Below are 792,503 nucleotides of genomic sequence, written 5' to 3' on the forward strand. Positions count from 1 at the left end.
TCGCCAACCTTCACACGGCGCAGATCCACATCACTACGGCCTGGCACGATGTCCACAACCCAGCCCTCTCCAGCTTCTCCTTCGAGTTTCACGCCTTTACGACGTACATCGTATACACGTCCGCCTTCTTCCTTCTGCGTTGGATCTCCGGCATCAAATACAATTCCGTCTCCACGCTTCACCGGTGCATCGAGCTTCAGAACGACGCCATCACGCAGCACCTGATCCACACGTCCAAGATAGACGCCACGGCTTTTCGGGAATGTACCGTCTACGAGTTGCTTGTTGTTCGTACCATCAAGGAAGCCGTGTGTGAATCCACGAGAGAAACTCTGTTGCAGTTCACGAACTTCTTCCTTACTAGGCGGTGTGTTATCTCCGTCAAAGTACCGGTCAATCGCTTTGCGATATTTACTTACCACATTCGCCACATATTCAGGCGTTTTGAGACGTCCTTCAATTTTGAAAGAAGTTACACCTGCTTCAATCAATTCAGGCATCAAGTCAATCGCAGCCAGATCCTTAGGAGACAGCAGATATGCCACATCGCCCATCGGTTTGTGCTCACCATCGACCATCAGATCGTAAGGCAAACGGCAGGCCTGTGCACATTCCCCGCGGTTCGCAGAACGTCCACCCCACATTTCAGAAGTAAGACATTGACCCGAATAGGATACACAGAGCGCACCATGGACAAACACTTCCATCGGCAATTTTGCCTGCTCTCCGATCTTCTGGATCTGCTTCAAGTTGTTCTCACGTCCGAGTACGACACGTTCCATATCAAACGGCTTCGTAAATTCCACCGCTTCCGGGGATGTGATCGTCATTTGCGTTGAACCGTGAATTGGGAAGTCCGGCGAGATTTCGCGGATCAACTTGACCAAACCAAGATCCTGTACAATTACCGCATCTACGCCAGCATCCACACAAGCATCGATGAGTTCTTTGGCATCTGCCAATTCATTTTCGAAAATCAATATATTAAAGGTCAAAAAACCTTTTACGCCGTAACTGTGCAAAAACGCCATAATCTCTGGCAACTCGTCCATACGGAAATTGTTTGCGCGAGCGCGTGCATTAAATTTTTCGACTCCGAAGAAAATAGCATCTGCGCCGTTGGCTACCGCCGAACGCATACAATCCCAGTCACCTGCGGGTGCCAGAAGCTCGACATCTTCTCTTCGTATTGTTGCTGTTTTCATGTATATCCTCCCCATAACCGGCTGTATGCCGGGTTTCATGCCTGAACAACCAACCTATCAACTAAAAAATCATTTAATCATTCTATCTATACATGCTATCTATACATATGTCTGTATTCCCCGATATCCAGGCCTACAGTCATTCTTTCATGTCAGATCAGCAGTCATAACTCCTGAACTAGTATAGTGTACCACTTCTGCACCGACTCTTCTACGCTTTCCTGAAAAAACCGTTTACCATTTTCATACGGAAAATAAAAAACCGAAAGGTCTTCTGACCTTCCGGCATGCATGTCTATTATTGTTTCATAACATCCCTATTTTATAAATGTAAATGAGTTCATTACTTTTTCCAAAATGGCTACCTGAACTTCCGTTCGATTCGCATCGTTTAGCCCACTCGTGATCGTATATGTGATTCCATTCTTCTCGAATACAATCTGACGACCGGTATATGGTACATTCTTCTCCACATCTTGGTACGTAAAGGAGAATGCAGGCACACCTGCAAATGTGATCTTCTCGCTATTCATCAGCTTGAAGTTCTTGCGGGTTTGGCTTGCTCGCGTATATCCTTCTTTCAGCTGACTGACTGTCATCTCAAGGGTCTTCTCTTCGTCTGCCGCAATAGAGAACTCTCCGCCTGTGAAGGTGTATGCCACTGGAGATTGTTCAAACTGATCATTATACGGCGTCCAATAGCGCGGAATATCAACACTGTACTGATAACGTTTGGATGTCCGTGTACGTTGCTTCGTTTTGTCTATCAAATAATAATCCTCTTCCAATTGACCGAAGTTATCAGCAACAATATCAAAATCAATATAGATACTCTCAACAATGCGTTCAAACCATGCTCGATCTTGCTTCTGATCTTCCGGGAACGAATATTCAACATAATAACGATAATCGCCCTTCTGCAACAGTACATTGTACTCTGTCTGCCATCCATCGCCAAAGTTATAACGGAACTCCTGAACCTTTGCCGTCTCACCAGACATATCCATCGAATAGGATCGGATAGGCTCATAGTTATCTAGCGTGAATGCCTCACGCATCCACTTGTCCAGTTGTTCGCTCCATTGTTGAACGGTAGCTCCTTTAGGCGTAGATGAAACAGTCATTTCTAAGTAAGCTCCATCCTTCGCTTGGTAGGACAGCTCGTTATTGTCCATCGACCACCCTGCCGGCACATTCAGCTCAATGCCATAATCACCATTGTGGACGTAACGCATCCCTTCAATGACTGTAGATAGATCTTTGATGGAATCGTCTGACTGATCATAGGTAGGTTGGAATGAGTTCAGTAATGCTGCGTGTTGATCAAGATCCTTGTAATAGACTGCATCATAATCTGCAAAATAGATCGTATAGACACGATCTTCATGGAAGTATTGACGAATCTCCCAGAACATCCCGTCCTTATCTTTCACAACAATCCGGGCATATGGCGTGTTAGTTTGGTTGACTGCTTGGCGATCCAGCACGACGTCTTCCGCTTGTTTGGCTTCCTGTAGAAGCTGTTGTAACAGATCATCAGCATCAAGTGCAGCATTCTGATCGGTGACATACACCTGTAGATAATAACTTTCATCCACAGGGCCAAATGACATCATGCGTTCCTGCTCTTCCGATTGCAACGTGATCATATCTTCTGGGTAGTTGATCGACCAGCCATAATAACTATTGCCGATTCTCGTTTTATCTGCATCCACATCAATGTCATCCTCGTCCCCATCCGCCGGCGGTTCCGTTTGCGCTAAACGAATGACGATTTCTCCGGAAGATGTTGGAGCAAGTGTTGCGCCGATACCTGCTGCCACTACGCGAAGCGGAACCATAAGCACACCATTCACCATTTTAGGCGATGCACCCATGTCTTTCTTAACGCCATCCACCCAGGCAATCGGACTATCAATTGTGATCGTTACCGTATGTGCACCTTCCTTAATTTTGACAACATCGTTACTCTCCAAACGAATTTCACTGCCAAAAGCCTTCTTAAAAACGCCGACAGGCACCATGGTCACGCCATTGCTCTTATAAGGCTTCGCAATGGTTTGTTTGCTTCCATTGATATAAGCTTGAGTGCTTCCTGCTTGAATTCGCATTTCGTTTGTAATGCTATCTTCGGATGCCCATACTGGCATAGCTAAGGCAAAAGTTAGCACCCCAGCCAACATGCCTGTGCTCAGCACACGTAAAAATGACTTCTTCATTCCGTCCATTCGTCCTCTCTCCATACGGGCTGCTCCCGTCCTTATTGATCTTCATCCTCTGTTAGAAACGCTTCGATCTCAGCCTCGAAATCTGCTCGATCTCCAAGTACCAACGTGCGTATAACGATGTCACCATCCGATTGCATCATCAGTTTCACTTTTTGTCCTGGCAAATACGCTTTGAGCAGTTCATTGATATCAGCCCTCGAAGATACACGTGTGCCTGCGATGCTATACAAAAGGTCACCCTCTTGAATTTTGGCTTTCTTCGCTACTTCAGAGAACACGCCATTTACCGTTAAAGGTTCATCCGTAGGCATTCCTACGACACTTGACCAGCTTTCTTCCAGCAGTAAACCAAGACTTGCCCGTTTCACCTTACCGTATTTGAAATACTGATCGATCACATATTGCACCGTCTCCACCGGGATCGAGAATCCCGTATTATCTATGCCGATTTCTGTATATTTCATAGAGTTAATACCGATAACTTCGCCCTTCATATTGAACAATGGACCCCCGCTGTTTCCTGGATTAATGGCTGCATCGGTCTGGATTAAACGATAGTTCGCTTCTTCCACTTCGCGGTTAAGTCCACTAATTACACCAACCGTTGCTGTGTTCCGCAAGGCAAATGTAACTGGTGTCCCGATCGCAATTACCGTCTCTCCGACAGACGTCTTTGGCGCTTTGGCGAATGTTGCCGGTTTGAGCGATTTGGCATTAATTTTAATGAGTGCAATATCACTGATTGGATCACTATACGTTTTGGTAATGTTGTATGTATTCCCATCCGACGTTACAACGAGTGGAGTATCTAAATCATCAACCACATGTGCATTCGTTACAATCCATCCATTCGAGCGGATAATCACGCCTGTCCCATGCGCAAGATCATATTCATCCGAGGATACGTCGCCATGTTCGTCACTTGCTTTTCCAATAATGCTCACAACGGATGGAGACACCCTTTCAATGATTTTGGGGATCATCTCATTTCCTTTATAAAGGTAGGTGCCTGTCATAGCATCATATTGCCCGCTTCCCCCTAGAGCCTTAACCAAGTCCGCAGAACTGACATACACTTGTCCATCCACCACTTTGGCTTTCATGCCAGCCGCTGCCGTAGACTCCGCTGCTCCTGCCGTTGTTGCCAAGCTGATGGAAAGCACCATCGCCATCATCATTGCTATACTTTTTCTCCCTAACCCGTTCATGCTCTCGCTCATCCCTTTCGGTCTATCCTCTGTTATTCGGTTATGTAGCTGGAAACTCGTTCAATCCTTAATCCTCTACTTATCTACTCTTCTAATCTCTTCTCTCAACCATCTTCTGTCAGTATCCTCCAATCTATCACACAAATTATGGTTATACAATTGTTCTGCGTTCTATTTAACATAGAAAGTTCATCCCACTACGCTGATCCCGATCCAATAAAAAAAACACCTTCCGCCATTAACTCTGGAAAGTGCTTCGTCTGTATTCTCATTGCTATACACCAACTACGTTAATCCGTAACCTGACTAATTGAACCATCCCGTAATCATAGCATAGTCCGTCATCAAGAAAACAAGCAAACTAACCACTGCAAATCCGATCGCAAACAAATTCTTCTTAGGTGCCCGAATCAATCTGACAACGCCTATAAAGATAATAATCGTAAACAACAGGACAAAGATATCAAATGCATTAAAATTCGATGTACTCGCTGTGGCAGCTTCTGCAAGCAACATAGATAGACAGACCTCCTCACCATAATTAAACGCACATTTTGGCAACGTCCTTATAAACAACATTCAATCACGTACCAGAAACGCTTCAAAACACTTGTGAATCCATACATAAAAGCTAACTCCTGCCCAAATATCTAACTCTATGTTAGCCGTAGCCTGCTTGTAATGCAAGCCCTATCATCCATAAAAATGAAAAAAATCCAATTCATCCGGGTATGTCTATAATGCTTGTCACATCACATATGTAAACACTTTCATTTGATAAAAGTCGAAATTATAATTCTATTCTACATCCTCGTGCAGATGTTTAGGCAGGGCATGTCTCATAGATCCTTTCAATCCACATACAAAAAAACCTCCCCATCGAACAAGTGAAGCATCGCTGTGTAAGCAATACCTCACCACGTTCACCTGAGAAGGTTCTAGCTGATCAACTTTATGGTATCTGGTTATTCCGTTAACTGAAGCATCTTGCTTCGCTCTGTATCCCTCACCAAGACTGGTTTCAGGTACTTACCCGTATAAGATGCCTCTACTTCTATAATATCCTCTGGTGTTCCGGTTGCCACGATCGTTCCGCCGCCACTACCGCCTTCTGGGCCCAGATCAACAATATAGTCGGCTGTTTTGATTACATCCAGATTGTGCTCGATAACCAGCACGGTCTCACCTGAATCAACTAAACGGTGCAATACGTTTAGCAACCGATCGATATCATCGACATGCAGTCCTGTCGTTGGCTCGTCCAGAATATAAATGGTCTTGCCTGTACTGCGACGATACAGCTCAGAGGCAAGCTTCACACGTTGAGCTTCACCACCGGACAAGGTTGTTGCCGGTTGTCCTAAATTGATATAACCCAAACCTACATCAAGCAGTGTCTGCATTTTGCGATGGATTTTCGGAATGTTCTCGAAGAATTGTGTTGCATCCTCAACCGTCATTTCAAGTACATCAGCGATGTTTTTGGATTTGTACTTCACTTCGAGCGTCTCACGGTTATAACGTTTGCCCTTGCAGACTTCACAAGGAACGTATACGTCGGGCAAGAAGTGCATCTCAATCTTGATAATTCCATCACCCCGGCAAGCTTCACAACGCCCGCCTTTGATGTTGAAACTGAAACGACCCTTTTTGTATCCACGCATCTTAGCTTCGTTCGTTTGCGCAAACAAATCCCGAATGTCATCGAACACTCCGGTATACGTAGCCGCATTGGATCGCGGTGTACGACCGATTGGCGACTGGTCAATATCGATGACTTTATCGATATGTTCCAGACCACGGATCTCTTTATGTTGTCCAGGACGTACACGAGCACGATTCAGATCACGCGCCAATGTTTTGTACAAAATTTCATTAATCAATGTCGATTTCCCTGATCCAGATACACCCGTTACAGCGGTGAATACACCAACTGGGATTTTTACATTCAGGTTCTTCAGGTTATTTTCTTTGGCGCCGCGTACTTCCAACCAACGATCACCTACGCTGCGGCGTTCCGCACGTATCGGAATGAACTTCCGTCCACTGAGGTATTGACCCGTTAACGAGTTCTCGTCATTCATGATCTCTTCTGGTGTACCCTGTGACATTACGGTACCTCCGTGGATACCCGCGCCAGGGCCAATATCAATAATATAGTCGGCTGCCATCATCGTATCTTCATCATGCTCAACTACGATTAACGTATTCCCGATGTCTCTCATGTGAGCCAGCGTACTGATCAAACGATCATTATCCCGTTGATGCAGACCGATACTTGGCTCATCTAGAATATAGAGCACACCCATCAGGCTAGAACCAATCTGTGTCGCCAATCTGATCCGCTGCGCTTCACCGCCAGATAACGTTCCAGCAGCACGGCTCAAAGTCAGGTAATCCAGACCGACATTAACGAGGAAGCCCAGACGGCTGTTAATTTCTTTGAGAATCAGATTCGCGATAGCACGTTCCTTCTCACTAAGCTGCAATGTTTCGAAGAATTTTCCCGCTTCTCCAATGGAAAGGCTCGTTACATATGCCATGTTATGGTCATTGATTGTGACTGCAAGACTTTCACGTTTCAAACGATGTCCTTTACATTTACCACAAGGCTTGGCGCTCATATAACCTTCAATAAATTCACGGATGCCCTCAGATGCAGTTTCACGATAACGGCGCTCCAAATTGTTCACGATACCCTCAAAGGTCACCAGTGCTTCTTTGCGTTGTCCAAAATCGTTCTCATAACGGAAACGGATTTTCTCTGTACCTGTACCCAGCAGCAACTTGTTCATCTGATCGGCTGGAAGATCTTCAACAGGTACATCCTGCGGGATGTTGAAGTGTTCACATACTGATTTCAAGAACTGAGGATAGTACGTTGACGTTCCTCCTGTCCAAGCATCAAATGCGCCCTCTTCAATCGTTTTACTCCGGTCAGGTACTAGCAGATCCGGGTCAACGATCATTTTCACACCAAGTCCATCACATTCAGGGCAAGCTCCAAAGGGGCTGTTGAAAGAGAACATTCGCGGCGCGAGCTCTTCAATGCTGAATCCACACACCGGACATGCAAAATTAGAACTGAAACGGAGTTCTTCCTCTCCGATGATATCAACGAGCAATTGTCCACCGGACAGATTCAGTGCCGTTTCAATGGAGTCTGCAAGACGTGACTGGACATCCTCCTTGATGACAACCCGGTCAACGACAACTTCAATCGTGTGTTTCTTATTTTTCTCCAACTGGATATCTTCAGACAGTTCACGCATCTCACCATTTACACGCACACGGACAAATCCTTGTTTGGATATATCGGCAAATACACTCTTATGCTCGCCTTTGCGTCCAGAGATAATCGGTGCCAAAATCTGCAATCGAGTTCTTTCCGGATACTGCATGACACGATCGACCATCTGCTCTACCGTCTGCGATGTAATTTCTACACCGTGATCCGGGCAGTGGGGATGTCCTACACGTGCAAATAATAGACGTAAATAGTCATAAATCTCGGTTACCGTTCCCACGGTTGAACGTGGATTACGGCTAGTCGTTTTCTGGTCAATTGAGATCGCTGGAGAGAGACCTTCAATGGAATCCACATCCGGTTTCTCCATTTGTCCTAGAAACTGCCGTGCATAAGCGGATAATGACTCTACATATCGCCGCTGACCTTCTGCATAGATCGTATCAAAAGCCAGCGAGGACTTGCCTGAGCCGCTCAGACCCGTCAATACAACAAAACGGTCACGCGGAATGGTAATATCAATGTTCTTTAGGTTGTGTGCACGTGCACCTTTGATGACAATATTCTCGCTAGCCAATGTGTATCCACCCTTTCAAAATGAATATCGTGTTTCACACCCTCCCAAACCCTCCCTTCCTAGGGAGGGCCCCATAGGGCTCAGCCCTCTGGACACCCGAAACAAGCGGTGCATTGGCGGTGGGTCGGGTCTTGCTATGTGAAGGTATATCGTGCGCCCGCGATTCTGCACGAGATTCCAGCCTATTGCCGGAATCTCGTGCAGTCGCTCTACTGCGAGGGAACGCTCGCGGCTTTGCCTCGCTCGCGTTAAGGTCGCCATTGCCTCTGGCTCGGCTCCCTTTACTACCGGGACGCTCATGGCTTTGCCTTGTTCGCGGTAGGTCGCCATTGCCTCTGGCTCGGCTCCCCTACTACCGGGACGCTCGCGGCTTTGCCTCGCTCGCGTTAAGGTCGCCATTGCCTCTGGCTCGGCTCCCTTTACTACCGGGACGCTCAAGGCTCTGCCTTGTTCGCGGTAGGTCGCCATTGCCTCTGGCTCGGCTCCCCTTCTATGATCGGGACGCATGATTTCCATATGCTTTCCTATAAACCTTTTAACCAAATTCAACATTTCTACTAGTATAGCCGTGAAGAGAACATTCCAACATGTCTATTTATCGGCAATCCATACTATTTTCCTTACTGAACAAGAGAACGGCCCATAGGCCGTTCTCTTGTTGCATATCCATCTGTTCGGACATATCTGTAATTGTTGCGTTATTGTTCATTCGCCTACTCTGCGCGCAGTTCCAACAATGCGTCACGAAGCTCAGCAGCACGCTCAAATTGCAAGTTTTTCGCTGCGTCTTTCATCTCTACTTCTAGGCGCTGTATAAGAGACTGACGTTCCTTCTTGGACATCTTCTCTGCAGCGCCAGTAAGGTATTCGTTCTTCGATTCGGCAACCTTCGTTGCCTCAATCACATCACGCACCTTTTTGCGAATCGTCTGTGGTGTAATGCCGTGTTTCTCATTGTAGGCCATCTGAATCTCACGACGACGTTCCGTCTCCTTGATCGCCTTATCCATCGAATCCGTCACTTTATCACCATAGAGAATAACTCGACCATCACTGTTCCGCGCTGCGCGCCCAATGGTTTGAATCAGTGAACGCTCTGAACGAAGGAATCCTTCCTTATCCGCATCCAGAATCGCAACCAACGATACCTCAGGTAGATCCAGACCTTCCCGTAGCAAGTTGATCCCGATTAAGACATGGAACGTACCTAGCCTTAGATCACGCAGAATCGACATCCGCTCTAGAGTCTTGATCTCGGAGTGAAGATATCGAACCTTAATGCCGATCTCTTTCAGATAGTCGGTTAGATCCTCAGACATCTTCTTCGTCAACGTCGTGATTAACACACGTTCGTCTTTGGCAATGCGGTCATTGATCTCTGCAATCAGGTCATCGATCTGTCCCTTCGTTGGGCGTAGCTCGATAATTGGATCAAGTAGACCGGTAGGACGAATAATCTGCTGTACCATCGTATCGGTATGCTCAATCTCATATGGCCCTGGCGTAGCCGATACATAGATAATCTGATTCATCTTCTCTTCAAACTCATCGAATTTGAGCGGACGGTTATCAAGCGCAGACGGTAGACGGAATCCGTGTTCAACCAGAACCGTCTTCCTCGCTTGGTCACCGTTATACATTGCGCGGATCTGTGGCAACGTTACGTGAGACTCATCCACCACGATCAGCATGTCATCTGGAAAATAATCCATCAATGTATACGGCGTATCTCCACGTTCACGGAAGGTCAGTGGTCCGGAATAGTTCTCGATTCCTGAACAGAAACCCACTTCCTTCATCATTTCAATATCATAACGTGTACGTTGTTCCAGTCGCTGTGCTTCCAACAACTTTCCTTGTTCACGAAGTACTTCAAGACGTTCTTCAAGCTCACGTTCGATGTTGACCAAAGCCACACGCATCGTCTCTTCTTGGGTTACGAAGTGAGATGCTGGGAAGATCGCAATATGTTCACGTTCTCCTACAAGTTCTCCGGTCAATACATCAATCTCGGTAATCTTCTCGATCTCATCCCCAAACAACTCGACCCGAATCGCATGTTCACCCTTAGAGGCTGGGAAGATCTCAATGACATCACCACGTACACGGAACGTACCCCTTACAAAGTTGATATCATTCCGCTGATACTGTATTTCTACCAAACGAGACAAAATCTGATTACGTGGCTTCTCCATACCTACCCGCAATGACAATAACATGCTGGAGTAAGCAGACGGCGAACCCAAACCATAAATGCAGGACACGCTGGCTACAATGATGACATCTCTACGTTCAAATAATGAACTGGTCGCTGCGTGACGCAGTTTGTCGATCTCTTCATTGATGCTGGAATCCTTCTCGATATACGTATCCGATGACGGAATGTACGCCTCCGGCTGGAAGTAGTCATAATAGCTGACGAAATACTCAACCATATTATTAGGAAAGAATTCTTTGAATTCACTCGCAAGCTGAGCTGCCAACGTTTTATTGTGGGCAATAATCAGCGTTGGACGTTGAAGTTTCGCAATGGTCTGTGCAATGGTAAATGTCTTACCTGTACCGGTTGCACCCAGTAGTGTCTGATACCTCTTTCCTTCCCGAACACCCTGAACCAATTGTTCAATGGCTGCAGGCTGGTCACCTTGGGGAGAAAACTCAGACTCGATTTCGAACGTTTTGTCGCTCATTACAATATCGCTCATTGCCGTATCTCACCCTATCGTCTAAAATAATAGTCACTTATATATTGTCGAAGTTCCCCGAATTTTCATATGGGAAAACTTATAGGCATAGGAATATTTGTTCCCGTTAGATTATACCTCGTTCGTTCAAGTGATGCAAACGCGAAGTGAAGACAGGAGTGGGTTAATTTATGGATATTGCGACACTTATCGGCATCATTGCCGGGATTGCCGCAGTCATCGGCGGTTTTTTGTGGGAAGGCGGCCAAGTTTCTGGGTTGTTACAAAAAACAGCTGCATTAATTGTATTTGGTGGAACCATCGCTGCGGTCGTTGCCAGCTTCCCGGCTAACCGGTTACGTACAATTCCGGCTGCACTGCGCATGGCCTTTGGACGCAAAAACAACGAATCAAGCCAGTGGGTCGAAGAACTGGTGGACATGTCAACCATCGCCCGCCGCTCAGGCGTGCTCGCATTAGAACGGAGAGTAACGGATCACCCACATCCATTTTTAAGAGACGGCATTCAAATGGTTGTGGACGGTACCGATCAAGATGTCATTCGGCAGATCATGGAGATGGAGATTGATTCTGTTGAACAAAAGCATGATGGGTATGCCAAAATTTTTGAAGCTGCTGGTGGTTATGCACCGACGATGGGGATCATAGGTACCGTAATGGGTCTAATTCAAGTACTAGGTAGTCTAACTGATCCGACGGGACTTGGCCCTGCTATCGCTGTTGCCTTCACAGCCACTTTATATGGTGTAGCTAGTGCCAATCTAATCTTTTTACCCATCGCTTCCAAGATTAAATCCCGCGGTGCGGAAGACATACAACTCATGGAAATGATACTTGAAGGTGTTCTTGCTATCCAAAATGGGGAGAATCCTCAACTTGTCCGCAAACGCTTGGAATCATTCACATTAACACATCGCCAGATCACGCAACCTGTACTAAAGGAGGGATTTGATGAGTCGGCGCAGTAAACGGCGCGCTAAACGTGAGCCTGGTGAACATCGGGATCGTTGGATGATTACTTATGCTGATCTCATTACCCTTTTGCTGATATTCTTTGTCATTATGTACGCGATGAGTAATCCGGATTCCGGTAAATATAACGTTGTGACACAATCGCTGCAAAATACGTTCAATCAATCGAACTCCATACTTGAAGGTGGTAGTGGCATTGTAGGCGAAACAATTACGAAACCTACTCCACCCGACAATGAAGAACAGAATCCTACAGATTCAGATATGGAACCGGATGTTACCGATGATGATAACCAGCCGCTCACTGAGAGGGAGAAGCAATTCAGATCACAGGAAGAAGAGCTGCAAAATCTATTTAATACGATTACACAGTATATCGACGACAACAGTCTCAATGATCAGATCTTTGTGGCGGACAAACCGCAAGGTATCTCCATTACGCTAAGTGATCGTTTTCTCTTTGATCAAGGACAAGCCGCACTGAAAGATAATGCTGCACCCATACTTAGCAAACTTGCAAGTCTATTCCGTAACCTGAACACTGTGGTTAGCATCGAAGGTCATACCGATAACGTGCCTATTGGAGCCAACTCTTCGTATAAAGATAACTGGCAGTTGTCCGGTGAACGTGCCTTATCCATCCTTCGATTTTTCCTAGACCAAGAAAAGCTAAATCCCGACGGCTTCCAATATGCCGGATATGCAGACACAAGGCCTACTGGAGATAACTCGACCGAGGCTGGCCGTCAGAAGAATCGCCGCGTAGAAATTACAGTTCTAAGACAATTACAACCATAACTCTCTTCATTGCATTGTCCATTCCTTAAATACAACGATTATTCGTACAAAAAAGTATTTAAAAAGGCACGTTCAAGTTGAATTCATTCAAACTGGACGTGCCTTCTTCGTATGGATTAAGATTCAATCTATCTTATATTGATCATTTCATTTAACTTCGGTATCACCCTCGAACACGTTCGATTTCATCCAAAACTTCTTTGAGTTTCTGCGCTTCTTTCTTAATTTCACGATCATCCTGTCGTTTAAGCGTCTCTTCGAACCACAGCATGACCTCGGCAATCATCAATCGCTGTTCAGCTAACGATTCTTCATACATGCGCTCACCGCGAGCTAACAGCAGACGGTTCTCCATCCGATCCCGTGGGTGAATTTTGATGGCTTCCAATGCTTTGAAGCGCTCGGCAATCTCCTCTTGGGACAGATCATTGTCCTTACCTTGGATGACGGCTACCTTCTTCTCCCCAGTCTCAACAGAGGAGACCTCCACTTCTAGAATTCCGTTGATGTCATATGTAAAACGAACGTCGATTGCTTGTTCCCCAGCTGGAGCTGGTGGCACGTTTATGGGTAACTCGCCTAGCTTTACATTATTTTTCGCTAGCCGGCTCTCCCCTTGGTAAATGTCAACGGTGATGGATGTCTGATTATGATGGAGCGTATAATAACGTTCCATTTTGCTTACAGGGATAACCGTGTTACGTTCGATGATCGGCGAGAACATGCCTGATTCAAATCGTCCATTGTCCATTCGTACAGAAACGGAAACACCCAATGTATATGGACATACATCTGTTAAAATAACTTCCTCCAGGTCTTGATGTCGTTCCTTCATCGCAGCCTGAATACCGACACCCAACGCTACTGCTTCATCTGGATGTAAATGGTTGGCAGGCAGTCTGCCGAACAGTTTGCCGGTAAACGAGTAGATCAGCGGCATACGCGTTGCTCCCCCAACAAGGATCACAGCATCCAGTTCACTCAGTTTAACGGATGCATCACGCAATGCACGTTCGACAGGCTTCTGTAAACGGGCTAACAGTGGCTTGGCCGCCAGATCAAAACGCGCACGATCTACAACCAGCTCCTTCAATCCCTCTTCAAGTGTCAGCATCATCTTACCTTCACGGACATGGCTCAAGTCCTGTTTGCAACGCTCCGCTTGCTTCCAGAGTGCTGATTGTTCTTTTGCGGATAAGCGATATTGCTCTATTTGGTGGTTATCAGTAAATAATTCTGCGAGCAGACGTGTAAAATCTTCGCCCCCAAGAAAGTTATCTCCAGCGACAGACTTCACTTCCATGATCTGATCAAATAATTCCAGTACGGATACATCAAACGTCCCGCCTCCTAGATCAAATACCAGAAACTTGGTTTCAGGTTCATGTTGATGTAAACCATAGGCAATAGCTGCGGCGGTTGGTTCGCTAAGCAAACGTTCCACTTTTAGCCCCGCTAATTGCCCTGCACGCTTCGTCGCTTTACGCTGTGCATCATTGAAATAAGCCGGTACACTAATCACAGCCTCAGTTACCGTCTCTCCAAGATACGCCTCCGCATCCGCCTTAAGTGATTTCAAGATGAACGCAGATAATTCTTCCGGCAAAAATTGATATGTACCCAGTTCAAACGTCCGTCCGGTACCCATGTATCTTTTGAATACAGAAGCTGTTCTCTCCGGATGTGTAATCAAACGTTCTCTAGCAATCTCACCTACTACAATCTCCTCATTCTCATCCACACTTACCACCGAAGGCGTCAAACGATTGCCAAGCGCATTCGGGATAATCCGAGGCTCCCCATGAACCCAGCAAGATACTAAACTATTCGTTGTTCCTAGATCAATACCTATGATTGTCATGATGCTTGTACCTTCTCTCTTCTCAACTTCTACTTGTGACTCTATCGAACAATCTATCATAATCGATAGCTAGAGCATAGGCATAACTTCATTCGTCCACCAAAATAAAAAATAAACCGAATGCTCACTTACACATCCGGTTTCTACGACACTTATCGTTATTATGCATCCATACCCCGCTCGCTAGGGCGCAAGATGACTGAGCCTACAGCAAGTAGAATAGCTGCCATACCAAACAAAATCAGTAGAGGGAGCTGGATATCAGACAACGTGCCTCCAGCGGAGATCGTCTCCACAGCTTGAATCGTCCACTTTTGCGGAACAAAGTTGGCGATCTTCTGCATATATTCAGGCATAATCGAGAGTGGCCAGAAGCACCCACCGATCATACAAGTTGGTGTGATGATAAGCGAATTTAACATGTTTGCATTTTTGGACTCGCGGATCAATCCAGCAACGGTACTCGCAATTCCCATGGAGACTAACATAAATGCAGCTAGAATGAGGAAATGTACACCAAATGAAAGGCCAGCGTCATAATGCAGCACCCATCGACTAATGCCTAATACTAGAACAATTTGAATGATACCGATGATAAAACTCCCCAGGAAATTGCCGACTGCAATTTCATAAGATCGTACTGGAGCTGTATATACCCGCGCCATCGTTAACTGTCTGCGATCTTCCAGAATAACGGATACAGCACTTGTCAATAAACCCATCATAAACATAATCGTAAATCCAGTCACATTATTTAGGCCCGGCTTCGGATAGATCTGTAGGTCAACAGCTTTGCCTGTAATAGCGGATTTATCTGTTTCCTGTAATAGTTGTTCCAATTTCGCTTGCTTCGTCTGTTGATCTGAAGCCATACCCGAAATTTCACCTGTTCCGGCGTGTACGGCTGATGCCAATTGATTCAACCCCACGGTCATCCCGTCTACGGCAGCTCTGAATGTGTAGGATTCTTCACTCACACGCATTTCGATCAGTTCCAATGGAGCTTGCTTCCCAAGCAACAGATTCTCTGTATACTGCGCCGGAATAACAAGCCCTGTGCTTCCCTCTTGCCGGGCAATAGCTTCCTTCACTTCAACTTCTGTACCCAGCGGCTTGAGTAAGTACTCCTCTTTATGACCAAGCTCGCTTATGATCCATTCACCAGCTACACCTTGATCCTCATTGACATACGGAATGATCGCTCGATTCGCCTGCTCATTGCCAAATAGAAATACCGTACCTGTCACAACTAAACAAGGCAGTAGCAGAAACGTAATGACTCCTCGTTTACGCCCCAACGTTCGTCTAATCATAAGCCAGGCGATATGTAGACTATTCATAGCGGTACCCTACCTTTCTGTAGATTACACCTGCGATTAGAAGCAGAACGGCGCAAACGACACCAAGCATGACGATATTGTGCATAATCTCGCTCACAGGAGAATCCAGCATCATTCGCAAGAAGCTCTGCAGGGCCCAGTGATTGACTGTAAATTCGCTTATGCGGTGTACCAAATCAACGGCAATCGGTGTGAAACCACCGCTGATGAACGTCATTGCAATAATAATGGCTTGCATCATCCCACTTGCTGATGTCGCATTTTTGCTAACTAGTGCAACGATAATGCCAATCGTCATTGAAGCGATGGTAATCAACACACAGATCAGGATGATCAACCAAGGATGGCTCCCCCAATTCACGCCGTACAACCAATAGGTCATGACGATAATAATGATGGCTTGCATGAAGGCAAGTAGGCTATTGCCAGCAATTTTTCCGGCAAAGATGATACCATTCCCTACTGGAGCCGCCTGAAGCCGGATCAAGGTCTTTTTATCCTTTTCCGAGAACAAGCTATTAATCGTCGTCATGCCAGAGTAGAGCATAAACATAGCCAGCATCGAGGCCGCGTAATATTGAGATGCACTATAAGAATTGCCTGCCTTACCCGGACTACTCGTGGTGATATAGGTAGGCTCTTCTGTCAGATCAGTATTTGGCACAGATGCCATCGCTGCGACCACTTCTGGACCAAGCACTTTGGCAATGGCGACCTGTCTGTTCAATTCATCCGTGAACCTTGTAAATACAGTCTGCCCCACCATATTAAGCGTGTTGTCTTTGCCCAATATCCACTGCAATTCTGCGCCTTTACCTGCCACGAGCTGCTCTTGTAGGTCATTCGGTAGGATTACAGCAAAATCCAATTCCCCCTGCCTAAGAGCACTTACAGCATCTTCTTCTGTAGCCAGATCTCTTACCTTCAACATGTCTGACACCGCCGGCGAGGTCAAGAAGGCCTGTAGAGCCTCATCTACAACGGAAGCTTCCGTTGCTTCTGTAGACTGAATGATGCCAACTCGAACAGGTTTAATAACAGTGTCTTCACCCGATCCTATCGTTCCCGAAAGAGCTGTACCTAATATAAATATCAGGATTAAGGGGAGTATGAATAGATTCAGTAATACGGTTCGTATTTTCAAAATACGTCTAAGCTCAAAACCACAAATATGCCACATGTTCATCTGAAATCCTCCTTAGTCTCGAAGCGTACGTCCGGTCAGATTAAGGAACAATGTTTCCAGATCAGGCTCTTCGACTTGAAGGGACTGAATAGCTAAGTCATGTTTATTACAGATAAAAAGCATATCCTGCATATCCTGCTGCGCCGAAGGCACGGTAATGGTAATGGTGTCGTCAGCAACTTCCACATTCTTCACGCGGGGATGAAGTTTCATCTCTTCAATGGCACCAGGATTAATGACCGAGGTAGTAAGTACAATTTTTTCAGTTGATGCTACGCGCTCTCTCAATTCCTTCTCGGTACCACAAGCGATGATATGTCCTTGATCCATAATGGCCACTCGGTGACTGATCGCAGCCACTTCCTCCATGTAATGACTTGTATAGATAATGGTAGAACCCATATTGTTGAGCGTTCGCACTGACTCCAGAATATGATTGCGTGATTGCGGATCTATGCCGACCGTCGGTTCATCCATAATAATGAGATCTGGTCGATGCATAATTGCACATGCAATGTTCAATCTACGTTTCATCCCACCTGAGAAGGTGGAGGGTACATCTTTGGCTTTGTCCTGCAAACCTACAAATTCAAGTGATTCCTGTACTCTCTCCTTCAGTAACTTGCCGCGTAATCCGTACAATCTAGCAAAAAAAGTGACGTTATCCGCCGCAGTCATTGTTTCATACAATGCTAGATCCTGTGGTACCAGACCGATCTTGCGCTTCACCTCGAGCGGGCGTTCTTTAACCGAGATGCCATCCAAGCGAATTTCGCCTTGATCCATTTTTAGTAACCCAGCAATCATACTGATGGTTGTGCTTTTCCCCGCACCATTCGGACCTAATAATCCAAAAATCTCACCTTTATTCACGCTCAGATTCAGATGATCCACCGACAGCTTGTTACCGTAACGTTTGACGACCTGATCGACTTCAAGTATTGGCATATCCCCACACTCCTTCTCCCGTTCTAGCTTCCTTCATCGGATGTTATAACTGTATTGTAGCGAATTGTTGCCTTGCGCGAAGGTACGAAAAGTCATATATCGAAGGTGACTTAAGTCATCTCCTGATCTAGAAGGTGCGTATGATATAATTAGGGATGGATTACCAGGTAGGTACTTATTCAAAAAAGTACAGAAAGCCTTCTCTCTATTGCTGCTCTTATCTCAAAATTAAAGGATGCCACGACATATGCCGATACGAGCACTTCAATACGGTCTTATTCTAGTTCCAGCGCTCTTGTACATCCTCGCACTACCGCAAGAACAAGATGAAATCTATACGCTTCATATTCTTATTGCTATTGGGATCGCTGTGGGGAAAGATTTCACTCGTGCTGATCTACCTAGGGTATTGCTCCTGATCATTGAGATCCTATGGAACTGCTGGCTCATCACTCAATATGGCCCATTTATGCTGTTCCTTTCAATATCCATGCTCTATGTATACATTTATCGACTGGAGGGAGCACGGCGGTGGTTGATACTCGGAGCACAACTCATTGCCAGCAATATCGCATTACATGAGTATTACACAATGTCTGTGGACGCGTCCCCTCTTCTGTTCTCCTTTCAAACGAATGCGGACTCCCCACTCTCTCCAGAGACTACAGGGTGGGTTATCGGCAATCTTCTGTTGGTTACCGTTGCAGTGATCTCCTGGCAAGGCTCAAGGACTGCAAGTAGCCGTGGACAGCTAGAACAGGTATATGACGAGCTTCGCAATAAACACTATGAGCTTCAGGATGCACGTGCACAGATGGTACAATTCACGAAGCAACTGGAGGATGCCGCTCAAGCCGAGGAACGCACGCGCATTTCACGGCAGCTCCACGATGATATCGGGCACCGTTTGATTCGCACCAAGATGATGTCCGAAGCTGCGCTTCTGACCCTACCGTTGGATTCAGAACAAGGTACGGAAATGGTAAAACAAATTCGGGATCAACTCGCGGCGAGTATGGATGATATGCGTACAACGCTTCATAAGCTGAAGCCCGAATCCTATCAACCGGATACATATGCGCTGGATCGTTTACTAGAAGAGGTGGGCCGTGAGACGGGTGTGAAGACAAGTTATCTGGAATTAGGGAATCCACATATCCTGTATCCCAGCATACAGATCGTTTTATACAAAAACGCGAAAGAGGCCGTAACCAATGCGCTGCGACACGGGAATGCCAAAAGTATTCGAATCGAACTGCAGTTCCGGGAAAAAGAAATTCAATTGACCGTTAGTAATGACGGTCAGATCAATGTAGAACCTATTAGCGGAGCATCCACGGCGTTCACAGATGAAGCCGATAAGCACAATATGGGTCATCATACGAACCAATCAACACAGACAACAACGACTGCCGGACTAGGCATGGGACATGAAAGCATGCGTCTGCGTACACAACTGGTTGGCGGTGTATTGGAGGTTCAGTCCGCCTATCCCTATACCGTAGTCACGCGTCTTCCCCTCCCACGCCAAGCTGATATGATCTGAAAAGGAAGTGATTGTTCCCATGATTAAACCAAAGCCAAACGAAAATAATCCAGCACCTCATTCTGAACCAACACACTCCTCGTCCATTCAGCTTATTCTTGTTGACGATGATCCCTTCATTCGCGAAAGTCTCAAAGTACTGATTGGACTCGATCCTTCGATCACAGTGTCAGGAACAGCTGGAAACGGGCATGAGGTGCTCACTTTACTAGATTCAGGCATAGATGCAGACGTTATTCTTATGGATATTCGTATGCCCGAGTGCGACGGAGTCGAAGGTACGAAGGCCATTAAAGCACGTTATCCCGACATCCGCATACTCATGCTGACAACATTCGACGATGATGAATATATCATTCAAGCTCTGCAAAACGGAGCAAGTGGTTATCTGCTCAAAAATGTGCCGCCTGATCGGATTATTCAAGGGATTAAGACCGTCCATAACGGGGACATGTTAATTCATCCCGATATTGCACGCAAACTCGCCGGGCTACTTCGCCCCGCACCCACCTCTTCTGCACATGATCCAATGGAATCCTCTGGACTAACACGAATGGAACTGTCTGTGGCACAGGCCATCTCAGAGGGTCTGTCCAACAAAGAAATAGCCGCCAAGCTGTTCCTAAGCGAAGGTACGGTCAAAAACTATGTGACAGATATTCTCGGCAAGCTTAGCCTACGCGACCGAACCCAAATTGCCATCTATATCTTGAAGAAATAAAAGAAGAAATAACACGATTTAAACTACGTTCATCTCAACAGGTGTGGCTTAAAGTAACAAAGAAGATGGACTTTTGGAACAAAATCAAAAAGGGTATTTCCACATCAGACCTATGCAGGTTGTGGAAATACCCTTTATTTGGATTACATCTCTACAGAACTAGATTCTCCTGTCGTAGGAGCAGGCAGAGCGAGAGGTGCCCCTTCGCTGCGCTGACCTTTTCGACGAGCGAAAATCTTAAGGCTTAGAATATGGAATAGAGAATGTTGCCGAAGTTGAACAGCCCAGGCCTCATGATTATCTGGAGCCATAATGATTCCAAGCTGATGATGCTCGCCTTCATAGATGGCACGTTGCATGAACTTGCTCTCTCCTTGGTGATTACGAACCTCCAGCTTACAGAAGGCGGAGTTCATACGCAAGGCACGGTGCAATTCCTCAGGGGAGTGAACCATTACCCCATTCGCCTTATAGATGGTCTCTCCTGCTTCGATACCTAGTTCAGCCGCTGGGCTATCCGGAATAACACCCAGCACTTTCAGACCATGTTCAGGGTGTACGAACACTGGGCTCCGATGTTGTTCTTCAAAACTGCTATACCATACCAACAATTCATGTCCAATAAACGCAGCCAGAGCTGCAACGACCATGAAAGGTGACCACCATGCAGCCAGAAGGCTTAGTCCTAGAAGGCTTGTCCCGTAGATCAAAAGCCTCTTGGCAGAGATCTGCACTTTCTGTCCTGGCAGCATGCTCTGGGTCACTTCACCGAATCCCAGCATGATCGGTAGAGCCGCCAGCATGTACCCATTTCCTGCGTTCATGAGCGGATTCCATGCAAGCTCTGCACCACTCCCCGTCACAGGTACAAGGATTAGTAGCGGAACAGGCCAAAAATGCAGCAACTGATACCCGCCGACCAGCTTGCCTCGTTTACCTTCAAAGAGTAATGGTGATGCCATTGCAACGCCTTGCATCCTTAACAACATCGCTTCCCCGAGATGTAGAAGCGCAGCCAACACAAGGAGAGCAGGGATATCTAATGCTCTAATTGCCTCGGTAGAACTGCCCAGCCATCCGGATGGTTGCCAGTTAGAAGCCAGGTTCAAGCCAAACTGTACCACACCGAGTAATCCAGCCGCGTACGCGAAGCATAAGTACCGAATCCGGAACAATGCTAAGAGTACAGTAGCTACCCATATGCAGATTACACTGCTCAGAGTAAGATGCGCTCCAAGGAACAAAGAAACGATCGAAACGATCACACCGAGTAGAATCCCTCCCAGCACGGTTCGGATCGTCTGGGTTATTGAGCTTTGTAGGCGAACGTGGAACAACTTACGCTCTTGTAACAATTGACGATGATAGACGAGTGCAACCAAGATTACCGCAATATAATAAAACGGCTGAATAAACAACTGCAACAATGCTTCCCCTAATGTAGTTAACCATGGCCAAGCCCATTCCATTGTGGACGGTCACTCCTCTCCTTCAGCCGGTTCAGAAAAAAAGAAGGCTGAAAATCAGCCTTCTTTATGGCTTCGACACAGCAGCCGAAATATCCTTCGAGACATTTTCGATCGCGCGCTTCAGCTGTGCATCATATTGAGGATTGGCAATGCGTTCAATCAGAGCCGCTTCTAGAGATTCGGCGGTTTTCTCATCAATCTCGCCTGTTGCCTGAATGCCTTTTTGTTTCTGGAATGCTTTGACCGCTTCTTCTGTCTTCTGGTCATAGTATCCATCCACACGATCTGGCTTGAAATCAAGTCCTCTCAGCATCGTCTGCGCACTTTTCACATCCGTGCTATTGCTGTCGTATTTGAGCGGTAATTTCTCTTTATTTATTGGTGCTACCGAGAAGTAATCCGGTTGATTCACCGCAATGTCCGGTTTGATTCCTTTTTCATGAATCCAATCTCCGTTCGGTGTGAGCCATTTTGCTATGGTGATCTTCAGCAAGCTGCCATCACCCATTTGCTTATCATAACTCGTCTGTACGGTACCTTTACCAAAGGAGTTCTCACCGATCAGGGTTGCGCCTGCAGATTGTTGCAATGCTCCAGCCAAGATCTCGGATGCACTTGCACTACCTTTGTTCATCAGGACAGTGATCGGATAAGGTTTACCGGAGCCATTCGACTTACTTTGTTCCTTCTTACCGTTCTTGTCTTCAACCTGAACGATAACCTTATCTTTTGGAACAAACTGCTCGGCAATCTCGATCACGACTTGCAGCACACCGCCTGGATCATTTCGTACGTCAATGATCAGACCCTTCATGTTCTGCTTCTCAAGTTTAGCTAACTCTTCCTTGAAGCGTTCACCCGTATTTAATGAGAATTGTGTGATGGTAATAACCCCCACCCCATTATCCTCCATGTGGGCATAGATCGTCTCCAAATCAATGTCGTCCCGAACAATAACAAATTCAATCAGCTCGGTAGATCCGGCACGTTTAACCTGTACCTTGGCTTCACTACCTTTTGGGCCTCTGATTTTGTTAACGGCCTTATTTAGCTCTAGACCTTGCAACGTTTCACCGTTGACAGACATGATGATATCTTTTGCCCGAATACCAGCTTTCTCTGCTGGTGATCCTTTGATCGGAGACACAACAACCACGTTTCCATCCTGAGACGAAACCTCTGCACCAATACCAGTAAATGAACCCTCTATGGATTCCTCGAACTGAGCTGCTGTCTCCTGCCCCATATAATTGGAGTATGGATCTCCGAGCGATTCCATCATTCCGTTGATCGCACCATCGATCAGTTTGGTTCGATCCACGTCTTTATAATAGTTTTTGGAGATCAAATCCATAGCGGTTTCAATCTTCTTCAGCTCGTTCTTCTGCTGCGTATTACCTGTCACACTGGCTAACAGGCCTTCACCTGGTGTCGTTGGACTAGCCATACCGGGAAAACTCATTAACACTAATGTGAGTAAGCTTCCTCCGAGTAGTGCTCCAATGACAAGCAGCAGCGCCGATCTTTTTTTCATCATCCGTTTGTCACCGCCTTTAGTTATGAACCATTCTAAGTTCATGGATCATCGAAGTCCAATTCCTGAACATGCCAACTTAGTATATGTCTAGCTTGTACGGAATATGTTTATTCCATTCGGTCAATGCGTCACGTTATTACAAATAGTTCATCGGATTTACTGCTGTACCATTATCTCGTACTTCAAAGTGCAAGTGAGGTCCTGTCGAGTTTCCTGTATTCCCTGACTCTGCAATGACATCACCTTTGCTAACCGTGTCGCCTTTGCCCACTTTGAATCCACCTTCACGTAAGTGACCATAGAGTGTCCATAGTCCACCACCATGATCCACAATAACGGTATATCCATAACCACTGTACCATTCAGCCATAATAACGATACCGCCAGAAGCTGCATGAACAGAAGTACCCACTGGAACAGCAAAATCCACACCATTATGCATTTTACCGACTACACCCGTAATTGGATGGGTACGAGGGCCAAACGGGGAAGAAATACGTCCTCCGGATACCGGTCTAGAGAAAATTCCGTTACCTGATGAATACGTAACCTCACTGCTACTATCCATGCTAACTCTAGTTGGATTCTTGGCTGCTGCTTTGGCTGCGGCAGCTGCACGAGCAGCGGCCTCTGCTTTAGCTTTAGCTGCGGCTGCAGCCTGCTCTTCGCGCAATTTATTTTTCTCCTGCAATAGAGCCGAACGTTTGCTAGCAATCTGCATCAGCACATCTTCCTGCTCTTGCGTTAATTCATCGGACTCTTCAATTTTAGCATCATAGGAAGCCAAAAGCACTTGCTTCTCTTGCTCTTTCTCATTCAACTGCGATTTACGCTGCTTCTTCTGAGCATAAAGGCTCTTAGCTTCAGCATACTGCTTATCCAGTTCTGCCTTTTTGTCTACCACGAGCTGCTTGTCCTTCTTATGCTCATCCAGCAGATGCTGATCCTGATCCACGATCGTTTTCAGCGAGTCCGCACGGGTTAAGAAATCAGAGAAGCTTGTGGAAGACAACAAGACGTCCAGATAAGATACTGCACCATCGGTATACATCAGACGTACACGGGATTCCAGCAATTTCTCTCTGGCTACGATCCGTTCCTCTGCAGCTTGAAGATCCTTCTTCGTTGTACGTAGATCTTCTTCCGTATTCTCAATCTGCAGTGAGACGTTTGCGAGTTCATCACTAACGACATTAATCTGCTCCAGAACAACCTTCAGGTAAGCGTTCGTTTTGTTCTTGTAATGCTGAGCTTCCTTTTTGTTGGCAGCGGCCTTTTTCTGCTCTTGTTTGGCTGTAGCCGCCTTGTTCTCTAGTTGTTGAATCTGCTGATCGATGTCACTGATACTACTCTTAGCATATCCGTCCGAAGGTTGAAACGTTAAGCTAGCTAACAATGTAAAAGCTAGCAGCGAAGCGGTTTTTTTCAAAATGTCGATCTCCCATCCTATGAATTCACAAGAAAGCAACCTGCACAGGCGGTGAACAAACATGTTCTCTGCTTTCTTTCATCTTAAGAAATTCGGTCTCTCCTACATATCGTCAAACAGCTCCATTTTGTGAACCTGCTATGCCATTCTAGTTTGCGAACGTTCAACATTCTACGTGGTATACGTAGGTCTAAACGTTAAGGGACTTACGGATGGACAGCGTACTGCCCAGTATGCCTACCAATACCCCTAGCCCGATCAATAAGGTTGCAAAGAGCACCCAAATATCTCCAAGCGGAACAAGGTTAAGCATCTGCATAAATACATCCTGACCAATGGTCGCCATAAGACGACTGTACCCAAAGAAGAGTACGGCTACTGTGACCGCTGAACCAATCAGTCCAATTAGCGCGCCTTCAATGAAGAACGGCCAACGAATGAACGTATTGGTTGCCCCAACCAGCTTCATGATGCCGATCTCTCGGCGACGGGCAAGAATCGTTACGCGAATCGTATTCGAGATCAGGAACATGGACATCAGACCTAGTCCCCCAACGAAGATAAATCCGATATTCCGAACCAGCTTCGTAAATTTGAACAATACTTCCACCGTTTCCTTGCCGTAATTCACTTTCATGATCGGCTTCTCCGGGTGTTTCTCGTTCAATGCTTCAATTTTTTGCGCTACAAAAGTAACGGTTTCCGGTTCAATGACCTCAACTTCAATGGTCTCCGGCAGTGGGTTATTATCCACATCGAAACCGCTCAGTACATTATCTGCACTGTCTCCGAGACGTTCACGGAACTCTTTCAGTCCATCTTCCTTAGAGACAAAGCGAATTTCACTTACTTCAGGCATGGCGCTGATTTCTTGTTCGAGTGTGTTACGTAATTGCTCGTCCACATTCAGTTCAAGAAACGTGCTGATCTCCACCTGACTGTCCACTTGGTTTGCCATAGAATTCACATTCAATACCAATAGCATAAATACACCAAGAATAAGCAGTGATACGATGATGGACATGATGGAGGCCACAGACATCCAGCCGTTGCGGAATACGTTTTTGAATCCCTCCCGCAAATGGCGCAAGAGAGTACTAAAATTCATAACCGTATTCTCCTCTCATCTGATCCCGTACGATCTGTCCACGTTCAATGGCAATAACTCGTTTACGCATCGTATTTACGATGTCTTTGTTATGGGTTGCCATGACGATTGTGGTTCCTCGGAAATTGATCTCATCCAGCAGTTGCATAATTCCCCATGACGTCTCTGGATCAAGGTTACCTGTAGGCTCGTCCGCGATAATAACCGACGGATTATTCACAATCGCCCGGGCGATGGCAATACGCTGCTGTTCCCCACCTGAGAGCTGCGAAGGCTCACGATTGGCTTTGCCACGCAATCCCACCAGATCAAGCACTTCCATCACTCGTTTCTTGATATGACGCTTCGGCGCTTCAATAACTTCCATAGCAAAAGCTACATTCTCGAACGCCGTCATCTTAGGCAGCAGTCGGAAGTCCTGGAATACAACACCGATATTACGGCGTACATAAGGGATTTTCCTTGGTTTCAGCTTACCGATATTAAATCCGTTAATGGATATTTGTCCTTTAGTCGGAACTTCTTCTCTGTACATCAATTTCATAAATGTCGATTTGCCTGCGCCAGACGGACCGACGATATAGACAAATTCATTGCGGTCGATCTTCACCGACACCCCTTGTAAAGCGTGGGTCCCATTGGCGTAGGTCTTCCACACGTCCTGCATTTCTATCACATCATCACTTCCTGCTCGCATAGTTAGCCATTATCATTTCGACACAATCCCGGCATTTCCTTTAAAAAGACCTGAATTTCATCAGGAGAAGTCCACTTCGACCTTTTTTGATGGTGAAGCATGGATTCATATGAAGTTTATTGTAACAAATTTGTTACCTATTGAGTACCCGAAAGTTTTCCTACATTGGATCATATATATAGAAAGTGTTACAAAGTGCGGAACAACAGAAGTAAAAAGGAGCGTACGGTTATGAAAAAAATACACGTGGCAGTCATTGCAATGTTCTCGATCCTCTTATTCGGTTCCGCATCCTATGGAATGATCTATATGTATGTGAACCAACCGTCGTTACCCCAGAAGGTACAGGTAGGCGGATGGCAGATCGGAGGAATGAATCGAGCCGATGTCATGCTTGAACTGGATGAACGGTTACAACAGCTGGCAGAGTGGCCTGTCATTTTGGAACTGGACGAACCCCTCGCGAAAACACTACCCTTTACAGCTGCGCAAACAGGCGCACATTACGATGCAGAAGGCTTCCGACTTGCCATGAAGCAACTGGAGGAAGGAAACCTGTGGGAACGTGCCTATGCACGTTATCATCTGGCTGAAGATTGGCCTGTGGAGCTGACGTATGATGCGACATCTTTAAAAACACAATTGAGCCCTGCTTGGGAAAAAGAAACCTTCGGTTCTCCTTCCAATGCTGTTCGCAGGATCACGCCTAGCGATAAGATTCAATACATCCCGGAAAAAGGTGTACGCCGCATCGCTTGGGATGAACTAACCCGTCAATTACAGGTCAAGCTACCTCATGATTTCAGCGCATTAGACTCGGAGGGCAAACCTGATTCGATCCGTATTCAGCTCCCACTGTATACGATGAAACCTGAAGTTACGGTGGACTCCTTGCGCTCAGAGGGCATTGAACGGAAAATCATTCAGTTCTCGACGGGGCTTGGCAATAGCAGTGAGGGTCGGGTACATAATGTGAGCGCAGCGGCCGAAGCCATTGACGGCATGGTTCTGAAGCCAGGTGCCATTTTTGATTATGAAAAAATTGTTCAAAAAGCCGAGAAGGAGTTCGGCTTCCGCGAAGCGCCGGTCATTGTGAATGGTCGACTGACGCCTGGAATTGGCGGGGGCATCTGTCAGGTATCCAGTACGATATATAATGCAGCCTTGCTCACAGGTCTCGATATCGTCGAACGTCGCAATCACTCCCTACCGGTGAAATATCTACCGAAAGGGTTAGACGCCACCTTTGCTTCTGGAGCCATTAACTTCCGTTTCAAAAATAACACTGAAAAATCGCTGCTGATCCATGCCGAGGTCAACAACCATCGGTTAGTCGTGAAGTTTTTTGGCACATTTCCGGAGAATGTCAGCTATGCCCTTGAATCTCGTACGATTGAAACGTTAAGTGTTCCGGTAAAATACGTATCCAGTAACGTTCTCCCCGATGGAGCACAGCAGGTACTACAAAACGGACAGCCTGGATATATTGTCGAGACTGTACGGACGAAGCGGGTAGATGGGAAAGTCGTCGAATCCAAAACCATTTCACGAGATACGTACAAAGCACAGAATCGCTTAATTGCTCGCCCGGGAAACAGCAGTGTACCTGATGAACAAGAGCCTTCCATTGTTGAGGATGGCATCTCGGATACCAAACAGCCTTAATTTCAACGTTGTTGTTATAGCTTCTACTTCTAATAGAAAATATTAAAAAAAGACAGACCTCTCGTCTCCCTTTCGGTTACGTGTGAAGTGTGTCTGTTCTATCTTGTGATGAAATGACTGCCCTCTCAATATAGCGATAATCAAAAGGTAACAGCTACATTCTCATCGAATTTCATCATTTGTCTAACAAAAAGGTTAATGACCGCCTGTGTATTCGCTTTGCTCTTCACCCACGACCATCTTCTCATTGCCCATGAAGAACGATGCGATTAGAGCGAGCGCAGCCGGAATGGCAGCCCAAGCAAACAACTGTACAATAGATGAAGACAGCGCATGAGTAATGGCCTCTAGAATCTGTGGTGGAATACCCTGTCTTAATTCCGGTGACAACAGTGCATGTGGATCTGTTAAATTCAGTCCGTCCGGTATGCCTCCACCGGTTGTAGCCTCTCCAGCACCCGCTCCACCAGCCTCTGCTGCTGATCCAAGTGCCTCGGTCATTTTACGTGTAAACACTTGGCTCTGTACGATACCAAAAATCGTGATCCCCATCGTCATGCCAAGAGACCGCAAGAAGTTAAGCGTAGAACTAGCCGCCCCGCGTCTACGTGGTTCAAATGCATTCATCGCCGCGTTGCTAAGCACCGAGAACGATGCACCCACGCCAAGTCCGACCATAACCATGAATATACGGATCGTCCAGAGCGATGATCCCTCATCCAGCGTTGTAAGTAATCCAAGTCCAAGCACGAGAAGTGCAAGTGTAGGAATCATAATATTACGGTACTTGATTTTGGTCATTAATACCCCACCCAGGGAGGCCGTTACGACTGAACCAAGCATCATTGGCAGTAAAACTAGACCTGAGTTAGTCGCTTTACCACCCAAAACACCTTGAATGAAAATCGGTATGTATACGGAAGCTGTAATAAACGCCGCCCCACTGAACATTGCGATTACGTTGCTGGACCAATACACCCGATTGCGGAACATATTAAAGGAAATAATCGGTTCCTTGGCTCGTGTCTCTGCATAGAGGAATAATAGGGCGAGTACGATAAATCCGGCGAACAAGCCAATAATCTGTCCCGAATCCCAAGCATACGTCTTGCCGCCTAATTCCAAACCGAAGATCAGACAGACCACTGCGCCAATCAGTGTTACAGCACCTAGCCAGTCAATCTGCTGGGATTGATGCTGGTGTGATTCTTTATAACAAATAGTAATAAACAAAAACGCAATTAAACCAAGTGGTAGGTTAATATAGAATACCCATTCCCATGTCGCGTACTCAGTAATATAAGCACCAAGCAACGGGCCAAATACACTGGATAGACCAAATACCGCACCAAACAATCCACCCAGTTTACCCCGTGCCTCTGGAGCAACAACATCAAACATAATCGTAAACGCAATGGGCACCAGCGCACCTGCACCAATCCCTTGAATTGCTCTGTACATCGTTAATTCCACGATAGATGTCGCTGTTCCGCACAACGCCGAACCAAGCATGAATACAATGATGCCAAATACAAAGAATTTCTTCCGTCCGTACATATCCGACAGTTTACCGAAGATCGGCATTCCCGCCATCTCCGCAACCATGTATGCAGAGGTCACCCAAACGAACTTGTCGAGTCCCCCGAGCTTGCCGACGATATCACCCATCGCCGTAGCTACAATGGTGTTATCCATTGAAGCCATAAGTATGCTAAGCAGTAGCCCTGCCAGCACAAATCCAATTTTGTTTTTACTTGCAGCCATCGTTCTTAATCTCTCCATTCACGATCTATTCATATGACTGCATTAGTATATCCGAAATGTCGCAATCATTAATCAGTCCAAGGACCGATTGCTTTACGCCAAAACAATCTATCGTGAACGAGCCATTCGCATCCGTTTTCGCATCAGATTTGTTCAACACGACCTATTCTTGCTTCTGGATCTACCGACAAGTCACCCGAATATTCGACCAACCTAATGTTACAACCCCGCCCAATATGAACTCGTGTACCTCGAACAGTATCGGCCTCTGTATCTTCAAGCATAATCTCATCTCCCTCAATCAGTTCTGCTCGAAAAGAAGGAGCCCCGCCCAAACCAAGTGCTTTCCAGAATCCACTGCGCTCTCTACGCCGAATATCAATCCGTTCACCGCCAACTTCCCTAGCCGAGGAAGACGTATATAAACGAATCTCCACGGTGTCTGCGTTCAACAGCCCCCCTACTTTGAGGTTGCCTTGAACACTAATCGACTCGCCCTGGACATCTCCATCAATCGTGGCCATACCGCCGATATCAATGCGCTCACTGTCCACTCTACCGCGTACGTTGCATTTTCCGTTCACCGTCAACTCCGGTGTAGCCAAAGCACCATTAATCGTTGTCATGCCATCCACACGCACACGAGAACTAACTAGCGGGCCGTTAATCGTACACATGCCATTGACCGTTGTCGTCTCCGCGCGAGCCGAGCCATGAACGCCCATTGTTCCATTTACATCCAGTGAATTGGTCTGCAGTTCTCCTTCCACTTTAGCCATACCATTCACGGTTACGCTCTCCGTGTACAACGCACCATAGATTTTCAGAGTCCCATTCACATTGAGCGAAGTACAATCCAAGTCTCCGTCCAATTTGGCCATGCCATCAATATTCACCCGGTTATAGTGCCCACCTGTCGTTTTGCGAGACCCCGTTACATTCAGATCATTTCTCATGTGACGCTCTTCCATTCATTTCTCCCCCTTTTCAGACATTCCCTAATTTAAGTTTCAATTCTTCCATGAACGTTGCCAGCGTAATTCTCAGCACCACTTTTACACCCTGATCAAAATAAAGCTCCGCTCCTGCACCAACCAGCATAAACGTCGGTACACCCATTTTGCGAATAAGCAGCAACTCACTTGCTCTGTCTCTGAACCGGTAATAATGATCTGACATTACTTCGATCAACAAGGTGCCTTCCTGCCTTGTGATATCTCCACTCATTAGTAACTTCTCAAGTACATAGAGCATCATGATCTGCTCCAGACCATACAGCGGTTGCTCTCGTCCGGCTTCCGTCAGCAATTCAAGAGATGCTAATGAAACAATGTTTCGATCTATGAGTTGTTGAGCAGACATCTCTACTTCGCCTAATGATGGCGAGAATACATCTGCCAGCTCATCCAGCGACAATCCTTCCTTCATGTGGATAATCTTGTCGATCCGCGGCAAAATCTGCTGTTTAGGAAAAAAGGTCTCCTGTCCTGTATATGAAGACTTCCGGATGAACCATTCCTCCGGAATAAGATTTTTCCGTTTCCAGCGATAGAGCTGCCCATATGAAATGCCTGTCAGGTCTAGTAGTTCTTTTTTGGAGATCAAATCATCCGTCATCGTTGAACCCCCTTGTTATTGAAGACAGTGTAACATAACATTGTTACGTTGTGAAGGGAGTTGTTTTCAACCGTGTATCATTCTCGTCATTGCATCGAGGGAGCTTTGGGTATAACCTGTGTAATAGATACTACGCTTCATTAGGAACTACTATCCCTCGGCTTCCAAACGGGAGATGGAACGGTTACATATCGGACTTATGAAAGGGGTTACTTTATCAGATGGCACTTATTAAATGTGATTTTTATTCGGACACACTTGGACTAAGCACGAGTATGCATGTTATTTTGCCACAACAGACGCATACTCAGATCGGCATGCAGAATGTGACAGGGCACGGATTACACCCTACCCTCTACTTGTTACACGGTCTTTCGGACGATGATTCCATCTGGCTGCGTAGAACCTCCATCGAACGTTATGTTGCTAACCTCGGTATTGCCGTTGTTATGCCACAGGTTCACCGCAGCTTCTACACGGACATGGCTGAAGGCGGACGTTACTGGACATTTATTAGCGAAGAACTGCCCACACTCGCCCGCTCCTTCTTCCCACTATCACACCAACGTGAAGATAACTTCGTTGCTGGCCTTTCCATGGGTGGTTACGGTGCGTTCAAGCTGGCGCTTCGTAAACCAGAGCAATATGCGGCTGCTGCTAGTTTATCGGGTGCACTCGATATGGCTGCTCACCTGAACAACACTGAAGGATCTGCATTGCAGCAGGCTGAAATGCAACGGATTTTCGGGTCAAATATGACGGGATCAGAGAACGATCTGCTTCATCTGCTACAGGAAAGTCAGCAAAGTCAAAGCGTAAGACCGTTACTCTATCAGTGTTGTGGAACGGAAGACTTTCTCTATGAGGACAATCAGACCTTCAGAAAAGCCTGCGAGCTGACAGACTTCCAGCTAACATACGAGGAAGAAGCAGGTGCACATGAATGGGGTTATTGGGATGCGAAGATTCAAGACGTATTAAAATGGCTTCCTTTGTCCAAACGAGACTAGTGGTTATGCGGGGTTTTACTTACCAAGCCTGAAAGTATGCTTTTTGAGAGGAAACAGGGAGAACATAGCTCTTAACGGGTCGTCCCTTAAATACAGCTATGTTCTCCCCTCGTATAACAAGTATTAATTCAGTATCCATTGATCTGATTACACATGAAAAATTAATGTCACCCTGTCCCGCTTCACCCCTCTGCGATCCCTTCCTTTGGCAATAGTGCCTTGATTCGGAATGCCATACGTAGACGCAATGTTTCTTCTGGATCTTTCAGACTGCGACCGATGATCTCCTCGCATTTCTCTAACCGATAAATCACTGTGTTGCGATGGATGTAAAGTCGTTTCGCTGTTTCAGCCAGATGACAATGCGTTTCCAGATAAACAGATAACGTATGGAGCAGCATATGATGATCCTTAATCGTCTCATCCTCGAATCCCTGCATCGTATCGGCATAGAATTTGTGGAGGTGCTCGTAGGGGATCATACGTAAAATCTCAGGAACTTCCTTCGGCTGATACATCTCGATAAAACGCGTTTTGCCCGCAATTCCACCAAAGTATAGAGCTTCATTGGCCTCTTTGTATGAAACAGGGATCTGAGCAAGCGGCTGAGCATAGCTACTGAAGCCAAACGATAGCTCCGATCCGTAATGGATAGCAATCTTACCCTGAAGACGCTCTAGCAGTGCGACAAAGAAAGGTTTAACTGTTTTCCACTCCTCCACCAGCGGCATTAATAGCACGTAGGCGCGATCGTGAGTGAACAAATGTAATGGATATCGAAAATGGATCAGTTCCCCTTCAAGATGTTCGGCAATCCGATCCTGTTCAGCCTTATATTGCATGAAAGAGATGGTTTTATCTGCGCCATCGAATTTGCCAACTGCACAGAGATATCGCTGCTCGCTGGACAATCCGAATTCACGCCCCCGACTCGCGATCTCCTCACTACTGGAGAATGCGCCACCAATGAAATTAGTAAAAAATTCGTTCTGGATGCGGCGGCGATTCTGCTTGAGCGCATTATCCTTCATGAGTTCAAACGCAATCACGTTAGTCGCCTGTTCTATGGTCAAAATATTCGAACGTTCAGACGGCGTAACTAAGCCTTCTATACAAAGAAAATGTAATTGTCTATGGGTATACACCGGAAACAATGTCAGTGTTTCTCGCTTCTCACTCAATAGAGAGAATGCTGAGAAAACGGATGGTGCTACGTGAAAATGCCCTCCGCCAGACAACAATGCTTCAATATGCGCTGCGGTGGTCGTGGAGAATCGACCATAGATGGGTTGAAGGTAAGGACCTAGCAGAAGAACCGGTAAGCGAAGTAAAGCGGACAACTGATCCAGCAACTTCGGGATGCCTTGGCCGCTCATAATCTGCTGGGTGAACTGTCGGTGAGTCTGTATGGCATTATGCAGCTCAGTAGTTTGTACATCGAGGATATGACTTAGTGATTTGTTAACAATATCGCCGAGCGAAGGATCGACAGGCAACTCCATCAAAGGAAAATGCAGCTCGTTAGCTAGCTTAATTGCTGATTCAGGAATGTTGCCGAGGTAACGTTTGCTTTTGATACCAAGCCCAGTACAGTCTTGGCGACTCATCTCCCCGATTAGTTCAAGCAGAGCTGGCAGATCGTCTTTAAAGTGAAAAGCTGTCGTAATGAGTAATTCATTCTTTCTCAGGTATGGAATGATATCCGGGGCATCCATCATGTTGACTGTATGAACTTCCCTGTTCAAACCCGTTGCTCCTGCGACAATGATGGTTCCGTCAAAAACCGGCAGCTTCAGTAGCTCACTCATTTTCATCGTTCTTGCGCCCCTTTGGTTAACATGTCCAATGAATCCTGTTATTCTTCTACATTTTCGTGAATGATTTCCCTTTTGTTTTATTCTACGATTAATTAATCACAATGCCAAGTTAATTAATATAACACCGGTTGGAAAGCTTATGCTGCCGGAATGGGGGAGATTGCATTGATAATCAAACAACCGAAGCCGTCTGCCTTATCCGAGCAGGTCGAAAACATGATTGAATGGCTGGCTTCACATGGCAAAGATGAGCAGAATGGCGTGAGCCGTCTGCTCTATGACCCAGCTTGGATCGCGGCCCAACGAGCTATTGCAGCCAAAATGAACGACCTCGGGCTACAGGTGCACTACGATGATGTTGGTAACTTGTTCGGGCATGCAGCTGGACGTGACCCCGAGGCACGGGTTGTACTGACCGGATCTCATGTTGATACAGTTATAGGGGGCGGAAAATACGACGGAGCCTACGGAATCGTCGCTGCGCTAATTGCCGTGGAACATTTGCTAACGCAATACGGGCAGCCACTTAAACCCATTGAGGTTGTCTCACTCTGTGAAGAAGAGGGAAGCCGCTTCCCGATGACCTATTGGGGTTCAGGTAATATCACCGGCGCCAAAAGCCGCGAAGCTATTCATAATTTAAAAGACGCGAGCGGTATGCTGTTTGAACAAGCGATGTACAATGTCGGGTTCGGATTAGGACAGCATCCACAGCCCCAACGAAGTGACCTTGAATGTTTTATCGAATTGCATATTGAGCAAGGCCAAGTATTGGAACGAGAGAAGAAATCAATCGGTGTTGTCAGTCATATCGTTGGACAACGCCGCTACGATATCACCGTGCATGGCGAGAGCAATCATGCGGGCACTACCCCAATGAAGTGGCGGCATGATGCTATGTTTACCACAGCTGAGTTGATTCGAATATTAATGCTCCGAGCGAATTCACATGAAGACGGATTGGTAGCCACAGTTGGACGATTAGATGCCAAACCCAACGTCGGTAATGTCATTGCACGCGAAGTCACCTTCAGCCTAGATGTACGTCACAGTGACACAGAGACCATTCGAACATTTTGCGAGGAATGCTTCAATGATTTCGAGACTATCGCAGCCCAACACGGAACACGCATCACTTTCCGTAAGTGGATGGATGAACCTCCAGTTGCAATGGATTCAGCACTGAACGCGGCGACTGAGAGCATTTTAAAGCGTGAAGGTATTTCATACCAAGTGATGACCAGTGGCGCGGGACATGATTCACAAGTATTCGGAACGTATTGTCCGACAGCACTGTTATTTGTACCAAGCCGAGGCGGCATTAGCCACTCCCCCGCAGAGTTTACCGATACAGAAGATTTGCAGCGCGGTGTAAGCCTGCTGATCGACCTACTACATCAATTGGCATATTAATATACATTCAGGAGGCGGTTAAGAGATGACGAAGTACCGGGAAATCCATGCACCACTGAGAACTATTATGACACCAGGACCAGTCGAAGTAGATCCGAGAGTCCTGCGAGCAATGGCAACACCGATTCTGGGTCAATTCGATCCAGCGTTCACGCAAATGATGAACGAGACGATGGATATGTTAAGACAAACGTTCCAAACGAAGAACCAATGGGCTTTCCCGGTTGACGGCACTTCCCGTTCAGGACTGGAAGCGGTGTTGTGCAGCCTAATTGAACCTGGTGACAAAGTGCTCGTTCCCATCTTCGGTCGCTTCGGTCATCTGCTGACAGAAATCGCTGAGCGCCACGGTGCCGAGCTGCATCTGATGGAATGTCCTTGGGGAGAAGTATTCGACCAACAGGCTGTAATCGATGAGGTTAAACGGGTACAACCGAAAATTGTAGCTATTGTACACGGCGAAACTTCTACAGGCTGCATGCAACCACTGGATCTAATTGGCCCAGCTTGCCGCGAGCTCGGTGTGCTGACAGTCGTCGATGCGGTTGCCTCCATTGGCGGTGCGCCAGTCAAAGTAGATGAGTGGCAGCTCGATGCCGTTATCGGCGGCACACAAAAGTGCATATCCGTACCATCCGGTATGGCGCCAGTTACGTACAACGAGCGGGTAGAACAGATTCTGGCAAGCCGGAAAAAGGTAGAGCGCGGTGTCGCACTAGACAGTGACCGTCGAGACGTTGCACACCCGATTCGTAGCAACTACTTTGATCTGAGTCAGTTGCAGGACTACTGGGGACCACGTCGTCTGAACCATCATACCGAAGCAACGTCGATGCTATACGCGTTACGCGAGGGGCTACGTATCCTGCTAGACGAAGGGCTCGAAGAGCGCTTCGAGCGCCATAAGTTACATGAAAAAGCATTGATGGCAGGCATCCGCGGCATGGGGCTAGAATTATTTAACGATGTCGCTTGGAAGCTACCTGTGGTAACTTGCGTGAAGATTCCACAAGGCGTTGATGGTGAATCTGTACGTAACATGCTACTTCATCAGTTCGGCATTGAGATTGCCAGCTCATTCGGCCCACTACATGGGCAGATTTGGAGAATCGGTACGATGGGTTATAGCTGCCGCAAGGAAAACGTACTATTCGTACTATCCGCACTGGAAGCCGTGCTCATTCGGCATAATGCTCCGATTGTCATCGGGCGCGGCGTACAAGAAGCACTTAACATCTATGAGTAAAACACACCCAGGTGCTGCACTCCTCCGTTATAACTTCTTAGCTAGAACATAATCTCGTTACAACTCAGAGGATACGACGCAGAGGCTCGGATGCATACACTTGAACGTTACAGAGAAATGGGATTCCGGCATGTCCGGAATCCTTTTGCATAAACAAGATTTCGCTATAGGAACGCCGGGCACATCATTGTACTGCTCGAAGACCGTTTCGGCGAAACTCCAAGCGGAAGGTGACACATGAACAATATCATCAGACTTCGCTCCGGGCTCGCCGGACTGCAGTGGCTCTTTTTCTTATTTACAAATACAGTCGTTATTCCAATTACAGTCGGGGCGGCGTTTGGATTACCGCAAGACAAAATCCAATTCTTAATTCAATGCTCGTTTGTCCTTACAGGCCTCGCCTGTGTGATACAAGCAGCACTTGGACATCAAAGATCTGTCATGGAAGGACAGTCAGGTTTGTGGTGGGGTGTTATTCTGAGCCTCAGCGCGGCTGCACCTTCGCTTGGTATCTCACTAACGGAGCTGGGTGGCAGTCTAGCCGTGGGTATCATGATCTCAGGTGTCATCACTATTCTAATCGGCATCTGCGGACTCGCCGTTCCATTATCGAAGTTGTTTACACCAGGCGTGATGGCTGTATTTATGTTTCTTCTCGGTTGCCGACTGAACATGATTTTTCTTGAGGGAATGCTCGGAATCTCCTCGGGATCTTCGACCGAAGCACCAACAATTCAACCAGCCGTTTTTCTGTTAGCAGCAGCCGTGGCCGTTTTCATCGCAGTCTTATCTGTAAAAGCCCGACCTGCGATTGGTCAGTATGCCTTACTCATTGGAATTCTGGGTGGATGGGCGCTATACACACTCATCTTCGGCAGAGATAGCGGAACCTCCAGCGCAGGAACAATTGACATGGGTTGGTTCCCTCTCGGTGATCCATGGCATGGCCTGAACACAGGTGTTGTCATGATTGCGATCATCGCCGGTCTGGTCAATGCCTCGAATACATTCGGCGCACTGAAGGGAACAGATCACATTTACGAACAAGAAGCTTCTGCCAAGCAGTACAGACGCTCATTTACTATTAGCGGTGTGCTTGCGGTTCTGTCGGGACTACTAGGGCTTGTACCCTACGCTCCCTACGTTTCATCTGTAGGTTTTCTGCAACAGACCCGTATTCGAGACCGACTTCCGTTTGTCATTGGCGGTCTACTATTCGCAGGAATCGGTCTGATTCCGGTGATCAGCAGTGCGCTTACCCAACTGCCGCTCAGCATCGGGAGTGCTGTCTTATTAGTAACATATCTGCGACTACTCGGTTCATCACTGCAGTATTTCAGCCAGATTCGAATGGATGCAGCAAATTTGTACCGGACAGCAGCACCTCTTTTCGTGGGAGTCATCGTGATGGGATTGCCATCCGAATATTTTGCCTCCTTGCCACCGCTGCTACGTCCGCTACTCGGAAACGGTCTGCTCATTGGCATTTTGCTTGCACTAGTGTTGGATCGACTTCGCTACGGTTCATCCCAGCAGGATCAGACACCAGCTTCGAACAAGGTTCGAAGACTTGTGGCTCCAACATCCGATCACTCAGGACGCACACTCAATTCCAATTTGAATCCGAAAGGAGAACAGTCATGAGAAGTCATGCGAATCAATCGAAGGGGTTCAAACCGGGTACAGAAACAGAGGCAGAGATCACTTCGGTAAGTCAGGATCAATGGGGAGCATTTGTGGATGCCACGGTTCAGATACCTTCTACCGGAACGGGCGAGCTTGACGGGCTGACGTTCGCGGTGAAAGACGTCTTTGATATTCAAGGTGTAACCAGTGGAGCTGGTAATCCGGACTGGCTTCGAACACATGAAGCTGCTGATTCCACTGCTCCCGTGCTGTTATCTTTATTAGCCAGCGGCGCAAGACTCACAGGCACAACGCAGACGGACGAATTGATGTACAGCCTGAATGGGGAAAATGCCCACTATGGTACACCCATCAATCCCCTCGCGCCAGATCGAATACCAGGCGGATCATCAAGTGGTTCAGCCGTTGCAGCTGCGGCGGGTCTGGTCGATTTTGCTATAGGCACAGACACAGGTGGTTCCGTTCGTATTCCATCATCCTACTGCGGTCTATTTGGCTTCCGGCCAACGCACGGAGCTATATCTGCGGAAGGGGTCATCCCGCTCGCACGTAGCTTCGATACGGTTGGCTGGATGAGCCAGTCTTCGAAGATTCTGTTAGACGTGGGCAAGGTATTGTTGAAAAATAAATCGGTATCTCTTCAAGATGCTGAATTGAGCGTAGAAGCGAATGCCATAAGCGGTGCATATGACGCATCCAATGTTAAACCAACATTCTCGCGTTTCCTCATTGCAGATGAAGCTTGGAGTCTACCAGAGGAAAACGATCGTTCAACCTTACTTGCAAAGCTGTACGAACTCCCCAACTGGAAGCAGGGCACCACTTCAGTCCAATTAACAGCACCTACGGAGAGCTTGGCGGACTGGTCGGCAGCGTTCCGCGCTCTTCAAGGGTTAGAAATTGCCCATGAACATAGCGATTGGTTGATAAAAGAACGTCCAACATTCGGCCCTGGTATCGCAGAACGATTTGAATGGGCTTGTACACTGGAGGCGTCTGCACACACCACCGAGAGTGACCTACGCACTCGTATCCGGAGTAGCCTTGTCGAACTGCTCGGCGAAGATGGACTTCTGGCAATTCCGACTGCTCCTGGCCCTGCTCCACTGCTTGGGCTACAAGGTGCGCAAGCCGAGGCTTATCGAGCAAAGACCATGCAACTCTCTTGTATCGCAGGGCTTACGGGTCTACCTCAGGTTACCGTGCCAGTCATTCGTGAGGATGGACTGCCCATCGGGCTATCCTTTATTGGTGGTGTCAATACCGATCTTAAGCTACTACGCTGGATGGCAGAACATTTCATAGATGAGGTGCGCGGATGAAACTAGTAACAATTGAACATGAAGGACAGGAGCACGCAGCGTTCCTGACAGATCGTGGCGTGATTCCACTGACTTGGCTGAATGAGAAACAAAACACAGATTGGCATACAGACCTTTTCACACTACTGCAAAACAAACAACTGCAGGCTCTGCGAGACTGGTACGTTAGTGGTGGACAGGAGAGCCTGGCCGCTCTTCCTGCTCTGCCGATCGACGCTGTATCTTACCGCGCGTTATACCGCCGACCTGGCAAAATGATTGGGGTTGGCATGAACTACCTGGCCAAAGCTATCGAGCTGTCGGGACGCCCTCCCGAGGATGAGCCTGTCATCTTTCTCAAACCCGACACGTCGCTGATTGGCTCTGGTGAAGCGATCCTTCTGCCGCATGGAGCTGGACAGGTCACGGCAGAGGCAGAACTAGCGATCGTCATTGGACAGAAATGCAGAAATGTTAGCGAGGACGAAGCTATGAATTATGTAGCTGGTTATACCACTTCTCTCGATATGACGGCTAAGGAGATTCATGCACGCAATCCTCGTTTTATGCAAAGAGCCAAAAGCTTCGACACGTTCCTAAGCCTCGGCTCTTCCCTCTCCACTCCTGACGAATACGTTGATCTGCCTAATCTTAAGGTTGAAACTGTGCGGAATGGCGAGGTCGTACACCACAACACCGTTAGCCAGATGATCTTCTCGCCCGCATACTTGATCTCTTTCCTTTCACATGTGATGACATTACATCCGGGAGATATCATTCTGACAGGCACGCCTGGTTCAGTCGTGATTGATGCTGGTGATCAGGTGGAATGCCGGATTACTGGACTGAAAACATTGAGCAATGCGGTGGAAAACGGAATCTCTTAGTATAGAAAATCGTATGCATGACCTTTCGTATCTAGCTCTTCCACAAAACATGACATTATACGTAATATTTTTTTGTTTAATTTGAACAGAAAACCCGATCATAATCTACGTTTTTGTCAATGAATTGTGAGTATAAGGTGATAAAATAAGGATAACAAATCCGAAGTGAGATTACATTACATAATAAAGTGATGTTACCTTACAAAATTTTATTCATCTGTGGCGTGCGCAAAGGACTGGTCGGAACTGTTCATGTACTTACATGAAGACGATCAGCCTTGCTCGGCCAATACGAAGAGGAGTGGGGCGGAATATGTCTACGAATTTGGCAGGTCGAGTGCTGGAAGAGACACACTTGCAAGAAAATATCAGTGTGGACGACTCCCTGAAACCGAAGCAGGAGAGCGAAAGAACGATTGGATCGATCGCTTACATGTTTATGTGGATCGGGGATGGCGTGAACCTTGGCAACATGACACTTGGAGCAAGTCTCATTGTCGCTGGTGTCGCTACACTCAATGTATTTCAGACGTTCGTGGCGGCTATGGTTGCGATCGGCATCATTTCTGTGATCTTTGCCATTAACGACCGATTCGGTTATCGAACGGGAATCCCTTACGTTGTTCAATTGCGTATGTCATTCGGCATCAAAGGTTCCATTATTTCCTCCTTCTTACGCGGTGTGCCCGCCATCGTCTGGTACGGCTTCCAGAGCTGGGTCGGAGGAACCGCACTGAACGAAATTGTCAAAGTGCTCAGTGGCGGTAGCTTCGACAGTGTTGTCATTTGTTTCATCGTATTGCAGGCAGTTCAGATTATCCTTTCACTTTATGGCTTTCATGCGATCAAGTGGGTGGAGACCCTCGCCTCTGTTGTTATTATGCTAGCCCTCGTCTACGTCTTCAGTATATTGCTCAATTCTCACAGCACAGCGATCACCGAAAATTGGGTAAATGCGCAAGGTACATGGGGACTTCCATTCTTCGCTTTCATCATGGTATTCCTAGGCAACTATGCGGCGATCTTCCTGAGTGCTGGTGACTATTCCCGTGAGCTTAAGAGTGGCATCAGTGACAAAAAGCGTAGCATGCTCTACTTCCTCCCTATCGTTATCGCATATGGTTTCGTCCTCACGATTGGGGCAATGATGGCTGCAGCAACAGGAATTTCAAATCCCGTTAAAGCGTTCGCTGTTATCGTTGACAATCCATATATCACTGTCGCTGTATCTGCATTTATCGTCATTGGTGCAGTTGCTGTCAACATGGTCGCCAATATCGTGCCACCGGCTTATGTCATCTCGCTTGTCACCAAGCTAAAATACAAAACATCTGTCATTATTACTGGATTACTTGCGCTCTGCTCCTTCCCATGGGTACTCGTGCAGGATTCTTCCGCTCAAGGTTTAAACACATTCATCCTGATCTACTCCGCTTTCCTTGGCCCAATCGTGGCGATCATGCTAGTCGAATACTACATCCTACGTAGGCAGAAGGTAGATACGACCGAGCTCTATCTGGACAACGGTTCATTCAAAGGCTACAATCCGAGCGCCCTACTAGCCATGTTAATTGGAGCCGGAGCTGCGTTCCTGCTGGTTGACGTCGGCTGGATCATTGGATTCGTCGTAGCAGGCATTGCATACCTACTGCTCAGCAAATTCGCATTCAAAGGATCATCATTCAAAAAAGGCACCATTTACGAATAATCATAGAAGAGGAGAGTTGTGTATGGAACGTTACGATCTGGTTGTACGCGGCGGCAGCGTAGTGCTGCCGGACGGTGTCAAGAAAGTCGATGTCGGTATCAAAGATGGAAAAATCGCGGCAATTGCCGCCAAACTGGAGGGTGAGGCTGAGCATACTTATGATGCAGACGGATCTCATGTGTTTCCAGGTATGATCGACGTACACGTCCATTTCAGCGAACCAGGACGAGAGCATTGGGAAGGTTTTACGACTGGATCGGCTATGATGGCCGCAGGCGGTTGTACCACTTTCTTCGATATGCCACTGAACGGTATTCCCTCCACGGTGAATGAAGAAGCCCTGCTGGAGAAAGCTCGGATTGGAAATGAAAAATCACTTGTCGATTTCGGGCTCTGGGGCGGTCTCGTACCAGGGAATGAAGATGACTTGCAACCGCTGGCAGAGTCGGGGGTAATCGGGTTCAAAGCATTCCTGTCCACAACTGGCAACAAAGAATTCGAAGCCGTGGATGATATGACGCTGCTTACGGGCATGAAGAAGATTGCAGCGCTAGGCAAGGTGCTGGCTCTGCATTCGGAGAGTGCAGCGATCACCAACTGGCTAAAAGATGAAAAAGAAGCAGCAGGACTCTTCAGTGCCGACGATTATCTGGAGACTCGTCCGATTATCGCCGAAGTCGAAGCTGTAGAACGCGCCCTGTACTATTCGGAAATAACAGGCTGCGCACTGCATTTCGTGCATATTAGTTCTGCTGCAGCAGTAGCGAGTATCGAAGCTGCCAAAGCTCGTGGCATGAACGTAACGGTCGAGACTTGCCCACACTATCTACTCTTTAACCACGATAGCCTGCGGGAAAAAGGAAGCATCGCCAAGTGTGCTCCTCCACTGCGGGAAGCAGACGAACAACAACGACTCATCTCCCTGCTGGCAGAAGGAAAATTTGATATGTTATCGTCGGATCATTCGCCCTGTCCGTACGATATGAAGGATCCAAAAGATTTCAATCTATTCCAAGCATGGGGCGGCATTAGCGGCGGACAATTCACCCTACTGTCAGCGTTGGAACTTGCATTAGCAAACAACATTCCGCTGGAGCACGTTGCCGCTTGGACAGCGTCCAATCCAGCAGAGCGCTTCGGTCTTGCGGAGCGTAAAGGTAGCATCGTCACCGGAATGGATGCTGATCTCGCCATCGTTGATCTGAACAAAACGTTTACGGTGACTGAAGAGAACTATTATGCTAAGCACAAACAAAGTCTCTACATCGGTCATTCATTCCCAAGCAGTGTGATAGGTACCATCGTCCGTGGACATGTCGTTGTTCGCAGCGGCGAGGTGCTCACCGAGGTGAATGAAGGCAACTGGCAGAAGCCATAAGGGACTGGAACGAGCGGTTACAGTTAAAGAACACAAAAAGCCAGTGAGAGATATCTTTCTCTCACTGGCTTCTTTTTTCGTATATTAAGTCTTTATATTTACTTTAACGAAATTCCGGCATTAACCGCGGTTTTTAATCCATTGCTCCGTGATCTCCAGTACCTTCTCACTGCGTCCAATGGCCTCAGCCACTTGACCTGAAGCTGTACCGCCGTAGACGTTACGTGCGTTAACCACCGCCTCTGGTTGCAGCACATCGTAGATGCGCTCATCGAACAGCTCGGAGAATTGACGGAATTCTTCGATCGTCAGATCCAGCAAATACTTGCCGTTTTGGATGCAGTACAATACAGTCTTACCAATCACTTCATGCGCTTGACGGAATGGCAAGCCTTCGCCTACGAGGAAATCGGCAATATCTGTAGCGTTCGAGAAGTCCTGGTTCACAGCCTGACGCATGCGATCCTTGTTCACCTTCATTGTAGCGATCATCGGTGCGAACAATTGCAGCGCACCTTCCAGTGTAGCCACTGTATCGAACATGCCTTCTTTGTCTTCCTGCATATCCTTGTTGTACGCAAGCGGAAGAGATTTCAGTACAGTCAGCAACCCGATCAGGTTACCGTAGACACGTCCTGTTTTCCCACGAACGAGTTCAGGAACGTCTGGGTTTTTCTTCTGTGGCATAATGCTGCTACCTGTGCAGAACGCATCATCCAGTTCAACGAATCCAAACTCCGTGCTGCTCCACAGCACCAATTCTTCACTCAATCGGGACAAGTGAGTCATAATGAGCGATGCTGCTGCCAGGAACTCAACAATAAAGTCACGGTCACTCACGGCATCCAAACTATTTTCATATACGCCATCAAAGCCCAGTTGTTCAGCTACAAAATGACGGTCTATCGGGAACGTTGTTCCAGCAAGTGCACCCGCGCCAAGTGGCAGAACGTTAATTCGTTTGTAGCTATCCATCAGACGTTCAGCATCCCGTTGGAACATTGACACATAGGCCATCAGATGGTGGGCAAACAGAATAGGCTGTGCCCGCTGAAGATGCGTATAACCCGGTACGATGGTATCGAGATTGTCTTTCGCTTGTCCGATCAGCGCTTCCTGCAAGGAATGCAACATTCCTACAAAACCAACCACGCGCTCACGCAGATACAAGTGCATATCGGTTGCCACTTGGTCATTCCGGCTACGGCCTGTATGTAATTTGCCGCCTACAGGGCCAATGGTCTCAATGAGATTTTTCTCAATGTTCATGTGGATGTCTTCATCAGATACGGAGAATTCCACTTCGCCGGCACGGATTTTATGCAACACGGTAATCAAGCCTTCTTTGATCGTTTCCACGTCTTCCGCAGGCAAAATGCCGCATTTGCCCAGCATCGTCACATGGGCCAAGCTACCTTGAATGTCTTCCTCAGCCAATGCTTTGTCGAAATTAATCGATGCGGTATATTCCTCAACTAGATGATTCGTTTGTTTGGTAAAACGTCCTCCCCAAAGCTTGCTCACGGTGAGTACTCCCCTTTCGCTCATGGACAAAGCCGCTCCTGCCAGATATGCAAGAACGGCCTGCCTTGTCAGTTATATTTGGATGGCTCTATACATTGAACTAAAACACCTTTTACTACTCACCACTCCAATGACAGAACAACCTCCTGATCGCTGTTACCCCCAGATTTTTTTGATTCCCTTTTCTAAAAGGAAAATCCGGGGATAGCTTATGCTTCCGATGTAGCTTTCTCAAGGAAAGCTTGTAGCGAACGCTTCGCTTCCTCCGGTTATTTCTGTCCTCTACGTTTTCGTGTAAATGTTTTATTCAATATATAGAATGTAATTAGTTGTTTTTGTTTTGCTCTACGCCGGAGTTTACTTTCAGACGCAGTGCGTTCAGGCGGATAAAGCCTGTTGCATCGCCTTGATCGTATGCTTGCGTAGGATCAGCTTCCATCGTTGCGATGTCTGGGTTGTACAAGCTGACAGGGCTTTTCACGCCAGCGCCGATAATGTTACCTTTATACAGTTTCACACGAACTGTACCCGTTACGTTTTTTTGACTTTCGCTCACGAGTGCTTGCAGCGCAAGACGCTCTGGTGCGAACCAGAAGCCGTTGTATACGAGCGTGCTGTAACGTGTGATCAAGCTATCACGCAGGTTCATGACTTCGCGATCCATCGTGATGGATTCCATTTTGCGGTGTGCAGTAAATAGAATGGTTCCGCCTGGTGTTTCGTACACGCCACGGCTCTTCATTCCGACAAAACGGTTCTCGACCATATCCACACGGCCAATACCATGTTTGCCACCCAGCTCATTCAATTGCTCCATTACTTGCAGTGGGCTGAGACGTTCACCGTTGAGGGCTACGCAGTCGCCTTGTTCGAATTCCAGTTCAACATATTCTGCCTGATCTGGCGCATCTTCAGGCGCACTGCTGAGCAAGAACATGTCTTTGTTCTCGTCCGTGCTTGGATCGAACCAAGGATCTTCGAGCACACCGCTCTCATAGCTGATATGCAAGAGGTTACGGTCTGTAGAGTAAGGTTTAGCCGCAGATGCCGTTACTGGAATACCGTGTTTCTCAGCATATGCAATCATCTCTGCACGTCCTGGGAATTGGTTACGGAACTCTTCCAGACGCCAAGGTGCGATTACTGCAATATCAGGTGTTAGTGCAGCTGCGTTCAACTCAAAGCGAACTTGGTCATTCCCTTTACCTGTCGCACCGTGAGCAATTGCTGTAGCACCTTCTGCACGAGCGATGTCCACCATACGTTTAGCAATCAGAGGACGTGCGATACTTGTACCGAGCAAATATTGTCCTTCGTAAAGCGCGCCCGCTTGGAACATAGGGTAGATGAAGTCTTTTGCGAACTCGTCGCGCAGGTCATCGATGTATACTTTGGAAGCACCTGTTGCCAGTGCTTTTTCCTCCAAGCCGTCCAATTCATCCTTTTGACCGATATCTGCCGTAAATGCGATGATCTCAGCGTCATAAGTTTCTTTCAACCATTTCAAAATTACAGATGTGTCCAACCCGCCGGAATAGGCGAGTACGATTTTTTCTTTAGCCATGTCTAATAGGTCCTCCCCAAGTTCAATTACTCACTATACAAATTATATTTAATCTATCATCGCGAAATCCGCATATAAAATCAACCCATTCACGCAAATAGCAGCTATTCGCTCATTAACGCAGCCATCAAAGCCTTCTGTGCGTGCAGACGATTCTCTGCTTGATCGAAGATCAAGGAGTTTGGCCCATCGATTACGCCTGCGCTTACTTCCTCTCCACGGTGAGCCGGGAGGCAGTGCAGGAACATGTAGTCCGGCTTCGCAACCTTCATCAATTCTTCGTTCACCTGATACGCAGCAAATGCTTGCTCACGAATCTTCTGTTCTTCCTCAAAGCCCATGCTCGCCCACACATCCGTGTACACGATATCCGCATCTTTAACCGCTTCTTCGGCACTATACGTCACCACAACCTGTGATCCGCTCTCCTGTGCAATGCTGCGTGCTTGTTCTACGATTGCACTGTCCGCCTCATAGCCTTCAGGAGTCGCTACAGCTACATGCATCCCCATCTTAGCTGCGCCAAGCATCAGGGAGTGTGCCATGTTATTGCCGTCTCCGACGTAAGCCATTTTGAGACCTACAAGCTTACCCTTGTGCTCCAGCACCGTTTGGAAATCCGCCAGTACCTGGCATGGATGTGCCGCATCACTCAATCCATTGATGACAGGAACATCTGCATGTTCTGCCAACTCAGTTACATTATGGTGCCCAAAGGTACGGATCATAATGCCGTCAAGATACCGGGACAACACTTTAGCCGTATCATGCGTTGTTTCGCCGCGACCCAGCTGAATATCATTTTTGCTCAGGAAGAGTGCGTGCCCACCTAGCTGGAACATACCTACTTCAAAAGATACACGTGTACGTGTAGATGATTTTTCAAAAATCAGTCCAATTGTTTTACCCTTCAAAGGCTGAAAAGGCACACCGTTTTTTTGCTTGCCTTTGATCTCGATGGCAAGATCGAGTAGATAACGAATTTCTTCTGCCGTATAATCGGTGAATTCAATAAAGTCCCGGCCTCTTAGGTCGATCTTCTGGATCTTCTCTGTTGATTGAACTTGTGTCATGTTAATAATGCCCTCCTTATTTCCGGTTCCCTGCACCCGCATGTGCAGAAGTTAGTAATCGTCTGGAATACTTCCCATCATGACTGCGAATGACCTACTTATGCTGCATGAACACGCGGCTACAGGGAATTCATCATCAGAATACTACGCCGGAGCCGCTCATGGCCCCGGAATAGAAATTTTTCTGAAAAGTATCAAGTATCCATGCTATCTGAACCTATCCCTGCGGATTAGGCGTTCTTCGCTGCGACATGCTCTTCAATGAGTGTTGCCACCAAGGAAACAGCCTCGTCGATCTCTTCTTTGCTCACATACAAGTTCGGAAGCAAACGAATGACATTCGGCCCTGCAGACACAAACAAAATACCACGTTTCTGCCCTGCAACCACGATATCGCCTACCGCTTCTTCACATTCAATACCGACCAACAAGCCCAATCCACGAACTTCTTTGACAAAGGAATTTCCCGCCAAACGTTCTCTCAAGGAGCTCATCAGATATTCGCCCATCTCCGCTGCACGTTCAGGCAGTTTATCTTCCAGCATCGTTTCGATCGTTGCAATGACAACCGAGGAAGCAAGTGGTGTACCACCAAATGTGGTTGCGTGACTACCTGCGGTAAATGCATCTTTCAGATAGCCTTTGCCTAGCATAGCTCCAACAGGGAAGCCGCTACCGATGCCTTTAGCCACTGTGAAAATGTCAGGTTCAATGCCGTAATGTTCATGCGCGAACAATTTACCGGTACGCCCCATTCCCGTCTGTACTTCATCCACAATCAATAACAATCCATGCTTCTCGCATAGCTGCTGAACAAACTGCAAGAACTCAGGCTTAACCGGATGCACGCCGCCCTCAGCTTGCACCATTTCCAACATAATTGCCGCCGTGTGTGGCCCAATCGCCGCTTCAAGTGCTGCATTGTCATGCAAAGGAACGGTAACAAATCCTGCTGGCAATGGCAAAAAGCCCTCTTTTACCTTATCCTGTCCTGTAGCTGTTAATGTAGCCAATGTCCGTCCGTGGAAGGATTGCGCAAAAGTAATGACCTCGTAACGATCTGCGCCTTTCACCTTCTGGTGATAACGACGAGCTAGTTTAATCGCTGCTTCGTTCGCCTCGGCACCACTGTTGCAGAAGAACACTGCATCTGCACACGTATTCGCAGTCAATAAAGCTGCTGCACGTTCTTGGCCTGGAATCTGGAACAGGTTAGATACATGCCATAGCTCATCGATCTGCGCTTTCAGCTTCGCGCCAACCTTCTCTGGTGCATGACCAAGGCTCGTTACAGCCAATCCGCACATGAAGTCGAGGTAACGGTTGCCCTGATCGTCCCACAGCCAGCTACCTTTTCCCTTAACTAAGCTAATAGGATAACGTGCGTAGGTTTGAAAAAGAGAGCTTTCTGTCTGAGCCGCTGATGCTGCTCCTGTCGCAGTCGCGCCCGCTACTGCTGTGCCAGTGGCTGTTTGTTCTTTACTATTTGCCATCACCTTTCACACTCCCATCCTCGATTTAATATAAGAATCCTACTGCATCCGGATAATTCGCGTTCCGATCGTTTCCCCTTGTAACACCCGGCTCAAAATCTTCGGCTCACTACCGTCTACGATGACAACCTCACGCACATCCCCATGAATACAAGCGATAGCTGCTCGCACTTTAGGAATCATACCACCGTATATTTCACCGGTTTGAATCATATCTTCAATCTCCTGTACAGAGACAGATGGCAATACTTTTTTCTCACCGTTCACAGTCTTCATAATCCCTGGAACGTCAGTGACTACGATCATTCGGCTGACACCCAAGTGAGAAGCTACTGCACCTGCCGCTGTATCGGCATTGATGTTATAACGTTGCCCCGAGGCATCCACGCCCACAGGCGCAATGACAGGCATATACCCCATCTGCACAACACCTTGGATAATCTCCGCTTGGACACTAGTCACATCGCCAACCCAACCAATCTCCGCATGGTTGCTGACTGGTTTTGCTTGAATTAAACCGCCGTCAACTCCCGATAATCCGAGTGCACGCCCACCCACACGTTGGATTAAACGTACAATTTGTTTGTTGATGCTACCTGCCAGCACCATCTCTACGACATCCAGTACAGGCTCCGTCGTCTTACGCAAACCGTTAACAAATTCCGTATCAATGCCCAGCTTCGCCAGGTTCTCCGAGATTGCAGGGCCTCCACCATGTACGATCACAGGCTGAGTTCCTTGAGATTGAAGATCACGCAGATCGGCAAAAAAGGATTCAGGCAACGCCGCAAGCGTGCTGCCTCCGCATTTCATAACGAACATCTGCTTCTCGGCTCTAGCTTTGCTTCCAGTCTCTTCATTCTGTAATGTCGAGGTCATGAGCATGGCTCCTTTCATTCTAACCTTTAAAAGGCTTAACACTTAATTGATCCACTATAGACGAGTCCAACCGTTCCAAATTCGGATCGTTCTTCCGATCGCCGTTGTCTCCAGATTTTTTTTAATCCCCCTGCTAAATGGGAAAATCCGGAGACAAATGCGAACGCTACGCTTCTACAGAATCGATTCCGACTTTTCCACTACCTTTGTCTATAAATAAATTTAATTAGAAGTTTAACCCTTATTAATTTCCCTATATATTTTGGTAAAACCTACATATTAATCATGTAGCTATCGATCAATAAAAAGATTTCGGCTGAATCCCATATCGGGCGCTGAGATGCCGTCAGGCATCCTTTGTAATCAAAAGCAAAACTTTTGAACTGTCTCTATTACGTGCGGTAAGCTGCGTTAATTCGTACATAATCATATGTCAGATCACAGCCCCACGCGATGGCTGTTCCTTCGCCGTGGTTCAGATCAACAATAATGCGAACCGTATCTGTCTGTAAGTATGCTAATGCTGCTTCTTCGTCAAATACGACTGGACGAGACTGCTCAAGTACGGAAATGTCTCCGAGTCGAATGTCCACCGTGTCTGGATTAACCGGTTGCCCCGCGCGTCCCACCGCAGCAATGATCCGTCCCCAGTTTGCATCGGCACCAAACATCGCTGATTTCACCAAGCTTGAACCGATCACTGTCTTCGCAATCGCCTGAGCTGATTCATCGCTCACTGCACCTGTGACTTGAACTTCAACAAGCTTAGTCGCACCTTCACCGTCTCGTGCAATGGCCTTAGCCAGCACTTCGCACACATACGCAAAACCAGCCGCAAATGCATCCCAATCCGGGTGATCCATTGTAAGTTCTTCGTTCCCTGCATATCCGCTAGACATCGCCACGAGCATATCATTCGTGCTGGTGTCTCCATCAACAGTAATCATGTTAAACGTATGGTTCGTTGCTTGGCGTAGCAAGCGCTGCAACGCTTCAGCACCAATGACCGCGTCAGAGGTCATGAACGCCAGCATTGTAGCCATATTCGGATGAATCATACCAGATCCTTTGGCTGCTCCTGCAATCGTAACCGCCTTACCGTTCACAATAACGGAGACGCAGGCTTCCTTTTTCACTAAATCCGTCGTTAGAATCGCTTGTGAAAATTGCTCCGCTTCATTGGCTTCCTTGCCCAGTTGTGCCGGAAGTGCCGTAATGCCTGAATGAACCGCGTCCATCTTCAGCAACTCACCGATGACCCCTGTAGAAGCAACAGCCACATCTTCCTCCGCTACACCCAGTTCGCGCGCAGCCGCCGAACGCATTGCATACGCATCTTCTTCACCTTGCTGTCCTGTACATGCATTCGCATTGCCGCTATTGACGATGACCGCTTGAAGGCGTCCATTGCTCAAGCTCTCACGAGTTACTTTGAGTGGCGCAGCTTGAAACACATTCGTAGTGTATACTGCGGCGGCAGTTGCTGGCACTTCGCAGCGAATAGCTCCGATGTCGTTACGTGATGTTTTTTTCAATCCACAGTGCAGTCCGCCGGCAGTGAATCCGCTCGGAGTTACAATTGTTCCGTTCTCAATTATTGTAAATGACTGTTGCCCTACGTTTGTTCCCATATATTATCCCCCGTCTCGCGTTCGGCCATAGACCGATTGTCCGCCCTAACATAACTCCATATTCCCACTGGATGCGTGTCAAAAAGCAATTCCATGCTCTTTAATACATTCATCTTATGGATATACTGGTATCATGTTCAGCCCGAGGTTTTCCTCCCATCCCATCATCAGGTTCAAATTTTGAATCGCTTGGCCGGATGCGCCTTTTACCAGGTTGTCAATGACAGAAACAATCGTCAAACGGCCTGTACGTGGATCAACGGAGAATCCGATATCACAGTAGTTCGATCCAGTGACCTCTTTCGTTGATGGCCAAATTCCTGGCTCACGCACACGTACAAAAGGTCTATTTTCATAAAACTGACGGTAAAGATCCACCAGTTCTTTATCTGTATGTTCTCCAACTAAACTTGCGTACATGGTGCTCATAATTCCACGTGTCATTGGCACAAGCTGTGTCGTAAACGTAACCGTTACTGGCGATCCAGCAACCTGACCTAACACTTGTTCAATCTCTGGGATGTGTTGATGTTTATTTAATTTATACGCTTTAAAATTCTCATTCATCTCTGCATAATGGTATGCCAGATTCGTTCCGCGTCCTGCCCCAGACACCCCTGACTTTGCATCAATAATGATGCTTGAAGGGTCAATCCAGCCAGCTTGCACCGCAGGAACTAATCCGAGCAATGTTGCTGTAGGATAACAGCCTGGGTTCGAGATTAACGTCTTATCTTTCACTGTGTCACCGTACAGTTCAGCCATACCGTATACCGCTTGTTGTAATAGTTCGTCTGAAGGAGCCGGATGTTTGTACCACTCTTCGTACACCGCTCCATCTTTGATTCTGAAATCACCAGACAGATCAATGACCTTCAGCCCTGCTTCCAGCAGGCCAGGAACAAGCTTCGCACTTACACCGGACGGAGTCGCTGTGAATACAAGGTCTGCACGGCCTGCGATCTCCACTGGATCCACGCCATCAAGTGGCCTGTTAATCACGCCCGTCAAATGCGGAAATCCATCTGCAATAGACTCCCCACTGCTGGATGAAGAGATTACCGAAGTAATTTCAACATGCGGATGATGCTGTAAAAAACGAATCAGTTCCACCCCGCCGTAGCCGGTGGAACCGACGATTGCCACTCTTAATTTGTTATTCACTCTCGCTCCCCCAATCTCGTTGTATGCGCTACTTCAACCATGCCTATGCCCTAAGGTAAGGCACACACATGATATTTCCGTCGCTTCTATGCATATTTGTGTATTATTATACGACTCTAGTTATATAAATACAACACTCTACCATCAATTTTACATGGATTTTCATCAATCCCGAACATATCTTTAGAGCAGCAGAGGACGAACCTGAATACTTCTGCTAAAATACGTAGTAGTGGGGGTTCAAGAGCGTCTGTTTTCAGCATCAAAAAGGGACTTTTTGAACAACCTCTTATATAGGAAGATTACATACAGAGTCTCATTCATAGTGAAGGTCTTCCTGCAATGAGTTCTGACAAGACATTTTGGAGACATGGGGGTCTATAGTGCATATTGAATCCATCTTACTTATTGTACTCCTGGGTTTGAATATTATTTTTGCGGCAGCGGTCGTATTCTTCGAGCGCAAGGATGCGAGTTCGTCCTGGGCCTGGCTGCTCGTCCTGAATTTTATTCCCGTGCTCGGGTTTGTACTTTATCTTTTGACAGGGCAGAACCTCACTCGTTACAGACTATTCCAATGGAAAGATCGTAAGAAGCTTGGACTTGAGGAACGTATCGAGGCACAGCTTGCCCAATTACAGAGCAATCGAACACCTTTTCACAACAAAGTGACCGAAAACAGCCAGGATATGATCTACATGAACCTGAAGCAGAATGGTGCTTTGTTAACCGAGGATAACGAGGTCGAGATTATCACCGATGGCACGGATAAATTCCAACGATTACTGGATGATATCGAAGCTGCACAGGATCATGTGCATGTGCAGTATTACATCTATCGGGGGGATCGTCTGGGTAAACGTATTCGTGATACGCTCATTCGTAAAGCAAAAGAAGGCATCAAGGTTCGATTGCTGTACGATGCGCTTGGATCGCGGCGTGTATCGAATCGATTTTTCAAAGAGCTGCGCGAAGCGGGCGGTCTGGTGGAAGTCTTTTTCCCATCCAAATTCAGCTTGATTAATCTGCGTATGAACTATCGGAATCATCGAAAAATGGTCATTATTGACGGGAACCTTGGTTATACTGGCGGTTTTAACGTAGGGGATGAATATCTAGGCTTGAACTCCAAATTTGGATATTGGCGTGACACGCACCTCAGAATTACGGGGAATGCGGTTCATGCATTGCAAACACGGTTCCTTCTCGACTGGAATGAGGCATCGAAGCAGCATGATACACCTTATGTGCCAGCACATTTTCCTCATATCGAGGGCACAGGAACGATCGCGATGCAGATTGTCTCCAGCGGCCCTGATGCCGAAACAGAACATATCAAGAACAGTTATCTGAAAATGATCAATGGAGCGAAACATTCCATCCTCATTCAGACGCCTTATTTTATCCCAGATGCGAGTGTCTTCGAGGCTATAAGGCTTGCCTGCCTATCTGGTATCGATGTACGTATTATGATTCCAAACAAACCGGATCACGCCTTCGTGTATTGGGCGACACTATCGTATATTGGTGAGTTGTTGAAGGTCGGAGCGAAGGCTTTTGTCTACGATAACGGCTTCATTCATGCCAAAACACTAATCATAGATAGCATGGTGGCATCCGTCGGCACAGCGAACATTGATTATCGCAGTTTCCGGTTGAACTTTGAAGTGAACGCCTTTATGTATGATGAGACGATTGCAACTGCTCTTGTGCATACCTTCGAGCATGATCTTCTTGTATCCCGTGAGCTGACGATGGAGGAGTACAACAAACGGAGTATCAAAATCCGCTTCAAAGAAGCGATATCTCGCCTACTATCTCCTATTCTGTAAAGAGTGAGAAAAGGCATGTGTAGTGGAGATAGTACTTCCATCCGATTTCAATGTGATCTGTAATTACAAACCCGTGTATGGATGTACGCTCTACAAGTGATGTATGAACTGCTTGAGATTGAAGAAAGGGACATTCCGCCCAGCTATACTGGTGCAGAATGTCCCTGTTTGTGTGTAATATTAGAATGTGTTTCATTTCATGTTTCATTTAGAATAGATTGCTGCCCGTTTACCAGTCGGCTCATATCTCTTCTCTCTTAAAACCTTCACCGAGAACCTCATGCGCATTGCTAATAATAACAAAAGCAGATGGATCAACCGACCGGATCAATGTTTTCAGTCTTGGCACTTCATTTTGCCCCACTACAACCATGAGTACAGTTCGCTGATCGTCGGTATAACCGCCTTTAGCCTCCAGCTTCGTCAATCCACGATCTAGATCTTCAAGAATGACTTTGGTAATCGGTTCAATCTGGTTAGAAATAATGTAAGCTACCTTAGAGTAGCCAAGTCCCATCTCAACCGCGTCAATGACTTTCCCGGTAACGTACAAGCCAATCAGTGCATATAAAGATTGCTCTAATGACAGTACAAAAGCAGCCATAATAATGACCGTAGCGTCCATAATCACAACGCAGATCGAATAACTCAGTCCGCTATATTTTTGCACGATCCTTGCCAGGATACTCATACCACCTGTTGACCCTCTGCCCCGATAGACGATCCCAATACCGAGTCCAACCCCGATCCCACCATATAGAGAGCCTAACAGCGGATTCGTCGTTGGAATCGTCCAGTCTTTTGTAAGATAAACAAACAGCGGTAGAACGATACTTCCCAGCACAGACCGGATACCATACTGCTTACCGATTAGAAGGAAACCTGCGATCAGGAGCGGAATATTAATGGCCCACTGGGTATATGCTGGCTCAAGTCCGAGCCACTCATCACCCAAGATCGACAGACCGGATACGCCGCCTGATGCGATCTGGTTCGGTAATAAAAACAAATTAAATGCCACCGCAATAAGGAAAGACCCCAAAATAATAGATGCTGTATCTACAACGTTCCGCCATGGCCCATTCAAAGGAATTAATGTGGTTATTCTCTTCTTGCGGTTGGGGTGATGATGTGATGATTGTTGCTGTTGCATGGTGATCGTGTTCTCCTTTTGTCTCATCAATTTATGTAAAATGCATGTGCGAGTTCAAAAAAAAGCCCCTGTATACACCAGCATACGCCTACACGTATCCGGTTCATACAGGAACTTCATTTACTCGGTTTCCACTTTAATCTGGCTGCGCAAATAACCATCGATGAATGCATCGAGGTCGCCGTCCATTACTGCTCCTGTGTTCCCTGTTTCTACGCTCGTACGGTGATCCTTTACCATACTATAGGGATGGAACACATAGGAGCGAATCTGGCTGCCCCAAGCAATATCCGACTGATCCCCTCGGATTTCATCCAGCTGTTGTTTTTGCTCTTCAATTTTGCGCTCATACAATTTCGAACGAAGCATTGTCATTGCACGCTCACGGTTCTTGATCTGTGAACGTTCGTTCTGACACGTTACAACCACACCTGTTGGAATGTGCGTAATCCGCACGGCAGAGTCGGTGGTATTGATGTGCTGTCCACCCGCACCACTTGCACGATACGTATCAATCTTGAGGTCTTCTGTGCGGATGTCGATCTCTACAGTATCATCAATCTCAGGAACCACATCACAGGAGACGAATGACGTATGTCTACGTCCGGATGAGTCGAATGGTGAGATACGTACCAGTCGGTGTACACCCTTCTCGGCTTTTAGATAACCGTATGCGTTGTGCCCTTTAATGGATAGTGTCACACTCTTGATCCCAGCTTCTTCTCCCGGAAGATAGTCCAGAACCTCAACCTTGAAGCCACGCTTCTCAGCCCAACGGGTGTACATCCGAAGCAACATCTGTCCCCAGTCCTGCGACTCTGTTCCACCTGCGCCTGGATGCAGCTCTAGGATGGCATTCATCTTGTCATATGGCTGGTTCAGTAACAGTTGGAGTTCGAACTCATCAAGCTTGCTTACGATGGCTGTGACGCTGTTCCCAACCTCAGCAGCTAGATCCTCATCGCCTTCTTCATCAGCGAGCTCGACCATCATCAGAGCGTCATCGTAATCCTGCTGCAGTTTGGTGTATTGATCAACAGACCCCTTCACCGCGTTCATCTCAGCAATGACTGCTTGTGCCTTCTCGTTATCGTCCCAAAAATCAGGAGCAGACATCTTCACCTCAAAGTTCTCAATCATCTCTTGCTTCAGATCTAAGTCAAAGAGACCCCCTAAGGTTTGTTAGTTTCTTGCCTATTTCACGTAGGTCTTGCTTCACGCTTGGATCGATCATATCGGATTCCTCTTTTCATTAAGATAAGCTCCTCGCTATCAGTGTATTACAGTTGAACCGAGCAGCCTAAGCCCTCAATTCAAAAGAATACCTGACTGCAAGGAGCCATAGGACATTCGTTGATTTAGGTTCAAACTAAATCCTATTTACATTAGTCACTTCAATGACAGAACAACCTTCCGATCGCTGTTATCCCCAGATTTCTTTGATCCCTTTTTTTAAAAGGGGAAAATCCGGTGATAGCTTATGCTTCCGATGTAGCTTTCTTGCAGAAAGCTTTCAGCCGAACGCTCTGCTTCTTCAGGTTTTCTCTGTCCTCTTCGTTTCTCATGTAAAAAAATTATTTAAACCTATATATTTATACATACTACTCTTGACCGTGGCAATGTTTGAACTTTTTGCCGCTGCCGCAAGGACATGGATCGTTACGTCCGATCTGATCGGACACTTTCACCGGGCGCTTCTCAGCAGGTTCGCCGCTGGTCGAGATCTGACTTTCCTCAACAACAGCTTGACGCTCCTGGTTGCTCTCGATTTGTGCTTTCATCACATATGTCGCTACTTCTTCTTGAATCGAAGCGATCATCTGATGGAACATCTCGAAGCCTTCGAATTGATATTCGCGCAGTGGGTCTGTACCACCGTATGCACGAAGGTGAATACCTTGACGCAATTGATCCATAGCATCAATGTGATCCATCCACTTACTGTCTACTGCACGGAGCACAACGACTTTCTCAAACTCACGAACCATCTCTTCACCGATACGCTCTTCGCGACCGTTGTACTTGGTCTGTACTTTCTCGAACAGGTACTCGATGATCTCTTCAGCTTCTTTGCCCCACAGCTCATCTTTGGTAACCGAGCCATCGTCGAGCAATTTGCTATTCATATAATCGGCAACTTCTTGCAGTTCCCAGTTCTCTGGAATATCGTCACTACAGTGAGCTTCTACAATACGTTCGATGGATGGCTTGATCATATCCATAACAATTTGTTTAATATTCTCAGACTCCAGCACCTCACGACGCTGTTTATATATAATTTCACGCTGTTGGTTCATGACATCATCATATTGAAGAACGACTTTACGTACGTCAAAGTTATTACCTTCAACCCGTTTCTGTGCCGATTCGACTGCACGTGTAATCATCCGGCTCTCAATCGGTTGATCCTCTTCAAAGCCTAGACGCTCCATCATGTTCAATACATTGTCTGCACCGAAACGTCTCATGAGTTCATCACCCAATGACAGATAGAACTGGGTTGAACCTGGGTCACCCTGACGTCCTGCACGTCCACGGAGTTGGTTATCAATCCGGCGTGATTCATGACGCTCTGTACCAATGATATGAAGACCGCCAACCTCAGCCACGCCTTCACCCAAGATAATGTCCGTACCACGACCAGCCATATTGGTTGCAATCGTTACTGCACCGGCTTGTCCAGCTCCTGAGATAATCTCGGCTTCTTCCGCATGGTACTTGGCGTTCAGTACTTGGTGACGTACACCACGGCGTTTCAGCATATCCGAGAGACGCTCTGAGTTCTCGATGGACACGGTGCCTACCAGCACGGGCTGGTTTTTGCTGTGACGTTCTACGATCTCTTCTACAACAGCTTTGAACTTACCATCAATACTCTTATAAACGACATCCGCCATATCATCACGTTTGTTAGGACGGTTCGTTGGAATTTGCAATACTTCGAGGCCGTAGATTTTTTTGAACTCTTCTTCCTCGGTTTTCGCTGTACCTGTCATCCCAGCAAGCTTACGATACATCCGGAAATAGTTCTGGAATGTAATCGTCGCAAGTGTCATGCTCTCGTTCTGTACTTCAATGCCTTCCTTCGCTTCGATCGCTTGGTGCAATCCATCGCTGTAACGACGTCCAGACATCAAACGTCCTGTGAATTCATCGACGATCATGACTTCTTCGTCACTCACGACATAATCCACGTCACGGCGCATGATCACGTTCGCTTTCAGACCTTGTACGATGTGGTGGTTGAGCGTTACATTAGCGTGGTCATACAAGTTCTCAATACCAAACGCTTTCTCTGCTTTTGCCACACCTGCTTCAGTCAAAGCTACGGATTTCACTTTAATGTCTACTGTAAAGTCTTCTTCAGGTACGAGACGTTTTACAAAACGATCTGCTGCGTAGTACAAGTCTGTAGACTTCTGTGCTTGTCCGGAGATAATGAGCGGCGTACGCGCCTCATCGACCAGGATAGAGTCTACTTCGTCAATGATACAGAAGAACAATGGACGCTGTACCATTTGTTCTTTGTAGAGCACCATGTTGTCACGCAGATAGTCAAAACCGAATTCATTATTCGTTCCGTACGTAATATCACATGCATAAGCATGCTGCTTCAAGGCATGATCCATACCGCTCAGGTTAACCCCTACAGTCATACCCATAAATTCGTAGATCTGTCCCATTTCCTGGCTATCCCGCTGTGCCAAGTAGTCATTGACTGTAACCACGTGAACACCTTTGGACATGAGCGCATTCAGGTATACAGGCAGCGTTCCTACCAACGTCTTACCTTCACCCGTCTTCATCTCGGAAATCCGGCCTTCATGCAGAGCAATACCGCCCAGCATCTGAACGTCATAGTGACGTTTGCCGAGAACCCGGCGGGATGCTTCACGTACGGTTGCAAATGCCTCAGGGAGAAGCTGATCCGTTGTTTCGCCCTTTTCGATCCGGGCACGGTATTCCTCCGTTTTGGATTTCAGTTGTTCATCAGACAAAGCCTGAAATTGTGGTTCCAGTTTATTGATCACATCGACCGTCTTCATCAGACGTTTAACATCACGTTCGTTCATGTCGCCGAAGATCTTTTTGACAAGTCCTAGCATGGTATACCCCTTTCGTGCAAAACAGAATAGACCCCCAGCTGCCGCCGTGCGACACCATCGGATGGATATTGCATCCACTTGCCCGGGGGTGACAAACGATATAATTTGAGTTCAAATTATATGAGTAAAAAAATAATATTAGTTGAATCAACTCCAGGCTTGCCGAGCGTTCTCATGAAGTGATTCGGTGTTCAACCAGGAACCAGATTATAAGATAAGCTGGAATCCGAGCCTTGCGAATCATGTTCATGGTGCTGTGCCTGTCATTGATTATGATTAGCGATCATTCGTTGACAATTCTTCATCAGGACAATGATTCTCTTTGTATAAATTGTAACAGTTTGTAAGGGACGCCGCAACACGCCACAGCACACTTCTTTGAAGTTCTGACCACATAACGGTGGACAAAAAGTGCCAAAAATCATAGCCGTTAGCGGAAGTGTACTCTTCACCTATTTCATTTTTTGCGAATAAACGCCTGCATTCCATTTTTTGCTGGAAAAATTAGATATCAATCCCACATTCAAGCTCATCGATTAAACATCACACTTATAGGATCTGAATACTAGTATCGGCCGTGAGCCACACCGTCTGATGTTCCATCAGAGTTCGATAAATCTAAACTTTTGTAGATTCATTCGAACTGATGATGTGAAAAATAACTGGCAGCAAAAAAATTGAACCTTTTTTAATCTATCGGATCTCTTGGCTCTATAAACTCTATTTTCAGCCTTAAATATAGAACCTATAAATGGATTGCATTAAATCTCGTATAATCTATTAAACGCAACAACATGACAAATAGTTTCACAAACCTGCCTCTTCCTGAGTTTAAAAGGTTGTTCAAGTCCGCTTTTGATTACGAAGGATGCCTGACAGCATCTCAGCATTGAATATGGAATTCAGCCGAAATAAGTGGATGCTTACGACGGTTGTTTTCTTCGGAAAGAATGGTGTTGCTCACGTAGCTCAACCTACGCTCTGCTGCTCCATTTCTATCTTTATCCCATCTTCTCGGTACTGAATACCGGCCTTTTTGAACACGCACTGTAAATAGGCTTCCGTGATTTGTTTGATCTCTTTAGACACGAAAGAGCCCCATCCCGTAAGGATGGAGGCTCTTGTTCAGTCCAGCACCGGAACTACGTTGTTCCTGTCTGTTCCTCGTTATATTCATTTATCAGATATTACTTCATTCACATTTTATAGAAAAATTCATTATTTACGTCTTCGTAAAACTTCGTATGGAAGGTAAGATTATCCTTGCTCAATCAAACCGTATTTGCCATCATTCCGTTTATATACAACGCTGACTTCTTCATTATCGACGTTAGAGAAAACGAAGAAATTGTGGCCAACCATGTTCATTTGGAGGATTGCCTCTTCCACGTCCATCGGTTTTAACATAAACCGTTTGGTTCTTACCACTTCATAATCATCATCGTCGGGTTCTGCATCCAGTTCAGCGGTAGCCACTGTACCTGATGGGTCTTCAACGAAGAGAGTTTTCAGGCTGCCTTCTTGACGGAACTTACGATTGACTTTTGTTTTATGTTTGCGGATCTGACGTTCCAGCTTGTCCACCACTGCGTCAATGGAAGCATACATATCATCGCTCTCATCTTCTGCACGGAGTACAATGCCTTTGAGTGGGATCGTCACCTCTACCGTATGCAGGCCTCTAGTCGTGCTCAGTGTAACAGCACCGTCAGAGTTAAGGGGTGCATCGAAATACTTCTCGAGTCTACTCAACTTTTTATCGACATAATCTTTCAAAGCATCGGTAACCTCGATTTGTTGACCTCGAATACTTAAATTCATAGGGCACTCCTCCTTTTACTTTGCCACTTCATTATAACACGAATGTAAGCGCCATGTAAAAACTCCCGGTGACTGAATAATGACATCTCCTCCAGCCACATCTACCATCATGGGTTTAACGCCATATTTCGCGATATTTCATCATTTTTAGCCATAATCGCTTATTTACATGGAAAGTCTTATTAGGCGCTTGATGATGTAATTAACCGATTTCGAGACGAGTTAATCTTATATGTAAAATGAACCTCTTCAGTATTATGAATCTACCAAATAATTCTATTGTTGAAAAGATACGCTAATGGACACCCTGATCACTAGAACGAGAGAAAATCTCTTAATAGTGGCCGCACCCATTCTATGAATCCGTATTTATTAGGAACTGCTGATAGATAAAGAAATAGAGAGATTAATGAGATTACGAATCTAGTCTGGCAATGTTCGCAAATCTAGTAAAACAAAAAAAAGACTCTGGGCATGCCAGAGCCTTATGCTAGCGATAATTCAATTGGTAACCATCTAACCGTATATGTAGGTCGGATTAACCGGATGATTATAATTTGATTACGTTAGCTGCTTGCGGTCCACGTGCGCCTTCGACGATGTCGAATTCAACGGATTGACCTTCTTCCAAAGTTTTGAAGCCTTCGGATTGGATTGCGGAGAAATGTACGAATACGTCGCCGCCGTCTTCAGTTTCAATGAAACCGTAACCTTTTTCTGCGTTGAACCATTTTACTTTACCTTGCATGCACTAACATTCCCTTCGTCATCAAATGAAGTGAAGCCTCGGCGTTAACCTCTGCCCACAACTCAGATGATACCATCCAAAGTTATCCATTGTCAATTGGTAAAGAAAATGTTTTCTTGGAATTTTTTGTAGATTAATCAGAGATTGTGATGAATGCTGTAATATTTTAAATATATCAGGTTTAGTAGGCTGCTGATAAGTCTAATTTTAGCCAATCTCACATTAAGAATGTTTATAAATGTTTCTTTAACATTGTTAGTTCTTCAACCTTAAGTTAAAGGAAAAATATCAACTTAGTTATAGTGAAAAATTAGAATTACATGCTAAAATTTAGTATATCTAATAAGTTTATTAACAAGGAGAGATTACCCAAATGATTCACAGCGTTCAAAAGCAGAAATGGTCAGTTATACTAGCACTGTTCATCCTTTTCTCAGGGGTATTGCTTCTTGCTTCACCCGATCGTGCAGACGCCAAGGAGGACAGAATATCTGCAGAAGAACTGAAGAAGATTAGCCGACTATCCTTCACACTTCGTGATGCCTACCAGACGCAGTATACGGTGTATATTTATGCCCCCAACGAAAAATCCTCAACCCTAACAGAGGAGGATTACTGGACGGGTAACAAACCTGGTGACCGTACATATACAGGAACTTATCGAGACGCATTATTGAAAAAAGGAGCCTCCTACGGTACCGTACAAGCCGCTAAACTTGACCTTCATTCGATTACGTTACCCCAAACTTGGCATTACACGATCAAAAGTAAAGAAAAGGGTGCTCCAGATCTACTGCTAATTACAGAGTAGGGTTCCTCTAACTTCAACTTAGCTAGACCATTCATTGTACGCTCAGGCGTATTAGAACCGCTGACATTTGTAAATAACAAGGGTAAAAAGCTAACTGATTATGAATTCTTCCCCGCGAGCAGAGGTGATGGCATACGTATGTTGTCTGACGCTCGGGTACAATTCAGATTCTATAATAACAGTGTTTTTAAATATGAAATCGAAACCTTCAAACTCAATATTAGTAAATTGGAGTTGCGTTTAAGTGATACCCGATATGTTAACTTTGATCAGTCAGACTGGCCTAATTCAGGAACGGGAGATCGTGCCTATCTCGACAATCTGAAGAACGCGGCTATGAAAGGAATTCTGCCAAATCAGCCCAGTATCAAACTAGGTATGACTCATAAATCTCTGCTCAGTACTTTAAAGAAAGCTAAGTTAAGGGAGAACGGCGAATGGGGCGCCTACTATGTTTACCCACATCACGCGATCGGTTTTAATTCTTACCTACATGAACTGAACAGCAATTCAAAAGTCATGGTGTTTAATCTGTTTCCTGGGCAACATTATCTATATCCCGATACGGTGAAGTTATGGCTAGGTAAGCCACAAAAGGAGTATCTGAACGAAGCTGAAGGTGGATATGACATGATCTACAAATACGGCTCACGCACGCTATCCTTTCATTATGTTGATCAATATGAAGATGAGATTTATTTGATTACGGTTTATTAGGGGAGTATAAAACACAAAAAAAGCACATCGCTAAAGTCTCTACGATGTGCTTTTATAACATTTCCTTGGTAATTTCTTATTTTTTCTTATCCATTAAAAAACTATCTGGTGTATAGCTAGACTCATAAGCATTCCTCTGTGTCTTGGCCTGTCCTCTCTTATGCAACCAGTCCTGCGCTTCGAGTCGCAATACATTCATACGCGCAATAATCTCCTGATCATTGCCCAAAAGCTGTTCAATCTCTACTTTTTCATTGACACTTGCCGGCTCTAATGAAAATCGCTCCACGAGTCCATCGATAATATGCTGACGTTCCTCAACAAAAACTTCAAGTTGTTCATAATCGGCTTCATATAAAATACCCATTATCGTATTTGTTAGCTGCTTTAGTTGAGACATATACATTAAACTATCCATGAGCACTTTCAGTAGCAATAGGTGGTTCTTCCTGCCCTGCAGCAATTTTAGAAGCTTGTAGCCACGTCTCACGTAGATCAGTCAGATACCCTATAGCCTCTTCAGCTTTGGTAGCATCTTTACGTATATTAGCTTCCACCAACAGATAATTTGTATACTCGTATAAAGAATATAGATTCTTCGAAATATCATAAGACCGATCCAAGGTACTCATCAATTCACTAACAATAGTTTGTGCTTTTCCAAGGTTCAAATTTGCCTTCTCATTATCTTTCTGCGCCAATCCATCCAGAGCTGTCTTCACAAAGCGAATAGCTCCGTCATATAACATGATGACCAATTGTGCAGGGTTTGAAGTCTGAACAGAGGATTGCCGGTATTTATCATAAGGAGATGTAATCAATAGTCTCACCCTTTTAAATTAAGATAGTCCTAAACTGGAGAAAAGACTGGACGACTGTGTTTGCAATTTGTTCATCGCTGATTCCATCGCAGAAAATTGCTTGTAATAGCGATCTTCTGTCATTTGGAGGTTTCTTTGCATCGTTAATATCCGACTGTTAAAACCTTTAATTTGTTTCCCGATGACACTTTCCTCTTTAAAAGTACTCGTTAAGTCCATTGAAAATTTATTGGTACCCGCGCGAGCGGAAATCATATCTAAAGTACCTGTAATACTATTCGTCAATTTATTAAAGATACCTGATCCTGAACCATTAGCTGGCCCCTGAAAAAGATCAATAGTAAGTTGAGGATTAGCACTAATAGCATTTCTTAATTTGGCTTCATCGGCTATAACAAGCTTACCATTCTCCATATAATTCCCAGTAGTTATACCAATTGCGTTCAAACTTCCAAGTTTTTCAGTAATCGCTTCTCTCATTTTCGATAGAACACTAGTGATTATGTCGTTATTTTTGAACAAACCACTTTTGGCTTTTTCGGTCCAGCTATCAATTTCTCCTTCTTTCATTTCCTTTTTTTGATCATCTGATAGCGGTTTGAAATCACGATACTTTGTTTCATTAACTTTGCTATTAAGTGCTTTTATTAAATTGTTGTAATCATCTATGAATCCTTTAATAGATTCCAGTGCTTTATCGGGATCACTTTGGGTTTTAATATTGGTAGGGATGTCTGTACCGCTACTATTGGTCACATCTAACAGTGTAAGTTGGACACCATTAATAGTGAGAACGTTACTAGTAACGTTTTGTATAGGCTCATCATTTATTGTGACTATTGCATTTGCGCCATCAATAACCTTTTTAATTGCATTTGCGCTCTCGGCAAAAGGGATAGCTCCCTTAAATAGATTTAAAAATTCGTAGGAAGCTCCACCCATTTTCACTTCTCCGCCAGCATTACCAGTGATCGTTAGTTTACCGCCCTCGACTTTTGCAAACACATTAGCGTCTGTTTTTGAATTAATTGCTGATACTACTGCATCTATTGAGGTAGAAGCATCGAATGAAAAGTTATTCCCATTAATACTGAAACTGTATCTTTTGGCTGGAGCACCAGGTTCAGGATCTTTTCCATCCAACATCTTCTGCAATTCAGCAAGTGTTTGGGTATTCGATACCGTTCCACCCGCTCCGTTCGTTTCTACCACTGTTTGCTTGGAGAAGAGTGCCAACAGTGAATTACTCCCTGCTGGAGTTGCGACCTCAACCTTTCCTGTATCCCCTCCAACTTTAGATGCAATCGATAGCTTTCCAGTTATCTCATCATAACTTGCGACAGCATTGGCTTTTTCGTTGGAATTGATTGTTGCTATCATAGATGAAATAGATGTCATCCCATTAAATAGTGAATTGCCCGCACTATCCTTAAAACTCACTCCATTAATAGTAATATCGAAACCCTTCTTAAGATACGCAGCCTCTTCTTCCTCAGTAAGCTCTGATAAAGCTACACCATCGAGCTGCGCCAGAGAGGTTGAACTAGGAATACCCTGACCTAATCCTGGGGTTTGCATTGTAGTTTTGGTAGCAAGCTTAGTCACGCTGACCTTCATATCCACTCCGGTCGCGGTTGCCGTGGCTTCAGCTTTTACTGCAGATGTATTCCCTGTTGTCACGGCTTTATTTGCATTAAGGGAATCTGATTTCTTATATTTATCGTTCAGCTTGTTTGTACGAAAATCGTACAGCACACTGTTCAGTTCACGGTATCCTTCTCTGGTCCACTGCAATATTTGCTTATCCTGATTAAGTTTATCCAACGGTACCCGCTTCGTTGCCATCATGCTCTTGACCATACTATCAATATCCATGCCAGAAAACCCATTAATTCTTGTAACCAAATCAGCACCTCCAAATGTTAGATTTTCTCGTCCACCAGTATACCAGCTATTTCCATCATTTTAGCGACCAGGTCCAGCGTTTTCTCTGGGGGAACTTCACGAATTAATTCACCGGTATCTTTATTAAGCACCTTCACCATAATATCATGCGTCTTCTCGTGGATGCTGATCTCCAGCGTGGTCTGAGGTCCCTGTAGAGATTTCACCGCTTGCTCTATAGTTCGAATAAGCTGCTCTTCAGCAACAGATACGTGCGCCCCTTGCTTCTCCCCTATCCCTTTAGTTTCTTGAATTGGAGAAAGTGGTTTTACCTGTGATGTCGGCTCTGTGCTGTGACTGCTCTCTGCACTGCTAGACTTACTTATTGTAGAACTAGCAGTAAGTGAAAACTGTACATTCATTATCCTGACCTCCTCCAGCGACGCTCATTTATATTATATATCGGTTTCATTTAGGGATAATTTAGGATTTTATAGCTGTCAAGCAAAAAAAAAGAAAAAAGCTCCGGGATTCCCGGAGCTTTGGTCATACAAGATGAAATTAACGAAGCAATTGCAGAACACCTTGTGGTTGTTGATTAGCTTGTGCCAACATTGCTTGTGAAGCTTGAGCAAGAATGTTGTTTTTCGTTTGTTGCATCATTTCTTTAGCCATGTCAACGTCACGAATACGGGATTCAGCTGCACTCAAGTTCTCGGAAGCTGCACCCAAGTTGTTGATTGTGTGTTCCAAACGGTTTTGCATAGCACCCAGGTTACTACGTTGGGAAGATACTTTTTGCATAGCATTTTGAACAGTTTCAATTGCAGTTGCCGCACCAAATTTAGTAGAAATATCAAGGGATTTAACACCAAGAGCCGATGCACGCATATCCCCAACAGAGATAAATGCTGTCTGACCTGCGTTCGCACCGATTTGGGTCATGATTGAACCAGCCAAATCACTACTTGCATCTTGATGTTTACCAAATACAAACGTCATGCTTTCTCCGACTTTCATATTTGTATTTAAACTACTTACAGCTAAATTTGTAGCAGTTGTAAAGATGTTAGTTCCGAAGGTAAGTTGTACATCTGTCATTGTAATATCAGTACTATCCTTACCATCTGGACCAACTATTTTATAATCTGTAGCATCAAATGCTCCACCTGCATCATTTTTCCCAGTTCTCACAATCATGTACGCCCCATCAGCAACAGTTTTCGAAGCTTCTGTACCAGCTGCTGTGTCTAAAGCTTTTAAAGCAGCAGGAGTTATAGTAACTCCTGAGTTATTGTTTAATGCTGCTGTACCTAAAACTTTCTCAGTTACACCCTTAGCAGAACCATCCAACAATTTTTTTGTATTGAACTCAGTAGTATTACCGATACGATCCAATTCAGTAACCAATTGTTTAACTTCAGATTGAAGCTCTTTACGGTCAGCATCTGTGTTTGTATCATTGGAAGATTGAACAGAGAGCTCACGCATACGTTGCAGAATGCTGTGTGTTTCGTTCAATGCACCTTCAGCAGTTTGAATCAAAGAGATTGCATCTTGTGAGTTTTTGGAAGCCATGTCCAAACCACGAATTTGACCACGCATTTTTTCGGAGATAGCCAATCCAGCAGCATCGTCACCGGCACGGTTGATACGAAGACCAGAAGACAATTTTTCGATATTTTTGTTTGTGTTTGCAGTGTTAGTAGTCAGTTGACGATGAGTGTTCATCGCTGCAATATTGTGGTTAATAATCATTGAGTGTTTCCTCCCTGAAATTGAGTTAGTTCCACATCCTTGTGGTAAACGCCGCGACATTAAGGTCGGCCGCCCTGCCGAAGCAGCGTCTAAATAATATATCGACAGGAGAGGAGCAACTGTTTATAGCAATTTGGAATTTTTTTATTCTTTTTTTGTATTGTTATTCCGCAAGCGTTCCATAAACGCTTCAACGTTAGCCGAAAGAGGTGTTGCAGACTCACGGTTGGTCTCCTGAATGGATGCATAAATCTCTTGACGAAAGATATCGATGTGCTTTGGTGCAGAAATTCCGATCCGCACGGTATCCCCTTCTACAGCGAGCACAGTGACCTCAATATGATCCTGAATCACAATAGACTCTCCCTTTTTTCGTGATAGTACCAGCATATCAGACTCCACCCTTCACTGATTCCGCTTCATCTTCTGCCCAGATGAGATGACGTGTCTCGTAGCTGGATTGATGGAGCACAACTTGCTTACCTACGCGATTTTCGGGATTAAGCACAACGGGTGCAAGTAGATTCATTGTCGATTTATTCGTTTGAGAATGGATTGTAACTATGGAATACACCGATACTTGATCCACGATGCCCATTTCTCCCTTGTCTACCTCACTCAATTCAAAACTATAATCAGATACAAACGTAAATGGACTCACTAATAAGAAAGATAAATCGGGTTCTTGCAGCGACTGTAAGTAAACAAACGGTGTACCCTCCCACGGTATCAAAGCAAATTCCGTCTCTTCTTCAAATCCCGGCAAACCTTTAGGAAACTGATATACATCGTCCCCACTAACCTCTACTTCTCCCCATGTGCTTGTATGAATAATAATACCAAACGCCTCCTTGACAAAGAATTTATGCAAAAAGAGCCATAGCGGGCTGCCTTCCGAGACCGTCTATAGCTCTGCATTATAACTCACAACCCCATATCTATGGCTGGTGGAGTGTATTGAACTGATGCATATTGTTTCACATAGATATCTAGTTTGCCTCTTTGATACTCAATCTCCGGTTTATTAACAATAACATTCATTTCAGAAACAGCGGGTTCATAACTAATGTCTGGCGGTCTCGTTTCAATTCGAATATCTACATTATCGGATGATGCGGGAGTCCTTGTTTCTGGGAAAGCTTGAGGCTGCCAATCCACGCCTATAATATCAGCTATCGTATTTCCCGGTTTGTGGATAGCTGCTAATTGATTCCCTTGCTGAACACGTTCAGCCATGTTTTGCAAGAACTGCTGCTGAATTCCTGAGTAAATTCGAGCATTCATGTCAATCATATTGCCGCCATTGTAGGCAGAGAAAGCCTTGCTCTGATCTACATGAAGGGTAATTGGATGACTCTGAACTGTTAAATTCGCTGGTCTGGTGTTTAGCTGCATTTCCGCCTTAGGCTGACGAATAGAGTACTGACCAGGGGTCGTGTCCATATTCAGAATTGATGGCGTTGTTTGAATCTGAACAATCGGTAGCGTCTTCAATGTGTACCGCCCCTTCTATCTAAGGAAATCCACTAACGACGGGGAAATAATCTTAGCTCCAGCAGATAGGGAAGCATTATAAATGTTCTCCTGGATTTTAGCTTTCATCATTACCTCTGCAACGTCCGCATCCTCAACCTTGGCCTGCATATCCGTCAGATTAATCTCAAGATCTGTCAAACGACCTGTCATTAAATCCACACGATTAGTTTTGGCACCAATTTCGGCACGAATTGCCAACATTTTGTTCATTCGTGTATCTATATTTTCTAATTGATTCGATAATTCTTTAGTATTCCCACTAGCTAATGCTTGTATGATATTATCAACTGTTACAAACAAATGATCTCCTTCGGTATCAAAACCGAATACCTCATTACCATTTACATTAATGGGGAGCTGTACACTTTCACCGACAATAAAATTAATCTTTCCTTTGTCTGTGACAATAGATGCTGCATTGGTAGTATCCAAAGAGCCATCTGCGTTAGTAGGAAAATCATATGGCTTAGCATCATAGGTTTCACCGTTAAAAATGTACTTGCCATTCAGTTTGCTGTTAGCAACGTCAATAAGCTGCCCTTTAAGTTGTTTCACTTCTTCATTGATACTATCCAATGCAGACTGAGGATTGGTATCCGTTGCACCTTGTACAGTCAACTCACGCAACCGTTGCAAAACACTGCCCGCTTGATTCAAAACCGTATCATTGAATTCAAGCCAAGAAACCGCACTATCTACATTTTTCTGATATTGCTCATTAGAGGATAACTCTGCTCGATAACGAAGAGAGTACGTAATACCTACTGGATCATCAGAAGGTTTATTAATCTTCCGACCAGTAGCTAACTGAGTTTGTGTATTATTCATTTGCTGAGCATTACGATTTAGATTCAAAAGCAGCTGTGAACTGAGCATATTATTCGTTATTCTCATTGTCTGTAAGTCATTCCTTTCTATTATCTACCTACTACACCAGTAGAGTTAATCAATTTATCAAGAAGTTGGTCATATGTCGTCATAAAGCGTGCAGATGCACTGTATGCATGTTGGAATTTAATCATATTAGCCATCTCTTCATCCAGAGATACTCCACTTACCGATTGGCGACGCGTCTCCACTTGCTCTACAAGGAACTCCGAATTCGACGTTTGGCGTGCAGCTTCCTGAGATTGAACCCCAAGTTGTCCCACCATCGAGCTAAACTGTGCCCCGATGGCAGCATTCCGCAATCCGTCAGCAGACTTCATTGGCGTATCCTTTAGATTGGCAATTAGGATAGCAAGTGTGTTATTCCCTTTGATCACTGTTTCTGTTCCAGAAGTATCTATAGTTCTCATCGAAGTAGCAATTTTATTTGGATCGGCCAAAATTTCAGCATTCAATGAGATATTCCCAGCCGTGATAGCAGTTCCGCCACCCGTTGCTGTGAAAAATGGTAGCCCCCCTGAATTAGTACCATCCATGCTGTAACCCAGTTGATGTAATCCATTTAGTCCTTTGACTGTAACTTTAAGGTCTGTTGCCAGTGAACGTGTTGCACCAGTGTAAGTAACACCATCCAGAACTGTATTATCGGGCAAAATAGAACCGGCAGGAATAGTAATCTCAATATCACCATTAGCGAGCGTATTTGCTAAATCATCCATTTGTTTCTGATAATCACTTACCAACGTATCTCTGGACTTGATCATGCCGTGCACTTCACCATTAGTTAAGGTTCCCGCTGTATAAGCCGTGTTCAAAAAGGCTGGATCTACAGGAACCTGTACAGCTCCACCTGTAACAAGCGCCTGTCCATTCATTTGAATCTGGTAGCCTTGTGGAGAATCTGTAACTGTAATATTCATAATCTTGGACAGCTTATCTGCCATTAAGTCACGTTGGTCACGTAGATCGTTGGCATTGTCGCCAAGCGATTCAACTTTCACAATGGCACTATTCAGGTTCGCGATATTCCCCAGATAGCCTTGGATTTCATTAGCTTTAACTGCAATATTACTATCCAAATCCTCACTAAGTGCATTCAATTGACGACTGATCTGATTCATCGCATCCGTCAAAGCTAGCGTCGTTTCTTTTACAATTCGGCGTGCCGTAACATCCTCTGGATTTTTACTTAGATCAGACCATGATTTATAGAAATTATCCATAACCGTTCGGAAACCCGTGTTAGAGGGCTCATTTACAATCGCTTCGAGCTTCTCCAAGGTATCGCGCTGAATGGACCAACTTCCGAAGTTGGTGTTCTCATTGCGATATTGGTCGTCGAGGAATTTCTCTCTAACACGCGTAATGGAGTCAAACTCCACCCCTGTACCGAGCTGTCCTGGTGTTGTCGAGTGCAGGAAAGCAAATGGCTCCATAGGAATAGCTGCCTGCATATTTACCTTCTGACGCGAGTATCCTTCTGTATTCGCATTCGCTACGTTATGGCCTGTTGTGCTAAGAGCTGTCGTCTGTGTGAACAAACTGCGTTTAGCCGTTTCGATTGAATGAAATGTAGATGCCACTTGATTTCCCCCTAATGTTTAGGCACGCGTGTCAAACAGACCGATTCGCCCTGGATTGCCGTTCTTATCGGCAGGATGCTGATATGTGGCATCCTGTTCTGGTCTTGAAGCGAAGATGTCCATCGAGAGGTCGATAAACATCAAGGACTGCTCGATCAGCTTTTGATTCAATTGGTTAATTTCCTTCAATTCTTGTAATGTTCCCGCAAGCTTCTTCTGAACCTCGAGTAATCGCTGCTTGTCAGCCGGATCAAAAATCAATTTGGAAATTTCGGTAATGTTCAGATTCAACATGGATTTGATTCCCCGCTCCTGAAGCAGCTCGTGCACAGCACGCTGTCGTTCAGTCTCCAATGGCTCCTGCTGCTTCATAAACCTAGATTCCTTGTTCAGAACGGCAATGAGTTCATCCACATCGTTCTTAACGATCACCTGTCTCTTGATCTCGCTAAGTGCCAGCATGTCGCGGTGACTTTGTTCCATCTGCTGCAATACTGCAATTAATCTGTCCAGTGCTGCCATTACATGATCACCTATTCCTTATCAAAAGACTTAAAGTACGGCAGCAACTTGTCGGCAAGTTTACTGCTGTCTACCTGGTATGTTCCTGAGCTCACTTGCTCTTTCAACTGTTGGATCCGCTCCAAACGACCTACGTCCTGTGTACGACCTTGTTCCTCAAGCATCTTCATCGCCTCCGGAGAAATAGATACCTCGTCCTTACGGCGGCTTTTCTTAGCCTCAGCCTGCTGATTGGATTCAACGTTTCTCTGATATGAATTGATAGCACCAATTCGGTTGGGTTCATTGATTTTCATGTGAACTGCACTTCCTTTCACCTTAGGAATTGTTCAGATTATAAAATCCTACGTTTACAACTATGTCGAAGGTTCCATAATCCTAAGAAAAACTACTGCTACACGCGGTCTTTCTTCCTTGGTTTACATCGATATTCGTTTTTCTTACTTTATCTTTACGTTATCAAATAATTAGGATAATAAAAAAAACCGATAATCTTTAATAAGTTTATCGGTACGTTCCAAAACATTTGTTATAGCAAAACATGTAATTAAGCCCTGATTCCTATGAATCGCGCAGTTTGTCGACAGCATTATAGGTTCGTCCGCCTATATTATTGTTCTCCTTCTGACCTACTTCACGGGCTGCCCCAGCCAAGTCTTTGGTCAATCGGCTACGGCATGAATCGCACATGTGACCTTCACGAATCAAGGTTCCGCACACTTCACAAGGATACATCATATTCGGGGCGTTTTCGATGGAAATTCGTCCCTCTCTAATGAACTTGGTAATCTGCTTAATCGAAATTTCGGTTGCATCAGACAATTCCTGAATGTTAGCACCTTTATTTTCACGCAAGTAGTCTACACAAGTCTGGTATTCTAACTCTATTTCTTTAATACAGTTTGTGCATACTTCCCGAATATTTATTGCATATAGTCTGCCACAGCGAGGACAATTACCCAGATTCATCGCTTAAACGCCCCTCTCACACTTTCATTCCGCACGGATAATATCTATAGATTACCTTATTTTCTCATATCAAGTCCATAGGGTTTCGCGAAATAAAAGAGAGGAATATGGTGCATAACTACGCAACCTTATTCCTCTCTTCCAAATGTTTTATTCTAATCTTTCATAAATTCAACCTGCGTATGTGTGTAACTTCTATAAAAAGAAGTACCACTCCGCTTCTAAATTAAAGGATAACTTAACATCCAAGACAGTATAGACTTTAGTTCAACGTCGTTCTCACACTAAGGATCGACGACCAGATACTTGTATTTTGCTCATTGAATGCCCGAATACGGTATCTATGAAGACTTGAAGGCAACAACTCCACATGTACCCATGATGGATCTGTTGTAACTGCGACAACCTGTCCATCTGCTTCGATCTCATACGAAGACGCGCCCGCAATGGAATCCCATGTCAATGAAACACTTGTTTTGTCCGCGGTACCTTTAAGAACAGGGGTTGCAAGTTGTGTAGTCTGTATCAGAGCTTCACTCCAAGCACCTGTACCGACCGCATTTTTAGCACGAATACGGAAGGTGTGTTCCGTGTTCGGTGTAAAGTTGTTGCGGGAATACGTTGTTCCTGATACAGCTACAACAACACCATCAACTTCAAGGTCATAACCACTCGCCCCTGTAGCCGCATTCCATCGTATGGCAATGGCGTTAGCCGTCGATGTATTTACACTCAAACCGGCTACCACTGCTGGCAATGTACTTGTAGAGTAGATCGCTGTCCATGCACTACTATTATTTTCTGTTAATGCACGTACACGATATTTATGAACTGTCCCACCAAGTAAATCACGATGCGTGTATGTCGGTTCACTTACACGATCTACAACGATTCCATCGGCCTCAATCTCATATGTTGTTGCATCTGCAATCGGAGCCCAGTTTAAAGTAATTGCTGTTTCTTCTGATGTCGTTTTGACAACAGGCACACTAAGCTGAGTATAGGCTGTTACAATTTCGCTCCAAGCACCCGTTCCAGCAGCATTTTTGCCGCGGATCCGGAAGGTATGCTCTGTGTTAGGGAGTAGACCACTCTTCGTGTAGGCTGTACCAGAAACAGAAATGACTTGACCATCAATCTCCAGGTCATAGCCTGTTGCACCCGTCACTGCATTCCACTTCATCGCGATTGCAATAGTCGTTGCATTGTTCAGACTTAATGCCGATACCATACCCGGCAGACTGGACTGCGTTAATTTAGCCGTCCATGCACTGGAATTGTCATCTGTTAATACTCGAATCCGATATGTGTGTACTGTGCCAGGAAGCAAGTTAGAATGCACGTATGAAGGTTCGGTTACTGTAGCGACTACAACTCCGTCGGCTTCAATCTCATAACTCGTTGCATCTTTGATTTCTGCCCAAGTGAGAGTAATAGCCGTTTCTGCTGATGTAGCTTTCAATACTGGTGTATTAAACTGTGTTTTCGCTTGAATGACATCGCTCCACGCTCCCACACCAGCGGCATTTTTGGATCTGATTCGGAAGGTATGATCTGTGTTCGTGATCAAGCCCGTTTTGGTATATGCTACGCCTGATACAGGTACCACTACACCATCGATCTCTAGATCATATGCAGTTGCTCCAGTGACAGCATTCCATTTTAATGCAATGGCTGTATTGGTCACCGAAGTGGTACTGAGTCCTGATACCGAACCTGGTATTGTATTTTGTGTAAGGACAGCCGTCCAAGCACTTGTATTGGTGTCCGTTAAAGCTCTCACACGATATTTATGAACCGTTCCTGCAAGCAACTTATTATGCACATAGGTTGGCTCATCCACAGTACCTACGATGGTACCATCTGCTTCAACTTCATATGCGGTTGCATCTTTAACCTCTGCCCATGTCAAGGTAACCGCGGTCTCTTCAGACGTCGCTTTCAGAACTGGTGTAGTAAGCAATGTCGTACCTGCTAACAGATCACTCCATGCACCAACACCTGCTGCATTTTTGGAACGAATCCGGAAGGTATGATCTGTATTCGCACCTAAACCACTCTTCGTATACACTATTCCGCTAATTGGAACAACTGTACCGTCAATCTCTAGATCATATCCGGTAGCGCCAGTCACCGCATTCCATTTCAGTGCAATGGCTGCACTTGTTGCAGAAGTAACATTCAGACCCGTTACTGATCCCGGTAATGTGCTTTGTGTCAAAATAGCTGTCCAGATACTGCTATTGGTATCGGTCAAAGCGCGTACTCGATACTTGTGGGCAGTACCCGGGATAAGATCCTCATGGGTGTATTTAGGATTAGTGACAGTTCCAACGACAACCCCATCGGCTTCCACTTCATACTTGGTGGCATCCGTAACTTCTGGCCATGTAATCGTGATTGCCGTCTCCACAGATGCTGCCTTCAGGACTGGCACACTCAACTGTGTTACACCTGTCACCAGATCACTCCATGCACCAACACCAGCGGCGTTTTTAGAACGAATTCGGAAGGTATGATTCGTATTCGCACCGAGACCACTTTTCGTATACACTAATCCGCTAACTGAAACAATAGTACCGTCAATCTCCAGATCATATCCGGTAGCGCCAGTCACCGCATTCCATTTCAGTGCAATGGCTGCGCTTGTTGTAGAAGTAACTGTGAGACCCGTAACAGAGCCTGGTAGTGTATTTCGAGATAAGACAGCAGTCCATGCACCTGTATTATCTTCTGTTAACGCACGCACACGGTATTTATGTGCTGTTCCAGGCAACAAGTTGCCATGTTGATATGTCGGTTCACTTACCGTTCCCACAATGATTCCGTCTGCCTCAATCTCATATTTTGTAGCATCAGTAACATCAGGCCAGGTTAACGTAATTGAGGTCTCTTCTGATGTACCTGTCAAAACAGGCGTATTGAGCATCGTTGTGCTAAGGATTGCTTCACTCCACACACCCACTCCGGCTGCATTTTTGGAACGCACGCGGAAGGTATGCTCCGTATTCGCCCCCAGGCCACTCTTCGTGTAAACCAATCCACTGACCGGCACAACCGTACCGTCAATTTCTAGATCATATCCGGTTGCACCTGTAACTGCGTTCCATTTCAACGCAATGGCTACATTGGTTACCGAAGTTACATTTAACCCCGTCACAGATCCCGGTAATGTATTTTGGGACAGAACAGCAGTCCATGCACCCGTGTTCGTTTCTGTCATAGCACGTACGCGGTATTTATGTGCTGTTCCAGGCAACAAATTGATATGTTGATATGCCGGTTCACTAACCGTACCGACAATAATTCCGTCTGCCTCAATTTCATACTTTGTTGCATCAGCTACATCGGCCCAAGTCAATTGAATAGCTGTTTCTTCTGAAGCAGCTTTCAACACCGGTGTGTTAAGTAGTGTTGTTGCTGTAATCACTTCGCTCCATGCACCTACACCTGCCGTATTTTTGGAACGCACGCGGAAGGTGTGCTCTGTATTTGCTGCAAGTGCCGTTTTGTTATAAGTCAATGCACTGACTGGAACGACCGTCCCATCAATCTCTAGGTCATATCCAGTCGCTCCCGTAACCGCGTTCCATTTGACCGCAATAGTCGTATTAGTGGCCGTAGTCACAATCAGACCTACAACGGAATCCGGGAGCGTACTTTGTGTTAATACGGTTGTCCATGCGCTTGTATTGTTCGCCGTTGCTACACGTACACGATATTTATGAGATGTACCCGGCAAAATATTCAGATGTGTGAATGTAGGCTCTGTAACAATGGATACCACGCCATCCACTTCAACCTCATATTCGGTAGCATCCGTTATAGCTGGCCACGTTAATGTAATAGCCTCTTTCTCTGACGTAGCCTTTAATACAGGTGTATTAAACAGAGTTCGACTTGTTACAGGCTCATTCCATGCCCCAGCCCCTGCAGCATTCTTCGAGCGAATCCGGAAGGTATGCTCTGTATTAGCACCAAGTCCTGTTTTGGTATAAGTAGAACCTGTCACAGCAACAACTACCCCATCGATCTCCATGTCATATCCCGTAGCACCTGATACAACGTTCCATTTCAAAGTGATCGCTGCATTCGTTGCCGCACTAACCACTAGTCCATTAACAGAACCAGGTAGCGTATTTTGCGCTTTGATCGCTGACCATGCGCTTGTGTTGTTCTCACTGATTGCTCGTACACGATATTTATGCGCTGTTCCCGGTGTAAGTCCTGCATGGGTGTAGATTAAATCCTCTATCCCTTCAACAACAACTCCATCTGCCTCAACTTCGTATGAGGTAGCTCCGTCAACTGCTGCCCAAACAAGAACAACCTCTTCTTGAGAAGGACTAGTCTCAACTACAGGTGTGATCATCTGGGTAATGCCTGTGATTGGATCACTCCAGCTTCCTGCTCCACCCGCATTTTTAGGTCGAATTCTAACACTATACTCTGTATTTGCTGTCAGTCCTGTTTTGCTATACGTAGTGCCAGTAACAGCTGTAACTGCTCCATTGATCTCAAGGTCATATCCTGTAGCACCCTTAACTGCTGTCCAACCCAAAGTCAGCTTATTCAAGGTCGCATCGGTAACCTTCAATCCATCAGCACGATCTGGTACCGTTAGCTGACTTACAGATTTACTCCATGCACTCTCATTGTTAGCCGAGAAGGCTTTCAGAACGTAGGTGTGCGTTGAATTAGCTTCTAATCCTTCATGCACGTAAGAAGTTACATTTCCAAGTTCAATTGGTGCACCACCATCAATCTGTAACTGATAGCGATCTGCAAATTCTACTGCCTTCCACTCAATCGTATTTTTGCTTTCTTCTGCATTTACTTTCAGCACAGGCTTCTCTAGTAAAGTTGTTATTGCAAACGGCTCACTCCACTGCCCTGTCCCTATCGTGTTAACCCCACGCACTCTATAAGTGTATGTAGTATTCGATTTAAATGGTGCTGTTCGATATTGCACTCCATAAAACGGCTCTTTTACTACGCCATTCTCTTCAATCTCATACTGCACCGCTTGCTCAGCAGCATTCCAGTTCACATTAATTGCCGTGTCACTCGCAGTCGCTACTAGGTTAGCAGGCGTAGCTGGAACTGTAGTAATTGGTGTCTTTGTTCCGGTTTCCTTCACAATACTAAAGGATTCTGCTTTGCGAATGTAATATGGATTCAGGTTGGAAACAAAATCGACTACTTTACCTGTATCCGCATCGACTACTAAACTAAGTTGCGTTGCTTCATAACTTTGTACATATCTTGGTGTTTCCATTCCGAATTCATCCACTTTGGAGTTGTTCCAGTATCCGGGTTCCATTCCATACTGTCTAAATTCCATAACGCTGTAATACTCCCACACCTCATTAAAATCAATGAGAATTGCGTTATTCACTTTGCCAGCGTACGTGGACGTGTACGAACCAAAAGTTACATTGGTTATATCCTGCACTGTGCCTCGGATCGACTGGCTTCTTGAAAAGGAATAGCCTGTGGTGGAGAGACTGTACGATCTTGCCCAGCCCAGATCAATCGGCTCCTGATTTACGCTGAGTGTATCACCTTGCCTAGTTAGTACATAACGGTAATCCTTATTCGATGATACAATCGTACCGCTCGTTGCGGCCTCTGCACGGTTCCCCCCGTACACGCCAAACTGTCCGAATACCAGTACAAATACTAGTAAACGGACAGTCCATACATACAACCCATTTTTTCTTCGTCCTGCAACCACCGTTTTTCTCCCCTTCAATAGATATATTATGCCCCTCCCGAAGCTGTCACCTGTGGTAAATGGCAGAATTATCTATTCTACACTATTATAGCAATCCCTCTTTTTTGCATGGAATTTTTTTCTTGATGGTAGACTCTCAGATATATTTCGTTAAACAACTTATATTCAAAATGATTTAATGCACAAAAGAGATAATTATACGCGTGCTTTTCATTAATATAAGAACGTACATTAGTAAAAATAGTATATTCTCTTTAAAGTTTTCAAAAGGAATCACTCCGTTTTAGTTAATCACAACTATATAAACCGTTATTTTTCTAATTTACTTCAAAGATAGTGCTCCACACCATCCTGGCCATTCAGGATCTCGCCAAAGTTAAAGTATAGATATCGATAGGTATGCTGAGTGCATATCCCGTATTCAAAATAACCCGTCCACAAGCATCCAAGGTGCTTCCCGTTGTATATATGTCATCCACAAGTAGCAAGCGTAGCGGCTGCCTTAGATTAGTAGTGAGGGTGGTCATTGATGATGGATGCGTTGAATGCTGTACTTCTTCGTATAAAGAAGAAGTTGCGGGGAGCTGGAGTGGGTGGACTTGTGAATGGTAATGAGCCTCCCCTTGCAGCGATTGCAATAATTCGACACCATTCGGCTGGATGGCAAAAGCATCCTGCATCGTCTGAATCCGCTCGCCGCGTGTCTTGAAGCTCTGCTTCGTGGTGTTGATCTGGCGCTGCAACAGATCAACGAGGGGCAGGCGGGTCGCTGCAGCAAGTCCAGCAGCGAGTCGCTCTGCCTGGTTGAAGCCGCGCTCGGCTAGGCGCTCAGCGCTGACGGGAACGTAAGTTACCGCGTCAGGCCGCCATCGCGGCTTGGAGCTTTGGAGCAGCGACAGTGGATTGCGGGTCGCTGGGTTGGCTCGCACATCTGTTGATATGTGCGAGCGGTTTTGGTGAGCGTGCCCTTCATGGGGCAGGCGTGGTCGGGGTGGATGCTGACCTGCATCCACCTGGTTCTGGGCAAAGGTGGCGGCATGAGCCACAGGAGCAGGGGGTTCTTTTGCCAAAGCAGCAGTCAACTCTTCGCTCATCGCCTGAAACGCCTGTACAAGCAGTGACGTTAGGAGCGGGGCATAGCGCTGATGTCCACGGAATTTGTACATTCCAATCCATTCTTTCATTAATTCATTGTATTGAACGGCGCTGCGGTTGCAGGTGAAGGAGCGGTTTTGCATATGTGGGCGCACACAGTCAGGGCAACCCATTCCCCGACCACACCGCGGACAACGGATGGAACGAATCCACGGAATTCGCTCCACACACTTGAGGCATATTCCAGGATATGTCGAAGATAGGAGTGATCGTGTGTTACAGGTTAGGCAAGTCGCTCCTGGCGGGGCGAGCAGATCGTGCAGTCGTCGGGTCAGTGGCTGTAGATGTTCAGTAATTGCGTCAAACCAATAGGGCATGAGGGGTAGCCTCCAATCTGAGAATTGATTTGGGGTAATCATGTTCGCATTTCTATATAGGTTTCTGTCACTCCTGAGATTTAAAGTACTCCCTTTTCTATAAGGAAACTTTCAGAATAACTGCACTAGAATTACACTCACGAAGAGTATGTACAATGCCAGTACACGAACTGTGAACTAACGTTGTTGAATCGGTTGTTTAGTTGGTTGATGGAGGTAACCTTTACGGCGGGCAATGGTGTTCATTTTCTTGATCTGGCTCACAGCTTTCACCTGAGATCGCGTACGACGAGATGATGCAAAGACGACTCTCCCTGCTGGATCATCCATGGAGCGCCCTGCTCGGCCAGCCATCTGCACGAGGGAAGCCTCGTCGAAAAGTCCGTTATCAGCATCCAGAATAAACACATCACTTCGTGGAATGGTAACCCCCCGCTCCAGAATCGTGGTGGTTACGAGCAGGCGGATGGTACGTTCACGAAAAGCGATAACTTTACTGGCACGTTCAGCGTCTTGGGATGACGTGCCCTCGATATGGATATGCGGAAAAGTTCGGCGCATAAGGTTCACAAATGCCTCAATCTGTGCGATCCGGGTAACAAAAACAAAGATTTGCGCCTCTCTCTGTAGTGAAATCTGAATGCCTTTCATCAGAGTAGCCGGAATGCTGCCTTGCCGAATGCACTGAGCGACTGTGGACATCTTCAATAGCTGAGGGACAGGCAATGGATGACGATGAAAACGGACGGGTACTCTCGCATGAAGCAATCGTCCTTGCACAACTTCTCTCTGCAGCCTGGCTGGAGGAGTAGCAGACAAATACACAAAGTGGCCGTCAGGCTTGCACGAGTTCGTCGCTGCATGGGCGAGCATAGGATCATTGTGGTAAGGAAATGCATCTAATTCGTCGATAATTACCAGGTCAAACCCTCGGTAAAATCGCATGAGCTGATGCGTGGTCGCCAAGGTGAGCTGGGCGTCTTTCCAACGTTCGGTGCTGCCACCATAGAGAGTCGCGAGCGAAATGTCTGGAAATGCCTTCGCAAGCCGCGGCGCCAGCTCCAATACAACGTCCCTACGCGGTGTAGCGACGAGTGCTCGACCGCCACGCTCCAAAATGTAGTTCAACAGCGGGAATATCATCTCGGTCTTGCCTGCTCCCGTCACAGCCCACAGCAAAAACATCCCTGGCTCGCCCCCTGCGGGTGGCTGAGCCAAAAAAGCCAGCGCCGCGGTAGCCGCCTCGCTCTGCGCAGGGCTAAGCCCCCACCGGCTCAGATCATCGCCGGTGGAAAAACCAGCCGTGCCACGCGATGCTTCGCCGCGTACGGGCACGGCTCCAGGCGCTGCGCTTCGCAGCAGCAGCGCACAGGCACGGCTGCGCCCCAGCGCGAGGCAAGCCTCGCAGTAGGCGCACGCCGCTTGGCCGCACGCAGCGCAGGGCACGCGCTGCTCGGCTACGCTGCCACACCGGCGGCAGCGCGGCGCGCTCTGCGCGCTACCAAGCCACGCATGGCGACGCCGCGTGGCAGGCCACTCCAGGGCGGCAGCGATGCTCAGCCGCCCGTGTAGGTGCGCGAGCTGCGCAGCCGCGCGCCAGGCAGAGGCAAGCGGCGGGGCGTTGTCCGCCAGCAGCGCCTCTGCCTCGGCCGCCAGCAATTGGCGGCCGTGTAATTGCTCAGCCAGCAGGGCAGCGCCCTGTTCGAGCTGAGCCCATGCCCAGGCGGGATACGACTCTGGCATCCCGCCATCCCCACCCCGCAGTGCGGCAGCTTCATGCCTGCCGCCACCTGCGCTACGCCGGGCTTCGAGTTCCCCGGAAGCCCGCTCATACGCTTCTATTTTGCTTCGCACATAAGCCTGCCACTGCCCTTCCCGCCACCGATCCATATCTCGTTCCATGCGAAAGTGTTCTACGATCCACGATGCCTGACTTAAAGGCAACGCCTCATGCAGCAACAGCCAACGAGACACACGTCGACCGCTTGCTCCCTCCAGCCACCAACTCACATCCACACGAACGTCCAGTGACAACATCATGCTCCATCCGAGCTCTACCCTACATACATACAAAGCCACTCTCATCTAGTTCCCTCCCTTTTCCCCATCAAGATGCACAAATCAATCCACGCTCACAACCCAAATAAAACGAAAAAAGCACATGCTCTCCCGACGATTTGTCGGCGCATGTGCTTCATGTCCATTCTTTCAAACACTCATTATTCTACTTATTGTTCTTCATCCGTATCATGACATGGCTGCCCTGGTGCGGCAGTACATACAAGAATAGATTCTCCAAGATCAAGTACACGTCCATTAAACATGAATCTAAATGTCGTTTCAGGCGAGGTACCGTATATATCCGGAACATCTTGCCCATCCCAATCATCTACGGACAATTGCTCCTCTGTAGCAACTTCATCCATATGAACAACGTCGGCAATTGTTACGTTTGTATCAACACCTAAGCTACTGATGACCATGCCAAGCAACACTAAGAAACTGATCAAAAACTGCTTCAACCCTTTCGCCCCAGTAATTCGTCCACTCCGCATATGTACACATTCCAATCATTATCCATAATAAGTAATTATATGGACATCACTACCACCGGTCAACTCTCATATCCTTATACAATAAGACAACGATTAAGAAGCAAGCTACTAAGAGGTAGATCCTATTTGCATAACACATATTCGGCAAGAATGCCTCTATTACTTCCATTCAAGCCAAGGAATCAATTACCCAATACAATACTTCCTTGCATTCAGCTAATAACGAGAATCTTTCTGATAATTATGCGAAACTTTTTCCAGAAGAAATCGTCTATACTTTTAAGTTAAGATTTCCGAGTTCAAATGAGTCTTTAGCAATTGGATATCAACGATTCAAAAAGTACATGTCCTTAGAGTGTCCATTGCACAACCGATATAGCTCGAATTAATACGATGTAGTTTTGCTCTTGAACATCCAATTCTTTAGCGCAATATCCATAGATTGCATAAAAACCCATTTACAATTTAATAGCAACCTTGACTACAATTACTACAATTACAAAAAAAGACTACAGCCTAGGCTGTAATCTTTTCTGCGGATCTATACACACCTAATTACTTCAGGTCACAACATTGTTCACTGCTTAGATTCACGTAGGTCAATTAAGCGAACCCCGTGCTTCTCCGTCTGTAGAGCACGTTCCATATCAGAGGGGACAGCAGACAGGTAAGATAGCTCCATACCTTGCCTGAGCATTAACTTCTCAATAATACGAACCGTCTCCGATTCCTTACGTTCAGCGACAACCGTCATCGTGAAGCTTTTTCCACGGTAGACCAATTCCCGGCAAAGTGCCCTTACAATACCTTCAATCCGATGTTCCTGATTAGAAGGAATGAGCAGAATCTGCTCGAAGCCTTCGGATTCCGGACGGGATAGATGGCGCTGGTGTATCGCATGAACGGCCACTGCCGCCAGGAAGTATATGAGCAGAATCATAGTCAAATGAGCAACCATGGCAACTGCACCTCCTCGGAAGGTTATGCTCACCCATGGCGAACATCCCTGTATACAGCAGTATATGCCGCATACTACGAAGGGTTACAATTGCATATATGAAGACTCACATCGCTCATCTCGCATATTCCAAGAAATTTTCTTGAACAACCTCTTATCCCCGATCGACGCTGGAGACAAAAGACTGGTCAGATCATTACTCATCCATGCTCAACGTTGAACAGATGTTCCGTGCACCTTTACTCTTTGCTCATTTGCAGCAATAAAGTCTATTAACCCGCGAACTAATCCATTATTCGGAAGAGGCGCGAGTGAACAGTAATCTATATTCAACATTTATTTCATCATACATAGGTACTTTTCATTTAATAATGATTAGAGCGTAACCCAACCATATTTGATCGAGTTGATAACAGCCTGTGTGCGGTCATCCACTTCCATCTTCTGCAGAATGCTGCTGACATGGTTTTTAACGGTTTTTTCACTGATGAACAAGAATTCACCGATCATTTTATTGCTCTTACCTTCGGCCATCAGACGCAATACTTCAGCCTCACGACGAGTCAATGGGTTATTATCGCCAGCGACAAATTTCACGCCTGCCTCTTTGGATGTTCCCTCACTCATCGCACCGGTTTCATTCAGATACGTCATACGACGCAATTGCATAATCAATTTCCCTGTTACTTTAGGGTGGATAAATGCATGTCCCTCATGAACAGAACGAATCGCATTAATTAGAGACTCTGCCTCCATATCCTTCAGCAAGTATCCGTTAGCTCCCTTACGAAGCGTTTCAAATACATAGCTCTCATCATCATGGATCGACAAAATAATAACTTTGACATCCGGGAACAGCTCACGCAATTTCTCTGTTGCCTCAACCCCGTTCTCGATTGGCATGTTAATATCCATCAAAACGATGTCTGGTTTCTCCTGATTGCAGAATTCGAGCACTTGAATCCCATCGCCACATTCCCCGATGACCTCAATGTCGTCCTCCATATTCAAAATGCGTTTAAGCCCTTCACGGAACAGCTGATGATCATCAGCCAAAAGAACTTTAATTGATGTTTTACCAGTATCACGGTTTTCCATCCTGCTACTCCTTTCCCTTATCCACGTTTGTCGGGATATGAATCACGATTTTGGTTCCTTGATTTTCGCCCGATTCGATCTCTATTCTTCCTTCTAACAGTTCAACCCGCTCTCTCATCCCAATCAGACCGAAGTGGGTATGATCCTTGCTTTTCTGTGCAAGAAGCTCCGGTTTGAACCCAAGCCCATTGTCTTGAACGACAATTTTGACGAGCTGAGCCTGGTATGTAATTTCCACTACAACATAAGTGGGATAAGCATGCTTGGCCGCATTGGACAGCCCCTCCTGCACGAGACGATAGATCGCAGCCTCCATAGCAGAAGATAAACGGTGTTCCTTGCCTCTGGTTTCAAAAAGCGCGCGGATTTTTGTTTTTACTTCAAAATCCTGCACGTACTTGCGAAGCGTTGGAATTAATCCCAGGTCATCCAGTGCCATTGGACGCAGATTGAAGATTACTTTTCTCATTTCTTCAAGACTGGAACGAACCTGACCCTTCAAATCTACTATTTCGGCCTGAACCATCTTAAAATCCTGCTTAATGAGCATTCTTTCTACAATTTCCGTCCTAAGCACTAGATTAGCAAGCATCTGCGCAGGCCCGTCATGAATCTCACGTGCAATACGTTTCCGCTCTTCTTCCTGGGCCAAAATTATTTTCAAACCAATCATTTGTCGATTCTTGGCAGATTCGATAATCCGGGTCACTTGACCTAGTTCACCTGACAGATACTCCAAGACAACACCCATTTGGGAACCGATGGTCTCGGCTCGCTCTACGGAAGCCTCAACATTTTTGGCACGCTTCTGCAGATCATCCCGGCGGGCTTTGAGATACATTTCCTTCTCACGATAAATCATCAGATCCAGCTGCAACTGTGTCGCTTTCTCATACGCCTGCTTGATATCATGCTCGGAATAACGCACGAAGTCACGACTCACCTCGGTAAGCCGAATCCGGGAGCGGCGGTAATTCAGCTCCAATTGATCTACTTTCTCGATCGTTTCCGCCGCTTCCTTCAGAACAGACTTCAGCTCTTCATTGAGGGTCTTGAGCTCCTCACGCGTCGAGTCCATGATTTCGAACATTTGATATTTGCTGTTTTCCATGACTTGTATGGCGTTTTTTATGACGCGGTCTATGGCATCGGCTTGTAAATCCACGTTTGTTCGACTCCATTTCTATCGTTTCCGGTATATATCATACCATATCACGATGAGATGGTAACGGTCTTCGTTTTCTGTTCCCATTTTACAGTCAATCCAAGTTGCTCGGAAACGAGACGAAGAGGGACCAAAGTCCTACCCCCTGATACATACGGAGCTACAGTTGCACTCTGTCTTTTACCATTAATAATGAATTCTTTCTGACCAACCACCAGATCAATCAACTTTCCACCACGCAAAACGGTAATGCGTTGATTTTTGCTATCCCAGCTCGCCTGTCCGCCAAATGCATCCAGTACATGCTTAATTGGCACATACGTTGTTCCATTTTTCAATACAGGTGCCGCATCGATCGCTTTCTTCGTTCCGTTAACGGTCATCGACTTCTGTCCAAGCACTAAGGAAGCTGTGCCAGTCGGCAGTCCAACCTCGCTTGATTTAGATGGCATCGTGAAGGCAATATTGTCAAAAGCAACCTTACCTGTCATCGCACGCTCGTCCTGACCTTCTTCCACATTAACCACGTACACTCGCTTCAGCTTCGCTGGGTAAGCAATATTCAGACCGTTCAGATCGACATTCACTTTCTTCCAACCTGTCCAATCAATTGCCTTCGCAAGATCAGCGTAGACGGTTTTGCCATTCGCATCAGTGAACTCTGCACGGAGCCAGTTCAAGCTCTTATCGCCCATTACATCTAGGGACATGGAGGTTGCCGCCGCAGATACTTCTCTACCGACTGTACCGTTGAGTTGTGCATAAGCATACATTTTACCTGTTCCTGCGGTCATATCATAGCCCAGTTCAAGCACCTTGGAACCTGACTTCTCGCCTGTTCCATTCACAACGATCGCTAAACCAGTCACACCTGCTGCATTCGTAGTGAAGTTAATAGGATAATTCACGTTTTCAAAATTCTCCCACATCGTCTCACTCGCAGCCGCAGAGAGAACGACAACTGTGCTATAGCCATCATAACGACCGATCGCATAACCCACCTGTGCTCCCGAATTGACCGAAGATACCGTCAACTGATCTCCTGCTACCTTACCTTTGAATCCGATAAATTCCCAAGTCAGTGAATCTGCCGGAACCGTTACGCTCTGTCCGTCTTTCGTCTGTGCGGTAACCGGGATAGATATCGTTGATCCTGCTTTCAGTGAACCAAGCCCTGATCCAGCCTTCAAGGAAGCAAGTTCGTTTCCACCGAGCACTGTGACCTTAATAGAAGAGGAAGCACCATTGCTTGATGCGGTCAAGGTGGCTGTTCCCGGCTTCACGCCTTTGATCACACCATTACTCACACTAACAATGCCGTTATTGCTCGACTTCCATGAGAAGTTAAGATCGCCTGTTGCGATTGGATTGTAGTACGTGTCATAACCTTTGGACGTATACGTTCCTTGCTGACCCACTAACAATGTTTTGCTACCGCTAATCGCGAAGCCTTTCAGTTTACCTTCTGGAGCTGTGGAGAATACCCCCAGTGTATTAACGACCTGGCGTTGCTCCGTACCATACTCTGTGTTGAAGGTAAGACCTGCAGACTGCTCTCCTAATGGACGGGTTACCATTGTGGTTGATCCACCGCCGTCCAGATTCATGCCTTTCCATACTCCCACACTGGTCATGAAGGATTGTAGTTCGTTTAGCGACATACCGCTACTGTTACTGTTTTTCTCTGCAGCAATAATGTACACGTAACGACCATCCTGCGAGTATCCCACTGCTGTTCTTGCGCGAATACCACCGATACCGGATGAGGCAATATTACGTGAAAACGCTGCCGCTTTGCCCCCATTCACCAGAATGGTGTGTCCGCCAATCATCATATCCAGATTACTCGGATCAACCGTCTGGCCTGTCGTTTTGGCTTTTAACTTGTAATCCGCCGTGAGTGGCTGTCCAACAGACAGATGACTCATGATCCACGTTGCCGCCGTTCCATGAGCACGCAAAATGTACCCATCTGCTGGCACCTTCATGTTCAGTGCTTTTTTATCCGATATTTGGGTGATTACGCCGTTCTGTACGAGCACCTCAGTTGGTGTGGTGGAAGGGTCGTTTGGACGTTTATCCGAAATCCAGGCTGGTGTATAAATATACATGGAGTTCGCATGACTGTATTTCACCGCGCCGGATTCAACTGTATAATCCTCTTTATTTATCCCACGCAGAGCGAAGGTTGAACCATCACTTGCTTTTACCGAGCCATCAAAAGAATATTCATCAATCATCGGCTTGCCATCTTTGGTTACCGTGAGAGCATACATGCCTGACAGTTCAGAAGGAGTAGAGATCAGAACGCCATCCGATACTTGTCCACCAATGGGTGCCAGCTCTCCTGATACGTTGAAATAATCGCCATTTACCGCGGCAACTGCTTCATTTTCCTTCGCCATGCCACCTGTGCTCTGTTTCGTGTTCAGCGTACCGCCTTTACCTGTCATCACATCTAGCTTCACATACGGATTCTGTAGATCCACTTGGATAACGTCGGCCAGGACATTCACCTTAGAGCCCGAGCGTGTCGTTGTATATCTGTATTTCATTAGCTTCGCACCGGAAGTGAGAATCTCTTCTCCCAGCTTCGTTGTATTTGTAGATGCCGCTGCAGCCACGGATTGCCATGAGGTTCCAGACAAGACCTGTTGTCCTACATCCATAACCGGTGCAATCCAGATTACGCCTGCCAGCGTCACGATCATCCATTTTTTCGCCTTACTACCCTTAACGTCTACCAGCTGTTTCTCGTGTTTCCCCAGCATGTTCGAAACGTCTCTCCCATCTTGTATATCAATCTTAGAGATTGCACCTCTCTACCACTATGCAGAAAAAGGCTAGATCTCTAGCATACTCTTCTATTAATAGACTTCTATTTCAGGAAAAAGTTACGCCCATCATCAAGATTGAGGGTTATATTGGAATTCAAAAAAGCTGCCGCCTGTGAATTACAGACAGCAGCTTCAACGAATTGCTTAGATTTCTTTTAGAATGTACTTTATAATGGCACACATAAAGATACCTTAAGGCTTGTTTTGTTCTATTTAGATATCCTTACATAGTCATCTAAATCCTCTTTACATTCCATTTTTTCAATTCAAGAGTATCCACCTAATCCCGCCTTTAATTAATTGTAAAGGAATTTGTTTAGATACATTCTGTGTGCTCAATTCGTCCAACAATTCAACATGCTATGTTTTTATATTTGATTCCTTGAAATAGCACTTTATCTTAGGTAATACGCTATCTCTAAAGTCTGTTTTCTGATCATAGACACATAGAACTGGTGAATCGTCATCTTCGATCATAAACATTAAATAATCAAACTGAGCCAAAGCTGCATCTTTAGGTAATATGATACATCTAAAGAAATTGTCAATCTGCATAGCACGCTTAATTTCAACTTCAGTTTTAGTTCTATACCAAACGATATTGTTAACATAGCCCAGATTTTCTCCAGGAAAAATCCATTCATCGCTCACAATCATTTGATTCGTATTGATGAAATGCTTGTTTCCTTCTGATTCTTCTTCTAAATTGCTTTCAATATACGCGAATAAAACTTCATTATTTTCTGTGCAACAATTAAAAATCATGGATGAAGCGTCGTCATAATCAACTTTATGAAAGTTTTTGAAATAAATATAGCTCAATATGCCCCTCCTAAGTATCCTATTTTCAAGTAAAAAGAACACCTCAAGAAATGTGTTTTCTTGAAGTGTTCCTATTAATTACTCACCTTTAACCCCAACTCTGGATGAGTAACATTGTTGTTAATACGTTAATCTATACCTTTTATAAATACCCTAACTTATCCAATACACGCTTCAACATTACTGCTGCTTGTGCACGCGTCGCATTGCCTTGGGGCTCGAATGTTCTCGAAGTCATCCCTTGAATGATTCCCTCCTGCACCGCTTTGGCAACAGAATCCTTGGATTGGATTTTCTTGTTGTCATTGAACTTCGATAAAATAGACGTCGATGAAGAGTTCAGCACCGTCTGCTGGCCTCCGTAATTCAAGGCACGAACCATCATGATGGCCATCTGTTCACGAGTAATTGGACGATCTGGCTTGAACGTACCATCGGTATTACCTGTAATAATTCCTGCTTCAGCAGCAGCACCGATATAGGCACTTGTGATACTTCCACTACGAACGTCAGGAAAACGACTTGCAGCGTTTGGTTCTCCGCTTAATCCTAGTCCTCTAGCAACTAATTCAGCGAACTCTGCACGTGAAATGTTCTCATTTGGACGGTAGTAGGAACCATTGGGTGCACTAATAATCCATTTAGCTGAAAGTTCCTTAATGACCTCACTTGCCCAGTGTGAAGCTGTATCCGGATAACTCACAACGTTATTAATTGGAACGATCTCCTGGTTGCCGCTTAGTTGTCCTTGAATCACTACTCCACTAGCAATATTTTTGAAGGAGCTAGGCACATTTGAAAGTTTAAACGTCACTGGATCAACAAAGGCAAATCCAGACGTTAAGCTAGGCGTGTTAGCAGCCAGCTGCATCGCCAATTGGCTTTTAACTTTTTGCTCTACACGCTGATTATTCGTTCCACTACTAGCAAATGCATAGACATCTGTAGAGTTAGCTAGCTTCTGCGCTCTTGCGCTTGCAATCAAACCTTCCATTGTTCCCGATGAAGTAACAGGAACCGTTTCTAATTGAATATAGAAGGATGGAGCCGCTGCGCCTGTGGCTGCGCTTGTGTTAATCGGTGTAATTACTGTAGAAGCCCCAATCGTCCCCAGGCTCCGGCTCATTGCTGCCAGATCCAGATTAGCTAGTGGCACCGTCCAGAGACGATCACCATATTTTACACCAATCGTACCTGTACGATAGCTTGTAGCCACCTGTGTCAGTGCATTCAATGGGAATCCAACGAACGCAGAGGACTCACTATCTGGAATCTCAAACACAATCGGTTGATTCAATTTCCCTGAAGCAGAAGCATATTCAAAGGACTGAATCAATTTCGTTCCATCCACATTGAACTGTCGCGTAGAGCGGTTAAAATGAGACATCGCAGGTACAGCAGAGGCTGTATTGTTATTCATTACAAGTAACGGCTGACCATAGTTTGATGTATCCATTTCCGTCACCCAAACCGGACGGCTTCCCGTCTGATTGTTATTGACGTTAGTATTGGTCGTCTGTTGCAATGTAAGCGGCCCAAACGCCGGTACAGTTACACTAGATGCATCCCGGATTGGGACAGCTCCAGGTACATAACTTACCGTTCCCGTCTGTGTAGTTGTGGTTGATCCTGTCCCAATAGTTGACGTATCTAATTTCAATGTCACCACCGAGCCAGTAGCTGTAGCTGATAATATCGTTGCAGTTGAACTATTCACTACTACACTGAACTGAGGCAATGTTAATGCCGCCTCTGCTTGGATTGCATCACGGAAGTTAATCTGAACCGTGTCTCCCTGAATCGTAGCTGACAGGATTTTGCCGTTACCGTACGTATATGTGACTGGCGTGAGATTCAGATATCCTGCAGGGTTATTATTCAAATCCGTTAAGCGTAATGAACCAGGTACATAAGATAATGAAATATTTTGAGTTTCCTTCACAGCCGAAGCCAGTGTCAACGTAACCAGATCATCCTCGATCACCGAATCATTAACGTAGACCGGCTTGCCATCGACTAGAACAGAATACTGGCTATTCGCTGGTTTGTTCGTTGTACTCAATGGTTCATTGTAACGAATCCATAATTTGTTACCACTGACCTCTGCACTCTTGAACTCAGGTGGTTTGGTATCAATCGAGTTACGGACATAGAAACCGCTGAAGCCAGCAAGAGCTTGTCCACGTGTATCTTTTACAGGCCATGCGCCTGGTGTGTATGCCACACGAACCACTTCACCATCCGTAATAGAACGACTGAGATTCAAGGTTACAACTGAACTTCCGTTAATAGAGATGCTATTGATGCCTACATTAGACTGATCTGCTGTTACACTGAATTGTCTCGCTGCATCACTTGAAGTAATATACACCGTCTCAGGGTAATACAACGTAATGGTACTATAGTATGCATTTCCTTCACGCGGCTTAGACATAACGGAGTCTAACCCGTTCTCTACATCTCGAGCGCCAAATGCAGGGGCAGCATTAGAAGACTGGTCGGTCACGCGATTGCCAGTTGTGCCAGGGGCATAAGCAATCCGTACAACCTGTCCTACTGCTACTCCCGTGCCCAGTACAACATACACACTGTCACCTGAGATGTACGTGGTGCTGACACTCCGATTTTCTCCGTTCACCGTAACCGTATAGCTACTGCTTAATGGGCTGGTGCTGCTAAGCCACTTGTCATACGTAAGACGAATCGTTGAATTGTCGTGCATCTTAGACGTTTTCAGCACAGGTGCTGTTGTATCTCTGCTTATTGTTTTGAATGCCCATGAGGTTGATCCATTCAGGCCGGCAAACGTATTGCCTGCTTGATCACGGAACGTATTGGCAGGAATATCAACAACATAATTCGTATTATTCTCCAACGTGCTGGTTGGGGTAACAATCAGTTGTCTGTTGTTCGAACTAAAGGTCGTTGTTGATGCAACCGTTGTTCCATTTGCCTTTTTAAGCGTGATCTGTCCTCGATACGTAGGATCAAGTTCCTTGCTAAACGTAGCCGTTAGTGTACTGTTTAGTGCCGCATTAGTTGTTCCATTCGTAGGAGACAAACTAGTCACCGTTAATGCAGTTGGATCAGATTGCACAGTGAATCCCCAATCCATACCACTGATCGCGCTGATGTCATTTCCCTGCTGATCTCGCAAAAACCCTTCAGGCATCACGATGTAATATGTATTGTTGCTGTTGAAATTTTTGACAGGATCAATCGTAATCGTCCGAGTTCCCAGACCTTTAATTAACGAAGATCCAATAGCAATTTCTTCAAATGGTGTGCCCGTAGCATTTCCTTGGAAAATCTGTAGCGTACCCGCACCAGCAACGACTGGTTTATCGAATGTCATCGACACATTGGAAGCAGGTGTCACCCCAAAAGCTGCATTCTGAGGGGTTTTGTTCGTAATGGAAGCTGTACCTACACCATCCGTATCAAACGTCCACTCTTTATTCAATCCCGCAAAAGCAGCAGGTTCAGCACTATCCGTGTAGACAAATGCCCCTGAATCGATCTGAACGTAATATTTCCCCCCTGGGATTGTAACTGAAGAACCCAGCGTAATGGTTACAAATTGTCCAGTAGCAGGTGTTGTAGTTGAGTCATCTTCAGTTGGTGGTACTGCTGGACTGGTGATTGGCCCTGTAGTTCCAATAATTACTTGATTACTGGATACCGGTATCGAAGCAACCTCCGTATCGTCATTAACACGTTTAATAGCTACCGTACCTGTGGCCTTCTGAACTGGTCTAGCAAATTCAATCACCAATGGCGTTGAGCCATCGACATTTTTTGCATTCACTCCTGGAACTGTATTTACAATTCCTCTGTTCGTCAATTCACCGGCAGCATATGTTGCCTGCTCTACTCCACTCCAACCCGTTAGCCAACCTTGTGCGGTCAGCATCACGATAAGAATTCCAAGTAAGCCTTTTCTCGCTATTCTATTCAAGTTCACTGATCTTCCCCCTTATCCTGTATTTCTTCTCTTGTCTGATGTACAGACCTCATTATGTATGTCGGCAAAACAAGCTATTTCGATTAGATAAAAGGGGGGATTTGGTATTAATTTTCTCATCTACTCAACTCCCTTCCTTGAAGTAGACTTCTGCTTCTATGGTATAATAAGAAGAAACGGAGTTGAATGAAAATGACAGAGTTGCTTGACCCTCGCAACGATTTTTTATTCAAACGCATCTTCGGCAGCGAAGAAAATCGTGACGTATTGCTCACTTTCCTGAACAGAACCTTTGCAGAAGCAAACCAGCCTCCACTTACAGAAATACAACTACTTAATCCCTACACAGATAAAGACGCACCAACGGACAAACAATCTATTCTTGATATTCGGGGTAAAACATCTGAAGGAGAATTTATTAATGTTGAAATGCAGTTATTCAACAAATATGATACGGAGAAAAGAACTCTCTTCTATTGGAGCAAGCTGTACAGCGCGCAACTTACGGAGGGGCAGCCATATAAAGCGCTCAAAAAATGTGTAACCATTAACATACTCAACTTTTCTTTTCTACCCAACGAACAGTACCATAACATCTTCCATTTGCGTGAAGATCGCAGTGGGATTACATTGTCCGATGATATCGAACTTCACTTTCTGGAATTACCCAAGCTTGATGCACGCGAACATTCCGTTCAGGAAGGTGGGTTAGTAAATTGGCTATTATTCTTGAATGGAACTGAACGAGATCAATGGGAGGTGCTAAGCATGAATGAGCCTGTACTCAAAAAAGCGATGAATACCCTTGAATTTCTTAGTCAGGATGCAGAGATCCGTCTGCAATACGAAGCACGGCAAAGATACCTCCATGATGAGGCTTCAATTCGAGAAGGTGCTTTTGCAGAAGGCGAACAAAAAAAGGCCATTGAGATAGCTTTAAAACTACTGAAAATGGGAGTTGAACTCTCCATTATTGTGGATGCCTCCGGCCTAACGAAGGACGAAATTCTCAAGTTGAATGAACGTCATGACAATGACAACTAAAGTCTTACCACACAGTCCAAAAAAAAGCCCTTGATTCCTTTTCTCGGAATCAGGGGCTTTTTGGGCATAACTTGTTTTATTCATTTGCAGAAATTACACAGTGAAACTTACAGACCTGCTTGAGATTTCAGAAGATCTGCTTTGTCCACTTGCTCCCAAGGTACATCCAAGTCTGTACGGCCAAAGTGACCATAAGCAGCAGTTTGTTTGTAGATTGGGCGACGCAGATCCAGCATACGGATGATGCCAGCCGGACGAAGATCGAAGTTGTTACGTACAAGCTCAACCAATTTCTCTTCGCTGACTTTGCCTGTTCCGTATGTATCTACGTTGATCGATACCGGATTGGCTACACCAATCGCGTAAGCGAGCTGGATTTCTACTTTGTCTGCAAGACCTGCTGCTACGAGGTTTTTCGCCACGTAACGAGCTGCATATGCAGCAGAACGGTCTACTTTTGTTGGATCTTTACCAGAGAACGCACCGCCGCCGTGACGTGCATAACCGCCGTAAGTATCTACGATGATTTTACGTCCAGTCAAGCCCGCATCTCCCTGAGGTCCGCCAATAACGAAACGTCCTGTTGGGTTGATGAAATATTTAGTCTGCTCATCCAGCAATTCAGCTGGTACAACAGGCAAGATAACGTGTTCTTTGATATCCTTTTGGATCTGCTCAAGCGTAGTTTCTTCCGCATGCTGCGTAGATACAACGATCGTGTCCACACGTACAGGCTTGTCACCGTCGTATTCGATCGTTACTTGAGTTTTACCATCTGGACGAAGGTATTCTAATGTACCGTCTTTACGCACTTCTGCCAGACGGCGTGCGATGCGGTGGGATAGTGCGATTGGCAAAGGCATGAGCTCAGGTGTTTCATTCGTAGCAAAACCGAACATCAGACCTTGGTCACCAGCACCAATATTTTCTGTTTCGCGCGCAACTTGCTCTGGATCACGGTGCTCAAGAGCTGCGTTTACGCCCTGTGCGATATCAGCAGACTGCTCGTTGAGAGAAGTCAGTACAGCACAAGTGTTATAATCAAAACCGAACTTCGCACGTGTGTATCCGATATCCTTAATCGTATTACGAACGATGGACGGAATGTCCACGTATTCAGACGCTGAACTGATCTCACCGATGACAAGCACAAGACCTGTAGCTACGGAAACTTCGCACGCCACACGAGCGTTAGGATCGTTCGCAAGGAACGCGTCCAACACGGCGTCCGAAATCTGATCGCAAATTTTATCCGGATGTCCTTCAGTTACAGACTCCGATGTGAATAGATGCCGGCCTTTAATAGACATTGAAGTTTCAACCTCCCATAACGAGTAGTATGGCGATTGCCCGAACAAAACATTTACGGTGGTTCGTTCACTGTACCCTCGAAGCTTTCCAGTCGGAATAAAGGACCCGGAGTCCTAAGTTACGAAGATAAGGATTTTTCAGGTAATTGCCCCAATAAAAAATCAACCTTCTCCTACCATGGAAAAGGTTGCATACCTCAACTGCCATCTTATCGTATTTGTCAAGTAGTGTCAAACCACTCAATATGAAAGAATATCTATAATAAGTGCTGCTCTGCCTGGCGAATCAGCCTTTTGGTGATCTCTCCACCGACCGATCCATTCTCACGTGATGTCAGATGTCCCCAGCCTTTGTATTGACCATAAGAGTGATTGATCTCGCCCAGCTCAGAACCAAATTCAGTATCTGCACCAGCAAGACTACCTTTACCGCCATACCCCACATTCAGACCAAACTCCGCTGCAATCTCATACTTCATCTGATCCAGCATTTGCCGACTTTCCGGTACCACTTTGCGGTTGCTTCTAGCCATCGTTCCTGCACCTCCGGTTATTGGTTGTTTACAGGTTTAGATTGATCCAGAAGCAGGCTGGCTAGCCGTATAAATGTTTGTTAGAACTGGTTAATCTGCGCAATCCATTATACATAATCGTGAATAATTTCTATTACTTATGCACACTCTATTTCAGAGTATATCCGCCGCGTACCATTACAGTCAGACTGTATTTGTTACCGTCAAGAACTGCAATACCGCGACCATCCTTCGGAAAAGAAAGAAGATGATTAGTCGGTGCCTCTTGACCACTCGTCAGGTCTACCCCGTCCGTCAGATCGGCTACACCATTGGTACCCTCACTGACGATCACAGCTTTACCGCTACGCACAATGAACTCCGCGCCAGTTGCACCGATAAGCTGTTGACCCGGCTTCACCATCACAATCTCCAGCGATTCAGAAGCACCGGACACTAATGGAGGAAGTGTCGATTCTCCACCTGTGCTACCTGGTGTAGTAGAACCTGTACCCGTCCCACCTGTATTGCCTGAACCAGCGTTGCTGTTATCACCACTACTTGTATTTCCACCTGTCGGAATTTTACCACCCAAGGCTTGTTGAATCTGCTGATCTACATAACTTTTGGTCACCACTGGATCATCTGCTGTTCCCGGCTGACTTGTCCCTGCACCAATTGCCGTATTGCTGTATACCGACCCAACCCACACGCCAACACCAATCGCTAGCGCAGCCAGGGATACTTTCATATAAGGTTTCATCTGTCTATGTTCCTCCTCTGGTAATCTATCTAATATTTACTATAGAGAAAAAAGCGCGATGCGACAAGCAAAACCTCGTCTCCGTTACACTAGAGACGAGGTTTGGGATGCCTGCTTGGTATGCAAAACTAGTATATTATTGCTTATTCATTACTTTAGTTATTGTTACGAGATGAGTTCGACCCTTCTTCCGGGATCTCAGGGAATTCAGGTTCTTCTTTTGGAAGTTTGGACACATCATAGCTGTATCCTTGTTCTGCAAGACGAAGGCGTTGACCCTCGAACACATCGTACAATGCCACGCGGTATGATCCACCACGGATTTTGTCAAACACGGTATCGTCGATGCTCCAGTTCAGCGTCTGATTAATGCCTACTTTCAGATCCGTTCCTGGCGTAAGTTCTTTATCAAATACTTTACCAGATCCGTCTGTCAGGGATAGGATTAATTTGTGGTTATATTCTCCACTATCTACAGCTTCATCCTGTGTAAGAGAGTAGATCATCTCGATCTGTACCGACGTTCCACCTGTGAGATATGCTCTAATGTTGCCACCAGAGAATTTGTACGGATACAGGTCAATGTCGTTCAGTGAAGTCAGCACTGGCAATGTTCTTGGCTGTACCTCGAAGGACATCGCATTCACATAAGCTGTAGCTTCTCCTTCACCTGTCACAAACTTGTTGTCCGCAATTCCTTCACCTACGATTAGACGCATATCAGATGACGTAACACCTCTCGGTACTTTCGCCCAGAAGGTTACAACGCTCTTCTGACCCGGTCCTGGTGCACGATCTGCTTGTTTAGCCGTTGCTTTGTAATACTGACCATCAGCTGTCTTGTAGTAACCCACCAACTTACCAAGACCACCCTGACGAAGAGACTTGTTCGTCATTTCGAATTCAGTATATACGATGTTGGATGAAGTACCTGGATAGATATACGTTCTACGTACACCAAGCTCGGTTTCTTTCTCGCCTGTACCTTGGGTAAAGGTCTTGCCTTCACCGACATAAGAGAGTGGCTGGATTAAACCAGACGTGCTAAGGGTAATCCAATCGTTTGTTTCCTGCTCACTTACTTTCTCCAGCAAGGTTACCTCCAGACGACTCATGTTGAGTTCAGACGGAATCTTGGTTATGAGATATGCCTCAGTAACCATGCCCGAACCAAGCAGCTTACCACCTTGGGCACGAATTAACTTCGTATCGCCATCAATACGTGCGGAATCAATGGTGAACATCGCTTCTAACTCAGGCAATTGAACCGTCTTGTTCGAAGCATTACGAATGGTGACTTTCGCAGCAATGATATCACCATCTGTCCATGGCAGACGCTGCAAGGAACCAACAGATACACCGAACGTTCCTTTACCGTTCTTAATGACTGTCTCTGTTGTTAAGCCATCTCCAGTAATTACTGAATCAGGAATCGTATATATGCCCACAGGATAAGAGAACTCCAGTCCATTAGAGCTTGTATCGCCTTCCTTGCTCTCATCTTTGGTCGTTGGCGTCATGACATAGAATTTGATCTTGCTTGTATCCCCATCCCCTTGAATGGTAGAGATCAGCTTAATCGTCTTCGTTGCACCCGGCTTCAGCTTCAGATCATCCAGTGCCTTCGTCTCGATCGGATAAGCTACGCCATCCTCTGTACGAATCTCTAAACCGTATTTGGGAATCTTCACTTCCTTCTTACCTTGGTTCTTAATGACCCATTGCATCGTCAGATCATATTCTTCATCTTCTACACGCGTCCGAGCAGATTCCAGCAGTGTAGATACCGGTTGTCCATCAATGGAGATGATGTTGGGTTGATTCGCTTCCGTATTCACGTTCGTTTGACTTGCTTCTGGCAATTGAAGTGCAGCTACAGGCAGCGCGGTCTTCTCTTCACCTTGTTCTTCAACAAGCAACAATTCGGATCTCTCCAGTTTAACTGCCGTTGGTAAGGAAGCAAGTAAACTCAACGTTTTGTTCGCTTGTGCCTGAATGCTGACGCTTGCACTATCTTTGTCCAGCGTTAAGGGATAGTTCGTACCACCTGGTGTACGCAAAATCCACTTAATATTCGGATTATCCAAAAGCTTGTAGCTGATGTTATTGAGGTTTACGCCGACTTTGACGTATTGCTTCTTATCTTCACCTGGATACACCTTAATCCCAGATACCTTCACCTTTACCGCTGAATCACTTAGGCGAACGGTCTTTGTCTTGCCAACTGGCGTTGTGATGCTATACGAATCAGGTACATTGAACTTCCCTAAAGTGCTTTCGTAATTCGGTTTACTGAAATCCCATTTGACGATGAGGAAATTCAGGTCACTTAACTTCACTTCACGTCCAACCTTCATCACATACGTGAGTTCTACTGTAGAGCCAGGTGAAACTGTCTTCTTCTCTTGATCCTTAGCAATTAGCTTCGGAGAGAAGCTTGTCCCACCTTTAGTTTTCACTTTGCTCCAGTAATCAAGCATCATCATCGGTTTACTATCATTATTCTTGTACGATAACGTATATGTCACCGTATTTCCATCATCTTGAGCTAATATATTCACATCGGTTAGATGCACTGTACTACGAGCAGTAACTTTCACCGCGGGCACGTTAGCCAGTGTATGTACGACTTTTTTGGTAGCAGGCGTCTGATCCTTCTGAGTTGTATTACTATTTGCACTATTCGTCGCAGGTTTCCCCGAATCTCCCGACGTACTTGCCGCCGATACGATCCCCCCACTGGAACTGATGAACAACATACTTGATAACAAAGTCATCATGACCTTTTTATGATCCACTTCCAAACCTCCCATAAGTTGCTTGTTGCTTTATAGTATAAACGTTTAGGAAGGCAAGAAAGTTACGATGTTGTTGGTTTTTGCAGTGAGAATATGGTAGGTACTCTAATCTACTATTAATTGATCATTTTTAGTTGTCGTGTAAAACTCTGACTGTATTGCTGGTATTCCATTAGAACGGATAAAAAGTGCATCTCTCACTTGTACAGCATATTCATCTGTGTAGTCTACTAGGAAAGTTACGATAATCTTGTTCCCTTCAACTCTCGTTGTGTACTCTACCATTGGGATCAAAGTTGGAGTGTTTATCAGTCCTAATTGCTTGATCACTAGATCATGTGCGTACAGTGCTTCGTCGGTACTATCTAGTGGTTGTTTAAATGGAATTTCGATTTCCTTATTCGATTGCGTAATTCTGGTTCCACTTTCAAGACTGACTTTTGGAGATTCTATAGTAACTGGAGTGTTACTCGTTGTGATATAAACCTCGGATGGTGACGCTAGATTACCATTAGAACGAATAAAGTGTGGATCTTTCACTTGTACTGAGAATACATCTGTGTAATTGACCAAGAAAGTTACAATAATCTTGTTTCCTTCAACTCTCGTTGTGTAATCCATCATGGGAATTAAAGTTGGCGTATTTGTCAGTCCTAATTGCTTAATCACTAGATCGTGTGCGTACAATGCTTCGTTGGTACTATCCAATGGTTGTGTAAATGGAATTTCGATTTCCTTATTTATTTGTGGAATTACCGTTCCACTTTCAAGACTAACTTTAGGAGAATCCACATTAACTGGGGCATTTTTTGTTGTAATGTAAACGTCGGATGGGGTTGCAAGATTTCCATTGGAACGAATAAAGTACGGATCCTTTACTTGTACTGAGTACTCATCTGTGTAATCGACTAAGAAAGTTATGATAATCTGATTGCCTTCGACCCTCGTTGTGTATTCCATCACTGGAATCAAAGTTGGCGTGTTTGCCAGTCCTAATTGCTTGATCACTAGATCATGTGAGTACAGTGCTTCGTCGGTACTATCCAGTGGTTGTGTAAAAGGAATTTCGATCTGTTTATTCTTTTGGGAAATTACAGCTCCACTCTCAAGATTTACTTTAGGGATTCTCTCATCATAAAAATTTTGCTTGGTTTCATTAGAAGAGACTTCTTGTAAGTTAAAAGAAGGTTTTACTTTTGCAGAATCCTTGAGAGTTATATCCCCGTAATCAATATTCTCTAATTTAGCTTTAATTTTCTCAGAACTTTCTCCTGCGGTAATACTACCGCTTGAACTTATAAACAACATACTTGACAACAAAAATATCATGACTTTTTTATGATCCACTTTCAACCCTCCCGTAATTCACTTATTCATTTATAGATTAAACGCTGGAAAAGCGAGAAAGTTACAATTTCGTTGATTTTAGACACAAAAAAACCAGAGAACAAAGTTCTCTGGTTTTAAAGAGTATGATTATTTAGAAATAACAACTTTCACGTTGTTTGTGAGTCCAGTACCAAACTCAACTGTTGCTTCAAACATTTTACCTACTGCATCGTCATTAGCATTAAGTTGAACTTCGATAGCTTTACCTGCAGCTACGACTGTACCAGTATAATCAACGCCACCAATTTTCACTTTATTATTGTTAGCAAGACCAGTTACAGCTTCATTCAAGTTGATTGTTACTTTGCCAGCATCCGCATCTAAACCACCAGTAAATGTAAGTGTATCATTAACAACAGTCGCAGTTGTAGCAACTACTGCTGAAGCATTGAAACCATCAACATAGATGTTAACAAATCTTGTCAATTGATCAACTGTAGTAGTGTCAGGAACAGTAATTACTCCTGTAGTAGCATCAAAATCCAACTGTGTAGCAGTATTGTCAACAACGATATCTACTTCTGTTGTGTTCAGGTCAGATCCTTCTTCTTCTGCTGTCAAAGTAACTTGACCAACTGTACCTGTAGCAATTGCTTTTTTAGCTACAACAGCATTACTAACAGTAGTGGATACTGCTTTAATAGCTGAAGTGTTTCCGGAAACTGGAGCAACATTGTATGTGCTAGATTTTTCAGCAGCAATGTTGTTATTTACAGAAACCAGGTACTCCGCTTTATCACGAACTGCTACGTTCACAGGAGCGTTGTCAAATTCTGGATCCAAAGTGATTTGAACGATTCTTGGATTACCATCAGCATCATTCACAACAGCAGCTGTATACTTACTAGCTGGGATTTTTGGAGTGTTCTCAGCGGAAAGATCATTGATAATAAAGTCATTTTCCAGTTGATCAACACCAAGTTCTTTAACATCAGTAGAGAATGTGATGTTGAAAGTACGAGCAGCAGTACGAGCTGTGCTTACACCAGTAATTCTAGGTGCAACTGTATTGTTTGCAGGCATTACTGCATTTACAGACAAATTCAGTTTTCCATTTGAATAAGTCTCAATTGAGTTGTTTGCGAACAATGTAATGTCAGCACCAGTCAAGTTATCAGCAGATTTCAAAGTTACTTTATTCTCATCTACTGTAACAGAAGTAGGATACTTACCATTGATCAAGAAATCACTAGCATTTGCATTAGCAACTACTTGGTTAAATGTAAGTTCAAATGTTTTAGCATCTTTTTGTACGGAGCTAATCCATTTCAGTTGGTTAGTAGCAGCATCATCCAATTCAGTGTTGTGCAATGCTACAACTTGACCAGTTTTAGATTTCAAACCTGTTGCCCATACTGCGGAAACTGATGCATTTTTACCAAATACAACTCTTGTTCCGTCGATGAACTCAGGGAATTGAAGTACTACTGATTTACCACCGTTAACTGCATTTACAGTAACTTCATTTGGCAAAGAGATATTTTGTGCAGTGCCACCGTCTTTAGTAAAGGTAATGTAGTAGTTACCTTTTACATTAAGAGTGGACAGATCCATTTCTCTTCCAAAGTTCAGTGTAAGTTTATGGTTGGCTTGGTTATAATCCGTTGATGTAATCGAAGGATTTCTAGTATCATTCGCTACAAATGTACCATTGTACTCAACCAGAGTATTTCTCAATGCAGTAGTATCTTGCACATCTGCTACTTTCAAGCTATAAGTTCCAGTAGTCAGCGGGTTTTTGAAGAAAGTAACATGGAAAATTTTGTTAGAAGAATCAGCTGCTACTACAGTGTTTACAGGGATTACATCATCGCCTTTTTTCACTGTGAAGTATTTTTTATCAGCTGCGTCTACAGCTTTGTCAAAACGCACAGTCAAAGTGTTCGCACGATCTCCGAATGTAGTTTCAACTACTTGTGGGCGAACCAAGTCAACGCTAGCGTTGATTTTGTGTTCTTTCACAGCATTTGCATTACCAGAATAGTCTTTCACTTCTACAAACAAAGTGGACTCGTATCCTGGAAGGCGGTTGTCGGAATTAAATACTACTTCAAAGACATTAGATGAAAGTTGTGTTACTGTACCTGTTTTGTTAGAAGAACCTGATTTCCAGTAGAAACTGTTGTTAGTTACAGAAGCTGGATCGATTTCTTCATCGAAAGTAACAGTTACTTTCTCCAATGTAGCAGAGATTTCAGTCACTTTAGGACCCTCAGTGTCCACAGCTACTGTGAAGTCAGTTGTTGCAGCCAAAGATTTCAAACCTGCGAAGTCTTCAACCAAAGAAGTTGTCAGTTTGTGAGCTCCTTCAGAGATTGTTCCTGTGTAGTCACGCAGGATTACTTCACGTTGGTTAGCACCCAAAGTTACAGAACCAACAAATGCTTTGTCATCCAATTGGAAGTTACTGCTTGTTGGAGCAACGATTGGCTCGGAGAAAGTTACTTTAATAACTTTAGTTCCAAGAGCTTTAACTTCAGTTACTGTAGGCAAAGTGTTGTCAGCAGATGTGAAGGAAACTTCACCTTGTGGCAATACTGTACCAGTAGAAGATTTAACGTTCTTAACAGCTACTTTGTAAGTAGTACCTTGCGTGAATTTGCTGGATTCGTTCAACAACAGGCGAGCTGTTTTGCCATCTTCCAACAAAGTGATGGATTTGATTCCTTTGGAATTGCTATCCACAGTGTAGTTGTTTTTGTCAGTTGCAGTAGCTTTATCTACTTTACCGTCAAATTCAACGTTTACTTCTTTCAAGTTAACAGAAGAAGCGGATTGTACTTTAGTAGCAGCTTCTACTTTCCAGTTAACTGTATGTTTGAAATCACGATCGTTATACTTGAAGGAAACTTCAGTATCAGTGTTAGCTACAAGAGCTTTATCCAAAGTTACTTTAACTGTTTGGCCGTCGCTCATTGTGAACGTTACAACTTTACCAGCTTCAGATACTTCGTAAGAAGATACTTTCAGGTTTTGAGCTTCGTCAATTACGTAAGCAGCGCCTACGAGCAATTCACGGGAAGCGTTACCTGTGAAGTTAGCGTTAGCATCCAAGAATCCAGCGTTGATTGCTGCTTGAACGTAACCTTTAGCCCATGCTGGAGCACTGTTGTTAGTTTCAGCAGGGATTTCAAGATCAAGTGCACGAGTAAGGATTGTAGCCATCTCGGACACAGTCACTTTGCCGTTGAAGTCGAAGATTTTCTTCTCAACGTTTTTACCTTCCATGATACCTGCAGCAGTTACTGCTTCAATGTAAGGTACAGCCCAGTTCTTAGCTGTGTAGTTTTGGTCAGTGTAAGACAATTGACCAGTGATTTCTTTCAGGCCAAGCAATTTAGTGATGACTTTAGCGAACTCAGCGCGAGTCATGTCTTTTTCAAGACCTGCTGTACCATCTGGATAACCATTGAAGATACCTTTTGCTTTCAATGCATCAAACTTTTGTTGTGGTGAAACTGCAGTATCACCGAATGCTACAGATGCAAACATCGAGAATGCCATTGCTGTAGACAAAGCGACGGATAAAATTTTCTTCATAACCTTTTTTTCTCCTCCTTGGGTGTTCATAACATTGGAATTTTCTTTAATAGGGTTGCTCTTATTTCTCATATATTGTTGCACCCCCTTTCCAGAGTTCTGAGCAAGTTAATATAAATGATGTCTGTGAGCTTATCACAGAAACTTGTAAACTAGTTCGTAAAGCAGAATCATACGAAAATAGAGTAGTTTCCTAATCCTACCTACGTATTATACAATGGGTCTTGCGAGTCGTAAAGCAATTTTTTCTAATAAATAGACAAGATTCTTCACAAGGTCATTCTTGGTAAGTTCCCCAATGTTTTTGACTCTACATCTTAAACGCAGTAGATTCTGAAAAGTTGCGGATTCCACAAAAAAAGTTTTGAATTTATTTATGTACTGTTACTGTGCGGGTCTTCTAGGAATTCAAAACCTCCGCAAACCATTGATACAACAGCTTTTCCAGCCATTAGGATTTGTTTCCACTTGAATGCCAACGTTTAAATATACCCTCCGTTTTTATCCTTGAACCGACAATTTTCTCGAATTTAAAAATAAAAAAAGCACCCTCGAAAGGATGCTTTTGCGTATTCTTGGCTATATTGGTTAGCGAATTTTCATCGCAAGTTCAATAATTTGGGCACGCATTTGTGGATCACTATTCAATCTCAGATACATATCGTCGATCGGAAGTCTGTTCTCACGGTATGTTTTCTCATGCTTCATTGTTGTATGAGACCATTCAATTAGTTCATTCTCAGCCAAGACCAAATTATTGTATGCATCATGGAATCCAGTAGACTGTACAAGTCCTTCCATGACTTCCTGAGAGATCTCTTGTGTCTTACGTGTATCTTCCAACTTTTTCTCCAGAATGACTGCCTGCTTCTCGAACTGTGTCTTTGCCTTCATGTAGCCCAACTGAGCTTTTGAATAAATCGGTTTCATTAGCTAACTTCACCCTCTAGATCATTGTGTATTTACCGTTATTGTATCTTAAACTCTAGCAAATTACAAAATTAGTTATTGGTAAAAATTCAGTTTCTTCTATTATAAAAGTGTTCTTTACAGAATGATGAACAGTCAGGAAAGGACCTGCCCTTAGTGTAAGGGACAGGTCCTTCCTAAATGCATCAATATCTTTGTTAGATTAACTCAAGTTTTTAGGGAATACTTTCGTACTCTTCTTCAGCAATTCCACAGCAATTTTACCAGCTTCTGCACGAGTCAAGTTCCCTTTCGGGTTAAATGCCTTCTGAGGCTTAGCTTGACCTGCAACAGTAACATCCGATCCTTCCATAATCTTAGCTTTGGATACCGCTTGAATTGCTGGAAGTGCATATTTCTCCATGCTGCCTGAGTCAACAAATGCTTTGGCTACGGCTGCCTCAAGTTTGGCATCGTTCGTTGCCAGCTTCAGTTGCAATGCACGGGCAATCATAACAGCTGCCTGTTCACGTGTAAGCGGACGATCCGCCCCAGCGACACCGTTGCTCAGTCCTGTCAGTATCCCTGCTCTGGCTGCAGTTTCAATGCTATCATAATCCCATGTTGTAGAGCTTGTACCCGGTCTCAGATCGGTAAACGTGTTGTTATCGTCTGAGTTGATCGGCAGATTAAGTCCTTTGACGAGCAACGTCGCGAACTCACCACGAGATGTACGATCATCTGTACCAAATTGCTCAAAGCGCAGGTTATTCATGAAGCCTTTGGAGTATAGACCATTCAATACATTTCTTGCCCAGTTGTGGTTAACAATGTCATTATAGCTACGTTTCAGCTTCATGACTTTGTAGTATCCAAACTCATCAAATGGAACTTTAATGGTGTGCGCTTTGGTATCTACCTCACCACCGATATTTTGCCATTCACGTTTGGAATTGTAACGGAATACGGTAATTGTTGATCCCGCTTCATCTACAACATTCGGATCATAGGAAAGCGTAAGTGTTCCACGTTGTGAGGGCTTCACTTTACGTTCCGACGGAATGTTCGGATCACCGAACAACATTTCACTACCGTATGGCGGCAGACCATTCGTAGGCATTTTGTAATCCTGTGTTCCTCGGTCACCACTCTCACCTAATCCTCCACTAATCCAATACACTTCAGAGATCGGACTGAAGTTAGAGGAAGAAGCAGTAGAACCAAATCTAGTGTAATACTCATCTTGAATCTGCCATGTTGGCAGTCCACTTTCTTCCCCTGTATTGATAAAGCCAATAACGTTACCGTAATCGTTACGACGCTCAACAACACCGCGTACAGGATCAGCTATACCGAATAACAGTTTCGTATCTGGATAATATTTCGCGATACCTTTCGTATCTGTACTCTGCATGACTGTGCCTTTTGGAAAGTTCAGTTGCAGCTGTTTGTTGAACACTGTGTACTTCGTAGCTACTTTCGGTGCCATGAATTGTGAATCTACGCCAACCGTACCTGTGTAGAACACATTAATTGTATCTGTCATATTCGCGCCAGGGCGTTCAATTGTGATTTTGATTGCTGTAGATTTGTCTTGCTTCAACCCCACAAAATCAAACATAAAGCGATCTGGGCCAATGTCTGTACGACGCACCGCAGGTTCTTTACCAATTAAAACTTGTGTTGCACCTTCAGCTTCAATATCAATATGCACAAAGTTTTTGTTAACTACGATTTGATCCCCTGAAGTTGGTTGTGGTGACAACAGACGGTATCCTGTTGACTCTCTCACAATCTCTAATTTTTGGGACGTTTTTGCCCCTGTTTTGTTGATTAACTCCAGTGTATAGATATACGTCCCTGGTGTTTCTAACGGAAGATCCCGTAGACGTACTACGAATTCATCCTGTGAACCTACGCGATCCACAACGTAAGGCGGGTTCTTCGTGAAGTCTGCTGAGAAATCTGGTGTCTCCCATGTTACAGTTTGACTTTGATTATTTTGAGGTACTTTGAGTGTAAAGATTGTTTTTGTACCCATATTCAAATTAATTCGTTCTGCACCAGCACCCCGAATAGCAATATCAAACGTCTTCTGGCTTGTTGTATAAACGTTGTCCTTGAACGTAAATTCCGGTGCTAGGTTGAAGAGATTTTTGATAATCGTATCATCCGAATTGTAGTTTGTAGGAAGATCTTGTCTACCCCTAACCAATGCTGGTTGGAAATTCTTCACTGTAGATACGTTATTATCGTTAATGTAGAAACGTACTTCTTTCTTAATTTCACTTGTCTGGTTGGCTCCATCCGTCCCCGTTGCTGTAAGCACAAGTCGGTTCTCACCAAAGAACAATGGTCCCTTCTCACCATCAATATCAAGTTCGAAGCTGAATGTTCCTGTTGTTTTATCAAACGTCAAACCATTGGAAGCAGCAGAATCAGCATAAGTGTAATATTTCGTTCCGTTGGCAAACACATCAAACACCAAATAGTTACTATTCAATGTATTCCCGAATCCAACCAACTGTCCTGACACTTTGAACGGCTCAAGTTCATTCGAATTCACATCATAGGTTTCGCCATCATTCAAGTTCTCGATATAGATGTAATTCTTCGACGCAAACGAGATCGTTGCATCTTTATAGGACTTAGATGTAACACCGTTTATTTCGTAGTTAAACCTTACGGATTGTGTACCATTTTTGAATCCCTTAATTTTATAAATATATTTCGGGTTTGCAGTACTTCCTGTAGGTACAGGTACAGTTCTAACATATTCGATTTCAATATCACTTGTGCCCAAAGGCAAGTATTTAGCCACAATTTTGTTAGTTGCACTATGTGCGACTGTAGCTGTTGTTTCTACTGCGATATAAAACTCATCTGTCTCTACAGAAGCACCATTCAGTGGCTGACCTGTAGGGATCGTTGTTCCACCATCATAGCCTTTGAGATATTGCAGAGCAGTAATCGCTACTTGGCCAGGTTGATATAGAAACTCAATTGTTTTGGCGATTCTCTTCGTTCCATACTGAATGGAAAGGAGATGCTCTTGTTCTTCCACTGGATTATTGGGAGTATCCTCTCCTAATGCCAGTGGATCAATCATGAACTCTGCCAAGTAGTACGCAGGTGTATTGGTACCTGTACTAGGAATATAAATTTCAGAACCCGTTGAAGATAGATTTACTGTCGCTGGTGTTGTAGTAACGTTTTCCACAATCGGTCTAATTGTTACAGCGGCCGTTTCAAGGAACGATTTCCGATCCTCTTCAGGGATGAGCACTTTTACTTTAATTTGTGCGCTGTCCTTATCTCCTGTATAGGATGGACGTGGTCCGAGCAAGCTTTGAGTCGAACTTCCACCAATAAGGCTAAGCTCTACAATCGGATTGTCTACATCATAATACAGAAGTGAATACGTGAATGTACGTGTATCTAACCCATTCAGAACAACCAATTTAATCTGGTTATCCCCTGGGCTCAATTGCATCTGTGGTGTGAAGAATGAACCATCGTCCATCAAAGACGTCGGCAAAGCTTCACCATTGTTAATGGAAACTGTTACTTTAGAAGCGTTCATTGCTTGTCCTTGAATGGTTACCGCTTTGGCATTTACAACCACTTTGGAGCCATCGTTCAAGTTCAAGTTAGAAGATCCACCCATAATCTGCACATCTTGAATGTAAGGCACTTGGTCAAACAAAATAAAGAAGGTTTCTGAACGTTCACTTGGTCCTTGAGAACCTGTAAATGTAACCTTATTCATCCCTGGGAAAAGGGTCAATGTTGCGTTAAAACGATTGTCTGGACTTTCCGGATCAGCCGTAATGAAGCCTGGAGCTACACGTGTTGTGCTCTCCACCCATTTACCGCCATCCAGATTCAATTGTTGTACGTTAACTGCGAGAGTTGATCCCGATACATTGACAAATGTACCTGATACCGCCTCTTCTTTATTCGTTACTCGATATGCTCTCTCACGAGTCAACTTATTAACATTATTGTCTGCTGCATCTAACAGCAAACCTACTGTATCCTTAAGGGTCGTGTTATCTGGAGTAAAATAACTCGTCTGTCCTGCCGCCGATGCGACGGGTGCTAAACCTGCTGGTATTAGTGATACAACCAGTGCCACCATCATCAGCCAAATCATCGGCTTCTTCATACGCTGCATTCCATCATCTCTCCTTCTTTTAAGTCAGTTAGAGTTATATATCGGACAGAAGGTTCCAATTATTTAGTAAAAACAGCAAAAAAAACAAAAAACCTTATCCACTAGGGATAAGGCTTGGGGCAGAAAAATGGTATATATTGCGTTAGGCATATCGTTTATTATGTTATGATTTCGAGCGAGTCTCTGGACTTAGTTTGACGCGCATGCGCATCAGGAAATTAATAACCGGTCTTCTGGTTTTGCTGACTAGACCAATGACCTCTGCTCCAACTTGTAGGAAGAACATCATGATACAGATCACGACGAACGTTACCCAGTTGGCTTCGAACATGGCAGCAGACGATTGGATAATCGCCAGCACACCGAAGAATGCAGCAATACCGTAGATGATTAGCACCGTCTGGCGGTGGCTGAATCCAAGCTCACGCAGGCAGTGATGCAAGTGGCCTTTGTCCGGTGAGAAAATCGGCTTCCGTTGTACCGCACGACGAATGATCGCGAAGAAGGTATCCGAGAGCGGCACACCGATGATGATCAGCGGTGTAATAAAGGACACGACTGCAATTTGCTTGAATCCGAGCATAGACAGCATCGCCAGTGAGAACCCAAGGAATAGTGACCCGGTATCTCCCATGAAGATCTTCGCCGGATGGAAATTGAAGAACAAGAATCCAATAATACTTCCGAGCAACACAAGACACAACAAGGCAATCATCATGTTCCCCATCAAGAAGGACATCACGGCGATTGTACCAATCGCAATACCGGATACACCGGCTGCCAGACCGTCTAAGCCATCAATCAGGTTAATCGCATTCGTTACCCCAACAATCCAGAAGATGGTCAGCGGAATCGCTACCCAAGCCTCCAGTGAAGAATACGCATCCTGAAATGGGATGTTGACGAAGTCTACGCGAATATTGAAGCCAAATACAACTACCGAAGCAGCAACAATCTGTCCAAGCAGCTTCACTTTGGCTGACAATTCAAATCGATCATCCAGTGCACCAATCAGTACAATAATGGAACCACCGATCAGAAATGCACTAACAAAACTCATATCTCTTGTTGTAAACCATGCCGACACAAAAGGCAACAAAGCTGCAACTGTAATAACAAAAGCTAGGAAAATTCCGAGACCACCTAGACGTGGCATAATCCGAGTGTGCACTTTACGTGCATTCGGCGTATCCATCGCGCCAATACGTACTGCGAACTTTTTGACAAGCGGTGTCAGGGCAAGAGCCAGTCCCATTGACACGATAAATCCAATGATAAAGATCGCTACCATTTGAACATTCGACCCCCAATTATAATGCCGTGCATAATGTTAAATCCCCTGATCTCTGTTTTGAGGTTTGTTCATTCAACAAAGTTCACATTCCTAATAAGCGAACTCCTGAATCCTCTTTTCTATATATAAAATTACTTGTTAGACATGTTTAATGATGATTATCTGTTACACGGTAACGGAAAGAGCAAGGAAAACCTGGAGAAGTGCAACGTTCGCATTTATCACCGGATTTCTCCCTTATATAAGGGCAATAAAAGAAATCTGGGGATAACGGCGATCGAAAGGTTGCCTTGATCTTGTAGTGGTAAGTGTAACGTTTTACTCATTTCAGTGGCACACATGTAATCCAGAACGAATTATACGCTGAACCCCAACGAAACGCCAACCTCAATTTTTAGCAAAAACACGCATTTTTCTCGTATTAGCCTATATTTATTGGGCTTTTGTCACGTTTTCTTTGTCCGTTATGACTTTAAGTGCAAATTTCGGGAGCGCAAGCATTCGACCAGCCCGACTTGGCTCGCGAAGCAAGCGATAGAACCATTCCAGTCTTAACTTCTGGAACAGTTTCGGCGCACGTTTCGTTTTGCCTGAGATGACATCGAAGCTTCCTCCAACACCCATCATCACCGGAACCTGGAGCGTATCCTTGAACTTGTTAATCCAAGGGTCTTGCGTATCTGCACCCCGCGCAACAAACAATAGATCCGGAGCAGTTTCACGAATTGCAGCCACGACTTGATCATCTTCATCCGAACCGAAGAAGCCGTCACGATAACCTACAATACGAATCGCCGGATACTGCTGTTGTAACCGAACTGCCGTTTCTTGAATCACCTCAGGTGTAGAACCGAGTAAATATACACCCCAACGATAGTTTTCTCCAACGCGCAGCAATTCATGTAAAAGTTCATATCCGGGAACACGCTCAGCTACAGGATCTCCGCAATAATTCGCAGCCCATACAACGCCTGTACCGTCAGGGACAACCATCTCAGCCGATTGCATAACGCGCATGATTGCTGGATCTTCCATTGCCGCCATAACCATAATTGGATTGGCTGTAATGACGTGATGCGGTTGCTTCGACAGCACCGCTTCCCTTAGAACTTCTACCGTCTCGCTCATCGGCAATTTGGAAAAAGGAATACCGTAGATGGAAACGGTAGGTATAGTGCCGATCTGACTCATTATCTTCTCACCCTTTGCGGCCTAAATAGTTAATAATCTGCTGAGCAGGCACTCTGGCCTCCTGCTTCAATTCCGTAATTAGTTCCTCATGCTCCTTCAGCCATTGTGACCGCTGATCGAGAAGTTTCGATACATGCTTGGCTAGTTGATCTGCGTCAAGCGTACTTGTGCTCCCTACAGGATCGCTGTCCAGGCGAAGCATGAACTGATCGATCTTCGGATCGTAGGAGATTCCCACTGGCGGTACATATTGCGAAGCCGCATAGATCAGACTGTGCAGTCGCATCCCAATGACGATATCACACTGACTTACCTCTTGCAGCATGAGCTGTGGATCGGTCAGATTGTCCGTTATGCTGACCTCGCTCCCTTTACTACTCACATCGCCCATCAATTCCATCACGAATCGTGATGCCTCATCATCTTTAGGCAGATGGAATGGCATGAATCGCAAATGAACTGCTTTGTGCACACAGAGCTTCTTCAATCCAGCTGCAATAGCTGTAAGCTCTTTGCGATCCGATTCCCAGAAACGAACTGAAATCCCGATAACGGGAAGTTTCGTATTCCCCGAGGAAGTGTTATGACCTGGAGAGCCCTCGTTCACCGAAGGCTTCTCACCCGATCCCTCCACAACAGACTTCTCTGTCGCTCCATTCTCCGGCAATGGCAATCCCATCACCGGATCAGGTACAACGTGAATCTGATTCCACTGCAATCCTAGCTGACGAAGCAGCTCGGCAGATTGCTCATCACGAACCGATACATATTTACAGGCTTTGAAAACGGAACGGATCATCGGATTAAAAATCTTCCGGTTCACCGGGCCAATCCCTTGTGCATATATAAACGTTGGTTTCTTCAACCACTGGGCAAGCTTAATAACACCGAGGTAATACGGGATGGACTTCAACCCTGTTGCATCCTGCAGCAGGCTACCACCACCGCTAATTAACCCGTCACTTTCCTTGATGGCTTCTCGAACTTCCTTGAATTTCATGCGATGAACAGAACGAACACCATACATTGCAGTGGTCGATTCTGGATCACCGGAGAGCACAATGGGTTCAATGGTGATCCCCGACTTGCGGCTCTCCTCTTCCAGTGCTGTCAGAATTGACTTCAGCACCGCTTCGTCTCCGCTGTTACGGAAACCGTAATATCCTGAGATGACTATTTTTTTAGAAGTGGTGACCATTTTTTCCAACATCCTTCCGCGACTTGCCACACACCCACAGCAATGATCCCGAAGATTAAGCCAAGTCCCAATCCCATCACACCACGAATGAGGGACAACACAGCTGGTGTGTGGATATGCGCAAACGTATCAACCATGGACAACTGTCCAATCGTTGCAAGAATAAGAACAAAAACGAATTTACGATATTTCAATGCAGCGAACACACCAACGATGAACAGTGGGTGCCCTCCCATGAACTCTTTGAATCTTGGACGAACGCCGAACGTATCTTCAAGCGCTGTACGCAGGAACATTTCAAGTGGTGTAACTGAGCCTGAATTGCCTGTCCGCGTCAAATAATAATAACCTGCAGCTGCAGCAATGACTGCGAGCACAACCATTAATACGTTAATTGGCATGCGCAGCATTTCTTTGATTTTCTTAATCGAGAAGCTGCCCGAACCCCGATAGAACACTACATAAATTGCGACCAGCGCAATGGGTGCAAAGTGCAACAGACTTACGCCTCGGAACTGGTTAATGACCAGACTGTACGTAATGCTGTTCAGCAAAGCGATAACAAACGGCACTGCCATAAATGAAAGAATCGATGTTCTTACATATAGAATGATGGTCTGACCTAAACGACGACCTGCTGACGCATCTGGCTGACGTTGCTGTTGGTAGTTCACCGTGCGAACGGCAAGCACCATGGCAATCGTCGGTGCCGCAATGGCTACTAGCAAGGCGATCCCTTGCTCAAGCAGTGTCGGTTTCAGCAAGAACAATCCGGCACTTCCCACTAAGCTTAGCGCGAAAACAAGCAGAGTTAGCAGTGGTACAAAGTACGATACCATGAGCGTAATCAAGGCAATCGCACCAATTAGAGCAACCAGTTTGGCATAACGCTGAATGGACGAATCCTTCACCGTGAATGCTTCAGCTTGTCCTAACTCGAATCCGAATTTACCCATACGTTCAACCGCATGACCTGGTTCGCCCAGACTGTTGATTAGATTCTCGATTGGATCTGTAATCATGGCTTTGGACGTATTCCGACTTGGCGAAGCATTCATGTAGAGCATGCGAATGTTACGGTCTTTCGTAGCCAATACGAAACGGTCTGCAATGGTATCTACGTCCAGATTGGCATCGGCATCACTCAGGGAATATAGGCGTGCAACATTATAATCAATCTTGTAAGCGAGTGTCTGGAAGCCTGATTGTGGCTTCTTCAGATTCTCAATCGCTGCGAGTCCGATATCGTATTTATTGAGCAATTGAGCGAATTGATCAATACTCTTCATCTCCGCATTATCATTGTACCCTTTCACAGCATCACCATCAAACAAGATGCGCGTAACGCCATTCTCTTTGAAGAACGACAGCAATCGCTCCATGGAGGCTTGGTTGTAAGGTACGCTATCTGAGATCCGCGGCAAGATGTGGAAGCCGTGATCACGCAGCATTTTCACAGCAACCGGGTCAGGCTGCAATGGCTGCATGTTGGCATTCTCCGGCGGAGTCTGCAATATTAAGCCGCTACGGCCTTCGTATTCCCATGCAACCACAGGAATCTGGCGGTCAGCGAACGTTTGTTCAATAATAGGGGCATATGTCTGTGCATTCGCTTCATTGGTGAACAACACATAGGTGTAGTTCTCATTCGAAGGAATCACATTCTTCGTCAGATTCGCGAGATCCTGACCGTTATATACCATAATACGGCGTGTCTTTCTCAACTCATCCAGTGTACTTTCGAACACCGCCATGGTCGTTACGCCAGCATCTTTTAGACGTGTTAATTGTTCATTCATAAAATCTTGCGGATGGGCCTGATATGCTGAGATATCCAGCAGACCCCGATAATTGAAGACCAGTTCTACCTTCTTGGCAGAAGACTCTGTCTGCACTCGATCACTAATCACTGGAATGGAGGCTACCAATCCAATGATGACAACAAGCCACAGCCACTTCCGGGAAGCGGTATTCCAATAAAGCCATTTTTGACGCACTATACGTGTACCTCCTCAAGTGTTGGAACCAAAATCCACGTTCAGCTCAAGTAATTCCATCATTCATTCCACTTTTACAATATCCACTCCGTTGACAGAATAACCTTCCGATCGCTGTTATCCCCACATTTTTTTGAACTTCATCTAAAGGGAAAATCCGGGGATAGCTTATGCTTCCGATGTAGCTTTCTTACAGAAAGCTTTCAGGCGAACGCTTCGCTTCTTCATGTTATTTCTGTCCTCTCCGTTCTCATGTAAACGTTAAGTTTAACTCTTCACTCTAACATAAAAGCCCCTCCGCCAACCAACCTTTCGGTGCGGAGAGGCTTTCTCATGTTCAAGCTACATCCTTTAAAACCTGTAACTGAATTACGCGTCTACACGCGTCATTACTGCGTTAGACAAACGCTCGATACGGCTTTGAGCATCGTCTGTGCTCTCACCACGTACGGCAAAGTAAATTTTGATCTTAGGCTCAGTTCCTGATGGACGCAGGCAGAACCATGATCCGTCCGCCAAAATGAACTTGAGTACATTTTCTTTTGGCAAGCCATCTAAGCCAAGCGAGTAGTCTAGTACGTCTTGTACTGCGATTCCCGCTACTTCTTGTGGCGGATTGGAGCGCCAGTCTGTCATTTTAGCTTGAATCTGAGCGACTCCATCTTTACCTTTCAGTGTACGGGACTCCAGCTTCTCCAAGAACGTTCCGAACTGGCGATACAGCTCTTGCAGTACATCGTACAACGTTTTACCTTGGCTCTTGTAATATGCAGCTGCCTCAGCGATTAACATGGAAGCAAGGATGGCATCCTTATCGCGTGCATAGTTACCTGCCAGGTAACCATAGCTCTCTTCATATCCGAACAAGAACGTATGGCTGCCGCTTTCTTCGAATTGATCCATTTTTTCACCGATATATTTGAAGCCTGTCAGGGTGTTCATCACTTCGGCACCATAGTGCTCAGCGATAACTGCGCCCAATTCGCTCGTTACAATCGTTTTGATTACTGCACCATTGCTTGGTAGCTTACCTGTCTCTTGCAGACGGCTTAATACATAATGAACCATAATGGCACCGGACTGGTTACCGGACAAGACGAAATATTTGCCATCGTTGTCTTTTACCACGGCACCCATACGGTCTGCATCTGGGTCTGTACCGATCAAAATGTCTGCACCAACCGCTTCGCCCAGCTTCATCGCCAGCGTAAATGCTTCGCGCTCTTCCGGGTTAGGGGACTTCACTGTGGAAAACTCTGCATCTGGCTGTTCTTGCTCTGCTACGATGTGAAGTTGTTCGAATCCGATCTGCTCCAATACACGACGTACAGGCACGTTTCCTGTTCCGTGCAGTGGCGTGAAGACGATTTTGAAATCACGTCCTACACCGTCTTGGATCAGTTCACGACTCAAGCTCTGACTAGCTACAGTATCGAAGAATGCTTGATCTTCTTCTTCTCCAAGCCATACGAGCAACCCTTGGGCTTCGGCTTCTTCTTGAGTCAGCTTTTTGACATCGGCCAGAGAAGGAACCTCCTGGATGTACTGAATCACCTTCTCCGCTTCATGCGGCACAAGTTGACCCCCTTGGTGGTTGTACACTTTATATCCGTTATATTCAGGAGGGTTATGGCTCGCTGTCACCACAATACCGCCTGTTGCTTGCAAATGACGCACGCTAAAGGACAACTGAGGCGTAGGACGCAAGGATGTAAACAGCTTCGCCACGATGCCGTTGCCTGCCAGAACGAGTGCAGCATCCAATGTAAACTCTGGTGAATAGTGACGAGAATCATGCGCAATGACAACAGAAGGTCTGCCTTCTTTGTCACCGTGCTGTTCCAACAAATACCGAGCGAATCCTTGTGTTGCACGACCTACCGTGTAGCGGTTCATCCGGTTGCTTCCAGCGCCGATCACACCACGCAATCCACCCGTACCGAACTCCAGATTACGGTAGAAACGATCTTCCAGCTCTTTCGGCTGATCCTGCAAGTCACGAAGCTCCTGTTTCGTCGCTTCATCAATCGAAGCATCCTCCAACCATTGCTGCAGCGTCAATGCTGCTGTTTCGCTTAACTGTTCCATTCCTGCAACCCCTTCCTCTATGTCCATTCAAAATAATTGCTGACTCCATCAGCATGTTGCCCTTGATTCCAGATTCTCATATGCCATAGCAGATCGAACATCTTCTCTCAGGTGCCACATGCTCACGTATGTACTCAGCTTATCTCTTAGCTTGGGTCAGACAATGCAAACATGATCTCGCCTTCAGCGACAATTTTATCTTCCACTCTAGCTGTAGCTTTACCTTTACCGATCGAGCCCTTCAGTCGAGTGATCTCCACTTCGAGCATCAGCGTATCTCCAGGCACAACTTGTCCACGGAATCGGAAGTTGTCCAGTCCCGCCAAAAATCCAATTTTGCCTTTATTGCTCTCGATGCTAAGCATAGCTACTGCACCAACTTGAGCCAGCGCTTCTGTAATCAAGACACCCGGCATTACCGGATACTCTGGAAAATGACCTAGGAAGTGCGGTTCGTTGATCGTTACATTCTTCAATCCAACAGCACGCTTGCCCTCCTCCATCTCTACAATTTTATCCACCAGTAGGAATGGGGGACGGTGCGGAATGATCGCTTGAATCTGTTTGCTATCGAGCACGTTGTATTCTCCTTTCGTGTCGCATTTTATATGGGGTGTTCCATAATGGACTGACATGTGCGTTCTGGTGACGCTCCGGGTGCGGATCGTTCTTTCGATCGCTGTTGTTTTCTAATTTTATATGAATATTCTTTTTAAAAGGTTAAAATTAGAAAACAAAGGCGAACGCTTTCGCTTCTTCAGAATCGATTCCTTTCCCTACACTACGTTACGCTAAATGCAAGTTCAGACCATTATAAAATCAAATCTCATATAAAATAACGTTATTGTATTTGTTTAAAAAGCGCATTTTCGGTTAACACTAGAAATATCCTTCATGACTGCAGTAGTGAAGGTTGAGATAAGGGGTCTCTCTTGGCGATGATGCATATCATTCGCAGGGGAGGCCTCTTTTGACGTTAGACGTTAGGCATTAGACATCAGAAGTCAAACGTCATCCATCATTATACTGTTTTCAACACCAAAAAGAAAACTCCTGCCTTCGCAGGAGTTTTCCCTCATTACACGTCCTATGGAGCGAACACCAGATTATACACATGCTCCCAGGTGCTCCACTCGAATACGGAGCCGATATCCTGTTTACCCAGTACTACATAGCCAGCGACCATACCACCAGCGAGGGCAAGAACAAGCAGAAACGGAACCAGAAACCATCTGGCAATACGCCATCCACTCTTCTTCTTCTTGACTTTCGTCTTATCCGGCTTACTGTTCTGCTGCTCTGTATCTGTCATCACATTCACCTTTTATGCTCTCAAATTGTTGGCTAGACCCGCCATCGAATCACTGGATGTCAGTGCCCGAGCTGCCAACTGATACGTACGCTGTCCTTGCATCAGCAAAGCCATCTCCGAAGTCAGATCCACATTGGACTGTTCCAAGTAACCCGCACGAATTGTAGCCGTCGCTGGACGCGTCGCCGCATTAGCTCCAAATACATCATCTTCCGTTAAACCAACGTCCAACCCAAACAGGTTATCGGCAAACTGCACCAAACCTTCTGGACGCTCGATATCAACGAGTTGCAACTGAGCCCCAATGGTTGCGTTAGCTGCATTACCTCGGCGAATTAGCAAATTCCCATTCTCATCAAATGCGACCTTGCTATTCACCTGTTCTGTAATCCGATTACCTTGACGATCAAGCGCGAAATGCCCTTCTCCGTTAACGAGAACCATCATCTGAGGTGCGTTCGGATTCGGATTCGGTCTTTCATCAGGTACAAAATGGAATGCACCTTGACGTGTCCACATTTTCTGTCCATTCGCTTCCACAGCAAACATCGCATTGCCTTCAATCGCTAGATCCGTCGGGTTACCCGTCTCATTAAGCGATCCTTGCGTCATATCCTTCGTAACATCTGATAAACGTACTCCAAACCCGAGGTTAAATCCCATCGGTGTAGAACGACCATCTAGTTTATACTTCTCAGGTTGTTGTTGTACACGAGTCAAAACATCCTCAAACGCTGCCTGCTTGCTCTTATAGCCTGCCGTGTTCACGTTGGCAATATTATCGGCAATGACTTCCAGACGTTGCTGAATGCCGGTCATGGAAACCTTGGCACTAATCATGGAATTATTCATCGGTGGTTACCCTCCCCACTACGTGGTTATATCTACGGTTGACGTTATACACGTCCAACTTCATTAACTGCCTTTTCTAAACTTCGGTCATAGAACTGCACAATTTTCTGATTGGCTTCATACGCACGGAACGCAGCATTCATATCCACTGTCGCTTGAGAAGCATCCACATTGGAGCCCTCCAAGTAACCTTGGCGAATCTGAACGTTATCCCCAGCAGCCATCATTCTAGCCGTTGCACCACCCTGTTCATTCAGGCTGAAGTTACCGTCACCTTGACGTACCAGCTGATTCGGTAAATCCACAACGCTAATTCCAAGTGTAACGCCTGTAGGAGCGCCTGTAGCTGCATTCAAGAGACGACCTTGCTCATCCACTTTAAATTGCTCCACTGAGCCTGTCAACACGACAGGTTGTCCATCATTATCCAACACTTGAGCGCCCGTCGAGCTCAGCAATTGTCCTGTTCCCGTAACAAGGAAATGCCCATCACGCGTGTATCTTGTATTACCGTCGGCATCCTGCACCGTAAAATATGCCTGCGGTTGATACGTAACCGTACCATCTTCTCTCACAAACTTGCCTGATGCATCAAATGGTACAGGTTGTCCCGTCTGTGGATCATTTACCACCAAATTAGATGAAATGGCAAAATCACTCTTCTGTCCACTCTCTCTAATCGCACCTTGCACATTCATAGACAAGCTCTCTTCGGCAAATACACCTGAGTTCAATCTACCCAACCGCTTTGTTGGAGTATTCGCATCTCCGCCCACCAAAGTAATGAGCATTTCCGGGAAGGATCGGCTAACACTGCTCACCTGTTTGTATCCCGTTGTGTTCATATTCACGATATTCTGCGTTGCTGTGTCATGGCGACGTTGTTGCGTAAGCATTCCCGCGGTGGCCGTATATAGACCTCTTAGCATGGTTGATCCCCTCTCCTCAAGCGCTTGTCCTGCATGGCAGGCTTATGGCTTGTCCGTTCTTAACCCGAGCATGGGCGAACCTTTGTTGATTATATCGGCAGATTAGAATTTTTTCTTAACTACTTGATCCAAATTATTCAACATAATGCCTGTTCCTTTTACAACACAATGCATTGGATCCTCTGCTACCCATACTGGTACATGCAATTCATTCGATAACAGCTCGTCCAATCCGTTCAGTAGTGCGCCCCCGCCTGTCAACACAACACCACGATCAATGATGTCCGCTGATAATTCAGGTGGTGTCCGCTCTAATACAGACTTCGCTGCCACGATGATGGATTGTACCGAATCCCACAGAGCTTCTTGCACTTCATGGCCAGAAACCGTTACGGTAATCGGCAGACCCGTTACCATATCTCGTCCACGAATATCCATCTCCGTCTGACGTCCGCCTGGATGTACAGAGCCAATGGCAATCTTCAGATCCTCGGCTGTACGTTCACCGATCATGAGCTTATATTTGGCTTTGATAAACTTGATTATTGCTTCGTCGAACTTGTCCCCTGCAACTTTAATAGAAGAGGCGGTGACTACGTCGCCCATCGATAGGACTGCAACGTCAGTCGTTCCGCCGCCGATATCTACGACCATATTGCCGCTCGGCTGAAAAATATCCATGCCTGCACCGATCGCTGCCGCTTTCGGCTCTTCTTCTAGGAATACTTCTTTGGCACCGCTGCGTTCAGCAGCTTCACGGATGGCCTTCTGCTCTACGGAAGTAATATTGGTCGGTGCGCAGATCAAAATCCGTGGGTGGCTGTACCAACTTCTCGCCCCCACACGGTTAATGAAATGTCTGAGCATCGCTTCCGTAATCTCGAAGTCCGCAATAACGCCGTCACGCAGCGGTCTAATGGCAACAATGTTACCTGGAGTACGCCCCACCATACGACGCGCTTCTTCCCCAACAGCAAGGACCCGCTTCGTATCGCTTTCAATGGTCACAACGGAAGGTTCATCGAGGACAACCCCGCTTCCTTTCACGTGAATTAGCACGTTCGCCGTGCCAAGATCAATACCGATATCCTTGCTTAACATAAAAGAGCCCCCAAAGTGATATTATTTGGTCAGCGTATCCTGTGAAAAAGAGTCCCTTATCACGTCACCGCTCGTTCGACAAAGTGCAACATATATATGTAAAAATCGGGCTGATAAGATGTCATAATTCGATCCTGTACCAGCTTTTAACATATCATACTTCAGGGGAGGGATTCAATCCAAGTTTGAGCTTTTTGGCCTATGTCTTGTCAAAGATGATTACGATTTTGCAGAAGCCAACACTTCACGCTTTTTTCCACTCGTTTTTTTGTATTTGATCTTGGTCGCTTCCCCGCCCCGCAAATGACGGATCGACTTGTGGTACTCCAAAATGTGTTTTACCTGGTCAGCAAGATCAGGGTTGATTTCCGGCAAACGCTCCGTCAGATCCTTATGCACAGTACTCTTTGACACGCCGAATTCCTTGGCTATGGTACGGACCGTATTTCTTGTCTCAACAATGCAGCGACCAATTTTGATGGTCCGTTCCTTGATGTAATCGTGCACGCTCCCGCCTCCCTACTGTGTGGATAGTTTGGTACATTATATGAGGAGCATGCCTATATATTCGCGGTTTAGAGGTGTGACAAGCTTCGAAGGTCCCATAATTTTCAGAAAACGTAAAAAAAGCAGAGGGATCATTCCCTCTGCCTTCGGCGTACTGCGGTAAAAAATCAATTATTTTTCCGGGAGAAATCCTTTGGGGTTAACCGGCTGTCCGTCTTCGTAAACTTCGAAGTGCAGATGGTTGCCAAGCGTTTTACCCAATTCATTCACGCCAGCTGATGCAATGGCATCCCCTTGCTTCACTTCGTCATTTTCTTTTACTTTTACATCGGACAAGCTCTGATATACCGTCTTGAGGTTCTCGTCGTGAGTAATTTCCACAACTTGACCTGTCAGCGGATTTTGCTCAACCCGGGTTACCGTTCCGCTAAGTGCTGCTTTTACTTCGAACGATTTGTTATCTCCTCTTGCCAGGTCTACACCGGTATTCGGGATAAACGTATCGTTATACTGTACCATCGCAGCTTCATGCTCTTCCGTTGAACCTTCGTTTTCATAGAAAGGCTTCACGATCGATACTTCCGAAGGGCTCGCTACTGGCCATACAAAACTTTCCGACTTCGCAACAACTTCCACACTTTCCTGTTCGCCATCAACCACTGCTGTTTCTTCTGTACCCTTGGTGCCGGTTTCTACTACACCTGCTGGATCCGAGTTAAGCGCTTGTTCGCTTGTTCCCTGATAGACCCACACTAAGGTTAGTATAATACCTGCTGCTGCGATGTAGGCTGCTGGGAACACCCAACGTTTGGACATTGCTCTTTTCCATGAAGAGGGCTGGCTAGCCGGTACTCCTTGTGTTGTTTTAGGAGTTTCTTCTTGGACTGTTTTTTTGTTTTGTTCATTCATCTTGATCACCTCAGTAACAAGTGTTACCGGGTGCAACTCTTTTATACACGCGCGACTCTAATTATTTTCATAAAACTTTCAGAGAGTGCTATATACGGGGGTATGACGGTTAACCTAGACCACTCCACGGCCAGAGCAATCTTCCGATCGCTGTTATCCCCAGATTTCCTTTATACCTTTTTTTCAAAGGTTGAAATCCCGGGATAAAGGCGAGCACTCCGTTTCTCCAGATTATCTCTGTCCGCTCCGTTCAGGTGTAACAAGGCATACCAACCGATATATGCAAAGCCTGAAAGTTTTAAGATGGGGCGGGCAGGTGGGATAGGATGGCGTGATGTGCGGTTAGTATGCGCTCCGCTCCGGTGATCGAGAACCCTCCCGACTCGCTCTCATCCCCAGATTTCCTGATTGATACTGTTCTCCTAAAGGTAAATCCGGGGATAGAGGCAGACGCTTAGCTTCTAAAGCCTTCTCCGCCCCTACGCTCCCCAACACTCGCACTTTCCGCCGATATAGTCAAAACTTGAAAGTTTTAGCACGGGGCGGCGTGCGTAGGTAAGTAGAGTAGCCGAGAGTAGATAGATGGTGATTAGCGGTAGTGGTTATATTAGGAAATTTGCTGGCTTGAGATTGGTGTACTAGCTAAGTTGGGATTCGCTATCTTGTGATCGGTGCTACAGCTGTGTTGGAGTTTCACTAGGATGGGTGATTGGTGCAACGGTTGAGTTAGAGATTCACTAGCTGATGATTGGTGCACCGGCTGTGTTAGAGATTCACTAGCTGATGATTGGTGCACCGGCTGTGTTAGAGATTCACTAGCTGATGATTGGTGCACCGGCTGTGTTGGAGATTCGCTAGCTTGGTGGTTAGTGCTCTGGCTGTGTTGGTAATTCGCGATTAGTCGTCGGTACATCCTAGAATGTACTTTTCTAACGAACTCAGGCGGCTCTATTAACGGTAAAATCGCATTTAAGAAATTCTAACGAATCGTGTGGACCTATGTCAAGAAAGTAGACACTTACGCGACGGATTTGTCCGTAAATTTCTTCGCAAAACGAGCAGGGGAAAGATAACCTAGCGCACCATGCATTCGCTTGCGGTTGTAATAGAACTCAATGTACTGGTAAATGGTGTTATAAGCCTCTTCTGGATTCTTAAAACGAGGGTTACAGTGAATGAGTTCTTTCTTCAAAATACTGTGCCAAGACTCGATACATGCGTTATCGTAACAGTTTCCTCGGCGGCTCATACTGAGCTCCATACCATACGATTTCAGTTGCTCCACGTATTCTTTTGACGTGTACTGCGAGCCACGATCCGAGTGATGTAGCAGTCCTGGAGCGGGGCGTTTGGCCCGGTAAGCATCATTCAATGCACCTAGCACCAGACTCGTTTCCATATGGTTGTACAGACGCCAGCCTACAATTTCACGCGTACATAAATCCAGAACACTGGCGAGATATAACCGGCCTCCTCGGCAGGGAATGTAGGTGATATCGGTGACCCATACGGTGTTCGGTTTGGACGTTTGAAATTGCTGGTTCAGCGTATTTGGTGCAATGGGATGATGATGGTTAGAATCCGTCGTTTGGACACGATACCGAGGAGTGTGCACGGAACGAAGATTCATTTGACGCATGTATATACTGACGGTACGGGAAGAGATTCTGTATCCTTCCAGATGGAGCGCATACGTAATTTTCGGACTTCCACACCGCTTCTGGTGGTCGTAGAAATGAAATCGAATACGCTTCATGATCTCAGTTCTCCGGTGCTGCTGTTTACTTGTTCGATCCATCCGCCACTTGTAATATCCGCTCCGTGACACGTGTAACAGAGTGCACATCTTCTCCAAAGAAAACAGGGAGCGATGGTTTTCCAGAAACTGAAACCTTAGCTCTTTGGTTTGCTGAAGATGTGCACTGCTTTTTTTACAATAGCCAGTTCCTCTTGCGTGTCCGCAAGCGTATGCTCTTTCTCTTGAAGTAACCGGCGCATTTCTTTAAGCTCTGCTTCCAGTTCTTTCACTCGATCTACGCTAGCTACGGGCTCATGTTTAAGTTCGCGATACTTGCCCATCCACTGGTGTAATGTACTTTTTGGAATGTTGAGTTCTTCTGCCAAGTCTCCGAGTGTCTTGGTCTGTTCTTGGATAAATTTTACCGTTTGTTTCTTAAATTCTTCATTGTATCGTTGCCGCTGTTCTCCCATGTGGACACACCTCCGTTAGCCTTATTATCCTTCTGTCCGTTATTGGGTGTCCACTTTTTATTCTAGCTCCACTGGACACGCTAATTACTCATTTAGGCGCTAAGATCGCATCAATTCCGTTGTATATCGTGATATAACGCTTCTGAGGTTCGTTAGAATTTCCAATAGCAGCGTTAGAGCCTAATAAGGTCTCTCAGGTTCGTTAAGCACCAACGGCATCCATCTCATCTACTTCGATGCCAGCATCTTGGATGCCTGTCCGAAGGATATGCCGGTATAGTAATGTTTGAGGATTTGCGTTGCCGTGTGCCCCTCTTGCGCCATGCCATTGGCTCCCCACTGGCTCATGCCTACACCGTGACCGTATCCATAGGTTGTGAACTCGATCTTGTCTCCGTCACTCTTCCAGCTGAATTGACTCGATCTCAGTCCAAGTAAATTCCTAACCTCAGAGCCGCTGAACGTCTGACCGGCAATCTGCATTTCTTTAATTCGGTGTCCCTTCGTTGTAGACAGCACTTCCATCCAGGCACTTCCCTTTTGAGCTGACACGGGTATTGCACTGGCGCTCAGATTTAACTTTTGCAACACTTCACTACGCTTCATCGTAACAGTCTCCTCAAATCTCGGGGCGATCTTCTTGTCCCACGGGCTGTCTACACTTTTGAGATAAGGCACAACATTGCCCCATACGTCTTCTGCATTTTCGGTATACCCATTACTGGTTGAAAAAAAGGAAGCCGTGATCGCTTTACCCTGATATGTCATGACCGCATCGCGGCTCTCACGAATGGCTTGCTCTAGCTTCTCCCAATCTTCCGCTTTGCCGAGCCGCGTCCATTCGGCCTTTGCTTGATCTGGTGGGATAAATACTTGGTGACTTACCGTATCGGTAACGTCTGCATCACCCGAGGGCACGCCACTTGTATCATTCGCCGCCAATCTTCTGACGATAAACGTGCGAGCTGCAATTGCTTGAGCCTTCAACGCTTCCAGTCTGAACTCCGCTGGCATCTCAGCTGCGACCACACCAGACACGTACTTCTCTAGCGGAAGCTCCACCGTTGTACCTGTTGCCGACAGATATACCCGTACATTGGGCTCTGGGTACGTCACAGGTACAGCAGGAGTAGGTGCTGGAGTAGATGTACTATTGGCGGTAGGTGAGGCTGGAACCGACTTTACTGAGTCATCTGCTCGCGGCCAGACCAGAATTACAGGGATTAGCAAGGCGAGCGTGAGTAGTGTAGTTGCTGCTGCAACAGGTTGCCAGCGTGGAGGTTTGCGTCTGCCCCAGCGATGCCCACGTGCAAATGTCCGCATTCGCCGCCGCTTTACAGGGCGGAAATGATCCAGTTCAATAACAGGCACGTGCATCTGGCCTGTTGTTGCATCTTCTGATGTGTCTACCCTCGCTTTGCGTGGGGCAGATGTAATCGCTGAGCCTACTGATGCTAACCGAATAGGTGTCACCGAGGCTAGCTTGTCTTTTTCCATCGTTGAATTAGACGTTGGCTCCTCTGAATCTGTAGTACCAGGGCGAGGAACAAGAGGTACCTTAACCTGAACACGCGCTTCTTTCATTTCGACATAACCCTCCGTTGTCCACGAGTGACCATGCACCGGCCTATTTTGTTCAATTCCATAGTTTAGGGTATGAGTTGAATCGATCTGATAGAACAACATTTAAGAGAAACACACTTCTCTTCTATTCTTTCATTTGGGTATCTAGATGCGTATGCATCACCGATAATTATTGATCTGACGCGATGTTCCACTTCCTAGCTCCCTATTTCCTTACTCTGTTCCCCGCGCTCCCAGCTCTTCTCTCTCGCTTAGAATCAGTCCAGAATTAAATGTTATGCTACCCATAGATTAGGATCAGCTATTAATAGAATCAGGTACTTAGATCAACACCGAAGCGTGATCTTTATTCCAAAAAAGGACAAAAAAAAGCCAAGCCCAGTGGGCTTAGCTTGGTCGGTTCATTTCTCCAATACAGTTCATGCGTTATTCGCATGACCACGCACAACAACAGTTCTGCACAGCGAACAACTATGCATACTTCAATGTTAAGCCAAAGTTGGTTGTACCTTGAACAATGGCACTTCTTCTTCAACCTTATCATTGGAAGCTTTCGCTGCATCGAGCTTAGGCTCTTCAACGGAAATCCGATAAATATCGGCTCCAAGACCATTCAGCTTCTCAGCCAAATGAACGTAACCACGATCGATGTGATGAACACCGCCCACTTCTGTAGTACCTTCAGCAACAAGACCCGCGATGATAAGTGCGGCACCCGCACGCAAATCGGTAGCTGTTACTTTAGCACCCTTCAGTTTGGCGTTACCGGTAATAATAGAAGAACGACCTTCTACTTTGATCTCCGCATTCATCAGTTGGAATTCATCCACATGCATGAAGCGGTTCTCAAATACCGTCTCTGTTACTACGCTAGTTCCTTCGGAAGCCAGCAATAGTGCCATCATCTGAGATTGCATATCCGTCGGGAAGCCAGGGTATGGTAATGTTTTCACATCTACCGCCTTGAGTGGACGATCTGCGATAACTCGAACTCCGTTCTCGTCAGGCTGAATCGTTACACCCATCTCTTCCATCTTCGCAATAACCGATCCCAAGTGGTCAGAGATTGCACCTTCAATGTAGACGTCACCACCGGAGATTGCAGCAGCAGCCATATAGGTTCCTGCTTCAACTCGATCCGGAATAACGGTGTGTCTAACACCAGAAAGCTTCTCCACACCCTCGATCCGAATTACACCAGTTCCAGCACCGCGTACTTTGGCTCCCATTCCATTCAGGAAGTTAGCAAGATCCACGATTTCTGGCTCTTTAGCGGCGTTCTCCAGAACAGTTACGCCTTCAGCCAATGTTGCAGCCATCATAATATTTTGAGTAGCACCCACTGATGCCACATCTAGATAAATTTTAGCACCACGTAGTCGACCTTGACTGCGTGCTTCTATATAACCTTGACCCAAACTGATCTCCGCACCCATGGCTTCAAAGCCTTTCAGATGTTGATCAATAGGTCGTGTACCGATGGCACATCCACCAGGAAGCGAAATTCTCGTGTGACCCATACGTGTAAGTAGAGGTCCCATCACCAAAAATGACGCCCGCATTTTACTTACCCACTCATATGGAGCTTCACAGGAAGTAAGTTTTTCCGCATTTACGGTAATCACTTCGTCCCGGTATGTAACACCCGCTCCCAGCGATTCCAACACCTTGTTAATCGTCATCACATCGTCTAGAGGAGGTGCGTCAATAATAACGCTTTGTCCTTCTTCCCCTAAGAGAGAGGCAGCGATGATCGGAAGAACAGAATTTTTAGCGCCGCTAACTTTGACACTTCCGGTCAACCTTTTGCCACCGCGGACGATAAATTTGCTCATCATGGTTCCCTCCGCGCGTTTATTCCCTTTTCTTCATTCCGGAATACGTGTAGCCCTTCTTACAGAAGGACTGTTGCTGTGTGTGGAATTCCGACATATCATGGCAAAATCTACCATCGATGTCTGCTCAGAAAAGAATTGGTTTATAGTTCAAAAATTTGATGATGACACAGCCGAATCAACTGCATAAAGCCCTGTTAAACAAGACATATGGATCGGCAAAGAATAAAAACTGACGGTTGGGATAATTTTCAGCCGGATTTACCCGGAGATCCCGTTTATAGCCTTATAAATAGTGAACATTTGTGATTTCCCTAACTTCCATCATAACATTGTTGAATTGTTCGATACAAGCATTTTTACATAAAACATCTCAAAATCATCCAATTTCACGTCACATTTTTTTCGTAATTAGCACGTCGACAATCCATACTCTAATTGTTAACACAATTAATCGATGTTATTCGACAATGACCCTACTTGAAAGAGCCTAAGAGAAAATTAACCAACCATCTCAAGATTAAAACAAATGACGCAACATTTGTGTCCATGACAGGTAATCGATAACGAAACCTGAAACGGCATGACCCAGAATGATGGCAAGCAATAAGTGTAGCAATCTTCCCTGAGCTCCTCTAGGCTGTCTGATTATAAGATCAAGCTTCAGGTTCTGCAGAGCCCACCAAGACACCGCTATGCACATAAGCGAGACGATAATCGAAACAAGACCATTTGTACTTAGAGCCTGGTTTACCTGATTCGTCAGATCAGTATCCATATATTCATTACCTCCACATTTGTTGCAGCGATCCGCGCAATTTTAATTGTCATCCTTAGAAGTAGCCTTGTGAGGATATCTGGCAATTAACACGGTATACACTGAGCCTACTATGTTGGAGAGCTCCTAAGCGGATTCTCCACTGCCCAATCACTGAGTAACAACAAACTGGCTATGAATGACTATGAATTTCATCACTGCAACTGCGTCTTCTGCTGACTCTATGGAATATAGGCTCTTTCATCATACATTGTCAATTACATTGATTTCCACTTCGGAAATATTCTAAATGAAATTATTCAGGATTTTGGTACTAAAACGACATAAAAGAGCGCTATTTTGATATCAAGCTTGTCATTTCCTCGGAAATAATTTGGTTTTTAGTCTACAAAAATGGTTCTTATCGCTTCATTATCGTCATTACTTTAGTCCTATATCCTATTCATGCCCACCCAATCGGTGAATGTCATCTCAATAATTTAAACTATTAAAATTTCAAATTTATCCTTCTTACTTTTCAAAAGGGACATCAGACATAAAACCTAATTCCCCTCAATATAATCGGCTTATATCTCACCTGTACACGTCAAAAAAGCCTGGCGGAACAAGCCGCCAGACTTAATGAATCGTTTATTTGCCGAATACGTTAATCCGGTTAACCGCTTTTTGCAGAGCAATCTCTGCACGACGGTGATCAAAGTGATCCTGGTTGCTTTGGCTAGCAAGCCGGCGTTCTGCCCGCTCTTTGGCCGCACGCGCACGATCCACATCGATATTTTCCGGAAACTCGGCACTCTCTGCAAGTACAACCACCTTGTCTTTACGGACTTCGATAAAACCGCCGCCAATAGCGACTTGTTTCGTCTCTTTTCCGTTTTTGATCAAGATTGGTGCGATTTGCAAAGGTGTGACCATAGGGATATGCCCTGGCAAAATACCCAGTTCCCCTTCAACACCACGAGCGCTGATACTATTAACCTGTTCGGAGTAGACCAGGCGCTCAGGGGTTACAATCTCCAACAAAAAGGTGCTCAATTCCATCCCTCCTGAAAACTATCCGAAGGATAGCTCGCTTCATAAGGACAATCCTGGATTCAGATTATACCAGTGTTTTGGCTTTCTCCACTGCCTCTTCAATTGTACCAACGAAGAGGAATGCTGCTTCCGGAAGATCGTCATGCTTGCCTTCGAGAATTTCTTTAAAGCTGCGCACCGTTTCTTTAACCGGAACGTATTTACCCGGAATACCGTTAAATGCTTCAGCAACGTGGAATGGCTGGGACAAGAAACGTTGAATTTTACGCGCACGATAAACAAGCGCTCTATCTTCCTCGCTGAGCTCGTCCATACCCAAGATTGCAATGATATCTTGCAGCTCGTTGTAACGAGCCAAGATACGCTTAACGCCTTGAGCAACGCTGTAGTGTTCTTCACCTACAACCTCTGGTGCCAAGATCCGTGAGCTGGATGCAAGTGGATCTACCGCAGGGTAGATACCCATCTCGGAGATTTTACGCTCCAAGTTCGTTGTTGCGTCCAAGTGAGCAAACGTTGTTGCAGGAGCCGGGTCAGTATAGTCATCCGCAGGTACGTAGATCGCCTGGATGGATGTAACCGATCCTTTTTTGGTAGAAGTGATACGCTCTTGCAATTGACCCATTTCTGTAGCCAGCGTAGGCTGGTAACCTACCGCGGATGGCATACGTCCAAGCAAGGCAGATACTTCTGAACCCGCTTGAGTGAAACGGAAGATATTATCGATAAAGAGCAACACGTCACGGCCTTCTTCATCACGGAAATATTCCGCCATCGTCAGACCTGTGAGGGCTACACGAAGACGTGCGCCTGGAGGCTCGTTCATTTGTCCGAAGACCATTGCTGTTTTGTTAATAACGCCGGAATCACTCATCTCGTGATACAAGTCGTTACCTTCACGTGTACGCTCACCAACACCGGCAAATACGGAGATACCGCCGTGCTCTTGTGCGATGTTGTTGATCAGCTCTTGGATCGTTACCGTTTTACCTACACCGGCACCACCGAAGAGACCGATTTTACCACCTTTCGCATAAGGCGCGAGCAAGTCGATAACTTTGATTCCTGTCTCCAGCATCTCTGCTTGGGTAGTCAGTTCATCAAATGCAGGAGCTGAACGGTGAATCGGGTTCTTGTGTTCAGCAGCTACTGTACCACCAGTATCGATTGCTTCGCCGAGTACGTTAAATACACGACCCAGTGTCGCTTCTCCGACTGGTACAGAGATTGGAGCTCCAGTATCTACTGCTTCCATACCACGAACGAGACCGTCCGTAGAGGACATCGCGATACAACGTACCCGGTTGTCACCCAGATGTTTCGAAGCTTCGAGTGTAAGGCTTACACTTACGCCGCTCTCACTTACTGTAGTGATCGTAATGGCATTGAGGATTTCCGGCAGACCGCCGCGATCAAACTCGACGTCAACAACCGGACCCATGATGCTCACAACGCGTCCTTTGTTCATCTTAACGTTCCCCTCCTACAAGCCTGCTACTTTTGCAAAAATAATGTCCGTTCGTTTATCTTTGCTCTGCAAGCCTTCATTAATAAAAAAACGATTATCCTTGTGCTGCGTTGGCACCTGCCACAATTTCCGTAATCTCCTGCGTAATCGCCGCTTGACGGGCACGGTTATAAGTCAATGACAAGTCATTAATGAGTTTAGATGCATTTTTCGTTGCATTACCCATTGCCGTCATTTTCGCGCCTAGCTCACTCGCCTTACCGTTCAGAAGTGCACCATAGATCAGCGTCTCCGCATAACGCGGTAGCAAAACCTCAAGTACAGCTTCAGCAGACGGCTCGTATTCGTAGCTCGCTGTTGGTCCTTCCGCAGCAGACACCTCAGGTGTTTCCATTGGAAGAAGTTTCTCTACCGTAGGAATCTGGGTCAACGCATTCACAAAGCGGTTATAACAAATGTACAATTCATCAAAATGAGCCAGTTCAAACCCATGAACAGCTTCGTGTGCAATGGATTTGATGTCTGCAAATGAAGGTGAATCCGACAGATCCGTTGTTGTGGATGCCATCGCAATTTCACGACGTCTGAAGTAGTCGCGTCCTTTACGTCCAATGACGAACAATTCGTAGTCATCCTGAGAGGTGTGGCGTTCCTTGAGCGTCTGGTTAACCTGACGCAGAACGTTCGCATTGTAACCACCTGCAAGACCACGATCCGATGTAATGATTAGATAAGCTGTCTTTTTGACCGGACGGCTCTCCAGCATCGGATGCTGAATACCTTGCGTACTGGATGCAATACTAGCTACAACTTCTTTCAGCTTCTCCGAATAAGGACGGGCTGCCTCAGCTTTTTCCTGCGCTTTACGCAGTTTTGCAGCTGCAACCATCTCCATTGCTTTGGTGATCTGCTTGGTGCTTTGTACGCTTTTAATTTGCCGCTTAATTTCGCGCATGCCTTTTGCCATGATTTCACCACCTTAAAGTTTTGACAAAGTCAAAACTACATCGTAAGCATAACCTTAACTTTGGCAAAGCCAAAGTTACTTCGTAAGCCTCAACACTCGTTCTGACCAAGTCAAAACTAGATCATAAGCATTATATTACTTTGACAGAGTCAAAGTTTTACATGCAGACATGCGGAATCGGTTAACAACTCCGCAGACTGCAATCATCTATTTAGACAGAGACAGCGAAGCTCTTTCTGAACTTCTCGATAGCACCTTTCAGTGCGTTTTCGTTGTCTGAAGTCAATTCTTTTGTATCACGGATGGATCCGAGGATCTCTGGATGTGTGCTCTCCATGAATGCAAGGAACTCGTGTTCAAAACGAGTAACATCACCTGTTGGAATCTCATCCAGGAATCCTTTAACAGCAGTGTACAAGCTGACAACCTGTTGTTCTACAGGCAACGGCTGGTTAACACCTTGTTTCAGGATTTCCATCATACGCGCACCACGATTCAGACGAGCCTGAGTCGCTTTATCCAGATCGGAACCGAACTGGGAGAACGCTTGAAGCTCACGATATTGAGCGAGGTCGAGACGCAGGGAACCTGCAACTTTTTTCATCGCTTTGATCTGAGCAGAACCACCGACACGGGATACGGAGATACCAACGTTGATCGCCGGGCGTTGTCCAGCATTGAACAAGTCGGCTTCCAAGAAGATCTGTCCGTCCGTGATGGAAATTACGTTCGTTGGAATGTAAGCAGATACGTCGGAAGCTTGTGTTTCAATGAACGGCAGTGCGGTTAAAGAACCACCACCCAGTTCATCATTCAGCTTCGCAGCACGCTCTAGCAAACGGGAGTGCAGGTAGAAGACGTCACCCGGATAAGCCTCACGGCCCGGTGGACGACGAAGCAACAAGGAAAGCTCACGGTAAGCAGAAGCTTGTTTAGTCAAGTCATCATAGATAACCAGAACGTGCTCGCCTTTGTACATGAAGTACTCACCCATCGAACAACCGGAATACGGTGCGATGTACAAGAGTGGTGATGGATCAGAAGCTGCTGCAGTTACAACGATTGTGTACTCCATTGCGCCTTTACGACGAAGAGTTTCCACAACTTGTGCAACTGTAGATTGTTTCTGACCAATAGCCACATAGATACACTTCATGCCGCTACCTTTTTGGTTCAAGATGGCATCAATCGCGATGGATGTTTTACCCGTTTGACGGTCACCGATGATCAACTCACGTTGTCCACGACCGATAGGTACCATTGCATCAATAGCTTTGATCCCTGTCTGCATTGGCTCATGAACCGATTTACGATCCATTACGCCTGGTGCTTTACCTTCAACCGGACGGAATTCCGTTGTAGCGATTGGCCCTTTGCCATCCACTGGAATACCGAGCGGGTTCACAACGCGTCCAATCAATGCTTCGCCTACAGGCACTTGCATGATCTGACCAGTACGTTTAACTTGGTCGCCTTCACGAATATCATAGTAAGGTCCCAGGATAACGACACCGACGTTGCTTTCTTCTACGTTCATGGCGAGTCCCATAACACCGCTTGGGAATTCAACCAACTCGTTGGACATTACGTTCTCAAGTCCGTATACACGAGCAATACCATCACCAACCTCGATAACCGTTCCGACTTCGACTACATCGATATCGGTCTTGTATTGTTCGATTTGGCTCTTAATTAATGTACTGATTTCTTCTGGTTTGATACTCAAGTGTCCTCACCCCAATCTACTGTACTCGTCTGTTAAAAGACTGCTCAAGACGTTCGAGCTTGCCAGCCAAGCTGCCGTCATAGATCGTATCGCCAATGGCGACTTTCAATCCGCCCAGCAGAGTCGGATCAACAAAATTCTCGATACGAATCTTTTTATTCACACGGCCACCGAATTCACGGGCAACCGCTTCTTTTTCCTCATCATTCAATGCATAAGTTGAGTATACACGCGCATCAGCAATCCCAAGCGACTCGCCCTGGATCTTCCGATAATCATTCAGCAATTCTTCCAGCAATTCAACGCGTCCGCGTTCAATCAACAGTAAGACTGTGCGAAGGACAGACTCGGATACCTTGCCATCAAGACTTGAGTGAAGTACGTTCCGTTTAGCTTCATCAGAGATATTAGGAGATACGATAAACTTCTGGATATCGGAATCACCAGTCAATGCACTGACAACGGCGCGTAGCTCTTGTTCAACCTCAAGCACCTGTTGTTGCTGAAGAGCAACTTCGAACAATGCTTTCGCATAACGTTTGGCAACAATCGTATCGCGGCTCATTGTCGGCCTCCTACCTCATTGAGGTATTGGTTCACAAGTTCTTCTTGTGCAGGACCGTTCTCAACTTCTTTTTTAATCAACTTGGATGCAATCTGAACGGAAGCGGTACCCAGTTCGCTGCGAAGCGCTGCGACTGCTTTGTTCTTCTCGCTCTCGATTTCGCGTACTGCATCGTCTTTCAGACGATTAGCTTCCGCCTTGGCATCAGCCAAAATCGATTCAGCTTGTTTGCCACCCGTTTGTTTGGATTGTTCAATGATGTCGTAAGCATCTTTGCGCGCTTGCTCAAGAGCTTGTTTTTGCTCCTCCACATAGGCAATCGCCTGTTCCCGAGTCTGAGCAGCCTCATTCATCTGCGACAGCACGAGTTCACGACGTTTTTCCATAATGGAGAACAATGGACCAAAAGCGTAACGGCTAAGCAGCCAATATAAGATTGCGAATGCAACAATCGCAAGAAGCGTATTTTCCCATATGAAACTCAATCTGTTCACTCCTTCCTGGAGGTATCCTTAAAACGTTCATCCGCAAGTAACGGACATTACCTAAAAAGAAGGCGCGGACGGCTGTGGCCTTCCCCGCCAAACCTTTATCAATTTAATTAAGCCATACCGTAGAACATGAACGCGAGTACCACACCGATGATCGGCAATACCTCGATCAAACCTACACCGATAAACATAGTTGTTTGAAGAGTGGATTTAGCTTCCGGTTGACGGGCAATACCTTCCACCGTTTTGCTGATTACCATACCGTTACCAATACCTGCGCCAAATGCGCCCAGTCCTGCAACAATTGCTGCTGCGATTAATGCCATTGCTCCCATTTGTATATCCTCCTTAAAATTATAAATCGAATTTTTTATTGTTCAGCCTGATGAAGAAATCTTCGAAGGCTTGAAACTTAATGTTCCTCGTGCGTCTCAATGCTCTGTGAAATGTACACCATCATTAGGATAACAAATACAAATGCTTGGATCGCGCCGATAAAGATACTAAAGCCTTGCCACACCATTAATAGCGGAATCGCTGCAATGGCACCAAATATTTTGAATGTGGTCAGCTTCAGAATCGTTGTGATCAGCACCTCACCCGCGAAGATATTCGCGAATAGACGCATACCGTGTGTCAACAGCTTCGATGCCGTCTCGATCAAGTTGATCGGTAAGAACAAGGCAAATGGCTGAAGGTAATGCTTGAGATATCCTCTAGTGTTCCGGAATAATCCGAGACCATGAGATACTAGGAACGCTACCAGAGCTAGTCCCATCGTTACAGACAAGTCGGCTGTTGGTGATTTCCACCAAGCCAGTTCGACGTGCGGATGAGCTTCAGGATCTTTGGCATGCGCTTCTTCAAACGCTTCCACGGCAGTTACAATTGGCTTACCAAACACCTGCGCGTGTTCTGCACTGTCCACTGCGGTTACTGCTTGGAACGGAAGTCCGAGCATGTTTCCCACAAAAATGAACATAATCATGGAAAGAGCGAGAGAGATAAAATGTTTACCTTTCTTCATATCCATTGTACTGGAAATCAGATTGCGGACGAATTCTACTGCCCACTCCATAAAATTTTGCAGCTTGCCGGGGTTTTCAACGGATAGTCTTCGTGTGGCTAGTACAGCGAAAATAAAAACAAGGGCACCTGTAACTACTAGCATCAGCACAACCGATAGATCCAGTCGAAATCCGCCAAGCATAATAATTGGAGCTTCATGCATATTTTTCTCACCCCTTTCTCGACTTGAAAGCTGCAGCACCTAACATCATTCTGCTCTGCGGGAATAGACAATCCCTATAATCAGTAAGGAAAATTGTGCAATAACCAGACCGCCTGCAACCGCATATGTATTGAAGTATTGCGGAAAGCGCATCGATAAAAATATACCGAGCACAGCGAGCGCCGCTCTTGTCAAAAATCCTAGGTTCACACGCTTCAAGTTACCTTCTGCCGCATCATCAGACATTTTCCTTACTTTGTAGCCTAGGTAAAATGCATTGATCCAGCTAATTACCGTACCCAGAGCCAATCCCAAAGCAATTGTCTCCACACGTGGCATGAAGGCCGCTGCGAGAAAACAAATCATAAGAAAGTACATGATGAAAACAGTCATCATTCTGCGGTATCTGGTTAGTTCACTCATCACTTTCCCCCATGAATTTTTTCGCGATAAAGTAGATGCTTACCCCGCCTGCTGCCAGAAAAAAGAGAACGCTTACGGCGATCCATATTCCGTTACCTCCAATGGTCTTGTCCAACCAGGAGCCAGCGTAATATCCGACTACAGCGAGTATGGCAATCTCGATCCCAAAAGCTGTCACGAGTCCCATTGCTTTCCACACATTATCGTCATGGTTACGGGATGAATTTGGTTTGTTCGAATCGGCCATTTTCCACGCCACCCTTGCAATCCCAGTTAATTTTACTGAATGATGAGAGCCTTTGTCAATTGAATGATTTTAGCGTTTTAAAGGGTAAAACGACAGGTAAACAGGCCCTCAAGAGCCCATAAACCCGCGTAAACCGTACAGTTTAACTGTATACTATGCCCTTTATAAATCCGCTAGAAAATTTGAATTATTTTTTGAACTTTCTGTGAAATGGTTCCGGACGTTCGCTATTTACACCAAAATGGTGCAAAATCGCATTGACAATTCTTTCCGAAGCATGTCCATCTCCGTATGGATTGGCTGCTTGACTCATGCTTGCATACAATGTTTCGTCTGTAAGCAAGGCTTTTGTCCGTTCATACACATGCTCTTCATCTGTACCTACAAGCTCAAGCGTTCCAGCCTCGATTCCTTCTGGGCGCTCTGTCGTGTCACGCAGGACAAGAACAGGCACACCGAACGAAGGCGCTTCTTCCTGCAAACCGCCTGAATCGGTTAAAATCAAGTGTGTATGCGGGTAAAAATTATGCAAATCCACTACGTCTAGTGGATCAATTAATTGAATACGTGGGTGATTCCCCAAAATCGCGTGAGCCGGCTCCTTCACAGCAGGACTTGGATGCACCGGATACACGATGGCGATATCTTCGAACTCATCGGCAATTCGTTTGACGGCCTGGAAAATGTTACGGTGAGGCTCGCCTTGAGATTCACGGCGATGAGCTGTCAACAATACAAGGCGTTTGCCTTCTGCCCATTCAAGTACCGGATGTTTGTAGCCCTCCTGTACTGTATATTGAAACACATCAGTAACCGTGTTGCCTGTGACGTACGTACTAGACTCTGGTTTATTTTCTTTGGCAAGATTATCAAAGGACCTATCTGTTGGCGCAAAGTGTAAATCAGCCAGTACGCCTGTCAATTGACGGTTCATCTCTTCCGGATATGGAGACAACTTGTTCCACGTCCGAAGCCCTGCCTCGACATGCCCTACCTGGATCTGCTGCAAGAACGCTGCATAGCTGGCTACAAATGTAGTCAGCGTATCTCCGTGAACAAGCACAATGTCTGGTTTCGCTTCACGTAGTACAGGCTCCAGCCCTCCAAGGACACGAATCGTGATTTCATTCAATGTCTGACGATCCTTCATCACATCCAGATCATAATCCGGATGGATGTCGAATACTTCAAGTACCTGATCCAACATCTGTCGATGTTGCGCAGTTACGCAAACAATAGATTCGATAGACTCAGGATGTTTCTGCAACTCCAAAATAAGCGGAGCCATCTTGATTGCTTCTGGTCGCACCCCGAAGATCGTCATCACTTTAATTTTGTTAGACATTCGAGCAAAGCCCCTTTTCTATAAGTTCCGAACCTCTATATACGTACATGTTCAAAAAGGGTGGTTTTCAGTACCGAGAAGATGGGATGAAGATAGAAATGGAGTAGCGGAGCGTAGGAAAATCTACGTGAGCAACTACATTGTTTCCTACGGAAACAGGCTTCGTAAGCCTCCACTTATTTCGGCTGAATCCCATATTCGATGCTGAGATGCCGTTAGGCATCCTTCGTAATCAGAAGCAGACTTTTTGAACAACCTCTACAAGCATGTCATATGCTTATTTAGTGCCGTATAGACGGTCTCCTGCATCTCCAAGTCCTGGAACGATGTAACCATGATCATCCAGACGATCGTCAAGCGCAGCTACATAAATGTCTACATCTGGGTGAGCATCTTGCACGGCTTTTACGCCTTCTGGAGCGGCTACGAGGTTCATCATTTTGATCTGTGTGCATCCGCGTTTTTTGAGCACGTCAATTGCCGCGATTGCCGAACCACCCGTTGCGAGCATCGGATCAATCACAATCAATTGGCGCTCTGTTACGTCCGTAGGCAGCTTGGTATAGTATTCAACAGGTTGAAGTGTTTCCGGGTCACGGAACAGACCAACATGTCCTACTTTTGCCGCTGGCAACAATTTAACAACGCCGTCCAGCATTCCCAGTCCTGCACGCAGAATTGGCACCAGTCCGAGCATACGTCCAGAAATCACTTTACCTTGTGTCGCTGCTACAGGAGTCTGTACATCAATCGTCTCCAACTCAACATCTCTTGTGATTTCATAAGCCATCAACGTTGCTACTTCATCCACTAATTCACGAAAATCTTTCGTATTCGTACGCATGTCGCGTATAAACGTCAGTTTGTGTTGGATCAAAGGGTGATCACATATTACTAATTTTCCCATCTAATTTGTCCCTCCGGTAAGTTCATCATGTTACAGCATTTCCAAATATGCCTAATCATCATTCATAGGCTCGATAAATCCTGTATATTATATCATCACCAACACCGAATTACACCATTAAAGGGCACCTAATCATTACAGAATACCGAATACTACAAAAACAGGACCGGAAACATGGTGTCTTCCGGTCCTTTTGACTCTTGCTGGTATGTCATTGAGATTGTTCAAAAGCATGTAAACACACGGATACTCCGCAATTCAAAATGATCCTTCGATCGCTGTTATCCCGGATTTTTTTGATTCTCCTCTACATAAGGGGAAAATCCGGGGATAAAGGCGAACGCTTCGCTTCTCCGGCTTCATTTTGTTTGCTCCGTCTGCGTGTTTACGGAACACTCAAATACAAACAGCATGAGCAACGTTTTTTTAGTATTTAAGGTCAGTGTAGAGCGGGAATTGATCTGTCAGTGCCGTTACTTCTGCACGAGCTTGATCAAGTGTTGCTGTATCTTTAGGGTTCTTGAGCGTTTTCGCAATGATTTTACCGATCGATACCATAGCCTCTTCGTTCATACCGCGGGAAGTCGCCGCAGGTGTACCAATACGGATACCGCTAGTGATGAACGGGCTTGTTGGGTCAAATGGAATTGCATTTTTATTAACAGTGATTCCGATGGAATCAAGGACATGCTCAGCTTCTTTACCTGTGATGTTCACACTGCGTGTATCGATCAGCATCAAGTGGTTATCTGTACCACCGGATACGATGTTCAAGCCTTCAGAGATCAACGTTTCAGCCAGAACCTGTGCATTTTTCACTACATTCTGCGCGTACTCTTTGAAAGATGGTTGCAATGCTTCACCCAATGCTACCGCTTTGGAAGCAATAACGTGCATCAATGGTCCACCTTGGGAACCAGGGAATACCGCTTTATCAATTGCAGCAGCCCAAGCTTTGGTACACAGAATCATACCCCCGCGTGGTCCACGCAATGTTTTGTGAGTTGTCGTTGTTACGAAATGTGCATGTGGAACCGGGCTTGGATGCAAACCAGCAGCAACCAATCCAGCAATGTGAGCCATGTCAACCATGAACAATGCGCCTACGTCATTAGCAATGGAAGCCAATTTTTCGAAATCAATTGTACGTGGATACGCACTTGCCCCTGCCACGATCAACCGAGGACGGTGTTTGAACGCTGCTTTGCGAACTTCATCATAATCGATCAGGAATGTATCTTCTTGTACGCCATATGCTACGAAGTTGTAGAGTAAGCCAGATGCGTTTACTGGGCTACCATGCGTAAGGTGACCACCATGTGCAAGGTTCATACCCAATACTGTATCGCCAGGCTTAAGCGCCGCAAGGTAAACTGCCATGTTCGCTTGTGCACCAGAGTGTGGTTGAACGTTAACATGCTCTGCTCCAAACAATTCTTTAGCGCGATCACGAGCGATATCTTCCACGATATCTACGTGCTCACAACCGCCATAGTAACGTTTGCCTGGATATCCTTCAGCATATTTGTTCGTCAGAACGGAACCAAGTGCTTCAATAACCGCTTCGCTTACAATGTTCTCAGATGCAATCAACTCAATGTTGTTTTGCTGACGTTTCAACTCCAGATTCATCGCTTCCAATACCGCCGGGTCATTCTTACGCAATTGTTCCATGATTAAATTCCTCCTAATATAAGTGAAGTTATAAAGTGAAACACAAGGTTACACTCCAGACTTCGATTGCATCACCATCTTTCGATCGCTGTTATCCCCAGATTTCTTTGAATCCCTTTTACAAAGGGGGAATCCGGTGATAGCGTATGCTTTCGATGTAGCTTTCCTTCGGTAAGCTTTCAGGCGAACGCTCTGCTTCTCCAGATTGGTGTTGCACTCTCCGTTTACGTGTAAACATAATTTCACTTTATACGTTAGTCACAAAATGTCGAATCAGGCTGCTCTTCCATACGATACACTGCACGTTCCCCACCAATCAACTTCGGACGCGTCAACGCTGTCGTCACACGGGCATCTCCAATGTAACGAAGTGCTGTACGGTAAGGAACCGCCACATGCCGCAAATGCATACCAATCATCGTCTCTCCGATATCCAGTCCTGCATGTGCTTGCACATGTTCTGCCAGACAAGGATCGGTAAGTGATCGATAAGCCGCAGATGCCATTGAACCACCCGCTGTAGGAACAGGTACCGCACCTACCTCGGTCAATCCCAGACGCACTAACACAGAACGCTCCATTACCAGCGCACGATTCAGATGCTCACAGCATTGAAAGACCGGTTCAAAACCGAATTCCTGCTGCACCTCACGAATACCCGCAAGAAGCTGCTGTGCCACTTCAATCGCACCACTCGTACCAATCCGTTTACCTGCCACTTCACTAGTGCTTGTACCAATGACAACGATCTGCCCTGAACCAAGCTTCCCTGCAGTGGCCAGTTCACGCAAAATGGATGCGGTCTGTTCCTGCAATCCGGGTTGTTCCGAATCTAACTCAATAGTCATCCTATCGCCTCCCGATATCATCATGCCCGGCTTCCAAATGTCAGCCTTACGTATTCCAACATGGCATTTCAGGTACTATTATAGCGAATAAACAGATGAAAGACGAAAAAAAGAGCAGTCTGCGGGTATCGCAGAATTGCTCTTTTGCCCAGGCGACCGGCCGTTTGTTCCGGTGCTCCATTGTGGTTGTGCCCACTTCGTCGCCAGTTACACCGGATCCCTGTTTTCCCCTTCATCATAAAACAACCTGCGCTTAAAATCAACGGGTAATTTACATCACATGTCTGTTTTTAGATGACAGTTCAAGTACGTGAGGCATGTCTATCAATCATATAAAGGTTCTACCTTGGATGGCCAAGCTGGACTTTATTCGTACGATCAAGCTGATCACCGATCTCAGCTTCCGAGGTTTACACTATGGATACGTTGTTTAAACTACCCCTGTGCACTCTGCCTTATTCCAACTTGTCCAAAAGCCGATCAAGTGCAGTTCGAATCTCAGCAGCAGTCACGTTGTAATCATCTCGATTGCCGCCAAACGGATCGGAGATGTCGAAGCTTGGAATTCGTTGTCGGATCTCAATGACACGTTCCCGCTCCGTTGCTAATATTTCTTGACCAAGTGCACGCTTCATCTCCAATGTCGCGAACAAGCTATCTAGCTCCTGCAGATCGTTCATCACTTGCTCGTCATCTTCCACGTATTCTTTGAGTGTATAGGTTTTGTGGACAGAGTCCGGGAAAACTTGCAGCACATGCTGCTTATGACTGCGAGTCAGTGTAAGAATCAGATCAGCCCAACCAACAAGCCCTGCACTCAGTTGTGTCGAGTGTGGCGGCCCTTCAACACGGTGATCCTTCAGTACCGCCTCGGCATGACGCGAAATCGGCATTCCCTGTGTGGCGGCAACGCCCGCTGAACGCACCTCGACTTGAATGCCACGCTCCGAAGCAAGCTTACGCAAAAGCCCCTCTGCCATGGGGCTGCGGCACGTATTACCTGTACATACAAACAAAATATGTTTCATTGCGGTAGCCTCCCCATTTTATATATGTTATCAAATGTATACTTCATCGTTTAAGAAATTGAATTACGATTGCAACAGCATTAGTTGCTTTAAGCGCGTGTTCGAAAAAGGGATTAATTAAAAGCGGACATTCTGCAAATCTCTTTCCTACGATTATACTCACACCAGAAGGATATACAACCACTCGGCATTGAACCATTTAGTCTAGTTAGTGCAATCAAGGGTTAAGCTCATGGGTTACAGCTCAAAAGATAAACAATAATCCAAAGGCGAGCAGAATCGCTCCACCTACAGCTTCACCATAATCCCCCAGGTTATGACTCACCCGTCGTCCAAGCAACAGACCCATCATCGACATCAAGCCTCCGCACACGCCAAAAGCAAGCACAGTCAAGATCAGTTCACTACTGAACATCCCTAGAGAAACCCCTACGGAAAATGAATCTATGCTGACACTGAGTGAAAATAAAGTCACACCCAGCAGTGAGCGGTGATTCACCAGCTTCGTCTCTCCTTCACGGAAGGCATTCAGAATCATATGCGCACCCAAAAGAACAAGCAAACCACCTGCCGCATACGTGGTAATGTCACCAAGCAATGAGCTGACATACTTACCCGTGTACATACCGATCAGTGGCATGATGATATGGAACAGGGCGGTGATTGTACTGATCCGCAGTACATCCCGTAGACGAATGCCTTTCATCCCCATCCCGATTCCCAGCGAGAAGGCATCGAAACCAAGAGCCACAGCCATAATCAAAATGGTTACTAACTGCCCTACATGGGCAGATATATCCCACATTCCCATACCCCCATCACGTAAAGGTTCTTGTACACGATATGCGGACAAGGACCTAAACATGACCAGAGGATATGATTGAACATCTGGATCACAGATATTTTGAATGCCGTGAGACACTTTAGTAGTCCAGACACCCTGGCTTGACCCTTTATATGGCGAGTTCTACTCGCCTTGATATAAGAGGAACACTGGGCGACTGGACAAGTATCTGTTGCGGGCTAACCGACCTGGATGAGTCGGTGACCCGCCGCTTTGAGCAGCCGATTCATGACGGCTGCACCTAATCCTTCGCGCGAGCAGGCCTCAGCCACAATATATGTGGCGCCTTGCTCATCGCAGCTCCGCAGCGCGGCGTATAGCCGGCGCGCTGCTTCTTCCAGCTCGCTGGCATCGCCCAGCGAGAATACGGCATCGGCGCGGTACTGCTCCGCGTGCTCGGCGAACGCCAGCACCGCGGTGCGCTCTCCGCGCTGCGCCGCCTCTGCGAGGGCGGCGCTAACCCAGGCCGCCACCGCTGCGGGCGGCCCCTCCACCACGCACAGCGCACCTTCGGGCGCATAGTGCGTGTACTTCATGCCCGGCGAGCGTGGCGCCGGGCTGGCTTCGCCAGCGGACCCCTCGGCGAGTAACGCCGGGTTCGTGGCGACACGGGCGGCCACAGCGGACAATTGTTCCGCTGTGATGCCGCCAGGGCGCAGGATGGTGACGGTACCGTCGTCACCGACCTGCACGACCGTGGACTCGACGCCCACCCCGGTGGGGCCGCCGTCCACGATGCCGCCGATGCGGCCAGCCAGATCCTCGCGCACATGTGCTGCGAGAGTTGGGCTTGGCCGTCCGGAGCGGTTAGCGCTCGGCGCAGCCACAGGGCATGCTGCCGCGGCTATTAACTGCAAGGCCACAGGGTGATCCGGCATGCGCACGGCCACCGTGTCTAGCCCAGCGGTGACCCGTGGAGACACCGCCCCCGGTCTAACCGGCAACACCAGCGTCAGTGGCCCCGGCCAGAAGGCCGTCATCAGCGCTTCCGCCGTAGTATTCACTTCGGTTACCAGTGCATCCAACTGGTCTCTGTGCGCAATATGCACGATCAGAGGATTATCCGATGGGCGACCTTTAGCTACAAACACAGCTTCTACCGCTGCTGTGCTTCGGGCATCTGCCCCTAAACCATAGACCGTCTCAGTCGGAAAGGCTACCGTTTGACCTTGACGAATGCAGGCAGCGGCAGCCTGCAAGTCAGCGAGCGCCTGTTCATAGGCGCTCTCTCTTTTTACATTAGACTCATCATTCGATGTAGCCGCCTGCACAGACCCGTGTCCAGCAGATAAGCTCTCCTGTGGTTCATGCTCCACTTGATCGCCACCAACGTTGGCATTATGCATGTCCGTACCAGCGGTATGAAGCAGCACATGGACATCCCACATACGAGTAACCATCTTATCCACCGATCCCTGCACCTGTACACCCAGACCCGATTCGCCTTCCATACCTTGAAGGGATGCCTGCTGGTTCAGTCCATGGGTATGCAACTCACCTTGAAACTTCGCCGTCGAAGGCACTTTATCGCTCTCCGACTGTACATTACGCTCCATCTGCTCGCGATCTAACGGTGAATGTTCATTCTGCTGCGATCTATTCTGTTTGTTCTCTTGCTCATTTCTCATATATCCATCATTCCTAAGCTTCAATAAGGTAGTAAACATTAGGTGTGTCTTACATCTATCTTAGAGCATCTTTCGCCGTCTTCTCGTCCATACTGGGTCACTTTCTCTTGACTTACCTTAGTACACCCACGAAAAACATCCTTACCTTGAACGAAAATTAAGCATTGTTTGCGCCTGCGGAGTTGTAAGACATGCCTTTAACGCCTGATTAAACGACGTCCGTGTTTAATTTTGGTTTTGAATACTTACAATTATAACATATCTCTTAGTTTCTAAGATGAAACTCCGAACCCCCGTCATTCACAGCAGAGCTCACTTCAACAAAGGGCAACTCCATGTACCGAAGTCGCCCTTACATCATATCAATCTATTCACTTTCCGATTAAGCAAACAATCCCGTTACCCAGCCACAAAATTTCACAACCATATCCCAGAGGAAGAAACGCGTTTCCGGTGTTCCCACTTGTACGGACGCCTCCACATCTCCCGCAGAAGCAGCTGCTGTAGCTGTATTCGTCTTCGTAACTGCATCTCCTGTACCCGCATCAATGAAGCATAATGGAGGAAACAATACACACCACCAGTTCTGACCACTACCTTCTCCCAGTGTTATACGCACTGCTTCATATTCTCCAGCCGGATATACCGTACCTCCATATAGTTTGGTCGGAAAAGGAACCACGCCCAGCTCAACCTGGTAGTCATAATCCAGCCCACGACTGGCAAGCTCCTCTCCAACTCGCTCTTCAATCTCAGACAAATGCTGACGAATCACCCCACGGGCTTCATCCAGGTCCTGAGGATTCGCCAGCTCCGTCACCCATTGATCCATCTGAGCAACCACCGCATCACGAATCTCCCGTTTCACCAACTGATCTCCAGCCGAATCTGAATTAGCTAGAATACGCAACCGTATTGATTGTTCTGGAATTGCTGTAGCAGCTACAGCCGCATCCGTTTTCTGACCTTCCCACATCATAATAATCATCATAAGACATACTAGAATAAGTCCAATTTGTTTCACAATTCGTCTACTCATGCCGTTCTCCCCCTTGGCTCCCGTGATCATAATTTTTATAAGTGCTTTCGCTATGAACTCTCACTATAACTCTCTCATGTCTATCAGTATGCCCAGAGGAAGTAGAGTTAAACCTATTAAACTCCATACCTCTCAATTTTTTTATCCAACATATGCTAGGATGTGTCTCAGAACAAATAAATCAATTCGTGTAATTAGAAGTAAAACGTTTGAAATAAAAAGAATGAGGTAACGAGCAGGATGCACAGGTATTAGAAAGAGATAATGATGACCGTGGGGGAGGCAAGTGAGAGACATGTTGTGCTCCATCCATTCACCAGTGTGTCCGTCCAAATGAAATCCCATGTATCATGCCATTCACTGGATCGTCGGCAGCGATGTAACCTGATGAGATGTACCAGAAGAACGTTAGACCAGGCTTAAAGTTGGATTTTTGAATGGGTTTTGAGGGAGTCTTGAGTAAGTTTTAGAGTGGGTTTTGAGGGGGCTGGAGTGAGTTTTGGAGCGGGTTTGGAGTGGGTTTGGAGCGAGTTTGGAGTCAGTTTGGAGTGAGTTTAGAGCAGGTGAAGATTACGTTGGAAAAAGAGCCTTAAAAGGGTATTCATAAACGAACCTCTTTCCATACACCTTCAGTGTAACGAATCTGAGAGACCTTATTTGGTCGTATTACGGTAAATGGAATTGGTAACGAACCTGAGGAACGTTATATTACGAAATACCGTTGAATAGGTCTAAATTTTATGCTCCAAAGGCGTATTAGGGTGTCCACGATTCGTTAGCATTTTCTGAGTGCCCATTTTCCCGCCAATAAGGCCTACTGAGTTCGTTAGAGATGACACATGATCAACTGTCGTGACTTCAAATCTCACGCTCACTTGGGGGCATCATCCACTGCCCACGTCTTTTCGCGCCTGCTAATGTCACTTTCTCTTGACGATCCGATATACCTGCGGAAAACGTCCTTGCTTGAACGTAATTTCATGCTCTGCCTTCCTTCAAAAATTTCTCAGACACACTCAGACCAAAAAGAGCCGATCCCACCTTAATGGTGATAACCGACCCTAATTTAAAAGCCGCTATAACGAAGTGGGAAACATACTCGGAAGGCGGGGCAAATTCACACGATCATACTCCCCTTTCCTTTCCAACCTTATGTCCACACCTTGCTTATAGTCATGTCTACGTTTATGTCTGTGATCCATGTATGTCCACAACCTGCTTATAGCCATGCCTACGTTAATGTCCGTGATCCTATTTACGTCTGTCCCCTCGTTCATGCCTGTGATCCGTGTATGTCCACATTCTGCTTATAGCAATGCCTACGTTTATGTCCGTGATCCTATTTACGTCTGTCCCCTCGTTTATGCCTGTGATTCGTGCATGTCCACACCTTGCTTATAGCAATACCTACGTTTATGTCCGTGATCCTATTTATGTCTGCCCTCTCGTTCATGCCTGTGATCCGTGTATGTCTGTCCTTCGTTTATGCCTTTGATCCTGTTTATGCCTGTGCTCTCATTTATGACTACTTTATATCTGCACTCCCGTCTAAACCCACGCTCGGGATTACATCTCTACTTGATCCTGTTCCTTTTCCTTGTTCTTGTTCTTGATTTTGTTCAGCACATCCAGCCCACTCACCCAACTCCGTACTCTTGCTGGCAAACTCGGTGGCTGCTCCTCTGACACGATAATATCTTCATCCTCAGGACCATACAGCTTGATGCTCATGGCAATCGCAATGCAAGCCATATTGATAAGCAGTGACGTTCCTCCGTAGCTAATAAACGGTAAAGTAATCCCTGTGAGCGGCATCAACCCCAGAAAGGCACCAATATTCTCAAATACCTGATACAGCAACATCCCTATAATTCCAATAATAATCACTGGTCCGGCTCGGTCTTTACATTCCAGTGCAATAAGCACCATCCGATGGATTAGGACAAAATAAAGCAATAGCAGCACTGCACCGCCCACAAAGCCAAACTCTTCGGCAATCACGACGAAAATAGAATCCGAATACGTATAAGGCACACGCCCGCTTTGCACCGATGTACCTTGCAAGTACCCTTTTCCAATGATGCCGCCTGATCCTATAGCTAGACCTGCATTTTTGGTATGCCAGGTTGCTTTGGCAGTCGCTTTCTCTGGTACAAGCCAAGGATCAATCCGCTCTGCCCAATGCTCTCGATCTACCTTCTCCAGAAAAGCGAAAATTTCTTCATGATACGTGACATATGATTTAACGAAGCCAAAAAAAGCCACACCAATAATGGCAATACCAATCAAGGCATGTTTCAGCTTAATATTACCAATCCAGAGCACCGCTGCCAAAATAACAACATACCCCAAGGCATTCCCCAGGTCATTCTGTATCATAACAAGTGCAAAGGGAATAAAGGTCCACCACCCAATCGGCACGATGTCTCTCCAAAATCCGAGTTCTCTTCCTTTTCGCTTAATTAGCAAATGGGCGAGAAATAAAATTAAGATCATTTTAAACAGTTCCGCAGGTTGAAATGAGAAAGTATCCCCTAGCTTTAGCCAGCCATTGGCATTGTTGACCGAGCCACCTACGAAATTGGCAAGGAGAAGCAAAATATTTCCGATGACATACAGATAAAAAGCATATTTCACAATGAGCTTATAATTGATAAACCCCATTCCAATCACGACAATGAATCCGGCAATGTAAAATTGTAAGGTTTTGATATGATGGTTGCTCAATGTAGAATCGGTCTGCGTCCCGCTATATACGGCAGCTATGCTTATTCCCATAAGCAACAGCAGTACAAATAGTATGATTCCATCCATCTTCCTCAACATTCTCAACATGTACTCACTCTTCCCCCTAAGATGCTCTTGCCAATCTCTCCTCCCTTTATTGTATAGAATTGGAATGAAAAATGGAAATCCATAGGATTGTAAATATCGGGAAGCGTATCCCTTCCTGGGTCACCACTACAACAACCACAACAAAAAAACCCGAGAACCGTAGATCCATGTTGCTCGAATCTATGGCTTTCAGGTTTTGTGTTATATCCCATGAACCACAATTAGGATTGTTCTTGTTGTGACGGTTTGCGTTTAAACAATTTCATAATCAGTTCCGTAATGCTAAGTTGCTCTGATGAGCCCAGGATATCTTCGTTCTCCTCCGTGTGCACCTTGATACTCATGACAACACCCATACTCAGCATGTTGAGCACAAGAGAGGTACCCCCGAAACTAATGAACGGCAGCGTAATCCCCGTCAGTGGCATCAGACCAATAAACGGACCAATGTTAACAAAAATCTGATAGAGTAACATCGATATGATACCAACAATCAGATACGGCCCGGCTCGATCCTTACACTCCAATGCGATTAATACCAGCCTATGAATCAGAATAAAGTAGAGCAGTAGCAGCACCGAAGCGCCTACAAAACCGAACTCTTCCCCGATCTGAACAAAAATGGAGTCGGCATACGCCAGCGGTACCCGGTTGGATTGAATCGTTGTCCCTTCCAAATATCCTTTACCACTAATGCCTCCAGAGCCAATCGCCAGCTTAGCATTATACGTCTGCCATAGAACATCTCGGGAGGTCTGATCTGGCACAAGCCAAGGATCGAAACGATCTGCCCAGTGGGCACGCCCGATGTCCTGAAGGAATTTGGTGATCTGATCGTGATAGTGAACGTATGCCTGCGTACCCGCGATAAAAGCAGCAACAGCGATGATAAAACCAATCAAGGCGTGGCTGAACTTCACATTACCAATCCACAGTAATCCAACAAGAATCACGACGTAACTGAGCGCATTCCCCAAGTCGTTTTGCAACAAAACGAGTACCAATGGAGGCAGAACACAGAGAGCAATCGGGATGACATCCCGCCCAAATAACAAAGGTCTGTTCTTCTTTCGTGACAGTAAGGCAGACAAAAAGACAATCAAACACAGCTTAAATAACTCTGCCGGTTGCAAACTTAGACCGAAGATGGACAACCAGCCCTGTGCTCCGTAATAGGTCACACCAAAAAAGTTAACGATAACGAGCAGCAGTAGACCGCCACCGTAAATGTATAAATAGTTTTTGATAATCACTTTATAGTTAATCATGGACATTCCGAAGAATACGATGAACCCTATAATATAGAATATCCCAGCCCGCTGAGGATAGGATTCCCACCTCGGACGACCAAACGTGGTGCTATAAATGGATAAAATACTGATAACCATCAAGATAACTAATATAAATACGATGTTGTAGTCAATTTTTTTGAATTTATGCAGCATGTAATTATGTTCCTCCAAGCATTCAGCAATCTTCGGTATATCTCATTGTAGAGGATTTCACGGCAAAAAGAAAACCTCCGCAATCTTACATTTATGTCACCTGTTCCGAAGTACGAACACCTAGTACATGCCGCTCGATTCCAGCAAGGTCGGGTACGATGATAATCTCCGGCCAATGTCCGGCAGATTCCAGCAAGGCAGCAATGTCACGCGCCTGGCCCTGCCCCAGTTCAAAACCAACAATTTGCGGCGGCGCTGGCAACAGCGTAAGCTGCTCCAGCATCACCCGGTACGGCGCAAGCCCATCCGGGCCGCCGTCCAAGGCAGTGCGCGGCTCATGATCGCGCACCTCAGGCTGTAACCCGGCGATATCTGCCGCCGGGATATAGGGCGGGTTGGACACCAGGATGTCCACCCGTGCCCCAGCGAACGGAGCGAGCAGATCGCCTTCACGGAAGTCGATCTGTACGCCGTTCGTAGCCGCGTTCCGCGCGGCTACTTGCAGGGCGGCCGCCGAGATATCCCCGGCGCCCACCTGCCACTGCGGGCGAAGCGTAGCCATCGTCACCGCGATGGCACCGCTGCCCGTGCCAATGTCGACGGCGTGCACTGCATCGCCGCTCGCAAACACGCGGTCGGCCTCGCGCAGCACAGCCTCGACCAACAGCTCGGTCTCCGGCCGCGGGATCAGCACGGCCGGCGTGACCTCGAACGGCAGCCCGTAGAACTCCTGGCTGCCGATAATGTATTGCGCCGGCTCACCCGCAGCCTTGCGCGTGACGGCGTCCTCCCAGCGGCTGCGAAGCTCGCTTGGGAAAGGCTCCGGCTGCATCATATAGTACTGGGCGCCATAGACGCCAAGTACATGTTCCAGCAGCAGCCGGGCGTTATTGTGCGGCTCGTACACGCCGCACTTCTCCAAAAAAGAGGAAGCCTCTACGAAGGCTTCCCGACAGCTCTGTCCCTGCGTCATCACAAACTGGGCGCGGGTCACAGATTATTCTCCTCTATCCATCATCTCAGTCTGCTGAGCAATGGTCAGTGCAGACAAGATATCTTCAATCTCTCCGTTCATAATCTGATCCAGCTTGTGCATAGTCAGACCAATACGGTGATCCGTTACACGGCTTTGCGGGAAGTTGTACGTACGAATCCGTTCACTACGGTCACCTGTTCCCACTTTGCTCTTCCGTTCAACCGAAATTTTCGCTTCTTCTTCCATACGTTTCATATCGAAGATCCGTGTACGCAGAACCTGCAACGCTTTTTCTTTGTTGGAGTTCTGGGATTTACCATCCTGACACGTTGCTACAATACCCGTTGGCACGTGTGTTACACGTACAGCGGATTTCGTTGTATTAACCGATTGTCCACCGGCACCACTGGAACAGAACGTATCTACACGGATGTCTTTGTCATGAATTTCAATATCAAAATCTTCCGCTTCCGGCATAACCGCAACCGTTGACGTCGACGTATGAATACGTCCGCCGGATTCTGTTGTTGGAATACGTTGCACACGGTGTGCACCGCTCTCGTATTTCATTTTGCTGTAAGCGCCGCGTCCGTTAATCATGAAGACAACCTCTTTGAATCCGCCGAGATCGTTCGTGTTCACGTCCATCAGCTCAACACGCCAGCCTTGTGCATCTGCATAGCGCGTATACATCCGGTATAGATCCGCTGCAAACAATGCCGCTTCATCTCCACCAGCCGCTCCGCGAATCTCCACAATAACGTTTTTGTCGTCATTTGGATCTTTCGGCAACATAAGCACACGAATCAGTTCTTCCAATTCTTTCTGGCGCGTGCTCAGCTCTTCAATTTCCATTTTGACCATTTCACGCATCTCATCATCTAACTTCTCGCCTTGCATTTCCTTCGCAGCATCGAGATCTTCACTTACTTGTTTGTATTCATTGTACGCATCGTACGTTGGTTGCAGATCGGATTGTTCCTTAGAATACTCGCGCAGCTTCTTGTTATCACTTGCTACATCCGGGTCACACAACAGCTCGCTGAGCTTGTCGTAACGGTCGGCCAAAGCCTGTAATTTATCCAACATTATATCGTCACCTCACGTATTATTTTCATTCATGTCGTTTCTTGCATACCGGCATTCGTACTATTTATAATTCTCAGTCGCACAGGATTTCCGTGAAATCCCCTGACCTTAGCATGGATTAAATATTCATATATGATCGACGATCGACGTATAACATCGCTACAACGTCATCAAATCCTTTACTTTTAAAGTGATATAAAGAAATCGCGTACCCTGTACAGAACCCGCTTCAACTCAGCGAGTTAAGTAACATCTTCAACCTAGGTATACGACTCTTAATTATAGCATATTCTTATGATTATGAATAGCAACCATTCTGCTACCGGATGAACTAAATTTTCCACTATGTATGACTGAACAGCATTGAACATAAGCAGGTAAGGAATCGTAAGGATATTCTATAGTGCAAAGTAATAAATGATTAGTCTCCGCGACCCTGAGCCGGTCTAAAAAGAGTAGGAAAAACGCCGATGACCTTCTTTTAGGCAACCGACGTTTCTTATTCATTCGTGTCCACAAGCTTACTTTTGGATGGAACGACTTCTATTGGCGTTTTGGCATCTGACTCTCGTCCATATATAGCAGGTTCCAACGGTGACCATCCAGATCGGCAAAGCCTGCACCGTACATCCAGCCGTCAGTTTCACTGGGCTTACCAAAGACGCTGCCTCCAGCGCTCTCTACTTTTTGGATAAAGGCATCTACTTCTTCCCGGCTCTCCGCACTAATAGAGAATATCACTTCTGCGCTATGGGAAGTATCAGCAATTTGGGAACCTGTAAATTTCTCAAACGTCGCATTCGGGAACAGCAGAATCGTCGTTTGACCTATAGTAAGCTTGGCTCTTTCGTGACCAACGTTCGCCGCATGGAATCCAATCTCATTGTAAAAGCGCGTCGACTTCTCAACGTCTTTGACCGGCAGGTTAATCCAAATATCCTGTGACATGGTCGTAGCCTCCTATACATTAAATTCACTATGCATAATATACTCTATTTCTGAAGCCAAAAAGTGAATTCTTCTCCTAGCTTTCCCTCTCCGTAACATAGCCCGTAATTTCCCACTGTCCTTCTTGATACGCTAATATCATTTCCAGAGCAATCGCACCTTCATTCGCACGATACTTACTGACCTCAAGTGTGATCTCATTCGGATTGTCTGACTGTTTGTACTTTTCCATAGTCAGGAGTATGCCTTTAAGCCTGGTTCCGTCCTGCTCCACAAGCTTCTGCTCGATCAATTGTTCATGGGTATAGTTATAGATGGGAACATTATATTTTTGTTGTAGGTAGGATTCAATCACTTCTCGCTGGGAATCTTCCAGAGGAATCGCTTCGTTCATCACCAGAGAAATGTACTCCATATTCGCATTAAGAGCCGTGTCTATCGATATCAATTCTTCTAACGCAACACGGTAAGGTTCGGTCTGCATATTCTGAGTATCTGCGGTATTCGTATCATTTGCACAAGCCGATGTCAGGAAAACAAATGCTACACCGAATGCAACATACACTAATTTAAGTTTTGTTAAAATGACGATCTCCCCTTATGGTTATTGTAACGTTACTACCTGAACGTTATTCAATACATAAGAGTTGCACATCCCGAGAAATTGTAATGGGTAATGATGAATCGGAAACTGAAAAACATCCTTCATCTATTCATGAAACTAAGTCATAGTATCTTCACTAGCATACTCGTTTCGGTTATGAGCGACCTACAGAAGGTCGTCCTCTAATTGTTCGAGCACAACACTCCACCAACTCTCTTCATCCGAGACACTCACCGGGTCTTTCTCCGTATAGAACTGTCGGAGCTGGTGAAGAGCATTTTTTCTAACTGATTCAGAAGGCTGTTGTACTGTAGGCTTAATCTCACCTCGCCTGAAAGCTTCTAGTTTCGCCTGTACTTGTTCCAGTGTCATCACACTCGGCTCAGAGGTTCTGGAATGCTCATGAATGAACGAAATGTATTGATGTAGGAACGCCAGAAATAGGCTTAGATTGGTGTTAATGACACTATATTCACCCGTCTGCCCATCCATCCTGTAGAGTGTGCCGACCTCCTCCTCCAGACCAAATAAAGTCGATGGATCCTCCCACTCATACCCGATTGGAAACAACGTTACGAGTTCATCTGGCGTTCGAACCAGTCCTTGATCTGTTAGGGGTGTAAAATGAACCCCGAGCACATGCTCACCTGCCAAACGGAATTGCGGCAATCCCGAGTGCAGCAACAGTTCCTGAATCTCCTTCGGCAATTGAGCAGCTTCAACTAAAGCTTTATCGTATCGAACATGGGTTAGCTGTTGTGCCATAGGCCACCTCCAGAATGTTCTTTCTTTTATTATATCCACCCCTTCTGGACAATCCAGTATGTTCCAGTGTTTATCATCGTTTTATTCTGCGAATTACACTGTGTTACACGTTCATACTTGTCATATGTTCATGTTCATCAGTAATACGTTGGGCTATATAAAAAAAAGCCCTGCCATCTTCCTAAGAAGGTAACAGAGCCATTTTCAATAGACCTACGTTGGTAGGTTCAGTTTTTTAAAGTTTGATACGTGGTTCAGAGGTTTATACGTTGAAACGGAAGTGCATAACATCGCCGTCGTTAACAACATACTCTTTACCTTCCAGACGAAGCTGCCCGCGTTCTTTGGCACCATTCATGGAACCAGCCGCGACCAGATCTTCATAGGAAACAACCTCTGCACGGATGAATCCGCGCTCAAAGTCAGTATGGATTACACCAGCTGCGCCAGGAGCTTTGGTACCCTTACGGATTGTCCATGCACGAACTTCCTGTACCCCTGCTGTGAAGTACGTGTACAGTCCCAGCAATTTGTAAGCTGCTTTGATAAGCAGGTTCAGACCGGAATCCTCGATGCCGAGTTCTTCCAGGAACATTTGTTTATCTTCGCCTTCCAACTCGGAGATCTCTTCTTCGACCTTCGCACTGATTGGCACCACTTCTGCATTCTCAGCAGCAGCGAATTCTCTTACTTTTTGCACGTAAGCATTGTTCGCTACATCGCCAATTTCGTCCTCAGCTACGTTGGCTGCATACAGAACAGGCTTGAGGGTAAGCAAGTGCAGATCGCGCACAATCAGACGCTCTTCATCGGTAAGCTCCATACTGCGTGCTGGCTTGTCTTCATACAGAACAGCCTTCACTTTCTCCAGTACTTCCACTTCTTGAGCAGCCGTTTTGTTACCGCCCTTCATGTTTTTCTTAGAACGGTCGATTTTTTTCTCAACACTCTCGATATCAGCCAGGATCAGCTCCAGATTGATCGTCTGGATGTCGCTAACCGGATCAATTTTACCATCCACGTGTGTGATGTTCTCATCGACAAAGCAACGTACCACGTGTACAATAGCGTCTACTTCACGAATGTGTGCAAGGAACTTGTTACCAAGGCCTTCACCTTTACTCGCACCACGAACCAGACCTGCGATATCTACGAATTCAAATGCCGTAGGTACTGTCTTTTTCGGTACAACGAGTTCTGTCAATTTGTCCAAACGCTCATCAGGTACTTCAACAATCCCTACGTTAGGGTCAATTGTACAGAACGGATAGTTAGCAGACTCCGCACCAGCTTGTGTAATTGCATTAAACAATGTAGATTTACCAACGTTAGGCAAGCCCACGATTCCAGCTTTCAAAGCCATGTATATGACAACTCCTCATTCATTACTTGTTCGGTTCGAATAATCCTATTCATTATATATGACAACCCCCAGTGCATCAAGGAAGTTCGCTAATTCGATATGAACGGAATTTAGATACCCATGCTAACGTTTACGTCAGAATCTCATATACGCATCGTTTCATCTCAGGATTCGAACAGTCTAGAGTGATAACGTAAGCTAGCTCAATATCATTTTCCTAATTTATTTCTGTAATTCCTTGTACATCGTTAGATCCGTGACCTCATATCCCATCTTCTTATACAAGTTGCTTGCACGACCATTATGTCCAAACACATGCAGACCAATTCGATCTACCCCCAGATGTATAGCCGTCTGTTCCAGTGCCTTCATGGTCTCCGTACCATAACCTTTGCCCCGATGCGCTTCTTCAACCACGATATCCAGTAGGAATGCCTCCCTGCCTCGACGGTTATCCGTAATATTGAACCAGATGTAACCTACGTTCCCGTCTACCTCATGAACGAGGTTATACACATAAGCACCAGGGGTATTCAACCCTTCTGGTAAGTATTTGTCATACGATGCTTCTGCAAGTTGCTGTGCTTCTTCTGGCGCCCACGTCCCTGCCTCTACCTTCTCTCGTGCAAAATCTTGAATGGAGCGAACGCGAAAACTCGCGAATTCTTGGTCACTCATAGGTACAAGTTTCATTCGGTTCTCCTTCTTTCTACTTCATCATCGTGCTATAACTTCCTATCTCACAGCATACGTAGATGCTCTATATTTCACAAGCTGTTTATCTTAGCTATGTATATCTATCTTCATGTAAAACGTGGCACAACCTTTACGCCCTAATTTGCGTTTAATACCATAATGTTAAGGAAAAGGAGAGAACTATAATGGACAAACGTCACAGGCGGTTCACGCCCAGATTTGTTATTCGCCTCATTGTAGCGTTGTTTGCTGGAGTAATCATATATCTCAGTTATCAAAATGCAATAGATCGATTCAAAGACTTCCGCATCACCATAGACAATCAGTCCGCATACGAACTTACTAGCATCCAAGCAGGGCTCATCGGCTCTAATAACACTGCAAACGTTAAGGATAAATCACTCTACATTCCGGGTCTAGATCTACCCAGTGGGAAAAAGATTAAGTTCACTCCCCAGCTTAAGCTGTCCGGAGAGGAAAGTATATATCTGAAATTCAAGGACAGCCGTGGCAGATACTACACCGAAACCGTCTGCGGCTATACCGAACACTTAACTGGACACACCCGTGTAACGGTAACTAACGATACGATATCTGTTAAAGAAGAATGCTCCTGAGCGAGTACGTACGTGGCATTCATCAATTGATGAATAGCCTGTCCACACTGTACTCATGATGAGATTAAATTATAGGAAGAGCGACTCGCCAAGAGCTCAGCCACAGTCGATGGTTTAGTTGATCGGCTTTTCTGTTTTGGCCTGGTTATATTCATTGATTAACTCATCCAGAATCATCGATTGCTTAATGACATTAGGATGCAGAAGATCTACATATTTCAGCTTCGTCTGATACAGCTTCTGCCTCGCTAATTCAATCTGTTTAATCAAGTCACTTCGCTCCATATTCATCCTCCCCTGATGTGATATTCTAGAGCATTCTGCTATTTAGTGGGAAAGGATATATACTCCAACTTGATTTTAATTTTACACTTCGTTCTGCACCACCCCGTAAAACCTTTCATGCTTATTTGTAAAAATCAACATAAAGAGGCGTTCCGTATGATTTAGCTTCCTCACTAAAGGAAGTCATCCACATAAGGAACACCTCGTATATCTGTTCTAGATACTAGCTTTCAAGGGATTAACTAGGGTGCGAGAATCGTTCACTAATCTTCTCCAAAAGAGCTGCTGCTTTGGTGCTATTCCCTTCCCCATTAGGAGAATCACGGAGTTCACCAAATAAACCAAGACAGTCCAGCATGGCATCCTTATTCCCGTTATTCATAGCAAATTCCAAGCCTCGTTGAAGATATTCCATGCCTTTATCATAGTTTCTATTTGTTAAATAATATGTTCCTAGGCCAGCCAATAATGAACCGTATTGGTCACTGGTTAAATGCTTACTAACTTTCCCAATCCTATTTTCCTGTTCCTGGTAAGTAAAATAGGATTCATACTGTTCCAATACCGAGTCAATGTTCATACGATATCGATTCGCTGCACTTACAATTGCACATAGAGCTGGGAAGATTTCATTCTTTCTTTCAGATATATATTCAAGATAAGACTCGAGAACCTCAACATTCCCTGACTTCAGTTCATACAAATACCGATTGGCTTCCGCCCATTCATTAAATTGTTGAATAACTATCATTTCTGCTTCATTAGGCGACTTTATCCACGTATAATTGCTATATTGTTCAACATACTTCAGGGCGTTCTTGTAATCACCAAGATAAGAGTACGCACTCCCTTTTGCTAGGTGGGCATACAGCACATAAAAAATAATCTCCTTTTTCACCCATTCATCTTTACGTCTTCCATACAATTTATAGTGAATTTCTGCTCTCATCCTCAATTTGTCACTCAGTTCTAACAGCTTACTCCAATTTCGCAATGAACTATATACATTAATTAGATCATTCAATCCATCAAGCTGATACATCTCATCCAGACGATCTACAAACAACTCAAATTGAGTTGCAAGAGACTGATTATTTTGTTGATTGTTAGAAAGTCCGATTGTAAATAGACGATACTGACTTAAAGCCAGTCGTTCCGAATGTTGCATCTTCTCACTCTCAGCAACACTGTAATAGAGAGGGCGGGCAGCTTCTAGCTTTCCTTCTGAAAACAATTGTTCTGCCAGATCAAACAAATGGGGTGCATATGTGAGATTATCCATCACTAGATTGATCGTTTCTTTTATATTCTCAATTTGATTTAATTCAGCACAGCGGTACAAAAAAGGACCTAGTCTGCGCCAATCTGGATTAGCATTTACAAAGCTTTCATTTATGTATAGTCCATAAAAGTACCCTTCAGGTAAGCCCATCCCCACGGTGAGTCGATCTAACTGTTGCACACCTATAGGACGCTGCCCACTTAGGGTACTGCTTAATGTGCCTGAATTAATACCGGATACCTCTGAAAACTGATGAAGTGTCATGCGTTTGCTTTTTAAATAATCCTCGAAATAATCACGAATGGTCGCTGCTGAGTTCAAGAAAACACCACCTTATCTGAGGTATACGACTGAGTAGTAATAAATAAGAATTATACAGCACCCCTTCAATTTATATCAATTTTATATTTTATTTGGTAACCAGGTCTTTGTAATAAACTTTAAGGTTATCCCCAACTCTGGGCTTCGTCTCACCAAATTTATAATAGCCCTATGCTCATCCGCATAGGGCTTCTTGGCTGTATAAATTAAAACCTCAATGGTGTAAATCATCAAGTCATATTAACTGTTAGCTACCCATTCCATGACCATTCGTTGTCATGATCACAGGAGGTGTTTCAGGAGGTACTGGTTGAGTAGTCGGGATTAATATAGACACCGCTACACTACATGTAATTGCGATTAAAGCTAATTTGGATTTCATTTTCATCACACCCCACAAATCAAATTTTTGTATTTCACTTTATCCTCTTCAGATGCATAATTTCGAAATTCCTCGAACGTTTTGATGCAACTCAACATGCCGTCTTTATTCTTAATTGTACTAGCGAGCTCTAGGCCCCGAAGGATAAAATGAATTCCTCTACTAAAATCTCGATGAGTCAGATAATACGTCCCTACATCTGCTAGTAAATTGACATACTGGTCACTCGTATATTGTTCGCTAATTTTCCCGATGTCACTGACTTGCTCTCGGTACATAAAGTAAGACTCGAACTGATCAAGAATGGAATGAATATTCATCTCAAATTGATTAGCTGCGGAAACTATTGCACACAAAGCAGGGAAAATTTCATTTTCTCTTGCTGAAATGTAGTTTAGATAGCTTGGTAACACTTCTGTCTTACCAGACATTAACTCATACAAATAGGAGTTACCCTCAGCCCATTCCTCAAACTGACGAATGATTCTTATTTCGTCATCACTCGGGTCATTAACCCAACTATGATCCTTGTATAAAAGGATATACTCCATTCCCTGTTCATATTCTTTTTTATTGAAACAAACTTCACCAAGCGCCAAATAAGCGTATAGAACATAAAATATAACCTGCTTTTTAGTTCTAGTCTCTGTCGCTCTGGATATCTTCTTGAATTCATACTGAATAGTTGCCTTTACTTTCAATTGTTCAGCCAGGATCTCCACCTTGTCCCAGCGTCGTAATGAAGCATAAACATTAATCAAGTCATTTAACCCATCCAACTGATAGGGCTCGTCGAGACGATCCACAAAAAATTCAAATTGGGTTGCTAGTGACAAGTTTTTTTGCTGATCTTTACCAAGTCCGATAGAGAATAAACGATACTGACTCAGAGCCAATCGTTCGGAGTGCTGCATCTTCTCGCTCTCAGCCACACAGAAATAAAGGGGTTTAGCAGCCTCTAGCCTCCCTTCTGCATATAGTTGTTCAGCCAACTCAAATAAGAGAGGGGCGTAGGAAAGATTATCCATTAATAGTTTAACGGTCGCTTCGATACACTCCACTCTACCGAGTTCGGCACAACGTTTAAGAAAAGGGCCTATTCTACGCCAATCAGGATTCGTATTAACAAAACACTCATTTATGTATAAATCATAGAAATACCCCTCAGGTAACCCCATCCCTGCAGTGAGTCGATCTAATTGCTGAACTCCTATGGGACGTTGCCCACTCAACGTACTACTGAGCGTGCCTGAATTAATACCTGATAATTCGGAAAAAGAGTTCAGTGTCATATGTTTACTCTTAAGATAATCTTCGAAATGGTCGCGAATTGTGGTAATTGAATTCAAGAGAACACCACCTTTCAATAGGAAATTAGGCAACGGTCAATAAAATTATACATTATTTTTACATTTAATATCAATATTTACTTGTAAATTATTACCTATGGTTAAAAATTTAAATATACCATAGCTTATTCGTGATCATAATTAGGTTAAATAGAGCCGTCCTTCTCTTAATTGAAAATATTAAATTTCCCTATAATCGAAAATCCTTATATAAAAAAATGCAATCAAGCCTGGGGCTAAATCACATCTTTTATTATTATTCAGATTTTAATTACAAAGATTTCTTTACACTCAGAGCATGTAAAGTGAAGTGTGCTATATTTCAAGTGATTGTAACAAGACACAACCAATATGTTTTTATGTTTAATTTTAGTTTTAACTTAGAATTTTAATAATTAGAAGGAGAATGAGTATGAAAAAAATAGTGGGATTGATATTAGCAGTAGCATTGTTAGTTTCACCAATCAGTATTAATAAGGTATATGCTGATATGCCAAGCGAATTTACATATGCAGTGCATAATTCAATGGCGACAATAACCGGATATACGGGTAGTTCAAGCGATATTATTATCCCTGATGAAATAGAGGGGTATCCCGTAACTGCCATAGGAAATGAAGCGTTTCGTTCTAAAAGATTAACAAGTGTAACGATTCCCGAAGGTGTACTATCCATTGATAGTAGCGCATTTCATAGTAACAATCTAACAAGTGTAACGATTCCGAACAGCATCACTTCTATTTCAGATCGTGTTTTTGCTTCGAATAATATCGTTGATCTTGTTATCCCTGATAGTGTGACAAGTATAGGAGATTATGCATTCTCTTCTAATAATCTAAGTAATGTTACACTTTCAAACAATGTTACGTTTATTGGCTCCGGTGCTTTTTTCTATAATAATTTAACAAGTATCAATTTACCTAATAACTTGACAAGTCTGAGTGAATCGGTATTTTTGAGCAATAAATTAACAAATATAATTATTCCTGATAGTGTTACAAGTATTGGTGATGCTGCCTTTCAAAGTAACGAATTAATAAGTGTGACGATTCCTGATAGTGTAACTACAATTGGAGAAGGAGCATTTGCTAGTAATAAGCTAGTTAATGTTAGTATTCCAAATAGTGTAACATCTATTGAGACAGATGCATTTTCCAATAATAAACTAGTGAGTTTGACTATTCCAAATGGTGTAACTTCTATTGCAAGTAGTGTTTTTAGCAACAATGAATTAACGAGTATAACTCTTCCAAATAACTTAACTCAAATAGGGTACGGTACGTTTTATCAAAATAAACTAAGCAACGTAACGATCCCGGCTAGCGTCACAAGTATCGGTCCAGACGCTTTTGCTTCTAACAGTCTTAATACGATTACGTTTGAGGGTAACTTACCGTCATTGGACGCGTCAGTTGTTGCTTCGCAAACAAAACCAAATTATACATTTGAAAATTGGTATAGCGACGAAACATTGCAAGCAGCTTGGGACTTTACTAATTCAATAGATCCTAATACAACACTTTATTCAAAATATATTTCCGATAAATTAACGGTATCTTTTAATAGTAATGGTGGTAGTCATGTGGCGGATCTAGCTGATATAAACTATGATACGACGATTACAGCACCAGTGGCTCCAACAAGGTCAGGTTATGTATTCGGAGGATGGTATGTAGATCAAGCTCTTACAACAAATTGGAATTTCGATACGGACAAAGTCACAGAAAATAAAACATTATTTGCAAAATGGAATGCTATTAATAACCCACCGGTTGTTCCACCAGTTACGTCACCAGCTCCAGTTACATCACCAGTTGTACCATCAGTTACAACATCAGTTACGCCAGCAGTTACACCACCAGTTGTCGAACAGGAAATTGAGGATACAGAAAACATTGATTCAGAACAAGAACCTGAAACACCAGTAGAAAAATATTTTACTGATATAGATGGACATTGGGCTGAGAATAGTATTAATGAATTAGCACAAAAAGGGATATTGAAGGGATATGATAGTGGTCAATTCGGTCCAAATGACTTCATCCAAAGACATCATCTTGCATTGTTGATCAATCGTTTAGTGAAGCTTGATGCAGTAAAGGAAGCTGTAAACTTTGAAGATGTGCCGACGAATCATCCGAGCTATAGTGCAATATTGAACCTACAGCAAGGTGGAGTTATTGATGGTTATAAAAATTCATTTAATCCATCAGGGCAGTTAACACTAGGTGAGCTTGCGAAAATATTAGTTCATGCGTTTAATATAGAGCAAGCTAAAATTACAGGAGAAAATCAACATTGGAGTTATATTTATACCCAAACTTTATCAGAGTTAGAGATTATGAAGGCAGAAGACATTGAAAATGGTGTGAATAAACCCGTAACAAGAGCCTTGTTGGCTGATGTTTTATATCGATTGTTACAGTATAAGCAGTTAATATAACTGTTTCAATTCAATAGTACATTAGGTTAATTGACAAGGACTTTCATGTAGATCCGGCTTACAGTATTACTACTAAAAAACCTTTCTTTTATTTGACTAACCATCAAGTAAAAGAAAGGTTGTTTGTATTATTGGGAAGGATATTGCTGAGGGGCGAATCTCCCGGGAAACGCATTGTGAGCTTTGGGTTCGCACCTGTCAGAATAGAAAACTCCCCCTTACTGGGGACAGCAACAAACCCCATACTCTACCTATAAATTATCCTATCGTCTCTCCATAAGCCTAGACGTACCACGCAACTCATCTACAGTCCCAGCACCAATACCGAACATCACGGTGCGTAGCTCGAACTCGACCTGCTCTAGACGCTGGCTTAACGCTTCATCAGAAGCAACCGCCGATTCAAGCAGCGAGCGTCCGAACCCGGCAAGGTCAGCGCCAAGTGCGATCGCTTTAGCCGCATCGACTCCGCTATGCAGTCCGCCGCTGCCGATGAGCGCGCCTGCTGGATTCAGCGTACGCACCTCACGGATGCAATCCGCTGTTGGAATGCCCCAGTCTGCGAATGCTTCTGCTGCAGCACGTCGTACCGGATTGGTATTCCGATATTTCTCGACCTGTACCCAGCTCGTGCCGCCAGCACCTGCTACATCCACGAAGGCTGCACCTGCTGCATATAACCGCTGTGCCATCTCGCCATCCATGCCGAAGCCTACTTCCTTCACACCAACGGGGACATCCAGCTTCGCGCACAGCTCCTCGATCCGATGTAACAGCCCACTGAAGTCAGTGTTGCCCTCGGGCTGGAAAATCTCCTGCAAGCTGTTCAGATGCAGCACAAGCATGTCGGCACCCGCAATGTCCACAGCACGCTGGAAGTCAGCAGTGGTGAAGCCGTAATTCAGTTGCACTGCACCAAGGTTGGCGATGACCGGGATGTCTGGTGCCCAGCGCCGTACATCGAAGGTATATGCTAGTTCGGGCTGTTCCACGGCAGCCCGGATTGAACCTACGCCGAGCGCCCAGCCTCTGGCGTTCGCTACACGCGCCAGCCGCTCATTGATGGCGCCAGTTGTTTCGCTTCCGCCCGTCATCGAACTGATGAGCAAGGGCGTACGTACTTTTTTTCCAATAAAGGCTGTCTCTAGACTCACCTCGTCAAAGTTCAATTCAGGCAGTGGATTATGACGAAACGCATACCGCTCCATCCCACTGGTTATCCCTTCCCCTGCCACATTCTCCTCAAGACAGAGGCGCACATGCTCCAGCTTCCGTTCGCCTGTAGCCACTTCAGGAAGCAGTCTTTTGCCAGCTCGCTCTTGTTCGTTCATGATGAGACCCCCTTATGTGAGAATTGCGCTGATTGACAGGATAACCTGCCCACTTTCCTACTTCTATATAAATTAAACTATCGTTATTTACACTGACCACTCCGATGACAGAACAACCCTCCGATCGCTGTTATCCCCAGATTTTTCTGATTCCTTTTTCCAAAGGGAAAATCCAGGGATGGCGTATGCTTCCGAAGTAGCTTTCTTTCAGAAAGCTTTGAGGCGAACGCTTCGCTTCTTCACGTTATTTCTGTCCTCTCCGCTCTTGTGTAAATGTCTAGTTCAATCTATAAACTCATTGTTCCATTGCACTTCTATGTATCGTACAAACGCTCTCGTTTGCAACGTATCGGTTCAGCGGTTGTAGACGCTATTTGGCATCAACTCTACCAGTATACCGTTCCATACTTACGAATGAAAGGTTGCCCCGAAACACAATGAATTGTATGTTTGAATTCCGGGGAGTTCTTCCGTCTTTATCTTACGCTCATCTCAGAAGCAATCTGTTCCCCAACCAACTGACCAGACAGCGTTACGATGGGTGTTCCACCACCCGGATGCGTTGTTCCGCCAACGTACCACAGTCCGCGCACATCCTTGCTCCGATTGCCTGGTCTTGCAAAGGTCTGCTTCACCGAGTTGGACGAAATGCCATAGATAGAGCCTTGATGCGCAAGCGTGTCCTGTTCAATCTGCTTAGGCGTATAACGAATGAGAACGTCCGATTGTCTCAGTCCCGTGACACCCCGCGCTTCCAATTGATCTAACACAAACTCGCCATACCGATCCATCTGCTCATCCCAGTTCCACGCATCCGACAAATAGGGAGCATTCACGAGAATGAACAGATTGCTTGCACCTACAGGCGCTCTACTCGCTTCCGAATAACCGGAGTAACAGATATAGATGGTTGGATCGGTTGGCATTTGGCGATCGCGGAAAATGTCCTTAAACTCCGGTTCATACTGCTCTGGGAAAAATACGGTGTGATGCAGCAATGCATCATACTGCCTGCGTACACCTGCCAGTGTAACAAAACCGGAAATGGACGGCTCATATTTGGCAATACGGGCATCCGTCATTTGTTTACGATATTTAGGTTCGACCAGTAATCGATTAACGCTTAGTACATCTCCATTGGCAACCACCTGATCTGCTTCCCGGAAGCCTTGATCCGTGTCTACTCCGACCACCTGTCCATTCCGAACAACAATCTGCCGTACCTGAGTCCCGGTGACGATCTGAACGCCTTTTTCCTGTGCCAGCTTCACCATACCTGCAATTAATTGATAGGTTCCACCTTCGACACCGTAGATTCCTACATCTGCTTCGACATGTCCCATCATTGCAAAGATTGAGGGTGATTGATAAGGTGATGATCCAACATAGGTCGCGTAACGACCAATCATCGCTAACGTATGTGGATGCTTGAAGTAGGATCGAAGCAGCGTATCCAGCTTAACCGTTGGACGTACCCTTAACAGACTGCGCAGCATCTGCAGGTTATATTTTTCTTTGGGGGAGATGAGCAGTTTACCGAGAAAATGTTGATTCGCTTCCGCATAGAGTGCAGCCGACTCATTCATAAAAGCATCATACTGGAGCGCATCTTCCGGGCTATATACCGCAATCTGCTCCTTCATCCACTGCCGATCCCGAGACAGATCCACCACCGTACCATCTGCAAAAACATTACGCGTACGCGGCTCTAAATCATACAATCGCACATAATCCTCCATCTCAACACCTGCATGCTCAAAGACCGAGCGAAATGAAGATGGCATCGTAATCGTACTTGGGCCGCGGTCAAAATGGTATCCGTCCTTCTCAATCTGCTGCAGCTTCCCTCCAGGCTGCTGTTGGCGTTCCAGAATGGTCACCTGCACGCCTTGTGAAGCCAGTCGAATAGCACAGGATAAGCCACCGAACCCTGCGCCAATAATGATGATGCTTCTCTTCAACTATACCGCCTGCCTTTCCATACATACCCTTTGCCGGAGCGTCCTGCCCGCCACGAGGCAATACCAATTGCTATAACGCAGGCCATGCTAATCGGTTGCAGGAGTGCAAGCCACCAAGGCTGTCCCCCGGCATAGTCCGCAACTCTTTTTACCGCCATGCCCAGCAGAGTCCCTGTTAGCCCATACATAAGAGTGGTCATATCACCAGTGAACACACCGAAGATCAACCCGAGCGGCGGCACCAGATACATCAGCGTATACATCAACAGCGTACCCAGCAGAAGTGCATCCTTGCGCCCTAAGCCTTCATACATATTTTTCTTATACCCGTTCCACACTTCCGAGCCATTCTGATACATTCGGGTTGTCGTCACGTCATGCACATCAGCCAGTGTAACAGGATGACCTGCACGTTTTACTGCCTTGGCAAGGCTCATATCATCTACCAGATGCGCTTGAATGGCAGCATGTCCTCCGGATGCCTCATAGCTGGAACGATGGATCAGCAGAAAGGCTCCTGTAGCAGCAACGAAGAGCGGGCTAGATGACCTGCGTATCATAAAAATAGGCAGATGACTAATAATGGTGAACACCATCATCGGTACGACAAGCTTCTCCATCCATGTCTTCGTGACCTGGTAAGGGAAACCTGTCACTAAACCTCCACCTTGCTCTACTCCTACGGCAACTGTCTGCCGAATGGCAGTAGGCTTCAATCGTACATCCGCATCGACAAACATATACCACTGTCCCGCCGCCTCTTGAACCAGCCGGTGACAAGCATGAGATTTCCCCATCCACCCTGGAGGCAGATCAACGCCCTGTAATAGACGTACACGTGAATCCTGACTCGCTATACGCTGAATGATCTCAGCCGTATCATCCTCAGAGCGGTCATCCAGAACCAACACTTCCATGCGGAAGCCAGACGTATCACTCGCAAGCACACTTTCAAGACAGCCTTGAATGTGCAGTGTTTCATTACGTGCTGGAATCAGCACAGAGACGAGAAGTTCATCGTCTGAGGCCGGGCGCAGGATACGCTGGGCATCCAATGAACGAACCTTAGGCAAGCAGGATAGATTCCATATCGCAAACAGCAATTGCATGCCTAATACACCAGTGAGAACAATCCAACTTATTTCAGATGCAGTCATCGCTTACGGCTCACCTGCTTCCGTGCGGCATCGTATTTTTCACTCGTGGAAGAACGATGACGAATCAGCGGAGTCACGTCCTGCAACTGACCTTGTGCGCTGTTCATCAGTTCTGTTTTGTGATCATCTAACTGCTGTTCTAACGCCAATCGAAGTCTAGCGGCAATCTCTTCACTCTTCCAAGCATGCCAGTTTTCCAGGATTGGCAGACCTGCACGCATAGAGATTTCCGGTAAATCATGCTGAACCATGCCATGACACAGAGTCACAGGTACAGCAATAGCCTCTGGCGAGCGCCGAAGTAACAGCCCAATTCCCGGACGGAATTGGATCGGTCTTATATCTTGATGCAGAATCTCACCTTGCGGAAAGATCCACACCCTTTTGCCTGCATTCAGTAGTTCTGACGTGTATTGCATAGACTCACGGATCGCCGATGCACTCTCCCTGTTGATGGAGTAAGCACCTAGCTTACGAAAAAATGTAAACCGCTGTAGCTGCTGTTCTTCCATCATCACGTAGTGATCGCCCACCGAGGTCTGCTGCGTCGCATGATAGAGCAACAGACCGTCCCACCAGGAACTGTGATTCATGAAATAGATCACCGGTCTCTTCGGCTCGATCTTCATCTCATAGCCGGGAACCCGGTGCGGATCAAGCGAGCCTGAGAGTGTAAACGAACGAAAACGCCGACGCAGTAAATAATAGTGGTTATATCGTGAGAACACATGGTTAAACGATTTGGACTTTGCGGCGCGAATCATACAGCCAGCTCCCTTCTGCCAGAAGCACGCCAGCAAGTGCAATCACGAAGCTACCTGTAATGCCTTCCTTCAGTGCAAGCACACCGAACAGAAGGATGAACAATTGATACAACCATTTGGCACGCAGCAGGGTGCTGCGATCTCCAGGCATAGCCGGCAAGAACAACGACAGAAAAGCGCCCATAATGAACCAGCTTACGTAGTTACTCCACGGAACGCCGTAGAATCCACCCCCAGCTCCCCAATGCCAGAATCCGCGAGCATGAGCAACTGGGTCTAGCACGAGATCCAGCACAATCGCCCAGAATCCGGTTTTGACTGCACGTATGAGCTTGCCAGACCACGTTGAACCACCACCACTTAGGATCGCCGAATTGCCAACAACAGCAATCCAAGCGAATCCTAACGTCACGGGCACGTTGAATAGATGGATGCCGAAGTAGTCCGAATACGCATACTCACCGAATGGCCACTCCGTATGAACGCCTAGCCATTCAATGCCCATTCCGCCAAGCCAAATAATGAATGAGGCCAGCCAGAGACTGGGTTCTTTCCAAATGACTGACCGGTCGGACATTCCAGTTCGGTACCGTCCCTTGTAGATTAGGTCTAGCACATATAGCGCATAGAAGATTAAGAAAAGTCCGTTGGAGAAGGATAGAACATCCGGCACACCAATCGTAAGCATCAGTACAGCGCCGATCGTATACCACACCCAATATAAACCTTGAATCATTAGGAAACCGCCGTTCGGGAAGCCTGAAATGCCAGCATTGGATAACGCTTCACAATCGCTCCCAGCATCTCCAATTTCAGTTCATCGGTAACATAAGCACGTTTCGAATATACATCATATTCATTACGCTCCACCGCATGTAAGATCGTTGAATAAAATGCAGCAGCCAGTTCAATCGCGAACGCACTATCCACCGGATACGTATCAAGACGATCCATCCCCACGCGGAACCAGTCCAGTGCAGCGACCTTCAATTCATGAACGATCGCGATCCAGCGTTCGTCAATCACACCATTTTGCCAATCAAGCTCCGTATATCCATGCTTCTCCATCACTTCAAGTGGAACATAACGTCGTGCTCTTGCCCGATCTTCGCCCACATCGCGAATGATATTGACGATCTGCATGCCTTTGCCCAGAGCAATGCCGTTGACAGCCACTTCTGCACCATTATCATCACGTAGTACAGGTAGCAACATCTCGCCTACCGTTCCGGCAACAAGATAACAATAATGCTCCAATTCCTTCATGGTTGTGTAATGCGTAACTTCCAGATCCGTGAGCTGCCCTTCCATCTGACGGAAAAACGGTCCTTTATCCAAATGTGGAAAGCTTGCAAATAACCATCTCAGCGCTGGCCATATGAAATGCCCTTCTGCTTCGTCCAGTTGTGTAAACAAATCACGAATCTCATGAATGGTATACGCCGATTGTTCCGGCTCATCCACGCTATCATCAATCATGCGACAGAACGCATAAATGACATACACTGCTTCACGACGCGGACTGGGAAGGCCTTTAAAGGCTTGATAAAAAGAAGTCGAACCTTTCTTCATCAACTCTTCGCACCTGCTCAAAATTGCTTCGTTCATGTTACCATCTCCTTCATGAGTTGATTTACAGCCATACGCGCACCCTGCATCACGATCGGCACTCCGCCACCTGGATGTACTGATGCTCCCGCAGCATATAGTCCCTTAATTGCAGGAAACGGCTTAGGTTGTGGTCGATATACCCCGGATTGAAACAGAACCGGCGCAATACCGAAGCTTCCACCGCCATATAGTCCATCGCGCTCTGCATCTGCTGGTGTTCTTACTTTTTTCCATTGGATCGCAGCACGCAGTCCCGGGAACCCACGTTGTTCTGCTTCTTCAAGCACACGCTCTACGAGCAGCTCACCTTCCTGTGACCAATCCACGCCTTCCGCATCCGGTACTGGAATGAGGAAATACAATACGCTCTGGCCTGGAGGTGCAGCCGTCTCATCTAATGCAGCCGGGTTAAACACGTAAAATGAGGACTTATCTGGAATTCGGCGTCGCTCGAACACTTCACGTAAACTCCCATCAAGGCTTGGAGGTAAGAAAAATTGATGTGTCGTAGCATCCTCCCATTTTTTGTCTACTCCTAGATAGATTAACACACATCCAGAAGAAGGACGATACGGCTTGCGTTTGCGCGGTGCTTCAGGGATCTCTCCAAGTAAACTGGATAAGTGAGGAAAGTCGCCATTGTAGATCACAGCGTCCATAGGCTCGAAGCCGTCTACAGTTTCAATTCCTTCACATTTTCCTTGGTTAATCTGGAGTCCGGTCACTTCGGTGTTCAATACAACGCGTCCACCGCGCGCAATCAGTTCCTTTTCCAATATACCTGGCAGTGCGGCATAACCGCCTTTGACCATCCATATTCCATATTCATGCTCCGCATAAGGTAACAACGAATAGATCCCAGGTGTCCCGAACGGTGACCCGCCAATGTATAGGCTTTGTAGCGAATACGCGTCGAGCAATTCTTCGTGTTCAAAATAATCGCCAACAGCCCTCCGCACACTTTTGTGTGCACGCAGTCTGCCCATGAGCGACATGAGGGACGGCGTGAAGAAATCTCTTTTCCGAGGAAAAGCTCGCTCTAGAAATGCTGCACGTCCTGCCGGAAAGAGTGTATCCATATCCGTCATGAATCGATTAAATCCTTTACTCTCACCAGGGAACAGGCGCTCAATCTCTTCTGCCTGAAGTGAACGGCTGGTCATTTTGGTCATGACTCGACCACTGCTGTAATGAACCTTGTACAGGGGGTCACAGCGTAACAACTCCACCTTGGAACGATCTACACCCGCTTCTTCCAAAATACCTAATAACATCTCTGGTAGAAGTACAATGGTTGGTCCTTGATCGATCCGATATTCTCCCTCTTGTTCGAATCCTATACGTCCACCAACACGTGAACCTCGCTCATATACCGTAACATCCCAACCTTGGCGATTCAGCAATAACGCTGACGTTAATCCTCCAATGCCTGCACCTATAATCGCCGCGCGCTTCATGAATGACCTCCAGCTTCTGCCGACTGTTGTACATAAGGAGTTGGGCGGGACTGTGTTCGTGCATCTTCTTCTTGAATAAGTCTCACGCTAATTCGTGCGGATTCAAAAATCGTAGGCAATCCGCTACCCGGATGCGTCCCACCACCAACGAGCCACACTTGCTTCAGCTCTTCGAATTGATTATGTGGTCGCAGATACATCATTTGACCAAGATTATGAGCCATATTAAACGTTGCTCCGTTGTATACATCCAGTTCATTTGCCCAATCAAGCGGCGTAAACATCATCGATTCTTCAATGCGACTACGAATGTCTGCCAGCTGAGGAATCGCCTCCATCTTCTTCATCAATGCTTCGCGAACGTTCTCCCGTTCCTTCTCCCAATCAATGTCTCCGGTAAGGTTCGGAGTGGGCATAAGAACATAAATTGCAGATTTTCCTGCAGGAGCTAGCGTCGAATCCAGCTTAGAGGGGTTATGAATATATAGAGATGGATCAGCGGACAACACTTTGTGCTTCGTAATCTCGTCTACGTTAACTCGGTAATCGTCAGGGAAGTACACGGAGTGATGTGGCAGATCGATCTCGCCATCTACACCGAGATACAGCATCGCTGTAGAACAGGAGTACTTTTTCTGTTTCATCTTCTCAGGTGTATATTTCTTAAGAACGCCTGGCTCGAACAGATTCGTTACGGCATGTGCGAAGTCTGCATTCACAACAACATGATCTGCTTCAATGCGTTCACCGTTCTCAAGCAATACACCTTCTGCACGACCATTGCGGACAATGACCTGATCTACGGGGCAGGATGTATGTATTCTTCCGCCGAACTCTGTGATCACATCAGCCATTGCATGGAACACACGGTTCACACCACCAATTGGATGATACAGTCCATACTGATGCTCTATAAACGATAAAATGGTGAATGTGCCCGGACAATCCCAGGCAGACATGCCCAAGTATTTGGATTGAAAAGTAAACGCCCAACGAAGTCGCTCATCTGTAAAGTAACGTGATAAAATCCCGTACACCGTATTATTGATATCAAGCTTAGGAAGAGCTGTTATCGCGTCTTTGCGCAGATAGTCCGTTAACTTACCAAAGGGTCTACGAAGTAATGGCATTACTTTACCGAATTTCACTTCTTCATCTTGCATGAACCGATGATAGTTATCTTCATTACCGGGAAAAAGTTCCTTAATCTGCGCGGCTGTTTGCTCGCGATCCCGAGAAGGCGTGAATACCTTATCACCAAAGTTCAGTGCATATAGCGGTGTCAGTTCCTTCATGTCTACATAATCGGATAGCTTGCGTCCAACGACATCGAACATTTCTTCAAGCAATTGGGGCATCATCAGAAACGTTGCACCTCGGTCAAACTTATATTCGCCGAGTTCGAGTCTGGCAGAGCGTCCACCAATTACGGGTTGTTTCTCATAAACATCCACTTCGTATCCTTGACCGGATAACAACATGGCTGCTGCAAGCCCCCCTGGGCCTGCGCCAATAACAGCGGCACGTTTACGTTGCTGATTGGGCATTAAGCCACTCACCTTTCTTATCTCGCTACTCTATTCTTATAGCTTCTAACCTACTATTAAACCATTCAACAACATTCTAAGCGGATAAAACATCAAACGTTATACAAATATAATACAAATATTATACGACCTTGTAAACTGTACATTCTGTACTTCCTGTTCAATGCACATAACATCGGATTAAATGCAAAAAAACACCCTTACCGCAATTGCGTTCAAGGATGCTTATCATCAAGCTTATTTAGGCAAAGTTGATACATATGACGCAAACCCACATAACTTGACCGTTTGAGCCATACATTAAACCTGTCCATTACACCATGTCGCTCGACTAAGTTAATATTGTGAGCCTGGTGGCATGTCTACCAAGTACTCCCGTTCTAACCAACCTTGCCATTCGGAGGAATGCTCCGGCATAATCCAGTCGGGATAGGTTGCATGTTCGGCATGCTCATACCCTTTTCCTCCAAGGACAAAGCGCATATGCGGGAATTCATCTTTAATTCGACTCACCAATTGATCACAACGCTCCATCAATCCTGGGCTCGTGATGGAGAGACAGACCAGCTTGATCTTCTGCTCACGAATAATTGGAAAGATGCCCTCTTCCGGCGTATTAGCTCCAAGGTACAGCACCTCAGCTCCATTTTTACGCATAAACAGAGAGAATAGCAGCAAACCTACCTGATGATGTTCCCCTTCTGGGCACAACGCTAGGACTTTGGGTAAGTGCGGATAGATCGGGAACAGATGGAAAAACTGATAAAACCGCTGTGAAATCAGTTGGGTCATGAAATGCTCCTGTGCTACAGAGGCTCTTCCCTGCTCCCAAGCATCTCCAACCCGAACTAGAATGGGCACAAGTACATGATAGAACATTGAATCGTATCCATACATTGTAAAGCCAAAATCAATCAGACCGTTGGCTCGTTCACCCTGGAATTGGTATAGGGAGTCGTAAATTTGATCCGCAATCCGTTGATACGATTCTTCCATAGTGGGAACAGGAGTCGTACTCGGGGTGGGAATGAACGCTTCTGCTGGCTTGGCTTTGTTTGCCTTCAACATCCGCACTGCTTCTGAAATATTGGTCTGATGTTGCTCAACCTGCTGTTTTAACCAGCGCAGATCTTCAACATTTTCATCCGTATACAACCGATAACCCGATTCCGTTCGCTCAGGAGTGACCGCGCTGTAACGATTTTCCCAAGCTCGGAGCGTTACCGTTGGAATGTCCAGCATGGCAGCGACCTGTTTGATGGAATACACTTTAGTCCCCACTCTCTTTCTTGAAATATCCAATAAAACATACTCTGAAATGCTTGCCATAGCCTTTTCTGCCAGGTTCACATTACGAGATTATATGAAATTTAAAACATTCTACAAAAATAATACACTCATTATACACAACAGCTACACCCCTGTCGATTCATCAAGACAATTTAGTAGCATCTGGCTTGTCCAATTTCTCTTCTATACCCAGTCCTGTGCGTCAACATTCATTCCAACGTGGTAATAGTAGTCAGCTAATTTATGAAAGGGGGTCATTGCTTGTTTGCTTCTCGCCACACATCAACCAAATCCAAGGCATCAGGACGCCGCTTCCCATACATACGCGCAGCGCTAGGTCTGCTTATTCTATGGCTCATCGCAGTCATGCTCTATCAGACGTATAAACCGCTGCCCCCAGGCATTTCCTATGAAAGTCCGGAGTATCGCACGGATCAAGTGCAGTTTCTTCACGATCTGACGTACCCTTCCGAAGATGGACTAATGGAACATGAGCAGCAGATTTACCAACGTATGCTGCAGGTCGTTGAAGATGCTGAACAATTCGTGCTCGTAGATATGTTCTTATTTAATGATTATCAGCACGAAGGGCAACGATTCCCGCCGATCAGTGCAGAATTCACGGATGCGATGATAGCCAAAAAGAACCAACATCCGGATATGGACATCTGGTTTATTACCGACGAAGTAAATACGAACTATAATTCAGCGCCCAACCCGCTATTTCAACAAATGAAACAAGCGGGAATACACGTGGTCATCACCAATGTTGATCCACTCCGCGACTCTACGCCGGTCTACTCGGCAGTGTGGCGGACCTTCTTCCAATGGTTCGGACAGTCCGGCAAAGGCTGGATTCCCAACCTAATGGCAAGTGACGGCCCAGATGTTACCTTGCGATCTTACTTAAAATTATTAAATGTAAAAGCCAATCATCGCAAAGTGGTCGTCAGTGAGAAAACAGCCATTGTTTCCTCAGGCAATATCCATGACGCGAGCGCCTATCATTCCAACATTGCCTTTGAAGTCTCTGGCCCAATCATTAAGGATATCCTCCGCTCAGAACAGGCGGTATTAGACATTTCTGGGGGTGGCACTGTGCCCGTATATTCTCCCTCTGCCAACGATTCGACCGCTACTTCGAGCACGAACTCGAACGAGGGTGACCTGCGTATCCGCTACTTAACCGAAGGCAAAGTAAATGATGCAACCTTGCAGGAGATTAACGCAGCCGAAAAGGGTGACGTGTTATGGATGGGCATGTTCTACATTGCCTCACCTAAAGTGCTGGATGCGCTGCTCGCAGCGGCAGAGCGCGGAACAGAAATTCGGCTTATACTTGATCCAAACGAGAATGCATTTGGTCAGGAGAAGATCGGCATTCCGAATCGGCCTGTAGCTGCTGAGCTACATGGCAAGTCAGACGGCAAAATCCAGATTCGTTGGTATAACACAACCAAGGAACAATATCATACCAAGATGATGTATATCGCCAAAGCAACCGGTGATCACATTGTTCTTGGCGGGTCGACCAATTTTACACCGCGGAACTTGAATGATTACAATTTAGAAAACGATCTTTGGGTTGCTGCCCCTCCAGATAATGAATTCACTCAAAATGTTGCGAATTATTTTGATCGCATTTGGAATAATGATGATGCGGAGTTTACGTTGGATCTTGATGAATTTCAGGAGAAAACAACGTTCTTGAAAGGAATTTTGTATAAGCTTCAACTCATCTTGGGCTTTACGACCTTTTGACTCCTTTCCCAGAGGGATGGTGAGTTCAATCTAATACAGCTATCCTTGATCCGCCTGCGCGCTATCGTGCAGGCGGATTTTGATATCTTGACACGGGATGTAAAATGTGAAAATATAATTACCTAACGCCCGTTAGGAAGGTGATACTATGACTGCACATTCGATTCGGGATGCCGCGCTTTTTCATTTTGCTAGAGATGGATATGAAGGAGCATCACTGAGAGCCATCGCAGATGAAGTCGGGATTAAGAAACCGTCGATATATGCACATTTTAGCAACAAGGATGACTTATTTTTGCACACCCTGGCCTTTGCATTTCAGGAGGTACGGCGGCACACACTCGAATATTTCCGTGACCATGCGGATATACCACTAGAGCAACGGCTTAAGGGTTTACTATTCTGGTTTGAGGAAGAGTACCATGCCCATGCATCTGCACGTTTTATGTTACGCAATTGTTATTATCCACCACTGAATCTCTATAGCGAAGTGATGGATCTTGTGTATCCGTTTCTAGATGGTATGGAACGCGCATTGATCCGGCTATTCGAGCGTGCAATACGTCATGGAGAACTACCGCCTGTTCCAGCAGAACAAGCAGCTATTGCGTTTATGACGTTCCTGGACGGTATTACGGTGGAGATTATTTATGGAAGCTCACGTCGATACAAACGACGCCTTGAAGCATCCTGGCCTGTCTTTTGGCATGGCATACATCATATGAACGAAGAAGCACGAGCTATCGCGCTGGAAGGAGATTCACCATCATGAACCGCAACTGGTTATATGTTTTTATCGGAGGAATTATAGAAATCGTATGGGTGAGCGGGCTAAAGCACGCTTCTAATGCATTAGAATGGGCGCTGACGGGGATTGCCATCGTGATTAGTTTTGGACTCATCATTGCCGCTTCCAAAAGACTGCCTGTCGGAACCGTATACGCCGTCTTCACGGGAATCGGTACAGCAGGTACCGTTCTGACGGAGATGGTAATGTTCGGCGAGGAGTTCCGTCTCGCTAAAATATTGCTGATCGGCTTACTGCTCTGTGGTGTCATTGGATTGAAACTGGTCACAGACCAACAATCCGCGAAAGAAGGTGCAGCATAATGGCATGGTTAGCAATCGTCGGTGCAGGTATCTGTGAAATTTTTGGCGTCATCGGTATCAATGGTGCTTCCTCCAAAAAGGGCTGGCCTTATATCGTGCTGATGTTGGTTTCATTTGTATTCAGCTTCTCGCTTCTGTCCTACGCAATGACCTCAATTCCTATGGGTACAGCCTACGCTGTGTGGACAGGAATCGGTACAGTAGGCAGCACGTTGACAGGCATGTTCCTGTTCGGTGAACGTAAAGAAGCGAAGCGACTCCTATTTATTGCGATGATTCTGGTCGCAGCGGTTGGTTTGAAATTAATTACGTAGTCGGCAAGAAACAGCGATCGTATGGATCCATTTTTAATGAATTATTGAATCAATTTCGTAACTCAACTCATTAAAACGTGTTTTATGTAACTAGATATAGACAAATTAAACCGTTTTGATCTATCTAGCCTTGATTTAATCAGCTAAAGGTATTATGAAATTGATTCTATTGTGTAAAACTTAATATTTTACGTAAAAACATAGGCGACTTCATCAGGAAGTCGTCTTTTTGAGATATGATGGAAGTAGAAGACATCATTTCATTATTTCGGGATGAGAGGAGGCTGACTGGATGAAAAAAATATGGAGACGTATCGGCGCATTCACAGGGTATACCTTCCTGATTCTATTAGCTGCGTTCTTCCTCTTCTCCCTCGTGGCAGTGATCCTACTCGCCATTTATGATTTTCAGGGTGGAACGTTACCTCATTAAGTAGGTATCCCCCTCTTCACTTCTTCCAATTTCCTCCCATTTGAATTTAACCTTCCAGATCGTTTATACTTGTTTTGACCTTGAAGTCAATCTGAGAACTCACAAGTTCCGCAACGAGGTGAATGTATCGTTAATGAACCCTATCCATGAAATGAATGAGAAAAAAAAGCTGATTATTACCACAGCTCTTAAGCTGTTCTCTGCCAAAGGCAGTGCCGCAACGTCGATGCAGGAGATTGCTGAACTATGCGGAATGTCGAAGGGCAGCCTCTACCTCATGTTCAAATCCAAGGAGGAATTAGAGGCCAGCACGTTGGAATACTGCATGTTTGCTCTGATAGATGAAATGACCCAGATTGAACATGAAGCTGGTCTCACTTCAAGAGAACGTCTGCACAGGCAGATTGAGACACTACTTATTCATGTATCTGAACTGAAGGAATTTCTACGTGTACAATTACGCAGCATGATGATGGATGATGAGCAGAAGCATGGCGACAAATGCAACCCACAACATCGAGATCTAGAGGTTCGTACCTTGCATTGGTTCAAGGGAAAACTTGAGGATCTATATGGGCCGGAGATTGAACCCTACACCATTGACCTTATTATTCTCACGCATGGTCTGTTTCTCTCCTACGTCAAAATCTGGTTTACAGAAATGCCCTCCCTTACGGTTGCCAAGATGGCTACTAATATGCTGCAAACGATTGATTACACAGCGCAGGGACTACTGGAGCACAAGCCTGCACCACTCATTCTGCTAGAACATTGGCCGGCATGGACGAGTGAGTCCTATGCAGATTCCCCTATGTTGCGGCATCCGGTTCATATTATCAAACAGATACAGGATATTATCACTTCTGATCTGCAACCTGGACAATTACGTACCGATGCGCTGGAGACCATCGCCATTCTGAAACAAGAGATGATGGAATTCACGCCAAGGCGCGCGATTGTTCTAGGCATGATGCACAATCTGAATCACATTCCTGCCATTCAGCCATTGCACTCCGAGCTTCAGCATATTATGGATGCCATGTATAGCCGGTTTATCCAAGCTGACTCGTCAAACCAATAAAAAACAGGGAGAACAGAGAGGAGAAGAAACCAACGTATGAAAGGGATTATTAACTTTTCACTGAACAACAAGTTTGCGATCTGGATTCTGACCATCATCGTTTCCGCCACAGGTCTATACAGTGGACTAACGATGAAGCAGGAGACGATTCCAAACATCAACGTTCCATTTCTGGCCGTTACTGCTATTGATCCAGGTGCCGCACCGGAAGGAATTGTTGAGGATGTCACCAAACCGCTAGAACAGACATTGAGGAACGTCGATGGGATTAAAACTCTCACCTCTACCTCCATGGAGAATGCCTCTTCCATTACGCTTGAATTCGATTATGGAACCGATCTAGACAATGCCACAGCAGCAGTTCGTGAAGCACTGAACGAAGTGCAACTGCCAGATGGCGTACAGAAACCGACCATTTCCAAATTCAGCATTAACTCATTCCCAGTTGTATCACTGAGCTTGTCCGATAAGGATGGCGGGGATCTGGAACAACTGACGAGACTCGCACAGAACGATATTCAGGCTGCACTTGAAGACATCGACGGTGTCGCTCAGGTACAAGTTTCCGGTCAATACGTTAGAGAGGTTCAACTTAAATTTGATCAGGACAAAATGAACGAACTCGGTCTGACGGAAGACACAGTCAAAGGCATCGTTCAAGGTTCCTCTGTCCGTGTACCTCTTGGATTGTTTGAACTGGATAAAGCACAGAAGGCTGTCGTTGTTGATGGTAACATCATTGATATGGATGACCTGAACAACCTGGCTATTCCGGTTATCCCAAGTGGTGCAGGCGCATCAGCAGGTAATGGTGCAGCTACTGCCCCGCAAGGAACGGGAGCACCAACAGATGGCTCATCGGCTCAAGCTGGTGAAGCGGGTCAAGGTACAGCACCAGGGGCTGCACAAGGATCTGACCAGGCTGCAGGGCAAGCTGGTGGCGGTAACGCTGGCGCTGGTAATCCTGCGGGCGCAGCTAATGTAGCACCTGGCATTCCAACGGTTAAATTAAGTGAGATTGCGAAGATCGAAGTTATTGGTCAAGCAGAATCCATCTCTCGGACAGACGGTAAGGAATCCATCGGGATCTCTATCGTTAAGTCCAATGATGCCAATACAGTTGATGTAGTCAATGCGGTTAAGAAAAAAGCAGAAGAACTGCAATCTCAATTCAAAAATGCGGAGCTTACGGTCTTACTTGACCAAGGTAAACCTATCCAAGATTCCGTAAATACCATGTTGTACAAAGCGATGTTTGGTGCTCTGTTCGCCATTTTAATCATCCTATTGTTCTTGCGTGATATTCGCTCTACGATCATTTCGGTCATTTCCATTCCGCTCTCCTTGCTCATTGCACTGACAGCGCTGAATGTAATGGACATCACACTGAACATGATGACCCTAGGCGCCATGACGGTTGCTATTGGACGGGTCGTGGATGACTCCATCGTTGTTATCGAGAACATCTATCGCCGTTTAACACTCAAAGGAGAGAAATTAAAAGGACGTGAACTGATCCGGGAAGCAACCCGTGAGATGTTTGTACCGATCCTTTCCTCCACCATTGTTACCATTGCCGTGTTCCTTCCACTCGCACTTGTGAGCGGTATGGTCGGTGAGTTGTTCTTACCGTTTGCCTTGACGATGGTCTTTGCCCTACTGGCATCCCTTGTTGTTGCGATTACAATCGTACCAATGCTGGCTCATAGCCTGTTCCGCAAAGGGATTAAGAACAAGCAAAACCATGACGAAAAACCAGGCAAGCTTGCGGAAACATACAAACGACTCTTGAACTGGACGTTGTCTCATAAACTTATTACTGTAAGTGTCGCTGTACTCGTGCTGGTCGGTAGTTTATTCCTGTATCCGTTCATCGGCGCAAGCTTCCTGCCAGAGCAACAGGATAAATATGTCATGGTTACGTACAGTCCGGAAACGGGAGCTCTGCGTGAAGATGTGGAAAAAGAAGCCCTTGTCGCTGAGAAGTGGTTGTTGCAGCAACCAGGTCTGGAGAAAATGCAATACTCCATCGGTGGCAGTAACCCGCTGAGCAGCATGGGTGGAGGAAGCTCCAACTCCGCACTCTTCTATATTGAATACAACAAAGATACGAAAGAATTTACCCAAGTGAAGAAAGATCTTGTGGAAGGTTTGAAGAACCAAGTTACCGTAGGAACCTGGAGTGAGCTTGATATGTCTGGGGGTCTGGGAGGTAGCAGTCTGAGCCTTTCCATCTATGGCGACAGTGTAGAACAGATCAAACCTGTCTCCGATGAAATTCTGAAGCTGGTTCAAGCAGATACGGAATCATTCGAAAAAGCAGATACGACACTCTCTGATACCTACGGGCAATACACGCTGGTTGCAGATCAGGAGAAACTGAGTTCGCTTGGTTTGACTGCAGGTCAACTGGCTATGACGCTGAGCCCAGTGCGGGAACGCCCTGTGCTTACCGAAGTAGATATCGAGAACAAAACGTATAAAGTATATGTTGAAACGGACAAAAAGACATTCAATAGCCTTTCGGAGATTGAAAATGAAACCGTCACTTCACCGCTCGGCATCGAAGTACCCATTAAAGATGTCGCTAAAGTAGAAGAAGGCACTTCACCGAACTCCATCATGCGTATTGATGGTAAGGTCGTTGTTCAGGTATCAGCTAACATTCTCGCTTCTAATGTAGCGAAAGCTTCACAGGATCTGCAGGCTAATATCGACAAAATCGATCTGCCTGATGGTGTTGAAGTGAAATTTGGCGGTACGACTGAACAAATTAATGACACATTTACACAGTTGGGTCTGGCTATGTTGGCAGCCATCGCTATTGTATACTTTGTGCTCGTTGTTACGTTTGGCGGCGGACTTGCGCCATTTGCCATCTTATTCTCCCTGCCGTTTACCGTTATCGGTATTATGGTAGGTCTGTTCGTAGCAGGCGGTACAATCGACGTATCTGCCATGATGGGTGGACTGATGCTCATCGGAATCGTGGTCACGAATGCCATCGTCCTGATCGACCGTGTCATTCACAAGGAAAACGAGGGACTGTCTACTCGTGAAGCCTTGCTGGAAGCCGGAGCAACACGTCTTCGTCCAATTCTGATGACCGCTCTTGCTACCATTGGCGCATTGCTTCCACTCGTTACAGGGCTGGAAGAGAGCGCGGGCATTATCTCCAAAGGTCTCGGAATTACCGTTATCGGTGGTCTGATCAGCTCTACGCTGCTTACACTGGTGATCGTACCGATTGTGTATGAATTCCTGATGAAGTTCAAAAAGAAAAGAATCGAAGATTAATTGGTCGCAAAGATAGACTCATGATCTGAGCTAGATGAACAATTTACACCCCTTGGTATGTATTGGAATGATTTTATATTCCAACATCAGACCAAGGGGTGTTTTTTTGTAGCCAAAGTATTTTTTTATAGGCAACACGATGGCAATTTTGAATTAGACGACAAAATAAACCACCCATTTTGGGAAATCACACAAATGCGTGTAAGAGATCATCTCATCTAGATGAAATGGTTTTATACTAAGGTTTACGGATCTGGATATTGCTAGGACATACCATGGGAAGGACGGTGAGGGTATGAGGGAAACAACGCTCCATATTCAGATGAGGGATATGTTGAAACGTCCGGTATTTCGCAAAGCAGAGGTGCTCGCCAGTGAACGTGCGCTGACGAGGTACGTAAGATGGGTACATATCATGGAGGTGCCTGAAGTAGGGAACCTGCTCAACGGCGGTGAACTGGTGCTAACCACAGGCATTGGATGGCAGGATAATGCGCAGCAAGGACTTTCTTTTCTACGTCAGTTAATTGCGCATGGGGCTGCGGGGTTATGTATTGAACTTGGAGCACATACCAAATCCCAGCTTGGGGCAATGAAAGAAATCGCTTCTGCCGAGGATTTTCCACTCATCTGGTTTCATGAACAAGTTCGTTATATCGATATTACGCAAGATCTGCACTTCACTTTGCTCCGCAGTCACCAACGGTTGATCGCTGAACTTGATACCCTGACCACCTCATTCAACCAACTTCTGCTCAATGGCGATGGTGTGCAGCCACTACTTCGATTATTGTCACGTACGACGGGTTATGATGTAGCTCTCTATCCACTTGAGGGTGAGGCAAGTGCCGTGCCCTATTGTGCACCAGAACAGCTGGAAGCGCGCCGCCAGTCCTGGTTCATGCATCGGAAGTCTGAGTCACTGAGAACGGAAATTCATACGGAACCCGCGACGTCAACCGAGTTCTGCTCCTCACCGGGTACGCTCTCCCTGTCTGTGCAAGCACTAGAGTATACCTTTGCCGACCTCGTACTCACTACAGCAAAATCATCTAATCATGATCTGGATCTGGAGCACCCGCATCAACCTTCCAAGGAATTCGTCCTTCAAGCCATGGAGCGTTGTGCCGCAGCCATTGCCCAGGACTGGATGCGCACCAAATACATGGAGGAGAAGCGCCGATACAAGGAAGATATGTGGGTCATCGATTGGCTCAACGGCCATCATTCTGCCAAAGAAATACACGAATATCTATCCACCGCTAGTCCCCTTCTTGCAACAGGCACAGGCACCGTCATTTTGTTCGACCGTATCCCGGGTTATTCAGATAGCCTCAAGCTTCAGAAGCTCCTCATTCAGCGTAACATCGTCTCCCGCTCGATCTTCTCAAGAGAAGGCTTCACCCTCTATAGTACCGTGCTTAACCATCAAATTATTCTCATCATCATCGACCCTCAGCCTGGCGTTCAACGTAAAAGCCATCTATGGAGCTGCATTCAACAACTCCAGCATCATGAAGCAGATCAAACCCATCGTCTATTCTCAGGTCTGTTAGGCATTGGTCAGAGCTGTGCCAACCTCGCTCGTATCAAAGACAGTCTAGAATCAGCTAAAGAAACCCTGTCGATTCAAAAGGATATCGGAGCGATGCAGCAGCCCTTCTACAGCAACCTTCACTGTTACCGTATTATTGCGGGTATGAAGCAGAGTGGCGGTTTGGAGGATTTTATCGAGGAATATTTGGGGCCAATCATCCGATATGATGCAGAAAAAGGTGGGCAGCTCCTGCATACGCTTAAGCAATATTTCGTGCTCTGTTGTTCCAAACAAGAGACCGCTACCCGTCTGTTTATCGTAAGGCAGACCCTATATCACCGATTACACAAAATCGAGTCCCTTCTCGGCGAAGACTATGTTCTTCCTGAGAAAAGAGTTGCGATCGAGCTTGCCATCTATGGTTATGAATATGTCCACGGCCCGATCGCGTAGCTTCACTATGCCCCCTGCTGTTCTCGCAGTTGCTGCACGAGAAAGTGTGCAAACCACTTTCGGCCGGAGGCAGTGCCTACGTGTTGCTGCTTCCACTCTCCCGGCTGATCCGGATGCTCCCAGACGACATCCGCTCCCTCCAGATGCTCTTGCACCTTATAGATTCGGTAACCCAGAGCGACCATACGTTCAATCGCTATTTTTTCTGCTTCAAATGCCTCGGTTTCGGACATGCCCCTCACCCCCTTGTTGTCGTCGCTACTTTCTTCGCTGGAACGGGTGCGCCAGCATCATATTTGGCACGCTTCACATATTGACCCGCACCCGGCCTACCTGCAAACTGCTGATCACGAATCACATATTCTCCCCGACACAACACCGTAACAGGACATCCTTGAACCTGCATTCCTTCAAAAGCACTGTAATCTACGTTCATATGATGCGTCGCAGCAGAAAGTTCTCTCTCCATCGCTGGGTCAAAGATAACGATATCTGCATCCGTTCCTACAGCCAGCGTGCCTTTCTGCGGAAAGAGCCCGAACAGCTTGCTCGCCCGTGTAGAGCACAGATCCACCCACTGGTTCAGGGATATGCGTCCTTTGGCGACTCCCTCTGAATACAGGATGCTGAGTCGATCCTCGATCACAGGCCCGCCATTCGGGATTTTGCTAAAGTCATCCTTTCCCAGATCCTTCTGTCCCTTAAAGTTAAACGAGCAGTGATCCGAGCCAATCGTCTGGAGCTGACCATTCTTCAGTGCATTCCATAATGCATCCTGATGAGATGCTTCCCGCAAAGGTGGTGACCAGACATACTTAGCACCTTCGAAATTCGGCTGATCCATAATCGATTGATCCAATGTTAAATACTGCGGACACGTCTCGCCCCAGATTCGATACCCTAACTCCCGCATACGAGCAATCTGCTCAACCGCTTCGGCACATGTAACATGCACAACATAGAGCTGAGAATCAGCGAGCGCTGCCAGTCGGGCAGCCCGACCTGTTGCCTCTCCCTCCAAGATCGATGGACGAGTTAGCGCATGGTGAATCGGTTCGGTTCGACCAGCCGCGAGCGCTTCACGCACCAGCAGGTCGATCACATCGCCATTCTCGGCATGCACCATGACGAGAGCGCCGTACTCCTTCGCCTTTTGCAGCGTCTGATACAGGATGGCGTCGTCGGCTTGGAATTGGTTTTTGTATGCCATGAATACTTTAAAGGAGGACACGCCTTCTTCTTCAATGATCTGAGGTAATTCTTCCAGCACTTGATCATTCATCTCGCCGATCATCAGATGGAAGCCATAATCAATAGCTGCCTTACCGTCTGCTTTGTCATGCCATTGCTGGAGGGATTCCAGCAGAGGTCGCCCTTTTTGCGTCAAACAAAAGTCAATAATCGTAGTTGTGCCGCCAAATGCAGCAGCAGCCGTACCTGTGGCAAAATCATCGGCAGTAACGGTTCCGCCAAACGGCATATCCAGATGGGTATGTGGATCGATACCGCCAGGAATAACGTAACAACCTGATGCATCCACAACTTCTGTCCGTTCGTCCGGCAGTAGCCCTATGCCGATCTGCGTGATTTTGCCATGCTCAATTAGAATATCTGCCTCGAATGTATCTGACGCTGTAACCAACACACCATTACGAATCAATTTGCGGTTAGTCATGATATCGCCTCTTTCGTTGATTGATCTCGTGTAAACTGTAGCGTCGCTATAGCCGATTGACGTTCATTCCAGGTCAGTGGTGCTTGTTCATGCTCGATCTCCACCATCTGGATTGCACCGTCCACTGGACATACGATGGAACAAAGGTTACAGCCTACACAATCCTCCTCAACCACTTCAAGATAGGAGCCCGAAGGATCGGTCAGCATATCGATACATTGATGCGAAGTGTCTTCACAAGCGATATGGCATTTGTTGCAATTAATACAGACATCGCGGTCAATACGAGCGACCACTTTGTAATTGAGATCAAGATTGCCCCAATCCGAGTATTTAGGAACCGTCTGACCGATTAATTCGGTTACACTTTGCAAGCCCTTCTCATCCAAGTAATCATTTAGCCCTTCAATCATATCCTCCACGATTCGAAAACCATGATGCATTGCAGCCGTACAGATTTGAACGCCAGTGGCTCCCATTAATAGAAACTCAGCTGTATCCCGCCAATCGGATATGCCTCCAATACCGGAGATCGGCACGCCTACCTCCGGATTACGTGCACACTCCGCAACCATGTTCAAAGCGATCGGCTTCACGGCCGGGCCACAATACCCGCCATGCGCGCCCTTACCCGCCACATGCGGAACCGTATTCCAAGAGTCCAGATCTACACCCGCAAGAGAATTGATGGTGTTAATCATGGAGATTGCATCCGCACCACCACGTACGGCGGCTTTGGCCGTTACCGTAATATCCGTAATATTGGGCGTAAGCTTCACGATGACCGGAGTCGTTGCTACTTCCTTCACCCACATGGTCTGGAGCTCTACCAGATCAGGCTGTTGTCCCGAGGCGGCTCCCATACCACGTTCAGCCATGCCATGAGGACAGCCAAAGTTCAGCTCAAGCCCATCGACACCGACTGCCTCTACCTTCTTCACAATCTCATGCCACTTCTCCCGCTTCGGCTCAACCATTAGTGAGGCAATCACCGCTCGATCCGGGAAACGCTTCTTGGTCTCCGCAATTTCTCGAAGATTCACTTCTAGTGGTCGATCCGATATCAACTCAATATTGTTAAAACCAGCAACACGCTGACCACCGAAATGAATCGCTGCAAAGCGCGAAGATGTATTGATGATTGGCTCGCCGAGTGTCTTCCACACTGCGCCACCCCAGCCTGCCTCAAAGGCTCGTTGAACCTGATATCCCGTGTTCGTTGGTGGTGCAGATGCCAGCCAGAACGGATTCGGCGATCGAATACCTGCCAGATTAATAGATAAGTCAGCCATAACGATCCCTCCTAGATGTGGATTGAAATCTTTGGATTGATACTGATTAGCTCTTGATTTGCCAATCAAATGATGTTGCCTGATATCAGGCTTGGGATTGCTTGAGATAGATTAATCTCCCTATATGCTCCAAATGATGATGCCCTCAAAACCAATCACTAATAGATTAGTGCCGGTGTCTCATTAAACCGAGCGTAGCGTGATTCCGAACTCATGCCGTCTCTTCTACCTTTCCAGGCCATGCCTTCATGACCGCCGCTGCTACCATCTTTCCTTGCTGCGCTGCTGATACGACCATCGCTTCACCCTGTCCCTGACCAAAGATAACATCTCCAGCAGCATAGACCTGAGGGCGGGATGTGCGATACGTGTGCGGCTCCACCTCTACTACACCTCCCTGGTGCTTCAAGCCAAACGCTTCAATAAGCGGCAACAACCGATTCTGCCCAATTGCGCGCACAACAGTATCACATTCAATCGTGAACTCTGACCCTTCCACCGGTACAGGCCATGCGCGCCCCCCGCCGGGCGGTGTCTCTAGTCGCATTTTCACGCATTCAATAGCACGAACTCGGCCGTTCTCATCTCCGACAATGCGCCTCGGCATCGTAAACCAACGGAACTCGACTCCCTCCTGTTTCGCAAATGTATATTCAAACGCATACGCCGTCATCTGACCCTCTCCGCGTCGATAGAGCATTTGTACCCGCTCAGCCCCCAAACGTACAGAGCACGTTGCCGCATCCACGGCTGTATTGCCTGCACCAATCACGGCAACATTCAGTCCATGGAGCGCCGGTGGCACACCCTGCTTCGTCGATTCGACCAGCTCAATGGCATCATAGACTCCTTCTAGTGTCTCGCCTTCAATGCCAAGCATCGGCACTGCACCCATGCCACAAGCGAGAATTACCGAGTCGTATTGCTCCATAATCTCATCTGTTGAGAGGTCTACCCCAATGCGAACTCCATAGCGGATCTGTACGCCCAGTGCTTCCACTTGCTGTACTTCCCACAACGCGACGGATTCAGGTAAACGGAACGATACAATGCCATACGTGTTCAGTCCGCCACCTTTCGCCTTCGCTTCATAGATCGTCACCTCATACCCTGCACGCCCCAGCTCTCTGGCTGCGGACAACCCTGCCGGGCCGGCACCCACGATTGCAACAGTACATCCATTCGAAGGTGCAGGATGGAACAAAGGTTCATTCTTCGTTCGTGCCCAATCCGTTGCATAACGTTGCAGGTCACCGATGCGAATAGGCTTTGACGAATCATTCAGAACACAGGCACCTTCACATAATTCTTCTGTTGGACAGACCCGCGCACAACTGGCTCCCACCGGATTTGCATCCATAATAGTTCGAGCTGATCCCTTGAGGTGACCTGTAGAGATTTTCCGTATAAACGAAGGAATATTAATATCTGTTGGACACGCCTTAATGCAAGGTGCATCGTAACAATATAGACAGCGGTTGGATTCCTCCATCGCTTCTGCACCTGACATCGCAGGTTTCATCTCCGTGAAACGACTCTCCCATCCATAATCAGACATGGGGGCTCCAGGGCTGTTCATCATGCGTATGCACCTCCAAAAATTATTCATTGAGCAGTGTATCCTGTTCGTGCCTCAGGGCATCCTTCGTAATCAAAAGCGGACTTTTTGAACAACCTCTACAAATGAACGAGATGTTCATACGTTTCAGGCCGTCGATCCCGGTAAAATTGCCATACATTGCGCACCTCCCGGATCACCTCCGTATCCATCTCCCCAATAATTACTTCATCTTGATCCCTGCTGCCGATGGCAACCATCTTGCCACGCGGATCAACGAGATAGGACTGACCGTAGAATTCACCCATATTCCATGGTGATTCCACCCCTACACGATTGATCGCAGCAACATAATACCCATTGGCTACCGCATGTGCGGGTTGCTCCAGCTTCCACAGGTATTCCGACGTGCCTGCCACCGTTGCCGAAGGATTGAATACAATCTCAGCACCCGCTAAACCAAGCAGACGTGCTCCCTCTGGGAAATGACGGTCATAACAGATGTACACGCCCACTCTGGCGTAAGCCGTATCAAACACCGGGTATCCAAGATTTCCAGGTTTGAAATAATACTTCTCCCAGAATCCATTCGTACCCTCACCCGCTTCCACATGCGGGATGTGATGCTTGCGATATTTCCCCAGATACGATCCATCCGCATCGATCACGGCTGCCGTGTTGTAATACGAAGCAATGCCCTCCACCTCATACACCGGCAAAATAATGACTACCCCAAGCTCCTTCGCCAGTGCTTGGAAACGTTGTGTAGTTGGTCCCTCTGGTACCTGCTCCGCAGAGGCATACCACTTCGGACTCTGTTCCGTGCAGAAGTACGGACCGTAGAATACTTCCTGTAATCCAATAATCTGCGCTCCCTTGGCGGCAGCTTCCCGCACCATGGTGATATGCTTCTGTATCGCCGCTTCCTTATGTACCTCAACGGAAGCGGTGCCTTCAATGGCGTGTGAAGCTTGGATCAAACCAATCTTGATTTTTCCCATAATATTGGAACACCTCCTTAGGAAAATGTGTCGATAACTGTGTGACCATTACACATCTGCCGAACGGTACGGTATAAGACCTCGGTGCCCAGTGTAATATCTTCTGGCGAAGAGTATTCACTCGGATGGTGACTGATGCCGTCCTTACTGCGGACAAAGATCATGCCGTAATCACATACGTGTGATAATGCCAGCGCATCATGGAAAGGCCCACTCATGAGCTCGGGTAACGTCAGTCCCATCGCTTCTGCCGACGAGTGAATCGTCGATTTAATTCGTTCAGCACAATAACGCGGTTCACTGTTGGTATCGACCGTGAGCGAATAGCTCAGCCCATGTTGCCTGCTTACATCCTCCAGCAGTTGCATGAACCGGGCTTCTAGCCGATCTCTACGCGCCATCTCCATATCCCGCAAATCTACGGTAAAGCTAACTTCCTCCGGAATGATGTTGCGTGAATCGGGGAATACCCTCAGGCTTCCCACTGTTCCTACCGTTGGTGCACCAGGATCTTCGCGTACCATCTCATCAAACGCAGCAATGACTTTGGCGCTGCCAACAAGCGCATCATGCCGCATCCCCATCGGAACCGAACCAGCATGACCTGCCATTCCCTTCATGGTCACCGTGAGCCACAATGGCCCTGAAATCCCGGTTACTACACCCACTTGCGCATCTATCGATTCCAGTACAGGCCCCTGTTCAATATGCAGCTCCAGATATGCGCCAATCGCTCCAGGCGGGTATACCGATTCGGCAAATTGTGCTGGGGAGCAGCCAAAAGACTCAAGCGCTTCTCGCCGCGTCACCCCATGCTTATCCTGTCGCTCCAGCTCGCCTTCCTCCAACTGCCCGGTTATCCCACGGGAGCCGAACAGACCTTTATTGAAACGCGAACCCTCTTCGTCACAAAAGGCAACGACTTCAATGGACATCGCGGGCTGGATCCCTTGCTCCATCAGACATTGAACAGCTTCGAGCGCACCGAGCACTCCAATTGCCCCATCATAGTGGCCACCATATGGCTGAGAATCGATGTGTGAACCCAGCATAAGGAGCGGTAGCGATGGGTCTGTACCTTCCAAGCGAGCAATCAAATTGCCAAACGCATCAAGCCGAGTGGTAAGCCCTGCCTCTTCCATCCAGAGACGAACCTGAATGATGCCTTCCATATCTTCTGGTGTCAGCGCCAAGCGACAGACACCGGTATCTGCGATGCGTCCAATACGAGATAGTTGTTCAATTCGCTCATCCAACCGAACCTGATTAATGGTGATTCCCTGAGTCGTCTGCACTTCGAACTCCTCCTTGTACAGTTATGGCTTCACCGTTCATGTCTAATGAACTTGCATCCAGATTACGTAGTGCAGTCAGTAGGCTGCTTGCAATGAGATCCAGCTCTGCTTCCGTTGTGACGAATGGCGGTGAAATCGTCAGAATATTTGCAAACCCTGGTACGGTATCCCCATTTTTACCGATGAGAATGCCATCCTTTTTACAGCTAGCGAGTACCTTCATTACCTGATCGGCTCTGGCCGGAGAGCCATCCGCCTCAATCAATTCGATGCCGCAGGCGAATCCGAAGGAGCGAATGTCACCGACCACCGAAAGCGACAAGAGCGGTTCGAGCTTCTCACGGAGCAATTGCCCCAGCCACTCAGCTTGACTAACTAGATTCTCACGTTCAATAATCTCCAGATTCGCCAGCGCTACCCGGCAAGACACCGGATTGCCCCCGAAGGTGTTCACATGACGAAGGTGTGTATCCGCGCCAGGTTCCTTGAACGAATCGTACATGTCCGCTCTTACGGCGGTAGCCGATAATGGAGAGTACGCACTGGTCATGCCTTTCGCCATCGTCACAATATCAGGCTTAACACCGTAATTGTGATGTCCGAACTTTTGCCCTGAGCGACCAAAACCACAAATGACCTCATCGACGATCAACAGTACACCATAGCGCTCACAGATCTCCTGTACCGTGCGCATATAATCCGGAGGAGGCACAATCATGCCACCCCCTGTAATAACTGGCTCCATAATAACTGCGGCTACGGTCTCTGGCCCTTCCCAGCGTATGACCTCTTCATAGATCGTCGCGCACTCTAGCCCGCATCCGTCCTTACTCTTACCGAATGGACAACGATAACAATACGGCGGAGGTACATGAGTGAAACCAACGCCGAGGGGTTCGTATTTGATCTTGCGAGCCGCTTGCCCCGTAGCGCCCAGTGCTCCCATGGAGTTGCCGTGATATGCACGGTGACGAGAGATGAATTTGTGCCGAGTAGGCTCACCATTCTGGTGATGATACTGACGGGCTATTTTGAAAGCTACCTCATTGGCATCCGAGCCCGAGTTGGAGAAAAAGATCCGATACTCCCCCTCCAGCCAGTCATTCAGCTTCTCTGCGAGCAGGATTGCCGGCTCATGACTCTGGGTCATTGGGACATAGGCGAGTGCTTTCATCTGCTCGTAGGCACTTCTGGCAATTTCCTCCCGCCCATGCCCAACGTTCACACACCACAATCCGGACATCGCATCCAAATAACGCGAGCCATCCTGATCCATAATCCAGCTTCCTTCACCGCTGACGGCAATCATCGGATGATCGTTATGCGGGGAGATGTGATGCCACACATATTGACGATCCTTCACCAGCCATTCTTCCTTCGTATCCCCAAGTGGCTGAGGCTGCTGATCCACAGAGTTCATGCGTCATCCTCCTCCATCTATTTCACTGCATCTTCATAGATACTTCTCTCTAATGCTTCATCCAGATTTGCGGCTTTTTTGATCAAACCATAATTTAGGGCGATGTCCGCCGTTCGCGTGAAGGACTCATCGACGAAGCTGCCAACCTGCTGTTCGGTAAAACCTTCGGGGCGAATTAACTTCGCAATCTCTTCCAGCATGGTCACTTGGTGCTCACGAGTGGTGCTGCCCTCGGTTACATTTTTCATGACGGCATCTACCGTCTCCTCTTGGTTATCAATTGCGTAGTTCCAGCCTTTCAGAATGGCACGCGTAACTTTGACCGCCAGATCCCGATTGCCGTCTACCCAGTCTTTCTTCGCAATAAGGGTATCCTCCAACATGCCCACACCCGCATCCTCAATGTTGAATACATCCAAATCCGATTCCTTCACACCGCTCTCCAGTACCACATGAAATTCGTTATAGATGGTTGCTGTAGCCACATCCACCTGGTCATTGAAGAATTGATCCATCGTGAATCCCTGTTTGACCAGCTCGATATCCTTCTTCGGATCAAGGCCATTCTTCTCCATAAAGGCGAGCACCTGGAATTGTTGGCTGCCAAACCAAGTACTAACCTTCTTGCCCTTCATCTGAGTAGGATCGGTGATCCCCGCAGATTTCTTGGCAATTAATCGATAACTGCTCTTTTGCGAAATTTGCGCCAGTGATACGAGCGGGAGTCCGTTATCCCGGCTGACCAGCAAGCTGTCTACCCCGGTTACCCCAACATCTGCAGCACCATTGACGACCTGTTGTTCTATGACGATATCCGGCCCTCCGGGAATAATCTCGGCATCGATGCCCTCATCGGCGAAGAAACCCTGCTCCTTGGCAGCATATATACCTGCAAACTGAGCCTGTGGTACCCATTTGAGTTGGATCTTCACTTTCGTTAAAGACTGACCCTCACCTTCTGCTTCCCCTGCACCCGCAACAGCAGGAGTCGTAGCCGGCTTAGAATCTGTCGAACACGCACCTAACATAGTAACAACCAGCAGCATCAACACTAGAAAACCAGGTTTTAACGGTCGGTACATGTGAAGAACAACCCCCTATTGATATGGATTTTGGGTTATGCCGATTGCATGTAATATCAGGACTCTACTCGATGTCCAGTCAGGGATCTGTGCGAACACGGCTCCAAGGGATCAGGCGTTTCTCTGCCAGCACCACCGCTTCATAGAGCACAATCCCAAGGACAGCGGCGATAACAATGCAAGACCAGGCAAGCGGCATATTCGCCAGGCGAATCTGATCAGAGAGCAGATATCCCAGACCCTGTGAAGCGATGAAAAACTCCCCTACGATGGCCCCAATAATGCTGGTCGACATATTAATCTTCAATCCAGCGAACAGTGCAGGCAGGGCATGAGGTAAGCGCAGCTTGATAAAAATTTGCATTTTACTCGCCGCAAGACCCCCGAGCAATTCATGGTACTGTGGCTGGATGAAGGTTAGCCCTTTGAATAAACTGACAGCCATAGCAGCCATGGTAATGACTGCTACTACCGCAATACGCGACCAGATTCCGTCCCCAAACCAGTTGTTCATAATCGGTGCCAGTGCAACGATTGGTATTGCGTTCAGTGCAGACATCACGGCAACTGCCGCCTTTCCACTCGTAGGAAAGAAGCAGGCAACTATAGCGGCAAGTGCGCCTAGCGAAGAACCTAACAAGAAACCACCTAACATTTCGGTGCCGCTATACATTGCATAACGGAAGAGCATTTCTGCATTGTCTTTGATTGAGCTTGCAATGGAAGAAGGTACAGGCAATTGATAAATTTCTAGGGAGAACATGTAGTGGAATAGCCTAAGTTGCCAGAGAAGAAGAAATATAAGTCCTGCAAGCGCTGGGAGCAGACGCAAACCCATGGATCGTCCACGCAAGCGACGAGTCCATCGCCTCTCTTCGGCTTGTCCTTGTTGTTCCTGTAATCGGGAAGCTGAAGCAGAAGTGGGGGTGATTATGGCGGAGCTGGACATGGATGTTCCTCCAGATACGGCCGCCGTCACTCGATCCTCCTTATTCCGATGTTTCCATACATGATCATTCATGCAGCCCCTCCTCTCTTGCTTCTGAATTCAGGCTGCCAAGGTGTTAACCAACGTTCAGCAAGGCTGATGACCATATACGAGATCAATCCGATGCCCATACTTAGCATGATCGTTGCCCAGAACATGCCAACTTGGGCGTTACCATAGTACAAGGAACTCACCATAAGTACGCCTAATCCATCGGGAGCACCCATTAGCTCCACTACAATCGAAGAAGTTACAGCGAGCGGAGCGGCGATTTTCATCCCAGAGAATAAACCAGGCAGCGCAGAAGGTAACAAACACTTAATATACCGGGCTGACAACGAGGCTCCACAGGAGCGCATGAGCTCCAGATGCTCCGGGGCAGTGCTTTTCAAACCTTTCAGCGTGTGAATGATAATCGGGAAAAAGGTAACGTATGCGGCCATCACGATCCGCGCCCACTCGGCGTTATGGATAATGCCGTACACAATCGGGGCAAGACCAATGACCGGAACCATCTGTGAGGAAATCACATAAGGCGACAATGTACGCTCCAGCCAGACGGCTATACTCATCAGAAGTGCTAGCGCTAGACCCAGAAGCGTACCCCCTGCAAAACCAATTGCCGCATTACCAAACGTCACACTTCCTTGTTCAGCCAGCGTGCCTGCATGCCTTAATAGCGCAATAACCACATCATGTAGATAAGGTAGGCGAGATGATGCCTGTTGGGGAGTCATGGATGCATGGAGTATCCAGGCGATGCCTTCCCATAACAGGAGCAGGAGAATAATCCAGATCGCGACCCAAGAACGATAGCCAGGTTTATAAGAGCGCAGAGGTATCAGACGGATCACGCTCCTCATAGAAACAATTGCGAATCGTTGTAATCATCTGATAAAAGGCTTCCGTTTCCCTCAGTTCACGATGACGTTCTAAGGGCAATTCAACGGGATGTATGGAATGTACCTGACCCGGATGTGCAGAGAGAACGATAATCCGGTCTGATAGGAATACAGCTTCTGGGATACTGTGTGTAACAAAGAGGAAGGTTTTGCCTGTGGAACGCTTAATATCGAGCAGTTCTAATTGTAATTTTTCTTTGGTGAATTCATCCAAGGCGGAGAATGGTTCATCCATGAGTAACAATGGTGGATCAAGCGCAAGTGCTCTCGCAATCGACACCCGCTGCTGCATCCCCCCACTGAGTTGCCAAGGATAATGGTCAGCAAATCGGGTGAGACCGACCAGCTCAAGCAGTTCAGCACTCATGCGCCTGCATTCCTTCTTACTCGTACCGAGCAGCTCCAGCGGTAATTCTACATTGTGACGCACCGTGCGCCAGTCGAACAAAGCGGGGGTCTGAAATACGATGCCGAACTGTCGCTGTAACCTTGCTTTTTCCGGCTCATCCCCGGCAATGCGGACAGAACCGGACGTGGGCTGGAGCAGATCGGCAACCAGTCGCAATAAGGTGGATTTGCCACAGCCGGACGGCCCAAGCAGAGAGACAAATTCATTGGAACCGATGTGAAACGAAACATCTGACAGTGCCGTTACCTGTTGTGTTCCAGTTCCAAAAACAACGGACACATGATCCACTTCAATGTGGCAGACATCTGGAACAGGGACGTTTATGGAGGACATAGGCATTCTCCTTTTCGCGGAAGTGACTTCTTATCGCACTCAGGGTGAATGGGAGGTTGTTGAACCGAGTCGTGTTCACGAACATTACAGATTTAACTGGTTAGGTAATACTATATAACATTGAGCGAGGATTACATTATACAGACTGTTTTTAGAATAGGCTCGTTCATGTTACAGAGTGTAAAGTGAGACAGATATGGAGGAGAGGTTACCTAACAAGGATATAACTCAATCATAAATTTCAATTGTTAGAGGATCATCATGCCATAGATAGCTTACATCTCATTTTTATAAACCGTATATTATTTGTATTTTTTGAATGAATATTCGGAAAATTCGGCATATGCCCTCGTATTCTTGGTGGTTTTCTTGTATAAGACTTATATAGAGAGAAAGAGAGAGAAGCATTCACATTCAACAATCGGGGGTGTTTGGCGTGTTTGACTGGCTCGGGTGGAATAAGGGTTGGCCGCTGTGGCGGTCGTATCGGTTAAACGTACATATCAAGGAAGATGTAGAACAGATTTTTGAGGGGATTGCCGAAACAAGACGTCAGCTTCTCATGGACTGGGCGGATGAACAATGGGATCATCTGGATCGATTATTGCAGCAAGTTCAGTCGCATGAGCCCCAAGATGTATTACAAGGTTCCCAGTCTCTTAGCAAACTAAGCGTGTGGTTCAAAGGAAGTTATGCAAGAGCAAAAGATTGTACAGAGCTATTTATGGTGAATGAGCAAAACGAGGTTGTATTCTCCACTTATCCGAAGCATATTGGGAAGGTTTACAGCAACAATGATGAAGGGTTTGAACCAGGTATACGGTATGCCAGAGCAGATATCAAGGGCAGAAAGTGCCTCTATGGCCCTTACTCTGATCCACTCACCCTGGAGATTGGCGCGCGTTCGTCTTCTTTTCATGATGATGTCACCCTGATGTTTGTTGCTCCCATCGTACACGAGGGACGCTATGTTGGAGCGCTATGCAGCCGTATTCCGAACGATGTATTAGGCGATTTAATTCAAAGAGAGTCCGGCCATATTTACCCCGATTCGGGTGATAACTACATTTTCATGGCGGAATCAACGATACGACCGCATCTGCAGCCCGGAACAGCTCTATCCCGTAGCCGATTCGAGGATCGAACCTTCACTCACGGAGAAAATCTCAAAGACGGTGTCACAACCGAATGGGGTACTGTTTCTGTCAAGGAACATACCGAGCTTGAGCTATTGTTCACCGATCCTTCCACTGGAAAATTACATCCTGGAGTGGAGAATACGATTCAACATGGCTCTAACTTGTTTGTTGCCTTTCCCGGCTACTCCGATTACCGCCATATCCCTGTCATAGGTAAGGGGATTACGTTTCAGCTTCCACACTGCCCGGATCGCTGGGGTATGATGTGTGAGGGGGACTTGGAGGAAGTGTATCAGGTGCGTAACATTGGCTGGCGCCAGTTCAAGCTGCACATCCGTTGGATTGTGTTGTCGGCGATCCTCGGAGCCGTTCTCGTGTATATTCTCTCCGGCAGTGGATGGAGCGCAGGAGCTATCGCCGCTTTCAATCTCATATGCGGGTTATTCGCAGCAAGCCAATTGCAGCGTAAGCAGTATCGTCGTGTGCATGAGGACATGCGACGTATTAGTCGGTTTATTCGAATCAATGCCGAAGGCAAAGGTGATCTGACTCAGCGCCTGGATACGTCCACTTTTGCTCAGGATGAAACCGGTGAACTAGCGAAATGGATCAATAATATGATCGATTCACTTGAAGCCATTATGCTCAAAGTTCAGCTGGCTACCGTGGATGTTCTGGACAATCAAGTTCAGATGCGGACATCAACAGAGACGACACAAGGCACGACAGCGCGTGTCAATCGTAAGCTAAGCTTCATGATTCAAGGTATACGTACACAGCTTGAGGATCTAGATCAGGCTAAGATTGCCGCAGATCACATGCGTCATACGCTGCACCAGCTTGAAGCCAGTGCAACAGCACAAATTCAAGTTGCCCAGCAAGAAGTAGAGCGTATCGGTGACAAAATGGTTCAGATCTCTGGAGCCGTGTCCGATACCAATCGCACGATCTTGTCTTTTATGGATACGATGCAGGATATCTACCGTGCACTGGCTGTCATTAATGAGATCTCGGCTCAGACCAATCTGCTGGCATTGAACGCTTCTATTGAAGCCGCTCATGTTGGAGAGCATGGACGCGGCTTCGCTGTTGTCGCTGGGGAGATACGCAAGCTCGCTGAGTTGTCCCGTTCCTCAACAGAAGATATTCATCACATTCTGAGTAAAATCTCTACCGCAGCTAACACAGCATCCCAATCCATCCGAGAAGGCGATCAGGTTCTTACGGAAGGAACTACTCTCGTGCAGGCAGCCTCACAGTTATTGCAAAGTGCCACCGCGGAAGATGCTGAGCGAACACAAGTGGTTGATGAGGTCGTTATGCTCATGGAGAACATCGCAGCGATCAGTCATCAAAATCGCTCTACTTCTGCTGAGGTTGAGACAGAGATGCGGGAGCTTCTGCACGATATGTTACAGGTACAACATTCTTCACGTGATGTCGAAGTCATTACTTTATTTTTGCAACAGGTGGTGGGACAGTTTCAGTTAACTCACCCCCAAACGGATACGGGCATCCTTAAAGGTTGACGAGTAAACATACGAGCACATAAGAAAAAGCATCTGCACCTCCTTCGTTGTTGTGAATTATACCTAACAACAATGAAGGCAATGACAGATGCTTTTTGTATACATAATGCGTTACTTAGATTAGCAAGTTTTCAGACACGACTTAAATATTATTTAGCCACAACATGAGCAACGACACGATTATCTTGGTACGAGACAGTAACCTCATAACCGTCAGCAGTTACACGGTCGAATTCACCTTTAATTCCATTCGCAGTAATCAAGGTAATGTCTTTGGAGCCTTCAATTTTATAGTTAGACAGATCAAGATTGAGGGTTCCTCCATCCAGGTACAGCTTCTTGCCGACATTGATTGCATTGAGATTATTCTTCACAACAATGTCGAGCGTTCCATTATCTACAGTAAAGTTTCTGTTCAGATTGAGTGCCCCATCCGTATCAACGACAATCTCACCATTTTCCAAATACAGATCACCTGTACCAAATGCCGTTGTGGATTCAGCCTTCAGTGTTCCGGCCTGCACCAAGGTTCCACCTGTATAGCTGTTTTTCCCCGTCAATGTAAGTGTTCCTGTACCCTTCTTGGTTAACATACCAATGCCAGAGATATTATTTCTCCACCAGTCCTCTGCATTGAAACGTCCTTTGGAAGCGTCCATATCTACAGTGACATTGCTTAAGAATGCGCCATAACCATCCGATGCTGTCACCAGATCTAATCTACCCCAGCCCTTAGACTCGTCTAGTACAGGGTAACCGGAATCAATGGATGTTGTATACAATACTTCTCTACGTTGCTCATCCGTTAAATAAGGTTGGCGAGTTTCCAGCAATGCTTCTGCTCCGAGCGGCACAACAGGCGCCAGACCTTTTGTTCCTGTCTGTGGCAGACCATACGTCATCTTCTCTCTATAGAAGGCTTTGTTCGCGTCATGATCTTCCCATTTCTTCTCGTCATATGCACTCTTAAAGTTGTAATCCTCTGTTACCGTGTGCGCATATTCATACAGACTCATATTTTTTTCTTTAGCTAATGCGCCAAATACTTCTCCTGCATTCTCATAAGCCTTATCCAGCACTTCTTGATTCTCTTTTTTATTGAACGCATATGCCGTCATCGCTGTAGCTTGGATACGTGCGCCAATTACATCAAGTGGGGAGTGCATGCCCGTGACAACACGGTTCTCACCCATCTGTGCTGCTCTCGTCAACAACTCAGAGAATCGTTCAGGCGTAGCGTAAGCAAATGGAAGTACGGACAAGTAGGACGCACTTGTATGTCCACTTGGATATCCTCCGTCTTTTCCTTGTCCATCCTCAGCGATTCTTCTCACATAACTTAATGCAGGAATGAGCTTCACATTGCTCTCATACTGCTGGACATGCTTCTCTCCTGAAGCTTTCGTTCCTCCGGATGGCAGCGGCTCCTCTTTGGCTTCACCTTCACCCAGTGTTTCCCATACAGGCAATCCCTTGCTATCTACGACCTCTTTCACTTCTCCGTTCGAATTCATTCTCCACGGTCTTGGGGAAGAGAAGAAGTATTTCGCTGGATTGGATGAAGCAGGTGTTTTGAAACGAACCAGATCCACTAGAGCGGCCATGTCAGCAAGCTCTGTTTTGGACCAGTCACTTCCAAGGCCTTGGCTTTCATCTTCTACCGTTTCTTCTTTCAGATCAACGTTCATCTCGTCCACGCTTCGCTCAATACTTGTCACCGGCTTAATGATGTCCACATATGTGTTAGCCAGCGGGCCGAAGCCTTCCATCATACTGTAGATTTTATCGCGCTGGTCATCATAATAGGCTGCTAAAGCCTCTTCATCGGTACGATTTTGCGTTACATCTTCAACATATTTGATATTGGCAACCCACGTTGCTTCGTTGCGAATCTCTACATTTGCAAAAGTTTTCTGATCTGCAACGGGCACGGTTGGATCATTTTTGAAGCCGTCATAATATGGAGTCGGTCCATCACCATACTTCGCAACTTTATCACCCGCACCAGGTTTGGTCTCAGCTGTTCCATCTCTCCACTCCGGTTGATTGATGGACCATACTTGATCGAAACCGTCCAAAATATCGATAAATGGATTGGTTGCTACAACATTTTTGAGTGTACCGTCATCTGCATTGCCTCCATGCTCGACTGCAGATAAACGAGCTTCATCCGCAGGAGGAGCCACATTCAATACGTTGGCTGTTCCCTTAGGCTTAGCTGGTTTAATCGCTGTGTTCGAATCGATTTCCTGTGCATTCACCAATGCACTTACAGCTTCTGCACGAGTGATGGAACGAAGTGGTTTGAAGCTTCCATCTGCATATCCAGCGATAATTTTGGCTGCTGCCGCTCCACCTACAGCCCCTTTGCTCCAATCTGCGATAGAGGATGCATCACTAAACGTATTAGCTGCCTCTTCATTTAGTTCGAGATTCAGAATTCCTGTAATAATTTTGGCCGCTTCTTGACGTGTAATTGGATCTTGCGGCTTCATCGTACCATCCGTGTAACCATCTATATATCCAGCAGCATTCGCTATAGACACCGCTTCGTAATACCATGCTTGGTCAGAAACATCGTTATAGTTAATTGTAGCTTGTCCTGTGTATCCAAAAGCCCCATTCACCAGATTCATAAATTCTGCTCTAGTAATATACGCATTCGGTTTGAATGAATGATCCAAGTAACCTCGAATTAATCCCTCATTACCCCAAGCTTGAATGTTCGCTTCCGCCCAGTGTCCTTTAATGTCAGAGAACTGAAGTTTCTGGTCAGCTGCATAACCCCGATCCGCAAACGTCGGACTTACCATAGACAACATTAGAAGTAATGCGAGTGATTTTTTAAGTGGTTTTCTCATGGCCTGCAATACACGCTCCCATAATCGTAATTATTTTGACTACCGCACCAGCAAATGATGAGAAGTGTTCCATCTAGATGTCTGATATGCCGTAACATTAGCATCTGGGGGCGCCTGGCATCTATAGAACAAATTCCGTTTTATATCAAATCCGTACGTTTTGGAGCTTTTTTTTCAAAAAAATAGAGAGAATCCTAGAATCGTCATCTATACTGTAGTTGTTTGTAAAATCTTTTTAAATTTTAGGTAAATTTTCTGAGGTAAGTTTGTTAAATTTCGATCAACATGATCTCTCGTCCGGCGGCTATTATATAATGATTGAGTTATGTAGAAACCAATTGTGAAGGAGGAACATGGATGCGCGAGCTGTTTCAATCTGTAAGATCTAGGATGGTTTTTTCCTATATCGCTGTCGTCCTTGTCATTGCGCTTCTTTTTGGCTCGATCCTATACCTCTTCTTCTCCCATCAATACAGCAAAGAGATACGTAACAACAAACAATTGCTGCTCAAAAACACGGTCAATTATATGGAGAGTTCCGTCATTCAGAAGGTGAATCAGGTCTATCTGTCTTTAGCGCTGGGTAGTCCTGTTAATATTGATATAGATAGCTTAAAAGGAAACCATGGCAAGATACTGGATATCGAACAGTTACTCAAAAATCAGGTGCAAAATTATTCCGATCTTATTGAATCCATTCATATATACGATACGAAGAATCAATTCATGATCTCGTCCGCACATGGGCTGATGCTCTATAAGGATGCGCCTGAACGGGTGGATCAGATTGCTGATTGGGCTACGGCCATGAAGGAAACAGAAGAAAGCTCCTTATGGACGCAGACGCGTATGGTTCCTCAGGATGCTTATATTGAACAATCCATAGAGAACAATAAAACGCCTTTAATTACCTATGTCCGCAGTTATCCGTTTCAATCGTCTGGACAGAGCAGTAAGGTCATGATTGCGATTGATATCAAAGAATCTACGATCAGTCAGATTATCGAAAATATGATTCCTGCCGACTATGCGAGTACATTTATCGTAGATCAGCAAGGAACTGTTATTTCGGCCGCCGACAAAACCTTGTTAGGCACCACTACCAAGGAGAATTTGTTACAGTCCCTGCTGTCCACTTCTTCTGCGGATGAGAGCTTTACGCATATCTTTGACCATGATTCATATGTCATTTCCCAGGATCAATTCAAAGGCAATGGCTGGAGGATATACACGACTACGCCTAACAAAAACTTCTATTACAAACTGGATAGCTTGAAGGAAGTTTCGCTCCTGCTCGGATTGCTCGCTGTCGCCGTTGGGATAGCGATGTCTTCCATATTTACAGTAGCCAACTACAGTCCGGTCAAGCGAATCCTGAATAATATTAAAGAACGGGTGGATAGCCCAGCCAGCCTACGGCAGAATGAGTATCGCTTCATTGATACCGCTATTAACAGCCTGTCTAGCAAAGTCGATAGTCTGGAAGAAACGTTGCAGGCCAATCACAAAATGATTAAGCATAGCATTATGCTCAACATGATCCATAATCGATTTACGCCGGAAGAGCTTACGGAGCAGCTGCAGTCTATTCACGTTTCGATGGCCTACTCTCGCTTCCGCTGTATCGTCATTGATCCCGTCAGTGAAAAGTGGAAGGAAATGCAGCCACGACAGTCGCAGCATACGTTATACTCGATGATCCAGCAGTTAGAAACAGCCGAGATAGAAGGAACAAGGCTGCTCGCAGAGGAACTGCAGGATCACAAAATGGTGGTCATTATCTGTACCAACCAACCTGAGGAGCCTCTCTCGGATCATATTGTTGAATTCATTCATTCCGAGGCAAGAGACCGATTCGGCCTAGAATTTGCACTATCATTGGGTGGCTGGGTGGATCACTATACTCAGATCTATACGAGCTATCACCAGGCTAATGCACTGATTCAATATAGCTATTTCTTCCCCGAGCAGTCTGCGATTCAAGATCTTGGACTTCTGGACAGGGAGACTAGCAGCTTGGAAATTCCAGATTCATACCTTGTGAACTTTGAAAAGAAATTACAGCTCCGTGATGTGGATGGTACGGCTAATGCCATTCATGAGTTGGTCTCGACCATAAAGGAAGGAAGGTATTCAGCCGAATATAGCCGGATTTTTTTATTGAAAGCGGTATCAATTTACTCTAACTGCATTAATCAGGTACGCTGGCAGCCTGCTGATGCAAACGCCAATAGTTTGTACAAGCAATTTGCATCACTCTACAATATCAACACCTATTCGGAGTGGATGGTTCATCTAATCACCGAGTTTATTACACATGTAGAGAAACGAAGCGAGGTCAGGAGCCCAGATACGATCTCCGCGGTCAAAGCTTATATTCGTGACAATATCTCTGGCGATCTCACCCTAGACCATGTCTCTGAGCAAGTGTTCATCAGCCCCAAATATCTCAGTAAAATCTTCAAAGAAGAGACGGGCATTGTATATTCGGAATATGTCACCAATCAGAGGATGGAACGTGCACGCGAACTCATTGCAATGCGAGAACTTACCATTGAGCAAGTTGCGAGCACCGTCGGTTACCGTACCCCTGCTTATTTCATTAAGAAGTTCAAAGAAATCCACGGCTGCACCCCGAAAAACTTCATGCGTAGCCTGACGAACTGATCCACAGCAGGAATCCAAAAAAAATGTGAAGGAGCTACTATGAACCTCAACCTTTCAAGAGCTCTCTGTCTATCTATAACAACACTTATGCTTGTGGTACTCTTGAGCGGCTGTACTGTGTCAGGAAGAGAAAGCGCACAAGTGCAGCAACAAAATCATCTCGCCAGCGCTGAGAAGGATACCGCCCCTGAATATAACATCTCTTGGACTATGCATCAGAATACCCCGGTTCCTGAGGATGCAGAAATGATTGTATATCTTGAACAGCTATTTCATGTGAATCTGGACGTGTGGAACCTGGAGAACAAGCGTTACGAGGATCTGCTCGACTTGGAGCTTGCTCAAGGGAATATCCCGGATCTATTTCGAATCAGGCAGCCCCATGATCTGCTTAAATATCAGACACAAGGGGTATTAGCGGAAATTCCTCAAGATGTGCTTGAGCAACATGCGCCCAATCTTGTACAACGCATCCGCGACTATGATCCACGTTACTTCGAGTACGGAAAAATAAATGACAGCTTATATGGCATTCCCGTCATCAATGAGACTAATATTTACCGTACCCCTATCGTCTATCGAGCAGACTGGCTGAAGAAACTTGGATTAGACACACCCACAACATTGGAAGAATTAGAAACCGTGTTATATGCCTTTGCCAAAGGTGATCCTGACGGAAATGGTAAACAGGATACGTACGGTTTGTCCAAGGAAGGTATGAATGTAGTGTTCGGCGCTTTTGGGCAGACCGTTTTTACCGAGCAGCTCTATTTTAATCTGAAAAATGATCAACTGGTCATCGGTGCCCTGGAGCCTGAGATGAAGCAAGCCCTAACTTATTTGCAAAAATGGTACCGGGATGGCATTATCGACCCAGAATTTATCACCGGGGAAAATAAAGGCGGTTATAAGCATCTATCTCATGCTTTTATCAATGGCAAAATTGGCATGACGTCCATGGGCAACTACTATCATTGGACTCAAGCAGGCGATTACAACATCCTGAATGAAAAAGGCGAAGAAACTCCGATGGGAGCCTCATTCAATGTCTATGAGCTTCAACAGAAGAATGCAGACGCCAACGTGGTATTTGGTGTTCCTGTCGTTGGCCCTGATGGACTTAGCGGCTCGAAGGGCAACAACCTGCTCATGAACTTTATCGCAATTGGAGCTGAGGCGGTCAACGAGCCAGGCAAACTAGAAAAAATTCTGGAAATCCTAGACTACGTCAGTGCCAATCCTGATCCGCATGAGCAGATCAGAATGGAGTATGGCGTTCAAGGTAAGCACTGGGACTGGGACGGCACATCCACAAATACGTTCCACCTCCTCCCCCCGTATAATCGAATGGAGAACTATATCAATACGATCGGCTCTAGTATCGGCATGACGGTTCCCGGTGGCTCTATAGGCGAACGTGAACAGTGGGCTGCGTCCGTAGGGCTGTCAAAGGGCGGTATCTATAACCACCTGGAGGTAGCTACCCCTGCCCTAATTCAATATTCATCTGACTTGGTCAGTATGAGAGATAAAGCATACATTTACATCATTACTGGTGATCAGTCCGTGGAAAGTTTCGATACCTTTGTGAAAGAATTCATGGAAGCTGGTGGAGAACAGGTGCTTCACGAAGCCAATGAATGGTATAAAGAGCATCCGGAATCAAGTTCCGCGCGATAGATTCGCCCCCTTTTACCGCCGCAAAACGAATGCTATCATCCGACGTCATCATTGACGCGGATTGGAGAAATAGCTAAAATTTGATGCAACTGTTCTTTTTGAATTTGTCGCATCGTAATGGTTAGCATGTTGTAACATGCTCTTGTATATAAGTTCAACGATATTTACAGTAGCGGAGAGAACAGAAATAACCTGAAGAAGCGAAGCTACAAGCTTTCTGTTAGAAAGCTGCATCGGAAGCATACGCTTCGCCTTTATCCCCGGATTTGACCCTTTGGGAAAAGAGAATCAAAAAAATCTGGGGATAACAGCGATTGGAAGGTTGTTCTGTTCTGGAGCCTCAATGTAAATATTGTGTTGTTGAACTTATATAGGAAAGTGCTTTTTCCAATCTGAGAGGTGAAAGGGTGGTCTGCATGGAAATGCTCCAGGACTCATTTGGCAGAATACATGACTATATCCGTATTTCTGTTACGGACCGCTGTAATTTGCGTTGTGTATACTGCATGCCAGCCGAGGGCATGGAATTCGCCCCCCATGATGAAATTATGAGCTATGAAGAAATTGCTCAGGTACTTCGAGTGCTGGCTCCTATGGGTATGCGCAAAGTGCGCTTAACCGGCGGTGAACCATTAGTACGCAAAGACCTGCACAAGCTCGTCGCGATGATCTCCGCTATTGACGGAATTGAAGATATTGCTCTGACTACGAATGCATTGCTGCTGGACAAGCAGGCTCAGGCGCTGAAGGATGCTGGACTGAACCGAATTAATATCAGTCTGGATTCCTTGCGAGCTGACCGCTTCTCCATGATTACCCGTGGCGGTGATGTGAACAAGGTGCTGAAAGGCATTGAGGCAGCGACCAACGTTGGGCTCGAACCGATTAAGCTGAATGTGGTACTGATGAAAGGCATTAATGACGATGAGATCAAGGACTTCATCGCGCTGACCCTTGACCAACCACTTCATGTTCGGTTCATCGAATACATGCCAATTGGTCATGCTTCCGACTCGTGGCGCAAATCCTATTTGCCGCTCGAAGCTGTGACCGATGTATGTGCAGAAGCCGGATGGTCGGTGGATCATACCGAAGGCCCTGCCGGGAACGGACCCTCACGAAACATGAAAATTGCAGGCTCACAAGGTACATTCGGATTGATTCATCCGGTAAGCGACCACTTCTGTGATAACTGCAATCGTCTCCGTCTGACCGCAGATGGGCATATCAAAGCCTGCTTATATTGGTCAGATGAGTATAATGTACGGCGCTTTGTCGATGACCCTGCGGCGATGGCTGCTCTTTTCCTCAAAGCACTCGGCACCAAACCCAAGAACCATGAGATGGCGATGGCACTGGAACAAAAAATGCAAAGTCATACGCCAACAGCGAGACGGATGTCCCAGATTGGTGGGTAAGGGCTACAGATCGATATCTGGAACACAGGGAGTTCAACCTGCTCCAAACATCTAAAGCTCGTATGTTGCATCCATCCAGTATTTCGAGCACATTGAGTACACTGAGCACATCGAGAGTGTATAGCACGTGTACTCGCTCTTGTCGTTTGCATTGCTAAACTATATCGGAATATGTAAATTAACACGATTACACTGCCCAGAGAGAACCTCTGGGCTTTTTTATAGGACATATACTCTCATTAAGGCATATACCTCTTATTTGTAGGTAACTTTTCTTTCTCGACAATATCGGCCCTGTTTCAAATCTTTATGATAAAGTTAATTATACGTTTAGCCTATTTACATAGCTTCACGATTTAAGGTGATAACGTAGCAACGCGAACCAAACATATCAGACATCATGTAGGAGTTGACCAAATTGAATATTGTTGATGCCCTTGTAGCAGCCTGTCCTTATTTTAAAGTTATGTTTCTCAAAGACGATCTGATGCTCGCCGTGACGGATACCGAGAAATTTGTGTATTACGTCCCGAGTGAAGATTGTGACCTGGGCATTCGAGCGGGCGATCCGATCTCATTAGAAGATCCTACTCTCCGCCGCGCATTGATTCATGGGGAAACATCCGCTAATCGGATTCCCGAAGAATTCTATGGCACAACCATTAACTCTTCAGCTACACCACTTCGAGACGAGAACGGAACCATTGTAGGCTCCTTTGCCATCGGTTTCTCACTCAAAAATGAAGAGAAGCTGGAGCACTTCACCCAGCTGATTACGGACATCAGCGGCAGGCTTCAGGATATGGTGCAGACGGTAGCTGCCCAGTCCCAGCAATTATCAGCATCCTCTTCTCAAATCCTGGACAACACGCGGCAAGCGGTACAGAATTCGGGCGAGGTAACCAAAGTGGCATCGTTCATTCGAGAAATTTCTGAACAAACGAACCTGCTTGGTCTCAATGCTGCGATTGAAGCGGCACGAGCAGGGGAGATGGGGGCAGGATTCGGCGTTGTTGCATCCGAAGTACGTAAACTATCCGCTGGAACAAAAGAAGCAACGGTCAACATCGAACGCTCTCTACGTGATGTTCAACAGTCCATGAAGAATATGGAGGATGAGATTACATCCATCGCACAGTCCAGCAGCAACCAAGCGGAAGTTGTCACGGAGTTCAGTGATGTTATTGAGCGATTGAATCATACAAGTCACGAGTTGAAAGTATTTATTGAATCCATGCTATTAAAAGCAGATTAAATTCCGTTCTAGCAGTGGCAACCTCTTTGAGTGAATGTTAGCACGCTAGAAGGGGCTTTATTAAAAAATTCTCTACGATCCAAACGCTAACGAACCTGCCGCACCTTAACAGGCGGATAATCTAAGTAAGCTAGATTTAACGAACCTCAGGATCGCTATTCCGTCATAAAACGGTGTCTAATCCTCCAAAAACGACTGATCCGACGAAATAACACCTCTGTGATTCGTTAGATCTCAGATCCGGGAAAATAGAAGCGAATAGCGTGTGTCAGATTCATTACATCAAAATAACGCCAACAGGGCTGTCCCCGTCATATTTATGACTTAAGGGACAGCCTCATTTTTTTACTGAACATTTTGAACCTGGCATGTTGAACAATAAGTGATACCTATTTATAACGATTGAAGCAGTTTCCACAGCATCATGCCCGCCACGCCAACCAAGATTACAGCCGAGATTCGATTGAACATCACACTCATGCGCCCTGTACGATCTAACCGGCCCATGCCTCTGCCTGCTCCTGCCAATCCCATAAACCATACCCAGGATACCACTGCTGTCGTTAAGGCAAAATAAAACCGCTCCATGCCATCATACTGAAGTGAACTCGTCCCGATAACAGCGACCGTATCTAATAAAGCATGTGGGTTCAGGAGAGATACGGAGGCTGCAAATGCAATTTGCTGACCTGCTGACAACACCCTCCCTGATTCATGTGCAGCACTCGCTGACTTCCACATGCCCCATGCCATATACAATAAAAATAGACTACCTCCCGCATACAATACACTCGTCAGCAAGGGCCATTGCAGCAAAATAAGCGACACGCCCCCTACGGCTGCTCCAATCAACAAGGTATCACTAATAGCTGCAGTTACGATTGCTGGTAAAGCGTTCGAAAATTTCCGTTGCAGCATCCCCTGACTAAAAATAAATACATTCTGAACGCCTAGTGGCAAAATCAATCCAAAGGCCAATATAATCGCATGAACAAAAACACCCATATGTCCTCCCCCTTAGTCTGTTCATCTATAGTAAAGGAGGATGAACTCGACGTAACCAACCACTTGGATGGCATACATACCAACCAAATGTTATAGTGTCCATAACGATGCAAGCGATGAATTCATGTACATAATGGAGGTTACAACGAAGTGAAACGTTCTGATTCGTGGCCAAGCATGGACTGGAAGCCTAATCCCTCACAACCCTTGCCGCTGTATCAACAAATCGAACTATATATTCGCCAGAAAATTACGAGTGGCGAGTGGGCTCCGGGAACTCGTCTGCCTTCCCAGCGAACCTTAGCTCAGTCTATGGGTATTAATCGCAGCACACTTGTCAGCGCTCTGGATAATCTCACGGCCGCAGGTATGATTGAGGGTAGGCATGGCGGCGGTACGTATGTATGCAGCTTGGACTGGAACGCTCTACCTACTCGGGAAATGCCCAATTGGGAAGAAGCCTCCGAGGAGGGCTCCTATTACCCTAATCTCCCAGAAGTGCAGCAGATTAACCGATCGGAATTTCAACCAGGCATCATCCGCCTCGGTACAGGTGAGCTGGCTCCAGAGCTTATGCCACATGACGAATTCAATGAGATTTTGCTCACCTTATCCCGTCGCTCCCATAGCCTGAATTACCTTGAGCCACAGGGTAGTTTGGAGCTACGTGTTGCGCTGTCTGCGTATTTACAGAAGGTTCATGATATTCAAGCATCTCCTGCATCCATATTAATCGTATCCGGTTCAATTCAGGCGCTGAATCTCGTATCTGTAGGCCTGCTTCCAAGGGGAGCAACGGTCTTACTGGAGAAACCATCCTATCTGTATTCCATCCATGCTTTTCAGTCCGCCGGACTGAAGATGGGCGGCATTCCTTTAGACGACGAAGGCATACAGCTTGCTGAATTGAGCCAGGCATCCAACCGAGCTTTCAAGCAAGGTAACTTTCCGCTCCTATATACGATTCCTAGCTTCCACAACCCAACGGGCAATCTGATGAGCGCACAGCGCCGTGAAGAGCTACTGGCTACGGCATATACGACCGGATGCTCCATTCTGGAAGATGCCGCGTACACGGATCTATGGCTGGATGAACCTGCACCTAAGCCGCTAAAAGCGTTAGATCGAGAGGGACGCGTACTGCATATGGGCACACTGTCAAAAGCAGTCAGTCCCGGTCTGCGGCTGGGCTGGTTGGTCGGCCCGGAACCCGTCATTCGCCGGCTCGCAGATATTAAGATGCAGACGGATTATGGGACGAGTTCTCTGGCACAAGAAGCTGCTGCGGTATGGTTTGCTGACGGATATCACGAGCGACACATGGATCATCTAAGACCTGAGCTACGCAGCCGACGTGACTGTATGTTGGAACTGCTGCATCGCTATATGGGTGAACTTGCTCAGTGGAATATACCTCGTGGCGGGTTCTATATCTGGCTGCAATTAACTTGTGCTCCGCTCTCCATCAGACGAATCTTCCAGATGTGCTTAGATCGTGGTGTACTTATCCACCCTGGATACTTATACAACCGTCTCGATCAAGAGCACATTCGCCTGTCTTATGCATATTGCACACCAGAGCAAATGGAACAAGGGCTAGTCATTCTTGCAGAAACGGTACGTGAGTTGCTCTCTTCTCTTGAAAAGTAAATTCAAAAGCCGCCAAGAACGGAGCGAGAGTACTCTCCTCATCTTGACGGCTTGTTATTATATTTTAGATCCTTTGCTGTAGATCAACTTGCGGATGATCCGCTCAGCATAGAACAGATAGGTTGGATTCGTGATATCCATGATCTGACGTGCGCCATATTTCCCTGGCCCTTGCACCGTTGTTGCGAGCACGTCCGGATGCTCCTTAACCATCAATGTCGGAACCGCATACGTTGGCGTACCTACAATCACTTGAACCCCCGCCTGATGCATCGCACCCAGAACACGATCCACCTATGAGAAATCGAACACTCCATTCTGTGGTTCATGCGTGCTCCAAGTAGACTCTGCGATCCGTACCACGTTAATTCCTGCATCCTTCATCATCTGAATATGTTTCCTTCAGAAACAATGTAGTTACTCACGTAGGTTTGCCTACGCTCCGCTACTCCATTTCTATCTTCATCCCATCTTCTTGGTACTGAAAACCGTCCTTTTGGAACATGCACTTAAAGCAATTAAGGCAATGCTCCACATATCCAACAGGCTTTCCATGACTCTATGAATGATAACGTTTACATAACTAACAATAACCGTGTACTATATATGCAGGCTATCCCTGGTTTCTTACCAGAATCCAATGATTATGAAAATCAGGGTTAAACTGATTATAATGAAGTATACTAAGGGTGCTGATTGTGCAAAGCGATTGTTTTTACCCTTTTCCGAGGTGACGTTATGGAAACTAAATTACAGCTTCGAGAAATGCCGCAACACCTAATGGCACACTGGCTGCCGATTATTGATTGCAACATCAAACTGTACGGCGCACATAGCCAGCAGGTGCAGATGGGCTGGATGATGCCAGAGGAGTCACACCCAGGCTTCGAGCTTCTGCTCATATTGGAAGGCACCCAAGAAAGTATTATTCATGGATATAGACATCTGGTAGAAGAAGGCGACATTCTCTTAATTCCTCCGGGATACAAACATACGAATCAATGTGTCTCTACCACAGGCATGACTTATTTTAGCGCCCACTTCAATGTGGACGATCCTGTATTTATATTAAAGCTAATGTCCAGACACAGTCGAATCTACGAAGCGGGCACACCGGACAATCTGAAAATGCGCGCTATACTGGAGAGCTGGATGAGCATGATTAAACAAACGGAGGCTTATACTTCGACAGATAAGTTTATGATGCAGGCACGGATGTTTGAGCTGTTTGCGCTCTTGTCCCAGACAGCTGATCGTGAACCCGTCTCTACGATGTCCGGATCTGCGCCTAATGCACCCGCACCGACAGCTATGCACTATGCAGGGGCGATTGCGGAAGCGATTAAGCAGGCTTTTCACGCTCAGCTAAGAAATAAAGACGGCAATGTATCTACGATAAAGGTGGAGCAAATTATTGCTTCATTCGGGATCAGCCCAGGATATGGTCTGCAGATCTTCCGTAAAGTATACGGACGAGCACCGCGCGCATATCTATCAAGCCTAAAATTACAGGAAGCCAAAGTTCTCATCGAACAACCGGAGCTATCTCTAGGGGAAATTGCATGGAAGCTTGGCTATACCCATCTGTCGCATTTCAGCAGGCAGTTCAAACGCTGGACAGGCGAAAGCCCACTTCAGTATCGCAACTCTACCTTGAAAAAAAACCGCAGTGCTCCGCTCGATTCTTCCAGCGTGATTTCAGGCGTGAACGGAATGGATTAGAAGATTAGATTAATTAAAAGAATTGATAATCACAAGTCATGTCAGAGCTAAGTGGCACAATTAACGCTCATGATTCCGAATAGACTGGTATTCTTGAGGTGTGTTCATATTGCTTAACTGGTCTACCGCATCAAGAACACCTACACTTTCTAGTTCTTGCACGTCGATATAGAGGGGATTCATCTCCTCCAACCAGCCTGTGACTCGTAAACGGTCTTGGTCTAAGCATTGCGTAAGCTCTGTAAGCACACGTCTGTGATATACACCGGCAAGTGGATGCACACGTCCTGCTATTCGCGGCACAATGACAGAATGTTGATCGCTGGATTCGGCCAATTGCTTCATACCTGCGAAAAAGGAAGGCCTAATCAACGGCATATCACAAGCGCATACAAGGTTCCAATTCGTATCCGAAGCTTGAAGCGCTGCATGCAATCCAGCGAGCGGCCCCTTGCCCGGATATTGATCCTGAACACATTCATAACCCAGTTCTGCATATGTGGCGACATGAGAGCCACCCGCAACAATGATGCGGGCGACTTCCGGTATCATTGAACTAGCGATTTGGCTGAGCAACGTCGAACCCTTCACTGGCAATAGTGCCTTGTTCGATCCCATACGCCTAGATTGACCACCTGCCAAAATGATGCCCGTCCACTCTGTTGTGTTCACGACGATCTCCTCCAGTGCTAGTATTTTCGATTCGATGCTTGATAAGGAAAAGTAGCTTTTAGTCTATACATTGAAACCCCATACAACAAATGATACATTGAACAATATGATTCTGAAAGGAATGGCTCTATTGGATAAATTTGCACCAGGAAGAGGCAATCCCTCTTTGGTCTCGCTGAAACTATATAATTTCTTCATCTATGGGGCAATCTCCATCTTCGCCGGATTTCTGCAATTATACTTGCAAGAGATTGGTATGACCAAATTAGAGATTGGTAGCCTCATGGCGATCGGCCCATTTGTCTCCTTGTTTGCGAATCCCTTCTGGGGGTTCTGGAGCGATAAATCACGCAATATCCGTATTATTCTAATGATTATGATGGGAGGCACATTTGTGTTCTCTCAAGCTGTCTTCCATGCCCCTACCTATGCCTGGATCTACACGGCCATGATTGTTTTTTATTTTTTTCAAAGTCCGTTATTCGCTCAAACCAATAGTTTGATTCTTGGATACATTGATGGTACCTCGCAAAAGTTCGGTTCCTTCCGCCTATGGGGTTCCTTAGGCTGGGCACTAACCGCGGTAGCGGCTGGTCCACTAATTGATCGACTTGGCATAGGCAGTGTATCCATCGTCTTCGCGTGTATGATTATCGTTGCTTTTGCATTTTCGGTATTTCTGCCCAGACAGCCGGTTGCTTCAGATACGCCTGTAGTCACATTCCGACGGTTTGGAAAGGTCATGTTCAATCCCTATTTCATGGCATTCATTGGACTTGGCGTTCTGGTATCCGTGCCTAATGCAATGAACAGCACTTTCATGTCGCTCTATATTACCGAGATGGGCGGCAACAAACAAATGGTCGGCTGGGCGATCTTCACGTCTTCCATTCTGGAAGTCGGGGTCTTCTTACTGCTGGATCGATATCTGAAAAGAAAGATGAGCTTCCTGCTCGCCTCGCTTGTCCTAGTTAGTCTGCTGTTTGCCATCCGTTGGCAATTGATGGCTGAGTCTACTCTACCTATTGAAGTTGTACTCATTCAACTGATGCACTCCATTACCTTCGGTGGATACTTCTATGTAGGCACACAGCTTACGATGCTGTTTATTCCTAGACCGTATCGTTCCTCTGGTCAAGCTGTCTACACGATGGCGTGGGGCGGTCTGTCTGGTGTCATTGCAGGTTTGTTTGGCGGCTGGCTGTTCCAGAGCTTCGGTGCTGAACTTATGTACAACATCGGGGTATTCTTCTCGCTGATTGGTGCTGCTGGCTTCGCCATCATGTGGCTGATTAATCGGCGGAATGGATATCAGCCTGTTGTGTTGACCGAAATGGGTGATGGTTAATCTTTTGTTGGCAAAGGTTGAAACCTTGATTTACACGAGGGCACTTCGATGACAGAATAACCCTCCGATCGCTGTTACCCCCGGATTTTTTGGATTCCCCTTTTCAAAGGGTAAAATCCGGGGGTAAATGCGAGCGCTTCGCTTCTCCAGCTTTATTCTGTCCTCTCCGTTATGGTGTAAATAAAAACTTCAAACATTCAAACAAAAGATTAAGGGGCGGGGAGTAGGGTTAAAGCTCTTCGTTACGGCGTAACATCATCGTCCCTTACTACTCACAAACGATATAAAAGATTAAGTCTAGAGAGTAGGCAAAGGAGATACGTATGCTTCAATGCAGCCTACTTCTTAGAAAGTTCGTAGGGAGCCGAGCACTTTGGTCTCACCTTTGTCTTGTGATCGATGATGGCTTCGGCATGGACGAGAAGACATTAGAGATATTAAAGACGTTAACACTACATCTCACCTGGCACAATTCCAATGTAAGCCGTACCCATTACAACTCCGTAATAGTAATCTACATATAGAATTTAATTCGATTTAACCTCCCTACCTCAACATACCTGCGTGCCACTCCATTAATATTATTCTAGTCGTCTAACTCCCCTACCTCTCGCTGTTGGATCCAATTGTCTCATCCAGTAGTCATGAAATAGGGAACCTCGTGCTGGGAGCTGCATGCGGTGCGAATTACGATCTAGCAATCCTCTAAGTTTAACCTCCCTCAACCTAACCTTGTGTGTAATTCTAACGAACCCTAGGCGCCTTATTTGCCACAATTTCAGGAGATTCCAAAGCTAAGGAACCTCAGACACGTTATTGCGCGAAAAAGACCTTCAAATTACTAAAAAGATAGGTCATACGACGAAATAAGGTGTGTACGATTCGTTACGTTGCTGGAACGTCCACATACACTTAAATAGCGTTTCCTCGGTTCGTTAGGCTCCTACCTCATGCGCAAATTTTGTGCTTGTGTTGACGCTCATAATCATGGTTATGCTTAATCTTGCACTTGGGCTGTCACTTATGCTAATAGTCACGCCACTCTTGTGCTCATAATCATGTCCATGTTCTGCTGCTGATGCTCATTCTCATGTTTTTGCTTCTGCTTCTTGCCTATGATTATGCTTGTGCTGACAGCCACGCTCATAGTCATGCCTGTTCTGCTTGTGCTGGCGCTCATACTCATACTGACTCCCATGGTCGTGCCCATGTTCAGCTGCTTATGCTTGGCTGACGCACATAGTCGTGCTCCTGTTTATGCTTGTGGTACGCTTATAATTCTGCTTAGCTTGTTCTGACATTCATGCTCATGATTCTGCTTATGTGTATGCCGACTCTCATACTCATGCACATGTTCTACTTATACTTGTACTGACAGCCATGCCCATACTTATGCTTCAACGTACACTTATGCTCAGTCTACGCCTGAACCCGAACTTAACCCTCCTCCTAAAAAAACTAAAAAGGCATCCCCTGTCATGATAACCATGACAAAGGATGCCCCTTCTTTAACTTATAACTTGGCTGCTCACCAGCGTGCTGATGAACAGATCCTTAATTCATCCATCAACCTTATGCTTTTGGCAGTTGGAATGAGCTTTTGAGTGATACCACGCGGTTAAATACCGGGCGACCTGGCTCGGAATGCTTCGGATCTACGCTGAAGTAGCCGTGACGGAAGAACTGGAATTTATCTTGAGGCTTCGCCTCTTTCATCTCCTGTTCCACGTATCCGTGAACAATCTCAAGGGAATTCGGATTCAGCTGATCCAGGAATGTTTTCTCCGGTTGCTCTTCCACAACCTCAGCTTCAGCCCCAGCTACGACTACCTCTGGTTCGCTGTCTACTTCCGGTGCTTCTGCCGAAATCAGTGGCTCGTACAGACGGAACTCCGCAGGTACCGCTTGGCTCGCTTCCACCCAGTGGATTGTGCCTTTTACTTTACGACCTGTAAATCCACTGCCGCTCTTCGTCTCCACATCATAGGTACAGTGAATTTCGATCACGTTACCTTCTGCATCCTTAATCACATCGTTACACTTGATAAAGTAAGCATGTTTCAGACGAACCTCGTTGCCAGGGAACAAACGGAAATATTTGTTCGGTGGATTCTCCATAAAGTCATCTTGCTCAATATAAATCTCACGGGAGAACGGAATTTGACGGTTACCCATCTCTGGATTCTCCACATTATTCTCAGCCTCAAGCCACTCCACTTGACCCTCAGGGTAGTTCGTAATAACAACCTTGAGTGGGTGCAGAACTGCCATCGTACGCGGAGCTTTCAGTTTCAAGTCTTCCCGTACAAAGTGCTCTAGCGTTTGAATATCGATAACCCCTTGGCTCTTAGAGATGCCTGTCTCAAATACGAAATCACGAATAGCTTCTGGGGTATAACCCCGACGACGCAGACCCGAGATTGTAGGCATACGTGGATCATCCCATCCATCTACATGACCTTCGTCTACAAGTAGCTTCAGCTTCCGTTTACTTGTCACCATCTGGGACAGATTCAAGCGACCAAACTCATATTGATGCGGCCTGCTCTCCATCTCGCACTCAGCGATTACCCAATCATAGAATGGACGTTGATCCTCAAACTCTAGAGAACAGAGGGAGTGCGTCACACCTTCAATAGCATCTTCGAGCGGGTGCGCAAAAGCATACATCGGGTAGATGCACCATTTATCACCTGTGTTGTGATGGTGTGCATGTGAAATCCGGTAAATCACTGGATCACGCAAGTTGATGTTTGGCGAAGCCATATCAATCTTAGCACGCAGCACTTTCTCTCCGTTCTTGAATTCGCCGGCGCGCATACGTGTGAACAGATCAAGATTCTCTTCTACCGAACGATCACGGTACGGGCTGTTCTTACCTGGCTCCGTCAGCGTTCCGCGCATTTGACGAATTTCGTCGGCGCTTTGGTCGTCAACGTAAGCTTTTCCTTTTTGGATCAGCAAGACCGCACGATTGTACATCTCATCGAAATAATCCGAGGCAAAACGCTTCTCGTTCCACTCATATCCGAGCCATTTCACGTCTTCCTGGATGGATTGAACATATTCTACGTCTTCCTTAACCGGGTTCGTGTCATCAAAGCGAAGATTCGTCTTGCCGCCAAACTCGCCGCCCAGCGCAAAGTTAATCCAAATTGCTTTGGCATGTCCGATATGCAGATAACCGTTCGGTTCCGGAGGAAAACGGGTAATAACTTCCTGGACTTTTCCAGACCGGAGATCTTCGGTGATGATATTTTTGATAAAGTTAGGTGGGGTGGTACGATTGTCCACAGCTATCAAACCTTTCATAAATGGATTGGAGCTTCAGGAATTGCAGCAATTCCGCTATCATCCTTTGGATATACGAAGACATCAACCAGAGTAATGTTGCTTTCTGGAAAGTTTCGTACGCGTTTCATTTAAATATACCTTTAACGGAGGATGAGTTCAATAAAGAACGGCACCAAAGTCAGGATCAAACGCATTCAAGATAGGCCTATAACCATTTTGACGGGTGCGCACGAATCATGTAGCATGGTAGTAAAACCAGAATTTAAGGGAGGGTTTCCCAATTGAACACGCTAAAACTGACCAAAGAACAGCAGGATGACGCCATACGCACCATCCAGTCGTATTTCGAAGAGGAACGCGGCGAAGAACTGGGCGATTTGGCAGCTTGGGGTGTACTGGATCTGTTCATGACCCAGCTCGCTCCCTACATATATAATCAGGCCCTCGCTGACGCACGCACCACGACGAATCAACGCATGGCCTCGCTAGAAGAGGATCTGTTTGCATTAGAACGCAAACTGCCCCCTAAGTCCCGATAAAACCCTAAATTGACTAAGAAAGAAGGTTGCACTCATGTTTACCTATTCATTGGATGAATATACCGAACTACGCCCTCTCTCGATGGAGCACACGAAGCCATTGTTCGAACTTACCGATCGTTCACGGGATCAATTAAGACATTGGCTACCGTGGGTGGATCATGTGACCGAAATCGAGCATACCTCAAACTTTATTACCAATGCCTTGAAGCAAGGTGCTGAAAATGGTGGATTCACCGCAGGTGTATGGTTAAAGGGCGAGCTTGCAGGCATCATTGGCTTCCATGAAATTAATTGGACAAATCGCTCCGTAAGCATTGGATACTGGCTTGGAAAAGGTTACGAGGGGCAAGGATTGATGACCAGTGCGTGCCGTGTGCTCGTGGATTATGCACTTGTGACATTGGATCTGAACCGAGTGGAGATTCGTTCGGCAACCAATAACAAACGCAGTCGAGCTATTCCAGAGCGGCTTGGATTCGTGCTAGAGGGTGTCATTCGACAAGCAGAGAAGCTGCCTAAAGGCTACGTAAATCACGCTGTGTATGGCATGTTACAGCATGAATGGGAACTGCTGCGCTAAATGAAGTACATACGACTCTGTGTCATAGCCCCCCTACTTCTATAGGGAGTTATGATATGGATGGAACCAACATGAATCTACACCGAGACTGCAAAATATAATCTAAAGCTCAATGAACCCCCTCTATTCGTTTATATCGACCATAGAGGGGGTTTCACTATTAGTGCGAGTTCAAAAAGGTCGGTTTTCAGTACCGAGAAGATGGGATGAAGATAGAAATGGAGTAGCGGAGCGTAGACAAACCTACGTGAGCAACTACATTGTTTCTGAAGGAAACAAGCTTCGTAAGCATCCACTTATTTCGGCTGAGTACCATCTTCGACGCTGAGATGCCTCAGGGCATCCTTCGTAATCAAAAGCGGACTTTTTGAACAACCTCTATTAAACTTTTGATTATACATTTCCATTATATCTAGAGCCTGACTCAGACCTATCTAGAGTGCTCGTACCATACCGCCGTCTACCACGAGGGAAGCTCCTGTAATATACGTATTGGCACCAGATAGAAGGAATACAACCGCTTTAGCAAACTCCTCCGGTTGTCCATAGCGCCCCAGTGGTATTTCCTTACGGAATTGCTCACCTACTTCTTCAATACTGATTCCATTCTGCTCTGCGCGCGCAGCATCCAGATCACGTATTCGATCCGTGCCAATGCGTCCCGGGGATACGGTATTAATCAGAATGCCATACGGCGCTAATTCCTGTGATAACGTCTTCGCCATACCAAATACACCTGTACGGAAGGTGTTCGATAGGATTAACCCTGGAATCGGCTGCTTCACTGAGGTAGAGGCGATGTTTACGATATGGCCGCCGCTCTCCTTCATATAAGGAAGAACACCACGGATCACTCTCACATAACTGAGTACATTTAACTCGAATGCATGCTCCCAGTCTTCATCTGTCAGCGATTCAAACGTACCTGAGGGCGGCCCGCCTGAGTTATTCACCAGAATATCGATCTGACCAAATAACTCACCTGTCTTGCGGATCAGAGCTTCGATATCTTCCTTACGCGTCACATCGGTTACACAAAATTCAACTCGTCCGCCCCCACCAGCCGCAAGCAGTTCTTCCTTAACTGCCATCAGCTTCTCCTCGTTCCGGCTTGCAAGCATCACATCCGCACCTTCTGCTGCCAATTGAGCTGCCACCGCTTTGCCTAATCCTTGACTCGACGCAAGTACGAGAGCTTTCTTCCCATGAAGTCCCATATCCATCGTTATTCCTCCTTCACGCTTATGCTTCGATAAAATAACTCATCAGAATGTCGTCTACATATTTCCCGTCAATATAAAATTCAGACACTAATCTACCTTCTGTTAAGAAGCCACATTGTGTATAAAAAGCGATAGCCCCCGGATTACTCGATAAAACGCGTAACCGTAGCTTCCTAATCCCCTGCTCACGCGCATGCTGCTTCATCGCATCCATCAACGCTGTCGCAATCCCACAGCGGCGATCATGGGGATGAACTGCAATATTAATCTCATACACATGTTGATTAACAGGCATTGCTGTCGCTGGATGAAAACCGACATAACCACACACGCGTTCACCCTGTACCGCGAGTAGCTGGCTACCCGGAGGACAATGCTGCAGATATTGTTGTCTAGACCGCCAATGAAACGGTGCAGGTGATGTGTTTTTGTCCCACACCAGTGCATCCAAATCCATGAGTTGACGTGTGTCTTGGATCTCGGATGGTCGAATTGTATAGGTATGGCTTGTTAACATAATCGCGCAACCTTTCGTGCAATAATATATCGCTGCGGATCGCAGCATTCTCATAGAGAAGTTTGGTTAGTTTCACGGTTTAGCCTTGCAACTCATCCCTAAAGAGAAATTTCACGAATCGATGGATGAGCGGTAAAGACTACGTTGTTCTATATTGTAGCATAGCCTCAGACTGGACTAAAATCCAAAGCGACGATACGCTCTACTACAGTTTCCTTACACTGTTTGCAAATAATCTAGAATCAACACTTAACCTTAACGTAACGTCATAGTTTATACTGAAAGTAGAAGGAGGTGCAGCAGGATGAACATCAAGGAGGCAGCAGACAGACTTGGTATATCCGCGAGGGCTATTCGTTTTTATGAGGAAAAAGGATTGATATCCCCTGCGAAACAAACGGGGAATGGATACCGAAGTTACACGGAGAATGATATATGGCGCTTACAGACCATCGCCGCCCTTCGTGAGATCGGCATGTCGCTTGAGGATATCGCACACGCCATCGGGGAGATTGACCAAGGTAACCAGCAACGGCTGGAAGAATACCTGGAGCTGCAACAAGCCGTTATGTACGCCCAATGGATTGAACTCAAACGCATGCTGGATACAACCCAACGCATGATTGATCTGAATCGTCAGGACGGGCCACTGGAAGTCAGTCACCTTCATGTGCTTGCAGACAGCTCGCGCCGCTTGCGCGAAGCAAGGCAGAATTGGCATGACCGCTGGAACTACGATACACAGGCCGCCATCCATGACGAGAGGGTGCAAGCTACGAATAGAGCGAAATCTGAACACGTTAAATCTGAACAACTCGAACTATACCACAACTATGATGAAGCCCTTGAACAGACCGCTGATTGGATCTCGCCCATCCTTGGGGAAAAGGGATTGGACATCGGAACCGGGACAGGCAACTTGGCTGGAAGGCTGTTACAGCGAGGTGCGGATATGACAGCGATTGATCAATCACGGGAGATGCTGCGTACCTGTCGCAACAAATATCCCGATATGCATGTGAAGCTTGGTAATTTTCTGGCTCTGCCTTTTGCCGATCATTCCTTCGATTTTGTTGTATCCAGCTTCGCTTTCCATCATCTAAGCCCAGATCAGCAGCTACTAGCACTGGAGGAAATGCAGCGGGTGTTAACCTCACGAGGGCGAATCTGCCTCACTGACCTTATGTTCACAGATGCTGACCACCGGGATGCATTTACGGATCAGGTTAAGGCCACCGGACAGGAAGAGTGGCTACGCGCTGTTCGAGAGCGCCACTTCCCCTTACTCAATGAACTGTGCGCATGGCTGGAGAGCCACGGGTATGTGACGAAGCTTATTCGTTACAATGAGCTATTGCATACCGTGCTGGCCGTTCCACTGCGTTAAGGGGTGTAGGGCGTAAACTCCATCAAGTTCCGTTGGGTTTCCACTGAAACCTTATAACTGTAGTCGTATCCCTATTCTGAAATATGTAGTTTATAATAAGCCTGATTATAGGAATACCTTTCATGCCAAATACTAAATATCATTTTCTCATATATATAGAAAAGAAGCCCCCTCGTAAATGGATAGACTGACTTCCACTGATCAAGGTAGAGCTTCTTTTTTTAGTGTATAGGGGACAGAAGAGAGTACCAACAAGATTGTATATTATTTGTCTCTCTCCTGATTACACATTACATATAAATATCAATAACTGTACGCTCTGCAGCACCATGTGCTTGTTTGAACGCCTCCTGCGAGATGCAGACGCCGCCCTGACGATAACGATTAGTCGTGCTTTCCGCATCGATCTCTTGACCATTCACCGTTACACGGTTAACTCCACCTGTACTTAAGTGGTAGATAAATGTCACCGGCTCACCCGCATACTCGAATTCGAACTGCATACCGTCCAGCTCTGCTGGCAATACAGGGTCAATCACCAGATCTCCACCCTCCTGACGGATGCCAAGTGCGTTCGAGATCAGTTGGTTCATGTAGATTCCAGGGCCACTGGAGTAGATTCTCCATCCACCCTTCACCTGTACGGTTCCTTTACGCAACTGGTCAAAATGCTCCTGAGCCTCATAACGGGTATTGAATTCACCGTCAGAACTACTGAAGTAGGCATTCGCTTGGCGAATCTCCGCATTCGGAACGACCTCATTGATACCGATCGGGTTAATCATCGCCAGACCATTCCATACCTGATCCGTCTTGCCCAGTTTAGCCATGGCTTCCACGTAACGAATATGCGCATGCACATACTGCAAACCAATCTCGCGTCCGAAGTTGGACGCCTGCTCCGCCCGTTTGAAGTGTGTACTTACACCGCCTGCATATTGAGCCGGACGATTCATTAGACGTACACCATCTGGGCATAGGAACTGCTCACGGATAAGTGCATAGTGTGATTCAGCCTGCTCCGCATTCAGTAATTCACCAATCATGCTGCGCGTCATAGGCAGCAGACGATACTGAATACCTGTTTCTGTATCTGTTGGATGCAGCATCAACTTCGCTTGATCCGCTTCCTCCATGTACACAAATCCCGGGATTACATCTGTACCTAGCATGTAACGGTTAAAGTCCTCACGAATGCCTTGTGCCAGCACTTCAAGCTCCTGTGCAAATTCCGCATCCTTAGATTGCAGTGCTTGGGAGAGCACGTTCACGGATTGGTAAGTTAATGCAACCGTCCAGCTGCTCACCATGTATTGCTTGAGCTGCGCATTCGCCGGCTGGAGCGTATCATCCCAGTCGCCATCCCCGTAGGAAGATAAGAATGTATCGTGCAGGAAGTTGGCACGGATATATTCAATTTCTTTTTTGGCATGATCCAGTACGGTTGCCGTCTCTTCTGTGAATCCGAAGCTATGCTTAACGGTATACGGCACCTGCTCATCCAGGATCGCATAATCGCGAGTCGCTGTCAGATAGTCTGCAAGTACTTTGAGCGGCCATACGATGATATCGCCATGACTCTCTTCCTGTTGAATGGCAAAATATTTATCAAACATGAACCACTGCGGCCAGTTCCCATCATCTTCATACTGGTGGGTATAGACCATTTTGATGATATCGGCTACCTGTTCATATTTTTGCGTTGCCATGAAATATTCAACAGGTCCTTGGCATACATCCCGCGTACCCCATGCTGCTCCGCCATATTGCTCCAATCCGTGAGGCACAGAGTAGTGAACTAGCATATTATGTGTGTACCACCAAGCCAGTGCATTAACTTTAAATAGATCCTCTGCATTCTGACCTTCACCGCGCGATAGGCGGAACCCATTCATAACACCCGCGAAAAATTCACGATACGCCTGAACTTCTTCTTCAAACGTCAGGCTCGAATCAAGCGTTGCTACCGTACCTTCTGCTTGACCTTCAAGTATCCCTTGGATCGTTAGCGTCCACTCAGCACTTCCCTCCAGACTGAGCGTGACCAGAGATGCACTGCCACTGCGTACACCACTTGCCAGCAAGGATTCGTCACCCACGTTAAAGGCAGCACCTTCCACCGTCATCCGATATTGCAAATCAGGATATGTGCCTGCGCTAATCGCCTGTGAGTCTGCTGTGAAGATCAACGTATTGCCATCCTGCTCCATATGTAGCGGATACTCATATTCATTCACATTCATCGTCACTTGGCTCGTTACCAAATAGCGGTACGCTTGACCACTCGTTGAACGCACATCCATACGTACTTCGGTTGTATTTGTACCTGTGTAGTTTGTAATGATGAATGTGTCCGAATCGGTTTTGTACATCCAGCGTACATAGTTGAAGCCTATTTCGAAGAGCGATGGCATGGTCAGTAAACGATAGACCCCATCCAGCTCCACATAGATCCGTTGTCCTGCTGTCTTAGGCACGTTAAGCGCATTGCGGGCATTGCTAATCATTTTATTAAAATTCGTATTCCCAATGACAAGCTGGGAATTGAAGATACCGTACATATACGATGTTGTCGTAATAACCTGTGCTCCAAGCTGCACATTGCCACCGCTCATCAGGATATGACCATGCGGACGTTCTACGAGCAACTCTTTTGCTTTTAACACAATATGCTCGTAACTCCCCGTGAAGAAGGATAGCAAGGAGTCACCACTGCGTTCTTCCTGATGCCGATCAGGGAACAAGTGATTAATCTCCTCTTCCGTCAGATCAACCGTCACCAGCGGATCGCCAAGGCGTGCAGATTGTTTTACTTGCTCCAATGTCTCTCCAAGCTGGATAGATTCTGCCTGAACCGTATTCCAAGCTGCCGCTACTTCATCCCCAAATTCCAGGGCAGAGATACCTGTAGGATGATCTGACTTAGCGAGTCCGTAGAAGATAACTTGCGCTTCTCCATCCAGTTTCAAGGCTTCCGACTGTAACGCTGTATAAGCGAATTCGTACTGATACGTCTCATTAGCGAGCGCCGGGCGACTTAAACCCTCGGGCTTATCGGTTTCTTTGTAAGACAGACCGAAGAACTGGAATCCGTCCGTGGAGTAACCTACTGCTTTGGTCAGTGAACCTTGCTGCATATACGGAAATGCGCCGCCCTGAGGCTGATTCTGACGGGAACATACCACATAACCTTTAGTTGCATCTTCAAATACGGTGTGATCGATATATTGTGACAGATACGCTTCATTGCTACGTACCGCACCTGGATCGGCAAGACCTACGTCTTGTCCGTAAACGACATCCACGTGATGGTGTTGTCCCTGGAGCTTCACATCCCAGAACCAGATCCCCTGTGCAGTAGCCGTAAATACGACCTGATAATCAATCTCTTGTTGCATACCATCCAGTGGTACGGTGCCCTCCCAGATTAACTGGTTGCTTGGCAAGGACTTACTCTTCACGACTTTGCTATTCGAGCGCGCTCCCAGCAATGGAACGGCATGAATGTTGCTACCCTCAAACACCCGCAGGTACAGGTTATTCAGTGATCCATCAATCGGGTTGCTAAGCAACTGGTTCAGCATCGTTGTACCGGAAGTCGCCTGATACAGATCTCCACTATTCAAAAAGGTAAATGTCAGTTCCCCGGCAGTCAGCCGGATCGATTCATTAGTCATCGTTGTCATCTTATCCACTCCTTGATGTAATATAAACTCAAATTCGAAACGTTTCGAATTGTCTGAAAAAGAATAGGGATTCCCTAAGGATCGAGCATGTTAAGCCTGATCCCGACGATGAACCCCTCTATTTTCTACACACACGTGAAACATGTTAGCCATATCTTGCTTATATATTCCAAAGCTATGCCACTATGAGCATCTATCGCCTATCCTTAAGCAGGCTGTGTAGGCTGTGTGTCAGTACCTGATTGAACAGAACGCACGGAACGTCGCACCACCATATCAATCGTTAGCGTATATGATGGATTCACCGCTTCACCGTTCAGCATCTGGAATAACAGATGTCCGGCAAGTGATCCTGCTTCATGCTTAGGCTGACGGATTGTCGTGAGCGGAGGATGAACGTATTCCGACAACTGGATATCATCGAAACCAACGACGGAAATGTCATTCGGAACAGATATGCCGCTTTCCTCGAATGCCTTCAAGCCACCAATCGCCATCTCATCATTACCATAAAAAACAGCCGATGGGAGCTCACCTTGCAGCATCATCATTTTGGTCGCACTATATCCACCTTCACGTACAAAGCTACCACTCAGCTTCCACTTCGAACGTTCCTCAAGCCCAGCCTCCTGCATGGCTCTAAGATATCCTTGATATCTTAAGGCATTGTCATACGAGTTGGACGGTCCGCTAATATAGGCGATTGTGCGATGCCCCTCCTGGATCAGATGACGCGTAGCGAGATATCCACCCTGTTCCCCGTCCACCAGAACATTTACCAGATGATCTCCTGAGAGGTGACGATCCATCACAATGATTGGAAAACGTGATCCGGCTGATTCTACCAAAATATCATCATGGATGTTATGTGCGAGTATAATCGCACCGTCTACTCTTTTTTCACGCAAAAATCGAACGGCTGTGGAATCACGCTCACCCATAGAGCTACATGCAATCAGATCATATCCGTTAGCGAGCGCTACATCTTGCACACTCCGAATTAGTTCCGAATAATACGGACCAGACAAGTCCGTCAAAATCAAAGCGATCGTATTCGTCCGGCTCCGCTTCAGGTCCATGGCAAAGCCATTTTTGCGGTAATTCAGTTCACGTGCTGCTTCAAGCACCTTACTTTTCGTTTTCGCACTCACCTTGCTATCCCCGTTTAACGCATAGGAAGCTGTCGAGAGCGCTACGCCTGCTAGCTTTGCCACATCCTTAATCGTCGCCATTCTACGTTCGCTCCTTCTACCTTGACCAAGTTTCTCTTATTAGCTACATTTTATACTGTAAATGGTTGTGACAACCACTATAACTAATATAATTCTATGAATGTGGGGTACTTTGGCACTCATAGGATATGCTTCAATACCAATTCGAAACGTTTCGATTACCCTCCGAAAAGATGCTATGTCCACGCTTCAAAAACCCTCACTACTAAGCTTACCAAGCTCTTCCTTACTATTCTATCAGTGTTATACTATACGTATAAATATCATTTCTTTTTCTTTTCCAAATAAATAAAACCATTAATTATGCTTATAAACAGCAGATTGAAACGTTTCGACATTTTCATTATAGTCTGAGTTGGTAGCGATTTCAACCTCTTTTTCCAATTTTAATTGAATTATATGATTCAACATGTTGGCGCCCACATCGCTTCGTTATAGGTTATACTGCTTATTAACTTAGACCGATGAGAAAGGAGATCATTGTTTATGCACTACTCGGAGCACGGCTTCCACAGCAAGACGCCACCAGCACCTGTTCCTCTGCATGAAATCTGTGCCATTCCCTCTGCCATGTACAAACTTCGGCACCTTGTGAAGATCCACGACCAAGAAGCGCTCTCTCGAACGGATCAGTTGTGGAGCGAGCTGCACACCATCTATATTGTGACTACTGGCCAAGCCAGACTAAGCACTGCAAACGAACAATTTACAGTAGATACAGGCTCAGTCATTGTACGGCGAGCAGGAACTATACTTCAACATGAGCGTAAACGTGGCTCAGTATCTCCGCTACAGGGCTTTGCTATCGCATTTGAACCAATAGAACAGGAAGTAGATACCTGGCCGTTTAAATCGGTAACGTCATTAACAAGCCATAGTATGACTGACTTCGTATATGATTTGGCTCAAGCCTGTATGTACCCTGAGGCTGACAATCCTTTTAAACTACATATGTTGTTCTATCAATTACTCGCTACATTAAAGGAACAAATTCTGCACGTTGCACAGGAGGAACATTCTTGGCTGGATCTTACGATTAAACGCATTCATGACATGTATACACACCCTCTCTCCCGCGAGCAATTGGCAAGAGAGTTCAATATCAGTCCAGAGCATTTCTCTCGAGAGTTCAAAAAAAGGACGGGACTTACGTTTGTCGAGTACATTACTCGACTGCGCATTCGGATTGCCCAAGAGCATCTTCTGCTCTCGAATCCTTCACTACAGGAGCTGGCAGAGCTGACAGGATATCGTGACACCTTTTATTTGAGCCGTAAATTCAAACAGGTCGTTGGTTCCGCCCCGACAATTTACCGGAAGATGCCGAAGAAAATTGTCTCACTTACATTTAATTATACTGCTTCGTTGATTGCACTAGGTCAGCTCCCCCACATAGGTGCTGTTGCTAGCTGGATGAGGGATCGCATTCAAGAACAAGGAATGGATCAATTTGAACAGCGGGGCGAGCATGAATTTATTCACAATCTGGATCTCATTGCAGACGCCCATCCAGATCTCATTGTCGGTTATGCACCACACGCCAACCTAGATAAGCTGCGGCAGATTGCGCCTACAGTCCTGCTGCCTTTCGAAGAACTTGACTGGCAAGAACAGTTGCTGAGACTTGGGCAAATAACCGGGCTCGAAACTAACGCCAGACAATGGCTAACCCATTACGATACACTTCAACGAGAAGCTAACCTTACGTTAGATCGTTGCCTTGGGACTGTACGTGGAACAGCCGTATGCATCTTCTGGATTGGGGAGAGCGGAGCCTATATCTACGGCCACGGCTGGGGAAGAGCCTCACATGTGCTGTATCAATCGCTTGGTTTCTCACCTCCTGCTCACATGAAAAGAGAAGGTCACTTACTGACGGGATATGCGCATGTCCCTTTATCCGAAGTTCATCTGTATGCGGCAGATTATATCTTCATGTCCTATCCCTCCGAACTAGCTCAGCGTGAAGTCGTCGATCACTTACTTCATCAGGAGCGCTGGAGCAATCTGGAGGCGATTCGGAACAATCGAGTCTACACCATCAGTGATGACATGTTCTATGGTTTCGATCCGATCTCTATGATCGAGCAACTGAAACACATCATGCACCAGTTAACATCACATTTGTCCATGGTTCGATGATCATAGCCGTCCATGTACAAATGAGAACTCTTCCTCTATCTTATTAATGAGAATAATAATCATTATTGATTATATACAGGGGGATATAGACTATGTTTGTCGTAAAAAACCGCTTTGCAGGACTATTCATCATGCTTGCCATGTTAATGGTGTTAGCTGCCTGTGGTAGCAGCACAGATACATCCAGCACCACGGAGCAAGCAGCAAGCGCTGGGGTAGAAGCAACGAATGGCTCCACTGAAACGAAAGCAGATACGTCATCCAATTCCGAGGATACTTCGAATGCTACACGCATATATGCTTCCGCAGCGGGTGATGTTGAAATTCCTGCTGAACCTCAACGGATTGTGACGGATATATACGTAAGTGATCTCCTTGCATTAGGGGTGAAGCCTGTGGGTGCCGTTAAATATTATCTGGAGAATCCTTATTACGCCGATCAGGTCGAAGGTATTGCAGATATCGGTGATCGCGGAACGGTATCACTCGAGAAGATTATTGCGCTTAATCCAGATCTGATTATCACTGCTTCTAAACAACCAGAAGAGGTTGAGAAATTTAAGAAGATCGCCACGACTGTCGTGATTACACATGGTACGTTCGCTGATGTACATGAAGAGCTTCGTGGATTCGGTGAGCTACTGGACAGAGCAGATGAAGCCGAAGCTTGGCTGAAAACATACGATGAACGTATTACCGCTGCGCGCGACAAAGTTAAACAGGTGATCAAACCAGAAGAAACTTTCTCCATCCTGGAAGCAACTGACAAAGGGTATTATGGTTACGGGGATAACTTTGGCCGAGGTGGACAAGCAATCTATCGTGCTCTAGAACTAGCACCGCTTGAGATCACCAGGCAGGAACTCATGGGAGATACACAATGGAAAGAAATCTCGCGTGAAGTTATTGGTGATTATGCAGGAGACCATATCCTCCTCACGGTAGATGAGAGCAATACGGGTTACGAGGGAGATGCCATCTGGGAGTCTCTTCCGGCGGTGAAGAATAACCAAGTCTATGAGTTGCAAGAAGATCGTTACTGGTACTTTGATCCGATTGCGATCCAAGGGCAAGCCGAGGAATTCGCCGTCATGATCGTGGAACGGGCAGAGCAGAACCGCAAGTAATACATATTTGCCCACCTCTATCTTTATCTATCTTTACTCCTCTTTAGCGTGCTCTACTCTTCTATAGAAATGAACAAACAAAGACGCTCGGTCAGGTGCACTATCCTGTCTGGGCGTCTTGTTTTATGGTGTAGCTCTTCTATTTCAGGTATCCTTTGGATTTCCAATATCGCTTCGCAAAGGATTCAACAGCATAGGGCAGTTCCCCATCCAGCAAATCCTGATTCGCTTGCATCAGCTCTTTGCGTCCACGTTCCAGCAATTGAACGGCATGTAGTAATTGGGGGCCACCTGCATAATGAAGTTCAAGCAACATCGGCTCTTCCTCATCCTCTTCCTCCTGAGCCGAGTATTCAACCAACACCATTTCCGTGCCGTCCGCATGCTGGTGTAGCGTATAGAAGTATTTCTCGACCTTCGTCTCCCCTTGTGTATCCGTATACTCTCTACCAATACGCAGCATAGCTGGCTGGGGAACATCATCACACATTTGACCTGCTTGTCGAAATGCAAAGTAGAAGTCTTCAATCCACAATCCATGCCGGTCATCATCATAATAATTGTCATACGGCTCCACGATAGGCAATGCTAATAAATCACGAATACGTTGCGGTGAAATTAAGGTGCGGGCATATTGGTAATTCGATACGGACTGCAGCAAGGTATCCCATCCATGGTTGCTTAACTGCTGAATATCCGAAGGTGAGTCTTCCGTAAATACGCTCCATTCGGAGTTCTCACTGTTCACATAACGATAAGCGCCTGACATCATCCAGACAGGATTGCCCGCTTGCCCGGCAAGTTCATTAGGAGAGCCTGAAGCTCGGTCTGCTGGCTCTATTTTGAGCAACAATGCACAGTCATGGTCGTCTTGAAAATACAGACTCCGGAAATAGCCCTCGGTATGCTCATCCCCGTAGACAGAACCTCGGCAAAACTGTCCATCCACCCAAAACTCATAGCTGTTCAGCAACTCACCCTCCTCTCTTACAGGCAATAATGAAGGGTGAGTAAGACGCTCAATGTTCTCAGCTGTGAACTGATGATCTTCGAACCAATCCGGTACATCTGGCGCTAGTTCTGCGGCATAAATATACTCTCGTTTAATGATAGGCTGTCCCTGCTGCAGCCTCTTTATCATCTCTTCTCGCCATGGAAACGGCTCTTCTGTATCTTCGTCAATGACACACTCAGGAACAAATAACTCCAGCATGTTAAAGCCTTGCCATGGTCCGAGATCCTCCCACTCTTCAAGCTGACGCTTCACTTTTCGCTGTCCTTGAACCTGAATTCCATATTGCTCTGTACTTACTAGCAGCCCACCTTCTACGTTGCCTCTCACCGTCAATTCTCCATGGTTGTAATCTCCCCAGAACATATCCCCCACATAAAGATTACCTGTAATATATATTTCCTGCCCTCCCACGAGCATATAAGGCGTTGTAAGATCACCAAGCACAACCAGGTTAGAAGCGGCCGCGTCGGATTCTGTGTTTCCAATATAACGATCAACGATCAGATTTCCCTCTACCATAATCAAAAAAGGCCCCTCATCCAGCAACAGCTCACTGATATGAAGATCACCTGAATGCATCCATACTTCCTCGGCATCAAATTCACCGTCATGTGCTTCATTCTGTGTATACATCCAGCTTTCGTGAGGCAACCTCGTTTTGATATCGGCAAAAGTAACCTTTTGACCTATGTGATGTATGGACATGTCCTGACACTCCTCATCGGTTGATATATGGATAACATCTTTAAATCTTCTAATCTTGTAATATCTAAACTTCGAATCTATTGGCAGCATGACTACCCCGTTTAATTATACTAGAGGAAATATCCACCATTCCATAACAAAAACCCTCGTCCATACGGAGTGAGGGTTACACGATATTATTTGAAATAAAGGTTAGTTACACATGCCACTCTGATGACAAAATGACCTTATCATGATTAGATGGCTAGTTTTCACTTCTCGCCAAAATGGCATTGGCACGTTCACGAAATTGTTGCGCTGCATCGTCTGCCGTTAACTTGCCAAACAACAATAGATCATACAGCTCACGCAGCACGGCAGTGACTTCAGAGCTACCTACGGGATCAGGAGCGTCCATCGGACTGCTATGTTCTGCCACCCAATCTATATAGTCGAATACTTGTGCTTGCTCCGGTTCAACGATCATTCTCATCTGCTCCCGCACACTGGACGAAACGGGTACACCTCGCTCCCCTTTGAGCAGCAGATTGGCATCCAGATCATTAACGAAAAAGCTAATAAACTTCGCTGCCTCTTCCTTCTGTCTGGAATTACCCGCAATGGAGAAGAACATGCCTGGCTTCAGAAACAGTCCATCCGAATTGTTAGGCCCCGGCATTGGAGCAATAGACAAAGGCTTACCATAACGCTCAGTCGTACTGATGAATTGGTTAGAATACCCCCAGCTAAACAGAGCCTCACCCAAATAAAACGGATCATTGTCTGGCTTACCAATATCTGAGGTCCAGATGTCTGGAGCAAAGATGAGTTTATCCTGCGCAAGGCGCTGCATCAGTCCAAAGTATTCAACAAACAAGGCGTCATCCTCATAACCGAGACGTGTCCCATCCTCCGCGTACAGCTTAGCACCATGTTGTCTCAAGTAATACGCGAAAAACTGCTCTGGGGTAAGATAAGTACCCAGGTAGATGCCCCTTCCCTGGATGTGCTTACCCATCTGATCAAAATCGTCCCAAGTCCATGCATCTGTAGGGAATTCAATACCATTTGCCTGCAAAACTTCCGGATCATAGATACTCAACAGCGCATTAACACCTAGGCTCAGTCCGTAGACTTTGCCGTCTATACTGCCACTATCCAGCTGCTGTTTGTCCATATCCTTCGTATCCAGCAATCCACGCTGCGCATACGGTGCTAGATCCTCCAACAGCTGTAGTGAGCTATATTGAGCCAAATACGAAATATCCATCTGGATAATATCTGGCAGTGCGTTCCCCGCCGCCAGTGGGGCCATTTTCCTCCAGTATTCATTGAAACTGCTGTATTCGTACTCAATGTTCACATGTGGATTCAATTGCTCGTATTGATGGATTACCTCAATCGTGGCATTGTTTCGGAATTCTCCGCCCCACCAGGCAATACGCAATGTAATGGGTTCTTCATCAATCACCATACCAGGCCTTTGAGCAAATTGGGACACGCAACCGAGCAGAGCTGCCGTCAGGCAGATGATGCCTATTGTTCGCAGTAATCTTCCCACAGCTTCTCCTCCTTCGGCAGCGGTAAGGGAACCATAACCTTGGTTCCGCAACCCGGCTTGCTCTCCAGCCTGATGTCATGATCGTCACCGAAGGCTAGACGTAGCCGCTCTCTGATGTTCATCAGACCAATTCCCGTACCCCGGGTCTCCACTTCACCGCGAAGCACCTTCTCCACGAATTCCGGTTCCATGCCTGGGCCGTGATCTTCAACGACAAGTAAGAGCTTCCCTTCTGATAGTTCCGCATACACACGAATCTGACAGGCGCCCACCTTCGGCTCCAACCCATATTGGATCGCATTCTCCAGTAACGGCTGTAACGTCAATTTGGGAATAGTGCACGCTAGGTAAGGCTGTGGCACATTCAGGTGAAAATCCAGTCGGTGTTGAAAACGATACTTCTGAATCGTAACGTAATGATTGACGATCTCCAGCTCTTCCGCCAAGGTGATGACATTCTGCTTGAAGCTGATTGATGTGCGTAGTAAATAGCCGAGCGACAGCACCATACTGGAGATCTGCTCCTGCTTATGCTTTTTGGCAAGCCAATGGATAGAATCCAGGGCATTATACAGAAAGTGCGGATTAATCTGAGCCTGCAACGCCTTGAACTCCGTTTCCTTAATGACCAGTTGGCTTGCATAATTTTCTTTAATCAGTGTATTGATGTGGGTGATCATCAACCGATATGTACGGTGCAATAACCCGATCTCATCCATGTGATGATGCGTTGGCACGGTTAGATTCGCATTATCGATATTGTCGAGATCACCATACTGCACTTCTTTCATCTGTCCAATGAGCTGTCTAATTGGTCTCGTTAAGCTGCGTGCAAATACCATCCCTAGGGTCAGTACAATGGCAATGGCTATGACATAAACGACGATTAGTGCATTTTTCAGCCATATGATTCGCTCAAAAATCTCGTGATAGGAGGCCATGTTATAGTAGACCCAGCCGGTGTAGGACGATTTCTTTTGCGCTAGAAATACTGCCCTTCCATCCAGGTTTTTGATCTCATATCCCCCACTGCCCGGTAAAGGCTTGAGCCCTTCGGATACCGTGTTCTGGAGCTGTCGATATGGATAAACTACGTCGTCCCCTGCCTTCAGCACAATATCACTATTCTGGCTGTCCAATCCTGCGTATTCCTTCACGAGACGTTCGATGTTAATCCGCAGAAACAAAATGCCGACAGGCTTGAGCGTCATCGGATCATAGGCTCGTACCTGCCGAACCATAACCAGCATCGGGTCATCATCGTCTGGATACAACCACCTAACAGCACCATTTGCATGCTCAGCAGCTGCAATCATACGATCATACTTTTCCTCCGATACGGTTATCGTCTCACCATACTTATTCACTCTTCCCTGAGAATCAATTAAATGAACGGACTGCACGTAACGTGCAGCCCCACTAATGTGTTCCCATAGCCGATCTGTAATCTTCTTACGCTCAATAAAACTGGAGTACGCCGTGTCATCCTCTAACAAAGATTTTAGCGCCCTTTGGATTTGCATATCCGAGATCATATTCAGTGATAACGCTTCCAACTTCTGCAATTCAAGATCAACCGTAGAGGACGAGAGATTCAGCAGCCGGGAAGACTTATCGAATAACTGTTTATCATAGACGGAATACGTATAATACAAGGAACTGAAAGCCAGCGTGATAATAAATGCCATCATGAACATGATCATCAGGAACATTTTCATTTTGATACTTAGTTTGCGGTAGGCTATCATGACACAAGCGCTCCTTTGAACCACGTGATTTTACTAGTACGTGTTGAACAACCTCTACTAGATATATCACATGCAGGAAAATTCTCCTATATCTTTTTAGCGCCCCGCTCGTCTAGCAGCATTCAACGCTTGGATGATGCACGAATCTCCCTTTTCGTTCGTGTGTACATGTTCAGATTCGTCTATATAGCATATGAGGCATAATGAACATTCCTTGCTATTATTTTGCCTTATACCGGTCATACGCAGCTTGATGAATCTCGATGGCGCGGTCAATGCCCATGCTTTTGATCGTTTCAGCCATCGTGTCAAATTCCGTAATTGGCTTCTGTCCGCTAATGATAGCCGTCATCGTCTCGTTCAGATACGTATTAACCTGGCTCATAATGGACGTGCTTGTGCTAACCTCATCGGAGGACAAACGAATTGGCGGAAGTGTCAGTGCTGAGCTGGCTTTCATCCATTCCTCATTCGCTGCACGTTGTCCTTCATCGAACAAGAGTGCATCCAGATAGCGGCTGTCTTGGTTGATCGGGCCATCCATAATGGATAGTGCATACGAAGCTAGAGCCTGATCATACGTTAGACCATTCGAATTATCTACAATAACATCCGTGAATTTGACGCCATCTCCTTCTTTTACATAACTGTCGTTCTCGATCCCGAAGTTGAACAGGTCACTGCCCTCTTCACTATAGTTATAGTCCATCCACTGTACGATATATTTCAGCTTATCTTCATCTGCCGAAGACGTAATGGCTTCACCATAACTGAGCACCTTCGCTTCCATGTTAAACGTCGCATAAGCTGTTCCATCTGGAGACTGCGGCCACGGCGCACCTGTCACATCGAAGTTCGGGTCGGTATCTCTCATGAGGTTAAAATATTTCCCCATCCCGCTGAATACACCGCCCTGATAAGCACCCGCCAGATTGTTCGTAACCTTGTAGTCAAACGCTTTACCATCATTCGTCATGATCTCAGGGTCGATCAACCCTTCCTTATACCACTTCGCCATCGTTTCGAGGAAATCGCGATATCCTGGTTGGATCGGGCCAAACTCCACCTTGTCTCCATTCATCTGGAAGCCGCCAATCACGCCAAAGGCAGTAGCAAAGTCATGCAGCTTCGTCAGGTTACCTGGTCCCCAGTTACCCGTGAAGGGTAATTCATCTTGTTTCCCGTTGCCATTCGGATCTTGTTCCTTGAACGCTTTAAGCACCGTATACCATTCATCAATATTCGTTGGAGCTTGCAGGTTCAATTTATCGAGCCAGTCTTGACGGATAATCAAACCAGAGGTTGCATTCAGCTTGAGTGCATCCAGCTTGAGCAGTGGGAACATATAGATCGTTCCATCATCAAGGGCAATCTGCTTCTTCACATCCGGATCAGATTCGATGATGCGTTTCAGGTTAGGTGCATAGCTATCGATCAGCTCGTTCAAGCGGATGATTCGGCCATCCTTGATCATTTTCTCCGGTCCGCCAACAGCGTCAGCCCAGTTGTAATAGATCACGTCAGGTAATTCTTTGGTAGAGATGAGCAGGTTAAATTGATCCCGTTGTTGTCCGAGTGGCGGATGCGTGAACTTCGCCTCGATCCCCGTTCTCTTTGCCTTTTCCTTGTAAGAAGCCATATCTGCAAAATTGTTCAATGAAGCCGTGAGCTTCGCATCATTGGCGCGCCAATAATCAATCGTGAAGGGTTCGCTCGTAATTGGTAGCGGAATTTTAGTCAAGGCTTGAACCGCAGGCTCCGTCCCTTCTTCAGGCTCTGTAGCACTTGGTTCACTAGCTCCTCCAGTACATCCAGCCAATAAAGACATGGTGAGCAGAGATGACAATAGAATAGACCCCATTCTTTTTTTCACGTAATTCGCCTCCAAGGATTAAATTTATTGTTTCACAGCACCGATTAAGGCACCCTGAACAAAATAGCGTTGGATAAACGGATACACCAGCATAATCGGAAGTGTCGAGATAATAATGGTGGCATATTTGATGTTCTCACCTATTGCAAAGCCTGTGTCCACACCTGCCCCCATCGCTTCCGTGCTACTGCTGATTAAGATGTCGCGCATAATAATCTGGATCGGGTACAGTTCTTGACTCCGTAGATAGAGCATCGGCCCCACGTAGTCATTCCAGTGATCCACGGCGTAGTACAGCATCATAACCGCTAGAATCGGCTTCGATAAAGGCAGTACAATGCGGAATAAAATCAAGAAATCATTGGCGCCATCCAGCTTCGCGGATTCGATCAGACTGATCGGGATGCCTTCGAAGTTTGTTTTCATAATGAGAAAATAGAATGTGCTGATCGCTCCAGGGATAATCAGGGCAAAGCGCGTGTCCACCATCCCCAGATTCTGAATGAGCAGGAAGGTCGGAATCATACCTCCACCAAAAAACATCGTGAATGTAATCAACTTCATCAGCGTTTTTCTACCCAGCAGATCACTACGGGATAACCCATATGCCGCGAGTGAGGTCATTAGCAAGTTGATTGCTGTCCCCACCACCACGTAGAAGAGTGTGTTCATATAACCCGTGTAGATACGGGTATCCTGAAATACCGCTTTGTACGCTTCCAACTGAAATCCTTCCGGCCAGAGCATGAGTGAGCGGGAACGTAACATCTGATCCGGGTCACTAATCGAAGAGTTGAACACGTACAGCATCGGGTAGAAACACAGGATCATGACCACCAAGAGCAGCAGCGTATTAAATGCATCAAAGATATGTTCACCTGTAGACCTCTTCATCGCTTCACCTTCCAATTACCAGAGACTGGTTGAGTTGAGCTTTCTGCTGATTGCATTTGCAGCGATAAGCAGCGCAAAGTTAATGACTCCGTTGAACAGCCCAATGGCTGTTGAATACGTATAATTGCCCTCCAGAATACCGGAACGGTATACAAAGGTTGATATGACATCCGATGTCTCATAAGTCGGTGCGGTTTGCATGAGCAATATTTTCTGGAAATCGGCATTCATCACTGCGCCCATACGCAGAATAAGCATGATGACGATGGTTGGCATGATGCCAGGCAGTGTAATATGGAGCAATTGGCGCCAGCGATTCGCACCGTCAATCTTGGCAGCTTCATACAACTGGGGATCAATGCCGCTAAGCGCCGCCAAGAAGATGATGGACGCCCAGCCTGCTCCCTGCCAGATATTCGATAGAATGTACAGCGGACGGAACATATCCTTCTCTGCCAGGAACATCAGCGGCTGTAGATCGAAGAATCCACGAATGACATTGAACAACCCGCCGTCCAAGGATGAGAACGTTTTCAACATTCCGACCACGACAACAACTGAAATAAAATGCGGCATATAGCTGACCGTTTGCACCGTGCTTCTGAACCATTTCTTACGTACTTCATTCAAGAGCAAGGCAAGTATGATTGGGGCAGGAAAGCCGAATACAATGCTGTAAAAACTCAGAATCAATGTGTTCTTAATGAGTCTCCAGAAGTAATAACTTTCGAAGAACATCGTGAAATTGTCAAAACCGACCCATTCTCCAGCCAATATACCTTTGACCGGGCTATATGATTCTTGAAACGCCATCAGGAGCCCATACATTGGCCCATAGCTAAAAATCAGATAATAGGCGACGACAGGAAGCAGCATGAGATATACATACCTGTTACGAACAAGTTCCTTTTTCACAAAGCTCCATTTGCCAGATCGCTTCAAATGTCCCGGCTCCATCACCGGACTTCGCTTCAGCTCCATCCACTGTACCTCCAATTCTGGTGTGAAAATCCTCTATACTCCTAATGATAGGACTTAGGTGGGTCTTCTTCCCATGCTCATTTCCGAGATATGGATGTTCAAAACCGTGTTCTACAAGTTCATGTGTAAAAAACACGGTTTTCAGCAGATCAAAGCTGGGGGGCGATGCACAACAAAAAACCTGCTGTCAATGAAGACAGTCAGGGTATAGCTTTCTTATATTCGGACGGAGAGAAGCCCGTATATTTCTTGAACACTTTGCTGAAGTAAGGCCAGTTCGATCCAAAGCCCGTATACTCTGCGAGCAAGGACACCGTATAATTCCCATCCTGCTCCAGTAGCTCTAATGCTTTTTGTATCCGGTAGGTGAGGACATAATTGGTGAATTTCTCGCCCGTCTCTTTCTTGAACATCTTGCCAATGTAATCGGGATTCATGTAGATCTCTCCGGCAATGGACTGGAGTGTTAATGTTTCATCCTGATAGCGTTTCTGTACAAGCTGTTTCACCTGGTGCACCATCTGAGACTGCCTGGAACGCTGCTGTTCATAACGGCGAAGGGTGATCTGTTTGGCGACAGTCAGCAGGAATTGCTGGAAGGAATGCAACGTACTCGTCTCAATCATGCAAGGTAGTCGGTCCATATAATGCTTCATATCTGTGGCTCCGCTAAGCCGAATAATCTCCATAAATATTTGGATCAGGTATGATTTGGTCTGGGATATATCGTATCGAAGATCGACCAGCAGTTGGAAGATTCGATTCAGCTCTGCTCCCGCGTCCTGCCAGTGCCCTGCTTGAATTGCGGTGACAAGCCTTCCCTGATCGTACTCAAACTCAGGCACCTCCCTCTCCTCTATTGCGGCAACATCCCGCTCCATAATAAGGCTGCCCTCTCCAAGGTAAAAGCGATGATTCAGGTACGCAATCGTTCGCATGTATAATTGACGCGTCTGTGGTAGTTCACCCGGCTCACTCAGCGCCATCGTCAGATCATAGCGATAATAGCGGGTAAAGGTAGCTCGAATCTCATCAATATTCCGAAATAGCTGTGCTTCTGACATCGTATCTTCCATCATGACGAGCAGATGTCCTCTAACCGTTGTACTTAATATGGGATTATGAAAAATATCCTCTGCGATGTTCTTAACAGCGAACAAGTGCAGATACTCATGCTCTCCCTCAATCTCGACTAATAACAAACGTACACGCTGACCCAGAAATTGCACACTAAATAACTCGCCAAAATACTTCCATTCCTTCACGCCATACGTCTTGTTGGTGACCAATTCCTTCAGAAAATATTCCTTCGCATGTGGCAATACTCGCTCCAAATTGTATTGAATGGCCTGCACAAAGTGCTCATGATCTGTAAGCTCACGCTTCTCACTGACCAGCTCGCCAATCGCCTGTACCAGGCTCTCCTCACTGCATGGTTTGAGCAGGTAATGCTTCACCCCATATTGCATGGCAGTCTTCGCATACTCAAATTCGGTAAAGCCTGTGAGCATAATGAACGAGATATCCCGATATTTCTCCGCCACCGCTTCAACAAGTTGCAGCCCATCCATACCTGGCATACGAATATCCGAAATAATAATGTCAGGACGTTGCCTTTCGATTGAAGCAAGCGCTTCCAATCCATCGTGAGCAATACCGATGAGCTCCGTACCCAGTAGGGACCAATTCACGACACTGGAAATTCCGTCAGAGATCAGAAATTCATCATCAACCAACAAGACCTTGTACATGTAGAATATCCCCCTGATTGTTAACTGCTTTTTTTATTCTATTATATGAGCATTATGCATAAATATGGGGGTTAGTTCCGAATGACAGCGTTCATGTTATATGAGCCTGTGTTGTGGACAGTTCTTGATGAGGTGATTTTACATGAAGATTACAGAGACACGATCAAGCTTTTAATATAATGGTATAAAATGGATTAAATGTTATGATTGGATGTGAGGTTTATCAACATGAAATTAAAAGTTTTTCTGAAATACTTTCTGGGCTTTTTTGTTTTATGGAATGTATTATCCGTGGTATTCAGTATGATCTTGCTGGGTGAATCGTTAAATGAAATTGATTATATGCTCAACATATTCGGTGGAACTATCTCTAGCGTGTTAGTTGCAATTGTAAAGGCAAGAAATGAATGAAAAACAGCCTTCCCTCGTTTCAAGAGGAAAGGCTGTTTGTGGTTATTCCGGGATACCATTTTGTCTAAGCAATATTTATAGTTTTACCGCATGGATATAATGTACCGACTCAAACGCCGATAGATCATCCGTCCGATTCGAGAAAAATTTCTCTTGGATGTCCACTGGAGAGAGATGCTCATAAATGAGCAGACCAGCCTTAGCCAGTAGCTCCTCCATCTCCGCATATGTGTAGCACGTTTGGATCGGCTCCCCGCCTACTGCAGCCATATGAATCATATTTTGCACACGATTAGAGATGCCCTTCTCTTCAAACAGATGCTCGTCTGGATAATCAAATACAATAGAGCTTCCCGAAGGTACGACAGCGAATATACGCCGAAGCAAGTTAGACAAGTCCTCTTTGGTCAAGTAATAGGATACGCCAAGCAAGCTGAAGAAGGTTTTATGATGATCCCTAAATCCAGCATTTATCATAGCCTGAACAGACAGTGGAAGCGTGAAATCCATAGGTATAAAAGTGAGATTACCGGGAACATTCCAATTCGCTTGTGCCAAGCGACTCTGCTTAGATTCCTGTGTAGCCGGGATATCCAACTCAAAGATGCGAAGCGTGCTACTGAGCTCCCTATGCCTGAACGCAAACGTGTCCAAACCAGCCCCAAGAATGACATACTGTGTAGCTCCGAGTGTCACCTCTTGAAGCAGAACCTGCTCACAATAGGCTGCACGAGCCAGTGGTGTAGGGGCAAGCTGCACATGGACAATCCATTTCAAGATCGCATCTGGATCATCCTTCATGTTAGATGCCTTTCCTGCATCAAAAAATGACATCCCTTGAATCATATTATTCCGGATCTCTGAATGCTCCTGAGGTGATATCAATTCCTTAGCCAGACTATCATTGAAAATGCAAGGTACATCATACTGACTGTGATACGCTCGACTAAACGCTGACACTAATGAAGTTATACTTGCCTTTCCGTGCTTCATATCGTGTTCCTCCCACAAAAAAATAAGATTCCCCCTGGCCAGGAGAATCTTATTATATACGGGATGTTTATATATGTAAATTATAGCATATAAACAAAATTTTGTCAATCATTTATTTTAGCCGTCGATTCCATATTCCTTCACCTCACGGTGCCGATTCAGTGCCGCATGCAGTAGGAAACCAACAACCGCTACAGCTGCCATCGCAGTCGCAAGCCAGGCTACAGGAATTAATCCTTGCTTGTCATACATGACTCCCATCGCATACGGACCAATGACCCGACCAATTGCTCCGATGCCGCCGGACACCCCAATATAGAAGGGCGCTGCTCGTCCAGCGTGCTCGGATATAAATGCCGGCGTTGCCGGGGAGATCAGCATTTCACCAAAGGTCGCGAGCACCATCGCTAGAACCATGCCCGGATAGTTATACATTGTAATCATCACCAGGTATGCCATGCCATAGAATACGGCGCTAGCCGTCATCTGAGCGTTAGAGGTACGAGCCATTGTACGTTTAATCCACGACGTGAAGGGCTGTCCTACAAAGATCAGCACCCCGTTCAGAGTCCAGAGCAGACCATACATTCTTTTCTCCATGCCTTCTGAAATAATGTACGGCGACACCCCTGTATTCCAGATCGAGTTACCAAATAACAGGAACAGCACACCTAGACTCATAAACAGATACAGCCTCGTATTGCCTAGCAGTGCCCATACACTTGCACCACCGGTCTCCGTCTGGCGTTTGGTCAGATGTACTTCCCCTTGCTCCGGTTCAAGCCGCGACAGATAATACCAGAAGAATATCGCAAAGCCCGCCGAGGTGACCCCGTTCAATATGAAACTGAGGTGATACGAAAAGTCCGCCAGAAATCCACTAAGCGCTGTACCAATCGCCACACCGATATTGTTCGCCACATAAATAATGTTGAACAGCTCACCACGCCGCTCTGCGAACCGAAAACCGATAAACGCTTGAATCGCAGGTAGCGACAAGGAACTGAATAAGCCAATCCAGCCCATTGCACAGATAAATACAACCCAATATGCGCTGATCCACGGTAGAGCAAACAGCCCTAAGGCATTCAGTGCCAGCGATCCGATAATCAACTTTTTGACTCCAACTCTGTGATACAGTGAGCCGCCAAGCAATTGTCCAAAAATACCGCCCAGCGATTGAATCAGGATGACAAATCCGGCGTTAGCCATCGTCCGACCTAACTCGTCAAACACATACATCGTTGTCAGCGGCCACATCAAGGCACTGCCTGTCGCGTTGACCAGACTTGCCAGCAGAAATATTTTTACTTCCTTAGGATAGGAATCGAGCCATCTCATAATCTTCGTTCATGCTCCTTCATACACCAACCTGTTTCCGTAGAAAAAGCTCCCACAACGACTGGCATGACCAGCCGAAGCGAAAGCCTGTATGGTAAAGTTTATATAATATGAATCTATTTCATAACTCATTAAAACGAGTTTTATGTAACTAGATATAGAAAAATTGAACCGTTTCGATCTATATCTAGCCTTGATTTAAGCAGCTAAAGGTATTATGAAATTGATTCAATATGAATCTATATTACCTCAAAAAAACAAGCTTGCAAGCACACTCACTGACGCTTCACTTCAACAGTGGCAGAGAAAAATGTTGCGCCATTCCCCATATCAGATAGACGGTTAGACGTCAGCGTATTGACGCGCTGTTTCTTCCCTTCGCCATCCCACCACAAGCCTTGGCTGATTACCGTTCCAGGTAGCATCGCTTCGGTAATTTTCGCTGTAAGCTCAATCTGTCCACGTTCGTTCCACACGAGCACCATGTCTCCCTCTTCCACGTTTCGACGTGCGGCATCCTCTGGATGTATCTGTAGCATAGGCATTTTCTCCAGACGTTGGTGCTTCTGCGTATTCGCAAATGACGAGTTCAAGAAGTTATGATTCGGCGGAGAAACAAACATCAGCGGATATTCATCCGTAACACTGGCAGGTCGCTCTCCATCATAACCTTCCAAGGATGTGCGGTACGTAGGTAGGGGTGGCAACCCACGCTGCTCCATCGTTTCGGAGTACAATTCAATCTTCCCAGATGGCGTGGGCAAACGATCCAAATAAGAATCATACGGCGTCATATCCAGCTTCACAAACCGCTGCTCCTGAAGTGCCTCCAGCGTTACTCCGTTCATATACGGGTTATCTGTATTCTGGAGTGCTGCCTCAATCATCTGTTCTGGCGTCTCGCCAAAGATCTCAGGATCATATCCCATCGCCTGTCCAAGTAAGGAGAACAACTCAACATTGCTCTTACTCTCCCCGATCGGCGCGATGACTGGCTCCTGCAATTGAACGTACTGATGCCAGTAGGAGGTGTATAGGTCTGTTGCTTCAAACGAAGACTTCGCAGGTAGCACAATATCCGCGTATTTGGCCGTATCCGTCATGAATAGATCGTGTACAACCGTGAATAAATCTTCTCTTGCAAAACCTCGCTCCACCCGCTCGGAATCCGGTGCAACAACCAGTGGGTTGCTGCAATATACTAACATCGCTCGGATTGGCTGCTCCGCTTCGAGCAGCGCCTCACCAATCCGGTTCATGTTCACTACTCGCGGCTCTGGATTGTGCCGCAGATCTGGACGCTCCAATGCATCGCTATTGGTGCTCGCATAGCTATTCGTGCGCACGGCACCGCCGCCGCGCTGCAACCAGTGGCCTGTAATCGCAGGCAGACAAGATATGCTGCGCACACTCATCCCACCATGATCATGATGCTGGAGGCCATTGCCGATATGAATATGCGCTGCGTTCGCCTTGCCGTACAGCTCAGCCAGCTTCACGATGTCAGCTTCCGGCACGCCGGTAATGCGTGCTACACGCTCTGGGGTATAACTTTGAACATGATCACGCAGTGCCTCATGTCCTACGGTATACTTTTGCATAAAGGCTTCATTCGCCATCTCACGTTCAAACAACACATGCATGACTCCCAGTGCTAGCGCACTGTCTGTACCCGGGTAGAGCGGGATAAACCAGTCTCCCCATTGAGCGGTACGGTTGCGATGTACGTCGATGACAACAATCTGAGCGCCCTTCTTGCGAGCTTTCTCTGCGAGTACAACCTGATGCATATTCGTGCTGACAATGTTGCCTCCCCATACGATGATGAGATCCGCATGCTCGGTATCCTCTGGGATTGTCCCTTGATTAGCGCCCATTGTATATTTCCAGCCGGTATTGCCCGCCGCATTACAGATTGTCTGCTCCAGCATGCTCGCTCCAAGTGCGTTGAAGAAACGTCGATCCATACCGTCAACGCCGAGAATGCCCATATTGCCATAGAAGCTGTACGGCAGAATGCTCTCTGATCCGTAGGTCTCCGCAATGGAACTGAATTTGGACGTAATCTCGCCAATCGCTTCATCCCAGCTAATCTGTTCGAACTTGCCTTCACCCTTGGCGCCAACCCGTCTCATCGGATATTGAAGCCGCTCAGGGTGATATACACGCTCGGTCATATTTCTAACTTTATTGCAGATAGCACCCTTGGTGATTGGATGATCGGGGTTTCCCACGACCTTTACAATTTTTCCGTTCTCTTTATGTAACAGCAGACCGCATGTATCCGGGCAATCAAGTGGACAAACTGCCGGAAATACACCATTCTCCTGATTAATCATGTTGAAGTTCCTCCCCTGTAAAAGCTATCTCTCTATCATATCTTCTCTGGTGCGTTACCGTAAAGAGAACAGTTCATTTTCTCATCTACACAAGACGCCATTATTTTGCAAAAAAAGTTTTTTGCTTATGATTCATTCTCCAGATTCAGGGGTAAATAAAAAACAAGGCATTAGGCTAGTGTTTCCCCACTTCCTCCTCATGCCATATCATGGACCACTCCCGAAATTCGCCATGAACAGGTTTCGTTCCCCCGAACCTTGTCATGGCGAATTTATTTTGTGTATTTATATATTATATAAAACTAAACGCATGATTATTTGTAGCTGTCACTTCGATGACAAAATAACCTTAACTCTGCCCCACCGACAAAAATAAACATGAAAAAACGATCTCGTTTCCGCTCTGCCACGGGGTTGCTCACCGTGATCTAGAACGAGACAAGATCGTCTGCACTGTCATACTTCCTTGATATCATGTTACGCCTGTTTGCTTAGCATCGGTCTAGCATCAGGCTCGACTGCCATTTTTAACTCCGGCTTCACTTCGGACTCGCTTTGACGAAGATACACCATATAGTAAGCTGCCGCGACAAACAGAGCACCACCCGTCAGATTACCCAGCCATACCGGAATGAAGTTCATGATGTATTGTGCCCACGAATAATGCCCTTCGAAAATCGCTGCAGGAATTAAGAACATATTCGCTACAACGTGCTGGAAGCCGATCGCAACAAAGGCCATCGTAGGAAACCATATGCCGAGCACTTTACCACTCATCGTATCTGCTGCGTAGCACAACCACACTGCCAGAGCCACCAGCCAGTTGCAACCAATGCCGGAGATGAAGGCTTGCAAGAATCCGTCATGCAGCTTATGTCCCGCCATATCTACAACCTTCGCTAGATATACGCCCTCACTCGTTAGCCCTAACACATGACCAAACGCATAAGCCACGAAGATTGCTCCTAGAAAGTTCCCAATCGTCACCAAAGTCAGGTTCTTGAGCATGCTGCCCACCGATAGTTTACGTGCGATTGTAGCTAGAGGTACCGCCATCATATTGCCAGTCAGTAACTCTCCGCCGCCAATAAGCACCAGAATAAGACCTAATGGGAAGACAGATGCACCGATTAGGTTCACAAGGCTACCCCACTCTGCCGGAGCAGAAGCAATCACCCGTATGTTCAGCAGAAATCCTAGAGATATAAACGCCCCTGCCATAAAACCAAGGATAAGTACAGATAAAACAGGATTGTGAGCCTTCTTAATCCCGCTCTGCACCGTGTATTGTGCAACCTCAAGAGGTGTTTTGACCGCCATCGCCATTCTCTCCTTTACTTCTCATATTGAATGGAACGTTCTTCAGTTCATGTGTGAATAGTTACAGCTTCACTGTCTGAACTGTCTGATCTAATTGTATCTTGGCTGGAGATAAAACTTTGTGCAAATAATCACAAAGAATAGATGCATTTTTAGTTATTGATCGTTTTCACCGTTTCATAAGTTATTTTTACTTCAGAAAGGAGTAGTTTAATGCTTTTTTCATTTCAGTTCGAATCCTCATTCTTTATCAGACTGCAATTCTTGAACAAAAAAACTGCATTTACACTGAAGCGAAAATGATATTCGTAAAGAAGGCTCTAAAGGAGAGTCTCAACGATGATTGAATTACGGTTCCTTATAATGATGACTGAAGATGAGTTCTTCACTTCATAATATTAGCTCTGGTGCTGCACCTAGTGGGGCTAAACAATTTCGGATTTATATCTTACGAACATGAGACACGTTATTTGGCCGATTTTGCACCGATCCGGTATCTAACGAACTCAGTACACCTTATTGTGATCATTTGGAGGAATCCGGACACTATATCAGGCTTTTTCGTGAAATAGGACTGCTGAGGTTCGTTACAACTCTAACATTGCTCAAATATAGGTTATAAGCTCACCTGAGTTCGTTAGAATTTTTGAGGTGACTTTGAAACGTATAGCACATCCTACATGCTATGGTTCGTCTATCTCCAGCTAAATAGAGAACATGCTACTTCTCTCAGAACAACCAAAAAAGCCAGCGATTGCTCGCCAGCCTTTTGGTTTGATTAGTTCCTTCGATTAGTTCCTGATTTACTTTTATGACATCCAGTAATTCGAGCTTGCTTACACCAACGCTGGTGCTTTCACTTCAATTGGAGGTAGAGCTTGCAATCCAGCTGTGTTCAAGAAGTTCCACGGTTTGTTGTAATGTGGCTGGAAGAAGAAGTCGATGAACGCGAGCTCATCTACCGTCATGTTGTTTTGAATGCAGACCGAGATGGTATTGATCGATTGTGTCAGATCCACTTGGGACATCACTTGTGCACCAACAATGCGGCGAGTTGCTTGTTCATAGACCACTTTGAGCAGCAGCTTCTCAGCTGTTGGCATGAACTCCGGACGGTAGCTATCCTCCAAGACGACAGCCTCAACCACCAGACCTTCATCTGCTGCAGATGTTTCGGTCATACCTGTACCTGCAATGTTTTGATCGTAAATTTTGATACCCGACGTACCCTGTGTGCCCATATAAGGTGTTGTAGGACGAACCAAGTTACGCGCTACGAGTGTTCCCATCCGTACAGCATTGGTTGCCAGTGGGATGTAAGATGCTTTACCTGTTGGGTTGTAATGAATTGCACAGCTATCGCCTGCGGCGAAGACATCTTTCTGACTTGTTTGCATATATTTATCTACAATGATAGCGCCATTCGGCAGCATATCCACCTGACCTTTGAGCAGCTCCGTATTCGGGCGGAAGCCGATGCACAGGATAACGAGATCCGTTTCAAACTCACCTTTGGATGTAATAACTTTGCTCACTTTGCCATTCTCACCGGTAAATTTCTGTACCGTCTGACCCAATGCCAGCTTAATACCGCGGCTAGTCAGCGTGTCTTCGATGGCATCTGTAAATTCAGGATCAAGGTATTTATTCAAAATACGATCTACGCTATCAATCAAGGTGACTTCCTTACCGTTCATTTGGAAAGCTTCCACCAATTCAATACCGATGTAACCTGCACCTACAACAGTGATACGTTTGGCGTCTTTGGCTTTTTCGATAATGGTATTGGAGTGGTTATAGTTTTTGCAGAGCAAGATGTTATCCATCTCAATACCTTCCAGCTTCGGAATAACCGGCCATGACCCTGTAGTGACAATGAGCTTATCGAAAGTATCTTCGAATTCTTCCCCTGTTTGCAGGTTTTTAGCCTGAAGTTTGTGATTAGCCGTATCAACGGCTGTAACTTCATGCAGCATTTTGGTTACAACGCCCAGATCAGCGAGCTGGTTCGGGGACGAGTAGAACAGTCCATCCGGATCTTTCACCACGCCACCAACATATAGCGCAATACCACAAGATAAGAAGGAGATGTTGTCATTGCGCTCGTACACGGTGATTGTTGCGTCTGGATACAATTTGGCGGTGTTAACAATAGCTGCGGTTCCTGCGTGTGTACATCCGATAACTGCGATTTTCATTTAAAATTCCTCCTTGAGTGTATGAAAAATTATAGGATTTATAATGTTAATTTAATTTGTGAAATATTTCACTACTTTGTCGATGCTGTTCATGTGATTTATTTCACTTTATACACTCATTATAATGTGATCTTTTTCACATTGCAATAGGTTTCTAAAAAAAATTGTCGAAATGCAGTTTAACTCGGCTGGCCTGCTATTGATATGATCCCTCGCCCTGGGTAATGGCTATGCGTGTATTGCATGGGTTCACAACGTTATTTTCCCCTGAAAACAAGCCCTTTATGCTCCGATATGATGATCTGCATTGCTTCAAATGACAACACAAAATGGGTTAGTTTTACCCCTGCTTTAACGTAAACCAAGAGTGGAAATCCATAATTTTCAATAATATAAGGTAAATGGGTTGATTTTCATAACAGTAAGCGCTTACAATATAGGCATATGATCCTTTATTTGGATTTTATATGCTGCAAATACCAAAATTACAGGAGGCGTTCATTTGAAGAAACATTCAGTGCCTGCCACACTCAAATTGGTTCCCGTCGCGCTTGCCGTTGCCATGATGACAGCTGGAGTCGCTGTACCTTACGGTGCTTCTGCTGCTTCCACTGTCCCTGCTGCTGCTGATTCTCCACCCATTACGATCAAAACCGAAGTTCTGTCCTCCAAAGTTTCAGCAGGTGTGGATGTCTCTTCTCTGCTTCAGAAGTTTAGGGATTTCAGTAATTTTGCCACTGGTGATCTAGTCAAGGACACAGCCTATGCACTCAATATCGTCTCATGGCAGATGCCGCATGGTGGATTCTACAAAGACATGGAAGAGCAATATGCAGCACCTTGGGATGGCTTGACAGCACGCTCTGGCTGGAAAGATCCAAATGGCACTGAACTCGGGACGTTTGACAATGATGCTACAACATCGGAGATCCGTTTCCTGGCTGATATGTATAGCAAAACAGGAAATCCCGTCTTTAAGGACAGCGTCCGCAAAGCCGTAGGCTTTATCCTGACCTCTCAATATCCATCTGGAGGATGGCCGCAGGTATATCCTAAGCGGAGCAACTACTCTGACGCAGTGACTTATAATGACAATGCTATGGTACAAACGATGGTATTAATTGACGACATCGTGGAGCGAAGACAAGGATTTGACAACGATATTCTAAGCAACAGTGACCGTAATAAACTAAAAACCGCTCTGAATAAGGGTATCGATTATACCCTTAAAGCACAGATTATCAATAACGGTCAGCCTACCGTTTGGGGTGCACAGCATGATCCTGTGACCTATGCTCCTGTAGCAGGCAGAGCGTATGAGTTAGCCTCCAAGTCGGGATCTGAATCAGTAGCCATAACGGCTTTTCTCATGTCTAGGCCTCAGACTCCGGAGATCGAGCGAGCAGCAAAGGCAGCTTTGCGCTGGTTTGATACGGTTCGAGAAAATGGAACCAAATATAATCGGCAAGGCCCTGTTTATTTTGAGCCGGATGCGGGGAGCGTGATCTGGTACCGCTTCTATAACGTAGATGAAGACGTGCCTTTCTATGCGGATCGGGATGGATTGAAATACATGAACATTCTGGACATCAGCGAAGAACGGCGACACGGGTATTCTTGGGCGGGAAGCTACGCACGTAATTTGTTAAAGCTTGCTTCGGATGCCGGGTACTATCCTCTGAGCACACCTCTGCCTGGATCATAGAGCTTATTCCGCCAGGCATCTTGCGTAATCAAAAGCGGACTTTGTGAACAACCTCTATAAAATAATAAAGGAGCCTGGTCTCTTAATCGAGACCAAGCTCCCCACATCATGTATTTAACCGAGCAGCTTCTCGATCTCTGCTGTCATAGCTTCTGGAGATTCTTTAGGCTCGTAACGGCCTACAACCTCGCCCTCACGATTAACCAGGAACTTCGTGAAATTCCACTGAATCGTGTTATCTTCACCTTCACCTGGTTGCTGTTCACGAAGGTACTGGAACAATGGATGAGCATCTTCGCCATTAACATCGACTTTGGCAAACACAGGGAAGTTAACTCCATAGTTTACTTGGCAGAACGACTCAGCTTCCTCACTCGTGCCTGGCTCTTGTCCACCGAACTGATTACAAGGGAAGCCCAATACAACCAGACCCTGATCGCGATAACGATCATATAACTTCTGTAATTCGCCGTATTGTGGAGTCAGTCCACATTTGCTGGCTGTGTTGGCAATCACCAATACTTTACCTTGATACAGATCCAGAGGTGCTTCCTGATTAGCGGTAGTTAACGCTTTATACGAATATACGGACATGACTGATTCCTCCCATGATTGATATTGTTTTGGTTCTAAGCCCAAGCTAACTTAACCAGAACGACGATGCGCTCTTGAGTAGCCTGTCTTACTATTATAAGCATGAACCGTTTAATTACCAAATATCCTCAACGCCTACCTATCTGTAACCACTCGCCTTTCATTAGACTCTCCACCGTGTACACCGTCCTACATAAAAGTTTAGTAACAACCTCTTACAACCGTCTCTATACCAAAAAATAAGCCACGTGCAATACTGCACATGGCTTCATTCTGTAATGTATGACCTTCTATGAACGGTCTTCAATGATTAATTTCCGGTTTAACTTCCCGTTGCCTGATGAACACGTTGTTCTGTACGTTCTCCAGCATGAACCATCGCACTGTTGATCACCCGTGGATCTGGTGTCGTAGATTGTTGTTGACGCTCCCCTGCAAGAGCATAAGGCAAGCAGAGAGGTACACCAGAACGTGGATCAATAACGATATCCGCTTCAATGTTGAATACTTCACGGAGTACATCGGAGTTCATAACCTCTACAGGAGAGCCTGTAGCGATTGCTTTACCCTTCTTGATTCCGATCATATGATGTGCATAACGAGAAGCATGGTTCAAGTCATGGACAACCATAACAATGGTGCGGTTAGCTGTCGCATTAAGCTGTTCCAGCAACTGTAACACCTCAAGCTGGTGAGCCATATCGAGGAACGTTGTCGGCTCGTCCAAGAAGAGAATATCTGTTTCTTGCGCAAGCGCCATAGCGATCCAAGCACGTTGACGCTGTCCACCAGACAGTTGATCAATTGGACGGTCATGGAACTCCGTCATGCCTGTCACACTAATCGCCCATTCAATCATGCGCTTATCTTCAGCACGCATTGAACCAAAACCTTTTTGATAAGGGAATCGTCCATAAGACACCAGTTCCGTTACTGTGAGTCCCTCGGGAGCTGTAGGATTCTGTGGCAAGATCGCGAGTTGCTTCGCTACTTCACGCGTGGATTGCTTATGAATGGACTTTCCGTCGAGCAGAACGTTACCAGCCTTAGGATTCATGATCCGAGCCATCGTTTTCAGGATCGTAGACTTTCCTGAGCCGTTGGCTCCAACAAGTGCTGTTATTTTCCCTTGGGGAATCTGGATATTCAGATCCTCAACAATTAGTCTTTCCTCATAAGCGATATCCAGCTTAGACGTCTCCAGACGAAACATTCGATCATCCCTCTCTCATTTATCCCGGTGATACCCCGGCTATCGACAACGAAAACGAAATTGTAATTCTGATTATTTCCGGCGCAAAATATCTTCTATACTAAAGATACTGATAATCATTATCATTTGTCAACAGGTAATCGAAATTTAATCTATTTTTTCTAAGCTGGATCGACACATTTTAGCTACTAACTTCAGTTATTGCCCCCATAAATACCTGTGTGAATGTGAGAGCTTTTCTCAGCACAAGCGTAACCTAACACGTCCATTCCCCCAAAAAACCATCCTATCATCAATATGCTCTTTCGATCCATTTATGCAGAAACTCAAAGGCCAATAGCTCATCACATCCACATTCACATCCCTACTACAGTATTCATCCTGTCCTCTTGCACGCACCATACCAAGTCGCTCTATCCCAACGCTGTTAACAACACAGCAATCGTATTAAACACACCATGAACGATCATGCCAGGCACAACCGATCCTGTGCGTTCATAGGTCCATGCAAGCACAACTCCACTAATAAAATTCACAGGCATGGCGTTCATCGTAGGATAGTGTGCAACAGTAAAAATCAGCGAACTAATCACAATGGCCCAGCTCATATTCACACGAGTGCGTAGCCAGCGATATATAAATCCACGGTAAAATATCTCCTCATAAACGGGTGACACAATCCCTGCCGACACTACACCAATGAGAATTGTAAACACTGTAACACTTTGCTTCAAACTCTCTGTTTTGCTGTTGTCCACCGTATTTCCAAACAAACTGGTGAGATACACAGCTCCCACGCTGAGGACGATGAGCATGAGTGTCCATAGCGTAATCCTCCACCAATCCTTTGCAGGGAATCCCTTTAGACCTACCTCTGTCCAGGACAGTTTCTGTGGTCGTAACGCGACCAAATAGATCCCTAACAAAAGAACAATCGCAATCGTTAGTCCTGTAAGAGTTCCCGAGTACAGCGTATTGCCCAACCATTGCTCATACAGGGACTGTACTGCAAACTTAATAACCAATATGACAAATACAAATTCAAGCGCAAGCAAGGCGGCAAACTCACGCCATGTCCACTGATCCATCTTCTTCCACACGTCTATGCTAGTCATCCTTAACCCCTCAATCCTCTGTGATATACTTGAATGATATGTGGTGACGTTACGTCACCTGCAAGTCATATTTTCGGGAGGAGAGCAGAACCTTGAATCGATGGACAACAGGACAAGTATCCAAACAGCGGAATATTTCGGTTAGAACACTGCGGTATTATGATCAGATCGGTCTGCTTAAACCGAGTTATAAGGAAGATAACGGCCGCCGTTATTATTCAGAGGAAGATTTATTCACTCTCGAAAAGATAACCTTGCTTAAGTCATTATCATTACCGCTCGATGACATTCGAAATGTAATGGACAGGCTGTCCTTTCGCCATATTTTGATCGCACACCATAATCATCTTCAGGAGCAGCTCACTTCGCTTCAGAGCAGTATTGCCAATACGACATCCTTGATTAACATGGTTGACCTAGAAGGTGAACTCTCTTGGGAACGCGTCTCTCATCTGGTTCATAACGTACAGCCTACTGCCAAACAGTGGATCGAATATTTCACCGATGACGAAAGTGCATTTCTACAGAATGCCCTACCCAAGCTAAGTAGCGGTGACCAGGCAACTCAACAATATGTCTCTTTGCTACGACGGATTGAGTGGTGCATACAGGAAGCTATTCCACCACAATCCGATGAAGGTTACCATATTGCCTTTGAGTTAATGAAGCTATCACAAGAAACCTTCAACGGAGATGAGGAATTGATGGAGAAGTTCTGGGAAGTGAGGAAGCGCCCTACTGAAGAGTCAGGACTATACCCCGTATCTGAGGACGTGCTGAATTTTGTGGAGATGAGCATTGCTTATGTCCTTGAAAAAGAGAAAACACAGCAATAGTTCAAAAGGATTGATTAAACGTAGCCTGCCTATCGTTCAACTTTCTACTATATTCTCACCCTTTCTTCAATCCGATTGTATCTCGTGGAGATATAAGATCATTCTTGTCTTATCATCAAATCCAGTTTCCTCTGACTCGAAGTCCGCTTCTACTACCACCTGAATCTCATCCATCGGGATATCTCGAAGCTGTTCCTCAGTTAGCTCGATCTCACGTTCTTTCGTATACCACTCGTTAGCCTTTAGGATGGTTGTAACTCCGAGGTCTATAGAGCTTCTTGGCGGAAGAATGGATTCCCCATCATGATGTAGGTCAATATCGAACAGTCCAACGCCATGAAAAATTTCATGCTCGGTCTGCTCTCCAACATACTTGATGCTGGGACGAAAATGGATAAGTTGCTCCCCTTCAGGAGTCGCCACGAGCTGCAGGACATAATTCCCCACCTGTCTTGTTGCTGTAAGTGATCCATCTTGCTTCTCTATCTGATCCGGTGGATCTGAGATCGGATCACCTGCATTAGAACATCCCACTACGACACAACACATCAGTATGATGGCAAGCCAAACTTTCATCATATGCCCCCTATGTCATCTAACTTTATTCTATAAACCTCTACATTCTAGACAGTAAAACCCATCCAAATGTTACATAAAAATAGATTCCTGTTCACAAAAAAAAATGACCCCGGTAAACCATTACCGAGGTCATCTACATGAATGAATTGCATAACATGAGTTCTTGAATGTATTGTGTTCAGACATGAGTTCATAACATTCAATACGTGAAACGGACAGAAGGCTGTCTTCTACGCTTCCGGTTGTGGCGACAGCTCAATCACAGTGGTTCCGCTTTGGATACTGACAATGTTCGCTGGATCCACATCCGTCGGGAGTGAGACCTGTTGGCCGAAAGGATATAAGCGATCTGCCGCCTCAACGGTAAGTGGTTCTGTCACAGCAGAGCCTTCTTCTCCAGACTCCGCTCCGTCAGAAGATCCCGATGGCGTTGTCCCCGCTCCATCTTGGGAAGACTCGTTCGTAAATGCCGTAGAATCGGACGTTGTGGTCGAATCGGAATCCTGACTTCCATTGTTACTGGATTGGGCATCATCGGTTGTGTCAGTAGAGGTACTTTCCGAACTTCCATCAGAGCTATCCCCCGTATTCCCTTCTTCCGTATCCTGTGATTCACCATTAGATGAATCTACCGTATCTGGTTCCTCATTCCGGTTGAAGCTCTCCCACTCACTTGTCGCATCCTCCAGTTCAACGACGCTACCGTCCGCCAGCTTCAATTGCAGCTGATCCGTCTGCAATGAATCGCGGTCTGCTTCATTACGGAAGCGAATGACGAGTTGCGGCGCAGTCGCTGTACCGCTCTCTTCGGTTACTGGTACGATGTATGCCATCTGATCGGCTAATGAAACTTCTGGTTCAGCCGGGATCGCAGGGTCTTGAACCGGTGTAGGTGAAGCGGCAGGTGGTTCTGCGTTATTCCCCATTAAAGCATACGTTCCTCCGGCAATGCCGAGAATCAGAATCACCACGAATGATCCTAGAAAGACATTTTTCCTCTTCCCAGTCAATAAACGTACCAGTGATGAAGATAACTCCGACTTCGCCCGGTCATAGGTTGGCTTCATGGTCTTACTTGCTCTAGCATAATATGGCTTAAAGGCTGACTTCGACTTGAAGGCTTCACGATCATGCGCCTTGAAGTACGCTACGATTGCATCAGAGTAAGGCTTGCTCGCTTGAGACCCTCGGATAAAAAGCCGTTGATTGCCCGACCATTCCAGAAACGGGTACAGACCTCGCTCACTGCCTGCTGTGCTCCGAACAAACTCAATCAGTCCTGCATAATCCAGCTTAGCCCCACTACCTCCACGGTAAAAGGCAAGAGGCAACGCTGCGAAAGCATCCTGATCAGGACGTTCTCTAAGCTCATCGGCAAGCCAGCGTCTGGTCCAGCGCTGGAGCTCATTACGCTCTGTAAGGGAGAGGGCTTCCAGTTCTTCTTCATCCCGACCTTCCCCACTGAGCCATGCTCTCGCGGCCAGCATCATGTTCGTGCGTGCGGATACATCTGAGCCCTGACGCGCAGCCCAATCCCGAACCTCACGATCATGCTGCAAAATATCAATGCTTAATAACTGTGCCCGGCTCACTCGCTCTAGATCAAGATCCTGAATCAGGAAGAGATTAATAACGTAGGCAAGCTTGTCCGCCAAGCGGGTTAATTGCTCTTGATATGACAAGGCTCCAGCGTCAGCTCCAGGTTTACGTTCTGGACGGGCAACGGCCTCGGATTGACCGATCTGTCCTGTAATTCCCGTGTCTACAGGGTCTTCCGTAGAAGTCGAGACACGATCCAAAACACTCACTCGACTGAGTGCTTCATTGGCGGATTGCACCGGATTTGGTGCAGAGCATAACCGTTCACGAAGCTCTATGGCTGTCCGTTCTAGCAAAAAAGCATTATGGATCGACGATGGATGGGATAGCACCCAATTTTCAATGACGTCCACCACATTTGCCGCTAACTCTGTATGTTTTAATTGACTGTCTAAGTAAGGCTCAAATAACAGCTTGGTCAATGATTCATTGGTTAACACCTTACCGAAAAATGCACGATTCAGCGCAGCATTCCGATCCAGTAAACTGTATAATTCTTGAACCGCCCGCATACGTTTCTGGGTACGCGCATTGTTGATCGCATAGATGAAATAGTCCACGATTCGGGATTGAACCACTGGCGCGGCTACGGCGAAATACTCACCGATCCGAGCTGCAACCGGCTCTTCAGGCACATTTTCACGTTTAACATTATTAAGTTCCCGACTAAGCAGCGTCAGGAATAGCTCATTCAGACGAGCGCGGCGCTGGATTGCTCCTTCGGGTTTCAGATATGTAAGAAGCCCACTTAGCACACCACTTTTATTATTAAGGTATAGGTCTTCATGTCCTTGTTCCAGCCGGTAAAATAGCGATAACTCACCGTACGCTTCAACCGAAAGCTCACGTCCAGGCTCCATGCCTGACAACATCTCGTCGGCAAAAGAATAAAACGGCGTAGCCGCCTTCGGATCATGCAGCAATGACCATGCAAAATCCATATAAGGAAGATTCGCCACTGCTGCATCCACGTGGTTTACTCTGCCTGACATGAGATCAAACGTAAAGTCCTTCTCTGTATTACGATCTTTGGGACGAAGTGTGCCTCTCTCCACGAACTGAAGGTGGATGCCTTTCTTCGCCTGTGGCTCCTTGGCAAACGTCATGAACCCAAGCTGTCTCCGGAAGGCGTAAGGTAGTGCCGTATAGAGCAGACGAAGCAACCCCTTCGCCCCTGCTGTGACTTGCTCTGCGGGCAGATCCAATGCGATATACACTTTACGGCGTGTCGCGACAGCCTGCATCACAGCATAGAGCAAACGCTTGAACAACGTCTCGTTCAGTTTTAACCCCGCCAGAATCTCGACAGGTGCGACTGAAGAGACTTCAGAGCTCTGCCCGACTTCCCTCTCCCTTGTAGAGGCACCTGGCAATTCAGACAGCGCAGGCAGTACTGTGCCTTGCTCGATGTCATAGGACGTAGCAAACACCGCATCCAGCCAGCCGCCTGTTCTCATCAGCTCTTCCGAGCGCTCAGGAGACAATACATAGTTATGGGCGAAGAAGGCACTACGAAGCCCGGTAAAGTCTGCCGCTTGGTACACATTCTGCCCTAGAATCGTCTCGCCACTGTCCAGATGCAGTAGATGTATGGCAGCTGGGAACTTGGTCTCGTCCTTCTCGCTTCGGCCAGTCAGCTCCGCAGGAGCATCATAGACACAGTACGGATGAAGTAATTTTTTGATAAAAGAAGGTTCCAGTCCCGGTGATGCCGCGACCGTATCGAAGCCTTCTGTGGTGCGAAATACCCCTCGCCGCTCTCGGGTATACATCTGTTGTTCAATCGGCGGGGTCATGGAAGACTGCATCATCCCACTCTCCCCTCAATGTACTTCAGCTTGTAGAGCAGCCATAGGAATGGCTCGTCCACGCGAATCGGACTAACAACCCCTTGTAGCTTCATATCTACCGGATTGCTTCCTAGTGCGGACACAGCGAAGTATGCCGTATCTTTGAAATAGACATCCATTGTGCCTTTGAACGGACGATCCACCTTCTCAATAAACCGGCGAATCTCTCCATCAATATTCTCAAACTCCGTCAAGTCGAACCAATCGCGGTGTACCATGTTACGGAACACGTTGCTGTTGGATTTGATGTAATCGCCATCCTCATCCTTCAGGGAATGCAGCATGTCGCTTTTGGTCAGCACAACAGCTGTTGGGATGTTTGTTTTTGCCTTATCCTGATAAGCGATAAAGTCACCGAACAATGTCAGTACCACGTCGCGCGGTTCATCGTATCTTGGTGTCCACTCACCCGGCTCATTGCCGAGGTTTATCCGGATTTTGTCCCGAATGGAGCGAATCTGAAGTGGATCAACCATAAACAGAATGCCTGCTGAGTTTTTGATATGCTGTCCATGAAGTCCTAGATAATCCTGCTCCACCATACCCTCGCCAGCCACGTCAAAAAACACCAGTGTCAGCGGAGCTTTATCTTCGTCCTTGAACACAAATTGGAAAATAAACGGCTCCTGCAGCTTCTCCTTCTGCGTTGAATCCAGCAGATCACCCCGCTCAAACAACGGCTCTTCATAATCCGCACGGAATCTACGGCTAATCTCTGCATTCAGCGGCATACAAGCAGCATCAAAATGATCGGCTGTGTAATGCTGTAACGTATGGATGAGCGATGTCATGTACACCGATTTACCCACCTGGGAAGCCCCAATAATGGATATGATATTGCTTGGCGCCTTGCCTGCTGTCACAGGTAGCTCATTATGACAATGCGGGCACAGTCTGCGGCGGGTAACGACACCATACCGATCATTTAATCCCATCACAATGTTATCTGAATAAATGCGATGCTCCTCTGGTACGTCATGCGGGGCAAGCACGGCCTCCATATCAAACACCGTATCAAGCCCAAACCGTTCACGGTAGCGATTCAGCTTCGCATCTTCCCCGAGTGCGTAGTCTTCATCGTCGTCTCGGTGATGAGCTGCCCGGAATACAACCTCTTCAGGTGAGAATTTACTGAAACAATAGGGACATACAATATCGTAAAATAGCGGCCGTTCTTCTGGCTGCTGTCTTTTCAAAAAACGACTAAAAAAGCTCATAGCCACTCCCCTCCCCTAATCGAAAGTCAACCTATTCATTAGTCCGATATTAGCCGGTACACCGTTCCATACTTGGGGCCGTCTGTGAAGAATAGTCTAACGTATTCATCCTTCGCAATCTCAACAGGAGGCATCTCATTTCTTCCAGGTGCAAAATCATTTACAAATGGATACACCGTACCGTCTTCCTTATTAAGCGGAACACTCCCCTGTTTACGAACATAACAGAGCGCCTCCTTCGGAACGGGTGCTTCGGTCGTAACGGTCATAAATACACTTTTTCTTTTCTGAAAAAAACCACTCTTATACCGAATGGAAAATCGAATATCCGCCTTGCCTGCACTCGCCATTACCGTGTTCTCACCGTTCGACTGACGGAGCAAGACAGGCTCGGCATCATCCATCCTACATATATAAACCGTATAACGGATCGCTCCAAAACCTGTTATCCGATCCACGTATCCGTTAGTTGCTTTGTATTCCTCACGCGTATAGAGCTTCAACTTACCTTGCGCATGTGCATCGCCGCTGTTCTCCTTGCCCAGCATCGCAACCTCCAGCCGTTCAACATACACAGCCTCAACACCCTCTGGCCAGAGCCAGCGGAGCGTACACATGCCTTCGTCCACCGCCAGTGTCAGTTTGCGAATGGTGGGCGCCGAAGGATCTGCATCCGTAAATTGCATGTTCCTAAGACCTCCCGATGTTTAGAATCCTTTGCTTCGTGTGTCTCTTGCGCGTCCTCCGAATCCTTCCGCCGAAGCGTTCCCTCTTCTGGCATCGCGCCGGCCGCGATTGCTCCGTGGTGTGTTCTCCTTCATCGGAATAATCCATGTAAACAGGGTCAATACGGAAGCCAGCAGGAGCATTGCGCCAAGCCTTACGAATGCATCGCCGACAGGCGATCCATCCAGCCCCCATTCCAGAAGGAGACCGGCTAACAGACCTGAGACTGCCCCACCAATGCCGAAGCTGAGCGCCAGATGGCGATTATCAAATACCAGTCCAAGTGATACACCCAGCGCTACCCCAATCAACAGCAGGGCAGCTACGCGGAAAATTGCCAGATACATGCTATGCTCCATCATCCCAGTACGTTCCGTAACCAGTGTTCGCTCATCAATCGTATCGTAAATCTGCTGGAATGCCAGGTTAAGCCCACCTGCATCCGGCACATCATAATACAGGCCACCTGTCTGCCCAGCAATGCTGCGCAAAAGATCCGTACCCGAAGGGTCTACCAAGCTGAGTCCCACCGTGTTGACCGCAATCTGTTCATTCACGTATTCCGACAGAATGCCAGACGTATCGACCTCACTCATTCCGTCAGATAACAGTATCGCGACGGTACCACGCTTCGGATCTTGTTTGCCCTTAATCTGTTCCATCGCTTCTTTCAACGCCGCATCAAAGTTCGTTCCCCCTGAGGTCGTCACGATGCTATCGATTTTGTCATATACCTCATTCTTAGCAGCTTCATTATCCAATGCAATGAACGGCTGCAACAGTTCTGGCTCATCCGCAAATGTAATCACGGCTACCTGCTTATCGCTCTCCATCTGGCTAATCAGTGTCTTGGCTGCCTCAAAGCGGCCATTATTCGGATCGGTCTCTGTCATGCTACCTGAATTGTCAATCATGAGCACGATATCCTTAACCTGCTTCACACCGCCTGGATTGATCTGATACAGCAGTTGCACCACTAGCCCCACCACGAATAAGAGTGCAAGCGTTGCGGGGACAAGTAATTTCCATGACAAGCTCAGATATCGCAGCTTCCATGAAGCACCGTTAAGCTTCGGTGAGATCATCTCAGCGAGCAGGCAGAATAGACCTACACTTAGTGCAACAACACCGAAATATAATCCCATCAGCAACAGACGCGGCATCTCTCCAAGCCACTGATGCAGCATGATTTCCCCTGCCGCAAAACCTACTGCTCCGCCAATGAGGCTGAACAGTACCAGGAGAAGATTGATTTTTCGCTGCATGTTCACATGCATCCTTTCTACACCAGCCCTTAATAAGGCTGAATTAATACAAGCGTGAGTGATAACGAAGGCTAGCTACCGCACGGGAGACAGTTTGTCCGCAAGACCTTCAGGATGTAGCTCATATCCGTTATCTGTATAGGAATCGTAATATACCTTGGCATTACGATAGACCATCAGATCTTCGAGATGGAAGCCTCCCATAAGATTCAATTTCTCTACGCCGCTGCTTCGCTCTTCATACACGACACCAAGCTTGTAGATTCGTGAAGTTTCCTCGGCATGTGCCGCGTAGACCATGAAGGCACTATCATGGTCGCCAAAGAAATATTTTTCTTCATACCGATGTTCCTGCGTATAATCGAACACCCTAACACGAACAACAGCCTGATCCTCTAACGTGCGATATAATCGACGGAACAGGTCATCACGAGTCAACACATTTTTGTCCCCATACGTAATCGTGACATTGGCACGCTGTAATAGCTCTTCTTCGAAAGGGACACGCAACGGTTCAGCGCTCAGTAACAGCGCATGACATACGTCCATAAGACGCTCCAATACACGCTCCTTGCCCTGCGTAGCCAGATGGTTCATATCCCCCATATGGCGGTCTTCAAACCATACGGCCCGTCCACGCTTGGCCTCCAGATCCGTGATCAGATCTTCCGTCACTTTGCCGTAATATTCCATGACATTTTGTCCAATGTACTCATCCGCTGCAGCTATGCTCTGCTCGGCTGTCTCGCGCAATGTTTGTTCCAATTCCTCAAGGGATTGGGTGATGCCTCGACTAAAAGCGTGAAGCTGCTCCATCTCCGTATCGTAGATGCGCAGCAATTGCAATTCATTTTCGATCCGTAATAGCTCCACCTTCGGTACATACACTCGCTCAAGGATACAATCGATCACGTTGCGTACATTTTGTTTATCACGGAATAAAGCTCTTTTGAACGGTTGATCCTGCACCTGCTCCTGTAGTCGCTGCTCAAGAACAGCTCGTGCCGACTCAAGCTGCATGGATTTGTCCCGAATCAATCCAAGCAAGCCTTCCCGTACACTTCCCATTCCATGATTACTCCAAACCGCCCACTGGAAGTAACCTACCTCCGGGTGCTCACCCCGGGCTTGTTCCGCCTGCTGACGAAGAGTACCTTCGGTACTCCGCTGACGTACACGTTCTTCGACCTTACGTGCCACATTATCGCGGAAGTACGCCTCGGCTCCATGACCGAACAGCGCTCTCTCCGCTTCCCGTAGCGATAGCGGCTTGAGATCAGCGTAACTGACGTTATGGGTCATGATGCCGCTCATACCGCTGACCAGATCCTCACCTGGTAATAGCCCATCAATCTTACGTTCTATCGTAATCGGATCAAGGCCGAAGAACGAAAGCTTGTCCTTGATGCCCCAATCCTCCGGTTCCTTCCGCATCTGTTCAAGCAGATGCCGGTAGAAGTGATACAGCACAGCAAGCGCTATAGGCTTGTTGGGACGCCTGATCTCAGCATAACCTGCGCTGGCATAACCATGCTGATCTGAGGTGGTGCGAATGTTATTTTTGAATGAGGTATTGTTGTAGGTGTTCGCACCTGTGCTCGAAATGGTGCCAGCAGCATCCATATCCTGTTTACGATTCTTGAGCAAACAGATGCGGCAGATGATCTCGGCATTCTCTATCCACCCACCAGATACCCCTGTGCCCCGTTCATTCTTATCTGACAAAATATATACCAGGTCAAACAGCGGCGAAGCGGGATGGGTGACCGGAATAGAAATACCATCTTCCGTCACGAGCAGACGACCGCTAAAGGTATAGTCCAAGCCCTGCATATAATCAAGCTCTCGCAAAAAGGCCAGTCCTGCTGCGCTTGCATACCCGTATGAGTTCACTTGCTCCATTTCACTAACTAGAACATGCAAATCTGTCTGCACGGATTTGAAGGATTGAGCCAGTATCGTTTCCGTCAATTTCGTAAGCTCAGGCAATAGCACATTCAATGGGTCATCCGCTCTAGTTACAACCGTCACATAGATACGGTCAAACGAAGAATACAGACGCCCGTACTCAGCGATCCGGTTACTCACTTGCCGTAATGTACGATTCAGACCCGCAAGTGCCTGATCCGAATCGTGAAACTGACGGTATATGTCTTTGCGCAATGTTTTGGATGATTCGGACTGTCCCGTAGACAGCGGTAGAATATGACGAGCGACCTGGCTATCCTCAGATCGTTCGCCCCTACGCTCCTCTTGTTGATCCAAGTCTTCTGTTCCAACCTGTACATAAACTACGCCATCCCCGTTATCCCACTTCGTTCGGTTGATTTCACGGACAACAGGTAATGCCGGTGCAACCAGGTCTCCCACGAACAAGAACAAGGCAGGGTAATGGATGCTGCTGCGACCATCACCCAGACTGCCCTGACGTTCCTGCTCCTTCGTATATGATGCCGCGAATTGCTCCAAGCTGTGCTTCATCCCGGCAGCCATCTTACTTCAACCTTCTGCGAATGTCGTTCAGCTTGGACGACATCGTTCTGTAGAACTGATAGATATCCTCGCCATTCGCCAGCTCGACACGTTCGTATTCCAGACGATCACGGGATTCCATGAACAGTGCAGCAAGTTCATCCAGCTTCGCAAGGAGCGGAGCAATATCCTCCGAAGCGGTCAGATCGTTATCCCGGCGTGAAGCTTTGCGAAGCAAGGTGTTCCGATCCTTCTCGGACAATCCACGGAAGTTGCCAAATACCTCATATTCAGCAAAATTACGACTCTTCATTAGATTGGCGAACGGCTCCCATGCATCTTCCTCGGGATCACGATCATAGACATACAGTGCACCCTTCTTCACAATTGTGTCCGTATAGAGGGCTTCAATGAAGCGATCATACCACTGCTCTTCATCCTGATGCTGAGCAAGGATACCTTCAAGCTCAGATACTTTCACTGAGATTGCATTCATCTTCGCCAGTTCCTCGCGTACACGCGCAATCAGTTGCGGAGAACGCACCAGGTTTTCTTTCGCCATGTCTTCATTAATACTTCCGAAAATATCCTTCACGCTGACCCGTGGCAATCCTTCGGATTGCAGACGTTTCAGTTCATTGACTGCCCGTTTCACTTCACCTAGGTTCGGTGTGGTTGATGTCAGACGCATGTCGTAGCTGCCTAACTTCGCGGATAGATCAAACGGCTCTGTCGTTACTACCGCGTAGCGGTTGCTTGTGTTTTCATCCAACGTCTTCGCCATAATGATGTTGTACCCGAGCGCTTGCTCGAATTCGGAACGGACACGGGCATTGTACTGCTTCACGCGACTGTTCTCATACACATCGCCCCATGACTTCTCTGGGATCGGGGATGGAAGATACGTCCAGTTATTTCTCTCCGTCTGTACAAGGTGGCGACCAATGCCCTCTTTGTCGAGAATCGTACGCTCATAACTTTCTTCATATACTTTCAGCGGTGTATACACGAAGAGCGGCACACCGTTACGTGTGTTCAACCAGAAGATTCGGTTACGAACCTCGCTCTCCTTGACCGTAAAGTGAGACTTCCCTACCGCATTGTTCTGATAATTGCGAATACCTTTGAGAATACCCGGTGCCTGTGTTGGTACGGATACGAATCCCCATGATGGGAAATGAAGGCTGCCTGTGCTATTGCTCAGGTTAAATACCGGCACCGCTTCATCATCCAGTTTACCTGCGATATGCCGTTCTACGAACTTCTCAACAGACTCATCCTGACCATACTTAATCACGAGGAAATCTTCCATTGAACGGGTAATCAGATCGCCAAACTTCTCGGTCAAGAAGTCGGAGATGGAACTTACCACGTCAATCTCGTTCTCCTTCACCCATTGGTTGGAGTTCTCCAGCAGTTCACGCGAGAAGTCACGGATCAAGTCATCCGTATCACGCTTATCTAACAATCCATCCACGACGCTGACGATATCCGGTACACTTACCACGTTCCAATAATATGTCTTGTTGCCTTTGTGGTCTGCCTGTTCTTCCCCACGGGTTAGAATATCTCCATTCTTGGAGAAAATCGAGCTGAGTGCATTCAACGTCTCACTAAATACGTTATAGATGCGGCTGTTCTCTTGGTTGAGCAGTTCATACAGATCCTCATAGAACTCAATCATCTGTTCGTTCCGCTCTACATCAGCGTGCAACCAGTACTCATGAATTTTAGCTTCAATATAAGCATTCTTTTTCTTCTCTTTGGAGACGAAGGCGCTCTTGGCATCACCAAGCTTCTCTTCAGACTGTTCTTGGGCAGCCTCGATATCGCGTGGAATGCGGAAAGCATTCTCCCGTAAAGTCTCAATGTACGATTGGATCATCTTGAGAATACAGAAGCCTTTCTCCGTATAGATGAGACGAGAAACATAGAATGGCCCCTGCTCTGGATGCAGGAACATCCGGCGAATCTGTTCGGTGAATTGCCCTGCAATCTCACCCGGATGCTGTTTCTTCGCTTTGATATATTCTTCACGTGCACGTGCTAGGAAGTTCTGTTCCAGCTCCGTGTCCATGTTCACCACTTGGGATTTCACGACATTGTTGTAGGACAGACGTTCACTGTTCTGATAACCTGGTAGCGGCTCCGGCACGCGGGATTCAAATGCCTTCACTACGCTTTCGAGATCAATGCCTAACTTACGGGCGAATTTCTCGGTATCTTCCTGATTCGGTGCTTTGGAGAACATCGTGCTCATCTTATCGAACATCCGGTAAGCCAGATATGTCGTCATTTCTTCAATCGGCAGTACAGCCGAGGATGCACCGATGATGTTGTAATCATAGTTCGCGGGGTATACCTTGTTCATCTGTGCAATGTTGGTACGAATGTTGCTAATGTAGTCATGGATCGCGAACTCTTCACCAGACTGCTTCTCTTCACTCGCCATGAAGTTAGTGATATTCTCTGCCGTAACATTCATACAGTAATCGTACGCATTCTCCAGCAATTTGCCTTCCGTGTTCGTGGCTGAGATCAAGTGACACAGGTTAAACGGTGGCAATGGCGAGTTAACGGTCAGGATATTACCGTACTTCTGAGTAAAACGTTCACCGCGGCTGTCCACGTTCATCCAGTAGTCCAGCTCTTTAAGCGCAGCATAACCGTTCTTGCGGATATACTCCCGCGTATGCTCACTCAAGCTTTTGTTAGACAAGTTCACGTCTGGCGTGAACAGGTAGCCCAGTGTATTGACGCGGTCGATCCCCGCTGAGCCATGATCACGTTCGATGATGCCACGCACAATATAGGAGATATCGAGGAAGCACCCACTGCCAGTACCCCCGGACAGACCTGTAAGCAGGAACACCATCAATTTCTTATTCGTACCTACGGAAAGGGTCTTAATCTTCTTATCGATGGCTTGCACCACTTGGTTGATCTTCGTGAACAATAGCAGACGACCTGCCTGACGAACGCCTGCAGCTCCGTTCATGCCATCCGTAATGCTCAGCTCTGGCGAGAGCCAGTCCGTAATATAAGGCTCCAGTACACTGCGGTTCTGCAGCAATCCGCCAATCTCGGCATTGGACAGTAGCACAAATTCATTAATCGGGTCTAGACCGATTCCTTTATATCTCTTCGCACGATCCTGTTCGTTCGTTTCGAATGCGAGAAACTCGACATTGTCTGGCTTCTCCATTTTCTTCTTAGACACTGGATCTTGAGGCAGCTTGAAGCGACGATTAATCTGATACTTGAGACGAAGCAATGCATCGATCCCTGTTCCCCCAAGACCAATAATCAACATCGGGTTATCGATGGTATCAACCCTGATTTTTTCGCTGACAATTCCTCCGCCAAGCGATACATCCAGTTGCTGAATATGTTCTCTAACAATCGGTTTCATTCCATGTCCTCCCTTTGGTTACTCTAAATATTCAATCAAAATTGTTTTATCCGCTTGTTGCAGTGGGATGCTCAGCCGATCACCGTTCTTCAGTTCAACGCCTGAGCTTGCATCAACCGCACGACCGGATTTCTCCAGCGTGCCTCCTGCCGTGTTGCGTATCATAATCCGGTCACCATTGCCGGGTGTAAATATATATTTTTCGGTTTCCTTAAGTTCAGGGTCTAGTTGCAGCAATTGATGTAGATGGAACTTGCCCCGGAACGATGCTAGCTTTTTGTATTGTGGATAGGACTTGTCTCCCGTGTTCTCATCACGAATCTCGACGACCATCTGACCGACAAACCCACGATTTTTACGTTTCAGCCAGCCCATCAGGAACCAGCCTCCAACCGCTACAACGATCAGAGCGATGACACCCAGAATGACCGGTAACCATGGGAACGGCTTGTCCTCTCCACCGGCTGATGTCGTTGGCTGAGTTCCGCTTCCCGCTGCTCCGCCCGCATTAATGATGACTGGAGCGCTCTCGCGGTAAAAGCTATCTTCCTCTGCCCGAATAACTAATTCATATTGATGGTTATCCGGAACGGTGAACGTACCAGCAAATCCATCTCCCGTGTTCTCGATTGGATGTTCCTCACTTTTACCTGTATCCACATCGTTGATCACCAGCGTTGCCTTCATGTCCGCATACAAATCTTGATCCTGTAATGGTTGACCGCCATTCTCCAGCTTCGCGGTTAGATCGATCTTGTCGCCTTTTTTATAGGACTTGGTCTTAATTGGATCCACGACGAGTTGCAGATCGTAGTTAAACAGCAGATTGATATCGATACTGTCCTTCGGAGCCCCTTTGACTCGTAGCTTCCAATCTCCCTCCTCTGGTTTGAGCAGCTTCACCAAGGAATAGCTCTTCGAAGTGGATAGCTTGGCTGCATCGGAGTTCAGATCGACAGCCTTGCCAGCTGGATCGGTCAATTGAATCTCGACTAGCTTCGATGACATGATCGAGATATTAGCTTCTAACACACTATCATTCGGCACGTTCACGGTAACTTCCTGATAACTGCCGTTTCCCGTAATGGAAGGCAGCTTTACGACATTTAATTTGGCATGATCTGCGAATATTTCGCTAAGAATCTGTGGCAGATCATCCGGCGTATCGGTGATAAAGGACTTACCGCCTGTCTGATCGGCTAGGTCAGCGAGTGCATCCTTGTTCAGTTTGCCATCGGCATTCAGACCGATTGTATACACGGGAATGCCTTGTGCTTGTGCTTCCTTAACGGCTATGTCCAGATCCGCATCGGACTGTGCCTGTGTACGCCCTTTTGTTTTGTTAAAATCGTTGTTACCATCCGCCAGTAGCACGATCATCGGGGAATGAGACGGGTCAGCACCATGATTCAGGATATTCACAGCCTCGGCGACACCTACTGAAATGTCGGTGTATGGCCCTCTGCCTAGCTGATCAATAAAGTCCTTCAGGTTGCTTTTGTCTGCATCTGACTGGATCTCTAGCATTGCCTTCTCCCGCTCCACCTGATCGGTGTATGCGACAATCCCTACCTTGTCCCCTTGGACAGGTAACATATCAATAAACATTTTCATGGCTTCATTGCTAATCTTGTCACGATCACTTGTGTTCATCGAATTACTTACATCGGCCACAAGTACCGCATCAATTCCGCTTGATTGTGTCTGAGCCGCTACCGCCTGAGGCAGTAACGTCGAAGGCAGCAGTAGCGTTAGTAATACCAGCAGAACCAAGGTTCCACTAAGCCAGCGTATTTTGCGTGTGCGCAGCATGAGGTGTACTCCTTCACGTTTGAGATTAAAATGGGAATAGTTTATTATAGGCGTCAAGCCTTAAGGAAATCTTAACAGTCTACTAATAAATTCTGAAAAGCACCCCTATCTTGAGTTACAATTCTGTAATGACTGGCAAAAATCGACGATTTCAGCCTTTTTGTTGGAACAAATATTCCAACTATGGAAATATGATATAGTTATTGCCATCAAACCGCAATATAACAACGTAGCGTGCGATCACCTTTATTTGTACGCACAATAACGCTATCTAGAGAGGATCGAATTATGGTTACATACGTATGTCTCACCATATTGTTTCTTTTTGTCCTAATTAGAGCAGTTCGATTCTATCTTCACAACCGGAAGCCTGTGACCCGAGAAGATTCAGATCGCACGCTGTACACTATACTGAACGGTGAGCGTGATTAGAGCATGAGCACAAAACAAGTGGTTTCTATTAGACCTTTTAACCGGACGACATATGCCTTTGAAAAGTTGCGTGTGTGCAAGCGATGTGGACAATATACCTGCTTATGGGAAGATGAATGCACATCCTGTGGCCGCAGCACACTGATTCATGTTCAGGTGCATGCTGGCTCACGGGTTAAGCGCCGGATCGCTCGTGATTTCCTATTTACGATTATTCTGGGGTCTGCTGCTACCTATTTTGGTGAGACGACTGACCAAACGATGCTAGCTGCAACCGTGTCTCTACTGCTCATCGGATGGCTCATCTATATTCATAAACGCGCCTTTCCTGTTCAACAACTCCGCCAGATGAAGCGGTTGTTGTACGAGGATCGGGAAAACATTCGTCAGGGCATCAACCGCAACTGGGCGCTAGTCGCCGAAGCCCGCCAGGAGGATGAAGCTCTCGCATACGAGATGCTGCGTGAGATTGGCTCACTCGTATACAATGATCGAATTCGTCTCCAGCAAGTGGCTCTACTTCAATCCTTCGTCCTCCGCAGTGACATGGATTTACAGTTAAAACCACTGCTGCTTCGTAATTTTGAGCGGCTGCTCGCCGAATATATTGGTGAGATTGCTCGGATCAAGCCAGATCTGATTCGTGAAGATGCCATTCGTTACATCGCTACGTACGAGGTGCATATTTTACAGCTACACAATGGCATTCAGATCCTAACTGCAGTGGCGGCCGCGGCTGTACGCAAAAGCAAATATATTGAGTTATTCCCTAGTCTTATTACCCGCTACGCCCGCTTTATTCCCAAGGATCGCTTCATGCGCTTGTATCACACCATAGAACGCTACCCCCACAAAGCGCGAGGTGGACTGGCAGAATCAGTAGGTCGGATATATGACGAGAAATATCGAGATAATTACGCAGACGGGCATGTATAGAAATGAGATATGGACGATGTCATGTCATTTAGTACAAATTGACTCCCTGCATATAGACGAATAAAAGTATACCCACCCCTGCAATTATATCGGCAACAGGTGTGGGATACTTTTAATCAGATACGAGGTGATGAAATAACACGATTCTACAAACAGTCCAGGAGTACTTTAATTCGCATTGTTCATCGAGTAGTATATATGCAGATTAAGAGGGACAGCATTTTGCGGAGGTTAAAGAGGCCAATAACGTTAAGGTAAGCAAATTCTGACTTTTATAGTCCATAGAAGGATCAGGCTTTAGAGGCGAAACAACCCGTTATATTATCATTGTTAGCTCCTCATTTTCGTATCGGCATCGGCAATTCAACGTTTAGGCTCTATTATCATGATGTGAGTTTCCTTTTCGGCAGAAGGCTTCTGTTCAGACCCTCCTGGGACAACAAAGAGCTCACCTTTAGAAATTTTCACTTGTCCATCACGAAAATCAATCAACATCTCCCCTTCAAGAACGATAAACACCTTATCATCACCTTCATGATTATGCCACTCAAAATCGCCCTGAATTTTAACAAGCTTTAAATCATAGTCATTCAATTCACCAATAACTTTTGGAGACCAGAAATCGCTCATTTTAGAAAACTCGTTTTTTAGTTGAATGGATTGGTATTGCATCTTCATTCCTCCTTGTATTATGGACCGTTACAAACGCAAAAGAATTATCGTAAGGAATTGATCATATTTCGTAACGCATATTCGGTAGCTAATGGGCCGCCAGTAATCGCGGAAGTATCCATTAAATAGACATTGTCTTTCTTTACAGCATTAAGGCTGTTCCATACTTGGCTTTGTTCCAAGTTATTCATCAGCGCTTCTTTTTTTGTAATATCACCAATCAGGAAAATATGGTCTGCTTCAATCGTCGAGATTCCTTCAAACGAAGCGAATTCATTATTATTCCCTTTAAATGTCTGATCTGGTGTGAGACCTAACCCCTTTTCTGGGTCAGACGCCAGTGTATAGACAGGGTTACCTTCACCTAGAACATTGAATGTTTTTCCATCCCAAGATACGATAAGCGCCACGGTTTCTCCTGCAATCGACTTCAATGTTTCGCGCCCAGTTGTAATTTCATTCATCATTTCATCTATTACTTTTTCCGCTTTGTCCTCTCTTCCGATGATCTCGGCTACGGTACGAAGTCCATATTGCCAATCTTCATAGATGGCCTTGGTTTGTAGTGTAATGACGGGTGCAATTTTTTCTAGCGCTTCATATTGATCCTCATGGTTTTCTGTGGCAATAATTAAATCGGGGTTCATAGAAATTATTTTTTCAATACTAGGGGACATTTTATCGCCTAATTCTTCAGTAGAATCCAGCTTTCCTTTTAAATAAGTCAGAGAAGAAAGATACTCTTTATCCGTTGAAGAAGCAGGCGGCTCTTCCAATGCAACTAATATCTCAGGATAAAAATACCAGAGTGCAGCTATGTTTTTGGGCTTTGCCTCGATAACAATCTCTTTGCCTAATCCATCCTTAAATGTTCTTGGCCAATCTGCTGCATTTATTTGAACTTCTGATGTAGATCCTACATTGGCTACTGACCCTTTATTCTCAGCAGGTTTTTCATTACAACCTGTCAAAATACCTGCTAATACTATGATTAAGATCGGTAGCACGTTAACTTTCGACATATATTTATTCCTCCAATATATCCTCTGTTGTCTCCTCCCTTAGTGTAGTGCATATATTTTCAAATATGGATGGATGCCTGTTGAATTGAGTATGGATTATCGATGAACTTTCCGCGATACTGCGTGGGGGATATGCCCACTCGCTTCTTAAACACCCTGCTAAAATAAAAGGGATCTGTGATTCCAACAGCTTGTGCAATTAGTTGTACAGGCACGTTGCTTGTAACTAGCATTTTTTGCGCAATCTTTATTCGATAGTTCAGTACATATTCTGCTGGCCCCACACCTGCATGCCTTCTGAACACATAAGAAAGCCGGTTTCTATTTATATTATTTTGTTCTGTTAGTGAAGCTACTGTTATACTTTGATCATAATATTCATGAATATAACTGGATATCCGTTCAAATATAGGAAGTGATTCGGTACTATTCTGCCTGTTCGCTACACATAACAGAGCTTCATTCAGCAATTCTCGAAACAAAAGTTCTGCCTGAAATGAAGAGAGACCTCCTCGCTGATTATACGCATGCCACAGTCGCATCAATATTTCGACAAGCCGTGGAGACTGCCCTGTCAACAACTCAAAATGCTGCTGAGAAAAGCCAGCATGGTTAAAGTTATTCATCTGATATAGAACAAGGATATACTCCCAGTTCGATTCGCCAAAAACTGTATGTGCAAGTTTCATTCTTGCACCGCCATGTACAACTTTCCCTGGTGAGAAAATATAGGGTGTCCCATTAAATTGAAATTGTGTCTTGCCTCTAAGTGGAAATACAAATCCGGGAAACGAATCTGTGTATTCTGCATGGGGAACACCTGGATTTTTAGCATAACGAAATATACCCTCGACTCGAAAAGGGTTTGCTGCAAGAAATTCAGCCAACTGATTAACGTCTATTTGCACAAAGTATTCCTCCCCTCGCGATCAAATCTCTTATTCTGTATGGTAATTCAAATGATTTTGATTATCAATATCATTACATGAGTACTATCCAACCTTTAAACAGTCCTATATGTCTACTAACAAAGAATCGCGAAAAAGGATTGCGACGAAATTCCTGTCGCGACCCTCGTTAGAGAACCATATAAAGAGAATATAAATGGTTATGAATGACTTAGGGATATGGATTCGTCCTGTCTACGACCATCTCTTCCTGCTCTGAGCGGATAGATGAGAATGTATGGAATCCAAACTAACACAGTACATAATATTGCACTACCGGATAAGGAAAGGTGCATCTGTCCAATCACTGTTGTCTCATCACTTCCCCCCAGCAGGATGCTGGTACCTAGGAAATTTAGAAATGTACCGCCTGCGTAGAACAACATATGCTTCCACAGCAACCGTTTCACTAAAATATAGAACAGTACACAACCGATCATGATGATAATAGACGGCATAAGCCATTGATCCGGTTCAATACTTCCAGCCTCTGCAGCTCTTCCCATGAAATAAGCAACGCACCATTGCAGCACAAATACCAGCCAGCCTAGACCTACATTACGCGTTGATGAGTCTCGTCTCTCTTGCTCGTCTTCAGCACGCATTAGTGCGAGTAATTCTTCCTCTTCTTCCTCCGTTAATTCGTCATACTCATCGGCTTCCATTCGTTCTTCCACTCGCTCCAGATACATATCGTGCTGATGGCTCAATTGGTCTGTGTGCGAAAATGCTTCTTGATCCCGATCCATGCGGAGTCTCTTCAATAACTCTGCTTCAGGTACATAACCAACGGTATGGATCGTTGTAAACTTCAATTTGCCCGTTGGTGCAAGACGTTCGATCCATGCTTCAGCATCCTGCTCTTCATAAAATGGCACACTGTGAACTCGATCTTTCATGTTTTGCTGATATACCAAGTGAATGATAGGCATGGTTTGCAGACCCGAAGGTGCTTTATGCACATAAGCATTAAGGCGATCTATCATACGTTTGCCGTAATACACCGTTTGAATCTGAGACCAATCAAATTGGTTCTCCTCGTTCATTTTGGTATGTGGATTCCACTGGCTGTATCTAATTTGGTTATTATGCATCTGCGTCTGACTAAGGTGATTCTCCACCCACGTCTCCTGTTGTAATTGATGATAAGAACGATAGGCTAATACGCCGCCAAAAGGAATTGCACCAAGAAAGAACCACGTTAAAATGGATAGATCTACGAAAAGGAGAATAACAGGCGCAATCACGAGCAGAGCTCCGATAATCATATATGCATACAACGTGGCATAACGGAATTTCCGATACGAAGGTGACATGGATCGTTGCTTCTCGACGAGATCGTGCGAATGGGTATACATACTCATACGAAGTCCTCCTTCTAAAAAGGCGTAAATATAAGCTTTAATTCTATATGTTTTATTTCACGATAATTCATTGTGATGTCACTTGTCTTGGGTAGTGGAGGATTGATCCTCATTTTTATACAGCAATCCTTTGCGCGCCGTTAGCCGATAGTGATAAGCGATTAAAGGCAAAGCAACAAATAAGACACCTAGGAAGCTCACAACACCCATAGTATCTAACATACGTGCACCGGCACTCATATCATCTGAAGAATAGAATGAGACGCTGATAATAACCAGGTTAACCGCAGTGAATATACAATAGATCAACACATGCTTCCAGACAAAAGTCTTTGTTGACAAACCAAATATGACGCCGCCAATAACATAAACCACGATAGGAATAAGGGAAGATACCGGATTGAGATTACCTTGTTCTGCTTGCTCTTTGAGCAGTATGGCTATTCCCCATTGGAGTGCAAATACAAGCCAAGCCCAACCTACATTGCGAAAGGCTTTGACCTTCTTACGTGGAGCCTTTTTCTGTTTCTTTTCAATTTTCGCTGACTGAACACTCTCAATCTGATCCAGAATCATCTTCATCCTGCGCTCATGGTAAGCCTCGTATTGGAGCAGAACATTTCCCGTCCATGATGCCTCTTCCAGATACGGGTCTTCCTCTAGTCCGACGCTAAGCTCTTCTGAATCAAGCTTATCGTTAGAATACATCGTGAACGTTAGTGGAACATCCTGTGAGGACAGCTCATCTAACCATGCCTTAGCTTCAGTCCCTTCATAAAAACGGACGGTACAGATCTTGTTCTGCATCCCCTGACGGTAGATGATATGTATTTCCGGCAGAAACTGATAAAGCATCACATGCTCTCCAAACTTGGCCTTCTTATAGAAATGAGCATTTTTCATCGTATAACGACTCATATACACACGCTGAATAGCGGAACGGTCAAACACATCCTCTTCCGACTCACGGGTTTCCGGGTTCCACCGTATATACCGCACCTGGTAGTCGTCCATTTCCACACGATCCAAATGCCGATTCTTCCACGCATACCGACGCAATGCTCGCCATAAGACGTAGAAAAGCCATAACCCCAACGGCAGCAGAATAAGTGTCAACCAAAGCCACTCTTCCGTAAATATGGTGACCAGATAGATCGGGCCTACAATCATTGCTAATGCAATAAGCATGCCTAATCCACTCATGAGCTGTGTAAATATCCAGTAGAAAGGTTGTATTCTCCGCTGTTCCTGAATCAAACCATGTGTACTCATGTATAACCTCCTAGCCATAAAACGTTCAATATACATAACCAAGATGGGCAATTTTCCCACTTCTTGTATACCCGCCTTCTCCACCTTTGCAACAATCCATCTCTATCCTCGTAAGTGCAGTTCATCTTATAAATAATCCATAACTATCCAATACGTACCAGGATACAAAGCGTTTCTCCCACGGAAAAAAGGGCCACGGCAAACCCCTGCCGTGACCCTTGTTCGAGAACTCGGTACCGTTGTACCGGAGTCCTCTCATATATGAGCCATGCTTACATCCAGCATGGCATCATCTCTACGCCAGCATAGTTGCACCACCGCTGGCGTAATCGATCTTACCGTCCGCGACGTGAATCGCGACGGTCACCCTTCGCTGCGCCGCGCCCAGCGTTGCGCGGGTCGGCACTGCGTCCACCCCAGCCGCCGCTGCTGCTGCGCCCATCGGCGCTACGGCCACCACTACGGCTGCTGCTACGCTCGTCGCCACTACGACCACCGCGGCTGCTGCTACGCTCATCACCGCTGCGACCTGCGCCGCGTCCGCCTTGACCAGCGCCGCGACTGCTGTCGCTGCTGCGCGCAGAACCACGTCCAGCGCTACGCTCGTCCCCACTGCGGCCACCACTACGGCCACCGCTACGTCCACCGCTGCGTCCACCTTCGCTGCCGCGGGAACCACGACCACCACGACCGCCATCTCTGCGGTCGCTACGGCCTGCGCCGCGACGAGCACTGCCTGTACCAGCAGAACGTCCGCCTGAACGCTCGTCATCACCTTGACTGTTGATGGTACGACGAGTTGCTCCAGTAGAAGCTACTGGTCCTTCACTCGTCCACTGAATACGGTTCAGCTTCTGATTCGTACCTTCTTCAATACGCGCAAGCTCCGGTCTATCATGCTGTGTTGCAAAGGTAACAGCAAGACCTGTTCCACCCGCACGACCAGTACGGCCGATTCGGTGAATATAGCTTTCCGCATCATGAGGAATATCGTAGTTGAATACATGTGTTACGCCTTCAACGTCCAGACCACGTGCCGCTACATCGGTAGCAACAAGGATCTGCAATTTGGCATCACGGAATGCTTTCATGACATTCTCACGCTTGGATTGGGACAGATCCCCGTGAAGCTCATCACTTTCGTACCCTGCTTCGCGCAGATCTTGATTCAGCTTGTTGGCACGACGCTTCGTCCGACAGAAGATGATCGCGAGGTATGGGCGATACGTATCAATCATGCCACGAAGCGCATCAAACTTCCCACGATCCGTGCACTCCAGCACCTGCTGACGAATTTGATGGATCGGAATAACCGATTTCGAGGATACTTTGACATCCTCAGGGTCCTTCATGTAGTTCTTAGCCAGCATACGAATGCCCTTTGGCATGGTTGCCGAGAACAGCATTGTCTGACGTTTGTGTGGCAGTTCACGAATAATCGTCTCCACATCATCCAAGAAGCCCATGTGCAGCATTTGGTCTGCTTCGTCCAGCACCAATTTTTTCACGTTATCCAGCTTCAATGTGCCACGGCGCAAGTGATCGAGCAGACGTCCCGGTGTACCAATCACGATCTGAGTACCGTTCTGCAATTTACGCAGCTGCTTCTCTACATCTTGTCCACCATATACAGCAAGCACATGCAGCTTATCATCAATAGCTGTCAGCTTCTTCGCTTCTTCTGTAATCTGCAACGCGAGTTCACGCGTAGGCGCAATAATTAACGCTTGCGGTGAGCGGTCAGATACGTTGATTTTCTGAATAATCGGCAGCAAAAAAGCCAGCGTTTTCCCTGTGCCTGTCTGTGCCTCAGCAATAATATCGCGTCCTCCGAGTAGTACGGGAATCGAGCGTTCCTGTACCGGAGTCGCAACAGCGATTCCCTGATGCTTCAGGATTTCGCACCATTCTGGACGAATGCCCAGTTGTTCAAAGTTTGCCAATCGTTACACCTCTGTATATTCATTTAGATAAGTCCATTTCATAATGACTCGCGTAATAAATTGAACCAGTTTACTTTACAATGACCACTCCGGTGACTTAATAACCATCTAATCAGTGTAAAATGTCTATTTTCAACCTACATAGTTTCTCTTATATCAATCATGATTATGAAATGAATTTTTGAAAAGCAATCCACACGTGCTCTTCTTCTCCATACCCTGTAGTTTACACGTTAGTCAAGCAAAACAAAAGGGGATACCGCTTTCCCCGCTAACTTGTATCACAAATCTCCGAGATTTGTAGCAGGCTGCATATAACGAAGCTATCCCGAATTTCTAACGAACCTAACGCACTCTATTCCAGCGTATTTAGCGATTTGTCATTTCTAACGAACTCCAGCCGCCCTATTACACGATATGGACCTATGTCAAGAAAGTAGACACTTACGCGACGGATTTGTCCGTAAATTTCTTCGCAAAACGAGCAGGGGAAAGATAACCTAGCGCACCATGCATTCGCTTGCGGTTGTAATAGAACTCAATGTACTGGTAAATGGTGTTATAAGCCTCTTCTGGATTCTTAAAACGAGGGTTACAGTGAATGAGTTCTTTCTTCAAAATACTGTGCCAAGACTCGATACATGCGTTATCGTAACAGTTTCCTCGGCGGCTCATACTGAGCTCCATACCATACGATTTCAGTTGCTCCACGTATTCTTTTGACGTGTACTGCGAGCCACGATCCGAGTGATGTAGCAGTCCTGGAGCGGGGCGTTTGGCCCGGTAAGCATCATTCAATGCACCTAGCACCAGACTCGTTTCCATATGGTTGTACAGACGCCAGCCTACAATTTCACGCGTACATAAATCCAGAACACTGGCGAGATATAACCGGCCTCCTCGGCAGGGAATGTAGGTGATATCGGTGACCCATACGGTGTTCGGTTTGGACGTTTGAAATTGCTGGTTCAGCGTATTTGGTGCAATGGGATGATGATGGTTAGAATCCGTCGTTTGGACACGATACCGAGGAGTGTGCACGGAACGAAGATTCATTTGACGCATGTATATACTGACGGTACGGGAAGAGATTCTGTATCCTTCCAGATGGAGCGCATACGTAATTTTCGGACTTCCACACCGCTTCTGGTGGTCGTAGAAATGAAATCGAATACGCTTCATGATCTCAGTTCTCCGGTGCTGCTGTTTACTTGTTCGATCCATCCGCCACTTGTAATATCCGCTCCGTGACACGTGTAACAGAGTGCACATCTTCTCCAAAGAAAACAGGGAGCGATGGTTTTCCAGAAACTGAAACCTTAGCTCTTTGGTTTGCTGAAGATGTGCACTGCTTTTTTTACAATAGCCAGTTCCTCTTGCGTGTCCGCAAGCGTATGCTCTTTCTCTTGAAGTAACCGGCGCATTTCTTTAAGCTCTGCTTCCAGTTCTTTCACTCGATCTACGCTAGCTACGGGCTCATGTTTAAGTTCGCGATACTTGCCCATCCACTGGTGTAATGTACTTTTTGGAATGTTGAGTTCTTCTGCCAAGTCTCCGAGTGTCTTGGTCTGTTCTTGGATAAATTTTACCGTTTGTTTCTTAAATTCTTCATTGTATCGTTGCCGCTGTTCTCCCATGTGGACACACCTCCGTTAGCCTTATTATCCTTCTGTCCGTTATTGGGTGTCCACTTTTTATTCTAGCTCCAATATATCCGCAAAAACAGAGGACATACTGGCGATAATGGCAAATTAACGTGCCTATGATTCGTTAGAAAAACAAAACCATGGACTATCCCCATATAAGACGTGTTAGGTTCGTTAAAACTAGAACAGCGGCACCCTCTCCCAAGTTTACCCTGAGAGAAGTCACCGCTGTAAATAATTTGACTCCACCACTACCAAAACCACTTCATTTAGCTACAAATCATACCATTCTGCCGTGCTTCAAACGTAACTTCAAACGATTTATGAACCATGCCCACCAGATGTGGCGAATCCGCTCCGCTCTAACAAACGTGAGCTTTCCTCATTCAGTCCACGCAGATGAACGGTTTTGCCAAGCTTCGCGTATTTGAACTTCACCTTGCCAATCGCAACAACCGCCGTGTTATCCCAGATATGTGATCCGCCAAAATCAATCGTAATTTCGTCCGGATCAGCCTCAGCGTTGAACTTATCAACAAAATGAGAGGATGAACCGAAGAAAAATGGTCCAACCACGCGGTAAATCTTCTGGCCTTGCTCTTGGCTTGTCTGTACACGGATTTTGGTCTGTTTCCAGCCGAAGTGTAGCACACTGAGTACAACCCCAACCATAACCCCGATCGACAGATCGTGTGTATAGACTACAATTGCTACGGTAATTACCATGACAATGGCTTCTGCCCGAGGTACACGAGCAATATTTTTAACCGAACTCCAGTCAAAGGTTCCGATGCACACCATAAACATGACCCCTACGAGCGCCCCCATTGGCACCTCCTTGACCACATCACTGAGAAGCAGCAACAGAATCGCCAGAAATGCTCCTGCAGTGAAGGTCGATAAGCGCCCACGTCCACCCGACTTCACATTAATGACCGATTGCCCGATCATGGCACAACCACCCATACCACCGAACAAGCCGTTAACAAAGTTAGCGATCCCCTGCCCACGTACTTCTCGGTTTTTGCTACTCTTCGTCTCCGTCATCTCATCCACAATCGTTGCGGTCAATAGGGATTCTAGCAAACCTACCAGCGCCATAGTGAAGGAATAAGGTAACAGAATCATCAGCGTGTCCCACGTCCAAGCGATATTAGGCAAATGGAACATTGGAAGTGTACTAGTCAAATTGCCCATATTACCTACCGTTTTCACATCTAAGTGAAAGACCACGGTAATAATCGTCATGACAATGATCGCGATGAGCGGAGCCGGCACCCCTTTGAAGAATCTTGGCAAAATATAAACAATCGCCAACGTGCCCGCAACCATCGCATACATAATCCAGTTCGCGCCTGTAAAATGCGTGAGCTGTGCCATGAAAATGAGAATCGCCAGTGCATTCACAAATCCGGTCAATACTGAGTGCGGCACAAAGGTTATAAATCGACCAACTTTAAAGATACCTAAAATAAATTGAATAATCCCTGTCAGTATGGTTGCCGCGAATAAATATTCCACGCCATAATCTTTGACGAGTCCAACCATGAGTACTGCCATAGCCCCCGTTGCGGCCGAGATCATACCCGGTCTGCCTCCTGCAATCGAAATCACGATAGCAATCGTAATGGAAGCGTACAATCCAACCATCGGATCGACACCTGCAATGATGGAGAAGGCAATCGCTTCAGGAATAAGTGCGAGCGCAACCGTAATACCTGCGAGCACATCTCCGCGAATGTTGCCAAACCATTGTTGTTTTAACGTATTCATATGTTTCTTGCTGATCCTCCCGCTCTATAAAACCAAATTTATAATGAGTACCCGATCATCGAGAGAACGATTCATCACTGATTTACGAAGGCAACCAGCACAAAATAGCGGAATACACGATCCGCAAATGATCATCTGCACCTGTGGTATGACTTCATAACCATCCGAGACTACTGCACAGCAAAAATATGCAGGTCTACACCGACATCCGTTCCAGTGTGAATCCACCTAAATTCCATCGTTTCAGTCCGGGCTTTGCAATACTGATGAGTCATCATGATACAAGACTAAGGCTTAAAGCTCATGATACTCTTGGTTTTCCCCTCTCAGAAAAACCGGATCCGTTATGTACTGACCTATTATTATAGACAAGGTGCCCTATATGTACGAATACGTTTATGCGGATATAATAACAAATTATCTTTTAATATCTTCCTTTTTCTATAAATTACTCCTATATGCTCTAATTAGTCAAAAAATATAACTTGCTCTTTATGCCGTCATGGTTTAGATTCATAAAAAATACCTTTTATAGTTAATTACACATAACGATTTACATATTATAGAATTAACCGGTCTATCTTGCCTTGTGCCATTTTATATTTGCGATTTGGAGGATTATGTTTCATGAAGAAAAGGGTAACGATCACCTTAGTGTTGACCATCGCACTGACAACAATTATCACATTTATTGTAGGTGTCACCTCAGATAGGTCACATTCCGGCAACTCACAAGACAGCATACTTCCAACGGAAACAACCTACTCGGTGATCCATACGTCCGCAGATGGAGGAGATGAGACTGACCCTTCTAGTAAGGATGCAGATTGGGAACATAAAGCGATTGGCGGTACTTCGGTTCCTAACGCATTTAACATAGATGCTGGTCGTGGACATCTTAAACTCATCATGAAAAATAATAGTATCCATCCAGTCAAAGTCACCCTGACACATCAGGGGAAGACGGATAAAATCTATTTCGAGAAAATAATCGCTGCACACGATACTCTCATCTGGACTAATTTTGAAGAGGGGTATCCACAAGGCATGCGTGGCGGAAATTACGTCCTGCAATGGATCGGCGGTGAACACGCCGTGAATGGCGAGGTTTCGGGTAAGCTCGCATCCAGCATTCATGATTTCTCATTGCGTTAATTTAGCTAGCTGAAGCCTTCAAAAAAAGACCCATGCATGTGTATGGGCTTGGCGTTATAAAATGTTCGGTTTGAAGAATAGAGCGGGCAGAAATAACATGAAGAAGCAAGGTATTTGCCTAAGAGCTTTCTGAAAGAAAGCTAAATGAGAAGCATATACCTATCATGCGATATCCCCCTTATTGAAAGGCAACCCAAAAATTAGGAAAGTTTAGTCGGTCACGAACAGTCTTTCTTCACGCACTTCATAAAAAACTAAACGAGGCTGTCTTCTAGTCACCTATGTGACTTTGAGACAGCCTCGTAATAGTTACTCCCCAATAAATCACGGTTCTACCTATATTTTTGAACTAAACATTTACACCATAACGGAGAGGACAGAAATAACATGAAGAAGCGAAGCGTTCGCCTTTATCCCCGGATTTTCCCTTTGTAAAAGGGATTCAAAAAAATCTGGGGATAACAGCGATCGGAAGGTTATTCTGTCATCGGAGTGGCTAGCGTGTAAATACCCTTATTGTTTATTTCAATATTAGTCTAGAACCGCCCTGATTTAAATATCGAATAGAGCAGAAACGCCACCATCAGAATAGCCACGAGAAATCCAATCTCAATCACGGGAATGTCCCATAGCATCGTTGCTTGATGACTGATCGATGAACCGATAATAAGTCCAACCATAATGATACAGAAGGCAAGGAGTACGATACTGAATGATAGACGGTTACTGATCTGATCCAACCTTCGCAGCAGCGTCTCCAGTTCAGGCACACTGACTTCCAATCGCAGCTTTCCTTTGCTGATAATAGAAGATAACTGTCGTAGCTGGCCTGGCAATCCAATTACACTCTCTGCCATATCGGCCGCACTGCGGAACAGTTTATTTTTGATCCTGCCTGGGCTGAATCGTTCCTTAATCAATTTACGTCCAAAGGGCTCAGCCATATCGACAATACTAAGGTTAGGATCGAGATGCTCGATCACACCTTCCATCGTCAGTAGCGACTTCCCTAACAGCAGTATATCCGCAGGCATCACCACACGGTGCCGCTGAGCCACACCAAACAGGTCATTGAGTGCCTCGCCTACACTGATCTTAGAGAATGGAATATCGTAATATTTTGTTCTGAGCTTGTCCAGATCGACATGTAGCCCCCGCAGATCCATATCATCAGGCATCATGCCCAGCTTCTCAATGGAACGAACCATACTGTCCGTATCTTTGCGCATTAGTCCAATAATAAGTGTAGCTAGCTGTTGCTTCATCTCGTCACTCAGCGTTCCTACCATACCAAAGTCAATAAAGGCTAATCTACCATCCTTGAGCACCATCAGGTTACCTGGATGTGGGTCGGCATGGAAGAAGCCGTGAATGAAAATTTGATTCAATAACGAATCTACCAGCCGCTGTGCAATATCGTTCAGGTCATGTCCTTTTTTAACTAATTGTTCACGGTCATTCAGCTTGATTCCTTCGATATACTCCATCGTCAGCACACGGGAGGACGTCTGATCCCAGTAAATCGTCGGAATCTTCACCTTCTCGTCCGGTTGATATTGCTGTGCAATCTTCTCGGTATTTCTCGCCTCGATGGTATAATCTAGCTCGGCCATAAGAGCCTGTGCATACTCCTCAACCATTTGCGGAATCTGATACTGCTTGACCCAATCCCAGCGTTTCTCTGCCATCGCGGTCAATTCGCGTAAAATATCCAAATCTCGCTGCACAATTCGAGAGATGCCAGGTCGCTGAATTTTGATTGCAACCGCCTCACCGCTCTGAAGTTTACCCAAATGCACCTGACCAATACTGGCCGCAGCTACAGGGGTATCCTCGAACCGGGAGAAGATCTCTTCCAGCGGTATATCCAATTCCTGTTCCAAAATACCCCTGGCCGTCTCCGAAGAAAATGGCGGAACCTGATCCTGCAGTTTCACCAGTTCACGAATGACCGACTCAGGCAATAAATCTGCCCGTGTGCTCGCCAATTGCCCCAGCTTAACGAAAGCCGGCCCCAGCTCCTGCAGCACTAGCCGTATACGCTCACTCAGTGTTTTGGTCGTGTGGGCTTCACGCGACATCCATCGGCGGGGTAAGGCGAGAATTTGGAACAATCCCAATTCCTCGACCATATAACCGAAGCCATGACGCACCAGCGCCATGGCAATTTCCCGGTATCTGCCGACATGTTTAATTCGTACAGCCATCTACTCGATCTCGTTTCCTTTGAGAGGAGGGACTTCAAGTGGAGCAGGGGAGCTATCCGTTTGAAGCTGTGGTGTCTGGTTCAGTTCTGCAAGTTTCTTCTCAAGGAGCGCTACACGTTGCTCTAGACTTGTTACTTCATCTTTTGAAGGTACGCCCACTTCCTGCAGCACACGTTTAACCTGTTCGTGAATCACTCTCTTCAACTGGCCTTGCTCCTCGTCGCCTCGTTCCATCAGACGCTCAACCAGAGCTTTGGATTCACCCGGCGCGAGTTCACCGCGTTTTACTAGATCATCCACTGTTTTTTCAATCTTTTCCTTGCTTACGACGGTAAGACCTAGCCCTAATGAAATCGCCTTTTTGAACAAATCGCTCATTCCTGTCATCCCCCTCTTTCATTAATGCATATATTATACCCCTATTAGAGGTCGTTCAAAAAGTTCGTACACTTAAGTAACACAACATACACCGATATGTTACACGTAACGTGCAGCCCATTTGCCTGCTTGGAAGATCAACTTCCGATACGTCTCATGGGCAAACGTTGGCACATGATGTCCTGGCATCAAGTACACAATCCGTCCCAAACCATATCTATGCGCCCAAGCCGCTGGTTTCGGCCCTTCTTCCGATTGATACTCAAGCAATACTTTTGTTTCGGAGAAAGAACCAAACTCAAACTGATAAGGCTCTTCTTCCAGCGCAAATCCGGTAATGCCTTCTGTCACAGGATGTGATTCCGCAGTGACCGTGAATTCCAGCGGAGCATACGGTGGATGCTGCAAAAATTTGGCACCAATCATCTGCTTGAGTTCGTATCTGTTTTGGAGCGAGATTCCGTTATGCAAAATAACCAAACCTCCGCCATTGCTTACATAGGACAGTAATCCTGCTGTCTGCTGCGGAGAGACTTTTCCCTTCCAATCGTCCATATATGAAATACACACATCAAACCCTGTGATATTTTCTTGTAGTAACATATTGCGGTTCTCACTGCATTGCACAGTCATAATATCATGAAAAATCCGGCTGATCTCAGCATCCACACCCTGAAGCGGGTGCCAATCGGGATGTGTGTAATCGCCGAGCAATAATGCCTTTTTACGATGATCCATTACATGTAATCCCCTTTCTAATTCCTATAATAAAGTGACCGAAAAAGCATGTCCCCCTTGCAATCCAAATAAGCAGGTTAATCCTCTTCAAAACCTCACGACGGTAAGCCCAGTATACCTAATCTACGAGATGCTATGCCTATAGTTCAGATTCGCGGACATGTTCACTACTACTTCTTAGTATAGCCGCATTATTCATAAGCATATCCCGAAATTCCGTTACCCTTTAGAGAGTTTGTCCCAAGAGAGCCACAGGTGCACTCATCAATTGTCTATATGTCATCACTGACCAGTCCAGCATCCACAGATGCTCTGGGCAGTATTTAAGTGATTCCACATATGCAGGCAAAAACCTTTAATTCTGATGATCAGCAACCAACTTCACGACCAAAGTCTCAGATAATTGAACAAGGATAGAGTCACTCTACATCCTTCTGCTTACTTTGTCGATACATGCGACCATGCTCTACCCATCTGTTAGCAACTGCGGGGTTAGAACCAAGATGCACATGGGTGTACCCAGCTAGAATATGACCTGAATTGTATCCCTCTGGCTTCAACCCTCGCATCCCTTTAGTTTCATAGGCATATGGAATCGTATCTGAATCGTGATAGGTCATCGTAGAATAATGGAATTCATGACCTCGCAGTGTATCTCCCTTTTCCAGCAAAAATGAATCCTGAACAGCACTTGCCTCACGATATCCAAGGGCTGCGCGCTTAGTTTGCATCTGCACATGTGCAGGAACAATACCCGCCATGTTAAACGTTACCCCTTGGCGATCCGTTAACGTTTCGGCAAGCACCATATAACCTCCGCACTCGGCAAACACAGGCATATGCTGACGCGCAGCCTGACGCAGCCCTTCTAGAAACAGCTTATTCGTGGCAATAGCTTCAGCAAATTCCTCTGGAAAACCACCGCCCAGATAGATGCTATCTGCATCCGCTGGAATACCTTCACCCGCGATTGGACTGAAATAAGTAAGCTTCGCGCCAGCTTCCTCAAGCAACTCCAGGTTATCCGGATAATAAAAGTTAAACGCCGCATCCCGTGCAATTGCGATGACAGGACGCGCTTGATGAGCTTGATCGTCTTGGTGCTCCCTATGTTCTTGGTGTTCTTGGTGTTCTTGGTGTTCTTGGTGTCCTCGATGATCTTGATGCTCCTGTTCAACCTCTTTATTTTGTTGATTTTGTTGCTGTTGTTCAGGAACCTGCAGCTGTTCAAGTTCAGATATGTTATCGTTGGATTCTAGCGGAGGTGCTGCGCCAGCTATCTTCAGAAGTAAGTCCAGATCCGTACCCTCACTCAATACATCGGCCACTCGTTGGAATAACGGGTCAAGTTCACCCCGCTCGATTGCAGGAACCAGACCAAGATGACGCTCCGGAATCGACATGTCATCCTCTCGTTTCAGCCAGCCTACCACAGGGATGTCGCACATTTGCTCAATCGCCTTCTTCACAATCTGGTAGTGTCCTGCACTCCCACAGCGGTTAACAATGACTCCTGCAATATTCAGCTCAGGCTCCAACTGTTGAAACCCAAGCACAATCGCTGCCGCACTGCGTGCCATACTCCGAACATCCACAACCAGGATCACTGGTGTCTGTGTGACCATCGCAATCTCGGCAGTCGAGCCGGTATTGCTGAGGGGGTCTTTGCCATCGTACAATCCCATGACTCCTTCAATGATCGAAATATCCTGCCCATCCGCTGCGTGCACAAATGTATGACGTACATACTCCGGTGAGGTCATCCATGCATCCAGATTGCGAGATGCCCTGCCGGTCACCGCCGTATGATAGGTGGGATCGATGTAGTCTGGGCCGCACTTGAAGCCCTGTACACGTAGTCCCCGCTCAGCGAGAGCTTTCATTAAACCTAGCGTTACCGTTGTTTTGCCTGCACCACTTCCTGTCCCCGCAATAATTAGCCGAGGTCTGACATGTGTAGCATGTTGTTTATCACTTGTCATCATATGAATTCCCTACCTTATCTGCATATTTCGTGCACAAAGACTGATATAACAAAACCGCACCGAATACCGATGCGGTTATCTATATAACTTTAGTTCAAGGGTTAAATGGGATGCGTGCGATAGAAATCGTCAGATTCCCGCTTTTCTTCTTCTCCAGCAACCAATGGTCTGCCCCAGAGGAGAGCAGTGCCGCTGGCTCACTGACGCCATAAGCACCCGTATATTTGAATACCGTCTCAGACGGATTCGGTAGGGTAACCGTGTTCAGTTCAGCAGGGGCATAGGTAACCAGCTCCCAGCCATACTTTTGGCAAAGCGCGAGCAAGCCTTCCTCATCCTTTTTCAAATCGATGGTGGCTACGTTACGCACACTCTTCACGGAAAGAGACTGTTCTGCAAGCGTCGCAAGAACCTCCTGCTCCAATTCCTCCAAGGATGTTCCCCGGTTGCAGCCCATGCCTAACACTAGACTTTTGGGACGATACAACACACCATTGCTCATGAATCGCTGTTTTTCATCATCGGTAAGCAATCGATCACTAATCACGAGTGCCGCATTGAAGGCAAACTCCTCTGTCTCTGCCATGCTACCAAAAACGCGAATATGATCAGGGACTGGCTTATCGTATTTCCACCAATTCCGCTCTCCCGTCTCCTGAATCAGTGCAATTGGCTCCTCATTCACAACCGCTGCACTCACGGGCGTAGCCTTATCGAAGCTGTCTACGATCCAGCCAAGCTCACGTCCAAACAGATCCACCGGGATTGTCCCCTGCACATCCGAAGCCGTCGTAATCACCGGGCGTGCGCCAAGAACCTCTGCCACCTGGCGGGTCAGCTCATTGGCACCGCCTAAATGACCGGACAGCACGCTGATAACATGTTCTCCGCGATCATCAATGACCAGAACAGCCGGATCAACTTTTTTGTCCACTAATATCGGCGCAATCATGCGTACTACAGCACCTAGAGATATGAATAAAATAATGCCATTATAGCGTTTGAACAAGTCCGGTAGAATCAGCTTCACGGAGCCCTCGAACATGTTGTAGCCAAGCTGCTGCTCATCTCCACGGGCGAACTTCGTCATATAATAAACATCCGTTCCCGGGAATTGTCCAGCCATGTTGCGTACCATCTCAACCCCATGCTTGGTGATGGCTACCGCTGCATATGGATTACTCACCGGACTTCACTCCTTTGCGGTACCCATGGGTGAAGGATTTGTCATACAGCTTGGAGCGGTGCGCATCCCGATTCACAAGGTCTGGGTCAAGCGCCCAGCCAGCAAGAATCATCGCATGCATTGTAATGCCAGCGGCGCGCAGGTCAGCGGCAAGATTAGCCAGCGTTGTACGCACAATTTTCTGATCTGGCCACGTAGCACGTTGCACCACCGCAACCGGTGTATCCTCACTCCAGCCTGCGGCGAGAAATTCAACGACGACTTTCTTCGCAAGTGTTGCACTCAGGAACAGCGCAACGGTACAGTGATGTGATGCGAGGTCACGCAGCTTCTCCCGTTCCGGTACAGGCGTACGTCCTTCTGCACGGGTCAGAATAACAGTCTGAGTCAGCTCAGGCACAGTCAGTTCTGCCCCTAATGCCGCTGCTGAAGCAAAGACCGAGCTAACGCCAGGAATAATCTCATAGTCCACACCTTGCTGCTTGAGCAACACCATCTGCTCTAAAATTGCCCCGTACATTGCTGGGTCTCCTGTATGTACGCGAGCTACGCTACGCCCATTGCGCGTTGCCTCCGTCATTAGCTCAACTTGACGCTCTAGATCCATGCCTGAGCTTTGCAACACTTCCGCTTCCGGCTTCGCCGTAGCAATAAGCTCATCATTCACGAGTGAATCGGTATAGAGCACCAGATCGGCACTTCGCAAAATATTCGAGCCTTTGACAGTAATCAGCTCCGGGTCTCCTGGGCCTGCACCTACGATATATACTTTCGGTTCCAATGTTTTCATTTGCTCACCACCATCAGGCTCAGATATTCCAGCTCCTGTCCCTTCAGTTCACGGGCATCACGCCAGATCAGTTCATATGGAGAAGTGACTTTGGTAACGACCGAGGCTTTGCCGCCGAGACCCATCTCCTCCAGCAGTTCCAGCATGAGGTCAAGCACCTTCGCCACTTTGATAAATACAATCGTATCGTGATGCTCAATCGCTTGTCGCATAGCCTCTTTATCTGCTGTGGCTGGGATGATGCCCACCTGCTCGTCACCATCCGCCAGATGGATATCCAGCGCTGCCGCTGCTCCTAGTACAGATGAGATACCCGGAATAGAAGAGATTGGCACTTCAGGGTGCAACTCACGCATCAGACGTGCCAAGTGAATAAATGTGCTGTATAGATTCGGGTCTCCTTCGGTCACAAAAGCAACGTCTTTCCCTTCCTTCAACGCACCCCAACATGCCTCAACGGTTTTACCCCATTCACGTTCTAGTACGACAGGGTCTTTCGTCATCGGGAAGATCAGACCGAGCATTTCCTTCTCTTCTGGATTCACGTACAACTCCACGATCTCATGGGCGTAGGATTTACCACCCTTGCGTTTCTTCGGATAAGCGACTACAGGGCATTCCCTGATCATGCGGTATGCTTTGACGGTAATCAGCTCCGGGTCACCTGGCCCCACACCCACGCCATATAGTGTGCCTACTGCTCCCATGCTCATGTTGTTATCCCCCTTGTTCTGTCCTTCAACGATCATTCTGCCGCTCCTGCTGCTGTTCCCGCCGTTTTTGCTTCTATAGCCTCTGTAACAACATACTGTCCTGTAATCACATAAATCGGGTTCAGTCCGTCAAAACGAGTCATGTTCAAAATCGGCTTGCTGCGCGCCGTCTGAAGCAACGTCACCGATGCGTCCATGCCTGCTTCGCGCATCGCCTTCATGCTGTCATGCAGCGTCTCAATCGTCGCTGCATTCACCACGATGCGTCCCTCCGGGCGCAGCCGGGACGCACATAGGGCGATCAGCTGCGCCAGTTCTCCGCCGCTGCCGCCGATGAACACCGCATCCGGATTCGGTAGTTCGTCCAGCCCTGCTGGTGCTTTGGCATGAAGGACAGTAAAGTCCGTCCGGAATTTCACCCGATTGGCCTCGATGTTGACGAGGTCACCTTCATTTTTTTCAATGGCGAAGACCTGCCCCTTCGGCGCGAGCCGTGTACACTCTACAGCCACCGACCCTGAGCCTGCGCCGATATCCCAGACAATGCTATCCTCTGCGAGCTGCAGCTCGGATAAGCTGAACACACGCACTTCGCGTTTCGTGATTAGTCCTTTCTCCGGCTTGCGCTGGTGGAACTCTTCATCCGCGAAGCCAAATCCTTTGCGTGGTGCGGGTGCATCCTTGCGGCGCAGCAATATAACTACATTTAGTGGGCTGCATTCGGCTACCGCTAGCTCGTCCAATGTATAATGACGGGCACGTTCATCTGCCGCGCCCAGATTCTCAGCCACGTAGGCGTCATATTCGGTCATGCCGAATTGTTGCAGATAAGCTGCAATGACCGCCGGGCTGTTCTGCTCGTCGGTGAGCAGCGCAACTTTGGCTTTGCCATCGATGCGCTGTGCGAGTCCCTTGAGCGGGCGTCCGTGCACACTTTCAAGCACGGTGTCCTGCCAGCTCTCGCCGAGCTGGGCAAATGCGAGCTGCAGCGAGCTCAGATGAGGTCGGATCTGCAATTGATCCGAGCCAAGCTTACGCGCCAGATACCCGGCAATGCCGTAGAACAGCGGGTCTCCTGAAGCCAGCACAACAACATGGTGTGTGGCGTGAAGCGCTTTTATTTTCACAACAAGATCACTTAAACCGCTCTTAATTACAAGCTTCTCGCCTGCAAATGCAGGGAAATGTTGCAGTAGACGTTCACCGCCAACAAGTACGTTAGCTGCTTGGATCATGTCTAAACATTCGGATGTCAGCCCCGCTGCTCCGTCTTCGCCTATCCCAATGATGTGGATTTTACGATCCTTTACTCCAGTTGTTGTCGTCAAGTTCACTGATTTCCGCCCTCCCAAGTTCCATTCCTTTCATCGTTACCAAGACCACTTCCACCGTCATACCACCGCCTGCATGCTCCAAACAGTGCCGACAAGCATATGTACATAACCGCTCAAAATAGGGCAAATACCCTGCTTCGGTCATCATATCTGCTACCTGAGTCGCCGTGTTGGCTTCCTCGATCGCTTGCGCCAGCTCATCTCCGGCTCCCGTCTCCCGAGCGACGGACGCAAGAAATCCAAAATCCACCGGCGCACTCTTGGAATGCACCATCATGACACCTTGTGCCACCTTGGCAAACTTACCCGGCATGCCGACCAGACTGATGCGTTTCATCCCTAGCCGCTTGCCATGCTTGATCGCAAACCCAACAAAATCACCCATCTGAATAAAAGCTTCCTCCGGCAGTTCAGGCATCATCTTCATCGCGTATTTCTCACTGCTGCCCCCAGTGGTCAGGACGATATGATCGCAACCGGAAGCCTGGGCTACCGAGATCGCCTGCACGACACTGGCTTTGTACGCCGATGTGGAGAAGGGCACTACAACGCCCCGTGTACCTAAGATCGAGATGCCTCCGAGAATGCCAAGGCGGGAATTCAGCGTTTTTTTCGCGATCTCTTCCCCTTCTGGCACGCTGATCACCACGCGTACCCCTCGCGCTGTGCCGTGTTCGGCGAGGACTTGCGTTACCGCTTCGGTGATCATCCGGCGCGGAACAGGGTTAATCGCTGCTTCGCCCACGGGGACAGGCAATCCTGGCTTCGTCACACGCCCAACGCCGATCCCGCCGTCCAGCTCCATCCCAGGCTCATCTCGCCAGGATACGTGGGCAATGATCTTAGCGAGATGTGTGGCGTCCGGGTCATCGCCGGCATCCTTGATCGTGGCACAGGTCGCCACCCCATCCTCCAACCCTTGTTCGATCAGTTCGAACGAATGGTCAAAGCCCGCAGGAAGGGATACGACAGCTTGCTCAGGCACCGTTCCGGTTAGCAGTAATTGCGTTGCCCCTTTAGCAACGGCTGTGGCACACGCGCCGGTGGTGAAGCCGGAACGCATCGGTTTGTCGGGGTCTGGCGCTTCACCACTTTTCATGCGTTTCTTCTCCATGGTCTCTGACCTCCCGTCCTTTCTTATCATTTAAATTGTCGGATGTACTTGGGGTAACTACGTTTGCCGCAGAGGGCGGAGACTCCGGGGTGGACGCTCCGGGAACGGATCGTTCTTTCGATCGCCGTTGTCCCCAGATTTCTTTGATTCCCCTTATGCTAGGGAGAAATCCGGGGACAAATGCGACCGCTCCGCTTCTACAGAATCGATTCCGTTCCCTCCGCTACCTCCTACGTCTCTGGCACACTTCGTTAGTACAGTACATTCCTCCAGCCCTGATTTAAATCACTAAACCTGGGCTGGAGGGCGTTTGTGGTAACTATTCATTCACCGCTACTAGAAGTTCGCGGTGAATGGAGTTACTAGTCTACAGACCTCGCAGCCATTCTGACCTTGGCACGTAGAGACATTACAGCCATGGATTATATGGCTGACCTTGGCTGGAATGCATTTGGGTAACTATTCATTCACCGCTACTAATAGATCGCGGTGAATGGAGTTACTAATCTCCAGACCTTGCTACCATTCTGACCTTGATGATAGCTTGTTAGTTCAAACCTTGTAATTGATGAAACATGTGTCGATTGAGTAATCAAACAAGAAGTCTTAGGATTTCATTGCCATGATTGAGATCGCGTTGAGGGCAGCGACTACGATGGTGCTGCCGCCTTTGCGTCCAATATTCGTGATGAATGGGATATCCAGTTTACGCAGCTCGTCCTTCGACTCAGCAGCGGACACGAATCCTACAGGCATACCAATGATCAAGCCTGGCTTCGCTTCGCCTTCTTTAACCAAACGGATCAGTTCCAGCAGTGCAGTTGGCGCGTTACCAATCGCATAGATTCCACCTTCGTAGGCTTGAGTTGCTTTACGCGTAGAGATAATAGCACGCGTTGTATTTAATCTCTTCGCTTCCTCCATCACGTCTGGATCAGAGATATGTACATGCACGTCTCCGCCGAAGCTGCGAATACGGTCTTTGCTCACTCCCGCTTGAATCATCTGTACATCGGCAATGACGGATTGACCAGCACGCAGTGCTGCAATCCCGGCTTGGATCGCATCAGGGTGAAACACCATGCTCCGTCCCAGTTCAAAGTCAGCTGATGCATGAATGACACGTTGCACGACTGGGTATTGCTCGTCCGTGAATGGGTGCTCGCCCAGCTCCTCGGTGATCATCTCGAAGCTTTTGCCTTCAATCTCCTGTGGCTGTACTGTCAACGGTTTGAAATCTGTTTTGAAATCCATCCTGCATTCACTCCTAAAAGGGATTATGAAATCATTCATTTAAAATTAAATGTTGAAAATTTGGACTATATGTGCGCAATCAAAAGCGGACTTTTGGAACAACCTCTGTATGTGCGGATTATGGCACCAGTACACGGCTCAGCTCGCCCAGTACACCTTCAAATTCATCAAATACCGTTCCAAACTCCGCCTCAGGACGTGAGATCAGCACCACATGAATATCCAGCTCCAACGCAGATTGAATTTTCTCATCAACCGCTCCCGTTTTGCCGCTCTCCTTGGTCACCATAACGGTTGTGGCGTAGTGCTTGTACAAAGCTTCATTCAGCTCACGTGAAAATGGCCCCTGCATCGCAATAATATTGCGTTGTTCCATCCCTAACTCATTACATTTCTCCATATTATCGAGACGGGGAAGCATACGAGCAACGAGGCGAATATCTGGGTCTCCGAGCAGGTGCTTCGTGAAAATTTGTAGTGTTTTGCTGCCTGTCGTTAGCATCACAGAGCCCTTGAGCTCTTTCGCTCGCTGTGCCGCTTCATCATAAGAAGAAACCACATGTAGCAACGGGTGGTCGTCGTAGGCAAGTCCTGTACGCTCATAACGAATGTATGGAATACCCGCTTGTTTGGCTGCCTCCATTGCATTGGCATGCGCCTCTTCAGCAAATGGGTGGCTCGCATCTACGATGGCTCGACTTCCTTGTTTTTGCACCAGTTCTACCATCGCTTGAATCGTCAAACGACCTGTACGTACCGGCAAACCTGCCTCTGACAGACTATTCGCCGCGCTCTCGGTCACTACAGATGTCAGCACCTCTGTACCTTGCTGCTGAATTTGTAATGCGAGCTCCCGTGCATCACTTGTTCCACATAACATGAAGATCATGAGCCCTTCACCTGCTCCTCCGCGACAGCAATCTGTGCGTTAGTTGTCTGCTCATCTGTCTCGGCATGTGAAGGCAGATCATGGTGGTGACCGGAAATGATTTCTTGATCATGATGAGTATGATGTAACTCGCCATCGTGATCGTGATGGAAATCAGGCGCTAGCTTTTGTTCAGCCTTCTCGTGTTCATTTCCCGCATGCACATGGAGATGATCATGGTGGTCGTGCGTATGTTCATGATGGTGATCGTGTGCATGAGTCTCTTCGTCGTGATGTGTATGCACATGATCGTGATGGTGATGGTCGTGATCATGATGGTGGTCGTGATGATGATCGTGATCATGATGGTGGTCATGGTCGTGGTCGTGATCATGGTCATGATCGTGGTGATGATGGTGATGTTTCGCCGCTTCCAGTCTGAACTGGCAATTATCACAGTTGGCAGCTACGCGTCCATATAAGCCCTCGTTAGCTCGTTCTAGCACGACTTCCACCAGTTGTGGATGTAAACCGAAATATCCCCCGATCTCAACCTGAACTTCTGGATGTGCTGCTGCAAATTCTGCCGTCATCTCATCAATACGTTTAATGAGCACACCTGTGAACAGGAAGTACGGCATCACGATAATTTTCTTCGCTCCAAGCAGAAGGCAACGTTGCAGTCCATCCGGAAAGGAAGGCTGAGTTACACCGATAAAGCTACTTTCGGCCCACTTGTAGGGCAACTTCTCCCACAACATCCGCGTCATTTTGAAAAAGTCACTGTTCGCATCAGGGTCACTACTGCCGCGCCCCAGCACTAGGATCGCCGTCTCTTCGTCCGTTGCTACCGGTGCAGTCGCTACAGCCGTTCCTCCGCCGGAACTTGCATGCACAGGCTGTGCTTCCTGCAAACGGGTCTGCATAATCTGAATAACTTTCTCATGTACACCAATAGGACGGCCATAGATAAACTCCACTTGCGGATAACGCGCTTTGGCACGGTCAATGGCATTTGGAATATCGATTTTGGCATGACCTGCTGCGAACAAAATAATGGGTACGAGCACGACGCGTGTCGCGCCCTTATCTACACATGCCGTTACACCTTGGGCAATACCTGGTTTAGCTAACTCCAAAAAACAAGTTTCCACAATCGTATTCTTCGGTGTCTTCTCTGCCACTGAGTTTGCAAACTCCATTAACTCCCGGTTTCCCTCGGGATCACGGCTACCGTGTCCCACCAGCAATATCGCATTCATCTCCGGATAATTCCTCCCTAGCCTGATCTACGGATCTAGGCATCTCATCAGATAGTGTTTGTGTTCCATTCATTGCACATCAACAATTGCATGTTTCTACATTTTCATATCACGATATAGTCCAGCTACTCTCTTCTATATAACAACGTGTTGGTATCACTCGATTCAGGGTTATCCAGTTCGAACTGAAAGGTGATTTATATTGCATTCTCTGCAAAAAAGGATCTTATTGAACACACACTTACAACCTTGTGAGTTCTGTTCTGTCTCGCAGAAAATTAGTCGCCACAGATCGGATTAACTTCCACCGTAACGGGTGCATCCACATGACGGAAGCCTTGAATCACGCCAACACGTTTGAAAAATTTATGGAAACGTTCATTCGGATGTCCTTTTTCTCGATACTCTGCGACAATCCGTTCCACAATGCCGCCAATCTCATCTCCCGTAATGCCTTCAGCCACGGGTTGTGCAGGATGTGCATTACGTCCGAATTTCTTACCGCCAAGGAACAGGTCATACCCACCTTTGCGGTACACAATACCGATATCCTCAAGCACCGCACCATAACAAGCCATCCCACATCCATTGAGGGCAACGCTTGTTTCCTTCGGAGCATTTAATCCGCCAATAACGGCTTGCAAATGATTAGCCATCGGCACAGCATCATCCTTCTCCATGTCACAGAAGTCACATGCTTTCACTTTAATGACATCCCCGATCGGTACTACGATAAAATTAGCTGCCCGCAGCTCGTCTACCAGCTGATCCGGCTCAAAGGTTGGCACTCGCAAAATAATCTGGTGCTCTGGTGTATACTCCAGCTCCCCATCTTCACTCGCGCACTGTGCAAGCAGTGCCATCTGCACAGCAGTGAACTTCTTGTTGCCGACGCCAGGCGATACGCCAACTTCGAACAGCGGCGGCTTCTGCCCTGGTGCAGGCGCAGTGCGAACTGCCGTAGCGACTGCGGCCTGCGGTGCTTCGCCGCTCACGCCAGGCGCAGCAGGCGCCGCGCCCAGCCAGCGGCGAGCGGACTCGCCCGCCAGGGCACCGCCTACCGCGAGCCGCGTTAGCGCTTCCGCCGCCAGCGCAGCGGCGCCCGCTTGCGACGCAGCAACCGCTACGCGCGGCGCGGCTTCTGCCGGCACTGACGCTGGCCGCTCGCCAGCGAGCACGGCGGTGCCGCCGCCAGCCGGGTGCGATGCCTGCGCAGCAGAGGCTCCTGCACCGGCAGGCGGCTGGCTCTGCGGAGCTGGGCCTGTTCCGGCGCTAACGCCGGGCATGGCTGGCTCCGCCTGGGGCTTTGCGGCTTGTGCTTCGCGAGCCGCGTCCGAGCCCGCTACCTCACCAGAGGTGGTAGCGCGGGCTTCTCTTGCGCCGAGCGACCATGGCTCGGCTTCGGTGCGAAGTCGCTCATGAGGTCTGAGCGACTGTTCTGCGGTATTCAGCGTATATTTGCGCTGATACCCACGCGGAGTGACCATGAGCCCTTCGTACATCATGGTCGAGGAGTTACCGATGATCACCGTGGTCAGCATACCGATCTCATGATTAAGCATGTCTTCCAGGGTAGTCATGACAACGTCCTGACGATCCCGGTAAGCGCTTTTGACCAATCCAACTGGAGTCTTGGGATCACGGTAACGAAGCAGCATTTCCTGTGTCTCGACAATTTGACGTGTTCTCCGCCCACTGCGCGGGTTATAGAGTGCAATAACAAAGTCTGCTGATGCCGCTGCTTCAACCCGGCGAATAATCGTATCCCATGGGGTAAGGTGGTCACTTAAGCTGATCGTACACGCATCATGCATCACCGGTGCGCCAAGTAGCGATGCACAGGAATTGATAGCCGATACACCTGGGATGACTTCAACGGCAACGCCACTCTCAGGCTTCCATCCCTGTTCCATCAACACCTCATAGACTAGACCTGCCATACCGTATACACCGGCGTCACCACTGGAGATTACCGCAACAATTTTGCCCATTTCGGCCTGTCTAACCGCTTCTTGAGCCCGGCTTACTTCCTCTGTCATCCCCGTCCGCACGATCGCTTGTCCGTTTAATAACGGCCGAATGAGATCGACATACGTGTTGTAGCCGATGATAACCTCACTCTCCTGAAGCGCCTCCAGTGCACGATTCGTAATATGTTCCATCGCGCCTGGGCCAAATCCGATGACCAGCAACTTACCTTGACCTTGCATCGCTTCTCCTCCTCCATCACCCTGAGTAAACCTACACATTCCATAATTCCGTTCAGCAACTTCTATATAAATAGGCTTCATGAAACAGCTTTTTGTTCAAAAATGGATAAGTACATTCGATCCACAACGATTCATTTCTCATTCTCTTAAAATCAAAAAAATCCCATCCTACAATCGGATGGGATACGTATGTACGTACACTCAAGAAAACAACTACAACACTTGAATACACAGAGTCGTCGAGTTGTTGAATACGCCAAATAAAAGGCCTACCAGGCGAACCGTCTGTCCGCCTGTTTCCTGATTATTCGTACACCTTTCCTTTCCGCGAAGGGTTTGGTGACACATGCAAGGTAGGTCTCCTGGCTCTGGATCATCAGCTTCTTCTTCTGTCTTCCCCGAATAACGAGTGACTTCAATCAAAAAAGAGCTTCACCATTACAGTGGCGGGACCGCTCGGGATTTGCACCCGATTCCCTGTTACCTCTTGCTTGACGCAAGAGCACCTTGCTTGTTTTCAATATGTAATTCAGCATACTATCCACGAGATCGGTCAGATCAAACCTGATAATGTTGAACGTTCCCCGTATAGGCTGGAATGAGCACCATGCCAAATCATTTGTTTGTATCATAACATCGCTCAGGAAAAAATGTCCATGTTTAAGATCAGGATAAACCGCTTACCTTTTCTCCAAACTTTAGAATAAATCCATTCACGAAACTAGAGAACAGCAAAAATCCTGACCCATGCAATGGATCAGGATAACGTATATAGAAGTACGGTATGGTCTACAACAAGTACGTCCGTTTTACGGTGTCTATCGATATCTCTTCATACCTATTATGATTTGAAGTTATGCTTTGTCTACTTGTGCAGCAGCATAATAACGTCCTAGCTCCACGATCAGGGCACCCATCTTCTCTTCTTCTGGCACAACAAGTGCCTCAATGCCCTCTTCACGCATCGCATTCGCCGTCACTTTACCTACAGAAGCAGGAACGACCCCTTCACGAAAGGCCTGCAGCATCTGCTCTAGCTTCCCTTGGGATGTGGCATATGCCGTCAAAAAGCGAACTTGGGGTCCACTTGTAAAAGCTACTGCATCAACCTCACGATTCACAATCTCATTCAATAGCTGTTCCAACTCATGATCCTCTGGAGGGACGTGGCGGTAAGGCAATACTTGTCGAACCTCTGCACCTTGCTCTTGCAGCCAGTTTACCAGCTTCGGTGCTGTCTCACCATGTAGCTGTAGTATTACTTTTTTCCCTGCAAGATCATGTGATTCCAATTCCCGAATCAACCCATCTGTACTGCCATCATCATCCCGAACTAATGGATTGAGCTTCCGCTTGCGAAGTGCATTCACCGTCTTGTATCCACGCGCTGCAATGGATGATTCAGATAAAGAGTCCAATAATTGACCCGCAACTTCCATATCCTCTGCCATATCAAATAGCGCATCCAAACCCATACCTGTTGTCAGTACAGCCCAATCCGGTGTATCAGAGATCCAAGATACGAGGCCATCGCGAATATTCCGATCATCCAAAAACACGGTTCCCTGTGCAGGTCGCACGAGTGGGATTCCACCCATTTTCTCGACGAGCAGGGACATTTCCTTCGATTTGCGTGGTCCTGTAAGTGCTACACGTATGCCTGCCAAATGTTGAGCCATTCAAGTTCCCCCCAGTTCGTTCAGCCGAACGTTCTTCAGTCTGACTACAGTATACAGGGTAGTCCTGTGGAGGGAAACCTTGTTCATGCCATTTGGTGCATGTTCAGCTATAACGTTTTTTTATGAAAAGGATCAGGAAGGCTGAAGCTCTCCCGTTTGATGATCTGTATCCTCATCACTTTTCTTCGGATCTTTCGAAGTGGATTCTTTTGAATCCGGCTTATGCTTCTGTCCTCCACTATTGCCACTATCCTTAGCTGCAGAGGGTTGTCGATCTTGTTTGCGAGGATGCAGAAACAGAAATATTAGAATCGGTAACAGCACCTCAAACAAAATGGCGACCCACGTCCATTCTCTAGTAAATCGAAAGAGTTGAATTGCATTCCGGAAGAACCAGAACGCACAGACAAAACCAAGCAAAGCAATCGGCCCAGTTAACACCTTACCGGATACTTTTGGAATCATTCGTTTCATCCCCCAGCAGATAAAGTAGAGATCAAACGCAATTTTCGTAATCATGGTCGGTAGTGTTGCCGCAGCTAACGCTAGATCAAACCGATCAAGAAAGTCACTCACTTGTAGCTGCCTCGCTAATTCATACGAAGGATATACTAGCCTCGATGCAATAGGAACCCCAATCGATGTGATCGTTTCAACCAGGATTAGCATCATTAACAGCGCAGCAATCGTTACTCCCCAGAACACGGATTTAAACCGAAAGTCACTGCCTTTCACCACAAACGGCAAGGCCACCATCTCTCCGAAAAAGGACATGAGGTACCAACTACCCTTGCCAACACCGCCCATATCGATATCAAAATACGGCATCAAATTATCCAAGTCGATCTGCTGGATGAGCATAAAGGGGACGATGATGGAATTCACCAGAAATAATGTGATGTACAGCTCTGACATCCCGATTAACGAGCCCAGCCCACCCCTTACAATAAATACAGCCATGACCATCAGCGTTAGAATGATGATGGATATCGGTGTAGTCTCTAGCAAGGTGATGCTAACGTAGTCACCAATTAACCGAATATCCCGAGCAAATATGAAAAGGAAAAACATGATGTACAACAGAGCCGTCACCCGACCCATAAACGGATGTCGTACAACGAGTGATTCAAATAAATCTTGATTCGGAAACCGCCGCTGGACTCGACTCAACATCCACAAAACAGAAATCATCACCAAAAACACGGGTATATAAGACAGATACGCATGCTGTTCAGCATAATAGATCGCCTGTGCATGCGGCTGTATCAATGTAGTCGTGATACTAAGCAGCATGACCAACAGAATCAGTTGACGATGGGTGACTGCCTGATTCATAACATGTCTCCTTTCTTACGGATATGATCATCCCGGTTGAAATCAATTAAGGTAGTGGCAACCAGTGTTGAATGAAGTGGGTTAGCCATACAGAAATGAAGAACGTTTTGCTTAAATGGGTGACGTAGAAAAAGATCCCCGTACTAAACCCAATGATGCTATACGATATCCAGCGATTAATCGCCGCCGCCTGCTTCAGATGTTTGAAGTCCATCAAGAGCACGAGCACAACCATGAACAAATAGGTGAAGAGAAGTGGTTTAATCATGAACGATCTCCTCCTCACCAACACCAATCGGTTTGTTCACAATGCCAACATTTTCAATGATGATATGTGGCTCAACGATCACTTTCACGTCAGGGTACACATCGCTCCAGCGATCCTTCATCTTCTCCCATTCTTTGGGGAGCTGCTGATGAATAGACCGACCAAGACCGAGGATATCCGCATTGTATTTGGTTTGTATTAGTCGTACACCTTCATCAATGTCCTGCTTGATCTTCGCGTGAACAGCTTCAGTTAATTTCGTAAGCTCGCTCTCTCGGAGGTCGCCATAATTGGATTCGTTATCAACCAATACTCCCTTGGCATACATTTTGATGGTCACGGTGACTTCTCCATTTTTAATCTGAGGATCAAACGCAGAATTGTTCTCATTCAGCTTAACGAACAGGTTTCCTTCCCCGCGGGGAGCCTTGATCATAACTTCCGGGGCATTGGCTTCACCCATCGCCAGAATCAGTGCGTCCGCAGCTTCCTTTTCAACCATACCCACCAGCTTGTCTTTCTTGAAAACCGCTAGCCCATCCAGCTTAATATTGGTTTTGACGTTCTTCCAGTCTTTAGGAACATTCTCGACTACGGAAGCGATGGGAAGAAACGGATCTATGCCTTCGGCAAGAATGGCATCGATAAAAATTTTGAGCGAACGAGGCGTACGCATGTTCAGGAAGCACAGCTCACGCACCATCTCTGAAGGGAACTTCTCGATAGGTGCATCTGTATCCAAAACCTTATAAGCAGGACCCCTCGTTACAATAGGCATCGCTGACAGACGATTGAGCGGATAACGTGTTAATAAATCCAGCATGGGGGCAACACCATCGCGAGCCAGATCCTCGCCAATCATTAATGTTCGGCGGTGTGCATAGTACAGCTGACGCGAAAGTGCCTTCTGTCCTTTGTTAGAGGTTCCCCGTAACGTCTCGGCGGTATTGGACAACATAAACCATGGTTTATCACCGTTCGTGCCTCCACCGCCCCCTTCACTTCCCGAAGCCCCTGATTGTCCGGGTAAGGCAATCTGTAAGCTTGTTCGATATAGCTGTTCTTCCTTATCCACCGCAATCCCAATGACAAAGGCAACATCATTAATTTCTCTTCGATCCCAGCATCCCGTCAGAAGAGTGCTCAGCAACAATATTCCTACTAGAAGATATCTTCGTATGAATAACATGCACTCACCACCCCTCTTCGGATTCAGGCGTACCGTTAATATTCGTATTCATTCTCTTCTGATCACGGTGCACGGTTGAAGGGCGGTTAATCATCCGCCACCAAGGCGCACGCATGACAATATCTTTGGTATCTGTCTTGCTATATGGGCTAAGACCGGATAAATACGGAACGCCGAAGGAGGTCATCTGGGTTAGATGCACCGAGATTAAAACCAGTCCAATGACAATGCCATACAATCCGAGTGCACCCGCAAGTAGCATGATCGGAAAGCGTAATAAACGAACCGTAATGGCAAAGTTGAAGCGAGGAATGGTAAACGATGCAATCCCTGTCATCGAAACGATAATAACCATCGGTGCAGATACAATCCCTGCCTGAACAGCTGCTTGCCCGATTACCAAAGCACCGAGGATACTGACGGCTTGGCCTACTGTTTTGGGTAACCTAACCCCGGCTTCCCGCAGAGCTTCGAAGGATAATTCCATAATGAGCGCTTCAACTAAGGCTGGAAATGGAATGGCCTCCCTAGCCCCGGCAATACTTAGTATTAAAGTCGTTGGCAACATATCCTGATGGAAGGTCGTAATTGAGATATAAAGAGCGGGCAAAAACAAAGCAATCGCCACAAAGATAAACCGAATCCAGCGAATAAGATTACTGATGAAGAACCGTTCATAATAATCCTCGCTCGCCTGAAGCATCTGCCACATCGTCACTGGTCCAATTAAGGCAAATGGACTTCCATCTACGAAAATGGCGAACCGACCTTCCAGTAAATTACCTGCAACCGTATCCGGTCGTTCGGTGTAATGCATCTGTGGAAATGGGGAATACGGATGGTCTTCGATCAGTTCCTCTATATATCCCGTTTCCAGAATCCCATCGATCTTAATCTTGTTAAGACGCTTCTTCACATCCATAATCAGCTTCGGATCTGCAACATCATCCAGATAGGTCAACACCACATTGGTTTTGGTGTCCGATCCGATGGTCATGCTCAGCATTTTAAGCGTAGGTGTCTTGAGCTTAAACCGCAGCAACGCGGTATTTACACGTAGTGTCTCCGTGAATCCTTCCCGCGGACCACGAATAACCGATTCTGTCTGAGGCTCCTCGACACCGCGGCGGACGCCGCCTTTGACATTGAACAGCCAAGCCTCCTTGCTGCCATTGATCAACAGTAGTGCTGAGGATTCCAATACACCGTCAGCAGCTTCTGCCCAAGTTGCCACTTTCTTCACCTGGGACAGGGCCACGCGGGTATCATCCAGAGGAGCTTCGGGTTCATTCGTTCGCTGCTCCACCAGACCACGAATGAGCGGACGTAACATATGCTCCTGAATATCTGTGGAGTTAACGATACCTTCAATATATACAATGACGCCCTGAACCTCAGGTGAGATCATCACATTGCGAAAGACCACATCTGAGCAATCCGAGAAAATGTCCTTAACCGCCAGCATATGGCTTTCATGTGTCAGACCAATCGGCTGTCGTAAAATGGGCGGGGACGGTAATCCCAATGGGATATGAGTCTTCTCTTCTGCGTGCCGGGAACCGCTTTTCCCCGATGTATGATCCGCCATATACCGTCCCTCCTCTCTTGTTTTTATACAAGGTAGCTTGTGCCAGAAAGAACGGAATTATGTGGACTGATCTAAAACTTCGGTAGATCCATGTCGTAGCCTGAGAATGTATATAATACTCACCTGAGAATTCAGCTTCTAACATTTCGGAATAACAAAAAAAGGAACCCTGAACATTCAGGATTCCTCACGTTATCGAAAACTCGGCCATTCACTTTAAATCGCTCTGATTGATTCGTTCGATCATACTGGTTTAGTCTGCAAAATAGTCTTCAGGCACATAACGAATCTCTGAACCTGCAAATATAGTAAGTGCTTGACTTTCCTTGTTGTACTCCACCTTGTCCCCTTGTACATAATACCAATGCTTCACCAGGGGCTGATCTTTACGTTGTACAAATCGAAATACATTCAGCTCCTGTCTGAGCTCCAGAATCTGCTCGACGGTCTGCTTGTCTAACCCTGTGACAGTAAAAATAAAGTGGGTTCCATCATGCTGATACCGATAGGACGACGTATCTGTTTTACTATTCACCAGCCCTCGCCCTGTCACTGCATGTTTAATCATAAACCACTCTTGCTGAGTCATATACGCATCCCCTATTCTTCGAATTTATCCAAGCCAGTTCGATTCATTAAGGTAGATCAATCAACATGAAAAATACATTCTCGCTCGCTTCAAGCTCCAACGATGGCGTCTCTTCTACACGAGCGGTATCACCGGTAGACAGGTGGAATTCTCCGTTCAACTCAAGCTTGCCTTCAATGGCAAAAATGTAGCTGCGCCGACCAGCTGCCTGCTGAAATGACAGCGTATCCCCTTTACTCAAACGACTGAGATAAATGGTCATGTCCTGCTGGATGGATGCAATTCGAGGCCCGCCCTCTGCAGATACGATGGGAACAAGTTGACCCGTAAGCGCATCTGGATCAAACGAAGTCGTCTCATAGGATGGTTTCAGCCCTCTGGTGTGCGGCATAAACCAGAGCTGGAGTAAGCGTACCTCCTCCTGATCTGAAGCATTATGCTCGGTGTGAATGACTCCACTACCCGCAGACATCCGTTGAATGCCACCAAATGATGTGACCGCTACATTACCCAAATTATCCTCATGGCGTAGTTTACCGTTTAATACAATCGATACGATCTCCATATCACTATGCGGATGTGCGCCGAAACCACGACCTGGAGCAATGACATCGTCGTTAGCTACGCGCATTGGACCAAAAGCAGTGTTCTTAGGATCTTGATATTCTCCAAAAGAAAAGCTGTGACTACCACGTAACCAGCCCCGATCAAAGCTTGAACGGGCATCAGATGGAATAAGGTTAATCATGGAGCGCATCCTCCTCAACATTCTTATTTTTTCTTAGTAGCATACTTATTCTCATTGTACCAAAAACGTAGTCCCATCGTCCAAAATAAAAAAAGCCTTGTCCACTTATCTTCATTCCCGTAATATTACCCGGAATTCCGACAAGCGAGGCAAGGCTGACTTTCACGATACATAATAACGATATTATTCTTGCTAACCTACCAGATCATAGCAATCAACTTTTACTTTAGACTCATAAGCTTAAGTTATGCACTCACGTTCTGACGTACATTGCTCTGTCTGGATAAGATCTGATCCAATGCCAAGAAGCGGCTACCCGCAAACAGCAAAGTTAGAGAACCTGCCAGAAGCATATAATCTAGTTCGGTTCCGTTCAAGAACGGTGCGCCCACTTTGGCTGTGAACAGTACACCTACCATAATAGCAACAAATGCTGCAGCAAATACACGTGTGCCTAGACCAAGGATCATCGCTGCCCCGCCAGCCAGCTCAATGACCGCCACAACCGAGGCGAGGAAACCAGGGACACCAATGCTCTCAAAGAAACCTACCGTACCGCTAATCCCACCTTCGAATTTGCTCCAGCCGTGCAATACAAAGATCAATCCAATCATAATTCTAGAAAAGAACAATCCGATCTCTACGGTTCTCGCATTCATATCAATCATCCTCCTAAATATTCATATCGTTTCAAGTGACATCTTCTCCATGTATCTCACCCAATGGACCAAACAAACAGGACGGAAAGTAACAAGATTACGGTAGCCGAAGTCAGAACTGCATAACGTGGCAGAATCAATCTGACATCTTGTTCGGGATCCAGCAGTCTAGATATACGGACATTGACCGACGTATCAGCGAATGACGATTGAGCCGCCATTCCTTCGGCATGCCATTGTTCTGGATAGGCACGGATAAGCTTGAGCAAGGCACTGCCAATCCCCGCTGCATTACCCGTACGTTCGATAGCTTCATTATCTGCCAAAATCTCTCTAACCACATGGTAGTGCTTGGACGTATGCTTCAATACAGGCAGGTACGGCATCATGATGGCAAACACCGACAACAACGTTGTTTTTAGTGGATCGCGGTGCCATAGATGGTGAATCTCATGATATACCACTGCAGTTTCTTCCTCAGCATCCAGCATACTTAGCAGTCCAGTAGATAACACAATATAAGGTTTCCAGAGGCCGATCGTAAATGCAACTGGTGACCGCTTGTCCACGATAATAAAGCCTGGGCGTTTCAGATGTTGATACGTTGCTTCAAATTCCCTCGACAGTGCCACATTCTCCAGCGTACGAAGCTTCTGAATTGCTGCTCGTGTCTGCATGATCCGATCCAATAACAACCAACCTGTTCCAGCAAATGTGAGACACACCAACACGAGCAGAACATGTCCTACGGATACCCAGCCTAACCGGCTCATCCAGTGATTGCATAGCCAGAGTAGATTAAACGGGATATCCCACTCGAAAATTTTGTACATCGCGTACATAAACATCTGCATGAACACAAACAACGGAATGCCAATGCCGACGGTAAACAGTAGCTTCGAGCGAGCTCTCCACATGTCAGTTGCTATCCTTTTTCCATTGTTTAATCTTCTGCTCCAGTCGTTCAATCAAACTTGAATCTGCTTCCTCCAATGCATCCAGCATATGATTCAACGCCAGAGCACCAAATTCATCCACTAGTTCATGGGACAGCTCTTTGGATTGGTTGTTCATGAACTCCTCCTTGCTCTGTACTGGCTGGTACAATGACGTTCTACCCTTCTGCGTCTTGCCAAGCAGCCCCTTGTCCACGAGCCGATTCATAACCGTCATCACCGTATTGAAATTAACATCCTTGTCCTTCTCCAGTGCGGCTTGAACCTCGCGGATACTGCTTCCCGGGCGAGCCCACAAAATATCCATAATCTTCGCTTCCAGTGGACCAAAGAAACGATTCAGCCCACGTTCACCTACTTTGAAATTATTTATTCTCATTTCCGACACCCCTCACACTACCCATTGTAGTGCCATCAAGTAAGAAGTCAACCTTTATGTCAGCTATTTATTGTAAATGATTTGTAAATATGTTTTCCATTTCAGTGCAATGGCTAGAGCTTATAGGGTGACTCTTGATTCCCAAAAAAAGCACGAAGACCAAGCAGTTCCGCAAGCGATGCGGTTCTACCTGGTCTATATATCAATATCTTATCTTATGACTATAATGAGAAAATTAGTTCATATTACCGATTTTGTGGCGGCATATGAGCCGAAATATCTACGCCAAGCCCTTGAGCTAACCGAGCGCCGAATTGTCCATCTGCTCGGAAGAAGTGACATAGTGCACGCATTTGAGTATCTACAGGCACGCCCTTCAGATCATTAATCAAATTATCTAATAGATGTTGCTGCTCTACAGGAGTAAATGAGCGATACAGCTCCCCTGCCTGCGTGTAATCATCCGTCTTCTCCAGCTTCTCCCGTGTAACCTCACCATGCAGTGGAGCCCGGCTATCCCTATAGGTAGCATCCTCCTGTGGGCTGCTGCTAGAGCTGTTCGGTTCATAGTTTACCGGGGAAGGATCCTGGTTCACATTCATGAGTCCATCTCGCTGGTGATTGCGTACTGGTGCGTACGGGCAATTCACTGGAATTTGCAAATAATTCGGCCCCAGACGATGGCGCTGCGTATCCGGGTAAGAGAACAGACGGCCTTGCAACAATTTATCCTCCGACGGCTCAATGCCTGGTACTAAAGCACTTGGTGAAAAGGCAGCTTGCTCTACTTCGGCAAAGAAATTCTGCGGATTACGATTCAATGTCATCGTTCCTACCGTTTGGAATGGAATGACGTCTTCTGGCCACGTTTTGGTTGGATCAAGTGGATCAAAAGCAAAGTCATCCATTTGCTCTGGTTTTAACAACTGTACCTGCAGCTTCCACTGCGGGTATTGCCCGTTCTTGATATGATCGTGTAAATCCCGAGTCGCATGATTAAAGTCCTGTCCCTGAACCTCGGCAACCTCCTGACGCGAGAAGCCACGAACACCTTGGGCAGACTCCCATTTGTATTTTACATAATGAACCTCTCCTTGGGCATTAATCCATTTGAACGCATGCACGCCGAATCCATCCATCTCACGATAATTAGCGGGTGTACCCAGATCAGAGAACAACCATGTCATCATATGCGTTGACTCTGGGGTAAGAGTCATAAAGTCCCAGTATCTCGCTGGATCTTGAATATTCGTATCTGGTGCAGGCTTCAATGAGTGAACCATATCAGGGAACTTCATCGCATCACGAATAAAAAATACAGGTAGATGATTGCCTACAAGATCGTAATTACCTTCACGTGTGTAGAACTTAACAGCAAATCCACGTGGATCACGAGCCGTTTCTGGTGATCCTGTGCCATGAATAACGGTGGAGAATCGAACGAGTACATCCGTCTCGTTCCCCGGTTCCTGAAGGAAATCTGCGGTCGTATATGCCTTCATGCTGTGCTCCAGCGTAAATACACCATGTGCACCTGCACCTCTTGCATGTACTACACGTTCTGGGATACGTTCACGGTCAAAATGGGCGATCTTCTCCAACAGATGATAATCCTCAAGCAACGTTGGCCCTCTCCTGCCTGCTGTACGGGAATTCTGGTTGTCACCTACAGGTGCACCTTGATTGGTTGTCATACGTTCTGTCATCTTGTTTTCCTCCTCATGTTGGTTTCACGCTTGCTCTGTGCTCTATGATAAAGATCATATTCAACATTTGATCGAATATACATTTAGACTTGATCTAACTGTTAAAATGATTCTAACATGTCTACTTTGTCGCTTGCATGAGGTTTACATGAGCATAAGATGAGGGTCACATGGCTTTCGCATGAACGAACTTCATGTTTATGGAGGCAGTTCAAGAGGTCGTTTTTGAACACGCACATATAGGCACAAAAAAAAGCGGACTAATCCGCTAGGCGGTAGCCCACTCCTCTTACCGTTACAATATATTTGGGGGAAGCCGCGTTATCGCCCAATTTTTTGCGCAAGCTTTTGATATGCACATCGACGACATTACTTCCTCCTGTGAAATCTGTCTCCCAAATATCGCTAAGCATCTCTTCACGGGAAATGACTGCGCCCTTGGCATCGATCAGCTTAAGCAAAAGATCATATTCCGTCTTGGTGAGATGAATTCGATCCTCATCCCGCTGCACGCTCATCCGCTCCCGATCCAGCCATAGATCTTTGAACCCGATCCGTTGCCCTTCCTTAGGCAAAAACCCACGCTTCGGCACAGCCGGGCTGTTGCCGATCATCCGCTGCACGCGGTATAGAGCTTCCTGCGGTCGCGCTGGCCAGACCAACAACTCTTCCTGAAGCATCGGGCCGCTAGCATTGCCAATCATTTTCTCCCCTACAAGGTACAAACATGGCGTTGTATACTCTGCTTCTCGATTCAAACGACTGCTGATTCCAGCAAAGGCGTCAATTGTTCCTGCAACAGAAAGATCATAGACGAGAAGATCAAAATCAAGACGTTCATGCAAATCTGGTTCCCAGCGATGGAATACAAGCACATCGAAGCAACTATCCGTCAATGCTTTGACAAGTTCGTGAACCTGACCTGGCATAGGGCTAATGAGAATAACACGCCTGGTGATCGGACAAGCTTCTGCCAATGGAGCTGGATCTGTCAGAGCCGGCTTCACCCGAAGTGGTAAACGCCGACCAGACAGGTTGATTTTTACTTGATCCGTTTGTTTTTGCATTCCCCGCAGACACCTCCAAAGACCACATGAGCGTGGTCAATTGCATATCCGGTTTCTTCAGCCACCTGCTTCATCCATTGTGCGGGGACCTCCGTCATAACCTCGTCCACTTTACCACAAACTTCACACATAATATGTTGATGGTCGTCCATTCGGGCATCGTAACGACTTGCCGTCTCACCGAGTTTAAGCTCCCGAATCAATTCTTTATCCGTTAAATAGCGAAGTGAATTATATACCGTACCATAGGCAAGGTTATAACCTTGCTCTACAAGACGGTTCATTACGTCTGCCGCTGTAGGATGATCCTCTGAATGACGGACTACATCATACACGGCCTGTCGTTGTATAGTCAGATTTAGGGTTCTCACAAGCCATTCTCCTTTATTCCCATTCTATAGAAGGACACAGTCTATAAATACTGTGACACACAGAAACATTTTGATTTAGATTAAGTATAAATCTTAATGTATAATGAAGTCAACATCAGTGGCTACTCTAGAATTCAACGAATTTTCTATAATTCCCAGTACTCACATCCACTATTTGGGATAAAATGGTTCGCTACTAGCTTCGTTTTCAGATAAAATATAACAATGTGTGTAAAGGGGGGATGCTCATTGTTCAGCACGTTCTTTGTTAATCTTTGTATCATGATCACATTTATGTACGTGTCCGGGATTATCGCTAAATTCTATAGCATCCGTGTTCCCTTTCCATCCATACGTGTGCAACTGATCGGGGGTATCCTGTTCGGTATATATGGTACAGTACTCATGAATTATTCCTTCAGCATCAATGAAAGTACGATTGTAGATCTAAGACATCTTGCGATCATAACAGCCGCCGTATATTTAGGTGGAATGGCCTCCTTCATCTCAGGACTCGTAATCTCCATCCTGCGTGTAGTGATCTTTGGTCTATCCTCCTCTGCTATAGATGCAGCATTTGTCATGGTCCTCATCGGTCTAGCTGGGGTATATTTCTCTTATGCTTCTTGGTCTAGATTAACTAAAATCTTGACGATGAACTTATTTTCTATGGCATTAATTTTTATTATTCTACTGATGAATACAACAAGCATTAATGAATTTATGAAAATATATCCCGTGCAATTAACCATCTCATTCATCGGCGGAATCTTTATTTACTTTATTGCCGAATTTATTAACAAATCGAATGAATTGTTATTTACGCTGGAACGAAGGGCTTCAACCGATCATCTGACGAGCTTGAATAACCGGCTTCAATTTGAGAAATCACTTAAATTCCAACTGGAATATGCTCGAGAACATCAGAAGAAATTGTCCTTACTGGTGATTGATATCGATCGCTTCAAAAGAGTAAATGACACGTTCGGCCATACCTCAGGTGATGCCGTTCTGAAGCAACTGGGGCGGCTTCTCATTGAACATGCACGCCCTGTGGACATTGTCTCCCGTAACGGGGGCGAGGAATTTGCCATTTTGCTGGTCGATTGCGATCAGCAACAAGCTCTGGCCGTTGCGGAACGGATACGGAAGGCTGTGGAGAGATATCTCTTTTCTCTTCCCGACGGAAATACAACACGTCTAACCGTTTCAATCGGTGTGGCCGTGTTTCCAGATAACTGCGACGACAAAGATGACGATGACTTCTTCGAACAGGCGGATCGTGGCTTGTACGAGGCCAAAAATACAGGACGGAATCGGGTATGTGTTATGAAGAAGCGCTCACTGCCACTTCCTGTGCAACATAGGTTATAGTGTCTCGTTATACAAATGAACTAAAGAATCTTACACTTACCACTCCGATGACAGAGTAACCTTCCGATCACGAATAAGATTAAAAGGGATGTCCTCTCGTCCGTCCATCTAGACGGCTTGAGAGTGCATCCCTTTCTTCATTTCATATCGTTCAGAAGCCGATAGGCCACTTCATATTAAGCCAAAATTTGCTCGATCTCTTCAATAATGGTTGCATCCAGCTTCACACCGGAAGCTACAACGTTCTCCTTCACTTGTTCTGGACGACTTGCGCCTACAAGTGCACTAGATACGTTTTGTTGACGCAAAATCCAAGCAAGTGCCAGTTGACCCACCTTCAGATCTAGCTTGTCTGCCACCTCGATTAGTTGGCGAACTTTACCGATTCGATCTGCATTAATCTTGCCTTCGTCCCAGCCGAGCTTGGCTGCACGGCTATTCTCAGGAATATCCGATATCGACGTGTATTTCCCGGTCAATAAGCCTTGAGCAAGCGGGGAGTAAACAACTTGTCCAATGCCTTTTTGTTCACCTAGTGGAATGATCTCCTTCTCGATGTATCGATCAAACATATTATATACCGGTTGGTTCACCACGATGTGATCCAATAATAAACGATCTGCTGTACCTAGCGCCGCCTCCATCTGAGCTGCCGTCCATTGGCTGACACCTACATACAGCACCTTACCTTGACGTACCAGATCATCTAGCGCGCGCAGTGTCTCTTCAATCGGTGTTTCTGTATGGTAGCGATGGCAATAGTAAATGTCCACATAATCGGCTCCAAGACGCTTCAAGCTCGCGTCACATTGCTCCATAATATGTTTGCGGGATAATCCCTGGTCATTAGGACCGTCGCCCATTTTGCCAAATACTTTTGTTGCCAGAACATAAGAATCACGAGAGTACGCTTTCAACGTCTGACCCAGTAGCTCCTCTGCTGCGCCACGCTCATACACGTTAGCTGTATCAAAAAAGTTAATACCTTCATCGAATGCGGTTTCAATCGATTTCACCGCATTTTCACGTTCCACATATCCTCCGTATGTCAGCCAGCTACCCAAGCTGATTTCGCTTACTTTCAGTCCGCTTCCACCTAATCTGCGATACTCCATTGATTGCACATCCTCCTTGTATAAATCTTTATGATGACGTTCCCTTTCTATTGTAACGCAACTATACACGTTAAACGAATCATTTTGACCAGACTCCAAAAAGAAATAAGCGCACCTGATGAACAGATGCGCTGTATATCTTATATATCGATCTCTAGTGCAAGATGACGCTTAATGCGTTCAATAGATCAGCCTGTCTCACGGGTTTCGTTAGAACGGCGTCAAATACTTCTGCCTCTTGGGGGTTAATATGCATACCATAGGGCACGAGTACGATAATCGGCAGTGCGTGAGCACGAGATTTCAGGTTATGCACGAAATCGACCGCACCACCTTCGACCAATCCCATATCAATTACCGCTACATCCGGACTGAAGCCTTCTTCCATCCAGCTATATGCCTCTGCTGAGCCTGAGGTCATATGCACATCCATCTTCCATCTTCGCATCAAGGAAGATACACCCTGCAAGATGTCCGGGTCTTTGGCAAGTAACACCTTCGTTCCCTTCAATCGCTGCTGGATGCTGGTAAGCTGAGGTAACTCCCAATGTCTAAGCAGTGGCAGCCTAATCTGGAATTCCGTCTCGTCTTCCCCTAAGCTGTTGATCTGAATACTGCCATTCATCAGAATCGCCAGATTCTGACTCACTGCTAACCCCAGATTCGTACCAACGATCCGCTGTGTGCTGATACTGCCGTCTGAAGTATGAAGCACCTGTCGCATCTTGTCCGCAGGCAGCATCTTGCCGCTATACTTCACATTCAACAGGAGTACAGCTTGGTTGTCCGAACCTGTACTCTCTTCATCCACAACGGCCGTGATTAGCACCGAACCAGTACGTGTATAGTCAATAGCGTATTGCAGCACATGTGCCAGCAATTGCCCAATCTTGATCTCATCCCCTACAAATACTTGGGATACATTCATCTCCAGGTTCAAACCAACCTCAATGCCCTTGCTGATTGCCTGTCCAACATGAAGATACACCGTATTCTCAATGGTAGACACCAGATCAAATGGATCATCGTGTACAACCGTTTTGCCAGTATCATTGATGTTGAAGTTCATCATGTTGTTCAGTAGGGATAATAATATATTGCCACTTGTCTCAATCATGTTCACATACTCCAGATGCTCTTCGGGCATATCTGGCGTCCGCATGAGATCCGTCAACCCCAGAATCCCGTTCAATGGATTGCGGATTTCGTGGCTCATTAACGCAAGCATCTGCGTTTTGGTCATGGCCTCGGACTCGGCTCGTTCCTTCTCTGCTTGCAACTGTGCCTTCAGTTGTTCCGTATCACTCAGCTTCTGCTCCTGCACCAACAGGCTATCTTCGAGATCAATGACGTATCCGAGAAAAACAGCCATTGCTTTTAGTGTTTTCATATCCGTTTCGTTTAGTTGGTAATCCGGGTTGTCCATTAGGCATATGGTGCCAAACGCATCACCCGATCGCCGCAAAATAGGGACTCCGATGAAGAATCGACTCCCCAAACCATCCGTCACATCCATAAAACGTGTTAATGGATGCTGCGCCGTATCTTTAATGGTTAGCTCACTGCTTTTATCTTGCAAAACCAAACTACAGTAGGATGTCTCAAATGGAAGCTCGCTACCTTTAGTGACCAACTGCTCATGGCGGTTAAATGCCTCAAGAATCACATTCGTCATGCCATCATTGCTGGCAACGAAGATGGTATTTACCTGCAGAATCCCACTTAATACGTCCACGATGTGGGTCGCAGCTTCCTGTATATTTTCATAAAAGCCCCTTGCAACACCTGTGGTTCCCATGACTCACCCCTCTTGTCTAAGCTGCGCTTCAAATTAGAATCAATCCATAAAGATATATGAGGGTAAAAAAAACTCCTGAACCAGTTGTCACAACCTGTACATATATGTTTTAACACCACGGACATTCAGAAGAATCACACAGGCGATTTCAGGATGGCTGCTCTTTCTGAGAAGCTCCTGTTTCGCTGGATCTCCACGCTAGGAATGGCCGATAATCATCTACCATTGCTCCTAGATTCTGTGTCCGTGAGCGAGATGTTTTGACGCGGTGTAGCATAAAAAGAAATTATACTCTTCGAATTCAACTTTGGAAACCTTTATCCACATTCTACAAGCACATCTTCTGTTCAGCCACGATTACGATGTGATCATTATCACACCCAAAAATCCATATATAGTTTATAACTGGATAATGAAAAACTACATGTAGTATTTAATCAGGCTTAGCCAATATATACTCTCATTATAGGAGGAACCTTAAATGAATATGCTTGAATGTGCCTCTCCACCAGCAAACGACCTACTTTCTGACCTTGGCAGACGAATAATTGGGGCTGAGGATGCGGATACGTTAAGGGAGAATGCCAACCTGAATGGAGATTCATTTAGTGGAAAAATGAGCCGGCTCGGTTCAGAGACAGCAAAGTGGCATGCTGTTCGCCATGTCCTGCCCGAAGGGCTCGCACAAGCTGTGGAGCATGGAGACCTCTATGTTCATGACCTTGATCAGTATGGACTTGGCACAACCAACTGTATCTTCATTCCATTTGACCGACTGCTCGCCTCTGGCTTCAATACGGGTAACGGTTCAGTCCGTACTCCCCAGACGATCATGTCAGCGATGGCATTGGTAGCTATTATTTTTCAGTCTCAACAAAATAGCCAATATGGCGGTGTATCTGCCAATAAAATAGATTGGGATCTTGCACCTTATGTGCGACGCTCCTTCCGGAAGCATTATCGTAAAGGGCAACGGCTCTTTGGAGAGCATGCTTACATTCCGGATGAGCAACTGTATCTGGATAGTGCCGAAGCACAGGAGCAATGCCCACGTGCCTATGATTTTGCCATGGATGAGACGATCCTAGAGACCGAACAAGCTGCTGAATCATTGATCCATAACCTTAATACTATGAGCAGCCGTGCTGGAGGACAAATTCCGTTCACATCACTTAATTACGGAATCTGCACATCGGCCGAAGGACGACTCGTATCTCGCTCGTTGCTAGAAGCGACCATCCGTGGTCTAGGAAACGGGGAGACACCTGTATTCCCGCAGCATATTTTCCAGTGCAAACAAGGGGTTAATCAGGCTCCTGGAGAGCCCAACTATGATCTATTCCAGCTTGCCGTCACCTGTTCTTCGCGCCGTATGTACCCTAACTTCGTTAATGTGGATGCTTCGTTCAATCTGCCGTTCTATCAGCCAGACGACCCGGACACCATTATCGCTACGATGGGCTGCCGTACACGTACGCTGGCAGATCGGTTCGGACGTAACCGTCAGAGTGGAAAAGGTAATCTGTCCTTCAATACGATCAACTTGGTTAAACTAGGTATTCGGTTCGGCATCTGTCAGGGAACACGCGCTGTAGCCGATCGGACAGGCTTCTATGCTGCACTTCAATCGGTTATGGAGCAAGCAGCTTCAGGTCTGCTTCATCGATATCTGATTCAGAAGGCGCAGCCAGCTAAAGCCTCGGACTTTATGATGCGTGAGGGTGTATGGGAAGGTGGTAAACAATTAGATCCCGATGAACCGGTGGCTGATCTCTTGAAACATGGTACATTATCGATTGGTTTCATCGGTCTTGCGGAGTGTATGACTGCCCTATATGGACGACACCATGGTCAAGATCCTCATATTCATCAAGAAGCAGTAAATGTCATTCGTACGATGCGTGAATTCTGCGACCGAATGAGTGAACTACATAACTTGAACATTACGCTTTTCGCTACACCTGCCGAGGGTTTATCCGGTAAATTCACAACGATTGATCGTAAGCGATTCGGTTCGATTGCAGGTGTTAATGACCGTGAGTATTACACGAATTCGTTCCATGTGCCTGTATATTACAATCTACCTGCCTACCGCAAGATTGAACTTGAGGCACCTTTCCATACACTATGTAACGCTGGAGCAATCTCCTATGTTGAGCTTGATGGGAATGTGCGAGCCAACACGAAGGCTTTCCAGCGAATTGTGCAATATGCATTGGCACAAGATATTGGCTACTTCTCCATCAATCATCCCATTGATCGCTGCCCATCTTGCGGCTATGAAGGTGTCATTGGAGAGAGCTGCCCAAACTGTGGCATTCACGAGAACAACATGCATTTCCAACGTCTACGCCGGGTTACCGGTTATCTCACCGGGGATTACAAAGTGCGATTCAATGGTGCCAAACAAGCTGAAGTTCGAGATCGGGTGAAGCATAAGTGAACCTGCACGGTTACATCCCTGAATCCGTCAATGAAGGCCCCGGCTTACGTGCAGTGTTGTTCATCAGTGGTTGTCGCCATGCTTGTTCAGGCTGTTTCAGCCCAGACTCATGGAGCTTTCGCTCAGGTGAGCCGTTTACGGAGGAGAAGCAGCAGGAAATCATGCATGAGGTTACAACCCACCCTCTGCTGGATGGCGTAACCTTATGTGGTGGCGACCCTTTTTTCTCGGCAGCCGATCTGATCCCTTGGGTTCAACAATTTCGAGCACGACGCCCCGACCTGTCTGTCTGGGCATACACCGGATTTACGTATGAAGAACTGGTGCTGGAGCCGTCTCGGGCAGCACTAGCCGAATTATGTGACGTCATTATCGATGGGCGTTATGTCGCCGCCGAACGAGATGTTTCTTTAGTTTATCGCGGTAGCCGTAACCAACGAATTATTGATGTGAGAGCAACACAAATGAACGAGAAGATCGTTACCTTGCAGATGGATGCATCGTAACGGTCTTTTTTTCTTATATAGGTATACCTCATAAGTTTTACGCAATATCTGTTCTGACCTACTATTCACTCTCTTAAGTGACGATATATAATATAAACATGTACTAAAACTATTGCTGGTATTTCATTTGAAGTCATTTAGGAGGATCATTACATATGGATATTGTTCAAGCACTAATTGCAGTTATGCCTTATTTTCGAGTGGCCATGCGTCAAGATGTAACCCTTTCCATTATCGATCATGAGAAATTTTTGTATTTTTCTGCGGGAGAATCACTGAAGCAACTGAATTACCAAGCTGGAGACCCTCTGCTGGAATCCAATACGAATTTTCAAGATCTGAAAGGCGGTACAGAGAAACGATGGGATCACTATCCTAAAGAGTTATTCGGAATCCCTTTTGATGTTGCTTTTATTCCCATCAAAGATACTCAAGGGAACATCCTGGCTCTGTTAAACATCCTGTATAGCATGGATGACCAAGATCAGCTTCAACAACTTATGGATGCAGCTGACAACCTTACTAGCCAACTCATGGACAGCGTACAGCATGTCGCTGCACACTCGGAAGAACTTAGTGCCACGACGGAGGAGATTTTGAACAATTCCAAAGAAGCGGTGCAGAAATCGAGTAACGTCAATCAGGTTGCCAGCTTTATTCGCGAAATATCCGAGCAGACGAACCTGCTTGGCTTAAATGCGGCCATTGAAGCTGCTCGTGTAGGCGAGGCAGGTGCAGGATTTGGAGTCGTTGCTAAGGAGATTCGCAAGCTGTCTGTAGATACCAAGGATGCAACCACTCGCATTGAAGAATCTCTTCTAGCTGTTCGGCAATCGATACAGGGAATGGAAAATGAGATTGGTGAGATTAGTGCCAGTTCGCAAGAACAGGCAGAACTCGTTAACAATTTTATGACGACGATCGATGAATTAAATGCAACCAATCAACAGCTCAAACAATTTATTGATAAAATTATTAAAACGGAAGCACAATAGCAAATTGATTTGATGATTAAAGCAGCCTTGCCTATAAGGCACATTTTAGAATGATCCAACTACAATTCTCATGTGTTATATAAGCCATACAAAAAGAACCTTCGAGCCCACCATACACGTGGTTTCGAAGGTTCTTTGCATTAGATTAATAGGATTCAGCGCAATTATCGAATCTGAAATTGGCTGAGACGCACTCCGGCTGATAACAGGATATATACATCCTGTACGCCTGTTGCACCCTTAAGCTCAGCTTTCACCGAAGACCATTGTTGGGCTCCGCCTTGTGCCAGCTCAGTACGCCCTGCCAATGTACCGTCAGGGGCACCCAATCGAACTTCCACTACAGCACCTTCCTGTTCGGAGGATACGCGCGCTTCCAGTTCAGTCGTTTCACTGCCGAGATCTGCATCCTTATACAGAACCCATCCCTGTTTTCCAAGCGCGCGGATAGCTGTTCCGCCTTCTTTGCTCTCATCCAGATCTACACTGAGGTACGCATCATAGTTCTCAGCTCGTGTGGAGACACTCAAGTTTCGGGCTGGAATTGTCTCTCCCTCAACCGTCAGATCGGCAACAAGCTGAATATCCGAAGAGGATTTTCCCACCATAATTGCATAGGTTCCAGACTCCACCACATAGCGATCCTGAGTCACGTCCCAGAAGGCCAATTCTTGAACCGGAAGCTTGAAGCTCACGTTAACGGTTGCTCCGGCTTCAATATGAAGGCGACGGAATCCTTTTAACGTTTTGAGCGGACGTTTCACACGAGATTTGCCTGCACGTACATACAATTGTACAACCTCATCGCTCGCGATTGTGCCCGTGTTCGTGACATCCACTGTTACCGTGATATCATCTTCTGTTCCTGCCTGTGCAGGTGTCAGCTCTAGATTGCTGTATTTGAATGCTGCATACGTCAATCCATGTCCGAACGGATACAATACATTTCCTTCAAAATATTGATACGTACGGCCTGATTGAATAATATCGTAGTCTTTAATATCTGTAAGTTGATCTGCGGACTGTACCCATGTCATGTTCAGACGACCTGCTGGAGCGTAATCGGCATACAGTACATCGGCAAGTGCATTTCCTAGCTCCTGTCCTGCATGAGACGTATACAATACGGCTGGAATGTTCTCTTGCACCCAATTGGAAGTGAACGGATAGCTGCCTACAATGACAACAATCGTATTCGGATTAGCAGCATACACGGCTTCCACTAAGCGTTGCTGGGATTCGGCCAGATCCAGACTTGGACGGTCGATCTCTTCTTTGCCGTTCACCAGCGGGTTATTACCTACAAATACAATAGCCGTTTCCGCTTCCTTCGCTGCTGCAACCGCTTCTTCCACACCATTCACAACGACGTCCTTCTGGAATGTCTCCGCTCTGCCAAAGGACTTCAGCTCTTCCGAAACGGCGAATGCATCGTTCCCATCGTTCGGTGCAGTTACCGTCTTGCCATTCCATGTCGTTAAGCCTACGCTACCGTCAGGCTGTGGCAACAGATGGAATACTTCCTTCACGAACCAGCCGTATACTTCGTTCGCAGATGCCGTTACCTTTTCTTCATCCGTGGTCACATATTTACCATTGCGTTCCGATTGCAGCGTGTAGCTGCCAAATCCCCAGTCCGTAAGCGTAAAAGTATCTGCTTCTCCGGAAGCAATTAGTGGTGAATTCTCCTCTTCAGCCAGACCAACTGCCTTGCCGTTCGCTACGGAAGTCAGCGTAATTCGATCATTTCCATCCTGGAAGAGCACGTTGTCGCTGCCCACTTTGCTCTGAATCGCCTCTAGTGGTGAGACACTATATGGCATGGTGCCTGCATACCAATCTCGATATACGGTGCCGCCCAGTGTACCAATGACCGCCACTTTGCCCGCTTTGGTTTTGTCCAATGGCAACGTGCCATTCTCGTTTTTGAGCAATACAACCTGCTCTCTTGCTGCTCTCAGTGACAACGCTTTGGCTTTGTCCGTCATCATCGCTTCTTCTCCAATGGATGCATACGGGTTGCCTTCCTCTGGATCGAACTCACCTAGACGGAAGCGAACACGGAAGGTGTTGAATAGCGCGTGGTCGATATCCTCCCATGCAAGTATGCCCTGCTCCAACCCTTCGCGAAGAGCTTGCTTGGACAGATCAGCATCATCGGTAATGCTGTCGATCCCTGCTTTGACCGACTCTACGGTACCTGGTGTATGCGAATCATAGTACTTATGATCATTCTTAATTCCCATCACATCGCCTGCATCGCTGACAACAAAACCATCCATTCCCCATTCACCCTTAACAATCTCATTCACATAAGGATGTAATAGAGCCGGCGTACCGTTGATGGAGTTATATGCCGTCATCATGGACTGCGCGCCACCTTCTTTGAATGGCTTCTCAAACGCTTTCAGGTAATATTCACGCATATTACGCGGATCAATGCTGGACGAGCCACTGCCACGATCTACTTCATTATTGTTCGCAAGGAAGTGCTTCAGCGTTGCAACTGCCTTGTAATACTTCGGATGGTCACCTTGAATCCCTTTAACAAGTGCTGTAGACAGCTCTCCTGTAAGTTCAGGGTCTTCGCCATATGCTTCCTCATTCCGTCCCCAACGTGGATCACGCTCCATATCAACCGTCGGCGCCCAGAGCGTAAGACCGTTCACTGCTGGATTGCGTTTATAAAATACACGTGCCTCGTCCCCGATAACGGAGCCGATCTCTTTCATCAGATCGGTGTCCCATGTACATGCCAGCCCTACCGGTTGTGGGAACGATGTTGCTTCCCCCAGCCATGCCAAACCATGAGCAGCTTCAGTACCATGTTTATATGCAGCAACACCGAGTCGTTCTACCGCTGGCTGATACTGTAACATGGATTCAATTTTCTCATCTTCGGTTAGACGGGATACAAGGTCTTTCACGCGGGAGTCTAGTTCTAATGACGTATCTTGAAAAGGATATTTTGTTTGGTTGGTCATCGTATGGAATCTCCTTTGAGTTCAAAATGATAGCGAATACATAATAAGTGAAAGCATATCTACTCAATTGTACCTAATGGATAGGTATATGAACAATGAAGTCCTTATACACCCTATGTTTTGTTACCCTTTTTCCACTATAAAATAAATTACCTAAAACGATTTCGATAATACTCTTATCATATAGTATGTTCATCAAAAAAAATAGAGGTTACCACAGGAAAATATGAATATTCCTCGGAAAGTCCGTCATGTATTGTTTTTTTCTCGCTTAGTGTGGCAATCATGGTAGAAGGTTGATTTACTGCGCCTTTACATCTAGAACCCATGGATTTAAGAGAAGATACAGGAGGAATAGATATGAGTGATCAGCAACAACCCCCGGTGGGACTGCCTCCCATCCCGGAATCCCTATGGAGAGCTACGCACGCCTTCGATTCATATCCCAAACTGGAAGAAGATACAACAGCGGATGTAGCCATTATCGGTGCAGGGATTGCAGGTATCACAACAGCATATTTGCTATCCCAAAAAGGGCTGCGTGTTGTGGTTCTGGAAGCAGGTAAGGTGCTGGATGGAACAACTGGACACACCACGGCGAAGGTATCTGCACAGCATGGCGTCATATTCAACGAGTTAATGCAGCACTTCGGACACGAACAGGCACGTATGTACTATGAAGGTAATGCGAAGGCTGCAAGCTGGATGCGTGAGCTGGTGAAGTCACACAAGATTGATTGTCAGTGGGCCGACGAGGATGCTTACGTGTATATCCAATCCGAAGAAAACTTGAAGAAGCTTGAGATTGAGCTGACAGCCTATGGGAAGCTCGATATCCCTGGTCAATGGGTGGATCCACTCCCTATTGATGTTCCATCAAGAGCAGGCATCAAGATGCCAGGACAAGCTCGCTTTGATCCACTAGCTTACCTGCATTTTCTACTGGACTCCGCTGTGAAAAATGGAGTTCGCATCTTCGAGCATACAACGGTAACGGATGTGGAAGAAGACGCTGCTCTGCATGTTAGAACCTATGGGAATGGCCCTTCGGTTACAGCGGAGCATGTGGTTGTTGCCTCCCATTTTCCGGTGTATGATCCTGGTTTTTATTTTACGAGACTTCATGCCGAGCGATCTTATGCTCTAGCCGTCGAGCCGTTAAAATCCTTTGCTGGCGGTATGTACATCTCTGATGATGAACCATCCCGTTCATTGCGTGCTGTCCTGCATGAAGGAAAAGAATTGATTCTCTTTGGCGGAGAGAACCATAAAACCGGTCAAGGCATCTGTACATTTGGTCATTACGAGCGGTTAGAACGCTACGCCGCAGATACTTATGGCATTCGCAACATCCCGTTCCGCTGGTCTGCACAGGATCTCATCTCACTCGATAAGGTTCCTTACATCGGTCCAATCACCGGAAGACATGAGCGTGTCTACGTAGCTACCGGTTTTGCCAAATGGGGTATGACCACAGGTACGATGGCCGGGCGTCTGCTTGCCGATCGAATTACGGGTGTAGAGAATCCACATGCTGAGATATTCCATCCAGCAAGATTCAAGAGTGATCCAGGTATCAAGAATTTTATTGTGGAAAATGTTAATGTTGCCAAAGAATTAATCTCTGGCAAAGTAGGCATCGTGCACAAACATGTGAATGAGCTCGGCAATGATGAAGGCTCAGTTGTCCGTCATGATGGCAAACGTGCCGGAGCATATAAAGATGCTTCCGGAAAGCTCTTCCTGGTTGATACCACCTGCACCCACCTTGGGTGTGAAGTGGAATGGAATGAAGGCGAACGCTCATGGGATTGCCCATGCCATGGTTCACGATTTAATTATGCAGGGGAAGTCATCGAGGGGCCTGCAGTCAAGGATCTCAAAGTGCTCGAAGCAACGGAATAAAGCTGTGTTAGGACGTGTCTCAAAACTCGCTGAAATACATCTGTTACGGCCTTTTCACACCCTGCTGCGTCACTTTCCCTTGATGCGCTAGCAAAAATCAGTATGCAGACCTGGATAGAGTTCCGTCTTCAGACGGAGGCATCTTATCCGGGTTTTGCGTATACTGAGGTAATAGATCATACATACATAAATTTACATTTAGTATAATAGATTGGATTAGAATCTATCATTAGCACGAGAACGTACAGCATAAAGCTGTGTTCCAGAACTATTTTAAAATCACTACCTTGCATTATACAGTACTGAGTGCTATTCTATATCCACAGCTACTGAACAATACACACTAGTGATTGAATACGGAATGAAGGAGGAACCTGTGTGAATGTAAATATCCAGTTCAAAAAAGGAGTATTGGAGCTATGCGTCCTGGTGCTAATCAACCGTCAGGATCGTTATGGCTACGAACTGGCTCAGGCGGTCTCCAAACATATTGAAGTGGCCGAAGGTGCACTATACCCGCTTCTACGCAGGCTTGTGAATGATGGCTACTGTACGACCTATTTGCAGGAATCAACGGAGGGGCCTCCACGCAAGTACTATAAGTTGTCTGATGAAGGTCGTGTTTACATGGATACCCTCACCAATGAATGGAATGAATTTGTGCGTAATGTCGCACATCTTATTGAGGATGGTAACTCGAATGAATAAACAACAATTTATGCAACTTATGGAGCTGCAGCTTAGCGCTATGGACCCGCAAGAACGAGCAGAGTTACTTGCTGACTACGAACAGCATTTTGAGCTTGGGCTTGTGGATGGACGCACGGAGGAAGACATTGCCCGCGAGCTTGGGCAACCAGAGGAAATCGCACGTGAGGCACTTGGTGACCGGTATGTCATGGATACGATGTTTACGGACCATGCCTATAGTGTTATGCCAACGAACGCCCCTCCACCACAGAGCAGTACAACGGCACGTAATGTGTTCACTGGGATCGGACTCTTTTTCCTAAATCTCATGTTAGGTCTCCCGCTTGGACTACTCTTGTGGTCCGTCTGGCTCACGGTTGCTGGCTTCTCTCTTCTCGCCTTAACGCCTATAGCTGCTGTGATTGATGTCTTATTCTTTGGAGAATATGTGCCCTCGAAGCTGTTCTTCTCGGTTGCAGCCTGTGGTATAGGCATTCTGTTTGCTATGTTGGCCAAATACCTTTTCAAAGCCTTCAGCTCCGTGACACTTCAATACGTAAGATGGAACAAAAAAACGATACAAGGGGAGTATAATGGATGACTACAAAAAAATGGTTCGTCACAGCCTTGTTATGTATTCTGATTGGTCTGGTTGGCGTATCGGTATACGGTGTTGAATTCGGGAATCAACGTGAAGACTATTCCAAACGATGGGACTTTAAGAATGATGAATTGCAGCGGCTGCTGATTGATGCCAATCTCAATGCCAACATTCAATTCATTGTGAGTCCTGAATCTGAGGGCTATATTGAAGCAGAGGGCAAATGGGATAAGGAAAGCATTGAAAGTCTGGAGAATGCTACATTATCCGGTGGTACGTTCAATCTCGTCAAACCCGATCGTGTCCGCATTGAATTTTTCAATTTCAATTGGAGCAACTCGAAGCCAACCTTAACCGTTGCCATTCCTGAAGGGCATACGCTAGATGAAGTGAAGCTCACTTCTTCCTCCACGGACTACAACCTAGCAGGACTGCATGCCAACACACTGGATATCACGAATACATCTGGCGAACTTCGATTGAAGGACATTACCGTCCCCCGCATTGAACTTAGTCTTACCTCTGGAGATATCTCTGGCTCAGGGATCGAAGGCGATATGAATGTGAAAATGACCTCAGGCAGCTTCAAGATGGACGCTGTTACTGGAAATGTCACCAGTGATCTGACATCCGGCGATTTTCAGATTAAAGAACTCGCAGGTGCAGCTAATGTAACGTTTACCTCAGGAACGGTAAGAATTGAGCAGACGACTGTAGCCCCGATTGATGTGTCAGGGCAATCTGGCGATATTACCATCAAAGCCGCACCTGAATTTGCAGGTTTCTATGATGTTAAGGTTACTTCGGGAGATATTAACATTCCGGAATCCCCGATGACCAGCACAGATGTAATCAAGGCAAGAGCAACTTCAGGCAGCATTAAGATCACACAATAATGATGAAGGAAATATCCGAACCGTGGGTAATATAGTATAATCAAATGCTATACAAATTGAACTATACATTTACACGGGAACGGAGAGGGCAGAAATAACCTGAAGAAGCGTAGCGTTCGCCTTTATCCCCGGATTTCTCCTTTAAGGAAAAATTCAAAAAAATCTGGGGATAACAGCGATCGGAAGGTTGTTCTGTCATCGGAGTGGCAAGTGTAAATATTCTTTAGTTTAATTTTTATAGATCATCTCGAAGGAGGAATTACCCACATGGAACTTAAGAATAGAACAGCGATCATCACTGGTGCAGGTAAAGGGATTGGTCGTGCCATCGCAGAGGCACTTGCCAAAGAAGGTGTGCATCTTGGACTGATCGCCCGCACAGCTTCGGATTTGCAAGCACTCCAACAATCGCTTAGTCAAGAGCATGGTGTCAAAGTAACCAGCGCTATTGCTGATATCTCAGATCGTACACAGGCTGAGGCAGCTGTTGCTGCCATCGAGATGGAGCTTGGTGCCATCGATATTCTCATCAATAACGCAGGTATTGCTACCTTCGGCACGCTATTAGATATGGACCCAGAGGAATGGGAGCGCATCTTGCATGTCAACGTCATGGGTACATATTATGTAACACGTGCTGTACTGCCAAGCATGATTAAAGAGAGCAGCGGAAGCATTATCAATATCGCGTCTACGGCAGGTGAGCGCGGATTCGCTACAGGTTCAGCGTACTGTGCATCCAAGTTCGCCCTGCTCGGTATGACCGAGTCCCTCATGCAGGAAGTACGCAAATCCAATATCCGCGTAACAGCTCTAACGCCAAGTACGGTAAATACAGAGCTTGCTACGAATGCAGGCCTGAAAGTCGGCGACGAAGATCGCATGATGCAAGCGGAAGATGTAGCTGAACTTGCTTTGGCAACGCTGAAGCTTTCGGATCGTGTATTTGTCAAAGCTGCGGGCATCTGGACAACGAATCCACAATAAAACAACTACATAAGGTACATCGCCTTATGCAAATGAGGCCGTCAGAGCTATTCTGGCGGCCTTTTTGTCTTGCTCTCATTTAGTATTCCTTGCTCTCTCTGTCATCGTTCTACACTATATCGGGCTACACAGGGCACAGGGGCTAGGCATTCCACAATTGATCCAAATCCAGCTCCTTCGATACGGCGATTAACACAATGGCCGGTTCATCTCCGATGTTGGCGACCTCATGCGGCACGATGGCATTCCAAGTGAAGGAATCACCTTCTTCAAGCAGCTCAACGTCCTCGCCCTGCTCTGCGCGAATTTTGCCCTGTAAAATAAGATGGCTCTCTTCTCCCACATGTTTGCTAATACCTGTCGACGCTCCCGGCGGAAGTTCCACGATGGACATGCGCATGGCACCCTTGGCGGTGAGATGCTGTACCTTGATCTGCCCACTACCCGCAGTGGTCTCCTGGCGTTCATGCTTGCGTACCACGTTCATCCGTTGTTCTGGTGTCAGCAACAGATAAGGAAGTGGCACGTTAAGATAATCGGCTATACTTTCGAGCGTAGCGATTGATGGTGATGTTTTATTATTTTCCACATTGCTAATAAATCCTTTGGACAAGCCTGTACCTTCACACATTTGCATAATGGTAATCTGTTTCTGTTTGCGGATCGTACGAATGGCTGAGCCAATATCCATATCGCTCCCCCTTCCTTCCCTGTATAAACGATCTACTCCGTCATGGTCTGAGCAAAAATAATTCGGTTACCAAACGGATCAGTTACAGTCATCTCCCTTGAATGCCAAGGCGTGTCCTCAACACCAGGTCGGGCATATTTGTAGTTGGAGAGTTGAAGTTGCTGATGCAACGCTTGCACATCGTCTGTCTCTACTCGTAGCGCCGCTCCGGGCGTACAATCCCCATGATGCTCCGATAGATGGATGATAATTGTATCACGCGAAATCTGCATATATAAGGGCATATCCGGCTCAAATCGATGCTCCCAATCCAATTGAAAACCGAGGTAGTTCAGGTAGAATTCTTTTGCCTTGTTCTCATCAAACATCCTCAGAATAGGGACAATACCTTTTAACATGCTTATCACGTCCTTGATCATAAGTTGTAAACCCATTGAAATGACCCAAACCTATCTCCACCAATATTCCCTATACACAACATAGTTCTATAATACAAAAAAGGTATTGACCTCACAATGGATGCATGATAAATTTTGTTCATAAATAAGAATAATTATTTCATATTGGTGAACTTTCAGTTTTGAAAATAGAATCTACTCATTTCTTACCAAGGTGGTGTTTTTCAATGCAATCAACGTATATTCATGAAGTCCGTCTTCCTGCTCATTACAATGCAGATCAACAATATCCCGTCATCTTCGCTCTGCACGGCATGGGGTCAGATGAACAAGATATGCTCCGTTTGATGGAGCCCTTGCAGTCTGATTTTATTATCGTGGCGGTGCGTGGGCCGATCGTTCAAGGTGGCGGTTATGCATTTTTTCAGATCAAGAGCATTGGCAATCCAATCCGTGAATTATATGATGCGTCCGTTGAAGGACTACAGCAATTAATAGTTGAACTGTCCTCCAAGTATGCTATTGACCCTTCGAGACGTTATATTGCCGGGTTCAGCCAAGGCGCTATTATGGCGATGACTCTTGCCCTCGTGATGGGAGATGCCATCAAAGGCATTGTCGCGATGAGTGGTTATCTACCGCAATTTGTGAAAAGCGAATACACGCTTCAACCGAATCCAGCATTATCTGCGTTTATCTCCCATGGTGATCAGGATCATCTATTCCCACTGCAGTTGGGTGAAGATAATGCGAATTTCTTCCGTCAATATACCGATCACGTCACCTACGTACCTTATCACGGCGGTCATCATGTGACTCCCGAGCTATACCAACAATTCCAACACTTCCTTCGGACAGATGCGATCCTGCTAACCGAAGAACCGAAAGGACTGAATTCATAATGATGCCATCTCTATTTATTGCACACGGTGCCCCGTCCCTTGCATTGGAGGAAAATGCATACACTGAATTTTTGCAGGAACTCGGACAAACGCTACCTAAACCTAAAGCGATCGTTTTGTTCTCCGCTCACTGGGAAGCAACGACGCAACAAGTCTCTTCTGTCGCGGAGTATGAGACAATTTATGATTTTGGCGGATTCCAGCCTGAATTGTATCAGATCAAATATCCTGCTCAGGGACATGCTGAGACCACCGCTGAGGTTGAACGTCTATTCACGGAAGCCGGAATACCGGTGCAGACAGATGATGTACGCGGATTGGATCACGGGGCATGGGTTGTGCTTCGTCTGCTCTACCCCGAAGCCGACATTCCTGTTGTCACTTTATCTGTAAACCGATATCTGACAGGACAACAACAGTATCAGGTAGGACAAGCACTCGGTTCCTTGCGCGAGCAAGATGTTCTTGTTATTGGCAGCGGCGGAACTGTGCATAATCTCCGTCGTCTAAACTGGGGCAGCAACGAAATAGACCCTTGGGCGCTGGAGTTCGACAATTGGTTACAGGACAAATTGGAGAACTGGGATACCGAGTCTCTGTTTGCCTACGATACACTTGCTCCTTCTGCGCAAGCAGCCGTGCCTACACCAGAACACTTCGTACCTTTGCTACTTGCAATGGGTGCTGGGGATCGCAACAAGCAGGCGACCTTGATGTTCAAAGCCTATCAGCTGGGCAATCTAAGTCTGTCCTGTTGGAAGTTTGATTAAATCATTGGATCGAAAAGGATATGAATAAAATAAAGCGTGAGCACAGGTATCTTCCCTGTCGCTCACGCTTTTTTGGGTTGTTACGGGTGCTAAAACCTGAGACCAATGTAGCATATAGACAAGGACTCGCGATTCTTGTGAGACGTTCCGGATTATACCTATAATCTGAGGTGAAATCAGACGAGGCTTATTTTGTACATCATTCACTGCTTGGTTCTCAATAGTTCACTGGAGGGATTGGCATGTCGGAACAACGAATATATGCATTGATGGACGAGCTTGATGCTATGTTGGATGAGAAAGTACAGGATGAGGAAAATGAAGAGCTACTTGCCGCCTATCGTGAGCTAGACGGTGTCACAGACGAACAGTTGGATGCATTCGAGCAGGAATATGGTGTGCGTTTGCCCGCGGATTTTCGTGCATTTTACAAACGCAAAAATGGGAGTGGTTATGGCTTTCATATCCTATATCCTACCGATGCTGAAGGCAGCCAAGACACCGCATTTTATCTATTATCGCTAGAGAAGATTCACAGAGAGCAAGCCACGGTTGTAGAGAATAAGCTGGAAGACTTCTACACTGCTGAGGAGATGAGCACACTGGATGCCCGAATCAAGCCTTATCTGTTTCAAAAGAAATGGGTTACCTTCGGGATGTTGGGAGGCGGTTCATTATATCTAATGTTCGATTTCGATCCAACCACAGAAGGGACATATGGACAGATCATTATGTACAAGCATGACCCCGACTTTATCTATTATGTGGCTGGCACATTTACAGAGCTTTTGGAGCAATCCAACAAGAATTTACGCGCCTTGGACGCGATTGAATACTGAAGGAATACTAAAGTTATACACTATTTCAAAACACACCCTCCTGTCTTCGAATGCTGAGGCTACCCCGTTGATGATATGACCTTTTTTGCATAATGCTGGGATATGTAAAGACGGTTATAATAACATTTAGTGGGAATGCACATGCTATCCAGATCGGGACTGTCTTTCTACACCTATCACATATTTCTGGGAGGAACTTTCGAAGTGGCTGAACAACCGAAGTCTGAGAGCTTCATGTCTCTCGTCAAAAAAGGAAACACATCCTCTGCCGTAGCCATGGCGGGTAATGCAGTACTTGCTCTGTGCAAAGGAGGAGCCTTCCTATTCAGTGGTAGTGGTGCCATGTTCGCCTCGGCGATGCACTCTTTGGCTGACGCGATTAACCAGGGGTTTGTATTTGTCGGAAGTGTATTGTCTGAGAAAAAACCAACTCCACGATTCCCTACAGGATTCGGGCGTGTCATTAACATTTTCTGCATGATCGCCGTTATCGTGGTCACCATCATGGCCTATGAAACAATTCACGAGGGTATTCATTTGTTGCAGCATCCGGTTGGTCATACCGGTGGCTTATGGATTAACATCGGTGTACTCGTATTAAACATCTTGATTGACGGAGCCATTCTGATCAAAGCGATGAAGGAAATCCTGAAAGAAGCGCGTGCACCCAAAGCATCAGGATTCGGACTGGTACCTGCCGCCATCAAAAACGTAGGTCGCGCTGCACCACCAACACGTCTCGTATTCTACGAAGATGTGGTGGCAGTACTTGGGGCAACGCTTGCCCTGATCTCAGTTGTGGTCATTGCGCTGACCAACTTCGCGCTGCTCGACGGCATCGTAACTACGCTCATTGGTTGTCTCATGATCGCAGTAGCCTTCCGAGTCGGTTATGACAATATGATCGGACTCATCGGTGTAGCTGCTCCGCAGGATATTGAGGATAAAGTATCCCAGACCATTCTCGCAGATACCCATGTGGCTGATATCCAAATGATGCGCATCATTCAGGAAGGTCGCTATTATCATGTAGAAGGTCTGATTGAGTTAACTAAAGGGCTATCCCTCGCAGATGCGGATGATATCAAATTCCGTATTCAGGAGAAACTGATGACCAACCCGGACATTGCCGATGCAGCGATCTCCATTATTGAGGATGACGGCGTAAATAGCTGGGGCAAGAAACATGCTGACATATCACAAAAATAGACTCGACCTACCTGTAGAACCTACTGGTAAATCATATGGATGAGAACGCAGAACCTAGACTTAAGTCTAGGTTCTTTTTAACGCCAAGGACTGAGGTTATTCTCTTCCAATTCATGGTATGCTGTGTATATTGAAATGACAACGTTCGTAAAACGAAGAGAAAGGGAGAACACTACGATGGCAAAACGTGCAATCTTTGCGCCTGTCCTCATCCTGCTAGGTGTGTATTTAATTCTGAACCAGGGAGGTTCAGTTGGTCCAGGGATGATCTTCGCCACATTCTGGCCCACATTATTCATTATTCCACTGGGATTATTCTTCCACTGGCTCTACTTCTCTATGATCGGCCGAGGGGTTGGCCTGCTCGTTCCCGGCGGTATTTTGCTCACTACAGGTATTGTGTGCCAAATCGCGATGCTGTTTGATAACTGGGGAACGATGTGGCCTGGCTTTATTCTTGCGGTAGCTGTGGGTCTGTTCGAATTGTATTGGTTCGGTGGACGTAACAAATGGTTGTTGATTCCGATCAACATTCTGACCGTGCTCTTCTTGCTGTTCTTCGCGGTAATGTCGATTGGCTCGATGTTAAACAGCATGTCCTTCTTCCAGCCTATTGTAGCGATTGTGCTAATTATGGGCGGGGCATGGCTCATCGTGGGTCGCAAAAAGCACATGTAATGACGCAATATAATCTGATTGGTGGGATCACACAAGCCACTCCGAAGTCAGAACAACTTACGATCGCTGCTATCCCCAGATTTTCTTGATTCCCTTATGTAAAGGGTAAAATCCGGGGATAAAGGCGAGCGCTTCGCTTCTCCAGTTTGTTCTGCCTTCTCCGTTAACGTGTGATCTTCAGTATCATCTTATATAGGGCACTTCCATTCGCTATTAGCTCTAGAAGTAGGGTAAGGAAAAAACGAAAGATCCCCTGAACTTATTATCGTTCAGGGGATCTTTCGTTTTGGAGTGTTGCAGGTGAGCGTTCTGCAACGTTTGTATGGCGGAGTATGGATACTCGTCATACAAGCGTTGACGAGATGTAGCTCTTTGTTTTGAAAGCTAACGAACCGTAGACACGCTATTGACTGCATTTCACACCTTTTTGAATTTTAACGAATCTCAGCATCGTTATTTATGATAATTAGAGTTACTTTTGACGTTTTGCCCTCTTATTTCGCGGAATAGCGTCGCTGAAGTTCGTTAGAATTCATCATCCCTGCAAATCAGCCCAATAAGGTGTGGTGGATTCTTTAGCACGTTGGCTATTTGCTATGCATTTTAAACTCCAGGAATAAGTCGTTGTAATGCGAGAGCATTTTTTTGCCCAAATTATCGTACACTTCAAGCTTACCTGTCAGCGTCTCATCGGGATAAAAGCGTTCATCCTCGGTGATGTCCTCAGGCAATAGCGCTAATGCAGCGGCATTCGGGGTGGAATACCCCACGTACTCCGCATTACGAGCAGCGTGATCTGGATCTAACATGAAATTGATAAACTGATGCGCTCCCTCAACATTTCGTGCAGTGGTAGGAATGACCATGTTATCAAACCATAGATTCGAGCCTTCCTCTGGCACCATATAATCCAGTTTGTCGTTCTCATCCATAATCTCAGACGCGTCTCCAGACCAGACGAGCCCAACTGCTGCTTCCTCGTTGGCGAGCAACATTTTGATCTCATCTCCGACAATTGCTCTGACGTTAGGCGTTAATGTAGACAGCTTCGCGAGTGCCTCTTGCAGGTGATCCTCATTGGTATCATTCAGGGAATAACCCAGGCTGTTAAGCCCCATTCCCATGACTTCACGAGCACCGTCGAGTAAGAGAATCTGATTCTTCAAGCGAGGATCCCACAGATCGTTCCAGCTCTCAAATGTCAGCCCATCGACCAGTTCCGGGTTGAACACAACACCTACCGTTCCCCAGAAATAAGGAATAGAGAACTTGTTGTCTTCGTCAAACGACAGGTTCATGAACCGGGCGTCAATATTCTTCAAATTAGGCAGTTTGCTATGATCCAAGGCAACGAGCAGGTTCTCTTCTTTCATTTTGCTAATCGCATACTCGGAAGGAATCGCCACATCGAACGTGGTTCCCCCCTGCTCAATCTTGGTCAGCATCGCTTCATTGGAGTCAAACGTCTGGTAGATGACCTTCATGCCTGTCTCTTCCTCAAACTCCGTCAGCAGATCTGGATCAATATAATCGCCCCAGTTATAGATGGTCAGCGTATTGCCGCCAGAATAGCCTTGGCTCTTGTTCAGATAAGACGTTAGGATCATCAAGGCAAAGGCCGCCACAAAGACAAGTGCAAATGTCCGTACCAATTGCTTCATGGACGTAGCCCCCTTCCAGCAGGTGTCCGTGCCGCGCGGCGATTAATGAAGTAGTAGCCCACAACAAGCAGTACCGTCAGCAGGAACAACAGTGTGGACAATGCATTGATGGACAAAGATACACCTTGGCGTGCCCGTGAATAGATCTCTACGGAGAGCGTAGAGTAGCCGTTTCCTGTGACGAAGAAGGTTACCGCAAAATCATCTAGTGAATAGGTTAGTGCCATGAAAAATCCAGCAAATATGCCTGGCTTCACATACGGCAGTACCACACGCGTTAGGATCTGCCACGATCCTGCCCCAAGGTCACGCGCCGCATCCATCAAGGTTGGGCTCATCTCCTGTAGTTTCGGCAGCACCATAATAACGACGATCGGTACACTAAAAGCAATATGAGATAGCAGAACTGATGTAAAACCCAGCTTAATGCCAATCATCGTAAACAGAATGAGGAACGACGCACCGATAATGACATCGGGACTGACGATCAGTACGTTATTCAGTGATAACAAGGTACTCTTTGTTCGTTTGCGGCGTACATGGTAGATGGCGAGCGCACCCGCCACACCCAGCATTGTAGAAATGGCCGAGGATAACAGCGCAATAACAAAGGTATTCAAAACGATAATGAGCAGGCGTGTATCCGCAAATACTTCCCTATACCACTCCAATGTAAATCCTTCAAAGCTTCGCATATGGCCGCCACTATTAAAGGAATAGAAGATCAGGTACGCGATCGGTGCGTATAGGATGGCAAATACAACAGCCAGATAGACATTAGACAGTTTTCCGTTTCTTCCCATGACGCACCTCCTTATTCCCTGATCCAGTTAAAAACATAATGAGAGCCATCGCGATAATCAAAAAGACCGCAATGGTCGAACCCATTCCCCAGTCTTGGGTAACGAGAAAATGTTGCTCAATCGCTGTCCCCAGCGTAATCACCCGGTTCCCCGCTATCAGGCGGGTAATCATGAACAGGGACAATGCCGGGATAAATACAGCCTGGCAGCCCGATTTCACACCGCTAAGTGTCAACGGGAAGATGACCCTACGGAAGGTCAGCCATGAAGAAGCACCTAGATCCCGCGCTGCATAGATCAGTGATGGGTTCATCTCTTCCAGTGCGTTGAAGATCGGCAAGATCATGAACGGAATGAAAATGTACACCGATACAAAGATAAAACTAAAATCGGTAAACAAGATCTGCTGTGACCCAATGCCAATAACCTCCAGCAAGGAATTGGTTAGACCATATGTACCAAACAAACCGATGAACGCATAGGCTTTTAACAACAGGTTAATCCAGCTTGGCAAAATAATGAGCAGCAGCCAGAGCTGCTTATGCTTCGTCCGAGTTAGCAGATACGCCGTCGGATATGAGATCAAGAGAGAGAATACGGTAATGAGCAGTGCGTACCAGAATGAACTGAGCGTCATCTGCATATATACCGGCGTGAAGAAGCGGGCATAATTGCCCAGCGTAAAGTTCCCCTCCACATCGAAGAACGAATAATAGACAACGAGCAATACCGGGGCGACAACGAACAACACCATCCATAGCACATATGGAATCAGATACGCATTGCGTGCACTCGCCTTAGTCTGCATGAACAGCCTCTTGGTATGCTTCTAGTCGTTTATCAAACTCTTCTTCCGTCTCGTTGAAACGCATAACGTGGATCGCTTCCGGATCAAAATATAGACCGATTCGTGCACCTACGTCAGCTTTCTTCGTGGAATGCACCAACCATTCATTGCCCGCATCATCGTAGGTAGAGATCTCGTAATGTACCCCGCGGAATAGCTGGGAGTCTACGTTGACCTTCATTTTCCCTTGTTCCTCGGTCGTGATCTCCAGATCCTCCGGACGGATTACAATCTCAACAGGTTCATCTGGTTGTAACCCCTGATCCACACATTCATACTCTGCACCAGCAAACTCCACCACAAAATCCTGCTTCATTTTACCGGATACAATGTTAGATTCCCCGATGAAATCTGCGACAAAACGGTTGATCGGCTCATCATAGATGTCATTCGGCGTCCCGCTCTGCTGGATCACACCACCGTTCAGGACAAAGATCTCATCTGACATCGCGAGTGCTTCCTCCTGATCATGCGTGACAAAAATAAACGTGATTCCCAGCCGTTGCTGTAATTCACGCAGCTCATACTGCATCTCCGTACGAAGCTTCAGATCGAGTGCTGATAACGGCTCGTCCAGCAGCAAGATTTCGGGTTCGTTGACGATTGCACGAGCAATGGCAACACGTTGTCTCTGACCACCAGACATCTCGCCTATTTCACGGTTTTCATAACCGGATAGGTTGACGAATTTGAGTGCTTCCAATACTTTGCTGCGAATTTCAGCCGTTTTCATCTTTTTGATGCGCAAACCAAAAGCGACGTTCTCAAACACATTCAAATGTGGGAATAATGCGTAATCTTGAAATACCGTGTTCACTTGCCGCTGATGGGCAGGCACACTGTTAATTAAGGCACCGTTAAAATAAATGCTGCCTTGTGTTGGCGTTGCAAAGCCAGCAATCAGTCGCAAAATGGTTGTTTTACCACAGCCTGACGGTCCTAATAATGTATAAAATTTACCTCGCTCGATCTCAAAGCTAACTTGCTTCAGTACAGCCTCATCTTGATCATATTGCTGAGTTACCCGGTCGAACCGGATAATCGGTTGTTGATCTGACATACCATTTCGCCCCCTTAAACTTGAGGTTTATCCTAAAGAACCTTATCCATTATACACAACTTTGATTCAGCCATGTTTCGAATAAGGTTAATGTAACTTATTTTTTTTCGTTTTTAAAGACATTCCGTTAAATACTAGATCCAAAACGTTCCTCTTCATCTATAAGTGTCGACATTTCAGATATCTGGCAAACGTATGAAGGGCAATAAAACAGTACATAAGGCGTCCCACCAGGACGTCTTTTTATTTTTTTGATTTTTCTTCTCTCCTGAGCAGTTGGCACATACAATGTCGTGGATATGTCTATCTATACGTATACATGTCCCTTAGCTTTTTTTGCTGCATGATCTCTTGATCGAGAGAGGAGTCTTATTGGTGGATATCCGACGTAACCTCGTTTTGCTTATGCTCATTTGTTTTCTCAGTCAGATGGGCGGCTTCATGATCATCCCTCTGTTTCCTTTATTCATTGAAGAATTCGGGATGAGCGGATGGATGATGGGCATTATTTTTGCACTCTTTTATGTCGGGAAAGTACTGGGTGGTATCCCTGCCGCCGCTCTATATCGCAAACTGGGGGGCAAGAAAGCTCTGATTCTCATGCTCCTGATGCTCGCCGTCTGCATGGCGGGTTTTGCTGTCTCTTCCACTGCTCTACTCTTCGGTTCATTGCGGCTACTTCAAGGATTCGCCTCTACAGGTCTTACAGTAATAGTACGATCCATCGTTGGGGATGAAGGCGATGTAAGCAACCGTGGGTTATATAACGGCTACATCAGCAGCAGTGAAGGCGGCGGTATGGTTCTTGGCCCTGTCATTAGTGGCTGGTTAGCATTACACTGGCCTTTATCCGTCCCCTTTTGGCTAGTTACACTCTGCTGTCTTATGGCTATGGGTGCAGCGTGGAGCATGAAGGGCAGGAGCACCACATACCTGGATATACTAGTAACGCAAGATCTGAATACACATAACCCTTCCTCTCCTACTACAGATCCACCTCCTATCCCCACCAATGCCGCTGCATTCGTAAACCCTGATCCTGATCAAAGTAACCTCCCTGACACAGATAACCCGGCACGATCGCAGAGACAACAATTTATTGGTTATGCCACCGTTCATTTTCTTGAGATGAGTGCCTATGCTGTATTCCTGACCTACTTCGCTCTGTATGCGGCTCATATTATGCAGTGGAACCCACTCCAGACCAGTCTGGCCTTCACCGTTGCGGGTCTCTCCACACTGGCGGCAGCACCCGTTGCAGGTTATTTGTCCGACCGCATGGGCGATCGTTTGTTGTTATGTATGCTCGGTATGCTGATGATCGGTATTGAAGTAATCGTATTTCTAAGCACGGCGTCTTATCTATGGGTATATGTGGGCATGTTGATTGGAGGCGTGGGCGGTGCATGTTATATGGATTCGTTCTTCGCACACGTCGGTGACCACATTCCGGAAAAGAATCGGAGTAACGTGATTGGAAAGATTGTGTCTGCTGCGGAGATCGGCTCCATCGTGTCCCCGATCATCGCTGCATTACTCGTTGAGTACAGCTCTCTATATGCCGTATTTGTGTTCAATCTGCTGTTGATTGCCGCCGCTATTGGGGTTCAAGCTGTCATGCGCAGCCGTCACCGAGTGCATCAAAGGTAGCCCTTCCCTCTTACTGTATTCATCACTGAAAAAGACGATTGGAGCAGCATTACTGTGCTCCGATTATTTATTTGCATTTTGCAAATAAATGCAGTAGATTGAATTCAATCCAATGAATCGGTATAACTTCACGACTATAAAGCCAAGGTGGCGATCTTCATGACTGAAAGAATTCCTCAGCAACAAGTGAATGATGCTTTATTTTCATTTTTACAGAGTATTTATCTATTCGAACAGAGAGAGGTTGAACGATTCCACGTCGATTGGAATGAGGTGTATCTACTCCAGCTTCTGATCCGGTATCCAGGTATGCGAATATCCGAGATTTCGAATCGCATGAGAGTGAAGGACTTTGTAACAAGCCGGATGGTGACCAAACTCGAAAAGGCAGGGCTCGCGAATCGAACCACCTCGAAGACCGATAAACGAGTCGTTGAAGTGTTCATCACCTCCGAAGGCAGAGCCAAGATTCAATCTATTGAGGATTTCAACTATTCAACGGTATCCTCCAGTCTTCACCACTTCACCCCTGAGCAGATCCATATGCTGCTACACACCATTGGGCAGCTTGACACACTTCTGAATCTCAAGCCCGAAGGAGAGGATCAGCATGACCACAACGACACTAAATCATAAGAAGGTCATTGTTACCGGAGCCTCCTCGGGAATAGGGTTAGAAGTTGTAAAGCTGCTCCTCCAGCAAAATTGCACCATCGTGGCCGCGGCCAAAGAAATCGGCGGTCTAACGCCGGATGATATTCAGTTATTCGCCTATGTCGGTGACCTGTCCACACAGGAAGGAATTGATCAGTTATTCGATTTTGCCCTTGACGTCATGGGTGACGTTGATATTTTTGTCGCCAATGCAGGCTTTGCTTATTATGAGCTGCTCGGCTCGCCAGACTGGCAACATATCTCCAACATCTTTAACATCAATACCTTCGGAGCGATCTACAGTGCACAGAAGATGAAGCAGCTTCTTGGGGATCGTCCATATACCGTCATGTGCACAGCCAGTGGAATGGGGATTCTGCCACTGCCCGGATATGCACTCTACAGTGCAACGAAGGCGGCGATTCGCGGGTTTGCCCAGGCATACCGATATGAGCTGAGCTCAGGTCAACACTTCAAAGTCATATACCCCATCTCCACCCGTACCGATTTCTTCAAAAATGCAGGTAATAGCCCTATGCCGTGGCCTTCACAAACGGCGGCAGCCGTCGCTTCTGCTCTGGTCAGAGGGTTAGGCTCGGGGAAAAGAGACATCTACCCTTCGTTGACTTTTCGTTTAATGAATACACTTAATCGCATTTTTCCATTTGTTTTACGTTTATACGCCAATCATGAAAATGCAAAATTACAACAGTGGGTTCAGCAGAAGCAAAGAGAGGAGAAACTCAAATGAATCATTATCCAGCTCCCTGGCAGCTCCAGGGCTCAGGTTACATATTAATCTATCGTTTCACTAAGGAATTTGTAGCGCAGCATGGGCGGGTGCCCGCTTTTCTAGAAGGTCAGTTCAGTGGGGGATTGGGGAGTGTGATGCTCGTGAATTACGAGTCTTCTGACGCCGGACCTTATGGAGAATTGCTCTTCATCCCAGGAAAGTTCCATCACCAAGGCCGCAAACTTAATACGATTAGCAAAATATATGTATCCACGTCAGATAGTGTAGATAATGGCTGGGAGAACTGGGGCATTCCGAAGGAGCTTGCTGCGTTCTCATTCCAGAAGCTGGCTTCTGGTAAAGAACACGTGCAAGTTAGTCAAGCTGGGGTATCCATTGCTGATCTGACCTTATCTGCATTTGGCCCAAGCTTTCCCGTTAACACACGCCTGCTACCATTCCCGCTCGTTCAACAGCATCAACAGCAATTGTATTACACACAATTTTCCGGCAAAGGGAAAGGCAGACTCGCCAAGATTGACGAGCTGTCCATCAACGCTGCATTGTTCCCTGATATCTCGCTCTGCAAGCCATGGGCGCTGCTTAAGGTTGATCCGTTTGCAATCACATTCCCTGTTGCTACTATCCAGAGGTAAGAAACTGACGGCTCATTGAACCACCTTCCTATCTGCCAGATGGAGCCCGATGAATCATCAATCCTTTAAAAAAAGAACCCGCTCGCACCATATTAATGGGCAAACGGGCACTTCGGGGAATGATCTGATGGTAGCTGCTCTTCCCCAGCCGATGCAGCAGCTCTATCCTGATTGTCTAATGCAGTCTCAGATGCATTCTCAGAGTTCGCTCCAGCTAGATTTATCACTGGATCTTGATGGAAAAAGTTCGGTTTCAAAATCTCATTGCGGTACGAGCTATGGAAAATATGCGATGTCGCGGGAGATACTGGCGGTATGAGCCACACCCAATCCCCCGTCAACTCTCGCCCAGCCTTTTCTTCCCGTTGCTCAAATAAAGCAAACTGTGTGGCCGCTGTGTGGTGATCCACGATGCTTACGCCAGCTTTCTTAAACGAATGTAACACAGCAACATTCAGTTCAACGAGTGCCCGATCTTTCCACAGGGTCGTTTCACTGTTCGTGCTCAGGCCTAGTGCCTTCGCCACCACAGGTAGTTTGTTGTATCGGAACGTATCTGCTAAGTTACGCGCACCGATCTCCGTTCCCATATACCAGCCGTTAAATGGTGCAGCCGGATAGGATATTCCCCCAATCTCCAGCCGCATGTCAGCAATCATCGGTACACCGTACCAACGCATACCAAGCTCAGCGATTTCAGGACGTTCTGGATGCTCAATCGTGACTTCTACGATATCCTCTTCAGGTACCGGATACCATTCTGGTTGTCCACCCTGAGCCTGCATAATGATGGGGAGCACATCATACGCCGTCCCAGCTCCCTGCCATCCAAGCTCCATTGCGGCACGCGTTAGCTCCAGTGAGGCGGGATCACCCACAATACCTTCGGCAGTTTCATACCCTGCATAACGAATCAACTGATGATTCCAGATACGTACAGGTGCTCCTTGTGGTCCAGCTGGAGGAAGAATTGTGATCGTAGGTATAATCTTACCGCCATTGGAAGCCACCCGAATATGATGTAGCACGGCATCGGCAGCTGTTGCGACTGTATCTGCATGACGAGCATCAATAACACGCAAGCTATCCCAGAATAATCGTCCTATACATCGATTGCTATTACGCCATGCCATTTTGCACCCTTGTTCCAGTTCTTCTAAAGTGTGCGTATATGTGCCCTTTTCCTCGATTTCATGTTGGACAGCAATAAGCCGGGCCTCCGCATCTTCACGCGAATAACCCAGCTCATCGTAACATCTATATATAAAGTGTTCTGCTTCTTCCTTCAGTTCTCCCAGGTCTGTCCGCATCGTTCATTCCACCATTCCATCCATCTTGAATGCCCTCATTATACGGTAAGCAAATTCAATTTGTAAGCGAACAGACACTTTGTTCACGGACTCTACACATCGCTGTCAGGCTATAGGATAACCTTGCACCGATTAGCAGTTTATTGGAGGCAAGTTAGGATTACGCTGTAGGGTTTTGGTTGTAGGGATCACGACTTCAAGGAACCATTATTTACCCAGAAAAGCATTCAGCATCCATACCTCTTTATCCAGTCCGGCCGTGAAACCAATCAGCATATCTTCGGTTGCTTTGTCATCTGCTGCACTCGCTGCTTGGATACCTTCGTTAATCACGTTCAACATCAGGCGTAGATCCGCAACAACAGCTTCAACCATACGTTCTGCAGTGAATTGCCCTTGTGTTTCTTCAATAGGAGACAAGCGTAGTTGCTCCGACATCGTCGCAACCGGACGTCCACCGATGGTCAACAAACGCTCTGCTGCTTCATCCATATGAGCTGTAGCCAAGTTGTACAGTTCTTCGAATTTGGCGTGTAATGTGAAGAAGTGTGGCCCTTGAACATACCAGTGGAAATGATGTAATTTCGTGTACAGTACAGACCAGCCTGCGATCTGACGGTTAAGTAACTCGTGAAGTTCAGTTGTTTCAGTTACAAATGGGTTGGTTTTAGTTTGCATTGTGCTCATGGAATTAATCCCCTCTCGAATTCATTATTTTAAGTTAATGGTAGTGAATATTGAGTTGCTTATGTTGTCGTTGTCACTTCTTTAATTTAGACTTAATCTAAATCTTGTTTTAATTATAACACTAGCTTGCTCACTTGGCTAGGCTTTCGGCTATGTTATGAAATGAAGATTCTATGAAGGGAACTTCATCTATTTAGCATTAAAAAAGCAGCCCATCGTATGTTAACGATTGGACTGCTGTATATCATTCAATTCATTTTTAACCTCAGTAGCTGATATCTATACATAAGGTACCATAATACGCACTATGAAATCTCAGACAAAAGGGCTCGTTTGATGTCCTCATACGAATAAGCAACATGATGTGGTTGGTGATCCGATTCAGGCATGGCTTCACGATGATTGAACCAGATAACGCTCCATCCAGCATCTACTGCACCTACGACATCATTACGCCATGAATCTCCAATGTAGTAGCTGTTAGAAGCCAATGTACCTGTTAGCTCGTTGACATGTTCGAATAGTCGCCGATCTGGTTTGGCGTAACCAATGGTGCCTGAGATGAAGATTCTCTCCTCTGGAATCAATCCGAATACATCCAATGCTTCTAGCTTGGTACGTTGGTGTGCTCCAGGGCCGTTCGTGATCAAGCCAACAACATGCCCCTCGGCTGACAGTTTCCGAATCAGATCGTACGCGCCTTCAAAAGGTAATATCCGAAACTGGCAACTTAGATATTGCTGCTGCAATGCTTCTGCTTGTCCTGCTTGTAGTGACACACCGAACTCTTCTAAGGTCAGCTCGAACCGGCGACGACGCATCCGTTCCATAGCTGCCGGCTCCGGTACAGCGGACAACCCCTCCTGCTCCGATAACCAATCACTATAGTAGCGGAAACGATGATATACCTCGCTGTAAGGAAAATCGTCCGGTAGGCCAAGAATATCCTGAAGAGCCCCGCGCAGTGGTTGCAGATGATCATATAACGTATCATCTACATCGAAAAATATAGCCTTCTTAGCATTCGGATTAGGTGGCATCATGTTTAAGACTCCCTCTCTCGTCTCTATATAATTGAGATAAACGTATGAAACAATTTTCCTTCTATAATAAAGGCTACAGAACAGCGAACGAATTCATTAACATATTAGAATAATGTGGAATGCACTCCGTTGAATGTTATAATTAAGTTTCTATGAATACCTTATTTAACGACTCCAAGGAACCCTACAAGGAGGTATATTCATGAAATTTTTCTCTTACCCGACTGAATATAAACGTATTGTGTACCATCTGATTCTAAACTGTAGCCTTCTGCTCTTTGCCGCGGCAGTGATGGTCTATGCTTTTTATAATTTCCCTTCTGCTTCAACATTCAACTATGTACTCATTGCAATACCTATGACAGGTAGCGCCGTAAGATCAGTATACTATGTGATAAAGCTCAAGAAAATGAGAACCGCCCAGAGTTCTGCATCCGAACTATAATTATCATCCTATCATACAGGATCGTCAAAAAAAGGTAAGTACACGGTATTTTCTCTACCATGCACTTACCTTTTGTATATTCCTCAGAACCCAGTTATTGAACCTCAAATGAATTTCATAGTCGATGCTGATGATTCACTGGGCTTTTTATATTTAGAAACGGATTTTCGAACAATCGCTATTGTACAATCAATGGTACAACCTTACCTGCATTCACATCAATCAGCCCGTGATCGGTAATTTTGAGCGCTGGACTCACGGCAAGGGAATGGGTGCTAATCGACATAATCGGATTATAATGCACGTAACCGAGCGACAACATCGCAGCCCGCAATTCCTTCACTTGATGGGATACAACAGCCAGCGGTTCCTCGGTCAGAATACCACCTACCGGAAGCTCCAGATGACTGAGCACCTTGCCATCCTCAACAACGCAGAATCCTCCTTGGCTCGAAATAACCTTGTTAGCTGCTATAATCATATCTCGGCGGTTACGTCCAACGACGAGAAGATTGTGATTGTCGTGGGAGTACGTTGTCGCGATGGCACCGCGTTTAATCGTATCTCCACCAATCAGACCATGTGCATGATTACCGTTCACCCCATAACGCTCAAAGGTGGCAATCTGCCCATATTCACTCTCTTCCCACAAGAGCTCATCTCCCACTACCTGTATCTGAGCAATATGTTCTTCCACAAAGGTTGAGCCGTCCTTCACCATCATCACCCGGCATGGGTACGAGGATTCACCCGCATGGTCTTCATTCGCCTTCGGTGTGTCTTCTGCCTGAATCGCATCTAGAACACTATCCGTACCTGCTCCTGAACCACTAACTTTGGGATCGGATAAACGAATTGCAAAATCCTCTTCACCAAGCGGCTGCAATTGCACACTATGATAGAAATGATCTGGGAACTGCCCAATGATCCGTTCTTGTGCATACGGTTCGTAATCATCGTAAGCCTTACGACCTTTTTTGTAGACCTGATCAATACGCAACATTTCAAGGTCGGACAATAGGACATAGTCTGCTACCTTACCTGGTGCGATACTGCCACGATCCGTCATTTTCATCCGAGCTGCAGGAGTGGATGTCGCCGCGTAAATCGCATCTTCTGGGCGCATTCCCATACCAATCGCTTTACGTACAAGATGATCCAGATGTCCTCGCTCCACCAGGCTGTCAGGCATAACATCATCTGTCACGAAACAGAAATGCTCCTTCACATCATGCTGAATGAGATACTCCATCACTTCCGGTGTCATGGATTTCTCCTGGATTTCAATAAACATGCCCGCAGCAATACGAGCCTGTAATCCCTCAATACTCTGATGTGTATGATCCGAATCAACCCCAGCATAGATCAGTTGGTGCAGATCCAGACCTAGTAGCTTCGGTGTATGCCCCTCAATGACAAGCTCGGGGTAGTTCTTCCGAATGTGGCGAAGAATCTGATTCGTTTTGCAGTCCGGGTCGCGAATGACGTCCACATAGTTCATAATCTCACCCAGACAGATGATCTCTCCGGTTGCCAATAATGTATCCATATCTTCGATCTCGATGGAACCACCTGTCGTTTCCATTGGAGTCGCAGGCACCGAGCTTGGAATCGCATAGAACATGTCCACCAACGTCTCCCGACTTGCCGCCATCATCTCCTGCACACCTTCCAGACCGAACACATTAGCCATCTCATGTGGCTCAGGTACAATGGAAGTCACCCCAGAGCGGATCAGTCCGTGTGAAAATGTAGCCGGCGTCACCATCGTACTCTCAATGTGCAGATGAATATCAATCAACCCTGGGATCATATAACGACCACGTGCATCGATGACTTCATCGGCATGAATGAGCTCCGAGCCACCTGAACCAATATATAGGAATCGGCCGTCCAATACAGCGACGTTATTAGCTTCGAATCTTTTATAATAACTGTTATACACATTTACATTCACAATTAGTTGATCTGCACGCATCGGCATAATCTCCTTCTTCACAAGCATCTCAGTGTGATCCGGATGAGCAGTCCACCTGCAACATGCTGCACTGCACTTTTATGTGCGGTACCGCACTACGATGCACCTTGCCCTAACCGGATTCACCGCTAACATGCCTTCTTTGCTGCTTCACTTCCTGTTGCTGTCAAACCACATTCAATGACTACTCCACAAGCACAAGTTTATCCTGTGGGAAAATAAGACTCACTCGCTGTCCGCTAAGATAAGGCGTCTCCATCTCTTGGTTAGCTGTGAAGTCGCCAAGTTCCGTCTCAATGACATACTGATAACTACGACCGAGGTACGTACTTACCTTCACGATGCCTGGCAAAGCATTTGCAAGATCCGCGGATGTGTCTCCACTCACGATCAGATCATCTGGGCGAATCGCCCCTTTGCGAGCACCGATACGAGCTGTACCCGGATGTGCGGTAGCATTAAACGTACGGCCTCCGGCATGCAATGTAATCATATCCCCTGCATCCGTGCGATCTGCAAACTCAATAAAGTTATGGAATCCGATAAATCGTGCTACAAACTCCGTTGCCGGATATTTAAAAATCGTCTCTGGGCGGTCAAGCTGCTCGACCACGCCTTTGTTCATGATCGCTACCTGATCGGAAATCGAGAAACACTCCTCCTGATCATGAGACACATAGAGCGTAGTGATGCCAAGCTCCTGCTGAATCCGGCGAATCTCGACCCGCATGTTGAGTCGTAAGTTCGCATCCAGATTACTGAGGGGTTCATCAAATAGAAGCAGATCCGGCTCAATTACCAGTGCGCGGGCAATCGCCACACGTTGACGCTGTCCACCGGACAGCTCTGTTGGATAACGTTTCTCGAATCCAATCAAGTTAACCACTTCAAGGATGCGCATCACACGTGAGGAGATATCCTTGTCCTTCACTTTGCGCATCCGCAGGCCGAAGGCCACATTGTCATAGACAGACAGATGCGGGAACAGCGCATAACTCTGAAATACAAATCCGAAGTTCCGCTTGTTCACCGGAACCTTCGTGTAATCCTTGCCGCCGAACATAAACTTGCCCTGTGATGCTTCCAGGAATCCGGCGATGAGGCGCAGCGTAGTTGTTTTGCCGCAACCGCTCGGTCCGAGCAGGGAGAGCAGCTTACCTTTTTCCAGCTCCAACTGAAAATCCTTCAGGATTGTCTGCTTATCGTATGCCACGGATACGTGGTCTAGTGTCAGCAATGCCATAGCGTTCTGCGCCTCCAATTAACGTTTAGTAAAGTATGAAAATCCGCCCATGATCCGTTCGATCACGAACATTAAGAGTCCTGTCAGTACCATCAGCAGCACGGAAATGGCTGCAATCGTTGGGTCAAAATAATTCTCCACGTACGTCAGCATCTGAATCGGCAATGTACTTACACCCGGGCCAGTCATGAACACGGAAATATCCACGTTGTTGAACGACTCCAGGAAGGCAATCAGCACCGCCGCGAGAATACCGGAGCGAATGTTAGGCAGCACCACCTGAAAGAACGTTCTTAAACGTCCCGCACCCAGACTAAGTGCCGCTTCCTCCACTGCAAAATCAAAGCTCGACAGACTTGAAGCAATAACGCGAATGATAAACGGAAGCATAATAATCGTGTGTCCAATCAACAATCCCAAATACATTGGAAGGTGATAGATCACAATCAGATATTTCATTAACGTGAAACCAAGTACGATTCCCGGAATCAATACCGGCGATAGGAATACGGCATTCAGCAATGATTTGCCTTTGAAATCGTAACGACTGAGTGCATACGCAGCCGGAATCCCTAGCACCAGTGCCAGCAAGTTCCCCAGCAGGGAGATAATGATGGACGTCTGGAATGTGCGGAGGAAACCGCCTGTGTTAAAAATATTTTCGTACCAGCGGAAGGAGAATCCCTCCGGTGGGAATTTGAGTACCGTTCCCGGTTCAAACGAAGTGACCGATATGATCAGAAGCGGGCCCAGCAGAAAGATAAAGACCAGCAGACTGAACAGGCCCAGCCCGATATGTTTCTCCCGCATATGTCTACCCCTTCGGATTTAAAGTTTTGGCCATTTTGTTCATGACACCGACCACGACAAATGTAATCACAATCATAATCGCGGCAACAACTGAGGCCAGATACCAGTCGTTGAGAGTCATGGCGTTCTGATACAGGAACGTGGCAATTACCCGCTGTTTGCCTCCAAGGAGGGCAGGCGTTGTATATGCTGTCAGACTGCCGACAAATACAAGCACGGCTCCGATGACAAGCCCTGGCACAGCCAGTGGGAAGACAACTCGGCGAAATGCAGTGAAGCGGGATGCACCCAGGCTTTGTGCTGCTTTGAGCAGATCACCATCAATGTTCTCTAGTACGCCGACCAGGGAAATAATCATGAGCGGCAAGAACAGATGTGTCAGACCAATCATCATCGCTGCTGGCGTGTACAAAATATCCAGCGGCTTGTCCACGATTCCTAGGCCAACGAGTGCGTTGTTGATCAGCCCTTTGCGTCCAAGGATAATCATCCAACTGAACGAGCGCACAACTGGGCTCGTCAAGAGTGGGAAGATCGCTAGTGCCAGCAAAATGCCTTTGCGGCGCGGCGCTTTCCGTGAAATATAATAAGCTGTCGGGAATCCGAGCACCACGCAGACAATCGTGGTGACCACACTGACCTGCAGGGTGGTAAGCAATATTTTCAAAAAGTAAGGGTCTCTGAAAAAATGCATGTATCCTTCAAACGTGAAGGAGTTTTCCTGAAAAAAGGTCGACCCGATCGTCAGGACAATCGGAATGATCATGAATGCCGCCAAAAATATGAATCCCGGCAGCAATAGCCAGTAGATTACTGATTTTTTCATCGTTCTACTCCTGACTTTTAAAATGGTTATATTCCCACGTTTCATTGGTGTACATTTCGTAAATAACGTTCTACGTTTGTCGCACCAGTCGTTCCGGATACGAATCGTTCTTCCGATCGCTGTTATCCCCAGATTTATTTTGATGTTTTGTTAAAGGGTATAATCCGGGGATAGCGTATGCTTCCGAAGTAGCTTTCTTACAGAAAGCTTTTAGGCGAGCGCTTCGCTTCTTCAGAATCGATTTCGTCTCCTCCACTACCAGCGAATACGTAAGGAAATATTTTCGAATAAACAGCAATGCCGTGAAGATCATATTTACGAATTTAATGCGTTGATAAACAGTTCAAGGAAGCTTTCCGCATCTACCGTTTCGCAGACGAGGGTGTTGGGCTGTTGTCCTAAACGGTTTTGGAAATCGCACACCATCTGACCGTCGCACAGACGGCTTGCGGTTTCGACATCCACGTAATACGACTTGCGTCCAACCAGTTCCGGAGCGAGTGCTACGCCAACAGCCAATGGATCATGCAGCGCACATGCTCGTACACCGTTCATTTCTTCGTACCGTTTGATATAAATTGCTGTGCTCTGTGCCACATAATCGCGCAGCTCGGGATCAGTTAACCGTGCAATAGCTTCTTCATTCAGCAACGTCTGGCGTGTCACATCCAGTCCGACCTGTGTAAGCTTCTCAATTCCTGCCTGCACAACGATGCGTGCAGCCTCTGGATCGGCGTACGTATTGTACTCCGCTACTGGTGTCACATTTCCATGACCCCGTACAACGCCACCCATGAAGATGACTTCCTTCAATAAAGAAGGCAGCTCCGGACATTTCATAAGCGCTAGCGCCAAATTCGTGAGTGGTGCCGTCATAATCAGGGTGAGTTCACCAGGGTATAATTTAGCCTGCTCCACGATAAAGTCCGGGCCGAATCCTGGGTCTGCCTGCTTGGACACTGCCGGATCAGGCAGCGCACCGCCCAATCCATCCTGTCCATGCACGCGATGCTCATAATGAGATTTCCGAGTCAGCGGACCCGCTGCCCCAGCAATCACCGGAATGGCAGGTGCACCTGCCAGCTCCAGTATTTTGCACGTATTCTCCGTTGCCTGCGCTAGAGATACATTGCCGCAGACGGTTGTAATGCCGAGAATATCTAGCTTCCGGCTTTTGACAGCCAGTAGAATCGCCAGCGCATCATCAATACCTGTATCTACATCCAAGATGATGGGATTAGACGCTTTACTCATCTATGCTCCACTCCTTGTCGTTACGTTTGTTTTATTGAGCAATCTCACGATTCCAACGATCTGTCCAGCCTTTAGCTTGTTGGTTTACAAACTCCATATCCAGCTTGTTCAGCTTCTCAACCACGTCTGCACCGTAAGTCACACCTTCAGCTTCTTCAGCATTCAGTTCTACTTTTGTGTTTACTGGAGAATCCACTTTAGCTTTAGCTGATTTCGCTTGAACGTCCTGACTGAGCTGCCAGTTGATGAATTCTTCTGCCAGTTCTTTGTTTTTGCTGCCTTTAACTACGTTGATTGTATTCATAACGGCATAAGCACCCTCGCTAGGTGTTACAAACTTCGCATTAGGTACAGCTGCTTTCAAATCTTTGAAGTACATCTCCATGATCGGTCCGCCTGCAATCTCTTCTTGGGAGAACATATTCACATACTCCGAAGTTTGCGTGTAGAATTTCACGACATTCCCACTAAGCTCTTTCAGCTTCGTAAATGCAGCATCTTCATTAAACGTATCATTACCTGCAACACGGGATGCTGCATCGAGTACCATTGGGCCAGCGGTTGCTGTAATGTTCGGAATCGTTAGGTTATTTTCAAAAGCGGGATCCCACAGATCACTCCAAGAAGTAACTTCTTTGGCAACCATGTCTGGGTTGTACGCAATCCCCAATTGTCCAACGGTGTAAGCAGGGCCGTATTCTTCACCAAGTGGAGCTTGGGCAATCTCATAGATATCATTGATGTTCGGAATTTTGGAGCGGTCGATTTTCTCAAACAGGCCTTCGTCAATGCCTTGCTGTGCATAGTAGTCAGACAGATAGATCACATCTACGCTGGATGTACCCTGACGGATTTTGTTCAAGCGCTCAGCATTGTTGCCCACTTCCAGCACGATATCTACATTATGTTCTTTTTCAAATGGACCAAATACTTCTTGATTGAAGAAATCCTCCGAGAAACCCCATGTTGAGATAACCAGTTTCGTTGGAGCTGTTCCCCCATTGCCTGATCCGCCTGTTGCATCATCCGTGCTGCTGCCACAACCTGCAAGTAATACCGAAGTCATCGCTACTGTCGCCAAACCACTAATCCATTTTTTCATCATGATCCTAATCCCCCTGATATGTGTGATATAACAACTCAACCATTAAGTTGAACTAGCTTGATAACAAATATTACGTAGAAAACAGAAAGAACCTGGAGAAACGAAGTGTTCGCCTTTATCACAAGATTTCTCCCTTATATAAGGGAATAAAAGAAATCTGGGGATAACAGCGATCGTAAGGTCATTCTGATTTTCGGAGAAAATAATTTGTTATGACAGGGCTAATTCAACTTAAAAAAACAAAAAGAAAAGCATTCTTGTGTGAACAAGAACACTTTTCTTCGTAAACAAAGGAAAGCGACACCCGTAGCCGGTACATCATCGGTTTCTGCTTCAGAATCAATCCAAAGACAGACGCCATCGTATGAAATTGTCAGAATCCATATGAATCTCAGACGCAATAATTGAATGCATCAACAGGAGAATCCCACTAATCCATCTAGGCTTGCTCCAAAATCACATTGGTAATGGCCCACTGCGTGGACGCATCATAATCCCTTAAAACAGCTTCAATTGGCAAACCCATGTGTTGCTCTAACTTCTCCCTGAATTTCTTCTTATATAAGACAGACATGCGGAAGTCCACTTCCAGCTTCAAGCCGGGGGCCTCCCCTTCCAGGGCGTCAGAGCGCGGCGAACGTCGGTGCTTCGCGAAGAAGGTAACAATATTCTGATCTACGGTCACTCTCAGGAGAGTTGTCCCGAAGCCGAACAGTTCCTTCGAAATTTCATTATAGTATTGGCACATCTTCTTCTTGCTCTCATTACTGTCCAGCAGTTCCATGAACTCACCTACATCATTTACTACCGTACATTAAACGTATTAACACGTCTGATTATACATAAATGTTCTGTATTGAGCAACCCAAAAGATGAACTTCACCTACAAATATCTCATAAAAGCGAACATTACATGAATTGAAACGTATTTATATCTGTACTTAACGTGGCTTAACAATGAATTGAAGGTGGTAAAAGTATGCCCGCAGACTACGTTTTCTATCCATTACATTCACTACAGAAAGAACCATCATACTTACGACGGACATAAACGGAGTCAAAGCTAAATATGATCATAAATACAAACTTCATTTTCACAAATCCCTTGTAGAATTCAATGGAAGTCATGGACAAACTTCCACATTAACCCTTAAAATAAGACAAAATGTCTAAATAAATGAAATGGAGGCTTATATCATGAAATGCCCAGTATGTAATCATGAAAATGAAAATGCTAGCTTTTGCGAGAGGTGCGGATCGAACCTGACCGAGGTTGCTTCGACTTCTTCCCCTGCTAGCTCTGCACCGAGTCAAGAATCTGCTGCTGCATCGGAGTCCGAATATACGCATTGGTCGAGTAAACAAGACTCTCCTAATCATGCACCTCAGGATTCCAGCTCGAACACATCAGCACCCATTCCAATTCGGCAACCGCAAGAACAGGCGCAGGCTACCGAAAATCAGGCGTCTGGTGATCAACAGAACAATCAATGGAACAATATGATGCAAAATGAGAAAGTTCAGCAAGCCAAAGAAGTAAGTAAACAATATGCATCTTATTTCCTTAGCGTTCTTGTCCGTCCTTACCAAGCTATGAAAACCGTTGGTGAACAGCATTCGTTAAATGGATGGTTAACCATGGCTTTAATTGCAGTTTTATCTTCTACATACTTCTTGATTTCTTTTAGCTCTATGGATATTCCAGGCATATTCGTAAGTGGATTCGTAAGACCACTATTGCTTACAGCCATCATGCTAATTATTGCGGTAGCTTTAATGTATATCATTTTGAAAGTAGAGAAACTTACGTTCCATCCCAAAATTCTAGTAGCCCAGTACGGAGCATTATTGGTTCCTGCGGTGGCTGCGCTCGTTCTGGCGAACGTATTTACGATTATCTCTCTCTCCTTCTCGATGTATTTTGTCGCGATTGCTTATATTATTGTGCTCGTAGGCATGAATGCAGTTGTGTTCCAATATCCATTGAACCGTTCCAAAGCCGTGATCGACAGTATTTATACGGTGCTCATCGCTAACATCGTGCTAGTCTACGTCGTATATCGTTTGCTCATCGAGACATTGCTTAGCATCTTGAGCTTGTTCTACTCTTCATTCTGGCGGTTGTAGTCGTCTCGAGGTAATCGATCATCAATATGACATTCCGAAAGGTTCTCTTGCTTAGGCAATGGGAGCCTTTTTGTTATAACTATAGAGCAACTATAGTGTGGAACAGAGCCTATGTTAAACTTGAAACTTGATTTCAATTTGAAAAAAATGTCGTGTATCTCGCACAAAGATTGCACGATCCACATGCTTACACTATAATGTGTAGTGTAAATTAGATATGGTTTTATTTACGTATTGGATATCTAAGGAAGATACCCATTCGTCTTTCGTTTTCTCATCTAATCTGCGGTACATCCTAGTGTACTGATCGGAAATAGAGTGTGTAACGCCATTAACACTACATAATGTAGTGTGATGAGTGATGATTTTATTTTAACGAAGAAAGAAGAGGATATTTATGGATCCACATATGGATCACATGCAGATGAATCACGAGGCGGGCACATCCTATCTGTGGCTCATCATCGGTGCAGTCATTCTGTTGTTGTCTATCATCGCCTACGTCTGGGCTTCACGCACGCAAGGCTCAATTGTTGCCCATATGAAGAAGGATGAAAGAGCCATCGTGAAAAAGAAAAGTCGAGTTATCCGAACCACAGCACACGCTATGCTCGGAGTATCCATCGTTGTGATCGCTCTCTACTTCATGCAGGGCGCATTCACCAAATACAATATTGCTGATCTGAACGCCAATGCCACCATTGATGTGACGGACGACCCGTATTATGGAGCTAGCCATACAGAAGAACCAATTAACTATGAGATGACCATTCCCACCTCAGGGCCACATAATCCACATGATATCAAGTTTGGGTTCTATACCGACTTCCCTGGCTATCCCTATCTGGTACACAATCTGGAGCATGGGGATATCATTATTTATTATCGTGAAGATGCGACTGATCAGCTCAAAGATCACCTGAAATACCTAACCAAGTTCCGTGAAGCAGGCGCAGGGATCCTTGCCGTTCCTAACAAGGACATTCCCGAAGGTAGCGAGGTCGTTGTGACTGCCTGGACGAAGACGATGAAACTCGCCACGTTTAACGATGCGAAGGTAGGTGCTTTTATTCAAAAGTACATTAATCAAGGGCCAGAGAAGATCCCAGCTTCAATTCGCCAAGGCGGGGGAACGATGTAACATAATATAGCTTCAATCTAATCAGAGTAAACAAGCTCCCGGATGAACTGCATTCGGGGGCTAATTCTTTATCCCTGAAATGCCGATATTTGAAGGTGGACGGCTACTTCATGGCACCTACCTTTTTTGAACACGCACATGAAGCCAGCACGTTGAATACAGCAATACACATACATATTCGTTTTATCCATGTTCAACCCAGCACAATGCACGTCTGACCCATATCTAGAAGGTCGTGTTCAATATCGATCGATAGCTACAACCGTTTACCGCTAAAAAGGGGGAGTAATACAACTAATGAACAGTTTGTTTATGCGTATCTTTTTGTTTTTTTCATGCCTCATGCTAGCGGCTGGAGCCGTGCTTGGTGTGACGATGTACCGTTCATCTGCTGAACTTGTTGAACAATCCATGGGAATGCAGGCTCAGGCGGTTGCCGAACGAGCGGCACAATCCATAGACGTGACTCAATATGCACCACTCAGTACGGGACAGAATGAAACTGCCTATTACGGAACCCTGCGCGAACAGCTTAGCCAGCTGCGTGAAGCCAATGGATTGAAATATCTGTACACTCTTGGTAAACGAGAAGAGAATGGAACAGCCACGTATTATTACGTGGTCGACGGTGCGGCTGCCGACGTGTCGGAGGATGATTTTTCGCCCTACGGATCAGCAGAGGATACTCATTATGAAGGTATGCTTCAGGCTTTTGCTAATAACGAGTCTGTACATGGAGAGCTCACCCAAGACGAGTATGGGGCAACCATTACTGCCTATGTACCGATTCACGGTACCAACGGGGAAGTACTCGGCATTGTAGGTGCAGACCTAGACTCCACGGCTGTCTATGAGCTGATGACACGTAATCGCATGACGATGATCTGGACAGCACTTGTCATTGTCTTGCTCAGCGTACTACTTGTATATGGATTCGCTCTTTACCTGACACGCCCTCTCGTCAGACTTAAGAAGATCATCGCCCAAGTAGGAAAAGGCGATCTAACGGTCGATGTAGAGCTAGGACGTAAGGATGAGGTCGGTCAACTTGCTACCGAGTTCAAACATCTCGTCACCGATACCCGCAATGTGATGGCTGGTATTCGCCAAAGCTCGGATTCCTTGCTCAAAGCCGCCGAAGGTGTGTCTGTTCACTCTAGAGCAACGGTCGAAGCCAGCCAGCGGATCGCGAAGCACACAGACCATACGGCTCAGGGAGCCGCTGAACAGGTTGCCCGGGCAGGTGAAGTTACCATTGCCATGGAGGAAATCACACGTAGCATGCAGCATATCGCTCACTCCGCGTCGCTCGTTGCGGGTGTATCTCAGGAAACAACCCATAATGCGGTACAAGGGCAAGCAAACATTAACACTGCGATTGATCGAATGGACAAAATTCATCAGGCCAATACGCAAATGTCCGTATCCACCTTACAGTTGGAGCAATACTCCAGCAAGATTGAATCTGTAGCTCATCTGATGAAGGGAATTGCGTCCCAGACCAGTTTGCTTGCCCTCAATGCCAGCATTGAAGCTGCTCGTGCCGGGGAACAAGGCAATGGATTCGCCGTGGTGGCTTCCGAAGTGCGTAAGCTCGCCACCGAATCTGAACAGTCTTCCCTGCATGTGTCAGAGCTAATTGCTGAAATTACGCGCCAAACTCAAGTCTTATCTGACCATATGAGCGCAAGTACAACCGAAGTCCAGTCAGGACTCGTCGTTGTTCAGGAAGCGGGACGTTCGTTCACCTCAATTCACTCGGGAATTGATACGATCAACGAGCGTTTACATGAGGTGTCCGCAGCTTCAGAACAGCTATCTGCCAGTGCAGAAGAAATCTCAGCTTCCGTCGAAAATATGGAGCACATCTCGCGTGAATCCTCATCCAGCATTCAAGAGGTGTCTGCCGCAACTGGCGGCCAATTGCAATCGATGGGTGAGATCAGCGCGTCTGCCGAGAGTCTGCGTGTGTTGTCCAGTGAACTGAACGGACTGATTGCCCGCTTTAAAATATAGAGCGGGACAACAAGCAATGCATTGGGCGCTGTGCCCCCAATGCGAAATAAGCCGCTCAGCAGAGAAAGGAATTCCTTCCTCTCTGCTGAGCGGCTTATTATATTTATTAGCTGGAGACTAGCCTATCGGCTGCTTGAATTAATAACGCTGCGGAGCAGCTTTTTTGCCGAGATCCGTCATATACGTAAAGAATGCTTCTGGATCCGTATCGTACACCAATTGTACCGGACGTCCATCTGCCTGTTCTACGGTACGACCTTGGCTTGGCCCATCCGGGATCACGATGCAATTCACCGTTTTCTTCTTCACGATATCTTCGCGACCTACGGAAGCTGTTGTCAGTACATCCCACAGATAATAAGTGGAGTTCGTTTCACTATACACGAGTGGAGGACAACCTGCATAACAGTTACCCAAGAAGTCCACACCCTCGAAGCGACGCTCTGCCGCCCAGCGGTTACGAACTGCTGGAGTGAGAGGCACTTTGTTCGTGCTTTCGAGTGCAACCAGATCAATCTGAATGCCGCTTTCCCATACACGATATGCCGCCTCTGGGTCCCAGAATACGTTCCATTCTGCTGTACCGTCATGTTCTGGTTCCTCGACGTTACCCTTTTCAAACGTACCGCCCATCCACACTAGTTTGTCGATTTTCTCTTCGATATCTGGTGCTTCATCCAGCGCACGTGCAAGATCAGTCAACGGTCCAGTGAACAGAAGCAATGTTTTGCCTTCTGTATTGCGAACCTTCTCAATCAAGTGCTTATGTGCAGGAAGAGTGGATAATGGAGCTTCCATTTTGCCAGACTCGTTCAATACTGGAAGTGCATCTACATAGAAGGAGTGCAATCTCCATGCTGCCGGGAATGGGTTTTTCCCTCTTGAATTCGACTTGGACACGTCTACGGAATATGTTCCGAAACGGTCGATGATTTTGCGGCTGGCGTCCGTTGCCGGCTCCAGATATCCATCTGCCGGAATAACAGATACCCCGGTTACATTCACATTGTCCATCTGCAGAAGCATGAACAGCGATACGAGGTCATCCACACCGCCGTCATGGTTAAAGTACACATTAAGTTGATTCGTCATGCTAGCTTTCATCCTTCCCCTGGTTGTCTCATTGATGTTGATTACATTCGGCCCATTCTAGACCAACGTTCACTCTATTATGTCCCAAAACTTGTGTGTACGTAAACCTTCCTACCTGAAGAGAGCGCTATTCACCCTTAGATCTACCGCATAATTTACAGTTCCACCAGTCCATCATAGATTAGTTATATATTGAAAAAAAGAATATTTACACGTGCCACTCCGATGACAGAATAACTTTCCGATCGCTGTTTACCCCCAGATTTTTTTGATTCCCTTTTCCAAAGGGAAAATCCGGGGATAGCGTATGCTTCCGATGTAGCTTTCTTTCAGAAAGCTTTCAGGCGAACGCTACGCTTCTCCATGTTATTTCTGTCCTCTCCGTTTTCGTGTGAATTTTATTAAATATATTCATAATAATTTCAAAAAAACATGGACAGCGGTTAGATCGTAACCGCCATCCATGCTATATAACCGAATCATAGGATAGAGATTAAACCTGCTTCTCTTCCTGTTTTTCCGCAATCGGAACATATTTACCTGGCCAGAATGCCCATTTACCTAGCAATGTCGTAATCGCCGGTACCATGAATGGACGCACCAGGAACGTATCCAGCATAACGCCTACAGCCGTAATAATCCCGAACTGCACTAACACCTGGATCGGCAATGTTGCCAATACCGCGAACGTTCCTGCCAAGATCAGACCCGCAGAGGTGATAACCGATCCAGTCTCGCCTACACCTTCCTTAATGGCTTGGCGAAGTGGCATCGTTTTGCGTTTCTGCCAGATGCTTGAGATCATGAAGATGTTGTAGTCTTCACCTAGTGCCACAAGGAACACGAAGGAATACAGCGGAATCGCTCCTTGAATGGCATCAGCTCCAAGACCGTAATGGATAATAAGCCACCCCAGTCCCAGTGCTGAGAAGAAGGATAGAACGACAGTTGCAATCAAATATGCCGTTGCGACTACAGAACGCAGGTAGAGCAGCAATAACAATGTGATCATGCCGATGACCACTGGAATAATGATCTTAGCATCGCGCTCTCCAGCTACTTCAATGTCATATTGCTCAGCCGTCTGGCCATCAATCCATACGTGCGTATCGGCATTCGATATTCCCGCATCCGTCAATGCCTGCTCAGCAGTAGCTCGCAAATCAGGAATGTGCTGCATTGCTTCCATTGAGTACGGATTCAGATTGAACTCTACATCATAGGCTGTAATGTTCGCATTCTCCGCACCCTGCTGTGCATCGCCAACTTTGCTTACATAATCGAGTGCTTCAAGTTTGGATTGGAGATCCGTCTCTTGACCCTCAGCATCAATGATAACTTTCACTGGAGCCAATTCCCCTTGGGAGAACTGTTCTCCAATAACGGTGAAGCCTTCACGAGAAGGAACATCTTCCGGGAAGGAAGATAACAAGTCATATGTGAATTTAATCTGTGTTGAGAACACCGCTAGTCCACCTAGGAGTACCAGAGTAACTGCCAGCACTGTCCATGGCTTCGTAACAACTGTACGCCCGATCCAGCTTTCTTTCACTTTGCGTGGAGCTGGAGCTGGTTTGCCTTTTTTCTTAGCACGTTCTACTTCCATCTCATGTGTACGCGGTACGAACGGGTAGAACGACCCACGACCGAAGATAGCGAGTAAGGCTGGAACCAGCGTTAGACTTGCAATAAACATGATGAAGATGGACAAACTGAATGGTACGGCAAAACGGTGATATGCCCCATATTCAGCAAGTAACAGTACAAGCAAGGCCGCAACGACAGTGAAACCACTCATGGCAATGGCACCGGATGAACCCGTGATTGCCTGGAAGAGAGCTTTCTTTTTGTCCGGCTCATGGTAGAGAATTTGACGGAATCTAGAGATCATGAACAGGCAGTAATCCGTTCCCGCTCCGAATAAGAGTACCGTCATAATTGAAATGGACTGAGCATCAACGGTGATCCATCCTTGATCTGCCATGAATCCCAGAATCGGACTCGTCACCATATATGCGAACCCTACTGCGATAATTGGAATAATCGCAAGTACCGGGGAACGATATATCAGTAATAACAACACAAGCACGAGTATGACTGTTGCAATGAGCAGCGATACGTCAGCAGAAGAGAATAATCCACTGGCATCAATCGATATACCGACTGGCCCTGTAACGCGTGCGCTGAGTGAACTTGTATCATCAACGGCTACTTCAAACGGGTTCACTCCGAAGATTTCTTCCGTTTTCTCCTGCAGTGCATCGATGCCTTTCTCCAGTTGCTCCGCATCGGCTCCTTCGTTGAAGAAGAGAGGCATAACAAGCGTGCTACCATCTTCGGATAGTTGCCCTTGAATGGCCTGTGGTGGTAACTGATACAGCGGTACTACCGCTTGCTGCTCTTCCACAGGGTCTTGATCCAGTCGCTCTGTCAGCGCTTGAATCTGCTTAATATGTTCATCTGTGAGTCCACCAGCCTGATGCCATACAATTAATGCTGGCAAGCCTTCCCCACCAGGGAATTCTCGCTGAGCTACTACAGCAGCTTGAACAGATGGTTTGGAATCGCTCAGATCCTGAGCATTATTCGTTTCCCGATCATTCACAGCCGGCCAAACTAGACCGAGTACTACCGCTATGATGATCCATACCAGAAGTGTTACCCACTTACTTCGTTTGCCAGCAACCCAGCGGCCGTATCCCGAACCTTCTTGCATTGTCTTCTCATCTCCCTATCCTGATATATATATAGATTGATCTAAACTATTTACACTAGCCACTTCGACGACAGAATAATGTTCCGATCGCTGTTATCCCCAGATTTTTTTGATTCCCTTCTCAAAAGGGAAAAAATCCCGTGATAAAGGCGAACACTTCGCTTCTTCAATTATTTCTGTCCTCTCCGTTCTGGTGTAAATATTAGCTCAATCTATATAGAACTTATTATAGAAATGAACCGTGGGTCATTGTATAATCGAATTAATTATATATACCGGAAGGTTAATTATGCAATACTAAATTTATGAACAATTTTGAACAGTAACAATTTACGTAAAGAGGTATACAAAATGAACCCTAAACAACGTACTCCCCGTTCACCAGGCAGACCAAAGGCTGGCTCTGATCAAGCATCAACTCAGTCGAAAATTCTTATGACGGCATCCAAGCTATTTATGGAACATGGATATGAACCTGTATCCCTGCAACAGATCGCGTCCCAATGTCAGGTAACCAAAGCATCGATCTATTACCACTTCTCCAGTAAACCTGAGCTGTTCACGACAGCTATCACACGTATGATGGCTATGGCGATGCAGCAGACCGCACGTCGGCTAGATGAGCCCGGATCGCTGCGACAACGGCTTGGGAATGTAGCTGAGGTGAAGATGGAGCAATCTCATATTGATACAGAAACGATGATGCGCGAAGCCGAAACCTATCTGAACGAAGAGCAGCTTACCCAGATCCGTGCAGCGGAGATACAGATCTATGAGGTGCTGGCTGTACATTTTCAGCGAGAAATGGATCATGGATACCTCCGCCCTGCGAACCCCATGTTGCTCGCTCATGCATTTACGTCCCTGCTTATGCTTGCGAACCGGGAAGATGTGCGCAACATGCATGCAAGCATTGCGGAACTTGCACAGCAACTTGTTGGCTTATTTCTGGATGGGGCTGTTCAAGAGAACTAAGATGAAGGAGAACAGTTCCATGCCTCCGCAAGTGCTTCGATCCCATAATCAATATGGGCTGCTTCTATACCCGCGAAACCGATGATAAATTCCTTTTTGCCATCCTTCGGACTGTCGGCATCTCCCCATAGATACGCTGTAGAACTCACTTGTACACCCTTCTCAGCCGCTGCACGTACCAACGCAGTGGCTGTCTGAGATGACGTTATACGCAATACCAGATGAAAGCCTGCACTCTGTCCGCTAATCTCAGCATGCTCGCCAAAATGTCTGCGGATGGATTGAACGAGAAGATCATGTTTCCGTTTGTAGAGGTTTCGCATTTTGCGGATATGCTTGCCAAGCTCCCCTTCACGCATGAATACTTCTAACGTTCGCTGGATGAACCGGGAAGCCGACTGTTCAAACAGGACGTCTCGGTACATCTCTCGGAAGCCATGCATTAATTCCATTGGAAGGACCATGTAGTGTACACACAAGGTCGGGGCAAGCACCTGGGAGAAACCGCCCATATAGATGACACGACTATCCTCGCGCAGTCCTTGCATCGATGGAATTGGACGTCCATGATAACGAAACTCGCCGTCATAATCATCCTCAATGATGTAGGCTTGTTCCCGCTCCGCCCAATCTAGCAACGCTAATCTTCGTGCAATAGGCATTGTCATGCCCATCGGGAATTGATGGGAGGGCGACACACCTACTAGCTTCACTCCCGCACGTTCCAATGCTGTGATATCCAAACCTTCATCATCCAGTGGAATGGGCACAACCTGATAACCATAATGGCGGAATGTACCCGGCAACAAGCGATAACCAGGACGTTCAACTCCAATCGAATGAACACCACCCAACTTCAGTAGCGTTTGTACAAGCAACGTCATTAACAAGTGCTGCTCTGCACCCACCACGACCTGTTCTGGCGAACATCTCACACCACGGAACTGCCCAAGATAGGTGGCAATCTCACATCGTAACCCCCATTCTCCTTGGGGATCACCATAAAACAACAACTTATCCGCCTCTTCGCGCCAGATTCGATTCGTATATTGCTGCCATTTGGCATACGGAAACAGACTAAAATCATTGCGTGACATATGAAAATCAAACTCCATATTCTTGACGGGGCGAATTGCAGCTTGATCCGAGTCTGGATATTGGCGTTGATCCGGCTTGATCTCATGATGCAAACTATCATCCATCGGAAGCTGAATCGCCCCGTACCCATCCATCAAAGCACGTACACGAAAGCCTCTACGTGGCTGGCTATACACATATCCTTCTGCAATCAATTGCTGATATGCCCATTCGACTGGAGTCGAACTGACTCCCAGCATTTCGGCCAGTTTACGAATGGAAGGCAGCTTGGTATTCTCGGCCAATTCACCACGCATAATCTCCCGTTTGATATGATCCGAGAGTTGAACGTAGACGGGCCTGCTCGTGTTCTCCTCCAATATCGGCATCTGCTTCATGATTCCATACACCTCATCTGTCCTGCTTGAATTTTAATAACTGCACATTTTGCAGTATACAGTACTGGGATATACTCAGGGGAGTCAGTTCACAAATAGGAGGAATAACCATGTCTCAATCTACCCAATCATCATCACATATCCCACGTCTTCTAGAGGGTGAGCGTGTCTATCTACGTCCATTTGAGCAGAGCGATGTAGATACCTATTTTCCAGGGTTATTCAACAGCGAGACTCGCCGGCTTACGGGTACACAAAATAGTTTTACACGTGCACAAGTCGAACGTTATGTAGAGAATGCAGCCCAGGATGATTCCAGGCTCATGTTGTTGATCGCTTTACAAGAAACGGATCAAGTCATCGGTGACATCGTCCTGATGGACATGCATAGCAAAAATCGTAGCGCACATCTTCGCATTGCCATCGACAACGCGGAGCATCAAGGTAAAGGTTATGGTAGCGAAGCCATGCTGCTTATGCTTGATTATGGTTATGGCATATGCAATCTGCATCGGATTGAGCTTGAGGTGTACGCCTTCAACGAACGCGCCATCCGGACGTATGAAAAGCTTGGGTTCCAGCGTGAAGGAATCAGCCGAGACGTGCTGTTCTATAACCATCAGTATCATGATGCCATACGCATGAGCATGCTAGAAGAAGAGTATCGAGAGAGGTACTGCGTAGATCAATCTTAGAGTAGCACCCATGATGTGCAATAAAAGAAACAGGGATATTAATATTCATCTCCGGTCAGAAAAGTCAGATGACCCGCCGACACCGACAGTTCGGCGGGTGTCTTCATATATAATTCGCCATCGGTATCTGCCAGCATAGGCGTTGCAGTCTCCAGCTTCAAGCTGGCTGCCTTGAAATAACTGATGCTCTCATGCTGAGGCTGCCATTCTCCTTCTGGCTTATGGGTTAAAATCTCTCGTAGCAAAGGGATACCTGTATCATGGATAATGAGCACATCCAGTTTACGGTCTTGGAGAGAGTTGGGTGCAAAGGGCAACGCGTTGGTGCCCAGAAAACGCCCGTTCGCAATATAGATCATAACCGCTTCACCCTGCATCTTCTCCCCGTCTGCCTCCAATTGATAGCGGAATGGCTCTGCATGACTTATCGTTTGTAAGGTGCTGATGAAGTAACTAATCTTGCCGAGTGCACCTTTTAATTGATCATTTATATTTTGTGATGTATCACTGATTAATCCGATTCCATAAAAGTTCGTAAATACTCGGTCATTAGCTCGTCCAAGATCAATAGACACCTGCTGCCCTTTCAACATTTCCTGCGCAGCTGTTTCCACATCTGGAGAAATGCCTAGCGAACGCGCAAAATCATTACAGGTACCTCCTGGCAATATGCCAACAAGTGGAGGCTGTTTAAGATCGGCTAGCCCATTCACGCATTCATGAACCGTACCATCACCGCCAAGAATAAACACAACATCGAACTGCTCCCCACGCTCACGGCATAGACGCTCACCCTCCCCAGGCTCGTCCGTTCGAACCATAACAAGTTCGCGAACTGCTGGCGCTAGTATGCCTGATACAATGCCTACTGGATCAACCCGATTAGCTTTTCCCGCGTGCTGATGATGAATTAACAAGGCTTTGTTAAACTCCATCGCTATTCCCCCCATTCTAGGATATGTATCGACCTATTAACCCTTTACCCGTTGAGATGAAAAGTGTAACTTCAGCTAAACACTCATTATCGTGTGTGTGCAAAATGGAGAACTCTTATATGCAATGGATAAGCACTACTTTTTTTGCTATGCTCATGTATGAGAACAACACTTGTTCCGCAATTTATTGAAAATAAGCTATATCATTGCATTCCTAAAATTTACAGTGATAGAAGTACCATTCAAACTCGTTCAAAACGGTTATATGTATACCATAAACGAATGGAGGGATTGCTATGATTCCAGCAACATTGGAACAATTGGAGCAAGTTCGCAAAGAATGCCGCACCATGGTTCGAAAAAGAGCCACTGCTTCCTTCGGCACCACACTCGTTCCGTTGCCTGGTACAGATGTGCTCGCCGATGTAGGAATGCTCATGCAGCTCTTGCCTGCCATTAACAATAAATTCGGATTATCACAAAAACAGCTCGAAGGCATGGATCCAGAGACCAAGTCCATGATCTACGGATTCGTGATGTCCATCGGCTCCAAAGTGATTGGACGAATGGTTACCAAAGAACTGGTAGTCCAAATCCTGAAGCGCATTGGCATACGTGTAGCTACCAAATCGGTCGCCAAATTTGTGCCGCTCGCCGGTCAAGGACTGGCTGCAACGCTTAGCTATACAGGAATGCGCTATGTTGGGAACAAACACGTCGATGACTGCTATGAGGTCGTTAAACGTATGATTGAACAACGCGAAGCCATTCCGGGGGAAATGCCTCCTTCTGCGCTGAGTACATCGGATAAGGATGAAGTCACGCTTCAATTGCATGACTCTCCAGAAGACACGGAAGAGAACAATGCTAAGAATAGCACAGTTACGGGTAAAGCCAAGCAAGACTAGTATATCAATAGTCTAACCAACGAATTCATGCATGTATGTTGTATGTTTCAGGTTGAATGGAGCTTTAATGGAAACATTATAAGCTGAAGCCAAACAAGACTGAGCTCCCACTAGGGTTGCTCAGTCTTGTTTGGTTAGTGTGTTTCTTTATATATCAATGATCTAACTTAACTAGCTTATATCGCCTGCGGCTGTTGCTCTGCGAACTGGCTATTATACAGATCCGCGTAGAAGCCCTGTCGATCCATTAACTCCTCATGGTTACCCTGCTCAATGACGTTACCGTGATCCATCACGAGGATGAGATCCGCACCACGAATGGTGGACAATCGATGGGCAATGACGAAGCTGGTGCGATCCTGCATCAGATCATTCATCGCTTTCTGAATGAACACTTCTGTCCGTGTATCGACACTACTTGTTGCCTCATCCAGAATGAGGATTGCCGGATTAGCCAGAATCGCTCTAGCGATCGTGAGCAGTTGCTTCTGTCCTTGGGAGATGTTCGACGCTTCTTCATTCAACACCGTATCATACCCGTCAGGCAGAGTTCGAATGAAATGATCGGCATGCGCGGCTCTTGCAGCCTCATATACTTCCTCGCTCGTTGCCCCTTCACGTCCATAAGCAATGTTGTCACGGATAGTTCCGTTGAACAACCAGGTATCTTGAAGCACCATCCCAAATAAGCTACGCAGCTTGCTACGCTCCATATCCTGAATGTTCACACCATCAATTTTAATCTGCCCGTCCTGTATTTCATAGAAACGCATGAGCAGGTTGATCAATGTCGTTTTACCAGCACCCGTTGGCCCCACAATAGCGACCGTCTGACCTGGCTTCACATCAATGTTCATATTACGGATGAGTAACTCATCGTCTTTGTATCCAAAATTCACACCTTGGAAAGCTACAGCACCTTGTGGTTGCTGTAATGCCACAGGTTTATTTGACTCAGGCACCTCTTCTTCTTCATCCAACAATTCGAATACCCGCTCTGCCGAAGCAATGGTGGATTGAATAATGTTCGAGATGTTGGCAATCTGGTTAATCGGCTGTGTGAATTGACGTGAATATTGCGTGAAGGCAAGAATATCCCCGATGGTAATTGCGCCTCGTGTAACAAAGATCCCGCCCACGACACAGATCAGAACATAACCTAAGTTACCGACAAACGACATCAGCGGCATAATAATCCCCGAGATAAACTGGGCTTTCCAGCCTGATTCATACAGTTCTTCGTTCACCTTTTCGAACTGTTCGACGGATTGATTTTCACGACCAAATGCTTTGACGACCTTATGTCCTGTATACATTTCCTCTACGTGCCCATTCAGCTCACCGAGTGATTTCTGCTGTCCAGCAAAATGCTTTTGTGAACGGGAAGCTACAGCAACCACCACAACAACACTCAGCGGCAGAGTTAAAAGGGTAATCAATGTCATCCACGGACTAATGGTGAGCATCATAATGATGACCCCAACAATCGTAACAACCGAGGTAATAAACTGCGTCAAGCTCTGTTGCAACGTATTACTTATGTTATCTACATCGTTAGTTGCCCGGCTTAATGTCTCCCCGTGAGTACGGGAATCAAAATATTTGAGAGGCAAGCGTCCGACCTTCGCACTGATCTGCTCACGCATGTCGTACACAACACGTTGTGCCACGCCAGCCATCAAGTACTGCTGGACATACATAAATGCAGCACTGAACAGATATAACCCCACAAGCAGATACAACACTTTGATTAATGCAGGAAAATCAACACTTGCGCCTTGTACGCCCTGATAAATGGCAATAGCGCCTTCACTTAATATATTCGTACCTTCTGCCATTATTTTGGGACTGATAATACTGAAGACGGTACTTAAAATGGCTGCGATAAGAACCCCTAGGAGCCGGAAACGGTGTGGATGCAGATAGCGAACCAACCGACGTAGTGTACCTTTGAAATCCTTCGCTTTCTCCACTGGGGGACGCATTCCCATGCCGCCACCAGGAGGGCCGGGCACACCGGATTTGGGTGCCTTGCGTTCTGTACGTTCACTCATGCGATCTCCTCCTCTGTAAGCTGGGACGATACAATTTCACGATACACTTCGTTGTTCGCGAGCAGCTCTTGATGTGTTCCTGAACCAACAATTCGACCTTCATCCATGACAAGAATCCGATCAGCATCCATAACAGTGCTCACCCGTTGAGCAACGATCAGCACTGCCGCTTCCGTCGTCTCTGATTTCAGTGCGGCTCTGAGCTTAGCATCTGTCTTGAAATCGAGTGCAGAGAAGCTATCGTCGAAAATATACACCTCAGGGCGACGCACTAGTGCGCGTGCAATGGACAAACGCTGCTTTTGTCCACCCGAAACGTTATTACCACCTTGTGCAATCATGCTGTCATAGCCATCTTTCATCTCGGAAATGAAGTTCTCTGCCTGCGCCGTTTGAGCCGCATGCACAACCTCCTCCATTGTGGCATCGTCCTTACCATGACGGATATTCTCTGCGATGGTTCCGGTAAACAGCACTGCCTTTTGCGGTACAAATCCAATAATCGCTCGTAAATTCTCCTGTTTCAGTTGACGGACATCCGTCCCATTCACTCGCACAGTACCTTCGGTAACGTCATAGAATCGAGGAATAAGGCTGAGTAATGTTGATTTACCTGAACCCGTACCACCGATAATTGCCGTGGTCTCCCCAGGACGAGCCGTAAAAGAAATATTGGATAACGCAGCATTCTCGGCACCCGGGTAACGGAATGTAACATTATCGAATTCAATCGTTCCTTGAAGTGCATTCATCTTACGCGGCTGCGTTGGATCACTAAGATCTGGCTGCATATCAAGCACTTCATTAATCCGCTCTGCTGAAGCCGATGCTCTTGGAATCATGACAAAGATCATGGAGACCATAATGAGGGAGAACATAATCTGCATCGCATACTGGATAAATGCAATCAGTGAACCAATATTCATATTCCCGCTATCAATTCGCATACCACCAAAGTATAGAATGGCGATCATCGAGAAATTCATAACAAGCATCATGATAGGCATCAGTGTTGCCATAAGAACATTGACCTTAATGGAGACATCTCTTAGATCGGTATTGGCTCCATTAAAGCGAGCACGCTCATGTGCTCCACGATTGAAAGATCGAACAACCCGAATACCCGTTAATTGCTCACGTAACACCAGATTGAGTCGATCAAGCTTCTTCTGAATTTTTTTGAATAGTGGCAGCCCCTTCGAACCAATCAGTGCAATGGCACCACCCAACACAGGAAGCACAACGAGGAAAATGGTAGATAATTTAGCATCCTGGGATATCGCCATGACAATACCACCGATACACATCAACGGAGCCATAATCATCATACGCAGCATCATCGTTAACACATTCTGAACCTGTGTAATATCATTCGTCGTTCTGGTGATGAGCGAAGCTGTACCCATCTTATCGAACTCCTGCAGGGAGAAGTTCTCTACATGGCGGAACACTCTGCTACGAAGCTGTTTGGCAAATCCACCTGCTGTGCGTGAAGATAGGTAACTGGCAATAATGGAACAGGCGGTTCCGGCAATGGCGATGAGTAGCATAAAGCCACCGATTTTCCAGATATAAGGAATGTCTCCTCTAATGATCCCTTTATTCACGATGTCTCCCATCAGGGTAGGCAGGTATAGTTCAGCCAGAGACTGCAACAGTACCAGACCTAGAATGAAATAGACGGAGATTTGGTATGGCTTCAGCATACGAAACAATTTCATCATGGCGTATCGTCTCCTTGTTCATTTGCTTCTGATTCTTGGGGAACCTTGCTATCAAAGAAGGTGTACACCTTCGTAAGCAACGCAGCTAACTGAAGGCTCTCTTCCTCGCCTAGATGCTCGACAAGCTTGTTGAAAATTTCCATACGCTCTTCATGAGCAGCCCGAATGATTGCACGGCCTGCCTCAGTAATCGTAATGCGCACTGCACGTCGATCCTCTGGATCCATCGTACGTTCAACTAACCCTTCATCCTCAAGTCCCCGTATGACGGGTGTAATGGTTGGTGACTTCACACGTAGCAAAGCACTGATCTCCGAAACCTTCAGTCCCGGATAATTGGATTCGAAGGAGTGATTGAAATCAGGCGGATTATCCTGCCAATTCAGGCGTTCTCCCGGATGCATACCGTGAAGCAAACAACCCAGCACCATAATTTCATTGTGATTGCGCCCATGCGGTTTATGTTGTCTCCATTTGCCCTTATTAAACTGCATGATGGAATATAAAAGCTTCTGAGCGACCGGATCTATGCCAGCCATATGGTCTTCCTCCTTATCAGGCGATACCTGTTGAATTCAATTACCGTAGTATACCTATTATATAGGTCTACAATTAAATAGATGACCAATTAATTAGGTAACCTAATTATATTTCCGACAAATATGAAAGTCAACTCTGTTCTATTTTGTTCCAAAGCACCAAAAAACCACGGCGTAAAATCGCCGTGGTTGGGAAATGTAATTTTGATTGCGTACGTTAATCGTATGTGTCCAATTAGCTCTGGGATGCCGAAGCCGTCTGTAGCGCAGGGGAGAACGGGAAGTACTCCTTGGCATTGTTGTAGGCAATCCCTTGTACGATCTCACCTAATAGCTCCATATCTTGTGGAGCCTCACCCTGCTCAGCCCACTCACCGACTAGATTACATACTAAGCGGCGGAAATATTCATGCCGAGTGTAGGATAAGAAGCTGCGTGAATCGGTCAGCATGCCGACAAAACGACTGATTAAGCCCACGTTCGCAAGTGCTCTCATCTGAGCTAACATGCCGTCCTTGGTATCATTGAACCACCAAGCTGCACCAAGCTGGATTTTACCTGGAATGCCTCCACCTTGGAAGCTGCCCATAATTGCAGCGAGCACTTCATTATCACGTGGGTTCAGAGAATACAGTATCGTTTTGGGCAGTGCCTGCTCTTGCTCAAGCGCATCCAGTAGACCGATCACCGCCGAAGAAAGTGGTGTATCGTTCACGGAATCATATCCGGTATCTGGCCCCAGCTTCGCAAACATCCGACTGTTATTGTTACGAGCGGCATTGATATGGAACTGCATTACCCAGCCCCGATCGGCATACAGCTTCCCTAGGAAGGTTAGCGTGACCGTCTTGTACTTATCCTCTTCTTCACGAGTGACTTTCTGACCCGCAAGGGCTTTGGCAAATATAGCGCCTGCTTCTTCACGTGTTGCTTCACCGAATGGAACATAATCGAGCGCATGGTCAGACACACGGCCGCCAACAGAATGGAAGAATTCCACCCGGGATTCTAGTGCGGCAAGGAAGGAATCATAGTCTTCAATTGCGGTGTCTGAAGCCTGAGATAGCTTGCCCACCCATTCGGTAAAGGTATCGCGATTTAACTCCAGCCCTTTGTCAGGACGGAAGGAAGGTAACACAGCCGTTTCGAACCCTTCGATCTCCTTAATCTTGAGATGGTATTCCAAGGAGTCACATGGATCATCCGTTGTGCACACCACTGTCACATTGGACTTCGTGATTAAGTCTCGTGCACCGAACCCTTCACTGTTTAGCTTCGCATTTACTTTCTCCCAGACGGATGGAGCACTCTTCTCGTTCAACACCTCATAGACGCCGAAATAGCGCTGCAGCTCCAGATGAGACCAGGCGTACAGCGGGTTACCAATCATCATCGGTACAGTTTTGGCATAGGCCAGAAAACGATCGTAATCCGTAACACCTTCTCCGCCCGTAATGTATTGCTCTTCAATTCCGTTTGCGCGCATTAGACGCCATTTGTAATGATCTCCATATAACCAGGCTTCTGTGATGTTGCCAAAGGTCTTATTCTCATAAATCTCCTGAGGACTGAGGTGGCAGTGATAGTCAATAATCGGCATATCTTTGACGTAGTCCTCATATAACCTTACCGCCGTTTCGTTGTGCAGCAGAAATTGTTCATCAAGAAAAGATTTCATGTATCATGCACGCTCCCTTTAGGTGAGTTTACGTTCATATGGGTTCACTTCCCACCTTGTACGCTACACTGTTTGACACCAAAGTTCAATATAAAATGATAGCGTTATCAAAAAAGGTTGATTTAGGCATATGCGTTTGAACAAGGTATACTAATTTTAATCACAATTATGCTGATCTGAAGATCGCATGTAAGGAGATGAAGACATGAAAATTACATTTCTCGGTACAGGAGACATGTTCAGTGTAGACCAACATCATAACAGTGTATTGGCTGAATTCGGTGACACCCATCTGGTGATCGATTTTCCAGAATCGAACGCGAAGGCATTGAAGCAATATGGCTTCCCGATGACAGATATACATAACGTCTTCATTACGCATTTGCACGAAGACCATATTAACGGGGTACAGATGCTTGGATACTATGCTCAGATTGTGGGTGACCAGAAGCCACGTCTGTTTATCCATGAAGAGCTGGTCGATCCGCTGTGGAGCATTCTCTCTCCGGGTATGCGTTATACGACAGATGGGGAACGTACGATGAGTGATTATTACGATGTGGTTCCACTACCCGATGGAGGAACGTTTGAGCTGGGCGGTGTTACGTTTGAAACTTTCCGTACGAAGCATGTACCGGGCATGGTCAGCAATGGGCTGATGGCTAAATCTTACTTCTATTACAGTGCAGATAGCACACTTGATCAGAAACGTGTAGAAGAGGTTGCCGAGGATGTGCGGCTTATATTCCATGAATGCCATATGCATGACCTCGTTATCAAGTCGCATACCTCATTGAAGGATCTGGAGCAATTGCCCGCTCACGTTAGAGCAAAGACCGTGCTCATGCATTATCACGATGAATATGCGAATGCCGACAAACGAACTGAATTCAATCAACAGCATGACCTACGAATGGCGGGTACACTGGAATCGTTCGAGCTTGATACGTAGATAAGTATAGACAATTGCGTTTTTCTTCGAGCTTACCTTTCCTATCATCAACACGCCAGCCTGCTTATTAAAATACATGCTACCCCGACACGACACTTGTCTTCCATTCCAATGCTGTACTGGAGCGAGACAAGTGTCTCTTCTTATTCATTAGAGAGTGACTCCATGTATGCCTGAGCCTCGGTAGACGGTTCTGCTTGGATATAAAAATAATCTTCCGTTCGTTTGTCATCTGAGCCATACGAAATTTTAATGTACATATTCTGATAGTCAGTAAGGGCGCTCCGACTGATATCTGCCTTGGGCTTCAATATATAACTCCGACCTAAGCTTAATCCGAGCGGTTCCTTATTCGGTTCTAATTTGGTCTCATAATCATTCGATGTATTGGTGTTCAGCAGATCCGGTGCGTCGATCACCTTCATCATAGCGGGTGCAAGCGTAAAGGATTGAATGACGTTGGCAAGTGGGATCTGCACATCATTCACAAGAACATCATAGGTGATCCGATCTCCATCTGCCTCATGACTCACATTAACGGTCGCTGTCAGTGTGTATTTCTCAGGCATAGTCTGCTGAAAAGAATCTCGATTGTTCTTGATACGCTCTTCGAGATCTCTCCTTTCACTATTTAGTGTATAGGAATCGGTGCGTTTCACCTGACCCATCGCCGAATCAGAGGTACATGCAGTTAAGCACAGTATGAGCAAGATCATACATAATGCTGTCCATATTTGTCTACTCAATACCCTTCCTCCCCGCATCTTCATTGGTGTCCATTTATACTTAATCCGTTTATAATTCTGGTTTATACTACCAAATTAAGGATATCATAATTAGACGAAGACGGGTTACTTTTTATGCGTATGACTATGTATGACCCACAACTACATCTGATCCTTTACTGATCGCCCATCACCTTCTTCTCTTCTCCTCTCTAGGCTCACACTTAACCAGCACAAAAAGGGCTCCACGCCAGCCATTCAGGCTAACGCGCAACCCCCTTCTACACTTAAGCTATAGCCCAAAAGTAAAGCAATTACAGTACTAACAACTAGGATGACGTTGAGGTGTGTTCCTCGTCTGGCAGAGCCCATACCGCTACACTTCCACCGTTAACATGGAACGTCGCCCAGCCATCTTCTTCAATTGTTACACTTTCCTCGCGGCTATGCGTAAGATCCGTCCAGACCTCACCAGCTCGATGTTCACCAATGAACATACGCTTCTCTCCATCGTCTCCGTTGGAGATCACCACAGCACAGCCGGAGCCCTCGAACTCCTCCGCGCCACGCCGTACCCATCCAATCGTATTCGCGTGGTCGAAGTAGTCTTCCTGCTCACCATACGCCTTATGACAGCGTGCATAGAGCAGAATGTCCAAGATCTCTTTTTTCCCTTCAACAGGTTCAGGGCCACCAATGCCGTAATAATCTCCGTAAAAGACTACAGGGTATCCATCACGACGCAGCAGCGTCAGTGCATATGCGCTTGGTTTGAACCAATCTCCAACCCAGGATTCAAGTGCCTCATGCGGCTGAGAGTCGTGGTTATCTACAAATGTCACAGCATGCGTAGGATGTGTGTGTACTAATGTATCTTCGAATATTTTGGAGAGATCGAAATCTCTACCCGCCAGAGACGCCTCATGCAATTTATAGTGTAGGGACACATCGAATAGATCGATCTGATAATCCACCGTATCCAAGAATTCCCGACAAGCATCCAGATTGGAGTTCCAGAACTCACCTACAATGTAGAAATCCTGACCCCGTTTCCGAATCATCTCGGCAGCGAACGCTTTGATGAACTCATGATTGATGTGCTTGATCGCATCCAGGCGAAACCCGCCACATTGCAACGTATCAATCAGCCATTTGCCCCACTCAATCATTTCCTCTTTGACTTCCGGATGATTATAGTCGATGTTGGCGAACATGAGGTAATCGTAGTTGCCAAACTCATCGTCGACATTTTCATTCCAATTCTTGCCCTCTTCGGCAATACGGAATACACCTGTGCGTTCTTGTCTTGCATCAAAGTCCGTTCCATTGAAATGCTTATAGTTCCATTTAAAGGAGGAGTACTGGTCTCCCCGCCCCGGAAAATCAAACTTGGTCCAGCCCTCGATCTCAAAAGGCTTAGATATCTCCTTCAATCGGTCATTCGGATCGACCTCAACAACTGGGAATACTTCCGTCTCGTCCGCACCTGCTTTATGATTCATCACTAAATCAACGTAGACGGCAATCCCACTCTTCTGGCACTCGGCAATCGCCTCTACCAGTTCTTGCTTGGTGCCATACTTCGTGCGTACGCTGCCCTTCTGGTCAAATTCGCCCAGATCGTATAGATCGTAAACGCCGTATCCGGTATCCTCGGCCGACACTGCTTTGGTTACAGGGGGTACCCACACCGAGTCAATTCCTATGGCCTTTAGCTCAGGAGCCATCTCGGCCAATCGCTTCCAGTGGTTTCCGTCTGCGCTAAGATGCCATTCAAAAAACTGCATCATCGTATGGTTTCTTTTCATTACAAACAGACCTCCTTTAGTGCTTACGAAGCGGACCTCGGAGTGTATACGTATCCCGTAGTTCGTTCGGTTGCTAACCAAGTAATAACCCGCTAGACCCCCTATTCAATCACGCATGCAGAAAAATATATACTCTAGCCATGCTATGACAGAGCGTCTGTAAAGGTCCGTGTTGCCTCTTGATTTTGTTTCATCTCAGCTTACCTAGCCTTATTCGGATGAATTAGCGTGTAGTCTCTCCACTCCTCCGGCAACAGCGAATGATACGGTTCCTGCGTGAACCGGTCGTCGATCAATACCAGTATGCCGTGGTCTTGCTCGGTACGAATTAGCCTGCCGCCTGCTTGCAGCACTTTGTTCATGCCTGGAAAAATATAAGCATAGTTGAACCCTCTTCGCCCTGTGCGATCAAAATAATCCTTAAGCACATTGTTCTCTAGACCAATCTGCGGCAACCCTGCACCGACCACTACAACGCCGTTCAGTCGATCGCCAGGTAAATCCACACCTTCGGCAAATACGCCGCCAAGAACAGCAAAGCCCAGTCGAGTTCGCTCCGGATTCGGCTGGAACGCGTTCAAGAACTGACCCCGCTCCTCTTCACTCATACCTTGTTCCTGCATGACAGCATCCACCTGGCTCCCTGCAAACACTCGCATATACGTCTCATGCACTTCACGCATGTACGGATAGGAAGGGAAAAAGACCAATAAATTATGACGCGGGCGTTCAGTAACAAGTTGATCGAGTAGCTGAGCAATGGCAAGCCGTGATGCTTCTCGATCCTTGTAACGAACAGATAATGGCATGAGGCGCACGTCTAACTGTTCGCGAGAAAATGGGGAAGGCACCTGTAACGTATAGTCCTCTTCCCCTGCTCCCAGCATATCCCGGTAATAGCTCATCGGAGATAGCGTTGCTGAGAAATGCACGACGCTGCGGAAACCTTTCGCCGTCTGACGAAGCAGGGCGGAAGGATCCAGACAGAACAGCTTAATTCGCACTTCACTTCGCTCACATTCTGCATAAGTCATGAATCGTTCATCATACAACTTGGCAATGCGTAGGAAATTCTGAGCGGTGAAATAGCCATCCAGCAGCAATTCATCTATCTCAGCATGCCCCAATCCTCCTTCCAGGAGACACTGCTCAGCAGCCATCACAAACGGTTCGAGCAATTCAATAAGCTCTTCCGGCATTTCCTGGTTATACAATTTATCCTCATCTCCGCCATTCTTGCGGATGGTTAGAAGGTACGTATCCACACCACCGGCACGATCAGAGATGGCCTTAGCCGAAGGCACACTGCTGCCTAACTCTTTAAATTCTCTTTTTAGTTCAAGAAAAACAGACTTCACTAACTCAGCCGAGAACATATTCCGGCCACGATCCACTAGATTGTGTGCCTCATCCACCAGAACGACGGTTCTACGCTTCTGTTCCTCCAGCATTCGTTTCAGCGAGATCCGTGGATCAAAAATATAATTGTAATCACAGATGACTGCATCAGCAGCATAGGCTGCGTCGAGTGAGAATTCAAACGGACAGACGCGATGCTTGCGAGCATACTGCTCAATGACAGGGCGCGTCATTAATGTCTCATGTTCCAGCATGTCCAGTACTGCTCCATTGATACGATCATAGTATCCTTCGCACATGCTGCACTGTCCTGCATCGCAGGATTCCTCTTCTTTGAAACAGATTTTGTCCTTGGCGGTTAAGCTGATCGCATGAATGTTTAATCCCTGAGCCTGCATTCGTGCAAAGGCTTCTTCAGCGGTAGCCCTTGTTGTCGTTCTTGCCGTCAGGTAGAACAGTCTTTCCGCCTCGCCCTCTCCAATGGCTTTCACCGCAGGAAAAAGCACCGACATCGTTTTGCCAATGCCCGTTGGTGCCTTCGCCATCAACCCCTTGCCCTCACGGATCGTCTGGTACACGGCTCCTGCTAACTTCCGTTGTCCTTCCCGGTATTTCTGAAAAGGGAACCCCAGCGCGCGTACACTAACATCACGCTTCTCTTCATACGCAGCAATCATCTCTGCATAAGGAGCATATCCAGCGATAACCTCTGCAGCAAATTGCTCAAGCTCATGCCTCTCCATCATGCGCCGGAATCGTCTCTCTTCACTATTCACTGTATGCACATATGTTAATTGCACCTGCATTCTCGGCTCATCATTCACCCTTGCATACATATAGGCGTACATGATCGCCTGTGCCCAATGCACCGGAAGACCTTCACCCAGCTCATCCAGAGGACCCGCAGTGGACTTGATCTCATCCACCGTTAGCTGCCCCTCAAGGCGGATGATGCCATCACAGCGCCCTTCAACAACATAGGTCAGGTCACCATGTTGAAGTTCTGCCTCTAGCACCACTTCCTTCTGGTCTTCCTCGGTATACCCCTTCTGAACTCGCTGGTGAATTCTTGTTCCTTCCTGCATGGACGCATTGGTGCGGAATCCTGGACGGATACTGCCGCTACGATACACATATTCCACCAAAGGACGTACCGATATTCGAATAGTAGTTGTCATACGATCACCCGTTCTCATAGTATTCTCTATACTTTATCATAAATAGACACATCCTCGTCTATCCATAATTGGACTCGTCCTATTTCGATGTGCTATGTTGTGGAAGATATGACTAGGGCATATTGAGAAATGTCCTATAATAAGGAGGCCGTTACGATGTACATTTATTTGGTTCCTTCCCCTACTCCAGATGCTCTTGCTGCATATCCACACCTCACATTGCGCAGTGAAGATGAGGTTCGAATCGCACTGGAGTCATCCGAACGATTGATGAACATTGAATCCGATGATCATGTTGCAGCCTATGAGGCTTTTGATGCCGCAGGAAGCTGGACAGGCGGTGGATTTGCTGTACTGAATAATATTCCTGTGACAGAAGACGGACGCGGCGACTTCGAGGAACGATTCAAAAACCGTGCGCGCAAAGTGGAAGAAGAACCCGGTTTTGTCGGTATTCGTGTACTTCGTCCACTTAAGGATGACACATATGTTGTACTTACGCTCTGGCAATCCGAAGCGCATTTCAAAGGCTGGCAGGAGTCCCAAGCCTATAGCCATGCCCACCGTAACCGGAGCACAAGCGAAGGGCTTACGGCCCAGAAGCCTAACATGTTTCCGCGACCTTCCTTTGTGACCACATATACCATAACGTAACTAGAACCAGATATATATTACGTGTTGTCCTGATGACCTCATCCTATTCGGATGGGGTCTTTTTGGGTTATGTAGACCTATATAGATTGAACAAGGCAATTTACACGAGAACGAAGAGGACAGAAATAACATGGAGAAGTGGAGCGTTCGCCTGAAAGCTTTCTGCAAGAAAGCTACATCGGAAGCATAAGCTATCCCCGGATTTCCCCTTTGGAAAAGGAATTCAAAAAAATCTGGGGATAACAGCGATCGGAGGGTTGTTCTGTCATTGGAGTGGCCAATGTAAATATTTATAGTTCAACCTACATAGATCCTTTTTTTGACATAGCAACCCTCTAGATAGGATAATACTTGTTAAACGAAACTTCGGAAGGGAAGGCGGTACGTTTGTCACGCAGTTCACTCACCCGGTTTCTAAAAGGACCGTTTATATGGTTTACCCTGATTATGATCCTCAAAAGCTCGCTCGCCTGGATCGTCATCTTCGATGATATCCCGCTGTGGAAACCCTTGCTCACGGAACTACCCATGATCTGGGCTTGCTTCTGTCTGATTGAATGGTTTGCAGCCAAACGGCGAATGTGGTTATACCTCGGGCTTAATCTACTGCTGTCAGGCATCTTCTTCGCCGCGATTATGTATTACAAATATTACGGTGTCATCGTCAACTATCATGCCCTGGCACAGGTGAACCAAGTTACGTCTGTTAAGAGCAGCATGTTCTCTCTGCTTGACCCATATTATCTCTTTATTTTCACAGATATCACTATTATCGGTGGCTTGTTAATCCGTCGTCGTATGAAATTCGGTAAACCGGAGCACCCCGCTGAGAAGCTGGTGGAACGAAAGACGAGAAGGCGGATCGCGTCCGTTGTTCTAGTCATGTCACTCGTCATAGGCATGCTTAACATCTATCCTAACCGAGCGAGTATGAGTGAGATTACCCAAGCAGAACAGATGGGCATTCTCGGCTACGAAGCCTTTACCATTCTCGCAGATCGTCCAGATCAGCCTGTGCCCATCAACCAGATTACTCAAGATCGAATTGAGGAACTGAAGCAGACAACCGATTTGCCGGCGATCAATCTATCAGGAGCAGCCAAAGGTCGTAATGTGATCATGCTGCAGCTGGAATCGTTCCAGAATTTCCTGATTGGACTTCAAGTGGATGGACAAGAAATCACGCCTCATCTTAACCAGCTGGTAAGGGATAGCATGTATTTTCCGAATTTCTATCAACAGGTTGGACAAGGAAACACGTCAGATGCAGAATTCGTGGTGAACACGTCGTTCTATATTCCGCCTAATGGTGCAGCAGCTACCGTGTATGCAGACAAAGCACTACCTAGCCTACCCAAACTCATGTCTGCCAATGGGTATCAAACGGCTACTTTTCACACCAATGACGTCCGTTTCTGGAATCGAGATCAGCTCTATCAGGCTCTAGGCTTCGACAACTATTATGATATCAATTACTTCGGTACGGATGATACCATCGCCTTCTCTGCGTCAGATGATGTGTTATATGACAAGACGCTGGATCAACTAGAGGCTATGCAGTCCGCTGGCTCACCCTATTATGCTCATATTATTTCAATGTCGGCGCACCATCCGTATCATTTGCCAGACAGCAAGATTAGTTTAGAATTGCCTGCTCGATACCAAGATACGCTGCCTGGCGATTATCTGATCTCCCAGCATTATGCTGACCAAGCGGTTGGGGAATTTATTAATGAGCTCAAGGAACGTGGACTGTGGGATAATAGTCTGCTCGTGGTATATGGAGACCACCTGGGACTTCCCATCTATTCCTTAGATCCAGAGGACGAAGTGTTAATGGAAGAAATCTACGGACGAGCCTATACTTCTGTGGACATGATTAATATTCCGCTCATCGTTAACGCACCTGGCATCACCCCTGCTATGCAGTTGGAACAGCTTGGGGGACAAGTGGATATTTTGCCAACGATTGCGGGACTTACCGGAGTATCTCTACAAGATCAGCTTCATTTTGGACAAGATCTGCTTCGAGAAGGAGGAAATCTGCTGCCAGAGCGATATTACCTGCCTTCGGGTTCTGTCCTGAATGATACTTCCTTATTCGTTCCTGCTACAGGGTATGGGGATGGGATGCACTATTCCCTTGCAAATGTGGGTAGACATGATGCACCTCGGTGGAATATTCCGGGCGAAGATGAGTTCCATCGTCAAACGGATGAAGCTTCAACCACGCTAAGTGGCTCATCCAGCTCTAACGAGCTATCCTCTGCATCTTCTGCCGGATATGTAACCAAGGATCAATATGACCGCGCACTACAGCTTATGCACTTATCTAATAGTTATCTGATTCAGTTACATGAGCATCATGCAGCGCAATAGCTAAACAGTTTTGATACAGAGCTTATGTATAAGTGACCCTCCCTCCGTTCATGGGGGATGGGTTGCTTTTTTATTTTATAGAGCAAAGCCAGAGCTTCTTGGTATTCATTCATCCATTATTCTGCCTTTATCGAGGATTCCAGTGGAGAATAAATGATATTCATTTGAAAATGTAAAAAAACAAAAAATAACCCGAACCCTAAAGAGTCAGGGCTCAGGTTATTCAACTCAATACAATTACAAAGGCAACAATGGAACGGTTGTACGTGCAGACAGTTTGTCCACCATTTCCAGCCATTCCTTCGGTTTGTTCGGCAATACCGCATAGTAACGATTCAAGAAATCAGCTACGAGGCTCGCTGGCAGTTCACCTTGGTTCTCGTCACTTGGCATGAAACACAGATCGAGTCCGCCTACAGCTTCGCCATCTCCTTGCCAGGATGGATGAACGTAAGGGAAGTCCAAGCGTTGGTAACCGAGGTGTGACAACACTTCACGGCGAACATACGGATTCATCGGTTTTATGCCACCAAACTCATGATCCTGATCTAGATAAGGATTGTAAATCTCAGCAAACATACCGAATAGCTCCTTGCCATTTGCCGCTGCCAGACTCTTCAGATCACGCTCACGATGGCGTGCAAGGAAACTACCGATGCCCAACCCTTCACGGCCGATAATCGTAAAATCAGTCATGGCCACGTTCCAATCCTCGTAGTAGCGGTATTCTGTAGCGCCCACCACACTACCTTCATGAACAGCAACGAACACCCGAATACCCGGATCTTCCAGCGGCTCTTCCCAGAGCGGGAAGTCCAATACTTCCTCTGCCGGGAAAATCTCTTGCATTAGCTTGTGCATCTGGGCAAACAAAGGGTCTTTGATCGATGTTATACGCGTAAATTCCATAAAATAATATTCCTCCTTAATATAGATGCTCTCAGGCATCTTTCGTAATCAAAAGCGGACTTTTTAAACAACCTCTATAAATGGGTTGCTCCACTCCATTAATGCGGCGTAATCACAAGACTCTTCATCATCCAGATAGTTAGCAGTGACACCTACCGGCATACGCCCACAACGGAGCAGGAATGATATCACCGGATCATGCAGCTCTCCTGCAACGACTTGCTCCAAATATTGCTCAGCAGACATCTGCTCTGCCACGAGATGGTATCCCGGCATTCTGCCAGCACCGAGCAGTCGATCCATCCCTTGATGAATTACCAATTGATACATCGCCTGCATCATTAACTGGGCAAGCCCCCATTTGCGATACTTGGGACGAACGCACAGATCCACGATGTACAACGTATTACCATCGGGCTGATGATTACGGATATAACCATCATCTGTTACTTCAGTCCACGAATGATTGTCCGGTTGAGCCGGGTTCCATTGTATTCGAAGTGACGTCATGGACCCTGCAAGTTCCCCATCCACTTCAATACAGATGGCTCCGTCCGCATAATGCGCAACATGACTCGCCAGTTGTTCATGGTTCCAGAGCAGCTCCTCCGGGTAGGGTGGAGGGAAACTCTCTGCCTGAATACGGATCAATTCATCAAAGTCGGCTTCCGCATACGTACGAATGACCGCTCTCACTGGCCTGCGCTGGCGATCCGGGCCGGTGATTCGTATTTCTTTGTTATACATGCTGACCGACTCCTCCTCTCAGGCAGTTCAATCTATTCCCAATCGGTATACAGATCTGTACGGCGGTCACGCCACGTGGTTACTGAGCCACGCTCACGTACTTCATACAGCAAGTCAAGATCCAGATCAGCGGTTACGATCATATCGTTATTGATCTCACCTTCAGCCAGAATGCCGCGTGGTGGGAAAGGTACATCGTTCGGTGTAATGATTGCAGCTTGTCCATAGTTGGCACGCATGAAGTCTACCGTTGGCAGATTACCCACCGTTCCAGTCAGCACCACATAGACTTGGTTCTCTACCGCACGAGCATGGCTTGTATAACGCACACGGTAAAATCCATGACGGTCGTCCGTGCAGGAAGGACAGAAAATCACATCGGCACCCTTCGCCTTAGCCATACGTACGATCTCTGGGAATTCGATATCGTAACAGGTTAGCATCGCAATGCGGCCTTTATCCGTGTCGAACACTTCAAGTCCATCCCCAGCAGCCATGTTCCACTCTTCCACTTCTGTTGGCGTAATATGAATCTTCGCCTGGCGGGCGATACGACCATCTGGATAGAACATGTGAGCCGTGTTATACAGCTTGCCTTCACGGCGAATGACATGTGTCCCGCCGATCAGATGCATGCCATACTTGGCAGCGAGCGACGTGAACAGTTGCTCATATTGCTCTGTAAAGCTTGGTAGATCCTCAATAGTTAATGCATTTCCTTGTTCGTCCCCAATGGACATTAATTGGGTGGTGAAAAATTCGGGGAACAGCACAAATTCGGTTCCGAATTCGTCAGCTGTCCGTATGTAATGCTCTGCCTGTGCAGCGAACTGCTCAAACGAGCTAATGGTCTGTAATTGATACTGTACAGCGGATACCCGCAGTTTCATGACGCCACCTCCAAGATTAGTTGAATCCAATTCATAACGTATCAACATGAGTGCGATGTAACTAGCTATAGACAAACTGAACCGTTGTAATCTATATCTAGCCTTAATTGACGCTGCTGAAGGTATTATGAATTGGATTCTATTCTGCTCTCATTGTAACAACGAAATGCCCTAATTTCTATTTTCATTTGTACGAGCGCCCTACTTATTCAGCATGGACTTCGTGAACCCAATCCACTCCCTCGTGGCAAAAGAAAGATACCGATCCTTCCGCCAGATCATGCCAAGCTGCCATGGGATTACAGGCTCCGTCACGGGGATGATTCGAACACGCATATGATCGACCTCTCGGCAAATGGTCTCAGGCAGCAATGCTACGCCCAGGTTAGCTGCCACCATCGCACTGAGTAGATCCCACTGGGAGCTTTCATAGACAACCCGTGGCTGAAACCCCGCATCCTGACATGCCGCAATAATGCGATCATGTAACGCAAAGTCCTCTCGGAACAACACAAATGCGTCTTGCTCCAGTTCACGAAGCGCAACCGATGGTTTGCCCGCAAGTGGGTGTGTAGGATGCACCAACAGATTCAGCTTCTCTTTTACAAACACAAAATGATCCAAAACCTCATCCATCGTAGGCAAAACAGCCACTCCGATATCAAGCGCACCACTAATGACCTCAGCCTCAACCTTTTTCGCTCCGTCTTCGAATAATTGAATGCTTACTTGCGGATATGCTTTGTGGAATTCACCAATAATCATTGGAAAAAAGCTGGATCCAACCATCGGCGGTAGCCCAATCCGCAAATGTCCTTTCTTCAGGTTCATCAGATCATCCAATTCGGACGATAGACTGCGGAACGACTTTTCAATCTCCACGGCCTGACGGAAAAAAACATGCCCCGCATCTGTCAGTTGAACCTTTTTGCCATAACGGTCCAGCAGGGTTACACCTAACTCATCTTCTAAGCTTTTGACCGTCTTACTAATCGTTGGTTGTGTGATGAACAAGACTTCAGCGGCTTTGGTGAAGCTCTGTTGCCGAGCGACCTCTAGAAAATATTGCAAATGGCGGATATCCATTGTCTGATTCCAGCCTCTCATAGATAAATGGAATAGAAAACATTCTTAATATGCATTTTACTCATGAAAGGAAGCAATGTAAAATTTGTGTTATCAAAGTTATGTTTCATTTATTTTCATAAAAAACGAATGCACCCACGTTGATCATATAAGGAGGGATTCATGTGAAGAAATGGGGTCTCGGCATTCTCCAAGTTGCAATCTTGATGGCCTTCTCATTGCTCATGAACCAGCTTGCTGGTGCTCTCCATCTGCCTATACCCGGTTCAATCCTTGGTATGGTTGTCCTCTTCCTGCTGCTTCAGACCGGAGTTGTGAAGCTTCGCTGGATCGAGGTCGGAGCCGCCTGGTTGCTGGGTGAGCTACTATTGTTCTTCATACCTTCCGCCGTCGGGATTATGAATTACATGCCTATGTTAGAGCATGATGGTTTGCAAATTTTATTTATCGTACTGCTTAGCACATTTCTGGTCATGGTCTGCACAGGCCTCGTTGCCACTCGAATTGCCAAACGAAAGGAGCGTCACACCGGATGATTGGATTCCTCTGCTTGCTGTTAACTGTCGGAATTTACTGGATTGCCAAACGCATGTATCGCAGCCTGCCCAAGGTCTATCTGTCTCCGCTACTCATTACGCCGCTTCTCGTCGTTGGTGTACTGCTTGCAACCGGCACAGATTACGCTGCCTACAGCAGTGGCGGTAAGTGGCTCAGCCTATTATTACAACCTGCAACGGTTGCCTTTGCGGTTCCGCTTTATACCTTTTTCCATATTCTCAAAAAACATATTTCCGAGATTGTCTTCAGTGTCATGACAGGCTCTGTCGTTGCCGTTCTCTCATCTGCTCTGCTCGCCAAATGGATGCGTCTTGATCCGGGGCTGGTGCATAGCCTTATCCCAAGATCCATCACCACGCCGATTGCCATGAATGTCTCGGCTACGATTGGTGGAATTCCGGCAGTGACCGCCGTATTCGTGATTATCACAGGGCTACTTGGCGCGACTATGGGGCCTTCGATCGTTAAAATGCTTCGCATTGATGGGGAGATTGCTCGCGGAACACTGCTTGGAACCGGTGCCCATGGAACGGGAACCTCGAAGGCATTTGAGCTTAGTTCCTTGACTGGAACCATATCAAGTATCTCCATGGTGCTTGCTGCGTTGTTCACTTTAGCCGTTGCGCCTATTCTTTCCAGTCTTATTTTCCCATAATAGATGGAATTATCCCTATTTTTTGAAATATTATTGTTGTATTAAAGCCCTTTCTTCCTTACAATAAGGACAGGTTTTAATTGCTAATATTGCGGGGGAGATGCGATGAAAAGAACCGGAATGAAGAGATCTCTGGACCGCCTTGGACGAATTGTCCTTCCCAAAGAAATGCGGGATACGATGGAAATCCATATCGGCGATCCTCTCGAGTTTTTCATTGAAGGGAAAGAGTTGATTTTGAGAAAGTACAAATCAACATTGTGTATTTTTTGCGGTGACGTGGATACGGAAATGTATTTCAAAGAGCAATTCATCTGCCGGACTTGTGCAATTCAATTAAAACACCCAGATGACACTCCCGACTGGTTCGTACCTCAGAACAAACAGGCTCCTGCACCCGTGGAGCGTCCTGCTGGCAAACCTGCTACTAGCTCATCTTCGGAATGGGAAGAAGGCCAAGCAGCTACAGGAACCGAATACCCGGATCTTCGTCCGAAAACGGCACGTATGCTGCAACAAATGAAGGAAATCGTTGAACAGAATCCAGGTTTGGCCCAACAGCAAATTGCCGAGAAGTTAGGCATTAGCCAAGGACGCGTCTCTCAGCTCAAAAAACTACTATAAATATAATGCATATATTATTAATATTGTTTGGAGACCTTCCGATTCCGGAAGCCCGTTTGCAAGAGAACCCGTTGATTACTGTGGGTTCTTTTTTTTGATTAATACATCCTATGGATTGGAAAGGAATCGTATGGATAACATTCAATATTTATCTCAATTCAATCTCATGGCCTGCCTATCTGAATCCGATCTGATTGAAATGGACAGCATGACGTCGATCACGACCCTCCCCAAAGATACATTAATACAAACTCCCGACCAGTTTAAAGAAGGGTTCTATTTTGTGAAAAAGGGAACCGTCCGTCTATACACAAATAATGTAGAGGGCAAGCAGTTTACATTGGATATGCTGGGTGAAGGTAACGTGTTTGGAGAAATGAATGGCATTTCACTTGGCACTCGTATGCTGTATATCGAAACGACGGAGGAATGCGACATATGCCTGATGAACAGGCAGCGATTTGAAAAATTCCTTATTGAACATCCCCGATTTATGATGAACCTAATGAAAGTGCTGAGCGAGCGTATCCAAGACATGAGTGAGTTGACACAGAAGTTCGCACTGGGGACTCTTCATGATAAAATCATGCATAACCTCATTCGGCTCACTGCTCAGGTTGGATCAAGCGAAGAAGGCGAATACTGCCGAATGAATTGTGCCATCACTCATCAGGAGATCGCTTGGATGGCGGGAGCCAGCCGTGAGTCCGTTACCGTTGCGCTTCAGGAGCTTATGAGAGCAGGCCGCATTCTTACCGGATATAAGACTATATCGGTACATCGCGAAGAAATGGCAGCCCACCATCATAGAGGATATCATTTGTAAGGTGCATTACATCTCTAATCCTCCACACAATGTATCGTGTAGAGTAACTACACACTTTTAAGGAGGTATTGTAATGAACCACAATACAGTTCAGCCTGTAACTGAGGACATTCTTTTGCGAAAGGGTGCACGCACAGCCAAGGACATCCCGAAGCATGTCCTTCAGCTATTACAAGCTGGGCAGATTGAATCTGTTAACCTGACGGAATGGCTGGCGGTTGATCACCTGCTCTTATTTCAGCAGATTATTGTTGAATGGAAACTACATAACGAAAGCCATGAAATCATTGAACAGTTAGCTCGAATGAAGGAGCATCGTACGATGAAGATCATTCCCGCTATTGCCAGTGGATGGCTACAAATTATAAATAAACAAGATCTTCAGGACCGATCTTCTCTCTTCACCGCCCTTGCCAAGCATCGCTCGGATGGTGTACGTTGCTGGGCTGCATATGTCATTGGACTGGATTCTCGTCTGAATCTAGCAGATAGATTGGAGCGAATTACCCCCTTTGCAGCTGATCATCATTTTGGTGTGAGAGAAATCGCCTGGATGGCTGTTCGCTCACCTGTCACCGCCGAGCTGTCAGAAGCATTAGAACTTCTCGCCCACTGGGTAACCCATCCAGATCCACTTATTCGACGATTTGCCATAGAAGTGATAAGACCGCATGGTGTCTGGTCTAAACATATCCAGCAGCTAAAAGAGCAGCCTGATCTCGCCGTCCCCCTGCTGGAGCATGTCAGGTCAGATCCAGTTAAATATGTACAGGACTCCGTCAGCAATTGGCTGAACGATGCCAGCAAGTCCAACCCCGATTGGGTTCGTCTGGTATGTAACAACTGGGCCGAGCAATCGGATACTAAGCATACACGGCGTATCATTACACGTGCACAACGCAGTCTATAAACTGAGCCATTCACCATCCTTGTGATTAGCCTTTGCAGTGGACGGTTCTACGGACATAAATCAAAGAGAGGATTGCTGTAAGATAAACAGCAATCCTCTCTTTGATATGCCTATACAGAATTAAAGGTTAAGCCTGTACCGCTTCAATATCCGTATCTTCCATCTGACGCAAACTCACAATCAGAACAACAATATTAGCCACCAGTAGCACCGCTGGGAAAGGAATAGCCCCATATTGTCCATAGATCAAATGGCTTCCTACAGCTCCGATTAGGATAAACGTCAGTGCACCTGAAGTCAGAACCCGGCTACGTGGAATTAATAAACCAACCGCGCTCAGAAGCTCAACGCCACCGATCAGATACATGGTCCATTTTGGATAAGAGAAGCTATCAAAGGTCTGTACCATCATATCCGCACCCACAACCTTGTTATACCCTGTCATTACAAATACACCTGCAAGCACAACCAATAAAATGTAACCTAAAATTCTCATATGTATGTTCCTCCATTTTTATATGTCGTGTTGAATGTTGTACTAATCGTACTTCAATCTAAAGGTTTCTCCGTCTTCATTCTATGTAAAGGTTACCGAGGTAACTCTATCTTTCGCTTCAGCTAAAGGTGATCCATCCCAGCATAATTTATATGTATACATACAATACAGACTAAAAATCATTAACTTACTTTTATGAAGTGAGTATATAATAATAAGATTATTTAATCAAGTAATTTTTTGATAAATAGTGTATAATACGTACAAAAGGTATGTTACAGTATTATTAGTAGTAACTTGCGTTGACTTGATTGTCCTTTATTTTTGTTAGAGTGGCAGAGAGCCAATTCTTTATATACATGAACTATGTCATCAATCTTCCTTGAATCGAGGTGAACACGTTGAAATTGAGAAAAGTGAAGTCGCCAAGTCCCTGTCTGATCACACAAGCCATGGATATTATCGGTAAGAAGTGGGTGCTGTTGATCATGTATCAACTCTTATCCGGACCCAAACGGTTTACCGAGCTTGAAGCGGAGATGGCTATTAGCGGAAGACTATTGTCCGAGCGTCTGAAAGAGATGGAGACGGAAGGCATTGTCACAAGGCATATGTATCCTGAAATTCCTCCTCGGGTTGAATACGAGCTGACACCTAAAGGCAAAGCCATTGAGCCCGTCATTAACCAGATTTATGGATGGTCGTCTGAATGGTTGAAACGATAGCATCATCCCGTTGGTTAAATCAGCTTCTCCGTTACAGCAATTATCGTTATGAGTTTGCTTAGTGATTGGCTGAATGAATATGTGTAACACAAAGACGCCTGACTGCGGCTAGATCCTTGGATCACTTCCGCTGTCAGGCGTCTTTCATTACCTTTATATTCAACAATGTCAGTTTATTAGTACGTAGAAAATATGAGTTACACTTTACCGAGTTTTAATGCTCTTTAATGAGAAAGCTCCTTCAAGGGCTGCAATTTCACAGGCAATCCAGATTCGGCTGACGCTAATGCTGCGGTCGTAATCTCTTGGGTGCGACATGCATCTGCATAATCGGAGAGAATGCGTGAACGATCGCCTGTGCGAAGAGCGTGGATGAATGCTTCATTTTCCCGTTCATATGGATTATGCCCCGCTGGAATTTCTTGTCCAGCCATTGCATGACGAGCCGCACTCGGAAGCAGAAGACGTTCCGGTGTCCAATCCCACACACCTGCTTCTGTATAGAATTGTAGCCCTGCTCCGCCCTCACCATCGGGTAGTAAGCAAGTATTTGCAATGCTGGCAATCGCACCACTCTGCAACTTGATGGATACATTAGCTACATCCGATACCGTAACATGGTCGTGCTTCTCATGCATAATACGCTGCGCGGCAACAGCATACACCTCAGTCACTTCACCCGCGCAATACCGTAATAAATCCACAATATGTGTAGTCTGTTCTACGAATTGACCACCAGAACCCTCTTGTCTACGCCACCAAGCCACGCCAGGCATACCGCCCATCCAGCGTCCAAGCGCCATACCGACTGTCTGCTCTTGGATCGCTTCCCGTAGTACCTGAGCTGCCTCCTGGTATCTGAAGTGATAGCCTACAGAGGTTAGTAACCCCGTATTTTGTACCTGTGACAACACCTGTTTGGGGATATCCATGCCGGTGCTGAGTGGTTTCTCCACTAGGAATGGGATGTTACGACGTATCAGTTCAGCTTCTATTGAGCCATGAGACATTGGAGGCACACAGATGTAGACAGCATCTAGCTTTTCCCCATCTAACATATGCTCTAGCTCACCATAACCAGTAGCATCATATACGGAAGCCATTGCCTCCGCTTTCTCTTGTGTTGTGCCAAGAACGGCAGCGACACGTACACCTTCCATTCTTGCCAGAATATCTGCATGAACCTTACTGAACCAGCCTGTTCCAATGATTCCGATCTGCAATGTCATGGATGTATCCCCTTTCTAAATTACGCGCTTACATGTTCCATTCGACCCCCAGTGTCGAAATCCTGCCTTACTTTTTGCCAGATGCCTCCAGCAGCAAGCGATCCAGTTCCTGTCTGTATGCTTCTGTCTGTTCATCTGTCCACAATAAACGTTCGCTCATATAACGAATAACAGCGATCTTCCACTCTCGGACCTCGTTAATACGGAAAAATAAATCTCCTGTTCTCCTTACGAAGAAATCGGCAGGAGTCACCGTCATCTCTTCTTCTATTGCATACTTGAGCATTAACAACAGCTCCGGTGGTAACCCATGCCACTCGGCTTTTGTCCGTGGAGCCGGCATCCGATCATAGAGAGCGTCCACATTCGAGCCATAGGTACGTGCCAGCCGTTCAGCCGCACGACGCTCTAAACCAAGTGCAACGCCATCCTTAATCTTACGTTCTGCATAGGACTCGAATCCAGCAGACCCGCCCACATCGCCTCCAGAGATCGGCATCTTTTTGGTCAAGCATGCCTTAACCGATTGACCTGTTTCCTTCTCCAACTGCCGGGCAGCCAAATCTACGACCATTTCAGCCATTTTACGATATCCCGTTAGTTTGCCTCCAGCAATCGTAATCAGCCCTGAAGCCGATACCCAAACCTCGTCTTTACGAGAAATTTCAGAGGGATCTTTACCTTCTTCATGGATAAGCGGGCGCACCCCTGCCCAGCCAGATTCTACATCCTCTGCACGAATGCTCATCTGAGGGAACATACCGTTGATCGCATCGATGACGTAATCTCGGTCAGATTCAGAAATCAATGGATGTGCCGGATCATCCGTATAAACGGTGTCTGTTGTGCCGACATAAGTTTTGCCATCTCGTGGAACCGCGAATACCATCCGTCCGTCAGGTGTATCAAAATAAACCGCCTGCCTTAACGGAAATCGTGAACTGTCGAACACTAAGTGAATGCCTTTGGTCATCTGCAATGTCTTGCCTTCACGTGAACCATCCGCCTTACGCAGCTCATCCACCCATGGACCAGAAGCATTGATGACCTTGCTTGCCCGAAGCTGATAGGTCTGACCATGAATCTGATCCGTCGCTTGGATGCCGATGATTTGACCATTTTCTTTAATAAACCCGTCTGCCTTCACATAGTTCACAGCCTGTGCCCCATAACGTACCGCTTCCTTCAATACCTCGATGGTCAGCCTTGCATCATCTGTGCGATATTCAACGTAAAGTCCGCTGCCTAACAGTCCCTCTTTACGCAATAAAGGCTCCATGTCTGCTGTTGCCCCGGCATTTAACATCTTGCGCCGTTCGCTATACTTCACCCCAGCTAATCGGTCATACACCATCAATCCGAGGGAGGTGCTGAATCGACCAAATGTACCTGCCGTATAGATTGGCAACAACATCGGTTCCGGTGTGGTCACATGCGGTCCATTTTCATAAACGACGGCTCGCTCACGACCTACCTCAGCGACCATCTTCACTTCAAACTGCTTCAAATACCGTAGACCGCCATGAACCAGCTTGGTGGAGCGACTGGAGGTTCCCGCAGCAAAATCCTGCATTTCCACAACGGCTGTCTTCAATCCACGAGAAGCTGCATCTAGTGCAATACCCGCCCCCGTGATGCCACCTCCAATGACCAAGATGTCAAAATGTGCATTCGCCATGTCTTGCAAATATTCCGTACGATTCATCGCTGAGAAAGAAGTCGTCATCCGTTACACTCCCATTCATTCCCTATATTTTAGCCGCAAAAGAACAAAAAAAAGACCACGTCATTCGCTACAGCAATTGCTGAGCGGTACGTGGTCTCTCCCGATCTCCAGACATCATTTTTTAACTTGTAACCCAATCCTATCACACATTTTGAGTGGCGTGAAGTCCTGAAATGACACATTATTCAAAAAAATTTTAAATTTTTCATAATGACAAGGATGGATTTTCAATCTGATCCACTAAGGCTTATCTTTTCCTAATTGTGGGTATATGGTTTTAGTTACACAGGAAGATATCCCCTGTAATTTATGCATCATTTTCCACCATTAAATCTCAGCTTATCCATATGTTTAATGATAAAGTGCAAATACCCTTTTTGCCTATTGCCACTCATTTAAAAGCCATTGCTGCTGCAACCGCACGCTGCCAACCTGCATATAGCTCGTTTCGTTGCTCAGGTGCCATCACCGGTTGGAATTCTCGCTCCGTGTTCTCATGATCCTTCAATTCCTCCGTGCTATTCCAATAACCGACAGCAAGCCCTGCCAAATACGCTGCACCTAATGCGGTCGTTTCATTCACGGTAGGACGTTCGACAGGAATGCCCAGAATATCACTTTGGAACTGCATTAAGAAATCATTGGCTGCCGCTCCGCCATCTACTCGCAATTCATTTACTATAATTCCTGAATCGGTCTCCATTGCAGCAAGCACGTCTCTGGTCTGGTAGGCCAGTGCTTCAAGCGTAGCCCGGATAAAATGCTCTTTCGTCGTCCCACGTGTCAGACCAAATACGGCTCCCTTCACTTCACTATCCCAATAAGGACTACCTAACCCAACAAAGGCAGGCACCATGTATACACCATCCGTCGATGGAACACGCACAGCATAATCCTCACTATCTCGAGATGAACGCAGCATTCTAAGGCCATCCCGCAACCATTGCACTGCTGAGCCTGCAACAAATATGCTGCCTTCTAAGGCATACTCTACCTTACCATCAATCCCCCAGGCGATCGTTGTAATAAGTCCATGATCGGATTGCACAGGCTCTTCACCTGTATTCATTAACATGAAGCAGCCTGTGCCGTAAGTGTTTTTCATACTGCCCTTGGTGTAGCAGCCCTGACCGAATAACGCTGCCTGTTGGTCACCTGCCGCACCTGCAATGGGAATCTTATGACCGAAGAAATGATATTCTGTCGTGTATGCATACACTTCGGAGGATCCGCGGACTTCCGGCAACATCACCTTAGGGATATCTAGAATATCCAATATTTCCTCATCCCATTGTAATTCATAAATATTGTACATGAGTGTACGTGAAGCGTTGGACACATCGGTGATGTGCGTGCCTCCGCTAAGTTTCCAGATCAGCCAGCTATCAATCGTGCCAAACAGCAATTCTCCCCGTTCCGCACGCTCCCGTGCACCAGGCACATGATCCAGAATCCACTTCACTTTAGTTCCTGAGAAATATGGATTAATAAGTAGGCCTGTTTTGCGATGGAAGAGATCGCCTAGCCCCTTCGTTTTTAGCTCATCACAGATCTCAGCTGTCTGTATGGACTGCCACACAACTGCGTTATAGATCGGACGCCCCGTTTCTTTGTCCCATACAACGACCGTTTCGCGTTGATTCGTGATTCCAATGCCAGCAATCTGGGCTGGTTTGATTCCACTTTCCGCGAGGCATGATGCCATAACTGCTAGGATGGAACTCCAGATTTCATTCGCATTTTGCTCAACCCACCCGGGCTTAGGAAAATATTGCGGAAACTCCTGCTGAGCACTATGCACAATCTCTCCGTTCCGGTTAAACAAAATGGCTCGGGAACTTGTTGTCCCCTGATCCAGCGCCATGATATATTTTTCCATCGAAACGACCTCCTATTTAATGACTATGTAAGCGATTCCCCAAAATGACGGATCAAGTCCGTATTGGACGTCGTAACAGCTGTTGCTCCGGCTTGCAGTGCAAGCTCCACCTCGTTAGCCGAACGAATTAATCCACCCGCAATGATCGGTATGCCTGTTCGCTCAGATACCTCCGTAATAATATGCGGAATAATGCCGGGCAGCACCTCTATAAAATCTGGCTGGGTCTTCGTCAGTAAGTGATAGCTCTTCTGCAGCGCATTGGTATCGAGCAAGAATATTCGCTGAATGGCCGTAATTCCTTTTTGCTTCGCTTTCTGTATAACACTTGCTCGTGTTGAGATCAGCCCTGCTGGGCGAATGTGCTGGCATAGATACTCCGCAGCGTACTCATCATTTTTGAGTCCCTGGATCAGATCAGCATGCAGCAATATTTGTTTGTCTCGCCGCCGTGCTTCATCCAGCAAGCTCTGAAGCTGCGCAATATGGGTATCTAACATTACCCCATATCGATATGGCCCTTCAATCATCGCTTCAAATTGCTTCATACTCTTGGCAGCTGGCAAAATACGCTGTCCCTGAAAAGGCATGCGGCTCCCCCTACGTAAATCAGATGCCTATATTGTATATTCCATGCTCTGTTAACGGCAAGCTATGCATGTTGTTCAGACCCAAAAAAAGCTGCCGTCCCCCTCACGAAGAGGGAATGACAGCAGCAGTAATCCTAAACTCACTTTACTCTAACGATAAGCATTCCATCATTGGAACCCTTGCCGATCATTCCAAATACGGCACCAGCCAAAACGTAAACGTTAAGCTTGTGCGTGCGGAAGCAGCATATCTACATCAGCCAAGTGACCAGAACGGCTCACTTTAGTTTGCAAATACTTTTCGTTAAAGGCTGAACGATCGCCCCACAGCGGAACACGTCCACCCACGTTTAATCCTGCCTCTTGCAGTGCAGCAAGTTTACGAGGATTGTTCGTGATCAAGGTAACCGGTGTTGAACGAAGTGCACGCAATACAGCAATGGCATCATCATAATTACGTGAATCGTCAGTAAATCCAAGTTGCAAATTCGCATCGACCGTATCCAAGCCTTCTTCTTGTAACAGATAAGCCATAGCTTTGCTGAACAGACCAATACCGCGACCTTCATGGTTAGCAAGGTAAAATAATGCGCCCGCACCGTGAGCAGCGATCATCTTCATGGATTGTTCCAGTTGGAAGCCACAGTCACAACGTTTGCTGCCAAAAATGTCGCCCGTATGACAGATGCTATGCATCCGAATCAAAGCTTCTTGTGCTTCAGCGAAATCACCGTATACCAATACACTGGATTGTTGACGCTCTGCAAGCTCCGCCGAGGCGAGTGATTCAATCAGTTCGCCACTTTCCATCGCTTGGTCAGACTTCAACCAGCTATACCACTGGAATGTGTGTGTCTCTCCATCCAGGTTGACCGGAAGCTTAATCGGTCCTACGAGGTAAATGAAGTCTTTTCCACTCGGAAAAGTCTGAATTTTAGGGGCAAGTAGCTTTATAATATGTGAATTAATCATGATCGTTCCTCCTGTTAAGCCATCTCATCGTATTTAGTCATTCGTAACAGATCCCAAAATGGATCACTCGAAAATTATACAGTACGTATCTATATTTTTGTTATCATCATTAGTTACTTTATGTAAGTTAGTTTAGAATAAAAATTATCATGTGTCAAGTAACTTTTATATTTAAAGTAACTGATAAAAATAAGTCCAATGAACTTTCCGAATAACTTCTTATATCGTCACAAATTATTGTTTCATTCGAGGAATATTGGGTATGAGTTTAGAAACTACTCATACACTTATGTTGTAGTCCAAAGTAACATTATGCCTTGAACATATCGATGAGGGGGTTATGCACATGATCCGCCGGAAAAGAACATGCTGGGTAGCTGTCATCCTGGTCTGCGTCCTGCTGGTGAGCGGATGCTCCATCTGGTCGGAACCAAGCGATTCAGCGAACAACAAAAAGGTAGCACTTACATTGTGGTATTGGAATCGTTCTATCGACGACAAGCTGATTGCCAAGGCCAAAGAGAAGTTCCCTAATATCGAGCTGACTGCTCAGAAAATTGGCGGTGATTTCAAAGCCAAGCTGAAGACGACACTTGCTGCACGTTCAGGCGAGCCGGATATCGTAGCCCTAAACGATTGGATCATGGAGCTTTTCCCCAGTGAAGATCGCTTTTATAATTTGTATGACCTTGGCGCAGGTGAGATAGAAGATCAATATTTAGAGTGGAAATGGAAACAAGGCGTCACGCCAAGTGGACAGATGATTGGGTTCCCTATGGATACCGGACCGACCGCTCTATTTTATCGAGCCGATCTATTCAAGGAAGCTGGGCTTCCTTCAGAACCAGAAGAGGTTGCTCGTCAATTGGATAGCTGGGATGCTTACGCTGCAGCGGGAGAGAAGATTAAGGATGCATTCGGAGGCAAGGTTTTTCTGACCGATAATATTGGAAGCGTTTACAACCAAGTGTTGTCCCAAGGTACCGAACGTTACTTCCGACCTGATGGTTCATTTATCGGCATGGACTCCCCTCTCGTACGCAAAAGCTGGGATACTGCGGTAGCCTTCAAGCAAAAAGGACTGCTCGCCAATGCAGATGGCTGGACTCCAACCTGGAATGCAGCGATGAATAATGGTGAGATTGCCTCATTTGTCGGTGCGGTGTGGATGAAGCAGGTGCTGCAGGAGGCTGCTCCTGATACAACGGGTCAATGGCGTGTAACGCGAGCACCTGGCGGTGATGGTAATAACGGCGGCTCATTTCTATCTATTTTAAAATCCAGTAAACATCCCCAAGAAGCATTTGAACTTATTCGCTGGCTGCAAAGCCCTGAAAATCAACTTGAGCAATACCAAACGTTAAACTTGTTCCCATCGGCACCGGGGGTATTTGATCAACCGGCTATGAAGGAAGAAGAGCCTTTCTTCGGTGGGCAGGCGACAGGGCCTGTATTTGCTGCCTCAGCACAGCAAGTTCCGGATGCTTTTTTCGGGGAGCGTTATCCATCAGTACACAATATTATTACTCGGCGGTTGAATGACATTGCCAAGCAAAATAGTGATCCTCAGCAAGTGTGGACAGATACGGTACAGCGCGTTGAACGAGAATTGCAGCGATAGATTTGGCTCGGTTCCGTTGACCATGTTGATCAATGTTGAAGTAACATTAACGTCTTACCCAAGTCATTGTGATCCGCAAAGGAGGAATTGATATGGCCGCAACCGAAACGACGCGAATGAATCCAGACCCTGGAGCAGCACGTCCAGATCTGAATCAAGAGAAGTCACTCCTGTCACGCATCTGGCAGCATCGGGCACTATATATTGCCATCTCTCCATTCTACCTATTGTTTGCTGTCTTTGGACTATTTCCGATTGGTTTCTCGCTATACCTAGCCTTCCATAAGTGGGATGGCATCGGAGTCATGACGTATAACGGGCTGAACAATTTTAAATACCTGCTGTCCGATGTGGAGTTCTGGCAAGCGGTAGGCAATACGTTCATGATCTGGATCTACTCGACAATCCCGATGCTCTTCTTTGCATTAATCATAGCTTTCCTGCTACATGCACCGTTTGTGAAGTTCAAAACCCTCTTCCGGGTGGGCTACTTTCTCCCCAACGTAACATCTATTGTTGCTGTCGCTATCATTTTTGGCGCGTTATTTGCCAACAACTATGGCTTCCTCAATTACTTGCTTCAATCGGTCGGACTTCCAGTCGTCGAATGGCTTAATGCACCATGGGGCATTAAGGTAGCTATCTCATCCATGGTTGTCTGGCGCTGGACAGGATACAATGCCGTCATCTACCTGGCTGGACTACAGAGCATTCCCAACACGTTATATGAGGCTGCTAAGATCGATGGAGCTTCAGCAATTCAATCCTTTTTCCGAATCACCATTCCGATGCTACGACCTGTCATTCTGTTTACCGTGATCACCTCCACTATTGGGGGCATGCAGCTATTTACCGAACCGCAGATTCTCGTAGGCAATGATGGTGGTGCAGGCGCGGCCGGTATGACGATTGTCCTCTATCTCTACCGCGAATCGTTCATCAACAATTACTTTGGATATGGCGCTGCAGTTGGCTGGGGAATGTTCCTTATTATCGCTCTATTCTCGATCGTGAACTGGAAGCTCGTTCAAGGTAAATCATCCTGATGTGACCATGACAAGGGGGTAGTGCTCATGACGTCCAGATCTCTCAAATCGGTAGTGTTGTATATCGGACTCATCGGGGGCATGATCATTTCCATGTTCCCGTTCTATTGGCTAATCGTGATGTCTACACGGACAACGTCGGATATTTATACCTTTCCACCCAAGCTGTGGTTCGGGGGCGAGATGTGGAGCAATATTACGCGCGTATTGCAGCAAATTGACTTCTGGGGTGCTTTTCTCAATACGTTATTTGTAGCTGGAATGGTCACTATATTGGTACTGTTTTTTGATTCTTTGGCAGGGTTTGCGTTTGCGAAGTTTGAATTTCCGGGCAAAAAATGGCTTTTCGTGCTGCTCATCGCCACCATGATGGTGCCTTCACAGCTATCCCTGGTTCCATCCTTCGTGCTCATGGCGACGTTTGGCTGGGTCGGTTCCTTCAAAGCACTCATTATTCCGGGCATGGTGAATGCCTTCGGTATATTCTGGATTCGCCAGTATGCGACGGAGTCTATTCCGAACGACCTGCTGGATGCTGGTCGAATTGACGGCTGCAACTTCTTCCGCTTGTATTGGAATGTGGCTTTGCCCATTTTGCGGCCTGCCTTTGCTTTCCTTGGCGCCTTCACCTTCATTGGGGTATGGAATGATTATCTGTGGCCCTTGATCGTACTGACAGATGAGCGAAAATATACACTGCAGATCGCCCTTTCTCAATTGAATGGTCTGTATAACACGGATTATGCCATGGTCATTGCAGGTACACTGCTTGCTGTCATCCCTTTGATCATTATGTTTCTATTCATCAGCCGTCAGTTTATTTCGGATATTGCCGCAGGCGCGGTGAAGGACTAAGAATGATTATATTTTGATCCATCCCTCAACTCTGATATTCTTATCTGTAGATAAATACCGCAGAAAGAGGGATGACAAAATGGCTTCTTCACCCTATATGATCGGCGTAGATATCGGCACAACCTCTACCAAAGCGGTTCTGTTCGAGCAAAATGGAACCATTGTATCTCAAGGCAGTGCGAATTATCCGCTGCACACCCCGACACCTGTCATCGCAGAGCAGGATGCGGAGGATATTTTTCAAGCCGTCATTGCATCGGTTAAACAGGCTACCTCTACGGCGGAGGTGAAGCCGGATGAGATCCTATTTGTATCGTTTAGTTCTGCCATGCATAGCATTCTGCCTGTGGATGCACACGGTAAACCATTGATGCGAGCCATGACGTGGGCGGATAATCGCAGCGCCGAATGGACAAAAGTGCTCCAGTCCGATATGAATGGTCATGACATTTATCTTCGAACAGGAACACCTATTCATCCGATGTCGCCTTTGACCAAAATCATGTGGCTCACTCGTGATCAACCGGAGTTGTTCCAACAAACGCATAAATTGATCTCCATGAAAGAATATGTTTTCTATATATTGTTCTCCCAATACTTGATTGATCATTCCATGGCTTCAGCTACCGGGCTTATGAATCTAGAGAAGCTGGATTGGGATGAGGAAGCACTGCAAGTGGCAGGCATTACACCAAAACACCTGTCCAATCTTGTCCCGACAACACATGTGCTCCGTCAGGGACTGCACCCAGAATATGCTAAGGAGATGGGTATTGCGGTGACCACACCGTTTGTCATTGGAGCTAGTGATGGGGTGCTATCTAATCTAGGGGTAAATGCGATTGATCCTGTGGTTGTAGCTGTAACCATCGGTACGAGCGGGGCGATCCGCACTGTCGTGGATCAACCGGTAACGGATCCCAAGGGTCGGTTCTTCTGTTACGCACTGACAGAGGATCAATGGGTGATTGGTGGCCCTGTGAACAATGGCGGCGTGATCTTCCGCTGGATTCGAGATGAGTTTGCCGCCTCTGAAGTTGAGACAGCGAAACGTCTGGGGATTGATCCGTATGAAGTGCTGACCCGTGTTGCGGAAAATGTACCTGCAGGTTCGGAAGGCTTACTATTCCATCCATATATGACAGGTGAACGTGCACCGCTCTGGAATCCAAGCGCACGAGGCTCCTTCTTCGGGCTGACGCTGCATCACAAGAAGGAACATATGATTCGCGCTGCACTAGAAGGGGTTCTCTTCAACCTATATACGGTTATGCTTGCCATCGAAGAGAAGATTGGCCGCCCCACCAAAATTCAAGCCACTGGCGGATTCGCTCGTTCCGAGCTCTGGCGTCAGATGATGGCCGATATCTTCGATCAGGATGTGATCATTCCCGAGAGCATTGAGAGCTCTTGCCTTGGAGCAGCGGTGCTGGGACTGTACGCTCTTGGAGAGATTGATTCTCTCAGCGTTGTATCCGAGATGATCGGCTCAACACATCGGCATAAGCCAGATCAGGAGCATGTTCGGGTGTATCGGGAGCTGCTGCCGATCTTCATCCGCATATCCCGTAAGTTCGAGGAAGAATACGCGGACATCGCTGCTTTTCAGAATAAAACGATGCATCCGTAGGAACGTTCCTTCAAGAAGGGATACTAACTATTGAACAACTGAACAACATAAATAACAGGCTTCCTGCGTATGAACAGTGGAGCCTGTTTGTTGTTGTGTTTATTAAGCAGATGGCGTAGATGGCGTTTTCTTCACCAAGTTTAGTCTCGCGATTCCAATTTCCTGTCTTCCCTTGGTTTCGTCGGCATCTTATGAACAAAGAATAATAAAGATAGTATTAATAACAAATCAGATATTTTCACGAACAGATCAATGCCATCGCCCAACGCCTTGAGATCAAATACGATATGAAGTATGGCTACCAAGCCTGTAATAACAAGTGTTATAAGCGCGATAAGATACATATTAACCTCACTCTCTTGTTAACTTCTTCGCTTCGGGTACGTCTTGTGTATAGTGATTCTAATCATTATTTTATTGAACCTTTGGGATTCACGCCCAAGGCTCTGCTTATTTTTTCTTCCTAAAAACTAAAACGTAAATAAGAATAATCGTGATGATGACAGCTACGTCGTATATGACGTTTAACCATTCAAATGGAGTTAGTGATAGAAAAAAACTGCCTGCCGCCATCGCCAAAATCAATAAAGCCCACTTCATATTCTTCTCCAATTCAGACCTCCGCTGTATATATTTGGTCTATATTATATCATACAACTATGTCGATCTCTCCTATATCCGTTAAGGTTTAAACCGCCCCCATGACTCTCCAGTGGCTCCCTCTGGTTCTACTGCTCGACAGCAAGTAGAGTATGCAAAAAAACTGCCTATGCAGGCAGTCTTCTTATTTATGATTCAGCTCAGTCACATTCAATGAGAATCATGCTGTTAAATAGACTTCTTTTATCATCAGCACTAAATGTTGGGGAACAACCGCTAAGCGAGGCTAGTCCTACCCTAGATATTCAATCCGAATTACTGGTTATATTTACTGAAGGCATCCTTATCGTTCTGCACATTCTCCAGATATACAATCTGTCCTGCATCATTCAACCGGGCAATATCAATTCCTGTTTTCGCATATACAGTACCATCTGCAGACTGCCCGCATACCGCCCAATTGGTCTGATAGCTGCCATCCGGCTGAAGCTCCCATTTCTCCCACATATGTTTGACATCACTGTTGTACTCATAGAACGCCTTCATGAAACCTTCAAACCCTTTTCTACTCGTTCCGTTCAATACAATCTCTGCATCAGGTGTAAATAGGGACAATAGATCTTGCATCGCACGCTCATCTGCTCGGGAAGTGTCGAATAAACGAAAATAGTTGTTTAATAATGTGGTCATTGTAATCCTCCTAGTAGGTTAACTTTATATTTTAGTTCGATTTTTTTCGAAATGAACAAAAAGAAATGTAACACACTTTACAATCTATAACAATACTTAGTTCGAAATTTTTCGAACATTGAAAGAACAAGCTGAATATGATAACGTCATAACTATGAGAACTCCTACTATTCCTATGGCTTCGGAAATGAAGTTGACTACAGTGTGTAATGCACTCGGTGATCCGATCCGCATGAAAATTGCACATTGTTTAGCCAGCTCCGGCGAGAAGAACTGTTCCGCCTTCGAAGTAGATCATATATCAAAGTCCACGTTGTCCCATCACATCAAAATTTTGCGTGAAGCTGGTGTAATTCAACCACGCATTGAAGGCAAACAGCACTTTTATTCCCTACGAAAGGACGATTTGAATACGCAGTTTCCTGGTCTTGTAGACATGATTCTGAATACAACAGAAGAATAATTAACCTAACCGATCCAAACTAACCGACGTAACCTATTTATCAAAAAGCCTAGATTGAATTACATCTACTATAAGTTCATGTTCAAAAAGGACGGTTTTCAGTACCGAGAAGATGGGATGAGGCTAGAAATGGAGTAGCGGAGCGTAGGCGGGACTACGTGAGCAACTACATTGTTTCCGAAGGAAACAAGCTTCGTAAGCATCCCGCTTATTTCGGCTGAATTCCATATTTGATGCTGAGATGCCGTCAGGCATTCTTCGTAATCAAAAGCGGACTTTTTGAATTACATCTACTATAAGGAGGCATCCTGTATGGACAAGAAAGCAGCCAAGATACTGATGAGTACATTCTGGAGCGGAGGCTGGAAATCCGTGTCCACTCCCTTCTCAGGGGAAGACTTTGAGTATGCCAAGAGCCAAGGCGTTATGTTCGCCCCCCTGACGATTACGCATGACGAAATCGTGCAACGATTGTATGAAATTCATCAAGACGATACACTCCAAGAACGAGTGGTTACTGCATTTCTACATAGTTTGTCCACCAAAAAAGTACATTTACGCAGTGCCCTGTCCAGTTGGGCATTGACGTCACAGCTTCCTCTGCATACCTATCTCGAGCGGCGAGCTGTACACGCCAATACTAGCGCCTGCGGAGATTGTAATTTCTTGCGACTTCAATCGGATCAAGAATACGTAGACGCAGATTTGAATGTACTGAATTTTGAACGGATCAAGTGGGGTGGCGTTCGCCACGGCTGGCTTCTCTACTGCCTGATGGATCTAGAGCTTCTATATAAGGACACTGATGCAATCTCCGAGGTTACCCCTGAAGATCAAGCCATCTTGGTGAGCCTTCTGGAAGCTGCACAGACTGGTGATCCGAAGGATAGCGCTCGTTCACTTGAGAAGCTGTGGAAAGGTCTCCTTCCTTCCAGCAAACAAGAGCGGGATGCACTACTGGAAATTTGGGCCGCAGCGGGTCTGCTCGTTCCCACTGATAAGCCGAGAAGAGGCAAAGGCGGCTCCGGCGACTTTATATTTGTTGCAACCTGGCAAGGAGATGATGGCTACAATACAGATGCTGCCCATCGTTACTTTGCCCCGTATCTGCCTCAGATTCGCTAGGGCGTTTCTCAAAAACTGCTGAAGTGCATCTTTCAACGCCTTTTTGCACCCTGCAGCGTCATTTTCCCATGAAGTGCCCGGCACGCTATTTAATCTACTCTGGTTACAATAATGACATCGACAGATTTCCTGCCAAGCTCGTATAATAAGAGGAAATGTGAAGATAGGAGTGAACCAAGAGAAGTTATGATATATCTTGTGGCATTTATGTTGTCTTTTGCTGTCGTGCTGGTGCTCATTCCGCCGCTCAGTCGTTTGGCTCATCGCCTGGACTTTGTAGACAAGCCACGTGAAGACGTGGAGAGAAAATTACATAGACAGCCTATTCCACTAACAGCTAGTTACGCGATATTCGTCGGATTTTTCCTTACATATATTATGTTTACCAAAGAACTCTCATGGGAAACGGCGGCTCTCGTGGCCGGCGGTATACTTCTGTTAACGATTGGTACCATTGATGATTGGTACAAAACCAAAGGGAAAGACTTTCCTGCGCTCCCTAAGATGATTATCCAGATCTCTGCAGCCGTGCTTGTATTCCTTTCGGGAATTGCCTTTACTGGGTTCGTTAACCCACTGAATTCCGAGTACATCATGCTTCCCATCTGGCTCCAGTTCATACTGACGATTCTGTGGATCTTCGGTGTAACTACAGTCATTAATTTCTCGGATGGTATGGATGGACTTGCCGGGGGATTGTCGGCAATCTCGGCAGTTACATTGTTCATCGTTGCAGTCGTCAAAGGACAGAGCGATTCTGCGCTCATGTCTATTATTCTAGTGGGTGTAACCTTGGCTTATCTTAAATACAATAAACCTCCGGCAAAAGTATTTATGGGGGATGCAGGGGCTACATTCCTTGGTTTTATTCTGGCTGTTATCGCTCTGGATGGAGCATTCAAGCAAGCCACTACACTATCGCTCTTTATCCCAATTCTAGCGCTTGGCGTGCCGATCTTTGACAATATCTTTGTTGTCATCAAACGGTTCATCCAAGGCAAAGCAATCTATCAAGCAGATGCAAGTCAGGCGCATTACCGACTGCTCCGTGCAGGCTTAAATCACAAACAGGTAGTAGCTGTCCTGTATCTGATCAGTACATGCCTCTGTCTATCGTCTATTATTCTACTGCTGGTAGAGACGTAAATTAAAATAAGCTGAGCTACAGGCTATCGCCTATGTGACTCTAACTATGACAAGAACAGCCCAACCTTCTAAGTCGCTGTACTTATGAAATTGTTAATCTAGCAGCTATCTATGGATTGTATAGGGCTGTCTCATAAGAGATCCCTGTTCGCTCCAAACGCTAACGAACCTACCGCATCCTAACAGGTCGATCATCTACGTATGCAAAATTTAACAAACCTCATTATCGCTATCCTGTCATAAAACGGTGTTAAATTCTCCAAAATGGACTGAATCTACGAAATAACGTTTCTGTGATTCGTTAGCTCTCTGATCCGGGAAAATGATAGTTAATAGCGTGTGTCAGATTCATTACTTCAAAAACAACTAAAAGGGCTGTCTCCGTCTGATATGCTCCCCATATCGTAAACAGGTGAAATAATAATAGCCTGTAATGATATGGGATGCAGTTCATTATGGGACAGCCCCTTTTTTTATCTATCCGTTCACCCGCGTGCCAATCCCCACAGATCACCTCCGGCAATCTTATCTGGAAGCTACAGGTGGTAATGGGCTTTCCCGTTTCTGCCGGTCTGCCCATCCGGGTCGATCAAGTTCAACGAGCCGCCGGTAGCGCTCTTCCCTTGCCAGCAGTTGTTCGTGAGAACCCTGCATGACGATCTTTCCTTTTTCCATAAAAATAAGTTCATCCATCTGCTCTGCACCCATCAGGTTATGGGTCACCCAGATCATCGTTTTGCCCTGCATACTGTCTAAGATCGTACGCATAAGTGCACGTTCCGTCATCGGATCAAGCCCTACAGTCGGTTCATCGAAAATAACGATGGGTGTCTCACGGAGCAGAACCCGTGCGAGTGCAATCCGTTGCCGCTCCCCACCCGAGAAACGTAAACCCGTCTCCAGCATCGGTGTATCATATGCCTGAGGCAAAGACTCGATCAGCTCGGCTAGACCTACTTGTGCAGCCACTTGCCGAATCTCTTCATTCGTAGCATCCGGACGTCCAATTCGTAGGTTATTCGCTACCGTTGTATCAAATAGATGTGGACTTTGATTCAATACCGCAATGGCATCCGTCATGTCTTCACGAAGCGTTGGCACAGCTAAACCATTGATGAGCACCTGTCCACTCGCCGGTACGATTGCACCTTGAATTAGCTTTAAAAGTGTAGATTTGCCCCCACCGCTACGTCCTAAAATGGCTAACCGTTTCCCCTGGGGAAGATCGAGTGACACTTCCTGCACAGCATCGGCATCACTGGAAGTATAACGGTAACTGACACGGTTAATCTCAATGTCTGCTCTTAGCTTAGGAGATATGCGCAAGCGAATACGTCGATTCGTCTCGTTCTCATTCTCGTTCTCATTCCCCTGCTCTTGGCCATTCTTCATCCTTTTCGAAATGACTTGCTCCTCAGGAGCTTCAAGCTGATGTAGACGATTCAGCGATTCACGATATTGCGGAATATGCTCCACAGCATCTGCCACAGGCAGTATAGCTTCTGTGAGTGGGAATAACACCAAGACAAAAGCTGCAATCATAACCGCAGGCAGTTGCATCGCCGCCACTTCACCGCCCGCCCATACCGTGACGGACACAACCATAATCCCAATGACGAGCTGGGCGACGAGATCACGCCATCTTCTCCACTGTCGCAACCTGCGACGAATGGCATCTGCTCGTCTTTCTTCTTCATCATGTTGTTGCACAAATTCCACAGCGCGACCACTTGCCATCCAATCTCCTAGACCAAGAACACCATCCGTAAGGCGAGTGTATAACTTACTATTTTCCCGTTTCAGCCTCACGTTTAACTTCCAGGTGACTTGGAGCGATATGGCAGGCCATACACCGATCAGGAACAACATGTACAGTCCCATCCAGCACGCAAACCCAACATCTATCGTACCAAAAGTAATCACTGCACCCCCGTAGATCACAAGTGACGTAATTGCTGGAAATACAGTTCGTAGATAGATATCCTGAAGACGCTCGACATCCTCTGCAAGTGCCCCGAGTACATCACCTGTCTGCATGCGGGAACGAAGAAATAGCGCCTGTGGTTCCAAAATCCGATACAGCTTCACGCGTTGATCCGCAAGCACGCGCAGTACTGCATCATGCCCAGCCAATCGCTCGACGTACCGGAACACCGCTCGGAAAATCCCGAAGGCACGTACGCCTACAATCGGTACATAAACCATCAGAATATTCTCAGGACGAAGAGCAGATGCAGAGATGAGGTATCCTGAAGTGAAGAGCAATAATACGGCACACAGCATCGCAGCCGTGCCCAGCGCTATGACCCCTACGAACCTCCAACGATACTGCTTCACATAAGGCGTGATCCAATCCCATTTTCTCTCCGGGCGGAGGTCACGTTCCTTCTCTATTGATTGATATCCAGCTCTCATCCTTAGACCGCCTCCATCTGAGCCTGAATCATCTGATAATACACGCCTTGACGCGCCATCAATTGTGCATGCGTGCCAGTCTCCGCCACGGTTCCAGCTTCCATGACAATAATCCAGTCCATATGCGGCATCCAGTGTAGACGGTGGGTAGCGAGGAAGACTAGCTTGTCTTCGAATAGCGGCAACATCGTCTGCTTCAGCTCATATTCTGTCTCGACATCCAGATGTGCCGTCGGTTCATCTAACAGCAGCATAGGTCTTGCACCTAACAAAGCTCTCGCGAGAGCCACGCGCTGCTCCTGTCCACCGCTGAGCTGTCGACCACCAGAACCAATCACCTCATCTACTCCATGTGGCAATGACGACACCAGCGAACTCAACCCCGCTGCACGAATCGCTTCAGTAAGCTCTACGTTTGATGACTCAGGTCGATAGAGACGAATGTTATCCGCTAAACTACCGCTAAAAATATAAGGATGCTGCGGGATAACCGCAGTCTGACTTCTCCACGACTTCACCATATCTGGAGATATTGGTTTCCCATCTACGACCATGCGACCAGAGGTGGGCAACTGAAAACCAGCTAATACATCAATCAGGGTTGACTTGCCCGCTCCACTGGCTCCGATAATGCCAACTTTGCTCCTGCCCGAAACCTGAAACGTCACGTCTGTAAGCGAAGGCGGAGTACCCTCTTCATGACGAACCTGTAGATCCGTTAGCGCCAACCTGCTGGTCTTGCTCCATAGCCCATTGTATATTGGAAGCTCACCCTCTTGGCTTGATTGCTTCTGCTGATCTGACACTCCCTGAGAATCTGCAAGATGAATCTTCATCGTTGCAGAGGGCTTGCTCTCCCTTTCGGTATGCTGGATCACCTGATCGTAGATTTGCTTTTGTTCACGTTCAGCTTCCTTGCCTCGTTCAATCATCCGCTGAATCGCTTCTCCTGCTTCCTTACCATCTAGCGTTGCATGGTAGTCCGCACCGACCATCCGTACCGGCAAGAAATATTCCGGCGCCAGAATAAGCACCGTTAACGCAGGGCCAAGCAGCATGTGGCCTTCCGTTAGACGCAGTCCCAGACCAACCGCCACCGAAGCCACCGATAACATCGTGAAGAAATCGAGTGCAAACGATGAGAGAAACGCCATTCGTAGCGTAGACATTGTAGCTTTGCGGTAACGCTGACTAACTTGAACAATGGTCTGCGCATGCCGCTCGCTCTGTCCCAAAGTTTTTAATGTTTCTAACCCACGCAGGGTATCGACAAAATGATTGGCTAGTGCTTTATACGATTTAAACTGACCATCTATTTTGCGTTGCGTAGCCAGACCCACCAGGATGAGGAACGTGATCAGAATGGGAAGAGTCAGCATGAGAATCACCCCGGACATCACGTCCAGTTTGAACACATATAACAGCAGCACAATTGGTATAAATCCCATCCCTAACATTCGAGGAATGAATAGTTCCAAATACGTTATATATTGAGCTATGCCCTCTCGTGCCAAAGTCACCAGATGCCCTGTGCCTTCCGTCTTGGCAAAGCGTGGCCCTAACCGAAACCATTGCTCCACCAACTGCCTTCGTAGATCGGTTCCCGTTCGCTCAGCATACTGTGAGGTTACAAGCTGCAACCAATAAGATATAGCATAGCGGGCAGCAAAAGCAGCCAGGAACAGCAGCAGTACCGGGTACTGCTCTGTTACGGATGAACCCTCAAACAAAGCTGTGATGGCCTGTGCCAGCCATTTGGCCTGCATAATGATCGTCATCGCCTGCAGCATTACTAGTGCTGAAGCCAGCGCCAGTACTGGCCGGATGCCCGGCAGCTTCATCAGCCCGCGTCCCATATCAGTACTCCAAGTGGTGCTGCTCGTTCAGGCGTTTGCGGAACACATAATAACTCCAGATCTGATAGCCAAGCACAAACGGCAGTAAAGTGCACGCTACAATCGTCATCACTTTCAAGGAGTACCCACCCGAGGAAGCATTATATACGGTCAGGTCGAATGCAGCGCCTAACGAACTGATCATCACTCTTGGGAACAGACCAATAAATACCGAAGCAAAAGAAATCGCGATTACAGCTCCCGTCATACCAAACGCCCAGCCTTCCCGTTTCTGACGAACGAAATAATTCGCTAAAGCCAGTGCTCCTGCCCCAAGGATCACCATGATCCAGAGTGCCCAACCCCGTACAGTGAAAATATCGGTCATGAGATAGGTCATCACCGCGTAAATGGCAAGCATAGCCGCAAGCGGAAGCATCAATTGGCGCGCTGTATGGAGAGCACGCTCTCTTAGGTCGCCAACCGTGCGCAGTGAGACAAATAATAGTCCATGAACTAGACACAGTAAGGTCACACTTAAACCGCCCACGACCGTATATGGATTAACGATGTCTAGAAAACCTGCACGAAGCTGCATCTCTCCATCAATCGGCAGACCCTTCATCAGTGTAGCGAACACAACGCCGAACAGGAAGGGCAGCAAAGCACTGGATACAACGATGATGACATCCCACGTTTTACGCCACTGTTGCCGCTTTACTTTACTGCGGAATTCAAATGCCACCCCGCGTCCGATCAGAGCTAACAGCACCACAACTAGCGGCAGGTAAAAACCACTAAACAACGTGGCGTACCAGTGCGGGAAGGCCGCAAACATGGCACCCCCTGCCGTAATCAGCCACACCTCATTCCCATCCCAGAACGGACCTATCGAATTAATGAGTGTACGACGCTCCCGGTCTGTCTTGGCGATGATGCCTGATGACATGCCTACACCAAAATCGAAGCCTTCAAGGAAAAAGAACCCCACAAATAATACGGCGATCAACAAAAACCACAGCTCACTTAGTGACAACGGAATACCCCCTATCCACGCCGAACGGATCGGCTGATTCGTCCTGATCTTCTGGCTTATCTACGGCATATGGCCCTGCTTTGATCTCACGCACAAACAAATAAACCATCACGATACCCAGAACGGTGTACGCAGCCGTAAATGCAATCGTAGAGAATAAGATCATCCCTGCCGATACATTCGGTGAAACACCCGCCTCCGTCGTCATGTAGCCAAATACTGTCCAAGGCTGCCGACCAACCTCGGTCATGATCCATCCGGAAGTGTTCGCAATAAACGGCAGAGAGATGGCAAATACCATGAGACGCATAAACCACGGCTTTGCCACTTCCAGCTTCTTGCGCATAGCCAGGTAAGTACCATATAGAGCAAGTGCAATCATCAAACCACCCGCCGCAATCATAATACGGAAGCTCCAGAAGGTCGTACGTACCGGTGGGATGTAATCTCCAGGGCCGTAAGTTTGCTGGTATTCTGCATTTAATTCTTTCATACCCTTGACGCTGCCCGAAAATGTACTGTAGGACAGGTAACTCAGTAATCCTGGGATTTTGATCTCCCCTGAATTCTCCTGCTGATCTGGATCGATGAAGGCAACCACCGTCCATGGTGCAGGGTCTTCTGTGGTTGTCCATGTGCCTTCACTGGCCGCCATTTTCATCGGTTGGGTCTCAACCAGGTATTGTGCCTGGAAGTGCCCAGAGAAGGCTACACCGAAGGAGGATACGAGACCAATGATGATCGCAATATTGAACGATTTGCGGAATATCTCAACGTCCTGCTTTTTCATCAATTTATAGGCACTGATTCCTGTTACAACAAACGCTCCTGTCATTAATGCGCCAAAGATCGTATGCGGGAACTCAACAAGCAGCTGACCATTGGTAATCAGTGCGAAGAAATCATTCATCTCGGCTCGGCCGTTGTTGATCTCGAAGCCCACTGGATGCTGCATGAATGAATTCGCTGCTAATATCCACAGTGCCGATAAGAAGGTACCGACAAACACTAGCCAGATGCAGGCCAAATGGACTTTTTTGGACAAACGATCCCAGCCAAATATCCATAGCCCTATAAAGGTAGACTCCATAAAAAACGCCAGCAAGGCCTCAACAGCCAGGGGCGCACCAAATACATCCCCAACAAAGCGGGAGTACTCCGACCAGTTCATACCGAACTGAAACTCTTGCAGGATACCTGTAACGACGCCAACCGCAAAGTTAATCAGGAACAATTTGCCCCAGAACTTGGCCATCGTTTTGTAAATTTCTTTCCCCTTCATGACGTACAACGTCTCCATGATCGCTACCAGCAGCACTAGACCGATGGACAGCGGCACAAAAAAGAAATGGAAAATCGTTGTGAGTGCATATTGGATTCGCGATAGCATGATCGGATCCATACCGTTACCCCTTCTTTCTGTTCTATTCGCATTATTTATGTATGTACTTGGGATTGAAGCTGCACCTTCGCTGTCTGTCCACCAAATACATTGATGAACGTATTGTGCCAGATTACCTATTTTATACATGTGATAATAATCACAAACTTAGTCAAAAAATCCACAAAAATGTGACGACGGTCACACATTAGTACGAATTCAAAGTACGATTCTCTGTTATTTGGGACGCTTGTCAACTTCGTCTATTCACGGAAGTTGCTCATGTTTGAGGCGGAATGCCCATATGTTAATGTCAGGCAACCTATTCCTTGTGCGACAAAGGCTTTACATATGGAGTGAGTTCAACGAATTATATCCGTGTTATCCGAGTCTAAATGCAAACAAAGTGAGGTGATCCAGCCCGTGGAAGAACCTGTACAATCCAGCGAGAGTCAGATTCAACCGAACGAGACAGCTCAAAAATATAAGGAGACGTCCCTCTCTCCAATTCAATACGTTCTATTTCCCCGTAAAGGGGGATGGTCGTCATTTCCTTATCCAGACATTGCTGCACTACTGGCTGCTGAAGGAACAGTCTACTACGTTAGCCATTTGGAACGGTCAGACGATCTACCTGCAGCGATTAGGTTAATATCCTTACTGGAGGCGGAAGCCCTGCTACAACAGCCTCGTACTGTTGCAGTCGTTGCACATCCGTACTGGCTTACCGCAGTAGCCTCCATTGAGCCTGATCTGTTGATAACGCTCCTGCCGGAACCTGTCCAAGAGGAAGCCGACTCGCCGCTCTGGGAGAGCTGTATTAGCAAGCTGGTCGGCATTTCTAATCTGGTATGTACGTCCTCAGAGACACGTTATATGAAGCTGGTATTTCAAGGTGTTCGCACCGTCTGGCTAGGCGGGGAAGACCCTACACCTTCTGGCATGATGCAAAAAGATGAGCTTGAAATTCCACTGCGGGATTACGAAATGCTGTTTCTGCACGCACTCAAACAGATCCATAGCAGTGCCACAGATACGGTTACCCAGCTTCAATGTAAGCTAAGAGCAGATTATTATCGGAAGCTCCGTTCCAAAACAGGCGCACATGAGACGATTTCCTTTTTGCTCGCTGCTTATGAATATATATTGGAAGACTCGCGGGCGGCCGCAACAGTTCAAGAAGCGTTTGCCCATGCGATCTCATGTGGACGCTCTGACTGTCTTCAATCACACTACCGCTTCCTGTCCGCCATTCAGGCAAGAGCCGGGGAAGTGGAGAATGCTCTGCAAGTGTACGGAACGACTGCCGCCACGGATCAGGAACGGCATCATTACGAGCAGTTATGTCGTTGGTTGGAGGCTGGAGAGCATCAGCTCGTGCAGGCAGAATTACTACGTCTAAATGATGATTATGGAACGGCTTTAAAAGTACTCGATAAGCTCGGCGGAGAAACGGCCCGGCACTGGAAATTTCGCATTTTCCAGGAAACCGGACGTGTAGAGGAAGCACTTAAACTGGTTCATGCCGCAGATATTGTGGATCAAGCCAGCCAGCAAGATTACCGCCAATTGTCCGGCACCGCTCTAGCCCTGCGGGGAGAACGCCATGGAGCAGTTACATTATTTCTAGAATCAGCTCTTGATGATGAGCATGCTCTTGCCCGAATTGTCGAAATGGAACTGCTGGATCAAGCAATACAACAGCTACTTGGGGAGGTGCCCTAATGTTTGATCCGAAGAAACGCAGACAGCATATGCGGGAGCCAATCCTCGAGACAGAGCCTGCCTCCATCCGGCGAATCCGCAAAAGCCAAAACAACAAACTGACTGCAATGCTTCAGGTTCGAAACGAACGTGGGCGATATCTGGAGGAAGTGCTGCACAATCTGAGTGATTTTGTAGATGAGATCGTGATTGTGGATGATGCCAGTACAGATGGAACGCCAGACATCTGCCGATCTTATCCCAAGGTTGTCCGCTTAGAGGTGCTTGAACAACCGTTATTTGCTCAGGAATGGCGTCTACGTAACGTCTTATGGCAAGCAGCTATGAGCACCTCACCAGACTGGCTCCTATCTGTCGATGCTGATGAGCTGTACGGTACAAAAGCCAAACAAGCCATGCGGGAGCTCATTAACCAAGAGCATGCGGACTGGGTAGCATTTCGTTTCTACGATATGTGGGGTGGGCGTACTCACTATCGGGAGGATGAGCTATGGAAGCTACATCAGAGGCACACGGCCTCACTTGTGCGATATATACCTGAGTATCCCTACTTCTACCCACAGCAAAATCATCACGTTCCCCGTCTCCCGCTATCCTGCATGGTCTTGCCTGGCATAAATACCGAATTAAAAGTACAGCACCTCGGCTGGGCAGGTACTCTGGAAGATCGGGTGCGTAAATATCTGCGTTACAAGCGCATTGATCCAGATGGACAATGGGGCAGTCTCGAACACTATGAGTCTATTCTTGATCCGGAACCCCGGCTGGTTCCTTGGAAGGAGGAGCAGTGACATGGGGGTAGTCAGCATTCTAACGCACAGCTTCACAGACGGGTACAACCGGGAGTTCGCACGGGTATTCGGGGGTGGATTGGAACGATATATTTTGGATCTATGCAGTGTCATCCATGAGATGGGACACATTCCTGAAGTGCATCAACTATCCTATTTCGAAGCTTTTCAGACACGTACAGGACAGATTGACGTCTTCGGTTACCCATACGATATGAACGACGTACCTGAAGCCTTCGCTCGAATGGCCGAAGCTGCGCGTGGTCCTATCATTTATGCTAGCTGCATCTGGCAACCGATTGCTTATAAACCGGGCAGCCTCGGTATCTGCCACGGTATTAACTGGGATCGTCCTGGCCTACCGCTCGAAACGAAGCAGCAGGTTGCCGAGCATATTCAGCAGGCCGTCGATGGTCTGCTGAATATCGTATCTGTGGATTCCCATTTTCAGACCTATTGTCGTGCTTCATGCACGTTCAGTGATCCTACACAGCTCATCTTAATTCCGAATGCAGTCGATACCGCATACTTCACCCCTGCCCCTCCTAGGCGTCAGATGCAGCACGAGCAGGAGGCACAGTGGCTATCCCAGTGGAAGGAAGACCTGGAACAGCATGAAGATCGTTTAGATCGTATCTTCATCTCCAGCACGCCTGATGTCCCACCTCCTGGTCTAGAGCGAGATCAGCATATAGATGGGGATGTACCTAAGAACATGCTTACACAGAAGCATGAGGTGCAGAAAGAAGAGAATGAAGAAGATGAAGAAAGTAAAGAGAGTGAAGAGCAGTCTGCAGGGTTTACTGTAACTAGTAAGTTGAACGAGCGCGATGCCATATCCCGCCCAGTGCGTATCCTCTATCCTCGTCGTGTCAGCCTGGAACGTGGCATCATTCCGATGATGCTAGCGGCAGATCAGTTGCTTGGAGCCTTTCCAGATCTGGAGATCGAGTTCGCCGGAGAACTGGTGGAAGGCAGTACTGTAGGCCGCTCCTTCCGTTACTGGCATCGCACACACCCGCATGCTGATCGGATATTTCACCGTACGTATGATTTCAGGGATATCCGAGAGGCATACCATCACGCGGATATCGCGGTCATTCCTACGATTTTCTCGGAAGGTACCTCCTATGCCTGTCTGGAAGCGATGAGCTGCGGGTTACCTGTGGTTGCCTCTAATGTGGGTGGACTAAATGATCTAATTCAGGATGGATTCAACGGATTGCTCGTTCCACCCAACCAAGAAGCGCTAACTGCTGCTCTCGTCCGGCTTGTCCAAGACAGAGCCGAGCGGGAACGTCTTGGCATCTATGCACGCGAAACAGCACTCGCCTACGACCTATCCCGATGGAAACGCAAATGGAGTGAGGTACTCCGTACATTTCTTGCTGACGCAGATATGAAGGAAGGGGTTCGATGATGATGGATGCAGCGGATCAGACAGAATTAATGGAATCTAGATATGTTCGACGTAACGACCCGAAGACCGATACACTGATATTCCCCTTACATCCGGCATGGTGGAGCAGACCTTATGAATACGAATGGGCTCGTCAATTCGCTCGTCCGAGTGACGTTGTTCTAGACGCTGCCTGTGGCATCTCACACCCCTTCAAATTCTGGCTCGCAGAGCAATGCCAGGAGGTTCATGCCTGCGATTGGGATGATCGCATATTATCGGAGGAAGCCATCCGACTGGATATCATCTCAGACTTTGGCGAAGAAGCCGCACGTGACTTTCCTGAGTTCTATCTAGCCAAACTGCACCGTGCACAGGCTAATCTCGCTCAGTTACCCTATGAAACAAGCACATTTGACCGCGTCTTCTGTATCTCTGTATTGGAGCATCTAGATACAGGCACGATGCTACGTGCGTTTCGAGAGTTCGCCCGAGTCATGAAGCCAGATGGAAGGTTAATCGCAACGTTTGACGTGCCCGAGATGCGCCCTGACCTGTTGGAGACCATCATGGCTGTGACCGGATTAACGATTGATGGGAAGCTGAGCGTGGAAGAGCCCGAGGATGCCATCTGGTCTGACATGTATGGCACCCCCATTCGTTGTTTTCGGGCAGTCATTCGTAAAAGTTAACCGATTAAACACCGGGATCTATAAGTGCGTGTTCAAACAGATCGGTTTTCAGTATCCAGAAGATGGGGTGAAGATCGAAATGAGTAGCGGACTTTGGGAACACCCTCTATAAGTGTACCCACAGCAGCTGGCATTGCGCTGCATAGCTGTCAGCAGTGGTTGCGCCAGGGGCTGTCAGGCGCAACAATGCACGCACGCCCGGCGTAATGGTTGTCGCCGGGCGGCCTGCGGCGGTGGCTTGCAGCGAGCTGCGCTGGGCCAATTCGGCCCATGCACGCGCGGCAGGCCGCCGCCCTGCGAGCAACGCGAGCGTGCCCGCCACAAGTGCCTCCGCTGTGCGGATGGCGGCGGGCACTTCGTCCGCGAAGGGCTGCCCTGCGGCTGGAGGCTCGCCGCCGCAGAGCTGAAGCAGCCCTTCGCGGACACTCGCGGGTGCGCGCAGCACCCCGCAGCGTGCCGCAGGCGCAAGCGCCGCGAGCAGCGCCGGTGCAGCGCCGGGCGGCAACGCCGCCAGCAGGCGCAGCCATGCCGGCCAGGCGCCCGTGCGCGCAAGCGCATCGGCGGCGGCGTGCACGGCGGCCTGCGGTGCTTGCGCCGGGCTTGCGGCGGCGGGCGCTTGGTCGCCGCCGTCGCCGCATGGCGCGGGCTCGCGCAGCAGCGCCTCCGCTGCGCCGGCTGCCGCAGTCCACGGCGCTGCAGCCGCATGACGTTGAGCGAGGCCAGCGGCACGCGCACCGCCTGCTGACTCGCCTGCTACTGCGCCTACAGTGCCTACATCACCTACTTTCCCTGCTACATCACTTGCTGACTCGCCTGACTCGCCTACTTTGCATGCTACTGCGCCTACAGTGCCTACATCACCTACTTTCCCTGCTACATCACCTGCTGACTCGCCTGACTCGCCTACTTTGCATGCTACTGCGCCTACATCGCCTACATCACCTGCATCGTCTGCTACTACGCTTGCTACATCGCCTACATCGCCTGCATCGCCTGCTACTACGCTTGCTGCATCGCCTGCACCGCCTGCTGACTCGCCTGGCGTTGCGGCAGGCACACCGCGCCGCTTGCAGGCGAGCGCCCACAGCGCCAGCGTTGCTGCTGGCCCGTGCTGCGCATGCGACGCCCAAGGGCGCAACGCCACCTCGGCGACGGCATCTTCGCCGAGCTGAGCTCGTGCAAGCCCCGATGCCAGCGGCTGTGCCTGCATCACACCGGCGAGCGAGCCCGCATGGCGCAACAGCCATTCTGGCCGATGTGCATCCAGCGCGGTCTGGAGCATCACCTGCCATGCCACTAATGGCAGGTGATGCCTTGCAACAACGCGTGCCACCGCGTTTGGCCGCTCCGTAACCGCAGCTAACCACAGTAGCCGCTGCCATGCGGCCATGCTGTCTGACTTGGTCGCAATTGCGGCAGTGTAGGCTTCTTCTGCCTGCTGCCACTGACCTAGCTGTTCATACGCCATGCCTTCTAAGATCAAGCTGCGATATGATCCAGCTCCCGAAACGGACGTGTACTTTGAGCCTGATCCAGCAACGGACTTGGCATGTCGCAACCAATCCAGCGCGTCTTCTTCATGTCCCAGATCCAGCTGGAGCACAGCTCCAAGCTCCAATAGATCGGGAAAGTCCTCATACACCGGTGCCCAGGCTTGCACAATAGCTAGCGCCCGTTCGGGATGTCCGTATTCTCGCCAGGCATACGCCGTCTTGAGCACCAGATCAGAGTGGTAGCCACACCCTAGTTCTAGTTCTGCCAGTAGAGGAACTAATAACCGCAATGCTTCCTCATAATTTCCTTGTTGAAACCACTCGGCAGCGAGTGCATACAACAATTCAGGTTGGTCTGGGGTTTGATTCAGAGCGGAGCGGATTAACCGCATATTCCGCTCTATTTTATTTTTGCTCGTAATGACCCTATCTAGATATCCATCATGTAGAATCTCTAGCTCACACGCTGCAATCCCCTGTGGTGCGAAGGCATAGATAGAAGAAGCGACCTCTTCATGAATCGTTCCTTTAAAGGCGATCCGAGGATCGTTCCGAAATAGACGACACACCACATCTGTTACTCGTTCTTCACCGGAGTGACCGAGCAGGCTTGTCACTTGTATCCAATATCCCCATATCTCATCCTGACCACTTGATACTAGACGCTCCAGCTCAGCACGCATTGACTCGGTTGGCAGCCATACTTCATCTGCATCCAGCACTAAAATCCACGGATTTGTCGCTAAGGCGAGGGATTGATTACGCGCTCTAGCGAAATCCCCCGACCAGGCGGCATGCATTACGATTGCACCATAGCGACGGGCAATATCAGGTGTATCATCGGTTGATCCTGTGTCCACAACGATGATCTCATCGACCACATTATGGACTGCGTTCAGACACCGCTCAAGATGCTGCGCTTCATCCTTAACGATCATGCACAAGCTGATTCCCATCCCCATGTTTATCCCCGCCCTTATCCGCCTCTACTCTACTTAAGACCCGAAACCATCCGGCCCTGGCAGTTCCAATCGAAGTCGTTGTACCAGTGGCCAACACCGCTGCCGTTGTCCATTTATGCCTTCACTCCACTCACGAAGCTGTTCATCCGCTGCACTTACGAGCCCACGAACCAACCAACTCGTACCCGCTACCGTATTGGCTGCCCCGGCAAAAGGCTCCTCTGCTTGCTCCTGACGCGTCTCTCCCCCCGGTGAGACCTCAATCGCGAGCTGTTGCCGACCCATCTGAATGAGTGCATGAAGCTCTTGCCATTGACCTGATTGCACACATCCTTCCATCAGCAACCCAAATGCCTGCCATCCCTCATACCCGCCGTTAGCTGATTTCCCTTTGGTCACAGGTGGATTACTCACCTCAGCCTTGCCTTCCTGCCCTTCTCCCCCCAGTCCATCCGGCTTGGAATGACGATAGAGCCAATTGCATAGTTCATCCTTACCTTCTATGGATCTTCCTTGAGCCCAATGTAATCGATCGAGCCAGCTGGTTGCTTGCTCTGCGTACAGACCCTTTTTACGCTGAATTGGCTCCAGTTTGAGTCTGGCAGCCTTCCATTTCCCAAGTTGAATCTGAAGCAGAGCCTCTGCCATGGATAGTCGTTCTCGCTTCTCAACTGGATCTGCCGATGATGCAAGCTCCGCTATCCACTCGACTGCTGCCTCATAACAGCGACTTTGCTCCATCACACCCAGCACTTTGTATATCGCTTCTTCCGATTCCAGTGCAAAGCGTTCTCTAATCAGCTCGGGGATCTGCTGCTCTTGTCCCGATACCCGCATGATACGGAATATTCGGTATAGCGGGGGCAACAGGCTCGATTGGGCACGAACAGCCTCTACGTAGGCATCTACTGCACCCTCCAGATCTGCCTTCCCCTCCAGCAATCTGCCCAGCGTGTACCACGTCTGATAGGTTCCAAGACCTTCTTCGGTATGGTACATCGGCGGCGGCGCTCCCAACCGAATAGTTTCACGTAGCCAGAACTCTGCCTTCTCTACATGTCCAAGCGCATCTTCACATACCCCGCGATGATGGTGTAAGTCCGTATAATCCGGGAATAGCTCCAGCGCTGCATCAATATGCTCCAATGCCTCCTGCCAGCGATTCAGATGCTCCAGACATCGAATCTCATACTTGCATAGCAGATGTGCATAGCTAGTTACCGTTGGATCAATACCCGCCTTAGCCACACCAAATGTCTTTAGTGCCCGCTCCGCTTCACCTAGACGCAAATATTCAACACCCAGATTATAATGATGAAACGGCTGATCCGGCTCTTCCTTGACCGCTTGTTCTAACAGACGTAAATTGCGATTGACTTTGTCTTTGTGCTCCACCACAGCCGTCTGATAGCCGTAATGATGAATGATCATATCGGTTAGGTGAAACGCAGCCTCTGGATTTCTCCGGCAGATAGCTGCCGCGATCTGTTCATGTATCCGTCCTTCAAATCGATGTTCCGGCGCATTTCTGAATAGTCTCAACACCGGATTAACGGTAGCCCCTTGCTGACCCGAACCTGTATAGTTATGGATATTTAAAAACAATCCGTCACATCCGCTGACTGCCGTCCAGCTCCTGATCTGCTCCTGAGCAGCCTGATCCAGTGCTTCATCCGCATCCAGAAAGAGAATCCAATCGCCGGAAGCTCGCGCGAGTCCAGCATTACGTGCCGCGGCAAAATCATCGCTCCACGCCAAATGCACAACCATTGCTCCATACGACTCCGCAATCGCTACACTGCGATCTGAGGAACCTGTGTCTACAATGATGATTTCATCGACTGCTGCTTGCACACTGTCCAAGCATTGAGGCAGCCACTGTTCCTCATCCTTAACGATCATGCATAGCGAAATGAGATTGTTCGGCAACTTGATTCCTCCTTTCCTTCGCATGGAAGACCGTACGCCAAGGAAGCCCCTCAGCAAGCCGCAATTTTTGCTCCAGCACCGTCAGTTGAGCTGTCAGCTCAGCGACAGAAGGAGAGCGTGTTATCTCCTGCTTCATGATCTCCGTAGCCAACTGCAAATAACAGAGAGACGCACCTGCTCTGGCTCGCTGTAATCCTGGTTCTTGCTCCAGCGCTTGTTGGAACAGAGCTAGAGCTTGATCGTAATGCCCTCTGGTATACACCGTTTCCCCGAGAACGAATAGACTCTGCGCCTGTAGCTCACCTTCTGCCATACACTGAATTAACATCTCGGCTGCTGCCATCGTATATCCGGTGCGATACAGTACCTCGGCGATCCATTGCTTGTGCAACAAACGTTCATGAGGTTCTACATACAGCTCTGCGACCTTCATATGCAACCGTTTCGCAAGGGATAACTGTCCTGTCTGCACAGCCCGTTCTATGATTGTTTTTGCTAATGTTCGTACGCCTGCTGCAACTTGCGATGTAATTACCTTTTGGCTATCTCCGTCTTGCTGAATAATGCGCTCATTCTGATCGCAAAGCAGACTATCCAATGCTCTCCATGTAGAGCTTTCCTCTGGTTCAGTTACAGCCAGAAACGAGGATGGTAACGCTGCACCATGAGCCCAGCACGCTACTGCCCAGTCCATTTTCAGCTCAGACGCTTTAAATACAAGATGATCGTCCCCATCCCTATACTGCCTTTCCGCCCATTCTTGCACTGCGGACACCCTGTTCGCACACAACATCCAGTGCACGAGGTCAGCTTCCGGTACGCCATGGTTGCGATCCTGTTCTTGCAGAAGATGAAGTGCATGTTCGTATGCTCCACAGGAGGCAAGCGCTTGAATAACCTCCGTTATATCCCGATCAGCTTCAACGACAACTCGTTGCAGTTGTTCCTTCCATTGGTCTTTCCATCCCGTCTTCAATTGTTCAGCAATCCGTTCATCTGGCTCACCCGACTGTTGTAGCACATCAGCCAAACCTCTCCACGCTGGTGTATAGGTTGGCATACTAACTAACGCAAGCTTATATAATTGAGCTGCTTCTTGCAGGAATCCTTTTTTCTGCGCTAACCGCCCCATCGCTGTATAGGGTTTATAGGTAGCCGAACCCTGCTCTGTAACATAAGCTGGCTCGGATTGAACCCCATGTCCTTTATCGCTAGTGCTCTGCAATTCAATCTTCGTTATGTTCTCTGATGTTCCATTGTCTGTATGATGCTCAACTGCTTCTGCATAAACCTGATAAGCGCGTTCTTCCAAACCCTGCTGCTGCAACGTCTCCCCGAACAATAGATGCAGATCCGCATAGCCCCAATAACGCTGTCTCTCTACAGCCAGAAGTCCATGTGCTTCATCGTAACGTTCCAGCACGACAAGCACCTTCGTATAGTCTCGAACCAAGGTTGGACGATAAGGTGCTTCCAGCGGAGTCGATTGAAGAGATTGCGCGAATGCTTCTGTCGCCTTCTCCACATCTCCTAGCTGGCAGTACGTTACACCGAGATTATAGAGGTGAAAAGGATGCTCTGGTTGTTCTGCAAGCTGCTTCTGTAACAGCTTGAGATTGCGACGTGGTTTGTGTCCGGTCTCCATAGTAGACGGCAAGTAACCGTCATGCATGATCACTAATGGAGCGAGAGGTTCCTGCTCCACGAATACACCTTTTGCTATTTCAGCAGACAGCTCGCTTTCTACACTTGCACCCGCAGTTATCGCTCTTTCTCTATCTCCTACGGTGCCACGAACGAGCTGTTCATGGATCCGTCCAATGTACCGGTATCCTCGACCTGCTCGGAAGAGACGGACAGGCTGAAACAACACGTTCGCTTGCTCCTGTTCGCCGATTCGATTGATTATGGTGACTCGCAATTTGGTAATGCTAGGCTCAACCGTTGGAAGGAACGCAAGTAGCTCATCAATCCCTTCTACGGCATATTCATCCGCATCCACACACAGAATCCAGTCCGTACTCGCCAGCGGCAGACTGATATTACGGGCAGAAGCAAAGTCCTCATCCCACTTCGCATGCAGCACCGTTGCCTGATGTTGTCTAGCAATCTCAACCGTGCGATCTATGGAGCCGGTATCTGTAACAAAGCATTCACTTGCAAGTGATTGGAAGCTGCCCAGACAACGGGGCAGGTAATGTTCTTCATTTTGCACAATCATGTGGATTCCGACTAACCCTTGCTTCACAGCACCATCACCTCCTATGCCAAAAAAATACATGGAGCCCACAAAAGCGGACTCCATGTACCTATATGATGATCGATCGGGTTATGTGCCTTGTCCATTGAAGATGACATCAATTGTTGTGGGTGATCCGATGAGACTGGAACGATAGGATAGGCGTGTATATTTGAGGAAGCGCTGTGGCACCAATACATCCACCGATCCAGATAATATGCCTGTGACGGTTGTTACATCGGTGTACCAGTTCGTTCCGTTAGCACTGATCTCAACGCGAGCATCCACCCGATTGACTCCTGGACCTCGGTTATATACGAAGAAGGAATACGTTCCGAATACACTGGTGGTCACTGCCGGAAGGGCTGTAAAAGCATTCGCGGTCGGTGTACCAATAAGTTGTGATTCCTGAAAGCTCTTCTGTGATATAGAAGTTACGCTGCTTAGTGTTCCCGCTGTGATGGTTGCGCCAAGCACACTGGTAATGGTTCCATTCAGTAGATTGGTCAACGTTCCTGCCGTGATGGTGGCTCCCAGAACACTTGTGATTGTACCGTTCAGTAAGTTCGTTAACGTTCCGGCAGTCACGGTTGCTCCGAGTACGCTCGTAATGGTGCCGTTCAGCAGGTTTGTTAACGTTCCTGCGGTAATGGTCGCTCCGAGTACACTTGTAATCGTACCATTCAGCAAGTTGTTTAACGTTCCTGCCGTGATGGTAGCTCCGAGCACGCTTGTAATTGTACCGTTCAGCAAATTGCTCAGCGTTCCCGCTGTAATCGTGGCGCCAAGCACACTGCTAATCGTACCCGCTGTGATGGTTGCTCCAAGTACACTCGTAATCGTACCGTTCAGCAAATTGCTCAGCGTCCCCGCTGTAATCGTAGCACCAAGCACACTTGTGATTGTACCATTCAACAGGTTCGTCAACGTCCCTGCCGTTACCGTCGCACCGAGTACACTCGTAATCGTTCCCGCTGTAATCGTGGCACCGAGCACATTCGTGATCGTACCATTCAACAGGTTCGTCAACGTTCCTGCCGTTACCGTCGCGCCGAGTACACTGGTGATCGTTCCGGCTGTAATCGTTGCGCCAAGTACACTCGTGATCGTACCGTTCAACAGGTTGGTCAGCGTTCCTGCTGTGACGGTCGCACCGAGCACACTCGTAATGGTTCCCGCTGTAATGGTTGCCCCAAGTACACTCGTGATCGTACCATCCAACAGGTTCGATAGCGTTCCTGCCGTGATCGTTGCTCCGAGCACGCTGGTAATTGTACCATTCAATAAATTGGTCAGTGTTCCCGCCGTCACTGTAGCTCCCAGCACACTATTGATGGTACCAGCTGTAATCGTTGCGCCAAGGACACTTGTAATGGTTCCGTTGAGAATGTTCGTAATCGTTCCTGCATTAATCGTAACGGTAGTCAAACCTGAGATGTTACTGATTGTCCCGTCCAAAATAATACCGACCACATTGCCGCTTGTATCGGTTCTGACAGGTTGAGCTGTCCCCGTGCTATCCTGACCGAAGATCAAGGTTCGCAAGTTATCGGGATTGGTATTAAACGTTGTAAAGTTAGGCATGCGCCTCGTCCTCCTCCCTGGTCATATCTGTCTTGATATACCCCTTTACCGCACACGTTGTGCCTGAAAATAAACATCGAGCCTTGTTGGTTGATCTGGCTGAACCGATTGAATAACCAGCCGGGTATAGTGTAAAAATCGCTGTGGCACCAAAGCCTTCGTCTGACCTCCCGCGATCACCTCCTGGCTGTCCACGGCATAATCCACGGCATTGGGGCTGACTTGAATCTGCACAAGTGCCGGATGTTCACCCCGGTTCACGATGCCATATGTGTACATGCTGAGCGATGAGGTATCCTGTGCCGGCAGAGGTTGGGTCGTATTTTGGGTCATGGCTCCGACATACGTATGCTCGGTAAAACAGTGAGTAGCACCAGGGAGTTTGGTATGTGAGGAAGTACCCTGCTTGAACCGAGGACGCGTAATCCGGGAACAAGGGGGTTTCAGCAATTTAGCGCGGCAGGAACGACGAGGTTGGCGGCGGTTTGCATATTTAGTTGAGGGATGCGTTTTTTTCTTGCATCGCTTCGCTGTTCGACTCATCTCAATTTCCCCTTAAAAAATGTGCTTCCGCATCGTATGCCTTTATTTAAAATACGGGCACGGCATCTGCCGCTATTTCCAGTTTTCCTCATTTTGTCCCAAACCCTTCATCCGTTTCCCTCATACAATGCAAGTACAATGAAGCATACGAGAGAAGGCTTGTTCTAGAGCTTGTTGATTCTGATTTTTGGAGCAATCTCTATAGCTATAGGGTGATCTATTGGTCGTAAGGGAGGTGGAAGAGATAACGAACTATAATGTGTTCAATCAGTCGAACGGCCCTTTATTCACACAGTTGACGAATACATTCTCCGCTCCTGGTATTGAGGCTTCGGCAGAGAGCGGAGCCGCGGCGGCTGGTAGTTTTTTTGCACTGACTACGAATAACTCCTCCATTCCCTCCAACCAAAACCTTCTGCTACAGATCATTAATGCGGCTGGCAGTGGCAGAACGATACGGATATCAAGCATACTTGGAGGCGCCACAGCGGCGGCAACCTTGGTTATATATTCGGGGGGAACAGTGACCGCAGGAAGCACTCCCGTTCCAGTCAACACCTTACTTGGTAATGCCAACGCCAGTGTAGTCACCACAAGGCAAAATACAGGTACACTCGGCGGTGCATTCACAAGTCTCATCAGTATTCCGTTAACGGCTGGCATGTATATGCTGGATTTTAATGGTGCGCTCGTTGTTCCTCCGGGACAAACATTATCGATTAGTCTGGGTACGGGGAATCAGACCGCAGCGATCAATCTATCGTGGTGGGAATTCTAATCTACTTATAATGCGTGTTCAAAAAGGACGGTTTTCAGTACCGAGAAGATGGGATGAAGATAGAAATGGAGTAGCGGAGCGTAGGCAAAACGACGTGAGCAACTACATTGTTTCCAAAGGAAACAACCTTCGTAAGGATCTACCTATTTCGGCTGAATCCCAACTTCGATGCTGAGATGCCTTAGGGCATCCTTCGTAATCAAAAGCGGACTTTTGGAACAACTTCTTATAAAGGTGGTGTATACTGTGCCGAATAATAATGTATTCAACCCTTTAAGTCAGCCCGTCTATACCTCCAATACAAACACCTTTACTTCCCCCGGCATTGTTGCTCCACCTGAGACGGATGCCGGCAACACAGGCAATCTATATAACGCGGGTTCAACCAACTCAACCACGCTTGGATTGTTAGGAGGTAGCGTCATTGCAACGGTGCAACTAACCAATCCTGTGGGTAGCGGTAGAACCCTGTATGTATCACGACTCTCTGGCGGGATTACGGTAGGGCTCAATCTTCTGTCTTCCTTTAGTGGTTCGATGACGCTAAGCGCTAATGGCACACTAACCTCACCGACCACCATAGCCGCAGTGAACAGCAATCTATCCAGCACGAATACCAGCGTTGCAACAGTACGTACCTCTGCTTCCGCTCCCACTGGAGCGACTACAATCATGTCGATGCCTCTACAGGCTGGGCCATTTGCATCGAGCGTATGGGGGCAATATGTTGTTCCCCCAGGTCAGTCGATCAACCTGACTGTTAGTGGCTCCCTTTCCGTTGCGGGCTTACTAGCCTCAACTGCTTACTTTGCTTGGTGGGAAGTGTAGCATAGCAAAGCAATTCTTCTTGCTACTCTGATGCATGCTACGCTATGCATGCCAAAGAACAGCCGCTTCTGGTGAAAACCAGCTAGCGGCTGTTCTTGTTTTAATTTAAAGCATCCCATCGTGATCAAGTTGGTCGCAAATGATAGCGGGTCAAACTTATTCTTGTAAGGCAGCAACGGGAGATTTCCCCTCTGACCATAAGACACGTTGCAGTACGATGCCTATGACCCCAATCATAAATGTGGCAATACCGATGTATTGGAACGCCGGGCTCGCCCCGGCTGACCGAATCAAAATCCCCCCTACAAGGGGAGCAACAACCAGCACCACACTGGATAAGGAATTTTGAATACCGAACACTCGGCCTGTGAAGGCAGGAGGGGTTTCCTTTTGCAACAGATAATTCAGTGTAACCATAGACAGCCCGTTGCCTAGTCCAATACACACGCCCCAGACGATGACCCAGATCTCTGGGGTTAACGGTGTTACCCAACCTAAGGCAGCAATACCGATTCCAATAAATATAAAACCGCCTCCTAAACCCCAACCATAACCGATTCGTGGCAGACGATTCAGCAACAGAATTACGACAACTGCACCCGCTCCCACGGATGAAGCCAACCAACCAAGTAACGATTCATTTCCAGGCTTGATTGCCCGAAACAGTGTTGTAAACTGATAATCAATCATCAGAATGGCTAGTAAGCCAAAACAACCAAACACAATCGTGGTCAGTAGGATTCGCCTACTTCTAATAAAGTTCCACCCTTTAACCCACTGTGTGAGCACCGATTCGATTTCTGTACTAGTCTGCTCAGGCTGTCCATCACCTTCCAGTCGCTTCGGCTGTTCTAGCTGTCGTAATGGCCACAATACTAAGCCTGATATGAGACGGGTACACGCGTTAATGACAATGCAGAGTTGAGGTGAAAATACAGCCAAAATGACAGCGCCCAGCAGCGGCCCTGCAACTTTAGAACACTGTGCAACAAAGCCATTTAGAGAAGATGCCTGAAATAGATGCTCCTCTGATACCACCTGGCGGGTTAGTGCCTGTTGGGCTGGAATATGGAATACTCCCATCATGGCTCGCAGGGTAAGAAGCGGCAGCAGCCATATCGCACTAGGAGCGAACAGAATAGCAATAGTTAGCACAACAGTAATTACATCACAGAGTAACATGATTCTAACTTTGTGAAACCGATCTGCGAGCGTACCTGCGACAGAACCCAGCAATATACCCGGAACCGCCATGCATACAGGAATCAACGCGATGATTAACGGATCAGCACCCCACCGATAAGCGACCATGACCTGAATTGCTAGTGCATCGAACCAATCTCCGAAAGTAGCAAGCGCGTATGCAATAAACATGCGAACAAACTGAAAATTACGCCATAACCCTTTGGATGAATTGAACGGACTTGGCGATCCGTTAGATTCTTTGTTTGTACTCGTCATTATGCAGTATTCCTCCCTTGATTACAGCCGCGATCCACGGTAAGTTCTTGACTGTAATCATACGAGAGTTATATCAGAGGAAGATCAGAGGCGGGAGGAAATGTGGACAAAAAACTGCGGACTTCATCAACAATTTGCTGTCCGTACACAGGCACGCCGAATTCTTTGGCAATCTCAGCATAGACTTGTTGATATTTAGTGAGCAGGCGTCCCTGAACACGGTGATGTGCCATGAATAATAATACTTGATGTGCAGAAATGATATATAACGGTGCATTCAATGTCATTTTTAGGACATCCAGTCCATCATCAATTCTAGGCTCCGCTTCAAGGAAACGTCCCTGCCTTAACAGCCAAAATCCTTCCATGATCTGAAACCGCCCAATTTCACGCAAATAAGGAGCATCCTTCAAACCTGCTCGTAAAATTTCCATCTGCTCCTCCACCCGTTCACCACTACCACCCCAAAGCTCGACATACAATTCAGACAGTGCGACAGGTAGCTTGAAGTTGACCAGGTTGTCTGTTTGAATAACACGATGCGTCTCTAATAGCTGTGTCTTAGCTTGTTGATATTGCCCTACCTCTGCATACACTTCAATAATATTTAGAATGCGGAGTTCTCGAAGCCGATCTGTGGATAATGCAGATGAACGCAATACCCTTTCATATAGGGCTAACGTTTCCGCCGGTTCAATCAGAACATGAACAAAAATCAACAGCCAATAGAAACGCTCCTCAAACAGAACTTCCTCCGTTGTAATCAACCATTTCAAATCTCCCATAATAAAATGTATATATTGTTGATAGAAAGGATCGATCTGTATGCCCAGAGCATCCTGTTGATTAACAAGCGTTAAGAGCGACTTCCCTTGTCCAAATAGATGGTATTTACGGAACAGCTCATGAACCACATCTCGCGTTTCCTGATCTAGCGTCGAAGGATTGGAGGGTAATGATGCTTTATTCATTTGAATGGCAAGTCGATAGCCATATCCACGCACTGTATCCAGATGAACTTCGTCCCAATGACTCAGTTTTTTGCGCAAACGGTAGATATGATCATCCACGGTACGCTCAACCGGATATTCTAATGGCCACACCCGATCAAGTAGTTGACTACGAGTAAATGCTCTCTCTTTGTTTTGATACAGAAAATACAGTAGTGCAAATTCCTTTGCAAGCAGACAGATCGATTCCGACCGCCTTGTCACCGTATAGGTTCCTTCATCAAATTGCAAAGACATGCTGAGATCCTCCTATGTAAACTTACTAACCCAAGTCACTTGGGTTTTACACTTTTCTATGGTTTTCAACATACCACAAAAAAACCCTTTGCGATAACGCAAAAGGTTTTGGTTTGAGTAACCCGTTAACTTGCTTCGCTTTTAGACATATGTCGTAGCTTTAGCCAAGGACTACGCGGTCATCTGCCATTTTCTTACCACTAATGCGTTCGAACTCGCCAAGCAGCTCAGAGACGGTCAGTGTGCGCTTGCGTTCTTCGCTAACATCCAGAATAATTCGGCCTTTGTCCATCATGATCAGACGGTTCCCCAGGCGAATCGCCTGCTCCATGTTATGCGTGACCATAAGCGTAGTCAGTCTCATCTCACGAACTAACGTCTCGGTTAGCTCCGTAATCAGTTCCGCCCGTGAAGGATCTAGCGCTGCCGTGTGCTCATCGAGCAGCAGAATCTGCGGCTGCGTGAATGTGGCCATGAGCAGACTAAGTGCTTGACGCTCCCCGCCAGACAACAGACCTACCTTGGCATTCGGCCGTTTCTCAAGTCCAATACCCAGCTTCTCTAGCTGAGCGTTGAAAATTTCCCGTCTTGCACGGGTAACCCCAAAGCCAAGTCCACGTCCCTTGCCACGCTTATAGGCCATCGCCATATTTTCTTCAATGGACATATGCGGTGCGGTACCTGCCATCGGATCCTGGAACACCCTGCCGATCCAGCTGCTGCGCTTATGCTCTGGCAGGTTCTTGATCGAACGGTCATGGATCAGCACATCGCCCATATCCGGTTTCATCACACCTGATATGATGTTCATCAGCGTGGACTTCCCTGCTCCATTACTGCCAATTACGGTGACGAAATCTCCCGGGTTCATCGTTAGATTCACACCAACCAGCGCCGTCTTCTCATCCGTTGTGCCTGGATTGAACAGCTTGGTAACTTGTGTAATGTCCAGCATGATCACATGCCTCCCTTCGTCGCCCTTTGACCTGTCGATTGCATCAGCTCTTGCATTCTTCTGCGTGCCAGCTTCTTTTGTTTCATTGAGCGGCGCATGGAAGGGAATACGAGAGCGATAATAACAATAACAGCAGTAATCAATTTCATGTCAGACGTATCGAACCAAGGCACTTCAAGTGCGATTGCCACAACAATCCGATAAATAATCGAACCAACCACGGCCGCCAGCGTTGCCCAGAATACAGTTCGTGCCCCTAGAATCGCTTCTCCGATAATAACTGAGGCAAGTCCGATAACGATCATACCAATTCCCATTGTAATATCTGCAAAGCCAGCTTGCTGCGCAATAAATGCTCCAGACAAAGCAACCAATCCGTTGGACAGGCTGACACCAACAATAGTCGTTACATCGGTATTGGCTCCAAAACTTCGGATCATACGTTTGTTATCCCCTGTTGCACGAAGCGCAAGTCCGATATCTGTTTTCATAAACAGATCCAGCATGATCTTGAATAGCAGTACAACGATGATAATGATGACCATGACATGTTCTCCCGAGAACGGACTGTCCATCCCCATAATGGACTTATTCGGTGCTCCGCCCAGAATACGCAGGTTGATGGAGTACAGGGCAATCATCATCAGGATACCGGATAACAAGCCATTAATCTTACCCTTCGTATGAAGCAATCCCGTACATATACCAGCCAACATGCCCCCACCCATTGCTGCAAGACAGGCGAGCCAAGGAGAGAAATCGTTCGAGATCATCACCGCCGCAATGGCTCCTCCTGTCGTAAAACTCCCGTCAACGGTGAGATCGGGGAAGTCGAGGATTCGGAACGTAATATATACGCCGAGTGCCATTAATGCATATAACAGACCGAGCTCTATCGCTCCTTCAATTGAACTCCAGCTTATACTCACGTTGCTTCCTCCCTATTTATTGAAAAGAATGAGGCGAACCGACCTGCATGTTCGCCTCGTTCCACTCACCCGGTTATGCCCCGGTTCAATTATTCAATAATGTTATTGTCCTGATCCTTCACTTCTGCCTTCATCTCATCGGTAACTGTGATACCTTGAGCTTCAGCTGCTTTCAGGTTCAGAATCAGATCCAGCTTATCTGGAACGGTTACTTTCATATCTCCTGGGTTGGTGCCGTTCTTCAGAATATCCGCAGCCATTTCTCCCACTTGATATCCGTGATCATAATATTTGAAGCCAACGGTTGCAAAAGCACCCTTTTCAACAGTATCCCGGTCACTTGAGAAGAACGGAATTTTGTTTTTGTTAGCTGTCTGAATAATCGTATCTACCGCACTAACAACAGAGTTGTCGAGCGTGATATAGAAGGCATCGACTTTACCCACCAGGGAATCCGTCGCTTGTTTAACTTCAGATGTATTGGTCACAGGGGCTTTAACGAGCGTAATGCCATGCTTCGCAAGAGCCTCTTCCGCATTTTTCGCCATAACCACTGCATTCGGTTCACCTTCGTTAATAACAAGACCTACCGTCTTGATATCCGTTAGATGTTTAGCAATAAAATCAGACAGCTGCACAATGGCTTTTGGGTTGGTGTCGGATGCACCCGTTATGTTACCACCCGGCTTGTCCATGTCACTCACCAGTTTAGCCCCCAGTGGATCGGTTACCGCTGCGAAGAGTAATGGCTTCTCCTTCACTTGCTGAGCCAAGGCTAATGCAGATGGTGTAGCGATCCCAAGTACGAGATCATTTTTGGAGTCTCCTGAAATTTTCTGAGCAATGGATAGATTATTCGTGGAATCGCCTTGCGCATTATTATAGTCAATGCTGAGGTTCTTGTTCTCTTCGATCCCTGCATCCTTCAGCGCTGCAATGAATCCTTCGCGTGTAGCGTCAAGTGATGGATGTTCTACAATTTGTGAGATAGCGATGCGATATGATTGCTCTGCGCTTCCTTCGCCTGCACTGCCGCCAGTGCCCTCAGATTCAGTAGCTGTACCGCCATTATTACCGCAACCAGCTGCTACGATCATCGATGCAACCATCATTAGAGACAACCAAAATTTCTTTTTCATGTGAGAACCCCTCTCCATCGAATAAAATGTTGTTGCCCTCATCACTCTGTTGACACGATAGGGCGGGACATAGCGAACGCATCAACGCATTGTTGCTTTTATCGACAAAAGCAGACAAATGCAGACGATCCTCCATGTGACTGATGCCATGACCGATGTTTGTCTTTTATTGTTTCCCTAATATTAAGGGGCGTCCTCCTTCCCGTCAATGGTTGAACCGCTTCCAATTTGGATTAATTGATTATCGGTGATAGAAAACATTACACAAACCAAAAAGACAACCCATAAGTTACATGGGCTGTCTAGGACGTGACTAGAAAGGTTCTTAAAAAAGCAGGTTTGATGAATTTCTGGTTCAAGCAAGGACGTTTACCGCAGGCATGCTGGAGTACATCAAGGGAAAGTGATGCACTAGGGTTGAGAAGGCGACGAACGATAAAAGGTAGACAATGCACTTAAGTTAGCGTCAGATGTGAGAATCACGGCTTTCGATCATGCTCCATCTCTAACGAACTCAGTCGGCCTTATTCGCGGTAAAATTGCATTCAGGAAATTCTAACGAATCGTTGACACGCTAATACGACTTTTTAGGGCTAGGATTAGATCCATTACGCTGTATTTCGTCATTTAACGCTTCTCAGATTCGTTACCATTTCCATTAGTCATTATATGGCCGAATAAGGTCTCTCAGATTCGTTAACACCGACGGTGTAGGGAGAAAGGCTCGTTGATGAATATACTTTATCCCCTCGTTACCTTACTCGTTTTATTCAGATTATTTATTAGTTTTCAGACACTTTCTAGTTTTTCATATAATATTCTCAGTGTCGCTGGAGGTTGTGCACCATAGGACACCGACATGCAATTCGATTTCTCTATATAGTAGTGTGTTTAGTTCTGTTCTTCCTGTATATCTCTCAGTTCAGCAGAGGTTAGTCCTGTGGCTTTCATAATGGTATCTTGGTCAAGACCCATGGATAGCATATTTTGTGCGATCTTGCGTTTACTCTCTGCTTCTCCTTCTTTAATGCCTTTCTTCAACCCTTCTTCACGTGCACCTTCAATCATTGATGCCTCATCGCGCAAAAACTTTTGCCGTGCCTCGTATTGTTGACGCGCCTGTTCATCCTGACTTAGGAACTCCAACACACTCATAGCCTTCTTCAATGCAGGTTCCAATTCATGCATCATTAACGCCTCCCAGCTAGATTTTGTTATTCCTTTAAGAAATAATAGCCAGCGCACTAATCCGTCTTCCATCTTGATGTTGGTATCGTTTAACTTAGGGATCTCCATAAAGTGAATTTCTAAATCATCTGTCAACGGTATATGAGTAGTGTCTTCTCTCAAATGAAATACGTTGTGATACTGATCATTTGGGAGCATGCTAAAATTTATAATATTGATTGTCACACATTTTTTGAGCTGACTATAACGCTGACCCTCAAGTAATTGTCCAGAGAATTGTTTTCCCCAATAAAACAAAGTTCTTTTCTCTAAATCATACTGGTTAAACAACTGCATTTCCACATTAATTAGTTTGCCCATATCTGTTTTTGCGTGAATATCCAGTATGGACTGTTTTTCTCTCGGTGTGTTCTTGTCCGTATATGGATTAAGTAAAACAATTTCTGTTAGCAGGGACTCCCCTGCATTCTTGAACGTCTGATTAAGGAAGGCCAGAAGTACATCCTTATTATCCTCACTTCCAAAGATTCGTTTGAACACGTAATCATTCTTGGGATCAAGCAGTTCATTCATCATTGTTCACTCCTATGTGCAAAATTAACAGAATATATAAGTTGAGTTTCCAACAAATATATAGATGTAGAAAAGCACCGGATGCTTGTTCCAGTATAACACGCATACAAGTTATTTAGTAACGTTTTTACGTAATATCTAAACAAAAAAAGACTGTTTCGACAGATCGAAACAATCGTATATGTTAACCTATTCATGTTAACCCAGCATCATTAATTCCCTGATGCTTCACGAATCTGATATGTGCATTTCTTGCCACCATCGGCATAACATTCTGTGCGCTCCACATCAGCCTTCAGCAACGAACGGAATAACTCTAATTCACAGCGACAAGCCTGTTTATAGACACTTGCCACCTGTACAATTGGACAGTTCAGCTCCGTGATGACATAAGTACCGTCATCCTCTTGCGAAGCATCTGCCATATATCCGTTGTTATTCTGAATACGCGCCAGTTCCTCTACACGTCCAGCCAGATCCTGACCCTCCATCTGAGGCAAACCATTACGCAACAGTTTATCCCGGCGGCTCTCAAACAACGTATCTACAACGCCACTTCCCGCAGATTCCGATAGTTCCTCTAACAACTCCAGTGTAAGCGAAGGATAGGACTTCGGGAAAAAGTTATCTCCCAGCCCCGTCAGATGATACACCGATGACGGGCGTCCTGCTGTAGCACGGGCTTCATGAACCTCAATCAGCCCTTCTTGCTCCAGTGACGTAAGGTGACGGCGAATAGCCATGCCTGTCAGCCCTAGCTCAGCCGTTATCTCCCTCGCGGTCAACGTGCCTTGTCGCTTCAGCATGAACAAGATCCGTTCACGCGTCGTCATTTCATCTTCACGTTTCACGTGCAGCACCTGCTCTCCCTGCTTATGCGTGTACTGGTGCTGCCTCCCGGCAAGCATCCGAGCAAAAGCGGTTATGCGTCTCTTCGCAATCCTCACAGCTTACATGCTGTAGGTTGCAGGTTGGACAATTAATATATCGGTCATGCGTTGTTCCGCAGTGATAGCAGCTAGCAATCACAATATCTTCGTCTGTACGATTGATTGGTACGGAAATACGCTCATCAAATACATAACATTTACCGTCAAACAAACGACCTTGTACTTCTGGATCTTTACCATACGTTACAATGCCGCCTTCAAGCTGAGCTACATCCTGGAATCCTTCATTAATCATGAATCCAGTCAGCTTCTCGCAACGAATGCCACCCGTGCAGTAGGTAATGATCTTTTTGTCCTTCATATCGCCCAGATTCTCTCGAATCCACTCTGGAAACTCACGGAATGATTCCACGTCTGGCCGGATTGCTCCGCGGAAGTGACCAATTTCGTACTCATAGTCATTACGTCCATCGATCACGATGACGTCATCACGCTGCAGATGCTCGTGGAATTCCTTCGGTGAGAGGCGTTTGCCGCTAACCACATTGGGGTCAAGCTCTTCGTCCACACGGAAGGTGACCAGCTCTGCTTTGTGACGAACAAATATTTTTTTGAACGCATGCTCTTCGACATCATCAATCTTAAACACCATATCGCTGAACAACGGATTCGCATGCATGTCCTTCATGTATTGCTCCGTCTGTTCCGGTGTTCCCGACACCGTTCCGTTGATGCCTTCAGCAGCAATGAGAATACGACCTTTTACGCCTAGATCCTTACAATATTGCAAATGCTCTTGCGTAAATGCTTCAGGGTCTTCAATCTTCACGAACTTATAATATAAAAGCACGCGGTACGCGCTGTTACACATGTATATCACCTGTTCCTATTCCATGTTGATATTGGCCGGATTCCCGGCATGCCGACAACGGTGTGCCCTTGCTTCGTAACCTAATCATTCCAATCGACTATGCATATGCATACTTGTCAAAAAGAAAAAGAAACAGCCGCCCGAAACAAATGTCTCGAACTGCTGCACAACATTCGACTTTAATTCCTGCATTCTAGTTTATCGGAAGCGCAAGGACTTAGTCAATATAAATGTATAGAAAGGCAAGCAAGTTATGGAATTATGCTGGATCTTTCCCTACCATTAATTAATTCAACTCACTCCGAGATGGTAATGATCGAGGTCTCAAAGTGATATCCTGTACTGTCCAGCACAGACTGTGACAGCAATATTTTACTGCCTTCTGGGCTCCAAGCAAGCGGGTCAGACACGTTATCCATGTCCGCAGAGATCTGGAATTGTTCGGCCGACTCGGTGTTAGACACAAACAATCCTTTTTCGTTATCACTCTCGGAATTGATTGTATAGGCAATTTTGGAATCATCTTGCGACCAGCTTGTGCCAAATATTTGCGTGCCGCGCGCAAGCGTAGCTTTCTCATTGCCTTCTAGATCAGTAAGCACTAGTGCACGCTTCGTATCGGCTGTTTTTTTCACAATAGCTAGTCTCGTACCATCGTTGGACGGAATAACCCACTCCACACTTTTCAATACCTGCTTCACTTCGCCAGTCTCCGCATCGTAAGCGTTCAGCTGACCGTCCTCACCCGTAATGTAGTATACTGTGCTGCCGGAAACCTCTACACTACGAATGTTGAAGCTACCTACCTCGACTAATACTTTGGTGTTGCCTTCGACATCGGCCGAGACCAGATTGCCTTCCATATTCGGATACACAACATGTGTATTATCCAGCCACGCACCCTCACCCACGAATCCCATATCCTTACCCGTTTGTACAGACTCGCCATTATTCAGATTCAGAATGAAGCCTTTGCCCACACTCTCCTCAGGCTCACGATAGAAAACATATTGTCCATCCGGTGAGGCCATTGGCGCCGCAAGACTTACATCACTCTCTTTTAGCAACGTATCCGTTCCTTTCGCAAGGTCATGCATATATATATTGTTTGGATAGCGTTCTTCTCCCTCAACCGTGACTGGCTTAAGATCTTTATTCGGCTTATCTAGCAAAATCGAGTCAGATGTTAACCAGCCCACACCGCGAATATTTGCGATTTTATCGATTTTCTCAAGCTTGAAGCTCTGGTATACGGATGGATTCGTATTATCTTTAACGACGATATCTGTCCCTCCTGCGCCACTTCCCATGCTACCGTTCGTTCCTGTATTTCCCCCGCATGCCACTATGGACAAGAGTGATATCGCCCCAACCGCACCTAAGGCCATCTGTTTCCAATTCATCATGTTCCCCCCTGAATGCTGTCTATAGATCAATCATACCGATGGGTTACATCCAAAGTTATTCAGAATTGTTTCCAACTTGTAAACTTGGATTCGCAAGCGGAAAAGTCAATTCAAATGTCGTTCCTTCTTCTTCGTCCTTATGCAGTGGTAACAACTGAATTGTTCCGCCCTGCTTTTCTACAAATTGCTTTACGAGTGATAGCCCGAGGCCTGTCCCGCCGGTCTTTCTAGCTCGATCCTTGTTAACGGTGTAAAAAGGTTCAAATATCTTCTCCCGTGACTCTTCCGGAATCGGCACACCCGAGTTGAAGATACGAATAACTGCCTTCTGTTCTTGTACACGCGGCTCACTGTAGACACGAATCACACCGGCTGGTTCGTTATATTTAATAGCGTTGTCCAACAAATTAATGAAGATGTGCATCAGGTTCTCCCGGTCACTGTGGATAGTTGCCGGCTCTAGATGCATTTCCATTGCAAGCCCGAACTTCTCCGCTTTGCCGCGCATCCGTCCACAAGCATCCTCCAGTAATGCCCGAACTTCGACATCCTCAGCCTGATTCTCAAAATCATACTTCTCCAATGCCGAGATGTGCAGCACCTTCTCGACCATCTCATACAACCGCTCTGTTTCTTTACTTATGTTATTGGTCGCATCCTCCAATAACTGAGGATCATCCTTGTACATGTTCAGTAATTCAACATAGGCCTTGATTGAGGTGAGTGGTGTCTTGAACTCATGACTGATGTTCCCAATATATTGTTTCTGCTGTTGTTCGAGCGCTTGAAGCTTCTCGATGGCCAGCTTCAGTTTCTGCTGCTCATCATGCATCGCTGTAATATTCTGACGAATGGAGTTGCTCATATAATAGATGCCCTGACCTAGCTCCCCCAGCTCATCCTTCCGTTTCACAGGTGATGCTTCGATATAATCCCCTTCGCGGATGGAATCCGCAGACTTCTTCAAGCGTGTGATCGCCACAGCAAATCGATTATAGAAAAGATAACCGAGAACAAAGCTTAACCCTACCACGGCAATTCCTGCCCACATAAATAAATTCAGAATTCGAGCGTAAAATTCGTGATAACTCTGGATGGAATACTGCATTCGCACAGCACCCATCTGTCCATCTGGCCCATCAAGTGGAGCAACATAGAGAAGCGTCTCCCCCTGCTCCCGATACACGATCTTATTTTGAAGCACATAATTCAGCGTCTCCGTCATATCTTCTGTACGTTCTCCGGTTGTGATGGATGAGCCTACCTGTTGTCCCTTCATATCATATAGAGCGATAGGAAGCCCTGTGGAGTTAGCGAGTTCCTGGGCAAGCCGGCGACCGCTCTGTTGTAAAAATGCATCCGGCTCCAGGTGGATCGACTCCGTATAGTAGGACTGTCGTACGTTCAGATTCACCAGACGGGTCTGTTGTGACAGAATGTCCTCGATCTGCGTTTGCTGGTTGCGCTCGATACCGCGTAATACGAGGTAGCTGAGCACAACGACCGTGAGAATCAGCAAGGCTGCGAGGAAAACACTGAATTTCAGTTTGATGCTCACTCTCATATCCGTCCACTCGCTTCGGGAGCAGATGCCTTATATCCGATCCCGTAGACGGTCTGTAGCTTCTCCTGATCCGTATCACCAATTTTTTTGCGAAGACGCTGAATATGGATATCCACCGTACGGGTACCCCCTGCATACTCCATCCCCCATACTCGATCCAGCAGATCATCGCGGGTGTATACGCGTTCTGGATTGGACATCAGAATCGTAAGTAGGTCGAACTCCTTTGGCGTAAGCTCCAGCTTCTCATCATTTACAGTGACGGTGCGATGAGCAACATGAATACGCAGAGCTCCATTAGTAATCGCTTGGCTCTTCTGATCTTCTGGCGGTGGACTGCTCTTCTCCACACGGCGCATCAGGGCTTTCACTCTGGCAAGCAGTTCGCGAATCTCGAACGGCTTCGTCATATAATCATCGGCGCCCATTTCCAGGCCCACGATTTTGTCTACAATATCATTTTTAACTGTTAATAAAATAATGCCAATGTCCTCCCGATCCTCAAGTCTACGACATACACCGTAGCCATCGAGCTTCGGCATCATCACGTCTAGAATCATAACCTGCGGATGGAACGTTGCCACCTTCTCCAGTGCTTCTTCCCCATCATTGGCCGTCTCCACTTCATAGCCTTCCCGGCGCAAAGCATAGGCGATGGCACTGACAATACTTGTTTCGTCATCCACAACCAGCACTTTTTTATTCATCGGATTCATCCTCTTCCGTTATTTCATCAGTTACTTCTTCGTTGATTGATATCACATCAAAACGATTCATAGATATATGGTACCAAGGGTTTGGCAAATTGGCTATGCAGCCTGATTCACATCTGCACACCTAAGCATCCACCTTCACCTGACATCCATATTCCCCAGCTTGAGCTTTGTTTCCCTTGTTTTATACCCCACGAACGACAAAAAGAGCCACCCCGTGTATCAGGTTGGCTATACTATGCACAAAGTATAGTACACATCTTCTATTCTTCGAATGACAGATTCACCGGTTCATCCATCATCTCATATTCGGTATCCATGTGGGTAACTGGCGTATTACGATCCACTTCTTCAAAACGGAAGCTATCCACCCACACTTTGCCTTTGCCATATAAAATAACCCCAAATGATATAACTGCACTGCCTTCTGGCACATCGAGCACAATATGGTATTGATTCCATGGCTGTGTGCCAGTGATTGGGCGATCATGCATATTATCAAACTGAAGAACATCCTGAACGTTATTGTCCACCCGCATCCATAAACTACAGAAATGCTCTACCTTTTCGTTCATGACGAATCCTGAAAACTTCATACGTTTACCTACATACTTATCTGCTTTGAATTGTTGCATCATTGTAGCGAACTCATTCATTTCCATCGGTGTGATGGATTTCATATACCCTGAGGATTTACCCTGATGTACCACTTTAGGATCTATGCCCATTTCATAATTTTGCGGGTGACTCCCAGTTAATATCCATCCATGAACCGTTGATGTATCATTCATCATTAATTCTCCTCCTCTAGATTTAGCTTTAAATAGCTTCAGGTTAAACAATTTGCGAAATCGACCTGGTGGCAGTCCGTACACCTTTTTAAATGCTCGCGTGAATGCTTCCTGGCTTTCAAACCCACACCCAAGGGAAATGTCCAAGATCCCTATATTGGTAGATCTAAGTATGGTGGAAGTCTCACTCAAACGGCGGTTGCGAATATATTCTACAACGGTCATGCCTACCTCTTTCCGAAATACACGGTGATAGTGATAGGGCGATAATCCAGCTTCTGAAGCCACTTCTTCAAGCCCTATATCTTCGTACAGACGAGTCTCGATAAAATACAGACTTTGCTGAACCATTTCACTGTATAGATTCAAATTGAAGTGCAGCCCCTTTCTATATCTGTACTATACGGGAAAGAGACGTCTCCGTTTTGATCATTTTTGCTACATTTATGTATAGCGAAAGCAGACCACAGAAAAAAGCCGACCATAGGAACATTACTCCCTATAATCGGCTCATCTATTGAACGACTTAAATCATCCCATTCTTCGCGAATGGTTGATATTAGCTTCTACCTTATACTGCTGGAACGGGCTGCGCTCCAATCGAATCATCCTCGTCATGATCCACAAGGGCGTGTTTCTCCCAAGCCCGACTCTTCCAGCGGAAATACATAATGAAGGCTCGTGTCCACTCATCGGCTGCAATGGCTAGCCAGATTCCTGCCAGACCCATGTTCAGTTGGAATACAAACAGGTATCCTAGCGGCAAGCTTAGGCAGACCATCGAGATCAGTCCCATATATACCGGGAACTTGGCATCTCCTGCGGCACGAAGGGAGTTAATGATCACAATGTTGGTTGTGCGTCCCGTTTCAAGCACGATACTGAGCAGGATGACCTGCGCAGCAATCCGAATCACTTCCGGATTATCCGTGAACAAGCCTACAAGCGGTACACGGAATGCGATCACGACTAGATCAACGGCAATGGTCGCGATCATGGCCCATTTTACACTTTTCCAAACACGCTGGTAAGCCGTCTCTTGCTGCTTGGCACCCACCAGTCGTCCCACCATAATTGCTGTACCCATACCAATCGCCATACTGAATAGATAGATATAAGACGAGATATTATGCGCATATTGGCGAGAAGCCAGTGCTTCTGCACCCAGGAACGTGGCATAGAAGAAAAAGACAAGCTGACAGGAATGATACATAATCTGCTCTACGGCAGATGGAATACCAATCTTCAGAATCTTCGCTACATAGTTTTTCGTAAATTGCAGATAGAACTTAATTTCCACTCGCACTTCGGTCACACGATAGAGCAACCAGAAGAAGATCAACAGACAGACAAAACGGCTCACAATGGTTGAGATCGCTGCGCCCTCTACCCCAAGTGCTGGCATGCCGAGGTGACCAAAGATCAGAATATAGTTAAGCACAACGTGAAGCACGTTCATAAATACAGAGACATACATTGTCTCTTTGGTAAATCCATACGTACGAATAATCGCAGCCAAGGAATTAATCAACGCTTGAAGGAAGATGGCGCCTCCGACAATGTGCATGTACGCTTTGGCATAGACTAGAATCTCACCCTGCACGTTCATTTTCTCCAGCAGCATTCCGCCAAACACAAGGAACGCCCCGCTGAGCACTAGACCTACAATGAGGTTCAGCGTAATTGCCATACCTGTAATTTTGGCTGCTTCATACAGTTTCTTCGATCCGATATATTGAGCAACAACAATCGCAGCTCCGTTACCGACAACCTCCAAGAGCAAGATCGCTATCGTAATGATCTGGTTCGAAGCTCCGATTCCAGCTACTGCATTGTCTGACACGGAACTAATCATCAACGTATCGACCGTACCCATTAACATAAACAAAAATAATTCCAGAAAAATCGGCCAGGTTAATGCGAACAGATTAAGCGATTTGCCCTGTTGCTGTGTCCCTGTTTCCGTAACGGCTGCACTCATGATGTCACCTCTTTAATCTCCATAAAATAAATAATTGCACTTAAACTTCCGACATTGAATCTTGATGTTTCAACATGTAAACAAGGGGTATAGTAGCATAGACTTTCTGAAAAAGCATCCGCTTTTACGAAAATAATTTTATTTTTTTCAAAAATTTTGAAAATGAATGGAAAAAGATGCTCTCTCATAATATTTACATACAACAAAAAGCCTGAACCGATGGGTTCAGACTTGAAGATAGCGCTGTTTATTTAATAGAACCTTGTGTCACCCCGTTAATAATCCATTTCTGCGCGAATAGATAAATGATGATCATCGGCAACAATGCGAGCAGATAGGAGGCAAACGCTAGGTTGAAATCTGTATTGAACTGACCCTGGAACACATACTGCACCAGTGGCAGTGTATATTGAGACGGATCGCTGATAATGACGAGCGGTAGCAAGAAGTCATTGTAGGTCGACAGACATGTCAGAATACCGACGGTGGCACTGATCGGTGCCATTAACGGGAAAATGATCCGCCAGAACGTGCCCCAAGTCGTCGCACCATCCACAAATGCCGCCTCCTCCAGCGTCACCGGAATCGAACGGATATACCCAACATACACAAATACGTTAAAGGCAAGTCCATAGACCGTATGCAACAAAGTAAGGCCAAGTAAGTTAGTCATCTCAAGCGAAGACGTCAGCTTAACAATCGGCAGCATAATGATGGGAAACGGAATGAACATTGCACTGACGAAGTAGTAATATAGCCCTTTGAAAAACTTTCGTTTCTCCATATTACGTGATATCGCATAAGCGACCATCGAGTTGCTCAGAAGTGTGAGCACAACCGTCGATGCGGTCACCATGGCACTATTACGGAACGACTGGAAGAAGTTCGTCATATCAATCGCACTTGCGAAGTTCTCCCAGTGGAGTGTTGTCGGAATGGCGAATACCGACTGTGCCATCTGCTCTGGATTTTTCAGAGCAATCGTAACGGTCATATACAGTGGGAACAAGATAAACAGTGTACCCAGCACAACAAGTAACATCACGAGCCAGTTCGTACCTAGACGGCTTCTCATTACAGATCCATCTCCCTTCTTTGCAGGAACCGGATTTGTAGAATGGAAATCACCGCAATAACGATGAAGTATATAACCGAGTTCGCAGACTGATATGCATATTCGCCGCCTTCGAATCCTCCTGTGTAGATTAGATGGGAGATCGACTGCGTTGCCCGTCCGGGGCCACCGTTAGTTAAAGCTACGATTTGGTCGAAGACCATGAGCGAGTTCTTCATCGCGAGCACCATATTAATCGTGAAGAATGGCGCAATAAGCGGGAAGGTAATGCTCCAGAACTCACGCCATTTACCTGCACCGTCAATACTTGATGCCTCATACAGTGTTGGTGATATCGTTTGCAAACCAGCCAAATACAGAATGGTGTTTAATGCCACCGACTGCCACACTGCCACAATGACGATCCCGATCCAGGCTAAGCTTTCGCTACCCAGAATGTTCGTTGATAGTGCGTTGATGCCGAGGTTCTGTCCCCAGATCGGAAATACGTTGGAGAACAGGTAGTTAAATATGTAACCTACAATCAATACACTTAGAATATTGGGCAAAAAGTAGATACCACGGAAAAAGTTACGGAACTTAATCTTGGCATTGAGCCCTAGGGCAATAAGCAGGCTAAGGATATTCGTTAAGATCGTGACCACGATCGCGAATTTGAAGGTAAACCAGTAGGCATTACCCACATTGTCATCCCGAAATAAGTTGAAGTAGTTTTTGAATCCGACAAAATCATATTGTTTACCGAATCCATTGTAGTTCGTGAATGAATAATAGATCCCTTGGATTGCCGGCAGCGTCATAAATACGAAGAACAATACGACCGCCGGAACGGTCATCCAGTAATAGGGTGCCATGCGTTTGTTCATATGCCATCCTCCTACGGACAAGGGTTAACGCCGGTTCGCTACCTTGTCCCATTCTTTGTCGAGTGTATCTAGATAGTTATCAATATTTTGATTTTGCAAAAAGGACTGCACGATGGAATTCAGTTGCACAGCGGCTGGAATATAGTGATCGGCGAAGTCGATGACCTTGCCCTGCTCAATATATGGCATCAATTCCTGCACGGCAGGATCATCCTGCTTGACGCCCTCTACCGCAGAGAACAATGTCTGTTCGTCGATATATCTCCCGATATTCTCAGGCTCCAGCAAAAAGGCAATGAACTCCTCGGCCTGTGCACGGTTTGGTGTATCCGCCGCAATGGTAAACAACGAATCGATACCGTTTACAAGCTTGATCTGACTTGCGTCATTACCTGTTGGGAACGGGAAGAAGCCAATGTCCACATTTGGATTCGCCTTACGAATCTCCGGGATAGCCCACGTTCCTTGGATGTACATGAAGGCTTCACCATTAGCAAACGCCCGGTTACCATCCGAATACGCTTTACCGAAGTTATCGCTATGACCATACTTCATCAGTTCAAGCTGTTTCTCCGCGACCTCACGATACTTCTCCTTGAAGGTCACCTTATTCTCACGACGTTCGAGATAGAAATCGATGCCAACGAGGTTAGGCCCCAATGCATTGAACGGTAGATTGGTCTGCCAGTCATCTTTGTATGTGAAGTAAAAAGGAATTTTGCCTGCATCCTTAATTTGCTGGGCAGTAGCGATGAGCTCATCCCATGTCTTGGGCACGTCCAGTCCCATTTCGTTAAACAACGTTTTGTTGTACATGATGCCGTTTGCATTTGTTGCGTAAGGAATACCTGTCACTTCATCCATTCCCGTAACATCCTTTAGCATCTGTATGTAATTGGGGTCAATCGTTTGGACTAGGGAGCTGTCTGTCAGATCGGTGAAAATATCGCTTTGAGCCAGCGTTGAATAGGTATCGGTCGCACCCATCGCCATAATATCGGGGATGTCATTCTTGACAACCCTCGTCTTCAAAACCGTCTCGGCATCAGGAGGATTGACCTGAGTGACCTGGATATCAGCATGCGCTGCGTTGAAGGTTTGGATCAGATCGTCAAATGTTGCCTTCGCCTCAGGCTTGTTCTGAAAAAATTCAATCTGCACTTTGCCATTCGCGCTATCTCTGCTCGTACAGGAAGATAGAAGTACAGCCATCATTCCACACAGCAATAGCGCCCCGAGAGCCTTAGTAATTGATGTTCTCATGTTGTACCTCCTTTGCGTAATATGTAAATACATACCCATAGAGTGCTTGGAGGAACCATGTGCAATTCTTCCATTCGCTCTACGCACTTCTGTACTTACATCAATCGACATAAAATGCCCTTTCTTATTTCTAAAACGATTTCGATTAAAATGAATCAAGCGATCTATTCTGCTCAAGGGATGGAAAACAACCAAAAAAGAGACATCGGAATTCATCCAATGTCTCTCATTTAGTAGCTTTACGGCCTATAACAACCTGCTGTTATTCTATACGTTACGGACGTTCAATTTTGGGCAAAGCATTACGTAACCGTTTAGCGCGATAACCCTGAAATGCACGGATTAACATGCCGATAATAATCATCACTACACCGATGTTGATCGCAACATCTGCGAGATTCAAGATGCCGCGTCCAGAAGGGAACACCAGGAAATCCGTTACCCGGGCGTAAATGAATCGGTCGAGCGCATTACCGAGCGCTCCACCTACCATGAAGCCTGCGCCAGCCTGCATCCAGAAACCACGAATCTCCCCTTTTCTGCGGTAATATAAAATGCCTGCGATGAACAGGACAGCAATCACGCCGAATAAGCGTGCATTTCCCTGAAACAAACTGCCGGCCATGCCGGTGTTCTCGTAATGTTGGAGCTGCATGCCAGAGTCGCCGAGTCTCATCACATCTCCAACTTCCATATACATCCTCACTGCAATCTTGGTTCCTTGATCCACTAAGGTCACCAGCAGTGCCACAAAATAAAACAGCATCGTACCCTCTCCTCCTGTCTACTGCGCAACTCTAAGCGATAATTACTTTAGAATTATTAATAAGATTATTAAAATGATTTCTAATAGTGCGTGTTCAAAAAGGTCGGTTTTCAGTACCAAGAAGATGGGATAAAGATAGAAATGGAGTAGCAGAGCGTAGGCAAAACTACGTGAGCAACGGACATTTCGGCTGAATCCCATATTCGACGCTGAGATGCCTCAAGGCATCCTTCGTAATCAAAAGCGGACTTTTTGAACAACCTCTAATATTTAAAATGTTGTCTATTACGTTCCCCTTACTTTACCACAGTGGATACACGGTCTCCAAATGACCACCCGAGGTGCAACACAGTTCACGACCTTTGATGTGCTTGTCCATCTGCATCCAGCAGGTACCGACCCGAGCTATGTCGAATGTAGACAACAATCATATTGAAGAGGAGCTGCCCGAATTTGAATCTACCACTGACAGAGAAATTAAAGGAAATGCAGCAGGAAGAAAAAGAACTGATCTTCCACACCTTTAATTCAGAAACAGCGCTCCAGCTAGGCCTGCATCTCGTCGCAGAAGCCAAACGCCGTGCACAAGCCGTAACCATCGACATCACATTGAAGGGACACCGTCTATTTTTGCATGCGATGGAGGGTACACATCCCGACAATGAACACTGGATTAGACGTAAAAATAATGTGGTGAACCACTTCTTCTCCAGCTCTTGGCATACCGCCCTGCGGCTGAGAAACGAGAACCAATCCCTTGAGCAAAATTATAACCTGGCTGACGCAGACTATGTACTAGCCGGTGGTGCTTTCCCACTGATTATTGAAAATGGGGGACAGGTGGGTACGATCACCGTTTCAGGCTTGCCCGACGAGGAAGACCATGATCTAGTCACCACGGGCATTCGATCCTTTTTGTTGCAGCAAGGCTAGAAGAATCCTGTACTCACAATACCGTGAATCGTAAAATAGACATTAAAAACCGTACCTGTTATAGGTACGGTTGATGTTGTTCTTTCGTTTATCGAATAGCTGATAGCACATCCAGCAGCATGGACTTGAACTGAGGACGGTTAATCGCCTCACATACACGTACATTTGGCGCTTTACCGAAACGTCCGTTGATATCCACCACACTGTATCCACGCGTCAGTTCTCCCGCAGCTTCCACATCCACATAATACTGACCAGATTTCGTCATAAGTGATTCATCTGCGGCTACAGCCATCAACAATGTATCAGGATGCGTAGTACCGTTCAGTTTATGTACTGACTTGTTGAACTGCATGACCACTTTGTTAATCGCCGTGAAGAAATTGGCACCAGATGTGCCAAGCGCCGCGATCTCTGCATGATCGTCATCATCCATGACAGAGTATTGGGTACACATCTCCCAGCCTACCATGGTGATTGGAATGCCTGCATGTAGCACAATCTTGGCCGCTTCCGGATCGACGTAGAAATTATATTCTGCCGCGGGTGTGATATTGCCTAATGCATTATTCGTTCCGCCCATGATATACAAGTGCGCAATCTCTGGAACAATGGTAGGATCCTTCTGAATCGCCATCGCGATATTCGTCAACGGGGCAATCGCCAGAAGCTCAATTTCACCTGGGTTCGCATGAACCTTCTCAATGATAAAATCAACCGCATGCCCCTGCTCGGGACGCTGATCTGCCTTCGGAAAATGCGCGCCGCCCATACCGTCGTCACCATGCACATCTTCCACCGTACGGTGCTGTGCTTGCCCGTATGCCATTAAGGGACGCTCACACCCTTTGTATACAGGCACCTTACCGCCATGTCCAGCAACCTGTACCGTGTACAGGGCATTTTCAACCTCTTGGTCGAACTGCACGTTTCCACCTGTAATCGTAATGCCTTCCACCTGAAAATGATGCAATGCGGTCAGGATGGCAATCGTATCGTCTCCTGCTGTATCTGTATCGATGATGACTCTTCTCATGATGCAATGCTCCTTCTTCCGTATAAGATTCGTTCTACATTAACGTTTACGTCAGGATTTATTTTACATCAAAAAAGTACCGATGACGATGGAAACACCAATGATCACCGAACGCAGCAGCTGCGCCACCGCCATATTGCCTCGTGCGATTTCGTCACATACCCGCATTTTGGGAATCAGGAAATCAAATATAATATAGACCAGGCATAGAATAATGATACCCAGCACCGACCATAGGAGCATATCCAGCCATGCATGTGTAGAGAAGGATACCATACCCACAATGATACACAGTCCTAACAATTTGCTACCCATGTACATACCTGCCGCTTCATTCCCTTTAGCGATTTCTTCGCTATCGTTATAGCGGGTCAATTTGCTAAATGCAAAATATCCACATACCAGTACGACGAGCAAAACACCTATACCCACCGCAACATTCACCAGGTTCAAGCCTAAGTTCTCCATTCCTTCTCCTCCTCATCGTTCATCCGTTCACGTACCGCAGCAGCGCAATAATAGGCCATATCTCCGGTGACCTTCTCTCCAACCCGAGGTAGCATACCCGCAAAACGCCCACCAATGACAAACACTCCTGTGAGCAAATATCCACTGTACACCCCATCCTCAGTCTGAATCACAGCCTGCTCCATCGGAACCATCTGCTGATAGATTTTGGGCTGGTTGTCATAATAGGCCGCAATCTCTTCCTCTTCACTCGCTTCGTTCTCATCGGTTGCATTAGTGGCTGAGTCTCCGGCGTCCATTACAGCGTTCAGCGGTTGAAGCACACCCTGTAGTTGGGTAAGTTGATTCGTATCTCCATCCAGCAAAAGCGTTCCTCGGCCTTCGCGCCCCCAATAGCTCTTGGCTACATAAGGCATTGTGCTCTGCTCGAAAGGCTCAGCTGAGAAATAGGTCGGCAGCAGGTAACGGGAAATAACATCCATCTCTGCTTCATTAAAGAGCGTGAACCCGCAATATTCCGGGGTCTGATCGTTCCGTTCATAGAGTGACCAAATTGCCGCCATGAAGCCTTTGCTCTGCATCAGCACATGCTGTACGGGATTCATCAAGCCCAGCCGCCCCTCGCGTACAAGCTCAAGCAGTGCCGCTCCGACTTCCACACCTGTGCTCTCATCTCGATCATCAATCAAATATTCCAGGGGATAGAGCCGATACAAAAGTTGAATCTCCCTGCCCTGATGATATAACGCCTCACCTGGAATAATCTCCAATTCCTCTAGCGATGCATAATACGTCTCATATCCTGCTTCCCTACAGCGTTCCATCAGATAGGCTGTATTGGTTCGATCCTCCACATGATCTCCGTAAGAGGTGAATGTCACCGGCCCTTGCAATCCTTGCTCTGCATAGAACGATAGCCATGACTGGAAGCATTCCCGAATGCGAGCAGCCATCTCGGCAGATGGCGAAGTCCACGCAGCATCCTCAGCCAGCCCGATCAAAATACCTTCAAGCGAAGCAGCCTCTGGTATGCCCGTAGGGGTGTCGGTATTATTTTCAATACACTTCAGTCCAGCTTCGCCAATGATCCAGTCCTGTCGGGTGATCCCACCAGTAACCGCCTCCATCCGTGCTGCCGGAATAAGTCCAGGGTGGATGCCCAGCGGATTTTCTAGAAATGAATCAGGCATATAACGCTGGATAAATCGCATTACCTTGCAGTAGATCGCATCCACTGCTTCAGCCGCAGAACGAAGCTCCTCTACTTCGGATGGAGTGTAGACCGTCAGTGCAGGAACACAATATTGCTTCCCATACATGCGATGATAGGGAATGTGATGTCCTGCTTCACCACCAAAGACCTCATCATGACTGAACGGCAACGAATACACTTGCCTCATTGAGTTATCCTCCCGAACTGCGGAAGAAGCTGCCAAACCCGCTTGATTTGGATTTGGATGTGGATGAGCTATATGAGCTATTGCCGTCCTTGTTGCTCCGATAAGAGGAGCCACCGCCATAATAATAATGTCCACTGCTCGAATCATACTCACATCCGGTATCGTACTCCGGATCACATTCATCATTGTTGCTGCCACATCCAGCCAGTACAGCAGGAACAGCCAGCATTAGGGAGAATGCCACCAGCTTTGCTTTGGAACCGGGTTTCCCCCTGTGGTTGCGCTCTTCTTCGTTCATCACAGATCCACCTCCTTCATGAAAAACAACACTTTCCTACGATCTGCATCCAGCACCGAATACAAGAACTCATACGTCTTGCCACTGCGAACCATATAGTGATCCAGGAGCTGTTCGGCAATCTCCATCGTGTAAACAGAGGACTCTGTGAGCGTTAGCTCCTCAAAGGAATGTCCATTCCACAGCATGTACTCTGGGCTGTACATAGAGGACATTTTGCACATGGCCAAGGCTGCATCCGCAATTGCCCCACCGTATCCCTCCGGCATCTGCGTATCATACGCTGTCACATAAACGGCATGCTCCCGCTGATCCTGACACTCGTTGGACAGATGCGCCCACAGTTTGTTTTTGACCAGTGTAGCATCCACCAGCTTACGCATGAACAGTTCATCCCGCGTCACTGAAGCCTGCTCCAGCACGCCGGTCTCTGCTTGTTTTTCATCCGACCAGCTTCGATACGTCAATGAGTAATACATCCCGATAACCTCCCTCTCTGCAAGCTCTTAGGTGAGCCGTTTCATTACATACAAACGTATTTAACGCATCGGAAGAGAAAAAGTTACACAATTCACCATGACATGTAAAAAAGAACATGTTAGCTGTCCTCCTTCCACTCATATAAGTGCAGTAATCCGAAACAAACGTATGGATGGGACAACGCGCCCGTCTTAACCTGAAAAAGGGTTGCGATTGTCTCAAAAGGAATTTCCCCTCTTCACTCACGCTAAGCGCTAACGAACCTACCGCATCTTAATAGGCAGTTCATCTACGTATGCAAGATTTAACGAACCTCATTAATGCTACTCCTTCATAAAACCGTGTCAAAACCCAAAAAATCGGATGAATCGCCGAAGTAACGCCTCTGGGATTCGTTAGATCTCCAATCCGGGGAAATGGGAGCGAATAGCGTGTGTCAGATTCATTTAATGATAATAATGCTAAAGGGGATGTCCCCCGTCATTTTCATGACTTATGGGATATCCCCTTTGACCTGCAGCTTAGCTCCTGCAACTATAATTATCATTAACTTCGCTGTCTTACGTAGACCGGCTATGCTAGCTAAACTAAAACGCACAGCACAGCCTACATCTCAGCCCATTGAGCCAACAGTTCATTATATTCAGCCGATAACCGCTCACGCTCATTCCACAGGCTCTCCAGTTCAAGCGAGTTGTTCTGTATAGTCTCCAACTGCTGATCCAATTCCTGAATCTGCGCCTCAAGCCGAGCTAATGCCTGCTCCAGCTTCTCCGCAGAGCGTGTGCTGTCATTACTCTTGCCCCGGTTGGCAGCAGCGGCAGCTGATGAGGTTGCTGTTGAATTTGAAATGTTGCTCGCTTCAGTAGTTGTGTTATTGCTACAGCCTCTAGCCTTAGCCGTATCAGCAGATCCGCTCACCATAGAGGCTGCATCCGACTTCTTCCCAGAGCCGTGTGAAGCGACAGTGCTGCGAGAAGACGCTCCAGTTGCTGGGTTTGCCATGTCAACTGCATGAGCTTTCCGTTCAAGCTTCTTCTCGCGGTAAGCCTCGTAGTCTCCAAGGTAAGTGGTCATCTGTCCATTTTCCAATTCCCAGACACGGGAAGCCAGGCGATTCACGAAATACCGATCATGTGAGATCGCAAGTACTGTTCCTTCATAATCCACGAGCGACTCCTCTAACGCTTCTCTGGAGGCAATGTCTAGATGGTTCGTCGGTTCATCCAAGAGCAGCACATTCGGTTTGCGCTGAACCAACAGAGCTAACCGGAGACGTGTCCACTCTCCACCGGATAACTGTCCAACAGAGCGGAATACGTCTGCCCCATAGAAGAGATAACGAGCTAAAATTCCTCGTGCTTCTCCTTCCTCCACTCCAGCTTCTAATCGGAAGTATTCAAGCACGTTTAGCTTCGGATTTGTCGGTTCCTCCTGTTGAGCCAGGTACCCTACGTCCACGCGTGCGCCCCATTCCAGCTTGCCGGCATTTGGTTGTTCTTCACCAAGCAACAGCTTGAATAGCGTGGTCTTACCCGAACCGTTCCGACCGATCAGAGCAATCTTGTCCCCATACTCCAATAGACCGGAAACGCCGCGCAGAATTGCACGTTCGCCGTATCCCTTCTCAACGTGCTCCAGAACGGCTACTCGCTTGCCCGTGCGATCTGTGGGACGGACGTCGAAGTCAGCATTGCGCCGCTCCAGCACAGGTCGCTTCACCTGCTCCATACGCTCCAGTGCTTTGCGCATAGAAGCCGCTCGCCGGAAAAATTTCTCGTTACCGCCTACACGTCCCCATTCTTCCAGTTGGCGGATTGTTTCTTTCATTTTTTTGATGACCTTCTGCTGTTCCTTAAATTCTTCAAACTGCTGTAACAGCCGTTGCTCCTTCACCTTCATATACGCCGTATAACCTCCAGCAGACGTCTGGGCTTCGCCATCTTCCAGCTCCAGCGTTCGAGTAACCACCCGATCAAGGAAATAACGATCATGCGAGATGAGAACCACTGTACCGGGATATTCTCGTAAAAATCCCTCTAGCCACTCCACCCGCTCCAGATCCAGATGGTTTGTCGGCTCATCCAATAACAACAGATCCGGTCTTACAATTAACTGTGAAGCCAAGACCACTCGGGTTTGCTCTCCACCAGATAACGAACCGAAGCGCCAATCATAATGCGCCTTAGCCAGATCCAAACCATCCGCCACCTGATCAATCTGGGCGTCCATCTCATAACCACCCTCACGTTCAAACTGCTCTTGCAGGGCAGAATATCGTTTCAATAGACGGTCTAGTTGATCAGGATCTGCTGCACATGCAGGATCGGACATCTGCTGCTCCAGTTCCTTCATGCGTGTGCGACATTCCATGAGCTCCCTGAACCCAAGACTCAGCACATCTAACACGGTATAGTCATCCATGCCTTCTGGGACTTGAGCTACGTATCCGATCCGAGTATCTTTCTTAATCATGAGTTGCCCTTCATCCGGCTGGTTTGACCTAGCCATCAAGCGCATAAGTGTTGTTTTGCCGCTTCCGTTGCGGCCGATCAGAGCAACCTTGTCGCCTTCCATTATTTCAAAAGTTATGCCGTCCAGCACCAGATGTGCTCCGTGGTATTGTGTCAGTTGTTGCGCGCTAATGATCATCATAATAAGGTCCTCCTATGGATTGGAAGATCCTGACCGCAACACAAAAAGAGCCGCAGAGGTTAGCTCCGCGGCTCTTCCGAATCAAGCAATTACGCTTATTGTCCGAATGAGGTCAAGGCAGGCATCTTCTCGCAAATGTTAACTTCCGTATATTCAAAATTGGACAGACTTCTCCCGTTGTTGGAAAAAGTATGAACAATGCCAGCCATAGCAATCGGTAGCTGGCTAATACGGTTGTTAAGCATCTGGTGATTCACCTGTCTTCACCTCCCTTTTCATAATTAATGTCAATATATCACAGACACCTGTATCTCTGCAACCAGGCTTTTGCCCTTATGTTGTCTTCTGATCCATACGATAACGTTCACGAAAACCCTAGATTTCCACTGTCTGTACAAGGCAGAACCATAACTCTCATCACTGCAGCTGTGCGAACGCAAACTCAAAACCTAGATTAATTCCCGCCTCGACGTCGAATCACCAGAGCTGTAATCGCCACCGTAATCAGCGTCAACAGTCCGGATGTTCCCAGTGCTGCGCCGAGCAATGCATAGCCGATGCCTGGCCATCCACCAATGGCGATGCTAATCATGATGATGATGGCACCTCCCAGCAGAGCCACACAGGGCAGAATCGACTGAATCCACGTCAATTGGCGCTTCTGCGCCCGGTAAATAAGCCATTCAATCAGCAGCTGCACCACCCACATACCGAGTGTCCACAAGATGACTACGTCCATAAAGTCCTCCTTCTAATGACACCGCTCTACTTCGCACGCATTCTTACGCTTTACTTCAACCAATCTTCAAAAAAGTTCCGGTACCCTTCCTTCATAATGGTTCGTGAAAAGGCTCCAAACGCATACTCCCGGTTATCTTCTGACACACTCCGCGGAGCGGCAGCAGCCATGTTCACCAATTCAAACCAGTTATCCTCATTCCCTGCAAAGGCATGTGTAGATCGAATGTGACCATAACAAGCATGCTCTGGCTTCACAACCATTTTGCCCATCGCCATCGCTTCTGTCAGAGGCATCGCAAACGTATCGAATGTCGAACAGCTCCAATACACCTTTGCGGAATTCATCAGTGCAAATACCTCATCCTGTGTCAGCGCAAATTGCAGTTTCACATTGGAAGGAATGTTGTATTTCTTCATGCTCTCCTCGTAGCGTCGACCGCCAAACACCATGTATACTTCTTTGTCCGGGTTCTGTCTAGCATACTCAAGCACCAGATCCGGTCGACGATTCTCCTCATCTCGGCCGATCCAGAGCACACGGTTATGCACGACCTGATTCGGGTCGTAATGGCGGTGCGCCAGCTCTTCATTGAAGCCAATTGGAATGACGTTCACGTCATGCACACCGAAATTGCGCCCCAGCTCTCTTTTCAAAAACTCGGTCTGAACCACCGCTTTATCTACCATTGTATAGAACGGCTTCATCATCTCGTATCCCGTCAGTGCAGGGTCAGGGAAGCTGTGCGGGAACAGTACGCTTTTGGGTAAGAACATCTTCAAGAACGTAAATCCCGATACCGTGTATATAACATGCTCAATATTCTGGCTATGAATCTGGTCAAGCACGACATCATAGTTTACCAGATCGCCTTTCTCATGCTCATAACCTGGCAACCAATCATATCCGCTAACATGACGCTCTGGGGAGATAAAGACAATATCTACGCCCAGCTCCAGTCCAATCTGCTTCAGACGATCCGCGAACACGCGTGGTCCCTGAGCTTCTGTGAATTGAATTTTACGCATAACAAGTCCTACTTTACGCATGTGCTATACCCCTCATTTCTATTCCGTGAACAATCGGTTCATGCACTGACGGAGCGTTGCTGCCGTCTCCTGCCACTGCGCACGAAGCTGATCCTCAGGCCATATACAATCTGCATTATTCAGATCACGATCGATTAAACGCAGCATCCATAACGAGAATACGAATGCGTACGCATGATACCATGTTGCAAAAGAATCCGGATCAATCTCTACACCACACTCCTGTAAATGATCCAGATAAACAGTCATGACCAGCTCCCGCAGCTGCGGTGTAACCGTTCTAGGGAACAACGGATGGGATAAATCCACCAGATGATACATATCCCACAGTGGTGTGTTCAGATGGACATGCTCCCAATCAATAATGACCAATCTCCCCTGTACCTCGGAAATATTACCTGGATGCAGATCACCATGGCACAGAACGAGGGGAAGACGACTCTCTGCAATACGAATCTGCAACGTAAGATCATCCCAGTTTGCAGACGAGAGCCTCATCCCTAGACTAGAAAGCAATGTCTCCGTCTCCTGCTGATGATCAACCAGATCACGCAGCATATCCCGAATCGATGGCTTCTGTCCTACCCGCGGCAGATCAGTCCATGCTGTTGTCGATAGCGTATGCCAGTAGGCCATCATCACAGCCACGAGTAGCATCGTATTCTCACTCAAATCATGGCTCAGCTGTCCTAGATCCTCATAGATCAGCCAGCTCTGTTCAGGGGGTGTCCCTGCGGCCGATGATGCGATCAGTTGCGGAACATGAAAAGCTAACTCGGGAAATATATGCTGAGCTACCCATTGTTCACGTCCATACTGTGTATCATGGGTTAGAGGTTTGAAGATATAGCTCTCGCCCGTATGTACGGTGAACCGCTCCACATATCGCCCATTCATCCCCTGGTACAACGGCTCTCGATCCACGATATTGGCTTCATTCAGCACACCTTCTGGGGTTACCCATTCCTGCGCTTGTATGTCTTTATTCATTATGTCCACCATCCATTTTGCATCCACCCGCACAGCTATCTATTTGCTCTCTAGCGCCTATTCCGTTCAACGAATTCACCTCAAGTTGATACGCCAAACTGTTCTACAGGTTCGATGTTTTGTCCATCATACGCTTTCGTCTTGCTGCTCTGCAAGCGTAGGATATAGGGATTGTTTAAGAGGGATTCGAAAGACGATGATCCTAACCTAATTTTATAATCCTTGCTTTTTAGTTAGTAATCACTTACTATTCAATCATGAAGAACAAACCTCATTCAGATAGCAAAAAGAAAGACATTTTACAAGCTGCCATGCGCTTGTTTGCGACCAAAGGCGTTGACGGCATTTCCGTCAAAGAGATCGGTGATGCCGCTGGAGTAACGGATGCGGCGATCTACAAACATTTTAAGAATAAGGATGCGGTTGCGCTCGAAGCCTTTACACAATACTGCGCTGACTATACAGCCTTAATCGATGGATATGTTCGTCAAGAAGGAACGGTCAAGGAGCGCTTTCAACGATTAATTGCCGAAGTATTAGAGATGCATGATACAGATCCGTACGGACTACTGCTGATCTCGCAAAATCATGAAATATTCGTTGAAGTTGGAAGCAGCGAGGATTACCGTCAACCGCTGGATGCGTTAATGGATCTGATTGATCAAGGTATCATACGTGGCGAACTGCCTGCTCAAGATTCCAAATTAACTGGCGTGATGATCATCGGTGCCATAACACACTTGGCTGCATCCAGCATGCACGGGCAGCTCCCAGAGCAGCTTGTTCCCTACACAGGAGAAACGACACATCGTCTTATGTCGATGCTGGGGGATGCACCTCAAGCATAACGACGGGTCGGGGTTTATTCATTACGTCTGCATTTAGGTAGGACTGCTACTACACCTTGTCCATGTTTCATGGATAATAGCAATGCTGCATAGGATATAGAGAAATGTCTCAGTCCAACTTCCCACTACACAAATAGTATCGGGTGAATGATTAACGGGTCATACGTGGCCTTTCTTTTTTGCACATGAGGTTAGTGTTCATTAACTAAAATAGCGAGGGCGTGTTATTTCAAATGAAAAAGGTACTAATTATTCAGGGTAACCCTGTCTCACCCAGTTACAATGGTGCTCTCGCTGAAGCCTATCGTACAGGTGCTGTTGCCGCAGGCGCGGAAGTACGTATGATCACTTTAAACGAATTAAAGTTCAACATGAATTTGGAAGGAGGGTACCGTGATAAATTGCCTCTTGAGCCTGACCTACTGCAAGCACAAGAAGCCATTAAATGGGCTGATCATCTCGTCTGGGTATTCCCGATCTGGTGGGGAGGACCTCCAGCTCTGCTAAAAGGTTTCATAGATCGGATCTTCATGCCTGGTTATGCCTTCAAATACCAAAAGGGCAAACCCCTACCAGATCAATTGCTGAAAGGTCGCACTGCTCGCTTGATCACTACGATGGATGGCCCGAGTTGGTACTTCAAATGGTTCCAGGGTGAACCCGCACACAAGATGATGAAATATTCCACCTTCAGACTCACGGGTATCAAGCCTGTACGAACCATAACCGTAGATCAAGTGGGTAAACAGACTGAGGCACAGCGAAAGAAATGGTTAGAAAAAATAGAGCAGTTAGGGCGCACGCTAACATAATCTGTAGGCTCCTTACGATTGATTCTGTATCACCCCGATCTGTCATTCTACGGGGAGATATTCAGGTGAAAACGCTCTAACATTTCCATTAGAAAATTGTTACTCTTTTGATCACACATCTCCTTTACGTCACCGGATGGTATCAGCTGGCTTGGATGTCATACTGCTCCGTTCATACCTACATATATGCAACCAAAAAAAGGCCAGCCAGTACTTACTGGCTAACCTAATCATATGAGAGCTATTCGTCAGCTGAATGGAATGCGATCCGACGGATGTTCCGGCAAAATCGATGATACTAACTGCCGCACAGCTGGATGTTCCGATTGCACGATCCCTTCATTGCCACTGCCATAATACACCAGCCTTCCCTGATCCATCACGGCGATGCGATCACAGATCGTCATAGCGGCTCGAATGTCATGGGTAATGAATAAGTACGATAACCCATAAGAAGCCCGTAACTCAGCAAGCAGGGATAATATCTGTGTCTGGTGCACCATATCCAGACTGCTTATTGATTCATCCAGTACAATTAACTTGGGCTTGAGTGCGATTGCCCGCGCAATATTGACGCGTTGTAGCTGTCCTCCGCTGAACTGATGTGGATACTTGCTAGCATCCTCGGGTTTAAGCCCCACCTGTTCAAGTAATTCTCCAACCACACGTCGCTGATCCGTTGCGGATAGCCGCTCGTAATTGTCCAGCGGTTCTCCAATGATCTGGGCGGCGGTCATCAGCGGATTCACAGCAGAGTAACAGTCCTGAAATACGACCTGTAGATCTCGCCGTAACCCCTTCATTACCGTTTTGCTCGCACGGTACATATCCTGATCTTGAAACAAAACCTGTCCCTGGGAAGGCTTCTCCAGTCCCAATATGATTTTGCCGAGTGTGCTTTTCCCCGCCCCACTTGTACCTAACAGCCCCAGGCATTCACCCTTTTCGATCGTAAGTGATATATCTGCAAGCACAGGAGGACGTGCCCCCGAACGATCCAGCCAGTTGCGTTTGCCATACCTATGGCTTACTTCACGTACCTGAAGCATCAGGTCACCATCCTCTCTTATCCTCGGCATAAGCTCTCATGATACGAAACCGATGAAACCGGATATCATCCAGCATTCACGCATTACGTCCTTCCAGTTTAACTACGAATCGGAGCAGTCACGCTCATCGTCCCAAAGACATCCTCGGGCGAGCATGAAGCAGCATCCGTGTATATTCATGCTGGGGTTGATCAAATAACTGATGTACTTCGGCCTGCTCGATAATTCGCCCCTTCCGCATTACTGCAACTTCATCAGCCATCTGTGAAATCACGCCCAGATCATGTGATATGAGCAAAATGGCTGTTCCATATTCAGTGCGAAGTCGATCCAGCGCTTGCAGCACCTTCAACTGGTTTACGACATCAAGTGCAGTCGTTGGCTCATCGGCAATAACTACGGCAGGTCGCAGACACATCGAGATCGCAATCATAACCCGTTGCAGCATGCCTCCGCTCAGTTGGAAAGGATATCGTTTCATCAGCTTGGCAGGTTCGGGTAGATTCATTTCTGCTAAGGCAGATATAGCCTGCTCTTTGGCTTGTGCTTTGGTCATTTGCGTATGTGTACGCAAAGTCTCAATGAACTGTGAACCAATCGTAAATACAGGTGTAAAAGCATTCATCGGATTCTGCATAATAAATCCGATTTCCTTGCCTCGGATGCGCCGCATCTCCTCACCCGATAATGAGCTTAGCTCCCTACCATTAAGCCGAATGCTGCCGGTCACTTCCATCCTGCGCTGATCCAGCATATGGAGTAAAGCATTACATGTAACCGTCTTGCCGCTGCCACTCTCGCCGACAAGCCCGAAGACACGCCCCTTCTCCAGTTCAAAATGAATGGGCTCTAGTAGTGGAACAGAGCCATCCGCTGTTCGTAGGTTCACTTGCAGATTCCGAACCTCGAGCACCTTCGCTGTATCAACCATCGTTATTGTTCACCCCTTGTCCCACTTGCCTTTGCCTTCATTTTCTTCGACCTTCATGAAGCATTGGAAACTACCGTTTCGAAACACCATACTTCTCAGATAATGATTCTCCTAGAATGTTGAAGGTGATGACCACCAACAAGATCAGTGCGCCAGGGTAGATCATTAGCTCTGGGTGGCTACGAATATAGCTTGTTCCCTCATGGATCATTGCACCCCATTCTGCGTTGGGTGGTTGAATACCAAGTCCTAGAAAGGACAGCGCAGATATATCCATAATCGCCCAGCCCATCTCCAGTGTGCCCATGACAACAATGGGACGCTGCACGTTAGGGATAATATGTTTACGGATAATAGTCCACGAAGACGACCCGCTAATACGCGCCGCTGCGATGAAATTCCGTTCCTTGAGACTGACAACCATATTCCGACAGATGCGTGCATAATACACCCACTGTACCATCATTAGTGCGAGTAGAACCTGCATTAGACCAGGGCCGAAGATACCTACGATACCAAGCACCAGCACCAGGTTTGGAAAAGCCATAATACCTTCGCAGAAGCGCATTAACACACTATCCACCCAGCCGCCGAGGTACCCGGAGATTGAACCTACAATCACACCAATGATTAAAGAAGACAGGAAGATAAGCGTTGCAAAACCTAAAGATACCCGCGCCCCATAGATTAGCCTGGATAAATTGTCCCTTCCGAGGTGATCTGTTCCCAGCCAGTGCTCAAGCGAAGGACTTGCCAGCTTCTGCAACAGATTCACCTTCACTGGATCATGGGGAGCAATCCAAGGCGCCAATAACGCCACTCCGAAGAAAAACAACACAACCACCGAGCAGATCATGATGGCTCTTTGTCCTCTGAACACCGCACGCCATTTGTTTATCAATGTTCTGCCCGTCCTTTCGCCGAAATCCGTGGATCCATATAGAGCTGTACCAGATCAACGAGCAAATTGCATACGATGAACAGACATGCCGCAAAGAAGACATAACATTGGATAACGGGAATGTCCCGGTTAAATATAGCTTCCACGAAATATCGTCCGAATCCAGGCCAAGAAAATACCTGCTCCACAATAATCGTTCCTGTGAGCAGCTTGCCCATATTCATTCCCATCCCCGTAATAAGTGGCGATATGGCAATCTTCAGCACATGCTTCAGCATAATAACCCGTTCACGAATACCGCGTGTTCGCGCATACTGCACATACGTCTCCCCCAATTGCTCCAGCACGCTTGAACGCAACAACCGGGTATACACGGCGATCAGTACCAAGGAGAGCGTAACCGTAGGCAATACTAGATTCTCCCACGATCCTCGTCCCTCCACAGGCAGCCAATCCAGCTTCACAGAGAAAAAGAAAATCAGTAGATAGCCGAGCCAGAATTGCGGGATCGACGCACCGAAATAGGAAATCGCTCGGCTGACCATGTCAATCCAGCTATTCTTGTACACCGCAGCCAGAATCCCTAGCGGTATACTCACTACTGCGGAGAACAACATGCTCCATAAGGCTAATTCAGCCGTCGCTGGAAGTCTCAGTTTCACCTCATCCCAGACCGGTTTGTTCGTTAGATATGAGGTGCCGAAGTCCAACTGCACGATTCGCTGGAGCGTGTTGACATATTGCGTGAGCAAAGGCTGATCCAAGCCGAATTCATGCCGCTTCTCCGCGAGTAATTCCGGCGTTGGATAGATATGTGCTGCCGTTAGGTACGCCTCGGCTGGATCAACCGGCGAGATATGAATCAGCTCAAATGTAACAAGTGTAGCAATAATAACGATAGGAATGATTGCGATCATTCGTTTCCCGATATAGCCGATCACCAAACCTTCCTCCCTTTTATCAAGCTACATGTTGTTCCCAATTACTTCCCGTTCAATTCGATGCCTACAAACGGATTCTCATCACGGTTTGCCGGGAAGATAAAGTTGGAGATCTTCTTCTGATACACCGCTGTTTTCTTAATATAAGAGATCGGAACAATTGCCGATTGCTCCTGAAGTGTTTTCAGGATGGAGCCGTAGAGCTCCTGGCGTTTCGTCTCGTCTGTAGATGACAGTGCTGCATGCACTTGGTCATCCAATTCCTTTTTCATCGGCAATGCACTCAGGGTCTCGGAAATGCCGAATCCAGGGCTCGCTACAACGTTAATGAAGGAATGTGGATCATACGGCGCCCCGTAGTTGTACCAGAAATACAGGTCGAAATCGTTGGCTTTCAGACGCTTGATCTGTACGGTCAGTTCCAACCCCGTAAGGTTAACTTTCACCCCAAGCTCGCTCCATTCAGCCTGAATCGTTTCTCCCATTGCCTTCTGGATTGGATCTGTTTTATCAAAAATCATCTCGAATTCAAGCGGCTGACCATCTTTCTCCCGTACTGTACCTCCTGCTGGAAGCTTCCAGCCAGCTTCATCGAGCAATGCTTTGGATTTCTCCACATCATATGTGATTGGTTCCAGGTCTACATTGGTGTATGGATAGTTTTTGGACAGTACTGTATCGGCTGGTTCTTCCAAACCGGAAGTGACTCCTTCAACCATCGCTTTCTTGTTAAAGCCTTGCTGTAGCGCCATCCGTACTCTGACATCAGATAGCTTCGGATTGGACGAGTTCAGCAACATGCTGCGCGTCCCTACCGGATCAGACAATTGCGTTACATACTTATCGTTGTCACGTAGCTGTTGGAACGCATCCAGACTGATTACACCTTCACCGTAGATCAGGTCGAGATCACCTTTTTCAAAGGCAAGTACACGCGTTTCACCGTCAGGAATAATCTTGACTGTAATCTGCTCCACCTTCGGTGCTGTTCCCCAGTAGTTCGGGTTGCGCTTGAAGACGGCATATTCATCCTGCTTGTAATCAGCCAGCATCCACGGGCCAGTACCTACAGGCTCTTTGATGCCTACGGACGTATCACCATCAGCCGGGAATCCGGCTTCGCCTAGGAAGCGGAACGGACGAACGACAGACAAGTCCTGCAGCACAGGGTAGTACGGCTCGGTGAGAGTCATGCGGAAGGTGTTGTCATCCACAACCTCTGTTTTGTCTAAGACGCCTACAATGCCTAACCAGCTGTGGGTATCTTTATGTTTCATAATCGCATCAAAATTCTTCTTCACGATCTCGGCATTAAATGGTGTACCATCTGAGAACTTCACACCTTGGCGAAGCTTGAATGTGTACTCTTTGCCGTCATCGGAGATCGTCCATGACTCCGCGAGAGCAGGTGCCAGTTTACCGTCCTTCTGGTAACTGATCAGTGGCTCATACAGCATGGATTGGGCAAACAATTGCGATGGGTTATACGTATGCGGATTCATCGTACCGATATCACGTGGCCATGACATCGTAATCTCGTTCGCAGAAGCGGCTTGATCCGAACCGGCAGAAGAGGAGTCCGAGCCACTTCCAGTATTACTGCAACCCACGATGACCAGCAGCAATACTAACGTTGTTGCCAGCATGAGGGTAGAAAATTTGCGATTTTGTACAGACATAGTTGGAGAACCCCTTTTCTCTATTTTATGATAATGATTATCATATTCATCCATTAAGAATATGCAGGCGCCTTCTTTTTGTCAACAAAATTCGACATCCATCAGCATATCCCCACACATGCCAAAGAAACCCTTCCTGCAAGAGGAAGAGTTTCTTGGTCTGAACCCAGGTATTTTTAACCGAAAGAAACTGTACATTGGGCTGTTATTTCTTGCTTATCGCCCGGATATCATCCAAGTACAACGTACCCGAAACAGGCTGGCTTGGATCACTCGCATTAATATAGATAGAGAACTCCTGAATGTTCTTGGCCTTAACCGCATCAAATGCAGCACCAGCATTGGCCGTATCCCAAGGCGCAGGCTTAAATTCACTGAACGGAATCTCGACCCACCCAGCCTCTGTCCCAGCAAGTGAAGGATACGCCTCGAACGATACACCGCTTGCTTTCACCTGCAATACGAGCTTCTGCCCTTTGCCGTCTGGTGCAAGCCACAGTCTCAGCGTATCCCGATCCGACCAGTCCACGCCGTCCATCACACGAGTTATCCCGCCATACCCGGAACTACTCAGCGCATAGTCATACTGTAAACCATACTCTCCTGCACCCTTCTGATCCGGAGTTAGCTTAATTGTAATCTTATCCCCCTGTGCATTAGGGGTGTAGGCATTGCTGAGCGTGGTGTCATTGCCTGCATAACTCTCATAATCATCTACCAGGTCTTTATCGAAGATAGGCTCTGGTTTCACATGAATCAATTGAATATTATCCACATAGATTGGGCCTGTGTATTGCAAACCACTGCCTACAATCGATAGCATCATGGATGTAGCTGCGGCTGACTTCTCGGGATTATCCAGCACAATTTCGCCGGTATATTTCCCGTAATTTACACCATCCACCGTTACCTTCTCTAGATCGCTTAAGGCCACGGCATTACTGATGTTATACTTCGTATCCCAATCATCCGGCAACGTGGCTGTTGCATATATTGATGGCGTACTGCTCACACCAGCACTCAGCGGAACATACATATCTAGCGTCACTTTGCTGACATCAGCCAGCTTCACCTTCTGTGCGATGGCATCCAGCGTCAGCTTCAGCTCCTGCCAGGTATGTGTCCCATCCTCAAACTTGGCGTTGATCTTCAACATACCGCTGCCATTGAATTCAGCCTGCTCCACAGAGGTAATTTCCGCCTGATAAGCCCCGCCACTGGATACCCCGTTCGTATCACTATCGAAGGTATACGTATATAATCTGCTCGCATCAAAATTAAAGTTAACGACAACCTCATCTTGCATCACAATCTTATCGTCTACATATGCCTTCACGTGCAGTTTCACACTCTGTTGATCCAGCTCTGAATCCGGACGCCAAGCAGCCGTATAATAGTTGTCTTGCGCCCCCAATATCATCTCGTGTTCTTCCGTCTCCTGCCCCACGGTGTAGACCACTCGATCTGCTGATTGTCCAAGCACCCGTGCACGTACCGTCACCTCGTTCTCCTTGATCTGCTGTTGGTTCAACGGGGAGACAATATTCAACCTCGGCGCGTTCGGCTGAGTAGACACATTCAGGCTATAGACGGCTTGCAGTCGGTCATTGAATGCTGTATACGGTGCATTGTACAACTTCACAAAGTCATCTAATAGCTCGTGATTACCAAGCCCGCCTGGTGCATTGCGATACGGCACGAAGACCTGATCCGCCTCAAAGTTAACCCATGTTAACATGTACGCCAGCCGTTTGGCATCGGGATCGGACTCTAGTGCCTTGAGAAGGTTCGTAAACCAAGCTTTATCATGGTTGCCGGAAATCTTCATGCCTTTGGTGCTATACCCGAACTCACTGAGGGTTGCTACTTTATTTTTGCTGTCCGCAATCCTTGAGATCATCGCAGCATCCTGCACCAATTTGGTAAACCATCCTTCTGAGCCCTCTGCTGAACCGTAGATATCGAACCCAAGGATATCCACATAGTCATCACCCGGATATGTCTTCAGGTATTCGCTCTCGTTGCCACTGAAGAACCCATTTGGCGAGAACGCGTACAGGAAGTTATCCACGCCTTTGGTATCTCTTAGATACTCCACGGTATAGCGATATAGCTGCACATACTGCTCCTTCGACGTAAACGCAGCCCCCCACCAGAACCAGTTCCCGTTATTTTCGTGGAATGGACGGAAGATAACCGGAATGTCATTGCCCTGATCATCCGATAACTGATGAGCTAGATCCGCAATCTGATCGAGATAGATGTTATATTCAGCGTTTTTATCCCCGCCAGGTAAAATGTGAGATACCACCGAACCGCTTGTATCATAGAAGTCATTTCCTGTCACAAAATTTTTCATATGTGCACTAAGGGTTACAATACCACCCCTCTCATATGCCTTCTTCATAACTGCCGCAAGCTTGGCTGTGTTCTCTTCTGGGCTGGCGTCCAATGATCCTGGCTTCTCATTCCCTTCCAGACTTAATGTATCCCAGCCGAATACCGCAGGAAACGCACCTACATCGTTAAACACATCCGATTGTGTACCATCGTTCGCTGTAATGGTTACCCCTTCTGTTGTAGCATGTTGTTGTCCGAATAAAATAGCTTCGCCGCGCACATTGTTCAAGTATGCAAACAATGATTTGGTGGCTGGTGAAGCCTGTTCATCCACCAGCTTCACTGGGCTCAGGTCAAAAGCAGATGTATCAATTGGCGTTTGATTATGATCAGGCGTGACACCCGAACCTGGATTAGACGGACTCGTTGGATTGGTCGGCGTCGTTGTGCCACCGCCTGAATTGCCACCGGTATTACCATCCGAGCCGCCACTTCCACCCCCATTGCCAGGGTTACTTACGCCACCACTGCCATTTCCACCATTATTCCCAGTACTACTACCACCATTGCTGCTGTTATTCACGGTTCCTGAAGCTGCCCCTGTATCCGAACCGGTCTGTGCCAGCCATGTATCTTGCGTGACAGCCTTTCCATTCAGAAGCACATCGTCAGCCTGGATATCCACTTTACTCACCTTGCCTGTTCCCGTTACAGAGGTACCCTTTGCTGCCTTGGTCATATGCAACTCTCCCACACTGGAACCACTGTCCAGTTGTAATGTAGTCCGGGCCAATAGTTGAGCGGAGCGCACTACTGTTCCCGAACCTAATGCAACGATTGCTGGACGCTCCACATGGAGCTGCTCTGCTGTCGTGGTACCTGTCAGCTCAAGTCGCACCTCGCCCTCACGACGATCAACAAAAACATTGTCCAAAACGGAATCCGTAACAGTTACAGAGTGCGTACCTCCACCCTGAATGTATGTGGCACCCTTGACCGTAACCTTGGATAGATCAACCTCTCCTTCACGAACGCCCGGAGCAATATATAAATTGCCGTTAATGACAACATCACTCAGTTTGATCCCATTTTGGTTGATAACCACATTACCTTGGATCACTCGACCTGCTGATGTATCCATCGAATTAATCACGGGTGCCAACTCATCCAACCAGGACAGCATTTCAGCTCGGGTCAGCGCACCATCCGGTTTAAATGATCCATCCGGATATCCTTCAATAACACCGGATAAGACACGAACCGATTCACGAGCATAGCTGCGGATATCCGACTCATCCAAGAAAGACGTGGATGACTCTGTTCCTCCTGTTACCTTCTCCAGTCCAAAGGCACGAACGAGTAATACCGCTGCATCTTCACGGGTAATCTCCTGATCAGGCTTGGCTGTATTATTAGGGTATCCCTGATAATATCCTGCTTCACGGGCGATAGACAGAGCGGAAGCATACCAGTTACCTGCTTGCACATCCGCAAAGGATTCTTCTTGATCCAAGACGTAATATCCAAAGATTGTATTGATAGCGTTTACAAATTCACTTCTGCTAACATGCTGATCCGGTCGAAATGAACCATCCGGGTACCCACTGACCCATCCTGCGGTTAACCATTTATTGATTAGTGGCTCAGCCCAATGTCCTGACCATTCCGCAGCGGACTGCACTGCATTTACACGGTTGCCACCAACCTCACCCTCTACGTTCGCATCTGCAAATGCAGGTAATGCTGTTGATCCAAGTAATACTACACTGAGTGCTGTACGCATAACGACCTGTGCCTTCTTCATCGCTCTATCTCCTCCTCGGTTGTGGTGCACGAATACTGCTGATCTTATTATGAAAAACTCCTCTGTTCTGCTGGTCTGGAGAGACACATCGAAAATCGAGCAATACCATTTAGAACTTAGATTCCGTCTATTCTCCAGACAACAGAACAATCACCTACAGGTTCAGGAACGCCTGCAACGTTCGATCAGATAAACGCGGGATATACTCATGACCATACTCGTGATAAACAAGCAGCTCCTTGGATGACTGAATCCGGTTGTACACGGCAAACTGAGTGGACGGTGGACAGATCGTGTCCGCAAGCCCAGTTACGAACAGCACCTTAGCCTGAATTCGATCTGCCAGATTAGAGATGTCGATATACCCGAGTCTGGAGAAGATAGCGTCCTCCCGCTCATGATTGGGGTCAAATAACCGGAAATAATACACCAGCTCTTCATAAGCTGAACTTGCGGCACCTAGCTCCCAGGCATGTCGATAATCCGATAAAAAAGGATATACTGGCACCGCCAGCTTCACGCGCGGTTCAAGGGATGCACAAGCTGTGGCTAATGCCCCACCTTGAGAACAGCCATACACACCCACACGTTCTTCATCGACGTGTTCCATAGACATCAGAATGCGTACCGTCTGCACGGTATCAAGGAAAACATTACGGAAATACAGCTTATCCGGATTAGGATCATCGATGCCCCGGATGATGTGTCCACGAATGGTTGTACCTTTCACTTGCAGGTTGTCCTCGGAAAGCCCGCCCTGTCCACGGCAGTCCAAAGCGAGTACCGTGATGCCATGGGCAGCGTAAGCAATCTTGTCAAACCAGTCGCCGCTATCACTAGAATATCCGTGAAACATAGCCATGGCTTGCCCTTTGGCATCAGCGGATGCAGCCATAGGCCGAACCAGCTTACCATGTATGCGTGCGCCACCTACACCTGTGAAATACAGGTGGAAGCACTCTGCAAGCGGTGATGTAATGTCCGCGGGCACCAGTTCATATTCGAGCGATTGCGCGTCTAGCTCTGCGAGGGCACGGCTCCAATAAGCATCGAAATCATCCGGTTTCGGACTGCTCCCGTTGTATTTTTTCAATTGTTCTAACGTTGTCTCACCCATCTGTCCCTCTCCATTCATATAAGTACAAGTTCATAAGCAAACTTCTTGAAATACATCTATTAGCGTAAAGAAAAGACGCATATGAGGATATCGCTGAGATTCATCTTCACATACGCCTTCGACTTGCGCTCTAACCTATACTTCCATTCTGAAAATCTGTCATGCTCGTCCAGCACATTGAACGAGCATTGAACATGTTCCAATTCACATGCTCACACCTGCGTGGGAATGCCTTGATAAAACTGCTGGATTACCCGCTCTGCAGGCTTGCCATACACGCCATAACCATCATCAGTCAAAGCATCCTTCTCTGCGTATAAATGCGCACTCCAATCCCACAGTCCGAATCCACGTACCCAATGGCGCTGACTTACATGCCGGAACATAGCTTCATAGAAACGCGACTGTTCTTCGCTACTCACTTCACCTGCTAGTCCCCAATCGTTCGGCACCTGTGCCGAGCCACTACGGCTGGGGCATCCAGCTTCTGCGAAGAAGAAAGGTTTGCCATAAGGAGCAATCTCCCGTTCGATACGATCGAGCTGTGCCTCCCAATCCCCGATGGGATAGTAGCCACTGGAAGAGATCACGTCCACGGCATCCCACCATTTCACATGCCCTTCCTGATATTTATCCGTGTTGTACGACACTAGGCCTGTATACACCTCGCGTACAGCCGCAATGACATCACGCCACTCCTGATCTCGACGCTCAGACTGCACCATCTCACAGCCAACGATGAACATCTCACACTTCTCCTGCTCTGCAATGGCTGCATAGTGCTGCTGAAATGCAGTGTAACTACGGAACCAATCCTTCCATTTCGGCTCACAGGGCACATCGATATCAAAAAAATTAATATGCGCACGCCATGTACCGTCCGTACAGTTAACCGTTGGCTTCAGAATAACCTGCAACCCAAGGGTACGGGCATATCGAATCATATCGACTAATTCGTCATCTTCGACCAGATGGTCGCCTCGATACTTCACTTCCACAGCTTGTGGATGATCCTGATATGCCGCCAGTGCAAAAATAACATGTGAACTGCCTGTTCGCTCAGCCAGTAGACGCAAAGATTCTTTTGCTTCCGGCTTACGAAAAGCTCCCTTGCCACTCATCCAACCAAATGTAAATCCCTTGATGTAATCCATATGCATTGCTAAGGTAAAGCCCCTCTCATGTCAATTACAGCTTGCCTTCCTCAAGATCTCCAGCGATAACCTCATCCGTCTCAATCACATAATTCACAATCTCATCGACAGTTGTGTAAGCTACGCCAACATATGTATCGGCTGCGCCATAATAGATTGCGATACGTCCAGTCTCGGCGTCATGCAATGTTGCGCACGGGAAGACCACGTTATCAACAAAACCTTGCTCCTCATACCATTGCTCCGGCGTTAACACAAAGTTAGATGAACGATATTTAACTTTGGACGGCTCATCCAGATCCAGAATAACCGCACCCATGCTATATACAAAACCATTGCAAGTTCCCGTTACCCCATGGTAGAACATCAGCCAGCCTTCAGACGTCTCAATCGGTGCAGGCCCGCCGCCGATCTTGACGGATTGCCACCAACCTTGGCCGCCTTTGCTCATGACGTGACGATGTTTGCCCCAATATACGAGATCCGGACTTTCGCTGAGGAAAATATCTCCGAACGGTGTATGTCCGCTATCACTTGGTCTGGACAGCATCACATAGTTATCATTGATTTTCCGCGGGAACAACACACCATTGCGGTTGAACGGCAGCATCGGATTTTCCAGACGTACAAACGTTTTGAAATCATCTGTCTTCGCGAGTCCCAGAGCGGCACCGTAGAAATCTGTACACCAGATGATGTAATACGTATCCTCTACCTTCACCAGACGCGGGTCGTAGGCATAGTTCGGCATGAACGGATTACCGTCCTCATCGACAAAAGCAATGCGTTCCTCTTCAATTGTCCATGACAATCCGTCTTCGCTGGAGCCCATGTGCAGATGCGGACGACCATTAATGGTCTCAGCGCGGAATACGCCGATGAACTTCCCTTCATATGGAACCACGGCACTGTTGAAAATACGGGCAACACCCTTCACCGGATTCCGTGGTATAACCGGATTCGCCGAGTGTCTCCACACCGGTGCATCCAGACCCTCCGGTTTATCTTCCCACGGCATGTTTGGCAAAGCGTCCCCAACAATGTGTACCTTTTTCGTTTCAGCAACTGTCATTTCTCATTTCTCCCTTCGAATTTTATTTAACTGAACCTTGCGCGAAGCCGTTGTAGATGTATTTCTGGAGCATCAGGAAGATGATCATGGTTGGAACAATGGCGATCATAATACCGGCGCTAATAACCTCCCACTGTGATCCGAAGGGCCCCTTGAACTTGAACAAGGCGGTGGATATAACTTGCAAACTGTCCTTCGGCATATACAGGAACGGTGTATAGAAGTCATTGTAGATGTTCACGCCTTTGACGATAATGACCGTTACGATTGCTGGCTTCAGCAATGGCAGGATAATCTTCCAATAGATTGTGAAGTATGAAGCCCCGTCCAGCATCGCGGATTCATCGAGTGAGTTGGAGATGGAGCCCAGGAATTGCAGGAAGATGTATACGGCAATGATATCTGTACCCAGATACATCACAATAGCTGCCCAGCGTGTATTGAACAGGTCGAGGGCGTTAATGATCTGGAACGTGGCGACTTGTGTCGTTACGCTTGGAATCAGGGTAGCCAGCAGGAATGCAGCAACCATAATTTTTTTGCCCTTAAATTTGAATCGATCCAGTACATACGCAATCATGGAGCCGGTTAAGGTTGCACCCACGATCGAGATGAGAAGGATAATAATTGTATTTTTGAAACCAACGAGCATATTGCCGTCCACAAACGCTCTGGAATAGTTGGCAAAGTTCAGCCAGTCAGCTGGCGGTGTAAGCGGGCTGGTAGTCGCATATTCAGCATTGGTCTTGAGGGATGCGAACAGGATCACCACGATGGGCAGAAGCGCAATAAACGCTGCGAGAATTAGCGAAGCATACTTAACGATGCTTGCAAGTGTGTATTTGACTTGGTGCACGTTTATTCATCTCCTTTCATGGTGACACGCTGAACGAGCGTAACGAGAATAACGATCAGAAGCAGCACAACGGCCATGGCTGATGCGAGTCCCAGTTTGCCGTACTTAAAGGCCAGATGAACCGTCTGGATAACAAAGGTCATACTGCCGTTGGAACCATCAGTCATAATATATGGAATATCGAACGCACTGATTGCGCCGCTAATCGCCAAAATCAGATTGAGCTGCAGGATGCGAGTAATACTCGGCAGGATAATATGGCGGAACTGTTGCCAACGGTTGGCACCGTCAATATCCGATGCTTCGTATACATCTTTCGGGATGGAAGAAATGGCACCCAGGAAAATAATAAAGTTGAATCCCATGTATCTCCATACGGATGCACCTGCGAGAGATACGTTAATGATGTTCGGATTACCGAGCCATAGCTGGGTGTATTGTCCAAGTCCAACGGCTTGCATGATGGTATCGAGTGTACCGTCCGGTTTGAAGAAGAACAGAAAGATGAATCCGATCGCAACACCATTTAACAAGTAAGGGAAGAATAAAATGCCTTTGAAAAAGTTTTTACCACGGACTTTGAAGCTTAGTATCGTTGCAAAATAAAGCGCCAGACCCATCTGTACAAACGTGGCTACGAAATAGTACAGGCTGACAATAAATACTTTAAAGTACTCGGGGTCTTTGAAAATTCGGGTATAGTTCTCAAAACCGACGTAGTCAAATCGTTTACTGTATCCATTCCAGTCCGTAAAGCTGTACTTGAACATGTTGATAACAGGCAAGTAGGCAAACGTGAACAACAGTGCCAGCGGAATGATCGAGAAGGCACATATAATAAATATGCGTTGCGCTGAGTAGCCCCAGTTGGATAACTTCAAGTATTTCATGCTCTCCACACCTCCAAGCGGTTCTACCGCTTTGTATCAAAAACTCTCTATAATATGCGGAATAACTGCGGGGAGCGGTTTATAGAAAAACGGCCTTTAAGTTTCTCGGTGCCAATCCTTAACCGTATACTCCCCACAGTACATCTGCTATTCTTACACTTGCCTTGTTTTAAACGCTCGTTCAAAAAGGGCGGTTTTCAGTACCGAGAAGATGGGATGAAGATAGAAATGGAGTAGCGGAGCGTAGATTAAGCTACGTGAGCAACGGACATTTCGGCTGAATCCCATATTCGACGCTGAGATGCCGCAAGGCATCCTTCGTAATCAAAAGCGGACTTTATTGCGCGACTTCTGCACGTGCTTTTACCCACTTGTCATTGAGGTCTTTCATGATGTCGTCATACGACTCACTACGGTTGCCGATGGCTGCTTCGATAATGCGTTTCTTGAAGTCAGGCTGCCAGAGACCGATCTCAGCTTCGTTGTCGATTTTGTCCATCAGTCCTTCTTGACCCTCTTTGGCAGGAGTCAGCGTAGAGAATTGTACATCTTTGTATTGATCCAAGATTGGTGGCGGTTCAGCGCTCTTGTCTGCACTCATACCTCCACCCTGTTCAACTGCATAATTGGACTTCTCAAGGAACCAGTCAATCCATGCTTTGGCAGCAGGTTTGTTCTCGCTGTTCACGTTCATACCGATGTTGTAATCGGCTGACAACGGAACAATGACATCACTAGCATTCGTAGGGAACGGCAAGAAGCCAATATCGTCTGGCTTGTCTGTCAACCCTTGAATCTGTGTAATTGCCCATGAACCCAGCGCCATCGTTGCGATTTTGCCATTAGCCAAGTCGGCTTTGGAGCTTTCCCAGTCTGTCGTCGTTGGATCTTTCTCGATCAGACCACTCTTCGCTGCATCATACAGTACTTTGTACAACTCATAGTGCGGCTGCCCAGCAACAAAGTTATCATCCGTATTCGGTTGATCCACATTGACGTAATCTACACTACCGGCAACGGTTGGCAGATCAGCTTCCCATTGCGTAAGCGCCCAGCCAGAAGCATAGTTCGTATAGAGTGGAATCGCATCCGTGTTGTCTTTCACCAATTGAAGCGCTGCCTGGAATTGTTCAGGCGTCTTAGGTACTTCAGCGATACCTGCATCTTTGAATACTTGTTTGTTATAGATAATGCCGGAGAAGGTGATGACCGTAGGAATACCATACACTTGACCATCCACCATACGCTCTTCGATCGCTGTGTATTTATCTTTCAATTCATCGTAAGTACCGAGCGGTTCAAAAAAGTCTGGGATATCAGCGATAGGAACACTCGTCGGAATCATCAGTACGTCACCGTAATCCTTGGTGCTCATCCGAATTTTCACTTGTCCCTCGTAGTCCGCCAGAGCCTGGAAGTTTACTTTCACATCCGGATACTCCTTGTTGAACTCAGCTGCGTAATCCTTGAATACGGTATCAACAATATCTGTACGTTGCGTCAGCACGGTGATTTCGCCTTTGATATCCGCCGGATCCGTACTAATCTCCTCTCCCGCTTGTGGAGATCCACCTCCCGATGAACATGCAGCAAGTAGCGAAGTAATGAGCAGCATTGTCAGCAGCATCATCCAGCCTTTGTTTTTTCTCAATTGTTTCGACCCCTTTCATGAATCTGTTAAGTTATCGTTAAGGTTACAAGTTCGATTCTATTATGGTAACGCTTACCTGTCAATTGATTTATTTCATATCTTTTATCAAAAATTTAAACCCCGATCCGTTGACAAGCAAAATTCAGCGCACTAATATTAACGTATAAAGTTAACGATAACCTAATTCATTTATTTTTTATATTTTGCATGCTATTGAAGGAGCGCTCTGAATGACTGTAAATATGATTCAGCTTCAATCCGAGATAACGGAGCATTGGGAACAGAAGATTCTACCTTTCTGGTCTAGTCTGAAGGATACAACGAACGGTGGGTTCTACGGTTGGGTGGGTAACGACCTTCAAGTCGATCGTCAGGCACCGAAGGGCGGGATTGCTACGGCACGGCAGCTCTGGTCGTTTGCCGCAGCCTATCGTGTAACCGGTCAAGACATCTGGCGCGATCACGCCGAACACGCTTATCGTTTTCTCGCAGACCATGTGATAGATCCGGAGCATGGCGGGATGTATTGGATGGTTGATGCTGTAGGAAATCCACTGGACACAAGCAAACATGTCTATACGCAATCGTTCGGTGTGTACGCATTGAGTGAGTACTACCGAGCAACCGGAGATAATTCAGCACTGGATCTTTCGAAAACGCTTTTTTCCCTAATTGAGACGAAGGGATTGCACGCAGATATACCTGCCTACAGGGAACAATTCGATCGATTTTGGAATGAACAACCGAATGAAATGTTAAGCGAAAACGGGGTCATTGCGGATTATACGATGAATACACATATCCATGTGTTAGAAGCCTATACCACCCTCTATAGGGTGTGGCCGGATGCACAAGTGAAGGCGGCGTTGGAGCGCCTGCTCGCTATTTTGTATGAACGTGTATATGACCAGGATACGAAGTTTCTCGGTGTATTTTTCAACAAACAGTGGGAATCCATCATTGACCTACGCTCGTTCGGACACGACATTGAAGCAAGCTGGCTGATTGACGATGCCCTGAACGTGCTGGGACTTGAACAACATCCCGCATATGCGCGGATGGTTACCGATATCGCCTACAATATCTCGAACATCGCTGTGCAAGCGGATGGCTCACTGATGAATGAACAAGAGGGCGAGCATGTCGATGAGACGCGGATCTGGTGGGTTCAGGCCGAAGCGATGGTTGGTTTCTATAACGCATATCAGCGCACGGGTGATCCACAGTTTCTAGAGAGAGCCGAGCGGCTGTGGGCCTACACCAAAGAACACATTGTTGACCATCGCGCAGGTGGGGAATGGCACTGGTCGGTTGACGGAAACGGCACACCCGATCAGCACGAGGTTGCTGGGCCATGGAAATGCCCGTATCACAACAGCCGATTTTGCATTGAACTAATTGAGAGGATGGGATAAGCATGATACACCCGAAATACAATGAGCTATTGGAGAAACAGGAGCAGCTACTATCACGTTCTAATGAAATCGATTCGTCCTTCTATAACGGCGTATATGATCGGTACCTTTACCCCGTAATCACCCGCCATCATGTGCCTTTGCACTGGAGATTTGATCTAAATGAAACGACCAATCCACATTTCATGGAGCGTCTGGGCATCAATGCAACATTGAATCCGGGAGCCATCTATTTCAATGGCAAATACGTCATGGTGATCCGGACTGAAGGGCTTGATCGCAAGTCGATCTTCGCGCTTGCCGAAAGTGATAACGGGATTGATGGTTTTCGGTTTACGGGCAAGCCGTTAGTTTGGGAAGATATCGATAAGGACGAGACCAATCAATACGATATGCGACTCGTTCAGCATGAGGATGGCTGGATTTATGGTATCTATTGCTCAGAACGCAAAGACCCGGATGCCCCTGCTTTCGATACATCCAGTGCGGTCGCTCAAGCTGGACTTGTACGTACTCGTGATCTGGTAAGCTGGGAACGCCTGCCTAACATTACAACGAACTCCCCTCAGCAGCGAAATGTCGTGCTACATCCCGAGTTCGTTGGTGGTAAATACGCCTTCTATACTCGTCCACAGGACGGATTTATCTCAACAGGCAGCGGTGGCGGCATTGCCTTCGGTCTATGTGATGACATCTTAAATCCCGTTATTGATGAAGAAACCATCATTGATGAGCGTAAGTATCACACCGTCTATGAAGTCAAAAACGGACAGGGCCCTGCCCCAATCAAAACAGATCGTGGCTGGATTCATATTGCACATGGTGTGCGTAATACGGCAGCTGGCTTACGTTATGTGCTGTACACTTTTGCCACAGATCTAGCTGATCCAGCTAAAATTATCGCTAAGCCAGGCGGACATTTCATCGCACCTTATGACGACGAGCGTGTAGGCGATGTATCCAATGTCATTTTCTGCAATGGTGCTGTCGTTAATGAGAAGAACGAAGTCTTTATCTATTACGCGTCCAGTGATACCCGTTGTCATGTGGCAACAACAACGCTGGAACAACTGGTCGATTACACATTCAACACACCTGCTGATCCGTATCGTTCTCTGGACTGTGCTATCCAACGTGCTGATCTGATCGAACAGAATGAGAAGCTTCTACATGTTGTTCAAAAGTAAGCTTCAGATTACCGCACTTCTACAGGAGCAATAAACTTCATATGGATGCAACCGTGTTCATGGGAACGCAATTTATGCTAAAAATCGTAAAAATAACAGACGGAATTGCTTTATTCGAAGGAAGTAACAGGGTATACTAGTATGGATTGTTATTATGTTTAAGTGAACGAAACCTCATAATGACAGCACATTGTACTTAGACCAGCTTGAAGGAGGCGACCAAAGCTGAAGAACAATATCACCATGCGGGATATCGCCGACAGGCTCGGGGTCAGCAGTGTGACCGTCTCGAAAGCGTTGAATGATAAAGATGGTGTCAGTGACGAATTAAAAGAAAAGATTAAGGTGCTTGCCGTAGAGATGGGCTATCGGTATAATGCCACTGCCCGCTCCATGAAGGAAGGCCTAACTCATAATATCGGGGTAATTATCCCCGAACGATTTACCGGACCTACGCAATCGTTCTATGTACGCGTGTTCCAACGCATCACAAGGCACTTAGAGGATCAAGGCTACTACGGCATTCTGCACATTCTCAATGAAGAGGATGAAGAAGGATTAACGTTGCCGAAGCTGTACAGTGACAATAAGGTCGATGGCTTCATCGTGCTCGGCCAGATCAGCAAAGAGTACATTGAACTGGTGCGCTCGATGGATGTTCCCAAGATGTTCCTCGACTTCTACGATGAGCATTCTGATATCGATTCTGTTGTAACCGATAACTTCTATGCTGCTTACGAACTGACGAATGTTCTGGTACAACAAGGACATCGCAGTATTGCTTATGTGGGTAATCTATACTCCACCAGCAGTATTCAAGATCGTTTCCTCGGGTATTACAAATCACTCTTGGAGCATCGCATGCCGATGAACCCTGACCTCATCCTGAATGATCGGGACGAACGCGGGACGTTCATCGAGATCGATCTGCCTGACTCATTGCCTACAGCTTTTGTCTGCAACTGTGATCAGGTCGCTCACCTGCTTGTTCAGAAGCTGACATCGTTGGGCATTCAGGTGCCTCAGCAATGCTCTGTCGTTGGATTCGATAACGATATCTATGCCCTGCTCTCCGAACCAAAACTGACAACCGTTGAGGTGGATGTAGAACAGATGGCACGTACTGCTGTTCAGTCGATGCTGAAGAAGGTCGACAACCCGAACCGCAATTTCGGCCGCGTGCATGTGAAGGGCAACATCATCTATCGGGATTCCATTAGTGCCGCGCCTGAAACTCTGGAGATGCAATCGCCAACTTCGATATAAAAGATAAAAAGTGCTTCCGGCCATAGTGGCTGGGAGCACTTTTTTTGTTTAGTGAGTTCATATATTCTCTTGATTACGCGCGGAGATATCTTTGGTTTGTACTTTGGAATGGAAATATTCTAAATCTCACATTGACTAATCATTGCAGCAAGTCTAAATTAGGTATATGAATCTCATATTAACAATAATAGTATATATTGGATTTTAATTTAAATTTAATATTTTATTACATACTTCAATCTAATTAGCATAGAGCCAATCCCAATTTCATGTAAAGAGAAGGAGAACAAGGTTAGTGGCGAAAAAACTAGTTATTCTACCCCGTTGGTTCAAGAGCTTGTTAAAACAGAACAAATTACATTTATGTGCATTACTTCTTTTGCTTATCGTTATTGGTGTTTGTGAGACAATCACTCCAATCATCATTCAAAGATTTATAGATAACGCAACAACAAGTGCAGAGGTCTTGCAGCTTTTTCAGTTAGCCATTAGTTTTCTAGTCATTACTTTTCTTAATTATGTATTGAAAATACTAAATGCGTATTACTCCAATAGAGTAACCTGGAACATTTGCGAAGAAATTCGTATTACATGCCTTAATAGAATGAAACATTACGACAAAGCTTTTGAACAAAAATACGGTGTTGGCAAAATAATGGATTACCTCTCAACAGACATTTCGGAAATTAATTATTTTATTACCAGAACATTATTGCCCACAATTATAGATGCGGTTACTATGCTTGCGATTGTTATCGTAGTTGTTAATGAAAGCTTATTTCTAGGCCTGTTCTTTATCACTTACTTTAGTTTTGCAGCCTTTGTTATTTATAGAACACAAAATAAAAAAAGCAATGTGTTGGGCAAAGAAAGAGCTGTTGAATCTGAGATTTCAAGTCTGATCAATGAAATTGTATTAGCAAGGAAGGAAATCAAAGCCATGAACGGAGTTAATGCTTTCACATCCAAGCTTGCTTCTTCTATGGACGGATTATTTCCTTACAAATTAGCTTCGCAAAAGTATATATATACGATTTGGATTATTTCTCTATTTTTTATTTCATTAACTAATGTATTAGCTTTGGGATTAGGCGGGACACTCTATTTCTTTGGGGTTATTTCTCTAGGCACCGTATATTTGGTTTACAACTACAGTCAACAACTCAAGCAACCTCTTGAGTCCATACAGTATCATATCAATAATTATCTACTCGTAAAGCAAGCTATGAGTAGGTTGACTGATATTTTGGAATATCAAAGTAGTGTATCTCAAGGGCATCATCATTTACCTGATGGATTAGTTAGTGTAGCTGTAAAGCAGTTAAAGTTTTCCTACGACGACGACAAGTCCGTACTAGAAAATATTAACTTCACTCTTGAGGCCGGTGAATCTATGGGGATTATCGGTGTCTCTGGCAGTGGGAAAAGTACGCTAAGTTTGTTGCTAACCAAGCAACTACCTTGCCCTAATCATAGTGTGTATATCTCTGGCGTTGATATCAATGAATTAAGTTTGACAGAGGTCCAGAGACATATTTGTCTGATGAGCATTAACGATAAGTTATTTGAAGGTTCATTAAAAGATAACCTAACTTTATTTGATGATAGGATCTCAGATCACCAGGTACTGCACTTCATAGAAAAGTATAAATTCAAGCAAATAAGCCCTTATTTTAAACAGTTTGAGCAAAATGAATTGCTACACAAAAAAATAGATTTACAGGAATTGTCGGTAGGTGAGAAACAGTTAATTTATCTTTTTAGGTTGGTTTTTAAACCAAAAAAACTAATGATCTTCGATGAGGCGTTATCTAACATTGATGAGAAAATCGAATATTATTTCTTTGATATTCTGAAGGAAATCAGTGAGGATACGACTTTAATTATGATTTCACATAACGTTGAGCGACTGAGAAATTGCAACAATATCATTGTTATGGAAAAAGGGAAGGTCATTGCGAACGATAAAGCACACACTGTATTAGATAGACTTGATAGACAACGGTATGGTTTGCATTTGTCAGGGGGAGAAGCATGAGTAGTACAAAGGATTCTATTAATAAGTCGCTTCTTTTAATCACGCCTAAGCAATACACAATTACTTTTATATTGGGGTTAGTTAGTAGTCTGATCCCTCTATTACTCGGTTGGGTTATTAAAATTGTATTTGATCAATTAAATAATAATCATTTCAAGTCTTTGTCATTACTATTGTTCGTCATTTTACTTCTCATTGTGCTTCAAAATTTCTTATTCTACCGACTGGGCTTACTTGAAACCAAGATTCGTTTTCAAGCAAGCAAAACGATGGTGGTCTCTTTCATCAATAGAATTTTACTTAACGAAAATAAAGCAGATGTAACAGCCTCAACCGCATTAACAATAACTAACAGCGATTTCAAATTAGTTGAATACAAGCTATGCAGCATACTGGAATTGGTAAATAAGATCATATTTTTTATCGTAGCTTTAATGATCATGTGGACGATTAATTGGAGATTAACATTGTATTCGATCCTTCCGCTTGTCTTGTTTAATATCGGCATTTATTTTGTCAGAAACAAATGGAAAGATAAGTTTGCAGATAATCGTACGGCCGCTCTTAACTATCAACAATTTGAACATGACGTTATGTCCAATAGGGATACGTATAAGTATCTGGATCAAGAGAATTTACTGAGTAATCGATTGAAATGGTTGGGGAAGAAAAGTTTATCCACCCAGTTGAAACAAACTCTGTTCTCCTTCTCTATTACTACAGGGGTTACATTTGTTAATTACCTAAGTATCTTTGTCGTCTTAATGCTGTCTATTCGTTATCTAAAAAGTGGCGAGCTCTCCATTGGTGACCTTACACTCTTTATTAGTTATATTGGCTTTGGATTTGCTTATCTAGACTTATTTGCAGCCGTACTGAATTCACATAAACAAACCGAGCATATTGTAAATAAAGTTGATCATTTGGTTGAAAACAGTAACCTAGGTACCTTTAGCAAACTAAAAGTCGGTTATCAAGACAACACAATAGAGCACCACTCGCATTTAATTCTTAGAAACTTTGCAATGAATTCAAATCATGAGCCCCTCCCCAATTTAGTTATCCCAAAAGGTTCTTTAGTAGTCATCTCTGGAGAAACGGGGATGGGGAAATCCACGTTCATCAATGCTCTCTTAGGCTTCTCATCATATAGTGGTCAAATCATTGTGGATGGGACAATTGTGGACAATTTATCAAAGTATCAAATAGGGGTCGTACCTCAGCGCTATAACTTATTCAATTTACCTCTAATCGATAACATTACTCTTCTAAAAAATGCGGATCAGGCTCAACCAGCACTTCATATTGCCAACATAAAAACAGACCGTATTTTTAATATTTCTGATGAACAATATTTGGGCGTCTCAGGTAATATGATTTCAGAAGGTCAAAGGCAGCGTGTGGCCATCGCCAGAGCTGTTCATCATGGTAAGGATTTTCTCATGTTGGACGATGCATTCAGTTATCTTGATAAAAACAATAGATATGAAATTTTCGAAAAGATAAGAAATACGAAAGCGACCAAATTTATTATCTCGAATGATATGAATTTCAAGAGTAAAGCAGATATTCTTCTTAAGGTGCATGAAAGGAATGTTGTATTAGTAGGAGACCTAAATTAAGGTGTAATCTCGCCATGAGTCAGATTCATACGTGCACGGTCGTAAGAATAAACAAGCTACCTCGCCAAGAACTGCGGGGTAGCTTGTTTGCGGCTCACCATAAGCCTGAAGCTTAATAGCTTGTCTTCAGCCAATTATCCTTGGACCAGGTGAGCTTGCCTGCACCTGCGCCGTTGGAGGCCGTGAGACGTGCATTCAATGTGGAAGGATCATCCACCTGATAACTGTATGGGAGAGTCGCGAAGCCGTTCCAAGAGAACGTCTTCACTACAGCTGGAATTGGTGCGAGTGGACTGCCAGAAGTATCACTACTGCCGCGGAACAAGCTTCCATCCAGGGCGTATATCGTATCCATTACACGGATTTTGCCCGTATATGTTGCATCTGCTGGATTGGTCTGATTGTTGCGAACCGGGAACTGCACATCCTTGATGACCGACTTCTCAACGAGAACCGCTCCGCTTTCAGTCGAGATGGCACCATTGCTGATGATATCAAATTTATATCCTTTGGAAGCAATGGCAGTTGCCATCGCAGACGTAATTTTGGCTTTGGCAGCCCGCGCTGCTGTAGCATCCATCACAATGTTATAGGCATGGGCATTGCCTCCGCGCAGACGCGGCATCCGATCCTGAATATCCTTGTACAGATTATGATGCAGCGTCATAGACAGATTAGCATTCGCCGATTCAAGACTCGTTGAACCAACGAGATGCCCCTTTTTCTGTGGGCCAGAGATGGCGATAATGTCTGCTTTACTGAGACCCACTGCACTGCTGCGCAGGTAATTGTACATCGGATAGGAAGCTTTATTGGCTTCCAGCTCATTGATCTGCTGCGTAACCCAACTGTTCGCGCTGCCGTCATCGCCCTTGAAGGTAGACCAGGAGATAGTCACGCCGCTGGTTCCTTTTTTTGAATCAACGAGTCCGTCATAGGCTTTGTTAAATGTACAGTGATCAATCCATACACCGCTACTCTCCTCCAGGGTGATGTAATCCCAGTCGTTCTTGTCGTAGTCACCCTTGGTGGACTCATCCCATTCCCAGAGCTCATCAAATTCGAGATTACGGATAATAACGTTGGAGCTTCGTTTCACACTAATCGCAGCATGTTTGATTTTGGAGCCGTTGGCAGAGAAAATAGTGAGCCCGTTAAAACCGTCAATCGTAAGCTTACTTACGCCGGTCTGTTTCAATACAGGATGCGTTAAGGCATCATTGTGTTTGGCAAAAGGTGATGTCTGCGCTGCACTCGGAATTTCGTTCCACCCCAGATTCAGATCATTCATGATCTCCACGACTTTGACGCCGGAGTTCTTCTTCAACGCCAGTGCAAGGTCAGTCGCATTGTATACCTTCTTATACGTGGACGTATTCGAATCACTGATGATGCCACCGCCCGTGTTACCTTGGGAGAATCCCGTGAGATTGTAATCTGCATTCCCTGCTGCCTGCACACTCGCAGGACCCGATATTAGCGTGAGCCCCAACGTTACAGCCAAGGCTGTACTGCACCAGCTTCTTAATTTTGTTCTCATCCCATTCATTCCTCCCATTTTATAAGTGATAAGGCTCGTCCCCCGCTGCCATACCGTGTCATGAAGGACATGTCCTCACTGTATATTTTGAAAGCGATTACAACAATAATCTCTACATCACATTCAGGCTATACAGCTTGATGTAGCGCCAACTGTACCAGAAGCAACCTTGAATCGTACTTAGTTAACCTGATAAGCACATACGAGTACCGTTGACTTAGTGTTGATGGGAATGCAAAATGAATGAAACTAAAAAGCAGGACTGCATCTGCTGCAGACCTGCTTGATTTTACATTTTTTAATTCACCTTTTGATAGAACGTGTCCAGAAGCCACCATGGAATTGTTTGGGTTCTACAGTAATGACAAAGGCTTTGGGATCCAGACCGAGAATCGTCTGGTAGAGCAGCTTTTGGTTTTTGCGTTTCGCCAAAATTTCCATAACCAGCCTGTCCCCATCGCGCCCACTGCCCACCCAAGCGGTAACGCCATATCCTTTGTCCCGCAGAGAATTGGCAACATTGCCGTCCATCTGATTACAGATCACCTTCACGGTAACATAGCCAAGCGCAATCTTCTCCTCAATCCAAGCACCTAGTAACACACCAAGCCCATATCCCACCGCATAAACAATGAGTGCAATCGTCTGATCCAGGTAACTCAGCACCAGGTTCAATCCGAGTACATAGATCACAATCTCTCCCGTACTGATCAGTGCGGCGATGTATTTCTGACCTTTAAGCGTCAATATCATACGCAGGGTGTAAGCCGATACGTAGACAATTTGAATCAGAAAAATAAAAACGAGTATTTTAAACAATTTGCATCCCTCTTTCCTAGGACATGTCTGAAAACTCCGAAGGACGCAGATTTGCCGAATTTTCGTTCCAAGTCAGGAAGTTTTCCGTAGGCGTGCCGAGGCACATCAAGGGAAACTGACACAACAGCGGGCGAAAAGGTGGTGAAAGATGCACTTCAGCGAGTTTTGAGACAACTCCTAATGATCAGACCTGTTACTGCCAGCCTAAGTTCGTGATACTCCGTTTACTCTCAGACTAACCAAGTATTATTAATTCTTATCTTCATCATTGGACGTTATGGGGTGATTTTAAACGGTCTACTTGCAATCTGTATGGTGCCAGAACTGCCATTATAGAATTGTTTACTGCGATTATCAACCCGGCAACAGACCTAGGGGCGAAAGGCTCTATCATTGAATATGCTGAAGCATTAGTAATCGCCGAACACAATGGGACACATCATGCGAACAATCGATACCCATCAACGATAAATTAAAAGGGGGGAGCATCCATGCAGCTATGGCAGGAGATGGAGCAGGAAGGGATGGAAGAACTCCTATTTTGTCACGACCCAGGTAGCGGGCTAAAAGCAGTGGTCGCTATTCATAGCACGGCACTCGGGCCAGCACTGGGAGGATGTCGCTGCTGGACATATGCCTCAGAAGAGGATGCAATCCGCGACGCCATCCAGCTTGCCAGAGGTATGACCTATAAATCAGCCGTTTCTGGTCTGCCATATGGCGGCGGGAAAGCCGTTGTCTGGAATATCCCTACGGAGTGGAAGGTGAGCAATTCCCCTACACAGTCTCAAGCCCAAGCTATTCCTTCTTTCCCTGTCAAAAACGTCATGGATTCCGATCAACTCATCATTCCCAACACCAACACTGGGCGAGCCCATATCTTTCGAGCCCTTGGACGTTTTCTTGAACGACTGAACGGTCGCTATATTACCGGTCTTGATCTAGGCACCACATCCACTGACATGGATCAGATCCGATTGGAGACTGCCTATGTGACCGATATGACCGGATCACTGGGCGCCCAGGATGACTTCACCGCCGAGATGACCGCTTACGGTGTGTACACCGGCATCGTGACCTCGCTGCGCTATCAAGGCACCGACACATTGCAGGGCATTCCCATTGCTGTCCAGGGACTGGGCAAGGTTGGGTATGCCCTGTGCCGTCACCTGCATGCAGCCGGGGCACGGCTCATCGTGGCAGACGTTGTACCGGAGCGTGTACAACGTGCCCTTGTGCAGTTCAGCGGCGCTACCTCGGCCGATCCGGCCCATATTCACGCCGCTGACTGCAAGGTGTTCGCCCCCTGTGCCCTAGGGGGCGTGTTAACCCCGGCATCGGTGGAGGAGCTGCGCTGCTCCATCGTTGCCGGGGCGGCCAATAACCAGCTTAGCCAGCGGCAACTGGTTATTGGCCGGATGCAGGCGCGCGGCATTCTGTACGCGCCTGACTACGTGCTGAATGCCGGAGGCATCATCAGCACCGCTTACGAGCTGGAAGGCGCGCAGCCGGATACGATCCGCCAGAAGGTGGCGGGTATTGCGGATACGCTCTCCGCGGTCTACCGCGCCGCAGCAACAAATGGTATATCCACTGTTGATGCAGCAGATCAAATGGCTGAAGCCAGACTGAGCGGCAAAACTCCCCGTTCATAATCTAAGTGAAACACCAGCACACGGCGCTTTGGTGCATATTAAAAGTGGTCGCCGGTTCAAGGCTCTGTTCACAGATGCCATCCATCTGTTGTGTTTAGCTTCCTTTGGCAAGAGTGGTATGTGTCAGAAAAATCCTGCAACGCTGTGTCTGTAACCCGCAATGTTGAGTCTATAAATAGAAGTTGATTCAGATACGTTGTGGCGGGTACCCTTCACAAGCCATAAATTTCATAATACTGAGAAGCCAATCGATTCCAACGAATTGTCGACGGGCTTCTCTTGTTCTTTTCATAATATCCATGGCATCCCTTATCCCTGCCATCATCCAACCAATCCATAAAGCTTCCTCATTCGGAAATAGCATTTCTTTTGTTAATACAGGATCAAGTGAAAACAGAATTAAGCTCATCAGCACTCCCATTTTGCTCGACGACCAGCTGACCTGAGATCTTAAATTAGTAGCATTTGCATTATAGTAGTAGCATTACAGTAAGTAACATCACAGTAGTAGCATGACAGTAGTTTGGTTGCATTAGTTTGGTTGCATTAGTGTTGTAGGTTTGCATTACAGTTGTAAGTTCGCATTACAGCTTCAGGATTTTACTACAACTCTAACGAACCTGAGACCTCTTATATGGAGCAAATAGCTCCCCGTTGAAATCTAACGAATCCTAGGCACGTTATTTTACTAAATTGACCTTGAAATGGGTGAGAAACGTTTGTTTTCAACACGATAGCGTGTGTGAGATTCGTTAGATTTTAAAAGAGGCTACATTAGGTTGAATAAGGTGTGTGAGGTTCGTCCAACTATGGGGATCGGATAAATGTAAAGTGGACTGTTGCACTTCTACCCAAAGATATCATTGGCTTGAAAAAAATACGTTCCAGACAGACTCAATCAGAAAGTTGTAGGCACGTCGTGCAGTAACGCCCCCTGCTCCCATTACTGAGGACACGACGTATAAAACGCTTGAAGTTCAACGAATGCTCGATCACATGATCAGAGATAAATTCACAACCACAAAGAATTCCGTATCTATCATTTCATTTACTTTGTTTTCTTATCTGATCTACAGCTCAGTTTTCTTATCTCATCTACAGCTCGGTGAGTTACTGCTGAGGGAATCGCGGAACTCAGGGTGAGACGGTGGAATCAGAGTTGTTGCGTTCCAACACAAACCGTAATGTTACATCAATTTTTATCCGTCGGAAATCCATCACATACGCTACGTTGGCCACAGCACAGCATATAACAAAGAGAAGCCAATCGGATTCGAACGAACCATCCTGGGCTTCTCCTTTTTTATATACGAAATCTTATCTCAATGAGCTGTCACTTTCGAGCACTTTTCACCGGATATAACATCGTCCAGAGCATCGCATTTGCTATAACGAGCAACGCAATGTATATCCAGATTCCTGCGGGTAAGGATTGAACGTAGAAATGTATCCCCGCAAACAATCCCAGTACTGGCAAAGCCAGCAACACAAGCCACCCATCACTTTGCTGTGCCATACTGAACGATTCCGAGAACGGAGGCTTACGTAATAACAGTTTACTGGTCAACGGAATGAGCGCTGTACCTATCAACAGGATGATCACAATGTCCGGTACGATTCGCAAACCAAACGCCCAGAGGAACACAACCGCATTGATCATAAAGACAGGCATAAACATATTGCACAAAAAGGCTTTTAACGTCCCACTGTAGAGCACATGATCATTGGCAAGTGGAGCGGCGCGGAACGTCCAGAACGCCTTGTAGTGCCCTGAAAATTTCAGCATCATCACCACAGTTACTACGACAAACAACATAATATATAAGGTATAAAAGAGTGCGCTTTCCCGTAATTCAGCCCATGAGGAATCCTGCATGAACGTAAACCAAAATATATATGGCAATACGAGAGACAAGCCAATGCTAGGATACACCTTAAGTTTGAACTCACGCTCGTTACGCATCATGTTGGCAGACAATCGGAAGCACGCTTGCTCCTCCCGCGTCCTACAGAACATTCTAGCCATGATCCGATCCCAGCCTCCACGTCTGCGACCTGAGGTCTGAGCGGCGTGAGCCATTTTCTCCAAATACAATTCAAAGGACGGCATAAGCTTCACGTAGATCATCAGACTGATGATTGGAACGACGATGGCTAACGCCGAGAAAACATACAGCCATGCGTTTCCACCCCCGCCGAAAATCCATTCGAACAGAGCCGCGTACCATACTGGAGGAAGGAATAACTGCCACCATTCCGGAGTAAATACCATGTTGAAGTCAACGATGCTAAATGAACGGATGACCAGTTGATACCCCACGGCAATGCCGACAGATAATAGAATCTGCACCATGTTGATCATATCCTTCAGCTTCTCCCCATCCAGGAACTTCATCATGAACAGATAGACCAGTGAGGTCGTCACCAGAATTAGCATATTGATCAGAATAAGCGCCACGGCAAATAGTAGAAAGAATCCGATCCCATAACGAATGAGCGTTGCCACCAGTGGAAGAATGGATAGCGAGCCTGTTAATAATAGAAGGTAGATTCCGGCGTGAATGGCACGAGCCATGCCGATGGTGCGGGCATTGACTGGCTTAGTCATGATGATATTCCGATCACGGATATCGAGTAGCACGGAAGAGAAATCGGAGACCATAGACGTCATAATCATGAACATCAACATCGCCGTAACAATACTCATCTGAAGCATGTAATGCCCCGTATCCCAGACAATAAAGGGAACCATGATCAATCCCATTAAGGCATACAACCATAACGAACGAAGGTATAGATTCCCCTCTTTTTGTTTCTTGTTCCCATAATTACCCGCCAAAACTGTAGGTACACGGCGCTGATCCATCTGGAACTTCACTCGCAAAATGAGTCGCAAAACATCGTAATCCGCTCCGGTTCGCGCGATCACATGCCGGAAACGATCCAGAACCTTGAGCGAGCGGAAATCGGAGGATTCCGCCATATTAGTACACCTCCTGCACGATCGAGACAAACCGCTCTGCTATCGCCTTATGTTCATTGAAACCAGTCAGTTGATTGAACACTTCCTCCAGTGACCCCTCCATCGACTGCTGCTGCAATTGCTGGAACGTGCCATCTGCCATCACGCGGCCTTCCGCAATGAGCACAATTCGGCTACTGATTTTCTCAACAACATCCATAATGTGTGACGAATAGAAGATGGTCGTCCCTTTTGCCGATAATTGGGACAAAATCTCCTTCACCACCATCACACTATTCGCATCAAGTCCACTAAGCGGTTCATCGAGGAATAATAGATCCGGATCATGCAATAATGCCGAAATAAGCAGTACCTTCTGACGCATTCCTTTGGAGAATGAGGCAATACGAGCATTGTAGGACTGTGCTAGACCGAAACACTCCATTAACTGCTTCGCTTTGTAATCCGCGTCTTCATAGGACAACCCGTACAATTCCCCTGTAAAGGTCAGATATTCTGCTGGCGTAAGCTGTTCATATAACTCGGCAACTTCCGGGACATATCCTATTCTACGTTTATACTCCACACCACTATCTTCGATATCTTTACCAAAAATACGCACCGTGCCCACATACCCTTCAACCAGACCGAGCAAAATCTTAACGGTTGTACTTTTGCCTGCACCATTCGGACCTATGTATCCAATCATCTCGCCACGCTTCACTTCAAGGTCAATCCCGTTCAATACATATCGCCCATTATATCTCATTCGTAAGCCTTCAATGGATAGCACTTGTTCTTCTCTCATCTTGTTACTCGCTCCCATCTTGATTGGTATCGTATACATCATTAGTTTCTACAATTCTACTAGTTTACCACAGTTTGGATTACGGAACAGATGCGCAAGAAATCCACCGTAAATTAACACTGCTTAATATTTCGATGATATTCAGCAAATAAATCAAATTTATAGTAGTCGTATAGACGTCTAGACATATAAGGGGGAAGGAGAACAGATTGAACAGATTAAGCGCAGGTCTAAAATATGGAACTTTCATCACTCTACTCCTATGGACGCTGTTTCCAATCTATTGGATGCTCGTCATTGCTACGCAAGAATCGTCTGATTTGTTCACAGAGGTATCCATATTTCCGAGATCATTAACCTTGGAACATATATTTAACATTTTTGTGCAAGACAATTACATGGGGCCGTTAATCAATAGCTTTATCATCACCGTCAGCTCATTGTTGATTGTTCTTGTGTTCGGATTGTCCTCGGCGTATGTGCTTGGGCGCAGAACGTTCCGAAGCCATTACCGAATATTCAAAAGCTCGCTGATGATCTGGATTTTGCTCGTTCGTGTCCTACCACCAATTACATTTGCACTCCCGTTATACATCATGATGAATGATGCTGGATTGCTGAATACCAAGATTCCGATTATTGTCGCACATGTCCTGGTGAATTTGCCGCTCGTCATTTGGTTCATGATGGCATTCTTCTACGGTGTGCCAGGTGAGATTGAGGAAAGTGCACGTATCGATGGTGCATCCGAGTTCATGATTTTTACCAAAGTGATGCTGCCGCTGGTCGTACCGGGCATTGCTGCCGTAACCATCTTATCCTTCATGGCTTCATGGAACGAATACCTGTACAGCGTAATCTTCATTCAGAGCCCTGACAGCTTCACTATTCCACTGAAACTCGCCACCCTGAACAGCGAGCAAGAGTTAACGGAGTGGGGTAAGGTTGCGGGTGGCGGTCTCGTGTCCGTACTGCCTGTACTACTCACAGCGATCTTTCTACAGAAACATCTAATTAGCGGCTTAACCGCCGGTGCAGTTAAAGAATAGGAGATGAGAGAAAATGAGAAAAAAGATGTCGTATATGCTGAGCTTGCTGTTAACAACCGCGGTACTGTTCACTGGATGTCAGTCTCAGGGGCAGGCTTCTGGACAAGGTTCTAGTCAGGGGACAGACAAGCTGGTCATTGCCGCCAGAGGTGGTTCTCATGTGGACGCGATGAATGCCGTGAAGGAGTCCTTTGAGAAGGAACACAATGTGAAGGTAGATATTATTGGACTCGAAGCGGCAGATTTGAAGCAGAAAATCTCTCTTGATGCGAAGAACAGCAAAGGTGCATATGACCTGATTATGGCCGACGATCCATGGATGCCTCAATTCAGTGAAGCAGGAATTTTCGCTAAGCTATCCGACCTTGGAATCCAAGAAGATTCCGACTTTGAAGAGTCCTCTCTTGCTCTTGGTAAGTCTCCATATGCGATAGGAGATCTATATGCCTTGCCTTTCTCAGGTAATGTGCAGTTGTTCTTCTATAACAAAGAGCTGCTTGAACGTCATAACCATGAAGTTCCAACGAATTGGACAGATGTGCTTGAGACCGCAAAAGCAATCAAAGCAGAAGATGGTTCTGCAGGCTACGTGATCCGTGGTCAACAGGGTAACCCTATCGTTTCCGACTTCTTGCCTCTGTTCTGGGCATATGGCGGACAGATCTTCGATGATAATTGGAAAGCACAGATTAACTCTGAGGCAGGCCACAAAGCGTTAGACACCTATGTTGGACTGCTTGCTGTTGGAGAAAACTATGAAAATACCGATATTGTCGGCTCCGTATCGGAAGGTCGTGCTGCAATGGCACTCGGATGGCCGTCTTGGTTCATCAAAGGCGAAACAGCTAGTGCAGATTATACTGCCATTCCATCCAAAGCTGCATCTGACGCTGAATCCGTCTCCACAGGGATGATCGGTAACTGGATGATGGGTGTAACCGCCAATTCACAAAACCCGGAGCTTGCTGCTGAGTTCTTAACGTTCATCACCAGCAGTGACACACAGAAGCAAATGGTTGAACACGGCGGCGTACCTACTCGCAAAAGTGTCTATCAGGACACAGAGCTTGCCGCAAAATATAAGCATTTCCCTGTCATGTTAGAAGCATTGCAGAACTCCGTAGCAAGACCAAGAACAGCCAAATGGTCGCAAGTTGAGGAAGCACTCGGTGCTGAATTGTCCGCAGCTATTGCTGGAACAAAGACAGTGGAGCAGGCTCTAACAGATGCCAATAAGGCAATGGATGACATTATGCAATAAAGGTTCATTCATCGGAAAGGAGTGCAATGAACTTGGCAAGTAAACGAGTCTTTCAATGGGCGATGCTGGCACCTGTAACGTTGCTGTTAATCTGCGTGACCGTATTTCCATTTATCTATACCGTGACCAACAGCTTCACGGACTATTATTATTTGGCAAGTGATGCGAAGCAGTTCATTGGATTCAGCAATTATGTCAAAATCATTCAGGACGAGCAGTTCCGTCAAGCCGTCTGGAATACGCTCAAATTCATGTTCCTGGCCGTTTCAATCGAAACGGCTCTGGGGCTTGGCATTGCCGTGCTCATCGAGAGCATGAGACGCGGACAGAAAGTATTGCGGATCACGATGCTTGCTCCGTCTTTATTACCGCCGGTTACGGTGGCTCTGATCTGGCAGATGATGCTCAGCAATCACAACGGCATCGTCAACCATCTGCTTCACTGGTTCGGTGTGGGGCCATTTAACTTCCTGATGGACATCAACATCGCCTTCAATGCCATCTTGTTCATTGATATTTGGCAATGGACACCGTTCGCCTTCCTATTGTTATATGCAGGACTACAATCCGTTCCTCGATCACAATTCGAGGCAGCCAAAGTAGACGGGGCAGGTAAGCTGCGCATCTTTTTCCACATTACACTGCCGAACATTATGCCGACCTTATTCATGGTTATTTTGCTTCGCACTATTGATACGTTCCGGTTATTCGATAAAGTCAACATTCTGACTGGTGGTGGACCAGCCAATTCAACAACGACCATTACTCAATATATCTACAAGCAGGGCGTGTACAATCTCCAGATTGGATATGGCGCGGCGGCATCGGTGATCATGGTGATGCTGGTACTGGTGTTCTCCGTGTTCTATATCAAACGTTCGATGGGAGGAACAGCATGAAATGGTTCATTGATTTCCTTAATGTTGGCTTCGGTGAAGCCACGGTTATTCGGCGGATGGAGGAACACTGCACCTACTGCCTCGTAGTAGACGGTGGAGACGTGAACCCGATGACCAATCCGCGTCGTTGTAGTCTGGAACAGTATCTTCGAGAATATGAAATTACGAAGATTGATGTGCTCGTTCTAACGCATTTTCACAGAGATCATATTGGTGGTGTACTCCCTATTCTGGGTCATGTCTCTATCGAGGAGGTCATTCTGCATCTACCTCTGCCTGGGCACGTTCAACAAAGTGCAATAAACGATTATTCCACACCAATTCTAGGCTCGTTCACGCTATATGCTGCCATTTTGAATCGCATAGATGAACTGGGTATCAAGAAGACGGAGATCGTTAAACGTCATACAATTGTTGAACAGGACATGGAGTTCCATATCCTTACGCCTAGCCAGCACAAATGGACACAGCTCAGCGAGGAATTAGATCAATTAAATTTCACCCAACTGGATCAACAGGAAGAGCGATTAACCACCATTGACCGGATGCTCAACCATGCATCATTAGCGGTACTCATCAAAAACAAAGGCGACTCCGTAGCACTGCTCACCTCGGATGTAGGATTGGATTATTGGGAGCCTTATGCCGATGAGATCGGAGCGGTTCACACCCTGCAAGCCCCGCATCATGGTGACGCGAGCCACCTGTCCGAAGATAACCTTCGGGCATGGACACCACACGCTGTCGTTATCAGCGCGGATGATCAGGGGACCTATCAGCTTCCTCATACAGCGATGGAGCCACTGATTCGCGAGCATTCGGATGCACAGCTATTTTACACGGAAGGGCTATCGACCGAGCATCGGATCATTCGAATAGACGTGATGGAAAGAACGGTAGAGCTTGTTAAGTAGAAACAGCGGGCGGCATAAAACTATAGGAGATGAGGTTTGATTCATTGAGTGGTTACCAGCACATCAAGCATGAACTGGAAATGATGATCGAGAACAAGATATGGCATGTTGGAGAAAAATTGCCTTCCGAGTATGAACTGGCTAAACATTTCAGCGTTAGCAGAGAGACCCTTCGTGCAGCAATCAAGCTATTAGAGCAAGAGGGAAAGCTGCTGGTGAGGCATGGTGTAGGTACCTTTGTCATTAAACCACTCCCGGGCATTCCTAGCCGGCTGGAGTTCTTACAGAGCATTGGTACGATGATTAAGCTGGCAGGTTTAACCGAAACGGATACGAAGGAAATGATCGGAGAGGTAACGTGCACGCAAGAATGGGCTGAGGCGCTAAATATCGAAGAAGGCTCCACAGTAATCAAGGTTGAGCGAGTTCGATATGCAGATGGGGAGGCTGTAACCTACTCCATTAATATTATGCCTAAGGAATTGGTAGGAGATGCTTTTGAACGTACGGACTTCTCGGGGTCATTATTCAAGTTTCTAGAGGATACGTGTAAGATTCAGATCGCTAGAGCAGACACGGAGCTGGTGGTTCCACCAAAGAAAGACAAGTATGTAGGACGGTTGCAGAATCATATGGAAGAGACTCCTGTGCTTCTCATGAAGCAATTGCATTATGATCAGCAAAATCGAGAAGTATTGTATTCCTTTGATTACTTAAGAAGTGATGTATTCCAGTTCTGGATTCGCAGAGAGCGCAAGTGAATGGTCATCGCAGAGGTGCGGTGCCATCTAATATAATCGCGGTCATTCTACCTCACCATAGCGGAAGTGATCGTGCGTTAATAACATAGTTATACTTGTATGCCAGCCTCCGTAACCTGTACATGAACAGGATGCGGAGGCTGGCATTGGTTCATTTTCAGTTGGCGATCTGGTGATTAGGCAATTTAATGATGTAATAATGTAATTGTTTGTATCTTCTTCGTTTATTCACCTTCTTTGTTCGCTGGTTGTTAGTTTAGATAATTTATTGCACCTTAATAATTTGGAAATGCTGATTCGTGCCGCCATTGTCTGTCCACTGGATTGCGGCTGCACCATCAGCGAGGGATTGCCCTGAGATGTCGAGCAGTTTGCCTGTGCTCCGGTTTTTCAATTTATAATATCCTCCACCAACGCTGACGAGCTGCCACTGCTGACTCGCCCAGCCTCCGTCATTCCATTGCTCAATGACAGCACCATCGGCTGTAGAACCATTCTCAACACCAATGAGTTTGCCACTGGCACGATTGATGATTTTGACATACCCACCTCCTGCATCCGTGATCTGCCACTGCTGACTTGTGCTACCTTGATCTGCACGCTGCTCCAGATCTGCACCATTATCAGATGATCCACCGATGACATTCAGCAATTTATTGCTCTTCCGACTGATGAACTGATAGGAAGCATTCGCATCCCACACGTCAGGAGCATTAACACCTGTAATCGTTCCTGCCGTTGTATCAATCGTAATGCTACTTGCCCAATTCATCGCTAGACTCGTTGTGCTTGGAAAGGATAACGGCAACCACACATATTTAGAATCCTGCACAGGGCCGCTCCAAGCACCAGCCCAACGATCACCCATATAGAGATATGACGTTCCTTGCGAACCTTCCACTGGAAGCACATAAGTGGATTGAGATCCGTAAGTGGTACTATCCCCAAAGTTACTCAGCCCGCTCCATGTACCGGTAATGCTTGTAGCTGTTGCATATTTAGCCTGATTCGGATTCCAGCCGGTTGCTCCAGACGTAATGAGGAAATACACGCCATCTTTCTTAAAAATGGCTGGTGCCTCCCGATATTGCCCAGGCCATAATGTAGTCACTAATGATTCCACACCAAGGAAATCGGGGGTGAGCTTGTATATATTCAGATCTGCATTCACACGAGTAGCTGAGATGAGATATGCTGTTCCATTATCGTTATATACGGTCATGTCTCTGGAATCATAACCAAGTGGACGGTAGCTTCCTATATACGTGTAGTTCCCATCCACTGTGCTTGAGGTGGCTACGGCTACCTTGGCTTCGCCGTAATCGATACCATTTTCTTTGTGCATCCAGAGCACGTATTTTCCTGTCGCACTATTGTAAATCACTTTGGGACGTTCAATGTTGGATATGTTCAGCTCTGTTGCCGATTGACTTGTTAGCACATCGTTACGATATTCCCAGTTTTTCAGATCCGATGAACGATAGACGGACACAGCCTTAAATGTTCCATTGGGATTGCGATTTTCTCCGAACCAATAATAAAAGCCATCTGCTTGGATCATCCCGCCGCCATGAGCATGGATCACGTCACCATTGGTATCCTTGAACTGTACCCCATTCGTTATACTGACTGGAGCTGCTGAAGCAGACGATCCCGGAACAAGGAGTGCCCCTAGCGCCTGGAAGGCTAGAATTAGAGCGAGAAGATAACATAAATGGCGTGAAAAACGACGACCTTTCTTATTCATGTGATCACTATGTTGATGATGAGCAATATGCATACAGCTACACCTCCAATGGTTTTAGTGAAGCGCTTACAAAAGAGATTAAGATGCCTCCTCTTCCTGTGCAATTCCTCAATTCAGTATGTCGTAGCTTACTCCAGATATATTGGTTCAGCACTCACCTCCTGTTTCCAATTGTATCCATATTATTCATTACTGAATAGTGAACAATTCTGCGGAACATGTACGAATGCACATTAAATTACAAAAAAAAGCATGTTAGGAACTGTAAATTTTGTAGAGGTAGCTATAGCAGTAATCGAGATGACATTGCCACTACACTGGATTCGATATTAGCGAGCTGCTCTGTAGCTGCACAACAAACGTGGTGCTAATGATCAGACCGATGCGCGATTGCACAACATGCTACACAATGCGAGCAGACATACGCTACTGCCGCTACACAGCAAAAGGACGCTTCATGCGAAGCGCCCTCTGCAAGCGTATCTTTTTTAGTGCAATCTTTTATTTTAACTAAGAATTAAAATGAATCAAAGCTCTTAATCTTCGTCATCAAAGTCTTGATCGAATGACAGCACTTTACCTGTGTTGGCATCGATATCCACATCAGCTTCACCTTGTGCCGTTCTCAACTCGATCTCATAGACATAACGACCATCGTCATGATCCAGCTCGACTTTGGTTACTTTGGCACCTGTCACTTGTTTTAATGCGATGTCGGAAGCCTGAGCTACCGTTAATTTAACCTGATTCGATGCAGACGTGCTGGATGAATTGTTGGTTACAGCACCGTTATAATCATCGTCATCATCGTCGTCATTTACCACCGCAAGAACTTTGCCTGTGTAAGCATCTAAACGAACGATAACGTCATTGCTTCCTCGTCTGTCGATCTCTACTTCATAGATAATCTGTCCATTGCGACGTTCCAGATCCACATCGTCCACTTTGCCATTGCCATCAGCTGCTTTTAGAGCTGCCGCTTTGGCTTGTGTCACCGTAAGTAATTTTCCCGTATTGCTCTGGTTCTGGGTTGTTGATTGTGAAGTAGATGTCGGTGTCGTCTGTACCGATTGTCCATTCACACTTCCACTCGCGGCTACCGCTGAGCCTCCCAATAATACGGCTGCTGATAAGCTTCCAATCCATAATTTAGTTTTGTTCATCATCATTCATCTCCTCGGTTGTGTTGTTCTCGTTCTCGTCTACAGTTATAGAATAACCTGTGCGAATGAGAGTTCAGCGAGAGACACATTAGAATTTGATGAGAAAATGAGGAGAACCCGTTAATCTTCATCCTCGTCCCATGTTACGGAACGGATTGCGCCAGAGATTGCATTCACCTGAACAATCGCTTCCCTGCCATCCTCCAGGTCAATTTCAACCAGATAATATGGATTACCGCTGTTCGTGCCACGGAGTTCAATATCATCCACTTCCCCTGGCACTCGGGCAAGTGCCTTCTGCTCAGCCTGCTTCTCGCTCAAGAATTGCGGCTTGTTGTTTTCTTGGGCTGGCTCGTTTACCGCAGGAGCATCCAATACTTTCGAAGACTGCTTCTGCCCGTTATAGGGATCAACCGTCCATTGCTCACGGCTGTTGTCCTTCATAATCAATATAGCGTTATATACCGGGCTACCTTGTTGTTCAACCAGTTCAAGTGAGTCCAATTCACCATCCGTTTGTTTCTGTAATTCGGTCTTAATTTGCTCCCGGCTCCACAAGGTTTTCTCTTCGGCTTGTGGGTTAGACTCCAGTCGTTTAATGGAATTCACCGTAGAGGTTACCGCATCAAGTTGAACGTCATATAACCCCGTTTCGGTTCGAAGCTGCATGAGATACGTCCCATCCTTCAACGTAGAGTTCACAATCTCTCCCCCAGGATATTGAGCCAGCACCGATTGCTCGGCAGCCTCTGCCGTCAACATTACACGGCCAGATTGCCACGGCTTCCACCAACTAACTGCTAATATCAACAACAGCACGAGTGCCGCCAGGCTCCACCATACCGGACGCTGGAACCTCGATTTATTTGAAAGACGATGTTCCTGTCGCTTCATTTCAGGCTGCTCCCGATATTCCTCCATGCTATTCCCTCCTTCAATATGCTCTATTTATCCGAGACGTTATCCTGTCATCAGTATATAAGAGAAGAATGAGAATTTCATGAGAGTGAGCCACGCTGTACAGAAGATGGCAAAATAATTGTAGCCGTCGTCCCAACACCCTCTGTGCTGATCAACTCAATACGTGCACCAACCGCTCCGGCAATATCCTTGGCCAAAGACAAGCCGAGACCCGATCCGCTCTCTCCGCTACCACGCGTTCTCGCCGGATCAACGCGATAGAATCGGTCAAATACTTTGGCTAGATCCGCTTCACTCATGCCGATCCCTGTGTCCACAATCTGTATCCAGCTCTCCTGATGATGTGTCTTAACATGAACTTCAATCTGTGCCTCACTATACTTTCGAGCGTTATCCAGCAAAATAAACAAGAGCTGCTTCAGCTTACTCTCATCGCTGATAGCCCATATATGTCCTGCATCGTGACAGATCACCTCACGATGGTAGGCTTCACGGAATGCTCTCGTGGAATCCTGCACGAGTCGGTTAATATCCACTCGCTCTAGTTGCACATTCCACTGCTCTGGCTGCTTCGCTAGCAATAACAGTTGCTCCGTCATCTCCCGCATACGGATCGACTCGGACAGAATAGCTTCAACGGCTTCGTCAAACACCTCAGGGCGTTCCTTCCCTCGTCGCTGGAGCAAACTCGCGTAGCTCTCAATAATGGTCAGCGGTGTTTTCAATTCATGAGAGGCATCTGAGACAAAGCGTTCTTGCCGCTCAAAGTTTGATTCCAGCAGATCCATCATGCGATTAAATGTCTGTCCCATCGTATTCAACTCATCCTTGGACTTGGCATCCAGTGAAAGACGCTTGAACTGACCACTAGACTGGATGTCTCCCATCGTACGTGTCATTTGTTGGATTGGCCTAGTCATCCGGTTAGCTAGAATCCGGCTGGAGATGATGGCGGGAATCAACGCAATGATTGTCACAGCAACCAGAACAGTTCGAAGCACAGATAGACCACGCTCGGTCTCGGCAATGCTCTCGGTGACTTGCACATTCACCACTTCACCATCCGGCCAGATAACAGGTAGTGATACCCAGACATAACCGATCTCTCCAATCTGGAGGTACTCGGATCTCTTCTCACTTTCATATGTATAGGAGAGCTTGCTTAGCTGCTCTCCTGTCTCTGCCGTTACCGGTGCGGAGCTGGTGCCGTCCTCGTTTACAATCCGCAGCATGCCGTCCAGCGGCGCGTAGGCACGTAACAAGTCGTCCGGCGGAATCGATCCGGCAGACTGTCGCACTCCTTTTACAATAGACTCCGCTTCTCCTTCAATCCGCTTGATCTCGTTATTAATCGACATTCGCTCAAATACAATATACACGGACAAATTAACAGCGATTAAAAGCACAGCAAACAGTACGGAAGAATATCCGTAAATCTTACTTTTCAAACTCATAACTGTTCCTTCAGGACGTACCCGACGCCCCGAACGGTATGTATTAATGGCGGCGTGAAGCCGTTATCTACTTTCTTGCGCACATATCGGATATATACATCTACCACATTGGTATCTCCATAATAATCATATCCCCAGACCGCCTGTACAATCTGCTCCCGACTGAGTACTTGACGCTGATTCTGAAGCAAATATACAAGCAGATCGAACTCACGTGGTGTAAGTTCAATCTGTGTGCCATCCCGGGATACCTCCCGTGTACCTTCATTTAGTTTCAGTCCAGCCGCAGTAAGCCAGCCTGAAGTAAGCTCAGGGGAGCTCGCAGAAGAAACATGATTCATGTCCGGTGATGTCGATGCAGAGGTAGATGAGACAGTTGATGCTGCCGCACTTAATCGCAGTGCTGCCCGCACACGAGCAAGCAGCTCTTCAATTCGAAATGGTTTGGTAATGTAGTCATTGGCTCCGAGATCAAGCCCAGACACTTTGTCCTCTACCGAATCTTTAGCGGTAAGCATGAGGATTGGAATTCTCGCATCCTTCGCACGAATACGGCGCAGCACTTCAATCCCGCTCAGACCAGGCAACATAATATCCAGTAGGATAAGATCCCACTGCCTGTCCGCAACCATTTCGAGTCCCTCTGTTCCACTGCCCGCCTTACCTACCTGGTACCCCTCGTATTGCAGCTCCAGTTCAAGCAGGCGCGATATTTTCGGTTCATCCTCAATCACCAATACAGCTTCATTCATGCAGAGCTCCCCCTCACTTCCCACATTCCTTTTCCCGTATAATACAACATATCCACGTTCAACTAAAGAATAGTTACACTTGCCACTCCGATGACAGAATAACCTTCCGATCGCTGTTATCCCCAGATTTTTTTGATTCCCTTCTTCAAAGGGAAAATCCGGTGATAAAGGCGAGCGCTCCGCTTCTTCATGTTATTTCTGTCCTCTCCGTTCCCGTGTAAAAAATGTAGTTGAACTGATTGAACTATATTTATTTTCACTTAGCAATCCGATAACAGAACAACCTTCCGTATCGCTTTATAACGTACTTAACGCATCCTGAACGGAGTCATTCCCCGCAATCAGATCAAAAGCTCTGCGGTATGTCTTTTCTTCCTGCAAGGAAGCAGCAATGACACGAGCTACATCTTCACGCGCAATGCTTCCCGGTTTGAGATCTGTGCCAACGGCAACTTGACCTGTACCTGATTCGTTCTTCAGGCCGCCGGGGCGGATAATGGTATAATTCAGCTCACTTGCAAACAATGCACGATCCGCATAGTGCTTCGCCACGTAATACGGCTTGATCTCATCTGGCCATTTATCACGCTGATCCGCGCCATATGCACTGACCAGAATGTATCTGGAGATTCCTTGTTGCTCAGCAGCCTCCATCGTTTTCACCGCACCATCAAGGTCAATCAGCAGTGTTTTGTCTGGTCCTGTGGAGCCGCCTGATCCGGCTGTAAACACAATCGCATTCTGATCCTTCATCGCCTGAGCCAGATCATCGACGCTCCCCTCTAGGTCGCCCATTACGACACTCGCGCCGATCTCCTTCAGAGCATCTGCCTGCTCCGGTTTGCGAATCATAGCCGTGACTTGATGCTTGCCTTCCTGCACCAGCTGTTCCACCAACAGCTTACCAATCTGTCCATTTGCTCCAATCACTAATACGTTCATAATGTCACACGCTCCTTTATTCATTTATCAGTCATACGATATATCTCTAATTTAAACGAAAGTCGAAAAATTTAACCTGCTGCATACGTACCCTTATAATTTCGACGTCATTCCAGTTACACGTTATCAGTTATTCGATTGGAAGCCCACTCGACATAAACCACTTCCGGATATTACTATGTACAGTTCATTTCTAGATAATAAAAAAGATACACAAGATTCAAAATCACTTTTGCATAGCATATATTTCATGTAAAATTAGTAAGTGGATGTAATAATTTTCTAAGTATTTCTACATTCTTCAAACAGACGGGGTACATAGTTATGGTAAAAAGAAATGATCGAAAGTTAATTATGCTTATCATCTTTTCTCTAATGTTGATACTGCAACAAGGATGTTCTCTCATACCAGATGATACGACATACATTTCTTCGCAGGATTCAGTCAATCAGATTTTAAGTAATACGACGGATAACCACTCTATCATTGAGTTCAGCAGCGTTAATCAAACCGTTGAGCTTTTATTTGAAGAGTACACCTATGGGGAGCTCACGTATCAGGAGGATTTGGGTAGGTATAAGATTACGGACAATTCGGACGGTATTTCCCCCTACATGGTTATTACCGTTCTTAGCGATGTAGATCGAGGGAATGGTTATTATACGTTCTTGTATTCAAATGGAGGGATCATTTCGAAAAGGACGATATACCGTCCGTTACCTCAAAGGAAAACCGTTGCCCATAAAGGGCTCGTTAAAGTATTTGACCAGAACCTGTCTGAGAAAGAATATATTATTTCCGCTTCGGCCTATTCTGATGCATCTATTAACCTCGGCATTGTTCCTGAACAGATTGCCGATACCACAGCGTATCCCAAAGTTCACTATATTAAAATGAAGGTTCTTCCTTAAGGATTACATACTAACAAGTCAAAAAGGACGCTCCCGTAGGAGCGTCCTTTTGCATTTTAAAGATATGTTGATTAGTAAGCCAGTGCGAACAAACCATGAATGTGAGACAGGTAACGGATGTTACTTGCTTCTTTCATCATTGTTGCAGGCAGACCTTTCAGACGAGTTTGGTTGCCACCGATCATGCCGACAGCATCTTTACGTCCAAGGCTTCCCAGTGTACCTGAGAAGATTGGTGAGAAGGATTCCATTGCGCCACCTTTGAACATTACGCCCAAGTTGTGACCAATCGTCTCACCCATTTGCCAAGCGAGTTGTGCTGTTGGAGGGTAAGGACGAGCGCCTTCGCTAGGGAAGACCACTGCGCTGTCACCAGCAACGAACACATCTTTGTGGGATGTGGATTGCAGAACTTCCGTAACTTTAGCACGGCCACGATCCACTTCAATTCCGCTGTTAGCAACAACCGCGTTACCTTGAACGCCACCAGTCCATACGAGTGTGTTCGTAGGGATGGAGCTGCCGTCTTTCAACAGAACTTCGTTTTCTTTCATCTCTGTAATCGCTACGCCAACGATGAAGTTAACGCCACGTTTTTCGAGACTGGATTTCGCACGATCAACCAGCTCTGGCGGGAAACCAGCCAGGATAGAAGGACCTGCTTCAACTGTGTACAGGGAGATATCGTTGAAGTCGATGCCTTTTTCCTTACATACGCCAGGAAGAAGGTCAACGAATTCGCCGACAAGCTCGATACCAGTCAAGCCGCCGCCACCAATAACAAACGTAGCGTCTGCTTTGTTGCCGGATTGTTTGTATGCATCCAGACGTGCTTCAACGTGTGTACGAATACGGTTTGCATCACTAACAGATTTCAGCGTGAAGCTGTACTCTTGCAATCCCGGAATTCCGAAGTAAGCTGTTTCGCTACCCAGAGCAACGACAAGTGCATCGTAAGAGTATGTGGAGCCGCTAGTCATCAGAACTTTTTTCTCGTCCGGCTTGATTGTATCCACCGTATCGATTTTCAAGTTAACATTTTTGCCACGCAGCAATTTTTCCAGTGGAAGTGCAACAGCCTTTTCAGCAATGCTTCCCGCTGCAAGACGGTGCAGTTCCGTAATAATTTGGTGCGTAGGGTAACGGTTCACGACTGTAATAGTCGCTTCTTCCGGGGTCAAGTATTGACGCGCAGTCAGCGCAGTCAACAGACCGCCGTAACCTCCGCCCAAGATCAAAATTTGCTTCGACATATCCATCCTCCGTTCTACTAATCTTAACGTTGCTGTTGTTGACGCTCGTTCAGGACACTCAAGAATGATTGAGCAAAACGAAGCGTTTGTTGTACGTTTGGATCTTTAAGCATTTTGAGCATAGCGAACAAGCCAACCGAAGTTTGCTCTGTTTGCGCACGATCATTTGCTTCGATTGCAGCGGAAGCTACACCTTTAGCTTTGTCTACAACAGGCTTAGCGAATTCACCCATTGCACTCATTGTGTCGCTGATCAGAACTTTGTCTGTAGCTACGCTTTGTGCAAAGTCATAAGCTTTCGTCATTGCAGTAACCATTTCAGCCAATTTAGGCAGGTTCTCCACCAGAACGGTCAAAGACTCCTGTACCTCAGGCTTCATCAGTTGATCCAGTACATCCAAGGACTGGCGTTGGGAAACGTCGGCACCTTCTGTAACCGGCACCTCTTGTTGAGTAGGCGATTGTGACATAAGAGAAAGTCCTCCTTTACTTTGGGATAGAAGTCCGCAACTTTTCATGATGCCTGTCAAGCAGAGCCGAACCACAAATACATCAATACAACTAAATGTACCAAATTTCACACAATAGAATGAGCGAATCCCGTAAGCCGCTCTCACATGATGTATTGTATCTAGGATCTATTGCGTGCAACATGTGTTGACGCACAAAACGACAAGCAGGCCGAAACCGAACTCTATACCCCTATATTACACCTCTTACACATCAACATGAAAAAGAAATTTTTTACACTTGTGAAGATATTGTGAACATTGTAACAAAATCGATTATTTTGTCAAGGTTTACGGCCTCGTTAAGCGAGCCTTTCCTTCAGTCCAAGATCCGCATTTCTACCACATGTGGTATGAAGACGAGATCACTTATGGCCATATGTGCGATATGTACGCAACGAAGGAACAATTCATTTGTTTTTTAAAGGAAAATATTCCCAAAATCTCGTTTTTTATGCAACGAAATTGGTCACTCCCATTATTATGCGGCGAGGATGCCACCCTTATTCCCGATATGAACATCTTTATTTAGCTTGAATGTAGTATGTAGTTTGACTCTTCTGAACAAGCCATCGTTTAGAATTCCAGCAACCCGGTTAATAAGGACTACACCAGATAACGAAGGAGATGTTCGATATGAGTAATTCAACTGGCGATAAAATCAAAGCAGGCGTGAACAAAGCTAAAGGCGAAGTGAAGGATCAGATCGGTAATGCAACGAATAACAGATCCCTTCAGGCTGAAGGTAAAAAGGATAAAGCCAAAGGTGCTGTTCAGGACAAAATTGCAGATGTGAAAAAACATCACTAATACATCTGATTCCTGCAATCTAGTTCAACAGACTTAAGGAGTCATTCTCCATGGTCTTCACTAGATGGGTAACAGATATAGCATAACTCCCCTGTCCAACAATAACTAGCATCAGGTCAGTCCCGGGACAGAGGTGCAAAAAAGCCGAGGAAGGTGTGTTCATACTACCCCTTCCCTGGCTTTTTTTGTTACGGTTTTGCTATGGCGATCTCAAACGCTATAGATTGATCATCACGATTGAATCGTATAGTAACGTAGAATGAATAGCAGAAGGACGTGATATATATGGAGCAGACCAATTCACAGGTACGAACGTTATTTCTACATGACGATGGGGTTATCCCTAACCATCCTACACTCCCTGTGCTTATATACCAAGGGGTGTGGGCAGACAATCCATCCTCGGCTGAACAGAAGATGAACGATCATCACTGGGGCAATAGCTGGGTTAATGGCGTGTTTGATTATCACCACTACCACAGCAATGCGCATGAAGCCTTGGCCGTCATCAGCGGCTCCGTACAGATCATTCTAGGCGGTGAAAATGGGCAGGTCGTTACTTTGCAGGCGGGTGATGTTGTCGTACTTCCTGCTGGAACAGGGCATAAACGGCTGCAGGCCAGCCTCGATTTCCGTATCGCAGGCGCTTATCCCGCTGGCATGAATTATAATACGCGCACGGGTGATCCAAGCGAACGTCTCCAAGCTTTGCGTGAGATTCAGCAGGTTCCTATACCCGATAACGATCCGGTGTATGGATCTGATGGTCCACTGCTGAAACTATGGGGTAAACGTACAGATGCTAAACAAGACTGAAGAACTCCCGAACTCCCAAATAAACAAATTGGGTGAAGCCCCGGCTTCCTTGGATATCAAACGTAATACCCTTTAGACTAGCTGCCGGCAAATCTTATACTATAAAATCGCATTGCATGAGGCATGCCCTCCATGTCGAATCGTCCATGTAGAATAAGCTGACGTATACGGTACTCAATAAAAGTATCGCCGACAGCTTGTTCCAGATGACCCAGCACTTCACCTACAATACGAGCTGACTTAATGAATTCCCCAGGCTGTCTTGTTGACGCCACCTCGGTAAACTTCTGCAGGATGAACTCATCAATGGCGTCCTCAGAGACACTTTGGATGATCCCATCTTGCATTAAGCGCAAATGTCCAGGCTGTGCAGACAGATGCAGCCACTCTTGCTCCATTTGTCTGCGCTCCTCAGATGATAACGGTTCATCATGCTCGCAGTGATGCCACATCTTCAGTAATTTCTCGGAATTAATCTCACCTGTACCGCGTACTTCATACTGTACTTCCGGTGTATTAAACAATTGTGGATATAAATCTTTCGTTTCAATGATATAGATGGGGCTTTTCCTGTCACGCAGCAAATACATGGCATATAAGAGTCCGGTTCGCTCATGACTATTGTTGGCATACCAGATCGTAATCCGCGTCTCTTCCTCAATGGAGCTGATCACTTGGTTGATGTGAAGCAGTTCGTCTACCCCTTGAGCCGCGTACCTTCCATGTTCACTCATGTGAAATCGCTCAAGCAGCCACAGATGTCTGCGCTGCACATTTACTTTGTTCGTTAGATCCCCCAATGGTCCAATCGCATAGTAGTCATTCATCGTGAAGAACCGCCGCCCTGAACGTCCAGGAACGTTGCCCATCGCCACCTTAATACTGCCTAATGGTGAGTCTCCAAATGCGATGTGTATTTCATGCGTTTTCTGTGCTTCCAATGCCTGCTTCTCAGCCTGATCCCGGCTTCGATGTTCATCCAACTCTTTAAATATCGACTGAACTTTAACGGCAAAATCATCCGTACGATCTGCAGCTATCCCTTGACTAACTGCCATATCTGCTCGGAGGTATAACTCTCGTAACAACATACGCAGCTCATCCTCATTCATACGATGCAACTCTTGATCAAATTCAAAAGCATTCTCAATCATAAGGCTTCTCCTTTAATCGTTAGTCATTGGCAAAAAACAGTTCTCGCTGTCGTGCATCATTCTCCAGCCGTCCAAGGTTAAGAGGAGATAGACTTGCCTGTGGATGAATGAAGCTCATCATTGCTATCATCCTGGTGAGACGACGAACGGGTAAAGTGACGCTCCAACTTACGACTTGCCCATAGAGATGCGGCGACAAACAACAATACGCCACCCCAGCGAATAGGATGCTCCAAGAACTGCTCGACGTTAGAACCGATGTACGTTACACAGAAGATCATAATGGCCTTACCACAGCCAACAGCGAGCAAGAAGGATAGCAACCGCATACGGGCAATACCTGCCGCAACATTGATAATAACAAACGGCCCAACCGGAAATATGCTAAGCAAAAATACATAACTGAACGCATTCCGCCGAATCCATACCATACTGCGTTGTACTCGTGGTTTATTCGCCCATCGTTCTACGAAGGCAGATTTACCGATCTCTCTTACAAGTAGAAAGGTAACCGTACAGCCTAATACCATTCCGATCCATGAATATATAAATCCTGCCCATAGTCCATACACCGCGCCATTCACCCCAACAATAAGCAATGTGGGCAGCGGCGGTACAAATGACTTCATAAAGGTGAGCAAAATCCCTGGTAATGGGCCAAGCGAACGAAACTGCTCTAACCAATAACGTATATTTTCTTCCGTGATATAGGACATAATGTCCAAGGGTACCAAGCTCATCTGCATCCTTCCAATCTATACTGTCTTAAGTTACTTTTGGTTCGGGTACCGATTGAAGTAACACCTTTGTTCTATTCTTTTCATACAAAAATCTCTCACCTCACTACTCTCAGTATAACGTACAGATGTACTTCCCACCGTTGTTAATTTGAAGAAATATTCACAGTTCATCGTGGACATTTCATCACTCAATAAGACTTGTTGACATCACAAAGAGCACATCCGACACAAGTTCAGGTGTGCTCTACATTATACGTATCTTCAAAACGATTATAGATTGAAATTAAATAACCAACTAATCTAACTGCGCCTCTTGTAGCTGTATCTGATTCAACTCTTCCTGATGTGCTGCATTCCACTCCGGAATACCGGATCGCATGAATTCGTCCGCATCCATAGCAGCCTTCGATTGATTGCATAGATTGCAGGCACATACACAATTGAGCGGTGTCGTATGTCCACCTTTGGCTCGGGGAAGCAGATGGTCAATGGTGTCTCCATACGATCCACAGAAATAACACGTGTACTGATCACGATTCAGAATAAACCGTTTGAAATCCTTATTGCTGAATAATCTGCGGATGGTATATCGGTTGACCACCACTGCAGCCTTTTCCTTCACCAGTGTGACAGCAAGCTCCATATCAATCTCCTGATGCCAGCGGCGTCCCTTGTCCGTTTTGCCACGCATTCGGATGAGTCCCTGTCTGTTGGTTCGAAGGGAAGAAGGATCTTCCGGATCAATAGCGACCGGCTCTGCTGAATTCTGACGGCGCTGACGACGATCTGTACTTAACCCACGATTACGAGTCCCATGTGAGCTTGTCCGATGTGTCGGTATCGTCACACGAGCTGAGTCTTCATTAGGACTCTTCAGCTCCGGATTCGCTATAGTCAGCTGCTGATCCGACTGTTGGTCGGACTCTGATTTTGTTTGTCCTTTTTCCAGGAGAGCATCAGGTCGTTTCGCTTTTCTCTTCCTTCTTCTCTTCTTACGGTGTCCAGAAGAAGGTTCAGTCAATGATAAGGACTGCTTGTCCGAAATGGATTCAATCACAGGTGAAGCAGAGCTATCCTTGCTCGCTTGCACGGATACTGAACGCACAGCAGAAACTGCTGGTACAGTCACAGATGTAATAACGTCCTTCTCATTATTCGCTCGTTCGGAATGCCTTATATGTGGCATGGAGATGTTGCTGACGGCTGCCTGTACACCAGACTTCCGACAGCTTCGGCAGGCTCCTCTTCTGGCGCCAGGGCCGGCGCGTTTCCCGGTTCTGCGCCGAAATTCGGACAACGAACGCTTTTGCCCGCAATACATACATGTCTTCGTCTGCTGCGCTTCATGTTCAGTCATATGTTGCCGGAAAGGGGCCGTGCCCATCTCCATGTCGTCACCTCGGTTCCTTATGAATCCGGTTTCTTTCTATTGTATCACATCTGCTCACGAACACCCTCATGAGCTCCTGATTGATATTCCTCAGCGACGAATTCCTGCGGTTGCTCGCATTCATGAAGGATATGTTCTACGTATTCTAATATATCTTGCATCGGTCTCCCGCATTGTTGACATGTTGTCATTTATCTCACCTTGTTCCTGTTCATCAAAAAGAATTTGTAATCGTGTTCCGATGTCTCATTACCCTTCGTACGCGAAAAAGAAACATTCGTTCCCCATGCTTCAGGGCAATCTATATAACCACAACGAAAGAGTATTTACACTGGCCACTGCGATGCCAGAACAACCTTCCGATCGCTGTTACCCCCAGATTCCTTTCATTCCCTTCTCCAAAGGGGGAATCCGGGGATAAAGGCGAACGCTCCGCTTCTTCAGGTTATTTCTGTCCTCTCCGTTCTCGTGTAAACGTTTAGTTAATTTATATCATGACATACGAAAAAGCCGTTTCCTGCTCAACCCTAAGGTCGACCAAGAAACGGCTCTATATTCCTATGATGGAAAATAAATATAATTATGCGTCCAGTTGTCCTGACTTTTGCTGTGGCACAAGGCGTGGTTTGGGCTTCGGCAAATTACCGAAGAAGACCCATGCGAATGGAATGAATCTCGCTGTCAAACCTACGACAATCCACGATGCGATCAAGGCAACCCCGAACCCTCCAGCATACCAGAGGTGAAGCAGCCAAGACGTACCCGTTTGCGGAGGGAAATTCCGATAAACGAGCAAGAAGAACGGATGAATCAGATAAATGCCGAAGGACAGCGCACCCAGTCGATTAAGTGGCTTAACGATTAATGCTGGCCCTTTGCGATAGAGCAGATAAGAGATCTGGATCAGAACCAGCGCACAAGCGAAGGTATGCAGATTCCAGAAGAATTCGTACCATAGTGTGTTATAGGTTGCGATCTTCAGGCGCAGTAGATAATAAATGTACACATGCCCAAGACCAGCAAAGATCCATACAGCCCAGAGCAATACCCATGAAGCTACTCGCCCTTTGGTTGCATTGGCACGGCTAATGACAAACCACTGTTTGATCTTAGGGAAGTACACGCCGATGAAGGCACCTAGCATAAAGTACGAGAAGTAAGAGAACGCCCAGCTACCTTTGTTAGGAACTTGGAATCCATACTTATTACTCACGATGAAAGCCCACTGAATAAGTAACCCAATCAGCACGGACCACTTCACAACCGAAGGATACTTCTTGAGCAACCAGAGCACAAACGGAAATAACAGATAGAATTGCATATTGATAAAGACAAAGTACAGATGTGTGTATGCCTTACCCGTGAAGAGCTTGGTGATGAAGCTAAGGGCTGACTCTCCAAATGGGCGACCCTGATAATGGATGTAATGCAGCAATACAAAATACATCAACGAAAACAGGAAATAAGGCAGTAAAATATACACGAATCTTTTCTTGTAAAAATTACTTACTAACTTCTTATCTAGCGGACGAGAATAATAGTTATAGAACAGCACAAAGCTACTCATAAAGATAAAGGTCGGCGTACCATATTTCATAAAAATATTAATAAAATTATACAGCCAATAGTATCCTGAGCCGGTCATGTCTACGGTAGCGTATGAAGTGGAGTGCACACTTAGCACGCCGATAATAGCCATGGCACGTACCAGATTTAGCTCTGGAATCCGCTCTCTTTTGATTGTCTCACTCATGTTTAGCGTTTCTCCTTCATTTGTTCGTCGATATGTCATATATGACTTAATACAATAAACTCACTCTCTCTATTAAAAAGCATAAAACTTAATATGGGTAGTCCATTTTCTTAACATTTTCTAAATTTTCAAGCAGATTTCACATGTTTTTCATGCCCATCCATAGCAAAAAGACCGCCACAGTGCGGTCTTTAGGGTCAGATAGTATATGTATTATTATTTATGGATGACCGGGATGAAAATGGTAAACTCGGGATCAGACTCATCCGCCTTCTGAGTCATAGGGTACACTTCATAATGCGTAAGCGCACCTCCGGCTAACTGATACTCACTAGCTTCAATCCCCGCATATAACTCGTTATATGAAGCTTCGATATTCCGGCCTTTCCTGTGGTTACGCTTAGCGTAATGGCTCGAAGCAACCTCAATACGCTCCATTCCCTCGGGAATCTCCTGTGCAACACTAGGATCGACTTCAACGCCAACATAATGGGTGAACCCTGTCTCCGTCATGTGATAAGATAATCCGAGGAGTTCGTCCGGATGCAGCACATGCTGAATCTCGCCCCACCGACGTTTAAATTCCGACTGCACCGCACGAATGCCACCGGCTCCTGCCTCGGCAAAAGTCCCTTCCCACTTCATACCCACCACCACACTTGCCTCTTTATGCACTAATTCAAATACACTATTTACCTGCTCCATGAACATTCATCCTTTCACGATAATATAATTCACTTTCAGCCAGGAATTAGTAATTTACTCCACAATTATACATCAAATATAGTTGAAGTAACTGTAATTTTTGTTAAATTTCGAAATAATCTAGCGCCCTGTCAGAAGACTATAAAACCACATCACAATCCCTCTTAAAAACAAAAAACCGTAAGATCTCAAGAGATCATTACGGAGCAAAGTTTATATATTATCTATTTACCACCTGTCTTACCAAGCGTTTGCGGAAAAGCACTCCCCTGAAACATCCTTAGATAAAACTTAATTATCTTTTGGACGACTAGCTAGAATCGTTTTATAAACCTCAATGGCAGCCTGACGCGAAGCTTTCAGATCGACAATGGCATGTTCTCGCGGCTGATGGATATCTTTACTGTGCGAATCCTTCAGATCAGGCAGCCATTTGCGAATATAGTCCCCTTGAGGGTCATACTTCTCAGACTGTGTTACTGGATTATTCACCCTGAAATAGGGAGCAGCGTTCTCACCCAGCGAAGAGCACCACAACCAATTACCCCGATTCTGGATATTGTCATAATCTCGCAGCTTCCGTCTGAAATAGGCCTCGCCTAACGTAAAGGGACACTGCAGATTTTTGGTCAGAAACATCGCTGTCAGAATACGAAGCCTATTCGGCATACGCCCAGTCTCATTCAGTTCTGTCATGGCTGCATCGATAATTGGTATGCCTGTCTCCGCCTTACACCATTTCTCAAAATGCTCATCGTGTAGTGCCGAGAGATCGTATACCTTCTCATACGTAAAATAGTGACTCTCATACACCGCACGATACAAATAGAAGTCTCGGAAGCATAACTGTCTAATCCATTCGTAGGAATCCTCTGCTCGATTGGCAGCATCATACATCTTACGGATTGATATCGCACCAACAGCCACATAGGAGCTTAGATGACTGGGCTCATATGCCTCATACTCATCCCGATGATCCCCATAGTCCACTACTCGCTCTGCCAAGAAATCGTTCATCAATGGGAATGGATCTTCCACCATAGTATCTGTTAATAGATGCTCAGGCACAGACATGGATTCAGGAAACTCCATCTTGCGCTCACTTACCTTCAGATCTGCAACAGTGGTTGCTGATGGTGGGTTCGGATGCTCATTCATGAACTCGACCCAGCGCCGATGGAATGCAGCAAACACCTTATAAGGCTCAGACTTACCTGTAAACGAAGCAAAACCTGCAAGATCCATTAATAGATGATCTGTTAGAAGGGTGAACGTGACCTTCCGCTCGTCCGTAACTTTGCGTATACTACGGTCTCTCTCCATCGCATAAGGGGTCATGTCCCGATGGGCAACAACCTCATCAATACGGCCTTCCATCTGCTCTAAGATGTATTCCACGACTTCAGCCGGCTTACCGTATGCAACATGTAAATGCTGTCCTGCTTCATGGTACTGATTGCCAAGCTCTGCTGCATGTTGTAGAAAATTCACACCACTGTGCTCCTCATCACGGCCCTGACGCAGCAAAAATGGGTCATAGATAAACACATGTAGACTCTCTACTCCCTGGTCTCGCAAATAATCGAATCCCACCAGGTCATCTGTTCGCAGATCTTTACGATGTATGAACAATTTCATTGATATCCTCCTGCTGTGCCTACACTACTTCGTCGTCAGCTTATGATAAAGTTGACTCGTCTCCAACTCAGGTTGGTGACCAAGATCCTCAAATATCGTAAGTGTGAACGAGGTATACAATTTGAGTATGGCTTGTTGATCATCCATAGATGCATACACCTCCATCATAAGGCGGCAGATTTCCTCGGCATATGGCTCACGTTCTTGTAGTTGTATTAACTGCTCAATCGCTTCTTTACCCCGTCCATGATGCATATTCCACTTGGCAATATCCATTACGAGCTGCATATATTTTCGTTTAAGTTCACGCGCTTTGGCTTGAGACCACTGGTAATCATGCTCTTCAAGATAGTCTCCTCGATAGAGTGCGGCGAATTCACGTAATTGCTCTACATTCTCTTCGGTGACTTCACTATAGCTCGTTCCCTGTTCGAACTGTTCTATGTCACTTACAAGATTACCCGCAAGAAGACGATAGCGGTTCATATTGTATTCTAATTTGCCCGTCATATGCCATTCCTTCAGAAGCTTGCGAATCTGATACACCGATGTATGTAGATGAGTCAGACCCTTCTCTTGAGAGACGTCCGCCCATAACTTGTCCAGTATGACCTCTTTACTTACCCACTCACCCCGATGATGAAACAGAAAAGCAAACAGCTCCTGCGACTTCGTCGTACGCCACTTATGCTTCTTCGCTTCAGGCGCTAGGCTTCTGTAAATATCCAGATGCTTAAAGGTGAGTAACCCAGGAACATCTGTATGAGCCTGTGTATCCTTACCATCGAGCTCTACGATCTCCGCCGCGACGGCTACCTGGGAATGAGCCGCACCAAAATTTATAATTCGGTCTACTGTCTTCGCTAATCTGGCAGAGCTTAACGGCTTCAAGACGTAATCCAGGGCATGTAATTCAAATGCCTCGACGGCATGATCAGCATATGCCGTTACAAATATAATCTGAACCTGATAATCCAATTGCTGTATATATTCAGCCGCTTCCAGTCCATTCATCTCAGGCATGCCGATGTCCAGAAATACGACATCTACACGATTCTTAGCCAGAAAATCAATACCTTCACGAGCTGTCGAAAAACATTGCACAGGTGTAATCCGTCCGTCCGACAATAACAGGCGCTCCAAATGCAGCTGCGCGGGTTTCTCGTCATCGATTACAATCGCTCTCACCGTTCCTCTAACCTCCTAACTATATACAATGGACTAAAGACGACTTACACGGAACATTTTAATGCCGAACAACCTTCCAAACACTGGTTTGGTGTACATGTACATATAAAGTCCAATATATAGTTATTATTTTATATTAATTAACTATTCTAAGGGTATATAAAACCGAATAATTGACCCTTTCCCCAAATGACTCTGAATCTCTAGACCTGTGCCATACAGTGAGGTCAAGCGCCGATTAATATTTTTCAAGCCTACGCCCCCTGGCCCTTCGGTTCTTCCTGATTGAACCTGTGCTAGCCGCTCTGGCGATATGCCCACACCATCATCTTCGACCTGTACCAGGATACGCGTCCCTAGCCTAGCAATCTTCAGAGAAACCGTTCCTCCAGCCGCACGCTCCATTACACCATGGCGAATAGCATTCTCCACTAGAGGCTGGATACTTAGTGGAGGGATATAGAGATGAATGCCAGGCTCCACGTCGTAGAGAACAACCAGTCTTTCCTCGAATCGAGCCTTTTCCAAATGCACATAGGATTCAACAAGCTCCATCTCCTTGTGCAACGGAACGAGTTGATCTCTGTTCTGGAAATCAAAACTGCCTCGTAAATACTGACTTAGCTCAATCAGCAAATCAGTGGCTTTGTCCGGATCAACCGCACAAGTGGCGATAATGACATTGAGTGCATTATAGAGAAAATGCGGCTTAATCTGTGCTTGTAAGAAGGCCATCTCCGTACGAATTGCTCCTTGTACGGACACTTTCATCTCGATCAGCGTTCTGACCCGGGCGCGGAGTTCGCCTGCATCTACAGGTTTACTCAGGAAATCATTCGCTCCGGCTTGGAAACCTAGCTTAATATCCTCAGGCAAACCTCGCGCCGTCAACATCAGAATAGGTAACTCAGACAATGAACTACGCTCCCTCAATCTACGGGACAGTTCAATCCCTGACATGCCAGGCATCATCCAATCCGTTACCACCAGATCAATGCTCGGGTGTTTCTCTCGCAGCTTCAGAGCAGCGGCTCCGCTATCGGCAGCAATAACGCGATAGCGCTGCGTCGATAACAAGTTAATCAATACCTGGCGATTAACCGGATCATCATCCACAACCAGAATCGTGTGATCGGCCTCAAAAGCATGATCGTTCTCATCCAGCTCATCAACGAATCCATTGGTCTTCTCAACACTCTGGGTGGCAGCTACATATTGTGCGGCTGAGGGTTTGAAGCTCGCTCGAAGCAGGTGGGTCTGTGCGACAGGCAGTGTAAAATGGAACACTGAGCCTTCGCCGGGAACGGATTCAACCCATATCGTCCCTCCGCCTAATTCAACAAGCTTACGTGTGATACTCAGACCTAGTCCCGTACCTCCCATGACATTTTCACTTGTCCCATTCCCCTGCTCATAGGATTGAAAAATATCTTCTAGCTTATCTTCAGCGATACCTACACCCGTATCTGCAACGGAGACGGTCACTTGTTCACCCTCAACCGTCGCAAATAGGCGAATCTCACCTTGATGAGTATACTTGTATGCATTTCCCAGCAGGTTGTACAGAATCTGTCGTAAACGATCCTCATCCGCCTCCACAAGCGGCATAGCCTGTGGCCACTGCTGGAGCAACACGATCGGTTTGTCTCCGAAGGTGAAGTCAGATACCTCCACGACTGTACGTGCGATGGATTCCAGATCGACTGCTTCTCGCTTCAGTTCAATTTCACTATTTTTGAGCTTGGCAAAATCAAGAATATCGTTAATTAACAAGGAGAGGCGTTTACCTGTAGAGGTGATCATAGATAGGTTCTTGGCCTGTTTCTTTGTAACCTCACCTGCCGCACCCTCCAGCATGGATTGGGCGATATTAATAATGCCGTGTAGCGGCGTGCGCAGCTCATGAGAGGTATTAGCCATAAATTCATCTTTGAGACTATCAATAACAAGCAACCGCTCAGATAATGCCTCAACCTCACGAAAGGATTCCGCAAATCGAATGGCCGTTAGAATCATCTGTATGAAAATAAATAATAATAGCTCATACAATGCTAGAAACGATGTATCCCATGTGGTAAAGGCACCCACGGTATGCAGCACCACAACCATCATCAGGCTCATCATGCTAAGTAATGCAAAATGGCTATCATCAGCTCTCCTTTTCAACCAAAATACCATTGCTCTAAGCGAATATAGGATGACAATGAGAGAAATAAGTAACATATATGGCGTCAGACGCGAGAACACGGCTGGTGGTAACGCAAGCCCGATCACACACTGAAGAATGACCAATATGACACCGAGTCGAACAAACCATTGATGCACCGCGCCCGGAACAATAACATCGATATACCGAAGCAGATAATAATACGCAAGGGCTGCACTAAGGAATTGAATCCGCAGGATCTCGTTATTCGGAAGAAAGGGTAGAAATGTACCTAATAATTTCTCTCCATGGGTCAATGCATACATCGCACCGGCGAGACTGAACAAGCCAAGATACCGGAGTTCTCTCTCATTCTGCCTTAATCGGAATAAGAGCAAGAAGAATGCCGCAGGAAATAGAAAACCGAAGAGAGCCATAAGATCGGTTAGCCAGCTCCATTGCTGGCTATTCTGGATGCTGCGTTCATCCCCGAATAAGATTGAGGCAACAATCCCGCCGGAGGAGTAGCTATAGTTAGATACTTGAATAAGAATATCCGCACTCTCTCCATCTATCGATGTAAAACCGGTGAACGGCAGATTGAGCTGGATATCGATATCTGGATTTATCCCAGGCAGACCTTTACCCCCAATTTCTTTGCCGTCCAAAAAAATGCGATGAGCCATGCGAATATTCTGAGAGCGTATTCCATAATCGTTCTTAATGACATTAGGATTAATCTTAATGCGTACGTGATATGTACCGAATCCATGTGCTTGACCAAGTGTCTTATTCCACTGTGAGGGAACCTTCACCTGTGAATGAGGCGATAACGCCTTACGTCCAGATCGATCAGCTTCCAAATCAACGGGCGTCAACAATTGATTCGGATAGAAATCCCAGTCACCGTCAAGCGTTGCAGAACCTTTTTGGTCAAAGTCCCATTGCGTTAGATCTATGAATCCATCCTGGACGGTTGGATTGGTGCGATCGGATATTAAGGTATGTGCTACCCAACCCAGCGGAAATATCACAATGCATATAAAGCTGATCGTGAGCATAATCCAGTGTTTTTTCATCCTAAATCCTTCCGTCTCTAGAGAAGAAGTCTAAATTTGTCGTTTAACCGTTATAAATCCATAATCAAAAGCGTATTCTTTTGAAGAATCTTTATAAATCCATGTTACACGTTTCTCGTGCTGACGGAAATAGTTGGCGCATCTATTTTTGCAAAACAAAAAGCCGCAAATTCGTCTACAGGCATGCTCGCCCGCATCGAATCTGCAGCTTTCTGGCTATATTCGTGCTGTTATCCCTTAATAATTCCATAGGAATTATGGTGAATTATTGAACCTCTTGTGCAAGCTTCTGTACAATTAAGGCCCAGCCTTGCTCCATACGCTCACGTACGATGGCATGCGCTTGTCCGAATTCGGTCAATTGATCCGCATCCCAACCACTATGAATTAACGTAAATTGAGTTCCTTCAGGCTGCTCTTCTAGTTCAAATGTAAGCGTCCAGTCCTTTCCCCAACGAAAAGAAAGCTTATGCTCTGGCTTAACTTCAATCACCTTGCATGGGGATTGCCCAAAAGGTCCAGCCTCCAGTATGAATTCATGCCCCTCGGTTGCTTCCAGGTCACTAGGCATGAACCAACGTCCCATACCTTGTGCTGTGGATACGATCTCCCACACCTTGCTTACCGGCGCATGAAGCAGTACCTGCTGCCGAATATCCGGCAATGCACTTGCTGATCCCATTGCTGTCTCCTCCTTAGTAATCTCAGTACCCGCGAGAGTATTGCTCCGCAATTCCAGCCTTGTCCTTCGTAATGCCAAGTGCCAATGCTGCATGGTTTGCCCAATACGGGTCACGTAGCATACCTCTGCCTATAGCGACCAAGTCTGCATCTCCGTTACCGATAACTGCTTCGGCTAATGCATACTCATCAAGCAACCCTACCGCAATGACAGGAACGTTCAATTCCTCACGGAAACGGCGTGCAAAAGGAACCTGATAGCCAGGATAATTACCTGGTTTTCTCTGCCCTGTAGGCCCTTCACCACCTGAGCTGATGTGGAACATATCTACACCCGCCTCCTGATAGGCGCGAGACATCTCAAGGGTATGGTCTATATCATATCCACCATCAGCATATTCTACTGCCGAAATCCGCAGAATAAGCGGCATATCCGATGGCATTTCCTTTTTCACTGCACGAATCACTTCAACGCCAAACTGGGATAAGTTCTGGCCATATTTATCTTCCCGATGGTTCATCAGCTTGGAATGGAATTGATGCATCAGATATCCGTGTGCCCCATGAAGTTCAATCGCATCAACACCTGCTTGAACCGCACGGCGAACACCGTCTGCGTATTTCTGTACCATCTCTTCAACTTCTTCTGTCGTTAACGCTCTTGGCGTCTTGAAGTTCTCCCCAGGGAACGTTACAACAGAAGGTGCAACAGGCTGCTCCGCATCCTGTGCTTTTCGTCCTGCGTGAGCGATCTGGATCGCTACTTTGGAACCGTGGGCATGTATGCTATCAATCAGCTTGCGAAAAGCTGGAATGTGATCGTCTGACCATATACCGAGGTCATTATCGGTAATGCGTCCATCTGGGTCAACATCTGTCATCTCAATGACGATCAGACCCGTGCCTCCAACAGCGCGACTCACATAGTGCACCTGGTGCCATTCATTAGGGATACCATCCTTAGCATCTACGGAATACTGGCACATTGGCGCCATAACAATACGATTATTTAACTGTAATCCCTTGAACTGATAGGGAGAAAATAAAGTCTCTGACATATGGGCTACATCTCCTATTCAAATCTTCTAATATATATTGAGCCTGTTAGCTTGCGTCATTTCTATTATGAACTTTACCTACCGGAATACAAGTACGTACATTTCTGTGCCCTAGTACCCTTTTTTATACCTAACTTCTTCAAACAGATGCCAATCAGCGTATACTCTGCCAAACGTGATATTATACCAGTAGAGATTAAATCTAAAGGAGCGATTAATGGTGAAAGACATTCTAATCCAAAGATTAACCACTTATGTGCAGATGGATACACAATCTGATGAAAACAATGAAACATGCCCTTCCACTCCAGGTCAATTGGCGCTAGGCGAATTACTTGTTAAAGAGTGTCAGTCCATTGGGCTGCAGGACGTTACCATGGACGAGAACGGGTATGTGATGGCAACGCTCCCTTCCAATACAGACAAAGACGTTCCTGTGATTGGTTTCCTCGCACATCTGGATACGGCTACCGATTTTACGGGCAAAAATGTTAAACCACAGGTCATCTCCAATTATGACGGACAAGATATTACATTGAATAAAGAGCTGGATGTTGTTCTGTCCACGACTGACTTCCCAGAACTGCGTGAATACAAAGGGCACACCTTAATTACAACCGATGGCACGACACTTCTCGGTGCAGACAACAAGGCGGGCATTGCTGAGATTATGACGGCGATGGCCTACCTGATTGAGCATCCCGAGTTGAAGCATGGGAAAATCCGGGTCGCATTTACCCCTGATGAAGAAATCGGTCGTGGCCCACATAAGTTTGACGTGGCAGCATTCGGAGCAAAATACGCTTATACAGTGGATGGCGGCCCACTCGGAGAGCTGGAATATGAGAGCTTCAATGCCGCAGCAGCTAAGATTACAGTGCGGGGTACCAATGTGCATCCTGGTACAGCGAAAGGCAAAATGGTCAATTCCGCTAAGATTGCGATGGAGCTGAATCGTCGTCTGCCAGTAGAAGAAGCACCCGAGTTCACCGAAGGTTATGAAGGCTTCTACCACCTCATATCCATCGAAGGCGACGTAGAACTGACCAAAATGAGCTATATTATCCGTGACTTTGATCGCGAGAAGTTCGAGGAACGTAAAACTTACCTTCTGAATGTAACGAATGAACTCAAGGCCAAATATGGCGAGAAGAGCATTGCCATTGAGATCAACGATCAGTATTACAACATGCGCGAGAAAATTGAACCTGTGCGCCAGATTGTAGATATTGCACATGAAGCCATGACGCGCCTTGATATCGAGCCAATCATTCGTCCAATCCGGGGCGGAACAGATGGCTCCCAGCTCTCCTACATGGGTATGCCTACCCCTAATATTTTCACAGGCGGCGAGAACTATCATGGTAAATTCGAGTATGTATCGGTTGATAACATGGTAAAAGCCACTCAGGTTATTGTGGAGATCGCTCAATTGTTCGAGGATCGAGGAGAGATTTAACAGTTCAGAGATCGAACGAATAGGAATCACTTATAATGAATTAGCACCCTCATTGCATCTGGCAAGAAGGGTGCTTTTTTCTGTCACTCATACATATTTCCACCTGCAATTTCGCGCAGCTCTTCTAGATTGTTAATAACAATCTTGCGCTGCTCTTTGCGGATAATATTTCGCTCGCTCAGGTCAAGAATCACACGGTTCAGATGTCTGTAACTCGTGCCTAACATGTCCGCAAGCTCGGTCAGCTTGGAGGTCTGAATCTCTTCAGTCACCTCGTTCTCCTGCTCCATGATAGACAGCATATAACTCGCGAACCGGCTTTCGACCGGATACAACAGATTTAGGCTCGATAGGTTAGAGAACGTGTACAGCTTATGTGTCACCTGTTCAAGCATGAAATGGAGGAATTTTGCATTCTCAGCATAGGTGTTTTGCAGGTAACGATAGCTAACAGCGAGCAGCAAACTTTTGTTAACCGATTCGACTGTATTTTTCGCTTCTTTGCCGTTCACCAGTTCCAGATCGCATACAAGTGCAAGTGGGGTGCTGAAGCGAAGCAACAGAGATTTACCATTGGGTAGCGTGGTATAAATTTTGAGTTTACCCTGAACTAGAAAATATAGGCGCTCGGGTCGTTCTCCTTTGGCACAGATGATTTCCCCTTTAGAAGCCTCAAGCAGTCTGAGCTCAGCGAATGCAGATTGATCCAACACCTGGTCTAATCCATGGTCACGTGCAAGCTGACGCATCCGCTCAAAATCCATAATTTCTCTCATCCAGCCAAACCTCCTTCTCACCCTAATAACGTACAGAAACGGACATATGTCCCAAAATTGATATGCATATTTACAAATATCTTGATATAAAAACAGTTACAACTAGCACTTATATCCAGTAAATCATTTTTAATGGAAGACAATTTAGAAATAAGACTGAAAACTGTCATTATTTTATCTCAAAAAGCGTTCAGGATTACGTTCTTATATCCGATGAAAGATACAGTGTTGCGCGCGTCCGATTATATCAAATTAAATTTTAAATATGGAAAGGGTGGCTTTAAACCATGAATGTGATCGATGCTCTTACGAAAGCTATGCCTTATATTAGTCTGATTCTTAGAGAACCTGCTAGCTTGACCCTCTATGATCATGAAAAAGTCGTGGAAGTGTTTACGACGGAAAATTTTGTTGACCTTGGTTTCCGCAGAGGGATGGATCTGTTAGATGATTACAGAAACTTTGCCGTACTGAAAAATGGGCGTGAAGCTACGATCTCGAACCTGCCTATAGAAATTTATGGCCGTGAACTAGATGTTCTGAACATCCCAATCTTTGATGATCATAACAGCGTTGTGGCGGTTTTCTGCGTATCCTATGATCAGACGAACCAGAATCAGCTTGAGGATATTATACAGGAAAATCAAAATATCAATACAAATCTGGTGGATATGGTTCAGCACGTTGCGGCTCATGCTGAGGAATTGCAAGCAACCAGTGAACAAATCCTTGAGAATGCACGCCTTGCTGTGCAGAACTCCTCCCAGATTAACAAAGTCGCTGGATTCATTCGTGAGATTTCCGAACAAACGAATCTACTCGGACTTAACGCTGCGATTGAAGCAGCACGCGTGGGTGAAGCAGGCGCAGGATTCGGCGTTGTCGCTTCTGAAGTGCGTAAGCTGTCCGTGGATGCCAAACAGGCAACGACAGATATTGATGCCAGCCTGAAGGATGTTCAGCAGGTAATCAAACAGATGGAGGTTGAGGTTTCCCAGATTGCTGCTTCTTCCCAAGAACAAGCTAACCTGGTTCAATCCTTCACCGATGTCATTGAGAAGCTGAACCAGACTGGCGAACAGATGAAAACTTTGTCCGAGCAACTGATCAGCTACTCGATCTCCAAATAAACGAAAATGCACTTCCCAGGCAGAGTCATCTCTACCCCATAATAGGGAATGTGACAAACAGGGCTTCTTCATCCCTTTACGGGATTGTAGAAGCCCTGTTTATTTTAATTTATTTCCATTAGCGTGCATGGTCTAGTATCCACACAAATCACTTCGAAGCTACATTTTACGCTTTACTCTGGTTAGTCACTACTTCCGCCTCAGATTCCCAGCATTCTACTTCACCCGGGATCTGAATTCGATCACGTGTAAAGACCGGGTTATGTCCTTCAGCTTTTTGCTTCTTATAATCTTTCAGAGCGGCAAACGTAACTTTGGACAACATTAGAATTGCAATCAGGTTCACGACAACCATAAGTCCCATGAACAAGTCTGCCAGATCCCAAACCAGCTGTACTTTAGCTACTGCTCCGAACAGAACCATAGCAATAACGCTCACACGATACAGCCATAGCCATCCCTTATTGGATTTGATAAATTCAATATTCGTTTCGCCGTAATAATAGTTTCCGATAAGTGTACTGAAGGCGAATAGGAATATCATAATAGCGAGAAAACCAGAAGCCCATGATCCAATATGCACACTCAGTGCAGCCTGGGTCAATTCAATACCGCCTAAGTCAGAGCCTTGATACACACCTGATAACAAAATAATCATCGCAGTACTTGTACAGATGATCAGTGTGTCTGTCAGCACGCCAAAAGCTTGAATAAGTCCTTGCTTCACAGGGTGAGACGTATCTGCTGTGGCTGCGGCATTCGGCGCACTACCCATCCCTGCCTCATTGGAGAACAAACCACGTTTAACCCCGTTCATCAATGCCGCTCCTAGCGTACCGCCAGCTACCTGTTCAATGCCGAAGGCATTTTTGACAATGAGGACAATCATGGCAGGAAGCTGTGTGATGTTCGACAGCACAACAAACGCCGCTACACCAATATACAAGACAGCCAAAACAACAACGATGTACTCCGATGCCTTGGCTATCCGCTTCACACCGCCCATGATGATGGCTGCAAATATCACAGCCATAACAATTCCAACAGTCAACCGATCCATGCCAAATGAATTTTGGAATGCAACTGTAATCGTGTTTGACTGCACAGCGTTAAAGACAAGCCCGAAGGACAATGTAATGAGAATCGCAAAAAGAACACCCATCCAGCGCTTACCAAGCCCCCGCTCCATATAATAGGCAGGGCCGCCGCGAAATCCACCCTTGTCTTTGATTTTGTAGATCTGAGCAAGCGTACTCTCCACGAAGCTGGAGGCCGAACCAATAATGGCGATGATCCACATCCAGAATACGGCTCCAGGGCCACCAAGCGCTATAGCGATAGCTATACCTGTGATGTTTCCTGTGCCTACACGTGCGGCCATACTAATACAAAAAGCCTGGAACGGCGAGATTTTACCCGGTTCCTTGCTTCGAGGCTCAGCGAGCACCTTCACCATATCACCGATCATACGGAACTGCATGAACTTGGTTTTGGTTGTGAAATACACACCACATACGACCAACAATATAATTAATAACTTAGACCATAGAAAATCGTTGAAAATGACAACGATATCTTGTATTGTTTGCTCCATCGGCAGCGCCCCTTTTTTATTATCGTTTCGTTATATCGCTCTCAAACTGTACGACTGAACACTTCATTTCAAGCTAGATTCATGGTTCCATATGACTTGCCCGGAATGGGCTGCTTGAATCTGGATACACTTGTCGTTAAGTGCATATGGTTTGTACCATTACACATAAGCATGGTTATACTCTTATAGATGTTACCTATACTACAATCTCAACTACGGAAATCGACAAATACCTACATTGAAACATTTAATTTTTTTATAAAAAATTGAGTTTCGGCTCAAACGTTGTTACGTTACCTAACATCATCATTCAAAAAAAGAACCGTATCTGATACACTAAGCTATCTTCAATAAGGGTAGATAACGCTCAACATGGCCTGGTAACATGATGTAATGGGATTCCATGGTCTTCACATTGGGATAGGGAACGAAGTATGATAGGAATAATGATGTTCAACCAAAGGACAAGGATGACGGGATACCGTCTTCATCTATATGATGTGCCAATTACATCCCTTATAAGTGCATGTTCAAAAAGGTCGGTTTTCAGTACCGAGAAAATGGGATGAAGATAGAAATGGAGTAGCGGAGCGTAGGCAAAACTACGTGAGCAACGGACATTTCGGCTGAATCCCATATTCGATGCTGAGATGCCTTCAGGCATCCTTCGTAATCAAAAGCGGACTTTTTGAACAACCTCTAGAAGAGGGGAGGAGACTGAGAATGCGTTATTTTATTGTGGATGATGATGCGGGAGTTCGCTCTATGCTAATTGATATTATTGAAGATGAGGGGCTTGGGGAAATTGCTGGAGAAGCCGAGGACGGAATTCATATTCATGCTGATCTGTTAGAGATGCATAAGGTAGACGTCCTGCTCATTGATCTACTCATGCCGCAACGAGACGGGATACAAACCGTGCGCGCATTAGAAGGACGATTCGATGGAAAGGTCGTCATGATCTCCCAGATTGAGTCCAAAAACATGATAGGGGAAGCCTATTCTCTTGGGGTGGAATACTATGTTACGAAGCCAATTAATCGATTGGAGATTATGTCTGTTCTGCGTTTAGTCGAGGAGCGTCTGCGCATGCAACAATCGATTCAGGATATTCAGCGTACACTTCAAGGCTTGTCCCGACTGCAAACCTCAGAACGCACAGCTTCACACGCCCCTGACAAAACCATTGCAACGGCAGGACACTTCCTCCTATCCGAGATGGGGATGATTGGTGAAGCGGGCAGCAGAGACCTTCTAGATATGCTTGAATATCTGGAACAACTCGAGCCGGAAGACCAGAAGTTATCCACGTATACGCTGCCGTCGCTCAAAGATATTTTTCACAACGTGGCCCTCCGTAAGCTAGGAGCTGATGCCTCAGCCGCTGAAATAACTAAGGAAGTCAAAGCGTCGGAGCAACGCGTTCGTCGAGCAATTTTCCAAACGTTAAGCCATGTCGTTTCATTAGGACTGACGGATTACACCCATCCTAAGTTTGAGAACTACGCATCCAAATTTTTTGACTTTACGGAGATCCGCAAGAAAATGCTTGAGCTACAAAACAATGTGGAACCCTCCTTGTCCCAGACGCGCATTAACACGAAGAAATTCGTCCAAGTTCTCTATCTGGAAGCCAAGCGCTTGCTACATTAGGAAGTCCAGTGCACAATAATATACGGACATGACCGAACTGGAATGATACAGCCCTTTGTTCTTACGCTGTATGTTCCAGTTTTTTTCATGCCCGCATAGGGATAATCGATTTATAGAGGTTATTCAAAAAGTCCGCTTTTGATTACGAAGGATACCTGCCAGCATCTCGGCATCGAATATAGGATGCAACGATGTTGATCTATATGTAAAAAGGTTGAATATGTTCATTGATATCGCTTGGAATTATATCATTCTCGCCCTTGTCTGACTCCGATTTAATCGATTGTATTCATTGATTAATTCATCCAAAGCCATGGACTGCCGAATGACGTCGGGATGCCCTAGCCCGCCCCCATGATGTTCGACCAACATGTGAAGGCTACGTCTGGCTTTCTCGATCCGATTAATTAAATCCAAACTCATAACCATTTGCCTAAGACCTCCTTATTTCTGTGTTATATTCTAGATTTTTCTGTCAATCTATAGTTGGTTTAACATATGGCATAAGAGCCATGGGTGTTTTGTATCTTACTCCAATTTTTGATAGTTGGAATTACCGTTAGGTTAATATTTACCCCAAACCCTTAATTTAACGCCTTTATTCCCTTCCCTACGTTACCTACCTACTCCTTCAACTGCTCTACTAACAAATGTGTCATTATTGTGTACCCCTTTAAGAAAGGCACCCCACCCGCATACAAGTTCACCCACTGGGTTAATTCCTAGTAAACAGAGGTGCGCTATACATATTTAGAGCTTATTAAACCCATTTCGTTACCTCAATTCAGCGTGACTAACCCCATTTTTTGTATACATGTGGCTAACATTTGTCTAATAACTGTCCACAACGGCCATCATAAGGTAATAAAATCCCTTTCCATAACCGATTCATTCGGGTACAATAGGGCGATGTGTGTGTCCGGACCCGGCGGATACGAACGATATAGTTTAGAGGACGGCTTATACAAGCCCATGATCCTGATATGATATTATTGGAGGCTTATCAACACCATGCAAACTGATTCACGGACACAAGTTAAAATCATAAACGCCGATCCCAGCGCAATGGGGTTATTTGGGTTGGCTATCGTTACACTTGTCGCTTCTTCCCAAAAGCTCGGCATCACCGAAGGACTTAGCTACGCTATTCCTTGGGCGATCTTTCTGGGTGCATTCGCTCAGTTGTTCGCCTGCATTCAAGACTCCAAACGCAACAATACCTTCGGTACTACTGCCTTTGGCGCATATGCCTTCTTCTGGTTTGCAATGGGAGCAAACTGGATGATCAAAATGGGTGTATTCGGCTCAACACTAGCGGAACAGACTGATGGTAAACAGCTCGGATTTGCTTTTGCCGGATATCTCGTGTTCACCCTCTTCATGACCCTGGGTGCCGTGGAAGCCAACAAAGTGCTGCTTATTATCTTTATTCTGATTGACTTCTTGTTCCTTGGTCTGACCTTTGATGCTTTCGGCATAGCTCCGCACATCTTCCATACCATCGCAGCTTATGCAGAACTTGCGATCGGAATCGTGTCATTGTATGGCACAGGTGCTTCTGTACTGAACGCTCACTTCGGACGGGAGTTCTTGCCAATCGGAGGCCCATCGGGCATTTTCAAACCTAAGGCTTAACATACCAGCAAGCCATACATGCAAGCTATCCGCATCCACGAAGAAGAAGCCCCCAAGCAATGTGCTTGAAGGCCTCTAACTTGAGAGTATCAGGTTCGTAGTGGTGCACAATAAATACACTAACCGCCCGCGCGCCGGTCCGCGCCTGGCGGTTTTTTTTGATTCACACTCTAGGTCGTGTCTGAAAACTCGCTACATTTGTATATCAAAACAACCGAAACCTATACTAGAAGTGCGACTTCTAAAAAAGTACGACCACTTCAAGAGAGAAAACAAATAGAGATACGTATTAGTGGAGGAGTACAACGCAAGCTTGCAGATAAGCAACGCCCATACTGTAAGGAGGAAACAACATGAGAGAGATCCCTAAACCTACAGAGCTAGATCAAGTGGAGAAAAAGTACGTGCGTGAGACACGTTGTTACAAGACAGCAAGGGTATTTCCGACCGACTGTAACAATCATAATACGTTATTTGGCGGCAAGCTGATGTCCTACATTGATGATATCGCATCCATTGCAGCTTCCAAACTGTGCAGAGTCAATACCGTGACCGCTTCCACCGATTCTGTCGACTTCTTGTATCCCATCAACCCAACGGATTCCGTGACACTGGAATCCTTCGCTTCTTGGACAGGACGCAGTTCCATGGAGATTTTTGTGAAGGTGATCCGCGAAGATCTGAAGACAGGTGAGAAAAAAATTGCTGCGACTGCTTTCTTGACCTTTGTAGCCCTGGACGAAAATAACCGTAAACTCATCGTTCCACGCCTGATCCCGGAGACGGAAGAAGAAATGAAACTCTATGAGACCGCTCCAGCTCGGGCGGCCATGCGGAAGCAGCGGCGGGAAGAGAGCAAGAAATTTGCTGACTTCCTGACCGTTAATTATCCTTGGGACTGATTTGAATCAGAGATTATCCGGATGATGCCGGGTAGGCAGATACCGTTCTACTATCCGGCAGCTCTCCACCCATCGAGACGCACCATTCTTGATATAAGCGATATGCCGCTCCGCTTTCCAGCACACTCTGGCACGTGTAGATACCTTCCTCGACAGACCCAACACGCTCAGCAGCATACAGACGGAATCCAGCATTTAACAGAACCTGGTTCACAAAGGCTGTATGCCCTGAACCACTTAACACCGCTTCTGCTACTTCCAACTGCTTCGCAGCCGTCCAGACCAAATCAGGCACAGGAATATCCAGTTCATATGCAGCAGGATCGATCAGCTCAAGCTTCATCTCCCCAGCTTCCACCGCGTATACCCGCGTAGGTCGGTCAATGTACAGATCCTCAGAGCCTTCCATGCCCTGCACAACATATGCTCGGCGGTAATTAAATTTGGTGAGCAGCTTCGCAATCCGATCTAGAAATGTATTATGGAACACACCAAAAATAAGATAAGGCGAGTGATTAAAATCAATTAACTTCTCTGCTGTGTTGAACACCGTGCGGAAGCCAAGCTCCTCCCGAAGCGGCCGAAGCTGCTTCAACGGAATGCACCAGTCTTCGGAGGAAACAAACATTACATTGGTACGTGAGGCTGCTCGCTTGGCATCTTCCCGATCCATTGTAGACGTATGAATTCCCGCTTCTCTTAGCAGCACCGGTAACGTTACTCCCCACTTAGGAGGCAAAGGCTCGCTCCCATGCAATGTTACTGGGACACCCGTAGCAGCTAATACAAAGGCAACCGGAAACGTCGCCATAAACGACTTCGTTCGCCCATCGTAAGGCCCTGCACAATCGAGTCCATTATGAAAAAAAGACATTCTGTCCGCAGTGTTGCGGCATGCATGAATGAAGGCTTCGAGTTCTTCAACATTCTCCATCTTCATTCGTTCAGCCATCAGAAAGGCTCCCGCCTGGGCTGGTGATACCTCCTGCTTCAGAATCTTCTCTGCAACAGCCAATGCCTCGGCATAGTTTAAATCACGTGAACCTCGTTTGCCCCGTCCCACTTCCCTGAGAATCTCAGACATATTCATAACGATCCCTCCTTCCAATTAAGACTGAAGTAACTGATGTGCCTTCACAATAGCTGTGGCGACATCGACCATCCGCTTGCGTTCATCCATAGCCTTCTTCCGTAACAGATCATAAGCCTCCGATTCGGAGATCTGCTTCAGATCACAGAGGATAGCCTTAGCCATATCGATCCACTTCCGATCCTCTAATCTGGATTGCAGCTGCTTACGTTCTTGCTCCCATTGTTTCCGTTCCATATAACGCCTGGCTGCAAAATGCAGCGTCCAATGAATCTCCGATCCAGCCATAGATGGAGTAAGTATTCCGTCAAAAGAAGTTTCTACCTCGCATGATTCTACCGAAGATGCTGCCGTATCTGGTGCACACCACCAGAGCAATGGCGCATCCGACCTTCCCTTTCCCAGGCAGTGAACCCAGTGCTCTACGTCGGCCAGAGATAGATGAAGAATGGAAGCTTCAGCTTTGCTGATCAACTTCAGCGCCTCGGTTTCGCTATCCGTCACCTGCACATGATATCCGTTCGCTGTAAGTAACTGCTCCGGTGTAAGAGGGATTGTTGCATCGGACGAGGCAGCTATCGTTGGTTGTACACGGATGACCAATAAAGATCGCATGATGGATCAATCCCTCCTATTACATCTATAACAAATCCATTAGAATCAAATGCCTGCATGATTGCTTCTTCGGATTCGTGTTACATTACCTCACAATTTGGTCGAATTACCGATCTTATTTAGACGATACTTCTCTTCGTTCATTTCAACTTCCATTACACACATGTAAACATAATTAACTTTAAATTTCAAACACTTTTTTATGTTAACTATCTTGACATGAGAAGAAGGATCTTTTATAGTTATGCCATAACAACTCCATATTTGAATCGATCACAGTTACAACGGCGTAGCTGGTTGAAACGGCAATGAAGCCTGTTTTGCAATCTCGGAGCAAGGGATGCGTGTGTACTTACGCAATCCACCGAGGCATGACAGGCTTTTTATATTTTTCTGGACATGATTGTTGTGAGCATTTTGCAGAATGGATCTAAGGGGGCTAATCATAATGAGTTCAACAAAAAAACTGGTGTTGGTCGGAAATGGTATGGCAGGTTTACGCACAATCGAACATATTCTTAAACTTGCTCCGCATGCATATGAAATTACGATCTTTGGCGCAGAGCCGCATCCGAACTACAATCGGATCATGCTATCCTCTGTGCTGGCAGGTGGAACGAGCATCGAAGATATCGTCATTAATGACTGGAACTGGTACGAGGAGAATAACATTCGTGTGTACCCTGGTGATCCGGTCGTTCAGATTGATGCTGAGCGCAAAGAGGTCGTATCGGAGTCCGGTGTTCGCGCCTCGTATGATGAGCTTATTATGGCAACTGGCTCTTCGGCATTCATCCTCCCCCTCCCCGGGGCTAATAAAGAAGGCGTCATTGGTTTCCGTGACATAAAGGATTGCGAAACCATGATGGCTGCATCACAGAAATATCGCAAAGCTGCCGTCATCGGAGGCGGATTGCTCGGCTTAGAGGCAGCTCGTGGTCTACTTAACCTTGGTATGGATGTCACTGTTATTCACATCAATGGTCACTTGATGGATCGCAACCTCGATCTACCTGCAGGCTTGATGCTTCAACGGGAGTTAGAGGAACAGGGTATGAAGTTCCTTTTGAACAAACACACCGAAGAAATCACAGGTAAGAACCGAGTGAAATCCCTGCGGTTCACGGATCAAACCGTACTAGAGACTGATCTGGTTGTTATGGCTGTCGGCATTCGTCCTCAGATCGAATTAGCTCGTCAAGCCGGGCTGGACGTTAATCGCGGTGTAATCGTAGACGACTATATGAATACCAACATTCCAGGAATCTCTGCTGTAGGTGAATGTGCAGAGCACCGCGGGATCGCTTACGGCTTGGTAGCTCCATTATATGAACAAGGCATGGTGTTAGCTAAACGCCTGGCAGGTGCGGCAACCGAAGGCTATGAAGGCTCCGTTACCTCAACGAAGCTGAAGGTGTCCGGCGTGGATGTATTCTCCGCAGGACAATTCAAGGACTCCCCTGATACACGCAGCATTCGCATTCAAGATGATGTGGATGGTGTCTACAAAAAGATGGTCATCCGCGACGGGAAACTCATTGGTGCGGTGCTGTTCGGGGATACCTCCGATGGAGCCTCACTCTTCTCCCTCATTAAAAGCGGCGAGAACATTAGCGGCCGTGAAAAAGAGATTTTGCTCGGAGTACCCTCTGGCGGCTCAGGCGCTGGCCCATCTGTAGCTGAACGCATGGCAAGCATGCCTGATGACGAGATCGTCTGTGGCTGTAACGGTGTTACCAAAGCTACCATCGGAGACGCTGTTTTGAACAAAGGCTGCAATACCCTCGGTGCAATTAAATCCTGTACAAAAGCTTCCGCTTCTTGCGGTGGATGTAAACCCATCATTGAATCTCTGCTCACGCATTATGCAGGTGATAATGTAGGCGAACAGGTCAAAGAAGGCATCTGTGGCTGTACGTCCTATGATCGGGATGAACTGGTTGCACAGATCAAGGAAATGGGACTGAAAAGTGTTAAGGAAGTCATGAACGTCCTTGGTTGGAACGAACCTGAAGGCTGCTCCAAATGTCGTCCTTCCCTCAACTATTACCTCGGTATGATCTGGCATACAGAGTATGAAGACGAGCGCGTATCCAAATTCACCAACGAGCGTTATCATGCCAATATTCAGAAGGATGGTACGTATTCCGTGATCCCACGGATCTATGGCGGAGTAACTTCTCCGGCAGAGCTGATCAAAATTGCTACGATAGCAGAGAAATACGATGTACCGATGGTGAAATTCACAGGTGGACAACGACTCGATCTCCTTGGTGTACAGAAGGAAAATCTGCCGAAGATCTGGGAAGAGCTTGATATGCCGTCCGGATTCGGTTATGGCAAGGCACTCCGTACCGTCAAAACCTGCGTAGGTAATACCTTCTGCCGCTTCGGCACCCAAGACTCCATCGAAATGGGAATTCGACTCGAGAAAAAACTCGACAAGATGGTCGCTCCAGCCAAAGTAAAACTTGCTGTATCTGGATGCCCACGGAACTGTGCAGAAGCAACCATTAAGGATCTCGGTGTTGTCGCTATCGATGGTGCATGGGAACTGCATGTTGGCGGTAATGGCGGCGTCAAAGTCCGCGCGGCTGAACTTCTCTGCACAGTGAAAACCGATGCTGAAGTCGAAGAGTGGACCTACGCTTACCTGCAATATTATAGAGAGAATGCACGTTGGAACGAGAGAACGGCGGCTTGGATTGAACGCGTAGGTCTGGATCATGTGAAGACAGCGCTGGAGGATCGTGACGTACGTCTGGCACTGGTTGAGCGGCTTGAAGCAACGCTGGGTCGCACCGTTGATCCTTGGAAAGAAATCATTGAGGATGAGAACTTACGTAAAAACTTCACACCCCTGGCGAGCGCTCAAAATGCAGCCCACTAGAATAGGAGGAACAGCGATGAATAGATTGCACATTGGACACCTTGCAGATATTGAAGAAAAGGGTGCACGTACGTTTATGGTGGAGGATACGGAGATCGCGGTCTTCAAGCTCAGCGACGGTAGCCTGCATGCGGTAGAAAATCGCTGCCCTCATAAGGGCGGCAAGTTGTCCGAAGGCATGGTATGTGGGACGTCTGTTCATTGTCCGCTCCATGACTGGAAGATTGATCTTCGTAACGGCAAAGTACATGAACCGGATGACGGTTGTCTCAATACGTATAAAACGGAGATTGACGGAGCTAGTGGTGAAATTTATATAACTATCGCAGGTTAGATCGTCACGATTTGCGGTGGCCTGACAGCAAGGAGGAGTGCACTATGGATTTTGTTAAACCCGCAGAAGTACTGCAATCAATGGTGGAAGCAGGTGAGAATAAAGCCAGGATGAATCGGATTCAGATGCTGATTCGCGGTTTTCTGGCAGGCGCTATCCTCGCCTTTGCAACAACACTTGCTTATACCGCTGTATCTCAAACTTCCGTTGGTTTGGCAGGTGCACTGATTTTCCCAGCGGGATTCGTCATCATCATTCTTCTGGGACTGGAACTTGTGACAGGCAACTTCGCCATGATTCCTTTAGCACTACTGAAACGACGACTTACATGGATGAGCATGATGCGCAATTATTGCTGGGTTATTGCCGGTCATCTCTTAGGATGTTTGTTCTACGCTGGTCTATACGGACTCACGCTTACCAAAATGGGCACAGATCTGAGCAGCCCACTCATTCAAACGTTGATTCAGACGAGTGAAACCAAAACATTGGGGTATCAGCATTTAGGTGCAGCAGGTATCGGTCTCGTTGTGATCAAAGCGATATTATGTAACTGGATGGTAACCCTCGGTGCAGTGATGGCTATGACCTCTACGTCCACCATTGGTAAAATCGTTGCGATGTGGCTGCCCATCACGATATTTTTCGCGCAAGGATTCGAGCATGCCGTTGTGAATATGTTCGTCATTCCGGCAGGTATGATGCTAGGTGCCAATGTGAGCATCGCAGATTGGTGGTTATGGAATCAGATTCCCGTGTTAGTCGGAAACCTTATTGGCGGAGCCATTTTCACAGGCTTAGGTCTGTATGCAGCACATACGTGGGGGACTTCCTCCCACTCTTCTTCCAAGCTGGCAACAATTCAGGGCGGGCGTTCAGGCTTAACAGGTACGGATTCAGCACAGAAGGTGGGGACAAGGTCATGAGTACATCATTCGTCAGTATTATCGGTGCCGGTCCTGGTGACCCTGAACTGATCACGGTAAAAGCCTTGAAACGAATTCAAACGGCAGATGTTATTCTCTATGATCGTCTCGTCAATGATCAACTACTTGCCGAGGCTCGTGAAGATGCACTGCGCATCTATTGTGGCAAAGCTCCTGGGCTACACTCGATGAGCCAAGAGATGATTGGACGGATGCTCATCACCCATGCGACGGAAGGAAAACGAGTTGTTCGTCTCAAAGGCGGGGATCCGTTCATCTTCGGACGCGGCGGTGAAGAAGCACTTGTGCTAGCACAGGCCGGTATTGCCTTTGAGGTCATTCCAGGCATCACCTCTGCTGTCGGTACATCCGCATCCACCTTGATTCCGCTGACCCACCGCGGACTAGCTTCATCCTTCGCTTGTGTCACCGGAACCGGAAGTGATGGTAACGTATCATCGGTTCGCTGGGATCTGTTGGCTCATAGCGTGGATACTCTGGTCATTTACATGGGAATTAGCCAGTTATCTGATATCCAACGGGAGCTATTGCGTCATGGCAAACACAGCTCTACACCAGCGGCGCTTGTAGAACGGGGGACTACCTCGCAGGAAAGAATCATTACGGGCACACTCGCTGAATTGCAATTGCTCGCAGTATCTGAAAGTGTGAATAATCCGGCTTTAATTATCATTGGAGAGGCTGTACGTGTGCGCGAACAATTGGTACAACTGCAACGCGCAGCTGACGCTTCTATGACTGGATAGCCATCCTCCCTTTCTCATCTCAATCTAACAGCATACGTTCGTGAATCGTCCGACCCTTCTGCCCTGGTTCAATCAGCAGACGGGTCGGTTTGATGTTGATCAACGCCGTTAACTGTTCACCCATATGATGTGCAGAATATTTAAACCCGATCTCCGCCCAGTGCATAATGACGCCAACTGTTGCCGATACAAGGTAACTCAGCATAATGTCGTAATTAATGACGTGCTCGCTATCCTCGGTGACAAGAACAAAATCCTGTGTTAAGTAGGTACGAAACATATTACATAGCCTGGAACTCATATCACTGTGCATTGTGATTAAAGCACGAAAGATGTCCTGATGTGCTTCTATATAATTAAAAACTGGCATTGTAGATGGCAGCAATGCGGTCATATCCACTTCTTTTAAATGCGCATATGGTTCTGCATACGCTTGTCCCACACCCTGCATGAAATCTTCCAAAATAAATTCAAGTAGCTCCGGCTTGCCCGGAAAATGCAAATAGAACGTACCTCGGTTGTAGTCCGCTCGCTCCGTAATGTCCCGAATCGTTACAGCGTCCGCTCCCTTTTCCAATATTAAAGAAACCGCCGCAGCGATGATAGCATCCTGCGTTCTTCGTGCTCTGCGATCCTGAGGATGTTCAATAATCAACATTCCCGCCTCCTTTGTCCATTATTGTAACCTAAATGAACACCGCTTACATCTGTGTTCGATAGCTGACATTTGCGTTGTCAATGACGATTGTCACATTCTTATGTATATCTTAACATTAAGACAGGAAGTATAGACGACAGGATGAATCATTTTTTATAGAAATGATCGCCTGAACAACATTTCACCGAAGGAGAGGATTAGATCATGAGTACATCCTACACACATACAGCCGTAATTACTGGTGCAGCCGGAGGAATTGGTAAAGAATTAGCACGCCGCCTTGCTGAGCGCAAAATCAATCTGGTGCTGGTCGATTTGAATCAAGAAGCGATTGAGCAGACCATTGCAGACCTTAATCTAGATCAAGAGCATGTCATTGCGGTAAAAGCCAACGTATCTCAAGAAGAAGACGTTAAAAATTATGTGCAAAAAGCACTTGATGCCTTTGGAAGAATCGATTACTTCGCGAATAACGCAGGTATTGAAGGGCCAACTGGCTCCATTGATGAACTGAGTGTTGAAGCACTCGACCTCGTATACAATGTCAACGTACGTGGTGTATTCCTAGGTTTGCAAAATGTCATTCCTGTGATGAAAAAACAAAAATCCGGAGCGATTCTGAACACATCCTCCCTTGCAGGCTTAATGGGAGCTCCAGGGATGTCTCCATATATTATGTCTAAACATGCTGTAGTCGGTCTTACCCGTACAGCTGCGAATGAACTGGCATCCTCCAATATCCGAGTTAATGCCGTATTGCCAGGCACAATCAACACGCGTATGATGCGTCAGATTGAAGCAAACTCTGGTAATGTGGATGACTATCAATCAGCAACAGTTTCTACCATTCCAATGGGTCGCTATGGCGAAGCAGCCGAAGTTGCTGCCGTAATGAACTTCCTCTTGTCCGAAGAAGCTTCTTATGTAACAGGCTCCCTCTACACTGTGGACGGCGGCATGGTTGGTCAATAAACCATATACAGCATTATCAATGAAATAGATAGATAAGTTGAAAGACCTGCTTCGAGATATGCTTATTGCATTCTCGTTGCAGGTCTTTCAACTGTTACCATACTTCCACAACTTAATCAATGTACCCTGCGTGGCCCTTGTCCATCAGGTAATCCATTTCAGCATCCAGGATGTTCTCCACGGTCAGCTCGTCCAGCTTCACGTCTTTGCGGCTCACAATGTAATCGGCCAGATCATCGCCATCGATATCTACATCACCTTTGGCATTCTCATGTGCCCTATTGATGTAAGCTTGCTCATGCTTCAGAACAAGCGCAATGTTCGCTTGACTCGCTTTTGTTTTATCTGCAATATATTGCATCATTTCTTGTTCATTAATTGCATTCGTCTCGGTCAATTCAGTCAGCTCCTTGGTTCATACATGCTGTTGCTATTGTAGCATAGGTTAACCCGTTACTGGCACATCTTATGCTTGGTGGTAATCTCTTTTTCAAGACATCCCTCGGCTCCGATGTATACTAAGCCCACTTCATCTCATAACCTGAAAAAAATATGCCTACTCGCCACTACGGTGACAGAACAACCTTCCGATCACTGTTACCCAATTACCTAGGTTAATCGCACGTAGAACGTTGCGCCTTCTCCAACCACGCTTCGGGCATATATCTGACCTTTATGTTGATCCACAATAGAACGTGCAATCGCAAGTCCAAGACCATGTCCACCATGTTGACGAGCACGCGAGGAATCCGTTCGATAGAAACGATCGAAGATTCGATCCAGATGCTCAGGGGCAATCCCCTCACCAGTGTTAGACACCGCAAGCACTACTTCGTTATTCTGCTTCTTCAACGTGACATTCACTGCACCCTTGGATTTAGCGTATTTCACGGCATTGTCGAGTAGGATCAGAATGACCTGCTTAATCTGTTCATTGTTGCCATGAACCATAAGCTCAGGCTCTATACTGTAGTCAAGGGAAATGCTTTTCTCAAATATCATCGCTTCCATCGTCAAAATGATCGTCTCAACGGCATCGCTCATATTAAACTTGGCATGAATCATCGTAGATCGGGAATCATCAATCTCGGTCAGATAGAGCAGACTACTCGTCAGTTTGGACATCCGCTCTGTCTCGGACTTAATGTAATGAAGCCATTTGGCTTGATGTTCGATGGTATCATCGCTATTGGCGAGTAACACATCGGCATTGGTATTGATGATCGCAAGTGGTGTTTTCAGTTCGTGAGATGCATCGGCAATGAATTGCTTCTGCTTCTCGAATGCTTCACGAACAGGCTTAATGGAACGATTCGCGAAGTAGCGGCTCAGGAAATAAATGACGATCAGCATCGCGAGCCCTACAACCGCAAACGTATAGATCAAGTTCGTAAGAATGCCCTGTTGTGCCGTTACATCAATGAACACGACCATATACCCATCACTGCTCGGATTAATTACATAAGCCCACTCGGTGCTATCCAGTGCAAATTGTCCGGTCTGACGATTCCCCCCGCTCAGCTTATCCTGATCGACCTTTCCCAGAGCCTCTTCATAAAAGGTAGCATCCATATCGAAGCGAGAATGTGTATTGGTAATCTTCCAATCATTATCTGTCTGGATCATAAACGATACGGAACGTGCAGGCGGAGAGTTAGGATCTTCGCCTAGCCCTCCTCCATTCTCCCCGAGTCCATCCGCTGGCGGTGATCCTATGCCTGACGCATTTGACGCACCCGATGTACCCGACGTACCTGAACCTGCTACACCAGAGAACCCTTCTTCGCCACGCGGCATTTTGGAAGAATTATAAGGACCGTGATAGAAATCAGATACCTTGTACAGCTCCATATTGGTCTCGCGCTGCACATTCTGATAGGTAATTGTATAGATCATTGCGAAGGCGACCAGCATCATAATTGAGATGGACACTAGGTTCACGATGAGGAATCGATTTCTGAGTTTCTTGAACATCAGGTCGTCACCTCAAGTACATAACCCACACCCCGAATGGTATTAATGCGAACCGCAGAATTCAGGAAGGTTAATTTTTTGCGCAAAAACGAGATGTACACCTCCACATTGTTATACTCCACTTCCGAATCAAAACCCCACAACTTCTCAATAATCTGCTCTTTGGAGGTAATCGCCGATTTGCGCGTAATCAGTAGCTCTAGCAGTTCGTTTTCCTTCAGATTAAGCTTCATCTCTTTGCCCTGCACCGAGAGCTTCAGTTGCACGGTATTCAGCTCAATATCTCCGAATTTGAGAGCATCCTCAGGAACAACCTCACCTTTACGTCGCAGTGCTGCCCGAATGCGGGCTAGAAGCTCTTCTGTAGCGAACGGCTTCGCAATATAATCATCCGCTCCATAATCAAGCCCAGTGACTTTATCATCAATCTCTCCCTTAGCAGTCAGCAAAATCACCGGTGTGTGGTTACCTTCCCTGCGCAATGTCTTCAGTACCGTAATTCCATCCATCTCCGGCATCATGATGTCGAGCAGCAATAGATCGTAAATGCCGCTGAGTGCATAATCAAGTCCCGATCTTCCGTCATGTACCATATCTACGGAGTAATTATTCTTCTTCAATATCTGTGATACGGCTTCTGCCAAATGAATCTCATCTTCCGCAATTAGTATTCTCATCTGTATTCATCCCTCTATATGGATTGGTTGTGAACATGTTCATCTATTATACCAATGATTATATCTGCGGAACCTTGAATCAATCTTAATTTATGTTTTGGCTCAACAGTATTATAGGAAGGCGAAAAAATGTTAACGCAATGTAAAATCATTTAAGATTCATTCAAGGTTAGCCCTCTAAGATACAGACATGAAGCAAATACGCAACGAAATAAAACATACAAACTCATGAACGAAAGGATTGAACCCACATGGCAATTGAAGTATTCAACCGATATGAGAGCAAGTATCTACTGACGGACGAACAATACGAACATTTCTACAGCGATCTGCTGAAATACATGGAACTGGACGCCTACAACAAAAAACATGAATTCTACTCCATCAGTAACCTTTACTTCGATACACCGCAAGATTCACTAATTCGCGCTAGTCTCTCCAAACCGAAATACAAGGAGAAGCTGCGGCTGAGAGCATACGGTGTACCTGAGGAGAATGCCAAAGTGTACTTAGAGATCAAAAAGAAAGTATTCGGCCTGGTCAACAAGCGCAGAACAGCACTGAAGCTGGATGAAGCCTACGAGTTCGTTCGTACTGGGCAGGCGCCGGAACTCGCTGATTACATGAACAAGCAGGTCGTTGAGGAGATCAAATACTTCCTCCGGCTGTATGATCTTGAACCGAAAGTGTATCTAGCGTATGAACGCAAAGCATTGTTTGACAAGAACAGCCGCGATCTCCGCATTACCTTTGATACCAACATTCGTAGCCGCAGATACGATCTGAAGCTGGAACAGGGAGATTACGGCGAGCCGCTTGTGAAGGACGGTCGATGGCTCATGGAAGTGAAGGCAGAGAAAACCGTTCCGATCTGGCTGTCTCAACTGTTATCCGAACACGGACTCTACCGTACTGGATTCTCCAAATACGGCAACGAATACAGACATCTGGTGAGAACAACGAACCTGAACTACCAGACAGAGCGTGTACTCGTACCAGGTACAGACTTCGAACCTGCAATGGAACAAGAACAATCAATTAGAGAAAGAGAGCGTGTCCTATATGCTTGATTCATTATTCAGCTCCGCATTAGACGATACAACACTAACCTTTAGCAGTTCCGTTATCACCATTGGACTTGCCATTATTCTGGGACTCATCATTAGTCTCACCTACATGAAGACCAATCAGAGCACATACTCACAGAGCTTCACCTTGACCATGGTTGTTCTACCAGTCATTGTCGCCATTATCATCCTGCTCATCGGCAGCAACATTGCCCGAGCGTTCAGCTTGGCGGGTGCCTTCTCTATTATCCGTTTCCGGAGCGCACCTGGTGACCCGAAAGATATCGCATACGTATTGTTCACGATGGCATCTGGTCTAGCGTGCGGAGTCGGTGCTTTTGGATACGCGGTTCTATTCACAGTTGTTCTGTGTGTACTGATGTTTGTCCTGAGTCGCTTCAACTTCGGCGGCAAGAAGAGCCAGCAGAAAACACTGAAAGTAACTATTCCCGAGAACCTAAGCTATGAAGAAGCACTGAACGAAGTGTTCCATACATTCAACGTACCTTTTGATCTGAAAAAAATCAGAACGACCGAACTTGGTAGTCTGTACGAGTTGGTATACAGCGTAACTATCCACGAAAGTGTTAGCCAGAAGGAATTCCTCGACGCGATCCGTACACGGAACGGCAACCTGGATATCTCCTTAACGATGAGCCCAACCACCGACTATTAAAACTCTATTAATTTAAATTTGAAGGGATCGATATCGTATGAAGAAGAAAGTGATAGCCGGCAGCAAACTGTGGTCTATAGCGATGATTACTGCACTCGTGACAGCATGCAGCGCCCCAGCAGCAACGAATACAACAGCCAATGCGGCAACAACAACGACAGGAACCACCAAAACCGTCTCCGTGAGTGAGCAAACTTCGGTCAAATTCGCCGACCTCGTCTCACTGGATGCAGATGATACCAATGTGATCTGGACTGAAGCGGACTCCACGATCATCAAACTGAATGGGACAACCGCAGCAGTGACTGGATCGGGAGCCAAAGCAGCAAATGGTACGGTAACCATCTCAGAAGCCGGTACTTATGTGCTTAGTGGTGAACTGACAGATGGGCAAATTGTGGTGAACGTTGCGGATAAAGGCGTCGTGCACCTCGTGTTAAACGGGGCAAAGATTCATGATAACGATAGTGCAGGGATCTACATTCAGAAGGCTGGCAAAGCCGTCATTACACTTGAAAAAGGAACGAAAAATGAAGTTTCGGATGGCAAAACCTACGTATACGCCGATGATACGACGGACGAGCCGGATGCAGCTATCTTTAGCAAAGCAGATCTGACGTTCAACGGTACAGGACAATTAACAGTGACAGGTAATTATAACGAGGGCATTACGAGTAAGGATGATCTGAAAGTTATCAGCGGCACGATCAACGTCAAGGCTGCCGATGACGGCATCAAAGGTAAAGACATGGTTGCGATTCAGGCGGGCACAATCACTGTCGATGCAGCAGGCGATGGAATTAAATCCACCAATGATACCGATACCTCTAAAGGCTTTGTGGCCATTGCGGGTGGTACCTTCAACATCGAAAGTGGTAGTGACGGTATTCAAGCTGAGACTGCCCTTGTTACGGATGGCGGCACATACAATATTGTGACTGCTGGAGGAAGTGCAAATGCACCAGCCAAAGTAGAAGAGAGACCGTTTGGCGGTGGTGGTGGCGGTGGTTTTGGTGGTGGCACACCTCCAACAGACATGGGTACACCACCTACGGATATGGGTACACCGCCGGATGGCGAGCGTCCTGCCGATATGCCGGATAATACTGGCGTCAATGCTGCAGCAGACACCAACAACACAGCTGCATCCAACTCTGCCAATATAGCAACGACGGAAACCAATGCCGATGCAGACACAGCCACCACGACAACGGAAGAAGAGTCCATCAGCGCCAAAGCACTCAAAGCTGGTACTGATCTCACGGTTAACGGTGGTACCTATACGATTGATTCCATGGATGATTCCCTGCACAGTAACAATAATGTCACTGTAAATGACGGAACATTCAGCCTGAAGTCTGGCGATGACGGAATCCATGCAGATCAAGCCCTTACCATCAATGGTGGAGAAATCACAATTGCGAACAGTTATGAAGGACTTGAGGGTGCAATCATTACATTGAATGACGGAAATGTGGATGTCACAGCATCCGATGATGGCGTTAATGCAGCTGGTGGTGAAGAGACTACAACCACCGCTACCGCTGAAGCTAGTCCAAACACGGATACAACAGCTGCAACATCAACTACCGATCAGAAGAACACGAATGCAGCACAACAAAACGGTGCACCTGGTGGTATGCCGGGTGAATCATCTGGCAACAACGAATTGCATATTAACGGCGGATCACTCACTGTGAATGCAGGCGGTGACGGGCTGGATGCGAACGGTTCGATCTACATGACAGGTGGTACTGTAATCGTCAATGGTCCAACAGACAATGGCAATGGAGCACTCGACTATGATGGCTCATTTGAGATGAGCGGTGGATATCTGATCGCAGCCGGAAGTTCAGGCATGGTACAAGGTACATCTGATGCGTCCACTCAAAATGCAATTGTCATGACATTCCCTTCCACTCAACAAGCAGGAACACTCGTTCATGTCGAAGACAGTGAAGGCAACAGCATTCTAACGTTTGCTCCAGCGAAGGATTACCAATCCGTAGTTGTTAGCTCCCCTGACCTAGAAGCAGATGGATCTTATGTCATCTACTCTGGCGGAACCTCCACAGGCACAGCCGAGGACGGACTGTACACAGATGGCACTTACAGCGGCGGAACAAAAGTCGTTGCATTCCAATCCACAAGCAATGTAACTTGGGTCAATGAATCAGGTGTCACTACAGCTCAGTCAGGCATGGGCGGTTTTGGTGGAGGTAATGGTCAAGGTGGATTTGGAGGCGGAAGAGGCCGCGGACAATCTGGCACTACTTCTGACAGCACAAGTACAAGCGATTCAGCAAAATAAACAACGAGTTATCTCACATATGAATCTGTGCGGCAACTTAACAAACAACGTATCTGTTCCAAGCTAGACATAAGGGGATGTCCGATAGGTCATATAAATATGACGAGGGACATCCCCTTTAGCGTTATTTTGATGTAATGAACCTGACACATGCTATTCGAGATCATTTTCCCGGATCTGATATCTAACGAATCACAGAGGCATTATCTCATCAATTCAGTCCATATTTCAGGTTTGTGAGACAATCCCTTCGTGTTGTTTGTTATATGGCCTTAGAACACATAGACGTACACCTTCGTACGCAATGCATCCGGGCAAGTAATCGTGCGAAGTGGCACCCTGCCTGGCAACGCAAAACAGACACTAATTACTCTCGCACCTGGCGGCAATTCACGTGTAAACTTGTCGCTCAGACGATTCATCGCTCCGGGAAACAAATAACAGATGACGCAATCAGCATGTTCGTAAGAGCTATTGTAGATATTGCCGCGGATGAACCGCAGTCTACCCTTCATGGATTGCTGTCGACCTCTGGCCTCACGGAAGCGTACACTCAGATATGCGATTCCTTGGGAGACCCACAGAGGCAAGAGAGAATTTTCGATACCCGTGAGCCGTTTACCCGGACAATACCGCACGACATCCAGGCCGAGTGTGCCCCATCCAGAGCCTGCCTCGATTACATCGCCATAACCAGGAATGCGATTTACCTCCTGAATGACAACACGTCTGACCAATCGGGATGTAGGCATCGGGGAGATTCCATTTCTCCAGCTAACGAGCACAATAGACAGAACAGCAATTAAGGTAAGCACGGCGATCAACCATGGAATGAATGGAATAATGAACATATAGCCTCATCCTTTGGGAGTTGAAGATGTTGACTGGTCTTCGTTCTTGCATTCATCATTATACTACAGTACTCGTGCATACCTGTTTAATAATATTTTTGAAAAGTTATCTTGAAAGAGACCCGTACATATTTATCATGACGAAATTATTCTTTATGAAGATGTAGTTCATAGGTTTGTTCGATGTGATGCGTTCCCCAACCCATGTTCTCTTGTTCTAGGGTTTTGACGAACCCTGCTTTTGTGTACATAGCGATGGCTGTCTTCTGATCATCCGTCGTTTCCAGAAAGACATCTCGGTATCCCTTTTCCCGGCAGTATGTGATAGCCTCTTGAATGAGCTTCTTCCCAATCCCCATCCCCCGATAATCGGGATGCAAGATAAACCAACGAATTTGGGCTCTCTCGCCCGGATGGCCGATGACCGCGATACTACCGACAATTTCATGATCCGATTCTACCAACCAGAACCGATCCTTGTCTGGGCTGTAGGTTTGCAGAAAATCATAAAACGTTTTGCAGACGTACGCTTCAAATTCGTGGTTATAGCCGCATTCCTTGGCATAGACCCAGCCGTGTAGTTGAATCAGTGCTCCGACGTCTCCCGGTTTCAGTTCGGTTCGGACATGTATCCTCCGTTCTATCGGTTCACTAGACAACTCCCTCTCAATGGCCGTCATACTTCTGGCAATGCTTCGCTGGCTCTGATCGGGCAATTCGAGGATCATATTGTGTATCTGTTCATCGGATAATGCGTCCATCCGAGCCAGTGTTTCTTTTCCAAGTTCTGAAAGATACAGCAGAGACGATCGTCCATCTTCTTTGGATTGTACACGGTAGGTTAACCCCAACTTTTCGAACCTTTTCAACATTCGGCTCAAATATCCCGGATCCAGACGAAGTTGCTCGATGAGCATGCTAGCTGTACAGTGCTCAGAATGTCCAATTTCATAGAGAACCCGTGCTTCCGATAGAGAAAAGTCGCTGTCGAGCAAGTGTTTATCCAGCAGGCCAAGTACCTTTGTGTAGAATCGGTTAAATTGGCGGATGATAGGAATGATCGATGTATGTGAATTCATGCAGGCCTCCTAAATGATATTTAGTATATTATTTGACTACGTCAACTATATACACTGTATTCAATTTAATTGACTTAGTCAAATAAATTGAACTGGGCTTGGAACCTTATCAACGCTAAGTTGCGCTCCTGAATAAGTAGAACACACGATAGGCATATAGAATAAGTCATTTCATAAGAGCGGCATGTATCCTACACAGCTATACAAAAAACCAGACAAGCATTAGTGCTTATCTGGCCTCATTGATTGCATTTTTCTATTATACGGACTTGCCCTGGGTGCTCGAACTGCACAATGAGGTCACCCTAAATCCGGTACATGAGATTTCATGTACACGCCCTTCTTATACACCGATTTGATCGTAAAATGAATGCCGAGCTTGCGATTCGTCCGATAGATCAAGGAGTTAATCTCATCGATCCCCACCGGTTCACTTTCCAATATGCTACGTTCAGGCCATACCTGACTGACAATCTGCTCACGTGTCACAAAATGGTCTAGCTGACTATAAAGTAATTTGAACAGCTGGAATTCCTTCTTCGATAGCGGAATCTCCACCTCGCCAATCTGTACCGTTTGCATATGATCGTGTACTCTAATTCCTTCACCGAGCAGGTCAGAAAGACGATATTCCCTCGTCTCCTCCAAATCATTCTCGATCCGAAGCTGTATCAGTCCATTCACTAGCGTCAGGCTGTCCCCTTCTGCAAAAGGATATCTCTCATATGGAACAAGGCGTTGTCCGTTCAGCTCCGTTCCATTTTTACTATCCAGATCCTCGACCCACAGCTGAAACTGTACATCATAATGAATACGGCAGTGCCGTTTGGAAATCATCTGATTGTACACGGACAGATCCAGTTCACTGCCTCCTGTGTAACGCCCTACCATTATGGAGCGCCCTTGCCGTACATAAGCAAATGAACCATCACTTTCCTGTCCAGGTGTACGAATGACGATTTTTGCCGTCTCCCGCATGTTATTCCCTCACCTTCAAAATTCACTCTCTCTATATATGTTCAACTAAGGAGTATTTACAGTTGCACTCCGATGACAGAACAACCTCCGATCGCTGTTATCCCCGGATTTTTTTGAATCCCTTCTCCTAAGGGGAAATCCTGGGATAAAGGCGAACGCTTCGCTTCTTCAGTTTGTTTCTGTCCTCTCCGTTCCACTGTAAATGCTGAGCGAACATATATGTTCGTTCAAATAATAATGATAACTTCATCAGATTTGTTCCATTGTTTGCATTCATGACAATTTATATAGTGTATACATGGCGTCGTTCTATGCTTTTCTCTACTATACCAGACGTTGTGCTTTTTTTCTCATGATAGACAGTCACTAGCTTACCAACAAGAGAGGTACCTAAATATGAACAAAAAGAACATTTGCATATATGTGCTACTTGCTTTTGCTTTATCCATCACACTCACGGTCCTGTCCCACATGAACGGTGAACGCGGAGAGTCCCTGAATGGCAAGCAAGCAACGACGGAAACGTCATGGATACATACGAGCATCCAGCCCTAAATACCAGCAACATACTCATGCAATAAACTTACTTTATTATAACGCGTTCACTCCCATAAACGTTTCACGATTGTCATCTCTACCGATCACTCACAACAACCAACAAGCCCCTCAGTCTGCTAGGCAGATCAAGGAGCTTATTGTTATGTTAATTAGCCGTTAGACCTCATCGTTATGTTGTTCCTTATCTGATTCAGCAGATGAATCCTGTTCATTCGGCTTATTCTCTTGAGCATGGACTTCCTCCATCTTGCTTGACACCTTTTGATACAGATATGATATACCCAGAAGTAAAATACCAAAGCTGAAATACGCGACAATCTTACTGCCTGCTGTCAGCAAACTAACATCATAGAATACCATCTTGCCCGTAGCCAGCAGGGTCAGGCCTAGACCCAGACGGCGAATCATCACATATTTTCTACGGAATCCGTATGCAATGTAGAGGATGGCAAGTATCAGGTAGATTAAGCTGAATAGCAGCCCCACATCTCCCCATTGGAACTGCACCGTCATGAAAACGGTGATTACACCTAACAGGTAGACCCCTGCAATGACAGGATACCATTCAATACTTTTGAACTGCCCACGGATCGCTGTAATTAACAGATCTCTTCCAGCGAAGAATACCCCCACATTGAAGATAATCAGTACAATAAGCCCTACGATCTCGGCAGCGGTATGTTGCTGAACATCCGGTTGCAAAGCTGGCAGATTTAACGTTACCGCTAGCGCTATACAGTAACCCACAGCATGCAGAATGTTCGTATAATAGCGTACAAATCGACCTTGTAACGGCTTCACTTTGCTCAGTCCATAAGCTAACGCAATTGTCAGCGAGGCAAATAGAATGAATTTGTAGAACAGGTATAACGGGAAGCTGTCATCCACAGCTCTGCTATACAGTTCATTCGATTCATACAGAACATAGAACCATAGGTTCACCAGCGTAATATATTGGAATCCCTGCAGGAAGCCACGCTCTACGTTGTGATAACGCAGCATTCCTGAGGATGACAACGAGCCCCGTTGGATAAATGAATAATAGAGCGTAATCGCCAGCGAACCAAGTGTGATACAGGAATACTTCAGCATAAAGTGAGACTGCATTCCCATGAGGAACATCACCAGCACATCAATATAGATAAAGGTAACGATGCAGAGCAGCACCACGCCCCATCCGGCACGTTCCACCGCTTTGAATCGCTTCAGATGGCCAAGAGTGATGAGTAGAATTCCTTCGATCAACCAACCCAAGGACAACCATTCCGCTCCAAACTGGAACGGTATAATCAGAACCGCAAAGGTTAACGAAGTAATGTAAAACAACAGAATTGTCTGTCTTTCTTGCACCATATGACGACGAACGAATCGAGCTAACCCAAAGTAGACCAGACAGAACACTAGAGCCAGCAGTCCTTGTGCATCGTCCCAGCCCTCTGCCCTGAACAGTACATAGAGCATGAGACAGCTAATACTTGTATTCATGGCGAGCAAGGCGAAGTCCCACCAGGTTAGTTTAACTCGATGTTTGAACGGATACGCCAGCGTAATGCCTAGATACAACGCAAACGTCACAATTGAATACAACATGCCTACGATATTGCTCGGCGATAACCATAACATAATGAGCATCGACGGTGTGTTGAACAAGAAGCTGATATAGTGCACAATAGGCCAACGTTTACCAAACGAGATCAGTACGATAATGCCATTTAAGAGCAGTAAATAGATCATCGCCGCATAAACGGCGCGTCCTTCCAGCCCGAAGTACCCCATGTACGAAAATAACGGTAAATAACCTCCGACGAGTCCTAGCGTACAGATCGTTTTGGATCGATACCTCAGCGACAGGACGACAGATACAGCTGATACGAGTACTGATAACCCTAGAGCCGTATACAGTCCAATGATATGTAGCAAGAAGTAACTGTAGAAAATGGATCCAAACAAGATGGATATGCCTCCACCTAACAGTCCCATGGCAAATGTCTGCCGTTTTCGACGGAACAACCACTCTCCCCCAGCGAGCATAAGCACACCTAATAAGAAAAAGGCCACACCTTTCATCTGATCACTGAACCAAGTGGAATACGAGTATCGGAATGCTGCACCCACGCCCAGAATAAGAAGCAAAATGGCCAACTTGTTGATCCAGCTTAAGCCAATCTTCATCTCCATTCGGTTTTGACGAATGCGTTGCTTAATTGTCTCCTCACTCAGCTCTTCCTCAGCCATATAATCATATCCTTGATGCATTTGCTGACGTATCGCTTCTTCCCGCTCCCACAGCGTTTGCCGTTGTCGCTCTATTCGCTCTCTTACTTCTCCAGCTAGATATGCAATACGTTCCTTGATCTCATTCTCATCTTCTTGTAGCTCTTCCGCAGCCCGGTTATAGATGGAATTAAGATTCGCTTTGGTACGATGCTCGTGAGCCTCCAGCCGATCGTGATGTACAGCCGTCTTACCTCGGAAATACGTCTCCATTTTCTCCTTCGATACACGGATCAGATTCAATTTCTCATCCAGCATCTGCTCAGACAGCGCCATCCGAAGGCGACCATTTTCTTCTTCCATCTGACGCGCCCGGATCTCCAACTGCTTCAGCTTGAGCTTATACGCCTCAGACTGCTCACGCAGTTGTTCGTTCTGTACAATTAGATCATCGGATTGGTAATCCTGAAGCAGTTCGTTATACTCCTTAACCAACTGCTTCTGTTGCTCTTGCACCTGATGAAGCCGATCCTTGAACTCCTTCATACCTTTCCTCCATTGGTCGATGTTGATTTGTTTCCCTATATTTTACTCTATTGTGATCTGAAAAAGATGTAAATGTTGAAATAACTCTGCTGCTCTCTTCCTCTTTCGCTTACGACAAAACAAAAAAGCCCAAGAAGCAATGAGCTTCTTCAGGCTTACGTTTCACACAATTTGTACTCGAATCCCATATTCGATCCTGAGATACCGTCAGGCGTCCTTCGTAATCAAAAGTGAGCCTTTTGAACAACCTCTTTTATGCCGCATCTGTCGATTCTGTTGTATCGTCTGTGCTTGGCTCTATAATTTCGGTTGCATCTGGATCAAGCCAGCTGGCAATCATCGTCCGTACATGTTGCAGATCCTCTTCCGATAGATCATAGTACCAGACACCACCACGCATCGCACCCGTACCCTGTAGCATGTAATTGCTGATCGTCGGTATGCTATCTTTCATGTACAGTGATTCTGCAAAATCAACAATAAAATCGGAATTCATATTCGTTGTAAAGTTGGAGCCAGCAATCTTGATGACATCTGGAATCTTAGTTAGGTTCTTGACCTCAAGCGCACGATTCATGAATGCACTCAGGAAAATCCGGTGACGCATCGTCCGGTTAAAATCGGAGTCTTCACGATAACGCACATATCCCAGCGCTTCCTCTCCGTTATAGATCGGTTTGTTGGCTTCGACGAACAGCTTTTCATGCGTCTTTAGCTTGTTCTCAATATTTTTCTTGATTGGCAGCTCGACACCGCCTACTGCATCTACGATATCTTTCAAACCATTAAAGTTAATGGCTGCATAGAAGTCTACTTTGTTCTCCAGCAGCTTCTCCACAGTATCCATAGCCATCTTGGCCTCGCCGTGAGCATATGCTGAATTAATTTTCGATTTTACATCCCGACCTACAATTTCCGTATAGGAGTCACGCGGAATGGACAGTAACAGTACTTTATTATCTTCTGGGCGAACGACGGAGTAGATGATCGTATCCGAACGACTTGGTTCGTTGTCGCGTTGATCGATTCCGAGCAACAACAGCGAGAATGGATCGGTATGTTCCACAACGGGTGCATCTTCATTACCCGCTGGTTTAAAGGAATCATCCAGTGTTTCCTTCACCGTATCTGAGGCGAACATTTTGAATGCGAGTATGACCAGTTGCTTTTGATAAATGAATCCAAGCCCGCCTAACAAAACAAGCACGCTCAATGTAATGATTAGGGGCTTCTTCCATCTCTTCTTCGGTTTCTTCGGCTTCCGTCTGGTTAAGTGAGCTGCACTGTTTTCCATGATTTCTCCTTTAACTCTATAAGAGCGGTTTCTAAGAATCATTTAACTATATTAATAACACCATTTCAATAGATTAGGTTATAATCGCCATGATAAGATATGGCACAGAAAGGAGCGATACATGATGGAATTTCGACATTTAGGCAACAGCGGTCTACGCGTATCCGCACTCGGTCTGGGCACCAACGCATTCGGCAAACGTGCCGACGAACCGACATCTACCCGTATTATTCATGCCGCACTGGATCAAGGGATTAACTTCATCGATACCGCTAACATCTATGCTGGCACCGAATCCGAGCGAATTATTGGACAAGCCCTTGCAGGTAAACGGGAAAACGCTGTGCTTGCTACCAAGGCCGGACTACCCCGGCACGATGGTCCTCATGGGCGGGGTTCCTCCCGCTATCATTTGCAACAAGAGCTGGAGCATAGTCTCCGTCGTCTGCGGACGGACTATATTGATCTGTACCAGATCCATACCTTCGATCCGCACACACCGCTGGATGAAACGTTGCGCACACTGGATGACATGGTATCCTCCGGCAAAGTCCGTTACATCGGGGCATCCAACTATGCCGCATGGGAGCTGATGAAAGCTCTCGGCACAAGCGAGTTGAAGGGCTACGTTCGTTATATTTCAACGCAAACGAGCTACTCTCTCGCTGACCGTACACCTGAGCTAGAATTGGTACCGCTGTGTTTGGATCAAGGTGTCGGCATTATCCCATATTTCCCGCTGGCTGGCGGTATCTTAACTGGTAAGTACGATGGAGAACAAGCTGTACCATCCGGCTCTAGGGCAGACACCGATCCATCTTTCAATCGTTTTCTGCTGGAGCACAATATTCATTTAGGACAACGAGTTAGCGAGAAAGCGGCAGAATATGGCTGTTCCCCGAGTGTATTATCCCTCGCTTGGCTACTGGCACGTCCGGCCGTTTCAACGGTTATCGTTGGAGCCACACGTACAGAACAACTGGAACACAATCTCCAGAGCCTTGATCTCAAGCTGACATCCGACATGATGGCTGAACTGGATCAGCTTAGTGATTCGTTCCGTCATAGGGAGCCTTTTGCAACCTACCGGCTAACTGAATAACCATGAATCTAAATTTGCAACCGTTCATAGTTCATCATCATTTTTCTTAAGTGATGAGATAGCTTAGCAAAATAAATAAATCCCAAAATAAATAACCTCCCGGCTGCAACGTCAGGGAGGTTTTCAATGGTTGAGTATCATTTTATGTAGGATAATCTTCTTCTCTCACTACAACATGTAGTTTAATAATGTACGAAAAAATCCAATACGTCCGTTATTCGGATTTGTTATTAATAAACTCACGTAAAATATCCATATACTCTTCCTTACGATCACTTACCAGATCAAAAAACGCCTTGTCCGCAGCCTCTACAACCTGAATCCCCTGATTGGCAAGAGCTGTGCCCTCTGGAGTTGTAGAAATGATATTTGCTCTTGTATCCGTCTTATGACGAGTACGTTGAATCAGCCCTCTCTTTTCAAGCGCACGAAGAACTTGAGATGTTACATTAACATCGACATTCGTAAATTGAGAAATTTGAACCTGAGTAACACCATTACCCTCTTCATCGCGTTCATTCAACCATAAGCATCCATGTAGAAGCACAAATTGTGGGTGTGTTAACCCAAGCGGCTCAAGAACCCGTCTCATTTCTTTACTCCACATGGTGGTAACCTGCCATAACAGGTGTCCTGGACTTTCATTTGCATTTTTAAACTGTGAACTCATCTCAATTCCTCCATCACCGATGCCTTAGAATTCTACTTCATTACATATACTAGAGAATATTACAGATTAATGGTCGCCACATGAACCCGCTTATGACGGCTATATCATGGGTTTGGACAACCATTATGTCTAGGCATTGCAGGTTAATTATTCTTATAACGATTTTGCCATCTGATCCGTTGCAACTTTGTATCTTTTTTCATGGCGGTTCAACGCGAAGGGATAAATTGCTTCACCCATTGTCCGAACCCTTGCGGATTGCGACTCTGGATCAAGACCGTTCCTTCTCCCCTAAAGCGACACACCAATCCTTCTCCGCTAGTCACACTGGACAGCCAGCCCTGTGAGGCTTTCTCAATGCGATAATTCATATAATGAGGCCATGCAACGAGATGTGCATTATCAACGATGACCTCTTCGCCTGCAGCCAGATGAATGGCATGGATTGCGCCATACGAAGACAGGAATACTGTTCCCCGACCACTGATCTCAATAATGAAGAAACCTTCTCCAGAAAAGAGACCTTTTTTGAGATTCTGCATTTTGCTGTTCACCTGAATACCTTCAGTACCCGCAAGAAATCCATCCTTCTGCACATAGAGAGAGTATGAACCGTCTAACTCGACTACTTGCACATCCCCCATGCTAGAAGGTGACAATAGAACCTCTCCTGATCCGCCTGTAGCCGTAAGCTCCTGAAAGAAGAACTTCTCCCCACTAATCATGCGTCCGAACCCTGCGAACATCCCACCTTCTGCCGAACCTCTCAGCTCAACTGTAGGTGTCATGGATACCATAGCCCCGCTCTCAGCCTTGAACCGTTCTCCGCGTTCTAGATTAACTTTGAGCATAGCAAAAGCACCTTGATGCAGAATCTCATAATTCATTGTTTCATCAGCTCCTTGTGGTCTTCAGAACCAAAATCATTCAATCCATTGTCCTCCAACATCAACGCTTTATCGCCATATTCCCTTACGATATGCTGATCGCCCCAATTGCAAAGTGCATTGAGTATCGGTTCCAAACTCCGGCCGTAATCGCTTAATTCGTACTCCACCTTCGGCGGAACCTGATTATAGACGATTCGATTCACAATGCCATCATCCTCAAGCTCTCTCAATTGCTGTGTCAGCATCTTTTGTGTAATAGCAGGCATTATGCGCTTAAGATCACTGGTACGTTTCTTCCCGTGGGTCAGATGGCATAAAATCACACATTTCCATTTACCACCGATGACCTCAAGGGTTGCTTCAACAGAAATGTTGTACTTCTTCCTCTCCATGGTATATCTCCTCCCTGACGAATTTCATGAACGGTATAGGTACCAAAAAGTACGTATGGTACTAAAAAGTACGTACTATTCATTTGATACGGAATATCTCATAATAGCATTTGCCAGTACGTAAATCCACATTCCAGGGAGTTGAGCTATATATGTTACAAAGTTCCAAACGAAGTACACTCGCGCTGCTGGCACTCGCAATCAGTGCATTTGCCATCGGCACCACTGAATTTATCAGCGTAGGTCTGTTGCCGCTTATTGCAGATGATCTCGGCATATCTGTAACCACAGCGGGATTAACCGTTACCTTATATGCACTTGGCGTGACGTTTGGAGCACCTATCCTAACCTCTCTAACGTCTACCATCTCACGCAAAACGTTGTTACTTGCAATCATGCTTGTTTTTATCGCAGGCAACACGCTTGCGGCCTTATCTAGCGGGGTTACGCTGCTGCTCATTGCTAGAATCATCACAGCCCTATCCCATGGTGTATTCATGTCGATCGGTTCAACGATTGCCGCAGATCTTGTACCTCCCAATCGTAGAGCCAGTGCGATCGCCATCATGTTCTCCGGGTTAACCATTGCGACCGTAACCGGTGTACCGCTAGGCACACTTATTGGTCAGCACTGGGGTTGGCGTGCAGCTTTTATTCTCATCGTGGTCATTGGGCTCATCGCGTTGGTTGGTAATCTGCTGCTCGTGCCCTCCACACTGGAACGCGGAACACGCACTGCCTTCCGGAACCAGCTGAAACTTGTAACCAACGGAAGATTGCTGCTTGCTTTTGTTATTACGGCCGTCGGATATGGAGGAACATTTGTTGTCTTCACCTATCTGTCTCCACTATTGCATGATATTAGCGGGTACGCGGAGCCAACGGTAGCACTCATTCTACTTGTGTACGGGATCGCCATTGCAATTGGTAATATTCTCGGAGGAAAAGCAGCCAACCGCAGTCCACTACAGGCACTTTTCTACATGTTTATGATCCAAACCGTAATTCTGGGTATACTATATTTCACAGTTCCCTTCAAAACGGCAGCATTGGTTACGATCCTAGGAATGGGTATGCTTGCTTTTATGAATGTCCCCGGATTACAGATGCATGTAGTGACACTCGCAGAGCGGTATGCACCGCAGGCAAAAGACGTAGCCTCAGCGTTTAACATCGCTGCCTTTAACGCTGGTATCGCAATAGGCGCCTATCTCGGTGGTGTAATTACGGATTCCATAGGCTTGATCCATACAACATGGGTCGGTGCCCTCATGGTACTCACTGCGGTAATCCTAACCACTTGGGCGAGAGTGCTTGACCGTAAAGAAATGCATGTACCGGCGCATAAGTAATTTCTCTCACTAAAGTCTACCAACTCTAGATACTCTTCAATCTAAGAGCTTATCATGAGTAGGGAACCGGTTTCAAAACAGTGTATAATTATATAATATACGTTGATTGCAATTTGATCTACTATGATTTGATTTTGTATCATGAACTAATAGCAATTCTACACGAAGTAACGAATTGTATACACATCAAGGAGGAATTTTCATGACAACAGCACAAAACTTACAATCGACAACAACATTGCATAACGGCGTTCACATGCCTTGGTTTGGACTCGGCGTATTCAAAGTAGAAGAAGGAGCCGAGTTAATCGCAGCGGTTAAACATGCGATTAAATATGGCTATCGCAGTATTGATACTGCTGCGGTATATGGCAATGAAGCCGGTGTAGGACAAGCCATTGCAGAAGCATTACAAGAGAACAATCTTAAGCGCGAAGACCTTTTCATCACCTCCAAAGTATGGAATGCTGACCTTGGATACGAAGAGACACTTGCCGCCTTCGATACAACGATGAACAAGCTGGGACTCGAGGTCTTGGATCTATATCTGGTTCACTGGCCAAAAGCGGGTAAATATAAAGCTGCATGGAAAGCCATCGAGGAACTCTACCAAGCAGGCCGGATTAGAGCGATCGGGGTAAGTAACTTCCAGATTCATCATCTGCAAGATCTCATGCAGGACGCTACGATCGTTCCTATGGTGAATCAAGTAGAATATCATCCTCGTCTGACACAGACGAAGCTGAAAGCCTTCTGTGAAGAACACAACATTCAACTTGAAGCATGGTCCCCGCTCATGCAAGGTCAGCTGTTGGACAACCCGGTTCTCACAGAGATTGCATCAGCAAAAGGAAAGTCGATTGCACAGATCATTTTGCGTTGGGATCTACAGAACGGTGTCGTTACTATTCCAAAATCCACTAAGGCGCATCGCATTGAAGAGAATGCTTCGATCTTTGATTTCGAGCTATCTTCTGAAGAGATGGAACGAATCAATGCGCTGAATGAAGATCAACGCGTAGGACCTGACCCGGATAACTTTAACTTCTAACTTCTATTCCGTTGAATTAAATATCGATCCAATAAGATCCACAAAGCCTCCACTCCCTTCGCCATGGCGGAAGGTATGGAGGCTTTTCGTGCGATAGCAGAACCGTTTAGTGTCATAGAATAGCTGATACGAGAGCAGCGCTCTTACGGCTATAATCTGACCCACGGATACATGCAGATAAGTATTCTAATCGCTTGGCTTTTCAATCGGGGATGAAGCACGGAAAGGTTGCCAATTATCTTCACCCGACAAAATAAGAGGTATCGTGTATTCAGCTGCTTCCTGCTCCGTTAGGAGGTCAGCCCATGGTACACGAACGCCTGCCTGTGCTTTTCCTGGCCCTGAACTGTTATACTCTGCGAATACCACGGTGCTCTCCGCATCCGTTTTGTTCCAGTTATGCCAGCCTTCCTGCTTCACATGGGCTCCAATCCAGCAGTTGAGAAAGCACACTTTTGCGTAATTACGCCAAGGCCGTCCAAGATACACCGATTCAGGAGGTGCGTTGCTCGTTAGATCACAGTCAATAAACACATAACCATACTTCACATCCTCAGGCGTGGAAGCCGCAGTAACATAGCCCTGCACTTCTCCCTGTACCTGATCTGCACCGGACACACGAATCTTAGAGAAGATCTCACAATCTTTGAATACCGCCGTCGCCGAGCCAAAAATAAAATCAACATCGCCCTCAACGTAACAGCCTTCATAGTATTGTCGTAGCTTACGCCTCTCAGCCCCATCGCGCGGCCCGCCAAAAAAGCTTCGATCTAACGGTTGCTCTGGGAGCGGCCCGGTGAAGATTGTATCCTGGTGCCCAATGAATCGGCAGTTCCGGAAGGCTGCCCGGTCTCCATCAACATATATCGCCAGAGCCTGACCAACAAGCTTACCTGGCCCCGCCGAGTTTACGAACGAGAGCCCTTCTGCGGTAAAGTCATCAGACCCAACAAACACGGTATAGGAATGAAATGTATGATACAGCTCGCCGTTCGGGAATGTCTTGAGGGCATGATCATCATACGTGATGATCGTCTGCTCGGCTCCTTCACCGATGAGGTGAACTTTAGACTTCTCAATATGCAGCTTCTCAACATACACCCCTGGTTTAATGTGAATCTCCAGCTTAGCTTCAGAATGATCAGGAATTGCATCAATCGCAGCCTGAATGGTCGAGTAATCCCCACTCCCGTCGGTTGCCACGGTATAATATATGGTGTTCTGGCTCGGATCTGTGGTTGGCAGCACACGTTTGGTCATGATAATCGCTCCATTTCCAGCGCGGCCAGTAGAAGTGGTGCTGTCCCCATGAAGGAATCACTTACTACCTGCTCAATTACGTAATAGCTGTACGACCCATCTCGATCAAGACTGAGTCCTGCCCCATGACATATGCTGTTCAGCTTCACCCCATCTGCCGTCTCTTCTACCAATCTAGATGTCAGACCTTGCCATCCTTTCTCAGCCGCTTGCTTGAACTGTGGCTCCAAATAACGCAAGCGAACACCCTTCGCAAGTGCGTACACAAACATACTGGAACCCGAAGCTTCCAAGTAGTTGCCTTTGCGGAATCCTTGATCTAACACCTGGAACCAGAGACCACTCTCCTGCTCCTGCACGCGTACCAAAGCGTTACACATCCGCTCGAAGATGCCGATAATGGTTCCCCGCTTCGGATGATGGATCGGGAAATGCTCTATACTATCCACGATGGCCATTGCATACCATCCCATCGCCCGACTCCAGAAGTGTGCGGAACACCCGGTCGTGGAGTCTGCCCACACCTGCTCCTTCGATTCATCCCATCCATGATAGAGCAGACCTGTTCGCGGATCACGTGTCTTACGTTCAACCAGCAAAATCTGATGAGCAACCTCATCCAATAATTCGGGACGATTGAACTTTTTCGCGTATTGTGCGAGAAAAGGGGAGGACATGTACAGTCCATCCAGCCACATCTGGAATGGATAGATTTTTTTGTGCCAGAAGCCACCTTCCGATGTTCTTGGCTGCCCCGCCAGTTGTGCCGCGAGTAGATGCGCCGCTTCCTCATAACGCTGATCTTCAGCATCTTCCATTAGCCGAAATAGATTCTTACCCTGATTAATCTGATCCAGGTTGTATTCTTCAAGCGAATACGTTGCGATCGAACCATCCTTTTGAATATATAGATCCATATGTCGCTTCATAAAATCGATATATTCACCTTTGCCATACTGTTCACCCGTTTGCGCCATCGCCATAAGAGTCATGCCTTGAACATAAGCCCAGCGTTCAGAAGGAAATGCATGATAACCGTCATTGTCACATTGCTCTACAATCGTCTCTGCTATTCGTTCAGACCAGGATAACTGTGTCTGTATTGGCATACACTCAACCTCCTAGGATGTGGTACGGTATTGTATATTGCAAACTCGATCCTCAAACGACCAAACGACCTGTTATTGTTATTGATGCTCAGGTCATCACGTCCGAGAAACTGCCGTTGAACTGCGGTGATTCAGCTGCGGTTGAATCACCACCGGATATTCCGTCTGCTCGCCGCGAATTAACGATACGATTAGCTCTGCCGCCTGTGCGGCCAGTTCTTCCAGCGGCGGACCAATCGTGGTGAGCGCGACTTCGGCGTACTGCATATCCGGCAGATCATCATAACCGATTAATGAGATATCCTTAGGCACGTTATAACCGGCTTCGAGAAGCGCACGCAGCGCCCCCCGAGTCACCAGGTTGTTCAGCCCGATAAACGCTGTTGGTGATTCCAATCCAAATGTATAATTTCGAATGGCAAAATATCCGTCCTCCCACGATGAGTGCGCAGGCAACACATAGTGAGGTTCAAATCCAAGACCTGTACGCTGCAACGCTTCCCGGTATCCCTCCAGCTTGATATTCTGGGAGTTTCCGATGAATCCGATTCGACTGTGTCCGAGGGATTGAAGGTGCTGCACCGCCTTGTAGATTCCTTCTTTGCGATCAATCTTAATGTAAGGCGAATTCGGAGCTTCGTCCGTACCGAGTACAAAACAAGGCATGTTCAGGGTAGCGAACTTTTTCCAGAAGGCTTCCCGATCTTCGAGTGCGTAATCCCAGAGGATACAGCCGTCCACACGTAATTGACTGAATATATCCACCCCATCATCCGCTACAACGAGGATCATCTGGTAGCCCCGTTTCTTGAGTTCCGCATGCAAATTGCCTGATATGTTGGAGAACAATGGATTGCTCAGTTCATCAAGAACAAAGCCAATGATGTTGCTTCTGCCAGTGGAGAGCTGCTGAGCCATAATGTTTTTTCGATACTGGTGCTTCTCTGCCACCGCGAGCACTTTCTGTCTCGTCGCAGGTTTGATTCGAGGATCACCGTTGAGCGCCTTGGATACTGTGCTATAGCTCACCCCTGCCAGTTTGGCAATGTCCTTAATGGTTATCAAAATCAATCAACACCTCTCATACCTTGGGAAACTTATTGCTGTGCAGCTTTGTACCGGTCATATTGCGCCTGTCTGCCGGCAATAACTTGCTCAATGTTCATTTTCTTTAATGTTTCAATATAACTATCGAACTGATCTAGACCTGTATCTCCACTAATAAATTTGAAGTTCATTTCTTCCACATACGTCGTAATATCCGGCATGGACATGCTCTCTACGCTAGCTTCATCTGGCAGAGCATACACAAACGGGAAGGGTTCACGGATATACGGTTCCATTTCCTTATCCAGCTTGGCGTGCCACTCTGCTACGACGGAATCTGCAGAATCGGTGGATTGAATATTCGGCAGATTGACCGGCCCAATACCGAGCTTCTGAATGTATTCGTTGTCTTTACCTTTATCCGTGAAGGTCTTTACGCCATTTTCTTCGGTGTATGTGTCATCCTTGATGCCCCATGTGTAGTACGTCTGTGCTTCCTCACTTACCGCATAATCTAGGAAACGGAAAGCTAGCTCTGGATTTTTGCTATCCCGGGTAATTCCGAAAATACCACTCACCGGTGTACGTCCAACATAGAATTGGTCACCATGCGGCCCTTTCAACGGCAGGATACCTTTGAAAATAGGCTCAGCTGGGTTGTAATCCTTGTACAGCGGACTGTAGACCATCGACATATACCAACTAAAATTAAACGTTGCACCCGTTAAATCCTGCGAGATCCGAGATGTTACCTGATCACTCGTTGTGCTGGCATAATCTACACCGAGCAGACCTTCCTTATAAAGCCCGTTCAGATAGGTCAGATATTCCTTATAGGCAGGCTCATAGTAACTGAAATGAACCTTGCCTTGATCATCAGCATAGAATTGGTTCGATAGATCCAAGCCAAATACCGGGCCAAATGCCATCGGAATAAATTTAGATTCCATCGACAATGGAATTTCATCCGCCTGCCCATTGCCATTTGGATCATCGGTCTTAAATTTGCGCAGCATCGCCGTGAACTCATCCAGTGTTGTTGGCTCGTTCAAGCCCAGCTTCTTCAGCCAGCGCTGATTGATCATAAATACGGGCATATAGTTTTTGGTCAGCGTTTGCTGCGGCACATAATATATTTTACCATCTGGCGTTGTTAAACTGGCTTTGACCGCAGGTGATTGTTCATATATTTTTTGGAGATTCACTCCATACTTATCGATCAACTCATTCAATGGAATAAACAATCCACTATTAATGTATTTCATAAGCTGATCCTGATCCGGCAAGTAGACGATATCTGGTAACCCAGTACCTGCTGCCAGCCGTGGATTGACTGCATCCGCATAGTTCTGGGGCGGAATCAGATCCCAATCGACCTCAACCCCTGCATTACTCTCAATTTTTTTCACAATGGCGGCGGTAGATAGATCTACGTTAGTCGTCCACGCATTCGTTCCAAGAATGGACAGCTTCGCATCAGGCTGATCGGTCACCGGTCCTGCTCCGGTGTAATTGAATGCTGGTTCTGAGCTTGTTGGGGCATTCCCTGCATCGGTTCCTGTTCCTGCACCGCCGCTACAACCTGCTAAACTGATCGCCAATATTGCTGCAATAACACTTTTTCTTCCTGCTCCTCTAATTCTCATCCGCTAATCCTCCTTGTTATGAACAACCTGGGTCATACGGTGATCAAGTAAGTAAGGCTATCCTTTCACGGCTCCGAGGGTAATCCCTTTGACGAAGTACCGTTGGATAAATGGGTAGATCGATACAATCGGTAGAATGCTGACCACAATAGATACATACCGGACTTGAAGTGTTGAGACTGCCAGCGCACCCGAAGTCATGGTGCCGCCCATCTTCTGCATCACCTCAGGTGAGGCCATGATCAATACTCGGCGTAAGAACATCTGTAAGGGCTGCATATCCTGCTTGCCGAGATATAGTAGCGCAGAGAAGAAATTGTTCCAGTGAAATACGGCGTAATACAGCGTTAGAACAGCTAATGTTGGTTTGATAATAGGCACCGCCAGGCGGTATAGCATCGTCATTTCGTTGGCACCATCGATACTTGCGCTCTCAAAAATTTCATTCGGAATGCCTTCGAATGCGGAGCGACAGATCATCACGTTAAATGTAATGACCAGCACAGGCAGCACCATGACCCAGCGTGTATTGTACAATCCGAGAGATGTAATCAACATGTAGACGGGAATGAGTCCACCCGAGAAATACATGGTGAAGGCGATGAAAAAGTTCAACTTTCTACGCAGGAAAAATTGCTGTCTGGATAACGGGAATGCCGCTAGACAGGTCGCTACAATATTGAGCAGCGTACCTACGACGGTGTACCACAGAGTATTGTAAAAAGAGACCCATAACTCGCTATATTGCAGCACCATTTTATAACCCGATAGCGTAAAACCTACTGGCCACAAGACCACTTGTTGTTTGTCGATGGCTTCCACCGAACTGAATGAAATACTAACAACGTACAGGAAAGGATATAAGGTAACCGCGACTGCCAAGATGGTCAGCAAATAGATAAATGCGTAGAATAACCGGTCACTTCTCGATTTTTGCATATCAGATCTCCTTTGGGGGGAATGGTCTTACCAGAGTGACATCTTGGTCAATCGCCGAGTCATTGAATTGGCTGCAAATACAAGTACAAACGTGATGATCGAGTTAAACAGACCCACGGCTGTTGCAAAACCGTAATTCTGCCCTTCAATCCCCATCCGGTATACGTAAGTGGATAATACATCGGCCGTCTCGTAGGTAGCTCCGTTATAGAGCAGATATACTTTCTCGAAGCCTACACTCATAATTCCACCTAGCGATAGAAGCAGCAGAATGACAATCGTTGGTTTGATGCTCGGAAGAGTCAAATGCCACAGCTCTTGGAATTTGTTGACTCCATCAATCTTGCCGGAATCGTACATCTCAGGATCTATGCCCATAATCGCAGCAATGTAGATAATGGAGCTGAAGCCGAAGCTCTGCCATATATCCGAGCTGGTGAAAATCGTACGGAACCACCCGGCGTCCATCATGAAGTTCACTTTTTCCATACCAAGCTTGGCGATCAGGGTATTGACGATTCCGTCTGTAGGGGACAGAAAATTGATAATCATCCCGGCAACAACGACGGTGGAGATAAAGTGCGGAAGATACGTTACGGTCTGGGCAAATCGCTTGAAGGTTCGATTCTTGATCTCAACAATGCAGACAGCGAACAGGATGGGGATGGAGAATCCGAACAGGAGTGGCAGGAAGGCGAGCAGAAACGTGTTGCGCAGCAGCCTCCAGAAATAGATGGAGTTCACAAACTGATCAAACCACCTTAAGCCAACCCACTCTCCACTGAACATTCCCTGACCGGGAATGAAATTCCGAAAGGCGAGCAAAATGCCCGGCATGGGGACGTACATGAAAATAACGTAATACAGAAAGATTGGAGAGAACATAAGCAGCAAATACTTATCCCGTTTGACTAGGCTGAACAACGTGGACATCCGTTTTTTCACCTTGAATCATTCCCCCTCAGATAAAATTACAACGTTTGAATTTTTGGATAGAATTAAATCTTTTTTCCATAATCACACCTACTCAGCAAATTCATTATAGTTAATAAACATGATTAAATTAGCATAAATTGCTATTTAGTCTGATGATGTGAAGCTGAGTTAGTAATCTTCGCCCATAATTACAACGTTGTAATTTTAACTTAAATGTATACGCTTACATAAACTTTTAATCATCTTAGCAAAGTCTAACATGTTTGGCAACAACAAAAATCAGTGTCCGGCTGTAACTTTCTTGAATACAGTCTCGCATACGCGAGACTGCCCATGATAATTTAGACCTGATTCCGATATTCCATCGGTGTCATAACATATACTCGCTGAAAAGCTCTATACAACTGGCTGACGCTGGAGAATCCCAGCTCATAACTGATTGTCGTTACTGAATCAGTCGTAAGGCGGAGCCTTCTGGACGCTTCTTCTACCCGCAAATTCAGCAAATATTGATAAGGTGTTGATCCCGTGAGAGCCTTGAAAGAACGCATAAAATGATACCGGCTCTGATGCGCAACCACCGCCATCGAATCAATATCCATTGGGCCTGTGTAGGCACTGTGAATGTAATCAAGCACTCGGCGGAGATGAGGATCAATGAATGTACCGGTATCTACCGTTTCTATTTCATTTTCCTGCCCCATCAACATACGTCTTAGATATGTCTCAATCGCTAGTTCTGTTTCCTGTACTCGCAGCAAGTCGGGCATGTCATCTAACAAAATGGAATGCCAGCTTCGAAACAGGCTACTGATCTCCGCCGGATCGAAAGTCTGGGCAGGCCGAAACTCAGTCCGTCCCCCACTTAACTCCGCGCCTTCGTAACTTCCTAAAGGCGGTTTACGGAACTTGATCACTATGACAGCCGAATCTGAACCTATTTCAAAATGATGCTCCATTTGAGGATGGGCAACAATCCCCATGCCTGCTTTCAATGGGTATGCATGCTGTTCCTGTACCAGATGACATTGGCCTCTGACTGGCAGCGTTAGCTGATACCAGTCGTCATGTACATGAGGCTCATTCGCGAATCCTCCAGTAGCTTTCCATAATTCCAACCCATTTAGCGTCATGTTTAATTCCATCGTTTCCTCACCTGCTGACATTATAGCAAATCGTGCTCACTTTCCAAGCACTTTTCACAAAGACATGATCTGCCCCCATCTTTTATCATAGAAAAAAATAATTCGAGGTGATCTCCCATGGCTCAGGCCACTTTAAGCAAAATGCAAATCAATTCCTCCGCCAATTGGGCACTCGCCGGAGTCAGTTTCGCCCATCTGCTGAATGATGCGGTGCAGACGGTTGTTCCATCTGCTTTCCCGCTGTTCCAGCAGACCATGCAGCTCAGTTTCGCCCAGATGGGCTGGATTGCCTTCACCCTGAATATTACCGCATCCGTTCTTCAGCCACTGGTCGGTTATATGTCAGATCGCAGGCCAATGCCCATCCTGCTCCCCGGAGGCATGTTATTCTCCCTGATCGGTGTTCTTGGCTTAGCCTTGTCTTCCGAGTTATGGATGCTGCTTGTTTCGGCAGCACTGATTGGCATCGGCTCATCCATCCTCCATCCCGAATCCTCACGCGTAGCCCATATGGCGGCAGGACGTGGACGCGGCATGGCGCAGTCGATCTTCCAAGTAGGAGGCAACACGGGGCAGGCACTTGCTCCATTACTGGTTGCCTTCATCCTGCTGCCACATGGGCAGCGTAGCTTTCTGTGGCTGATGGGTTTTGCCCTGATCGGCATTGTTATTCAGTCTTATGTCAGTCGCTGGTACAGAGACAAGCTTGCCGAGACTCGCATTCTCCAGCAACAGCCTCTAAAATCCAGCGGCGCAGAGTCGGTAGCTCGACCTATGAGCAGGGGATTCATCGCTTTTACAATGGGAATTCTTATCCTGCTGCTGTTCTCCAAATTCGTATATATCGCTGGCATGACCGGATACTACGCCTTCTATTATGCCGACGCGTATCACTTGCCTCTCTCCCAAGCGCAGATCTGTCTGTTCGTTCTGCAATTCGCAGGTATGGTCGGAACCCTGCTCGGTGGCCCACTCGCTGATCGCTATGGACGTAAACCGATGATCTGGTTCTCCATTGCGGGCACCGCACCATTCTCCCTGTTACTGCCTTATGCAGGACCCGTCTTGTCCATGGTGTTGTGCGGAATGATTGGACTAATTCTGATGTCCGGCTTCAGCGTCATCATTGTTTATGCACAGGAATTGCTTCCTCGTCATATTGGAACCGTATCTGGATTGTTTTTTGGCCTGTCGTTCGGCATGGCTGGACTTGGCTCGGTTGTGCTGGGCTCTCTAATTGATGTGACCAGCGTTGCGTTTGTTATCAAGTTATGTTCGTTTTTACCACTGCTTGGTGTGTGTGCTGTATTTCTGCGCAGGGATCGAACAAGAACAGCGTGATGACCGTTGAAACCTTCCCCTTTTTGTGACTACAATAAATGAAGCGAGGATACAGAAAGAAGGAATGAATATGATGATTGATGTGCAGCACGTGTCCTGGCGAAGAGGAGCGCTTACCTTGTTGAATGATGTCAGTTGGTCTGTACGCAAAGGTGAGCACTGGGCGCTTCTCGGTCTGAACGGTTCAGGGAAAACGACACTGCTTAACATGATTACCGGCTATCAATGGCCGTCTGAAGGTAAGATCTCTGTGCTTGGACATGCCTACGGGGATGTCGATTTACGGCAGCTTCGCAAGTCGATTGGATGGGTCAGCTCTTCCCTACAGGAGAAATTACATGGAAGCGACCGAACGCAGCATGTTGTCATAAGCGGGAAACATGCCACCATCGGGCTGTATGACCAATGTTCGGATGAGGATCTCGAACAGGCGAAAGAGCTGATGAATACGCTCGGCTGCCAACATCTATGGGATCGAGAGTATCGCACATGTTCTCAAGGGGAGAAGCAGAAGCTACTCATTGCGAGAGCGCTGATGGCCAACCCGCGTATCCTGATTCTGGACGAGCCTTGCAATGGCCTTGATCTATTCTCTAGAGAACGATTACTGGAGAGCATTCATAATCTGACCCTGCGTCCTGATGCTCCATCTCTCATTTATGTTACACATCATACAGAAGAGATTTTGCCTGCATTTAGCCATAGTCTGCTACTTCGTAGAGGTGAGGTTGTAAACCAGGGGTTAACCAGCGAGTTGATGAATGCCGACGTGCTCAGTCAATTCTTCGAAGCTCCAGTTGAGGTTGATCGACATGGGGATCGTGTGTATGTCAGGGCAGCAGAACAATAATTAGCTTATTTCATCAACATCTATTGCTATGTTGTACACACATTTCTGTGTATAGTGCTCTAATTCATCAGCCCAAACCTCTTATCCACATGTGGATAGATGTTTGGGCTGATGGTGCTAAGCTGAATTATCCACAGTGAGCTGTGATAATTTCAGCGTTTTATTTTCGAGCTGATAAGAATAAAAATAGCGGAATCCGCTGGCGCCGCAGATACGTCTCTTCATTCACAAAATGCTGACGCTGCGGTGCTGACTCCCGTAGATGCTCCACACGGAAACCCGCCTTCTGTAATGCTATGTAGTATGATTCAAGTGCACGGTGCATCTTCTTCACCGAACCACCTAACCACTGTTGCTCTCGAAACCCTTCGATGAAATATTGATCTACGATCCAGTTCGTGCGAGTACCTGAAGGCTGTAAGGTGGATGTGATTACCGGATGTTCGACCGAAAAACTGAACGTTCCTCCATCCTTTAAGGTGTGATATACCTTTTGAAATAGGCTATCTATATCTTCGATGTAGTGAATGGCTAATCTGGATATTGCCACGTCATAGGTCTGCGCCTCATCATTCCAGTCCTCAAGGAACACTTGCTTGATCTGAGCATTCAGACCTTTTACCGATTCGTGGGCTGCATCTACCATATTGACTGAGCCCTCAACCCCGGTGTAGCTAGCCGCCTGATGCTGTGCTCCAAGCAATTCTGCACCAAACTTGGCATCCCCGCAGCCTAGATCTAATACGCTTTTACCTGTGACATCTCCAATTAACTCCAGCATGATAGGCTTCTCCAGCGTATCGTTCGCATTCTCCTGCCACCGCCGTCGCTCCATATACTTCTCAAAGTTAGCCTCATTATCATAGAAATCCGATCCCCTGTTCACCAGCCTCATCGCCTCCTATATGTGCTTTTTGAACATCTTTCGCTTGCTGAGTATACCTGAAGTCTGTAAACCCGTCCACCTATAGCAAAAGGCCACTTTCCAAATGTTCAGAAAGTAGCCTGATAGCGTTAGAATGAATTTGATTATCCAAAACGTTGTGTCTTATACCACTTACTCTCACGCTTCCTGATCTTATCCATCGTTAACGAGTAAGATGCCTTGATGGAGATGAGGATAAATAACTGTGCATAGGTAAAATAGGATAGGCAGGCGTATATGAAATTGCGTATATTGCTCTGTCCAATATCAGAAGCCAGGGCGAGATTAATCTGCAGCACATAAATGTAGTACATTAATGCCCAAGCGATAACAAGATACACATACACGTCTCCTGAGAACTGAAACGGAGCGTTGAATTCTGGTTTGAATAGGCCAATAATCTGGAACACGAGGTTAACGATAAAAATAATATCCGATACAATAATCGCAATCATAAACCAAAAATAGCTGATAGCATAGTACAGCAACAACACCTTGCTACGCCAGTTAGTGCGGTTGAACAGGTTCAGGAAATTATCCAGTACCACCTGGTAGTTTCCTTTTGCCCAACGTTCACGTTGTTTCATGTATACACTGAGCTTCTCAGGCTCCTGTTGATATGCCTCGGCTTGGGGAGCCAGTGCAATCAATTGTCCTCGCGCGAGAATGTCAAAAGACAGTGCGGTGTCTTCGGTAATGGCGGTAACATCCCAACCACCGATCTCACGGATTAGTTCTGTTTTAATAATATAGTTCGTACCCGGAATTGTGCCTAGCTTGAACAGCTCCCAAAGGCCGGTGTGATAGACACGTTGTGCCGTAACAAGCTCCAAGTTAATACATTTGGACAGGAAGTTCTGCCCTCTGTTCCGAGCTTTGTTTCTTCCATATACGACGCCATACTTCTCTGGGTTTTCCAATGATTTCTGCGCCAGAAACATTAATGAATTGCGCTCTGGGGCTGCATCAGCATCGAAAATGCAAATCCACTCCCCTGTTGCGAGCTCCAATCCGTCATTTAATGCACCGGATTTTCCTCCAGTTCCTTTGCGCTCCATAACAGTCACATCACGATGGACATAACGGGTTTTGCTTAGGAAGGCATGCAGCTTCGCAGCGGTATCATCTGTACAGTTATCTGCAATAACAATAACCTGTACCTTCTCTTCGGGATAATTCATCTGCAATATGTGTTCCACGGTAGCCACAATAACCAAACCCTCATTATGAGCAGGTACCATAACCGTTATCGTTGGATAATGATCCATATCTGTAGGAATATGAACACCTATTTTCTCCTGTTTATGAATGAAACGAATGGCACCTGTCATGATGAGGATGGATTCAAATACAGCTATCCAGATACTAAAAATTGATAACAGTAAAAGAATATCAGCCACTTAATTTCCTCCGATCATATTTACGATAGACTTTCGAGCGGAATCGAAGCGTGGCAATCGTTAAGCCTATTGTACACACCATAAAAATACAGCTTATCGTGATACAAATGGGGATGAACCAGGTTACATAGTTCACGGAGCTTCTCTCCTTCTAGCTAGTTTAGATATATTCACCGATGAGATCTGTCTCTGTGTTCCGTTCAAGCGCAGCAATAACCGCATCAATATCTTCGTACTTACTGAAATTTTCTTTCTGAAAAATGAGTGCTCCTGAGCGAATAACCGTCTGTAGTTCATTTCCCTTCTTATCAATAAACGATAGCTCCATCATCGCTGTTTTGATCCGCTGGGTAAGCACGGGAAGATACTCTACGTTCACCATTGGACATAGAATGACAAAACGCCCACGATCCACAAAAAATTTGTAATCCTCGAATCGGATCTGCTTCTGGATCGTACTGGACAACGCCAACAGAAACTGCGCATATCTCACTGATCCGAGAGATTCCATAACCAAGGGTAGAAATTCAATTTTAAACATCGCCATACTGAATCCATACTGCTCTGAATATCGTTTGGCAAGGTTACTCTGCTTGATAACTGTATCCGCCAGTGCATCCTTGTTTCCAAGCGAGGTATCGAGATCAATCTCTGGATTACGATCCTGCATCTCCTGCAAGCGATCCATAATCCGTGCGCTCCGCACAAGACTGGCCTTGATGAATGCAGCCACAGCAACATTAGCGGGAATGAGTAACCACCATGAGAATGTAAGCACATTAACATCGGCATAGGTTACCAACCACACAAAATAAGAAACCAGATACACAAATACGACAACAACAGATACGCCAACAGGTAATATAAAACCGAGAACTAGTGCAGCTAATGACACAACACTAAAAATGACATCTAACGTGGTATAACTTTGATTCATATAAATTTTGAGATATACAACAAGCTGCTGAATTACAGCGAGTCCAATCAAGCTGGCATATCCCCATCCAATACGGCGAATAGGTGCTTTATTTCTCATCATTCTCTCCTTTCTGCATGTAAATTCTGTTATTTATATGTCCTACTGAATATTTCACCAATTTACGACAAAATAATGCAAAATATATGCTACCATATTCACCATCTCATAAGATGACAGAATGATTACTTTCGAAGGTATTTTTGTAATTCTGTCTCAGCAATTAATGGAAAAAGGTTATCAAATGCATGTGTATCCCCGTTAAATACGTACCCACCGGGATAATTGGGATCCTGGCTCTGGAATGTGATCATATGGTTATACAGTTGTTTAGCCCATTTTGGATCACCTGACTTGATCGCAAGTAGAATCGCAAGTCCATATACAGATGGAGATTCATAGGCAACGACGGGTGTACGGTCACTTCGTCTATATTGTCCAGCAAGCTGCTTCCGGGTCGCAAACTCTTCCTTTAGAAAAGAAATGAGCTTATCCGGCTTGTGACTGGTTGTTGTCAGATGATTAGCCACAATTAATTGATCAATCAGGTTTACCTTGTCATCATAGATATATGTTTTGGAGTTCACATTAAACGATTTAGGATAGAACAAACCATCATCCGGCATGCTTTTTAGCATGTACTCGTACTTCTCGTACGTCCCTGGCTCAATCAATTCATACCGCTCCATCGCATTCAACGCGGGTAGATCCACGTAAACCAAACTTAATGTATCTGATGAAATTCCATTGGAGAAATCATGAAAGTCTACATAGTAGCCTTCCATCTGCGCCGATAGATTCAATGTTTGGGTGAGTTCTGTAGCTGTCTTAAGTACGCCGGCCTTGTCCTGTTCCCACAGTTCAGCAGCCGAGAGCAACGCACCTATGATTCGCAGATCATCCCCTAGCGCATTGGTGGTGACCAAAGATTCCCCTTCAGCATCAAGCTTCCAGGCAATATATTTCTGCGGCATTAGAAAATAGGTCGTTAGCAGATCATAGCTTTGCTTGAATAATTCCTCATCGTTCTGGGCGACAGCATACTGCATCCATAAGCCCAAGGACTCGGACAACGCTTCCCGCCCTGCTACAACATCAGGCGACTCCGACGTAGCATCCTTCAGGTAAGAAGCCAGCGTACCGTTCGGATTGGTCATATGATGCTGGACAAATGCAGCTGTTGGAGAGGGTTCATCCTCTACCCATTTCCCCTTCATATAGATCATTGAACCTGCCGTCATACTAGCAACGACAATAAGCAGCCATAGCAGTCCTTTCCGGCTTATGTTCCTCATGTTGTCCTCCTGTATTCTTCCTCGAGAGTGATCGATCGAAGAGCTGATCATTCCTCCTGATCCATATACGGTCTACGCCCACCCTTCTTCACGAACCGCCAATCCACTTCAATGTTGTGACGCATCCGGCGTAACAAAGAGACGGCCGTCTCGATCTCTTCTTCCGTTAATCCAGCCAGTGTAACTTGATCAGAGTGAGCCCCTTCTCTACGAATAAACTCCCACGCCTCAAGACCGGCCTCTGTTGGATATAACTCTTTATTTTTCTTGTTATCCACTGCTGAGCGTTTAGTAATGAATCCGTCGGATTCTAGCTTGCTGATTGCACGAGCTGCCGTAGTCCGGTCAACCTTAATTAGTTCAGCGAGCTGGTTCGGGATAATTCCCGGGTTCTCACATATGCGATAAAGGTAGAGATACTGCCCCCGTGATAAGTTCAAATGTTGGAATTCGACATTACTAATGGAATCCAGACAACGTGCAATCATGCCAATTTCACGCAATACGTCCTTCAACGTACTCACATCCTCATCTATATTTATGTTGCATTCGCAACAAAAAAAGTGATATAACTAATTTTAAATAATACTACCATTATAATCGACCAAAGGAGACAAATAGATGAATACCACTGTTGTTGAGGTTAACAATCAAGAATTACTTGAAGCCTGTTTCGCCATTCGCATGGCTATTTTTGTGGAGGAGCAAGGGGTTCCAGCAGAAGATGAATTCGATGCTTATGACGCATTAGGTACAGAAGCTCGTCACATTCTTCTCTATGTAGATGGAGTGCCTGCCGCTTCTTCCAGATTGCGGATCGTTGATGACGTTGCCAAGCTAGAGCGAATCTGCGTCATGCTGGAATACCGTAAACATGGTCTAGGCCGTGTATTGATCGACAAGCTGGAGCAGATGGCGCTAGATCAAGGACTGACAAAAGCCAAACTACATGCACAGGTGCAAGCCTCCGGGTTCTATGAACGTCTTGGGTACGCACCGGCATCGGATGTATTTTTGGAAGATGGCATTCCGCATCTATTGATGGTCAAACCACTTAAATAAATAAAATAAAATCAAAGAACGCCTATGTCGCTCACAGGTTGAGCAGACCATAGGCGTTCTTCGTTATAGGCAAAAACCGGGCAACGTTCAGGATCCATCCAGTAGGATGAAATATCCAGAACATACCTAGCCAAGAGCAAGGCGACCCGATTGCGGATCAGGCGCGTTATTTTTCATCTGTTTACTACGCAATTGTCCGCAGGCTGCATCGATATCTGTACCATGCTCCATACGAACCGTAGCATTGATGTTGTTCTTTTTGAGTGTATCATAGAAACCCAGAATGGATTCTTCTGTACTCCGTTGATACTGGCTATGCTCATCCACCGGATTGTATGGGATCAGGTTAACACTGACCATACTCTTCCGACTGGACAACAGTTCAGCCAGCTCGGCAGCATGCTCGCGTTGGTCGTTCACATCACGTAGCAAGATGTACTCGAACATGATGCGTTTGTTCGTTGTTGCCAGGTAGTAATCAACAGCATCCATCAACTGCTCAATCGGGAACGCCCGGTTGATCTTCATGATGTGTGTACGCAGATCATTATTCGGTGCATGTAGGGAGATAGCCAGATTGACTTGAAGACTGCTGTCTGCAAACTCTTTGATCTTGTCTGGCAAACCACTGGTGGACACGGTGATCCGCTTCGCAGCAATGGCAAGTCCTTTGCGCTCCTTGATCACTTCGATGAAATCCGTCATGTTCTGGAAGTTATCGAATGGCTCACCAATCCCCATCACAACAACGTTGGTAACTCGCTCACCTTGACCTGCTGCATCTAGATGACGCTGTACATGCATAATCTGTTCTACAATTTCGCCACCAGACAGGTCACGGCTTTTCTTAATCAATCCGCTCGCACAGAAGCTACAGCCGATATTACAGCCCACCTGGGTGGTCACACATACAGTGAGACCGTACTTTTGACGCATGAGTACCGTTTCAATCAGGTTCCCATCCTGCAAACGAAGCAAAAATTTCACTGTACCGTCTGCCGACTCTTGCTTCACATGTTCACTCAGGGAGTTCATCGTGAAGTGTTCGGAGATCACGTCCAGACATTCCTGGCGCACATCGGTCATGTCTGTAAACTGATGTACACGTTCTTGATATAACCATTCCCAGATGCGGGAGGCACGGGATTTCTTCTGTCCGTGTTCCGGCAACCAGGAACGTAATTGCTCTAATGTTAATCCATAAATGGATGATTGGTTCATTACGCAGTCCTCTTTTCGAAAAAAAGCATATGGCTCATCGGTTTCTAATCCAAAAAAACCTCTACTCCGTATTGTCCCAAAATTGTCGTTGGAACACAAGGGCTTTTGCAATTCTTCCAAGAGGTTTTATGCTTGGTAAATCTGTGTAGTGATCCTGAAGCTCATTCCCTATCCTGTACACTTTAGAAGTGAATAATACCGGATGTGTGTAACAACACCAGAAGTACCAGGATTGGTGCCACATAGCGCAACATGAACAGCCAAATTTTGAACCAGCCTGATTTCAGACCGGAAGCTTCTGCCGCTGTCTTCCAGAAGTAACCGGCAAATATCGTGACAAGCAATCCACCGACCGGAAGCATGATGTTGGACGCCACGAAGTCCATCCAATCAAACAGGTTTGTACCGTTAATGTTAAACTCAGGCACAAGTCCCATCGACAGAGCCGAAGGAAGACCCACAATGAAGACCGCAAGTGAAATAACCCATACCGCACGGCTGCGGCTCCAAGACAATCTTTCCATGAAATACTTAACTGGCACTTCCAGCAAGGATACGGCTGATGTTAATGCTGCAATAGCCAACAGGATGAAGAACAATCCGCCAAACAGGAAGCCGAGCGGCATTGCCGAGAATGCAGCAGGCAGCGCAACGAAGATCAGTTTAGGCCCTTGATCCGGTGCGATACCGAACGAGAATGTCGTTGGGAAAATAATTAAACCGGCGATAAAGGCATAGATCAGGTCACCCGCACCAACGGCTACTGTCGCAGCACCAAGAGATTGATTTTTATCAACATACGAACCATAGGTCACGAGAATACCCATCCCGAGAGATAGCGAGAAGAAGGCATGTCCGAGTGCAACCAATGCCGATTCGGTCGTTAATTGAGAGAAGTCTGGATTCAGGAAGAAGGAAACCCCTGCACCTGCTCCTGGCAATGTGATGGCCCGAATCATCAGTATAATAAGCAATACCAACATCGCTGGTATGAGCACTTTATTAAACTTCTCAATTCCGTTAGAGACCCCTTTAGCTACAATCCAGCCTGTGATCAGCACGGAAACGAACTGCCATACAATCGGCATATACCCACCGATAAAGGAATCAAATTGCCCACCAAAATCCGCGTTACTAAACAGACTACCACTGAAAGATGTGATCGCATACTGGAGTGTCCAACCTGCAATGATCACGTAAAAAGAAAGGATAATAAACGGTGTCAACACTTGCAGTAGTCCTGCTGCTAGCCACCCTTTATGTCCGCCAGCTTTGATAAACGCTGTAGCTGCACTTCCGCGCCCACTTCGACCAATCGCAAGTTCTGCCAGCAATACAGGCAGACCTATGAGCAACAGACAGACGATGAAGAGCAGGAAAAACGCTGCGCCCCCATTCTCCCCCGTAATGTACGGGAACTTCCACATGTTACCAAGTCCAACTGAACTACCGATGGCAGCCAAAATGAATCCTGCACGGGAGAAGCGTTCACCCTTGCCCGAGTTGTTCTGTTCTAGATGTGACTTACTAAAATTCATCTTATCTACTCCATCTGTTCTATTATTTCCCGTAATTATATACTACTCATCGTGTCAGGTCATTGAAAAAATGAAATTAATCAGAATGTTATTTTTTTACACTAACGCTTTAAAGGGAATTACAATCAAGCTTGTTTATTTATAGTATGTGATAAAGCTCGAATTTCACTCCTGTATGTTTCACATATACCAAAAAAAGAGAGGTTCTTCGGCTATAATTAGCTTCGGATCCTCTCTTTATCAACTCTGTGCATTAACGGTTAGATGCGAATTTCGAGCAATTCATACTTGATCACGCCCATCGGGGCATTCACATGAATGACACTACCCACTTCTTTACCCATCAGTTCTTTACCAAGCGGGCTTTCGTACGAAATTTTGTTATCTGTAACGTCAGCTTCGGCAGGTCCGACGAGTTTATATTCAATCTTTTCTGCGAATTCGATGTCATTCAGCAACACGATTGAGCCTACGCCCACTTTATTCGAGTCCATATTGTCCGCGCTAATCACTCGTGCATTCTTCAACATCTTCTCCAGAATCAAAACGCGGGTTTCCATAAATGCCTGATCATCTTTGGCTGAATGATACTCACTATTTTCCTTCAGGTCACCGTAACTAATCGCGAGTTTCAGACGCTCGGCCAACTCTTTACGCTTAACTGTCTTTAATTCCCGTAGCTCGTCCTCCAGCTTTTCCAAGCCTTCCTGCGTCAAAATCACTTCATCATTAGCCATATTAACATCTCCTAATCCTGCTTTCTATCTCTATTCTAACCTATATCCACTCTAAACGGTTAACATACCCAAGAAAAAGAGAATCCACTCTCCCATACATGGGAAGAAGTGTATGCATTCCGAGGAAAGCCCGGTTATGCTATTCGTTCTCCAGGTCAAGCAGGGTTTCGCCTCCCCTAATATGAGGTGTTAGGCCTAAATATTATAATGGTTAATATTGCCAACAAAGTCTCGCTAACCTACAATAGGAATACTGAAATCGAAGGAGGACGTCTCTTGATTGCTACACTTCAATTCCTAGCACTATTCCTAATTGTTCCTGCTGTATCAGGATGGATTATGCTAAATAGTTTTCTCAAAAAAGCATCCGGTAGCGGGCGGACACTGCTTACCGTATTTGAAGTATTTACAATCGTCTTTACTGTCATCGGTTTCGTTATAGGAATGAGCTTTGATGCTCTAGGTGTGCAAGGGGGAGAACCTCTGTCTGTATATGAAGGAACAGGCAATTTAGCTTCCAACTACGCATCAATTAACCATCAGAGTCTTCCTGTGTTCATTACAACTCACGTGGTTGGTTTGTTGGCTTATATCCTGCTGTTCACACGTTCTGATAAACTTTCGCCAATCCTCTATACACTGTGTAACAGTGCTCTTGTTCTCAGCATCGTCTGGGGAATCATCTATATCACACACACAGGTCTAGCGTGGTTTAACGAAACGGGACTTCTTATAACGTTTTCTATACTTACACTACAGAGCAGCTATCTATCGCTCATCTGTCTATATGTTGGTCGCTTGAAACGCTCGTGGGATGGTTTTGTACAAGCTCATGTTGAGGGGCAAGGTTTGCTAACAGATATGGAGCATCTGCCTGGATGGCAACAATTCCTGTATCGTCATATCAGTCGCTTTCGCACTGCACCACTCGTCTGGCTGATTCTCATGTTCCCACTACAACTGGTGATTCAGCTCATTCTTGTCTTATTTGGTCAGCGACCTGACAGTGCCATTCGTACCTTCTTAGATACGAGCAGCTACAATTACTCCCGTCTCCCTATCCCACCAGCCGATATCATTCCGGGAGATGGACACTATCTGTGCACCGTTGCGGCTGGTGGACATGCCAAATGGGTTAAACCTGTGCGAGCTGGCATACGACACGGCCACGTTATTAAAGTGAATCGACAACTGATGATTGCAAATGCTTTTGAACACATACTCGAACAGTACACGCCTCGATTCCATCGCCTCGTTCGTGGGTTATATGATCGTTATGGCTATCCGGTGAGTAAACATATTCGTTCCCGCTGGACAGCGGATCTTGTCTATCTACTCATGAAACCACTGGAATGGATCTTCTTACTGGTTCTATATACAACAGACAAACATCCAGAGAACCGAATTCATATTCAATACAGTGAAATGAGAGGCAAGTTTACGAAATTTTAGACTCTGCTTACACAAAATTGTACCGGTACAGTAGAGAGAAACGGCGGTGTTCAGTAACCTGTGCCATACCTACAATAGATGAAGGAGCTATCATGAATTAAACATGTGATGGTTCCACATATGATTGGAGGTTACGCCAATGTACACGTTAAATCCAACTGAAATTAAAGCCTACCTTAAACGGATAGGTATTGATGAGATAAAGCCGCCAACACTTGAATTTCTATCCGAACTACAAGCGGCGCATGTAGCTTACCTGGCCTGGCAGACCGTTGATATTTTTGCAGGTCGCCCCGCCGGAATTCACCTTCGAGAATCTGTAGAGCTCATGTTGAACGGGCGTAGCGGATACTGTTTTCACTTGAATGGCGCGTTTAGTGTGCTGCTGCACTCACTTGGATATACTGTGCGATGGCATCGTGCAGGTGTTCAACCCCATGGGGAGCAACCACGTGTTAACTCGTTTCATTTAGGACTATCTGTACTGCTACCAGGATCAGATAATCCAGATGAACAATGGATTGTAGATGTTGGGCTTGGTGGTATGCCATTTCAGCCGCTTCCGTTACGTTATGGCACCTATGGACAGGCACCTTTCACGTATAATCTACTTCCATCATCTGTTGCTGCTGAAGGCTGGAGACTGGAGTATGAACCGAACGGCCCGAGCCTAGGTGTGGACTATGCTCCTGATCCGGTCAGCCAATTAGATGAATTCATTCCTAAGCATGAGTTCTACAGCCAGTCGATCCAGTCACCTTGGCATAACACATTTCTTCTTCGTCAAAGAGATGCTCAGCGTAGTCATGAACTACGTGGATGTATGCTACGAATCCATGATGCTGAGGGTATTCGTAAGATGGAGATTAGAACCTTCAACGAGTGGATTAGCACACTCACTGACGTATTTCATGAACCATTGGTACGGTACAGTAAGATGGAACGCGAAGAGATGTGGAAGCAGGTGCAGACCGCACACGAGGACTGGAAGAGAACACAAAAGAGCTGAGAATACTATGGCATACGGTGTTTAAGCAAGCGAGCTGTAAGAGATATTGCACGTAAGCTGTCGTTTTGTTAGAGCTATGACTGCTGAATGTATGCTGCTGTACTATCGAGTCGCTCCATGTGCTAAACAGGATTGGTGCTGCTACATGTCGAATCTATCGACAGGTGATAAATAATGTTGAAATTACAAGTTATGCAAGTACCTTCAATATTGCTGGAAGACGAATGGGAACTGTTACTGTCTATGGTTTCCGCTGAGCGACGTGCGGGTGCAGCCCGTTATGTACATCAGGCGGATGCTTATCGTTCTGTACTGGGTGAAGCATTGGCTCGGGTTACGTTAGCAGGTCAGATTGGTGAACAGGCGAAGGATATATTGTTTAGCCGAAATGCATACGGAAAGCCTTTCCTGAACGAACATGCAGATCACTCCTTCAACCTCTCCCATTCTGGAGGTTGGATTGTTATGATCTCGGGCGGACATGGTCTTGTGGGTGTCGATGTGGAGCAAACGAACCCGATTGACCTTCAGATTGCAGACCGTTTCTTCGCTCCGCAGGAGCATCGTTACCTGATCAGCCAACCGGCCGATATGCAGGTTGAAACCTTCTATCGACTATGGACGCTCAAGGAGAGCTACATTAAGGCCGTAGGCAAAGGGCTCTCCATACCGCTGGACTCCTTCGCCATTCTTCCTAATGATCAGGGAGATTGGCATTGTGAGCAGGATGAAGCCTATCATTTTCACAGCGAGCGACTGGATGATGGACATATGCTGGCAGCCTGTTCTGTAGGAACAGCATTGCCCACAGAGTACGATGTGGTCACTGTCCAGGATGTACTTCAAGCGATACGCAAATAAGGGGCAATCGCCCCTTATTTTTGTGCTTTATTTTATACCTCAGATGGTCTCCGGGTGACATGCCATACGAAGCGAGCGGCTGATCAGATAAGGCAACACCGATACGTGATTCTCTCCTTCAAACTCCGTAAATTGAATCGTCAAACCTGGATGATTCAGACTAGATAGACGCTCCGTAAGCCTTAAGGCTCTCCCGTTATTACCAGCAGGATGGATCTTTTCCTGCTCTCCTATGCCAATCCATACCTCGGTCTGAATCGGATCTGAATCCAAACGGGCAATAAATGCCTCTTCCTCCGTCTGCATCAGCTTCTGATTCCAATGCAGCGACGGACTGCCAGCGATATAATAACGAAAAGCTTCTGGCTTCGTCAGCAGTGTATGTAGAACGAACAACCCGCCCAGAGAATGGCCAAAGATCGCTTGTCTGCTCCGATTAATTCGATATTGTGCTTCAATTCTCGGTTTCAATTCATCTTCAATAAACTGTAAAAAACGATCCGCTCCTCCCTGCGGCGGCAGAGGTGTACCATCTGGTTGATGTGTATACTCCGTTGTCGCCTCCGGGGTATAATCCGCATAACGATGAGGCGAGAAAGTCGCCTCTGTTGGATAACCGATCCCTACCACAATAGCCGGGATGACTCCTGTCTTCTCTGGTCTACGTCCTTGTAGACGAACGGCTTCTACCATTGTACCGAATACAGCATTTGCATCCAGCACATAGATGACTGGATACCCTGACGCAGGGGCTGCCTCCGCTGGCTCATATACCATAATCTGATACGCATGACCTCCAGTGCTGGGATTCATAATCCATTGTTCGGCGCGTGGAATCTTCACCACACTTCGTGCATTTTCTTGTTCAGGTGCATCTAATGGGGGTTGCTTGGATTGAAATGTCATGATCGTTAATCCTCCTTACTAGCACCTCTATGGGAGCCACTTCAACTCTCTATTATTCCGTCAATGCCTTTAACGTATCATTAATTACACGTCGATATGCGATCAATCCACCACCTAGCCAAGAGGCTGGTTCAACGGCGTACACATTTCCTGCTTTTACGGCAGGGATGCCTTTCCATACTGCGGTCTCCGTCATTTCTTTCATGCTACCAGGGCCTTGTTCTACCGTGAAAATAAAATCTGCATCGATCTCAGGCAATATCTCGGTCGATACCATCGCGCTATTCTCCGTCTCCACCAATGCTGGCTTCCCTAAGCCAAGCTGCTCGTACACGACATAACCGCTGAAATAGTTACCTCCCATCAAGGTGATGCCACGCGGGGCAAACCGGATGATTGCTGCCTTTTTGCCCTCGGTCACTTGAGCCAGTTTCGCCTTGGCTGATTCAACTTCTGCATGATAGTCTTCAATCGCCTGTTTGGCCTCAGCGGATTTACCCAGCAGATCGCCGATGACCTCCAAGGACTTCTCTACATCACCCGAAGCGTTGCTAAATACATAGGTTGGTGCGATCTTGGAGTAGCTCTCGTACACACCATTCTCAGCATAATTCGCTGTATGCAAAATAATAAAATCCGGGTTGAACGCCATTAATGCCTCAGGCGCAGGCAACCCGCTGGAGAAGTCGAGCGTTGGAACATCGCTTAACTGATCCTGCAAATACACATGCCCCTGCGTGCCGCTCGCCCATTGGGCAACAGGTTTAACTCCCAGCGTGAGCAGGGAATCTTCCAGATAGGGTGCGAAGACTCGCTCTGCATTAGTCGGGACAATGACATCATGACCTAACTCATCCTTTACTGTGCGTTCACCCACTGTCTCCTGAGCCTGATCTTCCTCCACATCTGTGTTAGAAGATGCTGGCGCTGCTGCTTCCGTTGTCGGTTGCTCTTGCTGCGATTCCCCGGCTTGTCCTGTACTTGAATTGGAACTACAGGCAGATAATAGACCTGTGATGAGCAGTAGTAAAACGAAGATAGACACCCGTACATGACGTAATTTGCGAGCAACAAATTGCTGTCCCTTGGATGGACTCTGTGGAAACATGATATATCCCCCTTGATAGACATTCTCATTTAGATAGTAGGATTATATGTCATGTCACTCGTGAACCACCATGGACAGTATCCAGATAACCATTTGGACAATATCCCGTAAACATAAGCAAGGCTTCGCTGAGCATACGCATCACACCTACAGCAGAGTAGTCGAACCACGGATCACCTGCAATCAGGTGGATCTGATAAAGCTGCGCTGCCTTGAGCTGTCGCCATATAGGCGAGTGCTGTAAGCTGAGCCACGTTGCCCGTGATGCCGCTTCTGGACACACCATAACGATCATACGGTCTGGATTCATCGCAGCAATTTGCTCCATTGTTATAGGTACACTTGCGTTCACATCCAGCATGGTATCTAGTTGTAGCGCATGATGAAATATCTCTTGTATACCCGGATTGCTGTAGAGATAGAGGTATTGACCATACACACGAAGTACGAGTACCTTTTCCTGACCCATTTCCTTCTCTACATGTTCCCGCGCTTCTTGCGCCCGTTGATGATATGCATCGATCCATTGCTCTGCCTGCTCTTCCCGTTCCAAAAAAGTAGCAATCGTACGCAATTGCGTACGCCAATCCGATGGATGCCTAGGTACGACACAGCACGGAGCAATCTCGGCCAGCTTCGCCTCATCCTGCTCACTAATCTGATCATTGCCAATAATGGCGTCTGGGCGAATATGCACCAGTTTCTCCACATTTGCTTCCATTCGCCAGCTTGTATATGGATCTGTCAGTTTCAGATGAGATGGGATCTCTGTGCGATACACATTATAGTAATACGCTGTCCACTTTGGATCGATGGGCGCAGCAACAGGCATGATACCGAGCGCCAGAAGCTGCCCAATCATATTGGAGGAATATGTGGCGATGCGTTTCTTCGTATTTCTTGCATAATCCGATGGAGAAATGCCCACTTCTTTTTTAAATTTCCGGCTAAAATAATACTCGTCGCTATACCCCACCTTCTGTGCGATGTCGCGTAACTTATCTCCAGACTCCTTCAGATATCGCTTGGCATGATTAATGCGAAGATCGGTTAAGTACTCCATTGCACTCTGACCATAGGTTTTCTTGAATAAATCTACAAAGTATTTCGGACTGATGTTGGCTCTTGCGGCCAGATCAGCAATAGATAATGGTAAGTTATAATGTTGAGCCATATATGTCTTAACTTTAGCGATATCTGCCTTAGCGCTTCGGCTCGATACTGGCGCTGTATTAGCAAGCATTGGTTTGGCGGCATGTGTTCCCTTATCGAATATCATGACATGACTCCTTTCAGATAAATGAGAACCATTATCATTTAAGGTATCATATTATTTTTCTCATGGTCAATCTATATCTGTAGAATTCGGATCGTTATCGTACTAATTAAGGAGTATAAACAAAAAAGCTAACGTCGTGTTTAGACACGCGTTAGCTCTAATGCTGATTCCTACAGGCTTGGTCTTAGCAATCCACCTAATCTACCAATGCTGCCCCTAGTTTCTGCTCCGCAATTTGCTGAGAAGACGCAGAATCTCAATGTATAACCACACCAGCGTGACCATTAAACCAAATGCTCCATACCACTCCATATATTTGGGTGCTCCCTGCTCTGCCCCATGCTCGATAAAGTCAAAATCAAGCACCAAATTCAGCGCCGCCACAATGACGATCACCACTGAGATACCGATCCCAATCAGACTATTGTCATGCAAGTAAGGGACTGTAATTCCGAACAGACGCAGTACGAAGCTTAGAAGATACATAATCATAATACCGCCGGTTGCAGCAACAACGCCCAGCTTGAAGTTCTCCGTTGCCTTAATCAATCTAGTTTTGTAGGCCACTAATAATGCGACAAAGACAGCCATCGTCAACAGAGCAGCCTGCAACGTAATTCCGTTGTACAACGATTCATAGGCTGCGGAGAACGCGCCGAGGAACATACCTTCTGCGACGGCATAGATCGGTACCAGATATGGAGCAGCTACTGGTTTAAATGAAATAATTAGCGCTAGAATAAAACCGACGATCAGCCCACCATAAGCCAGTGGAAGCACTTCTTGTCCGTTAAAAAACATCATCCACGTAGCAAATGCACTACCTAGCAGGATGATCAACGTGATAAATGCCTTGTTAACTGTACCGTTAATCGTCATGAATTGCTGATACCGATCATCTCCATACCCTCTGTTGCCTTCAAATGTACTTTCTTTCAGTGTCGGATTACCACTACGACCGATCAAACCAATCACCTCTTCTATGTAATGTTGTTGCTCAAAAACGTAATACACTCTAATTGTTTGTTTCCTATATGACTACTACTTGTGCTTCTGTTTCATCTACCTTGGAGTTGAATGCTGGTTGGTTGCTGCAATACTAATAATTTTGCATCAATGCGCATCTCTTAGGATACGGTATAGCTCCTGCAATCCACGAGAGTCAATAACATCTCGTTATTTCGATCTTAACTACAGCCTTGTTCAGGAGAAACTTAGATACGGATGTAACCGTAAGATCACACCCGTGTCCATAAATCACACCTGAGAAGGATAGCCCTCAACAGTGCGGTTTCACCCTACCTTACTTGTTCAGCCTACTCGTACTCGTAAACTTACTTGTATAACACTTTATCTACATTGTATTTCGCACGCATCGTGTTAATGATATACGTCTCGTAGATTTCACGATCCATCGGATCTTCAACCAGACATACTTCAATCTTCGTCACTTCTTCACGGTGATTCTTGATTGGGGATACGGTGTCCTCAAAATGCTTCTTAATACGTGGTCTTAATTTTCTCGCTTTTCCGACAAATAACAACTCTTCATCAGCATTGAAGAACATATAAATGCCACCCTGTTCACGCGTGATGAGATGAAAATCCGTAAATCCGTAAATATGGCTAAGCTGCGGATTAGCCTGCTTCGTGATGGTGACATCTGGTGTTGGCACAGTAATTTGAATCAATTGGCTCACTTCCTCATTATCTTTAGGCTTACATCCTATCACATATTGTAAAAGGAGACTATTTCATTCTGTTAGTTTGTTCCAAAATTCCACTTTTGATTATGACGGATGCCTAATATAATTCAATGTGAAAGATGTCATTCAACCAGCCATTCTTATTGAACTTGCACTATTAGACGCACAATTCACGCTTTTTTCAACTATTACGACAAATATTTCAAAAAAAAGGTTAACTTCCCTGATTCAAAGTGGTACTATAGGGGTATGAGGAAGAAATTGGGCACTAAGACATACGTCTTTATATCTACTCACGTCTATTGTACCCTATGATTGGCACTCTTTTTCATACTGAATTCGTCATGTGGCCACATAAGAGTACAGTCGGTGTCACACTTAGCCAATAGCTTTTAGATTTATCATCTATTCGACCCTTGCAGCAAGCAAACGTAGCAAGAATTAGATTGACGAATGGTATAGCAATGGATTCATGTAGAAAGCCTGCAATGATAGTCGTACGAACTAAATAGACACACGTAGAAGGACAAGTAGCTTTTGATCCTAGAGAGATTAGTCATGCCATGCAATCTTAGAACGTTATAGCAGCAGAACTATAGAAAAAACAGGATCTAGTTTTACCAAACAGCCCGGCAGAAGCCAGGGCTTTTTTATTTGTCTTCTGAATAATAGTGCGTGTTCAAAATGGGAACCACCCGTGCCACGAAACAAAGGGACCGTGGTTCTTTCCGGCGTATTTATAATATGGCAAGATAGCACATAGAGGGAGTGATGGGATGTATTCCGATCTACAATTGACGGACGACCGCCCTGTATATATACAAGTTAAAGATTATATGAAGCGACTCATACTCAAAGGCGGCCTACAGGCAGACCAGAAGCTTCCTTCGACCCGAGAACTGAGCACGCTTATGCGTGTAAGCCGCAGTACCGTTCTGCTCGCATATGCCGAGCTTGAAGAGGAAGGGCTGATCTATGCAGTTAAGGGCAAAGGGAACTATGTCAGTGCTGCGGTGGATACACCAGAGTCAGCTTCGGGTTGGACGCTGGACTGGAACAATCATGTTAGCGACTATGCAATCCAGGCAGAGCAATACGATCTGATGAAGCATGGTTCTGGTGCCGAACGTGGAGAAATCTCGTTCACCAGCATTGCTCCAGATGAGAAGCTGTTCGATCTGCACAATGTGAAGAGGGCTTTCCTCGATCGGATGTCACTTGAAGGTGAAGTGCTCCTGAATTACGGATATGCTCAAGGATATCGTCCCCTTATGAAGTATCTACGGCAGTATATGGAGAACAAGGGTGTGGATCTGAGCGGCAAGGACATCCTCATAACGAATGGGTTCACGGAAGGATTCGACCTTGTGCTTGGTGCCCTTCGCAAAAAAAGCGGTAGAGCGTTATGTGAGAATCCCACCCACCACACGGCAATCAAAAACCTAAAGCTTCATAATTTTCACCTTACCGGCGTGGAAATGGAGCCAGATGGTCTTCATCTAGGGCAACTGGAACAGGAACTGATGAAGCACTCATATGATCTCGCTTATCTGGTACCTTCCTACCATAACCCAACGGGCATCGTCACATCACCCGCCAAACGGGCTGAAATTATTCGCTTAATGAATCAATATCACGTTCCCATGATCGAGGATGGGTTCAATGAAGAGCTTCGCTACTCTGGCTCACACGTCTCTCCCCTCATCGCCAGCATGGGCAAGGGTAATGGACTGGTGTATCTCGGTAGCTTCTCCAAGGTGCTCTTTCCAGGACTACGCGTCGGTTGGATCATCGCAGATGCTGCATTGATTGATTATCTGGAAAGTATGAAACGGGCTCGGAGCATTCATACCTCAACGCTGGATCAATCCTTGCTCTATCAGTATCTGAGCAATGGTAATTTCGATAAATATCTGAAGCGCGCTCGGGCCGAATATAAACGCAAATATGAGCTGGTTGTTCGCTGCTTGCGCCAGCATCTCCCCATGTGCCGTATTTCCGGCGAAGGGGGACTGCACTTATTTGTACAGTTTCCAGCAGCGTTTCGAACAAGGGATCTACTTGCTGCCTGCAAACTAAAAGGAGTCACCTTCACACCTGGAGATACCTTCTATCTGGAACCCGGACAGGGACTGAACACGATGCGTCTAGGCTTCTCCAGAGTGAGCGATGATAACATACGCAAAGGTATTCGGATCATAGGTGAGACGGCAAGAACGATGCAGTGATGCATGGTTTGGTTGAATGTAGTTGATAAAATTCGATGGATTGGAGAGGATTACGCATGAAGGTTGGCGTCATCATGGGTGGAACATCTTCGGAGCGGGATATTTCCCTGCTTACCGGACAGGAGATGATCACGCACCTGGATCCACAGAAGTATGAAGTTGTCCCCGTTGTCATCAATAACAAGCGGGAGCTCATTGAAAAGTCCGCAGGACTGGATATCGCGTTACTCGCTCTACATGGCAAATACGGTGAGGATGGCACCATTCAGGGCACCCTCGATTCACTAGGTATTCCCTATACAGGCTGTGGTGTGCTTGCAAGTAGTGTCTGCATGGATAAGGATATCTCCAAGCGAATTATGCAGCAAGCCGGTGTGCCCACGGTAGAATGGGTGCAAATCAGTGATCTGGAGGAGCTATCCTCCACAACCGTGACGCAGCTATCCTATCCTGTGGTCGTGAAGCCTAACTCTGGTGGCTCCAGCATTGGCACGCAGATTGTACGTGAACCCAGTGCACTTCGTGACGCTACTGAGGCAGCACTTGCTTGGGATGATACGGTGATGATCGAGCAATATATTGAGGGTGAAGAGATTACATGTGCAATACTGGATGGCACCATGCTGCCTGTCATCTCAATCCGGTCAAGCGGAGCGTTCTTCGACTACTCCTCCAAGTACGATGATGGCGGCGCCGAGGAACGCATTGTTCAATTACCTGCCGATATCCATAAACATGTGGAGGCTGCTGCATTAACCTGTTATCGCGTGTTAAAGTGCAGCGTCTATGCACGTGTGGACATGATTATCCGAGATGGCATGCCTTATGTGCTTGAGGTCAATACACTTCCTGGGCTCACTCGAAATAGTCTGTTGCCTAAGAGTGCAGACGCTGCCGGTATCTCTTTTGCCAAACTACTCGACTCCATTATTGAACTCTCACTGCAACAACGGCGAAAAGAGGCGAAGAGCGGATGAGTACAGATATTACGATAAGGCACAGCTCTCCGGATGATCTTCCAGATTTGGTCACTCTCATGGATCAGCTTGGGTATCCAACAACGTATGCAGATATGCTAGAGCGCTATACCTATCTTGCTTCAGATCCTAGTTATACGACACTGGTGGCGGAGTTACACGGGCGAGCAGTAGGTATGATCGGATTGCAGACATTCTATATGTATGAGCAAAGTGGTCGCCATTGTCGCATTGCAGCTCTGGTCATTCATAAGCAATATAGAGGCTCCGGTATCGGCCGACAACTCATTCAAGCTGCGGAACATTGGGCATCTGCTCAGGGTATCGAAACAGTTTCTCTGAACAGCGGCAATCGACCAGAGCGCCAGGTTGCTCATGAGTTTTATGCACAGATGGGTTATACGGCTGGGAGCACTGGATTTAGCAAAAGGCTTCAAATGTTACAACACACGTAAGTGTATCGTTCATTTTTTGAATAATAAAAAAAAGACCTTCCCCCATTATTACTGGAGAAGGTCTTTTGCTTCTTAACACTTATGGACGTACGATGTAAATCCAACCTGTTTCTTTTTCCTTGTCTACTGTTGCTCCCAGAGCTTCAGCTACAAAGCGAAGTGGAACATAGGTTGTGCCGTTTTTGTTCACATAAGCTGGGTGAGTTAGGTTGACTTCCTCACCTGCGACGATGGCTTGGTTAGAGCCTACTGTCAGTACAATTTCGTTGCCTGTGATATCGTCAATAACAACGATCTTATCAGAACCTTTTGTCCATTTTACCTCCGCATCCAATTCCTCAGACAAGTAACGAAGCGGGACAAATGTTATATTTTTCTCAGTCACGACACCAAAGTACTCATCCTCTGGCATCAACATCACATGTTTATTCGTAATGCTCATTTCATCCTTTAACAACTGATACATCACTGAATTTGAATCGAAATTACGCAGCATGGTACCTGGAGTGATCTCTGTTGTCATAATATCGAGTACGCCCGCAGATGTATCTACTGCATCCACAGTCACGTCGCCGCCAATATTCCACTGCTCACTGTCCCCTGATACGGTCACAGATTGAAGTGGCAGGTCTTGGGATGCTGGCAATGCTACCTTCATCTCAAAATTCTGTTTACGAACATCGAGTTTGCTGTCTAGGAAGTAGTCGAGTACCAGCTTGGTTTCTGTACCAAACACCGTTTTCAGCTCAGGCGTCTCGGTCAACAGCTTATCCAGCTCCTGATCATAACTCACCAGAATCTCGTCGAGACCTGTCTTCACCATCGCGTACATGGAAGCAACAGCAACTTCCTTGGATTCAGGAATCATTGCATTCAAATCAACGCCATCGGTAGGCTCTGTCAGATTCACGGCTGCGATAATCGGAACGATCACATCATACAGATCACCAATCAGGTCTTTCAGGCCTTGCTCATCCTTCGCTACACTTTCCAAGAACGGCTTCACCATTGCGAGCAATTCCTCACCGGTAATCTCCATGTGCAATTTCGAGAGACTTAGCGTTTCACCGTTTACGGACTCCTGCACGGGTGTTACCGAAATGTTTTTGGGATTAGACAGATGCTTCATTACAAAAGAAAGCAATTTAGGAGAAAGCTCTTCAATCTGCTTCTCAAGTGCCTCCGTATCGATCATGAGCAGGTCATCCTGTCCCTCAAGTGACTCCAGAGATATGTAAAGAGGCTTCTGTGCTCCTTCCATATCAATCACCATTTCCTTCTCGTTCATGGAGAGATGGAAAGGCAACTTCTTCCCATGAAAACCAACTGCACCTTCGACGGATGCAGTGCTTGTGTCTTTCACTTTGGCATCACTAATATCTAGAGAAATAGAGTTAATAAGCTCAATCATTTCAAGGTCTTTAGCAGTTGCCAGCTCTGTTGCTGGTTCAATGTTAATTTTCAGTGATTGTTTGGATTCAACGGACTTCACCGTTGTGCTCTGAGCCATTGCTTTGCTAATATCAACCCCGCCTACAGCCTGACATCCCGTAAGCGCAACCATCATTAAAACAAGCGGCACGGCGATCCATTTAGCTAACCTTCGATTCTTAATATGATCTCCTCCTTCGAATAATACGGTTCACTCCTATTATGAAGGCTATAGGTAATTGTTGTAAACCAGATTAACAAAAAAATGCCAAAAAGACCGGAAGAGATTTCCGATCTTTGTCACAATACTATATATCAGATAAGCTCTTCACTTATGCTCCAGAGTTCTCATCGCTACCGCTGGTCGACTCTTCGTCTTCTGCAGTTACAGGCGTTTCGAATTGATCCGGTTCATCATCTTGAATGGCTTTGTTCTCTTCGTTCTCAGCATTCTGGTTCTGTTCTTGTGTCATATCCTATTCCCTCTCTTCTACCGGATTTGTAGGTTAAGGCGTAAGCCTTATTTCTATCAATAACCCGAATATAGGCGGGTCAAACAGGTTACAGCTTCGCACCTAGAAAATATAAAAGACTATCCCGTTTCCGCTCCCAGCCGTCGCTTGGTATAATGCCTGAACCTCATCCAAGGTCTGAATGATCTCTTGAAATGTTGCCTCTTCATCCCAGCCTTCCATCACAGGATAGACGTCTTTATCCATCATGTCCTGTAAGCTGAAACGCGCCTTCAATTCATCGCGATCCAGTTGCTCCATCGCCATATAGGCTTCCAATACCTGTTCGTTCGTAAGTAGAAACAGATCCATATCCGAGTAATTCCCCAGATATTGCTCACCTGCAAGCGGCACCACGTAACCGAGAGGTGGCTCACCTTCTGCCATTTTCCCCGTCAACGTGAACTGCAACATCTGCCACACTTTATCAATATCAAGATCGACGGGGCAATCGTGTACACTGACTTCTCCCGCCTTGATGGATTCAACTAATTCGTCGGTAACCACAACATATCTGCCGGACATTCCCATAGCATTATCCCTCCTGAACGATGATTGCTCTTGTCCACCATTAACCTCGGTTCAGACACAAGAATCGGGATAATGAGCTATATGATGAATCAGTTCCTCGGAAATCTCCCATTGGAACACAGACGTTAATACAGGATCTCGGAAAAAGGAACGCACTGCTGCCATATTCAGCTCAGCCGAATAATCTTGGAAAACCAATGCTCTATGTGCTCCCCATCCCGTTTGCACATCTAATACTTGAGCAGGTGAAGACTTATCAAAGTTAAAATCCTTCAGTCGTATCTTTCCAATACAATTCGCGTGATTTCTAGTTGTTATATGAATCTCAGAATGTTCGAGATCATATACCAAAGAATAAACGGTGTCTGGACGGCTAGAGGAACCTAGCAGATCAAAAAGCTTCATTACGTTTCCAGCGTTTAGCATAGGACTCGTACTAGCAAGAGCGTCGTTGACCGTTTGGAGACGCTCCATCGAATTCCGCTCATAATCCGTCATAGATGCCCACTCACTCTGTCCTGCCTTCAAATCATGAATTGCATCACCGTAAGCTGTATTGGTAATCACAGCAAACGGTAACGGTCTGCGGTGCACAAACATCTGACCACTAATAAATTCAACGATGGCGTAATCTCCGCTACGATCCGCAATTAAATAATGCAGTTGAGATGTAGCCTGGGCTATGCGAATATTTTCAACACATTTCAACGCTTCCTGAACCGTACGGCTAGTATCCAGAAGATACTGTATCCACTGCAACTCACTTATTGCAGGACGCTCATCAACTGTTGGATATTCACTTGACCAAAGTGTTGTTTGTTCAACAACAAGACCCGCTTCATTTATTCCCCCATTCGGATTCTCTTTGCCTACCTGAGAGATAGCAAGACTGCCATAGACGGAGATCCAAGTTGCAGGAATTGAGGGCGGTGGCATCAAGGCTGTTTTGCTTAGTCCTCGTTGATTTGTAAACAGATAGACACCATCGTAGATAACATCCTGGTTTTTGCATACCCAAGTTGTTCCCTGTAATTGCAGTGTGAAAGCCGTGCTCATTCCTTATCCTCCTCTCGTAGTAAACGTGCATCTCCAATAGCTGAGTTGCTTAATCTATTTACCAATTGCTCGTACTCCTGAAGTAACTGTTCATCCGCTTGGTTAACAGCTGCTGTAAACTGAGTGATTAAGGCCTGTTTTCGTTTCTCCTCCTGTAGCTGAATGAGCTTTTGTCTAAGTGCCTCTTGTTCAGTTACGTCTCCCTCCTGCTCAAGCTGCTTCTTGATATAAATCATCTGTACCTGTACTTTGTTCTCTGGAGTGAGATCCCGTAAATAGTTTGTCTCATATACGAGTACTGAAGAGTCTATTTGAAAAAATTGTGCAACTTGCTGTAGTCGATCTTGTGGGACTGGACGTCGTTTTTTGACCCAATCATTGAATTGTTGAGGCGTCATTCCGATTGTTTTACACAACTCGGTGTAAGATAACTGATGGACAAGCGCCAAGTATTGCAGAACCGTCATTGATGCCATATTCACTCGACTCATATTACTCCCCCGTTGACGTATTTTATGTCACTTTCTTATTCTCATTATACAAACGACATATTATATGTCAATTAATCTTTTTCATAAATTATATTCGCGGGTATAACGTTATCAATGAATAACTAAACAGAGTAGTCTTCCCCAAGGTGAGAGCAAGCCCTAATCCAAACTATGAAGGAGGATGACAAGCAGATGAAAAAGTTCGATTACGATCTGAATTACAAGGAGCTTGACCTGCGCAAGCAACCTGAACTGTATACCGTAGGACGCGGAGAGCAAGGTGTACTCATGGTTGAACCATACAAAAGCGAGATCCTTCCGCATTGGCGGTTCAAAACACCAGAGATTGCAACCGAATCCTCGCAGAAGATCTATGCGCTCTTTTTGGAGTATAAAGAACAAGGAGATTTTGTGGGGATGGACATGGCTCGCAAGTTCCTTCAGATGGGGTACACCCGAGCCAGAAGATATACCAACCATAAAGGTGGACGCAAGTATTCGAAGGAAGATGGCTCCATTCTGCCGTATCAGAACGATAAGGTAAAAGCAGAGGCCGCAGCTATTTTCAAAGCACAATGGGAGATTGCCAAGTCTGATTCCGATTATGTGCAAATGAAGAAGGAGCACCGGGAAAACTACGAACAAGCCGACGAGTAGCCACCTGCCCCTATGTGGGATGTGATGCACTAACATGCCATGGATTCATATTGAGTCTAACGAAGATGGGGCGTACAATGGGTCATAACAATATAGAATGAACTCAACAAGTAGCGAACTGACGTAGCAAACAATTGTACAGTTTCTCAAGCTTGCCTCATTCTTGGAAACAGGTGATGGAATGATCGTATGGATTGCCGGGATCGCGGGAATCATTCTTCAAATTCTCTGCGCTGCCGCGTCTGGCACAGGGCTAGTTGTGGGATTTATATTTTTTCTGATCGGCTTCGGTGGCATGAAACGTGAAAATCAAACAGCGATCAAGCTATGGCTGAGTAAAGATACGATGATGATTATAGGTACTATGCTGGTGGTACTTATTTTCTTCCTCATTGCATATTGGAATGTGAGATTAATGGGTGACACGTTGTTCCCAGGTCTGTTGGGATCACCGGTGCGAGATATTTCAGGCAAACAACTGCTCATCGCAGGTATCGCGAGTGCTAGCTGGACACTTCTTATGCTGTACTGGCTGTTACCCACCGTATTCGACTTCAAAGGACTGGGTCTTAAACCGCAATTGATTGCATTATGTGCGTCTGCGCTTAGCATCTTATTTGCGGCATTGCATATGGATTAATGGATTTAGTTGGTTTGTGCACCGCATGCAAACAAAAACAAGGAGCAGACTCACCGCACCGTACGGAAGAATCTGCTCCTTGTTTTATGCTCTATCATCTATCTAACTTTAAGCTTATCTCAATAATACCTCATAGCTATCTGACTATTAGTTATTCTCGCCGTTCTCCGCTTCCCAACGTGCAATTTCCTTGCGTACGATTGGAGCAACCTCTTTACCCAACAGCTCAATCGCACGCATAACCTCATTATGCGGCATTGTGCCGAGTGGGGTGTGCAGCATGAAGCGAGTGATGCCCACTTCTTTGCGCAGGTAGATGATTTTCTGAGCTACGGTTTCCACGTCGCCCACGTACAATGCGCCTTCCAGACTACGCGCCGCATCAAACGTTGCCCGGCTGTAATGCCCCCAGCCACGTTCGCGTCCCAGCATGTTCATCACCGCTTGTGCTGGTGGGAAGAATTTCTCTACCGCTTCATCCATCGTATCTGCAATAAAGCCATGAGAGTGAGAAGCAACAGTCAGTTTCGATGCGTCATGCCCTGCATGAGCAGCTGCCTTCTTGTACAGCTGTACCAATGGTGCGAATTGCACTGGACGACCACCAATAATAGCAAGCACCAGTGGTAAGCCGAGCAGCCCTGCACGAACAACGGATTCTTGGTTACCGCCACTGCCGATCCATACCGGTAGTTTCTCCTGTACCGGGCGTGGATAGATGCCCAGGTTGTTGAAGGAAGGACGGTGTTTGCCTTCCCAGGTTACTTTTTCCGAATCGCGCAATTTCAGCAATAGATCCAGTTTCTCGTCAAACAACTCGTCGTAATCGTTCAGATCATAACCGAACAATGGGAAGGATTCGATAAATGATCCCCGTCCAGCCATAATCTCTGCACGACCATTCGAAATGCCGTCCAGTGTTGCAAAATCCTGAAATACCCGTACCGGATCATCCGATGATAATACCGTTACTGCACTTGTCAGCCGAATGTTCTTCGTCTGTGAAGCTGCTGCTGCCAAAATAACAGCAGGTGATGAAGCGGCATAATCAACACGATGGTGTTCACCTACGCCGTATACATCCAGTCCCACCTCATCTGCCAACACAATTTCCTCAACTACGTCGCGAATCCGCTGTGCATGACTGATTAATTCTCCTGTATTTACATCCGGGTTCGTCTCCACAAATGTACTGATTCCGATTTCCATGGTCTGTTCCTCCCTGTTATGAAGCGATCCGTCATCTATCTAACCTATTGTAAGTAGATCACCTTTTGTAATATGTCTTAATATTGAACTATTTTGAGAAAAAAAACAAGTACCCTCTGTCTCCAGCGGGCACTTTTCTTATTTTTTCTATATTCATAGCTTGCTTATACGTATTTCCAACGTTAATTGGGTTCTACTTTTTCCTCCCGATGTACAACAGATGTGAAGAGATGCCCAAGATCGACGGGTCTTTCGCCGCTTCAATCATATAACCGATCAGTTCATCATATTCGCCGCGATCCCGCCAGTATTGTTGCTGCTCATCTGTGAGCATGGCACCTAGGCTGGATGAACCAATTAACGCTTCTGTCGCGAAGCCATGCTGTTCCAAGAACGGGGTGACCTCCTGAATGTTGAAGTAGTAGGCTCCCGTAAATCGTCCCTTATCCTGATGATCGAATATTCCCTTTTCTACAAAAGAACGGATCGCTCCCATATGATCGTTCGGCCTCCATTGCTGCGGTGAGCGTAGCGAATTAATACTCATGCGCATTCGGCTTTGCATCGCGATGTACACCACGCCTCCCCGTTTGGTCACCCGATGCAACTCCTGTACAGCCGCCGCTCGCTCCGCCTCGGTCTGTAGATGATATAATGGCCCCAGCATGAGAGATGCATCATAAGTTTCGTCCGCGATACCTGAGAGCGAAGTTGCATCCAGCACATGGAATCCATCAAATTGCTGCATCAAGCCGAGCTCCTGCGCCTTCTGCTGTGCAATATCCACCGATACTGGTGTCAGATCAGACAAAGTAACGCGATACCCCAACTTAGCCAGCTCCATGGCATATTTCCCTGGCCCAGCACCATTATCGAGAATACAACCGCCAGCCGGAAGATGCTCCTTGATGTAATGCATATTGACGATGAATTCAAACGGTTCTCGTTCCAGCCTTCCCCACTCATCGAAACCTGAATAGTAATCAATAATACGCTCTCTCTTCATCCCTTAGCCACCTACCCTTTTCTGAATATATAGGTCAAAGAAAAGCAAAAAACCTGCCGCCTCAGCTAAGAGGCGACAGGTTAGACCTTCGCGGTACCACTCTTCTTCATCCATGACAGGATGCACCGAATACATATGAATCTGTCATAGAATCTCAGCATCTGATCACGGTGATGAACCGTCAGGATCTACAGTTAGCTTGGCTGTACGCTAAGATCCATAGCCTTAGCATGACCCTAGCCTGTGCCTAAGCATGGACATAAACTGCTTACACACCCTTCGATCCTGCCACTCACAGGCGAGTTGGGAACGGGCTGGACTGCCTCACACCACTTGCGACAGTTCTCTGAGACCAACCATAATCCTTAGTACTCCTGATCATCGTGTTTATCGTTTAGACCATTAAATTCTAGCCAGTATAATTCAACCATATATTTCCTGTCAATGTTTTTTCGTTCTCTCTTGCAACTGAACTGATACTTTGCGTTCAGGCTCCTCTGTGCTATACGCCCAAGGGTATACGGTTGCCGTATCGGATGTGTATTGCTTGTATTGATCAATGCCCTTGTTATCGCCATAACCGGAGAATTGAACCTTGGACATTTTGCCGTAGTTTCGTTTTCCGTTCTCGATCATATATGTCTGATTCACCCCGCCAAACTGAGGATCGTCGCTGTATCGCTCCACGTATAGATCCCCGTCTTTGCGATAATATGTCCAATGAACAACGTAACCCCCGAGCACGGTATCCAATTGTTGTGGCTTCTCACTGATCTGTGTCAACGTAACTGGCTCAAACTCACCGTGGAATCGGTTGATTTTGTGACTGGCGATCAAGGTGATCGGGGTGTCCTGATTCACTTCCATACCCGGCGTTATTTCAAAACGAAGCTCCGTTTCATACTCCAGGCCACTGTTCATCAACCCACCGTGCAACGTCGCTCCCTCCACATCCAGTGTGTAATTCACATAGGGTAATGACATGTATTTCTCCTGGTGACTAATAATCACTCTGATCTGTGTAGGGGTAATAATAGCTTCTTTGATTAGCGCTCCTTCGAGCAGACCTTCCATAGGTAAATTCAGTGCTCTTGTACTCGTTCCACTGAGCATCTCCGTCTTATCCAACTGGATGTCGATGGTGAAGGCTTGATCCACCTGACTTTCCTGTCTATTATAAGCCAGCACATAGGATGCAGCCGATTGCTTCAACGTCTCTAGGCTATAGTACTGCTCTGCTGTGTATTCGCCATGATCGCCCGGTGTACCAAAGACACCTCCGGTGCTTTCCTTGATTACATTTCCATCATGATCGTAGATAATCACCTGTGGGAAGGCATAGTCACGAACCTCAGGTTGCCCAAAAGTCAGAGACGTCGACAACATCACCTGATTTTGCTTGTCATTGAACGCACTCACTTCTAACGTTCCCAGACCATCCTTATCGATGTTGAAGGTCTGCACATCCTTTTGCAACGGATCGATGGTAAGTGGAGCCTCTGTAGGAACTAACATCTGAATGCCGCCCACGGTAAAGTGAACATCTGCAAGCTTGCCTTGGGGTGTCCACTCGGTCTCAAAGTATCCCTTAAACTTGCTTTCATCTGAGTCATATACATGGTTATACCTGCCCTCAATCAGCTTGCCATCCTCGCCCTGAAGACCGATAGAGGAGAACTCGATGTTGTCGCCCGTATACTTCCCCGGATCAAGTGTATACAAGATGACAGTACGGTTATCATCTGTAAAAGCAGTATCCAGCGTCAACGTTACTCCGTCTAACGTCATCGACTGGTCAAGCTGCTGTCCAAGCTCCATCTGTAAAGCATGCTGAATCCCACTTCTGCCATCCAGAAGATCATCCCAGTTATAATGAACTGCGGCATATACTGGTGTTGCCAACAACACAACTGCGGCTGTTCCAACCAGGACCGTCTTCTTGAATTGTATACGTCGTCCTGCGTATTCCCTGGTTCCTGACACATGTAATGCGGGACAACGTTCTTGATCCTGGCTAATCTGATTCCACATTGCATCAAAATCAGGATAAGAGATATCTTTATCATTTTTCAGATGATGAGACAATAGATTTTCTGTACTTTTCACCATACACTTCCCCTTTCTGGTGGAGCTTTCTGGCCTTTTCCCATTTCTTTCGTAATAGCCGTAGCCCTTTATACACTCTGGATTTCACCGTTCCGATCGGCACTTCTAGAATCTCGGCAGCTTCTGACAAACTCAGTTCATTCACATACCGCAACAATATAGCTGAACGTATCTTCTCGGGTAATTCATGAATCCATTGTTTCCACGCTTCCGATTCCTCTAGTTGTTCCATTGCCTGATCTGCGGAATGAGCTGTGGTCTGCGCTGTGAGCATAAACTGCTTCTTCTCCCGCTCTTTAGCAGAGCGCTTCTTCTTCAGAAAGTTAAGACAATGGTTTACCGTGATTCTCATCAACCACGTCTTCATATATTCAACCTTTCTCCAGTCCTGCCGAAATACGGTGATGAACACATCGTGGCACACGTCCTCCGCATCCTGCGCATGATGGAGCATGTAATAACAGGTGCGGTACACATCCTTGTTGTACATCTCGAACAATTCTTTATCGCTCACAATCCACCCTCCTTTCTGTACTTCTGCCTGCTTCAAATCTATAGACAAAGCCCTGCTTGGAAAGGTTCATTTTTTATTGACGTGTCTAATAACAAAAAAAGAACATTCAGTTCGCACAATATGCGAAATTGAACATTCTTTTACATACTACATCTTTCTTAGAGGTCGTTACTACGGCTCAGACTACCATATAACTAGATTTTCTTTACAAATTCGGACTTGAGCTTCATCGCACCTAGGCTATCGATTTTGCAATCAATATCATGATCTCCGTCGATCAGACGGATATTCTTCACCTTGGTGCCCTGCTTCACGACGAGTGAGCTGCCTTTCACCTTCAGGTCTTTGATGACCGTTACCGTATCACCATCATTCAGCACATTTCCGTTCGCATCCCGCACAACTTTGCTATCCTCTGTATTCTCGTTCTCAGCATCCAAAGACCATTCATGAGCACATTCTGGACAAACCAACAAGTTGCCGTCCTCGTAAGTGTACTCGGAATTACATTTCGGGCAATTAGGCAAATTCGACATATGTATTAAACTCTCCATTCTTAAAGTGCGTGTTCAAAAAGGGCGGTTTTCAGTACCGAGAAGATGGGATGAAGATAGAAATGGAGTAGCAGAGCGTAGGCAAAACTACGTGAGCAACGGACATTTCGGCTGAATCCCATATTCGACGCTGAGATGCCGACAGGCATCCTTCGTAATCAAAAGCGGACTTTTTGAACAACCTCTTATATTGGCTTCCTCGCAAGTATAAGGGATTAAGCTACAGTCTTCCACCTAGATATGCCTTATACCCAAAGTAAACTCACCGAATTTAAACCAAATTTAAGGTTCAATCATCCCTTACATTAAGGGTATCGCTTTAACATATAACTATCCAGCACAACATGCTGAGCAACAATTTTACGAAGCTTTCCCCATTGAGGGTCACATACACAGATCTATCTATATTACGTTATAAAGGAGTTCTCTCACATGTCTTCCTATGTATTTCCTGTACAGGCGGCATTGGCTATCTTTGTCGTCATGTCCATGTTCCTGCTTGTTCCGTGGCTGATCTACGGTTATCGCAAAGACGGCTTTTTTAGCTGGTCTCGCTTTCTCGTTAGCTTTTCGTTTATCTTCTACATTCTGGCTGCCTACTGTCTCGTTATCCTTCCTTTGCCATCCACACGAAACACCTGTGCGCAGCAAGCGGCTGATACGATCTATTACAACCTTGTCCCGTTCACGTTTGTGAAGGACATTATGCGAGAGACACCCATCGTATGGTCACAGCCCTCCACCTATCTCGGTATGATTCAGGGTAGAGCATTCTTGCAGGTTTTGTTTAATATTCTACTGCTTATGCCGCTGGGTGTTTACCTTCGGTACTTCTTACAAAAAAGATCTTACTGGAAAGTTGCCCTGTTCGGGGGATTCGGACTATCCCTATTCTTCGAACTAACGCAGCTCACGGGACTCTACGGTTATTACACCTGTCCTTACCGTCTGTTTGATGTGGATGATCTGTTAGCCAACACGTCAGGCGCGGTACTTGGATATCTCGTTGCTCCCATTCTACTGGCGCTGTTTCCTTCACGGGCAAGCATCCAGGCGAAAAGCGAACAGATTGTGGAGCAGAACCGCGTATATCCTGTGGCAAAATTGCTCGCAATAATGATTGATGGGATCGTGGTTGTATTTATCGCCAATGTGATGTCGATCTTCACCGATGCTAATGTAATCAACGATGTGTTGAACACCTCCATAGGTATGTTTATTGTATTGTTCTGTGTTCCATGGCTGCGAAACGGAGTAACTCCAGGCTCAGTCATCCTGAAGTTCCGTTATGTTAATCAACAAACGGGTGAACCTGCGTATACCTCTATATTCAAAAGGTTCATTGCACTCTACGTTCCGTGGCTGTCATTTGCAATCATTCGGTTAGTTAACGACTATGCCTTCCAAAATACGCATGACGGGCTGCTTCAGCCTTATCTAATCTGGCTGTCTGTCGGGATGGTTATCCTGTACATGATCGTTTCGTTGATCCTCATCATTCATGTACTCATGGTGCTGTTCTCTGGAGGCAAACGTTCCTTCTACTTTGACGAGGTATCCCATACACGCGCCTCTAGGAAATAGGTATTGTGTGTTCTATCCGAGCTAGTCTCCATCATGATGTATAACGAAAGGCGACTTCCATTCAATCGTACATGGAAGTCGCCTTTATTCTTGTTTCAACCTAGCTGCCCTGTAAATATGAGAATTCAAATATGCACCGCGGTGTTCATACCCTTGGGGAAAATAGGATAAAGAACTTCGTTATACCACGTTATATCCGTTATACCTTTATAGACCTAGTAACTCCCGCTTAGACGCTTCAGGATCATGCACAATTTCAATCTCATGGTTGAAAATTAACGTTGCGCGATCCTGTTTATATGCAGGCCAAGCTATGCCCGCCGTCTCTGGCTTACCGTGCTTGGCAAAGGAAATCCAGGCATCCTGTACCTTGAGTGCAAGCTCTGCTGCTGCCTCGTCCGGCTCGGCATTCATGAATTTCAATACAGGTAATGTATTGAACACGAAGAACATTTCAATACTGTGAATGGCTCTTTTTAACAATGGATGCTCTGGCATCACCCAATCGAAGCGATACATCCAGACGGGTGCGTGCTTTTGCTGAGCTGCCGCATACTGCAACGATGAGCGCCAGAAGAAGAGATCCGTCATCACCTGAGCTTGGCCATCCGCCGTTTTGGGATAACGATCTGCAATCGCCACACGGTTCTCCAGATCTGGTGCCATAAAGTCCACACCTTGTACCATATCAATCTCGGGTGAGAAAGGCACATGTGGCTGGATAAATAGCGCACCTTCATGCAGTGTTGTTCCAATTAATACCGGAATGTCCTGCGCGAAACCTACGTTCACCGCTTCAAGAGGAGCCTGGGGTAGGGTATTGCCATCCAGTACAGGCTGGAATAACAGAGCCATCCCAGCACCGATCTGCTGTTTAAGGGTCTGACCTGCTGCGATAATCTCCTCTGCCGAAATAGTTCTCAGTTTTTGCAGATTGTCTGGCTCAACGCCAAGAATCTTCAACATCCCCTCACGCATCGCAGATGCTTGTTCTGCAGTTATGAACTGTGAAGCTCCACTTTGCATGATGGCACGGTTAAACAATCCTTTAGCCGCAGGTATAGCCATTAGAGCTGCGATACTCATGCTACCTGCCGATTCTCCGAATACCGTAACATTGTTCGCATCCCCGCCAAACGTCGAGATATTGTCCTTCACCCACTGTAGAGCTGCCGCCTGATCAAGCAGACCTGCATTCGTTACATAGGACTCACCGAGTGGAGCCATATGCAGGAAACCGAGTGGTCCGAGTCGGTAGTTGATGGTGACAACGATAACATCGCCTCTATGAGCCAATTGTGTCCCATCGTACATCGGCTGACTGCCTGAGCCCGATACGAATGAGCCCCCATGAATCCATACCATAACCGGTAGAGGATTAGTGCTTTCTTTTTCCGGTGCCCAGATGTTCAGATATAGACTGTCTTCTGATTCCACTGGCCGTTGCCCACCTGTCCAATCTGATTCGTGGCGAGGCTGTATATTCTCAGGCCCAAATTGTGTAGCCTGTCTGATTCCATCCCATGATTCCGGTGGTACTGGCGCTTGAAAACGCAACTCCCCTACTGGCGGTTTGGCATACGGGATACCTTTCCACACACGTGTACCATGCAAAAGCTCGCCTTGAACTGTACCATACTTCGTTTCAACTTGAAGTTCTCTCATGCCGCTTCTACTTCCTCTCCATGGATAGGTTAAACTAACATATAAAAGATTTTTCAAAAAGTAAGCTTCTGAACACGCACTTGAAGTGATTCGCATGTGTATCTATTTGAGTATAAATCGTTGGCATACCCATTTACAACTTTACCCAATCTCCGCTATTCTACTACGTTTCACGTGGAACTTTCTTCTTCTAACTTGATCTCTCTGTCGACATGTCTTATGTGATAAACACACTTAATGAGTTCCAGATCATATGGAGTATAATCCCTGGGATCAGTGATTTTGTTTTATAAAAAATGTAGCCAAACACGAGTCCAAAAATGGACGTAGCTATAAAAACACCACCGTGCAGCATACCAAAGATCACCGAAGAGATGATTAATGCCCACCATGCTCCATATTTATTGGAAAGTGTCGTGAAGAGCAATCCTCTAAACAGCAGTTCCTCGAAGAACGGAATAATAAGACCAATGGCTATGACAGCAATGATCGTCTGAAACGTCACGGCTGAACGAAGATCACTCGATTCGAAGAGATGACGCTGACCCTCATTTGTTTCTATTCCAGTTCCTAAGATTAGCACTGAAGTTAGTGCCATCAATACGAACCCAGCGATGATATAGAAGGCAGCCGTTCTTATCTTTACTTTGGAGCATAGAGGATCACGTATGTATTCTCTGAACCTTGGATTAAGCGCAAGAAACCACGTATACGTTATGATTTGAAACAATATGAATACAAACGTTGAATCTACATTTTTCACGCCTAACATCTCTAATATTAAGGATGTAATGATAAAAAAGATTGCAGGCAGTAGCAGTATTAATCCTAGTTGTTTAATTACCTCTTTCAAACTGTAACTTCTGTCTAGCGGCATTCGTAAGTTTCACCTCTTTGTGATATACATCTAACCCTTAAAAGAAACACCTGATAAGATTAGGCTGATATGTATTAATATTAGGGGACGGTGCCCTTTCATTGATCTAACCTCCTTTCTCCGTAATTTCGAGGACTGACCGTGAGCACTATTGTCTTGGCGAGTCATACTGTGTGCATGCTTTCAGATGCAGCGTATCCAAGCTAAACCAATCCAACCTACACTGTACCAAAATAAGAATGGCATAATCTACCTAAAACTAAAAGAGCCACCCCTAAGGATGACCCCTTAACGTAAACTAACTCACCACATGTGAACTGCTTCTGCTCATCTATGATTGCCTCATGATTAATCTAATACTGGATAATGTACCGTAAACACCGCACCCTCAATCCATTCACCTGTCACGAAGTTCCTCCCCTTCACAACGACCCGATCCTTGTAAATCTCCACATGAAGTCCTTCGCTGCCCTCCAGATGTTCGTCCTGATCCGTCCAGAGATAACCAACAGAAGATGCGTTGAACATGGTTGGCATGTACCCTTCTCCATCGTACATTGTACGCTGTGCTTCAAGCTGCCAGTGCGTGTGTCCTGTGAAAAGAATAGCCTGCGGATACTGGGCTAGAACTGCTTTAAGCTCAGCATCCTGATTCACCCCGTACCATCCTTGTTCCTTCATTGATCCCGCTACCGTGTTCATGAGTGGCTGATGCAGGAACAGAAAGATCGGACGATCTGGCGTCGCATGCTCAGACAGCTTAAGCTCAAGCCATACCAATTGTTCGGCAGACAACTCGCAATCCTTCGGATGAGGTTGCTCTGTACCTAAGAAAATATAGTGATACCCGTTAATCCAATGATCGTGATAAGAACGTTTCATACCTGTAGTAATTTCAAAGTCATTCAACCGACGATGCCACAACTCAGCAATTGTAATCGGCTCAACCTCGGAAGGAACAGGCTTCCCATCTGATGAAACATGAGCAGGTACAGTATACAAACCGTGGGATAGCTGCTCAACCAGTGCAGCCGATTCAGCTCTCGTTTGTGTTATTGTTGGCTCCACATGTTTATCTTGCTCTAACAACTCCGCTACTTTGGCAGACGTCATTGCCATCAGAGGCAACGGAGGATCTTGAAATACGATAGCGCCAATATCATGATTTCCCACCGTATAGCGGATATCAGGCAAGTTCCCAGCGTGTTGCTTCAGTATGCGCTCTAGTTCACGATACTCGCCCGGCAGACCTCGATCCGTCACGTCACCAACATGCATAATGCCACTGCTTCCTTGACTGAAGGTCGCTATATCGGCCAAGGCCTGCTCCAAATGCCGGTTATGAATATGACCTGCATCATCTCGTACATGCGTATCCGTAATCACTTGAAAGCTGGCAAGAGGCAGCTCAGGCAACTGTTCTTTTTTCATCAGGAATCACTCCATTTCAGTCCAATAATGCCGATCAGAATAAAGCCAATCCATACCATAGAAGTCAACCGAAGACGTTCGCCAAAATAGTAATGACCCACAATACCAATAAGTGTAATACCCACGCCAGACCAGATCGCATAAGCCACCGCTAGAGGCATATATTTCACTGCGAAATTGAGGAACGTAAAGCTTGCTCCATAACAGACAAACATCATCACCGAAGGCCATAAACGAGAGAAGCCGTCCGATACTTTGAGCAAAATGGTGGCGCTCAGCTCCAGTCCAATGGCGAGGGCGAGCAGTACCCACCCCAGATACGTTTGAGCATTAGTCATTCGCCAAACCACCATTCAGAAGTTCATGAAATGACTGAATCGTCCGATCTGCGAGTGTAAGTCGCCCCGGTTCTCCAATTCCAATCTTATAAGCTGCACCAGCCGCGCGTGCCATCTCCATATCACCATCCGTATCACCGATAACCAAGACCTGCGATGCAGGTATACCTAACTTCACACAGGCGAGCGACACCATATCGGGAAAAGGCTTGCCACGATCCACGAGGTCCGTACCAATTACGACGTCAAAGAATGACTCCAACCCCATCCATTGCAGATGTTTAACTGCACTAGGGGTATCGTCTGCTGTCACAACCCCCATCACCACGCCTTGGTTACGGCATTGCTCTAAGAATGCACGAACACCTTGTAGTGGATATGCCGGACGATGAATCTCCATCGCCTCTTCTGCATGCGCTAGACAATCTCGCACCATGATCTTGGCTTCAGCCCAGCTCAATCCTGCTCGGTATCCATGCCAGGTCAACACGGCATATACTTCATCCATCGTCCCCATGGCGAGTGGTCCCCGTACATCATACCCATTCATACGTCCCTGCTCATCATGCACCGTACCCCAGATCTGTGGAATATCAGTGGCATCGATATGCATTTCTCTGGCAGCCAACCGTTCTCTGAAGTCATTAAGCACACAATCCGTCCAGAACCCCCACATCCTAGTAAAATCCAGTAGCGTTCCGTCTTTGTCAAACAGGACGGCTTGAATCGGATGGAGTGATCCACCTACATACGTCCCCTCTTGTAGCATCTGCTAAACTCCTTATCTACGATCGTAATGAACCGAAAGGGCGGTACATCTTGCATGTACCGCCCTCCCGGCTTGATTGCTTCTGTTATCAATATAATCCCCGTATCAATACTGATTAAGTTATTCTAGATCTATGGCTGAAAGGTAGCTTAGCTCAGCCTTACTTCGCGATACGATCAAGCTCTTTCTGAGCTTTCTCCTTCGCTTCCTTCAATGCCTCTGCGGCCGGAACGTTGTTGATCTGCACTTTATCTGCCGCACCCTTCAATGCATCATTGATCTTGCCGCCCGTTGGATCACGGAATGGAGCGGATGCATGAGCTGCTTGTTGAAGCGGTACTGTAATTTGTGGATTTTCCTCACTGAACTTCTTGAACTCTGGATCATCTTGAGCGGATTGACGAACTGCGATATAACCTGTGTTCATCGACCATGCAGCCGTGTTTTCAGTCTTAGAGAAGTACGTCAGCCATTTATATGCCGCTTGTTGTTGCTCAGGGCTTGCCGCTGCCGGGATACCTGCCAGAATCGCATTCGCAACTGGCTTACCTTCACCAATACCTTCCCAGCCTGGTTGTTGCATCGCAGCGACAATGCTGAAGTCTAGGTCACCTTGGTCACCACTGGAGCCGGTGTAACCTGCTGCTTTGTTTTTCATCACATTATCAATCGTTTTGTACCAATACTCCCAACCTTGACCACCATATTCGATGCCCATGATCTTATCTTCGTGAATCCATTTACGGAACAGATCCCATGTCTCGATCCACTCTGGGGAATCAACCATAACGGTCTTGCCATCCTCACTAAGAATTTGTCCACCTTTACCCATTACAGCATCAATCATATTGTCCCTACCCCACATAGGTTGCCAGCCATAGAAGGTGGTCTTGCCATTCTCTTGTTTGCTCATTTTCGCTGCTGCCTCAGCAAGTTTCTCCCATGAGGTCAGACTTGCCGGGTCGATTCCGTTCTCTTTGAGCGTATCCATACGGTAATACATGATTTGAGTTGTTCCATACATCGGCAAGAAGTATTGTTTTCCGTCCACTTCTCCTTGGTTCAGAAACGTTTGAATGAAGTCATCCTTTTGGAAATTCGTATCGGCTGCGATCATCTCATCCATCGGTGCATAGTAGCCTTTGCGCGCCCAGTCGATATTGGCACTCAGTACAGCCGCTGGAACCTTCTTGGAAGCAATCGCTGCTTGCAGCTTCTGTTCGGTCTCTGTGTAGTCTGCCTGTACAATTCCTTTGACAACAACTTCGTCCTGGGAAGCATTGAACGCATCAATCGTTTTCTTCATATTGTCACCCAGATTACCACCGAGACCATACCAGAACTCAATCTCTACCGGCGCCTTTGCCTGAGTGTCTGTTCCACTTGCAGCAGCCGTTGTATCGGACTCGGCTGGTGTCGATGATCCACAAGCTGTCAGTAGAGCAAAACTCGCTGCTAGTACGAGGGACATGCCACCCTTCCAGTTTGACCTCAGTCTGTTTTTCCATGTCATGTTAGCTTGACTCCATTTCATTGTTGTTCCTCCCGTTTAGGTGAAATGTGGTTAGTACGATTGATAACGTGTATCTAGGTGATGCAGGATGTTCGGTGATTCGTATCAGTTCTTGTTCACACCCGCCGTCATGTTGACACTCTGCATGATCGTTTTCTGGGTGAATAAGAAGAGAACAAGGAGTGGTGCGATGGTGAAGGCACTCGCAGCCATAATTTGCGGCCACGCCAGTCCATATGCCCCGCCTTCGACGAAGAAGCTTCTCAGACCAGCCGATACTAGCTGCAGATCAGGGTCTTTGGTGATCAGCATCGGCCAGAAATAATTGTTGTACTGTTCGATGAACGTAATCAGTACCATTACGGCGAAGCTTAATCGAACCAGTGGCGCGATAATTGTCCATAAGATTCGGAAATGTGATGCACCATCCAGCTGTCCGGCTTCTACCAATTCATGAGATACCTGCATGAACGCTTGGCGGATTAGGAAAATCGAGAACACACTCACACAGTTGGATACAATCAAGCCTGTGTAGGAGTCCAGCAAGTTAAGCTCGCTAAGCACCATGTAACTCGGTAGATACACAGCTGTACTCGGGATCATGTAACCCACCAGAATTAAGGATGTCAGTGTACCTTTGAGGCGGAATTTCATATGAGTCAGCGCATATGCCATCATACTGGAGTTAACGATCTGGAATAGACAGATCGCCAAGGCTACCCCAGTACTGTTCAAAATGTAACGAGCAAACGGTGCGGCATTCCACGCATCCACGTAATTGCTCCACAGGAATGTTTCCGGCCAGAAGGTCGGCGGAAATTGCCAGATCTCATCATTCGTTTTGAATCCGCTAATGACCATCCAATAGAAAGGAAAGGCTGTACCTAGTGCAATCATTGCTAATAACAGATAGCGAATCATTTTACTTATTTTCAGTTTTACGGACACATTCTGCATCTCCTTGCGCTTCATCCACTTCTGAGTCTTCTTGTTAGGCATCGTCATTGTCATTAGTAGTGCACCAAACGTCTGCCGAGCAGGAAGGATACTCCTGAGAGCAGTACGCAGATCAGAATAATTACAACGGCGATGGATGAAGCCTCACCTACATTGAAGGATTCAAATGCAGATTGGTAATACATATACAGCAACGTTCTCGTCGATCCCGCCGGCCCACCCTGCGTCATGACGTTAATCTGGTCGTAAGCCTGAAGAGACTGAATCGTCAGAATAATGGAGAGAAAGAACGTCGTTGGTGAGATCAGCGGCAGTGTAATACTTCGGAACTTATCCCAACTACCTGCCCCGTCAATGGAAGCCGCTTCGAGCAGATCAGATGGCAAGTTGCGCAGTGCAACCAGATAGAATACCATTGCCCAGCCAATCGACTTCCACAGGGTAACAATCAGCACGGCAACCAGTGCCCAGTTTGCGTCACGCAGCCATCCAATGGGAGATACTCCCGCCCAGCCCAGCATAAGATTAGCAAGCCCTACCTCTGGCTCGAAGATCCAAGACCATGCGATGGATACAGCAACCGTTGGCGTTACCCATGGCGAGAAGAGTAGTGTCCGGAAAACTCCGGTTGATTTGATCTTGCTATTCATAAGCATTGCCAGTGCTAATCCACCAACGATGGTTGGAATGACACTTCCTAACCCGAATAACAACGTAACCTTCAAGGATTGATAGAATTCAGAGTTGGTCAGCAGATAGCTGTAATTGTCTAAACCAACGAATAACTTGTCTGGGCTCATGAAGTCCCAATCGGTGAAACTGAGATAAACGATATATCCGAGAGGCCCTAGCCAGAAAACCAGCAACGGAATTAGAGCCGGCAACGTGAAGAATACCGCTTCAGACTCCCTCCATAGCTTTAATCGCAATTCCCCCAACTCCTTATGTTCAATTTTTCTTTAATCTTTTAGAAAAGTTTGGCATGAAACCATTGTTTATTTATTCTGTACAAAAATGATTGTACACTCGTATTGAAAAATCTATTTCAGGGTTATGTTAAAAATGGGACGGGTCATGTAAAATATGAAGAAGCTAGTGGGAACGCTATCATAAACTTGAGGTGACATTGTGGTGAAAGAATCTACCGGGAATCCGAATCAATCTTCATTGCCCGATCGGTATGAGCTAAGGGAGAAGGTCATCGACGCCATCGCCAACACGATGGATCTGTATGGGGTTAATCATACGTTTGGCAAATTGTATGGGGTTATGTATTTTGAGGATCGACCTATGACACTTGAAGAGATGAAGACCTCTATGAACATGAGTAAAAGTAATATGAGCTACGCTGTTCGTTCACTTACGGAGTCACAGATGATATATAAGCTGGAGGAGAAGAAGGATCGTCAGGATCAGTACCTGGCTGAAACGGATTTCTATCGCACCTTTCAGAACTTCTTCGGATCAAAGCTACAGCGCGAAGTGGATGTAATGTTAGAAAGCATCCGAGCAGTCATTCCTGATCTATCGGCGATCATCCTTTCGGAGCATACCTCACCAGAAGACCGAAATGAGGCACTACGTGACCTGCACAAACTTCAACATGCGGAGCAATACTATATTTGGCTTCAGGGATTCGTAAATCAATTGCAAGAGGGTAGCTTCTATCCAAACTCTGCTCAGGAATGAATACCTTACGATAACGTCCGAAATTCCCGATGAAGAGTAGCTAGCCAACTCTCTGTTGAGCTTCACGAATTGAATGGGCGAGGCGCTAACGAACCTAACAAGTCTTATATGACCAATAATGCTGGGATACCAATTATAACGAACCTGAGCGAAGTTATTTGTAAAAGAATGCTTCAAAAGCAGCCAAATCTTCTACTTTATCGTGGAATAACGTCGCTATGATTCGTTAGATATTTAGTTTGTGGAATTTGCTATGAATAGCGTCTCCTCGGTTCGTTAAATTGGAAAGCATCGGAATCAGATGACTTGACGAATCATTATGGAGTTACACGACAACTCAAAAAGAGCTGTCCCTAGCCACTGTATGGCATTGGAACAGCTCTTTTCTTATCTATTATATTCTCCTACGATCCTATCACCTGTTGACCTGTGAAAATATTATTTTTGCGCTGCCGCTTCAATGTCTGCATATGCCCAGTGTGTTGCTGGTACATCGCTGAACGAAGGCGTCACCACTCCAGTTCGTGGTGTGCGATTGAACAGCACATTCAGAACCTTCACGGCTTCAGCACGTGAAAGCTTGTTATTCGGCTTAAACGAACCATCGCTGTAACCAATCATCAAGCCTGCAGACTGAACATAAGCAATCGCATCCGATGCCCACAGGTCTGCTGATACATCCGTGAACGTAGCTTCTGCCTCAATACCTGTTACTGGATTTGCTTGTTGCTGCATCCAACGATACGCAATCGTTGCCATCTGTGCACGGGTAATGGAGCCTTCCGGCGCAAATTGTGTAGTGCTCAACCCGTTCATCATGCCTGCGGATTGAGCTTTCTGAATCTCACTGGTTGCCCAGTGCGTTGCAGATACATCCGTGTAGTTCACACTAGCAGCAGAGCTTGATCCTGCTTCATCAGTCAGGTTGCGAGCCAGCATAGCCGCCATTTGCGCACGTGTTACCAACGCTTCTGGACGGAAGTCTGCCCCAAAGCCTTGAATGTATGGAAGCTGTGAACTTTGCGAAGCTTTCAAGCCATCCACTACGACAAGTGTGAACGTACTGAACTTGGTTACAGTGAACTCAATGCCTTCACTATTATCTGTGAGTTTCACCAGTTTACCTTGAATCAATTCTTTAGTACCGTCACTGTGTTCGATGTAGATCGCCAGGTTGTCCAATGCTTGCTGACGTGCAGCCGGGTCGGTTGGCAAACTATTACGCAGTGGTAAGGTCAACGTAACTTCTCTGCTTTGCATATTGGTTTCAATTTCAACTGGACGGGCGAGTACACGTACATTTGTATTAGGAGCAATCTCCTGAATCAACCGTTCCTTCTTCGCACGCTCTTCTACTTCCTTACGCTCCGATTCCAGTTTCAATGGAACAACGCGGAAGTACAAGTCTTGATCGAACCCAGCAATCGAACTCGTTGGAACTGATATCACGACATTGCCTGTAGAAATTTCAAGTTTAAGCGCACCATCATTCAGTTGCTTAACGGCTGCTTTTGGCAGCTCAATCCTTGTCTCGGACACAGCGTCTTGGGCATCTGGAATGACAATACGTGCTGTGTCTGTGCCAAACTGTTTCGCTTTTTCTACCGATTCCTTCGCAATCGCTTCACTCATCTTCACCAAATCTTTGATTACACCATTCGTTTCAGTTGTACGAGTAATCGGTGTCTTGGTCAAGTTCGTGCCGTTAACACCATTGACATCGACAACAATCTGTTCCTGTTTCGTAGATGGAGCAGGTGTTGTACTTGGCGCTCCAGCAGACGATGTCGGCGTGGACGGGCTAGGTGTTGAAGGATTAGTCGGTGTCGGTGTTGTTGTGTTACCACCATCTGAATCTTTCGCTGTAAAGACAAACTTCAGCGCACGTCCTGGCATCTCATCACTGATCGCTTTATAACGAACCAGCACTGTCACGTTTCGATTAAGATCCAAACGCTGAATTAATTCTAGATCAAGCCAGTTCAAACCCCCATCGAAGGAAATTTCCATAGTGGAGTCTAGGCCAATCAGTTTTTTAGCTGTGTTATCCCCGGTTACATTAGGAGCGGTGAAGAATTGGTCAATGACATATTGCAAGTGCGAAGCACTCTCATATCCGTCCTCTTTATGCTCCAGAACCCATTCCGCCAGTTCCTTTTTGCCTTCATTGCTAAGATCAGCTCTTTTGGATAGATTAAGTGAACCTGAGAAGTCGATCTTTTTGCCATGGAAAAATTGTTCACCACTCAACTGATCTTGCATCGTTTTATCAAGCCATAGATCCATCTTCTCTACCGTGTCAGCCTTCTCGATTGGTTCGAACGGTGCAGAGAGAAGTTCAAGAATGAACTCAGGGTTAGGAATGTCCCCTGCTGATGTTCCTTCCAACCGTTCCTTCACCAATAAATGCAAAAACGTATATGCAAGTACAGGTTTGTTCACTTGGCCGAGATCAAGATAACGCTGCCCGATTTTATGCAGATCCTCTGTCTTGCGATCATTAAAGTGCTCAAGACCATCGGACAAGGATTGGGCTAAAATATCTAGTTTATTCTGAAGAACACTCAGTTCCTTTTGCTCCCAGACTAATTGTGCCTGCACAGCCAGTTCAATCATATATTGAACTTGTGACTCTGTTTCATAGTCTTCCCCTACTTGATAGATCAAGAATTTAGCTACATATTTTTTTAATTCTGGCGTGAAGTTAGAATATTCCTGAGGCAAAGTGATATCTTCCAGATGTTCTATAGCCATGATCATATCATCTGTATCTTCGTCCTCTCTTGCATAATTCACATCACGCAGATTATATTCATTACCATTATCAATATCCGGATTCAAATATTGATCAAAAGCATATTGAATATCTGCATAGGTTAGATATCCTCCATTCGGGCGTTTCTCCAACATATGCATGGCTAATTCATTTTTATCCGTACCAGTTAGCTTATTGAATTCACTGAAATCTAGCGGGAAATTCTCCATCGGTTTGGTCGGATTATTGGTATTGTATGTTTCGACCTCGCTCTGTATATAAGCAATTTTCTCGATTTTATCTTTCATATCTGCTTTCGTCTCAACCCGATTAAGATATGGGGTCAACTCCACTGCAGATTCCGTTTCCCCCATTACACGACTAATTGTCGGGCTTGTCGTGAGCCTCAGTTCGAATCGATAAGCTGTCATTCGTTTCTCTAGATCAGAGGAAGTGAGATATACATGAACGAGACGATAGAATTCTTCTCTTTCGACGGCATCATTAAAGTAATTCACACGTTCTGCTTGTTTCGTATAGAACGCATCAAGCGCAGTCTTGGCAGTTGGCCCTCCGATCTGGTGCACCACATCAAGTGCCCGCATAGCTACTTCCACCATAATCTGAACTTGTCCTTGACTTGTATATCCAGCAGCAGTAGGCGGATCATTCTTTAACAAATAATCGGCTACCGCCTGCTGGTCTTCAGCAGACAGAGATTTAAAATCAGGTGAAACTCCGAACTGCTCATCACTAAAGAACGCTATTGCTTTCTGGATATCCTCTGGATTAGTCCTTCTAGCGGTCTTTTTGAATTCATTATACTGATCTAACCATGGTGCATCTGCGAAGAATGAGTCGAATGCGGATTGCACCTGAGCAATGTCTACGTATCCATTCTCTGGTCTGTTATCAATGATCCAATCCGCCAATTCACCAAGTTCGCTATCATGAACAATCTCGGACATTTTACTCAAATTAAGTACAAATGGAGGAAAGTTGCTATCTTGATGCTGAATATAATCTTGAGTAGCCGTATATACGCTATAAAGTTGGTTTAAGGCAGAACTAACACTTGTACCGTTAACGCCATTAAAAAGCGCTATTTGCGTCGTCATAAAGCTTAGCTTGGTTCCATACGAGACAGAATTACCGAAGTTTGTTCTTGCGTACTTAAAGTACGCTGTGTTGACAAGCAGTGCTCGATCTACACCGCTAAGCAAGCTGTACGAACTGCTCGCATTACGAAGTTGGTTCAAATCCTGATCACTAATATTCAGGAAGTATGTATCCACATCTCCCAACAGTTCATATAAGGAAGTTACTGTTTGCTGAAATGTACTTGCATCCGCTTGTTTCGTAAGTTTAGCCAAATGGTAGATCAGGTTAAAGATATATTCTACCTGGCCATCTTCCGAATACTGGACATTAGGTGAGATGAGATTAATTACGCCTTCGGCAATCTCTAATTTCTGACTATCGGTTAATGAGCTATAGTCATCTGGTAGATTAATGAACCCCGGCTCCTCCAAAATACTCTGCACAGTTGAGATTATACTTGGATAATTGTTTACGAAATAATCATTCCTCTGCTCATTAAGACGCTCACGAGGCGTTAACCCATCTGCACTGGCTACGCCCCCCACATTTATGAGTGGCACCAACATAACTACAACCAACATTAAACTGATAAACCGCTTGAATAACATGTATTCTGTCCTCCTAAGTACGTGTTACTGTTATTGTAGTAAAACGCTCTGGACCGATTCTGAACACGGAGGATGTCCAAAGAAAATAAGACCCGATCTATAATAGATCGAATCTCCCCTATCAGATTAGCGTATACCCACCATCGACAAATAGTGTACTGCCTGTCGTGAACGTGTTAGTCATCAGATAGGTAACGGTATGCGCAATTTCATCATTCCGTCCTACACGCTGGAGTAATGCGAGCTTCTCATAGTCCTTGAAGTGATCTCCTCGCGGGGTGCCTTCTTGCCCTTCCCGCCAGATCGTTCCCGGAGAAACGACGTTTACCCGTACCGGCGCAAGCTCAACAGCAAGTGCTTTCCCCAAACTCTCGATGGCTCCATTACAAGCGGCATAAGAGGCGCCCCCTTCCAAAGGCCGCTGACTGAATCCACCAGACATTAACGTTATTGATCCAGAAGAAGACAAATGTGAAGCAGCGTATTTAGCGGCAAAATACTGAGGCCAGAACTTTCCCTTAAAACAACTTTCAGCCGTCTCCCGATCTGAACTCAGTGACCCACGGGTATATACAGCTCCGGGAGTGAAGAGATGGTCGAACTCGCCCACCTGTTTGAAAAATAACTTCAGTTGCTCCTCATCCTGATTGTCCAACACATAACCTTCGACAGTCCGATTGCCGGACGCACTAGCCGCACCCGCAATCTGCTCCTTTGCTTCTTCCAGTCTGGAGGCTGATCTTCCGGCAATAACGACATGCGCCCCTGCCTCCGCTGCCTTCAGCGCTGTTGCAAGCCCAATGCCCGAGCTTCCCCCAATAATAACGACACGTTGGTTTTGCAATGTATATTGAATCATTCCTCATCTACCCCTTCACATCATTTTTGCTGGTATGCACCAATGATTGTCCATTATTCATGAAATGAAGGATGTTGAATAGTACGCAATTCAATCATACTAAGTACGAAATTTCATACCATGGATCGAACATCGTCAGCTCATCTGGTGTGAACTAAAAACCGATCCTTGGGAACATGTACTATCCTTGGACAGGTTTATTGCATCTCAAATGCAGAAATCAAGTATGATAGAATAACATATATATATAAGTCGAGGTGAATACTATGGATTTACAAGAGCCACGTTTACAAGGGGTAATGACCACACTGGAGACCATTAATGGGAAATGGAAACCGCTCATCTTGTTTATTTTGCTGAAGGAAGGCACTAAACGTTTCGGTGAACTACGACGGATGATTCCCGACGTTACCCAGGGGACATTAACCAAACAGCTGCGGGAGCTAGAACAAGATCAGATTATTGTTCGCACGCTCTATGGTGATGTTCCTCCTAAGGTAGAGTACAGCCTATCCGAACACGGACAGACCATAGGGACTCTTCTGGATGGCATGTGTGGTTGGGGAAAGTCACATCTTGATTATTTGCGTGCAAACAGAGACACGAAGGTCATGGAGTCCTTTATAAACGAACAGTGATTAGAAGAACAGGATGAGCCGTGATATATCTCCTTTCCAAACCCTCTCGCTTGTGTAAGCCCTATCCATCGTCTATAATTTCGTTCAGTTGCACAATTATAAATAGGGCTGAATAGACATTAGAGGCCATACATAATGCACTGATGGATTACCTGATGAAGGAGGAACGGATATGTTACAGCTTTCGGAGAAGCAGGCACAGGATATCGTCGATAAAATGATGCAGGACATCCCGTACAACATCAATATTATGAATGAACAAGGAATTATTATTGGTAGTGGACAGCGTGAACGTGTAGGTTCAATTCATCAGGGAGCTGTTCGAGCATTAACTACAAGAACCATGGTTGAAGTGTGGCAAGATGGCAGGTTAGAGAAAATGGGTACGAACGAACCTATTATCATCGCCAATGAGCTGTTGGGTGTAATCGGCATATCAGGACATCCGGATGAAGTCCGTCCATTCAGTAACATCGTGCGCACTACCGTATCCCTTCTTATTGAACAACGTAATCAACTGGAGAACCTAGCTCATGAGGCTTCACGCAAAAAGGCCTTTTTGGAACGACTCCTTAATCATTCTGGCTCTTATTCACAGAAAATGCGGAAAGAAGCGCTGCAATATCATATTGATCTGCAATTACCAACAATTCTTATATATATTCAATTCCAAGGGGAGGCCTCTCCGTTTAACTCGGAATCCTATAGAACATTGCTGCCTCACTCTTGGTTCACACTTGAGGATGCAGGGGATGCGCAGTTGGTGCTTATTCAGAATGAATCAGAGGTGGATGTGTTCATTCAGCAATTTCAGCAGGATCAACCTCAAGCCCTCATCTCCATTAGTAGGCGAGAAGCCAACATCGCACGCTGTTATGAGCAGGCAAAATCCGCCATGGACATCCTAATGGCACTTCGCCCCGCCTCCCCACTAACACGGTACGATGATGTGCAGTTTCTAGTACGCTTTAGTGCTGCCAACTTAACCAATAACTCCAACATTGTCAGTAAGCTGGAGGACACTGCCGATCTACTTGAAACGCTACGTAGCTTTATCCATCATAGTGGTAGCATGACAACGACAGCGGACGACCTTAACATCCATCGCAACACGCTACAATATCGGCTCAAACGCATACAGTCTATTACGGGTAAAGACCCACGTAACTGGCTCGAACTTATTGAGCTTACTCACGGGTTACTCGCATTTTATCGATAATTTGAGACAACCAAAAGACGGATGCAAAATGCCCCATCATGCAGGCTTCGAATTCCCATCCGTCTCTTCTGATCTTTATTCTGTTATTATCCCATTCTAGGACGGTAGAAGACCAAGCTTCAACACCCGTGCAATGTTCTCCATGGTACGCTCCACATTCGCTGAGCCTTCCTCCAAGAGTTTATTCAGATCCGCTGCTCCTGGCACAATGCCAAACACGGCATCAATTCCCTCTGTGTATAGCGTCTCGATCCCTTCACCTACATAACCTGCGACAGCAATAACTGGTTTTCCGGATTCTTTGGCTGCTTGAGCCACGCCGTAAGGCGTTTTGCCAAACTTCGTTTGAAAGTCAATGCCGCCTTCGCCTGTAAATACGATATCTGCATGAACTAGTTTTTCACGCAAACCTGTGTATTCAATCACGATCTCAATACCTTTGCGTAATGTAGCTTGCGTGAAAATTAGTAGCCCTGCTCCCAACCCCCCTGCTGCACCCGCACCTGGTACATCTCGAATATCCTTCTGCAGTTGTTGTTTCACTACATCTGCATAATGAGACAGGTTTGCATCCAATAGCTGCACCATTTCCGGCGTAGCACCTTTCTGTGGGCCAAATACCCGTGAGGCGCCGTGTTCACCACAGAGTGGATTCGTCACATCGCAGGCAACGATGAACTCCACTTCCTGGAGACGTGGATCTAAGCCAGACACGTCAATATGTGCTAATCGGTTAAGTGAACCGCCACCACGTTCAAGCGAATTACCCTGGACATCCAGAAATTTGGCACCAAGCGCCTCGGCCATACCCGTCCCCCCATCGTTAGTGGCACTGCCGCCAATCCCGATAATAACTTTACGAATGCCTTGATCGAGACATTTCCGAATCAGTTCTCCTGTTCCGTACGTCGTTGTGCGAAGTGGATCACGTGTCTCTGAGGTTACAAGATGAATCCCGCTCGCGGATGCCATCTCAATCGCTGCTGTTGTTCCATCTCCAAGAATGCCATACTGTGCCATGACGTTCTGTCCCAATGGGCCTTGTACCTCTTGATAATGAATAGCGCCACCAGAAGCATCCACAAGCGATTGCACCGTCCCTTCACCCCCGTCAGCCATGGGTACATGGATATACCGTGCTGTTGGGTAAATTTTGCGCAATCCGTTTTCCATCGCAACACAGACTTCTTTGGCTGTCATGCTTTCCTTGAATGAGTCCGGTGCCAGTACAAATGTATTTTCTCTCTTTTCTCCCATTACTCTCACCCCATCCATATGATTAAAGCGTGTTTGGTAAACAATCTCTTAAAGGATAAATCCATATAGTAACGTAGCCACAATCGCCATCGTGCCACCAACTATCGCTTCGTAAGGTATGACACCCATCCGCTGTCGAATTGTCATCTTCATACTGTCAGCAGACACATGAAAATAGTTACCCTGAGGCAGGGAATCGATGACCGTTGCTCCCGTGTGAACCATCACAGCCGCAGCGAGTGGAGCTGTCCCCATGTTCAAAATTGCATCTCCGAATGAACCCGTTGCGAGAATAACACCTGTCGAGGTTGATGCTGTTGCCGCTGCCATCAGAATACCTGCGATTGGTGCCAGGAATGTACCGGATATACCTGATGCTTCTATTAGACTCACAACTTGACCCGATAGATCCGATGCGGAGATAAGTCCTGCAATCCCCCCGGCACCCACCAGAATGAGTACTGTAGCCGTCATTTTGTTAAGTCCCGAAGTTGTATACTTCACAATGCTTTTGCTCTGTCCCATAGCCAGCATACCGATGATTCCCGCAATCGGGAGAATATACATTGCGTCAACTTTGAACGTAGACAGTGCCGCAATGCCAGTAATTGAACCGATCGGATTGATCATGAGCAAAATAATCGCTACCAACGGTGCCACAATCGCTTTCTTCAGTGGTGGATATTGAGAAGTATCCACCTCTCCTTGCTCTGCTTCCTGGTCAGAAACCATTACACCTTTGCCTTTGAGCATCGAAGCTACGATAACGGTTACAATTAATCCGCAGATGGCTGGAATCACTCCAGCCAACATCACGTTGCTCAGATCCAGCTCGAACCCTCGTGCAGCCGCAATCGTATTCGGGTTCGGAGAGATGATATTCCCCGCTTTACCACCGCCGGATAAGGCCAGTAGCAGCGCAAGCTTGGAGATGCCCATTTTATTACCTACAGATAGCGCAATCGGCGCTACGATTAGAACAGCAACAGGAATAAATACGCCAACCGCAGTAATGATCATCGTTGCCAGAGCCAAGGCGAGAATGGCTTTACTCCCACCAAACTTACGTACAATAGCCTGCGCTATGGTCTCGGCTGCGCCTGACTCCATCATGACTCCTGCAAGCACACCTGCAGCTAGTACACGTAGGACGGTGCCCATGACACTTTGTGTACCATTGACGAGTATATTTACGGTCTGCTCTAAATTCGCTCCGCCAATTAAAGCGCCTACAATTGCTCCCAAAAATAAAGAATAGACTGGATTCAGTTTCTTCAGAATCAGTATGATCGCTATAGCAAGTCCTGCCAGTGCGCCGATCCAGCTAATTGTTAAAGGTTCCATTGTCCATTGCCCCCCATGCACTTGTTGAACACGCTTTCATTATAGATGCTGGAGTAGCAAAGATATATTGATGAACAGACGAAATTCATTGTTCATTTGCACAATGCATATGTTGGATAACGGATAACAGATCTCCCGATTCAAACTACAGAATACGCCATGTTACACAAACAGCCTGTTAGCCAGAAATCCATGGCAGCAGGCTATTTCATCTCATATTATTTTCCCACGTCCTGATCGTTGTTTCCCGGTCTGTACTCACTCAACTTCCCCTCATATACAAGCGCTAGTCGTTCACTTTGGCGAAAATCATCCGGGGTCACCAAGGCAGGCAGCTTGTTCCACAGCTTGATTCCGGATCGCTGTAATATTTCTGCTACAAACTGTGAACAAAAGTAGGAGTTGCTAAACTCGACAGGCTCCTTCAGCGTAATGCCAATGACGCCAAGCAGGTTGTACATATATTTCTGGCGGCTACGAATGAAGATATGTAGCACACGTTTCATTTTTTCAACTTCACGTTCTGTCACCTGAAGCTCGTAAATCACACATGTCGTGTTCGGATACTTGCTGTATGTACCTGTCTGGATATCTTCCTTCACAAACCCACCGTTCAGTGGATTACTTGGATGTTTACGACCGAAGCTGTATAGCTCGGATAATTCCCGGTTAAACGAGATCGAGGCATGATTATAGGGTGCTTTGGTGTAACTCTGAATGACTTTGGTAAACAAGGTTCCTGTATTCGTGAGCAGGATATAGATGGAGCGTTGATCGGTCATAACAAAATTTCCCCTTATCAAGTGGTCACTATTCCTTCATAATAACATAGGTACCCTTTTATGGAATCTTATTTTAGATAAGCAGGTGATCCTTCGGTGAGCAGTTCACTATTCACACTAACCTTAATATTCATTGCATTACTCGTCATACATATCGTGTACAAAATCATCGCCAAGCTACAGCCGGACAAAGACTATTCGGGCATCGGCAACAAAATCAAAACCTGGTGGGGCATGCTCGTTATCTTCTGCCTTGCTACACTCTTTAACCCTATCGTTTCCCTGCTCTCCCTTATGGTGCTTGCATTCTTCGCACTCAAGGAGTACTTCTCAATGATCCGCAGTACACGCAAAGCAGACCGCAGGTTGTTCCTATGGGCATATCTAGCGGTTCCCGCTCAGTTCTACTGGATCTATATTGGATGGTATGGGATGTTCATCATTTTCATTCCGTTGTATGTATTCTTAGTGCTGCCTCTCCCACGCTTAATTAATAAAGGAACGGTAGGCTTCCTGCGCAGCGTGAGTTCCACGCAGTGGGGACTAATGCTCATGGTGTTCGGACTCAGTCACCTTGCTTACTTCCCCTTCGCTACACCTGAATATGGGTCGAAGCTGGTATTGTTCTTAGTAGTACTAACTCAGCTTAATGATGTCATCCATTATGTGGTCTCTCTCTATCTCGGCAAACGAAAAGTGGTGCCTACGGCTAATCCGTTTTTGACATGGGAAGGATTTGCTTGTTCCTTGGTCATCACAACAGTAGCCTCTTACTTCATCCATCCGTACCTTACGCCGTTTGATGCAGGATTCGCCCTGTTCATCGGGGTGCTGATCAGCCTCGCAGGTTTCTTTGGCAGTCTGACCGTATCCGTATTGAAGCGGGATCTGCTGATTGGGGACGACAACAAGTTTGATGAACTCAAAAAAAGTTACCTAAGCAGGGTCGACAGCCTTACCTACACATCACCCGTCATGTTCCATGTTGTGCGCTATTTCTTCGATTTTATGTAGCAATCTTATATTCTAGATTCTAGATTTAAGGCTCTATTTAATCCAAAAACAAATCACACCTCCAAGCTAATCAAACCTTCTGAACATAGGTTGATGAATTTGGAGGTGCTGCATTTCTAGCATATTACATTCGTTTAGGCTCATGCCATTTCAAGCGGGCGAGTCCAGAAATACTGTCTATTTCTTCAGCTTAACTTCCTGCTCGGCCAGAACCTCTTGTCCAGCTTCATTCGTATAAACCAACGTTACTTTACCACGTTCACCCTTCATTTCATCCGTATATTTGAATTCCATGAGCTGACCATTATCCTTGATGTAGAAACCTTCCTTTTTGCCGTCTGCTTGATTCTCGTCTGCTTCATGCTGAGTTGCTTCTTGTACTGAATTAATGATTGTGATCTGATTGGACGTCCACCGCAGTTCAGATAACGCGTAACCTTCTGGCACATCTTTTACTGAGTAGCGGAAGCTCTTTGCTTCTGTAAGCTTGTCCGATTGATCGATGTCGATCACAATTCCATCTCCAGCATCTGCTGAGGATTCAGATTGCGCAGAATACGATCCATTATCCTGCTTCGCATCCGCATTAGGAATAGAATCAGGCCCTGCTTCGGCTATAGGCTCCTTCGACTGCGGATAAGCATGCTCCTGTACGGATTCATTATTATTACGAGCACCGCATGCACTCGTTAGCACCATAATGCATATTAACGCAAATATCCAACGTGTCGATCTCATCCATGTTATCTTCATCATTGAATCCCTCCTGTCGTCGATAAGTACGTGTTCAAAAAAGTATTCATTTATTGAACCACCTCAATAACTAATACACGTTATCCTTCCTCATGAAGCTCCATATTATGTAATCCCTATTCGTGGACATAAAAAAAGCCTAAATATCATTTAAGATATTTAGGCTCGTATTAGTTGCATTATCTTCGGCGTAGCAGACATTGAGGCGGCTACACACATGGGCTATTCACAACGCCATATGTTTTACTTGTCATCATATTGAGGCAATATTAAGACCTGCCCCGCTTGAATAGAGTTAGAAGATAGCTTATTTATTTTTTTCAAAACTTCTACGAATACCCGCGTATCCATTTGTTGCGGCTTATACTCTACGGAAAGATTCCATAGTGTATCCCCTTGGGAAACAATGACCTTTTTCCCCGAAAGCAGGTCTTCCTCTCCGCCTGCAAATGCAGTCAACATCGTACTACAACCAATAATCACAATAAGAGAGATGATGGCAATTTTCAATAACAACGGTCGTGCCTTAAGTTGAAGCATTTTTTTTCTAAGCTCGCCCGTACTCCATTGGACCGATGCTGGACTCACCGGTTTATAAATGCTCTGATACGTAGAATGTCTCATCAATTCGTCAACCTCCGAACCTGGCTCCTATTCCTATATGTAACGAGCGCATGATGATCCCCCCTGGACCTTCAAACAACAATCGCGCAATTTGTCTATCTCCGATGTCTTCAGTCATCACGCCTACAAATGCGTAACCCGTTTATTATTTTGCACTTGTTCAAGGGTCAGTACTCCCTCTCACCTATATGTGTAAGTAGGTATCATAGACCTATACTAATCCCTGTAGGTAGGTACATTATACCACTCCATTCTAAACAAATTCTGAACAACATCGGCAGATTTCTATATAAATATGCATAAATCTATCATTTACGCATTATTTCGACGGAAATAGCTAAAAAAAAATAAAAAATTCATGCCTGATTTTCGGCGATAATGTAGGTAAGATTTTTTTATACTAGGAGCATGTAGTTCGATGATCCATTCTCATAAACGTAAGGACGTGTGCCCATGATTGCTGATGATCTGAAAGAACAATATTATCAAGCCCTTCTTGCCAAAGACTCAGAGTATGAAGGACTGTTCTATGTTGGAGTCAAAACAACAGGTGTATTCTGCCGCCCAACTTGTCCAGCTCGAAAGCCAAAATTCGAAAACTGCGAGTTCTATGAGACCGCTCAGCAGGCCTTACTCGCTTCATTCCGACCTTGCCAGCGCTGTCGTCCGCTATCCCATCCCAATCACGTATCAGACGTTGTACGCCTTCTAGTTGAGGCTGTTGAGAATAATCCGGAGAAACGTTGGAAAGAGCAGGATTTCAAAGACCTATCTATTGATGAATCAACGGCGAGGCGTCAGTTCAAAAAGCGCTTTGGCATGACTTTTGTGGAGTATGCTCGTGCTCGCCGTATGGGACTTGCACTTAAAAATATCCGTTCAGGTCATACCGTCATTGATAGCCAGTTATCTACAGGGTACGAATCCAGTAGCGGCTTCCGGGATGCGTTCTCACGCATTATGGGTGCTGCCCCAACCCATGTAAATGATGGCCAAGTGCTCAAAGCGTCCTGGATTGACACCCGTCTTGGCCCCATGATGGCTGTAGCTGATGAGAAGCAACTATATTTGCTTGAATTTATTGATCGCCGTGGGCTTGAACGCGAGGTAGAACGCCTACGGATTCGAACCAAGTCAGCGATTGTACCTGGCATGACTCCGCCCATTCAATCCATTGAGCAAGAACTTGAACAATATTTCGACGGAACACTGACAACGTTCGACACACCGTTGTTCTATTTAGGAACACCATTTCAAAAGAAGGTATGGGAGCAATTATCTTTGATTCCAGCAGGGGAGACACGCTCATATCAAGAGATTGCAATCGCTCTGGGTAAACCGACGGCTTGCCGCGCTGTAGCTCAAGCCAATGGGGCGAATCAACTGGCGATCGTCATTCCCTGTCATCGAGTTATTAATACAAGTGGTGAACTTGGCGGATACGGCGGGGGAATCACTCGCAAAAACTGGCTGCTCCAACACGAGAAACAGAGGTCGTTACAGTAAATTCAGCAGCGCATTTCGTATATAAAGGAGTAAACCAAGATGAACGCCAACAAGCGCACAATCAGAGATAAAGCTGAGCAATTTCATCAATACCACGAGAAGGGGAACCCACTTGTACTGGTGAATGTATGGGATGCTGGAAGTGCACAGACCATTCAATCTACAGGAGCCGTAGCTATTGCTACCGGCAGCTGGTCTGTTGCCGCAGCCCACGGTGAGCAGGATGGAGAAGCTCTGCCGTTCCAGCTGGTACTTGCTAACCTCGCACGCATTACAAAAAGCGTAGATTTGCCCGTAACCATCGATATAGAGGGAGGGTATGGCAGGTCTGCGTCAGAAGTGAAGCAGAATGTAGCGCAAATCATGGATCATGGTGCAGTAGGCATTAATATCGAGGATCAGCTTCCTACTGGCGAAGGTCTGTACACGGTCACAGAGCAATGTTTGAGGTTATCTGCCGCTCGAGAAGCTGCAGAGCAGGCAGGCATTCCTCTTTTTATCAATGCACGCACAGATTTATTTCTAAAGCAGGCTCCAGAGCAGCATAATGAAGCGTTACTGAATGAAGCCATCAGACGATCCCACGCATATGCGGAAGCAGGGGCTAGCGGTCTATTCGTTCCAGGATTACAGCAGTCACAATGGATTATGGAACTGTGTGAACAATCACCGCTTCCCGTCAACGTGATGGTCACTTCCCCGGAGCCTTCACCCAGACAACTGGCTGCACTAGGTGTAGCACGAATCAGCTATGGGCCGTATCCTTATCTGCAAGTGATGGAACACCTGAAAGCGCTCGGGCAACGTATTATAATGGGGTCATAAGGATCATAATGAAAAGGATTGCTCGTAATGCTGGCATTCTCCTCATGAGCAGAAGATGTTTACAACCTTCACCTGTGGTATAATCCCTCTACCTAACAAGTAACAGGAGGCATATATGCTTAACGTTGAACAAAAGCTTGAAATTCTAGAATCGTATCCTCAGCTACAGCGCAAAAATGTTTCGCTGGGGCGTGTAAATTTCCACTACGAGGACAGCGCCTATGAGAAGAAGATTGTAGCACTTCATATTCACCCGAACGGTAATGGTTATATCTATGCAGGGCTGCTGCCAAACTACGAGACGGATGCCAAAGGGTTCGTCAATATTCGTGATTACTCCGAAGCGGATCTGCGCACATTACTGGATGCAACAATCCAAGCGATGTCTTATAATCCAGAAGCAGTTGAAGTGGTTGAGAGAGCCCCAGCTTCAAAAGAATCTGCTCCAGTTACACTCTCGTCAGGCGGCGGAGTCTGGATCAATGAAGAAGGACAAACGCTCACGTTAAAATATGATAATGACATGTGGTGTGTGTATGCCGGTCATGATTTAGAGATGGCTTATGAATCACGCAGTGAAGCTGGCGAATACCTTCATGAGGAAGGATTCAAACCGCAAGCTCAGGCTTAAATTAAAATAAAACAAATGTACTCAAACAAACACGAGGGAGCATATGCTCCCTCGTGTTTTTCTGATCACTATGGATTTCTACGTTTTTATTTCACTATTGCCTACTTTTTGGGTTCGTTGCGTGGGAAACGTCTTTCCCTTCAGGTCTTTCACCAGCTTATCATTAGTCTTTGCTACCTTTTCGTACAAGGGGCACATGTTTCATCATAGGGTAAGTGGATAGTAGCAGACAACCACCGATTGCACCTAAGAGAGTGAATAGCAGGACACTGTTCGTTTCCACAATCCAACGAATCAGTCCACTTAGATCAGACAGGGTAATATATAACGTGAGTCCAAGCGCAATGGTGAAGAATACGATGAAGAAGTTTCGGAAGCCCAAACGTATCCAACTAACCGTAATGAACGCAGAAATACCCAGTATGAAGAATCCCAGCATGAGATCGACCCAATAATAGGAGTACCATTCGTACGCACTCGTATACAACTGACCTGGCTGATACAATGTCACACCCAGTATTCCGCTCGCATGGAGTAAATGCATCAGAACATAAATCACGTTCAGGACAGTAATCCCTCCAATAACCATGCCTGCTGAGTTCAGATAGAACGACTTCATAAACTGAGTTCTTGTGCTGCCTAGCCCAATGGCGACAGGAAATATAGCAACCATCCCTGAAACAGCAAATCCGCATATCCCCCCATACATAGGGCCAAAGGCCGCTGCTGGGAAACTCACATCAAATATAAGTCCTACTGCGACATAAGCTAGAACCAGCAACGAAGTTATTAACGTAAACAATTTAAGAAACCAACGCATATCATCCAGAATCAGTCGATGTGTTCCACGAATTGCATTCATCCTCTCACCCTCTCCGACTTCCGTGTAATGTTTATGAGATAATCTTGTAGTGTAGCTTTCTCAATGGAAAGACGATGATCACGAGCAATTTCCTTCCACTCGGCAGAGTAAGGGGCATCGATCATCACTTTCAACGTTGAGCCAAGTTCAGAAGATTCTAACACTTTAGCATGTTGTACCACCTCACGAACATCTTGAATTGACCCTGTTAGAAGAATTCCCTGTTCGCGTACTTCCTCCATCTGTTGGTGCATGAGGATCTCCCCATCATGAAGTACAATAAGGGACTCACACAATGGCTGAATCTCTTCAATATGGTGGCTGGACACGAGAATTAATCGCGGGTGATCTTCATAGCTGTCCAATAATGCGCGGTAAAAATACTTGCGTTTCTCCGCATCCAATCCGTTCGTCGGTTCATCCAATATGGTAACATCGGCATTACTAGCGAGTCCCAATATCATCTGTGCCGCAGAATTCATACCTTTGGAAAAGGTGGCAATTTTCTTTTTAGTAGGTAGTTCAAACATCTCAATAAGCCGTTCCGCCAAATCCTGATCCCAACTAGAGTGAAAGTACTGTCCGAATCGAACCAGATCCCGCACGGTCCAACTTTTGCCGAGTGGATGCGATTCTTGGATATAACATAGCTGATCCTGCACCTTTAGGTTGTTGTATGGGTTCTGCCCCATTACACGAATTGTGCCGCTTGCAGGACGATTATGACCCGCAATCAAACTCATTAGTGTTGTTTTACCAGCACCATTCCTTCCCCATAACCCGCTGATGACAGGCTCCGTTTCATGTAAATTCAGATTTTTGAGTACGGTGGTCTGTTGATAGCTGTAGCTAACCTGTTCTAATTGGATCATGACTCATCCTCCTTATCTTGCTTGCCCTTAATCAAGTCAATAATCATATCATCATTCATATGAATTCTCCGTGCTTCCTCCAGCAGTGGTCTAATATACTCTTCGTAAAAATGTTCCTTTCGTTCCATTAGCAACATATCTCGCGCTCCCTTCGCTACGAACATGCCTACTCCCCGCTGTTTGTAAATAATGCCTTTGTCCACTAGCGATTGTAGTCCCTTTCGCGCTGTGGCTGGGTTGATATTGTAAAACCGTGAAAGTTCATTGGTGGACGGAACCTGCTCTTCCACCCGTAGTCGACCCTCTACAATATCATCCATAATCATCATCGCAATCTGATGGAAAATAGGCTGTGATTCATCCAAAGTCGATTTCATGCAGATCCAACTTTCGTTATTTAATGATAGTAGTCTGTGTCTGATGTGTTAGTTAGTCATTCAGTTGGTTGGTTAGTTAATTGGTTAGTTACTCATGTAACTAACTATAGTACACGAGGGCAGCAAAGTAAATAGTCAAATGCATAATCATCTTTTACTTTTCAAAAATTAAAACTGCTTCACTAAGATTAACTCGGATTCTTATCCCTTGCTTAACCCGTTGCTAAGCTAGCTCGTTGAATCATTGTGTTCTCACGGATGCCTTCTGCTTGGCTTGATTGAATTGATTAATAAGACCGTCTAACACTACGGACTGCTGAATAACTTCTGGGTGCAGCAGATTCCCATATTTCATCTCAATGGCGTACAGTAATTCCCTAGCCGATTCAATCTGGACGATCAACGCAGTATGTTCCATAGTGTCCCCTCCTTTTGTCATATTTTAGCTGATTATGTCAATCGGTAGGACTATAGTCATATGACATTACTAATTTTTCCAAACTAAAAAGCCCCTGAATAGGCTTCAGAGGCGTCTTCTAATTTTGTTATGTGCTAGGTACCAAATCCATGATCAGCAGGTCTCGCTATTGAGGGGCTTGGAGCTTCGTTTCCAGAGACAGGCTCAGGAGCAGGAATTACGATACTTACCCAAATGCTACATGTGGCTATCAGCAAAGCCAACGTTCTCTTCATTGAGTTTCTGCACCTCACTAATTATATTTTTGTACTGCTGTTTAGCGGTGTCTGTCGCAAAATCCCTGTATTGCTCAAACAGCCCGACACCTCTAAGCATAGCTCTACCACTACAAATTTCAAGTGAAAATTTCAGACTATTTATGACAAATTCAATACCTTTATGGAACTCATCTTTCTTCAGATAATATGCTCCCAAGTCAGCTAAAAGACGTACATATCGATCATCAGTGACTTGTTTGCTGACCTTTCCAATTCGGTTACTCTGTTCCTGGTATGTGAAGTAAGATTTGTATTGCTCCAACACAAAATCGATATTTCCGTTATATCGATTGGCTGCTGTAACGATATCGCACAATGCTGGAAATATCTCATTCTCTCGTGTTGATATATAGTTCAAATAATCAGGCAATACTTCGAACTGCCCTGCCATCAAGCGGTAGATATAACGATTCCCCACAGCCCATTCCTGAAACTGAGTGATGACTAGCGCCTCTTCCTCGTTACACTCTTTCACCCAATTATTCACCGCATAGAGTGACACATACTCGAGTGCTTGATCATAATCTTTGAGCTGATAACAGGCACTACCTGCTGCTAGATATGAATATAAGATATAAAATATGATGGGGCGTTTGGTTTCTTCCGGCTTCTTCCTACCATTCAATTCATAATGAATTGTCGCTTTCACTCTTAACTTTTCAGATAGCTCTTGTACCTTATTCCAACGATGTAGTGCACCAAATGCATTAATAAGCTCATTCAAGGCATCCAACTGATATCGTTCATCCAGTCGATCTACATAGTATTCAAACTGTGCTGCGATGATCAGATTCCGTTGCTGATCCTTGGACAGACCTAGCTTGAACAGGCGGTATTGGCATAAGGCTAACCGCTCCGAGTGCTGCATTTTCTCACTCTCGGCAATCGTTTCGTATAAAAGGATCGCAGGTTCGTGTTTGCCATCACGGTAGAATTCTTCTGCCACTTCAAACAACAAGGGAATATAGGATAGATTATCCATCATTAAGCGGATAACCTCTTCAATACAATTTAATTTATTCAAATCGGCACAACGATGGAGGAATGGCCCTAGTCTCCGCCAGTCAGGAGTCGCATGCACAAAACACTCATCTATGTATAGTTCATAGAAGTGACCTTCTTCTAATCCCATAGCCGCAGTAATTCGATCCAATTGCTGCATAGCAATCGGGCGATTTTTATTAAGAATGTTACTCAGCGTACCTGAATTGATGCCTGATGTGTCTGAAAAGAAGCTAATAGACCTCTGCTCACGCTTAAGATAACTCTCCAAATGATCGCGTATCGTGGTTGTGGACTCCAAACGAACACCACCCTCCAAAATAAAAAAACATAAACGAATGAATCCGCTTCATCACGTTGATGAAATGAATTCCAGATTAATGATATTTTTAAAGTAATTATATGTATTTATTAAGTAGGGGTCAATAAAATAATTTGAACTAATTTGTATTAATTACAATTTAATCCTTTTCTATCGCAATCGTATTCCTTCGATTTTATGCAATAAAAGCTTCAGCCTGATAACCTGAACAGCATAAAAACACGAGCGAAGATCCACCCGTGTTTTCATGACCATTTCTAAGAGAACCTACTCCATTGTCGCTAGACTTATGGCAGTACATTCCCAGCAGCACGATAGATGTCGTACCATTCTTGACGAGTAAGATGTACATCCGACGCTTTAACACAGTCTTGCAAACGTTCAAGGTTCATCGTACCTGTCACGGGCTGCATCTGTGCCGGATGACGCAGCAACCAAGCGATTGCAATCGTTGTGTTGCTCACATCATATTTCGCTGCAATCTCGTCGATCTTCGCGTTCAGCTCAGGGAACTTGTCGCTACCCAAGAAAACACCTTCGAAGAATCCGTATTGGAAAGGAGACCATGGCTGAATCGTGATATCATGCAAGCGGCAATAATCCAAGATACTGCCATCACGGTTAATTGCAGCTTCGTTCTCCATGTTCACATTGATTCCACTGTCAATCATCGTTGTATTCGTAATGCTCATCTGGAGCTGATTAGCGACCAGTGGCTGTTTAACATATTTTTTGAGCAGTTCAATCTGGTTCGGATTCTGGTTAGATACGCCGAAGTGACGAACTTTACCTTCGCGCTCCAACAGGTCAAAGGCTTCTGCCACCTCTTCCGGCTCAACAAGTGCATCCGGACGGTGCAACAATAGTACATCCAAATAGTCCGTTTTTAGACGCTGCAGGATACCATCGACTGAATTCAAGATATGCTCTTTCGAGAAATCAAACATCCCCTTGCGAATCCCGCATTTGGATTGCAGGATGATGTTCTCCCGAACTTGAGGGCTCATCTGCACAGCCTCTGCAAAGATCTCCTCACATTTTCCAGTTCCATAAATGTCGGCGTGATCGAAGAAATTCGCTCCAATCTCCATTGCAGAACGAACAAAATGCTCCGCTTCTTTACCATCTAATGTATTAATCCGCATGCAGCCAACCGCTACAACCGGTACCTCCAGCGAGCTACTGCCAAGTTTAATTGTTCTCAAGATGATTACCCTCCATATTCGGATATTTTGTGTAATTGTATTGCTACAATCATCGTTGATGGTACTTGTCTTCCGTCTATGATTGTGACATACATCTGCAATCGGTTTCAATGGGTTTTTCGAATTCTTGTATGGAAAAATGGCCGTTTGTGACTAACCATGACGCACCGCGCGGTTATTCTCTAATCTTCTTCGGCTTGTACTTCTTCTGGGACGATCACCTTCATATACTGAGGAAGAACTTGAATCTGGATGGGTAGTGATGGCCCTTCCTCTCCATCTACGTTGGTTCCAATTGGCTCATCAGATGTCACACGTACTTCTTTTGCAGTAAAATACTCCACATCTTTATGGTCTTTCAAGCTACCGAACAGTAAGGATGTGCCCAAAGTCAGTGTGTTAAGCATACTCATATTCCGGATCACAAAACAATGAATAACCCCATCATCCACCACCGCATCTGGAGACAGCTTCTCGAATCCACCGACGGAATTGGTTAGCGCAGCGAGGAATAAGGGAGAGTCGCCCTCCCAGATCTGACCGTCATGTTCAATGGTGAGCCGTTTCGCAGGGGTATTCACCAAGTCCTTCAGGCCTTCCTTCAGGTAGGCAAATGAACCCAGCTTTGATTTTTCTTCGGATGAAACAGAGGACAACGCTTCGGCTAGTGAACCTGCTGCTACAACATTGGCAAACAGACGTCCATTCATATTCCCGACATCCACCGCACGCACTTGATTCGAACTCAGCCCGCGAATAGCTTCTTCCGGATCAAGGGGGATATGAAGTGCTCGTGCAAAATCATTGACCGTACCCAAGGGTACGACGCCAAGCGTAGGACGGTGATCCTGATCCATCATGCCGTTAATCGTCTCATGCAGCGTCCCATCCCCTCCAATTGAAATAACGAGATCACATCTGTTTTTACATGCATCTAGACAGAAGTTGGTCGCATCTCCTTCTTGAGCCGTTTCGTTGATGACAACCTCATACTGCTGTGATACCAAAATTCTCTTGACCTGGGATACATACTGCTGAGCCTGTTCTTTACCGGACGATGGATTACTGATAATCATGGCTTGACGCATACTCGCACCTTCTCCTCCAAATGGGTATTTACCTATCTTTACCCCTTCTTAACGGGCATTGAATTACGATGGAAGCGGACAATTAAATTTTTTTGAGCAAAGTGGCTTAGAAGTGTGCAGTGTAAGGTACATTCATATAAAATAGAACTAGAGTTATTGGCTTATTCTGAATAAGGTGTTCCTTTTTTCATATGATGGGTTAATAACTAGGGATGTGTGCATCCTGATCTCTCTATATCATGACGATAAAGCTTGAACTACATAGAAGTTATACAAACGAATGGCGCATCATCAATTCATAGAATCGGAGGGAACCGTATTAATGAGAAGAGTGACTCTACTAGTTCTACTATTTATTCTAAGTATTGGCTCAGCCGGCCAGGCTTTGGCGTACCCAACCGGCGAATCAGGCAACAGACTTATTGAAGACCCTGCACTGGAAGATGGCTTGAAACTTATTTTGAACAAACCGCTGGATGCTCCCCTGACCGTAACCGATCTGCAGCAACTCACTGTCGTAGATCTGAGCAATGCAGGCATTCAAAGTATAGCAGGGCTTGAACAGGCGTCTAACCTGACGCATCTGCGACTATACGGTAACGAGATTGAGACGCTGACACCGCTAACGCATCTGACCCAGCTTCGAGAGATTGATGTACGGAACAATTACATTACATCTATTGATGCACTTGCAGATCTGAAGGATCTCGGACGACTCTTGATTAGCAACAATTCAATTTCTTCTATTGATGTTATTGATGAATTCACCCGGCTACATACGTTCTTTGCTAGTGGAAACCAGCTTACAGATATTACACCGCTGACGGATCTGTCTGATCTAACTTGGGTTGAGCTGGCTAACAATAAGATTGAAGATATCTCTCCACTTGCACATTCCACCAAGCTGCAGCAGTTAAATGTAGCGAACAATCGAATTCAGCATCTGGACGCTCTCGCTGATCTGCCTAACACCCTCCATAAACTCAATGTAGCGGGAAATGAAATTTCAGATCTGACGCCCATTGAACATATGACAGGAATACGGACGCTCGATATTAGCGGCAACCAGATCCAGCATCTACATGCTATTGCAGATATGCACCATCTAACCGAGCTGAACGCTGAATCGAACCAAATTTATGACCTAGAACCACTAGCGTCATTGACGCAGCTCAAGGCGCTCCAACTAGCCAATAATCGGGTGTGGGATCTAAGCCCAATTGCGGGGCTCTCTTTTACTCGGGCAGATACGACGAACACCATCACGGATATCAACGCTTCGGTATCCTTTGCTACGAATGTGCAGACCTCGGTTAACGAGAGTGAATCTGGGGGGCTGACGGTACAGAATAACTACTTGGATGTAACCAGCGGCAGTAACACGATGCGCTTGTTGAACCAGATGAATGTACGGGAGCAGAAACGAACCCCTCAAGGCAGCTTTCAACGCTTAGTTGAAGGTTCTACGACAGCTTATGTGGGGGATCAGGCATACGCCCTGGATGCAGCACCTTTCATTGATGAAGGTCGGACTTACGTTCCTTTACGCTTTATCTCAGAGCAGTTAAATGCCCATGTGGACTGGAATGCCGCAGCGCATGAGGTTACCATTACACAGAATGATCAGACCATTCATTGGAACGCTGATAACAAGCAGGTACGGGTTAATGATCAACTAATGATGAATGATGCACCTCTGTTAATGCGAAACGGAAAAGCCTTCGTCCCTGTGCGATTTATCTCTGAGCAACTGGATACAACTGTCGGCTACATTGCCAGCAGCAAAACGATCCTGATCTTCGAGAATAAGCAACCATTGGTCAGAGAACAGTCTCAGCCTTAAACGAACTCATATATATAACATTTTGGCTAAATGCCAAATTCGACGCTGAGATGCCGCCAAGCATCCTTCGTATTCAAAAGCGTACTATTTGAACAACTAAAAAGGCCTTCCCGGGTATCGTTCCTTAACCGTTAGTTGGAACCATACCAGGAAAGCCTTTTTTCAATTATTCGAAAAAATGAATACCTCCAACGGTCTGTCTATACTTATTCAATGGTAACCTTTAGACGACTTTCGGCTCCAACTATGCGACGGCTTAAGGGTTATTCGCTAGGTAGTTTCTCAGCCACTGCAAGGCCGGACGTTCCGTACCGTTGCTATTCACCAGGTGGGATCCATTCACCCACGTCTGTCCTTGATTATATCCCCACAGCGTAATGCCCTTCACGCCTGAATGCTTCCAGAGAATCGGGAATTTCTGCTGATAGCGTTGCAATTGCGTGTTGTCGTCACCCGTCATATCCAGCTCAGACACATAGATTGGCAACCCTGTTGCCGCCAGCTTGTTCAGAACAGTCGTCATGGTGCTAGTTGATACTGTATCCATATTGAAATAATGTCCTTGAATACCGATGCCATCGATCAGTCCTCTATTTTTCAAAAGGTTGATAATCTGGATATATTGGTCTGCTTTGTTCGGATCATTAATGATGCCATATTCGTTGATAAGTAACTTGGAATTAGGGAAGGCTTGTCTCGCCTGCTCGAAAGACCAGATCACCCAATCCCACCCGGTAGCTCCATCCCCACCAATCGCGTTGCGGTACGAAGGCTTCGCATGTAGCGGTTCATTCACCACGTCAACAAAAGCAGCTTTGGAATAGCGCTGACCTGCTGCCTTGATCCATTGGAGTACTTCCGCTTTCTGATCCGCAGCCGAGAGTCCACTAACCCAACCTGGCTCCTGACTTCCCCAGACAAGGGTATGGAATTTGAATGGGAAGCCATTATTATTCGCATAGTTATAAGCCAAGTCTGCCTGAGACCAGTTCATTGAATTCCGGGTTCCCTCTACAGCACCCCATTTGGTGGAGTTTTCCGGCGTCACCTGATTCCAGTAAGGACTGAAGTTGGAGGGAATGCTGCTTGCAATGATATTTCCAAGAAATTTACTTCCTTTTGCCAAACCAGCACTCACACTACCGACCGCTACGGACGTAGCCAATACACCTACTAATGCGAGCGTACCCACTGTCTTGAACCACTTGGATTTAAACATGTTTTTCCTCCTTGGTCATTTATTGTTAAGCGCTTACAAAATCATCTTACTGGATAAATTTGGTTTAAAATACCTACAAACTATACTATTTACTTCAATAAACATATCGTTTGCACTTATCGGTGATCAGGATCACCCTATCCTAATCGAACATAATTGTTACATACGGGTTTACATTCCCTTAATGTTTATCTAGTATAAAATGACACATATCTTTACATACACTAGATAACAAGGGAGATTACAACATGCGCAAATTTTCAACGAAAGGTTTCGCCGGATGGTCTTTATCATTCCTCTTATGTACCTCCATTTTGTTCGCTCCATTCACTTCAGCCCCGGCTGAAGCAGCCGAATCAGCAAAAGAAACTAAAATTACGTTGCTCGGCACATCCGATATTCATGGGCGTTTTATGCCATGGGACTACGCTCTCGACGGTCCAAACCCAACGGGAAGCATGACACAGCTCTATACCATCGTTAAAAAAGTTCGTGCTGAGAATCCTAACACGATTCTGCTTGATGCAGGAGATATGATTCAGGATAACTCTGCTGAGCTATTCAATGATCAACCGCAATCTCCCATGATGGTCGCAATGAACGAGATGAAATATGACGCATGGGTCATGGGCAATCATGAATTCAACTTTGGTCTGGATGTGTTGGAGAAGATTTCTTCCCAATTCAACGGACAACCTCTCGTAGGTAACATTTTCAAAGAAAACGGCGACCGCTACATGCCTGCTTATACGATTATTGAGAAGGATGGCATTAAAGTCGGTGTCATTGGAATGAACACACCGATGATTACTGAGTTTGAGAAAGGCACCGATCACTTAGATGGCATTATTGTTAAAGATCCTGTCGAAGAGACCAAAAAAGCCATTGCTGAGCTTAAAGGCAAAGTAGATGTCATGGTTGGACTTATGCATATGGGTCTCGACAACGAGAACGGCAATCCGGGAACCGGAGTAACTGACATCGCTAATGCGAACCCTGAGCTGGCGGCTATTTTTGCTGGACACATGCATACTCTAATTGAATCGCAAACGGTAAACGGCGTATTGATCTCCGAACCGAACAAATACGGATCACACATCTCACGAATCGACCTAACCTTTGAGAAAGACGGCGACAACGTTGTCTTGAAAAGCAAAGAAGCTCAGGCTCTCGCTGTAAAAGCAGCAGATGGTACCTACGAGGTATCTGATGCAGGGCTTGAAGAGACATTGCACCCGTTCCACGAGTTCGCTCGTGCAGATGCTAACATCGAGGTTGCTGAATTAAAAGGAACTAACCTGGTACCTGCCGATGAGATCAAAGGCATTCCTGCTGTGCAGGTCCAGGAGACCCCTTTATCCGACTTCTTCACTGAAGTCATGATCCATTACAGCGATGCCGATGTGGTTGCACACCAGATTGATAACGACAAAGCCAAGCTAGATATTGGCCCGATCAAGAAAAAAGACATCGCCTTCAACTATCAATATACCTTCGGTGAAGTCACTGTATATGAAGTCACGGGACGTGACCTGAAGGATTACATGGAGTGGTCTGTAGGATACTTTAACTCGACACGCCCAGGAGATGTAACGATTAGCTTTGATCCGAAGCGCCGTGCTTCCAAGTACAGTACGAATGATTTCTTCGGCGGCGTAACCTATGAGATTGATCTCACCAAGCCATACGGTAGCCGAATTACTAACCTCAAATACAGCAATGGTGAAGCAGTCAAAGAACAAGATACGCTTAAACTCGGCATGAATGCTTACCGGATGGAAGCGTTAATTGCGAAGGGCGGCGCACTGGAAGGGCGTACGTTCAAGCAGCTCTGGTCCTCTAAGGATGCTTCGGCATTCGGCGAGATTCAAGGTACCATTCGCAACCTGTCTATAGCCTACCTGAAAGATGTTATGAACGGTGTTTACGAACCGAAGATTCAGCACAATTGGACCATCACTGGTGTTGACCTCACTGCACCAGCACGTGCAGATGTTGTAGAGCTTATCAATGAGGGCGTAATGTCTGTGCCTAATACAGAAGATGGAAAATACACCAACATTGCCTCCATTAACATTCTGGATGCTGTGACGCAAGAAGAGATTGATGCCCTATCTGCCAAAGCAAACGTAGATGCAGCACAATTCTCAGGTGTAACAACCAAAGGTGAGTTCTATCAGAAGTTGAACGCAGCTCGTAAAGCAGCGGCTGGAAACGGTGAGGGTACACCTACACCTGCACCGGAGAAGCCTGTCACACCAACGAAACCGAAGCCAACACCAGAACCAGCTAAACCAGGCAAACCTGCTACTACACCAGGCTCAACGAAGCCTGATACGGTAAAAGACAACAAGGTTAAACAAGCCAAAGTAACCGCAGCTTACCTGAATGTTCGCGCTGGTGCTTCATCCCAAGCCAAGATTGTCACGACTGTACCTAAAGGAACCATTCTTGAGGTAATTAGCACAGAGAAGTATGGCTGGCTGAAAGTGAAATTGGATGGTCGCGTTGTCTATGTATACGGTAAATATGTAAGTATGTTGAAATAATCAAAAAAACTGCGCAATCTATTATATATTCATGCTGAATAGGCAACGAGGAGCGCTCTATCCTCCCACAAGACTCAATGTGCTAGAAAGCTAAAATCTCAGCAAGCATCCACGCAAACCTATCTTTTTAGCATATCCTATCGATAAAGACGATGGGAGGACTACTACGATGTTTAGTGTGTATATATTGCAAAGATGCAAATTAGGAGCTCATGTACGAATATATCTAAATTCCAAGTCTATTGAGGGAATCTATGCTGGCTTTGCCTTTGATTCAGTCGTGATCAATAAGAGTGATTCGCTTGTCTATGTCCATCCCCGCATGATTTCTGCTGTGCAGGTCATATTCCCAAGAAAAAAGAAGCGGAAAATCTAGTTTCCGCTTCTTCTTTTTGCTTCTCTTTCATGCGTTCTTTTTGTCTTGTCTTCTTTAGATAACGTCTATTGCTGTAATTTGATTGACTGGGAAATAAGCAGTCTCATTCACATTAACAAATCTATTAAGAATAAGCACTCCATTGTTCAGTCCGGCATATTTTCCGGTATGCGTTTGCCCTTGAAAGTGAACTCTAATATTAGCACCCAATCCCAGTTGTTTAATAATTGATACGATAGCATAGTTGTTGTACGAATTCCCGTTGTTGTATCCCATTAAAATCATCCTCCTTCTGTTTTATAGTTTCATAGTATTCTCTATAACTCTATCTTTCCTGTGCAGAGTTGCTAGGGAGGAGTGGATTTAATAGTATTGGTCACACTCCACTAGAGACAGTATCTAATAAATCAAAGGAGATCCTCTGCTTGAGCAGGGGATCTCCTTTCGTTTAATTTTTAACGATTACATCTGAATTACATCAAATATTCCGTTAACGCTCCAACATATCGAGTATAATAAGAAGGTATACGCAAATAGTACGGTGTAATGCTAATATGTAGTATTCAAAACTAATGCAAAAGAGGTTAATCATGAGCAAGCAACAATTTAGTGAGTTTCAGCTTGGAGAAGAAATTTTACGAGCACTGGACAGTCTGGGCTATGAGACAGCAACTGAGGTTCAGTCCAAAGTCATTCCAGTCGCCCTAGAGAATAAAGATCTGGTCGTCAAATCACAGACAGGTAGTGGTAAAACGGCTGCATACGGCATCCCGCTCTGTGAACAGGTCGATTGGAACGAGAATAAACCGCAAGCGTTGATTCTAACCCCTACCCGCGAGCTGGCATTGCAGGTTACCGAAGACATTACCAACATCGGCCGTTTCAAACGCATCAAGGCAACCGCACTATACGGACAATCGCCTTTTCATGTCCAGAAGGCTGAGTTAAAACAACGAACTCATGTCGCTGTAGGTACGCCTGGTCGGGTGTTGGACCATATCGAACGCGGAACACTGCCACTGGATCGAATCGCCTATCTGGTCATTGATGAAGCCGATGAGATGTTGAATATGGGCTTCATTGAGACGGTGGGGGCTATTATTCAGGCATTGCCTCAGGAACGTGTAACGATGCTCTTCTCCGCGACCTTCCCAGAAGATGTAGCCAATCTATCCCGTAAATACATGAAGGGCCCGGTGGAGATTGAGATCAAGGCAAGCGGACTGACAACTGCCACGATTGAACATGCGGTTATTCATACTTCTGAAGTGAACAAAACGGCGCTGTTGCAAGACTTATTCATCGTGGAGAACCCGGATAGCTGTATCGTATTCTGCCGCACGCAGGAGAATGTAGACAAGCTGTTCCGCGTGATGGCTGACCTCGACTATCCAGCAGATCGCATCCATGGCGGCATGGAGCAGGACGAGCGAATTGAGGTCATGAATGCCTTCCGACGTGGACAATTCCGTTATTTAGTTGCGACGGATGTAGCTGCTCGGGGTATCGACATTACCAATATCACACATGTAATCAACTACGATATTCCGCTCGAAAAGGAAAGCTATGTTCACCGTACAGGCCGTACTGGGCGTGCAGGTCAGACGGGTAAAGCCTTTACCTTCATCACGCCGAAGGATGGCAGACGCCTTGCTGAGATTGAATCCTATATCGGATTCGAGATCCCGGTGATTAAGGCTCCATCTGAAGATGCGGTAGATCGCCGCAGAGAAGAATTCGAGAAGCGGCTTAAGATTGTACCTGAGCGCAAAAAGGACAAACGCGAACAATTGAATCAGCAGATTATGAAGCTGAACTTCAATGGGGGCAAGAAGAAGAAACTTCGTGCTGTTGACTTCGTCGGAACCATCGCCAAGCTTGAAGGCGTGGGTGCAGACGATATTGGCATCATTACCATTCAGGATAACGTAACAGATGTGGAGATTCTGAACGGCAAAGGGCCACTTGTGCTTGAAATGATGCAAAATACAACGATCAAAAAGATGCAGCTCAAGGTTCGTAAGGGCAAGAAGTAAAATAGTAACCGTGTAGAATAGATACAAAACCATATAGGGATAGCGGGCTTGATACCAAGCCTGCTATCCCTATTGTCATGTGATGGTGATATGGAATTGCGTTATATAGCTGGTGATGCAGTGTTATATGTACCCGTCTCCGTTAAATCGAGTTTAGTATGCATTATTGTAAATACAATGCCGCTATCTCTGCCATTGGACAACACCTTCAGCCCATGCCCGCTCGTCCTGCTCGTTCTAAATAAAATGTCGCTTTGTTCATTAATGGATGTATTGTTCACTTGTCATCGAGTTTAGCCCAACTAGAATATAATTGAAAGCGCTATATTGATCTTTATTCTATCGGGAGGTGTATGTAATGGGTAAAAGGCAAGCTGTCTGGTGTCTAGTCTTAGCACTCACGTTCACCCTGTTTGGTCTTCATCCAGAACGAACAAGTGCAGCAAGTGTCACGATAACCAACGGAACCGACTGGCTGGATACGGCGGACAATCCCATCCATGCCAACAGCGGCAACATTCTGCAGGTAGGCTCGACGTATTATCTGTATGGTGAACATGCAGTAGGCGGCAAGTTCGACAGTGTTAACGTCTACACCTCCACGGATCTGAAGAATTGGACATTTAGCAATGCGATCCTGACGAAGGATTCTGCAACGGAATTGGCATCCAGCAAAATCGAACGTCCCAAAGTCATCTATAACGCCGCCACCTCCCAATATGTGCTATGGGCACATTATGAGAACGGAACGGATTACAACCTTGGGCGTGTAGCGGTAGCGACAAGTAGTACACCGAATGGAAAATTTTCGTATGAGGGCAGTTTCCGCCCACTCGATTATGAATCCCGTGACATGACCGTATTCGTAGATACGGATGGCACAGGTTATCTGGTTACTGCTTCCCGTAAGAATGGCGGGGCTAATGATACGATGGCCATTTTCAAAATGAATGCGAGCTACACCGGAATTCAATCCTTCGAAGGCTGGCTATTCGAGAATGCCTATCGCGAGGCACCTGCCGTTGTGAAAAAAGGAAACCGTTATTACCTCTTCACCTCCCAAGCCGCGGGCTGGTATCCGAATCAAGGAGCTTACGCCACAGCGACGTCTATGACAGGGCCATGGACTTCCCTTACACCATATGGCAATCCATCGGCCTTCGGCTCGCAGATCCATGATATCGCCACAATTACAGGCAGCAGTACAACATCGTATATCTATATGGCAGACCGCTGGAATCCAATGAACCTCGGAGAACACAAGCATATCTGGCTGCCGCTAACCTTGAATGATTCGAACGGAACGGCATCGCTGGAGTGGTACACCACATGGAACATTGATGCAGCTACAGGCACAGTAACCCCACCCGCTCTGGTCAATCATGCTCAAGGCAAAACGGCTACTGCCAGTTCGACAGCCTCCGGTTCATCTGCATCCAACGTCAATGACGGTAACTACCAGACTTCATGGGTAGCTTCATCCAACAGTTGGCCGGCGTGGTGGCAGGTGGATTTCGGCGCTCCGAAGACCATCACGGAGATCGACACGTCTTGGTTTATGTATAAAGGCTCTGAAGGGTATTACAAATATAAAATCGAGATCAGTAACGATGGTATTAATTATGCTTCACTAGATCGCACCAACAACCTGACCTATGGTTTCACGACTGATGCGGTGCATTTCACTGCTCGTTATGTACGAATTAATATGGTGAATGCCGTCTTATGGAACAATCCTGGCAACTGGTATACGCCAACCTTACACGAGGTCAAAATGTTGGGACCTGCTACCCCTGAAACCACCGGGTACAGCCGTTCAGTTCACACAACTATCCGGACCGATATATCCGTCATGCGAATTATACAGCTCGTGTGGATGCCAACGTCTTACCGGTACTGGACTCCCAGTTCCGTGTTATACCTGGCCTTGCTAGCTCCACAGGAATCTCGCTGGAGTCCGTCAACTTCCCTGGCTACTTCTTAAAGCGTAATGCCAGCAACAAAATTGTGCTTGAAGCTTATACCAATACCGCCGCCTATAAGGGAGATGCCACGTTCCTAAGCAGCCCCGGCTGGGCGGATAACAGCAAAGTGTCGTTACAATCCTACAGTCAGCCCGGATATTACATCCGGCACTATGATTATGTACTGCAACTCGATGCCATCAATGCATCCAGCAGTTCCACCGTGAAGAGTGATGCCACGTTTACCCGCACGAACTTCTAGCCGTTTAGCGGTATATCGTATTTAGAGATACATCCGTAGCATACAAAGATCATTATGCTCACATGAGATACACGGAGCAACCATCTACACTTTGCCGAAAAAAGGTTTCTAATCAGGCACACCGCCTGAAAAGGAGCCTTTTTTTCTCTGCGCTTCACCCGCTATGAGATGTGATTCTACAACTCGTTCTCATAACGTGAACGCTGGTGTAATCATGGCGTAATCGCCACCCAAGCAATCGGCCGGGGCACCACTGAACCAATCATTAATTTATACATTTCATCAACCGTGATATCACCTGCTGCAAATTTATGTGGATGACCCTTTCCCAATTACACTCACCCTTTCTTCCCTTTCCCTAAGCATATCCTTCGGTTTACAAAGCTTGATGGGACAAATATAGTTTGTATAAGAATATACACTTGTCTATTATAAAAAAAGTACGCACTTTAAAGTGCGTACCTCTATCCAACCATAGAATTATCTTAGATAAGTCTAGATGGTTCTAACTTCATTTAAAATCTATTTTGGAGCATAGCAAACTCTAGTCCGAGTTACTGTGCGTATCCTGCAATAAAAAGGTGTGAATGCATGTCAACCTATCAAGTCATTCCGATGATCTATCATTCCAAGGAACAGATTGAGGCAATTATCTCGCTCGAACAACAATGTAAACAACTGGATTCCGAACATCTTAAGGCAGATCTTGATCATATCAGCAAAAAAGACGGAGACCACGCGCTCCTCTGTTATCGCGACAGCGAATTGGTTGGACTCCTCAGTTGGTATGCTTCAGACGCTGAGACCGGAAGTATAAATGCCATCTTACATCCAGAGCATCGTCGCCAAGGTGTGTTCTCTAGCTTACTGAAGCAAGCCATTCTCGACATGACACCACAGGGTATACATCAGCTCAGCTACCGTATTCCTCAGGGTTTATCTCCAGGAATCCACACGGCTGAATCACTCGGAGCAGTGTATGATCGTGCGGAGTACGTCATGCAGCTTGTGACTGAGATCTCTCCTATGGATGAGCTGCCCAAACTTACTTTGCGTGTAGCAGAAGCTCAAGATTGGGATTTTATGATCACCTGCTCATCCCAAGCCTTCGGTGATTCAGAGAGCTGGACTCGTGAATATTTTATGCAAACGAATGAACCTAACCGAGTAACCTATATCGCTTATCAGGCTCAACAACCTGTAGGATTGGTAAGGGTCAACTCCATCAATGCCACAACTGCATTTATTCATAACTTCTGTATCTTACCTGCTTATCAGGGTCGAAAGCTGGGACGTGCTGTGCTTACCATTCTGTCCGATCTCTTGAAGAAGCAAGAGTATACGGACATTCGACTGTCTGTTGTTACGGAGAATGAGCGCGCTTTGAATCTGTATCGAAGTGTTGGTTTTGAAGTGAATACCGAGTATCACTATTATAGGGGCAGCTTGCTATAGATAGTTCAGAGAGACCCATCTCCGTTAGGGAGGCAGGTCTCTTTTAAGTATAGGCTTCCACCCCAAGGTACACATTCCAGATTACAAGAATTACACTTAGACATATAGCGAAGCCAATATTCCATTTCGTTCTCACGCGGAACGCGGTGTACCCCATCAGCGCAATCATGACCACACTGAAGATGAGGACTGAAACGTTGTTCCGAAAGATGGCTATCATGATAAGCAAAATGAAGGTAATGATCGTTGTCACCTTATTCAAATTCACCCTTCTCATCTCCTTTAACAATATGTTGTATCACTTATAATAATTTACATTTGTTAACAATAATCCATAACTTTATGATCTTACTGAGAAAATGAGGACGAGTTGTCACAACGTTCTCTTCACAGATATTGCTTTAGACTTTTCTCCAGCATACTTCGTACCATTTGCTTCAATTCTACTGGAGCCACAACCTTCACTTCTGGTCCATACGCCAGCAACCCACGCGCTGTATATGGCAGCTCATCTACGGGAATCGCACCTTTCCATTCCTTATCCTGCACAGACTTAAATACGACATCAGACGAAGCTTGCCTTACACCCGCATCAGTGAAATGTAGCACGACCTCCACACGTTCACGTTCATCCTCCGTACGCAGCCAATCATGCAGGTTCGGGATAGATTCATCCGTTCCATCCGTAATCTGAAGATCACTCATGCGATCCACACGATATAGCAGCACTCTCTCCTTATGGCGTGCAGGCATGTACCAGTACCCACGATCATAATAAATGCCGATTGGAAAGACCTCTACTGTTTTCTGTCCATTACGGGAAGAATACTGGAAGGTAACACCTCTCTTCTCCACCGCTGCGTCCAACATTGTAGTTGTCATTGGCTGAGCATGCGTCGATGCATGTGGCTGAAGAAAGGTAATATGTTCTCTCATTCGCATCACGAGATCCTGTACATCCTGCGGCAGACTCGAAAAGTACTGCTCTGCCAGATGTTCTCGCACCGATCCATAAGGAAAGTCTGGTACTTTCTCCAAATATTCAAGCATTAGAAATAAACCTAATGCCTCGTTCTGATTGAGCTGGAGGGGTGGCAACAAGCGATTTGGTAAAACCTGGTACCCTCCTTGTACACCTACCTCCGTATATAGAGGAAAGCCCATCGACTGCAACGCATCCAGGTCACGTTGAATCGTACGAATAGATACTTGGAACCGCTCAGCCAGCTCGCGAGCCGTAAATTTCCGCCTAGAATCCATTAGTCTCATGATGGCAAGTTTGCGATTATTCATCATTTCCCACCTTTAATTACGTCAACTTTTGTCATAGTTAAAGTGTATCATAACGTTAAGAAGAAGGGAGCGATGCATATGTCAGATACTAAGGTTATCTTGTATGTTGCAATGAGTATGGATGGATATATCGCAAGACCAGATGGTTCTGTAGATTGGCTGATGGATGTGGAGGGAGATGGAGGTGACAACGGATACGCAGCATTTTATCAAGACATCGGTTCCGTTGTCATGGGACGTGACACCTATGAGGTGGTGCTCACGCTAGCTGAGGATTTTATGTATGCTGATCGTCCAACATATGTCATGTCCCGTTCCAAGCAGCCGCCAGCTCCACACGTTGAATTTACAGATGAGCCAGTGGAACAGTTAATTACTCGACTTAAGGCTTCTACAACAGGGCATATATGGATTGTTGGCGGTGGGAAGCTAGTTCAATCGGTGCTGGAGCAGCATCTATTGGATGAGATCGAAGTCGCGATTATTCCGAAAATTCTGGGTGAAGGCATTCCGTTATTCCCCAAAGGCACGGTACCGAGTCTGTGGAAGACCATCGAGACGAAGACACTCGGGCAGATCATTGCAATCCGCTATGAGGCAGAACAATTATAGGCTTAATGCGTGCTTAGGCGTTCAAAGTCATCGGATTACTACGCCAAATCACTAAAAATTGCGTCCTACTATGGATACAAAAAAATTTCATAACCAATGCAATGCAAATAAGCCCACTGCTTAATGCTGCGGGCTTGTTTTCATTCGTTTCGTATCGTTAGAAGAGAACTCTGGCCTCGTGTCTAACGCTTTTCCTTTGCCATAATTGGTTCTGTATTCTAGGAATGGTGCTGCAGTATGCCTCTCAGATGCTCCGTTAAGGTTTCAGCTGCCCGCTTATGGGATAACATCCCCGGATGAGTTCTGGCACCTACCGTCTCACTCGTTGTATTCGGCAGTTGAATGACCGACACACTTCGGTCGCCCGTTTCCTTCATGTAGATATCCACCGCGCGATATATAGCAGGCATCATCGGAAATCCAAGCATGCCGTACGCCCAGACGATGTGTGCCTTAGTGTTATTTTTCCGCAACTGAATTAAGAATTGGTATGCTGCTTGCTCGAACTTAGCCACGTCTTCTTCATGGTACGTCCCATCGGCATTCAATCGTTGTTTATACGTGACCCCTGTGTTCGGATCTGTCCACTCTGGTGTCTGGAAGGCACCGCCATCATTGCTGCCTAAATTCACGACCACCACATCCGGCTGCCATGCATTGAAGTCATGCGGGTTATGCGCCCCCAGTGCTTCGTTCATCTCCCCCGTTAATAGACCGCACACCTGATCATAGTACTGTGGAATGTTGGCGCTCGGATTGTTGTCCCAGCTCGTCATAACGCCCCAGCCGCTCTGCGAGATGACGCGATAATCTGCGTGAAGAGCCTCTGCTGTCATGGCCGTATAATTTTGAATCGCGCTGAACCACATCGGAATCCAATCTTCCTCAGCCTGAGCGCCGATGGCACCTTCGCCTGATGTGATACTATCCCCAATAAACTCCACTTTATAAGGTCTATCCTCCACCAACTGGAATGCACCATCCGATTTCAGCGCATGAATCTGTAATACGCATCCAGGATCCCCACTCATGGCTTGGGTGTCTTTTACGATTCGGACGTTTTTGGTAACGCTTTCGTTCATTCCTCTGAAAATACACACCCAGTACCTTCCATGCACCAGCATCTGGCGGCTTACCACTACGTCGTTAATTAGAACACTGATCCATGGTTCACATACATCATATTTGGAATCAACCTCTATCCATAGCTCTGTCCCGGTCACATTCAGCTCCACTGCGCTACCTGTCCAAAACAACGTTAGCGGCGACCTGCTCTCCGTCGTTCTCCCATGAACCTTCAACTGAGCAACATCGGGTAATGCATAGTGCTTTAACTTATTGTTTTCCATTATCACACAATCCCTCCTCTTGGATTTTTTGCGCCACAGCAGAATTTCCCATCTCTTATGTAGATCTATTATTATCCTATATGCAAAAGGTATTACACGTTAAGCACAGCTCTGAACGGGGCATGGCCTGTGTCTGCATTCCGTAGCAACGTTGGTTTCCTTAACCTCAGGCTGGATTTGAGTTTGAAAATTGCTTTGGCTCCGTCCATCTTCACAAACGATACATCAATCCAGATCGGTACAAAAGGTGCTTTCCATGCAAGCAGATCCACGACATGTTGAAGTGAAAATTGTCTGCCTTCCACATTTTTCTTCGCCAGTATCCACAATCGCATCATGTCATCCGCTCCGTCAAGTGGTTTGCCAGGTTCCTCAACAGCTTCAACAATAAATGCAACTTCTTCATAGTGCAATTCTTCGTTATCTTGGATTTCCTTGATGGCACTTTCTAAGTTAACCGTGAATATGTCTTTGTTCATCTGTGTGACTCTGGCCATAAGCAGCCCCCTTCCAACTCCAATATGCTCATCATACCAAAAACACCCAGACAACTATACCAAGTTTGTTACTACAGCTAAATGAGCCAACACAAAAAAAGACCGACCCGCTAATTAGCAGGTTCAGCCGCCATTTAATTTCTCAACCGTCTCCATGTAGAACACATGCAGGAACTTCTTAATGTTGACCTTACCTTTATCACCAGGCTGATCCTCTTCCATCGCCCGCATCTTCATCCGAACATCCTGAAAGTCAAAGTAGAGCGGTGCATAGTGCTCAAACTTGTGATTGCTATAATCGGTCAGACCGATCGAAGCCATATTCGTCAACGCCGCATTAACCGTTCGCCGGATGCGCTGTTCCATAGCCTTGCTTTCTTTCTCCACCTCTTTGGCTGTCGGCTTATACGTCTGGGCAACAGCTTCGTACATTTCCTTGAGTGAGGGCCACTCTACAGCCTGTTTCTGTTCAATGACATATTCCATCAATGCGATAACATCCTTGCTGCCACTCTCACCCAGAATACCTAGATCCATCAGTATGACTCTCGATATATCACGAACAGTGCGTCCTTTCGCGATAGGGGGTGTCTCCACAATATTAAATTTGGTGAGAGACTGCTGGATCTCAAGCACATAACGCTCATATTTCCACTGCTCATTCACCCTTTTGAGCACATGCTCGACTTCCACACGATTAATGGGCTTGTGGATGAAGAACTCAATCCCTTGCTGGTAAGCTGCACCTACCATTTCTTTGTTATCTACCTGTGAGATCATAATAAACTTACCTGCGAAGCCAAGTGCCTTGAGCCTTGCAACGGTCTCAATGCCATCCTGATCAGGCATTAGCAGATCAATAAGCACAACATCGGGTCTCAGATTTATGATCATCTGCTCCCCTTCGATGCCCCCCTCTGCCGTGCCTACCAGTTCACCTGCTCCACATTCCTCAATAATATCCTGTAACATACTTCTGCTTACGATATCATCATCAACGATCAGAATAGAAAGCGTCATCGACCCCGGCCTCCTTTACCAAACTCACTTTTGGAATGCACACGACAAATTTAGAGCCCGTACCACTTTGAGGCACTCCTACCGTAATCGTACCTTCCAAGGATTGCACAATATCACGCACATGAGATAGACCGATGCCTGTTGCAGCAATCCCTACCTCATTGTATTTGGTCGTATACCCCGGTTCAAAAATAATCTGCCGCTTTGATTCTGGAATTCCTTTGCCTGAGTCCGTAACCTCAAAAACCACATCCATCTCCTGTTCGTACACATGAATCTGAATGGTTCCTTGCGTCTCAATCGACTCTACTGCATTCGCAACCAGGTTGTTCATCACGGTGAGTAGAGGAATACAATATGGAGATTCACAATCGAATTGCTGTTGCTTCTCAATCATAATCTGTTTATTCAACATCTCCGCATATTTCCGATTGCCCTTGGCAGCGAAGTGCAGCATTTCGGATAATTGAAGATGAACTGCCTTTTCACTATCATACACCTTGAGCAGACCTGCCAAAATACGCTGAGAATCCTTCTTCACCTCATGGATCTGCTGTGCGATGCCCAGCGTCCGTTGACTATATTCATTCATCTCATTTTCTCGCAGATCCCGATACAGCTCATAACTATCCGCCGTAATGCCTTCGATAGTATTCATCGCCTTCTTCAGATAGAAGGCTTCACCATATAACCCTGAGTTCACACTCATCATCTGTTCCATCCGCTTCTCCTGTTCAGCATGAAGAAGCCGCATCTGCCTTACCGCGAAGCTGTTATATAACCCAATAACGAAGTAGCTTCGCAGAGCTCCAACAATCAACAAATACAACCATTCCTTCATATAAAAAATGTTCGTACCGTTAAATATCCCGCGCAGCAGAAGCTCCGTCAGATTGGAAGAGAAGTCCATGATCGTAATCATTCCACCTAGAACCAGTGGCTGGAACTCATGAAATCTATGTTTAATCTTACTTAAGCCATAAGCGAATACAACGTAGTACATGCCTGCGCCTACATTATCACGCATACTTTCTAAGATCGGCATCGTACTGACATGGCTCAGCAGATCTACAGATTGAAAGATCAGATTAGCAAGACCTGTCAGGATTCCTGTCTTCACATAAGATAAGTGGGGCATTATCATCAGCAAAAATAAAAAAATGCTGACACCTAAACCGATGCGAAAATAGTCTTCCCGAAAAGGATTAATCTTGAATTGTGCACCAATAGCAGTAGCCAAGGCGATGGCCGTCATTTGCACGTTTTCATTTCTGACCCAGTTACGCATCAATCTCCCACCTACTATTACAACGATTAGCGCTTAATGTTACACTCCGCGCTTCTAATGTTAAATATACTAACATATGGGACGTTCATTAGAAATAATTAAAATAAGGGAACCCACCTTCCAACCATCAAAAAAAGACCGAAAACAATGTATTCGGTCTTGGATATATAACAACACAGCGATCTGTGTTGGTACGATATTCAATATTGGGAGATGTGCAAGCAAGGAACCCATGTATTATTTTCTAATTTTCGTTAAACCCTGCTTCCAATCCTGATACCATTCCCTGATATTCTGACTGACCGGAATCTCTAGATCCTGTTCCATTCTAGTCGTCAGCAGGCGATATTGCTCTTCTACACCATAATCATTATTTAACTCATCATATAACTTCATAAGGATAAAATAACTCTCTTCCTCATCAGGCAGCAGCTGCTGTATCCGGCGTGTATTCTCAATAACCTTCTCATGCAGCTCTTGTTGCTGATAATAATGGATGAGTTGTCTCATATGGAATAACCATAGATACCGCAGTCTTTCCCGTTCGGGCTCTGCCCACATATACTCATAGTTCCCAAGATACGTGCCTTTGTATAACCCTAGCACATGCTCATAAGCATCCACTGTACTGGAGTCCACACTCTTCCACTGCTTCACTTCCTGTTCCCACCGCTCACTATCTAACTGAACTTCGCCTAATTCCAGACGGTAACCTGCTTCCAGATGTCCACTCTGGATCGTCACCATATCCATATGATAGGCTTTGAGGGTTTGGCGTACATGGTACATTGCGGTATAGAGCTGATGCACCGTCTTGTCCTCTTCCAGCTCTGGCCATAACAGCTCAAGCAAGGTACTGCGATGGATAATCTGATTGCGGTGATGAAGCAAATAGGCGAAAAGCTCTTGGGCCTTACTTGTACGCCACTTAGCCGTTTGCGCCTCTTGACCAGGCATCTTGAATTGTATCTGATTAAAACAACAAATGAGAGGTGTATTCGTATCCCTGCCCTTTTGCTCCCGTTTCAAATTCAATCTTTCCCTTACCCGGCTTAACGTCTGCTGGAAACGATCCTTCTTAATCGGCTTCATCACATAGTCTAAGGCTTGTAAATCGAATGCATGCACAGCATATTGATCATGACTGGTCACAAAAATAATCTCGATATCAGGTGCTGCCTGTTGAATCTTCCTGCCCAGCTCTAGCCCATCAATCTCCGGCATGTGAATATCCAGAAACACCACATCAGGACGCTGTATCATGACCCCCGTCATTACCTCTGTTGGATCAGAGTAGGTAGCCAGAACTTCAACCCCACTGACTTCTTTCTCTAGTATTTTCTTAAGACCGATCAATGCTAAACGTTCATCGTCAACTAATATGACCTTCACAGGAGCTTCCTCCTTGATTCCGAAGTCTTGAGATACATTATTATAACACAGAAATTTACAGTTCTCTTCTTCATATTCAATCCGCTATTTTATTTTTTAACGATTACAATTGTTACTAATTACTATAGGTCAGGGTCTATAAATCTGCAACAATATCAATTAAATGATCTGTCTATGAATCCATATGAATTCACGCCAAAGAAGCTGTCCCCGGTATGCCTACCAACAACAGCTTTAAGCTTACACTATATAAATGAGGATAGAAGCCCTTCGTCCCTTATATGATTCCTCGGATCTCATCCAACGAATTCACCTTTTCCCGCTGCATCCACTGTTCAAGACCTTCTACCAATTCTGCTCCTGCCCGTAACTGAACGAAATTATAGGTTCCAATCTGAATGGCTGCCGCGCCTGCCATCGTGAACTCAATAATATCCTCGACAGAGCTAATACCGCCGATGCCGATCACTGGGATAGATACCGCCTGAGCCACTTGATGCACCATTCGTAGCGCAATCGGCTTGATCGCAGGCCCAGAGAGACCTGCGTACGTATTCTCAAATACACTCCGGCGACGACGGATATCAATTTTCATCGCTGAAAAGGTATTAATTAGAGATACACCGTCTGCACCCTCTTTCTCACACATGATCGCCATCTCTGTAATATTCTCTGCATTAGGAGATAGCTTAACGACCAGCGGGAGTGTTGTTACGTTACGCACCTGTCGCACCACTTCCCGCGCCATTTCCGTCTGAACGCCGAATTGCATCCCTCCCTGCTTGACATTAGGACAAGAGATGTTCAGCTCCAGCATATCCACTCCCCTGCGATTCATCGTACGCCGTTTCTGTGCATTTTCCGTAATCAGGGCAACAGCCTGCACATATTCCTCCAGATTGGCACCGCCTATATTCGCAATTACTGCCGTATCCCAGCGAGTCATCTCATCCAGTTCATCTTTTAGAAAGGCAACGACCCCCGGATTCTCCAGACCTACACTATTGAGCAAGCCAGACGCCGTTTCGTTGATTCGCACACCCTGATTACCGTCCTTCGGATGCAAGGTTAATCCCTTACCAACGATGCCACCCAATAGGGCAGGCGCAACATATTCCTGATATTCACGTCCAAATCCATACGTACCTGAAGCCATAATAATCGGATTTTTCATAGACACACCTGCGATATTACATGCCATGGAGATCATCCAACTCCACCTCCTCAACGGGGAATACAGGCCCTTCCTTACAGACCCTACGATTACCTGTACGGGTGCGAATTGTACAACCTAAGCACGCACCAATACCACAAGCCATATGCCGTTCCGTGGAAATGTATAAACGAGAAGATGTCCCTACCGTTTGCAGCGCAAGAGCCTGAAGCATAGGAGTCGGACCACAGGAGAACATATACTTGTAACGCGCTGGATTAACCTGTTCCACAATACTCCCACCAACCTTCACTTGCACAGAAGCTGCTACAGCCTTGAAGGCTTCAACGCCGAAGGATTGCTCCGCAAATCCTAGATACACATGTGCATGAGGGTATTGCTTGGCAGCCAGCAGTAATGGAGCCGTACCCATGCCACCTCCAATGAGAGCCAAGCTCCCCTCGACCTGTGGGAAACCATTCCCGAACGGCCCCTCCAGGTTAATCTCCTGACCAGACAATAGCCTCGATAACTGCCGTGTCCCTTCTCCAACAACGCGGTACAAAAAGGAAATGTCATGTTCCCCGATGTCATAAATGCTTATCGGCCTAGGCAACAGTGGGTAACTCATTCCGCTGCGGAGCATGTAGAATTGTCCCATCTTCCCTTTGTAATTCCCCTGTACTTTCATCACATAGATCTGCGGAGCAAGTGCTTCATTCGAAATGATCATAGCCATAGCCAATATAACCCCTCCATTAACCACTCACTATATCGCAAAAGGGTCAAAAAGTACGTGACAGGTTTCACATTATAAACCATAGATTAAGTTCTGCGGCTGGATCATCATAACGTCGATCACTCCGAACCACTGGGGGCGGGGCTTTTATGCACTATTTTTATTTTGCAAAATTTAATTGTATACTACTCTTAAGATCACACACTTAATTAGAGAATTAGAGGAGATGACTCCGCATGTCGGATGCAAATCAATCGTTTGGACAAGCTTTGGTACAATCACTCGTTGGGGAACGTGGGCATCTACCCATTGCTCGTGCTCTCCCCGACATCAGCGTGGAGCTCGCCGGACGCGTTCATGAACATATGCCGTACACAATCTATCAGCTTGTTAAACACATGCACTACTGGCAACAATTCATGTTGACACATATCGAGGGACGGAAACCACAGCTTCCTTCCCATGTTATGGAGAGCTGGCCTGAAGAGACAGGTCCGCAGGATGAAGCGACGTGGACAGCAGATATTCAGGCTTTTCTAGCTGGTATTGATCAGGCGGTAACTATTGCGAAGACAGCTCAATTAGATGACACATTGCCGTATTTCCCAGGTGAGACGATCGCTGGACTGCTGCGCAACATTGCATCTCACAACTCCTATCATTTAGGAGAGATTGTACTGTTACGCCGTTTCTACGGGGCATGGCCGCCACCTGGAGGCGGTTATCCGGCATAAGCGCGGAGCCTAGATAAACAACAATGAGCCGTAGAGGGAGCACTCGCTCCTACTACGGCTTGTTTAAGCTCTTTATTCATACTGCGCTGTACCCAAGAATCTATAGGGGCTTTCCCCGATAATCTTTTCCACAATGCTACTTAATTCATCATTCAGACAGAACTTGCCCAACAATAAAAAACCAATCCTTGCGTTGCGTTACCATCCGATCTTCCCCGCGGGTTCTTTCTACACCTCTCGATGCACAAGCCCTTGGACAAATGTCTCGAAGTTTGGCGCAAGCGTCGTCACCTTATACTGGTTGTCCTTGTCCACATGAACGACCTCGGGCTCTGCGTCATTTCCAGCTGAGCGATAATCCAGCATGACCACTCCAGACTTAGAGGCACACTCACTGAGCACCACTCCAAATTCCGGATAACCACCTTGCTCGATCAAAGCCCAGCTTCCCGCAGATCCGCACAGTGAATTTGGTTTCTCACGGCCAATTCCCAAGATCCCCTTCAACTTGATGTACTCTTCCACACCTGAATCTGTTGCACCAATAGGGAAATACCGATTGTTCGGCACGCCTCCATTATGGTTCTTCATCATCTGAACATAAGAATTTGGTAATCTGAAGACCAGTTCCTCTTCAACGGAAGCGATGAGCCCTTCACTTGGCGGATTAGAAACATATTGCTCCAAAGCCAGCTCACTATCATTCCAGAAGTGGGTCGGATCGAAGTTTTCATTAAGCTGAACTGTTGGAACTGTAGGCGCGGAGATCGTAATGTCTTCTACAGACTCCGACTCAAGTTCAGACTCATGATCAGATTCAGAATCTTCTTCAGTTTCTGTCTCCTCATCGGATTCATCACTGTCATTGTTTCGAATCCACTCCAGAAATTCTAGGGTATCCTCATCGCCAGGTTCCAGTTCATCCGATCTCTCAAAAGCTTCCTCTGCACGATCATATTGCTCTAGATAGTAATAGGCTAGACCAATCCGATAATGCCACAGTGCATCGTCTTTGCCCTCTTCGGCAACCGTCAGGAATTGTTCAACTGCCTCTTCATAACGCTCCAGATTATTCAGCGCTCTCCCCAGATGGTTAACCAACTCATAATTTCTTTCTTCCGCAGGAATCGCTTGAACTGCATCTACGATGCTCTGATATTTATCCTCTTCATGCCACTCTTCTAGCTGAACCAACAGATCGTCTCTCATGGTTATCCTCCCCGTTCATTCACGTTAAACAACTTGTTGAAAATTATACCACTTTCCAGATGCTCGTCTCCAGTTAAGCAAGAACTCATAATCCAGTTTCGTAATCCTCAATCAGATGTGACCAGTACCCTTCAACATCGTTCATTGCAATTGGATCAAGTTCTTTATATATTTCACGTAACTCATCAGCATAGTTATATGTAGTATATTGGCCTTCCTGCCTCATTTGCATCGCTACTTCGTTCCTCACGAGATGAAATAAGAAGAATGTCTTCATATCTTGGTTCAGCTTATATACATGAGGCTCGTGGAAGGAAGAGCTTGCGTACAGTCCATTACTACCTTCTTTAAGGTATAGCCCATACTCACTAAAACTATAATGGCCTATTTGGATAAAAGACTCACCATCAATGGTGCATTTCTGAAAATGGACTAAATCATAGAATACAAAAATATCGAATTGTGCGGGTATACCAATCTCGATCATAAACTCGGCATTATGACGACTCACACCTAAACTCAATAATTGGTTGTAATCATATTCGTGTAGCTGTGTGTCATAGTATTCTCGGATCTGTCGAATGTCGAAATCCATATTGAACATCCTATGACCCCCATTTTAAATTCTCGTCTGCATTATCTGATCTACCTTAACTCTTGATGGGTCGACAATAATATCTAATAGAGGAAGATCGCTAAAACCGATGAACTGGAGGTGGACTAGATTCATATATTCTTCTGGATCATGATCCATTTCCTTCAATTCTCTTTTTTCAATCTCAAGCAGCTCTGATTCACGAAGTACATTAAAGGTATTGATCTCTCTGCCCAATGAGTTATATTCGTATAACCTGGTGTAGTGAGCAATCATTATGCTCATTCTGGTCAGATCCCATCGTTGAATTACTATTTCTAGTTGTTCTTGCGATATATGTAACGATGAGATGCATGCTTCATCTAGTTGAAGATTCAGGGCTTCCATTTAATACCCCCATTTCTAATCGTGGCACATGAACCTATGACATTGAATTATTCCGACTCCGACTTCTTAATAGTTGATAACTTCCCCTGAGTCGAGCCCTTGTCCCGCGTGTAAGTAACCGTGTAGCATTGATTGATCTCGATAAGATTCCATGTATTCTCGTCGCTTATATGCAGTTTGGTCGTTTCTTGGTCGGGGTCGTCTATATTCTGAACGTCAATCCCTCATCCTTCCTTGAATATGCTCTACATCGCGTTATAGCTCACTTCACGCTCATGGATATTCTATATTTCTCAAATAACCAGGAGGTGCTCATCTCTTGGGCTGCACTTGAGCTAATCCGTACCGGAGGCTTCTGCTCCTGTAACGCATCTGATGATACCTCCGCGCATACCTTGAACCGAAGTGGCTTGGTCATTTTTTTGATGGATTGTGAAGCCTCTTCAAATAACGCATATGTTAACGGCAGGTGCTCCCGAATATCTTCATAAATATAATAGTTTCCCCGTTCGTCCTGAAGATTAACTTGGAATCCCTTTGGCAGTGAGAGCAAGATATAAGGGAATTCATCCTCTGCCCATTGATCCTGAACTGGGAAACTATGTCCTTCATTTTTCATAAAAAATCCAGAGATTCGTTGATCCAGATTACACGCAACAGAATACACCCAATGAGGGTGGTAGTTAGGCTTCTCTTGTGCTGTGAAATACTGAAAATATGTTTCATAAGCTTCACACACTTGATCTAGATTATGCGTGGTGGCAGCATAATTCGAAAGAGTAAACCGACATTCCTTCTGTTGAAAGAGTTCCAACATACTTCTCATTTCTTCTGGCGTCACTAGAAACTTAAGTTTATAGAAACCACTATTCTTCATCGATTCAGGTGCCCCCTGTGTAGAACGTGTCTCAACACCTGCGTCTTTTGCAGTTTTCAGACACGCCCTAGATTGGTTTTGCGCGATAACGTCATTCAGCCAACATATAAACGAATCTCACACCCATTCTACACATGGAACCTCTTCTCCTGCTCATGTACACATGGGCAACAAACGATCTCATCTCTTCTGCACAGGTATCCAAATCTCACTCTTATACTGCGGATCAGTGACATCCTTATGCTCGTTCCAAAGTATTTCCGGCCCTTCACTCAGCTCATAATTAGATGAAGGGAACCACTCTGCATAGATCCGTCCCCAAATCTCCTGAAGTGTGCTTGGAAATGGGCCAACAGCGGTAAATATAGCCCAAGTCGAGGCAGGTACCTCCAGTTGTGCCAGACCCTCTGGTGATTCTTTTGTTGTCGCTGCACCGATATAGTGATCCAACTCTCCCTGCTCCTGCATTCGATCCTCACTGAAATGAATCGAAGCGCTAATTAATCCATGGGGCTGGACGTTCGATAACCCTTTAATGGTATCAATGAGCTCCGGCGTAAGACGCTGAACCATCGCAGCAATGTGCGGATTCACACCATGGAATATGATCGGTACCCGCTCACTAATGCCTACAATTCGAAACGCTTCTTTTTCCTCAATACGGTAGTTCATTTCGCTTCCTCCTTGAATGGTTAACTGAAATGTCATCCGCGGGAAGGCTTTGATTGATGGACTGTGATCACGCACTTCGGAAGGCGTAACACCATGCATGCTATGAAAAGCTCGAGTGAATGAATCTGGCGAGGTGTAACCGTATTTCAGTGCAATATCAATGATCTTGCTATCGTTTCGACCCAGCTCCATCGCCGCTAACGTCAGTCGCCGACGTCGGATGTATTCTGAGAATGTGACACCGCTAAGAAATGAGAACATCCGTGTAAAATGATACTCTGAGCAGCAAGCAATCCGGGCAACCTCTTTCATATCTAAAGTGTTTGTCAAATTCTCTTCAATGTAATTCAGAGCTTCGTTTAAGCGCGTTAGCGAATCCATATCATCCCTCCCTCGTTATTGAAAGCATAGCAAAATCCCTCTGTTCACATCCGACTTTTCCTGCACCGTTCTGTAGGCACGATCTGATATGGTTAACCAATGAGGTGTGATACATTCTGTAAAACATCATAACTTTCAATTCTTGGGTGCGTTCTATATATAAGCATGTAAATATTTATGTAAGGAGAACGACCATTGAGAAAAAATAATGCAATAAAGTACATCTTCATCATTGTTGCTGCAGTACTTATTTCTAACGTAATTCAATTCTATGTATTTAATCAAAACAACATGGAGCAAAAGGATGACACCCTCCCACCGATCTATGAAAGTAAAGCAAACTTATACACGGATTACTCCAGTGGTGTTCAGAATATATATAGGTTTTTGGTGGATCTGAACAATGCACATACACGAAATGAAGCTCAATTCTTCTCCGATGGCTTTATATCTGGTATGAGCGCAGATCATTATACGTATCTAGAGTCGATCATACTGAAAATGGACCATGGTGAGTATACGGACGAAGTACAGCGCATTATCGAAACAAATCAGAATCTGTACCTGATGATCTACGAGTTAAGGGACTATTTCGATGTTGAAGAGAACAATGTAGACTTCCCTGCCAATTGGAACGAGGTTCATGCATTACTAGAGGAGATTACCAATCAGATCACTTCCGGCTCTTCCGAAAGTACAACCTTATACAATATCACGAGTTATCCTGAGAATTTCATTATTAAAACAGACTATGAGAAGACCATGTCATCCTTAAACGAAAATATAGCTAAAGTCATCGAACTAATTCGCTGATTATATTCACGTGGTTTTGGTTCAGTGCAATGTACTGTGTGCATCCACACCCGAGTCTGTCGCTCCAATAGGAAAACAAAGATAAATAGGGTAGCCTACACCCGGTTATGAAAACCACCGTAGGCTACCCTTTATAGCTTCCAGTACATTGAGCTTTTGACTTAATTCAGCAACTCAACACAGTCATAGACCCAACCCGCACTCAACCAGTTACCTAAGTCACTGGAACCACTAATCGGTGTAATCGTGATCGTATTGGAGCCATTTACGAAGTAAGATGCTGGAACATTCCAACTAAACGTTGTGTTGTTTCCACGATAGGTACCAATGGTGAAACTGCGAGAGTTAGGCTGTGAGGATGCGGCAGGGTTGGATAACGTATGCCCGTTAACCGTGATACTTGGTCGGCCATTATTGTATGCCGCGGTAATACCAATGTTCAGCATGTGAGAAGTGGCGGCTTGAGATGCATTCAAGTTAAACGTAATTGCAGTCGGAGAGTTTTCACCACGGAACTGAATTGCCGGGAATCGATTGGTTGCACTCCCCGTAGCGTAGGTAACTGGCCCCCAGCTAGGATTGCGACTATCGGAAGGGTGACGGATCGGAATTGTCTGTCCATTAAGGAACTCCCGTGGTGTACCATCCCAGTTACCAATCCGCCAGATGCTGGAAGCTTTACTCGGATCATTGTTAATGGTACGTGTATTCAGAGTCGTCGTTTGTCCTGCTGTGATCGTAACCGTTTCCTCATATACAGCCAGTTCTCCCTTGTAGGCTGTCATGGTATATGTTCCTGGAATCATGCCATATTTGGCAGCTGCCCCACTTGCAGACGTCCCCACCCAATACTGGGCATTGTTGTTGGCGAACCCGATGGTGTAAGCATAACCCGTATCCATTCCCGACAGACCATTCAGCACCACATTTCCTCGACTCGATACCCAGCCCTGCAGATTCAAGCCAGACATCCAGTTGAAATCAGGAACACTTGGCGTACCACCTGTTGTGAAAATCAAAGCGTATGGTCCATGCAGACCAACTCGCCAACCTTCCGTTTGTGCATGTCCGGAATTCATATAGTTATACACCTCTGTCTCTGTCCCACTTTGAAACTGAATATCACGGAAGAATGGTCCACCCGAGCTCTTTTCCCGATTGCCGTACGCCATAAATACACCAACACCATTGCCTGTAACCCCGCGCACAGATAAATCCTTGGCCTGATCATTACCATAATATTTAGAGGCACTTCGACCATTCGCGAAACCAAATACATCCTGACTTTCAATAGCTCCTGTGTTGCCTCGATTATTTGAATGCTCAGGAACTCCTGTCAAGACACTGCCATTACCGCGAAAAATGTAACGTAACTCCCCAATGGAAGGTTGAGCCGTGGTGTATGTTGCCATGTAAATAATATTCTCTCCACCACGCGAAGCATAATAGTGGGTTAGGGTGCTCGTGGATACCGTGATTAACACCGTTGATCCTGAAGGAGAGGTATTCCAAGTGACATTGGCGGAGGAGCCTAGACCCGAACCGATATGCGATCCTCTGTTGCTGTTTAGCTCCGTACCGTTCATTTTGGCTGATATGATGTCCCCATTGGTTTTGTTCACCACGTAGACTAATCCGGAACCCGTATTCACTTCAATTCTGGAGCCAGTATCATTCACATATATCGTAGCCGCCTGTCCGGTAGATGCTGGATATATACTAGCTGTAACGATTAAAGCGAGAATTAAAAACAAGCCAAGCGACTTTCTCAGGAAGCGTTTTGCCATGAGTAAATCCCCCCTTGGGCTCAATTTATAAAGCGCTTACATTATATTGTATCGAAACTTGCTATCCCGTCTCATATTGAAATAGCTTCTGTGAGCATGTCCATAATGACTGAAGTGTGATATGTGCATGTGTATGTGTATGTGTATGCATGTTGAGTAGATCCGCCAATTCATGTAACGCTTATTTCCCACCTCCTTATACCACTCCTTTGCATTCAGTAATTTTACAATTACAACAAAATAATACCATTATATTACATAAAATTGCAATGAAAATACAGCATCTATCCTTTAAAAATCTCATAAAAAGGAGCTATCTTAAAAGGTTTTCCTCTTCGCTCCAAGCGCTAACGAACCTATGGCGTCTTAACAAGCGGATTATCGACATATGCAAGATCTAACGAACCTCAGTAACTCTATCGCATCATACAACGGTATCAAAACCTCAAAAATCGACGAAATCGACGAAATAACGCCGCTGTGATTCGTTAAATTTCAGATCCGGGATAATACTAGCGAATAACGTGTGTCAGCTTCATTACATCAAAATTTGGCTAAAAGAGCTGTCCCCCGTCATATGTATGACTTATAAGGACAGCCCTTAAGATATTTCATAAGTTAGATCAGATACTCCGCCATAATCTGCTCGATATCATAAGGAGTAACGCCCTGCTCTACCGAATAGATCGTATCTGCTTCATCCATCGTATCCACCAGCTCACCGCGAGCTTTCGCATGGAGAAGGAACAGGTCATGCAGAGCTGGTTTGCGCAGCGTTGTCAGGGCTTTGCCCATCAATACCATGCCTTTCTGATTGCCTTCCACGTTGTTATACAGCTCTGGATGTCGGGTCAGGGCCAGATCTGTCCAGATCACGGTACGCTCTACCAGATCCATGATGACAGGAATCGCAATTTGCGTATCTGCGGTGACATCAATTTTGTTAGCTACAGTAGACGGTTCAAAGACTTCACCTGAGCTAGGCTTCTTCCGCATCATCCAACCTATAAAACATTCTGGCAAATCGCAGTAGGGGTGACTGGTATACGATAGCATCGTTGCCACTACATAACGCCCACCATAGTTCACAATCGACGGGATATGCAGATCAATAAATTCACATGCACCTTGTGGTGCTGTCACAATATCCCCGCTATGAACCGCTTTATACTTGGATGACCGAAGGTTGGTGTAGGAAATATGCTCCACATAGTTCCAGTTCTCGTCATACATGACGGCGGACAGATCAATATCCACACGCCCTGTCGATTGACCATTCACGACTCCTTCTCTCCACCAGTTGAAGAAACGAATCGTATCTCCCTCTCCCATTGGCACACGACTTCCGCGCACAATCGTATGCAAAGCCTTGCTCGCCGATCTCTGAGAGAAGGGCACCAGATAATTATGCAGTCTTGGATCAACATACGTCTTCCCCAGTGGAGGAAGGGTAGCAAACCGCGTTACCAATTCCTGTTCGCATACTTGCACAACATCACGGCATATCGCTTCATCGATATAAGGCAGTTCATCCGGGATAGCAACTGCTCTCGCCACATTGCCTTTAGGGAAAAAGACACGCAGATCCTGCGGTTCATTACGCTGCGCGAAGTGTTGCTTCACCTGCAACAGCACCGGCGTGGACACTTGCGGTACAACCTCACTGAATGCCAGTAGTACATACACATCATCCTCCGTTATACGTAGCAAGTGATCCAATCTTCTCGCGAATTCACCAGGACGCTGTGATAACAGGTCGATGAGACTCCACACATTCCGGTATTGAAAAGCAAGCTCTACGCTGCCGTTAAAGGTCGAATACGGTTTATTGTTACGCAAAATATCAAAAGCCTCTTGGCATCGTGGATACCGATGCTTATATTCCGAAGGATGCAGAATTTCGCCAAGGCGAATCCAGCGATCCTTATATCGCAGCATATCCTCTGTAATTGAGCCACATTGCTCTAGCAGGCTGAGCAGTAGACGTCTCTCACGCCGTTTGAATTTACGGAATGGCGAAGCCAGCGCCAGGCTCACATCCCCATCCGACCAGGCAACCGCCAGGCGGAGGACATCACTTGCCGTTTTAAAGTACAGACCGATTCGCTCCATATTCGCCTGTTCGTGCTTCAATAATGAAGCAACCACGAAGCCTACATTTTCTTTGAACGGAATTTCGGAAGGTAAAATGGCATCCACTTCACATGCATCTGCATGTTCCAGCACTGTGTCGATATCTTCCTTGTCTGTCTGCGAAATGGAACCTTTGGCTTCGATCATCTGGCGAATTAGCGTCTGGAACGCTTGCTTGGTACCAAGACCAATCACGTTCAGCTTTGTCTTCTCCATGAACGGTGATCTCTTCACGGATGGTTGATCCAGATGCTCTGCCGTTACATGGGTCAGATAGTGGATGATGGCGTTCAGATATAAATCTGCCTCATTCTCCTCCATCACTTGCAGGGGGAACCCTGGATACATCGGTTTGTACGCCACATGGACACCCACCATGACTTTTAAATCACGGATAAGCTGTGTATATAATGCTTCAAATTGCTCCTTGGACAACTGCTTCACCGCTTGAATCAACTCATTGGAGAAAGTGTATCCAAGGGCTTCTACATTCTTGAGGGCTGTTGCCAGCATCGTTTTGGATAACTGTTTCTGCCCTTCGCATTCGCTCGATTCAATTATAAGTTTGTTTGCTCTGCGCAAATAGATTGTATTGTTCATGATTAAAGAGTCCAGGAAAGCCACATCCCTAAATAACTTAAAAGGTTAGCGGTAGAAGGAAGGAATGTGATAGCCTGGACGCCTCCTCTCTGGCATAAAATCCTTCAGGAGAGCTGCGACCCTATTTTCTCATATGAATGTAGAAGGAAGGATCTCAATAGCCTGAAGGCCGAAGGTCGGAAGTTCGTAACCCGAACCTTTGGTGAACCCATCATCTCAGATTCCATGAACTCCCAACAGGGCAAAAGTATTACGACTTGAAATCAAACGCGATGAACTTGAGATGATCTTGGAATGGCAATGTGGCACTGCTTGAACAATATCAATGAGAATGCTATCGTTCCTAATAACGAACAGAATGCGCAGAGTCTACCAGAATATGTTGGTTGAACGGCAGTACAATTCCTATAGGAACCGAGGATATGATCAATGGAGATACAGCCACGAATTCAGTTACTTATTTATGAATATTTTAAAATCAAATTCAAACAGGATATGCAGCCTGCTCCGTGGGGAGCCTTCCAATACTGTTTCAATGAGGATAATTGTGCAGAATTATCGTTTATCGGTGAACCCGGGGAATCTTTTACGAGTTGGATGTACGATCTACAACCACGAGACGCCCACTATGTTGCAAGTCCAGATTGGCAGCCTGTGCTCGCCGAGAGGTTCCACCAGATGGATGTCTATGAAGAACTAATTCTGTATTATTTACTATTCACGATCAACAGCACGCTGACGGTTCGCCCGACAAATGCCTACAACGTCATGAATGATAGGATGAAAAGTTATAGCTTCTTTCAATTGTCCCACTGTAGTGTGTTGTCACGATTTAGCGAAGAACAGAAACACCAGTTACGTGACTTTTTCTTCTTTTTCTATCTGTACGCCCATCCCGTGAATGAAGACACACTCTGTGCCTGTTCATTCCGTGAGCAGCACTTAGTCCATACCCAAACGAATATCTCATTAGAGCATTATTTCTCAGCATTTCATGACCACTACAGTGAACATTGGGATCAATATGGAGATCACATCATCATTAATCCTAAAGACATCCAAGCGAGCAAACACCTCACACTAGAGCTGTTACGCATCATTGAGGGCAAGTCGTCTCCACTGCTCATGCCTTCGGAGGAAGGATTGGATGAGGTGGTAGAGCTGATTAACAACGTGGATCTGATGCTACAGCTATACGAAGACAACCCATCGGCGCTATTTGAGATCATGAGAAATTTTCTGGCTGAAGATCATTCTACGCTGTACCGCGAACATTGCTTCACTACCCTGCTCCAGAACTATGTATGTTACATTCTGCACTTCAAGTTTGATGAGATTCACTTACTGGTGAATTACTTCAGCAGCACACCGACCTGGTGCGGGATCATCATTAATAAAATGTTCACGGATACCATCTTCATCCAGAGAATCATGCGATTGAAGCAGATTGACATTAGCAACTACCCGGATGTTATTGCACACTTTGGCGAGGAAGCGAGAAGCATCTATTTATCATAGCTCGCTTAGAAGTTATATCTTCGTAATCCGTGTCTCTACAATCTGCATCTCTACAATTTGTGTCTCAAAATAAAGCAGCCTATGTATCCCATGCAGGATTTTGCAGGATCATGTCGAACTTATCTCAGCTATGAAACCGTTCATTCGTAAACTCATCCCTCGATATGTCGTCATGTCGATTCTATTCTTGTCCGCTCTACTCGGATTCCGCTGGTTATGGGCCGAGTCCTTCGCCATGCCAGAACAACCGTATCCTGAGCATGGTGTGCTGGATCTTCGCGGTTGGAATTTTGCCGAAGCTCCCATTCTTTCGCTGGACGGCGAATGGGAGTTTTATCCGAGTGAGTTCTTGGCACAGAATACGTTGCCACCGTTAGACCACTCCGCCCCAACGATTATCGTTCCGGGTGATTGGCGTAGTGTGATGCCGCATTCAGAATCCTATGGATATGGAACCTACCGGTTACGTATTCTTCTTGATCCTTCAATCAAGGAAGTCGCTCTCTGGGCGCAGAAGATTCAGGCTTCCTCCGTCGTCGAGTTTAACGGCACGGTGGTCGCTGAATATGGACATCCTGCTACCCATGCCCAAGACTATCAACCAGAAAGGACAACTTTCACTGTTGCTTATAATCTCGATGGCGCTACAGAGCTTGAGATCATCGTACGCACAGCTAACTTTGATGACCCGTTTAACGGGGGAATTATACGCTCAGTCTATTTTGGTACAGAGGAAGCTATAGCAAGTAAACACGGGCTCTCGATCGATTTACAAAAAATCACCTTTGCCGCCCTACTATTACATAGTCTATATGCAGGCTTAATGTTTTTCTTCAATCGTAAACAACGAGGGCTGCTTATTTTCTCCCTGCTGACTCTATCTGCAGCAATGACGGTGGTCTCCGATCATGATGGATTATTGTTAAGCTGGCTACCTCTCAACTTCACCTGGATGGTCAAAGCAAAGGCTCTTTCCTATCCTTTATTTGCATTTTTCTTACTGATGATGGCTCGTAGCTTCTCGAACAGCTCCCGAGCTGAAACCATGTTTTGTATATATGCTGGCTTGCTTGGAAGCTATTGTGCATTCCTATTCGTAGCTCCGGTTCACCTCATTTATTATCCGGTTGAGCTGGGCTTCTCCAATGCGCTATATCTATTTCCAATCACTTGGTCTGTCTATCTATTTGTCAAAATGGCCGCTCAAAAGCGCAGTGACGCGACCTTTCTGCTCTTCGCCGCAACATGTAGCTTATCTAGCGTGCTGTGGGGGCTCGTGAACTCGATCAGTGAGGTTACAAATGTATATTATCCAATCGATGTGCTGGCAGCGATCTTTGGGTTCTCTGCGTATTGGTTCAAGAAATACTTCCGCAACTCTTCCGAGATCGAAAGTCTCTATGAACAACTGAAAGAAGAAGATCGGCAGAAGGATCAATTTCTCGCTAATACTGCACATGAGCTGCGAACACCACTACATGGGATTATTAACATTGCAGAGAGCATCGCCGTTACTGATCAACGTTCACCCTCTAGTGACCATGTCGAAAATCTAAATCTGGTCATTACGATTGGTCGCCGGATGTCACAGTTGGTGGATGATCTGCTGGATGTTATTCGCCTGAAGGAAAATCGGATTACGCTGCATAAAAAGCCCCTTGGGCTTGCATCTGTCGTGACGGGTGTCCTCGATATGTTCAAGTTTATGGCTGAGGGCAGGCCCATTCAATTGGTGATGGACGTTCCAGATACCTTGCCCCGGTTGATGGCAGATGAGCGAAGACTGATTCAGATTCTATACAACCTGATTCACAATGCCCTGAAATTTACGGAAGAAGGTACAATAACCGTCTCAGCTAGTGAAGTTAGGGGACAGGTACTTATTCAGGTTACCGATTCGGGGATTGGCATGAGTCCAGAGACGCAAAAGCGAATATTTGATGCCTATGAACAAGGTACGCCTGAAGCTCGGGTGAGCGGTGGAATCGGTCTAGGCCTGAGCATATGCAAACAGCTCGTTGAACTACATGGTGGCGAGTTAAGTGTGCAATCCATTCTGGGGCAAGGAACCACATTCTTTATTTTGTTCCCACCAGAAAACCAGTCCTCACAACCAGCTCAACCAGCTCAGCCAGATCATACCGAGGAACCGATTACGAGCGAAAATGCTTTAATGGTAGAGCCGATACTCGTGGCACCACCTGCGCCAGAGAACACTCATCGAAGCTCGTCGTATTCTGACCAACCTATGGCTAGCATTCTTGCGGTTGATGATGATCCCGTCAATCTACGTGTTCTCCGCGCAATGCTTGCCGATGAACCTTACCATGTCCAATTAGTAGCCTCAGCGAATGAAGCGCTGCAACTACTGGATACGAAAACCTGGGATCTTCTCATTACGGATGTGATGATGCCTCAGATGTCTGGGTACGAACTGACACAGAAGGTACGAGAGCGTCTAACCGTGTCGGAGTTACCTATTCTACTTCTTACGGCACGTAATGAGCCTGCGGATATCTACACTGGATTTCTGGCAGGAGCTACCGACTATATTGCCAAGCCTGTAGATGCGGTTGAGATGAAGCACCGGATTAGATCATTAATTGTGCTCAAGCAATCGATTGATGAAAGGCTCCGTATGGAGGCTGCTTACTTACAAGCGCAGATTCAGCCTCACTTTCTATTCAATACGCTGAATTCCATTATGGTTCTGAGTGAGATTGATACAGAGCGAATGCAGAAGTTAGGGGATGCCTTTATTGAATATTTGCAGACGAGCTTCCATTTCGTAAATTCGGAGAAAATGGTTGAGATTTCACACGAGTTAGACCTTTCCCGTGCCTATCTCTATATTGAGAAGGAACGCTTCGAAGAGCGGCTGAGCGTGGTCTGGGATATTCCCGATGACTTGAACCTATTCCTGCCGCCATTAACCATTCAGCCACTTATTGAGAATGCAGTTCGACATGGAGTGTTAAGTAAAGTCGTTGGCGGAACAGTTCACATCCGGATCAGTCACGAAGCTACTGCTACGCTCATTGAGATTATGGATGATGGCGTGGGAATGCAGCCTGAACAGATCGAGCGAGCGCTGGCATGGCCTAAGCAGGGCTCAGGGCGAACCGGGGGTATTGGCCTGACCAATACACATCGTCGGTTAACTCAGATGTATGGACAAGGTCTGAGTATCGTCAGCTCACCTGGGCAGGGGACAACCGTCTCCTTCTCCATTCCTAAGCGTCTCGATGATCGTCTTAGTTAAATTGCAGAGCGTCATTAAGAGCAGCGTGCAATAGCGGAGGTAGCATCTGTTAACATAACGATCTCAACGCCAAATAGCTAAGCACGGTTTATACACCGGCTTAGCTATTTGGCTTGGGCGACAGAACAATGTATTACTTTTTAAAGATGTCCGTCAGCCTAAATATTCGTTCATGCTTTTATACGAGAAGAGCTAACTTCTCATCGGATAGACCCAGTGCCTTCGAAGTGGCCGAATGGATCTCCTGTAGCAGATCTATGTTCTCCACGAGTGACACACCATAAGAAGGAATCATCTCTTTGATCTTCGGCTCCCAATCCGTTATATGTTGCGGGAAGCATTTGGCAAGAATCTCTAGCATAACGTGAACAGCGGTAGAGGCGCCCGGCGAAGCACCAAGCAATGCCGCAATCGAGCCGTCCGCAGCTGTAACCACCTCTGTACCGAATTGAAGTGTTCCTTTGCCACCTTGAACGGTGTCTTTAATAACTTGCACACGCTGTCCAGCCCAGACCATATCCCAATCCTCGCTTTTGGCACCTGGGACAAAATCTCGCAATTCCTCCATGCGCTGCTCCTTAGATAACATGAGCTGTTGGATTAAGTACTTAGTCAACGAGATTTCTTTGACACCTGCTGCGAGCATCGTTAAGAGGTTATGCGTCTTCACGGACGTGATCAAGTCAGCATTCGAACCGGTTTTCAGGAACTTCGGTGAGAACCCTGCAAATGGTCCAAATAACAAAGACTTCTCGTTGTCGATATATCGGGTATCCAGATGCGGAACCGACATTGGCGGAGCCCCGACCGAAGCCTTGCCATACACTTTGGCATGATGCTGCTTCACGATCTCCGGATTTTTGCAGACCATGAAGAGACCACTCACCGGGAACCCGCCGATGTGTTTGCCTTCTGGAATACCTGTTTTCTGTAACAAATGCAAGCTACCGCCGCCAGCACCAATAAATACGAATTTGGCGGTATGACGCTCGGTTGCACCACTTCTTACATTTTTCACAGTAACTTCCCATGCTCCGTTACTTGTACGTTTCATATTTTTCACGCTGTGTTGATAGCGGATATCTACATTTTGATTTTTCAAATGATCGATCAGCATACGCGTTAAAGCACCAAAGTTAACATCCGTGCCAGAGTCAATCTTGGTCGCTGCAATCGGATCATTGCTAGTTCGATTCTTCATCATCAGTGGAATCCATTCCGCCAATGTTTCTTTATTATCCGAAAACTCCATACCTTCAAATAAAGGGTGGTTCGATAACGCATCAAAGCGTCGTTTCAAAAATTGGACATTGTTCTCCCCATGTACATAACTTAGATGAGGCAGCGGCATGATGAAGTCCCGCGGATTACGAATCAGATTGCTGTTGACGAGATAGGACCAAAATTGCCTTGAGATTTGAAATTGTTCATTCACCTTGATGGCTTTGCTTATATCCACAGATTTGTCTGGTCGTTCTACGGTATAGTTAAGTTCGCAGAGCGCAGAATGCCCAGTTCCGGCATTATTCCATTCGTTAGAGCTCTCTTCCCCTGCACTGGCAAGCTTCTCAAAAACTTTGATATTCCAGTCTGGTGCCAATTCTTTCAGCAAAGTTCCCAAAGTTGCACTCATAATTCCGGCACCAATCAAGATAACATCTGTACTCGTTTGTCCCTGGCTCATGTTTACCGTCCTTATATCCTATATTTGCCAAAAGGATGTAAGCGTTATCGATTTGGCATTGCAGCAAGCCCATTTTTGAACGGGATCGCACCTTCTGTTGTATGAATATAACCTGGATCTAGTGTATCAATAATATAGAGCAATTTAAATATGCAATTTCAAGATATTTGCTATTCCCTCAGTATACGCTAGTTTGCGTGCAATGGTTAGCCCGGTTATAGGGCTGAAAGATTTATTTGTTCATCGGCTATATAACTTGAACTAAAGAATATTTACACTTGCCACTCCAATGACAGAACAACCTTACAATCGCTGTTATCCCCAGATTTTCCCGTTGATCGAAAAAGAGTGCGTAAAGAGCCGCTTTCTAAACTTCACAAAGCGGCTCATCCAACCATACAACTTATTCCCATTAGACTATCTATTCTATTCAGAAGATCGAAATTAGTTCTTTCGTATACGGATGGCGCTCTTCGGCGAACAACGCATCCGCATCGAACCGATCCACGATCTGACCATCCTGCATGACCATCACCTGCTGACTCATTCGGTGTACAGCGGCCAGATCATGTGAGATGAACAGATAAGATAACCCCAGTGAGGTGCGCAGATCGGTCAGCAATTGGAGAATGGCACCTTGCGAGATGACATCTAGACTCGCTGTCGGCTCATCCAGAACAACGACGTCAGGCTCAATGCTGATGGATCGTGCAATCGTTACACGCTGACGCTGACCTCCACTCAGTTCATGGGGATAGCGTTCTGCCAGCTCTCCCGGAAGCTCTACAGCCTCAAGCAAGCGGCGGATATAAGCGTCTTTGGATGTATAAGTGAAATGGGACAGCTTGGTATTATGACCGAGCTGCTCATAAGGATCTATTAATGAATCTGCAATTTTGAGCTTCGGATTCAGAGCTGCAGATGGATTCTGGAATACGATCTGAATATTGCGGCGATAGGGGCGCAGGCGGCGTCCAGCTAACCGTGCAATATCCTGCCCACCAAGCAGAATCTTGCCATGATCTGCATCTTCTATCCGGAGCAGACAGCGGGCAAGTGTGCTTTTGCCACATCCACTCTCACCAACAAGACCCAGACATTGACCGGCTTGTATTGAAAAAGAAACGTTCTGGATTGCTGGACGTTCTGCGCCAGCATATGTGCGGCTGAGGTCTTCCACACGAAGTACGGGATCACTTGAGTTATTAGGCATGATCTTCATTCCACTCCAGCCTCCTTCAAGCCAGACTTCAACGAGCGACTCAGGACGGGAGCCGCCTCAATCAGCTTACGTGTATATTCATGCTGAGGATGATCAAGAATACGATGCTTACCACCTGACTCAACGATCTGTCCTTCCTTCATGACCGCCAAGCGATTCGCATAACGGCGAACGTGACGCCAATCATGTGTGATAAACAGAATGGCACAGCCTGTCTCTGCCTGCTTGCGGGCAAGCAACTCCAGCACGCGATGTCCAGAGACGCTGTCCAGCGCTGTTGTTGCTTCGTCTGCGATCAGCAGCCGAGGGGATAACATCAGCGATGTTGCTATGGATGCTCGCTGAAGCTGACCACCGCTCAGTTGGAATGGGTAACGGCGAAGCAACTTTGCATCCAGACCCACCGATTGCAGCGCCTCTTCCGCACGTTTCTTGCGGACAGCAGAAGATTTCTCCCCGTGCACCTTCTGGTATTCATCGAAGTGCCCACCAATGCTGCGAAAGGGCGTAAATGCCCCCTGATAATCCTGGAAAATATAAGAGATGCGGCTTCCCCGCAGGGCGCGCATCTGCTTCGGCTTCTGTTCAAGCAGATTGCTGCCTTCGAACAGAATACGCCCTGATGCGTGAAGATTGGGCGGTAGGAGCTGACCAATGGCTTGCGAGAGCAGGCTTTTGCCACTACCACTTTGTCCAACCAGAGCCATGAATTCCCCTTCGCGAACAGCGAGGGAGAAGTTGTTCACGATGGTACGATCTCGACTGGAGATGCTTAAATCCTCAATGGAGAGAATCATGACTGCACCTCCTTTTTCACATCGAACCGATCTCTTAGATAGTCGCCCAGCATGTTCGCGAGCAATACAATCGATACGATCGCAAGTCCCGGATATACCATTAACTCAGGTCGGGATTGGAAGTAAGGACGTGAGTCGTTCAGCATGGCACCCCATTCAGGTGTCGGCGGCTGTGCACCGAGTCCGATATAGGACAAGGAAGAGATCAGCAGGATGATTTTGCCCAGATCCAGACTAGCCAGTACAAGTACATGACCTGCGATATGCGGAAGCAGATGCTTCCTCATGATGCGTCCATCCGATAGACCATTGGTTTTTGCTACACGGATATAATCCTTCTGCGATTCTGATAGAACGGTACTCCGAACAAGGCGTGCGTAGCTAACCCATTTTACGATAACAATGGCCAGTACCAGATTACCGATGCCCGCACCCAGCAGTCCGCTCAATACAATCGCAACGATCGTGTCCGGAAAGGCGAGGAAAGCATCCGCAATTCGCATGAACAGCTTGTCGATCCAGCCGCGTTTGTAACCAGCGATTAGACCAAAGGGAATACCAATTAGCAGTGCTGCACCAAGAGCAAGCAGGCTATACCCAAGTGTCTGGCTGCCACCAAGCAGCAGGCGGGTCAACACATCGCGCCCAAGATGATCTGTTCCGAGCGGATGGAGCGCGCTAGCACCTTGCAATCGTCCTCGTAAATCGGTGAGGGTGTGATCATATTTTAGAACTAAAAAGGCATACAAGGAGGCCACGATGACCAGCAACACAAATAACAAGCCGATAATCGCCTGCCAGCTGTGCTTTTTGGATTTAGTGACTGGATTACGCAGGGATATCGTTTTCATCGAAGGGCCTCCTTTTCCTTGAGTTTCATTTCAGGATTCAAATAACGGTAAGATAAGTCAACGAATGTATTCACAACGAATACCACGATCGCCATGATCAAAATATAACCTTGAATCAGCGGATAGTCCCGCTGACGAATCGCATCCACCACCAGCTTACCGATGCCTGGATAAGCGAACAACACTTCAATAACCACAACCCCGCCAATCAAGCTGCCTAGGCTGACGCCAAACACGGTAATGACCGGCGGCAAGCTGTGCCGGAACGCATGAAGCAGGAAAATTCGGGCTTCGGATAACCCCCTTGCCCGGGCAGAGCGTACGAATTCTTGGCTGAGCGAGTCCAGCAAACTAGAGCGCAAAAGACGCACATAGACGCTGGAGATCGCAAGTCCCAGCGTCAGAGAGGGCAGAATTAGAGAGGTAAATCCATCTCGGCCCATCGTTGGCAGACTGCCAAAGCGTACGCCGAACATGTCAATCAGGATCAAGCCGAGCCAGAAGCTAGGTACTGCTGCGCCAACGATGGACAGCATACGGCTGACCTGATCAATCCAGCGACCCCGATGCAGTGCTGATAGAGAGCCGAGCGGTACAGCGATCAGCAGCATCACCAGCAATGCGCCAATGGTCAGCTCCGCTGTAGCCGGGATTGCACGCATTAACGTCTGCATCACCGGTTGACCTGTGGAATAGGATACACCGAAGTCGAGCCTAAAGAAATCAAGCAGCCAGTTACCAAACTGCACGGGAAGGGAGTCATTGAAGCCCATTTCCTCTCGCATCGCTTCGACCTGTTCCTGACTGACAGATAGTTCATCCACATTCAGGATCGTTAGTACCGGGTCACCGGGTGCAAGGCGGATGAACAGAAAGCTCACAAACATGATGAACAGCAGGAAGATGAATACCTCTAGAAACTTCCGCAGGACAATGCGAAACATTACATCACATCCAGCTTGTTGGTGATCATGTAATACTCACTGCGTGTTGTGACCCAGTTCTTAATCTTCTTGCCGTTATATGCCACAATCGTTCCCGGATGCAGTACAAATGAGTTCAGCACATGATCATGCACATAATTTGCCGCTTGCTCGGCAAGCTCGGCACGCTTCTCCGGGGCAACTGTGAGATTCAGCTCATCGATGATCTTCGTCAGTTCCGGCTCTTCCGATCCACTGAAGTTAAGCGCACCCTTCGGATGGTATGTAGCATTCAGGTAGTAACCGGCGTCTCCACGCGGAGCAGTTAGATTACTATACGTAGCGATATCCCAATCACGGTTGGACGCCATATAATCCTCAGGTGTATCGATCTGGCGAATTTGAACGTCAATGCCGATCTTCTTCGCATCGGATTGGAACACTTGAGCAATTAATGGTAGATCTGCACGAGCAGAGTACGTTAATAGTGTAAGTTGCAACGGTTTGCCGTCTTTGCTCATCACGCCATTCTGCAGCGTGTAGCCCGCTTCGCCCAGATATTTAATAGCAACATCCGCTCCAGACTCTGTTGTTGCATCCGTGTAGGTTGGTGCGAACGGCAGTGATGGTAGGAATGGGCCAATCGCAGGTTCACCGTAACCTAACAGGATCGTTTCCACGATACCCTGACGGTCAATAAGTGCATCTATTGCACGGCGTACATTCAGATCCTTGATGCTCTCCCGCTGCATGTTCATCGTCATCTGATGCACACGGAACGTTGAAGTGGATTCTACCTTCATACCGTCTAACGTTTGCAGTGAATCAAGACTCTCCACCTCTGGGCGATATACGATATCAACCTGTCCAGATTTCAGTGCAAGAGAGCGAGCATTCGCATCTTCATTAAACGAGAATGTCACGGAGTCGAGCGGTGAAGCACCATCCCAATATGCATCGTAACGATCTAGCTCCAGCTTACTGCCTGGCGTAAAGGAAGTGAGTTTAAACGGGCCTGTACCCATCGGCTTGTTCACAATATCCGGCTCACTCACGTCAATAATGGCCGTGTTCGGATTCACTAGCTCGGAAGCAAACTCCGGGAATGGCTGCGTTGTCGTGATCTCCAGTTTGTCGCCTTCAGCTTCGATCGTATCAATCTTGAGCGCATTCTGGATGGCTACATTTTCTTCTAACGCGCGTTCAAGCGAGGCTTTCACTGCTTTCCCCGTCATTGGCTTACCATTCTGGAACGTCACATCATCTCGCAGGTCAATCGTCCAGTGCTGACCATCTTCACTCTCCCAACTCTCCGCGAGCCATGGTGCAACTGTCAGATTCTCTTCATCCAGACGCACCAGCGTCTCCGTAATACCCGCGCGAAGCGGTACATAGCTTGAATCCACATGAGGATCCAGTGAACGGGTAGAGAAGTTATATAGGAAGTGTACGTTTTTGTCGGTGGATGATGACTGTGCAGCAGGGCTGGACTCAGATGATCCACAAGCGCTCAACAATCCAGCGCCCAAGGCCAGGGAGACTAGCACCAGCAAGGGTGACTTTATATTCAAGGTAATGCCCCTCTCTCTTAATCGTAATCATTATGATTTGTAAACAATGAGTATTATCATATCGTAATGATTACGTTTTGACAAGCGATAGTTTGGCGGTGAAATGCCAAAAAATCCGTCTCTCGAATGAGAGCGGATTCTTCATGTTTTTTGTTACATATGAGGGGTTGAAGGGTGGTTAAAAGAAGCCTATTAACGTTCAACCACAACTTGATATGAATTTAGAATATATGAAGTACCGTGTCTTCAGTAATGAAAGCATCGGGCAGAACCTTTTTGTAAATCCTTAAATCAACCCTGCCATATCCTTCTCAATAAAATCTCCATCTAGTAATTCATAAGGCCAATCATAGATATCCGGGTTCTCTCTGCAATGCGAATTAATGATAAGTTGACCGTTAGACCGGAGAATGATTACGCCAGACTCACTGTCAGTCAGTGCCATATCCCCGTTTAAACTTCCGTTTAGAGTATTAATCGCTTGAAATAGGACTTGTAATGCTTCTTCAGGTGAACGTGAAAAAACTGAAATAGTGATACAGTAGTTAATATTTAAATTAAGCTCTTCTCTCGTAAAACTCACTAATTCATCATCGTCTTGTACACTCGCCGAGAAATTAGGGTTCGTAATTGAGTAATAATCCTCTTTATATTTCATATTCGTCTCTTGAGAGAATTCTTTCAGAGAACTCAACAATAATTCTGCTAATTGTTCAGTGTCATTTTTATAAAATAGGTACAAGGATAAGTCGATACTATTCCCTCCAGAAGAGCTGATTATAATTAATACAATTCTTGGTTTCACTCATCTACAACTTAGTATATTTCTTAGCAGTAACAAGCCCTGGATACGATGTCTCTAGAGTTTCATAAGCTATGTCTATCTCATCACCGACATTCAATACAGACAGATTTACACCACTAACCCAATATACTTCGCTATATTTGTTGGATTGTATTAATTTATTAGGATCTTCCTCAAGATCGTCTGGTAGTAGATCACTAATGACAAGAATTCTATTGTTTACTTGGTCAATATCTTTTACCATTCCCTGAACTGACCTATCCTCTGAACTTGGAATACCGCACGCGCTCAATAATAACAAGGACATGAATATCAACAAAATCTTATATACTTTGCTCAAGGTTATCCCCCTCTTCTCTACTGATTAGCCCAGGCTCTTAAACCTGCATCGCTTATATCGATTGGTTCCTGGTTGGACATATATTCAGCAGTTGCCAAAGGAAAGGCATACCCTCCTGTGATAATTTCGCCATGCTGTCTTCTCATAGTTCCACCCTTTTCAATTAGAAGAATGATTCGTTCATATAGATCATGAAACTTCACTGCAACTTCGTTGCCAGAGTCAATTAACAATAACCACTCTAAGTATGCTTCACAAGTTCCTTTGATAAAATTGTTCTTTAGTTCCCCTAAGGCAGGGCACTTTTCTGCTATACATGCATTAGGCTCATACCCGAGTGCCTGAGAAGCTTTGAAGAAAGGATATGACGTATTTAATTCATAGAATGTGATTAACAATGCTGCACGTCTGATATATTCCTGTAGTAGTGCCATGTGTGACGGATCATCTACACTAGCTGATTTGCTCCAGTTCATGTTATTAATTCTTGCTATACCTTTGGAAAAAGTATTCATGGATTACCTCCACAATATTTCCTATGTGTTTAACCCTTCTAAATCTAGCGGTTTCATCTCAAGGAATTTATCATACCAACTATTTAACGGAATATGAGCGCTCCCTACTACATCTAGTTCTCTTAGTTTTTCTCGGATCAAATTACTGAACGTGGTTGGAATGACCAACGATTGGGTGAAGCTATTAATACAACGGCAGGTACTGTTGATTGGATTGACCAGAGAAAAGGACAAAATAATGCACCTGTTACTGTATTTTATCATCAAGATGGGGGTTACGTTGTCAGAAGAAATGATAGTGGGGAAATTATCCAGATAAGTCAGGTGGATGACCCCAATTGGAGCACATACTGGTCAGATGATGATATAAACTGGAATATAGAATCAAAGTTATCGTTATCTATTTAAAAGGAGTGAAACAATTGTCAGATAATAATAATTGGAATACAGATTATCCTCCCGTTAATATTAATACAATAAGGACCGTTGAGAGGAAGTGGGGGATTCGATTCCCTTCGGAATATATCAGTTTTATACAAGATTACCACGGTGGAGAGCCTACCGAGCCGACGCTAAATATTGGTGAAAAAGAAGTGGCGTTCTCTTACTTTTTAACCTTTATCGCATTTGATGAACTTGATATTTTGGATGTATATAATGAGCAAAAGGGTAATCTTCTCTCTAAACATTTTCCTTTTGCTCTGGATAAAGAGGGTAACTTGTTTTGTTTCAACTTCAATGACACTAGGCAACCGTCTATTGTGTATGTAGAAACAATATCTTCTTCAGAACCTTCGGTATATAATGTGGCAAGTAATTTTACTGAGTTTGTCCAACAATTTAATTAAATAATCAAGCTTTTTAGTAAAACGTATGGCTCTTGTTTTAAATCCGTCATAGGGAAGGACAAGATTACTTATTTAGTACATGAGAAAAACAAAAGGCTGTCTACGATCTAATATCATCATAGGCAGCCTCAAAGATAGTCTATAGTTTTGAAACATCGGTAAAGCATTAATAATGTCTTCTGACATTTGTCTTTTACATATCATCTTTCCTAAACCACTCCCCGCTCCAACACCCCAAACTCCACCCGGTTCCGCCCATTCTGTTTCGCCTGATACAACGCCTTATCTACCGCAGCAAAGAGCTGCGTCAGATACCCCTCCGCATTCTCTGGTACATGCGCATAGGCAAAATCCTCAATCGACAGAATACCGATGCTAATCGTTGTGGACACCTGTGCAGTCCCATGATCGACCATGACTAGATTGGATTCCACCGCGAGTCTTACGCGTTCAGCGATAACATTCGCCAAGTCATGTTCGGTGTGCGGAAGGTAGATCATGAACTCCTCCCCACCATAGCGGGTTAGGATATCCGTACTCCGAATGGATTGTCTTACGGCCTCCGCTGTGCGAACGAGCACTTCATCCCCAATCACATGCCCATAGTGATCGTTGATCGCCTTAAAATGATCGATGTCGAGCAGTAGTAGAGAGAATGGCGTTCGGTACTGAATGTTAGTAATGACCTCATGATTCAGATGCTGGGTCAGGTAACGACGGTTGTAACACTGCGTCAGGCTGTCGGTCAGCACCAGTTCTTCCAGCTTACGATTGGCCTCGGACAACTCCTGACGGATCAGATCCAGCGAATGATTACGCTCCTGAAGTGTCTCATACTGCCAATTCAACTCTTTCACATAATAGCGCTCCTGCGAGACGTCCTGAAAAGTTAGAATATGACCGATGGGTACAAGCATCGAATCAACAATTGGGGACGATTGCATAATAAAATGGTGTTCCTGGTTATTCCCCTCTACAATCACCTCTAGCTGCGATAGAACGATTTTCTTCGCCCTATATTCGTACAGAAACTTCTGGTAATTGCCTTCTACACGAACACCACATAGAAATGCCTCCATATCAAAAGAATCCCCCACATGCATATCCATAAAGGACCTGGAGGCTTTGTTCGCTTCAACAATAATCTCATTCTCATCCAGAACGAGGATGCCGTAAGGAATCGTGTTAATCATATCCTCATGGGCAATGGAGACCAGATCGAACACGTTATACCTTTTGATGACATAGACGAAGAACAGATCGGATAGAAAAATGCCAAGGGAGGTCATCCCGGGAATGATCGGCAACCACGGACTCAAGATCACATTCAGAATAGCATCAATAGTTGCAAAAACTGCTAACACCAGAATACCCCTGAGGGTGATTCTTACCTGATTTTTGATCATCGTAGGTGTCTTAGCTGAAGATAGCGCGCGGAATAAAATGACGAGGGAGGCTAAGAAATAGCTCACCAGAATAGCCATCGCTACCCAAAACCAAGGCCCGTATGCCCGCTCAATATAGCCGCCCTCTAGTGGAATAACAAACTCATGCCATGGATTGGCGACCACACCTACTGCTCCAATCAAAGCTGGGACAAAAAGCAGATACGCCCCTTTGGTACTCAATCGCTCTGCGTAGCCAGTAATGAAAATCGTCAACAATAGCCAGCCACTTCCTAATAGAGAGACAGCGACAAAAGACAACGTAACGTAGAACAATTGCAAGCCGGGATCATCCGTTAACGTAATCGCAAACTGACAGAATGGCCACAATATCATCAACCCGTGAAACAGAAAATACACCTTATGTAAGTTCGTAATTCTAGCGGTAACAAATACATACACACCTACACCAAACAATAGGACAAATAACAAGAGATCATACCATACTAGTGGGTTCACGAACCTTCTCCTTCTTGGATGCGACAATGACTACACAGTTACTATGCAAATAGATCTAAAATACACCTCAATTACATCTCATACGTTGCCAAACTTCACGACTTCGCTAACAACTATATTGGATACTTCTAAAATAATTCTATTTACGTTCTGGTTAAATTAACCATATATTATCACACCACAGATAGGGTGAGTAGCCCATTCGTTGGAAGTATGACCAACCTCTGATTGAAATGCTGATCTATTTTGCACTTTTGTGAAAGATTTTAAAGGTTCCACGCCAAAAAAACGTCCAGCTTTAACTGAACGCCATCCAGCCCGTAACGGGATGAGTGATTTATACTATTGAAAAGATCCGAACAATTCGCGCAGGTAGTCTCTCCGTCCATGCAAAATCCGGTGTATAACAACTACTCCACCAAGAATCCGATAAAAAACTAGATAGGGCTCAACAGTTATAAAACGATACCCTCTGGATATCAGGTTATATTCATCTTCTTGCAGTACCGATCCCAAATTAGGAAATTCAGCAAGATTAGCTATGGAATTATCAAGCTTCTGTAGCATGTTGTCCGCGGCAGAAGCATTCTCATGTGATATATATGAAAAAATTTCGTCCAAGTCATCTACAGCAGCTGGAGAATAATTGATTTTACTTTTTGGATTCATTTATTTTTCTCCGCATTCTAGCCATGACTTGGTCATGATCAAGCAGTTCTTCACCTTCAGCAACCTGTTTTTCCGCAACCAACAATTTCGATTGGAGCTTGTATCTAGCCTCCATTCTCCGGTAAGCTTCGTGACTCATTACGACCAGGTCTGCTTCGCCGTTACGGGTAAGGACAACCGGTTCATCAAGTTCATGGCAAAATTTCGAGAAGCCATTATAATCTTGGCGAATTGTTGTGGAGGGCTTTATGTGCATAATCAAAACTCCTTTCTCACATTACTTTATTATGACATTATTATATCATTATAATAAATAAAATTTCTAATTTTTTGTATATAATACCCGATTTATCTTTTTGATAACGGCTCATTATCCGAGAAAAGATCCGGGTTATCCTTCAACATCTCCGTAAGCACCTCGGTTGTTCTGGCAGCATCACACACGCTGGCGACTGCATCGCCGAAGCTTCCTATGTGCATCGCACCTTCTTGAACCAGCACCTCATCCACCTTCCAGAAATGCTCTGACCAAGATAATCCGCAATGTCTGCGGGAAGGCACCGAGATTTTAGTTCCATCTGGCAAAACGGTGTACAACATCTCATGTTCATCGGTCATTCTGCCTGGAATGTCCACCCACTCCTCGATACCATGGATAAACGTATTTCGTTTCAAATCCACGCCCACAAGCAATATGGTTGCTTTACGATCAAGCAACTTCCCCCATGCCGAGCCCCGCGCACATGGCGTATCGAAGAGATGATCGTCCTGTGTGAACGCCCGTGCATCCTTACCTAATGCTGCAACAGAATGTGTAGGGTGCCAAGAACGAACCACGTTAGGACGTTTGCGGAACAGCTCTGGTAGAATCCCCACACAACAGGAAGACGTTTCCACGTGGAACAATGGATTGCTTTTGTTAATAGTAGACCATGTATGCGTAGGCAAAACGAGCAATCCATCCTTCATATATTCACTCAACGCATCCAGCACAGTATCAGCGCCACCTTCCACCTCCCCCATACTTTTCATGGAAGAATGCATTAGCAGTGTTTTTATCAATACCTAGTTGCTCTAGCTGTCTCAGCAAACTTTCTTTCGTGTACATATCCTTCCTCCTTGTCCAAGGTATAACTCCCATGACTATCCTAATTAATTATGCTTGTTGCACACCTCTCATCATTTTGAGGAGCGTTTGGTCTGCACATGCCTCAGCCAGATCTATAGGTGTTGTTCCATCTCGATCCTTAGCATATAGATCCACACCATATTCTAATAACACTTTGATAGCATCGGCATTTTCTGCACTTACAGCTCTATGTAACGCCGTTTGCTTACAATCGTTTCTACTTTCTTTATCAGCACCGTTATTTAAAAGAAATCGCATCGCCACCACATTATTGTAATCAGCAAAGTTATGGAGCGGCGGAAAGGCTTTCCCTTCTTGATCCATATCACTGCCAAACTTTAAAATGCCTTCTAACAAGTTTCCATCTGTGCAATGAAGGGCAATACTAAATCCCTTTTTACCCACTTCTTTTGTATACACATCTGGAAAGTCAGACTGAATATAGTTCACAATATCTGGTGAGTGTTCAAATGCAATTTCAAGAGGTGTTCGCGTAAGCGCGCGTTTCCCCACGGTTGCCCCTTTTTCCGCTAACAGTTGAAATGCTCCCAAATTATTGTGCCTACTACAAAACTGCAATGGTGTTCCACGATTTTTAAGCACTTTATCTAGATGAGACTTCTTGGCATTAGCTGCTAAAGCTCTGATTCTTTCCATCTCATTCATGTAACATGCGAATACTAGCGTGTCTTTAACTTGCTCCGCTTTTAGCGACTGTTGCAGAACTACCTTTCGATCCTCTTCCCACGGTTCCAAACCATATCTCTGATATACAATTAACTCCAAAACATCCATGTCATAAATTTCAGGATTCATATCATGTACTAAGCCATACTCAACCAAGCTGCCTTCGCTTACCCTAATACAGAGAACACCCTTTCCTTGCATAATGTCCGTATTCTTGTTGATATACTTATCAAATAAATGGATCGTCATATCTCCGTCATACGAGAAAAATTGATTTTCTATCATGCGATAGTACCCGCTCGTGAATGCATTTTGAGTACCCAAGATTAAATATGTATAGGTTTGTCCACTTAATATTGGGTCATTAACTATCGCATTGACTAACTCCTGTATATCCTCCATCGAAAACAACTCTCCGTTCCGATTGTATTGTGCCTTTCTCACAAATCATTCCAAGTAAACTACCTTCTAGGAACTATTATAGCAAACTCATCCTAGTGCTCTTAGCCGTAGGAGAATAAAAATTAACTAAGATTCTCAACGTAACACTAAACCAATCCTAAGCCACCTACTAAACGAAGGCATAGCATGATAAAGAGCCGAGGCTAACCCCCGGCTCCAATATAGTTGATCGATTATGAATTCATAATTCTATAAATACCACATTATTTAATAACAACATAATCCAGGTTAACGAGCTTCGCGTACGTGATGATCTGGTCTGTTGTCAGGTTCAAGGATACAACCGTATGGTGACCGCCACCATTTTCGATCCATGCCTTCACTCCGTCTTGGAAGTTTGGCTTCACGCTCCAAAGCACACGTGCTACTGGCAGATTAGGTGCTGGAACTGTCGGCTCGAATGCAGACACTTCATTGATCAGCAATTTGTAGTGGGTACCGAAGTCAGCCATCGATACAACAACGCCTTCGCCTGCTTTACCGTCGAATACAAGACGTGCTGGATCTTCACGATCGCCAATTCCCAGTGGTGACACGATAATTCTCGGTTTGGTGCTAGCGAGTGTTGGATCAACTTCAAGCATGTGAGATTGCAGGATTGCTTCTTGACCCGCTGCCATCTCGTACGTGTAATCCTCCATGAAGCCGGTGTTTTCATTGTGAGCCATGATTTTCAGCAAACGGTCAAGCGCTGCTGTTTTCCAGTCACCCTCACCGGCGAATCCATAACCTTGAGCCATCAGACGTTGTACCGCCAGACCTGGAAGCTGCTTCATGCCATGCAGATCTTCGAAGTTGGTTGTGAAGGCACTATAGCCACCTTCGTCCAAGAAACGTTTGATCGCAATTTCATAGCTTGCTTGCACACGCACACTTGCTTCCCATGCTTCCTTGCTGTTCGTACCGTAGTCGAACTCATACAGCTCTGCATATTGAGCGATAAGATCATCGATCTCTTGCTCAGTTACAGCATTCACGTACTGAACGAGATCACCGATACCGAAGTAGTCCACTGTCCATCCGAACTGGATTTGTGCCTCTACTTTATCGCCTTCCGTTACACCTACGTTGCGCATGTTGTCACCGAAACGAGCAACTTTGAGGTTATACCCTTCGTTATACGCTACCGCTACGTCCATCCAATCGGCAACTTGTTGCTGTACTTCTGGGCGCTCCCAGTAGCCAACGACGATTTTATTTTGTTTTCTCAGACGCGCATTGATGAAGCCATATTCACGGTCACCGTGTGCCGCTTGGTTCAAGTTCATAAAGTCCATATCGATGGTAGCCCATGGAATGCTCTCATTGAATTGGGTTGCCAAGTGAAGCAGTGGCTTTTGCAGCAATTTCGTACCACGAATCCACATTTTTGCTGGAGAGAAGGTATGCATCCAAGTGATCACACCCGATACTTCGTCACGGTAGTTCACTTCTTTCATAATGCTCGTGATTTTATCTGCGCTTACAGCCAGATCCTGCAATACGAGTGGGTATGGGAGCACGCCGCTTGCGTTAAGGGCATCCGTAATTTTCTGTGCATTCGCTTTAACTTCACCCAGTGCTTCTTCTCCGTACAGATGCTGTGAACCTACGACAAACCAGAATTCTTTTGCTGCTGTTGCTGACATGTTATCATCCTCATTTCATTTTTATAGTTGAACATATGAGTTTACACTTGCCACTCCGATGTCAGAACAACCTTCCTATCGCTGTTATCCCCAGATTTTTTGATTCCCTTCTCCAAAGGGGAAAATCCGGGGATAAAGGCGAACGCTCCGCTTCTTCAGGTTATTTCTGCCCTCTCCGTTATCGTGTAAAAAGTATAGTTGAACATAAGTCATTCCCACAATAAACCACTTGGAAGTTAGAACACACTTCCAATCACCCTTATAATCACATTATTTCTGACCGTAGTACGCATCCTTGCCGTGCTTCCGCAGATAGTGTTTATCCAGAATGCCCTGTGGCAATTCCTTTGCAAAGCTATTCAACTGGCGCGCGTACAGGTTCATTTTGCACACTTCCTCTAGTACGACGCTGTTCACGACAGCCGACTTGGCATCCTTGCCCCATGTGAACGGTGCATGACCATGCAGCAGGACAGCCGGGATCGCCATGACATCCAGTCCGCGTTGTTCAAATGTCTCAATAATGACGCGTCCTGTCTCCGCTTCGTATCCACGGTCAACCTCATCCTGGTTCAAGAAACGTGCACATGGTACAGCTCCGTAGAACGTATCGGCGTGCGTTGTTCCCATAACGGGTACGTCCAGACCTGCCTGCGCCCAGATGGTTGCCCATGTGGAGTGCGTGTGTACGATACCGCCAATTTCCTTGTAATGCTTATATAGAACGGCATGGGTTGCGGTATCCGAGGAAGGTCTCATCTCCCCTTCAACCACGTTACCGCCGAGATCGACGACAACCATGTCGCTGGCTTTCATTTTGTCATAGTCGACTCCGCTTGGTTTAATGACGAACAGACCGCTTTCACGATCAACCGCGCTGACGTTACCCCAAGTGAATTTCACCAACCCGTGCTTTGGCAGTTCCAGATTGGCCTGGAATACCTCTTCTTTCAAATGCTCTAGCATGTTATTCCCTCCCGTTCTCTAATAGTGCGTGTTCAAAAAGTCGGTTTTCAGTACCGAGAAGATGGGATGAAGCTAGAAATGGAGTAGCGGAGCGTAGATAGAGCTACGTGAGCAACGGACATTTCGGCTGAATCCCATATTCGATGTTGATGATGCTACTAGGCATCCTTCGTAATCAAAAGCGGTCTTTTTGAACGTTCTCTACCAGATGCTCAACAGCTGCGTGCTCAATCGCGAGTCCACTCCGGTAGCGTTCGATAAATGCTTCGAATCCCTTCACATCGGCTGCCTCCGGTGCGACTTCGACCCCTTCCACATCCTTGAATACCTTCTGCTCTAGGAAAACATCCAATGTCTCCTGCTCACCTTGGTTGATCAGGTACGATGCAAGCAATGCCATACCCCATGCGCCGCCTTCGCCAGCTGTGGACATGACGGATACTGGAACGTTCATTGCTGCGGCTACAATTCGTTGTCCCACCACAGGCGTTTTGAACAATCCACCATGTGCCAAAATGCTATCAATAGCCACTTGCTCCTTCTCGGTAAGAATATCCATACCGATCTTGAGTGCGCCAAAGGCACTGAACAGATGCGTACGCATGAAGTTCGCCAGGTTGAACTTGCTCTCTGGAGAACGGACAAACAATGGACGACCATGCTCCAGACCTGTAATATTTTCACCCGAGTAGTAACCGTAGCTGAGCAATCCACCGCCATCTGGATCAGCCTCTAACGCCTTGTTAAACAACACGCTAAACAGTTTGCCGGAATCCACCTCGATACCCATTGCCTCAGCGAATTCACGGAACAGTCCGATCCAGGCATTAATGTCACTGGAACAGTTGTTGGCGTGCACCATGCCGACCGGGCTACCATCTGGGGTAGTTACCATGTCGATCTCGGGATACACACTGGACAATTCCTTCTCAAGTACAATCATCGCAAATACGGATGTGCCGACCGAGATGTTCCCTGTACGTTTCCGTACACTGTTCGTCGCCACCATCCCCGTACCTGCATCACCCTCTGGCGCGCAGAGCGGAATACCGGTAACCAAGTCCCCTGAAGGATCAAGCAGCTTGGCTCCTGCTTCATGCAATTCACCTGCATGTTCACCTGCGAGGTATACCTTAGGCAGCAAGTCCTCTACTTTCCACGGATACCCCTTGCCAGCGATATGTTCGTTGAACTGGTTCACCATGGATGGATGATAGCTATGTGTAGCTTCGTCAATTGGGAACATCCCCGATGCATCACCGATTCCAATCGCTTTATTGCCTGTCAGCAACCAGTGGATGTAACCCGCCAGCGTAGTCATATAATCAATCTGAGGCACATGCTCTTCTTGATTCAAAATGGCCTGGTACAGGTGGGCAATACTCCAGCGCTCTGGAATATTGAACTGCAACAGGTTGGTTAATTCTCGCGCCGCTGCTCCAGTAGTGGAGTTACGCCACGTCCGAAACGGCACCAGCAATTCTCCTGCTTTATCTAGCGCAATGTATCCATGCATCATCGCTGAGAACCCGATCGATCCAATCGTTGTCAGCGTAATGCCATACTTCTGCTGCACATCCTCTTTCATCTCGCGATACGCCGTCTGTAGACCTGTGATAATGTCCTCTTGGTTGTAGGTCCAATATCCATCTTTCAGCAGGTTCTCCCACTCATAACTGCCGGACGCAATCGTCTCAAAACGCTCATCGATCAGCACTGCTTTAATGCGCGTTGATCCAAGTTCAATCCCAAGTGAGGTAGCTCCCTTGGCAATGGCTCCTTTAACATCCAGATGACTCATCATTCCCGTGTATCCCCTCTCTGGTCGCCGTTTACGTGCGAAGGAAAATATCTATTAGATGTTGTTAAAAACACACTATTAAGAAGCATCTTAGAAAAAATGCTGCTTCACTTGCGTTAATGGCTGTAATCCACGCTATGATTCAGTTCCAAGCATCCCTATTCACACGATTCCTCTCCAATAGGGAGTAGTGTCATGCTCTCTTTCACTAAGAATGCGCTTTCCTAATCTGACAGCCTTAGTATATTTTTTGTACGTACATTTGTCAATTATATATTATAGTTATACTTACAAAGACCACATATTGATCTGTATCCTGCTATTATAGCGTCTTGTAGACAGATAAACGGGTTATGCTGTAAGGTACACATCAACTGTATCTGGCCTGAAATGTACGCAACATTGCGAAAAATACATAGCTTCATTCTCATCTAAATCAAATCATGCTAGAATATGTACGTACAACTATTTGAACTCTACACGTTAATATAGATAAGTCATGATGAAAGAAGTGGAATATGTGAAGCCTAAATACCAAGTCATTATTGATGATATAAAGAGCCATATCCTCTCGGGAACGTATAGCATAGGCGAACAGATTCCGACAGAGTCAGCTTTGCAAGACAGCTATAATGTAAGTCGCCAGACGGTGCGGAAGGCCATTCTGGAATTGTCTAACGAGGGATTTTTGCGAAGTGAAAAAGGTTCAGGAACCTATGTAAGCAATCAGTATCGCTCTCGCTCAGGTGGCAACACGTCGAAGAAAACGATTGGTGTCATTACGACGTATATCTCAGACTACATTTTTCCATCCATTATCCGTGGCATAGAGAGTCGTCTGAATGAGGACAACTATTCGTTGTTGCTCGCCAGCACCAACAATGATGTCGCACAGGAGAAGAAAGCACTTGAAATGATGCTCTCCTACGGCGTCGATGGTTTGATCGTCGAACCAACCAAGAGTAATCTTTACAACCCGAACATCGCGTATTACCTGTCATTCAAAGAGCAGGATGTGCCCTTTACAATGATTAATGCGTTCTATGAAGAACTGGAGGTGCCTTTCTTCTGTCTGGATGATGTGCAGTCCAGTTACCTCGCTACCCGGGAGATGATCGCGAAAGGTCATACCCAGATTGGCATTATTGCGAAGATGGATGATTTGCAGGGCAAATACCGGATGAAGGGATACATCAAAGCGCTGGGTGAAGCAAAATTACGTTTCCATCCCGAGCAGGTGCTTTCGTTTGATACAGCATCCAAACCTGAGTTGTCCTCCAATGTGACTGCGTATCTGAACGAAAATAGGGATTCACTCACCGCAATTGTCTGTTACAACGACGAAGTGGGACTTGAAGTGGTGAACGCCTGTCGGCAACTGGACATCTCCATTCCGCATGAGTTATCCATCATCGGTCAGGATAATTCGTACATTGCCAAGAACGCTAATATCCGGCTCACCACGCTAACCCATCCCCAAGAGCAAATGGGACGTGATGCGGCCGATTGGGTGATTAAGAAGCTGCAAGGCAAAAAGGATCTTCCGACAAATACCTACTATCAGCCCGTACTGGTAGAAGGTGAAACGGTGAGAGAGATCGAGGTAGAATAATATAAAATCGAAACCGCTCGGCAGGTATATCCTACTTGCCCTGCGGTTTTTTTAATTGCCAGCGGCTAGGTTATGGAATTGATTTACATCCATATTTTTCATTGACACCCTCTCCAGAAAAGCGATATATTTATTGACGTTGATAATCATTATCATAAATAGAAAACGTTTTATTATGTTCTTATTCGAATTTCCACTCTTTAATCTTCCATGTTTAGCTACATACGGCGGAGATTCAGCACCATCCAATACATTCAAGGGTTCAGGAAGGGGAAACACATGACCACGAAGAAAAAGCTATCGATCGGAACACTCCTTATCTCACTTATGCTGATCATGGTATTAGCCGCGTGCGGGAATAAGCCAGAAGAACCTGCAGCTACGCCTGCTGCAAGTGACACCACAGCAACTGAAACAGAGACAGCGACACCTGCCGCTGAAGAAGACAATGCAGGCTATCCAATTAAGATCAAACATGCATTGGGCGAAACCGTTATTGAAGAAAAGCCTGAGCGTGTAGCTACTGTACAATGGGCGAACCATGACGTTGTTCTTGCACTTGGACAAGTTCCTGTGGGCTTCTCTGCTGCAAACTTCGGTGTACAAGATGACAGCGGTCTTCTGCCTTGGACGGCTAAGAAGCTCGAAGAGCTTGGCGTAACCGATCCAAACGTATTCATGGATACAGACGGACTAGACTTTGAAGCTATTTCTGACTCTAACCCCGATGTAATCCTTGCTGCATATTCCGGAATTACACAAGAGGACTATGATCTCCTAAGTGAAATCGCTCCGGTAGTCGCTTATCCAACAGCTCCATGGGCAACAACATGGCGTGAACAGGTTAGCCTGAATGCTGAAGGTATGGGTATGAAAGCAGAAGGCGAACAACTGATTAAAGATACAGAAGACATGATTAATGAGAAGCTCAGTGCATACCCACAGATCAAAGACAAAAAAGTGGTATGGGTTAATTTCTCCGCTGAAGACATGTCCAAACTACACATCTATACACCTGTAGATTCCCGTGTTGCTTTCTTGAATGAACTGGGACTGGTTATTCCAGATAGCCTCTCTAGCCAAATCACCGATCCTAACAGCTACTCTCTGAGCCTAAGTGCAGAGAATGCAGAAGTTCTGAATGATGCAGATATCCTCGTTGGTTACGGTAATGCCGAGTTGTTGAAAGCTATTCAAGCGGATCCACTTCTAGGCAAAATCCCTGCTGTTCAAAGAGGTTCTGTTGCATTTATTGAAGCAGATACACCTCTCGTTGCTGCAGGAACACCTAACCCACTGTCCATCTCCTATACCATTGATGATTACTTGAAACTCATTGGCGCAGCGATCGACAAGGTCAATGAATAATACATCCGTTTCGAATAATACATCCGTTTCGAATAATAACCAAATACGAGCACATATGCCCAGGAACTTCATTCTGGTGTTGAGCATTTGCGTGATTCTGCTCGGTGCAACTCTAATTGCCTCACTGGTCTTCGGCTCTCGACCAGTGAGGTTTCATGAGTTAATCGACGGATTATTTCATCCGGAAGTAGACTCCTATGGAGCTAATATTGTGCGCAAGCGGATTTCGCGAACAGTCTTCAGTTTATTATGTGGAGCAGCTCTCGGCATTTCAGGAGCACTGATGCAGTCTGTAACTCGGAACCCCCTTGCTGACCCGAGCATATTAGGCGTCAATACAGGCGCTTCCTTGTTTGTGGTTTGTGGGATTGCGTTCCTGAATATCAGCAGTGCTAATCAGTATATCTGGCTAGCGCTCGCCGGGGCTGCAATCACTGCTGTGTTCGTATTCGGTATTGGCTCCATGGGGCGTGGCGGAGCCACGCCCATTAAGCTTGTTTTAGCCGGAGCGGCCATCAGTGCCGCACTTTCCTCCCTCGTCACCGCCATTATGATTCCACGTTCATATGTCATGGATCAATTTAGGTTCTGGCAAGTCGGAAGCGTGGGTTCCGCTACTTGGAGTGGAATCAGTACATTCATTCCGTTCCTCATTGTAGGTGTGATCATTGCATTGCTTACGGCTCCCGCACTCAATGCACTGGCGCTAGGCGACGATGTTGCAACAGGACTCGGCGTTCGAACCGGAACGCTGCGCTTTATTGCCGCACTTGCAGGGGTTCTATTGTGCGGAGCAGCGACAGCCCTTGCGGGTCCAATTGGCTTCATCGGCTTGTTATCTACACATGTCATTCGCCTGATTCTGGGGCCTGACTTACGATTTGTCATACCGATGTCGGCTGTTGCCGGAGCCATTATTTTGACGATATCCGACGTTGGTGGCAGGCTCATCAGCAACCCTGGGGAGCTTGAGGTGGGTGTCGTTACAGCGTTTATTGGCGCTCCAATACTAATCATCCTAGCGATGCGATCGAAAGTGCGATCCTTATGAGAGATCAATCCATTGAATTTATTATGGCGGGCAGACGTCACAGGCGTCGCCGCTGGATACTCGTCACTAGTCTTCTTGCTGCACTAGCCTGTGTGTTATGCTGTGCTATGCTTTTACTTGGGAACACCATTTATCCGGTAAAAGATGTTATCGCCTCCCTCTCAGGGGAGAAAATCAAAGGTGTTACGTTTGCCGTAAATACGATCCGTTTACCACGGATGCTAACAGGTCTCTTTGCCGGATTTGCATTCGGTATTGCAGGGCATACCTTTCAGACCATGCTACGCAATCCGCTAGCGAACCCTAATGTGATCGGCATAACGTCTGGTTCAAGTGCAGCGGCCGTTTTTTGCATCGTTGTGCTTCATGCGAGTGGAGCAGTCGTTTCCTTAGCTTCTGTGCTTGCAGGTCTGGCTACTGTGCTATTCATATATGTACTCTCTAGAGGAAAAGTGTTCTCTATCGGACGATTAATTCTAATCGGAATTGGAATCCAGGCGATGCTTGATGCGGTCATATCTTATCTACTACTAGTTAGCTCTGAAAAGGATATTCCTGCCGCGATTCGCTGGCTTACAGGTAGCCTCAACGGTTCTCAGATGAGTGCACTGCCGCCTCTGGTGATTACTGTACTCATCTGTTCACCGATTATCATTCTATTAGGTAAACATTTAAGCATCCTGGAGCTTGGTGAGCAGTCGGCTTTCTCACTCGGCGTGGATACAGACAGAACTAGGATCGCTCTGATCGTGGGTTCTGTTTGCATGGTTGCTATTGCTACAGCAACTACAGGCCCGATCGCCTTTGTCTCCTTCCTTGCGGGACCAATCGCGAAGAGACTCGTTGGTGCGGGTGCGTTGAACAGCATCCCGGCAGGTCTGGTTGGCATTAATCTCGTTCTAGGCGCAGATCTGATCGGGCAGTTTGCTTTTGAGTACAGATTCCCCGTAGGCGTCATTACCGGATTACTCGGAGCACCGTATCTAATCTTCCTGTTAATCCGAATGAATCGAAAGGGGGAATTATAATGAAACCGACACATGTGTTTGAAGCCAAGCAGCTTGTTGCTGGATATGACAATAAAACAATCATTCACGGCGTCGATCTGGTTATCCCGAGCAATAAAATAAGCGTGATTATCGGTTCCAATGGTTGTGGTAAATCAACGCTCCTGAAAACGATGGCTCGGCTCATTAAGCCGACATCTGGCAGTATTACACTGGATGGCAAAGCCATCGGTAAGATTCCGCCCAAGCAAATGGCTCGTGTAATCGGTCTTCTCCCGCAGTCTCCCATTGTTCCAGAAGGTATTTCCGTAGCCGACCTCGTCGGTCGAGGTAGATTTCCACACCAATCCTTGTTTAGTGGTTGGTCGAAGAAGGATTACGAGGCGGTTGCCGAAGCAATGACTCTTATGAATATTACCGAGTTCGCCAATCATAACATCGACGAGCTCTCCGGCGGACAACGTCAGCGTGTCTGGATCGCCATGGCATTAGCGCAACAGACCGACATTCTGTTTCTGGATGAACCGACGACGTTCTTGGATATTACCTATCAAGTGGAGATTCTGGACCTACTTACTGAACTAAATCGCACACACGGAACAACGATTGTTATGGTTCTTCATGACATCAACTTATCTGCACGTTATGCAGACTATATCTTTGCACTCCACACCGGAAAGCTTGTCGCTGAAGGCACACCTTCAGAGGTTATTACAAGCGGACAGGTCAAAGACATTTTTGGACTAGATTGCACGGTTATTGAAGACCCCATCTCGGGATCTCCTCTCGTTGTACCGAAGGGGCGATATCACGTTCATGGTGCGCACTAGGCTGGATTTCGAACTAAAAATAAGAATGAAGAACTGAAATGGCTCCGAAGATGAGGCTATAAATTTTGTAAAATAACCCCCTGTCTTCATAAGACAGGGGGTTCCTTCTCTTTTTAATATATAGTTATAATCTAGTTCAACTTCGTCTATTCACTTTGCTGCTTATGCTGATAGATCTTCATGACAGATCTACGTTAACGTAAGAACAATCTGTTCTCCGGAATGGGTAATTTTATAGATACCCTCCTGCATGTCGATTCCGTAATGCTTCTTCAGCAGATACTTGGCGTTGAGATCGGTCTCGACGACTACCAGATAATCATAGTTGCTCAGCAGGTTGTCCATGTTATCTTCATAGAACAACACGATGCCATCGACATGCGGTGCATACAAGAAGTATTTGCCGACATACTGCATGTAATAATTCGTAACTTGTTGATCCCGGTCAGAGCCGTAGAAGAGATACCTCTGCGTATCTTCTTGACCGCCTGCGTACCACCGATCACCTGTCACCGCATGGATTTTATAGGGAAGTGTCGTATCATAGCTATTCGCAATGGAGGCCATACCATTGTATTCCGACAACAAAATGGTGCCTGCAAGTGCCATACATGCGATGATTCCCTTTTGATAATGTCCCTTCGACTGAACCGATTTGAACGACTTGAAGTCCGGTACTTCACCGATCCGATAGTGAAACGAACGCTCAATGTCAACGGCAGCACAGAGTACTAACCCGCCCGCAAAGAGAACGACAATACTGGAAGCATAACGTTCAAATCCAGCCAATCTCACCGCTTCATCCACTGGCATGGAGAAGAGATAGAGCGCCAGTATCCCTGCATAGTACAGCAGCAACACTACATTCAGGGCAATCAGCACTTTCCACAGGTTCCACTTCTTCTTGAGGACCGTGTAAGCCACAATGGAAGCTGCAATCGCCACAAGCTGAAAGAGCACGATACCGATCACGGGTCTTGTCGTAATATCTATACTTGATTTCAAGAAGAGCGTCAGAATCTCCCACTTCTGCTCTGCCGTTTTGCCAGCTTTGAGCGCCGAACCTGCGCCCTCGAACTTGTTGTCTATCCCTTGAAACACCGTAGCCATACGCCAGCTCCAGCCGAAATACGGCAACAATGCCCCAACAATTGTACCAACCACACCCAGACCGATTTTCCAGTTCGAGCGTTGCTTATTTCTAAGCCAGGTGTATACCAGAAAGATTAGACCAATTGCTGCAAAGATAATCCCTGTACTCTTAATCACCGTCAGCACACCCGCCAGCGGAAGAACAATGATGCATGCCCGCTTGAGGTCATGACGATACTGATAGATCGCTGCCAGAATGGCAAGTGCATAGATCGGAAGCAGGAAATCCACCAGCAGATTGGTGATACGAATCGTCAGGTTGAAGAAGGACAGTGTCGATAAACCGAACCCCAGAAAGGCATACAGCAGGAATCTTTTCTTCTCTGACACCACACCAAACATCGCATAGAAACAAGAAAAGATCAGCAGCGCCTGTGCCAGCAACATCGTGGACTGGTTATGTCCCATGAACCGGCAGACGTAATAGATAAACGACGATGTCCCGAGCGGATAGTTTTTGAAATCGATCAGGTCAGAATCCGGCGTCGGAAACGCATTGGTACTGAGCATCTGCTTCAACACTATCGCCCAGTGCGAGAAGTTATCGTAGTGTGTTAATTCATTTTGGAACAGAATCAGCAAAAAGATAAACGTTCCGCCTAGAAAGCTAAGCTGGAATAGCGAGAACATGAATTGCGGCTTTGCCCCGATTCGTACGGCTTGCGCCACCGTATCTCGGAACAGCAACAGACCGATAATCAGCACCACGATGCTACCTATAAACAGCTGACCTACCAAGCCAATCAAAAATACAATGCAAGCTATGGCGGAGAACACAAAAATCGGGATAAACTCCCAGCGCAGTAAAAGTACCTTCCGAACAAACTGCATATAACCAACAAAGGAGATTATCAACAAAACTCCCATCACAAATTGAAGCAAACTGAGCATCTCTATCTCTCCTAACCCTCTCGGATGAAACTCTCGGATTGTGGGGGAGTCAAATCATTCAACAATTGATTAATAAGGCCGCGCTCCACGATATCATCGATATTCTCAACGGATAGAAGCACTTCACGATGATTGGCAGTTGTATTGCCAGTATGTTTAAGCATCACTTCAATATTGCTTTTGGTCATAAACGTAACGATGGATCCAGCGGAAATATTGCCATGTAGACCCGTTGCCGAGAAGAAACGATAGTTGAAGCTGCGCAGAATACAGCCTGAATGATTCGTAAACGTGACCGGAAGTTCCATCGAAAGACGCGGCATTTTCCGCTGATCCGAACGCTGCTGAACAACCCGCTTTTTCACATTACGTAGCATATCGTCATACGCCGTATCCCAGAGGTTCATCTGTTCAGGCAGCGAGTGTTTGCGATCATAAATAATCTGCATGTACTGGCGGTTGTCTGTCTCGTTAATCGGTTGTACCGTTGCCGAATAGCGCCAGCCCGCTCCATCCTGTTTCACATATACGATGACCGCATCAAGATTCGCCTCGTACCGCTCGCTTTTTACAACGAGAGAGATGGTCTCTTTTTCGGGCAAATAGATTGGATAGGGAACATAGAAGGCAATGCCTTGCTCGGATACGTCGACGGTCTTGGCCTCGTACTGCAAATTTCTCGCTTTGTAACGGATGGTTACATCCTCCTGTGCCCGAATACGTTCTGTCTCCCGATAAGCACGTCGGCCAATCATGAAGAATAAGGCATAGCATAGCGCAATCATGTTATGAACTAACCAGAAGATAATGATGCTACTGAAAAATAGGGCAATACCATACTTTCCGCTTGCATACCGGATGATGGCGGCAATGGATAACAGGAGTAGGAAAATATGCGGAAGCGCATATAACAGCGTGGACATCCACTTTCGACCATTAGACCTGCTTTTGTTCGTAACCTTGAACTTCTTCTCCCGAATCCCTAACGTTTCAAGGATTACCGGCCATATGAGATAGGGCATAAATATCGTATCGATCACCTGACTCCAGCGTTGATTCCGTATGTTACTAGACAGGTAACGCATGGACAGACTATAGAAAAAATACGACGGGAGCCAGAATATTAGAATCTGCCAGAAGGTGGTATTGACGATCTGGAAATCGAATAACGCAAACAAAATCGGTGACAAGATGAAAATTAATCGGTTAAAGAACGACCACCAGTATAAGAAACTGCTCACATAGGTCACTCTCGTCCAGAATGGAAGCTTCTCGGAAAAGGGAGCACGGGTATTCTGCAAGCTCTGAATAATGCCCCTCGCCCAACGGATTCGCTGCTTAATCATGCTCGGAACCGTGGTTGTTGTCTGCCCCGCAGCCTGAACCTCTTGCGTCGCATAGGTGATATACCCTTCTTGCTGCAAGCGAATGCTTGTCTCGAAGTCCTCCGTGATCGTATTCAGTGGGAAACCACCGATATCGACCATACCTTGTCTGGAAATAATCGTGTTACTTCCGGTATACGCTACGGCATTGGAAGCATTACGCAGAATGTTGACCTCTCGTGAGAAGAAATCCTGTTCATTCGGAATCCCTTGCTCCGCGTACAGATTGAATTGGAATAGATCTGGATTATAGAAGCTCTGTGGTGTCTGCACCAGTCCAAGCTTGAACTTCTCATCCATTTCATCCTCTCGGCGAAGACGCCACTCCTCCCCTTCTTTGATGAATGTAGAGAGTAGGAAGTAGGGAACGGTTTTCATTAGAAAAGTATGTTGTGGAATCATATCCGCATCAAAGGTAGCAATGAGCGGAGATGTCGTTTTGCTTAGTGCATTATTCAAGTTACCGGACTTGGCGTCCTTATTGCCAGGAAAGCCTAAATATCCGATACCAAATTGATTGGCAAGCTCCTCCACCTCAGGCCTTGCCCCATCATCACATAAATAGATATGAACCTTCTGCTTATCCGGATAGTCCATGAATGTACAGGCATTCACCGTTTTATACAACAGATCGACCGGCTCATTATGGGTCGCAATAAATACGTCCACATGTGGATAGTACTCTGGCGGAACAATGGGGAAATCAAGCTGTGTACGCTTCTTTTGCATTTTTTGAAAGAACAATTCAAAGGTTGTAAGTACAGTTACTGTTTCCGCTACAATGAGCAGCATGCCGAAAATAACATTTAGCACGCCCTCGCCCCACGGCAGTGTAAAGAACATACGCCATAGTAAGTAGATCGTCATTAAGATCATGGTGATGACAAAAAAGATGTTTTGCCGTTTCTCGTTTTGCACTACAACTGCTTCCTCCTTGCTGCAAATACCCATCTACGCTGCAACTGAAAGCTAAGCAGGAACAACAAGGCATCACAGACGAATTTCGCTATCTTCTCATCTATGTAGAAAATAGTATGGAATACATATACACCTGTACTAGAAAGCAAAATTACTAATCCGCACAGCGATAAATACCGCCATAGACTGCCTTGGCTGTCCTCTTTGCGAAATACAAAATGTCTATTCAATACATAATTAACCGCAATCGAAATAACTCTCGCAATGACTGTAGCTAGTAGAATTCTTAAATAGTGTTGCTCCCCTAATACAGGCCTTAAGAAATCAATCAGGAACCAGGCAATACCTAAATCCACGACGGAACTGGCTACTGACGATGAAATAAAGCGGAAAAAGTTAGAGAATAACACGCCCATCACCCGAGCGCTGTCCTGAACAGCTTTGAAATGTGTACCTGCATTACCATTCTCGTAGATGACCTGGATTGGCATCGTATGAATGGGTATACCAGACTGAATGCAGGAAATTAACATCTGCAGCTCATATTCGAAGCGAGAGCCACGAACCTCCTGCATAAATGCAAGTAACCCGGGGCCGAAGGCGCGGAGCCCGGTCTGGGTATCTGACAGCTTCTTACCATATAACATTGCAAAAATGAACGAGGTCATCCGGTTGCCCAGCAACGACTTCGGTGGGATTCCTCCCTCGCTGAAGTTCCTTACGCCAAGAACCAACGAATCAGGATGGCGCCTAGCCTCCACAGCCAAACGGTATACATCCTCTGCAGCATGCTGTCCATCCGAATCAGCCGTGACTACAAAGGCAGAGGGATCACAGTTGTGGCTAATGTATTGAAAACCAGTCTTCAGTGCATCACCTTTACCTTGATTCTTCGAATGGCGAAGTAGGACACAACCGTTATCACGCAATTCCTCGAAGATTGACTGGTATGCTTCACCAGATCCATCATCCACAATAACAATATGAGTCAAGCCATATTCTCGCAATTGCTTCACATAGAGCGGAAGTCTCTCATCTGGCTCAAGCGATGGAATAAGGATGATCGTTTCGCCATGTTGTGCACCTTTCATCATCCTACATAAGCTCCAATTCGACAAATTTTCACAAAATTCTTTCTTGGAATATTGAGAGTATAACACCGAAAAGGTTGGCAGTAAACGAATAAACCGTAACCTTTTTGGTAAAAATTTTGGCTGAAATTACATATAAATATGACTCGTTTTTAAGACTGTTAGAAGAATGTAAACTGCCCATCATCTTAACTATTATAGGGGTAAATTTCTTCTATTCTATTCATCGGCAAAAGCCCCTCCGAATTACAGAGGGGCTTTCTTACTAGATTCAATCTGAACTTAGTTTGGAATACATACGAATATCCTTAAACGTACCTTCTACTCTCTCATATTGCCGAAGTGTTCCTTCACAAGTGAATTTCAGTTTCTCCATAAGCTTGATCGAATTCACATTATCCGGATCTACCTTAGCTTCGATGCGATTCATCTTCAAGATAGAGTATCCATGCTCTAACATGACACGGATTGATTCTGAGGCGAATCCTCTTCCCCAGTGTGATTGAGCGAGGTCATAACCAATCTCTGCTCTATAATGATCATAATCCAAGGAGTTAAAACCGCAGGAACCTATGATTTGATTTGAATTCTTTTCAATAATAGAAAAACGGATGGCTTTCTTGTCTCTCGATAGATCATCTAGTAGATGAATCATGGCCACTGCTTGTGCCTCGTCCGTGAACGGACTAATATTCATAAACTTCGTGACAACCGGGTCAGACCAAATGTTGAACAAGCTGGGTGAATCCGACTCCTTCATCTTTCTCAAATGCAAACGTTCTGTGTGTAGCTCTGTAATCAATACTTATACCTCCATTATATTTAATAGTTAGGTTTAAAATATTGATATCTGCGCATAGTTCAGTCCCTTCATGTATAGACGTCATTTTCATTATATAAGAGTTAATAGATTTTCGCCTACCTATCTCACGCATGCCATAATCCAACGAGACAAATCTAGACGAATGGTCACTTATGCCAGCCACTGGTTTGAATTAGAATGATCATAAAAGATAAAAGATCAAACAAAGGCTGTGATTCCAATGTTGATCCAACGAGACAAATGGATACAGTATGGCATCCTCGGCAGTGAAACCTCGCTCGCTAAGCACCTTCCAGCAACACAATTGCTTACGCAGAATACGTTAAAGAACATGCTGCTGCAGTATTCAAATGTTGTGCTAAAGCCTCGCAATGGGAGCTATGGAAGGGATATTGTGTTTATTCAGCGGAACCGTTCTAACGGCTATCGCATTCAAAATGAGGACAGTACTATTCACATGAAAAACATTGATCAATTGCTCCAGTGGATCCAGAGCACAGACAAAGCGGATGGATATATCGTCCAGGAGCGCCTGCGGCTAGCTCAGATACAACATAAACCGTTCGACATTCGTATCATGGTTCAGCGCCAAAAGGGTACATCTTCTCCTTGGAACGCAACGGGTTCCTACGCAAAAGTCGCTTCGCAAGGATATCTCGTCACCAATGTGACTAGCTGCACCATTTCAGTGCTTCGAGCATTACAACTAGCCCGAATCGGTGATTCAGGCGTAATGAATAAAATAGAGAAGATCGCACGAATAGCCGCCAAGTGTCTAGGGGAGCATTATCCTGATCTTAGGCAAGTTGGTTTCGATATTGGTATTGATCGGAATCGGCGCGTATGGATTATCGAGGGTAATTATAAACCGGATTTGCGCCCTTTCCGGCGCCTACGAGATTCCTCCATGTACCGCAGGATATTGTGGTATAAGGAACACTAGAACATGAAGAGACGACACATCCTTAACCAATGGTGTGTCGTCTTTTCATGGTTGTAACTATTTTAATCAATCCTCTTAATTATAATTGCTGTCATTATTTCCGGCGGCGTCTAGCTATAGCGGTACTTACTACACGTGTCACTCGGAAGCTATTCGGACCTACCTGTATAATGGCAAACTGACTGAACGAAGTACCTGTAGAAGTGTACGGTTCCGCTTCAATATTCCCACTCGGTGTTCTGACCGTTGCGGTAATTCTCGTGAGTAAACAAACTCCACGGCCAGAAGCTCTCCAAGTCTCGTCACGCTGAACACTATAATTGTCATCACTACAAAAGAGCGATGAATACTCCACTCTTCCAACTGCGTTGAACGAAGTAGAGTTAAAGATCTGCACGGGGTCATAACCACCAAGTCTTCTATTTCCCATCACCAAAACCTCCTTATTATTGATAGTTTATTAGATGCAGTAGATTCGTTTTGGTGAGAGATACTTGTGGACAAGGGGGAAAAAGTGCGTCTGTCCGATGGTAAGTAGCATAGTAGCTCAGAACGGATGTATCTCCAACAAAATATAAAAACAAAATAACCACCCTTAAGTTAAACGGGTGGCTCTAATATATGTAGTTCCCGTATGTTAAGCCGGCTAGCAGGCTGTATTATTTCAATTTTCTCGGAAATATTATATCAGCGGATCGAATTGCCTCAATCTTATATGCAAAGCATCTGCCAAACCTTCTGGCAACGTTCTGAACTTGATATCTTCACCCAAGAACAACAGCCAATTGAGCATTTCGACAAGATCTTCTGCATGGTCACCATTGACGTGTGTTTTTACAATCGCTCTTGATTGAAAAGGGTCAATATAGGAAATAGAGACTTGTAGAGGATGATATTTTTTAAACTGTTCTATTGCCTTAGATCCAAGCTCAAGGACAATGTTAAATGCTTCTTCTTCCTTCCGCAGCTTTTCTTGGATCTTCTTACGACTCAACCTCTTATTCACGGAGTACGGTTCTACATCGGTAAGGTAATCGACGAGGAAAAGGCGCCGTTTCTCTTCTCTTAAATCAAAGCCTTCAATCAACCAAATGCTTTTTTCACGATAGAGATGCAGGAGATAGATTGGATAAGACTTGATGGCACCCCCTTCTCTAATCGTGATCCATAAGTAACTGTCCAACAGAAGAATCTGAATCAGTTTCTCCAATATAGGGTGAGGAAGGTCTGATAACTCCAGTAGATCCGGATTATTGGGGTTGGTTCCTTCGAACAGCAAGATTCGATTAAGGAGAATAAGATCATCCTGATGGCTTTGCGAGATAAGCCCTAACAATTTCTCAGCCAGAGACTGTCGACTCTTCAGGTAAGGAAGCTGCTGGTTACGTGTTGCCATGAAAGCAATAAAAAGAGCCTTAATCTCTGTGTCCGTAAAACGAACCGGTGGCAAGACAGAATTACTCATGACGAAATAGCCACCATCTCTGCCCACTTCAGCGACGAGCGGCATCCCCATAGCTTCGATCTCTCTGATATCCCGAATAGCTGTTGAACGGGAAATACCGAATTCCCGCATAATTTCGGAAATGGTGAAGGAGGCTCGATTATTGATGTACCGCATAATGAGGTTAATCCGTTCAACTTTTTTCATGACAGCCTCCTAAACAGTTTCACTTTTTGACATGATTAAAAGTTATTATAAACTCATCAAGCGAAAGAAACACTATTCAGAAAATACCTCTAAAAAAGGACGGATGAAAAAATGGAAAAGTACACTCTTGAGCAAAAAGAAAGCTTTACCGTATTAGGCATGGGAACGGATTTGAAGAGCCATTACACCGATTATGCTGGAATTAACAAGGAGAAACTGGACTTCTGGCATGCGGTCCAAGAAGATGGAAGGCTGGATGCGCTCAAAGCGGTAGCCAAGAATGATTACATTTTTGCTGTGAACGAAGCTGTAAACCACAAAATGATGCATTATGCTGGTGTGCTAACGGATGAAACTCTACCTGATGCTACCCGTGTCATTCAGTTCCCTAAGGGAGATTACCTAGTTATCCAAGGAGAAGCGGAGACAGCAGATGCTCTGAGTAACATGCTTACGGGTATCGCTTTTGGTCAAATCCTGCCGGAAGCTAAAGACTTTGCTTATGTTGGCGGGCCGAATGCAACGGTTGAGATGGGCACGCGCAATGGCTCCGTTTACGGCGAAATGTGGATTCCCGTCGTTAAGAAATAATTGGGGAATTGGAGGTGTGCTCATGTCATATACGGTAGATTTTAAACAAGTATCCACGACTGGTTTAGAGTCCTCATTCTTTGTGAATAAAGGGGAATGTTAACACGTTATTTTCGGCATAAAATAGAGGCGGTACTAGCAAAGAACCAGTTATAGTCAGGTAAGTAAACAACAAAAAACACATCCACATTGGGATATAGTATGCTCCTGAATAAACCATTTCTTAATTAATAAGAATTGAGGTTTATGCATAGGAGAGTAGCTATACACCCATACGGATGTGTTTTGCTATCTTACAAAAAGATAAGAATGAGTTCTAATTATGAAGCTTTGGCTGCAACTGCTTTTTCAATTAGAGCCTTCGCATCATTGGTAGTAAGACCTTGCTTCGGTTGAAGCTGCTTGCTATCTGCACCAAAAATACCTTTGTCGATCAGTTTTGCCATAGAATCAACAGCATATTTAGAAACCGTTGAACCATCTTCGAAACCTGCGATGATCGTAGCCGCATTTGTATCTGTAGCTTGATCCTTCAGCAATTTAGCGAGAATTGTAGCAGCTTCTTCACGGGTAATATCGCGATCCGGGTTGAAGTTACCACCGTAGCCTTGAATGAAACCAGCATGTGTAGCTTCAGCGATTGCGTCAGCATATGCAGCGTTAGCAGCAACATCCTTGAATGCTGGCGCTGTAGTTACTTCGTTCAGCTTCAACATCTCTACGAGCGCAGTTACAAACTCAGCACGCGTAATAGATTCATTGGAAACTGGCGCTTCTGGTTGCTCTGCAGCCACCACGTTCGTAATACGACCCTCATTTTTAGCGACAATGCTCTCGCCTTTAAATGTATCTACGATGTATTGGTAGAATACATCCAGATCGATAGGGCCTGCTAAGGATGATTTAGCATCCAATAGCACTTTATAGTTGTCTCCACCTGCAGCCATGAAGTTATTCACTACAGCCGTATAGGTTTTTGCAGGATCAATTGGTGTACCATCTTCCAGACTCAGACCTGTAACACGTTCTGCAACTGGTTTATTGAAATCTGCAGTATACTTCAAACCAGCAATTTGAAGAGTTTTCGTATTTGGTGTACCGTCCGCATTCGTACCCCATTGTTGCTCTAACAATGTTTTGACCTGCGCACCAGTCAACTCCAGTTTCACGAGCGTATTACCAAAAGGTTGGATTTTTGCAAGATCAGCAAAAGTCACATCACCTTGTGGCAGATCTGCACGAATACCACCTGGATTCATAAATGCAAAGTCAGCAGCGTCTGCATCATCGCCAAAATCTGCTTCACGCATTGCATCTGCAATCAAGTTACCAAGAGGAGCTTCATTATTATAAGCATCCGTACGTGTCACAGAACCATCTGTTGTACCTACTGGCTTAGTCAGCTCAGGATGCTTGTCCAAAGACTTCTTAATAATCGCCAAAGTCTCAGGGTCTTCTTTCACACCCTCTTGGAAAGTCGTTGTAACTGTAGCTGATTTCTCCGTTACATCCCCAGTCTTAGGGTCAATCATCAGCTTAATATCTTCAAATGCCGTACCATATGAATAGGCTTGAACAATCAAAATGCCATTTACTTCACCGTTAGCCAGTGCATGATTGTCGCCTGCAACGATAACGTCAACAGGTGTATCTGTTGGCAGAGCTTTAGCCAAATCAGCTGCTTCTCCAGTTGTTACACCTTCCTTGGTGGTTGCTGGATCATGCGCAAGTACGATGATCGTTTCTACACCTTGGTCTTGCAGTTCTTTTGCATATTTATTAACGGCTTCAACTTCTTCTTCAGCGCTTAGGAAAGTTACGCCTGCTGTACCGGATGGGGATACTTTGGCAGGTGTAGATTTCGTCACCAATCCGATAAATCCAATTTTGACGCCGCCCACTTCTTTAATAACATAAGGCTTGATCAATGGTTTGCCTGTAGCCGTTTCAATCACGTTTGCGTTAACATAATCAAATTTTGCACCAGCATGCGTTACTTTGCCTTCTTTGGGATCAAGACCACCAAAGATTTGTGCTTTCAGAGCAGCGATCCCATGGTCGAATTCATGATTACCTAGAGAACCTACATCAAAGCCCATCATGTTCATCCATTCCATGGTAGGCTCATCCCGATCTAGAGATGAAACTGGAGCAGATGCACCGACCGAGTCTCCATTATGGAAGAGTAGGGAATGCTCATATTTTGCTTGAGCTTCTTTCAGATAAGTTGCTAGAATTGGAGCGCTTCCTGCCTTTTTATCACTAACGATAGAGGTCGTATCTAGCTGACCGTGGAAGTCATTGATTCCAATCAAGTGTACTTCTACATCTGCGTCTGCAGCAGAGACACCAACCGCACCAAATAGTTGGCCGAGCAATAGTGCAGTAGCAGCTACACGAATGGTGCTTTTAGCCACGTATTTTTTCCAAGACATGAATTAACAAAACCCCTCTCCAATTTCTGATCCTGAGATATTTTACCATAGTTCAATTCATTATAAGTACAAAATATATTAAATTAATGTAAAATTTTTGCGAGATTGATAGAAAACTGAATTCATTTAAAAAAAGAACCACCCTTGTATATACAAAGGTAGTTCATGGATCATGGATCTCCCAAAGGGATATCACATATGAGGTCAATTCTTTTGGCATTTCAGCATCGTCATGAAACCTTGCGGGCAACCACTGCTAAGCGTCCGTTCTCAGTCGAGTACTCGCACGTGGACAGTACAATAAGTTTGTCGCCATACTGTGCTGTTACCCCCGTATCATATAGAGCGAGTTGTTGGATGTTCTGGACATAGGAATCAAACTCGGCTGGCGTGTTTACATGTTCAATCTGATAGTATTTAAAAACGTCATCCGATTTGCGGTAAATTTCCGACACAATAACGGCTACAATCTCATACTCTTCCTTCTCGTAAAGCGTGCTGAACTGGAAGGTAGCATGCTCTTTATAGAAGCTTTCGCTCTTGTATTTCATTAAGTCTTTAAACATCCAGCCACTTTTCATATGGTGACCATGAATGAGTAGAATGTCTGAACCGTTGATCTGACTATGCTTATCCAGAAATGGGAGGCCACCATGATTTTCTTTTTTATCAAAATCATGATCCAGATAGTACTCCGCATCCTGCGGATTCTGCATCACGGGGTACTCAATGCGAGTACCGTCAATGTTCAGCCAGCCCGCAATGTCCGAATTTCTCTCGTACAGCTCTCGGAATTCGGGAAGTATAACCGGTTCAGCCGTCTTACTAGACAAAAGGGAGGGGATATAATCCCCTCCTCCCTTGCCCGAACTATCCTTCCAAACCTTGGTCAACTCTGCGATTTTCTGCTGCTCAGCATAATCTCTCAGATAAGTTTTCGTCATATTGACGAGAGAAAAGACCAATATAAGGAGGGAAACGGCGATAAGAATTTTTTTGGTTTTGCTCATGTTCTTACCGCCTCTCCAATCATTGAATGTGTTTTTTCTTCTTGTTACCGAACAGGCAGAGTACAATTGTCATCAAGGACATCAGAGCTAGTGCCATATAAATTATTGGCGTTACGCTGTTGTCTCCCGTTTTCGGAGCATCGTCCAGCTCATTGCTGACGTTGTTGACTTCACTGTTGCCATTGTCGGTGTCATTATTAACCTTGCCCGGATTGGTCGTATCTGTATCCGGCTCGGTATTATCGCTCACCGGATTAGTCACTCCATTACCTGGTTCGGTCATTCCATCAACCGGATTGATCGTGCCGATATCCGGATCGGTAGCACCGTGATCTGGCTCGTTGGTATCATTAACTGGATCTGTCGTTCCGTTAACCGGTTCGGTGGTTCCACTGACCGGATCTGTCGTTCCGTTAACTGGTTCGGTCGTTCCATTGACCGGATCGGTCGTTCCGTTAACTGGATCGGTCGTTCCATTACCCGGGTCAGTTGTTCCGTTGCCCGGATCGGTCGTTCCATTACCCGGATCGCTTGTTCCGTTGCCTGGATTAGTCGTTCCACCGCCACCGTTACCGCCGCTAGAACGAATAGGTCTCATAGGCACATCATATCTGACAATGTCGAAATCGACAGAGATCGTATCACTTCGATGTGTCTCGTATCCATCCTTCGTTACGATCAGATAGTAATCAGCTTCAGGGAATACCATGTACGCATAAAAGCCATTGGCATCGCTATCCTGCTCTGGACTCTTATTATCGTGCGGCGGGAAATTAGGAACCGCAGGAAGGGTTACTTTTGTACCCGGAATGCGACCTTTATCTCTATTCCGCTGCGTATCCGCATAATACAGTGTAACGACAGCTCCTTCAATCTTCTTGCCCGTGCTGGCATCTCCTGTCGTTTCATCATAAACCGTACCGTACGGGTCAACTAACTCCTCGGAAATATTAAGCTCTCCGTTCGCCTTTACATCCAGTTGTGCGACTTTGAGGAGTAATTCTTCGCCTGTCTCCGTCTCATAACGAACTTCCATGATGTACTTCTGCTCGCTTAGCCCTTCTACGGAGAACGTTCCATTTGAAGCCATCGGGAATGCTTTAGGACGGCCATTTTCTTCAATATAATTGCCGGCACTATCCTTCAAATAGATATGCATATGGCTGATAAACTCATCGTTGAACAGTTCTGTTGTTCCATTCAACTGCTTGAACATTACAATACCTACTGCCGTAATGTCGGCTGGAACGGTCTCGTTTGTCACGCTGCCATCTACATTTGCTTTTTGTGTGAACTCGACGGGTACATCCTTACCACCTACGCGATATTTCTTCGTATAAGTGATGGTATAGTCCGTATCTGCCACAGCTGGAACTGCATACTCACCATTCTCATTTGTCACTGTCTGAATTTTCTCACCTGTCTTCAGATCAGTTACCGTAATTGGCGCATTAGGAATAACTTCCCCTGTATTGTTGTTACGCAGGATGCCTTCCAGATACGGACGAGTATTTACAAACTCTGCTCTCGACACTTGTTTCTCAAGAATCGTGCCTGTGTGGACAAAATCTTCGGGATCTGTCACATAACCATCTGTCGTATAATCCTCTTGGGTTACCGTATATGCCAGATTGGTCGGGAGATCCTGTACACCGAGCGTCTGTCCATCAGTAAGCTCAAAGGTATCTCCGTTACGGACAACACCCGTGCTACCGTCTGATTTCGTATAAACATAGGATTCGTCCGCCCCTTCACCTGTGAAGGTGATGGTGTACTTGAACGGTTTCTGTTTGTCATCGGCTTTACCTTTAACGGTATTGATGATGAACAGATTGGTAACGGTGCGTTCATTGATGAAATCTGCCTTATGATCGCCTTTGTTCACGATTGTGCCAGAATACTCTCTCGTCTCTGGTGTAGTGGTATAGCCATCAATAGTCGTATAATCGGCCTGTGTCACGGTATACATTAGATCCGCAGGCAATGCTGCGAGTGTCACAGATTCCCCATGCTTAAGCGTAATTTTATCTCCGCTCTTAATCTTGCCAGAGGTACCATCTGACTTCGTGTAGGCATATTCCTTGTCTTTGCCTTCACCATCGAAATTCACAGTGTATTCGAAGTCCTTGGAAGGATCACTTCCATTTCCTTGCACTGTATTGCTGATCGTTAACTTACCTTGTGCTGGCGTAGGCACGATCAGTGGAAGTTCAGAGTTCACTTTTATGCCGTCTACCCAGATTGGTTTACCAGGTGTATTACCAATATACACTTGATAAATTTTGGTCATAGGCAACCATGTTGTTGTATCGATATACGTTTCCTTCAGCTCATAATATCCGGGATCTTTGATGAATAGATTCAGTTTCCCATCACGATCAGTTGTTCCGTGAGTGACTTCTTCCCCGTTGCTTTTCTTATAGAGCGTGAATTCCACATCTTTTAACGGATTGTTATCCGGATCTACCTTTCTCAAAGGCAGCAATGCATTGGACGTTGAAGTGCCGGCTACGTCTGAACTGTCCAGCGTGCTTTCACTTCTAGCACTAACCGATTTCAGTTTATCATCGCCCATGAGCTTAACCTCATTGCCCATTTTATCTCCAGCTTTGGCTGTATTTGGGTCAACCTCGGTTTGATAGACAAACTGATAGAACTCGTTAGGGTCGTCCATTTTGAATAATAAAACAGTAGTGCCACCCACGCCCGGCGCAGCTTCTACCTGGACTTCAGCATTCGGATCGCTAAGATCGAGTGCAGCGCCAGTTCGCTCAAGAGCACCGCTAGCAGTCAGTGTAGCCGGATAGACTGCCATACTTGGCGCTGACAGCACAAGCTTTCCATCTACCTCATAACGCAGATTCATACCTGCACCTAACGTATCCTGTAAATACGCACCCTGCTGCATGTTGAATGGTGGGGTATAATTTACCGTCCACTCCAGCACGCCTGGAACAGGCTTGGTTACTGACTTGTTTAAAGTCTGAATAGGTACGATAATCTTACGTTGTTCCGTAACAACTTTCTCTTCTCCGCCCCAGCTCATATGCAGGTCGGCTTTGTTGTACATCACTTGTTTATCAATACCATTCGTGGTGTAATCCTCTATATATTGCGCCAGAGCTTCATTGGAAGGTCTCGCCTTTACCAAAATGACATAAGGACTTTGCAGTTTGGAAAATGTGAAAACACCTTCGTTTCCGCTATGGTCAAAATTCACCACATGCGCAGAATCATTTGGCTCGATAATGGATATAGCGTTGTTACGGGCTCCATAGTTAGTGCCACCATCATTGTTAGAGTAGCCCTTATACAGCTCGTAATCTTTTCCATTCTCAAAAGGTACAAATTCCCAACCATCTGGTAATGTATCCACCAGTTTCACATTGGTGATAACCCGATTCCCACCGTCTTTCGCCATTTCGTCAGTGTTATAACCTGGCATATTGACACCTAAACGGAAAGTAACCGTTTTTGTTATCCGGTCGTAACCAGCTATGGTATATTCGTCCCCACTTGATGAGCCGTCATAGCCGATATAACGTTGAACATTGTTCGGGGTATACCATGTGTCAGTAGTACCGTCCACCTTAACAGGATACGAAGCCGCAAGCATATCCTTGTTCAGCATACGTAGGTGCAGGTTGGCGCTGTTTTGCGCTTGTTTTACAGTTTCACCATCAATCAGTAAAGCCCGATTTGAAATGGTTTTCCCTGCATTAATCTCCTGTCTGAACAGAATGTCAGGATTAGTCTCAAGTGAGCGGAAACTAAATGACGAGGCTTGATCTGTATATCCAGTCGCTTTGACCAGATCTGCCACGACTTCATCGTTCACTTTCAAAGGGATGACCTTCAAGTTTAAGCCGTTTGTGCCCTTGATGGAATCTTTGTGGTACTGCTTCCACAACTGCGCGTTAGTTACATTAGCTTTGATTTTGGCAATTGTGTCTGCACTGACCTCACCAGTATCATCCACAGCATTGTCCAAGACGTTCAGATTCCCGCCATGAACCAACACATCGTATACGGCAGCATTGGGCAAAGCATACTGTGGCGCTAGATTGACAGTCCACGTAATGCCACCCAGGTTAAAATCTTCTGTCGATACAGCGCCTGCTTTGGTAAACGTATGAGCGCCGACAGTGACGGTGGCCTCATCGGTAACCGCACTAGGTCTTGTACCCACAGTTACATCGTTGTTCTGTATGCCGTCTGGTGTAGCCAAGTTCCAGTTGGCACGAGGTTTAATTTCGAAATTCGAACCGCTAATAACCTTGCTCTTAATCAACAATTCAACCTTACCGTTAATCGTGTCAAAGGAATAAACTCCGTTCGGATCTGGTGTAATTGCTGCTTCTTCAGATCCAACCCCATCTACCCATGTCTGCCACGTAGCTGATTCAAACTCTAGCCCTTGAGGTAGTACATTGGTTATCGTAAAGTCCTCTAACCCTTTTTTGTTATACTGGTTAACTACAACTTTCCATGTGATTGTTTCACTGGAGTGGTCATATGAAGCAGATGCTTGAATCCAGTCGGGCGCTATCCACGTTTCCCGTACTGCGCTAGCTTTTACACTAGCATTCGCATCCCTCAGTTCAACTTTCGGATCAAAGCGTTGTCCCCCAGAGCGACCAGGATCCATGCCCACGTCACGATACTCTTTATAAAATAAATCTTTCTTAAACCACACTTGATACTCAACTTTTGGATCTATTCCAGTCTCCGCCGGGAAGATATAGCTCAGCCCGCCATCTCCATCAATCGTTGGCTGTACCGCATTACCGTTAACCTTGAAAGATCCAGGTACATAGACCGTACGGTAATCAGAAGGCTTGGAATAGAACGTCATTCCATCTAGCGGTAGCTTGTAAGTTGAATCAAGCACATCAAACGAAGACGGAGTAGACTGGATGGTCAGATAACCATTCTGATAGGCTGGCACGGTTATATACCACCAAGTCCAACTTGCGTTCTTAGGCCAGTTATCCCCTGCCAAGTTGATGCTATAAGCCGGGGTAACATCCGGATTCTTTAGTTGATATGCTCCGCCAAAAATCGAAATCGGTTTGCTTTCACCGTAATTCATACCTGTTACATCCGAATTAGCAGTGGTATCAAAGCTGAATGTGACCGCTCTACCTCTACCATCGAAAAACTGATCGTCCCCATTAAATACAATTCGGATGCTATTCGGTGTGAAATAAACGGTACCAAGCTGCTTCACTCCAGAATCAGTCGTGGCATTCAAGGTTCTAGTCGCGGTTGGCAGAACGACTTCCTTGAAGTAGGTGTCTCTTTTTAGCTCAATGAAGTCACCCTTCTGCATGTACTTCGTCGTATCGTTCTGATCCTGTGTACCAACATAATCACCCATTACTGGTACCTTGAGCCCCTCTGATGTAAGGGTAAATGCCTGTCTCCCCTGAATGGTACCGCCTGGAGCAACTTCAGTTCCTTGCGTTACTTTCAGTGGAAAGGATGCATTCGCATCCATGAATACTGCTGTTTTGTCCGATGGATCGACGGCCATTAGTCCAACCATGCTATTAGCTTGCGGCTTGGACTCCGCCTCAGGTGTCATCGTTGGACTGTCTGAAGAAGGCTCTTCTGTTGCATCGTTTGCTTCCTCTTCATCTGATGCTGGCGGCAGATTGTTCTCCGACGTTTCATCTGACGGATCACTCACTTCCTCCGCTTCCAAGGAAGAATTGTCTGATGGAAGCCCACCTGTTGCGTCGTCCACGACCTCTGATGTCGATTGCGATTCGACTACGTTCATTGAGCCGGAATCATCATTCGCCAATGCAGCAGCAGGGAATGCTACAGTCTGCAAGACAAGCATGATTGCCAAGCAGATGGATAGCATTGTTTTACCTATACTGCGTTTGTGTTTCAATATCGAAATCTCCTCCACTTCTGAAAATTTTAGTTGCTGTCTGCCACTTATGTACGTTCTCTCCTGATCTCTTACACTCAAGAAAGTGACAAAGTGAGCCAATCTAATGGCATATTTGACCATTCTAATGTAGAGACCTATACAAAACCTCAACATCGGCAAGTCTATATCAGCGTAAGTATGACGATCTATGACGGGGAGACAGAAGATTAATGAAGATTAAGTAGAGTTAGGAAGTTTTATCAAAAATAAATTTGTTATATCTAAAAATTCTGAATAGAAAAATATGTATTTTAACTTTTTAGTTGCTATAATGGAAAATAAAGTATTAATTCTCGTTACACAAAATCTCTATCATGCACAATTCAAATTACATCATGTATGCAAAGCATATTTAATATTTTTGTATTGAAGGAGGTGAGCATGAGAGCATTATTGATCTTGGTTGCCGCATTTGCTTATGGGGTTGCGTTGATTACTCACTCACCGCTCCTAACCACACGCATCACGCTAGTATCTTGTAACAACTGAAATAGTGTACTTATCTATGCATTTAGCTTCTACTATTATTCAGAACTTAGGAGTGTGTCCAATGAACAAATATCTCTTTCTAAGATCATTTCGAATTTTTATGGCTGGCTTGTTGATTTTGGCTTTTACCCTACCTGCGACAGCATCCGCTGGCTATCTTGGAGATAAGCTAACTATCGGCAGCAGTATGGCACAGGGTGATTATCTCACTTCTCAAGATGGTAGATTCTCAGCTATTTGGCAGAGTGACGGGAATTTTGTTATTTATCAGAATGGATCTTCTCTTTGGAGTAGTGGTACTAGTAAAAGTGGAGCTGTTTCATTCCAATTCAGACAAGATGGACATCTGGTCATGTCCAAATTTGGTGGAAGATATCAAGATATATACCAGTATGGTAATCATCATGGATTCAACCCTGCTACAGGAAAATTCGAATTTTATACAGGTTGGGGTTGGGTTAAGGTTTGGATGATGGATACTTCTATACTGGAGACGGCTTGGATTGCCAATACAGCCTCTTGGATTCCAACTCATCACGGAAACACATTACCAACTGACACAACAGGTGACACACTGATCATGCAAAGTGATGGAAATTTAGTACTTTATAATACAACTCTGACGAATAGCCAATATCCGAATAGTTGGATTCCTGTCTGGGCTTCCAATACGGGCGGGCGCTAAGATTAGATGAAGAGCCGCAGAACCTGTGGCTCTTCTTTGATATTTCATTTAAATAGTTAAAAAAAATCTGAGGAACCCGTCAGGCAGGCTCCTCAGATTCCTTCAATATAGATTACATATCCTTTTTAAGCTTGAGTCTATGGTAAAGCAAGATTACCACAGATCTTCTGGGATATACTTGATCATCGTTTCAGAACCATCTTCATTGATTTGGTACGTATGCGTTCTTGTTGCTTCCTCAACCTGTCCGAATGACCATTTGTCTTGACGGTTATCCGGATACGAAGGTTCAACTCCAGTTAGAGGCCCTCTGTACAGCATACCGTTAATCATCTTAACGGCCTCTTCACGAGTGAGCTGACCTCCAGGCTGGAAGGAACCATCCTTATAACCCGATACGATACCGAAGCGGAACACTTCCTCAATCGACTGCTCCGCCCAGTTCTTCTCAATATCCGTAAACGAGCTTATTCTCAAAATAGGATCGATTCGCAGCTCTTTCGCAACGCCAAGATAGCGGGCGATAGCTGTTGCGAGCTCTGCTCTGGTAATAGGCTGATCCGGTTTGAATGTATTATCGGCATAACCTCTAAATATTTCTTTATTTGCCACTGCTTCAATATACTCAGCACCCCAGTAATCTGTAGCAACGTCATCGAACAGCTTCACATGTCGAACCTCACCTTGCAGTTTCAGTGTACGGGCAAAAATAGCAGCAATCTCTGCACGAGTTATGAGCTTCTCAGGCTTCACATTGCCATCAGGGTAACCCATAATGTATCGATCATGCTGATGCTCGTAACGGTTAGAATACATCATCACTTTAATCAAAGATGTGTCATCCTGAATATTGGCCAGCGTACGCTTATCATCTGTACCAATGGAAGCTGTTACGGCAGCATAGTTCTCGCCTTCGTTCATTTCATTGACCTTGAGCTTGAACGTCAGTTTGCCCTGCGATCCTCCTGCCAGCTTACCTAGCGTCCACTTCAGTTCTTGACCAGTTACCACACCGCCGTTTGCGTCAACTAAGCTCAGTCCTGCTGGGATATTCGCTTTAACATAAACATCGTCTGCCTCAGTCAGGGTTTTGTTGGCATAAATAACGGTGAAGGTTACTGTATCGCCTTCTCTGACTTTCATTTTATCGACAAGAATGGCTGTGGCAAGGTCAATTGAATCTGTCATGCCTGTTGCCGGTTCAGCAGGCTGTGTCGTGCCGATTGGCGGTGTAACAGGATTGGTCACGACTGGTGGAATAGCAGGTGTTCCGATTGAAGAACCTCCTCCACTGGATGAAGACAGCGGCGTCATGCTAAAGTCGTACAGCACAATCTCCGTACCCACATGAATCAGTGGCTGACTCGGGTCAACAAGTCTACTGTCAAAATCCTTATATCCTGCCTTGGTTGCCGTTAAATAATAATCCGTATGCGGAAATACCATGTATGCATACTGTCCTGTCGCATCACTCGTCTGTGGGTTGGCATTATCCGCTGGCGGGAAGCCGTTCACAGGCGGCAAGATGACTTCTGTTCCGTTGCTATAATGAAGCTTAACGACTGCACCTGGTATTGGATTACCCGTAACGGAATCCGTAATTGTGCCGTATGGGTCAATAAGCACCTCACTGATGCTAATTTGTCCATTTGAACTAATTTCCACCTTCGTATGACCAATAACAACAGGCTTGGTTCCGCCTTCTGGCAGCGGAATGTTATAGATCACATCGGCAGTATAGCTACCATCTAATACGCTATCGATATTGAATACACCATTTGGATCGATCGAGCCTGTGTGGGCTCCATTGCCATCGGTTAGTGATATGGTATAACCTCCACCTACCGTTCCGTTGAGCGCGGAGGTACCATTCTGGGTTGATCCAATCAAAACAACACCCGAGACCGTTTTGTTCGCGTTATAGGACTGTCCATCAATATTGGCATTCACCGGAACGCTCTGATGAAACGTAACGGACGTTTTCTTGCCACCAATCTCAATGGGTTTGGTAATGGAGACATCATATGTCTCACTGCCCTTCGGTATAGCTATGGTGTAAGCTCCGTCTGCCTCAGTAACTGCAACAGCATGAAAATCAACAATACCGTCACCGTCAAAATCTTTACTTACTGTAATACTTGCACCTGCTATAGGGTGACCCAGTGCGTCTGTCACCACACCTGTAATAACGCCTGGAGTGAACGTAATATAGATGGTATCACTCGCATAGAGACCTCTTCGACTATCATCAACCGTTGCCGTCAACGGTATAGATTTTGGATCTGTACCTCCAAGGGTTCCTGCGGTGAAGGTTGTGGTTGCGATCCCTTGTGCATCCGTTGAGACGCTCACCGTATTCGAGTTACCTGTAAAATGACCGTACATCGTATCTGGCACATCAAATACAACTTGAATTCCAGCCTGAGGACGACCCTCGATATCAGTCACTACCGCCTTGAAGACCGATGTCGCTGTACCATTCCCGAGTATGGACGATGGATTAGCTGTCAGTGTAATTTTGTACTCGACGAGCTCAAAGTCCTCGGTAACAACGCCGTTCGCATTGCCGTTGACTTTAGATACTGAAACCTCTCTATGAGCAAGACTATACTCATGACTAACGACTTCTAAAATATATTTATTGATCACAACATTATCGAAGTTGTACTTACCATCTGAACCTGTTGTGACCCGTCCCTTCTCTTTCCCTGCAAGATCACGCAAAATTACTGTTGCACCGGATATCGGATCTCCCGTTTTCTTATCCTTCACCGTTCCGTTAATGCTCGGATTGGTAAACGTGATGGTCACCGTGGCTACGTTTGACTGACCTGCTCCATCCGAGGCTTGATACGTGAACGTCACACTGCCTGACGCATTTTCATTCGCCTCAAACGTAAATGAACCATCGGTATTTACAGTCAGCGTACCTTTACTTGGATCGCTAATTGTACTTATACTCACGGCTGTGAGTGTATTATTGCCTACAACCGTATCATTGGATAAAATGCCATTTGCCACTGGAACAGTCAGTTTACCTCCCCTAACAACCTGGTAGCTGTCATTCTCGGCGACAGGTAAAGAACTGAATTTAGCATAATAGTCTCCGGCTGATGTAACGTTAAACGTATATATGGCATTCGTGCTTACAGGAGTACCCGTGCCTTCTTCGTTATCATACCATCCTACGAATGCATAACCTGTAGCCGGAGTAGCCGTAAGTGTCGCTGATTCGCCGAGTGCATAGGTATTGTCACCCGCAGTCGTGCCACCAACATTGCCTAAGACATGTGTGCTGATTGGCATGGTAATTGTAATGGTCACTGTAGCCACGTTCGATTGACCTGTTTCGTCAGAGGCTCGATACGTGAATGTCACACTACCCGATGCTCCATCATCTGCAACGAATGAAAAAGATCCATCGTTGTTGACCGTCAGGGTACCCTTGCTTGAATCACTGAGTGAACTGATGCTCTCGGCTGTGAGTGTACCGTTTCCTGGAGCCGTATCATTCGCTAGAATGCCCGTTTCGGCTGGAACATCTAGGGTCTCCCCTCTCACAACTCGATAGCTGTCATTCTGAGCGAAAGGTAATACTCTGAATTTGGCGTAATACTCTCCGGCTGATGTAACCGTAAACGTATATGTCGTGTTCGTGCTAATAGGAGTGCCTGTACCTGCTTCGTTGTCATACCATCCCACAAATGTGTATCCGTCGTATGAACTAGCCGTAAGTGTTGCTACTTCGTCAAGTGCATAGTCACCATCTCCGGCAGTCATACCACCAACATTTCCAATGACATGGGTAGCAACGGGTACGGTAATCGTGATTGTTACCGTCGCTACGCTTGAATAGGCAGTTCCATCAAAGGCTTGGTACGTAAATGTCACCGTACCGGACGACTCACTATCGGCTACGAATGTGAACGAGCCGTCAGGGTCTACACTAGTCAGCGTGCCCTTGCTTGGATCACTCAAGGTGCTGATTCTTTCCGCTGTAAGTGAATGATTCTCATCATCGCTATCGTTTGAGAGTATGCCTGTCTCAGCTGGAACTGTGAGCGTTTCTCCCCTTTTTACACGGTAGGTGTCATTCTCTGCGATAGGCTCATGCGTAGCCACGGGCAGAGTAATCGTGATCGTTACTGTGGCTACGTCTGATTTGACGATGCCGTTATCGGCTCGGTACGTAAACGTCACCGTACCGGACGCTTCATCATCGGCCACGAATGTAAATGATCCATCTTGGTTCGCAGTCAGCGTGCCCTTGCTTGGGTCGCTCAGAGTGCTAACATTTGCCGCTGTGAGCGGAAGACCCTCCCCATCCGAGTCATTCACCAAGATGCCGTCGCTCGCCGGAACTGTGAGCGTTTCTCCTCTTAAGACACTATAGCTGTCGTTTTCGGCATATGGCATCATCACAAATTTTGCATAATAGTCTGCATCTGTCTGAACAGTTACATCATATTCTGCATTCGTACTTACAGAATTGCCTGTCCCTCCTGGGTTGTCATACCATCCTGTGAATGCGTAACCTAGCATTGGTATTGCTGTAATAGTAGCTATATCACCAATGTTATACGTGTTATCTCCTGTAGTTGTACCACCGTTATCTCCGATGACATGTGTGTTGATTACCGCTGTTTTCACATTCGTTACATCGGTAGTAACTATATTAGATACAAGCCCAATGCCAGACAATGTAGCCGTACCACTAGTTACAGTCTGTGGCGTATCTGGTGCGGTTATCGTAAAGGTCAGCTCCTTGCTGTCATTCGCGGGAACATCGACCCCCGTTTGTGTCTGACCTTCGCTTGTTACGCTAAGACCTGTCTTCACTGTATCTGTGTAGTTATAAATTGTAACTTTATAGTCAATGGATCCGTTAGTTTGAATCGTTGCCGGGCCTTTTTTGTCAATTCCCATTAACAAATCAAGCTTACCGTTGTTCCCAAGTTTCATTGTGGCTTTTGTATCGCTCAGCCACTCCTCACTAACATAGCTTGCACCGATTCCGTTCGTTTTGGATACCGTCTGCTTACTCTTTAATGCATCGTAATACGGACTGTCGGTCGGCGGGAAGAAATATGCTGCTGTTTTGGCCCCATCGGTGTCGTTGCCCGAATTAAGGTAGCGGGTTATCTCTCCTACGTTATTCGGTGGTACCTGAAATGTCGGTTTCACGTTATAGCTTAGCTTAAAAGTACCTTCTGCTGGAGGACTGTACTCCCCCGACTGTGGATTCGTCCGGTTCTTAAAGCGGTAAATATGTGGCTGCATATCGCTTGCATCGATATACCAAGTTAAGCTGTTAACGCCTGACACCGTCTTGATCACGGCTCGACTCCCGTATCCAGCAAACTTATATGCTGTACCGCCGGAGATCGCCGTACTTGTGTCCACCGTTGCAACAGCATCCCCAATTTTCAACGTGGACAGATTCACAGTAAAATCATTGCTGATTTCATCTGAAACGACGATGGCGCTCGCTATATCCGCGGTTTCAGAGCCAAGATCGGTAGTCTCCGGTATGTTGAGAAGTGGAAGTATCGTTGTAGTAGCTTCTACATCATTCGCCAATCCAGCGAAGGCTGAACTGACAATGTCATACGTCGGAGCAAATGTATAATAATTGCTGTAAACAAATGCATCTGCATAGTTAAAGCCACCCGTTCGCTGAGCTGCATAGCTTACTAAGCTGTCATAGGTTTTCTTTGCTGAACCGTAGTTATAATTAATATCCTCTTTATTGTCGTTCACTCTTTTTGGATCAAGACCCGCCCATGCGTACACTGGCTGACTACCAGAAGGTCCATTAATCGCAGTTGAGGAGCCCAATCCCACTGTATACACCTTAGCTTGGGTGGATTCCCCTTCATTGTACGCTGTGTACGTATCATCTAAAAGATCCTTCATATACGCGCCGGTAAGTATGGTTAACGCAGCGATTTCCGGGTGCCCTGTACTTGCCAGACTAGTACCTGCTGCTGCTGGCACATATTTCGTGCCATCCGTTCCAATCTGATTATAGTTCGCGATCGTTGTAGCATCAGTTAATGCACTGTTAAACTCGGTCTCGAACGAGCTGCCTTTTGGCGACGTATACCATGCCTTCTTCGCATGAATCGCTGCTCCGTCGGATAGAAGGAATAAATAAGGCTTGCGCTTAGGGCCTGTGCCCTTGGTACCGACCTTACTCATCGTTTTTGAAACGCCGTACATTATACCATCTTGCGTTGGCGTTCCTCCCCCGAGAGAAACCGCAGATTGTGATCCAACAGAACTGCCATCTTTGTTTAGATTACTGTTCAATGTGATCGTTTGGTTCGATGTAGCATATTTCAAATAATCTTCTGTTCCATGACCTGAACTAAATTCATAATGGCCTAGTTCCATAAACGTACCGAGGTGATTATTCGAAGCAGAGCCCCCAAACCAATACACCGCAACCCGGTTATTGGGGTTGGCATCCATCACTGTGCGAATGGCATCATTCGCCGCCTTGGCCATAGCTTCCACACGATAGTAAACCCCTGGTCCACCCGCTGTTTCCGCTATTTCTCTGCCATTCAAACTTCCCATAGAGGAACTCATGTCCAAAATAAAAGTAACATCCGCTGCAGGCCCGTTAATGTTAGTGCTTCCACCGACACCTGGATTGGTCGTATTAATCGTCTTATATTCTTGTGCCAATGCAGATAGCTTCACATTGAAACTGCCGTCGCTCTCTGCTGTAACGCTCTTGTCAGTCCAGATTCGCCCGTCCGAATCGGCTGTACCAAAGCCGCTAGGTGCTGCATCTGTTACTGGATCAGCAGTCAATTTGACCTGGTACGAGCCATAGTTCGTCTCCGCCATCGTCGGAGTACTAGCCGCATGAGCTACTGAGCCAACCAAAGGAGATAGACCGCTAATCCCCAATAGCAGACACACCGTAAGCACAATTGAAATCAATTTGGTGAAGCCTTTGTTCATACTTCATGCCTCCGTATAAATTAGTATTGAATTGTAACGAACAACTTCATGGGTAGATTATCCTGAATCCGCTTCCAGTCCATGTAAACTAGATGTCTAGTTATGCATGCTGTAATCCAGATTAGACCCATGCGTGTACGCTTCTAGCAAAGCAGATGAATTCAGAGATAGTTCCATGTTCCCAAAATTCACCTAGCGTAAGCACTCTTTTGGTTTATCATCTGCGCGTTTCATCAAATAACTTTCGCAGCTCTTATGACCTTCTTCCTATTTAGAGAATGAATTGCGAAATCTAGTATACTCATTCGCTCTGAACAAATACTGAACAAAATGATATAGATTCATATTATCGTTTCTGAAGGGACTTCCAGGGTAAGTGAAGGTACGGTAACATTTAATCTGTTGGTGGGAAAAACACATAGAGTGGAGTTCTCGCTATTTTTCATAGAACGATATGAGGGTGTGATTGTATGTCAGTATTCATCGGTGTTTTGGCCTTAATATTAGGAGTATTATTCGCGATCTGGCCTTACTTAGGATGGTATCTAAGACTGGGGTGGAGGCTTAAAGATGCGGAGCCAAGTGATTTAGCCTTAAGTGTTGACCGGATTCTAGGCGTTGTCTTGGTCATTATTGGTCTTGTACTGATCGTCTCCAGTTGCTCCACAGGCAGTAAATCCGATCACACGTGGGCAGAACAATTTAAAAATAAACTTGATGCGGAGCAAGTGAAGGAAATCAGGATCGGCATGTTTAATCCCACAACATTAAGTCAGGAAGAAACAAATACCGTTGTGCAAATGATACAAAATGCAGAACTTAGACCTTTTGAGTCAGGCAATGCCTTTGGAGCGAGCAATACCGGGGAGATTACATTTATAGACGGAACTAGCGTTGAACTTGTGATTTGGGGTTCCTCTGGAGGGATTGAACTGCATCCAAATGCTGCTCAGACGCAGTATGAGATCATGAGTGAGGAATTGAAGGAATGGTTTACGAAAAATTATAGTGAAGAGTAACATCGTTATAATGTTCAAGAACCTCACCAGAGTGAGGTTCTTTTTTTGAATAAAACTTTTGATATTGTCCTCCAAGCAAAATGAAATACTAATTCTTATTTCGTTTGTTAACTTCAATCGCAATGAACTCGGGCAAATAGTTAGGAGTACAGCCTTTTGATACCATTTCACCTTTATAAAGACCCGTTTTCTCACCAAGTTTAATACAACGTGCACGATACCTTTCATCATAAATGCCTATCCAACCTGCAATAAAATTCATAGCCCACTGAACTTCCGGTTCTTCCTGCGCAATATTAGCTTCAATTGCTGTTAGTAAGTCTTCGGTGTTATCAGGTGGTGCTTGTCCAGTCCATCTCAATCTCGCTTGATAATACCAGAAAGTTCGCCTTTGACGAGCAGAAGGACTACTTTCCCATGACTCTATCAATGCAATGGTCTTCTTGTCTTTGGTGAGCTGATTAGCCATTAACCAATCCATTAAGTTATTTCGCTCATCAAAAGTATGAGTCTGCATATCCTGATCAAGCTTATCTAGCACGTCATGTGAAAGAAGTTTTTTATCCATAATTAAGATTGCTAATAATCTGGGTAAATACTCTTCGGTTGACCAGAGTTCCATAGCTAGCTCGTGATCTTTTTTAATCTCCTTCGCGATTTTTCGTAAGTCACCTAGCTTCGTTTGGCTATTGATCTGTGATAGGATGTCTGCTGCTTTTGAAGAACGCTTCATTTCTGAACCTTCATTCTTACTCATTTGACACCACAACTCCTTTATTAGAGAATTGTTTCAACAATATACCGCAAATAAATGTGTTAAACTACAACGAGAAGTGCCTATCTATAAGAAAAAATGCTACACAAACGGATGTAGGCAGATTATACGCCATATATTGAGAAAGGGATCGCCATGAATAGTTCTCTGAAGCAACTTACGCAGTCATTATTAGTACCCGTCATTCCCGGTGGAATCATTACTATTCTTATATTTGTTTTGGATTACTTTCAATTCGAACTTGTTGAAAAATTTCTACTATATGCGGCTTTCGTCATTGTACCTCTTGTTATCTTGCTTTTGAAATATGACGAAAAGAATAAACAGCAACGAATGGTTTATACTGTTATGAAATGGCTTCAATTTCCCGCAGCGCTTCTTACCCTGGCCTCTGTAATGAGCAGTAAGATGTGGGGATTAGAAAGCACAGCAATACCAGGGATTCTCTCCCTTGGGTGGCTACTGTTCACATTACTACTTGGCATCTATGGCTTGACCATCATTGTGATTGCTAAAGGAAAAGCAGCGGAAATAGCGATCGGCGCGGGGCTCGTTTATTTTTTTATCGGGGGAATATGGTTTACCTTATATCAATATCAAGTTGACCTCTTCCAAGCCAATCCTTCAACACACGCATTAAGTTCGGTTCACTTTCATTTCTCATCTGCGATCGTTCCGATTTTTATTGGTGCACTGGGACGGATCATGACGAAAAAAAGCTGGTATCCCTGGGTCGTTGCCATTGATATCATTGGCCCCATATTGATTGCGATTGGTATGATTTTCTCCAAGCCCATTGAATACATTGGTGTCACGTTATTCGCCTGTAATATTGTAGTTTACACTGCTTATCTCCTTGCTTACTTGAGGAAAAACGCTTTGGATATTAAGGCAACCTTCTTTTTAGGCCTTTCCTGCCTAGCCTTTTATACGGTTGTGGTTATTTCCATGTTCTATCCGTTACTTAAGAATATGTTTTCATTAACCATACTCGATTTCATTCCCATTTATGGATCTCTGCATGCGTTTGGTTTTGTCTTATGTGGGCTGATTGGATGGGTGTACATGGTGGACTTCATTAAGAAAAAGAGGAGTGTCCTGGAGAATAGATAAGGTTGATACATCGTAATGAGTGATTACATACAGAAACAAGCGGTCTTCATCCTGTTACCCTTGCTACAACATGAATTAGCGAACGCGATTTTTAGACTAACCTATCGGCTATAATGAAGTAGTTCAGCCAGGTTCGTGCTATAATGGTGTTCACATAAACAACATTCATCATCTGCCGAGATGGCGATGATTAAGGAGATTGAATTTTGACGAACAACCATGATATTGGAGCAGTTAACGAATTACCGGAAAACTTTGAAGAGCTCAAACGAGCGGCTAATCGGTCTTCAAGCTGGAGAGACAGACTGAATGCAGTGAACGAATTGGGAAACTGGGATACAGCCCCTACCATTAAATTGCTGCAAAATGTTTTGAAGAATGATCAAGTGTTTCAAGTGCGCGAAGCCGCATATCGCAAGCTCAAGCAGTTGGATGAAGATGTACAAATGCCTGTCCAGAACAAAGGCGATCTGTTTAAAGGTCTTAACAAAATTTTGCTGCGAATTAAAAAAAGCCTTCCTGAAGGTCACACATTTGAGCAATTTAAAGAAAAACTGCAAAAAACACGTCTGGATATCTATGATACTTACGAGGGCAACAAAGATGCTGAGTTCGACTCCTGGCTCCATGGAATTTGGGAGACACTAGGTCGAAGATAGCCACCGTTCATCGTATAATAGCTGATTACAAAGCCACTTCAAAAAATGGAGTGGCTTCTTTATTTATTGTTAAATTTGATTGCTATCAGAGTTTATCTCACTCTGTAGCACGTTGAAGGTTGGATGCTATTTACTATGTTTGCTACCTGTCTAATTGATCTAACAAAAAAAACGCTCTGTCTACTGATTCTTAAGATCAGTAAACAAAGCGCAGAGTTTGAGTCTACATTCAATTTCACATGTACATTCTCTCTATGATGCGAAGTTGTGCACTGTAAGATTTATTCAGGTATATAAGGAAGATCCAATGTCTTCGGAACGTTGATGACATGCTTTTCTGTATACGTGCGGATGCCTTCCGCGCCATATTCACGGCCAATACCAGATTGCTTGAAGCCGCCAAAAGGGAACCGAACGTCGAGCCCCTGTACAGCAGCTGTATTGATCATGGTCGTTCCAGCTTCGAGTTGACGTGCGACGGAGATGGCATCCTCTTCTTTCCCCCACACAGAACTCGTCAATCCATATATGCTTTCATTGTGTAGATGAATAACCTGCTCTTCATCGTCAAATGGCAGAATCGGAACCGTAGGACCAAACTGTTCCTCCACGACAATCGGATCATGAACATCACAATCTAAAACAAGCGTAGGTTGTAGATAGTAGCCTTGTTCAAACAGCTTCTGATCAAGAATTTGACCGAGAGGGATGACCTTAGCCCCGCGCTTTTGCGCATCTTCAACCAAACCTTGCACATAATCTCTCTGCTTCAGGTTATTAACTGGCCCTACCGTCGTATTAGAATCGAATGGATCGCCAATTCGAATCCAGCGATTTGCCGCCTCTATATATTTTTCCACAAATTCATCATAGATAGAACGGTGTACATATACACGTTTGGCGATCATACAGATCTGGCCTGCTGTCAAGAAATTTGATATAACTATCCGGCGCATTGCTCGCTCATCATGAACATCAAAGCTTTCCAAGAAGATAGCCGCATCATTACCACCAAGCTCCAGCGTCATATCCTTAATCGTTTCCGAGGCAGCTTTGATAATATGCTTCGCTGTTGCGGTTCCACCTGTAAAGGTGATTTTAGACACAAGAGGATGACTAGTCAGTTCAACGCCCACATCGGCATCCCCATAAACGACATTGATTACACCAGCCGGGAACTCACTCGCAATAATCTCTGCCACTTTCGCCGCGGCCAGTGGTGCAAATGGGCTTGGTTTGAGCACAATCGTGTTGCCTGCAAGTAAGGCAGGAGCGATCTTAATCGTAGATAGAGCAATAGGGTAGTTCCATGGACTAATCGCTGCCACTACACCGATTGGATCATAAGAAAGAATCGTTTTACCATGGTCATGCTCTTGGATCTCTTCTTGTAGAGCCGATTTAGCTTCATTACAAGCAAACTCCATCCACATTAACGATACATAAATTTCACCGTGTGCATCATACAGAGGCTTGCCATGCTCTCTGGACAGCAAATGCACAATTTCATTCTCAGCTGCTCTAATCTTCTCGATCGCCTTGCGCATCATAATAATGCGTTCGTCAATGGAGGTCTGCTTCCAAGTTTTAAAAGCTCCTGCCGCCGCTTCAATCGCTTCAACCGCTTGTTCTTTCGTAGTGATAGGAAAATAGCCTACGATCTCCGTTGGGTTGGTTGGGTTCTCTTTTGCTAACTGCGAAAGGGATTTTACATTTTGACCATTAATAAACGCTTCAACGATAACTGTCTCTTGGTCTGCTTGTATCGTCATTTTACATCCCCTCCGTTATATAAATGGAACGAAAAAATATTTACACTAGCCACTCCAATGACAGAATAACCTTCCGATCGCTGTTATCCCCAGATTTTTGTGATTCCTTTTTTATAAGGTAAAATCCGGGTATAAAGGCGAGCGCTTCGCTTCTTCAGGTTTTTTCTGCCCTCTCCGTTTTGTGTAAATGTTTAGTTAAATTTATTTATAGCTATTAATTCCATACTTCTTCTGCAATCTCTTTGACATAACGAAGTTTGCGCCATTGTTGTTCTTCCGTTAAAATATTGCCTTCTTCTGTAGACGAGAAGCCACATTGTGGGCTCAAACAGAGTTGCTCAAGGGGTACATAGGTTGCCGCCTCTGCGATCCGAGCTTTAATTTGTTCTTTGTCCTCTAGCTCACCTGATTTGGATGTCAATAAACCAAGCACAATTTTCAAATCTTTACGATTTACATATTTTAATGGCTCGAAACTACCTGAGCGTTCATCATCAAATTCTAAAAATAATCCATCTACATTTAAGCCGCCAAAGATAACTTCAGAAGCGTAATCATAACCACCCGTTGAGAAGTAGTTCGATTTATAGTTACCCCGACAAATATGCATCGTCACCACTAAATCTGCCGGTTTATGAGCCAACGTTTCGTTAATCATGCGCTGCATCGTTTTCAACTCTTCCGCCGGTTCCAGACCTTTAGCACGTAGCTTATCGTGACCAGCTTCTGAGAACAGATCTGCCCAAGCGGTATCATCTAATTGCAGGTATCGACATCCCGCATCATAGAAGGCCTGAATAGCTTTTTGATACGCGGCAATCGTATCCTGAAGGAATTGCTCTCTGTCCGTATAGATATTGGCGCCATTCTCCAATCTGTATAGGAGCATATTAGGACTTGGAATGGTCTGTTTCGCCACCGCATCACCTGCATGCTTTTTCAAAAACTTAAAATGCTCAACAAAGGGATGCGTAGAGAAACCCACTTTACCTACCACACGAATCCCGCCCTTGCGAGTCTGCATGTTATGGAACTGAGGTCCATCAATTTCCTCATATAGTTCTACGCCATCCAAGCCGCCCAGAAAGTCAAAGTGCCACCAGCTTCTACGGAATTCACCATCCGTAACTGCGAATACGCCATTTTCCTTTTGCTTTTCAATAATTCGAATAATCTCTTTATCTTCCACAGTTCTTAATTCTTCATATGTGATGTTGCCTGATTTATATTGTTCACGTGCCTGACTTAAGTTTGCAGGACGTAGAAAGCTACCTACATGATCGTTACGAAATGGTATCATAAAAAAATCTCCTTCTTACTTTTAGTTTCCTGAGTATAGCATGATCGAAATGATTACATGTTATATGAAAAAAACATGGCTGGTTATAGCTTTTAACAATAGCAAAAGAGTCCTTATATAGCAAAAAAACCACCATCTCATAAGGTAGTGGATTTATAGGGTGGAGCGAAGTGCTGTAGTTAAGAATGATAATTCATATGTTTATCCTCGCATCTCTCAAGGAATTCTAAATGCCCCTAGTATTCGTGTTGTTATTTCTGGCTCTGTCTGAAATGTACAAAGTCCTGTCCTTTGACGAGGCTGGAAACGGCCGGATTCATGTGGTCAACAGCGTCAAGTATTGTCCCAATGCCGTGACCACATTTTTTCCAATGATTTCTTAATATGCATGGTTGCTAGTCACTTCCATGATGCCAAACAAGAGGGGCAAGCCATAAAAAATAAATTTCAATTCCTGCAGTTGAAAGCTATTCAAGCTAATTTGAAGATACGAAAGTTGAGTGGACTATATTAAATTATTGACTCATTATGGAATTTACATGTAATATATAACATATAAATACTTTATTATCCTTATAAACCAAGTTTTGAACAGTTGGCCAACTTTCAAATACACTAAAATTTTGAAGGGAAGATCACGATGAAAAAAGTAGTTACAGCTTTATTGGTTACGGCATCCTTATTTGTAGGTAGCGTTTCATCTTTTGCATATTCTATAGATTCTTCAAATACAATTCCTACTAAAATGAATCCAGGAGCCATAGTAGAGTATGATGAAACCAACCAAATGATTGTTATTGACCAAGGTAACCTAGTAACACTGCCTTCTGTTTATCAAAACCAAATGACCCAGTTCAGTTCAGCAATGGTAGATATAGATCAACTAAAATTAGAAGAAGAATTTGTTGAGCAAATCAAAGAAGAAGCTAAAGATCTACCTGTATATAAAATAGAGAATCCTCTTCCACAACCGGGGTTGAGAGTTTTATACGATGCCGAAGGTTATATAAAAGAATTTATATATCCTCAAGGAAACGCCTTCGCATTAGCAGCATATAAAGCATTACCTAGAGGAACTAGAAAGGCAGCCGGCACTTATACTTACGGTAGTAATAATAATAAAATCACAATAACATCCAGTACTGTTCTTGGAGAAGGTCGTTTTACTAATTTCACAGATACTACTGGTGAAAACAGCAATACGCTCAAAAAAGGTGATGCTGCAACGAGGGGCGACATAGATAACCCTAAATATGAACAGGTATTGGATGCACGAAACTTGGATAATAATGTTTTCGCTAATGTTACTAAAAGAGATAACGGAGCTCTTCCTGATGCCACATTAGATATTTGGAAAACAGGTGTAGAACTATTTGATTTAAAATGGTCTTCTACTCTTTCATTTAAAGGTAGATACTTCTACTCATTCTAAATTTAAAGTATTAAAGGAGGGGGCGGAATTCTTCGCCTCCTTATCAAATTTTTAAAAGGGTGATCATTTATGCGAATAGAGTATTCAAAAAATTACTTCTTTCTATTTTTGTTTGTTTTACTCATTTTAATTTCAGGATGCAGTAATGATGCAACAAATGTAAAAAAACCTTCTGTCGATATAAAAAATACTGTTTCACAATCCCGTGAATATCTCTCCATCACTAACACCGAATACGTCAATGGCACAGATCCCAATGATGGAATGAAAATGAATGTGTATACATACGACTTACAGTCCAAAGCTCTTAACAAAATGACTGACTTGCCATATAACTCTCAATATCCTCTGACCGTAGTTTCTTTGGCCGAAGACACCACCTATTATTCGGGCGAAGGCAAAAGTAAAGGGGACGAGTTATTCGCTTATGATATGAAAACACAGCAGGTGCATCAATTAAGCTCTAATTTATTTGCGATTAATGCAATTATCCCGGATGTCACTGAGAATACAATAATGATGGCTGCTGTGAAAAAGGGAGAACGCCCTGTAAAAGTCATGTTTCTGGATAAAGAAACTCAAAAAATCTCGATATTAAATGAGCAAGATTCAGATACGACCACATGGGACATCGCCTATGATCCGGAAACAGAAAAAGGATACGCCATTCAATACTCTGAGGATGAACAATACGAGCAGATGGAAAAGTCCAATCAGACCCAAAAACCGATGGTTCCACCGAGTCATACCATTATCGAAATTGATCCCGTATCGAAACAAACTCGTGCAATAATTAAACTTAAAGATGAACAGATTCTCACTCTATCTGCCAGAGGAAACCAGCTTCTCATAGCAACTGCAAAATACATTAATAAGATGCCTATCGGATATAGTCTGGTGGATCTGCAGACAGGACAACGAAAGGACCTTCAACTTCCTATTAAAGCCAGCAGTGAATTGTTTCTGGACAAAGACGGTAACGGGTTTTATTTTCTCGGGGAAAAAGGAAATGGAAATACCGAGCGAGGTATTTATTTTTATGATATGAAAACGGACAAGATTGAGACTGTTTTCTTGCAAAAAGAAGGGTTCATCAATAACTTCACGCTAGTATCTGAACTGAACTAACCTGACAAACGTCGTCAGAGCAGCTTTACTTGATTCTTCATCCTGAAATATTTTCAATGAGTTAATGAGAGAATTTTCGCAAAACGATCCCATGAATAGCACATCATAAATTTTGCCCTACTTATGGTACGGTTCATTCCGATTTATCTTCACGGCGCGATAAATTTGCTCCACCAACACCAGCCGCATAAGCTGATGCGGCAGGGTCATGCGCCCGAAGCTCAAGCGTTGCTTCGCGCGGCGCAGCACCTCATCGGAGAGCCCATGGCTGCCTCCGATGACAAACACGACATGGCTCGTCCCATACGTGCCGAGCTTGTCGATCTCCATAGCCAGCTCCTCGGAACTCCAGAGCTGGCCATCCAATGCGAGCGCGACAACATGCGCCTCGCTCTTCACATGCGCGAGGATGCGTTCACCCTCGCGCTCTTTCACCGCCCGTACCTCAGCTTCGCTCAGGGTATCGGGGGCTTTCTCGTCTGCGACCTCGATCATCTGAAACTTGATGTACGGGGCGAGCCGCTTGGCATATTCCTGAATGCCGAGCGTTAAATATTTTTCCTTCAATTTGCCTACGCCAATAATTTGAATCAACATGAATATCCATTCCTCCTAAATTTGCTGCAAAAGAATCTATAAGTAAGATGCATCAGCGCATCGTTCAATCTACTGTTTCAGCTACACGTTATATCTTCGCATCCCCAATATTCTAACAAACCCCACACACCTTATTCAGCCCATTTTAGCTTCTTTTAAAATCTAACGAATCTCACACACGCTATCGCAGTAGAAACAAGCTTTTCCCACCACTTTCAAGGTCATTTCCTTAAAATAGCGTGTCTACGATTCGTTAGATTTCAACCAGGAAGCAATAGCACCATATAAGAGGTATCAGGTTCGTTAGAGCTCCAAAGTACTGCACAGCTTCTACAATGCTACTGCACAGCTAATACAATATTGCTGCAAAGTTACCACAATACTATAGCAACAACGCCTAACTCACCCAAAATAACTCGCCTATCAATATGTAAGCTTGCCCACGTGGCTGAGCACCCTATTACTATTACCTCACTTCATTGTTAATCCGCAAGATGCTAGCCACCTTCCACGACCAACTCGTTAAGGCGTACGCCAGGCAGGACACGTATATGTTGCACTTGGGCTTCTTCGTCCCCGCCCTAACGCCCCGTCTTCTCCTACCAAAAAAGCAAAAAGAGCGCTCAACACGCTCTCTTCGCTCCTTACTGTGATGTTCATACCGGATGGAAAGTGAGTTCTAGCATAAAGCGCCACTTATGTGACGCCTTCTGCCGCCTTCAATTCCTACAGTACGCTAAACGACAAGAAATTCCGCATGCTGCTCGCACTCAGCGCACTTCGCAGGCGGATCCCAGTCGGCAAATTCCGTCTCCTTCAAATCCACGATATCTGGAGCGTCCTCATACTCATCGACAAACTTGTCGATCGCAATGTCCACGTGTTCTTTGCATACAACGTACATCCGTTCAAGCATCCTTTCTGTAACCAGCTATGCTCCCGATTCACAACCGCTTATCCATATAGGATAGCCACTTCTCTGTTCTATCACACCTGGGACGTAAAAGAAACCCCTTATAGAATATTCCCGCATAGATCGGTTGAAAATACATAGCCAAAATGAACCAGCCCGGCTCAGGGGCAAGCGACTATCTACTACACCCAAACACAAAAACAACACCCCTTCCCTAACTAAAGGGACAGATGTTGCTCTTGAGTTCCTGCCATGTCTTAAGTTATGTCCTCTTATGGCCAAGAAATTTCACCTTTGATCACCTGAGCACTCGTTTCCAAATCACCTGTATTGGTGAAGTCCGGATACGCCTTTTCCATTGTTGCAATTAGCTCTTTGGAATCTTTGGCTTTCTCTGCTTCTGCTTCAAACTTTGCAATATAATCGCGGGTAAACGTCACACTGGATAGATCTCCAGCACTGGTTCCCACATAGTGACCTGGGATCACTCGCTCAGGGTTCAGAGCAGTAATCTCTTCCAACAGTTCACGCCACTCATTACGGCTCTCTGGTGTTTGATTATCTGCCATCCAGACATGTACGTTCTCGTACACAGGAACGCCGCCCAGAACCGTTTTAATGGATGGGATCCATAGGAAGGTGTGCGACGGATCAGAACCATTCAGACCAATGATATCAACGGCTTGTCCATCTACCATGAACTGTTTACCGTCGAAGACATCAGGGACAATCTGTGCTGTTGGTGCATTTTCCTTCAGAATTGGGTTCCAGTAATCATTCTTCACTTGGATTGTTTCCTTAATGCCTTCTACTGTTCCTGGCGTTGCGACAATCTTCACATCTGGGAATGCTTCACGGATGACCGACAGACCGAAGTAATAATCTGGATCTTTATGGCTGATAAATACGGTCGTAAGTTTCTTACCTGTATCCTTAACCATTTTCACCAGTTGCTCCGCATCATTCTTCTGGAACTGAGCATCGACGAGCACCACCTCAGTAGGCCCTTCAATCAGGTTAGAGGAAACACCAAAAATACTTTTCTCCCCTGGATTAAATGTAGTCACTTTAAGATCAGCCGTTGATGTAATTGCTTCATCGCCCGTTGTATTGTTCGCACCTGCCGCATTGGACGAGGTATCTGACGTATTTTCGGTTTTACTTGCCGTACTTGTACAAGCGCTCAAGATTAACATGATACTAAGGAGTAGCATGACTCCAATGGATGATTTTTTACGAAACACTTTATTCAACTTCCTCTCATAATACTGTCGCCAGTTAGATTAACAATGCGCAGTGCAGTATGTTTTTAATTTTGATTATGCATTTTTAGTTAAACGTCTTACCTTACGCTTTTTGAATTTTGCATTTTTGCTTACCCTTTTTGGATATTACATCTTAATCTAGCTTTGCTCCTACGATGTCTAGATTTCAAACCTTGACTTCACATTCAACATTGAATGACGGACATAGTCCGATTCATAACACACATCGCATTACACATAACTCTCTCTTACTTTGATCAAACAAGACCCCTTCCCACTTTTGTGTAACTACTGTAGTTACAACTTTTAATATGTGACTATTATAGTTACAACTTAAACTACATGTCAAGGACTTATCTCTACATTTTTTTTAAAATCTAAAGTTTTAGCTCTTCTCTAGCAAGCATCTTTCACTCCAATAGGTGCAACCCAAATCAACCGAAGGCACTACTCTCACCAGAAGTTGTATAACCCAAACTCTTGTATACTCTCATTCTGACAGCCTACTTTTAAGAAATAAATCCCACACCATATTCATCGAGAACATCACAAAAAAACCAACCAGAATATTCTGATTGGTTCTCTCCATAAACCCATTTTCTATTATTGCAGCCCAGATTGAGCCTTTGTCAGCAATTTGCCACTTTGAAAAGCAATGACCGCATTCGCTCCCGTATCTCCGGTACCTTTATAGTTGTAGACGACCATATTCTCGGCTTCACTCAACGCTTCGCCTTCGCCGCCGAGAATCGCGATCACTTCCTCCACCGTCATACCCACTTCAAGCTTCTCGTACTGAGCAAAGGTAATGAGTACCCCATCGCCCTTTCCTGCCGATCCATTATTCGTAGGTGCGCCTGTAGTCGTCCCTCCGGTCTCAGTCGCAGTGGACACCGTCGTACTGAGCTCATTCAGCTTTTTCTCCAGCTCCGCAATCTTATTATCCTGTTCCCCGCTCTTCTGAACCTGCTCCGCCAGCCGCTGCTCTAGACCTGCAATCTTATCCTGCAACCCATTCGTATCCACGGCTCCTGTTGTAGCTTCCTTCGAAGTGCATGCAGATAAGAGAGACAGCGACATGAGTAGAGCCGTTCCCCCCAGCATCCCTTTCATTGTACGTTTCATGATTGAATAACCCCTCTTCTATGATTTAGAACATCCAGATCGTCAAAGACCTGTTACTTGCACACCCGTGCATTACGAACACATTGACAACAGTTTATCATAGCAAAGGTCTAATGTAACTGAGTCTTAGGCTCTGATCCTGTCCGATCATTTGTCAAAAGAATAACCTCTGTCCCGGTATACCGAGCCATTTCGACAGCAAAAACAACAGTGACAACCCTAAATCTAGTAGCACAAATCTTGCCCATGTAATCAAAAACCAGTCCTTATGGGTACCCAGCAGTGATCCAATAACCATTAAGTAATAGATGCATTATTATCATTTCAGTATAGAGTTCATAAGTTCTGATCGCCACTTGTTCTACTCATTCATTGTGAGATACCTGATTCTGATTTCATCTTCTGCTCGTCAGGGCTTTTAATGAGTGCTAACTCCGATAATTTGCAAGAACCCCGGTAACTTACAGCTCCTATAATGTTAAAAAAAAGAGCCGATCAGCGACCTGACCAGCTCTTTCTATGATCCCCTAACACAATCTCACCATAGCATGTGCTTAATATATGTTTTACTCCGGTTTATCCGACAGCTTCACCGATACCTTCTCGGCTTTGCCGTCCCGATAGAAGGTTACCTCAATCGTATCGCCGATTTTCTTCTTATCGTACAGATATTTACGAAGATCGAGCGTAGAGGTAATCTTTTGCCCGTCAAATTCAGTAATAACATCGTTGAGCTTCATACCTGCTTCCGATGCAGGTCCCGATGCTTCGAGCACGACCACACCGCTATCTACATGGGATGGTAGTTTCAGATCCTTACGCTGCTCGTCGTCCAGTGGAGCATAAGGGTTGCTCAGATCGACAGTGTACACGCCCAGGTATGGACGAGATACTTTACCGTGTAGCAATAGCGAATCGACAGTCTTCATCACTTCGTTCATCGGAATCGCAAAACCAAGACCTTCAACGCCCGTATCCGATATCTTCATCGTGTTAATGCCGACCACTTTCCCGTTCAGATCAACCAGTGCGCCGCCGCTATTCCCTTCGTTGATCGCCGCATCTGTCTGAATAACGTTCTGCTCCCAGTCGTACACGCCGTCCTGATTAATCGACACGGGTAGAATGCGATCGGTATAACTCACAATCCCAGATGTCAGTGTACCGCCCAGACCGAGCGGGTTACCAATGGCAAGTACGGTCTGACCTCGTTTAAGCTTGCTGGAATCACCAATCTCCGCAACAGCTCCCAGCCCTTTATCCTCTGTCGACAGCACCGCAATATCGCTTACTCGGTCTTTGCCAACCAGCTTCGCTTTATGTGTCTCACCGTCCACCGTTACAATCTCAAGATCACTCGCACCTTCCACCACATGGTGATTGGTCATAATGTAGGCTGTGCCCTCTTCCTTCTTGAAAATGACACCTGATCCTAGCGCCGAGTCCTCCATAGATAGGCTGCTGCCCGTTTTATGGTTCACAATACTCACCACAGAAGGACGCACCTTCTCAGCTGCCTGGATGATCCGGTCGTACGGATCAACAGCTTGAGCCGAGGGCGCACCGCCACCTGAACCATTGCCTATTGCGGCATTGGATAACGGTACAGACGCTGGCTGCATGATGAAGCTAAACAGGGTAACGGTAACGATGGAGCTGATCACAGAACTGATCACGGCTACTTTGACCGTGGAGCTAATACCCGAACGCGATCTGCGCGGATTCTGCCACCGATCACGCCCTCCTGGGCGGAGAATCTGAAGTTTGCCCTTCTGCACAGGTTCGGCGCGTCTTGAAACTTTAGTTGAATAAAAATCGTCTCCGAACAATCCCATCGTGATCCTCTCCCCTTCGTTGTCACGCATCAAGATCTTGACTGCCGCCTGATCATTGTCGCATGGGACGTCGATGGTGTTCTCACATACCCCACTCCGCCGACAGATGAGCTTCCGATCGCTGTTATCCCCTAGATTTCTTCGAGTCCTTTGATTAAAGGTGAAATCCGGGGATGAAGGCGAGTCAATGCTCCCGATACAGCTTTCTTTCAGAAAGCCCTGAGCTCCTCTTCTCCAGCTTCGTTCTGTGTCCTCCATTACGTGCGTGGCGTAAATACCAGCTCTTTCCCCATGCTTTTTTGCATTTTCCAAAATCTTATTTGCATATCGCCGCACTCCCAAGTACACGAAATGAAGCGTCTATGTACAACAGAATGGGTATCCCATTCTGCCAGTGACTCTATCAATCACGCTCTCGCATTTTTTTGATATGCCAATACACTCATCAGTTCGCTCACATTCCAGCCTATTTCCAAGTGCTCTATATATACTAAACACGTTAAATCTGAAAAAGTTGCATAAATACGAAGAATATCGCAAATTTCCGCTAATTTGCAGCTAACGATAAAGGTTCATACTATATCTATCACCACAAAATCCAGTTCGTTAAGCGCATATTTACCCATTCAGGCAAACTTTTTCTAATCCAATAAGCTACTGTTTCAGCATACATGCCTTCTTCTTTCATTTATAGCGGCAAAAAGAGGAATGTTTTCCAACCAGCCTGACTACAATATTAGTAAAAAGGTTGTTCAAAGAAGGATTCGAAGGTTCATAGAATTGTGTCTTCAAAAAGGGTAACAGGCATCCTTCGTAATCAAAAGTGGACTTTTTGAACAACCACTAGAAGGAGGATTTACTTATGGAACGCACACGTACACTCACAGCCATGGAAGAAGTTCATATGGCGGCCAAGCTAGCTGATCTCAAAGAAGAACATTACCGCAATACATTAGCCCTAAGCACCATCATTGAGCTGCTCGTGGACAAAGGCATCCTAACCCGCGAGGAAGTAGAGCGCAAAGCCGCTGAACTAGACAGCTTTATGGCTCACCCACCCTATCCCATGGTGTAGGACGGTCATAATACGTATCACAGAGTTTGAACTCATGATCCCGATAGAAGCATCCACGACTCTCCATCGCATCGCGCACGGTCATTTTCGCCAGATCCATCATATTATGATCCCGGCTGAGATGTGCAAGATACGTGCGCTTGATGCGTCCGTTCATCAATTCACTGAGTGCTGCCCCTGCTGCTTCATTCGACAAATGCCCGATATCGCTTAAGATTCGGCGCTTCGTATTCCACGGATATCGACCCATCCGCAGCAATTCAACGTCGTGATTCGATTCAAGCACAAGCACGTCAGAATCCGAGATGGCATCGCGAACCTTGTCGCTCATATAGCCCAGGTCTGTCGCAACAGACAGCTTCTCACTGCCATCATCGAACGTATACCCTACAGGTTCCGCTGCATCGTGCGAGATCCCGAAGGATTCCACGCGCAGCGAGCCAAAATCATGCTTCTCACCCGTTTCAAAGATCCGCCGATTCTCCTCTGGAATTGCCCCAACCGATTTCTCCAGCGCCGCCCACGTATTTGTGTTTGCATAGATTGGTAAATTATATTTCCGAGACATCGCGCCTAGTCCTTTAATGTGATCGGAATGTTCATGTGTGACCAGAATGCCGTCCAGCTCTGTTCCTGCGATCTCCCGTTCCTGAAACAGTGCATCCAGCCGCTTCGCACTGAGGCCTGCATCAATCATAAGTGATGTGCCTCCATGCTGTATGACTGTGGCGTTTCCTGTAGAACCACTAGACAATACGGTAAAATAAATCCCCATAACTCATTACTCCCCTGGTTTATCTGTCTTGGGACTGAATACATCCCCACTGATGCCCTGCACGTACAACACTTCGCCACTTTCCAGCACGAATCGCCATGCCGGCATCGCAACTTGTAGATCTGAATTGAACAACTGGCCGTAATAGCCAAGCTGAATATCTTTGACAATAGAATCATTGGGCAAAAAGTTCTCGATCAGCGTACCCAGCGCCTTCGACGCCGGAAGCACCTGCTGCTCGCTCTCCTCCGCTGTTGTAATCTTCACCGGAGTCTGAAGGTAACCTGTAATCTTCTGATCGCTGTAGAATAGCTCCAGACTGACATTGAAGAGCGGCCATTTGCTATCCACCAATGGATGAAGGACAAATGCCCCATCCTCGGCCATCAGTTGATCCAGCCGGTAAGTACCGATCTGCGGAATCTCATCTTGTAGCGCATCTTCTAGCTCACTTTGTGAGAAGATTAGCTTGCTGTCTACAGGCTGTTCCAGCTCAATACGGATCCCTGCCTCGTCCTCTTCTATAAATTCATAGGACAGCTTCGGTAGCTTCGGTGTTTCATTCGGGATAGGAGCGAGCACCTGAATCCCCTTCTCTTCCATCGCCTGCTGTGTATTATCCGCCAGCGAGGTGAAGTCCAGATTGGCTCCGGCCGTCTCCCGTGCATCCATCCAGATCTGATACCCCAACACTAGATTCAGTAACAGAAAGGCATAGATTAATACATTTTTCGCCCGTCCCCAATCCAAAACATTCACCTCCACCAGTTAACTAGGTCGTGTCTGAAAACTCACTGAAGAGCATCTTTTACCCCCTTTTCGCCCCCTGCTGCGTCACTTTCCCTTGACGTGCCCCGGCACGCCTGCGGAAAACTTCCTTGCATGGAACGAAAACTCGGCAAAATCTGCGCCCTTCGGAGTTTTCATACACTCCCTAAATGAAATACTTGATTCTTAACGAACCCCTCACGTCTTATTAGCTCCATTCTCCGCAAGTTTGTAATCTAACGAGTTGGAGAGACGTTATTTCTAGCATGTATAGACTTTCTATCCGATTTCACCCGTACTCTACGACATTAGCATCGCTGAGGTTCGTTAGATTTTGCTACCTATGTTGATTCCGCCATTTAAGGTGTGTCAGATTCGTTAGCCCTCTGCTCCACCCTACGAACCATTAAGAAACCGTCGTTTCCTCACCGTTGCCGAAGCGAATCACCCATACCGGGATCAGCTTAAGACCATCCTCTATCGCAGACGGTCGATACGCTGGATATACATCCACAACCTCGCGATTCGCACCAGCTACCTTCTGAATGAGTGCCTTCAGCTTGTCCCCGCCAGGCAGCTTGACCGACTGTTTCGTCTCCGTACCTTCGTTCAGATACTCCAATGAACGCTCATAGCTGGATACGGTCTCCTGCCGCATTTCCATGTTGATCGTACCGAAGCGGAATTGCATCGAGTCCATAATCGGAAAGCTTCCGTAATATTGCTGGAACTGAAGCTGTGTTTTGTTATCCGCTGTCTCCAGCATCAGACGTGACCGTCCTTTCCAGCCTCCATGCTGATTGACAAAATCCACAGCAGACAAGGCGTCCTTAGCCGCATCAATCTGTCCCGCAGGTGGTGCAGCTGGATCGGTGTAACTAATCCATCGCTGATCCTGCTTCACTTGCAAACTCCGCTTACTATCCGTGTAGATCTCTGACCCATCCTTTTCCCGAATATTCCGGGTCATGCTAGGGTCGAAGAACAAGCTGCGCTGCATCTGCTCTACCGTAAACTGGCTTGTTGGCATACTCGCCTCAATCGTCTCAATAGCTTCGGACGGAATATAATAGCGACCATCCATCAGCGTATAAGGCGTCCAGTTGCTGCCGAAGTCCACATGTTGCTGCACATCCTGTACCGTTAGGTCAGCCTGCGTAGCCTCGTAAACGACATCTCCCTTGGCGCTGAAGAATAGTGCATGTGCCTTGGTTTCATTTTTGGCGGTATAGATTGAAATTCGGTTAATCGTCTCTCCCTGGAAGAGGGAATCCGTGCCTAGTCGCATTACACGCTGTAACAAAGCCACCGGAATACCCTCCTTGAAAGACAGCTCAAAGCCAGGGTTGTCCTTCCGAATCTGATCCCAGTTCACAGACTGCACACTACGACGCTGAAAATCATCGAACGTTCGCCCCTGCAGCCGTGAGAAGATCAATTGATAGAACGTATTGCCTGGGTAAAACACAGTATGTTTATCCTCACCTAGATGAATAATCATCTGATCCGGAAAAATTAATTCCTCAATGTTACGCTCTTGACCCATGTTCTCGGTCTTTACATAGTTCGTTTCAGATGTCACAACCGAATCCCCACCGCCTGGTAGACGATAGATTAGAAAGTAACTCTGAACTAAGCTGGCAACAACGAGTGTGGTAAGCACCAGTGATTTAATCCGTTCCTTCACGGTGCTCACCTCCTTCATCACGCATCGGCAATGTGAATGTTACGGTTGTCCCAACGTCCAGCTCTGATTCAAGCGTAATACTGCCGTCATGCGCTTTTACAATTTCCCGGGCAATGGATAGCCCAAGTCCTGTTCCGCCCATACTACGCGAACGAGCCTTATCTACACGGTAAAACCGTTCAAATATACGATCCAAATCCCGCTGTGGTATACCCATTCCCGTATCCGTTACCGAGATTGCGAGCGTCTGATCATTCGTTTTGCGTGCTGCAATCGTGATCGTACCACCCTCAAGTGTGTACTTCAGCGCATTGGACACGACATTATCAAGCACCTGATCAATCTGATCCCGATCCAGCGGTACCTCAGGAAGATCATGCTCCACCGATAATACAGGCTGAATATCCTTTTGATGCATCTGGAATGAGAATCGATCCGTCACTTCCTCCAGCATCTCCAGAATATCCGTAGGTTGTTTCCGCAGAAGAGCCTCTTTGGAGTCCAGCCTGGAGAGATGTAGCAGATCCGTAACCAGGCGGATCATTCGCTCTGTCTCATTCTGGATAACGCCTACGAACCGCCCAGCGAGCTGTGGATCTTCAAGTGCACCATCATCAAGCGCCTCGGCATAACTCTTAATGGTGGTTAGCGGCGTACGCAGCTCATGGGATACATTCGCCACGAATTCACGCCGGGATGCTTCCAGCTCTTCTTGTTCCGTGACGTCCTGGAGCACCGCAATCGTTCCCGTAATTCCTAACTCACGCCTGTGAACAGGCGTGAACGTCATACGAATGACAACAGGCTCCTCCTGACCCGCAGGAGCAATCTGCAACAGGGTCGAACCTGTGAAGCCGCTCGCGAGTGCTTCCGCGTCCTCAGGATCGATACCAAGCAATACAGCGAAGTGCCTGCCCTCAATATCTGCCGGACGCATTCCAAGAATGCTACTTGCACGGCGATTGACTAGAATGACTTTGCCATACTCGTCTGTTGCAACTACACCATCACTCATATTGGTCAGAATAGAGGTCAGCTTCTCCTTCTCCTCTTCATTCTGAGAGAGTGCGTCACGCAGACGGCTGGTCATATAGTTAAATGCCCGGCTGAGCTGGCCGATCTCATCTGTGCCGAATACAGGGGTCTGTTGGTCAAAGTTACCTTCAGCCACCGCTGTTGCCCGCCTCGTCACTTCCTTGATCGGTTGTGTAATCGTATGGGATAGAATGACGCCGAGCACCGCTGTTAACACAAGGGCAATAAGAATGCCCGAAATAAATATCTTGTTAATGCCCTCCATGGTGGCATATAACTCATTCATCGATGCGGCAATATATACCGCGCCAATGATCTTGCCGCCGGATAATACCGGCTTGGCAACCACCTTTTTGCGGACATTGTCCTCATCAACGATATATTCCTCATTGTCTCGAATGCCCTGCAACGCACGGCTGACAACGGTCTGTGTATTTTTACGCCCAACATAGTCTGAATGAGAGCTTAGTGAGGTGGTCAGCACCTTACCACTGGCGTCCAACACTTGAATCTCTGCCCCGTTAATGTTGAACAGATTGTTCACCAGTACGCGCAGATTTTCCGTTTTGTCTTCGCCAGCCTCCACTTCGCCGCCAGCCATCGTCTCTCCCACCAGCACCGACAGCATCTCCGCTCTCGCCTGTAGATCCTCGGTGAAGTTACTAGTTAGAGAATTCTTCATCGCGCTGACAAAATAAACACCAATCAATTGCATCGCAATTAGAATCAGCAGTACATATATGATAATTAGCTTCGCCTGAATCGTTCGAAAGAACGAAAATCGCGAGAATCGCCCCATTATATCCCCACGCTTTTGGGACTACGCACCAGATAACCTAATCCACGGCGCGTCAGAATCGTCTCCGGTTTGCTCGGATTCTCCTCAATCTTCTCGCGCAGACGACGGATCGTTACATCCACAGTACGCACATCCCCGAAATATTCATATCCCCATACCGCCTGTAACAGATGTTCCCGTGTCATCACCTTGCCCGAATGCTTCGCCATGTAATAGAGAAGTTCATATTCACGGTGGGTCAGATCCAGCGGCTCTCCGCCTTTGTACGCTGTATACATGTCCATATCAAACACCAAGTCGAACAGCCGCATAACCTGCTTCTCATCCTCTTGCGCTTCCGTCGCAATAGCCGGCTTCTGCCTTCTGCGCATCTGCGCCTTCACCCGTGCAAGCAGCTCTCTTGTGCTGAAAGGCTTCGTTACATAATCATCTGCACCTAGCTCCAGACCGAGCACCTTATCAATCTCGCCGTCCTTCGCGGTCAGCATAATGATTGGCATTTCCAGATGTGCACGCACCTCACGGCATACATCCATTCCATCCTTGCCTGGTAACATCAGATCGAGTAGCATGAGATCCGGTTTCTCGGCTAACGCCAGTTCGACGGCACGAATCCCATCGAAAGCGCAGATGACTTCATATCCCTCTTTTTCCAAATTAAACTTCAGAATGTCTGCAATAGGCTGTTCATCGTCCACGACCAAAATCTTCCCCTGCATCGACTGTATTCACCCCTGTATCCTGCTTAATCCGCGTATGCGGTCTATCTCTTTATATAAGTTGTTCTGTCATCATCGTTAGTTGTTCATCTTAGTTGTCTATCCTATTAGGTTGAATATATATAGTTTATCATACCTGAACCAGCGTCACATCCCGATTGGCAATCGATCAGCGGCAAAATGAAAATTTTTTACAGATCTGAAGTGATCCATAGAAAAAAGGCCAGCCTAAGCTGACCTTCATGACAAGAAAAATCCACATTTTGATATAAGCATATCGCGGAATTTTCTTCTTAATATAATTACTAGTTCAAGTATGTCATTGGATTCTCTGCCGTACCATTCTTAATAATCTCGAAGTGCAGATGCGTTCCTGTTGAGCGTCCAGTATTGCCCATTACACCGATACTCTCGCCCTTTTCGACGATCTGTCCAACTTTAACACCAATGCTGTTCAGATGTCCGTATAATGTTTCGTACCCGTTACGATGGTTAATGATAATAACATTGCCATATCCGCTCTTCTGTCCAGCAAACGTCACTACACCTTCATCCGAGGATTTCACATCCCGGTTACCAACAAGGTCTACACCTTTGTGCTGACGACCCCAACGTTCACCGAAGCTGCTGCTCATCGTTGCACCGGAGACAGGCCATGCGAATTCGCCTGTACCTTCGCCGACTACTTTCGTACCGCTAAGAACGACTTCGGTCACTGCTGACTTAATCACTTCCTGGCCTAGCCATTCCTCTTGAACAACTTCGCCATTTTCCTTAGTAATTCGATACTGCATGTTTTTCAGTCCACTTTGACCTGGACGTACCACTTTGGTTGTCCCTGCTTTTAGCTCAGCACTTTTACGTACTTCAACCTGTGGCTTGATCTCGATCTGCTCTACAACTTGTTCGACTGATTTCACAGTAACCGCCGGTTTGGGAACGGTCAGTGTCAGCTCGTCTCCAATTTGCATAGACGTTTCTTTAATGCCAGGGTTGTTTTTGCGAATCTCACTTTGTGTCAGCTCGTATTTGGCAGCGATGGAAGAGATGGTATCTCCTTCTCGTACCACATAGGTTACAGGCGCGTCTTTACCGACCGTTAATGCTTTAACCGCCTCAGAGACATCCCATATTTTGTTTGGATCTGCCTTAACTGCATCCGTCTCCACATCTTCTTTGATATCTACGGATTTCAGCGTTGTACTCGGCCCTTCGGCTTTCTTCGAAGAGTTCGCCGATACCGACTTCGTCTTGAGCGAGCTACGCACAGCCGATGCCGATATGTATTTGCTTTGCACTTGTTCAAGAATCGCATCTGCTGTTGCTTGATCCTTCACAATGCCGATTACTTCACCGTTGACCTTCAGCTCCACGCCTTTAGCGTAAGCCGTAAGCATATCATCGAGTTTATTCAGTGTTTCATCACTGTTAATCTCCGGTTTATATGCTTTTACCGTTTCGGTGGTAATGCCGTCTGTATTAAGTACCATTTCCGCTTGTGGATATTTATTTTGGTATTCCTCTGTTTTGTCTGCAAATAGCTGCTGTAATTGCGCTTCGTCTGTAATGCTGCCGATAGCCTGTCCTTTGACGATTACGTTATAATATGGAACCGTGTTGGCTGCAACATACTGTTTCCCTGCAAATCCGATCGATGCAGCAATAAACAATCCACATGCTGTCGTGATGATCCATTTGCGCGAGGCTTGAACGCGCTTCTGTTTAACACTGAAGTTGGACATGCTCATGTTGTTTTTGTCTTCGGCCGTCCGGTGTTCCCCGGATTGTTCGTGTTCCCGGTTTTTGCCCGGTTGGCGTATGCCTCTGAAACCTTTCATGATTCTCTCCTTTTCAGCACTTCTAGGCTCGCATTTCTGTCAAGACATCACCCATCGTGTGTGTCTCATGTTTGTTGATCTATCTATCTGGGTGTCCGCAAATCAGGACTTTAGCTGCGCTCGTAAAAGTGTCAAAATTTTAACCTTTTGTCGCACCCGTATACTTTAACACAGGTTTTACACACATTTCAACTGTAGCCATCACAGCGCAAAGCCGCGCCCCGCTTGGTTTTCCTGTATTATCCATATGGTGGCAGGTCATTCGGGCTTCATTCTTCCCCTTAACATTAAGAATACTATGTACTTCTAATCAACTTTTATGACTAGGTTCTAAGACCCACCGAAATATGACTTCTCTTTCATAAAAACACAACCTGAAAATCCCTCGCCAGATGAACTCTGATAAGGGATTTTATATCGTAACCTGCTATAGGATGCCTTAACTTCACGGCTATTTATGCCAAGCAATTTCTTCCACCATCCGATAAGGTATCATCCATATGTGAAACACTACTTTTGGTTATGTTACTAGAGTACATGCCTTCTTGGATTTCTTATATATTCCAGTAAGTTTAGCTGTATTACCTCGATAATTCTAGATCAGAAAGACAACATCCCTCGTTCTATCCTACAGCTCACTCTGCTTGAAGCACTTCCATCAAGTTATCATATTCTTCACTGGTCAGATACTTCGAGATTACCTGCTCTATATCACGTAATTCCTGCTCGGTCAGCCCACCCTCCATTGCACCGGAAATTTGTTGCATTTCCTTCTGAGGTAACTTAGCCATCAATAAGCTGAAGATTTTCTCTTTATCCTCCAGCGGCAATTTATCCTTCACACCTGTGATGTCATCCGGGGATACAACAATGGCATCATTACCTGTCGGTGCAGTTCCATTAGAACTTCCACCTGTCCCATTACCGGAAGCAACACCTTCTTCTGTACTGCCTGCCGAACCACCTCTCGTTCCACCTACGCCTGCACTTTCATCTGAATCAGACTCATTTCCACTACTCTCACCAGAACCGGAACCAGTTGATGCATTGGGTTGGTCGCCACCTAGAGACACATCGGTATCACGCTCTGTGCTCTCTGGATCTTCATCTGTGCCATTCCCCATCACAGAGGTGGCATTCTCTGGCACTTGTTCTTCCTCCGCCCCTGCTGGCTGATCTGGTGGTTCAATCTCTGTCTTCTTGTCCTCCCCAGATTTTCCACCGAGCATGCCTTGGAACATAGCTGCTAACCCTAAAGGCTGACCTTCCCACTGAATATTAAAACTTGCGAGCAGTGATTTAGCATAAGACTGTACAATTAGTCCGGTCGTCAGCAAGGTCAGTGCACTGACCAATACAACGGTAAGCACCATTTTTACAAACCATTGAAGCAGCTTCATTTTCGATCTCTCCCTCCAATTTCCCACCCATTCATCTTGCTTCGCTTCGGGTCTATCACTCTACTGTTAATCAGTATTGACGGAAATCAGAGGAATATAATCGGTTCTCATCATTATGAATGTTGTGTATACGAAAAAAACCTCGGTGACCGCTAAAATAGCGACCACTGAGGCTTTATTAGTGCTTATTCGTAAATTGGAAGTACTTGATTCGTTTGTTCACGGTTACGACCAACAGAGAAGATCGCAATTGGAATACCCGTCAACTCAGATACACGTTTTACATAGTTCTGTGTGTTTACAGGCAGATCCTCAAGCTTCTTCGCTCCAGTGATATCCTCACTCCAGCCTGGCATTTCTTCATATACCGCTTCACATTCTGCCAGCATTTTGAGGCTTGCTGGGTAGTGAGTGATAACCTCACCGCGGTATTTGTACCCTGTGCAGATTTTAACGGTGTCCAGACCTGTCATAACGTCCAGTGAGTTCAAGGACAGACCAGTAATACCGCTAACACGACGAGCGTGGCGAACGACAACGCTATCGAACCAACCTACACGACGCGGACGTCCAGTTACGGTACCGTACTCATGTCCAGTCTCACGGATTTGGTCACCAACCGCATCATGCAGCTCCGTTGGGAAAGGACCATCTCCTACACGCGTCGTGTATGCCTTAGCTACACCGATAACTTGCTGAATGCGGGCTGGACCTACACCAGAACCGATACATACGCCGCCTGCGGATGGATTGGATGAAGTTACGAACGGATATGTTCCTTGATCCAGATCGAGCATCACGCCTTGTGCGCCTTCAAACAATACTTTTTTGTCCTCATCGATATATTCATTGAGCACAACAGATGTATCACGTACGTAAGGACGCAGGATCTCTGCGTATCCCAGATAATCTTTCAGAATCTCTTCCACATCAACAGGTTGACCGTTGTATACCTGCTCGATGATGCGGTTTTTCTCTTTAACCAGATGACGCAGCTTCAGTTCGAAATCTTCCGCATCAAGCAGATCAACCATCCGAATACCGATTCGAGCTGATTTGTCCATGTAAGCTGGGCCAATACCTTTACCGGTTGTACCGATTTTGTTTGGACCTTTGCTCTCTTCTTCCAGTGCATCCAATACCATGTGGTATGGCAGGATGATATGTGCGCGTTCACTGATGGACAGGTTCTTCGTTGTGAAATCATTATCATGAATGTAATTAATTTCTTCAATAAGTGCCTTCGGATTGATCACCATACCGTTACCGATTACACAGGCTTTGTCCGTGTAGAAGATACCCGATGGAATCATCGTTAGTTTATATTTTTTGTTGTCGATCAGAATCGTGTGACCTGCATTGTTACCACCTTGGTAACGTGCAACCACGTCTGCCGTTTCTGCTAAATAGTCTGTAATCTTACCTTTTCCTTCGTCTCCCCATTGCGTTCCCACTACAACTACCGTTGACATAGTACATACCTCCGTGGGTGCCTTGCGCACCTTTGTATTGGTCTGTCCGTCCTCTATCTCGGCAGGAATTTAAGTGACAAACACCGGCGGAGAAGCGTGCTAACGGACAGTGAAAATTTCCTTCAATTTACATCCGAAGGAAGGTTTTCGCTGCTTTAACGCAGCAGTATTAGTGTACCAGCACCCTTTTTCAAAGTCAAATCAAATAGCGAACAATTAGATATAGTAAAACTATAATGTTCGGGATTTACGCTATATTTCGACGCAAAAAACCGGCGAAGCCAGTCAAATCATGTCTGACGGCTAACCCCGGTTCCTTATCGTACGTGTTCATATCCTACATGGCGAAGGCGTCATTGTGTGCCCTCTCGTAGTTTACGAATTTATTAAAGTTCTTCAAGAAGACCAATTCGACCGTACCTACCGGACCATTACGCTGTTTAGCAATAATAATCTCGATAATATTTTTCTTCTCGGTTTCCTGATTGTAATAATCATCCCGGTACAGGAACGCTACGATGTCAGCATCTTGCTCGATCGATCCCGATTCCCGCAAGTCACTCATCATCGGACGTTTATCCTGACGTTGCTCTACGCCCCGGCTTAACTGAGACAGGGCAATAACCGGAACTTCCAGTTCCCGGCCAATCTGTTTCAGTGTACGTGAAATCTCGGATACCTCTTGTTGACGGTTCTCCCCTGCTTTACCACGTCCACTAATGAGTTGCAAATAGTCGATTAGAATCATGCCAAGGCCTTTTTCCTTTTTGAGACGACGGCATTTGGCGCGAATATCGGCCACCGTAATCCCCGGCGTATCATCGATATAGATATCTGCTTCGTTTAGCGCAGCAATACCCATCGTTAGCTTCTGCCAGTCCTCATCACCTTTAAATTCACCCGTACGCAGAACCCCTGCATCTAGATTGGCTTCCGCACAGATCATCCGTTGTACAAGCTGTGCGGCTGACATCTCCAGACTGAAGATGGCTACCGTCTCTTGCGCGCGAATCCCTACATTCTGAGCGATATTCAAGGCAAAGGCTGTCTTACCTACTGAAGGACGCGCAGCTACAATAATCAAGTCACTACGCTGGAATCCGGCAGTCATTTTGTCGAGATCGATAAATCCAGACGGGATGCCCGTCGTGGTTCCGCGGTTTTGATGGAGCGTCTCGACTTTATCGAATACCTCCATGAGTACATCCTGAATGGCGATAAAACCGCTACTGGAACGCCGGTTAGAGATCTCCAAAATGCGCCGTTCTGCTTCACCGAGCATGGCAGCAACGTCTTCACCGCCAGTATATCCTTCGCTAACAATCTGCGTGGCTGTACGAATCAGACGACGCAGCATCGATTTCTCTTCAATAATCTGAGCGTAATAGTCTACGTTCGCGGCTGTAGGTACACCATGGGCCAGCTTAGCCAAATAACTAACGCCGCCGATGTCCTCAAGCTCACCTTTATCCTTCAGAAGCGAAGTCAATGTCACGAGGTCAATCGGTTGATTTCCCTCACCAAGCTGAATCATCGCTTCAAAAATTAGTTGATGTGGCTTGTCATAGAAATCCTCGGTTTGCACCCGTTCCATCGCTGTAATCAGAGCTTCGCCCTGCAACAGGATTGCACCCAGCACAGCCTGTTCGGCCTCCAGGTTCTGTGGGGGAATCCGGTCGAATAACATTTCGCCGCCCATCTTATTCCTCCGTTACTTGTACCTTCAAGGTTGCCTTCACTTCAGGGTGAATCTTGACAGATACTTGCGTTACACCGAGAGTACGAATAGGCTCGTCCAACTCAATTTTACGCTTATCGATTTTCAGACCTTTAGCTGCAAGAGCTTCTGCGATCTGTTTAGATGTAATTGCACCGAACAGACGGCCACCTTCGCCGGACTTCGCTTTAAGCTCTGTCACTTCTGATTCGAGTTTTTTGCCTAGTGCTTCTGCTTCTGCCTTCTCTTCCTGTTTGCGTCTCTCTTCAGCCGCATTCTGGTTGTCCAGCGTCTTCATGTTTCCGTCTGTTGCAAGACGAGCAATTCCCCGTGGTAACAAGAAGTTCTGTGCATAACCTTCAGATACTTCCTTCACTTGCCCTTTCTTGCCTTGACCCTTCATATCTTTTATAAAAATGACCTTCATTCGAACAGCCCCTCTTCCTTTTCGATTTCAGCAAGTACGTTCATCAGCCGTTTTTCTGCCTCTCCCAACGTACCTTCAAGCTGTACAGCAGCATTGGTTAAATGTCCGCCGCCGCCAAGTTTCTCCATAACGACCTGTACATTCATTCGTCCCAGTGACCGAGCACTGATGCCAATTAGCCCATCTGGGCGCTCACTGATCACAAATGATGCAACAACATCGGTCATATTCAGCAATGTGTCCGCCACTTGGGCGATCATCATCTGTGAAATCTTGCTGCCAGGGTCTGTGACCGCCAGCGCAATGTTCCCATATACCATTTTAGCATGCTTTATGATTTCTGCCTTAGCAATATATTCTGACAGATCCTCTTTCATCAAGCGTTGGATCATGATGGTGTCTGCACCACTACGGCGTAAAAAGCCCGCTGCTTCAAATGTACGTGAACCTGTATGCAATGCAAAATGCTTCGTATCCACCGTAATCCCCGCTAACAGTGCTGTTGCTTCAAGGGGTGTAAATTGCACTTTGTCATGAATATATTGCAACAGCTCAGTCACTAGCTCCGCAGCCGATGAAGCGTATGGCTCCAAGTAGATAAGTACTGCATCATTAATAAATTCTTCTCCGCGGCGATGATGATCTACAACGACTACACGCGTAGCAGCCTGCACTAATTTCGGTTCCATAGTCATCGAAGCTTTGTGCGTATCCACCACGACGAGCAACGTATGCTCGGTCATCATCTGCGTGGCTTGTTCAGGCGATACAAATGCTTTGGACAGCTTCTCATCCTTGTTCACTTGCTCCATCATGCGTTCAATTGATGGATTCGTTCCATCAAGGACAATTCGCGCTTCCACATTGTATAAACTAGCTGCCTTCCATACACCAATAGAGGCACCGATTGCATCCATATCCGGAATTTTATGCCCCATAACGAGCACACGGTCACTCTCTTGCATCAGATCACGCAGGGCATGAGCAATAACCCTCGCTCTTACTCGTGTGCGTTTCTCAACAGCATTTGATTTACCACCATAAAAGGACAAGCGCTGTCCTGACTTCACGGCAGCCTGGTCACCACCGCGACCAAGTGCCATATCGAGACTTGATTGAGCAAGCTCTCCCATTTCTCCAATGCTATCCGATCCAAAAGCTAGACCGATACTGAGCGTCATTGGGACTTTGAGGTCAGCAGTCATTTCACGGACTTCATCCAAAATAACAAATCGGCTCTGCTCCAACTCTTGCAACGACTTAAAGTTCAGCATCATAAGATACCGATCTGATGACAAGCGTCGCAGATATACCTCATAACGCTTAGCCCAGGATGTGATCTCACTCGTTACACGCGCGATTAACGCGGTTCGCTGCTGATCATCCATGCCTTGCGCTGCTTCATCAAGATTATCGAGCACTAAGATACCCAGTGCCATACGTTCATTTTCATATTTATCACGAAGAATAGCGAGCTCTGTCATCTCGTAGACATATACATACCGCTCCTGCGGATTATGGATTACACCGTAATACCGGTCATCCAACTGGAATTCATCATGAAGTTCCCTGGTCAGCTCCTTGGTTCCATCTTTTTTCTCTTTTGGTTGAGGAAGATTGGGAAACAAGTTTTGGAGCGGGTTACCTACCATCGTTTTTTCATGGAACATATCTGCAATGAAACGATTATGCCACTCTACCGTACGATCCTCACTGTACAACACAATGCCGAATGGAAGCATACCTACAGCTTCGCCTTCCATTCGTTTGATCCGAATAGACAGTCCATTAATGTAGTCATTCAACTCTCGACGGAACGCTAGCTCCGCCTTAATCATGACGATCCCCAGCGCCGAAGCCAGAAGTAGACTAACCAAACCAAGCGTCCAGTTATAAATGGTCACCAGCATAACTAGCAATAGCAGCATTATGAACGCCCATACGGTATAGTAGCCGTGCCAGCGTTTCTTCAGAAATTTAGGCAAGACTCATCACCCTAACGTTTTGGTTTCGTTATTGCCTCGCGAAGCGGGAACACCAGATCAATAACTCCGATAATTCGTAGCGGACCAATGAAGAAGACCGCTGCCGCAAGTAAATACGGTATAACTGGATTCCACTTCTTCGCATGAGAGAGGAAGAAGAAGAAGCCTATCGCTTGAATCATGAAGCCGAGATTAATTAATGGGGACAAGTTGGCGGCAATCATCGACCAATACGACCCATCATTCTCGCCAGACATAAGCGTGAAGATCAGTGCAAGGAAGTAATACCATATGAGAGCACGCGGCATGCGCCATTCACGTGCTGGCGGGAAATTAGCTACACTCACACCCATTACATTCAGAATTGGACGTGCAATGAGATGTGTAATGAGCGACATCACAAGTGCAGTCACTACGAGAGCGAACGGAATTAAGAGCTGCGTTCGTCTGGCCACATCCTCTGTCATTTCAGGTGTCCACACAAATCCATTGACCAGTCCATCTGAAGCTGTCAGTGGCTCCGTAGCCAGTTTCACCATGTCCTCAATGTACTCATACAGGTTGAACTGGAACAGAACGCTTCCGATCAGCAACATCAACAAGTATTCAGCTAATATTGCACCAGTACCCACCAAGAAAGTATACAGGGCTGACTTCCCTTTCTTGATTGCATTCCCCATAAAGATTGCTGGCACCGTAAACACAACTAAGAATATGAGATACAACGGTTCAATCATAAATAATATTATGGCGACTGGGATGAGATGCACGACAAACGATTTAACCGATAGGTACGCATACAGAATCACACCTGGTACGAGCATGAAAAATACCGTGAGCACCGATAAAGGCGTTATAAGCGATAGTAACAAGAGCAGAAACACAACGCTCCAAATAACTGATTTAAAGCTAAAATTCAACAAATTCACCTCTTACGCATATGATCTTCAAGCGCGGATATATCTTGGTACCAATCTTCCAATTGGTGACCTTCCGATTTGTGCTTCTTCAGCTTTTCCACAAGCAGTGCATCTAGATCCTTGAAAGGAATACCGAGCCTGCGGCCCAATATGTAACTACTCATCATCAGACTGGCTAGACTGTCTCCGATTCGGGAAGTACTACCTTCCCACAAGGCTTTGAACAATCGAGACACTTGGTCAAGTACTTCGGTTTTCAGCCACTCAATCACTTTAGCGCGTTTGGCTACATCCAGTTCTTTAGGCATATTGGCGAAAGTCACTCTCCCCGAAAAAGCTTTATTCTCCATTATAACATAAAAAGGGGGGCTACAAAATGTTCCCTATGCGAAGGGAATGACCCACCTTTTTCTGCTCTCCCACTGTTTAACATGGTACTGAGCGGCTCGGATTATCCCTGTGCCAGTAACGTTTTTAATTTCTTATTTTGCCTTCATGGATTCCTTAGCTACAATGCCTTCACAATATTCTATGATCTGGCTACGACGGACAATGCCTATAAAGCGTTCCATATCATCGACGACAGGTACAAAGTTCTGAACCTTAGCCAGGTTAATAAGATCCTCCATATTGGCATTAATGGATACAGGCTTAATATCTAGGCGAAGTGGTACTTCCTTAAGGAGAAATTTTGAAGCGTTTTCAAATGTGATCTTTCCCTCGGCATTCTTCATGTACCACAATAGATCACCCTCAGTGACCGTACCTATATATTTGCCTTCCTTATTCAAAATGGGCACCGCTGTGAAGCGATGATACTCCATCCGTTCCAATGTTTGCCGCAGAGTAGAATCCGATGTTACACACGTAACCTCTTGCTTAGGCAGCAAAAAAAATGCGATGTTCATACCCTCACGTATCCCCCTCATGAATTTCGACTTACAACTAATCCTCAACCCATATTATACGTTTCAAAACGTAAGATGTTCCAAAAGGTCTCGTCGCTCTTCTGAAAAAGAAAAAAACAGCAGCCCGCAAATAAACGCCGTACTGCTGATTATAATCAGGCCTCTGTATGGAATTCGTTACTCGATCTTCTGCCGGTCTGGTATCATCAAGGCGCCGGCTGGGGTCGATTCATCCATCCAGTTGGTAATCAGCTCTTTGGCATATTGGACGTCTTTCTCATCCGCTTTACCATAGTAGATCCCGTCTTTGCGCATACCTTCACCTAGAATCGTGAAGCTAGAAATTTGTGGTTTCTCTTGTGTCAGCACCTGTTTCGCCAGATCAACGATAAAGGATGGACGCATATCTGTCTGGAAGTTATCTCCCATAATCTCCAGTAGCTCTGGAATTTTAGAGATTGAATTGAGATTCAGCATCTCATTCGCCATCGAGTTCAGGAATATCTGCTGCCGCTTGGTACGATTAAAGTCACTGTCCTCACGATATCGAACGTAGTACAGCGCTTCTTGACCGTCATAGATTGGTTTACCGCCTTCGATGGTGAATTGCACATGATCCGGATGTTTATTCACGATATCCTCTTCAATCGGCAGCTTCACCCCGCCAAGCGCGTCCACGACTCTTTTGATTCCATCAAAATTAATGGTAGCATAATACCCTACATCTGCGTCTAAGAATTTCTCCACCGTATTGATGGACATATTCTCCCCTCCGAATGCGTAGGCATGCGCCAGTTTATCGTAATCGTCTTCCCCATCCTTATTCGCATCGCGACCCACAATCTGCACATACGTGTCACGTGGGATCGAAACGAGAAGTACACGGGATTCCTTAGGACGAACAACCGCATAGATGACCGTATCGGAACGGCCCCTTGTTTTCTCATACGCGCGTTTATCCGAACCGAGCAGAAGTACGGAAAATGGCTCTTTACGATACACAGTCGGATCTGGCGTATTATTGCCTTCCTGCGGAACATAAGAACGAGACAACTGATCTTCAACTGAATTTGCCAAAAAAAGATCAAATGCAGCAACAGCTAGCTGCTGACGGAATAAATACCCGCCAATCAACAAAACCACGAGCGAAACGAGAGTTATATATAGACCTTTTCTTCTTTTCTTCTTCTTTTCTTTAGTTCTTCTTGTCATCCGTCGATTCCTTCTTCACTATAAAAATGAATTGCCTACCTACCATTAAACGTGCCTAACGGCTTATGACTCGGTGTTCTCTAATGTTTTCTCTATATCATTCGAAAGCACCGCTAACGCTCGTTCTATTGTAAACATTGCTACATGAGTAAAAGTTACAATCCGGTTAAATTGAAAAGAACAGCTCCCGTATATAAACCACATAAAGGAACTGTTCAGATCATTAGATGTTATATTCAAAGTCAAAAAATTCAATCATAAACTTGCTTACGAGAGATCTACAGTACTCCCCTTTTCTCTATTGCGTAGAACCCCTGTAATCAATGCAGCTACCAGCGTTAGCACACTGAAAATAACTGCTGACCAGAACAAGCCGTTGTATCCTTGACCTGTCGTTACGTGGAGAGCCTGTAGTATCGTTTCCCGAATGCCAGGGTCAGGAATTTGTGATAACCCCTCCGTCAGACTTGAAACATCACTCCCTGATGCTCCCCCTGAGGTATATTGCTGAAGCATCTCAGGAGATACTTGTATTCCCTGATCAGCAAAACCATCCTGAATATTGGTTCCCAGGTTAGAGAACGAACGCGCCAGAAAACCTGCAAAGATCGTAGGAGCAATGGCCATCGCCATCTGGCGGAATAACGAGCTGGTTGCCACGGCAATCCCTTTATTGTTCTCACCTGCCTGTTCCGTCACAAGCACGTTAACTGGAGCACCTAGCATCATACCAAATCCGATACCTACAAGCGTACTCGCGATAACGAATTGCCAGATATGCTCAACCCATAACGGGAATAACAGGAATCCAATCGCCGACAGAAGCCCTGCCACTGACAGCGTCCAGATTGGTCCTTTCTTATCCACCAAATAACCGCCGCCTCCTGCCCCAATCCCTGAAGCTAGCGCGAGTGGAGTAAACCAATAACCTGAGGCGGTGTTAGATACACCCAGATACTGCTCTACGAAGCCAGGAATGAAGATGACCGAAGCTAGAATAGCGCCTGAGAAAAAGGCGATGAGCAGTGTCCAGCGGAAGGACGCAATGCCCAACAACTGTGTGGACACAACCGGTTCACGTCCTGATCCTTCGAGCCTTCTCTCAAGAAAGTAGAATACGATCAGCACAACTACACCCAACAAGAAAAACCCATAAAACATCGGTGAACCTACGCTTTGCAGCATATTTACACCGTCCAAATTACTGAAGCTGTACATGAGACTGAGCACACCAAGGGTTAGAACAGCAATCCCACTCCAGTCCACTGCTGCACGATTCAATTCCTGTTCATCCTGAATATAACGGATACCCGCAATGAATAGTAGGATTGCAATCGGTACATTGATGAGAAATAACCAGTGCCAGTTCCCTGTCATATCCAAAATAAAAGCACCAATGTTTGGCCCTAGGATGGCAGCCACCCCATTCATACCGCCCAGCAAGCCCAATGCTGTACCTTGCCGCTCTGCTGGAAACTTACTAAGTACATAGGAGCTTGCAATGATGAAGATCCCTCCACCGCCCAAAGCCTGAATAACACGAGCAATGAGGAAGAACGTAAACGACGTACTTAATGCGACGAGTAAAGACCCGATGCCAAATAAAGCTACCTCAATAAGAAATAGTTTCTTACGACCATAGCGGTCTGAAAGTTTACCTGCAATAGGCACACTCACAGCAAGACCGAGAGTATATAATGTAATCGTCCACGCACCCCAAGTTGGCGATACCCCAAATGAGGCATTCAACGTCGTTAGAGACGATGTGATGATCCCATTATCTAGTGCCGCCATAAATACCCCGACTGCAAACAAAATTAACGGCCATTTCATTTGTTTCTGCATCTTGTGTTACCTCCCGATCACATATAATTTAGCGAGATAAACGGACTTTATTAAACGCACATAAACTGAACTGTTACATCTATATTAAACACTTAAGAACAATTATGACTCACTGGTCATTTTAAATCAAATCCATTTGTTATGTCAATTTATAAATATATAATCGTATGTGAATATTACTCCGTATATATAAAAAAATACCGCCCAACGATTCCGTAGAATCTGACGGCGGTACTCAAGTATTATAGTATTCATCTCTTTTTATGCCTATACAAGACTGCGATATTGAGTATTAATCTGATCTAGTTAATGACCTTGCCTGAATTACTTCATCAGATGACGATTAAGGAATTTCTCAATCGCTCTGTACAGATCCAACTGGTTTTCTACATTGGCGAAGCCATGACCTTCATTTGTTTTTAACATATAAGGTACATCTACCCCGCGCTCGCGTAACGCTTCAACGATCTGGTCGGACTCAGCTTGTTTAACGCGTGGGTCATTCGCTCCTTGAACGACGAACAATGGTGCCTTCATCTGATCAATATGGAACAAAGGTGAGATCGCCGTAAGCAGCTCCTTATCCTTCTCTGGGTCACCTACACGCTCATAGAACATGTTGCGCTCTGATTCCCAATATGGTGGCAGTGAATCCAGCAAAGTGAAGATGTTGGAAGGACCAACATAGCTGATGCCAGCAGCATATACGTCTGGAGTGAACGCCAGACCAGCCAAAGCAGCATATCCACCATAAGAGGCACCGTAGATTGCTACTCGGTCTACATCAACAGTTCCTTCTTCGATCAACCAATTTACGCCGTCTGTAATGTCGTTCTGCATCGCTTTGCCCCACTGTTTATTGCCTGCATCCAGGAATTCCTTACCGTAACCTGTAGATCCACGGAAGTTTACCTGTAGCACAGCATAGCCACGACTAGCTAGGAATTGGATTTCAGGGTTATATCCCCATGAATCACGAGCCCAAGGTCCACCATGTGGTACAACGACAAGTGGCAACTGGGAAGCTTCGACTCCCTTAGGCAATGTCAGATATCCATAGATGGTCAAACCATCACGTGACTCGTACGAGATTGGTTTCATATCGGACATTTTGTCCTCATCAATCCATGGTGCAGCATCGGCCAACTTATCCAGCTTGCCTGTTACCGAATCATAGAAGTAGTACGTGCCCATCGATTTATCACTGTAGGAAACGAATAATACTTGGCCTTCTTCACTGATGCTGGACAGACTAATCTCTTTGCCTGGTACCTTAGCCTTGATGTCTTCCATCAGCTTTTTGAATTCAGCATCAAAAAATTCATAGTTTACTTTATCCGTTTCGTAGACAGCTGCAAGGATTGTACCTTTTGCTTTGGATGGTACAAAACTTGTAACATCTACGTCTTTGTTTTCAAAGATCGTTTTGGTTACTTGCTTGGTGCTAGGGCTATACTCAACAATTGCTGATTTGTCCCGATCCAAGTTAGAGATAGCATAGATATTTTTGTTATCGTACGTGAACATCACTGGCGCAAAAGTCTCTCCCAGCTTTGTTGTTAACAACGGCTCAAATGGCTTATCCTCGGATTCACGATACATCAATGAAGATACATTGCCATCACTGGATACAGCCACACGGATTTTGCCCTCATGGTCTGTGAGCCAGCCCGTAATATTACCTGGGTTCTCGGCTGCAAGAGTGGCCTCACCTGTATTGATATTGATGCGATATACATCAAAAATTTGAGGATCACGTTTATTCATTGCCACCAGAATTTCATCTGGTACACCTTCGAGTGGATCAATTAGAGTCGCTCTAGTGTTAGGGTATGGCGTGAGATCTTTATTGTTTTTGCCATCGATATCGGTTACATAGATGTGGTAGTTCTCATCTCCTGCAGCATCTTTGATGTAAAGCAGCTTATCATCGGTTGCCCATCCAAATCCCATGATACTCCGTTCAGACTCACTCGTAACTCGAACAGACTTGTCCTGTCCATTCTCCTTAACCACGATATTCATACGGTTATTCCACGGCTCCAAGTAGGCCAGATGTTTACCATCTGGAGACATTTGGAATCCTGCCTGAGCAGGCTGTTTGAAGAAGTCCTCCAGCGGTGTAAGTCCCTCTGACTTCACATCCAGACCAAGTGCAAGATATAATGCGTTCGCGAATTCCCCATGAGTTACGGATTGTTTCGCATTAAATGCTGAACCTTCAATGATAAAATGTTGCTTGATCCGTACAGCATCTTCCACATGAACTGCTGGAATCTGCTTCATATCACTGTATACAACTTGAATGCCGTTGTCTTTTAATTCAAATGCCCGTGTGAACAACGAGGCCATCTGTGCCCGTGTCAGTGGTGCATCTGGAGCATAACCTTTCGCTTTCCCTTGGATTAGCCCACTCTGCTTCAGAGCATAAATTGCCGGTGCAGCCTCATCACTCGCTAATACGTCCGCAAAACCAGTAAGTGAAGCTGGTGCATCCAATTTAAGTACACGCTGTAAAATGACTGCTGCCTCTGCACGAGTAATCGGCGTGTTTGATTCAATTGTGCCATCTATGTATCCCAGTTGTTGTAGCGTTTGTGTTGCTTTTGAAGCGATCGTTTCTGCAACGGTTGCTGTAGGTTTAACAGCTTCCGCAGCTTGTACTGCAGGCTGAATCAAGGCAATAGACATTGCCATGGTTAGCGTTAATGCATATACCTTCTTGCTAATCGAGTTCAATTCGTTTCCCCCTTATAAGTGAAATTCATAATAATATGGTATATTTCGTAAACCATTTTACCATGGAAGAGCTTGTATTGGAAAGAACGCCCATCTAACACAGCCAGAATGGCATGATGGACATCCGAATTCCAGTTGCATCATTACGGTATATTACTGCGATCCAGCAAACCCGTAGTTGAACAACTTCTTCGTTTCCACAAAGCGTCCTTCCCGGCTTTCGGAACCAAATACAACCGAGATCAATCGTTTACCATTGCGCTCCGTTGTTCCAACAAAGTGGTACCCTGTATCCTCGTCATATCCTGTCTTCAATCCATCATTGCCATCATAAGCATATGGGCCACCTAGAGCAGATAACATCCAATTCGTATTGCTCATATACATGCCTCGCTGATGAATGGACACCTGCATCTGACTGGAGGTCTCTAAAATCTGTGGATAATTCGTAATGAGGTATCTTGCTAACTTACATGCATCTATAGCTGTCATCACGGTCTGCCCTTGAATGGCTTCAGGGCGATTAGGACCCAGCAGCTTCTCGCTTAATCCCGTTGAATTCGTAAATACTGTCGTCTCTGATAACCCAATAGCCGTAGCTCTCTCATTCATTGCAGACACAAAAGCTTGCTCTGAGCCGCTGATATGTTCAGCGAGTGCGACTGCCGCATCATTCGCAGAATAAACGGCTACAATCTGAAACAACTCACGCACCGTGAACTGTTCCCCTTGCTTCAAGGCTAGATGACTTCCACCAACCGAGCTTGCATACAGGCTAACTGTAACCGGATCTTCCCAATGAATATCTCCGTTAGTAATTGCATCAAGTACAAGCAATTCTGTCATTAACTTGCTGACCCCTGCTGGAGCTGTTCCTTCCGAACCATTAAAGTCGAGTAAAATCTGCTCTGTTCTCATATCCATCAACACAGCAGATTCAGCCTTAATTCCCGGTTTGCCTACCAGCATGTCTGGTTTCACACCTAAATATATAATAATAAGCAGAGCTAACAGCATACCTGCACGTTTCCACCACTTTTTCATTCCGAATTCACCTCTTACCTATATAGACGAAGTGAAGAGGCATTTTGTCTGCACTTTTTTGAAAAAAAGTTAAATTTTTTTTATTTTTTTGTCATTAAATAAAAACATGGATTTCTACACCCATGCCAGAGTGTAAAAATCCATGTTTAGATGATTCATTTTATAACATCCTAGAAGAATGATTCATAGATTTAAGCACCGAGTGTTACGAAGGACCCCAATCCTTAATCGATGTTAAATCATTGTGAAAGTAACCTTTACTTCCAATCGTGGCACTTTAGATCATGCACAACTTTAGAATTACTCAGCTACAACAGCTTTATCCGCATTAACAGCCAAATCATTCAAGTATACGCCAGTACCGTCACCAATTGCATAGTTCATTACACGTTTGTTAACAGGTACTACAACTGCACGATACAGTGTTGGGAATACAGGAGCTTCATCAACCATGTACTGCTGCCATTCGTTGTAGATCTCTTTACGCTTGTCTACATCGAATGCTTCAGCGGATACACCTGCTGCTAGCAATCTGTCATTTTCTTCGCTAGAGAATCTAGAGAAGTTATACAGTGCATCGCGACCATACAATCCGGAAGGATCTACGTCAATACCAACGCCCCATGCTGCTTGATATACATCAATGTTAGGATCATCTTTACCTGTGTTACCTACACGGTCATAGAAGCTGTTGAACTCAACCATTTCAAGGTTTACTTTCAGACCGATTGCTGCCCAAGATTGAACATAGTAACGTGCCAGTGGTTCAGCTGTGTCGCCACCTGTCATAGATACGAAGTTAATTTCGAGTGGGGAACCGTCTGGATTCGTACGGAATTCACCATCCAATTTGTATCCAGCTTCGTCGAGCAATTTCTTCGCAGCTTCAGGGTCATAAGCAACACCTGGGTTGTTAGAATCGTGGAACTCAGGGTGAGATGGTGGAATCAGAGTTGTTGCGTTCCAACGCAAACCGTTATAGAAACGTTTACCAACTTGATCGTTATCTACAGCCATCCACATTGCTTTACGCAAGTTTTTGTCGCCCATTTTAGCATCTGCATTGCTTACAACTTTACCATTGGCTTCATCCCAAGTACCCAGTTTGAAACCGATGTACGTGTAAGCACGATCGATCGTACCAAGGAATTCTACGTTAGACATGTCTGCATTGTCTTTATATTGATCTGTCGGGAACGCATCTACGAGGTCTACGCCGCCAGATTTCAATTCTTGAACAACCGTTGTTGGGTTAATAACTTTCAAAGTCACTTTATCCAACTTCGGAGCTCCACGCCAGTAATCTTCGTTCTTCACATAAGTTACAGACTCACCTGGAGTAATGGTTTCAACTTTAAATGGACCAAAACCAATTGGTGTTTCACGTACTTCTTTAGAAGAAGACATTTTAGCTACTTCCATATCACCGAAGATATGTTTAGCCAGTGGGTAAGTCCATACACCACCTGTCAACAGGGAAGGCGTGGATTCTTTATACGTAATGCTGATTTGTTTGTCGCTCAGCACTTTAATACCAGAGATTGTATCAGCAGTACCTGCATGGAACTCGTCCATACCTACTACACTTGTGAAGTTAGAATCATAACGAGGACCATCATAGTCCTTGTTACCAATGACTTCATATGCAAACTGCAAATCTTCAGCTGTTACCGGCTTACCATCATGCCAGTTTACGTTATCACGAATCGTCAATGTGAACGTTTTGCCATCTTCGGATGTTTCATATGTTGCTGCACCATCATTGGTGTATACATAGTCTTTATCCCAATCTAGCAAACCTTCATCAAACCATCCAAGAACTTTGGAATCCGGGTTACCGGAATAGAAGTTAAAGTTTAATGTACCTTCAAAAGCTGTATCAGAAACGAGACCATATGTGATTGATCCGCCTTCGATTGCTGTGCCTTCATTTGTCTTAACATTGTTGAAATCTTCAATGGAGTAAACGCCCTCTTCATTAGCAGGCTTTTCTTCCGTTTTCTCTTCCCCTTGGTTAGCCGTAGGTGCTGGAGTTGCTTCTTTCTCTGAGCTACATGCTGCAAGCACCAGTACGAAGACCAACATCATTGTGAAAAATATACCCCGTGAAAAAAATCCTTTTTTCATGAACCTTTCCTCCCTTTTTTTAACCTCTTCTTTGTCTTGCATCAGTCGCACGCTTCAGAGCTTGTCCGACATTATTTATACTCAACATCAATACTAAGATTAGTAGTGATGCAGGTAGCCATATCCACCATCTAAATTCCAAGGTTTGCGGATTACGAGCATAGCTTACGAGTGTTCCAAGACTAGGTGTGCTTTCAGGGAAACCAAACCCTAGGAAAGACAACCCTGATTCGAGGCCAATGTTGGCAGCGAGGTTCAACGTCATCGTTACGATGATAATCGAACTCAGATTGGGAAGTACCTGTGAGAAGATAATCTTCAGATGGGATGATCCCAATGTTTTTGACGCTTTTACATATTCTAGTTCACGCTCCTGTAATGCCTTGGATCGGATCAACCTAGCAATCCCCATCCATAGGAAAGCAGTCATGATTAGCGAGAACGAAATAATATTATATTTGGGTACTGCTGTAACAAACGCGATAACGATCATCATAAAGGGAAGAACCATGAAGAAATCGACAATACGCATGAAAATATTATCAACTAATCCTCCGAAGTAACCGGATAGAATACCAACCACGATTCCCAAGAAACCTGTCATTAGCGTAACCAGGATAGCAATCGTTAGTGAGTTACGTGTACCGATGATTAGTTGTCCGAATACATCACGACCGCCGTAGTCAGTCCCAAGCCAATATTGCGCAGAAGGCGGCTCATACAAGGCGAACAAATCTACCTTTACGATTTCGTCTTGATCCAAGAGCAGTGCTGTTCCATATACCAGTAATAAGACGACTCCCAAAAATATGAGCGAGATTAATGCGATCTTATCTCGGACAATTTCCCTCCACAATATGTTTAGGCTGGAGGGGCTTTTATCAATCTTCTGTGAAGTTATAACGACATCATTGGCCTTGCTCATCTTATTCACCCCGAAATCTTCAAGTTCTTACTTAATCCGAATACGCGGATCTACCAATCCCAGAATAATGTCAGACAACAATGATCCTAGAATTGTAGCTATACCAAATAGTAGGACAAGCGCTGTTACAACACTGAAATCTCGAAGAGAGATTGAGGTCAGGAACAACTGCCCCATGCCCGGATAACTGAATATACTCTCAATGAAAATCGTTCCTCCGATAAGTCCCGTAATCTCATAACCGAAGAATGCGGCGATCGGCAATAGAGAGTTTCTCAAAATATGTCTGTTGTACACTCGTGATTCCGAGGCACCCTTGGCTCTAGCAGTAAGAACAAATTCTTTATGCTTGATATCAATAATTTCACTACGCAAGTACTGAACAGTTGATACCGTAGTAATCAATGCCATAGATAATGCCGGTAATAACAAATGATAGAACTTACTAGCAATGTACTCGAATGTTCCTGGTGTAAGTCCAGGTGCTACGCTGCCTCCCGTCGGGAATAAGCCAAAGTGAAAACCAAAAATCCACAACATAACGAGTGCAAAAATAAATAGAGGTGCTGCAAAGCCTAGATAGGTATAACCCGTGATTAATCGGTCAGACCATGTATCATTGTAACGACCACTGATAATACCAAGTGGAATCGCAATTAAATACGTGAATACAAGTGTTGCAAAAGCGAGCCAGAATGTATTCGCTATACGTTGACCAATGAGATCCATAACCGGCATTTTAAATCGGAAGGATTGTCCAAAATCACCTTGTGCAGCATTTCTGATCCAGTCCCAATACTGCACATACCATGGATTATTAAGTCCAAGTCGTTCCCGCTGTTCATCCAGAGCTTTAGGATCAATGCTTGGATCAAGCAAACCGGTTAATGCATCCCCTGGCATCGCCTTGGCCATCAAGAAGACCAAAAGACTGAGCAAAAAGATCTGAGGGATCATAATCATGATTCTTCGTACTATTATTTTCCACATGGTCTTCAACCTTTCTGAGGTAGAGCTACTCGGTGAGTATTAGAAATGGATTGGAGCGAGTATGCAAGCCCTTCCTCATCAAAGAAGTTTCGATATGAATTCTCGTACTCTGACTTGACCATTTTACGAAAGGCAACCATTTCCTCTCGTTTGCTTGGATCCATATCCGGAATAGCTGCAATAAGACGTTTGGTATAGATATGCTGTGGATTCTCAAAAATATCATCTGTTGTTCCCTGCTCCACATATCGACCTTTATACATAATCCCAATCTGATCACACATATGCCTTATGATCCCGAGATCATGGCTAATGAACAGATAGGTCAAATTCAATTCCTTTTGAATATCCTGCATGAAGTTTAACACCTGGGCTTGTACTGAAACGTCCAGTGCCGATACAGGTTCATCTGCAATAATTAGTTTTGGCTTCAAGGCAATTGCCCGCGCAATCCCGATCCGCTGACGTTGACCACCCGAGAATTCATGTGGATATTTGTAGATGGATTCAGGACTAAGCCCGACCTTTTCTAGTAATTCTCTTACTTGTTTTTTCTCTTCCGTAGCCGTAAGTCGCTCGTAGTTACGGAGTGGCTCGGCAATGATATCAATAACCCGCTTCTTCGGATTAAGTGAAGAATACGGATCTTGGAAAATCATTTGCACATCGCGTTGAAGCTGCCGATCTTTGCGACGCTCTGTGGCTAGATTTTTGCCATTAAACATGACCTTGCCCGCTGTTACGTGATTCAGACCGATAATAGCTCTTCCCGTCGTCGTTTTACCAGAACCAGATTCCCCGACAAGTCCATAGGTTTGCCCTTGTTCGATGGAGAAGCTAACATCATCAACTGCTTTGATACTTCCAATCTCGCGCTTGAGCAAGCCGCCACGAATCGGAAAATGTATTTTGAGTCCTTCTACTTCTAGTAATGCCATTATGTTGTTCCTCCTCAGCTTTGATCAGGGAAATGAAAGTGCTGGTAACAGGTGCATCTTACAAAGTGACCTGGTGCAATTTCATGCATCTGTGGGTTCTCTTCATGAGCCGAATCATCAATCCATGGAATTCGAGCCTTGAATCGGCACCCTTGGCGAGGAAGGTTTTTAAGTGAAGGAACGATGCCTTGAATGACATGTAGCTTCGACTTCTCATCTGTATCTGTAATCGTAGGAATAGAGTTTAAAAGTGAACGTGTATATGGATGTTTCGCATTGCTCATCAACGTATAGATATCTGCAATCTCAACAATCTCACCTGCATACATTACTGCAACCCGGTCAGCCATTTCAGCTACTACACCGAGGTCATGAGTAATTAGGATGATGCCTGCATTGATCTCATTCTTCAGATCGCGAATAAGTTCTAGGATTTGTAGTTGAATAGTAACGTCCAGTGCGGTAGTTGGCTCATCGGCGATCAACAGTTCAGGTTTATTAGCAATCGCAATGGCGATAACAACTCTCTGTCTCATACCGCCTGATAATTCGTGAGGGTACTGCTTATAAATATGCTCAGGTCGTGGAATTCCGACTTGGTTAAGCAGATCGATAACTTTCACTTTCTTATCTTTGGAAGAAAGCTTAGGTTGATGCAGCGTCAGGATCTCTTCGATCTGTTCGCCGATAATCATTAGAGGATTTAGTGCTGATAATGGGTCCTGAAATATCATACCCATCTCATTACCACGAAGTTTGTTTAATTTGTTAGGAGATATATTAGCTATATCCTGCCCTTTATACAAAATTTGACCTTCAATTTTTGCTTTGTTGTGCAAACCCATAAGTGAGAAGGCAAATGCACTTTTTCCCGATCCGGACTCTCCCACAATGGCTAACACTTCGTTTTTCTTAACGGTAAGGTTAACGTGGTCAACTGCTGCATAATAGTCATCTTCAATTCTGAAAGATGTAGTTAGATTTCTGACTTCCAATAGGTCTGTATTCAAATCAATCACCCTAACCCCAAAATTTCCGTAGAATGTTTCATCAATAGATGATTGCATCCACTGTATATTTCCATGTTTTTGAAGACAACGAACAAATTTTTATACAAAATGCGAATTCAGCAAATGAATTAAATTTTTGTATTTCAATTTAGACCATTGGTCAATTAATGTTGAGCATTCCTACCGGGATTATATAGCAAAATAATTAATGTAATCATACGTGTAAATTTAGGTGACGTCAATGCTTATTTTGAGATTTTTGGAATAAATGTTTTTTATACTACAGTTTTGGGTATTTGCTATGCTAAAAAGGTAAATATTAAGGAGTTTAGAGCATTAGAGGAGGGAGACGTTTGGAAGTTTTACATCAGATAGAGTTTGGACAATCTAAAACATGACATTAACATTACATATATTATATACATCCGTGTAATATATGGTCAGTATCATTTCATGTATTAAACTTATATGTTAACTTTATGATACGTGTGGTTAGTAACTGACGTTTAAAAGTAAACGCATACTTACAAACAAATATATACAAATATGATATGGGCTACCCTTTTATCGAATCAACGGTTTATTTCTAGTTATTATAGTATAAATTTTTTTATTTACTGCTGTAAAGGACTAATTGTCATCTTTTATCATTTTTTTTACAAAACAATGAAAAAAGCCCTGCAAAATGCAGGACTTTACTAATAATCATACGTATTATTGCATATTAATAATATTAATTATGGTTTGTCAGGCGGTCGTTTACCCCGCTTTAACTCATTAATGCTTAAACCAAAATCCATTTGTAAATGAGGGTAGTCGGGAAAGTTAGCCCAATCCCCTCCCCAAGTGAATCCGAGGTCTTTTGCAATTGTAACAACCTCCATCCAATCAGGCTCACCATTACCGTTATCGTCACGCTCCATATCCCATACAATCTCCCCCTGGGGTGTACGAAGGGCAAAATCAATAGCTAATCCATAGTTGTGATAAGATTCTCCGCCTCTGGCATTGGTGACAATGTTCCCTGTACTTGAACGTCCTTGATCGAACAATGCATCCTGTTCCTCGATACTTCGATAACCATGAGTTATGACAACATCTATGCCGCGCCTGGCTGCTTTTCGAACCAACAGCTCCTCACTCTCAGCTACAAGGGGATGTAGGCCTGTAATGGGAATGACATCTTGCCGACTCCCCGGCCATATTTCATATACATCATCTTTCTGCTGAAGCCATATATATACAACGACAAGGAGCAAAGTAGCGATAAGCCAGAATCGAAAACTTCCTTTCCGCTTTTGCTGTTTTTTACGTTTTGATTTGTTCATTATAATCTCCTGATGTGTTGAACTTTAATATAGCCATCTTAACTCAGCCTATACCTTATATCATAACATCGGACTTTCCTAATGCACAATTTAGTGGAAATCTATACGTAAGCACAGTTCTTGCTGGAGGTTTGTTTATCTAATCAGTAAAAGCTTGATTGTTTCATTGCATCTAGTACGTAACTAATGAATATGCAAAAAAGCAGTCGGCTTATAGCCGGCTGCTTGTTATCCATGCTGAGTAAGACTACTCAGTAGTGTATGGCAATAATGCGATTTGACGGGAGCGTTTAATTGCAATCGTCAAAGCACGTTGATATTTAGCGCTAGTACCTGTTACACGGCGTGGCAAAATTTTTCCACGTTCGCTGATAAATTTACGAAGCAAGTCCGTATCTTTATAATCGATGTGAGTAATTTTGTTTGCTGTGAAGAAGCACACTTTACGACGTTTGTTACGACCGCCACGACGTGCTGGTCTTTTATCGTTGTCTCCGCCTTCTCTTTGCTTGAAGCCCATGCTTTTCAGTCCTTTCCTATCGTGTAACTAATATCTCCGTAGAGACTCGGTTCACGTTAAAATGGCAAATCATCATCCGATATATCAATCGGTTTTCCGTCATCGGAAAAAGGATCCTGATTGTTGCTACGCGAATTATTATTGTTCGCGCGCCCGCCGCCTCCATAAGAAGGCTCTTCACGCATTGGTTGCCCACCGCCGCCACCGTTATTATCACGGCTAGCTGACTCCAAGAAACGGACGTTATCGGCAATGACTTCGGTCACGTATACACGTTTTCCTTCGTTATTCTCGTAGTTCCGTACTTGAATGCGTCCTTCGACTGCAGCTAGGCGTCCTTTGCGCAAATAATTTGCACAAGTCTCAGCAAGCTGTCTCCAGGTTACGACCGGAATGAAATCCGCTTCCCGCTCTCCCCCTTGGCTTGTAAACGGTCTGTCCACTGCCAAAGTAAATTGCGTAACTGCTACTCCTGCTGGAGTGTAACGCAACTCAGGATCCCGGGTTAACCGGCCGATCAGAATGACACGGTTCAACAATGTAATCCCCTCCTTCAGAGCGTATTGGTGCGTTGATCACGAGTTTTGTCTTAAGCAGACTTAACGTCGTTTGTAATGAGATAACGAATTACTTCGTCAGAAATCTTCATGAGACGCTCAAGTTCAGTAACAACTGCTGGTTCAGCAGTGAAGTGTACCAAAACATAAACACCATCACGGAATTTCTTGATCTCATACGCAAGACGGCGTTTACCCATAACGTCGTGAGCTGTAACTTCACCACCGCCGTTGGAGATGATGCCTTGGAATTTATCGACTGTAGCTTGAACAACTTCTTGCTCAACGTCAGGACGAATAATGTACATCACTTCATATTTGCGCATAATTTTCACCTCCTTATGGACTCTGGCCCTCAATCTAGGTTGAGAGCAAGGAACGAGCACAAACTCGAACTATATTAATATAACAAATACAGAACCATAATGCAAGCAAACGTTCCCTTTATATATAGCACATGATCACCCCTACTATGGAGCACACTACAGAAGCTACAACGAAATACATTAGGCCAAGGAGGTTTTCATATCATGGGCGAAAGAACTGAATTTGAACCAGGAGACAAGGCTCCAAATGATGGCGAGTACACCGAGGTCGGTGAGAAGAGCTTTCACACGGAAATCAATAATCCAAAGCGAGTAACGTTGCAAAAAGGTGAACCCTTCCCAGAGACAAGCAATCATAATCGTAAGTGGAAGAAGCTAACGAAAGCTCGTGTCCACTAAGTAAACTTTTTTTCAGCTCCACGTATATAAAACGAAATAAAGCACATAATACAATCAGGCGGTACACGAGAGAGGTGTGGTTCCGTTGGACAACGAAGCCGAACATTCTTTGTTGGAAATGCATCACGTAATATAAGAAGCAAGTGGTTGTGTGTAAGACCCTGCGTCCTAAGCACGAGTATTGCTTCAGCAGTACGCCAAGGTTTCTGATCTTTACGCCAGATTGTTTCCTACTAACCGAATGTACCGCCGGATAAAGAGCCCTTAGGGGCTCTTTATTTTTGCGTTTCACTGCCACTGAGGATGCTTCATTTCATGCCTTTACTTTTATCGTCTTATCAAAAAGAATGAGCAAACAAAAAAGCCTTCCATATTAGGAAGGCTTTCTTCTTATATAACTCAACGCTTCATTGAGTAATCGAATGTTTTTATCATGTACAAGTGAAGTGGCGGAAAGGGTGGGATTCGAACCCACGCACGCTGTGACACGCCTAGCTGATTTCGAGTCAGCCCCCTTGGGCCTCTTGGGTACCTTTCCGCAGCAATATTGATTATAGCATGATCATTTACAGAACGCAATACCTAGCCCTGCCTGCATGTAAACGCTATTTTAGGCATGATTTATTCTATTTCATATCCTTCATTCTGCTTACGATTTACTCATGATTTACTTACGAACTGCTCATGATTCAGCTAGATCTTCTGCTGACCGCAGCACCTTTTTCATGTTTTTCTCAAACTTCGCTCTTGGAATAAGCACGCTGTGTTTACACCCTACACATTTGATACGGATATCCATTCCCATACGAATGATCTCCATCTCATTGCTTCCGCATGGGTGCTGTTTCTTCATCTGCACGATGTCCCCGAGCTGAAAAATTTTACGCTCCACCTGTGCCATCCCCCTCATTCTGTTCTTGACCTGCTGCCTGCTCTAAGGCTGCTTGATTGCTCATCTCTTGATACTCCAGTGATTTCTTCACATCACTTTGAATCTGTCGTTCTACAGAAGATCTGGAGTTTGGCATACACTCTGCAACGATGCGAACAACGTACTCTGAGGTAGACATCGATTGAATGCCAAGTACATCTGGCACCTTCACAATGTTGAGATCACGATTCTCAATTCCCACCAGCGCTCGCTTTACCAAATGAACCGACTCATCCAAACTCAAATCAGCCTTCATTGGAATATCCACAACAGCAAGTGAATTGGACATCGAGAAGTTCGTTACACTGGCAATGGTACCATTAGGTATGATGTGCACCTCACCTTGCCAACTGACCAACTTGGTTGTTCTGAGTCCGATAACCTCAACCGTTCCTTTATACGTGCCAGTCTGAATGACATCTCCTACAGCAAATTGATCCTCTAGTATAATGAAGAAACCCGTAATTACATCTTTTACTAATCCCTGTGCTCCAAAACCGATTGCTAGTCCGAGTACACCCGCACTGGCAAGTAATGGCCCAACCTTTACATTAATCTCCGATAATACTAGCAGCACCATGATGAAGTTACACGTTATGGAGGTTGCGTTCTTCAGCAATTCACCTACCGTAACAAAACGACGAGGATTAACGCGAAGACGGCCTTCCTGCTTCTGCTTCATACTACGATCGATAATACGCGACACAATTTTAATCACAATTCGAGTAGCAATGAATATAAGCAAGATCCTCAGGGAGCTGAATAAAATATTAAACCACATATCTGCATCAGCAACTTTGTTCCATAATTGATCTGTCCAGCTTAGAGCATTTTCTATAACAGTAGGCTCATTCGAACCACCAGAAGCCGCCATATATTTAAACGACCACATTCATCCTTCCCCCTCTACATCGGTATGTTATCATAGCTGTCTTCCGTTTTGAAATAGAGGCCTCGAATCTCCACGAACTCATTCCGAATGATCTGTTGCACTCTCAGCACATCTTCCTTAGGAAACTGAATACAGAGTGCACAGCCTGCCGTAATCTCTTTCGGTGTTGGAAACAAGTCGATCTCAATCTCAGCAAATTCTAACAGCATCTCCGCTCGTAGTGCCTGCTGAGTAGAATCAAATGCAATCAACATCCAATCATCTAACCATTCGTCCATGCCCGGCTCCCTTCAATCTTACTTAGCTCCAAATTACCCTCATTGGGTCACAGCATAACCTTCTTATGAAAAAGCTTGTCCTCACCAAGTATAAAACGCTCTATCCTTCCATATACTGTTACTACCATTTCAAGGGGAAAGGATAGATCCTATGAAACCCATCTCGCATTCTTTTTCATCCCAAGATATGACCAGTTTGAAAATTCCTCATACCGATCCTGGCGTACACTCAGCTATTATTCATCGTTTAATGTTCCATCTCTACAAAGCTCATTCGTTGCAAAATGTGGTAATCGTATGCATCGGTACTGATCGATCTACCGGGGACTGCTTAGGCCCATTAGTAGGTTCAGCTCTCGCTAAATGGGACAGCCCTCTCTTTCACCTTTATGGCACACTGGATGAACCTGTACATGCTATGAATCTACAAGAAACACTGCACAAAATCCAAGCCACACACCATAATCCATACGTTATCGGAATCGATGCTTGTCTTGGACAATCCTCTAGTGTTGGCTGCATTCAAGTGGTCAATGGTCCATTGAAGCCTGGAGCTGGCGTAAATAAAGAATTACCGCCGGTCGGCGATATCCATCTGACAGGTATCGTTAACGTCGGCGGCTTTATGGAATACTTTGTTCTGCAAAATACAAGGCTCAGCTTAGTTATGCGCATGTCTGAGATTATATCCAGCAGTCTTTACTCGGCCATCCGAGAATGGCATACTCGCTCTACTCTGCTTGCTGTGCCAGAGTAATCGCTTCTTTCTCTTCAGGGGAAAGTGTATACGTGGACTCTCCCCCTTTAAGAGGTTTAGCATAGACATAAGAACCATCACGATTATAGAGACCTGTGAGGATCATACCGTCTTGATTATCGTTAATCATTGCCATGGAGAAGCTCAGATCACTACCTCTTTCACCATAAGCATTGTAACGCTTAACCCCTACTTTACCCTGCATATGGGTCAATTTCTGCATGACTGCTTGTAGCTGATTCGTTTGCAGCTTGTGTTCATCTTCAATGCTATCCATCTGAATCTTCAGATTAATTAACAACGTCTCCAGATCTTCTACTCCTGTGCCAGACATCATCGCTTCATATTTCCGTTTAAACTTACGCAACTTTGCACCCTGTGCAATGCTAGTCACCAGCAAGATTACCAATAGTAATGCCATTCCGCCAATAATCCATAGCAATTGTTCCAGAATCAGCTCATTTAGTTCAGCCATGTAGTGTAACTACCCCTCTGTTTGTTTGTTCAGATTAAGGTCTGTATCCTGTAGCATCATGCCTATATTACGAAATCACCTGATCGATCAGCCCTGGAATACAAAAACCCCTCTTAGGATTTCCTAAGTCCCTTCGTATAACCAAGTGATGCGTACCCGGGTATATCCACTCTCTTTATGTCATGGATTGAGATCATAACATGCCTAACGATGATGTATCCATGCAACTTATTTGAATCTTGTTATTTCGTGCACAGCTTCAATTAAAGTGTTCACATCACTTTGGACTGTGTTGTATCCTACACTTGCTCTAACCGCTCCACTCCGTGTAGTGCCTGCGGACTCATGTGCAAGAGGTGTACAGTGAAACCCGGAACGAACTGCAATGTTGTACTGTCGATCCAGTTTAAAAGCAAGTTGAGCTGAATCATGTCCTTCTACCGTAAACGATAACAATCCAGTACGGGGGTGTCCAACCTCTGGGCCTAACATTCGAATTCCCGGTACAGAGGCTAACCCTTCCATCATAAACTGTGTCAATTCCCATTCATGTTGGTAGATCCGTTCAGGTGTTAATTCCATCACATGCTTTACACCAGCAGCAAGACCGGCCATACCTACCGTATTAGGTGTACCAGCTTCATAACGATCGGGACGGACAGTAGGTTGTTCTATTGCTTCTGATTGACTTCCTGTCCCGCCATGAAGTAGAGGTTGCACGTCTAACTCTGGGGCAATGTAGAGTCCACCTGTCCCTTGTGGACCTAACAAACCTTTGTGACCAGGAAAGGCAAGCATATCAATGCCAAGTTGCTTCACATCAACGGGCATCACGCCAGCGCTTTGAGCAGCATCTACAAGTAAAGGAATCTGACGTTTTCGACACATCTCAGAGATTTCACCCACTGGTAAAATACTACCCAACAGATTAGAGCTATGTGTACAGACAACCAGTCGGGTGTTCGGTCGGAACATCTTCTTAAGCTCCAACAGATCAACGGCGCCCATAGCATTAACCTTTACATAATCTACGGTTACATTTCGTGATCTACGCATGTACTCCAACGGACGTCGCACAGAGTTATGTTCAGCCATAGTTGCAATAACATGGTCACCTTCGCGTAACCATCCCTGAATGGCAAGGTTCAAAGCCTCTGTCGTATTCGAACCGAGTGAAATATCATTTGCATTGCTCACACCAAACAGCGTGGATAATGCCTTTCTAGTGCTAAATAATACGCGACTCGCTTGAACAGCCATCCGATGGCTACCTCTACCTGGATTAGCTCCCGCTACATCCAAAGCCTGCATCATTGCTTCACCAACAGTAGGCGGTTTAGGCCATGATGTTGCAGCATGATCTAGATAGATGACTCTCTCCACCTCATAACCACCTCTGCTCATTCATTAAACGTAATGCTTGCATTTCACCCTAATAAATATGACATATCGTTGCTCCATCGTACAGAGGCGATATGTCATCCCATGAGAAAGCCCCGCATGTTGTTATCGAGCGTGAAACATCATCTATTGCAGCAGTTCGAGTAGCCGCTCTAGATCTTGTTTACTGTAGTAGTTGAGCTCAATTTTACCTTTTTCCTTGTTGCTATGCTTGATTTTCACAGTTGTTTTGAACCGCTCCCGAAGGGACTCCTCCACTGTATCAATGAATGGATCCTTCTTCTTCAGTTTAGATTTCGCTTTGCCCTCGAGTGCTTTAGCGCGATCCAACTGTTGAACTGCTTCTTCCAACTCACGCACACTCCATTGTTGCTCAATGGTTTGTTTAGCAAGTTGTTTCATCATATCAAGATCCTTCACACCTACAATGGCACGAGCATGACCCATTGATAGTGTTCCACGTGAAACATGATCCTTCAATTCATCCGGTAAAGATAACAATCTCAAGAAATTAGCAATATGGGATCGAGATTTGCCCACCTTTACAGACAGCTCTTCCTGAGTCAAGGCGAACTGATCCATGAGCCCTTGATAGGCAACTGCAACTTCCATAGCATTTAGGTTCTCACGCTGAAGATTCTCGATCAGTGCGATTTCCATAACCTGCTGATCACTGAAATTACGAACTACTGCTGGTACAGTAGCATTTCCGCAATATTGAGAAGCTCTGAAACGCCGTTCACCAGCAATAATCTCATACCCTCTCAACACGGTACGTACGATGATCGGCTGTATTACCCCATGCTGGCGAATGGACTCAGCCAACTCATGAATTGCATCCTCATCAAATACTTTTCGAGGTTGATAAGGGTTTGCCCGCAATTGACTAATCGGGATCTCAACGACTTTGTCATCATCATTAATTGAAAGCGATGGAATGAGGGCATCCAGACCTTTTCCGAGCCGCTTACTCATATGATATCACTTCCTTTGCGAGCTCTAGATATACTTCTGCTCCCCGGGAACGGGGATCGTACGTAATAATCGACTGTCCATGAGATGGTGCTTCACTAAGCCGAACATTACGCGGGATAATCGTTGAATACACTTTTTGCTGAAAATACTTCTTAACTTCTTCAATGACTTGAATTCCCAGATTCGTACGCGCATCAAACATCGTAAGCAACACGCCTTCGATCTGCAAAGAGGTGTTCAGATGTTTCTGAACCAAACGAACGGTATTGAGCAGTTGGCTCAAACCTTCAAGTGCATAATACTCACACTGAATCGGAATGATCACCGAATCGGAGGCGGTCAACGAGTTAATCGTCAACATGCCAAGGGATGGTGGGCAATCGATCAGTATGTAATCATAATTGTTTTTCACCATGGCGAGTGATTTTTTCAGGCGAACTTCGCGTGATATCGTAGATACCAATTCAATCTCGGCTCCAGCGAGCTGAATGGTTGCAGGAATAATATGAAGTCCTTCGATTTGAGTTTCTACAATAGCCTGCTGAGGATGAACTTCATTAATGATGACATCATATATGCAATTAGCCACATCTGCTTTATTGATTCCGACTCCGCTGGTTGTGTTCCCCTGAGGGTCTATATCGACAAGTAGTACTCTTTTCCCGAGTGAAGCCAGTCCTGCACCCAAGTTAACAGATGTTGTCGTTTTCCCCACACCGCCCTTTTGATTTGCTACGGCCATAATCTTAGACAATACCTTCACCTCAAATAAATAGGAGTCTTTTCTTGTAGGTTATAAGCTACATTTAACACCAAGCAGGTGGCTATCGTCCACACAACAACAACTACCATTTCCTCTATCAATGTCATTCTCCGTGCTATAGACAGAAAAAGCGGCCTATTGCCGCCTGAAGCTTCAATTATTTGCGTTTCGGGATATGGATAACGATTTCATAATGATCCTCGTGGTCTTCTTCTTTCGTTTTGATATCCAGACCAGAACCGGAAACCATATCAATCGATTGGCGAATCGTATTCAGTGCAAGTCTAACGTCCTTGGTGAATGAAATACGTTTCGATTTTTTAATTTTAGAGGCTTCTTTGTAGAAGGCAACACGTGCTTCCGTTTGCTTCACATTGAGTTCTTTTTCAATAATTTCAGCAAGCAGCTTCATCTGTAATTCTTCTGTATCTAGTGAAAGTAACGCTCTTGCATGTCGTTCGGAGATTTTCCGTTCCATTAGAGCTGCTTTAATACCTTCAGGAAGCTGTAACAAACGAATTTTGTTGGCAATCGTCGACTGACTCTTACCCAAACGCTGTGCTAGACTCTCTTGTGTCAACTGATGCAAATCAATTAGTTTCTGATAGGCCACCGCTTCTTCGATCGATGTTAGTCCTTCACGCTGCAAGTTCTCAATCAATGCAATGGATGCAGCCTGTGAGTCGTTGAATTCACGTACAATGGCTGGAATATGATCCAGACCAAGCTTTCGAACTGCACGCCAGCGACGTTCACCAGCAATAATCTCATATGATCCATTTCGTACGCGGACGACAATAGGTTGGATAACCCCATGTGTCTTGATCGTCTGCAACAACTCGTCAATTTTTTCATCATCAAAGATCGTACGGGGTTGATACGGGCTGCTCACAATTTCATTGACCGGAATTTGTTTTATCTCGTCTCCGTTATTGCGATCCGCCAAACCAAACAACTTCGAAAATTGTTCTTTCATTCCGTATATTACCACCTAGTTTCGTAATAGCTCCTGCTGTAATGCAGGTGCTTCTTATTCAATATGCGACCCCATATATACCGTCGTTTGTCGAATAAGTTTTGCCTGTACTAACACTTCCTAATTCAATGACTTACTGTATGAAATGTCTATTCATCTATATCAATCTATGATCTCTGAACCAGAGAATCGGATACTTCTATTCTATCATCTTTTCTATCATAATCCTATGTTTACCTATTCTTTAAACGCTCTTAATTTTCCTGCTTTTTATTCATTCAAATTGAACAATACGGAAGAGGTATTTTCTTTTCGGAGGGTATTTCTTTCACTATATGGTTAGCCGTTTCCCTTACGTATTTTAGAAAAGAAGAATGTTTCACGTGAAACATCACCTGCTGAAGGTGCTATCTACACGGCAATGATCTCCATTCGTTAAATATCACACGTTCCATTGATAAAAGAATCACATTTTCGACTTTATATTCCAATCCAGTCAGCCATGCCTCAAACAAGCTTAAACCTATAAATTAACTTACTCGCAGATGAATGATTTAAACTCCTCACACTTTAAACTCTACTCAGTATTCGTTTTTGGTTATACCCATCCCTCAACTGTATTCACATCCACAAAAAAATAGTGCACTCTGCTAATGCGTTGCATTAACAAAGATGCACTATTGTACTTAATCTGCTTGAGCTACCTGTAATTACACCAAAGGTGTTTTCAGTGGTGTACCTGGTTTGCGTGGATACTTATGAGGTGTTTTATCAAACTTCTGAACGAGAATAATATGACGCTCAGATTCCTCCACCGGTAGCTGGAATGGATGGACTGCTTTTACTCGTCCCTTCAACTGGTTGAAGCTGAACTCCGCTTCCTTCATCTCTTCGCGCGGGTCGCCACCCTTCATCGCAGCGAAGAATCCACCTTTGCGTACAAATGGCAGGCAGAATTCATTCAATACAGCTAGCTTGGCAACTGCTCGTGCCGTAACGAGATCATAACTATCCCGATACCCTTCTTTACGTCCAAGCTCTTCTGCTCGTCCATGGATCAATTCAACGTCTGTCAGACCAAGATGATCCACCACATGCTGCAAGAAACCGATACGCTTATTCAATGAATCAATAATTGTTAACTTTAAGTGTGGAAAACAAATCTTAAGTGGCAATCCCGGGAAGCCCGCTCCCGATCCGATATCAGCCAGCTTTTCAACTTTGGAAATATCCGTGTAAAAAGCTAGGGACACCGAATCATAAAAATGCTTCGTATAAACCTGTTCCCGCTCAGTGATGCCCGTCAGATTCATCTTTTCATTCCAGGTAACAAGATCCTGAAAGTATAATTCAAACTGTTCCAGCTGAAGTTCATTCAGCTCTAATCCATGTTCTTTCAAACGCAACTGTAGTTGCTGTTGGATAGCGTCCATTATTGTCCCCTTGCTGCGGTTACACGGTTATAATGCTCCAAGTAGACAAGCAAAATGGAGATATCTGCTGGTGTAACCCCAGCGATACGGGAAGCTTGCCCAATCGAGATTGGACGAATCGTAGAGAGCTTTTGCTTCGCTTCCATCGCAAGTCCGTGAACTTCATTATATTCAATCGTATCCGGAATCTTCTTCTTCTCCATCTTTTGCAAACGTTCCACGTGGATCAATTGTTTCTCAATATAACCCGCATATTTGATTTGAATTTCGACTTGTTCTTTCATATCAGCAGTCAGTTCAACTTCAGGTGGTGAGATCTGCTCGATCCAGTCATACCCCAGTTCAGGACGACGCATCAAGGTTAGCAATGTGCTTCCATCCTGAATCGGTGTTGAGCCCGCTTCTTCAAGTTTCGCATTAACTTCCACAGGACGTACTTTTGCTACTTTCAGACGCTCAACTTCAGCATCTACTTTAGCTTTTTTATCGAGGAATTTTGCGTAACGTTCTTCGGTGATCAATCCGATATCATGACCAATTTCAGTCAAACGAAGATCAGCGTTATCATGACGAAGCAACAAGCGGTATTCCGCACGTGATGTCAGCAAACGATATGGCTCATTGGTTCCTTTTGTTACGAGGTCGTCAATCAGAACTCCAATGTATCCTTGGGAACGATCAAGAATAACTGGCTCTTTCCCCTGCACTTTACGTGCCGCATTAATACCTGCCATTACACCTTGCCCAGCTGCTTCTTCGTAGCCAGATGTACCGTTAATCTGTCCTGCAGTGAACAGACCTGGTAAACGTTTTGTTTCGAGCGAAGGCCAGAGCTGTGTAGGTACCATTGCATCGTATTCAATCGCATAGCCGTTACGCATCATTTCTACTTTTTCCATACCTGGGATGGAACGTAGAACAGCCAGCTGAACGTCCTCTGGCAGACTTGTCGATAGACCCTGCACATAGTATTCCGATGTGTTTTTACCCTCTGGTTCAAGGAAAATCTGATGTTTCGGTTTATCGCTAAATCGAACAATCTTATCTTCAATCGATGGGCAATAACGCGGGCCTGTACCTTCAATGACACCCGAGAACATTGGCGCACGGTGTAGATTATCGTTAATAATCTGATGAGTTTCAACAGATGTATATGTCAGCCAACAAGGCAATTGCTCATTGTCAGAAGATTCTGTTTCGTAAGAAAAGAATTTCGGCTCGTCATCGCCTGGTTGGATTTCGGTTTTGCTAAAATCAATCGTGTCCTTGTGCACACGAGGTGGTGTACCTGTTTTGAAACGAACCAGATCGAAGCCAAGCTCACGCAAATGCTCGGACAATTTGAGTGATGGCTGTTGATTGTTCGGTCCACTTTCATACATCAATTCACCCATGATTACTTTACCGCGTAGATAGGTTCCTGTAGTCAGGACGACCGCCTTAGCACGATACTCAGTGCCAGTCTGTGTCACTACACCTACACACTTATCATCCTCTACGATAAGACGGTCTACCATACCTTGGCGCATGGTCAGATTACGTTCATTCTCCATCGTTTCTTTCATTTTGTGCTGGTAAGAGAATTTATCTGCTTGAGCGCGCAGTGCGTGCACTGCCGGCCCTTTACCTGTGTTTAGCATCCGCATCTGGATAAATGTTTTGTCGATGTTTCGACCCATTTCTCCACCAAGTGCATCAATTTCACGCACAACATGCCCTTTTGCTGGTCCACCAATGGATGGGTTACAAGGCATGAAGGCCACCATATCCAGATTGATCGTGATCATCAGTGTTTTGGAACCCATACGTGCTGCCGCTAGTGCAGATTCTACACCTGCATGTCCTGCGCCAACGACGATAACATCATAACTACCGCCATCAAAAGCCATTCTTGTTTACCCCCTTATACCGTCGCACACCTTATATGATATACGATCGGTTCTAACAACTAGACGTCTGACTGCCTAATCGTAAATTGAATTTTGAAAAATCCGTAACATCTATATCAAAACAATAGGTCATTGTTCATCTAACTCTAAAATACATCACCTATAATAGGGATTGAACTCATCTATCATACACCTTTTTGATACACGTGCAAGCCTGCAAATTTTACTTTCCTAGACAGAACTGGGAGAAAATCTGATCAATCAATGCATCATGTGCTGTATCTCCTACAATTTCACCTAGGTGCTCCCAAGCGAGTCGCACATCAATCTGAATCATATCAATAGGAATGAACTGTTCTGCTGCCTCATATGCGTCTACAAGAGACTGTTTGGCCTTTTTGAGCAACGCAATATGACGCACATTACTAACATATGTGAGATCCGCCGACTCCAGTTTACCGCTGAAGAACAATGTTGAGATTGCTTCTTCCAAGCGATCTACACCGAGATCATCTTTTACCGACATCGGTACAATGCGATCTTCTGGAATATACCGAAGCAACACATCACGATCTGCCTGCGGAGTTAAGTCCATTTTATTCATAATGATAATTGATTGTCTACCGCGGATTTGTTCCAACAATTCAATCTCATCCACATGCAGAGGCTCAGCCGCATTAATGACCATCAATAGAAGATCAGCATCATTAACTGCAGAGCGGGAACGTTCGACACCAATCTTCTCAACGACGTCCATCGTCTCACGAATGCCGGCTGTGTCGAGCAACTTGAGCGGGATATTATTAATCGTAACAAACTCTTCAATAACATCTCGCGTTGTACCCGGAATATCTGTGACGATTGCTCGATTATCTTGAGCAAGTGCATTGAGCAATGAGGATTTCCCTACATTAGGTCGTCCAACAATGGCTGTTGTAATCCCTTCACGCAGTATTTTGCCCTGTTCAGCGGTGACTAGCAATTTATCAATTTCAGTCATGACTAGACTGGATTTTTCCTTAATAAAATCAGCCGTGAGTGACTCCACATCATGCTCCGGGTAGTCAATGTTCACTTCGATATGTGCCAGCGTTTCGACCAGTGTGTGTCTTAGATCACGAAGCTTACTAGATAGCTTGCCCTCCACTTGCTTCAGAGCAACGGAGAAAGCACGGTCTGATTTGGAACGGATGAGATCCATAACGCCTTCTGCCTGTGACAGATCGATTCGCCCATTAAGAAACGCCCGCTTAGTGAACTCACCCGGCTCAGCCAGACGAATATCAAGCTGGAGTAACAGATCCATTACACGTTTGACAGATACAACACCACCATGGGCACTGATCTCCACCACATCTTCTGTTGTAAATGATCTTGGAGCACGCATCACGGTAACTAGTACCTCTTCAACCTTTTCTCCCGTACTTGGTTCAATGATGTGACCATAGTGAACGGTATGGGATTCAGCCTGTGTTAATGGTGTTTTACTGCGAAAAATTTTCTCTGTCTCTGATACTGCATCCGGGCCGCTGATCCGGATCACGGCAATTCCCGCTTCTCCGACAGCCGTTGATATTGCTGTGATCGTATCACTGATCATGGTTATCTCTCCTTGCTCTATTTTCAAATTGCCGCCCAGGATTGGACGCCATATCATTTCTAATAAAAGGCTTACGCTTACCTCATGGGTAGTTAAATATAAAAGGCTTTTGTACGAAAAAAGCAATGGCTTCTGCACGGGGCAGGCAGCCATTGCGTCTTCAATTTCGTGTTATTTCGTCATAATGACCACACGCCGATTGGGCTCCTCGCCCTTACTATATGTCTTAATCTGCGGGTTATTTTGCAGTTTCGCATGAATCACTTTGCGCTCTAGTGGTGGCATTGGCTCTAGTACAACTTCCTTACCAGAACGAATGGCTTGTCCAGCTAATCGCTCAGCCAGATCCTCCAGCGTCTTCCGTCTACGTTGACGGAAGTTCTCTGCATCAAGCACAATGCGTACGAAACTCTCCGAATAACGATTGGCTACAATGTTTGTTAGATATTGAAGAGCATCTAGCGTTTGCCCACGTCTGCCAATGATCATGCCGAGATCTTCTCCAGCAATATTGAAGACATGTCCATCGCGCTGTTTCTTGATATGCACCTCAACATCCAGTCCCATACCTGCTGCCACTTCTTTTAAGAAAGCAGCCGCTTCCTCATAGGGATTTTTAGCTGCGACATCCTCAGGTGCTTCATGCATCTGAGAGATAGACGCGGCTGGCTTGATCGGCTCTGTTACGACTTCGGGTACAGGGAGAAGCTTAACTTCTACTTTCGCCGCCTTTACTCCGATCAAACCCAGGAATCCTTTTGACGGCTGCTCTAACACTTGTATCTCGACCTTGTCCCGGCTCACGCCAAGCTCAGCCAATCCTTGGTTTACAGCATCTTCAATGGTTTTTCCTGACGCAATGACTTTGGTCATTTCGATTTTTTGGCCCCTTTCGACCCTTTTCCAGAGACGGTCGCTTTGCCACCGTTTTTGCGTTTAGCTCCTTTTTTGGAAGAGCTGTTCTGCTTCACGTTGACCTCAGCCACGACTTTATCATTATTCCGGTAAAGGAAATAGTTTTGTACGATCGTGTAGATATTACTGTAGAACCAGTAGAGCGGCAAGGCGGACGGGAACTGATACGACATAACGAAGATCAGAATCGGGTACACCCATAGCATGAACTGCATTGGACCGATCTGCTGTGCTGGGTTCATACGCATCATCATCCATGTTTGAATGAATGTAGTGATGGCAGCGAGCACTGGCAAAATAAACAGGTGATCCGGTTCTCCGAGTTGAAGCCACAAGAAATCGTGAGTTCTTAGACTGGAGTTTCCGTAAATGGAGTTATAAAGTGCGATGTAAATCGGCATCTGAATGATAAGAGGCAGACACCCGGCCATCGGATTAACTTTGTTCTCCTGAAACAACTTCATCGTTTCTTGCTGAACTTTCTCAGGTGTATCTTTATACTTGGCTTGAATCTCCTTAAGTTGCGGCTGAATAGCCTGCATTGCTTTGGAGCTGCGAACTTGCTTCATCGTCAATGGTAAAATCAATGTCCGGACAATAAGCACCATGACTAGGACAGCTAGTCCATATTCGCCGCTGAACCATTCTGCGAACGTATCGAGTGCATAAGAGAACCAGTAGACTACATTACTTTGCCAGAATGAATCACTGTTCTTCAGATCTTCTGTAGTAACCCCGGCTCCTTGCGGAGTACATCCAGCTAATACAGCGACCATTGCAATAACTGCAATGAGGAGAATCCACTTCCCCTTTGATGTCTTCAATCGCGACACTTCATAACCCCTCTCTTAACCATTCCATTCCACCGTAAATCATACCATAATTAGGAGGACAAATAAACCAAGGCTTACCTTTTATTAGGCTTCAAAAGAGCCGCCTTGCGCATCACATGCATCAAGCTTTTCTCCATCTCCTGATAGGTCATGTCCAGCGCACCTTTTCTGACAATAAAGATCAGATCCATTTGCGTAACAATCTCTTTCTCGTGATGCCGTATAATTTCCTTAATCATGCGTCTCATCCGGTTGCGTACGACAGCGTTTCCGATTTTCTTGCTGCATGATACACCTACTCGGAATTGCTCAGTATCTTTACGGCGGCAGCCATACACCACAAACTGATGATTGGCAAACGATTTCCCATACCGGTATACGCGGCTAAAGTCCGCCCGGTTTCGTAAACGCAGTCTTTTGTACACGGCGCTTCTCCTTGCTGTTCTCCACCATCATGTATTGACGGAGGCCTCATTACTGATTTAGTATAGGCTTTCTTGAATGACAGTAAACTGTCTTAATCACAACTTCATCACGAATCAATGACGACTGAGTACTCGAATTGGACACCCATTCTATTGCGATGAGTATGAATCACTTGCACTGAGGGCAAGCCTTGACCCTGGATTACTATGAATCGGTCATTTCTGCCAAAACAAATTGTTCTATATATATTAAGGTACGTTTTCAAAAAAAGTACGCTTTCGAAAACCTTCAACATACATTTCGGTTGTGCATTCTGACTTTTCGAAGTCAATTCAGACCAGATCTGTAGAAGCATCAAGTCCGAATTGATCTGATATTAAGAAAAAAAAGACCACCTCGGTGGTCTTCACATGCATTAAGCACTCAGGACTTTACGGCCTTTCAGGCGACGTGCAGCCAAAACTTTACGGCCGTTGCTTGTGCTCATTCTTTTCCGGAAACCATGAACTTTTTTACGTTTGCTAACGTTCGGTTTGAATGTAGGTCTCAATGTATTGCACCTCCTTACAAGGAAATACTTATGTGATGAATCATTTTCATCTTCACAGAAAACACCTTTATATATTTAACCACGAACAACTGGAAAAGTCAACTGAAATCCACACGACTCCTCCCTCTTTCTAAACGCCGTTGTCATCTACGATCTGGCACTCTTCCTGAACAGCTGGAATTTCCAATTGGCACATACGGTTAACTCGCCAAAAAGTTATCCCCACCGACCTTCCTAAAATCACTGTTTATCGTGATATCAGGTTATCCACACCTCAAAATATTGATCATTACCTCATTATTATACTCTTTTGAGTTATTCACATGTGGATAATGATATTAAATTATCTGAATTGTTTGTGTCCTTTTCGATCGGGGTAATCTTTACTTGCGAATTAACGACAAAAATTGCATGCCAGATTTTCTCGGAAATGCTCCTTGCTGCTGCGTATATTTAAAATTGAATGTATCCGCTTTATCGGTGAGGTTTACAAGTTTTCAAGAAAGGTGTAGGATACAAATTACATCTTGTATACAAGTATACTTATTGGTGTTTTCCCTGACCTTAATGATGACCAATTGTCGCCCTATAATTCTTGTCGATTATGATCACATATGCTCATTCAATAAACGGTTATGCTATGATCAATAGGAACTGATTATTTGAATAGGAGCGTTACCTACTATGCTGTTTCCATCTTCTTGGTTGCAAGGTGCTTCCCGAGGGGAAGCGATTGCCTGCGAACTAAGGCTGCGTATTATTAGCGGAACCCTTCGTCCTGAAGAGGTTTTATCAGAGAATCGCATTGCCGCTGATTTTGATAGTAGCCGTTCACCAGTGCGTGAGGCCTTGAGAACATTGTCTAATGAAGGACTAATTCGTCTGGAACGAATGGGCGTGGTTGTCCTCGGATTGAAAATTAAAGACGTCGAAGAGTTATATGATGTCCGTTTTCTAATTGAAAGCTTTGTCCAACAACGGCTAGCAAGGGCCGTTCCAGATCAATTAATTACACAACTCCATAATATCATCGACAAAATGGAGCTGGCTGGACGCCATCAAGATGCGGTTGAGTTTGCTTACCAGGATCTAACTTTTCACGAGACGATTATTGAAGCCGCTGAGCATTCTCGTATTTCACATCTCTGGCGAAGCATCCGATATGTTGTGATGACGGTCATGTTACTTACAACGAAAGAAGTATTTAATCAAGGCGAGCAGAAAGTAAGCGCTGTAATTGAGAAACACCGTTTGTTAATTCAAGCCCTTGAGTCTGGAGATAAAAGCTTAATTCAGGCGGGCGTGCGCCAATACTTCAAGGATTCCGGCAAAACTTTACACGATAGCTTTGATATATGATGATCGGATGGCTAACCATTGTAATCGTCAAGCTCTTCCAAACGAACGATCCCTCTACAACCTGATTGATCATGGGGTGTGTACTCGGATTGCAATCATTTTCGAAAGAATGATTGCGCTTTAAGTTGTCGACAAGTATACAAAATGCGATTTATTTTCATTTTTGAGGCATATTAAAGGAAAATGACCACTGCTTTTTTATTTAAGGGCATGCGTAAGTTCATTCTTTACTGCATACGTGCCCGTCATTTATTTGTAAGCGTTATATACAACATGAGAAGAAGGAGCATACAGCATGAGCACTCTATTTGGACTATCCCACAATGCTACTTTACTGGTATGGACATTGATCGCCATTGTTTTTCTAATCGTATTGATCTCCAAATATAAATGGAATCCATTTATCACCCTCTTATTATCTGCATTAATGCTCGGTTTACTTACAGGCATGAAACCCGCCGACGTAATCTCGTCAATTACGGGTGGTCTTGGCGGCACGCTTGGTACCATTGCAATTGTTATTGGTCTCGGTACTATGCTGGGCAAAATGATGGCTGAATCTGGCGGAGCTGAACGCATCGCTACTACCCTGGTGGATCGATTTGGTATGAAACGTGTGCACTGGGCGATGATGATCGTTGGTTTTATCGTAGGTATCCCCGTTTTCTTCGAAGTCGGTGTCATTCTGATGATCCCAATCATCTTCACCGTTGCCCGTAAAACAAATATGTCCTTGCTCCAGATTGGTATTCCTATTTTGGCTGGTTTATCCACAGTACATGGTCTCGTTCCCCCTCATCCGGCGCCTATGATTGCAATTGAAGCGTTCAGCGCAGATCTGGGAAAGACGATTTTGTATTCCCTTATAGTAGGTATTCCGACAGCAATTATTGCAGGACCCTTGTTTGGTAAGTTTATCGGCAAAAGGGTACACACTGAACCACCCGCAGAGCTGGCTGAGCAGTTTGCTACCAAAACAAGCAGTAACCTGCCCGGATTTGGTATTACGCTCTTTACCATTTTGCTGCCGGTTATTCTAATGCTGATCGGTTCAATTGCAAGTATCATTGACCCCAATGTTACAAGTGGCTTCACAGTGTTTAGTGAGTTTATCGGCAATGAGATCATTGCCCTGCTCATTTCGGTTGTCTTCGCCCTCTTTTCGCTCGGCTTTGCACGTGGTTTCACCAAGCACGATCTGTCTCGCTTCACTAGCGAATGTCTGGCGCCTACGGCGACCATTATTCTCATTATTGGTGGCGGTGGTGCATTCAAACAGGTACTAATCAACAGTGGTGTAGGTAATGCCATTGCTGAGGTCGCTACCCATGCCAACATTAACGTGATCTTGTTCGCTTGGCTTGTTGCAGCCCTGATTCGTGTAGCTACGGGTTCAGCGACCGTTGCGATGACAACCGCAGCTGGCATTGTGGCTCCGGTTCTTGCACTTACGCCAGGTGCCAACATTGAACTGGTCGTACTCGCTACTGGCGCAGGTTCACTTGTGTTGTCCCATGTGAATGATGCAGGCTTCTGGATGATCAAAGAATTCTTCAATATGAGTGTCGCACAGACGCTCAAAACGTGGACTGTTATGGAAACACTATTATCTGTCGTGGGACTGATCTTTATTTTGCTGCTAAGTACAGTGGTATAAATGAAAATTCATTATAGAGTTTAGATTCGATTCCGTAACCGGAGAAAGAAGGTTAGATCAACGTGACCAACTATATGATTGGAATAGATATCGGTACCACCAGTACCAAGTCCGTTTTATTCACGGAACAGGGCGAAGTCGTTAGTACCTCGACACAAGAATATCCACTCTATACACCTGCCCCTGATGTGGCTGAGCAAGACCCTGAGGAGATCGTACAGGCTGCCATCCGCTCTGTGCGTGGAGTCATGGATCTAAGTGGTGTTATGGCCAAGCAAGTCTTATTTGTGTCTTGCAGCTCAGCTATGCATAGTGTCATTGCAATGGGAGAGGACGACAAACCGCTAACCCGCTGCATCACCTGGGCTGATAATCGAAGTGCAGCTTGGTCAGCCAAGCTGCAGGAGAACGGAGTAGGACACCGCATCTACCTTCGGACAGGTACACCCATTCATCCGATGTCTCCTCTCACCAAATTAATGTGGCTTCGCCATGACGAACCTGATCTTTTTCAGAGCACAGCCAAATTTATATCTATTAAAGAGTATTTGTTCTTCCGTTTATTTGGACAATATATCGTCGATCATTCCATCGCTTCCTGCACCGGACTGCTCAATTTAGAACAGCTGGACTGGGATGCGGAGGCTCTTGCAATCGCAGGCATTACGCCAGGTCATTTATCCACACTCGTGCCTACCACACATACAATAGAGGGAATGCATCAAGAATGGGCTGAAAAAATGGCTCTCTCCCCCTCTACCCCCTTTGTAATTGGGGCAAGTGACGGGGTATTGTCCAACCTCGGCGTAAATGCCATAGAGCCTGGTGTAGTCGCTGCAACTATCGGTACCAGTGGTGCAATTCGAACGGTCGTTGACCGCCCAGTTACCGACCCCAAAGGTCGGACGTTCTGTTACGCACTCACAGAGAATCTGTGGGTTATCGGTGGTCCTGTCAATAACGGTGGGATGCTATTCCGTTGGGTGCGCGATGAATTCGCAGCGTCTGAAGTAGAAACCGCGAAGCGGCTCGGCATTAACTCCTATGACGTGTTAACCAAAATTGCCGAACGTGTTACTCCCGGATCTGAAGGGCTCCTCTTCCATCCGTACCTTTCGGGCGAACGTGCCCCATTATGGAATCCAGACGCTCGTGGATCATTTTTTGGCTTAACCCTTCACCATCAGAAGGAGCATATGATACGTGCAGTGCTTGAAGGGGTTATTTTCAACCTCTACACCGTTCTGCTCGCGATGGAAGAACAGATTGGACAGCCTACCTCTATTCAGGCTACAGGTGGCTTTGCGCGCTCTCCGCTATGGCGCCAGATGATGTCTGACATATTCAATCAAGAAGTGGTCGTGCCTGAAAGCTTCGAAAGCTCCTGTCTTGGGGCTGTTGTCCTTGGACTTTACGCAACAGGGCGAATTAAGTCACTTCATGCCGTTTCTTCAATGGTAGGTACAACCCACCGTCATACACCTATTAAAGAGCATGCCTCCCTCTATCAAGAGCTGCTGCCCATCTATATTCGCATCTCTCGCAAACTAGAAGAGGAATACGCCGATATTGCCGAATTCCAGCGTAAGATGTCTGCTAGTCATTTATAGATGGTTCGCTGATCTGACTTATTTCGCATTCTAAATGCAAGAGCCAACAACCGTTCGGTTGTTGGCTCTTCTTCTTTTACATAATTAACTAGATAACTCGTCTTCCTCTATTACTATCTCCAGCGCTTTTTATCACAATTTCGACCAACTTCTATTTAATAAATATCCTATTACAGGCAACCCGCTTCTTCCTCTTTTTGGCCTCAATTATGTGTACATTCTCATGTCGGATCTCTATCTGATCAACTCAGCAATCATGATAAGGAATTCCACCTTACATATACTTCTATTTTCAATAATCAATAAGCCTCTTAAAGATGGAGCACATCTGTGAGGAACAACCCTAATTAGTTTCAGCGTCTGGAACAACCCATATTCACTTTGCAGTTATCCACAATCATGTTATTCACAAACGAAGAATACTTTTGCACACATTTTGGCATCATTTGACGGATAACCTGTGTATAAAATAATTTTGACTTTAGGGTTGCTATGTCGAAACTTAAACAATTTATAAACAATATATTGTGTTGTGGTTAAAAATTATACACAAGTTATTGAATTTGTGGATAAAATCACGCGATACGTTGAAATGCGGGGCTTCTTTTGCTATGATTGTATTACTTTTGGATGTGAATATGTGATCTGACCCATAATATTATCAACAGCCTGTGGATAAAGTTGTGAACAATTTTCCGTTGTTCATTCTTTTTTTGTTTTCGACCTGTGGAGGTTTGGGGATAAATTCAGGCAATATATCTCGTATTTCGACACTGCAACATGGCTTAAGCCACACTTGGAACATGTAAAAGGAGTGACAGTCT

648 protein-coding genes, 1 tRNA gene, 2 pseudogenes and 2 riboswitches (1 of these 653 only partly in view) are annotated in these 792,503 nt (G+C 46.1%); of the genes and pseudogenes, 176 read left to right on the forward strand and 475 right to left on the reverse strand.

Going from position 1 to position 792,503, the window contains the following annotated elements; genetic code table 11:
* The 6 genes from V6W81_RS25890 to uvrB form a co-directional block, all read right to left on the reverse strand.
* Positions 1-1,205: the 5' portion of a U32 family peptidase gene (locus V6W81_RS25890; protein ID WP_145051311.1), read on the reverse strand. 1,309 nt of this gene lie to the left of the window's left edge; 1,205 of the gene's 2,514 nt are visible here — the first part of the coding sequence; it begins with the start codon at positions 1,203-1,205; the stop codon falls past the left edge of the window.
* A 317-nt stretch (positions 1,206-1,522) separates the two neighbouring features.
* The gene (locus V6W81_RS25895) at positions 1,523-3,448 is read right to left on the reverse strand and encodes a stalk domain-containing protein (RefSeq protein WP_338540776.1); all 1,926 of its coding nucleotides are present in this window, start codon (positions 3,446-3,448) and stop codon (positions 1,523-1,525) included.
* A gap of 17 nt (positions 3,449-3,465) precedes the next feature.
* Complete coding sequence (locus V6W81_RS25900) at positions 3,466-4,641, reverse strand: S1C family serine protease (protein WP_430701387.1); 1,176 nt, start codon at positions 4,639-4,641, stop codon at positions 3,466-3,468.
* A gap of 306 nt (positions 4,642-4,947) precedes the next feature.
* Positions 4,948-5,157 carry a hypothetical protein gene (locus V6W81_RS25905; protein WP_056693600.1) on the reverse strand — a complete coding sequence of 70 codons (210 nt, stop codon included), beginning with the start codon at positions 5,155-5,157 and terminating at the stop codon, positions 4,948-4,950.
* Between the two features lie 449 nt (positions 5,158-5,606).
* Positions 5,607-8,465: an excinuclease ABC subunit UvrA gene (gene uvrA / locus V6W81_RS25910; RefSeq protein WP_338540778.1), complete on the reverse strand. Its 2,859-nt coding sequence runs from the start codon at positions 8,463-8,465 to the stop codon at positions 5,607-5,609.
* A 713-nt stretch (positions 8,466-9,178) separates the two neighbouring features.
* A complete protein-coding gene (uvrB, locus tag V6W81_RS25915) occupies positions 9,179-11,170 on the reverse strand; it encodes an excinuclease ABC subunit UvrB (protein ID WP_338540779.1) in 1,992 nt (663 codons plus the stop codon).
* 170 nt (positions 11,171-11,340) lie between these two features.
* Here uvrB and V6W81_RS25920 point away from each other — a divergent pair, with 170 nt between their 5' ends.
* Both V6W81_RS25920 and V6W81_RS25925 read left to right on the forward strand, forming a co-directional pair.
* Positions 11,341-12,138 (forward strand): flagellar motor protein, encoded by a 798-nt coding sequence (locus V6W81_RS25920; RefSeq protein ID WP_056693610.1) that lies wholly within the window; start codon positions 11,341-11,343, stop codon positions 12,136-12,138.
* Entirely contained in the window at positions 12,122-12,940 is an 819-nt protein-coding gene (locus V6W81_RS25925) for a flagellar motor protein MotB (protein WP_338540780.1), read from the forward strand. Before V6W81_RS25920 ends, V6W81_RS25925 begins: the two co-directional genes overlap by 17 nt.
* Positions 12,941-13,103: 163 nt before the next feature.
* Here the strand turns inward: V6W81_RS25925 and V6W81_RS25930 are convergent, their stop codons facing one another.
* The 4 genes from V6W81_RS25930 to V6W81_RS25945 all read right to left on the reverse strand — a co-directional run bounded on the left by V6W81_RS25930 (position 13,104) and on the right by V6W81_RS25945 (position 18,275).
* Positions 13,104-14,801 (reverse strand): molecular chaperone HscC, encoded by a 1,698-nt coding sequence (locus V6W81_RS25930; RefSeq protein WP_338540781.1) that lies wholly within the window; start codon positions 14,799-14,801, stop codon positions 13,104-13,106.
* Between the two features lie 161 nt (positions 14,802-14,962).
* Positions 14,963-16,141 (reverse strand): ABC transporter permease, encoded by a 1,179-nt coding sequence (locus tag V6W81_RS25935; protein ID WP_338540782.1) that lies wholly within the window; start codon positions 16,139-16,141, stop codon positions 14,963-14,965.
* A complete protein-coding gene (locus V6W81_RS25940) occupies positions 16,134-17,327 on the reverse strand; it encodes an ABC transporter permease (RefSeq protein WP_338540783.1) in 1,194 nt (397 codons plus the stop codon). Before V6W81_RS25940 ends, V6W81_RS25935 begins: the two co-directional genes overlap by 8 nt.
* A gap of 12 nt (positions 17,328-17,339) precedes the next feature.
* Entirely contained in the window at positions 17,340-18,275 is a 936-nt protein-coding gene (locus tag V6W81_RS25945; protein WP_145051333.1) for an ABC transporter ATP-binding protein, read from the reverse strand.
* Positions 18,276-18,522: 247 nt separating this feature from the next.
* On the opposite strand from V6W81_RS25945, the gene V6W81_RS25950 reads away from it, so the two are divergent.
* Complete coding sequence (locus V6W81_RS25950; protein ID WP_338540784.1) at positions 18,523-19,821, forward strand: sensor histidine kinase; 1,299 nt, start codon at positions 18,523-18,525, stop codon at positions 19,819-19,821.
* A gap of 19 nt (positions 19,822-19,840) precedes the next feature.
* Positions 19,841-20,542, forward strand: a complete 702-nt coding sequence (locus V6W81_RS25955; protein ID WP_145051339.1) for a response regulator — start codon at positions 19,841-19,843, stop codon at positions 20,540-20,542.
* 143 nt (positions 20,543-20,685) lie between these two features.
* Here V6W81_RS25955 and V6W81_RS25960 read toward each other — a convergent pair whose 3' ends face one another.
* The 5 genes from V6W81_RS25960 to ftsE all read right to left on the reverse strand — a co-directional run bounded on the left by V6W81_RS25960 (position 20,686) and on the right by ftsE (position 26,761).
* The gene (locus V6W81_RS25960) at positions 20,686-22,011 is read right to left on the reverse strand and encodes a PDZ domain-containing protein (RefSeq protein ID WP_338540785.1); all 1,326 of its coding nucleotides are present in this window, start codon (positions 22,009-22,011) and stop codon (positions 20,686-20,688) included.
* Positions 22,012-22,075: 64 nt separating this feature from the next.
* A complete protein-coding gene (locus tag V6W81_RS25965) occupies positions 22,076-23,548 on the reverse strand; it encodes a S41 family peptidase (RefSeq protein ID WP_338540786.1) in 1,473 nt (490 codons plus the stop codon).
* Positions 23,549-23,684: 136 nt separating this feature from the next.
* A complete protein-coding gene (locus tag V6W81_RS25970) occupies positions 23,685-24,977 on the reverse strand; it encodes a murein hydrolase activator EnvC family protein (RefSeq protein WP_338540787.1) in 1,293 nt (430 codons plus the stop codon).
* Positions 24,978-25,167: 190 nt separating this feature from the next.
* Positions 25,168-26,085 carry a permease-like cell division protein FtsX gene (ftsX, locus tag V6W81_RS25975; RefSeq protein WP_056693638.1) on the reverse strand — a complete coding sequence of 306 codons (918 nt, stop codon included), beginning with the start codon at positions 26,083-26,085 and terminating at the stop codon, positions 25,168-25,170.
* The gene (gene ftsE / locus V6W81_RS25980) at positions 26,075-26,761 is read right to left on the reverse strand and encodes a cell division ATP-binding protein FtsE (protein ID WP_128103720.1); all 687 of its coding nucleotides are present in this window, start codon (positions 26,759-26,761) and stop codon (positions 26,075-26,077) included. Before ftsE ends, ftsX begins: the two co-directional genes overlap by 11 nt.
* Positions 26,762-27,013: 252 nt before the next feature.
* Between ftsE and V6W81_RS25985 the strand changes: the two genes are divergently transcribed.
* Positions 27,014-28,447: a VanW family protein gene (locus V6W81_RS25985; RefSeq protein ID WP_338540788.1), complete on the forward strand. Its 1,434-nt coding sequence runs from the start codon at positions 27,014-27,016 to the stop codon at positions 28,445-28,447.
* A gap of 195 nt (positions 28,448-28,642) precedes the next feature.
* Here the strand turns inward: V6W81_RS25985 and V6W81_RS25990 are convergent, their stop codons facing one another.
* From V6W81_RS25990 to V6W81_RS26000, 3 genes are all read right to left on the reverse strand, one after another.
* Positions 28,643-30,211, reverse strand: coding sequence for an MDR family MFS transporter (locus V6W81_RS25990; protein WP_145051355.1), 1,569 nt, complete (start codon positions 30,209-30,211; stop codon positions 28,643-28,645).
* Between the two features lie 143 nt (positions 30,212-30,354).
* A complete protein-coding gene (locus tag V6W81_RS25995; protein WP_338540789.1) occupies positions 30,355-31,182 on the reverse strand; it encodes a polymer-forming cytoskeletal protein in 828 nt (275 codons plus the stop codon).
* A gap of 16 nt (positions 31,183-31,198) precedes the next feature.
* On the reverse strand, positions 31,199-31,828 hold the full coding sequence (locus V6W81_RS26000) for a YhbD family protein (RefSeq protein ID WP_145051361.1): 630 nt from the start codon (positions 31,826-31,828) through the stop codon (positions 31,199-31,201).
* Positions 31,829-32,049: 221 nt separating this feature from the next.
* Between V6W81_RS26000 and V6W81_RS26005 the strand changes: the two genes are divergently transcribed.
* Positions 32,050-32,838, forward strand: coding sequence for an alpha/beta hydrolase (locus V6W81_RS26005; RefSeq protein ID WP_338540790.1), 789 nt, complete (start codon positions 32,050-32,052; stop codon positions 32,836-32,838).
* A gap of 182 nt (positions 32,839-33,020) precedes the next feature.
* Here V6W81_RS26005 and V6W81_RS26010 read toward each other — a convergent pair whose 3' ends face one another.
* Complete coding sequence (locus tag V6W81_RS26010) at positions 33,021-34,652, reverse strand: PucR family transcriptional regulator (protein ID WP_338540792.1); 1,632 nt, start codon at positions 34,650-34,652, stop codon at positions 33,021-33,023.
* Between the two features lie 168 nt (positions 34,653-34,820).
* Here V6W81_RS26010 and allC point away from each other — a divergent pair, with 168 nt between their 5' ends.
* The 7 genes from allC to V6W81_RS26045 all read left to right on the forward strand — a co-directional run bounded on the left by allC (position 34,821) and on the right by V6W81_RS26045 (position 44,238).
* Entirely contained in the window at positions 34,821-36,068 is a 1,248-nt protein-coding gene (gene allC, locus V6W81_RS26015) for an allantoate deiminase (protein WP_430700926.1), read from the forward strand.
* Positions 36,069-36,093: 25 nt separating this feature from the next.
* A complete protein-coding gene (locus tag V6W81_RS26020; RefSeq protein WP_145051370.1) occupies positions 36,094-37,314 on the forward strand; it encodes a pyridoxal-phosphate-dependent aminotransferase family protein in 1,221 nt (406 codons plus the stop codon).
* A gap of 237 nt (positions 37,315-37,551) precedes the next feature.
* On the forward strand, positions 37,552-38,961 hold the full coding sequence (locus tag V6W81_RS26025) for a uracil/xanthine transporter (protein ID WP_338540793.1): 1,410 nt from the start codon (positions 37,552-37,554) through the stop codon (positions 38,959-38,961).
* Complete coding sequence (locus tag V6W81_RS26030; protein ID WP_338540794.1) at positions 38,958-40,286, forward strand: amidase family protein; 1,329 nt, start codon at positions 38,958-38,960, stop codon at positions 40,284-40,286. The genes V6W81_RS26025 and V6W81_RS26030 overlap by 4 nt, the downstream gene beginning before the upstream one ends.
* Positions 40,283-41,152, forward strand: coding sequence for a fumarylacetoacetate hydrolase family protein (locus V6W81_RS26035; RefSeq protein WP_338540795.1), 870 nt, complete (start codon positions 40,283-40,285; stop codon positions 41,150-41,152). Before V6W81_RS26030 ends, V6W81_RS26035 begins: the two co-directional genes overlap by 4 nt.
* 313 nt (positions 41,153-41,465) lie before the next feature.
* Positions 41,466-42,860: an NCS1 family transporter gene (locus V6W81_RS26040; RefSeq protein ID WP_145051382.1), complete on the forward strand. Its 1,395-nt coding sequence runs from the start codon at positions 41,466-41,468 to the stop codon at positions 42,858-42,860.
* Between the two features lie 22 nt (positions 42,861-42,882).
* Positions 42,883-44,238 (forward strand): allantoinase, encoded by a 1,356-nt coding sequence (locus tag V6W81_RS26045; RefSeq protein WP_338540796.1) that lies wholly within the window; start codon positions 42,883-42,885, stop codon positions 44,236-44,238.
* A gap of 120 nt (positions 44,239-44,358) precedes the next feature.
* Here V6W81_RS26045 and argH read toward each other — a convergent pair whose 3' ends face one another.
* The 7 genes from argH to argC form a co-directional block, all read right to left on the reverse strand.
* Positions 44,359-45,762 carry an argininosuccinate lyase gene (gene argH, locus V6W81_RS26050; protein ID WP_338540797.1) on the reverse strand — a complete coding sequence of 468 codons (1,404 nt, stop codon included), beginning with the start codon at positions 45,760-45,762 and terminating at the stop codon, positions 44,359-44,361.
* A gap of 325 nt (positions 45,763-46,087) precedes the next feature.
* Positions 46,088-47,326, reverse strand: a complete 1,239-nt coding sequence (locus tag V6W81_RS26055; protein WP_145051390.1) for an argininosuccinate synthase — start codon at positions 47,324-47,326, stop codon at positions 46,088-46,090.
* Positions 47,327-47,430: 104 nt separating this feature from the next.
* A complete protein-coding gene (gene argF, locus V6W81_RS26060) occupies positions 47,431-48,399 on the reverse strand; it encodes an ornithine carbamoyltransferase (protein ID WP_338540799.1) in 969 nt (322 codons plus the stop codon).
* Positions 48,400-48,629: 230 nt separating this feature from the next.
* Positions 48,630-49,892: an acetylornithine transaminase gene (locus V6W81_RS26065; RefSeq protein WP_338540800.1), complete on the reverse strand. Its 1,263-nt coding sequence runs from the start codon at positions 49,890-49,892 to the stop codon at positions 48,630-48,632.
* 39 nt (positions 49,893-49,931) lie between these two features.
* Entirely contained in the window at positions 49,932-50,771 is an 840-nt protein-coding gene (argB, locus tag V6W81_RS26070) for an acetylglutamate kinase (protein ID WP_338540801.1), read from the reverse strand.
* A 392-nt stretch (positions 50,772-51,163) separates the two neighbouring features.
* Positions 51,164-52,402, reverse strand: a complete 1,239-nt coding sequence (argJ, locus tag V6W81_RS26075; RefSeq protein ID WP_338540802.1) for a bifunctional glutamate N-acetyltransferase/amino-acid acetyltransferase ArgJ — start codon at positions 52,400-52,402, stop codon at positions 51,164-51,166.
* Between the two features lie 114 nt (positions 52,403-52,516).
* Entirely contained in the window at positions 52,517-53,566 is a 1,050-nt protein-coding gene (argC, locus tag V6W81_RS26080; protein ID WP_338540803.1) for an N-acetyl-gamma-glutamyl-phosphate reductase, read from the reverse strand.
* Positions 53,567-53,949: 383 nt separating this feature from the next.
* Between argC and cls the strand changes: the two genes are divergently transcribed.
* Positions 53,950-55,398 carry a cardiolipin synthase gene (gene cls, locus V6W81_RS26085; protein WP_145051404.1) on the forward strand — a complete coding sequence of 483 codons (1,449 nt, stop codon included), beginning with the start codon at positions 53,950-53,952 and terminating at the stop codon, positions 55,396-55,398.
* 241 nt (positions 55,399-55,639) lie between these two features.
* Here the strand turns inward: cls and V6W81_RS26090 are convergent, their stop codons facing one another.
* The 5 genes from V6W81_RS26090 to V6W81_RS26110 form a co-directional block, all read right to left on the reverse strand.
* Positions 55,640-56,551 carry a YitT family protein gene (locus V6W81_RS26090; protein ID WP_338540804.1) on the reverse strand — a complete coding sequence of 304 codons (912 nt, stop codon included), beginning with the start codon at positions 56,549-56,551 and terminating at the stop codon, positions 55,640-55,642.
* 120 nt (positions 56,552-56,671) lie between these two features.
* A protein-coding gene (gene prfB, locus V6W81_RS26095; RefSeq protein ID WP_338540805.1) for a peptide chain release factor 2 occupies positions 56,672-57,785 on the reverse strand; the annotation gives its coding sequence in 2 pieces (ribosomal slippage) (positions 56,672-57,712 and positions 57,714-57,785; 1,113 coding nt in all).
* Between the two features lie 367 nt (positions 57,786-58,152).
* Positions 58,153-60,657: a preprotein translocase subunit SecA gene (secA, locus tag V6W81_RS26100; protein WP_338540806.1), complete on the reverse strand. Its 2,505-nt coding sequence runs from the start codon at positions 60,655-60,657 to the stop codon at positions 58,153-58,155.
* 1,257 nt (positions 60,658-61,914) lie between these two features.
* Positions 61,915-62,478 carry a ribosome hibernation-promoting factor, HPF/YfiA family gene (gene hpf / locus V6W81_RS26105; RefSeq protein ID WP_128103739.1) on the reverse strand — a complete coding sequence of 188 codons (564 nt, stop codon included), beginning with the start codon at positions 62,476-62,478 and terminating at the stop codon, positions 61,915-61,917.
* Between the two features lie 550 nt (positions 62,479-63,028).
* Positions 63,029-63,226: a cold shock domain-containing protein gene (locus tag V6W81_RS26110; RefSeq protein ID WP_024631599.1), complete on the reverse strand. Its 198-nt coding sequence runs from the start codon at positions 63,224-63,226 to the stop codon at positions 63,029-63,031.
* 373 nt (positions 63,227-63,599) lie between these two features.
* Between V6W81_RS26110 and V6W81_RS26115 the strand changes: the two genes are divergently transcribed.
* The gene (locus V6W81_RS26115) at positions 63,600-64,037 is read left to right on the forward strand and encodes a hypothetical protein (protein WP_338540807.1); all 438 of its coding nucleotides are present in this window, start codon (positions 63,600-63,602) and stop codon (positions 64,035-64,037) included.
* A gap of 138 nt (positions 64,038-64,175) precedes the next feature.
* A complete protein-coding gene (locus V6W81_RS26120; protein WP_338540808.1) occupies positions 64,176-64,754 on the forward strand; it encodes a hypothetical protein in 579 nt (192 codons plus the stop codon).
* A 76-nt stretch (positions 64,755-64,830) separates the two neighbouring features.
* Here the strand turns inward: V6W81_RS26120 and V6W81_RS26125 are convergent, their stop codons facing one another.
* From V6W81_RS26125 to V6W81_RS26235, 23 genes are all read right to left on the reverse strand, one after another.
* Positions 64,831-65,190 (reverse strand): flagellar protein FliT, encoded by a 360-nt coding sequence (locus V6W81_RS26125; protein ID WP_338540809.1) that lies wholly within the window; start codon positions 65,188-65,190, stop codon positions 64,831-64,833.
* Complete coding sequence (gene fliS, locus V6W81_RS26130; protein ID WP_338540810.1) at positions 65,165-65,575, reverse strand: flagellar export chaperone FliS; 411 nt, start codon at positions 65,573-65,575, stop codon at positions 65,165-65,167. Before fliS ends, V6W81_RS26125 begins: the two co-directional genes overlap by 26 nt.
* Positions 65,576-65,593: 18 nt before the next feature.
* A complete protein-coding gene (gene fliD / locus V6W81_RS26135) occupies positions 65,594-67,480 on the reverse strand; it encodes a flagellar filament capping protein FliD (protein WP_338540811.1) in 1,887 nt (628 codons plus the stop codon).
* Positions 67,481-67,497: 17 nt separating this feature from the next.
* A complete protein-coding gene (locus V6W81_RS26140; protein WP_338540812.1) occupies positions 67,498-67,881 on the reverse strand; it encodes a flagellar protein FlaG in 384 nt (127 codons plus the stop codon).
* A gap of 139 nt (positions 67,882-68,020) precedes the next feature.
* Entirely contained in the window at positions 68,021-69,217 is a 1,197-nt protein-coding gene (locus V6W81_RS26145; RefSeq protein WP_338540813.1) for a flagellin, read from the reverse strand.
* A 144-nt stretch (positions 69,218-69,361) separates the two neighbouring features.
* The gene (gene csrA, locus V6W81_RS26150; protein WP_338540814.1) at positions 69,362-69,607 is read right to left on the reverse strand and encodes a carbon storage regulator CsrA; all 246 of its coding nucleotides are present in this window, start codon (positions 69,605-69,607) and stop codon (positions 69,362-69,364) included.
* A 1-nt stretch (position 69,608) separates the two neighbouring features.
* Positions 69,609-70,088, reverse strand: coding sequence for a flagellar assembly protein FliW (locus V6W81_RS26155; RefSeq protein ID WP_338540815.1), 480 nt, complete (start codon positions 70,086-70,088; stop codon positions 69,609-69,611).
* Between the two features lie 53 nt (positions 70,089-70,141).
* Positions 70,142-70,711, reverse strand: coding sequence for a DUF6470 family protein (locus V6W81_RS26160; RefSeq protein WP_338540816.1), 570 nt, complete (start codon positions 70,709-70,711; stop codon positions 70,142-70,144).
* Positions 70,712-70,726: 15 nt separating this feature from the next.
* Positions 70,727-71,647 carry a flagellar hook-associated protein FlgL gene (gene flgL, locus V6W81_RS26165; RefSeq protein WP_338540817.1) on the reverse strand — a complete coding sequence of 307 codons (921 nt, stop codon included), beginning with the start codon at positions 71,645-71,647 and terminating at the stop codon, positions 70,727-70,729.
* A gap of 23 nt (positions 71,648-71,670) precedes the next feature.
* Positions 71,671-73,224 (reverse strand): flagellar hook-associated protein FlgK, encoded by a 1,554-nt coding sequence (gene flgK / locus V6W81_RS26170; RefSeq protein ID WP_338540818.1) that lies wholly within the window; start codon positions 73,222-73,224, stop codon positions 71,671-71,673.
* Between the two features lie 18 nt (positions 73,225-73,242).
* Positions 73,243-73,746, reverse strand: coding sequence for a flagellar protein FlgN (locus V6W81_RS26175; RefSeq protein ID WP_128103753.1), 504 nt, complete (start codon positions 73,744-73,746; stop codon positions 73,243-73,245).
* An 11-nt stretch (positions 73,747-73,757) separates the two neighbouring features.
* Positions 73,758-74,042 carry a flagellar biosynthesis anti-sigma factor FlgM gene (flgM, locus tag V6W81_RS26180; RefSeq protein ID WP_128103754.1) on the reverse strand — a complete coding sequence of 95 codons (285 nt, stop codon included), beginning with the start codon at positions 74,040-74,042 and terminating at the stop codon, positions 73,758-73,760.
* A gap of 265 nt (positions 74,043-74,307) precedes the next feature.
* A complete protein-coding gene (locus V6W81_RS26185; RefSeq protein WP_338540819.1) occupies positions 74,308-74,715 on the reverse strand; it encodes a TIGR03826 family flagellar region protein in 408 nt (135 codons plus the stop codon).
* Positions 74,716-74,977: 262 nt separating this feature from the next.
* The gene (locus tag V6W81_RS26190; RefSeq protein WP_338540820.1) at positions 74,978-80,452 is read right to left on the reverse strand and encodes a fibronectin type III domain-containing protein; all 5,475 of its coding nucleotides are present in this window, start codon (positions 80,450-80,452) and stop codon (positions 74,978-74,980) included.
* 359 nt (positions 80,453-80,811) lie between these two features.
* Positions 80,812-81,924: a ComF family protein gene (locus tag V6W81_RS26195; protein WP_338540821.1), complete on the reverse strand. Its 1,113-nt coding sequence runs from the start codon at positions 81,922-81,924 to the stop codon at positions 80,812-80,814.
* A 177-nt stretch (positions 81,925-82,101) separates the two neighbouring features.
* A complete protein-coding gene (locus tag V6W81_RS26200; RefSeq protein WP_430700927.1) occupies positions 82,102-84,009 on the reverse strand; it encodes a helicase-related protein in 1,908 nt (635 codons plus the stop codon).
* 143 nt (positions 84,010-84,152) lie between these two features.
* Positions 84,153-84,479, reverse strand: a complete 327-nt coding sequence (locus V6W81_RS26205) for a hypothetical protein (RefSeq protein WP_338540823.1) — start codon at positions 84,477-84,479, stop codon at positions 84,153-84,155.
* Positions 84,480-85,056: 577 nt separating this feature from the next.
* Positions 85,057-85,437 carry a hypothetical protein gene (locus tag V6W81_RS26210; RefSeq protein WP_338540824.1) on the reverse strand — a complete coding sequence of 127 codons (381 nt, stop codon included), beginning with the start codon at positions 85,435-85,437 and terminating at the stop codon, positions 85,057-85,059.
* A gap of 375 nt (positions 85,438-85,812) precedes the next feature.
* A complete protein-coding gene (locus V6W81_RS26215; protein ID WP_056693769.1) occupies positions 85,813-86,535 on the reverse strand; it encodes a response regulator transcription factor in 723 nt (240 codons plus the stop codon).
* 4 nt (positions 86,536-86,539) lie between these two features.
* Positions 86,540-87,700, reverse strand: a complete 1,161-nt coding sequence (locus V6W81_RS26220) for a sensor histidine kinase (RefSeq protein ID WP_128103763.1) — start codon at positions 87,698-87,700, stop codon at positions 86,540-86,542.
* 47 nt (positions 87,701-87,747) lie between these two features.
* Positions 87,748-90,471, reverse strand: coding sequence for a stalk domain-containing protein (locus V6W81_RS26225; RefSeq protein WP_338540825.1), 2,724 nt, complete (start codon positions 90,469-90,471; stop codon positions 87,748-87,750).
* A 426-nt stretch (positions 90,472-90,897) separates the two neighbouring features.
* Positions 90,898-91,359, reverse strand: coding sequence for a hypothetical protein (locus V6W81_RS26230; protein WP_338540826.1), 462 nt, complete (start codon positions 91,357-91,359; stop codon positions 90,898-90,900).
* A gap of 142 nt (positions 91,360-91,501) precedes the next feature.
* Positions 91,502-95,323 (reverse strand): S-layer homology domain-containing protein, encoded by a 3,822-nt coding sequence (locus tag V6W81_RS26235; protein WP_338540827.1) that lies wholly within the window; start codon positions 95,321-95,323, stop codon positions 91,502-91,504.
* 192 nt (positions 95,324-95,515) lie between these two features.
* Between V6W81_RS26235 and V6W81_RS26240 the strand changes: the two genes are divergently transcribed.
* Positions 95,516-96,367 carry an Rpn family recombination-promoting nuclease/putative transposase gene (locus tag V6W81_RS26240; protein WP_338540828.1) on the forward strand — a complete coding sequence of 284 codons (852 nt, stop codon included), beginning with the start codon at positions 95,516-95,518 and terminating at the stop codon, positions 96,365-96,367.
* Positions 96,368-96,474: 107 nt separating this feature from the next.
* Here the strand turns inward: V6W81_RS26240 and metK are convergent, their stop codons facing one another.
* The 52 genes from metK to V6W81_RS26500 all read right to left on the reverse strand — a co-directional run bounded on the left by metK (position 96,475) and on the right by V6W81_RS26500 (position 159,735).
* Positions 96,475-97,677, reverse strand: coding sequence for a methionine adenosyltransferase (gene metK / locus V6W81_RS26245; protein WP_128103769.1), 1,203 nt, complete (start codon positions 97,675-97,677; stop codon positions 96,475-96,477).
* 257 nt (positions 97,678-97,934) lie between these two features.
* On the reverse strand, positions 97,935-98,210 hold the full coding sequence (locus V6W81_RS26250; RefSeq protein WP_056693790.1) for an alpha/beta-type small acid-soluble spore protein: 276 nt from the start codon (positions 98,208-98,210) through the stop codon (positions 97,935-97,937).
* Between the two features lie 148 nt (positions 98,211-98,358).
* Positions 98,359-98,952 carry a hypothetical protein gene (locus V6W81_RS26255; RefSeq protein ID WP_338540829.1) on the reverse strand — a complete coding sequence of 198 codons (594 nt, stop codon included), beginning with the start codon at positions 98,950-98,952 and terminating at the stop codon, positions 98,359-98,361.
* A 155-nt stretch (positions 98,953-99,107) separates the two neighbouring features.
* Positions 99,108-101,750: a hypothetical protein gene (locus V6W81_RS26260; RefSeq protein ID WP_338540830.1), complete on the reverse strand. Its 2,643-nt coding sequence runs from the start codon at positions 101,748-101,750 to the stop codon at positions 99,108-99,110.
* Between the two features lie 105 nt (positions 101,751-101,855).
* A complete protein-coding gene (locus V6W81_RS26265) occupies positions 101,856-103,097 on the reverse strand; it encodes a hypothetical protein (protein ID WP_338540831.1) in 1,242 nt (413 codons plus the stop codon).
* Positions 103,098-103,226: 129 nt separating this feature from the next.
* Positions 103,227-106,751 (reverse strand): Ig-like domain-containing protein, encoded by a 3,525-nt coding sequence (locus V6W81_RS26270; protein WP_338540832.1) that lies wholly within the window; start codon positions 106,749-106,751, stop codon positions 103,227-103,229.
* A gap of 516 nt (positions 106,752-107,267) precedes the next feature.
* Entirely contained in the window at positions 107,268-107,609 is a 342-nt protein-coding gene (locus V6W81_RS26275; RefSeq protein WP_128103774.1) for a hypothetical protein, read from the reverse strand.
* Positions 107,610-107,811: 202 nt separating this feature from the next.
* Entirely contained in the window at positions 107,812-111,765 is a 3,954-nt protein-coding gene (locus V6W81_RS26280) for an S-layer homology domain-containing protein (RefSeq protein ID WP_338540833.1), read from the reverse strand.
* Between the two features lie 163 nt (positions 111,766-111,928).
* A complete protein-coding gene (locus tag V6W81_RS26285) occupies positions 111,929-113,056 on the reverse strand; it encodes a glycosyltransferase family 4 protein (protein ID WP_338540834.1) in 1,128 nt (375 codons plus the stop codon).
* A 435-nt stretch (positions 113,057-113,491) separates the two neighbouring features.
* The gene (locus V6W81_RS26290) at positions 113,492-114,250 is read right to left on the reverse strand and encodes a WecB/TagA/CpsF family glycosyltransferase (protein ID WP_338540835.1); all 759 of its coding nucleotides are present in this window, start codon (positions 114,248-114,250) and stop codon (positions 113,492-113,494) included.
* A gap of 7 nt (positions 114,251-114,257) precedes the next feature.
* Positions 114,258-115,448: a polysaccharide pyruvyl transferase CsaB gene (gene csaB, locus V6W81_RS26295; RefSeq protein ID WP_338540836.1), complete on the reverse strand. Its 1,191-nt coding sequence runs from the start codon at positions 115,446-115,448 to the stop codon at positions 114,258-114,260.
* A complete protein-coding gene (locus V6W81_RS26300) occupies positions 115,424-117,445 on the reverse strand; it encodes a DUF5693 family protein (RefSeq protein ID WP_338540837.1) in 2,022 nt (673 codons plus the stop codon). The genes csaB and V6W81_RS26300 overlap by 25 nt, the downstream gene beginning before the upstream one ends.
* Before the next feature lie 369 nt (positions 117,446-117,814).
* Entirely contained in the window at positions 117,815-119,533 is a 1,719-nt protein-coding gene (locus tag V6W81_RS26305) for a phospho-sugar mutase (RefSeq protein ID WP_056693816.1), read from the reverse strand.
* A 146-nt stretch (positions 119,534-119,679) separates the two neighbouring features.
* On the reverse strand, positions 119,680-120,111 hold the full coding sequence (fabZ, locus tag V6W81_RS26310; RefSeq protein ID WP_128103780.1) for a 3-hydroxyacyl-ACP dehydratase FabZ: 432 nt from the start codon (positions 120,109-120,111) through the stop codon (positions 119,680-119,682).
* Between the two features lie 509 nt (positions 120,112-120,620).
* Positions 120,621-120,845, reverse strand: coding sequence for a DNA-directed RNA polymerase subunit beta (locus tag V6W81_RS26315; protein ID WP_239293199.1), 225 nt, complete (start codon positions 120,843-120,845; stop codon positions 120,621-120,623).
* Between the two features lie 12 nt (positions 120,846-120,857).
* The gene (locus V6W81_RS26320; protein WP_338540838.1) at positions 120,858-121,697 is read right to left on the reverse strand and encodes a flagellar hook-basal body protein; all 840 of its coding nucleotides are present in this window, start codon (positions 121,695-121,697) and stop codon (positions 120,858-120,860) included.
* 44 nt (positions 121,698-121,741) lie between these two features.
* On the reverse strand, positions 121,742-122,626 hold the full coding sequence (locus V6W81_RS26325) for a flagellar hook-basal body protein (RefSeq protein ID WP_338540839.1): 885 nt from the start codon (positions 122,624-122,626) through the stop codon (positions 121,742-121,744).
* Positions 122,627-122,728: 102 nt separating this feature from the next.
* On the reverse strand, positions 122,729-123,727 hold the full coding sequence (locus V6W81_RS26330; RefSeq protein WP_056693831.1) for a rod shape-determining protein: 999 nt from the start codon (positions 123,725-123,727) through the stop codon (positions 122,729-122,731).
* A gap of 219 nt (positions 123,728-123,946) precedes the next feature.
* Entirely contained in the window at positions 123,947-124,234 is a 288-nt protein-coding gene (gene spoIIID, locus V6W81_RS26335; RefSeq protein ID WP_024632710.1) for a sporulation transcriptional regulator SpoIIID, read from the reverse strand.
* A gap of 171 nt (positions 124,235-124,405) precedes the next feature.
* Positions 124,406-125,143 (reverse strand): M23 family metallopeptidase, encoded by a 738-nt coding sequence (locus V6W81_RS26340; RefSeq protein ID WP_056693835.1) that lies wholly within the window; start codon positions 125,141-125,143, stop codon positions 124,406-124,408.
* A gap of 1,018 nt (positions 125,144-126,161) precedes the next feature.
* Positions 126,162-127,025 carry an IS3 family transposase gene (locus tag V6W81_RS26345; RefSeq protein WP_338543928.1) on the reverse strand — a complete coding sequence of 288 codons (864 nt, stop codon included), beginning with the start codon at positions 127,023-127,025 and terminating at the stop codon, positions 126,162-126,164.
* Between the two features lie 11 nt (positions 127,026-127,036).
* Positions 127,037-127,354 (reverse strand): transposase, encoded by a 318-nt coding sequence (locus V6W81_RS26350; protein ID WP_111270792.1) that lies wholly within the window; start codon positions 127,352-127,354, stop codon positions 127,037-127,039.
* 228 nt (positions 127,355-127,582) lie between these two features.
* On the reverse strand, positions 127,583-128,938 hold the full coding sequence (gene spoIID, locus V6W81_RS26355) for a stage II sporulation protein D (RefSeq protein ID WP_338540840.1): 1,356 nt from the start codon (positions 128,936-128,938) through the stop codon (positions 127,583-127,585).
* Positions 128,939-129,426: 488 nt separating this feature from the next.
* Positions 129,427-130,773 carry a UDP-N-acetylglucosamine 1-carboxyvinyltransferase gene (murA, locus tag V6W81_RS26360; protein WP_145051586.1) on the reverse strand — a complete coding sequence of 449 codons (1,347 nt, stop codon included), beginning with the start codon at positions 130,771-130,773 and terminating at the stop codon, positions 129,427-129,429.
* Between the two features lie 520 nt (positions 130,774-131,293).
* Positions 131,294-131,551 (reverse strand): DUF1146 family protein, encoded by a 258-nt coding sequence (locus tag V6W81_RS26365; protein WP_145051535.1) that lies wholly within the window; start codon positions 131,549-131,551, stop codon positions 131,294-131,296.
* Positions 131,552-132,181: 630 nt separating this feature from the next.
* Positions 132,182-132,586 carry a F0F1 ATP synthase subunit epsilon gene (locus V6W81_RS26370; RefSeq protein WP_128103787.1) on the reverse strand — a complete coding sequence of 135 codons (405 nt, stop codon included), beginning with the start codon at positions 132,584-132,586 and terminating at the stop codon, positions 132,182-132,184.
* Positions 132,587-132,650: 64 nt separating this feature from the next.
* Positions 132,651-134,054: a F0F1 ATP synthase subunit beta gene (atpD, locus tag V6W81_RS26375; RefSeq protein WP_095359962.1), complete on the reverse strand. Its 1,404-nt coding sequence runs from the start codon at positions 134,052-134,054 to the stop codon at positions 132,651-132,653.
* 94 nt (positions 134,055-134,148) lie between these two features.
* On the reverse strand, positions 134,149-135,021 hold the full coding sequence (gene atpG, locus V6W81_RS26380) for an ATP synthase F1 subunit gamma (protein ID WP_145051538.1): 873 nt from the start codon (positions 135,019-135,021) through the stop codon (positions 134,149-134,151).
* 211 nt (positions 135,022-135,232) lie between these two features.
* Positions 135,233-136,747 (reverse strand): F0F1 ATP synthase subunit alpha, encoded by a 1,515-nt coding sequence (gene atpA, locus V6W81_RS26385; protein ID WP_145051541.1) that lies wholly within the window; start codon positions 136,745-136,747, stop codon positions 135,233-135,235.
* A 16-nt stretch (positions 136,748-136,763) separates the two neighbouring features.
* A complete protein-coding gene (locus V6W81_RS26390; protein WP_338540841.1) occupies positions 136,764-137,312 on the reverse strand; it encodes a F0F1 ATP synthase subunit delta in 549 nt (182 codons plus the stop codon).
* Positions 137,309-137,797, reverse strand: coding sequence for a F0F1 ATP synthase subunit B (atpF, locus tag V6W81_RS26395; protein ID WP_145051547.1), 489 nt, complete (start codon positions 137,795-137,797; stop codon positions 137,309-137,311). Before atpF ends, V6W81_RS26390 begins: the two co-directional genes overlap by 4 nt.
* A 116-nt stretch (positions 137,798-137,913) precedes the next feature.
* On the reverse strand, positions 137,914-138,138 hold the full coding sequence (gene atpE, locus V6W81_RS26400; RefSeq protein WP_017691934.1) for a F0F1 ATP synthase subunit C: 225 nt from the start codon (positions 138,136-138,138) through the stop codon (positions 137,914-137,916).
* Between the two features lie 77 nt (positions 138,139-138,215).
* Positions 138,216-139,034 (reverse strand): F0F1 ATP synthase subunit A, encoded by an 819-nt coding sequence (atpB, locus tag V6W81_RS26405; RefSeq protein ID WP_128103792.1) that lies wholly within the window; start codon positions 139,032-139,034, stop codon positions 138,216-138,218.
* A 45-nt stretch (positions 139,035-139,079) separates the two neighbouring features.
* A complete protein-coding gene (locus V6W81_RS26410; RefSeq protein WP_145051550.1) occupies positions 139,080-139,457 on the reverse strand; it encodes an ATP synthase subunit I in 378 nt (125 codons plus the stop codon).
* Positions 139,450-139,704: an AtpZ/AtpI family protein gene (locus tag V6W81_RS26415; protein ID WP_145051553.1), complete on the reverse strand. Its 255-nt coding sequence runs from the start codon at positions 139,702-139,704 to the stop codon at positions 139,450-139,452. Before V6W81_RS26415 ends, V6W81_RS26410 begins: the two co-directional genes overlap by 8 nt.
* Positions 139,705-139,891: 187 nt before the next feature.
* Positions 139,892-141,049 carry a non-hydrolyzing UDP-N-acetylglucosamine 2-epimerase gene (wecB, locus tag V6W81_RS26420; RefSeq protein ID WP_338540842.1) on the reverse strand — a complete coding sequence of 386 codons (1,158 nt, stop codon included), beginning with the start codon at positions 141,047-141,049 and terminating at the stop codon, positions 139,892-139,894.
* Positions 141,050-141,326: 277 nt separating this feature from the next.
* A complete protein-coding gene (gene upp, locus V6W81_RS26425) occupies positions 141,327-141,956 on the reverse strand; it encodes a uracil phosphoribosyltransferase (protein WP_017691929.1) in 630 nt (209 codons plus the stop codon).
* A gap of 426 nt (positions 141,957-142,382) precedes the next feature.
* Positions 142,383-143,630 carry a serine hydroxymethyltransferase gene (gene glyA, locus V6W81_RS26430; RefSeq protein WP_145051560.1) on the reverse strand — a complete coding sequence of 416 codons (1,248 nt, stop codon included), beginning with the start codon at positions 143,628-143,630 and terminating at the stop codon, positions 142,383-142,385.
* Positions 143,631-143,884: 254 nt separating this feature from the next.
* Complete coding sequence (locus V6W81_RS26435) at positions 143,885-144,478, reverse strand: TIGR01440 family protein (RefSeq protein WP_338540843.1); 594 nt, start codon at positions 144,476-144,478, stop codon at positions 143,885-143,887.
* A 139-nt stretch (positions 144,479-144,617) separates the two neighbouring features.
* A riboswitch (ZMP/ZTP riboswitch) is annotated at positions 144,618-144,699 on the reverse strand.
* A gap of 234 nt (positions 144,700-144,933) precedes the next feature.
* Positions 144,934-145,506, reverse strand: a complete 573-nt coding sequence (locus V6W81_RS26440; protein WP_145051566.1) for a low molecular weight protein arginine phosphatase — start codon at positions 145,504-145,506, stop codon at positions 144,934-144,936.
* A 244-nt stretch (positions 145,507-145,750) separates the two neighbouring features.
* The gene (locus V6W81_RS26445) at positions 145,751-146,311 is read right to left on the reverse strand and encodes a manganese efflux pump MntP (protein ID WP_338540844.1); all 561 of its coding nucleotides are present in this window, start codon (positions 146,309-146,311) and stop codon (positions 145,751-145,753) included.
* A 218-nt stretch (positions 146,312-146,529) separates the two neighbouring features.
* Positions 146,530-147,801 carry an L-threonylcarbamoyladenylate synthase gene (locus tag V6W81_RS26450; protein ID WP_430701389.1) on the reverse strand — a complete coding sequence of 424 codons (1,272 nt, stop codon included), beginning with the start codon at positions 147,799-147,801 and terminating at the stop codon, positions 146,530-146,532.
* A gap of 559 nt (positions 147,802-148,360) precedes the next feature.
* Positions 148,361-149,017, reverse strand: a complete 657-nt coding sequence (spoIIR, locus tag V6W81_RS26455; protein WP_338540846.1) for a stage II sporulation protein R — start codon at positions 149,015-149,017, stop codon at positions 148,361-148,363.
* A gap of 1,566 nt (positions 149,018-150,583) precedes the next feature.
* Positions 150,584-151,852 (reverse strand): FtsW/RodA/SpoVE family cell cycle protein, encoded by a 1,269-nt coding sequence (locus tag V6W81_RS26460; protein ID WP_338540847.1) that lies wholly within the window; start codon positions 151,850-151,852, stop codon positions 150,584-150,586.
* Positions 151,853-152,073: 221 nt separating this feature from the next.
* Complete coding sequence (locus tag V6W81_RS26465) at positions 152,074-153,297, reverse strand: FtsW/RodA/SpoVE family cell cycle protein (protein WP_338540848.1); 1,224 nt, start codon at positions 153,295-153,297, stop codon at positions 152,074-152,076.
* 91 nt (positions 153,298-153,388) lie between these two features.
* Positions 153,389-154,270, reverse strand: a complete 882-nt coding sequence (gene prmC / locus V6W81_RS26470) for a peptide chain release factor N(5)-glutamine methyltransferase (protein WP_145045151.1) — start codon at positions 154,268-154,270, stop codon at positions 153,389-153,391.
* 24 nt (positions 154,271-154,294) lie between these two features.
* A complete protein-coding gene (prfA, locus tag V6W81_RS26475) occupies positions 154,295-155,362 on the reverse strand; it encodes a peptide chain release factor 1 (RefSeq protein WP_056702174.1) in 1,068 nt (355 codons plus the stop codon).
* A gap of 543 nt (positions 155,363-155,905) precedes the next feature.
* A complete protein-coding gene (locus V6W81_RS26480; protein WP_338540849.1) occupies positions 155,906-156,310 on the reverse strand; it encodes a VOC family protein in 405 nt (134 codons plus the stop codon).
* A 76-nt stretch (positions 156,311-156,386) separates the two neighbouring features.
* Entirely contained in the window at positions 156,387-156,794 is a 408-nt protein-coding gene (locus V6W81_RS26485; protein ID WP_338540850.1) for a hypothetical protein, read from the reverse strand.
* 285 nt (positions 156,795-157,079) lie between these two features.
* Entirely contained in the window at positions 157,080-157,679 is a 600-nt protein-coding gene (locus tag V6W81_RS26490) for an SUKH-4 family immunity protein (protein ID WP_338540851.1), read from the reverse strand.
* A gap of 262 nt (positions 157,680-157,941) precedes the next feature.
* Positions 157,942-159,042: a redox-regulated ATPase YchF gene (gene ychF, locus V6W81_RS26495; protein ID WP_056702168.1), complete on the reverse strand. Its 1,101-nt coding sequence runs from the start codon at positions 159,040-159,042 to the stop codon at positions 157,942-157,944.
* Positions 159,043-159,264: 222 nt separating this feature from the next.
* Positions 159,265-159,735, reverse strand: coding sequence for a GNAT family N-acetyltransferase (locus V6W81_RS26500; RefSeq protein WP_145044338.1), 471 nt, complete (start codon positions 159,733-159,735; stop codon positions 159,265-159,267).
* 188 nt (positions 159,736-159,923) lie between these two features.
* Between V6W81_RS26500 and V6W81_RS26505 the strand changes: the two genes are divergently transcribed.
* Positions 159,924-160,355 (forward strand): hypothetical protein, encoded by a 432-nt coding sequence (locus tag V6W81_RS26505; RefSeq protein ID WP_338540852.1) that lies wholly within the window; start codon positions 159,924-159,926, stop codon positions 160,353-160,355.
* A 114-nt stretch (positions 160,356-160,469) separates the two neighbouring features.
* Here V6W81_RS26505 and V6W81_RS26510 read toward each other — a convergent pair whose 3' ends face one another.
* The 3 genes from V6W81_RS26510 to V6W81_RS26520 all read right to left on the reverse strand — a co-directional run bounded on the left by V6W81_RS26510 (position 160,470) and on the right by V6W81_RS26520 (position 163,974).
* On the reverse strand, positions 160,470-160,640 hold the full coding sequence (locus tag V6W81_RS26510; protein WP_338540853.1) for an aspartyl-phosphate phosphatase Spo0E family protein: 171 nt from the start codon (positions 160,638-160,640) through the stop codon (positions 160,470-160,472).
* Between the two features lie 238 nt (positions 160,641-160,878).
* Positions 160,879-162,243: a transcriptional regulator gene (locus V6W81_RS26515; RefSeq protein ID WP_338540854.1), complete on the reverse strand. Its 1,365-nt coding sequence runs from the start codon at positions 162,241-162,243 to the stop codon at positions 160,879-160,881.
* 387 nt (positions 162,244-162,630) lie between these two features.
* Positions 162,631-163,974 (reverse strand): transcriptional regulator, encoded by a 1,344-nt coding sequence (locus V6W81_RS26520; protein WP_260985258.1) that lies wholly within the window; start codon positions 163,972-163,974, stop codon positions 162,631-162,633.
* A gap of 412 nt (positions 163,975-164,386) precedes the next feature.
* Here V6W81_RS26520 and V6W81_RS26525 point away from each other — a divergent pair, with 412 nt between their 5' ends.
* A complete protein-coding gene (locus V6W81_RS26525; protein ID WP_338540855.1) occupies positions 164,387-166,417 on the forward strand; it encodes a leucine-rich repeat protein in 2,031 nt (676 codons plus the stop codon).
* Between the two features lie 263 nt (positions 166,418-166,680).
* Here the strand turns inward: V6W81_RS26525 and fni are convergent, their stop codons facing one another.
* The 9 genes from fni to V6W81_RS26570 all read right to left on the reverse strand — a co-directional run bounded on the left by fni (position 166,681) and on the right by V6W81_RS26570 (position 177,574).
* Positions 166,681-167,748, reverse strand: a complete 1,068-nt coding sequence (fni, locus tag V6W81_RS26530; RefSeq protein WP_338540856.1) for a type 2 isopentenyl-diphosphate Delta-isomerase — start codon at positions 167,746-167,748, stop codon at positions 166,681-166,683.
* A gap of 476 nt (positions 167,749-168,224) precedes the next feature.
* On the reverse strand, positions 168,225-169,709 hold the full coding sequence (locus V6W81_RS26535) for a phytoene desaturase family protein (protein WP_338540857.1): 1,485 nt from the start codon (positions 169,707-169,709) through the stop codon (positions 168,225-168,227).
* Complete coding sequence (locus V6W81_RS26540) at positions 169,706-170,866, reverse strand: glycosyltransferase (RefSeq protein ID WP_338540858.1); 1,161 nt, start codon at positions 170,864-170,866, stop codon at positions 169,706-169,708. Before V6W81_RS26540 ends, V6W81_RS26535 begins: the two co-directional genes overlap by 4 nt.
* On the reverse strand, positions 170,863-171,630 hold the full coding sequence (locus V6W81_RS26545) for a lysophospholipid acyltransferase family protein (protein ID WP_338540859.1): 768 nt from the start codon (positions 171,628-171,630) through the stop codon (positions 170,863-170,865). The genes V6W81_RS26540 and V6W81_RS26545 overlap by 4 nt, the downstream gene beginning before the upstream one ends.
* Complete coding sequence (locus V6W81_RS26550; protein ID WP_338540860.1) at positions 171,599-172,366, reverse strand: carotenoid biosynthesis protein; 768 nt, start codon at positions 172,364-172,366, stop codon at positions 171,599-171,601. The genes V6W81_RS26545 and V6W81_RS26550 overlap by 32 nt, the downstream gene beginning before the upstream one ends.
* Positions 172,366-173,238 (reverse strand): phytoene/squalene synthase family protein, encoded by an 873-nt coding sequence (locus tag V6W81_RS26555; protein ID WP_056702151.1) that lies wholly within the window; start codon positions 173,236-173,238, stop codon positions 172,366-172,368. Before V6W81_RS26555 ends, V6W81_RS26550 begins: the two co-directional genes overlap by 1 nt.
* Positions 173,235-174,698 carry a phytoene desaturase family protein gene (locus tag V6W81_RS26560; RefSeq protein WP_338540861.1) on the reverse strand — a complete coding sequence of 488 codons (1,464 nt, stop codon included), beginning with the start codon at positions 174,696-174,698 and terminating at the stop codon, positions 173,235-173,237. The genes V6W81_RS26555 and V6W81_RS26560 overlap by 4 nt, the downstream gene beginning before the upstream one ends.
* A complete protein-coding gene (locus V6W81_RS26565; RefSeq protein ID WP_338540862.1) occupies positions 174,695-176,245 on the reverse strand; it encodes a phytoene desaturase family protein in 1,551 nt (516 codons plus the stop codon). Before V6W81_RS26565 ends, V6W81_RS26560 begins: the two co-directional genes overlap by 4 nt.
* A 336-nt stretch (positions 176,246-176,581) precedes the next feature.
* The gene (locus V6W81_RS26570; protein WP_338540863.1) at positions 176,582-177,574 is read right to left on the reverse strand and encodes a MerR family transcriptional regulator; all 993 of its coding nucleotides are present in this window, start codon (positions 177,572-177,574) and stop codon (positions 176,582-176,584) included.
* Positions 177,575-177,901: 327 nt separating this feature from the next.
* Here V6W81_RS26570 and V6W81_RS26575 point away from each other — a divergent pair, with 327 nt between their 5' ends.
* The 8 genes from V6W81_RS26575 to V6W81_RS26610 all read left to right on the forward strand — a co-directional run bounded on the left by V6W81_RS26575 (position 177,902) and on the right by V6W81_RS26610 (position 187,521).
* Positions 177,902-179,296, forward strand: a complete 1,395-nt coding sequence (locus V6W81_RS26575; protein ID WP_338544068.1) for a phospholipase D family protein — start codon at positions 177,902-177,904, stop codon at positions 179,294-179,296.
* 148 nt (positions 179,297-179,444) lie between these two features.
* Entirely contained in the window at positions 179,445-180,068 is a 624-nt protein-coding gene (locus V6W81_RS26580; protein WP_338540864.1) for a TetR/AcrR family transcriptional regulator, read from the forward strand.
* Positions 180,065-180,406 (forward strand): DMT family transporter, encoded by a 342-nt coding sequence (locus V6W81_RS26585; protein WP_338540865.1) that lies wholly within the window; start codon positions 180,065-180,067, stop codon positions 180,404-180,406. Before V6W81_RS26580 ends, V6W81_RS26585 begins: the two co-directional genes overlap by 4 nt.
* Positions 180,406-180,720, forward strand: a complete 315-nt coding sequence (locus V6W81_RS26590) for a DMT family transporter (RefSeq protein ID WP_056702138.1) — start codon at positions 180,406-180,408, stop codon at positions 180,718-180,720. Before V6W81_RS26585 ends, V6W81_RS26590 begins: the two co-directional genes overlap by 1 nt.
* A 292-nt stretch (positions 180,721-181,012) precedes the next feature.
* Complete coding sequence (locus V6W81_RS26595) at positions 181,013-181,153, forward strand: hypothetical protein (RefSeq protein ID WP_338540866.1); 141 nt, start codon at positions 181,013-181,015, stop codon at positions 181,151-181,153.
* Between the two features lie 133 nt (positions 181,154-181,286).
* Positions 181,287-182,234, forward strand: a complete 948-nt coding sequence (locus V6W81_RS26600; RefSeq protein WP_338540867.1) for a TetR/AcrR family transcriptional regulator — start codon at positions 181,287-181,289, stop codon at positions 182,232-182,234.
* Between the two features lie 36 nt (positions 182,235-182,270).
* On the forward strand, positions 182,271-185,531 hold the full coding sequence (locus tag V6W81_RS26605) for an efflux RND transporter permease subunit (RefSeq protein WP_338540868.1): 3,261 nt from the start codon (positions 182,271-182,273) through the stop codon (positions 185,529-185,531).
* A gap of 295 nt (positions 185,532-185,826) precedes the next feature.
* Entirely contained in the window at positions 185,827-187,521 is a 1,695-nt protein-coding gene (locus V6W81_RS26610; protein WP_338540869.1) for a PucR family transcriptional regulator, read from the forward strand.
* 5 nt (positions 187,522-187,526) lie between these two features.
* On the opposite strand, the gene V6W81_RS26615 is transcribed toward V6W81_RS26610, so the two are convergent.
* The 11 genes from V6W81_RS26615 to V6W81_RS26665 form a co-directional block, all read right to left on the reverse strand.
* Positions 187,527-187,754, reverse strand: a complete 228-nt coding sequence (locus V6W81_RS26615; protein WP_338540870.1) for a hypothetical protein — start codon at positions 187,752-187,754, stop codon at positions 187,527-187,529.
* 5 nt (positions 187,755-187,759) lie between these two features.
* A complete protein-coding gene (gene hydA, locus V6W81_RS26620; protein ID WP_338540871.1) occupies positions 187,760-189,196 on the reverse strand; it encodes a dihydropyrimidinase in 1,437 nt (478 codons plus the stop codon).
* A complete protein-coding gene (preA, locus tag V6W81_RS26625; protein ID WP_338540872.1) occupies positions 189,193-190,488 on the reverse strand; it encodes an NAD-dependent dihydropyrimidine dehydrogenase subunit PreA in 1,296 nt (431 codons plus the stop codon). The genes hydA and preA overlap by 4 nt, the downstream gene beginning before the upstream one ends.
* A 211-nt stretch (positions 190,489-190,699) precedes the next feature.
* Entirely contained in the window at positions 190,700-192,070 is a 1,371-nt protein-coding gene (locus tag V6W81_RS26630) for an NAD(P)-dependent oxidoreductase (RefSeq protein WP_430700928.1), read from the reverse strand.
* 95 nt (positions 192,071-192,165) lie between these two features.
* Complete coding sequence (locus tag V6W81_RS26635) at positions 192,166-193,047, reverse strand: nitrilase-related carbon-nitrogen hydrolase (RefSeq protein ID WP_430700929.1); 882 nt, start codon at positions 193,045-193,047, stop codon at positions 192,166-192,168.
* 17 nt (positions 193,048-193,064) lie between these two features.
* Complete coding sequence (locus V6W81_RS26640; protein WP_338540873.1) at positions 193,065-194,342, reverse strand: M20 family metallo-hydrolase; 1,278 nt, start codon at positions 194,340-194,342, stop codon at positions 193,065-193,067.
* Entirely contained in the window at positions 194,314-195,762 is a 1,449-nt protein-coding gene (locus V6W81_RS26645; RefSeq protein WP_338540874.1) for an aspartate aminotransferase family protein, read from the reverse strand. Before V6W81_RS26645 ends, V6W81_RS26640 begins: the two co-directional genes overlap by 29 nt.
* A 17-nt stretch (positions 195,763-195,779) precedes the next feature.
* On the reverse strand, positions 195,780-196,844 hold the full coding sequence (locus tag V6W81_RS26650; RefSeq protein WP_338540875.1) for an ABC transporter substrate-binding protein: 1,065 nt from the start codon (positions 196,842-196,844) through the stop codon (positions 195,780-195,782).
* Between the two features lie 79 nt (positions 196,845-196,923).
* The gene (locus V6W81_RS26655) at positions 196,924-197,865 is read right to left on the reverse strand and encodes an ABC transporter permease (RefSeq protein ID WP_338540876.1); all 942 of its coding nucleotides are present in this window, start codon (positions 197,863-197,865) and stop codon (positions 196,924-196,926) included.
* Positions 197,862-198,686: an ABC transporter permease gene (locus V6W81_RS26660; RefSeq protein ID WP_338540877.1), complete on the reverse strand. Its 825-nt coding sequence runs from the start codon at positions 198,684-198,686 to the stop codon at positions 197,862-197,864. Before V6W81_RS26660 ends, V6W81_RS26655 begins: the two co-directional genes overlap by 4 nt.
* Positions 198,655-199,476 (reverse strand): ABC transporter ATP-binding protein, encoded by an 822-nt coding sequence (locus V6W81_RS26665; protein WP_338540878.1) that lies wholly within the window; start codon positions 199,474-199,476, stop codon positions 198,655-198,657. The genes V6W81_RS26660 and V6W81_RS26665 overlap by 32 nt, the downstream gene beginning before the upstream one ends.
* 436 nt (positions 199,477-199,912) lie before the next feature.
* On the opposite strand from V6W81_RS26665, the gene V6W81_RS26670 reads away from it, so the two are divergent.
* The gene (locus V6W81_RS26670; RefSeq protein ID WP_338540879.1) at positions 199,913-202,144 is read left to right on the forward strand and encodes a methyl-accepting chemotaxis protein; all 2,232 of its coding nucleotides are present in this window, start codon (positions 199,913-199,915) and stop codon (positions 202,142-202,144) included.
* A gap of 149 nt (positions 202,145-202,293) precedes the next feature.
* Here the strand turns inward: V6W81_RS26670 and V6W81_RS26675 are convergent, their stop codons facing one another.
* On the reverse strand, positions 202,294-205,005 hold the full coding sequence (locus tag V6W81_RS26675) for an S-layer homology domain-containing protein (RefSeq protein ID WP_338540880.1): 2,712 nt from the start codon (positions 205,003-205,005) through the stop codon (positions 202,294-202,296).
* A 357-nt stretch (positions 205,006-205,362) separates the two neighbouring features.
* Between V6W81_RS26675 and V6W81_RS26680 the strand changes: the two genes are divergently transcribed.
* The 4 genes from V6W81_RS26680 (at position 205,363) to V6W81_RS26695 (ending at position 212,025) form a co-directional block, all read left to right on the forward strand.
* Positions 205,363-207,672: an AraC family transcriptional regulator gene (locus tag V6W81_RS26680; RefSeq protein ID WP_338540881.1), complete on the forward strand. Its 2,310-nt coding sequence runs from the start codon at positions 205,363-205,365 to the stop codon at positions 207,670-207,672.
* A gap of 141 nt (positions 207,673-207,813) precedes the next feature.
* On the forward strand, positions 207,814-209,352 hold the full coding sequence (locus V6W81_RS26685; protein ID WP_338540882.1) for an extracellular solute-binding protein: 1,539 nt from the start codon (positions 207,814-207,816) through the stop codon (positions 209,350-209,352).
* A 416-nt stretch (positions 209,353-209,768) separates the two neighbouring features.
* Complete coding sequence (moaA, locus tag V6W81_RS26690; RefSeq protein WP_145044401.1) at positions 209,769-210,770, forward strand: GTP 3',8-cyclase MoaA; 1,002 nt, start codon at positions 209,769-209,771, stop codon at positions 210,768-210,770.
* 418 nt (positions 210,771-211,188) lie between these two features.
* Positions 211,189-212,025 (forward strand): methyl-accepting chemotaxis protein, encoded by an 837-nt coding sequence (locus tag V6W81_RS26695; RefSeq protein ID WP_338540883.1) that lies wholly within the window; start codon positions 211,189-211,191, stop codon positions 212,023-212,025.
* Between the two features lie 393 nt (positions 212,026-212,418).
* Here V6W81_RS26695 and V6W81_RS26700 read toward each other — a convergent pair whose 3' ends face one another.
* The gene (locus V6W81_RS26700; RefSeq protein WP_338540884.1) at positions 212,419-213,030 is read right to left on the reverse strand and encodes a LysE/ArgO family amino acid transporter; all 612 of its coding nucleotides are present in this window, start codon (positions 213,028-213,030) and stop codon (positions 212,419-212,421) included.
* Positions 213,031-213,207: 177 nt separating this feature from the next.
* Here V6W81_RS26700 and V6W81_RS26705 point away from each other — a divergent pair, with 177 nt between their 5' ends.
* Positions 213,208-214,680, forward strand: coding sequence for a PLP-dependent aminotransferase family protein (locus V6W81_RS26705; RefSeq protein ID WP_430701392.1), 1,473 nt, complete (start codon positions 213,208-213,210; stop codon positions 214,678-214,680).
* A gap of 81 nt (positions 214,681-214,761) precedes the next feature.
* Here the strand turns inward: V6W81_RS26705 and V6W81_RS26710 are convergent.
* A pseudogene (locus tag V6W81_RS26710) lies at positions 214,762-215,073 on the reverse strand (beta-galactosidase); the annotation flags it as partial.
* A gap of 345 nt (positions 215,074-215,418) precedes the next feature.
* Here V6W81_RS26710 and V6W81_RS26715 point away from each other — a divergent pair.
* A complete protein-coding gene (locus V6W81_RS26715; RefSeq protein ID WP_338540887.1) occupies positions 215,419-216,402 on the forward strand; it encodes an AraC family transcriptional regulator in 984 nt (327 codons plus the stop codon).
* 60 nt (positions 216,403-216,462) lie between these two features.
* On the opposite strand, the gene mobA is transcribed toward V6W81_RS26715, so the two are convergent.
* Positions 216,463-217,074, reverse strand: a complete 612-nt coding sequence (mobA, locus tag V6W81_RS26720) for a molybdenum cofactor guanylyltransferase (RefSeq protein WP_338540888.1) — start codon at positions 217,072-217,074, stop codon at positions 216,463-216,465.
* Positions 217,075-217,195: 121 nt separating this feature from the next.
* On the opposite strand from mobA, the gene V6W81_RS26725 reads away from it, so the two are divergent.
* The gene (locus V6W81_RS26725; protein ID WP_145045161.1) at positions 217,196-218,422 is read left to right on the forward strand and encodes an MFS transporter; all 1,227 of its coding nucleotides are present in this window, start codon (positions 217,196-217,198) and stop codon (positions 218,420-218,422) included.
* A gap of 1,033 nt (positions 218,423-219,455) precedes the next feature.
* Here V6W81_RS26725 and V6W81_RS26730 read toward each other — a convergent pair.
* Positions 219,456-219,602, reverse strand: coding sequence for a hypothetical protein (locus V6W81_RS26730; protein ID WP_338540889.1), 147 nt, complete (start codon positions 219,600-219,602; stop codon positions 219,456-219,458).
* 392 nt (positions 219,603-219,994) lie between these two features.
* Positions 219,995-221,734 carry a glutamine--tRNA ligase/YqeY domain fusion protein gene (locus tag V6W81_RS26735; RefSeq protein WP_338540890.1) on the reverse strand — a complete coding sequence of 580 codons (1,740 nt, stop codon included), beginning with the start codon at positions 221,732-221,734 and terminating at the stop codon, positions 219,995-219,997.
* Between the two features lie 263 nt (positions 221,735-221,997).
* On the opposite strand from V6W81_RS26735, the gene V6W81_RS26740 reads away from it, so the two are divergent.
* Both V6W81_RS26740 and V6W81_RS26745 read left to right on the forward strand, forming a co-directional pair.
* Positions 221,998-222,255: a DUF2164 domain-containing protein gene (locus V6W81_RS26740; protein WP_145044420.1), complete on the forward strand. Its 258-nt coding sequence runs from the start codon at positions 221,998-222,000 to the stop codon at positions 222,253-222,255.
* A gap of 34 nt (positions 222,256-222,289) precedes the next feature.
* Positions 222,290-222,838 carry a GNAT family N-acetyltransferase gene (locus V6W81_RS26745; protein WP_056702081.1) on the forward strand — a complete coding sequence of 183 codons (549 nt, stop codon included), beginning with the start codon at positions 222,290-222,292 and terminating at the stop codon, positions 222,836-222,838.
* Between the two features lie 434 nt (positions 222,839-223,272).
* On the opposite strand, the gene V6W81_RS26750 is transcribed toward V6W81_RS26745, so the two are convergent.
* Both V6W81_RS26750 and V6W81_RS26755 read right to left on the reverse strand, forming a co-directional pair.
* Positions 223,273-224,061, reverse strand: coding sequence for an SDR family oxidoreductase (locus tag V6W81_RS26750; protein WP_338540891.1), 789 nt, complete (start codon positions 224,059-224,061; stop codon positions 223,273-223,275).
* A gap of 19 nt (positions 224,062-224,080) precedes the next feature.
* Entirely contained in the window at positions 224,081-224,578 is a 498-nt protein-coding gene (locus V6W81_RS26755) for a GNAT family N-acetyltransferase (protein WP_056702073.1), read from the reverse strand.
* Between the two features lie 304 nt (positions 224,579-224,882).
* Between V6W81_RS26755 and V6W81_RS26760 the strand changes: the two genes are divergently transcribed.
* Positions 224,883-225,965, forward strand: coding sequence for a methyltransferase domain-containing protein (locus V6W81_RS26760; RefSeq protein ID WP_338540892.1), 1,083 nt, complete (start codon positions 224,883-224,885; stop codon positions 225,963-225,965).
* A 290-nt stretch (positions 225,966-226,255) separates the two neighbouring features.
* Here V6W81_RS26760 and V6W81_RS26765 read toward each other — a convergent pair whose 3' ends face one another.
* Entirely contained in the window at positions 226,256-229,651 is a 3,396-nt protein-coding gene (locus V6W81_RS26765) for a GH36-type glycosyl hydrolase domain-containing protein (RefSeq protein WP_338540893.1), read from the reverse strand.
* A gap of 206 nt (positions 229,652-229,857) precedes the next feature.
* Positions 229,858-230,883: a LacI family DNA-binding transcriptional regulator gene (locus tag V6W81_RS26770; RefSeq protein ID WP_056702067.1), complete on the reverse strand. Its 1,026-nt coding sequence runs from the start codon at positions 230,881-230,883 to the stop codon at positions 229,858-229,860.
* A gap of 486 nt (positions 230,884-231,369) precedes the next feature.
* On the opposite strand from V6W81_RS26770, the gene V6W81_RS26775 reads away from it, so the two are divergent.
* Positions 231,370-233,025, forward strand: coding sequence for an AraC family transcriptional regulator (locus V6W81_RS26775; RefSeq protein ID WP_338540894.1), 1,656 nt, complete (start codon positions 231,370-231,372; stop codon positions 233,023-233,025).
* A 92-nt stretch (positions 233,026-233,117) separates the two neighbouring features.
* Positions 233,118-234,152 carry an ABC transporter substrate-binding protein gene (locus tag V6W81_RS26780; protein WP_338540895.1) on the forward strand — a complete coding sequence of 345 codons (1,035 nt, stop codon included), beginning with the start codon at positions 233,118-233,120 and terminating at the stop codon, positions 234,150-234,152.
* Between the two features lie 139 nt (positions 234,153-234,291).
* Here V6W81_RS26780 and V6W81_RS26785 read toward each other — a convergent pair whose 3' ends face one another.
* The 12 genes from V6W81_RS26785 to V6W81_RS26840 all read right to left on the reverse strand — a co-directional run bounded on the left by V6W81_RS26785 (position 234,292) and on the right by V6W81_RS26840 (position 253,261).
* Positions 234,292-235,872, reverse strand: coding sequence for a hypothetical protein (locus tag V6W81_RS26785; protein WP_338540896.1), 1,581 nt, complete (start codon positions 235,870-235,872; stop codon positions 234,292-234,294).
* 244 nt (positions 235,873-236,116) lie between these two features.
* The gene (locus V6W81_RS26790; protein WP_260985263.1) at positions 236,117-237,412 is read right to left on the reverse strand and encodes an ABC transporter substrate-binding protein; all 1,296 of its coding nucleotides are present in this window, start codon (positions 237,410-237,412) and stop codon (positions 236,117-236,119) included.
* The gene (locus V6W81_RS26795; RefSeq protein ID WP_145044437.1) at positions 237,388-239,160 is read right to left on the reverse strand and encodes a sensor histidine kinase; all 1,773 of its coding nucleotides are present in this window, start codon (positions 239,158-239,160) and stop codon (positions 237,388-237,390) included. Before V6W81_RS26795 ends, V6W81_RS26790 begins: the two co-directional genes overlap by 25 nt.
* Before the next feature lie 220 nt (positions 239,161-239,380).
* Positions 239,381-241,033, reverse strand: a complete 1,653-nt coding sequence (locus tag V6W81_RS26800) for an ABC transporter substrate-binding protein (protein WP_338540897.1) — start codon at positions 241,031-241,033, stop codon at positions 239,381-239,383.
* Between the two features lie 24 nt (positions 241,034-241,057).
* Positions 241,058-241,927, reverse strand: a complete 870-nt coding sequence (locus tag V6W81_RS26805; RefSeq protein ID WP_056702053.1) for a carbohydrate ABC transporter permease — start codon at positions 241,925-241,927, stop codon at positions 241,058-241,060.
* 15 nt (positions 241,928-241,942) lie between these two features.
* A complete protein-coding gene (locus V6W81_RS26810) occupies positions 241,943-242,884 on the reverse strand; it encodes an ABC transporter permease (protein WP_338544071.1) in 942 nt (313 codons plus the stop codon).
* A 224-nt stretch (positions 242,885-243,108) separates the two neighbouring features.
* Positions 243,109-244,659 (reverse strand): response regulator, encoded by a 1,551-nt coding sequence (locus V6W81_RS26815; protein ID WP_145044445.1) that lies wholly within the window; start codon positions 244,657-244,659, stop codon positions 243,109-243,111.
* A gap of 486 nt (positions 244,660-245,145) precedes the next feature.
* On the reverse strand, positions 245,146-246,063 hold the full coding sequence (locus V6W81_RS26820) for a class I SAM-dependent methyltransferase (RefSeq protein ID WP_338540898.1): 918 nt from the start codon (positions 246,061-246,063) through the stop codon (positions 245,146-245,148).
* Positions 246,064-246,180: 117 nt separating this feature from the next.
* Positions 246,181-247,404 carry an MFS transporter gene (locus V6W81_RS26825; protein WP_338540899.1) on the reverse strand — a complete coding sequence of 408 codons (1,224 nt, stop codon included), beginning with the start codon at positions 247,402-247,404 and terminating at the stop codon, positions 246,181-246,183.
* A gap of 275 nt (positions 247,405-247,679) precedes the next feature.
* The gene (locus V6W81_RS26830) at positions 247,680-249,743 is read right to left on the reverse strand and encodes a molybdopterin-containing oxidoreductase family protein (protein ID WP_338540900.1); all 2,064 of its coding nucleotides are present in this window, start codon (positions 249,741-249,743) and stop codon (positions 247,680-247,682) included.
* Positions 249,744-250,220: 477 nt separating this feature from the next.
* Positions 250,221-251,063 (reverse strand): formate/nitrite transporter family protein, encoded by an 843-nt coding sequence (locus V6W81_RS26835; protein WP_338540901.1) that lies wholly within the window; start codon positions 251,061-251,063, stop codon positions 250,221-250,223.
* Between the two features lie 836 nt (positions 251,064-251,899).
* Positions 251,900-253,261 carry an FAD-dependent oxidoreductase gene (locus V6W81_RS26840; RefSeq protein WP_338540902.1) on the reverse strand — a complete coding sequence of 454 codons (1,362 nt, stop codon included), beginning with the start codon at positions 253,259-253,261 and terminating at the stop codon, positions 251,900-251,902.
* Between the two features lie 502 nt (positions 253,262-253,763).
* Here V6W81_RS26840 and pelA point away from each other — a divergent pair.
* The gene (pelA, locus tag V6W81_RS26845; RefSeq protein ID WP_338540903.1) at positions 253,764-254,966 is read left to right on the forward strand and encodes a pectate lyase; all 1,203 of its coding nucleotides are present in this window, start codon (positions 253,764-253,766) and stop codon (positions 254,964-254,966) included.
* 114 nt (positions 254,967-255,080) lie between these two features.
* Here the strand turns inward: pelA and V6W81_RS26850 are convergent, their stop codons facing one another.
* The 3 genes from V6W81_RS26850 to V6W81_RS26860 form a co-directional block, all read right to left on the reverse strand.
* Positions 255,081-255,560 (reverse strand): glutathione peroxidase, encoded by a 480-nt coding sequence (locus V6W81_RS26850; protein ID WP_128103863.1) that lies wholly within the window; start codon positions 255,558-255,560, stop codon positions 255,081-255,083.
* Between the two features lie 322 nt (positions 255,561-255,882).
* A complete protein-coding gene (locus V6W81_RS26855; RefSeq protein ID WP_145044457.1) occupies positions 255,883-256,773 on the reverse strand; it encodes an ABC transporter ATP-binding protein in 891 nt (296 codons plus the stop codon).
* A gap of 413 nt (positions 256,774-257,186) precedes the next feature.
* On the reverse strand, positions 257,187-257,888 hold the full coding sequence (locus V6W81_RS26860; RefSeq protein ID WP_145044459.1) for a CPBP family intramembrane glutamic endopeptidase: 702 nt from the start codon (positions 257,886-257,888) through the stop codon (positions 257,187-257,189).
* 92 nt (positions 257,889-257,980) lie between these two features.
* Here V6W81_RS26860 and V6W81_RS26865 point away from each other — a divergent pair, with 92 nt between their 5' ends.
* Positions 257,981-258,724, forward strand: coding sequence for a MerR family transcriptional regulator (locus tag V6W81_RS26865; RefSeq protein ID WP_338540904.1), 744 nt, complete (start codon positions 257,981-257,983; stop codon positions 258,722-258,724).
* A 66-nt stretch (positions 258,725-258,790) separates the two neighbouring features.
* Here V6W81_RS26865 and V6W81_RS26870 read toward each other — a convergent pair whose 3' ends face one another.
* The 8 genes from V6W81_RS26870 to V6W81_RS26905 all read right to left on the reverse strand — a co-directional run bounded on the left by V6W81_RS26870 (position 258,791) and on the right by V6W81_RS26905 (position 273,656).
* Positions 258,791-259,300, reverse strand: a complete 510-nt coding sequence (locus tag V6W81_RS26870; protein ID WP_338540905.1) for a hypothetical protein — start codon at positions 259,298-259,300, stop codon at positions 258,791-258,793.
* A 233-nt stretch (positions 259,301-259,533) separates the two neighbouring features.
* Positions 259,534-262,713 carry a hypothetical protein gene (locus V6W81_RS26875; protein WP_338540906.1) on the reverse strand — a complete coding sequence of 1,060 codons (3,180 nt, stop codon included), beginning with the start codon at positions 262,711-262,713 and terminating at the stop codon, positions 259,534-259,536.
* On the reverse strand, positions 262,710-263,969 hold the full coding sequence (locus V6W81_RS26880; protein ID WP_128103867.1) for a TRAFAC clade GTPase domain-containing protein: 1,260 nt from the start codon (positions 263,967-263,969) through the stop codon (positions 262,710-262,712). The genes V6W81_RS26875 and V6W81_RS26880 overlap by 4 nt, the downstream gene beginning before the upstream one ends.
* 38 nt (positions 263,970-264,007) lie before the next feature.
* Complete coding sequence (locus tag V6W81_RS26885; RefSeq protein ID WP_338540907.1) at positions 264,008-264,655, reverse strand: beta-mannanase; 648 nt, start codon at positions 264,653-264,655, stop codon at positions 264,008-264,010.
* A gap of 21 nt (positions 264,656-264,676) precedes the next feature.
* Positions 264,677-265,960 carry a vWA domain-containing protein gene (locus V6W81_RS26890; protein WP_338540908.1) on the reverse strand — a complete coding sequence of 428 codons (1,284 nt, stop codon included), beginning with the start codon at positions 265,958-265,960 and terminating at the stop codon, positions 264,677-264,679.
* Between the two features lie 75 nt (positions 265,961-266,035).
* Positions 266,036-268,453 (reverse strand): transcription initiation factor TFIID, encoded by a 2,418-nt coding sequence (locus V6W81_RS26895; protein ID WP_338540909.1) that lies wholly within the window; start codon positions 268,451-268,453, stop codon positions 266,036-266,038.
* 1 nt (position 268,454) lies between these two features.
* Positions 268,455-271,844 carry a tubulin-like doman-containing protein gene (locus tag V6W81_RS26900; RefSeq protein ID WP_145044473.1) on the reverse strand — a complete coding sequence of 1,130 codons (3,390 nt, stop codon included), beginning with the start codon at positions 271,842-271,844 and terminating at the stop codon, positions 268,455-268,457.
* An 18-nt stretch (positions 271,845-271,862) separates the two neighbouring features.
* Positions 271,863-273,656 carry a vWA domain-containing protein gene (locus tag V6W81_RS26905; protein ID WP_338540910.1) on the reverse strand — a complete coding sequence of 598 codons (1,794 nt, stop codon included), beginning with the start codon at positions 273,654-273,656 and terminating at the stop codon, positions 271,863-271,865.
* A gap of 435 nt (positions 273,657-274,091) precedes the next feature.
* On the opposite strand from V6W81_RS26905, the gene V6W81_RS26910 reads away from it, so the two are divergent.
* On the forward strand, positions 274,092-275,024 hold the full coding sequence (locus V6W81_RS26910) for a hypothetical protein (protein ID WP_338540911.1): 933 nt from the start codon (positions 274,092-274,094) through the stop codon (positions 275,022-275,024).
* 363 nt (positions 275,025-275,387) lie between these two features.
* Here V6W81_RS26910 and V6W81_RS26915 read toward each other — a convergent pair whose 3' ends face one another.
* The 9 genes from V6W81_RS26915 to V6W81_RS26955 all read right to left on the reverse strand — a co-directional run bounded on the left by V6W81_RS26915 (position 275,388) and on the right by V6W81_RS26955 (position 285,663).
* Positions 275,388-275,696 carry a cupin domain-containing protein gene (locus V6W81_RS26915; RefSeq protein WP_338540912.1) on the reverse strand — a complete coding sequence of 103 codons (309 nt, stop codon included), beginning with the start codon at positions 275,694-275,696 and terminating at the stop codon, positions 275,388-275,390.
* Positions 275,697-275,740: 44 nt separating this feature from the next.
* Positions 275,741-276,718, reverse strand: coding sequence for an iron-siderophore ABC transporter substrate-binding protein (locus V6W81_RS26920; RefSeq protein WP_338540913.1), 978 nt, complete (start codon positions 276,716-276,718; stop codon positions 275,741-275,743).
* A 59-nt stretch (positions 276,719-276,777) separates the two neighbouring features.
* Positions 276,778-277,626, reverse strand: coding sequence for a helix-turn-helix transcriptional regulator (locus V6W81_RS26925; RefSeq protein WP_145044482.1), 849 nt, complete (start codon positions 277,624-277,626; stop codon positions 276,778-276,780).
* A 200-nt stretch (positions 277,627-277,826) separates the two neighbouring features.
* A complete protein-coding gene (locus V6W81_RS26930; RefSeq protein WP_338540914.1) occupies positions 277,827-279,029 on the reverse strand; it encodes a hypothetical protein in 1,203 nt (400 codons plus the stop codon).
* A 78-nt stretch (positions 279,030-279,107) separates the two neighbouring features.
* Entirely contained in the window at positions 279,108-280,301 is a 1,194-nt protein-coding gene (locus tag V6W81_RS26935; RefSeq protein WP_338540915.1) for a hypothetical protein, read from the reverse strand.
* A 335-nt stretch (positions 280,302-280,636) separates the two neighbouring features.
* Positions 280,637-282,244, reverse strand: a complete 1,608-nt coding sequence (locus V6W81_RS26940) for a DEAD/DEAH box helicase (RefSeq protein WP_338540916.1) — start codon at positions 282,242-282,244, stop codon at positions 280,637-280,639.
* Between the two features lie 444 nt (positions 282,245-282,688).
* Positions 282,689-283,552: an IS3 family transposase gene (locus V6W81_RS26945; RefSeq protein WP_338543928.1), complete on the reverse strand. Its 864-nt coding sequence runs from the start codon at positions 283,550-283,552 to the stop codon at positions 282,689-282,691.
* Positions 283,553-283,563: 11 nt separating this feature from the next.
* Complete coding sequence (locus tag V6W81_RS26950; protein WP_111270792.1) at positions 283,564-283,881, reverse strand: transposase; 318 nt, start codon at positions 283,879-283,881, stop codon at positions 283,564-283,566.
* Between the two features lie 330 nt (positions 283,882-284,211).
* Positions 284,212-285,663, reverse strand: a complete 1,452-nt coding sequence (locus V6W81_RS26955; RefSeq protein ID WP_338540917.1) for a SulP family inorganic anion transporter — start codon at positions 285,661-285,663, stop codon at positions 284,212-284,214.
* A 627-nt stretch (positions 285,664-286,290) separates the two neighbouring features.
* Between V6W81_RS26955 and V6W81_RS26960 the strand changes: the two genes are divergently transcribed.
* Complete coding sequence (locus tag V6W81_RS26960; protein ID WP_338540918.1) at positions 286,291-286,818, forward strand: pilus assembly protein; 528 nt, start codon at positions 286,291-286,293, stop codon at positions 286,816-286,818.
* A gap of 536 nt (positions 286,819-287,354) precedes the next feature.
* Here the strand turns inward: V6W81_RS26960 and V6W81_RS26965 are convergent.
* The 26 genes from V6W81_RS26965 to V6W81_RS27090 form a co-directional block, all read right to left on the reverse strand.
* Complete coding sequence (locus V6W81_RS26965) at positions 287,355-289,025, reverse strand: ABC1 kinase family protein (protein WP_338540919.1); 1,671 nt, start codon at positions 289,023-289,025, stop codon at positions 287,355-287,357.
* Complete coding sequence (locus V6W81_RS26970) at positions 289,026-289,403, reverse strand: phasin family protein (RefSeq protein ID WP_056702003.1); 378 nt, start codon at positions 289,401-289,403, stop codon at positions 289,026-289,028.
* Between the two features lie 99 nt (positions 289,404-289,502).
* Positions 289,503-290,141 (reverse strand): ThuA domain-containing protein, encoded by a 639-nt coding sequence (locus V6W81_RS26975; protein ID WP_338540920.1) that lies wholly within the window; start codon positions 290,139-290,141, stop codon positions 289,503-289,505.
* Between the two features lie 419 nt (positions 290,142-290,560).
* Positions 290,561-292,123 (reverse strand): cobyrinate a,c-diamide synthase, encoded by a 1,563-nt coding sequence (locus tag V6W81_RS26980; protein WP_430701395.1) that lies wholly within the window; start codon positions 292,121-292,123, stop codon positions 290,561-290,563.
* A gap of 97 nt (positions 292,124-292,220) precedes the next feature.
* On the reverse strand, positions 292,221-293,312 hold the full coding sequence (locus V6W81_RS26985; protein WP_338540922.1) for a cobalt-precorrin 5A hydrolase: 1,092 nt from the start codon (positions 293,310-293,312) through the stop codon (positions 292,221-292,223).
* A complete protein-coding gene (gene cobM, locus V6W81_RS26990) occupies positions 293,305-294,102 on the reverse strand; it encodes a precorrin-4 C(11)-methyltransferase (protein WP_056701998.1) in 798 nt (265 codons plus the stop codon). The genes V6W81_RS26985 and cobM overlap by 8 nt, the downstream gene beginning before the upstream one ends.
* Positions 294,099-294,815 carry a precorrin-2 C(20)-methyltransferase gene (gene cobI, locus V6W81_RS26995; protein WP_128103880.1) on the reverse strand — a complete coding sequence of 239 codons (717 nt, stop codon included), beginning with the start codon at positions 294,813-294,815 and terminating at the stop codon, positions 294,099-294,101. Before cobI ends, cobM begins: the two co-directional genes overlap by 4 nt.
* 32 nt (positions 294,816-294,847) lie before the next feature.
* Entirely contained in the window at positions 294,848-296,149 is a 1,302-nt protein-coding gene (gene cbiE / locus V6W81_RS27000) for a precorrin-6y C5,15-methyltransferase (decarboxylating) subunit CbiE (protein WP_338540923.1), read from the reverse strand.
* Positions 296,112-297,263 carry a cobalt-precorrin-5B (C(1))-methyltransferase gene (locus tag V6W81_RS27005; RefSeq protein ID WP_338540924.1) on the reverse strand — a complete coding sequence of 384 codons (1,152 nt, stop codon included), beginning with the start codon at positions 297,261-297,263 and terminating at the stop codon, positions 296,112-296,114. The genes cbiE and V6W81_RS27005 overlap by 38 nt, the downstream gene beginning before the upstream one ends.
* Positions 297,264-297,869: 606 nt before the next feature.
* The gene (locus V6W81_RS27010; protein ID WP_128104639.1) at positions 297,870-298,517 is read right to left on the reverse strand and encodes a precorrin-8X methylmutase; all 648 of its coding nucleotides are present in this window, start codon (positions 298,515-298,517) and stop codon (positions 297,870-297,872) included.
* Positions 298,518-298,635: 118 nt separating this feature from the next.
* The gene (gene cobK, locus V6W81_RS27015) at positions 298,636-299,406 is read right to left on the reverse strand and encodes a precorrin-6A reductase (protein ID WP_338540925.1); all 771 of its coding nucleotides are present in this window, start codon (positions 299,404-299,406) and stop codon (positions 298,636-298,638) included.
* Entirely contained in the window at positions 299,403-300,647 is a 1,245-nt protein-coding gene (locus V6W81_RS27020) for a sirohydrochlorin chelatase (protein ID WP_338540926.1), read from the reverse strand. The genes cobK and V6W81_RS27020 overlap by 4 nt, the downstream gene beginning before the upstream one ends.
* Before the next feature lie 278 nt (positions 300,648-300,925).
* Positions 300,926-302,857 carry a precorrin-3B C(17)-methyltransferase gene (gene cobJ, locus V6W81_RS27025; protein WP_338540927.1) on the reverse strand — a complete coding sequence of 644 codons (1,932 nt, stop codon included), beginning with the start codon at positions 302,855-302,857 and terminating at the stop codon, positions 300,926-300,928.
* 335 nt (positions 302,858-303,192) lie between these two features.
* A riboswitch (cobalamin riboswitch) is annotated at positions 303,193-303,382 on the reverse strand.
* 329 nt (positions 303,383-303,711) lie between these two features.
* Positions 303,712-304,536 (reverse strand): uroporphyrinogen-III synthase, encoded by an 825-nt coding sequence (locus tag V6W81_RS27030; RefSeq protein ID WP_338540928.1) that lies wholly within the window; start codon positions 304,534-304,536, stop codon positions 303,712-303,714.
* A gap of 132 nt (positions 304,537-304,668) precedes the next feature.
* Positions 304,669-305,871 (reverse strand): GerAB/ArcD/ProY family transporter, encoded by a 1,203-nt coding sequence (locus V6W81_RS27035; protein ID WP_338540929.1) that lies wholly within the window; start codon positions 305,869-305,871, stop codon positions 304,669-304,671.
* 46 nt (positions 305,872-305,917) lie between these two features.
* Positions 305,918-306,139 carry a hypothetical protein gene (locus V6W81_RS27040; protein WP_338540930.1) on the reverse strand — a complete coding sequence of 74 codons (222 nt, stop codon included), beginning with the start codon at positions 306,137-306,139 and terminating at the stop codon, positions 305,918-305,920.
* Entirely contained in the window at positions 306,132-307,328 is a 1,197-nt protein-coding gene (locus tag V6W81_RS27045; protein WP_338540931.1) for a Ger(x)C family spore germination protein, read from the reverse strand. Before V6W81_RS27045 ends, V6W81_RS27040 begins: the two co-directional genes overlap by 8 nt.
* Positions 307,329-307,332: 4 nt before the next feature.
* Positions 307,333-308,916: a spore germination protein gene (locus V6W81_RS27050; RefSeq protein ID WP_145044516.1), complete on the reverse strand. Its 1,584-nt coding sequence runs from the start codon at positions 308,914-308,916 to the stop codon at positions 307,333-307,335.
* A gap of 253 nt (positions 308,917-309,169) precedes the next feature.
* Positions 309,170-309,505, reverse strand: a complete 336-nt coding sequence (locus tag V6W81_RS27055) for a hypothetical protein (protein WP_145044518.1) — start codon at positions 309,503-309,505, stop codon at positions 309,170-309,172.
* 46 nt (positions 309,506-309,551) lie between these two features.
* Complete coding sequence (locus V6W81_RS27060; RefSeq protein WP_145044520.1) at positions 309,552-310,253, reverse strand: pirin family protein; 702 nt, start codon at positions 310,251-310,253, stop codon at positions 309,552-309,554.
* A 245-nt stretch (positions 310,254-310,498) separates the two neighbouring features.
* Positions 310,499-310,912, reverse strand: a complete 414-nt coding sequence (locus tag V6W81_RS27065; protein WP_145044522.1) for a DoxX family protein — start codon at positions 310,910-310,912, stop codon at positions 310,499-310,501.
* Between the two features lie 56 nt (positions 310,913-310,968).
* Positions 310,969-311,829: a M56 family metallopeptidase gene (locus V6W81_RS27070; RefSeq protein WP_338540932.1), complete on the reverse strand. Its 861-nt coding sequence runs from the start codon at positions 311,827-311,829 to the stop codon at positions 310,969-310,971.
* A 1-nt stretch (position 311,830) separates the two neighbouring features.
* On the reverse strand, positions 311,831-312,247 hold the full coding sequence (locus tag V6W81_RS27075; protein WP_056701974.1) for a BlaI/MecI/CopY family transcriptional regulator: 417 nt from the start codon (positions 312,245-312,247) through the stop codon (positions 311,831-311,833).
* A gap of 245 nt (positions 312,248-312,492) precedes the next feature.
* Complete coding sequence (locus V6W81_RS27080) at positions 312,493-313,953, reverse strand: catalase (RefSeq protein WP_338540933.1); 1,461 nt, start codon at positions 313,951-313,953, stop codon at positions 312,493-312,495.
* Positions 313,954-314,213: 260 nt separating this feature from the next.
* Positions 314,214-315,020: a winged helix-turn-helix transcriptional regulator gene (locus V6W81_RS27085; RefSeq protein WP_145044528.1), complete on the reverse strand. Its 807-nt coding sequence runs from the start codon at positions 315,018-315,020 to the stop codon at positions 314,214-314,216.
* Positions 314,996-315,391: a Fur family transcriptional regulator gene (locus tag V6W81_RS27090; RefSeq protein WP_056701967.1), complete on the reverse strand. Its 396-nt coding sequence runs from the start codon at positions 315,389-315,391 to the stop codon at positions 314,996-314,998. The genes V6W81_RS27085 and V6W81_RS27090 overlap by 25 nt, the downstream gene beginning before the upstream one ends.
* 249 nt (positions 315,392-315,640) lie before the next feature.
* Here V6W81_RS27090 and V6W81_RS27095 point away from each other — a divergent pair, with 249 nt between their 5' ends.
* Positions 315,641-316,765 carry a GGDEF domain-containing protein gene (locus V6W81_RS27095; RefSeq protein ID WP_145044530.1) on the forward strand — a complete coding sequence of 375 codons (1,125 nt, stop codon included), beginning with the start codon at positions 315,641-315,643 and terminating at the stop codon, positions 316,763-316,765.
* A 176-nt stretch (positions 316,766-316,941) separates the two neighbouring features.
* On the opposite strand, the gene V6W81_RS27100 is transcribed toward V6W81_RS27095, so the two are convergent.
* Positions 316,942-317,880 (reverse strand): aldo/keto reductase family protein, encoded by a 939-nt coding sequence (locus tag V6W81_RS27100; RefSeq protein WP_338540934.1) that lies wholly within the window; start codon positions 317,878-317,880, stop codon positions 316,942-316,944.
* 154 nt (positions 317,881-318,034) lie between these two features.
* The gene (locus tag V6W81_RS27105; RefSeq protein WP_338540935.1) at positions 318,035-319,678 is read right to left on the reverse strand and encodes a hybrid sensor histidine kinase/response regulator; all 1,644 of its coding nucleotides are present in this window, start codon (positions 319,676-319,678) and stop codon (positions 318,035-318,037) included.
* A gap of 481 nt (positions 319,679-320,159) precedes the next feature.
* Here V6W81_RS27105 and V6W81_RS27110 point away from each other — a divergent pair, with 481 nt between their 5' ends.
* The 3 genes from V6W81_RS27110 to V6W81_RS27120 all read left to right on the forward strand — a co-directional run bounded on the left by V6W81_RS27110 (position 320,160) and on the right by V6W81_RS27120 (position 323,622).
* On the forward strand, positions 320,160-322,121 hold the full coding sequence (locus tag V6W81_RS27110; RefSeq protein ID WP_338540936.1) for an anaerobic ribonucleoside triphosphate reductase: 1,962 nt from the start codon (positions 320,160-320,162) through the stop codon (positions 322,119-322,121).
* Positions 322,118-322,627, forward strand: coding sequence for an anaerobic ribonucleoside-triphosphate reductase activating protein (nrdG, locus tag V6W81_RS27115; protein ID WP_338540937.1), 510 nt, complete (start codon positions 322,118-322,120; stop codon positions 322,625-322,627). Before V6W81_RS27110 ends, nrdG begins: the two co-directional genes overlap by 4 nt.
* A gap of 155 nt (positions 322,628-322,782) precedes the next feature.
* Positions 322,783-323,622, forward strand: a complete 840-nt coding sequence (locus V6W81_RS27120) for a methyl-accepting chemotaxis protein (protein ID WP_338540938.1) — start codon at positions 322,783-322,785, stop codon at positions 323,620-323,622.
* Positions 323,623-323,786: 164 nt separating this feature from the next.
* Here the strand turns inward: V6W81_RS27120 and V6W81_RS27125 are convergent, their stop codons facing one another.
* Positions 323,787-326,606: a glycoside hydrolase family 3 C-terminal domain-containing protein gene (locus tag V6W81_RS27125; protein WP_338540939.1), complete on the reverse strand. Its 2,820-nt coding sequence runs from the start codon at positions 326,604-326,606 to the stop codon at positions 323,787-323,789.
* Positions 326,607-326,966: 360 nt separating this feature from the next.
* On the opposite strand from V6W81_RS27125, the gene V6W81_RS27130 reads away from it, so the two are divergent.
* The 5 genes from V6W81_RS27130 (at position 326,967) to V6W81_RS27150 (ending at position 331,685) form a co-directional block, all read left to right on the forward strand.
* Entirely contained in the window at positions 326,967-328,511 is a 1,545-nt protein-coding gene (locus V6W81_RS27130; protein WP_338540940.1) for an FAD-dependent oxidoreductase, read from the forward strand.
* Between the two features lie 378 nt (positions 328,512-328,889).
* Positions 328,890-329,219, forward strand: coding sequence for a PadR family transcriptional regulator (locus V6W81_RS27135; RefSeq protein ID WP_338540941.1), 330 nt, complete (start codon positions 328,890-328,892; stop codon positions 329,217-329,219).
* The gene (locus V6W81_RS27140; RefSeq protein WP_186380808.1) at positions 329,212-329,802 is read left to right on the forward strand and encodes an HAAS signaling domain-containing protein; all 591 of its coding nucleotides are present in this window, start codon (positions 329,212-329,214) and stop codon (positions 329,800-329,802) included. Before V6W81_RS27135 ends, V6W81_RS27140 begins: the two co-directional genes overlap by 8 nt.
* Positions 329,799-330,698 carry a DUF4097 family beta strand repeat-containing protein gene (locus V6W81_RS27145; protein ID WP_338540942.1) on the forward strand — a complete coding sequence of 300 codons (900 nt, stop codon included), beginning with the start codon at positions 329,799-329,801 and terminating at the stop codon, positions 330,696-330,698. Before V6W81_RS27140 ends, V6W81_RS27145 begins: the two co-directional genes overlap by 4 nt.
* Before the next feature lie 267 nt (positions 330,699-330,965).
* Positions 330,966-331,685 carry a 3-ketoacyl-ACP reductase gene (locus tag V6W81_RS27150; protein ID WP_056701941.1) on the forward strand — a complete coding sequence of 240 codons (720 nt, stop codon included), beginning with the start codon at positions 330,966-330,968 and terminating at the stop codon, positions 331,683-331,685.
* Between the two features lie 142 nt (positions 331,686-331,827).
* Here the strand turns inward: V6W81_RS27150 and V6W81_RS27155 are convergent, their stop codons facing one another.
* Together V6W81_RS27155 and V6W81_RS27160 are read right to left on the reverse strand one after the other, a co-directional pair.
* Positions 331,828-332,376 carry a helix-turn-helix domain-containing protein gene (locus tag V6W81_RS27155; RefSeq protein WP_338540943.1) on the reverse strand — a complete coding sequence of 183 codons (549 nt, stop codon included), beginning with the start codon at positions 332,374-332,376 and terminating at the stop codon, positions 331,828-331,830.
* Positions 332,377-332,408: 32 nt separating this feature from the next.
* Complete coding sequence (locus tag V6W81_RS27160) at positions 332,409-332,774, reverse strand: glyoxalase superfamily protein (RefSeq protein WP_338540944.1); 366 nt, start codon at positions 332,772-332,774, stop codon at positions 332,409-332,411.
* A gap of 227 nt (positions 332,775-333,001) precedes the next feature.
* Here V6W81_RS27160 and V6W81_RS27165 point away from each other — a divergent pair, with 227 nt between their 5' ends.
* From V6W81_RS27165 to V6W81_RS27185, 5 genes are all read left to right on the forward strand, one after another.
* Positions 333,002-333,676, forward strand: a complete 675-nt coding sequence (locus V6W81_RS27165; RefSeq protein ID WP_338540945.1) for an alpha/beta hydrolase — start codon at positions 333,002-333,004, stop codon at positions 333,674-333,676.
* Positions 333,676-334,446 (forward strand): DODA-type extradiol aromatic ring-opening family dioxygenase, encoded by a 771-nt coding sequence (locus V6W81_RS27170; RefSeq protein ID WP_338540946.1) that lies wholly within the window; start codon positions 333,676-333,678, stop codon positions 334,444-334,446. The genes V6W81_RS27165 and V6W81_RS27170 overlap by 1 nt, the downstream gene beginning before the upstream one ends.
* A 242-nt stretch (positions 334,447-334,688) precedes the next feature.
* Positions 334,689-335,285 carry an SMI1/KNR4 family protein gene (locus tag V6W81_RS27175; RefSeq protein WP_338540947.1) on the forward strand — a complete coding sequence of 199 codons (597 nt, stop codon included), beginning with the start codon at positions 334,689-334,691 and terminating at the stop codon, positions 335,283-335,285.
* 234 nt (positions 335,286-335,519) lie between these two features.
* Positions 335,520-336,494, forward strand: coding sequence for a cation diffusion facilitator family transporter (locus V6W81_RS27180; protein ID WP_430701397.1), 975 nt, complete (start codon positions 335,520-335,522; stop codon positions 336,492-336,494).
* A gap of 177 nt (positions 336,495-336,671) precedes the next feature.
* On the forward strand, positions 336,672-337,172 hold the full coding sequence (locus tag V6W81_RS27185; protein WP_056701931.1) for a hypothetical protein: 501 nt from the start codon (positions 336,672-336,674) through the stop codon (positions 337,170-337,172).
* Positions 337,173-337,759: 587 nt separating this feature from the next.
* Here the strand turns inward: V6W81_RS27185 and V6W81_RS27190 are convergent.
* Genes V6W81_RS27190 through V6W81_RS27205 form a run of 4 tightly spaced genes read right to left on the reverse strand, consistent with a single transcriptional unit; the run spans position 337,760 to position 341,543 of the window.
* Positions 337,760-338,833 carry an ABC transporter substrate-binding protein gene (locus V6W81_RS27190; protein ID WP_145044561.1) on the reverse strand — a complete coding sequence of 358 codons (1,074 nt, stop codon included), beginning with the start codon at positions 338,831-338,833 and terminating at the stop codon, positions 337,760-337,762.
* Positions 338,830-339,636, reverse strand: a complete 807-nt coding sequence (locus V6W81_RS27195; protein ID WP_056701927.1) for an ABC transporter permease — start codon at positions 339,634-339,636, stop codon at positions 338,830-338,832. Before V6W81_RS27195 ends, V6W81_RS27190 begins: the two co-directional genes overlap by 4 nt.
* Positions 339,611-340,444, reverse strand: coding sequence for an ABC transporter permease (locus V6W81_RS27200; protein ID WP_128103914.1), 834 nt, complete (start codon positions 340,442-340,444; stop codon positions 339,611-339,613). Before V6W81_RS27200 ends, V6W81_RS27195 begins: the two co-directional genes overlap by 26 nt.
* A complete protein-coding gene (locus tag V6W81_RS27205; protein ID WP_338540949.1) occupies positions 340,434-341,543 on the reverse strand; it encodes an ABC transporter ATP-binding protein in 1,110 nt (369 codons plus the stop codon). Before V6W81_RS27205 ends, V6W81_RS27200 begins: the two co-directional genes overlap by 11 nt.
* 375 nt (positions 341,544-341,918) lie before the next feature.
* Here V6W81_RS27205 and V6W81_RS27210 point away from each other — a divergent pair, with 375 nt between their 5' ends.
* The 4 genes from V6W81_RS27210 (at position 341,919) to V6W81_RS27225 (ending at position 345,236) form a co-directional block, all read left to right on the forward strand.
* Positions 341,919-343,193, forward strand: a complete 1,275-nt coding sequence (locus V6W81_RS27210) for an MFS transporter (RefSeq protein ID WP_338540950.1) — start codon at positions 341,919-341,921, stop codon at positions 343,191-343,193.
* A gap of 159 nt (positions 343,194-343,352) precedes the next feature.
* Positions 343,353-343,829 carry a MarR family winged helix-turn-helix transcriptional regulator gene (locus tag V6W81_RS27215; RefSeq protein WP_338540951.1) on the forward strand — a complete coding sequence of 159 codons (477 nt, stop codon included), beginning with the start codon at positions 343,353-343,355 and terminating at the stop codon, positions 343,827-343,829.
* Positions 343,804-344,598 carry an SDR family NAD(P)-dependent oxidoreductase gene (locus V6W81_RS27220; RefSeq protein WP_338540952.1) on the forward strand — a complete coding sequence of 265 codons (795 nt, stop codon included), beginning with the start codon at positions 343,804-343,806 and terminating at the stop codon, positions 344,596-344,598. Before V6W81_RS27215 ends, V6W81_RS27220 begins: the two co-directional genes overlap by 26 nt.
* Entirely contained in the window at positions 344,595-345,236 is a 642-nt protein-coding gene (locus V6W81_RS27225) for an acetoacetate decarboxylase family protein (protein ID WP_338540953.1), read from the forward strand. Before V6W81_RS27220 ends, V6W81_RS27225 begins: the two co-directional genes overlap by 4 nt.
* A gap of 92 nt (positions 345,237-345,328) precedes the next feature.
* Here the strand turns inward: V6W81_RS27225 and V6W81_RS27230 are convergent, their stop codons facing one another.
* The 3 genes from V6W81_RS27230 to V6W81_RS27240 all read right to left on the reverse strand — a co-directional run bounded on the left by V6W81_RS27230 (position 345,329) and on the right by V6W81_RS27240 (position 348,276).
* Positions 345,329-346,546, reverse strand: a complete 1,218-nt coding sequence (locus tag V6W81_RS27230; RefSeq protein ID WP_338540954.1) for a nitric oxide synthase oxygenase — start codon at positions 346,544-346,546, stop codon at positions 345,329-345,331.
* Positions 346,547-346,753: 207 nt separating this feature from the next.
* Positions 346,754-347,233 carry a Dps family protein gene (locus tag V6W81_RS27235; protein WP_338540955.1) on the reverse strand — a complete coding sequence of 160 codons (480 nt, stop codon included), beginning with the start codon at positions 347,231-347,233 and terminating at the stop codon, positions 346,754-346,756.
* A 305-nt stretch (positions 347,234-347,538) separates the two neighbouring features.
* Entirely contained in the window at positions 347,539-348,276 is a 738-nt protein-coding gene (locus tag V6W81_RS27240) for an HAD family hydrolase (RefSeq protein ID WP_338540956.1), read from the reverse strand.
* A 202-nt stretch (positions 348,277-348,478) separates the two neighbouring features.
* Between V6W81_RS27240 and V6W81_RS27245 the strand changes: the two genes are divergently transcribed.
* Complete coding sequence (locus V6W81_RS27245; protein ID WP_338540957.1) at positions 348,479-348,721, forward strand: hypothetical protein; 243 nt, start codon at positions 348,479-348,481, stop codon at positions 348,719-348,721.
* A 178-nt stretch (positions 348,722-348,899) separates the two neighbouring features.
* Here V6W81_RS27245 and V6W81_RS27250 read toward each other — a convergent pair whose 3' ends face one another.
* The 7 genes from V6W81_RS27250 to V6W81_RS27280 all read right to left on the reverse strand — a co-directional run bounded on the left by V6W81_RS27250 (position 348,900) and on the right by V6W81_RS27280 (position 356,721).
* Positions 348,900-350,699: an adenine deaminase C-terminal domain-containing protein gene (locus tag V6W81_RS27250; protein ID WP_338540958.1), complete on the reverse strand. Its 1,800-nt coding sequence runs from the start codon at positions 350,697-350,699 to the stop codon at positions 348,900-348,902.
* Positions 350,700-350,883: 184 nt separating this feature from the next.
* Positions 350,884-351,942 (reverse strand): ABC transporter ATP-binding protein, encoded by a 1,059-nt coding sequence (locus tag V6W81_RS27255; protein WP_338540959.1) that lies wholly within the window; start codon positions 351,940-351,942, stop codon positions 350,884-350,886.
* Positions 351,943-351,960: 18 nt separating this feature from the next.
* A complete protein-coding gene (locus tag V6W81_RS27260) occupies positions 351,961-352,752 on the reverse strand; it encodes an ABC transporter permease (RefSeq protein WP_056701904.1) in 792 nt (263 codons plus the stop codon).
* Positions 352,753-352,756: 4 nt separating this feature from the next.
* Positions 352,757-353,578, reverse strand: coding sequence for an ABC transporter permease (locus V6W81_RS27265; RefSeq protein ID WP_056701902.1), 822 nt, complete (start codon positions 353,576-353,578; stop codon positions 352,757-352,759).
* Between the two features lie 315 nt (positions 353,579-353,893).
* Positions 353,894-354,832 (reverse strand): nucleoside hydrolase, encoded by a 939-nt coding sequence (locus V6W81_RS27270; RefSeq protein WP_338540960.1) that lies wholly within the window; start codon positions 354,830-354,832, stop codon positions 353,894-353,896.
* Positions 354,833-354,863: 31 nt separating this feature from the next.
* Positions 354,864-355,934, reverse strand: coding sequence for an ABC transporter substrate-binding protein (locus tag V6W81_RS27275; protein ID WP_145045168.1), 1,071 nt, complete (start codon positions 355,932-355,934; stop codon positions 354,864-354,866).
* A gap of 442 nt (positions 355,935-356,376) precedes the next feature.
* Positions 356,377-356,721 carry a Na-translocating system protein MpsC family protein gene (locus V6W81_RS27280; protein WP_056701897.1) on the reverse strand — a complete coding sequence of 115 codons (345 nt, stop codon included), beginning with the start codon at positions 356,719-356,721 and terminating at the stop codon, positions 356,377-356,379.
* A gap of 413 nt (positions 356,722-357,134) precedes the next feature.
* On the opposite strand from V6W81_RS27280, the gene V6W81_RS27285 reads away from it, so the two are divergent.
* The 3 genes from V6W81_RS27285 to V6W81_RS27295 all read left to right on the forward strand — a co-directional run bounded on the left by V6W81_RS27285 (position 357,135) and on the right by V6W81_RS27295 (position 361,221).
* Positions 357,135-358,064, forward strand: coding sequence for a zinc ribbon domain-containing protein (locus V6W81_RS27285; protein ID WP_145044588.1), 930 nt, complete (start codon positions 357,135-357,137; stop codon positions 358,062-358,064).
* 397 nt (positions 358,065-358,461) lie between these two features.
* Entirely contained in the window at positions 358,462-359,205 is a 744-nt protein-coding gene (locus tag V6W81_RS27290; protein ID WP_338540961.1) for a DUF3105 domain-containing protein, read from the forward strand.
* 297 nt (positions 359,206-359,502) lie between these two features.
* Positions 359,503-361,221 (forward strand): methyl-accepting chemotaxis protein, encoded by a 1,719-nt coding sequence (locus V6W81_RS27295; protein WP_338540962.1) that lies wholly within the window; start codon positions 359,503-359,505, stop codon positions 361,219-361,221.
* 138 nt (positions 361,222-361,359) lie between these two features.
* Here the strand turns inward: V6W81_RS27295 and V6W81_RS27300 are convergent, their stop codons facing one another.
* Together V6W81_RS27300 and V6W81_RS27305 are read right to left on the reverse strand one after the other, a co-directional pair.
* Positions 361,360-362,313 carry a nucleoside hydrolase gene (locus V6W81_RS27300; protein ID WP_056701889.1) on the reverse strand — a complete coding sequence of 318 codons (954 nt, stop codon included), beginning with the start codon at positions 362,311-362,313 and terminating at the stop codon, positions 361,360-361,362.
* A 493-nt stretch (positions 362,314-362,806) separates the two neighbouring features.
* Entirely contained in the window at positions 362,807-365,029 is a 2,223-nt protein-coding gene (locus V6W81_RS27305; protein ID WP_338540963.1) for an MMPL family transporter, read from the reverse strand.
* A gap of 351 nt (positions 365,030-365,380) precedes the next feature.
* Between V6W81_RS27305 and V6W81_RS27310 the strand changes: the two genes are divergently transcribed.
* Positions 365,381-366,004, forward strand: coding sequence for a TetR/AcrR family transcriptional regulator (locus tag V6W81_RS27310; protein WP_338540964.1), 624 nt, complete (start codon positions 365,381-365,383; stop codon positions 366,002-366,004).
* Here V6W81_RS27310 and V6W81_RS27315 read toward each other — a convergent pair.
* Positions 366,001-367,479, reverse strand: coding sequence for a PLP-dependent aminotransferase family protein (locus tag V6W81_RS27315; protein ID WP_338540965.1), 1,479 nt, complete (start codon positions 367,477-367,479; stop codon positions 366,001-366,003). The genes V6W81_RS27310 and V6W81_RS27315 overlap by 4 nt on opposite strands.
* 110 nt (positions 367,480-367,589) lie before the next feature.
* On the opposite strand from V6W81_RS27315, the gene V6W81_RS27320 reads away from it, so the two are divergent.
* A complete protein-coding gene (locus tag V6W81_RS27320) occupies positions 367,590-368,174 on the forward strand; it encodes a GNAT family N-acetyltransferase (RefSeq protein WP_338540966.1) in 585 nt (194 codons plus the stop codon).
* A gap of 38 nt (positions 368,175-368,212) precedes the next feature.
* Here V6W81_RS27320 and V6W81_RS27325 read toward each other — a convergent pair whose 3' ends face one another.
* Positions 368,213-369,109: a diacylglycerol/lipid kinase family protein gene (locus V6W81_RS27325; RefSeq protein ID WP_338540967.1), complete on the reverse strand. Its 897-nt coding sequence runs from the start codon at positions 369,107-369,109 to the stop codon at positions 368,213-368,215.
* 296 nt (positions 369,110-369,405) lie between these two features.
* Here V6W81_RS27325 and V6W81_RS27330 point away from each other — a divergent pair, with 296 nt between their 5' ends.
* Entirely contained in the window at positions 369,406-370,017 is a 612-nt protein-coding gene (locus tag V6W81_RS27330) for a hypothetical protein (protein ID WP_338540968.1), read from the forward strand.
* 176 nt (positions 370,018-370,193) lie between these two features.
* Here V6W81_RS27330 and V6W81_RS27335 read toward each other — a convergent pair whose 3' ends face one another.
* The 4 genes from V6W81_RS27335 to uxaC all read right to left on the reverse strand — a co-directional run bounded on the left by V6W81_RS27335 (position 370,194) and on the right by uxaC (position 376,012).
* On the reverse strand, positions 370,194-372,071 hold the full coding sequence (locus tag V6W81_RS27335) for an ABC transporter ATP-binding protein (protein WP_338540969.1): 1,878 nt from the start codon (positions 372,069-372,071) through the stop codon (positions 370,194-370,196).
* Positions 372,068-373,795 carry an ABC transporter ATP-binding protein gene (locus V6W81_RS27340; protein ID WP_145044606.1) on the reverse strand — a complete coding sequence of 576 codons (1,728 nt, stop codon included), beginning with the start codon at positions 373,793-373,795 and terminating at the stop codon, positions 372,068-372,070. The genes V6W81_RS27335 and V6W81_RS27340 overlap by 4 nt, the downstream gene beginning before the upstream one ends.
* Entirely contained in the window at positions 373,792-374,334 is a 543-nt protein-coding gene (locus tag V6W81_RS27345) for a MarR family winged helix-turn-helix transcriptional regulator (RefSeq protein ID WP_338540970.1), read from the reverse strand. Before V6W81_RS27345 ends, V6W81_RS27340 begins: the two co-directional genes overlap by 4 nt.
* Positions 374,335-374,569: 235 nt before the next feature.
* The gene (gene uxaC / locus V6W81_RS27350; RefSeq protein ID WP_338540971.1) at positions 374,570-376,012 is read right to left on the reverse strand and encodes a glucuronate isomerase; all 1,443 of its coding nucleotides are present in this window, start codon (positions 376,010-376,012) and stop codon (positions 374,570-374,572) included.
* 205 nt (positions 376,013-376,217) lie between these two features.
* Between uxaC and V6W81_RS27355 the strand changes: the two genes are divergently transcribed.
* A complete protein-coding gene (locus V6W81_RS27355; protein ID WP_338540972.1) occupies positions 376,218-376,964 on the forward strand; it encodes an MBL fold metallo-hydrolase in 747 nt (248 codons plus the stop codon).
* A 143-nt stretch (positions 376,965-377,107) separates the two neighbouring features.
* On the opposite strand, the gene V6W81_RS27360 is transcribed toward V6W81_RS27355, so the two are convergent.
* The 3 genes from V6W81_RS27360 to V6W81_RS27370 form a co-directional block, all read right to left on the reverse strand.
* On the reverse strand, positions 377,108-377,710 hold the full coding sequence (locus V6W81_RS27360; RefSeq protein WP_338540973.1) for a hypothetical protein: 603 nt from the start codon (positions 377,708-377,710) through the stop codon (positions 377,108-377,110).
* A gap of 308 nt (positions 377,711-378,018) precedes the next feature.
* On the reverse strand, positions 378,019-379,497 hold the full coding sequence (locus V6W81_RS27365) for an alpha-amylase (protein WP_338540974.1): 1,479 nt from the start codon (positions 379,495-379,497) through the stop codon (positions 378,019-378,021).
* A gap of 200 nt (positions 379,498-379,697) precedes the next feature.
* Positions 379,698-382,034, reverse strand: a complete 2,337-nt coding sequence (locus V6W81_RS27370; RefSeq protein ID WP_338540975.1) for an ATP-dependent DNA helicase — start codon at positions 382,032-382,034, stop codon at positions 379,698-379,700.
* 156 nt (positions 382,035-382,190) lie between these two features.
* Between V6W81_RS27370 and V6W81_RS27375 the strand changes: the two genes are divergently transcribed.
* On the forward strand, positions 382,191-382,688 hold the full coding sequence (locus tag V6W81_RS27375) for an antibiotic biosynthesis monooxygenase family protein (RefSeq protein WP_285858988.1): 498 nt from the start codon (positions 382,191-382,193) through the stop codon (positions 382,686-382,688).
* A gap of 387 nt (positions 382,689-383,075) precedes the next feature.
* Entirely contained in the window at positions 383,076-385,067 is a 1,992-nt protein-coding gene (locus V6W81_RS27380; protein ID WP_338540976.1) for an LTA synthase family protein, read from the forward strand.
* Between the two features lie 237 nt (positions 385,068-385,304).
* Here V6W81_RS27380 and V6W81_RS27385 read toward each other — a convergent pair whose 3' ends face one another.
* The 4 genes from V6W81_RS27385 to cidR all read right to left on the reverse strand — a co-directional run bounded on the left by V6W81_RS27385 (position 385,305) and on the right by cidR (position 388,699).
* Positions 385,305-385,976 carry a hypothetical protein gene (locus tag V6W81_RS27385; RefSeq protein ID WP_056701859.1) on the reverse strand — a complete coding sequence of 224 codons (672 nt, stop codon included), beginning with the start codon at positions 385,974-385,976 and terminating at the stop codon, positions 385,305-385,307.
* A 63-nt stretch (positions 385,977-386,039) separates the two neighbouring features.
* Entirely contained in the window at positions 386,040-386,723 is a 684-nt protein-coding gene (locus V6W81_RS27390) for a GNAT family N-acetyltransferase (RefSeq protein WP_338540977.1), read from the reverse strand.
* 32 nt (positions 386,724-386,755) lie between these two features.
* Positions 386,756-387,613 (reverse strand): carbon-nitrogen hydrolase family protein, encoded by an 858-nt coding sequence (locus V6W81_RS27395; RefSeq protein WP_145407126.1) that lies wholly within the window; start codon positions 387,611-387,613, stop codon positions 386,756-386,758.
* A gap of 201 nt (positions 387,614-387,814) precedes the next feature.
* Positions 387,815-388,699 (reverse strand): cidABC operon transcriptional activator CidR, encoded by an 885-nt coding sequence (gene cidR, locus V6W81_RS27400; protein WP_056701854.1) that lies wholly within the window; start codon positions 388,697-388,699, stop codon positions 387,815-387,817.
* A gap of 164 nt (positions 388,700-388,863) precedes the next feature.
* On the opposite strand from cidR, the gene V6W81_RS27405 reads away from it, so the two are divergent.
* From V6W81_RS27405 to V6W81_RS27425, 5 genes are all read left to right on the forward strand, one after another.
* Positions 388,864-389,235: a CidA/LrgA family protein gene (locus tag V6W81_RS27405; protein ID WP_307221066.1), complete on the forward strand. Its 372-nt coding sequence runs from the start codon at positions 388,864-388,866 to the stop codon at positions 389,233-389,235.
* Positions 389,232-389,912 (forward strand): CidB/LrgB family autolysis modulator, encoded by a 681-nt coding sequence (locus tag V6W81_RS27410; protein WP_145044625.1) that lies wholly within the window; start codon positions 389,232-389,234, stop codon positions 389,910-389,912. The genes V6W81_RS27405 and V6W81_RS27410 overlap by 4 nt, the downstream gene beginning before the upstream one ends.
* A gap of 105 nt (positions 389,913-390,017) precedes the next feature.
* Entirely contained in the window at positions 390,018-390,536 is a 519-nt protein-coding gene (locus V6W81_RS27415) for an AbrB/MazE/SpoVT family DNA-binding domain-containing protein (RefSeq protein WP_056701848.1), read from the forward strand.
* 130 nt (positions 390,537-390,666) lie between these two features.
* Positions 390,667-391,362: a Crp/Fnr family transcriptional regulator gene (locus tag V6W81_RS27420; protein ID WP_338540978.1), complete on the forward strand. Its 696-nt coding sequence runs from the start codon at positions 390,667-390,669 to the stop codon at positions 391,360-391,362.
* Positions 391,363-391,435: 73 nt separating this feature from the next.
* Positions 391,436-392,272, forward strand: a complete 837-nt coding sequence (locus V6W81_RS27425; protein ID WP_338540979.1) for a DNA alkylation repair protein — start codon at positions 391,436-391,438, stop codon at positions 392,270-392,272.
* A gap of 127 nt (positions 392,273-392,399) precedes the next feature.
* Here the strand turns inward: V6W81_RS27425 and V6W81_RS27430 are convergent, their stop codons facing one another.
* The gene (locus tag V6W81_RS27430; RefSeq protein ID WP_338540980.1) at positions 392,400-392,768 is read right to left on the reverse strand and encodes a DoxX family protein; all 369 of its coding nucleotides are present in this window, start codon (positions 392,766-392,768) and stop codon (positions 392,400-392,402) included.
* 452 nt (positions 392,769-393,220) lie between these two features.
* Between V6W81_RS27430 and V6W81_RS27435 the strand changes: the two genes are divergently transcribed.
* The gene (locus V6W81_RS27435; RefSeq protein WP_145045172.1) at positions 393,221-393,493 is read left to right on the forward strand and encodes a winged helix-turn-helix transcriptional regulator; all 273 of its coding nucleotides are present in this window, start codon (positions 393,221-393,223) and stop codon (positions 393,491-393,493) included.
* 224 nt (positions 393,494-393,717) lie between these two features.
* On the opposite strand, the gene V6W81_RS27440 is transcribed toward V6W81_RS27435, so the two are convergent.
* The 5 genes from V6W81_RS27440 to V6W81_RS27460 form a co-directional block, all read right to left on the reverse strand.
* Entirely contained in the window at positions 393,718-394,722 is a 1,005-nt protein-coding gene (locus tag V6W81_RS27440) for a Gfo/Idh/MocA family protein (protein ID WP_145044627.1), read from the reverse strand.
* Between the two features lie 67 nt (positions 394,723-394,789).
* Positions 394,790-396,448: a glycerol-3-phosphate dehydrogenase/oxidase gene (locus tag V6W81_RS27445; protein WP_338540981.1), complete on the reverse strand. Its 1,659-nt coding sequence runs from the start codon at positions 396,446-396,448 to the stop codon at positions 394,790-394,792.
* A gap of 391 nt (positions 396,449-396,839) precedes the next feature.
* Positions 396,840-398,327, reverse strand: a complete 1,488-nt coding sequence (gene glpK / locus V6W81_RS27450) for a glycerol kinase GlpK (RefSeq protein ID WP_338540982.1) — start codon at positions 398,325-398,327, stop codon at positions 396,840-396,842.
* 23 nt (positions 398,328-398,350) lie between these two features.
* Positions 398,351-398,917 carry a glycerol-3-phosphate responsive antiterminator gene (locus tag V6W81_RS27455; protein WP_145044633.1) on the reverse strand — a complete coding sequence of 189 codons (567 nt, stop codon included), beginning with the start codon at positions 398,915-398,917 and terminating at the stop codon, positions 398,351-398,353.
* A gap of 222 nt (positions 398,918-399,139) precedes the next feature.
* On the reverse strand, positions 399,140-399,889 hold the full coding sequence (locus V6W81_RS27460) for a GTP cyclohydrolase II (RefSeq protein ID WP_338540983.1): 750 nt from the start codon (positions 399,887-399,889) through the stop codon (positions 399,140-399,142).
* Between the two features lie 346 nt (positions 399,890-400,235).
* Between V6W81_RS27460 and V6W81_RS27465 the strand changes: the two genes are divergently transcribed.
* From V6W81_RS27465 to gntK (V6W81_RS27480), 4 genes are all read left to right on the forward strand, one after another.
* Positions 400,236-401,510, forward strand: coding sequence for an ABC transporter substrate-binding protein (locus V6W81_RS27465; protein WP_338540984.1), 1,275 nt, complete (start codon positions 400,236-400,238; stop codon positions 401,508-401,510).
* 116 nt (positions 401,511-401,626) lie between these two features.
* On the forward strand, positions 401,627-402,556 hold the full coding sequence (locus tag V6W81_RS27470; protein ID WP_145045174.1) for a carbohydrate ABC transporter permease: 930 nt from the start codon (positions 401,627-401,629) through the stop codon (positions 402,554-402,556).
* 27 nt (positions 402,557-402,583) lie between these two features.
* Positions 402,584-403,411: a carbohydrate ABC transporter permease gene (locus tag V6W81_RS27475; protein WP_338540985.1), complete on the forward strand. Its 828-nt coding sequence runs from the start codon at positions 402,584-402,586 to the stop codon at positions 403,409-403,411.
* A gap of 79 nt (positions 403,412-403,490) precedes the next feature.
* Positions 403,491-405,041, forward strand: coding sequence for a gluconokinase (gene gntK / locus V6W81_RS27480; RefSeq protein ID WP_338540986.1), 1,551 nt, complete (start codon positions 403,491-403,493; stop codon positions 405,039-405,041).
* 915 nt (positions 405,042-405,956) lie between these two features.
* Here the strand turns inward: gntK (V6W81_RS27480) and V6W81_RS27485 are convergent.
* Positions 405,957-406,331, reverse strand: coding sequence for a nuclear transport factor 2 family protein (locus tag V6W81_RS27485; protein WP_338540987.1), 375 nt, complete (start codon positions 406,329-406,331; stop codon positions 405,957-405,959).
* A gap of 154 nt (positions 406,332-406,485) precedes the next feature.
* Here V6W81_RS27485 and V6W81_RS27490 point away from each other — a divergent pair, with 154 nt between their 5' ends.
* From V6W81_RS27490 to V6W81_RS27500, 3 genes are all read left to right on the forward strand, one after another.
* A complete protein-coding gene (locus tag V6W81_RS27490; protein WP_056701819.1) occupies positions 406,486-406,794 on the forward strand; it encodes an ArsR/SmtB family transcription factor in 309 nt (102 codons plus the stop codon).
* 312 nt (positions 406,795-407,106) lie between these two features.
* Positions 407,107-407,919, forward strand: coding sequence for a hypothetical protein (locus V6W81_RS27495; RefSeq protein WP_338540988.1), 813 nt, complete (start codon positions 407,107-407,109; stop codon positions 407,917-407,919).
* 186 nt (positions 407,920-408,105) lie between these two features.
* The gene (locus tag V6W81_RS27500) at positions 408,106-409,065 is read left to right on the forward strand and encodes an MraY family glycosyltransferase (RefSeq protein WP_056701816.1); all 960 of its coding nucleotides are present in this window, start codon (positions 408,106-408,108) and stop codon (positions 409,063-409,065) included.
* Positions 409,066-409,590: 525 nt separating this feature from the next.
* On the opposite strand, the gene cydC is transcribed toward V6W81_RS27500, so the two are convergent.
* From cydC to V6W81_RS27520, 4 genes are read right to left on the reverse strand one after another with little or no spacing between them, the layout of a single operon-like run.
* The gene (gene cydC, locus V6W81_RS27505; RefSeq protein ID WP_338540989.1) at positions 409,591-411,480 is read right to left on the reverse strand and encodes a thiol reductant ABC exporter subunit CydC; all 1,890 of its coding nucleotides are present in this window, start codon (positions 411,478-411,480) and stop codon (positions 409,591-409,593) included.
* Positions 411,481-411,482: 2 nt separating this feature from the next.
* Positions 411,483-413,336, reverse strand: coding sequence for a thiol reductant ABC exporter subunit CydD (cydD, locus tag V6W81_RS27510; protein ID WP_338540990.1), 1,854 nt, complete (start codon positions 413,334-413,336; stop codon positions 411,483-411,485).
* Between the two features lies 1 nt (position 413,337).
* Positions 413,338-414,351 (reverse strand): cytochrome d ubiquinol oxidase subunit II, encoded by a 1,014-nt coding sequence (gene cydB / locus V6W81_RS27515; protein ID WP_338540991.1) that lies wholly within the window; start codon positions 414,349-414,351, stop codon positions 413,338-413,340.
* Positions 414,338-415,753, reverse strand: coding sequence for a cytochrome ubiquinol oxidase subunit I (locus tag V6W81_RS27520; RefSeq protein ID WP_338540992.1), 1,416 nt, complete (start codon positions 415,751-415,753; stop codon positions 414,338-414,340). Before V6W81_RS27520 ends, cydB begins: the two co-directional genes overlap by 14 nt.
* Before the next feature lie 402 nt (positions 415,754-416,155).
* Between V6W81_RS27520 and V6W81_RS27525 the strand changes: the two genes are divergently transcribed.
* From V6W81_RS27525 to V6W81_RS27540, 4 genes are read left to right on the forward strand one after another with little or no spacing between them, the layout of a single operon-like run.
* Positions 416,156-417,457 carry a hypothetical protein gene (locus V6W81_RS27525; RefSeq protein WP_338540993.1) on the forward strand — a complete coding sequence of 434 codons (1,302 nt, stop codon included), beginning with the start codon at positions 416,156-416,158 and terminating at the stop codon, positions 417,455-417,457.
* Positions 417,457-418,248: a glycosyltransferase gene (locus V6W81_RS27530; RefSeq protein ID WP_338540994.1), complete on the forward strand. Its 792-nt coding sequence runs from the start codon at positions 417,457-417,459 to the stop codon at positions 418,246-418,248. The genes V6W81_RS27525 and V6W81_RS27530 overlap by 1 nt, the downstream gene beginning before the upstream one ends.
* A gap of 1 nt (position 418,249) precedes the next feature.
* On the forward strand, positions 418,250-419,668 hold the full coding sequence (locus V6W81_RS27535) for a glycosyltransferase family 4 protein (RefSeq protein ID WP_338540995.1): 1,419 nt from the start codon (positions 418,250-418,252) through the stop codon (positions 419,666-419,668).
* A complete protein-coding gene (locus V6W81_RS27540; RefSeq protein WP_338540996.1) occupies positions 419,665-420,339 on the forward strand; it encodes a class I SAM-dependent methyltransferase in 675 nt (224 codons plus the stop codon). Before V6W81_RS27535 ends, V6W81_RS27540 begins: the two co-directional genes overlap by 4 nt.
* Positions 420,340-420,445: 106 nt before the next feature.
* Here V6W81_RS27540 and V6W81_RS27545 read toward each other — a convergent pair whose 3' ends face one another.
* The 5 genes from V6W81_RS27545 to V6W81_RS27565 form a co-directional block, all read right to left on the reverse strand.
* Complete coding sequence (locus tag V6W81_RS27545; protein ID WP_338540997.1) at positions 420,446-422,794, reverse strand: glycosyltransferase; 2,349 nt, start codon at positions 422,792-422,794, stop codon at positions 420,446-420,448.
* Positions 422,795-422,827: 33 nt separating this feature from the next.
* A complete protein-coding gene (locus tag V6W81_RS27550) occupies positions 422,828-424,723 on the reverse strand; it encodes a glycosyltransferase (RefSeq protein ID WP_338540998.1) in 1,896 nt (631 codons plus the stop codon).
* Complete coding sequence (locus V6W81_RS27555; protein ID WP_338540999.1) at positions 424,686-426,971, reverse strand: glycosyltransferase; 2,286 nt, start codon at positions 426,969-426,971, stop codon at positions 424,686-424,688. The genes V6W81_RS27550 and V6W81_RS27555 overlap by 38 nt, the downstream gene beginning before the upstream one ends.
* An 81-nt stretch (positions 426,972-427,052) precedes the next feature.
* Positions 427,053-428,546 (reverse strand): DUF6385 domain-containing protein, encoded by a 1,494-nt coding sequence (locus V6W81_RS27560; RefSeq protein ID WP_338541000.1) that lies wholly within the window; start codon positions 428,544-428,546, stop codon positions 427,053-427,055.
* 45 nt (positions 428,547-428,591) lie between these two features.
* Positions 428,592-429,089 (reverse strand): DUF6385 domain-containing protein, encoded by a 498-nt coding sequence (locus V6W81_RS27565; RefSeq protein ID WP_338541001.1) that lies wholly within the window; start codon positions 429,087-429,089, stop codon positions 428,592-428,594.
* A gap of 220 nt (positions 429,090-429,309) precedes the next feature.
* Between V6W81_RS27565 and V6W81_RS27570 the strand changes: the two genes are divergently transcribed.
* The gene (locus V6W81_RS27570; RefSeq protein WP_338541002.1) at positions 429,310-429,867 is read left to right on the forward strand and encodes a hypothetical protein; all 558 of its coding nucleotides are present in this window, start codon (positions 429,310-429,312) and stop codon (positions 429,865-429,867) included.
* Between the two features lie 246 nt (positions 429,868-430,113).
* A complete protein-coding gene (locus V6W81_RS27575) occupies positions 430,114-430,695 on the forward strand; it encodes a hypothetical protein (protein ID WP_338541003.1) in 582 nt (193 codons plus the stop codon).
* Positions 430,696-430,851: 156 nt separating this feature from the next.
* Here the strand turns inward: V6W81_RS27575 and V6W81_RS27580 are convergent, their stop codons facing one another.
* The 17 genes from V6W81_RS27580 to lspA all read right to left on the reverse strand — a co-directional run bounded on the left by V6W81_RS27580 (position 430,852) and on the right by lspA (position 450,373).
* Complete coding sequence (locus tag V6W81_RS27580) at positions 430,852-432,156, reverse strand: MFS transporter (RefSeq protein WP_338541004.1); 1,305 nt, start codon at positions 432,154-432,156, stop codon at positions 430,852-430,854.
* A 68-nt stretch (positions 432,157-432,224) separates the two neighbouring features.
* Complete coding sequence (locus V6W81_RS27585; RefSeq protein WP_338541005.1) at positions 432,225-433,403, reverse strand: winged helix-turn-helix domain-containing protein; 1,179 nt, start codon at positions 433,401-433,403, stop codon at positions 432,225-432,227.
* A gap of 160 nt (positions 433,404-433,563) precedes the next feature.
* Positions 433,564-434,358 carry an ABC transporter ATP-binding protein gene (locus V6W81_RS27590; protein WP_056701790.1) on the reverse strand — a complete coding sequence of 265 codons (795 nt, stop codon included), beginning with the start codon at positions 434,356-434,358 and terminating at the stop codon, positions 433,564-433,566.
* Between the two features lie 2 nt (positions 434,359-434,360).
* Complete coding sequence (locus V6W81_RS27595; RefSeq protein WP_338541006.1) at positions 434,361-435,287, reverse strand: ABC transporter permease; 927 nt, start codon at positions 435,285-435,287, stop codon at positions 434,361-434,363.
* 89 nt (positions 435,288-435,376) lie between these two features.
* Positions 435,377-436,426 carry an ABC transporter substrate-binding protein gene (locus V6W81_RS27600; RefSeq protein WP_338541007.1) on the reverse strand — a complete coding sequence of 350 codons (1,050 nt, stop codon included), beginning with the start codon at positions 436,424-436,426 and terminating at the stop codon, positions 435,377-435,379.
* An 891-nt stretch (positions 436,427-437,317) separates the two neighbouring features.
* Positions 437,318-438,187: an Rpn family recombination-promoting nuclease/putative transposase gene (locus tag V6W81_RS27605; RefSeq protein ID WP_145045184.1), complete on the reverse strand. Its 870-nt coding sequence runs from the start codon at positions 438,185-438,187 to the stop codon at positions 437,318-437,320.
* Positions 438,188-438,399: 212 nt separating this feature from the next.
* Positions 438,400-439,038, reverse strand: coding sequence for a helix-turn-helix transcriptional regulator (locus V6W81_RS27610; protein ID WP_338541008.1), 639 nt, complete (start codon positions 439,036-439,038; stop codon positions 438,400-438,402).
* A gap of 22 nt (positions 439,039-439,060) precedes the next feature.
* Positions 439,061-439,948, reverse strand: coding sequence for a rhodanese-related sulfurtransferase (locus V6W81_RS27615; RefSeq protein ID WP_128103979.1), 888 nt, complete (start codon positions 439,946-439,948; stop codon positions 439,061-439,063).
* 296 nt (positions 439,949-440,244) lie between these two features.
* The gene (locus V6W81_RS27620; protein WP_338541009.1) at positions 440,245-441,354 is read right to left on the reverse strand and encodes a hypothetical protein; all 1,110 of its coding nucleotides are present in this window, start codon (positions 441,352-441,354) and stop codon (positions 440,245-440,247) included.
* A gap of 55 nt (positions 441,355-441,409) precedes the next feature.
* A complete protein-coding gene (locus V6W81_RS27625) occupies positions 441,410-442,918 on the reverse strand; it encodes a sensor histidine kinase (protein WP_338541010.1) in 1,509 nt (502 codons plus the stop codon).
* Positions 442,915-443,625: a response regulator transcription factor gene (locus V6W81_RS27630; protein ID WP_145044682.1), complete on the reverse strand. Its 711-nt coding sequence runs from the start codon at positions 443,623-443,625 to the stop codon at positions 442,915-442,917. Before V6W81_RS27630 ends, V6W81_RS27625 begins: the two co-directional genes overlap by 4 nt.
* Positions 443,626-443,894: 269 nt before the next feature.
* Positions 443,895-444,773: a helix-turn-helix domain-containing protein gene (locus V6W81_RS27635; protein ID WP_145045187.1), complete on the reverse strand. Its 879-nt coding sequence runs from the start codon at positions 444,771-444,773 to the stop codon at positions 443,895-443,897.
* Positions 444,774-444,993: 220 nt separating this feature from the next.
* Positions 444,994-446,403, reverse strand: coding sequence for an MATE family efflux transporter (locus V6W81_RS27640; protein WP_338541011.1), 1,410 nt, complete (start codon positions 446,401-446,403; stop codon positions 444,994-444,996).
* A gap of 247 nt (positions 446,404-446,650) precedes the next feature.
* Positions 446,651-447,478 carry a carbohydrate ABC transporter permease gene (locus V6W81_RS27645; protein WP_145044685.1) on the reverse strand — a complete coding sequence of 276 codons (828 nt, stop codon included), beginning with the start codon at positions 447,476-447,478 and terminating at the stop codon, positions 446,651-446,653.
* A complete protein-coding gene (locus V6W81_RS27650) occupies positions 447,478-448,344 on the reverse strand; it encodes a carbohydrate ABC transporter permease (RefSeq protein WP_056701770.1) in 867 nt (288 codons plus the stop codon). The genes V6W81_RS27645 and V6W81_RS27650 overlap by 1 nt, the downstream gene beginning before the upstream one ends.
* Positions 448,345-448,368: 24 nt before the next feature.
* Positions 448,369-449,559 carry an ABC transporter substrate-binding protein gene (locus V6W81_RS27655; protein ID WP_397349475.1) on the reverse strand — a complete coding sequence of 397 codons (1,191 nt, stop codon included), beginning with the start codon at positions 449,557-449,559 and terminating at the stop codon, positions 448,369-448,371.
* A 322-nt stretch (positions 449,560-449,881) separates the two neighbouring features.
* A complete protein-coding gene (lspA, locus tag V6W81_RS27660) occupies positions 449,882-450,373 on the reverse strand; it encodes a signal peptidase II (RefSeq protein ID WP_145044687.1) in 492 nt (163 codons plus the stop codon).
* Positions 450,374-450,826: 453 nt separating this feature from the next.
* On the opposite strand from lspA, the gene V6W81_RS27665 reads away from it, so the two are divergent.
* Complete coding sequence (locus V6W81_RS27665; protein ID WP_145044689.1) at positions 450,827-451,306, forward strand: heme-degrading domain-containing protein; 480 nt, start codon at positions 450,827-450,829, stop codon at positions 451,304-451,306.
* 88 nt (positions 451,307-451,394) lie between these two features.
* Here V6W81_RS27665 and V6W81_RS27670 read toward each other — a convergent pair whose 3' ends face one another.
* From V6W81_RS27670 to V6W81_RS27720, 11 genes are all read right to left on the reverse strand, one after another.
* On the reverse strand, positions 451,395-452,342 hold the full coding sequence (locus V6W81_RS27670) for a nucleoside hydrolase (protein ID WP_145044691.1): 948 nt from the start codon (positions 452,340-452,342) through the stop codon (positions 451,395-451,397).
* Positions 452,343-452,405: 63 nt separating this feature from the next.
* A complete protein-coding gene (locus V6W81_RS27675; RefSeq protein ID WP_338541012.1) occupies positions 452,406-452,810 on the reverse strand; it encodes a DUF350 domain-containing protein in 405 nt (134 codons plus the stop codon).
* A complete protein-coding gene (locus V6W81_RS27680) occupies positions 452,798-454,210 on the reverse strand; it encodes a glutathionylspermidine synthase family protein (RefSeq protein ID WP_338541013.1) in 1,413 nt (470 codons plus the stop codon). The genes V6W81_RS27675 and V6W81_RS27680 overlap by 13 nt, the downstream gene beginning before the upstream one ends.
* A 4-nt stretch (positions 454,211-454,214) precedes the next feature.
* Positions 454,215-454,508, reverse strand: a complete 294-nt coding sequence (locus tag V6W81_RS27685) for a hypothetical protein (RefSeq protein WP_145045189.1) — start codon at positions 454,506-454,508, stop codon at positions 454,215-454,217.
* Positions 454,508-454,987, reverse strand: a complete 480-nt coding sequence (locus V6W81_RS27690) for a hypothetical protein (protein ID WP_310137632.1) — start codon at positions 454,985-454,987, stop codon at positions 454,508-454,510. Before V6W81_RS27690 ends, V6W81_RS27685 begins: the two co-directional genes overlap by 1 nt.
* Positions 454,950-455,105: a hypothetical protein gene (locus V6W81_RS27695; protein ID WP_338541014.1), complete on the reverse strand. Its 156-nt coding sequence runs from the start codon at positions 455,103-455,105 to the stop codon at positions 454,950-454,952. The genes V6W81_RS27690 and V6W81_RS27695 overlap by 38 nt, the downstream gene beginning before the upstream one ends.
* A 489-nt stretch (positions 455,106-455,594) precedes the next feature.
* Positions 455,595-457,643 (reverse strand): ABC-F family ATP-binding cassette domain-containing protein, encoded by a 2,049-nt coding sequence (locus V6W81_RS27700; protein WP_338541015.1) that lies wholly within the window; start codon positions 457,641-457,643, stop codon positions 455,595-455,597.
* Between the two features lie 95 nt (positions 457,644-457,738).
* A complete protein-coding gene (locus tag V6W81_RS27705) occupies positions 457,739-457,900 on the reverse strand; it encodes a hypothetical protein (RefSeq protein ID WP_239291188.1) in 162 nt (53 codons plus the stop codon).
* Between the two features lie 197 nt (positions 457,901-458,097).
* A complete protein-coding gene (locus V6W81_RS27710) occupies positions 458,098-458,382 on the reverse strand; it encodes a YesK family protein (protein ID WP_338541016.1) in 285 nt (94 codons plus the stop codon).
* 50 nt (positions 458,383-458,432) lie between these two features.
* Positions 458,433-459,431 (reverse strand): glycosyltransferase, encoded by a 999-nt coding sequence (locus tag V6W81_RS27715; protein WP_338541017.1) that lies wholly within the window; start codon positions 459,429-459,431, stop codon positions 458,433-458,435.
* Positions 459,432-459,449: 18 nt separating this feature from the next.
* Positions 459,450-460,421, reverse strand: coding sequence for a phosphotransferase family protein (locus V6W81_RS27720; RefSeq protein ID WP_338541018.1), 972 nt, complete (start codon positions 460,419-460,421; stop codon positions 459,450-459,452).
* Positions 460,422-460,678: 257 nt separating this feature from the next.
* On the opposite strand from V6W81_RS27720, the gene V6W81_RS27725 reads away from it, so the two are divergent.
* Both V6W81_RS27725 and V6W81_RS27730 read left to right on the forward strand, forming a co-directional pair.
* A complete protein-coding gene (locus tag V6W81_RS27725; RefSeq protein WP_338541019.1) occupies positions 460,679-461,269 on the forward strand; it encodes a TetR/AcrR family transcriptional regulator in 591 nt (196 codons plus the stop codon).
* Positions 461,270-461,502: 233 nt separating this feature from the next.
* The gene (locus V6W81_RS27730; protein ID WP_338541020.1) at positions 461,503-462,081 is read left to right on the forward strand and encodes an NAD(P)H-dependent oxidoreductase; all 579 of its coding nucleotides are present in this window, start codon (positions 461,503-461,505) and stop codon (positions 462,079-462,081) included.
* 248 nt (positions 462,082-462,329) lie between these two features.
* Here V6W81_RS27730 and nikE read toward each other — a convergent pair whose 3' ends face one another.
* From nikE to V6W81_RS27790, 12 genes are all read right to left on the reverse strand, one after another.
* On the reverse strand, positions 462,330-463,130 hold the full coding sequence (nikE, locus tag V6W81_RS27735; RefSeq protein ID WP_338541021.1) for a nickel import ATP-binding protein NikE: 801 nt from the start codon (positions 463,128-463,130) through the stop codon (positions 462,330-462,332).
* Positions 463,131-463,254: 124 nt separating this feature from the next.
* The gene (nikD, locus tag V6W81_RS27740; protein ID WP_338541022.1) at positions 463,255-464,061 is read right to left on the reverse strand and encodes a nickel import ATP-binding protein NikD; all 807 of its coding nucleotides are present in this window, start codon (positions 464,059-464,061) and stop codon (positions 463,255-463,257) included.
* A gap of 70 nt (positions 464,062-464,131) precedes the next feature.
* Positions 464,132-464,962: a nickel ABC transporter permease subunit NikC gene (gene nikC / locus V6W81_RS27745; RefSeq protein WP_145044713.1), complete on the reverse strand. Its 831-nt coding sequence runs from the start codon at positions 464,960-464,962 to the stop codon at positions 464,132-464,134.
* Positions 464,959-465,903: a nickel ABC transporter permease subunit NikB gene (gene nikB / locus V6W81_RS27750; protein WP_338541023.1), complete on the reverse strand. Its 945-nt coding sequence runs from the start codon at positions 465,901-465,903 to the stop codon at positions 464,959-464,961. Before nikB (V6W81_RS27750) ends, nikC (V6W81_RS27745) begins: the two co-directional genes overlap by 4 nt.
* 41 nt (positions 465,904-465,944) lie before the next feature.
* Positions 465,945-467,582 carry a nickel ABC transporter substrate-binding protein gene (gene nikA, locus V6W81_RS27755; RefSeq protein WP_338541024.1) on the reverse strand — a complete coding sequence of 546 codons (1,638 nt, stop codon included), beginning with the start codon at positions 467,580-467,582 and terminating at the stop codon, positions 465,945-465,947.
* Between the two features lie 205 nt (positions 467,583-467,787).
* On the reverse strand, positions 467,788-471,726 hold the full coding sequence (locus V6W81_RS27760) for a glycosyl hydrolase (protein ID WP_338541025.1): 3,939 nt from the start codon (positions 471,724-471,726) through the stop codon (positions 467,788-467,790).
* Positions 471,727-471,880: 154 nt separating this feature from the next.
* Positions 471,881-472,843, reverse strand: coding sequence for an acetylxylan esterase (locus V6W81_RS27765; RefSeq protein WP_338541026.1), 963 nt, complete (start codon positions 472,841-472,843; stop codon positions 471,881-471,883).
* Positions 472,844-473,055: 212 nt separating this feature from the next.
* Positions 473,056-473,997: a glycoside hydrolase family 113 gene (locus V6W81_RS27770; RefSeq protein WP_338544072.1), complete on the reverse strand. Its 942-nt coding sequence runs from the start codon at positions 473,995-473,997 to the stop codon at positions 473,056-473,058.
* Between the two features lie 34 nt (positions 473,998-474,031).
* Positions 474,032-475,069: a glycoside hydrolase family 130 protein gene (locus V6W81_RS27775; RefSeq protein ID WP_338541027.1), complete on the reverse strand. Its 1,038-nt coding sequence runs from the start codon at positions 475,067-475,069 to the stop codon at positions 474,032-474,034.
* 22 nt (positions 475,070-475,091) lie between these two features.
* A complete protein-coding gene (locus tag V6W81_RS27780; RefSeq protein ID WP_145044724.1) occupies positions 475,092-475,925 on the reverse strand; it encodes a carbohydrate ABC transporter permease in 834 nt (277 codons plus the stop codon).
* A gap of 2 nt (positions 475,926-475,927) precedes the next feature.
* Positions 475,928-476,815, reverse strand: a complete 888-nt coding sequence (locus V6W81_RS27785) for a carbohydrate ABC transporter permease (RefSeq protein WP_056703492.1) — start codon at positions 476,813-476,815, stop codon at positions 475,928-475,930.
* Between the two features lie 337 nt (positions 476,816-477,152).
* The gene (locus V6W81_RS27790; RefSeq protein WP_338541028.1) at positions 477,153-478,466 is read right to left on the reverse strand and encodes an ABC transporter substrate-binding protein; all 1,314 of its coding nucleotides are present in this window, start codon (positions 478,464-478,466) and stop codon (positions 477,153-477,155) included.
* Positions 478,467-478,708: 242 nt separating this feature from the next.
* On the opposite strand from V6W81_RS27790, the gene V6W81_RS27795 reads away from it, so the two are divergent.
* The 5 genes from V6W81_RS27795 to V6W81_RS27815 all read left to right on the forward strand — a co-directional run bounded on the left by V6W81_RS27795 (position 478,709) and on the right by V6W81_RS27815 (position 485,994).
* Positions 478,709-479,881, forward strand: coding sequence for an AGE family epimerase/isomerase (locus V6W81_RS27795; RefSeq protein ID WP_338544073.1), 1,173 nt, complete (start codon positions 478,709-478,711; stop codon positions 479,879-479,881).
* Between the two features lie 2 nt (positions 479,882-479,883).
* The gene (locus V6W81_RS27800) at positions 479,884-481,068 is read left to right on the forward strand and encodes a glycoside hydrolase family 130 protein (protein ID WP_239291163.1); all 1,185 of its coding nucleotides are present in this window, start codon (positions 479,884-479,886) and stop codon (positions 481,066-481,068) included.
* Positions 481,069-481,347: 279 nt separating this feature from the next.
* Complete coding sequence (locus V6W81_RS27805; protein WP_338541029.1) at positions 481,348-482,334, forward strand: substrate-binding domain-containing protein; 987 nt, start codon at positions 481,348-481,350, stop codon at positions 482,332-482,334.
* A 295-nt stretch (positions 482,335-482,629) separates the two neighbouring features.
* Complete coding sequence (locus tag V6W81_RS27810) at positions 482,630-484,372, forward strand: ABC transporter ATP-binding protein (protein WP_338541030.1); 1,743 nt, start codon at positions 482,630-482,632, stop codon at positions 484,370-484,372.
* Positions 484,369-485,994, forward strand: a complete 1,626-nt coding sequence (locus V6W81_RS27815) for an ABC transporter ATP-binding protein (RefSeq protein ID WP_338541031.1) — start codon at positions 484,369-484,371, stop codon at positions 485,992-485,994. The genes V6W81_RS27810 and V6W81_RS27815 overlap by 4 nt, the downstream gene beginning before the upstream one ends.
* Before the next feature lie 112 nt (positions 485,995-486,106).
* On the opposite strand, the gene V6W81_RS27820 is transcribed toward V6W81_RS27815, so the two are convergent.
* Both V6W81_RS27820 and V6W81_RS27825 read right to left on the reverse strand, forming a co-directional pair.
* Entirely contained in the window at positions 486,107-487,534 is a 1,428-nt protein-coding gene (locus tag V6W81_RS27820; protein ID WP_338541032.1) for a hypothetical protein, read from the reverse strand.
* A 303-nt stretch (positions 487,535-487,837) separates the two neighbouring features.
* Positions 487,838-488,353 carry a DUF2179 domain-containing protein gene (locus tag V6W81_RS27825; protein ID WP_145044740.1) on the reverse strand — a complete coding sequence of 172 codons (516 nt, stop codon included), beginning with the start codon at positions 488,351-488,353 and terminating at the stop codon, positions 487,838-487,840.
* Positions 488,354-488,844: 491 nt separating this feature from the next.
* Between V6W81_RS27825 and V6W81_RS27830 the strand changes: the two genes are divergently transcribed.
* Positions 488,845-490,008: a Leu/Phe/Val dehydrogenase gene (locus V6W81_RS27830; RefSeq protein ID WP_338541033.1), complete on the forward strand. Its 1,164-nt coding sequence runs from the start codon at positions 488,845-488,847 to the stop codon at positions 490,006-490,008.
* A 187-nt stretch (positions 490,009-490,195) separates the two neighbouring features.
* Here the strand turns inward: V6W81_RS27830 and V6W81_RS27835 are convergent, their stop codons facing one another.
* The 3 genes from V6W81_RS27835 to V6W81_RS27845 all read right to left on the reverse strand — a co-directional run bounded on the left by V6W81_RS27835 (position 490,196) and on the right by V6W81_RS27845 (position 493,778).
* Positions 490,196-490,417 carry a hypothetical protein gene (locus tag V6W81_RS27835; protein WP_338541034.1) on the reverse strand — a complete coding sequence of 74 codons (222 nt, stop codon included), beginning with the start codon at positions 490,415-490,417 and terminating at the stop codon, positions 490,196-490,198.
* A 924-nt stretch (positions 490,418-491,341) separates the two neighbouring features.
* Positions 491,342-492,991 carry a hypothetical protein gene (locus V6W81_RS27840; protein WP_338541035.1) on the reverse strand — a complete coding sequence of 550 codons (1,650 nt, stop codon included), beginning with the start codon at positions 492,989-492,991 and terminating at the stop codon, positions 491,342-491,344.
* Position 492,992: 1 nt separating this feature from the next.
* The gene (locus V6W81_RS27845; protein ID WP_056703469.1) at positions 492,993-493,778 is read right to left on the reverse strand and encodes an ABC transporter ATP-binding protein; all 786 of its coding nucleotides are present in this window, start codon (positions 493,776-493,778) and stop codon (positions 492,993-492,995) included.
* Between the two features lie 209 nt (positions 493,779-493,987).
* Here V6W81_RS27845 and V6W81_RS27850 point away from each other — a divergent pair, with 209 nt between their 5' ends.
* From V6W81_RS27850 to V6W81_RS27870, 5 genes are read left to right on the forward strand one after another with little or no spacing between them, the layout of a single operon-like run.
* Positions 493,988-494,827: a carbohydrate ABC transporter permease gene (locus tag V6W81_RS27850; RefSeq protein WP_338541036.1), complete on the forward strand. Its 840-nt coding sequence runs from the start codon at positions 493,988-493,990 to the stop codon at positions 494,825-494,827.
* Positions 494,828-494,840: 13 nt separating this feature from the next.
* Positions 494,841-496,088, forward strand: coding sequence for an extracellular solute-binding protein (locus tag V6W81_RS27855; RefSeq protein ID WP_338541037.1), 1,248 nt, complete (start codon positions 494,841-494,843; stop codon positions 496,086-496,088).
* A gap of 26 nt (positions 496,089-496,114) precedes the next feature.
* Positions 496,115-496,987: a carbohydrate ABC transporter permease gene (locus V6W81_RS27860; protein WP_338541038.1), complete on the forward strand. Its 873-nt coding sequence runs from the start codon at positions 496,115-496,117 to the stop codon at positions 496,985-496,987.
* On the forward strand, positions 496,984-497,901 hold the full coding sequence (locus V6W81_RS27865; RefSeq protein ID WP_338541039.1) for a ComEC/Rec2 family competence protein: 918 nt from the start codon (positions 496,984-496,986) through the stop codon (positions 497,899-497,901). The genes V6W81_RS27860 and V6W81_RS27865 overlap by 4 nt, the downstream gene beginning before the upstream one ends.
* Before the next feature lie 44 nt (positions 497,902-497,945).
* Positions 497,946-498,662 carry a GntR family transcriptional regulator gene (locus V6W81_RS27870; protein ID WP_338541040.1) on the forward strand — a complete coding sequence of 239 codons (717 nt, stop codon included), beginning with the start codon at positions 497,946-497,948 and terminating at the stop codon, positions 498,660-498,662.
* Positions 498,663-498,927: 265 nt separating this feature from the next.
* On the opposite strand, the gene V6W81_RS27875 is transcribed toward V6W81_RS27870, so the two are convergent.
* From V6W81_RS27875 to V6W81_RS27900, 6 genes are all read right to left on the reverse strand, one after another.
* On the reverse strand, positions 498,928-500,442 hold the full coding sequence (locus tag V6W81_RS27875; protein ID WP_338541041.1) for an RICIN domain-containing protein: 1,515 nt from the start codon (positions 500,440-500,442) through the stop codon (positions 498,928-498,930).
* Positions 500,443-500,945: 503 nt separating this feature from the next.
* Positions 500,946-501,572 (reverse strand): PepSY domain-containing protein, encoded by a 627-nt coding sequence (locus V6W81_RS27880; RefSeq protein ID WP_338541042.1) that lies wholly within the window; start codon positions 501,570-501,572, stop codon positions 500,946-500,948.
* Between the two features lie 120 nt (positions 501,573-501,692).
* Positions 501,693-502,493, reverse strand: a complete 801-nt coding sequence (locus tag V6W81_RS27885) for a PepSY domain-containing protein (protein WP_338541043.1) — start codon at positions 502,491-502,493, stop codon at positions 501,693-501,695.
* Between the two features lie 77 nt (positions 502,494-502,570).
* Positions 502,571-503,947, reverse strand: a complete 1,377-nt coding sequence (locus V6W81_RS27890) for a sensor histidine kinase (protein WP_338541044.1) — start codon at positions 503,945-503,947, stop codon at positions 502,571-502,573.
* On the reverse strand, positions 503,944-504,699 hold the full coding sequence (locus tag V6W81_RS27895) for a response regulator transcription factor (RefSeq protein WP_145044761.1): 756 nt from the start codon (positions 504,697-504,699) through the stop codon (positions 503,944-503,946). The genes V6W81_RS27890 and V6W81_RS27895 overlap by 4 nt, the downstream gene beginning before the upstream one ends.
* Before the next feature lie 297 nt (positions 504,700-504,996).
* Positions 504,997-505,641 carry an SDR family oxidoreductase gene (locus tag V6W81_RS27900; protein ID WP_145044762.1) on the reverse strand — a complete coding sequence of 215 codons (645 nt, stop codon included), beginning with the start codon at positions 505,639-505,641 and terminating at the stop codon, positions 504,997-504,999.
* Positions 505,642-505,965: 324 nt separating this feature from the next.
* Between V6W81_RS27900 and V6W81_RS27905 the strand changes: the two genes are divergently transcribed.
* Positions 505,966-506,553, forward strand: a complete 588-nt coding sequence (locus V6W81_RS27905) for a hypothetical protein (protein WP_338541045.1) — start codon at positions 505,966-505,968, stop codon at positions 506,551-506,553.
* 71 nt (positions 506,554-506,624) lie between these two features.
* Here the strand turns inward: V6W81_RS27905 and V6W81_RS27910 are convergent, their stop codons facing one another.
* Together V6W81_RS27910 and V6W81_RS27915 are read right to left on the reverse strand one after the other, a co-directional pair.
* Entirely contained in the window at positions 506,625-507,806 is a 1,182-nt protein-coding gene (locus V6W81_RS27910; RefSeq protein ID WP_338541046.1) for an NAD(P)/FAD-dependent oxidoreductase, read from the reverse strand.
* A 23-nt stretch (positions 507,807-507,829) separates the two neighbouring features.
* Positions 507,830-508,276, reverse strand: a complete 447-nt coding sequence (locus tag V6W81_RS27915; protein ID WP_056703434.1) for a DUF1641 domain-containing protein — start codon at positions 508,274-508,276, stop codon at positions 507,830-507,832.
* 675 nt (positions 508,277-508,951) lie between these two features.
* Between V6W81_RS27915 and V6W81_RS27920 the strand changes: the two genes are divergently transcribed.
* On the forward strand, positions 508,952-509,125 hold the full coding sequence (locus V6W81_RS27920; protein WP_082560610.1) for a CsbD family protein: 174 nt from the start codon (positions 508,952-508,954) through the stop codon (positions 509,123-509,125).
* Positions 509,126-509,410: 285 nt separating this feature from the next.
* Positions 509,411-509,941: a cupin domain-containing protein gene (locus V6W81_RS27925; RefSeq protein WP_145044768.1), complete on the forward strand. Its 531-nt coding sequence runs from the start codon at positions 509,411-509,413 to the stop codon at positions 509,939-509,941.
* Between the two features lie 77 nt (positions 509,942-510,018).
* Here V6W81_RS27925 and V6W81_RS27930 read toward each other — a convergent pair whose 3' ends face one another.
* The 10 genes from V6W81_RS27930 to V6W81_RS27975 form a co-directional block, all read right to left on the reverse strand.
* Positions 510,019-511,095 carry a DUF1835 domain-containing protein gene (locus V6W81_RS27930; RefSeq protein WP_338541047.1) on the reverse strand — a complete coding sequence of 359 codons (1,077 nt, stop codon included), beginning with the start codon at positions 511,093-511,095 and terminating at the stop codon, positions 510,019-510,021.
* Between the two features lie 77 nt (positions 511,096-511,172).
* The gene (locus V6W81_RS27935) at positions 511,173-511,835 is read right to left on the reverse strand and encodes a TVP38/TMEM64 family protein (protein ID WP_338541048.1); all 663 of its coding nucleotides are present in this window, start codon (positions 511,833-511,835) and stop codon (positions 511,173-511,175) included.
* Positions 511,836-512,130: 295 nt separating this feature from the next.
* The gene (locus tag V6W81_RS27940; RefSeq protein ID WP_338541049.1) at positions 512,131-513,219 is read right to left on the reverse strand and encodes an HNH endonuclease; all 1,089 of its coding nucleotides are present in this window, start codon (positions 513,217-513,219) and stop codon (positions 512,131-512,133) included.
* 586 nt (positions 513,220-513,805) lie between these two features.
* The gene (locus V6W81_RS27945) at positions 513,806-514,978 is read right to left on the reverse strand and encodes an acyltransferase (protein WP_145044774.1); all 1,173 of its coding nucleotides are present in this window, start codon (positions 514,976-514,978) and stop codon (positions 513,806-513,808) included.
* Between the two features lie 216 nt (positions 514,979-515,194).
* Positions 515,195-515,683 (reverse strand): GyrI-like domain-containing protein, encoded by a 489-nt coding sequence (locus V6W81_RS27950; RefSeq protein WP_338541050.1) that lies wholly within the window; start codon positions 515,681-515,683, stop codon positions 515,195-515,197.
* A gap of 291 nt (positions 515,684-515,974) precedes the next feature.
* Positions 515,975-517,321 carry a cryptochrome/photolyase family protein gene (locus V6W81_RS27955; RefSeq protein ID WP_338541051.1) on the reverse strand — a complete coding sequence of 449 codons (1,347 nt, stop codon included), beginning with the start codon at positions 517,319-517,321 and terminating at the stop codon, positions 515,975-515,977.
* Positions 517,322-517,345: 24 nt separating this feature from the next.
* Positions 517,346-518,509, reverse strand: a complete 1,164-nt coding sequence (locus tag V6W81_RS27960) for a response regulator (RefSeq protein WP_145044780.1) — start codon at positions 518,507-518,509, stop codon at positions 517,346-517,348.
* 144 nt (positions 518,510-518,653) lie between these two features.
* Entirely contained in the window at positions 518,654-521,734 is a 3,081-nt protein-coding gene (locus V6W81_RS27965; RefSeq protein ID WP_338541052.1) for a hybrid sensor histidine kinase/response regulator, read from the reverse strand.
* A gap of 265 nt (positions 521,735-521,999) precedes the next feature.
* Positions 522,000-522,416, reverse strand: a complete 417-nt coding sequence (locus tag V6W81_RS27970; RefSeq protein WP_145044784.1) for an SRPBCC family protein — start codon at positions 522,414-522,416, stop codon at positions 522,000-522,002.
* Between the two features lie 22 nt (positions 522,417-522,438).
* A complete protein-coding gene (locus tag V6W81_RS27975; RefSeq protein WP_145044786.1) occupies positions 522,439-523,473 on the reverse strand; it encodes an NADH:flavin oxidoreductase/NADH oxidase in 1,035 nt (344 codons plus the stop codon).
* 220 nt (positions 523,474-523,693) lie between these two features.
* On the opposite strand from V6W81_RS27975, the gene pepT reads away from it, so the two are divergent.
* On the forward strand, positions 523,694-524,932 hold the full coding sequence (gene pepT / locus V6W81_RS27980; RefSeq protein ID WP_338544074.1) for a peptidase T: 1,239 nt from the start codon (positions 523,694-523,696) through the stop codon (positions 524,930-524,932).
* Between the two features lie 83 nt (positions 524,933-525,015).
* On the opposite strand, the gene V6W81_RS27985 is transcribed toward pepT, so the two are convergent.
* On the reverse strand, positions 525,016-525,708 hold the full coding sequence (locus tag V6W81_RS27985) for a Crp/Fnr family transcriptional regulator (protein ID WP_338541053.1): 693 nt from the start codon (positions 525,706-525,708) through the stop codon (positions 525,016-525,018).
* Positions 525,709-525,995: 287 nt separating this feature from the next.
* On the opposite strand from V6W81_RS27985, the gene V6W81_RS27990 reads away from it, so the two are divergent.
* On the forward strand, positions 525,996-526,838 hold the full coding sequence (locus V6W81_RS27990; RefSeq protein ID WP_338541054.1) for a methyl-accepting chemotaxis protein: 843 nt from the start codon (positions 525,996-525,998) through the stop codon (positions 526,836-526,838).
* Between the two features lie 166 nt (positions 526,839-527,004).
* Here V6W81_RS27990 and V6W81_RS27995 read toward each other — a convergent pair whose 3' ends face one another.
* Entirely contained in the window at positions 527,005-528,432 is a 1,428-nt protein-coding gene (locus tag V6W81_RS27995; RefSeq protein WP_338541055.1) for an alanine/glycine:cation symporter family protein, read from the reverse strand.
* A 723-nt stretch (positions 528,433-529,155) separates the two neighbouring features.
* On the opposite strand from V6W81_RS27995, the gene V6W81_RS28000 reads away from it, so the two are divergent.
* Positions 529,156-530,085, forward strand: coding sequence for a response regulator (locus V6W81_RS28000; RefSeq protein ID WP_145044794.1), 930 nt, complete (start codon positions 529,156-529,158; stop codon positions 530,083-530,085).
* Positions 530,086-530,328: 243 nt separating this feature from the next.
* Here the strand turns inward: V6W81_RS28000 and V6W81_RS28005 are convergent, their stop codons facing one another.
* Positions 530,329-530,514: an aspartyl-phosphate phosphatase Spo0E family protein gene (locus V6W81_RS28005; RefSeq protein WP_056703391.1), complete on the reverse strand. Its 186-nt coding sequence runs from the start codon at positions 530,512-530,514 to the stop codon at positions 530,329-530,331.
* 582 nt (positions 530,515-531,096) lie between these two features.
* Between V6W81_RS28005 and V6W81_RS28010 the strand changes: the two genes are divergently transcribed.
* Both V6W81_RS28010 and V6W81_RS28015 read left to right on the forward strand, forming a co-directional pair.
* Positions 531,097-531,720, forward strand: coding sequence for an acetate uptake transporter (locus V6W81_RS28010; RefSeq protein ID WP_338541056.1), 624 nt, complete (start codon positions 531,097-531,099; stop codon positions 531,718-531,720).
* Between the two features lie 389 nt (positions 531,721-532,109).
* A complete protein-coding gene (locus V6W81_RS28015; RefSeq protein ID WP_145045202.1) occupies positions 532,110-532,622 on the forward strand; it encodes an acyl-CoA thioesterase in 513 nt (170 codons plus the stop codon).
* Positions 532,623-532,635: 13 nt separating this feature from the next.
* Here V6W81_RS28015 and V6W81_RS28020 read toward each other — a convergent pair whose 3' ends face one another.
* Together V6W81_RS28020 and V6W81_RS28025 are read right to left on the reverse strand one after the other, a co-directional pair.
* Positions 532,636-533,712, reverse strand: coding sequence for an anthranilate phosphoribosyltransferase (locus tag V6W81_RS28020; protein WP_145044798.1), 1,077 nt, complete (start codon positions 533,710-533,712; stop codon positions 532,636-532,638).
* Between the two features lie 18 nt (positions 533,713-533,730).
* Positions 533,731-534,327 carry an ANTAR domain-containing response regulator gene (locus tag V6W81_RS28025; protein WP_145044800.1) on the reverse strand — a complete coding sequence of 199 codons (597 nt, stop codon included), beginning with the start codon at positions 534,325-534,327 and terminating at the stop codon, positions 533,731-533,733.
* 448 nt (positions 534,328-534,775) lie between these two features.
* Here V6W81_RS28025 and nirB point away from each other — a divergent pair, with 448 nt between their 5' ends.
* The 4 genes from nirB to cobA are packed head-to-tail and all read left to right on the forward strand — an operon-like array spanning position 534,776 to position 539,244.
* Positions 534,776-537,217 (forward strand): nitrite reductase large subunit NirB, encoded by a 2,442-nt coding sequence (nirB, locus tag V6W81_RS28030; RefSeq protein WP_338541057.1) that lies wholly within the window; start codon positions 534,776-534,778, stop codon positions 537,215-537,217.
* Between the two features lie 16 nt (positions 537,218-537,233).
* Complete coding sequence (nirD, locus tag V6W81_RS28035) at positions 537,234-537,551, forward strand: nitrite reductase small subunit NirD (RefSeq protein WP_056703377.1); 318 nt, start codon at positions 537,234-537,236, stop codon at positions 537,549-537,551.
* 44 nt (positions 537,552-537,595) lie between these two features.
* Positions 537,596-538,477, forward strand: a complete 882-nt coding sequence (locus V6W81_RS28040) for a formate/nitrite transporter family protein (RefSeq protein WP_338541058.1) — start codon at positions 537,596-537,598, stop codon at positions 538,475-538,477.
* On the forward strand, positions 538,474-539,244 hold the full coding sequence (gene cobA, locus V6W81_RS28045; protein ID WP_145044808.1) for a uroporphyrinogen-III C-methyltransferase: 771 nt from the start codon (positions 538,474-538,476) through the stop codon (positions 539,242-539,244). Before V6W81_RS28040 ends, cobA begins: the two co-directional genes overlap by 4 nt.
* A gap of 19 nt (positions 539,245-539,263) precedes the next feature.
* Here the strand turns inward: cobA and V6W81_RS28050 are convergent, their stop codons facing one another.
* Positions 539,264-539,902 carry a TetR/AcrR family transcriptional regulator gene (locus V6W81_RS28050; protein ID WP_338541059.1) on the reverse strand — a complete coding sequence of 213 codons (639 nt, stop codon included), beginning with the start codon at positions 539,900-539,902 and terminating at the stop codon, positions 539,264-539,266.
* A gap of 204 nt (positions 539,903-540,106) precedes the next feature.
* Here V6W81_RS28050 and V6W81_RS28055 point away from each other — a divergent pair, with 204 nt between their 5' ends.
* The gene (locus V6W81_RS28055) at positions 540,107-540,874 is read left to right on the forward strand and encodes an SDR family NAD(P)-dependent oxidoreductase (RefSeq protein WP_056703368.1); all 768 of its coding nucleotides are present in this window, start codon (positions 540,107-540,109) and stop codon (positions 540,872-540,874) included.
* A gap of 112 nt (positions 540,875-540,986) precedes the next feature.
* Here the strand turns inward: V6W81_RS28055 and V6W81_RS28060 are convergent, their stop codons facing one another.
* The 3 genes from V6W81_RS28060 to V6W81_RS28070 form a co-directional block, all read right to left on the reverse strand.
* A complete protein-coding gene (locus V6W81_RS28060; RefSeq protein WP_338544075.1) occupies positions 540,987-541,238 on the reverse strand; it encodes a hypothetical protein in 252 nt (83 codons plus the stop codon).
* Positions 541,239-541,483: 245 nt separating this feature from the next.
* Complete coding sequence (locus V6W81_RS28065) at positions 541,484-542,848, reverse strand: sensor histidine kinase (protein WP_338541060.1); 1,365 nt, start codon at positions 542,846-542,848, stop codon at positions 541,484-541,486.
* Positions 542,848-543,525 carry a response regulator transcription factor gene (locus tag V6W81_RS28070; protein ID WP_145044814.1) on the reverse strand — a complete coding sequence of 226 codons (678 nt, stop codon included), beginning with the start codon at positions 543,523-543,525 and terminating at the stop codon, positions 542,848-542,850. Before V6W81_RS28070 ends, V6W81_RS28065 begins: the two co-directional genes overlap by 1 nt.
* A 251-nt stretch (positions 543,526-543,776) precedes the next feature.
* On the opposite strand from V6W81_RS28070, the gene V6W81_RS28075 reads away from it, so the two are divergent.
* The 3 genes from V6W81_RS28075 to V6W81_RS28085 are packed head-to-tail and all read left to right on the forward strand — an operon-like array spanning position 543,777 to position 547,579.
* Positions 543,777-544,595 carry a polyphosphate polymerase domain-containing protein gene (locus V6W81_RS28075; RefSeq protein ID WP_145409012.1) on the forward strand — a complete coding sequence of 273 codons (819 nt, stop codon included), beginning with the start codon at positions 543,777-543,779 and terminating at the stop codon, positions 544,593-544,595.
* Positions 544,588-545,268 (forward strand): DUF4956 domain-containing protein, encoded by a 681-nt coding sequence (locus tag V6W81_RS28080; protein ID WP_128104059.1) that lies wholly within the window; start codon positions 544,588-544,590, stop codon positions 545,266-545,268. Before V6W81_RS28075 ends, V6W81_RS28080 begins: the two co-directional genes overlap by 8 nt.
* Positions 545,269-545,305: 37 nt before the next feature.
* A complete protein-coding gene (locus V6W81_RS28085) occupies positions 545,306-547,579 on the forward strand; it encodes a carbohydrate-binding domain-containing protein (protein WP_338541061.1) in 2,274 nt (757 codons plus the stop codon).
* 272 nt (positions 547,580-547,851) lie between these two features.
* Here V6W81_RS28085 and V6W81_RS28090 read toward each other — a convergent pair whose 3' ends face one another.
* The 3 genes from V6W81_RS28090 to V6W81_RS28100 all read right to left on the reverse strand — a co-directional run bounded on the left by V6W81_RS28090 (position 547,852) and on the right by V6W81_RS28100 (position 550,487).
* Positions 547,852-548,430, reverse strand: a complete 579-nt coding sequence (locus V6W81_RS28090; protein WP_338541062.1) for a class I SAM-dependent methyltransferase — start codon at positions 548,428-548,430, stop codon at positions 547,852-547,854.
* Positions 548,431-548,576: 146 nt separating this feature from the next.
* Positions 548,577-549,509 carry a bifunctional helix-turn-helix transcriptional regulator/GNAT family N-acetyltransferase gene (locus V6W81_RS28095; RefSeq protein ID WP_338541063.1) on the reverse strand — a complete coding sequence of 311 codons (933 nt, stop codon included), beginning with the start codon at positions 549,507-549,509 and terminating at the stop codon, positions 548,577-548,579.
* Positions 549,510-549,809: 300 nt separating this feature from the next.
* Positions 549,810-550,487, reverse strand: a complete 678-nt coding sequence (locus tag V6W81_RS28100) for an FHA domain-containing protein (protein ID WP_338541064.1) — start codon at positions 550,485-550,487, stop codon at positions 549,810-549,812.
* Between the two features lie 396 nt (positions 550,488-550,883).
* On the opposite strand from V6W81_RS28100, the gene V6W81_RS28105 reads away from it, so the two are divergent.
* Entirely contained in the window at positions 550,884-551,042 is a 159-nt protein-coding gene (locus V6W81_RS28105; protein ID WP_156395581.1) for a hypothetical protein, read from the forward strand.
* Between the two features lie 159 nt (positions 551,043-551,201).
* On the opposite strand, the gene V6W81_RS28110 is transcribed toward V6W81_RS28105, so the two are convergent.
* Together V6W81_RS28110 and V6W81_RS28115 are read right to left on the reverse strand one after the other, a co-directional pair.
* Positions 551,202-553,805 carry a DUF2339 domain-containing protein gene (locus V6W81_RS28110; protein ID WP_338541065.1) on the reverse strand — a complete coding sequence of 868 codons (2,604 nt, stop codon included), beginning with the start codon at positions 553,803-553,805 and terminating at the stop codon, positions 551,202-551,204.
* A 253-nt stretch (positions 553,806-554,058) separates the two neighbouring features.
* Positions 554,059-555,099 (reverse strand): LCP family protein, encoded by a 1,041-nt coding sequence (locus tag V6W81_RS28115; RefSeq protein WP_145044828.1) that lies wholly within the window; start codon positions 555,097-555,099, stop codon positions 554,059-554,061.
* A 124-nt stretch (positions 555,100-555,223) separates the two neighbouring features.
* Here V6W81_RS28115 and V6W81_RS28120 point away from each other — a divergent pair, with 124 nt between their 5' ends.
* Positions 555,224-556,201 (forward strand): aldo/keto reductase, encoded by a 978-nt coding sequence (locus tag V6W81_RS28120; RefSeq protein WP_338544076.1) that lies wholly within the window; start codon positions 555,224-555,226, stop codon positions 556,199-556,201.
* A gap of 214 nt (positions 556,202-556,415) precedes the next feature.
* On the opposite strand, the gene V6W81_RS28125 is transcribed toward V6W81_RS28120, so the two are convergent.
* The 3 genes from V6W81_RS28125 to V6W81_RS28135 all read right to left on the reverse strand — a co-directional run bounded on the left by V6W81_RS28125 (position 556,416) and on the right by V6W81_RS28135 (position 558,153).
* Positions 556,416-556,871, reverse strand: a complete 456-nt coding sequence (locus tag V6W81_RS28125; RefSeq protein ID WP_145044830.1) for a MarR family winged helix-turn-helix transcriptional regulator — start codon at positions 556,869-556,871, stop codon at positions 556,416-556,418.
* Between the two features lie 209 nt (positions 556,872-557,080).
* Positions 557,081-557,758: a TIGR00266 family protein gene (locus tag V6W81_RS28130; protein ID WP_056703335.1), complete on the reverse strand. Its 678-nt coding sequence runs from the start codon at positions 557,756-557,758 to the stop codon at positions 557,081-557,083.
* Positions 557,755-558,153, reverse strand: a complete 399-nt coding sequence (locus tag V6W81_RS28135; protein WP_056703330.1) for a winged helix-turn-helix transcriptional regulator — start codon at positions 558,151-558,153, stop codon at positions 557,755-557,757. The genes V6W81_RS28130 and V6W81_RS28135 overlap by 4 nt, the downstream gene beginning before the upstream one ends.
* Positions 558,154-558,305: 152 nt before the next feature.
* On the opposite strand from V6W81_RS28135, the gene V6W81_RS28140 reads away from it, so the two are divergent.
* Positions 558,306-559,505: an MFS transporter gene (locus V6W81_RS28140; protein WP_338541066.1), complete on the forward strand. Its 1,200-nt coding sequence runs from the start codon at positions 558,306-558,308 to the stop codon at positions 559,503-559,505.
* Positions 559,506-559,707: 202 nt separating this feature from the next.
* Positions 559,708-560,556 carry an aldo/keto reductase gene (locus V6W81_RS28145; RefSeq protein WP_145044838.1) on the forward strand — a complete coding sequence of 283 codons (849 nt, stop codon included), beginning with the start codon at positions 559,708-559,710 and terminating at the stop codon, positions 560,554-560,556.
* A 186-nt stretch (positions 560,557-560,742) separates the two neighbouring features.
* Here the strand turns inward: V6W81_RS28145 and V6W81_RS28150 are convergent, their stop codons facing one another.
* The 7 genes from V6W81_RS28150 to V6W81_RS28180 all read right to left on the reverse strand — a co-directional run bounded on the left by V6W81_RS28150 (position 560,743) and on the right by V6W81_RS28180 (position 568,638).
* Positions 560,743-561,816: a pectinesterase family protein gene (locus V6W81_RS28150; RefSeq protein WP_338541067.1), complete on the reverse strand. Its 1,074-nt coding sequence runs from the start codon at positions 561,814-561,816 to the stop codon at positions 560,743-560,745.
* Positions 561,813-562,925, reverse strand: a complete 1,113-nt coding sequence (locus tag V6W81_RS28155; RefSeq protein WP_338541068.1) for a glycoside hydrolase family 88/105 protein — start codon at positions 562,923-562,925, stop codon at positions 561,813-561,815. The genes V6W81_RS28150 and V6W81_RS28155 overlap by 4 nt, the downstream gene beginning before the upstream one ends.
* Positions 562,926-563,021: 96 nt before the next feature.
* A complete protein-coding gene (locus tag V6W81_RS28160; RefSeq protein WP_338541069.1) occupies positions 563,022-563,990 on the reverse strand; it encodes a LacI family DNA-binding transcriptional regulator in 969 nt (322 codons plus the stop codon).
* 32 nt (positions 563,991-564,022) lie between these two features.
* Complete coding sequence (locus tag V6W81_RS28165; protein ID WP_338541070.1) at positions 564,023-565,618, reverse strand: extracellular solute-binding protein; 1,596 nt, start codon at positions 565,616-565,618, stop codon at positions 564,023-564,025.
* A 57-nt stretch (positions 565,619-565,675) separates the two neighbouring features.
* Positions 565,676-566,557, reverse strand: coding sequence for a carbohydrate ABC transporter permease (locus V6W81_RS28170; protein WP_056703312.1), 882 nt, complete (start codon positions 566,555-566,557; stop codon positions 565,676-565,678).
* A gap of 27 nt (positions 566,558-566,584) precedes the next feature.
* Positions 566,585-567,502 (reverse strand): ABC transporter permease, encoded by a 918-nt coding sequence (locus V6W81_RS28175; protein WP_251383214.1) that lies wholly within the window; start codon positions 567,500-567,502, stop codon positions 566,585-566,587.
* Positions 567,503-567,834: 332 nt separating this feature from the next.
* Positions 567,835-568,638 carry a helix-turn-helix domain-containing protein gene (locus V6W81_RS28180; protein ID WP_338541071.1) on the reverse strand — a complete coding sequence of 268 codons (804 nt, stop codon included), beginning with the start codon at positions 568,636-568,638 and terminating at the stop codon, positions 567,835-567,837.
* A gap of 117 nt (positions 568,639-568,755) precedes the next feature.
* Here V6W81_RS28180 and V6W81_RS28185 point away from each other — a divergent pair, with 117 nt between their 5' ends.
* Together V6W81_RS28185 and V6W81_RS28190 are read left to right on the forward strand one after the other, a co-directional pair.
* The gene (locus V6W81_RS28185; protein ID WP_338541072.1) at positions 568,756-569,979 is read left to right on the forward strand and encodes an MFS transporter; all 1,224 of its coding nucleotides are present in this window, start codon (positions 568,756-568,758) and stop codon (positions 569,977-569,979) included.
* A 64-nt stretch (positions 569,980-570,043) separates the two neighbouring features.
* Positions 570,044-570,829 (forward strand): ABC transporter ATP-binding protein, encoded by a 786-nt coding sequence (locus tag V6W81_RS28190; protein ID WP_338541073.1) that lies wholly within the window; start codon positions 570,044-570,046, stop codon positions 570,827-570,829.
* 160 nt (positions 570,830-570,989) lie between these two features.
* Here V6W81_RS28190 and V6W81_RS28195 read toward each other — a convergent pair whose 3' ends face one another.
* The 5 genes from V6W81_RS28195 to V6W81_RS28215 all read right to left on the reverse strand — a co-directional run bounded on the left by V6W81_RS28195 (position 570,990) and on the right by V6W81_RS28215 (position 575,940).
* A complete protein-coding gene (locus tag V6W81_RS28195; RefSeq protein WP_338544077.1) occupies positions 570,990-571,718 on the reverse strand; it encodes a class I SAM-dependent DNA methyltransferase in 729 nt (242 codons plus the stop codon).
* 140 nt (positions 571,719-571,858) lie between these two features.
* Entirely contained in the window at positions 571,859-573,154 is a 1,296-nt protein-coding gene (locus V6W81_RS28200; protein ID WP_338541074.1) for a glycosyltransferase family 2 protein, read from the reverse strand.
* Between the two features lie 160 nt (positions 573,155-573,314).
* Positions 573,315-574,190 carry a diguanylate cyclase domain-containing protein gene (locus V6W81_RS28205; RefSeq protein WP_338544078.1) on the reverse strand — a complete coding sequence of 292 codons (876 nt, stop codon included), beginning with the start codon at positions 574,188-574,190 and terminating at the stop codon, positions 573,315-573,317.
* A gap of 125 nt (positions 574,191-574,315) precedes the next feature.
* Positions 574,316-575,425, reverse strand: coding sequence for a glycosyl hydrolase (locus V6W81_RS28210; RefSeq protein ID WP_338541075.1), 1,110 nt, complete (start codon positions 575,423-575,425; stop codon positions 574,316-574,318).
* A gap of 47 nt (positions 575,426-575,472) precedes the next feature.
* Positions 575,473-575,940: a MarR family winged helix-turn-helix transcriptional regulator gene (locus tag V6W81_RS28215; protein ID WP_145044856.1), complete on the reverse strand. Its 468-nt coding sequence runs from the start codon at positions 575,938-575,940 to the stop codon at positions 575,473-575,475.
* Positions 575,941-576,046: 106 nt separating this feature from the next.
* On the opposite strand from V6W81_RS28215, the gene V6W81_RS28220 reads away from it, so the two are divergent.
* Positions 576,047-576,487 carry a GNAT family N-acetyltransferase gene (locus V6W81_RS28220; RefSeq protein ID WP_310137437.1) on the forward strand — a complete coding sequence of 147 codons (441 nt, stop codon included), beginning with the start codon at positions 576,047-576,049 and terminating at the stop codon, positions 576,485-576,487.
* A gap of 126 nt (positions 576,488-576,613) precedes the next feature.
* Here the strand turns inward: V6W81_RS28220 and rlmN are convergent, their stop codons facing one another.
* The 3 genes from rlmN to greA all read right to left on the reverse strand — a co-directional run bounded on the left by rlmN (position 576,614) and on the right by greA (position 579,983).
* Entirely contained in the window at positions 576,614-577,708 is a 1,095-nt protein-coding gene (gene rlmN / locus V6W81_RS28225) for a 23S rRNA (adenine(2503)-C(2))-methyltransferase RlmN (RefSeq protein WP_338541076.1), read from the reverse strand.
* Positions 577,709-577,890: 182 nt separating this feature from the next.
* Positions 577,891-579,246, reverse strand: coding sequence for a sodium-dependent transporter (locus V6W81_RS28230; RefSeq protein WP_145044861.1), 1,356 nt, complete (start codon positions 579,244-579,246; stop codon positions 577,891-577,893).
* 260 nt (positions 579,247-579,506) lie between these two features.
* Positions 579,507-579,983, reverse strand: coding sequence for a transcription elongation factor GreA (gene greA, locus V6W81_RS28235; RefSeq protein WP_145044864.1), 477 nt, complete (start codon positions 579,981-579,983; stop codon positions 579,507-579,509).
* Between the two features lie 276 nt (positions 579,984-580,259).
* Between greA and V6W81_RS28240 the strand changes: the two genes are divergently transcribed.
* The 3 genes from V6W81_RS28240 to V6W81_RS28250 all read left to right on the forward strand — a co-directional run bounded on the left by V6W81_RS28240 (position 580,260) and on the right by V6W81_RS28250 (position 583,305).
* Positions 580,260-581,435, forward strand: a complete 1,176-nt coding sequence (locus V6W81_RS28240) for a DUF6688 domain-containing protein (protein ID WP_338541077.1) — start codon at positions 580,260-580,262, stop codon at positions 581,433-581,435.
* Between the two features lie 139 nt (positions 581,436-581,574).
* A complete protein-coding gene (locus V6W81_RS28245; RefSeq protein ID WP_338541078.1) occupies positions 581,575-582,444 on the forward strand; it encodes an arylamine N-acetyltransferase family protein in 870 nt (289 codons plus the stop codon).
* Positions 582,445-582,618: 174 nt separating this feature from the next.
* Positions 582,619-583,305: a 4'-phosphopantetheinyl transferase family protein gene (locus tag V6W81_RS28250; RefSeq protein WP_338541079.1), complete on the forward strand. Its 687-nt coding sequence runs from the start codon at positions 582,619-582,621 to the stop codon at positions 583,303-583,305.
* Positions 583,306-583,344: 39 nt separating this feature from the next.
* On the opposite strand, the gene V6W81_RS28255 is transcribed toward V6W81_RS28250, so the two are convergent.
* The 5 genes from V6W81_RS28255 to V6W81_RS28275 all read right to left on the reverse strand — a co-directional run bounded on the left by V6W81_RS28255 (position 583,345) and on the right by V6W81_RS28275 (position 588,289).
* Entirely contained in the window at positions 583,345-584,211 is an 867-nt protein-coding gene (locus V6W81_RS28255) for an alpha/beta hydrolase (RefSeq protein WP_338541080.1), read from the reverse strand.
* A gap of 52 nt (positions 584,212-584,263) precedes the next feature.
* The gene (locus tag V6W81_RS28260) at positions 584,264-585,319 is read right to left on the reverse strand and encodes an ABC transporter substrate-binding protein (protein ID WP_338541081.1); all 1,056 of its coding nucleotides are present in this window, start codon (positions 585,317-585,319) and stop codon (positions 584,264-584,266) included.
* Positions 585,320-585,368: 49 nt separating this feature from the next.
* On the reverse strand, positions 585,369-586,598 hold the full coding sequence (locus V6W81_RS28265; RefSeq protein ID WP_338541082.1) for an AraC family transcriptional regulator: 1,230 nt from the start codon (positions 586,596-586,598) through the stop codon (positions 585,369-585,371).
* Positions 586,599-586,814: 216 nt separating this feature from the next.
* Positions 586,815-587,564, reverse strand: a complete 750-nt coding sequence (locus V6W81_RS28270; protein ID WP_145045209.1) for a Bax inhibitor-1/YccA family protein — start codon at positions 587,562-587,564, stop codon at positions 586,815-586,817.
* 368 nt (positions 587,565-587,932) lie between these two features.
* Complete coding sequence (locus tag V6W81_RS28275) at positions 587,933-588,289, reverse strand: nucleotide excision repair endonuclease (RefSeq protein ID WP_338541083.1); 357 nt, start codon at positions 588,287-588,289, stop codon at positions 587,933-587,935.
* A 791-nt stretch (positions 588,290-589,080) separates the two neighbouring features.
* Here V6W81_RS28275 and V6W81_RS28280 point away from each other — a divergent pair.
* Genes V6W81_RS28280 through V6W81_RS28290 form a run of 3 tightly spaced genes read left to right on the forward strand, consistent with a single transcriptional unit; the run spans position 589,081 to position 591,964 of the window.
* Positions 589,081-590,532, forward strand: coding sequence for a PLP-dependent aminotransferase family protein (locus V6W81_RS28280; protein ID WP_338541084.1), 1,452 nt, complete (start codon positions 589,081-589,083; stop codon positions 590,530-590,532).
* Positions 590,533-590,588: 56 nt separating this feature from the next.
* A complete protein-coding gene (locus tag V6W81_RS28285; protein WP_338541085.1) occupies positions 590,589-591,509 on the forward strand; it encodes a D-alanine--D-alanine ligase in 921 nt (306 codons plus the stop codon).
* Positions 591,506-591,964, forward strand: coding sequence for a GNAT family N-acetyltransferase (locus V6W81_RS28290; RefSeq protein ID WP_338541086.1), 459 nt, complete (start codon positions 591,506-591,508; stop codon positions 591,962-591,964). Before V6W81_RS28285 ends, V6W81_RS28290 begins: the two co-directional genes overlap by 4 nt.
* 79 nt (positions 591,965-592,043) lie before the next feature.
* Here V6W81_RS28290 and V6W81_RS28295 read toward each other — a convergent pair whose 3' ends face one another.
* The 5 genes from V6W81_RS28295 to V6W81_RS28315 form a co-directional block, all read right to left on the reverse strand.
* Positions 592,044-593,546 carry a copper amine oxidase N-terminal domain-containing protein gene (locus tag V6W81_RS28295; protein WP_338541087.1) on the reverse strand — a complete coding sequence of 501 codons (1,503 nt, stop codon included), beginning with the start codon at positions 593,544-593,546 and terminating at the stop codon, positions 592,044-592,046.
* A 181-nt stretch (positions 593,547-593,727) separates the two neighbouring features.
* Positions 593,728-593,868 carry a hypothetical protein gene (locus tag V6W81_RS28300; RefSeq protein ID WP_338541088.1) on the reverse strand — a complete coding sequence of 47 codons (141 nt, stop codon included), beginning with the start codon at positions 593,866-593,868 and terminating at the stop codon, positions 593,728-593,730.
* Between the two features lie 102 nt (positions 593,869-593,970).
* Positions 593,971-594,438 carry a YfbM family protein gene (locus V6W81_RS28305; protein ID WP_338541089.1) on the reverse strand — a complete coding sequence of 156 codons (468 nt, stop codon included), beginning with the start codon at positions 594,436-594,438 and terminating at the stop codon, positions 593,971-593,973.
* Positions 594,439-594,489: 51 nt separating this feature from the next.
* Positions 594,490-595,494, reverse strand: a complete 1,005-nt coding sequence (locus tag V6W81_RS28310; protein ID WP_338541090.1) for a carcinine hydrolase/isopenicillin-N N-acyltransferase family protein — start codon at positions 595,492-595,494, stop codon at positions 594,490-594,492.
* Positions 595,491-595,985, reverse strand: coding sequence for a hypothetical protein (locus V6W81_RS28315; RefSeq protein ID WP_338541091.1), 495 nt, complete (start codon positions 595,983-595,985; stop codon positions 595,491-595,493). Before V6W81_RS28315 ends, V6W81_RS28310 begins: the two co-directional genes overlap by 4 nt.
* 192 nt (positions 595,986-596,177) lie before the next feature.
* Here V6W81_RS28315 and V6W81_RS28320 point away from each other — a divergent pair, with 192 nt between their 5' ends.
* Positions 596,178-596,642, forward strand: coding sequence for a DUF4385 domain-containing protein (locus tag V6W81_RS28320; protein WP_338541092.1), 465 nt, complete (start codon positions 596,178-596,180; stop codon positions 596,640-596,642).
* Positions 596,643-596,823: 181 nt separating this feature from the next.
* Positions 596,824-597,282 (forward strand): hypothetical protein, encoded by a 459-nt coding sequence (locus tag V6W81_RS28325; protein ID WP_338541093.1) that lies wholly within the window; start codon positions 596,824-596,826, stop codon positions 597,280-597,282.
* Between the two features lie 147 nt (positions 597,283-597,429).
* On the opposite strand, the gene V6W81_RS28330 is transcribed toward V6W81_RS28325, so the two are convergent.
* The 5 genes from V6W81_RS28330 to V6W81_RS28350 form a co-directional block, all read right to left on the reverse strand.
* Positions 597,430-598,491, reverse strand: a complete 1,062-nt coding sequence (locus V6W81_RS28330; protein ID WP_128104104.1) for an LLM class flavin-dependent oxidoreductase — start codon at positions 598,489-598,491, stop codon at positions 597,430-597,432.
* Between the two features lie 193 nt (positions 598,492-598,684).
* The gene (locus tag V6W81_RS28335) at positions 598,685-599,497 is read right to left on the reverse strand and encodes a class I SAM-dependent methyltransferase (RefSeq protein WP_338541094.1); all 813 of its coding nucleotides are present in this window, start codon (positions 599,495-599,497) and stop codon (positions 598,685-598,687) included.
* A gap of 441 nt (positions 599,498-599,938) precedes the next feature.
* Positions 599,939-601,606: a DUF4179 domain-containing protein gene (locus V6W81_RS28340; RefSeq protein ID WP_338541095.1), complete on the reverse strand. Its 1,668-nt coding sequence runs from the start codon at positions 601,604-601,606 to the stop codon at positions 599,939-599,941.
* A complete protein-coding gene (locus V6W81_RS28345; protein WP_145044896.1) occupies positions 601,560-602,117 on the reverse strand; it encodes an RNA polymerase sigma factor in 558 nt (185 codons plus the stop codon). Before V6W81_RS28345 ends, V6W81_RS28340 begins: the two co-directional genes overlap by 47 nt.
* Positions 602,118-602,311: 194 nt before the next feature.
* Entirely contained in the window at positions 602,312-602,653 is a 342-nt protein-coding gene (locus V6W81_RS28350) for a zinc ribbon domain-containing protein YjdM (RefSeq protein ID WP_056703219.1), read from the reverse strand.
* Positions 602,654-603,103: 450 nt separating this feature from the next.
* On the opposite strand from V6W81_RS28350, the gene V6W81_RS28355 reads away from it, so the two are divergent.
* Entirely contained in the window at positions 603,104-604,255 is a 1,152-nt protein-coding gene (locus V6W81_RS28355) for a VanZ family protein (protein ID WP_338541096.1), read from the forward strand.
* A gap of 207 nt (positions 604,256-604,462) precedes the next feature.
* Here the strand turns inward: V6W81_RS28355 and V6W81_RS28360 are convergent, their stop codons facing one another.
* The 8 genes from V6W81_RS28360 to V6W81_RS28395 form a co-directional block, all read right to left on the reverse strand.
* Entirely contained in the window at positions 604,463-605,920 is a 1,458-nt protein-coding gene (locus V6W81_RS28360) for a carboxylesterase/lipase family protein (RefSeq protein WP_338541097.1), read from the reverse strand.
* A 217-nt stretch (positions 605,921-606,137) separates the two neighbouring features.
* Positions 606,138-606,797, reverse strand: coding sequence for a CPBP family intramembrane glutamic endopeptidase (locus V6W81_RS28365; protein WP_338541098.1), 660 nt, complete (start codon positions 606,795-606,797; stop codon positions 606,138-606,140).
* 348 nt (positions 606,798-607,145) lie between these two features.
* Positions 607,146-608,228, reverse strand: coding sequence for a metallophosphoesterase family protein (locus V6W81_RS28370; RefSeq protein ID WP_338541099.1), 1,083 nt, complete (start codon positions 608,226-608,228; stop codon positions 607,146-607,148).
* Complete coding sequence (locus V6W81_RS28375; protein WP_128104115.1) at positions 608,228-608,566, reverse strand: DMT family transporter; 339 nt, start codon at positions 608,564-608,566, stop codon at positions 608,228-608,230. The genes V6W81_RS28370 and V6W81_RS28375 overlap by 1 nt, the downstream gene beginning before the upstream one ends.
* Complete coding sequence (locus tag V6W81_RS28380; protein ID WP_338541100.1) at positions 608,559-609,335, reverse strand: HAD family hydrolase; 777 nt, start codon at positions 609,333-609,335, stop codon at positions 608,559-608,561. Before V6W81_RS28380 ends, V6W81_RS28375 begins: the two co-directional genes overlap by 8 nt.
* A gap of 160 nt (positions 609,336-609,495) precedes the next feature.
* A complete protein-coding gene (locus V6W81_RS28385) occupies positions 609,496-610,869 on the reverse strand; it encodes an ABC transporter substrate-binding protein (RefSeq protein WP_338541101.1) in 1,374 nt (457 codons plus the stop codon).
* Positions 610,870-610,953: 84 nt separating this feature from the next.
* The gene (locus V6W81_RS28390) at positions 610,954-611,769 is read right to left on the reverse strand and encodes a carbohydrate ABC transporter permease (protein ID WP_430701405.1); all 816 of its coding nucleotides are present in this window, start codon (positions 611,767-611,769) and stop codon (positions 610,954-610,956) included.
* Between the two features lie 89 nt (positions 611,770-611,858).
* Positions 611,859-612,734: a carbohydrate ABC transporter permease gene (locus V6W81_RS28395; RefSeq protein ID WP_338541102.1), complete on the reverse strand. Its 876-nt coding sequence runs from the start codon at positions 612,732-612,734 to the stop codon at positions 611,859-611,861.
* 199 nt (positions 612,735-612,933) lie between these two features.
* Here V6W81_RS28395 and V6W81_RS28400 point away from each other — a divergent pair, with 199 nt between their 5' ends.
* Entirely contained in the window at positions 612,934-613,494 is a 561-nt protein-coding gene (locus V6W81_RS28400; protein WP_397349416.1) for a GbsR/MarR family transcriptional regulator, read from the forward strand.
* Positions 613,495-613,932: 438 nt separating this feature from the next.
* On the opposite strand, the gene V6W81_RS28405 is transcribed toward V6W81_RS28400, so the two are convergent.
* Positions 613,933-617,958, reverse strand: a complete 4,026-nt coding sequence (locus V6W81_RS28405) for an S-layer homology domain-containing protein (RefSeq protein WP_338541103.1) — start codon at positions 617,956-617,958, stop codon at positions 613,933-613,935.
* Between the two features lie 121 nt (positions 617,959-618,079).
* Positions 618,080-618,817 carry an SDR family oxidoreductase gene (locus V6W81_RS28410; protein WP_338541104.1) on the reverse strand — a complete coding sequence of 246 codons (738 nt, stop codon included), beginning with the start codon at positions 618,815-618,817 and terminating at the stop codon, positions 618,080-618,082.
* 266 nt (positions 618,818-619,083) lie between these two features.
* Here V6W81_RS28410 and V6W81_RS28415 point away from each other — a divergent pair, with 266 nt between their 5' ends.
* Both V6W81_RS28415 and V6W81_RS28420 read left to right on the forward strand, forming a co-directional pair.
* Positions 619,084-619,455: a winged helix-turn-helix transcriptional regulator gene (locus V6W81_RS28415; RefSeq protein WP_145044919.1), complete on the forward strand. Its 372-nt coding sequence runs from the start codon at positions 619,084-619,086 to the stop codon at positions 619,453-619,455.
* A gap of 172 nt (positions 619,456-619,627) precedes the next feature.
* A complete protein-coding gene (locus V6W81_RS28420) occupies positions 619,628-620,674 on the forward strand; it encodes a CdaR family transcriptional regulator (RefSeq protein ID WP_338541105.1) in 1,047 nt (348 codons plus the stop codon).
* A gap of 96 nt (positions 620,675-620,770) precedes the next feature.
* Here V6W81_RS28420 and V6W81_RS28425 read toward each other — a convergent pair whose 3' ends face one another.
* The 3 genes from V6W81_RS28425 to V6W81_RS28435 all read right to left on the reverse strand — a co-directional run bounded on the left by V6W81_RS28425 (position 620,771) and on the right by V6W81_RS28435 (position 624,057).
* A complete protein-coding gene (locus V6W81_RS28425; protein WP_338541106.1) occupies positions 620,771-621,931 on the reverse strand; it encodes a glycerate kinase in 1,161 nt (386 codons plus the stop codon).
* A 48-nt stretch (positions 621,932-621,979) separates the two neighbouring features.
* Positions 621,980-623,275: a GntP family permease gene (locus V6W81_RS28430; protein ID WP_338541107.1), complete on the reverse strand. Its 1,296-nt coding sequence runs from the start codon at positions 623,273-623,275 to the stop codon at positions 621,980-621,982.
* A gap of 218 nt (positions 623,276-623,493) precedes the next feature.
* Positions 623,494-624,057 carry a hypothetical protein gene (locus tag V6W81_RS28435; protein ID WP_338541108.1) on the reverse strand — a complete coding sequence of 188 codons (564 nt, stop codon included), beginning with the start codon at positions 624,055-624,057 and terminating at the stop codon, positions 623,494-623,496.
* Positions 624,058-624,153: 96 nt separating this feature from the next.
* Here V6W81_RS28435 and V6W81_RS28440 point away from each other — a divergent pair, with 96 nt between their 5' ends.
* The gene (locus V6W81_RS28440; RefSeq protein WP_338541109.1) at positions 624,154-625,071 is read left to right on the forward strand and encodes a phosphatidate cytidylyltransferase; all 918 of its coding nucleotides are present in this window, start codon (positions 624,154-624,156) and stop codon (positions 625,069-625,071) included.
* A gap of 177 nt (positions 625,072-625,248) precedes the next feature.
* Here V6W81_RS28440 and V6W81_RS28445 read toward each other — a convergent pair whose 3' ends face one another.
* Together V6W81_RS28445 and yneA are read right to left on the reverse strand one after the other, a co-directional pair.
* On the reverse strand, positions 625,249-625,827 hold the full coding sequence (locus V6W81_RS28445) for a hypothetical protein (protein ID WP_338541110.1): 579 nt from the start codon (positions 625,825-625,827) through the stop codon (positions 625,249-625,251).
* A gap of 240 nt (positions 625,828-626,067) precedes the next feature.
* Positions 626,068-626,448, reverse strand: a complete 381-nt coding sequence (gene yneA, locus V6W81_RS28450) for a cell division suppressor protein YneA (RefSeq protein WP_338541111.1) — start codon at positions 626,446-626,448, stop codon at positions 626,068-626,070.
* 453 nt (positions 626,449-626,901) lie between these two features.
* On the opposite strand from yneA, the gene V6W81_RS28455 reads away from it, so the two are divergent.
* The 3 genes from V6W81_RS28455 to V6W81_RS28465 all read left to right on the forward strand — a co-directional run bounded on the left by V6W81_RS28455 (position 626,902) and on the right by V6W81_RS28465 (position 629,410).
* Positions 626,902-627,954: a bifunctional transcriptional activator/DNA repair enzyme AdaA gene (locus V6W81_RS28455; RefSeq protein ID WP_056703152.1), complete on the forward strand. Its 1,053-nt coding sequence runs from the start codon at positions 626,902-626,904 to the stop codon at positions 627,952-627,954.
* A 39-nt stretch (positions 627,955-627,993) separates the two neighbouring features.
* On the forward strand, positions 627,994-628,779 hold the full coding sequence (locus tag V6W81_RS28460) for an isocitrate lyase/PEP mutase family protein (protein ID WP_338541112.1): 786 nt from the start codon (positions 627,994-627,996) through the stop codon (positions 628,777-628,779).
* A 115-nt stretch (positions 628,780-628,894) separates the two neighbouring features.
* Positions 628,895-629,410, forward strand: a complete 516-nt coding sequence (locus V6W81_RS28465; protein WP_338541113.1) for a hypothetical protein — start codon at positions 628,895-628,897, stop codon at positions 629,408-629,410.
* Between the two features lie 163 nt (positions 629,411-629,573).
* Here V6W81_RS28465 and V6W81_RS28470 read toward each other — a convergent pair whose 3' ends face one another.
* The 7 genes from V6W81_RS28470 to V6W81_RS28500 form a co-directional block, all read right to left on the reverse strand.
* Entirely contained in the window at positions 629,574-630,272 is a 699-nt protein-coding gene (locus V6W81_RS28470; protein WP_338541114.1) for a hypothetical protein, read from the reverse strand.
* Positions 630,269-631,144, reverse strand: a complete 876-nt coding sequence (locus tag V6W81_RS28475; RefSeq protein WP_338541115.1) for an ABC transporter ATP-binding protein — start codon at positions 631,142-631,144, stop codon at positions 630,269-630,271. The genes V6W81_RS28470 and V6W81_RS28475 overlap by 4 nt, the downstream gene beginning before the upstream one ends.
* The gene (locus tag V6W81_RS28480) at positions 631,141-631,521 is read right to left on the reverse strand and encodes a GntR family transcriptional regulator (protein ID WP_338541116.1); all 381 of its coding nucleotides are present in this window, start codon (positions 631,519-631,521) and stop codon (positions 631,141-631,143) included. The genes V6W81_RS28475 and V6W81_RS28480 overlap by 4 nt, the downstream gene beginning before the upstream one ends.
* A 241-nt stretch (positions 631,522-631,762) precedes the next feature.
* Positions 631,763-631,939, reverse strand: a complete 177-nt coding sequence (locus tag V6W81_RS28485; protein ID WP_145044943.1) for an aspartyl-phosphate phosphatase Spo0E family protein — start codon at positions 631,937-631,939, stop codon at positions 631,763-631,765.
* Between the two features lie 237 nt (positions 631,940-632,176).
* On the reverse strand, positions 632,177-633,559 hold the full coding sequence (locus V6W81_RS28490) for a transcriptional regulator (protein WP_338541117.1): 1,383 nt from the start codon (positions 633,557-633,559) through the stop codon (positions 632,177-632,179).
* A gap of 308 nt (positions 633,560-633,867) precedes the next feature.
* Entirely contained in the window at positions 633,868-634,785 is a 918-nt protein-coding gene (locus V6W81_RS28495; RefSeq protein ID WP_145044947.1) for an aldo/keto reductase, read from the reverse strand.
* Between the two features lie 182 nt (positions 634,786-634,967).
* Positions 634,968-635,873: a diacylglycerol/lipid kinase family protein gene (locus tag V6W81_RS28500; protein WP_145044948.1), complete on the reverse strand. Its 906-nt coding sequence runs from the start codon at positions 635,871-635,873 to the stop codon at positions 634,968-634,970.
* Between the two features lie 322 nt (positions 635,874-636,195).
* Here V6W81_RS28500 and V6W81_RS28505 point away from each other — a divergent pair, with 322 nt between their 5' ends.
* A complete protein-coding gene (locus V6W81_RS28505; protein WP_338541118.1) occupies positions 636,196-637,716 on the forward strand; it encodes a leucine-rich repeat domain-containing protein in 1,521 nt (506 codons plus the stop codon).
* A 256-nt stretch (positions 637,717-637,972) separates the two neighbouring features.
* Here the strand turns inward: V6W81_RS28505 and V6W81_RS28510 are convergent, their stop codons facing one another.
* Positions 637,973-638,935 (reverse strand): endo-1,4-beta-xylanase, encoded by a 963-nt coding sequence (locus V6W81_RS28510; protein ID WP_338541119.1) that lies wholly within the window; start codon positions 638,933-638,935, stop codon positions 637,973-637,975.
* A 248-nt stretch (positions 638,936-639,183) separates the two neighbouring features.
* Between V6W81_RS28510 and V6W81_RS28515 the strand changes: the two genes are divergently transcribed.
* The gene (locus V6W81_RS28515; protein ID WP_338541120.1) at positions 639,184-641,484 is read left to right on the forward strand and encodes a 5'-nucleotidase C-terminal domain-containing protein; all 2,301 of its coding nucleotides are present in this window, start codon (positions 639,184-639,186) and stop codon (positions 641,482-641,484) included.
* A gap of 430 nt (positions 641,485-641,914) precedes the next feature.
* On the opposite strand, the gene V6W81_RS28520 is transcribed toward V6W81_RS28515, so the two are convergent.
* Positions 641,915-642,136 carry a hypothetical protein gene (locus V6W81_RS28520; RefSeq protein WP_338541121.1) on the reverse strand — a complete coding sequence of 74 codons (222 nt, stop codon included), beginning with the start codon at positions 642,134-642,136 and terminating at the stop codon, positions 641,915-641,917.
* A gap of 314 nt (positions 642,137-642,450) precedes the next feature.
* Here V6W81_RS28520 and V6W81_RS28525 point away from each other — a divergent pair, with 314 nt between their 5' ends.
* The 4 genes from V6W81_RS28525 to V6W81_RS28540 all read left to right on the forward strand — a co-directional run bounded on the left by V6W81_RS28525 (position 642,451) and on the right by V6W81_RS28540 (position 647,577).
* Positions 642,451-643,896, forward strand: a complete 1,446-nt coding sequence (locus tag V6W81_RS28525) for a DEAD/DEAH box helicase (RefSeq protein ID WP_338541122.1) — start codon at positions 642,451-642,453, stop codon at positions 643,894-643,896.
* Positions 643,897-644,254: 358 nt separating this feature from the next.
* A complete protein-coding gene (locus tag V6W81_RS28530) occupies positions 644,255-645,880 on the forward strand; it encodes a family 43 glycosylhydrolase (protein ID WP_338541123.1) in 1,626 nt (541 codons plus the stop codon).
* Complete coding sequence (locus V6W81_RS28535) at positions 645,769-646,122, forward strand: AbfB domain-containing protein (protein WP_338541124.1); 354 nt, start codon at positions 645,769-645,771, stop codon at positions 646,120-646,122. The genes V6W81_RS28530 and V6W81_RS28535 overlap by 112 nt, the downstream gene beginning before the upstream one ends.
* Before the next feature lie 591 nt (positions 646,123-646,713).
* The gene (locus tag V6W81_RS28540; RefSeq protein ID WP_338541125.1) at positions 646,714-647,577 is read left to right on the forward strand and encodes a GNAT family N-acetyltransferase; all 864 of its coding nucleotides are present in this window, start codon (positions 646,714-646,716) and stop codon (positions 647,575-647,577) included.
* A 43-nt stretch (positions 647,578-647,620) separates the two neighbouring features.
* Here the strand turns inward: V6W81_RS28540 and V6W81_RS28545 are convergent, their stop codons facing one another.
* Positions 647,621-647,845: a hypothetical protein gene (locus V6W81_RS28545; protein WP_338541126.1), complete on the reverse strand. Its 225-nt coding sequence runs from the start codon at positions 647,843-647,845 to the stop codon at positions 647,621-647,623.
* A 119-nt stretch (positions 647,846-647,964) separates the two neighbouring features.
* Complete coding sequence (locus V6W81_RS28550) at positions 647,965-648,870, reverse strand: helix-turn-helix transcriptional regulator (protein ID WP_338541127.1); 906 nt, start codon at positions 648,868-648,870, stop codon at positions 647,965-647,967.
* 78 nt (positions 648,871-648,948) lie between these two features.
* Here V6W81_RS28550 and V6W81_RS28555 point away from each other — a divergent pair, with 78 nt between their 5' ends.
* On the forward strand, positions 648,949-649,482 hold the full coding sequence (locus V6W81_RS28555) for a dihydrofolate reductase family protein (RefSeq protein ID WP_338541128.1): 534 nt from the start codon (positions 648,949-648,951) through the stop codon (positions 649,480-649,482).
* 218 nt (positions 649,483-649,700) lie between these two features.
* On the opposite strand, the gene V6W81_RS28560 is transcribed toward V6W81_RS28555, so the two are convergent.
* The 7 genes from V6W81_RS28560 to V6W81_RS28590 all read right to left on the reverse strand — a co-directional run bounded on the left by V6W81_RS28560 (position 649,701) and on the right by V6W81_RS28590 (position 656,920).
* Positions 649,701-650,834 (reverse strand): GDSL-type esterase/lipase family protein, encoded by a 1,134-nt coding sequence (locus V6W81_RS28560; RefSeq protein WP_430701407.1) that lies wholly within the window; start codon positions 650,832-650,834, stop codon positions 649,701-649,703.
* An 89-nt stretch (positions 650,835-650,923) separates the two neighbouring features.
* Complete coding sequence (locus V6W81_RS28565; protein WP_338541130.1) at positions 650,924-651,328, reverse strand: hypothetical protein; 405 nt, start codon at positions 651,326-651,328, stop codon at positions 650,924-650,926.
* A gap of 123 nt (positions 651,329-651,451) precedes the next feature.
* Positions 651,452-652,348, reverse strand: a complete 897-nt coding sequence (locus V6W81_RS28570; RefSeq protein ID WP_056703079.1) for a response regulator — start codon at positions 652,346-652,348, stop codon at positions 651,452-651,454.
* Positions 652,323-653,636: a sensor histidine kinase gene (locus V6W81_RS28575; RefSeq protein ID WP_338541131.1), complete on the reverse strand. Its 1,314-nt coding sequence runs from the start codon at positions 653,634-653,636 to the stop codon at positions 652,323-652,325. The genes V6W81_RS28570 and V6W81_RS28575 overlap by 26 nt, the downstream gene beginning before the upstream one ends.
* A 237-nt stretch (positions 653,637-653,873) precedes the next feature.
* Complete coding sequence (locus V6W81_RS28580; RefSeq protein WP_338541132.1) at positions 653,874-655,028, reverse strand: response regulator; 1,155 nt, start codon at positions 655,026-655,028, stop codon at positions 653,874-653,876.
* Positions 655,029-655,305: 277 nt separating this feature from the next.
* On the reverse strand, positions 655,306-656,238 hold the full coding sequence (locus tag V6W81_RS28585; RefSeq protein WP_056703070.1) for a dihydroorotate dehydrogenase: 933 nt from the start codon (positions 656,236-656,238) through the stop codon (positions 655,306-655,308).
* Complete coding sequence (locus tag V6W81_RS28590) at positions 656,219-656,920, reverse strand: dihydroorotate dehydrogenase electron transfer subunit (protein WP_338544080.1); 702 nt, start codon at positions 656,918-656,920, stop codon at positions 656,219-656,221. The genes V6W81_RS28585 and V6W81_RS28590 overlap by 20 nt, the downstream gene beginning before the upstream one ends.
* A 236-nt stretch (positions 656,921-657,156) precedes the next feature.
* On the opposite strand from V6W81_RS28590, the gene V6W81_RS28595 reads away from it, so the two are divergent.
* A complete protein-coding gene (locus V6W81_RS28595) occupies positions 657,157-657,654 on the forward strand; it encodes a DinB family protein (RefSeq protein ID WP_338541133.1) in 498 nt (165 codons plus the stop codon).
* A 228-nt stretch (positions 657,655-657,882) separates the two neighbouring features.
* On the opposite strand, the gene V6W81_RS28600 is transcribed toward V6W81_RS28595, so the two are convergent.
* From V6W81_RS28600 to V6W81_RS28620, 5 genes are all read right to left on the reverse strand, one after another.
* Positions 657,883-658,863, reverse strand: a complete 981-nt coding sequence (locus tag V6W81_RS28600) for an SMI1/KNR4 family protein (protein ID WP_338541134.1) — start codon at positions 658,861-658,863, stop codon at positions 657,883-657,885.
* 85 nt (positions 658,864-658,948) lie between these two features.
* Complete coding sequence (locus V6W81_RS28605) at positions 658,949-659,467, reverse strand: SUKH-4 family immunity protein (RefSeq protein ID WP_338541135.1); 519 nt, start codon at positions 659,465-659,467, stop codon at positions 658,949-658,951.
* Between the two features lie 15 nt (positions 659,468-659,482).
* Positions 659,483-659,743 (reverse strand): hypothetical protein, encoded by a 261-nt coding sequence (locus tag V6W81_RS28610; RefSeq protein ID WP_338541136.1) that lies wholly within the window; start codon positions 659,741-659,743, stop codon positions 659,483-659,485.
* Positions 659,744-660,107: 364 nt separating this feature from the next.
* On the reverse strand, positions 660,108-660,722 hold the full coding sequence (locus V6W81_RS28615) for a hypothetical protein (protein ID WP_338541137.1): 615 nt from the start codon (positions 660,720-660,722) through the stop codon (positions 660,108-660,110).
* Positions 660,723-660,902: 180 nt separating this feature from the next.
* Complete coding sequence (locus tag V6W81_RS28620; protein WP_338541138.1) at positions 660,903-661,775, reverse strand: AraC family transcriptional regulator; 873 nt, start codon at positions 661,773-661,775, stop codon at positions 660,903-660,905.
* A gap of 195 nt (positions 661,776-661,970) precedes the next feature.
* On the opposite strand from V6W81_RS28620, the gene V6W81_RS28625 reads away from it, so the two are divergent.
* On the forward strand, positions 661,971-662,588 hold the full coding sequence (locus V6W81_RS28625) for a hypothetical protein (RefSeq protein ID WP_338541139.1): 618 nt from the start codon (positions 661,971-661,973) through the stop codon (positions 662,586-662,588).
* A gap of 161 nt (positions 662,589-662,749) precedes the next feature.
* On the opposite strand, the gene V6W81_RS28630 is transcribed toward V6W81_RS28625, so the two are convergent.
* Positions 662,750-664,375, reverse strand: coding sequence for a rhamnogalacturonan lyase B N-terminal domain-containing protein (locus tag V6W81_RS28630; protein WP_338541140.1), 1,626 nt, complete (start codon positions 664,373-664,375; stop codon positions 662,750-662,752).
* A 618-nt stretch (positions 664,376-664,993) separates the two neighbouring features.
* On the reverse strand, positions 664,994-667,108 hold the full coding sequence (locus tag V6W81_RS28635; protein WP_338541141.1) for a TerD family protein: 2,115 nt from the start codon (positions 667,106-667,108) through the stop codon (positions 664,994-664,996).
* A gap of 429 nt (positions 667,109-667,537) precedes the next feature.
* Between V6W81_RS28635 and V6W81_RS28640 the strand changes: the two genes are divergently transcribed.
* Together V6W81_RS28640 and V6W81_RS28645 are read left to right on the forward strand one after the other, a co-directional pair.
* Positions 667,538-668,626 carry a hypothetical protein gene (locus V6W81_RS28640; protein ID WP_338541142.1) on the forward strand — a complete coding sequence of 363 codons (1,089 nt, stop codon included), beginning with the start codon at positions 667,538-667,540 and terminating at the stop codon, positions 668,624-668,626.
* 100 nt (positions 668,627-668,726) lie between these two features.
* A complete protein-coding gene (locus V6W81_RS28645) occupies positions 668,727-671,888 on the forward strand; it encodes a hybrid sensor histidine kinase/response regulator (protein WP_338541143.1) in 3,162 nt (1,053 codons plus the stop codon).
* A gap of 178 nt (positions 671,889-672,066) precedes the next feature.
* Here the strand turns inward: V6W81_RS28645 and V6W81_RS28650 are convergent, their stop codons facing one another.
* The 9 genes from V6W81_RS28650 to V6W81_RS28690 all read right to left on the reverse strand — a co-directional run bounded on the left by V6W81_RS28650 (position 672,067) and on the right by V6W81_RS28690 (position 680,596).
* Positions 672,067-673,572, reverse strand: coding sequence for a malate:quinone oxidoreductase (locus V6W81_RS28650; protein ID WP_338541144.1), 1,506 nt, complete (start codon positions 673,570-673,572; stop codon positions 672,067-672,069).
* A 430-nt stretch (positions 673,573-674,002) separates the two neighbouring features.
* Positions 674,003-674,794: an ABC transporter ATP-binding protein gene (locus V6W81_RS28655; RefSeq protein ID WP_338541145.1), complete on the reverse strand. Its 792-nt coding sequence runs from the start codon at positions 674,792-674,794 to the stop codon at positions 674,003-674,005.
* A complete protein-coding gene (locus tag V6W81_RS28660) occupies positions 674,791-675,591 on the reverse strand; it encodes an ABC transporter ATP-binding protein (RefSeq protein ID WP_338541146.1) in 801 nt (266 codons plus the stop codon). Before V6W81_RS28660 ends, V6W81_RS28655 begins: the two co-directional genes overlap by 4 nt.
* Positions 675,588-676,442 (reverse strand): nickel transporter permease, encoded by an 855-nt coding sequence (gene nikC, locus V6W81_RS28665; RefSeq protein ID WP_338541147.1) that lies wholly within the window; start codon positions 676,440-676,442, stop codon positions 675,588-675,590. The genes V6W81_RS28660 and nikC (V6W81_RS28665) overlap by 4 nt, the downstream gene beginning before the upstream one ends.
* The gene (nikB, locus tag V6W81_RS28670) at positions 676,439-677,386 is read right to left on the reverse strand and encodes a nickel ABC transporter permease (RefSeq protein WP_338541148.1); all 948 of its coding nucleotides are present in this window, start codon (positions 677,384-677,386) and stop codon (positions 676,439-676,441) included. Before nikB (V6W81_RS28670) ends, nikC (V6W81_RS28665) begins: the two co-directional genes overlap by 4 nt.
* A complete protein-coding gene (gene nikA / locus V6W81_RS28675) occupies positions 677,386-678,936 on the reverse strand; it encodes a nickel ABC transporter substrate-binding protein (RefSeq protein ID WP_338541149.1) in 1,551 nt (516 codons plus the stop codon). Before nikA (V6W81_RS28675) ends, nikB (V6W81_RS28670) begins: the two co-directional genes overlap by 1 nt.
* Before the next feature lie 286 nt (positions 678,937-679,222).
* Complete coding sequence (locus tag V6W81_RS28680) at positions 679,223-679,630, reverse strand: hypothetical protein (protein ID WP_338541150.1); 408 nt, start codon at positions 679,628-679,630, stop codon at positions 679,223-679,225.
* Positions 679,631-679,745: 115 nt separating this feature from the next.
* Positions 679,746-680,081: a DUF3221 domain-containing protein gene (locus tag V6W81_RS28685; RefSeq protein ID WP_338541151.1), complete on the reverse strand. Its 336-nt coding sequence runs from the start codon at positions 680,079-680,081 to the stop codon at positions 679,746-679,748.
* Between the two features lie 17 nt (positions 680,082-680,098).
* Positions 680,099-680,596 carry a hypothetical protein gene (locus tag V6W81_RS28690; protein WP_338541152.1) on the reverse strand — a complete coding sequence of 166 codons (498 nt, stop codon included), beginning with the start codon at positions 680,594-680,596 and terminating at the stop codon, positions 680,099-680,101.
* A gap of 141 nt (positions 680,597-680,737) precedes the next feature.
* Here V6W81_RS28690 and V6W81_RS28695 point away from each other — a divergent pair, with 141 nt between their 5' ends.
* Both V6W81_RS28695 and V6W81_RS28700 read left to right on the forward strand, forming a co-directional pair.
* Positions 680,738-681,004, forward strand: coding sequence for a colicin E5-related ribonuclease (locus V6W81_RS28695; protein ID WP_338544081.1), 267 nt, complete (start codon positions 680,738-680,740; stop codon positions 681,002-681,004).
* Between the two features lie 14 nt (positions 681,005-681,018).
* Positions 681,019-681,444 (forward strand): SMI1/KNR4 family protein, encoded by a 426-nt coding sequence (locus V6W81_RS28700; protein WP_186380825.1) that lies wholly within the window; start codon positions 681,019-681,021, stop codon positions 681,442-681,444.
* A 209-nt stretch (positions 681,445-681,653) separates the two neighbouring features.
* On the opposite strand, the gene V6W81_RS28705 is transcribed toward V6W81_RS28700, so the two are convergent.
* From V6W81_RS28705 to V6W81_RS28740, 8 genes and pseudogenes are all read right to left on the reverse strand, one after another.
* The gene (locus V6W81_RS28705) at positions 681,654-683,348 is read right to left on the reverse strand and encodes a histidine kinase N-terminal 7TM domain-containing diguanylate cyclase (protein WP_338541153.1); all 1,695 of its coding nucleotides are present in this window, start codon (positions 683,346-683,348) and stop codon (positions 681,654-681,656) included.
* A gap of 342 nt (positions 683,349-683,690) precedes the next feature.
* Complete coding sequence (locus V6W81_RS28710; protein WP_145045020.1) at positions 683,691-684,017, reverse strand: type II toxin-antitoxin system RelE/ParE family toxin; 327 nt, start codon at positions 684,015-684,017, stop codon at positions 683,691-683,693.
* A complete protein-coding gene (locus V6W81_RS28715; protein WP_128104169.1) occupies positions 684,001-684,273 on the reverse strand; it encodes a type II toxin-antitoxin system Phd/YefM family antitoxin in 273 nt (90 codons plus the stop codon). The genes V6W81_RS28710 and V6W81_RS28715 overlap by 17 nt, the downstream gene beginning before the upstream one ends.
* A gap of 92 nt (positions 684,274-684,365) precedes the next feature.
* Positions 684,366-685,125: pseudogene (locus V6W81_RS28720) on the reverse strand (AAC(3) family N-acetyltransferase).
* Positions 685,126-685,173: 48 nt separating this feature from the next.
* A complete protein-coding gene (locus tag V6W81_RS28725) occupies positions 685,174-686,235 on the reverse strand; it encodes an ankyrin repeat domain-containing protein (protein ID WP_338541154.1) in 1,062 nt (353 codons plus the stop codon).
* A 263-nt stretch (positions 686,236-686,498) separates the two neighbouring features.
* The gene (araA, locus tag V6W81_RS28730) at positions 686,499-687,923 is read right to left on the reverse strand and encodes an L-arabinose isomerase (protein WP_338541155.1); all 1,425 of its coding nucleotides are present in this window, start codon (positions 687,921-687,923) and stop codon (positions 686,499-686,501) included.
* A 270-nt stretch (positions 687,924-688,193) separates the two neighbouring features.
* Complete coding sequence (locus V6W81_RS28735; RefSeq protein ID WP_338541156.1) at positions 688,194-688,889, reverse strand: L-ribulose-5-phosphate 4-epimerase; 696 nt, start codon at positions 688,887-688,889, stop codon at positions 688,194-688,196.
* A gap of 175 nt (positions 688,890-689,064) precedes the next feature.
* Positions 689,065-690,690 carry a xylulokinase gene (locus V6W81_RS28740; protein WP_338544082.1) on the reverse strand — a complete coding sequence of 542 codons (1,626 nt, stop codon included), beginning with the start codon at positions 690,688-690,690 and terminating at the stop codon, positions 689,065-689,067.
* Positions 690,691-691,210: 520 nt separating this feature from the next.
* On the opposite strand from V6W81_RS28740, the gene V6W81_RS28745 reads away from it, so the two are divergent.
* The 5 genes from V6W81_RS28745 to V6W81_RS28765 all read left to right on the forward strand — a co-directional run bounded on the left by V6W81_RS28745 (position 691,211) and on the right by V6W81_RS28765 (position 696,558).
* Entirely contained in the window at positions 691,211-692,302 is a 1,092-nt protein-coding gene (locus V6W81_RS28745; RefSeq protein WP_338541157.1) for a GntR family transcriptional regulator, read from the forward strand.
* 279 nt (positions 692,303-692,581) lie between these two features.
* Positions 692,582-693,670: an iron-siderophore ABC transporter substrate-binding protein gene (locus V6W81_RS28750; RefSeq protein ID WP_338541158.1), complete on the forward strand. Its 1,089-nt coding sequence runs from the start codon at positions 692,582-692,584 to the stop codon at positions 693,668-693,670.
* Entirely contained in the window at positions 693,663-694,721 is a 1,059-nt protein-coding gene (locus V6W81_RS28755; RefSeq protein ID WP_338541159.1) for a FecCD family ABC transporter permease, read from the forward strand. Before V6W81_RS28750 ends, V6W81_RS28755 begins: the two co-directional genes overlap by 8 nt.
* On the forward strand, positions 694,718-695,749 hold the full coding sequence (locus tag V6W81_RS28760) for a FecCD family ABC transporter permease (RefSeq protein WP_338541160.1): 1,032 nt from the start codon (positions 694,718-694,720) through the stop codon (positions 695,747-695,749). The genes V6W81_RS28755 and V6W81_RS28760 overlap by 4 nt, the downstream gene beginning before the upstream one ends.
* On the forward strand, positions 695,749-696,558 hold the full coding sequence (locus V6W81_RS28765; protein ID WP_338541161.1) for an ABC transporter ATP-binding protein: 810 nt from the start codon (positions 695,749-695,751) through the stop codon (positions 696,556-696,558). The genes V6W81_RS28760 and V6W81_RS28765 overlap by 1 nt, the downstream gene beginning before the upstream one ends.
* 189 nt (positions 696,559-696,747) lie before the next feature.
* On the opposite strand, the gene V6W81_RS28770 is transcribed toward V6W81_RS28765, so the two are convergent.
* From V6W81_RS28770 to V6W81_RS28785, 4 genes are all read right to left on the reverse strand, one after another.
* Positions 696,748-698,601 carry a hypothetical protein gene (locus tag V6W81_RS28770; RefSeq protein ID WP_338541162.1) on the reverse strand — a complete coding sequence of 618 codons (1,854 nt, stop codon included), beginning with the start codon at positions 698,599-698,601 and terminating at the stop codon, positions 696,748-696,750.
* Positions 698,602-698,612: 11 nt separating this feature from the next.
* On the reverse strand, positions 698,613-700,904 hold the full coding sequence (locus V6W81_RS28775) for a glycosyltransferase family 2 protein (protein WP_338541163.1): 2,292 nt from the start codon (positions 700,902-700,904) through the stop codon (positions 698,613-698,615).
* Complete coding sequence (locus tag V6W81_RS28780) at positions 700,904-701,998, reverse strand: bifunctional glycosyltransferase family 2/GtrA family protein (RefSeq protein ID WP_338541164.1); 1,095 nt, start codon at positions 701,996-701,998, stop codon at positions 700,904-700,906. The genes V6W81_RS28775 and V6W81_RS28780 overlap by 1 nt, the downstream gene beginning before the upstream one ends.
* A 268-nt stretch (positions 701,999-702,266) precedes the next feature.
* Positions 702,267-702,797, reverse strand: coding sequence for a GNAT family N-acetyltransferase (locus tag V6W81_RS28785; protein ID WP_338541165.1), 531 nt, complete (start codon positions 702,795-702,797; stop codon positions 702,267-702,269).
* 241 nt (positions 702,798-703,038) lie between these two features.
* On the opposite strand from V6W81_RS28785, the gene V6W81_RS28790 reads away from it, so the two are divergent.
* Complete coding sequence (locus tag V6W81_RS28790; protein ID WP_338541166.1) at positions 703,039-703,761, forward strand: YheC/YheD family protein; 723 nt, start codon at positions 703,039-703,041, stop codon at positions 703,759-703,761.
* 94 nt (positions 703,762-703,855) lie between these two features.
* Here V6W81_RS28790 and V6W81_RS28795 read toward each other — a convergent pair whose 3' ends face one another.
* Both V6W81_RS28795 and V6W81_RS28800 read right to left on the reverse strand, forming a co-directional pair.
* Positions 703,856-704,191: a hypothetical protein gene (locus V6W81_RS28795; RefSeq protein WP_145045048.1), complete on the reverse strand. Its 336-nt coding sequence runs from the start codon at positions 704,189-704,191 to the stop codon at positions 703,856-703,858.
* A 252-nt stretch (positions 704,192-704,443) separates the two neighbouring features.
* Complete coding sequence (locus tag V6W81_RS28800; protein WP_338541167.1) at positions 704,444-705,412, reverse strand: helix-turn-helix transcriptional regulator; 969 nt, start codon at positions 705,410-705,412, stop codon at positions 704,444-704,446.
* A gap of 111 nt (positions 705,413-705,523) precedes the next feature.
* Between V6W81_RS28800 and V6W81_RS28805 the strand changes: the two genes are divergently transcribed.
* The gene (locus V6W81_RS28805) at positions 705,524-706,003 is read left to right on the forward strand and encodes a GyrI-like domain-containing protein (protein ID WP_145045051.1); all 480 of its coding nucleotides are present in this window, start codon (positions 705,524-705,526) and stop codon (positions 706,001-706,003) included.
* Between the two features lie 320 nt (positions 706,004-706,323).
* Here the strand turns inward: V6W81_RS28805 and V6W81_RS28810 are convergent, their stop codons facing one another.
* The 3 genes from V6W81_RS28810 to V6W81_RS28820 form a co-directional block, all read right to left on the reverse strand.
* Positions 706,324-708,438: a 5'-nucleotidase C-terminal domain-containing protein gene (locus V6W81_RS28810; RefSeq protein ID WP_338541168.1), complete on the reverse strand. Its 2,115-nt coding sequence runs from the start codon at positions 708,436-708,438 to the stop codon at positions 706,324-706,326.
* Between the two features lie 230 nt (positions 708,439-708,668).
* A complete protein-coding gene (gene srtB / locus V6W81_RS28815; RefSeq protein ID WP_338541169.1) occupies positions 708,669-709,448 on the reverse strand; it encodes a class B sortase in 780 nt (259 codons plus the stop codon).
* A gap of 19 nt (positions 709,449-709,467) precedes the next feature.
* Entirely contained in the window at positions 709,468-715,350 is a 5,883-nt protein-coding gene (locus V6W81_RS28820; protein WP_338541170.1) for a DUF7601 domain-containing protein, read from the reverse strand.
* 592 nt (positions 715,351-715,942) lie between these two features.
* On the opposite strand from V6W81_RS28820, the gene V6W81_RS28825 reads away from it, so the two are divergent.
* Positions 715,943-716,566 carry a hypothetical protein gene (locus tag V6W81_RS28825; protein ID WP_338541171.1) on the forward strand — a complete coding sequence of 208 codons (624 nt, stop codon included), beginning with the start codon at positions 715,943-715,945 and terminating at the stop codon, positions 716,564-716,566.
* A 153-nt stretch (positions 716,567-716,719) separates the two neighbouring features.
* Here the strand turns inward: V6W81_RS28825 and V6W81_RS28830 are convergent, their stop codons facing one another.
* Entirely contained in the window at positions 716,720-723,541 is a 6,822-nt protein-coding gene (locus V6W81_RS28830) for an Ig-like domain-containing protein (RefSeq protein WP_338541172.1), read from the reverse strand.
* Positions 723,542-724,011: 470 nt separating this feature from the next.
* Between V6W81_RS28830 and V6W81_RS28835 the strand changes: the two genes are divergently transcribed.
* Positions 724,012-724,560 (forward strand): DUF6199 family natural product biosynthesis protein, encoded by a 549-nt coding sequence (locus tag V6W81_RS28835; protein ID WP_338541173.1) that lies wholly within the window; start codon positions 724,012-724,014, stop codon positions 724,558-724,560.
* 88 nt (positions 724,561-724,648) lie between these two features.
* On the opposite strand, the gene V6W81_RS28840 is transcribed toward V6W81_RS28835, so the two are convergent.
* Positions 724,649-725,317 (reverse strand): DNA alkylation repair protein, encoded by a 669-nt coding sequence (locus V6W81_RS28840; protein WP_338541174.1) that lies wholly within the window; start codon positions 725,315-725,317, stop codon positions 724,649-724,651.
* Positions 725,318-725,470: 153 nt separating this feature from the next.
* Here V6W81_RS28840 and V6W81_RS28845 point away from each other — a divergent pair, with 153 nt between their 5' ends.
* Together V6W81_RS28845 and V6W81_RS28850 are read left to right on the forward strand one after the other, a co-directional pair.
* Positions 725,471-726,448 carry a YndJ family transporter gene (locus V6W81_RS28845; protein ID WP_338541175.1) on the forward strand — a complete coding sequence of 326 codons (978 nt, stop codon included), beginning with the start codon at positions 725,471-725,473 and terminating at the stop codon, positions 726,446-726,448.
* Positions 726,449-726,654: 206 nt separating this feature from the next.
* Positions 726,655-727,107 (forward strand): HEAT repeat domain-containing protein, encoded by a 453-nt coding sequence (locus tag V6W81_RS28850; protein WP_338541176.1) that lies wholly within the window; start codon positions 726,655-726,657, stop codon positions 727,105-727,107.
* A gap of 281 nt (positions 727,108-727,388) precedes the next feature.
* Here V6W81_RS28850 and V6W81_RS28855 read toward each other — a convergent pair whose 3' ends face one another.
* Together V6W81_RS28855 and V6W81_RS28860 are read right to left on the reverse strand one after the other, a co-directional pair.
* The gene (locus V6W81_RS28855; protein ID WP_338541177.1) at positions 727,389-728,879 is read right to left on the reverse strand and encodes an aldehyde dehydrogenase family protein; all 1,491 of its coding nucleotides are present in this window, start codon (positions 728,877-728,879) and stop codon (positions 727,389-727,391) included.
* A 214-nt stretch (positions 728,880-729,093) separates the two neighbouring features.
* Positions 729,094-730,179: a 5-methyltetrahydropteroyltriglutamate--homocysteine S-methyltransferase gene (locus V6W81_RS28860; RefSeq protein WP_338541178.1), complete on the reverse strand. Its 1,086-nt coding sequence runs from the start codon at positions 730,177-730,179 to the stop codon at positions 729,094-729,096.
* Positions 730,180-730,819: 640 nt separating this feature from the next.
* Between V6W81_RS28860 and V6W81_RS28865 the strand changes: the two genes are divergently transcribed.
* Together V6W81_RS28865 and V6W81_RS28870 are read left to right on the forward strand one after the other, a co-directional pair.
* Positions 730,820-731,611 (forward strand): hypothetical protein, encoded by a 792-nt coding sequence (locus tag V6W81_RS28865; RefSeq protein ID WP_338541179.1) that lies wholly within the window; start codon positions 730,820-730,822, stop codon positions 731,609-731,611.
* A gap of 69 nt (positions 731,612-731,680) precedes the next feature.
* Positions 731,681-732,739 carry a hypothetical protein gene (locus V6W81_RS28870; protein ID WP_338541180.1) on the forward strand — a complete coding sequence of 353 codons (1,059 nt, stop codon included), beginning with the start codon at positions 731,681-731,683 and terminating at the stop codon, positions 732,737-732,739.
* A gap of 117 nt (positions 732,740-732,856) precedes the next feature.
* Here V6W81_RS28870 and rlmH read toward each other — a convergent pair whose 3' ends face one another.
* From rlmH to V6W81_RS28895, 5 genes are all read right to left on the reverse strand, one after another.
* Positions 732,857-733,336, reverse strand: coding sequence for a 23S rRNA (pseudouridine(1915)-N(3))-methyltransferase RlmH (gene rlmH / locus V6W81_RS28875; protein ID WP_053781980.1), 480 nt, complete (start codon positions 733,334-733,336; stop codon positions 732,857-732,859).
* 736 nt (positions 733,337-734,072) lie between these two features.
* Positions 734,073-734,240 (reverse strand): CxxH/CxxC protein, encoded by a 168-nt coding sequence (locus tag V6W81_RS28880; protein ID WP_082560598.1) that lies wholly within the window; start codon positions 734,238-734,240, stop codon positions 734,073-734,075.
* Positions 734,241-734,521: 281 nt separating this feature from the next.
* Positions 734,522-735,493 carry an MBL fold metallo-hydrolase gene (locus tag V6W81_RS28885; protein ID WP_338541181.1) on the reverse strand — a complete coding sequence of 324 codons (972 nt, stop codon included), beginning with the start codon at positions 735,491-735,493 and terminating at the stop codon, positions 734,522-734,524.
* A 624-nt stretch (positions 735,494-736,117) separates the two neighbouring features.
* Positions 736,118-736,639 (reverse strand): hypothetical protein, encoded by a 522-nt coding sequence (locus tag V6W81_RS28890; RefSeq protein ID WP_338541182.1) that lies wholly within the window; start codon positions 736,637-736,639, stop codon positions 736,118-736,120.
* A 566-nt stretch (positions 736,640-737,205) separates the two neighbouring features.
* Positions 737,206-738,474 carry a S1C family serine protease gene (locus V6W81_RS28895; RefSeq protein WP_145045076.1) on the reverse strand — a complete coding sequence of 423 codons (1,269 nt, stop codon included), beginning with the start codon at positions 738,472-738,474 and terminating at the stop codon, positions 737,206-737,208.
* A gap of 862 nt (positions 738,475-739,336) precedes the next feature.
* Between V6W81_RS28895 and V6W81_RS28900 the strand changes: the two genes are divergently transcribed.
* Positions 739,337-739,549 (forward strand): hypothetical protein, encoded by a 213-nt coding sequence (locus tag V6W81_RS28900; RefSeq protein ID WP_056697491.1) that lies wholly within the window; start codon positions 739,337-739,339, stop codon positions 739,547-739,549.
* On the opposite strand, the gene V6W81_RS28905 is transcribed toward V6W81_RS28900, so the two are convergent.
* The 27 genes from V6W81_RS28905 to rpsF form a co-directional block, all read right to left on the reverse strand.
* Entirely contained in the window at positions 739,518-740,324 is an 807-nt protein-coding gene (locus V6W81_RS28905) for an MBL fold metallo-hydrolase (RefSeq protein ID WP_338541183.1), read from the reverse strand. The genes V6W81_RS28900 and V6W81_RS28905 overlap by 32 nt on opposite strands.
* Positions 740,325-740,330: 6 nt before the next feature.
* Entirely contained in the window at positions 740,331-741,074 is a 744-nt protein-coding gene (gene yycI, locus V6W81_RS28910; protein WP_145045078.1) for a two-component system regulatory protein YycI, read from the reverse strand.
* A gap of 424 nt (positions 741,075-741,498) precedes the next feature.
* A complete protein-coding gene (locus tag V6W81_RS28915; protein WP_056697497.1) occupies positions 741,499-742,779 on the reverse strand; it encodes a YycH family regulatory protein in 1,281 nt (426 codons plus the stop codon).
* The gene (gene walK, locus V6W81_RS28920) at positions 742,763-744,613 is read right to left on the reverse strand and encodes a cell wall metabolism sensor histidine kinase WalK (RefSeq protein ID WP_338541184.1); all 1,851 of its coding nucleotides are present in this window, start codon (positions 744,611-744,613) and stop codon (positions 742,763-742,765) included. Before walK ends, V6W81_RS28915 begins: the two co-directional genes overlap by 17 nt.
* On the reverse strand, positions 744,613-745,332 hold the full coding sequence (gene yycF, locus V6W81_RS28925) for a response regulator YycF (protein WP_056697501.1): 720 nt from the start codon (positions 745,330-745,332) through the stop codon (positions 744,613-744,615). The genes walK and yycF overlap by 1 nt, the downstream gene beginning before the upstream one ends.
* 305 nt (positions 745,333-745,637) lie before the next feature.
* Positions 745,638-747,170 carry a M23 family metallopeptidase gene (locus V6W81_RS28930; protein WP_338541185.1) on the reverse strand — a complete coding sequence of 511 codons (1,533 nt, stop codon included), beginning with the start codon at positions 747,168-747,170 and terminating at the stop codon, positions 745,638-745,640.
* A 635-nt stretch (positions 747,171-747,805) separates the two neighbouring features.
* Entirely contained in the window at positions 747,806-748,570 is a 765-nt protein-coding gene (locus tag V6W81_RS28935) for a hypothetical protein (RefSeq protein ID WP_338541186.1), read from the reverse strand.
* A 185-nt stretch (positions 748,571-748,755) separates the two neighbouring features.
* Positions 748,756-750,042, reverse strand: coding sequence for an adenylosuccinate synthase (locus V6W81_RS28940; RefSeq protein WP_338541187.1), 1,287 nt, complete (start codon positions 750,040-750,042; stop codon positions 748,756-748,758).
* A 337-nt stretch (positions 750,043-750,379) separates the two neighbouring features.
* Complete coding sequence (gene dnaB / locus V6W81_RS28945; RefSeq protein WP_128104214.1) at positions 750,380-751,741, reverse strand: replicative DNA helicase; 1,362 nt, start codon at positions 751,739-751,741, stop codon at positions 750,380-750,382.
* A 1-nt stretch (position 751,742) separates the two neighbouring features.
* Positions 751,743-752,186: a 50S ribosomal protein L9 gene (gene rplI / locus V6W81_RS28950; protein WP_128104215.1), complete on the reverse strand. Its 444-nt coding sequence runs from the start codon at positions 752,184-752,186 to the stop codon at positions 751,743-751,745.
* On the reverse strand, positions 752,183-754,171 hold the full coding sequence (locus V6W81_RS28955) for a DHH family phosphoesterase (RefSeq protein ID WP_338541188.1): 1,989 nt from the start codon (positions 754,169-754,171) through the stop codon (positions 752,183-752,185). The genes rplI and V6W81_RS28955 overlap by 4 nt, the downstream gene beginning before the upstream one ends.
* An 11-nt stretch (positions 754,172-754,182) precedes the next feature.
* Positions 754,183-755,091 (reverse strand): DUF2232 domain-containing protein, encoded by a 909-nt coding sequence (locus V6W81_RS28960; RefSeq protein ID WP_145045089.1) that lies wholly within the window; start codon positions 755,089-755,091, stop codon positions 754,183-754,185.
* Between the two features lie 5 nt (positions 755,092-755,096).
* Positions 755,097-755,399: a MazG-like family protein gene (locus V6W81_RS28965; protein WP_056697513.1), complete on the reverse strand. Its 303-nt coding sequence runs from the start codon at positions 755,397-755,399 to the stop codon at positions 755,097-755,099.
* A 174-nt stretch (positions 755,400-755,573) separates the two neighbouring features.
* Positions 755,574-755,999 (reverse strand): CBS domain-containing protein, encoded by a 426-nt coding sequence (locus V6W81_RS28970; protein WP_056697515.1) that lies wholly within the window; start codon positions 755,997-755,999, stop codon positions 755,574-755,576.
* Between the two features lie 177 nt (positions 756,000-756,176).
* Positions 756,177-757,211, reverse strand: coding sequence for an LCP family protein (locus tag V6W81_RS28975; RefSeq protein ID WP_056697517.1), 1,035 nt, complete (start codon positions 757,209-757,211; stop codon positions 756,177-756,179).
* A gap of 267 nt (positions 757,212-757,478) precedes the next feature.
* Positions 757,479-759,056, reverse strand: a complete 1,578-nt coding sequence (locus V6W81_RS28980) for an MFS transporter (RefSeq protein WP_338541189.1) — start codon at positions 759,054-759,056, stop codon at positions 757,479-757,481.
* Positions 759,057-759,380: 324 nt separating this feature from the next.
* Positions 759,381-761,795: a S9 family peptidase gene (locus V6W81_RS28985; protein WP_338541190.1), complete on the reverse strand. Its 2,415-nt coding sequence runs from the start codon at positions 761,793-761,795 to the stop codon at positions 759,381-759,383.
* A gap of 153 nt (positions 761,796-761,948) precedes the next feature.
* Entirely contained in the window at positions 761,949-762,839 is an 891-nt protein-coding gene (locus V6W81_RS28990) for a D-alanyl-D-alanine carboxypeptidase family protein (RefSeq protein ID WP_338541191.1), read from the reverse strand.
* Between the two features lie 300 nt (positions 762,840-763,139).
* On the reverse strand, positions 763,140-764,966 hold the full coding sequence (locus V6W81_RS28995; RefSeq protein WP_338541192.1) for an oligopeptide ABC transporter substrate-binding protein: 1,827 nt from the start codon (positions 764,964-764,966) through the stop codon (positions 763,140-763,142).
* Positions 764,967-764,985: 19 nt separating this feature from the next.
* Entirely contained in the window at positions 764,986-765,891 is a 906-nt protein-coding gene (locus V6W81_RS29000; RefSeq protein WP_338541193.1) for an ABC transporter permease, read from the reverse strand.
* A gap of 27 nt (positions 765,892-765,918) precedes the next feature.
* A complete protein-coding gene (gene opp4B, locus V6W81_RS29005; RefSeq protein ID WP_056697529.1) occupies positions 765,919-766,881 on the reverse strand; it encodes an oligopeptide ABC transporter permease in 963 nt (320 codons plus the stop codon).
* A gap of 5 nt (positions 766,882-766,886) precedes the next feature.
* Entirely contained in the window at positions 766,887-767,819 is a 933-nt protein-coding gene (locus V6W81_RS29010) for an ABC transporter ATP-binding protein (protein ID WP_145045103.1), read from the reverse strand.
* A gap of 14 nt (positions 767,820-767,833) precedes the next feature.
* Positions 767,834-768,829, reverse strand: a complete 996-nt coding sequence (locus tag V6W81_RS29015; protein ID WP_145045105.1) for an ABC transporter ATP-binding protein — start codon at positions 768,827-768,829, stop codon at positions 767,834-767,836.
* A 737-nt stretch (positions 768,830-769,566) separates the two neighbouring features.
* Positions 769,567-770,157 carry a M15 family metallopeptidase gene (locus tag V6W81_RS29020; RefSeq protein ID WP_338541194.1) on the reverse strand — a complete coding sequence of 197 codons (591 nt, stop codon included), beginning with the start codon at positions 770,155-770,157 and terminating at the stop codon, positions 769,567-769,569.
* 247 nt (positions 770,158-770,404) lie between these two features.
* Positions 770,405-770,677, reverse strand: coding sequence for a 30S ribosomal protein S18 (rpsR, locus tag V6W81_RS29025; RefSeq protein ID WP_056697535.1), 273 nt, complete (start codon positions 770,675-770,677; stop codon positions 770,405-770,407).
* A 56-nt stretch (positions 770,678-770,733) separates the two neighbouring features.
* Positions 770,734-771,216 (reverse strand): single-stranded DNA-binding protein, encoded by a 483-nt coding sequence (gene ssb / locus V6W81_RS29030; RefSeq protein ID WP_338541195.1) that lies wholly within the window; start codon positions 771,214-771,216, stop codon positions 770,734-770,736.
* Between the two features lie 50 nt (positions 771,217-771,266).
* Positions 771,267-771,560 carry a 30S ribosomal protein S6 gene (gene rpsF / locus V6W81_RS29035; protein ID WP_024629534.1) on the reverse strand — a complete coding sequence of 98 codons (294 nt, stop codon included), beginning with the start codon at positions 771,558-771,560 and terminating at the stop codon, positions 771,267-771,269.
* Positions 771,561-771,764: 204 nt separating this feature from the next.
* Here rpsF and V6W81_RS29040 point away from each other — a divergent pair, with 204 nt between their 5' ends.
* Positions 771,765-771,959 carry a YjzC family protein gene (locus V6W81_RS29040; protein ID WP_056697536.1) on the forward strand — a complete coding sequence of 65 codons (195 nt, stop codon included), beginning with the start codon at positions 771,765-771,767 and terminating at the stop codon, positions 771,957-771,959.
* Between the two features lie 447 nt (positions 771,960-772,406).
* Here the strand turns inward: V6W81_RS29040 and V6W81_RS29045 are convergent.
* From V6W81_RS29045 to V6W81_RS29060, 4 genes are all read right to left on the reverse strand, one after another.
* Positions 772,407-772,497, reverse strand: a tRNA-Ser gene (locus V6W81_RS29045).
* A 144-nt stretch (positions 772,498-772,641) separates the two neighbouring features.
* Entirely contained in the window at positions 772,642-772,851 is a 210-nt protein-coding gene (locus V6W81_RS29050; protein ID WP_056697538.1) for a DUF951 domain-containing protein, read from the reverse strand.
* Complete coding sequence (locus tag V6W81_RS29055; RefSeq protein WP_338541196.1) at positions 772,841-773,782, reverse strand: mechanosensitive ion channel family protein; 942 nt, start codon at positions 773,780-773,782, stop codon at positions 772,841-772,843. The genes V6W81_RS29050 and V6W81_RS29055 overlap by 11 nt, the downstream gene beginning before the upstream one ends.
* A gap of 14 nt (positions 773,783-773,796) precedes the next feature.
* Entirely contained in the window at positions 773,797-774,060 is a 264-nt protein-coding gene (locus tag V6W81_RS29060) for a DUF3343 domain-containing protein (RefSeq protein WP_128104230.1), read from the reverse strand.
* Positions 774,061-774,211: 151 nt separating this feature from the next.
* Between V6W81_RS29060 and yyaC the strand changes: the two genes are divergently transcribed.
* Positions 774,212-774,817 carry a spore protease YyaC gene (yyaC, locus tag V6W81_RS29065; protein ID WP_056697544.1) on the forward strand — a complete coding sequence of 202 codons (606 nt, stop codon included), beginning with the start codon at positions 774,212-774,214 and terminating at the stop codon, positions 774,815-774,817.
* Here yyaC and V6W81_RS29070 read toward each other — a convergent pair.
* The 12 genes from V6W81_RS29070 to rpmH form a co-directional block, all read right to left on the reverse strand.
* The gene (locus V6W81_RS29070) at positions 774,792-775,292 is read right to left on the reverse strand and encodes a DUF4446 family protein (protein WP_128104232.1); all 501 of its coding nucleotides are present in this window, start codon (positions 775,290-775,292) and stop codon (positions 774,792-774,794) included. The genes yyaC and V6W81_RS29070 overlap by 26 nt on opposite strands.
* A 228-nt stretch (positions 775,293-775,520) precedes the next feature.
* A complete protein-coding gene (locus V6W81_RS29075) occupies positions 775,521-776,675 on the reverse strand; it encodes an aminotransferase class V-fold PLP-dependent enzyme (RefSeq protein ID WP_338541197.1) in 1,155 nt (384 codons plus the stop codon).
* A gap of 144 nt (positions 776,676-776,819) precedes the next feature.
* Positions 776,820-777,668, reverse strand: coding sequence for a ParB/RepB/Spo0J family partition protein (locus tag V6W81_RS29080; protein ID WP_338541198.1), 849 nt, complete (start codon positions 777,666-777,668; stop codon positions 776,820-776,822).
* Positions 777,661-778,422: a ParA family protein gene (locus V6W81_RS29085; RefSeq protein ID WP_056697605.1), complete on the reverse strand. Its 762-nt coding sequence runs from the start codon at positions 778,420-778,422 to the stop codon at positions 777,661-777,663. The genes V6W81_RS29080 and V6W81_RS29085 overlap by 8 nt, the downstream gene beginning before the upstream one ends.
* Positions 778,423-778,588: 166 nt before the next feature.
* A complete protein-coding gene (gene noc / locus V6W81_RS29090) occupies positions 778,589-779,407 on the reverse strand; it encodes a nucleoid occlusion protein (protein WP_145045119.1) in 819 nt (272 codons plus the stop codon).
* A 710-nt stretch (positions 779,408-780,117) separates the two neighbouring features.
* The gene (rsmG, locus tag V6W81_RS29095) at positions 780,118-780,840 is read right to left on the reverse strand and encodes a 16S rRNA (guanine(527)-N(7))-methyltransferase RsmG (RefSeq protein ID WP_338541199.1); all 723 of its coding nucleotides are present in this window, start codon (positions 780,838-780,840) and stop codon (positions 780,118-780,120) included.
* A complete protein-coding gene (mnmG, locus tag V6W81_RS29100) occupies positions 780,840-782,729 on the reverse strand; it encodes a tRNA uridine-5-carboxymethylaminomethyl(34) synthesis enzyme MnmG (RefSeq protein WP_338541200.1) in 1,890 nt (629 codons plus the stop codon). Before mnmG ends, rsmG begins: the two co-directional genes overlap by 1 nt.
* 223 nt (positions 782,730-782,952) lie before the next feature.
* Positions 782,953-784,329 (reverse strand): tRNA uridine-5-carboxymethylaminomethyl(34) synthesis GTPase MnmE, encoded by a 1,377-nt coding sequence (mnmE, locus tag V6W81_RS29105; protein ID WP_145045125.1) that lies wholly within the window; start codon positions 784,327-784,329, stop codon positions 782,953-782,955.
* A gap of 171 nt (positions 784,330-784,500) precedes the next feature.
* Positions 784,501-785,202, reverse strand: coding sequence for an RNA-binding cell elongation regulator Jag/EloR (gene jag / locus V6W81_RS29110; RefSeq protein ID WP_145045127.1), 702 nt, complete (start codon positions 785,200-785,202; stop codon positions 784,501-784,503).
* A complete protein-coding gene (locus V6W81_RS29115; RefSeq protein ID WP_145045129.1) occupies positions 785,199-786,077 on the reverse strand; it encodes a YidC/Oxa1 family membrane protein insertase in 879 nt (292 codons plus the stop codon). Before V6W81_RS29115 ends, jag begins: the two co-directional genes overlap by 4 nt.
* A 74-nt stretch (positions 786,078-786,151) precedes the next feature.
* Entirely contained in the window at positions 786,152-786,502 is a 351-nt protein-coding gene (gene rnpA, locus V6W81_RS29120) for a ribonuclease P protein component (protein WP_239290861.1), read from the reverse strand.
* A 416-nt stretch (positions 786,503-786,918) separates the two neighbouring features.
* Positions 786,919-787,053 carry a 50S ribosomal protein L34 gene (rpmH, locus tag V6W81_RS29125; RefSeq protein ID WP_024629517.1) on the reverse strand — a complete coding sequence of 45 codons (135 nt, stop codon included), beginning with the start codon at positions 787,051-787,053 and terminating at the stop codon, positions 786,919-786,921.
* Positions 787,054-787,737: 684 nt separating this feature from the next.
* On the opposite strand from rpmH, the gene V6W81_RS29130 reads away from it, so the two are divergent.
* The 3 genes from V6W81_RS29130 to gntK (V6W81_RS29140) all read left to right on the forward strand — a co-directional run bounded on the left by V6W81_RS29130 (position 787,738) and on the right by gntK (V6W81_RS29140) (position 791,679).
* Positions 787,738-788,412 (forward strand): GntR family transcriptional regulator, encoded by a 675-nt coding sequence (locus tag V6W81_RS29130; protein ID WP_338541201.1) that lies wholly within the window; start codon positions 787,738-787,740, stop codon positions 788,410-788,412.
* A gap of 295 nt (positions 788,413-788,707) precedes the next feature.
* Positions 788,708-790,069 (forward strand): gluconate:H+ symporter, encoded by a 1,362-nt coding sequence (locus V6W81_RS29135; RefSeq protein WP_145045135.1) that lies wholly within the window; start codon positions 788,708-788,710, stop codon positions 790,067-790,069.
* A gap of 74 nt (positions 790,070-790,143) precedes the next feature.
* Positions 790,144-791,679, forward strand: coding sequence for a gluconokinase (gene gntK, locus V6W81_RS29140; protein ID WP_430701411.1), 1,536 nt, complete (start codon positions 790,144-790,146; stop codon positions 791,677-791,679).
* Positions 791,680-792,503 lie beyond the last annotated feature (824 nt).

Source organism: Paenibacillus tundrae, assembly GCF_036884255.1.
Classification (GTDB): domain Bacteria; phylum Bacillota; class Bacilli; order Paenibacillales; family Paenibacillaceae; genus Paenibacillus.

What these genes read in the sequence shown, in the direction of transcription:
- glpK (WP_338540982.1), bottom strand. Translation starts at nt 398,327, where the DNA reads ATGGAAAAATATATCATGGCGCTGGATCAGGGGACAACAAGTTCCCGA.
- V6W81_RS28380 (WP_338541100.1), bottom strand. Translation starts at nt 609,335, where the DNA reads ATGCTACAAGAGGGGACGTATGTAGGTGGATCACTCCATCCGATTCAA.
- V6W81_RS27715 (WP_338541017.1), bottom strand. Translation starts at nt 459,431, where the DNA reads ATGCGTAAAGTAGGACTTGTTATGCGTAAAATTCAATTCACAGAAGCT.
- V6W81_RS28845 (WP_338541175.1), top strand. Translation starts at nt 725,471, where the DNA reads ATGAATAGTTCTCTGAAGCAACTTACGCAGTCATTATTAGTACCCGTC.
- V6W81_RS27255 (WP_338540959.1), bottom strand. Translation starts at nt 351,942, where the DNA reads ATGGCATTGCTGACACTAGACCACGTATCCGTGGCATACGATAAGCAG.
- V6W81_RS26200 (WP_430700927.1), bottom strand. Translation starts at nt 84,009, where the DNA reads ATGAGAGTGGCTTTGTATGTATGTAGGGTAGAGCTCGGATGGAGCATG.
- V6W81_RS28315 (WP_338541091.1), bottom strand. Translation starts at nt 595,985, where the DNA reads ATGAGTCGAGTGAATATGGCATCAATGACGGTTCTGCAATACTTGGCG.
- V6W81_RS26950 (WP_111270792.1), bottom strand. Translation starts at nt 283,881, where the DNA reads ATGGGAGAACAGCGGCAACGATACAATGAAGAATTTAAGAAACAAACG.
- V6W81_RS28870 (WP_338541180.1), top strand. Translation starts at nt 731,681, where the DNA reads ATGCGAATAGAGTATTCAAAAAATTACTTCTTTCTATTTTTGTTTGTT.
- V6W81_RS26525 (WP_338540855.1), top strand. Translation starts at nt 164,387, where the DNA reads ATGAAAAAAATAGTGGGATTGATATTAGCAGTAGCATTGTTAGTTTCA.
- V6W81_RS27230 (WP_338540954.1), bottom strand. Translation starts at nt 346,546, where the DNA reads ATGCGGACAGACCTGGGAGAACTGAAGGAAGAAGCAGAACACTTTATA.
- prmC (WP_145045151.1), bottom strand. Translation starts at nt 154,270, where the DNA reads ATGACGCAGGGACAGAGCTGTCGGGAAGCCTTCGTAGAGGCTTCCTCT.
- V6W81_RS27345 (WP_338540970.1), bottom strand. Translation starts at nt 374,334, where the DNA reads ATGGCTGGCATAGATCCGGTCGCTCAGAAGCTTTTATATTCCATCATG.
- V6W81_RS27995 (WP_338541055.1), bottom strand. Translation starts at nt 528,432, where the DNA reads ATGGAGCAAACAATACAAGATATCGTTGTCATTTTCAACGATTTTCTA.
- V6W81_RS26765 (WP_338540893.1), bottom strand. Translation starts at nt 229,651, where the DNA reads ATGACAACGATGACTAATGAATCGATCCGGCTGACTGCCGGGGAACTG.
- V6W81_RS27055 (WP_145044518.1), bottom strand. Translation starts at nt 309,505, where the DNA reads ATGACTCAGCAAGAGTGGTTTATGATTAAACATGCAGTGACAGGGCGA.
- V6W81_RS28290 (WP_338541086.1), top strand. Translation starts at nt 591,506, where the DNA reads ATGAGTACAGATATTACGATAAGGCACAGCTCTCCGGATGATCTTCCA.
- V6W81_RS28355 (WP_338541096.1), top strand. Translation starts at nt 603,104, where the DNA reads ATGTCTTCCTATGTATTTCCTGTACAGGCGGCATTGGCTATCTTTGTC.
- V6W81_RS27580 (WP_338541004.1), bottom strand. Translation starts at nt 432,156, where the DNA reads ATGACGAGTACAAACAAAGAATCTAACGGATCGCCAAGTCCGTTCAAT.
- V6W81_RS26665 (WP_338540878.1), bottom strand. Translation starts at nt 199,476, where the DNA reads ATGTCCTCCATAAACGTCCCTGTTCCAGATGTCTGCCACATTGAAGTG.
- V6W81_RS26910 (WP_338540911.1), top strand. Translation starts at nt 274,092, where the DNA reads ATGAGCACAAAACAAGTGGTTTCTATTAGACCTTTTAACCGGACGACA.
- V6W81_RS26280 (WP_338540833.1), bottom strand. Translation starts at nt 111,765, where the DNA reads ATGCAGCGTATGAAGAAGCCGATGATTTGGCTGATGATGGTGGCACTG.
- V6W81_RS26090 (WP_338540804.1), bottom strand. Translation starts at nt 56,551, where the DNA reads ATGCAACAGCAACAATCATCACATCATCACCCCAACCGCAAGAAGAGA.
- V6W81_RS28865 (WP_338541179.1), top strand. Translation starts at nt 730,820, where the DNA reads ATGAAAAAAGTAGTTACAGCTTTATTGGTTACGGCATCCTTATTTGTA.
- V6W81_RS27885 (WP_338541043.1), bottom strand. Translation starts at nt 502,493, where the DNA reads ATGGAGGAATATCGGGAGCAGCCTGAAATGAAGCGACAGGAACATCGT.
- V6W81_RS28305 (WP_338541089.1), bottom strand. Translation starts at nt 594,438, where the DNA reads ATGGGAATGTCCGGCAGATATGTTGTGGTTACCGACGAATTAGTTGAA.
- V6W81_RS26415 (WP_145051553.1), bottom strand. Translation starts at nt 139,704, where the DNA reads ATGGCCGATTCGAACAAACCAAATTCATCCCGTAACCATGACGATAAT.
- V6W81_RS26730 (WP_338540889.1), bottom strand. Translation starts at nt 219,602, where the DNA reads ATGAGCGCCAGCACAAGCAGAACAGGCATGACTATGAGCGTGGCTGTC.
- V6W81_RS26590 (WP_056702138.1), top strand. Translation starts at nt 180,406, where the DNA reads ATGGCATGGTTAGCAATCGTCGGTGCAGGTATCTGTGAAATTTTTGGC.
- V6W81_RS27820 (WP_338541032.1), bottom strand. Translation starts at nt 487,534, where the DNA reads ATGAGAACAAAATTAAGAAGCTGGTGCAGTACAGCCTTGGCTGTAACG.
- flgL (WP_338540817.1), bottom strand. Translation starts at nt 71,647, where the DNA reads ATGAGAATAACGAATAATATGCTCAGTTCACAGCTGCTTTTGAATCTA.
- V6W81_RS25900 (WP_430701387.1), bottom strand. Translation starts at nt 4,641, where the DNA reads ATGAACGGGTTAGGGAGAAAAAGTATAGCAATGATGATGGCGATGGTG.
- V6W81_RS27070 (WP_338540932.1), bottom strand. Translation starts at nt 311,829, where the DNA reads ATGTGGAGAGCTCGCTCGAAGCTACTGTTTACCGTCGGCATTGGCATT.
- V6W81_RS27060 (WP_145044520.1), bottom strand. Translation starts at nt 310,253, where the DNA reads ATGATTAACCTTATTCCATCTGATGCCCGTTCAAGCTTTGATCGGGGC.
- V6W81_RS28410 (WP_338541104.1), bottom strand. Translation starts at nt 618,817, where the DNA reads ATGATTCAATATACATTGCAAAACCAACGTGTCGTTATTATTGGGGGA.
- V6W81_RS27385 (WP_056701859.1), bottom strand. Translation starts at nt 385,976, where the DNA reads ATGGAATTTACGCGTATAACATCGATCAAAGACCCTTTGTTTGCCCAG.
- yycF (WP_056697501.1), bottom strand. Translation starts at nt 745,332, where the DNA reads ATGCAGGGGAAGATTTTGGTCGTGGACGATGAACAGCCTATTGCAGAC.
- V6W81_RS27935 (WP_338541048.1), bottom strand. Translation starts at nt 511,835, where the DNA reads ATGAGCTTGGTACCCTTGGACATTATGTCCTATATCACGGAAGAAAAT.
- V6W81_RS27895 (WP_145044761.1), bottom strand. Translation starts at nt 504,699, where the DNA reads ATGAATGAAGCTGTATTGGTGATTGAGGATGAACCGAAAATATCGCGC.
- V6W81_RS27200 (WP_128103914.1), bottom strand. Translation starts at nt 340,444, where the DNA reads ATGCAGACTAAGGCGAGTGCACGCAATGCGTATCTGATTCCATATGTG.
- V6W81_RS27460 (WP_338540983.1), bottom strand. Translation starts at nt 399,889, where the DNA reads ATGATTAATTCACATATTATAAAGCTACTTGCCCCTAAAATTCAGACT.
- V6W81_RS27990 (WP_338541054.1), top strand. Translation starts at nt 525,996, where the DNA reads ATGAATGTGATCGATGCTCTTACGAAAGCTATGCCTTATATTAGTCTG.
- V6W81_RS27465 (WP_338540984.1), top strand. Translation starts at nt 400,236, where the DNA reads ATGATCCGCCGGAAAAGAACATGCTGGGTAGCTGTCATCCTGGTCTGC.
- V6W81_RS26510 (WP_338540853.1), bottom strand. Translation starts at nt 160,640, where the DNA reads ATGGAGCGAAGTGACTTGATTAAACAGATTGAATTAGCGAGGCAGAAG.
- V6W81_RS27695 (WP_338541014.1), bottom strand. Translation starts at nt 455,105, where the DNA reads ATGTTCTTTTTTACATGTCATGGTGAATTGTGTAACTTTTTCTCTTCC.
- V6W81_RS26850 (WP_128103863.1), bottom strand. Translation starts at nt 255,560, where the DNA reads ATGTCCGTATATTCGTATAAAGCGTTAACTACCGCTAATCAGGAAGCA.
- V6W81_RS28970 (WP_056697515.1), bottom strand. Translation starts at nt 755,999, where the DNA reads ATGAACATCGCATTTTTTTTGCTGCCTAAGCAAGAGGTTACGTGTGTA.
- V6W81_RS26820 (WP_338540898.1), bottom strand. Translation starts at nt 246,063, where the DNA reads ATGAAGCACGGAAAGGCAAGTATAACTTCATTAGTGTCAGCGTTTAGT.
- V6W81_RS27865 (WP_338541039.1), top strand. Translation starts at nt 496,984, where the DNA reads ATGAAATGGTTCATTGATTTCCTTAATGTTGGCTTCGGTGAAGCCACG.
- V6W81_RS28965 (WP_056697513.1), bottom strand. Translation starts at nt 755,399, where the DNA reads ATGCCTAAAGAACTGGATGTAGCCAAACGCGCTAAAGTGATTGAGTGG.
- V6W81_RS28350 (WP_056703219.1), bottom strand. Translation starts at nt 602,653, where the DNA reads ATGTCGAATTTGCCTAATTGCCCGAAATGTAATTCCGAGTACACTTAC.
- V6W81_RS28120 (WP_338544076.1), top strand. Translation starts at nt 555,224, where the DNA reads ATGGAATTTCGACATTTAGGCAACAGCGGTCTACGCGTATCCGCACTC.
- V6W81_RS28600 (WP_338541134.1), bottom strand. Translation starts at nt 658,863, where the DNA reads ATGAGAGACGATCTGTTGGTTCAGCTAGAAGAGTGGCATGAAGAGGAT.
- V6W81_RS26540 (WP_338540858.1), bottom strand. Translation starts at nt 170,866, where the DNA reads ATGACTGCATCTGAAATAAGTTGGATTGTTCTCACTGGTGTATTAGGC.
- V6W81_RS28715 (WP_128104169.1), bottom strand. Translation starts at nt 684,273, where the DNA reads ATGCACATAAAGCCCTCCACAACAATTCGCCAAGATTATAATGGCTTC.
- V6W81_RS27680 (WP_338541013.1), bottom strand. Translation starts at nt 454,210, where the DNA reads ATGAGGCAAGTGTATTCGTTGCCGTTCAGTCATGATGAGGTCTTTGGT.
- V6W81_RS28405 (WP_338541103.1), bottom strand. Translation starts at nt 617,958, where the DNA reads ATGTTATTCAAGCGGTTTATCAGTTTAATGTTGGTTGTAGTTATGTTG.
- V6W81_RS28475 (WP_338541115.1), bottom strand. Translation starts at nt 631,144, where the DNA reads ATGATCCAATTAGAACAGGTTAGCTACAGCTATCAACAGACCACCGTA.
- V6W81_RS27560 (WP_338541000.1), bottom strand. Translation starts at nt 428,546, where the DNA reads ATGCCTAACTTTACAACGTTTAATACCAATCCCGATAACTTGCGAACC.
- V6W81_RS26900 (WP_145044473.1), bottom strand. Translation starts at nt 271,844, where the DNA reads ATGAAACCGATTGTTAGAGAACATATTCAGCAACTGGATGTATCGCTT.
- V6W81_RS26435 (WP_338540843.1), bottom strand. Translation starts at nt 144,478, where the DNA reads ATGACTATTGAGTTAGATTCGGAACAACCCGGATTGCAGGAACAGACC.
- V6W81_RS28085 (WP_338541061.1), top strand. Translation starts at nt 545,306, where the DNA reads ATGAAGAAGAAAGTGATAGCCGGCAGCAAACTGTGGTCTATAGCGATG.
- V6W81_RS26725 (WP_145045161.1), top strand. Translation starts at nt 217,196, where the DNA reads ATGGCTCTATTGGATAAATTTGCACCAGGAAGAGGCAATCCCTCTTTG.
- V6W81_RS28385 (WP_338541101.1), bottom strand. Translation starts at nt 610,869, where the DNA reads ATGAAATGGAGTCAAGCTAACATGACATGGAAAAACAGACTGAGGTCA.
- cobK (WP_338540925.1), bottom strand. Translation starts at nt 299,406, where the DNA reads ATGATCTTCATGTTATGTGGAACAAGTGATGCACGGGAGCTCGCATTA.
- V6W81_RS27760 (WP_338541025.1), bottom strand. Translation starts at nt 471,726, where the DNA reads ATGAAGAAGGCACAGGTCGTTATGCGTACAGCACTCAGTGTAGTATTA.
- uvrB (WP_338540779.1), bottom strand. Translation starts at nt 11,170, where the DNA reads ATGAGCGATATTGTAATGAGCGACAAAACGTTCGAAATCGAGTCTGAG.
- glyA (WP_145051560.1), bottom strand. Translation starts at nt 143,630, where the DNA reads ATGGAACAATTGCGTAAGAATGACCCGGCGGTATTGGAAGCGATGAAT.
- V6W81_RS26715 (WP_338540887.1), top strand. Translation starts at nt 215,419, where the DNA reads ATGGAAACTAAATTACAGCTTCGAGAAATGCCGCAACACCTAATGGCA.
- V6W81_RS27140 (WP_186380808.1), top strand. Translation starts at nt 329,212, where the DNA reads ATGAATAAACAACAATTTATGCAACTTATGGAGCTGCAGCTTAGCGCT.
- V6W81_RS26325 (WP_338540839.1), bottom strand. Translation starts at nt 122,626, where the DNA reads ATGCTAAGAGGTCTATATACGGCCACCGCGGGAATGCTTACGCAACAA.
- csaB (WP_338540836.1), bottom strand. Translation starts at nt 115,448, where the DNA reads ATGGTCACCACTTCTAAAAAAATAGTCATCTCAGGATATTACGGTTTC.
- V6W81_RS28830 (WP_338541172.1), bottom strand. Translation starts at nt 723,541, where the DNA reads ATGAACAAAGGCTTCACCAAATTGATTTCAATTGTGCTTACGGTGTGT.
- V6W81_RS28455 (WP_056703152.1), top strand. Translation starts at nt 626,902, where the DNA reads ATGATTGCTGATGATCTGAAAGAACAATATTATCAAGCCCTTCTTGCC.
- V6W81_RS27020 (WP_338540926.1), bottom strand. Translation starts at nt 300,647, where the DNA reads ATGAATGCGATATTGCTGGTGGGACACGGTAGCCGTGATCCCGAGGGA.
- V6W81_RS28655 (WP_338541145.1), bottom strand. Translation starts at nt 674,794, where the DNA reads ATGAAGATCATGCCTAATAACTCAAGTGATCCCGTACTTCGTGTGGAA.
- V6W81_RS27355 (WP_338540972.1), top strand. Translation starts at nt 376,218, where the DNA reads ATGAAAATTACATTTCTCGGTACAGGAGACATGTTCAGTGTAGACCAA.
- V6W81_RS26560 (WP_338540861.1), bottom strand. Translation starts at nt 174,698, where the DNA reads ATGAAGCGCGCGGCGATTATAGGTGCAGGCATTGGAGGATTAACGTCA.
- V6W81_RS28735 (WP_338541156.1), bottom strand. Translation starts at nt 688,889, where the DNA reads ATGCTAGAGCATTTGAAAGAAGAGGTATTCCAGGCCAATCTGGAACTG.
- V6W81_RS25945 (WP_145051333.1), bottom strand. Translation starts at nt 18,275, where the DNA reads ATGCCAATACTTGAAGTCGATCAGGTCGTCAAACGTTACGGTAACAAG.
- V6W81_RS25995 (WP_338540789.1), bottom strand. Translation starts at nt 31,182, where the DNA reads ATGGAAGAGCGTCACATGAGAAATGATCTGAATGTAACGGGGTCTCGC.
- rsmG (WP_338541199.1), bottom strand. Translation starts at nt 780,840, where the DNA reads ATGGACGCTATCCAACAGCAACTACAGTTGCGTTTGAAAGAACATGGA.
- V6W81_RS27540 (WP_338540996.1), top strand. Translation starts at nt 419,665, where the DNA reads ATGATGATGGATGCAGCGGATCAGACAGAATTAATGGAATCTAGATAT.
- V6W81_RS26045 (WP_338540796.1), top strand. Translation starts at nt 42,883, where the DNA reads ATGGAACGTTACGATCTGGTTGTACGCGGCGGCAGCGTAGTGCTGCCG.
- V6W81_RS27235 (WP_338540955.1), bottom strand. Translation starts at nt 347,233, where the DNA reads ATGAGCACAATGCAAACTAAAACCAACCCATTTGTAACTGAAACAACT.
- V6W81_RS27005 (WP_338540924.1), bottom strand. Translation starts at nt 297,263, where the DNA reads ATGGAGAAGAAACGCATGAAAAGTGGTGAAGCGCCAGACCCCGACAAA.
- V6W81_RS26305 (WP_056693816.1), bottom strand. Translation starts at nt 119,533, where the DNA reads ATGGAACAGTTAAGCGAAACAGCAGCATTGACGCTGCAGCAATGGTTG.
- V6W81_RS27295 (WP_338540962.1), top strand. Translation starts at nt 359,503, where the DNA reads ATGAACAGTTTGTTTATGCGTATCTTTTTGTTTTTTTCATGCCTCATG.
- V6W81_RS26965 (WP_338540919.1), bottom strand. Translation starts at nt 289,025, where the DNA reads ATGGCTGTACGAATTAAACATGTCGGCAGATACCGGGAAATTGCCATG.
- V6W81_RS27600 (WP_338541007.1), bottom strand. Translation starts at nt 436,426, where the DNA reads ATGAAAAAGAAATTTTGGTTGTCTCTAATGATGGTTGCATCGATGATC.
- V6W81_RS27335 (WP_338540969.1), bottom strand. Translation starts at nt 372,071, where the DNA reads ATGAGTGAACGTACAGAACGCAAGGCACCCAAATCCGGTGTGCCCGGC.
- V6W81_RS27655 (WP_397349475.1), bottom strand. Translation starts at nt 449,559, where the DNA reads ATGATGGCTGTACTTCTATCTTCCTGTACGAGCAGAGATAGCGCGAAT.
- V6W81_RS26290 (WP_338540835.1), bottom strand. Translation starts at nt 114,250, where the DNA reads ATGAGTCAGATCGGCACTATACCTACCGTTTCCATCTACGGTATTCCT.
- V6W81_RS27530 (WP_338540994.1), top strand. Translation starts at nt 417,457, where the DNA reads ATGTTTGATCCGAAGAAACGCAGACAGCATATGCGGGAGCCAATCCTC.
- V6W81_RS26210 (WP_338540824.1), bottom strand. Translation starts at nt 85,437, where the DNA reads ATGGTTGCTCATTTGACTATGATTCTGCTCATATACTTCCTGGCGGCA.
- V6W81_RS28020 (WP_145044798.1), bottom strand. Translation starts at nt 533,712, where the DNA reads ATGAATATGTCTGAGATTCTCAGGGAAGTGGGACGGGGCAAACGAGGT.
- V6W81_RS27700 (WP_338541015.1), bottom strand. Translation starts at nt 457,643, where the DNA reads ATGATGATCATTAGCGCGCAACAACTGACACAATACCACGGAGCACAT.
- V6W81_RS27155 (WP_338540943.1), bottom strand. Translation starts at nt 332,376, where the DNA reads ATGGATATTGGCTCAGCCATTCGTACGATCCGCAAACAGAAACAGATT.
- V6W81_RS28840 (WP_338541174.1), bottom strand. Translation starts at nt 725,317, where the DNA reads ATGAGTAAGAATGAAGGTTCAGAAATGAAGCGTTCTTCAAAAGCAGCA.
- V6W81_RS26120 (WP_338540808.1), top strand. Translation starts at nt 64,176, where the DNA reads ATGTTGTCTGACGCTCGGGTACAATTCAGATTCTATAATAACAGTGTT.
- V6W81_RS29010 (WP_145045103.1), bottom strand. Translation starts at nt 767,819, where the DNA reads ATGGCATTACTAGAAGTAGAAGGACTCAAAATACATTTTCCGATTCGT.
- V6W81_RS28165 (WP_338541070.1), bottom strand. Translation starts at nt 565,618, where the DNA reads ATGAGAATTAGAGGAGCAGGAAGAAAAAGTGTTATTGCAGCAATATTG.
- V6W81_RS26115 (WP_338540807.1), top strand. Translation starts at nt 63,600, where the DNA reads ATGATTCACAGCGTTCAAAAGCAGAAATGGTCAGTTATACTAGCACTG.
- V6W81_RS27625 (WP_338541010.1), bottom strand. Translation starts at nt 442,918, where the DNA reads ATGAGAGTGAGCATCAAACTGAAATTCAGTGTTTTCCTCGCAGCCTTG.
- V6W81_RS27125 (WP_338540939.1), bottom strand. Translation starts at nt 326,606, where the DNA reads ATGACCAACCAAACAAAATATCCTTTTCAAGATACGTCATTAGAACTA.
- V6W81_RS27370 (WP_338540975.1), bottom strand. Translation starts at nt 382,034, where the DNA reads ATGACAACTACTATTCGAATATCGGTACGTCCTTTGGTGGAATATGTG.
- V6W81_RS28590 (WP_338544080.1), bottom strand. Translation starts at nt 656,920, where the DNA reads ATGGCTATGATCATTTCGAATGAAGCACTTGCTCCGCAGATCTATGTG.
- V6W81_RS27500 (WP_056701816.1), top strand. Translation starts at nt 408,106, where the DNA reads ATGATATATCTTGTGGCATTTATGTTGTCTTTTGCTGTCGTGCTGGTG.
- V6W81_RS28365 (WP_338541098.1), bottom strand. Translation starts at nt 606,797, where the DNA reads ATGCCGCTAGACAGAAGTTACAGTTTGAAAGAGGTAATTAAACAACTA.
- V6W81_RS27265 (WP_056701902.1), bottom strand. Translation starts at nt 353,578, where the DNA reads ATGAAAAAATCAGTAATCTACTGGCTATTGCTGCCGGGATTCATATTT.
- V6W81_RS27880 (WP_338541042.1), bottom strand. Translation starts at nt 501,572, where the DNA reads ATGAACAAAACTAAATTATGGATTGGAAGCTTATCAGCAGCCGTATTA.
- V6W81_RS26570 (WP_338540863.1), bottom strand. Translation starts at nt 177,574, where the DNA reads ATGGCAAGCATTTCAGAGTATGTTTTATTGGATATTTCAAGAAAGAGA.
- V6W81_RS27100 (WP_338540934.1), bottom strand. Translation starts at nt 317,880, where the DNA reads ATGGAGTATCGCAGATTAGGTGGAAGCGGACTGAAAGTAAGCGAAATC.
- nikA (WP_338541024.1), bottom strand. Translation starts at nt 467,582, where the DNA reads ATGTCTGTACAAAATCGCAAATTTTCTACCCTCATGCTGGCAACAACG.
- V6W81_RS28995 (WP_338541192.1), bottom strand. Translation starts at nt 764,966, where the DNA reads ATGAAAAAAGGATTTTTTTCACGGGGTATATTTTTCACAATGATGTTG.
- nikC (WP_338541147.1), bottom strand. Translation starts at nt 676,442, where the DNA reads ATGAAAACGATATCCCTGCGTAATCCAGTCACTAAATCCAAAAAGCAC.
- V6W81_RS28245 (WP_338541078.1), top strand. Translation starts at nt 581,575, where the DNA reads ATGTACACGTTAAATCCAACTGAAATTAAAGCCTACCTTAAACGGATA.
- V6W81_RS26330 (WP_056693831.1), bottom strand. Translation starts at nt 123,727, where the DNA reads ATGTTAAGCAAGGATATCGGTATTGATCTTGGCACGGCGAACGTGCTA.
- V6W81_RS27690 (WP_310137632.1), bottom strand. Translation starts at nt 454,987, where the DNA reads ATGTATTACTCATTGACGTATCGAAGCTGGTCGGATGAAAAACAAGCA.
- V6W81_RS25920 (WP_056693610.1), top strand. Translation starts at nt 11,341, where the DNA reads ATGGATATTGCGACACTTATCGGCATCATTGCCGGGATTGCCGCAGTC.
- V6W81_RS28370 (WP_338541099.1), bottom strand. Translation starts at nt 608,228, where the DNA reads ATGAAAAAAGAACAGTTGCCTGAGCTGCCTCTTGCCAGCTTTCAAGTG.
- rplI (WP_128104215.1), bottom strand. Translation starts at nt 752,186, where the DNA reads ATGAAGGTCATTTTTATAAAAGATATGAAGGGTCAAGGCAAGAAAGGG.
- V6W81_RS28190 (WP_338541073.1), top strand. Translation starts at nt 570,044, where the DNA reads ATGAATATGATGATTGATGTGCAGCACGTGTCCTGGCGAAGAGGAGCG.
- V6W81_RS26065 (WP_338540800.1), bottom strand. Translation starts at nt 49,892, where the DNA reads ATGGCAAATAGTAAAGAACAAACAGCCACTGGCACAGCAGTAGCGGGC.
- V6W81_RS28470 (WP_338541114.1), bottom strand. Translation starts at nt 630,272, where the DNA reads ATGAATGCAATTCGTGGAACACATCGACTGATTCTGGATGATATGCGT.
- V6W81_RS26960 (WP_338540918.1), top strand. Translation starts at nt 286,291, where the DNA reads ATGAAGAAAAGGGTAACGATCACCTTAGTGTTGACCATCGCACTGACA.
- V6W81_RS26895 (WP_338540909.1), bottom strand. Translation starts at nt 268,453, where the DNA reads ATGGCTGCCGGGATGAAGCACAGCTTGGAGCAATTCGCGGCATCATAT.
- V6W81_RS27585 (WP_338541005.1), bottom strand. Translation starts at nt 433,403, where the DNA reads ATGTCTTTGCAATTTGATGAAGGAACCTATACGGTGACAAGGCGGTCG.
- V6W81_RS28935 (WP_338541186.1), bottom strand. Translation starts at nt 748,570, where the DNA reads ATGAAGCTGCTTCAATGGTTTGTAAAAATGGTGCTTACCGTTGTATTG.
- V6W81_RS28125 (WP_145044830.1), bottom strand. Translation starts at nt 556,871, where the DNA reads ATGAGTTCACAGTTTAAAAATGCAAATGAAAGTCCAGGACACCTGTTA.
- V6W81_RS27635 (WP_145045187.1), bottom strand. Translation starts at nt 444,773, where the DNA reads ATGGTTCAGCAAAGTCTGTATTTTATCGAGACTCGTCTGTACGAAGAT.
- lspA (WP_145044687.1), bottom strand. Translation starts at nt 450,373, where the DNA reads ATGCTGTTTTATTTTGTGGCACTGCTGGTGACCTTAGTGGATCAAGGA.
- V6W81_RS27180 (WP_430701397.1), top strand. Translation starts at nt 335,520, where the DNA reads ATGTCTCTCGTCAAAAAAGGAAACACATCCTCTGCCGTAGCCATGGCG.
- V6W81_RS26905 (WP_338540910.1), bottom strand. Translation starts at nt 273,656, where the DNA reads ATGCTGCGCACACGCAAAATACGCTGGCTTAGTGGAACCTTGGTTCTG.
- V6W81_RS26975 (WP_338540920.1), bottom strand. Translation starts at nt 290,141, where the DNA reads ATGGATCATCGTAAAAAGGCATTATTGCTCGGCGATTACACACATCCC.
- V6W81_RS27275 (WP_145045168.1), bottom strand. Translation starts at nt 355,934, where the DNA reads ATGAAAAAATGGATTAGTGGTTTGGCGACAGTAGCGATGACTTCGGTA.
- V6W81_RS26500 (WP_145044338.1), bottom strand. Translation starts at nt 159,735, where the DNA reads ATGAAACTTGTACCTATGAGTGACCAAGAATTCGCGAGTTTTCGCGTT.
- V6W81_RS28010 (WP_338541056.1), top strand. Translation starts at nt 531,097, where the DNA reads ATGCAAACTGATTCACGGACACAAGTTAAAATCATAAACGCCGATCCC.
- V6W81_RS26580 (WP_338540864.1), top strand. Translation starts at nt 179,445, where the DNA reads ATGACTGCACATTCGATTCGGGATGCCGCGCTTTTTCATTTTGCTAGA.
- V6W81_RS28425 (WP_338541106.1), bottom strand. Translation starts at nt 621,931, where the DNA reads ATGGGAGAAAAGAGAGAAAATACATTTGTACTGGCACCGGACTCATTC.
- V6W81_RS28280 (WP_338541084.1), top strand. Translation starts at nt 589,081, where the DNA reads ATGTATTCCGATCTACAATTGACGGACGACCGCCCTGTATATATACAA.
- V6W81_RS26585 (WP_338540865.1), top strand. Translation starts at nt 180,065, where the DNA reads ATGAACCGCAACTGGTTATATGTTTTTATCGGAGGAATTATAGAAATC.
- V6W81_RS28435 (WP_338541108.1), bottom strand. Translation starts at nt 624,057, where the DNA reads ATGACCGATCAACGCTCCATCTATATCCTGCTCACGAATACAGGAACC.
- V6W81_RS28740 (WP_338544082.1), bottom strand. Translation starts at nt 690,690, where the DNA reads ATGAGTCATCTGGATGTTAAAGGAGCCATTGCCAAGGGAGCTACCTCA.
- V6W81_RS27675 (WP_338541012.1), bottom strand. Translation starts at nt 452,810, where the DNA reads ATGGAGAACTTAGGCTTGAACCTGGTGAATGTTGCGGTGGGTATAGGT.
- V6W81_RS28750 (WP_338541158.1), top strand. Translation starts at nt 692,582, where the DNA reads ATGACCACGAAGAAAAAGCTATCGATCGGAACACTCCTTATCTCACTT.
- V6W81_RS27875 (WP_338541041.1), bottom strand. Translation starts at nt 500,442, where the DNA reads ATGCATATTGCTCATCATCAACATAGTGATCACATGAATAAGAAAGGT.
- V6W81_RS25940 (WP_338540783.1), bottom strand. Translation starts at nt 17,327, where the DNA reads ATGAACATGTGGCATATTTGTGGTTTTGAGCTTAGACGTATTTTGAAA.
- V6W81_RS27410 (WP_145044625.1), top strand. Translation starts at nt 389,232, where the DNA reads ATGATTGGATTCCTCTGCTTGCTGTTAACTGTCGGAATTTACTGGATT.
- V6W81_RS27815 (WP_338541031.1), top strand. Translation starts at nt 484,369, where the DNA reads ATGAGTAGTACAAAGGATTCTATTAATAAGTCGCTTCTTTTAATCACG.
- V6W81_RS27325 (WP_338540967.1), bottom strand. Translation starts at nt 369,109, where the DNA reads ATGGAGTTTAACAAAGCCTTGTTAATTCATCATCAGCACGCGGGAAAA.
- V6W81_RS26110 (WP_024631599.1), bottom strand. Translation starts at nt 63,226, where the DNA reads ATGCAAGGTAAAGTAAAATGGTTCAACGCAGAAAAAGGTTACGGTTTC.
- V6W81_RS26545 (WP_338540859.1), bottom strand. Translation starts at nt 171,630, where the DNA reads ATGATTCGCGCCGCAAAGTCCAAATCGTTTAACCATGTGTTCTCACGA.
- V6W81_RS29000 (WP_338541193.1), bottom strand. Translation starts at nt 765,891, where the DNA reads ATGAGCAAGGCCAATGATGTCGTTATAACTTCACAGAAGATTGATAAA.
- V6W81_RS27225 (WP_338540953.1), top strand. Translation starts at nt 344,595, where the DNA reads ATGAATCATTATCCAGCTCCCTGGCAGCTCCAGGGCTCAGGTTACATA.
- V6W81_RS26630 (WP_430700928.1), bottom strand. Translation starts at nt 192,070, where the DNA reads ATGATGAACAGCCCTGGAGCCCCCATGTCTGATTATGGATGGGAGAGT.
- V6W81_RS28185 (WP_338541072.1), top strand. Translation starts at nt 568,756, where the DNA reads ATGGCTCAGGCCACTTTAAGCAAAATGCAAATCAATTCCTCCGCCAAT.
- argF (WP_338540799.1), bottom strand. Translation starts at nt 48,399, where the DNA reads ATGACACAAGTTCAATCAACAGAGAAGATCCAGAAGATCGACCTAAGA.
- V6W81_RS28310 (WP_338541090.1), bottom strand. Translation starts at nt 595,494, where the DNA reads ATGAGCACGGCTTTCACACTGCAATTACAGGGAACAACTTGGGTATGC.
- V6W81_RS26145 (WP_338540813.1), bottom strand. Translation starts at nt 69,217, where the DNA reads ATGATTATTAACCACAATATTGCAGCGATGAACACTCATCGTCAACTG.
- V6W81_RS26005 (WP_338540790.1), top strand. Translation starts at nt 32,050, where the DNA reads ATGGCACTTATTAAATGTGATTTTTATTCGGACACACTTGGACTAAGC.
- V6W81_RS28000 (WP_145044794.1), top strand. Translation starts at nt 529,156, where the DNA reads ATGCGTTATTTTATTGTGGATGATGATGCGGGAGTTCGCTCTATGCTA.
- V6W81_RS27430 (WP_338540980.1), bottom strand. Translation starts at nt 392,768, where the DNA reads ATGAGAATTTTAGGTTACATTTTATTGGTTGTGCTTGCAGGTGTATTT.
- V6W81_RS27605 (WP_145045184.1), bottom strand. Translation starts at nt 438,187, where the DNA reads ATGAATGAACTGCTTGATCCCAAGAATGATTACGTGTTCAAACGAATC.
- V6W81_RS28855 (WP_338541177.1), bottom strand. Translation starts at nt 728,879, where the DNA reads ATGACGATACAAGCAGACCAAGAGACAGTTATCGTTGAAGCGTTTATT.
- V6W81_RS29130 (WP_338541201.1), top strand. Translation starts at nt 787,738, where the DNA reads ATGCTGTTTCCATCTTCTTGGTTGCAAGGTGCTTCCCGAGGGGAAGCG.
- V6W81_RS26340 (WP_056693835.1), bottom strand. Translation starts at nt 125,143, where the DNA reads ATGAATGAACAAAACAAAAAAACAGTCCAAGAAGAAACTCCTAAAACA.
- argB (WP_338540801.1), bottom strand. Translation starts at nt 50,771, where the DNA reads ATGACCTCGACATTACAGAATGAAGAGACTGGAAGCAAAGCTAGAGCC.
- prfA (WP_056702174.1), bottom strand. Translation starts at nt 155,362, where the DNA reads ATGTTGGATAAATTACAGGCTTTGGCCGACCGTTACGACAAGCTCAGC.
- spoIIR (WP_338540846.1), bottom strand. Translation starts at nt 149,017, where the DNA reads ATGAGTAGACGAATTGTGAAACAAATTGGACTTATTCTAGTATGTCTT.
- V6W81_RS27080 (WP_338540933.1), bottom strand. Translation starts at nt 313,953, where the DNA reads ATGACAGAACGTATGACAACCAATCAAGGTGCACCTGTAGGTGACAAC.
- V6W81_RS28485 (WP_145044943.1), bottom strand. Translation starts at nt 631,939, where the DNA reads ATGGAACATACTGCGTTGATCGTCCAGATTGAATCGGCTAGGGAATTA.
- V6W81_RS28335 (WP_338541094.1), bottom strand. Translation starts at nt 599,497, where the DNA reads ATGAAGAGAGAGCGTATTATTGATTACTATTCAGGTTTCGATGAGTGG.
- V6W81_RS28465 (WP_338541113.1), top strand. Translation starts at nt 628,895, where the DNA reads ATGCTTAACGTTGAACAAAAGCTTGAAATTCTAGAATCGTATCCTCAG.
- V6W81_RS27035 (WP_338540929.1), bottom strand. Translation starts at nt 305,871, where the DNA reads ATGAATCAGGCAGTCACCCATCGTCAACTGATTCTGTTGGTCATGCTG.
- V6W81_RS26185 (WP_338540819.1), bottom strand. Translation starts at nt 74,715, where the DNA reads ATGAATCTGGGTAATTGTCCTCGCTGTGGCAGACTATATGCAATAAAT.
- V6W81_RS26825 (WP_338540899.1), bottom strand. Translation starts at nt 247,404, where the DNA reads ATGAGATGGCTCGATTCCTATCCTAAGGAAGTAAAAATATTTCTGCTG.
- V6W81_RS27920 (WP_082560610.1), top strand. Translation starts at nt 508,952, where the DNA reads ATGAGTAATTCAACTGGCGATAAAATCAAAGCAGGCGTGAACAAAGCT.
- V6W81_RS28615 (WP_338541137.1), bottom strand. Translation starts at nt 660,722, where the DNA reads ATGAAGAATAGTGGTTTCTATAAACTTAAGTTTCTAGTGACGCCAGAA.
- V6W81_RS29060 (WP_128104230.1), bottom strand. Translation starts at nt 774,060, where the DNA reads ATGGACGAATGGTTAGATGATTGGATGTTGATTGCATTTGATTCTACT.
- V6W81_RS26870 (WP_338540905.1), bottom strand. Translation starts at nt 259,300, where the DNA reads ATGAAAGTTTGGCTTGCCATCATACTGATGTGTTGTGTCGTAGTGGGA.
- V6W81_RS28860 (WP_338541178.1), bottom strand. Translation starts at nt 730,179, where the DNA reads ATGATACCATTTCGTAACGATCATGTAGGTAGCTTTCTACGTCCTGCA.
- V6W81_RS28460 (WP_338541112.1), top strand. Translation starts at nt 627,994, where the DNA reads ATGAACGCCAACAAGCGCACAATCAGAGATAAAGCTGAGCAATTTCAT.
- V6W81_RS27720 (WP_338541018.1), bottom strand. Translation starts at nt 460,421, where the DNA reads ATGAATAAAGACATACAAGCGCAGGAATGGGTAACCCCAGAAGGTGTG.
- V6W81_RS26635 (WP_430700929.1), bottom strand. Translation starts at nt 193,047, where the DNA reads ATGGGAAAAATCAAGATTGGTTTGATCCAAGCTTCACACGCCATTGAA.
- flgM (WP_128103754.1), bottom strand. Translation starts at nt 74,042, where the DNA reads ATGAAAATCAATGAACCCAACCGAATTGGTGCTATCAATTCATATCAG.
- V6W81_RS28320 (WP_338541092.1), top strand. Translation starts at nt 596,178, where the DNA reads ATGAAAAAGTTCGATTACGATCTGAATTACAAGGAGCTTGACCTGCGC.
- V6W81_RS28930 (WP_338541185.1), bottom strand. Translation starts at nt 747,170, where the DNA reads ATGAAAGGTTTCAGAGGCATACGCCAACCGGGCAAAAACCGGGAACAC.
- V6W81_RS27420 (WP_338540978.1), top strand. Translation starts at nt 390,667, where the DNA reads ATGGATAACATTCAATATTTATCTCAATTCAATCTCATGGCCTGCCTA.
- V6W81_RS27280 (WP_056701897.1), bottom strand. Translation starts at nt 356,721, where the DNA reads ATGGAACTGCTGGACAGTAATGAGAGCAAGAAGAAGATGTGCCAATAC.
- V6W81_RS28415 (WP_145044919.1), top strand. Translation starts at nt 619,084, where the DNA reads ATGGATTTACAAGAGCCACGTTTACAAGGGGTAATGACCACACTGGAG.
- V6W81_RS27340 (WP_145044606.1), bottom strand. Translation starts at nt 373,795, where the DNA reads ATGATGAAATTGTTTCGTATGCTGAAGCCATACCAAATCTCCGTCTAT.
- gntK (WP_338540986.1), top strand. Translation starts at nt 403,491, where the DNA reads ATGGCTTCTTCACCCTATATGATCGGCGTAGATATCGGCACAACCTCT.
- V6W81_RS28390 (WP_430701405.1), bottom strand. Translation starts at nt 611,769, where the DNA reads ATGATTCGCTATCTGTTATTAGCAATGATTGCACTAGGTACAGCCTTT.
- V6W81_RS28325 (WP_338541093.1), top strand. Translation starts at nt 596,824, where the DNA reads ATGATCGTATGGATTGCCGGGATCGCGGGAATCATTCTTCAAATTCTC.
- V6W81_RS26390 (WP_338540841.1), bottom strand. Translation starts at nt 137,312, where the DNA reads ATGAGCCGCGATACGATTGTTGCCAAACGTTATGCGAAAGCATTGTTC.
- V6W81_RS29070 (WP_128104232.1), bottom strand. Translation starts at nt 775,292, where the DNA reads ATGGCTGAACTAAATGAGCTGATTCTGGAACAATTGCTATGGATTATT.
- rpsF (WP_024629534.1), bottom strand. Translation starts at nt 771,560, where the DNA reads ATGCGCAAATATGAAGTGATGTACATTATTCGTCCTGACGTTGAGCAA.
- V6W81_RS27145 (WP_338540942.1), top strand. Translation starts at nt 329,799, where the DNA reads ATGACTACAAAAAAATGGTTCGTCACAGCCTTGTTATGTATTCTGATT.
- V6W81_RS27270 (WP_338540960.1), bottom strand. Translation starts at nt 354,832, where the DNA reads ATGAGTAAAGCGTCTAATCCCATCATCTTGGATGTAGATACAGGTATT.
- V6W81_RS28905 (WP_338541183.1), bottom strand. Translation starts at nt 740,324, where the DNA reads ATGGGGATTTATTTTACCGTATTGTCTAGTGGTTCTACAGGAAACGCC.
- V6W81_RS26010 (WP_338540792.1), bottom strand. Translation starts at nt 34,652, where the DNA reads ATGAAAATGAGTGAGCTACTGAAGCTGCCGGTTTTTGACGGAACCATC.
- V6W81_RS27840 (WP_338541035.1), bottom strand. Translation starts at nt 492,991, where the DNA reads ATGGCGGAATCCTCCGATTTCCGCTCGCTCAAGGTTCTGGATCGTTTC.
- V6W81_RS27285 (WP_145044588.1), top strand. Translation starts at nt 357,135, where the DNA reads ATGAAATGCCCAGTATGTAATCATGAAAATGAAAATGCTAGCTTTTGC.
- V6W81_RS28445 (WP_338541110.1), bottom strand. Translation starts at nt 625,827, where the DNA reads ATGATGAAGATAACATGGATGAGATCGACACGTTGGATATTTGCGTTA.
- mnmE (WP_145045125.1), bottom strand. Translation starts at nt 784,329, where the DNA reads ATGATCAGTGATACGATCACAGCAATATCAACGGCTGTCGGAGAAGCG.
- V6W81_RS29135 (WP_145045135.1), top strand. Translation starts at nt 788,708, where the DNA reads ATGAGCACTCTATTTGGACTATCCCACAATGCTACTTTACTGGTATGG.
- murA (WP_145051586.1), bottom strand. Translation starts at nt 130,773, where the DNA reads ATGAGCAAATTTATCGTCCGCGGTGGCAAAAGGTTGACCGGAAGTGTC.
- V6W81_RS27795 (WP_338544073.1), top strand. Translation starts at nt 478,709, where the DNA reads ATGATTCAGCTTCAATCCGAGATAACGGAGCATTGGGAACAGAAGATT.
- V6W81_RS27725 (WP_338541019.1), top strand. Translation starts at nt 460,679, where the DNA reads ATGAAGAACAAACCTCATTCAGATAGCAAAAAGAAAGACATTTTACAA.
- V6W81_RS27915 (WP_056703434.1), bottom strand. Translation starts at nt 508,276, where the DNA reads ATGTCACAATCGCCTACTCAACAAGAGGTGCCGGTTACAGAAGGTGCC.
- V6W81_RS28080 (WP_128104059.1), top strand. Translation starts at nt 544,588, where the DNA reads ATGCTTGATTCATTATTCAGCTCCGCATTAGACGATACAACACTAACC.
- V6W81_RS26810 (WP_338544071.1), bottom strand. Translation starts at nt 242,884, where the DNA reads ATGGAGCCGGGACATTTGAAGCGATCTGGCAAATGGAGCTTTGTGAAA.
- V6W81_RS27150 (WP_056701941.1), top strand. Translation starts at nt 330,966, where the DNA reads ATGGAACTTAAGAATAGAACAGCGATCATCACTGGTGCAGGTAAAGGG.
- V6W81_RS28795 (WP_145045048.1), bottom strand. Translation starts at nt 704,191, where the DNA reads ATGGGAAATAGAAGACTTGGTGGTTATGACCCCGTGCAGATCTTTAAC.
- V6W81_RS26035 (WP_338540795.1), top strand. Translation starts at nt 40,283, where the DNA reads ATGAAACTAGTAACAATTGAACATGAAGGACAGGAGCACGCAGCGTTC.
- V6W81_RS27775 (WP_338541027.1), bottom strand. Translation starts at nt 475,069, where the DNA reads ATGACAGTTGCTGAAACGAAAAAGGTACACATTGTTGGGGACGCTTTG.
- V6W81_RS27050 (WP_145044516.1), bottom strand. Translation starts at nt 308,916, where the DNA reads ATGGCGGATCATACATCGGGGAAAAGCGGTTCCCGGCACGCAGAAGAG.
- V6W81_RS27535 (WP_338540995.1), top strand. Translation starts at nt 418,250, where the DNA reads ATGGGGGTAGTCAGCATTCTAACGCACAGCTTCACAGACGGGTACAAC.
- V6W81_RS28050 (WP_338541059.1), bottom strand. Translation starts at nt 539,902, where the DNA reads ATGTTGATTATTGAACATCCTCAGGATCGCAGAGCACGAAGAACGCAG.
- V6W81_RS26565 (WP_338540862.1), bottom strand. Translation starts at nt 176,245, where the DNA reads ATGCCCAATCAGCAACGTAAACGTGCCGCTGTTATTGGCGCAGGCCCA.
- V6W81_RS27855 (WP_338541037.1), top strand. Translation starts at nt 494,841, where the DNA reads ATGAGAAAAAAGATGTCGTATATGCTGAGCTTGCTGTTAACAACCGCG.
- V6W81_RS28420 (WP_338541105.1), top strand. Translation starts at nt 619,628, where the DNA reads ATGTTACAGCTTTCGGAGAAGCAGGCACAGGATATCGTCGATAAAATG.
- rpsR (WP_056697535.1), bottom strand. Translation starts at nt 770,677, where the DNA reads ATGGGCTTCAAGCAAAGAGAAGGCGGAGACAACGATAAAAGACCAGCA.
- V6W81_RS27045 (WP_338540931.1), bottom strand. Translation starts at nt 307,328, where the DNA reads ATGTTATTCATACGAAGATATCTTCTAGTAGGAATATTGTTGCTGAGC.
- V6W81_RS28555 (WP_338541128.1), top strand. Translation starts at nt 648,949, where the DNA reads ATGTCAGATACTAAGGTTATCTTGTATGTTGCAATGAGTATGGATGGA.
- V6W81_RS28515 (WP_338541120.1), top strand. Translation starts at nt 639,184, where the DNA reads ATGCGCAAATTTTCAACGAAAGGTTTCGCCGGATGGTCTTTATCATTC.
- V6W81_RS28765 (WP_338541161.1), top strand. Translation starts at nt 695,749, where the DNA reads ATGAAACCGACACATGTGTTTGAAGCCAAGCAGCTTGTTGCTGGATAT.
- V6W81_RS26205 (WP_338540823.1), bottom strand. Translation starts at nt 84,479, where the DNA reads ATGCGGAGTGGACGAATTACTGGGGCGAAAGGGTTGAAGCAGTTTTTG.
- V6W81_RS28880 (WP_082560598.1), bottom strand. Translation starts at nt 734,240, where the DNA reads ATGTACGTTGTATGCAAAGAACACGTGGACATTGCGATCGACAAGTTT.
- V6W81_RS28025 (WP_145044800.1), bottom strand. Translation starts at nt 534,327, where the DNA reads ATGCGATCTTTATTGGTCATCCGTGTACAACCAACGATAGCTGCCTCG.
- V6W81_RS27260 (WP_056701904.1), bottom strand. Translation starts at nt 352,752, where the DNA reads ATGCGGGAGAAACATATCGGGCTGGGCCTGTTCAGTCTGCTGGTCTTT.
- V6W81_RS25965 (WP_338540786.1), bottom strand. Translation starts at nt 23,548, where the DNA reads ATGATGAAAAAAAGATCGGCGCTGCTGCTTGTCATTGGAGCACTACTC.
- V6W81_RS28500 (WP_145044948.1), bottom strand. Translation starts at nt 635,873, where the DNA reads ATGCGTCAAGCCATGATTATCAGTAATCCATCGTCCGGTAAAGAACAG.
- V6W81_RS27640 (WP_338541011.1), bottom strand. Translation starts at nt 446,403, where the DNA reads ATGAGTGCAGCCGTTACGGAAACAGGGACACAGCAACAGGGCAAATCG.
- V6W81_RS28530 (WP_338541123.1), top strand. Translation starts at nt 644,255, where the DNA reads ATGGGTAAAAGGCAAGCTGTCTGGTGTCTAGTCTTAGCACTCACGTTC.
- V6W81_RS27945 (WP_145044774.1), bottom strand. Translation starts at nt 514,978, where the DNA reads ATGAGTGAGACAATCAAAAGAGAGCGGATTCCAGAGCTAAATCTGGTA.
- V6W81_RS27130 (WP_338540940.1), top strand. Translation starts at nt 326,967, where the DNA reads ATGAGTGATCAGCAACAACCCCCGGTGGGACTGCCTCCCATCCCGGAA.
- V6W81_RS26885 (WP_338540907.1), bottom strand. Translation starts at nt 264,655, where the DNA reads ATGCAATTTACGGATGCAGATCCTTCGGCGCCCACCATTCGCAAACTG.
- V6W81_RS27950 (WP_338541050.1), bottom strand. Translation starts at nt 515,683, where the DNA reads ATGGAGCAGGTAAATAGTGTATTTGAATTAGTGCATAAAGAGGCAAGT.
- V6W81_RS26645 (WP_338540874.1), bottom strand. Translation starts at nt 195,762, where the DNA reads ATGAACTCTGTGGATCAGCAGCCTCAGCCACTTGGGGATACGAAGGAA.
- V6W81_RS28340 (WP_338541095.1), bottom strand. Translation starts at nt 601,606, where the DNA reads ATGGTGAAAAGTACAGAAAATCTATTGTCTCATCATCTGAAAAATGAT.
- V6W81_RS28110 (WP_338541065.1), bottom strand. Translation starts at nt 553,805, where the DNA reads ATGAAGGAGTTCAAGGATCGGCTTCATCAGGTGCAAGAGCAACAGAAG.
- V6W81_RS27030 (WP_338540928.1), bottom strand. Translation starts at nt 304,536, where the DNA reads ATGGCTCAACATTTGGCAGGCATACGTGTAGCACTTACAGGACCACGC.
- V6W81_RS28300 (WP_338541088.1), bottom strand. Translation starts at nt 593,868, where the DNA reads ATGACACAAGAACAGAACCAGAATGCTGAGAACGAAGAGAACAAAGCC.
- V6W81_RS29040 (WP_056697536.1), top strand. Translation starts at nt 771,765, where the DNA reads ATGGGCGAAAGAACTGAATTTGAACCAGGAGACAAGGCTCCAAATGAT.
- V6W81_RS28565 (WP_338541130.1), bottom strand. Translation starts at nt 651,328, where the DNA reads ATGGCCAGAGTCACACAGATGAACAAAGACATATTCACGGTTAACTTA.
- V6W81_RS28090 (WP_338541062.1), bottom strand. Translation starts at nt 548,430, where the DNA reads ATGTTCATTATTCCATTCATTCCATGGTTGATCGCCGTGCTTACCTTA.
- V6W81_RS28095 (WP_338541063.1), bottom strand. Translation starts at nt 549,509, where the DNA reads ATGAATTCACATACATCGATCATTCCTATCATCCGCCAATTTAACCGA.
- V6W81_RS28610 (WP_338541136.1), bottom strand. Translation starts at nt 659,743, where the DNA reads ATGAGCATAATGATTGCTCACTACACCAGGTTATACGAATATAACTCA.
- V6W81_RS26605 (WP_338540868.1), top strand. Translation starts at nt 182,271, where the DNA reads ATGAAAGGGATTATTAACTTTTCACTGAACAACAAGTTTGCGATCTGG.
- V6W81_RS27845 (WP_056703469.1), bottom strand. Translation starts at nt 493,778, where the DNA reads ATGAGAGAAGAACAAGTGCTATCCATTGAAGGCTTACGAATGAGATAT.
- V6W81_RS27330 (WP_338540968.1), top strand. Translation starts at nt 369,406, where the DNA reads ATGATTCCAGCAACATTGGAACAATTGGAGCAAGTTCGCAAAGAATGC.
- jag (WP_145045127.1), bottom strand. Translation starts at nt 785,202, where the DNA reads ATGACCAAAGTCATTGCGTCAGGAAAAACCATTGAAGATGCTGTAAAC.
- V6W81_RS27490 (WP_056701819.1), top strand. Translation starts at nt 406,486, where the DNA reads ATGAGAACTCCTACTATTCCTATGGCTTCGGAAATGAAGTTGACTACA.
- V6W81_RS26890 (WP_338540908.1), bottom strand. Translation starts at nt 265,960, where the DNA reads ATGCAGCGAAAAATCAATCTTCTCCTGGTACTGTTCAGCCTCATTGGC.
- V6W81_RS25935 (WP_338540782.1), bottom strand. Translation starts at nt 16,141, where the DNA reads ATGAATAGTCTACATATCGCCTGGCTTATGATTAGACGAACGTTGGGG.
- V6W81_RS26780 (WP_338540895.1), top strand. Translation starts at nt 233,118, where the DNA reads ATGTTTGTCGTAAAAAACCGCTTTGCAGGACTATTCATCATGCTTGCC.
- V6W81_RS27440 (WP_145044627.1), bottom strand. Translation starts at nt 394,722, where the DNA reads ATGACATTGCAGATCGGAATCATTGGAACAGGCTGGTTCAGTAAGGTT.
- greA (WP_145044864.1), bottom strand. Translation starts at nt 579,983, where the DNA reads ATGGCTAATGATGAAGTGATTTTGACGCAGGAAGGCTTGGAAAAGCTG.
- V6W81_RS26955 (WP_338540917.1), bottom strand. Translation starts at nt 285,663, where the DNA reads ATGAATACGTTAAAACAACAATGGTTTGGCAACATTCGCGGAGATGTG.
- V6W81_RS28660 (WP_338541146.1), bottom strand. Translation starts at nt 675,591, where the DNA reads ATGATTCTCTCCATTGAGGATTTAAGCATCTCCAGTCGAGATCGTACC.
- V6W81_RS28520 (WP_338541121.1), bottom strand. Translation starts at nt 642,136, where the DNA reads ATGGGATACAACAACGGGAATTCGTACAACAACTATGCTATCGTATCA.
- ftsX (WP_056693638.1), bottom strand. Translation starts at nt 26,085, where the DNA reads ATGAATTTTAGTACTCTCTTGCGCCATTTGCGGGAGGGATTCAAAAAC.
- V6W81_RS29020 (WP_338541194.1), bottom strand. Translation starts at nt 770,157, where the DNA reads ATGAACAAATCAAAACGTAAAAAACAGCAAAAGCGGAAAGGAAGTTTT.
- cidR (WP_056701854.1), bottom strand. Translation starts at nt 388,699, where the DNA reads ATGGATATCCGCCATTTGCAATATTTTCTAGAGGTCGCTCGGCAACAG.
- V6W81_RS26365 (WP_145051535.1), bottom strand. Translation starts at nt 131,551, where the DNA reads ATGGATACTGATCTGACGAATCAGGTAAACCAGGCTCTAAGTACAAAT.
- V6W81_RS25930 (WP_338540781.1), bottom strand. Translation starts at nt 14,801, where the DNA reads ATGACAATCATAGGTATTGATCTAGGAACAACGAATAGTTTAGTATCT.
- V6W81_RS27970 (WP_145044784.1), bottom strand. Translation starts at nt 522,416, where the DNA reads ATGGGATCAGCAAGTGCATTGCCGGATATTCGGCAGCAGGTACTGCTT.
- araA (WP_338541155.1), bottom strand. Translation starts at nt 687,923, where the DNA reads ATGTCAGCAACAGCAGCAAAAGAATTCTGGTTTGTCGTAGGTTCACAG.
- V6W81_RS27310 (WP_338540964.1), top strand. Translation starts at nt 365,381, where the DNA reads ATGAACCCTAAACAACGTACTCCCCGTTCACCAGGCAGACCAAAGGCT.
- V6W81_RS28105 (WP_156395581.1), top strand. Translation starts at nt 550,884, where the DNA reads ATGAACAAAAAGAACATTTGCATATATGTGCTACTTGCTTTTGCTTTA.
- V6W81_RS27645 (WP_145044685.1), bottom strand. Translation starts at nt 447,478, where the DNA reads ATGAGAAGCCGTCTAGGTACGAACTGGCTCGTGATGTTACTTGTTGTG.
- mnmG (WP_338541200.1), bottom strand. Translation starts at nt 782,729, where the DNA reads ATGGCTTTTGATGGCGGTAGTTATGATGTTATCGTCGTTGGCGCAGGA.
- V6W81_RS28055 (WP_056703368.1), top strand. Translation starts at nt 540,107, where the DNA reads ATGAGTACATCCTACACACATACAGCCGTAATTACTGGTGCAGCCGGA.
- V6W81_RS27455 (WP_145044633.1), bottom strand. Translation starts at nt 398,917, where the DNA reads ATGCCTTTTCAGGGACAGCGTATTTTGCCAGCTGCCAAGAGTATGAAG.
- V6W81_RS28360 (WP_338541097.1), bottom strand. Translation starts at nt 605,920, where the DNA reads ATGAGAGAACTTCAAGTTGAAACGAAGTATGGTACAGTTCAAGGCGAG.
- V6W81_RS27175 (WP_338540947.1), top strand. Translation starts at nt 334,689, where the DNA reads ATGTCGGAACAACGAATATATGCATTGATGGACGAGCTTGATGCTATG.
- V6W81_RS26445 (WP_338540844.1), bottom strand. Translation starts at nt 146,311, where the DNA reads ATGTGGGATATATCTGCCCATGTAGGGCAGTTAGTAACCATTTTGATT.
- walK (WP_338541184.1), bottom strand. Translation starts at nt 744,613, where the DNA reads ATGGGGCGATTCTCGCGATTTTCGTTCTTTCGAACGATTCAGGCGAAG.
- V6W81_RS27975 (WP_145044786.1), bottom strand. Translation starts at nt 523,473, where the DNA reads ATGTCAGAGACTTTATTTTCTCCCTATCAGTTCAAGGGATTACAGTTA.
- V6W81_RS26175 (WP_128103753.1), bottom strand. Translation starts at nt 73,746, where the DNA reads ATGGCAGCACTGGACAGATTAATTGCAGTATTGCAGCAGATGGAACAA.
- V6W81_RS28005 (WP_056703391.1), bottom strand. Translation starts at nt 530,514, where the DNA reads ATGGTTATGAGTTTGGATTTAATTAATCGGATCGAGAAAGCCAGACGT.
- V6W81_RS27965 (WP_338541052.1), bottom strand. Translation starts at nt 521,734, where the DNA reads ATGAAAAAACACTGGATTATGCTCACGATCAGCTTTATATGCATTGTG.
- nikB (WP_338541148.1), bottom strand. Translation starts at nt 677,386, where the DNA reads ATGTTTCGCATTGTCCTGCGGAAGTTTCTAGAGGTATTCATCTTCCTG.
- atpG (WP_145051538.1), bottom strand. Translation starts at nt 135,021, where the DNA reads ATGGCAAAAGGCATGCGCGAAATTAAGCGGCAAATTAAAAGCGTACAA.
- V6W81_RS28790 (WP_338541166.1), top strand. Translation starts at nt 703,039, where the DNA reads ATGTTGATCCAACGAGACAAATGGATACAGTATGGCATCCTCGGCAGT.
- V6W81_RS26680 (WP_338540881.1), top strand. Translation starts at nt 205,363, where the DNA reads ATGCGCGAGCTGTTTCAATCTGTAAGATCTAGGATGGTTTTTTCCTAT.
- V6W81_RS26270 (WP_338540832.1), bottom strand. Translation starts at nt 106,751, where the DNA reads ATGAGAAATAAGAGCAACCCTATTAAAGAAAATTCCAATGTTATGAAC.
- V6W81_RS26840 (WP_338540902.1), bottom strand. Translation starts at nt 253,261, where the DNA reads ATGAAAATCGCAGTTATCGGATGTACACACGCAGGAACCGCAGCTATT.
- V6W81_RS26700 (WP_338540884.1), bottom strand. Translation starts at nt 213,030, where the DNA reads ATGGGTGTTTTTGTTCATGCGATTATATTGGCCTTTGGATTGATTTTG.
- V6W81_RS26285 (WP_338540834.1), bottom strand. Translation starts at nt 113,056, where the DNA reads ATGGTAGCGATCTTTATCATTGGATTTATCGTGTCAATGGGACTGGCT.
- V6W81_RS27205 (WP_338540949.1), bottom strand. Translation starts at nt 341,543, where the DNA reads ATGTCAGATCAACAACCGATTATCCGGTTCGACCGGGTAACTCAGCAA.
- cydC (WP_338540989.1), bottom strand. Translation starts at nt 411,480, where the DNA reads ATGAGAGCTGGATATCAATCAATAGAGAAGGAACGTGACCTCCGCCCG.
- cobA (WP_145044808.1), top strand. Translation starts at nt 538,474, where the DNA reads ATGAGTACATCATTCGTCAGTATTATCGGTGCCGGTCCTGGTGACCCT.
- fni (WP_338540856.1), bottom strand. Translation starts at nt 167,748, where the DNA reads ATGAACGAACAAGAGCGAGCTGGCAAAAGACTGCTTCCTGAAGTGGCT.
- V6W81_RS28770 (WP_338541162.1), bottom strand. Translation starts at nt 698,601, where the DNA reads ATGCTCAGTTTGCTTCAATTTGTGATGGGAGTTTTGTTGATAATCTCC.
- V6W81_RS27240 (WP_338540956.1), bottom strand. Translation starts at nt 348,276, where the DNA reads ATGATGCCACCTAATCCGAATGCTAAGAAGGCTATATTTTTCGATGTA.
- V6W81_RS28650 (WP_338541144.1), bottom strand. Translation starts at nt 673,572, where the DNA reads ATGAGCCAGGGACAAACGAGTACAGATGTTATCTTGATTGGTGCCGGA.
- V6W81_RS25985 (WP_338540788.1), top strand. Translation starts at nt 27,014, where the DNA reads ATGAAAAAAATACACGTGGCAGTCATTGCAATGTTCTCGATCCTCTTA.
- V6W81_RS26240 (WP_338540828.1), top strand. Translation starts at nt 95,516, where the DNA reads ATGACAGAGTTGCTTGACCCTCGCAACGATTTTTTATTCAAACGCATC.
- V6W81_RS26755 (WP_056702073.1), bottom strand. Translation starts at nt 224,578, where the DNA reads ATGTTAACAAGCCATACCTATACAATTCGACCATCCGAGATCCAAGAC.
- V6W81_RS28375 (WP_128104115.1), bottom strand. Translation starts at nt 608,566, where the DNA reads ATGACTAATGCTCAAACGTATCTGGGGTGGGTACTGCTCGCCCTCGCC.
- V6W81_RS28595 (WP_338541133.1), top strand. Translation starts at nt 657,157, where the DNA reads ATGTCGGATGCAAATCAATCGTTTGGACAAGCTTTGGTACAATCACTC.
- V6W81_RS27900 (WP_145044762.1), bottom strand. Translation starts at nt 505,641, where the DNA reads ATGAACGTATTAGTGATTGGAGCAAATGGACAGATTGGTAAGCTGTTG.
- V6W81_RS28060 (WP_338544075.1), bottom strand. Translation starts at nt 541,238, where the DNA reads ATGATGCAATATATTGCAGATAAAACAAAAGCGAGTCAAGCGAACATT.
- V6W81_RS26550 (WP_338540860.1), bottom strand. Translation starts at nt 172,366, where the DNA reads ATGATTCAAGGTTTATATTGGGTGTGGTATACGATCGGCGCTGTACTG.
- cobM (WP_056701998.1), bottom strand. Translation starts at nt 294,102, where the DNA reads ATGAAAACATTGGAACCGAAAGTATATATCGTAGGTGCAGGCCCAGGA.
- V6W81_RS27250 (WP_338540958.1), bottom strand. Translation starts at nt 350,699, where the DNA reads ATGCGTGCAGATCAACTAATTGTGAATGTAAATGTGTATAACAGTTAT.
- V6W81_RS27305 (WP_338540963.1), bottom strand. Translation starts at nt 365,029, where the DNA reads ATGCAAGAAGGTTCGGGATACGGCCGCTGGGTTGCTGGCAAACGAAGT.
- rlmH (WP_053781980.1), bottom strand. Translation starts at nt 733,336, where the DNA reads ATGTTGATTCAAATTATTGGCGTAGGCAAATTGAAGGAAAAATATTTA.
- V6W81_RS26615 (WP_338540870.1), bottom strand. Translation starts at nt 187,754, where the DNA reads ATGTCCGAAACCGAGGCATTTGAAGCAGAAAAAATAGCGATTGAACGT.
- V6W81_RS28130 (WP_056703335.1), bottom strand. Translation starts at nt 557,758, where the DNA reads ATGAATTATGAGATTCTGCATCAAGGTGCTTTTGCTATGCTCAAAGTT.
- V6W81_RS27835 (WP_338541034.1), bottom strand. Translation starts at nt 490,417, where the DNA reads ATGAGCTTAATTCTGTTTTCACTTGATCCTGTATTAACAAAAGAAATG.
- cobJ (WP_338540927.1), bottom strand. Translation starts at nt 302,857, where the DNA reads ATGCAAGGTCAAGGTAAGTTGCTGGTCATCGGATTTGGCCCAGGCGCG.
- V6W81_RS27390 (WP_338540977.1), bottom strand. Translation starts at nt 386,723, where the DNA reads ATGTATAACAAAGAAATACGAATCACCGGCCCGGATCGCCAGCGCAGG.
- V6W81_RS27890 (WP_338541044.1), bottom strand. Translation starts at nt 503,947, where the DNA reads ATGAGTTTGAAAAGTAAGATTTACGGATATTCTTCCGTACTGTTTGCT.
- V6W81_RS28620 (WP_338541138.1), bottom strand. Translation starts at nt 661,775, where the DNA reads ATGGATTCGCTAACGCGCTTAAACGAAGCTCTGAATTACATTGAAGAG.
- V6W81_RS28940 (WP_338541187.1), bottom strand. Translation starts at nt 750,042, where the DNA reads ATGTCAACGGTAGTTGTAGTGGGAACGCAATGGGGAGACGAAGGAAAA.
- V6W81_RS27670 (WP_145044691.1), bottom strand. Translation starts at nt 452,342, where the DNA reads ATGAGAAGAGTCATCATCGATACAGATACAGCAGGAGACGATACGATT.
- V6W81_RS26575 (WP_338544068.1), top strand. Translation starts at nt 177,902, where the DNA reads ATGCTCTATCAGACGTATAAACCGCTGCCCCCAGGCATTTCCTATGAA.
- V6W81_RS28895 (WP_145045076.1), bottom strand. Translation starts at nt 738,474, where the DNA reads ATGGGATTGTTCGGAGACGATTTTTATTCAACTAAAGTTTCAAGACGC.
- V6W81_RS28170 (WP_056703312.1), bottom strand. Translation starts at nt 566,557, where the DNA reads ATGCAAAAATCGAGAAGTGACCGGTTATTCTACGCATTTATCTATTTG.
- V6W81_RS28605 (WP_338541135.1), bottom strand. Translation starts at nt 659,467, where the DNA reads ATGTTCAATATGGATTTCGACATTCGACAGATCCGAGAATACTATGAC.
- V6W81_RS28780 (WP_338541164.1), bottom strand. Translation starts at nt 701,998, where the DNA reads ATGATGAAAGGTGCACAACATGGCGAAACGATCATCCTTATTCCATCG.
- V6W81_RS28330 (WP_128104104.1), bottom strand. Translation starts at nt 598,491, where the DNA reads ATGGAAATCGGAATCAGTACATTTGTGGAGACGAACCCGGATGTAAAT.
- V6W81_RS26450 (WP_430701389.1), bottom strand. Translation starts at nt 147,801, where the DNA reads ATGGAAGGCGAATCGGGTCTGGGTGTACAGGTGCAGGGATCGGTGGAT.
- V6W81_RS28505 (WP_338541118.1), top strand. Translation starts at nt 636,196, where the DNA reads ATGAGAAGAGTGACTCTACTAGTTCTACTATTTATTCTAAGTATTGGC.
- V6W81_RS27300 (WP_056701889.1), bottom strand. Translation starts at nt 362,313, where the DNA reads ATGACGAATCAACTTAATGTGTACTTTAACCATGACGGCGGTGTGGAT.
- V6W81_RS27710 (WP_338541016.1), bottom strand. Translation starts at nt 458,382, where the DNA reads ATGGACGTAGTCATCTTGTGGACACTCGGTATGTGGGTGGTGCAGCTG.
- V6W81_RS26460 (WP_338540847.1), bottom strand. Translation starts at nt 151,852, where the DNA reads ATGTTGAGAATGTTGAGGAAGATGGATGGAATCATACTATTTGTACTG.
- V6W81_RS28810 (WP_338541168.1), bottom strand. Translation starts at nt 708,438, where the DNA reads ATGTCTTGGAAAAAATACGTGGCTAAAAGCACCATTCGTGTAGCTGCT.
- V6W81_RS28540 (WP_338541125.1), top strand. Translation starts at nt 646,714, where the DNA reads ATGTCAACCTATCAAGTCATTCCGATGATCTATCATTCCAAGGAACAG.
- V6W81_RS26830 (WP_338540900.1), bottom strand. Translation starts at nt 249,743, where the DNA reads ATGATTAATCAGGAGAATGGTGTATTTCCGGCAGTTTGTCCACTTGAT.
- V6W81_RS27395 (WP_145407126.1), bottom strand. Translation starts at nt 387,613, where the DNA reads ATGAAACTGCGGGTATCCGCTGTACAGTATCAATTACAGACCATTAGC.
- upp (WP_017691929.1), bottom strand. Translation starts at nt 141,956, where the DNA reads ATGGGAAAATTAGTAATATGTGATCACCCTTTGATCCAACACAAACTG.
- V6W81_RS25925 (WP_338540780.1), top strand. Translation starts at nt 12,122, where the DNA reads ATGAGTCGGCGCAGTAAACGGCGCGCTAAACGTGAGCCTGGTGAACAT.
- V6W81_RS27190 (WP_145044561.1), bottom strand. Translation starts at nt 338,833, where the DNA reads ATGAAGCAATTGGTACGGACATTTGCACTTGTCTTTGTGGCGGCCTTT.
- V6W81_RS26225 (WP_338540825.1), bottom strand. Translation starts at nt 90,471, where the DNA reads ATGCTGGGGAAACACGAGAAACAGCTGGTAGACGTTAAGGGTAGTAAG.
- V6W81_RS28260 (WP_338541081.1), bottom strand. Translation starts at nt 585,319, where the DNA reads ATGTTTCCACAGAGTCCATCCAAGGGACAGCAATTTGTTGCTCGCAAA.
- V6W81_RS27955 (WP_338541051.1), bottom strand. Translation starts at nt 517,321, where the DNA reads ATGAAATTGTTCATACATCGTAAAGATCTGCGAACAGATGACCTGGTG.
- V6W81_RS28725 (WP_338541154.1), bottom strand. Translation starts at nt 686,235, where the DNA reads ATGGAGGATATACAGGAGTTAGTCAATGCGATAGTTAATGACCCAATA.
- V6W81_RS26410 (WP_145051550.1), bottom strand. Translation starts at nt 139,457, where the DNA reads ATGAGTGAACTAACCAGATACCGCAGAATGATGACTGTTTTCATCATG.
- V6W81_RS27630 (WP_145044682.1), bottom strand. Translation starts at nt 443,625, where the DNA reads ATGAATAAAAAAGTGCTGGTTGTGGATGACGAAACAAGTATTGTCAGT.
- V6W81_RS27365 (WP_338540974.1), bottom strand. Translation starts at nt 379,497, where the DNA reads ATGAAAAGAAACCATACGATGATGCAGTTTTTTGAATGGCATCTTAGC.
- cydD (WP_338540990.1), bottom strand. Translation starts at nt 413,336, where the DNA reads ATGGGACGCGGGCTGATGAAGCTGCCGGGCATCCGGCCAGTACTGGCG.
- secA (WP_338540806.1), bottom strand. Translation starts at nt 60,657, where the DNA reads ATGCTAGGACTTGTCAAAAAGATCTTCGGCGACATGAACGAACGTGAT.
- V6W81_RS27065 (WP_145044522.1), bottom strand. Translation starts at nt 310,912, where the DNA reads ATGAATGCGAGAACCGTAGAGATCGGATTGTTCTTTTCTAGAATTATG.
- V6W81_RS28265 (WP_338541082.1), bottom strand. Translation starts at nt 586,598, where the DNA reads ATGATATTCGATAAGGGAACACATGCCGCCAAACCAATGCTTGCTAAT.
- V6W81_RS26600 (WP_338540867.1), top strand. Translation starts at nt 181,287, where the DNA reads ATGAACCCTATCCATGAAATGAATGAGAAAAAAAAGCTGATTATTACC.
- V6W81_RS28570 (WP_056703079.1), bottom strand. Translation starts at nt 652,348, where the DNA reads ATGACGCTTTCTATTCTGATCGTTGATGATGATATCGTAAGCAGAAGT.
- V6W81_RS27040 (WP_338540930.1), bottom strand. Translation starts at nt 306,139, where the DNA reads ATGATTAAACCACTTCTCTTCACCTATTTGTTCATGGTTGTGCTCGTG.
- V6W81_RS28575 (WP_338541131.1), bottom strand. Translation starts at nt 653,636, where the DNA reads ATGCGTAACTGGGTCAGAAATGAAAACGTGCAAATGACGGCCATCGCC.
- V6W81_RS28140 (WP_338541066.1), top strand. Translation starts at nt 558,306, where the DNA reads ATGTTACAAAGTTCCAAACGAAGTACACTCGCGCTGCTGGCACTCGCA.
- nikD (WP_338541022.1), bottom strand. Translation starts at nt 464,061, where the DNA reads ATGGTTGATACAGCGAAGGTGCTCGAGGTTCGGAATCTGCAAGTGAAC.
- V6W81_RS27905 (WP_338541045.1), top strand. Translation starts at nt 505,966, where the DNA reads ATGGTAAAAAGAAATGATCGAAAGTTAATTATGCTTATCATCTTTTCT.
- V6W81_RS28255 (WP_338541080.1), bottom strand. Translation starts at nt 584,211, where the DNA reads ATGACATTTCAATCCAAGCAACCCCCATTAGATGCACCTGAACAAGAA.
- V6W81_RS27425 (WP_338540979.1), top strand. Translation starts at nt 391,436, where the DNA reads ATGAACCACAATACAGTTCAGCCTGTAACTGAGGACATTCTTTTGCGA.
- V6W81_RS27860 (WP_338541038.1), top strand. Translation starts at nt 496,115, where the DNA reads ATGAACTTGGCAAGTAAACGAGTCTTTCAATGGGCGATGCTGGCACCT.
- V6W81_RS27730 (WP_338541020.1), top strand. Translation starts at nt 461,503, where the DNA reads ATGAAAAAGGTACTAATTATTCAGGGTAACCCTGTCTCACCCAGTTAC.
- V6W81_RS27435 (WP_145045172.1), top strand. Translation starts at nt 393,221, where the DNA reads ATGGATATTATCGGTAAGAAGTGGGTGCTGTTGATCATGTATCAACTC.
- V6W81_RS26745 (WP_056702081.1), top strand. Translation starts at nt 222,290, where the DNA reads ATGTTTACCTATTCATTGGATGAATATACCGAACTACGCCCTCTCTCG.
- V6W81_RS27220 (WP_338540952.1), top strand. Translation starts at nt 343,804, where the DNA reads ATGACCACAACGACACTAAATCATAAGAAGGTCATTGTTACCGGAGCC.
- V6W81_RS28070 (WP_145044814.1), bottom strand. Translation starts at nt 543,525, where the DNA reads ATGAGAATACTAATTGCGGAAGATGAGATTCATTTGGCAGAAGCCGTA.
- V6W81_RS27170 (WP_338540946.1), top strand. Translation starts at nt 333,676, where the DNA reads ATGATGCCATCTCTATTTATTGCACACGGTGCCCCGTCCCTTGCATTG.
- cobI (WP_128103880.1), bottom strand. Translation starts at nt 294,815, where the DNA reads ATGAGCATGGGAGCAGTAGGCACACTATATGGCGTGGGTGTGGGGCCA.
- V6W81_RS27940 (WP_338541049.1), bottom strand. Translation starts at nt 513,219, where the DNA reads ATGGGCACGGCCCCTTTCCGGCAACATATGACTGAACATGAAGCGCAG.
- uxaC (WP_338540971.1), bottom strand. Translation starts at nt 376,012, where the DNA reads ATGAAATCTTTTCTTGATGAACAATTTCTGCTGCACAACGAAACGGCG.
- V6W81_RS27985 (WP_338541053.1), bottom strand. Translation starts at nt 525,708, where the DNA reads ATGAGAGAAATTATGGATTTTGAGCGGATGCGTCAGCTTGCACGTGAC.
- V6W81_RS27520 (WP_338540992.1), bottom strand. Translation starts at nt 415,753, where the DNA reads ATGGATCCGATCATGCTATCGCGAATCCAATATGCACTCACAACGATT.
- V6W81_RS28825 (WP_338541171.1), top strand. Translation starts at nt 715,943, where the DNA reads ATGAACAAATATCTCTTTCTAAGATCATTTCGAATTTTTATGGCTGGC.
- V6W81_RS28635 (WP_338541141.1), bottom strand. Translation starts at nt 667,108, where the DNA reads ATGAACAATACAATCTATTTGCGCAGAGCAAACAAACTTATAATTGAA.
- V6W81_RS27475 (WP_338540985.1), top strand. Translation starts at nt 402,584, where the DNA reads ATGACGTCCAGATCTCTCAAATCGGTAGTGTTGTATATCGGACTCATC.
- V6W81_RS26485 (WP_338540850.1), bottom strand. Translation starts at nt 156,794, where the DNA reads ATGCAGACCGAACCTTACCGTGTTGCGTTAGAAGAATTGATATCGATA.
- V6W81_RS28975 (WP_056697517.1), bottom strand. Translation starts at nt 757,211, where the DNA reads ATGACAAGAAGAACTAAAGAAAAGAAGAAGAAAAGAAGAAAAGGTCTA.
- V6W81_RS26505 (WP_338540852.1), top strand. Translation starts at nt 159,924, where the DNA reads ATGGACAAACGTCACAGGCGGTTCACGCCCAGATTTGTTATTCGCCTC.
- V6W81_RS27085 (WP_145044528.1), bottom strand. Translation starts at nt 315,020, where the DNA reads ATGCAAAAACAAACGGATCAAGTAAAAATCAACCTGTCTGGTCGGCGT.
- V6W81_RS28835 (WP_338541173.1), top strand. Translation starts at nt 724,012, where the DNA reads ATGTCAGTATTCATCGGTGTTTTGGCCTTAATATTAGGAGTATTATTC.
- V6W81_RS28210 (WP_338541075.1), bottom strand. Translation starts at nt 575,425, where the DNA reads ATGAGGAACATAAGCCGGAAAGGACTGCTATGGCTGCTTATTGTCGTT.
- spoIID (WP_338540840.1), bottom strand. Translation starts at nt 128,938, where the DNA reads ATGAAAGAAGCGCGTGTTCAGGTTAAGGTACCTCTTGTTCCTCGCCCT.
- V6W81_RS28100 (WP_338541064.1), bottom strand. Translation starts at nt 550,487, where the DNA reads ATGCGGGAGACGGCAAAAATCGTCATTCGTACACCTGGACAGGAAAGT.
- yyaC (WP_056697544.1), top strand. Translation starts at nt 774,212, where the DNA reads ATGAAACCCATCTCGCATTCTTTTTCATCCCAAGATATGACCAGTTTG.
- V6W81_RS27075 (WP_056701974.1), bottom strand. Translation starts at nt 312,247, where the DNA reads ATGAGAATAAATAATTTCAAAGTAGGTGAACGTGGGCTGAATCGTTTC.
- V6W81_RS28510 (WP_338541119.1), bottom strand. Translation starts at nt 638,935, where the DNA reads ATGTTTAAATCCAAGTGGTTCAAGACAGTGGGTACGCTCGCATTAGTA.
- V6W81_RS28155 (WP_338541068.1), bottom strand. Translation starts at nt 562,925, where the DNA reads ATGCCAATACAGACACAGTTATCCTGGTCTGAACGAATAGCAGAGACG.
- V6W81_RS27545 (WP_338540997.1), bottom strand. Translation starts at nt 422,794, where the DNA reads ATGGGGATGGGAATCAGCTTGTGCATGATCGTTAAGGATGAAGCGCAG.
- V6W81_RS28115 (WP_145044828.1), bottom strand. Translation starts at nt 555,099, where the DNA reads ATGGAAAACAGTGCAGCTCACTTAACCAGACGGAAGCCGAAGAAACCG.
- V6W81_RS27195 (WP_056701927.1), bottom strand. Translation starts at nt 339,636, where the DNA reads ATGGGAAGAAACGGAAAACTGTCTAATGTCTATCTGGCTGTTGTATTT.
- wecB (WP_338540842.1), bottom strand. Translation starts at nt 141,049, where the DNA reads ATGTCTAACAAAATTAAAGTGATGACGATCTTCGGGGTGCGACCAGAA.
- V6W81_RS26675 (WP_338540880.1), bottom strand. Translation starts at nt 205,005, where the DNA reads ATGAGAAAACCACTTAAAAAATCACTCGCATTACTTCTAATGTTGTCT.
- V6W81_RS28980 (WP_338541189.1), bottom strand. Translation starts at nt 759,056, where the DNA reads ATGCAGAAACAAATGAAATGGCCGTTAATTTTGTTTGCAGTCGGGGTA.
- V6W81_RS29080 (WP_338541198.1), bottom strand. Translation starts at nt 777,668, where the DNA reads ATGAGTAAGCGGCTCGGAAAAGGTCTGGATGCCCTCATTCCATCGCTT.
- V6W81_RS26595 (WP_338540866.1), top strand. Translation starts at nt 181,013, where the DNA reads ATGAAAAAAATATGGAGACGTATCGGCGCATTCACAGGGTATACCTTC.
- V6W81_RS26315 (WP_239293199.1), bottom strand. Translation starts at nt 120,845, where the DNA reads ATGACAGATACAGAGCAGCAGAACAGTAAGCCGGATAAGACGAAAGTC.
- V6W81_RS28205 (WP_338544078.1), bottom strand. Translation starts at nt 574,190, where the DNA reads ATGAGAAATAAAGCACCTATTCGCCGTATTGGATGGGGATATGCCAGC.
- V6W81_RS26785 (WP_338540896.1), bottom strand. Translation starts at nt 235,872, where the DNA reads ATGTCCATACATCACATAGGTCAAAAGGTTACTTTTGCCGATATCAAA.
- V6W81_RS26750 (WP_338540891.1), bottom strand. Translation starts at nt 224,061, where the DNA reads ATGGATATGGGACTTCATGGGAAGAAAGCTCTCGTACTTGCGTCGAGT.
- V6W81_RS27215 (WP_338540951.1), top strand. Translation starts at nt 343,353, where the DNA reads ATGACTGAAAGAATTCCTCAGCAACAAGTGAATGATGCTTTATTTTCA.
- V6W81_RS28755 (WP_338541159.1), top strand. Translation starts at nt 693,663, where the DNA reads ATGAATAATACATCCGTTTCGAATAATACATCCGTTTCGAATAATAAC.
- V6W81_RS28250 (WP_338541079.1), top strand. Translation starts at nt 582,619, where the DNA reads ATGTTGAAATTACAAGTTATGCAAGTACCTTCAATATTGCTGGAAGAC.
- V6W81_RS28040 (WP_338541058.1), top strand. Translation starts at nt 537,596, where the DNA reads ATGGATTTTGTTAAACCCGCAGAAGTACTGCAATCAATGGTGGAAGCA.
- V6W81_RS26705 (WP_430701392.1), top strand. Translation starts at nt 213,208, where the DNA reads ATGGACTGGAAGCCTAATCCCTCACAACCCTTGCCGCTGTATCAACAA.
- V6W81_RS27615 (WP_128103979.1), bottom strand. Translation starts at nt 439,948, where the DNA reads ATGTGTAACAGCGCGTACCGCGTGCTTTTATATTATAAGTTCGTGAAG.
- nikE (WP_338541021.1), bottom strand. Translation starts at nt 463,130, where the DNA reads ATGCTTCAGGTACGTGAAGTAAGCCATAGGTATGGCAAACGCAACTGG.
- V6W81_RS25905 (WP_056693600.1), bottom strand. Translation starts at nt 5,157, where the DNA reads ATGTTGCTTGCAGAAGCTGCCACAGCGAGTACATCGAATTTTAATGCA.
- V6W81_RS25955 (WP_145051339.1), top strand. Translation starts at nt 19,841, where the DNA reads ATGATTAAACCAAAGCCAAACGAAAATAATCCAGCACCTCATTCTGAA.
- V6W81_RS27800 (WP_239291163.1), top strand. Translation starts at nt 479,884, where the DNA reads ATGATACACCCGAAATACAATGAGCTATTGGAGAAACAGGAGCAGCTA.
- dnaB (WP_128104214.1), bottom strand. Translation starts at nt 751,741, where the DNA reads ATGGGCGGCGAAATGTTATTCGACCGGATTCCCCCACAGAACCTGGAG.
- V6W81_RS27185 (WP_056701931.1), top strand. Translation starts at nt 336,672, where the DNA reads ATGGCAAAACGTGCAATCTTTGCGCCTGTCCTCATCCTGCTAGGTGTG.
- csrA (WP_338540814.1), bottom strand. Translation starts at nt 69,607, where the DNA reads ATGCTGGTACTATCACGAAAAAAGGGAGAGTCTATTGTGATTCAGGAT.
- V6W81_RS26760 (WP_338540892.1), top strand. Translation starts at nt 224,883, where the DNA reads ATGAACATCAAGGAGGCAGCAGACAGACTTGGTATATCCGCGAGGGCT.
- atpB (WP_128103792.1), bottom strand. Translation starts at nt 139,034, where the DNA reads ATGCATGAAGCTCCAATTATTATGCTTGGCGGATTTCGACTGGATCTA.
- V6W81_RS26275 (WP_128103774.1), bottom strand. Translation starts at nt 107,609, where the DNA reads ATGAAACCGATTTATTCAAAAGCTCAGTTGGGCTACATGAAGGCAAAG.
- V6W81_RS25950 (WP_338540784.1), top strand. Translation starts at nt 18,523, where the DNA reads ATGCCGATACGAGCACTTCAATACGGTCTTATTCTAGTTCCAGCGCTC.
- V6W81_RS28135 (WP_056703330.1), bottom strand. Translation starts at nt 558,153, where the DNA reads ATGGAGAGGAAGAAGTACAACATTTCTGTTGAAGCAACCCTTGAGGTC.
- V6W81_RS27930 (WP_338541047.1), bottom strand. Translation starts at nt 511,095, where the DNA reads ATGATTGAGAATGCTTTTGAATTTGATCAAGAGTTGCATCGTATGAAT.
- V6W81_RS27765 (WP_338541026.1), bottom strand. Translation starts at nt 472,843, where the DNA reads ATGGGTGAGACAACGTTAGAACAATTGAAAAAATACAACGGGAGCAGT.
- V6W81_RS26250 (WP_056693790.1), bottom strand. Translation starts at nt 98,210, where the DNA reads ATGGCTAGAAGCAACCGCAAAGTGGTACCGGAAAGTCGGCAAATGCTG.
- V6W81_RS28890 (WP_338541182.1), bottom strand. Translation starts at nt 736,639, where the DNA reads ATGAAACGTACAATGAAAGGGATGCTGGGGGGAACGGCTCTACTCATG.
- yneA (WP_338541111.1), bottom strand. Translation starts at nt 626,448, where the DNA reads ATGAGACATTCTACGTATCAGAGCATTTATAAACCGGTGAGTCCAGCA.
- V6W81_RS26815 (WP_145044445.1), bottom strand. Translation starts at nt 244,659, where the DNA reads ATGTACAAGGTCTTGTTGGTTGATGATGAATTTCTGATCTCTGACGGA.
- V6W81_RS26215 (WP_056693769.1), bottom strand. Translation starts at nt 86,535, where the DNA reads ATGGAAAACCGTGATACTGGTAAAACATCAATTAAAGTTCTTTTGGCT.
- V6W81_RS28230 (WP_145044861.1), bottom strand. Translation starts at nt 579,246, where the DNA reads ATGAATTTTAGTAAGTCACATCTAGAACAGAACAACTCGGGCAAGGGT.
- V6W81_RS28145 (WP_145044838.1), top strand. Translation starts at nt 559,708, where the DNA reads ATGACAACAGCACAAAACTTACAATCGACAACAACATTGCATAACGGC.
- V6W81_RS26440 (WP_145051566.1), bottom strand. Translation starts at nt 145,506, where the DNA reads ATGAAACATATTTTGTTTGTATGTACAGGTAATACGTGCCGCAGCCCC.
- V6W81_RS26555 (WP_056702151.1), bottom strand. Translation starts at nt 173,238, where the DNA reads ATGAACGAAGCAATTTTGAGCAGGTGCGAAGAGTTGATGAAGAAAGGT.
- noc (WP_145045119.1), bottom strand. Translation starts at nt 779,407, where the DNA reads ATGAAAGAACAATTTTCGAAGTTGTTTGGTTTGGCGGATCGCAATAAC.
- V6W81_RS28990 (WP_338541191.1), bottom strand. Translation starts at nt 762,839, where the DNA reads ATGAAAAAGTGGTGGAAACGTGCAGGTATGCTGTTAGCTCTGCTTATT.
- V6W81_RS26920 (WP_338540913.1), bottom strand. Translation starts at nt 276,718, where the DNA reads ATGTCGAAAGTTAACGTGCTACCGATCTTAATCATAGTATTAGCAGGT.
- V6W81_RS27315 (WP_338540965.1), bottom strand. Translation starts at nt 367,479, where the DNA reads ATGAAGCAGATGCCGATATTGGAGGAGAACACGAGCAGGCCCGTCTAC.
- V6W81_RS27320 (WP_338540966.1), top strand. Translation starts at nt 367,590, where the DNA reads ATGTCTCAATCTACCCAATCATCATCACATATCCCACGTCTTCTAGAG.
- V6W81_RS25960 (WP_338540785.1), bottom strand. Translation starts at nt 22,011, where the DNA reads ATGGAATGGGCTTGGCCATGGTTAACTACATTAGGGGAAGCATTGTTG.
- V6W81_RS27650 (WP_056701770.1), bottom strand. Translation starts at nt 448,344, where the DNA reads ATGAACAAACGCATGGCACCCTATTACTGGATGACCGTTCCGGCGGTC.
- V6W81_RS28900 (WP_056697491.1), top strand. Translation starts at nt 739,337, where the DNA reads ATGGAACGCACACGTACACTCACAGCCATGGAAGAAGTTCATATGGCG.
- V6W81_RS28690 (WP_338541152.1), bottom strand. Translation starts at nt 680,596, where the DNA reads ATGAATACTTTTTCCAAAGGTATAGCAAGAATTAATAACATGAACTGG.
- V6W81_RS27770 (WP_338544072.1), bottom strand. Translation starts at nt 473,997, where the DNA reads ATGGATTACATCAAGGGATTTACATTTGGTTGGATGAGTGGCAAGGGA.
- V6W81_RS26040 (WP_145051382.1), top strand. Translation starts at nt 41,466, where the DNA reads ATGTCTACGAATTTGGCAGGTCGAGTGCTGGAAGAGACACACTTGCAA.
- V6W81_RS26880 (WP_128103867.1), bottom strand. Translation starts at nt 263,969, where the DNA reads ATGAGCTTTTTTAGTCGTTTTTTGAAAAGACAGCAGCCAGAAGAACGG.
- V6W81_RS27565 (WP_338541001.1), bottom strand. Translation starts at nt 429,089, where the DNA reads ATGAGTCGAACAGCGAAGCGATGCAAGAAAAAAACGCATCCCTCAACT.
- V6W81_RS27925 (WP_145044768.1), top strand. Translation starts at nt 509,411, where the DNA reads ATGGAGCAGACCAATTCACAGGTACGAACGTTATTTCTACATGACGAT.
- V6W81_RS26020 (WP_145051370.1), top strand. Translation starts at nt 36,094, where the DNA reads ATGACGAAGTACCGGGAAATCCATGCACCACTGAGAACTATTATGACA.
- V6W81_RS27485 (WP_338540987.1), bottom strand. Translation starts at nt 406,331, where the DNA reads ATGACCACATTATTAAACAACTATTTTCGTTTATTCGACACTTCCCGA.
- V6W81_RS26735 (WP_338540890.1), bottom strand. Translation starts at nt 221,734, where the DNA reads ATGAAAGGTTTGATAGCTGTGGACAATCGTACCACCCCACCTAACTTT.
- V6W81_RS27165 (WP_338540945.1), top strand. Translation starts at nt 333,002, where the DNA reads ATGCAATCAACGTATATTCATGAAGTCCGTCTTCCTGCTCATTACAAT.
- argJ (WP_338540802.1), bottom strand. Translation starts at nt 52,402, where the DNA reads ATGGGAACAAACGTAGGGCAACAGTCATTTACAATAATTGAGAACGGA.
- V6W81_RS26465 (WP_338540848.1), bottom strand. Translation starts at nt 153,297, where the DNA reads ATGCTGCATAAATTCAAAAAAATTGACTACAACATCGTATTTATATTA.
- V6W81_RS27290 (WP_338540961.1), top strand. Translation starts at nt 358,462, where the DNA reads ATGGATCCACATATGGATCACATGCAGATGAATCACGAGGCGGGCACA.
- rlmN (WP_338541076.1), bottom strand. Translation starts at nt 577,708, where the DNA reads ATGAACCAATCATCCATTTATGGATTAACATTAGAGCAATTACGTTCC.
- V6W81_RS29055 (WP_338541196.1), bottom strand. Translation starts at nt 773,782, where the DNA reads ATGTGGTCGTTTAAATATATGGCGGCTTCTGGTGGTTCGAATGAGCCT.
- V6W81_RS26195 (WP_338540821.1), bottom strand. Translation starts at nt 81,924, where the DNA reads ATGCCCTATTGGTTTGACGCAATTACTGAACATCTACAGCCACTGACC.
- nirD (WP_056703377.1), top strand. Translation starts at nt 537,234, where the DNA reads ATGAATAGATTGCACATTGGACACCTTGCAGATATTGAAGAAAAGGGT.
- moaA (WP_145044401.1), top strand. Translation starts at nt 209,769, where the DNA reads ATGGAAATGCTCCAGGACTCATTTGGCAGAATACATGACTATATCCGT.
- V6W81_RS26935 (WP_338540915.1), bottom strand. Translation starts at nt 280,301, where the DNA reads ATGAGTACACATGGTTTGATTCAGGAACAGCGGAGAATACAACCTTTC.
- V6W81_RS26805 (WP_056702053.1), bottom strand. Translation starts at nt 241,927, where the DNA reads ATGAAGAGGTCTACAGGTGAACATATCTTTGATGCATTTAATACGCTG.
- V6W81_RS26770 (WP_056702067.1), bottom strand. Translation starts at nt 230,883, where the DNA reads ATGGCGACGATTAAGGATGTGGCAAAGCTAGCAGGCGTAGCGCTCTCG.
- V6W81_RS28065 (WP_338541060.1), bottom strand. Translation starts at nt 542,848, where the DNA reads ATGTTCAAGAAACTCAGAAATCGATTCCTCATCGTGAACCTAGTGTCC.
- V6W81_RS27620 (WP_338541009.1), bottom strand. Translation starts at nt 441,354, where the DNA reads ATGATGAATTGGAAACAGATGGCCTTAGGTGCGGTTGGGGCGATATCA.
- V6W81_RS26610 (WP_338540869.1), top strand. Translation starts at nt 185,827, where the DNA reads ATGAGGGAAACAACGCTCCATATTCAGATGAGGGATATGTTGAAACGT.
- V6W81_RS28220 (WP_310137437.1), top strand. Translation starts at nt 576,047, where the DNA reads ATGAATACCACTGTTGTTGAGGTTAACAATCAAGAATTACTTGAAGCC.
- V6W81_RS28180 (WP_338541071.1), bottom strand. Translation starts at nt 568,638, where the DNA reads ATGGAATTAAACATGACGCTAAATGGGTTGGAATTATGGAAAGCTACT.
- V6W81_RS26255 (WP_338540829.1), bottom strand. Translation starts at nt 98,952, where the DNA reads ATGAAACCTTATATGAAAGTATCCCTGGCTGCGCTAGCGATTGGTGTT.
- V6W81_RS28640 (WP_338541142.1), top strand. Translation starts at nt 667,538, where the DNA reads ATGGAGATACAGCCACGAATTCAGTTACTTATTTATGAATATTTTAAA.
- V6W81_RS27590 (WP_056701790.1), bottom strand. Translation starts at nt 434,358, where the DNA reads ATGCTGGACATTACACAAGTTACCAAGCTGTTCAATCCAGGCACAACG.
- V6W81_RS26650 (WP_338540875.1), bottom strand. Translation starts at nt 196,844, where the DNA reads ATGTACCGACCGTTAAAACCTGGTTTTCTAGTGTTGATGCTGCTGGTT.
- V6W81_RS26970 (WP_056702003.1), bottom strand. Translation starts at nt 289,403, where the DNA reads ATGAGCGATTTGTTCAAAAAGGCGATTTCATTAGGGCTAGGTCTTACC.
- V6W81_RS27785 (WP_056703492.1), bottom strand. Translation starts at nt 476,815, where the DNA reads ATGAAATACTTGAAGTTATCCAACTGGGGCTACTCAGCGCAACGCATA.
- V6W81_RS28630 (WP_338541140.1), bottom strand. Translation starts at nt 664,375, where the DNA reads ATGGCAAAACGCTTCCTGAGAAAGTCGCTTGGCTTGTTTTTAATTCTC.
- V6W81_RS27910 (WP_338541046.1), bottom strand. Translation starts at nt 507,806, where the DNA reads ATGTCGAAGCAAATTTTGATCTTGGGCGGAGGTTACGGCGGTCTGTTG.
- V6W81_RS26490 (WP_338540851.1), bottom strand. Translation starts at nt 157,679, where the DNA reads ATGGCACAACAGCTAACCCATGTTCGATACGATAAAGCTTTAGTTGAA.
- V6W81_RS27375 (WP_285858988.1), top strand. Translation starts at nt 382,191, where the DNA reads ATGTACATTTATTTGGTTCCTTCCCCTACTCCAGATGCTCTTGCTGCA.
- V6W81_RS26000 (WP_145051361.1), bottom strand. Translation starts at nt 31,828, where the DNA reads ATGACGGATGATTTGATCTCCAAAAAAGAACTACTAGACCTGACAGGC.
- V6W81_RS26655 (WP_338540876.1), bottom strand. Translation starts at nt 197,865, where the DNA reads ATGAATGATCATGTATGGAAACATCGGAATAAGGAGGATCGAGTGACG.
- V6W81_RS28430 (WP_338541107.1), bottom strand. Translation starts at nt 623,275, where the DNA reads ATGGAACCTTTAACAATTAGCTGGATCGGCGCACTGGCAGGACTTGCT.
- V6W81_RS27010 (WP_128104639.1), bottom strand. Translation starts at nt 298,517, where the DNA reads ATGGATTTCAAAACAGATTTCAAACCGTTGACAGTACAGCCACAGGAG.
- V6W81_RS27495 (WP_338540988.1), top strand. Translation starts at nt 407,107, where the DNA reads ATGGACAAGAAAGCAGCCAAGATACTGATGAGTACATTCTGGAGCGGA.
- V6W81_RS26350 (WP_111270792.1), bottom strand. Translation starts at nt 127,354, where the DNA reads ATGGGAGAACAGCGGCAACGATACAATGAAGAATTTAAGAAACAAACG.
- atpD (WP_095359962.1), bottom strand. Translation starts at nt 134,054, where the DNA reads ATGAACAAAGGACGCGTTGTGAGCATCATGGGTCCGGTTGTTGACGTC.
- V6W81_RS26795 (WP_145044437.1), bottom strand. Translation starts at nt 239,160, where the DNA reads ATGATAGCCTACCGCAAACTAAGTATCAAAATGAAAATGTTCCTGATG.
- V6W81_RS28585 (WP_056703070.1), bottom strand. Translation starts at nt 656,238, where the DNA reads ATGATCTCCATGGCATGTAATATCGCAGGTGTGTCTATGAAAAATCCG.
- V6W81_RS28710 (WP_145045020.1), bottom strand. Translation starts at nt 684,017, where the DNA reads ATGAATCCAAAAAGTAAAATCAATTATTCTCCAGCTGCTGTAGATGAC.
- V6W81_RS25990 (WP_145051355.1), bottom strand. Translation starts at nt 30,211, where the DNA reads ATGGCTGCAAGTAAAAACAAAATTGGATTTGTGCTGGCAGGGCTACTG.
- V6W81_RS26875 (WP_338540906.1), bottom strand. Translation starts at nt 262,713, where the DNA reads ATGATGCAGTCTTCCATGACCCCGCCGATTGAACAACAGATGTATACC.
- V6W81_RS27830 (WP_338541033.1), top strand. Translation starts at nt 488,845, where the DNA reads ATGCAGCTATGGCAGGAGATGGAGCAGGAAGGGATGGAAGAACTCCTA.
- V6W81_RS26835 (WP_338540901.1), bottom strand. Translation starts at nt 251,063, where the DNA reads ATGGCGGTCAAAACACCTCTTGAGGTTGCACAATACACGGTGCAGAGC.
- V6W81_RS26030 (WP_338540794.1), top strand. Translation starts at nt 38,958, where the DNA reads ATGAGAAGTCATGCGAATCAATCGAAGGGGTTCAAACCGGGTACAGAA.
- V6W81_RS28075 (WP_145409012.1), top strand. Translation starts at nt 543,777, where the DNA reads ATGGCAATTGAAGTATTCAACCGATATGAGAGCAAGTATCTACTGACG.
- V6W81_RS28760 (WP_338541160.1), top strand. Translation starts at nt 694,718, where the DNA reads ATGAGAGATCAATCCATTGAATTTATTATGGCGGGCAGACGTCACAGG.
- metK (WP_128103769.1), bottom strand. Translation starts at nt 97,677, where the DNA reads ATGTCTATTAAAGGCCGGCATCTATTCACATCGGAGTCTGTAACTGAA.
- V6W81_RS27445 (WP_338540981.1), bottom strand. Translation starts at nt 396,448, where the DNA reads ATGACGACTTCTTTCTCAGCGATGAATCGTACGGAATATTTGCAAGAC.
- V6W81_RS26930 (WP_338540914.1), bottom strand. Translation starts at nt 279,029, where the DNA reads ATGAGTATGTATACCCATTCGCACGATCTCGTCGAGAAGCAACGATCC.
- V6W81_RS26855 (WP_145044457.1), bottom strand. Translation starts at nt 256,773, where the DNA reads ATGTTTCGTCTGGAGACGTCTAAGCTGGATATCGCTTATGAGGAAAGA.
- V6W81_RS26055 (WP_145051390.1), bottom strand. Translation starts at nt 47,326, where the DNA reads ATGGCTAAAGAAAAAATCGTACTCGCCTATTCCGGCGGGTTGGACACA.
- ychF (WP_056702168.1), bottom strand. Translation starts at nt 159,042, where the DNA reads ATGGCTTTGAAAGCTGGAATCGTGGGCTTGCCTAACGTTGGTAAATCT.
- V6W81_RS27120 (WP_338540938.1), top strand. Translation starts at nt 322,783, where the DNA reads ATGGATATTGTTCAAGCACTAATTGCAGTTATGCCTTATTTTCGAGTG.
- V6W81_RS25895 (WP_338540776.1), bottom strand. Translation starts at nt 3,448, where the DNA reads ATGGAGAGAGGACGAATGGACGGAATGAAGAAGTCATTTTTACGTGTG.
- V6W81_RS27110 (WP_338540936.1), top strand. Translation starts at nt 320,160, where the DNA reads ATGAATATGCTTGAATGTGCCTCTCCACCAGCAAACGACCTACTTTCT.
- V6W81_RS27245 (WP_338540957.1), top strand. Translation starts at nt 348,479, where the DNA reads ATGAAATTTTTCTCTTACCCGACTGAATATAAACGTATTGTGTACCAT.
- V6W81_RS26320 (WP_338540838.1), bottom strand. Translation starts at nt 121,697, where the DNA reads ATGAATAATTCCATGATTAGTGCCAAGGTTTCCATGACCGGCATTCAG.
- V6W81_RS28805 (WP_145045051.1), top strand. Translation starts at nt 705,524, where the DNA reads ATGGAAAAGTACACTCTTGAGCAAAAAGAAAGCTTTACCGTATTAGGC.
- hydA (WP_338540871.1), bottom strand. Translation starts at nt 189,196, where the DNA reads ATGACTAACCGCAAATTGATTCGTAATGGTGTGTTGGTTACAGCGTCA.
- V6W81_RS27160 (WP_338540944.1), bottom strand. Translation starts at nt 332,774, where the DNA reads ATGTTAAAAGGTATTGTCCCTATTCTGAGGATGTTTGATGAGAACAAG.
- srtB (WP_338541169.1), bottom strand. Translation starts at nt 709,448, where the DNA reads ATGAGCAAAACCAAAAAAATTCTTATCGCCGTTTCCCTCCTTATATTG.
- gntK (WP_430701411.1), top strand. Translation starts at nt 790,144, where the DNA reads ATGATTGGAATAGATATCGGTACCACCAGTACCAAGTCCGTTTTATTC.
- opp4B (WP_056697529.1), bottom strand. Translation starts at nt 766,881, where the DNA reads ATGTGGAAAATAATAGTACGAAGAATCATGATTATGATCCCTCAGATC.
- V6W81_RS27105 (WP_338540935.1), bottom strand. Translation starts at nt 319,678, where the DNA reads ATGGGAACCACAGGTGTTGCAAGGGGCTTTTATGAAAATATACAGGAA.
- V6W81_RS28285 (WP_338541085.1), top strand. Translation starts at nt 590,589, where the DNA reads ATGAAGGTTGGCGTCATCATGGGTGGAACATCTTCGGAGCGGGATATT.
- V6W81_RS28800 (WP_338541167.1), bottom strand. Translation starts at nt 705,412, where the DNA reads ATGAAAAAAGTTGAACGGATTAACCTCATTATGCGGTACATCAATAAT.
- V6W81_RS26140 (WP_338540812.1), bottom strand. Translation starts at nt 67,881, where the DNA reads ATGAATGTACAGTTTTCACTTACTGCTAGTTCTACAATAAGTAAGTCT.
- V6W81_RS28550 (WP_338541127.1), bottom strand. Translation starts at nt 648,870, where the DNA reads ATGAATAATCGCAAACTTGCCATCATGAGACTAATGGATTCTAGGCGG.
- V6W81_RS28525 (WP_338541122.1), top strand. Translation starts at nt 642,451, where the DNA reads ATGAGCAAGCAACAATTTAGTGAGTTTCAGCTTGGAGAAGAAATTTTA.
- V6W81_RS28150 (WP_338541067.1), bottom strand. Translation starts at nt 561,816, where the DNA reads ATGACCAAACGTGTGCTGCCAACCACAGATCCGAGCCAGAACACCATA.
- V6W81_RS27470 (WP_145045174.1), top strand. Translation starts at nt 401,627, where the DNA reads ATGAATCCAGACCCTGGAGCAGCACGTCCAGATCTGAATCAAGAGAAG.
- hpf (WP_128103739.1), bottom strand. Translation starts at nt 62,478, where the DNA reads ATGAATTTAAGTATTCGAGGTCAACAAATCGAGGTTACCGATGCTTTG.
- V6W81_RS26980 (WP_430701395.1), bottom strand. Translation starts at nt 292,123, where the DNA reads ATGACAAGTGATAAACAACATGCTACACATGTCAGACCTCGGCTAATT.
- preA (WP_338540872.1), bottom strand. Translation starts at nt 190,488, where the DNA reads ATGGCTGACTTATCTATTAATCTGGCAGGTATTCGATCGCCGAATCCG.
- V6W81_RS28480 (WP_338541116.1), bottom strand. Translation starts at nt 631,521, where the DNA reads ATGAAATCGACTTTGGATGAATCACAGCCTATTTTCCATCAGATTGCG.
- V6W81_RS26775 (WP_338540894.1), top strand. Translation starts at nt 231,370, where the DNA reads ATGCACTACTCGGAGCACGGCTTCCACAGCAAGACGCCACCAGCACCT.
- atpE (WP_017691934.1), bottom strand. Translation starts at nt 138,138, where the DNA reads ATGGGAGCAATGGCATTAATCGCAGCAGCAATTGTTGCAGGACTGGGC.
- V6W81_RS27685 (WP_145045189.1), bottom strand. Translation starts at nt 454,508, where the DNA reads ATGAACGAAGAAGAGCGCAACCACAGGGGGAAACCCGGTTCCAAAGCA.
- V6W81_RS26480 (WP_338540849.1), bottom strand. Translation starts at nt 156,310, where the DNA reads ATGTCACAGGATATTTGGATTAACCTGCCGGTCAAAGACGTTGAGAAG.
- V6W81_RS26860 (WP_145044459.1), bottom strand. Translation starts at nt 257,888, where the DNA reads ATGACTAGCATAGACGTGTGGAAGAAGATGGATCAGTGGACATGGCGT.
- nirB (WP_338541057.1), top strand. Translation starts at nt 534,776, where the DNA reads ATGAGTTCAACAAAAAAACTGGTGTTGGTCGGAAATGGTATGGCAGGT.
- V6W81_RS26025 (WP_338540793.1), top strand. Translation starts at nt 37,552, where the DNA reads ATGAACAATATCATCAGACTTCGCTCCGGGCTCGCCGGACTGCAGTGG.
- V6W81_RS26915 (WP_338540912.1), bottom strand. Translation starts at nt 275,696, where the DNA reads ATGCAATACCAATCCATTCAACTAAAAAACGAGTTTTCTAAAATGAGC.
- V6W81_RS27415 (WP_056701848.1), top strand. Translation starts at nt 390,018, where the DNA reads ATGAAAAGAACCGGAATGAAGAGATCTCTGGACCGCCTTGGACGAATT.